General features: G+C 36.3%; 785 protein-coding genes, 20 tRNA genes, 2 rRNA genes, 2 other RNA genes, 15 pseudogenes, 6 riboswitches and 3 other annotated features (2 of these 833 running past the window's edge). Of the genes and pseudogenes, 414 read left to right on the forward strand and 410 right to left on the reverse strand.

What is annotated here, in order from left to right; genetic code table 11:
- The 17 genes from IGJ18_RS04855 to IGJ18_RS04935 form a co-directional block, all read left to right on the forward strand.
- Positions 1–286, forward strand: a 23S ribosomal RNA gene (locus IGJ18_RS04855) (it extends 2,628 nt beyond the left edge of the window).
- A gap of 92 nt (positions 287–378) precedes the next feature.
- A 5S ribosomal RNA gene (gene rrf / locus IGJ18_RS04860) occupies positions 379–494 on the forward strand.
- Between the two features lie 65 nt (positions 495–559).
- Positions 560–633 (forward strand) — tRNA-Asn (locus tag IGJ18_RS04865).
- A 40-nt stretch (positions 634–673) separates the two neighbouring features.
- Positions 674–762, forward strand: a tRNA-Ser gene (locus IGJ18_RS04870).
- 12 nt (positions 763–774) lie between these two features.
- Positions 775–846, forward strand: a tRNA-Glu gene (locus IGJ18_RS04875).
- Between the two features lie 13 nt (positions 847–859).
- Positions 860–932 (forward strand) — tRNA-Val (locus tag IGJ18_RS04880).
- A gap of 9 nt (positions 933–941) precedes the next feature.
- A tRNA-Asp gene (locus tag IGJ18_RS04885) sits at positions 942–1,014 on the forward strand.
- Positions 1,015–1,047: 33 nt separating this feature from the next.
- Positions 1,048–1,123: transfer RNA gene (locus tag IGJ18_RS04890), tRNA-Phe, on the forward strand.
- Between the two features lies 1 nt (position 1,124).
- Positions 1,125–1,205 (forward strand) — tRNA-Tyr (locus tag IGJ18_RS04895).
- Positions 1,206–1,211: 6 nt separating this feature from the next.
- Positions 1,212–1,285, forward strand: a tRNA-Trp gene (locus IGJ18_RS04900).
- 2 nt (positions 1,286–1,287) lie between these two features.
- A tRNA-His gene (locus tag IGJ18_RS04905) sits at positions 1,288–1,360 on the forward strand.
- Between the two features lie 9 nt (positions 1,361–1,369).
- Positions 1,370–1,441 (forward strand) — tRNA-Gln (locus IGJ18_RS04910).
- Positions 1,442–1,478: 37 nt separating this feature from the next.
- Positions 1,479–1,549, forward strand: a tRNA-Cys gene (locus IGJ18_RS04915).
- A gap of 21 nt (positions 1,550–1,570) precedes the next feature.
- Positions 1,571–1,655 (forward strand) — tRNA-Leu (locus tag IGJ18_RS04920).
- Positions 1,656–1,716: 61 nt separating this feature from the next.
- Positions 1,717–1,789, forward strand: a tRNA-His gene (locus IGJ18_RS04925).
- A 9-nt stretch (positions 1,790–1,798) separates the two neighbouring features.
- Positions 1,799–1,870: transfer RNA gene (locus tag IGJ18_RS04930), tRNA-Gln, on the forward strand.
- Between the two features lie 9 nt (positions 1,871–1,879).
- Positions 1,880–1,964, forward strand: a tRNA-Leu gene (locus tag IGJ18_RS04935).
- 126 nt (positions 1,965–2,090) lie between these two features.
- Here IGJ18_RS04935 and IGJ18_RS04940 read toward each other — a convergent pair.
- Positions 2,091–2,384 (reverse strand): annotated as a pseudogene (locus IGJ18_RS04940) (transposase); the annotation flags it as partial.
- Positions 2,385–2,723: 339 nt separating this feature from the next.
- Here IGJ18_RS04940 and IGJ18_RS04945 point away from each other — a divergent pair.
- The 5 genes from IGJ18_RS04945 to IGJ18_RS04965 all read left to right on the forward strand — a co-directional run bounded on the left by IGJ18_RS04945 (position 2,724) and on the right by IGJ18_RS04965 (position 8,602).
- Positions 2,724–3,701, forward strand: coding sequence for a family 43 glycosylhydrolase (locus IGJ18_RS04945; protein WP_438842955.1), 978 nt, complete (start codon positions 2,724–2,726; stop codon positions 3,699–3,701).
- Between the two features lie 16 nt (positions 3,702–3,717).
- A complete protein-coding gene (locus IGJ18_RS04950) occupies positions 3,718–5,151 on the forward strand; it encodes a PTS transporter subunit EIIC (protein WP_438842956.1) in 1,434 nt (477 codons plus the stop codon).
- Positions 5,152–5,191: 40 nt separating this feature from the next.
- Positions 5,192–7,606 carry a glycoside hydrolase family 3 N-terminal domain-containing protein gene (locus IGJ18_RS04955; RefSeq protein WP_438842957.1) on the forward strand — a complete coding sequence of 805 codons (2,415 nt, stop codon included), beginning with the start codon at positions 5,192–5,194 and terminating at the stop codon, positions 7,604–7,606.
- A 110-nt stretch (positions 7,607–7,716) separates the two neighbouring features.
- A complete protein-coding gene (locus IGJ18_RS04960) occupies positions 7,717–8,205 on the forward strand; it encodes a PTS sugar transporter subunit IIA (RefSeq protein WP_178306079.1) in 489 nt (162 codons plus the stop codon).
- A 145-nt stretch (positions 8,206–8,350) separates the two neighbouring features.
- The gene (locus tag IGJ18_RS04965; RefSeq protein WP_438842958.1) at positions 8,351–8,602 is read left to right on the forward strand and encodes a hypothetical protein; all 252 of its coding nucleotides are present in this window, start codon (positions 8,351–8,353) and stop codon (positions 8,600–8,602) included.
- A 120-nt stretch (positions 8,603–8,722) separates the two neighbouring features.
- On the opposite strand, the gene IGJ18_RS04970 is transcribed toward IGJ18_RS04965, so the two are convergent.
- A complete protein-coding gene (locus tag IGJ18_RS04970) occupies positions 8,723–9,685 on the reverse strand; it encodes an AraC family transcriptional regulator (protein WP_178306077.1) in 963 nt (320 codons plus the stop codon).
- Between the two features lie 150 nt (positions 9,686–9,835).
- On the opposite strand from IGJ18_RS04970, the gene IGJ18_RS04975 reads away from it, so the two are divergent.
- The 5 genes from IGJ18_RS04975 to yqeK all read left to right on the forward strand — a co-directional run bounded on the left by IGJ18_RS04975 (position 9,836) and on the right by yqeK (position 17,163).
- Positions 9,836–12,475 carry a glycosyl hydrolase gene (locus IGJ18_RS04975; protein WP_438842959.1) on the forward strand — a complete coding sequence of 880 codons (2,640 nt, stop codon included), beginning with the start codon at positions 9,836–9,838 and terminating at the stop codon, positions 12,473–12,475.
- 130 nt (positions 12,476–12,605) lie between these two features.
- Complete coding sequence (locus IGJ18_RS04980; RefSeq protein ID WP_438842960.1) at positions 12,606–13,757, forward strand: PTS transporter subunit EIIC; 1,152 nt, start codon at positions 12,606–12,608, stop codon at positions 13,755–13,757.
- A 216-nt stretch (positions 13,758–13,973) separates the two neighbouring features.
- On the forward strand, positions 13,974–14,117 hold the full coding sequence (locus IGJ18_RS04985; protein ID WP_438842961.1) for a hypothetical protein: 144 nt from the start codon (positions 13,974–13,976) through the stop codon (positions 14,115–14,117).
- Positions 14,118–14,542: 425 nt separating this feature from the next.
- Complete coding sequence (locus tag IGJ18_RS04990) at positions 14,543–15,556, forward strand: acyltransferase family protein (protein ID WP_438842962.1); 1,014 nt, start codon at positions 14,543–14,545, stop codon at positions 15,554–15,556.
- 1,013 nt (positions 15,557–16,569) lie between these two features.
- The gene (gene yqeK / locus IGJ18_RS04995; protein ID WP_053766477.1) at positions 16,570–17,163 is read left to right on the forward strand and encodes a bis(5'-nucleosyl)-tetraphosphatase (symmetrical) YqeK; all 594 of its coding nucleotides are present in this window, start codon (positions 16,570–16,572) and stop codon (positions 17,161–17,163) included.
- A gap of 419 nt (positions 17,164–17,582) precedes the next feature.
- On the opposite strand, the gene tenA is transcribed toward yqeK, so the two are convergent.
- The 5 genes from tenA to IGJ18_RS05020 all read right to left on the reverse strand — a co-directional run bounded on the left by tenA (position 17,583) and on the right by IGJ18_RS05020 (position 21,757).
- Entirely contained in the window at positions 17,583–18,266 is a 684-nt protein-coding gene (gene tenA, locus IGJ18_RS05000) for a thiaminase II (RefSeq protein WP_438842963.1), read from the reverse strand.
- Positions 18,267–18,270: 4 nt separating this feature from the next.
- Positions 18,271–18,909 (reverse strand): thiamine phosphate synthase, encoded by a 639-nt coding sequence (gene thiE / locus IGJ18_RS05005; RefSeq protein ID WP_438842964.1) that lies wholly within the window; start codon positions 18,907–18,909, stop codon positions 18,271–18,273.
- A complete protein-coding gene (gene thiM, locus IGJ18_RS05010; RefSeq protein ID WP_063626855.1) occupies positions 18,893–19,714 on the reverse strand; it encodes a hydroxyethylthiazole kinase in 822 nt (273 codons plus the stop codon). Before thiM ends, thiE begins: the two co-directional genes overlap by 17 nt.
- Positions 19,715–19,718: 4 nt before the next feature.
- Positions 19,719–20,522, reverse strand: coding sequence for a bifunctional hydroxymethylpyrimidine kinase/phosphomethylpyrimidine kinase (gene thiD, locus IGJ18_RS05015; RefSeq protein WP_228197348.1), 804 nt, complete (start codon positions 20,520–20,522; stop codon positions 19,719–19,721).
- A gap of 75 nt (positions 20,523–20,597) precedes the next feature.
- Positions 20,598–20,696, reverse strand: a riboswitch (TPP riboswitch).
- 113 nt (positions 20,697–20,809) lie between these two features.
- Positions 20,810–21,757, reverse strand: a complete 948-nt coding sequence (locus IGJ18_RS05020) for a sugar-binding transcriptional regulator (RefSeq protein ID WP_081128757.1) — start codon at positions 21,755–21,757, stop codon at positions 20,810–20,812.
- A 211-nt stretch (positions 21,758–21,968) separates the two neighbouring features.
- Here IGJ18_RS05020 and srlA point away from each other — a divergent pair, with 211 nt between their 5' ends.
- The 6 genes from srlA to IGJ18_RS05050 are packed head-to-tail and all read left to right on the forward strand — an operon-like array spanning position 21,969 to position 27,312.
- Positions 21,969–22,502 carry a PTS glucitol/sorbitol transporter subunit IIC gene (gene srlA, locus IGJ18_RS05025; protein WP_438842965.1) on the forward strand — a complete coding sequence of 178 codons (534 nt, stop codon included), beginning with the start codon at positions 21,969–21,971 and terminating at the stop codon, positions 22,500–22,502.
- A gap of 24 nt (positions 22,503–22,526) precedes the next feature.
- Complete coding sequence (gene srlE / locus IGJ18_RS05030; protein ID WP_010737302.1) at positions 22,527–23,564, forward strand: PTS glucitol/sorbitol transporter subunit IIB; 1,038 nt, start codon at positions 22,527–22,529, stop codon at positions 23,562–23,564.
- A 15-nt stretch (positions 23,565–23,579) separates the two neighbouring features.
- On the forward strand, positions 23,580–24,653 hold the full coding sequence (locus IGJ18_RS05035) for a zinc-binding dehydrogenase (protein WP_178286475.1): 1,074 nt from the start codon (positions 23,580–23,582) through the stop codon (positions 24,651–24,653).
- Positions 24,650–25,645 carry a 2-hydroxyacid dehydrogenase gene (locus IGJ18_RS05040; RefSeq protein ID WP_240273910.1) on the forward strand — a complete coding sequence of 332 codons (996 nt, stop codon included), beginning with the start codon at positions 24,650–24,652 and terminating at the stop codon, positions 25,643–25,645. The genes IGJ18_RS05035 and IGJ18_RS05040 overlap by 4 nt, the downstream gene beginning before the upstream one ends.
- 41 nt (positions 25,646–25,686) lie before the next feature.
- Complete coding sequence (locus tag IGJ18_RS05045) at positions 25,687–26,934, forward strand: NAD(P)H-dependent oxidoreductase (RefSeq protein ID WP_034867482.1); 1,248 nt, start codon at positions 25,687–25,689, stop codon at positions 26,932–26,934.
- Between the two features lie 15 nt (positions 26,935–26,949).
- Positions 26,950–27,312: a PTS glucitol/sorbitol transporter subunit IIA gene (locus IGJ18_RS05050; RefSeq protein ID WP_161652080.1), complete on the forward strand. Its 363-nt coding sequence runs from the start codon at positions 26,950–26,952 to the stop codon at positions 27,310–27,312.
- 155 nt (positions 27,313–27,467) lie between these two features.
- Here IGJ18_RS05050 and IGJ18_RS05055 read toward each other — a convergent pair whose 3' ends face one another.
- The 7 genes from IGJ18_RS05055 to celB all read right to left on the reverse strand — a co-directional run bounded on the left by IGJ18_RS05055 (position 27,468) and on the right by celB (position 34,936).
- Positions 27,468–28,463 (reverse strand): DUF916 and DUF3324 domain-containing protein, encoded by a 996-nt coding sequence (locus IGJ18_RS05055; RefSeq protein WP_438842966.1) that lies wholly within the window; start codon positions 28,461–28,463, stop codon positions 27,468–27,470.
- A 16-nt stretch (positions 28,464–28,479) separates the two neighbouring features.
- Complete coding sequence (locus tag IGJ18_RS05060) at positions 28,480–29,088, reverse strand: WxL domain-containing protein (RefSeq protein ID WP_010737308.1); 609 nt, start codon at positions 29,086–29,088, stop codon at positions 28,480–28,482.
- 21 nt (positions 29,089–29,109) lie between these two features.
- A complete protein-coding gene (locus IGJ18_RS05065; RefSeq protein ID WP_081115063.1) occupies positions 29,110–30,468 on the reverse strand; it encodes an adhesive domain-containing protein in 1,359 nt (452 codons plus the stop codon).
- A 458-nt stretch (positions 30,469–30,926) separates the two neighbouring features.
- On the reverse strand, positions 30,927–31,535 hold the full coding sequence (locus IGJ18_RS05070; RefSeq protein WP_088745320.1) for an alpha/beta hydrolase: 609 nt from the start codon (positions 31,533–31,535) through the stop codon (positions 30,927–30,929).
- A gap of 63 nt (positions 31,536–31,598) precedes the next feature.
- On the reverse strand, positions 31,599–32,573 hold the full coding sequence (locus tag IGJ18_RS05075; protein WP_034867486.1) for a VOC family protein: 975 nt from the start codon (positions 32,571–32,573) through the stop codon (positions 31,599–31,601).
- A gap of 157 nt (positions 32,574–32,730) precedes the next feature.
- Positions 32,731–33,450 carry a GntR family transcriptional regulator gene (locus tag IGJ18_RS05080; protein ID WP_010719615.1) on the reverse strand — a complete coding sequence of 240 codons (720 nt, stop codon included), beginning with the start codon at positions 33,448–33,450 and terminating at the stop codon, positions 32,731–32,733.
- A 214-nt stretch (positions 33,451–33,664) separates the two neighbouring features.
- Positions 33,665–34,936, reverse strand: a complete 1,272-nt coding sequence (gene celB / locus IGJ18_RS05085) for a PTS cellobiose transporter subunit IIC (protein WP_010719614.1) — start codon at positions 34,934–34,936, stop codon at positions 33,665–33,667.
- A gap of 153 nt (positions 34,937–35,089) precedes the next feature.
- Between celB and IGJ18_RS05090 the strand changes: the two genes are divergently transcribed.
- The 7 genes from IGJ18_RS05090 (at position 35,090) to thiD (IGJ18_RS05120) (ending at position 56,335) form a co-directional block, all read left to right on the forward strand.
- Entirely contained in the window at positions 35,090–36,487 is a 1,398-nt protein-coding gene (locus IGJ18_RS05090; protein ID WP_094940910.1) for a glycoside hydrolase family 1 protein, read from the forward strand.
- A gap of 315 nt (positions 36,488–36,802) precedes the next feature.
- Positions 36,803–43,612: a hypothetical protein gene (locus IGJ18_RS05095; protein ID WP_438842967.1), complete on the forward strand. Its 6,810-nt coding sequence runs from the start codon at positions 36,803–36,805 to the stop codon at positions 43,610–43,612.
- Positions 43,613–43,757: 145 nt separating this feature from the next.
- On the forward strand, positions 43,758–48,539 hold the full coding sequence (locus tag IGJ18_RS05100; RefSeq protein WP_438842968.1) for a hypothetical protein: 4,782 nt from the start codon (positions 43,758–43,760) through the stop codon (positions 48,537–48,539).
- A gap of 108 nt (positions 48,540–48,647) precedes the next feature.
- Positions 48,648–49,241, forward strand: a complete 594-nt coding sequence (locus IGJ18_RS05105; protein ID WP_438842969.1) for a hypothetical protein — start codon at positions 48,648–48,650, stop codon at positions 49,239–49,241.
- A gap of 294 nt (positions 49,242–49,535) precedes the next feature.
- A complete protein-coding gene (locus IGJ18_RS05110) occupies positions 49,536–54,632 on the forward strand; it encodes a hypothetical protein (RefSeq protein WP_438842970.1) in 5,097 nt (1,698 codons plus the stop codon).
- 75 nt (positions 54,633–54,707) lie between these two features.
- A complete protein-coding gene (locus tag IGJ18_RS05115) occupies positions 54,708–55,148 on the forward strand; it encodes a universal stress protein (protein WP_010719609.1) in 441 nt (146 codons plus the stop codon).
- Positions 55,149–55,486: 338 nt separating this feature from the next.
- Positions 55,487–56,335 (forward strand): bifunctional hydroxymethylpyrimidine kinase/phosphomethylpyrimidine kinase, encoded by an 849-nt coding sequence (gene thiD / locus IGJ18_RS05120; RefSeq protein ID WP_438842971.1) that lies wholly within the window; start codon positions 55,487–55,489, stop codon positions 56,333–56,335.
- A 189-nt stretch (positions 56,336–56,524) separates the two neighbouring features.
- On the opposite strand, the gene cls is transcribed toward thiD (IGJ18_RS05120), so the two are convergent.
- Positions 56,525–57,976, reverse strand: coding sequence for a cardiolipin synthase (cls, locus tag IGJ18_RS05125; protein WP_010737327.1), 1,452 nt, complete (start codon positions 57,974–57,976; stop codon positions 56,525–56,527).
- 350 nt (positions 57,977–58,326) lie between these two features.
- Between cls and IGJ18_RS05130 the strand changes: the two genes are divergently transcribed.
- The 3 genes from IGJ18_RS05130 to IGJ18_RS05140 all read left to right on the forward strand — a co-directional run bounded on the left by IGJ18_RS05130 (position 58,327) and on the right by IGJ18_RS05140 (position 64,971).
- Positions 58,327–60,993: a cation-translocating P-type ATPase gene (locus IGJ18_RS05130; RefSeq protein ID WP_010719606.1), complete on the forward strand. Its 2,667-nt coding sequence runs from the start codon at positions 58,327–58,329 to the stop codon at positions 60,991–60,993.
- 384 nt (positions 60,994–61,377) lie between these two features.
- Positions 61,378–62,106: a class I SAM-dependent methyltransferase gene (locus tag IGJ18_RS05135; RefSeq protein WP_438842972.1), complete on the forward strand. Its 729-nt coding sequence runs from the start codon at positions 61,378–61,380 to the stop codon at positions 62,104–62,106.
- Positions 62,107–62,745: 639 nt separating this feature from the next.
- A complete protein-coding gene (locus tag IGJ18_RS05140) occupies positions 62,746–64,971 on the forward strand; it encodes a putative mucin/carbohydrate-binding domain-containing protein (RefSeq protein ID WP_438842973.1) in 2,226 nt (741 codons plus the stop codon).
- 207 nt (positions 64,972–65,178) lie between these two features.
- On the opposite strand, the gene IGJ18_RS05145 is transcribed toward IGJ18_RS05140, so the two are convergent.
- Positions 65,179–66,330, reverse strand: coding sequence for a hydroxymethylglutaryl-CoA synthase (locus tag IGJ18_RS05145; protein WP_411245308.1), 1,152 nt, complete (start codon positions 66,328–66,330; stop codon positions 65,179–65,181).
- A gap of 185 nt (positions 66,331–66,515) precedes the next feature.
- Between IGJ18_RS05145 and IGJ18_RS05150 the strand changes: the two genes are divergently transcribed.
- From IGJ18_RS05150 to IGJ18_RS05160, 3 genes are all read left to right on the forward strand, one after another.
- Positions 66,516–68,957, forward strand: coding sequence for a hydroxymethylglutaryl-CoA reductase, degradative (locus IGJ18_RS05150; RefSeq protein ID WP_438842974.1), 2,442 nt, complete (start codon positions 66,516–66,518; stop codon positions 68,955–68,957).
- 231 nt (positions 68,958–69,188) lie between these two features.
- A riboswitch (M-box (ykoK) riboswitch) is annotated at positions 69,189–69,356 on the forward strand.
- Positions 69,357–69,637: 281 nt separating this feature from the next.
- Positions 69,638–70,777: an FtsW/RodA/SpoVE family cell cycle protein gene (locus tag IGJ18_RS05155; protein ID WP_010719601.1), complete on the forward strand. Its 1,140-nt coding sequence runs from the start codon at positions 69,638–69,640 to the stop codon at positions 70,775–70,777.
- Between the two features lie 45 nt (positions 70,778–70,822).
- Positions 70,823–71,599, forward strand: a complete 777-nt coding sequence (locus IGJ18_RS05160; protein ID WP_438842975.1) for a phosphatase PAP2 family protein — start codon at positions 70,823–70,825, stop codon at positions 71,597–71,599.
- Positions 71,600–71,847: 248 nt separating this feature from the next.
- Here the strand turns inward: IGJ18_RS05160 and IGJ18_RS05165 are convergent, their stop codons facing one another.
- The 3 genes from IGJ18_RS05165 to IGJ18_RS05175 all read right to left on the reverse strand — a co-directional run bounded on the left by IGJ18_RS05165 (position 71,848) and on the right by IGJ18_RS05175 (position 73,922).
- Positions 71,848–72,564, reverse strand: coding sequence for a hypothetical protein (locus tag IGJ18_RS05165; RefSeq protein ID WP_438842976.1), 717 nt, complete (start codon positions 72,562–72,564; stop codon positions 71,848–71,850).
- A gap of 231 nt (positions 72,565–72,795) precedes the next feature.
- Positions 72,796–73,050 (reverse strand): hypothetical protein, encoded by a 255-nt coding sequence (locus IGJ18_RS05170; protein ID WP_096710473.1) that lies wholly within the window; start codon positions 73,048–73,050, stop codon positions 72,796–72,798.
- A 20-nt stretch (positions 73,051–73,070) separates the two neighbouring features.
- Positions 73,071–73,922, reverse strand: a complete 852-nt coding sequence (locus IGJ18_RS05175; RefSeq protein WP_034700247.1) for an aldo/keto reductase — start codon at positions 73,920–73,922, stop codon at positions 73,071–73,073.
- Between the two features lie 171 nt (positions 73,923–74,093).
- On the opposite strand from IGJ18_RS05175, the gene IGJ18_RS05180 reads away from it, so the two are divergent.
- From IGJ18_RS05180 to tuf, 4 genes are all read left to right on the forward strand, one after another.
- Positions 74,094–75,098: a nucleoid-associated protein gene (locus IGJ18_RS05180; RefSeq protein WP_010719596.1), complete on the forward strand. Its 1,005-nt coding sequence runs from the start codon at positions 74,094–74,096 to the stop codon at positions 75,096–75,098.
- 341 nt (positions 75,099–75,439) lie between these two features.
- Entirely contained in the window at positions 75,440–75,820 is a 381-nt protein-coding gene (locus tag IGJ18_RS05185) for a VOC family protein (protein ID WP_010737337.1), read from the forward strand.
- Between the two features lie 44 nt (positions 75,821–75,864).
- On the forward strand, positions 75,865–76,269 hold the full coding sequence (locus tag IGJ18_RS05190; RefSeq protein ID WP_438842977.1) for a GNAT family N-acetyltransferase: 405 nt from the start codon (positions 75,865–75,867) through the stop codon (positions 76,267–76,269).
- A 263-nt stretch (positions 76,270–76,532) separates the two neighbouring features.
- A complete protein-coding gene (tuf, locus tag IGJ18_RS05195) occupies positions 76,533–77,720 on the forward strand; it encodes an elongation factor Tu (RefSeq protein ID WP_010719593.1) in 1,188 nt (395 codons plus the stop codon).
- A gap of 105 nt (positions 77,721–77,825) precedes the next feature.
- On the opposite strand, the gene mprF is transcribed toward tuf, so the two are convergent.
- Both mprF and IGJ18_RS05205 read right to left on the reverse strand, forming a co-directional pair.
- Complete coding sequence (gene mprF, locus IGJ18_RS05200) at positions 77,826–80,411, reverse strand: bifunctional lysylphosphatidylglycerol flippase/synthetase MprF (RefSeq protein WP_010737339.1); 2,586 nt, start codon at positions 80,409–80,411, stop codon at positions 77,826–77,828.
- Positions 80,412–80,432: 21 nt separating this feature from the next.
- On the reverse strand, positions 80,433–81,149 hold the full coding sequence (locus IGJ18_RS05205) for an alpha/beta fold hydrolase (protein ID WP_010719591.1): 717 nt from the start codon (positions 81,147–81,149) through the stop codon (positions 80,433–80,435).
- 211 nt (positions 81,150–81,360) lie between these two features.
- On the opposite strand from IGJ18_RS05205, the gene IGJ18_RS05210 reads away from it, so the two are divergent.
- The 17 genes and pseudogenes from IGJ18_RS05210 (at position 81,361) to IGJ18_RS05290 (ending at position 101,886) form a co-directional block, all read left to right on the forward strand.
- Positions 81,361–81,993, forward strand: coding sequence for a lysozyme family protein (locus IGJ18_RS05210; RefSeq protein ID WP_053766455.1), 633 nt, complete (start codon positions 81,361–81,363; stop codon positions 81,991–81,993).
- Positions 81,994–82,137: 144 nt separating this feature from the next.
- A pseudogene (locus IGJ18_RS05215) lies at positions 82,138–82,931 on the forward strand (DUF368 domain-containing protein).
- Positions 82,932–83,098: 167 nt separating this feature from the next.
- Positions 83,099–85,420 (forward strand): cation-translocating P-type ATPase, encoded by a 2,322-nt coding sequence (locus IGJ18_RS05220; RefSeq protein ID WP_438843451.1) that lies wholly within the window; start codon positions 83,099–83,101, stop codon positions 85,418–85,420.
- 186 nt (positions 85,421–85,606) lie between these two features.
- Positions 85,607–87,448: a DNA primase gene (gene dnaG / locus IGJ18_RS05225; RefSeq protein WP_010719587.1), complete on the forward strand. Its 1,842-nt coding sequence runs from the start codon at positions 85,607–85,609 to the stop codon at positions 87,446–87,448.
- A gap of 23 nt (positions 87,449–87,471) precedes the next feature.
- A complete protein-coding gene (gene rpoD / locus IGJ18_RS05230; protein WP_010719586.1) occupies positions 87,472–88,581 on the forward strand; it encodes an RNA polymerase sigma factor RpoD in 1,110 nt (369 codons plus the stop codon).
- Between the two features lie 374 nt (positions 88,582–88,955).
- The gene (locus IGJ18_RS05235) at positions 88,956–91,271 is read left to right on the forward strand and encodes a cell division site-positioning protein MapZ family protein (protein ID WP_438842978.1); all 2,316 of its coding nucleotides are present in this window, start codon (positions 88,956–88,958) and stop codon (positions 91,269–91,271) included.
- A gap of 201 nt (positions 91,272–91,472) precedes the next feature.
- A complete protein-coding gene (locus IGJ18_RS05240; RefSeq protein ID WP_010719584.1) occupies positions 91,473–92,336 on the forward strand; it encodes a CvfB family protein in 864 nt (287 codons plus the stop codon).
- A 103-nt stretch (positions 92,337–92,439) separates the two neighbouring features.
- The gene (fur, locus tag IGJ18_RS05245; protein ID WP_010719583.1) at positions 92,440–92,913 is read left to right on the forward strand and encodes a ferric iron uptake transcriptional regulator; all 474 of its coding nucleotides are present in this window, start codon (positions 92,440–92,442) and stop codon (positions 92,911–92,913) included.
- 92 nt (positions 92,914–93,005) lie between these two features.
- Positions 93,006–93,893 (forward strand): site-specific tyrosine recombinase XerD, encoded by an 888-nt coding sequence (xerD, locus tag IGJ18_RS05250; protein ID WP_207427508.1) that lies wholly within the window; start codon positions 93,006–93,008, stop codon positions 93,891–93,893.
- An 18-nt stretch (positions 93,894–93,911) separates the two neighbouring features.
- On the forward strand, positions 93,912–94,283 hold the full coding sequence (locus IGJ18_RS05255; RefSeq protein WP_010719581.1) for a hypothetical protein: 372 nt from the start codon (positions 93,912–93,914) through the stop codon (positions 94,281–94,283).
- Positions 94,280–95,047 carry a segregation/condensation protein A gene (locus IGJ18_RS05260; protein WP_277749450.1) on the forward strand — a complete coding sequence of 256 codons (768 nt, stop codon included), beginning with the start codon at positions 94,280–94,282 and terminating at the stop codon, positions 95,045–95,047. The genes IGJ18_RS05255 and IGJ18_RS05260 overlap by 4 nt, the downstream gene beginning before the upstream one ends.
- Positions 95,031–95,606 (forward strand): SMC-Scp complex subunit ScpB, encoded by a 576-nt coding sequence (scpB, locus tag IGJ18_RS05265; protein WP_010719579.1) that lies wholly within the window; start codon positions 95,031–95,033, stop codon positions 95,604–95,606. Before IGJ18_RS05260 ends, scpB begins: the two co-directional genes overlap by 17 nt.
- Positions 95,606–96,322, forward strand: a complete 717-nt coding sequence (locus IGJ18_RS05270) for a pseudouridine synthase (RefSeq protein ID WP_010719578.1) — start codon at positions 95,606–95,608, stop codon at positions 96,320–96,322. Before scpB ends, IGJ18_RS05270 begins: the two co-directional genes overlap by 1 nt.
- Before the next feature lie 80 nt (positions 96,323–96,402).
- Positions 96,403–96,526: riboswitch (FMN riboswitch) on the forward strand.
- A 121-nt stretch (positions 96,527–96,647) separates the two neighbouring features.
- Positions 96,648–97,262, forward strand: coding sequence for an ECF transporter S component (locus IGJ18_RS05275; protein WP_010737347.1), 615 nt, complete (start codon positions 96,648–96,650; stop codon positions 97,260–97,262).
- A 597-nt stretch (positions 97,263–97,859) separates the two neighbouring features.
- Positions 97,860–99,383, forward strand: a complete 1,524-nt coding sequence (locus IGJ18_RS05280) for a YfcC family protein (protein WP_010719576.1) — start codon at positions 97,860–97,862, stop codon at positions 99,381–99,383.
- Between the two features lie 150 nt (positions 99,384–99,533).
- Entirely contained in the window at positions 99,534–100,874 is a 1,341-nt protein-coding gene (locus IGJ18_RS05285; protein WP_063626904.1) for a M20 family metallopeptidase, read from the forward strand.
- Positions 100,875–101,160: 286 nt separating this feature from the next.
- Positions 101,161–101,886 (forward strand): alpha/beta hydrolase, encoded by a 726-nt coding sequence (locus IGJ18_RS05290; RefSeq protein ID WP_025480478.1) that lies wholly within the window; start codon positions 101,161–101,163, stop codon positions 101,884–101,886.
- A gap of 370 nt (positions 101,887–102,256) precedes the next feature.
- On the opposite strand, the gene IGJ18_RS05295 is transcribed toward IGJ18_RS05290, so the two are convergent.
- Positions 102,257–102,475 carry a ferredoxin gene (locus tag IGJ18_RS05295; protein WP_010719573.1) on the reverse strand — a complete coding sequence of 73 codons (219 nt, stop codon included), beginning with the start codon at positions 102,473–102,475 and terminating at the stop codon, positions 102,257–102,259.
- A 30-nt stretch (positions 102,476–102,505) separates the two neighbouring features.
- Here IGJ18_RS05295 and IGJ18_RS05300 point away from each other — a divergent pair, with 30 nt between their 5' ends.
- The 5 genes from IGJ18_RS05300 (at position 102,506) to rpsA (ending at position 107,701) form a co-directional block, all read left to right on the forward strand.
- Complete coding sequence (locus tag IGJ18_RS05300; RefSeq protein ID WP_010737350.1) at positions 102,506–103,534, forward strand: helix-turn-helix domain-containing protein; 1,029 nt, start codon at positions 102,506–102,508, stop codon at positions 103,532–103,534.
- On the forward strand, positions 103,518–104,909 hold the full coding sequence (locus IGJ18_RS05305) for a RecQ family ATP-dependent DNA helicase (RefSeq protein WP_034700267.1): 1,392 nt from the start codon (positions 103,518–103,520) through the stop codon (positions 104,907–104,909). Before IGJ18_RS05300 ends, IGJ18_RS05305 begins: the two co-directional genes overlap by 17 nt.
- An 84-nt stretch (positions 104,910–104,993) precedes the next feature.
- On the forward strand, positions 104,994–105,620 hold the full coding sequence (locus IGJ18_RS05310; protein WP_181914906.1) for an SAG1386/EF1546 family surface-associated protein: 627 nt from the start codon (positions 104,994–104,996) through the stop codon (positions 105,618–105,620).
- Positions 105,621–105,666: 46 nt separating this feature from the next.
- On the forward strand, positions 105,667–106,344 hold the full coding sequence (gene cmk, locus IGJ18_RS05315; protein ID WP_438842979.1) for a (d)CMP kinase: 678 nt from the start codon (positions 105,667–105,669) through the stop codon (positions 106,342–106,344).
- Between the two features lie 124 nt (positions 106,345–106,468).
- Positions 106,469–107,701, forward strand: a complete 1,233-nt coding sequence (gene rpsA / locus IGJ18_RS05320; protein ID WP_010719568.1) for a 30S ribosomal protein S1 — start codon at positions 106,469–106,471, stop codon at positions 107,699–107,701.
- Between the two features lie 311 nt (positions 107,702–108,012).
- Here the strand turns inward: rpsA and IGJ18_RS05325 are convergent, their stop codons facing one another.
- Positions 108,013–108,885, reverse strand: coding sequence for an ROK family protein (locus IGJ18_RS05325; protein WP_373191442.1), 873 nt, complete (start codon positions 108,883–108,885; stop codon positions 108,013–108,015).
- 224 nt (positions 108,886–109,109) lie between these two features.
- Positions 109,110–111,053, reverse strand: a complete 1,944-nt coding sequence (locus tag IGJ18_RS05330; protein ID WP_438842980.1) for a sucrose-specific PTS transporter subunit IIBC — start codon at positions 111,051–111,053, stop codon at positions 109,110–109,112.
- 184 nt (positions 111,054–111,237) lie between these two features.
- On the opposite strand from IGJ18_RS05330, the gene IGJ18_RS05335 reads away from it, so the two are divergent.
- The 4 genes from IGJ18_RS05335 to IGJ18_RS05350 all read left to right on the forward strand — a co-directional run bounded on the left by IGJ18_RS05335 (position 111,238) and on the right by IGJ18_RS05350 (position 116,288).
- Complete coding sequence (locus tag IGJ18_RS05335) at positions 111,238–112,677, forward strand: sucrose-6-phosphate hydrolase (protein WP_438842981.1); 1,440 nt, start codon at positions 111,238–111,240, stop codon at positions 112,675–112,677.
- Position 112,678: 1 nt separating this feature from the next.
- Positions 112,679–113,641, forward strand: a complete 963-nt coding sequence (locus IGJ18_RS05340; RefSeq protein ID WP_438842982.1) for a LacI family DNA-binding transcriptional regulator — start codon at positions 112,679–112,681, stop codon at positions 113,639–113,641.
- Positions 113,642–114,457: 816 nt separating this feature from the next.
- Positions 114,458–115,768 carry a ribosome biogenesis GTPase Der gene (der, locus tag IGJ18_RS05345; protein ID WP_010719563.1) on the forward strand — a complete coding sequence of 437 codons (1,311 nt, stop codon included), beginning with the start codon at positions 114,458–114,460 and terminating at the stop codon, positions 115,766–115,768.
- 244 nt (positions 115,769–116,012) lie between these two features.
- A complete protein-coding gene (locus IGJ18_RS05350) occupies positions 116,013–116,288 on the forward strand; it encodes an HU family DNA-binding protein (protein ID WP_002290178.1) in 276 nt (91 codons plus the stop codon).
- A 511-nt stretch (positions 116,289–116,799) separates the two neighbouring features.
- Here IGJ18_RS05350 and IGJ18_RS05355 read toward each other — a convergent pair.
- On the reverse strand, positions 116,800–118,479 hold the full coding sequence (locus IGJ18_RS05355) for a hypothetical protein (RefSeq protein ID WP_438842983.1): 1,680 nt from the start codon (positions 118,477–118,479) through the stop codon (positions 116,800–116,802).
- 329 nt (positions 118,480–118,808) lie between these two features.
- On the opposite strand from IGJ18_RS05355, the gene IGJ18_RS05360 reads away from it, so the two are divergent.
- From IGJ18_RS05360 to IGJ18_RS05370, 3 genes are read left to right on the forward strand one after another with little or no spacing between them, the layout of a single operon-like run.
- On the forward strand, positions 118,809–119,855 hold the full coding sequence (locus tag IGJ18_RS05360) for a hypothetical protein (protein WP_034700278.1): 1,047 nt from the start codon (positions 118,809–118,811) through the stop codon (positions 119,853–119,855).
- Positions 119,856–121,115 carry a tetratricopeptide repeat protein gene (locus IGJ18_RS05365; protein ID WP_088775133.1) on the forward strand — a complete coding sequence of 420 codons (1,260 nt, stop codon included), beginning with the start codon at positions 119,856–119,858 and terminating at the stop codon, positions 121,113–121,115.
- 5 nt (positions 121,116–121,120) lie between these two features.
- Positions 121,121–121,702 carry a ReoY family proteolytic degradation factor gene (locus IGJ18_RS05370; protein ID WP_010719559.1) on the forward strand — a complete coding sequence of 194 codons (582 nt, stop codon included), beginning with the start codon at positions 121,121–121,123 and terminating at the stop codon, positions 121,700–121,702.
- A gap of 176 nt (positions 121,703–121,878) precedes the next feature.
- Here the strand turns inward: IGJ18_RS05370 and IGJ18_RS05375 are convergent, their stop codons facing one another.
- Complete coding sequence (locus IGJ18_RS05375; RefSeq protein WP_034700281.1) at positions 121,879–122,754, reverse strand: YitT family protein; 876 nt, start codon at positions 122,752–122,754, stop codon at positions 121,879–121,881.
- A gap of 159 nt (positions 122,755–122,913) precedes the next feature.
- Here IGJ18_RS05375 and IGJ18_RS05380 point away from each other — a divergent pair, with 159 nt between their 5' ends.
- From IGJ18_RS05380 to IGJ18_RS05405, 6 genes and pseudogenes are all read left to right on the forward strand, one after another.
- Entirely contained in the window at positions 122,914–123,267 is a 354-nt protein-coding gene (locus tag IGJ18_RS05380) for a nucleotide pyrophosphohydrolase (protein ID WP_010719556.1), read from the forward strand.
- A 26-nt stretch (positions 123,268–123,293) separates the two neighbouring features.
- On the forward strand, positions 123,294–124,502 hold the full coding sequence (locus IGJ18_RS05385; protein WP_438842984.1) for a CCA tRNA nucleotidyltransferase: 1,209 nt from the start codon (positions 123,294–123,296) through the stop codon (positions 124,500–124,502).
- Positions 124,503–124,766: 264 nt separating this feature from the next.
- Positions 124,767–125,222: a hypothetical protein gene (locus IGJ18_RS05390; RefSeq protein WP_010751262.1), complete on the forward strand. Its 456-nt coding sequence runs from the start codon at positions 124,767–124,769 to the stop codon at positions 125,220–125,222.
- Positions 125,223–125,453: 231 nt separating this feature from the next.
- Positions 125,454–125,729: a hypothetical protein gene (locus IGJ18_RS05395; RefSeq protein ID WP_010719553.1), complete on the forward strand. Its 276-nt coding sequence runs from the start codon at positions 125,454–125,456 to the stop codon at positions 125,727–125,729.
- Between the two features lie 12 nt (positions 125,730–125,741).
- The gene (locus IGJ18_RS05400; protein WP_010719552.1) at positions 125,742–127,826 is read left to right on the forward strand and encodes a cation:proton antiporter; all 2,085 of its coding nucleotides are present in this window, start codon (positions 125,742–125,744) and stop codon (positions 127,824–127,826) included.
- A gap of 84 nt (positions 127,827–127,910) precedes the next feature.
- Positions 127,911–128,131: pseudogene (locus IGJ18_RS05405) on the forward strand (type IA DNA topoisomerase); the annotation flags it as partial.
- 128 nt (positions 128,132–128,259) lie between these two features.
- On the opposite strand, the gene IGJ18_RS05410 reads toward IGJ18_RS05405, so the two are convergent.
- The 3 genes from IGJ18_RS05410 to IGJ18_RS05420 are packed head-to-tail and all read right to left on the reverse strand — an operon-like array spanning position 128,260 to position 130,624.
- Positions 128,260–128,574, reverse strand: coding sequence for a DMT family transporter (locus IGJ18_RS05410; protein WP_126344293.1), 315 nt, complete (start codon positions 128,572–128,574; stop codon positions 128,260–128,262).
- Positions 128,575–128,577: 3 nt separating this feature from the next.
- Complete coding sequence (locus IGJ18_RS05415) at positions 128,578–128,907, reverse strand: DMT family transporter (RefSeq protein WP_010737365.1); 330 nt, start codon at positions 128,905–128,907, stop codon at positions 128,578–128,580.
- 28 nt (positions 128,908–128,935) lie between these two features.
- Positions 128,936–130,624 (reverse strand): IS1182 family transposase, encoded by a 1,689-nt coding sequence (locus tag IGJ18_RS05420; protein ID WP_438842985.1) that lies wholly within the window; start codon positions 130,622–130,624, stop codon positions 128,936–128,938.
- 484 nt (positions 130,625–131,108) lie between these two features.
- Here IGJ18_RS05420 and IGJ18_RS05425 point away from each other — a divergent pair, with 484 nt between their 5' ends.
- The 11 genes from IGJ18_RS05425 to IGJ18_RS05475 all read left to right on the forward strand — a co-directional run bounded on the left by IGJ18_RS05425 (position 131,109) and on the right by IGJ18_RS05475 (position 141,053).
- Positions 131,109–131,876 (forward strand): cyclase family protein, encoded by a 768-nt coding sequence (locus tag IGJ18_RS05425; protein WP_438842986.1) that lies wholly within the window; start codon positions 131,109–131,111, stop codon positions 131,874–131,876.
- A gap of 318 nt (positions 131,877–132,194) precedes the next feature.
- Entirely contained in the window at positions 132,195–134,090 is a 1,896-nt protein-coding gene (locus IGJ18_RS05430; RefSeq protein ID WP_096709237.1) for an ABC-F family ATP-binding cassette domain-containing protein, read from the forward strand.
- A gap of 10 nt (positions 134,091–134,100) precedes the next feature.
- Positions 134,101–135,048, forward strand: a complete 948-nt coding sequence (locus tag IGJ18_RS05435; RefSeq protein WP_034700291.1) for a thymidylate synthase — start codon at positions 134,101–134,103, stop codon at positions 135,046–135,048.
- 19 nt (positions 135,049–135,067) lie between these two features.
- On the forward strand, positions 135,068–135,562 hold the full coding sequence (locus tag IGJ18_RS05440; RefSeq protein ID WP_010719546.1) for a dihydrofolate reductase: 495 nt from the start codon (positions 135,068–135,070) through the stop codon (positions 135,560–135,562).
- A gap of 231 nt (positions 135,563–135,793) precedes the next feature.
- Positions 135,794–136,636: a DegV family protein gene (locus tag IGJ18_RS05445; protein ID WP_010719545.1), complete on the forward strand. Its 843-nt coding sequence runs from the start codon at positions 135,794–135,796 to the stop codon at positions 136,634–136,636.
- Positions 136,637–136,781: 145 nt separating this feature from the next.
- The gene (locus IGJ18_RS05450) at positions 136,782–137,675 is read left to right on the forward strand and encodes an SGNH/GDSL hydrolase family protein (RefSeq protein WP_010719544.1); all 894 of its coding nucleotides are present in this window, start codon (positions 136,782–136,784) and stop codon (positions 137,673–137,675) included.
- Entirely contained in the window at positions 137,675–138,376 is a 702-nt protein-coding gene (locus tag IGJ18_RS05455; RefSeq protein ID WP_010719543.1) for a YpmS family protein, read from the forward strand. The genes IGJ18_RS05450 and IGJ18_RS05455 overlap by 1 nt, the downstream gene beginning before the upstream one ends.
- A 29-nt stretch (positions 138,377–138,405) precedes the next feature.
- Positions 138,406–138,924, forward strand: a complete 519-nt coding sequence (msrA, locus tag IGJ18_RS05460; RefSeq protein WP_010737371.1) for a peptide-methionine (S)-S-oxide reductase MsrA — start codon at positions 138,406–138,408, stop codon at positions 138,922–138,924.
- Positions 138,921–139,142 carry a YozE family protein gene (locus IGJ18_RS05465; RefSeq protein WP_010719473.1) on the forward strand — a complete coding sequence of 74 codons (222 nt, stop codon included), beginning with the start codon at positions 138,921–138,923 and terminating at the stop codon, positions 139,140–139,142. The genes msrA and IGJ18_RS05465 overlap by 4 nt, the downstream gene beginning before the upstream one ends.
- A 121-nt stretch (positions 139,143–139,263) precedes the next feature.
- Positions 139,264–139,815 (forward strand): signal peptidase I, encoded by a 552-nt coding sequence (gene lepB / locus IGJ18_RS05470; protein ID WP_034700293.1) that lies wholly within the window; start codon positions 139,264–139,266, stop codon positions 139,813–139,815.
- Positions 139,816–140,039: 224 nt separating this feature from the next.
- Positions 140,040–141,053, forward strand: coding sequence for a lipoate--protein ligase (locus IGJ18_RS05475; RefSeq protein ID WP_178306044.1), 1,014 nt, complete (start codon positions 140,040–140,042; stop codon positions 141,051–141,053).
- Between the two features lie 91 nt (positions 141,054–141,144).
- Here IGJ18_RS05475 and IGJ18_RS05480 read toward each other — a convergent pair whose 3' ends face one another.
- Positions 141,145–141,543: a VOC family protein gene (locus tag IGJ18_RS05480; protein WP_438842987.1), complete on the reverse strand. Its 399-nt coding sequence runs from the start codon at positions 141,541–141,543 to the stop codon at positions 141,145–141,147.
- 343 nt (positions 141,544–141,886) lie between these two features.
- On the opposite strand from IGJ18_RS05480, the gene IGJ18_RS05485 reads away from it, so the two are divergent.
- From IGJ18_RS05485 to IGJ18_RS05540, 12 genes are all read left to right on the forward strand, one after another.
- Positions 141,887–142,333, forward strand: coding sequence for a LytTR family DNA-binding domain-containing protein (locus tag IGJ18_RS05485; protein ID WP_034700296.1), 447 nt, complete (start codon positions 141,887–141,889; stop codon positions 142,331–142,333).
- The gene (locus tag IGJ18_RS05490; protein ID WP_010737376.1) at positions 142,330–142,761 is read left to right on the forward strand and encodes a hypothetical protein; all 432 of its coding nucleotides are present in this window, start codon (positions 142,330–142,332) and stop codon (positions 142,759–142,761) included. Before IGJ18_RS05485 ends, IGJ18_RS05490 begins: the two co-directional genes overlap by 4 nt.
- Positions 142,762–143,428: 667 nt before the next feature.
- Complete coding sequence (ylqF, locus tag IGJ18_RS05495; protein WP_010719467.1) at positions 143,429–144,289, forward strand: ribosome biogenesis GTPase YlqF; 861 nt, start codon at positions 143,429–143,431, stop codon at positions 144,287–144,289.
- Positions 144,282–145,049: a ribonuclease HII gene (locus IGJ18_RS05500; protein WP_438842988.1), complete on the forward strand. Its 768-nt coding sequence runs from the start codon at positions 144,282–144,284 to the stop codon at positions 145,047–145,049. The genes ylqF and IGJ18_RS05500 overlap by 8 nt, the downstream gene beginning before the upstream one ends.
- A gap of 61 nt (positions 145,050–145,110) precedes the next feature.
- A complete protein-coding gene (dprA, locus tag IGJ18_RS05505; RefSeq protein WP_096709229.1) occupies positions 145,111–145,968 on the forward strand; it encodes a DNA-processing protein DprA in 858 nt (285 codons plus the stop codon).
- Positions 145,969–146,088: 120 nt separating this feature from the next.
- The gene (gene topA, locus IGJ18_RS05510; RefSeq protein ID WP_438842989.1) at positions 146,089–148,167 is read left to right on the forward strand and encodes a type I DNA topoisomerase; all 2,079 of its coding nucleotides are present in this window, start codon (positions 146,089–146,091) and stop codon (positions 148,165–148,167) included.
- Positions 148,136–149,509, forward strand: a complete 1,374-nt coding sequence (trmFO, locus tag IGJ18_RS05515) for an FADH(2)-oxidizing methylenetetrahydrofolate--tRNA-(uracil(54)-C(5))-methyltransferase TrmFO (RefSeq protein WP_051092533.1) — start codon at positions 148,136–148,138, stop codon at positions 149,507–149,509. The genes topA and trmFO overlap by 32 nt, the downstream gene beginning before the upstream one ends.
- Positions 149,510–149,792: 283 nt before the next feature.
- Positions 149,793–150,692, forward strand: coding sequence for a tyrosine recombinase XerC (gene xerC / locus IGJ18_RS05520; protein ID WP_010719462.1), 900 nt, complete (start codon positions 149,793–149,795; stop codon positions 150,690–150,692).
- 39 nt (positions 150,693–150,731) lie between these two features.
- Positions 150,732–151,280 carry an ATP-dependent protease subunit HslV gene (gene hslV, locus IGJ18_RS05525; protein WP_010719461.1) on the forward strand — a complete coding sequence of 183 codons (549 nt, stop codon included), beginning with the start codon at positions 150,732–150,734 and terminating at the stop codon, positions 151,278–151,280.
- Between the two features lie 12 nt (positions 151,281–151,292).
- Positions 151,293–152,693, forward strand: a complete 1,401-nt coding sequence (gene hslU / locus IGJ18_RS05530; RefSeq protein WP_010719460.1) for an ATP-dependent protease ATPase subunit HslU — start codon at positions 151,293–151,295, stop codon at positions 152,691–152,693.
- A 15-nt stretch (positions 152,694–152,708) separates the two neighbouring features.
- A complete protein-coding gene (gene codY, locus IGJ18_RS05535; protein ID WP_010719459.1) occupies positions 152,709–153,500 on the forward strand; it encodes a GTP-sensing pleiotropic transcriptional regulator CodY in 792 nt (263 codons plus the stop codon).
- Between the two features lie 202 nt (positions 153,501–153,702).
- Entirely contained in the window at positions 153,703–154,578 is an 876-nt protein-coding gene (locus tag IGJ18_RS05540; RefSeq protein WP_161652108.1) for an aldose 1-epimerase family protein, read from the forward strand.
- 163 nt (positions 154,579–154,741) lie between these two features.
- Here IGJ18_RS05540 and plsY read toward each other — a convergent pair whose 3' ends face one another.
- Positions 154,742–155,380: a glycerol-3-phosphate 1-O-acyltransferase PlsY gene (plsY, locus tag IGJ18_RS05545; RefSeq protein WP_010719457.1), complete on the reverse strand. Its 639-nt coding sequence runs from the start codon at positions 155,378–155,380 to the stop codon at positions 154,742–154,744.
- Between the two features lie 103 nt (positions 155,381–155,483).
- Here plsY and IGJ18_RS05550 point away from each other — a divergent pair, with 103 nt between their 5' ends.
- From IGJ18_RS05550 to pflA, 5 genes are all read left to right on the forward strand, one after another.
- Positions 155,484–155,918, forward strand: a complete 435-nt coding sequence (locus IGJ18_RS05550) for a CoA-binding protein (protein ID WP_438842990.1) — start codon at positions 155,484–155,486, stop codon at positions 155,916–155,918.
- A 199-nt stretch (positions 155,919–156,117) separates the two neighbouring features.
- The gene (parE, locus tag IGJ18_RS05555; RefSeq protein ID WP_438842991.1) at positions 156,118–158,142 is read left to right on the forward strand and encodes a DNA topoisomerase IV subunit B; all 2,025 of its coding nucleotides are present in this window, start codon (positions 156,118–156,120) and stop codon (positions 158,140–158,142) included.
- A gap of 11 nt (positions 158,143–158,153) precedes the next feature.
- Complete coding sequence (gene parC, locus IGJ18_RS05560) at positions 158,154–160,604, forward strand: DNA topoisomerase IV subunit A (protein ID WP_438842992.1); 2,451 nt, start codon at positions 158,154–158,156, stop codon at positions 160,602–160,604.
- A gap of 274 nt (positions 160,605–160,878) precedes the next feature.
- Positions 160,879–163,110 (forward strand): formate C-acetyltransferase, encoded by a 2,232-nt coding sequence (gene pflB / locus IGJ18_RS05565; protein ID WP_010719453.1) that lies wholly within the window; start codon positions 160,879–160,881, stop codon positions 163,108–163,110.
- Positions 163,111–163,261: 151 nt separating this feature from the next.
- Positions 163,262–164,029 carry a pyruvate formate-lyase-activating protein gene (pflA, locus tag IGJ18_RS05570; RefSeq protein WP_010737384.1) on the forward strand — a complete coding sequence of 256 codons (768 nt, stop codon included), beginning with the start codon at positions 163,262–163,264 and terminating at the stop codon, positions 164,027–164,029.
- Positions 164,030–164,096: 67 nt separating this feature from the next.
- Here the strand turns inward: pflA and IGJ18_RS05575 are convergent.
- A pseudogene (locus tag IGJ18_RS05575) lies at positions 164,097–164,293 on the reverse strand (ISL3 family transposase); the annotation flags it as partial.
- A 232-nt stretch (positions 164,294–164,525) separates the two neighbouring features.
- Here IGJ18_RS05575 and IGJ18_RS05580 point away from each other — a divergent pair.
- Together IGJ18_RS05580 and IGJ18_RS05585 are read left to right on the forward strand one after the other, a co-directional pair.
- The gene (locus tag IGJ18_RS05580) at positions 164,526–164,984 is read left to right on the forward strand and encodes an LMxysn_1693 family intestinal colonization protein (protein WP_081128686.1); all 459 of its coding nucleotides are present in this window, start codon (positions 164,526–164,528) and stop codon (positions 164,982–164,984) included.
- 235 nt (positions 164,985–165,219) lie between these two features.
- Positions 165,220–165,558, forward strand: coding sequence for a CPBP family intramembrane glutamic endopeptidase (locus IGJ18_RS05585; RefSeq protein ID WP_230471064.1), 339 nt, complete (start codon positions 165,220–165,222; stop codon positions 165,556–165,558).
- Positions 165,559–165,786: 228 nt separating this feature from the next.
- On the opposite strand, the gene IGJ18_RS05590 is transcribed toward IGJ18_RS05585, so the two are convergent.
- On the reverse strand, positions 165,787–166,014 hold the full coding sequence (locus IGJ18_RS05590; RefSeq protein ID WP_438842993.1) for a hypothetical protein: 228 nt from the start codon (positions 166,012–166,014) through the stop codon (positions 165,787–165,789).
- Positions 166,015–166,023: 9 nt separating this feature from the next.
- Positions 166,024–166,791 (reverse strand): DeoR/GlpR family DNA-binding transcription regulator, encoded by a 768-nt coding sequence (locus IGJ18_RS05595; protein WP_010737385.1) that lies wholly within the window; start codon positions 166,789–166,791, stop codon positions 166,024–166,026.
- 462 nt (positions 166,792–167,253) lie between these two features.
- Here IGJ18_RS05595 and IGJ18_RS05600 point away from each other — a divergent pair, with 462 nt between their 5' ends.
- Complete coding sequence (locus tag IGJ18_RS05600) at positions 167,254–169,488, forward strand: helix-turn-helix domain-containing protein (protein WP_438842994.1); 2,235 nt, start codon at positions 167,254–167,256, stop codon at positions 169,486–169,488.
- A 287-nt stretch (positions 169,489–169,775) separates the two neighbouring features.
- Here IGJ18_RS05600 and IGJ18_RS05605 read toward each other — a convergent pair whose 3' ends face one another.
- The 4 genes from IGJ18_RS05605 to IGJ18_RS05620 all read right to left on the reverse strand — a co-directional run bounded on the left by IGJ18_RS05605 (position 169,776) and on the right by IGJ18_RS05620 (position 174,526).
- Entirely contained in the window at positions 169,776–171,080 is a 1,305-nt protein-coding gene (locus IGJ18_RS05605; RefSeq protein WP_438842995.1) for an alpha-L-fucosidase, read from the reverse strand.
- Positions 171,081–171,090: 10 nt separating this feature from the next.
- Positions 171,091–171,576: a hypothetical protein gene (locus IGJ18_RS05610; protein ID WP_438842996.1), complete on the reverse strand. Its 486-nt coding sequence runs from the start codon at positions 171,574–171,576 to the stop codon at positions 171,091–171,093.
- A gap of 15 nt (positions 171,577–171,591) precedes the next feature.
- Positions 171,592–173,460: a beta-N-acetylhexosaminidase gene (locus IGJ18_RS05615; RefSeq protein WP_438842997.1), complete on the reverse strand. Its 1,869-nt coding sequence runs from the start codon at positions 173,458–173,460 to the stop codon at positions 171,592–171,594.
- 421 nt (positions 173,461–173,881) lie between these two features.
- On the reverse strand, positions 173,882–174,526 hold the full coding sequence (locus IGJ18_RS05620) for a DUF624 domain-containing protein (RefSeq protein ID WP_411245334.1): 645 nt from the start codon (positions 174,524–174,526) through the stop codon (positions 173,882–173,884).
- A gap of 256 nt (positions 174,527–174,782) precedes the next feature.
- On the opposite strand from IGJ18_RS05620, the gene IGJ18_RS05625 reads away from it, so the two are divergent.
- From IGJ18_RS05625 to IGJ18_RS05640, 4 genes are read left to right on the forward strand one after another with little or no spacing between them, the layout of a single operon-like run.
- Positions 174,783–176,129 carry an alpha-L-fucosidase gene (locus IGJ18_RS05625; RefSeq protein WP_438842998.1) on the forward strand — a complete coding sequence of 449 codons (1,347 nt, stop codon included), beginning with the start codon at positions 174,783–174,785 and terminating at the stop codon, positions 176,127–176,129.
- 33 nt (positions 176,130–176,162) lie between these two features.
- A complete protein-coding gene (locus tag IGJ18_RS05630; RefSeq protein WP_034867549.1) occupies positions 176,163–177,116 on the forward strand; it encodes an ABC transporter permease in 954 nt (317 codons plus the stop codon).
- A 10-nt stretch (positions 177,117–177,126) separates the two neighbouring features.
- Positions 177,127–178,038 (forward strand): carbohydrate ABC transporter permease, encoded by a 912-nt coding sequence (locus IGJ18_RS05635; protein ID WP_370566457.1) that lies wholly within the window; start codon positions 177,127–177,129, stop codon positions 178,036–178,038.
- A gap of 31 nt (positions 178,039–178,069) precedes the next feature.
- Positions 178,070–179,692, forward strand: a complete 1,623-nt coding sequence (locus IGJ18_RS05640) for an extracellular solute-binding protein (protein ID WP_081128673.1) — start codon at positions 178,070–178,072, stop codon at positions 179,690–179,692.
- A 65-nt stretch (positions 179,693–179,757) separates the two neighbouring features.
- Here IGJ18_RS05640 and IGJ18_RS05645 read toward each other — a convergent pair whose 3' ends face one another.
- On the reverse strand, positions 179,758–179,943 hold the full coding sequence (locus IGJ18_RS05645) for a hypothetical protein (RefSeq protein WP_438842999.1): 186 nt from the start codon (positions 179,941–179,943) through the stop codon (positions 179,758–179,760).
- Between the two features lie 51 nt (positions 179,944–179,994).
- Here IGJ18_RS05645 and IGJ18_RS05650 point away from each other — a divergent pair, with 51 nt between their 5' ends.
- From IGJ18_RS05650 to IGJ18_RS05660, 3 genes are all read left to right on the forward strand, one after another.
- Complete coding sequence (locus IGJ18_RS05650; protein ID WP_438843000.1) at positions 179,995–181,404, forward strand: glycoside hydrolase family 1 protein; 1,410 nt, start codon at positions 179,995–179,997, stop codon at positions 181,402–181,404.
- Positions 181,405–181,678: 274 nt separating this feature from the next.
- The gene (locus IGJ18_RS05655; protein ID WP_010719439.1) at positions 181,679–182,605 is read left to right on the forward strand and encodes a manganese-dependent inorganic pyrophosphatase; all 927 of its coding nucleotides are present in this window, start codon (positions 181,679–181,681) and stop codon (positions 182,603–182,605) included.
- Between the two features lie 226 nt (positions 182,606–182,831).
- Positions 182,832–183,713 carry a DUF1803 domain-containing protein gene (locus IGJ18_RS05660; protein ID WP_240273941.1) on the forward strand — a complete coding sequence of 294 codons (882 nt, stop codon included), beginning with the start codon at positions 182,832–182,834 and terminating at the stop codon, positions 183,711–183,713.
- 165 nt (positions 183,714–183,878) lie between these two features.
- On the opposite strand, the gene IGJ18_RS05665 is transcribed toward IGJ18_RS05660, so the two are convergent.
- Positions 183,879–184,265, reverse strand: a complete 387-nt coding sequence (locus IGJ18_RS05665; protein ID WP_240143728.1) for a hypothetical protein — start codon at positions 184,263–184,265, stop codon at positions 183,879–183,881.
- Positions 184,266–185,026: 761 nt separating this feature from the next.
- Between IGJ18_RS05665 and IGJ18_RS05670 the strand changes: the two genes are divergently transcribed.
- The 5 genes from IGJ18_RS05670 (at position 185,027) to IGJ18_RS05690 (ending at position 189,607) form a co-directional block, all read left to right on the forward strand.
- Complete coding sequence (locus tag IGJ18_RS05670) at positions 185,027–185,416, forward strand: hypothetical protein (RefSeq protein WP_034700331.1); 390 nt, start codon at positions 185,027–185,029, stop codon at positions 185,414–185,416.
- Between the two features lie 4 nt (positions 185,417–185,420).
- Positions 185,421–186,185 carry an alpha/beta fold hydrolase gene (locus IGJ18_RS05675; RefSeq protein ID WP_081128665.1) on the forward strand — a complete coding sequence of 255 codons (765 nt, stop codon included), beginning with the start codon at positions 185,421–185,423 and terminating at the stop codon, positions 186,183–186,185.
- A 516-nt stretch (positions 186,186–186,701) separates the two neighbouring features.
- A complete protein-coding gene (locus IGJ18_RS05680; RefSeq protein ID WP_034700335.1) occupies positions 186,702–187,649 on the forward strand; it encodes a LacI family DNA-binding transcriptional regulator in 948 nt (315 codons plus the stop codon).
- Positions 187,650–187,747: 98 nt separating this feature from the next.
- A complete protein-coding gene (locus IGJ18_RS05685) occupies positions 187,748–188,482 on the forward strand; it encodes a hypothetical protein (RefSeq protein ID WP_010737399.1) in 735 nt (244 codons plus the stop codon).
- Positions 188,483–188,554: 72 nt separating this feature from the next.
- Positions 188,555–189,607 (forward strand): zinc-binding alcohol dehydrogenase family protein, encoded by a 1,053-nt coding sequence (locus tag IGJ18_RS05690; RefSeq protein ID WP_438843001.1) that lies wholly within the window; start codon positions 188,555–188,557, stop codon positions 189,605–189,607.
- Positions 189,608–189,646: 39 nt separating this feature from the next.
- Here IGJ18_RS05690 and IGJ18_RS05695 read toward each other — a convergent pair whose 3' ends face one another.
- A complete protein-coding gene (locus tag IGJ18_RS05695; RefSeq protein ID WP_438843002.1) occupies positions 189,647–190,312 on the reverse strand; it encodes a YitT family protein in 666 nt (221 codons plus the stop codon).
- Positions 190,313–190,439: 127 nt separating this feature from the next.
- Here IGJ18_RS05695 and IGJ18_RS05700 point away from each other — a divergent pair, with 127 nt between their 5' ends.
- The 10 genes from IGJ18_RS05700 (at position 190,440) to IGJ18_RS05745 (ending at position 201,999) form a co-directional block, all read left to right on the forward strand.
- Positions 190,440–190,727 carry a hypothetical protein gene (locus tag IGJ18_RS05700; RefSeq protein WP_010719429.1) on the forward strand — a complete coding sequence of 96 codons (288 nt, stop codon included), beginning with the start codon at positions 190,440–190,442 and terminating at the stop codon, positions 190,725–190,727.
- A gap of 450 nt (positions 190,728–191,177) precedes the next feature.
- Complete coding sequence (locus tag IGJ18_RS05705) at positions 191,178–192,716, forward strand: ABC transporter permease/substrate-binding protein (protein WP_438843003.1); 1,539 nt, start codon at positions 191,178–191,180, stop codon at positions 192,714–192,716.
- On the forward strand, positions 192,713–193,678 hold the full coding sequence (locus IGJ18_RS05710; RefSeq protein ID WP_088775651.1) for an ABC transporter ATP-binding protein: 966 nt from the start codon (positions 192,713–192,715) through the stop codon (positions 193,676–193,678). Before IGJ18_RS05705 ends, IGJ18_RS05710 begins: the two co-directional genes overlap by 4 nt.
- Complete coding sequence (locus IGJ18_RS05715) at positions 193,665–194,987, forward strand: dihydrolipoyl dehydrogenase family protein (RefSeq protein WP_034700340.1); 1,323 nt, start codon at positions 193,665–193,667, stop codon at positions 194,985–194,987. The genes IGJ18_RS05710 and IGJ18_RS05715 overlap by 14 nt, the downstream gene beginning before the upstream one ends.
- 390 nt (positions 194,988–195,377) lie before the next feature.
- On the forward strand, positions 195,378–196,862 hold the full coding sequence (locus IGJ18_RS05720; protein WP_438843004.1) for a helix-turn-helix domain-containing protein: 1,485 nt from the start codon (positions 195,378–195,380) through the stop codon (positions 196,860–196,862).
- Between the two features lie 381 nt (positions 196,863–197,243).
- Positions 197,244–198,716, forward strand: coding sequence for a helix-turn-helix domain-containing protein (locus tag IGJ18_RS05725; protein WP_438843005.1), 1,473 nt, complete (start codon positions 197,244–197,246; stop codon positions 198,714–198,716).
- A 247-nt stretch (positions 198,717–198,963) separates the two neighbouring features.
- Entirely contained in the window at positions 198,964–199,302 is a 339-nt protein-coding gene (locus IGJ18_RS05730; RefSeq protein ID WP_223603537.1) for an LPXTG cell wall anchor domain-containing protein, read from the forward strand.
- A gap of 55 nt (positions 199,303–199,357) precedes the next feature.
- A complete protein-coding gene (locus IGJ18_RS05735) occupies positions 199,358–199,987 on the forward strand; it encodes a hypothetical protein (protein WP_010737408.1) in 630 nt (209 codons plus the stop codon).
- 304 nt (positions 199,988–200,291) lie between these two features.
- On the forward strand, positions 200,292–200,798 hold the full coding sequence (locus IGJ18_RS05740; protein WP_010737409.1) for a hypothetical protein: 507 nt from the start codon (positions 200,292–200,294) through the stop codon (positions 200,796–200,798).
- A 382-nt stretch (positions 200,799–201,180) separates the two neighbouring features.
- On the forward strand, positions 201,181–201,999 hold the full coding sequence (locus IGJ18_RS05745) for a plasmid recombination protein (RefSeq protein WP_374220323.1): 819 nt from the start codon (positions 201,181–201,183) through the stop codon (positions 201,997–201,999).
- 106 nt (positions 202,000–202,105) lie between these two features.
- Here IGJ18_RS05745 and IGJ18_RS05750 read toward each other — a convergent pair whose 3' ends face one another.
- The 3 genes from IGJ18_RS05750 to IGJ18_RS05760 all read right to left on the reverse strand — a co-directional run bounded on the left by IGJ18_RS05750 (position 202,106) and on the right by IGJ18_RS05760 (position 203,994).
- Positions 202,106–202,723, reverse strand: a complete 618-nt coding sequence (locus IGJ18_RS05750) for a LysM peptidoglycan-binding domain-containing protein (protein WP_010737411.1) — start codon at positions 202,721–202,723, stop codon at positions 202,106–202,108.
- A gap of 355 nt (positions 202,724–203,078) precedes the next feature.
- Positions 203,079–203,288 carry a DUF378 domain-containing protein gene (locus tag IGJ18_RS05755; protein ID WP_010719419.1) on the reverse strand — a complete coding sequence of 70 codons (210 nt, stop codon included), beginning with the start codon at positions 203,286–203,288 and terminating at the stop codon, positions 203,079–203,081.
- 623 nt (positions 203,289–203,911) lie between these two features.
- Positions 203,912–203,994, reverse strand: a tRNA-Leu gene (locus tag IGJ18_RS05760).
- A 68-nt stretch (positions 203,995–204,062) separates the two neighbouring features.
- On the opposite strand from IGJ18_RS05760, the gene IGJ18_RS05765 reads away from it, so the two are divergent.
- The 4 genes from IGJ18_RS05765 (at position 204,063) to nagA (ending at position 207,851) form a co-directional block, all read left to right on the forward strand.
- Complete coding sequence (locus IGJ18_RS05765) at positions 204,063–204,224, forward strand: hypothetical protein (protein ID WP_010719418.1); 162 nt, start codon at positions 204,063–204,065, stop codon at positions 204,222–204,224.
- 143 nt (positions 204,225–204,367) lie between these two features.
- Positions 204,368–205,585: a pyridoxal phosphate-dependent aminotransferase gene (locus IGJ18_RS05770; protein WP_010719417.1), complete on the forward strand. Its 1,218-nt coding sequence runs from the start codon at positions 204,368–204,370 to the stop codon at positions 205,583–205,585.
- Positions 205,586–205,791: 206 nt separating this feature from the next.
- Positions 205,792–206,628, forward strand: coding sequence for a helix-turn-helix domain-containing protein (locus IGJ18_RS05775; protein WP_010719416.1), 837 nt, complete (start codon positions 205,792–205,794; stop codon positions 206,626–206,628).
- Between the two features lie 74 nt (positions 206,629–206,702).
- A complete protein-coding gene (gene nagA, locus IGJ18_RS05780) occupies positions 206,703–207,851 on the forward strand; it encodes an N-acetylglucosamine-6-phosphate deacetylase (RefSeq protein ID WP_010719415.1) in 1,149 nt (382 codons plus the stop codon).
- A gap of 165 nt (positions 207,852–208,016) precedes the next feature.
- Here nagA and IGJ18_RS05785 read toward each other — a convergent pair whose 3' ends face one another.
- Positions 208,017–208,781 (reverse strand): DeoR/GlpR family DNA-binding transcription regulator, encoded by a 765-nt coding sequence (locus IGJ18_RS05785; RefSeq protein WP_088775693.1) that lies wholly within the window; start codon positions 208,779–208,781, stop codon positions 208,017–208,019.
- 217 nt (positions 208,782–208,998) lie between these two features.
- Here IGJ18_RS05785 and ulaG point away from each other — a divergent pair, with 217 nt between their 5' ends.
- From ulaG to IGJ18_RS05820, 7 genes are read left to right on the forward strand one after another with little or no spacing between them, the layout of a single operon-like run.
- Positions 208,999–210,066: an L-ascorbate 6-phosphate lactonase gene (gene ulaG / locus IGJ18_RS05790; RefSeq protein WP_010737415.1), complete on the forward strand. Its 1,068-nt coding sequence runs from the start codon at positions 208,999–209,001 to the stop codon at positions 210,064–210,066.
- A 16-nt stretch (positions 210,067–210,082) separates the two neighbouring features.
- Positions 210,083–210,535 carry a PTS sugar transporter subunit IIA gene (locus tag IGJ18_RS05795; RefSeq protein ID WP_081129158.1) on the forward strand — a complete coding sequence of 151 codons (453 nt, stop codon included), beginning with the start codon at positions 210,083–210,085 and terminating at the stop codon, positions 210,533–210,535.
- A 12-nt stretch (positions 210,536–210,547) separates the two neighbouring features.
- On the forward strand, positions 210,548–212,038 hold the full coding sequence (locus tag IGJ18_RS05800; protein ID WP_438843006.1) for a PTS ascorbate transporter subunit IIC: 1,491 nt from the start codon (positions 210,548–210,550) through the stop codon (positions 212,036–212,038).
- A gap of 43 nt (positions 212,039–212,081) precedes the next feature.
- Positions 212,082–212,381, forward strand: a complete 300-nt coding sequence (locus IGJ18_RS05805; RefSeq protein ID WP_053766400.1) for a PTS sugar transporter subunit IIB — start codon at positions 212,082–212,084, stop codon at positions 212,379–212,381.
- A gap of 14 nt (positions 212,382–212,395) precedes the next feature.
- Positions 212,396–213,037 (forward strand): 3-keto-L-gulonate-6-phosphate decarboxylase UlaD, encoded by a 642-nt coding sequence (locus IGJ18_RS05810; RefSeq protein WP_010719407.1) that lies wholly within the window; start codon positions 212,396–212,398, stop codon positions 213,035–213,037.
- 2 nt (positions 213,038–213,039) lie between these two features.
- Positions 213,040–213,900, forward strand: a complete 861-nt coding sequence (locus IGJ18_RS05815) for an L-ribulose-5-phosphate 3-epimerase (protein WP_438843007.1) — start codon at positions 213,040–213,042, stop codon at positions 213,898–213,900.
- On the forward strand, positions 213,887–214,603 hold the full coding sequence (locus tag IGJ18_RS05820; RefSeq protein WP_034700355.1) for an L-ribulose-5-phosphate 4-epimerase: 717 nt from the start codon (positions 213,887–213,889) through the stop codon (positions 214,601–214,603). Before IGJ18_RS05815 ends, IGJ18_RS05820 begins: the two co-directional genes overlap by 14 nt.
- A gap of 165 nt (positions 214,604–214,768) precedes the next feature.
- Here IGJ18_RS05820 and IGJ18_RS05825 read toward each other — a convergent pair whose 3' ends face one another.
- The gene (locus IGJ18_RS05825; RefSeq protein ID WP_010719404.1) at positions 214,769–215,551 is read right to left on the reverse strand and encodes a MerR family transcriptional regulator; all 783 of its coding nucleotides are present in this window, start codon (positions 215,549–215,551) and stop codon (positions 214,769–214,771) included.
- 178 nt (positions 215,552–215,729) lie between these two features.
- Between IGJ18_RS05825 and IGJ18_RS05830 the strand changes: the two genes are divergently transcribed.
- From IGJ18_RS05830 to IGJ18_RS05840, 3 genes are all read left to right on the forward strand, one after another.
- Positions 215,730–218,333, forward strand: a complete 2,604-nt coding sequence (locus tag IGJ18_RS05830) for an HAD-IC family P-type ATPase (RefSeq protein WP_438843008.1) — start codon at positions 215,730–215,732, stop codon at positions 218,331–218,333.
- A 183-nt stretch (positions 218,334–218,516) separates the two neighbouring features.
- The gene (locus IGJ18_RS05835; protein WP_010719402.1) at positions 218,517–219,041 is read left to right on the forward strand and encodes an NfeD family protein; all 525 of its coding nucleotides are present in this window, start codon (positions 218,517–218,519) and stop codon (positions 219,039–219,041) included.
- 15 nt (positions 219,042–219,056) lie between these two features.
- On the forward strand, positions 219,057–220,544 hold the full coding sequence (locus tag IGJ18_RS05840) for a flotillin family protein (protein ID WP_010719401.1): 1,488 nt from the start codon (positions 219,057–219,059) through the stop codon (positions 220,542–220,544).
- 76 nt (positions 220,545–220,620) lie between these two features.
- Here the strand turns inward: IGJ18_RS05840 and IGJ18_RS05845 are convergent, their stop codons facing one another.
- Positions 220,621–221,214, reverse strand: a complete 594-nt coding sequence (locus IGJ18_RS05845; protein WP_010719400.1) for an FUSC family protein — start codon at positions 221,212–221,214, stop codon at positions 220,621–220,623.
- Positions 221,215–221,323: 109 nt separating this feature from the next.
- On the opposite strand from IGJ18_RS05845, the gene IGJ18_RS05850 reads away from it, so the two are divergent.
- Positions 221,324–222,277 carry an aromatic acid exporter family protein gene (locus IGJ18_RS05850; protein WP_010719399.1) on the forward strand — a complete coding sequence of 318 codons (954 nt, stop codon included), beginning with the start codon at positions 221,324–221,326 and terminating at the stop codon, positions 222,275–222,277.
- Positions 222,278–222,388: 111 nt separating this feature from the next.
- On the opposite strand, the gene IGJ18_RS05855 is transcribed toward IGJ18_RS05850, so the two are convergent.
- The gene (locus tag IGJ18_RS05855) at positions 222,389–223,342 is read right to left on the reverse strand and encodes a Gfo/Idh/MocA family protein (protein ID WP_010737424.1); all 954 of its coding nucleotides are present in this window, start codon (positions 223,340–223,342) and stop codon (positions 222,389–222,391) included.
- A 183-nt stretch (positions 223,343–223,525) separates the two neighbouring features.
- On the opposite strand from IGJ18_RS05855, the gene IGJ18_RS05860 reads away from it, so the two are divergent.
- The 6 genes from IGJ18_RS05860 (at position 223,526) to IGJ18_RS05885 (ending at position 228,679) form a co-directional block, all read left to right on the forward strand.
- Complete coding sequence (locus IGJ18_RS05860; protein WP_014834723.1) at positions 223,526–224,062, forward strand: hypothetical protein; 537 nt, start codon at positions 223,526–223,528, stop codon at positions 224,060–224,062.
- Positions 224,063–224,076: 14 nt separating this feature from the next.
- Positions 224,077–224,880, forward strand: a complete 804-nt coding sequence (locus tag IGJ18_RS05865; RefSeq protein ID WP_034700361.1) for a M15 family metallopeptidase — start codon at positions 224,077–224,079, stop codon at positions 224,878–224,880.
- A gap of 9 nt (positions 224,881–224,889) precedes the next feature.
- Positions 224,890–225,507 (forward strand): glycoside hydrolase family 73 protein, encoded by a 618-nt coding sequence (locus IGJ18_RS05870; protein ID WP_010737427.1) that lies wholly within the window; start codon positions 224,890–224,892, stop codon positions 225,505–225,507.
- A 22-nt stretch (positions 225,508–225,529) separates the two neighbouring features.
- Positions 225,530–226,213, forward strand: a complete 684-nt coding sequence (locus IGJ18_RS05875) for a hypothetical protein (RefSeq protein WP_010737428.1) — start codon at positions 225,530–225,532, stop codon at positions 226,211–226,213.
- 322 nt (positions 226,214–226,535) lie between these two features.
- A riboswitch (purine riboswitch) is annotated at positions 226,536–226,633 on the forward strand.
- Between the two features lie 151 nt (positions 226,634–226,784).
- On the forward strand, positions 226,785–227,366 hold the full coding sequence (locus IGJ18_RS05880) for a xanthine phosphoribosyltransferase (protein ID WP_010719393.1): 582 nt from the start codon (positions 226,785–226,787) through the stop codon (positions 227,364–227,366).
- Positions 227,367–227,368: 2 nt separating this feature from the next.
- The gene (locus IGJ18_RS05885; RefSeq protein WP_010719392.1) at positions 227,369–228,679 is read left to right on the forward strand and encodes a nucleobase:cation symporter-2 family protein; all 1,311 of its coding nucleotides are present in this window, start codon (positions 227,369–227,371) and stop codon (positions 228,677–228,679) included.
- Between the two features lie 203 nt (positions 228,680–228,882).
- Here the strand turns inward: IGJ18_RS05885 and IGJ18_RS05890 are convergent, their stop codons facing one another.
- The gene (locus tag IGJ18_RS05890) at positions 228,883–230,160 is read right to left on the reverse strand and encodes a hypothetical protein (protein WP_034700362.1); all 1,278 of its coding nucleotides are present in this window, start codon (positions 230,158–230,160) and stop codon (positions 228,883–228,885) included.
- Positions 230,161–230,549: 389 nt separating this feature from the next.
- Between IGJ18_RS05890 and IGJ18_RS05895 the strand changes: the two are divergent.
- The 4 genes and pseudogenes from IGJ18_RS05895 to purB all read left to right on the forward strand — a co-directional run.
- A pseudogene (locus IGJ18_RS05895) lies at positions 230,550–231,425 on the forward strand (transposase); the annotation flags it as partial.
- A gap of 106 nt (positions 231,426–231,531) precedes the next feature.
- Positions 231,532–232,020 (forward strand): 5-(carboxyamino)imidazole ribonucleotide mutase, encoded by a 489-nt coding sequence (gene purE, locus IGJ18_RS05900; protein WP_010719389.1) that lies wholly within the window; start codon positions 231,532–231,534, stop codon positions 232,018–232,020.
- Positions 232,013–233,137, forward strand: a complete 1,125-nt coding sequence (gene purK / locus IGJ18_RS05905) for a 5-(carboxyamino)imidazole ribonucleotide synthase (RefSeq protein WP_172595681.1) — start codon at positions 232,013–232,015, stop codon at positions 233,135–233,137. The genes purE and purK overlap by 8 nt, the downstream gene beginning before the upstream one ends.
- 13 nt (positions 233,138–233,150) lie before the next feature.
- A complete protein-coding gene (purB, locus tag IGJ18_RS05910) occupies positions 233,151–234,458 on the forward strand; it encodes an adenylosuccinate lyase (RefSeq protein WP_010737434.1) in 1,308 nt (435 codons plus the stop codon).
- Positions 234,459–234,614: 156 nt separating this feature from the next.
- Here the strand turns inward: purB and IGJ18_RS05915 are convergent, their stop codons facing one another.
- Complete coding sequence (locus IGJ18_RS05915) at positions 234,615–234,992, reverse strand: hypothetical protein (RefSeq protein ID WP_010737435.1); 378 nt, start codon at positions 234,990–234,992, stop codon at positions 234,615–234,617.
- Between the two features lie 261 nt (positions 234,993–235,253).
- Here IGJ18_RS05915 and purC point away from each other — a divergent pair, with 261 nt between their 5' ends.
- From purC to holA, 43 genes are all read left to right on the forward strand, one after another.
- On the forward strand, positions 235,254–235,970 hold the full coding sequence (purC, locus tag IGJ18_RS05920) for a phosphoribosylaminoimidazolesuccinocarboxamide synthase (RefSeq protein WP_438843009.1): 717 nt from the start codon (positions 235,254–235,256) through the stop codon (positions 235,968–235,970).
- 14 nt (positions 235,971–235,984) lie between these two features.
- A complete protein-coding gene (gene purS / locus IGJ18_RS05925; RefSeq protein WP_010719384.1) occupies positions 235,985–236,239 on the forward strand; it encodes a phosphoribosylformylglycinamidine synthase subunit PurS in 255 nt (84 codons plus the stop codon).
- 1 nt (position 236,240) lies between these two features.
- Positions 236,241–236,912, forward strand: a complete 672-nt coding sequence (gene purQ, locus IGJ18_RS05930; protein ID WP_438843010.1) for a phosphoribosylformylglycinamidine synthase subunit PurQ — start codon at positions 236,241–236,243, stop codon at positions 236,910–236,912.
- Between the two features lies 1 nt (position 236,913).
- Positions 236,914–239,136, forward strand: coding sequence for a phosphoribosylformylglycinamidine synthase subunit PurL (gene purL, locus IGJ18_RS05935; protein WP_438843011.1), 2,223 nt, complete (start codon positions 236,914–236,916; stop codon positions 239,134–239,136).
- The gene (gene purF, locus IGJ18_RS05940) at positions 239,121–240,563 is read left to right on the forward strand and encodes an amidophosphoribosyltransferase (RefSeq protein ID WP_438843013.1); all 1,443 of its coding nucleotides are present in this window, start codon (positions 239,121–239,123) and stop codon (positions 240,561–240,563) included. The genes purL and purF overlap by 16 nt, the downstream gene beginning before the upstream one ends.
- Before the next feature lie 13 nt (positions 240,564–240,576).
- Positions 240,577–241,620 carry a phosphoribosylformylglycinamidine cyclo-ligase gene (purM, locus tag IGJ18_RS05945; protein WP_010719380.1) on the forward strand — a complete coding sequence of 348 codons (1,044 nt, stop codon included), beginning with the start codon at positions 240,577–240,579 and terminating at the stop codon, positions 241,618–241,620.
- Positions 241,617–242,210, forward strand: a complete 594-nt coding sequence (purN, locus tag IGJ18_RS05950; RefSeq protein ID WP_010719379.1) for a phosphoribosylglycinamide formyltransferase — start codon at positions 241,617–241,619, stop codon at positions 242,208–242,210. The genes purM and purN overlap by 4 nt, the downstream gene beginning before the upstream one ends.
- Positions 242,203–243,738, forward strand: a complete 1,536-nt coding sequence (gene purH / locus IGJ18_RS05955; RefSeq protein WP_053766390.1) for a bifunctional phosphoribosylaminoimidazolecarboxamide formyltransferase/IMP cyclohydrolase — start codon at positions 242,203–242,205, stop codon at positions 243,736–243,738. Before purN ends, purH begins: the two co-directional genes overlap by 8 nt.
- 17 nt (positions 243,739–243,755) lie before the next feature.
- Entirely contained in the window at positions 243,756–245,030 is a 1,275-nt protein-coding gene (purD, locus tag IGJ18_RS05960) for a phosphoribosylamine--glycine ligase (RefSeq protein WP_409534856.1), read from the forward strand.
- Positions 245,031–245,149: 119 nt separating this feature from the next.
- Entirely contained in the window at positions 245,150–246,064 is a 915-nt protein-coding gene (locus tag IGJ18_RS05965) for an aldo/keto reductase (protein ID WP_053766388.1), read from the forward strand.
- Positions 246,065–246,172: 108 nt separating this feature from the next.
- Positions 246,173–246,688: a hypothetical protein gene (locus IGJ18_RS05970; RefSeq protein ID WP_178306012.1), complete on the forward strand. Its 516-nt coding sequence runs from the start codon at positions 246,173–246,175 to the stop codon at positions 246,686–246,688.
- Between the two features lie 217 nt (positions 246,689–246,905).
- Positions 246,906–247,883 (forward strand): GMP reductase, encoded by a 978-nt coding sequence (gene guaC, locus IGJ18_RS05975; protein ID WP_010719374.1) that lies wholly within the window; start codon positions 246,906–246,908, stop codon positions 247,881–247,883.
- A 116-nt stretch (positions 247,884–247,999) separates the two neighbouring features.
- Positions 248,000–249,427: a PLP-dependent aminotransferase family protein gene (locus IGJ18_RS05980; protein ID WP_010719373.1), complete on the forward strand. Its 1,428-nt coding sequence runs from the start codon at positions 248,000–248,002 to the stop codon at positions 249,425–249,427.
- A gap of 458 nt (positions 249,428–249,885) precedes the next feature.
- Positions 249,886–250,995, forward strand: a complete 1,110-nt coding sequence (pdhA, locus tag IGJ18_RS05985; RefSeq protein ID WP_010719372.1) for a pyruvate dehydrogenase (acetyl-transferring) E1 component subunit alpha — start codon at positions 249,886–249,888, stop codon at positions 250,993–250,995.
- Between the two features lie 2 nt (positions 250,996–250,997).
- On the forward strand, positions 250,998–251,975 hold the full coding sequence (locus tag IGJ18_RS05990; RefSeq protein WP_010737448.1) for an alpha-ketoacid dehydrogenase subunit beta: 978 nt from the start codon (positions 250,998–251,000) through the stop codon (positions 251,973–251,975).
- Positions 251,976–252,001: 26 nt separating this feature from the next.
- Positions 252,002–253,639, forward strand: a complete 1,638-nt coding sequence (locus IGJ18_RS05995) for a dihydrolipoyllysine-residue acetyltransferase (RefSeq protein WP_438843014.1) — start codon at positions 252,002–252,004, stop codon at positions 253,637–253,639.
- Positions 253,640–253,646: 7 nt separating this feature from the next.
- Positions 253,647–255,053 (forward strand): dihydrolipoyl dehydrogenase, encoded by a 1,407-nt coding sequence (lpdA, locus tag IGJ18_RS06000; protein ID WP_010719369.1) that lies wholly within the window; start codon positions 253,647–253,649, stop codon positions 255,051–255,053.
- A 337-nt stretch (positions 255,054–255,390) separates the two neighbouring features.
- A complete protein-coding gene (locus IGJ18_RS06005; RefSeq protein WP_438843015.1) occupies positions 255,391–259,029 on the forward strand; it encodes a hypothetical protein in 3,639 nt (1,212 codons plus the stop codon).
- A gap of 192 nt (positions 259,030–259,221) precedes the next feature.
- Positions 259,222–260,838 carry a hypothetical protein gene (locus IGJ18_RS06010; protein ID WP_438843016.1) on the forward strand — a complete coding sequence of 539 codons (1,617 nt, stop codon included), beginning with the start codon at positions 259,222–259,224 and terminating at the stop codon, positions 260,836–260,838.
- 9 nt (positions 260,839–260,847) lie between these two features.
- Positions 260,848–261,075, forward strand: coding sequence for a helix-turn-helix domain-containing protein (locus IGJ18_RS06015; RefSeq protein WP_438843017.1), 228 nt, complete (start codon positions 260,848–260,850; stop codon positions 261,073–261,075).
- Positions 261,076–261,554: 479 nt separating this feature from the next.
- Entirely contained in the window at positions 261,555–262,085 is a 531-nt protein-coding gene (locus IGJ18_RS06020; protein WP_128427800.1) for a hypothetical protein, read from the forward strand.
- 386 nt (positions 262,086–262,471) lie between these two features.
- Entirely contained in the window at positions 262,472–263,770 is a 1,299-nt protein-coding gene (locus tag IGJ18_RS06025; RefSeq protein ID WP_438843018.1) for a hypothetical protein, read from the forward strand.
- Between the two features lie 479 nt (positions 263,771–264,249).
- The gene (locus tag IGJ18_RS06030) at positions 264,250–264,774 is read left to right on the forward strand and encodes a hypothetical protein (protein WP_438843019.1); all 525 of its coding nucleotides are present in this window, start codon (positions 264,250–264,252) and stop codon (positions 264,772–264,774) included.
- 657 nt (positions 264,775–265,431) lie between these two features.
- The gene (locus IGJ18_RS06035) at positions 265,432–266,013 is read left to right on the forward strand and encodes a hypothetical protein (protein WP_081129095.1); all 582 of its coding nucleotides are present in this window, start codon (positions 265,432–265,434) and stop codon (positions 266,011–266,013) included.
- Positions 266,014–266,047: 34 nt separating this feature from the next.
- On the forward strand, positions 266,048–266,947 hold the full coding sequence (locus IGJ18_RS06040) for a hypothetical protein (RefSeq protein WP_010719360.1): 900 nt from the start codon (positions 266,048–266,050) through the stop codon (positions 266,945–266,947).
- Positions 266,948–267,235: 288 nt separating this feature from the next.
- Complete coding sequence (locus IGJ18_RS06045) at positions 267,236–267,511, forward strand: UPF0223 family protein (RefSeq protein WP_010719359.1); 276 nt, start codon at positions 267,236–267,238, stop codon at positions 267,509–267,511.
- A 4-nt stretch (positions 267,512–267,515) separates the two neighbouring features.
- Positions 267,516–268,304, forward strand: coding sequence for an inositol monophosphatase family protein (locus tag IGJ18_RS06050; protein ID WP_237558484.1), 789 nt, complete (start codon positions 267,516–267,518; stop codon positions 268,302–268,304).
- Between the two features lie 152 nt (positions 268,305–268,456).
- Positions 268,457–270,286: a translational GTPase TypA gene (gene typA, locus IGJ18_RS06055; RefSeq protein ID WP_010737451.1), complete on the forward strand. Its 1,830-nt coding sequence runs from the start codon at positions 268,457–268,459 to the stop codon at positions 270,284–270,286.
- Between the two features lie 1,037 nt (positions 270,287–271,323).
- Positions 271,324–273,105, forward strand: a complete 1,782-nt coding sequence (recQ, locus tag IGJ18_RS06060; RefSeq protein WP_438843020.1) for a DNA helicase RecQ — start codon at positions 271,324–271,326, stop codon at positions 273,103–273,105.
- Positions 273,106–273,267: 162 nt separating this feature from the next.
- Positions 273,268–273,570 (forward strand): DUF1507 family protein, encoded by a 303-nt coding sequence (locus tag IGJ18_RS06065; protein WP_010719354.1) that lies wholly within the window; start codon positions 273,268–273,270, stop codon positions 273,568–273,570.
- 2 nt (positions 273,571–273,572) lie between these two features.
- Positions 273,573–274,739, forward strand: coding sequence for an FtsW/RodA/SpoVE family cell cycle protein (locus IGJ18_RS06070; RefSeq protein WP_010719353.1), 1,167 nt, complete (start codon positions 273,573–273,575; stop codon positions 274,737–274,739).
- 20 nt (positions 274,740–274,759) lie between these two features.
- Positions 274,760–278,188 (forward strand): pyruvate carboxylase, encoded by a 3,429-nt coding sequence (locus IGJ18_RS06075; protein ID WP_010737454.1) that lies wholly within the window; start codon positions 274,760–274,762, stop codon positions 278,186–278,188.
- 13 nt (positions 278,189–278,201) lie between these two features.
- Complete coding sequence (locus IGJ18_RS06080; RefSeq protein WP_438843021.1) at positions 278,202–279,329, forward strand: CAP-associated domain-containing protein; 1,128 nt, start codon at positions 278,202–278,204, stop codon at positions 279,327–279,329.
- Complete coding sequence (locus IGJ18_RS06085) at positions 279,316–279,744, forward strand: YlbF family regulator (protein WP_411245864.1); 429 nt, start codon at positions 279,316–279,318, stop codon at positions 279,742–279,744. The genes IGJ18_RS06080 and IGJ18_RS06085 overlap by 14 nt, the downstream gene beginning before the upstream one ends.
- Positions 279,737–280,078 (forward strand): YlbG family protein, encoded by a 342-nt coding sequence (locus IGJ18_RS06090; RefSeq protein WP_010719349.1) that lies wholly within the window; start codon positions 279,737–279,739, stop codon positions 280,076–280,078. Before IGJ18_RS06085 ends, IGJ18_RS06090 begins: the two co-directional genes overlap by 8 nt.
- Positions 280,079–280,200: 122 nt before the next feature.
- Positions 280,201–280,782, forward strand: a complete 582-nt coding sequence (gene rsmD, locus IGJ18_RS06095; RefSeq protein ID WP_223603477.1) for a 16S rRNA (guanine(966)-N(2))-methyltransferase RsmD — start codon at positions 280,201–280,203, stop codon at positions 280,780–280,782.
- Positions 280,779–281,270, forward strand: a complete 492-nt coding sequence (coaD, locus tag IGJ18_RS06100; protein WP_010719347.1) for a pantetheine-phosphate adenylyltransferase — start codon at positions 280,779–280,781, stop codon at positions 281,268–281,270. Before rsmD ends, coaD begins: the two co-directional genes overlap by 4 nt.
- Complete coding sequence (locus IGJ18_RS06105) at positions 281,260–282,303, forward strand: SepM family pheromone-processing serine protease (RefSeq protein ID WP_025480486.1); 1,044 nt, start codon at positions 281,260–281,262, stop codon at positions 282,301–282,303. The genes coaD and IGJ18_RS06105 overlap by 11 nt, the downstream gene beginning before the upstream one ends.
- A gap of 595 nt (positions 282,304–282,898) precedes the next feature.
- Positions 282,899–283,186, forward strand: coding sequence for a hypothetical protein (locus IGJ18_RS06110; protein ID WP_034700677.1), 288 nt, complete (start codon positions 282,899–282,901; stop codon positions 283,184–283,186).
- Between the two features lie 566 nt (positions 283,187–283,752).
- Entirely contained in the window at positions 283,753–284,448 is a 696-nt protein-coding gene (locus tag IGJ18_RS06115; protein WP_178306007.1) for a helix-hairpin-helix domain-containing protein, read from the forward strand.
- An 18-nt stretch (positions 284,449–284,466) separates the two neighbouring features.
- Entirely contained in the window at positions 284,467–284,949 is a 483-nt protein-coding gene (locus tag IGJ18_RS06120) for a ComE operon protein 2 (RefSeq protein WP_010719343.1), read from the forward strand.
- On the forward strand, positions 284,942–287,212 hold the full coding sequence (locus IGJ18_RS06125; protein ID WP_438843022.1) for a DNA internalization-related competence protein ComEC/Rec2: 2,271 nt from the start codon (positions 284,942–284,944) through the stop codon (positions 287,210–287,212). The genes IGJ18_RS06120 and IGJ18_RS06125 overlap by 8 nt, the downstream gene beginning before the upstream one ends.
- Positions 287,213–287,248: 36 nt before the next feature.
- Positions 287,249–288,292 carry a DNA polymerase III subunit delta gene (gene holA, locus IGJ18_RS06130; protein ID WP_438843023.1) on the forward strand — a complete coding sequence of 348 codons (1,044 nt, stop codon included), beginning with the start codon at positions 287,249–287,251 and terminating at the stop codon, positions 288,290–288,292.
- A 212-nt stretch (positions 288,293–288,504) separates the two neighbouring features.
- Here the strand turns inward: holA and rpsT are convergent, their stop codons facing one another.
- The 8 genes from rpsT to IGJ18_RS06170 all read right to left on the reverse strand — a co-directional run bounded on the left by rpsT (position 288,505) and on the right by IGJ18_RS06170 (position 294,953).
- Entirely contained in the window at positions 288,505–288,759 is a 255-nt protein-coding gene (gene rpsT, locus IGJ18_RS06135; protein ID WP_010719340.1) for a 30S ribosomal protein S20, read from the reverse strand.
- Between the two features lie 401 nt (positions 288,760–289,160).
- Positions 289,161–289,430 (reverse strand): hypothetical protein, encoded by a 270-nt coding sequence (locus IGJ18_RS06140; protein WP_005878685.1) that lies wholly within the window; start codon positions 289,428–289,430, stop codon positions 289,161–289,163.
- Between the two features lie 318 nt (positions 289,431–289,748).
- Entirely contained in the window at positions 289,749–289,880 is a 132-nt protein-coding gene (locus IGJ18_RS06145; protein WP_010719339.1) for a hypothetical protein, read from the reverse strand.
- A 77-nt stretch (positions 289,881–289,957) separates the two neighbouring features.
- The gene (locus IGJ18_RS06150) at positions 289,958–290,413 is read right to left on the reverse strand and encodes a DUF441 domain-containing protein (protein ID WP_081129081.1); all 456 of its coding nucleotides are present in this window, start codon (positions 290,411–290,413) and stop codon (positions 289,958–289,960) included.
- Positions 290,414–290,495: 82 nt separating this feature from the next.
- Positions 290,496–292,415, reverse strand: coding sequence for a heavy metal translocating P-type ATPase (locus IGJ18_RS06155; protein WP_438843024.1), 1,920 nt, complete (start codon positions 292,413–292,415; stop codon positions 290,496–290,498).
- A 180-nt stretch (positions 292,416–292,595) separates the two neighbouring features.
- Positions 292,596–293,429 (reverse strand): undecaprenyl-diphosphate phosphatase, encoded by an 834-nt coding sequence (locus IGJ18_RS06160; RefSeq protein WP_010737464.1) that lies wholly within the window; start codon positions 293,427–293,429, stop codon positions 292,596–292,598.
- 165 nt (positions 293,430–293,594) lie between these two features.
- Positions 293,595–294,299, reverse strand: a complete 705-nt coding sequence (locus tag IGJ18_RS06165) for a histidine phosphatase family protein (protein ID WP_053766367.1) — start codon at positions 294,297–294,299, stop codon at positions 293,595–293,597.
- A gap of 27 nt (positions 294,300–294,326) precedes the next feature.
- Complete coding sequence (locus tag IGJ18_RS06170) at positions 294,327–294,953, reverse strand: MBL fold metallo-hydrolase (protein ID WP_181914943.1); 627 nt, start codon at positions 294,951–294,953, stop codon at positions 294,327–294,329.
- A gap of 638 nt (positions 294,954–295,591) precedes the next feature.
- On the opposite strand from IGJ18_RS06170, the gene IGJ18_RS06175 reads away from it, so the two are divergent.
- Positions 295,592–297,955 carry an ATP-dependent DNA helicase gene (locus tag IGJ18_RS06175; RefSeq protein ID WP_438843025.1) on the forward strand — a complete coding sequence of 788 codons (2,364 nt, stop codon included), beginning with the start codon at positions 295,592–295,594 and terminating at the stop codon, positions 297,953–297,955.
- 134 nt (positions 297,956–298,089) lie between these two features.
- On the opposite strand, the gene IGJ18_RS06180 is transcribed toward IGJ18_RS06175, so the two are convergent.
- Positions 298,090–298,581, reverse strand: a complete 492-nt coding sequence (locus tag IGJ18_RS06180; protein ID WP_010719331.1) for a YajQ family cyclic di-GMP-binding protein — start codon at positions 298,579–298,581, stop codon at positions 298,090–298,092.
- 158 nt (positions 298,582–298,739) lie between these two features.
- Between IGJ18_RS06180 and IGJ18_RS06185 the strand changes: the two genes are divergently transcribed.
- From IGJ18_RS06185 to IGJ18_RS06210, 6 genes are all read left to right on the forward strand, one after another.
- A complete protein-coding gene (locus IGJ18_RS06185; protein WP_010737469.1) occupies positions 298,740–299,681 on the forward strand; it encodes a YitT family protein in 942 nt (313 codons plus the stop codon).
- Between the two features lie 131 nt (positions 299,682–299,812).
- Positions 299,813–300,157 carry a metal-sulfur cluster assembly factor gene (locus tag IGJ18_RS06190; RefSeq protein ID WP_010719329.1) on the forward strand — a complete coding sequence of 115 codons (345 nt, stop codon included), beginning with the start codon at positions 299,813–299,815 and terminating at the stop codon, positions 300,155–300,157.
- A 281-nt stretch (positions 300,158–300,438) separates the two neighbouring features.
- The gene (locus IGJ18_RS06195; protein WP_063627040.1) at positions 300,439–300,717 is read left to right on the forward strand and encodes a DUF2089 family protein; all 279 of its coding nucleotides are present in this window, start codon (positions 300,439–300,441) and stop codon (positions 300,715–300,717) included.
- On the forward strand, positions 300,710–301,000 hold the full coding sequence (locus IGJ18_RS06200; protein WP_034700666.1) for a hypothetical protein: 291 nt from the start codon (positions 300,710–300,712) through the stop codon (positions 300,998–301,000). The genes IGJ18_RS06195 and IGJ18_RS06200 overlap by 8 nt, the downstream gene beginning before the upstream one ends.
- 409 nt (positions 301,001–301,409) lie before the next feature.
- The gene (locus IGJ18_RS06205) at positions 301,410–302,171 is read left to right on the forward strand and encodes a class I SAM-dependent methyltransferase (protein WP_438843026.1); all 762 of its coding nucleotides are present in this window, start codon (positions 301,410–301,412) and stop codon (positions 302,169–302,171) included.
- A gap of 83 nt (positions 302,172–302,254) precedes the next feature.
- Entirely contained in the window at positions 302,255–302,791 is a 537-nt protein-coding gene (locus IGJ18_RS06210) for a ClbS/DfsB family four-helix bundle protein (RefSeq protein WP_438843027.1), read from the forward strand.
- Between the two features lie 66 nt (positions 302,792–302,857).
- Here IGJ18_RS06210 and IGJ18_RS06215 read toward each other — a convergent pair whose 3' ends face one another.
- Entirely contained in the window at positions 302,858–303,475 is a 618-nt protein-coding gene (locus tag IGJ18_RS06215; protein WP_010737411.1) for a LysM peptidoglycan-binding domain-containing protein, read from the reverse strand.
- 343 nt (positions 303,476–303,818) lie between these two features.
- Between IGJ18_RS06215 and IGJ18_RS06220 the strand changes: the two genes are divergently transcribed.
- The 3 genes from IGJ18_RS06220 (at position 303,819) to IGJ18_RS06230 (ending at position 304,867) form a co-directional block, all read left to right on the forward strand.
- Positions 303,819–304,253 (forward strand): universal stress protein, encoded by a 435-nt coding sequence (locus IGJ18_RS06220; RefSeq protein WP_010719320.1) that lies wholly within the window; start codon positions 303,819–303,821, stop codon positions 304,251–304,253.
- A gap of 12 nt (positions 304,254–304,265) precedes the next feature.
- On the forward strand, positions 304,266–304,568 hold the full coding sequence (locus IGJ18_RS06225; RefSeq protein WP_081128997.1) for a hypothetical protein: 303 nt from the start codon (positions 304,266–304,268) through the stop codon (positions 304,566–304,568).
- A 107-nt stretch (positions 304,569–304,675) separates the two neighbouring features.
- Positions 304,676–304,867, forward strand: a complete 192-nt coding sequence (locus IGJ18_RS06230; protein WP_010719318.1) for a hypothetical protein — start codon at positions 304,676–304,678, stop codon at positions 304,865–304,867.
- Between the two features lie 80 nt (positions 304,868–304,947).
- Here the strand turns inward: IGJ18_RS06230 and IGJ18_RS06235 are convergent, their stop codons facing one another.
- Positions 304,948–305,205, reverse strand: coding sequence for a hypothetical protein (locus IGJ18_RS06235; protein WP_010719317.1), 258 nt, complete (start codon positions 305,203–305,205; stop codon positions 304,948–304,950).
- A gap of 163 nt (positions 305,206–305,368) precedes the next feature.
- Between IGJ18_RS06235 and IGJ18_RS06240 the strand changes: the two genes are divergently transcribed.
- From IGJ18_RS06240 to IGJ18_RS06250, 3 genes are all read left to right on the forward strand, one after another.
- Entirely contained in the window at positions 305,369–305,632 is a 264-nt protein-coding gene (locus tag IGJ18_RS06240; protein ID WP_010737474.1) for a hypothetical protein, read from the forward strand.
- 18 nt (positions 305,633–305,650) lie between these two features.
- Complete coding sequence (locus IGJ18_RS06245; RefSeq protein WP_010719315.1) at positions 305,651–305,839, forward strand: hypothetical protein; 189 nt, start codon at positions 305,651–305,653, stop codon at positions 305,837–305,839.
- A 226-nt stretch (positions 305,840–306,065) separates the two neighbouring features.
- Positions 306,066–306,437: a YxeA family protein gene (locus IGJ18_RS06250; protein ID WP_010737476.1), complete on the forward strand. Its 372-nt coding sequence runs from the start codon at positions 306,066–306,068 to the stop codon at positions 306,435–306,437.
- A gap of 77 nt (positions 306,438–306,514) precedes the next feature.
- On the opposite strand, the gene IGJ18_RS06255 is transcribed toward IGJ18_RS06250, so the two are convergent.
- The 3 genes from IGJ18_RS06255 to IGJ18_RS06265 form a co-directional block, all read right to left on the reverse strand.
- A tRNA-Gln gene (locus IGJ18_RS06255) sits at positions 306,515–306,587 on the reverse strand.
- A 45-nt stretch (positions 306,588–306,632) separates the two neighbouring features.
- A complete protein-coding gene (locus IGJ18_RS06260) occupies positions 306,633–307,052 on the reverse strand; it encodes a hypothetical protein (protein WP_010737477.1) in 420 nt (139 codons plus the stop codon).
- Positions 307,053–307,110: 58 nt separating this feature from the next.
- Positions 307,111–307,842: a C39 family peptidase gene (locus IGJ18_RS06265; RefSeq protein ID WP_438843028.1), complete on the reverse strand. Its 732-nt coding sequence runs from the start codon at positions 307,840–307,842 to the stop codon at positions 307,111–307,113.
- A 346-nt stretch (positions 307,843–308,188) separates the two neighbouring features.
- Between IGJ18_RS06265 and IGJ18_RS06270 the strand changes: the two genes are divergently transcribed.
- The 3 genes from IGJ18_RS06270 (at position 308,189) to IGJ18_RS06280 (ending at position 311,836) form a co-directional block, all read left to right on the forward strand.
- A complete protein-coding gene (locus tag IGJ18_RS06270; RefSeq protein ID WP_010719311.1) occupies positions 308,189–308,386 on the forward strand; it encodes a hypothetical protein in 198 nt (65 codons plus the stop codon).
- 109 nt (positions 308,387–308,495) lie between these two features.
- Positions 308,496–308,984 carry a hypothetical protein gene (locus tag IGJ18_RS06275; RefSeq protein ID WP_010719310.1) on the forward strand — a complete coding sequence of 163 codons (489 nt, stop codon included), beginning with the start codon at positions 308,496–308,498 and terminating at the stop codon, positions 308,982–308,984.
- Positions 308,985–309,499: 515 nt separating this feature from the next.
- Positions 309,500–311,836 (forward strand): phosphatidylglycerol lysyltransferase domain-containing protein, encoded by a 2,337-nt coding sequence (locus IGJ18_RS06280; protein WP_438843029.1) that lies wholly within the window; start codon positions 309,500–309,502, stop codon positions 311,834–311,836.
- Between the two features lie 555 nt (positions 311,837–312,391).
- Here IGJ18_RS06280 and IGJ18_RS06285 read toward each other — a convergent pair.
- Positions 312,392–312,988 carry a nitroreductase family protein gene (locus tag IGJ18_RS06285; RefSeq protein WP_438843030.1) on the reverse strand — a complete coding sequence of 199 codons (597 nt, stop codon included), beginning with the start codon at positions 312,986–312,988 and terminating at the stop codon, positions 312,392–312,394.
- Between the two features lie 364 nt (positions 312,989–313,352).
- Here IGJ18_RS06285 and IGJ18_RS06290 point away from each other — a divergent pair, with 364 nt between their 5' ends.
- The 6 genes from IGJ18_RS06290 (at position 313,353) to pheT (ending at position 326,515) form a co-directional block, all read left to right on the forward strand.
- A complete protein-coding gene (locus tag IGJ18_RS06290; protein ID WP_010719307.1) occupies positions 313,353–314,819 on the forward strand; it encodes a peptide MFS transporter in 1,467 nt (488 codons plus the stop codon).
- 276 nt (positions 314,820–315,095) lie between these two features.
- Positions 315,096–318,626 (forward strand): PD-(D/E)XK nuclease family protein, encoded by a 3,531-nt coding sequence (locus IGJ18_RS06295; RefSeq protein ID WP_411245988.1) that lies wholly within the window; start codon positions 315,096–315,098, stop codon positions 318,624–318,626.
- The gene (gene addA, locus IGJ18_RS06300; protein WP_438843031.1) at positions 318,623–322,339 is read left to right on the forward strand and encodes a helicase-exonuclease AddAB subunit AddA; all 3,717 of its coding nucleotides are present in this window, start codon (positions 318,623–318,625) and stop codon (positions 322,337–322,339) included. Before IGJ18_RS06295 ends, addA begins: the two co-directional genes overlap by 4 nt.
- Before the next feature lie 70 nt (positions 322,340–322,409).
- Positions 322,410–322,751 carry a winged helix-turn-helix transcriptional regulator gene (locus IGJ18_RS06305; protein ID WP_010719304.1) on the forward strand — a complete coding sequence of 114 codons (342 nt, stop codon included), beginning with the start codon at positions 322,410–322,412 and terminating at the stop codon, positions 322,749–322,751.
- 42 nt (positions 322,752–322,793) lie between these two features.
- Positions 322,794–322,997: a binding site (T-box leader), on the forward strand.
- 48 nt (positions 322,998–323,045) lie between these two features.
- Entirely contained in the window at positions 323,046–324,089 is a 1,044-nt protein-coding gene (gene pheS / locus IGJ18_RS06310; RefSeq protein ID WP_010719303.1) for a phenylalanine--tRNA ligase subunit alpha, read from the forward strand.
- Between the two features lie 5 nt (positions 324,090–324,094).
- Complete coding sequence (pheT, locus tag IGJ18_RS06315) at positions 324,095–326,515, forward strand: phenylalanine--tRNA ligase subunit beta (protein ID WP_438843032.1); 2,421 nt, start codon at positions 324,095–324,097, stop codon at positions 326,513–326,515.
- Between the two features lie 62 nt (positions 326,516–326,577).
- Here the strand turns inward: pheT and trpS are convergent, their stop codons facing one another.
- Positions 326,578–327,588, reverse strand: coding sequence for a tryptophan--tRNA ligase (trpS, locus tag IGJ18_RS06320; protein ID WP_010719301.1), 1,011 nt, complete (start codon positions 327,586–327,588; stop codon positions 326,578–326,580).
- Between the two features lie 250 nt (positions 327,589–327,838).
- Between trpS and IGJ18_RS06325 the strand changes: the two genes are divergently transcribed.
- The 7 genes from IGJ18_RS06325 (at position 327,839) to IGJ18_RS06355 (ending at position 333,692) form a co-directional block, all read left to right on the forward strand.
- Positions 327,839–328,576, forward strand: a complete 738-nt coding sequence (locus IGJ18_RS06325) for an amino acid ABC transporter ATP-binding protein (RefSeq protein ID WP_010719300.1) — start codon at positions 327,839–327,841, stop codon at positions 328,574–328,576.
- A 13-nt stretch (positions 328,577–328,589) separates the two neighbouring features.
- Positions 328,590–329,405: a transporter substrate-binding domain-containing protein gene (locus IGJ18_RS06330; protein WP_010719299.1), complete on the forward strand. Its 816-nt coding sequence runs from the start codon at positions 328,590–328,592 to the stop codon at positions 329,403–329,405.
- A gap of 12 nt (positions 329,406–329,417) precedes the next feature.
- Entirely contained in the window at positions 329,418–330,065 is a 648-nt protein-coding gene (locus IGJ18_RS06335; protein WP_010719298.1) for an amino acid ABC transporter permease, read from the forward strand.
- Between the two features lie 15 nt (positions 330,066–330,080).
- Positions 330,081–330,737, forward strand: a complete 657-nt coding sequence (locus IGJ18_RS06340) for an amino acid ABC transporter permease (RefSeq protein WP_010719297.1) — start codon at positions 330,081–330,083, stop codon at positions 330,735–330,737.
- 299 nt (positions 330,738–331,036) lie between these two features.
- A complete protein-coding gene (locus IGJ18_RS06345) occupies positions 331,037–331,246 on the forward strand; it encodes a hypothetical protein (protein WP_010737487.1) in 210 nt (69 codons plus the stop codon).
- A 513-nt stretch (positions 331,247–331,759) separates the two neighbouring features.
- Positions 331,760–332,659, forward strand: coding sequence for a hypothetical protein (locus IGJ18_RS06350; RefSeq protein ID WP_053766352.1), 900 nt, complete (start codon positions 331,760–331,762; stop codon positions 332,657–332,659).
- Positions 332,660–333,014: 355 nt separating this feature from the next.
- Complete coding sequence (locus IGJ18_RS06355; protein ID WP_438843033.1) at positions 333,015–333,692, forward strand: hypothetical protein; 678 nt, start codon at positions 333,015–333,017, stop codon at positions 333,690–333,692.
- 145 nt (positions 333,693–333,837) lie between these two features.
- Here the strand turns inward: IGJ18_RS06355 and IGJ18_RS06360 are convergent.
- Positions 333,838–334,344: pseudogene (locus IGJ18_RS06360) on the reverse strand (transposase); the annotation flags it as partial.
- Positions 334,345–334,962: 618 nt separating this feature from the next.
- On the opposite strand from IGJ18_RS06360, the gene IGJ18_RS06365 reads away from it, so the two are divergent.
- On the forward strand, positions 334,963–335,772 hold the full coding sequence (locus IGJ18_RS06365) for a hypothetical protein (RefSeq protein ID WP_438843034.1): 810 nt from the start codon (positions 334,963–334,965) through the stop codon (positions 335,770–335,772).
- Between the two features lie 192 nt (positions 335,773–335,964).
- Here IGJ18_RS06365 and IGJ18_RS06370 read toward each other — a convergent pair whose 3' ends face one another.
- Positions 335,965–336,516 (reverse strand): DUF6580 family putative transport protein, encoded by a 552-nt coding sequence (locus IGJ18_RS06370; protein WP_096710395.1) that lies wholly within the window; start codon positions 336,514–336,516, stop codon positions 335,965–335,967.
- Positions 336,517–336,659: 143 nt separating this feature from the next.
- Between IGJ18_RS06370 and IGJ18_RS06375 the strand changes: the two genes are divergently transcribed.
- From IGJ18_RS06375 to cbpB, 10 genes are all read left to right on the forward strand, one after another.
- The gene (locus IGJ18_RS06375) at positions 336,660–339,158 is read left to right on the forward strand and encodes a vitamin B12-dependent ribonucleotide reductase (protein ID WP_240273978.1); all 2,499 of its coding nucleotides are present in this window, start codon (positions 336,660–336,662) and stop codon (positions 339,156–339,158) included.
- A 22-nt stretch (positions 339,159–339,180) separates the two neighbouring features.
- The gene (locus IGJ18_RS06380) at positions 339,181–339,744 is read left to right on the forward strand and encodes a cob(I)yrinic acid a,c-diamide adenosyltransferase (protein WP_438843035.1); all 564 of its coding nucleotides are present in this window, start codon (positions 339,181–339,183) and stop codon (positions 339,742–339,744) included.
- Between the two features lie 111 nt (positions 339,745–339,855).
- Entirely contained in the window at positions 339,856–340,254 is a 399-nt protein-coding gene (locus IGJ18_RS06385) for a DUF4430 domain-containing protein (RefSeq protein ID WP_223603268.1), read from the forward strand.
- A 477-nt stretch (positions 340,255–340,731) separates the two neighbouring features.
- Positions 340,732–341,211: a hypothetical protein gene (locus IGJ18_RS06390; protein WP_438843036.1), complete on the forward strand. Its 480-nt coding sequence runs from the start codon at positions 340,732–340,734 to the stop codon at positions 341,209–341,211.
- Between the two features lie 32 nt (positions 341,212–341,243).
- Complete coding sequence (locus tag IGJ18_RS06395) at positions 341,244–344,078, forward strand: hypothetical protein (RefSeq protein WP_438843037.1); 2,835 nt, start codon at positions 341,244–341,246, stop codon at positions 344,076–344,078.
- Between the two features lie 561 nt (positions 344,079–344,639).
- On the forward strand, positions 344,640–350,312 hold the full coding sequence (locus IGJ18_RS06400) for a hypothetical protein (RefSeq protein ID WP_438843038.1): 5,673 nt from the start codon (positions 344,640–344,642) through the stop codon (positions 350,310–350,312).
- A gap of 269 nt (positions 350,313–350,581) precedes the next feature.
- Positions 350,582–351,403: a glutamate racemase gene (gene racE, locus IGJ18_RS06405; protein WP_010737494.1), complete on the forward strand. Its 822-nt coding sequence runs from the start codon at positions 350,582–350,584 to the stop codon at positions 351,401–351,403.
- Positions 351,404–351,406: 3 nt separating this feature from the next.
- Complete coding sequence (rph, locus tag IGJ18_RS06410; RefSeq protein WP_438843039.1) at positions 351,407–352,756, forward strand: ribonuclease PH; 1,350 nt, start codon at positions 351,407–351,409, stop codon at positions 352,754–352,756.
- Complete coding sequence (locus tag IGJ18_RS06415) at positions 352,753–353,265, forward strand: metallophosphoesterase (protein WP_010719280.1); 513 nt, start codon at positions 352,753–352,755, stop codon at positions 353,263–353,265. The genes rph and IGJ18_RS06415 overlap by 4 nt, the downstream gene beginning before the upstream one ends.
- Before the next feature lie 107 nt (positions 353,266–353,372).
- Positions 353,373–353,873: a cyclic-di-AMP-binding protein CbpB gene (gene cbpB / locus IGJ18_RS06420; RefSeq protein WP_010719279.1), complete on the forward strand. Its 501-nt coding sequence runs from the start codon at positions 353,373–353,375 to the stop codon at positions 353,871–353,873.
- Positions 353,874–353,963: 90 nt separating this feature from the next.
- Here the strand turns inward: cbpB and IGJ18_RS06425 are convergent, their stop codons facing one another.
- Positions 353,964–354,878, reverse strand: a complete 915-nt coding sequence (locus IGJ18_RS06425) for a mechanosensitive ion channel family protein (protein ID WP_438843040.1) — start codon at positions 354,876–354,878, stop codon at positions 353,964–353,966.
- Between the two features lie 168 nt (positions 354,879–355,046).
- Between IGJ18_RS06425 and IGJ18_RS06430 the strand changes: the two genes are divergently transcribed.
- Complete coding sequence (locus IGJ18_RS06430) at positions 355,047–356,060, forward strand: branched-chain amino acid aminotransferase (protein WP_438843041.1); 1,014 nt, start codon at positions 355,047–355,049, stop codon at positions 356,058–356,060.
- 451 nt (positions 356,061–356,511) lie between these two features.
- Here the strand turns inward: IGJ18_RS06430 and fabI are convergent, their stop codons facing one another.
- Complete coding sequence (gene fabI, locus IGJ18_RS06435; RefSeq protein WP_010719275.1) at positions 356,512–357,267, reverse strand: enoyl-ACP reductase FabI; 756 nt, start codon at positions 357,265–357,267, stop codon at positions 356,512–356,514.
- A 216-nt stretch (positions 357,268–357,483) separates the two neighbouring features.
- Between fabI and fabZ the strand changes: the two genes are divergently transcribed.
- On the forward strand, positions 357,484–357,924 hold the full coding sequence (fabZ, locus tag IGJ18_RS06440; protein WP_010719274.1) for a 3-hydroxyacyl-ACP dehydratase FabZ: 441 nt from the start codon (positions 357,484–357,486) through the stop codon (positions 357,922–357,924).
- A 127-nt stretch (positions 357,925–358,051) separates the two neighbouring features.
- Here fabZ and IGJ18_RS06445 read toward each other — a convergent pair whose 3' ends face one another.
- Entirely contained in the window at positions 358,052–358,810 is a 759-nt protein-coding gene (locus IGJ18_RS06445) for a peptidylprolyl isomerase (protein WP_010719273.1), read from the reverse strand.
- A gap of 184 nt (positions 358,811–358,994) precedes the next feature.
- On the opposite strand from IGJ18_RS06445, the gene IGJ18_RS06450 reads away from it, so the two are divergent.
- The 3 genes from IGJ18_RS06450 to IGJ18_RS06460 all read left to right on the forward strand — a co-directional run bounded on the left by IGJ18_RS06450 (position 358,995) and on the right by IGJ18_RS06460 (position 363,720).
- Positions 358,995–360,089 carry a DUF871 domain-containing protein gene (locus IGJ18_RS06450; RefSeq protein ID WP_010719272.1) on the forward strand — a complete coding sequence of 365 codons (1,095 nt, stop codon included), beginning with the start codon at positions 358,995–358,997 and terminating at the stop codon, positions 360,087–360,089.
- 339 nt (positions 360,090–360,428) lie between these two features.
- Positions 360,429–361,364: an alpha/beta hydrolase gene (locus IGJ18_RS06455; protein ID WP_053766076.1), complete on the forward strand. Its 936-nt coding sequence runs from the start codon at positions 360,429–360,431 to the stop codon at positions 361,362–361,364.
- A gap of 355 nt (positions 361,365–361,719) precedes the next feature.
- Positions 361,720–363,720, forward strand: a complete 2,001-nt coding sequence (locus IGJ18_RS06460; protein WP_438843042.1) for a hypothetical protein — start codon at positions 361,720–361,722, stop codon at positions 363,718–363,720.
- A gap of 131 nt (positions 363,721–363,851) precedes the next feature.
- Here the strand turns inward: IGJ18_RS06460 and gap are convergent, their stop codons facing one another.
- Complete coding sequence (gene gap, locus IGJ18_RS06465) at positions 363,852–364,862, reverse strand: type I glyceraldehyde-3-phosphate dehydrogenase (protein WP_010719268.1); 1,011 nt, start codon at positions 364,860–364,862, stop codon at positions 363,852–363,854.
- A gap of 329 nt (positions 364,863–365,191) precedes the next feature.
- On the opposite strand from gap, the gene obgE reads away from it, so the two are divergent.
- From obgE to IGJ18_RS06500, 7 genes are all read left to right on the forward strand, one after another.
- Positions 365,192–366,505 (forward strand): GTPase ObgE, encoded by a 1,314-nt coding sequence (obgE, locus tag IGJ18_RS06470; protein ID WP_438843043.1) that lies wholly within the window; start codon positions 365,192–365,194, stop codon positions 366,503–366,505.
- 267 nt (positions 366,506–366,772) lie between these two features.
- Entirely contained in the window at positions 366,773–367,324 is a 552-nt protein-coding gene (locus IGJ18_RS06475) for a hypothetical protein (RefSeq protein WP_010737501.1), read from the forward strand.
- Between the two features lie 164 nt (positions 367,325–367,488).
- A complete protein-coding gene (gene rnz, locus IGJ18_RS06480; protein WP_438843044.1) occupies positions 367,489–368,442 on the forward strand; it encodes a ribonuclease Z in 954 nt (317 codons plus the stop codon).
- Positions 368,426–369,214 (forward strand): SDR family NAD(P)-dependent oxidoreductase, encoded by a 789-nt coding sequence (locus IGJ18_RS06485; RefSeq protein WP_010737503.1) that lies wholly within the window; start codon positions 368,426–368,428, stop codon positions 369,212–369,214. Before rnz ends, IGJ18_RS06485 begins: the two co-directional genes overlap by 17 nt.
- A gap of 10 nt (positions 369,215–369,224) precedes the next feature.
- Positions 369,225–369,662, forward strand: a complete 438-nt coding sequence (locus tag IGJ18_RS06490) for a LapA family protein (protein WP_010719263.1) — start codon at positions 369,225–369,227, stop codon at positions 369,660–369,662.
- Positions 369,663–369,869: 207 nt separating this feature from the next.
- Positions 369,870–372,167 carry a single-stranded-DNA-specific exonuclease RecJ gene (gene recJ, locus IGJ18_RS06495; RefSeq protein ID WP_094940435.1) on the forward strand — a complete coding sequence of 766 codons (2,298 nt, stop codon included), beginning with the start codon at positions 369,870–369,872 and terminating at the stop codon, positions 372,165–372,167.
- A 13-nt stretch (positions 372,168–372,180) separates the two neighbouring features.
- Positions 372,181–372,693 carry an adenine phosphoribosyltransferase gene (locus IGJ18_RS06500; protein WP_010719261.1) on the forward strand — a complete coding sequence of 171 codons (513 nt, stop codon included), beginning with the start codon at positions 372,181–372,183 and terminating at the stop codon, positions 372,691–372,693.
- Between the two features lie 277 nt (positions 372,694–372,970).
- On the opposite strand, the gene IGJ18_RS06505 is transcribed toward IGJ18_RS06500, so the two are convergent.
- Complete coding sequence (locus IGJ18_RS06505) at positions 372,971–373,189, reverse strand: hypothetical protein (RefSeq protein ID WP_010719260.1); 219 nt, start codon at positions 373,187–373,189, stop codon at positions 372,971–372,973.
- Between the two features lie 507 nt (positions 373,190–373,696).
- Positions 373,697–374,320 (reverse strand): transcriptional repressor LexA, encoded by a 624-nt coding sequence (gene lexA, locus IGJ18_RS06510; RefSeq protein ID WP_010719259.1) that lies wholly within the window; start codon positions 374,318–374,320, stop codon positions 373,697–373,699.
- A 148-nt stretch (positions 374,321–374,468) separates the two neighbouring features.
- Between lexA and IGJ18_RS06515 the strand changes: the two genes are divergently transcribed.
- From IGJ18_RS06515 to nth, 10 genes are all read left to right on the forward strand, one after another.
- On the forward strand, positions 374,469–374,723 hold the full coding sequence (locus tag IGJ18_RS06515; RefSeq protein ID WP_010719258.1) for a DUF896 family protein: 255 nt from the start codon (positions 374,469–374,471) through the stop codon (positions 374,721–374,723).
- A gap of 98 nt (positions 374,724–374,821) precedes the next feature.
- On the forward strand, positions 374,822–376,816 hold the full coding sequence (gene tkt, locus IGJ18_RS06520) for a transketolase (RefSeq protein WP_010737506.1): 1,995 nt from the start codon (positions 374,822–374,824) through the stop codon (positions 376,814–376,816).
- 273 nt (positions 376,817–377,089) lie between these two features.
- Positions 377,090–377,950: a glucosaminidase domain-containing protein gene (locus tag IGJ18_RS06525; protein WP_034697803.1), complete on the forward strand. Its 861-nt coding sequence runs from the start codon at positions 377,090–377,092 to the stop codon at positions 377,948–377,950.
- Between the two features lie 136 nt (positions 377,951–378,086).
- Positions 378,087–379,013 carry a cysteine synthase A gene (gene cysK, locus IGJ18_RS06530; RefSeq protein WP_010719255.1) on the forward strand — a complete coding sequence of 309 codons (927 nt, stop codon included), beginning with the start codon at positions 378,087–378,089 and terminating at the stop codon, positions 379,011–379,013.
- Between the two features lie 164 nt (positions 379,014–379,177).
- On the forward strand, positions 379,178–379,618 hold the full coding sequence (locus IGJ18_RS06535) for a Fur family transcriptional regulator (RefSeq protein WP_010719254.1): 441 nt from the start codon (positions 379,178–379,180) through the stop codon (positions 379,616–379,618).
- Positions 379,619–379,904: 286 nt separating this feature from the next.
- A complete protein-coding gene (locus IGJ18_RS06540) occupies positions 379,905–381,257 on the forward strand; it encodes an NADH oxidase (RefSeq protein WP_010737508.1) in 1,353 nt (450 codons plus the stop codon).
- Between the two features lie 211 nt (positions 381,258–381,468).
- On the forward strand, positions 381,469–382,725 hold the full coding sequence (locus IGJ18_RS06545) for a hypothetical protein (protein ID WP_053766071.1): 1,257 nt from the start codon (positions 381,469–381,471) through the stop codon (positions 382,723–382,725).
- 314 nt (positions 382,726–383,039) lie between these two features.
- A complete protein-coding gene (locus IGJ18_RS06550) occupies positions 383,040–383,327 on the forward strand; it encodes a DUF5960 family protein (RefSeq protein ID WP_014834686.1) in 288 nt (95 codons plus the stop codon).
- 227 nt (positions 383,328–383,554) lie between these two features.
- Positions 383,555–384,256 carry a DnaD domain protein gene (locus IGJ18_RS06555; protein ID WP_010737511.1) on the forward strand — a complete coding sequence of 234 codons (702 nt, stop codon included), beginning with the start codon at positions 383,555–383,557 and terminating at the stop codon, positions 384,254–384,256.
- A 1-nt stretch (position 384,257) separates the two neighbouring features.
- Complete coding sequence (nth, locus tag IGJ18_RS06560; protein ID WP_010737512.1) at positions 384,258–384,920, forward strand: endonuclease III; 663 nt, start codon at positions 384,258–384,260, stop codon at positions 384,918–384,920.
- Between the two features lie 45 nt (positions 384,921–384,965).
- Here the strand turns inward: nth and IGJ18_RS06565 are convergent, their stop codons facing one another.
- Both IGJ18_RS06565 and recU read right to left on the reverse strand, forming a co-directional pair.
- Positions 384,966–387,347, reverse strand: coding sequence for a PBP1A family penicillin-binding protein (locus IGJ18_RS06565; RefSeq protein WP_010719246.1), 2,382 nt, complete (start codon positions 387,345–387,347; stop codon positions 384,966–384,968).
- Positions 387,337–387,984, reverse strand: coding sequence for a Holliday junction resolvase RecU (gene recU / locus IGJ18_RS06570; protein WP_010719245.1), 648 nt, complete (start codon positions 387,982–387,984; stop codon positions 387,337–387,339). The genes IGJ18_RS06565 and recU overlap by 11 nt, the downstream gene beginning before the upstream one ends.
- Before the next feature lie 62 nt (positions 387,985–388,046).
- On the opposite strand from recU, the gene IGJ18_RS06575 reads away from it, so the two are divergent.
- The 9 genes from IGJ18_RS06575 (at position 388,047) to IGJ18_RS06615 (ending at position 397,711) form a co-directional block, all read left to right on the forward strand.
- Positions 388,047–388,586 (forward strand): DUF1273 domain-containing protein, encoded by a 540-nt coding sequence (locus IGJ18_RS06575; protein WP_063627065.1) that lies wholly within the window; start codon positions 388,047–388,049, stop codon positions 388,584–388,586.
- 90 nt (positions 388,587–388,676) lie between these two features.
- A complete protein-coding gene (gene gpsB / locus IGJ18_RS06580) occupies positions 388,677–389,090 on the forward strand; it encodes a cell division regulator GpsB (protein ID WP_010719243.1) in 414 nt (137 codons plus the stop codon).
- A gap of 18 nt (positions 389,091–389,108) precedes the next feature.
- Positions 389,109–389,479, forward strand: an RNA gene (gene rnpB / locus IGJ18_RS06585) — RNase P RNA component class B.
- A 238-nt stretch (positions 389,480–389,717) separates the two neighbouring features.
- Positions 389,718–390,881: a THUMP domain-containing class I SAM-dependent RNA methyltransferase gene (locus tag IGJ18_RS06590; RefSeq protein ID WP_010737516.1), complete on the forward strand. Its 1,164-nt coding sequence runs from the start codon at positions 389,718–389,720 to the stop codon at positions 390,879–390,881.
- A 30-nt stretch (positions 390,882–390,911) separates the two neighbouring features.
- Positions 390,912–392,435 (forward strand): carboxypeptidase M32, encoded by a 1,524-nt coding sequence (locus IGJ18_RS06595; RefSeq protein ID WP_438843045.1) that lies wholly within the window; start codon positions 390,912–390,914, stop codon positions 392,433–392,435.
- Positions 392,436–393,119 carry an HD domain-containing protein gene (locus IGJ18_RS06600; RefSeq protein WP_081129026.1) on the forward strand — a complete coding sequence of 228 codons (684 nt, stop codon included), beginning with the start codon at positions 392,436–392,438 and terminating at the stop codon, positions 393,117–393,119.
- 851 nt (positions 393,120–393,970) lie between these two features.
- Positions 393,971–395,161 carry a glycine C-acetyltransferase gene (locus IGJ18_RS06605; protein WP_438843046.1) on the forward strand — a complete coding sequence of 397 codons (1,191 nt, stop codon included), beginning with the start codon at positions 393,971–393,973 and terminating at the stop codon, positions 395,159–395,161.
- A 177-nt stretch (positions 395,162–395,338) separates the two neighbouring features.
- The gene (locus IGJ18_RS06610) at positions 395,339–396,292 is read left to right on the forward strand and encodes an L-threonine 3-dehydrogenase (RefSeq protein WP_034697831.1); all 954 of its coding nucleotides are present in this window, start codon (positions 395,339–395,341) and stop codon (positions 396,290–396,292) included.
- A 66-nt stretch (positions 396,293–396,358) separates the two neighbouring features.
- Positions 396,359–397,711 carry an APC family permease gene (locus tag IGJ18_RS06615; protein WP_010719237.1) on the forward strand — a complete coding sequence of 451 codons (1,353 nt, stop codon included), beginning with the start codon at positions 396,359–396,361 and terminating at the stop codon, positions 397,709–397,711.
- 92 nt (positions 397,712–397,803) lie between these two features.
- On the opposite strand, the gene IGJ18_RS06620 is transcribed toward IGJ18_RS06615, so the two are convergent.
- Positions 397,804–398,130, reverse strand: coding sequence for a hypothetical protein (locus tag IGJ18_RS06620; RefSeq protein ID WP_010719236.1), 327 nt, complete (start codon positions 398,128–398,130; stop codon positions 397,804–397,806).
- A 131-nt stretch (positions 398,131–398,261) separates the two neighbouring features.
- On the opposite strand from IGJ18_RS06620, the gene IGJ18_RS06625 reads away from it, so the two are divergent.
- Together IGJ18_RS06625 and IGJ18_RS06630 are read left to right on the forward strand one after the other, a co-directional pair.
- Positions 398,262–399,407 carry a VanZ family protein gene (locus tag IGJ18_RS06625; protein ID WP_438843047.1) on the forward strand — a complete coding sequence of 382 codons (1,146 nt, stop codon included), beginning with the start codon at positions 398,262–398,264 and terminating at the stop codon, positions 399,405–399,407.
- A 100-nt stretch (positions 399,408–399,507) separates the two neighbouring features.
- Positions 399,508–400,857 (forward strand): DEAD/DEAH box helicase, encoded by a 1,350-nt coding sequence (locus IGJ18_RS06630; RefSeq protein WP_034697842.1) that lies wholly within the window; start codon positions 399,508–399,510, stop codon positions 400,855–400,857.
- A 130-nt stretch (positions 400,858–400,987) separates the two neighbouring features.
- On the opposite strand, the gene IGJ18_RS06635 is transcribed toward IGJ18_RS06630, so the two are convergent.
- Positions 400,988–401,416, reverse strand: a complete 429-nt coding sequence (locus IGJ18_RS06635; RefSeq protein WP_014834680.1) for a GNAT family N-acetyltransferase — start codon at positions 401,414–401,416, stop codon at positions 400,988–400,990.
- 366 nt (positions 401,417–401,782) lie between these two features.
- Here IGJ18_RS06635 and alaS point away from each other — a divergent pair, with 366 nt between their 5' ends.
- From alaS to IGJ18_RS06650, 3 genes are all read left to right on the forward strand, one after another.
- Entirely contained in the window at positions 401,783–404,425 is a 2,643-nt protein-coding gene (gene alaS, locus IGJ18_RS06640) for an alanine--tRNA ligase (protein ID WP_438843048.1), read from the forward strand.
- 488 nt (positions 404,426–404,913) lie between these two features.
- Entirely contained in the window at positions 404,914–405,510 is a 597-nt protein-coding gene (locus IGJ18_RS06645) for an ECF transporter S component (RefSeq protein ID WP_010737525.1), read from the forward strand.
- Positions 405,511–405,530: 20 nt separating this feature from the next.
- Positions 405,531–406,670: a cation diffusion facilitator family transporter gene (locus IGJ18_RS06650; protein ID WP_034697851.1), complete on the forward strand. Its 1,140-nt coding sequence runs from the start codon at positions 405,531–405,533 to the stop codon at positions 406,668–406,670.
- 50 nt (positions 406,671–406,720) lie between these two features.
- Here IGJ18_RS06650 and IGJ18_RS06655 read toward each other — a convergent pair whose 3' ends face one another.
- The gene (locus IGJ18_RS06655; protein ID WP_438843049.1) at positions 406,721–407,122 is read right to left on the reverse strand and encodes a ribonuclease HI family protein; all 402 of its coding nucleotides are present in this window, start codon (positions 407,120–407,122) and stop codon (positions 406,721–406,723) included.
- 77 nt (positions 407,123–407,199) lie between these two features.
- Between IGJ18_RS06655 and IGJ18_RS06660 the strand changes: the two genes are divergently transcribed.
- Both IGJ18_RS06660 and IGJ18_RS06665 read left to right on the forward strand, forming a co-directional pair.
- A complete protein-coding gene (locus IGJ18_RS06660) occupies positions 407,200–407,622 on the forward strand; it encodes an EbsA family protein (RefSeq protein ID WP_034697854.1) in 423 nt (140 codons plus the stop codon).
- A gap of 385 nt (positions 407,623–408,007) precedes the next feature.
- A complete protein-coding gene (locus IGJ18_RS06665) occupies positions 408,008–408,397 on the forward strand; it encodes a hypothetical protein (RefSeq protein ID WP_232622368.1) in 390 nt (129 codons plus the stop codon).
- Positions 408,398–409,249: 852 nt separating this feature from the next.
- On the opposite strand, the gene IGJ18_RS06670 is transcribed toward IGJ18_RS06665, so the two are convergent.
- The gene (locus IGJ18_RS06670; RefSeq protein ID WP_010719225.1) at positions 409,250–409,456 is read right to left on the reverse strand and encodes a cold-shock protein; all 207 of its coding nucleotides are present in this window, start codon (positions 409,454–409,456) and stop codon (positions 409,250–409,252) included.
- A 182-nt stretch (positions 409,457–409,638) separates the two neighbouring features.
- Here IGJ18_RS06670 and IGJ18_RS06675 point away from each other — a divergent pair, with 182 nt between their 5' ends.
- From IGJ18_RS06675 to IGJ18_RS06800, 26 genes and pseudogenes are all read left to right on the forward strand, one after another.
- Positions 409,639–411,309, forward strand: coding sequence for a formate--tetrahydrofolate ligase (locus IGJ18_RS06675; RefSeq protein WP_438843050.1), 1,671 nt, complete (start codon positions 409,639–409,641; stop codon positions 411,307–411,309).
- Between the two features lie 329 nt (positions 411,310–411,638).
- Complete coding sequence (locus IGJ18_RS06680; protein WP_438843051.1) at positions 411,639–412,091, forward strand: LMxysn_1693 family intestinal colonization protein; 453 nt, start codon at positions 411,639–411,641, stop codon at positions 412,089–412,091.
- A 362-nt stretch (positions 412,092–412,453) separates the two neighbouring features.
- Complete coding sequence (locus IGJ18_RS06685; RefSeq protein WP_438843452.1) at positions 412,454–412,687, forward strand: CPBP family glutamic-type intramembrane protease; 234 nt, start codon at positions 412,454–412,456, stop codon at positions 412,685–412,687.
- 357 nt (positions 412,688–413,044) lie between these two features.
- Entirely contained in the window at positions 413,045–413,431 is a 387-nt protein-coding gene (locus IGJ18_RS06690) for a hypothetical protein (protein WP_438843052.1), read from the forward strand.
- Positions 413,418–414,116 carry a CBS domain-containing protein gene (locus tag IGJ18_RS06695; protein WP_010719220.1) on the forward strand — a complete coding sequence of 233 codons (699 nt, stop codon included), beginning with the start codon at positions 413,418–413,420 and terminating at the stop codon, positions 414,114–414,116. Before IGJ18_RS06690 ends, IGJ18_RS06695 begins: the two co-directional genes overlap by 14 nt.
- A 4-nt stretch (positions 414,117–414,120) precedes the next feature.
- On the forward strand, positions 414,121–414,585 hold the full coding sequence (gene lspA, locus IGJ18_RS06700) for a signal peptidase II (protein WP_010719219.1): 465 nt from the start codon (positions 414,121–414,123) through the stop codon (positions 414,583–414,585).
- The gene (locus tag IGJ18_RS06705) at positions 414,582–415,493 is read left to right on the forward strand and encodes an RluA family pseudouridine synthase (protein ID WP_438843053.1); all 912 of its coding nucleotides are present in this window, start codon (positions 414,582–414,584) and stop codon (positions 415,491–415,493) included. The genes lspA and IGJ18_RS06705 overlap by 4 nt, the downstream gene beginning before the upstream one ends.
- A 238-nt stretch (positions 415,494–415,731) precedes the next feature.
- Positions 415,732–416,271 carry a bifunctional pyr operon transcriptional regulator/uracil phosphoribosyltransferase PyrR gene (pyrR, locus tag IGJ18_RS06710; RefSeq protein ID WP_010719217.1) on the forward strand — a complete coding sequence of 180 codons (540 nt, stop codon included), beginning with the start codon at positions 415,732–415,734 and terminating at the stop codon, positions 416,269–416,271.
- Between the two features lie 13 nt (positions 416,272–416,284).
- The gene (locus IGJ18_RS06715; protein WP_010719216.1) at positions 416,285–417,568 is read left to right on the forward strand and encodes a solute carrier family 23 protein; all 1,284 of its coding nucleotides are present in this window, start codon (positions 416,285–416,287) and stop codon (positions 417,566–417,568) included.
- A gap of 12 nt (positions 417,569–417,580) precedes the next feature.
- The gene (locus IGJ18_RS06720; protein WP_010719215.1) at positions 417,581–418,507 is read left to right on the forward strand and encodes an aspartate carbamoyltransferase catalytic subunit; all 927 of its coding nucleotides are present in this window, start codon (positions 417,581–417,583) and stop codon (positions 418,505–418,507) included.
- Positions 418,508–418,525: 18 nt separating this feature from the next.
- Complete coding sequence (locus tag IGJ18_RS06725) at positions 418,526–419,806, forward strand: dihydroorotase (protein ID WP_438843054.1); 1,281 nt, start codon at positions 418,526–418,528, stop codon at positions 419,804–419,806.
- 5 nt (positions 419,807–419,811) lie between these two features.
- Positions 419,812–420,888: a carbamoyl phosphate synthase small subunit gene (locus IGJ18_RS06730; RefSeq protein WP_438843055.1), complete on the forward strand. Its 1,077-nt coding sequence runs from the start codon at positions 419,812–419,814 to the stop codon at positions 420,886–420,888.
- 2 nt (positions 420,889–420,890) lie between these two features.
- Complete coding sequence (carB, locus tag IGJ18_RS06735; protein ID WP_438843056.1) at positions 420,891–424,076, forward strand: carbamoyl-phosphate synthase large subunit; 3,186 nt, start codon at positions 420,891–420,893, stop codon at positions 424,074–424,076.
- A gap of 178 nt (positions 424,077–424,254) precedes the next feature.
- Complete coding sequence (locus IGJ18_RS06740; RefSeq protein ID WP_438843057.1) at positions 424,255–425,031, forward strand: dihydroorotate dehydrogenase electron transfer subunit; 777 nt, start codon at positions 424,255–424,257, stop codon at positions 425,029–425,031.
- Positions 425,028–425,957 (forward strand): dihydroorotate dehydrogenase, encoded by a 930-nt coding sequence (locus IGJ18_RS06745; RefSeq protein ID WP_034697879.1) that lies wholly within the window; start codon positions 425,028–425,030, stop codon positions 425,955–425,957. The genes IGJ18_RS06740 and IGJ18_RS06745 overlap by 4 nt, the downstream gene beginning before the upstream one ends.
- The gene (pyrF, locus tag IGJ18_RS06750; protein WP_160231745.1) at positions 425,954–426,670 is read left to right on the forward strand and encodes an orotidine-5'-phosphate decarboxylase; all 717 of its coding nucleotides are present in this window, start codon (positions 425,954–425,956) and stop codon (positions 426,668–426,670) included. Before IGJ18_RS06745 ends, pyrF begins: the two co-directional genes overlap by 4 nt.
- Positions 426,652–427,302 (forward strand): orotate phosphoribosyltransferase, encoded by a 651-nt coding sequence (gene pyrE, locus IGJ18_RS06755; protein WP_164445105.1) that lies wholly within the window; start codon positions 426,652–426,654, stop codon positions 427,300–427,302. The genes pyrF and pyrE overlap by 19 nt, the downstream gene beginning before the upstream one ends.
- A 721-nt stretch (positions 427,303–428,023) precedes the next feature.
- Positions 428,024–428,665 (forward strand): YfbR-like 5'-deoxynucleotidase, encoded by a 642-nt coding sequence (locus IGJ18_RS06760; protein WP_010719207.1) that lies wholly within the window; start codon positions 428,024–428,026, stop codon positions 428,663–428,665.
- Positions 428,666–428,696: 31 nt separating this feature from the next.
- Positions 428,697–429,401, forward strand: coding sequence for a carbonic anhydrase family protein (locus IGJ18_RS06765; RefSeq protein WP_010719206.1), 705 nt, complete (start codon positions 428,697–428,699; stop codon positions 429,399–429,401).
- The gene (locus IGJ18_RS06770) at positions 429,398–430,306 is read left to right on the forward strand and encodes a LysR family transcriptional regulator (protein ID WP_010737543.1); all 909 of its coding nucleotides are present in this window, start codon (positions 429,398–429,400) and stop codon (positions 430,304–430,306) included. The genes IGJ18_RS06765 and IGJ18_RS06770 overlap by 4 nt, the downstream gene beginning before the upstream one ends.
- 722 nt (positions 430,307–431,028) lie before the next feature.
- A complete protein-coding gene (locus IGJ18_RS06775) occupies positions 431,029–431,202 on the forward strand; it encodes a hypothetical protein (protein WP_179133717.1) in 174 nt (57 codons plus the stop codon).
- A 243-nt stretch (positions 431,203–431,445) separates the two neighbouring features.
- On the forward strand, positions 431,446–432,651 hold the full coding sequence (locus IGJ18_RS06780; RefSeq protein WP_438843058.1) for a hypothetical protein: 1,206 nt from the start codon (positions 431,446–431,448) through the stop codon (positions 432,649–432,651).
- A gap of 146 nt (positions 432,652–432,797) precedes the next feature.
- Positions 432,798–433,357 (forward strand): annotated as a pseudogene (locus tag IGJ18_RS06785) (transposase); the annotation flags it as partial.
- Positions 433,358–433,762: 405 nt separating this feature from the next.
- Positions 433,763–434,485: an ATP-binding cassette domain-containing protein gene (locus IGJ18_RS06790; protein WP_126343980.1), complete on the forward strand. Its 723-nt coding sequence runs from the start codon at positions 433,763–433,765 to the stop codon at positions 434,483–434,485.
- Positions 434,482–435,153: a methionine ABC transporter permease gene (locus IGJ18_RS06795; protein WP_438843059.1), complete on the forward strand. Its 672-nt coding sequence runs from the start codon at positions 434,482–434,484 to the stop codon at positions 435,151–435,153. The genes IGJ18_RS06790 and IGJ18_RS06795 overlap by 4 nt, the downstream gene beginning before the upstream one ends.
- An 11-nt stretch (positions 435,154–435,164) precedes the next feature.
- On the forward strand, positions 435,165–435,977 hold the full coding sequence (locus IGJ18_RS06800) for a MetQ/NlpA family ABC transporter substrate-binding protein (protein ID WP_081129053.1): 813 nt from the start codon (positions 435,165–435,167) through the stop codon (positions 435,975–435,977).
- A 285-nt stretch (positions 435,978–436,262) separates the two neighbouring features.
- On the opposite strand, the gene efbA is transcribed toward IGJ18_RS06800, so the two are convergent.
- Positions 436,263–437,972, reverse strand: a complete 1,710-nt coding sequence (gene efbA / locus IGJ18_RS06805) for a fibronectin-binding protein EfbA (RefSeq protein ID WP_010737550.1) — start codon at positions 437,970–437,972, stop codon at positions 436,263–436,265.
- Positions 437,973–438,174: 202 nt separating this feature from the next.
- Between efbA and IGJ18_RS06810 the strand changes: the two genes are divergently transcribed.
- From IGJ18_RS06810 to IGJ18_RS06865, 12 genes are all read left to right on the forward strand, one after another.
- Positions 438,175–438,819: a hypothetical protein gene (locus IGJ18_RS06810; RefSeq protein WP_438843060.1), complete on the forward strand. Its 645-nt coding sequence runs from the start codon at positions 438,175–438,177 to the stop codon at positions 438,817–438,819.
- A 356-nt stretch (positions 438,820–439,175) separates the two neighbouring features.
- Complete coding sequence (trpX, locus tag IGJ18_RS06815) at positions 439,176–440,216, forward strand: tryptophan ABC transporter substrate-binding protein (protein ID WP_095454255.1); 1,041 nt, start codon at positions 439,176–439,178, stop codon at positions 440,214–440,216.
- On the forward strand, positions 440,213–441,094 hold the full coding sequence (locus tag IGJ18_RS06820) for an ABC transporter permease (RefSeq protein ID WP_010737553.1): 882 nt from the start codon (positions 440,213–440,215) through the stop codon (positions 441,092–441,094). Before trpX ends, IGJ18_RS06820 begins: the two co-directional genes overlap by 4 nt.
- 2 nt (positions 441,095–441,096) lie before the next feature.
- Positions 441,097–441,867, forward strand: coding sequence for an ABC transporter ATP-binding protein (locus IGJ18_RS06825; protein WP_034697918.1), 771 nt, complete (start codon positions 441,097–441,099; stop codon positions 441,865–441,867).
- Positions 441,868–442,132: 265 nt separating this feature from the next.
- Entirely contained in the window at positions 442,133–442,996 is an 864-nt protein-coding gene (locus IGJ18_RS06830) for a shikimate dehydrogenase (RefSeq protein ID WP_438843061.1), read from the forward strand.
- 127 nt (positions 442,997–443,123) lie between these two features.
- Complete coding sequence (locus tag IGJ18_RS06835; protein WP_438843062.1) at positions 443,124–444,311, forward strand: LCP family glycopolymer transferase; 1,188 nt, start codon at positions 443,124–443,126, stop codon at positions 444,309–444,311.
- 264 nt (positions 444,312–444,575) lie between these two features.
- On the forward strand, positions 444,576–446,765 hold the full coding sequence (gene topB / locus IGJ18_RS06840; protein ID WP_438843063.1) for a DNA topoisomerase III: 2,190 nt from the start codon (positions 444,576–444,578) through the stop codon (positions 446,763–446,765).
- A gap of 101 nt (positions 446,766–446,866) precedes the next feature.
- Complete coding sequence (locus tag IGJ18_RS06845) at positions 446,867–447,151, forward strand: hypothetical protein (RefSeq protein ID WP_174270245.1); 285 nt, start codon at positions 446,867–446,869, stop codon at positions 447,149–447,151.
- A gap of 555 nt (positions 447,152–447,706) precedes the next feature.
- Positions 447,707–449,398 carry a hypothetical protein gene (locus IGJ18_RS06850; protein WP_438843064.1) on the forward strand — a complete coding sequence of 564 codons (1,692 nt, stop codon included), beginning with the start codon at positions 447,707–447,709 and terminating at the stop codon, positions 449,396–449,398.
- 88 nt (positions 449,399–449,486) lie between these two features.
- On the forward strand, positions 449,487–451,094 hold the full coding sequence (locus tag IGJ18_RS06855; protein ID WP_438843065.1) for a hypothetical protein: 1,608 nt from the start codon (positions 449,487–449,489) through the stop codon (positions 451,092–451,094).
- Between the two features lie 34 nt (positions 451,095–451,128).
- Positions 451,129–451,500 (forward strand): hypothetical protein, encoded by a 372-nt coding sequence (locus IGJ18_RS06860; RefSeq protein WP_438843066.1) that lies wholly within the window; start codon positions 451,129–451,131, stop codon positions 451,498–451,500.
- 510 nt (positions 451,501–452,010) lie between these two features.
- A complete protein-coding gene (locus IGJ18_RS06865) occupies positions 452,011–453,009 on the forward strand; it encodes a hypothetical protein (protein WP_438843067.1) in 999 nt (332 codons plus the stop codon).
- 626 nt (positions 453,010–453,635) lie between these two features.
- Here the strand turns inward: IGJ18_RS06865 and IGJ18_RS06870 are convergent.
- From IGJ18_RS06870 to IGJ18_RS06900, 7 genes are all read right to left on the reverse strand, one after another.
- Positions 453,636–453,833 (reverse strand): hypothetical protein, encoded by a 198-nt coding sequence (locus IGJ18_RS06870; protein WP_207414056.1) that lies wholly within the window; start codon positions 453,831–453,833, stop codon positions 453,636–453,638.
- 195 nt (positions 453,834–454,028) lie between these two features.
- On the reverse strand, positions 454,029–454,736 hold the full coding sequence (locus IGJ18_RS06875; protein ID WP_197725832.1) for a hypothetical protein: 708 nt from the start codon (positions 454,734–454,736) through the stop codon (positions 454,029–454,031).
- 547 nt (positions 454,737–455,283) lie between these two features.
- Positions 455,284–455,766: a hypothetical protein gene (locus tag IGJ18_RS06880; protein ID WP_438843068.1), complete on the reverse strand. Its 483-nt coding sequence runs from the start codon at positions 455,764–455,766 to the stop codon at positions 455,284–455,286.
- 254 nt (positions 455,767–456,020) lie between these two features.
- The gene (locus tag IGJ18_RS06885) at positions 456,021–456,965 is read right to left on the reverse strand and encodes an L-lactate dehydrogenase (RefSeq protein WP_063627106.1); all 945 of its coding nucleotides are present in this window, start codon (positions 456,963–456,965) and stop codon (positions 456,021–456,023) included.
- A gap of 170 nt (positions 456,966–457,135) precedes the next feature.
- Positions 457,136–457,366: a hypothetical protein gene (locus IGJ18_RS06890; RefSeq protein ID WP_010719176.1), complete on the reverse strand. Its 231-nt coding sequence runs from the start codon at positions 457,364–457,366 to the stop codon at positions 457,136–457,138.
- A gap of 171 nt (positions 457,367–457,537) precedes the next feature.
- On the reverse strand, positions 457,538–457,831 hold the full coding sequence (locus tag IGJ18_RS06895; protein WP_034697939.1) for a hypothetical protein: 294 nt from the start codon (positions 457,829–457,831) through the stop codon (positions 457,538–457,540).
- A gap of 158 nt (positions 457,832–457,989) precedes the next feature.
- Entirely contained in the window at positions 457,990–459,027 is a 1,038-nt protein-coding gene (locus IGJ18_RS06900; protein ID WP_010737564.1) for a Gfo/Idh/MocA family oxidoreductase, read from the reverse strand.
- A gap of 201 nt (positions 459,028–459,228) precedes the next feature.
- On the opposite strand from IGJ18_RS06900, the gene IGJ18_RS06905 reads away from it, so the two are divergent.
- On the forward strand, positions 459,229–460,101 hold the full coding sequence (locus tag IGJ18_RS06905; RefSeq protein ID WP_438843069.1) for a MurR/RpiR family transcriptional regulator: 873 nt from the start codon (positions 459,229–459,231) through the stop codon (positions 460,099–460,101).
- Positions 460,102–460,228: 127 nt separating this feature from the next.
- On the opposite strand, the gene IGJ18_RS06910 is transcribed toward IGJ18_RS06905, so the two are convergent.
- The 4 genes from IGJ18_RS06910 to IGJ18_RS06925 all read right to left on the reverse strand — a co-directional run bounded on the left by IGJ18_RS06910 (position 460,229) and on the right by IGJ18_RS06925 (position 463,389).
- Positions 460,229–460,807, reverse strand: a complete 579-nt coding sequence (locus IGJ18_RS06910) for an SGNH/GDSL hydrolase family protein (protein ID WP_438843070.1) — start codon at positions 460,805–460,807, stop codon at positions 460,229–460,231.
- A gap of 208 nt (positions 460,808–461,015) precedes the next feature.
- On the reverse strand, positions 461,016–461,630 hold the full coding sequence (locus IGJ18_RS06915) for a TetR/AcrR family transcriptional regulator (protein ID WP_053766029.1): 615 nt from the start codon (positions 461,628–461,630) through the stop codon (positions 461,016–461,018).
- The gene (locus IGJ18_RS06920; protein WP_010719170.1) at positions 461,623–462,312 is read right to left on the reverse strand and encodes an ABC transporter ATP-binding protein; all 690 of its coding nucleotides are present in this window, start codon (positions 462,310–462,312) and stop codon (positions 461,623–461,625) included. The genes IGJ18_RS06915 and IGJ18_RS06920 overlap by 8 nt, the downstream gene beginning before the upstream one ends.
- Before the next feature lie 3 nt (positions 462,313–462,315).
- Entirely contained in the window at positions 462,316–463,389 is a 1,074-nt protein-coding gene (locus tag IGJ18_RS06925; protein WP_178305964.1) for an ABC transporter permease, read from the reverse strand.
- Between the two features lie 306 nt (positions 463,390–463,695).
- Between IGJ18_RS06925 and IGJ18_RS06930 the strand changes: the two genes are divergently transcribed.
- The 5 genes from IGJ18_RS06930 (at position 463,696) to IGJ18_RS06950 (ending at position 468,595) form a co-directional block, all read left to right on the forward strand.
- Positions 463,696–464,715 carry a tyrosine-type recombinase/integrase gene (locus IGJ18_RS06930; protein WP_411245505.1) on the forward strand — a complete coding sequence of 340 codons (1,020 nt, stop codon included), beginning with the start codon at positions 463,696–463,698 and terminating at the stop codon, positions 464,713–464,715.
- 158 nt (positions 464,716–464,873) lie between these two features.
- Positions 464,874–466,394, forward strand: a complete 1,521-nt coding sequence (locus IGJ18_RS06935) for an AMP-binding protein (RefSeq protein WP_438843071.1) — start codon at positions 464,874–464,876, stop codon at positions 466,392–466,394.
- A 337-nt stretch (positions 466,395–466,731) separates the two neighbouring features.
- Positions 466,732–467,532 carry a hydroxymethylpyrimidine/phosphomethylpyrimidine kinase gene (locus IGJ18_RS06940; RefSeq protein ID WP_438843072.1) on the forward strand — a complete coding sequence of 267 codons (801 nt, stop codon included), beginning with the start codon at positions 466,732–466,734 and terminating at the stop codon, positions 467,530–467,532.
- A gap of 3 nt (positions 467,533–467,535) precedes the next feature.
- A complete protein-coding gene (locus tag IGJ18_RS06945) occupies positions 467,536–468,024 on the forward strand; it encodes an ECF transporter S component (RefSeq protein WP_178286263.1) in 489 nt (162 codons plus the stop codon).
- A 16-nt stretch (positions 468,025–468,040) separates the two neighbouring features.
- On the forward strand, positions 468,041–468,595 hold the full coding sequence (locus IGJ18_RS06950; RefSeq protein ID WP_034697955.1) for a TIGR01440 family protein: 555 nt from the start codon (positions 468,041–468,043) through the stop codon (positions 468,593–468,595).
- 168 nt (positions 468,596–468,763) lie between these two features.
- On the opposite strand, the gene IGJ18_RS06955 is transcribed toward IGJ18_RS06950, so the two are convergent.
- From IGJ18_RS06955 to IGJ18_RS07005, 11 genes are all read right to left on the reverse strand, one after another.
- A complete protein-coding gene (locus tag IGJ18_RS06955) occupies positions 468,764–470,413 on the reverse strand; it encodes a glycoside hydrolase family 13 protein (RefSeq protein ID WP_438843073.1) in 1,650 nt (549 codons plus the stop codon).
- Between the two features lie 380 nt (positions 470,414–470,793).
- Complete coding sequence (locus IGJ18_RS06960; RefSeq protein ID WP_438843074.1) at positions 470,794–473,028, reverse strand: AAA family ATPase; 2,235 nt, start codon at positions 473,026–473,028, stop codon at positions 470,794–470,796.
- A 21-nt stretch (positions 473,029–473,049) separates the two neighbouring features.
- Positions 473,050–473,529, reverse strand: coding sequence for a DUF6530 family protein (locus IGJ18_RS06965; RefSeq protein WP_438843075.1), 480 nt, complete (start codon positions 473,527–473,529; stop codon positions 473,050–473,052).
- A 158-nt stretch (positions 473,530–473,687) separates the two neighbouring features.
- Positions 473,688–474,536, reverse strand: a complete 849-nt coding sequence (locus IGJ18_RS06970; protein ID WP_010719160.1) for a DegV family protein — start codon at positions 474,534–474,536, stop codon at positions 473,688–473,690.
- Between the two features lie 157 nt (positions 474,537–474,693).
- Positions 474,694–476,307: a polysaccharide biosynthesis protein gene (locus IGJ18_RS06975; RefSeq protein ID WP_010737578.1), complete on the reverse strand. Its 1,614-nt coding sequence runs from the start codon at positions 476,305–476,307 to the stop codon at positions 474,694–474,696.
- Between the two features lie 151 nt (positions 476,308–476,458).
- Entirely contained in the window at positions 476,459–476,776 is a 318-nt protein-coding gene (locus IGJ18_RS06980) for an AzlD domain-containing protein (RefSeq protein WP_010737579.1), read from the reverse strand.
- The gene (locus tag IGJ18_RS06985) at positions 476,769–477,557 is read right to left on the reverse strand and encodes an AzlC family ABC transporter permease (protein ID WP_010719157.1); all 789 of its coding nucleotides are present in this window, start codon (positions 477,555–477,557) and stop codon (positions 476,769–476,771) included. The genes IGJ18_RS06980 and IGJ18_RS06985 overlap by 8 nt, the downstream gene beginning before the upstream one ends.
- Positions 477,558–477,749: 192 nt before the next feature.
- Positions 477,750–478,682, reverse strand: coding sequence for a cation diffusion facilitator family transporter (locus IGJ18_RS06990; protein WP_010737580.1), 933 nt, complete (start codon positions 478,680–478,682; stop codon positions 477,750–477,752).
- A 138-nt stretch (positions 478,683–478,820) separates the two neighbouring features.
- Positions 478,821–479,888, reverse strand: coding sequence for a hypothetical protein (locus IGJ18_RS06995; protein WP_034697961.1), 1,068 nt, complete (start codon positions 479,886–479,888; stop codon positions 478,821–478,823).
- Positions 479,888–480,784: a hypothetical protein gene (locus IGJ18_RS07000; RefSeq protein ID WP_010719154.1), complete on the reverse strand. Its 897-nt coding sequence runs from the start codon at positions 480,782–480,784 to the stop codon at positions 479,888–479,890. The genes IGJ18_RS06995 and IGJ18_RS07000 overlap by 1 nt, the downstream gene beginning before the upstream one ends.
- A gap of 329 nt (positions 480,785–481,113) precedes the next feature.
- On the reverse strand, positions 481,114–481,305 hold the full coding sequence (locus IGJ18_RS07005; RefSeq protein WP_010719153.1) for a hypothetical protein: 192 nt from the start codon (positions 481,303–481,305) through the stop codon (positions 481,114–481,116).
- A 156-nt stretch (positions 481,306–481,461) separates the two neighbouring features.
- Between IGJ18_RS07005 and IGJ18_RS07010 the strand changes: the two genes are divergently transcribed.
- The 3 genes from IGJ18_RS07010 to IGJ18_RS07020 all read left to right on the forward strand — a co-directional run bounded on the left by IGJ18_RS07010 (position 481,462) and on the right by IGJ18_RS07020 (position 485,136).
- Complete coding sequence (locus tag IGJ18_RS07010; RefSeq protein ID WP_438843076.1) at positions 481,462–482,964, forward strand: DUF1846 domain-containing protein; 1,503 nt, start codon at positions 481,462–481,464, stop codon at positions 482,962–482,964.
- A 230-nt stretch (positions 482,965–483,194) separates the two neighbouring features.
- Positions 483,195–484,376, forward strand: a complete 1,182-nt coding sequence (locus IGJ18_RS07015; RefSeq protein WP_438843077.1) for a NupC/NupG family nucleoside CNT transporter — start codon at positions 483,195–483,197, stop codon at positions 484,374–484,376.
- A 202-nt stretch (positions 484,377–484,578) separates the two neighbouring features.
- Positions 484,579–485,136 (forward strand): guanylate kinase, encoded by a 558-nt coding sequence (locus tag IGJ18_RS07020; RefSeq protein WP_438843078.1) that lies wholly within the window; start codon positions 484,579–484,581, stop codon positions 485,134–485,136.
- Between the two features lie 74 nt (positions 485,137–485,210).
- Here the strand turns inward: IGJ18_RS07020 and IGJ18_RS07025 are convergent, their stop codons facing one another.
- The 37 genes from IGJ18_RS07025 to menB all read right to left on the reverse strand — a co-directional run bounded on the left by IGJ18_RS07025 (position 485,211) and on the right by menB (position 525,172).
- Positions 485,211–486,200 carry a sce7725 family protein gene (locus IGJ18_RS07025; RefSeq protein WP_113820761.1) on the reverse strand — a complete coding sequence of 330 codons (990 nt, stop codon included), beginning with the start codon at positions 486,198–486,200 and terminating at the stop codon, positions 485,211–485,213.
- A 6-nt stretch (positions 486,201–486,206) separates the two neighbouring features.
- Entirely contained in the window at positions 486,207–486,896 is a 690-nt protein-coding gene (locus tag IGJ18_RS07030) for a hypothetical protein (RefSeq protein WP_438843079.1), read from the reverse strand.
- 235 nt (positions 486,897–487,131) lie between these two features.
- Complete coding sequence (locus tag IGJ18_RS07035; protein ID WP_207427972.1) at positions 487,132–488,580, reverse strand: amidase; 1,449 nt, start codon at positions 488,578–488,580, stop codon at positions 487,132–487,134.
- A 325-nt stretch (positions 488,581–488,905) separates the two neighbouring features.
- Positions 488,906–489,838 (reverse strand): dihydroorotate oxidase, encoded by a 933-nt coding sequence (locus IGJ18_RS07040; RefSeq protein ID WP_010719146.1) that lies wholly within the window; start codon positions 489,836–489,838, stop codon positions 488,906–488,908.
- A 75-nt stretch (positions 489,839–489,913) separates the two neighbouring features.
- Positions 489,914–490,546, reverse strand: coding sequence for a PepSY domain-containing protein (locus IGJ18_RS07045; RefSeq protein WP_081127594.1), 633 nt, complete (start codon positions 490,544–490,546; stop codon positions 489,914–489,916).
- A 240-nt stretch (positions 490,547–490,786) separates the two neighbouring features.
- Complete coding sequence (locus IGJ18_RS07050) at positions 490,787–491,635, reverse strand: MetQ/NlpA family ABC transporter substrate-binding protein (RefSeq protein ID WP_161652410.1); 849 nt, start codon at positions 491,633–491,635, stop codon at positions 490,787–490,789.
- Positions 491,636–491,647: 12 nt separating this feature from the next.
- Complete coding sequence (locus IGJ18_RS07055) at positions 491,648–492,301, reverse strand: methionine ABC transporter permease (RefSeq protein ID WP_161652411.1); 654 nt, start codon at positions 492,299–492,301, stop codon at positions 491,648–491,650.
- Positions 492,294–493,172, reverse strand: coding sequence for a methionine ABC transporter ATP-binding protein (locus IGJ18_RS07060; RefSeq protein WP_438843080.1), 879 nt, complete (start codon positions 493,170–493,172; stop codon positions 492,294–492,296). Before IGJ18_RS07060 ends, IGJ18_RS07055 begins: the two co-directional genes overlap by 8 nt.
- A 424-nt stretch (positions 493,173–493,596) precedes the next feature.
- Positions 493,597–493,693 (reverse strand) — tRNA-Sec (locus IGJ18_RS07065).
- Between the two features lie 110 nt (positions 493,694–493,803).
- Positions 493,804–494,346, reverse strand: a complete 543-nt coding sequence (locus IGJ18_RS07070; protein ID WP_010737592.1) for a CD3073 family putative ECF transporter S component — start codon at positions 494,344–494,346, stop codon at positions 493,804–493,806.
- Positions 494,339–494,839 carry a CD3072 family TudS-related putative desulfidase gene (locus IGJ18_RS07075; protein ID WP_034697986.1) on the reverse strand — a complete coding sequence of 167 codons (501 nt, stop codon included), beginning with the start codon at positions 494,837–494,839 and terminating at the stop codon, positions 494,339–494,341. Before IGJ18_RS07075 ends, IGJ18_RS07070 begins: the two co-directional genes overlap by 8 nt.
- Positions 494,836–496,236, reverse strand: coding sequence for an L-seryl-tRNA(Sec) selenium transferase (selA, locus tag IGJ18_RS07080; protein ID WP_438843081.1), 1,401 nt, complete (start codon positions 496,234–496,236; stop codon positions 494,836–494,838). The genes IGJ18_RS07075 and selA overlap by 4 nt, the downstream gene beginning before the upstream one ends.
- A gap of 14 nt (positions 496,237–496,250) precedes the next feature.
- The gene (locus IGJ18_RS07085) at positions 496,251–497,375 is read right to left on the reverse strand and encodes an aminotransferase class V-fold PLP-dependent enzyme (protein WP_438843082.1); all 1,125 of its coding nucleotides are present in this window, start codon (positions 497,373–497,375) and stop codon (positions 496,251–496,253) included.
- A gap of 1 nt (position 497,376) precedes the next feature.
- A complete protein-coding gene (selB, locus tag IGJ18_RS07090) occupies positions 497,377–499,272 on the reverse strand; it encodes a selenocysteine-specific translation elongation factor (protein WP_438843083.1) in 1,896 nt (631 codons plus the stop codon).
- Between the two features lie 12 nt (positions 499,273–499,284).
- Positions 499,285–499,542: a DUF3343 domain-containing protein gene (locus IGJ18_RS07095; RefSeq protein WP_010737598.1), complete on the reverse strand. Its 258-nt coding sequence runs from the start codon at positions 499,540–499,542 to the stop codon at positions 499,285–499,287.
- Between the two features lie 10 nt (positions 499,543–499,552).
- Positions 499,553–500,152, reverse strand: a complete 600-nt coding sequence (gene yedF, locus IGJ18_RS07100) for a sulfurtransferase-like selenium metabolism protein YedF (RefSeq protein ID WP_053766006.1) — start codon at positions 500,150–500,152, stop codon at positions 499,553–499,555.
- Positions 500,153–500,221: 69 nt separating this feature from the next.
- Positions 500,222–501,253 carry a selenide, water dikinase SelD gene (gene selD / locus IGJ18_RS07105; protein ID WP_081001065.1) on the reverse strand — a complete coding sequence of 344 codons (1,032 nt, stop codon included), beginning with the start codon at positions 501,251–501,253 and terminating at the stop codon, positions 500,222–500,224.
- Positions 501,254–501,452: 199 nt separating this feature from the next.
- Positions 501,453–502,325 (reverse strand): sulfite exporter TauE/SafE family protein, encoded by an 873-nt coding sequence (locus IGJ18_RS07110; RefSeq protein ID WP_010737601.1) that lies wholly within the window; start codon positions 502,323–502,325, stop codon positions 501,453–501,455.
- Between the two features lie 116 nt (positions 502,326–502,441).
- Positions 502,442–503,458, reverse strand: coding sequence for a proline racemase family protein (locus IGJ18_RS07115; protein ID WP_034698004.1), 1,017 nt, complete (start codon positions 503,456–503,458; stop codon positions 502,442–502,444).
- A gap of 13 nt (positions 503,459–503,471) precedes the next feature.
- Positions 503,472–503,951 carry a glycine/sarcosine/betaine reductase component B subunit gene (locus tag IGJ18_RS07120; protein ID WP_034698007.1) on the reverse strand — a complete coding sequence of 160 codons (480 nt, stop codon included), beginning with the start codon at positions 503,949–503,951 and terminating at the stop codon, positions 503,472–503,474.
- A 21-nt stretch (positions 503,952–503,972) separates the two neighbouring features.
- A complete protein-coding gene (gene prdD, locus IGJ18_RS07125) occupies positions 503,973–504,710 on the reverse strand; it encodes a proline reductase cluster protein PrdD (protein WP_207427989.1) in 738 nt (245 codons plus the stop codon).
- A 12-nt stretch (positions 504,711–504,722) separates the two neighbouring features.
- A complete protein-coding gene (prdB, locus tag IGJ18_RS07130; RefSeq protein WP_080292465.1) occupies positions 504,723–505,448 on the reverse strand; it encodes a D-proline reductase (dithiol) protein PrdB in 726 nt (241 codons plus the stop codon).
- Complete coding sequence (locus IGJ18_RS07135; RefSeq protein WP_207427996.1) at positions 505,449–505,757, reverse strand: CBO2463/CBO2479 domain-containing protein; 309 nt, start codon at positions 505,755–505,757, stop codon at positions 505,449–505,451. It abuts the gene before it with no gap.
- A gap of 13 nt (positions 505,758–505,770) precedes the next feature.
- Positions 505,771–507,666 carry a D-proline reductase (dithiol) proprotein PrdA gene (gene prdA, locus IGJ18_RS07140; protein ID WP_438843084.1) on the reverse strand — a complete coding sequence of 632 codons (1,896 nt, stop codon included), beginning with the start codon at positions 507,664–507,666 and terminating at the stop codon, positions 505,771–505,773.
- A 26-nt stretch (positions 507,667–507,692) separates the two neighbouring features.
- Complete coding sequence (gene prdC / locus IGJ18_RS07145) at positions 507,693–508,985, reverse strand: proline reductase-associated electron transfer protein PrdC (protein WP_179299865.1); 1,293 nt, start codon at positions 508,983–508,985, stop codon at positions 507,693–507,695.
- Positions 508,986–509,722: 737 nt separating this feature from the next.
- Complete coding sequence (locus IGJ18_RS07150) at positions 509,723–510,889, reverse strand: class I SAM-dependent methyltransferase (RefSeq protein WP_010719132.1); 1,167 nt, start codon at positions 510,887–510,889, stop codon at positions 509,723–509,725.
- A gap of 149 nt (positions 510,890–511,038) precedes the next feature.
- The gene (locus IGJ18_RS07155; RefSeq protein ID WP_053765999.1) at positions 511,039–511,854 is read right to left on the reverse strand and encodes a maltodextrose utilization protein MalA; all 816 of its coding nucleotides are present in this window, start codon (positions 511,852–511,854) and stop codon (positions 511,039–511,041) included.
- A gap of 12 nt (positions 511,855–511,866) precedes the next feature.
- Positions 511,867–512,718 carry a sugar ABC transporter permease gene (locus IGJ18_RS07160; RefSeq protein WP_010719130.1) on the reverse strand — a complete coding sequence of 284 codons (852 nt, stop codon included), beginning with the start codon at positions 512,716–512,718 and terminating at the stop codon, positions 511,867–511,869.
- Between the two features lie 3 nt (positions 512,719–512,721).
- Positions 512,722–514,020: a carbohydrate ABC transporter permease gene (locus IGJ18_RS07165; RefSeq protein WP_342081730.1), complete on the reverse strand. Its 1,299-nt coding sequence runs from the start codon at positions 514,018–514,020 to the stop codon at positions 512,722–512,724.
- 393 nt (positions 514,021–514,413) lie between these two features.
- On the reverse strand, positions 514,414–515,673 hold the full coding sequence (locus IGJ18_RS07170; RefSeq protein WP_438843085.1) for an extracellular solute-binding protein: 1,260 nt from the start codon (positions 515,671–515,673) through the stop codon (positions 514,414–514,416).
- 98 nt (positions 515,674–515,771) lie between these two features.
- Positions 515,772–517,541, reverse strand: a complete 1,770-nt coding sequence (locus IGJ18_RS07175; protein WP_010719127.1) for a glycoside hydrolase family 13 protein — start codon at positions 517,539–517,541, stop codon at positions 515,772–515,774.
- A gap of 329 nt (positions 517,542–517,870) precedes the next feature.
- Entirely contained in the window at positions 517,871–518,980 is a 1,110-nt protein-coding gene (menC, locus tag IGJ18_RS07180) for an o-succinylbenzoate synthase (RefSeq protein ID WP_438843453.1), read from the reverse strand.
- Positions 518,970–519,806: a 2-succinyl-6-hydroxy-2,4-cyclohexadiene-1-carboxylate synthase gene (menH, locus tag IGJ18_RS07185; protein ID WP_438843086.1), complete on the reverse strand. Its 837-nt coding sequence runs from the start codon at positions 519,804–519,806 to the stop codon at positions 518,970–518,972. Before menH ends, menC begins: the two co-directional genes overlap by 11 nt.
- Complete coding sequence (gene menD / locus IGJ18_RS07190; protein WP_438843087.1) at positions 519,799–521,547, reverse strand: 2-succinyl-5-enolpyruvyl-6-hydroxy-3-cyclohexene-1-carboxylic-acid synthase; 1,749 nt, start codon at positions 521,545–521,547, stop codon at positions 519,799–519,801. Before menD ends, menH begins: the two co-directional genes overlap by 8 nt.
- A complete protein-coding gene (locus IGJ18_RS07195; protein ID WP_438843088.1) occupies positions 521,544–522,905 on the reverse strand; it encodes an isochorismate synthase in 1,362 nt (453 codons plus the stop codon). Before IGJ18_RS07195 ends, menD begins: the two co-directional genes overlap by 4 nt.
- Positions 522,886–524,412, reverse strand: coding sequence for an o-succinylbenzoate--CoA ligase (gene menE, locus IGJ18_RS07200; RefSeq protein WP_438843089.1), 1,527 nt, complete (start codon positions 524,410–524,412; stop codon positions 522,886–522,888). The genes IGJ18_RS07195 and menE overlap by 20 nt, the downstream gene beginning before the upstream one ends.
- Positions 524,357–525,172, reverse strand: a complete 816-nt coding sequence (menB, locus tag IGJ18_RS07205; protein WP_010719121.1) for a 1,4-dihydroxy-2-naphthoyl-CoA synthase — start codon at positions 525,170–525,172, stop codon at positions 524,357–524,359. Before menB ends, menE begins: the two co-directional genes overlap by 56 nt.
- A 128-nt stretch (positions 525,173–525,300) precedes the next feature.
- On the opposite strand from menB, the gene IGJ18_RS07210 reads away from it, so the two are divergent.
- From IGJ18_RS07210 to bsh, 6 genes are all read left to right on the forward strand, one after another.
- Positions 525,301–525,690: a PaaI family thioesterase gene (locus IGJ18_RS07210; RefSeq protein ID WP_010719120.1), complete on the forward strand. Its 390-nt coding sequence runs from the start codon at positions 525,301–525,303 to the stop codon at positions 525,688–525,690.
- 289 nt (positions 525,691–525,979) lie between these two features.
- On the forward strand, positions 525,980–526,828 hold the full coding sequence (locus IGJ18_RS07215; RefSeq protein ID WP_010719119.1) for a YitT family protein: 849 nt from the start codon (positions 525,980–525,982) through the stop codon (positions 526,826–526,828).
- A 208-nt stretch (positions 526,829–527,036) separates the two neighbouring features.
- Positions 527,037–527,447, forward strand: coding sequence for an organic hydroperoxide resistance protein (locus tag IGJ18_RS07220; protein ID WP_010719118.1), 411 nt, complete (start codon positions 527,037–527,039; stop codon positions 527,445–527,447).
- 58 nt (positions 527,448–527,505) lie between these two features.
- Positions 527,506–527,937 carry a MarR family winged helix-turn-helix transcriptional regulator gene (locus tag IGJ18_RS07225; protein WP_342081735.1) on the forward strand — a complete coding sequence of 144 codons (432 nt, stop codon included), beginning with the start codon at positions 527,506–527,508 and terminating at the stop codon, positions 527,935–527,937.
- Positions 527,938–528,068: 131 nt separating this feature from the next.
- On the forward strand, positions 528,069–529,094 hold the full coding sequence (locus tag IGJ18_RS07230) for an AI-2E family transporter (protein ID WP_010737621.1): 1,026 nt from the start codon (positions 528,069–528,071) through the stop codon (positions 529,092–529,094).
- Positions 529,095–529,398: 304 nt separating this feature from the next.
- Entirely contained in the window at positions 529,399–530,376 is a 978-nt protein-coding gene (gene bsh, locus IGJ18_RS07235) for a choloylglycine hydrolase (protein WP_034866541.1), read from the forward strand.
- Positions 530,377–530,500: 124 nt separating this feature from the next.
- Here the strand turns inward: bsh and IGJ18_RS07240 are convergent, their stop codons facing one another.
- The gene (locus tag IGJ18_RS07240) at positions 530,501–531,658 is read right to left on the reverse strand and encodes an LPXTG cell wall anchor domain-containing protein (RefSeq protein WP_438843090.1); all 1,158 of its coding nucleotides are present in this window, start codon (positions 531,656–531,658) and stop codon (positions 530,501–530,503) included.
- 143 nt (positions 531,659–531,801) lie between these two features.
- Here IGJ18_RS07240 and IGJ18_RS07245 point away from each other — a divergent pair, with 143 nt between their 5' ends.
- The 8 genes from IGJ18_RS07245 (at position 531,802) to IGJ18_RS07280 (ending at position 540,059) form a co-directional block, all read left to right on the forward strand.
- Positions 531,802–533,349, forward strand: a complete 1,548-nt coding sequence (locus IGJ18_RS07245; protein ID WP_034698053.1) for a helix-turn-helix domain-containing protein — start codon at positions 531,802–531,804, stop codon at positions 533,347–533,349.
- A 212-nt stretch (positions 533,350–533,561) separates the two neighbouring features.
- Positions 533,562–534,125 carry an alkyl hydroperoxide reductase subunit C gene (ahpC, locus tag IGJ18_RS07250; RefSeq protein ID WP_010737626.1) on the forward strand — a complete coding sequence of 188 codons (564 nt, stop codon included), beginning with the start codon at positions 533,562–533,564 and terminating at the stop codon, positions 534,123–534,125.
- An 11-nt stretch (positions 534,126–534,136) separates the two neighbouring features.
- Positions 534,137–535,675, forward strand: a complete 1,539-nt coding sequence (gene ahpF / locus IGJ18_RS07255; protein ID WP_373168865.1) for an alkyl hydroperoxide reductase subunit F — start codon at positions 534,137–534,139, stop codon at positions 535,673–535,675.
- A gap of 148 nt (positions 535,676–535,823) precedes the next feature.
- On the forward strand, positions 535,824–536,171 hold the full coding sequence (locus tag IGJ18_RS07260; protein ID WP_438843091.1) for a DUF2200 domain-containing protein: 348 nt from the start codon (positions 535,824–535,826) through the stop codon (positions 536,169–536,171).
- A gap of 69 nt (positions 536,172–536,240) precedes the next feature.
- The gene (locus IGJ18_RS07265) at positions 536,241–536,765 is read left to right on the forward strand and encodes a DUF308 domain-containing protein (RefSeq protein WP_096709089.1); all 525 of its coding nucleotides are present in this window, start codon (positions 536,241–536,243) and stop codon (positions 536,763–536,765) included.
- 242 nt (positions 536,766–537,007) lie between these two features.
- Positions 537,008–538,159: a cation:proton antiporter gene (locus tag IGJ18_RS07270; RefSeq protein ID WP_010719107.1), complete on the forward strand. Its 1,152-nt coding sequence runs from the start codon at positions 537,008–537,010 to the stop codon at positions 538,157–538,159.
- Positions 538,160–538,230: 71 nt separating this feature from the next.
- A complete protein-coding gene (locus IGJ18_RS07275; RefSeq protein ID WP_088775291.1) occupies positions 538,231–538,683 on the forward strand; it encodes a MarR family transcriptional regulator in 453 nt (150 codons plus the stop codon).
- A 173-nt stretch (positions 538,684–538,856) separates the two neighbouring features.
- Entirely contained in the window at positions 538,857–540,059 is a 1,203-nt protein-coding gene (locus IGJ18_RS07280; protein ID WP_438843092.1) for an MFS transporter, read from the forward strand.
- Between the two features lie 113 nt (positions 540,060–540,172).
- Here IGJ18_RS07280 and pbp4 read toward each other — a convergent pair whose 3' ends face one another.
- The 4 genes from pbp4 to IGJ18_RS07300 all read right to left on the reverse strand — a co-directional run bounded on the left by pbp4 (position 540,173) and on the right by IGJ18_RS07300 (position 545,837).
- Entirely contained in the window at positions 540,173–542,209 is a 2,037-nt protein-coding gene (gene pbp4 / locus IGJ18_RS07285) for a penicillin-binding protein PBP4(5) (RefSeq protein ID WP_438843093.1), read from the reverse strand.
- Between the two features lie 121 nt (positions 542,210–542,330).
- Positions 542,331–543,212 carry an LCP family protein gene (locus IGJ18_RS07290; RefSeq protein ID WP_010737634.1) on the reverse strand — a complete coding sequence of 294 codons (882 nt, stop codon included), beginning with the start codon at positions 543,210–543,212 and terminating at the stop codon, positions 542,331–542,333.
- 79 nt (positions 543,213–543,291) lie between these two features.
- Positions 543,292–544,485 (reverse strand): FtsW/RodA/SpoVE family cell cycle protein, encoded by a 1,194-nt coding sequence (locus IGJ18_RS07295; RefSeq protein ID WP_034698076.1) that lies wholly within the window; start codon positions 544,483–544,485, stop codon positions 543,292–543,294.
- A 113-nt stretch (positions 544,486–544,598) separates the two neighbouring features.
- Positions 544,599–544,764, reverse strand: a riboswitch (M-box (ykoK) riboswitch).
- Positions 544,765–545,222: 458 nt separating this feature from the next.
- Positions 545,223–545,837 (reverse strand): flavin reductase family protein, encoded by a 615-nt coding sequence (locus IGJ18_RS07300; protein ID WP_053766842.1) that lies wholly within the window; start codon positions 545,835–545,837, stop codon positions 545,223–545,225.
- Positions 545,838–546,064: 227 nt separating this feature from the next.
- Between IGJ18_RS07300 and IGJ18_RS07305 the strand changes: the two genes are divergently transcribed.
- The gene (locus IGJ18_RS07305; protein ID WP_438843094.1) at positions 546,065–546,835 is read left to right on the forward strand and encodes an ankyrin repeat domain-containing protein; all 771 of its coding nucleotides are present in this window, start codon (positions 546,065–546,067) and stop codon (positions 546,833–546,835) included.
- A 282-nt stretch (positions 546,836–547,117) separates the two neighbouring features.
- Here IGJ18_RS07305 and IGJ18_RS07310 read toward each other — a convergent pair whose 3' ends face one another.
- From IGJ18_RS07310 to IGJ18_RS07355, 10 genes are all read right to left on the reverse strand, one after another.
- Positions 547,118–547,591 carry a YbaK/EbsC family protein gene (locus IGJ18_RS07310; RefSeq protein WP_178286213.1) on the reverse strand — a complete coding sequence of 158 codons (474 nt, stop codon included), beginning with the start codon at positions 547,589–547,591 and terminating at the stop codon, positions 547,118–547,120.
- A 201-nt stretch (positions 547,592–547,792) separates the two neighbouring features.
- The gene (locus IGJ18_RS07315) at positions 547,793–549,553 is read right to left on the reverse strand and encodes a 1-deoxy-D-xylulose-5-phosphate synthase (RefSeq protein WP_438843095.1); all 1,761 of its coding nucleotides are present in this window, start codon (positions 549,551–549,553) and stop codon (positions 547,793–547,795) included.
- A 282-nt stretch (positions 549,554–549,835) separates the two neighbouring features.
- Positions 549,836–550,078 carry a GlsB/YeaQ/YmgE family stress response membrane protein gene (locus IGJ18_RS07320; RefSeq protein ID WP_010719097.1) on the reverse strand — a complete coding sequence of 81 codons (243 nt, stop codon included), beginning with the start codon at positions 550,076–550,078 and terminating at the stop codon, positions 549,836–549,838.
- Positions 550,079–550,114: 36 nt separating this feature from the next.
- Complete coding sequence (locus tag IGJ18_RS07325; protein ID WP_010719096.1) at positions 550,115–550,660, reverse strand: Asp23/Gls24 family envelope stress response protein; 546 nt, start codon at positions 550,658–550,660, stop codon at positions 550,115–550,117.
- Positions 550,661–550,672: 12 nt separating this feature from the next.
- Entirely contained in the window at positions 550,673–550,861 is a 189-nt protein-coding gene (locus IGJ18_RS07330; protein WP_010719095.1) for a DUF2273 domain-containing protein, read from the reverse strand.
- Between the two features lie 12 nt (positions 550,862–550,873).
- On the reverse strand, positions 550,874–551,437 hold the full coding sequence (amaP, locus tag IGJ18_RS07335) for an alkaline shock response membrane anchor protein AmaP (protein WP_010737641.1): 564 nt from the start codon (positions 551,435–551,437) through the stop codon (positions 550,874–550,876).
- A gap of 690 nt (positions 551,438–552,127) precedes the next feature.
- The gene (locus IGJ18_RS07340; RefSeq protein ID WP_010737642.1) at positions 552,128–552,286 is read right to left on the reverse strand and encodes a cyclic lactone autoinducer peptide; all 159 of its coding nucleotides are present in this window, start codon (positions 552,284–552,286) and stop codon (positions 552,128–552,130) included.
- Entirely contained in the window at positions 552,270–552,866 is a 597-nt protein-coding gene (locus IGJ18_RS07345; RefSeq protein ID WP_411245468.1) for an accessory gene regulator B family protein, read from the reverse strand. Before IGJ18_RS07345 ends, IGJ18_RS07340 begins: the two co-directional genes overlap by 17 nt.
- 108 nt (positions 552,867–552,974) lie before the next feature.
- The gene (locus tag IGJ18_RS07350; RefSeq protein WP_081127546.1) at positions 552,975–553,721 is read right to left on the reverse strand and encodes a LytR/AlgR family response regulator transcription factor; all 747 of its coding nucleotides are present in this window, start codon (positions 553,719–553,721) and stop codon (positions 552,975–552,977) included.
- Positions 553,722–553,723: 2 nt separating this feature from the next.
- Positions 553,724–555,010 carry a sensor histidine kinase gene (locus IGJ18_RS07355; protein WP_438843096.1) on the reverse strand — a complete coding sequence of 429 codons (1,287 nt, stop codon included), beginning with the start codon at positions 555,008–555,010 and terminating at the stop codon, positions 553,724–553,726.
- 640 nt (positions 555,011–555,650) lie between these two features.
- On the opposite strand from IGJ18_RS07355, the gene IGJ18_RS07360 reads away from it, so the two are divergent.
- Together IGJ18_RS07360 and IGJ18_RS07365 are read left to right on the forward strand one after the other, a co-directional pair.
- The gene (locus IGJ18_RS07360) at positions 555,651–556,124 is read left to right on the forward strand and encodes a DUF2975 domain-containing protein (RefSeq protein ID WP_010719090.1); all 474 of its coding nucleotides are present in this window, start codon (positions 555,651–555,653) and stop codon (positions 556,122–556,124) included.
- An 8-nt stretch (positions 556,125–556,132) separates the two neighbouring features.
- Complete coding sequence (locus tag IGJ18_RS07365; RefSeq protein ID WP_034867089.1) at positions 556,133–556,354, forward strand: helix-turn-helix domain-containing protein; 222 nt, start codon at positions 556,133–556,135, stop codon at positions 556,352–556,354.
- A gap of 123 nt (positions 556,355–556,477) precedes the next feature.
- Here the strand turns inward: IGJ18_RS07365 and IGJ18_RS07370 are convergent.
- From IGJ18_RS07370 to IGJ18_RS07420, 11 genes and pseudogenes are all read right to left on the reverse strand, one after another.
- A pseudogene (locus tag IGJ18_RS07370) lies at positions 556,478–561,638 on the reverse strand (LPXTG cell wall anchor domain-containing protein).
- Between the two features lie 620 nt (positions 561,639–562,258).
- Positions 562,259–565,891, reverse strand: coding sequence for an LPXTG cell wall anchor domain-containing protein (locus IGJ18_RS07375; protein WP_438843097.1), 3,633 nt, complete (start codon positions 565,889–565,891; stop codon positions 562,259–562,261).
- Positions 565,872–567,440, reverse strand: coding sequence for a hypothetical protein (locus IGJ18_RS07380; protein ID WP_438843098.1), 1,569 nt, complete (start codon positions 567,438–567,440; stop codon positions 565,872–565,874). Before IGJ18_RS07380 ends, IGJ18_RS07375 begins: the two co-directional genes overlap by 20 nt.
- A 488-nt stretch (positions 567,441–567,928) precedes the next feature.
- Complete coding sequence (locus IGJ18_RS07385; RefSeq protein ID WP_178286198.1) at positions 567,929–568,729, reverse strand: Asp23/Gls24 family envelope stress response protein; 801 nt, start codon at positions 568,727–568,729, stop codon at positions 567,929–567,931.
- Between the two features lie 14 nt (positions 568,730–568,743).
- The gene (locus IGJ18_RS07390; protein WP_010719084.1) at positions 568,744–568,926 is read right to left on the reverse strand and encodes a DUF2273 domain-containing protein; all 183 of its coding nucleotides are present in this window, start codon (positions 568,924–568,926) and stop codon (positions 568,744–568,746) included.
- A gap of 12 nt (positions 568,927–568,938) precedes the next feature.
- The gene (amaP, locus tag IGJ18_RS07395) at positions 568,939–569,508 is read right to left on the reverse strand and encodes an alkaline shock response membrane anchor protein AmaP (RefSeq protein ID WP_034698115.1); all 570 of its coding nucleotides are present in this window, start codon (positions 569,506–569,508) and stop codon (positions 568,939–568,941) included.
- Positions 569,509–569,526: 18 nt separating this feature from the next.
- A complete protein-coding gene (locus IGJ18_RS07400; protein WP_010719082.1) occupies positions 569,527–570,420 on the reverse strand; it encodes an SDR family oxidoreductase in 894 nt (297 codons plus the stop codon).
- Between the two features lie 29 nt (positions 570,421–570,449).
- The gene (locus IGJ18_RS07405) at positions 570,450–571,388 is read right to left on the reverse strand and encodes a magnesium transporter CorA family protein (protein ID WP_010719081.1); all 939 of its coding nucleotides are present in this window, start codon (positions 571,386–571,388) and stop codon (positions 570,450–570,452) included.
- A 27-nt stretch (positions 571,389–571,415) separates the two neighbouring features.
- A complete protein-coding gene (locus IGJ18_RS07410; protein WP_010719080.1) occupies positions 571,416–571,766 on the reverse strand; it encodes an iron-sulfur cluster biosynthesis family protein in 351 nt (116 codons plus the stop codon).
- A gap of 45 nt (positions 571,767–571,811) precedes the next feature.
- Entirely contained in the window at positions 571,812–572,714 is a 903-nt protein-coding gene (locus IGJ18_RS07415; protein ID WP_010719079.1) for a glycosyltransferase family 8 protein, read from the reverse strand.
- Complete coding sequence (locus IGJ18_RS07420; RefSeq protein ID WP_207414152.1) at positions 572,707–573,564, reverse strand: glycosyltransferase family 8 protein; 858 nt, start codon at positions 573,562–573,564, stop codon at positions 572,707–572,709. The genes IGJ18_RS07415 and IGJ18_RS07420 overlap by 8 nt, the downstream gene beginning before the upstream one ends.
- A gap of 320 nt (positions 573,565–573,884) precedes the next feature.
- Here IGJ18_RS07420 and IGJ18_RS07425 point away from each other — a divergent pair, with 320 nt between their 5' ends.
- Both IGJ18_RS07425 and IGJ18_RS07430 read left to right on the forward strand, forming a co-directional pair.
- The gene (locus IGJ18_RS07425) at positions 573,885–574,694 is read left to right on the forward strand and encodes a Cof-type HAD-IIB family hydrolase (protein WP_438843099.1); all 810 of its coding nucleotides are present in this window, start codon (positions 573,885–573,887) and stop codon (positions 574,692–574,694) included.
- A gap of 21 nt (positions 574,695–574,715) precedes the next feature.
- Entirely contained in the window at positions 574,716–575,207 is a 492-nt protein-coding gene (locus IGJ18_RS07430; RefSeq protein ID WP_438843100.1) for an isochorismatase family protein, read from the forward strand.
- 317 nt (positions 575,208–575,524) lie between these two features.
- Here the strand turns inward: IGJ18_RS07430 and IGJ18_RS07435 are convergent.
- Positions 575,525–575,598, reverse strand: a tRNA-Ile gene (locus IGJ18_RS07435).
- Between the two features lie 406 nt (positions 575,599–576,004).
- Here IGJ18_RS07435 and IGJ18_RS07440 point away from each other — a divergent pair.
- Genes IGJ18_RS07440 through IGJ18_RS07450 form a run of 3 tightly spaced genes read left to right on the forward strand, consistent with a single transcriptional unit; the run spans position 576,005 to position 576,961 of the window.
- Complete coding sequence (locus tag IGJ18_RS07440) at positions 576,005–576,259, forward strand: hypothetical protein (protein WP_010719075.1); 255 nt, start codon at positions 576,005–576,007, stop codon at positions 576,257–576,259.
- A gap of 37 nt (positions 576,260–576,296) precedes the next feature.
- Complete coding sequence (locus IGJ18_RS07445; RefSeq protein ID WP_438843101.1) at positions 576,297–576,542, forward strand: helix-turn-helix domain-containing protein; 246 nt, start codon at positions 576,297–576,299, stop codon at positions 576,540–576,542.
- Between the two features lie 32 nt (positions 576,543–576,574).
- Positions 576,575–576,961, forward strand: coding sequence for a TIGR02328 family protein (locus IGJ18_RS07450; RefSeq protein WP_053766832.1), 387 nt, complete (start codon positions 576,575–576,577; stop codon positions 576,959–576,961).
- A 276-nt stretch (positions 576,962–577,237) separates the two neighbouring features.
- Here IGJ18_RS07450 and IGJ18_RS07455 read toward each other — a convergent pair whose 3' ends face one another.
- Positions 577,238–577,438, reverse strand: coding sequence for a cold-shock protein (locus IGJ18_RS07455; RefSeq protein ID WP_010719072.1), 201 nt, complete (start codon positions 577,436–577,438; stop codon positions 577,238–577,240).
- A gap of 346 nt (positions 577,439–577,784) precedes the next feature.
- On the opposite strand from IGJ18_RS07455, the gene IGJ18_RS07460 reads away from it, so the two are divergent.
- Positions 577,785–577,934 (forward strand): hypothetical protein, encoded by a 150-nt coding sequence (locus IGJ18_RS07460; protein ID WP_010719071.1) that lies wholly within the window; start codon positions 577,785–577,787, stop codon positions 577,932–577,934.
- 804 nt (positions 577,935–578,738) lie between these two features.
- Positions 578,739–578,907, reverse strand: a riboswitch (M-box (ykoK) riboswitch).
- Positions 578,908–579,274: 367 nt separating this feature from the next.
- On the opposite strand, the gene IGJ18_RS07465 is transcribed toward IGJ18_RS07460, so the two are convergent.
- Entirely contained in the window at positions 579,275–579,661 is a 387-nt protein-coding gene (locus IGJ18_RS07465; protein WP_034698128.1) for a DUF1093 domain-containing protein, read from the reverse strand.
- A gap of 442 nt (positions 579,662–580,103) precedes the next feature.
- On the opposite strand from IGJ18_RS07465, the gene IGJ18_RS07470 reads away from it, so the two are divergent.
- Entirely contained in the window at positions 580,104–580,706 is a 603-nt protein-coding gene (locus IGJ18_RS07470; protein WP_438843102.1) for a DUF4352 domain-containing protein, read from the forward strand.
- Between the two features lie 478 nt (positions 580,707–581,184).
- Here IGJ18_RS07470 and IGJ18_RS07475 read toward each other — a convergent pair whose 3' ends face one another.
- The 4 genes from IGJ18_RS07475 to IGJ18_RS07490 form a co-directional block, all read right to left on the reverse strand.
- On the reverse strand, positions 581,185–583,593 hold the full coding sequence (locus IGJ18_RS07475; protein ID WP_438843103.1) for a MucBP domain-containing protein: 2,409 nt from the start codon (positions 583,591–583,593) through the stop codon (positions 581,185–581,187).
- Positions 583,594–583,609: 16 nt separating this feature from the next.
- Positions 583,610–584,590, reverse strand: coding sequence for a DUF916 and DUF3324 domain-containing protein (locus IGJ18_RS07480; RefSeq protein WP_438843104.1), 981 nt, complete (start codon positions 584,588–584,590; stop codon positions 583,610–583,612).
- Positions 584,591–584,630: 40 nt separating this feature from the next.
- Complete coding sequence (locus IGJ18_RS07485; protein WP_438843105.1) at positions 584,631–585,317, reverse strand: WxL domain-containing protein; 687 nt, start codon at positions 585,315–585,317, stop codon at positions 584,631–584,633.
- Positions 585,318–585,782: 465 nt separating this feature from the next.
- Positions 585,783–587,252 carry a helix-turn-helix domain-containing protein gene (locus tag IGJ18_RS07490; protein ID WP_438843106.1) on the reverse strand — a complete coding sequence of 490 codons (1,470 nt, stop codon included), beginning with the start codon at positions 587,250–587,252 and terminating at the stop codon, positions 585,783–585,785.
- 746 nt (positions 587,253–587,998) lie between these two features.
- Between IGJ18_RS07490 and IGJ18_RS07495 the strand changes: the two genes are divergently transcribed.
- Positions 587,999–588,301: an XRE family transcriptional regulator gene (locus tag IGJ18_RS07495; protein ID WP_438843107.1), complete on the forward strand. Its 303-nt coding sequence runs from the start codon at positions 587,999–588,001 to the stop codon at positions 588,299–588,301.
- 184 nt (positions 588,302–588,485) lie between these two features.
- Here IGJ18_RS07495 and IGJ18_RS07500 read toward each other — a convergent pair whose 3' ends face one another.
- Complete coding sequence (locus IGJ18_RS07500; protein ID WP_161298802.1) at positions 588,486–588,632, reverse strand: hypothetical protein; 147 nt, start codon at positions 588,630–588,632, stop codon at positions 588,486–588,488.
- A 436-nt stretch (positions 588,633–589,068) separates the two neighbouring features.
- On the opposite strand from IGJ18_RS07500, the gene IGJ18_RS07505 reads away from it, so the two are divergent.
- Both IGJ18_RS07505 and IGJ18_RS07510 read left to right on the forward strand, forming a co-directional pair.
- Positions 589,069–590,838 carry a CocE/NonD family hydrolase gene (locus IGJ18_RS07505; protein ID WP_053766825.1) on the forward strand — a complete coding sequence of 590 codons (1,770 nt, stop codon included), beginning with the start codon at positions 589,069–589,071 and terminating at the stop codon, positions 590,836–590,838.
- 72 nt (positions 590,839–590,910) lie between these two features.
- Positions 590,911–591,810 (forward strand): LysR family transcriptional regulator, encoded by a 900-nt coding sequence (locus IGJ18_RS07510; RefSeq protein ID WP_161651727.1) that lies wholly within the window; start codon positions 590,911–590,913, stop codon positions 591,808–591,810.
- Between the two features lie 1,946 nt (positions 591,811–593,756).
- Here IGJ18_RS07510 and IGJ18_RS07515 read toward each other — a convergent pair.
- Both IGJ18_RS07515 and IGJ18_RS07520 read right to left on the reverse strand, forming a co-directional pair.
- A complete protein-coding gene (locus IGJ18_RS07515) occupies positions 593,757–593,954 on the reverse strand; it encodes a cold-shock protein (RefSeq protein ID WP_010718754.1) in 198 nt (65 codons plus the stop codon).
- Positions 593,955–594,247: 293 nt separating this feature from the next.
- Positions 594,248–594,442 (reverse strand): annotated as a pseudogene (locus IGJ18_RS07520) (hypothetical protein).
- A gap of 373 nt (positions 594,443–594,815) precedes the next feature.
- Here IGJ18_RS07520 and IGJ18_RS07525 point away from each other — a divergent pair.
- A pseudogene (locus IGJ18_RS07525) lies at positions 594,816–595,100 on the forward strand (transposase); the annotation flags it as partial.
- Between the two features lie 140 nt (positions 595,101–595,240).
- Here the strand turns inward: IGJ18_RS07525 and lepA are convergent.
- Positions 595,241–597,076 carry a translation elongation factor 4 gene (gene lepA, locus IGJ18_RS07530; RefSeq protein WP_010719053.1) on the reverse strand — a complete coding sequence of 612 codons (1,836 nt, stop codon included), beginning with the start codon at positions 597,074–597,076 and terminating at the stop codon, positions 595,241–595,243.
- Between the two features lie 146 nt (positions 597,077–597,222).
- Here lepA and IGJ18_RS07535 point away from each other — a divergent pair, with 146 nt between their 5' ends.
- From IGJ18_RS07535 to IGJ18_RS07545, 3 genes are read left to right on the forward strand one after another with little or no spacing between them, the layout of a single operon-like run.
- Entirely contained in the window at positions 597,223–598,443 is a 1,221-nt protein-coding gene (locus IGJ18_RS07535) for a GNAT family N-acetyltransferase (protein ID WP_010719052.1), read from the forward strand.
- A 16-nt stretch (positions 598,444–598,459) separates the two neighbouring features.
- Positions 598,460–598,954, forward strand: a complete 495-nt coding sequence (locus IGJ18_RS07540; RefSeq protein WP_010719051.1) for a nucleoside 2-deoxyribosyltransferase — start codon at positions 598,460–598,462, stop codon at positions 598,952–598,954.
- A complete protein-coding gene (locus IGJ18_RS07545) occupies positions 598,947–599,612 on the forward strand; it encodes a hypothetical protein (protein ID WP_438843108.1) in 666 nt (221 codons plus the stop codon). The genes IGJ18_RS07540 and IGJ18_RS07545 overlap by 8 nt, the downstream gene beginning before the upstream one ends.
- Before the next feature lie 473 nt (positions 599,613–600,085).
- On the opposite strand, the gene clpB is transcribed toward IGJ18_RS07545, so the two are convergent.
- The 39 genes from clpB to IGJ18_RS07740 all read right to left on the reverse strand — a co-directional run bounded on the left by clpB (position 600,086) and on the right by IGJ18_RS07740 (position 642,209).
- Positions 600,086–602,698 carry an ATP-dependent chaperone ClpB gene (gene clpB / locus IGJ18_RS07550; RefSeq protein ID WP_438843109.1) on the reverse strand — a complete coding sequence of 871 codons (2,613 nt, stop codon included), beginning with the start codon at positions 602,696–602,698 and terminating at the stop codon, positions 600,086–600,088.
- 213 nt (positions 602,699–602,911) lie between these two features.
- Complete coding sequence (locus IGJ18_RS07555; protein ID WP_438843110.1) at positions 602,912–603,955, reverse strand: lysylphosphatidylglycerol synthase transmembrane domain-containing protein; 1,044 nt, start codon at positions 603,953–603,955, stop codon at positions 602,912–602,914.
- 10 nt (positions 603,956–603,965) lie between these two features.
- A complete protein-coding gene (locus IGJ18_RS07560) occupies positions 603,966–604,238 on the reverse strand; it encodes a DUF1294 domain-containing protein (RefSeq protein ID WP_438843111.1) in 273 nt (90 codons plus the stop codon).
- Positions 604,239–604,264: 26 nt separating this feature from the next.
- On the reverse strand, positions 604,265–605,170 hold the full coding sequence (locus tag IGJ18_RS07565) for a diacylglycerol/lipid kinase family protein (protein ID WP_025480176.1): 906 nt from the start codon (positions 605,168–605,170) through the stop codon (positions 604,265–604,267).
- Between the two features lie 133 nt (positions 605,171–605,303).
- A complete protein-coding gene (pepT, locus tag IGJ18_RS07570; protein WP_010719045.1) occupies positions 605,304–606,536 on the reverse strand; it encodes a peptidase T in 1,233 nt (410 codons plus the stop codon).
- Between the two features lie 14 nt (positions 606,537–606,550).
- The gene (locus IGJ18_RS07575; protein WP_438843112.1) at positions 606,551–607,672 is read right to left on the reverse strand and encodes a Nif3-like dinuclear metal center hexameric protein; all 1,122 of its coding nucleotides are present in this window, start codon (positions 607,670–607,672) and stop codon (positions 606,551–606,553) included.
- The gene (locus tag IGJ18_RS07580) at positions 607,672–608,370 is read right to left on the reverse strand and encodes a tRNA (adenine(22)-N(1))-methyltransferase (protein ID WP_063627171.1); all 699 of its coding nucleotides are present in this window, start codon (positions 608,368–608,370) and stop codon (positions 607,672–607,674) included. The genes IGJ18_RS07575 and IGJ18_RS07580 overlap by 1 nt, the downstream gene beginning before the upstream one ends.
- Positions 608,371–608,486: 116 nt before the next feature.
- Positions 608,487–608,921 (reverse strand): LptM family lipoprotein, encoded by a 435-nt coding sequence (locus IGJ18_RS07585; RefSeq protein WP_438843113.1) that lies wholly within the window; start codon positions 608,919–608,921, stop codon positions 608,487–608,489.
- 504 nt (positions 608,922–609,425) lie between these two features.
- Positions 609,426–610,352: a primosomal protein DnaI gene (gene dnaI / locus IGJ18_RS07590; protein WP_438843114.1), complete on the reverse strand. Its 927-nt coding sequence runs from the start codon at positions 610,350–610,352 to the stop codon at positions 609,426–609,428.
- Entirely contained in the window at positions 610,352–611,740 is a 1,389-nt protein-coding gene (locus IGJ18_RS07595; RefSeq protein WP_438843115.1) for a replication initiation and membrane attachment family protein, read from the reverse strand. The genes dnaI and IGJ18_RS07595 overlap by 1 nt, the downstream gene beginning before the upstream one ends.
- A gap of 40 nt (positions 611,741–611,780) precedes the next feature.
- Positions 611,781–612,275 (reverse strand): transcriptional regulator NrdR, encoded by a 495-nt coding sequence (nrdR, locus tag IGJ18_RS07600; RefSeq protein WP_010719039.1) that lies wholly within the window; start codon positions 612,273–612,275, stop codon positions 611,781–611,783.
- Positions 612,276–612,719: 444 nt separating this feature from the next.
- Positions 612,720–613,052 carry a hypothetical protein gene (locus tag IGJ18_RS07605; RefSeq protein WP_010719038.1) on the reverse strand — a complete coding sequence of 111 codons (333 nt, stop codon included), beginning with the start codon at positions 613,050–613,052 and terminating at the stop codon, positions 612,720–612,722.
- Between the two features lie 52 nt (positions 613,053–613,104).
- Entirely contained in the window at positions 613,105–613,740 is a 636-nt protein-coding gene (gene coaE / locus IGJ18_RS07610) for a dephospho-CoA kinase (RefSeq protein WP_010719037.1), read from the reverse strand.
- The gene (gene mutM / locus IGJ18_RS07615) at positions 613,704–614,540 is read right to left on the reverse strand and encodes a DNA-formamidopyrimidine glycosylase (RefSeq protein ID WP_088775527.1); all 837 of its coding nucleotides are present in this window, start codon (positions 614,538–614,540) and stop codon (positions 613,704–613,706) included. Before mutM ends, coaE begins: the two co-directional genes overlap by 37 nt.
- 69 nt (positions 614,541–614,609) lie before the next feature.
- Complete coding sequence (gene polA / locus IGJ18_RS07620) at positions 614,610–617,255, reverse strand: DNA polymerase I (RefSeq protein WP_438843116.1); 2,646 nt, start codon at positions 617,253–617,255, stop codon at positions 614,610–614,612.
- Positions 617,256–617,421: 166 nt separating this feature from the next.
- Positions 617,422–618,105, reverse strand: coding sequence for a Bax inhibitor-1/YccA family protein (locus tag IGJ18_RS07625; RefSeq protein WP_010737680.1), 684 nt, complete (start codon positions 618,103–618,105; stop codon positions 617,422–617,424).
- Positions 618,098–618,583 carry a MaoC/PaaZ C-terminal domain-containing protein gene (locus IGJ18_RS07630; protein ID WP_053766813.1) on the reverse strand — a complete coding sequence of 162 codons (486 nt, stop codon included), beginning with the start codon at positions 618,581–618,583 and terminating at the stop codon, positions 618,098–618,100. Before IGJ18_RS07630 ends, IGJ18_RS07625 begins: the two co-directional genes overlap by 8 nt.
- Before the next feature lie 225 nt (positions 618,584–618,808).
- The gene (gene murC, locus IGJ18_RS07635; RefSeq protein ID WP_010719032.1) at positions 618,809–620,143 is read right to left on the reverse strand and encodes a UDP-N-acetylmuramate--L-alanine ligase; all 1,335 of its coding nucleotides are present in this window, start codon (positions 620,141–620,143) and stop codon (positions 618,809–618,811) included.
- Positions 620,144–620,324: 181 nt separating this feature from the next.
- Positions 620,325–621,080, reverse strand: a complete 756-nt coding sequence (locus IGJ18_RS07640) for a YdcF family protein (RefSeq protein WP_438843117.1) — start codon at positions 621,078–621,080, stop codon at positions 620,325–620,327.
- A 27-nt stretch (positions 621,081–621,107) separates the two neighbouring features.
- Complete coding sequence (locus IGJ18_RS07645) at positions 621,108–621,593, reverse strand: SprT family protein (protein WP_063627188.1); 486 nt, start codon at positions 621,591–621,593, stop codon at positions 621,108–621,110.
- Position 621,594: 1 nt separating this feature from the next.
- On the reverse strand, positions 621,595–623,778 hold the full coding sequence (locus IGJ18_RS07650) for a Tex family protein (RefSeq protein WP_207427006.1): 2,184 nt from the start codon (positions 623,776–623,778) through the stop codon (positions 621,595–621,597).
- Between the two features lie 225 nt (positions 623,779–624,003).
- Entirely contained in the window at positions 624,004–624,735 is a 732-nt protein-coding gene (locus IGJ18_RS07655) for a metallophosphoesterase family protein (RefSeq protein WP_010719028.1), read from the reverse strand.
- 230 nt (positions 624,736–624,965) lie between these two features.
- Positions 624,966–625,907, reverse strand: coding sequence for an oxygen-dependent tRNA uridine(34) hydroxylase TrhO (gene trhO, locus IGJ18_RS07660; protein WP_010719027.1), 942 nt, complete (start codon positions 625,905–625,907; stop codon positions 624,966–624,968).
- Positions 625,908–626,209: 302 nt separating this feature from the next.
- The gene (locus IGJ18_RS07665) at positions 626,210–626,581 is read right to left on the reverse strand and encodes a VOC family protein (RefSeq protein ID WP_438843118.1); all 372 of its coding nucleotides are present in this window, start codon (positions 626,579–626,581) and stop codon (positions 626,210–626,212) included.
- A 238-nt stretch (positions 626,582–626,819) separates the two neighbouring features.
- Positions 626,820–628,211, reverse strand: a complete 1,392-nt coding sequence (locus IGJ18_RS07670; RefSeq protein WP_010719025.1) for an L-cystine transporter — start codon at positions 628,209–628,211, stop codon at positions 626,820–626,822.
- 215 nt (positions 628,212–628,426) lie between these two features.
- The gene (locus tag IGJ18_RS07675; protein ID WP_010719024.1) at positions 628,427–628,822 is read right to left on the reverse strand and encodes a DUF1149 family protein; all 396 of its coding nucleotides are present in this window, start codon (positions 628,820–628,822) and stop codon (positions 628,427–628,429) included.
- Positions 628,823–628,872: 50 nt separating this feature from the next.
- Entirely contained in the window at positions 628,873–629,496 is a 624-nt protein-coding gene (locus IGJ18_RS07680) for an HAD-IA family hydrolase (protein WP_248255198.1), read from the reverse strand.
- 54 nt (positions 629,497–629,550) lie between these two features.
- Positions 629,551–630,219, reverse strand: a complete 669-nt coding sequence (locus IGJ18_RS07685; RefSeq protein ID WP_010719022.1) for a 2,3-bisphosphoglycerate-dependent phosphoglycerate mutase — start codon at positions 630,217–630,219, stop codon at positions 629,551–629,553.
- 9 nt (positions 630,220–630,228) lie between these two features.
- The gene (locus tag IGJ18_RS07690) at positions 630,229–630,666 is read right to left on the reverse strand and encodes a hypothetical protein (RefSeq protein WP_034698189.1); all 438 of its coding nucleotides are present in this window, start codon (positions 630,664–630,666) and stop codon (positions 630,229–630,231) included.
- Between the two features lie 54 nt (positions 630,667–630,720).
- Positions 630,721–631,392 (reverse strand): hypothetical protein, encoded by a 672-nt coding sequence (locus IGJ18_RS07695; RefSeq protein ID WP_010737691.1) that lies wholly within the window; start codon positions 631,390–631,392, stop codon positions 630,721–630,723.
- A gap of 134 nt (positions 631,393–631,526) precedes the next feature.
- Entirely contained in the window at positions 631,527–631,904 is a 378-nt protein-coding gene (locus IGJ18_RS07700) for a P-II family nitrogen regulator (protein WP_438843119.1), read from the reverse strand.
- Positions 631,901–632,674, reverse strand: a complete 774-nt coding sequence (locus tag IGJ18_RS07705; protein ID WP_063627193.1) for a DUF1538 domain-containing protein — start codon at positions 632,672–632,674, stop codon at positions 631,901–631,903. Before IGJ18_RS07705 ends, IGJ18_RS07700 begins: the two co-directional genes overlap by 4 nt.
- The gene (locus tag IGJ18_RS07710; protein WP_010737694.1) at positions 632,671–633,354 is read right to left on the reverse strand and encodes a DUF1538 domain-containing protein; all 684 of its coding nucleotides are present in this window, start codon (positions 633,352–633,354) and stop codon (positions 632,671–632,673) included. The genes IGJ18_RS07705 and IGJ18_RS07710 overlap by 4 nt, the downstream gene beginning before the upstream one ends.
- A 349-nt stretch (positions 633,355–633,703) precedes the next feature.
- Positions 633,704–635,404: a DUF4091 domain-containing protein gene (locus IGJ18_RS07715; RefSeq protein WP_438843120.1), complete on the reverse strand. Its 1,701-nt coding sequence runs from the start codon at positions 635,402–635,404 to the stop codon at positions 633,704–633,706.
- Complete coding sequence (locus IGJ18_RS07720; protein ID WP_438843121.1) at positions 635,405–636,379, reverse strand: alpha/beta hydrolase; 975 nt, start codon at positions 636,377–636,379, stop codon at positions 635,405–635,407.
- 4 nt (positions 636,380–636,383) lie between these two features.
- Positions 636,384–637,748 (reverse strand): glycoside hydrolase family 1 protein, encoded by a 1,365-nt coding sequence (locus IGJ18_RS07725; protein ID WP_034867044.1) that lies wholly within the window; start codon positions 637,746–637,748, stop codon positions 636,384–636,386.
- On the reverse strand, positions 637,738–638,625 hold the full coding sequence (locus IGJ18_RS07730) for an ROK family protein (protein ID WP_161651748.1): 888 nt from the start codon (positions 638,623–638,625) through the stop codon (positions 637,738–637,740). Before IGJ18_RS07730 ends, IGJ18_RS07725 begins: the two co-directional genes overlap by 11 nt.
- 13 nt (positions 638,626–638,638) lie before the next feature.
- Positions 638,639–639,991 (reverse strand): PTS sugar transporter subunit IIC, encoded by a 1,353-nt coding sequence (locus IGJ18_RS07735; protein ID WP_010719011.1) that lies wholly within the window; start codon positions 639,989–639,991, stop codon positions 638,639–638,641.
- Between the two features lie 10 nt (positions 639,992–640,001).
- Positions 640,002–642,209 (reverse strand): glycoside hydrolase family 3 N-terminal domain-containing protein, encoded by a 2,208-nt coding sequence (locus IGJ18_RS07740; RefSeq protein WP_438843122.1) that lies wholly within the window; start codon positions 642,207–642,209, stop codon positions 640,002–640,004.
- Between the two features lie 158 nt (positions 642,210–642,367).
- Between IGJ18_RS07740 and IGJ18_RS07745 the strand changes: the two genes are divergently transcribed.
- The gene (locus tag IGJ18_RS07745) at positions 642,368–643,543 is read left to right on the forward strand and encodes a helix-turn-helix transcriptional regulator (protein WP_161651752.1); all 1,176 of its coding nucleotides are present in this window, start codon (positions 642,368–642,370) and stop codon (positions 643,541–643,543) included.
- 259 nt (positions 643,544–643,802) lie between these two features.
- Here IGJ18_RS07745 and IGJ18_RS07750 read toward each other — a convergent pair.
- The 5 genes and pseudogenes from IGJ18_RS07750 to IGJ18_RS07770 all read right to left on the reverse strand — a co-directional run.
- Positions 643,803–645,020: pseudogene (locus IGJ18_RS07750) on the reverse strand (alpha/beta hydrolase); the annotation flags it as partial.
- 657 nt (positions 645,021–645,677) lie between these two features.
- The gene (locus tag IGJ18_RS07755) at positions 645,678–647,894 is read right to left on the reverse strand and encodes a putative mucin/carbohydrate-binding domain-containing protein (protein WP_438843123.1); all 2,217 of its coding nucleotides are present in this window, start codon (positions 647,892–647,894) and stop codon (positions 645,678–645,680) included.
- 295 nt (positions 647,895–648,189) lie between these two features.
- Positions 648,190–649,071 (reverse strand): carbohydrate ABC transporter permease, encoded by an 882-nt coding sequence (locus tag IGJ18_RS07760; RefSeq protein ID WP_438843124.1) that lies wholly within the window; start codon positions 649,069–649,071, stop codon positions 648,190–648,192.
- Positions 649,068–649,937 (reverse strand): carbohydrate ABC transporter permease, encoded by an 870-nt coding sequence (locus tag IGJ18_RS07765; protein WP_010719005.1) that lies wholly within the window; start codon positions 649,935–649,937, stop codon positions 649,068–649,070. Before IGJ18_RS07765 ends, IGJ18_RS07760 begins: the two co-directional genes overlap by 4 nt.
- A 233-nt stretch (positions 649,938–650,170) precedes the next feature.
- Positions 650,171–651,460 carry an ABC transporter substrate-binding protein gene (locus IGJ18_RS07770; RefSeq protein WP_126343768.1) on the reverse strand — a complete coding sequence of 430 codons (1,290 nt, stop codon included), beginning with the start codon at positions 651,458–651,460 and terminating at the stop codon, positions 650,171–650,173.
- A gap of 218 nt (positions 651,461–651,678) precedes the next feature.
- Between IGJ18_RS07770 and IGJ18_RS07775 the strand changes: the two genes are divergently transcribed.
- Together IGJ18_RS07775 and IGJ18_RS07780 are read left to right on the forward strand one after the other, a co-directional pair.
- Complete coding sequence (locus tag IGJ18_RS07775) at positions 651,679–653,172, forward strand: response regulator transcription factor (RefSeq protein WP_438843125.1); 1,494 nt, start codon at positions 651,679–651,681, stop codon at positions 653,170–653,172.
- The gene (locus tag IGJ18_RS07780; protein ID WP_438843126.1) at positions 653,147–654,859 is read left to right on the forward strand and encodes a cache domain-containing sensor histidine kinase; all 1,713 of its coding nucleotides are present in this window, start codon (positions 653,147–653,149) and stop codon (positions 654,857–654,859) included. Before IGJ18_RS07775 ends, IGJ18_RS07780 begins: the two co-directional genes overlap by 26 nt.
- A gap of 299 nt (positions 654,860–655,158) precedes the next feature.
- On the opposite strand, the gene IGJ18_RS07785 is transcribed toward IGJ18_RS07780, so the two are convergent.
- From IGJ18_RS07785 to IGJ18_RS07795, 3 genes are read right to left on the reverse strand one after another with little or no spacing between them, the layout of a single operon-like run.
- Complete coding sequence (locus IGJ18_RS07785) at positions 655,159–656,112, reverse strand: beta-galactosidase small subunit (protein WP_010719000.1); 954 nt, start codon at positions 656,110–656,112, stop codon at positions 655,159–655,161.
- A complete protein-coding gene (locus IGJ18_RS07790) occupies positions 656,093–657,970 on the reverse strand; it encodes a glycoside hydrolase family 2 protein (RefSeq protein ID WP_409534563.1) in 1,878 nt (625 codons plus the stop codon). The genes IGJ18_RS07785 and IGJ18_RS07790 overlap by 20 nt, the downstream gene beginning before the upstream one ends.
- A 4-nt stretch (positions 657,971–657,974) precedes the next feature.
- Positions 657,975–660,212 carry an alpha-galactosidase gene (locus IGJ18_RS07795; protein WP_176581826.1) on the reverse strand — a complete coding sequence of 746 codons (2,238 nt, stop codon included), beginning with the start codon at positions 660,210–660,212 and terminating at the stop codon, positions 657,975–657,977.
- Between the two features lie 115 nt (positions 660,213–660,327).
- Between IGJ18_RS07795 and IGJ18_RS07800 the strand changes: the two genes are divergently transcribed.
- Positions 660,328–661,359, forward strand: coding sequence for a LacI family DNA-binding transcriptional regulator (locus IGJ18_RS07800; RefSeq protein WP_010718997.1), 1,032 nt, complete (start codon positions 660,328–660,330; stop codon positions 661,357–661,359).
- 52 nt (positions 661,360–661,411) lie between these two features.
- Here IGJ18_RS07800 and IGJ18_RS07805 read toward each other — a convergent pair whose 3' ends face one another.
- On the reverse strand, positions 661,412–662,203 hold the full coding sequence (locus tag IGJ18_RS07805; protein ID WP_010718996.1) for a MerR family transcriptional regulator: 792 nt from the start codon (positions 662,201–662,203) through the stop codon (positions 661,412–661,414).
- Positions 662,204–662,302: 99 nt separating this feature from the next.
- On the opposite strand from IGJ18_RS07805, the gene IGJ18_RS07810 reads away from it, so the two are divergent.
- Positions 662,303–664,042, forward strand: a complete 1,740-nt coding sequence (locus IGJ18_RS07810; protein WP_438843127.1) for an ABC transporter ATP-binding protein — start codon at positions 662,303–662,305, stop codon at positions 664,040–664,042.
- Positions 664,039–665,826, forward strand: a complete 1,788-nt coding sequence (locus IGJ18_RS07815) for an ABC transporter ATP-binding protein (protein ID WP_034698232.1) — start codon at positions 664,039–664,041, stop codon at positions 665,824–665,826. Before IGJ18_RS07810 ends, IGJ18_RS07815 begins: the two co-directional genes overlap by 4 nt.
- A gap of 235 nt (positions 665,827–666,061) precedes the next feature.
- Here the strand turns inward: IGJ18_RS07815 and IGJ18_RS07820 are convergent, their stop codons facing one another.
- Together IGJ18_RS07820 and IGJ18_RS07825 are read right to left on the reverse strand one after the other, a co-directional pair.
- Positions 666,062–667,597 (reverse strand): WD40/YVTN/BNR-like repeat-containing protein, encoded by a 1,536-nt coding sequence (locus IGJ18_RS07820; protein WP_438843128.1) that lies wholly within the window; start codon positions 667,595–667,597, stop codon positions 666,062–666,064.
- Positions 667,598–667,661: 64 nt separating this feature from the next.
- The gene (locus tag IGJ18_RS07825) at positions 667,662–670,298 is read right to left on the reverse strand and encodes a BspA family leucine-rich repeat surface protein (protein WP_438843129.1); all 2,637 of its coding nucleotides are present in this window, start codon (positions 670,296–670,298) and stop codon (positions 667,662–667,664) included.
- A gap of 204 nt (positions 670,299–670,502) precedes the next feature.
- Here IGJ18_RS07825 and IGJ18_RS07830 point away from each other — a divergent pair, with 204 nt between their 5' ends.
- On the forward strand, positions 670,503–671,972 hold the full coding sequence (locus IGJ18_RS07830; protein WP_063627210.1) for a helix-turn-helix domain-containing protein: 1,470 nt from the start codon (positions 670,503–670,505) through the stop codon (positions 671,970–671,972).
- 67 nt (positions 671,973–672,039) lie between these two features.
- Here the strand turns inward: IGJ18_RS07830 and IGJ18_RS07835 are convergent, their stop codons facing one another.
- The 8 genes from IGJ18_RS07835 to pcrA form a co-directional block, all read right to left on the reverse strand.
- The gene (locus IGJ18_RS07835) at positions 672,040–672,168 is read right to left on the reverse strand and encodes a hypothetical protein (protein ID WP_010718988.1); all 129 of its coding nucleotides are present in this window, start codon (positions 672,166–672,168) and stop codon (positions 672,040–672,042) included.
- 83 nt (positions 672,169–672,251) lie between these two features.
- Positions 672,252–673,625, reverse strand: coding sequence for a 23S rRNA (uracil(1939)-C(5))-methyltransferase RlmD (gene rlmD, locus IGJ18_RS07840; protein WP_207426986.1), 1,374 nt, complete (start codon positions 673,623–673,625; stop codon positions 672,252–672,254).
- 331 nt (positions 673,626–673,956) lie between these two features.
- A complete protein-coding gene (locus IGJ18_RS07845; RefSeq protein ID WP_010718986.1) occupies positions 673,957–674,997 on the reverse strand; it encodes a diacylglycerol kinase in 1,041 nt (346 codons plus the stop codon).
- A 9-nt stretch (positions 674,998–675,006) separates the two neighbouring features.
- Positions 675,007–676,437: an Asp-tRNA(Asn)/Glu-tRNA(Gln) amidotransferase subunit GatB gene (gene gatB, locus IGJ18_RS07850; protein WP_438843130.1), complete on the reverse strand. Its 1,431-nt coding sequence runs from the start codon at positions 676,435–676,437 to the stop codon at positions 675,007–675,009.
- Complete coding sequence (gene gatA, locus IGJ18_RS07855; protein WP_010718984.1) at positions 676,434–677,906, reverse strand: Asp-tRNA(Asn)/Glu-tRNA(Gln) amidotransferase subunit GatA; 1,473 nt, start codon at positions 677,904–677,906, stop codon at positions 676,434–676,436. The genes gatB and gatA overlap by 4 nt, the downstream gene beginning before the upstream one ends.
- Positions 677,906–678,211 carry an Asp-tRNA(Asn)/Glu-tRNA(Gln) amidotransferase subunit GatC gene (gatC, locus tag IGJ18_RS07860; RefSeq protein ID WP_010718983.1) on the reverse strand — a complete coding sequence of 102 codons (306 nt, stop codon included), beginning with the start codon at positions 678,209–678,211 and terminating at the stop codon, positions 677,906–677,908. The genes gatA and gatC overlap by 1 nt, the downstream gene beginning before the upstream one ends.
- A 108-nt stretch (positions 678,212–678,319) precedes the next feature.
- The gene (gene ligA / locus IGJ18_RS07865; protein ID WP_438843131.1) at positions 678,320–680,350 is read right to left on the reverse strand and encodes an NAD-dependent DNA ligase LigA; all 2,031 of its coding nucleotides are present in this window, start codon (positions 680,348–680,350) and stop codon (positions 678,320–678,322) included.
- Between the two features lie 16 nt (positions 680,351–680,366).
- Positions 680,367–682,604, reverse strand: a complete 2,238-nt coding sequence (gene pcrA / locus IGJ18_RS07870; RefSeq protein ID WP_063627213.1) for a DNA helicase PcrA — start codon at positions 682,602–682,604, stop codon at positions 680,367–680,369.
- 231 nt (positions 682,605–682,835) lie between these two features.
- Between pcrA and IGJ18_RS07875 the strand changes: the two genes are divergently transcribed.
- Complete coding sequence (locus IGJ18_RS07875; protein ID WP_010737720.1) at positions 682,836–684,395, forward strand: ClC family H(+)/Cl(-) exchange transporter; 1,560 nt, start codon at positions 682,836–682,838, stop codon at positions 684,393–684,395.
- Between the two features lie 109 nt (positions 684,396–684,504).
- Here the strand turns inward: IGJ18_RS07875 and IGJ18_RS07880 are convergent, their stop codons facing one another.
- The 8 genes from IGJ18_RS07880 to IGJ18_RS07915 form a co-directional block, all read right to left on the reverse strand.
- Complete coding sequence (locus IGJ18_RS07880) at positions 684,505–684,744, reverse strand: hypothetical protein (protein ID WP_010718979.1); 240 nt, start codon at positions 684,742–684,744, stop codon at positions 684,505–684,507.
- Positions 684,745–684,772: 28 nt separating this feature from the next.
- On the reverse strand, positions 684,773–685,381 hold the full coding sequence (locus IGJ18_RS07885; protein WP_010737721.1) for a hypothetical protein: 609 nt from the start codon (positions 685,379–685,381) through the stop codon (positions 684,773–684,775).
- 22 nt (positions 685,382–685,403) lie between these two features.
- Positions 685,404–685,928, reverse strand: a complete 525-nt coding sequence (locus IGJ18_RS07890; RefSeq protein ID WP_010718977.1) for a hypothetical protein — start codon at positions 685,926–685,928, stop codon at positions 685,404–685,406.
- Positions 685,929–685,940: 12 nt separating this feature from the next.
- The gene (locus tag IGJ18_RS07895) at positions 685,941–688,136 is read right to left on the reverse strand and encodes a hypothetical protein (RefSeq protein WP_438843132.1); all 2,196 of its coding nucleotides are present in this window, start codon (positions 688,134–688,136) and stop codon (positions 685,941–685,943) included.
- Between the two features lie 264 nt (positions 688,137–688,400).
- Positions 688,401–690,332, reverse strand: a complete 1,932-nt coding sequence (locus IGJ18_RS07900; protein WP_438843133.1) for a PTS fructose transporter subunit IIABC — start codon at positions 690,330–690,332, stop codon at positions 688,401–688,403.
- Positions 690,329–691,264 (reverse strand): 1-phosphofructokinase, encoded by a 936-nt coding sequence (pfkB, locus tag IGJ18_RS07905; RefSeq protein ID WP_010718974.1) that lies wholly within the window; start codon positions 691,262–691,264, stop codon positions 690,329–690,331. Before pfkB ends, IGJ18_RS07900 begins: the two co-directional genes overlap by 4 nt.
- A complete protein-coding gene (locus tag IGJ18_RS07910) occupies positions 691,261–692,016 on the reverse strand; it encodes a DeoR/GlpR family DNA-binding transcription regulator (RefSeq protein WP_010718973.1) in 756 nt (251 codons plus the stop codon). Before IGJ18_RS07910 ends, pfkB begins: the two co-directional genes overlap by 4 nt.
- 359 nt (positions 692,017–692,375) lie before the next feature.
- Positions 692,376–693,680, reverse strand: coding sequence for a hypothetical protein (locus IGJ18_RS07915; RefSeq protein WP_283397835.1), 1,305 nt, complete (start codon positions 693,678–693,680; stop codon positions 692,376–692,378).
- Positions 693,681–693,839: 159 nt separating this feature from the next.
- Between IGJ18_RS07915 and IGJ18_RS07920 the strand changes: the two genes are divergently transcribed.
- Positions 693,840–693,989, forward strand: a complete 150-nt coding sequence (locus tag IGJ18_RS07920; RefSeq protein WP_010737727.1) for an SPJ_0845 family protein — start codon at positions 693,840–693,842, stop codon at positions 693,987–693,989.
- Between the two features lie 60 nt (positions 693,990–694,049).
- Here IGJ18_RS07920 and yihA read toward each other — a convergent pair whose 3' ends face one another.
- From yihA to IGJ18_RS07955, 7 genes are all read right to left on the reverse strand, one after another.
- On the reverse strand, positions 694,050–694,637 hold the full coding sequence (yihA, locus tag IGJ18_RS07925; RefSeq protein WP_010718969.1) for a ribosome biogenesis GTP-binding protein YihA/YsxC: 588 nt from the start codon (positions 694,635–694,637) through the stop codon (positions 694,050–694,052).
- A gap of 436 nt (positions 694,638–695,073) precedes the next feature.
- Complete coding sequence (clpX, locus tag IGJ18_RS07930; RefSeq protein WP_010718968.1) at positions 695,074–696,324, reverse strand: ATP-dependent Clp protease ATP-binding subunit ClpX; 1,251 nt, start codon at positions 696,322–696,324, stop codon at positions 695,074–695,076.
- Between the two features lie 179 nt (positions 696,325–696,503).
- Entirely contained in the window at positions 696,504–697,790 is a 1,287-nt protein-coding gene (gene tig, locus IGJ18_RS07935; RefSeq protein ID WP_010718967.1) for a trigger factor, read from the reverse strand.
- A 146-nt stretch (positions 697,791–697,936) separates the two neighbouring features.
- Entirely contained in the window at positions 697,937–698,878 is a 942-nt protein-coding gene (locus tag IGJ18_RS07940) for a hypothetical protein (RefSeq protein WP_010718966.1), read from the reverse strand.
- Between the two features lie 114 nt (positions 698,879–698,992).
- Positions 698,993–699,646, reverse strand: a complete 654-nt coding sequence (locus IGJ18_RS07945) for an RDD family protein (protein ID WP_053766778.1) — start codon at positions 699,644–699,646, stop codon at positions 698,993–698,995.
- A gap of 2 nt (positions 699,647–699,648) precedes the next feature.
- Positions 699,649–700,677 (reverse strand): signal peptide peptidase SppA, encoded by a 1,029-nt coding sequence (sppA, locus tag IGJ18_RS07950; protein ID WP_010718964.1) that lies wholly within the window; start codon positions 700,675–700,677, stop codon positions 699,649–699,651.
- Positions 700,678–700,689: 12 nt separating this feature from the next.
- On the reverse strand, positions 700,690–700,980 hold the full coding sequence (locus IGJ18_RS07955; RefSeq protein ID WP_010737730.1) for a hypothetical protein: 291 nt from the start codon (positions 700,978–700,980) through the stop codon (positions 700,690–700,692).
- A 399-nt stretch (positions 700,981–701,379) separates the two neighbouring features.
- Between IGJ18_RS07955 and glmS the strand changes: the two genes are divergently transcribed.
- Positions 701,380–703,188: a glutamine--fructose-6-phosphate transaminase (isomerizing) gene (gene glmS / locus IGJ18_RS07960; protein WP_409534552.1), complete on the forward strand. Its 1,809-nt coding sequence runs from the start codon at positions 701,380–701,382 to the stop codon at positions 703,186–703,188.
- Between the two features lie 170 nt (positions 703,189–703,358).
- Here the strand turns inward: glmS and IGJ18_RS07965 are convergent, their stop codons facing one another.
- The 5 genes from IGJ18_RS07965 to nifJ form a co-directional block, all read right to left on the reverse strand.
- Positions 703,359–705,596, reverse strand: coding sequence for a fibronectin type III domain-containing protein (locus IGJ18_RS07965; RefSeq protein ID WP_438843134.1), 2,238 nt, complete (start codon positions 705,594–705,596; stop codon positions 703,359–703,361).
- Between the two features lie 293 nt (positions 705,597–705,889).
- Positions 705,890–707,248, reverse strand: a complete 1,359-nt coding sequence (gene glmM, locus IGJ18_RS07970) for a phosphoglucosamine mutase (RefSeq protein ID WP_010718960.1) — start codon at positions 707,246–707,248, stop codon at positions 705,890–705,892.
- A gap of 23 nt (positions 707,249–707,271) precedes the next feature.
- On the reverse strand, positions 707,272–708,429 hold the full coding sequence (locus IGJ18_RS07975) for a CdaR family protein (RefSeq protein ID WP_438843135.1): 1,158 nt from the start codon (positions 708,427–708,429) through the stop codon (positions 707,272–707,274).
- Complete coding sequence (gene cdaA, locus IGJ18_RS07980; RefSeq protein ID WP_010737735.1) at positions 708,426–709,313, reverse strand: diadenylate cyclase CdaA; 888 nt, start codon at positions 709,311–709,313, stop codon at positions 708,426–708,428. The genes IGJ18_RS07975 and cdaA overlap by 4 nt, the downstream gene beginning before the upstream one ends.
- A 179-nt stretch (positions 709,314–709,492) precedes the next feature.
- The gene (nifJ, locus tag IGJ18_RS07985; protein ID WP_438843136.1) at positions 709,493–713,161 is read right to left on the reverse strand and encodes a pyruvate:ferredoxin (flavodoxin) oxidoreductase; all 3,669 of its coding nucleotides are present in this window, start codon (positions 713,159–713,161) and stop codon (positions 709,493–709,495) included.
- Between the two features lie 175 nt (positions 713,162–713,336).
- Between nifJ and IGJ18_RS07990 the strand changes: the two genes are divergently transcribed.
- The gene (locus IGJ18_RS07990; RefSeq protein WP_034698266.1) at positions 713,337–713,855 is read left to right on the forward strand and encodes a thioredoxin domain-containing protein; all 519 of its coding nucleotides are present in this window, start codon (positions 713,337–713,339) and stop codon (positions 713,853–713,855) included.
- Positions 713,856–714,052: 197 nt separating this feature from the next.
- Here IGJ18_RS07990 and IGJ18_RS07995 read toward each other — a convergent pair whose 3' ends face one another.
- From IGJ18_RS07995 to uvrB, 11 genes are all read right to left on the reverse strand, one after another.
- Complete coding sequence (locus IGJ18_RS07995) at positions 714,053–715,972, reverse strand: hypothetical protein (RefSeq protein WP_438843137.1); 1,920 nt, start codon at positions 715,970–715,972, stop codon at positions 714,053–714,055.
- Between the two features lie 301 nt (positions 715,973–716,273).
- Positions 716,274–717,191, reverse strand: a complete 918-nt coding sequence (locus tag IGJ18_RS08000) for a hypothetical protein (RefSeq protein WP_438843138.1) — start codon at positions 717,189–717,191, stop codon at positions 716,274–716,276.
- 2 nt (positions 717,192–717,193) lie between these two features.
- Positions 717,194–719,038, reverse strand: a complete 1,845-nt coding sequence (locus IGJ18_RS08005) for a hypothetical protein (RefSeq protein ID WP_438843139.1) — start codon at positions 719,036–719,038, stop codon at positions 717,194–717,196.
- A gap of 23 nt (positions 719,039–719,061) precedes the next feature.
- Entirely contained in the window at positions 719,062–719,802 is a 741-nt protein-coding gene (locus IGJ18_RS08010) for a hypothetical protein (RefSeq protein ID WP_438843140.1), read from the reverse strand.
- A 179-nt stretch (positions 719,803–719,981) separates the two neighbouring features.
- Positions 719,982–720,917: a DNA-binding protein WhiA gene (gene whiA, locus IGJ18_RS08015; RefSeq protein WP_010718951.1), complete on the reverse strand. Its 936-nt coding sequence runs from the start codon at positions 720,915–720,917 to the stop codon at positions 719,982–719,984.
- A gap of 34 nt (positions 720,918–720,951) precedes the next feature.
- Complete coding sequence (locus tag IGJ18_RS08020) at positions 720,952–721,950, reverse strand: gluconeogenesis factor YvcK family protein (protein ID WP_010718950.1); 999 nt, start codon at positions 721,948–721,950, stop codon at positions 720,952–720,954.
- Positions 721,947–722,831 (reverse strand): RNase adapter RapZ, encoded by an 885-nt coding sequence (gene rapZ, locus IGJ18_RS08025; protein ID WP_010718949.1) that lies wholly within the window; start codon positions 722,829–722,831, stop codon positions 721,947–721,949. The genes IGJ18_RS08020 and rapZ overlap by 4 nt, the downstream gene beginning before the upstream one ends.
- A gap of 153 nt (positions 722,832–722,984) precedes the next feature.
- The gene (locus IGJ18_RS08030) at positions 722,985–723,704 is read right to left on the reverse strand and encodes an amino acid racemase (RefSeq protein ID WP_010718948.1); all 720 of its coding nucleotides are present in this window, start codon (positions 723,702–723,704) and stop codon (positions 722,985–722,987) included.
- A 3-nt stretch (positions 723,705–723,707) separates the two neighbouring features.
- The gene (locus tag IGJ18_RS08035; RefSeq protein ID WP_010718947.1) at positions 723,708–724,973 is read right to left on the reverse strand and encodes a D-aspartate ligase; all 1,266 of its coding nucleotides are present in this window, start codon (positions 724,971–724,973) and stop codon (positions 723,708–723,710) included.
- A 237-nt stretch (positions 724,974–725,210) separates the two neighbouring features.
- Entirely contained in the window at positions 725,211–728,048 is a 2,838-nt protein-coding gene (gene uvrA, locus IGJ18_RS08040) for an excinuclease ABC subunit UvrA (RefSeq protein WP_081127457.1), read from the reverse strand.
- Positions 728,049–728,057: 9 nt separating this feature from the next.
- Positions 728,058–730,052 carry an excinuclease ABC subunit UvrB gene (gene uvrB, locus IGJ18_RS08045; RefSeq protein ID WP_034698271.1) on the reverse strand — a complete coding sequence of 665 codons (1,995 nt, stop codon included), beginning with the start codon at positions 730,050–730,052 and terminating at the stop codon, positions 728,058–728,060.
- A gap of 387 nt (positions 730,053–730,439) precedes the next feature.
- Here uvrB and IGJ18_RS08050 point away from each other — a divergent pair, with 387 nt between their 5' ends.
- On the forward strand, positions 730,440–731,936 hold the full coding sequence (locus IGJ18_RS08050) for an amino acid ABC transporter substrate-binding protein/permease (protein ID WP_010737741.1): 1,497 nt from the start codon (positions 730,440–730,442) through the stop codon (positions 731,934–731,936).
- A 1-nt stretch (position 731,937) separates the two neighbouring features.
- Positions 731,938–732,675 carry an amino acid ABC transporter ATP-binding protein gene (locus IGJ18_RS08055; protein ID WP_010718943.1) on the forward strand — a complete coding sequence of 246 codons (738 nt, stop codon included), beginning with the start codon at positions 731,938–731,940 and terminating at the stop codon, positions 732,673–732,675.
- 267 nt (positions 732,676–732,942) lie between these two features.
- On the opposite strand, the gene dnaJ is transcribed toward IGJ18_RS08055, so the two are convergent.
- From dnaJ to IGJ18_RS08130, 15 genes are all read right to left on the reverse strand, one after another.
- Positions 732,943–734,109: a molecular chaperone DnaJ gene (gene dnaJ, locus IGJ18_RS08060; RefSeq protein ID WP_010718942.1), complete on the reverse strand. Its 1,167-nt coding sequence runs from the start codon at positions 734,107–734,109 to the stop codon at positions 732,943–732,945.
- Positions 734,110–734,771: 662 nt separating this feature from the next.
- Positions 734,772–736,604, reverse strand: a complete 1,833-nt coding sequence (gene dnaK, locus IGJ18_RS08065) for a molecular chaperone DnaK (RefSeq protein WP_010718941.1) — start codon at positions 736,602–736,604, stop codon at positions 734,772–734,774.
- Positions 736,605–736,645: 41 nt separating this feature from the next.
- Complete coding sequence (gene grpE, locus IGJ18_RS08070) at positions 736,646–737,209, reverse strand: nucleotide exchange factor GrpE (protein WP_010718940.1); 564 nt, start codon at positions 737,207–737,209, stop codon at positions 736,646–736,648.
- Positions 737,210–737,254: 45 nt separating this feature from the next.
- Entirely contained in the window at positions 737,255–738,298 is a 1,044-nt protein-coding gene (gene hrcA, locus IGJ18_RS08075) for a heat-inducible transcriptional repressor HrcA (protein WP_010718939.1), read from the reverse strand.
- A 246-nt stretch (positions 738,299–738,544) separates the two neighbouring features.
- A complete protein-coding gene (hemW, locus tag IGJ18_RS08080) occupies positions 738,545–739,711 on the reverse strand; it encodes a radical SAM family heme chaperone HemW (RefSeq protein WP_088744909.1) in 1,167 nt (388 codons plus the stop codon).
- Positions 739,712–739,800: 89 nt separating this feature from the next.
- The gene (locus IGJ18_RS08085; protein ID WP_438843141.1) at positions 739,801–741,207 is read right to left on the reverse strand and encodes a tyrosine-type recombinase/integrase; all 1,407 of its coding nucleotides are present in this window, start codon (positions 741,205–741,207) and stop codon (positions 739,801–739,803) included.
- Between the two features lie 94 nt (positions 741,208–741,301).
- The gene (locus IGJ18_RS08090) at positions 741,302–742,192 is read right to left on the reverse strand and encodes a TIR domain-containing protein (RefSeq protein WP_438843142.1); all 891 of its coding nucleotides are present in this window, start codon (positions 742,190–742,192) and stop codon (positions 741,302–741,304) included.
- 115 nt (positions 742,193–742,307) lie between these two features.
- On the reverse strand, positions 742,308–742,865 hold the full coding sequence (locus IGJ18_RS08095; protein ID WP_438843143.1) for an EF0163 family protein: 558 nt from the start codon (positions 742,863–742,865) through the stop codon (positions 742,308–742,310).
- Positions 742,862–743,092 (reverse strand): hypothetical protein, encoded by a 231-nt coding sequence (locus IGJ18_RS08100; protein ID WP_438843144.1) that lies wholly within the window; start codon positions 743,090–743,092, stop codon positions 742,862–742,864. The genes IGJ18_RS08095 and IGJ18_RS08100 overlap by 4 nt, the downstream gene beginning before the upstream one ends.
- A 13-nt stretch (positions 743,093–743,105) precedes the next feature.
- Complete coding sequence (locus IGJ18_RS08105) at positions 743,106–744,140, reverse strand: phage tail tip lysozyme (protein WP_438843145.1); 1,035 nt, start codon at positions 744,138–744,140, stop codon at positions 743,106–743,108.
- Between the two features lie 36 nt (positions 744,141–744,176).
- The gene (locus IGJ18_RS08110) at positions 744,177–746,153 is read right to left on the reverse strand and encodes a hypothetical protein (protein WP_438843146.1); all 1,977 of its coding nucleotides are present in this window, start codon (positions 746,151–746,153) and stop codon (positions 744,177–744,179) included.
- 14 nt (positions 746,154–746,167) lie between these two features.
- Complete coding sequence (locus tag IGJ18_RS08115) at positions 746,168–748,672, reverse strand: ATP-binding protein (RefSeq protein WP_438843147.1); 2,505 nt, start codon at positions 748,670–748,672, stop codon at positions 746,168–746,170.
- Positions 748,673–748,692: 20 nt separating this feature from the next.
- A complete protein-coding gene (locus IGJ18_RS08120) occupies positions 748,693–749,082 on the reverse strand; it encodes a conjugal transfer protein (protein WP_368024334.1) in 390 nt (129 codons plus the stop codon).
- Positions 749,083–749,091: 9 nt separating this feature from the next.
- Positions 749,092–749,316, reverse strand: coding sequence for a hypothetical protein (locus IGJ18_RS08125; protein WP_368024335.1), 225 nt, complete (start codon positions 749,314–749,316; stop codon positions 749,092–749,094).
- A 3-nt stretch (positions 749,317–749,319) separates the two neighbouring features.
- On the reverse strand, positions 749,320–750,303 hold the full coding sequence (locus IGJ18_RS08130) for a conjugal transfer protein (protein WP_438843148.1): 984 nt from the start codon (positions 750,301–750,303) through the stop codon (positions 749,320–749,322).
- Between the two features lie 189 nt (positions 750,304–750,492).
- Between IGJ18_RS08130 and IGJ18_RS08135 the strand changes: the two genes are divergently transcribed.
- The gene (locus IGJ18_RS08135; RefSeq protein WP_438843149.1) at positions 750,493–750,624 is read left to right on the forward strand and encodes a hypothetical protein; all 132 of its coding nucleotides are present in this window, start codon (positions 750,493–750,495) and stop codon (positions 750,622–750,624) included.
- Between the two features lie 139 nt (positions 750,625–750,763).
- On the opposite strand, the gene IGJ18_RS08140 is transcribed toward IGJ18_RS08135, so the two are convergent.
- From IGJ18_RS08140 to IGJ18_RS08230, 19 genes are all read right to left on the reverse strand, one after another.
- Positions 750,764–753,862, reverse strand: coding sequence for a SpaA isopeptide-forming pilin-related protein (locus tag IGJ18_RS08140; protein WP_438843150.1), 3,099 nt, complete (start codon positions 753,860–753,862; stop codon positions 750,764–750,766).
- 108 nt (positions 753,863–753,970) lie between these two features.
- Positions 753,971–755,152 carry a hypothetical protein gene (locus IGJ18_RS08145; protein ID WP_438843151.1) on the reverse strand — a complete coding sequence of 394 codons (1,182 nt, stop codon included), beginning with the start codon at positions 755,150–755,152 and terminating at the stop codon, positions 753,971–753,973.
- Between the two features lie 134 nt (positions 755,153–755,286).
- A complete protein-coding gene (locus IGJ18_RS08150; protein WP_368024449.1) occupies positions 755,287–755,568 on the reverse strand; it encodes a hypothetical protein in 282 nt (93 codons plus the stop codon).
- 115 nt (positions 755,569–755,683) lie between these two features.
- Positions 755,684–756,238: a hypothetical protein gene (locus IGJ18_RS08155; RefSeq protein ID WP_438843152.1), complete on the reverse strand. Its 555-nt coding sequence runs from the start codon at positions 756,236–756,238 to the stop codon at positions 755,684–755,686.
- Entirely contained in the window at positions 756,235–756,492 is a 258-nt protein-coding gene (locus tag IGJ18_RS08160) for a hypothetical protein (protein WP_409534997.1), read from the reverse strand. Before IGJ18_RS08160 ends, IGJ18_RS08155 begins: the two co-directional genes overlap by 4 nt.
- A gap of 98 nt (positions 756,493–756,590) precedes the next feature.
- Positions 756,591–756,944 carry a hypothetical protein gene (locus IGJ18_RS08165; RefSeq protein WP_438843153.1) on the reverse strand — a complete coding sequence of 118 codons (354 nt, stop codon included), beginning with the start codon at positions 756,942–756,944 and terminating at the stop codon, positions 756,591–756,593.
- 43 nt (positions 756,945–756,987) lie between these two features.
- Positions 756,988–757,578, reverse strand: a complete 591-nt coding sequence (locus IGJ18_RS08170) for a Phi-29-like late activator (protein WP_438843154.1) — start codon at positions 757,576–757,578, stop codon at positions 756,988–756,990.
- Positions 757,579–757,658: 80 nt separating this feature from the next.
- Positions 757,659–758,837 (reverse strand): replication initiation factor domain-containing protein, encoded by a 1,179-nt coding sequence (locus tag IGJ18_RS08175; RefSeq protein WP_409535000.1) that lies wholly within the window; start codon positions 758,835–758,837, stop codon positions 757,659–757,661.
- A 431-nt stretch (positions 758,838–759,268) separates the two neighbouring features.
- A complete protein-coding gene (locus tag IGJ18_RS08180) occupies positions 759,269–760,504 on the reverse strand; it encodes an FtsK/SpoIIIE domain-containing protein (protein WP_409535002.1) in 1,236 nt (411 codons plus the stop codon).
- A gap of 192 nt (positions 760,505–760,696) precedes the next feature.
- Entirely contained in the window at positions 760,697–760,858 is a 162-nt protein-coding gene (locus IGJ18_RS08185; RefSeq protein WP_409535003.1) for a DUF6906 family protein, read from the reverse strand.
- Positions 760,782–761,114, reverse strand: coding sequence for a DUF3850 domain-containing protein (locus IGJ18_RS08190; protein WP_368024445.1), 333 nt, complete (start codon positions 761,112–761,114; stop codon positions 760,782–760,784). Before IGJ18_RS08190 ends, IGJ18_RS08185 begins: the two co-directional genes overlap by 77 nt.
- Positions 761,111–761,494, reverse strand: coding sequence for a DUF961 family protein (locus IGJ18_RS08195; RefSeq protein WP_438843155.1), 384 nt, complete (start codon positions 761,492–761,494; stop codon positions 761,111–761,113). The genes IGJ18_RS08190 and IGJ18_RS08195 overlap by 4 nt, the downstream gene beginning before the upstream one ends.
- Positions 761,495–761,506: 12 nt before the next feature.
- The gene (locus tag IGJ18_RS08200) at positions 761,507–761,824 is read right to left on the reverse strand and encodes a DUF961 family protein (protein WP_368024443.1); all 318 of its coding nucleotides are present in this window, start codon (positions 761,822–761,824) and stop codon (positions 761,507–761,509) included.
- Between the two features lie 73 nt (positions 761,825–761,897).
- Positions 761,898–762,149: a HepT-like ribonuclease domain-containing protein gene (locus tag IGJ18_RS08205; RefSeq protein WP_438843156.1), complete on the reverse strand. Its 252-nt coding sequence runs from the start codon at positions 762,147–762,149 to the stop codon at positions 761,898–761,900.
- Positions 762,150–762,258: 109 nt separating this feature from the next.
- Complete coding sequence (locus IGJ18_RS08210; RefSeq protein WP_438843157.1) at positions 762,259–762,585, reverse strand: nucleotidyltransferase family protein; 327 nt, start codon at positions 762,583–762,585, stop codon at positions 762,259–762,261.
- 240 nt (positions 762,586–762,825) lie between these two features.
- Complete coding sequence (locus IGJ18_RS08215; protein WP_438843158.1) at positions 762,826–763,761, reverse strand: hypothetical protein; 936 nt, start codon at positions 763,759–763,761, stop codon at positions 762,826–762,828.
- A gap of 133 nt (positions 763,762–763,894) precedes the next feature.
- Positions 763,895–764,206 carry a hypothetical protein gene (locus IGJ18_RS08220; RefSeq protein WP_368024439.1) on the reverse strand — a complete coding sequence of 104 codons (312 nt, stop codon included), beginning with the start codon at positions 764,204–764,206 and terminating at the stop codon, positions 763,895–763,897.
- A 52-nt stretch (positions 764,207–764,258) separates the two neighbouring features.
- Positions 764,259–764,612, reverse strand: coding sequence for a hypothetical protein (locus IGJ18_RS08225; RefSeq protein WP_368024438.1), 354 nt, complete (start codon positions 764,610–764,612; stop codon positions 764,259–764,261).
- Positions 764,613–764,737: 125 nt separating this feature from the next.
- A complete protein-coding gene (locus IGJ18_RS08230) occupies positions 764,738–765,046 on the reverse strand; it encodes a hypothetical protein (RefSeq protein WP_368024437.1) in 309 nt (102 codons plus the stop codon).
- Between the two features lie 336 nt (positions 765,047–765,382).
- Between IGJ18_RS08230 and IGJ18_RS08235 the strand changes: the two genes are divergently transcribed.
- The 3 genes from IGJ18_RS08235 (at position 765,383) to IGJ18_RS08245 (ending at position 768,003) form a co-directional block, all read left to right on the forward strand.
- A complete protein-coding gene (locus IGJ18_RS08235) occupies positions 765,383–765,934 on the forward strand; it encodes a hypothetical protein (RefSeq protein ID WP_438843159.1) in 552 nt (183 codons plus the stop codon).
- A gap of 1,037 nt (positions 765,935–766,971) precedes the next feature.
- Positions 766,972–767,349, forward strand: a complete 378-nt coding sequence (locus tag IGJ18_RS08240) for a helix-turn-helix domain-containing protein (protein WP_368024436.1) — start codon at positions 766,972–766,974, stop codon at positions 767,347–767,349.
- Between the two features lie 18 nt (positions 767,350–767,367).
- Positions 767,368–768,003: an ImmA/IrrE family metallo-endopeptidase gene (locus IGJ18_RS08245; RefSeq protein WP_438843160.1), complete on the forward strand. Its 636-nt coding sequence runs from the start codon at positions 767,368–767,370 to the stop codon at positions 768,001–768,003.
- A gap of 562 nt (positions 768,004–768,565) precedes the next feature.
- Here the strand turns inward: IGJ18_RS08245 and IGJ18_RS08250 are convergent.
- The 4 genes from IGJ18_RS08250 to IGJ18_RS08265 all read right to left on the reverse strand — a co-directional run bounded on the left by IGJ18_RS08250 (position 768,566) and on the right by IGJ18_RS08265 (position 774,139).
- Positions 768,566–771,169: a KAP family P-loop NTPase fold protein gene (locus tag IGJ18_RS08250; RefSeq protein ID WP_438843161.1), complete on the reverse strand. Its 2,604-nt coding sequence runs from the start codon at positions 771,167–771,169 to the stop codon at positions 768,566–768,568.
- Between the two features lie 41 nt (positions 771,170–771,210).
- Positions 771,211–772,182 (reverse strand): reverse transcriptase family protein, encoded by a 972-nt coding sequence (locus IGJ18_RS08255; protein WP_438843162.1) that lies wholly within the window; start codon positions 772,180–772,182, stop codon positions 771,211–771,213.
- Positions 772,169–772,444 carry a hypothetical protein gene (locus IGJ18_RS08260; protein WP_438843163.1) on the reverse strand — a complete coding sequence of 92 codons (276 nt, stop codon included), beginning with the start codon at positions 772,442–772,444 and terminating at the stop codon, positions 772,169–772,171. The genes IGJ18_RS08255 and IGJ18_RS08260 overlap by 14 nt, the downstream gene beginning before the upstream one ends.
- A 921-nt stretch (positions 772,445–773,365) precedes the next feature.
- Complete coding sequence (locus IGJ18_RS08265; protein ID WP_438843164.1) at positions 773,366–774,139, reverse strand: DUF3427 domain-containing protein; 774 nt, start codon at positions 774,137–774,139, stop codon at positions 773,366–773,368.
- Positions 774,140–774,419: 280 nt separating this feature from the next.
- Here IGJ18_RS08265 and IGJ18_RS08270 point away from each other — a divergent pair, with 280 nt between their 5' ends.
- The gene (locus tag IGJ18_RS08270) at positions 774,420–776,051 is read left to right on the forward strand and encodes a DNA/RNA helicase domain-containing protein (RefSeq protein WP_438843165.1); all 1,632 of its coding nucleotides are present in this window, start codon (positions 774,420–774,422) and stop codon (positions 776,049–776,051) included.
- A gap of 494 nt (positions 776,052–776,545) precedes the next feature.
- Here the strand turns inward: IGJ18_RS08270 and IGJ18_RS08275 are convergent, their stop codons facing one another.
- The 9 genes from IGJ18_RS08275 to IGJ18_RS08315 all read right to left on the reverse strand — a co-directional run bounded on the left by IGJ18_RS08275 (position 776,546) and on the right by IGJ18_RS08315 (position 783,008).
- Positions 776,546–777,925 carry a tyrosine-type recombinase/integrase gene (locus tag IGJ18_RS08275; RefSeq protein ID WP_438843454.1) on the reverse strand — a complete coding sequence of 460 codons (1,380 nt, stop codon included), beginning with the start codon at positions 777,923–777,925 and terminating at the stop codon, positions 776,546–776,548.
- Between the two features lie 150 nt (positions 777,926–778,075).
- Positions 778,076–778,312 (reverse strand): hypothetical protein, encoded by a 237-nt coding sequence (locus IGJ18_RS08280; RefSeq protein WP_438843166.1) that lies wholly within the window; start codon positions 778,310–778,312, stop codon positions 778,076–778,078.
- Positions 778,313–778,356: 44 nt separating this feature from the next.
- A complete protein-coding gene (locus tag IGJ18_RS08285; protein WP_438843167.1) occupies positions 778,357–778,770 on the reverse strand; it encodes a hypothetical protein in 414 nt (137 codons plus the stop codon).
- A 98-nt stretch (positions 778,771–778,868) separates the two neighbouring features.
- On the reverse strand, positions 778,869–780,071 hold the full coding sequence (locus IGJ18_RS08290; RefSeq protein WP_438843168.1) for a hypothetical protein: 1,203 nt from the start codon (positions 780,069–780,071) through the stop codon (positions 778,869–778,871).
- Between the two features lie 149 nt (positions 780,072–780,220).
- Positions 780,221–780,838, reverse strand: coding sequence for an EF0163 family protein (locus tag IGJ18_RS08295; protein ID WP_438843169.1), 618 nt, complete (start codon positions 780,836–780,838; stop codon positions 780,221–780,223).
- Positions 780,839–780,851: 13 nt separating this feature from the next.
- Positions 780,852–781,886 carry a phage tail tip lysozyme gene (locus IGJ18_RS08300; protein WP_438843170.1) on the reverse strand — a complete coding sequence of 345 codons (1,035 nt, stop codon included), beginning with the start codon at positions 781,884–781,886 and terminating at the stop codon, positions 780,852–780,854.
- Positions 781,887–781,970: 84 nt separating this feature from the next.
- Complete coding sequence (locus tag IGJ18_RS08305; RefSeq protein ID WP_438843455.1) at positions 781,971–782,372, reverse strand: type II toxin-antitoxin system death-on-curing family toxin; 402 nt, start codon at positions 782,370–782,372, stop codon at positions 781,971–781,973.
- The gene (locus tag IGJ18_RS08310) at positions 782,372–782,614 is read right to left on the reverse strand and encodes a hypothetical protein (protein ID WP_010718931.1); all 243 of its coding nucleotides are present in this window, start codon (positions 782,612–782,614) and stop codon (positions 782,372–782,374) included. Before IGJ18_RS08310 ends, IGJ18_RS08305 begins: the two co-directional genes overlap by 1 nt.
- 58 nt (positions 782,615–782,672) lie before the next feature.
- Positions 782,673–783,008 carry a hypothetical protein gene (locus IGJ18_RS08315; RefSeq protein WP_240274091.1) on the reverse strand — a complete coding sequence of 112 codons (336 nt, stop codon included), beginning with the start codon at positions 783,006–783,008 and terminating at the stop codon, positions 782,673–782,675.
- A 1,360-nt stretch (positions 783,009–784,368) separates the two neighbouring features.
- Here IGJ18_RS08315 and IGJ18_RS08320 point away from each other — a divergent pair.
- Positions 784,369–784,587, forward strand: a complete 219-nt coding sequence (locus tag IGJ18_RS08320) for a toxin (protein ID WP_438843171.1) — start codon at positions 784,369–784,371, stop codon at positions 784,585–784,587.
- Between the two features lie 138 nt (positions 784,588–784,725).
- On the opposite strand, the gene IGJ18_RS08325 is transcribed toward IGJ18_RS08320, so the two are convergent.
- The 3 genes and pseudogenes from IGJ18_RS08325 to IGJ18_RS08335 form a co-directional block, all read right to left on the reverse strand.
- The gene (locus IGJ18_RS08325; RefSeq protein WP_438843172.1) at positions 784,726–784,860 is read right to left on the reverse strand and encodes a hypothetical protein; all 135 of its coding nucleotides are present in this window, start codon (positions 784,858–784,860) and stop codon (positions 784,726–784,728) included.
- A pseudogene (locus tag IGJ18_RS08330) lies at positions 784,853–785,049 on the reverse strand (zeta toxin family protein); the annotation flags it as partial. The pseudogene IGJ18_RS08330 and the gene IGJ18_RS08325, both read right to left, overlap by 8 nt.
- Before the next feature lie 588 nt (positions 785,050–785,637).
- A complete protein-coding gene (locus IGJ18_RS08335; protein ID WP_438843173.1) occupies positions 785,638–786,114 on the reverse strand; it encodes a hypothetical protein in 477 nt (158 codons plus the stop codon).
- A gap of 559 nt (positions 786,115–786,673) precedes the next feature.
- Between IGJ18_RS08335 and IGJ18_RS08340 the strand changes: the two are divergent.
- Positions 786,674–787,279 (forward strand): annotated as a pseudogene (locus tag IGJ18_RS08340) (transposase); the annotation flags it as partial.
- Between the two features lie 102 nt (positions 787,280–787,381).
- Here the strand turns inward: IGJ18_RS08340 and IGJ18_RS08345 are convergent.
- Positions 787,382–787,525: a hypothetical protein gene (locus IGJ18_RS08345; RefSeq protein ID WP_438843174.1), complete on the reverse strand. Its 144-nt coding sequence runs from the start codon at positions 787,523–787,525 to the stop codon at positions 787,382–787,384.
- Between the two features lie 254 nt (positions 787,526–787,779).
- Positions 787,780–789,273, reverse strand: a complete 1,494-nt coding sequence (locus IGJ18_RS08350) for a hypothetical protein (RefSeq protein ID WP_438843175.1) — start codon at positions 789,271–789,273, stop codon at positions 787,780–787,782.
- A 2,129-nt stretch (positions 789,274–791,402) separates the two neighbouring features.
- Here IGJ18_RS08350 and IGJ18_RS08355 point away from each other — a divergent pair.
- Positions 791,403–791,549, forward strand: coding sequence for a putative holin-like toxin (locus tag IGJ18_RS08355; RefSeq protein ID WP_081186522.1), 147 nt, complete (start codon positions 791,403–791,405; stop codon positions 791,547–791,549).
- A gap of 236 nt (positions 791,550–791,785) precedes the next feature.
- Here IGJ18_RS08355 and IGJ18_RS08360 read toward each other — a convergent pair whose 3' ends face one another.
- The 5 genes from IGJ18_RS08360 to IGJ18_RS08380 all read right to left on the reverse strand — a co-directional run bounded on the left by IGJ18_RS08360 (position 791,786) and on the right by IGJ18_RS08380 (position 796,957).
- Positions 791,786–791,977 (reverse strand): hypothetical protein, encoded by a 192-nt coding sequence (locus tag IGJ18_RS08360; protein WP_010718919.1) that lies wholly within the window; start codon positions 791,975–791,977, stop codon positions 791,786–791,788.
- A 595-nt stretch (positions 791,978–792,572) separates the two neighbouring features.
- The gene (locus IGJ18_RS08365) at positions 792,573–793,268 is read right to left on the reverse strand and encodes a hypothetical protein (protein WP_237558412.1); all 696 of its coding nucleotides are present in this window, start codon (positions 793,266–793,268) and stop codon (positions 792,573–792,575) included.
- A 227-nt stretch (positions 793,269–793,495) separates the two neighbouring features.
- Positions 793,496–794,248: a restriction endonuclease gene (locus IGJ18_RS08370; RefSeq protein ID WP_053766763.1), complete on the reverse strand. Its 753-nt coding sequence runs from the start codon at positions 794,246–794,248 to the stop codon at positions 793,496–793,498.
- A 641-nt stretch (positions 794,249–794,889) separates the two neighbouring features.
- Positions 794,890–796,260: an MFS transporter gene (locus IGJ18_RS08375; protein WP_438843176.1), complete on the reverse strand. Its 1,371-nt coding sequence runs from the start codon at positions 796,258–796,260 to the stop codon at positions 794,890–794,892.
- 166 nt (positions 796,261–796,426) lie between these two features.
- Positions 796,427–796,957, reverse strand: a complete 531-nt coding sequence (locus tag IGJ18_RS08380) for a PadR family transcriptional regulator (RefSeq protein WP_010737750.1) — start codon at positions 796,955–796,957, stop codon at positions 796,427–796,429.
- A gap of 276 nt (positions 796,958–797,233) precedes the next feature.
- Between IGJ18_RS08380 and IGJ18_RS08385 the strand changes: the two genes are divergently transcribed.
- Positions 797,234–797,611 (forward strand): YccF domain-containing protein, encoded by a 378-nt coding sequence (locus IGJ18_RS08385; RefSeq protein WP_010718913.1) that lies wholly within the window; start codon positions 797,234–797,236, stop codon positions 797,609–797,611.
- 175 nt (positions 797,612–797,786) lie between these two features.
- On the opposite strand, the gene IGJ18_RS08390 is transcribed toward IGJ18_RS08385, so the two are convergent.
- The 10 genes from IGJ18_RS08390 to IGJ18_RS08435 all read right to left on the reverse strand — a co-directional run bounded on the left by IGJ18_RS08390 (position 797,787) and on the right by IGJ18_RS08435 (position 813,055).
- Positions 797,787–798,845, reverse strand: coding sequence for a family 20 glycosylhydrolase (locus tag IGJ18_RS08390; RefSeq protein ID WP_438843177.1), 1,059 nt, complete (start codon positions 798,843–798,845; stop codon positions 797,787–797,789).
- Positions 798,846–798,862: 17 nt separating this feature from the next.
- Complete coding sequence (locus IGJ18_RS08395; protein WP_438843178.1) at positions 798,863–800,215, reverse strand: alpha-L-fucosidase; 1,353 nt, start codon at positions 800,213–800,215, stop codon at positions 798,863–798,865.
- Positions 800,184–802,421 (reverse strand): glycoside hydrolase family 3 N-terminal domain-containing protein, encoded by a 2,238-nt coding sequence (locus IGJ18_RS08400; protein ID WP_438843179.1) that lies wholly within the window; start codon positions 802,419–802,421, stop codon positions 800,184–800,186. The genes IGJ18_RS08395 and IGJ18_RS08400 overlap by 32 nt, the downstream gene beginning before the upstream one ends.
- On the reverse strand, positions 802,414–805,488 hold the full coding sequence (locus IGJ18_RS08405) for an alpha-mannosidase (RefSeq protein ID WP_438843180.1): 3,075 nt from the start codon (positions 805,486–805,488) through the stop codon (positions 802,414–802,416). Before IGJ18_RS08405 ends, IGJ18_RS08400 begins: the two co-directional genes overlap by 8 nt.
- Before the next feature lie 72 nt (positions 805,489–805,560).
- Complete coding sequence (locus IGJ18_RS08410) at positions 805,561–807,000, reverse strand: ABC transporter substrate-binding protein (RefSeq protein WP_034866998.1); 1,440 nt, start codon at positions 806,998–807,000, stop codon at positions 805,561–805,563.
- Positions 807,001–807,016: 16 nt separating this feature from the next.
- Complete coding sequence (locus tag IGJ18_RS08415; RefSeq protein ID WP_080704589.1) at positions 807,017–807,934, reverse strand: carbohydrate ABC transporter permease; 918 nt, start codon at positions 807,932–807,934, stop codon at positions 807,017–807,019.
- A 14-nt stretch (positions 807,935–807,948) separates the two neighbouring features.
- A complete protein-coding gene (locus IGJ18_RS08420; protein WP_438843181.1) occupies positions 807,949–808,917 on the reverse strand; it encodes an ABC transporter permease in 969 nt (322 codons plus the stop codon).
- 226 nt (positions 808,918–809,143) lie between these two features.
- A complete protein-coding gene (locus IGJ18_RS08425; protein ID WP_438843182.1) occupies positions 809,144–810,661 on the reverse strand; it encodes a response regulator transcription factor in 1,518 nt (505 codons plus the stop codon).
- Positions 810,658–812,319, reverse strand: a complete 1,662-nt coding sequence (locus IGJ18_RS08430) for a sensor histidine kinase (protein WP_242690513.1) — start codon at positions 812,317–812,319, stop codon at positions 810,658–810,660. The genes IGJ18_RS08425 and IGJ18_RS08430 overlap by 4 nt, the downstream gene beginning before the upstream one ends.
- A 52-nt stretch (positions 812,320–812,371) precedes the next feature.
- Positions 812,372–813,055 (reverse strand): hypothetical protein, encoded by a 684-nt coding sequence (locus tag IGJ18_RS08435; RefSeq protein ID WP_438843183.1) that lies wholly within the window; start codon positions 813,053–813,055, stop codon positions 812,372–812,374.
- A gap of 409 nt (positions 813,056–813,464) precedes the next feature.
- Between IGJ18_RS08435 and IGJ18_RS08440 the strand changes: the two genes are divergently transcribed.
- On the forward strand, positions 813,465–814,229 hold the full coding sequence (locus tag IGJ18_RS08440; protein ID WP_202606086.1) for a LytTR family transcriptional regulator DNA-binding domain-containing protein: 765 nt from the start codon (positions 813,465–813,467) through the stop codon (positions 814,227–814,229).
- 59 nt (positions 814,230–814,288) lie between these two features.
- Here IGJ18_RS08440 and IGJ18_RS08445 read toward each other — a convergent pair whose 3' ends face one another.
- From IGJ18_RS08445 to IGJ18_RS08470, 6 genes are all read right to left on the reverse strand, one after another.
- Entirely contained in the window at positions 814,289–815,551 is a 1,263-nt protein-coding gene (locus tag IGJ18_RS08445; RefSeq protein ID WP_063627240.1) for a sensor histidine kinase, read from the reverse strand.
- 505 nt (positions 815,552–816,056) lie between these two features.
- Positions 816,057–817,814 carry a hypothetical protein gene (locus IGJ18_RS08450; protein ID WP_228196807.1) on the reverse strand — a complete coding sequence of 586 codons (1,758 nt, stop codon included), beginning with the start codon at positions 817,812–817,814 and terminating at the stop codon, positions 816,057–816,059.
- Positions 817,815–817,822: 8 nt separating this feature from the next.
- Positions 817,823–818,863 carry a DUF916 and DUF3324 domain-containing protein gene (locus tag IGJ18_RS08455; protein ID WP_240274115.1) on the reverse strand — a complete coding sequence of 347 codons (1,041 nt, stop codon included), beginning with the start codon at positions 818,861–818,863 and terminating at the stop codon, positions 817,823–817,825.
- Positions 818,860–819,570, reverse strand: coding sequence for a WxL domain-containing protein (locus tag IGJ18_RS08460; protein ID WP_010737764.1), 711 nt, complete (start codon positions 819,568–819,570; stop codon positions 818,860–818,862). Before IGJ18_RS08460 ends, IGJ18_RS08455 begins: the two co-directional genes overlap by 4 nt.
- Positions 819,571–819,587: 17 nt before the next feature.
- Entirely contained in the window at positions 819,588–820,256 is a 669-nt protein-coding gene (locus IGJ18_RS08465) for a WxL domain-containing protein (protein ID WP_010718897.1), read from the reverse strand.
- Positions 820,222–820,563, reverse strand: a complete 342-nt coding sequence (locus IGJ18_RS08470) for an LPXTG cell wall anchor domain-containing protein (RefSeq protein ID WP_438843184.1) — start codon at positions 820,561–820,563, stop codon at positions 820,222–820,224. The genes IGJ18_RS08465 and IGJ18_RS08470 overlap by 35 nt, the downstream gene beginning before the upstream one ends.
- 508 nt (positions 820,564–821,071) lie before the next feature.
- Positions 821,072–821,310: a binding site (T-box leader), on the forward strand.
- Positions 821,311–821,444: 134 nt separating this feature from the next.
- Here IGJ18_RS08470 and brnQ point away from each other — a divergent pair.
- Entirely contained in the window at positions 821,445–822,803 is a 1,359-nt protein-coding gene (gene brnQ / locus IGJ18_RS08475) for a branched-chain amino acid transport system II carrier protein (RefSeq protein WP_034698322.1), read from the forward strand.
- 135 nt (positions 822,804–822,938) lie between these two features.
- Here the strand turns inward: brnQ and IGJ18_RS08480 are convergent, their stop codons facing one another.
- Together IGJ18_RS08480 and IGJ18_RS08485 are read right to left on the reverse strand one after the other, a co-directional pair.
- Positions 822,939–823,214 (reverse strand): hypothetical protein, encoded by a 276-nt coding sequence (locus IGJ18_RS08480; RefSeq protein WP_010737768.1) that lies wholly within the window; start codon positions 823,212–823,214, stop codon positions 822,939–822,941.
- A gap of 14 nt (positions 823,215–823,228) precedes the next feature.
- Positions 823,229–824,446, reverse strand: a complete 1,218-nt coding sequence (locus tag IGJ18_RS08485; protein ID WP_438843185.1) for a radical SAM protein — start codon at positions 824,444–824,446, stop codon at positions 823,229–823,231.
- Between the two features lie 788 nt (positions 824,447–825,234).
- On the opposite strand from IGJ18_RS08485, the gene IGJ18_RS08490 reads away from it, so the two are divergent.
- Positions 825,235–825,690 (forward strand): helix-turn-helix domain-containing protein, encoded by a 456-nt coding sequence (locus IGJ18_RS08490; protein WP_010718891.1) that lies wholly within the window; start codon positions 825,235–825,237, stop codon positions 825,688–825,690.
- Positions 825,691–826,051: 361 nt separating this feature from the next.
- On the opposite strand, the gene IGJ18_RS08495 is transcribed toward IGJ18_RS08490, so the two are convergent.
- From IGJ18_RS08495 to IGJ18_RS08545, 11 genes are all read right to left on the reverse strand, one after another.
- Positions 826,052–826,837 carry a glucose-1-dehydrogenase gene (locus IGJ18_RS08495; RefSeq protein ID WP_034698325.1) on the reverse strand — a complete coding sequence of 262 codons (786 nt, stop codon included), beginning with the start codon at positions 826,835–826,837 and terminating at the stop codon, positions 826,052–826,054.
- 199 nt (positions 826,838–827,036) lie between these two features.
- Positions 827,037–827,972 (reverse strand): riboflavin biosynthesis protein RibF, encoded by a 936-nt coding sequence (gene ribF, locus IGJ18_RS08500; RefSeq protein ID WP_010718889.1) that lies wholly within the window; start codon positions 827,970–827,972, stop codon positions 827,037–827,039.
- Positions 827,973–827,974: 2 nt separating this feature from the next.
- Positions 827,975–828,898, reverse strand: coding sequence for a tRNA pseudouridine(55) synthase TruB (gene truB / locus IGJ18_RS08505; RefSeq protein WP_010718888.1), 924 nt, complete (start codon positions 828,896–828,898; stop codon positions 827,975–827,977).
- Between the two features lie 661 nt (positions 828,899–829,559).
- The gene (gene rbfA, locus IGJ18_RS08510; protein ID WP_010718887.1) at positions 829,560–829,907 is read right to left on the reverse strand and encodes a 30S ribosome-binding factor RbfA; all 348 of its coding nucleotides are present in this window, start codon (positions 829,905–829,907) and stop codon (positions 829,560–829,562) included.
- 19 nt (positions 829,908–829,926) lie between these two features.
- The gene (gene infB, locus IGJ18_RS08515; RefSeq protein ID WP_438843186.1) at positions 829,927–832,281 is read right to left on the reverse strand and encodes a translation initiation factor IF-2; all 2,355 of its coding nucleotides are present in this window, start codon (positions 832,279–832,281) and stop codon (positions 829,927–829,929) included.
- Between the two features lie 12 nt (positions 832,282–832,293).
- Positions 832,294–832,605, reverse strand: a complete 312-nt coding sequence (locus IGJ18_RS08520) for a YlxQ-related RNA-binding protein (RefSeq protein WP_010718885.1) — start codon at positions 832,603–832,605, stop codon at positions 832,294–832,296.
- On the reverse strand, positions 832,602–832,895 hold the full coding sequence (gene rnpM / locus IGJ18_RS08525) for an RNase P modulator RnpM (RefSeq protein ID WP_010718884.1): 294 nt from the start codon (positions 832,893–832,895) through the stop codon (positions 832,602–832,604). The genes IGJ18_RS08520 and rnpM overlap by 4 nt, the downstream gene beginning before the upstream one ends.
- A 23-nt stretch (positions 832,896–832,918) precedes the next feature.
- Positions 832,919–834,106: a transcription termination factor NusA gene (gene nusA / locus IGJ18_RS08530; protein WP_010718883.1), complete on the reverse strand. Its 1,188-nt coding sequence runs from the start codon at positions 834,104–834,106 to the stop codon at positions 832,919–832,921.
- Positions 834,107–834,127: 21 nt separating this feature from the next.
- Positions 834,128–834,601, reverse strand: a complete 474-nt coding sequence (gene rimP / locus IGJ18_RS08535) for a ribosome maturation factor RimP (protein ID WP_010718882.1) — start codon at positions 834,599–834,601, stop codon at positions 834,128–834,130.
- Positions 834,602–834,744: 143 nt separating this feature from the next.
- On the reverse strand, positions 834,745–839,097 hold the full coding sequence (locus IGJ18_RS08540) for a PolC-type DNA polymerase III (protein ID WP_063627709.1): 4,353 nt from the start codon (positions 839,095–839,097) through the stop codon (positions 834,745–834,747).
- Positions 839,098–839,247: 150 nt separating this feature from the next.
- Positions 839,248–839,613, reverse strand: a complete 366-nt coding sequence (locus IGJ18_RS08545; RefSeq protein ID WP_010737776.1) for a winged helix-turn-helix transcriptional regulator — start codon at positions 839,611–839,613, stop codon at positions 839,248–839,250.
- A 131-nt stretch (positions 839,614–839,744) separates the two neighbouring features.
- Here IGJ18_RS08545 and IGJ18_RS08550 point away from each other — a divergent pair, with 131 nt between their 5' ends.
- Together IGJ18_RS08550 and IGJ18_RS08555 are read left to right on the forward strand one after the other, a co-directional pair.
- On the forward strand, positions 839,745–840,587 hold the full coding sequence (locus tag IGJ18_RS08550) for an aldo/keto reductase (RefSeq protein WP_438843187.1): 843 nt from the start codon (positions 839,745–839,747) through the stop codon (positions 840,585–840,587).
- Positions 840,588–840,603: 16 nt separating this feature from the next.
- A complete protein-coding gene (locus tag IGJ18_RS08555) occupies positions 840,604–841,398 on the forward strand; it encodes an SDR family NAD(P)-dependent oxidoreductase (RefSeq protein ID WP_053766742.1) in 795 nt (264 codons plus the stop codon).
- A gap of 196 nt (positions 841,399–841,594) precedes the next feature.
- Here the strand turns inward: IGJ18_RS08555 and IGJ18_RS08560 are convergent, their stop codons facing one another.
- The 8 genes from IGJ18_RS08560 to rpsB form a co-directional block, all read right to left on the reverse strand.
- The gene (locus IGJ18_RS08560) at positions 841,595–843,298 is read right to left on the reverse strand and encodes a proline--tRNA ligase (protein ID WP_010718877.1); all 1,704 of its coding nucleotides are present in this window, start codon (positions 843,296–843,298) and stop codon (positions 841,595–841,597) included.
- A 69-nt stretch (positions 843,299–843,367) separates the two neighbouring features.
- Positions 843,368–844,636, reverse strand: coding sequence for an RIP metalloprotease RseP (gene rseP / locus IGJ18_RS08565; protein WP_438843188.1), 1,269 nt, complete (start codon positions 844,634–844,636; stop codon positions 843,368–843,370).
- A gap of 382 nt (positions 844,637–845,018) precedes the next feature.
- Positions 845,019–845,819, reverse strand: a complete 801-nt coding sequence (locus IGJ18_RS08570) for a phosphatidate cytidylyltransferase (RefSeq protein ID WP_010718875.1) — start codon at positions 845,817–845,819, stop codon at positions 845,019–845,021.
- Positions 845,816–846,625 (reverse strand): isoprenyl transferase, encoded by an 810-nt coding sequence (locus tag IGJ18_RS08575; RefSeq protein ID WP_010718874.1) that lies wholly within the window; start codon positions 846,623–846,625, stop codon positions 845,816–845,818. Before IGJ18_RS08575 ends, IGJ18_RS08570 begins: the two co-directional genes overlap by 4 nt.
- Before the next feature lie 229 nt (positions 846,626–846,854).
- Positions 846,855–847,412, reverse strand: a complete 558-nt coding sequence (frr, locus tag IGJ18_RS08580) for a ribosome recycling factor (protein WP_438843189.1) — start codon at positions 847,410–847,412, stop codon at positions 846,855–846,857.
- Between the two features lie 3 nt (positions 847,413–847,415).
- Positions 847,416–848,138 (reverse strand): UMP kinase, encoded by a 723-nt coding sequence (pyrH, locus tag IGJ18_RS08585; protein ID WP_010718872.1) that lies wholly within the window; start codon positions 848,136–848,138, stop codon positions 847,416–847,418.
- A gap of 221 nt (positions 848,139–848,359) precedes the next feature.
- Positions 848,360–849,241 carry a translation elongation factor Ts gene (gene tsf, locus IGJ18_RS08590; protein ID WP_010718871.1) on the reverse strand — a complete coding sequence of 294 codons (882 nt, stop codon included), beginning with the start codon at positions 849,239–849,241 and terminating at the stop codon, positions 848,360–848,362.
- A 96-nt stretch (positions 849,242–849,337) separates the two neighbouring features.
- Positions 849,338–850,120 (reverse strand): 30S ribosomal protein S2, encoded by a 783-nt coding sequence (gene rpsB / locus IGJ18_RS08595; RefSeq protein WP_438843190.1) that lies wholly within the window; start codon positions 850,118–850,120, stop codon positions 849,338–849,340.
- Between the two features lie 387 nt (positions 850,121–850,507).
- Here rpsB and IGJ18_RS08600 point away from each other — a divergent pair, with 387 nt between their 5' ends.
- Entirely contained in the window at positions 850,508–850,996 is a 489-nt protein-coding gene (locus IGJ18_RS08600; RefSeq protein WP_228196801.1) for an arginine repressor, read from the forward strand.
- Positions 850,997–851,137: 141 nt separating this feature from the next.
- On the opposite strand, the gene argS is transcribed toward IGJ18_RS08600, so the two are convergent.
- The 4 genes from argS to arcA form a co-directional block, all read right to left on the reverse strand.
- Positions 851,138–852,829, reverse strand: coding sequence for an arginine--tRNA ligase (gene argS, locus IGJ18_RS08605; RefSeq protein ID WP_034698338.1), 1,692 nt, complete (start codon positions 852,827–852,829; stop codon positions 851,138–851,140).
- A 73-nt stretch (positions 852,830–852,902) separates the two neighbouring features.
- Positions 852,903–853,102: a binding site (T-box leader), on the reverse strand.
- A 143-nt stretch (positions 853,103–853,245) separates the two neighbouring features.
- Positions 853,246–854,196 carry a carbamate kinase gene (gene arcC / locus IGJ18_RS08610; protein WP_010718867.1) on the reverse strand — a complete coding sequence of 317 codons (951 nt, stop codon included), beginning with the start codon at positions 854,194–854,196 and terminating at the stop codon, positions 853,246–853,248.
- 116 nt (positions 854,197–854,312) lie between these two features.
- Positions 854,313–855,332 carry an ornithine carbamoyltransferase gene (gene argF, locus IGJ18_RS08615; RefSeq protein ID WP_010718866.1) on the reverse strand — a complete coding sequence of 340 codons (1,020 nt, stop codon included), beginning with the start codon at positions 855,330–855,332 and terminating at the stop codon, positions 854,313–854,315.
- Between the two features lie 88 nt (positions 855,333–855,420).
- The gene (arcA, locus tag IGJ18_RS08620; protein ID WP_010718865.1) at positions 855,421–856,650 is read right to left on the reverse strand and encodes an arginine deiminase; all 1,230 of its coding nucleotides are present in this window, start codon (positions 856,648–856,650) and stop codon (positions 855,421–855,423) included.
- A 474-nt stretch (positions 856,651–857,124) separates the two neighbouring features.
- Here arcA and IGJ18_RS08625 point away from each other — a divergent pair, with 474 nt between their 5' ends.
- Entirely contained in the window at positions 857,125–857,826 is a 702-nt protein-coding gene (locus IGJ18_RS08625) for a Crp/Fnr family transcriptional regulator (RefSeq protein WP_010718864.1), read from the forward strand.
- Between the two features lie 93 nt (positions 857,827–857,919).
- Here IGJ18_RS08625 and IGJ18_RS08630 read toward each other — a convergent pair whose 3' ends face one another.
- The 15 genes from IGJ18_RS08630 to galE all read right to left on the reverse strand — a co-directional run bounded on the left by IGJ18_RS08630 (position 857,920) and on the right by galE (position 872,706).
- On the reverse strand, positions 857,920–858,708 hold the full coding sequence (locus IGJ18_RS08630; protein ID WP_438843191.1) for a glycosyltransferase family 2 protein: 789 nt from the start codon (positions 858,706–858,708) through the stop codon (positions 857,920–857,922).
- A complete protein-coding gene (locus IGJ18_RS08635) occupies positions 858,701–859,981 on the reverse strand; it encodes an O-antigen ligase family protein (RefSeq protein ID WP_438843192.1) in 1,281 nt (426 codons plus the stop codon). The genes IGJ18_RS08630 and IGJ18_RS08635 overlap by 8 nt, the downstream gene beginning before the upstream one ends.
- Before the next feature lie 79 nt (positions 859,982–860,060).
- Positions 860,061–861,890, reverse strand: coding sequence for a polysaccharide biosynthesis protein (locus tag IGJ18_RS08640; protein WP_438843193.1), 1,830 nt, complete (start codon positions 861,888–861,890; stop codon positions 860,061–860,063).
- Between the two features lie 81 nt (positions 861,891–861,971).
- Entirely contained in the window at positions 861,972–862,640 is a 669-nt protein-coding gene (locus tag IGJ18_RS08645) for a CpsD/CapB family tyrosine-protein kinase (RefSeq protein WP_025480509.1), read from the reverse strand.
- A gap of 28 nt (positions 862,641–862,668) precedes the next feature.
- Complete coding sequence (locus tag IGJ18_RS08650; protein WP_063627252.1) at positions 862,669–863,466, reverse strand: YveK family protein; 798 nt, start codon at positions 863,464–863,466, stop codon at positions 862,669–862,671.
- A 19-nt stretch (positions 863,467–863,485) separates the two neighbouring features.
- A complete protein-coding gene (locus IGJ18_RS08655; RefSeq protein ID WP_051641758.1) occupies positions 863,486–864,340 on the reverse strand; it encodes a hypothetical protein in 855 nt (284 codons plus the stop codon).
- Positions 864,341–864,552: 212 nt separating this feature from the next.
- The gene (locus tag IGJ18_RS08660; RefSeq protein WP_010718857.1) at positions 864,553–865,221 is read right to left on the reverse strand and encodes a class D sortase; all 669 of its coding nucleotides are present in this window, start codon (positions 865,219–865,221) and stop codon (positions 864,553–864,555) included.
- 31 nt (positions 865,222–865,252) lie between these two features.
- On the reverse strand, positions 865,253–865,834 hold the full coding sequence (locus IGJ18_RS08665; RefSeq protein WP_438843194.1) for a hypothetical protein: 582 nt from the start codon (positions 865,832–865,834) through the stop codon (positions 865,253–865,255).
- 492 nt (positions 865,835–866,326) lie between these two features.
- A complete protein-coding gene (gene tsaD, locus IGJ18_RS08670) occupies positions 866,327–867,355 on the reverse strand; it encodes a tRNA (adenosine(37)-N6)-threonylcarbamoyltransferase complex transferase subunit TsaD (protein ID WP_094940616.1) in 1,029 nt (342 codons plus the stop codon).
- Positions 867,352–867,819 carry a ribosomal protein S18-alanine N-acetyltransferase gene (gene rimI, locus IGJ18_RS08675; protein WP_010737792.1) on the reverse strand — a complete coding sequence of 156 codons (468 nt, stop codon included), beginning with the start codon at positions 867,817–867,819 and terminating at the stop codon, positions 867,352–867,354. The genes tsaD and rimI (IGJ18_RS08675) overlap by 4 nt, the downstream gene beginning before the upstream one ends.
- A gap of 9 nt (positions 867,820–867,828) precedes the next feature.
- Positions 867,829–868,368, reverse strand: coding sequence for a ribosomal protein S18-alanine N-acetyltransferase (rimI, locus tag IGJ18_RS08680; RefSeq protein WP_438843195.1), 540 nt, complete (start codon positions 868,366–868,368; stop codon positions 867,829–867,831).
- Positions 868,352–869,074, reverse strand: a complete 723-nt coding sequence (gene tsaB, locus IGJ18_RS08685; protein WP_438843196.1) for a tRNA (adenosine(37)-N6)-threonylcarbamoyltransferase complex dimerization subunit type 1 TsaB — start codon at positions 869,072–869,074, stop codon at positions 868,352–868,354. Before tsaB ends, rimI (IGJ18_RS08680) begins: the two co-directional genes overlap by 17 nt.
- A 131-nt stretch (positions 869,075–869,205) precedes the next feature.
- Positions 869,206–870,186, reverse strand: coding sequence for a LacI family DNA-binding transcriptional regulator (locus IGJ18_RS08690; RefSeq protein WP_438843197.1), 981 nt, complete (start codon positions 870,184–870,186; stop codon positions 869,206–869,208).
- 38 nt (positions 870,187–870,224) lie between these two features.
- Positions 870,225–871,709, reverse strand: a complete 1,485-nt coding sequence (gene galT, locus IGJ18_RS08695) for a UDP-glucose--hexose-1-phosphate uridylyltransferase (RefSeq protein WP_063627256.1) — start codon at positions 871,707–871,709, stop codon at positions 870,225–870,227.
- A 7-nt stretch (positions 871,710–871,716) separates the two neighbouring features.
- Positions 871,717–872,706 carry a UDP-glucose 4-epimerase GalE gene (gene galE, locus IGJ18_RS08700; protein WP_034698360.1) on the reverse strand — a complete coding sequence of 330 codons (990 nt, stop codon included), beginning with the start codon at positions 872,704–872,706 and terminating at the stop codon, positions 871,717–871,719.
- A 233-nt stretch (positions 872,707–872,939) separates the two neighbouring features.
- On the opposite strand from galE, the gene IGJ18_RS08705 reads away from it, so the two are divergent.
- A complete protein-coding gene (locus tag IGJ18_RS08705; protein ID WP_010718848.1) occupies positions 872,940–873,107 on the forward strand; it encodes a DUF3042 family protein in 168 nt (55 codons plus the stop codon).
- A gap of 126 nt (positions 873,108–873,233) precedes the next feature.
- Here IGJ18_RS08705 and IGJ18_RS08710 read toward each other — a convergent pair whose 3' ends face one another.
- The 11 genes from IGJ18_RS08710 to IGJ18_RS08760 form a co-directional block, all read right to left on the reverse strand.
- On the reverse strand, positions 873,234–875,051 hold the full coding sequence (locus tag IGJ18_RS08710; RefSeq protein ID WP_438843198.1) for an FAD/NAD(P)-binding protein: 1,818 nt from the start codon (positions 875,049–875,051) through the stop codon (positions 873,234–873,236).
- Positions 875,048–875,413, reverse strand: a complete 366-nt coding sequence (locus IGJ18_RS08715; RefSeq protein WP_010737798.1) for a DUF488 domain-containing protein — start codon at positions 875,411–875,413, stop codon at positions 875,048–875,050. The genes IGJ18_RS08710 and IGJ18_RS08715 overlap by 4 nt, the downstream gene beginning before the upstream one ends.
- Before the next feature lie 150 nt (positions 875,414–875,563).
- On the reverse strand, positions 875,564–876,274 hold the full coding sequence (locus IGJ18_RS08720) for a hypothetical protein (RefSeq protein WP_438843199.1): 711 nt from the start codon (positions 876,272–876,274) through the stop codon (positions 875,564–875,566).
- A gap of 435 nt (positions 876,275–876,709) precedes the next feature.
- A complete protein-coding gene (locus IGJ18_RS08725; protein ID WP_438843200.1) occupies positions 876,710–877,105 on the reverse strand; it encodes a rhodanese-like domain-containing protein in 396 nt (131 codons plus the stop codon).
- 14 nt (positions 877,106–877,119) lie between these two features.
- Positions 877,120–878,085 carry an ROK family glucokinase gene (locus tag IGJ18_RS08730; RefSeq protein ID WP_010718843.1) on the reverse strand — a complete coding sequence of 322 codons (966 nt, stop codon included), beginning with the start codon at positions 878,083–878,085 and terminating at the stop codon, positions 877,120–877,122.
- Entirely contained in the window at positions 878,085–878,297 is a 213-nt protein-coding gene (locus tag IGJ18_RS08735) for a YqgQ family protein (protein ID WP_010718842.1), read from the reverse strand. Before IGJ18_RS08735 ends, IGJ18_RS08730 begins: the two co-directional genes overlap by 1 nt.
- Before the next feature lie 20 nt (positions 878,298–878,317).
- Complete coding sequence (locus tag IGJ18_RS08740; protein WP_063627259.1) at positions 878,318–879,016, reverse strand: rhomboid family intramembrane serine protease; 699 nt, start codon at positions 879,014–879,016, stop codon at positions 878,318–878,320.
- A gap of 13 nt (positions 879,017–879,029) precedes the next feature.
- Positions 879,030–879,575: a 5-formyltetrahydrofolate cyclo-ligase gene (locus IGJ18_RS08745; RefSeq protein WP_010737802.1), complete on the reverse strand. Its 546-nt coding sequence runs from the start codon at positions 879,573–879,575 to the stop codon at positions 879,030–879,032.
- Positions 879,576–879,936: 361 nt separating this feature from the next.
- Positions 879,937–880,932, reverse strand: a complete 996-nt coding sequence (locus IGJ18_RS08750; RefSeq protein WP_438843201.1) for a FecCD family ABC transporter permease — start codon at positions 880,930–880,932, stop codon at positions 879,937–879,939.
- Positions 880,929–881,918: a FecCD family ABC transporter permease gene (locus IGJ18_RS08755; protein WP_438843202.1), complete on the reverse strand. Its 990-nt coding sequence runs from the start codon at positions 881,916–881,918 to the stop codon at positions 880,929–880,931. The genes IGJ18_RS08750 and IGJ18_RS08755 overlap by 4 nt, the downstream gene beginning before the upstream one ends.
- Positions 881,915–882,748: an ABC transporter ATP-binding protein gene (locus IGJ18_RS08760; RefSeq protein WP_438843456.1), complete on the reverse strand. Its 834-nt coding sequence runs from the start codon at positions 882,746–882,748 to the stop codon at positions 881,915–881,917. The genes IGJ18_RS08755 and IGJ18_RS08760 overlap by 4 nt, the downstream gene beginning before the upstream one ends.
- A gap of 142 nt (positions 882,749–882,890) precedes the next feature.
- Here IGJ18_RS08760 and IGJ18_RS08765 point away from each other — a divergent pair, with 142 nt between their 5' ends.
- On the forward strand, positions 882,891–883,847 hold the full coding sequence (locus IGJ18_RS08765) for an ABC transporter substrate-binding protein (RefSeq protein WP_438843203.1): 957 nt from the start codon (positions 882,891–882,893) through the stop codon (positions 883,845–883,847).
- Between the two features lie 78 nt (positions 883,848–883,925).
- Here the strand turns inward: IGJ18_RS08765 and IGJ18_RS08770 are convergent, their stop codons facing one another.
- Together IGJ18_RS08770 and rpmG are read right to left on the reverse strand one after the other, a co-directional pair.
- On the reverse strand, positions 883,926–884,429 hold the full coding sequence (locus tag IGJ18_RS08770) for a dihydrofolate reductase (protein WP_438843204.1): 504 nt from the start codon (positions 884,427–884,429) through the stop codon (positions 883,926–883,928).
- Positions 884,430–884,597: 168 nt separating this feature from the next.
- Positions 884,598–884,762, reverse strand: coding sequence for a 50S ribosomal protein L33 (gene rpmG, locus IGJ18_RS08775; RefSeq protein WP_002320810.1), 165 nt, complete (start codon positions 884,760–884,762; stop codon positions 884,598–884,600).
- 206 nt (positions 884,763–884,968) lie between these two features.
- On the opposite strand from rpmG, the gene IGJ18_RS08780 reads away from it, so the two are divergent.
- Positions 884,969–885,415: a DUF2188 domain-containing protein gene (locus IGJ18_RS08780; RefSeq protein ID WP_053766725.1), complete on the forward strand. Its 447-nt coding sequence runs from the start codon at positions 884,969–884,971 to the stop codon at positions 885,413–885,415.
- Between the two features lie 107 nt (positions 885,416–885,522).
- Here the strand turns inward: IGJ18_RS08780 and asnB are convergent, their stop codons facing one another.
- Complete coding sequence (gene asnB / locus IGJ18_RS08785) at positions 885,523–887,418, reverse strand: asparagine synthase (glutamine-hydrolyzing) (protein WP_094940620.1); 1,896 nt, start codon at positions 887,416–887,418, stop codon at positions 885,523–885,525.
- 589 nt (positions 887,419–888,007) lie between these two features.
- Between asnB and IGJ18_RS08790 the strand changes: the two genes are divergently transcribed.
- On the forward strand, positions 888,008–888,955 hold the full coding sequence (locus IGJ18_RS08790) for a glycosyltransferase family 2 protein (RefSeq protein WP_010718832.1): 948 nt from the start codon (positions 888,008–888,010) through the stop codon (positions 888,953–888,955).
- A 78-nt stretch (positions 888,956–889,033) separates the two neighbouring features.
- Here the strand turns inward: IGJ18_RS08790 and IGJ18_RS08795 are convergent, their stop codons facing one another.
- Together IGJ18_RS08795 and IGJ18_RS08800 are read right to left on the reverse strand one after the other, a co-directional pair.
- Positions 889,034–890,398, reverse strand: a complete 1,365-nt coding sequence (locus IGJ18_RS08795; RefSeq protein ID WP_178286036.1) for a DUF6056 family protein — start codon at positions 890,396–890,398, stop codon at positions 889,034–889,036.
- A gap of 284 nt (positions 890,399–890,682) precedes the next feature.
- Positions 890,683–890,883 carry a hypothetical protein gene (locus IGJ18_RS08800; RefSeq protein ID WP_063627263.1) on the reverse strand — a complete coding sequence of 67 codons (201 nt, stop codon included), beginning with the start codon at positions 890,881–890,883 and terminating at the stop codon, positions 890,683–890,685.
- Positions 890,884–891,185: 302 nt separating this feature from the next.
- Here IGJ18_RS08800 and IGJ18_RS08805 point away from each other — a divergent pair, with 302 nt between their 5' ends.
- The 6 genes from IGJ18_RS08805 to IGJ18_RS08830 all read left to right on the forward strand — a co-directional run bounded on the left by IGJ18_RS08805 (position 891,186) and on the right by IGJ18_RS08830 (position 895,286).
- Positions 891,186–891,692 carry a helix-turn-helix domain-containing protein gene (locus IGJ18_RS08805; RefSeq protein ID WP_438843205.1) on the forward strand — a complete coding sequence of 169 codons (507 nt, stop codon included), beginning with the start codon at positions 891,186–891,188 and terminating at the stop codon, positions 891,690–891,692.
- Positions 891,693–891,805: 113 nt separating this feature from the next.
- Positions 891,806–892,282 carry a helix-turn-helix domain-containing protein gene (locus IGJ18_RS08810; protein ID WP_438843206.1) on the forward strand — a complete coding sequence of 159 codons (477 nt, stop codon included), beginning with the start codon at positions 891,806–891,808 and terminating at the stop codon, positions 892,280–892,282.
- A 17-nt stretch (positions 892,283–892,299) separates the two neighbouring features.
- A complete protein-coding gene (locus IGJ18_RS08815; protein ID WP_438843207.1) occupies positions 892,300–892,782 on the forward strand; it encodes an ImmA/IrrE family metallo-endopeptidase in 483 nt (160 codons plus the stop codon).
- Between the two features lie 103 nt (positions 892,783–892,885).
- A complete protein-coding gene (locus tag IGJ18_RS08820; RefSeq protein WP_438843208.1) occupies positions 892,886–893,086 on the forward strand; it encodes a hypothetical protein in 201 nt (66 codons plus the stop codon).
- A gap of 16 nt (positions 893,087–893,102) precedes the next feature.
- A complete protein-coding gene (locus IGJ18_RS08825; RefSeq protein WP_438843209.1) occupies positions 893,103–893,963 on the forward strand; it encodes a LysM peptidoglycan-binding domain-containing protein in 861 nt (286 codons plus the stop codon).
- 162 nt (positions 893,964–894,125) lie between these two features.
- On the forward strand, positions 894,126–895,286 hold the full coding sequence (locus IGJ18_RS08830; RefSeq protein ID WP_438843210.1) for a tyrosine-type recombinase/integrase: 1,161 nt from the start codon (positions 894,126–894,128) through the stop codon (positions 895,284–895,286).
- A 96-nt stretch (positions 895,287–895,382) separates the two neighbouring features.
- Here the strand turns inward: IGJ18_RS08830 and IGJ18_RS08835 are convergent.
- A tRNA-Ser gene (locus IGJ18_RS08835) sits at positions 895,383–895,470 on the reverse strand.
- Positions 895,471–895,666: 196 nt separating this feature from the next.
- Positions 895,667–896,233: a TetR/AcrR family transcriptional regulator gene (locus tag IGJ18_RS08840; protein ID WP_010737811.1), complete on the reverse strand. Its 567-nt coding sequence runs from the start codon at positions 896,231–896,233 to the stop codon at positions 895,667–895,669.
- 254 nt (positions 896,234–896,487) lie between these two features.
- Between IGJ18_RS08840 and IGJ18_RS08845 the strand changes: the two genes are divergently transcribed.
- The 4 genes from IGJ18_RS08845 (at position 896,488) to IGJ18_RS08860 (ending at position 901,025) form a co-directional block, all read left to right on the forward strand.
- The gene (locus IGJ18_RS08845; protein WP_438843211.1) at positions 896,488–897,816 is read left to right on the forward strand and encodes a DUF1576 domain-containing protein; all 1,329 of its coding nucleotides are present in this window, start codon (positions 896,488–896,490) and stop codon (positions 897,814–897,816) included.
- Complete coding sequence (locus IGJ18_RS08850) at positions 897,785–898,120, forward strand: hypothetical protein (protein WP_025480148.1); 336 nt, start codon at positions 897,785–897,787, stop codon at positions 898,118–898,120. Before IGJ18_RS08845 ends, IGJ18_RS08850 begins: the two co-directional genes overlap by 32 nt.
- A gap of 413 nt (positions 898,121–898,533) precedes the next feature.
- Complete coding sequence (locus IGJ18_RS08855) at positions 898,534–899,130, forward strand: TVP38/TMEM64 family protein (RefSeq protein ID WP_088744940.1); 597 nt, start codon at positions 898,534–898,536, stop codon at positions 899,128–899,130.
- A gap of 92 nt (positions 899,131–899,222) precedes the next feature.
- Positions 899,223–901,025, forward strand: coding sequence for a glycerophosphoryl diester phosphodiesterase membrane domain-containing protein (locus IGJ18_RS08860; protein ID WP_034698405.1), 1,803 nt, complete (start codon positions 899,223–899,225; stop codon positions 901,023–901,025).
- A gap of 224 nt (positions 901,026–901,249) precedes the next feature.
- On the opposite strand, the gene IGJ18_RS08865 is transcribed toward IGJ18_RS08860, so the two are convergent.
- A complete protein-coding gene (locus tag IGJ18_RS08865; protein WP_010737815.1) occupies positions 901,250–901,468 on the reverse strand; it encodes a hypothetical protein in 219 nt (72 codons plus the stop codon).
- 456 nt (positions 901,469–901,924) lie between these two features.
- On the opposite strand from IGJ18_RS08865, the gene IGJ18_RS08870 reads away from it, so the two are divergent.
- Positions 901,925–902,074 carry a hypothetical protein gene (locus IGJ18_RS08870; RefSeq protein WP_010718765.1) on the forward strand — a complete coding sequence of 50 codons (150 nt, stop codon included), beginning with the start codon at positions 901,925–901,927 and terminating at the stop codon, positions 902,072–902,074.
- 91 nt (positions 902,075–902,165) lie between these two features.
- Here IGJ18_RS08870 and IGJ18_RS08875 read toward each other — a convergent pair whose 3' ends face one another.
- A complete protein-coding gene (locus IGJ18_RS08875) occupies positions 902,166–903,950 on the reverse strand; it encodes a glucosyltransferase (RefSeq protein ID WP_438843212.1) in 1,785 nt (594 codons plus the stop codon).
- A 465-nt stretch (positions 903,951–904,415) separates the two neighbouring features.
- Here IGJ18_RS08875 and IGJ18_RS08880 point away from each other — a divergent pair, with 465 nt between their 5' ends.
- A complete protein-coding gene (locus IGJ18_RS08880) occupies positions 904,416–905,267 on the forward strand; it encodes a hypothetical protein (protein ID WP_438843213.1) in 852 nt (283 codons plus the stop codon).
- Between the two features lie 409 nt (positions 905,268–905,676).
- Positions 905,677–905,949: a hypothetical protein gene (locus IGJ18_RS08885; RefSeq protein ID WP_438843214.1), complete on the forward strand. Its 273-nt coding sequence runs from the start codon at positions 905,677–905,679 to the stop codon at positions 905,947–905,949.
- A gap of 213 nt (positions 905,950–906,162) precedes the next feature.
- Here IGJ18_RS08885 and IGJ18_RS08890 read toward each other — a convergent pair whose 3' ends face one another.
- The 3 genes from IGJ18_RS08890 to gdhA all read right to left on the reverse strand — a co-directional run bounded on the left by IGJ18_RS08890 (position 906,163) and on the right by gdhA (position 910,058).
- The gene (locus tag IGJ18_RS08890; protein WP_010718761.1) at positions 906,163–906,576 is read right to left on the reverse strand and encodes a DUF4231 domain-containing protein; all 414 of its coding nucleotides are present in this window, start codon (positions 906,574–906,576) and stop codon (positions 906,163–906,165) included.
- Between the two features lie 672 nt (positions 906,577–907,248).
- Positions 907,249–908,595 (reverse strand): glucose-6-phosphate isomerase, encoded by a 1,347-nt coding sequence (locus IGJ18_RS08895; protein ID WP_010718407.1) that lies wholly within the window; start codon positions 908,593–908,595, stop codon positions 907,249–907,251.
- Between the two features lie 113 nt (positions 908,596–908,708).
- Entirely contained in the window at positions 908,709–910,058 is a 1,350-nt protein-coding gene (gene gdhA, locus IGJ18_RS08900) for an NADP-specific glutamate dehydrogenase (RefSeq protein WP_010718408.1), read from the reverse strand.
- Between the two features lie 113 nt (positions 910,059–910,171).
- Between gdhA and IGJ18_RS08905 the strand changes: the two genes are divergently transcribed.
- Positions 910,172–911,425: an NAD(P)/FAD-dependent oxidoreductase gene (locus IGJ18_RS08905; RefSeq protein WP_438843215.1), complete on the forward strand. Its 1,254-nt coding sequence runs from the start codon at positions 910,172–910,174 to the stop codon at positions 911,423–911,425.
- A gap of 98 nt (positions 911,426–911,523) precedes the next feature.
- Here IGJ18_RS08905 and ybaK read toward each other — a convergent pair whose 3' ends face one another.
- From ybaK to IGJ18_RS08920, 3 genes are read right to left on the reverse strand one after another with little or no spacing between them, the layout of a single operon-like run.
- The gene (ybaK, locus tag IGJ18_RS08910; protein ID WP_025480513.1) at positions 911,524–912,009 is read right to left on the reverse strand and encodes a Cys-tRNA(Pro) deacylase; all 486 of its coding nucleotides are present in this window, start codon (positions 912,007–912,009) and stop codon (positions 911,524–911,526) included.
- 26 nt (positions 912,010–912,035) lie between these two features.
- Entirely contained in the window at positions 912,036–912,785 is a 750-nt protein-coding gene (gene aroD / locus IGJ18_RS08915; protein ID WP_438843216.1) for a type I 3-dehydroquinate dehydratase, read from the reverse strand.
- Between the two features lie 13 nt (positions 912,786–912,798).
- Positions 912,799–913,971: a class I SAM-dependent rRNA methyltransferase gene (locus IGJ18_RS08920; RefSeq protein WP_010718412.1), complete on the reverse strand. Its 1,173-nt coding sequence runs from the start codon at positions 913,969–913,971 to the stop codon at positions 912,799–912,801.
- A gap of 229 nt (positions 913,972–914,200) precedes the next feature.
- On the opposite strand from IGJ18_RS08920, the gene IGJ18_RS08925 reads away from it, so the two are divergent.
- The 3 genes from IGJ18_RS08925 to IGJ18_RS08935 all read left to right on the forward strand — a co-directional run bounded on the left by IGJ18_RS08925 (position 914,201) and on the right by IGJ18_RS08935 (position 917,892).
- Complete coding sequence (locus IGJ18_RS08925) at positions 914,201–916,342, forward strand: LTA synthase family protein (RefSeq protein WP_010718413.1); 2,142 nt, start codon at positions 914,201–914,203, stop codon at positions 916,340–916,342.
- 328 nt (positions 916,343–916,670) lie between these two features.
- Positions 916,671–917,399, forward strand: a complete 729-nt coding sequence (locus IGJ18_RS08930; protein ID WP_438843217.1) for a hypothetical protein — start codon at positions 916,671–916,673, stop codon at positions 917,397–917,399.
- Positions 917,386–917,892 (forward strand): hypothetical protein, encoded by a 507-nt coding sequence (locus IGJ18_RS08935; RefSeq protein WP_010718415.1) that lies wholly within the window; start codon positions 917,386–917,388, stop codon positions 917,890–917,892. Before IGJ18_RS08930 ends, IGJ18_RS08935 begins: the two co-directional genes overlap by 14 nt.
- A 274-nt stretch (positions 917,893–918,166) precedes the next feature.
- Here the strand turns inward: IGJ18_RS08935 and IGJ18_RS08940 are convergent, their stop codons facing one another.
- The 3 genes and pseudogenes from IGJ18_RS08940 to IGJ18_RS08950 form a co-directional block, all read right to left on the reverse strand.
- Positions 918,167–919,609, reverse strand: coding sequence for an ATP-binding protein (locus tag IGJ18_RS08940; protein ID WP_438843218.1), 1,443 nt, complete (start codon positions 919,607–919,609; stop codon positions 918,167–918,169).
- On the reverse strand, positions 919,609–920,325 hold the full coding sequence (locus tag IGJ18_RS08945; protein ID WP_438843219.1) for a winged helix-turn-helix domain-containing protein: 717 nt from the start codon (positions 920,323–920,325) through the stop codon (positions 919,609–919,611). The genes IGJ18_RS08940 and IGJ18_RS08945 overlap by 1 nt, the downstream gene beginning before the upstream one ends.
- A pseudogene (locus IGJ18_RS08950) lies at positions 920,300–920,657 on the reverse strand (SdpI family protein). The gene IGJ18_RS08945 and the pseudogene IGJ18_RS08950 overlap by 26 nt, the downstream one beginning before the upstream one ends.
- Before the next feature lie 142 nt (positions 920,658–920,799).
- Between IGJ18_RS08950 and IGJ18_RS08955 the strand changes: the two are divergent.
- Complete coding sequence (locus IGJ18_RS08955; protein WP_010737850.1) at positions 920,800–921,573, forward strand: Cof-type HAD-IIB family hydrolase; 774 nt, start codon at positions 920,800–920,802, stop codon at positions 921,571–921,573.
- 281 nt (positions 921,574–921,854) lie between these two features.
- Positions 921,855–922,222: a transfer-messenger RNA gene (ssrA, locus tag IGJ18_RS08960) on the forward strand.
- A 122-nt stretch (positions 922,223–922,344) separates the two neighbouring features.
- Here ssrA and IGJ18_RS08965 read toward each other — a convergent pair.
- Together IGJ18_RS08965 and IGJ18_RS08970 are read right to left on the reverse strand one after the other, a co-directional pair.
- A pseudogene (locus tag IGJ18_RS08965) lies at positions 922,345–922,640 on the reverse strand (hypothetical protein); the annotation flags it as partial.
- 54 nt (positions 922,641–922,694) lie between these two features.
- Positions 922,695–922,746, reverse strand: partial view of a GNAT family N-acetyltransferase gene (locus IGJ18_RS08970; RefSeq protein ID WP_438843220.1) — the 3' end only. 428 nt of this gene lie beyond the right edge of the window; only the last 52 of its 480 coding nucleotides appear in the window; its start codon lies beyond the right edge, outside the window; the stop codon is at positions 922,695–922,697.

Consider the following 922,746-nt stretch of genomic DNA (forward strand, 5'->3'; position numbering starts at 1 on the left):
TCCGTCGCGGGCGTTGGAAATTTGAGAGGAGCTGTCCTTAGTACGAGAGGACCGGGATGGACTTACCGCTGGTGTACCAGTTGTTCTGCCAAGGGCATTGCTGGGTAGCTATGTAGGGAAGGGATAAACGCTGAAAGCATCTAAGTGTGAAGCCCACCTCAAGATGAGATTTCCCATTTCTTTAAGAAAGTAAGATCCCTGAGAGATGATCAGGTAGATAGGTCAGGAGTGGAAGTACAGTGATGTATGGAGCGGACTGATACTAATCGATCGAGGACTTAACCACATTGGTAAAGAAAAAACTCGGTAGAGTTTACGAAATACTTCAAATCCAGTTTTGAGTGAGCAAAAGCAAACTCAATAATGATAACACCACAGTGTGGTGGCGATAGCGAGAAGGATACACCTGTAACCATGCCGAACACAGAAGTTAAGCTTCTTAGCGCCGATTGTAGTGAGGGGTTGCCCCTTGTGAGAGTAGGACGTCGCCACGCGGTTTATATAAACCCCATAAGTTTATCTTATGTGTGTGTTCGTTGTAAAAAACGAACAAGGTGATTCCGGCATAGCTCAGTTGGTAGTAGCGCATGACTGTTAATCATGATGTCGTAGGTTCGAGTCCTACTGCCGGAGTTCTCATTTATGAGAAAGAGTAATGAGCTTCTTTCACTCTGGAGAGTTGTCCGAGAGGCCGAAGGAGCATGATTGGAAATCATGTAGATGGTTCACGCTGTCTCAAGGGTTCGAATCCCTTACTCTCCGTAGCATTTTCCTGGCCCGTTGGTCAAGCGGTTAAGACACCGCCCTTTCACGGCGGTAACACGGGTTCGAGTCCCGTACGGGTCATTAATTGAAAAATGGAGGTTTAGCTCAGCTGGGAGAGCATCTGCCTTACAAGCAGAGGGTCAGCGGTTCGATCCCGTTAACCTCCATAATGAACTGGTTCCGTGGTGTAGGGGTTAACATGCCTGCCTGTCACGCAGGAGATCGCGGGTTCGATTCCCGTCGGAACCGTCATTCTTTTTCAATTAATACATTTTAAAATTTGGCGCGGTAGCTCAGTTGGTAGAGCAACGGATTGAAGCTCCGTGTGTCGGCAGTTCGATTCTGTCCCGCGCCACCATGGAGGAGTAGCGAAGTGGCTAAACGCGACGGACTGTAAATCCGTTCCTTAGGGTTCAGTGGTTCGAATCCACTCTCCTCCATTACATAGGGGCATAGTTTAAAGGTAGAACAGCGGTCTCCAAAACCGTTAGTGTGGGTTCAATTCCTGCTGCCCCTGCCATGGCGAATGTGGCGAAGTGGTTAACGCACCGGATTGTGGCTCCGGCATTCGTGGGTTCGATTCCCATCATTCGCCCTTCTTTATTGGGGTATAGCCAAGCGGTAAGGCAAGGGACTTTGACTCCCTCATGCGTTGGTTCGAATCCAGCTACCCCAGTTCTATAATTTCATTTATAGATTGAAAATAGTATAATGGCGGTATAGCCAAGTGGTAAGGCAGAGGTCTGCAAAACCTTCATCACCGGTTCAAATCCGGTTACCGCCTTAGTACTAATAAAATCAACTTGCCGGCGTGGCGGAATTGGCAGACGCGCTGGACTCAAAATCCAGTGCCCGTTGAGGGCGTGCCGGTTCGACCCCGGCCGCCGGTATTGACTAAGATGTACTCATCTTAGTTTTTTATTGAGAAATAAAATAACATTGTTTATAATGGCGAATGTGGCGAAGTGGTTAACGCACCGGATTGTGGCTCCGGCATTCGTGGGTTCGATTCCCATCATTCGCCCTTTCTTATTGGGGTATAGCCAAGCGGTAAGGCAAGGGACTTTGACTCCCTCATGCGTTGGTTCGAATCCAGCTACCCCAGTTTTTTTACGCCGGCGTGGCGGAATTGGCAGACGCGCTGGACTCAAAATCCAGTGCCCGTTAAGGGCGTGCCGGTTCGACCCCGGCCGCCGGTATCATAATGAACTCCTAATGTGTCTTACATTAGGGGTTTTCTTTTTGGTCTCTTTGTTAAATGATGTTGATAAAGAGAAATCTTAGAATCGTTTGGACAGAAAGAAGAAAATTTCTTTCTGTTCTTTTTATTTAATTAAAATAGTTTTACCTTGATAGATAATGATCCGTCGTTTAAAAGGATAAAAATTTCGAAAACTCTAAGCATTGCGCTTTAATACTTTGATAGGATTGTTTAAACATTCTAGTAGTTCATTTGAATAACTGTAGCAGAGAAGATTTTTAGTCTGAGTCAGAAACCTTTTAAACGTTTGTAAAGTTGTTGCACAGGTTTCTGGTAGATGGCTGATTTCTCTGCTTAAACAATATTCTTCGAAATAGATAGTTAGGTCTAGAATAATTAGGGTATCTTTAACAAGCTGTGTATAAGACATTGTGAACCCTCTTATGAATTGGTTCATTAAATTAATTCTAAAGGATTTCAAGGTGTCTTTTTTGTACTTTTAAATCATAAAAAGATTTTGGCAAATTTTACCAATATTAAAAAGTATAGAGCCGATTACTTTCAAAAGAATTAGATTTAAAATTATAGAAGGAAGTATATCAGTATATTCTTTTTCTATAGAATGAAATAGAAAAATTAACGAAAATAATCGTAGAATATGATAAGAAAGTAAAGTTAATATGACATTGTGAACAATTTCTGAAAGCGTTATATTAGTGTTGTTTAAGACATACTAAATAAATAAGGGGGATAAAGTATGTGTCAAGAGATAAAGTCAGGTCAACCATGGTTTGACACAGATGGTAATCGGATTCAAGCGCATGGTGGTAGTGTAATTTACGTGAATGGACTTTATTATTTCTATGGTGAGAATAAAGAGAACACCAAAGTTGGCTCTGGTATTTGGCACAATGGAGTCAATTGTTATTCATCAGAGGATTTGGTTAATTGGAAATTTGAGGGGACTATTTTAAAGTCATCTAATGATTTAGGAAATCCGTTACATCCATCAAGAATCATGGATCGCCCACATATCATTTATAATAAAAAAAATGATGAATTTGTTATGTGGGTGAAACTTGTAGGAACTGACGAAAATCCAAGAGATTGGAACTACCAATATATGGGAGTAGCTACTTCCAAATCAATAACAGGAGAGTTCAAAATTGTTAATAAACTGATTCCATTGGACATGAGCAGTGGCGATTTTGACTTATTCGTAGATGACGATGAAAAAGCATACTTAGTCTTTGGTAAGGTTCATACAGAAATAGTAATAGCTGATTTAACTGACAATTATCTAGATTTAACAGGTAAATACACAACTCATTTACATTTTTATGGACCGCCGATTGCAAGAGAAGCACCTGCTGTATTTAAGAAGGATAATGAATATTTTATGATTACCTCTGGAACGACAGGTTACTATCCAAATTCATCGTTAGCAGCGAAAGCATCTAATATACATGGTCCATGGTATATAACAGGTGATCCGTGTATAAATGATAATGAGAAAAATTCTTTTAATTCACAAATAAGTAGTGTATTTAAAGTACCAAATAAGAAGTTGTACATCGCAATAGGCGATCGTTGGGTTGTTGACCTGACGAAAAAAATTGAGAAAAGTTCATGGAACATAGATACAAGCATTTCAGAATATGTCTGGCTACCTATTGACTTAAGTAGTGGAATACCACAAATAATTTGGCATCCACACTGGAATCCGAATAAATAGAGAAGGGGAGCCCAAAATGAGTTTGAAAGAAATGGCAAAACAAATTGTAGATGAAGTTGGTGGGAAAGACAATATTGTAAGTGTCACCCATTGTGTAACAAGATTAAGATTTGTATTAGCAGATGAATCTAAAGCAAACGATGATAAAGTAAAAAAAATAGATAAAGTTCTTGGAGTAATGAGAGCAGGTGGGCAATATCAAGTAGTTGTTGGAAATATTGTGAATGATGCCTATAAAGAAGTAGAGAACATTTTGAGTAATGAAGCAAGCAGTAAGGTAGTAACAGCTGATGGAGTTGAAATGTCTGAGGATGCTACTGGAATGAAGGATAAACTTGATTCAATTCGGGACAAAAATAAAGAAAAACTGATTAACAGAGTTTCAAGGATGCTAATGAATACAATTTATCCACTTGTACCAACAATGGCAGCAGTTGGGGTATTTAAAGGATTGCTGGCTCTGTTTGTTTTAGCTGGATTATTAAAAGAGACTGATGGAACTTATATTATTTGGGCAGCAGCCAACGATGGTTTTTTATATTTAATGCCACTAATGATTGCGTTTTCTACAGCAAAATACATGAAGTCAAATCCATATATTGCGGCAGCAATTGCTTCAAGTATGGTATTTCCTGCAATTGTTACAGCTTTGGGTGTAGAAGCAGAGGCTATTAATTTTCTTGGTATTACTGTTCCACAAGTAGGGTATGGTAATTCTCTATTTCCAATGCTAATTAGTACAATGATTGCAGCAAAATTTGAACACTTTTTAGATAAGTATATTCCGCAATTTTTAGAATTTATCAAGATTATGATTGTTATTGTTGTTATGATTCCTTTAATGTTTCTTGCAATTGGACCGGTATTTACAGAAGTTGGGAAACTATTAGGTGGCGTTGTAACTGGAATGTATGGTTTAAGCCCAATTCTTGCAGGGTTATTCTTCGGAGCATTTTGGCAGGTATGTGTAATGTTTGGTATCCACTATGCTTTGATTCCTGTTTTGACGGATATTGTTTTACGAGAAGGTTCTAGTGCATTTAACCCAATTTTAGGTATGGGAGTTTGGGCATTAGCAGGTGCATCACTTGGTTTTGCTTTGAAAACAAAAGACAAAACGAAAAAAGCTCTTGGTTTTTCAACAATGACTTCTGCCTTATTTGGGATTACAGAGCCTGCAATCTTTGGAGTTGCTTTGACTTACAGAAAACCATTTCTTGCGGCTATGATTTCTGGTGGTATCGCTGGCATGCTGTCTTCATTTCTTGGAGTTAACCAATATTCTCCAGCAACAGTTGGAGGCGTTTTAACATTTGGTGCTCACATGAATCCAAATGGTAATCCCAATTCTTTGATTGGCTGGATAATTTGTTTCTTCGTTGCATTTGGTATTAGTGCAGTCTTAACAATCTTTATGACAAAGCCAGATGAAAAACTGGATATAGCTTAGTATAGGTGTAGTAATCAAATTAAGAAAGGTTTGAGAAAAATTGAATTATCAAAATGCAAACTTATCAAATGTAGAAAGAGCTCATGATCTTCTAAAACGATTAACAACAGAAGAAAAAGTAGCTCAATTACAATGCTACAATCCGAAAGACAAAAATGGTCCTAACTTGGAAAATGATTTTTCTCATGGTGTAGGGGCAGTGGCTTTCCTTGCAGCTGCATGGGATGATTCAAAAGAAATGGTTGCAGAGAAGTTAAATAATTACCAGAAACAAGTGATGAAAAATAGTCGGTTTTCTATTCCAGCATTGTTTCATATAGAAGGATTAACTGGTGTATTGATGCCTGAAGCAACGAGTTTTCCTACTGGAATAGGCAGAGGTTCTGCTTGGAATCCATCTTTAGAAAAAGAAATGGGACAAGTAGTAGGAAAAGAGATGGACGCAGTGGGGATCAAACATGCTCTAGCCCCAGTTCTTGATGTTACAAGAGATGCTAGATTAGGAAGATATGGAGAAAGTTACAGTGAAGATCCTACATTAGTCTCAGCACTGGGTACCTCATATGTTTCAGGAATTCAGAACTCAGGTGAAAATTCAAATTACAAAATTATGGCAACTAGCAAACACTTTATTGGATATCATGCCGGGCAAGGAGGGATCCATGCAGCAGCAAGCAATATCCCTCCTAGAGAATTACAAGAAATATTTGGCAAACCATTCCAAGCAGCAATAGCTAAAGGTAATTTGAGATCTGTAATGAACCAGTATGGTACCGTTGACAGTGAACCTGTTACGGCTTCAAAAAAAATCTTAAAGGATTTGCTGAGAAAAGAAATGGGATTTAATGGATTACTAGTATCTGACTATGCTTCAATTGAAGAATTGTATACTCGTATGCATGTTTGTGAGAATGCCGATGATACGGCTGCTAAAGTATTAGATGTAGGATTTGATATGGAATTTCCAACACCTAAAGCCTATAGTGATAATTTAGTTAAATTGATTGATCAAGGAGAAATTAATCCCAAATTACTTGATGAGGCTGTTCTACGAATTCTAATCGAAAAATTTAAATTAGGACTTTTTGAAAGTCCATTTGCAAAATCTGAAGAAGAAATTTCGGAAATATTCAACCTTAAAAGTTCTAAAGAGGTTAGTCTGCAATATGCAAGAGAATCACTAGTTCTCTTAAAAAATGAGAATATTTTACCATTAAATACTGATAATAAAAAAATTGCAATTATTGGTCATTTAGGTAAATCAGTAAGAAGTTTGTTTGGCGGTTATTCATATATGAGTGTTGTTGAGTTAGCTATGGGTGCAAGAAATACAATGGCAGGTATAGAAGTTCAAGATTCTGACGTATTATGGAGAAATCAAAAGAAAGCAACTTATCCTGGTAGTATGATAGAGCTTGAAATTCCTAAATTGGAACAAGTTGCCAGGAAAGCCTACGAGCATTGCAACAATATTTTTGAAGAATTTAAAACAGCATGCCCTACAGCAGAAGTGAGTTATGAATATGGCTATCCATATGTTGGTGATGATATGAGCCAACATGAACCAGCATTAAAACTTGCTGAAGAATCTGACATAACGATTGTCACGGTAGGTGGAAAATATGGTTGGGGGACATCTTGTTCAACGGGTGAAGGTGTTGATTCAAGCAGTATCAATCTTCCTGTCTGTCAAGAAGCATTTCTGGAAAAACTAGGAGAAAAGGGAATTCCTTTTATCGTTGTTCATTTAGATGGTAGACCTATTTCAAGTAATGCTGCTGATAAATACGCTCAAGCAATTATTGAAGCTTGGAATCCGGGGGAATACGGTAGCCAAGCAATTGTTGAGACAATTACTGGCAAAAATAATCCTAGTGGCAGATTACCAGTTTCTATTGCCTATAGCTCAGCGCAAGCACCACTTTACTATAATCATAGTCAAGGATCAAGCTACCATGTAGGAACAGATTCACCTTTTTCGACTTATATTGATTTACCTCATACGCCAAGATACTACTTTGGTTATGGATTGTCATACAGCACTTTTGAATACAGTGGTTTGAATGTTGAGAATAAAGAGATTAAGCCATTTGAACAAGTATGTATTCAAATTACGGTGCAAAATATCAGTGATAGAACAGGTATAGAAACTGTGCAGGTCTATGTTCGAGATAAAGTTGCTTCAATGGTTAGACCAGAGCGCGAATTAGTAGGATTTTGTAAAGTGGTATTAGAACCAAATGAAAGTAAGCAAATTGAATTTTCTATTTCACCAAGTCAATTTGCATTTCTAGATGAAGATATGAAGTGGAAGATTGAAGCGGGCGAATTTGATTTGTTAGTAGGGAGTTCAGCAAACGATATTCATTTGGAAGAAAAATTCTCCATTAGTGAAAGCAAGTATATGGCAAGCAAAGATAGAAACTTCTATGCTTCTCACAAAATTTTAGACTAAATAATAATGATTAAGGCCGTGAACTTGTTCCCTTGTTTCTTTTAAGGTAATAAAACAAGTCATGGCTTTTCTTGACGATAAAGTATGTTAAAAATTTAGGAGGAAATACTATGTTCAAAATATTTAAAAAGAATAAAAGTAAAGATATTACTATTTTTAGTCCAGTAAAAGGAAAAGTTATCCCTATTGAATATATCAACGATGGGGTGTTTTCTGAAAAAATGTTAGGTGATGGATTTGCAGTTATTCCTAATAGTAATGAAATATATTCTCCAGTCATCGGTAAAGTAGTAAATATTTTCCCAACAAAGCATGCGATAGGTATTCAAACAGATGCGGGATTGGAAATACTTATTCATATAGGTTTAGACACAGTTGAGCTGAATGGAGAACCTTTTGAGTTGCTGATAGATATAGGGGAAACGGTTGATGAAAATACCTTATTAATGAAGGTTGATTGGCCTTTAATAGAAGCCAAAGGGAAAGGAAACCCAGTGATAGTTGTGTTCACGGATACTGAAATAATAGACTTGATAGAAATGAAGACTGACTCTGATACGGTTGAAAAACAACCAATTGGATTAGTCCAGCTAAAGTGAAAGTTTAATACTATGAGAACTCGATACTTGCTATGGTTCAGGATATAGGGATGTGGAAAAAATTGAGTGTGCTGTCTTTAAAAAACGGTAAAGACATTAATATATCAGTCTTCAATTATAAAAAAATGAGTACATGGCTTCTTTTATGCCGAATCAACTAAGCAACTGGCCTTACAAAATATCTTATAAGAATATAGAATTGTCTGTCGAATTTGAATGTATAAAAACAAATAAAATATTTCATGGACTTGTAGAAACTAAAGGTTCAGTTTTTTCTTATACTGCAGGTAGAGGTCATAGATATTTAATCCATGACAAGAAGTATTGTGAGCAGCAAAGTAACTGGGTAAGTGAAAGTTTCTCTTCTCAAAAAAAGAGAGAAGAGAAATTCTTTTAACGCAAGAAGACAGTTGATTTATTATGACGACATTTCTTAAAAAGTAGCTAAACAATTTTAGTTACTTTTTAAGAAATTTAAAGTAATAGAAGTCTGTTACATTGCGTCTGCTATCCTTTATTATCTTTCCGAAGGTAGCTTATTGAATTTTTCTTTGTATTTATTATAGAAGAAAGTTGGGTTTGTAAAACCGGCTGCAATGGCTACATCATTAATTGTTAAGTCAGAATGTTGTAATAGCGCATGTGCACGATCTAGTTTTTTCTCTAAAATAATTTCTGAATAACTTTTCCCAATTTTCTTTTTCAATAAGGTGCTTAGATAATTTGGTGTGTAATTAAATTTTTTGGCCAATAAAGATAAATCCAAACTTTCATAATTTGTTTCCAAATATTTTAGAATTTCCAATATTTCCTGTTCTTTGCGGCTTGTTTGACCGTTTGTTTCATAATCAAAGTCTCGAAGTAGCTTAATAAAAAAGATACTAAGATAATGACTAATGACTTGTTTATCTCCTATATTTGGAGAGTACGATTCAAGCAACATATCACAAATTGTAGAGTGAATTTTTTCAAAGTCCCTGTTTTTAAAAATAATGTATTGACGGTGATTGGCAGTTTCAGATATGACATTCATTATGAAATCTGTAATGATACCTTTATTTAAAGAATTTGAGAGCAGCTGGTTTTTAAAGTAGTTTTTATGAATCAATATATTGATTATAATATCTTGTTCTCCTGTTTCTTTAATTGAGTGAGGGACATCTGTATCAATTAGACAAATTTGTCCTTTGGTAAGGAGAACTTCTCTGCCATCAATGATTTGTGTGCATTGACCATTAAAAATATAATTGATCTCTATGAAATTGTGTATGTGTGTAGGAACTGGAGCAAATCGATTATGTTTTTGAATGGTAAAGTCGTCATTTTTAGGAATATAGCCATCAAATATATAGACTTTTTGTTGGTTAATCATCTTGAATTTCATGAATTCATAAGATTTTGAAAGAGTGTGGGTTTCTAAATAACGCAGTTCACTTTTATTTTTCTTATACAAGTTTTTTTCTAGTAATTGCAGCTCCATGAGAGTAGAAGCACTCCTTTCGTAGAAAATGATATAAAAATACATGTGTTTTGACATTGATGGATGAATGTAATCATAATACCATATTATAAGAAAATAAAAAATTTTCTTACATATGTATGAAAAATAGAAAGTGAGGAAATTAGATAATTGAAGAAAATTGTTAAGGCAATTAACCGAGAATATGATAATCATTTTTTACCTTTTTTATGGATGCATGGAGAAGATCATCAGATAATTGGTGAGTATTTAGAAAAAATCTCTGATGCAGGTATCCAATCAATTTGCATTGAATCAAGGCCGTATGAGAACTTTTTAGAGGAGCAATGGTGGTCTGATTTGTCATTTATTATTAAAGAATGTAAAAAGCTAAACATGACTGTCTGGGTACTAGACGATAAGCATTTTCCAACAGGCTATGCAGCGGGAGTAATCGAAGCACAGTATCCTCATTTACAAAAACAGTTCTTAGCAATGAAGTCATTGGATTTTGTTGGACCACGAGAAAATGCAGAAATTCTGCTAGATTGGTTGGTTTCAGAACGGCCAAATATAATGAATGTTGGGACAGAGGTAGAAAAGCTTTCGGCTCATTCAAATAACATAAAAAATGAGATTTTGGGTATTTTTGCAGCTAAGAAAACAGCCTACAGTGAAATTGATGAAGAAATAATTATTGATCTTAGTGAGTATATGAATGAACGTACGCTATTTTGGAATGTACCTGAAGGTGAGTGGACCATTTTTGCTTTGTACACTACATTCGAAGGTGGGGAAGAAGCCACAAAAGGGTACTTAAACCCATTAGTTAAAGAATCCACACAAGTATTAATAGATACCGTTTATGAGCCTCATTATAAGCATTTTGGTAAAGAATTTGGAAAAACAATTGCTGGATTTTTTTCTGATGAACCACGTTTTGGTAATGTTAAAGGACCAAATGCATCAATTGGAAGACAAGAAATGCAACTATCATGGAGAAAAGGGTTAGAGGTTGAATTAGCAGAAAAAATGAGGATTCCTCAAGATAAAATATACCCCTATTTATTGCTATTGTTTACTGGTGAAAATAAAGAAGCGCACGAAGTTCGATACCAGTATATGAATTTAGTAAGTCAGTTGTATTCAGAGAATTTTTCCGAGGTCATTGGAGAATGGTGTAATAATCGAAATGTTGAATATATTGGTCATGTGATTGAAGATAATAACGCTCATGCTCGTTTAGGTTATGGTGCTGGACATTTCTTTAGGTCAATGGCAGGACAGCAGATGTCAGGAATTGATGTTGTATTACATCAATTGATTCCTCGCCAAAACAATGGTTTATTTAAGTCGTATACAAGTACCGGTTGGGATGGAGAATTTTTCACATATGGATTAGCAAAATTAGGTTCCTCACTAGGTCAATTAGACCCACAAAAAAAAGGAAGAACGATGTGTGAAGTTTATGGAGCATATGGCTGGTCTGAAGGACTTCGTTTAATGAAATGGATAACAGATCACATGCTAGTAAATGGAGTAAATTATTTTGTTCCTCATGCATTTACAATGAAAAAATTTCCAGATCCTGATTGTCCACCACATTTTTATGCACATGGTCATAATATGCAATTTCCATATATGAATAAGTTGATTGAATATGTAAATCGAATCAGTTATTTGCTTTCAGAAGGGAAATTTACTAGTTCAGTTGGAGTGTTATATCATGCCGAAGCAGAGTGGTCTGGAGACTATATGTTATTTCAAAAGCCTGCTAGAACTTTAACTGAAAATCAAATTGGTTTTAATATCGTTTCTGCAGACATGCTAACCAACCAAGCACTTATTGTTGACTCAAAATTTGTGTTAAATGAAATGACATTCAATACATTGATCATACCGTATTCAGAAAGACTACCAATCAAATTGCTTAATCAGATAACCCGTCTAGCAGATAAAGGCGTATCAGTTATTTTTGTAGACGGCTATCCATTAGGGACTAGTGAAAACATAACGGATACAGAGTTATTTGAGAAGATCAAAGAAAAATGTAAAGTAAGTAATTTAAGCGATTTAAATAATAATCTTAGAAATCAAGTGGATCAATTAGAAGTAGATAAAGTTTCTCCATATTTGAGGTATTATCACTATACTCAAAAAGATGGAGAGATATTCATGCTATTTAACGAAGATCTGTATGAACCACTAGAATTTGCTGCTTCATTTCCAACAAAAGAAGATTTATTAATCTATAATCCAATTGAAAATAGGATTGTTCGACCAACTAAAATACAAGGTAAGTACCAGGTCTATTTAGATCGCGGAGAAACACTTATTTTTTATACTGAAAATGAACTTAAACAACGTATTGAGGTGGATGAAGTTGGAATAAATGAATTATCTTTAAATCATTATCCTTGGTCTGTGGAAATTGTTAGAGGATATGGATTACCTGAAAGAAGAAATTGGAATTTTGATAAGCTGCCGAATCTAACAAAGTTACCTGAATTTAGTGATTTTTCTGGTGAATTAATTTATAAAACTTACTTCGAATCTAAAAGCGAAAAGTTATCTCTGAATATTTCAGATCTATCTGAAATAGCAACAGTTCGATTAAATGGCGAGGAGATTGGAACTAAAATTTCATATCCGTATAATTTTGATTTATCCGAAAAACTTAGGGTAGGTAAAAATGAATTGGAGATAGCTGTTATAAATAATTTAGGTCGTCATGTGAAGGACTACTTATCTCAATACTTATATTTAGACCCAGTAGGAATTTCAGGAAGTGTTACATTGATTGAATATTAAATGTCCGGTCTGCTAGTTAAAATAAAGATTAAGAAATTTATAGAGAATTGATTTCTTGATTTTTATACTATCACTGCTTGAGAAACTCGTTTAATCGCTTTGTTGGTAATTTTATGTAGGAGGGAAATGAGTGGGTAACGTGAATTTTTCAAAAGAAGTTGCTGTGACAAATAAAAGGAATGTATTTGATGCATTTTCAGCAACTGTTTCAGGTATTTTTTCTCCCGTTCTAGGGATATTAGCTGCTTCAGGTACAATTAAAGGTATATTGTCTATTCTGCAAGTAAGTCATATTCTTAAAGATGATTCAGGGACATATATTATTATATTTGCTATTTCAAATACATTTTTCTATTTTATGCCAGTTGTACTCGGTGCCTCAGCGGCAAAATATTTCAAAACAGATAGCTATTTGGGAATGATTATTGGTGCGTCAATGATTTATCCTTCACTTATTCCTTATATTTCAGAAGGAAATTTAACTTTTTTAGGTCTCTCGGTAAATATGACAGATTATACTTTTTCTGTCTTTCCAGTAATTATAGCAGTATGGTTTGCTTCAAAAATTGAAAGACAAATTCAGAAAATCCCATTAAGAGAGGTACGTTTTTTAATTCAACCAATGCTTATTTTGATAGTTATTATTCCTAGTTCTTTATTAGCTATCGGACCTTTTGTATCTCGGTTTAGTAAAATTATCGCTGTAATGATGGACTTAGTGTATAGCTTTAGCCCAATTATAGCTGGAATAGTATTAGGTGGAACATGGATTTTATTAATTATACTAGGACTACATTGGCTATTTATCCCTATTTTCATTAGCAATATAGCAGTGCAAGGGTATAATCCAATTTTAGGACTATTACTAGCAAGTCAATTTGCGATTGCAGGAGCATCTTTTGCTGCAGGACTGAAATCAGAAAAGGAAGATTTAACAGCGTTGTGTTATTCAGTAGGAGTCACTACTTTAATAGGTGTTGCTGAACCAGCTCTTTATGGAGTATTACTTCCGTTGAAAAGACCTCTTATTGCAGCTGTAATTGGTGGCAGTGTAGGGGCAATGATTGCTGGTATGACAAATACAGTACAATATGCTTTGGGCGGATTTGGACTATTAGGAATCCCGTTAATTATCAATAGTAAAGGAATTGATGTCGGTTTTTATGGAGGAATAGCTTCTCAAATTATTGGTTTCACTGTTGCTTTCCTAATAACATTGGTTTGGGGATTAAAAAAAGAAGTAAATAAAAAGGAAATAAAAGCAGATCTATCGATGTATTAGTTAAATAATCACCCAGATGATGTTGGTAAAGAGAAATCTTAGAATCATTTGGACAGAAAGAAGAAAATTTCGGCGCTTTGTCAATAAGAACTGATGCATGGTGTAAAAAAAATCTGAGACAGAATGAGGTTCATTCTGACCCAGATTTTTTTGTTATAGAACCATTTTCTTTTTGAAGCGTTGTCCTACTCTCTATACAGAAAATCATTCCACATCATGAAAAGAACCGTACCTACTGCCGTACTAGAAGCTAAAATGAATAGAGGTAATGAAGATGAAGAAAACGTTTTTCTATCTGATGATTTTTATGAGTTGCTATCGCTACTACAAAGAGCAGAAAATGGTCCTTATCATGGGTGAGGGTTCTACAGGGATTCAAACGTTAGATAGCCTATGATTTTTCTGGCTTCTAGGTATAGTGAAAGTCGTTTTTATCCACTCATCTGTGTTTGAAATAATTCATCTAATCAAACTGAGCCAAGAAAATACAATAATGGTAATCATCTAATTTTAAAAAAATAGGGATCTATCTATTGTTTTTTTGAATACCTCAATAGTTTAAAATTGCTCCCACTCTATACAATTATGAATTAAATGAATTGGACTTTAGTCTAATGTTTTTTACATTAATCAATACTATAATTAATATAGTATTGTGGATTTAAGAAAGTAAAAAGGAAAGAGAAAATATAGATGTTAGAGTTAATTATCTCCAAATTTTTTTTGGTACATATTCTATTTTTATTTCTAGCCTATTAAAGTCAAATTTGCTTGTTGGAGGGATTATGGATAATAAGAATCAAAAACTATTTATTGCTCAGTTTATTGCGACGATTTGTGTTGTTGTTATTCATTGTGGGACCATTACTAGTCACCTGATAGTGCATTTTTTTCTAAAAAGTATGGTTTGTCGTATTGCTGTTCCATTCTTTTTTGTAAATAATGCATATTTCTTTCGGATAAATAGTAAGAGGGAAGGCTATTCGAAGATGTGGCTAAGAAGAATAGTACGTCTATATACTATAGTGTTTTTGCTGTACATTCCGTTTGGTGTTCAACTGTTACAAGATACAGTTGATATTCAGTGGAATTTATGGTCAATATTATTGGCATTGGTAGTTAGTTTCCTATATACTGGAAGCTTCTATCACTTATGGTATTTTCCTGCTTTGATAAGTTCATTAGCTATAGTTAAATATATGGTTCAAAGATTTAGATATAAATGGATTTTTCTGGTTTGCTTTTTATTTTTTTCAGTTGGTTCCCTTGAAACGTATTCCTTATTTATATCAAATCCAATGGTCATATCAGTTATGGAAAAATACTTTAATATTTTTTTTACTACAAGAAATGGGTTATTCTTTAGTCCACTCTTTATTTCCATAGGATTTGTTTTGGCTGATAATGTACATAATTTAGAAAAGCATCGAAAGTTATTCATATATGGACTAGTCGCTGCGTGTTTTTTAGGAGGAGTCGAAGGGATAATCACATTTTATAATCAAGGAATCGATAAGAATTTTATGTATTTCACAATCCCTTTTATTTTTAGTTTGTATGGACTGTTGGTTATTTCTAAAAGTAAAATCAAAAGTTTTGAAAATTTAAATTCCTATAGTAAGAATATATTCTTGTTTCATATGATACCTATTCAAATCTTTAATATGAGGCATGGCGAAATAACACCTATAAATGGATTATTCCGCTTGATGTTAGGGGTGTTTGTTCCAATAAGTATTGTTTTATTTTACAATAAAATTGTGAAACAAATATCAATTTTTTACAAAATTAAAATGTGAGATGAATTGATGCAGCATATTTGTTTGATTATGCTGAATTAGGATTTAAGTCAGCAGTCTTGTTTTGAAATAAATCATCTAGTTAAACTGAACTAAGAAAATACGAGATGGGTAATCATCTAATTAAAATAATCAGGGTTCTAGCTAAACCCCAGCCTTCGGGTATCATAGAACCACTAATGAATCTTACATTTTTGGTCTCTTTGTCAAATGATGTTGGTAAAGAAAATTTTTAGAATCATTTGGACAGAAAGAAGAAAATTTCTTTCTGTTCTTTTTATTTGGTTAAAATAGTATTACCATGACAGATAGTATTCTAGTATCTCTAAAAACGAATAAACGGTGTTCAAACATCAGCTCCTTGAAATAAGCCTGAATTTTTCAAAACATGAGGAGCTGTTTCAAAAAATTCTTTCTTATTGTCATCAGAGCTACCCGATGTTTTCACGACCTCTGATTCACGGTGTTCAAAGAGCTGACCTTCGGCGATAAGTCAAAAAATCTCAAAACATGGGAAGCTGTTTCGAGATTTTCATCCTTAATGCTCCTGCGATTACTCGTCGCAGTTTTTACTTGGTGAGCGCTCAGGTCAAGACACTCTTTTCACAACCTCATGAAATAATGAGGGAGAAGTAAGAAGTAGTTAGTCTCTAAGGATAAACGATCGCCTGCGATAGCTGGGTTATTAATAGGTAGTATGATAAAGTATGAGTAACATATAAAGGATGGTGAATCATATGAAAGTTTTTAAGTTTCTCGTTAAAATGTTCTTAGCTGTAGTAATTCCTGCTTATGCCACTTATGGTTTGTTATCTGATAGGAATAAGTCAGACAGTAAGAAATCAAAACGCACTTAGATTGATTTGATGATTTTATTCGTTGTACCCTGATCCATGGGAATCGAAAAGCTAAAAAGGAGCAAAACTATCAGAGGATGGAATGATTGTCGAACTTTATTTTTGACCTTATTAATACATAATAATGTAAAGGCATTCATTGGAAGGTGAGTTAAAATGAAGAATATTATTGAGTATAAGATACCCTTTAGTTCTAAAAATATTGAAATACAAGTCAAAGAATTTTTGAATTATTATGGGAAAGATAAAACCGTCTTTCACTCGTATGAAGTAGCCAACAAGGCGAAAGAACTTGCAGAAAAGTTTAACGTACCAAAAGATAAAGCCTATCTTGCTGGTTTGTTACATGATATTAGCGTAGTCATTCCTGATGATGAAAGGATAGAACTACAAAAGAGTTTAGGGGAGGAAGTTCTAAAAGAAGAAGAGAAACTACCTATGATTCTCCACCAAAAACAATCAGTATGTATAGCAAAAGAACTATTCAATATCAAGGATAGAGAAATATTATCAGCTATTGAATGTCATACAACGCTTAAAAAAAATGCTTCTAGTTTAGATAAAGTTGTTTTCATTGCAGATAAGATTAAATGGGATAGAGACCATAGTGCTCCTTATTTAAAACAATTGAACAAAGCTTTAGACATCTCTTTAGATCAAGGGTGTAAAACCTATATTGAGTGGGCTTTAACGGATATTTTCGTTTTACATCCTTGGTTAAAAGACGCAATGTGTGACTTAGGAATGTGAGTTTATGGGAAATTTCTATTTGGTTCAATAAAGAATTTGTGCTTTTTTATGATTATATTTTCGTCAGTTAATTTTATAGAGAGATTACTATTTTTTATGTCGAATGAGTGCAATCACCGATGAGGACTAGACAAACGGTTATTCTCAAAGCAGTAAAAGACATACACAATTTTACTTAGTAGTTTGGCGTGATCAAATAAGTTCTTTCAGATTGATGGGTTGAATAACTTCATCTTAGCGGTAGTGTGGTAGTTTTTTATAAAAAAATCAGGACGGATAGAATACTCTATCCGTCCTATAATGATTGAGTTTTCGTCTGGTATAGAGACTAAAAGGTGAGTGTCCTAGACTTAACATGTTTTACTAGATCTGCTTTAAACGAAAGCAGAAGAAGTTGTCTACTGAGATCACTATACAATTTATTCTGATAATGGAATCAGATTCATTTCTTCATGATAAGACATTTCCCAAAAAAGATACTCAAATTCCAAACTTGATATAAAAATTTGTTTTATTTTTTGTTGGTCTTTCGCACTTTTCATTTCGACTAATTCATCCAACAGGTCAAACATCCACTCAAATGATTTTTCAAAACTAGGATCTGCATATAAATCAATCCAGGAGCGATAGGGGTTCTTTTCTAAACTCGATTGATATCGTTTTTTTAAACGACTCGCATAATCGTAATAGGTCCAAGCGCAGGGAAGGATAGCTGCGATGATTTCAACTACACCTCCACTATGGCCGATCGCTAGCATATTTTCTGTATAAGAGCGATTGTAAAAAGAAGGTTGTACGGTGTTAAATTCTTCTTTTTCAATAGCATAATCCAACATATATTGGCGATGTAGGTCAAGTTCTGTTGCTAGAATACTGTATTGTGCTTCCACAAAATGAAATAATTGATGTTCATTGTCTGATTTGGTGGCAGCTAATGCGAATACTTTAGCATATTCAAATAAATACAAGTAATCTTGTAGTAAATAAAATTGAAATGTCTTTTTAGCAAGAATACCTTTTCCTAATTCTTGAATAAATGGATGATTAAATCCTTTTTCCCAGCTGTCATAAGCTTCGATTTTTAAATTTTTTGAAAATGACATTGATTTACCTCCCAATCGTCTGATCAATCAATCCTAAAAGTTCCTGACTGGCTTTTTTGATATCTTTTTTTGACAAAATAGCAGATACGACAGCAAAACCTTGAATAGGAAGTGAGTGAAAAGCTGGGATTGTTTGCTGATTGATTCCACCGATCACAATGATTGGAAGCGAGACTTGCGCACAGATTTTTTCTAATTCTTCAGTTGTGACATGTATTGCATCTGGTTTGGTGTCTGTAGGAAACATTGCACCGACTCCTAGATAATCCGCACCATTTTTTTCTGCTTCGATGGCTTCTTCAACCGTTTGTACTGAAACACCGATTAGTTTATCTGGTCCAAGATGCTTACGAGCTATAGTTAAGGGTAAGTCATTTTGACCTATATGGAGACCGTCTGCATCACATGCCAGAGCAATATCAAGGCGGTCATTGATGATCAAGGGAACGTTATATCTTTTGGTTAATCGTTTTATCTGTATGGCTTCTTCGTAAAACTTTCTAGAATCTAACTGTTTTTCTCGGAGTTGAACAGCAGTAACGCCTCCTTCAAGTGCTTGTGAGACAGCTTCTAGCAGTGTATTGGTAGTGAACAAGAGTGGATCTGTTACTAGGTAGAGCCGGTAATCAATCATCGAATGCAATATAGTCACCTCGTTCTGATAAGGTTTGATCCGTTAGTTTACTTATTTCATCTATTAAATGGGTGCGTAAACTACCTGTTCCTTTGGTTTTTGCCTTTTCAAAAGCTAATTCACCAGCAACTCCCATTGCAATCACGCTACTTACGGCTGCTTCAAAAAAATCATCGGAATAACCACCACAAAAAGTAGCAATTAGAGAATCTAACATACAACCAGTACCAGTAACATGGCGCATTGCAGCACAACCATTTTTTACCTGCATCGTTCGAACACCATCTGAAACGATATCGATTGCGCCGGTTATGACGATGATACAGTGAAAAGAAGAAGCTAGTGTTCGTGCAATATTGATGACTTCAGTTTCTTTTTTTTGATTCACAAGCGAAGTGTCTACTCCTTTAGCTGAAGTTTGAATACCTGCTAGACAAAGGATTTCTGAATAATTTCCACGAATGACTGTAAAATGGATACTGTTTAATAACTTTTTAGTCACATCCATACGAAATTGAGAAATACCCACACCGACTGGATCGAATATGACCGGAATTCCATGCTTGTTCGCTTCTTTGCCAGCAAGAATCATCGAATCGACGGTTTGTTCATTCAAGGTTCCTATATTGAGAACGAGTGCATCCGTTTTAGCTGTTATTTCTGCTACTTCTTGAATCGCATCAGCCATTATCGGAGAACCACCAATAGCTAAAGTAATATTGGCACAATCATTGACTGTTACATAGTTCGTTAGGTGGTGAACCAACGGATTGCATGCACGAATCTGTTGGATAATCGTTTCGAATGATGACATAAAATTACTCCTCTTCAACGGTATTTTGGTAAAGCGAGTAGAAATGATTCGTAGGACCATGTCCTTGACCGATCGCCAACGAATGTTGGATTGCAAGTGTAACGTATTTCTTTGCTTCACAGACAGCTTGATCTAAGGATTTCCCTAGAGCTAATTCAGAAGCAATAGCAGAAGATAACGTACACCCTGTCCCATGAGTATTTTTGGTTTCGATTCGTTCTGCAGTAAAATGATAGACTTTCTTTCCATCAAAGAGCACATCGGTAGCTTCACCAGATTTATGCCCACCTTTGATTAAAACAGCTGTTCCACTATTTTCGTAGATGGTTCGTCCGACTTGTTCCATATCTGCTATTGATGAGATCGTACATTGAGCAATTTTTTCTGCTTCTGGGATATTAGGTGTAATCAAGTTAGCTAAGGGAAGAACCGTCTGAATCAGTGTATCAATCGCAGTTGGCTCCATCAACGCATTGCCGTTTTTAGCGTACATCACTGGGTCTAAAACAATATTTTGTGGTTGCCATTTTTTTAAACTTTCAGTCACTGCAAGCATTGTTTCTTGGCTAGAAAGCATCCCAATTTTTACGGCGTCGGGAAAAATGTCTTCAAAAACCGCATCCATTTGATCTTTGATGATTTGAGGGGAAATATCTTGATACGTCAATACACGAACCGTATTTTCAGCTACGACTGAGGTGATAACCGACATTCCATACACTCGATGAGCAGAAAAAGTCTTTAAATCGGCTTGTATACCCGCACCACCACTACAATCTGATCCTGCAATACTAAGCACTTTTTTCATCTGTAATCCTCCTTAAAATAGAAAAAGACATTCCCCTAGAAAGAAGAATGTCTTGTTTGTTTTGATTTCGCATCAACAAAAAGGACATTTGCTCCCTACGCTGGTATCAACCAAACAGGTTCAAAGGGTCAGGTTTTACCTTCTCAACGCAACAGCGTCCCCCTGCAAACAAAATCATATTTTATTACTTTTTAATCATAGCGGAAATAGTTAGGAGATTCAAGAGCAGATAAAGGAAACAGGTGAGAATCGGAACTGCTCTTACGTAACTTCCGTTTTTGTTATTGCTAAATATCCATATGAATCAAGTGATCCGCAATGGTGTCGGTAGTAATGATGGAGTCAATCAGTTGATTTTTACAAGCATAATAGATTCCTTGCCATTTCGCATCATCATAAGCAATAGCGATGGTTTCAGGAATCGCTTTAAGCTCTTCAAGACTTAAACCAACCACATGCTTATTGATTGGATGATTTACTTCTTGACCATCTTTATCATAAAAACGGGAGTTGATGTCCCCAACTGCACCAATCCCTCTTAATTGTGCCATTTCTTTTTTATTAGTATACCCGATTTCTTCCATCGTGTTGAAATGATCAGGGGAGGAGATACCGACAAGTGCTAATTCGACTTTTTTGGCTTCAGAGAGAATTTTATCAATGTAGATATTACCTTCAAATTCTTGACGAATTATCTCATTAGAAACCAGTGCTGGAGTGTAAAGATATTTTGAAGAACCACGCGTCTTTCGAGCAAATTCATGGCAAAGTTGATTGGAGTGGATATCAAAATGATCATATCCCATGCCGCCGATTAATGGAATGAATGTTGTATCAGGATAATTCTCAAATGGAAATTGAGTAACTAAGCTTTTGATTGACTTTCCCCATGAAATCCCGATTGTTTTCGCAGCTGCAATCTTATCTTTTAAAGAGATTGATGCAATTTGTCCAACCATTTTCTCGATTTCTGGATAAGATAGATTAGTTGTGTCCACCACTTTAACAAAAGATAAGGCAAATTTTTTCTCTAGTTCGGTTTCTAATTCAATGGCATAGATATTTTCACTATTAATAAAAAATTCAATGAAACCTGCTTTTCGAGCATCAATTAACCATTTAGAAATGAGTGAACGAGAGACTCCCATTTTCTTAGCAATCTGTGCTTGTGTCAGACCTTCTTTATAATATAAAGTTGCTACTTTCACCATGTTTCTTTCTTCAGACTTACTCATTTTTTCCTCCAATTGATCGTTTCACTCCAGTTATTCATAACTGTCATACATTTAATAAAAAACATTTCCATTTTTAGTGTACTTTATTTTTTCAAAAAAATCAATTGACATTAATTTTGTCAAATGATATATTCTTGGTGTGGTATCATATGACAAATGAATTGTCTTTTGATAAAAGCGCGCAATTTGATCTTAAAAGGAGGAATGGGATTTGAATTTTCTGGTGAAGTTGTCAGATGGCTTTATGGGAATGTTTCAAGCTGGAGCAGATACTTTTGTTGGATTTTTAACGACTATCGTTCCGCTGTTGATTTCTTTGATTCTTTTTGTAAACGCTCTAATAAAAATTATCGGAGAAAAAAGAGTATTTGGATTCATGCAACGATGTACGAAATTCACGTTATTACGCTATACATTGATTCCGTTTTTAGCGTGTTTCTTTTTAACAAATCCAATGTGTTATACATTTGGACGATTTTTAAAAGAAGAACACAAGGCAGCTTACTATGATGCAACGGTTTCAATGCTTCATCCCATCGTGGGATTATTTCCTCATGCAAATTCAGCTGAACTATTTGTTTATCTTGGTGTGGCAGCTGGCTTTGGTAAAGTGGGAAATCAAAGTGAATTAGGTCTAAGATATTTATTAGCTGCTTTTATGATTATCTTAGTACGAGGAATCATTACAGAAAAAATTGCTCATTTCTTAACACAAAGAGAAGCAAAAAAAACAACAGAGGCATAGACGAAACTGAGAATGGAGGTAGAGATGGAAGCGAAAAAACTAATTATCCATAAAGGAAATGGAGGCTGGGGAGGACCATTAACCATTCCGTTAAATGATGAACGTAAGAAGTACGTTATCAGTGTAACCGGTGGGGGCATTCATCCCGTCGCTGAAAAGATTGCGGAATTAGCTGGGGTAACAGCGGTTGATGCATTTAAAAATCCAGTGGAAAAAGAAGAAACCTTGTGTGCAGTCATTGATTGTGGCGGAACAGCACGCTGTGGAACGTATCCAAGAATGAAGATCCCAACAATCAACGTAAAATTGCAAGCGCCTTCTGGGCCGTTGGCGAAATTTATGACAGAAGATATTTTTGTTTCAGGAACAACGATTACAAACATAGAAATTATTAGTGAGAGCGAAGCTGCACAAGTACATAATAAAGAAGATAAGAATGAAAAAACATCAAATATCAACACAAATAAACCGGAAACAACTACAGAAATAACAAAAGAAACCACTGAAAAGAAAAATCATAGCAATAAAAAAGGTGGGATTTTTGGCTTGATCGATACCATCGGACGTGGTGCGGGGAGCTTTATCAATATCATGTATCAAGCAGGGCGTGAAACGATCGATACCGTGCTAACAAATATTATTCCATTTATGGCTTTTGTTGCAACTTTGATTGGTATTATCAACTATACAGGAATTGGGGATATTATTGCGAAGTTTTTGTCACCTTTAGGCGGTAGCTTACTTGGCTTAGTTCTATTAGGTGCTATTACTAGTTTGCCGTTTTTATCTCCTTTATTAGCACCAGGGGCGGTGATTGCTTCGGTGATTGGTTTATTGATCGGAACAGAGATCGCTAATGGTACAATCCCGCCACATTACGCTCTACCAGCACTGTTTGCTATCAATTCACAAGTTGGCTGTGATTTTGCACCCGTAGGAATGACTTTGGGAGAAGCAAAACCAGAAACGATTTCTAATGGTGTGCCAGCTGTGTTGTTTTCGCGAATTTTAACTGGGCCGATCGCAGTTATCATTGCGTATGCCTTTTCAATTGGATTATAGAATAGGAGTGAAAAAATGCAACCTAAAAACATAACGTTTGGCTATTTAGCTGAGAAGAAGAATGCAAAGATCAAGGAAATACCGATGCCTGAATTGGCAGAAGATGAATTGTTAGTAAAACAAGAAGCTTGTAACATTTGTACAACTGACTATCAACAATGGTTAGGACTTAGAGAACATCAAGGCTATCCTATGGCTGGCGGACATGAATGTTCAGGAATTGTCGTAGCAAAAGGCAAAGCTGTCGGTGATACCTACCAGATCGGCGATCGAGTCAGTGTACTTTATGATTATTGTGGTTACTGTGATGAGTGTAAATTTGGTGAAATTACGAATTGTGAAAACAAACGGCAATTTGGAAAGAATTATTCAAAAGAGTTTTATGGGATTTTTGGATTTGCGAATTATTTTGTTCGTAAAGCCAAGAGCTTCGTCAAGATGAGACCAACTTTATCTGCCTCAGAAGCTGCTTTTGTCGAACCCTTATCCTCCGTCGTTCAAAATATGAAAAAATTACGAATAGTGCCTGGGAAAGAAACGATCGTGATCATCGGTGGAGGAACAATGGGACTTCTCAATGGACTAACAGCACGAGCAATGGGCGCAAGGGTCATTATTTCTGAGGTCATGCCTAAAAAGTTAGCTCTAATCAAGGAATTAGGGTTTGAAGCGATTGATGCAAGTCAAACCGATCCAGTCCAAAAAGTCAAAGAACTCACAAATGGGAGAGGGGCTGACAGCGTTATTGTCGCAGTTGGATCAACTTTGGCGATGAATCAATCCCTTGAGATGGTGAAAGAAAAAGATGGGAAAATCTCGATTTATGCTGCGGGTTATCCTGCGCCTGAAATGGCTATCCAGCCAAATACGATTCATTATATGCGTCTCGAAGTGATCGGTACGTATGCTTCCACACTAGAAGATTTTTATGACGCAGCTACACTCCTAAATGAAGGGCGTGTCGATGTATCAAAATTGATCGAAACCAAAATTCCATTAATGGATATTCAAAAAGCATTCGAGATCGCTAGTACCCCAGGAAGCTATCGGGTATCAGTTGTATTAAATGAGGAGGGGAATAAAGAATGATCAAATGTTTAGCAATCGCAGATTTATTTATTGATCGAGAAATGATGGAAGAAGGCTTGAAAGATTTAGCCACAAAAGGAATTTCTGTAGACATCAAAGAATGGCGACATTCTGATTTAGATAGTCTGCAAAAAGATAATATCAAGGTTGAAAAACAAGGGTGTGATGCAGTCGAATTACCAGAGTATCTCTTAGAAAATATTGAAGAGTATCAGTGGATCATTACTCAATTTGCACCGATTGGTAAAAAAGTGATCGACCGAGCAGAAAATCTGGAATTAGTTGGCGTACTGCGAGCAGGTACAGAAAATGTCGCTGTTAGCTATGCCGAAGAAAAAGGAATTGCTGTTTATAATACTCCTGGCAGAAGTAAGACTAGTGTGTCGGAATTTACTGTTGGTTTGATTTTGACAGAAATTCGAAATATCGCACGAGGAAATCAAAAATTAAGAGAGCATCAGTGGCAAAAGTACTATCCTAATGGGCTATTAGCACCTGAATTAAAAGAGTCAACGATTGGTTTAATTGGTTATGGCGAAATTGGCCAACGAGTTGCTCATTTGTTGCGACCTTTTGGATGTAACATTCTTTTCTTTGATGATTATTTTGATGGTACGTCCCCTGATACTCAAGTTAGCTTAGAGGAACTGGTGGAAAAAGCAGATATCTTTTCGATGCATTATCGATTGACTCCTCAAACAAAACATATGATCAATGAGTCGCATTTCAAGAAAATGAAACCTTCTGCTGTTTTCATCAATAGTGCCCGTGCTGGATTAGTCAATGAACAAGATTTGATTCAAGCATTAAGAAACAAAGAGATTACGGGAGCGGCAGTGGATGTTTTTGAACAGGAACCATTACCCGCAGACCATCCTTATCTAACATTAGATAATCTCACGATCACCCCTCATATTGCGGGCTCGACAATTGGTAATTTTGCCAATTCGCCTAAAATATTAGTGAACCGAATCTTTAGAGAATATTTATAAAAAACACATAAAAAATTGAATGAGTGGAGGAAATACATAAGATGACTTTATATGGTGAATTACAATTAAGAGAAAAAACAGGTAATCCAATCAAAGTGGGAGTAATTGGTGCAGGACAAATGGGCAGGGGAATGATTGCACAAATAGCGTCAATTCCAGGGATGATCGTAACAGGGATCAGTGACTTGTCCCTTGATTATGCACAAAAAGCGAAAGAAGCGTATCTAGCTTCGGCAAAAGTTAAAAATGATGTCCTTATTTCAACAGATGCTAAAGAAATTATTCACTCTGATTGGAATGAAGTAATCGTAGATGCTACTGGTGTACCTGAAGCAGGAGCAAAAATTGCGCTTGAAGCGTTATTAGCAAAAAAACATCTTGTCTTATTAAATGTTGAAATCGATATCACTATTGGACCTTTGATGCATAAACTCTATGATTCAGCGGGGTTGATCTATACAGGATCAGATGGCGATGAACCTGCAGCAACCACCGAATTATTTGAATTTGCTTCGTCTATGGGGATGGAAGTCTTAGTTGCGGGAAAAGGGAAGAATAATCAATTGAATATTTCCGCAAATCCGGCAACTGCTGAAAAAGAAGCTCAGAAAAAACAAATGGCTCCTCATATGCTAGCTGCTTTCCAAGATGGAACAAAAACAATGGCTGAAATGAATCTTTTATCAAATGCGATTGGCTATATCCCTGACAAGGTAGGTATGCATGGTTTGAAAGGGGATCTAGATTCTGTCATTACTTCGTTAGATTTAAAAGAAAATGGTGGGGTCTTATCTCAATTTGGTGTAGTGGAATATGTGGATGGTTTAGCGCCAGGCGTCTTTGTTATCGTTAAGGGGCAAAATAGCGAAGTAGCTGAAGAAATGAATTACTTGATGAAGAAAGGGGAACGGGATCATCATATCTTATATCGCCCGTATCATTTAGCAAGTTTAGAAACACCAATTACGATTGCAAAAGCTGTCTTACAACAAGATCATGCCATTGTTCCATTAGGCGCCCCAATTTCAGAAACAGTTGCGGTAGCGAAAAAAGATATTCAACCTGGGGATCATTTAGATGGAATCGGTGGTTTTTGTGTCCGAGGAGTACTTGAGACCCACGAAGAAATGAAGCGAGAGGGACATATCCCGATCGGACTGATCTCTGGAGAAGTAGTAGCAAAACGTTTTATACGGGCGGGTTCTTTCTTAACTGAAGATGACGTTGAACTAGATGCCAGTACCACTGTTTGGCAGTTACGTCATTTACAAGATACGACGTTATCATAGAAGGAGGAGAAAACCATGCACACAACAAAGATTGTTGAGGTTGGTTCTTTAGTGGAAGAATTTGCGGCAGAGTACTTAATGATTCTTTTCGGACAACAGGTACCACCTGAATTAAAAGACATCTGTGTGGTCCATGACAATCATGAAACGGCTAAAAATGTCATCAAAACAGGGGATATACTGACCATCGGCAACCAAGAATATCAAATCAAAGAAGTTGGCAGTGAAGCCAATCATAACTTTGAAACCCTCGGTCATATCTCCATTTATTTCCGCACAGGAGAAAACGAAGTCTTGCCAGGAGCAATCGTTGTAGAGCCTCAAATCTTTCCAGAGTTTGCGATTGGAGATACCATTCGATTTGGAGAATCACAATAAGTAGTCGCTAGTTGTTGAAGAACGGTTGGGATTGTTCCTGATCGTAGTAAAGAACTAATGTGTTTGATAGTATATCAATAACTGCTAGATCAGAAGAAAAAAACTAACTCTGCCTCGTGAAAATTTAGGTAGAGTTAGTTTTTGTTTGATAACAGTTATCGTTTTTTCTTTTTTACAATATACAGTAAAAAGACAATAATGAGGATGAGAGCGAAAATAATACCTCCAGCTAGCCAAAGGAGCCAATTGTTTTGCGGCTCATCCTTTGTAGTAGATATATTTTGTTCATTATAAGTTGCAGCTGTTTTTTGCGAAATAGTAAAATTTATCTTTTGCTGCCAATTGATTTCCTTGTTTTTGACATTCGTCATTAGCTGATAGGTTCCTGGTTCGAATTCTTTTCCTTCTAAAAAAATCAAATAGTCCGTGCCGCTGTTAGGGGCGAACGAAATGGGTTGAGTCCCAGTTAGTACTGGGGTTTGTTGTTGTTCTTTTTTGATCTCATAGTGTATACGAGCACTAGATAGATAAGCAGCATTAGTATTTTCCAAAGTTGCTTTGATGGCATTTCTCTGGTTGATTTGGGTAGGTGCTGCTTTTTTTAGTTCTAAGTTCGGTTGGATTTTGTTTAGTTGTGTTTTAAGTAAGACAGCAATCTCTCGAGAAAAAACATGTTGGATATTTCCTTGTATATCTTTTTTTGGTTCTTCTTGGAGATAGAGCCCACCCGCAATTACTCCATCAAAATCTTTTTCTGGCATTTTGATGGTTAAAGGAATCTTTTTTTGTTCATGTCCCGCAAGAGTAAACTTTTGCTTATCAACAGAAACAATTTTCTCGATATCAATGGGCAAATTATTAGGACGATCTTGATTTCTACCAGAATATTCAACAACGCCTAGTTGATTGGTCTTTGCACGATTAAAGGACGGAATGATCGTGATCTCAGTTTCTTTTAGATTCGTGACTAAGACATTCAAAGTCGATTCCTGTCCAGGTTTTAGTTGTAGATCAAAATAATTGTCGTTTGTTGATGGTGTTGATTCATTGACTTGTATTTGTGCATCAAAACTTTGTAAGGATTCGCCGTAGATGTTAAGATTTCCCATCAGTAGAAAGAAGAAGGGTAGTATCCAAAACCACTTTTTCACGATCATTCCTCCTTTCTTAGTTGGTTGGACTGAATGAGAAAGTCCAATTTAATATAGTAGTATATTGTTCGGCTACTTTATTTGTATTCGCTGGAACAGATAAGCTGAATTGATTGATCGCTAGTGCAGTATCACCCGAGTTTTGACCTGCGGTTGCATCTAAAATCGTAGCATCTTGATTGAATACTTGGATCGCTAATTCATCGTTTTCATAGGCACTGGTAGGGGCTAATCCTAAGTTATTTGTAAGTGCGCCAAAAGATAAATTGAGCTGTGCACCTGATAGCTCAACATCATCCGCTGTTTTGAACTGGTCAGTTTGAGATAACTTGACTGTCCATGTAGCTGCAGGATTTCCTCGGTTGTCTCGAACAGCTACGGTTCCAGTAGTAGGTGTAGAGCCGGTTTGTTCACCTGTAGCAGTAGCAATCCAGTTTTCAGCAGCTGCAGTTTGCAAGGGATGATCCCCAAAGTCTAAATTAGTTGGTATACCGCCAGCATAGTCAAATTCAAGTGCGCCTTCCACATAGGCCACTTCTCCTTGGGTTTGTGAATCAGCAAAAACGAGAGAACTTGAAAACAAGCTGATCCCCAAGACAAAAAAAGATAACGTTTTCTTTTTCATTTCTTCTTCCTCCTAAATAAATTACGGTGTATCCGATAAGAGCCATTCCACCATTGTTTGGTAGGTTCCCTTTGTTTTCAGACTTTCTTTGGGAACCGCTAATGAGAACTGATTGATTGCTAATTGGACTTGACCAGGATCAGTTACACCATTTAATTTGAGTAATGTTTGTTGCGTGCCTATAGATAGAGGGACCATTTGATTAGCAGTACTTGTGATCCCAGTGATAGGAAAGGTAGTTGTTAAATCTGCTGTTGAGATTTGTAATTGGGACGTTAATTGATTGGTTCCGTTTTGCCAAGGACTAAGTTGTTGGACTTTTATTTGCCAATTTTTTACAACTGTCCGTGTATCAGTAATCGAAATCGATCCGGTAGTTACTTGATTGTTATTGGTGGCTACTAAGTGCTCATCCTGTTGGGTCTGGATCAAGTGCTGACCAAAGTTCAAGTGAGTCGGCAAGCTTGTGGTCTGCCAGGTGAGTGCTCCGGCTGAAAAATAAACAGGTGTTGTACCAGTAGTAGGTCCTAACTGAATCGTCGACTGATCTGTTTGAATAAAACCGCCCTTAAAATTAGCTGTTAGATCTTGGGTCAATTTGGGCGAAGATAAAAGAAATGGTAGCGAAACACTCGTATTACCTAAAATCGAAGCAGCAACCAAATTTTTACTATTATCAGAAGTTGGTGAATTTAAACTCGTAATAAATTGAGACAAAGCTGTGACAAAGGGGGACAATAATGTTCCTAAAACAGTCCCAATCAGCGGTAAAGCTTGGACGATCGTTAATAAATTTTGAATCCGATTTTTTAATGTCGTTGTCAGGATGGGTAATAGCCCTTGACTAATCGCTACGCCATATTGAGTGCTTGAGCGTGGGACGATAGCTAGAGTAAGATTCTGGGCACCAAAAGTTTCCGAACGTAATTCTGACAATGCCTGATTAACCGCTGTTTTATTTTGTGTGGAAACTAAAGGTGAGTTGACGATCAACGAAATCACAGAGGTTATGGTCGGCAAAATCAATTGTAAAGGGGACTGACTAAGTGGCACAGTAACAGTAGTTTGAACAGTCGCATTCCCATTAGGTTGGATATACCCGACCATTTCAGTCGGTGCTTCTAAAATGGCATATTTATCGCCAGTTGTGATAACCCCAGCGCTGATGCCATTTTTTCCTTCAATGAGAAAAGTGACAGGGACATTTACTCGATTTAAAAAAGGCGCATTTGGACTGGTTTGACTGTTATTAGTTGCGGTAGTCGTACCAAATAAATTTAACGAAACTGCTTGAACAACATTTGTTTGTGCAAGCACTGACAGAAGTGTCAATAACAGAAAGATTACTTGTTGAATCTGTTTTCTTTTTTTGTGAAGCATCGTGCCCCCTCCCTAATGAGTGAACCATATTAACTCGACAAAAAAATGGCGAACGCTAAAATGATTGCAACTCTGATTAATTAAACTATAGCAATTTTTCGGAAATCTAGCTAATCAAAAACTCATTTTTTCCTAATTTTTATAATGGAAATCCATATTCTACAGTTTTTTCAAATGAGGAATGTTTCTATTTATCTTTAATATGATGCGTTTATAATGAGGGGGAGCCAAGAAGGATTTTCCAAAATGAAAGTTAAAAGAGATGATTTGAGAAAAATGGATAGTTGGATCTAGCACTTACATTCATTTTTCTGTTTCGTGAGTAGAGGTCGAAACAAAAAAATACGCCCCAAAAATTGTCGTTTTCACGTACAACTTTTGGAGCGTACCTCATTATAGAGTCTTTGAAAAAGAGACTTTGAAAAAATAATCCGATGCATCACAACCTTCGTCCAATATTAGTTAACCGAAAGCGAAGAAAGCCAACTTTTTGCGGCAATTAATTCAGCCTTTGTTAATTGATGACCAGTAAACGTTTCTTGGAATGTGAGGTGAGCTTTTTGCATTTCAAAATCTTTGATCAGATTCGTAATCGCTATAGAGGAGACGATTGGATCGGTCTTGCTGTAAGAAAGCCAGATCTGAGTATCAGTCATTACTTTTGCTGGATAATTGACGTTTAAAGACATTGGATGAAAAAGGATTCCTTTTCGCAGCTCAGTATTTCTTGATAATAGCAAGTGAGCAGCGATATTCGCTCCATTGGAATAGCCTACGATCACCCAGTCATGTAACGAGATGTTTTCTTTTTGGCTAACTGCTGAGATTTCATGGTATAGAAGCGCTGTTTCTTCTGCTAAACTCTGGTAATCGAATTGATTCAACCCATTCCGTCGAAAGAAGCGATTCATTCCGTCTTCTTTGATTGAACCACGAAAAGAAAGAATCGTAGCATCCGGTTCAAGGAACTGGGCGGTTTCAAGTAATGAATATTCATCGCCACCTGTACCATGAAGAAGGAGTAAATTTCTACTTGTTTGTTTTCCCGCTTGAAAAAAATATTCCATGATTTGACCTCTTTTTCTTGAAAATTATGTTTCTTGAAAACGACTGTCTGGATAGAAAGAAGATCATTCTCGTTGTTGGTTGGCATCCTGAGTATCGAAGGGACGAATGTACGCTTCGATTTCTTCTCTTTTACTTTCGAGTTGTGGTGGGAGTGATAGTTTTTCGCCAGCTGTATCTGCTGATTCATCTCCAAAAAAACCAGGTCCATCTGTTGCTAATTCAAAGAGAACGTGGGTGGCAGCTAAGAAGTATTCTGATTGGAAGTAGAAGCGATCCACAAACCCTGAACTTGGTACGTTTATCTGATTGATCACATGGATCCAGTGACGTAAGGCTTCTTCATCAGCGACACGCAAGGCAAGGTGATGGATATTGCCGAATCCTTCGATTGCTTTTGGTAAATCTGCTCGCTGTTCAACAATGATGCTTGCTCCATTACCGCCTTGACCGACTTCAAAGAGCGAAAAAGCTCCTGTTTGATCAGTAAGTTTAAACTCTAAAGTCTGTTCTAATAGTAACTGTAATGGTTCCATTTGACTCACTCGGACAAAAACTGGTCCCAAGCCTGTAATTGCATATTCTGATGGAATATTGCTGTTCTTCCAAGGAGTACCACCAGCAACACCTGTATTGTTTTCATCAGAAATCAATTGATAGAATTGATGGTCAAAGTCTTCAAACTCCAGATATTTTTTTGAAAAACGTTCCTTGATCGCAGAGTGAAGAACATTCTTTTCTTCAAAGCGTTTGAACCAATAAGTCAATGCTTCATCAGTTGGTACTCGAAAAGACACTCTAGAAATCGTATCCGTTCCTTTACTTCCTTGAGGTTGATTAGGAAAAGCGAAAAAAGTCATGTCAGTTCCAGGGGAGCCGTATTCATCTGTAAAATAAAGGTGATACGTTTCGATATCATCTTGGTTGATCGTTTTTTTTACTAAGCGCATTCCTAAAATATCCGTAAAAAAACGATAAATTTTAGTGGGACTTGAAGTCATAGCGGTAACATGGTGGATGCCTTTGATTTGAGTATCCATGGGAGTTCCTCCTTTGAACTTACAAAAAGTAAGTATTGTGTTAGTTACAGTATAGTGAGTGGGAACGTTTCTGGCAATTATTCTGTTTGACTCTGCTCTTTTGTAAACACCAAAAAATCCGTTTCACAATAGTTTCCTATTTTTGAAACGGATTTTTTTAGTTTGAACGGACATCAAGTAAGGAATAGTTGCGGACATCAAACCGATTTCTACTAGATGAATATTCGATGGGCTGACCATCTTTTAGATAAACGACTTGTTGCACATCCAAAACAGGATCTATTTCCGAACAATTCAAGTATTCCTGATCAAAGTGCGTACTTTTATCTGCTGAAATTGCTCGATAGGCGCCTGCAAAATGAAGATTTAGATCTTGGTGCAAGTAATCATAGATAGAAGAAAGCAGATGTTCTTTTTTTAGCCCTGGAACTAAATGTACAGGCATAAATGTATGTTCCAAAATATAAGGTTCGTTGTCTAAAATTCGTAAACGGTGAATATTATAAACAGGTTGTTCGGCACCAATCATTAATTTTTCTTGAATAAATGGGTTCGGAAACTCGACATCAAATTGAATGATTTGACTCGTCAGTGAACGATGACGACGCTTCATTTGATGACTGAGTCCCTCATACTCATTGGCAGGGGAGGTATCTTTCTCGATAAAAGGATGATCTAAAATTTTGGTTCCAGCCCCTCTTTGCGAATAAACTAATCCTTCCATAGCTAGAATATTGATGGCTTTTTTGATGGTCATTCGACTTGCGCCAAATTCTTCGACTAAAGTGATCTGATTAGGCAAAAAGCTGTTTGGTGGATATTCTTTTGAACGGATTCTTTCCCTTAAAACATTTGCGATTTCTTCATATTTTGGCACGTTATTCACCTCGTATTGAGTATAACGAAAGTTATTTCGTTCGACAAGAAAGAAATAACGAAGTTTAGTTGTTGAATCACTCATTTCAATGAAACAAGCATGAACAAATCAATTCACATCATTCCATGTTTTGACTGTTCATGCTAGATTATAAAATTTGCTTAATCTCTATTAGAAAGAAGATGATTTGCTTCACAGGTGAGTAGATAAGGCTTTACACAACGTCTAAATCAGGTTGTTTATCTAATACTTTTAAGAATGGGTACCAAATAAAAGCGACGATCACAAAATCGACTACTTGTAAGAGACCGCCTAGCCATGAATTGGTAGCTAAAACACCACTAGCAATGATCGGCACAGTCCACGGAACTGAAACACCTGTAGGCGGAGGAACGATGCCAGCTGCCATCATCAAGTAGTTGAACGTTGTCACGACCAAAGGAGCAACGACCCAAGGAATCAAAATGGTTGCGTTCAATACGATTGGTAGACCAAAAATTGCAGGTTCATTGACATTGAAGATTCCAGGTGCTAGCGCTAAACGACCAACATCACGGTATTGTTTTTTCTTCAAGACAAAAGCCATCAATAATACTACTGCTAACGTCATTCCAGAGCCACCGATACCAACGGTAAAGGTTTCCATAAATGGTTTTGTGATGATATGTGGTAGTTCTTTCCCATGCTGATAAGCTTCTAAATTATCAAGCATCAATGTATTCCAGATAGGGTCCATAACAGAATTAACAATAATTTGACCGTGAAGACCAAAGAACCACAAAAATTGAACAAAGAATAAGGCAATCAACGTGGCAGGTAAACTACTACCTAAACCAGTTAGAGGTTTTTGGATAACTTCATAGACTAAGTCATGAAGGTTCGCATTAAATACGCCAGTCATGACAGCGTTGATGATCAAGAAAACAGTCAATGTGACTACAGCTGGAATCAAAGCGGCAAAAGATTTCGTTACTGCAGGTGGTACGCCATCAGGCATTTTAATTTGCCAACCACGTTTGGTGATTCGACAGTAGATTTCCGCAGCTAAAAAGGCAGCAATCATTCCAATGAACATTCCTTTAGCACCTAGACGATCAAGTGATAGGACACCCGAAACTTCTTCACCACCAGCTGTTGTCATCACAAAAGGTGTGAGAATCAAAAAGCTTGCGAATGAAACAGCGCCACCAAAAATACCTTCTACATCATATGATTTTGATAAATAATAGCCGATACCAAATGTAACAAAAACGGACATGATACTCATCGTCGCATTTTGACCATTACCAAAAAGGGTGCTTAACGTGCCTTTGGTACCATCACTGAAGAACGGTAGATTATTCACAACGACCACAATTGATCCAAACATTGTTAGCGGAAATGACAACATAAATGCATCCCGTAACACAGTTAAGTAACGGTTTTGCCCTAAAAGATTGGCTAAGGGCATAATTTTTTGAGAAAGTTTATCCATAAAACCATTCATTTTTTTCACCTCAAATTTATTTTGCAATCGATTACAAACGTAGTATAACGTCTGTCTGTTTAAATGTCTAGTCATTTTTATCAAAAGTATTGATTTATTTTCAGTGATTGTTTATGATTACGGTAATTACTAAAAGAATTGAGGGATTATGAAATGAAACACTACGATTTTCCAAAGAATTTTTGGTGGGGAACCGCCGCAAGTGGACCACAAACAGAAGGCAGAATCAAAGGAGATGGGAAAGGAGAAAACATTTGGGACTATTGGTATGATCTAGAGCCAGAAAAATTTTTCAATCAAGTTGGTCCTGAGAAAACCTCTCAAGTTTACACGAAATATCGAGAAGACGTTCAATTGATGAAAGAGACAGGTCATAATACTTTCCGAACATCCATTCAATGGAGTCGTCTATTCCCTAAAGGAAAAGGAGAAGTGAATCAACAGGCTGTATCATTTTACCGTTCATATTTTACAGAATTACTGGAGCAGGGAATTGAACCATTTGTCAATTTATATCATTTTGATATGCCTTTAGAATTACAACAAACAGGTGGCTGGTTGTCTCGTGATACGGTTGACGCCTATGTGGCCTATGCAAAAACCTGTTTTGAGTTATTTGGGGATTTAGTAAAGAAATGGTTTACCCATAATGAACCGATTGTTCCAGTAGAAGGCGGTTATCTCTATCAGTTTCATTATCCTAACCATATCAATCTAAAAGAGGCTATTCAAGTTGGTTTCCACGAAAATTTGGCAAGTGCCAAAGCAATTGAAGCCTATCATAAGATGGGACAAAAAGGAGAAATTGGAATCATTTTGAATTTAACTCCTAGCTACCCGCGAGACGAAACAAACCCTGAGGATGTCAAGGCTGCTAGAATCGCTGATGCTTTTTTCAATCGTTCTTTTCTTGATCCTGCAGTAAAAGGAGAGTTTCCATCAGAGTTGGTTGCTATTGTGAAAGAATTAGCGATAATGCCAGAGATGGGGCCCGATGACTTAACGATTATCAAAGAAAATACGATTGATCTATTAGGAATCAATTATTATCAACCTCGGAGAATCAAGGCAAAAGAAACACCGATTGATCATCAGAATGGACCAATGCCAGAAGATTATTTTGATTATTATGATATGCCTAATAAAAAAATGAATATCTATCGTGGTTGGGAAATTTATGAAAAAGGGATCTATGATATCTTGACGAATACGAGAGAGAACTATGGCAATATCAAATGTTATATCTCTGAAAATGGTATGGGTGTAGAAGGGGAAGAACGTTTCGTTAACTCGGAAGGCGTGATTGAAGATGATTATCGGATCACTTTTGTCACAGACCATCTGAAATATGTGCATCAGGCAATCCAAGAAGGAACGAATTGTGTGGGTTACCACATGTGGACTTGCATGGATAACTGGTCTTGGACGAACGCTTATAAAAACCGTTATGGACTGATTGCTGTCGATCTAAACAAAGACGGTAAACGGACGATTAAAAAGTCGGGCCATTGGTTTAAAACCGTAGCCATGAAAAATGGGTTTGAAGCCTAAAAATTTTTGTAAATAGTTTTTAGAATAAAAACGAATGAAACTGGGACAAAAAGTTGTGAAGTACAAAGGTCATAATCACAATAAACGATTTTATTATTTTTACCAATCTTCAGAAATTTCAGCTTATCGGCTTATTTCTTGAGAATAAAAACTTTTTGTCTCAATTTCATTGGTTTATTACATAAAAAATGGTAGGAAACAATACTAAAAAGCAGTGTGAACCGACACAGTTATCCATACTAGTAAGAACAAGGATACGAGTGATTAAAATTTGTTGCAATTTACAAAAACGGACGATAAAGAAAAGGAGATCGAATGGAAAAAAACGAAGGTTTATTTAATGTATATTTTAAAGCAGATCGAGTGGACTATGGAAAAAATGGCTATGAATCGATCAATTTAAAGAATAACCCGAATTTGATGTCAGATAGTATTTATTTATATAATCTTTTATTCATGAATAAGCCGGCATTTGTTCCAAGGGATTGGGAACAACACCAAGTTAACTTTGAAAGATATGTTATGCCGCGTTTAACTGTGAACGAACAATCAATAGTTAGAGAATGGATAAATACTCTTCATAAAAATGAATTGTTACAGTACAGATCTTTAGAGGAAATGGCGAAAACTTACGTTACTTTTCATAAGCTGTTAAAAAAAATAACTAATGAAGCGGAACAAGCTTTTGAAGATCAGTTTAAAGATGTTCAGTCATTAGATCAGCAATCACGAAAGAAAACAATCGATATCTATAGTTTTTATCATAAGATTTCTAATGAAAAAACAGCAGAATCAACTAAAAGACTAGAAGCGCAGGTCAGTGATTTGTTGATCAAACCAGTGGTAAATAAAGGTGAAAATAGTCCTAATTGGTTTAATGATTTAGTGAGAGCAGTTATGGTTCTGGAGCGAGGGATAGAGTCAGAGAAACTAAAAACAAAAATATTTACTGAAATAAAAAAATCCGGTAATCAACCTGTTCTTGAAGAAAAATGGGATTCATTCATCAAAAACCATGCGATTCCACGCATGCAAAAAAATAATGGTTTGGATAAAGTCTATTATGAATTATCTCAAACAATCAATGTTTTGAACAAGAAAATTAAGGTATCTGTAGAAGAAGCACAGTCTGTTTCTTCTGTTTTTTATAATAAAATATTTCCCAATTTACTCCGTTTGCCTGACATGTCTCATCTGGAAAAAATAGCAATTTATGAAATTTATATCGATGAAAGTAACTTATTACAGAAAACCAAAAATAAAATAAAAAAAACTTTGGAGAAAAATTTATTAAAAAAAGAAAAAAAGAAACTTGAAGAAGTCAAGCTTTTAAAAAAACAAAATATTCAGATGATAGAAGAGGTAGGACCGCATGATTTATTAGCCCTTGAAGAAATACAGCGAGGAAAGCAAAAAGCAACAGTAGATTTTTTTACAGCTATTTATAAAAAGTATGGTGCATTAAATAGAACAACAATGACTAGAGAAAAATATTTAAGTGAAGAAGTACAGCGAGGAAAGCAAAAAGCAACGGGGGATCTTTTTACAGTTATTTATGAAAAGAATGGTGCATTGAATAGAACAGCAATTTCTAGAGAAGCGAAGAAATATTTAAGCAAAGTAGGCTATTTAGAATTTGAATTTATAGTACATAATAGTGAACAAAAAAATCATATAATAAAACAAGAATCCACTTCTTTAAGTGTACTTAAATCTATGCTTAAACGGAAAGATTTATCTCCTTATGCAGTGAAAGCTTATTGTTTAGCCTATTTAGAAGAGCGACAACTGGAAAGCAATATCAAAAAACTTTGGAGAAAACCTTTTTTGAAAGATTTAACACCAGAAGAGATTAAAGTAGTGGAGAATCTAGTTTCTGAAAAAAGATTATGTCTACAATTGGGGAAGGAAGTAGGACCAGAACTTGCAGTCAGATATGAAAGAAGCAATCAAGATAATCAAGTAGAACGACTGAAATTGTTCAATGAAATGGCTCAAAAGGTTTTTTCAGTGACTTGTCGCCAATTCATCAAAGAGCAAGCTAAAAAATGTTTGAGTGCAACGAATTATACTCGATTTGAAGTAGCTCAAATGATACGAAATATAGAGAGAAAAAAAGGGTTACAGGAGAGAGAAAAAAACAATTTTTTTGATCCGATTATTAATAGTCAAGATTTATCTTCTAACGAAATTAGAGCCTATTGTCTAGCCTATTTAGAAGAGCAACAAATGGAGAGCAACATCAAAAAAAATTTGAGAAAACCTTTTTTGAAAGAGTTGAAACCAGAAGAAATATTGAAAGTGAAGAATCTAGTTTCAGAAAAAAGATTATATTTACAATTAGGAAAAGAAGTAGGTCCAGAACTTGCAACTAAGCTTGACAATAGCAAGGAAAGCGACCAAGTAGTCCTATCTCAATTGTTCAAAGAGATGGATCAAAAAGCTTTTTCGGTAACTTGTCGCCAATTCATCAAAGAGCAAGCTAAAAAACATTTAAGTGAAGAAAACTATGTGAGATTTGAAATAGGTCACGTGATACGAGAGGGAGAGAGTAAAAAAAATTTACAGGAATGGGAAGAAACAGATTTTCTTAATCCATTTCTTAGTCGCGAAAATTTATCTCCTAACGAAATTAGAGCTTATGAGATAGCTTATCTAGAAATGAAATACGAACCATTTAGCCAAATGAATAGTTGGAAAAAGAGTTTACAACAATATTTTGAGAAAAACTTAACAAGTGAAGAAAGAAATGAAGTGCAAGCCTTAGTTCCTCAAAAAAGAGTTCTTATCCAATTGTCAAAAGAGCTAGATTTAAAAAACGTATTCCAGCTTGAAGAAATACAGCAAGGAAAACAAGAAGGAAGGCTTGGTTTTTTCACAGATATTTATGAAAAATCCTTTTCAACGACTAACCAAGAATACATCAAAACACAAGCAAAAATATATTTAAGTCCTGCTAACCATGCTGAATTTGCAGTGAAAAGTCAGATGCAAGATGCATTGAGAGAAAAAGGATTAAAGCTAGCGAATATTAAGTTTAGCGAAGATAAAATTCGGGTGTTTCTTGACCAGAAAATGCAATCACCACTTGAAATTAGAGCGTATTACTTAACCTGTATAGAAGAACAAGTTATACCAATGGATATCAAAAAAAGTTTGATACACGCTTTGAAAAAAGATTTAACTGTAGACGAAAATCTGAAATTGTCAGAACTCATTTCAGAACAACAAAGACTTATCCACTTGTCTGAAGAAATAGGCCCAGAACGTACATTGGAATTCTTAAAAATAAAAAAAGAAAACAAAGCAGCAACAATTGATTTCTTTACAGATTTATATAACAACGTATCTTCCTATACCCAACAATGGATAAAAGAACAGGCATCGTTACATTTAAATCAAAAAGAACATTTAGAGTTTACTAAAAAAATCAAACTAAAAGAAATAATCAAAGAAGGTGGGCCTGATTTAAAAGCATCTGCAGTCTATAACCAATCTAAACGAGTATTCGAAAAAGCAATGAGTCTTCCAGTCATTGAAGAGCTGCAAGTGAAAAACGGGCTGCAACAAGTCAATGCTAATCTTTTAGATCCTCTTGAACTTAGGCGATTAAACAAGGAACAACTAATCGATTCTTTGGTCAAAGTCCAAGTGAGATTTCCACATTGGGAACAACGTTTAAAAGATCAAGCAATCGACCGCTCCATCTCGCATTTAAACGATTTAGAAAAAAAAGAGATCAAGACTTCTTTAAAAGTTAAAGAATTGAAAGGATTTTTAAATACAGTTAAGTTTCATGATTCCGATGGATTTAGCTCAATTTGGGGTTATGCGAAATTTCACGTTGACAATGATCGTAGAATTATTAAACTCCAAAAAATTAAAGAACAACTAGATGAGATCGCACCAGCCAATTTACTTCAGCCAGTTGTTGTAAAAATATTAACGAATAATAGGTGTGATTATCGAGATCTAAAACTAAGAGAAGCTATTGTGTCCCATGATGAAACAGCGATTGAAATCAATCGTCAATTAAAAAGTGAATTTAAAGCAATGGGTGTAACATTTAAAGAGGTAAGTAGAAATCAAATACTAAGAAGAATATTCAAAAATCTTGATAAGGGACTAAAGTCAGAAAAAGAACAAATTGCGGAGGTTCTGTCAGATTCCAACTTACACTATAATAATTTACTAAATACATTGCTCGTTCAGTTTGAAAAGAAGGTACATGAGTATATTCCATATTTAGATACGTTGATTCAAAAGGATTATGAGGATAAAGGTGACGTGTCATTAACGAATAAAAGGATTTTAGAACTTGTAGAAAACGAACCGGGCCTTAAAGATTTACTCGTTTGTTGCCAAAATATGCTGCCTTCTTATCCTTTAAAAAATTATGCTCAGACGATTCCAATGGTGTCTACCTATTTTGCTAATTTAGCGCATCAAATTGAGGAAACATATCAAAGTCCAGGAAAAAAATTAGCAAAGCAAATTTTCATGCTAGGGAAACTGGATCCATTATATTGTGCAAAAATGATTCAGTACTTGAGCGCACAATACACTAATAAGCAACCTAACCCTTTACCAATACATCCAAATATTTTAATACAAAATAAAATGGAGAAGATAGTAGAAAGCTATCATGACCTATACCCACTTCCGTCCATGCGTAGCGAATTGACTGGCAAAAAAGTAGTTAATAAAGTGGCTAATGAAGTAGTTGGAAATGTTGAAAGGCCAATCTCAACACCAATCATAGAGCAATCAAGTCAGCCGTTTGATTGGAGTCCTTCTGTCATTTTAAATCAGGAAGTAAGACCGACTGAAACAGCTAAGGCAATTGTTGCGTTTCACAATAAATACCATGATCTAGAGATGACTAAGCAGTTTACAGCTTTTGCAACGAAACCAAGGCTTGAGAGAGAAAAAGACAAAACCAATACAACTAAAGAAGAGAGTCTCAAAGAAGTTGCCTACCAAGAATTTCTTAAGAAAAAAAAGAGCTATAAAAAATCAAAAACTTCCGCTGGAAGAGAGATTGCTCATGAAGAAATGGAACTAGCATTAAAAAAATATCAGCATGTCGTGCAAAAAAAACAAGATCAAAAAGAATGTGCGAACAATATGGAGAATCAAGAATTAGTTCGAGCAGGTGTGTATTTGACTCAACAATTACAGTCAGATGAGCTGACGAATTATCTGGTGGAACGAATGATTGCTCCTGAAAATAGGAGACCCGCTAATGTTCAATTGCAATATTTTATTAAAGAATTAGTACATGATTTAAATACAGCAACAGAAAGAGAAGCGGCAATTCAAACGATCATGCAACCCTATTTAAGTGTGGAAGAAAGACAAAAGTTTTATGCTTTTATGAAGCAGGATACGTATCTTCAACAGTTTCTTAAGCAAGAAAACCTATCGAAAATTGAATTAAAAGCATGTGTTAGTGCTTGCCTACATAAAAGTGATTTGCCATTTAAAGAACAAGTGGATCAGAAACTAGATGTTTTTTTAACAGACAAGGAACAACGTCAGTTGAAAGAAATGGTTAGTCAAAAAGAGATAGTACGTGTCTTAGCAGAACAACGGGATTATGAAACAGCAGTGAAATTTGAAAAGGTATTAAAGAAAGAAGAAGTAGGTGAGATAAATTGGCTAGTATCCATTTATGATGATACGCCATTCCTATTAATAAAAGAATCAATTACATCACTGATTGATTCTTCTTTTAATGAAGCAGATCGTATGCAATTTTATAATAAAATTAACTCTAACCATAAGCTGAAAGACCTTAGCAAACAAGTATCTCTTACTACAGCAGAAGGAGAAAATTCTCGGTCAAACAAGGAAGACATGTTTTCGTTAGTTTCTGCAATCAGTCCAGAAGTTGCAGAGAGGATAGAAGCAACTAACTTAAAACGATTGCCATTAATTGCTGAAATAAAAGAAAATCTAGAAGAGAAAGGGATCAAGTATTATCTTCCTGAAATAATCAAAGAAATTGGAAAGATAGATTGGAACAACCATCAGGGAAATTCTGAAAATGAATTAATAAAAGAAAAATTGAGACAAGTAAGCATAACTTGTTCAGATGAGCAAATAGAAAATTGGAGAGATATATTTTTTGATAACTTTATAGAAGGCATAAGGATAGGGGATTTAAATGAACAAAAAGAAATATATCCTTTAAGTGGAATGGGAGTAACATTTAACACAACTATTGAAAAAATAAACGAACTTTTAAAGAAAAAAAATGAGGAACAAATGAATCAAGTGGAAAGCCCATCAATGAAGAAATCTTTAGATGAGGCAAAAGAAAACTTAATCGAAGAAATTGAACAATCTGTGCGTATGATTAACCCAAACGATAAAAAAAGGACTATAGAAGATCAATTTGTTGAAAATTTTACTCGTTGCAGCATTCAAAAGTATGGAGGAAAAGGTTTCCCAGTCAAAAATATTTTAGAGGAATCACCTACATTGAAAAAGGTATTGTTAAAAAAATTACCCGCTATTAATCTTTCTTACCCTATTGAATTACGTAAGCTAATCAATGAATGGTATGAAAATACCCCATTCTCTCCATTTTTAAAAGAATATAATGAAACAGAACAAGAAAGAATCCAAGTTGAGAAATCCATTTACAAATTATTTTATAATGATGACAATTATTGTGCAGAAAATATGCGTGTGATGCTTGTCGATTATGCGGGTATATCGGTAAGTTTAGACCCAAGAGATAGAGAAATGTATGGTTATCCCCTAAGAAAGAAGGCAGAATCAGTACTAGTGGGCTATAAAGAAGTAATGAAAAAACAAGGTATATCAAAGATACTTCCGAAAGAATTACAAGAATTGCAGAAAAACATTCCTGGGCAAACAAAAAGTACTATGATCTCATTTGATTTTATCACGCAAAATGATCAATCAGTGAAGGGCAATCAAAGAACGCAAGTTAGCATGCAACAAATAATGGAAAAAGCAGGAAATTGCTCTACTAATTCACCATTGGTACCAGAAAGAACACACGGCACGTCAATAAACAGAGGTGAAAGCACAAATGAGAGGAGCATGCCTAACGATAGACAATTATCAGAAAAACTTAGTTATAATCGATGAATTTGGAAATCATCTTTCTTGAGTTCAGTATTCTTCCTGATTGCCATCTGACTTGAAGAAAAAGTCAGTCAATCTATTGATTGATAGAAAATTAGATAGATAAAAACATAATGAGGGCAAATTCTGAATAAAAGGAGCAAAACAAATGGGAAGAGACTCTTATAAGAAAGACTATATGCAGATTAAAGGAAGTAAAGTAACTTGTAAAGAAAATGAAGAGTGGATCACAATTAACCTAGACAGTAATCCCAACTTATTGGCGGATAGTATTTATTTATTGAATAAATTATTAGATGAACAAGATGTACTACCTCGAAAGGATACGGAGGAGAAAAAAGAAATTTTAAAAACAAGTATATCAGAACGATTGGTAGGAGATCAGAAAAAAATTTTTTTAGATTGGCAAGAAGTCACCCAGGCAATCTCTGAAGGCAATCTTACAACACGACAAAAACTTATGGAGGTGTTCCATAAGAAAAGATTATTTTCTTTAGAAGAAAAGGCGAAAGTTTGTGTGCTTTTTCAAGAGTTGATAAACGATATCAAAGATAAAAAGGAAAAAAAGTTTAAAGAGCAATTTTATGCTAATTATTCATTAAATGATAACGAACTAAGTGAATCCATAGAAGTTTATCATTATCTACATCCATTCGAGAATGAGAAAATAGCCAAATCAATGAATAATATCGAACAACTATTTATTGATTTGGTGTCTCCTTCCAGTAGTACAGACAAAAGACGTAAAATGTATGATGTAGTCAGAGCCAGTTTGATTTTAAAACGGAAATTATCCTCGATACAATTGAAAAATGATTTACTCAAAAAAATGGTGGAACCTCAGGTTTTTTCCCATGAACAACCCGAGTTTGATACGTTTATGGAGACAATCGTTAACCCCTATCTTAAGAAAAATCCTGCCACAGATCCTGACTATAGTCGTTTTCCAATTGAAAACGAACAGGAACAAGTTGAATTATCCCTGACAAACGAGGTAGAACCATACTACTTATTAGCATTGAAAGAAGTCCGAAAAGGATTTAGAAAAGCATCAACAGAGCTATTCACACATATCTACTTACAGACAACGATTGAAGAGAAAAGAGATATCATTGATGGGTATGCAAAACAGTATTTAACTAAATTTGATTATTTGGATTTTATGTTCAGGATAAGACAACAACATATTCAGAAAAAATGGAATAAAAAAAATTCTTTACAAGAAAATTTCCATCTACTCCTAGATGGGAAAAGCAGAACGGCTTACGAGGAACGAGCGTATTATTTAGCTTATCTTGAAGAGACGACATTACCAAAGTCTCTAAAAGATACTTTGAAATACCTTTTATTGAACGAGCTAATTTCTGGTGAATACAGACAAGTGATAGAGCTTGCTCCTGAGAAAAGACAATTGTTGCTGTTGGCAAAAGAAATAGATATAGAGACTGTATATGAATTTGAAGCAATCCAACAAGGCAAAAAAAAGGTGACGTACGCTTATTTCTTAGAGTTATATGAAAAAACCAATTCGAAAAAGGTTCAAGAAATTATCACAGAACAAGCCAAAAAACACTTAACTGAAAGTAAGTATGTTAAATTTGAAATTTATACCTATTTTCAAGAAGAATTTAAAAGAAAATCAGTTACACAACCGAATGTAGATTTTAAAGAAAAAGTATTCAGACGATTTATTGAGAGGGAAGACTTATCTGCTAATGACATTCGAGCTTTTTACTTGGCGTATATAGATGCACAAAAATTTCCGAATGATATCCAAGTAATTATTGAAGAACGCTTAACAAAAAATTTAACGGATAAAGAAAAAAAAGAAGTGATAACTCAATCTTTAGAAAAAAAACAATTGTTACTGATGGGGAAATACTTAGAAAGCGACATTATATTAGAACTTGAAGCAATCCAAAAAGGTAAAAAAAAGGGAACAGATGATTATTTTCTAGCGATATATAAAAAGAGTGACTCGATATTGGCTCGAGAAGTGATTAAAGAGCAAGCTAAAAAATATTTGACTGAAAGTAATTATCTGGAATTTGATATAAACATCCAACTCCAAGAGGAAAGTAGAAAAATGGACGTCACTTTACCGACAGTGGACTTTAAAGATGAAGCACTACGGTATTTTGTTGACCATGAAGTATTATCCAAAAATGAACTGATTATTTATTGTCTAGCCTATCTTGAATTTAAAGAAATACCCAGTGATTTAGAAACAATAAGAAATTTAAAAAAAGCTGTCGTAACTCCAAGTCAAATCGATGTCGAGGATTTGGTTTTAGAAAAAAAACAACTTTTATCAATAGCTAACAAAATAGATCCAAGTGTATATGAAAGATTAAGAACTAACGCAGGAATATCAATCGGTGTCTTTACGGAGATGTATGAAAATGTGAAGTCTAATAAGCATCATCAATTTATTAATAAACAAGCACAATTATTTTTAGATGCTGAAAAACATTTAGAATTTAAAAAACGCATTGCACTTTATGAATTAAGCAAGTCTGACGAACTAACCTCTGAAGTTGCTTTTTTTATTGGACTGCAACGTCATTATCAACAAAAAAATGGGGAGAACCATCGAACGAAAGTCAGTCTCCAAGACATAGAAGAATTGAGGAAGCAAAACCTGTCTTTTCTAGCTAAGACGATGGTTTTAAATCAGAAATCTACCGAAGGAATAGAAAGCAAAAAAAACGATGAACAAAAAACTGTCAAGGAAGAATTAAAAGATTTCATTACTTTAATTTCTCGTTTTGATAGTAATGATTCATATACATTTATAGATAGTAATTTGAAAGATATATTCAGGTACGTCAGACATTATGCTCATCGGAGGAACCAAGTTTATTCTATACCACAATCAGTTAGAACGTTTAATAAATTGAAACATCTGAGGGTACCATTTATTGAAGAAAATAGAAGTAACTGGCTGTTCGTGTTAGATCTGAATGACAAGAAACAATCGAAGTATATCAAAATAATTAAACAATTCATTTTATTGCCTGAATGGCAATTTGTAGCTGAAATTGATCCTTTATTTATCGCTGTAAAGAAGAGAATAGAGAAAAAATTAGAACGATTTAGCCAAGAGGTGGAAGCAAGTCAACTGAAAACGGATGAAGAAATTTTAGCGCTCGCAGAAAAAGACCCTAAAGTCAAAGAACTACTTACATACTATCAAAAAATTGCTCCGGCAGTTCCGTTGAAAGATTTTGCAAAGGCGACGCCAACCGTCGTTGCTCATTTTAAAAATTCAGCACATCAACTTGCAAGAGAATACTTTGGAAAAGATGCGGAATTATCTCAACAAATTTATGAATTGGGAAAGCGAGACCTACCGTTTTGTGTAGATGTAATTAGGTATCTGCTATTAACTGACAAAAATGAGAAAGCGAAAGGTATTCCGAAATCTTTTGATAAGGAAAGTCAAGAAAGAGCCGAGTATATAATAGAAAATTATCATCAAAAGTTCATAAAGCCACGGCAAACTAAGCAATCAAAAAAAGTTCTACAAAAGGAAAGGAAAGAAAAGCAGATTGCAAATGATACCCAACTGAAAGAATTAGTAAGACATGGCGTTTATAATTATCAAATGGGTGAGGGGAAAGAAATACATATAGGACAGGATAATATTGGTTCTGTTTCGGGCAACACTCGATTACAGCAATTTATAAAAGAACTAGCTGAAAAGTTAGATACAGATATGCAAAGAGAAGCAGCGATTCAAACAGTAATGAAACCAAATTTAAGTTTGGAGGAAAGGAAAGAGTTTTACGCTTACCTAAAAAACGACCCGTTTCTTCCATTATTCTTACAGAAGGATAACTTATCAAAACTTGAATTAAAAGCTTATGTAGATGTTTGTCTTAAAAAAACAGACTTATCTTTTAAAGGGAAAGTTTCTGGCTGTTTGAGGGATTATTTAACAGTAGCTGAAAAAGAAAAGCTAAACAAATTGATTATTGAAAAAGAAGTTATCCGTGCAGTTGCAGAAGAAATCGATCATCAGACAGCATTGGAATTGGAGCAAGTAGTAAACCAAAAAAAACAAGAGATTGATCCACTCGTAGCAGTTTATCGTCAAACATCCTTTACACCAATTAGAGAGTTTATCCTACAACATGTTGATTCATCATTGACTGGTGAAAATCGCTCTGAATTTTATCAGAAAATTGATTCTGCAGCTTCTATAAAGCATCTAGATCAGACTAATTTTGGGGCACACTTAACAAACAAAGAGGAATTAGGACAAGAAACTAAAATAGGCTTTCTTTCACTAATTAATGAAATGAAAGAAACATTAGAACAACAAAAAATTGCCTATTACTTTCCTGAAATAGTCGGAGAATTTAATTCTCATCAAGTAACGAGAGAAAGTTTGGAAAAATTAGGTATCCATTTTACAGACGAGCAAATGAAAAATTGGGAAGCTACATATAAAAAAGGCCCGATAGTAACCGATAATATTCAAATATCCATACTTCAAACAATCGCAAAAGTAATTGAAAAACATATGGAACGAAAAGGAACTTTAATAGAAAATATCCCCACCGAAAAAGAAGAAAAAAATAGCATAAAAGAAAGACTGAAAAAAGAAATCGAACAATCAGTAGCTAAGATTAATAAGAATGACCCTAGGATCAGTATAGAAGAGCAGTTTATAAGTCATCTTTCGACTCAGCCAATCTTCAACCATTTAGTAAGGAAAGAACCTAAAATAGGGGAGAAATTATTGAAAAAATGTCAGAACAGACTTCCTTTTATTTCGCTACCTTCTTCAAAAGAATTTCTTCAGATGATGAATAGAGAGTTCCTCAAAAAACATACCGGGATTAGACGTTTTGCATTAGAATATGCGAGAGAAAAAAGAGCACGATTGTTTGAAGAAAGAAAAATTTATAAGTTGTATCAATAAAATCCATTCTGGTGTTGTGAAAATTTACGAGTGATCCTCGTCAATTATGCTGGGTTCAAGAAGAAAAATTTAAACCCAATATATAGACCTGAATTATACTCTTTTCAAGTGGATAGGAGTTTTAGTCAGCAGAGATTACTAAATAAAGCCAAAAAAATAACCGATTTTTATATAGATATCTCTTTAGATTTAAAAAAAGTATTACCTAAGGAACTTCAAAAAAAAGAATCAACGAATAAGGAAAGCCAAACTGAAGTATCATTTGAGTCAATAGTAAGCGACCAAGAGAAGTTAAATAATGATATGGCTTTAACAGAGGCGAGAGAAAAGAAGAGGTTATTTCCTGCCACAAATCATTTTGAACCGAAAAGTAATTTAGGACAAATGGAGCCGTTAGACAAAAAACTGCGTTTGACTCAGATAAAAGAATCAGCGAATAAGGAAAGTCAAACTGAAATATCATTAGAATCAATAGTGAGCAAGCATGAGAAGTTAAATAATGATATGGATGTAACAGAGACGAACGAAAAGAAGAGACTATATCCTTTTCTTGGTCAATCCGAATCAGAAAGTAATGTAGGACAAATGAAGTCGCTAGAAAAAAAGCTGCGTATGACTCAGATAGAAAAAGCAAGCCAAGAAGGTTACAGCTCTAATGAGAGAAAAACGCATGAACAAGTTCAAAGACAAGCGAATCGCTAAGTTTGGTCAGTGCTAGTAAATTAGTTGTTCCCTAAAAAACTAAGTATATTAATGAAGAACGGAGAAATGCAAATGGAAAGAGACTTTTATGAGAAAGAATATATGGAGATTAGAGGAAATGAAGTATCTTGTAAAGAAAATGAAGAGTGGATCACAATTAACCTATACAACAATCCCAACTTATTGGCGGATAGTATTTATTTATTGAATAAATTATTAGATGAACAAGATGTACTATATGGACATGTTTTTCAGAATAAAAAGGAAATTTTAGAAAAAAGTATATTGAAACGATTGCCAGAAAATCAAAAAAAAATATTTTTAGACTGGCAAGAGGTTACACAGTTAATCGCTAAGGCTGACTATGGAACAAGACAAAATTTTAGGGAGTTGTTCCTTAAAAAAAAATTATTTTCTTTAGAAGAAAAGGCAAATTTTTGTGTGGCTTTTCAAGAGTTGATAAACGATATCAAAGATAAAAAGGAAAAAAAGTTTAAAGAGCAATTTTATGCTAGTTATTCATTAGATGATAGCGAACTAAGTGAATCCATGGAAATTTATCATTATTTACATCCATTCGAGAATGAAAAAATAGTTAAATCAATGAATAATATCGAACAAATATTTATTGATTTGGTGTCTCCTTCTAGTAGTACAAAAAGAAAATGGGGGAATCAAATGGATGATGTAGTCCGAGCCAGTTTGATTTTAAAACGGAAATTATCCTCGACACAATTGAAAAATGATTTATTTAAAAGAATGGTGGAGCCCTATGTTTTTTCTGATAACCACCCCAACTTTAATACGTTTATGGAGACAACCGTTAACTCCTATCTTAAGGAACATCCCACCACAGATCCTGACTATAGTTATTTGCCAATTAAAAAAGAACAGGAACAAGTTGAATTATCTCTGACAAACGAGGTAGAACCATACTACTTATTTGCATTGAAAGAAATCCGAAAAGGATTTAGAAAAGCATCAACAGATCTATTCACACATATCTACTTACATACAACGATTGAAGAAAAACGATATATCATTGATGACTATGCAAAACAGTATTTAACTACATTTGATTATTTGGATTTTATGCTCAGGACAAGACAACAACGATCTCAGGGAAAATGGAATGAAAATGATCGTTTACAAGAAAGTCTCCATCTACTCGTGGATGGAAAAAGCAGAAGGGCTTACGAGGAACGAGCGTATTATTTGGCTTATCTTGAAGAGACGACATTACCAAATTCTCTAAAAGATACTTTGAAATACCTCTTATTGAACGAGCTAACTTCTGCTGAAAAAGCACAAGCGTTAGAGCTTGTTCCTGAGAAAAGACAATTGTTACTACTGACAAAAGAATTAGATAGAAAGACTGTATATGAACTTGAAGCAATCCAACAAGGCAAAAAACAGGTAACAGATGATTATTTTTTAGTGGCCTTAGCGGCGTATAAAAAGACCGATTCGAAAAAGCATCAAGAAAGAATCAAAGAACAAGCCAAAAAATACCTAACGGAAAGTAAGTATGTTGAATTTGAAATTCATACACAATTTCAAGATGAATTTAGAAAAAAATCAGTCACACAACCAAATGTAGATTTTCAAGAAAATGGACTAAGTCGTTTTCTTAAGAGGGAATACTTATCTGCTAATGAAGTTCGGGCTTTTTACTTGGCGTATCTTGATGCACAAAAATTACCGAATAATATCCAAATAATTTTTGAAAAAGTTTTGATTAAAGATTTAACGGATAAAGAAAAAAAAGAAGTGATAACGCTATACTCAGAGAAAAGACAATTATTATTGCTGGCAAAATACTTAGAAAGCGATATTGTGTTCGAACTTGAAAAAATCCAACAAGGGAAAAAAAGGGGAACAGATGATTATTTCAGAGCGATATATAATAACAGTGATTCGATACTAGCTCGAGAAATGATTAAAGAACAAGCTCAAAAATATTTGACTGAAAGTAATTACCTAGCATTTGATATAAACAACCAACTCCAAGAGGAAAGTAGAAAAACGGACTTTACTTTACCGACAGTTGACTTTAAAGATGAAGTACTACGGTATTTTATTGACCATGAAGTATCATCAAAAAGTGAAATGATCATTTATTATCTAGCCTACCTTGAAGCTAAAGAAATACCAAGTGATTTAGAAACAATAAAAAACTTGAAAAAAAATGTCGCAACCCCAAACCAAATCGATATTGATGAATTGATTTTAGAAAAAAAACAACTTCTAACAATAGTTAACGAAATAGGCCCAAGCGCATATGAAAGATTAAGATATGACATAGGAGTATCAATCGGCTTCTTTACGGAGATGTATGAAAAAGTGAATTCAGTTGATACTCAGCAGTTCATCAAAAATCAAGCACAATTGTCTTTAGATGCTGAAAAACATTTAGAATTTAAAAAACGTATTGCACTTTATGAACTAAGCAAATCTAGTAAATTAACCTTTGAAGTGGACTCTTTTATTCAAAGACAACGTCATTCTCAACAAAAAAATGGGGAGAACTATCGAACAAAAATCAGCCTTGAAGACATAGGAAGATTGAGAGAGCATAATCTGTCTTCTCTAGCTGAGAGGATGGTTTATGTCCAGAAGTCTACCGAAGAAATAGAAAGCAAAAAAAACGATGAACCAAAAAGTGTCAAGGAAGAATTACAAGTTTTTCTTGCTCTAATTTCTCGTTTTGATGATGATGATAAATATAGATATATGGACAGTCATTTTGAAAATATATATAGTTCAGTCAAAAAAAAATCTCATAATGGGAAACACATTTTATCTCTACCAAAAAAAAATAAGGCTTTAAATAAATTAAAGGATAAGTGGGTACTGTATGATAAAGAAAAGGGAAGAAACTGGCAGTCAGTATTAGAACTTAATAAACAGAAACAATCGAATATTACCGGTTTTATTAGCCGAATCATTTTATTACCTACATGGCAATCTGTAGCCGAAATTGAGCCTTTATTTATCGCTGTAAAGAAGAGAATAGAGAAAAGATTAGAACGATTTAGCCAAGAAGTGAAAGCAAGTCAATCGAAAACGGATGAAGAAATTTTAGCGCTCGCAGAAAAAGACTATAGAGTCAAAAAACTATTTACATACTATCAAAAAATTGCTCCGGCAGTTCCGTTGAAAGATTTTGCAAAGATAACGCCAACCGTCGTTGCTCATTTTAAAAATTCAGCACATCAACTTGCAAGAGAAGATTTAGGGGAAGATACAGAGTTATCTGAACAAATTTATGAGCTAGGTAAGCAAGACCTCCCGTTTTGCGCAGATTTAATCCAATATTTGGCATCAACTGGTATCAATGAAAAAGCGAAAGATATTCTAATATCTCCTAATGAGGAAAGTCAAAGAAGAGCCAAACAAATAATAGAAATTTATAATCAAAAGCTCGACATGGCGCAGCAAAAAAATATTTTGGAAACTGAAAAGAAGCAGCAGATTGAGAATGATAACCAACTGAAAGAATTAGTAAGGAATGGCGTTTATAACTATCAAAAGGATGGGAGTAAAGGAATACAGATAGGTCAGGCTAATGCTGATTCTTTTCCGAGCAAAAATCAATTACAGCAATTTATCAAAGAACTAGCTGAAAAATTAGACACCAATATGCAAAGAGAAGCAGCGATTCAAACAGTAATGAAACCAAATTTAAGTTTGGAGGAAAGGGAAAAGTTTTACGCTTACCTAAAAAACGACCCGTATCTTCCATTATTCTTACAGAAGGATAACTTATCAAAACTTGAATTAAAAGCTTATGTAGATGTTTGTCTTAAAAAAACAGACTTATCTTTTAAAGGGAAAATTTCTAGCTGTTTGAGGGATTATTTAACAGTAACTGAAAAAGAAAAGCTAAACAAATTGATTACTGAAAAAGAAGTCATCCGTGCAGTTGCAGAAGAAATCAATCATCAAACAGCATTGGAATTGGAGCGAGTAGTAAACCAAAAAAAACAAGAGATTGATCCACTCGTAGCAGTTTATCGTCAAACATCCTTTACACCAATTAGAGAGTTTGTCCTACAACATGTTGATTCATCATTGACTGATGAAAATCGCTCTGAATTTTATCAGAAAATTGATTCTGTAGCTCCTATAAATCAACTAGATCAGACTAAATGGAAGGCCCCCTCAACAAATAAAAATGTAAAACAAGAAAAGGATAGATTCTTATTTTCATTGATGGATGAAATGAAAGAAACATTAGAGCAGCAAAAACTTGTCTATTACTTTCCAGAAATAGTTAAACAAATTTTGCCTCCTAAAATTAGGAATTTGGAGGAAATAGATAAAGAATATCAAATAACAAGAGAAAGATTAGAGGAAACGGGTATCCATTTTACATACGGGCAAATGCAAAAGTGGATAGACACTTTTGATGAAGGTCCTATAGTAAACGATAATAATCATATATCAATACTTAAAACAATTGCAAAAGTCATTGAAGAAAATATGGAACGAAAAGGAACTCTAAGAGAGAATATTCCAACCGACAAAGCGGAAAATAATATAGTAAAAGAAGAATTAATAGCAGCAATCGAACAATCAGTAGTCAAGATTAATAAGGATGACTCCGATAAAAGCGTAGAAAAAAAGTTTAGGGATCATCTTTCGAATTATCCAATTATTCTAAATTTACTAAAGGAACAACCTGAAATAGGGAAAAAATTACTGAAAAAATGTCAGGACAGACTTCCTTTTGTTTCGCTAACTTCTTCAAAAGAATTTCGTGAAATTGTCGATAATGAGTTCGCTATAAGAAATACTAACATTAGGAAGTTTGCACGAAAACATGCCCCGCAAGTAAGAAGCCAAATGACAGTAGAAAAACAAATCTATGATTTGTATCAAGAAAATCCAGCTTGGTGCTGTGAAAATTTACGAGCGATCCTCGTCGATTATGTTGGGTTCAAGAATATAAATTTAAACCCAATTTATAGACCTAAATTATACTCTTTTCAAGCGTGTGGTAATTTTGATCAATGGAGATTACGGGGTAAAGCACAAAAAATAATCAATTTTTATACAGGTATCGCTTCAAATTTAGAAAGAGTATTACCTAAAGAACTTCAAGAAAAAGAACCAGTGAATAAGGAAAGACAGACTGAAATATCATTAGAGTCAATAGTGACCAAGCATGAGAAGTTAAATAATGATATGGTTTTAACAGAGACGAACGAAAAGAAGAAGTTATTTCCTGCCACGGATTATTTTGAATCGAAAAGTAATTTAAGGCAAAGGGAGCCACTAATAAAAAAATTGCATATGACTCAGATAAAAGAAAAAGCAAGCCAAGAAGGTTACAGCTCTAATGAGAGAAAAACGCATGAACAAGTTCAAAGACAAGCGAATCGCTGAGTTTTGTCATTGCTAGTAAATTAGTTGTTCCCTTAAAATAATCGTGCTACACTGATTGTAAAGGAGGCGGTTTCAATGGCAGACACCTATAAAAATATATTAGTAGCAATTGATGGATCAGAAAAAGCAGAAAAAGCCTTTTCTGAAGCAGTTACAATTGCAAAAAGAAATCAGGCAAAGCTACACATTTTGTACGTAAACGAAGTAACGGGTAACTATTTCGGTGATTTTGCATTTGTTACAACGAACTTACAAGAGGAATTAGATGAAGTTGCAGAAAACCAAATGAAAGAGCATCGCAACTTAGCAATTGAAAAGGGACTAACAGATATCGAGACGTATATTTTGTATGGATATCCGAAAACATTGATTGCAAATTTCAATGAATCAAAGGAAAAAATTGATTTGATTGTTATGGGGGCTACAGGATTGAATGCCGTGGAACGTGTCTTAGTTGGGTCAACTACTTCTTATGTAGTCACACATGCACCGTGCAATGTGTTGGTAGTAAAATAACGTCACTCGCTAGTTAGTGAGAGGATGCTAGAACTGAGCAGTACACTGAAGAAGCAAATAAAAAAGTAAGCCGAAGAAGCTGAGCATCATCTCTTTTATGTCAGTATTCTTCGGTTTTTTTTATGCTGTATTTTGCTTATTTCATCTTTTTAACTAATTAGTAAGTGATTAGTTAAAAAGATCACTATTCTTAAGGAGATATCTTGAATTTTACTAATTTGACAAAAGCTGCAATCAACAATTGTCCATCCACTACGATTTGATTCCTTAAAGTAAGAAGTGGTATAGTTGTGTAGAATAGGGAATGAGTTGGAAAAATAAAAAAGGGAATGAAGCGTATGAACGACCAATATGTACAAGTCATGACGATCGCGGGATCAGACAGTGATGGAAGTGCAGGAATGCAAGCAGATATGCATACTTTCTTTACCCGTGGCGTCTATGGTGTATCAGTTATGACGGCTTGTGTGGCAGGAAATTCTTATGGGATCGGAGCAAGTGTGACCTTACCAAGTGCGTTCATTGATAAAGAATTTTCTTTGATCGCTGAAGACTACCAAATAAGAGCGGCTAAAACAGGTATGCTAGCTGATGCAGAATTGATTGAAACAGTAGTTAAAAATTATCAACAGTATAACTTTGGTCCTTTAGTGGTCGACCCAGTAATCGTGACGAAGCATGGAAATCTATTATTAGAAGAGGCTGCTTTAAGTAGTCTGAAAGAAAAACTAGTACCGTTAGCGACTGTCTTGACGCCGAATTTCTATGAAGCAGAGAAATTAACTGGACGAACCTTAACGACAGATGAAGATTATGTTCAGGCCGCTGTTGATTTACAAGCAATGGGTGCCAAAAATGTGATGATTAAAGGATTTCATACGAAAGAAAGTAATCAAGAAGAAGTAAGAGATTATGTGTTGCTGGAATCTGGACGATCATTTTGGTTAAGTGCAGTCTTTTATCCGACAGATCGAATCAACGGTACAGGAGACACATTGTCGGCTTGCATCGCTGCAGAATTAGCGAAGGGAAAATCAGTAGAAGAAGCAATCCGAACGGCAAAAGACTATGTCAATATTGCAATTGGTGAAGAAATCATTGTCGGTCACAAGTATGGTCCCATCAATCACTGGGCAGCAGAAAAGCAACTCTCAGCAAAAAACTGTTCTTCAAAAAAGAATCAATAGCTATCTAAAAGAATCGTTTTTTTTTGCTTTTATAATTTTTCAAAAAAGTATAAGTGAATCATAATGTTTTTAATAGTAAAAATGAAAATGGGACTGAAAAAATCAATTCTGATTCTTCAGTCCCATAAATTATAGAGCCTTTTTTGTGGATCAAGCAAAAAACTCATTTTAAATTTGAATGTTTATGATTTATAAGATAGGTGAAAACAAACGAGAAATTTGTTGTTTGAATAACAACCAGCCAGACATTTCTTTGACTGTTTCCGTGGTCATCGGTGTACATTGTTTTTCATCTTGTAAAAATTGATCTGCTAACTGGGTTAAAAAGGCTGGATCATAAATGACAGCACTGGTTTCGAAGTTCAACCGATAACTTCGAACATCTTGATTGGCAGAGCCGACCATACAAATTTCATCATCCATGATCAATGTTTTCGCATGTAAAAAACCATTCTCATAAACCAAGATTTGAACGTTTTCTTTGATCAATTGACGTGCATAATATTGGGTTGCTCGGTAAATAAACGGATGATCAGGTTTATTAGGAATCATGATCTTGACTTCTACGCCAGAAGAAGCGGCAATTTTTAAGGCAGCGATCACACTTTCATCTGGAACCAGGTAAGGTGTTTGAATCCATACCCGTTTTTTAGCAGCTGTGATCAATTTAATAAAGGATAATTTAATTTGTTCACGTTCGTTGTTAGGACCGCTTGATACTAGTTGAATCGAAGTATTTTCATGCTTGTCGTCTTTCCCAAGTTCTTTTTGAAAAAAGTAATCAAGATGATAGGCAACCTTCTTTTGTTCGGGTACTGAAACATTCCAATCCGTTAGAAAACGTAGCTGTAATAATGAAGCAGCAGCGCCATAGATTCGAATATGAGTATCACGCCAATAACCAAACTTTTTGGTTGGATTGACATATTGATTGGCGATGTTAAAGCCACCGGTATAGCCGATTTTACCATCGATCACGACGATTTTACGATGGTCGTGATAATTTAAGCGGAATCGAAGTAATGCTCTTTGTGACGTGACGAATGTATGGACGTGACCACCATTTTGGATCAAACGGTTAAAGTCTTTCGGTTTAGTGCCGTGTGAGCCAAACGCATCATATAATAAGCGGACTTCAACCCCTTCAGCAGCTTTTTCTTCAAGTAATGTCAAGATTTGTTGTCCGATGTTGTCCGTGACGAATGCATAATATTCGATATGAATTGAATGCTTTGCCTGCCGAATATCACTTAATAGAGAAGTTAATTTTTGTTGACCATCTGTTAATAAAGTGACGGAATTACGTCGGGTTAATGGCATACGATTTAAAGAAGAGAAGAAGTCAACGAATTGTTGATGCTCTTCATTATCCATGACGGGATCATAGTGATCGATCGTATCTCCTTTGAAATCTTGAAAATTTTCTAGTTCTTTCAAGTCGCTTTGTCTCAAATAAAATTTTTTCTTATCAGTCAATCCGCGACCGAAGAAGAGATATAGGATAAATCCAAGACCTGGAAGAGCAAATAGTACGAGCAACCACGCCCAGATTGCAGCTACGTCACGAGGTTTGATTAAAATAGTTACTAAAGCAATTAGTGCATTGATGAAATAAAGGATCGTGAGAATAGTGATAACCAAAATAGCTTCCTCCTTATTTAGAATAACAAACAGTATTATATCATGAGAATCCTTAGAATCCTAAATTTGAAGTTGCAGAGATTATAAAGTGGTTTGAAAAAATAAAGAACCACAAGGCAAAGTGGTTGCAATTTTCTATTCATTCATGTAGGATAAGAATATAGTTGAATATCTCCTTAGGGGAGTAACCGACAACGTTTGTTGTGATAATATCAACAGTAAGTTAACCATTTGGTTTTCTGGTATTGTATGAAATGGTGAGACCTAAGACAAATCCGCATTTGTCTTAGGTCTCTTTTTTTTCAGTCAGAAAACTTTTTGGTAACGAAAAACAAAATGGGGGATGGAATTTGGAAAACAAAGAACAGGCTCAGCAAGTTGTCTATAAAGAACCAATTGACTCGCTGATGCAAAAAACACAGAGCTCAATCGATGGTTTGAGTACATCACAAGCAAAAGAAAAGTTAGAAAGAGACGGATTGAATCAGTTAAAAGAAGCACCTAAGAAGCCAACGTGGAAATTGTTTTTAGAAACTTTTAAAGATGCAATGGTTATTGTCTTGTTGATTGTCGCTTTGATTCAAATGGTCATGGGAGATTATATCGAATTTTTCGTTATTTTTGCCGTATTGATGTTGAACTCCGTGATTAGTGTGATCCAAACGAAGAAAGCAGAAGGTTCTTTAGAGGCATTGAAAAATCTTTCTGCACCTGATGCACGTGTGATTCGTGATGGAAAAGAAAAAACGATCCCTGCGAATGAACTGGTTGTAGGAGATATCGTTTTATTGGAAGCAGGAGATTATGTCCCTGCCGATGGTCGGTTGTTAGAAGCTGGATCATTGAAAGTGGATGAAGGGATGCTAACTGGTGAATCGACAGCATCGGAAAAAGAAGTAACTGATATTAGTCAGACAGTGCCGATTGGTGATCGTATCAACATGGTATTTAGTGGAACAATCATTACTTATGGTCGTGGGAAATTCTTAGTTACCGCTACTGGAAATAACACAGAAATCGGTGAGGTGGCAGGGTTACTTGAATCAACAACTGAACAAGTAACACCACTACAGCGTGGATTAGATAAATTTAGTAAGAAGTTAAGTTTAGCGATTTTAGCTTTATCGTTAGTTATTTTAGGTATCCAATTGTTCCGAATCTATCTTGGCGGCGGCACAGGTGATTTAACTGCTGATATCGTTAGTGCAGTAATGTTTGCAGTCGCTGTTGCGGTTGCTGCCATCCCAGAAGCATTACAATCAATCGTAACGATCGTTTTATCCTTGGGAACCAATAAAATGGCGAAACGACATGCCATTATCCGAAAATTACCAGCAGTGGAAACACTGGGTTCGACTAGTATTATTTGTACAGATAAAACTGGGACATTGACCCAAAATAAGATGACGGTAGTTGATTATTATCTAGCGAATGGTTCGACTGGAGATTTTACCGATGATCCAAAAAAATGGACAGACGATGAAAGACGGTTGATTGAAATCAGTGTATTAGCCAATGATGCTTCCATCAGTGAAGATGGTACGAAACTTGGAGATCCGACAGAGGTAGCGTTTATTGATTTTAGTGAAAAATTGAATCAACCGTATCAAGAAATCCGTAACAACTATCCAAGAAAAGCTGAATTACCATTTGATTCTGACCGAAAATTAATGTCGACTGCTCATAACATTGATCAGGGACACTATCTTTTTGTTAAAGGTGGACCAGATATCGTGTTTGCTCGCAGTAAAAAGGTCTTGCTAAATGGTGAAGTTGTACCAATGACAGAGGAATTAATGAAACAATTCAAAGAACAAAATGAAGCTTTCTCAAACAAGGCATTGCGTGTTTTAGCCTTTGCTTATCGCCCAATTGAAAGTCCAGAGTTGTCATTTGAAGATGAAAATGACTTGATTCTAGTTGGATTACTTGCCATGATCGATCCTCCAAGAGCAGAAGTCACACAAGCAGTTAAAGAAGCTCGAAGCGCTGGAATTAAAACGATTATGATCACTGGAGACCATAAAACGACTGCTGTTGCGATTGCGAAAGAAATTGGGATCTTTGCAGAAGGAGATCAAGCACTTACAGGGACAGAGTTAGATGAATTGACCGAAGATCAATTAAACGAAGTCTTGGAAAAAGTGACTGTATACGCACGTGTATCTCCTGAAAACAAGATCCGAATCGTACGTGCATGGCAAACAAAAGGACACATTTCTGCGATGACAGGCGATGGTGTTAATGATGCTCCGGCCTTGAAACAAGCGGATATCGGTATTGCCATGGGTACGGGTACGGATGTATCGAAAGATGCGGCAGCGATGGTCTTGACCGATGATAACTTTGCTTCAATCGTTAGTGCCGTAGAAGTAGGACGTAATGTTTTTGATAATATCAAAAAGGCGATTGCCTATTTATTCTCTGGAAACTTAGGTGCGATCATTGCGATTGTCTTCGCTTTAGTTGCTGATTGGTCCAATCCATTTACAGCATTACAATTATTGTTTATCAACTTAGTCAACGACTCATTACCAGCGATTGCTTTAGGAACAGAAAAAGCCGAACCAGCTACAATGAAACGTCCACCAAGAGATCCAAATTCAGGAATCTTTACCGATAAAACATTGATCTCGGTTACTTATCGTGGCGTACTAATCGGTATCGCAGTCATTTTTGCGCAATGGTTAGGGATGCAACATTCACCAGAATTTGGCGTAGCAATGTCATTTTCTACATTGATCTGGTGTCGAACATTACAAACGTTCCCTGCGCGTTCTAACACACAAACAGCGATCCAAGCAGGTTTCTTCGCAAATCGAAGCGTATTGTTAGCTGTTGTAGTATGTAGTGCATTGTATTGCTTGACGATGATCCCAGGCTTGAAAGAAGTCTTTTCAATTCCAGCAGCATTTGGTTTGACAGAAGTCTTTACGTCAATCGGGATTGCCTTAGTAACGATCATTTTAATGGAAATCACAAAACTGATCCTTGTACACGTACAAAAAGAGAAATAAAAAGGAATACCTGGGATAATTTTTTGATGTGCTATTCAAAAGTTAATAGCAGAGTATTTCACCAACAGGCTGGTATGGCTTCGGGATTCAACCGAATGTATACCAGCCAGTTTTTTGTTCGATGACAGCTTTATTCTTTACTTGATGATAGCTGTCTAATATACATAGTGAAGAACTATATCGGCAATTTAAAAATTTGGCTCTGATGAGATAGAAAGAAAGGAAAACACATGTGAATCATGTATAATGAAAGGACAGAAATTTTAAAAATAATTATTTCTATAAGCCTAAGAGCAGGTAGGTTTTGGTTATGAATTAGTCAGTATATTATTTATTCCGAAAAGTGAAAAAGCGATATAAAAATAGAGAAATAGAGGAATGAAAATGAACGAAGAAGAATGGGACGCCTTTGCAAGCGATTACTACATGAATCAAAAAGAATCAGACAAAACAATTGTCCGAGATGTCATTGAGTATCTAAAAAAAGAAGCTGCATTACCAACTGAGAAAATAGTGGATGTAGCAGGTGGCGCTGGACGCTATCTAGCGATGTCAAAAGAAGCAACTACATATGAATTGATAGATTTTTCGGATGAAATGTTGAAGTTTGCTACTGAAGAAGCAGCTAGATTGGGGAGGGAAAACATTCATCTAACGAAACAGACTTTTTCTGAATTTCTGGAAAATGGAAAAACGTATGATTTTATTTTCTCTGCTTCTAATCCGGCTTTAGACGATTCCGTAAAGTTAAGTAGAATGTTAACAAAGATGAAAAAATATTGTGTCATCCTAAGAGTTGTCTCTTCTAAAGAAGATCTGTTTACATCGTTGGAAAAAAAATTAGGAATTTTCGAAGAAGATGCTGTGACTTCACCAGTAATAATGGATCAATTGGAAACTTATTTAAAAGACGAAGAATGGTCCTATAAAAGAAAAGAATTTACGTATACGTTTAAAGAAGAAATTACGGAAGATTTTATGAGAGCTTATTATCAAGAATGTCTAGAAGAAACAATTTTTAAAGAGTATATTCAAAAATATTTTGACCCAAAAGAAAAAATTTTTAGTACAACGATGTTGACCTATCGGCTACTACTAATCAAGAAGGAGTGACCCAAAATGGGCATGACTAGTTTTGTTTACTCTAAGAATATAGAGAAAAACGATTTATCTCTTAGGACGGATTGACGAGGAATGACTTTTTGACCACCGTTTATCCGTCTTTAGAGATATGATGAGAAGAGACTGAGGCAAGTTGTGATATGCTCCCCCTATACAGGACTTTTATTATTTCAGTGTCCTATATAGGGGGAGCATATCAGATTGGCTCAGTCTTTTTTTGTTGTGGCTAATGGAGTAATCGAAAATTAACGTAAAAGACAAAACACTTATATTTGATTGTGTCTTAACAATTCACTCTAAGAAATCGGCCTAAAACTATTTTTTGACTGTTGGTTATCTTTCTAAAATAATAAACGGAGAAAAATGAGTTGTCAGATATATTGGTATTATGTTTTCTTAACTGTTTTAAATCATTTTTATTATTTTATAAAATAACAAATCATTGAAATGTTTGTTTTGGAAAATTATAGCTTGCATCTTAATTATTTCTTTAAAAAAATAGTTTAATTGAAGTGAAAGTATAATTTTTATTGTGGTTGTTGACTATTTTATTTATACTTAAATGTATACGATTGCTTTGTTTGATTAGATGGCAATTTGTATAAAATTACATAACAGGAAGTTTTTTGTTTGAAAAAGATTTTTTTGATAGGGTTATCAGTGTTATTTTTTGGTTGTTTGTTTTCTACGAATGTTCAGGCGCAAGAGGTAATTAAAAAAGAGATTTTTAGTATTCCTGAACCAACTTGGATCTTCAATGCAGGGATGAGTAAAGGGAAATACCACGATCGCCAGGATTTAGGTTTTATCTTAGGTGAAGATACTGAGTTGAGAGTGAGACAAGTAAATACCGACTTTAAAGGTGAGTTAACGCTTCGCTTACTGGGAAATGATAGTAAATACGAAAAAAGTGTAAAACTTGGTTCTGACTGGGTAAGTATTAGTGCAACACAAGCATTGGTTCCATTCATTGATACACCGTACGGAGACCAAGGAGCCCAAATCGAATATGAAGTGGCTTCTGATGGAAAAATCAACCGATTTCCAACGTATTCTTATAACCAAGATGAATCAATGTTTTTTGCTATGTGGGACAAGTTCGATGCTGAATTTGCACTAGTCAAAGGACCAGATTTTCAACTATTTATGCCTAAAAGGGATAAAGAATTATTGCGAAACTTAAAAGATTTTTCTTCTATTAATGAATTGATTGAATATTATAATGAGGTATTTGGTTTATTCAACAAAATAGCTGGTATTGATGGTTCAGCACCAGAAAATCAAAACGGAGCCAATCGTTACTTTTTAAAAGCAGATAAAAGTGGAGCAGGTGCTGCTTATTATGGAAGTAATTGGACAGCAAATAAAGAAGATACAACAGATATGTGGTTAGAAAAAGGACGTTGGGCAAGTCTTCACGAGATTGCACATGGCTATCAAGCTGGCTTCGATAACATAGGGATGTATACAGGAGAAGTCTCGAATAACTTATTTGGTGTGCAGTATCAATATCTTATCTATGGAAAAGAAGCAGATGAAAAAGGTTGGCTATTTAATTATGGTAAAAAAGAAGCGGTAGAAAACGCACTATACGAAAAGCTAATCAATCAGAATGGAACTTATGCTGATGCTGATCTGCGCGAAAAATTAATTTTATTAACAATGTTAAAACAAAAAGCAAATGATGATTCGTTTACAAAGATGTATCAGGAATACCGTAAAATAGCTAATCAATCAGATTTTAATCGCAACGATTATCCATTACCTGATTTAATGAATCGTATCTATAGTGAAAATAGTCAACTAGATTTTTCAGGTGTTTTAGAGAAATGGGGATTGACGCTTGATCAAGTACAAGTCCAAAAAAATCGTGCGCATGGTTATCCGGCAGTCGCTTCTTTAGCTGATGTCGTACCAGAAAGTGAGTTGGCACGTGCGCGTGAATTAGTTGACCCATCTTATTTGATCAATTCAAATTTTGAGATGGTGCAAAACGAGGAGATTGCTGCGCTAAATCTAAAAGGCGATCTTACGATTGAATTAAGTTTGAAAGATTTAAACCTATTAAAAGGTGCCAAAATAACTTTAAAAGATGGAGCGAAAGAAATAGCTACTCAAGAAATCACTGGAGGAGTAGTCACTTTTAAAAACATTCCTAATGGCATCTATTGTGCAGAATTCTCTGGAAATCAAATGATGTATTTCATCCCACAGAATAGTTATGTTTACGTGAAAGAAGCAACAAATCATGCGGTTATTACGTTGGACGAAGTAAAAGATAGCCAAGTCATTGATTTTCATGGAGTGAATGACAGGAAGTTTGGCTCATTTACATTTAGAACAAACAAGAACAGTGATACTCAAGAAGCAATTGTTTCAGTTACGCATTCGAGACCTCATTATCGTTATGAGAATGAAACTTATGTAAAAGTAATGGTCAAAAGTAGTACAGGAGAACTGAAATACGAAAAAACGATCGAAGGCATAGAGTCTGTTACTGGTGAAGAAAATGTATCATTGAAAATAGGTGATATCGTTGAAATTTATCATGCAGAACCTAAAAACCGCTTCATTTCTTCTGAAGGGATCGTTGATACTACGCAATCGACCAATCGTTGGGTAGTAACCCAATTTGGATTAGAAAACCTAGCTTTGAAAAATGATGCCAAAGAGGATCTCAAAAAAAGAATTACGTCATTAGCCACTCAACTTTGGGATAAAGAGTTAGTCAATCCGGTTCCAAGTGACCGATCACCAGAAAAGAAATTGTTATGGGTGATGATGGATCAAACAACATTAAAAGAAAAATCAGAATATCGAACTTTATATTATATACTATTCAAAAAATGGTTCTAAATATTAAGAAGCATCATATAGTTTATGAAATAGGATAGAAAATCAAATAGCGACTTACAGTTATTTATTGTCACAACAATGTTGACAAAAGTAATTGCAAGCCGCTATTTTTTGTTTTACTGCTTTTTGTAGCTATATGTTAAAAGTTGCTTTTTTGCAAACATTTTTGATTACCTATTAAATCAATCAGGCAGTTGTCTCATATGGTTACTTGTAGTAACGAATGTCATTTTCAACTTTATAGATTGAAAATGGTACATCGGAAGAATATTCGGCTGTTTCCCCATGTTCAGGTAATTTTTCCTTGAAGATTGTTTCATATTGATCGACTGTGACAGCTTCTCTACCTTCTAACATTTCTTGATGTAGTTCAGTCAATAGGAAGTCTTGATAGCCGTCTTGTAAGTAACCTGTGAAAAATTCACTGACAGCACCCGAACCATAGCTGAATAAGCCAATTCGATTACCTGATTTTAACACTTGTGAGTTTTCTAAAAGAGAAATCAATCCTAGATAAAGAGAACCAGTATAAAGGTTACCAATTCGCCGACTATAACGAATACTTTCTTCATAGCGAGTTAATAAGCGATTTTGTGTTTCTTCATCTGTCTGATCCAAGACACTTTGTAAGGCTTTTTTCCCCATTTTTGTGTAAGGAATGTGAAAACTTAGCGCATCATAGTCTTCTAAAGTAAATCCTGTTACCTCTTTATGTCGATTCCAAACTTTTTGAAAAGATTCGATATAAGTGGAGTTGGATAAAGGACCATCAACCACTGGGTATTGCGCATAATCAGGACGCCAAAAATCATAAATATCTTCGGTTAAGAAAGTACTATCGTCTTCGATAGTGATGATTCGTGGATCTTTGGTAACCATCATAGCGACAGCACCCACACCTTGTGTCACTTCTCCACCACTAGCTAGACCATAACGGGCGATGTCACTAGCGATCACTAAAACTTTTCGATCTGGATGATTTTTTACATATTCTTTTGCCATGTGGAGAGCAGCAGTTCCACCATAACAAGCTTCTTTTACTTCAAACGAACGAGCAAAAGGTTGGACTTTCAATAAATGATGGATAATTACAGCACTCGCCTTTGAATGATCGATGCCAGATTCCGTTCCTACGATAACCATATCGATCAGCTCGCGATCTTCATTTGTGACGATCCTAGTAGCTGCATTTGCTCCTAAAGTCACGATATCTTCTGACACTCGGTTGATGGCCATTTGATCTTGGCCAATACCGATATGGTATTTAGCAGGATCATCTCCCCGACGTTCAGCTAACTCTGTCATATCTAAATATAAATTTGGAATAAAAAAGGAAAGACGATCAATCCCTACTTTCATTTCAACACCTCTTTACTCATGATAAAAAAACTTACTTTACTAAAGTATCATAAAAAGATTAAAAGAAATATAAAAAAGCGAATATTTAAGGATTTGTAAAATTTATTCCTAGATTTTTTTGAAGCTGTAGTGAGGTATTTGTTTTTAGCATAAACAATGGTATATTTTTCTAGGAGGTGACTGACTTGAAGGAAGTCGTTATTATAGATGCTGCGAGAACGCCAATTGGAAAGTATCGTGGCAGTTTAAGCAGTTTTTCTGCTGTAGAATTAGGAACAATCATTACAAAAGAACTGTTAGAAAAAACAGGTATCCATAAAGAAAACATCGATCAAGTAATATTTGGAAATGTATTACAGGCGGGGAATGGTCAGAATGTTGCCAGACAAATTTCTGTCAATAGTGGGATCCCTGTTCAGGTTCCTGCCATGACAGTCAACGAAGTATGTGGCTCAGGAATGAAGGCGGTTATTTTGGCTCGCCAATTGATTCAGTTAGGTGAAGCTGATCTAGTAGTCGCAGGAGGCACTGAAAGCATGTCACGTGCGCCACTGCTTCAGCAATATGAAGCAGAAAATGCAACTTATGAAGAGCCGATCTCAAGTATGGTCAATGATGGGCTGACAGATGCGTTCTCAAATGCACATATGGGCTTAACTGCTGAAAAAGTAGCGAACGAATTTTCCGTTACGAGAACAGAACAAGATCAATATGCGCTCAACTCACAAAAAAAAGCAGCTCAAGCTAGTGAAAACGGGGTATTTGAAGCAGAAATTATTCCCGTTACTTTACCTGATCAAAGAATCATGGATAAAGACGAAGCCATCCGAGGGAATAGTACACTGGAAAAATTAGGGACTTTGAAAACTGTTTTTTCCGAAAATGGGACTGTGACAGCAGGAAATGCTTCTCCGTTAAATGATGGAGCATCGGTATTGATTTTAGCTTCAAAAGAATATGCGATCAAACATGGGCTTCCTTATCTTGCAACAATCAAGGTTGTTTCTGAAATTGGGATTGATCCGAGCATCATGGGAATTGCACCTATCTCAGCAATCCAAACATTATTGAAAAAAGCAGAAATTTCTATTGATCAAATCGATCGTTTTGAGATCAACGAAGCATTTGCGGCTTCATCGATCGTGGTCAATCGCAACTTAAAACTAGCTGAAGAAAAAGTCAATGTAGATGGTGGTGCCATCGCACTCGGTCATCCGATTGGTGCAAGTGGTGCTCGTATTTTGACAACATTAAGTTATGGCTTGAAACGAATGAACCAACAATATGGTGTGGCTTCTTTATGTATTGGTGGAGGCTTAGGACTAGCCATGTTACTTGAAGCAAATCTAGAAACGGAACAATCAAGTGACCAAAAAAAAAAGTTTTATCAACTGACGCCTGAACAACGTCGGAGTCAGTTGGTTAGTGAAGGAATCATCAGTCAATCACAAGCTGATGAATTAAAAGTAGGAACACTCTCTGAAGAAGTAGCCAATCATTTGATTGAAAATCAAATCAGTCAAGTTGAGATTCCTCTAGGGATTGCACCTAATTTTCAAATCAATGGAATCAAAAGGCAAGTACCGATGGCGACAGAAGAACCGTCTGTAATTGCTGCAGCCAGTAACGGTGCAAAAATATGTGGAGACATTACAGCAATTACACCACAACGCCTGATGCGTGGTCAGATTGTACTATCAGGGGAACTGGATAATCGAGGCATAACTGATGCTGTCATCGCCAGACAAGATGAACTACTAGCATGTGCGAATGCAAGTTATCCCTCGATCGTGAGACGTGGTGGTGGAGTGCAGGAAATCGCAACAAGAAACTTTAAGGGCAATAATTTGGATTACTTATCGATCGATTTCTTGGTTGATGTAAAAGATGCGATGGGAGCTAATATCATCAACGCTATCTTAGAAGGTGTTGCCCAGAAAATACGTTCCTGGTTTCCTAAAGAAGAGATTTTGTTTAGTATTTTAAGCAATTTCGCAACAGAATCATTAGTAACAGCTAGTTGTGAGATTCCCTTCGAGCGATTGGGAAAAACGATTGAAGCAGGAAAGAGAGTTGCTGAAAAAATCCAACAAGCTTCCGAGTATGCTAAATTAGATGTTTATCGGGCAGCAACACATAATAAAGGGATCATGAATGGCATCGAAGCTGTCATTCTTGCTACTGGAAACGATACGAGAGCTTGTGCAGCTGCCGTTCATGCGTATGCTGCGAAAGATGGTGCTTACCAAGGCCTGTCAGACTGGCAAATGATTGGAGATAAGTTAGTTGGACAATTAACGGTACCTTTGGCAGTGGCAACAGTTGGAGGGGCTTCTAGGATTCTTCCAAAAGCAAAGATTGCACTAGACATGTTGAAGATTGAATCAGCAAAAGAATTAGCTCAAATCATTGCTGCCGTCGGTTTAGCACAAAATTTAGCTGCTTTGCGGGCATTAGTGACAGACGGTATCCAAAAGGGGCACATGTCGCTTCAAGCTAGAGCCTTAGCGATCACAGTCGGGGCACAAGGAACTGAAATTGAACAAGTCGCTGAATTTCTAAGAAAAGCCGAAGGAATGAATCAGGACGTAGCTAGAAAATTTTTGATGCAATTACGTAAAAAATAAGTATTTATAAAAAAGAGAGACTGATTGGGATAACAGCAGAATGGATAAAAAGCTACTATATATTTATTATATTTATTCATATATTTATTCATATTATTCCTAGTCAAAAGCTCTCTTTTTTTGCTAATTGCCGGTAAAATTAAGGAAAAGGTTAAATATGACTAAATTTTTGCGAACTTTCTACGGGATGCTATTGTGAAATTGTTCGTTAAAGGATATACTTTTTTCAAATTTAATACTTGTTAGGCGAGGCTCCTAAACAAACATAGGCTATTGCGCAGAAACGTCGAAAGACGCCAATGTGTAAAACAGGAATTGTCGAATTAAGGCTCTTCATAAGATAGCTAAGAGAAATCTTTACGTTGTTTAGTGTCAAAACTCACACGATGAGATAGTTGTTGATGTACGCAACTTTAACAAATAAGCCGAAACTTCTAAAAATCTTTGCTGATTTTTGTGAATTTTCGGCTTATTTTTTGGAGTTGGATATTTACACCACTTACTTGAAAATAAATCACAGCACATTTTGATCACGCTACTTTTATTTTTCCTCATGTGAAAGTGACTCCTTTTGCCTAATAGAAAGGATGGCAAAATGGATACTAGTTGATAACGGATGTTTTGATAAGAAGATTAGAGAAATTCTGGTTACGAAAACTTTCGTTTAAGAGGTGTTGTGTGTGAAATCAAAATCATTTGAGTTTAATTATGCGTTATTTTTGCCGATTTTTCTCTTTTATTTATTAAGTATCGGTGTGCAATATGGAGCAGCAGTCTACGACCAAGTGCCTTATAAAACTATTGTTTTAAAACAAGTGATATTTTGCATTGCTTCATTAGGACTTTTGTTACTGACACAAAAAATCAAGACAGCGTTATTGTTACGATTGTCTCCTTATTTTTATGCCATTTCATTAGCAATTATGAGTTTGCTCTACAAATTTTATGATCCGGTGATGTACCAATTAACCGATACGAAACGTTGGCTGAGGATTGGTAGTTTTACTTTTCAACCTTCTGAATTGGTTAAATTGACTTTTGCATTAGTTCTCGTTTATTTCACCTTGCTTTATGAAAAGAAAGTCAGTGAACGTACCGTGAAAACGGATCTGATCTATGTCTTTCAAGTTCTGTTGATCAGTTTACCAACTTTCTTGTTGATGTATATGCAAAAAGATTTTGGGACAAGTTTGGTATTTATTATTTGTTTGGGGGCTCTGTTCATGATTGCAGGGGTCCATTGGAAGATCTTGGCCGTATGTGCTAGTTTTTTATTTATTATTGGGGTCATATTGATTTGTCTAGTTTTTACGAAATACGGTAATGAGATCCTTTATAGTCTGAACTTTAAGACGTATCAATTAGACCGGGTGAGAGCTTGGATCGATCCTTTTGCTTATAGTCAATCGATCGGATACCAACAATCACAAAGCTTATTATCTGTTAGTGCAGGTGGATTTAGTGGACGACCAGCTGAAATACCACCAATCTATGTACCAGTACGTGAATCAGATATGGTATTTACTGTAATTGCCGAAACGTTTGGTTTTTTAGGTAGCGTGACCGTCGTTTTTCTATATTTCTATCTTTTCTACCAAGTTATTTACACTGCGATACAGACAAACAATAAAGGAAATCTATATCTAGCGGTAGTACTCGTATTTGGACTATTATTTCAAATCGTAGAAAATATCGGCGCTTCGATTGGTTTACTGCCTTTAACAGGAATTCCTTTGCCTTTTCTAAGTCAAGGAGGAACCTCCTTGTTGATCATGGGAGGCGGATTAGGTATGATTTTAGGTTTTAAAAAAGTAGAATAAGTCATTTGTTTAGTCAGATGAAGTTAGAAAGTAAGTGAAAGTTTTATGAGTGATTATCAACAAAAAGCACTGAAATTATCAATCGTTCCATTATGTCTTTTGATTGGTTTGATTTTATGCGTAAAAATCAATCCTCCATGGTTCGAAACACTAGATTTAGCGGTTTATACAAAGATCGATTTACCTAATTTTCCACAACTAACAGCGATTGTTCGTTTGTTTGCTAAGTTAGCAACGATTGGTCCGACCTTATGTTTCGCCTTTCTTTTTGCTTTTTATATTTGGAAAAAGAATTACCATTTGTTAGCGATTTGGAATATCTGTAATATCTTTGCGGTTAGTTTTTTTGGGTATATTCTAAAAAAGCTCATTGCACGAATCAGACCTGCCGTTTCACAATTGGAAATACGTACGAGTTACTCGTTTCCTAGTGGACATTCTTTATTATCCTTTGCGCTTTTCCTAACAATTATCTTATCGTTAAGTATTATTTGGAGTCGTCAGGATACCAGAAGAGTTGCTTGGTATCTTATCAGCTATCCATTGCTGATTGCAGCAACTCGATTATATCTAAGAGTCCATTATCCAAGTGATATTTTAGCTGGATTCTCGTTAAGTGCAGTAGTAGTTTTATTGTCTTATGTTATTTGTTTCTCATTTATCTCCACAGATTCAATATTGAAAACAAGGCAACTAGAGAAGAAAAAAACGCTTTTTTCTAAAAAGCAAAAAGTAGTTTTAGGTCTTTTAGTCCTTTTACTAGCAGTAATTATTACTGGTGTCGCTTATGAACTGAATGTCTTTTATCATGCGCATGGGTAAGCTGGAAAAACATAACCAATAAACTAAGGGAAAGAGACCGCTTGGTTTTTTGGTTCTATCTTTTTTAAGATTGGTGAAGATTATTGACAACTTTTGGTGATTCAAAGTAATAGAAAAAATATTTACTATAAAAAAATGAGCAGAGGGCAATTGCCTTTCTGCTCATTTAACATTTTATGATTTCTCATTACCGGCATCATTTGACAAAAAGCCGTTTTTGGATGCAGTGGATAGATTTGTGAAACTGGTTATCTTTCTGAAATAGCTGTTGCAGCAAACTGTTCGATCAATGGGATCAATGTCAGTTTCACTTTGTATTTGCGTTCTAACGCTTTTTCAATTGTAAATTGGTTTTCTGCTGTCATTGAAATTTCAGCTAATTTACGTGGTTCATCTGAGGTTTTCTCATAGATGACTGCTGCATCAGCTTCTTTTTCTACATAAAATTTTGGATATTCCGCTACTGCGCTTGAAAAATCAGCGAAATTCAAAGCGGCAGTTTCAGTTGAGCGTTGTTTTTCAGTTGTTTCCGCTTTTGATACTTCAGCTGTTTTAGGTGATTCCACAGGTTTTGAGTCAGTAACTTTTGTTTCAGCAACAGGTGTAGAAACCTCTTGAGCAGTTGGTTCATCATTTTTAAGACGTTGATCATTCCAATAAGAAACGATTTCAATCAATAAGTTGTCACGGAAGCGTTCAAAAATGTCTTTTTCTCCTGAACGGATTCGTTTTAAGACAGTTGTGAAATTATCATCAATCGGTACATTGATGCGAGTATCTTCATTTGTTTTTCCTGCAAGTCCAATCGTTAAGATGTGGCGGTCTTTCGGATCAAGCATGACTTGTAAAGGTAAGCCGTAACGACGTAGACTTTCATCCTCTAAAGAATGAAATAATTGACTTCTGATTCCATCTAAAGAAGGACGGAATTGATTGAGTAATTTTTGTTTTTGTTTTTTCTTCATATGTTCTCTCCTTCGCTCATACCCTTTCGATTATAAGAAAAAAAAGATGAAATGAAAAGGATTATACGAAAAAAACTTAGATATGTATGTATTTATACGCATTTTTTTAGGAAAATATTTGTTTTTATCAGAAATGTTTCCTCTTTTTAGGTGTATATCAAAAGATAAGCCGATACGACACCGGCAAGAAAAACTCAGTGTGTATCGGCTTATCACGATCATTGAAGTCAGCTACGTTGTTTTGGAACAAGGAATCAAAGCAAAGACAGACAGTTCAGGTGAATAGATCACTTCATGTCCTTGCCAAGTCGTAACCATTAGCGAATGATCGAAACGATGGGTTAGCTCTTGGATTTTTTGATCATGGGACCAGTTACGTGCTGGAAAGTGTTGGATCTTATCTGGTCCGATTAAAAAGATAAAATCAGAATGAAAGGTACGAGTGATTTCTTCTGAGAGCCTTTCTAAACGTTCAATCGGAGTCATTGTTATCAAACATCCTTAAATTAAAATTGGGTAGTATCTGGATCTTTTGCTTTACCAACTACGCCATCTAATTGATCGATTTGTTGCATTTCTTCTTCTGACAGTTCAAAGTCAAAAAGTTCAGCATTTTCTTTGATCCGACTAGGAGTTACGGATTTTGGCAGAGGCAAGAAACCATGTTGTAAGGACCAGCGTAAAGCAACCTGAGCAATACTCTTTTGATGGGCTTTGGCAATTTCCTGCATCTCTGGTACATCGAAAATTTTCCCTGTGCCAAGTGGGCTGTAAGCTTCCAGGATCATTTCGTGTTTTTTGGCATAGTCAACGACTGCTGGTTGCAATTCACCAGGAGCTAAGAAAATTTGGTTGACCATTGGCATGATCTTGGCTGTTTTTTGTAACGCATCTAGATGATGGGGCAAGAAGTTGCTGACGCCAATGGCTTTGATTTTTCCAGCTTCATACAGCTCTTCAAAAGCTCGCCAAGTTTGGGCGTTTGCTTCTTCCCAATTGTCACGGAAAGCCACAGGATTAGGCCAGTGGATCAAGAAAAGATCAATATAATCTGTTTGTAATTTTTGTAGTGATTCTTCAAACGAAGACATCACTAAGTCATAACTGTGATTGGCATTCCAAAGTTTTGTTGTTAGAAAAATCTCTTCTCTGGGAATCCCACTTTCTTTGATCGCTTGACCGACGCTTTCCTCATTTTTGTAACCTTGTGCTGTATCAATGTGGCGATAACCAGCAGCTAGCGCTTCTTTGACTGAAGAAACTGCGACATCGCCATCCGGTGTTTGCCAAGTACCAAAACCAACAATCGGAATTTCATAACCATTTGATAAACGATACGTATTTGTTAATGAATCCATATTCTCAACTCCTTAATTTTTAGTTCACTTTTAAGTGTAGCGCATTTTCTCAAAAAAGGAATCCATTTTGTTTAGGAGACAATTATTTTTTTCAAAAAAAGGAAAATAATGATTTTCGTTCTGGTATTTTGTATTGATTTTCCGTAAACTAAACCAGAAGGGAATGAGAACATGGATATTTATTTAAAAAAAGCAATTATGCATATTATTGATCGTGAAACGGGATCACCCGTATTTTCTCAACAAGAATTGGATCTGACTAAAGAGTTTATTCGAGATTTTTTACAAAAGAAAATCCAAAAAATTTCTTCTGCACAAACGAAAACAGGACAGCTGTCACCTGAAAGTATGATGGCGAAACAAGTCCAGGACTGTCAAGAAAACTTTGTAGCAGCAAGTGAAGGGATCGTTCAACGCTGGTTCGAGATCTATCAAGAAAGCGAAGAAGCACCAAGCGCTGATGTCTTTGTTGTTTTGTATGAAGTAGATACGGTGATGTATGTGGCTTTGTTAAAAGTCAATTACCGAGAATCCTATACACATTTTGTAGAGGCAGACGAAACAGGAATCGCCAATCAATTGATTTTGAATCGAGCGATATTGGGGGCAAAATCCCAAAAGGCAGATGAAGCGTTTGCGGTGGCGTTAACTGATTTAACCTATGAACTGATTGAAAAAAAATATGAGTTTTCTGGAAAAAAAGAACTCTATTTTTCGGGGAGAGTCATCGAAAGTGTTCCTGCGCCTTCATTAGAAGAGAATGTTAAAGTGATCCAAAAAGTAGCTAAAAGTTTAGGGAAAAAATTTGAAACTGAAGAATTTGATCTAGTGGCTGATTTAAAAGAGGCTGTTTATGATACGATCGAGGAAAAGGGCAGACTAGACCATGAAATGATTGCGGAAAAAGTCTTCAAAGAAAATATCACAGCGAAATTAGCTTTTCAAGAAGAAGTCCAAGAACAGGGATTTGTTGCTGAAGCTTTGCCAGTCAGAGAAGTCCAAGAAATTTCTGAGAAAAAATTTGGTAAACAAAAATTCAAGTTATCCAATGGAATCGAATTGATCGTCCCTGTAGACGTCTACCGAAATCCAGATTTGATCGAATTTGTTAATAACCCAGATGGAACAATCTCAGTGATGATCAAAAATGTAGACGAAGTATTAAATCGTTTATAATTATTAAAAGAATGCTTATTCAGAGAATACAATAAAATGTAGCAGACAAGAAAAGAGCCAAGAGAAACTATAGTGAACGTTAAAAGTTGGATTAAAAAGTTAACTTTTTTCGGTCAGTATAAAGTTTTCCTTGGTTTTTTTGCAGGTGTAAACTATATAAGTAGTGCATATCTTTAGATGTTTCAGAATGACAGCTTTCTTTTTACCAGATAACACCATTTCTTTTGTGAACTGATCACTAAGAGCAAAAGCCAAAATAATCACATCATTCTTTATCAAATAAAGAGAAAATGGTATAAAGGATAGGAAGAGATAACGAAAATATAAAGGAGTGTTACAAAATGAAAGTTGAACATATTGCTATTTGGGTTAATGATTTGGAAAAAATGAGAGCGTTTTATGAGAACTATTTTGCTGCAGAAAGTTCAGAGAAATACACGAATCCTAAAACCCGGTTTCAATCTTACTTCCTGAATTTCACCTCAGGAAGTCGGATTGAATTGATTACAAAGCCTTTTTTATCAGATCGTGCAGTCGATACTTTTGGTTATGCTCATTTAGCAATTTCAGTGGGAACAAAAACAGAGGTGGATTCATTTGCTGAAACATTTGTAAAAGATGGCTATCCATTGATTAGTGGTCCAAGAACTACGGGCGACGGTTATTATGAAGCGGTTATCCAAGATCCTGAAGGAAATCTGATTGAGTTAACGACAGATTGAGACAGATTACATCATACAAAAATATAGCAAAGGATAGAAAGCACATGGAATTCAGCGAAGAGAAAAAAATTGACCTTGATGCATTGTTCGCGCTCTATACAGCTGTAGGATGGTCAGCCTATACGAAGGACATCCAACAATTAGCTCTGGGAATCCAACAATCTCTCAAAGTGATAACGGTATGGGACAAACAACAATTGATCGGATTGATCCGTAGTGTCGGGGATGGCGAAACGATTCTTTACATTCAAGATTTGCTTGTTCATCCAGCTTATCAAAACATGGGGATTGGGACACAATTAATCGAAAAAATGGTACAAGCTTATCCAAAAGTCAGACAAAAAGTTTTATTGACAGAAAATGAACAACGAACCCGTCGATTTTATGAAAAATGCCAATTTAAATCGGTAGCGACACAAGAAATGATTTGTTTTTATCGCGAATATTGATAGTTACGAAAGAGCCCATTGCAGTGAAAACAAGGAGATAGTCACAACAATTACGCATGGTTGGCTGATGAAAAATTAGTCATTAATCAGCATAAGTGTTCTTGGTTGACTTTGACCAAGTTTGACGTATAATACAAATTGTTCGATACTTACAAAAAGTAAGGCGGACAGATTCTTTTTGGATTTTTCCAAAGAAGTCTATAATGGACAACAGATAAGAGCAAAACTTTAAAGCTCTAAATTAATTAGGAGGTTTGTTAATTATGGCAAAAGAACATTATGATAGAAGTAAACCACACGTAAATATTGGAACCATTGGACACGTCGACCATGGGAAAACTACTTTAACTGCTGCGATCACTACAGTACTAGGTAAAAAAGGCTTAGCAAATCCTCAAGACTATGCTAGTATCGACGCAGCACCAGAAGAACGTGAACGTGGAATCACGATCAATACTGCTCATGTGGAATACGAAACAGACAAACGCCACTATGCACATATCGATGCACCAGGGCATGCGGATTACGTGAAAAACATGATCACTGGGGCAGCTCAAATGGACGGAGCAATCTTGGTTGTTTCTGCTACGGATGGCCCAATGCCTCAAACTCGTGAACACATTTTACTTTCTCGCCAAGTAGGCGTGAAATATTTGATTGTTTTCTTGAACAAAACAGATTTAGTCGATGATGAAGAATTAATTGACCTAGTAGAAATGGAAGTTCGTGAACTATTAAGCGAATATGGATTTCCAGGTGATGATACACCTGTTATCAAAGGATCAGCATTAAAAGCATTACAAGGTGATCCTGATGCAGAAGCAGCTATCATGGAATTGATGGACACAGTCGATGAATACATCCCAACACCAGAACGTGATACGGACAAACCATTATTGTTACCCGTCGAAGATGTATTTTCAATTACTGGACGTGGAACAGTAGCATCTGGTCGGATTGACCGTGGGGCTGTTCGAGTCGGTGACGAAATTGAAATCGTAGGGATCAAACCAGAAACGCAAAAAGCCGTAGTAACAGGAGTTGAAATGTTCCGCAAAACGCTTGATTACGGTGAAGCAGGGGATAACGTAGGTGTGTTATTACGTGGGATTCAAAGAGAAGACATCGAACGTGGCCAAGTGATTGCCAAACCTGGTTCAATTACACCTCATACTAAATTCAAAGCAGAAGTGTATGTTTTGACCAAAGAAGAAGGCGGACGTCATACACCATTCTTCAATAATTATCGACCACAATTTTATTTCCGCACAACTGACGTAACAGGAACAATTGTTTTGCCAGAAGGAACGGAAATGGTCATGCCTGGCGACAACGTAACGATCGATGTAGAATTGATTCATCCTGTTGCTATTGAAAACGGGACGACTTTCTCCATTCGTGAAGGTGGTCGTACAGTAGGTTCAGGTATCGTAACAGAAATCGAAGCCTAAGAACAAAGGATAGATAAATAAAAAAGACGCACGATTCAACAAGTCAGATGACTTTTAGAATCATGCGTCTTTTTTTCTTCCATCATTAGATATAAGTTATCATATTCAGCGTTTTTGTAACCATTTCTTTAAACCTACTAATCGCTTTTTATGGTCAACTGGTGCATTATCAATGATCAATAATGCGATCATGACATAGGCAATCCAACTGTCACGTGAATAGGAAGTATAGCGGGAGGTCCAATGAGTCGCATATTTATCTTTATACTCACGCAAGCCATGGAAAGAGTAAAAATGCGAACCAAATTCATAAACTAAGTAAGCAATTCGTTCTTGAATAAAACTTTTTCTTGAGGTTCCAACGTTGGATAATGGCGCCATCCCCAAGTTGAAAAACTCAATCTGTTCCTCTTTCATATACTCAAATAAATGAAGGAAAAGATAATCCATACTTCCGGCTGGTGCTTTCTCAGGATCATAACGCATCAAATCAATCGTGCCGATTTTGTTATCTGTGTAGGTTGGCATGATCGAAGCAAATGCTACTAAGTCTTGTTGTGGGTCTTTTAAAACAGCGATCGGTGCCCGCTGTAGATAATCTTCTGAGAAGAACCCCAGTGAAAAACCTTTTTCTTTTCGGCTTCCTAACCATTGATCAGAAATTTGTTTGAGTTCAGTCATCTGTGTCGCAGAAAAAGGTGGCTGAATAATCTCAAAAGTAAAACCTTCTCGGTCAATCCGATTCAAGATCGCACGTGACCCTTTCATTTTCTTTCCAGAAGTAGTGAAATTGGCTAATTCAACATGTGCTTCTTCGCCCATTTTGATGAAATCATAGCCAAATTCATGTAAAATCATCACGATTTCTTCACTCGTTTCATAAAAGACGGGGAGGTAACACAAACGATCAGTTTCTTCAATAAACGCTTCGATAGCAGCAGGAAAATCTTCTTTTTTACCCGAAGGATCGCCCATCACGATACATTTATTATTGTAACAAGCAAACTGTAATAAAACCGTTCCAACTTGGTCTTTTTCGTAAATAAACATGCGCTTGTCTTTTAAGAAAATCAATTGACTGTCAGAATTTCCGCCAAAGGTATGGAGGATATTTAACGCTTTTTCTTCATCCAACGGTTCGCCGACTTGCTGTTTCTTTCCTTGTAGGAAGTGGACGAAAAGAATGATGATAAAGCTTACTGCAATAATAGCAAATAATCCAGATAACCAAATCTTTTCTGACGGGAACAAAAAGAACGAAATAAAATGATGCTTACGATGAGGAAATGTTGGCAGATTATAAACGCCAATAATGATGTAAAGCAACGCTAAGGCACCAATAATCACACCATCAATCGTCAACCATTCCCATGAATAAATGATTTGTTCTCTAAATAATTCATTTTTCGAAGCAATTACGATCAACAACAGTAACAATAGGAAAATAGCTGCAGTAAAGCTAAAGTCAATAATCGTCACATAAGATGCTGCTAAAAAGATCAGTGCAATAGTTGGCCAATAGGCTCTTTTGACTCTTGCAGCAATCCCACGCCCCATGATGACAAAGAGAAATCCTAACAACATACTTGGGAATTGAATAATAAAATGCAACCTTAACGGATTGATACTATGCAGCCAACGAAACTCGGTAAAAGCTTGTGGGATCGTTGCTGAAAGAACCATCATGATACCAGAAAAATATAAAAGGACGACGACGGCTTTATGAGCAATCTCTGTTGCCAGTTGCTTAGGAATACCAGAATAACGTTGATCAAAGGTTGAGCCAATATTCTTAAAGAAAAAGACGATCCCGATCAAAAAAGGAATAATGTAATAAAAAATTCGGTACAGTAAGATCCAAACGACTACAGTTGCCTTTGGCACACCTATGGCAGAAAGACCGATAATCATCATGATATCAAAACTACCGATTTCACCAGGAATCATCGAGACGATTCCGATAACTGAAGCTGCGATAAAGAGCGGTATCGTTTGCCACAAATCGACTTTGATATCCATAAGTGCCCCAACTGCTAGAAAGGTGAACAAGACACCAGACCACTCTAAGATCGAGACAAGCAGCAATTGTCCTTGTGTTTTTAATGAAAGTCCTCCGAGGTAGCCCTCTTTTTTTAAGGTAGTGACTACAAAAACAAGTGGGAAGTATAACCCACCACCGATCAACCAAATCCAATACTGCTTAATAAAAGGCGCAACCGGTGCAAAAAAGACCATAAAAAAAGAAATCAAACTATAAATAGACAGTCCAGCCATTAGAAATAAAAAGATCTTCGACAAAGCTTGCATCAACTGCTTACTGTCTTTTTTATGACCGTATAATTCGGAGCGTAATCCGATGCTGACAAAGCCGCCAAAACCGGCAACATTGTTGATGGTATTGATCAACCAACTTGTTTCAAATAAATAACTCTTTTTTAATTTTTGTCCCAACAAGCGGTTAAGGATGATGTCATACCCAATCATCGGTGCAACAGATAGTAATCCAACAATGAGCATCAACCCCGTCTTCCAAAGTGGGATCGTTGCAAATGTTTCGGCTAATTGAGCGATCGATAGTGTTTTGCCAATATTGATCAATTCACTAACGATAATGACAACCACAGAAATTAAAAAGATTGTTTTAAAGAGACCTAAATGGTTTTTGAACCATTGTAAGGCTTGTTTTAACAAAAAAATCACCTACTATTCTTATTATTCAGACAAAAAATCTAATACTTCTTGATTGAAACGTTGAGGATCTTTTCTAGCTAACTGATGTCCTTGTTCGTTCACTAAAACAAAAGAAGCATTTGGGATCGTTTTTGCTAGGTAAAGGGAGTGTTGCAGTTTGATCACATCTTTTTTTCCAACAATAATCAATGTTTTACATTTAATTTTCTCTAAATCTGCTGTTGAAAGACCGATATCTTTTAACAACAATTTGATCACCAACAAATTTTTTCTAAGCGATGGGCAAACTAAAGAAAGCAACCACATACCAATATAATGACAGTAGCTAAGCAGTCTCGCTGAGAATAAAACCCCTTTAACTAAAGTATTTCCTGAATTTAATATTAATCGATGTACTTTCTCTGGATAATAACTTGAAAAGACCAATCCAAGATTAGCTCCATCACTAAAACCTAGTATATTTGCTTTTGTAATTCCTTCAAGTAGCATGATGGTATAAAGATCTTCTGCCATCAAACGAAAAGACAAGGTATTTGCTTGATTCGTTGAACGTCCGTGACCTCGACTATCGATGAGATAAACGGTATAAAACTGACTAAAGACAGGAACTTGTTCTGAGAAGAAACGACCACTGCCATCATTACCATGGAGTAAAAACAGAGGCATGCCATTTCCGCTTTTCTCATAATAGATCTCTGTTCCATCAGTCATTTTTGCATATTTCTTTTCTTTTTTCACATAATCACCTACTGGTTAAAGTATAACGACAATTCTCCTATAAGAGCAATTGTTTTCCTAAAAAAACAACGATCATTTTCGTAAGATAGTAAAAAATTCCGAAAATTTCAGTTTTTATTAAGGAAAGGAACAAATGATTAGTAAGAAATAGCCAAGAACGATAATAAATAGTAAGATAAAAAAAGATGTCAAAATAACTAGGTGAATGTTTATGAAAAAAAAGAAAAAATCAATCTTTCGAAGAATCGTCTCTTTTTTAGTGATTGTCTTGGTCATAGGAGTATTGATCATCTTAGGAAAAACCTATCAATCGATTAAAAGAGTAGAAAAGTACGAACCAGAAATAACAACAGCAATCAAAAAGTACCATATGGAAGAGTACGAGTCTTTGGTCAAGGGGATCATTTTAACAGAATCAAAAGGCAAGGGGATTGATTTGATGCAAAGTTCGGAAAGCGCCTATGGTAAAGCCAATGTGATCGATAATCAAAAAGAAAGTATCGATCAAGGAGTCAGCTACTTAGCAGAAATGATCAATGAGGCAAAAAAACAAGGATGTGATCTTGATACAGCTATACAAGCCTATAACTTCGGTAAGGATTATATTGTCTACGTAAAAAACCGAGGTGGGGAAAATACTATGGAGATAGCAGAAGAATATTCCAAAAATGTCTTGAGTCCACTTTTAGGTAATGAGAAAAAAACCAAGTATCGCTATTGGCGAGTCCCCTCATTGCTTTACAATGGCGGTTATCTTTATCATAATGGAGGGAACATGTTTTACACAAAAGTTGTCAAGATGAATGAAGACCTCATTGAGTTATATGACAAAGTTTTTAACTAATTGAGTGTAATGCTGAGATTTTTTGCTAGATCTTTATCTTATCAGAAAGAAGGAGTGCTCAAAAAAGTGGAAAAAGAACAAATCATAACAGAAAAGGTAGCGAAAGATTCAGGGAAAGACTGGCTATTGCGCTTTGTAAAGGGAATGTTTATCGGTTCGGGTTTTATTTTACCGGGGGTAAGCGGAGGCGCTTTAGCAGCTGTTTTTGGGATGTACGAACGATTGATCTCTTTTTTAGCTCATCTAACCAGAAATTTTAAAGAAAACGTGCTTTTCTTTTTGCCTGTCGGATTAGGAGGCATCAGCGGAGTCTTTTTGCTTTCCTTTTTGGTGAGTTTCTTATTAGGGACATATGAAACGACGATTTTATGGTTTTTTGTTGGGTGTATTGTAGGTACTGTTCCAGCGTTGTGGAAAGAAGCTGGAAAGAAGCTGGAAAGAAAGGGCGGCAATCAGGTGATATCATCCTGATGATCGTCACATTGATCGTGGCTTATTTCTTTTTACTTTACGGATCACAACTATTTGATGGTCAAGTTGAACAAAACACAGTAACTTGGATCATCGCTGGCGGTCTAATCGGCTTAGGGATGATTGTTCCTGGACTGAGTCCCTCGAATTTTTTAGTCTATATGGGGTTATACAAGGCGATGGCTGATGGTTTCAAAGAAGCTCGCTTAGACGTGATCTTACCGATCGGTTTAGGTGCGGTAGTCTGCGTGTTGACGTTATCAAAGTTATTTGATTTTATCTTTTCTAAGGCATATAGTAAATTGTTCCATTTTATTTTAGGAGTTGTTTTTGCTTCGACGGTAATGATTGTTCCTACAGATTACACAAATTTAAGTTTACTAGGAATCATCTTTTGTCCCATTTTATTTTTTGCTGGGATCGCATTAGGTTGGTGGATGAGTCGTTTAGAAGAACAATATAAATAAAGGTTGAATGGCACATGATTTTTGCTGGGATTTCTCAGCGGCATAGAATCATGTGTTCTTATTTTGTATAAATTTGTAAAAAATAAGTTGTTTTTAATAATAGAACAAGCTAGACTTAAATATATTGATTATTTTTTGAAAGTTGGCGAAAAATGGAAACGAAAGAAATGAAGGGTCTTACTCAGGAAGAAGTGAGACAAAAAATTTCCTCTGGGCAGCAAAATGATTACCAAGAGGATGCATCAAAAAGTACTAAGCAGATTCTTAGTGACAATATACTAACGCTGTTCAATTTTTTAAATTTTGGTATTGGGATTTGCTTACTATTGGTCGGTGCCTATTCCAATATGGCTTACCTGGCAATCATTGTGGTGAATATCATTATTGGTATCTATCAAGAAATCCATGCTAGAAATCTAGTAAGAAAGTTATCGATTGTTTCGCAATCAGAGGTACGAGTTGTCCGCGAAGGAAAAGAGCAGTCGATTTCAACGAAAGAATTAGTTTTAGGAGATGTCGTAAAGATTGGTGCAGGGGAACAGATCCCTTCTGATTTAAGAGTGATCTCAGGACGCGCAGAAGCCAATGAGGCACTATTGACAGGGGAGTCAGACTTGATTGTCAAAACCGCAGGAGATGAATTACTTTCGGGTAGTTTCTTAACCAGTGGTTCTGTTTTAGCTCAAACGATTCGTGTTGGCGCAGACAACTATGCGGTTCGCCTAACGAGTGAAGCAAAAACCCATAAAGCGATTCATTCTGAACTTGTCGATTCTATTCGAAAAGTATCGAAATTTACTAGCTTCATTATCATTCCATTAGGTATTATTTTATTTTTAGAAGCGTTATTTATCCGTGATGCTTCTATTAAGATTTCTGTTATTGCTTCGGCAGCAGCATTACTAGGGATGTTGCCTAAAGGATTAGTCCTTTTGATTAGTATTGCACTGACTACTGGTGTAACGAAATTAGCAAAGAAAAGAATCTTAGTCCAAGATATGTATTCGATTGAAACACTTGCTCATGTAGATACGCTTTGCTTGGATAAAACAGGGACGATCACTGAAGGAAAAATGAGTATCCAACGGGTCGAAGCCCTAAATCCTAAGTACGAAAAAGCGATTCCTGAAATCATGGGAACCTATCTAGCTGAAAGCAGTGACAATAATCTTACCATGCGGGCACTTAGAGATTACTTCCAAGTAGCTAATCGCTATACTGTGACTGAAAAGTTAGCTTTCTCTTCTGACCGTAAATGGGGAGCAATGGAGTTTCCTGAATTAGGTGTGATCTATGTAGGAGCTCCTGAACGTTTGGTTGAAAAATCACAACTGCCAGAAAGTTTGGTGGATGCTCAAGCAAATGGCTACCGTGTATTGATGCTGGGTGTCGCTCCTGAACAACATTTGACTGAAGGAGAGCCAAAAGGCGTTGAACCAATCGCGCTGTTTGAGATTGACGATCCAATACGTAAAAATGCAGAAGAAACATTAGCTTATTTACATGCTGAAGGTGTGAATCTAAAGGTTATTTCAGGTGATAATCCGTTCACAGTTTCAAATATTGCCCGCCGTGCAGGCTTACCAAATTATGATTCGTATGTTGATCTTTCTACGATGACAGAAGAAAAAGCTGTCCGGGAAGCCGCTCATGAGTACACGGTCTTTGGTCGTGTGAGTCCACAACAAAAGAAAACATTAGTGAATGAATTAAAACAAAGTGGTGGAACTGTGGCTATGACTGGGGATGGAGTCAATGACGTATTGGCACTGCGTGAAGCAGACTGCAGTATCGCCATGGCTGAAGGAGACGGTGCAACAAGACAAATTGCTAATCTCGTTTTACTTGATTCTGATTTTACGACTTTACCAGAAGTCTTATTCGAAGGGCGTCGTGTCGTAAACAATGTGACCAAAGTTTCAGGTATTTTCTTTATCAAGACGATCTATTCGTTTATTCTTTCTATTTTATGCGCAATTACTGCAATCGGGTTTCCATTCATCCCAATCCAGATCACATTGATTGACTTAGCTATTGAAGGTTATCCTTCTTTCTTCTTATCGTTTGAACAAGATAAACGAAAGATTACCTATCGTTATTTACCAACAGCATTGATCAATGCATTGCCAAATGCATTGCTAGTCGTATTGAATATTATTGTGGTTTATATTTTAGGAAAAGTTTTGCCATTTACCCAGTTGCAAACGACCACTTTAATGTATTATCTATTGATCGGAATCAGCTGTATGGCAGTAGTCAAAGCGTGTTATCCATTTAATCCGTTGCGAATTTTCTTAGCGGTAACAACTGTTGTAGGGATTTATGTAGCAGCGATGCTTTTCCATCATCTGTTAGAAGTTGATCTAGGGTTAGGAACGGCTTGGCCATATTTCATTGGTTTTATGATCGTTAATATCATTTTGAGACTGATTTATGGAAAGACCAATATCCGTGACTACTTATTGAATAAATTAGCAACAACGAAATAAACCGTTGCTTGTTCTTAGAATGACAAGTATTATACTTGAAAAAGTTTAGAATTGTGATAGAATGAAACATGTATAATTGTGTCCTTTAAAATCGCACTGATTTTCGTTAGTGCGATTTTTTACCGGTTATTCTCCTGAGGTATCTCTTTGACAGATGCCAATTAGCTATTTACAGGGGGTGAAAGCATGGCTCAACGGATTCCTCAAGAAGTCATTGAAACGATTCGTGGACAAACGAATATTGTTGAGGTGATTGGTCAATACGTCCAATTAAAAAAATCTGGAAAGAATTATTTAGGTTTGTGTCCTTTTCATGAAGAACGAACACCATCTTTCTCGGTGGCTGAAGATAAACAGATTTTTCATTGCTTTGGTTGCGGAAAAGGAGGAAACGTCTTTACTTTTCTTCAAGAACTAGAAGGACTTAGTTTCCCAGAAGCAGTCGTCAAAGTTGCTGATTTTGAACAAATTCAGTTAGAAGATCAATGGCGCAAACAAACACTTCCCTTCGAAAATAGCGATTCAATTACAGGAAAATTGATTTTAGCGCATGAAAAAGCCGCAGAAGTATATCATCATATGTTGCTGCACACGAAAGTAGGCGAGCAAGCTTTAGATTACTTACTACAACGTGGTTTGACACTAGAATTGATTGAAGAATTTGCGATCGGATTTGCACCGAATGAACGTTCATTTTTGAAACAAGTATTTAAAACTGAAGCATACGATCAAGAAGTGTTGGAACGTTCTGGTTTGTTTATCTCTCATGAGGATGGAGGAATATCTGATCGGTTTTACCAACGTATCATGTTTCCTATCAGAAACCCTCAAGGGCGCACGATTGGTTTTTCTGGACGCTGGCTTGCACCAGAAAAAGGACAAGAAAAAGATCAACCCAAATATTTGAATAGTCCAGAAACAGAATTATTCAATAAAAGACAAGTGTTGTTCAACTTGGATAAAGCACGTAGTGATATCCGAAAAAGCGGTGAAGTTCTTTTATTTGAAGGTTTCATGGATGTCATTGCTTCTTGGCAAGCAGGTGTAAAAAATGGGATAGCTTCCATGGGAACGAGTTTAACGAATCAACAGATCCAGCAGATCGAACGAGTAACCAAAGAACTAGTTTTTTGTTACGATGGAGATAAGGCAGGATTTGAGGCAACGAATCGAGGGATCGAATTGTTACGACAAAATAGTCGATTGCAATTATCAATCGTTGTGATTCCGGAAAAACTTGATCCCGATGAATATTTACGTAAATATGGAAATGACTCCTTTAATGAACTGATCTTTCATGGTCGTGAAACGGTCTTTACTTTCAAGTCACGTTATTTGAAGCAAGACAAGAACCTGGAGAATGAAAAAGATAAAATCCAGTACTTAGAAGAGGTATCGAGAGAACTTAGTCAAGTTGTCTCGCCAATCGAACAAGATATGTATTTGTCGCAACTAGCGACCGAATTTCAACTTAGTCGTGAAACCCTGCAAAAGCAAATACGGGATTTTCGCAGGGAAAATCAAACGAATCGAACCAACCAACCAACGACATTGCCAGAACCAGCTATTTCACGGACGGCAATAACGAAAAAGAGACCGCTGACTCAAGTAGAAAAAGCGGAACAAATGCTCTTGTACAGAGTGTTCAAAGAGATATCTGTCCGTAATCTTTTGAAAGAACAGCAATTTCAGTTTATTCATGACATTTATGCAGAAGTATATTTTTTATTCGATGCATTTGTGTCACAACATGATGAATTCAACCTTGCGGAGTTTTTGGACTTTTTGCAAGATGAAAATTTAAGGCGTTTAGTGGTGGAAATCGAGTATTTGCGTGTAGCCGAAGAAAGCACACCAAGAGAAATCCAAGACTTATTGCGTGTAATCAGAAAGTCTAGTTTAGCTGATGAAATAACTTTAAAAAAACAAATGCAGCAAGAGGCTAGAAGAACTGGAAACAAGCAATTAGAATTGGAATTAACGATTGAGATCATTAATTTAACAAAACAGTTAAAACAAGCCGAATAGCTACTCAAGGGGGGCCTTCTTTTATGGCAAATGTAACAGAGAATAAAAAGTATGAAGCAGCAGTAGCAGCTTTTATCAAAGAAAACAAACCAAAAAGACAAGTCGTGTATGATGATCTTTCAAATAAACTTGCAACGCCATTCACATTGAATGCGGATGAGATGGATAAATTGATCCAAAAAGTCGAGGATGCTGGAATCAGCGTTGTTGATGAAAACGGAGATCCATCGATCCATAGCTTGAAGAGTGCAGAGAAAAAAGCGGAACAAGCAAAAACAGAAGATCTGTCAGCACCTACTGGTGTAAAAATCAACGATCCAGTTCGTATGTATTTAAAAGAGATTGGTCGTGTTTCCCTATTAACTGCGGAAGAAGAAGTAGCTCTTGCTTTAAAAATCGAAGAAGGTGATCAAGAAGCAAAACAGCGTTTAGCTGAAGCAAACCTTCGTTTGGTCGTAAGTATTGCTAAGAGATATGTTGGACGTGGCATGCAATTTCTTGATTTGATCCAAGAAGGAAATATGGGCTTGATGAAAGCTGTTGAAAAATTTGACTATCGTAAAGGATTCAAATTTTCAACTTATGCTACATGGTGGATCAGACAAGCAATCACTCGTGCCATCGCTGACCAAGCACGTACGATCCGTATCCCAGTGCATATGGTAGAAACCATCAATAAATTGATCCGTATCCAACGTCAATTACTTCAAGATTTAGGAAGAGAACCGACGCCAGAAGAAATTGGTGCAGAAATGGACCTTCCTACAGAAAAAGTACGTGAAATATTGAAAATCGCGCAAGAGCCAGTTTCTTTAGAAACACCAATTGGTGAAGAAGATGATTCTCATTTAGGAGACTTCATTGAAGACCAAGAAGCTACTAGTCCTGCAGAACATGCGGCTTATGAATTGTTAAAAGAACAATTAGAAGATGTTTTAGATACATTGACTGACCGCGAAGAAAATGTTCTCCGCCTACGTTTTGGTTTAGACGATGGTCGTACCAGAACACTCGAAGAAGTTGGGAAAGTATTCGGAGTAACACGTGAACGTATTCGACAAATCGAAGCGAAAGCGTTACGTAAATTACGCCATCCATCACGCTCAAAACAATTGAAAGATTTCTTAGAGTAAAAATAGGATTCAAATTTTGAATCTTATAGACAATGACTGTCTTTTAAAATAGCGAGTAGCCTTTAGTGAAAACAAAGTAGCACGGGATCAGAATAGATGATGCCGTGCTATTTTTTTAGTCAATAGCTGAGTCAAAAGCTTGAATCTGATCATAATAAACAAATAATTGATGCGCTATTAACATTATGATGATGAAAACATAAATAAATGCGTATCTATGCATAATTATAAGAAACTTTTTATAAATTATTTGTTTTATTTTTACGAGTTATACTATTTGACATCCGTTTGATCAAAATAGGCTCTTGGCGAAACTTTCAGAATATGGTAGATTAAATGGTAGCGTAAACCTAACAAAAGGAGCCGATCGCTCAGTGATAAAAAAATGCCCAACGTGTGGATCAAAGAAAATCAAAGGAAAGTTGATTTGTCCTGATTGTGGTTACCAAATAAAAGAGCAAGACCAACACACGAATGAAGAAAAGAACAACAGTCAATTACCAATAGATTCTTCAGAAGAACATTTTCCTGACACGGAATTAAATGATCCAATCGAATGGTCAGAATTAACAGAGTTACCATTAGAATCGGTCATGGCCTTGTTTAAAGAAGAATCATCTGAAGAAACGAATCTAGCAGAAACTAATGATGCTGAAGAAGAAGTCACTAAAAAGCTAAATACAAAGCCGTCAACAAGTGAAGAAGGAACTAATTCGAAAAAACAGGTTAACGGCGATGAAATGACGGATGAACTCGAAGCAGAACAACAAAAAAGAGTAGCTGAATTAAAAGAATTTGTTGATCATGAAAAAGAAAATTCGATTTTATCTGCTTATATCAAAGCTCATAGAGAAGATACAACAGAAGAACATGCAGAAGAATTGATGCGAATGATCCAAGAGGAACTCGCAGCTAAAAATGCCAAAGAGACTGATTCAAAACAAGAAAGTACAGTGCCAGGAACTAACGAACGTGAAACGAAAGAAAAGGAAACAGTTGTTACGAAGGATAGCGTTGTTCAGCCAACTGACCATCAAGCGATTGATCAAGAAGAAACGTTCGAAACGGCAACAGAAAAAAATCATGAACGCTTAACGGCACCCCAAACTTCAGAAGAAAATCAACTGCTTTCTTCTAAGAAACAAACTGAAGAACCAGTGCCCGCTTCAAAAACGACTCACGTCCAATCGTCTTCAGAAAATCTTTTGATAGGAAAAAAAGAAGTCGAAGAAAAAACGAGTGCGGAAGATGTCGATAAAAACTCAACCCATGAGGTCGAAGCGTTAAACGAAAATTTGAAACCTGAAGTTTCAGAAAAAGATATTCCGAAAGCAGCTCCATCACAAGAGAATCAATCAAACGGAGAAGTTCTAAAAGAAGAAATATCGAAAAAAGAAACAGCAAAAGAAGAAGTACCGAAAGAAGAATCGGTAAAAGAAGAACCAAAAGAAGAAATTCGTAAGAAAGATTCTTCAAAACCAGAAGCTATAGAAAAAACAGAATTATCAAATGAAATCGATCAAAGGACAGAAACGGAACAAAAAGAACCAGCTACATCAGCAAAGACTGATGAGGGGAAACGAAAAAGATCGAAAAAAGGACCGTATCTGGCTTTAGCAGCAATCGTCTTGCTCGGAGTCGGTGGTTGGGCTTATTATGACCATCAGCAAGATGTTCAGGCACAAATCGCTGCACAAGAAGAAAGACAAAAACAAAAGGTGGCAGATCTACAAACAGCCTTGAATGCTTTTTATACAGATCCGTCTCACCAGTTTATCCGTACTTCAATGATCAATCAAGACTTAGCTAAACTAAAGACTGATCTGAATGACGTAAAAAAAGAGAAAGAATACCCTGAATTAGAAAAAACATTCCAGGATATCCAAACCAAAATCAAAGATATTCAACGTGTCAACCAGTTATTTACTTCGGTAGTGATTGACGATGATCGTTTAGCAGCTGATCCCAAACTAAAAGAGGATCAAGCCATTCAACCAATGACTACAAATGAAACTGCTTTTGGACGTCTGATCAAGCAAGCGCAAACCGAAGCAGAGGACCAATACAAACAATTGCAGACGGCTAAAGATAAAGTGAACGTTGTCTATCATGATAATCAAGTCGTAGACAGTGCGAACAGAGAGCAGTATGACGAAGCAAAAAATGCTGTAGAGCAAATCAAAAATGAAGAGCTAGCTGTCGCTTTAAAAGATCAACTAAAAAAAGTAGATGAAACCTTGACTGCGAAAGAGCAGAAAGAAGCACAAGCAAAAGAAGAAGCGAAAAAAGCTGAAGAAGCAAAAAAAGCAGCTGAAGCAGCCAAACAAGCTGCAGCTCTGGCTGCACAACAAGCAAAATCTAGTTCAACTACCAATAAGACTAATTCAGCCAATCAACCCATCATGTCAACTCGACAAAGTGATGTGGCTGATGCATCTAATCCAGCATGGAATTGGGCACCAGGAGTCCAACAAAGTGTTATTGCTACTTGTATTCAACGAGGCTACATTGTGGCAGGGGGGTATAAACTAGAAAAAGCGAGAATCGAAAATGGTGAAGGTTACTATAATCTTTATGCTACTTCAACCCAATCTAATTTGATGCGTGGAATCGGTGAAAGTGCATTACCATTTTATATTGTGACGATCAATTGTAAAACAGGCTGGTTTGGCGGAAATGGCAGCCATTAATCTGCTAGATAGACAATGATCAAATACTACTCAGATATCGTAGATCGTATGGAACTAAGTGGATGACCATATAGGATCAGATACACGATGTCTGAGTTTTTTTGCGACGACTAAGACCAAACCAACTACTAATCATGGGAACATTATGTTATGATAGCTAAGAAAAGATGGCTGAATCTTTTATAAATAAGGAGAAATAAGATGAATGAATTATTGGCAACAATATTTACCGGAATGGTAATTGATGAAAATGAAAAAAATTACTTTGTCCAGAAAAATGGACAAACTTTTGGATTAAGTAAAACCGAAGGGACCTATCGTATCGGTGAAGCAGTCGAAGGGTTTGGTTATCAAAATCAAAAACATGAAAATCGTTTTACTACGTTGATTCCTAAAAGTCGAATTGGTCATTATGCTTTTGGTACAGTGACTGCTTCACGAAAAGATTTAGGAGTATTCGTCGATATTGGATTACCCGACAAAGATTTTGTAGTCTCATTAGATGAACTACCAACGATGACAGAACTTTGGCCTAAAAAAGGCGATCGTTTAATGGTTGCTTTAAGAGTCGATAGCAAAGACCGAATTTGGGGTAGTTTAGCCGATGAAAAGATTTTTAAATCATTGAGTAAACGTGGAACAGAAGAAATCAAAAATAAAGACATTACAGGCGTTGCTTACCGCTTGAAACTGACCGGAACGTACGTCTTAACAGATGATTATTATATCGGATTTATCCACCCATCTGAACGCTATAATGAGCCGCGCTTAGGTGAACAAGTCAAAGGACGAGTAATTGGCGTGAGACCTGATGGAGTATTGAATCTTTCATTAAAACCAAGAGCATATGAAGCAATCTCTGATGATGCACAAATGATTTTAACGATCATCGAACGATCAGCAGATGAGCAAATCCATTTTACTGACAAATCTGATCCGGAAGATATCATGAAAACTTTTGGTATAAGCAAGGGAGCTTTTAAACGAGCAATCGGCAATCTATTAAAACAAGGACTAGTCAAACAAGAAGCAGGCGTAACGAAACGAATTAGAAAATCTAATTGAGAATACCTTGCATGTTTTTCTTAACTAGCTTATAATTATTTTAATTTAGAAAGAGATTCCTTTTGTTTGATTATAATTATTATAAATTGTCGGGGTTGAATACATGGTTATGAATGCGATGTCAGTAATGAAAAAAACGAAACAACAATTGCACGAGTCGGGGTTCAAATTAACCCCACAAAGAGAAGCAACTTTACAAGTACTTTTAGAAAATGAGAAAGAACATTTATCGGCAGAAGAAGTCTTTTTTCTAGTGAAAAAAAAGAGTCCAGAAATTGGGTTAGCTACTGTCTATCGGACGTTAGAGATTTTGACCGATTTGAAAGTCATTGATAAAGTCAGCTTCAATGATGGTGTTGCTCGCTATGACTTGAGAAAAGAAGGAGCAAAACATTTCCATCATCATTTATTGTGTTTACGATGTGGCACGATTGAAGAGGTTGAAGAAGATTTATTGTGTGAAGTGGAAGAAATTGTGGAGCAACGGTATCACTTTTTGGTAAAAGATCATCGCTTAACATTTCATGGTATTTGTCAAAAATGTTACACTAAAGAAAAAGAAAGCAAAACCGTCTGATTGCTAGACGGCTTTTTCTTTGCCTAGCTGTAAAATAGACTATCGAAAATGAAGGGTATCTGATATGATAGAAGAGCACGAGGTGGATTATTATGAATGAAGAAATTAATGATTATCTCCACTATTTGACGATTGAACGTGGCTTGTCATTAAATACGAGAAAAAGTTATGAACGAGATTTGTTACAGTATCTTCACTATTTAGAAGATGAGCAAATCACTTCCTGGCAAGATGTCGATCGCTACGTCGTGATCAATTATCTGGAAAAGATGCATGATGAAAAGAAAGCTCCAGCAACCGTGACCAGAATGATTACTAGCTTGAGAAGATTTCATCAATTCTTACGTCAAGAACGATTGACTGATCATGACCCGATGCAACACATTGATACGCCTAAAAAGGTTCAAAAGTTACCTAGTACCTTATCCTTGACTGAGGTTGAACGATTGATCGAAACACCTGATACAACCAAAAATCTAGGGATCAGAGATCGAGCAATTCTAGAAGTCATGTATGCAACAGGTATGCGTGTCAGTGAACTCGTTGGTTTAAAGCTAAGTGATCTTCACTTGTCGCTCGGCTTGGTCCAAACACTTGGTAAAGGGGACAAAGAACGGATCATACCTCTAGGTGATTATGCGATCCAATGGATGGAGCGGTATCTAGACGAAGCACGCCCCCTCCTTGTAGCGAATCCTTCTGAAACGCATGTATTTGTCAATCATCATGGTACAGGGTTATCACGGCAAGGTATCTGGAAAAACCTTAAACAATTAGTGCGTGAAGCAGGAATCAATAAAGAGGTCACCCCTCATACTTTAAGGCATAGTTTTGCGACACATTTGCTGGAAAATGGTGCAGATCTTCGAACGGTACAGGAATTATTAGGACATGCTGATATCTCAACAACACAAATTTATACACATATCACAAAGAAAAGAATGACGGATGTTTATAAGCAGCATTTTCCAAGGGCTTAGTCATAGGAAGGTGAAAAAATGTTAACACATTACCGAAAAGAAAATCGTAAAATTGCTATGGGACTGTTAAGTTTTCATAAGAAACTAACGGATAAATCGAATTTACTCAAAGAAATCAATACCTATGAAACAGAAGAAGGATATGAACTTTTTTTCTTCACACCAGAAGGTTCAACGAATATTCAAGGGATTATTGGTGTTTATTGGGGTGAAAATCAGGAATTGATTATTCACGATGTTTCATTGAATCCATCTTATCGGGGAGATCAGATGGGCTTTCAAATGCTTGATGAACTTCAAGAAAAATACCCAGACTTTTCCATACGACCAACAGAGATTACCCGTCCATATCTCGCAAAATGGGTCGATCGAAACAAGAAGAAAGAGTGAATATGGTGACAGAAATCAATATCAAATTAGATATATTTGAAGGACCCTTAGATTTACTCCTTCATTTGATCCAGCAAATGGAGATCGATATTTATGATATCCCGATTGCAACGATCACTGAGCAATACATGAGTTATATCCATACGATGAAAACTCTTGAACTTGCTGTTGCTGGAGAATATCTAGTGATGGCTGCCACGTTGATGGCGATCAAAAGCAAAACTTTGTTACCTGTTCAAGAAGCAATCATTGAAGATGAGTATTGGGAAGAGGACCCGCGTGACGAATTAGTCAATCAATTATTGGAATATCGAAAGTATAAGTATGCTGCAGAGCAGTTAACCGAAAAAGCCCAAGAGAGAAGCTTATATTATACGAAAGAACCAGTTGCAGTAGACGATCTCATTGGACAAGAGAAACCATTGAAACGGGGACAAGTCAAAAAGATTGATTTGTTTCATGCGATGGAAAAAATCTTAGAGCGAAAGAAATTCTCAGAGAAAGTTGAAAAAACGATTACTCCTGATGATACAACAATTGAAGAACGTATCATCTTTATTGAAGAGCGTCTTAAGCAACATCATAAGGGATGCTCTTTTGAGTCTTTTTTTGAAACGCCTTCGAAAACAGAAGTAGTCACTACATTTATGGCTTTATTAGAAATGATGAAAAATGGTCAGATCGTTGCGCAACAAGAAGGAAATTATGAAACAATTATGCTTTATCTAGCAGTAGGAGATACCAAAGATGACAAAATTAAGTGAACTTGAAGCCATTTTATTTATTGTTGGCGAGGAAGGAATCGGGTTAGAAGAAATCAGCTATCTGTTAACTATTACGAAAGAAGAGACAGTGGCTTTATTAACGGAATTAAAAACAAGATATGAAAATGATCCAGCTAGTGCTTTGCATATTTTGGAAACAGAGGCACATGTCGTTTTAACAACCAAAAAAGAGTTAGCGCCATTGTTGAAACGCTATGCCCAAGGGACGTCTAATACTCTCTCACAAGCAGCTGTCGAAACGTTGGCGATCATTGCATATAAACAACCGATTACCAGAGTAGAAATCGAACAAATTCGTGGGGTTCAAGTCTCAGGTGCCATTCAACGGCTAGCTGCTCATCAGTTGATTGAAGAAAAAGGACGCGTGGAAGGACCTGGACGACCTATTTTGTATGGGACGACTCCTTATTTTTTAGATTATTTTGGTCTCAACTCATTAAAAGACTTACCAGATATACAAGCAATGGAGCATTCATTAAACGAAGAGTCTTCACTCGACTTATTCTTTGATGAAATGGATGAAGGAGAACAGATATAATGGAAAGACTACAAAAAGTAATTGCGCATGCAGGGATCACTTCCAGACGTAAAGCGGAAGAATATATTTTGGCTGGACGAGTAAAAGTCAACGGCAAAGTAGTAAAAGAACTCGGAGTAAAAGTTAGCAAACGTGATTTGATCGAAGTAGACGAAGTGCCGATTTATCAAGAAGAATACGGGTACTATTTACTATATAAACCAAAAGGCGTGATTTCCGCTGTTGCTGATGACAAGGGGCGAAAAGTCGTAACTGATTTGCTTCCAATGGTGAAAGAACGAATTTATCCAGTAGGACGATTAGATTATGATACTTCGGGTATACTGCTCTTGACTAATGACGGTGATTTTGCGCAACGTTTGACACACCCGAAACATGAAGTAGACAAAGTATATGTGGCGAAAGTCAAAGGGATTGCTACTAAAACAATGTTATCTCCCCTGACGAAAGGGATAAAAATCGAAGGAAAACGAACTTCACCAGCACGTTACCAAATATTATCTGTGGATCCTAAGACAAATCATAGTATCGTTGAATTGACTATCCATGAAGGTAGAAATCATCAGGTAAAAAATATGCTTCAAGCAGTTGGCTTACCTGTTCAAAAATTAAAACGAGAAAAATACGGCGATTTGACGCTTCAAGGCTTACGCCCTGGCGACTATCGTGAGTTGAACAAAAAAGAAGTCAGCAGTTTATTGAATCAATCAAAATGATTACTTACTTATTATAAGAATAAATGATTGCATTTTTTCTCAAGCGATGTATAATGTAAAGGTAAACAAAATTATAAATGGTTCGTCTTCAGGGGCAGGGTGAAATTCCCGACCGGTGGTTATAGTCCACGACCTACTTTACCTAAGTAGCTGAATCGGTGAAATTCCGATACCGACAGTATAGTCTGGATAAAGAAGATAGAGCTTATTTGACGTAGTTTTTTGCCAAATAACTCTAACTCTCCCTGTTATTGGAGAGTTTTTTTATTTGCAAAAAGTTCGTCGAAAAGTTCGCTGAAGAGGAGTCCTAACAGGAGGATTTCAAATGAAGAACACCCGCGTACAAAAAATGGTCGCTGTGGCATTATTTGCTGCGATCGGATTGGTTTTGCAATATATCGCATTTCCGATCATGCCAGCCTTTAGTTTTTTAAAGATCGATTTTAGTGATATCCCAGTACTGATCAGTATGTTTTTATTTGGTCCAGTTGCTGGATTGGTTACAGCTTTCTTACGATCGATCTTACACTTGATCACTACTGGCTTTTCACCAGATAATTTGGTAGGAGATACAGCCAGCTTTTTAGCAACAGCTATCTTTACCTTACCTATTTTCTACTTCTTCCGTAAGAAGACTCAAGTAGGGAAAAATAAGTTTTTAGGTGTGATTTCTGGTACGATCGCAATGACGATCTTCATGAGTGTCGCAAACTATTTTGTGATTACCCCATTATACCTTATGTTTTTAGGTTTAAATGCTAATCAAATGTTAGGGATGCCGTTAGCTAATTATGTCCTGATCGGAATCGTCCCATTTAATATCATTAAAGGATTTATCGTCAGTGCTGCCTTTTTGGTTTTACACGCAAAATTATTGCCATGGTTAAGTCGGAAACAACACCAGTTGGCACAAAGACATACAGTGACGAACAACAAATAAATAGTACAGCAGCTCATGCTCGTTTATCCATTTTTAGAGGGAAGCATGAATTGATGCCACTTTCTTAATTATTTTATCATTAAAAAAAATCAGTCAAGGCTCCTTAACTTTTACAATATAAAAAGTTAAGGAGCCGTTTTTGTCAGTACTAGTATTTCTGAAAAAGTAGTCCAACGATTAGAAAAAAAGGGGATGAGAAAATAAACATTGTTTTTTCTAAAAAGAATTCAAGGAAATAAAAAAATATCGGAAATTTTAATGAAAAAAAATTCATTAACCTACGTTGTGTAAGCGTTTTATAAACGGTGTTTGAGTATTTCTTTTGTTTATGCATAAAAATGTATTTTATGATACAAAATGTGAAATTAATCACTTTTTGAATGATGAATAGTTTTGTTATAATGGAAGAGGAAAACGCTACAATTGTATTGAAAAAGCTTTACCTTAAATTCTATAGAGAAAGGAGTGAAAGCAGGATTTTTGAATAAAATTTGCCAAATCAATAGGTTATTGTTTTGGTTATCGTATTCTTTTTGATAAAATAACTGATGGAATCACTCTTATAAGATTCTAATGTTACAAGAAAGGGAGAAGAACATGGAACAAACAAAGAAGAAACAATTTCAAATGCCTTCAGCGTATACGGTCTTATTTATTATTATTGCGATTATCGCTGTACTAACTTGGTTCATACCAGCTGGACATTATAGTGTCAATGATGCAGGCAACATCATTGCTGGATCATATGAACGAGTAGAGCAAAATCCTCAGGGGCTATGGGATATTTTTATGGCACCGATTAATGGGATGCTAGGTGTACCTGCTGGGGAATTAACGAAAGAAACACCGGCTGCTATTCCAATTTCATTCTTTATTTTAGTTGTGGGTGGTTTCTTAGGTATTATCAATAAAACTGGTGCTTTGGATGCAGGGATTGCTTCCGTTGTAAAACGCTTTAAAGGAAAAGAAAAAATGTTGATCCCTGTGTTGATGATCTTATTTGCATTAGGTGGTTCAACTTATGGTATGGCGGAAGAAACTATTCCGTTCTATGCTTTATTGATTCCTGTTATGATGGCTGTTGGGTTTGATACAGTTGTTGCAGTAGCTATCGTTTTAGTAGGGTCACAAGTTGGTTGTTTAGCTTCAACCGTTAATCCATTTGCTACTGGGGTCGCTTCTCAAGCAGTTGGTATCTCAATGGGTGAAGGAATCGGGTTACGTTTCTTGATGTTCGTGGTACTATTGGCTATCTCAATTGCTTATGTCTACCGTTACGCATCTAAAGTGGAAAAAGACCCAACGAAATCACTTGTATATAAACAACGTGAAGAAGACATCAAACATTTTGATATCGATTCAATTGGTCGTCAAGAATCAATTACTAAAAGACAAAAACATGTAAATATCCTATTTTTCATTACCTTTGGTATTATGATCATTAGTTTGATTCCTTGGACAACATTGAATAAAAACTTTACGATTTTTGAATCATTAACTAACTGGTTAACAGGGTTACCTGTAGTCGGAACTGTTTTAGGTAAAAACATGCTTCCTTTAGGAGAATGGTATTTCCCAGAAATTACCATGTTGTTCTTAGTGATGGCTATTGTAGTGGCAATCACTTACGGAATGAAAGAATCAGTCTTTATTTCTGAATTCTTAGCAGGAGCTTCAGATTTGATCGGCGTTGCGATCGTGGTAGCTGTTGCACGTGGTATCCAAGTTGTGATGAATAATGGTTTAATTACTGATACGATCTTACATTGGGGTGAACAAGGATTAAGTTCATTGTCATCTAGTGTCTTCTTGATCTTAACGTTTATCTTCTATATCCCTATGTCATTCTTGATCCCATCAACTTCTGGATTAGCAGCAGCTACTATGGGAATCATGGGACCAATGGGTGAATTTGCAGGCGTTGGTAAAGATTTAGTTATCACTGCTTATCAATCAGCATCTGGTTTGGTCAACTTGATCACACCAACATCAGCAATCGTTATGGGGGCTGTTGCGATCGCTCGTTTTGATATTTCCGTTTGGTGGAAATTCACAGGAAAATTGATTGCTATCCTATTTGTAGCCATTTGTGTTATCTTAGGTGTAGCGGCAATGTTATAACAAAGTAGACAAAACCGTGACTTAGAGTGTACATGGTTTTCTACTTGATGTGAATGGACAAGATCCAAGCTCAACTATTTATTGTTTGAAAAAAGAGGTTGTGTCTGTTGTTTTGACATAACCTTTTTATTATATTAGGAGGCTAGTAACATGAAACAATTTGTAACAAAACAACATCATGAACAAGCATTGGAATCTTTAAATGAATTGATTCGAATCCCTTCAGTTCTGGACGAATCAGATACTGGTGAAGGGCATCCTTTTGGGACAAAAGTGATCGAAGCATTGGATAAAGTGTTAGAAATCAGTGAAAATCTAGGATTCAAGACATTTAAAGATCCAGAAGGATATTATGGTTATGCGGAAGTCGGATCTGGCGATGAGCTATTTGGTATCTTGTGTCATATGGATGTCGTTCCAGCTGGCGATGAAAACAATTGGGATTCTAAACCATTTGAACCAACTGTCAAAGATGGTTGGTTGATTGGACGAGGATCACAAGATGACAAGGGACCTTCCATCGCTGCAATGTATGCTGTCAAAGCTTTGATGGATGCAGGCGTTGAATTTAATACACGTATCCGATTTATTTTTGGAACCGATGAAGAAAACTTGTGGCGTTGTTTAGATAAATACAACGAAAAAGAAGAAGGTATTACGCAAGGATTCGCACCAGATGCAGAGTTTCCATTGATTTATGCTGAAAAAGGATTACTACAAGCTTACCTAACTGGACCGGGAACATCTGAATTTTCAGTTAAAGCTGGTGGCGCACTGAATGTCGTTCCAGATGCAGCTCCTTATGCTGGTGAAAAATTAGCTGAAGTCAAAGAAGCATTGAAAAAACATGGATTTGACTTTGAAGATCAAGGAGAATCAATTGTCGTTCTTGGAAAAAGTATCCATGCCAAAGATGCAGCAGAAGGTGTCAATGCAATCTCTCGTTTAGCGATTGCTCTTTCTGAAGTATTTGATTTTGCTCCAATCAACTTCTTAGGTCAATTAGTTCAAGAAAATGCTACTGGTGAAAACGTGGTAGGAAAAACGGTGGATGAACAATCTGGCGAATTGACAATGAACTTTGCTAGTCTGGAAATCACTCCTGAACAAACTAAAATCGGGGTCGACATGCGTATCCCAGTAACTTTCAAAAAAGATGAACTCGTAGAAAAACTAACAGAAACTGCTAAAAAGTATGAGTTGACTTATGAAGAATTTGACTTCTTAGATTCCCTTTATGTTCCATTAGACAGTGAATTGATCAAAAATCTTTTAGGAACTTACCGTGATATTACTGGTGATATGACTGAACCATTTGTATCTGGCGGTGCAACTTTTGCACGGACGATGAACCAATGTGTAGCATTTGGTGCAATGTTCCCAGATACCCCTGATTTTATGCATCAGGCAAATGAACGTTGGGAACTAAGCAGCATGTACAAAGCAATGGAAATCTATGCAGAAGCTGTTTACCGTTTGTGTGGAAAATAATCATTTGAAATGCTCAACTAAATACACTTTAGTTCAATAGAGAACGAAACTGCTCTCTTACTGTTAAAGGCTGATGAAGGTCAATGTACATTCATCAGCCTTTTGTTTTGTTATAGTGGGTCTTGTAGAGGGGAAGAGTCAGGTCTAAGAAAGATCGCATTTAGTGCCACTGGCTAAACAAATTTATTCTTTTTCAAGAAAAAAGAGTTGCAATTTATTCGTATTTTATTTAGTGTGAATTTATAATCGATCAATAGGTACGATAAAAGGAGAATAGGTGAGAGATGTGAAGATATTTAAGCGAGTATTAATTGGTATAATTATTTTTTTGGGGCTAGCAGGAGGCGCTGGGTACTACTATTTACAACAAAATACCTATGAACCATCTAGTCAAGCAAGTCAAATAGCCCAAAATGGAAAAGATAAAAAAGATTATTTATTTTTTGAGACGAAAGAAAAAAGTCAAAAACCACTGGTTATTTTTTATCCAGGTGCTTTGGTTGAACCAGCTAGTTATAGTGTCTGGGCTGAACAATTAGCAAAAAGTGGGTACTCCGTAGCAATCGCTAAGATGCCTCTTGACTTAGCCATACTTAGTGGGAATAAGGCAGATAAGATCAAAGAAGACTTTTCAAATCGAAATTATGTGATTGGTGGACACTCATTGGGGGGCGTCATGGCGAGTCGCTATGCTAATCAGCATTCTTCTGACAAACACTTAAAAGGAATCTTTTTCTTAGCAAGCTATCCTGATGAAAAAGGTACATTGGCGAAAACGACATTACCTGTATTAAGCCTGACTGCTTCTAATGATAAAGTCTTGAATCAAAAAGCCTATGAATCAGCTAAAGAATATTTACCTGAGCAAACAGAATATGTTTCGATTAATGGAGGAAATCATGGCGGATTTGGCAGCTATGGGGAACAAAAGGGAGACGGTAAAGCTAAGATTACAAACGAAGACCAACAAACAGCGATTACCAATACGTTAATCAATTGGTTAGGAGAATAGAGTTCGAGACCTAAATCTTACAGCTCACTTTAAAAATGAGTAAAAAGTGTGCATCAGCTCTTTGAAAAAAGCTTGGATTTTTTATAACATGAGAAACTGTTAAAAAAATTCAAGCTTATTGTTATCGTAGCTTCCCGCTTCTTTCATGACTCTATCTAACGCAGTTCAGAAGTCCATTCAGAAACTTTGCCGAAGAGCTACATAAGTCACAATCTTTATATAAATAGACTAGAGATAAATCAACTCAAACTTTCACTTGAACATAGAAAGAAATTTGTTCAGACACCATTTCTAGGTCAACTGCCTACTTTTCAAATCATCATTGTTAGAAACACTTACATTGATCTATATTCATTTGGTTAACTAGTTTTCATGATTTCTCTAATAAAATAGCTCTTACTGGACATTTTTGATAAGCTTTTCTGACGGCTTCCTCGTCAGTTTGAGAAACAAATTGCTGATGAGCTTCTGGTTCTTGCGCAAATAAAACGATTCCTTCTTCATCATAATCAAAGATATCTGGGGCTTCGATTTGACAAAGACCACAAGCGATACAGCGCTCAGGTACTAATTTACATAGTAATGACATTTTGACCATCCTATTCTTAAGGGGAGTAATATGACTTCATTTATTTTAGCTTTATTTTCAACAAGAAACAAGTTAAGGATCAGCTCCTTATACCAAGTTATCACAGGAAAACGAACGAGTTCGGTATTGATTTATAGTTTTTTAAACCATTTATTATTTATACATGGTAGTTTTCCTAAAATGAATCAAGAAGAATTTACACGTATCATTGACCAATTAGTTGACCAAAAGTTCCTTATTCAGCTAGAAGATGGCGTGATGATCACTCATTTAGGTGAAAAAGCTTTAGCAGAAGAAATAATTGATCTAGAAGGGCTCCATTATGATCGTTATGGCAGAACCGCTGAGAATTGTTGGCGGTTGATCAAGTTTGCTGTTCAAGTTGTCTCTCATCTGGTAAATAATAAAAAGGAATACTTACCGATTGAAACTAGTCCCTATTATACTATCCAAGTAAAAAAATGGTTAGCTGACACACAACTAGATCGACAAACCTTAGCAAAAAAATTAAGCCAAGAACTGAGTGAAATCTTTTCAACGATGACATCTGAATCGGCTAACTTTCTGGCCAATCAATTTTCAGGTATCCAGTCACCTGGTTTATTAACTTATCAATTAACAGAAATAACCAATGAAGTGCAACGTGAATTGTATGAAGCAAAGCAAGTACACCTGCTGCTAAAAACAATCGAAGAAAAAAAAGATTCGTTGCTTTTTCAATTGGTTTCACCACTACTTATGCAAAACTTCAATCAAAGTATGTTAACGACGAGAAAACTGATTTTATCTGGATGCTCAATTGATGAAGTAATGAAGATACGTCATTTAAAAAGAGGAACAGTAACCGATCATTTGATCGAATGGCAACTTTATTTAACTGATTTTCCTTATCAAAAAATGATCACCAAGCAGACATTTAAGCGACTAAGTCAACTATCGAACATCAAAGAATGGAATTATCGAGAATTAAATGAAGTCGCACCACTAGACTATGGAGAGTTTCGTTTTTATCAAATTGGTGTATTGAAAGGGGAACTGAAGAATGTCGCTGAAGGATGAACTACAAAAACGTTTTGGATTTACTTCGTTTCGTTCAGGACAAGAAGAAATCATCCAGTCTTTATTGAATGACCAAGATGTCCTCGCAGTGTTACCTACAGGAAATGGAAAAAGTCTATGCTACCAACTGACCGGTTATCTGCGTGAAGGAATGGTTATCATTGTTTCACCTTTGCTTTCATTGATGGAGGATCAGGTGATGCAACTACAGAAACAAGGAGAAAAGCGAGTTGTTGCTTTCAATAGTTTACTATCTAGAACAGAACGATATTATGTGTTAAATCATTTGTCCAATTATAAATTTTTATTTTTAAGTCCAGAAATGTTGACGCAAAAAGATGTGATAGAACAATTACAAAAACAAAAAATTGGGTTATATGTGATCGATGAGGCGCATTGCGTTTCTCAGTGGGGGGTAGATTTTCGTCCGGAATACCAACAACTAGGAGAAATTGCTCAGAAATTAGGCTCTCCAGTAACGCTTGCCTTGACAGCAACCGCTACTACAGCCGTGCAACATGATATTGAAACTGTCTTGTTTCAAGAAGTGCCAGTTCGAATTATCCATTCGGTTAATCGACAAAATATTGCTTTATATGTCAAAAAGACTTCCCAAAAAGAAGCTGATCTAGAGGACCTGATGAAACAAGCAAAAGGCTCGATGATTATTTATTGTGCGACAAAGAAAGAGGTAGAGCGTTTGTATCAGCTATTTCGCTCACGTTTTACTATCGGCTATTATCATGGTGGATTAGAGGCATCACAAAGGCGACAGTTGCAACAACAATTTAGTCAAAATAAACTTCAATTTTTGATTGCGACGAATGCTTTTGGTATGGGCATCGATAAGCCAGATATCCGTTATGTTGTCCATTACGATTTACCAGATAGTTTAGAAAATTATGTTCAAGAAATCGGGCGTGCGGGAAGAGACCAACAGGCGAGTGAAGCGATTCTTTTATACAAAGAAAATGACGAACGCATTCATTATTTTTTTAATCAACTTTCTAGAGAACAACGACAAAGTTTTGAAATTTATCTGCAATATCATAGCAATGAACAAGAACAATTCGATGAGATTCAACAAAAATGGTTAGAAATAATTGCACAAACGAGCAATCCGCAAGAGTGGTTAAATCGGCTAAAACGTCAAGAAAAAGAAAAGGAATATCGACTACAACAAATGCTTCATTATGTCAATGCAAAGACTTGTCGAAGAGCGCTGATTCTTGAATACTTTGGGGAGAAACTGATAAAAAAACCAGAAAAATGTTGTGATATTGATGGAGCAGTCCTTACGAGTCAGGAAAATAGAGAAGTCAGCCCATCTGTAGAGCTAAAACAGTGGCAAGATATTTTACTAAATTTATTTTAAAAAAACATTGGATAGAAAATTTATAAGACAATCGCGTTCTGGCTATGGTATAATATTCACGATAGAAATTAGGAGGTTAATAAGGTGAGCAGAAAAGATAGACATCATTCATCAGAAAATAATGAAACACAAGAGCCATGGGAACAACCGATTTATGACACTGAAGACGAAGTTTCTTCAAGAAGTTCTCAACGACAACAAAAGAAAGGCAACACGCTGTTTTTGTCTCTCTTCTTAGTATTATTAGTATTGTGTATTGCAATTCCAGCGGGAGCTTACTTCTGGATTAGAAATGGTTCTTCCAATGCTTCAAGTGCGTCATCAACTACAACAACATCTTCTGTAGTAGAAAGTACGACGTCATCAGAAGTATCATCAACAAAAGAATCAAGTACGGAACCAGAAAGTACTACTCAGACGGAATCAGTAGTAGCAAGTACACCACAAAGTACTACTGTACCAGAGGAAACAACGCCTTCGACAACGTCTACTTACCAACAAGAAACACAACCAACGAGCACGGTAGAAGAAGCGACAACACCATCCTCTTCGGCTGCTGCAGATGGGTCAATGGTGACTGTTCAACCGGGTGACGGACCTAAACAAGTGGCTGAACGTGCCGGGATCACTATTGATCAATTATTTGCACTAAATGGAATAGATCCAAACGATTATATGATTTATCCTGGCCAACAATTAAAAGTTAAATAATCTTAGCCGCGATCTGCGGCTTTTTTTTTGAAAAGGGAGTTATAGCATGACACAAATCAGTATTGCAATAGATGGACCTGCTTCGTCAGGTAAAAGTACTGTTGCAAAAATTTTGGCAAAAGAATACAACTATATTTATACCGATACAGGTGCCATGTATCGTGCCATTACGTATCTAGCGATAAAACATCAAGTACCTTTTGGAGATGAAGAGCAACTCGTAAAGCTGATCCAAGCCTATCCAATCTCTTTTATCCAAGAGACAGACGGTCAACACGTTCTGGTGGCAGACCAAGATGTGACTGCGGAAATTCGTCAGTCAGATGTGACCAAGGCAGTTTCTGAAGTTTCTGCTCATCAAAAAGTACGTGAAGCACTGGTTTCGATCCAACGTAAAATTGGTGAACATGGTGGGGTTGTAATGGACGGTCGAGATATTGGTACTTCTGTTTTACCTCAAGCAGAAGTGAAAATATTTTTAGTAGCAAGTGTAACAGAACGGGCACAAAGACGCTATAAAGAAAATATTGAAAAAGGGATACCAACAGAGTTGGAAACTCTTACGAAGGAAATCCAAGAGAGAGATCATTATGATTCTACAAGAAAAGTATCCCCTTTAAGACAAGCGGATGATGCCATTCGAATCGACACTACTGGAAAATCGATTACGGAAGTTGTCCAATCCATCAAAAAAGTGGTCACAGAAAAAGGATATCTTTTGTAAAAAGGGAAAAACTCAGGATTTTTAGGGTAAACCAAACGAAATCGCTTTATTTTTTTTTAATAATCAATTAAACTAAAATTAGTACCGTTGTTACGGCAGAATGTTGGTTAGGAGGACAAATGTTATGACAGAATTTGAACAAAATCAAACAGAAAACAGTCAATCAATGGAAGATGCAATGAATAGCGTCCAAGAAGTAAACGTTGGAGACGTTGTATCCGGCGAAGTTTTAGTAATCGAAGATAAACAAGTTGTGGTAGGGATCGAAGGTGCCGGAGTTGAAGGCGTCGTTCCTGCTAAAGAATTGTCTACTTCACCTGTTGAAGATATCAACGAGGTAGTAAAAGTAGGAGATACTCTAGAACTTGTAGTTATCAGTACTATCGGAAAAGATAAAGAAAACGGTAGCTATTTGCTTTCAAAACGCCGTTTGGATGCCAAAAAAGTTTGGGAAGATATCGAAAAAGATTTCCAAGCAGGTAATATCATCGAAGCACCTGTGACGAATGTCGTAAAAGGCGGCTTAGTCGTTGATGTAGGTGTTCGTGGTTTTGTACCAGCTTCAATGGTGGAAGATCATTTTGTTGCTGATTTTTCAGAATACAAAGGTCAAACATTGGCGTTCAAGATCGTTGAGATCGAACCTTCAGAAAACCGTTTAATTCTTTCACACAAAGCAGTTGTGGAAACGGAAAAAGAAGAAAAGAAAAAAGAAATTCTAGCCAATATTCACGAGGGAGACGTTATCGACGGACGAGTAGCTCGTATTACTGATTTTGGTGCTTTCGTTGATTTAGGTGGAATTGATGGATTGGTCCATGTTTCTGAGATCTCACATAGCCATGTGGCGAAGCCTAGTGATGCTTTAGCAGTTGGGGATGAAGTAAAAGTAAAAGTTCTTTCGATTAATCCTGAACAAGAACGTGTTTCTCTTTCAATTAAAGACACGTTGCCTGGGCCTTGGACTGATATTGAAGAAAAAGCCACTGTTGGTTCAGTTTTAGATGGAAAAGTGAAACGTTTGACAAGCTTTGGTGCATTTGTAGAAGTATTCCCAGGGGTAGAAGGTCTGGTTCATATTTCTCAAATCTCTCACAAGCACATCGCTACACCTCATGAAGTACTTCATGAAGGGGATGAAGTGCAAGTAAAAGTTTTAGAAGTACATCCTGAAGAACATCGTATTGCCCTTAGCATCAAGGCTTTAGAAGAAAAACCAGCATCGGAAGAAGAACCAAAAGATGTTGAAACCTATGAATTACCAGAAGAAAATACTGGTTTCACAATGGGTGATCTTTTAGGTGATGCTTTGAAAGAAGAAGTCGAAGAAACGACTACTGATGATTCAGAAAAATAAAATTTTTGAGTGTTCATTTTAAAAAGACTGAAATGAGACAAAAAGATCAATCAATGTTTACAACATTGATTGATCTTTTTCTGTTATTATCATTAGAACTAGTTAAACTCACAAATCGAGTGAAAGATAAAACCAACTGCTGTGAGAAGGGCTAAGGAATACCTAATAAAGTACATCGTTTAGACCATACCCAATGGCTGTGCAAGTGCCATATTGTATTCACAATTGGAGATATTAGATAGATGATTTGCTTAAACTATTTATCAGAGCTGGAGATTTCTGTCAAACTACTATCAAAACTCTATCATTGTTTAATTAGAAGCTATTTTTTGGGCTAGCCCTAAACAACCGATAATTCCAGCTTGATCTCCTAATTTTGGAAAAACAATATATTCTTCTATTTTCGGATGAGCAACATAATTCTGATTAAGTTTTGAAAATTCACGATGAATTTTCTCTTGTAAGTGTACTTGTTTCATTACACCGCCACCTAGAATGATAATATCCGGTGAAAACATCATTGTAGTATTATGAATGCATTGGGCAATGTAAAAAGCTTCCATGTCCCAAAAAGAATGATCTTCCTTTAAATCTTGACCTTTAATTCCTATTCTCTTTTCGATAGCAGGTCCTGCTGCCATACCTTCTAAACAATTTTGATGATAAGGGCAGTTACCCTTAAAGTGATCGTCAGGGTGATTACGTACAATCATATGTCCCATTTCCGGATGACTGAATCCCTCGATAAATCTTCCATTTTGCAGTGCACCACCACCTATACCTGTGCCAACTGTATAATAAACAACTAATGAATGGCCTTGACCATGTCCAGCTATATATTCTCCATAAGCTGCAGCATTGACATCAGTTGTCCAATAAAAAGGAATTTTCTCAAAATTTCTTTTTAGATAACCAATAAAATCAAAATTTCTCCACGGTATTTTAGGTGTTGAGGTTATATATCCATATGTTTTCGATTCAGGATGGATATCAATAGGTCCGAAAGAACCAACAGCAATGCTGGACAATTCTGTTTCATATTTTTTGAAAAAAGAAACAACTTGTGGCATTGTTTCTCCTGGATTCAAAGTTTCAAAACTCACTCTCTCAATAACCTCTAATTGTGCATTACCAACTGCACAGACAAATTTTGTTCCTCCTGCTTCAATTGCACCGTATAGCATAAAACATTTCTCCTTATAGTTAAAGATGATTTCATGGGCAGTTATGCATTTAACCAATTTATTGTTCAGATTTTTAAAGAATTTAACTCGTTTATTTGTTATTTTCTTTTGAAAAATCGCTATTATTCCAGTTAATACATACATCAGATCGCGCATTGCCCTTTAAATTATCCGTTTATTGATGTTTTGGTTAGAAAGAATAATCAGTACTATTGACTATTCCATTATTCAACTTCAAGTAAATCAGTAGTAGCGGTAACTGTTCCTTTAATAAGTGGTTTCACTTTTGAATAATCTGCGGTATTTGTCACAATAACCATTGTTGTATCATCAAGTCCTGCTTCTTTAATTAGCGTACGATCAAACGTTCCAAGGATATCTCCTTTTTTTACTTTTTGATTAGCAGTAACTTTTTGTATAAATCCTTTACCGCCCATCGATACGGTGTCAATACCAATATGAATCAGTATTTCAGCGCCATCATTCGATTTAAGACCGTAAGCATGTCCAGTCTCAAATGTAACTTGAATAGTACCATCTACTGGAGAATAAACAGTGTCCCCAGTTGGTTTAATCGCAATACCTTTTCCCATAGTCTCTGAAGAAAATACTGGATCATTTACTGAATCAAGTCCAATCACTTCACCTGCAAGGGGACTAACGATTGTTTCTGAAGAATGATTTGTTTTAGTAGGTTCGCCAGAAGTAACTGTGGATTGTTGGGTGTTTTCTGAATGATTCGTCACTGTTTGATCCGTAAGAGCTTCTGCTGCAAAGATGCCTGAAGCTTTTGTTTTTCCATAAAAGTAAGTAATTGCAAAAGCAATCGCAAAGCTAATTAATTCACATAGTAAATAAAATGGGATAGAGGTTGCATTAATTGAAAGAAATCCAAGAAAACCTGCTGAACCAAGTGATACAGCAACTACTTTCAGTAGCCCTGCTACTGCAGCGGCAACTCCCGAACCAATTAAAGCACAGAAAAATGGGAAACGATATTTTAAATTGACACCAAACAGAGCTGGTTCAGTAATTCCAAGAAGAGCTGATACCCCTGCAGAGGAAGCAAGACTTTTTGTTTTAGCATTTTTAGTCAAGAACCAGATAGCAAATGTTGCAGCACCTTGGGCAACGTTCGCCATAGAAGCAACTACAAATATAAAGTCTCCATGTCCAATACCATTAGTCCATGCTGAAAGTAACTGCGTTTCAATTGCAGGAAATGATTGATGAAGACCTGTCATAACGATTAACGAGTAAGTTCCACCAAAAATACCCATTCCAATAAATCCGGTTGCATTATATAGCCAAACGATCGCATCTGTAATCCCGTTAGAAAGCAATAACATGACAGGGCCGATGACTGTGAAGGTTAGAAAGCCGGTAATGATTACAGATAATAAGGGGGTAAATGTAAAGTCAACGGATGATGGAAGTTTTTTGTGAAAAAACTTTTCCAGTACTGATAATAGCCAAACAGCTGCTAACACAGGAATGACTTGATAAGCATAGTTAGTTTGTGAGACATGATAACCAAATATATTCCAATATTCCATAGAACCACCAAGTTGTGGTGTTGTCATAATCATTCCAATTGCAGCACCAAGGAACTGGTTGGCTCCAAAACGTTTAGCAGCGGAAATACCAACTAGAATAGGCAAAAACATAAATGGTGCAGCGGACATCAGTTGGATCATTGAGGAAATACCTTCAATCGCAGGATACATTTCTTCAATTGATTTTGGTCCAAAAAGTCCAGCAGCTGTTAAAAAGTTTTGTAATGCCATTAATAAACCACCTGCAACAAGGGCAGGTATAATTGGAACAAAAATATCTGATAATAATTTAATTAATGCCATAATGGGGTTGAATTTTTTATCTTTACTAGCAATTTGTTTTAAATCATCTGTTGAAATTTCTGAAAGTCCAGTTTTTTTGATAAGTTCGTCATAAACGAAATTAACATCACCTGCACCGATAATCACTTGATATTGTCCATCAATTTTAAATGTGCCTTTCACATCTGGATTTTCGTCTAAAGCTTTTTGATTCACTTTCGTGTCATCTTTTAGTACGAGACGAAGACGTGTAGCGCAGTGTGCAGCTGCAATAAGGTTATCTTTTCCGACCGCTTGTATTACGTCGGAAGCTACTTTACTGTAATTCATTCGAATCACTCCTTTTTTATTTTTACGTGAAAACGGTTCACTGAAATGCAAATTTATTTTAGCATATCTTAAAAATATGTCAAACGTTTGTCATATAATTTATTTTTTTAAATGAAATGATTGATTTTTCAACGGAAAACGTTTACCATACTAGTTGTAAAAAGATAAATTGAAGGAGTAAAATATGAACTTACCTCGAGAAATACGATATCGTGCTTATTCTGATTGGACTAAAGATGAGATGGATAAAATTAAGGATAATATAAAACGATCACCTTGGCGTGCTAGCTATCATATCGAACCTAAAACAGGATTGTTAAACGATCCTAATGGTTTTTCTTTTTTTAACGGAAAATATACGCTTTTTTATCAAAATTGGCCATTTGGAGCTGCTCATGGGTTGAAAGAATGGGTACACACTGAATCAGATGATTTAGTTCATTTTCATGTAACAGGAGCAGAACTTCTTCCAGACACAAAACGAGATAGCCACGGCGCTTATTCCGGTTCTGCATATGAAATAGAGGGGAATCTATTCTTACTCTATACAGGAAACGTTCGAAATGAAAATTGGGAACGTGATACACTTCAAATCGGAGCATGGATGGATAAAGACTACAACATTACGAAAGGTGAGAATGTTCTTATTCATCCACCTGCTGATGTAACTGATCATTTTCGTGATCCACAAATGTTTAATTATGAAGGACAATTGTATGCGATTGTTGGAGCACAAAATTTAGAAAAATCAGGCTTTATCAAACTTTACAAAGCGGATGACAATAACGTGGAAACATGGGAGGAAGTTGGCAACCTTGATTTTGGCGGCACTGGTTCAGAATACATGATTGAGTGTCCAAATCTAGTATTTGTAGACAAAAAACCTGTTCTCATTTATTGTCCTCAAGGGTTGGATAAATCTGAGCTAAATTATGGGAATATCTATCCGAATACTTTTAAGATCTGTCAATCGCTTGACATAGAAAAAGTAAAACTTGTGGGCGCTTCAGAAATTCAAAATCTTGATTATGGATTTGAAGCGTATGCGACTCAAGGATTCAATACTCCTGATGGTCGTGCTCTGATTGTCAGTTGGATTGGACTACCTGATATCGATTATCCAACTGATAAGTATGATTATCAGGGAGCAATGAGTCTTGTAAAAGAACTTTCAATAAAAGATGGTAAACTTTACCAATATCCAGTAGAAGCTATTACATCATTACGTGCTAGTTCTGAACAATTTACAGCAAAAGCAGAAACAAATAATACTTATGAGCTTGAACTAACTTTTCCTCCAAATCAGAAATCGGAGTTACTTCTTTTCTCTGATAGTAAAGGAAATGGACTTAGCTTGATTGTAGATACCAAAGAAGGAAAAATTATTTTAGATCGCAGCAAAGCAGGCATTCAATATGCCACTGACTTTGGTACGATTCGTGAATGCTCAATTGATACTAAAGAAACAATTGCTAACATTTTTGTAGATAATTCAATCATTGAGATTTTTATTAATAAAGGAGAAAAAGTATTTACTAGTCGCGTATTCCCTGAGAAACACCAAAATGGTATTCAACTTAAATCAGGTGAACCGACTGGAAAATACTTTGAATTAAAATATTAATATGGTAGCAAAATTATCTGATGTCGCTGAACTAGCTGGAGTTAGCCCAACTACCGTTTCACGCGTCATTAACAATAAGGGATATTTATCGGAAAAAACAAAACAAAAAGTTCATGAAGCTATGAAAACTCTTGGTTATAAACCTAATAATCTAGCACGTGGACTTCAAGGAAAGTCACCCCAACTTATTGGGCTTATTTTTCCTAATATCAGTAATATCTTTTACTCTGAACTGATTGAGTATCTGGAAATCGAATTATTCAAACATGGCTATAAAACAATTATTTGCAATAGTCAGAACGATCCTGCTAAAGAGCGGGAATACATTGAAATGCTTGAAGCGAATCAAGTTGATGGGATTATCTCATCTAGTCATAATCTTGGAATTGCTGATTATGAGCGTGTGGGAGCACCTATTGTCGCTTTTGATAGAAACTTAGCTCCCAATGTTTCCATTGTTTCTTCAGACAACTTTGAAGGTGGAAAACTGGCTGCTAAAACGTTACAAAAAAATGGTTGTCAAAATAGTATTATGATTACAGGAAATGACAATACGGATTCTCCAACAGGGTTACGTGCGCTTGGTTTTTCTTTTCAAAATCCAAATGGTAAAGTTTTCAAAATTCCTAATAATCTCTCTACGATTCGTCGAGAAATGGAAATCAAGTCGACGATCCTAAGTCACAAACCAGATGGTATTTTTGTTTCTGATGATCTAACAGCCATTCTTACTATGAAAATTGCTCATCAGCTTAAACTTAATATCCCAGAAGATCTAAAAATTATTGGCTATGATGGAACATCTTTTGTTGAGAAATTTTTCCCACAATTGACCACAATCAGACAACCAATTGATGAAATCGCAAGTTTGATTGTTGATATTCTTTTGAAAAAAATGAAGAATGAAAAGACAAGCAAGGATTACATTTTGCCAATCTCATTACTTCCTGGAGGGAGCATTTAACGTCAAATTCTTTTCTTGATGTTTATCACATTCGTTCAAAAAAATTTGGAGCTGATCGCTTCTTTCATGACCATATCCACATGGTTCAAGAAGTTGCTTTGACAAAAAATTGCCGAAGAATACCAAAAATAGGAGGAACTATTTTTGGATTCTTCGGCTTATTTCTCATAGCTAGATATGGCACAACCTTTCCGACTGTAGATTAATGAAATATGCATGCCCAGTTTTACAAGCTATTTAAAAGAAAAAGGACGTTAATAATTTCTAATAAGCATGGAAATGTTAATTTGAGTTTGAAAATCAACATTTTTGGGCATAAGGCTATAATGTAGGTACAGTGGGACTGAATGAAGTGACTATAAGAAAATACAGGCTAGAATAAGGAATTAGGATATTGCGCTAGATAAACTGAGAGTTCGAGAATATGAAGATCGTTGAAAGAATGAGAGAGATGAAAAGAGCTTTCACATATCAAGAAACAATAAAAAGAGTAGAAAATGAAAACGAGAGAAACAAATTATGCTATAATCAAATGTCACTGATCGATTTTAAGTTCAGTAGTGTGTGAATATTTAGGCTAACGCTCATCTAGCGGTTCTGAATATGGTTTTTAGGGTTATTTGAACAATGTAGTTCTTTAACCAAAGAAACAAGAATAAAAGATGGTTTCCTAGAGTTCAATATTCACTTTGATGTTTTATGAAAAAAAGTTGTCCAATGAATAAATACTTGCGTAATTTTAGCGAACAATGCTTGAAAGTTCGCAAAGCTTTCGTTACACTAAGTAAGATTGGAAACTTGTGAGGAGGAAAAAATATGGCAAATCCAACAATTGCAATCGTTGGCCGCCCGAACGTCGGTAAGTCTACGATTTTTAACCGCATCGCTGGCGAGCGTATCTCGATTGTCGAAGATACTCCAGGAGTAACTCGCGATCGTATTTATGCTAAAGGCGAATGGTTAGGTCGAGAATTCAGTGTGATCGATACAGGTGGGATTGATTTAGGTGACGAACCATTCATGGATCAAATCAAGCATCAAGCAGAAATCGCGATTGAAGAAGCAGATGTCATCATCTGTGTTGTCAGCGGACGTGAAGGAGTCACCGATGCAGATGAAGTAGTAGCAAAAATTTTATACCGTAGTAATAAACCTGTGATTTTAGCAGTTAACAAAGTGGATAATCCCGAAATGCGAAATGATATTTACGAATTTTATTCATTAGGATTGGGTGATCCATATCCAGTGTCAGGAAGTCACGGTTTAGGGATCGGTGACGTATTAGATGAAGCAATTAAACACTTTTCAAATGATGGGGAAGAAGAAGAGGATGATACGATCAAATTTAGTTTGATCGGCCGCCCAAATGTTGGGAAATCTTCATTGATTAATGCGATTCTAGGAGAAGAACGAGTAATCGTTTCGGATATAGAAGGAACGACTAGAGATGCTATCGATACTCACTTTGTATCTGATAACGGACAGAAATTTTTAATGATCGATACTGCAGGAATGCGTAAGCGTGGAAAAGTATATGAAAATACCGAAAAATACAGTGTGATGCGTGCGATGCGTGCTATTGACCGTTCCGACATCGTTTTGATGGTTTTGAATGCTGAAGAAGGAATCCGTGAGCAAGACAAACGGGTAGCTGGATACGCACATGAAGCAGGACGTGGTGTGATCATAGTGGTAAACAAATGGGATCTTGTCAAAAAAGAAACCAATACGATGCGTGATTTTGAGCAAGAAATTCGTGAAGAATTTCGTTATTTAGATTATGCGCCAATCGTCTTCGTATCAGCAGTCACAAAACAACGTTTAGAACGTTTACCTGAAATGATCGAAGAAGTAAGTATGAATCAAAACTTGCGTGTGCCGTCTGCTGTCTTGAATGATATCATCATGGATGCAGTAGCGATCAACCCGACTCCAACAGATAAAGGGAAGCGGTTGAAGATTTTCTATGCTACGCAAGTGGCTGTAAAACCACCAACCTTCGTCGTTTTTGTTAACGAAGAAGAGTTGATGCATTTTTCTTATGAACGTTTCTTAGAAAATCAAATTCGTAAAGCATTTACTTTCGAAGGAACTTCGATCCGAATCATTCCAAGAAGACGAAAATAGGCATTTTACCACATCGGCAGATTTTTTTCAAAAAAAATAGGTGGTTTTGTTTATTACGTTTTTATGACTAAAAAAAGCACGTGAAAAATGGTAAAAACCTTGCTATTAAGCGGTTTATATGATATCGTGATAACAGAATATTGAACTAGATCAATATTTCTTTTAAACTTCTGGACCACTCAGAATGTTTTTAACTAAACTGATGTTTTACATCATATCTCTTGTGGAGGAGGTGAATCTATCCATGGCAAACAAAGCAGAATTAATCGAAAAAGTTGCTTCAGCTACTGACTTAACTAAAAAAGATGCAACTGCAGCAGTCGATGCTGTATTTTCAACTATTCAAGATGCTTTAGCTAACGGCGAAAAAGTTCAATTAATCGGTTTTGGTAACTTTGAAGTTCGCGAACGTGCTGCACGTAAAGGACGTAATCCACAAACTGGTGAAGAAATCGAAATCCCAGCTAGCAAAGTACCTGCATTCAAACCAGGTAAAGCATTAAAAGACGCTGTTAAATAATACGGCTCATAAAAAAGCGCTTGTGGCTTTAAGCTGCAAGTGCTTTTTTATATTTCCTATTGTTTTGAGTTTTAGAGTGAAGAAATTAGGAGACGAAGGGTAGTACTTTGCGTCTCCGTTATTTATGTATCTGAGATATAAATCTTATTTTTCAGTTTAAAAATGAGTAAATGGTCTGCAAGAAGCAACTCCTCAGCAATAAGCGATAATTTTCTAAAATAGGAGAAGCTATTTCAAAAAATCTTTTCTTATTGTCATTGAAGCTCCGATGCTTTCACAACCTTACTTTAAACAATAATAAAAAATCTGAGGCAGAATACGGTTCATTCTGTCCCAGATTTTTTAATACAAAACTTATCAGTCATTATTGACGAAAAGCTATTTTTTCAAACTATCTTAATGAATAAGATAGTCGTTATTTTTACAACCTCTTATTTATTCAAAGTTGCTTGCTTCACTCATTGCCTCATTTTTCTATCTGGCTGTTTAGAAAAAATCTTTTGCTCATCGGTTATTGCGTGCGTTTGTTTTTACTGAAAAATTTGCATCGTTTGCTCATATAGTAAGCAATGATGATAACCACTGTTAATATTCGGATATAAATAGCTGATCTGAATAGTTTACCTGGTTTATATCCTACAATAATTTCATTTGTACCAATCTTTGGAGAAATTCTTAGAGCGCCTATTGAAGTCAGTGAATATTGTGCTTCACTTCTAGATTTTCCATTGATTATGAGAGAACTATTGTGGTAAATGATTACTGGTAAAGTTATTTTATTTGTATCTTTAGCAGTGAAAGTTAGATGTATATTCCCTTGTTTGTCAATTGATCTTTTAAGAGGGATAGAATTGTGTAAAACGTCCTCTTTATAAGCTTTGTAAGGATCTTCCAATTGTCCACCACTAGCAGGTAAATAGTCAGCCATCGGTTTTCTGTGTATTTGTAAAGCAGCAGATAGATCAGCATTGCCTCCAAATAGGTGACGAATATTACTTGCATTACTTTCTAAGGTTTCAGCAGCACTGGTGTCTTTAGAAAGTGGGGAATCACTATTCCAGATAGCTGCTGTATCCGAAATTAAAGCATAGCCACCTGTTAAATTTAACAATGAAAAAGTCAGTAATAGTGGCACACTGATTTTTAAAACTGATTGTTTCTCTAAAGTTACAAAGGCTTTTTGAATGGTAAAACCGAACCCTAGTATTAATAAGATACATGCGATGCAACCCAGTCTTTGTGGAAATTGCATTTTTCGAACAAATGTAAAATAATTGCCGATATCATTCCAAGGAATGTATTTAGAAGAGACAAGTAAAAAGAATGCTCCGACTAAGTTGATTGTTTTTTCCAACACACTGAGTTTATTAAAGTGGACGATAGTAAACACAAGTTGAAAAACAAATATCATAGAAAGGATTAGTCCAAAGTTTGTCCAGCCAATTGAACCAAACGAAAGTGAAGTACTATTCGATAATAGATCAGTTACTGCGTATGGTGGAATCAAGGTATCATTGGACAAATCCAGAAAAGCAGTAAACGTATTGAAAGAAAGACCGATAGCGATCACCACTGCTAGTAGAGCCTGTTTGATTATTACTAGTTTTTTGTTCGAGTGAAGAAAACCTACAAGGAAAAAGGGAATCAAAGCGGCTACGGCTAGTAATGTTGAAAACATATGGACAGATAGCAATAATGAAATGGTTCCTCCTAGCACCACAGGTTGGATTGGGCTTTCCCGATTTCTTATCATTCTAACAGCTGGAATAAAAATAAGAGGTAAAAAGGCAGCACCCCAACCAGAAAAATTTTGGGCAAGAGTGTAGTAAAAAATGGTAGGTGTACCCATGTATAAAATAGCCATCCCCGTAGCAATTTTTTGCTCTAAATGGCAGTACCGTCCAAGGAAATACATCGATGTACCGGCAGTGAAGTAACACAGAAAAGTAGATACAAGTTGGAATCTGAACCAAGTTTTAAAAATTAAAAGTAACAGTCCATGTAAATAGGCAAAGTCGGTTCCATAAAGGGCATTGATGACTCTTCCCGATTGGCTAAAACCGTAGATGGATTGGAAATAATTAAACGTGCCATTTTTTAATTGCATAGCCGTGTCATAGAAACGGTTCATATGAAATACCCAGTCATTTGAAACAATGAGTGCATGTTTATAAATTTGAGGTGAAACCATAAAAAAAGCACATAGGGAGATAATTAAAATTGCTGTAACTGATTTTTTATTTATTTTTGACAAAACTTATCCCTCATTTTTGATGAAATTTAGTTGAATAAAATTGCTTAATCCATTTCTCCGTTTTATAAAATGAAAAGCAAAGTCCTATATAATCTTTTACTTCGTATTACAGTATACCATGCCCGATTTATTACACAAGAATTCTTTAAATAGGTACTCCTAAATGTAGGTGAATTACGAAGTTTTTCTATATTCTTTCAAGAATTTACCCTATTCTTTTCCGATTTTACTTACTAATGGTAAAATAAAGAAAAGGAGGGGTGCTTATGGAAATCGACTATCAAGGACAAGAAGAACAAACAAAAATCTATTATGGGGAAACGTTGGTCAGCCAGCTGAAAACAATAACGATTGATCAGCCTGTTTTATTTTTGACGAACCAACGGTATTACGATTTGTTTGTTGAGAAAATCAACCAACAGTTTCCTAACCCAAGTGAGATTGATTGGTATATCTGTGCCAATACTCAATGTAATCACTTAACAGAACTAAGTAATCTTGTGACATTTGCAAAACGATATCCTGAAAACCAATCCTTACTTATAATTGGGTTTGGGAATGAGGGAATCATGGATTTAGCAGGTTTTTTCCAGAAGCATACCTCACTTGCATCAACATTATGGCTAATACCGGTATCGATTCGTTCAATGGCCCGGGCATTAACTCCTCAACGAAATATTTTACAATTGCCAAATCAAGTCGTCTTGCGAACGACCAACCTTCCAGAACGAATTGTTTACGATCAAACAATCAGTGAAAAACAAGGAGAAGGGAAACAAATAGATTTTTTGACTTTGATAACATGTGGTTTAGTTTGTGATTATCATTTTTTACAAAATCTCTATAAAAACTATCCGCAACCAAGGCAGTTATCTCAGCGGGCTTTTACGGGGATGCTGGAAGAAATGATTACTTTTTACCAAGTAGATGCGGAAAATCTCTCAAATTATGGTAAACTATTTGAACAAGCTTTTTACCTAACAGAAAATGGTCATTTGTTATCAGCTAGTATGAAAAAACTATTAGGAATGCTTTTTCATCTTACTTGGAATGTAGGACTAGCGGATATGTCCTTTCAATTGAAAAATTTTTTTATCTGGTTGAAACATCTGGGTTATCCTATCGATTGGCCAGAACAATTATCAAAAATTGATTATTTAGAAAATGTCTTGCTTCTAGCGGAAAAAAGCAAAAAAATTCTTGTTTTGAAAAAAATTGGTATAATAGAGAAATATCAATCGCCAAAGGAACAAGAATTAATACAAACAATGAAATCTTATGACGAGATTATTAGTGAGATTAGAGGGATTTAAATGAATACAAATAGTGAAAAAATGTTACAAGCATTGTCAGAGGAAGATTTGGCGCAAGCTCAGTTATATCTGACACAAGCTTTGAAAGAAGATCCGGCCGATGTTTTGGCTGAATTAGGGGAAGAACTCTTAGCGATTGGTTTTTTAGAAGAAGCAAAGCAAATTTTTGAACAGTTAGTGAAACAGTACCCCGAAAATGATGAGTTGTTCATTCCATTGGCGGAAATTGCGATTGAAGATAATGAAATCGATCAAGCATTTGAATATCTGGAAAACATTTCAAAAGAAAGTGACTACTATCCTCAAGCTTTATTAGCAATTGCTGATTTATATCAAGTAATCGGTATTCCTGAAGTCAGTGAAGCGAAATTAAAGGAAGCAGCTGCGTTGTTGCCTGATGAACCATTGATCCAATTTGCTTTAGCCGAACTTTACTTTTCAGTCGATCGTTTTGCTGAAGCTGCAACGATCTATCAACTATTATTATCAAGTAATATTGATGAGATTTCTGGTATCTCTATGCAGGAACGTTTAGGACAATCTCTAAGCATGCAAGGAGAGTTCGAAGCAGCAATCGAACCATTGGAACAAGCATTGCAGGAAGAACGGACAGATGATCGCTTATTCCAGTTAGCTTTCACCAATCTGCAGCTAAAAGAAAATGAAAAAGCGATCAATTATTTACAAGAATTGAGAGAAGTAAATCCCCAATATCAATCTCTTTATCTTTATTTAGGTCAAGCATTGCAAGAAGAAGAATTGATTGAAGAAGCGCAGAAAGTTCTTGAAGATGGGATCAAAGAAAATCCTTATCAAGTAGAACTCTATCACTTAGCTTCTGAAAATGCGTATCGCCTACATGACAAAGAAAAAGCAGAAAAACTATTATTAAATGCGTTGGAATTAGGTGAAAAACAAGACGAAACATTATTAACATTAAGTAATTTGTATTTAGATGAAGAACGTTACGAAGATGTAATCAAGAGTATCGATCAAATGGAAGAAACTGCAAATCCATATGCGGAATGGAATTTAGCCCATGCCTATAATGAATTAGAGGACTTCACGCTAGCAGCTGTTCATTATGAACAAGCGTATCACGAATTGGAGCATGAACCTGATTTTCTAAAAGAATACGCCTTATTCTTACGAGAAGAAGGACAATTGACAAAAACAAAAGATCTACTTACTCATTATTTAGAATTGGAACCTGGAGATTTGGAGGCATTGTCAGTATTAGACGACCTAGCAGAGAGGTGAGTAAAATGCTAATAGATGTAAAGGAAAAAAAGAATTTCTTAACTTGGATGGTCAATCATGTTTCATTTAGTCGCAGAGAGGTTTTTTGGATTTTGAATTACTTGGCTAATCATGAAGCAATCTTAAGTAATGTTCATTTTGTTGAAGGAGCGAATCAAGCAAATCGGGGATTACAAATCAGTGACCTTTCTTTCGATGGAGAACCAATGAAATTATTTCTCGAGGGGAAAGAGTTTACCGATACTGATCAAATTTTTCATGAAATTCGATTAAATTGGAAAAGACCGCTATATGTAGAATGCCTTTTTGAAAATGCTTGGCAGACGAAAGAGTATTTAATGGTTTTAGAAGAGAACCCCTTTGCATCTTGGAACGACTCTATTAGTGAAGAAGATCTTGAACTAGTCGAGCAATATCTCAAAGAGAAAGAACAAGCAGCCCATCTCAAAATGCTTTACTTACAGATTGATCAAGCGCTTGAAAAAGGGGATAAAGATGCTTTCTTGGAATTGTCCGATGAAGTTAATCGTGAAATATTAAGCAAGAACCAAGTAAAAGGCGAACATGCAGGAAAGAATCCTAACTAAGGATACTTTTATTTAACCGTTTATTCGTTTTTAAAGATACTAAAAGAGACTGAGGAAAGTTGATATGCTCCCCCTATATAGGACACTGAAATATAAAAGTCCTGTATAGGGGGATTTTGTATGCCAAAAAGAAAGATGAAACTCACTCCAGAAAAACGAGTAGAACTAGGAGAGAGCTATATTCGCTTAAATAACTTAGTCTGTGGTTTAAGATAAGTGAATCCTTCTCCTTCGACCTCATGGACATTGATAATCGATAGAAAGGCTTTTTCATCGATTTCATGGACGATTCGTTTCACTTCATTCAATTCACTCGAACTAACTACCATATAGATAATTTTTTTAGAATGACCAGAAAACCCACCTTCACCACTTAAAAAAGTAACGCCACGTTCTAATCCAGTCATCAACAGTGGGGCAATTTCTTCATTTTTGTTTGAGACGACTAAAATCCCTTTAGCTGAGTAACCGCCATCTAAGATTGAATCAATGACACGGCTGAAAACATAAGAAACAATTAACGTATACATCATGCGTTTCAAGTCAATGTAAGTCAATGAAGCCAACAAAACGATAACATCTAATACCAGTAAAGATCGACCCATTGAGATTCCATAATTCTTTTCTAATATACGAGCAATGATATCACTTCCACCGGTAGTTCCACCCATCCGATAGACCAGACCACTTCCAGTTCCGGCAATTAAGCCAGCCAATAATGAGACGATCAGTAAGTCATGTTGAAGATTGATTTGTAAAGGAACACGTTGCCAAATCCATAAAAATGCAGACAACGAAACTGTTCCTAAGACGGTATAAGCGAGTGAACGTTTTCCTAAAATTTTTCCACCAATCAAAATCAAAGGTATATTGATCAATAGCGTAGAGTAGGCAGGATCAATCCCAAAAAGTGCGCGTAAGATCAAAGTGATCCCTGAAACGCCACCTTCTGCTAAATGATTCGCAATATTTAAATAAACGAGTCCAAACGCATAAATACTTGTACCAACCATAATCATTACGACTTCTTTAACTGTTTTCATTGAGATCATCAAACCACTCCTTCGATAAACCGACTAATATTTTCGCAATATTTCATTCTTTTTACATCACATTACTCAATGTAGCACGTAATCTTTATTTTCTCAATCGCTCTTGCCTAGGATTTGGACGTAGTTTTTGGTAAGATAAATAGGAAAGGTGGAGAAGAAATGACAAAAGAACGTTCTTTAAGAAGTATGCAACAGGAAGTAGATGACTATATCCAACAGTTTAAAGTAGGCTATTTTTCTCCATTAGCTCAAATGGCACGCTTAACAGAAGAAGTCGGGGAGCTGGCTCGAGAAGTCAATCATACATACGGTGAAAAAGCGAAGAAAGAAACGGAGCCCAACAATTCTGTAGCAGAAGAATTAGGTGATGTTTTATTTGTCACTATGATCATGGCAAATTCCCTGGAAATCGATTTAACGGATGTATTTGAAAAAAATATGGAAAAATTTAATCGCAGAGATCACAATCGCTTTGAAAGAAAAGAAGCAAATAAGGATGATAAAAAAGCGTAAGCCATCAAGTTGGAAGAGGGAAAACAATGAAACTAAAACAATTACCAAGAGAATACCAAAAAGCGATTCCTGTCTTGAATAAATTGGAGCAAGCAGGTTTTGAAGCTTATTTTGTCGGGGGAAGCGTCAGAGATATCTTGTTGGCTCAACCCATCCATGATGTAGATATCGCAACAAGTGCATTCCCAGAAGAAATCAAACAACTTTTTCCGAAAACCATTGATATCGGCATTGAACATGGCACCGTTTTGGTCTTGGCTGAAGAGGAACAATATGAAATCACGACCTTTCGGACAGAATCGACCTATCAAGATTATCGTCGTCCAGATCATGTCGAATTTGTCCGTTCACTTGAAGAGGATCTAAAAAGACGTGATTTTACGATCAATGCATTTGCATTAAAAGAAGATGGTCAAATCATTGATTTATTTGACGGGTTAGCTGATTTAGAAAACCAGATCCTTCGAGCAGTAGGCGATCCACAGGAACGGTTTCATGAAGATGCTTTGCGTATGATGCGTGGGATTCGATTTGTTAGTCAAATTGGGTTTACACTCGAGCAAGAAACGGCTGCGGCCATTCAGGCCAACCATTCATTATTAGGAAAAATTTCTGTCGAACGGATTAATGTGGAATTCATCAAAATGTTATTAGGGAAAGAGCGTTCTACAGGATTGAGAACATTCGTTGAGACGCAATGTTATATTTATTGTCCAGGTTTAAGAGACTATGGTGAAGCCTTGTTACGTTTTGCCGATTTACCAGATGAACCATTGCAAACTGAAAGTCAGGCGTGGGCATTGCTGATCGATCAGTTAGGACTTCAAGAAAGTGAGATCCGTCCTTTCTTAAAGGAATGGAAATGTTCCAACCAAATGATTCGAGAAGTTCAAATGATCGTTCATGGATTGATTCAACGTAAAAGACAGATGTTGGAACCAATGGTACTCTATTGTTTGGGAAAAGAGAACGCTTTGAAGACAGAAGAACTCATGATTTATTTTGGTGAAACACCTCAACTAGAACAAGTAGCAAAACGCTATGATCAATTACCGATTACATCCATGCGAGAGTTAGCAATTGATGGGAAGAAACTTCTTAGTGTGAGTGACAAGAAACCAGGGAAATGGGTCAGTGATGCACTTCAAGCTGCAGAAAGAGCAGTGGTAGAGGGAAATTTAGCAAATGAAGCAAGTGCCCTTTTTGATTATCTCCAGCAAAATAACCATTTATAGATTTCGATGAATGTCGAAGTCGCGCTTTAATAGAGATTCTGAAAGAAGCAATCAGCTCTGAGTAATAAGTGAGGAATTTAAAAACTTCTCCTATTTAGAAAATCCTCGCTTATTGCTGGGGAGTTGCTTCCGGATTTTTTTGTCAATAGTGGAACGCTTCTAAAGTTTCACATCTTTGAAAAAACTTTAGATGTGACCTTCGCGTGGGATGTGTGCTAAACTAAAAGGGAACCAGAATAAATGACGTCAAAAGGGGATTTTTTTATGAGTAAAGAAATGACAGCGCTAAAATTTTATTTCCGAAACGGCGAAACGTGGACGATCAATCGTCGCCATATTGGTGATTTGTGGATCAAACAAATAACAACGAGTTTTGGACGAATCAATGGTAGTGAATTTATGGAAATCCATCCTTGTGCTGGATTTAAGATCGAAATTTTTCACGAAGGTGATTCCGTAGCAACTCACGACATCAACTTAGGTGGATTAGAAATGGGCATGTTCAACCGTGCATTAAAATATGAAGATATTGAGCGGATGGAGATCCTTTATCGCAATGGTACACCTGACCTAGTTTATTTCCCTTATCTTGATAAAGGAACAGAAGGATTGGATAATCAATACCAATCAACTAAAATCAGTGAAAAAACAGGTAATTTATACATCGTGATCAATCCGGATCAACGTGTTGAAGATATCTATGGCGAGTTTTTTGAATAAAACCAAAGTTTAATGGATAGCTGAGAAAGGAGCGGAAATGGTTTCCCAGCTCCTTTTTTGGTGTGTTTTCCGCACTTGATATTTTCTTCCATTTGGAATAGAATGAGTTTCTGAAATTCAAGCAAACTTATTCTTCGAATCCAGCTGAACTTGTCTAATCAAGGGGAATCCTTTTCCTTTTAACGTTCAGTGTTTCATGAAGATCAAGTTTGCATTTAGGAGATCTTAAAAATGAGGAAGAGCTTTGAAGAACAAAAGAAACTGTTGCATGATCGTTATGGTGCGTTTTCAATGGAAGATCGTCGGCAAATCCTTTGTAAGCTACGAAAGAAAAATATTATCATGTATCGTCAGCTTGAGCGATTGAAACATGATTTGCTACGTTTAGAATCAAAGCGAGTACAGTGTGAATTAGAAGGAAACAATGTACAAGCAGAAGTGGTAGAAAACAAAATATTGAAGAAAAAAGAACAATTTCTAAAGGTACTCGCTCAAAATAAAAAATAAAGGGGACGGACCATGGAATTTGCTGAGTTAGTGATCGTATTTGCTGTAACGATCACCTTATCTAATATAGCTAGCCGCATTTTACCTATGATCCCAGCTCCACTGATCCAAATATTTCTTGGTATCATCTTAGGCTTAACAGAATGGGGCCAATCGATCAACTTTGAACCAGAACTCTTTCTAGTGATGATCATTGCGCCGTTGCTTTTTCGTGAAGGAGAAAAAGCCGATGTATCCTCGATCCTAAAAAACTTTGATACGATTTTATTTCTGGCTTTTGGAGGGGTAATCCTTACATTAGTCGGGGTTGGTTTCACGCTGTCGTTTTTATTACCCAGCGTGCCATTAGCTGCTTGTTTTGCTTTTGGAGCGGCTCTTGGACCAACCGATGCTGTCGCTGTCAGCTCGCTCTCTGGACGGGTGAATATCCCAAATAAAGCGATGCATATTTTAGAAGGCGAAGGATTATTGAATGATGCTTCAGGTGTTACCGCCTTTCAATTTGCATTAGCTGCATTGATCACGGGCTCTTTTTCTGCAGTCAACGCAGGATTTACACTTGTGTTTTCTAGTATAGGAGGAGCCGTCGTTGGCTTTTTACTTGTCTGGGTCAAACGAAAAGTGATTAATCTGATTGAGAAGGCTTCTGCCAGAGATGTGACAGGTTACTTGTTAATTGAATTGCTATTACCGTTTTTAGCGTATGTTTTAGCAGAAGTATTTGATGTTTCAGGGATTATTGCCGCAGTAGTAGCTGGGGTATTGCAAGCTTCGGGATTTAGAAAAATCTCGGTGTTTGATGCGGAGTTATCAAGTTTGTCCGATAGTACATGGACAACAATCACATTTACGCTGAATGCGTTAGTTTTTATTTTTTTAGGAATCGAATTAACCCAAGTATTTTCTCCAGTTTGGGGAGATGGGCTTTATTCAAATTGGTTGCTGTTAATCACGATTTTGTTGATTTCAATGATCTTATTTATGATTCGCTTTGTTTCGATCAGTCTTTTTTATTTATTTAAATATAAAGGAAAAGAATTCAAGGAACAATTGAATGAGATTTTGATTTTAACTTTTGGTGGTGTGAAAGGAACGGTTAGTTTAGCAACGATTTTCATCTTACCTTTTACGATTAACCAAATGATTTTTTATCAGCGCTCTTTATTATTATTTTTGACGGCAGGAGTTATTTTGGTAACACTGATCGTAGGAATCGTGGTTTTACCCCTGTTGACAGAAACGGAAGAGGTAGTGAAAACAGATTTGAATGCTTTAATGATCCTAGAAGAAGTCATTGAAGTATTGAAATCTGAAATCAAAACGTTAGATAAAGATTCAAAAGAATATTTAGCAACTGAAGCAGTGATCGAAAACTATCAAGAGCGTATCCGTGATCTTTATTTAAAAGATCTTTCTGATGATGAAAAGCAAGAAGTACAAGAAATTCAAGCATTGATTTTATCCATCGAACGTGATGGGTTAGATAAAAGTTATCGTTCTGGTAAGCTTTCCTCAAATGGCTATCGTTTTTATTCACGATTTCTTGCTAATTTTGAACACTCTATTACTAGTCAGGTACTGTCGTTTGTCGGCTTCTGGTTTATTTTTGTTCGACGGTTGATTCGGATCATCTTACATCCTAAAATGTTCTGGCAACGACAAAAATCAGATCGAAAGACACTGATTTCCGAAAAAGATATTCAAGAAATTCGGGAAACCTATCAAAAAAACACACAATTGATCATTGAGAGTTTAGAAAACCTAACCGATGTTTATGATGAAACAATGGTCAACTTTTTCATCCAACAACGAAAAATGGAAGGCATCAAAATGGCTTCAGGAAATTTGATCTCCTCTTGGATGATCCAACAAGACAGTCTTTATTCCAAAAAAATGTTGCGTGGCTATTACTTAGAGCGCAAAATCGTTGATGAGTATGAAGAAGCTGAGAAGATCACGACTTTTTCTGCTAATAGTTATCGGAAAAATATTAATTTACTGGAATCCTATACTATGAATAAGCCAGTTGATGATTTTTCATTTAAATTCGCATTGCGGGCAAGAAAACGTTCGCTTCCGGCTAAAAAAGTTGAGTAAGTGCTCAGCGTGATCAAATCTGGGTCAGAATGAACCTCATTCTGTCTCAGATTTTTTGTTATTTCACGTTGATTCATTGATGGTATGAATGATAACCCATGGTATAGTTTACTCTTGCAGCAAAAAGGTATACCAGTAAGTTTGTCCTTAGGTAGAGTCCAAACCCCAACAACATCTATGATTTACCAATTGCAAGAAAAGATCAGGAACATCAAGAAAAACCTTACTTTGAAGGAAAAGCCCAGATAATCGCTTAAAACGGAGAGTTTTGTGCCAAGCTTGATCCGAATGAAACTCAAATCACATAAGAAGCATTTGAAGCGTATTTAAAAGAAAATGGCTTTCAATTAGCAAAACAGCTTTAGTGATAGTAGAAGAGACTGAGACAAGTTTTGTCCCAGTCTCACAAATGACAATAGATTCTTCAATTTAATTAGCTAACTAGTTTTAGGCCAATCACAGAAAATAAAATAATAATCATGGAAGTAAATTGCAGCCAGTTCATTTTTTCTTTAAATAAAAATACTCCAAGGATCATTGAACCAATGGAACCAAAAGCTACCCAAATACTATAGCTAACCCCAGCTTCTAATGTATTCATTGAATGCGATAAAAGTAGTAAACTAGAGGCTGCAGAAATAATAGTTATAATACTCCAATTTATTTTTTGAAATCCGTGTGAATTTTTAAGAGAAAAGACCATTATGATCTCTGCTATTCCTGCTAGTATAAGATAAAGTATATCCACAGATTATTCCTCCTTTGTTGTGATTTTTAGACCCAAAATTCCTATAACTAATAATGCAGAAAACAATATTTTTTGCACAGATACACTTTCATTCAGAAATAAAATACCAAAAATGATTGTTCCAACTGCACCTATTCCAGTAAACACTGTATATGCTGCTCCAGTAGGTAAGCTTTCCATACCTTTAGCAAATAAATAAAAGCTAATAACAACGAGCAAAATCGTCAAAATGGAATAGAAAAAATGATGGAAATTCTCTGATTTTTTTAAACAAAGTACCCAAAAAATTTCTAAAAAACCTCCGAAGATAACGTAAAACCAGTTCTTCTCCATTTCGTACCTCCTTAAGAAAAATTAGATATCAGAAGACAAAAAAGAGAGTGGGACAATAGTTCTTTCTCAAAAAGAAAATAAGTTCGATTTTGATGTTTATTGTCAAAATAGAACTTATTTTTTCTGTTTTGCGCACTTTCCTCTCCATATATTTTCCTAATTTTCTTAAATTTAATGCCATCAGTGCCAAACCAATATCAATCGTTGCTCCTTGTTTCCCACGCAAATGGAAACGATGGAACGCCAAATGAGCCTTTAGATGTCCGAACACGGGTTCGACATCAATTTTTCGTTTCCGATAAATCGAACCAGTTTTCTCCTCTAAAAGCTTTTTTCTGCATTCTGCTTTGAAATAGCGCCAATTATTATTTACTTGAATTTTTCGCTTTTGTTCACTTTTCGCACGCGTACATTGACGACGAACTGAACAGTTCCGACAATCCTCACATTCATAGATTTTGAAATCTCGAATAAAGCCACCTTTATCTTTTCTGCGACTATAATTTTTGAACGGTACCGGACGATTCGCTGGGCAAATATAGGTGTCTTGTTCTTCAAGATAACGCCAATTCTCCACGTTAAACGGATTATCCTTGTACTTCTTTTTATTTTCTTTGTGATAACTGCCATATGTAATTAAGGGAGTTTTATGTAGAACATCGTTGATATACATGTAATTTTCTTCGCTACCATACCCTGCATCTGCCACAATGTACTCCGGTAACTCCTTATGTCGGTCTAAAAAACTGTCTAAAAATGGATTCAATGTTTTGGTGTCTGTGGGATTTGGAAATAATTCATAGCTCAAAACATACTGATTTTCGGTGGCGATTTGTAAATTATAACCTGGCTTGAGCTGTCCATTTCGCATATAATCGTCTTTCATCCGCATAAAGGTGGCATCAGTATCTGTTTTTGAAAAGCTATTTCGTTCTTGAAATAGTTGAGCATACCGTTCATACTTTTGTTTTCTTGGCAGATAATCCGTTTGTACCTGTCGGAGATATTTTTTATACATTCTTCTTTTTTTCTTTAGTTGACTTTGCTTTTCTTTGCATTTTTCATGTGTTAATTGTACTTGTGTTTCATGGAGTTCAGCTTCTAAATGATGAGCGACTTCTTCTAACTGGTCGCTCGTCAATCCATCGGATTGACTTTCTTCTTTTAAGCAAGGAAGAATTTCCTCTTGATAAAGCGTTTGATAAAAAGCTTCTGATTTTTCATCTAACAACCGTTCACACCGAGTGGTGGCTTTACGCCAAACAAAGCTGAACTTATTGGCGTCTGCTTCAATTTTCGTACCGTCAACGAAGATGGCTTCATTATCTATCACTTGATTGGTTATCAGTTGACGGCGAAACAACACAAAAGCCTCTGCTAGAAGCTGAGCTGTCGTTTCCTGACTTCTGAATCGATTGATCGTGCGGTAACTCACTTGTTTATGATTGGCTAGCCAACGCATACGGTAACTATCGTCTAATAAAAATTCGATCTTTCTGCCAGAAAAAACACGTTGCGTGTAGGCATAAAGAAGAATTTTCAACATCATTTTGGGGTGATAGGCTGGACGTCCCAGCTGTTGTTCAATTTGGTTGAAGAGCGCTTGCGGGATTGCTTCTACTAACGAGTGAACCGCAAAGGCAACATCCGTTTCTGGAATATAATGTTCTACATCTAGTGGTAAAGTTGTTTGGTTGATGGTATAATTTTTAAACATAAGGCACACTCCTTTGATTTTTGTTTAGGCACTTTAATCATACAAGGTTGTGTGCTTTTTGTGTACCTTAAAATCAAAAAAAAAATGGGGCAATAATCAGATTTTTTTCTGACTATTGTCCCACTCTCTTAGGATCCTCCGATATTCGAAAAAATTGTAATATATTTTTCTATTAATGTAAAGAAGATATTTCTTCTAGTCTCGAAAAATCAAGTAAAGTATACTATGTTGGACTTCCACATTATAAAATCAATAGGATAAATGACAGTTATTTTTCAAGATTTTCTTCACCTTTCTAATCGTTGTAAACTGATAGAAGCATCGTTCTTAACGTTTATCCTTTATTTAATGACATAATTCATTGATTGTCCATCAGACTATCACTATAAAAAATAAATTCAAAAATCATCAAAAAAAAGTAAAATAGAAAAATTTTTTTAGTTAATATTAAAACTTAGATAATCATTCAAGGAGTTGTTAGACATTGAAATTAGTTGACTTAAGTATCACTATAGAAAATGATTTGCCCAGTGATCCAGAGGAAATGATACCTAAAATTTCATACATTGATCATGAACAAAGCGTCAACGATATGCTTCGTTTCTTTGGAACAGCAAGAAAAGAACACTTGCCTGCTGGTTTAGCATGGGCGATCGAAAAAATTCACTTGACTACGCATTCAGGTACTCATTTAGATGCTCCTTATCACTACCATCCAACAATGGATAAAGGTAAGCCAGCTTGGACAATTGAGCAAATTCCTCTTGATTGGTGTTACGGTAATGGTGTTGTATTTGATTTTTCAAACAAACCAGACGGATATCGATTAGAAATCGAGGATTTTAAAGAAGCTTTAGATGCGATGGACTATCGATTAAAAGAAAAGGACATTGTTTTAATTCGGACTGGAGCGGATCAATATTGGGGAACATCAAATTACTTAATCAGTGGGTGCGGTGTAGGAAGAGAAGCAACTTTATGGCTACTCGAACAAGGAATAAAAGTGGTAGGTACCGATGCTTGGTCATGGGACAGACCTTTACCATTCATTGCAAAAGAATTTGATAAGACCGGAGACCCTTCACTTATTTGGGAAGGGCATTTTGCAGGAATCGAGAAATCTTATTGTCAGCTTGAAAAATTAACCAGTCTTGATCAATTACCTTCCACGGGGTTTAAAATCAGTTGTTATCCGATAAAAATTAAAAATGCTAGTGCTGGTTGGGTTAGAGCAGTAGCTATAATCGAATAATTAACATCTTTCTAATTATTTTTTATAATAGGAACGTTATAGATAGTCAAAACATAAAATTTTTTTTATTTTATAGATACAAAAAAAGCACACTCCTTTGATTTTTGTTTAGGCACTTTAATCATACAAGGTTGTGTGCTTTTTGTGTACCTTAAAAAAATGAGGCAATAATCAGATTTTTTCTAACTATTATCCCACTCTAATGAAAAAATCAACACTATCTTATTTTCTCCCTTTATTTTGTCTAAGATGACAATAGAAAAATATCCGTAATTAAATTATTTTATGATACAATAACCAAGATGAGGAGGGAATGGATTGAAAGAATTAAAAGTAACTGACCTCAATAAAACGTATGGTGAAAAAGAACTATTTAACCAGATTTCTTTTTTGATCCACGAAAAAGACCGAATCGGTTTGATTGGAACTAATGGAACTGGAAAAACAAGTTTATTAAATATTTTAGCAGGTATCGACAGTGGGGATGGAGATCGACCAACAGTTTTTTATCCGAATGATTATCGAATTGGATATTTGTCACAGACAACCGAATTTTCTGATGAATTGACTGTACTTCAAGCGGTTTTTCAAGGAAATAGTCCATTAATCCGTACCGTGAGAGAATATGAGGAAGCTTTGCTTGTATTAGCTGAGAATGGCGAGGACGAGAGCGTTCAGAGACGTTATGCCAAGGCAGAAGAACAAATGAACAAAGAAGATGCTTGGACCACAGATACAAATGCTAAGATTATCTTACAAAAATTAGGCATCAGTGAATTAGATAAAAAGATTGGCGCACTATCAGGTGGACAAAAAAAACGTGTAAGTTTAGCACAAGTCCTAATCGATGAGCCTGATTTATTATTATTAGATGAACCCACGAACCACTTGGATTATGAAGCAATTGAATGGTTAGAAAATTACTTAAAACAGTATCGTGGATCGTTATTAATGGTCACCCATGATCGTTATTTCTTGGATCGAGTGACGAATCGCATTTTTGAACTATCATTTGGACAACTACACGAGTATCGAGGGAATTATGAAGCTTATATTTTAGAAAAAGCTGAAAGAGATCGTGTGGAAGTGGAACAAGAAGAAAAACGAAAGCGCCTGTACAAACAAGAATTAGCCTGGATGAGAGCTGGAGTTCAAGCACGCGGAACGAAGCAACAAGCACGCATCAATCGTTTTGAGGATCTTAAAGAAAACTTGTATCAAGTCAATCATGAAGCAGACCTCGAATTGAATATCGCAACGAAACGTTTAGGAAAAAAAGTATTAGAGATCAAAGATGGAACATATGCTATTGAAGGGAAATTGCTGATCAACCATTTAGATTTGTTGATTCAATCACGAGAACGTTTAGGGATCACTGGGAAAAATGGTGCCGGTAAATCAACCTTACTGAATATTTTAGCGGGACGTATTCCTTTAGATAATGGTACGTTTACGGTTGGTGAGACTGTTCGTATCGCCTACTATACACAAGAAAATGAAGAGATGAATCCCGAAAAACGCATGATTGCTTATTTGCAAGAAGCAGCTGAAGAAGCTCAAACGGCAGAAGGTATGCAAATTGGTGTGGCTGAATTATTGGAAAGATTTTTATTTCCTCGATTTATGCATGGCACATTGATCAAAAAATTATCTGGTGGCGAAAAACGTCGACTATATCTATTGAAATTGCTGATCCAACAACCTAATGTTTTACTCTTGGATGAACCAACGAATGATTTAGATATCGCCACACTGACCATTTTAGAAGATTATTTCAAGAGTTTCCCAGGTGCCGTAATTACTGTATCACATGACCGTTATTTCTTAGACAAAGTAGCAGAAAAATTATTAGTTTTTCAAGGAAATGCTAAGCAAGAATTATATTATGGGAATATGTCGAGTTATTTATTGACACAAAAAGATGTAGCGCCTTTAGGTAAAGAAAAAATGAATGAACCAACGAAGCCGGCTACTGACGTTAAAAAGGAAACAAAAAAGAAACTTTCTTATTTAGAGCAAAAAGAATGGGAAACGATCGAAGATGAAATTGCTGAATTAGAAGAACAGATTTCAGAGCTGCAAGAAGAAATGAATCATCAAGGAGATAACTTTACTCGTTTACAAGAATTACAAGCAAACGTTTCACAAGCAGAAAGCAAATTAGATGAGAAAATGGCTCGTTGGGAATACTTAAGCGAATGGGTAGAAGACTAGGAGGAAAAAAATGGAGCAAGCATATCTTGATTTAGGCAGGAAACTACTAGAAGAAGGACATGAAAAAGGCGACCGAACAGGCACCGGTACACGCAGCATTTTTGGCTATCAAATGCGGTTCGACCTACAAAAAGGATTTCCATTATTAACAACGAAACGGGTTCCTTTTGGGTTGATTAAGAGTGAATTGTTATGGTTTTTAAAAGGGGATACGAATATCCGTTATCTTTTACAAAATAACAATCATATCTGGGATGAATGGGCATTTGAACGATATATCAAAAGTGATGAATACCATGGGCCAGATATGACTGATTTTGGCCATCGAAGCATCTCTGATCCTGAGTTTAATAAACAATATCAAGAACAAAGTCAGCTATTTTGTGAAAGAATTTTAACTGATGACGCATTTGCTGAAAAATATGGCGATTTAGGTCACATCTATGGGTACCAGTGGCGCCATTGGGAAACGAAAGATGGTGGGTTTATCGATCAAATCAAGGAAGTGGTCGAAGCAATCAAAAAAACACCTGATTCAAGACGTTTGATCGTATCTGCTTGGAATCCAGAAGATGTTCCTAGTATGGCGTTGCCGCCTTGCCACACGATGTTTCAATTTTATGTTCATGATGGTCGTTTAAGTTGTCAATTGTATCAACGGAGTGGTGATGTATTTCTAGGTGTGCCTTTCAATATTGCCAGTTATGCTTTGTTAACCCATCTGATTGCGCATGAAACTGGATTAGAAGTTGGTGAATTTATCCATACTTTAGGTGATGCTCATCTCTATTCAAATCATGTGGAACAAATGAAAGAACAACTTTCAAGAGAAATGCGTGCGTTTCCTAAATTAGTTTTAAATACAGAAAAAAAATCTGTGTTTGACTTTGAAATGGATGATATCAAGGTTGAAGGCTATGAACCTCATCCAGCAATCAAAGCGCCAATCGCAGTATGAACACAGAAAGGATGATGAAATGTTAGCTGCTATCTGGGCACAAGATGAAAATGGGTTGATCGGTAAAGAAGACCAACTGCCTTGGCGATTACCCAATGATCTGAAGTTTTTTAAACAAATGACTGAAGCGAATACTTTAGTTATGGGAAGAAAAACATTTGAAGGTATGGGAAGTCGTCCGTTGCCTAACCGTCAAACAATCGTGATGACAAGAGATCGTGATTACCAAGCTGACAATGTCATGGTTATGCACGAGATTGAAGAAGTATTGGACTACGCAAAGGAAAACGATGGCATTTTGTTCGTTGCGGGAGGATCAGCTATTTATAAAGAATTTCTTCCTTTTTGTTCGGTGCTGTATCGCACAGTCATCCATCATTCTTTTACAGGGGATACTTATTTTCCAGAAGTTGATTGGGATCAATGGTCATTAATCAATATCAGCCAAGGGGAGATGGACGAAAAAAATCCTTATGCCCATCAATTTGAAACATATCAACGAAAAAGAAAATAAATAACCAATGAAAAAAGGTATTTCCTGAAAGCTTGTTTAGCACATTTTGGGAAATATCTTTTTTAATAAAGTTGAAATGATCAATACCACATCTTTGGATGAAAACGGAATCGTTCGTAGAGGTATTTAATGAAAAAACGTCTGTTGTCTGTTATACTTAAAAAAGAAATTGCCTTTATTAGTACTTGTTGTAAACCAAAAGGCATCTTGTTAAAGGAAGAGTGAGATAGTATGACAAATGTAAAAATCGTAACAGATTCTTCTTGTACAATGGAAAAAAGTGTGCGAGATAACTTAAATATCCAGGTGATGCCGCTAGCTATCATGATCGATGGCGTGGTCTATCCTGATGACGATCAATTAGGTGGAGAAAAATTCATGGATATGATGGCTCAAGCTAAATCATTACCAAAAACGAGTCAACCGCCAATCGGTGAATTTATTTCAACCTATGATCAACTTGGCGAAGATGGCAGTGAAGTTATCTCAATCCATATGACTAAAGGATTGAGTGGAACGGTTGAAGCGGCTCGTCAGGCAAGCAATCTGACTAAAACGAAAGTGACTGTCATCGATAGTGATACAACCGATCAGGGGCTGTCCTTCCAAGTGATCCGCGCTGCTGAACTTGCACAAGCAGGAAAAAGTGCTGATGAGATTCTTGAAGAAATCAAAAAAGTACAAGAAAATACAAAATTATATATTGGGATCTCTACATTAGATAACTTAGTCAAAGGTGGGCGCATTAGCCGAGCGACTGGTTTATTGTCAAGTGTATTGAACATACGTGCTGTGATGAATTTCACTCATGGAGAGTTGATCCCAGTTGCTAAGGGTCGAGGAAAGAAAACCTTTGACAAATGGTTCAATAATTTGAAGAAAGAATTAAAAGAACTACCAAATGTTCGTCAAATTGGGATCTCTCATGCAGATGCTCAAGAGCTTGCTCAAGAATTTAAAGAAGGACTACAAGAATTATTTCCTGATATGACGATTCCTGTTCTACACACGAATCCAGTTATTGCAACACATACGGGGAAAAACGCCTTTGCAATCATGTATTACGTTGACTAAATCAAGAGGATAAATCATTGGTCAGTTAGCCATTGATTTTATCCTTTTTTTCTTTATAATAATTCTTATTTTTTTCAGAAACACTACCTTTTTATTTTAATTTTTGATAACATAAGAAACAATCGAATAATATGAGGTGAATGATATGAAATTAACAAAACGACAACTATTGCTCGTTTTGTTCCCATTACTTATCGCTATATTTGTATATTTAGGACTATCTTTATCGATTCCAAAAGCTAAACCGCTATTAAAACCAGCAGCGACAGTTAGTCAAAAGACGGATCAAAAAGAAAAAATCCATTATGTAGCTATCGGCGATTCGTTAACTGAAGGAATAGGAGATCAAACGAAACAAGGTGGTTTTGTTCCATTAGTAGCCAACGATTTAAAAGATCGCTATGATCTGACTGCTGTTGAAATTGAAAACTATGGGGTAAACGGTGAACGGAGCGATCAAATTTTAAAACGGCTCAAGAAAAATTCAGAGATTCAAACAAACATTAAATCAGCTGACTTTATCACTTTGACAGTGGGCGGAAATGACTTAATGAAAGTGATTCAAAACGATCTATTTGGGATCAGTATCCAATCATTTAAGCGACCATTACAAAAGTATCAGAAAAATGTTGAACAACTGATTGAAGAAATTAGGAAGTTAAATGGTCACGCACCGGTTTACATCTTAGGTATTTATAATCCATTCTATTTGAATTTCCCTGAGATTAAAGACATGCAGACGATTGTGAACAACTGGAATGCTGGGACTGAGTCTGTTGTCAAAAATGCGGACAACTGCTATTTTATCCCAATCAATGATTTGCTATATCAAGGGTTAAACCAAAAAGTTGGCGTAACTGAAGAAGGAACGAATCAGTCAAGTACTAGCGAAAGTACGTCAAATAGCAAAAATAATGTATTGTATGAAGAAGATCATTTTCATCCTAATAACTTAGGCTATCAATTGATGGCCAATGCTGTACGAGATGAATTAATTGAAACGCAAGACCAGTGGTTGCCAAGGGAGGATCAGAAATAATGGAAAAACGCTCAAAAAAGGTTTCGACAGAAACGAATACTGAAATTCAAAAGAAAAATTATTGGAAATGGGCTTTTTTGATCCTTTTAGGAGTTGTTCTTGGATCAAGCATCTTTTTAGGTACTCGGATTTTTGCGAATCGAGAACCGGATTTTGCTAAGGTGCCAGCGATCACCCAAAGACAAGGAGATCCAGTCTTGACCATCAACACCAATAAAGAAAAGGTCAATCAAATGATCAGTTTTTTCTTGACAGATTATCAAAAAGACCAAGGTATTCAATATAAATTTTATCTTGAAAATGAAGCGATGTTGAATGGTACGTTTGAAGTATTAGGATTTCCAATCAACTTTTATCTGTACTTTGATCCATATGTGATGGAAAATGGAAATGTCCAATTAAAAGCGAAAAGTCTTTCGATCGGCACATTGAGTTTACCGATCAAAGATATCATGAATATGATCAAGCGAAATTATAAGTTGCCTGATTGGATTGAAATCAATACGGATGATTTGACGATCATGCTACGTTTAGATCGCTTCCGTATGCAAAATGGTATGTACATCAAAGCAGATAAAATTGATTTAGTGAATGATGACATTCGGTTTAGTCTATATCTACCTAAAGAAACTGGTGAAAAGACAACGAGCAATAAAACGACAAAGAATACTGATACCACCGACACGAGTGTAACGAAGTAAACAGTGGGTCATTGATGGGAGAGAGAAGGATGGAAAGAGCAATTTTTGCTGGAGGATGCTTTTGGTGTATGATTCAGCCCTTTGATACGCTACCAGGGATTCATACGATCATGTCTGGCTATACAGGTGGACATGTGCCATCTCCAACCTATGAACAAGTCAAATCTAAAACGACTGGTCATACAGAAGCGGTAGAGATCATCTACGATCCAGAGAAAATATCATATCAAGAATTAGTGGAAATTTATTGGCAGCAAACCGATCCAACGGATGCATTTGGACAATTTGAAGATCGTGGCGAGAATTATCGGCCGGTTATTTACTTTACGACAAATGAACAGAAGAGAATCGCGGAAGAAAGTAAAAATCGATTAGCGGCTAGTGGTCGGTTTACAAAACCGATCGTGACCACGATTGAAAAAGCACAACCATTTTATTTGGCTGAGCCAGAGCATCAAGATTATTATAAAAAAAATCCTGAAAATTTTGAGCGAAACCATGCAAGAAGAGCGGCTTTCGTCAAAGAAAACTGGGAGGAAAGAATGTGAATCAAAGCTTCTATCATTATTTAATGACTCTTCGTGGCGGTAAACAAGCAGATCAACAGTCTGTTTTCGCCACAGAAGCAGGAAAAGATATCCAGTTTCCTAAACATAGTACGAGTTATGAAGAAATTTCCGATTATCTAGAATTGAATGTGGATTATTTGTCATCTATGGATATATTTGATGAGGTGTGGGAAAAATATTTAGAAAACAGCCATTGATTCTGCGTTTGTTTTCTTCATTTTTTAGAAAAGATCAAAAAGGAAACATCTAGTCGCATTTTTTGTTTTTTTTTTCTATAATAGAGAAAGAACGATAACCTTGAGAGTGGAATGATGGATATTGACAAAAAAACAACGCTATATCGACCGTTTTTGGCTTATAATCAAATATGTACTTTGCTCCATCTTGATCGCTTTTATTTTAAGAGGATTTCTTCTTATTCCAGTGCCAGTGGAAGGTAATTCGATGGAAAACGTCTTGAAACAAGGTGACATGGTTGTAATGGAAAAATTTTCTGAAATCAGACGGTTTGACGTAGTTGTTTTTCAATTGGCTGATGGAACGATTTATATCAAACGAGTGATCGGGTTGCCAGGAGAGACAATTAGCTATGAGAATGATCAGCTGAAAGTGAATGGAAAAGTGGTCGAAGAACCTTTTCTAACGAAAAATAGAAAGTCAGATCATGAAAGTAGTCCTTATACAACGGACTTTACTCTGGAAGAATTAACGAATAAGACAAAGCTGCCAGCCGACAGTTACTTTGTTTTAGGGGACAATCGACGTGTTTCGAAAGACAGTCGCTCCTTTGGTATGATTACAGGAAGCGAAATATTGGGTAAGGCTCGCTTTGTTTACTATCCCTTGAACGAGATAAAATGGATTGGGTAAAGAAAAGAGATCATTCAGGATGATTTCAAGGCGCTAATGCCAGCGCTTATTTGTTTTAGAGTGAAGAGGAAAGCAACCTCCAAAAGTTAGATTTTTTGGTCTAACTTTTGGAGGTCGCTTTTTTACTTGATTAAAATAGTACAATTAAGATATAAAATGATCTAATTTCTTGCCATTTTATGTTCTAAAAGAGATGATAGGAGAAAAAGTAAGAAGGGATAAAAGTGCGCTATCATATCATGGAAAGTTTAGATATTCGGAGAAATCTAGCAACAGAGGAATATCTTATGAACAGTTTTGACAGTGATGAACCTTTATTTTTACTATATATTCAAAAACCTTGTGTGATTATTGGACGAAACCAAAATAGTTATGAAGAAATCGATCTCAAGTATTTAAGGGAAAAAAACGTGACACTCACTCGGCGAACCTCAGGTGGAGGTGCTGTATATGATGACTTAGGAAATCTAAGCTTTAGCTTTGTGACCAGCAAAAATGCAATGAAATTTGGTGAATATGAATCCATTACCTCGCCTATTATCACAGCATTAAGAAAAATGGGCGCAACCAAAGCAGAAGTTGGTGGACGTAATGATATGTATATCGAAGGAATGAAATTTTCAGGGAATGCCATGTATACGAAAAAAAATCGGTTATACTCACATGGTACACTGATGTACGACGTTGATTTGTCCGTTCTTGATAAAATTTTGACGGTTTCCAAAGAGAAAATTGAGTCTAAAGCAACGAAATCAGTAAAAAAAAGTGTGACGAATCTGAAACCATTTTTAAAAGAAAAATATCAATTTGAAAAAACCGCTGACTTTAGAGATGCACTGATTTGTGAAGTCTATCAGGTCGATGATCTGCAAGAAATTGAAGATAAAAGGGTAGATTTGACGAAGAAAGATGAACAAAACATTGAACAAATCGTCCAGAATCGTTATGCCAATGATGATTGGGTCTATGGTGAAACACCAAGGTTTTCGGTGAAACGCAGAATCAGGCTCCCCAAAGTTGGAATTGTGGATGTCCGTTTGTCGACACTGCATGGGAGAATCAATGAGATTCGTTTTTATGGTGATTTTTTTGGACAAAAAGATGTAAGTATTCTTGAACAACAATTACTTGGTCAAAAATTTATTTATGAAGAAATAAAAAACGCATTAAATGATATGACTGTTTCAGATTATATCTTTCATTTTAATAACGAAGATCTACTAGCACTACTATTTTAGTCAAACAAGCCAAAATAAGTGCATAGGAGACCAAGATAATTTATCTAAAAAAGCCTTCCATCTGTTTTTCTAATGGAGGGCTTTAAAAAATTTACATTTTCATCCAGACAGGCTCTAATGTATTTCCATCTAAATCTTGGACTTCAAGTGAAAACATTTCTTCTTCAGACATGCCCATATCGACTTCATGATAGCTTCCGCCATTTTCTTTCGCCGTATTCGCAAACTTTTTAACTTCATCCGCATTTGCTACGCTAAAAGAAATCAAGGCGCCACTTGTTTTTTTATTATCTGCGATTTCTTTGTCTTTTAAGAATTTTTTGTAAAAACCGTGAGAGAGTAACATGATCCAAAATGTGTCGTCCCAAACCACAGCGCTTGCTTCCTCAGTTGAAAATTCTTCATTTTTCTTAAAGCCCAATTTTTCATAAAAAGCAACAGACTTGTCTACATCTTCAACGGGGAAATTAACAAAAACCATACTGTTCATTTGTACCTCTCCTTTCTTTTATCCTATCATCTATTAAAATGTAAACGTTGTCAAAAGATGCGTGCTGAAAGAATTCTTCTTTACAGTTTTATAAACGTTCATTGAATATATTTATCGGCAGAATACTAGAAAAAACGATTAAACCCAATCGAATGTCGTTCATCATTAAAGACAGGAATATTCTTCATTTGAAGAAGCAGGGTACACCTGAATAGGGAGGAAGTATTGAAATGTTTCCTATCTCTTGCAATCTTCTTGCGAAAAAGTGCAACCTCATGGAAAGGAATTGAATATGGTATGCGTACGGCTTAAACTGAGAGTATCAAAGCAAGGAGGAGAAAATTTGAGAATAAAATTTGGAATTGATAATCACATTGCACAGGATACAGTGAAGGTAACTACCCATTCTTCTTGCGAAAAAACGTGGGGGAGAATAAAAGAAGCTATTCTGACTACGGAGCAAACAATCGTAGTAATTGATGCAAAAACAAATAAGAAAGTTTCCAGGCTATTAAGTGATGTCTCCTCAATCGAGTCAAAAGAACAGATGTGTCATGTCGTTTTTACATCAAATGAGAGGTATCTATTAGCTGTACGGTTAAAAATAGTTGAGAAGCAATTTACAAGTTACGGATTTGTGCGGATCAACATTAGTACGCTGGTTAATCGATCTTTTATTAAAGCTTTTCGTTCTACGGATAATGCACGGGTTGAAATTGAAATGAAAAATGGTTCTAAATTTATTGTGAATCGTCACTATGTAAAAAAATTTAAGGAGATGTGGGTATGAGTAAACAGATAAAACATAATTTTTTTCAAACGTTCTCGTTAAGCAGCATCTGGTTGATATTTATAATAACAAGCTTCTTTGCGAAAGGACAGATGATCCATGTTTATTTTCTTTGGCACGTAATGGGTGTTAGTCTAGTTTGTGCATTAGTCTTTGGTGTGATGTATGATGTGCTTTGGAATCATCTTACGCTGAAACCAGTCAGTAATATTTTGATTGCGACTGTTGGAAATACAGTTGCGGGTTTAGCGATTTTCAATTTGCTTTCATTCAAACTGCCTTTGGCAATTTCACCAATTAATCTTTTGGCAATTTATCTTATTTTAAATTTGATCTTACACACCATTGCTTTTTATCTATACGCAAAAAATGAGAGCAAAAAGCAAGCAAGAGCGTTAAATAAAAAAATAAATAACTCAATCGATTAAACGTTAGAAAGCAGGATGGGGGGTTCCGCTCATTTTTAACTGAAAAAGGATAATCGACAGTTGATGATTCCAAAACTCAGAGTCGATAATTAAGTGAAAAAATATCTCAAATTATATTGAGTAATGGATAACGAAGAGGTCTTAGAGGAAGTGTTATCTCACCAATTTGTTGCATGGAGGAATCAAGAATCCAGAGAACGGAAAATGCCAAAATGAGAGTGCGATTAGTAGGGAAATATGATAAAATACGGAACAGGCGCCTTTTTGTTATTTATAATGATGTATTTTCTTTTTATTAATAGTAATAAAAGTACAAAACATGTTTGATAAAGAAAAATACCCTAAGGCGTTGAGATTTAGTATCATGATAGAAGGATTATTCTGCCGAACCACTGATGAATAAAAAGCGGTATCCACTTTAAAAAATTGTAAAGTCAGGATAAATGCATAAAAATAATGGCTGATCTTAGGTTCATGGTAGTATGGATAGTTGCAGAGCTGCTTTTGAAAGAGTCTACCCAATAATTGCTTTGAATAATATAAGGAAAATGAGCCTAATCAACTTACTTGATGGTAGTAGACTTGTATGCATAGATTTACTAAGGTTAAATATGATAATGTAAGAATAAGGTTTGAAATCCTTATATGAAAGGAATGAATTTATTCTATGACGATCCAATGGTTCCCAGGGCACATGGCAAAAGCCCGTCGTGAAGTTTCTGAGAAAATGAAATATGTCGATATCGTCTTTGAATTAGTCGATGCACGATTACCTTTGTCTTCACGTAATCCAATGCTTGATCAGATCATCCAACAAAAGCCAAGGTTGGTATTATTAAATAAAGCTGATCTAGCAGACCCCCAACAAACGAAGTTATGGCAAACGTATTTTCAACAACAAGGTCATCAAGCATTAGCGATTACCGCTCAAGAAAGTAAAGGGATCAAAGCGTTGATTCCAGCAGCCAAAGAAGCACTGAAAGAAAAAAGAGCACGTGATGCCGCTCGAGGGATCAAACCACGAGCAATCAGAGCCATGGTTTTAGGTATTCCAAATGTTGGGAAGTCAACATTGATGAACCGCTTAGTTGGAAAAAAAATTGCTCAAACAGGTAATAAACCTGGTGTGACAAAAGGACAACAATGGTTGCGCCTAGGTAGCGAATTAGAGTTATTAGATACGCCAGGAATCTTATGGCCTAAATTTGAAGATGAAGAGATCGGTAAAAAACTAGCACTAACCGGAGCCATTAAAGACCAGTTAGTTCATTTAGATGATCTCGCTATCTATGGCTTAGATTTTTTCGCTCGTTACTATCCAGGAAGAATTGCGGAGCGCTATCAGTTGCCAGAAGAAGCAGAACAACAATTAGCACCTGAATTATTGATGACGATTACTGCAAAGCGTGGCTATAAAGATGATTATGATCGTGGTAGTGAAGTGGTAGTCTTCGATATCCGTCAAGGAAAACTTGGGCGCTACACGTTAGATCGATGTGAAGAAATGGGGAAAACAAGCGATGAGTGAATCGATCCAAAGTATCAAGGAACGATTAAAAACAGTGACGTCGTTAACTGATCCCTTCATTGCCGAACTAAAGCAAGATCAGCGAAAAGGGGTACAACAAGCGCTTCTATCCTTTGAGAAACAAGTAAAAAAAACGGCATTGATCCAAGAAAAATATTTGGAAATGTCATTATTTGAGAAGCAGGCATATGAACAAGGATATGAATGGATTGCGGGGATTGATGAAGTAGGGCGTGGGCCTTTAGCAGGGCCAGTAGTAGCGGCCGCTGTCATCCTATCTAAAGACGAACCGATCCTTGGATTAAATGACTCGAAACAATTATCAGAAAAAAAACGAGAACTGCTTTATGACCAAATCCAACAAAAAGCACTTGCTATCGGTATCGGCATCATTGATGAAAAAAAGATTGATGAGGTCAATATTTATGAGGCAAGCAAACTAGCAATGATCCAAGCTGTAGAAAAGCTGGCGATACGTCCAAATTATCTCTTAATTGATGCCATGACACTGGATTTGCCAATCCAGCAAGAAAAATTGATCAAAGGAGATGCTCGTTCAGTTTCTATTGCGGCAGCAAGTATCATTGCAAAAGTTTATCGTGATGATTTAATGAAAAAATATGATGAACTATATCCAGGTTATGGGTTTGGCCATAATGCTGGTTATGGAACGAAAGAACATCTACAAGGCTTAGCAACACAAGGAATTACCCCTATTCATCGACGCTCTTTTGCACCGATAAAAAATTATTTATCTTAAGATGTTTGACCGTCTCTTGCGTATTTTATTTAAAAGTAACTTCGAGAGGCGGTTTTCGTTCATGGATCAGATTGAAGGATTTTTACTTAAATTAGCTTATGCGAAAGGAATTAGCAGTCAAGGAAAATGGGCGGTTGTCCAGGCTTTATTGGAAACTCAAACATGCGAGTTGTCTTCTTATGAAATCATTGAAATCGCAAAAATTGTTCGTCATCGAGAAAAATTTCAAGAAAGTTGGCGGCAAATCAATCAAAATTTTGCGAAGTTTAAAACAGCTCAGTCATTCATTACTTGTCTTGACCCGTGCTATCCCCCGCAACTTTTTCATCTTGCGACACCACCGATTCTTTTATTTTATTCTGGTGATCTTTCTCTACTAAAACAAAAGATGCTCAGTGTGGTTGGGGGCAGGAAAACCTCGGTCTTGGCAAAAAAAGTTGTACATGAACTTTTAACTCCGGTCATAGATGCTAACTATGTCATCGTTAGTGGCTGTGCCAAAGGAATCGATACATACGCACATTTGGCTGCGATTAAAAATACTGGAAAGACGATTGCGGTAATCGGTACAGGAATTAAAAAAGCCTACCCAAAGGAAAACCAATTTCTTCAAGCAGAAATTGGAAAGAATCATCTTTTACTTAGTGAATATCCACCATATGAAGGACCAAAACAATACCGCTTTCCCATGAGAAATCGAATCATTGCTGCTTTGTCACAAGGCACTTGTGTCATTGAAGCAAAGCAAAAAAGTGGTTCTTTGATAACAGCACAACAAGCGTTAGAAATCGGTCGAACTGTTTTTTCTGTACCTGGAAATATTTTGACACAATACTCAACTGGCTCCCATCAACTAATTCAAGATGGTGCTGTTTGTGTGATTTCTGGTGAAGATTTATTGTTCGAGTTGAAAGAATAACAGGAACTTCTCATTTGATTTTCTTGACAAACGTTTTCTGAATGGATATGATAAGCTACGATTTGTATGAGTCCGCTTAATATAGTAGGAACATGTCAATGGAAAGGAGTCCATTCAGTAATGGCATATAAATATTTAGTGATTGTGGAATCACCTGCAAAGGCCAAAACCATTGAAAAATATCTTGGTCGTAATTATAAAGTAATGGCCAGTGTCGGTCATATACGTGATTTACCTAAAAGTAAAATGGGAATTAATGTCGAAAACAACTATGAACCCCATTATATTTCAATTCGCGGAAAAGGCGATGTGATCAAAAGTTTAAAATCAGCAGCAAAAAAAGCGCAAAAAGTTTATCTTGCAAGTGACCCGGATAGAGAAGGGGAAGCAATTGCTTGGCATTTAGCCTATTTACTAGGTTTAGATTTATCAGAAAAAAATCGTGTGGTTTTTAACGAAATTACTAAGGAAGCGGTAAAAGCAGCCTTCAAGGAACCAAGAACAATCGACGTGGATTTAGTGGATGCCCAACAAGCAAGACGGGCGTTAGACCGCTTGGTGGGCTACTCCATCAGTCCAATCCTATGGCGCAAAGTCAAAAAAGGACTAAGTGCTGGAAGAGTACAGTCTATTGCATTAAAAATTATCATTGATCGTGAAAAAGAAATCCGTGATTTCATTCCAGAAGAATACTGGAGCATTGACGGTAATTTCAAAAAAACACGTAAAAAATTTAAAGCAAACTTTTGGGGAATTGATGGCAAGAAAAAGAAATTGCCTGATGCCCAATCCGTAAAAGAAGTTACTGATCGTATTGATGGACCAGATTTCACCGTTCAAAAAGTTGAAAAGAAAGAACGGAAACGAAATCCAGCAAACCCATTTACTACGAGTAGCCTACAACAAGAAGCTGCTAGAAAATTGAATTTTAGAACACGGAAAACGATGATGGTTGCACAACAATTATATGAAGGAATCTCCTTAGGTAAGCAAGGGACTGTAGGTTTGATCACATATATGCGTACCGATTCAACACGGATCGCTGAGACTGCGAAAGCAGAAGCGGCTACCTTCATCGAAGAAACTTACGGGAAAGAATTTTCTAGTCATGCACAACGTAAAATCAAAAATGCGCAAGGTGCGCAAGACGCCCATGAAGCAGTTCGCCCGACAAGTGTCCTACGTACTCCTGAGGAAATCAAACAATATTTAGACAAGGACCAATTAAAACTCTACACCCTTATTTGGTCACGATTTGTTGCTAGTCAAATGACACCAGCGATATTAGATACCATGAAAGTTACCTTAGAACAAAATGGCGTACTTTTTATTGCGAATGGCTCTAAAGTTAAATTTAAAGGGTTCATGCAAGTCTATGTTGAAGGCAGAGATGATGGGAAAGAAGATAAAGAAAATATCTTACCAGAACTAGCACAAGGGGACATTGTTCAATCAGTGGACATTGAACCGAAGCAACATTTCACGCAACCGCCAGCAAGATTCAGTGAAGCAACTTTAATCCGTGCTTTGGAAGAGAATGGTGTGGGACGTCCTTCCACTTATGCGCCAACGCTGGATACGATCCAACGACGTTACTATGTCAAATTGACACAAAAACGCTTCGAACCAACTGAATTGGGTGAAATCGTCAATTCTTTGATTTGTGATTTCTTCCCCCAAATCGTCGATATCCATTTTACCGCTGAAATGGAAGGTGATTTGGATAAAATTGAAGAAGGAAAAGAAGCATGGATCGAAGTGGTGGATCGTTTCTACAAACCATTTGAAAAAGAATTGACCAATGCAGAAGAAAAAATCGAAAAAATTCAAATCAAAGATGAACCGGCTGGATTTGACTGTGATATTTGTGGGCATCCGATGGTTATAAAATTAGGAAAGTATGGTAAATTTTATGCATGTAGTAATTTTCCTGATTGTCGAAATACGAAACCAATTGTTAAAGAGATCGGTGTGACTTGTCCAGTTTGTCATGAGGGTCAGGTGATTGAACGCAAGTCTAAGAAAAACCGAATCTTTTACGGGTGTTCACGTTTTCCAGACTGTGACTTTACTTCTTGGGACAAACCAGTAGGTCGAAATTGTCCGAAATGTGACCAGTATTTAGTTGAAAAGAAAGTCAAAGGCGGAAAACAAGTCGTATGTATCAATGGCGACTATGAAGAAGACATTCAAAAATAAAATGAGAAGAGGTCTTTATTTGAAAACTGTTAATGTAATAGGTGCAGGATTAGCTGGAAGTGAAGCAGCTTGGCAAGTCGCTCAAGCAGGTGTTCCTGTTCGTTTATACGAGATGCGCCCAGTGAAATCAACAGAAGCACACCATACAAGTAATTTTGCAGAGTTAGTCTGTTCCAACTCCTTGAGAGGGAATAGTTTAGCAAATGCAGTAGGTTTATTAAAAGAAGAAATGCGACGGTTAAATTCAGTCGTGATCACTTCAGCTGATGAAACAGCTGTTCCAGCTGGCGGTGCCTTAGCAGTGGATCGGGATTCTTTTTCTGAGACGATCACACGTAAAGTCAAAGAACACCCGCTAGTAACAGTCATCAATGAAGAAATCACTGAAATTCCAGAAGGGATCACGATTATTGCTACTGGTCCCTTAACCTCTCACCCGTTAGCTGAAAGTATTAAAGCATTCAATGGTTCTGACGGATTCTATTTTTATGATGCAGCAGCACCGATCGTAGACAAAGCAACGATCGATATGGATAAAGTCTATTTAAAATCACGCTATGATAAAGGAGAAGCAGCTTATCTAAACTGTCCAATGACTGAAGAAGAGTTTAAAGCATTCCACGAAGCTTTAACAACAGCTGAAGTAGCCGAACTTAAATCATTTGAAAAAGAAAAATACTTTGAAGGCTGTATGCCGATCGAAGTGATGGCTCAGCGTGGCTTTAAAACAATGCTGTTTGGTCCAATGAAACCAGTTGGATTAGAAGATCCAAAAACCGGTAAACGCCCTTATGCGGTGATCCAGTTACGTCAGGACAATGCCGCTGCCTCATTGTATAACATCGTTGGTTTCCAAACGCACTTAAAATGGGGAGAACAAAAACGGGTTTTCCGTATGATCCCAGGTTTAGAAAACGCAGAATTTGTCCGTTATGGTGTAATGCACCGCAACAGTTTTATGAATTCACCAGAATTATTGAAACCAACTTATCAATCAACGAAGCGTGAAGACTTGTTCTTTGCAGGACAAATGACTGGTGTGGAAGGTTATGTTGAAAGTGCAGCTAGTGGTTTGCTTGCAGGGATCAATGCTGCTCGTTTAGCTAAAGAAAGTGAGCCGATTGAGTTTCCACGAGAAACAGCGATTGGGAGTATGGCGTATTATATTACACATGCTGAAGGAAAACATTTCCAACCAATGAATGCGAATTATGGTTTGTTCCCTGAATTACCAGAGCGCATTCGTGACAAAAAAACACGTTATGAAGCGATTGCTCAAAGAGCACTTCAGGCAAATGAACAAATAAAAAAAGAATTAATTGATGAAGTAACAGCTCAGTAACATGAAGTGAGCCCGGGACAAAGGTGTTCCGGGCTCTTTACTAGGCATAAAATAAATATACAACACATCTTTTATTTGCAGTGTTCCAAAAGGAATTTTTTTCTTTTGGTAAAAAATGAGTAAATATCAGATTAAAAAAAAGGTCGTAATCTAAGAAATTTGTCAAATTAATTGTTTCAATTGTGAACAAACTTAGAAATATTGATTAAATTCTGACAATTTATTTGTTTTTTTAATTTTGCTATGCTAAATTTATCTCTGGGATTAAAAGGAAGGTGATAAAATGCTAGAACAAACGTGGAAAGATAAGTTTTTGCGTTATTTAATCGTGGAACGTGGTTACTCTGAAAAAACACGAGAAGCATACGAGGAAGACCTCACTAATTTTGAAAGATTTCTTACAGAATCAGGAGAGGATGATTTATTAAAAATCAATCACTTAGATGTTCGAGTGTATTTAAGTTACCTAACTGATGAAAGATATAGCAGAAATTCGATCAGTCGTAAGATTGCAAGTCTGCGCTCTTTTTATCAATACCTTTTAAAAGAAGAAGTGATCAAAGAAAATCCTTTTTCTTATGTCCACCTAAAAAAGAAAAATTTGAAACTACCTCGCTTTTTTTATGAGAATGAAATGCAAGCATTATTTGACAGTGTCAAAGGAGAAAAACCTTTAGATTTGAGGAACCAAGCGCTATTAGAAGTTCTTTACGGTTCGGGCATTCGATTAAGCGAGTGCAGTAATTTGAAACTAGCAGAAATCGATTTCGACTCCGAAGTCATGTTGATTCATGGTAAAGGGAATAAAGAACGGTATGCACCACTTGGTTCATTCGCACAAGATGCCTTACAAGAGTATTTTGAAAAAGGGCGAAAGGTGCTGATGGATAAATACCACAAGAGTCATGACTATGTTTTTGTGAACCATCATGGTGAACCAATTACGCCAACAGGGATCGAGTATGTATTGAATCAAGTGATTAAAAAGAGTAGTTTAGATAGTTCGATCCATCCACATATGCTGCGGCATACCTTTGCTACACACTTGCTGAATAATGGTGCAGATATGCGGACAGTTCAAGAGCTGTTGGGTCATGCTAATCTATCTACTACACAGATCTATGCTCACGTGACAAAAGAAAGTTTACAAAAAAATTATCGCTCGTTTCATCCAAGAGCGTAATAGAAAAGGATTAGTAATCTTAATTGGGAGGAAATAACTATGGTAGAATCACAATTTCATTCAACGACGATTTGTGCCGTTGAAAAAGATGGAAAATTTGCAATGGCAGGTGACGGTCAAGTTACAATGGGCGAATCCGTGGTGATGAAAGGAAGCGCAAGAAAAGTCCGTCGAATCTATAATGATGAAGTCATCGTAGGATTTGCTGGAAGTGTCGCAGACGCATTTACATTGGAAGAAAAATTTGAAGGCAAATTAAATGAATACAATGGTAATTTACAGCGAGCTGCAGTGGAATTAGCGCAAGAATGGCGGACACAACAGTCCATGCAAAAACTAGAAGCAATGTTGATCGTAATGAATGAAAAAGAAATGTTATTAGTTTCAGGTACTGGGGAAGTGATTGCACCAGATGATGGAATTTTGGCAATTGGTTCAGGAGGGAATTTTGCATTAGCTGCTGCTCGAGCAATGAAGAACTACGCACAAAACGACATGAGTGCCAAAGAAATCGCAGAGAATGCATTGAATATTGCAGCAGACATTTGTATCTTTACAAATCATAATATTATTGTGGAAGAATTATAGAGGTGAAGAAGAATGTATGAATTAAAACAAACACCAAGACAAATCGTTAATGAATTAGATCAATATATCATTGGACAACAAGCAGCTAAAAAATCAGTTGCGGTCGCTTTGCGCAATCGCTATCGCCGTTTACAATTAGATGAAAAAATGCAACAAGACATCACACCTAAAAATATGCTGATGATCGGACCAACAGGGGTAGGGAAAACAGAGATCGCTCGTCGATTGGCGAAAATCGTCAACGCTCCTTTCGTGAAAGTAGAAGCAACGAAATTTACAGAAGTAGGTTATGTTGGTCGAGATGTGGAGTCGATGGTTCGTGATCTAGTAGAAAATGCGATCCAGATCGTTGAAAAAGAACAATATAGCCGTGTATATACTGAAGCTAAGAAAAGAGCAGAAAAACGATTAGTAAAAGTGCTGGTTCCTGGAATTAAAAAAGAACAAAAACAAACAGGAAATCAATTTGAACAAATGATGAACATGTTCAATGTTGCGCAACAAAATACAGCAGAACCGCAAGAAGAAGTGACTGAAGAAATCCGTGTCAATCGGAAAACGGTTCTAGAACAATTACAAAAAGGTTTACTTGATAACCGTCAAGTAACAATCGAAATAGAAGAACAAAAGAAACCAGCTCCAATGATGAACAATGGTTTGGAACAGATGGGCATTGATTTAAATGAAACATTAGGGGCGCTAACACCGAAGAAAAAGGTTGAGCGCACGTTAGCAGTAAAAGATGCACTTGAACTGTTGATCAAAGAAGAATCAAGTAAACTAGTCAAAGATGCTGACATCCATAGTGAAGCCATTCAATTAGCACAATCAAGCGGGATCATTTTTATTGATGAAATCGATAAAATCACTTCAAAATCACAACAATCTGGTGAAGTATCACGTGAAGGCGTCCAAAGAGATATCCTGCCAATCGTTGAAGGTTCACAAGTGAACACGAAGTATGGAGTTATCCAAACGGATCACGTCTTATTTATTGCTTCTGGTGCCTTCCATTTATCAAAACCAAGTGATTTGATTCCAGAATTGCAAGGACGGTTTCCAATACGTGTAGAATTAGATGATTTAACTGCAGATGACTTTATTAAGATCTTGACTGAACCAAACAATGCACTGATCAAACAATACGTAGCATTAATTGGCACAGAAAATGTTTCAGTTATCTTTACGAAAGAAGCAATTGAGAAAATCGCTCAAATCGCTTATGATGTGAACCGCGATACAGACAATATCGGAGCTAGACGTTTGCACACGATCTTAGAAAAATTGTTAGAAGACTTATTGTTTGAAGCACCTGACATGCAAATGGGAGAAATCACGATTACGGAAGCATATGTAGAAGAAAAATTAGGTTCGATTGTAGCAAATGAAGATTTAAGTCGTTTTATTTTATAAAATCGGAGGAAGAAAATGACGGATTTATTAACAAAAACCCGCAATATCAACAAATTATTACAACAAAAAAATACTTTCGATCTGCGAGCTGATTTACCTTATGATAAAATGGCTGTGACATTAGGTGCTATTTTAGATAGTAACGTCTATATCATCAGCAGTGAAGGTGTCTTATTAGGCTATGATGAACGTCATGATGTCAACAATGAACGGATAAAAATGATGTTTGTTGAAAAGCAATTTCCCGATTCTTATACTGACACAGTTGATCAATTGAACAAAACGGAAGCCAATATTCCGATCAGTAGTGAAATGACTGCTTTTCCTTTTGAAGCAAGAGAAAAATACCCATTTGGTTTGACGACAGTAGTTCCTATTTTTGGTGCTGGCGAGCGGTTAGGAACCATTATTTTATCAAGGATGGAACAAGCCTTTACCGATGAAGACCTAGTGTTAGCTGAATATGGTGCGACGGTAGTCGGTATGCAGATTCTTTATCAAAAATCACGTAGTATTGAAGCGGATGTCAGAAGTGCAACAGCTGTCCAAATGGCGATCAATACTTTGTCTTACAGCGAATTGAAGGCAGTTCAAGCGATTTTTGATGCCTTAGAAGGCGATGAAGGACGTTTAACAGCATCCAATATTGCGGATAAAATTGGGATCACTCGCTCAGTGATCGTCAATGCATTACGTAAATTAGAGTCAGCTGGGATCATTGAATCACGCTCCCTTGGGATGAAAGGGACGTATTTAAAAGTTCTAAATTCCAGATTCAAAGAGGAATTAACAAAACACAGTTACTAAAAATCTATGACCGATTGATTAGATGAATCTATTCAGTAGGAACGAAGTAGACAAAAAGAGTCTCCTTTAGGTTTTCTTTTCGCTGAAACACACGAGTAATGCCAAGGATGATTCGGATACTTCTTGTTGGAAAAAATAAGAATAGCTTAGGACCTGAGACTAGCTATCTCAGGTCCTAAGATTTAACGGTGGAGGAATTATAATGACTGTAATCATTCAAAATGATCAATTGATTGCTGAAATTGCTGAACATGGAGCAGAATTGGTCAGTTTAAAATCAAAGGATAATAATCTTGAGTATATTTGGCAAGCTGATCCAGCGTATTGGGGAAGACATGCGCCCGTTTTATTTCCATTTGTTGGAAGATTAAAGGATGACCAATACACGTACCAAGGAAAGACTTATTCAATGGGGCAACATGGCTTTGCGAGAGATATGGATTTTGAAGTAATCGAACATGGTCAAGAATTAGCCAGCTTTTTGTTAAGAAGCACACCCGAGACCAAAAAAAATTATCCTTTTGATTTTGAATTAGTGATTTCTTATGAATTAGGTGGAGATGGGATCACCGTTCATTATCAAGTGGCTAATACTGGAGAAGAAGAAATGTTCTTTTCGATTGGGGGTCACCCAGCCTTTAATGTTCCTCTGGAAGAAGGATTGACTTTTGAGGATTTTTACCTTGCGTTTTCACCTAAAAAATCACGTTTGCGTTTACCTTTAAGTGGGCCATATATCGATATGGAACAAAAAACACTTGGACAAACAAATACCAACCTTGCATTAGTACACGATCTTTTTGAAAATGATGCACTAGTATTTGAAACGAAAGGATTGAACGCTTATGCCATCCGTAGTGAAAAATCTAGCCACAGTGTGACATTGAGTTATAAAGATATGCCATATGTTGGGATTTGGTCACCTTATCCAAAAGAAGCGCCTTTTGTTTGTATCGAACCTTGGTGTGGTATCGCAGATACAGTAAACAGCTCGGGAGAATTGATGGAAAAAGCTGGAATCAATCAACTAGGCGCACATGAAATTTTTCAAACAAAATATTCGATTACGGTAAAATAGTGGTTATCCTAAAGTTGTTTGATTTCAATTAATCAGAGGAAATCAGGTATAATGATTCATGTTCCCTTTATTTTGCTAATCGTTTCTTTTCGCTTCTTAACGAATCAATCATTTAAAAGCTAAAAAAACAGTTGGCTGATTAGTCAACTGTTTTTCTCTCAGGTCAATTTTTTTTCTTACTACTATTCAATCCGAAGGGGATACGACTTTCTGTATGGTTTTTGATTCGTAGGATATTCTCTTTATGGCGATAGAAAATAAAGGCAGAAACTAAAAATGCAATGATCGTCAATAGCCAGTTTTGCTTAGGCAAGATACCAGGTGCGATGTAAGGAAGGATAATCGTTGATAAAGTGATCAAAGTTGCACTGATCATACTTGTTAAACTTACCATACTAGTACAAAAGAGCGTAACAACGAAGATGATACTGGAATAGATAAAAAATAGAGGATTGAATCCAAGTAACATTCCAGCACTTGTTGCAACTGCTTTGCCTCCTTTGAAGCCAGCGAAAATAGGGAACGTATGACCTAAGATCGCACAAACACCAAACCATAGGGGATTAATGGTTGTAACGTGGAAAATAACTGGTAAGCAAGTTGCCAAGGTTCCTTTCAAGATATCCATGAACAACACAATTGTACCTGCTGTTTTTCCTAAAACTCTAAAAGTATTGGTGGTGCCAGTATTTCCGCTACCATGTTGGCGGATATCTTTTTTGAAAAATAATTTACCTATCCAAACCCCCGAAGGAATCGAGCCTAGAAGATAGGCAAGTACCAATAATAAAATTAATTTCATTGTTCTACCTCTTTCAATTTGAAACTAATGTTTATTTTAGCATGAATAAAGTACGTGAACAATTGGAAATACTTGAAAGAGTGAACGAAAGGGAGTATTATTTATGTCATTTGAAAATCCAACACAAGAAAAAATCTTCGATTATTTAAAAACAGCAAAAACGATTGCAATTGTTGGTTTGAGTAATAAGGAAGAACGAACAAGTTATCAAATTGCTCGATTTCTGCAAGAACGGAGATATCGTATCATTCCGGTGAACCCATTATTAGCAGGAGAGATCATTTTAGGCGAAAAGGTCTATGCGTCGCTACAGGAAATCCAAGAACCGATCGATATCGTGGATATTTTTCGGCGTAGTGAATTTTTGCCAGAGGTAGCTGCTGACTTTTTACAGACTCAAGCAAAAGTATTTTGGGCGCAATTAGGTATCGCAAATGAAGAAGCAGCAAACAAGCTTCAATCAGCAAATCGCAAAGACATCGTCATGGATCGTTGTATAAAAATCGAGTGGAACAATATGAACGAAAAAGATAACTAAATGTTTGCATTTTAAATAACGTGAAATATTTAATCGGCAAGACAAAAGCGAACAATAGGATAAAAAAGATAGTATTCTCAAAGGTTAGTTAGTAATTAAGTTTTAATTCTTTCCTAACCTCTTTTTTTTCATGCGTATTTCTAGTATGATTATCGTGATGCGGTTTTAACCGTAAAGTATTATTGAAGGAGCGTTTGCCTTGGCAAAAAAAGTAAAGAACGAATATAATGATGCATCGATCCAGGTTCTTGAAGGATTAGAGGCAGTTAGAAAACGACCAGGAATGTATATCGGGTCAACGGATAGCCGGGGCTTACATCATTTAGTCTATGAGATCGTTGACAATGCGGTTGATGAAGCTTTATCTGGATATGGAAATGAAATTGATGTAACCATTCATGAAGACAATAGTATCACTGTGACAGATAGCGGTCGTGGTATGCCAGTTGGGATGCATGCTTCTGGTATCCCCACAGTTGAAGTGATTTTTACTGTACTACATGCCGGCGGAAAGTTCGGTCAAGGAGGATACAAGACCTCAGGGGGACTACACGGTGTCGGAGCAAGTGTGGTCAATGCTTTATCAAAATGGTTGGTTGTTACAATCGTCCGTGATGGGATTGAATACCAACAAAAATTCAGCAATGGTGGTAAGCCTGATGGTACACTGAAAAAAATCGGGAAGACCAAAAAAGCCAATGGAACGACAGTTCATTTCTTACCAGATGACACGATCTTTTCCACTACTAAATTTTCTTATGATATTTTATCTGAACGTTTGCGAGAATCAGCTTTTCTTTTAAGAGGAGTAAAAATCACGCTTTCTGATCTACGTGGCGAAGAGCCAGTCAAGGAAGTTTTTCACTATGAAGAAGGAATCAAAGAATTTGTTGACTACCTAAACGAAGAAAAAGATACGTTGACACCAGTTGTTTATTTTTCTGGTGAAAAAGACGGTATCGAAGTCGAAGTTGCTTACCAATATAATGATGGATATTCAGAAAACGTGTTGTCATTTGTGAATAATGTCCGAACGAAAGATGGAGGCACCCATGAAGTCGGTATGAAGTCAGCGATGACGAAAGCCTACAATGAATATGCCCGAAAAGTGGGCTTGCTGAAGGAACGAGATAAGAATCTCGAAGGTAGTGATTTTAGAGAAGGTTTAGCAGCTGTTCTCTCCATTCGAGTACCTGAGAATCTCTTACAATTTGAAGGACAAACAAAAGAAAAATTGGGTACACCAATTGCCCGTACGGCAGTAGATAATGTCATTGGAGAACAAATGGGCTTTTATTTACAAGAAAACAGTGAAATGAGCCAAATGTTAGTGCGAAAAGCAATCAAAGCCCGAGAAGCTCGTGAAGCTGCCCGAAAAGCTCGAGAAGAAAGCCGTAATGGGAAAAAACGTAAAAAAGGTGAATCATTACTCTCAGGAAAACTGACACCTGCTCAATCACGAAATCCGAAAAAGAATGAATTATACCTCGTGGAGGGAGACTCTGCTGGTGGTTCAGCAAAACAAGGAAGAGACCGTAAATTCCAAGCCATCTTGCCTCTTCGTGGGAAAGTGATCAACACTGAAAAAGCAAAAATGCAAGACATCTTGAAAAACGAAGAAATCAATACGATGATCTATACGATCGGTTCAGGTGTTGGACCTGAGTTTTCAATTGAAGATTGCAATTATGACAAAATTATTATCATGACCGATGCGGATACCGATGGTGCACATATTCAAGTGCTATTACTGACGTTCTTTTATCGTTACATGAAACCATTGATTGAAGCAGGAAAAGTGTATATCGCATTACCACCGCTTTATAAGGTTTCTAAAGGTCAAGGAAAAAAACAAGTGGTCGAATATGCTTGGACAGATGATGAATTAGCAGCGACCATCAAAAAAATTGGTAAAGGCTATATGTTGCAACGCTATAAAGGTCTTGGAGAAATGAATGCAGAACAATTGTGGGAAACTACCATGGACCCAGCCTCTCGAACGTTGATTCGCGTGAGGATAGATGATGCTGCTCAAGCGGAACGTCGTGTGACGACATTAATGGGGGACAAAGTTGAACCTCGCCGAAAATGGATCGAAAATCATGTGCAATTCACGTTAGAAGAAGATGGTAGTATCTTAGATAAAAAAGAAGATATTGAAAATACAGCTACGTCCAATGAATTGTTCGATGAAGAGAAACAATCTGAATTAGTAGAAGAATAGGAGGTCACCTAATGGAAGAACGTCAAGAAGTCCAAGAACTAACCCTAGAAGAAGTGATGGGTGACCGCTTTGGACGTTACTCAAAATATATTATTCAAGAAAGAGCATTGCCAGACATCCGAGATGGATTGAAACCCGTTCAAAGACGAATTTTATTTGCGATGAATAAAGATGGCAATACTTTTGATAAAGGATTCCGTAAATCTGCCAAATCTGTCGGAAATATCATGGGGAATTATCATCCTCATGGGGACAGTAGTATTTATGAAGCCATGGTTCGGATGAGTCAGGATTGGAAGCTAAGAGAAGTACTTATAGAGATGCACGGAAATAACGGTAGTATGGATGGTGACCCACCAGCTGCTATGCGTTATACAGAAGCACGGCTCTCCCAATTAAGTGGTGAAATGTTGGCAGATATTGAAAAAAATACGGTTGATCTTGTATGGAACTTTGATGATACTGAAAAAGAACCAACTGTGTTGCCAGCGAGATATCCAAACCTATTAGTCAATGGTTCAACGGGAATTTCCGCTGGTTATGCTACGGAGATCCCTACCCATAACTTAGCAGAAGTCATTGATGGTACGATTTACCTCATTGATCATCCCCAAGCGAGTTTAGAGAAACTAATGGATTATATCCCTGGTCCTGATTTTCCTACTGGGGGAATCTTACAAGGAAAAGCAGAGATCAAAAAAGCTTATGAAACTGGACGTGGAAAAGTCATTCTGCGATCAAAGACTAAAATTGAAGCGATTAAAGGGAACAAGCAACAAATCGTGATTTCCGAGATCCCTTATGAAGTAAATAAAGCCACATTAGTGAAGAAAATGGATGAAATCCGTTTAAATAAAAAAATCGATGGCATTGCTGAAGTTAGAGATGAAAGTGACCGCACTGGATTACAGATCGTGGTTGAATTGAAAAAAGATGCTAACGCACAAGGTATCCTCAATTACCTGTTTAAAAATACTGAACTACAAATCAATTACAACTTCAATATGGTAGCTATTGATCATATGACACCGCATCAAGTGGGATTAAAAGATATTTTAAGTAGTTATATTGATCATCGAAAACAAGTAATCACGAAACGAAGTCAATTTGATTTAGAAAAAGCACAAAAGCGCCAGCATATCGTAGAAGGTTTAATGAAAGCTTTGTCGATCTTGGATGAAGTCATTGCCACGATTCGAGAAAGTAAAGATAAGAAAAACGCGAAGCAAAATTTAGTCGAAGTTTTTCAGTTTACGGAAGAACAAGCTGAAGCAATCGTGACGTTGCAACTATATCGTCTAACAAATACGGATATTACAGAATTACGTAAAGAATCAGAAAGCTTAATAGCACAAATCACTGAATTGAACAAAATTCTATCTAATGATAAAGAATTATTCTCGGTCATGAAGAAAGAACTTCGTGAGGTCAAGAAAAAGTATGCTAATGCACGTTTAACGACAATTGAAGACGAAATCGAAGAAATCAAAATTGATACAAAAGTGTTAGTAGCACAAGAAGATGTGATTGTCAGCGTAACGAAGGAAGGTTATGTGAAACGGACTAGTCTACGTTCATATAGTGCTTCTAAACCAGAGGAAATCGGCATGAGAGAAGGGGACTATCTCTTGTATTCTGGTGAACTAAATACCTTGGATCATGTGTTGTTGATCACCAATAAGGCAAATGTCATTTATCGTCCTGTCCATGAATTGCCAGATTTAAAATGGAAAGATGCTGGAGAACATATTTCACAAACGATTGTCAATCTTTCGGTTGATGAATCGATTCTAGCTGTTTTTCCATACAAAAAAATCGAAGCAGAAAAAACACTGGTCTTCATCAGTAAAAATGGCTGGGTTAAACAAACTCGAATGACCGAATTTGAACCATGGCGTACTTATAAGAGTCGTCCGTTAAGTGGCATGAAACTCAAAAGTGACGATGATGAATTAGTGGCGTCTTACTTGGTAGAAGGTCAAACGGATTTAGATATCTTTTTAGTCACTTACCAAGGGATGGGGTTACGATATCCATTAGAAGAAGTACCTGTGGTAGGAGCAAAAGCTGCTGGCGTTCGTTCAATCAACCTCAAAGACGAAGATACTGTCGTTAACGGGTTACTCGTTTTGACAGAAGGAGATACGCCAATCATCATCGTCACTCAACGTGGTGCGGTGAAACGGATGCTTGCGCAAGAAATTAGTCAAACCTCTCGAGCAAAACGTGGTGTTACGGTTCTACGTGAACTAAAGAAAAACCCACATCGAGTTATTCATATGTCTGAAGGAAACGCCAAAGAAATAATGATCATCAATCAAAAAGGTCAAGAGCTAATGATTGACCCAACGGATTATCCGATTGGCGATCGAACGTCTAATGGCTCATTTGCAGTTGACGAGAAAAAAGGCGGCGAAGTGATTAAAGTCATTGAGCCACCTGAAGTAGCCATTACCGATTAACTGTTATAGTTTTTTTGAAAGAAGGTAGATCTGTTTTAATACAGATCTACCTTCTTTTTTCTGATTATTAAAAAATTATAAATATTAAGATAAAAAAATATGAAAGTGTTCACAATTGCTAAAGCTTGGTATATTAGCGTTTGTTGATATAAGTGAATAAAAACGCCATCTTTTGTTAAATAAAAAACAAGAAAACCCTTGCAAAGATGCTCGTCTGTGTTATACTAATCACGTAAAAACTGTTACATAAAACAGATAACGGGAGGTCCATACAATGGAGCAATGGAATGGATTTAAAGGAACGAAATGGAAAGAAGGCGTAGATACAAGAGACTTCATCCAAAATAACTACACTGAATACCGTGGAGACGACAGCTTTTTAGAAAAACCAACTGAAGCAACAGAAAAGCTTTGGGCAGAATTACAAAAACTAAATGATATTCAATTTGAACGCAATGGCGTTTATGACATGGACACAGAAATCGTTTCAACGATTACCTCACATGATGCAGGTTATTTAGACAAAGATCTTGAAAAAATCGTTGGTTTACAAACAGATAAACCGTTGAAACAAGCATTTATGCCATTTGGTGGTATCAATATGGCTAACAATGCATTAACAAGTAATGGTTACACACCTAATGATGAGTTGACACATATCTTTAGCGATTGGCGTAAAACACATAACCAAGGTGTATTTGATGCCTACACAGCTGAAATGCGTGCAGCACGTAAAAACAAAATCATTACAGGCCTTCCAGATGCTTATGGACGTGGACGAATCATTGGTGACTACCGTCGTATCGCATTGTATGGTATTGACTATTTGATGGAACAAAAGAAAAAAGACCATGATATGACAGGTTTCCATACAATGGATGAAGAAGTCATTCGTCTTCGTGAAGAAATCACAGAACAATATCGTGCTTTAGCACAAATGAAAGAAATGGCTGCAAAATATGGCTATGATATCTCTAAACCAGCTGCTAATGCAAAAGAAGCAGTACAATGGTTATACTTCGGTTATTTAGCAGCAATCAAATCACAAAATGGTGCAGCAATGTCAATCGGACGTATCTCTGCTTTCCTAGATATCTATATCCAACGTGACTTAGATAATGGCGTGATCACCGAACAAGAAGCACAAGAATTGATCGATCACTTAGTCATGAAATTACGTATGGTGAAATTTGCCCGTACACCAGAATACAATCAATTATTCTCAGGATTCCCAATCTGGGCGACTCTTTCAATCGCTGGAATGGGCTTAGATGGACGCTCATTAGTAACTAAGAATGATTTCCGTCTATTGCACACATTGACTAACATGGGTCCTTCTCCTGAACCAAACTTAACAGTTTTATATTCAGAACATTTACCAGAAGGCTTCAGAACTTATGCAAGTAAAATTGCAATCGAAAGCTCATCTATCCAATTTGAAAATGACAATCTTCTTCGTGAACAATGGGGTTCAGATGATTGCGCTATTGCATGTTGTGTATCTGGAACAGTTGTTGGAAAAGACATGCAGTTCTTCGGTGCTCGTGCGAACTTAGCAAAAGCATTATTATACGCAATCAACGGTGGGGTTGATGAAGTAACTGGTGCCCAAGTTGCTCCTGAGTATCGTCCAATCACAGCTGATGTATTAGACTTTGAAGAAGTAAAACACAAATTTATGAATGTGATGGACTGGTTAGCTGAGTTATATGTGAATACATTAAACATCATCCATTATATGCATGATAAATATTCTTATGAAGCAGCTCAACTGGCATTGATGGATTCAGATTTGAAACGTACATTTGCAACAGGGATTGCTGGAATCTCTCATGCAGCGGATAGCTTGTCAGCAATTAAATATGCAGATGTGAAACCAATCCGTAACGAAAAAGGAATTGCCGTTGATTTCGAAGTAACTGGCGACTTCCCTAAATACGGAAATGACGATGATGCAGCAGATGAGTTAGCAGAATGGATCTTAGAATACTTTATGACACAAATCAAACGTCATAAAACTTACCGTAACTCCACACCAACAACGTCATTATTAACAATCACATCAAACGTGGTTTATGGTAAAAACACTGGTAACACACCTGATGGACGTGAAGCAGGTAAACCTCTTGCTCCTGGGGCAAACCCAAGTTACAATGCAGAACAAAATGGATTGTTGGCAAGTCTTAACTCAACTGCTAAAATCAATTATGGTTATGCACGTGACGGGATCTCTAATACGCAAACGATCAATCCTTCCGGTCTTGGAAAAGATGAAGAAACACGTATCGGCAACTTGCGTAATGTATTAGATGGTTACTTCTCTAAAGGAGCGTATCATTTGAACGTCAATGTATTTAGTAATGATCTATTACGTGACGCTATGGAAAATCCAATGAAATACCCTAACTTGACGATCCGTGTCTCAGGTTATGCTGTTAAATTCCGTGATCTAACGAGAGAACAACAATTAGACGTATTGATGAGAACATCACACGATAGAATGTAAAGCGGAATAAATAATACGATCTATCATTAAAAAGAACGATTGAAAAAGGTTGAGGGCAAGGCGGTGGTCTTTGCCCTCGTCTTTTCCTAGCAATCGGTTGATTCAAGTGTCTTTTGAAATAAAATGAAATCAAAGAAAAGAAGTGATCCTTATGGAAGAAAAAACAATTGGCTATGTTCATTCGATCGAAACGTTTGGTTCTGTAGATGGACCAGGCGTTAGATTCGTCGTTTTTATGCAAGGTTGTCGCATGCGTTGTGAATTTTGTCATAATCCTGATACATGGAATATAGGCGGAGGAAAAGAATATACGGCGGATGAACTATTAGACCAAGCAGAGCGCTATCGTTCCTATTGGGGTTCAGAAGGCGGTATCACTGTTAGTGGAGGCGAACCTTTATTACAGATCGATTTTTTGATCGAACTGTTCAAGAAAGCGAAAGAGCGTGGTATGCATACTACGCTAGATACTTGTGGGAAGCCTTTCACGCGTGACGAACCATTCTTTTCTCGTTTTCAAGAATTGATGAAGTATACTGAATTGTTACTGTTTGATATCAAACACATCGACAACGAAGAGCATAAAAAGTTAACACGTTGGGATAATGAAAATATTCTGGAGATGGCGCAATATCTTTCTGAGATCAATAAGCCAGTGTGGATCAGACACGTATTAGTTCCTGAACGCAGTGACTATGATGAATACTTGATTCGGCTGGATGACTTTATCAAGACATTGAACAATGTAGCTAAAGTAGAGATTCTACCTTACCATACGATGGGGAAATATAAGTGGGAAACACTTGGCTTAGATTATCCACTAGAAGGTATTGAACCGCCAACAAAAGAAAGAGTCGAGAATGCCAAACGACTACTTCACACAGAAGACTATCGAGGATATCTCAGCAATAAGAACTGAGTAGCTGTGTAAAATCAAATCTGGGTCAGAATGAATCTCATTCTGTCTCAGATTTTTTTCATTTACTTTAATTAATTGATTTAAATCTGTAAGTTACTCGTTTGGTTGTCTTTTCATGAGGATTCTTCGCTTCTATTTTCCCATTAGAGTACGGAGAAATCAGCGCATTGGTGTTCCCATCTTCATAGTACAGAAGGTTTGAAGCTTCACTCGAAAGCTTTCATCTTGCGTTTCTGGAATTTCTTTTAACAATGAACAAAAAAGAAAAAAGAGACATCACGTATGAACAAGCTTTTACAGGATTCTTTGAGGTAAATTAGTTAAAATTACAAATAGTTAACTAATATATGGGTGGTTTATCCTATTTTTATTGGTTAAATCGTAAAATTAAATAACAAAATTTATTTAGAATGAATATTGACAACCTTAAATTTTTCTATTATTCTAAAAACACAGAAAACGTTTTCTTAATCTATTGTTACTTGGAGAGAACACCATGAAAAAGCATTTATTTAAAACAATGTTATTATCAACGTCCATTTTGACTTTAGGTTCTGCCATTATGCCTAGCGTTGGAGTATTAGCTAGTGAGCATAATATTTCTAATATAGCTGCTTATTCTGATGATGACTATTATTACGTATTAGATGAATCTACTATTCAAACGAGAACTTGGTCAAAACCTCAAAACTGGTCAATCAAGAAAGGAACTCGAACTTATTTAGGTGTAGAAACTCATACGCGTGGTACAAAATTATCCGTTAGTGCTAATATTTTTGGAATGAAAATCGAATTAAATAGAACTACTTCTGCAAGTGGAAAATTTAAAAAATATCGTCAAAATGCAACAATAACCGTAACCTATAAAGTTTATAGGAAAGTTGATAATCGTTATGTTCGTACAGAAACTGCAACAGCAAACACACAGTATATTGATTATATTCCTATTGGATAGTGATTGAATGGTTAAATGGTTATTTTGTAGTACGTACTTACTCCTAACTTTTATTATTCCTTCGCTTGGTGTACCCTCGAATATTTATTTTGTATTTGAGCATAGTAGTATCTTCTTTTTCATTTTGTCAGTCGTTTTATTTTATCCTACTTTAATCCAAGAATTGAAAAAAATCAGTATAACAAAACTCTTAAGAGTTGTTATTTCTTCATTTCTCATACTATTTATTATTAATTTGATTAATACACCAATTTCAAAAAGTTTAAGCCCGAGTGATTTAAAAAATTCACTCTCTTTCTTCTTTTTTAGCGCAATTACTTATGGCGTAATTTTAGAAGAAATAGTTTTTCGCTTCTGTATGATTAACCTTCAAACTAATAAAAAAAGTCAGTATATAATAATGCTAATTTCTGCTTTTTTATTTGCACTTGTTCATGGATTCGGTTTAGTGATTTTCTTAAGTGGAATTCTTTTAGGATTTGTCTATATAAAAACACAAAACATTTGGTATTCCATAATAACGCATAGTTTATATAATTGTTTTGCTATATTGGTTTATTTATTTTTAACTTAATTATTACAAAAAGTGTTTAGCAAATGCGACTCTTTATCAATAAGAACTGAGTAGCTGTGTAAAATCAAATCTGGGTCAGAATGAATCATATTCTGTCTCAGATTTTTTGTTTCGCACAAAGCGCACGAAAATGTGACTGAAGAATCCTCCAGTCACATAAATAATAGAGCCAATTAAGCAATGGCCTAAATGCTATATGTTCATTTTTTAGCGATACCAAAACACTTTTTATAGCGGATTGTCTTGTTCGATGATCTGTGAATGTAGGGTAATCCATAATAGTTTGGTGTAGGTGTGCTGTTTCTTTTGATGAAGCAAATAAGTGCTGTTTGATTCACCTGCTTTTTGAGAAGAAAAAGGGTGAGTAACAAGGGCGTTTGTTTGGCTGGTTGCAAAAGTTCTATCAACAAGTTGGACAATGAGAAATATTGGATGCTCCAATCGTTTTTTGTCCATTTATATTTCTCATTCAGTGGGATACACCAAGTGAATGTCATTTTTTTCAATGATTCTATGATAAATCTTAGGCGGTTTTTTATTGGTAACAATCGCATCATAATCATAATAATCACCTATCTTGAAAAAATGAGTAGAGTCAAATTTCGTTTCGTCAGCCAATAAAACAATCTCTTGTGCTTTATTCATCATTTCTTTTTTGATTTGTGCTTGATTGAAGTTTGCTTCATAAATCCCTTCATGGTCGAGTCCCCGACAAGATAAAAAGGCAGCATTGAAACGAAAGGAACTGGTAATGGGATCAAGTGTATTTGAAATAACTGTACTAGCATTAAGTTTGACTTCACCGCCAGTCAAATAAATTTTTAAAGATTCGTTCTGACATTCACTTAACTTTAAAGCTGTACGCAAACCATTGGTAATGATAATTAAGTTAGGTATCTTAACAAGTAGTGGAATAAGGTGTAGAACAGTACTGCTGGAATCTAAAAAAATACACATACCTGGTGCAATAAAATCTCGTGCTAATTCACTGATGATCTTTTTTTCCGGGATATTACTGGCTTCTCTTTGAAGATAAGTATATTCCATGTTTGTCGTTTCGTTCAAGATCGCCCCGCCCCAAGTTCTGCGGATTAATTTTCGTTTTTCTAGCTCAAGTAATTCTCTGCGAAGTGTACTTATACTACAGTGAAGGTGAGTACAAAGTTCTTTGGAAGTTGCTTGTTTCTTTTTTACCAAATAGCTTAAAAGATCGCTTGTACGTCTAGTCTCCATTTTTTTCTCCAAGTTTTTCTTTTATTATAGCGCTTTCTTTTTGCGAATAAAATGCTTTTGAATAAAAATGAATGAGTTGAACAAAAATCTTGCTAATTTTTGAACAATGATCAAAATTTTAAGCAAGGATTTCCTTTGTTTAGAAAGCGCTTTATAATCGAGGCATACATACGTTGGAATAAAAGGAAACGATGGAAGAATAACAGATAAAAATTAGATTTGTGATATATGTAAATAAAATTTGGCGGCAAAAAGCTGGGGTGTCAGGATAAAGAAAATGGTTCTATGAAGTGGATGGATCAGCTTTTTTAGGTATCTTCATCGGGATCAGCAGCCTGTAGATTATTCATTGACCAGTGCGGATGAAATTGTGAGGAGTAATTATAGAAATGAAAAGTTGCTATTTATAACTAAAGCCCTAGATACCACGACAGGATTAGCTAAAGAATCAAGGAGGGACATATGGTACGAGAAGTTGCTACTAACGGGAAAAATAAACAGCACAGACAGCTTTCTAAGTCGATTTTATCTTATCTTTTTGTCTTTCTAGTGCCATTTTTTATGGTATCGTTAATTTGGTTTCATACGGCTAAAGAAAGCATTAATCAGCAAGTTGTTTTGACAGCCAAGAACCAGTTACTCCAATTGAAGTACTCATCTGAAAATAAGTTTTTGCAATTGGATAATATCACTCAACACATTCCTTATAACACCAATCTTTCACCTGGAAGGCTTTCCCATAGTTATTATGCTCGTGAAGGACAACTTAGCTTGCAACAATATAAGCTAAGTAATGATTTTGTTGAGGAAATTTATCTTTACTACAAAGAAAAACCAAATACATTGTTTTCATCTACCGGTAGCTTGACAGTGGACAATTTTTTGCAACGAAAAATCAATAATTATTCGCTTGATAAAAAAGAGCTGCTTTCACATCTTGATAACGATATTCCAACTGGACTAACCCTGAAAAAAGAACCTAATTCCACACAACTTTTTTACATTGTTCCAATTAAAGATGCAGAAATGCATTTTTATGGCGTAGCAATCTATTCAATCAATCTTTCGATTTTGAATAAGCTGTTGAATCTTTCCAATAGTGATGGTATCAGTACCAACTATCTGATTGATGACTCGTATCGTATTCTAGCAGCAGATACCAGTAATAACAAACTAACGGCGCATTTGCATCAGCCGAAGCAAATTCAAATGATCTTGCAACAGGATAATTTTTACTACAACCATCGAAACTATCTTGTCCAGTCTTTGAATAGCAGGGATTTGAATATGTCATTTGTTTCTGTAATGGATCCATCACAAGCTTTGACAAAGATCAATACCATCCACCAAAAGTTTTTAAAACTTTTTTTTGTGATATTTGTGTTTGGTCTAGTGCTTGTAGTGATTATAGGTACTCGTTTTTCACAGCCGATCCGCAACATTGAAAAATTGATTGATCAATATTATCGAAATAAAATCGGTGTAGCTGTTTCCAACGGGAATGTCTATGAAACGTTGGCGCAATTTTTGAACGAACATGAAGAGCTACATAAAGAAATTAAACGACAGACTCCCCATGCGAGAGAACAGGTCCTTAGAAAAATTTTAGGAGGGAAATTTAAGTCTCCAGAAGATTCATTAGTTCTACTGAACTCTGTCCAAGTGCATTTTACCGGTACTTGCTATTTTGTCGTCGTAGTTGATTATCCTATCCAGAGCATTGACGACACAGCTAATGAGTTACCGCTGAAAGTAAGTGGAAAGAACTTTTCGGGATATGGTACAGAGATCCTATCTGCAGGAGTGACCGCCTATATCTTTAGTACCTATGAAAAAACTAGTCACAAGAAAGTTGTAATAGAGATGATTCAGCAACTAAAAAAAGCGTGTTACGGTACTTTTAGGATAGGAGTAGGAAATAGTACTGAAAACCTTACGAAGATCAATGCTTCTTATATTGAAGGTTTGGCCGCATTAGACTATTCAACAGTAGAAAATAACTTTGTTTTCTATAATGAAATTCCAGGTGAAGAGTCTTCAACCAGCATTAATTACCCAGATGGAGAAAAACTGAAATTGATTCAAAGTCTGCGTCAAGGAGACTTAACGATCGCTGCGGAAACGATAGAATCGTTGATTGAGCGGGGGATTAAAGAACACTTTTCTTATAGTGGACAAAAAATGTATGGTTTTTATCTATTAAATGCAGTTGCTAAAGTAAGTAGTAATTTGCAAAATAAAACAATTTTGAAAAAAGCAGAAAAAAGTGCCAAGTTTAGTAATTTACTCGAATTGAAGCAACAACTATTAATGCTCGCAAAAATGATCTGTGAGGTTATGCAAGTTAAGCCACAAAATCAAGAGTCTGTGCTGAAAAAAGAATTGTTCGAATATCTTCACAAAAACTATGCTTCTTCCCAATTATCTATGGAAAAGTTGGCAGATGAATTTCAACTTTCAGTTTCATACCTTAGCCGTTTTATCAAAAAAGAAACAGGTACTACTTTCTCAAAATATCTGCAAGAATTGCGGCTAGAAAAAATCAAGCAAGACTTAATAGAAACTGATTTACCAATAAAAACGATTATTCAAAAGAATGGTTATTATGATGTTTCAAACTATACGAGAAAATTCAGGACGAACGTTGGTGTGACTCCAGGTCAATACCGAACAATGAATAGAGAAGGAACTTTATAAGCAATAAATAGGAGTAAACTAAGGGGGGATATCGAACTGGAGCAGGACGGAGAAGTCATTTTATTTCCAGTTTTGAGCTTCTTACAAAAAAACAAAAGCAAATAATTGTAAAAGACTGAAATAACTACCCAAATTGTTGCTTTTTCAGCATACAACTTGGGTAGTTATTCAAATGTTTTACGATATTTCTCACTAAAAGTATGTTTTTACAAGCTTTCGATGCCGATATTTTTTGTGAATCACCGAAGGAAGTATCATCTGCTTTTTATTTGGTCTTTATTTGCTCTTTATTCGTCTTTCAAGGTAATTTCAATTACTGGGATCAGCACATCAGGCTTGATGATTGGCAAGGTGATGACAAGATCTTCTGGAGCAATGACTGCTTCTGTAGAAGTAATCACTTCGTCCGGATCAAATCCTCGATAAAAAATTTCCGAGCCATCATTGAGCAGACGAATAAACTCAACTTTACCTGCTAATCCTTTAAGATGAAGGTTGCGGTAAGGATAAGAAAAGAGATGCAGATAAAGCTTGTTTTCATTTTGTGTATATCGGCAATCGTCAGGAGCTTCAAAGGCGCTATATGAACAGCCAATGACAGATGCTTTGTGAAGGGTCATCCAATCTCCGATAGCATGAAGCCGTTCCAACGTTTTCGTATCAATCATTCCTCGTGGATTAGGACCAATATTCATCAAGAAATTCCCATTTTTTGAAACGGTATCAATCAGCATTTTCAAAAGCATCTCACTACTTTTCCATTCCATATTGTCACGGTCATACCCCCAAGTGCCATACATTGTCTGACAAGCTTCCCAGATAACAGGCATGCCGTTTTTCTCTAATGGTTTATCAGGTTGAAACTGTTCTGGAGTAGTGATGCCATGGCCTAAATCAAGTCGATCATTCAATAGGAGATGAGGTTGCAGTTCTAAGCAGAGCTTTTCTAGTGCTTCGCTATCCCAATCAATGTGCCCTTTTCCTGTTGACCATCCCCAATCGCGGTGGCTGTAAGAAAAATCGAACCATAAATAATCGATTTTTCCATATTCTGTCAGTAATTCTTTGACTTGTTCACGTAGATAGCGTTGATAAATCTTGATATCTCTTTCGGAATTTTTTTCTCGCAGTTTCTGGTTCTCTCTTTCAGGATGCAGTCCGTCCAGTGGGAAATGTTCATGGCGCCAATCGATCAGTGAATGGTATAACCCGATTTTGATCCCGACTTTGCGAAAAGCCGGGAGTAGCTCTGCCAGAAGATCTCGTCCAAAAGCAGTATTGGTGATTTTGTAATCAGTTTGTTTCGTATCCCATAAGGCAAAGCCTTCATGATGTTTTGTCGTGAATACCATGTATTTCACCCCACAGCGAGCGGCTTCTTTTGCCCAAGCATCTGCATCAAACAAATCAGGGTTAAAATGCTGAAAATATTTTTTTGAATATTCCTCTAAAGAGACTTGTTCTGTGGTCATAAACCATTCGTGTCTAGCTCCCACACTGAACAAACCAAAATGGATAAACAAACCAAAACGATCATGGATAAACCAGTTAGGATCAGGATAGTCGGTGGGCCAATTATTGAATTTTTTCATATGAACACTCCTAATTTAAAAATTGTGTATTTGTCATTGTTGTTTCTTTGATTTTCCATTCATTCTCTTCCAAAATAAAGGTGTGATATGCCGTTGTGATATGATCTCGATACGCCTTCTTCCCATGATTCACTGTTTTTTGTTCTGCCACTACTAACATCGATTGAGGTGCTTGTTTGATTACTTCGAAAGAAAGCAGTTCATGACTGACATCATAGTCTTTAAAAAATTGCTGCATTTCTTTTGTGGTCGCTTTATGTGCATCTTTGACTAGTGTTGCTAAATAGTCGTTCAGATTTTTATCCGTTGCAGCCTTTAAATTTTGTTGCAAAAGCTGATGGCAGATGTTCGCAGTTCTTTGATTATTGATTTTCCCAGTGATTTTAGTAGATGTCTGTTTTGCTTCGACACGAGGCACGTTTCTGACAAGCTGAGAAGCAGCGGTGACCAACAAAAAAATACTCAGAATGACCAAAAAAAGAGTTCTCTTTTTCATTTTTTATCCCTGCCTTTAGATATCTGATAGTTTACTAGCACTATAAATTCCATGGAACAAGTTTCGCCCGACACCGCTTGCTGTTTTGAAAGGAGCATCGAAGGGTAAAGGCGTTTGCTCAAGCTCAGGCAATTGCTTGATTTCTCCTGTTAAAAATTTATTCAGTCGCCAAACGGCTGTTTCTATCCGACTTTTTAAGGCACCGTAACGAAGATCGATAATTTCATAGCCAAAGGGTTTATTCCATTCAAACCATAGCTGGCGATGGAGGTGTTGCAACTCATTGATCTTTTTGGTGAGAACTTCCAGTTCGTGAAGGATTAGTTGTAACTGGTCATTCCTTTTTGATTGATAGGCTCGATAAGAGCGGCCGATCAAATTTGTTTTTATAAAAAGGACTTGTGCTAATTTCTGATAAAAAGTAAACATCGTTTGTGTGTCCTCATTAGCTGTTACGCTAGATAGTTTCTCACTTAAGTCCTTATAATGCGCAGGAAGTTCTAAATTTTGCAGATCAACATCGTAAAGACCGTATAATAGATCTTGATAAAGTGCCAACTTACTACTATTTGATCCATCAGGGTTATTTTTTGCTACACCTTTCGTCTGATCAAAAGCATCTAGCAGTAAAAAATCATCAGCTTCAAGATGGTGGAAGAGACGGAAACGCTCCTTAATCAGTTCCATGCTTACTTCAGGAGCAAATTGTTCCTCGCTGAATTGTTGTAATCCTAACAAACTTGCGATGATCGGTGTTTCAGCACTATCATCGCCCCATAAAGTAGCATAAACTTCATTGATTTTTTCCTCTTTTGCGACAGAAAGACTAGCACTGGTCGTTTCAAACGATTTTCCATAATTTGGTGCAAGACCATTCCACGTCCAGATACCGCCCGCAAAAACGATTGGTCGGTGCAATTTTTTATGATTTGAAAAATGCAATTGGTATTCTTCTTTTGAATGATGGTAATAATCCCAATAAACCATACTAATTTCAGGAATCTTTGCAATCAAATCTTCTGGAAAATGTACGTCTTTATCGTAATAGTCTCCTGACTTTGAACCGATTCTAAAAAACATATCGCTCCACATCATGGGCTGTAACTGATAGTTCCTGCAGATTTCCATTACTTTTTTCAGATGCTTTTCCATAATATCAAAGCGATCGATCAAACCATGCTGGGTTAAATAATGACCACGTCCCAGATCATGAGCTTCGTCCATCCCGATATGAATTTTTGACGTTTTAAAAGCGGCTGCGATCACAGAAATTGCACGATCTAAAAATTGATATGTTTTTTCCTCTTCCACAAGGAGAATATCACTTGTATCTCTCATGCCATTGGCAAATCCCCATTTTAGCGGATTAGTTAAATGAGCCAGCGTTTGAATACAAGGAATCAGCTCGATTCCTACCGTCTCTGCAAAAGCATCCAACGCCTTTAATTCCTCAAGAGAATAGGCACCACGACAATAACCAAAATAAGGATAATCAGGGATTTGATACGTATCTTCCATATAAAGCATGCAGCTATTTAATCCCATCTTGCTACAAAGAACAAAAAAGTGTTTCAGCTGATCAACAGTCATCACAGCATTTCTAGAAAGATCTACCATGGGCCCAATTTTTTCAAATTGCGGAAACTCTTCATAAACAAATTCTTCTTCACAGCGATCTAACCAGAGTGACAGCGCTCGAAAAAGATGGGCTTTTTCCTGAAAATAGATAAACGTTTCGTTTTCTTTATTTTCAATTTTTAATGAACCGTTGCGCTGAATCAGTTGGAGTGGTTTTCCATTATCTGAAATAGTTAACGCTAATTCGTTTGTCGCAATTTCAAAAAAATCACGCATGACATCTGTAAGTTCGATTGAAACTTGCATAATAACCTCCTTGAAGTAATCGTTTTCATTTTCAGTATATAGCACTTGTAAAAAAAGAAAATAACTAGCTTGAAAGTACATAATCTGTTTATTTGACATAGTGAAAGTTGATGAATATACATAGCCAATCAGCTTCTGGAAAATAATAAATGAAAGAAAAAACGAAAGGGATAAGTAACAGGTAGTAGCCTTAGCAAAAATTGAAAAAAGGCTTGAGTCAACGATTGGCAGAAGGTTCCCTTTGATGGCGACAATTATGAATAGGGAGTGAAACAGACATTTGGCTTTTACCTAAAGGGCTGACGAATCGCATTGTAGATTGTAAGTTAAAAAAAAGCTATTATTGAGATTTCCTTGTAAAATCTCCTCGCAGTTCTGTTACAGCTTTTAGCTGTTTGTTTGATTTAAGGTTTGTTTTTTGTTATTGCGTTAAGGTACGATTTTTTTCTTCAATTTTAATCATTGATTGCAAAGAGAACCAACTTAATGGCAAACAGAATAAAGGCACAAAAGCCACGATTGTCAAAATTGGGAAAAAGGTAGAGATAGCCGTCACGACAAAGATCCCCAGAATAATCGCTACGGTTTCAATCAAGCTACACAAAGATAGAAATAATGCTTGTTTGAAATATTGTGTGAATGACAAATCATAACGTAAAAATACTGGGAATAAATAAAGAATGACCATGACAGTTGCGATAAATAATAATAAGATCCCCATATGAATGAAAGGGTTTTGTAAATACACAGCTGCAATTCTCAGATCCATCCATAGAAATCCTAGTAACATGCCAGCAGCATAGCCTAGTTGATTTGTTGAAATAAACAGATTATTGAAGCTTGTTTGAAAATCTGAATATAAGACTTGAGGAATTTGTTTTTCTTCAAATAAATGATAGAAAAATTTGAGAACGGTAACACTTGCGGGAAAAGTTCCTAGTAGAATACAACCTTTTAATACCGATAAAAACCAAAATACTTGGAGCTTGATGAGAAAAAGCAAGAATTTTCCTAAAGAATAGGTGAAATCAAAAATAGAATGTGGTGATCGTTTATGTTGATTCATAGCTAAAACCTCCTTGTATTAGTCATACAGCTCTTTTTATTATAGTAAGGTTTATTTATGTTTTCTATCAGTATGCGATTATTACATAGCTTTTTCTACTTTTACATAGTTACTTTCCGACTAAGAGATAAGATATAGATATCCTCTAAATAAGTTACGCTTTATGCTGTTTTTACATAGCTTATGCTTTTTACATATTGCTGTTGTCTTGCTTTTTTTGTAAATTTAAAGCACAAACATGAAAGGGGTTTCATAAATGGCGATACGCGGAGATATCGAAGTACCTAAAGAGGTTGAATTAGATCATAGGACTTATCCAGAAACAGAAATGCTAAAAGAACGATTAGAATGGTTTCAAGATTTAAAACTTGGCGTGATTTTTCACTACGGACTTTATGCTCAAGCAGGAATCGTAGAATCTTGGCAACTTTCTGAAAAAGACCTTTGGGCAAGAGAAGGGCGTGAGTTTCGGAAAGATTTTAAACAACTGCAACTAGACTACTGGAATTTGATTAAAGAGTTTAACCCAGAAAAATTACAGGCAAAGAAATGGGCAAGTATATGTAAAGAAGCAGGCTTTAAGTATTGTATTTTTACAACGAAACATCACGATGGGTTTAATATGTACAATACTCTTGAAACAGAATATAAGGTTGGCGGTAAACAAAGCCCGTTTAAAAGAGATATTTTAAAAGAAGTTTTTGAGGCTTTTCGTAAGGAAGAAATAGCAACAGGAGCCTACTATTCAAAAGCCGATTGGTATTCGCCGTTTTATTGGTTGGATGACGATACGATCAAGGGGCGGAATGCGAGCTATGATACGGAACGTTACCCAGAAATTTGGCAACGTTACGTAAGTTTTGTTCATAATCAGATTAAAGAAATCACGCATAACTATGGTCATGTGGATCTTTTATGGTTAGATGCTGGTTGGTGTGGACAGAAAAAAGAAGACCTGGAAATGGATCGATTAGCAGAAATCGCTCGTGAGAAGCAACCGGAATTAATTATTGTGGATCGTATGATGGGGGGCAGACATGAGAACTATGTGACCCCTGAACGAAAGGTGCCAGAACTAGCTGAAATTCCCAAGAAAGTTTGGGAAAGTAATATCCCGATTGGTGATGATTGGGGCTATGTACCAAATGATCGCTTTAAGAGTTCCCAAGAACTATTGGAAACTTTTGTCGATGTGGTCAGCAAAGGTGGGAATTTGATCTTAGGAGTTGGGCCAAAACCAGATGGTACCTTTACTGATGAAGAAACCAAAATCTTACAGGAAATTGGGAATTGGCTAAATATCTATGGAGAAGGAATCTATGAAACTCGCTCACAACCTAAAGAATGGCAAAATCAGTGGAAATTAACATACAACAAAGATCAAACCATACACTATGCCTTTCAAAGTATTCGCTTTACACAAGAAAAAATATTTTTAGCTGACATTGAGGCCGATAAACATCATGTGATTAAAGATTTATCTACAAAAAAAGAATTAGAAGTATATACGGAAGAAGATCAAATATATATCCTCAGCAGTGAATTAGAGAAACCAGCAATTGGGCTGATTGGTCTTGAAATTTTAAAAAAGCCACAAGGATAGAGATGAGTGAACTTCATAAAAGGAGGTTAAAAAATGGCTGATGCATTACTTGATGTCAATAAAGAGAAAGAGAAAACAAAATGGTCAGAGATCAAAAAAAAATTATATAAAAGCCGACAGCTGTATGTTTTTGTCATTCCAGCATTGGTGGTGGTTGCTGTTTTTTCTTACGGTCCCATGTACGGCGTGATTATAGCATTCAAGGATTATATCCCATCATTAGGAATTTTTGGAAGTCCTTGGGTAGGATTTAAGCATTTCCAACGTTTTTTTGATTCCTACTATTTCTGGGATCTAATTAAAAACACGTTAGGTATCAGTATATATTCTTTGGTCGTAGGATTTCCGCTACCGATTATATTAGCACTAGCACTAAATGAGTTGAAAGATGGAAAATTTAAAAAATTTACGCAGACAGTGACTTATGCACCTAATTTTATTTCAGTCGTTGTCGTTTGCGGTATGTTAATTGCTTTTTTGACGCCTTCCACCGGTATTATTAACCATCTACTGGTTTTTCTAGGTTTTGAGCGAATTAGTTTCATGACGGATCCTCGTTGGTTTAAAACGATCTACGTATTATCTGGGGTTTGGCAAGGAACAGGATGGGGTTCAGTGATTTATTTAGCTGCATTATCTGGTGTTGATACACAGCTTCATGAAGCTGCAACTGTTGATGGTGCAACGAGATGGCAAAGAATCTGGTATATCAACCTACCGACTATCATTCCTACTATGGTTATTTTACTGATCATGAATGTGGGGAGTTTGATGTCATTAGGTTATGAAAAAATCCTGTTGATGCAAAATGCGTTGAATATGGATTCTTCAAATGTGATTGCCACGTTTGTTTACAAACAAGGGTTGCTTGACGCACAGTACAGCTATGCATCAGCTGTCGGACTGTTCAATGCAGCAATCAACGCATTTTTATTGATCACAGTAAATAAAATTTCGCGTAAAGTCAGCGAAACAAGTTTATGGTAATGGAGGGAAAATAATGTATTCAAAAGCGATCCGATCATCGAAAGGTGACAAATTTTTCATGTTTCTCATCTACTTGTTTATTGCCATTGCCCTTTTGTTGGTTATTTATCCGTTGATTTATGTTATAAGCGCATCTATATCTAGTCCGACCTCCGTCAATTCTGGAGAAATGTGGTTATTGCCAAAAAAGATCACTTGGGATGGTTACAAAACGATTTTTACGTATAAAAGTATCTGGCAAGGTTACCGGAACACGATTTATTACACATTACTAGGAACATTTATCAATTTATTATGTACACTTCCTTGTGCATATGCTCTAGGAAGAGCAGAATTTTATGGGAAAAATCTATTTATGAAGTTTTTGATGGTTCCTATGTTTATCAGTGGCGGTTTGGTACCTACTTATTTATTGATTAAAAATCTAGGGATGAATGATTCGATTTGGGCGTTAGTTATTCCAGGGGCCGTTTCAGTTTATAATATTGCAATTACACGTACTTTCTTTCAATCTACCATTCCTAGAGAAATGGAGGAAGCGGCATTGATTGATGGATGTTCTGACTTTCAGATATTTATGAAGATTGTTTTACCATTATCAATGCCAATTATTGCAGTAATGGGACTATTTTGCGGAGTGGCCCATTGGAATAGTTATTTTAGCGCGTTAATCTATTTAACAAACAAATCAATGTATCCGCTTCAATTAATCCTGCGAGAGATTTTAGTGAATCAAGATTTAACAAAAGGAACAACAGAGATGACAGCAGCGGCAGCAGAAGTGGCTTATAGTAAACAACAGCTTGCACAAGTCATTAAATATGGAGTAATGATCGTTTCGACATTACCAATCATTATGATCTATCCGTTTTTACAAAAGTACTTTGTTAAAGGTGTCATGGTTGGTTCTTTGAAAGGCTAACTAAAAATAAATAAGAGAGTGAGTGAAATGAATGAAAAAATGTTATTTAGTAATTGCATCATTAGTGTTGACAACAACTCTTTTGGGTGCTTGTGGGAACAAGGGAAATACTGCTGGAAAAGAAGAAACTATTGCCGTTGAAAAAACCGGAATGCCAATCGTCAAAGAAAAAATCAACATGACGATGATGGCGCCTGGTGGAGAAGCAGAATGGGATGAGTTAGCTTCGGCTAAAGCGTTAGCGGAATTAACTGGAATCAATTTTGATTATATTACTCCGCCAAGTACAGATTTTGAAGCGAAATTGAATTTGGCTTTTGCTTCTGGTGAGTTACCAGATGTTATTTTTGGTGCAGGAAGTGGTCTTTCAAATGCCAAACAATCAGATTATGGATCACAAGGAATTTTAATTGCCTTGGAGGATTTGATTGATGACTATGCGCCAAATTTAAAGAAAATCCTTGATGAGAACCCAGAGTTCAAAAAATCAATTACTGCACCAGATGGTCACATTTATTCTTTACCACGATTATATCCAGAAGATACCTCTAGCCCTCTTTATATCTCACCTTTATGGTATAACGGCGAATGGCTAGAAAAATTAGGGGTAACCGAATTGCCAAAAAACACGGATGAGTTATATAAATTGTTGAAGCGATTCAAAGAAGAAGACCCCAACGGTAATGGCAAACAAGATGAGATTCCGTTATCAGACGGCAACAAGTTGGCAATTATTCGTACGTGGTTGCTACCTGCTTTTGGTATGAAATCTCTAGGAATCGAAGAAGTTAACGGAAAAGTGCGTTATGCTGCTGCATCGGCTAACTATAAGGAATATTTAACGTATATGAATAAACTTTATTCAGAAGGATTGCTGGACCCAGAAGTCTTCTCGCAGTCAGAAGAAAAGTATCAAGGAAACACACAAACAGATAAAGTCGGTTTATTTGGCGCGTATGCTTCATACATGGCTACTGGTAAAATGCCTGAGGAGTCTTTATCAGATCCAATGTTTTCACCAGTTACTTCAAGTATTCAAAATACACCTTTAGCACCGGGTCATCCTCGTGTAACAACTGGAACTTTTGCGATTACCAATAAATGTAAAAGTCCAGAGGCAGCAATGCGATGGGCGGACTATCTTTACACAGAAGAAGGCCAAGATTTAATGACAAAAGGTCCAGAAGGGGCATTTTGGAAATATGAAACAAACGATTCTGGAGAAAAAGTTCGGGTATATACAGGTGAAAATAAACAAAAGATGGAAGAAGACCGTGGGAAAATTGCAATGGATTATGGCTTAGTCGTACCGGGATTAGAAGACGATTATGCCCAAAGTGTTTTAGCTAATGTCAACGATCCTGATCCTAGTGTATGGACGGAATTTCGCATGAAAGAAATCAACGAGAAAATCATGCCCAATACCGAGGTACCTTTCCCAATTGTTTATATGACGAAAGATGAAGCAGATCAAATTGCGATCAACGCGACGGACATTCGGACTTATGTAGAGCAAATGGAAGCTAAATTTATTACAGGTGTGGAAAGTTTGGCTAAATGGGATGAATATGTCAGTACATTAAAATCAATGGGATTAAATGATTTTGTCAGCACTTATCAAAAAGCATATGATCGTTGGGCTAAAACCGAATAATCATCTTTAACATCAAAGTGGACGTTTGGGATGTTCCTAGCGTCCAGCTTTGTTTGAACAAAATATCAAGAGTTTGGAGAAACCAAAATGAGATCATTAGCAACTAGCATAGCGATGATGGTCAAACAAATGGTTTCATGATAAAGATCAAAGAGAACGAGTATCACACTGACTAAATAATTTTGCCAAATCATGGCAAATATAAATGAGAAAAAGAATGAACCAACATAAACGATGATCATTGGGTTCACTGACTGAAGGGAATCAGTGGATAAAACGATAGAAAAGGAAGGAAATTTTAAATGGATACATTTCCACAAAACTTTCTGTGGGGAGCAGCGGCTTCTGCCCCTCAGACAGAAGGAGCTGCTTTGGTTGATGGCAAGAGCCCATCAACTTGGGATAAGTGGTTTGAAATAGAACCAGAATTGTTTTATAACGGAACAGGACCAGAAAATACCTCTAATACGTATTATCAATACAAAGAAGATGTTGCCTGTATGAAGGCAATGAATTTAAATTCCTATCGGACATCGATTGCTTGGACGCGTCTTTTACCGGATGGCAAGACATTAAATCCGCAAGCTGTTGATTTTTACCGAGCCTATTTTCAGGAAATGTTGGACAATGGCATTGAGCCGATCATCAATTTGTTCCATTTTGATATGCCTTGGTGGCTAATGGAAAAAGGTGGCTGGGAAGTTCGTGAGTCAGCGGATCATTTTGCATTTTACGCAAAGACTGCGTTTGAAGCTTTTGGCGATTTAGTAAAAAAATGGGCGACGTTCAATGAGCCTCTTGTACACATCGAATGTGGGTATATGGGAGATGCACATTGGCCCAAGGTGCATGATTTTAAACGAGCTATACAAGTTGCTTATCACACACTACTAGCGCATGCGAAAGCTGTAAAGGAGTACCGGGGCTCTTCTTTTAATGACGGACAAATTTCTATCATTCTCAATTTAGCACCCGTTTACTCTAAAAGCGAAGAAGCTGAAGACGTGGCTGCTGCAAAGTGGGCAGACCTGTTTTATATTCGCAGCTTTCTGGACTGTGCGGTACGAGGTACTTTCCCAGAAGAGCTGGTAGAGGTATTACGAGAAAGTGATTTGCTTCCTAAAACAGAAACAGGTGATAAAGAAATTTTTGCGGAGAATACAGTAGACTTTATTGGTTGTAATTATTACCAGCCATTACGTGTTCAAGCACCTCAAGAAAAGAAACGACCAATCACAGGACTAAGAGATTTATTCCGAGGTTATGATTGGCCGGAGAAACGAATTAACCCACATCGTGGCTGGGAGATTTATCCGCGGGGAATCTATGATATTGCGATGCGGTTAAAAAACAGTTATAGCAATATCCCTTGGTATATTTCAGAAAACGGGATGGGTGTGTCGCAAGAAGAACGGTTCAACAATAAAGAGAATATGATTGACGACAACTACCGAATTGATTTTTTATTTGAACATTTGACGCAACTGCAGCAGGCAATTTCAGAAGGTTCTCCTTGCTTTGGGTATCATATGTGGACATTTGCTGACTGTTGGAGTTGGTTGAATGCCTATAAAAATAGATATGGTTTTTATCGTGTCGATCTGGACAATGGCTATAAACGGTTACCGAAACAATCAAGTTTATGGATGGCACAGGTAATTGCTGAAAAACGCTTAGTTGAACCGTTTGCTCAAAACTCAAGTAGTCATTAAAGGCTAGTAAAGAAAAAAACGATAAATGATTTACTTTTCCCAACTTTTTCTTTCAGTACAAAGAGTTCTGCAATGAAATGAGTAATGGCATGGCCAACTTTTTAAATGACTGTTTCATGGTACTTCGCGCTATCAAAAATTTTGTTTACGATTGTTTGATATAAAAGGAAGATGGATCGGAATTTCTTCCATCCTAGAAATTATAGCGTCAGTATTGCTTCTTTCGGTTTTTTTGCTATTATTAAGTAGGAGAAACCATAAAGGAGCGAGACAAATGTCAAAAATTTTAGTTTTTGGTCACCAAAATCCAGATACAGATGCAATTGGAGCGGCAATCGCCTTTTCACACTTGCAAAATCAACTAGGAAAAGAAACTGAAGCTGTAGCTTTAGGTACACCTAACGAAGAAACACAATATGCATTAGATTACTTTAAGTTATCTGCCCCACGTGTCGTTCAATCAGCAAAAGAAGAAGCAACACAAGTGATGCTAGTGGACCATAATGAATTTCAACAAAGTATTTCTGATATTGCAGAAGTAGAAATTTTAGCGGTCGTTGATCATCATCGGATTGCAAATTTTGAAACAGCCAATCCACTTTATTACCGAGCTGAACCAGTAGGTTGTACAAGTACAATCATTTTGAAGTTATATAAAGAAAACCAAGTAGAACTTCCTAAAGAGATTGCTGGCATTATGCTTTCTGCAATTTTATCTGATACATTGCTATTCAAATCACCAACATGCACATCAGAAGATGAGGCAGCTGCAAAAGAACTTGCAACAATTGCAGGCGTTGATTTGACAAGCTATGGGTTAGATATGTTAAAGGCCGGTACAAATCTTAGCGATAAATCAGCTGCAACCTTACTTGATCTTGATGCCAAAAGCTTCCCAATGGGAGAAGCTAATGTTCGTATTGCACAAGTGAATACAGTCGATTTAAGCGAAGTAATGGCTCGTCAAACGGAACTGGAAGAAGCGATGACTGAAGAAATGGCTAAAAATGGATATGACCTCTTTGTCCTAGTGGTAACGAATATCCTAGATAGCGATTCGGAATTATTAGTTGCAGGTCAAGGATTAGATAAAGTCGAAGAAGCTTTCCAAGTTAAATTAACGAACAATCGTGCCTTATTAAAAGGTGTTGTTTCTCGTAAGAAACAAGTCGTTCCTCAGCTAACAGCAGTTTTTAACTAAGCTAGCTAATGGGGTGCTAACACCTTTTATTCGATTTATTAAAGAGCCTGACAGCTATTTGTTCCAGGCTCACAATGCCAGCCTAGCTTGTTCGATCAAAATGAGGTTGGAACAGAAGTGATCCAGCTTTAAAAAATAAGCCGAAGAATCCGAAAATAGTTGCTCGTATTTTTGGGATTCTTCGGCCTATTTCCGATTGAGCTAGGGAAAACGAGAAGGGGAAAAAATGAACTATTTTTATTCACAAAATCACCAGCAGTTGCTTAGCAAACTAGTAAACAATGCTGTTTTTCCAACTTTGATTGAGTATTTGCATCATCATCAAGAAGAAGACATTATTTTGAGAGAGTTGAAAAAAAATTTTGATCAACCGAAATTTGAAGCTTTTCTTGATCAGTTGATTGATGAAAATCTAATCAAGCGGGAAAATCGTCGTTATAAGTTGAATTTTCCAATATTTGAGGAAGAAACTTATCAAAAAGAAATTGAAGAAGCTGCAGCCAAGATTTTACAAGCTATTAGTCCTTTGTCGCAAACGGAAAAACAGTTGGTTATGGGAAATGAATGTTGGCAAGAATGTTTCGTGTCTAATTCAACCTATTTTTATGCAACCTTAGAAGATCTTATTCCTGTGACGAGACAGGTTGCTGGCAATGAGAATTATCGATTTGTTTCTTTAAATTATCATAACAAGTTATCTTATTCTCTTGCCAATTATTTTTATTTACAAAAGAAACAATTACCTGTGCCATCAGAATTTTTAAAACTTGTAGAACTGATCGGTGACGTCAACGAAACTTATTATTTTGATCAAGTTGAAGTAATCATTGAGCGTATCCAAGCTCAAAAATATAAGAATCGTCGTTCCAGTATCTTCTTTGATTCACTGATCTTGTCGAATACTGTTAAAGTTGTGAAAATTGATGATCAGCTCAACTATCAATTAGCATTGCCGTTGGTTAAAACGGCAAACAGCAGAAGACAACTACCCAAAATCGCTGCTGGAAGAACCGTGGAAGAGCATGCTTATATTGCTAGAAAAGTCTATGATCGTCTTATCAAGGAACTAAATTTAGCAGATTTTTCTTATATAGAAAAAATCAACTGAAAAATTTTTAGACTCAACTGTTAATAATCCTCAGACATCAAAGTTATCAGAAATGACTAGCTTTGATGTTTTTTATGTAAAGTTCAATCATTTATGTCTATTGTAAAGGATTCTTTATTAGCAATATCATCCGAAAAATAAAAAAACAGTTCAAGGCACTTAGACTTACTTGTCCTGAACTGTTTTTCTTATTTGCCACATCATCATTCCTAAACACGAAATGAAGAGTAATTCAAGAAAATTACTAGTGATTTGAATATTTGCTGGATCAAAAGTTGGCGCTAACGCTAATACAAGAAAAGAAAAGACACTATAGACAAAGCAGAATAGTGGGATTAGTTGCATTAAAAGTGGCAAGCGTAACTTTTTGAATATTAGTGAAAAAATAAAGTAAGTAAAGATGGATAAAATGATAACCAGTCCATTCAGTATAAAAAAGAACAATGAATTTTGGTTAAAGGAATAGAATAAAACGGTCAGCAATGCGAGCAACCTGGATGCAACAAAAATTGTAGCAGCTTCATCCATCTTTTTTGGGATTTGTTTTTTCACATATGTTCGAAAAGCCAATGAAAAAATAAAACCACACAAAGATGAAAGAATTAACAAGAAGAGGCTCTCATCTACCTGACTTAAACCGGGGTGATCTAACAATAACCAGCCAAAGGCATTACATGGTATATCGGAAGATCTGAAATAGGAATAGCATAAGAACAAAAAAAGTGTCAATAGGGCGAAAAGCGTCCCTATGTGCAAAAATGTACTTGTCTGTCGTTTCGTTTTCATATATTCTCCTGATAAAAATAGTGTTAATCAGATATATGATAACAAAATGATGAGTATATGTCGATGCTTTTTAATGGAAATAAAAAATAAAGGCTTTTTTTATATGGTAAATTTCATTTTAACTTCAATTACAAGTTTTCAAACTAATTTAATTAAAGGTTTTACTAATGATGTGCCTCACTTAAATGTTTTTATTCACAAAGAAATTTAGTGACAACATTGATTATTACTTATGAGTTAATAATAGATCAGTTTGATGTAGATTTTCCCAAAAGTATATTTATTCTCTATTTTAAAAAGGAGAAGTTTGAACATGAAATGCCTGAAAAAAGAATTAAATTTTTTCAGAACTAGACAGACAAAATGAGGAGCATGACAAAAAATCAAGAGGTACTTATAGGTTGTTAGGTCATTTTGATTGTGAACGATTATTTGGAAAAAAAGAAAAAATTAAAATTTAAGCCTTTTTTGTTCTAAATGATGATAAAACGATTATAATAGAATTATAAAGAGAGTTGGTGATACGAATGAAAATAATAAACCGAGCCATAGGAGTCACTCATGTTCTCAGTGTTGCCTCTTGTGGGTATTTAGATTTATATTCACTTCAGCAGCCCATCGTAGCCAATAATAATATCTTTCAGATATCATTGACCGATAGCTTGCTTTTAAGTATTTTTTTATTTTCCGTGATCTTTATCGGAAATATTTTTGGCAGCTTTGCTAGTTTTTTTAATTTCACAATTTATCCACTGCTTACCTTAGGATTAGGACTAGCTGGTCTTTTAGCATTATTGCTCTTTTCAAAAACGATGAGCTTATTTTTGATTTTGTTTGGTACGATTTGTTTATTTCAAATTGTGGTTAGTGGATGGGAAATATTTCGTTCGACTATTTTGATGAAGATCGGAGACTAAAGAAGTGAATCCAATTATATTAAAACGTAAAGTAAATAATATTCCATTATTAGAAGTTGTCCTAACCGAATTAAGAGCTGAAAAAATTCCGATAATTATTTATTATCATGGTTGGCAAACGAGTAAAGAATTAGTTTTGACACAAGGAAGAAAGTTTGCTAAACAAGGATTTCGTGTCTTACTACCAGATGCAATGAACCATGGTGAAAGAAAGCAAGTAGTTTCTGCTATTCCTTCCTTTACCTTTTGGAATAGTATTTATGGAAACTTATTTGAATTTGAGACTTTATTGAAGCACTTAGAAAAACGAGATGTTCTTCATGAAAAAGTAGCTGTAGGTGGCGTTTCAATGGGGGGGATGACGACTTGTGCGTTGTTAACAAAACATCCGCATTTGGTTGGTGGTATTTGTCTGATGGGTTCCCCTGCGCCTGAACAGTATGCTAAAGAAATTTACAAAAGAGCTCATCAGTACCAATACATACTGCCGAACGATTATTTTGATTTAATTTCTTGGGTCGAAAAATATGATTTATCTTTGCAGCCAGAAAAACTAGCTGGGCGACCTTTATATTTTTGGCACGGTGAAAAAGACGAGAAAATTCCCTTTCAACAAACCAATGATTTTGTGAAAAATAATCAAAAAGAGCGTTATGGTCAAGGAATTGTTTTTGATTATTCGCAAACCGAAAAGCATATGGTAAAAGTCCCATTGATGGATACAGCAACCAAATTTTTGGTGCAAATGATGAATGGACCCAAAGAATAGAAAAGACAGGTGTATTCTAATTTTTTATAATAAAATAAATAGAGAAGTAAACAATACTATGAAATAATCGAAGTTGAGGTTGAGAAATAAGCGTTTAGCATCAAGAAATACGAAAGAATATCCAAAAATTGACAAGAAACACAAACACTGGTTTTTTCTGTTGATGGATACTTACTAGGTGTTTCTCAAATTTTTAGTCAATTTCGGCAAATTTTTTGATGTTGTTGCTCCTTAAACACCGTTTATTCGTTTTAGAGATACTAGAAGAGGAGGCTATTTTTGGCTTAGTCTCATTCTTTGCTATTTTCTAGTTCATATCTGAAACTAGAAAATAGATGGAGATAACGTACATTTTTCTAATAAAATGGAGTAACTGGCTTTCGATTCTAGTGAACTTTTATTAAAAAGATGCTGGCGTGCAGATGATTTTTACGATATTTCTACATTTTATCGCTTTCAAGTTTGCTATAATGATAGAAAACAGAAAAAAGTTTTCTATTGTGAAAGGAGCAACCTATGCCAACATTAGCTGATGTTGCTAAAAAAGCAAATGTATCCAAAATGACGGTGTCTCGTGTCATCAATCACCCGGAACAAGTAACGGATGAGTTAAAAGAATTAGTTTTTTCTGCGATGGCAGAATTAGATTATCGCCCCAATATTGCAGCAAAAGCACTCGTTTCTAATCGGTCACAAATCATCAAACTTTTCATCCTTGAAGAGATTGATACAACAGAACCGTATTATATGAATTTATTGATGGGAATTGCAAAATGTATTGGAAAAGCGCACTATTCTTTGCAGTTGGTAACCAATGATGCATTTGACGTAGGGTCTTGCGACGGCTACATCATTACAGGGGTGAGAGAAAAAGATTTTGACTGGATCGACCGATTGGAAAAACCAGTCGTCCTTTTTGGTGAAAATCGTTTTGGCTATGATTATGTAGATAGCGATAATCATTATGGCACAGCAAAGGCTTCACAATATGCTATGGAATGCGGTTACGAGACAATTATTTATATTGGGATTGACGAGGATGAGCCATTTGAGTTATCAAGAGAAGCAGGCTACCTTTCAGTTATGGAAACAGCCAACATGAAGCCGCAAATATTACGTTTCCCAAATCATTCGACAATGGCAGAGAAATATCTTGCCGATCATTGGTCAACTATTAAACCAAAGACTTGTTTTATTTGCAGCTCTGACCGACTAGCTTTAGGGATTGTAAGAGGTATTGCTAAAGAAAAGGGAAAAATTCCTGAAGATTTTGGAGTCATTGGCTTTGATGGTGTATTTTTAGACCAAATCAGTTCACCCAAATTAACTACGGTAAAACAAGATATCGTACGAATGGGTGAAGTTTGTGGTGAAATGTTGTTAAAAAAAATTACCGAAAAAGGAGAAAGTCAAGGATACCGTCGATTTTTCCCTGAATTGGTCATTCGAGAAACGACCAGATGACCGTCGAAAGAGGTTAAATTTAGTTATGGTTACTATGGAAAATGAAAAAATTATGCTATGATTGAGAAAAGTTCCATTTATGAGAAGGATGGTTTAAAATGAATGAAATTAGACGGAAACATTTTCGTTTTCCTGCCTATGATGACGAAATTGGCGTCAAACTAGCAAAAAACCAAAGGCGTGTTTTATTTGATGGACAGGATGATCTATTAACCGAAAACAATAATCAACCAATGTTTGAGCAAATGCAAGAATTTCACTTTGCTCAAGGCGATGCTAGAGAACAACGCAAACGTCGAAATTTGAGCAATTCAAAAAAATCAACAATTCCAAAAGAAAATTTAGTCAGACACAAAGAACAGCTTCCTGATTATCATACGCATCAAGCAAGTAATCGCCCATTGACTAATCAGCGGACGAGAAAAGCGGCTGATTCAATGAATAGTCAGAAGAGTCAAGAGCAGCACACAAGTACCAAAGCCTATACATCGAACCAACAAAAAAATGGTCGTGGGCGTTCTTACTTTGTACCTAAGTATGTGCCAGCATCAATTATTCCTGATCCAAAAGTATCTAGTATTTCTGACGCAGAACTAGTTGATTCAATGAAAAAAATGAAAGATTCATATTTGTTATTTGATAATGAACCGGTACCTTACCAAACAAAAAAAGCCGGCTCTCCTTCTGTACAACCTTTTAACAAAGCTGAGAAAGAACCACTCAGTGCGACATCAAAAAGAAAAGATAAAAATCATGGTGTTTTAGAAAGATCATTAAAAGGATTGATAGAAGAACAAGGGAATTCTTTGGGAGAAAATAGCTATTTTAAATAATGGAAAGCCTGGATAACTCCTTTCGTGGATTGATCCAGGTCTTTTTGTATAAAGAAAGAAGGAAAGGTTTCTATGAAAAAACAAATGAAGCAAATAGGGTTTTATGAGGGATTACCATTGACTGACAAAAATAGTTTTTTAGAAAAGTTGGCAGAAACTCCGGTTCCTAAAAAAAGGGAGTTATTGGTGGAGATTTCAGCGGTTTCAGTGAATCCAGTGGATGTAAAATTTAGAATGCAGACGCCAAAACAAGAGTCTTTTACTGTTTTGGGATTTGATGCGGTAGGGAGAATAGTTGCAAAAGGTCCCCAATCTGAAAATTTTGAGATAGGAGACCGTATTTATTATGCTGGTTCAGCAAAACAACCAGGTAGTAACCAAGAATATCAGTTGGTAGATGAACGAATTGTGGCAAAAGCACCAGAAAATCTCACAGACGAAGCTAGTGCAGCAATACCGTTAACTGCGATCACCGCCTATGAACTCTTATTTGAGAAATTTCAATTGATTCCTAAAGAATCAGCGAATAAAGGTAAAAAAATATTGGTCATCAACGGTGCTGGAGGTGTCGGTTCGATTCTCACACAATTAGCAAAATGGAGTGGGTTAGAGGTGGTTGCGACAGCCAGCCCCAAAAACTTTCAATGGTTAAAAGAAAATGGGGTCGATCATCCAATTGATTACCATCAAGAGTTAAAGCCTCAACTAGAAAAGGTTGGGATAAGCACCGTCGATGTCGTAGCAGTTTTACATGATATCCGTCCCTATCTAACTGAGCTGGCAGAAATGATTCAACCTATGGGGGAAATTGGGATGATCGTAGGACTTGATGGACCAATCGATATTGCAAGTTTTAAAAATTTATCTGTTTCATTTGAATGGGAGTATATGTTTACTAAAACGGATTATGGTCAACTAATCGAGACACAAGGGGAAATATTAAAACATTTGACAGCATTAGTAGAAGAAGAAAAAATCCATACTACTTTAGGAAAAGTATACAGAGAAGGCATCAGCAAAGAGACTTTAAAGCAGGCAACGAAAGAAGTAGAGACTGGAAAAGTACATGGTAAAGTAGTGATTACTGGAGGTTTTGCTAGTAACGAAATAGCGACTGAAAAGTAGAAATATACTTTTCAGTCGCTAACCAATCATTTAAGAATGTTATTCAAATTGTTCTGCAGAATCAAGAGTATCAAAAGGTTCTTTTGAAGGATTTGCAGAAAAAGGATTGAGAGAACCTTTTACTTCGAGATATTTCACTTTGTTTAACGTATAAGATAAGATGGAGCAACTGAGTAAGGTATAAACAAAATGTGTTACATCCAGATATAATAAAGAAACAACCAAGATACCAAATGTAATCAAGAATAGACTTTTACCGATCTTGATATGGAAATATTTTTCAAAGGCTTGGTAAATAATGTCTGTTCCGCCAGTGCTTCCACCAAAGCGAAAGACCAGACCACAACCGATACCAGATAATACACCAGTCATCAGGCTATTGAGTAAAAGATTGTGGACAGCAAAATGGACGTTTAGTCCTTCCCACAAATGTAAAAAGAAGACTAAGGCAAAGGTTCCGACAATCGTTCGCAAAAAAGCCTGCTTACCAAAAATGAATAATGAAACCAATAGCAATGGTAAATTGATAATAAGTGATGTAATGGAAGGAGCAAAACCGAATAAATTATTAAGTAAAAGGGCAATTCCTGTTACACCACCATCTGCTAATTTAGCAGGAATATTGATCCCGGTCACAGCTAAACCATAAAGTGCAGCGCCAAAACTGATACCAACCAGATCAATTAATAGATTTATTTTTTTCATTCTCAAACCTCTTTTCTTTTGAAAATTTTCAGCAACTTCTTTATTATACTTATTAGTTAAGAATCTTCAATAGATAATTTGAAAAATTTTTTCAACATTTAAAGGATGTCCAAGGAAAGGAGTAACTATGCGAGCAGCTGATCTATTAACACTCATCACAACTTCTCCAACGAAAAGAGAATATAAAGGCATCTATTGTGATCTTCATGATAATCTGCAGGCTTTGACGAGCATTCGAAGAAAAGGTGAGACTCAATGTGTGTTTTTATTTGAACCAAATAAACCCAATCTGCCGATGAAAGAGTTGCTTGTTTTCTTGATGAAAAATCGTGAAAAAGAAATCTTGTATCAAAAAGGTCAAGAATTTTACCCATTATACGGAGTGAAAGAAAGAGCAAACCAGCTAGTCATTTGAGAAAAAATAGGAATTTCGAGAAAAATTGAACGTTTATGACTCTAAAACGATCATTTATTACTTTTTTTTATCTTTGGACAAAACTTACAGTATAATAATTTATGAACAAGCCAGTAAAAATTATCTCCCCCACGAGGTTTCTGCTTTACTGGCTGTTTTTTTATATTCAAATAAATTAGACACATTTCTCGTTCAAATTCGTGAGATGTGTCTTTTTTTATATAAAAGAAATACATAGAGTTTGAAGAAATAAATTTCTTCTTTCTTTCCATTTTCTTTCCATTTATTGATTAAGGACTTTATTGCTAGTTTGAAGCATATTCAGAGAATTGCCGGGATGTTGGGTTTACAAATGATGAAGTACGCATCTTTTTTGTTCTTTTCAGACAACTTAGTTGGGGATTTTTTCGTCTATGTTTATACTTAAATTAGAATGGAAAGGAAGATCCTATGAATAATTTTTTTCAAACGCTTGTTGAGCGAAAAGGAGAATTGATCTCCGCAACATTTCAGCACTTATCAATTTCATTAATTGCCTTATTGATTGCGATTGTTATTGCAATCCCATTAGCTATTTGGGCAGTGAACCATAAAAAAATGGCAGAAGTATTGTTGCAGATAACCAGTGTTTTACAGACGATCCCATCTTTAGCTTTATTAGGATTGTTGATCCCCTTCGTTGGAATCGGAACAGTGCCAGCGTTGATTGCATTAGTGATCTATGCGTTATTACCAATTTTTCAAAATACGTATATCGGACTTAGTGAAATTGATCCATCCATTGAAGAAGCAGCAGTTGCTTTTGGTATGTCACGCATGAGACGGTTGATCAAAGTGGAATTGCCAATCGCATTACCAGTGATTATTTCAGGTATTCGAACAGCGCTCGTCTTGATCATTGGAACAGCGACGTTAGCAGCATTGATCGGTGCCGGTGGATTAGGAACGTTTATTTTATTAGGAATCGATCGCAATACGCCAGTTTTGACACTGATCGGTGCAATCAGTTCGGCTTTGTTAGCAATTATTTTCAGTAGTTTAATCAGACTTCTTCAACATTTGAAACCTCGATATACAGTTATCACTTTATTGCTTATCTTTTTGGGAATCGGTGGAATATCCTTGTATCAAAGTGGACTGTTTAAAGAAGATAAGGTAACGATTGCTGGGAAATTAGGCTCAGAACCAGATATTTTGATTCAAATGTATAAAGAATTAATTGAAGATAATTCAGATGTTGAAGTTGAATTAAAACCGAACTTCGGCAAAACCAGTTTTCTTTTTAGTGCATTGGAGAATCAACAGATCGATATTTATCCGGAATTTACAGGAACTGTTTTAGAAAGCTTAGTTAAAGTACCTGATGACTTAAAAAATAAAGAATTGAATGAAAAAGAAACCTATAATCAAGCGAATCGCTTATTAGGTGAACAATTTGAAATGACACTTCTTCAACCAATGGCGTATCAAAATACCTATGCTTTAGCGGTGAAGCGATCATTTGCCAAAGAAAATGGGCTAAAAACCATTTCTGATTTGGGAAAGATTGAAGATCAGATAAAAGCCGGTTTCACATTAGAATTTATTGATCGTTCGGATGGCTATAAAGGAATCCAAGAACTTTACAAGCTTAATTTTCCAAGTGTACAAAGTATGGAACCAAGTTTACGCTATCATGCCATCGATAACGGAGATGTCAATGTAGTAGATGCTTATTCGACGGATAGTGATCTAAAACAATATGACCTTGTCACCTTAGAAGATGATCAGGGATTATTTCCAGATTATCAAGGATCTCCTTTGATGACCAAAGCCTTTGCGAAGGAACATCCAGAAATCGTTGCAGCTCTAAACAAGCTCGCTGGCAAAGTAACAGAATCTCAAATGATTGAAATGAATTATCAAGTGAATGTAGAAAAACAACAACCTGCGGAAGTAGCGCATGCATTCTTGGAAAAAGAAGGACTACTGAAGGAGGGGAATAAATGAATAATCTGATAGAATTCAAGCAAGTCCAAAAGAAATTTGGCGAAAAATATGCAATTAAAGAACTAAACTTATCGATTGAACAAGGGGAAATCTTTGTTTTGGTGGGTCCCTCTGGTAGCGGGAAGACGACCTCGCTTAAAATGATCAATGGTCTATCTCAGCCGAGCGCAGGGGAGATATTCTTCAAGGGTAAATCGTTAAAAGACTATGATTTACAAAAAATGCGGTGGAAAATGGGCTATGTTTTACAACAAATTGCGTTGTTTCCAACTATGACTGTCCAACAAAATATCGAAGTTATTCCAGAAATGCTAGGATGGGAAAGAAGAAAGAGGGAAAAAATAGCTGACCAATTACTTGAGAAAGTCGGACTTGATCCTACAATCTATCGAAATAGAATGCCACAGGAATTATCCGGTGGAGAGCAACAACGGATCGGTATCGTCCGTGCTTTGGCAGCTAGCCCAGAAGTTATTTTGATGGACGAACCATTTAGTGCTTTAGATCCTTTGTCTCGAGCTTCTTTACAAGACCTTGTACTTTCCTTACATCAAGAATTAGGCACAACGATCGTCTTTGTAACTCATAATATGGATGAAGCCATAAAATTAGGAGATCGGATCGCTGTCATGAAAGAGGGCGAATTAATTCAATGTGACCAACCCGACCAGTTGTTGACTCAGCCTAAAAATGAATTTGTACGGAGCTTTTTTGATGAAACGATTCAACAAAAACAACAAACAGTAAAAGAGCTGATCGTAGCTGACGATTACAGCAAAGGACTTCATCAAGCGGATTTTCCAGATGTTTACTTAAGTACACCGCTGACTGAAGTATTCGAATTATTGATCCAACATGAAGCAGTAAATATTCGAGAAAATGAGGAAAATCTAGGGGAGATTACAAGAAAAGATATCTTCACTTATTTATCTAGAAAGGAAAGGGAAAATGAAAGAATATGATGAAGTTGTGATTGGTTCTGGCGTAGCTGGTATGAGCGTGGCTTATGGGTTAAAAAAAGCAGGGAAGAACGTCTTGATCATCGAAGAAAATCTTTGGGGTGGTACTTGTCCTAATCGAGGATGTGACCCTAAAAAAATTCTACTAAATAGTGTGGAAGCAAGAAAACGGATTGAACAGTTGTTGGGTAAAGGATTCAGCGAAGTACCAACTGTTGATTGGCAAGAACTACAAGCATTTAAGCGCAGTTTTACAGATCCAGTTTCAAAGAATCGTCAAAAAGAATTAGCAGCAGCTGACATTGATTATCTAGCTGGAACAGCACGCTTTATCAATGAAAATACGATCATGGTAGGAGAAGAAAAAATTTCAGCTGAACATTTCATTCTTGCTACTGGTCAACGACCATCGATTTTACCTATTGATGGGAATGAATTTTTACAAACAAGTACTGACTTTTTATCCTTAAGTGAATTGCCTCAGGACATTATTTTTATTGGTGCAGGCTATATTGCATTTGAATTAGCGATGATCGCTCATGCTTCAGGAAGCAATGTCACGATCGTTCACCATAATCAACGACCATTAAAAGCATTTGACGAACAATTGGTCAAACAATTAGTTAAACAAATGGAAGCAGCTGGGATTCGATTTGTTTTTGATTTTGAGTCACAGCGAATCATTCAAGAAGGAACGCACTATTCCTTGCAGTCAAACGATCAAGAACTACAAGCAGATGCGATTTTTTGTGCCACTGGAAGACAGCCAAATGTTGAGCGACTAGACCTGGAAAAGGCGAAGGTAGAAACAACGAAACATGGTGTTGTTGTTAATGACTATCTTCAAACGAGTAATCCAATGATTTTTGCTTGCGGGGATATCATCTCACGGACAGAGCCAAAATTAACGCCAGTTGCTACCTTTGAAGGAAATTATGTTGCAAACTATGTATTAGGAAATACTAAAGAAAAAATTAGTTACCCTTCCATCCCTACGATCGTTTTTACTAGTCCGAAATTGGCTCAGGTCGGGGTAACAAAAAAACAACTCACTGGACAAGAAGAAGTAGTAGAAATTGATATGACCAATTGGTTTACCTATCATCGTGTGAATGAACCACTTGCTAAATCCCAAATGATCTATGACAAAGCTGGGTATTTGATTGGTGCCAGTGTCCTTAGTGAACAGGCAGATGATTTAATCAATGATTTGAATTTATTGATCAGTCAACATACAAAAAAAGAAGAATTAGAGCAGTGGATCATGGGTTATCCAACGGTAGCGAGTGATTTATCCTATTTATTGAAATAAAAAATACAGTGTATTGATTATGTAAAAAAACGATTAAATATAAAAAATAAACGCTTAAATCTGTGGCTGAAAATGTCCTCGAATTTAGGCGTTTTTTCTATTGTAGTGAAAATGATAAAAAGATTATTTTAGTGAAAGGCTCTTTATGGAGTTCTCTAAAAGATCCGGTAGTAAATATTTTAATAATAGATATCTTGAGTGTTATTTTTATTAAAATATTACCTCGCAGAAAAGCACGAATCTTATAGGTTGATCACTACTTTTTTAATATTATTATACTTATATTTTAATGAAATGGTAGACATACTTATTTTCGTACATTAAAATTAATAATAGAGGAAAATAGAGAAAACAAAGCGTTTGTAAATTTTGAGGGATTAGGAGGGGAAAATGAAGCAATTACTAACGAAACAAAGTTTAAGACAGCTAGCACTCTTAGAGTTACTCTGGAGCAACGAATGGCTGACGATTGCAGAGATCGTCAAAAAAATAGGTGGGGTTGAAAAAACGATCCGAACAGACATCAAACAACTGAATGAAATAATTGAACCTTTAAAAATAGAGACTTCGGTAAAATATGGCGTTTTTTTAAGTAAAGACTTAGGTGTTTCAAAATCATATGTTTATTCGCTTTTTTTACAAAAAAGTGTCGAATGTCAAATGTTGGAAATGATATTCATCAATCCCATGATGAAAAGAGGGGAACTATGCGATCAACTCTTTATTTCAGAAACACAACTCAATCGATTACATAATAAAATGAATATTTTAATGAAAAAATACGAAATAAAAATCACAAATGATTTGAAATTGATCGGTCACGAAAAAAATATCCGTAAGCTTTTCTCTAGTTTGTTCTATGAAAAATACCTTTCACCCGATTTACTTTTTAAAACAGAAGAATTTCAACTGATTGATACAGTACTTGATATTTTTTATAAACAAAATAAAGAGAAGATGGTTATGGATGATCAACATCATTTTTTATTGAATAAAATGCGAATGAGATTATGGGTGGCTGCCTATCGTTGTAAATCTAGCTCATTCTTTAAACAAGAGGAAGATTATTTTAATTATTCTATGATTACTGGAGATCGAGAATTAAACAAAAGGTGGCAAGCTGTGTTTGATATCGAACTATCAGAAGAAGTTTTGTTTAACCTGTTTGAGTATTTTCATGCTCCATTCAAATTAAATGAAAGATGCTTACAACTAGGGACTAGTCAATCGATCTTACAAACAAGACTGGAAAATCTGATTTTGGAAGTTAGCTATGAATTTAAGATTAAATGCCAGAACAAAACAGCTCTACTTCAGGCCGTTATGTGGCGGATATTTCGTACGATCGGTCCAACGCATATTTTAAATAACGTTGAAGAAGATTTTGTCTGCGAATTAATGAATGATCGACAAGATATCGTTTTAAATTTGAAAGCTAAATTCAGTGAAATTTATGACGATCTAACCGTTCATTCTCTAGATAAAAAAAATATGATTTATCAATCCATTTATACTTTAGTTTCACAATGGTCTGAATTTCGTTCGGAAATACGTAAGCCAACGATTAAAATCCACGCTGCATTGCTATTAGATGCACCAGCCGGGCATTTAAAAATGCTAAAAGAAGAAATTGAATATCATTTTAGAAATACATATGAAGTTGATATTTTATTGCCAATAGCACAAAATTCTGTGAATCAGCTAAAACACTATGATTGTGTCCTAACCAATGGCTTTAATACTGGCGATCTAGGAGATGTGAAAATTATTGGCGTCCCTAATTATTTTGGAGAAGAATTTGTCAAAAAACTACATCATTTTTTGATCAACAAAAAGGAAGAATTACACGTTTTTAGAAAGAATATACTCATCTAAAAGCAAAACAAGTTGAATATACATATTGAGAAAGAGGCTGAACGATACAGTAACAATCATAGTAGTATTTCCGAATGAACATCCAAAGAGCAGTTATCGTTACATTAACTATAAAAAAAGTGAGCGTGCTATTTAGTGAAAACGATTCTGTTTGTTGCATAGATCTACCTAGTAAAGGGACCCGAGATGAATGATTGTCTTTGGTCTCCTATTTTTTTACTTTGCATCACGAACAACTCAATGGATCGGTGGAAAAAATAAAAGATTATGAAAGATATTTTACCAAGGGCTCGGTATATTAAGGTTATTTTTAAAGATTGGGATATGCTAAAAATAAAACAAGGAGTATTTATCTGTTAGGAGAGGAGAGATGTAATAGAAATGAGAGAAATATTAGACGGGCGTTTGAGACGCCAATTGAATATTTTAGAAATCCTTTGGAATACGGAATGGATTACGACTGCGGAATTAGCTGAAAAAATTGATAGTTCAGAAAAAACCATTCGAAATGATCTATCTCAAGTCAACGAAATGATTGAGCCTCTATCAATTGAAACTTCTTTTAGAGCAGGAATCATTTTAAAGAAAGATATCACAACGCCTAAGTCATTTATCTATTCAAAAATTCTTGAAAAGAGTCTAGAATACACATTACTGGAAACGATTTTCCTAGGAAAAGTTACTTCTAAAGAAGAGCTTAGTGATTTGCTTTATATTTCAGAAACTCAGGTATCAAGGGTAATTAATCGAATCAATCAAGAAATCCGGTTTTTCGATTTTCAAATTACCAATCAAATCAAAATTATCGGAAACGAAGGGAATATCAGAGACTTCTTTTCAGTATATTTTTCTGAGAAATATCATTTGCCCGAAAAATTGATACAAAAAGAAGAAAGAAATTTGATTTCAGAGATCATTGATATATTCATCAAAGAAAATACGATATGGGCAATTGTGAACAATGACCATCATTTATTTTTGGGAAATTTAAAATTTCAATTGTATGTCTGTTTTACACGATTGAAGCAAGGCTATCAATTAGAAGTTAACGAGATACCTTTTCATTTTACACATCTAATGAACGAAAAAAAACTAGTAGAAAAAATACATAATGTCTTTGGCATCAAAAGTGTAAAAGAAAATCTTCAGCAATTATTTTATGAATTCCATCAGCCAATTAATCCAATCGCTCGCTTTCATTCAGAAGGAGTTGAAATCGATTCGGTCTCAATAAAGAAACAGATCGGCTATGTGATTACTTTGCTGGAAGAACGTTTTGGATTACTTTGCGAGAATCGAGATAAGTTGATTCATGATATTTATTGGACGACCATGAGTTCGGTGCGACCTACTTATATTTTATACAATAAAAAAACGGATTTTTTTGAAAATACGTTGAAGGTAAGTCCTGAGTTAGTTACCTCATTAAGAGATGAATTTTTTGATATTTACTTTTCTCTTGGTAATCCATTTTTATCTTACTTAGATGAAATGATCCAGCAATCCATCTTCAAATTATTAACTTCTTGGTCTGAACTATGGGTACGCGTGAGAGAAAGTAAAGCAAGTATCAATGTAGCACTTTTATTGGATAGCTCTTACGATCATATGCGGATGCTCAAAGAGGAAATTCAATTTTATTTTAGACATAATATCAAAATTGAGATACTCGATCCTACTACTCAAATACAAAAGGGCTATTTACAAAAGTTCGATTGCCTTTTAACAGATGTATATTCGCCTGACCATTTCGGTATTCCAACGATTGGGATGTCTAGTTATTTTGATGAAGATATCATTAATAAATTAGTTGATTATTACCATATAAAAGTTAATTCCAGTATGGATAGTTAGTTTGCACTATGACTATAAATTTCGGAAAAGTTACCGCTTATCAACTGATATGGCTAAAAATTAAGTATTATTTTTTAGATGTTCTAAGCTAATCATCTTTTTGTTACATAACAATTACTAATGGAAAAGGTATTTACCAATCTATCGGTAAAACTTGGTTTTCATTCTATTTTATTTTTACGGATAATATTATTGTGGAGGTTGCGTCGTTAAAGTATTGGAGGTGAAGAGCGAAATAAAAAGAGTGATGTATTATTTGATAGGTGTTTTAATGGTTAGTCTTTTCATTACAACAAACTGTCATGCACAAACCACAAATGAACAAACGATTCAAGTTGAAGCAATAATAGGAGTATGGGATGCGGACGCAGATGCCAGTACAATTGATAACGTAAGTGACGCAGGAACCAAAGAAAAAGCAACTATAACGATCACACCATCTGATTCAGGTTCTTCAAAAAAAGTGAGACTTCCACAAACTGGTGAACAATTGAGCGTTTATATGATGTTACTTGGAACAATTGTATCCCTTTTCTCAACGGTTATGTTGATTGAGCTCAATCGAGAAAAAAACTATATCATGTAATTTTATTTTTATGGAAATGTTGTGAGACGTTTTCAGCGAGGAGAGAGACAGAATAATGAAGAAGTTGACAAATGTGTTACTAGTATCATCTATTTTATTAGGTGGATTTGGAATTGGAACAATGAATGCAAGTGCAGAAACAGTTAAAGATAATGAATTAGGCTGGATTCCTGGATTAAGTGACCCTGAGGATGACAGCGCAACTATTCAAGGAAAAGATAATGCACAAATTGGAGTGGATGGCTGGATTGGTCCATGGGATCCGGTCGGACCGGAAGATGTATCTTATGTTGACATCACTGTACCTACAAAAGTACGTTATGCAAATGCGGTAACAGATGATGGCCAGCCACTTCCTAATATCTTATCACCTATTTATACCGTAACAAATAATTCTAGTGCACGTAGAGTCAAGATTGAAATATCAAAATTTGAAGAAAAAAGTCAATCGGGTGTAAGACAAGATTTATACTTTACGCCAACAAATGAAGCGGGCGTACGTTTACAAAGTGTTGCGGGTCAATTTCTTAATAGCCCTACTTATTTAACAGAATTAGATAAATCTTCATCTAAAACGTTAAAATTCGAAGGAAAAATCGCTGAAGGATTTAAAGAAAATCAAGTGGTTAGACCAAGTTACGAAATAACGTTTAATTTCACTGCTTTAAAAGATACTGAATCATAAAAAAGCATGATTTGTTTCATTTATATCATATATTATTGGAATTCCCAGCAGAATAAACAGGGAATTTCGCACATAGTAACAATGACATGATTGTCTTAGAATACCATTTAGCAGGATTCCAAATAGTTGGAGTTCTGCTAATCATTGAAAGTATAAACTGTTGGAACGAAAGAAACTAGTTGATCAACAAAAAAACTTGTGGATTGTTTGAAAAAAAATAAAAGTAAATGCTTAACGAATGATTTTTTTATCCATCTGGTTGAGACGATTTGTTTTTGATTTTATCAGAAAGGGAGATTTTTAAATGGCACATAAAGCAAAACAAAGAAAAAAAAGCACATATATCCTGATAACCTTCTCTGTAGTACTTTTGATATTGGGGATCAGTGGATACTTCTATTTTAATCAATCTCCCCCTCAAGTCGTTACAGGATTGCCAGATTTTGATGAGAACATCACTCAGTTGAATAATGGCGAATTATTAAAAAAGATGCAGGAAGAAGTCGATAAAGACAATGTTCGGATTGTATTGAAGCATGAAATCGAATTAAATAAAGAGGGAAAAGCCCACGTGGATGTACGTAATGTGGGTGTCAACTCCTATAATATACAAGTAGAATACTATTTAGCATCTAATCAAAAAAAATTATATGTTTCAGGATTGATTCCACCCAACAATGGGATTGAATCGGTTGCTTTCAAGAATATGCCTTCCTCGGGTACGCATGGCATAAAGATATATTATAAAGTATATGATGAAAAAGAACTAATCAATACAACAACCATTGATGGAACACTCCGTATTGATTAACGAATCATAGCTAGCATAATAAAAAATAGTTATTTAGAGGCGGGCCAAAGCTTGCTTTATTATCTTAGTTCACTCGAAAATTCACGAAGTAGGTTTTGTTTTAACTGGTTTACTTGGGATCCTTTAAAGAGGGTCCTTTTTTATTTCACTAAAAGTACATAATTACCAAGAAATAGGAATTTTTCGGTTTGTTTTTTCGGATAGAATTAACTAAACTTTAGATGAAAACGTTGTTTATTTACTTGTTTGAAAGATTCACATAGTAAGAAGAAAGTAAGGAGGCAGAACTATTAAATCAATCAAATTAGAAAAAACGGATTATCGATTTTATGAATTAGAACAAGTCCAAAGACATAATCAAAGAGAAATAGTTGAATCAAGTATTGTACAACCAGATAAAACATCTTTAAATTATGATGTTTTAAATAAGAAATTTATTGACTATAAAAAGATCATTAGAAAATATTTGACCCATTTATCTTCAACAAAATCGATTCATTCTAATTGGACAATATTAATTGAATGGCGAATCATCTTTAAAGAATCGGCATTAAAAAAATTATCAGTAAGAGAAACAAAACTATTTTTTTTACAAATTGTTCAAACCTTTCAAAAACTATACGGTCTATCGAATATCATTTATGCACATGTTCATTTTGATGAAGAGAAACCACACTTACATATTGGCCTAATACCCATGAAAGAAGGACGTCTCAATTCTGCTTATATTATGTCCAAATATAAAAACTGTGAAATAGAAACAGAATTACTCAAAAAGTTAGAAGCAGTTCTTCAACAAAATAAGACATCCATCTATCGAAAAAAATCGACAAATGATCATATGAAAGAACAATTGAATGCTGAGTATCAGGAATACAAAGAACTGTATACTAAATTGCTTCACCACTCGTTGTTGCCTTCTGAGGTGGGGATGAAGAAACCAGGAAGAGAAACAGACAACTATTCAAATCATATGACAGACGAAAAGAGTAAAACAATAGACGAATTACATAAAGAAAACAATTATTTGAATTCATTAGTGAAACGATTGAAAGCAGAGAACAACTATTTATTGAACGTCATGAAAGAAACAAAAAATAATTTTGAGCAGTTAGACAAACACAACTGTTCAAAAAACACGATGAACGAACCACCATTTGCCAAACTGGAATTAGAAAATCGAAATTACCAAAAAAATTGACAGAAAGGATACTATTTCTGCCAATTTTTTTCATTTACGCTTTGCTTAGTAAAAAAAACGAAGATCCTAAAGAGGGACCTTCGCTTTTTAAACAAGCTATTTTATATTAGTACCAACCGTTTGCTTCCCAGAAAGATTTAGCCGCTTCCCATGAGCCGTAACGAGAAGATACGTATTGTTCAGCAACTCGTTCTTGGTTTGCTGCTGAATAGTCACCATTTAAGTAAGAAGAATCTAATTGGTAACGTCCGATGTAACGACCGTTTGTTGCTGTATAAGAACCGCTAGATTCTTTTTGAGCGATCCATTCTTTCGCTGAGCTGGTATTCGTTGTCGCTGGTGTTGCTTGTGCCGCTGTTTGCGTTGCCTGAGCAACTGGTTGAGCAGGTGCTGCTTGTTGAACTGGTTCTTGCTTCACTGGTTGTTCAGCCACTGTTTTTGTTTGAGCAGGCGCTTGGTAAGCTGTTTGTGTTGTTGCTGCTTGTTCGCCTGTTGGGATTGTTAATTGTTGACCTGAATAAATCAAGTTGATGTTTGAGATTGAATTTTTTTCTGCAATAGTTTGGATCAAGGAGTTATCACCAACGTATTTTTGAGAAATCGTTGATAGCGTATCACCTGATTGAACGGTATAAGCTTCGTCCGCATGTGCAGATGTTCCCATAAAGAATAGTGCGCCGGCAGTCAAAGTTGTTCCTAATAGTAATGTTTTAAGTGATTTCATGTAAAAGCTCCTTCGTAAATTTAAAAATAGTTTTGTTGTGACCAACGAGGAATACTTTACCATGGGGATATATTTCATAGGTAATAGCTTTATGACAAATCTACCTTTTTTGTAATATTTGAAGTAACATATGTAATCGAAAGCGATTTCTTTGTCGTAAAATCAAGCATAATGTCTCTGAAAAGAGTAGATGTCTAGTTATTAAGAAAAGGTTAATCTCACGTTTTTTTGTAGAAAAAATCTCTCTTTTGTCTCGAATAATGCTTACATGAATATAAATAAAAACAGTCATGAGCATACAAACTAACACTCATGACTGTTTTATTTATATTAGGAACAGAGGATAATTAAAAAATTATCGTTCTACTCTATTTGTAATAAGTGGAAAGAATTTCAAACAATAAATAGCACAAATTCCTACAATAATATAGATCGCTTTAGCTAGAATTGTCGTAGATCCACCTGCAATAGTAGCAACTAAATCAAATTCTAATAAACCAACCAATAACCAATTTAATCCACCAACGATCAACAATGTTAAAGCAATAATGTCTAAAGTTTTCATTTGTTATTTCTCCTCTCCATATTTGACATACTCTAATTATAAACTAATTTTTATATTAGTACTAAAATACTGCTTAAGCTTATAAAATAAGGTTATAAGCTGGTAATGTCATCTTTATTTATAAGAATACGAGTTTGATGATGAGAAAAAAATGAAATATATAGGTCAAGAAAGAGAAATGTCCAATGGAAAGCAAAAGGATTCAAGAACTGTAAACAAGCGTTACACTATTTAAAAGAATCGATTGAATAAGAGTTCAATTATGGTTCCTAATATTCATCGTTCTCATAATTCTTTTACAGTATAGGTCATAGGTTGTAAGTATAAAAAATGATCAAGATGGGCAAAATAGAAGGCATGCAGATAAAACAATACTGATTTCATTGCTTAATCGTAATAAGGAGAAATAATCAAAAAAGCTATCTTATGAAACATAAGAAGGAACTGTCCATGGTAATCATTAGCAGTAAATTAACAGGAAGAGTAAAATAGAAAGAAGAATTTATGCGTAAAATTATCAGAAGTCAGGTCGTTTAGTATAACGAACAGTAAGTTTATTAATAAGACGTGAATAAGAAAACAAAAAAACGTAGAGCACGGAATGCTCTACGACTAGTCATTGATGCAGACGATGGGATTTGAACCCACACGAGCGTACGCTCACAAGACCCTCAATCTTGCATGTCTGCCGTTCCATCACGTCTGCGTATAATAACAATAAATTAATGATAGCGAGTATTTCCGCAGATGTCAAGATGAAAAGGGAGAGAAAAAGTGGAAAAATATGATGGGGAGTTTTCTATCTTAGGAATGAGTGTTGGGCTAATTCTTGGTATTGTATTGAAAGATTTGTCTGCCGGAATTTTTTTGGGTGTTATTTGCGGAATTGCTATGGACTGGGGTGCGAATTTATTCAATGAATATCGACGGAAATGAGTTTGAAAACTAACTAAAATTTCTTATGGTTTTACTTAAAATTGTGGTAAATTTTAGAGGGATAGAGTATGATATTGAAAATAAGTAAAAAATAAAAAATCAGAAATTTCTGTTTATTTTGAAATGAGGGATTGGATAGCGTTATGAGAGAATTTGAAAAATCCAATAAACTAGAAGGCGTAAGCTACGACGTACGTGGACCTGTATTAGAAGAAGCCGAACGTATGCAAGAAGAAGGGATCAGTATTTTAAAGTTAAATACTGGAAATCCTGCCCCCTTTGGATTTGAAGCGCCAAATGAAGTGATACGTGATTTGATTATGAATGCACGAGATTCAGAAGGCTATTCTGATTCTAAAGGCATTTTTTCAGCAAGAAAAGCGATTGAACAATATTGTCAAATCAAAAAGTTCCCCAATGTGACGATCAACGACATTTATACAGGGAATGGAGTCAGCGAACTGATTACAATGTGTATGCAAGGTCTACTTGATAATGGGGATGAGGTTTTAGTTCCGATGCCTGATTATCCATTATGGACGGCTTCAGTATCACTGGCTGGTGGAAAACCTGTTCATTATATATGTGACGAACAAGCAGAATGGTATCCTGATATTGATGACATTAAATCAAAAATAACGAGTAGAACAAAAGCAATCGTGATCATCAACCCAAATAATCCAACTGGAGCATTGTATCCAAAAGAGATTTTAGAGCAAATCGTGGAGATTGCTCGTCAAAATCAATTGATTATTTATTCTGATGAAATTTATGATCGTTTAGTCATGGATGGCTTAGAACATATTCCAATCGCTACCTTGGCACCAGATTTATTTGTCGTGACGTTGAATGGATTATCTAAATCCCATCGTGTTGCAGGATTTCGTGTTGGCTGGATGGTGTTGAGTGGAGATAAATCACATGTTAAAGGCTATATTGAAGGATTGAACATGCTTTCTTCGATGCGTCTTTGTTCCAATGTATTGTCTCAGCAAATCATTCAGACGGCATTAGGTGGTTATCAAAGTGTGGATGAATTATTATTACCTGGTGGGCGTATTTATGAGCAACGAGAATTTATTTACAATGCCATTAATGACATTCCCGGCCTTTCTGCAGTAAAACCTAAAGCAGCGTTTTACATTTTTCCTAAGATTGATACGAAGCGTTTCAATATTTTAGATGACGAAAAGTTTGTTTTAGATTTCCTACATGAACATCATATCTTGCTGGTTCATGGTGGGGGATTTAATTGGCATCAACCGGATCATTTTAGAATCGTTTATTTACCAAAGATGGATGATCTGAAAACGACTGCTGTCAAAATGCGTGAATTTTTATCGACTTACCGACAAAAATAGCCTGTCATGGATGTTTTTACTCAAAAGAGCCGAACTCAAGTTTTGGCTCTTTTTGGTGTGAGAGATGAAATAATCACTAGCTAAATCAAAAATAAGGAAGGAAAAAAGTCGGACAAGTTTTTGATAGGACTTTTCTTGATGTTTCTTCTTCCGTAAAGTAAAATATTGGTATAATGCGAATACGCATATTTTGAAGGAGGATGCTTATGGAAACGTTGGTCGCTTCCTTTGGTACAATCATAAAAGAAATTCGAAAAGAACAGAAGATGACACAAAAAATGCTTTCGCAAGATATTTGTTCACAGAGTGTTTTAAGCAGAATTGAAAATAATGAAGAGCTACCAAATGTTGTTGTAATGGCACAAATTTGCCAACGTTTAGGCGTAACGATCGATCATGTCATGCGTTTATCTCATGGGAAAATTCGAGCGGTCTTAAAGAATTTTGAGTTAACAGACTTGTATTTTCAGCAACGAGATTATCGCAAGCTGGAACAAGTGTTAAAATCGCCAGAGGTTACAGAAAATTTGTACGAAGCTGCGGATTTTCAAAAATATTATTATTATTTAGGCGTCTGTGAATTTACATTACGAAAAAATATTACTCAAGCACTTAGTTATTTAAAAGAAGCGCTCTCCTATTCGACGTTAAAAGATCGAACACAAGTGACGGATGTTGAGATCCAGCTAGTCAGTTGCATTGGCAAAATCTATGGCGTAGCTGGCAAAACTGCGGAAGCTAGGTACTATTTAAGTCGTAGTATCCAACTCTTCCAAGAGACAATCCAAGATCGAACCAAAAGTGAGTTTACTCAAATTTTTTATAACTATGGAAGCTTTTTGTTGCACCAAGGAGAAATTGAACTATCTTTAGAACAAGTAAATCAAGGAATACGGTGGGCGCAAGATAAAAATAGTTATTATTACCTTAACGATTTATTTATTTTAAAGAGTTTGATTTATAAAAAGAAAGGTGAAATCAATAAAGCTCTCTTTTATGAAGAATTGGCACAATCAGTTAAAAAAATAGCAAAAAGTCTCTAAATGGTGTAGACCATTCTTGACTTATCTCCAAAATAAGAGTACCTTTAGGATAGAAAATCAAAGGAGAGAGAAGAATGAGAACTTTTATCTACGCAGACAAATTCTTTTTGTCATCCGGTGTCAAAAATGCAGGTTATCTTGAAATCACTGATGGTCTTTTTGGGGAGTATACCCAAAACACACCTGAAGGAGAAGTCAATATCATTGATCAAAGCGGAAAATGGATCGCTCCTGGTCTAGTTGATACGCATATTCATGGCTATATGAACCATGATGTGATGGATAATGATGCAGAAGGTGTGAAAGCAATGTCAGAAGGATTGCTTTCTTGTGGAGTAACATCGTTTTTACCAACTACTTTAACATCAAGTAAAGAACGTTTAAAAGATGTAGCTGAAACAATTGGAAAAATGTACCAAGAAGCTCCTGGAGCAAAAATTAAAGGAATCTATTTTGAAGGACCATTCTTTACGGAAGAACATAAAGGGGCGCAAAATCCAAGTTATTTTGGAGACCCTGATCTTGATACTTTCCATGAATGGCAAGAAGCTTCTGGCGGACTGATCAAAAAAATTGCCCTAGCCCCAGAACGAAAAGGCGTTGAAGAGTTTGTCAAACAAGTGACAGATGAAGGCGTGGTTGTTTCATTGGGTCATAGTAATGCGACGATCGATGAAGCACAAAAGGCAGTAGAAGCAGGTGCCAGTGTCTTTGTCCATGCGTATAATGGCATGCGTGGATTAAATCATCGTGAACCTGGAATGGTTGGTGCGCTACTATCGCTAGAACATGTTTTTTCAGAATTGATTTGTGATGGGCATCATGTTCATCCAAATGCTGCTCAAATTTTAATGGAAAAAGCAGGTCATGACCATGTGGCATTGATCACTGATTGCATGATGGCTGGTGGAATGCCTGATGGCAATTATAATTTAGGAGAATTTCCAGTGGTCGTGAAAGATGGAACTGCTCGCTTAGAATCAGGTAATTTAGCAGGAAGTATCTTGAAATTAAAAGAAGCAATCAAAAATGTAGTAGACTGGGGATTAGCTACACCTGAACAAGCTGTGATGATGGGAAGCTTAGTACCAGCAATCAGCTGCAAGATCGATGATACTTGTGGCAAGATCGCAAAAGGACGGGACGCTGATTTTATCGTATTGAATCCAGATATGACTTTAGAAGCAACATACCTAGATGGTGTAGAACGTTATCACGCTTAATAAAAAGACTGTTATTAAGTAAGCAAGAGCGAACCATCGCTGAAAGGCTGGTTTGAAGAGCTTTGACTTAATGGATCAGGTCATTTTGTTTGAACATCATTTGTAAATAAGCAAAAGCCGATGTGGCTGGGACAGAATCTTGTTCCATTCACACCGGCTTTTTTTTTAACTGATTTGGATGACTTTCACCCCAACATTGTTGATTTCAGCGATTACTTTTTCAGAACAAAACTGGTCAGTAATCAAATAATCAAAAACAGAAATATCTGCAATTTTAAATTTTGATGTTAAACCAATTTTGCGATGATCAGCAACTAGAATTTTACATTTAAACGTTTGACGAATCATCATTTCATTGATCGTTGATTCATTGAGAATTTTAGTTGTTACGCCATTATCGATCGACACACCACTGCAACCAATGATACAGACATCAGCATTCATTGAAGAAATGGTATTTAATGCGATATCACCCACTAATGCTTCTTTTGGAAAGCGCATCTCACCTCCAGTCAAGATATAATTGCAGTTTTCTTTATGAGGGGAGTAAGTGATTTTTACGTTATTTGTGACAATTGTCAGGTGATTGGCACGTACATATTCAACCACTTTAAGTGCAGTAGAACTAGAATTGATGAATACGGTATCATAATCATTGATGTATTTACAAGCTTCACGAGCGATTGATTGTTTTAGTCGTTCTGGTCCAGATTGATCAAAGTCTGTACGATTATCATAATTATAAGAACAGAACCCGTAATGACGAATGATCTCATTTTTTTCTTCTAATAAATTTAGGTCTCTGCGTATTGTACTAATAGAGACTTTTAAAGATTCAGCTAACTCATATGTTGTCATTTGCTCTTTTTGTTGTAATCGCTCCAAAATATCCTTTTGACGCTTCTCAATATTGACAATGGAATTTTTCATTATTTACCCTCCTATTTGTTGCCTATGTATATGATTTTTATCGCTTCAAAGATTCATATAAAGTTTATTAACTATATATATCATACTAAAAAAATCAATTAACTTACAAAAACGATCATATAAATAACAAACAGTCATATAAAAGGGTTTTCATGTTTGTCGTTGCATATTATGATTTAGATGTCAACAAAAGAAAGTTCTTGAGAGGAGAATTACAATGAGCAAACATGTCAATGATGTCACAAAAGAAAATTGGGTTTTAGAAACATTTCCTGAATGGGGTACCTACTTGAATGAAGAGATCGAAACAGAAGAAGTAAAAGAAGGAACGGTTGCGATGTGGTGGTTAGGTTGTACCGGGATTTGGTTAAAGACGCATAAAGGGACAAATATTTTGTGTGATTTATGGTGTGGGACAGGTAAACGTAGTCATGGAAATGGGATGATGAAAAAAGGGCATCAGATGATGCGAATGAGTGGGGTTCAAAAAATGCAACCGAACTTGCGGACGCAACCTTTTGTGATTGACCCTTTTGAAATGAAAAGTGTAAACGCTTTAGTTGTCACGCATATCCATTCGGATCATTTGGATATCAATACAGCAGCTGCTGTTCATCAAAATTGTCCGAATGCAAAATTCATTGGTCCTCAAGAAGTAGTAAATACTTGGTTGAACTGGGGAATTCCAAAAGAGAAAACGATAATCGTCAAACCAGGAGATGAAGTCAAAATTGAGGATGTAACTATCGTTGCTTTAGAAGCATTTGACCGTACAGCATTAGTCACTTGTGAAGATCCAGAGGAAACTTTAAAAGGGAAAATACCTCAAGAAATGGATGAGATCGCTGTGAATTATCTATTTGAAACATCGGGTGGAAATATTTATCATGCTGGAGACTCTCATTATTCTAATATGTTTGCGAAACATGGGAACGAACATACTATTGATGTTTGCCTAGGTGCATATGGTGAAAATCCACGAGGTATCACGGATAAAGTGACTTCTGTCGATATGTTGCGAATGGCTGAGTCATTAAAGGCTAAAGTAGTCATCCCTGTTCATTATGATATCTGGGCAAATTTTATGGCTGATCCAAAAGAAATTACCGAAATATGGAAGTTTAAAAAGGATCGCTTGAAGTACGATTTTAAACCATATATCTGGCAGGTAGGAGGCAAGTTTACCTATCCAACGAACAAAGACGACCTGGAATTTAATTTCTACCGTGGTTTTGAGGATGTATTTTCTGTAGAAAACGATACACCATTCCCGTCATTCTTATAGAAAAGAGGCTAACAACATGTTGAAATATTTTTTGGATCAAGGCTTGGTGAAATATTCCGATAAAGAAATTACTGATTGGAAGGAAGCTGTTGCTGAAAGCTGTCAACTATTATTAGATAAAAAGTTGATTGATCAAAGTTACGTACATGAAATCATCCAATGTGTAGAAGAACATGGTCCTTATATCGTGATTGTTCCCAAAGTGGCAATGCCACATTCTTCAGCAGATAGTGAAGGAGTTTATGGAACAGCTATATCATTCACTAAAATGAAAAGACCCATTCAATTCGACCAAGAAGAAAAATCAGCAAGTTTATTCTTTACTTTAGCAGCCAAAAATGTAGATCAGCATATGGAAAATATTCAAAAATTGTCTGAGTTGTTGATGATAGATGGGCTAATTGATCGTTTGGCAGATACCGATTCGATTGAAGACTATCGAGTGGTGATGCAAGAGTATAACTTATAGGAGGAAAAAAGAATGGCTGATTTTTTATTGAGCATTTGGACTTATTTCGCTACAAACATCTTAACTCAACCAGCTTATCTGATTGGTTTTATTGTACTGCTAGGGTACATTCTCTTGAAACGTCCATTTTATGAGTGTATTGCTGGTTTCTTGAAAGCAACAGTCGGTTACTTCATTTTGACGGTTGGTTCAGGAGGATTAGTAAACAACTTCCGCCCCATTTTAGTAGGTTTAAAAGAACGGTTTAATCTGGATGCGATGGTCACCGATCCATATTTTGGACAAAATGCCGTTGACTCTGGATTAGAGGAAACATTTGGTCGTGCATTTGGGGATGTCATGATTTTACTTTTGATTGCTTTTGTTATGAATATCTTACTCGTTCGTTTTCAAAAATATACAAAATTACGTTCGGTTTTTACAACTGGAAATGTTCAGATTCAACAATCTGCAACTGCTTTTTGGATATTATTATTTTGTTTTCCCTCTTTAGGAAGAATTCAAGTTCTGATTTTTATGGGACTGATTTTAGGCTGTTATTGGGCAGTAGCTTCTAATTTAACAGTTGGTATCACCCAGGAGTTAACCGAGGGCGCGGGTTTTTCTGTGGCACATCAGCAAATGTTTGGTATCTATATATTTGCGAAGTTAGCCGAGTTTTTAAAGAAACGTGATCAAAAAAAAGAACACTCTAAAAAAGTGGATAAAAAATTGGAAGATATTGAATTACCAGGTTTTTTATCTATATTTAATGAAAATATGGTAGCAACTTCTTTATTAATGCTTTTATTTTTTGGAATTATTTTGTTAGTGCTAGGAAAAGATTATTTGATTCAAGCACAGTTTATGCAAGAAGGACAAAGTTTCTTGTTCTATATTATGACAACATCATTGAATTTTGCTGTCTACCTAGCCATTTTACAATTAGGAGTCCGTACTTTCGTGGATGAGCTAACACAATCTTTTCAAGGGATCTCAAATACAATCCTACCAGGTGCGGTTCCTGGGATTGACGTAGCTGCTACTTTTGGTTTTGGTTCACCTAACGCCGTAACCATTGGCTTCTTGTTTGGTGCCTTAGGTCAATTTTTGATGATTGCCTTACTCATTTTGTTCAAATCACCAACCATCGTGATTGCTGGTTTTATTCCACTGTTCTTTGACAATGCAGTTATCGCAGTTTTTGCCAACAATCGAGGGGGGTTCAAAGCCGCCTGTCTGTTCCCATTTCTTTCTGGAATCATTCAAGTTGGTGGATCGGCCGTTTTTGCAACTTGGATCGGCATGTCAAAATATGGTGGCTATCTCGGTATGTTTGACTGGGCCACTGCTTGGCCATTATTTACTGTAATGATGAAGTTTTTGGGGTATGTTGGTATCGCATTAGTCGTGGTTGGGCTATTGATTATTCCACAATTACAATACCGTAAAAATCCAGACGGGTACTTTTTGATCGTCGATGATTATGAGCAATATGCAGAAATATATCACAACGAGAATTAAATACAACAATAAAATTAAAATGAACACATAGGAGGAAAACATAATGAGAATTTTAGTATCTTGCGCAAACGGGTCGGGAACAAGTTTGATGATGATGAGAAGCGTCGAAAAGGCAATGAAAGAACTAGGTGTGTCAATTACCAAAATCCATCATTGTGCAATTTCTGAAGGAAAAAGTTCTGCGTCTCAGTATGATGTCGTTTTTACACCAGTCAATTTTTTGAATATGTTTATCCAAGCAGAGAAAAAAGGAATTACAGTGATTGGCATTAAAAATGTCATGTCAGCCAAAGAAATTGGTGAAAAATTTGCTGAATCAGCGTTGTATCAAAAATCTAAATAAAAGAGGAAGACAAAATGAGCAGACCAAAATTACAGATTGCTTTGGATCATAATGATTTAGAACAAGCATTAGCAGATGTATTTCAAGTAGGGGATATTGTCGATATTATTGAAATTGGAACCATTTTATGTCTGCAAGAGGGGCGCAAAGCCATCAGCTGTATTCGTAGCATGTTTCCAAGGAAAACAATTGTTGCTGATACAAAATGTGCGGATGCCGGGGGAACGGTAGCCAAAAATGTAACTGATGCCGGTGCGGATTTTATGACTGTTATCTGCTGTGCTACTCTGCCAACCATGGAAGCAGCTCAAAAAGAAGTGAAGGCATTGCAAGTAGAACTGTATGGGGATTGGACCTATGAACAAGCAGCTGAATGGCGGAGGATCGGTATCCAACAGGTGATCTATCATCAAAGTCGAGATGCATTACTTTCTGGTGAAACTTGGGGAGAACGGGATCTGACAAAAGTAAAGAAATTGATAGAAATGGGCTTTGCAGTTTCTGTGACAGGTGGATTAAACGTGGAAACATTGAAATTATTCGCAGGGATTGAAGTGGAAACTTTTATAGCTGGAAGAGGGATTTCTAGTGCGGACGATCCTGCAAAAGCAGCCAATGATTTTAAACAAGAAATGATTCGCATTTGGGGGGAATAGACTTGGCTCAAATCGGAATTTATGAGAAGGCACTACCAAAAGATATCTCTTGGAAAGAGCGCTTTTTATTAGCAAAGGAACTTGGTTTTTCCTTTATTGAGATGTCGATTGACGAGACAGATAAACGCCTAGCTCGACTCAATTGGTCTGACGAGATGATCAATCAAATACGCAAAGACATGAAAGAGACGGGCATACGGATCAATTCCATTTGTCTGAGTGGTCATCGCAGGTTTCCTTTTGGCTCTTCAAATGAAGCGTATCGGATAAAAGCCAAAGAATTGATGGTCAAAGCGATCCGACTTGCTCAGCGCTTAAGTATCAAAATTATCCAAGTAGCCGGATACGATGTCTATTATGAAAAAAAAACAAGGCTATCACGAAAATTATTTATTGAAGGACTTGAAGAAAGCGTCAAAATAGCTTCTGAATATGGAATAATCTTGTCAATTGAAATTATGGATGATCCATTTATGAATTCAATCACTAAATTTTTAGAAATCAAACGCCAGATTGATTCACCATATCTTCAAGTTTATCCAGATCTTGGTAACCTTTCGGCTTGGCAAGAAAACGATCCAGAACGTGAACTAGAAAAAGGGATCAATTGGATTTCTTCCATCCACTTAAAGGATACCTATCCAGTAACAACTGAATCATCAGGTCAATTTCGTGATGTTCCTTTTGGCGCAGGCTGTGTTGACTTTGAGGGTTTGTTAAAGAAACTCAAACAGATGAATTATAATGGGTCATTTTTAATTGAAATGTGGAGTGAAAAAAATCCGGATTTTAAAAAAGAAATCGCAGCAGCAAAAAGCTATCTTTATCCGAAGCTAAAGGAGGCAGGCTATGAGTTTGCGTAATCCGATCATTAAAGAAATGAAACAACGTGTTTATGAAGCAAATTTGGCACTACCTCAATATGGACTAGTTAAGTTGACTTGGGGAAATGTCAGTGAGATTGATCGAGCGCTTGGGGTGATCGTGATCAAGCCAAGTGGTGTAAAGTATGAACAGATGGCACCCGAACAAATGGTAGTGACTGATCTAGCTGGAAATCCGCTAGAAGAAGATGGGATGAAGCCCTCTTCTGATTTATCGACTCATGTGATTTTGTATCAAGCTTTTGAAAAAATCAATGCTATCGTCCACACGCACTCCACACATTCAGTCATGTGGGCGCAGGCTGGTCGAGACTTGCCTGCCTATGGAACAACTCATGCGGATGCTTTTTATGGAACGATTCCTTGCACACGGCAATTAACCGAAGAAGAAGTTAAAAGTGCTTATGAAAGAAACACTGGTCATGTGATTGTTGAAACGTTTCAAGAGAGACAATTAGCTCCCACTGAAGTTCCTGGTGTATTCGTTTATGGACATGGCCCATTTACTTGGGGTGAAACCCCTGCAAAGGCGGTAGAGAATAGCTTGATCTTAGACGAAATATGCTTAATGGCTAAAGAAAATGAAAAAATTAATCCTGCTATGCAATCTATTCCACAATATCTTTTAGATAAGCACTACTATCGAAAACATGGGATGCATGCATATTACGGTCAAAAATGACGAAGCTTGCGGGGGCTTACTTGAAGTCTTCACATTTATTGATTCGTAGCACTTAGTAGCAAATTTTTATTCTTGATTTATAAAAGAGTTACTATGTCTGAGTTTGATGTCTGATGTCAAACTCAGACGTAGTTTTTTCTTGTATAAATACTTAGTTATCCCAAGCTACGATTCAACTAAAATTTCTAAACGCGTCACATATTCTTCTGGCTTATTCGTTTCGTGAAAATCAATCAGATAAGATTCATAAAATGGACTGGCTCTATGAAGCGAATGGGTAGTCAGGTAGTTCATGATGGTAGCAATTCCTTTCTTCCTTTGTTCATAGTCACCTTTAAAACTATAACTAAGATAATTTCCAGCAGGGAGTATCTCAGCATCCTCATTTTTAATCGTAAGGTCAGGACAAAAATAAAATACTTGATAGGTAAAAGGATCTTCTTCTAAATGGATGATACTACCAAAAAGATTTTGATTATTAGTGCTTAATAAAGGTTCGTATTTTTTATGAAGTTCTTTTAACGAAAAGTCGATTTGTTCATCCGTGGCAACCGTAGAAGCTTTAAGAATCAGTCTTTTCGGTTGCTGCACTAATAGCACTTCTTGATAGTCTATGCTTTCTGCTTCTTCAATTAACTGGACACGTTCGATTAATAGTTCGATTTTTTTTTGTGAGTCACTGATGAGTTGATGAAGTGCCTCGATTTCAAAAGCTAATAATTCTTTTGTCTTGCTGATTTCTTTTTGCTTCAAATAATCGGCGATCTCAGTGATGGAGACGTCAAAATAACGTAGGTCACGGATGGTATTCAGTTGTTCAATGTGTTCGTAAGAATAATTTCGATAGCCATTTTCATCATAATCCGGTGTAATCAAACCTAATTTTTCATAATAGCGTAAAGTATGGGCTGTAATATCATAGAGCTTTGCTAATTCATTGATTTTCAAATCATCACTTCCATTGATCAGTCATTTTAAGTAAGGTTATTTTACTACGAAACGTGGGGGAAATGTGAATGGAATTGATTTTTTTATTCTACATAGATAGATTTGCTTAAATTTTTCTTGACCTTAGAGTCACTCTAACCTTTATGATTTGATCAGTAAGAATTATTGGAGGAAAAAAATGAAAGAATGGTACACCTTATCAATCATAGAAATCAAAGAAAAATTAATGGTAAAAAAAGCAATGAACGAACAAGAAAGGAACGAACGACAACTTAAGTATGGAAGAAACGTCTTAGAAAATGGTATTAAAGTTCCAGAATGGAAAAAATTTCTTTCTTACTTTCATGATGCACTGATGTACATTTTACTAGGAGCTGCGATCGTTAAGCTTTTTACAGGCGCATATATTGAAGGCAGTATGATTTTTTTAGTTGTTTTCTTAAATGCGCTGATCGGTTATTTACAAGAACGAAAGGCAGCTTCATCTTTAGACAGCATTGCGGAATTACTTAGTGAAAAAGCAGTCATCATCGAAAAGGGACAGCAAAAAGAGATTGCACCAGCTGATTTAGTGGTGGGGGATCAACTCGTATTGGCTGCTGGAGATATCGTTTCTGCAGATGTTCGTTTGAGTGAAACGTTCAACTTACAAATTGATGAAGCAATTCTTACTGGAGAAACCCATGCGATCCAAAAGACGACCGACCCGTTGCCGCTAGAGACTCCTTTAGCGGAACAAACGAATATGGCTTTTTCTGGGACTAAAGTGGAATCAGGCAGAGGAATAGGGATTGTAGTCGCTGTCGGAACTGCTACAGAAATTGGAAAAATCAGCACTTCATTAGGGTCGATCACAGAACAAGAAACACCGTTATTGAAGAAAATCAAAGAAATGAATACTAGTATATTTAAAGGAATCGCTGCGTTGATTTTATTGCTAGCTACCGTATCCTACTTTTATTATGGCATGACTTGGGGCTATATAGCGACAGCTGTCATTGCCTTGATCGTGTCTTCTATCCCAGAAGGACTTCCTTCGATCTTAACGATTATTTTATCTTCGGGTGTCAATCGAATGGCAAAGAAACAAGCAATCGTCAAAAATCTACCCACAGTTGAAACGTTAGGGGCAATGACAGTAATTTGTTCAGATAAAACAGGAACACTGACTAAAAATGAAATGACATTGGTTAGCTTAGCGACTAGAGAAGCGAACCATGGGGTGGAAATGCTTGAAGAAAAAAACTGGACCAAAAATGAGACTTGGCTTGTTGAAGCGATGCATAATTGTCAAGAAACCCAACTAACTCAAGGAGTATGTCCAACTTCAGGTAATGCCACGGAATTAGCTTTATTAAAATGGACCAATCAACAACCGATCGAACTTTATCCAGTCGTTGATAAAATCCCTTTCGACTCAGCTTACAAATATATGGCGACCGTCCATGAGATTGCAGGAAAAAGGATCTTATTTGTGAAAGGTGCGCCAGATGTTTTACTGAATAAAGTGCAATATGAACTGGGATCAGATGGAAGACAACAACAGATAGATCATGCTATGTGGTTACAAAAAAACGAACAATTAGCGCAAACAGGCCAACGTGTCTTAGCGTTTGCAATGAAAGAGTTAAAGGATCGTGAATTGTCACATGAAGAATTAACGAATGAGCTGGTGATGATTGGACTTAGTGGCATCATTGATCCACCAAAGGAATCAGCTATTGCTTCAGTCAAGGAAATGCAACAAGCAGGGATCAGAGTAAAAATGATCACTGGCGATCATCAAGCAACAGCAAAAGCGATCGCTGAGAAATTAGGTTTAAAAAATGCTAAATCGGCGATTACGGGAACGGAACTAGATCAATTAACAGAAGAAGAATGGAAGATCGCTGTCCGTGAGAATGATGTTTTTGCCAGGACGACACCTGAACATAAATTGGCTATTGTGACCTATCTCCAAGAACAAGATGAAATTGTTGGAATGACTGGGGACGGCGTTAATGATGCGCCAGCTTTGAAAAAAGCCGATGTCGGGATCGCTATGGGAATCAAAGGGAGCGATGTTAGCAAACAGGCAGCAGACATGGTGTTGGTAGATGATAATTTTGAGACCATTGCAAAAGCCGTGAAAGAAGGACGACGTATTTTTGATAATTTGAAAAAGACGATTCTCTTTTATTTGCCAACTTGTTTAGCCCAAGGATTACTATTGCTCTTTTCATTGGTAGGAAATTTCCCATTACCTTTAACTACTGTACAAATCTTGTGGTTAAATCTAGTCGCTTCGATCACCCTTTCATACGCATTGGGTTTTGAAAAAGCAGATCAAGATGTTATGAATCGTCCACCGAGACCAATTAACGAAAAAATCCTATCAAAATATGCACTTTTGCGTATTTTATATGTTGGGATCATCATGACTATTTTAGGGTTCGTTGCAATGGATTTTGTTCCTGCTGAAGCGAAACAAACCGTTCTGATCAATGCGATGGTTTTTGGACAAGCCTTCTACATGGTTAATTGTCGAAGAGTGACTGAATTTAGTCTGACAAAAGATCTTTTTGAAAATCGGGCATTACTCTATTCGATTGGAGCGATGATCCTCTTACAAGGATTGATGTTAGTGTTCCCACCATTAAAAATTGCGATTGGGACAGTTTCGTTGACTGTCCAAGAAGTAAGCATCAGTTTACTACCTGGATTGGTTTTATTCCTTCTTGTTGAATTAGAGAAAGCTTTTGTAGGGATGACGGTAAAATCAACTCACAAACTAGATGCATAAGCCATTTTCTTTTTAAAGAAAAGAAGCGAACAAAAATAATAAACGTTCTTTTGTTACCGGTGGGGTGTCCGCCCCACTGGCTAAATCGTCATTGGGAAATTGGTAAAACAAAATTATCGATCAAACTATACAGAAAGTTATTCTATTGGTATGATAGAACAAAACAGAGGAGGAGGCGATTACATGATTGGAGGGGTGGCATTAGAGACGATTTATTGGTATACACTTTTAACTTGTGCGGGGATTGCAGTTTTTCTGCTAGTCTTTGGAGATATTTTTGATTTCGATGGTCCAATTGACCCGATACTCATAGTCCCTTGGCTAACTTTTACCAGCCTGTTTGGGTATTTAGGAGAGCGCTTAACAGAATTAGATTCGCTGTTTCTATTGATTTCAAGTGGGGCGATTGCAACTGTTTTAGTGTTTTTGCTCAATTTTTATGTCCGAATGCCGATGAAAAATGCTGAAAGTACGTTGTCGGCATCAGAAAAAACTCTTGAAGGACAGATGGCGATCGTAGTTACACCCATACCATTAAAAGGGATGGGAGAGATCCAATTAAAAAGTGTGACTGGTTCGATTACGCGACCTGCATGCTTTTATGCCCCACAAAGTTCACCAGCTAAGCAAGGGGAACAGGTCTTGATCATTGAAGTAAAAGAAAGAGTTTGTTATGTAACGCCTTATGAAGGCATGCTAAAAATATGAAGGAGTGTATAAGAAATGGAAATATCAGGGGTTTATATCGCAATTGCTATTGCAGTCTTGATCATTTTAATGTTACTGATCGTCTTTGTAGCAAAATATCAAACTGCCAAACCAGATGAAGCATTAATTATTAGCGGGAGTTATTTAGGCAGTAAAAATGTCCACGCAGATGAAAGTAATAATAAAATCAAAATCGTTCGTGGTGGCGGGGCATTTGTTTTACCAGTTTTCCAACGCTCGAATCGGATCAGTCTCTTGTCAAGCAAGTTAGATGTTTCGACGCCAGAAGTCTATACTGAACAAGGGGTACCAGTGATGTGTGATGGCACCTCGATCATCAAGATTGGTTCTTCAGTGGAAGAGATTGCGACTGCTGCAGAGCAGTTTCTAGGTAAAACACGTGAGGAACTTGAAAATGAAGCAAGAGAAGTTTTGGAAGGGCATCTTCGTTCCATTTTGGGTTCGATGACTGTAGAAGAAATTTATCAAAACCGCGACAAATTTAGTCAAAGCGTTCAAGAAGTGGCATCTGTTGATTTAGCGAAAATGGGATTGATCATTGTTTCGTTTACGATCAAAGAAGTTCGTGATAAAAACGGTTACTTAGATTCTTTAGGGAAACCACGGATCGCCCAAGTGAAACGTGACGCAGATATTGCGGAAGCAGAAGCGTTAAAAGAAACACGTATTAAAAAAGCAGAAGCTGAAAAAGATTCTCAAGCAGCGGAACTACAAAGACAAACGGAAATTGCAGAATCAATCAAAGAAAAAGAATTAAAACTAGCTTCTTACAAGCAAGAACAAGATATTGCAAAAGCCAAAGCAGACCAAGCCTATAACTTGGAAAGCGCTCGGGCGCAACAACATGTTGTTGAACAAGAAATGGAAGTAAAAGTCATTGAACGACAAAAACAAATTGAATTAGAAGAAAAAGAAATCATTCGTCGTGAGAAACAATACGATTCAGAAGTGAAGAAAAAAGCCGATGCGGATCGTTATGCCAAAGAACAAGAAGCACAAGCTCAAAAGGTAAAAGAAGTAACTGAAGCCGAAGCTGAACAATTTCGCGTTGAAGCACTGGCACAAGCCGAAGCCAATAAAACCCGATTAGCTGGTCAAGCGGAAGCGGAAGCGACTTTAGCCAAAGGAGCGGCCGAAGCTGAAGCCAAAGCCAAAATCGCAGATGCGTTCAAAGAATATGGTGAAGCAGCGGTCTTGAGTATGGTAATCGAGATGTTACCACAATTAATGAAAGAAGCAGCACAACCATTAGGAAACATTGAGAAAATTTCAGTGGTTGATACCAGTAACGGGTCAAGCGAAAATGGCGGAGCAAATCGGGTGACTAACTATGCTACCAATCTCTTAGCTTCCACTCAAGAAACGTTGAAAGAAACAACAGGATTAGATATCAAAGACATTATCGAAAATCTTTCTAATCGTGGAACGATGAAACAAGTTAATCTCTATGAAAACGGGGAACAACCCGATCAAGCAGAATAATTATCGCTAAATTAGTTAGAAAAATAAACAAACCAGTTTCTTTCATGTTGAAGAGACTGGTTTGTTTATTTATGTATTAGCTATTTTTGTGTTTTTTGATCTGTTCTTCGACTTCTGCCAAATTTTCTCTAAGCAACGCTTCTTTTTTTTGCAGCTCAACTAAGTCTTCTACAAGCTCTTCTTTCTTTTCTGTCTCAGGTGGACGGAGAAAGAAATTGATTCCGATGGCGATAAAGGTTCCAATGAATGTGTCTAAGACTCGTTGGATCGCATATAAAGAGGATTCGCCTTGAGGAACGCTCAGGGCAATCAACAACAAAGTGGCGATTGCTGAGATGATCCCAGAATTATTATTGATTCCGTCAGATACCACGATGACGATGACCACTAGAACCGGCAGCAGAAATAATTCCACTAAAAAATCATTGTGAAAATAGTTCTTTACTAAAAAATAGATGATTCCGAGAAAGCCGCCGATTGAATTGCCAATGATTCTTGAACGACCAAAGGAAACAGTAGTGGTTAAATCTTGGCGCAAGGAAAAAACAGCTGACAATGCAGCGATCATCGGTAGTCCTCGATCAGTGACGTGGAAAAATAAAATACATAAAAAAACTGCTAATGCGCTTTTTATTGTTCGCATTCCTAAACGAAAACGGCCAAATTCCATCGCTTATTCTCCTTTTAGTCCTTTTTAATAGGATAACGAACTTTTAAAGAGATTGCTAGTTTTTAGCTAAGTCTTTTAGTATAATTCTAAGAAAAGAGAGGGGTTGCTTATGCGTATCGGAATGAGGACCGTGAAAACAGTGGTTAGTAGTATGTTGTCCATGGTTACCGCCCAAATGTTTTCATTATTGTTTTGGCCTTCAGCAGGAATCATTGCTTTGTTAAGTGTGGGCAACACGAAACGTTCAACTTTAAGAACTGGGATGTTAAGGATTGCGGCATTTATTTTAGCGACTGTGATTGCTTTTATTAGTTTTTTTATTTTTGATTATACGATCTTGGGGTTTGGCTTGTTCCTACTACTGTTTATTCCTCTGACTGTTGGGTTAAAATTGACGGATGGAATTGTCGTAAATTCTGTGCTAGTCACACACTATTTAAGTGAAAAAAATATGAGTTGGTCGTTGATCGGTAATGCAGCAAGTTTAATGGCTATCGGTGTTTTTTTTGCACTAGTAGCGAATATCTATATGCCGGATATCAAAAAACAGCTACAAAAAAATCAACAATTGATCGAAGAAGAGTTTCGTATCATTTTAAACAACATGGCTGATTTCCTACTGACTGGAAGAAATACTAGCAATCAACTGCTTTGTGATAAATTGTTGGCTTTCGTAAGAGAAAGTCAGAGCGATGCTAGGAAGTACCAAGAGAATTACTGGGTGAAACAAACGCAATACTATGAAACGTATTTTTCAATGCGTCGAACCCAAATCAATGTGATCAAAGATATGCAGGGAAATCTGGATCGAATCCAAGATCCGGTTCCTTATGGCAAGCATATTTACGGCTTGTTGGTTTATACTGCAGAAACTTTTTCTGAAAAGAATGATGGGAAAGAATTATTGAAGCGGATTGAAGAAGTCTACGAACTATATCGGGACATGGCTATGCCCAAAGAACGTTTAGAATTTGAAGATCGAGCAGAATTGTTTCAATTTTTGCAATCCTTTAAGAGCTTTATTGAAATCAAAGCGGAATTTTCGCAACAATCGATTGGTTAAATTATTCAGTTCAATGAATGAAATAAAGAGAAGCTGTTTAAGCATTGGGGATGTCTCCGTTGCTTAAACAGCTTTTCATGTTTTGAAAAATTCCAGCTTATTTCAAGGAGCTTATTTTTGCCAAAGTTTTTGCATCCCATCAAGGATCTCGATGACATCGTGGGTCAGAAACAACGAACGGTTAGGGAGTTCGCCTTTAATAGTTTTGACCATATTTTCGATTTCATAATTCATGGCTTGCGCGGTGCTGCCGCTTTCGATCCATTCTTTTGTCCCGTCATTGAAGATGATCTCCGCACGATCCGCACGAGGGTAATCGGTGATGGTGATATAGCCTTCTTCAAAGGCAACGATTCCCACTTTAGGCATTTTGGCTTGGAAAGTCAGACTGATCGTTGCTAACTCATTTTCTTTATTCCTTAAAATAGTCACTGACTGTTCATCCACACCTGTTTCAAATGGTACCATTGTTGATGCAATAACTTCTGGTTGAGAGCTCAAAAAGAAACGAGCAAACGAGACGGCATATGTCCCAATATCTAATAAAGCACCACCAGCTAATTCAGGATTGAAAAAGCGATTGGTTGGGTCGGGATCTTTATAGCTGCCAAATGGTGCTTGAATCATTTTTAATGCCCCAAGCTTGTTTGTATCGATCAAAGAACGTAACTGTTGATACAATGGCATATTGAAAATCGTCATCGCTTCTGCTAACACTAGATTCTTTTCTTCTGCTAATTTCATTGCTTCGGTCAGTTCTTTTTTATTCATGGTGATCGCTTTTTCACATAAAACATGCTTATTCGCTGCTAATGCTTCCATGATATGTTGACTATGTTGACGATTGGGAACGGCAATATAAATAATATCGATTTCTTGGTCATTAAGCATTTCTTGATAACTACCATATGCTTTAGGAATATGATAGCGTTGTGCAAATGCTTCTGCTTTATCTATTGTTCGTGAAGCAACTGCTGCCAACTCGCTTGTTTCTTGGTCAAAATGTTCCGCAAACTCATGTGCAATATTTCCTAAGCCAATGATTCCCCATTGATACTTTTTCATACTTCAAAACTCCTTCTCGTGTTATATTTAATATAGTGAATGAAATGAAAAAATGCCATTGTCCTTGTTTAATTATACCAAATGAATCGTTAAAATTTGTGTTAGAGTACTTTAATAAGAAAAAGTAAAGCCGTAGTGAATTTTTTTGAAATTTAAGTAAAATGAGTAGAGGGGGAAACTTTTATGCATCAAGTTTATGTTGATTTGATTCTTAGTGTATTACTGGAACAGTACGCAACAGAAAAGAATTTTTTAGAGGACTATTTAGTAATTGACGAAGCGCAGTGGGAAGGCTGGAAACGAGGAGAGAAGAACCTTCCATCTGAAACCATGCAGAAAATCAAAAACCTGTTTACTGATTATGAATGGATGCTTACGCAAAAGATTTTACGACAAACGATCATTTTCCCTGAAAAAAGGACGACTGCAGTGGCAGAGTATAAACAAATCAAAACGAGAATCGCTCAAAAATGGTTAACGGATGGTCCTGCCAAAGTCGAATTGATTCCATTAAAAAACGATCAATATCTTACAGGGTTCCTTGACTTGAAGGTAAGTATTAATTATGATGAATGGGGTTATGACGACATCTTGAACTTTCGATTACCCGCAGACGTTCAAAGACAGATCGAAGGCGAGAAATTGGAACTGTTGGATTGGGTAAACGAGAATTTGGAAGAAACCTATGTTCATGAAAAAAATGAGCATAAAAAGGAATGAGAGGATTTTTAAGAGTGAATAAAGTTTTAGGGTTTGGAGCAGTTGTGATCATGGTTGCCGCAATGGGGTACATCTTTGTAAGCGAGCAACACATGAAATCTGACGTCCAAGCAGAAAATCAAACAACTGAACAAGTAACCAAACAGACAACAAAGAGTTCCAAAGAAACTAAAGTGAAGGATTCTACCAAAAAAAGTGAAGATCTACCAAAAGTTCAACCGACCGATTGGGATCTTGTCTTGGTAGGACCTGATCATAAAATCGAAAAAGAAATCAATGAAGACACGCAGCTGGCATCACTGCCCAATGGTTATTTGATCGATAAACGTATCGAATCCCATTATGAAGATTTTGCGAAAGCAGCACAATCTGCAGGTTTTCCTTTAGTGATGGTCTCCGCATATCGTTCGGTTGCAGCACAGCAACAGGTGTTTACACAAAATGTCCAAGAAGTGATGAGTAGTCAACATGTTTCAGAGGAAGAGGCGACAGCGATCACGAAACAAACGATCACCGTCCCTGGACATAGCGAACATCATACAGGCTTAGCGGTCGATGTAGTGGATGAAAATTGGTATAATAATTATCCTTCACAGCTTTTAGAGGCAAGTTATGGAGATCAACCAGGGGCAAAATGGATTGCTGAAAATGCGCCTAAATATGGATTTATCATACGTTATCCTAAAGATCGTCAAGATATTACAAAAATCACGTATGAACCATGGCACCTACGTTATGTTGGAGAAGAAAGTGCGGCCTATATTTCGAAACATGATATCACATTAGAAGAATACTTAGAACAATTACAAAAGAAATAGGAGTAGTGAATGGCCAAAAAAAAATGGAAGAAACAAAAACGTAATTCATTACGCTTGATTGCTGTGATTTTTGGTGGAATATTGTTGATGATAGCTTTTGTTCTCTCTTTACGAGGCTTGTCAGCGCCTCTTGTTGGGCAAGAACAGAATAACAATGAGGCACAAACACATCAACAATTTATTGATCGATTAGCTCCTCATGCGAAAGAATTACAAACCGGCTATGGCGTTCTCCCAAGTATCATTTTAGGTCAGGCAATTCTTGAATCAAACTGGGGCGAGAGTACGTTAGCCAGTCAATACAATAATCTTTTTGGAATTAAAGCATATGGTGATCAAAAAAAGGTCAATTTAGAAACAAAGGAATTTGTGAATGAAGAATGGGTCACGATCCAAGGAGATTTTCGTGTGTATGATTCATGGGAACAATCGATGGACTCTCACACACAACTTTTTGTGAATGGGGTAGATTGGAATCCAGCATTATATGAAAAAGTGATCACGGCTACGAACTATCGTGAAGCTGCCCAAGCACTGCAAGACGCAGGCTACGCAACTGACCCTTCCTACGCACAAAAAATTATCCAAGTCATTGAAACCTATCACTTGGATCAATATGATCAATAACTATGAAAAAGGGAGTGGCAAGATGGCAGAGCAATTTACCCCTGAAATTATGACCGAGCTACGAAAAGATATCGTTAGAGTACCTGAGGTCATTATGGAGGCAAGTGGTATTAAGATTTTTGGAAAACTGATCCGATCGATTATTTTTACTACTGATATAGCAATTGTCCGTAATACAAATGCAAATGCCGTGATTGCTGTGTACCCATTTACTCCGCATCCTGCAATCACTAAAAGTATTATCGAAGCAGCAGACATTCCAGTCTTTTCAGGCGTTGGGGGTGGTCTAACGCAAGGCACGCGCTCTTCTTACATGAGCTTATTCGCTGAAGCGCAAGGATCGTTAGGAGTCGTTTTAAATGCACCCACACCACTTGAAACAGTTCAAGAAGTTTGTCGTGCAGTGGATATCCCAGTGATTAGTACAGTGACATCGAAATATACAGAAATCGATGAAAAATTGGCAGCAGGTATTACGATCATCAATATCAGTGCAGGGAAAGAAACAACTGAAACGGTAAAATTTTTCCGAGAAAAGTATCCGGAACTACCGATTATTGCTACTGGTGGTCCAACAGATCAAAGCATCTTGGATACGATCAAAGCTGGAGCGAACGCTATTACCTATACTCCTCCAAGTAACGGGGAATTATTTAGTCGTAAAATGGAAAAGTATCGACAACTTGAAAAGCAAGAGGAATCATAAAAATCAAAAACAAGTCAAAAAAGAGAAAAAATCGTGGCACTCACGTAAATTCTCTTTTTTCTCTTTATTTCTGTCAGAAATACCGAACAACCTTGCTGAATGAGATCAAAAATATTAGATTTTAGAAAAAAATAGTGAAAGTTGGTTGTCACTTTCTGAAACAGATGTTAAACTGTTTTCATCGTTTGGAACAATAGCTAACATTGAAAGTGCCAACCAACGATTATAAATGCTTGAATCAATCAAACATATTTTATTAAAGCTACTTCTAGACTACTTGAGCAAAATAGATCATTATTTTGTTTCTTAAGAGGATCGAAGGAACGTAGTGATATAGCCCACTTATATATCGTCATGATAAGGATGACAGTTTCTAGCCAGCACCGTAAATGCTGGACTATAAGTGAAAGAGTGTCTTGCACCCTTTTTACTTATTTAGTAAAAGGGTTTTTTTGTTTAAAAAGCAGGCATTTTTGCGTATTTCGCACGAGCTTGAAACCTTGAAAGGGTGATCCATGAGGTCGAATAGTGGTTAGCTTTGATATCAATAAATGAAAAAGGGGAAAATAAAGTGAAAGAATTAGTGGAACGTATTCAAAAAGATGGCCGTGTGCTAGGTGAAGGCGTCTTAAAAGTAGATAGCTTTGTGACGCATCAAGTGGATCCGGTATTAATGGAACAAATAGGCCAACGATTTGCGGAAGTTTTCAAAGATCAAGGAATCACTAAAGTGGTAACGATTGAAGCTTCTGGAATTGCACCAGCTTTATTTGTGGCACAGACATTAAATGTACCAATGATTTTTGCCAGAAAAGCCAAAAGCTTGACGATGGATGAAGAATTGTTGACTACTTCTGTTTATTCCTTTACAAAACAAGTGACTAGTACGATTTCTATCTCTCGTAAATTTTTATCTGCAGAGGACAAGGTTTTAATCATTGATGATTTCTTAGCGAACGGTCAAGCGGCGAAAGGGTTGGTTGAATTGTGCCGCCAAGCAGGTGCAGGAGTCGAAGGGATCGGCATCCTGATTGAAAAATCGTTCCAAGATGGCCGTCAGCTATTAGAAGAAATGGGCTTGAAAGTTGTTTCATTGGCACGAATTGCGGCATTATCCAACGGACAAGTTGAATTTCTTGAGGAGGATGCATAAAGGTGGAGAAAGAAACAAAAAATGGCCAAGCCGCAGTACTAGGTTTACAACATCTCTTAGCAATGTATGCTGGGGCAGTTGCTGTTCCATTGCTGATCGGTACGGGACTAGGGTTTAATCAAGAGCAAATGACGTACTTGATCTCGATTGATATTTTTATGTGTGGCTTAGCAACATTATTACAATTGACGGTTAATCGTTTTTTTGGTATTGGGTTGCCAGTTGTTTTAGGTTGTGCCATTCAAGCAGTTGCACCACTGATCCTTATTGGGAGCGACCAAGGTGTTGGGGCAATTTATGGTTCGATTATCGCTTCTGGTATTTTTGTTGTTTTAGTGTCTGGATTTTTCTCAAAGATCAAACGTTTATTTCCACCGATCGTGACTGGGACAGTCATTACCGTGATTGGATTGACGTTGATTCCAGTTGCAATCGAAAAAATGGGCGGTGGCGATTCATCTGCGACTAATTTTGGAAATCAAACCAATTTATTGCTAGCTTTCGTTACAATTGCACTGATCGTCGGAGTACAAATGTTAGCTAAAGGGTTTGTTCGCTCGATTGCTGTACTGATCGGTTTAGTTGGCGGGAGTATTTTAGCTGCTGTACTGGGAATGGTGGATTTAAGTGCGATTGGTCAAGCACCTGTTTTTCACGTGCCTCAACCTTTTTATTTTGGAAAACCAACTTTTGATGTCTGGTCGATCTTGTTGATGATCATTATTTCTATTGTGAGTATGGTAGAGTCAACAGGTGTTTACTTTGCGCTAGGGGATATCACTGGACAAAAAGTGGGCGAAGAAGAATTGAAAAAAGGCTATCGTGCCGAAGGTCTGGCGGTTATTTTAGGTGGGATTTTCAATACATTCCCTTACACTGGTTTTTCTCAAAATGTTGGGCTAGTCCAACTTTCTGGTATCAAGACAAGAAAGCCAATTTATTTCTCTGCAATTTTTTTGATTATTCTTGGATTATTTCCTAAAATAGGTGCTTTGGCACAAATCATTCCAGAGCCAGTTCTAGGTGGCGGCATGTTGGTCATGTTTGGGATGGTTGCTGTTCAAGGTATTCGGATGTTGATGGAAGTTGATTTTACGAATGACAAAAATCTCTTGATTACTGCTGTTTCGATTGGTTTTGGCTTAGGATTCAATATTATGCCGACTTTATTTAGCCAATTACCCCCAACAGTTCAAATGTTTACGGGGAATGGGATCGTCATGAGTAGCGTGACAGCGATCGTTTTGAATCTTATTTTTAACGGGTTGAAAAAAGATGAAGAGATTATTGAAGAAGCATTAGCAAAAAAATAACTTGAATCGTCCTAAAAATGAGACTGAGACAAAAGTAACATCTTCGAAAAATAAGCAGGGATTGACCAAAAAGTTGAAAAGCAAATTTTGGAAATTCCTGCTTATTTCTTGACGCTAAATACCTTTGTCTCAACCTCGTTCTAGTTTATTTCTTTATGTATACGCTAAAATCAATATTCTATACCTATTATATGCTATTTATGCTATGCAAAAGAGGAACCCCGCTCTGATTTATCTGGTTGTTTACTTTTTTCAGTTTGTTTCCCTTGACTTACAATTTCACTTTGTTTTTCCTTCGCATTTTCTTTTAGATCAATAAATGTACTTTGACCCCTCATTGTTGCAAATTCCTTTTTTTGGTCAGCTAAATTTTGAACTATGTTTATTGAATTATTAATTTTTTCCGAAAGTATTTTATTCGAATTTTCTAAGTTTGTCAAATCATCCTTGAATTTGGGATCAATTTGTTGGGTTACTTGTGTATTTTTAGATAAATGATTCACCTCATTCATCAAAGTTTTGAGATTCGTTTTTAAAGCATTAAGCTCAGCCTGTTTTTCTTGACTTATGGGTAACATTTTATCTATTGCTGCTTCACTCTCCATTATATATGCTGCTTTATCTACAGATATCGTACTCAATTCTTTATTATAAGTTACTATATTTTGATCTTTTGTGTCTAATTTTTTCGTTAAATCTCTCTTCTCTCCTGTAAAATACACTATAATTTTATTGAAAAATGACGAATTATCTATTTCATTTATTTGATTTTTTATGTTCTTTCGGCTCTCTGTTTCATTACTTAATTTATCTTGGATTCTAGACTCTTTTTTATCTAGCAGGGACATTTTATGTTTATTATCTTTAACATACTGCACAGTGTTTGTGATTTCCTCAAATTGGTTTTCTTTGAGTTTTCCATTTTTATCAGGACTGTTAGTCGTTAAGTTATTGTATTTTGCTTCTAACTGGTTGTTTGACTTTTTAAAATTGTCCATATACACCTTAATTTTTTTATCATCAGGTTCTCCTCTTTGTTCTCTCTTTGCTTGTAACGCGTCCAAATTAGCCGCTGCATTTTTTTCCTCTTTCGCTTTTTGCTGTCGTTGTACTTTGGGTTTATTTATGTTTTCCATATGATTGTATCTGTTTTTGGCATATTTAAGTTTTTCTGATATTTTTAATGCTTCATTGCCAAAAGGATCGGATATCCGAGCATGCTGCATTTCCAATTTATTCACTTGTACTTTTGCTTCATCTAATTCTTTTGCGCTAAATGCTGGTTGATCCTTTTCTTCTTGATGATGACTTATCATATATTCCAAGCATTTATTTTCTTTTTCGTAGTTTTCTTTCGCCACTTTGCTCGCTGATGAATATTCATGTTTCACATTAAGGGCTTGTTTTGCTTTTTCAGTTATTTTTCTTTGACTGTTAATCTCATCTTTTGTAAAGTAAAACCCTTCATACCATTCTTTCATCTCTTCACTCCTCTATTTTTATTCATAGTTCAATCTTAACACGTTAAGATTATTGTTATATTCTAATAATTTCTTTTGTTAGGAAAAGATGAAAAACTACTCTTTTCTTCTACTTGTATAATGGATAATTACATAAATCTATACAAAGGATATGATAGTTCCCACGAAATTTATTGTTTCCATTTACAAAAACATACTAAGATTAGAGAGTGGGACAATAGTCAAAAAAAATCTGATTATTGTCCCATTTTTTTTGATTTTAAGGCACACAAAAAGCACACAACCTTGTATGATTCAAGTGCTTAAACAAAAATCAAAGGAGTGTGCTTTATGTTTAAAAAAAATACCATCAACCAAACAACTTTACCACTAGATGTAGAATATTTACTGATGCTACCTTTATGCGGATGAAAGACGATTATATGCGAAATGGACAGCGCAAACCAGGTTATCATTTACAAATCGCCACCGAAAATCAGTATGTTTTTAGCTATGAATTATTTCCGAATCCCACAGACACCAAAACATTGAAGCCATTTTTAGATAGTTTTTTAGACCAACATAAGGAGTTGCCGGAGTACATTGTGGCAGATGCAGGGTATGGTAGCGAAGAAATTTACATGTATATCAACGATGTTTTACATAAAACCCCCTTGATTACCTATGGAAGTTACCACAAAGAAAATAAAAAGAAGGACAAGGAGAATCCGTTTAACGTGGAGAATTGGCGTTATTTTGAAGAATAAGACACCTATATTTGCCCAGCGAATCGTCCGGTACCGTTCAAAAATTATAGTCGCAGAATAGATAAAGGTGGCTTTATTCGAGATTTCAAAATCTATGAATGTAAGGATTGTCGGAACTGTCCAGTCCGTCGTCAATGTACGCGTGCGAAAAGTGAACAAAAGCGAAAAATTCAAGTAAATAATAATTGGCGCTATTTCAAAGCAGAATGCAGAAAAAAGCTTCTAGAGGAGAAAACTGGTTCGATTTATCGGAAACGAAAAATGGATGTCGAACCCGCGTTCGGATATCTAAAGGCTAGCTTGGTGTTCCATCGTTTTCATTTACGTGGAAAACAAGGAGCAACGATTGGTATTGGTTTGGCACTGATGGCATTAAATTTAAGAAAATTAGGAAAATATATGGAGAGGAAAGTGCGCATAACAAAAATAAGTTCGATTTTGACAATAAACATCAAAATCGAACTTATTTTCTTTTTGAGAAAGAACGATTGTCTCACTCTCGTTTTTTCGCTGATATAAATACCGAATATTAAAGCTTAAAATCTTTATAATATTCGAAAATTCTTTGACATCAAAAAAACCGATTGCTAAAATATGAATGTGAAAGTAGAGAAAGGAGAAATGTATGACAATCAAGGTTGCGGTAATTATGGGGAGTACATCTGATTGGGAAACGATGAAAAATACTTGCGAGATTCTAGAAGAGTTTGAGGTGGCTTATGAAAAGAAAGTCGTCTCTGCGCATCGTACACCTGATTTGATGTTTCAGTATGCCAAAGAAGCACGAGCAAGGGGAATCAAAGTGATCATTGCTGGAGCAGGTGGAGCCGCTCATCTGCCAGGAATGGTGGCTTCTCAAACAACCTTACCAGTAATTGGCGTTCCGGTACAAACACGAACATTGAACGGATTAGATTCGCTATTATCTATTGTCCAGATGCCTGGTGGTGTTCCTGTGGCAACGACGGCGATTGGAAAAGCGGGGGCAATTAACGCTGGACTACTTGCGGTTGAGATGCTTTCAATGTATGATTTAAAGTTGGAGGCTAAGTTAGCGAAAAGACGGTTAATGTTAGCTGAAACTGTGATAGAAAGTAGTGATCAACTTGGTTAAACCTTTGTTGCCTGGATCAACAATCGGAATTGTCGGTGGCGGACAATTAGGACGGATGATGGCGATCAGTGCAAAAGAAATGGGCTTTAAAGTCGGGGTTCTTGATCCTGTAACGAATTGTCCAGCAGCTCAAGTAGCTGATTGGTATATTCAAGGAACATACGATGATACTTTTGCATTGGAAGAACTTGCTAGACGAACAGATGTTATCACGTATGAATTTGAAAACGTCAGTGTGGAAGCATTAAATGCCATTTCCTCTATGTCGTTTATTCCTCAAGGAACTGATTTATTAGCGATCACCCAAGATCGTCTTTTAGAAAAATCTTTTTTAGAAACGAATAATATCGTTATTGCCCCTTATGCGACAATTGTAAGTCCAACCGATATTCAAGATGCCATTGATGGTATTGGTTATCCTTGTGTGTTGAAAACGACACGAGGTGGATATGACGGCAAGGGACAATACGTCTTGAAAAGTCGGGCAGACCTTGCGCCAGCAATGGATTTACTAAGGGAAGGGACCTGTGTATTGGAAGCATGGATTCCCTTTGAAAAAGAAATCTCGATCTTAGTTGCTGGAAACGGACAAGGGGATTATAGTACATTTCCAGTGGTTGAAAATATCCACCGTAACAACATTTTACATGAAACGATTGCGCCAGCAGCAATCGCTGATGAGGTTGTTGAAGAAGCAGAGCGGATTGCTCGAGTCATCGCTGAAGGAATGAGCTTATCTGGCGTACTTTGCATTGAAATGTTTTTAACAAAAACTGGTGGTTTATATGTGAATGAATTAGCACCACGACCTCACAACTCGGGACATTACTCCATTGAAGCATGCTCGATGAGTCAATTTGATGCCCATATTCGGGGAATATGTGGTTGGCCATTAAGTAAAAAAGTCCGTTTATTGAGTGAGGCAGTGATGGTCAATGTATTGGGCGAGCAGTTATTAGAAAGCTATCATTTGATCGATAAAAAACCAGATTGGCAATTTCATTTTTATGGGAAAGCACAAGCGAAAAAGGGTCGTAAAATGGGGCATATTACTATCGTAACTGAAGACATTCAACAAACTTTGGATGAAATAAAGAAAACCAATATTTGGGATTAAAGGAGAAAAATTGATGTTAGAACGTTATACACGACCTGAAATGGGCAATATCTGGACAGAACAAAACAAATACCAAGCTTGGCTGGAGGTAGAAATTTTAGCTGACGAAGCATGGGCAGAATTAGGAGAAATTCCTAAAGAAGATGTCAAAAAAATTCGTGAACATGCATCTTTTGATATTGAACGTATTTTGGAAATTGAAAAGGAAACACGTCACGACGTTGTTGCCTTTACTCGAGCAGTTTCTGAAACATTAGGCGAAGAACGTAAGTGGGTCCACTACGGCTTAACGAGTACTGATGTCGTGGATACAGCTTATGGCTATCAAATCAAACAAGCAAATGATCTTTTACGAGATGATTTGAAACGTTTTACGGCAATTATTGGTGAAAAAGCTAAAGAACATAAGTACACAGTGATGATGGGAAGAACGCATGGCGTTCATGCTGAACCAACGACATTTGGCTTGAAATTAGCTACTTGGTATTCAGAAATGAAACGAAATATTGAACGTTTTGAGCATGCAGCCAAAGGTGTTGAAGCAGGTAAGATATCAGGAGCGGTAGGAACATTTGCGAACATTCCGCCATTTATTGAAGAATATGTGTGTGAAAAATTAGGGATTCGTCCGCAAGAGATCTCTACGCAAGTGCTCCCACGTGATCTCCACGCAGAGTACTTTGCGACTATGGCATTGATTGCTACCAGCATCGAACGTTTTGCAACAGAAATCCGTGGTTTGCAAAAATCAGAAACGAGAGAAGTAGAAGAGTTCTTCGCTAAAGGACAAAAAGGGTCTTCAGCAATGCCTCATAAACGAAACCCAATCGGTTCAGAAAACATGGCTGGACTTGCTCGAGTGATTCGTGGTCATATGGTCACAGCCTATGAAAATGTTTCGTTGTGGCATGAAAGAGATATCTCTCATTCGTCAGCAGAACGAATCATTTTACCTGATACAACAATTTTATTGGACTATATGTTGAATCGTTTTGGAAATATCGTAAAAAATCTGACGGTCTTTCCTGAGAATATGAAACGTAACATGGAAGCTACTTTTGGCTTGATCTATAGTCAACGTGTGATGTTGAAACTGATTGACAAAGGTATGACCAGAGAAGAAGCTTACGACTTGGTTCAACCTAAAACAGCTTATGCATGGGATCATCAAGTTCAATTTAGACCTTTACTTGAAGAGGATCCAACGGTTACTTCTGTTTTAACAAAAGAAGAGATCGATGACGCATTTGACTACCATCATCACTTGAAAAATGTGGATGTGATCTTTGACCGTGTTGGTTTAGGAGAAAAAGACAAATAATCAAAATGAGTGGCTTGCTTCGGATTGCTAGAAGCAGCCACTCTTTTACTGATATGTAATAAAAAAGAACCTTGACACTGATAACTCAACTGGTCGGGGTTCTTTTTAGCTGTTTTGATTCATTTCAGGATGTTGCTTGATAATAGCATGAGAAAACTATCCGTAAAGGGCTTGAGCGGAATAGTTAAAATGTTTAGTATGAAGCAAACTCAATAATTCTTCGATAAAAGTATAATCAAATTCTTGCTGATCATAAGTGACTTGGATACGATAATGATTTTTGAATAATTTTTGTTCGTGTATCTGACTGATCACGAGTTGATGTTCAGAAAATGTTTGATATTCAAATGTGCGCTTTCGGCACTCAGTATGGCGCTTTGCCGCACGACGGATTTTTCTGAAGGTATAAAAACTCGTATCTTTATTACATAAGTAGACATCTTTGATAGACAACAGGTCATTATATAAACGTGACGTTTCCTCGGGCGATAAATCCATTAAAAAACATTGGGCACAAACTGCGGCCTCTTCCATTTCGCTACCTCCTTGAATTCCTTGAATAAATATCCAGAATCATTCTAATCCTACTATAGCATCAATTATTATAGGTGTAAACGCTTATTATTTTTCCAGGGAAGAATTTTTGGATTAAACACGAACATTAGACAATTTTAATGCTATAAATGTACATGTTTTTATTGAACAGGATAAAAACACTTGTTAAAATTTAAAGTGAAAAGACGAACAAAAAAATAATGTTTGTTGTGATCGTCAAGAATTTAAGGAGATGTCGAAATGGAACAGAAAGATTTGCTGTATGAAGGAAAAGCCAAAAAAATGTACCATACTTCAGATGAACAGGTGATTTGGGTGGAATATTTGGATCAAGCTACGGCTTTGAATGGCTTGATGAAAGACCAAGTAAATGGAAAAGGGGAACTGAACAATCAAATCACAAGTAAAGTCTTCCATTATTTATCCGAACAAGGGATTGCCAATCACTTTATCCAACAAATCGGAAAAGACGAACAATTAGTGGAAAAATTAAATATTCTTCCCTTAGAAGTGGTAGTCAGAAATAGTGCAGCTGGTAGTTTTTCAAAACGGTTGGCAATTCCTGAAGGACAAAAATTACCCACACCAATTGTCGAATTTTATTACAAAGACGATCAATTAGATGATCCATTTATCAATGATGAACATGTGCTGTTTTTACAAATTGCAGATGAAGATGAAATTACTGAATTAAAGAAACAGGCTAGAAAAATCAATCATTTGTTAATCCAACTATTTGAGAAAATCGATTTACAGTTAATTGATTTCAAACTGGAATTTGGGAAGACAGCTACGGGCGAAATCGTATTAGGGGATGAAATTTCGCCTGACACTTGTCGATTATGGGATCTGAAAACAAACGAACACATGGACAAAGATGTTTATCGACGGAAAATTGGGGAAATTGTCCCAGTATATCAAGAAGTTTTGACACGTTTAACACAAGCTGGTTTATGAGAGGGGAAAATGAAATGTATTTTGTAAAAGTTTATGTCACCTATAAAGATTCTGTATTAGATCCTCAAGGAGAAGCAGTGAAAAATGCGGTCCATCGTTTGGGATATGAAACTGTTGAAGATATCCGAATCGGTAAATATTTTGAGATCCAAGTTTCAGCAGAAGCTAGCGCAGTAGAGGAAACGATTGAAGGGATTTGTGACAAACTATTAGCTAACGTCAACATGGAAACGTATCGTTATGAAATTGAACAATTGGAGGAAATCTAGCATGAAATTTGCAGTGATTGTCTTTCCTGGTTCGAACTGTGATGCAGATATGTTGTGGGCAATTCGTGACATTATGGAAGTAGAAGCTGAGTATGTTCGTTACGATGAAACCTCTCTACAAGGCTATGACGGCGTATTGCTTCCTGGCGGTTTTTCTTATGGCGATTACTTACGCTGTGGAGCCATTGCGCGTTTTTCAGCTATCATGAAAGAAGTTGTTCGTTTTGCGGAGGAAGGAAAACCAGTCTTTGGTACATGTAATGGGTTTCAGATCCTTACAGAAGCAGGTCTCCTTCCAGGTGTGCTAAGAAAAAATGAGTCTTTGCGCTTCATTTGCAAAACTGTTCCTTTGAAAGTTAACAACCAGACAGCCTTTACTTCGGAGTATGAAACCGATGAGATCATTCAGTTGCCTGTCGCTCATGGCGAAGGAAATTATTTTTGCGATGATCAAACGTTGCAAGAGTTAAAAGCCAATAATCAAATCGTTTTTACTTACGCTGAGAATATCAATGGTAGTGTCGCAAATATTGCAGGGATCACCAATAAAGCAGGAAATGTGTTGGGAATGATGCCTCATCCGGAACGGGCAATGGAGGCGTTACTAGGATCAGAAGACGGAAAACGATTTTTTGCATCGATGTTAAAAAATTTTGGAAAGGTGACTGTCTAAGATGAAAACACGGAATGAACCAAGTCCCTTAGAGATCAAAGAAAAGAAAATTTATGCTGAATGGGGATTGACAGACGAAGAATATCGAATGATCGAAGAAGATATTTTGGGGAGAATGCCCAATTACACCGAAACAGGTTTGTTTTCAGTCATGTGGAGCGAGCATTGTTCTTACAAAAATTCTAAACCGATTTTACGAAAGTTCCCAACAAGTGGACCGCATGTTCTTCAAGGTCCAGGAGAAGGCGCTGGTATCGTGGATATCGGTGATGGTCAAGCAGTTGTGTTTAAAGCGGAAAGTCATAATCACCCTTCAGCAGTAGAACCTTATGAAGGAGCGGCAACCGGTGTTGGTGGGATCATCCGTGATATTTTCAGTATGGGTGCACGTCCGATTGCTTTACTTGACTCCTTACGTTTTGGCGAGTTAGATCAACCACGAACCAAGTACTTATTGGAAGAAGTAGTCGCAGGGATTTCTGGGTATGGTAATTGTATCGGAATACCGACGGTTGGAGGAGAAGTAGCGTTTGATCCTTGTTATGAAGGGAATCCGTTAGTTAATGCCATGTGCGTAGGGTTGATCGATCACAAAGACATTCAAAAAGGGCAAGCTTCTGGTGTGGGTAATTCGATCATGTATGTCGGTGCGAAAACAGGACGCGACGGCATTCACGGTGCGACTTTTGCTTCAGAAGAGTTCAGTCAAGAAGAAGAACAGCAACGTTCCGCAGTCCAAGTAGGCGATCCTTTTATGGAAAAACTATTACTTGAAGCTTGCTTAGAACTGATCCTGGAACATGCGGACATTTTAGTAGGAATCCAAGACATGGGTGCTGCTGGATTGGTTTCTTCAAGTTCAGAAATGGCATCAAAAGCTGGATCTGGTTTGATTTTGACATTAGACGATGTGCCACAACGAGAAACAAATATGACTCCTTACGAAATGATGCTTTCAGAATCACAGGAACGAATGTTGATTTGTGTAAAAGCTGGGGCAGAGGAAAGAGTCAAAGAATTGTTTAAAAAATATGATTTGGATGCTGTTACGATTGGAGAAGTCACCGATGATGGCTTGTATCGCTTGTACCATCATGGGGAAGAAGTGGCTAACTTACCAGTTGATGCCTTAGCCGAAGATGCACCTGTTTATGAAAAGGCAGTGCAAGAACCCGCTCGAATCGAAAAATTTAAACAGTTAGGGCAATATCAACCAATCATTGAAGATGCGAATCAATTATTGCTAGATTTATTGAAACAACCGACAATAGCTTCAAAACATGCGATTTATGAAACCTATGATTCTCAAGTACAAACCAATACAGTAGTTTCCCCTGGAAGTGATGCTGCCGTATTGCGTATTCGTGGAACTGAAAAAGCAATTGCTATGACGACTGACTGTAATGCCCGCTACCTTTACTTGAATCCTGAGATAGGTGGGCAAATCGCTGTTGCAGAGGCTGCCAGAAACATTGTTGCTAGCGGCGGACGCCCATTAGCAATCACAGACTGTTTGAATTATGGTTCTCCTGATAAACCAGAAGTATTTTGGGAATTGGTCAAATCAGCAGACGGGATTGCCAAAGCATGTGAAGTCTTTGCGACACCTGTGATCTCCGGAAATGTTTCTTTATACAATGAAACGGATGGCAAAGCGATTTATCCTACCCCGATGATCGGCATGGTCGGATTGATCGAAGACCACCAACACATCACCACTCAATCTTTCAAAATGGCGGATGATTTGATTTATCTTGTTGGTGAAACTTATGACGATTTCAATGGTAGTGAATTGCAAAAAATGCAATTAGGAAAAATTGAAGGGGACATCGAGCATTTTGATCTATTGACGGAACAACAAAACCAAGAAAGTCTACTGGCGGCTATTCAAGCAGGAGTGGTAACCAGTGCGCATGATTGTTCGGAAGGCGGTTTGGGTGTGGCGTTGGCTGAAGCAACTTTTGGTACCCAACTGGGATTAGATGTCACAGTAAATCTGACGACAGCACAACTTTTTTCAGAGACACAATCAAGATTTGTGGTCACCATCCTTCCAGAAGATCGTGAGGAATTTGAACGTTTGATGGGCGAAAAAGTAAGTTGTATCGGTAAAGTGACTGAGTCAAGTAATATCGTGATCCAAGCAAGTGATGGGGAAATCCATCTAGCTGTTACAACAGCTAAAAAATGCTGGGAGGACGCAATCGAATGTCTTATGAAGTAAAGAGTTTAAATGAAGAATGTGGGGTGTTTGGTGTCTGGGGACATCAAGAAGCATCGAGTGTAACGTATTTTGGTCTTCATAGTCTTCAGCACCGTGGTCAAGAAGGTGCTGGGATCGTTTCAAATGATCAAGGGAAACTATTAGGACACCGGGATCTAGGTTTACTCTCAGAAGTTTTCAAAGATCAAAGAAAGCTAGCTGCACTCTCTGGACAAGCAGCGATTGGACATGTGCGTTATGCTACAGCAGGTAATGGTAGTGTGGACAATATCCAACCCTTTTTATTTAAATTTTATGATCAGTCAATCGGTCTAGCTCACAATGGTAATCTTACGAATGCCCGTTCATTGAGAACGTCGTTAGAAAAAGACGGTGCGATTTTCCATTCCAATTCAGATACAGAGATTTTGATGCATTTGATTCGTCGAAGTAAAAAAACAACATTACTCGATCGTTTAAAAGAAGCATTAAATGAAGTGAAAGGCGGTTTTGCCTATTTGCTTTTAACAGAAGATGCCATGATCGCCGCTCTTGATCCGAATGGTTTTCGACCTTTGGCAATCGGTCAAATGAAAAATGGTGCATATGTGATTGCTTCTGAAACTTGTGCACTGGAAGTCATCGGTGCGCGGTTTATTCGAGATGTTCGTCCAGGGGAAGTAGTGATCATTGATGACTCGGGCTATACGATCGATACTTATACGACCGAAACCCAGTTAGCGATTTGTTCCATGGAATATATCTACTTTGCACGACCAGATTCAAATATCGCTGGTGTCAATGTACACACTGCTCGTAAAAATATGGGGAGAAATTTAGCACAGGAAGCGCCAATTGATGCTGACATGGTTGTAGGTGTTCCAAATTCTTCGCTATCAGCAGCCAGTGGCTATGCCGAAGCTAGTGGCATCCCTTATGAGATTGGACTAGTAAAAAATCAATACATTGCCAGAACCTTTATTCAACCTACACCAGCATTAAGGGAACAGGGTGTCAGGATGAAACTTTCGGCTGTCAGAGGAGTTGTTGAAGGCAAACGAATCGTGATGGTGGATGATTCGATCGTTAGAGGAACAACGAGCCGGCGAATCGTACGTCTATTAAAAGAAGCAGGAGCAAAAGAGGTTCATGTACGAATTGCTTCACCACCGTTAAAATATCCTTGTTTTTACGGCATCGATATTCAAACGAGAAAAGAACTAATTGCAGCGAATCATAGTATCGAAGAAATCAGACAATGTATTGAAGCAGATTCATTGGAATTTTTAAGTGAGGATGGGTTGATCCAAGCAATCGGATTAAAAGAAGCAGCTCCTTATTCTGGGTTATGTATGGCTTATTTTAATGGTGATTATCCGACGCCTTTATACGACTATGAAGAAGAATACCGTGAATCATTGAAAGAAAAAGTATCTTTTTTTCAATAAAGGAGGAAGTAACATGAGCAATGCCTATGCGAATGCTGGTGTGGATGTAGAAGCTGGCTATGAAGTAGTAGAACGAATCAAGAAACACGTGAAAAAAACAGAGCGACTAGGGGTAATGGGTGCTTTAGGCGGTTTTGGTGGCTGTTTTGATTTAAGTTCTTACCAATTAAAAGAACCAGTTTTGGTATCAGGGACAGATGGGGTAGGAACAAAATTGTTAGTAGCCATCGAAGCGGATCAACATGAAACAATCGGAATCGATTGTGTGGCGATGTGTGTCAATGATATTTTAGCTCAAGGTGCGGAACCTTTATATTTCTTAGACTATTTAGCTACTGGAAAAAATGATCCACAAAAATTAGAAAAAGTCGTCGCTGGCGTGGCGGATGGTTGTGTAGCAGGTAATCTTGCGTTGATCGGTGGCGAAACCGCAGAGATGCCAGGAATGTACGCGGAAAATGAGTATGATCTTGCTGGTTTTGCAGTTGGGGTTGCAGAAAAGTCGCAATTGATCACAGGAAGTGAAATCGAAGTTGGTGATGTTCTGTTAGGCTTACCTTCTAGCGGGATTCATTCAAACGGCTATTCATTGGTTCGGAAAGTGTTTTTTGAACAAAATAGTTACACATTAACCGATCAGATAGAGGGTCTGTCTGAAACACTGGACCGAGAATTGTTAAAGCCGACAAAAATCTATGTATCAGCTTTGCTGCCAATCATAAAAGAACAAAAGATCAAAGGTGCGGCACATATCACTGGTGGTGGATTCGTAGAAAATATTCCTCGGATGTTGCCGGAAGGAACGGCCGCGCAAATTCAATTAGGTTCATGGCCTAGCTTGCCGATTTTTGATTGTCTCCAACGTTTAGGTGAAATCCCTGAACAAGAGATGTTTGAGATTTTTAATATGGGTATTGGAATGGTTGTAGCAGTAGCAGCTTCTCAAGTCGATGAAGTCATTGAAAAAATCAATGAGCAAGGAGAAGCGGTTTATCGAATCGGTGAAGTAGTTCCCTTAAAAAATAAAACAGTGTTGTTTGATGAGGAAGAAAAATGAAGATTGCCGTATTTGCTTCAGGAAATGGCAGCAACTTTCAAGCTTTAGTTGACTATTTTCGGGAAAATAAGTTGCCAGATACCTTTGAATGGCTTTTTTGTGACCAGCCGAATGCTTTTGTCTTAGAACGGGCAGAAAAGTTACATGTACCATTTCATTTTTTTTCACCAAAAGAATTTTCATCTAAAAGAGAATATGAAGAAAAAATTTTAGAGATCCTAGTGGAAAAAGAAATTGAACTCATTGTATTAGCAGGATACATGCGGATTATTGGTCCGACTTTATTGAATGCTTATGAGTCAAGGATCATTAATATCCACCCCTCTCTTTTACCTGATTTTCCTGGCTTACATGGGATTCGTGATGCGTTTGCTGCGAAAGTCAAAGAAACAGGTATAACGATTCATTACATTGATAAAGGGATAGATACAGGACCCATCATTCACCAAGAAACCATAGAGATCACGAAAGAAGACACATTGGATAGCTTAGAAGCAAAGATTCATCAAATCGAACATCAGACCTATCCTAAAATAATCGAAGCAGTCATCAAAGAAATGCAAAAAGTGGAGGAAGAAAAAAATGACTAGAGCATTGTTAAGTGTATCGGATAAAAAAGGAATTGTTGAATTTGCCAAGGGATTACAAGCTTTGGAAATTGAGATTATTTCAACTGGGGGCACCAAAAAAGCACTTGATGAAGCGGGAATCTTAACCATCGCAATCGAAGATGTCACTGGCTTTCCTGAGATGATGGACGGACGTGTCAAAACTTTGCATCCTAAGATTCATGGGGGATTATTAGCACGTCGTGATCTTGCTAGTCACAGAGATGCAATGGCAGCTTCTGAGATTTTGCCGATTGATTTTGTTTGCGTCAATTTGTATCCTTTCAAAGAAACAATCATGAAACCGGATGTTAGTGAAAAAGAAGCCATTGAAAATATTGATATTGGTGGACCAAGTATGTTGCGTAGTGCTGCCAAAAACCATGAATTTGTCACGGCGATCGTTGATCCGAACGATTATCCAATTGTTTTAGATGAACTGAGAAATCAAGGGACTACTTCTCTAGCGACACGTCAGAAACTGGCAGCGAAAGTATTTCGTCACACAGCAGCCTATGATGCATTGATTGCTCAATATTTAACGGAGCAAGTGAAGGAAGAAAAGACGGAAAAATTGACTCTTACTTTTGAACGCAAGCAAGACCTCCGCTATGGCGAGAATAGTCATCAGCAAGCTGTCTTTTATCAATCTGCTCTACCAGAACGTTATTCGATTGCTCAAGCAAAACAGCTTCATGGAAAAGAACTATCTTTTAATAATATTCGTGATGCAGATGCTGCTTTGCGGATCATGAGTGAATACCAAGAACCAACAGTCGTAGCACTCAAACACATGAATCCTTGTGGTATTGGCTCAGCTCACACGATTTTCGATGCTTGGCTAGCAGCTTATGAAGCAGATCCTGTTTCGATTTTTGGTGGGATTGTGGTATTGAATCGGGAAGTCGATTTAGCAACAGCTCAAGAAATGCATAAACTCTTTTTAGAAATTATCATTGCACCGTCTTATACACCAGAAAGTCTAGAAGTTTTAAAAGCCAAGAAGAATTTACGATTATTAACGGTTGACTTTAACTCGCAATTAACAAAAGCATCTAATGAAATTGTTTCAGTTCTTGGAGGTTTACTCGTCCAAGAAAAAGATACAGCAATGGAAGAACCAACTACATGGCAAGTAGTAACCGATCGTCAGCCAACATCTGATGAAATGGCTGCATTAGCATTTGCTTGGAAAGCTGTTAAGCACGTCAAATCAAATGCGATCGTTGTAAGTAATCGGTATCAGACGCTAGGGATTGGTGCAGGACAAATGAATCGTGTCGGTTCTGTCAAACTTGCGATTGAACAAGCTGGAGAAAAAGCACAAGCAGCTGTTTTGGCAAGCGATGCTTATTTCCCAATGGATGATTCGGTGGAATATGCAGCTAAACACGGAATCAAGGCGATCATTCAGCCTGGTGGAAGTATCAAGGACCAAGCGTCGATTGATATGGCTAATAAACATGGGATTGCCATGGTCTTTACGAACGTCCGTCATTTTAGACATTAAGATAGAAGGAGTAAGAAATGAATATATTGATCATAGGATCTGGTGGGCGTGAACATGCGATTGCGAGTAAAATCTTACAAAGTCCGCTAGTCGAAAACGTTTATTGTGCACCGGGTAATCCTGGCATGACACGTGATGGGGTCAAAATCGTTGATATTAAAGTAACTGATCATGAAGGATTGATCGAGTTTGCTAAGAAAGCGTCGATTACTTGGAGTTTTGTTGGCCCAGAAATTCCATTACTAAATGGGATCGTAGATGATTTTAAAAAAGCAGAGTTAAAAATATTTGGTCCGACGAAAGCTGCCGCATTGATTGAAGGATCTAAGAGTTTCGCCAAAGAATTGATGGAGCGTTGTCAGATTCCAACTGCTGAATCTAAAACTTTTACCAACTATCTTGAAGCCAAATGGTACATCGAAGAGAAGGGTGCCCCAATTGTGATCAAAGCGGACGGTTTAGCTGCTGGCAAAGGCGTGGTCGTAGCGATGACAAAAGCCGAAGCGTTACAGGCAGCCAGCGATATGCTGGAAAAACATCGTTTTGGACAAAGTGGACATCAAATCGTTGTGGAAGAATTTTTAGAAGGAGAAGAGTTCTCTTTGTTAGCGTTTGTGGATGGCGAAGCAGTTTATCCAATGGAAATCTCACAAGATCATAAACGAGCGTATGATGGAGATCAAGGACCGAATACTGGAGGGATGGGCGCCTATTCTCCAGTACCTCACATTTCTGAAGCAATCATTGAAGCGGGGATCGAAAAAGTAATAAAACCTGCAGCTAAGGGGATGAGCGAAATTGGTCGTCCGTTTATCGGTGTATTGTATGCAGGATTGATCGCCACTTCAGATGGACCGAAAGTGATTGAATTTAATGCGAGATTTGGCGATCCTGAGACACAAGTCATTTTACCTCGATTGAAGAGTGACTTGGCGCAAGTGATCACTGATTTGTTAGACCATAAGCCGGTTCATTTAATTTGGGAGGAAACTGGATATCGTTTAGGGGTTGTAGTTGCAGCAGAAGGTTATCCTAATCAGTATTTAACCGCTATGGATTTGCCCGATTTTCCTGAAGAGGAGGTAACTGTCTATTATGCGGGTGTTCAAGAGGAAAAAGGAAATTTAAAAGGTTCAGGTGGTCGAATCTACTTAGTGGAGTCCTATGGGGAAACAATTGAAGAAGCGAGGGGAAAAATATACAACGTGTTAGAATCAAAAGATACAAAGGGGACATTTTATCGGAAAGATATTGGAATGAAAGCAATCAACGTTTTTTCTAAGAATCACTAGCGCAACAAAAAGGGGGATAACATTTTTTTCTTTTTTGAGAAAAAAGTGGCATGCCTCTTTTTGCCCCCTTTTTGAAGTAAATGTGTTAAAATCTAATGGGAAAGAAAGGAATGATTTTAATGAAACAGATTCAATTGGGAACTTCAAATCAAAAGGTGTCATCGGTCATTCTCGGATGTATGAGGATTAATGGCGCTGAACATCCAGAACGTATTATTGAAACTGCTTTTGATAACGGTATCAATTTTTTTGACCATGCGGATATCTATGGTGGTGGAGAATGTGAAACCATCTTTGCTAGTGCGTTAGCAAAAACTTCAATAAAGAGAGAAGAGCTATTTATTCAAACAAAATGTGGGATTGTTCCCGGTGTGATGTTTGACTTTTCCAAAAAGCACATCATTGAATCAGTAGAAGGTAGCCTCAAACGGTTAAAAATGGATTATGTTGATGCGTTGCTATTACATCGTCCCGATACCTTAGTTGAACCTGAGGAAGTGGCAGAGGCATTCGATGAATTAGAAAAGTCAGGTAAAGTACGTTATTTCGGTGTAAGTAATCAGAAACCAATGCAAGTCGAATTGCTAAAGAAATACGTCAAACAACCTTTGTTGATCAACCAATTGCAATTTGGATTGAAACATTCTGGAATGATTGATCAAGGGATCCATGTGAATATGACAGATGAAGCTAGCGTTGACCACGATGGTAGTGTCTTGGATTATTCACGTTTGAATGAAATGACGATCCAAGCATGGTCGCCTTATCAATATGGTTTTTTTGAAGGGGTATTTATCGGTAACGAAAAGTTTCCTAAATTGAATCAAAAATTAGCAGAACTTGCTGAAAAATATCATACAACGCCAACAGGTTTAGCTTCAGCTTGGATTTTACGCCATCCTGCGAATATCCAAGTGATTGCAGGAACGATGAATGTAGGGCGAATCAAGGAAATTGCACAAGCATCAGACGTTGAACTGAGTCGTGAAGACTGGTATGCGCTGTATCGCGAAGCTGGCAATATCCTACCATAGACATGAAAAAACATTGAATGAAACAGTCATTAGTTGCTTGTTCGCTAATGACTTCTACATATATTGATGCGAGGAACGTCACTAAGAATCTACGAAAAGGGGAGTAAAATGGGATATCTAAATAAATGGGACAATAATTCGTCAATGCCAGAAAGTGAGCTAAACGCTCATAGAGCAGCGTATGAAAATGTCAGTGATGGTAAAGAAGCGAAAGGCAATCTAAAACTAGACCCCCAACGCTATAGTCTTGGAGTAATGACACACGCAATAAATAAAACGAAATCTGCAAAATCAAATAAACCTAATAGAGCTCTACTTGGAATGATCCAAGAAATAGCGCAAAGCTATTTTAGCCCTAAAGTACTTGCTGGTATGGAGAAATTCAAAAAGGATAGAGAAAAAGAGCTAGAAAAAAGTTCGAACATTTCGCAAACAAAGTTATCTAAAGATAAAGAAAACCCTGATAATCAAAATCAAGTTTATAAAAGGTTGAATGCCATTATCACTGGCGCTAAACAGACACTCGTTCAAACCGGAACTCTGAATAAAAACGATCAAGAGAAAACAAACCAATCAAAAGAAGCTGGAAATCAACAAAAGAATGAACCACCTGGTAGAGATTGAGTAGCTATAAGCGACAAACAGCTGATTGTTTATTTGTCGAAAAGTTTGATGGCTAGACAGTGTTATTTCAGATTAAGGAGTTTTTATTTTTTTGTTTATATTCCCCTTGATTTTTTAGTTTAAATACGGTAAATTACATAAGGTGCTAAAAATAAACACCCAAAAAGCAAATAATGTTCGTGTTTTACTGAATTCGAACATCAGGAGGATCATGTCCATGAAAGTGTTTGATTACGAAGATATCCAACTCATTCCTAATAAATGTATTGTAAGTAGCCGTTCAGAATGTAACACGACAGTGACACTAGGAAAGCATACTTTTAAAATGCCTGTTGTCCCTGCGAATATGCAAACGATCATCGATGAGTCAATTGCACAATTTTTAGCAGAAAATGGTTACTTCTATATTATGCATCGATTTGATGAAGCAGCAAGAATCCCCTTTGTGCAAAAAATGAAGGAGCAACAATTGATTACTTCAATCAGTGTTGGCGTAAAACAAGAAGAATATTCATTTGTTGAAGAATTAGCACAGTTAAATTTAGTTCCTGATTATATCACGATTGATATTGCGCACGGTCATTCAAATGCGGTGATTGAAATGATCCAACATATCAAAAAACATTTACCAGAAACGTTCGTTATTGCAGGAAACGTTGGGACACCAGAAGCTGTTCGGGAATTAGAAAATGCCGGAGCTGATGCAACAAAGGTTGGAATTGGACCTGGTAAAGTTTGTATCACAAAAATCAAAACCGGTTTTGGTACCGGTGGTTGGCAACTTGCTGCCTTAAGATGGTGTGCGAAAGCTGCCAGAAAACCGATTATTGCTGATGGGGGTATTCGTACCCATGGTGATATTGCAAAATCCGTTCGTTTTGGCGCAACAATGGTTATGATCGGTTCGCTATTTGCCGGACATGAAGAATCGCCTGGTGAGACAATGGTGGAAAATGGCGTAGTGTACAAAGAATACTTCGGCTCTGCCTCTGAGTTTCAAAAAGGTGAAAAGAAAAATGTAGAAGGTAAGAAAATTTGGATCCAACATAAAGGGTCTTTGAAAGACACGTTGGTTGAAATGCAACAAGATTTACAATCTTCTATTTCTTACGCGGGTGGGAAAGATATTGAAGCTATTCGCAAAGTAGATTATGTTATTGTTAAAAACTCCATTTTTAACGGAGATACGATTTAATAGCTATTAAAAAGCAAAGTAGATGCTCTCGTGTCATACTTTGCTTTTTCTTTGCTTTTCGATCCCTTTTTTATAAGATAAAATAGGCAGTAGAAGAAAGAGGAATGGAGAAGAACATGTGGGAAGTCATAGATAAGAAACAAAGACCAATTTATCGACAAATTATGGATCAGGTGATGAAAAATATTGAAAATGGGAATTTAGATCCCAACGTACCCTTGCCCTCTGAAAGGAAATTGGCAGTTATTTTTCAAACAAATCGCACCACTGTGGTTCGAGCGTTGGATGAATTACGAGATCTTGGCGTTCTTATCAGTCGCCGAGGCAGTGGACGCTTTGTGAATCAAACCGAATGGGGGCGGTATTCTGTCCCGAGAGTGAATTGGCGCGAATTATTTTCTCAACGCTATGAACAAATCGATGATAGTTATGAAAAAATGATCGAAGTAGGAAAACTGAACCCTCATTTTCTCGATTTATTTTCGAGCGAGATGCCTACAGACTTATTACCAAACGTTCAATTTCCAGCATACTCGATGAATGAGATTATTGAAAAAGAGCAACAAATCACCTGTCTAGGTTATCTTCCATTAGTAGCAAAAATAAAAAAATACTTGATCGAAAAATTTTATTTTGATTTTACTAAAACGCAATTATTAGTTACGAGTGGGGGTCAACAGGCTATTTTTCTAATTTTACAGACGATTTTATCTAGTGGTGATGCTATTGCGGTAGAAGCGCCTTCGTTTTTTTATCGTTTGTCCTTATTTAAAGCGACAGGGATTCGTCTATTTGGTGTACCCATGGATAGCGAAGGTATTGAGCTGGATAAGCTAGAAGTGTTGATCAAGAAAAATAAATTGAAAGCTGTCTTAGTCAATCCAAACTTTCAAAATCCAACAGGGAAAGTGATGTCCCAAAAACGTCGCGAAGCATTAGTGACCCTTTGTCGCAACTATCAATTACCGATCATTGAAGACGACGTTTTTAGTGACTTATCCTTTCATGATAGTGAAAAGCATAAACCAACTGCGATCCATTCAATTGATCCGGAAAATGTCTTATATGTCGGTTCATTATCTAGGGTATTAGGACAAACGACCAAGATAGGTTGGATCGTTGGGCTGCGTTCCTTTATCGACCGCTTAGCGAAAGCTCAGGAAATGATGGAATTTTCGATGAGCATCTTTCCCCAAAATGTGGCGATGACTGTATTTGAAGAAAGTTATAGCACAAAGATCGCCATTGTGAGGGAAGAATTATACAAAAGAAGTTTGACACTGGTTGAATGGGAAAAAACGCAAAACTTTTTTGAAGTCTGGCCCATTTATGGTGGGTACTATGCGTGGATTACGTGGAAAGGGCAGCAATTGACAAGAGATATTGCGGAAGAATTGATCCGCTCAGGGTTAGGCATTGCACCAAGTTTTTTGTTTGGAGAAGAGACCAACGGGTTGCGTATCAATTTTAGTCGTTTAACTGAAGAAAGGCTGCCATTTTTTCAAGCGGAAATGGCAAAATTAGCAAAACGTTTATCCGTTTAATTCATGATCAAAAGAACAGGTTCATGTGCAACAGTTAAGGAGATTCCTTGCTGTTGCTTTTTAATTGAAAAAAATACACATATAGTAGAAAATTAAAAGAGGGATGATTGTAAAGAAAATCACTAATTAATAAAAAATTTTTTCTGTTTGTTGGAATAAGGTATAACAATGTGCGGATTCAATGATAACAGTAGAGAGGAGTAGATAGAAAACAAGGACTAATTTTGTACAAAAGATGTAAACCGCTTTCTTGATTGTGATGTTGTTCACTATTTGCGTGGTTAAGCGGATTATTACAAATTTTTAAAAACGTGAATTTTTTTGCTTTTAGCTTGTATTTCTTAATGATCCATGATAATTTATAAAAGAAGACGGTTGGATATTGATACAGTTTATATATCTGTTTCAATCGCAGAAAGATGAGATTTTCTTATATGATGAGAGAGGAATGTGTACAAATGGCAAAAAAGAAATTACCACTAGACTTTAATGCGTTATTAGATGAAGTCAATTCAGATTTTCCAGTATACCAAGCGCTTGACCAAAATGGTAAAGTAGTAAACCCTGATCTTGTTCCTGATTTATCAGATGAACAATTAGTAGAATTAATGACTAGCATGGTTTGGTCTCGTGTATTAGACCAACGCTCAACAGCTTTAAACCGTCAAGGACGTCTAGGATTCTTTGCACCAACAGCTGGTCAAGAAGCTAGCCAACTTGCAAGTGCATTTGCTTTTGAAAAAGAAGACGTCTTACTTCCTGGTTACCGTGATGTTCCCCAATTAGTAAAACATGGATTGCCTTTAGCACAAGCTTTCTTATGGTCACGAGGACATGCGGCAGGGAATTTTTATCCAGAAGAATTGAAAGCTCTACCACCACAAATCATTATTGGTGCGCAGTACATCCAAGCAGCTGGTGTGGCTTTAGGTTTGAAAAAACGAAACAAAAAAAATGTGGTCTTCACTTATACAGGTGACGGCGGCTCTTCTCAAGGTGATTTTTATGAAGCAATCAACTTTGCTGGAGCTTATCATGCAAATGCTGTATTTTATATCCAAAACAATGGCTTTGCGATCTCAACACCTCGTGAAAAACAAACAGCTGCTAAAACATTAGCTCAAAAAGCTGTGGCAGCCGGGATTCCAGGGATCCAAGTAGATGGTATGGATCCATTAGCAGTTTATACAGTATCTAAAATGGCACGTGATTGGGCAATCAACGGGAATGGTCCAGTCTTGATTGAGACATTGACTTACCGTTATGGTCCGCATACTTTATCAGGAGATGACCCAACTCGTTACCGTTCAAAAGAAACAGATGACGAATGGCAGAAAAAAGATCCATTGATCCGTTTCCGTAACTACCTAACAGAAAAAGGTCTATGGTCAGAAGAAAAAGAAGAACAAGTAATTGAACAAACAAAAGAGGAAATCAAAGCAGCGATTGCTGAAGCAGATAAGATTCCAAAACAAAAAGTTTCTGATTTCTTAAAAAATATGTTTGAAGTGGCACCACAATCAATTAAAGAACAAATTGCAATCTATGAAGCGAAGGAGTCGAAATAATCATGGCACAAAAAACAATGATTCAAGCAATCACAGATGCCCTAGCACTTGAACTTGAAAATGATGAGAACGTAATCGTTTTTGGTGAAGATGTTGGGAAAAACGGTGGAGTTTTCCGTGCAACGGAAGGATTGCAAGAAAAATTTGGCGAAGAACGCGTTTTCGATACCCCATTAGCTGAATCAGGGATTGCTGGTATGAGTTTTGGGTTAGCTTTAGAAGGTTTTCGTCCAGTACCTGAAATTCAGTTCTTTGGATTTATTTTTGAAGCCATGGATGAAGTAGTTGCACAAATGGCACGTACAAGATATCGAATGGGTGGGACTAGAAATCTACCGATCACGATTCGTTCACCATTTGGTGGTGGGGTTCACACACCAGAACTTCATTCAGATAACTTAGAAGGATTGATTGCTCAATCTCCAGGAATTCGCGTAGTCATTCCATCAAATCCTTATGATGCAAAAGGATTATTGATCTCTTCTATCCGCAGCAATGACCCAGTTGTATTTTTGGAACATATGAAACTTTATCGTTCATTCCGTGAAGAAGTTCCAGATGAAGCTTATGAAGTACCATTGGACAAAGCGGCAATTACTCGTGAAGGAACAGACGTTTCAATCATTACCTATGGCGCAATGGTTCGTGAAGCGATCAAAGCAGCTGACAATCTTGCGAAAGAGGATATTTCAGTAGAAGTCGTTGACCTAAGAACAGTCGCACCGCTAGATATTGACACAATCATTCAATCAGTTGAGAAAACTGGTCGTGTGGTAGTCGTTCAAGAAGCGCAACGACAAGCAGGTGTAAGTGCCCAAGTGATTGCTGAAATCTCAGAACGTGCGATCCTTTCATTAGAAGCACCAATTGGACGTGTAGCAGCACCAGATACTGTTTTTCCATTTGGACAAGCTGAAAACATCTGGTTACCAAATGCGGCTGATATTGAAGCAAAAGTCAAAGAAATTGCAGAATTCTAAGAAATAAGAAGGGACGTAAGTAAATCATGGCATACCAATTTAAATTACCTGACATTGGTGAAGGAATCGCAGAAGGCGAAATCGTCAAATGGTTTGTCAAGCCAGGCGATACCATCAATGAGGATGATACGTTATTAGAAGTTCAAAATGATAAATCAGTAGAAGAAATTCCATCCCCAGTTACTGGGACAGTGAAAAACGTCATCGTACCTGAAGGAACAGTCGCGAATGTTGGCGATGTACTGGTAGAAATCGATGCACCAGGACATGAAGACAATGAAACAAGTGGCGATGCTGGAGTAGCAGCGAAAGAGCAAACACCTGAACATCCAGCTGCTGAACCAACTGAAGCTAGTGCCGATGGTGGGGTCTTTGAATTTAAATTACCCGATATTGGTGAAGGAATCGCAGAAGGTGAAATCGTTAAATGGTTTGTGAAACCAGGCGATACCATCAATGAAGATAACACATTGTTAGAAGTACAAAACGATAAATCGGTAGAAGAAATCCCGTCACCAGTGACTGGTACGGTTAAAAACATCTTGGTATCAGAAGGAACAGTTGCAACTGTTGGTGATGTATTAGTAGAAATCGATGCACCAGGACATAATAGTGCGCCTTCTACTACATCAGAAAAAACAGCTGAATCAACTGATGCTAAAGTAGAAACTTCTGGTTCAGCATCAGTAGCTGATGCAGCTGATCCTAACAAACGTGTTTTGGCTATGCCATCAGTTCGACAATTTGCTCGTGAAAAAGACGTGGATATCACACAAGTCACTGCAACTGGTAAAGGTGGACGTGTGACAAAAGAAGATATTGAAAGCTATCTATCAGGTGGGCATGCGAGTCAAACAGCATCAGCTGAACCAGCTGCACCTACGACAGAAAAAGCGGTTGAAGCGAAAGCTAAAAGCAAGCCAGCAGCACCAGCAAAAGCGTTCAAATCTAATTTAGGTGAATTGGAAGAACGTGTAGCAATGACACCGACACGTAAAGCGATTGCTAAAGCAATGGTTAATAGCAAGCAAACAGCGCCACATGTTACTTTACATGACGAAGTAGAGGTTTCTAAACTTTGGGATAATCGTAAGAGATTTAAAGAAGTGGCAGCTGCGAATGGGACAAAATTGACTTTCTTGCCATACGTGGTAAAAGCATTAACTGCTACTGTGAAGAAATTCCCTATTTTGAATGCGTCAATTGATGATGCGAACCAAGAAATCGTTTATAAAAATTACTATAACATCGGAATCGCAACTGATACAGATCATGGCTTGTATGTACCAAATGTAAAAGATGCAGACCGTAAAGGGATGTTTGCGATTGCGGATGAAATCAATGAAAAAGCAAAACTAGCTCATGAAGGTAAATTAGCAGCTGAAGATATGCGAAATGGCACTATTACGATCAGTAATATTGGTTCTGTAGGTGGTGGCTGGTTTACACCAGTAATCAACTACCCTGAAGTAGCAATTTTAGGTGTGGGAACAATTGCACAACAACCGATCGTTAATGGTGAAGGTGAAATCGTTGTTGGACGAGTGATGAAACTTTCCTTAAGCTTTGATCACCGTATCGTAGACGGAGCAACAGCGCAACAAGCAATGAACAATATCAAACGACTTTTAGCTGATCCTGAGTTATTGATGATGGAAGGATGATAAACAAATGGTAGTTGGAGATTTTGCTGTAGAATTAGACACAGTTGTAATCGGTGCGGGACCTGGTGGCTATGTTGCTGCCATCCGTGCTGCTGAAATGGGACAAAAAGTGGCAATTATTGAAAGAGAATACATCGGTGGTGTTTGTTTAAACGTTGGTTGTATTCCTTCAAAAGCGCTGATTGCTGCAGGACATCATTATCAAGAATCTCTTGATTCAACTTTATTCGGTGTCACAAGTGAAAATGTCACACTTGATTTTGCAAAAACACAAGACTGGAAAGAAAATAAAGTAGTGAAAACACTGACTTCTGGTGTTGGCTTCTTATTGAAAAAACACAAGGTAGAAACAATCGAAGGCGAAGCATTCTTCGTTGATGATCATACATTGCGTGTGATCCATCCCGATTCTGCTCAAACGTATTCTTTCAATAACGCAATCATTGCTACTGGTTCCCGTCCGATCGAAATCCCAGGCTTCAAGTTTGGCGGACGTGTACTTGACTCAACAGGCGGCTTAGCTTTAAAAGAAGTACCAAAAAAATTCGTCATCATTGGTGGCGGAGTTATTGGAGCAGAATTAGGTGGAGCCTATGCTAACTTAGGTGCTGAGGTAACGATTCTTGAAGGTTCTCCTCAAATTTTACCTACCTATGAAAAAGATATGGTGAAATTAGTGGAAGACGACTTCAAGAAAAAAGGTGTGACAATCGTAACCAATGCAATGGCGAAAGAAGCTGTTGATAATGGGGACAGTGTGACAGTCAAATATACTGTTGACGGTAAAGAAGAAACAGTGACAGCAGATTATGTTATGGTAACAGTTGGCCGTCGTCCAAATACTGACGATATGGGATTAGAACAAGCGGGTGTCGAAGTCGGTGAACGTGGATTGATTCCAGTGGATCAACAAGGGCGTACGAACGTGCCAAACATTTTTGCAATTGGGGATATCGTACCAGGTGCTGCTTTAGCGCATAAAGCAAGTTATGAAGCAAAAATTGCTGCAGAAGCTATCTCAGGTAAGAAAGTAGCAGTTGACTATAAAGCAATGCCTGCGGTTGCCTTTACAGATCCAGAATTAGCTTCTGTTGGGATGACGATCAAAGAAGCAAAAGAAGCTGGTATTGAAGCTACTGCATATAAATTTCCGTTTTCAGGAAATGGACGGGCGTTATCGCTTGCAAAAACAGAAGGTTTTATCCGTTTAGTGACGACCAATGAAGACAATGTCATCATTGGAGCGCAAATCGGTGGTGTAGGTGCTAGTGATATGGTTTCTGAGCTTGCTTTAGCCATTGAATCAGGAATGAATGCCGAAGATATTGCGTTAACGATCCATCCACATCCATCGCTAGGTGAAATTACGATGGATGCTGCTGAACTCGCTTTAGGTTTACCAATCCATATTTAATTTAGCAATTGGGATATTTTATCCGAACTGTTTCAAAAAAAGTATGGATGCTGGCGATAGTTGCCAGGTTAAAAACATCTTTTTGACAAATTGAATTGATACATGATCGATGAAACATCAAAGTTAGCAAAAACTGCTAGCTTTGATGTTTTTTTGTGGTCTTTTCAAAACCTCTTTTTCTGAAAAAAGAAAAAAGAAAGTCAAGCTTTTTGAAAGAGGGTGTTAGAATAAATGTGGTAAAAGCAATCAGGTCAGCATATTTCTATATCAATGATTTAACTAGCGGAACTAGTTGTTTACTAATTAATTTTTAATCACTTTAAAGGAGATTGACTTTGTGAGAAAAGAAACGATTAAAACACTTCAAGGAGACTGTCATGAGAATGAAAAGAATAATGAAATTGGCGGTCCTAACAATTCAATTAAAAAGAGAAATGAAAGGATTATAGAAGCATACAAAACAGAAAATACATTGATAGCAGGACTTGCTGAGCGATTTGGAGTATCAAAGAGAACCATTGGAAATGTAACACATAGTCTAAAAGAGCAAAATCTGCAACAGCAAAGCTTAACGAATGAGACAACTAAAGAAAAGGAAGAGAGCAATAATCAAAATATCGAAGCATATTTAGCAGGAGAGTTGTGGGTAAGTAAACTTGTTAATAGATTTAACGGATCAGCGAGAACCATTTTGATGAAAATAAAGAAAGTAAGAGAACAGAAGGAAGAGATGCAATATAAAACATCGTCAGAAAATGAAATTTTACAGTTAGATAGAAATAGTTTTGAGCAAAGGGAAGAGTTAGTGAAGCAACAAGAGCTGATTTCAGAAGTTCCTCTAAAAGATGAGCTGGAACAGGTACATCCTGCTCAGCCAAGGCCTTTAGAGGACAAAGTCATTTTATTAAGAAAACAAAAAAGTGTTGATCATGACAGCCAGTCAAAAAAATACAATCACAATGATAGTTCAAGTAGAAAAAGAAAGATGCAAGAAAATAAGGACCCAGAAAAGTTTTCACTATCGGCGTTCCCAATTGATAAAAATAGTTTGAAAACATCGAGTGTGAAACCTAAGAAGCCAAAGAAATCTCATGTACTTCATGAAGTAGAAGAATATTCACCCAAACTATCACAAATAAGCAAACAAATACATACAACAGAGAATGAGCATTTAATTGATGAGAACCAACAGGATAAACTTCAAGGGATCGGTCCTCAACAAAATAAAAACTTTTCTTCATCACTTCCTTTACCAAATAAATTGGAGGAAGCAACAAGTAGTGAGAATCATATCTTCAATAGCAAACAAGTGCAAGTAACTGGAAGTCATCTAAGAGAAAATCAAGAGGAACATCCAATTTTATCAGAGACAGAAGGTGAATTTGGAAATAGCTTGTTCGATAGTTTATCTGATTTTGACTATTCAAATGAGTCCAATGAAGAACGTTCGTTTTTTCAAAAGCCAGCAAATTTATCCGATGAATTGTCAAATCATAATCTCACGACAGAAGAAATAGTGGAAGCATTAATGGAATTTGACGAGACGTTAGACTCAGGAAAAAATCTAGTGGACTATGTGAACGGATCGAATGAACTTCCAAAACAATCTAATAATGATTTATTCGAAGATTCATCAAATGATAGTCTCACGACAGAAGAAATAGTGGAAGCGTTAATGGAAATTGATGAGACGTTAGACTCAGCAAAAAATCTAGTGGACTATGTGAACGGATCGAATGAACTTCCAAAACAATCTAATAATGATTTATTCGAAGATTTATCAAATGATAGTCTCACGACAGAAGAAATAGTGGAAGCGTTAATGGAAATTGACGAGACGTTAGACTCAGCAAAAAATCTAGTGGACTATGTGAACGGATCGAATGAACTTCCAAAACAATCTAATAATGATTTATTCGAAGATTTATCAAATGATAGTCTCACGACAGAAGAAATAGTGGAAGCGTTAATGGAAATTGACGAGACGTTAGACTCAGGAAAAAATCTAGTGGACTATGTGAACGGATCGAATGAACTCCCAAAACAATCTAATAACGATTTATTCGATGATTCATCAAATGATAGTCTCACGACAGAAGAAATAGTGGAAGCGTTAATGGAAATTGATGAGACGTTAGACTCAGGAAAAAATCTAGTGGACTATGTGAACGGATCGAATGAACTCCCAAAACAATCTAATAATGATTTATTCGAAGATTCATCAAATGATAATCTCATGACAGAAGAAATAGTGGAAGCGTTAGTGGAAGTTGATGAGACGTTAGACTCAGCAAAAAATCTAGTGGACTATGTGAACGGATCGAATGAACTTGCAAAACAATCTAATAATGATTTATTCGAAGATTTATCAAATGATAGTCTCACGACAGACGAAATAGTGGAAGCGTTAATGGAAATTGATGAGACGTTAGACCCAGCAAAAAATCTAGTGGATTATGTGAACGGATCGAATGAACTTCCAAAACAATCTAATAATGATTTATTCGATGATTCATCAAATGATAATCTCATGACAGAAGAAATAACGGAAATATTAATGAGATTTGATGAGACATTAAACTCAGGAAAAAAACCAATGAAGTATGTAACGGAATTAAGTGAACGTCAAGAATCGAACAAATTATTCGATGAATCGTCAAATAGTCAACAGGTAGAATATCCTATAATGGAACAAACAATGGCAGGAAAAGCAGTTAATCAGCCTGGTTCGGAAAATAATCAAGTAAACTTTATAGAGGATAAGAATCAGGAATATCTGATTGATGAAGAAAAACATCCCCAGAATCCGCATAACATACATAATGATAGGGGCACAGGTGAGTTTATACAAAAGAAACAGGATAAGAGTATAAAAAATTCAGAAAACACCCCAGTGAATCAGAATCAGGAAACGGCGCTTGATGAAGAAAGACATCCAAAAAGAGCTGCTGCTCATTTATCTGAGAATCTACATAGTATACAAAACTTAGAAAGTAACCTAGGGCATCAAACAACCAAACAAACCGATAAGCAGACTATTCCTCAAACGGGGTATATTCTTGATCCTGTTCTTCCACAAAATGTCACTAAGAATAATTATTTAGAATATATTCAACTATATCAATCTATTCAGTCGACCATCAAAATAGAGACATTTTGTGACATAATGGAATTGTCACAAGATACATTTCAAGAGTTGCTTAAAGAAGCTGTTCCAGCTGAGTCAACTAATAGTGAATTAGGATATATAGAGAATAAAAGGGAAATTATACCGAGAGAATATAAATTAGAAAAGATCAATTTATATCTCAATTCTCAACATTCTTACGAATCTAAACGGCAGTTTTGTGATAAGAACAATTTAGACTATAGTTCCTTTAGTTCTTGGATAAAGGAACATAAAAAGGGGAATTTAACTCGTAAATCAATCTCTACTATCGAAGAATTGATCAGTAGGGAACGAAATGGGAGAAATCTGGATTGTACCGCTAAGGTTAAGGAAGCCTGTGTACTTTTATGGAGAGGTTGCTCAATGACTAAGACTGAATTAAGTAACAAATTGAACATCAATGATATGGTTGTAAGAACTTGGGAAGATAGGTACAACCGGGCACATGGAAATGAGCAGAAGAAAATAATAACAACTCTCTCAGAATTAGAAAATAGGGATTTAAAGTTCAGGTATTTGAGTTGTACGGAGAAAGTCAAAAAAGAATGTATTCTTTTATTAAATGATACAAAAAATACCAAGGGACGAATATGTCAAAAGTATCATTTGAACGTTAAAACATTTTATAATTGGTACAATAAATATAAACCACTACTTAATGGTGCAGAAAAAGATTCAAAAGAACGCCAAACTTTTTCAACCAATGTCGGGAATGCTAAAATTACAGCAGCAGACAATAATGCGAGGTTAGCCAATGAGCAAAATAAGAGTCCAAATTTATTCTTGGGTAATCAAAAGATCCAATAAAATTCTAATAAGTTAATTATAGGTAAAGTGGAATGAACGTTAAATATAATTGAAATAAATTAAACAATTACTTTGAAAAAAAACAATAGTTGGATCTTGATCGAACATTTTTTTCTAAAAAGGAGAAAGAATAAACTATTTGCTAGAAAATTTGATATTAAAATAGATAAATAATTAGAAAAGGAAATTACTATGGAAAATGAATGGACGGAACAACGATACATAACAAAGAATGTAATAGGTTCCAATGGAAATGGGCAACAGTCATATGGTGAGCTAGGACAAGATAATCATCTGGTTAATGAGTCCAGTCCGGAGGAGGAGCTAGTAAGTCACATAATCAACCAAGGTCCTCCAACTATTCAAGAATTAGAAGCGGCGTATACTCTTTTTTCTAATCTTGAACCAAAGGAGCAAAGGATAGGGCAAATAGAGGAACAAGGAATAAAAGATGTCAATATGTTTGATTCAGGAAATAAGCGAGTGCACCCTAGATCAGACGAAAACGTGGGATATCCAAAAAGGCTAAAAGGCGCAAATAACCATTTATTTAATGAGCGAGACACCATAAATGATTCACAATTCCCACCTCAAACGACAAGAGAATCGGTCAATAAGCCCAGTCCAGAAGAAGACCTAGTACGCTACGTGTTCGAACTGGGTCCTCTGACTCGTCAAGAATTAGAATTAGCCGATACTCTTTTTTCTAATCATGAAACAAAAGAGCAAAGGATAGCCGAGGAGAGGAAAGGACAAACAGAGGGACAAGAAATAGAAACTGGAAATATGTTTGATCTGGAAAATAATCGAATGAACTCTGTAGTGGGCCAAAATTCGGAATCTTCGATTGATGAAGAAAAACATCTCCAGAATCCGCATAGCGTACATAATGATAGGGACACAAGTGACTTTACACAAAAGAACATACAAGACAAGAGTACGAAAAATTCAGAAAGCACCCCAGTGAATCAGAATCAGGAAACGGTGCTTGACAAAGAAAGACATCCAAAAAGAGCTACTGCTCATTTATCTGAGGGTCTACATAGTATACAGCACTTAGAAAGTCAAACAACCAAACAAACCGATAAGCAGCTTAATCCTCAAACGAGGCACTCTCTTGACCTAGTTCTTCCACAAAAAGCCAATCAATCAGACACTAAGAATGATTATTTAGAATATATCCAACTGTATCAATCCATTCAGTCGACCATCAAAATAGAGACATTTTGTGACATAATGGAATTGTCAGAAGATATATTTCAAGGGTTGCTTAAAGAAGCTGTTCCAGATGAGTCAACCAATAGTGAAATAAGATATCCAAGGGATAAAAGAATAGTTTTCCCGAAAGAATACAAATTGGAAAATGTTAAATTATATCTTAATTCTAAACATTCTTACCATTCTATCACTTATTTTTGTTATAAGAAAAATTTACCCTATATGCCCTTTCTAAATTGGCTCAAAGAGTATACAGAGGGGAAATTAACTCGTGAATCAATATCGACTATCGAAGAATTAATAAGTAGCAAACAAACTGATGGGTATCTGGATTGTACTGATAAAGTGAAGGAGACCTGTGTACTTTTAAGGAGAGGTTGCTCAAAGACTAAGACTGAATTATGTGACAAATTGAACATCACTGATGGGGTTTTAAGAGCTTGGATGGATAAATACAATCAAGCACATAGAAATCAGCAGAAGAATATAATAACGACTCTTACAGAATTAAAAGAAAGGAAGCTAAATTCAGGAAAGCTGTGTTGTACGAATGAAGTTAAAATAAAATTAGTTCTTTTATATAAGAATTGAGAAATGTCCGTGAAGCAATTATGTAAGATTTATCATTTGAATCCGAAAACGGTTTATAACTGGATCAAGAACTATGACCGATTACTCCAAAATTCAGAAAGAACATCCCAAGAACGCCAAACTTTTTCAACCAATGTCGGGAATGCTAAAATTACAGCAGCAGAAAATAATGCGAGGTTAATCCATGAGCAAAATAAGAGTCCAAATTTAGTCTTGGGTAATCAAAGGATTCAATAAAATTCTAGCCAGTTAATCACAAGTAAAATTGGAATGAACATTAGATACAATGAAAATAAACCGACAAATTATGTTGACCAAGTCCAATGGATTAATCTTGGTCGAACATTTTTTTCTCAAAAGAAGAAAAAGTAAACTATTTGTTAGAACATTCGATGTTAAAATAGATAAATAATAAATGAATAAAAAAGGAAATGATTATGGAAAAGAAGTCAAATTCCTTAGATTGCATTATATGAACGTTTATAAGTCCCTGATAGTATTTTTAGCGGCTGGACAAAAGCTATAGTTAAGTTGTTATTAAACAGAAACTCACAAAAACGGTAAACTTGTTTTATAAATATTGAATACAACAAAGATTTAGCAGCAAAAATAATAATTGAAGCTCTATTAGCAACGTGACTGACTTAAATTTATTTGCTGAAAAAAATATATAAAATGAATCAAGTCAGATACGTTAGAAAGAAAGGTCGGGAATGATGAGTAAAAGAGAAGAAGGGGTTTATGTTGACCCTCATACAAAAGATGTCAGGTGCCATTCTCAATGGGACGATATTAGAAAAATCATCAACAAGAATCAAATGAACTATTTCAATCATCTATCAAAACTCTTTGAAAAAAAGCCGTTAATTTATTTTGAAATTGAAAAAAAAATGATGGATAAACAGAATATTAAAGGTATCTCTTTATTGGTTTTGTTAAAAAGGGAAGGAAAAGGTCTGGCATCCAGCGAATTATTTTATCCACCATTAAAAAATATTCGAGAGATTATGATAAAAGGATTAATGAAGGAATGTAGACAACAGGCATTCATTCAATTGAATGAAAAATACCAACAAAATGGGCATAGAATTGTTGAAATTACAGACCCATACTTTATATCATCTGACAATAAAGAAGAAAAACGTGATCTAGTGGGGATAAGAGAACATCTGAAGAAGGAGTTCGCAAAATATCCTAAAGAAGAACAAAGTGTAAAAATAGAGGAGAATCGAGATAATCGCTTTTAGCTCTTTGTCCAGCCGGATAAGGTTAGTTAATACATATCAAAATTAGGCTTTTTACAACTAATGTTGGTAAAGAGAAATCTTAGAATAATTAGGACAGAAAGAAGAAAAATTCCTTTTTGTTCTTTTTATTAGCTATAGATTGTTAGGTCTAGAGTATTTAAGGTATCTTTGATAAGTTGAGTATAAGACAGCTTGAATCCTTTTTTGACTTGGTCAGTCAAATTCATTCTAAATGGTTTCGAGGTGTCTTTTCTTATTTTTACCTTTTTTTCTGAAAAATAAAAAAGCAATTGGATCGACACATTTCGATATCAATTATTTGATTGTTTAGCGGAAGTAGTTATTTACTAATTTAATGTTAAATTACTTTAAAGGAGAGTGACCCTATGAAAAATGAAACGATTGTAATCCCTCAAGAGAGCTATCATGTAGGTGATGAGAATGAGGAAATAAAAGGTTCGAATGATTTAAACGAGGCAAATGAAGATCATCGTTTGCTTCACCAAGACTCGGGCAATTTATTCAACCCTATATTAAAGGATAAACTTCCGATAGCTCAAACAGTGGAAGTGTCAGACAATACAGTTCACACAAAAAGAAAACAAATGTTTGATGAGCAGGAATCAGTTAATCTTCAAGGATGGGACGAATTATATAATCCGCTGTTAAATGGCAATTATACGATAGAGCAAGCAGTGAAAGTGTTAGGTGATATATATGAACCAAAAAGAATACGAATATCTGATGAGGCGAAATCAAATGAACATCAAGAACAATCTGATCCTCATAATCGAAATATAAGTGACTTTACAGAAAAGGAAATACAAGATAAGCGTACGAAAAGTTCCAAAAACATCCCAGTGGCTCAGGCAATCAAACAAATTGATAAGCAGCCTATTTCTCAAACGGCGCACTCTCTTGAGCTTGCTCTACCAAAAAAAGTCAATAAAGCATATCCTAAAGTGGATTACGTTCAACTATATCAATCCATTCAATCAGTTATCACAAGAGAGACATTTTGTGACATATTGGAATTATCAATTGATACATTTCAAAAGTTGCTTGAATATGAAGAGGTTGTCCCCGATCAGTCAGCCAATAGTGAATCAGAACATATAGATAAAAAAGAGAAGTTAACTCATAAAATAATATCGACTATCGAAGAGTTGAGGAGTAGGGAAAAAACTGAGGAGAATCTGAATTGTACTAATAAGGTTAAGGAAGCTTGTGTACTTTTATGGAGAAGTGAACGATTAATGCAGAAAGAATTGTGTGACAAATTGAACATTTCTGATGGGAATTTAAGAAGATGGAATTATAGATACGATCAGGCGCTTGGAAATAAAAACACAATAACAACTCTCGAAGATTTAAAAAATAGGGAGCTAGGGCCAGGGAATTTGTCTTGTCCAGCTGAAGTTAAAGCAGCGTGCGTTCGTTTACTTAAGAATAAAGAAATGACTAAAAAGCAAATATGTGAATATTATCGTTTGGTTCCGAAAACGTTGCATAATTGGACTAAAAATTATGAACTATTACTAAAAGAAATAGAAATGAAATCACAAGGACTTCAAACTTTTTCAACGAGTGTTGGAAATGCTAAAATTACGGCTACAGAAAGTAATATAAGGATAGAACATAAACAAGATACGAGTCCAAATTTAATTTTTGGCGGAAGGACGTAATAAAATTCTAACAGGATAATCATTAGTAAAATCGAATAAACCTTAGAAAAAAATAAAACAAACAAAAAATTATTCAGAAAAAGACCAAGAATTTGATTTTGATCGAACATTTTTTTCTAAAAAGAAGAAAAAGTGAATTATTTGTTAGAACATTCGATGTTAAAATAGAGAAACAATAAATGTATTAAAAAGGAATTGATTATGGAAAATAAGTGAAATGCCTGAGAGTGGATGTATAGACGTTTGTACATAAGTGGTAGTGTTTCTGATAATTGAATAAAATGATCTGAGCAAGTGCTGTTGAACAGAATCTTACAAAAACAGTAAACTTATTTATTAACGGAACATACTAAAGATACAGCAGCCAAAATAATGAATGGAGATTTATTGCCAATAATAATGACTTGAATTTATTCGTTAGAAAAAGATTCAATAAAAATGAATCAAGTCAAATATAATAAAAAGAAAGGTCGGAAATGATGAGTCAAAGAGAAGAAGGCACTCAGGTACCTCCTAATATAGACGATATCAATCGTCTTCCACAACGGAACGATATTATGAAAATTATCAAAAAGAATCAAATGAACTATTTCAACCATCTATCAGATCTCTTTGAAAAAAATCCGTTAGCGTATTTTGAAATTGAAAAGACCATTATGGATAAATACGAAATTAAAGGTATTTCTTTATTGCTTTTGTTAAAGCGAGAAGGAAAAGGGCTTGCTTTCAGCGAATTATTTTATCCGCCATTGAAAAATATTCGAGATTTTATGATCGCAAGATTAATGAAGGAATGTAGACAACAGGCGTTCATTCAATTGAATGAGAAATACCATCAAAATGGGCATAAAAATGCTGAAATTACTGGTCAATATATTAGTCAAACACTTTGTGATAAAGAAGAAAAACATGATTTAACGGCAATAAGAGAACGTTTGCAGAAGGGTTTCGTAGCATCTCATACAGAAGAACAACGTGTAAAAACAGAAGAGAAATCGAGATAATTATAGCTCTTAGTTCTTTATCAAATCTAATAAGATTTCTAATAAACATCAAAATTAGTAACTTCAACTAGTTTTGATGTTTTTTGCTTCACATTAAAGTATGTTCTTTCAGCATTTCTTGTAGTAACTAGGAAAAAGTAGCGTTTTCTCAATCATAGTTAATTGGTATCTCTTTGTGGTAACAATAAGCTGAAATTCATGGGGAAAGTAAATGATCCACGACTTCATTTGCTGTTGAATAGTGCTATAAAAAATTCCGCATAATAACCTACAACACTCCATTATACTAAAAATTTTTCATATACAGTGTTGTAATATGAACATAATTTTCAAAAAAAAAAATAAAAGGGTCCTCCTTGTAACCGATATCATGATAAGCTTTTTTTATAAAAAAGTTAATGAACTTATCTAGCTTAATTGGCAATAATTTTAGACTACGGTGATAGAATATGAAAATTGGAGAAAAAAGAGAAAACATCAAAACAATTTGCACACGCACTTATCTAGTTTGAATATAAGATCGCGGTTACAACACAGAAAATTCAAATCAATCAGATGAGCGATGCTCTACAAACCACAAATAAAAAATGATATAAAAGTAAAAAGTATTGAGAGGGACGTTAGAGAGTTATATAAAAAAAGAAATGGGGTAAAAAGATGAAGTTTACTCAAATACAAAAAATTCATGTAAATCCAAATGTTGGCAATGTGAATCGACATAATGACTATCGAACAATCCAACGTATATTTGAGAAAAGTGCATACAATTATTATGTTCATTTAACAGATTTATTTGAGAGAGAACCATTGAGGTATGCTGAAATTGAAAATATTATATATGAAAAATATAAAATCGAAGGTCCTTCTTTATTAGATGCGCTAAAAAGAGAAGGAAAAGGGTTCCAACGCAGTGAATTATTATGTGCAAATGAAGGTTTTAGAAAAAGTGTCATCAGTGCGTTGTTTATAGAATGCCAAAAAGAATCTAGAATGGAAATTATTGCCAATTATTATAAAAATGGGAATGATATTGTAGAAACGACATTCCCTGATTTTAGTCGTCTAATAGGCGAAAATAATCGCAGAGAAAAAGAAGCATTCGAACAAAGAGAAAAAAAAAGAATAGAAGTAAAGCGATTGAACGCGATACATAAAGGTTTATCTCATAATAAGAAAATAAATGTAATTGATACTCGGAGCATCTCTCAGTCTATACTTAATGTAGAACTAAATAGATAGCAATTATTAATATTTTGTAGGAGGTAGTCAACAGATGAATAAAGAAGATAATAAACTAACAAAATCTTTTTTACTTAGGCCAGACAAAGATCTTCAAACTTTTGCACATTCAAATAAGATTAGTACCAAAAGTATGAAACAAATATTAGAAGAAAAGCTAAAATTTCCATGGGAAAAATTAAACGATTATTTACCAGAGCTATTAGAAAAATCAAGCTATCATTGTATTGTTGAAAAAATTTTGAGTGAACATTCAGAGTTTGGTAAAGTTGTTCCTCTCAGTGAAGAGGCCAATAGGGAAATAAGCATTATTATGAATAAAATAGGAATTTCTGAACAATCTCAGTTCAGTGAAATTTTACCCAAAGCAATTTTAGAAAATCCAATAAGTTTGGAGAGTTTTTCTGAAAATTTAGAAAAATATGTTTCTTCGTCTGAATTTACGATGTATATTAATGCAGCAGAGATTCCAAGTACTATATCATCAGAAGAGATACTTAGCGATAATATAATAAATTTTGAACTAAACAAAACGATTCAAAAATACAATGAACTAGCTGTTAATGGAGGAAATATCATTACTAAACGAGATGTTAAAAGCACCTTACTTCATTATTTAAGTAGAAAGGATAATGAATCATATAGGCCTAAGGTCGATACAGAAGTACTTATTGAAGTTGTTGTCAAAGCATTGCCACATTGTCATTATATTAAAAATTCGTCTTTATCCTCTCAAAATTGGTTCTATAAGATTTTTTTAGAAAATGAAGGGAATTCTAAATTTGCTGAGCTACAGAAGGGGATGTTTAAATTAATTTCAAAAGATGAAACATACACTGCCACTAAAATAAATGAACAATATCGGATAAATCATAGTTTTGCTAATGAAGCGTCTATGAGCTCGTTAAACATACCTGAACATGAAGGACGTTAGTTTCATATGAAATCCCTTAGGAAAAGTAAAAATGTTAGATCTTTTTCTCTTATCTTAATAAATAAACCTACGTCACCGACAGAATTTATTTTCTCTATTTTGTTAGTGACGGTTCTTTGTATGAACGTGTGAATTTTTATAGACTATTACTTATTTTTCTTAGCTAGCGATATAAAATAGTTATTCAACTATAAATTAATTATGTAAACTAGAAAATCGAAACTATTTGGTTATGTACTTATTCTTATGATACACTGATTTTGACTATAGGAAATAGGAGAATGAAGTATGCAAGATTATCAATACCCGCTTGATTTAGACTGGACCACCGAGGAAATGGTCATTGTGATGAAGATGTGGGAGGATTTAGAGTTAGCGAATGAAAAGGGCATCGATAATGCTCGGTTTCTAAAATCATACCAACAATTCAAAACGGTTATTCCATCTATTGGAGAAGAAAAAAAATTAGGAAAAGAATTTGAAAAAGTATCAGGTTATTCATTGTATCGAACAGTTCAAGCAGCAAAAAAGAATCAGAAAAAAATCCTAAAAATGAATGGGTGAGAACATGAATAAACAAGAACTGATCCCTCAGATCAAAATCTGGCTTGAAGAAGCAGCTGAGAAAATTCGTGCGGTACAAATCAAGACACTTAAAGTTGATCAAAAAACCAATCGAAAAGATCTGGTTACCAATATGGATCGTGAAGTCCAAGCTTTTTTGATTGAAAAGATTCAGGCGTATAATCCAGAAGCAAAGATTCTCGCAGAAGAAGAAGGTTACAGTGAGTTAGAAAGCTTTGAAGGGCAAGTATTTGTTATTGATCCAATTGATGGAACCATGAACTTCGTACTTGAACAAGAGAATTTTTGTATTATGTTAGGCGTTTATCAAGATGGTGTTGGACAACTTGGTTTTATTTATGACGTGATGAAAGAAGCGCTGTATTGGGGTGGAAAAGATTTAGGTGTTTATATGAATGACCATCCGTTAACTAAGCCAGAAGACCTTCGTTTAAAAGATGGACTTATTGGTTTGAACGGTTATCTTTTTAGTCATAATCGGTGGAATGTCCGAACAATTGGTGAACAAAGTATGGGTGTTCGTATTTATGGATGTGCAGGACTAGAAATGATTGCACTTTTAAAAGGGAAACATATTGGTTATATTGCAAATTTGAGCCCGTGGGACTATGGCGCAGGGAATGTTTTACTCGCTGAATTTGGAATGAAATATAGCGGTATCTCAGGAGAAAAGCTAAAATTTCGAGGAAGAGAATATTATATTGCGGCTACACCTCAAGCCTATGATGAAATTCGGGCACTTATTGTTGCGGCTGATTCGCTAAATAAGTAAAAAAAACCGCATAATTAAGAAAAATATGGCTAAAATATTAATTTTCTCGAAAAAATGAAAACATTTTACTATATTTCATGAAAAAAGTTTGCTATAATAAACAGTCGAGTAAAATTGCACTGTCATAAAGAACCGAGAAGGAGTTAGTTACATTGAACTATAGAAATGATATCCGTAACGTAGCGATCATCGCCCACGTTGACCACGGAAAAACCACATTGGTTGATGAATTATTGAAACAATCAGATACATTAGACGCACACACACAATTACAAGAACGTGCGATGGATTCAAATGCTTTAGAAAAAGAACGTGGAATCACGATTTTAGCAAAAAATACCGCAGTTGATTATAAAGGGATTCGTGTCAATATCATGGATACACCTGGGCATGCGGACTTTGGTGGCGAAGTTGAACGAATCATGAAAATGGTTGACGGCGTTGTCTTAGTAGTTGATGCTTATGAAGGAACGATGCCACAAACTCGTTTTGTTTTGAAAAAAGCGCTAGAACAACATATTACACCGATCGTAGTTGTGAATAAAATTGATAAACCTTCTGCACGACCTGAGTTTGTTGTTGATGAAGTATTAGAATTATTTATTGAACTAGGTGCAGATGATGATCAATTAGATTTCCCAGTTATCTATGCTTCAGCATTAAACGGAACATCTAGCTTGTCTGATGATCCAGCCGATCAAGAACCAACAATGGCACCGATCTTTGATACAATTGTTGAAAAAATCCCTGCGCCAGTAGACAATAGCGATGAACCATTACAATTCCAAGTATCATTGCTTGATTATAACGACTATGTTGGACGTATCGGGATTGGTCGTGTCTTCCGTGGAACGATCAAAGTAGGGGACCAAGTTGCCTTACTAAAATTAGACGGTTCAGTTAAAAAATTCCGTGTAACTAAATTATTTGGTTTCTTCGGCTTGAAACGTTTAGAAATTGACGAAGCAAAAGCTGGAGATCTAATTGCCGTATCAGGAATGGAAGATATTTTCGTTGGGGAAACAGTGACACCTGTGGACCACCAAGATGCTCTGCCAATTCTACACATTGACGAACCAACACTGCAAATGACTTTCTTAGTGAATAATTCACCATTTGCTGGCCGTGAAGGAAAATATGTCACTGCTCGTAAAATTGAAGAACGCTTGATGGCTGAGTTGCAAACGGATGTTTCATTGCGTGTTGAACCAACAAATTCTCCAGATGCTTGGACAGTTTCTGGTCGTGGAGAACTTCATTTGTCAATCTTGATCGAAAACATGCGTCGTGAAGGTTATGAACTACAAGTATCTCGTCCTGAAGTTATCGAAAAAGAAATTGATGGCGTGAAATGTGAACCTTTTGAACGTGTTCAAATCGACACACCTGAAGAATATATGGGTAGCGTTATCGAATCATTAAGCTTACGTAAAGGTGAAATGCAAGACATGATCCATACTGGTAATGGTCAAATCCGTTTGACATTTTTAACACCAGCTCGTGGCTTGATCGGTTATTCAACTGAATTTCTTTCAATGACTCGCGGCTACGGCATCATGAACCACACATTTGATCAATACCTACCAATGTTACCAGGTCAAATCGGTGGACGACACCAAGGTGCGTTAGTATCGATTGATACTGGAAAAGCAACAACTTATTCAATCATGAGTATCGAAGAACGTGGAACTGTTTTTGTTGAACCAGGTACAGAAGTTTATGAAGGTATGATCATTGGTGAAAATAGTCGTGACAATGACTTGACTGTTAACATCACGAAGGCAAAACAAATGACTAACGTTCGTTCTGCTACCAAGGACCAAACATCTGTTATCAAAAAACCAAAACAATTGACGTTAGAAGAATCGTTAGAATTCTTGAATGACGATGAATATTGTGAAGTAACACCGGAAAGTATCCGTTTAAGAAAACAAATCTTAAACAAAAATGCACGTGAAAAAGCTTCTAAAAAGAAAAAATAATCATTTGTTCACCTTGTTGATACAGTGATGTTTAGCTTTGAGAAATAAACCGAAGAAGTCCAAAAATAGGAGTAACTATTTTCGGGCATCTTCGGTTTATTTTTGTTCAGATGACTGGTAAATCAGCATTAAAGTAGATGAAAAGAAAAATACTGTCGGCAAATTTTGCTTCTCAATTTTTTAGAACGTATTCAATTGTTTGAAATTAAAAGGAGAGAATTGTTTTTCCTTTTTCTAAAATTTTTATCTGTGGAGAAGTTAATAAAAACTATAAGAAAAATTCAATAAGTACGCTAAAAGTTTATTAAAAGTCTTTTTAAAATCTTTGATTACCTCGTTTTTTGTTTCACGAAAAGCGAAAGTTTCACAAAAAGCATGTTGTACTTGATTGCTTGGAGAAGTAAAATATAATTGACGTATTATAGTTATAGAGGGGCGATAGAAGGGTCAATAATAAAAGGTTGCTCTAGGCTTTTTATAAATAAAAAAAAACTAAACCGTGGACGAGCGACAGTTTTTTGACATAAAGCTGAATTTCGTAAAACATGGGGAGCTGTTTCGAGATTTTCATCCTTAATGCTCCTTCGATTACTCGGCGCAGTTTTTACTTGGTGAGCGCTCAGGTCAAAGCGCCCTTTTCACAACCTCTAATTCACGGTGTTCAAGCATCAGCTCCTTGAAATAAGCCTGAATTTTTCAAAACATGAGAAGCTGTTTTAAAAAATTCTTTCTTATTGTCATCGGAGCTTCCCGATGCTTTCACAACCTCTTATTCACGGTGTTCAAAGAGCTGACCCTCGGCGATAAGTCAAAAAATCTCAAAACATGGGGTACTGTTTCAAGATTTTCATCCTTAACGCTCAGGTCAAAGCGCCCTTTTCACAACCTCTTATTCACGGTGTTCAAGAAGCAACTCCTCAGCAATAAGCGATGATTTTCTAAAATATGAGAAGCTATTTTAAAAAATCCTCTCTTATTCGCTCGGAGCTGATCGCTTCTTTCACAACCTCTTAAATCAACTAAAAAGTAGGGATAAAATGAATGATATATTAAAACAATACTTTGGTTATGAAGTATTTCGCCCTGGACAAAAAGAAATTATCCAAAAGGTACTTGGTCATGAAGACGTCCTAGGGATCATGCCTACAGGAAGTGGGAAGTCCATTTGTTATCAATTGCCAGCGTTGATGCTGGATGGCTTGACTGTGGTCATTTCTCCTTTGATCTCTCTAATGAAAGATCAAGTAGATGCCGCCAATCAGTTAGGCATTTCAGCGACATTTATCAATAGTTCATTGGATAGTTATGAGACTGCTTCTCGGTTTCGATTACTCGAACAGCAACAAATCCAATTATTATATGTTGCGCCAGAACGGTTTATCATGCCAGATTTTATCCAATCAATGAAACGTTGGCACGTGCAACTGATAGCGATTGATGAAGCGCATTGTATCTCACAATGGGGACATGATTTTCGTCCAAGCTATCTTCATATGGCAGAAACATTAAACACGTTTGATCAACGACCGGTCATTGTGGCATTGACTGCTACTGCAACAAAGCAAGTAGCAGAAGATATTAAAAGACTTTTAAAGATACCAATGGATAATCATATTCAAACGGGTTTTGCACGAGAAAATCTACGTTTACAAGTAGTAAAAGATCAAAAAAAAGAGCAGTACTTAATTGAGTATCTGCGTATCAATAAAAAGCAATCAGGGATCATTTATGCCGCTACCCGCAAAGAAGTTGATCGAATCTATCATTTGTTAAAGAAATTTGATTTCAGTGTTGGCAGATATCATGGTGGGATGAGTGAAAGCCAACGAACAGAAATCCAAGAGGACTTTTTATATGACCGTACAGAATTATTAGTTGCAACGAATGCTTTTGGCATGGGGATCAATAAGAGTAACATCCGCTTCGTCATTCACTATCAGATTCCTGGTTCTTTAGAAGCTTACTATCAGATTCCTGGTTCTTTAGAAGCTTACTATCAGGAGGCGGGACGAGCAGGTCGTGATGGGCTCTTAAGTGAGGCTGTCTTGTTGTTTGCTCCCCAAGATATACAGGTCCAAAAATTTTTTATCCAACAATCCCAACGAGAAGAGTCACAAAAACAAAAAGAATACGAAAAATTAAAAGCAATGACGGAATACGTCTACATCGAATCCTGTCTGCAACAATATATTCTTACTTATTTTGGCGAAAAAAGTATCCCATGTGGAAGATGTGGTAACTGTTTAGATGAACGTGAACTAGTCGATGTAACGACTGAAACACAGATGGTGTTGTCTTGCTTGAAACGCATGGGTGAAAATTATGGGAAACAATTGTTGATGAAGGTATTAGCTGGTTCGAAAGAACAAAAAGTCAAGATGCTAGGTTTTCAAGCGTTATCAACTTACGGCTTATTAAAAAAATGGGCACAAAAAGATATTCTTCAGTTGATCGAGTATCTTATTTCTGGTGGTTATCTGTATTCAATGAACGGTGAATACCCCACGTTGAAAGTAACGGAACTAGGAATCGAAGTGTTAAAAGGGAAACAAAAAGTATTTAAAAAAGAAGCTGAAAAAGTCCAACAACTTTCTGATGAAGAAGCTGACACCTTATTTGAAACGCTAAGAGAGTTACGAACTGACTTAGCTTCTGAAGCAGGCGTGCCGCCTTATGTGGTTTTTTCAGATGCGACTTTAAAAGAAATGAGTCGACAACGTCCAAAAGATCGACTTTCTTTATTGCAGATAAAAGGGGTAGGACAAAGCAAGTTAGACAAATACGGGGACGCTTTTTTAGCACTGATACTTTCTAGTTAAGTAGTGTATCGTTTGTAAAATTAGTACATCTATTGTTTTTGCTCATGATAGGCTAGCAAATAGTAAAAAAAGAAGAAAATCCCTGAGCGAAAACTGGGATTTTTCCCCGTTAGAATTTTAAGTATGTTATAATAAATAAACTTAGAATGGGGGTAGGCTTAGATGGATTCTCTATCAAATGAATTTGCAGTTCAAGTGCTTAAAGATGAATCAGAACGAATCAAACGCTTGATCAAAAATCAAAAAAATAGCCTGTGTATCTCACAATGTAAGGCATTTGAAGAAGTAGTAGATACGCAAATGTATGGCTTCTCACAACAAGTCGGATTTGCCGTTCGTGTAGGCATCATCGATAAAACGGAAGGTCAATTGTTGCTGAGTGAGCTAGAGCGTGAACTGAACCGATTATATAGTGAGGTTTACCAAGAAAATTACGATAAAAAAGAAATTGGCAAGGAGGAGTAAACTTGCCTAAGAAAGTAAAAAAAAGGCATTTATTAAACTATAGTATTTTGATTCCTTACTTGATTCTATGTATTTTAGGTTTAATCATGGTCTATAGTTCATCATCTTATTTATTGCTAGAAAATGGAAGCAGTCCTTCCGCCTCTTTTTTTAACCAAAGTTTGTTTTGGGGCGTTAGCTTAGTAGCTATTGGACTTTTATATAAAATGAAAACATCCGTATTAAAAAATCAACGACTGATTATGGCAGCTATTGCTGTACTGACGATCTTGCTATTGATCGTTTTATTCTTCGGGAAAGAAATCAATGGAGCGAAAGGATGGCTTCAAATCGCTGGATTCTCTCTCCAGCCAGCTGAATACTTAAAGATCATTGTGATTTGGTACTTAGCATTAACGTTATCTAAAAGACAAAGAAGCGTTCAAAAAGATTTTGTTTCTACTGTTAAAAGACCGTTACTGTTAGTGTTGGCACTAACAGCGCTAGTTGCTATTTTACCCGATTTTGGTAATGCAACTGTCATTTTTTTAATTATCTTAGTCTTACTTTTGGCTAGTGGTATCAACTACGTTTATACGTTGATCGTTGGGGTCGGTGGGGTTGGCTTGAGTGCTTTAGCAATCTGGTTGATCAATATCACCCACGGGAAAATATTTCCCGGACGTTTACAATATATCTATAACCGATTTGCCATTTATCAAAATCCTTTTTCTGACGAGTTGAACAAAGGTCATCAATTAGCTAATGGTTATTATGCGATGTTCAATGGAGGGCTTTTTGGTCGAGGTCTTGGAAATAGTATCCAGAAAAAAGGTTTTTTAAATGAAGCGCAGACGGACTTTATTTATGCCATTGTGGTAGAAGAGTTAGGCGTGATCATGGGGATCTTGATTCTTGCTTTACTGTTTTTCATGATTGTTCGGATCTTTTTGGTGGGGATTCGCTCAAAAGATCCATTTAATTCTCTATTATGTATTGGGATTGGTGCCATGTTCATGATCCAAATATTTATCAATTTGGGAGGGATAACAGGCGTTATTCCGTTAACTGGGATCACTTTCCCATTTTTGAGTCAGGGAGGATCTAGTTTATTGATGTTATCCATTTGTGTTGGCTTCGTCTTGAATATCAGTGCAGATGAAAAACGAAAAAGTTTAGGTTTATACTAAAAAGATGTAGGAGTGGTTTGATGGAAAAAGTTTTAGTTGCTAACAGAGGAGAAATTGCTGTACGAGTGTTTCGAGCATGTACAGAATTAGGAATTAAAACTGTAGGTATCTACGCAAAAGAAGATGAGTATTCCGTGCACCGGTTTAAAGCAGATGAAGCATATCTAGTTGGCGAAGGGAAAAAACCGATTGACGCTTACTTAGATATTGAAGGGATTATTGCCATTGCGAAAGCCTGTGGAGCGGATGCGATCCATCCAGGCTATGGGTTGTTATCTGAAAATCTAAGTTTTGCAAAACGATGCAAGGAAGAAGGCATCACTTTTGTAGGACCAGACTTACATCATTTGGATATCTTTGGTGACAAGATCAAAGCAAAAGCAGCAGCTATCGCAGCTGGAATTGCTTCGATTCCTGGGACTGATGGACCGATTGAAAAGGTCGAAGATGCTTTGTCTTTTGCTGAAACGTACGGTTATCCGATCATGATTAAAGCCGCTCTAGGTGGTGGGGGACGAGGAATGCGTGTCGCCCATGATGAAAAAAGCGCTCGAGAAGGCTATGATCGTGCGAAAAGTGAAGCAAAAGCGGCTTTTGGCAGCGATGAAGTGTATGTTGAAAAATATATTGCAAATCCTAAACACATCGAAGTCCAAATTTTGGGCGATAAACATGGAAATGTGATCCATTTATTTGAAAGAGACTGCTCTGTACAAAGACGTCACCAAAAGGTAGTAGAGGTAGCCCCTTGTGTCTCCATGTCGACTGAACAACGCGAACGCATCTGTCAAGCAGCCGTTCAATTAATGAAACACGTTGGTTATGTCAATGCTGGGACGGTTGAATTTTTAGTTGAAGGAAATGACTTTTATTTTATCGAAGTCAACCCTCGAGTCCAAGTGGAACATACGATTACAGAGATGATTACCGATGTGGACATCGTGACTACTCAATTATTGATTGCCCAAGGGAAAGATTTACACAGTGAAATTGGTCTGCCGCAACAAGCAGATATCAAACTAAATGGTTCTGCGATTCAATGTCGGATCACTACAGAAGACCCGTTGAATCATTTTCTTCCTGATACAGGGAAAATCGATACTTACCGTTCACCTGGTGGTTTCGGAGTGCGTTTAGATGTCGGTAATGCTTATGCAGGATATGTGGTTACCCCATACTTTGATTCACTTTTAGTCAAAGTTTGTACGCATGCGGCAGATTTTGATACGGCAATCCAAAAAATGGAACGTTGCTTAAAAGAATTTCGGATTCGTGGAGTCAAAACCAATATCCCATTTATGTTGAATGTGATTTCCCATCCTGAATTTCAATCAGGAAATGCTAAAACGACATTTATCGATAATACAAAAGAATTGTTTGAGTTCCCTCGTTTACGCGACCGTGGGAATAAAACAATGAAATACATCGGTGAAATTACCGTGAATGGCTTCCCAGGAATCAAAAATGGTGAAAAACCATTTTATGAATCTCCTCGGGTACCGAAAGATTTGATTAAACGCCCAGATTATCTGACAGCAAAAAATGTTTTAGATTCTGATGGTTCGGATGCGTTAGTCCAATGGATCAAATCGCAAGAAAACTTGTTATTGACTGATACGACATTTAGAGATGCTCATCAAAGTTTATTAGCAACTCGTGTTCGTACGAAAGACTTTAAAGAGATTGCTCAATTGACCGGTGAAGGATTACCTGAACTATTCTCAAGTGAGATGTGGGGAGGAGCAACCTTTGACGTCGCTTATCGCTTCTTGAATGAAGATCCTTGGCAAAGATTAAGAAAGATCCGAGCATTGATGCCAAATACGCTGTTACAAATGTTGTTCAGAGGTTCAAATGCAGTCGGTTATTCCAATTATCCAGATAACGTCTTAGTAGAATTTGTGAAAGAAGCAGCGGCTCAAGGAATTGATGTGTTTCGAATCTTTGACAGTTTGAACTGGGTACCGCAAATGGAAAAAAGTATCCAAGCGGTTCGAGACACAGGTAAGATTGCAGAAGCTGCGATCTGCTATACCGGAGATATCAATGATCCTAGTCGTGCAAAATATAATGTCCAATATTACAAGGACATGGCGAAAGAACTAGAACAACTTGGGGCGCATATCATTGCGATCAAAGATATGGCTGGCTTACTGAAACCACAAGCTGCTTATCGCTTGATTAGTGAATTAAAAGAGACTACTGATTTGCCAATCCACCTTCATACACATGATACGAGTGGAAATGGAATTATTACCTATTCTGCAGCTTCAAAGGCTGGGGTAGATATCGTCGATGTGGCGATGAGTGCGATGAGTGGGAATACAAGTCAACCAAGTATGAGCAGTTTGTATTATGCTTTGGTCAACGGTCCACGATTGCCAGAAATCAATATTCAAAATGCACAACAATTGAATCATTACTGGGAAGATGTCCGTATGTATTACAAACCATTTGAGAACGGTTTGAATGCACCAGAAACAGAAGTATATATGCATGAAATGCCTGGTGGACAATACTCTAATCTCCAACAACAAGCCAAAGCAGTTGGTTTAGGAAATAAATGGGATGACATCAAACAGATGTACCATACAGTGAACCTGATGTTTGGTGATATCGTGAAAGTTACCCCTTCATCAAAAGTTGTAGGAGACATGGCCTTGTTCATGGTTCAAAATGATTTAACGGAGGAAGATATCTATGAAAAAGGTGAAACACTGAGTTTCCCTGAATCTGTCATTACTTTCTTCCAAGGAGAGCTAGGACAACCGGTTGGAGGATTCCCGGAAAAATTACAAAAAATCATCCTTAAAGGACGAGAAGCGATTACTGAACGTCCTGGAGCTTTAGCTAAACCAGTTGATTTCCAACAAGTCAAAGCAGAATTAGCTGAAAAAATCGGCTATGAACCTAAACAAGAAGAAGTGCTGAGCTATTTGATGTATCCGCAAGTCTTTCTAGATTATCAAGCAGCCTATAATCAATTTGGTGATGTGACATTACTTGATACACCAACATTCTTCCAAGGGATTCGCTTAGGAGAAACGGTGAATGTTCAAATTGAAAAAGGCAAGATTTTGATTATTCGCTTGGATGAAATCGGCGAACCAGATATTGAAGGAAATCGTGTCTTATTCTTTAACTTGAATGGCCAACGTCGTGAAATCACAGTGAACGACCATTCGATCATCAGTACTGTACAAACACGTGTGAAAGCTGAACCAACAAATCGTGAACATATCGGTGCAACGATGTCTGGTTCTGTATTAGATGTATTAGTCAAAAAAGGCGATCATGTCAAAAAAGGCGATACATTGATGATTACGGAAGCAATGAAAATGGAAACGGCAATTGAAGCTCGTTTTGATGGTGAAATTGCGCATGTCTATGTAACAGATGGCGATGCGATCGCTTCTGGTGACTTATTGATTGAAGTAACTGAAAAATAAAGGTGGGAAAAAGATGAAACGGCTAGGGTTATTTGGTGCGATATTGTTATCAGTGATCATTGCATTTTACATGCAGCCGGTGTTGTTTCCTCCTAAACTTGAAGTAAAAAAAAGCTCAGAGCAAATCACTCAAAATCAAATGACTACGTGGAAATACCAGAAGTTGGGAACATCTGGCTTTTCCACGTATGTTGGTCAATCAGTTGATGAATTAGAGCAACGTTTTGGTGATCCCTATGAACGCTTGACGAGTGGGTTTGGTTTTGAAACAAGATATTACCATGATCAAATCAATCACTTATCCTTTGAAGCGAATATCACAAAAGATAAAGTTTCCACGATTAAAGTATTAAATACGGACAACTCAACGATTGCTCCTTTTTACTTAGGGATGACAATGCAAGATCTAACAGAGATCACCACGATCTATACGAATTTTAATTTTGAATACAATGGAACAGATGTCGGGATCGAATTGATGGAAGAAGATATGAATTATCGACCGTTGATTGCGTTTGATAATGATACGTTTGCTATTTTATTCTTCGACCAAAGTAGTAATGGACTGTTTTCGATCGTTTATTTGGATAAAGCTAGTTTGTTGAAACTTCATCCCTATCAAGTATTTGGTTCAGACTTACCGCAATATAAAATAGATGATCAAGTAGATTGGGCTGAAATCAATCAAGCAAAAGAAGGTCATAGTGTTCGATTGTTGAATCAGTTAAGGCAATTGGATCGCTTACCACTTTATAAGCAGACGATCGGTTTTTCTACTCAAACGAAATTGCTTTTAAGTGATTATCTTAATAGACCAGAAGATATTTTGACGAAAGAACGATTAGCAGAATGGCAACAAATAGCGGGTAGTACAAACGCAACTGCTAAGTTTTCATTGACTACTGATAAAATTGATTCGTTAGTCGCAAAAAGAAAGCTTCCCCAATCGACCGGTGTCTTTACCCATCCAGTGATTGATCCAACGTTTACATTTTTATTTTTGTATAGTGATCCGTACTATCACGACCGCTTTTTAGTTAACACTTCCGATCTATTAGGAATTGCTTTTTCAAAAGAAAATATGTTAGTCTTAATGCAAGAAGAAGTTAAGGAGAGTACCGATAGCAGTGATAATCAATGAGGAATTATTTGCCTTAGAAGATCAATGTCAGAGCTTATCCAATTGTATCAAAAAAAGCGAGACGATGAAAAAATATTTAAAAGCTAAAAAAGTGATGGAACAATCAGCGGATGTCAATTTATTGATTAATGATTTCTCAATAAAAAAAGAACAGTTTGAAAAAGTTGTTCCTTATCAAAAATATGCACCAGAATTTCGAGAGAAGCAAAGAGCTGTTCGGTTAGCCAAACGCCAACTTGATTTGCATGAAAAAGTAGCGGATTTTCGTTTTATGGAAACACAATTGCAAGATCTATTGGATAAAATTAGCCAACAGTTAGCAGAAACGGTATCGTTGACGATTAAAATTGATGCGGGAAATCCTTTTTTTGAACAAAAGAGGCGTAGTGGATGTGGAGGTAACTGTCATGAATGATGAAAAAAATGAATTTCAACTAACGAAACGACGTGGGTTGATTGTCTGGGTATACAGTTTGAAACAATTAAAAAATTTGAAGAAATTTGGATTGCTTCATTACGTTTCACGTAAAATGAAATATGTCGTATTGTATTTGAATGAAGACACATTTGAGCAAACTGCAGAACGAATCAACAAACTTCATTTTGTTCGCAAAGTTGAACGCTCTTATCGTCCAGACGTCGAAATGAACTTTGCTGATAAGATTGGTACGAAGCAACCAGTCAAAGAAGAAGGTTTTGAGATTGAGGAGATCAACACTAAGATTCGTTTAGCAGACCATGTCTTTTAAACCTGTTTTGTGTAAATCATTCATCTCTTAAATAAAAAAGATAAAAATAACTTGAGAAAGCATGAAATTAATGGCGATCCAAGTTTTTTTATCTTTTTTTTTGGTATACTATTAACAGCACGATTTTTAAAAGGAGTGAGTCAATGCGAGTCATATCAGGAACATATGGTGGACGACGCTTAAAGAGTTTAGCAGGGGCTAATACACGTCCCACCACAGATAAAGTGAAAGAATCGATCTTCAATATGATCGGTCCTTACTTCGACGGAGAAACAGTCTTAGACCTATTTTCTGGTAGTGGCGGGTTAGCTATCGAAGCAGTTTCTCGTGGCTGTGGGCATGCCTTTTGTGTAGACAAAAATTACCAAGCGCTAAAAATAATTCAAGAAAACATTAAAGTAACGAAAGAGCCAGAAAAATTCACCACGTTAAAACTTGATGCGGACAAAGCCATCGAAAAGCTGGCAAATGATCAGCAAAAATTTGATTATTTATTTCTTGACCCACCATATGCCAAACAAAAAATTCTTGACCAAATAATCAAAATGACGGAGCTGGACCTTTTTAATGATTCGGCAGTTATTGTATGTGAAACTGATAAAACAGTGGAATTACCAGAAAAGATTGCTGATTTTACGCAAATCAGAAAACAAACGTATGGTATTTCAACTGTGACTATCTACAGAAAAGAGGAAGACCTATGAAGAAAGCCTTGTTTCCAGGCAGCTTTGATCCGTTCACGAATGGGCATTTAGATATGGTCGAACGAGCAGCAAAAATGTTTGATGAGGTCATCATTGGGGTATTTGTGAATACGTCAAAAAAACATCTATTTACCGTTGATGAAAAAGTTACATTGATTACTCAAGCTGTTCGTCATCTTCCGAATGTTAAAGTGTACCACCAGGAAAATCAATTAACAGTCGAGATTGCGAATGAATTAGCTGTTCAAACCATCATTCGTGGTATCCGTAGTGTAAAGGATTTTGAATATGAACGGGATATTGCTCAAATGAACCATCATTTAAATCAAGAAATCGAGACGGTCTTTTTATTGGCTAAACAAGAATATAGTCACGTTAGTTCTAGTTTATTAAAAGAAGTCTTACACTTTGGGGGAGATGTCAGTGACTATCTTCCACCAGTAATCAACGAAGCGTTAGCTGGAAAGCGTGAAAATGATGGACTTTAAAAGATGGTTAAAGACAATTCTTGTCATTTTTTTAGGGATATTTATTATTGGGTTCGTGGTAATTCCACTTCCTTTTTATGTGGAAGCACCAGGAGCAACCATCAATTTGAAAGAGCTGATTACCGTCAATGGGAAAAAGGACAAAGATTCAGGTTCCTTTTCATTAACTTCAGTGGGCATCCGTCGAGCAACTGGTTTTACAGCAGTCAAAGCCAAGCTAGCACCGTTTGAAGATTTGATTAGCGCTGAGGAGTTGACTGGCGGGGCAACTAGCGAAGAATACAATCAAATCCAACAATATTATATGGAGTCTTCCCAAAATGCAGCGATTGAGCAAGCGCTAAAATTGGCAGGGCGCTCTTACCAGATGGAATTTAAAGGTGTCTATGTCATGAGTGTCGAGAAGAATTCCAATTTCTATGGAAAATTAGCAGTTGGTGATACAGTCACAAAAGTTGATGGACAAACCTTTAAAAGTGCAGAAGCATTTATGAAGTATGTCAAAAGTAAAAAAGTCGGCGATACGGTCACGATCACCTATCTCCGAGATGGCAAAGAAAACGAAACTTCAGGTAAATTGATCGAACTGCCAACGGATAATAAAGCAGGGATTGGGATTACTTTAACCGATCATACGAGTATCAAGTCGGATACAGATGTAATGATTAATTCAGGATCAATCGGAGGGCCGTCTGCTGGTTTGATGTTTACCCTGGAAATCTATGAACAATTGACCGGTAAAAATCTTCGTCAAGGGAAAGAAATTGCTGGTACTGGAACGATCAATAGCGACGGTGAAGTTGGGCGAATTGGTGGTATTGATAAAAAAGTGGCTAGTGCAGACAAAGCTGGCGTTGAAATATTCTTTGCACCGGATGATCCAATCTCAGATGAAATCAAGAAGAAACATCCAGAAATCAAAACCAATTACGAAGAAGCCAAAGCTGCTGCGAAAGAATTGAACTCTTCAATGAAAATTGTACCAGTGAAAACCGTCCAAGATGCCCTTGATTATTTAGAAAAGATGAACTAAAGATTCATTATAAATCGTTTTGTTTCAACAACATTTTTTTATCATTGTTCATGAAACGTCTTTGAACGAATAAATAGACAGACAAAATTTCCTTTAAGATTGATGTTTTCAATGACTCAGCCTTAACGGAAAGCTTGTCTGTCTCTTTTTTATAGAGAAACTAAAATGAATAGAAACTAGCCATGAGGGGATCTATGTGTATGAGGTAAGCTTTTTATATTCGTTGGATCAGTAAAGGTAAAGTTATTTTTAACTGCGTCAGTTGATAAAGAGTTTAAACTTATAATGGAAAAATTTTCGGTGAAATGAAAAAATAGGAAATAAAGTGAAGATGTATGATATAATCGAAGGACAGAAAAATGAATACAGTTAGATGATCAGATCGTTCTAAGTCAGTGTTTTTTTACTGATTCCCTAGTAAAAACTACGTTGGCACACAGCTTTTGATTTTTACATTTATCCGATTCATTGGGTATTCTGAAAATAGAGGAAAGAGCTGGAGAATTTTATTCTTGAAATCTATTTAAAACCAACTACCACTTTTATTTTGTGATCAAGTCCTGTTTGTTTTTCTAAATTTACTTGGAGAGGATTAATGATGAGAAAAAAAGCGATTGTAATTATAATGATTCAATTAGTGATTTATGTTAGCTCAATCATAGGTGCGTTTATGAATAGAGGAGTTATTACAAATTGGCCTTTTTTACTTTTGTTATTCGGAATATGTATCGGTAATTTTGTGCCAATCGAGTATCGGACTAGTTTCAATTCTACTGATCCTGGGATTATTCTAAAAAATCATACAAGACGCTTAGAAAACATTATTTACATGATCGTTACATGTCTCGTAATCGTACTAGTTACCTATCTGGATATGGTATAACGACTAGTTTAGACAATGGAATATTTTGTCCGTAAAAAAATATCTTATAAAATCTATGTAAACTAGCTCACGATTGTTCATGAGGAGAAGCGAGTCTTTGACTTATTTAGGAGATTTGAACACTGGGAAAGTTGATATAATCGAGGCGTTGCGTTTTAGTATAGTGAGAATAATTGTACATAGCCTCTAGAGAGACAGTGGCAAAGATATCGTATTTAGGATTGCTTAGGTAAGTCGGGTACATGCTCAAAAAAATCAAGGAAGAGCTTCGCTAAGAGTGTGAACTTGAAACTATTTTTCAAAAACGGATAGAAAAATAGATAAACATCAAAGTTAGTAAAAGTGATTTTGATGGTTTTTGCTAGGTAATGAAAAGAGGAATATAGACCCTATGTCAACGCCTATTCCTGAAATGTTTAAAGGTATGAAAGATTCATTCTTCATAAAATAATTGTCCCAAAAGTAGGTTTATTTTCATGTAGAAAAATGGTTTGACGTATTTAATCATGAAGAGAAAAAACTTCTTCATAATTTAATGAAAGGAAGCCAATCGGAAAATAGTCACAATGAGCGAAGAATGGAAGAACAAACGAAAGCGTTTCTATACTACCAACTTTTCTTCACCAAAATTTGTGATTGGAGGGATCTTTGGTGTCATAGGAGTCATCATCCTTGGTGGAATGATGGTTCATTTTTTCAGTCAATCAAGTAAAAAGGATCAACTATTTTTGACAAACCAATCGATTGAGGCTCCGGAAAAGAACAGTTCTGAAACGAAGCCAATTGATGAAACGGTGAGTACATCGACTAGGTCAGTGATTTATGTCGATGTGAAAGGAGCGGTAAAACAACCTGGAATGTACGCTTTTGTGGCAGAAGATCGGGTCTTTGATGTCATTCAAAAAGCAGGTGGGCTGACGGAATCAGCTGACGAGAAACAGATCAACTTTGCAGCAAAAATAACGGATCAACAAATGCTGTACGTTCCTGAAGTAGGCGAAGAAATTCCAGAAAGCTCAAATGCTAGTCTAGCGACGGTAGATTCAGCGGACACAAACCCAGATCGAGTGCATCTTAATACCGCTGATCTTTCGCAATTGCAACAAATACCGGGGATCGGTGAAAAAAAAGCCCGAGAAATTATTCAGTATAGACAAGATAATGGATCGTTCAAAAGTATTGACGAGCTTCAAGAAATAGACGGAATTGGTCAGAAGACAGTTGAAAAAATCAAAAACTTCGTTACAATTACTATAGAATAAACGATAGAGGTGGCTAATATGAGCAATGAACGGATTCCTTGGGACCAATATTTTATGGCTCAAGCAGTATTATTATCATTGAGAAGTACTTGTACACGATTAGAAGTCGGCGCAACTTTAGTAAGAGAAAAACGGATCATTGCTGGAGGCTACAATGGCGCTGTTAGTGGGGATGTTCATTGCATTGATGAAGGCTGTTATATCGTCGATGGTCATTGCTTGCGAACGATCCATGCGGAAATGAATGCTTTATTACAATGTGCAAAACTAGGCATACCTACGGAGGGCGCAGAGATTTACGTGACTCATTTCCCTTGTTTAGCTTGTACAAAAGCCTTATTACAAGCAGGAATCAAAAAAATCAACTATTTACATGATTATCGAAATGATCCGTATGCACAATCATTGATCGAACAATTAGGTGCAACTGTTCATCAAGTATCATTGGATTCTACTCACTTTTCTAAACTCCAAAAAGAATTATCAGGAGAACATGTTTAGTAGATTTTGTGATCAAACACAGAATCGATTCATTTTTCCAGCGATTTCTTCGATTTTTATTTGTTTGTTTTATTATACAGACAGATGGCATTATCGTTTGATTTTCGCTGGATTTTTTTTGTTTTTTTTACGGAAAGAAAATAAACAAATTATTGGTTTAAGTCTCATTTGTAGTACGCTGGTTTTATTTTCTTGCTGGCTTAAAGAAACAAAACCAATCGATGATCAAAGGACGTTTGAACGTATCATGGTCGCCTCAGACACAGTGAAAATGAATGGAGATTTAGTGACTTTTATTGGGCACACAACGGACAAGCAAAAGATTTCTTGCAGCTATTATGCCAAATCTGAACAAGAAAGAAATTCTTTTCTTGTTCTTAGACATGAAGCGATTGAATTAATTGTAGTCGGGGATTACCAAGAAACTTCCAAACAAAGGAATCCTTATGGGTTTGATCAAAAAAAGTATGACCAAATACATCGGATCAAAGGACGATTTCAGATACGCCAGATCAAAGAACATTTGAATCGTAATGCTTGGCAGAATATGCTGAGCAGAACACGAGGAAGGTCTATTACGTTTATTCAAGAACACTTTAGTCACAAGGTGAGTGTCTATATGAATGCTTTGATCTTTGGCTATAAAGATAGTCAGTTTTTAGCATCAGAAGACACATATAAAGAAACTGGCTTACTTCATTTATTCAGTTTGTCAGGCATGCACATCCAAACTTACTTAGGTTGGCTCTATTATCTGTTTCGCAGAGGAGGGATGACATTAACTGCTAGTTATCTCCCACTAGTTGGGGGGACTTTGGGGTATTTTAGCTTATCTGGGGGCTCTGTGTCAGTGAAAAGAGCGGGGCTGTCATTCTTATTGAAATTAGGGCTAAAACTCCTCAATGTCAAATTTTCTTCTTTCGATCATTATTCGATTATTTTATGGATACTTTTGCTGATCGAGCCGCTTTGTCTTTTCCAAGTAGAGGGCCAGCTAAGTTTAGGAATGAGCTTCTTCTTTCTTTTGTTGTCTCACCCAACCACTAAGTTTCACAAGTTCACTACTATCGTGTTATTTAGTATCGGCATCATGCCACTGACAGCTTGGCATTTTTATGAGTGGCCACTATTAGGGAGTATGTTGACTCTTCTTTTTGCTCCTGTTTTTAAGAAAGTATTTCTTCCTTGTTTGACGTTTTTATTTGTTTTTGGCAGGGTATTACCTCCAAATGTTAGCGAGTTGCTTGATTCTTTTTTAGTCCATTTCGAGAGATTACTAGATTCGTTGAGATTTGCCAATCTAGTGATTGGGCGACCGAATGGCTGGTTGTTAATATTTAGTTTAGGCTTTCTTTTATGGCTTATAGAGAAAAAGCAACATGAACCATTTCAATGCGTGACCGCTGCACTCCTTGTACCCATTATTCTCATTTTTGGTCGTTTTCTTCAATTCGGAAGTAGTATCACTTTCACCGACGTAGGGCAAGGAGACAGTATTCTTTTTAAAGCGCCGTTTTTAAAAGAAATCGTTATGATTGATACTGGTGGAAAATTGAGTTTTCAAAAAGAAGCTTGGCAAGAGCGAAGGGTTAGACCACCTGCAGAGTTCAATCTTGTCCCATTTTTAAAAGGAAATGGCATCCGACACATCAATAAACTGATATTAACGCATGACGATATCGATCATGTGGGAGAAATCACGACATTAGCAAAACATTTCAAGATCGATACGATTTATATTGGTTGGGGAGCTGGCAAAAGCACCTGGCTCCATACGCAGTTGCAGAAATTGGAAAAAGCAGGAACTACTATTTGTGAAGTCAGGCAGGGTGATTGGATCAAAGGTTATTTTGATTTTTTTGTGTTGTCTCCGATTACCCAGGGGAAGGGGGAGAATGAAGATTCAATTGGCTTGTCAGTGACTCATCAATCCTGTCGGTTTCTCTTTTTAGGTGATTTAGATCAGCATGCAGAAGAAAAGATCGGAAACGCTTATCCAGATTTAAAAGCGGATGTGATCAAATTAGGACATCATGGCAGCCGCACATCTAGTCATCCACAGTTCATTTCGCAATTAGAAGCAACCTATGGTGTTTTATCCTGTGGCGTGAATAATTTATTTGGTCATCCTCATGAAGACGTACTAGCGACGTTAAAGCAGAATAAAGTCACTCCTTTGCGTACCGACCGTCAAGGCGCAATTACTTTTAAATGGCATCCCTTTTGGTATCCAAACGGAAAGATCCACACAATGATAGACTAGCAATTCCCAGCTACTCATGGTAGGATAAATTTGAAAGTGGTGAACGAAATGAGTATTCAAGCAGATTTACAAAGAATCCGTAAAGAAAAGCTTGCGCCTTGTTATTTGATTCTAGGTACTGAAAAATATTTACAGGATCAGGTAAGAGCAGAAATCCAGAAAAAAATTCAAATCGATAGTCAAGATGACTTGAATTTCTTAAGTTTTGATATGGGGAATGCTAGTATTGATGAGGTGGTTGCTGAGGCAGAGACTTTGCCATTTTTTGGTGATCAACGCCTAGTATTTGTAGAAAATCCCTACTTTTTAACAGCTGAAAAAGTGAATAATGGGATTGAACAAAATACGGATCTACTGATTGATTATTTAAAAGAACCTTTAGAATCAACAGTTTTAGTGTTTTTTGCTCCCTATGAGAAATTAGATGAGCGGAAAAAAATAACGAAACAATTAAAAAAAGCTGCTGTGACCATCAATGTTCAGCAATTGAATGAAAAAGAAGTACGTCAGTATTTATTGAATACACTGGAAAATGCACCGTTTCAAATGGACCGTAAAGCGATTGATCTGTTTTTACGGTTAACGGATCTCGATCTATCAAAAATGATGAGGGAACTGAATAAATTACTATTGTATGGGCAACAACAAGAACTGATCACTGTTAAAGAAGTGGAACAGTTAGTCCCTAAAACCTTGGAACATAATCTTTTTGATATGACACAATATATTCTTTCCGGGAAAACAGAACAAGCGCTGCGGTTGTTTGAAGACTTAATTACCCAAGGAGAAGAAACCATTAAGATCAATGCCATCTTGCTTTCACAAATACGTTTGTTTTTACAGACCAAGTTTTTGATGAAAATCGGTTATCAGCAGGCTAATATTGCTGAGACTTTAAAGATACATCCTTACCGTGTAAAATTGGCGATGCAAGAGGTACGTAAATTTGATGAAAAGATCCTAAGGCGTTTATTTGACGATCTGGTTGAAATGGATTACCAAATCAAAAGTGGTAAAATCGAAAAAGAATTAAGCTTTCAATTATTTGTCTTACGAACAGGTCAGCTTTTGAAGAGTTAAAAAGAAGAGAAAAACAATCGAAATAAATCCAAAAAGAACGCTTGAAACGATGATGTTTTGAGCGTTTTTTAGACATCAATTGTTTTAGAGTAGGAAGTGCTGAGTCAGCCGCAGCTGGTTTACTAATAAAAAGAATGGAAAGAAACCCAACAGAAGGGTGATCGAATAGACTGTTTGAGACAAAATAAAAAAACCGGCCGTAGCCGATTTCCTTATTTAGCGATTTTTTTGCTTAAACGAGATTTGTCGCGGTTAGCTTTGTTTTTATGAATTAGACCTTTTGTTTCAGCCATATCAATAGCTTTAACAGCTTCTTTATATAACGCATCTACGTTTTCAGCACCTGAAGCTACAGCATCTTCAAATTTTTTGATTGCAGTACGCATAGCGCTTGTTTGAGATGAATTTTTAACGTTCGCATTTTCGCTTGTACGAACACGTTTGATTGCAGATTCAATGTTTGGCATTAGTTTCACCTCCGATAAATTAAGTTCTTACGCGTGTTACCGCATAATTCAACATTCATTATTATACCTAAATGAAGTAATCTTTGCAATATGAACATGACAAGTTTTTTTCCTTAACACTAAAAGAAACTTAATTCTAGGCTCTACTAGCATTGAAAGAGAAGGGAAAAGGGCAAATAAAAAACGCTATTGTGGGAGACAATAGCGTTCAACCAAAGCAGATAAATTTATCTTTTTAAACAAAATTTGAATGGGACTGTTTGGTACTCGAACATTATATAACAAAGCGAACCGTTTGCAAAGCTTTTTTTGAAAAGGGATACGTTCCTTGTAGACTAAGCAATCATAACGATACCATTCTTTAGTTATTTTATAACCGTTAACCGTTGGTGTGACTAAACTTATTCCGGAGTCCCAATAATTTTAATGTATTCATCAATATTTTTGATCATCATTTTTTTGATGACTAATTGATTGCGGCGGTTCCATTTTCCACTGACTTCTAATACATATTTATTTAAAGGGAGCCGAAGAATATATTTTGCCAAGTAACGATCTTTCAACAGACCGTTAATGACACGATCTTCCAGTTGAAGATTTAAGCCAGTCAACATCATAGGTTGTTCTTGTAAGACATACGTATCAATTAAAAGACCTTCAAAGGTTTCCATGAGCGTTTTCCTTTCTATATATAAAGCATAATAGCGAATGATTAAAAATATAAGTGATGCTATCTTGTGTTCTAGTATAACAAAAAATGAAAGGAGGAGCCAAAAAGAAATGAGGATTATTTAATAATATTTTAGGAAACATAAAAGGGGGTAAGTGGTGTAGGGGTAAGAGGAAGAGGTAGGAACATTAAAAACATACTTGATGAAACTCACGCAACTTTTATCAAGTAGATTCCATAAGTAAAGATAAATGGAAAAACAATAAACCCGATAGATAAAGTTTTTTCACTTCATCTATCGGGTTTACTTTTTTCACGATCAATTAAAGTAGGTATTGAATACATTTTGGATCAGATCTGGAAATAAAAGATAAGCTAGTCCTAAAATCAATACGATCGCTAATAAAAACCAACCAACCGTGCCGATAAAGTATTTTAATTTTTCTAACATGTGATCACCTCGGAATAAGTATATCACGAACGATTCGATTCAGAGGACTCAAAACACTTTAACTGTGTTCGATTTTTTCATTTACTTAAAGAAAATAATTGCAAGAGACAATAGGTAATACCAGAAGCAATGACTGGACCAGCAGCGATCCCTTTTAAGAAAACGACTCCGAGAATTGTTCCAAAAACCAATGCAACAGTAATCTGCGGGTCTGAAGCAATCAAACCGACTCCTTTGGAAGAAAGGACGGCTACTAGACCACCACAAAACACAGCAATCCAACCGATGGGTGATTTAAAGGCATCTAGTAAATCTTTTAAGCCAATCTCGCCAGTAGCGATTGGAACTAAAATAGCAGCTGTGATGATGGTGACTCCTAGATTAATTCCTTTGCCTTGAAGCCAAGTAAGAAACACTTTCGATGTCGGTATCAATTTGACTAGTAATATAAAACCTGTAGCGATGATCAAGCTTTGATTTTTAGCAAGCAGGGCAACAACCATGATCAATCCAAGAAAAATCCAACTTTCCATAAAAAAAGAACCTCACTTTCCTGCCATCAATCATATCATTTTTTCAACGGTTACAAAAGTGAGGTTCATCAGAGTGGAAAAACTAGATAGAGTGGTGATTCGGCTGTAAGGGACAGCCAGTGCAACGTGATTTTTTGGAAGTATCTTCAGGTAAGGGTTTCAATAAACGTAACCCATTTAAGATAACCAAGATCGTGCTTCCTTCATGACCAATCACGCCAAGAGGTAAATTTAAAAATTGCAGAAAGTTAGAAAGGATCAGTAAACAAATCACTGTAAGAGAAAAAATAATATTTTGCTTAATGATTTTCTTCATTCTTAGTGAAAGACGGTGGGCATAACTTAATTTTTGCAAGTCATTTTTTACTAAGACGATATCAGCGATTTCCATAGCGACATCCGTTCCTTGTCCCATGGCTACTCCTAGTGAAGCAGTTGCAAGAGCTGGGGCATCATTGACACCATCACCAACCATTGCTGTGACAGCGTACTTTTCTTTTTGCTGTTGTGCATAGTGTGTTTTATCCGATGGTGTGCAGTTAGCCAGTAAGTGTTGAACACCAATTTTCTCTGCAATAGCTGCAGCAGTCCCTTGGTTATCTCCAGTGATCATGCTAGTATCAATTTGCTGGTTATTGAAATAGTCAATGACTTGTTGGGCATTTTCTTTCGGCACATCTAATAAGCCGATGAGTGCTATCAATTGATTGTCTTTGGTTAAAACAATCACTGTCTTTCCCTGTTGTTCGAGTAAATGAATTTTATCAAGAAGTTCTTTTTCAGCTATCGACGTTTTTTCTGGTTCCCATTTACCTACAATCCACTGAGCTTCTTGGTAAACTGTTCGTAAACCAAACCCCGTGATTTCTTCGATTGGTAATTTTTGGATGTCTTTTGGTATAGCAATGTCAAAATGTGTTACGATTGCTTGAGCTAAGGGGTGCGTTGTTTTTTGTTCCATTGAAACTAAGATTTGTTGCGCCAGATTCTGATCTTTTACAAAATAGCTATCAGTTACTATCGGTTTACCTTTCGTTAAAGTTCCGGTTTTATCAAAGGCAATTGCTTTTAAATCAGCTAATTGTTCTAAATGGAGTCCACCTTTGATCAGCACACCGTTGCGGGCAGCGTTAGAAAGGGCTGCTAGTGTTGCAGGTGTCGCAGAGGCAACCAACGCACAAGGAGAGGCGACAACCAGTAAAACCATTCCCCGATAAAAACTTTCTTGAAAACTCCAGCCAAAAATGAAATATGAAACAAGAATCATTAATGGAACAACGACTAACACACCTTTAACGTAGGTATTTTCAATACGAGAGATAAAAGAAGCGGTCTTTGTAGGGGTGCTTTGTGCTTTTTCAACCAGCTGGATGATTTTAGCAAAAACGGTCTCATCACTTTTTTTAGTCACCTGTAAGATTAAAGGATTTCCTCGATTGATCGTTCCTGCAAATAACTCATCATGAGGGACTTTTTCAACTGGTACAGATTCACCACTCAATGTTGCTTCATCAACCGTTGCTTGTTGACTTTCTAAATAGCCGTCAATTGGGATCGTTCCACCTTTTGGAACAAATACCCGATCATTGATCTTAAGATCAGTTATAGCTATTTCTTCTAATTCTTCGTTTGCAGTTAAACGTTGTGCTTTTCGTGGCTGTAGATTCATTAAAGCGGTAATTTCTTGCTGACTTTTACTGGTCGTATATTCTTCGAGAGCGCCACTTAAACAGAAAATAAACGTAAGCATCGCACCTTCTAAAAAATTACCGATCAAACAAGCGCCAATTGCTGCCAAGGCCATCAATAAGTCAACATTCAATGTGTTTTCCTGCCAAAGTTCGGTCAACCCTTCACGAGTCTGCTTGAAACCGCCGAATGAGATGGCGCCTAAATAAAAGATGATACTTAGAAAAGGCACAAAAGATTGAGTAGCCAAACCTAAAATTATAAGTAATAAACAACCGATTGTCGGGATAAATGTCTGTATTAAACGAGTCATATTTGTTTCCTCCTTTACAAAATCAATATACCACACCAAAATTCTAATTGATAATAAAAATCGCTAAATGAGAACGATAATAGTTATCATTTAGAATAACGCTTTTTTGGAAAGGGGATAATTAGAATAAATATAAAAAAGCACCGTAATCATACGGTGCTTTGACTTCGTTTTATTCAGTTACATTGCGATAAACCAGTAACCAATCAAAATGATCCCTAAAATGATCCGATACCAACCAAAAATTGTAAAGTCGTTTTTCTTCAAATAACTTAACAAGAATTTGATGGCTAAAACGGAGACAATAAATGATACGAGGGTTCCAACGAGTAAAATAATCGTTTCTTCCATTTTAAAGGAGTTTCCTTCAGCTAGATACTTCACGATTTTTAAACCACTGGCACCAAACATCACTGGGATACCAAGGAAAAATGAAAATTCTGTTGCTACAAATCGAGAAGCACCAATCAAAATGGCTCCGAGGATCGTAGCTCCTGAACGAGAAGTTCCAGGAACTAACGCTAATACTTGGAATAATCCAACCAGTAACGCCGCTTGATAAGTAAAATCGTTTAAGGTTGTCCAACGTGGTGTTTTCGTCTTGTTTCTTTTTTCCACAACAATGAATGCAATCCCATAAACGATTAAGACGATCGCAACTGGTAGAAATTTATGAAAATGTTCTTCTAACCAATCATCTAAAGGTAATCCAATAATAATTGCTGGAATACAAGCGACTACGACTTTGAACCATAATGTCCAAGTATCTTTTTTCTCAATAGTGGTTTTGCTTGGAGAAAAGGGATTTAATTTATGAAAATATAAAACGACGACTGCTAAAATAGCACCTAATTGAATAACGACGTTGAACATCGACATAAACTGTGTGCTAGCATCTAGCTTGATGAACTGATCTGCTAGGATCAAGTGACCAGTACTACTGATCGGCAACCACTCGGTAATCCCTTCGATAATTCCTAAGATAGCTGCTTTGATGATATTTGCAAAAAACATACGGACCTTCCTTCCCAAATAAAATACAGTATTAAGTATACCGTTCTTTCTAATGAAAACCAAATGCTTTCTTGATGTTAAGAAAAACTTGAGAAATAGAAAGAGGGCATAAGAAAGCGAGTACTCAAGTGAGTACTCGCAAACCAGTGTTTGATAACAGAACGATTATAAGAAAGAATCCCGCGAGTGTTTTTTTCCCTGCTCAATGTAACTAGTATCGTTGATTCCTTCAATTGAAAAATTGCCTTTTTCATACGTCACTTTTGTCACGCTGCCATTTAATAAGCCTGCTCGAACAGGTTGATGTACGTCAATTAGACTGAGTAAAAAGCCAATCGTCAACCCATGAGAAACAACTAGGACGTTGCCACCACCATTTTTTTCGCAATGGTGCGCAATGTCTTCAAATCCTGACCATACACGATTTTTTAAAGTATCGTAGGTCTCAGCCCAGCCAGCGGTATCCAGGTTATAAATAGCATTAGCAATTTGTTCAAAAGTTACGTCCGTCGTGAACATCTCATCATAAGTTTTGAAGTTTAATACTCGGGGGATAACTCCCCACATTTCCATGTCATAGCCACCTTCTAAGGAGCCAAAACACCATTCACGAATCCTTTGATCGATAAAGTAAGGGATATCTTTTCCTTTGGCATGTTCACTGAGGATGATACGTGCCGTTTCAATAGCACGACCACTATCGCTAGAATAAGCAAAAGAAAAATCAACGTCTTTCAATCCTTTTCCAAGATAGTGGATTCCTTCTTGGCCTTGTTTGGTGAGTGGTGTGTCACACCAACCTTGGACACGTTCAATCGTATTGAACATCGTTTTTCCGTGTCTGACGATGTAAAGAGTGGTTTTAGTCATATTTACAGCCTCCAATCGATTTGTTAGTTAAGCATTAAAGAAAGGGTTGGTTCTTTTTTCATGTTCAATGGTCGTAGCATCTCCATGCCCAGGATAAACGGCAAATTCATCTGGCAACACAAACAACTGGGTTTGAATACTGTGTAGCAGCTGCTCCAGATTCCCAGTATATAGATCGGTTCGACCGATACTGCCTTTAAATAGTGCATCACCTGATACGACGAAATCATCAAAGATAAAGCTGACACTTCCAATCGAATGACCAGGTGTAGGGACGACCCGAAATGTCATATTCCCTAGACGATAGGGTTTCATTTCAAATTCATATTCAGCAGGTGAAACAATGATATTCGCAATGTCATCATGTCTTCCCAAACCAGAAAGATTTAATATCGGATCGCCTAACCAACTTTGTTCTAATGGACTAACATATACAGGGATCTGATAAAACTGACGAAGTTCTTCGACGGCTCCGATATGGTCATAGTGGGTATGTGTTAGTAAAATCGCTACGGGTTGTTGTTGCGTTTTTTCGATTTGCGTTTTGATTTTTGCTGCATCTTCACCAGGATCAATAATCAGTAGCGCTTCATCGTTATAAACCAAATAACAATTTTCTTCGATTATCCCAGTTTTGATTTGTTCAATATGCATAAAGAGTTCCTCCTGATCGCTTACTTAATTCTAGTATAACTCAATTGATAAGATGAAACAAAAGACCCTACTTGAGGAATGGTCCACGGTGAATCTAAATCGAATTGTATGAATAATAAATGAATTAATTGAATTAATTTATTATAGTAGAGCTGAGTCATGTTTTTTTGTAGCCGAGTTTTCTTGCTTCCTAAATGAACCACTTATTTCAATGACAAGATGTAAAATAAAAGTATTGAGAGATTTTAAACAAGAGGACAGAAAATTCTCACTTCTTTTTAATAAGTTGGTGTTAGAGTGAGCTCATCCAAAAATCCTAATTCTATATCCTATTCGAGCTTGCGACAGTGATGTCCAACTCTGAAAAACAAAGGGAAGCATCCGAAAATGCAAAAAGCTATTTTCGGATGTTTTACTTTACTTTCAAGTGAACGATGATGAATGTAAAGGGAGAGAGATATCTGAATAATGTAAACAAATCTATAGCTTTGTAAACATACTTATGAAAGGAAAAAGTGAGTAAATAGCTGTAATACTTTCATCTGTTGAGGCGTATAAATCGGCAAATTGATAAGCTTGATTTTAGTATTTTGCGATTCTTTTCTTTTTCAGGTAAGCTTATAGTCAAAGGAGTGGGAGTGGTGAAGCAATCAAAAATATCGGTACGTAACCTTGTTGAATTTATCTTAAGGCGTGGCAGTATCGACAATCGTAAAAAAAGTAACCATACCGCACTGGAAGGTGCCAAGATCCATCGGAAGCTTCAAAAAGATGCTGGAGAAGACTATGAAAAAGAAGTCTTTTTAAAGACGACTGTCCACTTCGAGGAATACCAGCTAATCATAGAAGGGCGAGCAGATGGCGTGTTCCAAAAAGAAGGCATCTATTATATTGATGAAATAAAAACTTCGGAACCGAGGTATGAAGACTTAGAAAAAGAACAAATTGAATTATTTTTCCATCAAGCAAGAACCTATGCTTATATTTATTGTCATGAACATGATTTAAAAGAAATTAATTTGCAACTAACTTATTATCAAACTACTGAAGGAATCATTACCCGAAAAGTTGAGCATCAAACCATCGAACAATTAAATGAGTTTTTTAAAAAACTTACAGATGACTATAAAGAATGGCTGATTTTTCAAGAGAATTGGCGTACCGTTCGAAATGCTTCTTTGATGGCTTTGAAATTCCCCTATGACAACTACCGTAAAGGTCAAAGAGAGTTAGCAGTCGCTGCCTATAAAACGATTCGTACAAAACAAAAATTATTCGTCGAAGCACCGACAGGAACTGGAAAAACAGTTTCTACACTGTTCCCCGCTTTGAAAGCAATAGGGGAAGAAGAGGGAGAACGCATTTTTTATTTAACGGCTAAAACAATCACGAGACAAGTCGCTGAAGATGCTTTGGAGGCGTTAAAAGATGTGGGTGCTGAGACCAAAAGTGTGACTTTGACAGCCAAAGATAAGATTTGTTTTTTAGACGAAACAACATGTAATCCAGATCAATGTCCATATGCCAACGGTTATTACAACCGGATCAATGAAGGATTATGGGATTTATTGAATCATGAAAATCAAATCACCAGAGAAGTTATTGAAACTTATGCGAAGAAACATACGTTATGTCCTTTTGAGTTGTCGCTAGATGTGAGTTTATGGTGTGATGTGATTATTGGGGATTATAATTATTTGTTTGATCCGACTGTTTATTTACGACGTTTTTTTGAAGGCGAAAAAAATGAGGATCATCTTTTTCTGATTGATGAAGCCCATAATTTGGTCAGTCGTTCCCGAGAGATGTACTCCGCAAAACTTTCATATCGAAGCGCTAGAAACGTCTATGCACTCATTCCAAAAGAATTTAAAAAGTTAAGACGACGTTTTAATAAGTTACTTAAAGCGTTCGATCAGATCCAGGAAATTTCAAATGAAGATGGGTGGACCTACCACCATCAAAAAGCACCCGCGGACACATTGGTTAATGCTGGTTATCAATTGAGTGAGCACATCCAAGAGTGGTTGGCAGAGTATCCTGAACATGCCATTCAAGAGACGTTACTCCCCTTTTATTTTGACCTACTTCACTTTTTGAAAATCAGTGAATTTTACGATGATCATTATGAAACAACTGTAGAGAAAACTTATCAAGATTTCATCATCAAAGCATTTTGCATCGATCCTAGTGATTTTTTAGAACAATCGTTAGCTAAGGGGAGAAGTAGTATCTTATTTTCCGCTAGTTTTTCGCCATTGTCTTATTACCAAGAAACGCTAGGAGGAAAAGAGAGCTTAGCTTATCGCTTGCCAAGTCCTTTTCCAGAAGAAAATCAAAAAGTGCTGATCACAAATTATTTAGAAACAACCTATCGTAAACGAGAAGAGAACATGCCTCGATTAATTGAAACGATCCAACATTTTACAAAAGAAAAAATCGGGAATTACTTGATATTTTTCCCCTCTTACCAATATTTGGATCAGGCAGTAACAGCCTTTCAGGAAAAATATCCAGATGTTAAGGTGCTGATTCAAGATACCATGATGAGTGAAACTGAGAGAGAAACATTTTTGAAGCAGTTTCAAATTGATCCAGACGAAACCTTACTAGCTTTTTGTGTGTTAGGCGGAATCTTTTCAGAAGGGATCGATTTAAAAGGAACCCGATTAATTGGCAGTATGATCGTTGGCGTTGGGTTACCACAAATGAACCATGAGCAGGAGTTGATCAAAGAATATTATGACGAAAAAGATCAGCTGGGATTTGCTTATGCGTACCAATTACCTGGTATGAATAAAGTCTTACAAGCAGCGGGGCGTGTCATTAGAGATGCCAGTGATCAGGGAATCGTTTTGTTAGCAGATCAGCGTTTTACTCGGTTGGATTATCGCCAATTGTTTCCAAAACATTGGCAGTCAGCGACCACTGTCAGAAACCTTTCTGAACTCACAAAAGAAATCACCGATTTTTGGCACAAAAGTAAATCATTAGAGATGTGAAATTACTCTAGCGCTAGTAGTTTAAAATTAAAAACACCTGAATCAACCATAAACGACTGGTAGATTCAGGTGTCTTATCTGTTCAAGCGCGTATTTGATCAATTGTTTCATTGTCTGACAAGTAAAGCTATCTGTTAACGATAGTTAGTAAACTGAAGTTCGATTGGCAGATCTAATTTTCGCAATAAAGCAATCACCGCTTGAAGGTCATCACGGTTTTTTCCAGTTACACGAATTTGATCTTCTTGAATCTGGGTTTTTACTTTAATCTTTGAATTTTTGATCTCAGTTGTGATTTTCTTGGCATTTTCCCGATCAATGCCATTGATAAGTTCAGCGGATTGGCGTGCTTTTCCTCCAAGGGCATGCTCTGATTCAGAAAAATGGATATTTTTGATTGGAACATTTCGTTTGTTTAATTTACTGAACAAGACATCTTTGATTTGTTCGATCTTGAAATCATCGTCACTGAGAATGGTTAATTTATTGTTATCAAATTTGATATCAATAGTCGAATCTTTAAAATCAAAACGGTTGGTTAATTCTTTTATTGTTTGCTGGATCGCATTTCTGACTTCCTCGATTGTGACCTCTGAAACAATGTCAAAACTTGCATCTTTTGCCATAGTGATCCTCCTGATTTGTTTTTATTTTATTGTATCATAGTCAAATGATTGTGTTGAAGCTTTACTAAAATTATTCTCATTTATGATTCAAGTATTTTAATTTAATTCATAACCTGTTATTCTTACAATTGGAATAACTTTGAAAGGAAGAGGTGCTTGTGAGTAAGATTATGACAGTGTATCAAAGAAATGAAATATTAAAAAAGATTGTGGTTATCTTAGTCACCGGATTGACCGCAGCGGTTGCCTTAAATTATTTTTTGATTCCAGCAAACGTCTTTTCCGCAGGGATGAATGGGATTGCCCAAATCATTGCCTCGTTATTATCTGACTGGCTCCACGTAAAAGTGGACACAGGTGCCTTTATCTTTATTTTGAATATCCCTGTCTTTATTCTAGGGTTCTTGAAAGTAGGCAGACGAGCAACGATTTTAAGTTTTGTCAATGTAGTAGCCGTATCGGTAGCAACCACCTTACTTCCCACTGGGCAGGTGACGGACAATATTTTAATGAATGCCTTAGTCGGCGGTGTTTTGTTAGGTGTTGGTGTAGGGATCTCACTTAAAATGGGGTTTACAACTGGAGGAATGGATATTATTTCTTTAGTCCTTTCACAAACTACGGGGAAAACCGTTGGAAATTATATGCTGATGTTAAATGGTTTGATCGTGGTGATTGCGGGATTTCTTTTTAACTGGGAGAGTGCGCTCTATACGATTATCTCTATCTATGCTATGACTCAAGTGATTGATGCGATTCATACGAGTCATCAAAAAGTGACCGCCATGATTGTGACGGTTAAACCAGATGAAGTGACCGCAGCGATCGCTCAAAATATGGTTCGAGGAATGACCCTCTTACCATCAATCGGTGGCTATTCTAAAAAAGAAGGTAAAACGATCATGATGGTGATCACTCGTTATGAAATGTATGATTTAGATCAAATCGTCCATGAAATCGACGAAGATGCTTTTATCAATATTTTACCAACGCATTCGGTATTTGGCCGTTTTGCTAATGAAAGCGAACAAAATCTTTACCGTTCTACGGGTGTCTTTCCCGAAATAAAGAAAACTCCTTCAAAAACTAAAAAACAATAATTGATTTAAATAAGACAGAAGAATTTTCTGTTTTCAACCTGCTAAATGAGAATAGAACCTCTCGATTCTCATTTACAAATGAGCAAAAAAAGAGTATGATAAATGAAAATTGCATGAAGGAGTGCTGCAAGATGAGCGAAGCAAACCAAAAATGGTCTGCAGAAGAAGTTAATGAAATCAAGGAACGAATCTTAGCTGCCTTAGAAATGGTCATCGACCCTGAACTAGGGATCGATATCGTCAACCTAGGCTTGATCTATGAAATCGAGTTTGATCCAGAAAACGGAGAAACAGTCATTAAAATGACCTTAACAACCATGGGTTGCCCATTAGCTGATATCCTAACTGAATCCATCCACGACGCCTTAAAAGAAGTACCAGAAGTAACTAAGGCAGAAGTCAAACTAGTTTGGTATCCAGCCTGGACGACGGATAAGATGAGTCGTTATGCACGAATTGCACTTGGTATCAGATAATTTTGACACGGATTTCATATTCAACGAGTAAACAATTTTTAAACTCCTTTATCAACTTTTAGAAAAAGTTGATAAAGGAGTTTTTGTTTTGTAAAAATTGATGCTTGATGAAGTAAAATTGTCAAAATATGAATAAATGATAACGACTTTTATCTCTTTTTCTATTCAAATCGCATCTCGAAATTCTTTATAAATCATACTTAATAAATTAAGTTGTGTTTTGTTTTTAACAATGTTAAACTTTGTTTAATTATATTTATATTTTGTTGGGAGGTTAATGAATGGAATGGTTTTTTAATTTAGAACCTGAGGAACAAGTATTTATTAAGAAATTTTTGTTGGCATCAGGTTCCTTAAAGCAGTTAGCAAAAGAGTATGAAGTTAGTTACCCAACAGTAAGATTAAGGTTAGATAGATTAATTGAAAAAATAAAACTTTTTGATATAAAGCAAGAAGATTCTTTTGAAGTATCAATGATGCAACTCGTGATTAACGAAAAAATAAGTTTAGATGTAGCAAAAGAAATTATAAAAAAACATAGGGAGAGTATAGATGAATAATATAATACAATTTTTATTTATTGCAGGTATTATTGGGTTTCAAACCCTAAGTGGTTATATAGGGAATAAATATATGGGAGCGATCTTACCAGTGATTTTCAGTGGTTTAGTTGTTTTTATCGTTTTGACAGGTCATTTAAATCTAACATTTAGAAATATATTAATGCCTATTGTTGGTTTGATTACATTGATCTGTATTTATGAAGGCGGAAAAGAATCAAAGAAAAAAAAGACAATAAAAGAAATGGAAAAAATGAAAGCAAAGGATATCTTGAATCAATAACGAGTTATTGGCTGATACACTAACTTAAACTCTTTTAACAGCTTTTAGTAAATGCTGATAGAAGAGTTTTTTTTCTATGTAAAATATTCGGATAGCTGATGTACTGAAAGATTGTACAGTATAGGAAAATAATTGCGAAAGAGGTTGTTGAAACTCAAAAAATTTATAGCTTCCAAATTATCTAACAATCTAAGCAAACGCACAAAACAGTTTTTTTAGTAAGCGTTTTCCGTTTCTGGTTTTCATGATATACTGTTTTTAAGTCAATCAAAAGGAGAATGAACATGAGAAAACAACGAGGTAGCTACTCGATATAGTGGAATGGATAGACCTATATCGAGTATGCTTTATCCAATCGACTATATCGCCGTCAACGATTATAAAATCATAATGACTGGAGCGATAAAAGATGATGGACCAATTAAAAAAAGAGTGGCTTAAAAGTGAGGAACAACAGAAACATTTTACTGGCTGGGATTTTTCCTATTTAGATGGGAAATGGTCGTGTGAAGAGCCTCCGTGGGATTACCGAGAGCTTGTTTTAAATTATTTAAATCCAACTATGTCTCTATTAGATATGGGCACAGGTGGAGGTGAATTGTTACAAACATTTAACCATCCTTATGGACAGACAGCAGTAACGGAAGGGTATCCGCCTAATTACCAGCTATTATTACAAACACTTGACCCTCAAGGTGTAACAGTAAAATTTGTGGGGGAAGAGGACGTATTGGATTTTCCAGATGATTCATTTGATCTAGTGATCAATTCTCATGAATCTTTTGCAGTAGCTGAAGTGAAGCGTGTCTTGAAACCAGATGGGTTATTTATTTCTCAACAAGTAGGAGATTTCAACGGGTTGAATTTGGCCTCTCGTTTGATGCCAGAAGTAAGGAAAGAATGTTTTGATTTTCATCTTTCCTTAGTGAAAGCAGAACTAGAACAGCACCATTTTGATCTTTTGTTTTGTGACGAAGCCTATTTGGATCAACAATTCTTTGATATGGATAGTTTGATCTTTTATGTACGGACGATTGAATGGGAGTACCCAGGATTTACAGTTGAGAAAAATTTCAAAGAGTTATTGGGACTTTATGAAGAGTTGAAACGACATGGTACGATTTATAATTTGCAACATCGTTTTGCTTTTGTTGCTCGTAATACAAAATAATGAACACATAAAAGTTACTACAAATCATTTTGAAATTCCTTATGGTGAGCAAGTGATTTAGCAAAAAAGAGGGGGTGCGTTATATGCGACCAAAATCAAAAGATGAATTGCTTGAAAAAGCAAACAGCCAATTCGATGATTTATGGAAATTAATTAACGGTATGAGTGAGGAAGATCGCAAGCAATCCTTTCAATTTAGTGAAGAGTTTTTGGCGAAAAAAAAGGAAGCACATTGGCGACGAGACAAAGACTTAAAAGATGTATTGATCCATTTGTACGAATGGCATCAACTATTGTTACGATGGCTTGAAAGCAACTTTAACGGAGAAGAAAGAAATTTCTTGCCTGAACCGTATAATTGGCGAACCTACGGGAAGATGAATGAAGAGTTTGTAGAAAAGCATCAAACAACTTCTTTAGTGGAAGCTGAAAACTATTTGAAAAAAAGCCATGAGCAAGTAATGAAAAAATTAGACGCCTTGAGTGATGAAGAGTTATTCCAGAAAAAGCAATTTGTATGGGTGGGGAATACCACATTAGGTAGTTATTTCATTTCTGCAACTTCCAGTCACTACGAATGGGCGATCAAGAAGTTAAAACAATCTCAAAAAAATAAATGAATAGAATCAATAAAAAAGCGAAGATCCTAAAGAGGGACCTTCGCTTTTTAAACAAGCTATTTTATATTAGTACCAACCGTTTGCTTCCCAGAAAGATTTAGCTGCTTCCCATGAGCCATAACGAGAAGATACGTATTGTTCAGCAACTCGTTCTTGGTTTGCTGCTGAATAGTCACCATTTAAGTAAGAAGAATCTAATTGGTAACGTCCGATGTAACGACCGTTTGTTGCTGTATAAGAACCGCTAGATTCTTTTTGAGCGATCCATTCTTTCGCTGAGCTTGTGTTTGTTGTCGCTGGTGTTGCTTGTGCCGCTGTTTGCGTTGCTTGAGCAACTGGTTGAGCAGGTGCTGCTTGTTGAACTGGTTCTTGCTTCACTGGTTGTTCAGCCACTGTTTTTGTTTGAGCAGGCGCTTGGTAAGCTGTTTGTGTTGTTGCTGCTTGTTCGCCTGTTGGGATTGTTAATTGTTGACCTGAATAAATCAAGTTGATGTTTGAGATTGAATTTTTTTCTGCAATAGTTTGGATCAAGGAGTTATCACCAACGTATTTTTGAGAAATCGTTGATAGCGTATCACCTGATTGAACGGTATAAGCTTCGTCCGCATGTGCAGATGTTCCCATAAAGAATAGTGCGCCGGCAGTCAAAGTTGTTCCTAATAGTAATGTTTTAAGTGATTTCATGTAAGATCTCCTTCATAAATTTAAAAATAGTTTTGTTGTGTCCAACGAGGAATACTTTACCATGGGAAAATATTTCATAGGTAAAAGCTCTATGACACTTTGTAACAAAGATACGTTTTTTGTAACAAACAGATTATCATAAAATGTGAAAAACAATGAGAAAACTGTCATAAACGTTTAAAATAAACCACTAACAAGGACAATTGATGAGAAAAATAAACACTAGAAACAAGTAAAAAAAAGCTACATTTTTTGAAAATAAATACGAAATAATTGAAAACAGCGTAATTTTTTTTAAATTTAGCATGAGATGTTACAATAATAGAAACAAGGAGGCGATAACATGAGTAAGAGATATCAAAAAATAATGGTAGCTGTCGATGGGTCTAAGCAATCAGAACAAGCTTTTTTGGAAGCGCTAGATTTAGCGAAAGATAATGAAGCCGAATTATTTATCGTTTCGATCATCAATAAAGTAGAGTTGACACATAGCGCCTACGCATTTTCAAAAATCTACGCAGAAGAAAAACAGAAGATAGAAGTCGAAATGTTAAAAAAGATCCATGATGCGAAAGAATATGGGATCAATGACATCCATGCTATTGTTGAAACGGGTGATCCACGTAACTTGATTGGGACGGTGTTTCCACAACAAGAAGCGATCGATTTGATTGTCATGGGAGCTACTGGTAAAGGAGCAATCCAACAAGCTTTAGTCGGCTCTACAGCTTCTTACGTTGTTACTCATGCGCCCTGCAGTGTGTTAGTGGTCAAATAAGGAGGGGAAAGAATGGTACGTCCACAAGAGGTTACAGCTCCTAGAGAAAAAATTGAAATCCTCAAAATTTTAGAAGATGGTACGCAGACGAAAAAAGGTTATTCTGTTGCTTTAGTGAAATGGTCAGGCAAAACAGCGATTGCCTTACGCTGGGATGGTGATAGTCTGCAAGAGAAAGGATTTCCTGTCACTGTAAATGGGTACCATCCAGCTTGGTTCGTTTTGCCAGATCGATTAACAGATCTTTATAGTAGAGACTATCGGGAGTACCAAGAGTCGATCCGATTTATCACGTCAAGTGATCAAAAAGAATAGCTTTTGTGCTGCGGAAGAAAGTTCATTGTGTGAAAGAATCGTAAACATTCAACATTGAGACAACCTTTTATATCAATAGGTTCCTAATAACTGAAGTAGGTGAAAAGATGAGTGCTGGTGATGTATTGAATGAAGTCAAACAACTATGTAAAGAAAAGAAGTACGAAGAAGCAAAAATTTTGATTGAATCAAATAAAGAATTGCTAGAGGACAAATTTTCTGTTGCCCAACAGTTTATTGATTTAAAACAAGCATCAATCCTTGAACGGTTCAAATCTTTCTTTGGTGTAAATGAATGATCAAAAATGAGTGTGAAAAAGTGGTGGCTCACTTTTTTCACACTCATTTTTTGTTCGTTTGTTCACAATCTATACACACACTAATCTTGTTTATTTAATAAATAAAATATCCAAAGTATCAGTATAATGACTGAAATAACTAAACTAATGACATGTCTAATTAAGACAGAAGGGATTTCCCAATGGCGGAAAGAAAAGATTTGATAAGTAAAATAGATGCTTGGAAGAGAAACAAGTAAAACAGATAGTTTCTTTTTTGTCCAATTTATGTAATAGAAAAGAATACTTAGCATGATGAAAAATGGAATATAAAAAACAAGCTGACCAATCGCAATCACGAGAGTGCCTCCCAGAATAATAATGATATCTGATACAAAATAACATTTTGTATCAAATGATGCAAGTATTTCTTTAATTGATAACCAAGAAGGACATACAAAGGTTTTTGATTAACAAGAAGTTTCTTGCTATAATTGATCCGAAAGAAAGGATGAAATTTTCATGGATCAAGTAATGTTAGAAGTCGATTTACATTTAGTAAACAATATACGTGTGATTTACTATGTGGTCAGTAATAGTGTAGAAAAAAGAGTACTGATGAATAAAATCAATGGTATTCTGACGAAAAAAGGTGTACACCAATTCAGCAGTAGCGAAGACAATTATTATAGTATACCTGTTGAAAAAGTTTTATATACAACGGTAAATGTCAGAACAGACCTAGATACAAAAGTAGATCATGAACCAATTTTTACTACGTATTGATTGTGACGGAGGAGAACAATGAATCCATACGAAGCACTTATCCAAGAATTGATTGACGGAAAAATTGAAAAAATTGAGGTCAAAAGAGAAGAGGTCATGCTTTTTCGTGAAGCGTGGCTAAAATTAGAGAATCGTAAATATGTCGTAGGTAAGGCATTATTGAACGGGAATGTAGTTTATCATTATGATCCAACTAGGCTGTATTAATTACAAGAAATTAATCATATGGCAAAATTGTTGCTCATGATTTTATTATTAAAAAAAACGCTTGAAATGGTTTTAGCCGTTTTGAGCGTTTTTTAATATTGAGCATTATTTAGAACAAGGGTGAGCAAAAGCTTTTGTGCCAAAGTAGGAGAAAAATCTCCAACTAGAGGCGGATGAAGCCGTTTATTTTTATGGATATAATGAAATAAAAATAGGAGGTAGAAAAATGAAAGTAGTAAAAGTAGTTATTGGAACGGTATTATTTGCAGGAGTCGCATTAGTGGGCTTGAAGTTTTATACGCAAAATTCCCACGATGAGATGGCAGGTGTGGTAGACCAATTAAATCCGTTGGTAACAAAAGGAGAGGTATACGTCAAGACGAAAAAACCAGATGAAGTCAATTCATATGGAACAGCGACTTATATCCAAAAAGCTGCCGATCAAAAGGGACATGAACGAACGATTGAATTTACAGGTTTATCTATTTTAAAAGAAGGACATTATTTAAAGATCATTAATAAGGGCGCTCACGTCGAGTCATATGAAGAAGTTGATAAAAAAGAAGTACCTAAAAAAGCATTAGCTATCATTGGATAAATATAATTTTATTATGTAAACTTAAAGAGAATATAAAAAAACCAATCAGAAAACTGAGTTTCTGATTGGTTTTTTTATTGGGATGGTAGGGTTCGAACCTGCAATTGCTTGATTCAGAGTCAAGTGCCTTACCAGTTTGGCTACATCCCAATCAAACAATTTGATCATAGCACGACACAAAGAAAATGCAAGAGATTACTCTTTATCCAGCATTTTTTTGACAGTGATCATTCGTCTTTCTAACTTCTTGATTAAACCAGATGGAAGTGGGATCAAATTGGCAATTGATAATGTATTAGAAAGTAACTGAAATTCTTTTAGTGGAGCATCGATGATTCGATAGATCGTTGCCAAACGTTCGATGTATTCAAAATGTGTATAGTTTGTTTGTGAGATTAAAAATTTCAATAAATCAATCGCTTTTGCATAATCTTTCTCAGAATAATAGGCTAATGCTTGACGATAAAGTTTGATCTGTAACTCATTGAGTGAAACTGGGCTATAGCGATCCGTCCATTCCTTGACGGAAACTTTGGTTGGTGTATGACCATTTACATCACGAACGAAAATAATCGGAATTTCATTAGGATCTATTTTTTTATGAATTTTTTCCATTTCCCTCAATCCTTTCCATCATATTTAGCTAGAGTATAATGTATTTTTTATAAAAATACTAGCTTTTCTCTAAAGTCAACATTTGACCACCCATTGAGGTGAAAATTGCCTCAAAATCTTTGATTGCTACGGGTCTGTTTTTTTCTCCATAAGGATCATTTAAATAAATATTGTCATTGTCATAACCAGTAACTACACAGGCATGGTTTAATGGTGTCACTTTTACTTGCCCATTGTTTGTTTGCCAAGTAACGAAATCAGTATCAGTAGGCACTTGGAAATCTAAAGTAACGGAGGCCCACACAGGCTTTCCTTGTTGTAAAGCTTTCTTAATGTCATTGATTGTTGCATCGGTTTTTGGAAGAGTATGATAATCTGTTTTTACGATTGTCTGTGCCAACGAAGCGATAGGCGGGACATAGACGCCCATTGCCCAATCTCCACCGCTGATGTCCCCAACAAACCCTTCATTAGGATCGCCATGTGTACCATCAGCATTAAAAACAGGAACGTAATTCAATTGTTGAGCTAACTGATTTTTAGAAGTCTCGTAACCATAATAAGAAAGCAGCATGGACAGTGAAGTAACTTCACAGCCATTTCCTAACGCTGGCTCGGTGAATTGGCTTTCCAAGGGGACATCAAGTAAAACTTGTTTTTTAGCATAACTACTTACTTTTTCAGTATCCTTTCCAACATTGTGTGAATGGTGAAAATAAGTGGTGGCAGAAAAAATAACGAATAATAGGACTGCCACGAATAATATTTTTTTACCAATGAATCTTTTCATAATAATTCCCCTTTTTTCTGATATTTACATATTATAATGCTTTTTTTTAAAAATAAAATAAAAAATTTGACATGTTGTTTTCCAAATTTAAAATAAAAAGACAAAAGTCCTGAAAAATCACAGGATCAATAGCCGAATAATTTTTTTTAAATTGAAAAAAATGTTTCGATTTATTGATAGTTTTTAATTGTGAAAACGAAAACAGTACGCTATAATGCCAGTAAGGTCGAAATAAATCGCAGGTCAAATAACAAATGTTTTTAGATGATGTTTATTTGAAAGAGCAATTACTGTTTGAAAAAAACAGTTACCTTATAAAAGAGCTTGGTAGTTTAGGAGGATTTTGATGACGGAAGAAATGATTAATTTAGGAGAGCAATATTCATGTAAACCGATTGGGTTTACAAAAGCAGTTATCGGAGAAGTTGTTTCAAAAATGACGAATTGTGCCGTAGTCAAAGTTGCTCAATGCGCAATGGAAGATCAAGAGTTATTAGAAGAAAAAGCAAGTATGGTTGTTGCAAAATACGAAACATTTGAATAAGAAGAAATGATTTTGGACGTACAGTAACGAAATCGGTACTGTATGTCCTTTTGCTTGTAATTTTTATTTCTTTTTCGAGTATTTGGAAAGAGAAAAGAGGTGTAGTTAGATGATTAGTATATTTACTTTACTATTATTTTTATTTGTCTTTGTTATGTGTTTGTTTTTATGGTTGGTACGTCGAGAAATCGTCTATCGAACGGTTAGAAATCGCTGGGTTTACTTAGTCGTGCCTTTTCTGGCTATCTTAGTTCTTTGGTTTACGCTGATTAGTCAACCAACTGCAGATGAATTGGCAAAAGGGGTCTTGTCAGCGCTAATTTTCATCAGCTTTTTACTAGATAGTCGTGGTATAACAGAAGATGGGCTTGTTCTAAATAGCTTTGATAAAAAAGGTGTTCCTTTTTCTGAGATCAATAAAATCGTTTTGTATCAACCGGAAGGATCTTCCATCATAAAAATGAATTTCTTTCGTAACGGTTGGCGTGGACCCATGCTGAAATTTTCTGTATCAATGGAAGAGTTGGTCACTTTTTTAGCACAGCATTTAAATGATGATGCCGAAATTGATATTATGATTGATTCTGATCAAGAGTAAGTTACTTTAGAATAAGAACAAAGAACGATAGTGAGCGATATATGGGATGAACCTATTTCGGAGTCGCATATATAATAAGAGACTGAGGCAAGTATTAGCTCGGTCTCTTTTTTCTTTGCCTTGCAGACGCTAGATTACACAGCATTTCAAAATGATTCTTCGTATGAGAAAGAGTTTGTTTATTTATTTTTGAATCGTTGCGATCACTTTTATAATAACATTAAAAAAATTGTTTCACTAATTTGATATATATTAGCTCTATTATAATGAAAGGACTTTTAATTTTAATGAAGAGGATGAAACTCAATTTTTTCAAAATTATATTCTCACTATTCATTTTTTCGATCTCTGTTTTAAAAATAAATAGTGAACTTTCTACCATTAGGTTAAGTAAAGTGTTACAAACAATTAGTAATGAATCTATCTTAAAAATTTTCAGTTTGTTTTTAGTAGGTGCTTTAGGCATTTTCATTCTTTGTCTCTACGACTTTGCATTGATCCGAAAACTGAAGACGATGAAAATTTCTAAAATAAAACTATTAAAAATCAGCTGGATTGCCAATTCATTCAATGCAGTTTTGGGATTTGGTGGAATTTTTGGTGCCAGCGTACGTTATAATTTCTATAAAAACTATATTGACCAAAGCAGAGTAAACCAACTAAAAAAAGCGATTTCGCTATTATTGATCTCATCTATTTCTGGTGTAGGCGTATTATCTGCAATGGTGCTGCTAAATGTTTTTCCAGAAAGTCATTTATTAGAGGGAAATGATACGATCAAGATTGGTTTAATTGTCAGTGCTTGTTTGTTGCCTCTATATATCGGCTACATTAGTATCAAACCGCCACTTCCGGCTGCGAGATGGTTAGGTTTACAATTCACGATCGTATCAACGATTGATTATCTCACTTCTGGTATTGTGATGTACGTCGCGTTTCGTTTTCTTAACTTGCAGGTTCAATTCGTTGATATGGAAAGTATTTTTATTTTAGCAACGATTGCTGGAATTATTAGTATGGTACCAGGTGGTTTTGGTGCGTTTGATGTCATTTTCCTTTTAGGCGCTACACAGGAGCTGCAGATAGATAAAGAAGCAGTATTGATGGCGCTGATTCTGTATCGTTTAGCGTATTACTTCATTCCACTATTGTTTGGTTTATTGTTCAGTGTGAGTGAAGTTCAAATGCTGATTAGTCAAAAAATCAGCAATAATCAAATTACGATTCTTACGAAGGAATTTACGACAGTAGTATTTTCGATTACGCAAGCACAGATGAAGCAAATTGGAAGAACGCTCAGCACAGCCATTTTTCTATTTTGTTCATTAACATTTTTATTTGATTCATGCATTTTATTTTTTGAATATGCATATATGGGAATGAAGTCGGCTTTTTTTATTGCGCCAATTTACGTATGTCTGAGCATTTTATTACTGACAGATGTTGTAGGGATTTATAAAGGGGCGATCGATACTTGGGAAATGTTGCGTTTCAAACTGATGTTATTAGCACTTTGTCAGTTTTATCTTTTTTGGGAAGACCAAAGTTTGACAGCTCTCTTATTAACAACGGTATTATTTGTAGATACTCTTTTTTATAGGAGATGGTTAGAGGTCGAAGTCATCAAACAAAGTGTTTTAGAAAAATTGATTTGGACTTTAGCGTGTCTCTATGTATTTGATAGTCTAACTGAAATTTTTCCGATATTGCCTAGACAATCATTCTTTATTCTGAGTGGAACGACACTATTATTGCTTTTACTTTCTGGGCTTTGGTCAGTTATACACCGAAGAAGAAAAAGGAAATCATTAAAGCTTGATTTAAAGCTATTAGATGATGCTGAATATCGAAATTTCTTAGAACAAAATGGTGGAAATCACTTAGCTCATTTAGGTTTTTTAAAGGAAAACCGAGTTGCGTGGTGGGAAGATGTTGCAGTGATTTATCAAGAAAATAACCATTATCTCTTTATTTTAGGTGATCCAGTTGGTAAACAAGAAGCCATTTTTCCTTTTTTGAAAACTTTGGTGTCTAAAGCGAATCAATTAGGCAAACGAATTGTTTTTTATCAAGCTTCCACACAGTACCTTAGTTTTTATAATGATCTAAATTGCGAATTTTTCAAGTTAGGAGAAGAAGCAGTCATTGATTTATCTGAGTTTTCACTATCAGGGAAGAAGAAGAGAGGGTTTAGAGCAACATTAAACCAAATGGAAAAACTAGGGTATACGTTTGAAATCATCGAACCGACAATTGTTTCAGAGTCATCAGAAAGCGTGGGCTCAATTTCTTCGGAATTTTCACCAACATCACAGTTATCCCATGATCGTGAACTGTTGTCAGAATTGAAAGAAGTATCTGATCAATGGTTAAGGTCAAAAAATGAGATGACTTTTTCTGTCGGACGATTTGAGAAGGAATATTTAAATTGTGCAGCAGTTGGTATTATAAGAAATCAAGAACAAAAAATTGTTGGCTTTGTTTCCATGATGCCAACTTATACTAATGAGACCATTTCAGTCGACTTGATCCGTTGGTCTATCAGTGAAGAAGTGGCAATGATGGATGCTCTTTATTTATATTCCATCCTATGGGCTAAGGAACAAGGTTATCAAAAATTCAATTTAGGAATGGCTCCGTTCTCTTCTACTTATAAAAACACAATTAATTTAGAGAATACGTTTATTTACAGCGTCTATAATAATACTCAGTATTTGTATTCATTCAAAGGGTTAAGGAAATACAAAGAAAAATACAAGCCTCAGTGGGCTGCAAAATATCTCGTTTACGAAAATAAAACCTGGGTGTTGAAAAACTTATATGCTTGTTATAAATTAATTCATTCAAAATAATAGAAAAAGATGAGAGTCGTAACAAAGCCATCAGGAAGAGGTTGAGACAAAAGTGTTTAGTATCAAGAAATAAGAAGGAATTTCCGAAATTTGACAAGAAACACAAAAACTCATTTTATTCGTTTTAGAGATACTAGAAGAGACTGAGACAACTTTTGTCCCAGTCTCCATATTATCTAATTTTTTAAGATCATTAAAGGTATCTCTAAATTTTTTAGTGAAATTTGATAGAATTTATTAATAGGCAAGTCTAATAGAACGCATGAATAGACTATTTTAAGATTTTTATGTAATTAATGTAACAAGTCCTTCTGGTTAAAGGTAGGATAAAAGAAAATTGATAAAGAGCTCAGGGCGACCTTCGCCCCGAGCTCTTTATCTTTAGTAGTTTAATATAGACAGAAATGGTATCACAGAGTGAACATTAAACCATAAGCAGACACTTTTAAGGAGTTGAAAAGCTATTTTAAAAATGTGCACTTATTGTTCAAGTTAAAGCACGCTATTCACAACCATTAAAGTATTGGGCTAAAAGTTGGTTATTACATAGAGGTTTTAGTTAAATACACGGAAACGATCTTCGTCGTTCATATATTCTTTTTCTCCAGCTGGTGTTTCTGGTGAGCCAAACACTAATTGAGAACGTAGTTTCCAATTAGATGGGATGTTCCATTCTTTAGCGATAGCTTCGTCAATTACTGGATTGTAATGTTGCAAGTTAGCTCCTAAACCTTGTTCTGTTAAAGCTACCCATGTATTTGCTGTAGCAATCCCATTTGATTGTTCTGACCAATCTGGGAAGTTGTCAGCATATAATGTAAATTGTTCTTGGAGATTTTTGATGATATCTGTATCTTTAAAGAACAAGACTGTTCCATAGCCTTTTTTGAAGCCAGCTAATTTATTTTGCGTATTTGGAAAAGCTTCAGCAGGTGTCAATGGGCGAAGAGCTTCTTCGGTCATTTCCCATAATTTTTCGTGAGCATCTCCAAAAAGAATGACTGCTCGTGTTGATTGTGCATTAAATGCAGTTGGACTTTCTTTGATTGCTTCTTTGATCAAAGCTGTTAATTCTTCATTTGATAGTGTTACGTTACGTCCTAAATCATAGATAGAACGACGGTTTTGCAAAGTTGTTGTAAATGTTGTCATGGTGAAATCTCCTTTAGTTGCGATCTGCATATTTTATGAGTACAAACGAAGTATATCACCTTACAAAAAGTAAGTGAAATAATATGCTCACAAAAAATAAGTAAATTTTTTAATGAATATTAAAATAATAGAGGTTATTTTAGTTAACGTTTCCATTGTTGTTAAACTAAGTAAAACTCGATCATTTTAAAATAGCAATATATAATTATTAAATATCTGTTTATTTTTTATTATCATTTTCCCATTAAATTTTATTCGTTTTTATAGAAAATAAGTATATATTTCTTAAATAAGTTTTTTAGTTAAATTTTTCAGTGAATATTTATAGTATTTTCTGAAAATTTAAAGAATTGGGGTATGGATTATGGAAAATCAACAAGACAAGGGCTTCTTCGGTCAGCCGAAGGGGTTGTCAACATTGTTCTTCACAGAGATGTGGGAACGATTTAGTTATTATGGTATGCGTGCGCTGTTGCTTTACTACATGTACGATACTGTAGCAAACGGTGGACTTGGATTACCTACCGCAACAGCATTAGCAATTATGTCAATTTATGGTTCACTGATTTATATGTCTAGTATCATCGGTGGTTGGGTTTCAGACCGGGTACTAGGTGCAAAAAGAACTGTTTTCTTCGGTGGAATATTTATTATGCTTGGGCATATCGTCTTAGCATTGCCATTTGGTGTTTCCACTTTATTCGTCTCAATGGCTTTGATTATCTTTGGGACAGCCTTTTTGAAACCAAATGTTTCCGGAATGGTTGGACATCTTTATTCAAAAACTGATTTAAGACGAGATGCCGGCTTCTCTATTTTTTATATGGGAATCAACTTAGGTGCGATGTTAGCACCGATCATCGTAGGAACGATCGGACAAGAATACAACTACCATCTTGGCTTCTCATTAGCTGCAATCGGAATGTTCTTTGGACTGTTACAATACGTGATCCAAGGACGTAAAACGTTGGATGGTATAGGAACAGTTGCTCCTAACCCATTAACAGCAGCAGAGCGTAAAAAATTCATTCGTAACTTAGTCATTGCTTTAGTTGTGATTGTAGCAATCTTTGGTGGCGCACAAGTCACTGGACATTTAACCATTGATTTCTTTGTCAATTCAATTAGTGTTTTAGGTATTCTTTTACCGTTATACTATTTTGTTAAAATGTTAACAGCTAAAAATGTTACAGCAGAGGAAAAACCAAAAGTATGGGCGTATATCCCATTATTTTTAGCAGCGATCATTTTCTGGTCGTTACAAGAACAAGGATCTTCCATCTTGGCTCTGTTTGCACAAGAACGGACACAATCAACATTGTTCGGTATGAATATTCCAGCTAGTTGGTACCAATCATTGAATCCGATTTTCATCTTCGTCTTGACACCAGTATTTGTTACATTGTGGACGAGATTAGGAAAACGACAACCATCAACCGTAGTGAAATTCTCACTAGGATTATTATTTGCTGGGTTATCTTTCTTATTAATGATGTTACCAGGCATGCTTTATGGCACAGATAGTAAAGTAAGTCCAATGTGGTTGATCGGCAGCTTCTTCATTGTCGTAATCGCTGAATTATGCTTATCACCAGTTGGCTTGTCTGCGACAACAAAATTAGCACCTAAAGCTTTTGAATCACAAACCATTGCTATCTGGTTCTTGGCAGATGCTTCTTCACAAGCGATCAATGCACAAATCGCGCGTTTCTATACACCAGGTACTGAATCTGCTTATTTCGGGATTGTCGGTGTCGTAGCAATCGTTGGAGCAGTTGTATTATTTATGATCAAAGAACCAATCAAAAAATTGATGGGTTCCATTCATTAAACCAAATGAAGTTATAAAAGAAAGTATCAAAGTTAGTGGAAATAACTAGCTTTGGTGCTTTTTTTATATGGATAAGTATAAGAAATAAGTAAAGGATAGCGATTGATGGATGTGAATCGCAAGAAGTAGTCTTAAACTTTTTTTGAGAGGATTTGGTAAAATAATCTCTATAAGCGCAAACAATTAATTTCTAAAAAAAATAGGAGAAAGAACAAATGTTCAGTTGTTTTTGGTATAATGAATGAGGAATGAATCTAAGGAATAAGGAGAGGGAAAATGTCTTTACAATTTATTCTCGGGACAGCCCGAAAAGACCACCGTACAGCGTTGATTGATGAATCAGTCGAATGGTTAGCAAAAGATAGCATGCACCAGGTATTTTTCCTTGTACCTAACTATAATAAATTTGAACAAGAACAAGAAATCTTGACAGAGCTGCGTCAAAGAAGTGGCAAAACGTCATTTAGTACAACGAATGTCCAAGTCTTTAGTTTTTATCGTTTAGCGTGGTATTTGTTGCAGCAAACAACGTTATTGTCTGGTAATGAACTTTCAGAATCTGGTTCGGCAATGATCTTGCGACAGATCCTAGAAAAAAATGAAGAAAATTTAACGATTTTTCGGGGAGAAATCAATAAAAAAGGGTTTATTCGCCAGCTGCAAGAACTGCACAATGAATTACGTATTGGAAATATTTCACCTGAAGATCTTGTCTTTTCAGAACTAGCGGATACGGTAAAAGCTGAAAATCAACAGTTGAAAATGAAAGATCTTCAATTGATTTTTACAGCTTTTGAAGAAGAATTGGTCCAACGTGCGCTGCAATCTGAAGATGCTTTGACCATTTTGGTAAATTATTTACAAACGCAAGACATGTCTAAGGTGAAATTTATCGTTAGTGGTTTCACTCGAGTCAATGCGCAAGAATATCAATTGTTACAGGTCATGATGGAAAAGGGACAGCTAGTGATTGATTTGCTTCTTGATCGTCCTTATATCACGGATATGCCTGAAGTGTTGACATTGTTTCATGAAACAGGAAAGCTCTATTTCCAACTGATCAACAGTGCCAAAGAACGAAGAGTGCCGGTTTTAGTGGAAAAATTTGCCCCAGAACATGAAAGACCGCTTGCACTCATGCACTTGCAAAAAATGTGGGAAGAAACTTCTAGCAACAAAAAAAGCCAGCCGCTGAAGGTTGGGCAACAAGAGGCGTTGAGAATTTGGGAAGCAGAGAACGCCACCGAAGAAGTCAGACAACTAGCTGTGGAGATCCGTCGTTTGGTCAGCGAGGAAAATTATCGCTATCGTGACATTCAAGTGTTAACGAAAGATATGGCGTTTTATGGTAACTTGCTACAACCTGTTTTCAAAGAAATGGCGATTCCTTTTTATATTGATGAAGAGCAGTTGATGGAGAATCATCCATTGATCGAATGGATCAATAGTTTATTCGCTTTAGATCGATATGCCTATCGTTTGAATGATATCATGCGTTTTTTCAAAACTGAATTATTCATTTGTGAAGCGGATGATACATTAGACTTAGCCAGTTGGCGTGAGCAAAGAAATCAGTTCCGAGCAAAATTAGATGTCACAGAAAATGTAGCACTTGCTTATAACTATCAAGGTTCATACTGGACGAGAGAAAAAGATTGGCAGTTCGTGTCTTACGATTTTGAAGCAGAACAACTGGAAGATGTTCAAGAATTAGAAAAACGCTCGAATGATATTCGGCACTTCTTCAAAGAGAAAGTCCCAACATTTTTTGACAAGATAAAAAAATGTAAAAATGGACAAGAAGGCGCGACGGTCTTTTATCGTTTTTTGGTGAACAGTGGCGTACAACAACAATTAGTTTTTTGGCGAAATCAAGAAATTGAACGAGGCAATTTAGCAGCAGCCCGAAACCATGAGCAAACATGGGGGGCGTTGATTGATTTACTGGACGAGTATTCGCTCATTTATGGGGAATCTGAATTTGACTGGCATTTGTTTCAGGAAATCATTACCAGCGGGTTAGAAAATTTAAGTTATGGGAAGATTCCTACAGCAATCGACCAAGTACGCATCAACCGCTTGGAACTGGTACGATCAAACCAGGCGAAAGTCACGTTTGCCATTGGCTTGAATGATCAAGTATTTCCTGATCGGCACGAAACGAAAGGCTTGCTTTCTAGTGAGGAAAGGGAAACGCTGAATGCTCGTTTAGCGGAAGAGAAATTTTTATTTGATCCCGCAAAAGAGAACTTGTCTTTTGAACCATTGCAAGCCTACTTGGTGTTTGCTTCAGCCACTCAGCGTCTATACCTCAGTTACGCTCAAAGTTATGATACAAACACGTTGAAAATCTCTCCTTATTTAAAACGAATCATGGAATACTTGATGATCCCAGCTGAAAGAAAAGAGCATTTGGTTTTAGACAGCGATCCGAGTTGTTATATCGGTACGTATCGTAGTGGGATCAATACAATCAATCATATCTATCGTTTAGCAAAGGAAGAGAAGAAAAAAGTTCCGGTGTATTGGCGCCAACTAAGAGAGCAGATCTTGCAATCACAATGGCGAAATTTTGCATTGCGCATTTTTGAAAGTCAAGAACATCTGAATGTCCCGGTGTCATTACCTAAAAAGATGGCAGAGGAACTCTATGGTAAAGATATTTATACCTCTATTTCCAGATTAGAAAATTTCTATAATTGTGAATATAAATATTTTGTCCAATTTGGTTTGAAACTGAAAGAACGAATGGTCTATGGTTTAACGCCGGCTGCTACAGGTGATTTTTATCATGAATCATTAGATCGTTTCTTTAAATTACTATTTTCAAATCAGATATCGCTAGTAGAAATGACCGATACACAACGTAAAGAGTTTACTGAAAAAGTCTTGCAAGAAGTCTTTGGCGAGTTACGCTTTGAAATTTTAGATAGTTCAGCTCGAATGAACTATATTCGTTATCAGTTAGGACAAACGATCCAAAAAGTAGCTTGGGCATTACAAAAGCAAAGTAAAAATACAGGGATGAAGCCCCTTCAAACAGAAATATTGTTTGGCCAAATTGCTGGCGCTCAAGGTATCCCAGGGTTGGAATTACCACTGAATAATGGTGGGAAATTACATGTTCGTGGGAAGATTGATCGTGTGGATGTTGCTGTTGAACAAGCGGATACCTGGCTTAGTGTTGTCGATTATAAATCAAGTGGACGTTCCTTTGATGTCACTGAAGCTTACTACGGGATGGCTATGCAACTGTTGACCTATCTAGACGTGGCGTTGATGGATGCTGTCAAATTGACTGGAAAAGCATTGGTTCGACCAGCTGGTTCCTATTATCTACATGTCCATAATCCGATTTTGTCTGAAGCAAATGAAATTGAAAAAGAGACATTGAAAAAATTCAGTTATGACGGTATCTTTGTCGATGAACCTGAGTTATTGGAAGTATTAGATCATTCACTGGAAGCAAAAGAGAACTCTTTGATTTATCCAATCAAGAAAAATGCGAAAGATGTCTATCAAAAGGGAAGTTTTAGTAAAGAAAAATTCTATACAGAACAGGAACTCCAACTTTTTATGGCGCATAATCGTGCGAATATGCGTTTAGCAGGGGATAAAATCACGTCAGGGGAGATCAAACTTAATCCAGCTTACAAAGACAAGGAGCGGCTTGCTTGCCAAATGTGTCCTTTTAGAAGTGTTTGTACGTTTGATGTGATGTTGCAAGAAAACAATTATCACCGTTTAGAAAAATTAAACAAGGAAGAAGCCCTGCGAAGAATAGAAAAAAGGAGTGAGGAAGAATGACCAAAATTCCTTTGAGACCAGAAAACGAACGATTCACTGACGAACAATGGCAAGCCATTTTTGATCAGGGAGATAACTTGCTGGTATCAGCTTCCGCTGGTTCTGGAAAAACCACAGTGCTTGTCCGTCGAGTAATCGAAAAACTAAAAATGGGGTTCAATATTGATGAACTTTTGATCGTGACGTTTACAGAAGCGGCAGCGAAAGAAATGAAAGAACGGATCCAAGAAGCTTTACAAGAAGCAGTCAATAGTGAAAGCGATCCGGCACGCCAACAACATTTCACGAAACAGCTGATTTTATTGCCGAGTGCTAATATTTCTACTTTACATGCTTTTTGTTTAACGGTTATCCGCCGATTCTACTACTTGATCGATATTGATCCAGTTTTTCGGATGTTAACGGATGAGACAGAAACGATCTTAATGAAAGAAGATGTTTGGGATGAATTACGCGAGGCTTGTTATAGCGAAGATCGGGAAGAGTTTTTCCAATTAACAATGAATTTTTCAAATGATCGTTCAGATGATGGATTGACCAATCTGGTTTTCTCTCTTTATGAATTTGCGCGAGCGAATCCTGATCCCAAACGTTGGTTAGATCAATTAGTGGATAACTATCGTTTAGATGATGGATTAGCTCATTCACCATTGTACCAAGAACAATTGCGACCACTTCTACTTACAGATATGGCACAAAGTGTGCAACTTTATGAAGAAATGGTTGGATTAGCGCAAGAAGAAGGTCTGGAAAAAATGTTGGAACAAGTTGCAGGAGAAAAAGAACAAGTCCAACGCATTTATGATCACTTATTACAAGATCAATTGCCAGAAGCCTATACGGGTTTAGAAACATTGACTTTTACTACTTTTAAAAGCAGCCGCAAAGCAGAGCTGAAAGAACGTTCAGCCGAAGTTAAAAATTTAAGAGATCAGGCGAAAAAGATCATTCAGAAAATTGGAAAAACTTATTTTCCGATTTCTCCTGAACAATTAACCGAACGGACGAAAAAAGCTGCTGTCCTAGTGGAAGAGCTCACGAGTGTTACCAAACGTTTCATGGATGGTTTCAGCCAACGAAAAAGAGAAAAGGGAGTAGTAGATTTCAATGATTTAGAACATCTTGCTTTGCGAATCTTGACGACCCAAACAGAAGAGTCATGGCTTCCAAGTGAAGCATCAAAGCTTTATCGTAAGCAATTCAAAGAAGTAATGGTCGATGAATACCAAGATATCAACCAGTTGCAAGAAGCTATCCTTTATTGGCTTAGACAGCCTGATCCGACAAATGGCAATTTATTCATGGTTGGGGATGTCAAACAGTCGATTTATTCTTTTCGACTAGCTGATCCTAGTTTGTTTATTGAAAAATATGAAGCATTTTCAACAGCTGAGGGTGGAAGACGGATCATTTTGGCAGAAAACTTTCGTTCCCGAAAGGAAGTCCTGTCATTTACCAATCTGGTGTTCCAACAATTGATGGACCCTGTTGTGGGACAAATCGCTTATGATGATGCTGCACAATTACGATTAGGATTTCCCGATTTCCCCGAAGTCGATCGCTTTGAACCAGAACTATTGATTTACGAAAAAGAAGAAGAGCCAAACAGCGACCTTCCAATTGATGAGAATCTAGAGGACAAAACAGAAGGCGAACTCTTTATGACGGGCTTAAAAATCCGTGAACTGATTGATGAAAAATTTTTGATCTATGATAAAAAAATGAAACAGAATCGTCCGGTCGAATATAAAGATATCGTACTTTTGACACCTACAAAGAAGAATAATCTGACGATATTAGAGATCTTTAAAACATTAGATATTCCTTTAGAAATGAACGATGCCCAAAATTATTTTCAATCTACGGAGTTGCGTACGATGATTTCTTTACTCCAATTGATTGATAATCCGTATCAAGATATTCCCTTGGCAGCCGTTTTACGTTCACCGATCGTGGGACTGATTGAACCAGAACTGGCACAGATCCGTTTAGCTGATCGTACCCATACCTATTATGATGCGGTGCTGGCTTACCAAACAGCAAATCAGAATGAATTAGCTGATAAATTGCGCCATTTCAATGACCAACTCGAATTGTGGCGGGAACTGGCTCGGCGGTCTTCAATCACTGACTTGCTGTGGGAGATCTATTTACAAACCGGTTATTTAGAATATGTAGCAGGTTTACCAGCCGGTGCCCAAAGACAAGCAAATCTTTATGCCTTGGCTGATCGTGCAAAAGCGTATGAACAAAGTTCGTTTAGAGGGTTGTATCAATTCGTTCGCTTCATCGAAAAGATGCAGGAAAAAGACAAAGATTTAGCGGAGCCGGTGATTTCATCCGCCGATAATGCCGTCCGAGTCATGACGATTCATGCAAGTAAAGGCTTAGAATTTCCTATTGTCTTTTTATTAGATATGACCAAACAATTCAATTTGCAAGATTTAAAAAAGCGATATGCTTTTGAAGAAAAACTAGGTGCGGGGATTCGTTATATGGACCCTGATACTCGGGTGTTGTATGATACCTTGCCTTACCAAGCAATCAAATTAGCCAAACAAAATAAGTTATTGTCAGAGGAGATGCGTAAACTCTACGTTGGTTTGACCCGTGCGGAACAAAAATTATTTATTATCGGCTCGTATAAAAATAAAGAAGATACCTTGAAGAATTGGTCAGAAGCTTCTGAACAAACCAAATTAGTCTTAGAACCAACGACTCGATTAAAAGGGAAGAACAGCTTGATGAGCTGGATCGGTCTTAGTTTGATGCGTCATCCATTGATGCAAAACTATTTTGCCGAAGCAACCATTCTTTCAGAATTAAAAAACTCTGATAGCCAATTTGCGATTACTTGGATGAATCAACAATCTCTGCTTGAAAAAAGGCAACGTTTAATAGCGCAAGAAAACGATGCTGCTGAAAATAATGACGTGGATCAAACACCATTATCGCCTGCTTTGAAAGCACGACTCGATTATCGTTATCCTTTCAAAGAGTCGACACAAACCACAAGTTATCAATCAGTTTCTGAAATTAAACGTTTATTTGAAGATCCAGATGATACGCTTGATGCTAAACTTGTCTGGGAAAGTAATGAAACAAGAGGGTTAAACCGCCAATTCCGTTATACGCAAGATACATTGGCTGAACCACGTTTCTTACAAAAAACGCAACAGGTTTCAGCTGCGGCAATCGGAACTGCAACACACTATTTATTGCAATTGCTGCCATTAGAAATGCCGACTACTGAGTCGATCCAAGCATTACTAGATGAATTAGTTAAAAAGCGTTTAGTGGATCAAAAGGTAGCTAAAAAAATTGATTTTTCTGCTATTCTTTGGTTTTTTGAAACCGAGCTAGGGAAAGAATTGATCAAGCAAAAAGAGCATGTCAAACGGGAACAACCGTTTTCAATGCTATTACCTGCAGAACGGGTCTTTGAACAATACCCAAATGAAGAAGATGAATTACTGATCCATGGGATTGTTGATGGTTATATCGATTTACCCACGACGATTCAATTATATGACTTTAAGACGGATTTCATTTTAGATCGTGACAATGAATCAGCGATTGATGCAGTCATTCAAAAATACCGTGGGCAATTGAATCTTTATCAACAGGCGTTGACAGAATCATTAGAAAAGCCTGTCACAGATGTCTTTCTTGTCTTATTAAGTGCAAAGAAAATAATAAATATTAATAAATAATAATAATTGAGCAACTAGGACTTACACTTTGTAAGTAATATGCTATACTCTTAGCAAAGAGGTGAGTAAAATGGAGCTAACACAGACAGAGTTCACTTTATGTCCTAAATTTGAAAAGACCTTTTCGATTTTAGGTAAAAAATGGAATGGGCTGATTATTGATGTATTGCTTGAAAATGGTCCGCAACGCTTTGTTGATCTCGCAGCTAAAATACCTATGGTGAGTGATCGGGTTTTAGTTGAACGATTAAAAGAACTTGAAAAAGAAAAAATCATCGCCAGAAACTTCTCATGTAAAGAGTCCAGCCGTTCAGAATATATGTTAACTGAAAAAGGAGCGGATCTTCAAAAGGCCATCGTTCAGTTACAGGTTTGGAGTGAAAAATGGGTGACAGAAGAAGAATGCAGTTGATTTTGGAAGTGAAATCTTGTAAACTGGCATTAGATGAATAGCTAAAGAACGTTGACGAAAAAGAGTAGTTTGGCTAAACCAGTCCAGGGAGATCTGTCATAGACTGTAAGCAGATCCTGAGTTTGAAAAATGAAGTTCACTTTCTGAGTTCGTCTGATTTATTCAGACCGGCAAATGTCGTTAAAAAAGTAAGTGTACGGTTTTGACCGTAAATTAGGATGGTAACGCGAAGACCTCGTTCCTTTGTAGGAATGAGGTCTTTTTTGTATTTGAATTTGAAGGAGGAAATAGGGAATGTCTCTACAAGCCCAATTAGAAAGCTTGAAAGAAGCCACAATCGTTAAAATAGCGACAGCACGCGATTTAAAAGAATTAAATCAAATTCGTGTAGAAACTTTAGGAAAAAAAGGACCAATCACCGAAGTTTTACGGGGAATGAAGGATCTAAGTCCTGAAGAACGTCCGAAAGTTGGTAGTTTTGCCAATGAGATTCGTGATCTGTTGACAGCAGAAATTGAACGTAAAAAGCAAGCGTTAGAAGAAGCGGCACTTGCAACAGCTTTAAGCAAAGAAACAATTGATGTGACCTTGCCAGGACGTCAAGTCAAACAAGGAAACCGCCACATCTTGACACAAATCATGGAAGAAATCGAAGACATCTTTGTTGGAATGGGCTACCAAATTGTTGAAGGGTATGAGGTGGAGTCTGATCATTATAATTTTGAGCGAATGAACTTACCAAAAGACCACCCAGCTCGTGATATGCAAGATACTTTTTATATTTCAGAAGAGATCTTGATTCGTACGCATACCTCACCAGTACAAGCACGTACGATGGAAAAACATGACTTTTCAAAAGGTGCACTTCGAATGATCTCACCTGGGAAAGTATTCCGTCGTGATACAGATGATGCTACTCATAGTCACCAATTCCATCAAATCGAAGGATTAGTGATCGATGAAAATATTACGATGGGTGACTTAAAAGGCACGTTAGAAGTCGTAATGAAAAAGATGTTTGGTGAAGAACGTGAGATTCGACTACGTCCTAGTTATTTCCCATTTACTGAACCTTCTGTTGAAGTGGATGTCAGCTGTTTCAAATGTGGTGGCGCTGGCTGTAATGTCTGCAAGCACACCGGTTGGATTGAAATCTTAGGAGCTGGGATGGTTCATCCAAATGTATTGAAAATGTCAGGTATCGATCCGGAAAAATACTCTGGTTTTGCTTTTGGCCTTGGCCCAGATCGAGTAGCAATGCTACGTTACGGTGTCAATGATATTCGTAATTTCTATCAAAATGACTTGCGTTTCTTAAGTCAGTTCAAAGGGGAGTAAAAAGCATGTTAGTTTCTTATAAATGGTTAAATAAATATCTTGATTTGTCAGCAGTTGCGCCAAAAGAACTAGCTGATAAAATGTCAGTGACTGGGATCGAAGTGGAAGGAATCACGGTTCCTGAAGAAGGCTTAAAAAAAATCGTAGTCGGCGAAGTCAAGGAATGCGTACCACATCCTGATTCCGATCATTTATCGATTTGCCAAGTGGATATCGGTGAAGAAGAACTTTCACAGATCGTCTGTGGCGCACCTAACGTGAAGGCAGGGATCAAAGTCATCGTTGCTTTACCTAATTCACGGATCGCAGGGAATGTAAAAATCAAAAAAGGGAAAATGCGTGGTCAAGTTTCTAATGGGATGATTTGTGCCTTACAAGAAATTGGCTATCCAGATAGTGTCGTTCCCAAAGAATATGCTGAAGGAATCTACTATCTTCCACAAGAGGCAATCAATGGAGACCCCGTCTTTTCTTATTTAGACATGGACGATTCAATTATCGAGTTATCGATTACACCGAATCGCGCAGATGCTTTATCTATGCGAGGAGTAGCATATGAAGTAGGTGCGATTTATCGTCAAATACCTCATTTTGCAGAGGAAGAATTAGTAGAAGCAGCACGTCCGGCAAAAGACAAAATCAAGGTGACAGTCGAAGATCCAAAAGCTGTGCCTGCTTATCAAATTCGAATCATTGAGGGCGTAAAAATCCAATCTAGTCCACAATGGTTACAAAATATCTTGATGAATGAAGGGATTCGACCAATCAACAACGTAGTAGATATCACAAACTACATCTTACTGTTGTTTGGGCAACCATTACATGCGTTTGATTATGATCGGCTAGGATCACAAGAAATCGTCGTCCGTCAGGCAAAAGCAACAGAAAAAATCGTTACGTTAGATGGCGAAACACGTGAGTTAACACCCGAAAATCTCGTGATCACTAATGGAGAACAACCAGTCGCTTTAGCAGGTGTGATGGGCGGCTTGGATTCTGAAATCACTGAGACAACGACTACGGTTGCTCTAGAAGCAGCTTTGTTTGATCCAATTTCGATCCGTCGAACAGCGAAACAATTCAATTTAAGAAGTGAATCTTCTGCTCGTTTTGAAAAAGGAATCAATCAAGCAACAGTTGCTGAGGCTTGTGACGTTGCTGCTGCAATGATCGTTTCGTTAGCAGGCGGTGAGGTTCTTCAAGGTGCGGTTGCTGGTTCGACTTATCAAGTAGAAGACGTAACAGTAACGATCACTCTCTCACGAATCAATCATTATCTAGGAACTGACTTAACAGTGAAGGAAGTAAATGAGATTTTTGAAGCACTTGGCTTTGGCTATCAAAGTGAAGGGGAAACGTTCACCGTTACTGTTCCTCCTCGTCGCTGGGATATCAAGATTGAAGCGGATATTATTGAAGAAGTCGCTCGTATCTATGGTTATGATCGCTTGCCTTCCACATTACCAAGTGGAGAGACTGTTGCAGGAAGTTTGACCCAAGAGCAAGCAACAACACGCAAGATCCGTACATTACTTGAAGACAGTGGTTTACATGAAGCCATCAGCTATGCTTTGACAACGGAAGAAAAATCTCGTCAATTTACAATCAAAGATTCCTTAGTTACACGTCTTGATTGGCCAATGAGCGAAGACCGTTCTGTCTTACGAATGAACTTGATCAGTGGGTTATTGGATGATGTGAACTATAACGTAGCTAGAAAAAATAGTGATGTCGCTTTTTATGAAGTCGGAAGAGTCTTCTATCAAGAAAACGATCCATTGACTCATTTGCCGCAGGAAGTGAAACATGTTGCTCTTGCATTGACAGGTACTTGGCAGGATAAAAGTTGGCAAACTCAAGCAGAAGTAGTTGACTTCTATACGATCAAAGGTCTTTTAGAAAACTTGTTTGAACAATTAGGAATAGCAACAGAAATTTCTTATCAAGCGACTGATAGTTTGAAAGACATGCATCCAGGAAGAACAGCGGAAATCTATTTAGGTGAAACAGTGATGGGATTTGTTGGACAGGTTCATCCGAATACAGCTAAAGAATACGATGTTCCAGAAACCTATGTTGCAGAATTTGACTTGAGCTCAGTGATCGAAGCTGCTCAAAAAGGGATGACTTTCCATGCGGTGACAAAATTCCCTTCCGTTTCTCGTGACATTGCGATGTTAGTTGCAGAAACAGTAACCAATCAAGAAATCGTAACGGTTATCCAGTCTGCTGCAGGTAAGTTCTTAACAGACATCCAACTGTTTGATGTGTATCAAGGAAAAAATATCGAGGAAGGACATAAGTCAATGGCTTACAGTCTGACATTCGAGAATCCTGAAGCAACGATGACAGATGAAGAAATTAACCGATCAATGACTAAGATCGAAAAAGCACTAAGTGAAACAGTTGGTGCAAATATTCGTTAAACTGTAAAAAAAGACGCCCTCATAAAGAATGAGGACGTCTTTTTTATTCATTAACAAGCCAATCAGTTAAAATAATTGATTCCCATTGCAGTTTTGACTTCTGCTAGAGTTTGAGCAGCGACTTTCGCGGCTGCTTCACTACCGTCTCTTAGGATCGCCATCACAGCGGCTGGATCTTTCGCTAATTCTTCTCTTCTAGCACGAATTGGAGCAAACTCTTCTTCCAAAACATCAATCAAATAGCGTTTGATTTTTACATCACCTAGACCACCACGACGATAATGAGCTTTCATTTCTTCAATTGCGTTTTTGTCTTTTCCAAACACATCAAGATAAGTGAATACCATATTGCCTTCGACTTGACCTGGATCTTCCACGTGGATGTGATTTGGGTCTGTGTACATACTCATTACTTTTTTCTTGACCACATCAGCAGGATCAGAAATATAGATGCCATTACCCAATGACTTGCTCATTTTTCCATTCCCATCGATGCCAGGCAAACGGCCCATTCCTTTTGGTGGGAAAACGCCTTTTGGTTCCACTAAGACGTCGCCATACGTGTGGTTGAAACTTTGAACTATTTCTTGCGTTTGTTCAAGCATTGGTTTTTGATCTTCACCAACAGGAACTAAATTCGCTTTGAAAGCTGTGATATCAGCAGCTTGCGATACAGGATAAATAAAGAATCCAGTTGGGACACCTTCACCAAATTTTTTCTGTTCGATTTCTGTTTTAACTGTAGGATTACGACGGACACGCCCGACGCTGACTAGGTTTAAATAGTACATAGTCAATTCAGCTAATTCTGGTATTTGCGATTGGATAAAAAGCGTTGATTTCGTAGGATCTAATCCAACAGCTAAATAGTCTAAAGCAACTTCAAGTACATTTGAAGAAACCTTCTCAGGGTTTTTAGCGTTATCGGTTAGGGCTTGCATATCTGCAATCATTACAAAAAGTTGATTGTTTTCATCTTTTTGCATTTCTACCCGTGTTTTGAGTGATCCTACATAATGCCCTAAATGTAACTTGCCAGTCGGGCGATCACCTGTTAGAATAATATTTTTCAAAAAAAACACCTCTTTACGATTTGTAAGACTAAGCACTTAATATCTTACCGTTTTTTGGAGGAAGAAACAACCGTTCTAAATCAAAAGACGAACAAAATGCAGAAAAATAGCAGATGTAAGAAGCAAAGGAGAAAAATAACGAAAGAAAGTTTCAAAGAAACTTTACAAAATACGTAAGTTTCAGATATAATATGTTCTATTATATATCTTTAAATGTTTTCTTACTAAATAATAATGGGAGTGTAATGATATGGCAATGATTAAATTTGATAACGTGGAAAAATACTACGGCAAATTCCATGCTTTGAAAAACATAAACCTCGAGTTTGAGAAAGGGGAAGTCGTCGTTGTCATTGGTCCTTCAGGTTCAGGTAAAAGTACAATGTTACGATGTATCAATGGATTAGAAACGATCTCTTCTGGAAGATTGTTAATCAATGATATCGACCTTCAGGACAAAAAAACAAAATTGACTGAAGTCAGAAAAAATGTTGGAATGGTTTTTCAGCATTTTAATCTATATCCTAATAAAACCGTTTTAGAAAACATTACACTTGCGCCGATTAAAGTATTAAAGCAAGATCAAGCAAGTGCAGTGAAAAACGCGGAAAAATTCTTAGAAAAAGTCAACATGCTCGACAAAAAAGATTCTTATCCATCTATGTTATCTGGAGGACAACAACAGCGTGTGGCAATTGCCAGAGGTTTGGCGATGAATCCGGAAATGCTGTTATTTGACGAGCCTACATCTGCTTTAGATCCGGAAATGATCGGGGATGTACTTGATGTAATGAAAAAATTAGCTCGTGATGGGATGTCAATGATCGTCGTGACCCATGAAATGGGATTTGCAAAAGAAGTAGCAGATCGGGTTATTTTCATGGCGGATGGTCAAGTATTAGAAGATAGCCGCAATGTAAAAGACTTCTTTGAGAACCCTAAAGAACCTCGGGCACAACAATTTATTAGTAAAGTAATCAATCATTGATAGGAGGAATAAGATGCGTAAGAAAACAATGATTCGTTTGCTTTTCCTTTTGGGTCTGGTCTTTTTGATATTAGCAGGCTGCAAAGGAAAAAGTGTCGCTGAAGAAAATATTCTGGAACGAAGTAAGCAAAACAACACCATAACGTGGGGTGTAAAATACGATACTCGCTTATTTGGGATGATGGATATCAAAAGTAGTACGGTTCAAGGATTTGATATCGATATCGCTAAAGCGATTACGCAAGAGATTCTTGGAAAAGATGGGAAAGCAGAATTTGTGGAAGTTACCTCTAAAACACGGATTCCTCTATTAAAAAATGGAAATATTGATGCGATTATTGCGACAATGACCATTACAGATGAACGAAAAAAGCAAGTTGATTTTTCTGATGTTTATTTTGATGCCGGACAATCTTTATTAGTCAAAAAAGGAAGCCCGATTAAAAGCGTAGATGACTTAAATGCTGAAACAACTGTGCTCGCAGTCAAAGGATCAACTTCTGCAGTAAATATCCGAGAACATGCTCCAGACGCAAAAATTCTTGAACTAGAAAACTATGCCGAAGCGTTTACTGCTTTACAATCAGGACAAGGAGATGCTATGACGACCGATAATGCCATTTTGTTGGGAATGGCTGACGAGAACCCTGACTATACTTTAGCAGGTGGGACGTTTACCAATGAACCTTATGGAATTGCGATCAATAAAGGACAAACAGAATTTTTGGATGCCGTAAATCAAGCGTTAAAAGAACTCATTGCTAACGGCACATATGATCAGATTTACCAAAAATGGTTCCCAGATACCACCCAAGGAAAAGTGAATTAAGGAGGGGAAAAAATGGCTGAGTTGCTGCAAACATATGGATCAACCTTCTTAGAAGGATTTAAAATCACTATCTATTCAAGTGTGTTAGCTTTATTATTTAGTTTGATTATTGGAACACTGATGGCAATTTTTCAATTGTCAACGAACAAAGTGATCAGTGGACTAGCTAAAGCGTACGTGGAATTTTTTCGAAATATCCCGTTGTTGATTATTGTGATGTTCTTTTATGTCGTCCTTCCGATCTATTGGATTAGTTTTGACGGCTTTCAAGCAGGGACGATCGGTTTGACGATCTATACTTCGGCATTTATTGCAGAAACCGTTCGTTCAGGAATTCAAACAGTGCCAAAAGGGCAAACAGAAGCGGGTTTATCAGCTGGTTTGACCTATGCGCAAACGATGCGGTTTATTATTTTGCCGCAGGCTTTCAAGATCGTCGTACCACCATTAGGAAACCAATTCATTAATCTAGTCAAAAATTCATCGATTTTAGCTATCGTTGCTGGGTTAGATTTAATGTATCAAGGGGACTTAATTGCCAGTGAAACTTTCAACACTTTTGATACCTATATCATCGTGGGTCTTTTTTACTTAGTAATTACATTACCTTTGTCTTACTTGATGACATATTTAGAGAAAAAATGGGCAGTTCGTTCATAGGAAGGGGAGAACAAAATGGATTTTAGTGGTGCTTTTTCATGGATGAATATCCGCTTCTTATTAGAAGGATTAAAAGTGACTGTGGAGGTTTCATTATTTTCAATCATCTTTAGTTTTTTGATTGGCGGGATTTGTGGTGTGGTTCGTTTTGCTAATATACCTTATTTTTCAAAAATACTAGGAATACTAATTGATATTATCAGAAATCTTCCATTGCTATTGATCATTTTCTTTACGTATTTTGCCTTACCACAAATCGGTATCCAAATGAATATTTTTTGGTCAGCCGTAGCAGCATTGACGATTTTTGAATCGGCTATGTTATCAGAAATTTTTCGAGCAGGGTTGAATGCCGTTCCTAAAGGACAAATGGAGGCTGGTCTTTCCACAGGATTGTCTTATGTAGAAACGATGAGAATCGTCGTTTTACCCCAAGCATTTAAATCAATGATCCCAGCAATCGTGAGTCAGCTGATTTCATTGATCAAGGATACATCATTAGCAGTGATCATTTCCTTACCTGAATTGACTCACCAAGCACGAATTGTTTACGGCCAAAATACCAATTATGTATTGCCAATGTTTGTGGCAATGACATTGATGTATTTTGCTGTCTGCTATGCTTTATCCTTACTTTCTTCCTATTTAGAAAAAAGAAAGTACAGCTATTAGTCAAAAACTTAGCATGCTCGTTGTTCAATGAAAATTGTTCAGCGAGTATTTTTATTTGATTCGTCAATGTAAAACTTAGATCGTTTTTCTCTTCAACGATATTGTGAGAGAAAGTAGTCGTAGACAAAGATCAGCTTAAAAACATAGCTTACAGTTTTGTTCGTTCAGGTCATTTAAAAATATGGACTGTCTTGACAGCAGGAAGTATACTAAGTGTCGTTAGGTAAACGTATTGAAATGAGAGGATGCCTAACAGAGTTTGTGGTAACTATAATGGATAGAGAAAGAGATGTTGTTAGATGGAAGAGATTATAAATGCTTTTCAAGCAAACCCGATATTTTCTACGGGATGTATTATTTTTATCATAGGTGTATTAATTTTTTGTTTTGGAAGAAAATTATTTTTCGTTCGTTGGCTATTGGGAGATACCAGTATGTTCGGACAACTATTTTGGGGACTGATTTTATCAGGTATCGGACTAGCAATCATTGTCTATTATCGAATGTAATTGACTAATTGTATACGAATGATCCATTGCTTGCGACAAACAGGAAATGGTAAAAAGAAAGAAGTTTCTGTAAGATTTTCTAGAAATATAGTACATTTTTTGTGTAAGGGTTCGTTAATTTAGGAAAATGTCAAAAATGAATGAACAAATTGGTCGGTTAGAAAACCAGCTGTTCCCAACGACTGCTCAGGCAAAAAAGGGGAGCTTGCGTGAAGTAGAAGTACGACGTTCTAGTGGTCGATAGATCATTCAATCAACGATTTGTGACAAACAGAAGTGGCTAAATTAAGAATCTTCAATTTTAATCTAGTATAGGCAGTCATCATCCATTCTCTATAAGTGGGTGATGACTGCTTTTTGACAGAATGGTTATCGGATAGTAACTCGAAAAACAACATGTTTAGTGATATCAGATGCCAAAAAATTCTTTCTGCAGAAATAAAAGTTACTTAGATACTCCTTTTTTCTGATAGTTTAACAAGGTAGTATATAACTTTTAAAGGAGAGAATAACATGCCAAATGATAAACAAAAAATAGCAGTAATACGGACAGGAAGTCAATATGCTATTGCTCTTCAACTAATCAAGGATCATAAGCTTGTGAGGGGAGAAGCTAATAGTTCGGAAAAGTTAGCAACATTAGGTAAAATTCTTTCTAACTATAAGAGAGAGTCTGCAGAAGGGATTATCTTTTATCTTCCGCTTCTTCCAGAAGAGAAAAAACTGTTACGACAAAGGAACATCCAAATGAATAGTGATGATAGAATAGTAGTGGATGATAAAAATAAAACCTTTTATATTAACTACCTTAATCAAAAGTATGATTTAAGCAAAAAAGCAGTTTTGTCGAAAGAAACAAAACATGCACTAATTCAAGACCTTGATAAATTCTATTTCGATTCTTTGGACCTTAACAGGTTTACTTCCTTTATTTATGATTTAGATGTGATCGCTAGAAGAGATGTTCAGACACTCTTAAAGAAGCAAACGCCCAAGATAGAAAAATCAATAAAAAAGGCTAGAGAAGATTTAGCGGTTGATCAAGTGAAAGAAAGATTTAAGATGAACAGACACTATACTGAAATTCCTCCAACACTAATGGTGCAATTTCAAGACGAGTTGAAAAAATCTGAATACATAAGCAAAAAGAGGCAAAAAATAGAAATTGAGAAATTAAAAAATGAATATAAGTCTCCAAGTAAACCAAATGAAAGACAGGAATATTTCAAGATGAGTGTAAAAGAATTTCTTGAAAAAGGAAGCTCCGAACAAAGAAGCCTTAATAAAAGAAAACGTGAGCAAGGAAAATCCGAGCAAGGAAGACTTACGAAAAAAAGAATTGAGCAATTAAAAACATCTGTACTACCAAAGTCACAGGCATATCTAAACAAAAAGGATCAATTTCAAAGATAGTGATCAATAAACTCTAAAAATAATTACATAATAAATGAGTGTGGGATATTGATCTGATTAATATCCCACTTTTTATGGCTAAATTAAAACTGGGATTAAAAAATCAATGAAATATTATGAAAGGAATTGTTATGTATAGGAATACTCAAATATAATTTCATGATGCATAATTCTTTGAAAATACTATACTTGACCTTGTACTCTCAGAAACTAAAAGTAGTAACCTAGAATTTTAATCAATTAAATGGTATTAAATTGCAAAATTTTCTTTTCTTGGAAATAAAAGTTTTCTTATGTATTCTTTTTTCTGATAAATTGATGAAGCAGTACATAAAATTTTAAAGGAGAGAATAACATGCCAAACAAGGAACAGGAAAAGACAGAAAACGTTCAAAAAAAATCAACTGAATCAAATCCGAGTACAACTAAAGAAAAAGAGGATAAAGCGGTTGAGCAAGCGATAGCAACAGTTATGCGTGATGGAGATATTACTCATGATCCTTCCCGAATATTTCTGGATCTCAAATATGAGTTTGAGGATAGTCCATTTATAAGCGAAAAGAGAGCAGAAGCAGAATTGAACAAGTTTATGAGAGAATATAGAGAAAAAGAGGATAAAGAAAATAAAGCGGTTGAGCAAGTAGAAAAAGAGGATAAAGAAAATAAAGCGGTTGAGCAAGTGATAGCAACAGTTATGCATGATGGAGATATTCCTCATGATCCTTCCCGAATATTTCTGGATCTCAAATATGAGTTTGAGGATAGTCCATTTATAAGCGAAAAGAGAGCAGAAGCAGAATTGAAAAAGTTCCAGAGTGAATGTAGAACAGAAGCAGAATTGAGAAAGCTCAAAAGTAAATATAAAATAAATAGAGATGATACAAATAGTTTACACGTTCCAACGAACAAAGATAGAAGAGAAAATCTTAAAGAAAAACTAAATAGAGTATCTAAAGAAGAAAACTCATCCCCAAAAAGAGCAGCTGTATCTCAAGACCTACAGCATAAGCAGGATAACCCGTTACATAGATAATAATCAATAAACTCTAAAAATGATTACATAATAAATGAGTGTGGGATATTGATCATAAAAAATTGGCTCTTTGTCAAATGATATTAGTAAAAAGAAATCTTAGAATAATTTGGGCAGAAAGAAGAAAAACTTCTTTCTGTTCTTTTTATTTGGTTAAAATAGTTTTATCGTGTCGAATTGTGATCCGTCGTTTGAAATGATAAAAATTTCGAAAACAATAAGTATTGTGTTTTAATACTTTAATATGGTTGTTTAAACATTCTAGTGGTCCGTTTGAATAACTGTAGCGGAGGACATTTTGGATCTGTGGCAGAAACTTTCTAAATGTTCGCAAAGTTATCGCATAAGTTTCAGGTAACTGGCTGACTTCTCTGGATAAACAGTCCTCAAATAGTGAATGATCTCTTTTCTTTACTCATAAAGAACATCTTGGTATAACTGAAATCTCACTTTCAGTTAAGTAATCTTTGAAACTGGAACACCAAACCCGTTTTTCATAGTTCAACTTTGCTTCTTCTTTTTGTAGGAGTTTCCAATAACGTTTCATTTTTCTACCAAGCCCACGTTGGTATCGAGAAGTACTTTTAAGTCGTGCATTGGTTTCCTTCACTCGGTGGTTTAAAAAAGTTCTTCCTATATGTTGAATAATGTGGACACTCTTCGGGCGTGTATTGAAGAGTACCTTTGTAAATCAAGCAAAATTTCTCTTTATATCTTTCTTTGGTTTAACAATTTACCTCAAAATAGATAGTTAGGTCTAGAATATTTAGGGGATCTTTGATAAGCTGAGTACAAGACATCTTGAATTATCCTATGAATTGGTTCGTCAAATTAATTCTAAAGGATTTCAGGGTGTCTTTTCTATGTTTTTACATCATGAAAAAGATGTTGGTAAATTTCACCAACATCAAAAAATATAGAGCCCAAATTACATAGTATATGAGCTCGGGTCGTTAATCAGAAAAAATTGGATGAACGACCCGATTTTTATAGCTAAATCAAAAATAGGATTAAAGAATCAATGAAATATTATGAAAGGAACTGTTATGTATAGGACTACTCAAATACAATTTTTTGATGCATAATTCTTTGAAAATACTATACTTGACCTTGTACTCTCAGAAACTAAAAGTAGTAACCTAGAATTTTAATCAATTAAATGGTATTAAATTACAAAAATTTCTTTTCTCGGAAATAAAAGTTTTTTATGTATTCTTTTTTTCTGATAAATTGATGAAGCAGTATATAAAATTTTAAAGGAGAAGATAATATGCCAAACAAGGAACAGGAAAAGACAAAAACTATTCAACAGGAACCAACTGAATTAAATCCGAGTACAACTAAAGAAAAAGAGAATAGTTCATTCATAAGTAAAAAGAGAGCAAAAGAATTGAAGAAGTTTGAGAGTAAAGTTAGGAAAAAAGAGGATAAAGCGGTTAAACAAGTGATAAAAAAAGTTATGAAGGATGCAGACAGGATTCAAGATCATTCCCAAATATTTAAGTATCTCACATATGAATTTAAGAATAGTCCATTCATAAGTAAAGAGAGAGCAGAAGAAGAATTGAAGAAGTTATATAGAAAAAAAGAGGATAAAGCGGTTAAACAAGAGATAAAAACAGTTATGAAGGATGCAGACAGGACTCAAGATTATTCCCAAATATTTAAGTATCTCACATATGGATTTGAGCATAATCCATTCATAAGTAAAGAGAGAGCAGAAGAAGAATTGAAGAAATTTAAGGGTAAAAATAGAAAAAAAGAGGATAAAGCGGTTGAGCGAGCGATAAAAACAGTTGTGAATAATAGAGACATTACTGGAAGTAGTGTATTGAGGTATCTTAAAAATGAGTTGACAAAAAGTCCATCCATAAGCCGACAGAGAGTAGAAGAAGAAATGGGGAAGTATGAGGGAGGGAATAATGTTAGAAATAGTTCTGAAGTTCCAGAGAACAAAGATAGAGGAGAAGATCTTAAAGAAAAATTAAATAGAGTATCTAAAGAAGAAAACTCATCCCCAGAAAGAGCAGCTGTATCTCAAGACCTACAGCATAAGCAGGATAACCCGTTACATAGATAATAATCAATAAACTCTAAAAATGATTACATAATAAATGAGTGTGGGATATTAATCAGAAAAAATTTGATTAATATCCCACTTTTTATGGCTAAATGAAAACTGGGACAGAAGAATCACTTCTGATTCTATCCCCCCAAAAAAAGTTAGACAAAAATAATCAGAGGGCTGATAAAATAAGGATTCTCACGTCATTTATTTTTTATATCTGTCATCAAGCGTCTTACTGTATAGCGGAAATAGTATTCGTTGGAATACGGGAAAGAGAATCAAATAAAAAAAGAAATTACCTATACCATGGGCGAGATCAAAAGGAAGTCCTTGAAAATAGTAAGCCCAAAAAGAGGGAAGTTGATAGATGAAAGTTTCAATTCGTGAAACAATCAAACCGTAAATTAACCCACAAATAAAGCTCAAAATTGCTTGAATAGTCACATGCTTAGCGACTATAGGTAACTGATTCATCCAATGAAAAAACAAAACAATCCCGCTGAAGGCGAGCATTTGACTGATTGTCCAAGTCCCTAATCCTAAATATAGATTAGTGATGAATAAGCTCAATATGGAGACGATTAAAGCATCTGTTAAAGAACCAAATGCCGCAAGTAGTAAAAAAATTGCTGTCATAGGTTGAATATTTGGTAACCAAGCAAAAAAAATTCTGCCTACGACACAGGCAGCAATTAATAATGACAAATAAGCAAATTTGTGAATCGTAAAGTAAGGTTTTTGTTTAAATGTGTTCATCTTTTGAGGCTGCTCCTTCACTGATAATAGTTCTCATTATATCATAAATTTTTTTTATTACAAGATTGAAAAACACATGATGTAGTGTGATAATAATTAACAGACACTATATATAGTGTTTTTTATGATAAGGTGGCGATGGAATGGGAATTTATTCAAAAAAATATATAGAAAAACTTAATCAGGATATACGGAATTATCCAGAGGTCAAACCTATTGATCCACAAATGAAACTGACATTTGAAGGGATTTCACGCTTGGTCATGTTGGATCGATATACTTACAAAGATCCACATAATCAGACGTTAACCATAGGTGATCTAGTCGTCTTGACGGTACATGCGGATCCACAATACCCGGCTCGTGGAATTGGAACGGTCATTCAGCACTCTGGAGACGATTTAACGATCGAAGTGGAAGAGGAATTTCGCTCCTCTTTGACTGATCCTGAAGAAATAGCTCGTGGATTCGTTAAAAGAAACAAAAGTGAAGTTGAAAAACCTTTAGAGCTGTATTATGAACAAATTGCTGCTCGAGTTGCTTTCGGAATTAGTCAAGTCGAGGGCGATAGAAAAGCTGAATTTTTTGAAGATTTTTACAAACAATTGACTGAACAAAATTTGATTCCTGCAGGAAGGGTGTTATATGGTGCTGGTACGCAATCAGAAGTCACATACTTTAATTGTTTTGTCATGCCATTTATTCAAGATTCTCGTTCTGGTTTAGCAAAACACCGAGAAGAAGTCATGGAAATCATGAGTCGTGGTGGTGGAGTAGGAACGAATGGCTCAACCTTGAGACCAAAATCAGCTGTCGTACATGGCGTAAATGGAAAATCTTCTGGTGCTGTTTCTTGGCTCAATGATTTAGCTAATCTCACCCATTTAGTCGAGCAAGGAGGAAGTCGCAGAGGGGCGCAAATGATCATGCTCAATGATTGGCACCCAGATATTTTTGAATTTATTATTTCAAAAATCCAGAATCCGTTGATCTTGCAACAGTTGATAACTACAAGTAAAAACCCGCTAATCAAACAGTTGGCAAGTGAGAAACTAGCTTTTTCTCCTTTAACTCAAGAAGAAAGGGAGCTATTTGAAGTCTTGCTTAAGGAAGAGGGGCTTTTGCAATTTGCAGAACAAACTTTCATCAAAGAGGCTAAGCAAAAATTAAAAATGGGTGGAAGTTATAGTGTCAAAGATCCTGACTTCTTAACAGGGGCGAATATTTCAATCTGTCTGACAAAGGAATTCATGGCAGCTGTCGCACAAGATAAGACCTATGATTTGCGTTTTCCTGCTATTGACGAGTATACAGAAGTAGAAATGGCTGATTATGATCAACATTGGGCTGAAATCGGTGATGTTCGTGAGTGGGAAGCGACAGGACGTAAAGTGAAAGTTCATCAAACAATTCGAGCCAGAGAGCTTTGGGAATTGATCACTTACTGTGCTACTTATTCTGCAGAACCAGGGATCTTTTTTATTGATAACGCCAATGAGATGACTAATGCTGCTGCCTATGGTCAAAAAGTCGTTGCAACAAATCCTTGTGGAGAACAGCCATTGACACCGTATGCGGTATGTAATCTTGCGGCTATCAATTTAGCGAATATGGTAGATGAGCACCAAGAAATCGATTTTCAAAAAGTTGCAGAAGTGGTTAGAACCAGTGTACGTTTCCAAGATAATGTTATTGATGCGACCCCTTATTTTTTTGACAAGAATGAGCAACAAGCAAAAGGGGAACGTCGTATTGGTTTAGGGGTGATGGGCTTAGCCGACTTATTGATCTATTGCGGCAAAACGTATGGCTCTAAAGAAGGAAATGCGTTAGTCGATCAATTGTTTGAAACGATTGCCGTTACAGCTTATCAAACGTCGATCGAATTGGCAAAAGAAAAAGGAAGTTTTCCTTATTTAGTTGGTAAGAACGAAGAAGAAACACGACAATTACGTGAGCGTTTTATCCATTCTGGGTATATGAAAAAGATGCCAGAACATATTAGGCAAGGTGTCTTAACTTATGGAATCCGTAATTCACACTTATTAACCGTTGCACCAACTGGCTCGACAGGTACGATGACTGGTGTTTCCACGGGATTGGAACCTTATTTCTCTTTTTCCTACTTTAGAAGCGGTCGCTTAGGAAAATTCATTGAAGTACACGCTGAAATCGTTGACGAATATCTAGCGAAACATCCAGAGGCAGATGCCTCAGAGTTACCGGAATACTTTGTCTCAGCAATGGAGCTTTCACCAGAAGCTCACGTGGATGTCCAATGTACGATCCAACGATGGGTTGATAGTTCCATTTCCAAAACAGTCAACGCACCTAAGGGATATCGTGTTAAAGAAGTAGCTGATATTTACGAACGACTTTATCAAGGTGGGGCAAAAGGCGGTACGGTATATGTTGACGGTAGCCGAGATTCACAAGTCCTGACTTTATCAGCGGAAGAAAATAGTTTTACCGATGAGCTAGTAACATCAGAGGTACACCCAGATGTTTTGCTAACAGAAGCTTCAAACGACTCAGCAACGAGTGAAGAGCGCTGTCCGATTTGTCATGAAGGTACAATTGAAGAAATCGGAGGTTGCAGTACTTGCACCCATTGTAAAGTACAACTAAAGTGTGGATTATAAGGTTAAAAAGGAGCATGGTATCATGAAAATCTATACTAAAAGTGGTGATGCTGAGATGACTAGTATTATCGGAGGGCAACGGCTAGCTAAGTCAGCTTCTCGTGTTAGAGCTTATGGAAGTGTGGATGAAATCAATTCTTGGGTAGGAACGATCGTTGCAGAATTAGATCCTGATAAATTTGCACTTTTGATCGAACAATTAATCCAACTTCAACGATTACTATTTGATATCGGAACAGATTTTGCCACACCAGCGGAAGTCAAAGAACGGATCGTGACTAAAAAAGATTTGGAGAAAATGGAAGAAATGATTGATTTTTATCAAGAAAAACTACCGGTTATCGACAAATTTATCTTGCCTGGTGGACATCCAGTAGCAGGGCATTTCCATCTTGCCCGAACAGTGACCCGAAGAGCGGAACGTGAAATCACTGAATTGATTTTGGAAGAAACAGAAACGAATCAAATGAGTTATAAACTGATTAATCGGTTATCGGATCTCTTTTTTGTCTTGGCACGTTATGTCAATGTGGTTTATCATATTAAAGAACCATTCTATGAGCGAGCTGGGAAAGTATTCCATTAATTATTTATCAGACCTTACTGTTTGAATTAAAATCTAACTGTCTAAGAATTATATCTATAATGTTTAAAGTGATAACTTAAGTTAATTCTTTTTACAAATTAATAAATAGGAGTGTTTTTTTTGAAGAAATTCATAGTATTATTAGCTGCTTTATCAAGTATGATCGTTATGACTGGTTGTCAATCACCTACCACGACAGAACAATCAAGCGCTCAATCACAAGCCACTACAAAAAAAGTGACCATCACTTTGCAAGAAGAGGGAAAAGAACTATCGGCAAAAAACGTTACTTACCAACCAAATCAGACCTTGTTGGAATTACTAAAAAAACAGTTTTCAGTGAAAGAAGACAATGGTTTTGTGACGGCAATTGATGGGCATGCACAAGACAAAGATAAAGGATTATATTGGACGTTCACAATCAACGGCAAAATGGCGGAAAAAGGAGCAAATGATATTAAATTATCACCTAACGATCAGATAGTGTTCAATTTAGCAACATTCAAGTAAGAGTGTAACAGTTCAAAAATTAACTTGAGTGTGCGGTCAAATCTTTCGGATGAACAAGCCTAAAAAGACGAAAATCAGGAGAACTGATTTTCGTCTTTTTATCTAGCTTTAATAAATATTGTGGTAGAAAATAGGCTCCATGTCATTAAGAGTCGATGAATAGTACAAAAACCAGTCAGGGTCATAAATTTCCTCTTTTTAACCAACACATGTAGTTAAGCAAATATTCAGAAAAATAGTTTAAAGGAATAGTTATGTACAGAGGTACTTAAATAAAATTCTTCTGTAGCATAATCCTTTAATAACACTAATCTTAGCCAAATATTCTCAGAGATTAAAAACAATAATCTAGATTCTGAATAAATACAATGGTATAAAATGCCAATAATTTCTTTCTGTGGAAATAAAAGTTCGTTATGTACTTTTTTTTCTGATAAATTTATAAAGCGTATATAAAATCTCAAAGGAGAAAACAGCATGCCAAACAAGGAACAGAATATAAATAAAGACAACGAAGAGAAAGTTAGAATACAGTCTCAAGATCAGCATGGTATTTTTAATAGAATAATTAATAAGCTTGAACTTAAAAAAAAGCAACTGAATATAGAAATAAAGAAAAAAAACGGAGAGACAGTAACAGAAACACCTAAAGATCTAGCAAATAGACTAACCAAAAAGTATAAAATTAAGAAACAGAAACATACTAATCTAGAAACTTTAGCAACATTGGGTGAAGATCTTTCTGAATATGATTCAGCTTCAATCGAAGGAATCCTCTCCTATCTTAAACTTTCTCCAGCAGAGAAAAAGCTGTTACAACAAAGAACTATTGAAATGAATAGCAAAGATAGAATAATAATAAATAGTCAAAATAGACCCCTGTTTATTAGCTTTCTTAATGAAAAACATAGACTTAAATCAAACACGCCTTTATCAGAAAAAAAAAAGCTGCACTAATTGAAGACCTTGATAAATTCTATCATACTCCTTTGAAACTTAGTACGTATCATAACTTTATTCTCGATCTGGATATAGTAGCTAGAAGGGATGTAGGTAGGCTTATAAATGATCAACTTCCAAAGGTGAATGAATTAATAACACAGGTAATAGATGATGTTGCTATAGATATTACAAATAAATACCAACTTTTAGAGAACTACACAGTCTCCGAAGAAAAACTAGAGGCAACAGCAAATGAGATCATGGATTTAAATCTTGATGAGGAAGTGAAAAGGGAGGTTATTGGTAAACTTGAACTATCAAAAGAAGATCGAGCCACTCTCCGGAAAATATATAGAAAAAAACAAGACTCGTTGCAAAAACAGGAAAGTAAGACAAACGCTAATTTAAAAGAGCTTACAAAAGATGACGATGAAATATCATTTTATCAGCAAGTAGACGATGCAGCTATAGCTATCATAAATAAATATCAGCTATCTATCCCCGAAAATAAACTAAAGGCAATAGCAGATGAGATAATGGATTTAAATCTTAGTGGGGAACAAAAAGAGGAGGTTATTTTCCAACTGGGACTACAAACAGAAGATAGTGCCACTCTTTGGAAAATATACAAAATAAATTTGATGAAAGCAGAACAGTTATTTTATCAGCAAGCAAACAATGCTGCTATTCATGCTACTATAGCTATTATCAATAAATATCAGCTTTCAGAGAACCAATCTGTCCCTGAAGAGAAACTAAAGGCAATAGTAAATGAAATTATGGATTTAAATCTTAGTGAAGAATACAAAAGAGAGGTTGTTTTCGAGCTTAAAATATCAGAAGAAGATCGAGCCACTCTTCAAACAATATATAGAGAAAGACAAGAATTTTTTAAAGCGCAAGAAAGTAGGACAGATGCTAAAATAGATGAGAACACAAAAGGTGAAGATAAAGTATCATTTAATCAGCAAGTAGACGATGCAGCTATAGCTATCATAAATAAATATCAGCTATCTATCCCCGAAAATAAACTAAAGGCAATAGCAGATGAGATAATGGATTTAAATCTTAGTGGGGAACAAAAAGAGGAGGTTATTTTCCAACTGGGACTACAAACAGAAGATAGTGCCACTCTTTGGAAAATATACAAAATAAATTTGATGAAAGCAGAACAGTTATTTTATCAGCAAGCAAACAATGCTGCTATTCATGCTACTATAGCTATTATCAATAAATATCAGCTTTCAGAGAACCAATCTGTCCCTGAAGAGAAACTAAAGGCAATAGTAAATGAAATTATGGATTTAAATCTTAGTGAAGAATACAAAAGAGAGGTTGTTTTCGAGCTTAAAATATCAGAAGAAGATCGAGCCACTCTTCAAACAATATATAGAGAAAGACAAGAATTTTTTAAAGCGCAAGAAAGTAGGACAGATGCTAAAATAGATGAGAACACAAAAGGTGAAGATAAAGTATCATTTAATCAGCAAGTAGATGATGCAGTTATAGGCATTATAAATAAATATGAACTATCTATCCACGAAAGGAAACTAAAGGCAATAGCAAAGGAGATTTTTAATTTAAAACTTAGTGAGGAACAGAAAGAAGAGGTTATTATCCGTCTTGGAATACAAAAGGGATATAAAGATACTCTTCTCGAAACATTTAAAGAACTGCAGAGATGGCCAACACCACCCCAAAGTAAGTTAGAAGTTATAATAAGAGGGGCTAAAGCATTACAGTTATTTAATCAGCTAGTACATGATTCAGTTACTTATATTACAAATAAATATCAACTTTCAGAAGATCAAGCTACTCATCCTAGGAAACTAAAGGCAATAGCAAAAGAGACTATAGATTTAAACCTTAGTGATGAACAAAAAAGAGAGGTTATTAATGGTCTTGAAATACCAGAAGCTGATAGAGAAGCTTTTTGGAGAATATACAGAAAACTTGAGATATTGCCAAAAATAAAAGAAAGTAAGACAGACTCTAGAGTGAATGGGCGGACACAAGATGGGTATAGTGACGATAGGGCACAATTGATTCATAAAAATAAGAAGCAAATTGTCAGAAGAAATTTTGCCGAAGCAGCACCATTTTTTTTTAAGGGAATAAATGATGCTACTATAGCTATTACAAATAAATATCAACTTTCGAATGACCGACCTACCTTCCGAGATAAACTAGAGAAAATGGTAAATGAGATTATAGATTTAAATCTTAGTGAGCAACAAAAAAGGGTGGTTATTAGAGTACTTGAAATATCAAAAGAGGATAGAGTCGCTCTTAAGACAATGTACAGAGAAAGACAAGACTTGTTAAAAATACAAAAAAATAAGACAGACGATGAAGTGTTCTTTTATCATGGAGTAGATGATGCAACTCTAACTATTATAACCAACTATCAACTTTCAGAGGACCAACCTAATCCCCCAAAAAAACTAGATGCAATAGCAAATGAGATTTTGAATTTAAATCTTAATAAGCAACAGAAAAGAGAGGTCATTTTCGAACTTGAAATACCAGAAATAGATAGAGATAAACTTAATGAATTAATAAATAAAAAAACAACGTTGCTAAACCAGGTAGAAACTTTACAAGAATCAGCTAAAACGAACCTAGGCTCAATATTAAGTCAGGGACTAAATAATCTTGAATCAAAACCCACTACGCCACTACAGACGTCATTAAAATCAAAATTAAGATCTCTACTAAAGAAAAGTGAGGATAATCTAGGATCGGAACCACCGATATCGCTAAAACCAAATGCATCAAAAGGTAATCCTTTAAAAAGAGTAAACAGTCTAAGCTCGAAACCACAGACTCCACTAAACCCAACGATTCACTTATCTAAAGGTTTAGATGAATTTAGTCGATGAACCATAATTGCTCAAGCTGAATCATTTTCTGAGAAGGGATTGTTCGGCTCTTGCTGTTTTAGGGATGGTTAATATTTTTCATCTCTTCGTCAATAAGTACTGAAGAGTGATGCAAAATCAAATTTGGGCAAGAAAGCACCCCATTCTTTCTCAGATTTTTTTGTTTTCTCACATTTGTTCGTTAATTAATCAAAAAATTTCTATTTTTCATGATGTCATTGAATTAAATCCGTAAATTACGTATTTCTATATTTTTATACAGGAATACTATTTTTTTCAAATCACTACACGTGGTTACGCAAATATATTCAGAAAAAAATTATGAAAGAAATAGTTATGTATAAGTGGACTCAAATAAAACTTTATTCATGCATAATTTTTTTGAAAACACTATTCTTGACTAATTATTTTCAGAAATTAAAAATAATATTCTAAAATTTGAACAAATACCATGGTATTAAATTCCAAGAATTTCTTTATTTGGGAATAAAAGTTTTTGATGTCCTTTTTTTTCTGATAAATTTATAAAGCAGTATATAAAAGTGCAAAGGAGAAAACAACATGGAAAAACTAAATAAAAAAAATGGAGAGAAAGTAAGCGTACAGTCCAAAAATCAGCGTGGTATTTTTTATAGACTAAAGGATAGGTTGAAACTAAATAAAAAAAACGGAAAAAAAGTAATTGTACAAGCCGAAGATCAGCCTTCACTTGCTTATGAACTAACTAATAAGTATAAACTTGAGAAAAATAAATCTGATGATATGAAAGCACTAGTAGCTTTAGAAAAAGATCTTTCTAAATATGACCCAGCTACAATCGAAGGAATCCTCTTCTATCTTCCATTGACTCCAGAAAAGAAAAACCTGTTTCAACCAAGAAATAGAATAGTACGGCCTGAAGATCAGCAAAGTCATGCTTATAGACTAACCAATAAGTACGAACTAAAAATGGAACGTACTAATCCGGAGAAATTCGCAAAATTAGGTAGAGAACTTTCTAGATATGATCCAGCTACAATCGAAGGAATCCTGTTACATCTTCCACTGATTCCAGAAGAGAAAGACCTGTTACAACCAAGAAATAGAATAGTACAGCCCGAAGATCAGTTTGAACTTGCTGATAGATTAATCGATAAGTATAAACTAAAAAATAAACATACTAATCTGAAAACAATGGCAGCATTAGGAAAAGATCTTTCTAGATATGATCCAGATTCAACCGAAGGAATCCTGTTACATCTTCCATTGATTCCAGAAGAGAAAAAGCAGTTACAACCAAGAAATAGAATAGTACAGCCCGAAGATCAGCTTGAACTTGCTTATAGAATAACCAAAAAGTATAAACTAAAACATCAACATACTAATCTAAAAACATTCGTAGCATTAGGAAAAGATCTTTCTAGATATGATCCAGATTCAACCGAAGGAATCCTCTTACATCTTCCGCTGATCCCAGAAGAGAAAAACCTGTTACAACCAAGAAATAGAATAGTAAAACCCGAAGATCGACTTGAACTTGCTGATAGGTTAACCGTTAAGTATAACCTAAAAATGGAACGTACTGATCCGGTGACATTCGCAAAATTAGATAGAGAACTTTCTAAATATGATTCAGATTCAACCGCAGGAATCCTCTTACATCTTCCGCTGATTCCAGAAGAGAAAGACCTGTTACAACCAAGAAATAGAATAGTAAAACCCGAAAATCAGCCTAATCTTGCTTATAGATTAACCAAAAAGTATAAACTAAAAAATCAACATACTAATGTGAAAACATTAGTAGCATTAGGTAAAGAACTTTCTAAATATGATCCAAATTCAACCGCAGGAATCCTTTTACTTCTTCCATTGAATCCAGAAGAGAAAAAACTGTTACAACCAAGAAATAGAATAGCACAGCCCAAAGATCAGCCTGCTCTTGCTTATGAACTAACTGAAGAGAAAAAGCAATCTACTAATATGGAAACACTAGTAGCATTAGATAAAGATCTTTCTAAAGATGATCCAACTTCAAGCGAAGGAAACATCTCCAATCTTCCATTGAATCCAGAAGAGAAAAAACTGTTACAACCAAGCAATAGAATAGCACAGCCCGAAGATCAGCCTGCTCTTGCTTATGAACTAACTGAAGAGAAAAAGCAATCTACTAATATGGAAACACTAGTAACATTAGATAAAGATCTTTCTAAAGATGATCCAACTTCAAGCGGAGGAAACATCTCCAATCGTCCATTGAATCCAGAAGAGAAAAAACTGTTACAACCAAGCAATAGAATAGCACAGCCCGAAGATCAGCCTGCTCTTGCTTATGAACTAACTGAAGAGAAAAAGCAATCTACTAATATGGAAACACTAGTAACATTAGATAAAGATCTTTCTAAAGATGATCCAACTTCAAGCGGAGGAAACATCTCCAATCGTCCATTGAATCCAGAAGAGAAAAAACTGTTACAACCAAGCAATAGAATAGCACAGCCCGATGATCAGCCTGCTCTTGCTTATGAACTAACTGAAGAGAAAAAGCAATCTACTAATATGGAAACACTAGCAGCATTAGATAAAGATCTTTCTAAAGATGATCCAACTTCAAGCGAAGGAAACATCTCCAATCTTCCATTGAATCCAGAAGAGAAAAAACTGTTACAACCAAGCAATAAAATAGCACAGCCCGATGATCAGCCTGCTCTTGCTTATGAACTAACTGAAGAGAAAAAGCAATCTACTAATATGGAAACACTAGCAGCATTAGATAAAGATCTTTCTAAAGATGATCCAACTTCAACCGAAGGAAACATCTCCAATCGTCCATTGAATCCAGAAGAGAAAAACCTGTTACAACAAAGAACTATTGAAATGGAAAGCATAGATAGAACCTTTTTTATTGACTATCTTAATGAACAACATAACCTTAATTCAAACACGCCTTTATCGGAAAAAACAAAAGCTGCACTAATTGAAGACCTTGATAAATTCTATTATCTTCCTTTGAAACCTAGTACGTGTTATAACTTTATTTCCGATCTACATATTATAAATAGAGATGATGTATATGAGCTTCTAAATGATCAAATTCCCAAGGTAAATGAATTAATAACGCAGGTAATAAATAATGCTACTCTAGGTATTACAAATAAATATCAACTTTTAGAGAACCAATCTGTCCCCAAAGAGAAACTAGAGGCAATAGCAACTGAGATCCTGGATTTAAATCTTGGTGAAGAACAGGAAAGGGAGGTTATTGCTAAACTTGAAATCTCAAAAGAAGATCGAGCTACTCTTGAGGAAATATACAGAGAAAAACGAGACTTATTGCAAACACAAGAAAGTCAGAAAGACGCTGAAATAAAAGCTGCTACTATAGCTATTACAAATACATATGAACTTTCAGTTGAAAAAACTACTCCTCAAGAGAAATTAAAGGCAATAGCAAATGAGCTTATAAATCGAAATCTTAGTACATTACAGGAACATGAGATTATTTACCTACTTGAAATAGAAACAAAAGACAGAGACACCCTTCGGACAATATACAAAGAATTAAAAAAAATACAAGAAAATCAGAAAGATGCTAACGTAAAAGCTGTTACTATAGCTTTTAAAAATATATATAAACTTTCAGAGGATCAACCTAACTCCCAGAATAATTTAAAGGCAATAGCAAAAACGATTGTGGATTTAGATCTTAGTGATGAACAGAAAAGAGAGGTTATTCTCGAACTTGAAATACCAAAAAAAGATAAAGACACTCTTGGGACAATATACAAAGAATTAAAAATAATACAAGAAAGTCAGAAAGACGCTAACATAAAAGCTATTACTATAGCTATTACAAATATATATAAACTTTCAGAGGATCAATCTAACTCCCAGAATAATTTAAAGGCAATAGCAAAAACGATTTGGGCTTTAGATCTTAGTGACGAACAGAAAAGAGAGGTTATTCTCGAACTTGAAATACCAAAAAAAGATAAAGACACTCTTCAAAAGATGTATTCGAACAAATTAGAGAAGAAATTGCAGAAATTGCATTGGGAAAGAGTTAGTATAGCTACAGCTATTTCAAGTAAATATCTACTTTCAATTGAAAAAACGACCCCTCAAGAGAAACTAAAGGGAATAGCAAATGAGCTTATAGATTTAAATCTTAGTAAAGCACAGGAAAAGGAAAAGGAAATTATTCATCTACTTGAAATAGAAACAGAAGATAGAGACACTCTTGGGACAATATACAAAGAACTAAAAAAAATACAAGTAATTAAGAAAGTTGCTACTCTAGCTATTACAACTAAATATGAACTTTCAGAGGATCAATCTAACTCCCCAGAAAAACTAAATAAAACAGCAAAAAAGATTGCGAATTTAGATCTTACTGATGAACAGAAAAGAGAGGTCATTCTCGAACTTAAAATACCAGAAAAAGATCAAGACACTCTTCTATCTATATACGAAGAACAAAAGAAAGCTGCTAATATAGCTATTATAAAAAAATACCAACCTAACGCCCAATATGATCTAAAGGAAATAGCAAAACATATTGCGAATGAAAGACGTAATAATGTCAAAAAAAAATCAACAGAATCAGAACAATTATTTCAGCAGAATGTACATGCTGTTGCTACTACTATTACAAATAAGCATCAGCTTTCAGAGAAACGACCTGCAAACCCGAATAAACTACATAGAATAGCAAATGAGGTTGTGAATTTAAACCTAAATATAGACCAGAAACTGGAGCTCATGCGTACGCTTGCCTTGACACAAGCAGACAAAGACAAGCTTCGGAATATATGCTCAAATAGTGTAATAAATGATAAGATCGTATCCCTATTGGCTGAAGAAATAAAAGTAGCTTACCAACTTTCAGAGAATAAAACTATCTCTCCAAAGGATTTACATAATATAGCAATTACCATTGAGAATAGTTCTCTTGATAAAAAGTATATGGATACGGTTTCAAACGCTCTTGTCATGACAAGAGAAGATAAAGAGACACTTCGGGATATGATCAGAGAAAGAGCGAAACAACAAACAGAAAAAAAACAAGAAAATGAAGCAGACATTAAAATAAATGGGAAGACCATAGCTGAAGTACTAGATGACAACGCACTATTGCTATCTCGAGCAATGGACACAGCATTAGAACTTAAAGAGAACGAAAAGGTAAAACCAGAAATACTATCTATGATGGCGGAATTTATTGGTAGCAGAAAACTTAATGAAATAAATAGACGCAACATACCTTATATGCTTACTCTGACTAAAGAAGATAAAGAAGAGCTTAGTGAAATAATAAATGAAAAAACAACGTTGCTTAATAAGGAACTCGAAATTTCACAAGAACCAGCTAAAATGAACCTAAGCTCAACATTAAGTCAAGGACTTAACAATTTAGATTCAAACCCAAAGGATCCACTACAGACATCACCAAAACCAAATTTAAGAACTCTACTAAATCAAAGTGAGAATACTCCTGGCTTGGAACCAAATACGTCGCCAAAACCAGGAACTTTACCAAAAGCACCAGCCCGGATTAATCTATTAAATGTTGTGGTACAGAATAAGATAGTCTCCCTATTGGCTGAAACAATAAAAGTAAATTATCAACTTTCAGAGAATAAAACTACCTCTCCAAAGGATTTACATGAAATAGCAATTACCATTGAGAATAGTTATCTTGATGAAAAGTATATGGATACACTTTCTGATAATCTTGTCATGAGAATAGAAGAAAAAGAAGCACTTCGGGATATAATCAGAGAAAGAGCGAAACAACAAACAGATAAAAAACAAGAAAATGAAGCAGACATTAAAATAAATGGGAAGACTATAGCTGAAGTAGTGGATGACAACGCGCTTTTGTTATCTCGAGCAATGAACACTGCATTAGCACTTAAAGAGAACCAAAAGGTAGAACCCAAAATGCTATCTACGATGGCGGAATTTATTGGTAGCAGAAAACTTAATGAAATAAATAGACGCAATATACCTTATATGCTTACTCTCACTAACGAAGATAAAAAAGAGCTTAACGAAATAATCAATGGAAAAACAACTTTGCTAAGTAAGCTTCCCGAACTAGATAGAACAAACCCAAATCCAATAGATCAAGTTCCATTACCATTGAATCAAAGACTAAGTAATCGAGGATCGGAACAAAATACTCTACCAAAACCAAACAAAAATATAAAACAAATGAATTCTTTATCTCAAGGATCAGCTGAAGTTAGTCGATAAACCATAATTGCTCAGAGACTGGGACAAAACTTGTCTCAGTCTCTTCTAGTATCTCTAAAACGAATCGCAATCATTCATGATAAGTGTAGATAAAGAGCAATCTTCATCTGCTAAAAACAACTAACTTAAGCTCATTAAGTCAAACTAGTGATTCTTTAGATCGACTGTGTGAGCTATTCAAGCTTTATGGATAGAAGTACAAAGGTAGTACTTGAAAAATCACCTTAAAAAGTCCACAATAAGGAAGATAGAATTTATTGAGAAAAAGGATGATACTATTGACTGATAATCGCCCGATTGGTTTTATTGATTCAGGTGTTGGTGGATTGACGGTGGTCAAAGAAGCATTGAAACAATTACCAAATGAAAATATCTTATATGTTGGAGATACTGCCCGTTGCCCCTATGGTCCTAGACCGGCAGAACAAGTGATCGAATTTACTTGGGAAATGACGAATCATTTGGTGGAACAAAACATCAAAATGTTAGTGATTGCCTGTAATACTGCTACTGCGGTTGCTTTAGAAGAAATCAAGGCGGCACTTCCTATTCCAGTCATTGGTGTGATCTTACCTGGGACAAGAGCAGCTGTTAAACAAACAAGAAATAAACAAGTAGGGATTATCGGAACCCTCGGAACGATCAAAAGTCGTGCTTATGAAACAGCGCTGAAAACGAAGGTACCTGAACTTGCCGTGACTAGTTTGGCTTGTCCAAAATTCGTTTCGGTAGTGGAAAGTAATGAATATCATTCGTCAGTGGCAAAAAAAATCGTTGCCCAGACACTAGCGCCATTGGTTACTAAGAAAATCGATACATTAGTATTGGGTTGTACCCATTACCCTTTGTTACGTCCGATTATCCAAAACGTTATGGGAGAAAGTGTAACATTAATCGATTCAGGTGCAGAGACTGTCGGGGAAGTTTCGATGTTGCTGGACTATTTTGAAATCAGCAATTCAGTCAATGAGGGGCGGACGTTATGCCAATTCTATACGACTGGTTCAGCTAAGCTTTTTAAAGAGATTGCACAAGATTGGTTGATGCTCGATCAGTTGAATGTTGAGCATATTGAATTAGGAGGAAAATAACAGATGCGTCACGATGGAAGACAACCTCAGCAGTTAAGAAAAATAAAGATTGAAACAAATGTTTTTAAACATCCAGAAGGTTCTGTTATGATTCACTTTGGTGATACGATCGTCAATTGTTCTGCTACGATTGAAGAAAACGTTCCGCCATTTTTAAGAGAAACAGGAACTGGTTGGGTAACAGCAGAATATAGCATGTTGCCACGTGCGACTCATACTAGAAATCGAAGAGAAAGCAGCAAAGGAAAACTTTCAGGACGCACAATGGAAATCCAACGGTTGATTGGTCGTTCGTTAAGAGCGGTCGTTGATCTGAAAAAGTTAGGCGAACGTAGTATTATCATTGATTGCGATGTTTTGCAAGCAGATGGTGGGACAAGAACGGCTAGCATCACAGGAGCTTTTATTGCGTTAAAATTAGCAGTCGAAAAGTTACTTCAAACAAAAGTTTTACGTGAAGATCCAGTTATTGAACATTTAGCTGCTATCAGTGTTGGGATTTTACCCGATCAGACATGTGTGGCAGATTTAGATTATGAAGAAGATGCTGCAGCGTTAGTCGATATGAATCTAGTCATGACTGAATCTGGCAAATTTGTCGAGATTCAAGGAACTGGGGAAGAAGCAACCTTTGATGGAGAACAATTAAACGATCTGCTCTTTTATGGAAAAACGGCGATTGAGCAATTGATTCTTGAACAAAAAAATGTCTTGTTCGAGCAACGAGCAGAAAGAGAGGACGATTTGAAGACGATCGTTATTGCTACCAAAAATGCTGGGAAAGCAGAAGAATTTAAAGCGATGTTTGGCAAAGCTGGTTATGAAGTCAAAACATTGTTTGACTATCCTGAATTACCTGATGTAGAAGAAACTGGTTCAACGTTTGAGGAAAATGCTCGTCTGAAGGCGGAAACGATTGCTTATTTGTTGAATCAACCTGTATTAGCTGATGACTCTGGTTTGAAAGTAGATGCTTTAGGTGGCATGCCAGGAATCTACTCTGCACGATTTGCCGGTGAACACAAAAGTGATGCAGGAAACAATGCGAAATTACTTTATGAGATGACGGAGATTCCTGATGAGAAAAGAACGGCGCAATTTCATTGCACCTTGGTTTTTGCTGCACCGGATAAAGAAAGTCTAGTGGTGGAAGCGCAATGGCCAGGAAAAGTAGGAAGAATCCCAAGAGGAGACAACGGCTTTGGGTATGATCCACTATTTATTCCTGACGGTTCAACTGAAACTGCAGCCGAAATGTCAAGTGAAGAAAAAAACCAAGTCAGCCACCGGGCACAAGCAATGAAAAAATTGAGCCAAGTATGGCAAAACTGGTTGGAAGGTGAAAACAAATGAACTATTTAGTTGTCAGTGATAACCATGGTGATCGGGAAATCTTAGCTGATCTAGTTGCACGTTATCAAACGAAAGTGGATTTCTTCTTTCACTGTGGCGATTCAGAATTATCGCCAGAAGATCAATTGTGGACGCACTTCCATGTAGTCAAGGGAAATTGTGATTTCGGACCGGGATTTGTTGAAAAAGAGTGGGTTGATACTGGGAAAGATAAAATATTTATCACTCATGGACATTTGGCAAATGTTCGTTTTGGTCTTACTCAATTAGCGCTTGAAGCGCAAGCCAACCAAGCAACGATGGTCTTTTTTGGTCATACGCATCAAATTGGTTGTGAGGTAGTAGAAGGGGTCTTGTATTTGAATCCTGGAAGCATTTCGCAACCACGAGGACCGATCCAAATCCCTTCTTATGCCTTGATTGAACACAGTGGAGAACAAGTCAATGTTCAATATTATAATCGAGCGCATCAACCTGTCGAGGAACTGGCTTTCACTTTTTCCTTGTAAGCAAAAAATCTCTAATTTTTACTAAAATCTCGATTTTTTATATGAATTTTGCATCCGTTTTCGGTAAAATAATTATGTTGAAATGAAATTGAAATGGAGGCCCTCCAATGATTGGACCGATTGTAAGAGAGTTATTGCTACAAAATCGAGAGACTTTTTTGATCTCGGCTGAAAATGTAGCGAACGTCATGTATCAACATCCATTATCACATGGTTTGCTTGTTTTATCGAAAGTAGGTTATACGAAGATCCCTGTACTAGGAAAAGATGACCGTTTTGTGGGATTAGTTAGCTTATCTGATGTCGTCAATAAAATGATCGATCTACAAACGATCAGTATGGACCCATTAGAAGGACTAACCGTTGCAGATGTAATGGAAACGAATGTTGCAACGATCGATGAAAATTGGGAACTAGAAGAAGTTCTCCATTTATTAGTTGATTCACCTTTTCTACCGGTTGTTACAGAAGACAAAGTTTTTAAAGGGATCATTACTCGAAAAGAACTACTAAAGGCAGTCAACTATATGGTGCATGAATTGGAACGACGAAACATTGTTTCGCCTAAAGTCGAAGAATTAAAAGAAAAGTTAGACATCGTTAGTTAACGATTAAAGCAAAAAAGATTGAGACTGATTACACTTATTTCTCCATTAAGGTCATTTAATGGAAAGCGTAAGGAATCGTCTCAATCTTTTTTATTTCAAGCCGATCGGGCTGTTAGGAATGGTAAATCCTGCTGTTGTCAATTCTTTTACATAAGAACTCAAAAATTCTTCTTTCAAAACAAATTGTTTCCCATTCAAGGCATAACAAATGGTTCGAATCGCAAAATTACTGTTCCCTAAATCGACTAATCCAAAAATTGTTGGTTCAGTTTGTAAGTCGTCTTGGTATTTTTCAGCTAATCGTTGATTTACACGATCGATGATTTCGTAGATAGAATCATAGCCTTCTTCCGGCACGATGCGAATATCAAGTAGAACTTGCATATTCGCTCTGGATAGGTTGCTGATAGTCGTGATGTTTCGATTGGGAATAAAGTGGACCGTACCGTCTACGGCTTTTAACTGTAACGTCCGAATACCGACAGAAGCCACTGTTCCTTCAATTGACAGATTCGCTAATTTTACATAATCTCCGACATCCATTTGTTGTTCCATAATAATGAAAAAGCCAGTAATCACATCACTCATAAAGCCTTGTGCGCCCAATCCAATTGCTACCCCAGCGATTCCCGCTCCTGCCAACAATGAACCAATCGGAACACCAATGACGGATAAAATCGCATAAATAAAGAAAAAACCCATCGTGTATTGGAAAATCGTATTTAACAGACTGTGTAACGTTTTTAAACGACTTTCATTCAAAACCGATTTCTTAGAATATTGTTTAAAAGATTTATCAATTAAATATTTTCCGACACGGTTGAGTATGGCAAATAAAAGAATTAAAAAAACTAAATAAAGTCCTTTTTGGATAAAGGTTGCAAAAATTGCATCCCAATCGATCGTATTCCAGAAACGTTGGAAAGCATTCACTTGGTGGACTGCTTGGTCAGTTAATGTTTCACCTGTGGAAGTGGTTGCTGTTGTCGCTAGTTGTAAAAACATAAGATCCCCTTTTCTAAAATATATACTCACTACTGTATTGTAACAAGAACGAGGGAAAAAGAAAATCAGCAAAACTGTTTCAAATTTCAGAAATTTTCCAAAAAATAAAATGACAAACCTCAAGGATAGTGCTAAAATATTCACAAAACAAAGATAGGTGGAATGAATATGCAATTGGATTGGAATAATTTAGGTTTCTCATATATCAAAACTCCTTGGCGTTACGTTGCAAAGTGGAAAGATGGTCAATGGGAAAAAGGAGAATTGACGGAAGACAACTATTTAACAATCCATGAAGGTTCTCCAGCGCTTCATTATGGACAACAATGCTTTGAAGGATTAAAAGCTTACCGAAGAAAAGATGGCAAGATCAATCTTTTTCGGCCAGATCAAAACAGTCGTCGTTTGAATCAAAGTGCTAGACGGTTATTGATGCCGATGGTACCAGAAAAAATGTTCATTGAAGCTGTGAAAGACGTAGTCAAAGCGAACGAAGCATTTGTACCACCTTATGGAACAGGCGCAACATTATACTTACGTCCTTTTCTGATTGGTGTCGGTGAAAACATTGGTGTGCACCCAGCGCCAGAGTACTTATTTGTCGTTTTCTGTACACCAGTTGGTGCTTACTTTAAAGGTGGTTTGAAACCAACGAACTTTATCGTATCAGAGTACGACCGGGCAGCACCTAATGGAACAGGGGCAGCAAAAGTAGGAGGGAACTATGCAGCTAGTCTGTTGCCAGGTACACAAGCGAAGGAATTAGATTATTCAGACTGCGTGTATTTAGATCCTGCTACTCACACGAAAATTGAAGAAGTCGGTGCAGCGAATTTCTTTGGTATTACTAAAGATGGGCAATTTATCACACCGCAATCGCCATCGATTTTACCAAGTATCACGAAATATTCACTCTTACAATTGGCTGAAGAGCGTTTAGGCTTAACTGCTGTCGAAGGGGATATCTTTATTGATCAATTAGACCAATTTGCCGAAGCAGGAGCGTGTGGCACAGCAGCGGTCATCTCACCGATCGGAGGGATCTATTATCAAAATAACTTACATGTTTTCCATAGCGAAACAGAAGTTGGTCCTGTAACTAAACGATTGTATGATGAATTGACAGGGATCCAGTTTGGCGATGTAGAAGCGCCTGAGGGTTGGATCGAACTAGTCGAATAAACAACAGTATAATCTAATAAAAAAGAGATGCTACGATTTCTAGGACAGATAAAGACGATCTGTCCTAGTTTTTTTATAAAATTAGTTCTACAAGCTTTCTTGCCACATACTACTTTAGAAGAGTTTATCCATCACCAAATAGAAAATACAATTTCACTCATATTAAAATATAAACTATTTATATTTTAACAATCAAATGGCTTGTAATCTGTCACAATAATCTAGATAGGCATATTTCATGCGTATCATTGTCTGGGTCTCATATTTTTTTAGGGATCAATCAAAATACGACGACCTACTATTGATAAGCCTATCAATAGTAGGTCGTCGTTTAAAGTTTATTTGAAACCGGTGAGTTCGTTAGTGTTAAACGAATTTTTCCGTTATCTTACTTAAATAAAAAGCGATTCGTGTTGTTTTAAATGGGATGACTAAAGTAAATAGGGTTCTCTTAAGATAAGTGGACGCCTTTATCTACATAAACGATGTCGCCAATCATTCCGCTTGATAATGGGCTAATTAAAAAGGCACAGGCATTCCCGACTTCTTCGATCGTCACACCTTGTTGATCTGGTGTACGTGATTCAGATAATTGGATCAATTTTTGGTAATCTTTCACGCCAGTAACCGCTAATGTTTTGATCGCCCCAGCTGAAATACCGTTGACACGAATGCCTTTAGGAGATAGTTCTGCAGCTAAGTAACGGATGGCTGCTTCTAAAGATGCTTTTGCGATTCCCATCATGTTGTAGTTAGGAATAGCGCGTTCTGATCCTAAATAAGACATGCTTACAATTCCGCTGTTATGTGCTAGATACTTTTGTGCATATTTTGTTACAGCGATTAATGAATAGCTACTGATATCTTGCGCTAATTGATAGCCGTCACGTGAGATATCGGATACGTTTCCTGATAATTCTTCTTTGTTTGCGTATGCGATCGCGTGTACTAGGCCGTGGATTTCTCCAGCATATTCGCCGATTGCATCCATTGCTTTTTCAATACTTTCATCACTTGATACATCACATTCCACCGTAAAGGCATCTTCGCCGACTAATTTAAGCAATGATTTTTTCATGCGTTCATTTTGATAAGTGTAGATGATCTCAGCACCTTGTTTCATCATTGCTTCGGCACAACCCCAAGCAATACTTCGCTTATTTGCGACGCCCATAATGACGATTTTCTTTCCTTCTAAAAAAGACATATTGACACTCCTTTGATCTTAAAAAGATTTAATAGGTTGTATAATAAACAATAATTGCAAAATAATAACCTCTTGATTTTCTATTATTAGTCAAAATGCTTTGATTGTCAAACTATTTTTTTTAATAATAAAAAAAGATTGCTAAAAATTTAAGAATATGATACTTTGATAATCAAAGTAATAATCAAGGCAATTAGCCAAAAGAAGGAGTATATTATGTCTTACGTATTATCAGCTACTGAAGTAATGGACTTGATTCCCAATCGTTATCCAATATGCTATATCGATTATGTCGATACCTTAGAACCAGGAAAGAAAATCGTCGCAACGAAAAATGTAACGATCAATGAAGATTTCTTCCAAGGACACTTTCCTGATAATCCAGTAATGCCTGGTGCATTGATTCTAGAAACCTTAGCGCAAGCTGGATCGATTCTGATTTTAAAATCAGAAGAATTTTTAGGCAAAAGAGCGTATATCGGTGGGATTAACAAAGCGAAATTTCGCCAGAAAGTGGTTCCTGGTGACGTGATGAAATGTCATTTTGAAATCACAAAAATGAAGGGTGCAGTAGGGACCGCTTTATCTGCGGCTTATGTCGAGGATAAAAAAGTTTGTGAGTGTGAGTTTACTTTTATTGTGAACAAAGATGCTTAATTGGGTAAAGCGGCTTTTTTTATAAAAGCAGAATTTACAAGGACCCAGTTATCAGTAAAAGCCGAAGAACAGCGAAGGGCAATGGAGTACCTTTCGTTATTCTTCGGCTTTTACTTAATGATTCGTCTTATGATTCTTTCGCTTCTTGTAAGATATTGATTTTTTCAATTTTAACCGCTTCTTTTGGTTTATCTGAGGCATCTGTTTCAACCTCTGCGATTTTATCTACAACGTCCATTCCCTCGATGACTTGTCCAAAGACCGTATATTCACCATCTAAACTAGGATAGCCACCATTTTTATACGCATTGATGATTGCTTGAGGGTAATCATCTTTTAATAGTCCGTCATGCATATCATCTGAGTTTTGGACGATAAAGAATTGGCTCCCATTACTGTTAGGATCTTGGGCACGTGCCATGGATAAAGCTCCGCGGATGTTGTAAAGCTGGTTAGATATTTCAGTTTCAAATCCTTTGCCCCAAATACTTTCACCGCCAGTACCATCCCCTTTAGGATCGCCTCCTTGGATCATGAAATCTTTGATCACTCGGTGGAAAGTCAAGCCATCGTAATAGCCATCTTTAGCATGTGTCATAAAATTCTCAACTGCTTTAGGGGCCAATTCAGGGAATAATTTCATTTTGATTGTCCCTTTTGATGTGACCATCTCAACCAGATCTTCATTGGCAGCGACCTCATTGCTCAATTGAGGAAGAGGGAGTGCGTTTAAATCGACACTTTCTTTTGTACTGCTTTCCGTTGTTTTTTCTGTTGAACTTGTTGTTTCAGAAGTGTTTGTTTTTGGTTCACTTTGATTACACCCTGCTGCAAATAGTAGGGTTGCAACCAATCCCATACTTAAAAGAAGTTTTTTTGTTTTCATTTTTGGTTCCTTTCAAAGATAATCAGTTTGTTATCTATAATGATAACAAATAATGTTCAATTTACCTATTCTTTTTCTCATAATTTCTTCGTTTATGATCACTTTTCTCAAAGGTGTAGACCATTTAAAGCGCTTTTGTTATAATGTAAGTGGATACAAAAAAGATTTTGGGAGGATTCAACTGATGGGAAAATTAGGTATTTCGATTTATCCGGAACGTTCAACGTTCAAAAAGGACAAAGCATATTTGGATTTAGCACATAAATATGGATTCAAACGTGTATTTACTAGCTTATTACAAATAGAAGATGACAAAGAGAAGGTTTTAGCTGATTTTTCTAAAGTTGTGGAATATGCGAACCAATTAGGAATGGAAGTTATGGTAGATATCAATCCAGCATTATTTGAACAATTAGGGATATCCTACGATGATCTTTCCTTTTTCCATAAGATGGGAGCGTACGGCATCCGTTTAGATATCGGGTTTACGGGAGCTGAAGAAGCAAAAATGACACGTAATCCATACGGTATTAAGATTGAGATCAATATGAGTTCTGGAACTAGTTATGTTGACAACATCATGAGTTATTCTCCGAATACTAATAATTTGTTAGGGTCTCATAATTTTTACCCTCATCGCTATTCTGGTTTGAGTTATGATCATTTTGTGTATTGCTCAGAAAAATTTAGAAATTATAATTTGAATACAATGGCATTCGTCAATTCTCAAACCGCTGATTTCGGACCATGGCCAACGCAAGACGGGTTGTGTTCGCTTGAAGATCATCGAAACTTAGAGATTTCTACACAAGTCAAGCACTTGATGCTTACGGGTTTGATCGATGATATTTCTATCGGTAATGCTTATGCAAGCGAGGAAGAACTAAAAGCGATGGCAGAAGCATTTAATGCAGATTATCCAACATTGAAAGTAGATGTTGAAGAAGATATCACCGAAGATGAACGGATTTGTTTGTTTGATAATCTCCACAGCTATCGTGGTGATCGTTCAGAATATATCCTTCGATCAACAATGACACGGATCTACTATAAAGATAAACCATTCCCACCACATAATACCCGGGACATGTCTCGCGGGGATGTCTTGATTGATAATGTGGGGTATGACCAATACAAAGGTGAAACTCAAATTGCGCTAAAAGAGATGAAAAATGACGGTCGTGTGAATGTAGTCGGACGTATTTCAGAAGATGAATTGTTCTTATTAGACTTCTTAAAACCGTGGTCAAGTTTTAAAATGATCGAAAATAAAAAATAATGGTTCCTAACTTTTAAATTTTTTGTTTAAAAGCTAAGAACATCGGGTAAACTTCAAAGCCGGTGAATTCTACTGGTTTTGAAGTTTTTTTGTAAAAATGATTGAAAAATTGATTAGTCTAAATAATTTGTCAAGATGTTATGTCTCTGAGATAACAAGACTGATCTTGATAGATTAGTTGTGTGAAGATGTTTTTTTTACAACCATTTATAATGAAATTTGAAGAGAAATGGGTGATGTGGAGCTTTATATTTACTCTTGGAAGGATTGCATCGAATAACTTCTTTGTTTATACTTAATCAAGAATTAGTATTAATAATGGAATAAGGAAGGAAAGCGATGAAACTTTTGACAAAAATAGTAATCGGAATTGCTATTGTCGTGATAGTGGTTCTATTATTTGCAGGCAACTATTTTTATAATTATGCAGTTGTCCCATCAGAAAAGGATTTTTTAGAAAACGATACGCCGGGAACTTCTCAAACAACAAAAGAAAACGAGGCGACAAAGTGGTTCAATCAGAAAGAGAATCGCACTTACTGGCATCTAACATCAACAGATCATTTGAAATTGTCTGCGATCTATCTGCCAGCAGAAAAGAAAAGTGATAAAACAGTTATTGTTGCCCATGGTTATATGGGGAATGCAGAAACAATGGCAAATTATGCAAAAATGTTTCATGATTTAGGCTACAATGTGTTAGTTCCAGATGCTCGAGGCCACGGGCGTAGTGAAGGGGATTATATCGGATTCGGTTGGCCAGAGCGAAAAGATTACGTCCAATGGATCGATAAAATCTTAGCTGAAACAGGGCAGTCGCAACAAATCGTGCTTTATGGAGTAAGTATGGGTGCTGCAACTGTGATGATGACGAGCGGTGAGAAGCTACCAAATAACGTGAAAGCGATCATCGAAGACTGTGGGTATTCGTCAGTTGATGAAGAACTTGCATATCAACTAAAAGATATGTTCAACTTACCTTCTTTTCCATTGATCCAAGTGACTAGCTTGATTACAAAAATTCGAGCAGGGTATTTTTTTGGGGAAGCAAGTGCCGTTGATCAATTAACTAAAAATACGAAACCAATGTTATTTATCCATGGTGATGCGGATACATTCGTTCCCTATAATATGTTAGCAAAAGTATATGCTGCAACTAAGGGACCAAAAGAAAAATACGTGGTCAAGGGAGCCGAACACGCAAAAGCGTATCAGGCAGACCCAGAAAAGTATCAGCAAACCGTCAAAGAGTTTTTAGCAAAATATGTCCAATGAGTTGTTTGCTAATAGCTAATACAAAAATAATTTTAGGATTCTAATAGAGAGAACTCATTCTTTTTATTTACCGGCAGTCATCCGTTCACAATAGAAATATGGGTGACTGCTTACATATATAGTTGAGAATTTTACATAAATCAGACAAAAAAACGAACGAAAATCAAGAATAGGCAAAGAGGAACCTTTCTGTCATTATCGAAAAATACATTGTGAAGAATGAAAATAGAGAAAATGAATTTAGGAGCCTTTTTGACATAAAAACGAATATAAAATCGTTTCATGAAAAAAAGCGAATCAACCGCACAAAACGATTTTTATTATAAAAAATGATCTCAAGAAAGGGAGCGAAAAAATGCCACTGGCAAATAAACTAGAACTAGAACAAGCTTTGCGCGCACGATTATTAGTCAATTCAATATCCTCTAAAGATACTAAACATTCAATTGTGAACCGCACAAAAAGTTTGTTCAAAAAAAAACCTTCGATTGAAGTAAATAAGCAAGACAAATTTGGGAATTTCAAAATGTATGAACAATTTTTTGATCTTCCAGTTGGAGATATTCGGCATATTCCTGATTTGAATGAGACGAAAGAGATGTTTAAAGAGAATTTGAAAATTTGGGGTCATATGATCAACGTGAGTGCCGATCCTAACATAACAAGTTTAGTTGAAGAAAAAGGTCAGTTTACAATGTACGATTCATTCGAACGGAGTAGCGATGCTATCCAAGATACACAAAAAATAGAACAGGAACTTTTACACTTAAGTGGAGATGAAGCTCGTTTTCTCGTATTACCACTCCTAAGTGGGAGACCGTTACATAAAGAGGAAAAAGAGTTGATTAAAGACACCACTGAAAATGAGCCTATATATACTAGTTTAACAGGAGCAATTATCCAAAATCAAAAAAATAAATATCTCGTTACATTGGTGGCTTCGAATGAACAAGAGCTCACGATTCGCAAATACGCAGTCGATCAAGACAAAACCAAAGAGTTAGCCAATCTATTGGGCACGCCTTTACACTCTAGCCATGTGAATGAGACTACACTAGTGGATAAATTTGAGAATCTTAGGAATAAACAAGAAATAAAAGAAACGGCAAAGAATATATCACATTCAAAAAAATTTCATTTCTTACTTCCGCAACTATATTACACTGTTGACTACATTTTTTATGGGAATGCTATTGATCAAATTCATGAGGATGTTCAAAAGAACGGTCAAATACAAGATCAGAAGGGGAAGGCAATTGATGAACAAACGAAGCCCCCAATGGATTACTTCAATCTTACACTAGCAACTCAACAAAATAATCATAAACGTTTGATGAATGAATTTCATTACGCAGCACTTAAGAGGATGAACCAATTACAATATTCGGAAAATCTTCTTCATTCGATGATTATTGTACATAATAAAACTGAACAAGTGGAAAATATGGATAAGAATTGGAAAACAAAAATTGAAGATACAATACTCACAACTTCTCAACAAAGAAAATCGCCGTATAGACAAGATTCAGTAGAAGTAAAAGACAGAGGGATTTACCTAGCTGAGCTGCGGGAACCAAAAGAAATATTTGAGAAAGCAGAAGAACAATTAAAACAGTCAAGAGGGATTGTTCTGCCAAATGAAGTGGCAGCAATTAGCCGTTCACTTCAATATAGTAAGTATTATCAGTTAGAAAAAAATTCGATTGTACAAGAACTCTCTCGATTAATGCCAGGCGATCCAACTTCTTTTCTAGTTACTTCTCATGATATTCAGATCAAGTTGAAGGACAAGGGTCCTCATGAAAAACAGAATCTTGGTTGTGTGATACGGAAAAATACTTTCGGGAACTTTATCGTTTCAGTGGTTGATCCCACAGGTTACTATCAAAAAAGAACGCAAGTAAATGGTCTGTTACCTTGTGTACATGAATTTGAAATTTCTAAATCTAACCTATCAGAACTAGCACAAGCACTCAATAAGAGCAACGATAAGAACAAAAGTGACTTTATCCTTCAAAGGGATTTATCTTTAATTAGCAATGGAGGAAAAGTTACAGATTATATCATTGATCAAAGTGCTTATTTAAAATCAAAACAGGGATTTCATCATTTTTCTGCCGCAGTAGATTTTGCTATTTTTTCAAGTACAATGCAGTTAGGGCGTTATGTTTATATTAATGATCTTGAGAAATTGAGTGGAAAAAATACAGAGTTAGCGAATAATTTAGGAGAAGAAAGAGCATTGAAAATAGCTTATCCAGAACACTTTGCTCAAAAGAAAGTGAAAAAAACACGAGCTAGTAATTCGCAATTAAGGGACGTTTATAAAAATTCTATCTTTGATCAAGAGAGATGACAAGGTTTACCATCACTCGTTCTTTTTGAACCAGTTTAGAAGAACTAGACAAAGAGACCGTTTGAATCACTCAACGAGTCGTTCAAACGGTCTCTATTTTCTATCTTTGAAAACATGTGATTTTTTGGTGATTAAAGATTAGCAAATTTTTCCAACAAACGAATCATTTGGCAAGTGAAACCATATTCATTGTCATACCAAGCAACGGTTTTTACGAGTTGGTAATCGCCAGCCGTTGTGACTTCTGTTTGAGTTGGATCGAAAATCGAACCTTGTGTGGTACCGATTACGTCACCAGAGACGATTTGACGATCATCGTAACCAAATGATGGATTGTCTTCGGTATGTTTCTTGATCGCTTCGTTCACTTGTTCAGCGGTCACTTTTGTTTTTAAAATGGAAACTAGTTCTGTTAATGAACCATCCACTACAGGTACTCGTTGTGCGTGACCTTGCAATTTCCCTTGAAGCTCTGGAATAACTAAGCCAATTGCTTTTGCCGCACCTGTTGAGTGAGGGATCGTGTTGTCAGCTGCTGACCGAGCTGCCCGTAAATTTCCACCTTTTACTGGTCCGTCTAATAACATTTGTGTAGAAGTATAAGCATGAACGGTAGTCATAGTCCCCACTTCGATACCAAATTCATTATTTAAGAAATAAGCCATCGGTGCTAAACAGTTTGTCGTACAAGAGCCTGCCGAAATGATTTTATCATTAGCATCTAACGTATCATCATTTACATTGTATACGATAGTTTTCATTGCACCAGCAGGAGCAGAGATCACTACACGTTTTACCCCAGCGTTCAAATGGGCTTGTGCTTTTTCTTCCGAAGTATAAAAACCAGTACATTCCAGTACGATATCGACCCCGTTTTCTTTAACCCAAGGGATTTTACTTGCATCTGGTTCAGCATAGACACGCGTTTCTTCACCATCTACTACGATTGAGTCTTCTGTTGCAGTAACTGTACCGGGATAGGTTCCATGAGTTGAATCAAATTGTAGCAACTGTGCCAACATTGTTGGGCTAGTTAAGTCATTGATTGCTACGACTTCAATATCATCAGATACTTCTTTGATTCGGCGGAAAGCTAAACGTCCAATACGTCCAAATCCGTTAATACCTACTTTTACTGTCATAATCAAAAGTTCCTCCTTTAGTGATATTGAGGGTGCAAACTTCGCATCCTTGATTAATACACTGTCATTTTCCTCCTGTTCACAAAATTTGTCAAAAAAAGATACTTACAAAAGTAAAGTGATAAAATGGTCTGAGAGATGTCAAGCACTAGGAGATCTTTGAAACAATTTACTTAAGTAAAATAGAAAAAATGAACAAAACCTGGAAAGTTTAATTGAAACGATAGACAAAATAGCTTTTGACCGATAAAATAAATAAGACTTTTGTTTATTGTGGAAATTCAGGCAGTCAAATGAATAATAGATAATTAAAATAGGAGGACTTAAAGATGTCCATGTTTTTAGATCAAGTAACCATCGATGTGAAGGCCGGTAAAGGCGGCGACGGAATGGTCGCTTTTCGCAGAGAAAAATATGTACCTGATGGAGGACCTGCTGGTGGTGACGGCGGTCGTGGCGGTGACGTCATTTTGATCGTTGATGAAGGTTTACGTACATTAATGGATTTTCGTTTCAATCGCCATTTTAAAGCACAGCCAGGAGAAAACGGAATGAGTAAAGGGATGCACGGTCGGGGTTCAGATGATACTTATGTAAAAGTCCCTCAAGGAACGACTGTCCGTGATGCTGAAACAGGCGCTTTGTTAGGCGATTTGATTGAAAATGGTCAAACCTTAGTTGTTGCTAAAGGCGGTCGAGGCGGACGAGGAAACATCCGCTTTGCTTCTCCACGAAACCCAGCACCAGAAATTGCAGAAAACGGCGAACCAGGTCAAGAACGCAGAATCGAATTAGAACTAAAAGTCTTGGCTGATGTTGGGCTGGTTGGCTTTCCATCTGTAGGTAAATCAACGCTGCTTTCAGTTATTTCTTCTGCTCGGCCTAAAATCGGTGCGTACCATTTCACGACATTAGTACCAAATCTTGGTATGGTAACAACTAGCGATGGACGCAGTTTTGCAGCAGCGGACCTTCCTGGATTGATTGAAGGAGCTTCTCAAGGTGTTGGCTTAGGAACGCAGTTTTTACGTCATATCGAACGTACTCGTGTTATTTTACATGTGATTGATATGAGTGGGATGGAAGGCAGAGATCCTTACGAAGACTATTTGGCGATCAACCATGAATTGTCTACTTATAATCTTCGTTTATTGGAACGACCTCAAATAATTGTAGCCAATAAAATGGACATGCCAAACGCAGAAGAAAATTTGAAAAAATTCAAAGAGCAGCTTAATAAAGAAAAAACAGATGAATTTGCAGACGATATGCCGATTTTTCCAGTTTCAGGGGTAACAAGAAAAGGCATTGATCCATTGCTGAATGCGACAGCGGATCTTCTAGAAGTAACACCAGAGTTTCCGTTATATGATGAAGAAATCGAAGAAGAAACAGTTCAATATGGATTCAATCCAGAAGGGCCAGAATTTAAAATCGATCGCGATCCTGATGCTACTTGGATCTTATCAGGAGAAAAAATTGAGAAACTATTCCAAATGACGAATTTCGATCACGATGAAACTGTTATGCGTTTTGCTCGTCAGTTGAGAGGAATGGGCGTTGACGAAGCTTTACGTGCCCGTGGAGCAAAAGATGGCGATCTAGTGAGAATTGGTGAATTTGAATTTGAGTTTGTCGAATAAGATTACCTATGCTCATGAAAAGAGCCCATGTTAACACTCAATATCAACAAAGCGTCAAACCAGAAAAATGGTTTGGCGCTTTGTTGGTTTAAGCAATGGTAGGATTTGTCTTTTGGTAAAAATTTTTAAGCTATCACCAATAGTATTCAGAAAGATTTTTTAATAGGAAAAATTTATATTTCTTAGGTGTTATTTATTAAAGGGTTTTTCCTTTTGTTTTTTTAAAATAAAAGTTAGAATAAAGAAAATGAATAGAGGAGTGTTTTTATGAGCAAACGAGTGATTATTTTGAATTTCCCTGTAGAGAGTCAAGCTTACCAAGCATTTTCTGAAATCAAACGATTACACGCTTCTCGTGCCATCAAGGGTGAACAAATGGCAGTGATTAGTCATGATCCTAATGGAACGCATCAATTCAAAATAGAGGATTTTTTGGATTTTACTGGAAACAATAAATCTTCAAAAGGTGGTTTAATCGGAATGTTAGTCGGTGTCTTGGGAGGCCCACTAGGGATTCTTTTAGGCTGGTTTGCTGGCGGGATGATCGGTGCTACGCAGGATGCCAAGGAAATCCAAGATGCTCAGACAGTTTTTGATTTTGTGGGCAATAAAATTGGCGAAGGAGCAACCGGTTTGATTTTGATTGCTGAAGAAGAAGATAATCGTCCTTTGAACCAATTAGTCATGATGGATTTAGGTGGCGAAATTACTCGCTTAGATTATGAAGAGGTCGAAGAAGACGTCCACGCTGCCAAAGAAGTCGAAAAACAAACACAAGAAACGGCACGGAAATCGTGGAAAGACAAACATCCTCAATAAAGAGACGAACAAAATAAAGAAAGAGAAACGCGTGAAAAAGGCGTTTTTCTTTTTTTAGTACCAATAAAAATGCAATTATTTAGGAAGCAATACGGACTTTCGGTTGATTATCCGACACATTTCCCATAAAATTAATAGTGAGTTTAAAGAAAGTCAGGTAGATTATGGAATTACAATTTTTAGGAACTGGTGCAGGGGTACCTGCCAAACATCGAAACGTTACCAGTATTGCATTAAAACTTTTGGATGAAAGAAATGAAGTCTGGTTATTTGACTGTGGTGAAGGAACGCAAATGCAAATCTTACGTACCAACATTCGTCCAAGAAAGATTGAAAAGATATTTATTACTCACTTACATGGTGACCATATCTTTGGGTTGCCAGGCTTGTTAAGCAGTCGTTCATTCCAAGGGGGAGATACGCCCCTGGAAATCTACGGACCAAAAGGAGTCGAGACATTTGTCAAAACTTCGTTAGCTGTTTCGCAAACACGTTTAGGCTATCCGTTGAAATTCATCGAGTTAGTTGAAGATCAGCCGATTTTTCAAGATCAGCGTTTTTCTGTCTATACTAAAAAATTAGATCATGGAATTGCCAGCTATGGCTTTCGGGTTGTGGAACATGACCATAAAGGAGAGCTTCAAGTTGAAAAATTACAAGAATTGAATATTCTGGCTGGACCAATATATGGAAAGTTGAAAAAAGGAGAATCTGTTCAATTACCTGATGGAAGGGTTGTGGACGGGAAGCAGTTTGTGGGACCAGACAAAAAAGGGCGGATCGTTACGATTTTAGGTGATACGAGGAAGACAGCAAATTCAGTCGTGTTGGCCCAAGACTGTGATGTTTTGGTTCATGAAAGTACGTTTAACAAAAATGAAGCCAAGCTGGCAAAGAACTACTTCCATTCGACGACTTATCAAGCGGCTGAAGTAGCTAAAGAAGCAGCAGCGAAAAGTTTGTTATTAACCCATATTAGTGCGCGCTATTTAGGAAAAGCTGCGCAAGAACTAGAAGAAGAGGCACGTGAGGTCTTTGCAAATACAAGGATCATGAAAGATTTTGATACTGTCGATATTCCATTTCGTGAGGAGGAAAAGAATGAATTTAGAAAATAAAGTTGTCTTAGTTACCGGTAGTTCTGGTGGATTGGGCGCTCAAATCTGTTATGAAGCTGCAAAAAAAGGTGCTATCGTCATTGCTTGTGCTCGACGCAGCCAATTGATTGATGAGGTTAAAGCAGAATGTCAGAGATTAAGCGGAAAGGAAGCCTATGCTTTTCCAGTAGATGTGAGTGATCCTGACAGCGTCGATCGGCTCTATGAACAAGTGATGCAAACAGTCGGACGTGTAGATGTGTTAGTCAATAATGCCGGCTTTGGCATTTTTGAAGATTTTTTAACTTTCGATTTAGGAAAAGCTTACGATATGTTTGAAGTAAATGTACTAGGAATGATGGTCCTAACTCAAAAATTTGCGATTGATATGGCTGAAAGAAGGCAAGGACATATCATCAATATTGCTTCAATGGCTGGGAAAATGGCGACGGCAAAATCAACGATCTATTCAGCAACAAAATTTGCTGTCTTAGGCTTTTCTAATGCCTTACGATTAGAATTAAGACCACTTGGAGTGGCAGTCACTACGGTGAATCCAGGACCGGTTGCTACTGAATTTTTTGATAAAGCTGATCCTACCGGCAGTTATTTAGAAAAAGTTAGTCAACTTGTTTTAGAACCGGAGAAACTAGCAAAAACAATTGTACGAACAATGGAACATCCAAAGCGTGAAGTGAATCGTCCTGTCCTTCTTGAAATAGCGGCTAAATTTTACACTCTCTTTCCGACTATTGGCGACTACCTCGCAAGTGGGATTTTTAATAAAAAGTAGGTGAAAGAGTATGAAAAAACAAAGTAGTGTGATTATTGGATTTTTGCTTGTCTTGATTATTGTCGTATTTGCTGTATTAAACAACAGAAATGTTCCTGTTAACTTTGGGATTGCTTCATTTTCTGCACCATTGATTTTAGTTATCATTGGTTCGGCGATTATTGGTGCATTGATTGTTTTTGTTACTGCATCAACCACTCTATGGCAACAGAAAAAACAAATCAAACAATTAAAGCAGGAACTATCAGATTATCAAGAAAATCTTGATAAAAAAATTGCTGAAGCAAAGGAAGAACAACAACGAACATTCCGAAATGAACGAGCAGAATTAGAAGCTGCTTATCAGGCAGAATTACAAGCAACGAAAAAACAACTACAACAAGCACAGTCGTCAACATCTGATACGCAGAAAATTTCAGCAAAGCAAAGCTATAATTATTTTGACTAAAGTTTTATGAACGAGATCAAAATAAAAGATGGCAGGAACCATTGTTACATTTGGCTGAGAAGTTAAAGGCTGAGTTTCGGGTTTGTCAAATGGTCTTCAAAAAGTGAGCAACGACTTTTTGAAGACCATTTTAATGTGTTTGTGGCTATCTTTCTTCTTTTTTTTAAACTTTTCGTTTGCTATAATAACTAGGTTAGGGGTGAGCAAGTGAGACAAGCAAATTATGATTGGCAATTAAGTGAATCAGAACCGACTGAAATGTTTCTTCAAAGTATAAAGCAAGAGAATCTATCGCCTTTTATTGGCAAATTACTTTGGCAACGAGGCTATCGTGATGTAGAGAAAGTAAAAGAATTTTTGAATCCCAAACATCAAGAATTGCATGATCCTTACTTAATGCATGACATGGATAAAGCCATCAGTCGAATCCAAGAAGCGGTGATCAATGGTGAAAAAATAGTCGTTTATGGTGACTACGATGCAGATGGGATCACAAGTACGACAGTGATGAAAGAAACATTGGAGCTACTCGGCGCCAATGTCGAAACATTTTTACCCAATCGTTTTATCCATGGCTATGGACCAAACAAAGCCGTTTATCAAGAAAAAATCGATGCAGGTGCGCAATTGATCATTACAGTGGACAATGGTGTGGCTGGTCACGATGCCGTAGCTTATGCGCAACAAGCAGGTGTTGATGTAATCATCACAGATCACCATGAAATGCCCAGTGAATTACCTGAAGCCTACGCTATCGTACATCCGCGACATCCACAAGGGAATTATCCGTTTCCTGATCTAGCAGGTGTCGGAGTAGCTTTTAAAGTGGCAACAGCATTATTAGAAGAACCTCCTGCTGAATTTTTAGATTTAGTGGCGATTGGAACGATTGCAGACTTGGTATCAATGACAGGCGAAAATCGCACACTTGTTGCTTTAGGATTAGATACGATCAAAGAAACCGAACGGATCGGTTTACAAGCTTTATTTAATGAAAGTGGCGTCTCCATGAAAGAAGCAGATGAAACGACCATCGGATTTTCAATTGCCCCTCGGCTCAACGCGATTGGCCGAATGGGTGATCCTAATCCAGCTGTCGAGATGCTAGCTACCTTTGATGAGGAAGCGGCACTCACGTATGCCAAAAAACTCAACACGATCAATGAAGAAAGAAAAGCAGTCGTTGAAAAAATTACCCAAGAAGCATTGGAAATGATTGATGAAACGAATCAGATCCACCTTCTTGCCCATCCTGGGTGGCATGAGGGAGTGTTGGGGATCGTAGCTGGTAAGCTGATGAATGCCACTGGTAAACCGACGATCGTCTTAACGATCAAAGAAGATGGTACAGCGAAAGGATCTGGCCGAAGTGTCGAAGCCCTGAATCTATATGAAATGTTAGATGCGATGCGTGACTTATTTACTTTCTTTGGAGGACACCATGCTGCTGTAGGGTTAACGATGCCTAGTGATAATCTTCAAGAATTACAAAAACGAATGAATCAGTATGTTTCCGAACAAAAAATAGATTTGACAAAAGGCGCAGCTCTACCGATCGACGAAGTCCTTACACCCAAAGATGTAACTATCGAATTGCTTAATGAATTAAAGTTACTTGCACCATATGGTACAGACAATGCGGTACCTCATTTTCTGTTTCGCCAAATCTTGGCTGAAAATGTGAAAAGAATTGGTACGAGTCAGCAACATTTGAAGTTAACATTGATGGAAGAAGCTAGCCCGTTAGATGCGGTAGCATTTGGTTTTGGCGACCAAGAAGCTGAGCTGTTAAATAATCCAGTGGATATCGTTGGGAAATTAGCTATCAATGAATGGAACGGTCGGAAAAAACCGCAATTGCTGGTATCAGACTTTGTTGTTGATGGATTTCAAATTTTTGATTGGCGTTCAAAGAGATACCGTCAGTTAACGAAGGTTGATCCACAAACATTGTATCTTGCGTTTGATCGCTCTTCTTTAAAAGAAATCTCTGGACTGGCTACAGACAATGTCCACGTGTTCGAAAGTGTGGAACATATCAAGCAGTTGATCCACGATAATTCATATCATTCCTTGCTGGTAGTTGATTGTCCAAATGATTTAGAAATATTAAAAGAAATCCTTGCCTTTGGTTCTTTCGATCGAATGTACTTATTAGGGATTTCTTATGAAGAAGCTTATTTGAATGGAGTTGGGTCAAGAGAACAATATGCCAAATTGTTCAAACTGATCCATACACAAGAAAAAATAGATATTCGCTATAAATTAGGGTCAATTGCTCAATATCTAAAAATACCACAAAAATTATTAATTTTTATGATTCAGGTGTTTTTTGAATTGAAATTTGTTACAATAGAAGATGGCGTTTTGCAAAAGATCGCTAATCCCAAAAGTCATCCGTTGACTGATAGCGTGCGTTATCAGCAACGAATAAAAAAAATAAAAGTAGAGGAATTCTTATTGTTAAGTGATATTCCCTCTATTAAAAAAAGGTTAACAACCTAGGAGGAGACAAATAGTGGATTTAAAAAAATATATTGCAAGTATTCCTGATTATCCAGCAAAAGGAATTATTTTTCGTGACATCTCGCCCCTTATGGCTGATGGAGATGCCTACAGAGAAGCAACGAAACAGATCGTAGATTATGCGAAAGAAAAAAGAATCGATATGGTTGTAGGACCAGAAGCGCGAGGATTCATCGTTGGCTGTCCTGTAGCTTACGAATTAGGAGTTGGATTTGCACCTGTACGTAAAAAAGGGAAGTTGCCTCGTGAAACGATCGAAGTAACTTACGGACTGGAATACGGTACAGATACATTGACACTCCATAAAGACGCGATCCAACCTGGACAAAGAGTCTTGATTTGTGATGACTTATTGGCTACAGGGGGAACGATCAAAGCAACGATCGAATTAGTAGAAAAATTGGGCGGTGTCGTTGTTGGCTGTGCTTTCTTGATCGAACTAATGGACTTAGATGGTCGTGAAAAAATCGAAGGATATGATATGATCACCTTGATGGAATATTAAACGATTTTTTGCTTAATAAACATTAAAAATAAATGTAAAAAGAAAGTGGGGCATTAATCAGATTTTTTCTGACTAATTGTCCCACTCTCTTTTTTGTGAAGCAATCCCAAGTACGCTTGCTCACTATTTTTTGTTTGTGCAGGTGTATTTGTAAAAGTAGTCAATTGTTTTTTGATGGGGGGGAACAATCGACTACTTTTTTGTGCATGAGCCGTTTTCTGACTCTTACATATGTGTTTTTTTTATTTCGTTATTCAGGATTCTTTATGGGTCAAGATCAAGAGTGTCTCGATCGATAATAGGAGTCTGGATAAAACGTGTCATCATGAATCCGACGCCGTTCAGACTGACGGTATTTCTTTTCATCCCACAACATAAACCATAAAGCAAACAACGGAACAAAGATCAACAATGCTGTACGCATACCAAAATTACCAATAATAATGCCTAAAAATAATACCATTAATACTAAGCCAAGACGTCTCATTGATTTCATGATTTCTCACCTCATTATTTTATGCGAACAAAAGTTCGTATAATTAGTATACGAACTTTTGTTCGTTTTGTAAAGAGGGAAGAACAAAAAAGATCGAAATCTATGTGTGTAATACTCAGAATTTTTTTAAACCAGCACAGGTCATTTGCTTATTCACCGTATTCAAAGCAGTTAGCGGTATTTGATCTAAATCATGCCACAGATCATGATAGGTAAATGACGATTGTAGTGGTACCAAATGAAAAAAATCGAAATGGAAATACGACAAAGATCGATAAAAAAGTAGGAGATCGGTGCATTTTATTTAAGGAGTGAGGAAAGCACAAGAGAAAAAACTCAGGCCGTTTATGGACACTTAATCATCGTTTATCCATCTTAATGCCCATTAAAGAACCCGAGACACGTTGCCCCGGGTTTTTCAGTCTTTATTGATAGATATAGCAGTTACTGCAAATAAATGAGTATGCGAGTAAGACCTTCACTTAAGTCTAGTCAAAAGAATCGTCTTTAATAGATATGACTGCGGTAGAGCCCAACGACTCGACCTAAAATAGAGACTTGATCTAAAATGATCGGTTCAAGAAGATCGTTTTCCGGTTGTAAACGAAAATGATTTTTTTCTTTATAGAATCGTTTACAAGTCGCTTCATCTTCGGCAGTCATTGCAATCACGATATCCCCGTTTTGGGCAGTTTCTTGTTTACGGACAATTACATTATCTCCGTCTAAAATTCCTGCATTGATCATACTTTCTCCGCGGATCGTCAACATGAACAAGCTTCCATCTTCAGAAGAAAGGTTAGGAGGGATCGGAAAGAAATCGGACGCATCTTCAACTGCTAAAATCGGTTCACCTGCAGTGACCACACCAAGCACTGGAATCGTGGAAGGTTTTACCCCTATTTTGGCTAATCCTTGTTTTGTTAATTCGATTGCACGTGGTTTCGTAGGGTCACGTTGAATAAATCCTTTTTTTTCCAATCGTGCAAGATGACCGTGAACTGTGGAGGTAGAAGAAAGCTGAACCGCTTCTCCGATCTCACGAACAGTTGGTGGGTAGCCTTTTTGGGAAACTTGCTCGTGGATATATCGTAAGACTTCGATTTGTCTGGTTTCGGTTTGTCGGGCCACAGAGTACACCTTCTTTCAATTAATAATTAAATAGTACCACATAAAACTACTTCTTTCAAACAAATGTTCGTATTTAAAATATTTTATACTAGTTGTTTTTTTCGTGATTTTTATATAATATGAAGTAGAGTAAAAAGGAGGACTTGCTATGTTATCACCGGAAAAAATTACCCGCATCAACGAACTGGCCCAAAAAAAGAAAACAGAAGGCTTAACAGCTGACGAAGAAAAAGAACAATTGGCGTTAAGAGAAGAGTATCTGTCTGCTTTTCGTTCTGGGATGCGACACCATATCGAAGGGATGAAAATCGTTGATCCAGAAGGTAACGATGTCACTCCAGAAAAATTGAAAGAAATCCAACGTGAAAAAGGCTTACATCGTCGAGGAAATAAGTTTCAGTAATAATTACTAAAAAACATTGCTTTTTCTAGACGTATCTAATAAAATTAGTAAGTAAGAAATAAAGGTAAAAAAAACCTAAATTAATAGGAGGGGTTATTTTGTTCGACAAAATCGACCAACTTGGCGTTAACACGATCCGTACATTAAGCATTGAAGCAGTTCAAAAGGCAAATTCTGGTCACCCAGGGTTACCAATGGGGGCAGCCCCAATGGCATATGCACTCTGGACGAAACATTTGAAAGTGAACCCAACGACTTCAAAAAATTGGGTTGACCGTGACCGTTTTGTCTTATCCGCAGGACATGGTTCGGCAATGTTATACAGCTTACTACATTTATCAGGTTATCAAGTCACAATCGATGACTTAAAACAATTCCGTCAATGGGATTCAAAAACACCTGGACATCCAGAGGTCAATCATACTGACGGAGTAGAAGCAACAACTGGACCGTTAGGACAAGGAATCGCTATGGCTGTAGGTATGGCAATGGCAGAAGCTCACTTGGCAGCAACCTATAACAGAGAAAACTTCAAAGTGGTAGATCACTATACTTATTCTCTTTGTGGCGACGGCGACTTGATGGAAGGCGTTTCGCAAGAAGCAAGTTCAATGGCTGCTCACATGAAATTAGGTAAATTGATCGTATTGTATGATTCAAATGATATTTCATTAGATGGTCCTACTTCAAAAGCTTTCACTGAAAATGTAGGAGCTCGTTATGAAGCTTATGGCTGGCAACATATTTTGGTTAAAGATGGGAATGATTTAGAAGCCATCAATCAAGCGATCGAAGAAGCAAAAGCTGAAACTGAAAAACCAACATTGATCGAAGTCAAAACAGTGATCGGCTACGGAGCTCCTAAAGAAGGAACTTCTGCTGTCCATGGGGCACCAATTGGCGATGATGGAATTAAAATGGCTAAAGGAGTGTATGGTTGGGAGTATCCTGATTTCACAGTTCCAGAAGAAGTAGCTGAAAGATTCCACCAAACAATGGTTGAAGAAGGGCAAAAAGCTGAAAATGAATGGAAAGAAATGTTTGAAAACTATAAACATGCTTATCCAGAATTAGCTCAACAATTTGAAGATGCGTTTGCTGGAAAACTTCCAGCTGACTGGGATGCTGAATTACCTTCTTATGAAGTAGGCGAAAGTCAAGCTAGCCGGGTTTCAAGCAAAGAAGTGATTCAAGAGTTATCAAAAGCAATCCCAAGTTTCTGGGGCGGATCAGCGGACTTATCAGGTTCGAATAATACGATGGTCACTGCGGACAAAGACTTTACTCCAGAACATTATGAAGGTCGTAATATTTGGTTTGGCGTTCGTGAGTTTGCGATGGCAGCTGCGATGAACGGTATCCAGCTTCATGGCGGAACTCGTATCTATGGCGGCACATTCTTTGTTTTCGTTGATTACTTACGTCCAGCAGTCCGTTTAGCAGCTATTCAAAATACACCGGTCATCTACGTGTTGACACATGATTCAGTGGCGGTTGGTGAAGATGGACCAACACATGAGCCAATCGAACAATTAGCGTCTGTAAGATGTATGCCAGGTGTTCACGTGATTCGTCCAGCCGATGGGAATGAAACACGCGCTGCTTGGAAAGTAGCAATGGAATCGACTGATACACCAACGATCTTGGTTTTAAGTCGTCAAAATCTTCCAGTTCTGCCATCAACGAAAGAAGTGGCAGACGAAATGGTGAAAAAAGGAGCTTATGTACTATCACCAGCTCAAGGAGAAACACCAGAAGGTATCTTGATCGCGACTGGTTCTGAAGTGGATCTAGCAGTCAAAGCACAAAAAGAATTGGCAGCAGCTGGAAAAGATGTTTCAGTCGTTTCAATGCCAAGTTTCGATTTATTTGAAAAACAATCTGCAGAATACAAAGAAAGCGTCTTACCAAAAGCCGTAACAAAACGAGTAGCTATTGAAGCAGCAGCTTCATTTGGTTGGGAACGCTATGTTGGGACAGAAGGAACAACTATCACGATCGATCATTTTGGTGCTTCTGCTCCAGGAAATAAAATTCTTGAAGAATTTGGTTTCACTGTGGAAAATGTTGTAGCAACTTTCAACCAATTATAAAATGAGTTAAAGAAGTTTTACGACAAACGTTTAAGAACATCTGAAAAAGGAGACTATTTTCAGATGTTCTTTTTTTGTAGTAGAAAATTAGAATAATGATTCGTGTTTAATATTACTTAATGTTTCTTTAACATTACGTTCGTGTTACAAAAAGAAAAATAGTAAAGATTGATTTGAGTTTCCCATAAATTAAAAGTATAATTTAATTAATTAAGATTGTTTAAAGATGGAAACTTTATCAAGAGTTTTTTATTTTTTTGAGGAGGAATTCGAATGCAAGAGCTGAAAACCCGCAGTGCCCGACACCAAAAGAATAAAAGAACCATGGTGATCAATAAAAAAGCGATTGCTCCTTTGATGGGGACAACTCTTTTAGTGGGGCCAATGATGGTTACAGCAGCACCGCAAAATGTACGAGCAGATGAGCAGGTCACACAAACGACTGCAGATCCACAAGCTTTCATCAATCAAATCGGTTGGGCAGCTTCTGAAGTGGCTGCAAACAATGATTTATATGCATCGGTCATGATTGCCCAAGCTTTATTAGAAAGTGCTTATGGCACATCTAGCCTGGCAAGTGCGCCAAACTATAATTTATTCGGAGTTAAAGGAAGTTATAGTGGTCAAGTCGTTTATATGGCTACAAAGGAATATCTTAATGGACAATGGGTCACGATGAATGAACCTTTCCGTAAATATTCTTCTTATTGGGAATCTCTGCAAGATCATGCCAACGTTTTGCGTTCAACTAGTTTTTCAACTGGAGACTATCATTATGCTGGTGTCTGGAAAAGTAATACCACGAGTTTTTACGATGCAACAGCATATCTAACTGGTCGTTATGCAACAGATCCGGGTTACGGAGCAAAATTGAACTCATTGATTAATACGTATAATTTAACCCGATTTGATACGCCTTCTTCTGGTACCACAACGACGACAAGTACTACCACAACGACTACTACGTCAACTACCTCTTCAACAAGTGGTAGCCAGACCTATAAAGTGGTTTCAGGTGATACTTTGTGGGATATCGCACAGAAATTTGGTTTGTCAGTTGATGACTTAATGGCTAAAAATGGGATGACGATGTCTAACTATTCCTTATTAGTCGGACAAGAAATAAACGTTTAGTTAAATTAAGAGATAAAAACGGGAAAGGCTCTTCGCAGCTTTCCTGTTTTTTTACGTTGAAAAGGCGAATTATTCGCCAGAAGTTTCTTAGTTGTATTATCATTGAATAGAAGAAAATATTAAGGAGGAACTTAAAATGACACAAATTTATCATTCGATTACAGAATTGATTGGTCAGACACCGATCGTTAAGCTTAATCATTTGGTTCCAGAAGATTCAGCGGAAGTTTATGTGAAATTGGAATTTTTTAATCCTGGTGGCAGCGTAAAAGACCGGATTGCATTAAGTATGATTGAAAAAGCAGAACGGGATGGCCTTCTTAAGCCAGGAGACACAATCATCGAACCGACTTCAGGAAATACAGGGATCGGATTAGCCATGGTTGGGGTAGCTAAAGGGTATAAAGTGATCATCGTGATGCCAGAAACGATGAGTATCGAACGACGCTTATTGATGAAAGGTTATGGTGCTGAATTACTGCTCACGCCAGGTAAGGATGGAATCAGTGGCTCAATCAAAGAAGCGAAACGTTTAGCAGCGGAAAATGACTACTTCTTGCCGCTTCAGTTTGAAAATCCAGCCAATCCTTCTATCCATGAGAAAACAACTGGACATGAGATTCAAGAGGCGTTTGGTGTGAATGGGTTAGATGCTTTTGTAGCAGGGATTGGCACTGGAGGAACGATTTCTGGTGCTGGTAAAGAGTTGAAGCGAGTCTATCCAGCAATTGAAATCATTGGAGTTGAACCAGCCGAATCAGCGATTTTAGAAGGGAAAGAAGCAGGACCACATAAAATTCAAGGAATTGGGACAGGGTTTGTGCCAGATACTTTGGATACGAGCGTCTATGATCGGGTAGTTTCTGTAACAGGGGATCAAGCGTTAGCCACTGCTAGAGAAGTTGGAAAAAAAGAAGGAATCTTAGTAGGCATTTCATCAGGCGCAGCGATTGCTGCTGCTTTGGCAGAAGCGAAAGTGTTAGGTAAAGGGAAAAAAGTCTTAGCGGTTGTCCCAGATAACGGAGAACGTTATTTGTCAACAGCTCTTTATCAAGAAATGTAAAGAATTCTTACCACAACATTTAGACGTAATTAAGGAGATTTTTTCCTTAATTGCGTCTTTTTTCGCAATATTATGATTAATTTGAAATTTCTTTTCATGAAAAGTAGATTTTAAAAAGTAAAAATAGTATGATAGGACGAGAATAACAACGCGGGGTGTTAAAAATGGAGAATAAACTATTAGTTGAAGAAACAATCGAAAAATTGAAAAAGGAAAATATACGGATCACACCTCAGAGGTATGCAGTTTTAGAGTATCTGATTGAACATCATTCACATCCGACTGCTGACGAAATTTATCGTGCTCTGGAAGATCGTTTTCCGAATATGAGTGTGGCAACAGTTTATAACAATTTAAGATTGTTTACTTCAATTGGCTTTGTACAAGAGATGAAATTTGGGGATTCATCTAGTCGATTCGATTTTAGTTCAAAACGTCACTATCATGTGATATGCGAAAATTGTGGAAAGATCGTCGATTTTCATTATCCTGATTTAGCGGATATCGAAATGGCAGCTGGTCGATTGACGAACTTTGAGATCAATGAGCATCGTTTGGAATTATATGGTCGCTGTCCTGAGTGTCAAAAAGAACAAGCGATTTAGTTTGCTGAAAGTATTGATAAAAATATGAAAAAATAAAAAATTAGTCAGTTTGATAAACAAATCACTGACTTTTTTTTATTTTTTTCTCTTTCTTTCACAAAGGTTATAGTATATGTTTTTGTTTTCACAAGTAAATCGTGGAGTAATCAGCAATTGCGCAGGAGAATGAACAGAAAACAACAAGGTTGAATTTGTGAATTCACAAGCATTAAACTGTTGTATCCGTTTTATTTTTGCTATATTTAAACTTGTCGAAGGACAAATCGTTAATCGGAGGGATTCACATATGAAAGTTGTAGTAATTGGCTGCACGCATGCGGGTACAGCAGCTGTTAAAAGTATCTTAAAAAATCACCCAGAAGCGGATGTTACTGTGTACGAGCGAAATGATAATATTTCCTTTTTATCATGTGGGATCGCATTATACGTGGGTGGTGTAGTAAAAGACCCAGCCGGTTTATTCTATTCTAATCCTGAAGAACTACATTCTTTAGGTGCAACTGTAAAAATGGAACATGATGTAACTGACGTGGATACTGAAAAGAAAACTGTGACAGCCAAAGATCTAAAAACTGGTGAAGTTGAAACAGTTTCTTATGATAAATTGGTAATGACTACTGGCTCTTGGCCAATCATTCCGCCAATCAAAGGAATTGAATCAAAAAATATTTTGTTATGTAAAAACTATAACCAAGCAAATGAAATTATTGCACAAGCAGAAGATGCCAAACGGGTGGTCATCGTAGGTGGCGGTTATATCGGTATCGAATTAGTCGAAGCTTTTGTTGAATCTGGTAAACAAGTTACATTGATTGATGGTTTAGATCGTATTTTAAATAAATATCTTGATAAACCATTCACAGATGTATTAGAAAAAGAACTTGTCGACCGTGGAGTTACTCTAGCATTAGGTGAAAATGTTTCTGAGTTTATTGCGGATGAAGAGGGTAAAGTGAAACAAGTAGCAACTGCTAAAGAAACTTTTGACGCGGACATGGTCATCTTATGTGTTGGTTTTAGACCAAATACGACATTAGTTGATGGAAAAGTTGATACGTTACCTAATGGAGCCATCAAAGTTAATGAATACATGCAAACAAGTGATCCAGATATCTTTGCTGCAGGGGATTCTGCTGTAGTAAGTTATAACCCAAGTGGTACCCAAAATTATATTCCTTTGGCAACTAACGCAGTTCGTCAAGGATTGTTGGTAGGAAATAACTTGACTGAACATAAAATGGCGTATCGTGGAACGCAAGGGACGTCTGGACTTTACCTATTTGGTTGGACGATTGGTTCAACAGGGGTGACAAAAGAGAGCGCACCTATGAATAATTTAGAAGTCCAAGCAACGGTCTTTGAAGACAATTATCGTCCAGAATTCATGCCGACAAATGAAAAAGTGATGATGGAATTGGTTTATGAAAAAGGGACAAACCGCATTGTCGGTGCCCAATTCATGTCGAAATATGATATCACTCAATCAGCAAATACGATGTCACTGGCTGTTCAAAATAAAATGACCGTTGAAGATCTAGCGCTATCTGATTTCTTCTTCCAACCTCATTTTGACCGTCCATGGAACTACTTGAACCTATTGGCACAAGCTGCATTGGGCGAGATCGAAACTGCTCAATAAGCAATCAGCGAATGGTTGAACATTGTTTATTCGCTTTATAGCTATCAACGAGTCTAAGACGACTTTTCGTCTTGGACTCTTTTTTTAACGTAAAGGTATCAACTGGTATTATCGAAACAAAAGAATCTTTTTTTCTAAAGATAAGAAAAAAAGATTCTTTTGTTTCTTTTTTATATGATAAAATTCAACTATTCTAATCAGGAGTGATGTTATGAACTTGTTTGAACGATCTTATATGTTGTTGGCACTAGCTTATGGGTTGGCTGATGCAGGAGATTTTAAAGCAGTCGGTGAAGAAGGAAAAAAAAATTATCAATTGTTATTCTCAACTTTTATTAAAATGCTTGAAAATGATGAACAGGAAGCATTGATTGACCGAGAGAAAAAACCAGCAATCATTGATTCCTTGAAAAGAACGATTAAATTTTATGAAATGAAAAATCCCAAAGAGTTACAGCAAATGATGGAAAACATGAAAAAAGATGATCCAACAGATTTTATAATTTTTCCAGCATATATCACTAAAAAAATTCAGGATCATGTATTTGGATTAATCCTTTATAGAAAAGAAGGACATTATTTAGTAGCGATGATTGATAAATTGGAAGATACGAACAGTGATCGTCCATCAGGTGTATTCACAACGATTCTTCCAGAAAAATTAAGTACTTTAAGTAAAATCATTTTCCAGACAAAATTTGAACATCACAAAGATAGTCGTTGCAATACAGCAAAAGTTATTCAGCAATTAGGCGAAGAAAAAATAGACCCTACATACCTCAACCTTAGTATGAGGGGATATAATGGAATGGCAAATTGTACGGTTAAAGAACTTTTTGGGACTTTTAGAGTCGTTCTCTACAACAGTCAGAAATCTATTTTTCAAGAGACAATAGCTACTGGGTTAAAAAAACTACCAGTAGAATTAAAAAGTAGAACAATTAAGCCAAAGGTAGGAAATACCAGAGATAATCGTAAGATGTTACTTGAAGCTTTTATAAAAGAAGCGAGATTTAATAAAAAACAAGTCAGTGCGTTGACTCATCTATATAACGTTTATTTAGAGCTTAAAGAACAACGAGAAAAAAGAATTGCTGAAAACCCCTATTATTTTTTGGAATACTCTCAGGGAGAATTTACAGCAAGTTTTACCAATAGTATAATCAACGACTCAAGTTCGCCGCTTACTTTCAAAAAAAGTCAATCGTTTGATAATTTTAAGGTGTTCACCTCGTCAAAAAGGCAATTACCAAACTTGGGGGAGATTTTAAAAGGAATACTTGATGAAGAAAATATCCGTAAGAATCTTCATCATTTAACAAGAAATGCTAGTATAAATGCTAGTGTGAAAAATGAATTACATACAAGAAAACAACTGACATCAGATGATAAAAATCTAAGCGTCAGCAATAACAAAAAAAACGATTGTATTGATTATTACAGTAAAATGGATGTCAAATCCAAGTGAAAGTATATAGATAGTCAAGTCTATCAATTGAATGAAATAATTTGAAAAATTACTGTTTTCTATATTTAAAAAATAGCGTCTTTTTAATATGCCTAGGTTTGTAAGGGGATAAGTGAGGAAGTAGTTTGAAAAAATTTAGGTCTAAATAAGCACATAGATAACAAAGTAGACAAAATTTAATATTATTTTGAGATAAAGTATTCTTTTAATTCTTAGACATAAAAGCTATAAGTTGTCTTTCAATTCGTTTTCTGACAAAATAAATATAGGATGATGAAAATCATGTCAAACGATAACGAAGGAGCAATCAAATAATGGAAAAAGAATATTTTGTACAACAAGCAGCATTTCTGGATGATTATAAAAAAGAAGCAAAAGATGAAACGATCAATGTCGATCAATTAGCAGATCAAGTAATCAACCAATTGAATGAAACACAAGAGGATTACTATCTAATGAGTGGGGAAGTAGCAAAAGATGGCAATTCTCATCGTTTCCCATTCAGTCGTCGCGTTTATTCAGATGAAAACGACGGAACAATCAATACGGAGTATACTTATGAAGGAGAACCTTACGTCTTGCAAACGGAAGAAGATAAATAAGCAGTTCTCTAATCATTTAAAAAAAGTTCAGGTTTTTCAATCGACTGATGATTGGGAGACCTGGCTTTTTTTGCGACGGCAGATGCTCTTTGATAGAGCGAATATTATATTTATTCCGAAAAGTGAAAAAGTGAAACAAAAAATAAAAAACATATAGAAGTAAAGGAAAGCTACCTTGCCTCGAACAAGCTTTTTCCGTATACTGGATTTGAAGTGAGGGAAAAATCATGTTGAACTTAGAAAATTACTTAAAAGCAGGACAAACAACGATATCGAACTTGTTGTTAAAAAATTATCATCGTATCGGATTACAAGCAGAAGAGTTTTTATTTATTTTGCAATTGCAAAGGGCGCAACTCGAAGGAGACTTTTTCCCAGATTTACACTCGATTGCGTTGGATATGGGTGTCAAACAAGAGCGTATCTATCAAATTTTAAATCACTTGATCAGTAATGGGTTTATTAAAATTGAAACAGCAACAATTGATGGTAAGCAAGCTGATCGTTACAATCTATATCCTATATATGAAATTTTAGGGAATTTTTTGGAAAGTCAAAATCAAAAACAAGCTGATTTAAGTCAAGAAAAAATGGTGCAGTCTGTTTATCAGTTATTTGAACAGGAATTTGGTCGCCCATTGTCAGCCATCGAATTTCAACGGATCGGTCAATGGTTAGAAGAAGATCATTATCAACCGGAAATTCTGAAACTTGCTTTACGTGAGGCTGTTTTGAATCAAGCGTATAGTTTTAACTATGTGGATCGAATCTTGTTGTCTTGGGAACGTAAAAATTTAAAGACGAAGCAACAAGTAGAAGAAGATCAAAAAAGACGAAAACAACAAATGTTACAAAAAGAAGTGGAAACCACTAACGCACAACCAGAAGCCTTGCCAAAAGTTACGTTGAAAAATTGGCTGGAGGAATAATATGTTAAGTAAACAAAAAACAATGGAAGCCTTGACAAAAATGTACGACATGTTCCCAGAAGCACATGGTGAATTAAAACATCGAAACCCTTATGAACTGTTGATTGCTGTCATACTCAGTGCTCAAGCAACCGATGTCTCAGTTAATAAAGCGACCCCAGCTCTTTTTGAAGCTTTTCCAACTCCTGAAAAGTTGGCTGCGGCTCCGATTGATGACATTATCCCTAAGATCAAAACGATTGGTCTTTACCGCAATAAAGCAAAAAATATCAAAGCATGTGCCCAACAATTGATGGATCGCTTTTCAGGTCAAGTTCCTCAAACTAGAGAAGAATTGATTTCTCTTCCAGGAGTTGGACGAAAGACAGCGAATGTCGTTTTAGGTGATGCTTTTGGTATACCAGCAATTGCTGTGGATACTCATGTCGAGAGAGTAACAAAACGTTTAAGGATTTGTAAGTTGAATGCCTCGGTGTTGGAAGTAGAAGAAACGCTGATGCGCAAAGTACCAAAAGAATTATGGGTCAAGACTCACCACACTTTAATATTTTTTGGTCGTTATCATTGCACGGCAAGAAGTCCACGGTGTGAAGTTTGCCCCTTGTTAGACATGTGTCAAGATGGAAAAAACAGAATGAAAGAAAAAACATTGAACGTAAAATAAAAGATAAAAAAAGGAAGTTGAGGTTTTTCTCAACTTCCTTTTTTGTTATGTGCCAGAAGACGTTGAACGACTAGAGGACTGTCCGGACTGTGCATTGTTCTCCGGAGGTGTTTGCGCTGGTGGTGTCGTGGATGACTCAGGAGTTGCCGAAGATGAAGAGCTTTGACTACTGCTGCTATTTTCTGGCGTTTCAGCTGAACTACTTGAATCATTTTTTTCACTTGAACTATCTACCGATGTCGAAGATTCGGCAGATGACTCAGTTGTTGAAGTTTCTGTCGATTCCGACGAAGAAGATACCGGTGTCGAACTTTCAGGTACCAGTGTCACTGATGAAGATGGCACCGTTGTTGAAGGGATCGTCGTACTTGGTGTTTTCTTGAGTTGATCGGTAAAGTATAATTCACCGCCAGATCTTACCAGTCCGCTAGGCATTTGCCAATCGCTATTTGTGACGCTGGATGATACATATTTCATTAATTCTCGATAAACATCAGAAGCAACATGAGACGAAGCGGAGGTGACAGGTGTCATTTTGTTGTTATAACCGGTCCATACTGAGATGGCGTAGTTTGGTGTATAACCAGCAAATAAAATATCAGGATACACACCGCTAGAAGTTCCTAATTTTGCGTACTCATCATCCGTATAGTTGGAAGTCCCGGTTTTCCCAGCTTGGTATAATCCAGGAATCAACGCATTCGTCCCAGTTCCTTTTGTTAATGTATCTTTTAAAATATCTGTGACCATATAGGCTGTTTCTGGAGACATAGCTGTATTACCATCGGGATCGAACGTTTCTTCTGTGCCGTCTTGGAAGACGATCTTATTGACATATTGTGGTTTATAATACGTTCCTCCGTTAGCGAAAGCAGCATAGGCAGCCGCCATTTTTAAGGAAGAAGCGCCATATTTTGTGCCGTCTTGTTTTTCTGTGTTACTTGAAATCGCATTTGATTGATGGATCGTACTATATTCGATTCCAAGATCTTTTAAAAAGGTGCTGACTTTATCTGCGCCGACTTCATTAAACAATTTGACAGCTGGAACGTTCCTGGAAAGATACAAGGCTTGTCTTAAGGTGATCGTCCCCATAAAGCGGTTATCCCAGTTGCCTACTGGTGTTGAGGTTCCTTCATAGTTATAAGGAGCATCACTGATCGTTTTTCCTGTAGAGTATTTTAGATATTCAAAAGCTGGGCCATAATCTGTGACTGGTTTCATCGTCGAACCGAAGTCACGAGAAGTATTAACAGCTAAGTTCATACCTAGTGTGACATCTTCTGCAATATGGCGACCGCCAATTTGCGCTTTTACTTGACCAGTATTGACATCGATCAACGTAGAAGCAACTTGCATTTCATCATCAGGATAGTTGACATAGTCATCAGTGTTGACAATATCATAAAGATGTTTTTGTGCGTCTAGATCTAAGTTAGTATAGATATCCAATCCATCAGTAAATACATTTTTATCCGTTTTTTCTTGAACTTCATTGATGACTTCTTTGACATAATTATCAACGATTTTTGAATTATCATCTTCTTTTTTCATCTCTTGAAGACCATCATCGATTGGTGTATTCACTGCAGCATCATATTCTGATTGAGAGATTTTCTTGTTTTGTAACATGGTATATAAAACAGTATCTCGCCGTTTTTTGGCTTGTTCTGGATATTGGTATGGGTCATAGGCAGAAGGCGCTTGTGGCATTCCAGCTAACAAAGCAGTCTGTGGTAATGAAAGTTCTGGTAATCTTTTACCAAAATAATTTTCTGCTGCCGTTTCCATTCCGTATAATCCGTTGGACATATAGACTTTGTTCACATAGTAAGTCAATATTTCTTGTTTTGATTTTTGTTGTTCTAATTTTACAGCTAACCAAGCTTCTTGTGCTTTTCGTTTCAAGGTTTGATCTGAAGCGTTGGTAGAGAAGTAGGAGAGCTTAATCAATTGTTGGGTCAATGTACTACCACCTTGAAGTCCGCCAGAAGTAAAGTTAGAAAGTGCAGAGCCGACGATCCGAACTGGGTCGATCCCGATATGTTTATAGAAACGACGATCTTCAACAGAAACGATGGCGTTTTCTAACGTTTTCGGCAATTCGTTTGCGGTAATCTTTTCTCTTTTTTCTGCTCCTAAATCTTCAAATAATTCGCCATTTTGTGTGTAAAGTTTAGAAGAAACAGTCGCATCTAATGCAGTGTCCGTTAATTTTGGAGCATCTTTTGCATAAAACCAAAATAATCCGACACCGGCTAGGAAAGCGATACAAATCAAAGAAAATAAAATCAAGATGATACGGATGAAAAGCCCACGCTTCTTATGCCCGGAACCTTTGCCAGAAGTTTTATTTCTTGTTTGACTCGTCTTTTTAGAAGAAGAGGGACTGTTTCGTCTGGAAGTTCTTGTTTGCTCATTTGCCATTCTTGCGATCTCCTTCGATAGTTAATGTTGATAAGTATTGATCTACCGCTTTTAGATAAGGGATACGTGGCGAAAAACCTGTTTGGATCTCGATCCCTATTTTTTCGATCAATGAAAGCGGAAGCGACTTTTTCCCCTGATCATTTTGCGCATGCCAATAATCGATCAGATAAGTACTATCTAAATAAAAGCAACGCTTCAACGTAGAAAACCATAATAGGACAAAGCAAATTCCTTGTTGCTTTAGACAAGCTTCCATATGGTCAATTTGATGCGCATGGAAATTTTTGAAGGGAAAAGATGTCTTATTCTTTGTTTCTTTCGCTTCAAAATCCAAATAGAAACCTCGATATACACCGTTATAATCTGTTGTGGAGGCCTGTGAGAAATAAGCTTCCTTAATAACAGCGGCGCTACGTCGAGGATAATCTACTTTAACAATTTGAATGGGGGTTGGTTTTTTATGGATAACAGCTACTTGGTGCGCTAAGTAATACTGGTTACTTTCGTTAATTGCTTCTTCAAAACGCATCCCTCGATTGCCAAATTCAATGGCTGATTCTCTTTTTTCTTGAACTTTTTCCTTTAAAGAGGCATTCTTATGATAGGGTTGGCCGTTTGGATAGCGTAAAACCATTTTAATCACACTCCTAGCCAACATTATAGCAAAAAAGAATCAAGAAAGAAAAGGAAACTCAAATGGACCGATTAAAAGTGATGTATATTTCCGGTTATCGAAGTTTTGAACTTGGGGTTTTTAAGGAAAATGACCCTAAAATAACGGTTATTAAAAAAGTCTTAAAAAAAGAGATACAGCAATTAGTCGAAGAAGGACTTGAATGGGTTCTTACTAGTGGAAACTTGGGTATAGAAACATGGGTCACGGAAGTAGTTGCTGAATTAAAGCAGGAATACCCTGAGTTAAAGTTGGGGATCATCTATCCATTCAAAGAGTTTGGAAATAATTGGAATGAGAATAATCAAGAAAAGTTAAGAATGGCAGAACAGTTAGCAGACTACGTTGAAGCAGTTAGCCATCAAGCCTATCAGTCGCCTAGCCAATTAAGAAACCACACGCGTTTTTTACTTGACCATACCGATGGCTGTCTACTGATTTATGATCCTGAGTTTCCAGGGAAAACCCAGTATTTTCTGAAAGAGGCGCAAACCTATCAACAGGATCATTCTTATGAAATTCGGCTAGTCAGTATGGATGATTTACAAAATTTCAGTGAATAATTCAGATAGTGTTTGATTTATCAAGTTATTTCCGATACAATGATATAGGTAGAAACTGTTATTATGTAAATGAAAACTAGAGGTGTAAATATGGCGGAATTGGTTTATAGTCCTAAAGACATTTTACAACAAGAATTCAAAACAAAGATGCGTGGCTATGATCCCATCGAAGTGGATGAATTCTTAGACAATATCATCAAAGATTATGAAACTTACAGCAAAAAACTCCTTGCTTTACAAGAAGAAAATGATAAATTAAGTGCCAAAGTAGCACAATTATCAAAAACACAAGGAGCAGCACAAACGCGTGTTCAACAAGTTGAAACACCGAAAAGTGCAGCAGTCACAAATTTCGATATCTTGAAACGTTTGTCAAATCTTGAACGTGAAGTATTTGGAAAAAAATTGGATCAACAATCATCAACAGTGAATGTTTCCCAACCTAACCCAAACAACTACACAAATGCAAGTGACGATGATAACGAAAAGACACGTCAATTCTAAGATTGATGATACATTGCGGTTTTTGGGTAATCGCGGTCTGACATGATCAGGCTGAGGAAAGTCCATGCTCGCACAGGCTGTGATGCCTGTAGTGTTCGTGCTTAGCGAAACAATAAGCTAAGGTACTCTATTAGAGTAACGGCAGGAAAACAAGCTAAGGTTTTTAACTATGCTTAAGTATCCTTGAAAGTGCCACAGTGACGAAGCGAATAGGGAAACTTATTCGGTGGAACGCGGTAAACCCCTCGAGCGAGCAACCCAAACAATGGTAGGGGCGCTTTTTGTTGGGAATTAAGAACGAGACAAAAAGGCAGGTTAACTGCAGATAGATGGTTACCACATTGCTTTTTCTCCCTGGAAAAGTAGTGTACAGAACATGGCTTACAGAAAACCGCAATATAACAGGGAATACCTTCCAACCATGTTGTGAAGGTTTTTTTTAACATTAGAGTGTCACCACTGATTTATACCATTCAATAAATGGCTTGTTTGTTCAGGAACACAAAAATGAACGAGTGAAGAATGGCAATTTAGAGACAAGTATGAAAAAAATACTGATTCATTTTTCGGTTTGATTTTACAAAAAGCTGGACGACCACGTTCAGCTTTTCTTATAAGGAGATAAGTATGGATACGACTAGAGAATTTAATCTTGTGGCAACGGCTGCAAGTGGGTTAGAAGCCCTTGTTGGAAAAGAACTACGTGACTTAGGCATTGATTGTCAAGTTGAAAATGGACGGGCACGTTTCAAAGGAACGATGGAAACGATCGCTACAGCAAATTTATGGTTACGAACAGCTGACCGGGTAAAGATCGTTGTTGGGGAATTTGATGCGTTTACCTTTGATGAACTATTCGAGAAAGTCAAAGCATTACCTTGGGAAGACTTTCTGCCTTTAGATGCTGAATTTCCGGTTGCAGGAAAATCAATCAAGTCTAAGCTTTATAGTACACCTGATTGTCAGGCGATCACTAAAAAAGCGATCGTTGAACGATTGCGTAAGTATTATCACCGTCCGGCATCTGTTCCATTAACGGAGACAGGCGCACATTTTCAATTAGAAGTCGCTTTACTAAAAGATCATGTCATGATCACACTAGACACAACTGGTCCTAGTTTGTTCAAACGGGGATATCGTTTGGAAAAAGGTGGCGCACCGTTGAAAGAAAACATGGCAGCCGCTTTAGTGATGTTGACAAATTGGCGAAAAGATCGTCCGTTTTATGATCCAGTGTGTGGTTCTGGTACGATCTGCATCGAAGCTGCCTTGATTGGACACAACATTGCACCAGGATTTAATCGTGAATTTGCTTGTGAATCATGGGATTGGTTTAGTAAAGATGTTATGGAAAATGTTCGAGCATTGGCAGAAGAGCAAGCAGACTATGATATTGAACTCGATATCACAGGTTCTGATATCAATGGGCGGATGATCGAAATTGCTAAAGCGAATGCGGAAGAAATTGGCTTAGGCTCTTCAATCACGTTTAAACAACAAGCAGTCAAAGATTTCAAAACGGATAAAGAATACGGCGTAATCGTCGCGAATCCGCCTTATGGAGAGCGTTTAGGTGAAGAAGAAACGGTTCGTCGCTTGTATGAAGAAATGGGCGATGTTTTCCGTCCATTAAAGACATGGAGTAAATACATTTTGACAAGTGACCTTACTTTTGAAGAGTATTATGGGCAAAAAGCTACTAAAAAACGTAAACTGTATAACGGAGCTTTACGGACTGATCTCTTCCAATACTGGGGAACGCGGCCACCAAGAAAAGACAAAACGATTTAAAATTATATGGGATGGATGGAGGAATAAATGATGAATGAAAAAGAATTGATGAAAGAACTAAAAGAAATCAATTTCTTGCAACAAACCTTGGGCATTTTAGATTGGGATATCCAAACGGGTATGCCAGAAAAAGCGAGTGAGGATCGTAGTGAAGTCAATAGTTATCTTTATAGTCTTTATTTCTCAAAGAAAATTGGACCTAAGATCAAAGAAGCCATCCAATATTTTTCTGAACATCCCAATGAATTATCTGAAACGGGAAAAATCGTGTTCGAGAAGGTCAAAGAAGACTATGAACTTGAATATAAAGTTCCTGAAGAATTGATGACTGCATTGACAGCAGCAACTTCTACCGCACAGGTGCAATGGCAGCAATCTCGTGAAACGAAAAATTTTGCGGATTTTCAAGAAGCATTGACTAAAAATATTGAGTTAACAAAACAGTTGATCCCCTATTGGAAAAAAGACGAAGCAACTGATTATGATGTGTTACTAAACCAATATGAACCAGGGATGTCTGTTGAAATCTTAGATCGTGTTTTCCAACAAGTAAAAGAAGGGATCATGGAAATTAGAAAAAACTTAGCAGAAAAAGGGCATGAACCAGATACCTCTTTTCTTTCTCGAAAAATGACTAAAGCCCAACAAAAAAGGTTTGTCACAGGCGTGATTGAACAGTTAGGTTATGATTTCTCAAGAGGACGTTTAGATGACACAATCCACCCTTTTATGATCGGGATCAATCATAATGATGCACGTATTACGACTCGTTGGAATGAACATGACTTTAAAATGGCAGTCTTTGGCGTGATCCATGAAGCTGGTCATGGAATGTATGAGCAAGATATTGACGAAAAATTTGCTTATACTCCGATTTACCAAGGTACTTCGATGGGAATCCACGAATCTCAATCACTGTTCAATGAGATCATCATTGGTAGCAATCGAAGTTTCTGGGAAAAACAATATCCATTTTTCCAACAATGTGCAGAAGGAACATTCGATGATATTTCATTTACTGACTTTTATCGCTCGCTGAAACAAACCCAAGCAAGCTTGATCCGAATTGAAGCAGATAGTTTAACGTATCCATTGCATATCATTATTCGTTATGAAATTGAGAAAATGATTTTCAATGAGGGCGTGGACGTGGCTCAATTACCAACTATTTGGAATCAAAAGTATGAGGAATATCTAGGAATACGACCTGCGAATGATTTAGAAGGAATCTTGCAAGATGTCCACTGGTCAGGAGCTAGTTTTGGTTACTTCCCATCTTATGCTTTAGGATATATGTATGCTGCGCAACTGCTTCACGCATTAGAAAAAGAGCTTTCGATCGATGAAGTGTTAGCATCCGATGATTATCGACCAATCAAAGAATGGATGAAAGAAAAGATCCATCAATATGGTGCATCTAGAAAACCAACGCAATTGATTCAGGATGCAACCGGTGAGGCGCTAAATCCGCAGTATTTGATCGATTACATGAAAAAAATCTATTTTTCGGTCTATCAAGTAGCTGAATTCAGTAGCGAGAAAGAAGGAAAATAAATGGAGAAACTTCAGGAAATTGCTGATTACAGTTTCAAGCAATTAGCAATGGATCAAACTGGACACGGGATTGATCATACGGTACGAGTCGTTAAATTAGCAGAGAAAATTTTAGCAACTGAACCGCAAGCTGATCCATTGATTACTCTTGCTTCTGCTTATTTACATGATACGATCGATGATAAAGTAGTAGCCGATGAAACGAAAGCAAAAGCAGAGTTACATCAATTTTTGCAACGTTTAGAGCTATCAGATGCAACCATTGAATCAATCTTTTTGATTATTGATAACCTGTCTTTTTCAAAAGGATTGTCAGGTGAAGGAATGGCATTATCTATTGAAGGAAAAATTGTTCAAGATGCAGATCGTCTTGAAGCCTTAGGAGCAATTGGTATTTTGCGTACGGCTTATTTTGGTGGTGGACATGGCCATCCCATTTTTGATGAAAGTCGGCACCCAATCAGTTATCAAAATAAAAAAGATTATCGCAAAGGGTCTACTGTGATCAATCATTTTTACGAAAAATTGTTCTTATTACCAGATAGGATGAACACCCCATATGGTATAAAGGAAGCAAAACGACGAGAAGCCTTTATGCGGGAATTTATTGATGAATTCTTCAATGAATGGTCAGTAGGAGACCCTGATTTTACTCCCGAAAGCTGGTTGGCAACAGGAGGTTGAGACAAAAGTGTTTAGCATCAAGAAATAAGAAGGAATTTCCGAAAATTGACAAGAAACACAAAAACTCGTTTTTGATGTTGATTGTTACCTACTTGGTGCTTCTCAAATTTTTGGTAAATTTCGGCAAATTTTCCGAAGATGCTACTTTTGTCTCACCGTGAATCAGAGGTCGTGAAAAGAGTGCCTTGACCTGAGCGCTCACCAAGTAAAAACTGCGACGAGTAATCGCAGGAGCATTAAGGATGAAAATCTCGAAACAGCTCCCCATGTTTTGAGATTTTTTGACTTATCGCCGAAGGTCAGCTCTTTGAACGCCGTTTATCCGTTTTTAGAGAGACCAGAAGAGACTGAGGCAAGGTTTGTCTCAGTCTCTTCTTGTGGTCATGAGTAGTAACTGATGACCATAGGGAACGTTTTTTGTGTTGGGAGAAAGACTCCTTAAAATAGCTACAGGTAAGCGCCTTGGACCAAGTAATATATAGCTAGAGAAGCAAACATTAAAAGAATTTAATATACAAATAGAATATTCGTTTTTTTATTTCATAACAAAAAACAAGGCTAACTAATGGCGGAAAATTCAGAATATATGGAATATTTATTGGAAAGTTGATTAAGTTAAGGGTTGATATTAGCTAGATGTGATCCTCTTAAAAATAACGATAGTTACTAAAATAAGTAAAAAAATATTTCGTTAGTGGAGTACCGATTGTTTTGTTATGTAAGAAAATACTCAGTTAAATAACTCTCATAATTTGTGTAAGCGCTATCAGAAAAGGTATACTTATAAACAGGAACGAAAGGCTGCATATTCGTTCCTCAACCTTGAAGGTTAGAAAAATGGGGGTGGAGACATGTCTTCTGAAGTATTGTCAACTTATTTAGAACAGGAACTGGCTTTATTGAAGGAAAAGGGACTATACAACACGATTGATATCCTTGAAGGTGCAAATGGTGCGATCATTGAGGTAGCAGGGAAAAATTTGATCAATCTAGCATCGAATAATTATTTGGGGTTTGCTGATCGAGTGGAGCTGAAACAAGCGTGTATCGACGCAACGAATCGCTATGGTGTCGGCGCAGGTGCTGTCCGAACAATTAATGGCACATTACGTATCCATCAAGAATTAGAGAATAAAATTGCAGAATTTAAAGGTACAGAAGCAGCGATTGCTTTTCAATCAGGCTTCAATTGTAATATGGGAGCTATTTCAGCCATTATGACTAAGGAGGATGCGATCTTATCAGATGAATTGAATCATGCTTCGATCATCGATGGATGTCGCCTCTCTGGTGCCAAAATCGTTCGTGTTAAGCATCAAGATATGAACGATCTAGAAGAAAAAGCAAAAGAAGCGGTAAATAGTGGGAAATATAACAAAATCATGTATATCACAGACGGTGTTTTTTCAATGGATGGCGATGTAGCTAATTTACCCGATATGATCCCAATTGCCGAAAAATACGGGTTGATTACTTATGTGGATGATGCCCATGGTTCTGGAGTGATGGGAAAAGGAGCCGGCACAGTGAAGCATTTTGGTCTCCAACATAAAATTGACATGCAAATGGGTACATTGTCTAAAGCAATCGGTGTCGTTGGTGGCTATGTCGCAGGATCTAAATCGTTGATCGACTGGTTAAAATCACGAGGACGTCCTTTCTTGTTTTCAACATCACTTACACCAGGTGCTGCTGGCGCTGCTCTAGCATCGATTCAACTGATGCAAGATCATCCAGAATTAGTCGAAAAAGTTTGGGAAAATGCCATTTATTTCAAAGAAGAACTGAAAAAAATCGGGTATGACATCGGCGTGTCGGAAACACCAATCACTCCAGTGATACTTGGCGATGAGAGTCTAACACAACAATTTTCTAAAAAGTTGATTGAAAATGGACTATATGTGAAACCAATCGTTTATCCAACCGTACCATTGGGAACAGGTCGTGTTCGTAATATGCCAACTGCAGCTCATACCAAAGAAATGCTCGATCATGCTGTAGCGATTTACCAAAAAGTCGGAAATGAAATGGGCATCATTTGATTTAGTAGAAACGATCTCGCCTGAAATCTAAGAGAAAGACGATCACAGGATAGAGCGTTTCGGTTGTATTTCTGTGAAAATCGAAGAATCACCTTTTTTATATTTTGCTCGTCAATGAAATGTAGGTAGCATTTATTTTTAATAGATAGTGAAAATGAACTAAAAAGGAGTGTTTGTATGAAAAAAGTATTAGTTACTGGCTGCCTTGGACAAATCGGATCGGAATTAGTTTTACGTTTAAGGGAAGATTTGGGTAATGAAAATGTTGTCGCAACGGATATTCGTATGCCTGAAAAGCTAGAAGATGGTGAACTATTTGAAATTTTAGACGTCATGGATTACGAAAAAATGCGAGCGTTAGTCGAAAAATATCAAGTAGATACTTTGATTCATTTAGCAGCGCTTTTATCAGCTGTCGCTGAAGCAAAACCAAAGTTCGCTTGGGACCTCAATATGGTTGGGTTAGTCAATGCGCTGGAAGTCGCAAGAGAATTTAAGTTAAAATTCTTCACGCCAAGTTCAATCGGCGCTTTTGGACCTAATACACCAAAAGATGAGACTCCTCAAGATACACTCCAACGACCAACAACAATGTATGGCGTGACAAAAGTCGCAGGCGAGCTTTTGTGTGACTACTATTATACAAAGTATGGTGTAGATACACGAGGTGTACGCTTCCCAGGATTGATTTCTTATAAAACTTTACCTGGTGGTGGGACAACGGACTATGCAGTGGATATTTATTATTCAGCTATCAAAGAAGGAAAATACACGTGCTTTATTGATCGTGGTACAGCTATGGACATGATGTACATGCCAGATGCCATTGAGGCGATTGTTCAGTTGATGAATGCTGATCCTAAAAATTTAGTTCATCGCAATGCATTCAATATCTCTGCGATGTCTTTTGAACCAGAAGAAATCAAAGCGTCAATCAAAAAAGTGTTTCCTGATTTTGAAATGGACTATGCAGTTGATCCAGTGCGACAATCGATCGCAGACTCTTGGCCAAATTCATTAGATATTAGTTGTGCGCAAAAAGAGTGGGGCTTTCAACCACGTTACGACCTAGATAAAATGACTCAAGATATGTTGACCAAGTTGCAAGAGAAATTGACAGCAACAGTCTAATTACTATAGTTTATCGTAAACTTCCGATCGAGTGGTGGGGAGTTTACGATAAAGGGAGGATAAGCGATGGAACGTAACCAAGTATCGGTTGAAAAAAACAAAGTCGAACTAAAGCGAACGATGGGCTTTTTTACTGCTTTATCGACTGTGATGGGAACAGTGATTGGAGCGGGAGTATTCTTTAAAGCAGCGAGTGTCGCGGAAGTTACAGGATCAGTTAGTTTACATATGCTTTCTTGGTTTTTGGGAGGGATCATCTCCGTCTGTGCAGGTTTAACTGGTGCAGAACTTGCCGCAGCGATCCCCGAAACAGGTGGTATGGTCAAATATATCGAACGAACCTATGGTCAAACGGCTGCTTTTTTGTTAGGTTGGGCACAAGTTGTGATTTACTTTCCTGCAAATGTAGCGGCACTATCAATCATCTTTGGGACACAATTTGTGAACTTATTTGCCTTAGAACAGCAATGGATTGTCCCCATCGCTATTATAGCCGCTGTGACGATCATGCTGATCAATTTTTTAGGATCAAAAGTTGGTGGAACTTTTCAATCCATTACCTTAATCTGTAAATTGATCCCACTGGCAGTCATCGTCTTGTTTGGCTTATTTCGCAGCGGTGGAGTAGAGTTTCAGCTGTTTCCCATAGAATCAGGAAAAGATCTGCCATTGTTTTCAGCATTAGGTGCGGGCTTGTTAGCGACAATGTTTGCTTATGATGGTTGGATTCACGTTGGAAACATTGCAGGAGAATTAAAAAAACCGGCAAAAGATTTACCAAAAGCCATTTCTATAGGAATCATCGGGATTATGGTTGTTTATTTATTCGTTAATACTGTCTTTTTAAAAACAGCTTCGATTGGAGGAATCAGTGGCAACAGTAATGCTGCTAGCGAAGTGGCTACCATGATTTTTGGTGGCGTAGGTGGGAAACTTGTAACTGTCGGGATTTTGATTTCAGTCTATGGAACAATCAATGGCTATACACTTACTGGGATGCGCCTGCCCTATGTGATGGCCCAAGAAAAACGGTTACCTTTCAGTCACCACTTAGGAAAATTGAACGATCGAACGAAGATTCCAGTGGTTGCTGGTGTTTTGGAACTAGTGATTGCAATCGGTATGATGATGGTTGGTGGATTTGATATGCTGACGGATATGCTTGTTTTTGTGATTTGGATTTTTTATACGATGGTATTTGTAGGTGTAATTATATTGAGAAAAACAGCTCCAAAACTTGAAAGGCCTTATAAAGTTCCGCTATACCCAATCATTCCGCTAATCGCCATTCTTGGTGGTGCTTTTATCGTGGTTAGTACGTTACTGACACAAACACTTTTAGCATTTAGCGGAATCGCTTTGACATTAGTCGGAATCCCTGTTTATTTATATTTGAAAAATAAATATCCTGTAGTTTAACATATTAATGATAGTTAAACGTGCATTCTGTTGTAGCGTGTCAAGTTAAGCAATGCTAACTTTACCAACCAGCTACAAGAGAATGCACGTTTTTATCCTGTTTTTTTTCTTAACTGTTTTAGTCGGCGCCAAGCACGAAAAAGGTTTAATAAGACGAGAAAACCAGCAACAGTAATGGGAATCCAAATCAAGTAGATCGGATAACCTAATTGATCTGATAAAGATCGAGAGGAAGCTTGCTCCATTTCAAGTAGTGCTTGTTGCCATGTCTGTAAGTTAAACACGAGCATGAAACTAGCAATAATTAACAAGATAAATCCAAGATAGCGGATGGTCGTTTTTTTACGTATATACGCAAAAATGAGATAGAGAATCAATAAAAAAGCGGGTACGCCAAACACAAAATAAATATTAAGCACGCTAATCGCCTCCTTTTGTTAATGATACTTCAATTAATATAAATTTAAAAATAATTACCCCATAACTTGCATAGTTTACAAGAGTACTGATAAGATGAAACCGTTAGTTAAGATGAAAAAGGGGGATGTTTATGGCTAGTTATATTGAACCGATTCGCTTTGCACTTATTGTTTTTCCATTTTTGGCATTAGCGATTTCTTCGGTTTTTTTCATTTATGAATATCGAAAGTATGGAACGTTTATTTTTTCGAGAGCGGTTATCTTATATTCGTTTGTTTTTTATTTGTTATGTGCTTATTTTTTGATCATTTTACCGTTGCCTTCAAAGGAAGCCGTTGCTCAAATGACCGGACCTAAAATGGAATTACATTTATTTGCATCATGGGTCCATTTCCGAGAGAATACCATCTTGGTTTTATCTGATCCAAGTACGTATTTACCAGCGATGCGACAAAGCGTTTTTTTAGAACCGGTATTTAATGTTTTGCTTTTATTACCTTTCGGGATCTATTTAAGATATTATTTTCGATTATCTTTTGTGAAAACCATCATTGCAAGTTTTTGTCTTTCCTTATTTTTTGAATTGACACAGTTAAGTGGGTTGTATTTTATTTATCCTCGACCTTATCGGCTATTTGATGTCAATGACTTATTGACGAATACGATCGGAGGAACGTTAGGGTACATTATGACACCAATCTTTACCTTCATGTTGCCTACGAGAGCAAGAATGGATGAAGTGTCATACGAAAAAGGGAAAACAGTTTCTCTAACGAGACGATTAGTTGCCTATCTCATTGATTGGGCTTTCTTATCGGTTTTATCCGTACTGATTGCTGTGACTCTTCAATTGTCTTTGAAAATAGGTGATATCACTTCAAGTAGTTGGTGGGTATTTTTAGAAGTCTTGCTTTATTTCATGGTCATACCGTATGTAACAAACGGTCTCACTTTAGGTAAAAAAATCGTACGCATTCGTGTGGTTTCGGATAACGGAAAACGACTTTCTTTTAAAGCCCTGTTTATCCGTTATGGGTATCTTTACTTTTTATTTTATGGGTTAGCTTGGCTTAGTCAGACGATCCAACATATCACTGACCATACGACAGGTGTATTACAGGTAAGCGGGATTTTTATTGTGTTGGGTGTTGCATTTGCACAGTTTATCTTCATGCTGAATCTTTTCTTGTCATTCCTTCGTAAGAAAAGAGTGCTGTTCTATGAAAAAGCCAGTCAAACACATACGATTAGTACCATTCAATCAAAAGGGAACTAGCGGATCGTGAGCGACTTTGAAAAGGATCAAGCAAATTGCTTGAGGATGTGGTATAATGCGAAAGTCGTGTAAAAAAGAAAGAGAAGAGGTGCTTACTTAAATGAGTAATTTTGAACAATTTCATTTTAAACCATATATAAATGAGGCGTTAGCAGAAAAAGGTTTTGCTCAACCAACTGAGGTACAAGAGCGTTTGATTCCTTTGATCGCTAAAGGGAAAAATATCATTGGTCAATCACAAACTGGTTCGGGCAAAACGCATACATTTTTATTGCCTTTATTTCAAAAAATCAATGCGGAAAAAGCCGAAGTACAAGTAGTAATCACTGCACCAAGTCGTGAACTAGCTACTCAAATTTATGATGCTGCTAGTCAGATCGCTAAATTTTCCGATCCAGAGATCCGAGTGACGAATTTTGTAGGTGGAACGGATAAGCAACGCCAATTGAGCCGCTTGAAACATCAACAACCACAGATCGTAGTGGGAACGCCAGGTAGAATCTTGGATATGATGAATGAACAAGCATTAAAAATCCATACAGCATTTGCATTTGTTGTAGATGAAGCAGATATGACACTGGACATGGGCTTCTTGAATGAAGTGGATCAAATTGCTAGTCGCTTGCCTGAAAAACTGCAATTTTTAGTTTTCTCAGCAACGATTCCTGAAAAATTACGACCATTTTTACGTAAATACATGGAAAATCCAATCATTGAAGAAATCAAACCGAAAGCAGTTATTTCAGAAGATATCGAGAATTGGCTGATCTCTACTAAAGGGAAAGATAAAAATCGAATGATCTACCAATTGTTAACAATTGGTCATCCTTACCTTGCAATTGTCTTTGCAAATACGAAACAACACGTGGATGAAATTGCTGATTATTTGAAAAATCAAGGCTTAAAAGTAGCCAAAATCCATGGAGATATCACTCCAAGAGAACGAAAACGGGTGATGCGCCAAGTTCAAAACTTAGAATATCAATACGTGGTTGCGACAGATCTAGCGGCACGTGGCATCGATATTGAAGGGGTTTCTCATGTGATCAATGCAGAAATTCCTGAAGACCTTGACTTCTTTATCCATCGAGTAGGTCGGACTGGACGTAATGGTTTAAAAGGAACTGCGATCACTTTGTACTCACCAAGTGATGAACAAACGATTGACAGTATTGAAAAAATTGGTGTCACATTTGAACCGATGGAAATCAAAAATGATGAAATCATCAAGACTTATGACCGCAATCGTCGGACGAAACGGGAAAAATCCAAAGATACACTGGATCCTACATTGATCGGCTTAGTGAAAAAGAAAAAGAAAAAAATCAAACCTGGATATAAAAAGAAAATCGATTGGGCAATTGCTGAAAAGAACAAAAAAGACCGTAAAATCGAACGCAGACAACAAACTAGAACTGCAAGAAAAAATAAGAAAAACTCCAATAAGTAAGTCAATGACCAGACCCTTTAAAAGAGCCGTCATGACTTCACGCTCAAAGACCAAAGGATTGCATGTCTTCTGCATTCCTTTGGTCTGTTTTTAAGTGTTCATTTAGCAGATAATCTAGTGATAATAGATCTTAAATCAATTCTTTTTGCATCCCTACGCAGGTAATCCCATCCTCGATAAAAGGATCTGTACAAGTCTCGTAACCTTGTTGCTGATAGAAACTAAGGGCAGTCATTTCTGCTACTAGGTAACTTGATAGCAAGCCTTCTTTTTTCGCTTTCTGTTCAGCTAAGGACAACAGCTGACGACCGAAACCTTGTTGGCGATAATTTTTGGCGACGCAAAAACGATCGGGGTTAAGACAAGTGGACGATTTTTTTTGATAACGTAATGTTGCAATTGGAACATTGTTTTCCATTAACAGAAAGTAGTTATCAGAAGTGTCCGTTTCGTCAAATTCTAATTCTGGCAAAATGCCTTGTTCCAGAACAAATACCTGATAACGAAGATAAAAACTCGCCCCTCTGATCCAGGACTTGTTTCCAAAATAAACTTGCATCATCGATTCTCCTTTTGATTAATAGGCGTAATTCAAGCTTAACAAAAAATATTCTAGAAAGAAATAAGAGTTGAAGGAAAAGAGCGGTTGACAGAATAAAATAGAATACGTATACTTGTAAAGTACGAAAAGGACATGGTTTGTTTAAGTCTGACTTACAGAAAATTCTTTCCAGGCTGAAAAAAGAATAGTCAAAAAAACAAATTGCTCCCTTTTTTATTGATAGAAATATCAACGCTACTCAGCGTTATCGAGTTCAAGAGGTAATGATCGAACATCATTGCAACCAAGGTGGTACCGCGAGTTTTCGTCCTTGGCTGTGAGGGTGTTTTTTTGTCGTTTAAAATAAAGAAAGAAGGTAATAAAATGAAACAATTAAGCAGTGCACAAGTTCGACAAATGTTTTTAGATTTCTTCCAATCAAAAGGACACACGATTGAACCTAGCGCATCATTAATTCCAGTCAACGATCCAACACTTTTATGGATCAACTCAGGGGTTGCTACGTTAAAAAAATATTTTGACGGCTCTGTCGTACCAGAAAATCCACGCATCACAAACGCTCAAAAATCAATTCGTACGAATGACATTGAAAATGTAGGGAAGACAGCACGTCACCACACAATGTTTGAAATGCTTGGGAATTTTTCTATTGGTGATTATTTCAAAAATGAAGCAATCCATTGGGCATGGGAATTTTTAACAAGTCCTGAATGGATGGCATTTGATCCGGAAAAATTATATGTTACCGTTTATCCAAAAGACACAGAAGCAAAACGAATCTGGCATGAAGAAGTCGGCTTACCACTTGATCACATTGTAGATGTTGAAGATAATTTCTGGGATATTGGTGCGGGTCCTTGTGGTCCTGATACAGAAATCTTCTATGATCGAGGCGAAGCATACAATGATGTCGCAGAAGATGATCCAGAAAACTACCCTGGTGGAGAAAACGAACGCTATTTAGAAATTTGGAATCTAGTATTTTCTGAGTTCAACCATAAACCAGATCATACATTTGAACCTTTACCACATAAAAACATTGATACGGGCATGGGGCTGGAACGGATGGTTTCGATCGTTCAAGACGCACCAACAAACTTTGAAACAGACTTGTTCTTACCGATCATTCATGCGGTAGAAAAACTAAGTAACCAAGTAAAATATGGTGAAAACCCGACAACCGACATTTCTTATAAAGTAATTGCGGATCATATCCGAGCATTATCTTTTGCGATTGGAGATGGGGCGCTTCCTTCAAATGAAGGTCGTGGCTATGTTCTTCGTCGTTTATTACGCCGAGCAGTGATGCACGGGAAAAAATTAGGGATCGAAAAAGCTTTCTTATATGATCTTGTTCCAGTAGTTGGCGAAATCATGGTTAGCTATTATCCGGAAGTCCTTCAACAAAAAGAATTTATTGAAAAAGTCGTTCGTACCGAAGAAGAACGTTTCAATGAAACAATCAACGAAGGTCTTGAAATCTTGAATCAAGTGATCGCTGAAGTCAAAAAAGCAAATGGAACAACACTTGCTGGAAAAGATATCTTCAAATTATATGATACTTACGGTTTCCCAGTGGAGTTGACCGAAGAAGTGGCAGAAGATGAAGGCTTGAAAGTCGATCATGAAGGCTTTGAAAAAGAAATGGAAGCACAAAGACAACGTGCGCGTGCTGCTCGTAGTACAGAAAAATCAATGGGAGTCCAATCTGCCCTATTAACAGATATCAAAGTGGATAGTAAATTTATTGGCTATGATCAAGTTGAATCAGACAGCAAACTATTGGTGATTATCAAAGATGAAGAACTAGTGAGTGAACTGTCTGCTGGACAAGGTCAATTGATTTTTGATCAAACACCGTTTTATGCAGAAATGGGTGGACAAGTGGCTGATCAAGGTTGGATCATCAATGCCTCTGGAGAAACGGTTGCGACAGTTGTTGATGTTCAAAAAGCACCGAATGGACAATTTATGCATACCGTAGAAGTGCTTTCAACATTGACTGAAGGCGAAGTTTACCACTTATTGATCGATGTACCGATGAGAAATCGCATCATTAAGAACCATACAGCGACTCACTTATTGCATAAAGCTTTAAAAGAAGTTTTAGGGGAACATGCAAACCAAGCTGGTTCTTTAGTTGCTCCTGGACATTTACGCTTTGACTTTACTCATTTTGGACAAATCACAGCAGATGAATTAGTAAAAATGGAACGAATCGTTAATGAGAAGATATGGGAAGCAATCCCAGTAGAAACCATCGAAACAGATATCGATACCGCTAAGAATATGGGTGCTATGGCTTTATTTGATGAAAAATATGGTCAAGAAGTCCGTGTAGTGAACATTGGTGGATGGTCTATCGAACTTTGTGGTGGAACCCATGTAACAAATACTGAAAATATTGGGATCTTTAAAATCGTTTCTGAATCAGGAATCGGTGCCGGTGTTCGTCGGATCGAAGCTGTAACAAGTAAAGAAGCATATGAGTTATTGGAAGCAGAAGAAAAACAATTAAAAGAAGTTGCCACAATTGTCAAATCACCTCAATTAAAAGAGGTTGTATCAAAAACAGAACAATTACAACAACAACTAAAAGAACTACAAAAAGAAAATGAACAATTAGCAAGTAAACTAGCGAACCAACAAGCAGGCGATGTCTTTAAAAATGTGGAAACAGTTAGTGGTCATTCAATGATTACTGCACAAGTAAAAGTAAAAGATATGAACCAATTACGTCAATTAGCAGACCAATGGAAACAAAAAAACATTTCCGATATTCTTGTTTTGGCAAATGAACAAGACGGAAAAGTTAGTTTGTTAGTCGCTATGACGAAAGAAGCAAATGATGCTGGGCTAAAAGCTGGTGACTTGATCAAAGCAATCGCACCAAAAGTTGGTGGTGGCGGTGGTGGTCGCCCTGATATGGCGCAAGCAGGTGGGAAAAACCCTGCTGGTATCCCAGATGCTTTATCAGAAGCTAAAACATGGTTGTCTAATCAATAATCAACTTTAAATACTTTTCCAAATAAAATGGGAAAGCGTCGAATAGCTCAGATGATAATAACCTCCTTTTGAAACGGTATTTTATGTTTGGGAGAGAAAAAACTTATTTCAAGGAGCGAATACTTGACCTGGTTTTAGCAAATAATGGGGAATAGAATGCTTTCATTGAAGCGAGTAAGCGGTCATTTTTTAAACAGCTTTTCATAGTTTAAACACTGATCGCTTATTGCTTAAGGAAGCACCGATAATACTATTTATTTTCATACATGCTAAAGGGCTCAAGAACGACTTTTTTTGTTCAAGGAGTATTGAATCCTCCTATTTGTTAAAGAAAAGTTCTACCGAATTTGTTTGAAACGGAAATCCCGTTGACAAATTCGGTTTATTTTATGAGAACTGAATGCAACCAATCAGCATTTTCTTTGAGAGTAATTAATTGACAAAAAAGCAAAACCTTTTACGATTAGAATAAAAAGGAGGGGGTAAAATTGAATAGTAAAAATAAAACTTTTCGTTTAGTTTTACGAGCGATTTTATTAGCAATCATTATCGTTCAAGCAATGGTTCCATGGTTAGGGTTTATTCCTTTAGGATTTATTAGTTTGACGATTATTCACATAACAGTTATCGTTGCTGCGGTTGTATTAGGACCGAAAGACGGCATGGTCATTGGTTTGTTTTGGGGGATCGCCACGATCATTCGTGCTTACGCCATGCCTACGACCCCATTTGATACCCTCGTCTTTACCAATCCGATCATTTCAGTTGTTCCTAGAGTTTTAGTTGGCTTAGTTGCAGGAATCATTTTTCACTGGATTTATCAACGTTATCATTCTGTAGTCGTCGGTTCGGTTTTAGCAGGAGTATTTGGCTCACTCGTGAATACACTTTTAGTTCTAGGGTTTATGGGACTGTTTTATACTGGGGCAACTGCTGATGCGTATGGCGTAGATGCGGATCTATTATTTAAAACTTTGGCAGGAGTTGCCGCAATCAATGGGATTCCGGAAGCGATAGGTGCCGGAATCATTACGCCACTGATTGCTAAAGCGCTGTTTGCTGCAACGCCACTCAAACCAGAATAAAGAATAAAGGAAGCGAAAAAGTGTCAAAAGAACAAAAAACGATTAGTGGGCAAGAACGTACCAAAAAAGGCATTATAGCTGGAATCTTAGGTCTTATCTCAAATATGTTATTGTTTGTTGCGAAGTTTATGATCGGCCTTTTTTCTGGCAGTGTTTCGATCATGGCGGATGCTATCAATAGTTTATCCGATACAGCTTCATCCATTTTGACGCTTGTTGGGTTTAAGATTGCTGCAAAACCCGCAGACCAAGAACATCCATTTGGACATGAACGATTTGAATATATCAGTGGCTTATTTGTTTCAATCATCATTACGTATGTAGGGTTTCAATTTTTGGACGCTTCTATACGGAAAATTTTTCGGCCGGAACATTTAGTCCTGACACCGATCGTGTTTCTTGTCCTGATATTTTCGATTCTGTTAAAACTTTTACAAGGACGTATGTACACTAGATTTTCAAAAACAATTCAGTCAGAAGCACTAAAAGCGACAGCCAAAGATAGTTACAATGATGTATTCACGACGTTAGCTGTTTTAGTATCTGCAGGTATCGAAAGATTCACTGGATGGCGTATTGATGGCTATGTTGGTTTTGTCTTAGCCGGGTACATTATTTTTAGTGGGATCATGATGTTACGTGATTTTGTCTATGAATTACTAGGTAGCCGTCCAACAGCTGAAGAAATCAAAACAATGGAAAAACAATTAAGTTCTTATAAATCGATTTTAGGTTTTCATGATCTGTTGGTTCATAATTATGGACCAAATAAAAAGTTTGCTTCTGTTCATATTGAAGTTGACGACAGTTTAAACTTGAATGAAGCACATAAAATCATTGATATTATCGAAAAAGACTTTAAAAAGACTTTGGATGTGGATTTAGTTTGTCATCTAGATCCGGTAGCAATCCATAATGAACAATACCGTAAGATATTGAAACAATTGAGACAAATTATCAAAGAGTTGGGGGAAGAGTTGAGGTTGCACGATTTACGGATCATACGTAAAGGGAAAGAGTTGCAATTCGATATTGTAGTTCCTCAGAATTTCAAGTTACCAGATGATGTTTTAGAAGAAAAGATTCGTCAAGCTATTGAGAAAAAGGTTGGTTCTTTTGAACTCGATATTACTTTTGATCACAATTATCTTCTCTATTAAATCAGAAACTTTAAAAAGACTTTTTAGTAAGTAGCTAAAAAGTCTTTTTTTTATGGATTTAATTGTTTTTGAAGCGCTTGGCGTGCCAGATTATCCGCCCCTTTATTCTTACTCTCGGGAATCCATTGTAAGATGAGTAAATGGAACTGAGCGAGTAATTGTTGGATCTCATATAGAAGGGAAGAGAAACTTTCATTGTTCGTGTAGTTTTTGTCGATTGTAGAAACAAGTACTTTGCTATCGGAATAACAGAGAATTGTTTCATTGACCCAGCCTTTTTCCTTTAAAATTTCTAAAGTTTTTAAAAAGACTTCGAATTCAGCTTGATGATTGGAGCCATCCGAAAGTAGGACGGTAAGCTGTTCTTGTTTATTTTCATGGATAATTAAAATGCCTCCACCACTAGGTCCTGGATTGCCTTTTGTGGAAGCATCAATGTATACTTTGATCATAATAAGGAAGCTCTCCTTTTTATAAAAATAGTGTTATGCTATAATTATACCATTACAAATAGATGCGAGGTTAAAGAATGAAAAAAATAATTCGCTGGCAGCCGGAATGGGCGCAGACGATCATCTATTGGTCTTTATCTTTGATCATTTTATTTTTTAGTTTGATTTTATCACTTGAAAACACTAGACCCTATTGGAAAAGTAACTTAGTGATGGGGCTATTTTTAATTTTTCTTTTTCTTGGGTATCGTCGGTCATTTATTTTGAAAAACCATGCAATCAAAATTAAATATGCTGCTTTTTGGAAGGACCAAAATATCCCGCTACAAGATATTGACTCTGTAACACCGGTTAAAAGAGGCGTAAAGATTAAATATGTAGGGAAGGCTGAGCCAACCTTCTATCTGATGCGCAAAAAAAGTCAGACAGCTTTTTTGTCCTACTATTCTGAAGGTAAAGAGCAACAAAGCACTAACAACCAAGTAAATACAACTAGCTGATTGATTTTACTTGTTTAAACCAATTGATTCAGCAGATATAAAATAGCTGCGAGAAAAACATAACTATATATAACCTCTGAGAAAACAAGCCGAAGAATCCGAAGATCATTTTATGATCAGGGTGAGATTCTTCGGCTTGATTGTGTCTTGCTGACGTTTGTATGAACTTGACCCTAGAAAAATGGATGATATGATGTTTGACCAGTAACTTTCGATAAAGTAATGGACACCTGACCATTCAACCAAGGGATATATAACTTAATAACATAAAGGATATTATAAAAAATTTGCACTAAATATTTTTTAAAGGAAAAAAAGAAGTAAGATAACATTTTTTCTAATTTATAATAAAACTTACAGAAAAAGTATAAGGAGAAAAACGGACGTGGAAATAAAAAAAATGTTTGAAGATCTCTACCGAATTTGGAAGAAAACAGGCATTCTCAAGAGAAGAGGTGCGAAGCTAAGAAATATGTGGAAAAGAAATCGTGCAAAAATAGGGAGGCTTTGGAAGAAGAATCGTGCAAAGATAAAGAGAATGCGGTCAAAAAATCTAAAAGAAAGGAAAGACAACGACAAGGAAAAAAGGATAAAAATGGCTCAGAGTAGATGGTCGAAACAAGATAGGACGGGCAATAAACAAGAAATACGTTCGCTATCTGTCCGTGCAACAAATCAAGCGAGTTGGAAAAATGCGCAAATTTCAAGAAATTTAGCGAATCAGCAAAAGGGCTACTCCAGGAGTCAACAGACATCTATCACCTCAACGAGATGAATCTTTCTATGGGTTCACATAGTTTTGATGTCAATCGTTGGATTCAGTGTTTTGAGCAATTAGGAGTGATAAATGGTAGGTAATTTTTAAAAGAAAACAGCAAAACACAGGGTTATAACCTTCAGGACTTAAAAAATATCATGGCTGGGTTTGATTCGCAGGAAATAACTTCAGGAACCAGTTCAAGAAGATACATAAATGAACGAATCATAAATAGTGAAAGTGACCGTTGAAACTAGTTATTAGAAAAGCTCGGTAAAAAAATGGTATAAAAGCAATCAAAAAAGATTATCAACCAAGGCTATATAACAATCAATCCCTTGCTCGGATTGTCGATTCTTTAAATCCGTTGTCTCGATTTAGAAAGATTCTTTTAAAATGGCAATTAATGTTGAAAAGAAAATAATCTGATGCGAAAGACATCATTCACTTGGAAATAAGTGAGAAGGATGCATAGATACAACGATAAGAAATAATAGCGAAGAAAAAAGAAAAGAAATTTGTAAAAAATATTAAAGCAAACGCTAGAAATCAAGTTTTCAATACAGTCGAGCAGTCTTTTTCAAATCATCTGATAAATTCGAGATAACCTTCTTTCGATAGGATTAGAAAACAAACAGAAATATGTATCTTTTTATTGAAAAGTGAGATTTTGTAATATTAGTGAACGTTGTACTGTATGGAAGAGACGCAGCATAAGTTGATTTTCTATCGTTCAAGCAATTATAAAATTATAAAAAAGCCGATACTTTGCAAAGAACATTTTGCGGAGTATCGGTCTTTCTTTAAATTGAATATTTTTGATGCAATCTCTTCTGTTTTGAAGAGAAGTTACTCATTGTTGAAACTTTCTTATAAGATCATTTTTTTGACATGAGCGGCTTGTGCCCCACGGTTTCCTTCGATTATTTCAAATTCTACAGATTGATTTTCTTCAAGGGTTTTGAAACCTTCTTCTTCAATTGCAGTAAAATGGACGAATATTTCTTCTGTTTCATCATAACTAATAAATCCATATCCTTTTTTGTTGTCAAACCATTTCACAGTTCCTGTGGTCAAAGCTCTCACGACCTTTCTAAAGTCTGATCATAACTAACATTATAAAGAGTATTTATATATACGTCAATTAAATTAAAAAAGCAATCTTGCCTATTTTGTTTTAAAATAAAAAAAGGTATAATAGATATAACTGAACAAATTCTTTTGTTTTGGGTATAAAGTTCGTGTAAAGGGGTAATTTGATGAAGAGCGATCTACAAATATCACAAGAAACAGAGTTAAAACCGATTATTGAAATTGCGGAAAAATTGGATATCCAACAAGATGACCTGGAGCTTTACGGAAAATATAAAGCGAAAATCAATTTTTCCACCATCAAGAAATTAAAGAAAAAACCAGATGGTCACTTGATTTTAGTTACATCCATCAATCCTACACCAGCTGGAGAAGGTAAATCGACCATCACGGTAGGTCTTGGGGACGCATTGAATCAAATTGGTAAAAAAGCAGTGATTGCGTTAAGAGAACCTTCCCTTGGTCCAGTCATGGGAATCAAGGGTGGTGCTGCCGGCGGAGGCTATGCACAAGTATTACCAATGGAAGATATCAATTTACACTTTACTGGCGATATGCATGCGATTACGTCTGCTAATAATGCATTGTCTGCACTTTTGGACAATCATATCCATCAAGGGAATGAACTGAGAATCGATTCACGTCGTGTGATCTGGAAACGTGTCGTCGATTTGAATGATCGCGAACTGCGAAAAGTGATTGTTGGCTTGGGCGGTCCTATTCAAGGTGTGCCGAGAGAAGATGGCTTTGACATCACCGTAGCAAGTGAAATCATGGCGATTTTATGCTTAGCAACAGACATCGATGATTTAAAAGCGCGTTTAGCTCGAATTGTTGTCGGTTATACCTTTGATCAAAAGCCAGTGACAGCTGGTGATCTCAAAGCAGAAGGTGCATTGGCACTGCTATTAAAAGAAGCGATCAAACCAAACTTAGTACAAACGATTTATGGCACGCCAGCATTTGTCCATGGCGGTCCTTTTGCCAATATTGCTCACGGGTGTAATAGTGTTTTAGCTACCCAAACAGCTCTTAAATTAGGGGAGTATGTGGTGACTGAAGCTGGATTTGGTGCAGATCTAGGTGGAGAAAAATTCCTAGATATCAAAGTTCCGAATTTAAAAAAAGCGCCTGATGCAATCGTGATCGTAGCAACAGTTCGTGCATTGAAAATGCATGGCGGTGCAACTAAAGAAGAGTTGAAAACGGAAAATTTAGCAGCATTGGAAAAAGGATTCAGTAATTTAAAACGTCATATCCACAATATGGAGAAATACCATATCCCAGTAATTGTTGCGATCAACGAGTTCGTGACAGATACGGAAGCTGAATTTACTTTGTTAGAACGTCTTTGCGAAAATCAAGGGGTGATCGTAAAACGAGCAAGTGTTTGGGAGCATGGCGCAGACGGTGGAATTGAACTTGCCAAAGCGGTCGTTCGTGCGATTGATAGTCAGCAAGCAGATTATCAGCCCCTGTATCAACCGACAGCGACTATTGAAGAAAAAGTGGCAACGATCGTCCAAGAGATTTATGGTGGAAAAGGTGTCAATTTTAGTAAAAAAGCAAAAAAACAAATCGATGAGTTTGTCCTTAATGGTTGGGATAAACTGCCAATTTGTATGGCGAAAACCCAATATTCATTTTCTGACGATCCGACACTTTTAGGCGCTCCTGAAGGATTTACGATTACCATCAGAGAGTTCGTTCCCAAATTAGGGGCTGGGTTTATCGTTGCGCTAACAGGAGATGTCATGACTATGCCGGGACTTCCCAAAAAACCAGCTGCATTGAATATGGATGTTACCAGTGATGGGGAAGTACTGGGATTATTCTAAAAAAGAAAGAGGATAGGGTGCTTCATAAAAAAGCCATCTATCAAAAATGTTTAGTGAGAATACACAAAAAACGAGTAAATACCTAAAATTAGGTAAAGGCTCCCTTTCGATCAAAAAAAAGTATAAAGTCAGCTCTTGTATATGTTCATACAAGGGCTGACTTGTTTTTATACATATTGTGTTAGTCAACAAGTAAATAATGGCGGTTTCACGGTCGATTTTGAGTTCAAAACAGCTTTTTATGATAGCAATCATATATATAAAATAAAATGATTTATAATCATTGCGAAGAAAACGTTTTTTTAATACTAAAATAGGAGTGCAAATTTTTGAAAAAGTATTTATTTAGAACAATTTTGGTGTCTACGTCACTTTTGACTTTAGGAACTGCTGTAACTCCGTGTGTTCCAGTATTAGCCGATGAAACGAATAGTTCTGGCATAGCAATTTGTAGTGATGATGAGTACTATGTATTAGACGAACCATCGATTCAGACAAAAACTTGGTCACAACCTCAAAGTAGGCGTATTTCTAAAGGAAATCGTACATATTTGGGTACAGAAACCCACAATAGAAAAACCACATTATCAATTGGTGCAACGATCTTCGGAATGAATATTAAAATAGGGAACGAATACTCAGTAAGCGGAAAATTCAAGAAGTATCGTCAAAATGCAAGAATAACGGTCACTTACCGAGTTTATCGTAAAGTAGACAATAAATATATTCGTACTCAAACTGCTACAGCAAATACACAATATATTGATTATGTAGCAATATGATACATAGGAATACTAAGAAACATTGGAAATTCATTCTTTGCTTGAGTTACTTTATTATTTATTTTATGATCCCAAATATAGGAATCCCAATCAAATATGATTTCATATTTGATTGGATTTCTTGTTTTCCATTGATCCTAAGTTTTATGTTTTTGGTGTTGTTCCACCAGCTACTCTATCAATCATTAGTAGAAATACAATGGCTGAAACTCATATTTATTGCAGTCTTTTGTATCGTTAGTATTATTGTCATTAATACTGCTTTGCCTGATACAAATAGCTTACCCCTAAATTCTTTAGCTAATAGTGAATTGAAAAAATATATAATAAGTGCTACAACGTACGGTGTATTTTTAGAAGATATGATTTTTAGATTTAGTCTAATCAGCTTACATTCTGACAGGAAAACAAAGGCTTCTCTCCTCATAATCTCTTCATTCTTGTTTTCAATCGTACACGGAGGAAATTTCAACCTTTTTTTCTGCGGCGTTCTATTTGGATTTGTTTATATAAAAACTTCTAATGTGTGGTACGCCATATTGATCCATGTTTTTTATAATGGTGTGGGTATATTTCTTTTTTTATTCTTTACTTAGTTGTTGCAAAGCAATGAACGATAAAGTAGTTAAAGCAAGTGGAGATTTACAAAAAGTGAGGTTGAAAAAAATACTTCTAAACAGTAAAAAAGGATGACACAATTATTCATTACGGATAGTTGTGTCATCCTTTTATTTTCGATCGAACATCTTTAATGGATATATAAGGAGTGAAAAAGATGTTACAAAAGATTTCTAATAGTTTTGCTGGTTGGCTACTTTTGCTGTACTCGCTGCATTTGAGCAAAAAATGTCTATAAATTAGTTAAATATAGGGAACTCAAACACTTTGAGACATCTACTTTCTTGTTCGGGTGTTTTACGGTATACTAAGAAAGCATCAGGAGGAGGGGCGTTATGGACGTACGAGTGACAAGACGAACAGGTTTTTATGGCATGGGTAGTCCGATCCAACTGCGGATCAATGGAAAGAAAAAAGGACAATTGAATCATAATCAATCGGTTTTACTTAAGTTAGAAGCACCTTTTACAATGCAAGTTTCGTTTTATTGGTTAAAAAGTCCAATGTATACAATAACGCATCCGACCAAAGGATACGTCATCACAATGAATCTCTTATTGTTACAGATTTATCCCTTTTTATTTTTAGGAAGTGGATTAAGCGCATTGTGGTTACACAATCTAATTTATAGTATGTTCGTGGTACTTGTAATGATTGGCTTCTTTTTTTTCATCAAAAACCAAGCCTATGTAATCAAGGAGGAGAAAGATGGCAAACTCTGATATTTTTTTAAGTAGTTTTAATCGGATCGAAAAATGGATGAGAGATGAAATGGGTAACGCCCGCAATATGGGATTTACTGAGTTAGTTCGGCGACTTGCCCAACGCAAAAAAGCAGTGATTCGTCAATATGAAGAAGATTTGCTTCAGCTGGCGCAGTTACGAAATGCCATTGTTCACGATCGGATTGCTGTGGACTTTGTGATTGCTGAACCCAATGATTGGGCAGTCAATAAGATCCAGCAGATTGAAGAAGACTTGATTCGTCCAGCAAAGGTTTTACCTCGCTTTGCGAAACATGTCACAGGTTTTGAACGAGATCTTCCTTTACTTGATTTGTTAGGAACGGTTGCCAAAAAACGATACTCACAGTTTCCTTTGTATAATAAAGGGAAATTCGTAGCGCTTGTGACATTGCGGGTCATTGGTTTTTGGCTAGCAAAGGAAAGTCAAAAAGGGACCATTGATTTAACAGATAAAAAAGCGGCTGATTTGATTTTTAGTGATGGCAAATATACGAATTATCGTTTTGTAGCTGAACATACTTATGTTTATGAAGTGGAAACAATGTTTCGGGAACAAGGAACTCTAGAAGCAGTCCTGATTACCAAAGATGGTCATCCTGACGGCAACTTACTGGGGATCATTAGACCTAGAGATATTTATCAACAAATAGAAAAGGAATGATTTTTTGTTAGCAATTTATTTTATGATCAGTGGATTATTAGTGGCTCTTGATCAGTGGGTCAAATGGTGGATCGTCAATGATTTATCTTTAGGCGAAACGAAGACATTGATTCCAGGCGTCTTATCGTTGAATCATATACGCAATACTGGGGCAGCTTGGAGTATGCTTGAAGGGAAGATGTGGTTTTTCGTCATAATTACAGTGGTTGCTGTCATTGTTGTCGTGACATTGATGGTCAAGAATCGCAAACAGGGCAATCGATGGTTGCTGACAGGACTAAGTTTTATTTTGGCAGGAGCTATTGGGAATTTTATTGATCGTGTAAGACTGGGATATGTCGTCGATATGTTCCAAACAGATTTTATGAATTTTCCGATCTTCAATGTAGCTGATATGACACTTGTTTGTGGTGTGATTCTTATTTTGATATACATTATTTTAGATGAAAAGGAACAAGGGAAAAAATGACAGAATTAAACGCAACGATTCAAACAGAAACAGGACGGATCGATAAAGTACTCACAGGTTTATTCAACGATTATAGTCGTTCACAAATCCAGCTTTGGCTCAAAGATGGTGCCGTTTCGGTCAACGGACAAGTGGTGAAAGCAAATTATAAAGTGAAGAAAAATGATGAAATCGTGATCGCTGTGCCAGAACCAGAGACCCTTTCAATTGAAGCAGAAGACATTCCATTAGAAATCGTTTATGAAGACGAAGCGGTTGCTGTTGTCAACAAACCACAAGGCATGGTCGTCCATCCTTCAGCAGGTCATCCGAATGGTACGATGGTCAATGCTTTAATGTATCATGTAAAAGACCTTTCGTCGATCAATGGTGTGATCCGTCCAGGGATCGTCCATCGAATCGATAAAGATACTTCAGGTTTGTTGATGGTAGCGAAAAATGATTTAGCACATGAATCTTTGGCCAAGCAATTAAAAGATAAAACTTCTTTACGTAAATACGTAGCGTTAGTCCATGGAGTGATTCCTCATGAAAAAGGAACGATCAACGCACCGATCGGTCGATCAAAAGTGAACCGTAAAATGCAGGCAGTCAGAGAAGATGGCAAACCAGCCGTGACCCATTTTAATGTCTTGGAACGATTCAATGATTTTACGTTGGTGGAGTTGACGTTAGAAACAGGTAGGACCCATCAGATCCGTGTGCATATGAAATATATAGGCTATCCTTTAGCTGGAGACCCAGTTTACGGACCAAGTAAGACATTGAAAGGAAATGGACAATTTCTTCATGCGAATCTCTTAGGCTTTACCCATCCAATCACAGGTCAGGAAATGGTCTTTGAAGCACCGCTTCCTACAATCTTTGAAAAAACTTTAGAAAAACTAAGGAAAAGTGTTGCATTTTGATTTAGATAACGGTATAGTATTTAACAACGAAAGCATAAAAACTTCATATCAGTTCCTTTAAGTTTAGTCCCGTGAGGCTAAGAAGGGTGTGGGTAAGAGAGCTATGGTGCGCCATAACATCGATTACTCAATGACGTAGTATAACTATCAGTGTATCTAAATGTACACTCAGTCTAGACATTCCTCCTGTCCTCTTAGGGCAGGAGTTTTTTTGTGTATAAAAAAGGAGGAAACAAACATGCAAGCAAAAGAAGTTGTGGATCAAGTAACCATGAAGCGGGCATTGACACGTATCACGTATGAAATCATTGAAAGAAATCAGACGATTCAAGATGTTGTCTTAATTGGGATAAAAACAAGAGGGATTTACATCGCATCAAGAGTTGCCGATCGTTTGAAGCAACTTGAAGGCATCGAAGTTCCGGTCGGAGAGCTGGATATCACATTGTATCGTGATGATAAAAAAGAAACACCAGCTGAAGCAGAACTTCATTCTTCAGATATTCCCGTTTCACTAGAAGGAAAAGAAGTGATTTTGATCGATGACGTCCTTTACACTGGACGAACGATTCGAGCAGCGATGGACGCAGTAATGGACTATGGTCGTCCTAGAAAAATTTCTCTGGCTGTCTTAGTAGACAGGGGACATCGAGAGTTACCGATTCGAGCAGACTATGTTGGGAAAAACATTCCCACAGCAAAAACAGAAGAAATCTTAGTCGAAATGCAAGAACTTGACGGCAAAGATCGAATCATGATTTTGAAAGAGGAAGAATAGAGGAGCAATTGATATGTCAGAACAGAAAAAATTCCATAATCACGATGCGGTTTTAGATATCCACGATCGCCCAAAAACAGGACATTGGATCGGCTTAAGTTTACAACATCTCTTTACGATGTTTGGTGCTACTGTACTTGTGCCGATTTTAGTGGGGATCGATCCAGGGATTGCCTTAGTCAGCTCAGGATTAGGAACATTAGTTTATCTTTTTACTACTAAAGGAAAGATTCCAGCATACTTGGGTAGTAGCTTTGCCTTTATCGCAGCTATGCAAATGCTGATGAAGACTGACGGTTACCCAGCGATCGCCCAAGGAGCCGTAACGACTGGTCTGGTTTACTTGATCGTCGCATGGATCATCAAAAAGATCGGTTCAGCATGGTTGGACAAAATTTTACCACCGATTGTCGTTGGTCCCGTGATCATGGTAATCGGCTTAGGGTTAGCAGCAAATGCTGCAACGAACGCAATGTATAACCAAGGCAACTATGATTTTAAATATATAGCCGTGGCACTGATCACTTTAGCATTGACGATTTTCTTCAACATGTGGCTAAAAGGATTTTTAGGACTTATTCCAATTTTGTTAGGGATCATTTGCGGCTACCTCGTTGCTTTACTCTTCGGAATCGTCGATACAAAGCCGATCGCTGATGCTGCATGGTTCGCTTTACCAAACTTCGAGATTCCATTTGTTCAATATGAACCCAAGCTTTACTTAGGAGCAATCACGACGATGGCACCTATCGCTTTCGTTACGATGACGGAACACATTGGACACTTGATGGTCTTGAATAAATTAACCAAACGTAATTTCTTTGAAGAGCCAGGTTTACACAAAACATTGATGGGAGATGGCTTAGCGCAGATCGTCGCAGCTTTCGTCGGTGGTCCTCCAGTTACAAGTTATGGGGAAAATATCGGTGTGTTAGCAATCACTCGTGTACACAGCGTATTCGTCATCGGGGGTGCAGCAGTTTTCGCTGTGATTTTAGGATTTGTGGGCAAATTAAGCGCTTTGATCTTAAGTATCCCCGGACCCGTAATTTCCGGAATCAGCTTTATCTTGTTCGGAGTGATCGCAGCGAGTGGAATGAAGATTTTGATCGAAAATAAAATCGATTTTGATAAAAAGAAAAATCTGTTGATTGCTTCAGTGATCTTAGTGGTCGGAATCGGCGGCTTGGTTTTTGAAGTAGGCACCTTCACGTTATCAGCAATGGCTTTAGCAACTGTACTTGGTATCATTCTGAATCTTATCTTACCCGAAACTTCACGTAGCGAAGAAAAATAAGGAGGAACTATCATGATCATCAAATCAGAACGCATTAGTTTAAAACATTTATTGACAGTGGAAGCTTTAACGGATCAAGAAGTCATGGGCTTGATCCGACGAGGTCAAGAGTTTAAACAAGGAGCAAACTGGACACCACAAAAACCGCAATACTTTGCGACGAATCTGTTTTTTGAAAATAGTACTCGTACGCATAAGAGCTTCGATGTAGCCGAAAAGAAACTAGGCTTAGAAGTGATTGAATTTGAAGCGAGTACGAGTTCTGTACAAAAAGGGGAAACCCTTTATGATACGGTCTTGACGATGTCTGCGCTCGGTGTGGATGTTGCAGTAATCCGCCATGGAGATGAAAATTACTATGATGAATTAATCCAAAGTAAAACGATCCAATGCTCGATTATCAATGGTGGTGACGGAAGTGGCCAACATCCAACACAATGCTTACTTGATTTGATGACGATCTACGAAGAATTTGGTTACTTTGAGGGATTGAAAGTAGCAATCGTTGGGGATATCACACACTCACGAGTAGCAAAATCAAACATGCAAATGCTGAAACGATTAGGAGCACAAGTTTTCTTTTCAGGTCCACGTGAATGGTACGATGAAGAATTTGAAGTCTATGGGCACTACCTGCCATTAGATGAATTATTAGAACAAGTGGATGTCATGATGATGCTTCGCGTACAACATGAACGTCATGATGGGAAAGAAAGTTTTTCAAAAGAAGCCTATCACCAAGAGTATGGATTAACAGTCGAACGTGCGAAGAAATTACAAAAGCATGCGATCATCATGCACCCAGCTCCAGTCAATCGTGATGTCGAATTAGCTGACTCCCTTGTGGAAGGACTACAATCACGAATCGTACAGCAAATGAGCAATGGCGTCTTTGTTAGAATGGCGATCTTAGAAGCAGTACTAAACGGAAAAGCGTAAAGCTAGGAGGAAGAAAAGATGAAAACACTCATTAAAAACGGTCAAATCAATACACGAAAGAATGAAACAACACCTGCAGAAATTTGGATCGAAAACGGAAAAATCAAAGCAATCGGCGAAGGATTTTCCGAGGCTGAATTTGATGAAGTGTTTGATGCCAAAGGACAACTGATCACACCTGGTTTAGTGGACGTCCATGTCCATTTAAGAGAGCCAGGATTTACATACAAGGAGACGATTGCAGCTGGTACTAAAGCAGCAGCAAGAGGCGGCTTTACAACTGTTTGTGCCATGCCTAATCTGAACCCTGTACCTGATACCCCGGAAAAATTAAAACAGGTCTATGACTTGATCAAACGAGATGCAGTGGTCAAAGTCTTGCAATATGCACCGATCACTGAAAATCTTCGAAGTGAAGTCTTAGTAGATCAAGAAGCGATGATTAAAGCAGGCGCATTTGCATTTACGAATGATGGCGTGGGTGTTCAGACCGCAGGAACAATGTATCAAGCCATGAAAGAAGCAGCAAAAAATAACAAAGCACTGGTAGCACATACGGAAGATGAATCGTTACTATTCGGTGGTGTGATGCATGCTGGTGATAAAGCAAAAGAACTAGGTTTGCCAGGAATTTTAAGTGTAACTGAATCCTCACAAATCGCACGGGATCTCCTTTTAGCTGAAACAACAGGTGTGCACTATCACGTCTGTCACGTTTCTACCAAGGAAAGCGTGCGGGTCATTCGTGATGCCAAAAAAGCGGGTATCCACGTTACAGCAGAGGTTTCTCCCCATCATTTGATCTTGATTGATGAAGATATCCCCGAAGACTTCGGCTTTTGGAAAATGAATCCCCCATTAAGAGGAAAGGAAGATCGAGAAGCGTTGATCGAAGGACTTCTTGATGGAACGATTGATTGTATTGCGACTGACCACGCGCCACACGGATTAGAAGAAAAAAGCAAAAGTTTCTTAGAATCACCATTTGGGATCGTAGGAAGTGAGACAGCTTTCCAACTGATTTATACGCACTTTGTTGAAACCAATCGTTTCACACTCGAACAAGTGATCAACTGGATGGCTACCAAGCCAGCGGAAATCTTTCAGTTAGAGGCTGGGACATTGACAGTTGGGGCACCAGCTGACGTAGCTGTTTTTGATATTGAACACTCAAGTACAATCGATAAGAAAGATTTCTTATCAAAAGGCGAAAACACACCTTTTGTTGGATGGAACGTCAAGGGCGAAACATTAGGAACATTCGTTGATGGAAAATTGGCGTGGCACAAAGGGGAGTGAAGCAAATGGAACGATTATTGATTTTAGAAGATGGGACAGTTTTTAAAGGAAAAGCATTTGGAGCGAATAATAATGTGTTTGGCGAGATCGTGTTTACTACCAGCATGACAGGCTATCAAGAAACGATCACAGACCAAAGTTTCAATGGGCAAATCATTACCTTTACGTATCCGATGGTGGGAAATTACGGTGTCAACCGTGATGATTATGAATCCATCGCACCAACTTGCAAGGGCGTAGTCGTCAAAGAACATGCGAGAGTGGCTTCTAATTGGCGGAGTCAAATGACATTGGACGAGTTTTTGAAACGAAAAGATATCCCTGGAATTTCAGGGATCGATACTCGGGCATTGACACGAAAAATTCGTCAAGTTGGAACGATGAAAGCGAGTATCGTGGATGCTGGTGATTCCTTTGAACATGCTTTTGATCAATTGAAAGCGACCGTTTTAGCTACAAACCAAGTGCAACAAGTCTCAACGAGTAAACCATATCCAAGTCCTGGAACTGGAAAAAATGTGGCTGTCATTGATTTTGGTTTGAAACATAGTATTTTGCGTGAACTAAGTAAAAGAAACTGCAATTTAACCGTATTACCCTATAATACGGATGCAAAAACAATTCTCTCCTTAGCACCGGATGGCGTCATGCTGACGAATGGACCAGGAGATCCAAAAGACGTACCAGAAGCTATTGAAATGATTCGAGAAATCCAAGGGAAAATACCAATTTTCGGGATCTGTTTAGGGCATCAATTGTTTGCCTTAGCTAATGGTGCGGATACCTATAAAATGAAATTTGGTCATCGTGGCTTGAATCATCCTGTCCGAGAAATCGCGACTGGAAGGATCGATTTTACTTCTCAAAATCACGGCTATGCTGTGGATGAAAAAACAGTTGATCCAGATCAGTTGCTGATCACCCATGTAGAAGTAAATGATGGGACTGTGGAAGGAATTAGACATCGTCATTATCCAGCGTTTAGCGTCCAATTCCATCCTGATGCAGCTCCCGGTCCACATGATGCGCTTCATTTATTTGATGAATTTATGGAAATGATGGATGCAGGAGAGGAGAAATAAACATGCCAAAACGTACAGATATCAAAAAAATTATGGTGATTGGATCAGGTCCGATCATCATTGGTCAAGCGGCGGAATTTGACTATGCCGGAACCCAAGCTTGTCTTGCTTTGAAAGAAGAAGGATATGAGGTCGTTTTAGTAAATTCCAATCCCGCAACGATCATGACTGATCAAGAAATTGCCGATCAAGTGTATATCGAACCGATCACACTAGAATTTGTTTCAAGGATCTTGCGAAAAGAACGTCCTGATGCTTTGTTACCGACATTAGGCGGACAAACAGGCTTGAACATGGCAATGGAACTAGCAGAATCTGGTATTTTAGATGAACTAGGCATTGAGCTGTTAGGGACAAAATTATCTGCTATCGATCAAGCAGAGGATCGTGATTTATTTAAAAAGTTGATGGAAGAACTGAATCAACCAATCCCCGAATCTGAAATCGTCACAACTGTTGAAGAAGCAGTCGAATTTGCTAATAAAATTGGCTATCCAATCATCGTTCGTCCCGCTTTCACATTAGGTGGAACGGGTGGTGGAATGTGTAAAAATGAAGAAGAACTTCGAGTGATCGCAGAAAATGGTCTGAGCCTTTCTCCAGTGACCCAATGTTTGATCGAACGCAGTATTGCAGGATTCAAAGAAATTGAATACGAAGTTATGCGTGACTCGGCTGATAATGCCATTGTTGTTTGTAACATGGAAAATTTTGACCCAGTGGGTATCCACACAGGCGATTCGATCGTCTTCGCCCCAAGTCAGACCCTTTCAGATCATGAATACCAGCTGTTGCGTGATGCATCATTAGCGATTATTCGTGCATTGAAAATCGAAGGCGGCTGCAATGTCCAACTTGCACTTGATCCACATAGCTTCAATTATTATGTGATCGAAGTTAACCCACGTGTTTCACGCTCTTCTGCTTTAGCAAGTAAAGCAACTGGTTACCCGATTGCAAAATTGGCAGCTAAGATCGCATTAGGTTTGACGCTTGATGAAATGAAGAATCCAGTAACGGGAACGACTTATGCAGAATTTGAACCAGCTTTGGACTACGTCGTTGCTAAGATCCCTCGTTGGCCATTCGATAAATTTGAGAATGGGGAACGAGTTTTAGGAACTCAAATGAAAGCAACTGGCGAAGTAATGGCGATTGGTCGTAATATTGAAGAATCCCTATTAAAAGCCGTTCGCTCTTTAGAAATCGGGACACACCATTTGGAACTACCGGAATTAAACATGATCGATGATAGTGAATTGATCGAAAAAGTCGTCCGTGCCCAAGACGATCGCTTATTCTATGTCGCAGAGGCGATCCGCCGTGGCTATCCAATTGAAGAACTGGCGGAGTTGACAAAGATCGATTTGTTCTTTTTAGACAAGTTGCTCCATATCGTTGAACTAGAAACTGAACTGTTGGAACACCCGCAAGATGAAAACGTCTTACGTACTGTGAAACAAAACGGGTTTACAGATCAAAAGATTGCTGAACTGTGGAAAACTGAAGCAAAGCAAATCAGAGAGCTGCGTGAAAAATCCGACATCAAACCCGTATACAAAATGGTCGATACGTGTGCGGCTGAATTTGCTTCACAGACTCCTTATTTCTATAGCTCGTACGAAGTTGAAAATGAAAGTGAACGATCTGGAAAAGATTCTGTCCTTGTCTTAGGCTCTGGACCTATTCGAATCGGTCAAGGGGTCGAGTTTGACTATGCGACAGTCCATTCAGTAAAAGCGATCCAACAAGCAGGTTATGAAGCCATTATCATGAATAGCAATCCCGAGACAGTTTCAACCGATTTCTCGATCTCTGATAAACTGTACTTTGAACCACTGACTTTTGAAGATGTGATGAATGTCATTGAACTTGAACAACCGATTGGGGTAATCGTCCAGTTTGGTGGTCAGACAGCTATCAATTTAGCGGAGCCATTAGTTCAAGCGGGCGTCAAAATTTTAGGTACTACAATTGAAGATCTAGATCGAGCTGAAAACCGTGATTTATTTGAACAAGCCTTAAGAAGCCTGGAAGTACCTCAACCACTAGGTGATACTGCAACTAGTAAAGAAGAAGCAGTAGGGATCGCTTCAAAAATCGGTTATCCGGTTCTTGTCAGACCAAGTTATGTCTTGGGCGGTCGAGCAATGGAAATCGTTGAAAATCAACAAGATTTGGAAGATTATATGGAACATGCAGTGAAAGCTTCCCCAGAACATCCTGTTTTGATTGACCGTTATTTGCTTGGAAGTGAATGTGAAGTAGATGCCATTTGTGATGGGGAAACAGTTCTAATCCCTGGGATTATGGAACACATTGAACGTGCAGGGGTCCATTCGGGGGATTCCATGGCTGTTTATCCGCCACAAGCACTCTCAGCAGAGATCAAACAAACCATTGAAGACTATACGATTCGCTTAGCTCGTGGTTTAAACTGTATCGGTATGATGAATATCCAATTCGTGATCCACGACAATCAAGTTTACGTGATCGAAGTCAATCCTCGTGCAAGTCGAACGGTTCCGTTTTTAAGTAAAGTTACAGGAATACCGATGGCTCAAATCGCCACAAAAGCGATCTTAGGTGAAAAGTTAAGTGACTTAGGCTTTATGAATGGCTTATATCCAGAATCAAACGCTGTCCATGTGAAAGCTCCTGTGTTCTCGTTTACTAAATTGCAACAAGTGGATACCTACTTAGGTCCTGAAATGAAATCTACTGGAGAAGTCATGGGCTCTGATCAAAACTTAGATAAAGCATTATACAAAGCGTTTGAAGCATCAGGCCTACGCCTGCCAGATTATGGTGCCGTCTTGTTCACGATCGCTGATGAAACTAAAGAAGAAGCGTTAGCGCTAGCTAAACGTTTTTCAGAAATTGGTTACAGCCTTTTAGCTACCAAGCATACGGCAGCTTATTTTGAAAAAAATGGGCTGATCGTCACGCCTGTTGCTAAAATCTCTGAAAAAGCAACGGAGAAAAATGTTGTTGAGTTGATTCGAGAAGGAAAAGCACAGGTTGTTGTTAATACCATCGATAAAGATCGAGGAAATGCCTCGAAAGACGGATTTATCATTCGCCGAGAAGCAGTTGAACATGGTATTCCTTTATTTACTTCATTAGATACAGCGGATGCGATCATTCGGGTAATGGAGTCTCGAGCTTTTTCGACACAAGCGATTTGATCAGCATGTTCTAAAGTGACAGTTCCTATAACGATTAAGTAATAGTTAAAATAGCTTGTAGGCACCTAAACAGAGATAAAAGTGATCATTTTCGTTCGCCTTGTTACTGACATTGGCTGAAAGGATCACTTTTGTCGAGATGTTTGGCAATGAAAAAATCCCAAAGAGGAGAGCAGATATGAAGCAAGAAGTCATGACAATCATTCAACAAACACAACTAGCACCACGTATTTATGAATTGACTTTAAAAGGAGAATTGGTCAAAGAAATGTTAATACCTGGGCAGTTTTTGCATATTCGAGTACCTAGAGCAGATTTGCTTTTACGCCGCCCCATCAGTATCCATTCGATTGATCAACAAAACCACACTTGCCAGATCATCTATCGAATCGAAGGTGAAGGAACGAAAGAATTTTCTACGTTGAAAGCTGGCGATTCTTTAGACGTTTTAGGTCCATTAGGCAATGGCTTTGATCTATCTGGGTTGTCCGCAGGAGAGGAAGTGTTCATCGTAGGGGGAGGAATTGGTATCCCACCTTTATATGAATTAGCCAAACAACTGAATATGCGGGGCGTAAAAGTCACCAATTTTTTAGGATTTGCATCAAAAGAAGTCATGTACCATGAAGCAAAGTTTCATGAATTAGGTGAAACTAGAGTAGCGACGGATGATGGTACCTATGGGATCCATGGAAACGTCGGGAATCTGCTAATGAGTACTCATAAGCAACCAAAAGCTGTCTTTGCTTGTGGTGCAAATGGTCTCTTAAAAACAGTCGAACAACTTTTTGCGGATCACCCAAATGTCCAATTGTCCTTAGAATCACGAATGGCTTGCGGTGTCGGTGCTTGTTATGCGTGCGTTTGTCATCGACCGGATGATGAAACTGGAACAAAAAGTGTCAAGGTGTGTGACGAAGGGCCAATTTTTAAAGTAGGAGAGGTTGTCTTATGAGTAATCCCTTAGCAGTTAAGCTCCCAGGTTTGGAATTGAAAAATCCGATCATGCCAGCCAGTGGATGCTTTGGATTTGGAAAAGAATATGGGAAATATTACGATTTGAATCAATTAGGGTCGATTATGGTCAAGGCGACAACGCCGCATGCAAGGTTTGGTAATCCCACCCCACGTGTGGCGGAAACACCCTCCGGTATGTTGAATGCGATCGGATTGCAAAATCCCGGTCTGGAAGTTGTCATGAATGAACTGTTACCAGAATTAGCTGTCTATCCAGATTTACCTATCATTGCGAATGTCGCTGGTGCCTGTGAAGAAGACTATGTCGAGGTTTGTCGTAAAATTGGAGAAGCGCCGAATGTCAAAGCGATCGAGTTGAATATTTCTTGCCCGAATGTCAAACATGGCGGCATTGCCTTTGGGACAGACCCAGACGTTGCCTTTCAATTGACACAAGCTGTCAAAAAGGTTGCAAGTGTACCAGTTTATGTGAAACTTTCCCCTAATGTGACGGATATCGTACCTATCGCACAAGCAATCGAAAGCGGTGGGGCAGATGGCTTTACGATGATCAATACACTACTTGGTATGCGGATTGATCTGAAAACACGTCAACCTATTTTAGCCAACCAGACAGGCGGTCTTTCTGGTCCTGCGATCAAACCAGTGGCGATTCGTTTGATCCATCAAGTCGCCGCTGTTTCCGAGTTACCGATCATTGGTATGGGCGGTGTCCAAACTGTTGACGATGTCTTAGAGATGTTCATGGCAGGAGCCAGTGCCGTGGCAGTAGGAACAGCTAATTTTACGGATCCGTACATTTGTCCGAAACTGATTGAAGAACTACCCGTACGAATGGCAGAATTAGGGATCGAATCCCTCCAACAACTAATCAAAGAAGTAAGAGAGGAACGAATGAAATGAACCAACGACCAATTATTGCTTTAGACTTTTCGACGTGGCAAGAAGTGGAACAATTTATGCAACTATTCCCTGAAGAGGAAAAATTATTTGTAAAAATCGGAATGGAATTATTTTATCAGGAAGGACCGATTATTGTTCGTTGGTTGAAAGATGCCGGACATGAAGTATTTTTAGACTTGAAACTTCATGATATCCCTAATACGGTGGAAAAAGCCATGCGTGGGTTAGCAAAACTAGGCGTGGATATCACTTGTGTCCATGCAGCTGGCGGAATCAAAATGATGCAAGCGGCACTACGTGGGCTAGAAGAAGGAACGCCTGTTGGCAAAAAACGCCCATTGTTGTTAGCGATCACTCAGCTTACTTCAACGAGTGAAGCGGATATGCATCATGATCAATTGATCCAAGTTCCCTTAGAAGAAAGTGTGATCCATTATGCGAAATGTGCCGAAGCTGCTGGACTGGATGGCGTTGTTTCTTCTGCCTTAGAAGTGAGTGGCATCAAAGCAGCCACCCGTCAAGATTTCATTTGTCTTTCTCCGGGTATCAGACCAGAAGGAAGCGTCGCAGGTGATCAAACGAGGATCGTCACGCCTGCCCAAGCTCGAGGAATTGGTTCAACGTTTATCGTGGTTGGACGACCAATCACTCAAGCGAAAGATCCCTACCAAGCCTACCAAACAATCAAAGAAGAATGGAGTCGATCAATTTGAATACGATTGAAAAGAACATTGCCAAAGATTTGTTAGCTATTGAAGCGGTTTTCTTAAGCCCAAATGAACCATTCACGTGGGCAAGTGGACTAAAAAGCCCGATTTATTGTGACAACCGCATCACGATGAGTTATCCAAAAGTCAGAAAAGCAATTGCTCAAGGGTTAGCAGAAAAAATCAAGCAAGCATTCCCTGACGTGGAAGTCATTGCTGGTACAGCAACAGCAGGAATCCCTCACGCTGCATGGGTGGCAGAAATCTTGGACTTGCCTATGGTTTATATCCGTAGTAAAGCGAAAGATCACGGTAAAGGCAATCAAATCGAAGGACGGATTTTTGAAGGTCAAAAAATGGTTGTGATCGAAGATTTGATCTCGACAGGCCAAAGCGTTTTAGAAGCAACGGAAGCAGCCAAAAGAGAAGGCGCTAATGTATTAGGCGTAGCAGCGATCTTTACGTATGAACTACCAGCAGGTGAAGAAAATTTTGCCAAAGCAGAGTTACCACTATTTACTCTCACGAATTATTCTGTCTTGATCGAAACAGCGTTAGCCGAAAAATATATTGATGAAGCGGAATTAGCCTTGTTAAAAGAATGGAAAAAGAATCCAGCGGACTGGTTAAAACAGTAACGAAGGATACGAAGATGGAATAAAAACAAAAGACTCAAAAAAGGGCTTTCGTTGAACAAAATCCATGGTATACTAGGATCAAACAAAACAACTGAATGAAACAAAGGAAGCATCCAAGACGAAAGTTTTGCTATGGACGAGTAGCGCGATTACGGAATTTCGTAAGAAAAAAATTTCTGCGAGGTTTTAGAGCTATGTTGTTTTGAATGCTTCCAAAACTTCTTCAAAACTATCTTTGATAGGCTTTGAGTTTTAGAACTATGTTGTTTTGAATGCTTCCAAAACTAGCTTTTAAAAGTGCAGGTTATATGCGTTGTTTTAGAGCTATGTTGTTTTGAATGCTTCCAAAACTGATTTATTGAAAGGTAAGATTCCAAGCTTGTTTTAGAGCAATGTTGTTTTGAATGCTTCCAAAACGTGGCAGTCCTAGTGCAAGACTTGATGAGAGTTTTAGAGCAATGTTGTTTTGAATGTTTCTGAACTAATAGTTGCTGTGCTTCGCTTGTCGTTTTTAAGGCGAGGAGCTTACACAGAGCTGGTTTTGATTTTATGATTATTTTGATGGAAACTAGAGTTGTTTTTCTGGTTTCTATTTTTTTATAGTAAAATTGCGTGATTCTCAGTAAAAAGATTAATTTTTCGTTGATTTACAAACGGGATGTTTGCGAAAGATAGTTATTTAATGATAAAATCATCGGAAAAGTAAAGGGGAGGCTATTTTATGGGGTTGAATGAATTTATTTTAGGTTTGAATAATTTGGAAAAAATTACACGAGCGCCAGGGTTCTTTAAATTTACTGAACATACGGTAGCCGCTCATTCTTATCGAGTGGCTTCGATTGCTCAAGTCTTAGGTGACATTGAAGAGGTTCATGGTCAAGCGATCGATTGGAAATTACTTTATGAAAAAGCGTTAAATCACGATTACACAGAACGTTTTATCGGGGATATCAAAACACCGGTCAAGTATGCAAATAAAGAGTTACGGGGAATGTTACAAACAGTTGAAGAAAAGATGACGGATGAGTTCATCAACCAAGAGATTCCGGAAGAGTTTCAAGAAGTATACCGCCGGCGATTGTTTGAAGGAAAAGATGACACAGTGGAAGGTGAGTTATTAGCAATCTCTGATAAAGTCGATCTATTGTATGAATCATTTGAAGAGATCATCAAGAACAATCCAGAAAAAGTATATAAAGAGATGTTTATTGAAGCGGTAACTACGATCAAAGGGTTTGAGCATCGTCCTTCTGTCAAGTATTTCTTCAACGAGATTTTCCCTGAATTACTGAATCAAGAATTTTATGGGAAAGAAGACTTTTTAGCGACTGTTTCCACGATCGTTAAAAATAGTCAACAATAGAAAATTTTGCAAAGATGCAGGAGGAATAAAAGTGAAAAAGAATATGGATGTTGAATGGGGATATACGGGAGAAAGAGGACCAGAACATTGGGCTGAATTATGCGACTGGTTTGCTAAAGGTGCGGCGTTTGAATTGCAGTCGCCCATTCCATTGACCACTTGTGAACCAGCGAAGGATCAATCAGATACCATTGCTTTTCATTATCAGAAGCAACGGTTTACAGATAAAGAATTTAAAAATACGATCCACTTGGTTCCTTATGATCAGCTTAGTTATGTCGAATTTAAAGGTCAGAAATATTATCTCACAGATATCCATTTTCATATGCCTTCTGAACATCTGATCAATGGGAATCAAGAAGATATCGAGTTCCACTTTGTTCATATGAATGCCAAAAAAGAAAATTTAGTTGTTGGTGTGATGTTTCAGCTAACGACGGATGAAGGTTGGTTGTATGATCGAAACAATGGCGATAGTTGGGATGTAGAAAAACATGAACATTGGACCAATCCATTGGTGCTTTTTCCTGAACAAAAAAGCCATTACCATTATGTCGGCTCTTTAACTACGCCACCAACGAGTGGACCAATCCAATGGTTTGTCATGGACCAAGTCCAAAAACTAAATAAAGATTTCTTGATTCCTTTCAAAGGTCAGTATGCACAACCAAACAACCGTCCGCTCCAACCGTTGAAAAATCGTCCAATCAGTTATTTTGTGAGGGATCATCAGTGAACTTCCAACAATTAAAATATGTAATTGCTGTAGCGAACAATGGGAGTTTCAGAGAAGCAGCAAAAAAACTCTATGTCGCACAACCAAGTCTTTCCGCAGGAATCAAAGAATTAGAAACCGAGTTAGGGATCACGCTGTTCACTCGAACGAATCGAGGGGCGTATCTGACCGAGGAAGGACAAGAGTTTTTAAAAAGAGCGGAACGGATTCTCTTACAGTTAGAGTCTTTAGAAAATTATTATTTGACGAATGAGAAGCGTGAAAGCTTTTCAATTGCTTCGCAACATTATGATTTCTTAGGTCCTTTAACAGCAAAGTTGATCTCTTCTTTCAAAAGTGAGATCAAACAGTTTCGAATCGTTGAAACAACGACTGCTAATGTGATTGAAGAAGTGAAGGATCAGCATAGTGAGATTGGGATTCTTTATATGAATGAACACAATCAAGCAGGGATCAAGCGCTACTTAGAGCAAGGGGAGCTAGTTGCCCATTCATTAGGAGAATTTCAAACGCATATTTTTTTACGTCAGGGGCATCCGCTTAGTGAAAAGAAAGAAATCTTTAAAGAAGAATTACTTCCTTATCCGCAAGTGAGATTTACACAAGATGGCAATAATTTTCCTTATTTTTATGAAGACTTGATTGAAAGTCCTGATCAAGAAACGGTTATCTATACGAGTGATCGGGGAACATTGATGAATATCGTATTAGAAACAGATGCTTATGCTTCAGGTTCTGGGCTGGTCATTGGTGAGATCAAAGAGTATTTACGTTTGATTCCGTTGGCAAATAGTCCCCAAAATGAATTGTACGTGATTTATTCAGCTAAGCGCCAATTAAGCGAAATTGCACAAAAATTCATGGAAAGTCTAACCGTTTTACTGAGTCAGATCAAAACAAATTGAAAATGCTCTTTGTCAATAAGGGCTGATGAGTGGTGTAAAATCAAATCTGGGTCAGAATGAACCTCATTCTGTCTCAGATTTTTTTTGTGTTTTGAAAGACAATGAGACAAAATAAATACCAAATAATATTTTTTTCTTCACATTATTTAAGTTTCCTTAAAAGGTGTTAGATAGCACTTTCAACAAAAAAACGTTTTCTTATTCTGATATATTATATACTTTAAGTTATGTAAAAAAATTTCATAAAATATGTGTTTTACGTCATAATCGCTAATATTTACTCCTCCGTAATTGTTTAACTAAACCAATTTTTCATGGTATCTTTTTAGATATCTATCACTAAATTATCTCTCGCTACTCCTTATAGTAATTTATCTAGTTGATTGATTTGTAAAATACGATCAACCTGTACAAATGAACAATGAATAAATTTATAAATTACCTTTATAAAATTTAATAACAATTGTAAATTATTTGTATGCAAAAAATTTCGAGTTTTTATATCAACACCTTAATCTATATCCTAAAATGAATTGAATTTCGTTGTTCTTATTGACTGTGGATGTGGAAATAATTTTTTATAAATAAAGGACAATACAGAAAAAATGAACGATTATGACATGAAAACTATTTTTTATGACTTTTATATATATAATTTGATTTCTCTGTTATGATTTATTCAGAAAGCGCTTTCTGTTTTTTGGATTTCGAGGTAATAGAAAATGAAAAATAAGTTTATCTTATCTTTAGATATTTTAACTATTGGAATTTGCGTATCTGAAAGCAAAATCTCTGGATATGCTTCTACAATAAATGAACCATCTACTGTGGCAGATAGTAGCCAAGAATTAACTCTTTTAGATAAAAATGTAGTAGCTAAGGTAAATATCTATTAAAAGTGAAGCGTCTCTATGTGCACTCTATCGTTGGGTACAAAAATAGGAACGTGAAGGACTAGTTGGTTTGATTAGAAAGACTCGAACAGACTTTGGGCAAATTAAAGTTTCAGACGTTAGATTTTTGGTCTAACTTTTGATGATCGGTGCATTATGGCTTTTGAAACAGAATTTTTTCTGTATAAGTTTTTATTTTCCTTAGGATAAGTGAAAATCATTAAATGAAAAGGAGATTGATGGCATATGAGATTAGACAAAATGATAGTTACTTTTATTAATGCTTTAAGCATAGCAAGTGGAATAGGCGGAGCAAGGGCACTGCCTAGTTTAGACAACCAAAATCAAGGGAGGGGATTAGGAAAAGTACTAGATTTAGAAAACAGGAATGAAACCACCCGTTTATCTGATAAAACTTATCCACACAAAAAACTACACTCAAAACACAGAAATAAGGGGGACTTAAAACATTTAGATAAAATACAAGATGATGTTTCAAGACAGCCATATTCTGCTAAAAAATTTTTACATAAAAAAATAAAGAATCTTATTAAGCAAGAAGAGACAGATTTTAAAAAATTAAAAGAGGGAATTTCTACTGAAAGTTCTATAGAAGTTAATCAATTACAAACGAATCTCCGGCGGGTTCAAAATTTTTGCTCGAAATTCCGTAAACTAAGAAATGATATAGTAATTGAATATGGTAAAATGACACAGCAAAAGGTAAATTTAAGAAAGCATAAAATAAAGAACAAAAAAATGCTTAAAGAATGCTATAAAGAAATAAAAGTTTTAAGTACAAATAAAAAGCATATCGACTATCTTATATCCAATTGTAAAGACATGGTAAATCAATTACAAGAGTCTATAGAATCAAAGAAAACCCATTCTGTGAGCACAAGTAAATCAACTATGACAACATCACACACAGAGCAACCTACGACAACATCACGCACAGAGCAACCTACTATTTCTCTACAAGAAACAGAACGTATTCTAATAAGAAGTAAAAAACTTATATCCCAGTTCAACGAGAAAACTCAAGAAATCAATGCTTTCCGTAGGCAAGAAAAAGAGTTACTTTTACTATTACAGGATCAGTATAGGACTCAATTTGAAAATCCTCGTAATATTAGTGACGTAAAAGCAGACCTTAATGAGATAAATCGTAACATAATTCCAAAATTAGAGTCGGAAAAATTTCATATTCAAGCTGAAATAATTAAGGAGGTAAATCATATAAATTCGCTTGAAGGCCAAGGGAAAATAAGTCCTTTTGAAGCAAAAAAGTTTCTTAATGAGTATAATAAACTCAATATTAACTTTGCTAAAGAAAGAAACAAAAGAGACATATCATTGAAACAGAACCTTTCAAAAAAACTAGAAAGTATAGTTTTAAATAATTCAGAGAAACCTATTGCACAAAATACAACTATATCTATGACAAGATAGTCTACAAAAAGTGTGTAAACCTTGGCTCTTTGTCAATAAGGACTGATGAGTGGTGTAAAATCAAATCTGGGTCAGAATGAACCTCATTCTGTCTCAGATTTTTTTGTTATTTCATGTTGATTAATTGATTAATCAAAAAAATCCTAAGTTATCACAAAGAAAACAAAAAGAAATACAAGGAGAATCCATTTAACGTGGAAAACTGGCACTACCTTGAAGAACAAGATGAATACATTTGCCCAGCGAATCGTCCGATACCGTTCAAAAATGATAGTCGAAAGATAAAGGTGGCTTTATTCAAGATTTCAAAATCTATGAATGTGAGGATTGTCGGAACTGTCCAGTCCGTCGTTAATGTACGCGTGCGAAAAGTGAATAAAAGCGAAAAATTCAAGTAAATAATAATGGGCGCTATTTCAAAGCAGAATGCAGAAAAAAGCTTTTAGAGGAGAAAATCGAGGTCGAACCCGCGTTCGGATATCTAAAGGCTAGCTTGGTGTTCCATCGTTTCCATTTACGTGGGAAACAAGGAGCAACGATTGATATTGGTTTGGCACTGATGGCATTAAATTTAAGAAAATTAGGAAAATATATGGAGAGGAAAGTGTACATAATAGAAAAAATAAGTTCGATTTTGACACTAGCCATCAAAGTCGAACTTATTTTCTTTTTGAGAAAGAACTATTGTCCCGCTCTCAAATTATAGAGCCATTGAAAAAGTGGTTGAATGATCGGCAACAGCGATCGTTTGACCGCTTTTTCTTTTCCTCCTATTTTTCGTTTTTATGAAAAAGAAACTGAATTTGTTGAAAAAAGAAATAACAACGTTGTTAGCTTATGGTGATTAATGGCAATAGATAGAATACATGCTTGTTACAGTGAGGGTTCTTAAAAGATACAGATAAATCGGTTTATAAAACACCATTATTAATACAGTTAAAAAACAGTTAGAAGATGAGTAAAAAAGTTGCTTTTTTACGAATACTCCGCCATTATAGAAACAGTTAGTATTTAGGAAGCGTTTTTTATTCAAATAGAAAACCAATAAGCTGATTTATCTATTTTTATCAAACAGTTTGATAAGGTGTACTATTTTTCATTGGAGGAACAGATGATTGAATTGATCAATGTAACTAAAAGCTATGAAGGCACGCAAGCGGTAAAGAATATTCATTTGACAATCGAACCAGGTGAGATCATCGGAATCGTTGGAAAAAGCGGGTCTGGTAAATCCACGTTACTTCGTTTGTTGAACTTAATGGAAGAACCTAGTAGTGGGGAAATCCTAATCGATGGTGTTGCCGTTCAAAAGTTGAACAAAAAAGAAAAAAGGCAGCAAAAACAAAAAATGGGGATGATTTTCCAAAACCATAATCTATTAGATAACTTAAAGGTGTATGAAAACGTGGCATTACCATTGAAGCTGCAAAAGAAAAAGAATCGTGAAAAAATTGATTATTTATTAAATTTTGTTGGGATGGCTCATAAAGCTGCTGTATATCCAGTAAAACTATCTGGCGGTGAAAAGCAACGAGTGTCGATTGCTCGGGCGTTGACACGTGATCCAGAAATTTTATTGTGTGACGAAGCCACCAGCTCACTAGATGAAGAAAATACGGAAAGTGTGATTCGTTTATTGCATAAAGTCCATGAAGAATTCCAGCCGACAATTTTCTTTGTTAGTCACGAATTAGAAACCGTGAAAAGCTTATGCCAACGAATTTTGGTCATGGAAAATGGCGAGTTGATTGGCGAGTTAAGAAATCACCCACAACGTTATACGGAAGAAAACTTGACGTATTTTGAAAAAATAAAAAGGAGCTTAGCGCAATGATTCATTCACAAAGCATGATGGAGTATTGGCCAGCGCTACTGACCAGTCTCGAAGAAACGGGCATCATGATGGCTATTTCGATGGGCGTGTGGGTGGTTGGCGGATTGCCACTAGGTTTAGGGTTGTTTTTGACGAATCCTAAAGTTCGAGGTCATTATCCTTGGATTTATTGGACTTTGAATTTTTTAGTCACAGTGATCCGCTCTTTTCCATATCTATTATTTGTGATTGCGTTGATCCCAGTAACTCGCGCGGTATTAGGCAAAGCCTTTGGTCCTATACCAGCTTCTGTACCACTTAGTATCATTGCGATCACTATCTTTGCCCGGCTAGTTGAACAGGTTTTGCTGGATGTTTCTGACGAAACTTATGCATTGGCCAATTCATTAGGGACGACTCGCTTTCAATATATCTGGCATTTTTTACTAGTAGAAGCGAGAAGTGGTTTAGTCTTGGCGTATACGACGACGACTGTCAGTATGGTTTCCTATTCGACTGTCATGGGAGTCATTGGCGGTGGCGGAATCGGTGATTTTGCTGTTCGTGTCGGTTATCAACGCTATGAATATGGGGTCATGTATGTCGCCATTGTGATCATGATCGTTTTAGTCTTTATTTTACAAATGCTGGGAAACTTTGTTGCTCAGACACTGGATAAACGAAAATAGGAGGAAGAAGAATGAAGAAGTTTTATTTGATTGGTTTCGCAATGATTGCGATCTTAACTTTAGCAGCTTGTGGAGGTCATTCAGCGGATAAAGACAAAAAGGAAATCAAAGTGGCTGTTCAGTTAGAGTCATCAAAAGATATTTTGGAGATTGCCAAAAAAGAAGCGGAGAAACAGGGTTACACCATTGATATTATGGAAGTAAGTGACAATGTGGCTTATAATGATGCCGTTCAACATGATGAAGCAGATGCCAATTTTGCACAGCATGAACCGTTTATGGCAATGTTCAATCAAGAAAAAAAAGCAGATTTAGTCGCCGTTCAACCCATTTATTATTTTGCGGGAGGCTTTTATTCCAAAAATTATAAGAATGCTGATCAATTGCCCAAAAATGCTAAAGTCGGTATTCCAAGCGATCCAACAAATGAAGGTCGAGCATTAGCGATCTTAAATAAAAATGGTGTTATCAAATTAAAGGATAACATGGGGTTCAACGGTACAGTGGCGGATATCGTTGACAATCCTAAAAATCTTCAATTTGAACGAATCGATTTATTGAATCTAGTAAAAGCCTATGATGAAAAGGACATTGCGATGGTCTTTTGTTACCCTGCTTACTTAGAACCAGCGGGCTTATCGACCAAAGATGCGATTTTACTGGAAGATGAAGCTGCCAGCAAACATTACGCTTTGCAATTGGTAACGAGAGAAGGGGAAAAAGACAGCGAGAAAATCAATGTATTGAAAAAAGCAATGACGACGAAAGAAGTCGCTGAGTATATTAAGAAAAATTCGAAAGGCGCAAATATTCCAGCTTTTTAAAAGAACAAAGAAAGTGAGAAGAAATCAACAAAACGCCTGTTTTTAACAAACGAGTAAGAGTGGCATTCGGCATCTTACTCGTTTTTTTGCTGTCATGAAAGACAAGAGTGAAGTTTCTTGGATGAACTCGTTCAAAGATCGCAATAGAAACAAGTGCCTGTTCCAGAAAAATCATCCGATATTTTCTGGAACAGGCACTTGTCATGTTAGCGAATAAAAAGGGGAGTGCTTACTCATCGATGATGGCCAGATGCGATACTGTTGACTAGATTAAATTGCATTACATCAGTTAGTCATCTGTTTCATCTTGTTGATCTTTTCTTCTTCCGGAGTAACAATGATCGTTTTTTGATTTTCATAGATCACATAGCCTGGTTTTGCGCCATTCGGTTTGCGCAAATGCTTGACTTGAACCAAGTCCACGGGTACTTGGGCGGAATGACGGTATTTTGAGAAATAAGCAGCTAATTCAGCGGCTTCAGTTATCGTTTCATCAGATGGCTGGTCACTTTTGATAATGACATGAGAGCCAGGAATATTTTTGGCGTGGAGCCAATAGTCTGTTTTCTTCGCCGTTTTTAAGGAAAGTTGATCATTTTGAAGATTGTTTTTCCCTACCAAGATCAACGTACCATCAGTAGAAAGATATTGATCTGGCTGTGAAGGTTTCTTGCGTTTTTGTTTTTTCGAAGATTTCTTTTTTAAATAACCTTCTGCTGTCAATTCTTCTTTGATCACTTCGATATCCATAGGACCAGCAATCTCTAACTGAGACAAGACAGATTCTAAATAATCGATCTCATTTTTGGCTTCTTCGATCTGTTTACCAATCAATTTGACGGCATTTTTTAGTTTTTGGTAGCGATGGAAATATTTTTGGGCATTTTGATTGGGCGTTAATGCTGGATCAAGCTTGATTGTGATCGGCCGATCTTCTTCATAATAATTAGGCAATGTTACTTCATTTGCGCCCCGAGGTACTTGAGCCATAAAAGTAGTCAATAGTTCGCCATCTCGACGATAATCTTCGGCATTTTCCGAATCTTTTAAGGTCTGCTCCCGTTTTTTCAGTTTATTTCTGTTTCGCTTAAGCTCGTTTTCAATCTTGCGGATGAGCTCGCCACCTTGTTGTTTGGCACGGTCTTTTTCCGCTTTTTCTTGATAAAACGCATCTAATAACGCACTGAGAGTCGGGTACATCTTTTTTTGTTGCGTATTTGAGTCAAAGAAACGATAGTTGATCGGCGTAAAATATTCTTTCTCCGCTACTTCATAAAGGCTAGGGGAGAGTTGGGTGTCGATTGCTGTGAAGAATTCTTGCCATACCAACATTTTTTCATTGGGGCGTTCTGTTAAGCGAGCCACCAATTCTTGCGCAGTATCAAAACCGATTCCTTGAAATTGTTGTTGGATTCCTTTTGGTGTCAAGTCCATTTGAGAAAGCCGATGGAAGACTTTTTCTTTTTCCTGACTAAAGGGATTCAGCTGGTTTTGTTCAGGTGGAGCAATATAGTCTACACCAGGCAGAAGGGAACGATAAGTATTTTGTGAACTACCAATATGCTTGATCGCATCTAAGATTTTTCCTGATTCTTTGTTCACTAAGATGATCGTGCTATGACGTCCCATGAGTTCCACAATCAAAATGATATTTTGGAGATCTCCTAGTTCGTCTCGTTTCGTGAAATGAAAGTGGATCACTCGGTCGTTTTCGATTTGTTCGATCGACTCCAAAATTGCCCCATCAAGATGCTTGCGTAACATCATCACAAAGTTCGGTGGTGTGTCTGGATTTTGATAGTCGATTTGAGTGATCTGGATTCGAGCATAACTAGGATGTGCAGATAAGAGCAAACGCTGATTTTTACCACGTGAGCGAATCACTAATACGACTTCATTTTCGTAAGGTTGGTGGATTTTAGAAATCCGACCAGATAATAGAGTCTCACGCAATTCATTGATCATTGCATGAGTAAAGACACCATCAAAGGACATGGTTCATTCCTCATTTCTTTTCATAAGTAGTTTCATTATAACGAAAAAAACGTAGAAAGACCAATTTACTAGGTAGTTATCAACTGATTTGATCATAAAAAGATACTGGATTGAAAAATAATCGATATTCTTTAAATGTATTTTTTTCTATCTACCTCAAACTTAGGTATAATAAAAGAAAACGAAAAAGAAGGTGATCGCTATGTGGAAAGAGATAAGTGAGACCATCAAAGTCAAATACCATCATTTTTTGGCTGATTTCGATACGCATCCACAACGCTATTTTATGCGTTTATTGTTCGTATTCCTTGTTTCACTGGTCATTACGATCACGATGTTTGTCTTTCCTAAAAATATTAGAGAAGCACAGGTGGAGAGCTTAGTCTATGCAGAAATCAATTCTCCTAAGCTTAAACCTTTGAATATCAATGAAGCCTCGCAAACAATTGAAGAAAGTAAAGCTATTTCAGTTTTGTTCAGTGTGCCAAGTGGAGAAATGTATCAAGCATTAATGGACATTTTTCATGATCCAAAAAAAATGGCGGAATTGAATCGCCCTATTTATTTTTACCCATTGGTTTATCAGGTCAATGAATTAGAACAACGCTACGATTTAAAGCAAGAGCATTTGACGGTAATCTTTTTCCAAAATGGCAAAGAAACCAATCGCTTAGTCTATAACGCAAATCAGTTAAGTGATTTGCCTACGCAGCTGATTCCCGAATTAAATCGTTTGCCATTAGCGAATATCAAGAAATTAGAAGAAGAACTTGGGAAAGAAACGCAAACGACTTCGACTAATGCTCAACTGGGAACAGATCTTAATGCTGGAAATAAGACGGAATAAAAAAACAGTTGACGAACATGCTAAATTCGATTAGACTTAGATTAATTATTAAGGAAAGGATGATCCACAATGAACTTATCAAACCAATTTTTAGCAGGAACAACTCAAGCTTGGCGTAACTGGCGTAGATAAGTTGTATTGATGGCGAACTTTGACCGTAGATACAACTTTTTAGAGTACAAATCTAAAATTTGTATCTATGCTGGACAAGAAATTTGACTACCGCATAGATTCGATCTATGCGGTTTTTTGTATGTAAGAAGACAATTACCGTTGGGGTGATTGTCTTTTTTTGTCAGTTCGTGTCAGAAACCAGACTTGAATAATGATGATTAAAGGAATGAGGGGGAAGAAAAATGAAAAATAAACGTTTGATCACAGTTGTTGCACTTATTATGCTTTACTTAGTAGGAACCTTTATTTATGAAAAAATAACACCTGCTTCTACTGAATCGAAACCAAAAGAAACGGATCAAACTGTTTCCGTTGGGGTTTTGCAATATGTGAGCCATCCGGCATTAGATGAAATTTACCGTGGGATCAAAGACGGTCTCCAACAATCAGGGCTTGAGGAAGGAAAAAATTTAACGATCTCCTTTCAAAACGGGCAAGCAGATCAAAGTAAATTAGCCACCATGAGTCAACAATTAGTACAAGCTGACCCAGATGTCCTGGTAGGAATCGCTACTCCGGCTGCTCAGTCTTTAGCTAATGTAACGAATACGATCCCACTAGTCTTAGGTGCGGTCACAGATCCAGTTGGTGCCGGCTTAGTGAAGTCTTTAAAAGAACCAGGTGGAAACATCACAGGCGTATCTGATCAGCCTCCTGTTGAAGCGCAAATCAAGTTAGGCGCTGAATTGTTGCCGAATGCGAAGAAAGTCGGGATTTTATACGCTTCTTCAGAAGATAATTCAAAATACCAAGTAAGCCAAGCAGAAAAAGCGATTCAAAAAGCAGGTTTAACTTCAGTAAAATATGCTGTACCTTCTACGAATGAAATCGCCCAAACTGTCCAAGTGATGAGTCAACAAGTGGATTTCATCTATGTTCCTTTAGACAATACAATTGCTAATGCTATGCAGACAGTGGTAAAAGAAGCTGATAAAGCGAAGATCCCAGTGATCCCTTCAGTTGATTCAATGGTCGAACAAGGTGGCTTGGCAACGATCGGAATCAACCAATATGATTTAGGTGTCCAAAGTGGGAAAATGGCTGCGATGCTTGCACTAGGAAAAGAAAAACCAGCAACGACACCTGTTTACGTCTTTGATAAAGGCGATGTTATTATCAATGAAAAACAGGCGGAAAAATTAGGGATCACGATTCCTGATTCAATAAAGCAAGAAGCTAAAAATGTTTCAGAAGAACCGAAAGACGAGGGGGATGAACAATGATCGTATCAGCAATTTCGCAAGGGATGTTATGGGCAATCTTAGGATTAGGAATCTTTATGACTTATCGGATTTTGGATTTTCCTGATATGACGACTGAAGGATCATTTCCATTAGGTGGAGCAGTTTGTGTGACAGCTATCACTCATGGGATCTCACCGGTTTTAGCAACACTGCTTGGCGTTGGTGCAGGCATGCTTGCCGGACTAGTTACGGGGCTGTTGTATACCAAAGGAAAGATCCCCGTGATCCTTGCCGGAATCTTAGTCATGTCTGGATTAAACTCGGTGATTTTATTCGTGATGCGCACACCAAATCTTTCTTTATTGAATCATTCGATTTTACAAGATACGTTCAATGGTCTTCATTTACCTGACTATTTTGATACCGTGTTACTTGGCTTGCTTGCATTAAGTCTCTTGATTGGTGTCTTACTGTTCTTTTTCAATACCGATTTAGGTCAAGGGTATATCGCGACAGGAGACAACGAAACGATGGCTCGTTCCTTAGGGATCAAAACAGATCGAATGAAAATCTTAGGATTGACTCTTTCAAATGGTGTTATTGCTTTATCAGGTGCATTGATTGCACAAAATGATGGGTATGCCGATGTCAATAAAGGAATTGGTGTCATCGTGATCGGGCTAGCTTCTATCATTATTGGAGAAGTGATTTTCCACGAATTAACTTTAGCAGAACGCTTGATTGCCATTGTCGTGGGAAGCATCATCTATCAATTATTGATCCTGATCGTCATTAAACTTGGGTTTGACACAACATATCTCAAACTCTTCTCCGCTATTATTTTAGCCATTTGTTTGATGATTCCTCAGTTAAAACAAGCATTGAAACTTAAAACCGGTTTTGAAAAGGAGGTTTGACCATGACAGCGATCATCACAATTAAAAATGGAAAAAAAGTCGTTAGCAATGGCATGAATGAAGAAAAAGTATTATTAGATGGAATTGATTTGACAATCAATAAAGGCGATTTTATTACGGTCCTTGGTGGAAATGGTGCGGGAAAAAGTACGCTGTTCAACACGATCGCAGGAACATTGCAATTAAGTCAAGGGTCGATCGCTTTTAAAGAGCGGAATATCACGAAAGAAACAGAAGAAAAACGGGCTTCTTTTCTTTCTCGGGTGTTCCAAGATCCTAAGATGGGCACAGCTCCAAGGATGACAGTAGCAGAGAACTTGCTTTTGGCTCAAAAAAGAGGAAAGAAAAGACCCCTTCGTCTCCGTAACCTAAAGAACCAAAGAGAAACATTTTATCAATTGTGTCAAGAAGTTGGAAATGGGTTGGAGCAGCATCTAGATACGCCAGCTGGGGAATTATCAGGAGGGCAACGCCAAGCATTGAGTTTGTTGATGGCGACCATTGAAGCGCCTGAGTTGCTGCTATTAGATGAACATACAGCAGCGCTCGATCCTAAAACTGCCAAATCATTGATGCAATTAACCAATCGCAGGATTACTGAACAACACTTGACTTGCTTGATGATCACCCACCGGATGGAAGATGCCTTGAATTATGGGAATCGTCTGATCGTTTTACAAAAAGGACGGATCGTGAAAGATTTGTCTAAAGAAGAAAAAGAGCAATTGTCACTAGCGGATCTATTACAATTTTTTGAAGAAGTGTTAGATTAGTTTTTGATTACTGACTGCTTTTCCTTCTACTTATGCCTAGTATGCCTATAGTAGATTGATTTGTTTTAAATGAATGAAAAAGAGGCCCCGCTTGTTTGACAATCATGTTGACAAGTTTCTCATCCCTCCTTTAAACTTAGAAAGACTCGTCAATCATAGACATAAGAAAAAGCACAAGAAACAGAACTAAACAATCGACCATCTGATGTCTCGTGTCATGTTTACGAGGATTGGATGGTTGTTTTATTTTATAAGGAGGAAAAAGATGATCTCTGGTAAAACAAAACTCACAGGCTTTTTTGCAAAGCCTGCTTCTCATAGTCTTTCACCGTTGATGCACAATCTGGCATTTTCACATTGGGGTATTGATGCCGTTTATCTAGCTTTTGAGGTAGATCAAACGAACCTAGGACAAGCCGTTGAGAGTATCCGCACATTAGATATGTTGGGCGTAAATGTTTCAATGCCGAATAAAACGGCTGTCTTGGCATACCTTGATCAGTTAAGCCCTGAAGCGGAATTGATCGGAGCGGTCAACACGATCGTTCACCAGGAGCAATGTTTGATTGGTTACAATACAGATGGTATGGGATTTGTACGTTCCGTCAACGAAACGGGGCATCCAATCAAAAATCAAAAAATCGTTGTTCTGGGAGCAGGTGGTGCAGCAAAAGCAATTGTCGTACAAATGGCACTAGAAGGCGCACAAGAAATCACTATCTACAAACGTTTGAATGCCACTTTTTTACCACTAAAAGAGTATTTTGCGAAAGTCTCTGAGAAAACAGGTTGTCCCATCCGATTACATGATTATGCGGACGAAAGTCAACTGGCATTAGATTTGAGTCAGGCGAATCTATTGATCAACGCAACTGATATCGGAATGGGAAGCAAGAAAGACCAATTACCGATTGCTGATGTAAAGTTGTTGCATTCGCAATTAGCCGTCTTTGACTTGATCTACTCCCCTAGTGAGACACGATTAATCCAAGAAGCCAAAAGAATGGGAATCAAAGCCTATAATGGTTTAGGTATGTTGATTCATCAAGGAGCAATTGCTTTTGAACTGTGGACACATCGAGAAATGCCAGTCCAGAACATACGAGAACGATTAGAACAAGAAGTGTGACGAGCTTTACGTGTAATGGCTTGTCTCATTTCGTTATTTTTTATTAAATTGTGGTTCAAATAGCTGTTTTTATCAAGAAGATAGCGTATCCTTTATTTACTTGTACAGATAGCAGGGAGGAAACAAAATGAGTCGGATGGATCGTTATAAGAACATCCATAAAAAAGCAAAACCACTAAAAAAAGAATCAACCGGTTTTTTTAGACGTGAACGTCAAAAGGACAAAGCGTTGAATGATTCAAGAGATGAAGCTACTCGGATCTATCAACCTGATCAGGATTCTTCTTATTCTTCCAGAGAAGGACAAGCTAATGACTATCAAACCCCTTATTCCTATGCAAAAGCAGGAAACAAAAAAGGATTTAATCAAACGAAGAAAAGCTTTTTTAAGAGGAAGAAAGAGCCAAAAGAAGTTCGTCCAAAAAAGAAACGTTCGTGGGGGAAAATCATTCTAGGCATTATCCTATTTTTATTCTTATTTTCAGTCATTTCCTTTTTTGTCGGGAAATCCATGGCAGAACATGATACCAGTTTGCCGAGTGTTACAACGGAATCATTTGATGGTGTACAGTCTTCGAGTGGCGCACATAATATTCTGATATTAGGTAGTGACACGAGAGGTGAGGATGCTGGTCGTGCAGATACGATCATGGTGTTACAGTTAGATGGACCTGCTCATAAACCAAAATTGATCTCATTTATGCGTGATAGTTTTGTAACAATTCCAGGAGTTGGTCAAAATAAGATCAATGCAGCTTATGCTTATGGCGGTGCTGATCTGGTCCGTCAAACCATCAAAGAAAATTTTGGACTTGATTGCCAGTATTACGCAAAAGTCGATTTTAAATCGTTTGAAAAAGTGGTCGATGCATTGTTTATGAATGGTATCAAGATCGATGCAGAGAAAGATTTGAATCTGGATGGTGTTGATATCAAAAAAGGTGTCCAAAAAATGGATGGTCATACACTTTTACAGTATGCACGTTTTAGAAAAGACGAAGAAGGTGATTTTGGTCGAGTAAGACGGCAACAACAAGTCATGAATACGATTTTTAGTCAGCTAAAAAATCCCCTAAACTTGATTCGTGCCCCTTACGCTGCCGGAAAAGCCATTGGTTATACCTCAACGGATGTTTCATCATTGTTTATTATCAAAAATCTCTTGTTGATTGCTCGAGGTGTCGGTGGTGTGGATCGCTTAAGTGTGCCTGTTGAAGGTTCATGGAACTTCGGAAACAGTAGTTATGCCGGAAGTATTTTGGTGATCGACAATGACGCCAATCGTGCAGCAATCAGTGATTTTTTAAGTAAATAAATGGAAGAAAAGAAATAGGAAGTTACTCTCTGTAATCATCTATTTCACTTCGTTTAGGTAAAAGTCCTCCATTTTTTATAGGTGGACGATTCAACACTTTGGATTTTCACCAATTGTAAAAGCTAAGTTCATAAAACGACTGTTAGACAAGGGTCTTCAGTCGTTTTTTTCTTTTGAAAAAATAGTTTTTGGGTTGTCATATGCGAATGTTTGTTCCATAATAAAGAAGTCTGTTCTAAGACTGAGAATCATGGAGGGGATAAAATGAAAACTGTTATACTGGCTGAAAAACCTTCCCAAGCAAAAGCTTATGCTGAAACATTTAAGAAACGAATACGTCACGAAGGGTATTATGAGATCGTTGATCCGTTGTTTAGTGGGGAAGTAACGATTACTTATGGATTCGGTCACTTAGTGGACATGGTCCCTCCTGGTGCATATGAAGAACGCTGGAGTAAATGGTCCTTAGCTAACTTACCAATTTTCCCAGAAACCTTCCGCTATGAAGTGCCGAAAGAAAAACAAGCACAATTTTCAATCGTCAAAAAGGAATTACAATCAGCGGATACGATCATTATTGCGACAGATGGAGACCGTGAAGGAGAAGCCATTGCTTGGTCGATTATCATTCAAGCACAAGCCTTCACCAAAAGCAAAAAGTATCAACGTTTGTGGATCAATTCGCTGGAAAAAGAGGCGATTTATGAAGGCTTTAAAAACCTTCGTCCAGGCGAGAGCTATTTTCCTAAATATAAAGAAGCGAAAGCTAGACAGAATGCGGATTGGTTGATCGGGATGAACGGGAGCCCCTTATACAGTCTCTTACTGCAACAAAAAGGGATCGATGGCAGCTTTTCTTTAGGACGTGTCCAAACGCCAACCCTATATATGATCTATCAGTTACAAGAAACGATTAAAAACTTCAAAAAAGAGCCATACTATGAAGTAGAAGCGACGATCAGTTGCGATGATGGACGGTTTACAGGGAAAATCGATCCCAAGCAGCATTTTAAAACCCTCGAAGCGCTACATCAAGTAATTGAAAAATCAGGCGCGCATTTAGGGAAGCAATCAGGACAGATCTTATCGGTCATTAAAAAAGAAAAACAACTAAGTAGTCCACGTTTATTTTCTTTATCTAGTCTCCAGACAAAAATGAACCAATTGATGAAGGCGAGTGCCAAAGCGACATTAGATGCTGCCCAAGGGCTCTACGAAAAGAAATTTTTAAGCTATCCTCGGACAGATTCTACTTACATTACTGAAAATGAACATCACTACTTGGTGAAAAACTTAGTACGTTATAAAGATTTTTTAGGGATCAGCAGCGTAGAGACTCCTGAAACATGGTCGAAAAAAAGATATGTTGATGCGACAAAAGTCCAAGAACACCATGCAATTATTCCAACAAAAACGATACCTTCCAAGGAACGTTTTGCGCAATTATCACGTCTGCAACAAGCCATCTATTTACAAGTAGCGAAAACGACTATGGCAATGTTTGCCGAAAATTATGTATATGAAGAAACAACGATTTATACTGGTGTCCAAGAACTTCGCTTAAAAAGTACAGGGAAAATCCCAATCAAAAAAGGGTGGCAAATGATCTTAGCAACCAAAAGCAAGCAGAAAGAAGTCCAAGTATTACCAGATGTGGTAAAAGGTCAGGTGGTCGGCGTTGATCTGAAAAGTATTCAAAAAGAAACCCAACCACCAAAACCATACAACGAGGGAACACTAATCACTGCGATGAAAACGGCAGGGAAAACATTGGATGATGAAGAAGCACAGGAAATCTTAAAAGAAGTTGAGGGAATCGGAACAGAAGCGACTCGAGCCAATATTATTGAAAATCTAAAGCAACGTCACTATATCGAGGTCACTAAAAATGAAATCACTGTTACGGCCAAAGGAATCACTCTTTGTAAAGCGGTCGCTCAAGAACCTTTGTTGACTAGTGCGGAAATGACTGCTCAGTGGGAAGGATACCTCAAAAAGATCGGTAACAATGAGGGCACACCCGAAGTCTTTTTAGCAAACATCAAAAAATTCATCCTTCATTTACTCGAATCCGTGCCAAAACAGCTTACTTCAGTCGATTTATCTGAAGAAATCACTGGAACGCGCCAAATCAAAGCGCTGGAGAAGAAAAATGATCAACTAGGCAGATGTCCAAAGTGTAAACAAGGGATCGTCATGTTATATCCAAAAGTAGCAAATTGTACCAATGCTTCCTGTGATTTTAAACTTTGGCCAACGATAGCAAAGAAGAAGCTGACGAAAACGATGATGAGGGAATTATTGTCTAAAGGTAAGACTAGTAAAGTAGTTAAAGGGTTGACTGGCAAAAAAGGGAAGTTTGATGCGGTACTAGAACTAAAAGCAGATTATTCGATTGGTTTTTCTTTTCCGTGGATGGAAAAATCAGGAGAAAAAAATAAAGAAGAAAAATAATTATTCCGAAAAGTGTTGATTTATTTATCCAAAAATAACATCGATTTATAAATAAGGAGTTTAAGCGTTTGAAAAAAGTTCATTCATTGTTAAATTATTTGATGGGAACGATCACGATCGTTGCTGTTTATCAAGCATTATTAAAATATCCAGAATATGGTACGAAATTATTGTCTATCACGAAAGACCCTACGGCTTACTCACCTACACTGCTACTATCAACACTAACAGCTGGAGCGAAAAGTGCCACATACTTTTTACACAAAACAAGTAGTCTATTGAAACGAAAGAAACAACGTAAGCAATTACTGATGGTCATCGCAGCACTAGTAATCATTTACTTTCTACCTGTATTGACACAATTATGGCATCAGTATTTTGGTTGATTACCGGAAATAAACCACATTCACAGCTATAATAGAGCATAATGATTCACTTTGAAATTTCTTTATCATAAAAGTATCATGATAAATTAGTAAAATATATAACTAAAGATCTTAGAACATATTTGTGTTTTAAGATCTTTTTCTATTGGAAATGCTAGGTTAAGTCCTTTTATTATCAAGGAATTAAGCTCACTTACTTATAACATCAATGAATATGTCGGTTATTGATTTGTTAGTGATTATAAGATTTGAACATTAGATGTTTAAGAATGAAAATTGTCGTTTTAGACAAGTTAACAGCTAAAGCTCGCAGAAGTGGGTACGACAATTCATAAAAAATTAGAGAATAACAAGTTATTTCTTGTGGTGCTTTTTATTTCTATTTATGGAAATTAATGGATTATTTCTCACTAATAATAATTATAAAATAAAAGCGCATTAAAAAATCTTTTGTTTCGACAAAATCTTATATGCCAGATATTTAATAAGGTTAAGAACTAAACAAATGATTATTTTTTATGCAAAAAATAACATAAATAGGAAGGTGCAATCATTATGCCGGAAACAAATAATCAAATCGAGGGTTCAACGTTAACGAATGATCAGGAGCTGTATGAACATCTGAATTTTTCTGAAGAAGAAATCGAAACAGATCAACAACAAAAAATAGGTGAACGTATTGATGTGAATGATCATATATTGTTGGATGGTATGATTTCAAACCATCAAAATGAGTTCTCTAAATTGCCCGATGATATAAAAATACCAAGCGAAAAAATACGTAATATTCATGATGATAATCCAATGAATAAACTACTATGCTTACACAAAGGCAAACTCTATTATATTGAAAATTTGGACCCACAAAAAGGAGAAAAAAAAGCTTATGTAATTGCTGAGGAAGTATGGTATGGAGAAAAACGATTGTTCCAAGCGAGCATTCAGCATAACATCAACCAAACCTTAATTAATTTTACTAAGATGACAAAAAATAAGAAAAATGGTACTCGCACGTTACTTGCTAGTCCAAGTTTAGTGTACAATATTATCAAGAATAATGAAATTTTCGAAAATGCAAAAGAAACTCAGGGGATAGCTCGTACAGTAGCACAACCAGATCCAACATATATTGGTGAGCGTCTTAAGATAGGGACCCCTGAATATGGCACTAGGGATCCGGAAATGAAAGTTCAATTAATGTTGCATGAAGATAAGCTCTATCAAATTGACCGCCAAAATAAACAGTCAAAACTACTCGCAGATAACGTAAAATTTCAAGATGGAACAATCTATAAGAGAAATGAGCAAGGGCTAAGAATGGTGCTATTCAGTCCTAATATTCTTAAAGAGTCTCACAATATAGGTTTGATAAGATCATTTTTTACTAAAGAAAAAAGAGAAAAAACTCAAACGAAGTATGTAAGCGCCGATACCCTAGAGAACATCAATCAGCGATTACAATATTTTAAAAATATGGAAAAGAAGGATCAGATAGAAAGTAAACCTTGGCCTGAGGTGGATGTTGATAGCATTTCATCGTTAAAGAAGTTCAAAATAGTAAAAGATCCAAACCTTCACAACGATAAAGACCTAATCTTTTACGATAACGACAAAAGTGCTCTTTATAAGTTAGAGATTAACGATCGTGGGAAAGTCCAAAAAGCTTATTTGCTTACTAATAAACACCTTGATAATCAACTTCATAAAAGCCATCTTGCATTAAAAGATTTCAATAAAAGTATAAAATTGAATTTATTTCCTGTAACAAAGGGATTTTCCGAATTGGTGTGGGTACAAAAAGGGGAAATAGAAAAGAAAGTGGCGCATTTTATTGAATTCCAAAAAATGATTACTCGTAAAAATAGAAACAAAGATGTATATACACTTTTGTTGAAAGATACTAATTTGTATTTAGTTAATCATAGATCAAAAGTGGCTATGAAGGTTGCCGCTAATGTCAATTTTGAAGATGGTAAGATCAAATCAGATAATAAAATACTCTTATCCAACTTATCGCCTAATGAAAATATGAAATGGCCAATATCTTCATACAAAGCTTCTAAAATTTTTGAAATAGCAAAAATAAACCAATCGAGGAACATTCCTCAACTAAGTAATAATGTAGTAGAGTTGCAAAAACGCTCAAAAGGAAAAAGCCAAACTCAAAGAGAACTCCTGAATCAGAATCAGAAGATGGACACTCGTTCATGCGTTTCAATCGGAGAAAGACCTGGAACATCTAGGTAATTATTGAAATTTATTGAAGGATTATTTCTTGCAGATATTAAACAAATGATCCTTTTAGAAAAACAATAAATAGAAAGGTGTGATCTCTATGATAGAAAATAGCATGAGCAAAGAGGAACTATATAATCATCTGAATTTTTCTAAGGACCAAATCGCAGAAGACCAAAACAAAGAGCCATATGAAAATATTGTGGTGAACGAGCATGTATTTTTGGTTGATATAATTTCAACCTATAGAAATAAATTTTCCCAATTGCCCAATAAGGTAAAATTACCAAGCAAAACAATAGATAATATTCACCAAGGTGATCCAATGGATAAACTATTATGTTTATACCAAGGGAAACTTTATTTCATAGAAAATTTGGACCCACAAAAAGGAGAAAAAAAAGCTTATGTAATTGCTGAAGATGTAGAGTATATAAATGGTGAATTGACGCAAGGAAGTAAAGAAAAGAATAGCTACCAAAATTTAATTGGACCTGTAGAAATGGAGAATAATCCCTCAAAGGACGCTCAATCGTTATTTGTTCATTCACGCGTAGTATACGATATTATCAAAAAGGATAACGAATACAAAAAAGCAAAAATAGCCGAGAGAGCAGCACGTACAATAACAGAACCAGATGCAACTTACATTGGTGAAAATCTCAAGATAGGAATCCCGCAGCGTACGTCATCCGATCTTAGTGTAAATGTTCAATTAATGGTACATAAAGGCAAACTTTATCAATTGGACACTGAGAGCAGCAAGTCGAAACTCCTCGCAGATAACATAGAAGAGAAAGAAGGGGTATATTACAAAAGAAATAGTCAAGGTTTGAGAGTTGATCTGTTCTCGCCTTCCAATGTGACAACGGTTGATACAAATAATTTCATTCAAAGACGTTGGACTCGGGAGGGTAAAAATAGAGATAGAACGGCAACGATGTACGTCGATTCACTTACTTTAAAAGAGATTAATCAGCGACTAAATGGGTTTAAAATGATGGAAGATAGACAACAGATAAAGAGTAAACCATGGATTAAGGTGGATGTTAGAGCATTTTCATCATTATCAATACCAAAAAATCAAAGTCACAATAAACAGAAAGATCTATTTTATTATAAAGTAGGGACCATGTGGGATAAACTATATAAATTAGAGACTGAATCTCAAGATGGTAAGAATGTGAAAATCATAAACGCTTATTTGCTTGCTGATAAGGATCTCTATAATTCACCAAATGCAAAACATATTGCAGTCCAAGACTGGGATACAAATGTAAAAATAAATTTATTCCTTAAATCAAAGATGTCAAACGGATTTATATGGATAGATAAAGGAGAAGTTGAAAAGAACATCAATTATTTGAATGAGGCCAAGAAACATTTTCCTAGAAATCGTTCTCCTAGAGATTTACATAAACCCCGAGAGCATGAAAACAGAAATGTAAATTCGTGTACACTTTTGTTGAATAAGAACAATTTATATTTAGTTAGTCATAAAGGAAAAAAGGCTATCCTGATTACTGATAATGCACATTTTCAAGACGGCAAGCTCAAATTAGGGGATAAAGTAATTGCAGACAAATTACCAAAGACGTCTAATAAAGATGCCATGATATGGAGTCTCTCTGCTGAGAATGCCACGAAATTCTTAGACATAGCGAATATAAACAACACCCGCAAAAGCATCACACGAACTTGGCACTAGTCACATCATTCAAGGTAGTAAGTCGTTAGAAGATTTGACAGGGTACACACAACCATTACCCGAACCAAGTACTAGTAACATCGCTCAAGGTAGAAATTCGTTAAGTAATTTGATTGATTTGACAACACACGCAAAAGCATCACCCGAACCTGGCACTAGTCACATCATTCAAGATAGTAAGTCGTTAGAAGATTTGACAAAGTACAAACAACTATTACCCGAACCAAGTACTAGTAACATTGCTCAAGATAGAAATTCATTAAGCAATTTGATTGATTTGACAACATCGGCAAAAGCATCACCCAAACTTAATAGAAATACTCAAAGCAACACTCTTGGACACACTCAAAAGCGTCCTGCACCGCAACCTCTTCAAAAAGGTAGTAATGAAGACCCATCTAGATAAAATGATCATAGCATTCGGATTTATTGAATAAGAAGAACGAGCGATTTTTATTTGCTTTACTAGTTATGTGGTAGCCTTAAAGTGGGGAACATTAGTACAAAAAATTTTATTTCCATTATTATTTAATTTTTGCTATTTTTATGCTGAGCTATTTACTAGAAAATAGAATATTCTAACCGTGTTTAAGGACATCAAAGGCAGTAGTAGCTACTATCTTTGATGTTTTTTTATTAGTTTTTTTATAGAATGATTCAACGAATGATCGTTCAAAAATATGTGATTACGTCTTGTATGTAGGTGAATAGACTATCTTCAGATAACAAAATTAGAATCACCGACCTTTTTGTTTTGTCATTTTGAAATAAAAGTTTTATTTAAGCTGAAGTGTAGATATAGAATGGAAAGCGGATAAAAGCTGTTTGTTTCAGTAATTACTTGAAAAACGCAAAGAAAACTAGTACGACTGTAAATAAATGAACTTTTATACAAGGCCATAAAAGGAGAGGGAATATGACGATGAAGAAAAGCGACAAACTATCACCAGAGGAACGATATTTATCTCTGGCATTTTCTGCTGATCAAATCCAAGAACATAAACATTTAACACAGGAGAACGGGTTAAGATTTCATCAACAATTTGAGCAGAGAGACGAGAACGACTTTCATGAACAACTACACATGAAACTGCCCAAAAAATCGAAAAATACTGAGAAAAATCAGTTATTATATTATGATCATAATGAGGAGAAGCTTTATAAGATCATTTCAAGCCAGGAAATTGTTAATAAAAAAAAGTCCTACTTAAATTGTCATGGAAAATTGATTACGAGTAACGTTAAATTTAGTGACGGTTCAAGAAAACTAGTCATAGACAATAAACAACAGAATCAAGAAACAACCTTAATTAAATTTGGACTGGACGAACTGTTTAATAGAAAAAAATCACGGTTTATATGGGTGACAACAGAAAAAGAAAACGAACTAATAAATATAGTTGGTTCTTTAAACAATAAAGACCAGGAACATCACCAAAATGATGGAGAGGTACAATATACTGATCACTCAAAACGTAAACTTCAGGAATGGCTGAGTAAAAATGAACCGGTAGTATATTATCCATTAGATGCTAAAAACAAGAGCGGTTATGACAAAGACGAGCCATTACTATATTTTGGGAACAATAACCTATATAAGGTTGATCATGAAAAGGGGCGGGCGACCCTAATTGCTGAAGGAGTGCAGGAAATTAATCGAAGTTTTGTATGGAACAATGTGGCACTTCTAAAAAATTTACCGAAAGAATGTGGGGAAAATCAAGCCGTAAGAGTCGATGAAAAATGTTTAGAATCGATTCGAAAAGTAGTTGATATAGTTAAAAGAAAACAAGTTTTGGAAAATAAACCAGAAAACAATCTTACACAAGGCTCTTTAGCTGCTAAAGCTACTAAGGCAAGAAATGCACAAACATCTCCTAGTTTGACTTTGACATCAGAAAATTATACTAAGTGAAATATTATCATAAATCAAAGGCATATTTAACAGTCTATAACCCCATATAATCGTTCTTACATTTTTAAGGTATATTAATCAACTGATAAAACACTACTTTCTAGGATACATCTATCAATCATTGCTCTAACAAAATATGGATAGATAAATTCACATCAAAATCTATGTTTGGTGTGAATGATTTCTAGATAGCTTTAATTCTAAATGGTTTATGCAAAGGAAGGAAATAAAAAATTTTATATTTTAGTTTACATAATATATATTATACAAAGTAGATTCAAAGTGAATTAAACCCCCATCAAACCGAAATCAAACTAAAAAGATAAAAAAATGACTCTTTCGAACCATTGCAAAATTTTAAAATTATTTTGTATTATAAAATATCAATTAAATCGTGTTTGACAAGATTTAAACACGATTTAATTTTTTATCTGTCTATATAGTATGATTTGCAAAAGTCCATATCCATAATTTACAAAATTAGAAACAAAAACTCCACAATATTCACATGTGACATTCTCTACAATAAAACAATCATAATCTGGACGACACTCTTTTGATCTTTCCACAAAGAGATACATTTTCCATACTACAATCATAATCTTTACAATTCAATTTCATGCAAGTCATTCCTTACTAACGATCAGATCAACAGCGCTCTTATAATTCTCGATCATTTGTTTGTGTTGTTTTGTCATGCGTTTACGTCCGTTAGCAATCAAACCAGCGACATAACAACCTGAATCATTCCAACACTCTGCTAAGACCGCTAATGACACCGATACTTGTTTTTCTACCCAGTTTTTAGTTCTATAAAGCGTCATTTATCCGAAAATCAATTAGCAATAAAATCGTTGGACAAGCTAGCATACACAGAGTTGATACAATTTAGAGAATAAATCTAGTTTGACAGTATAACCGAAGAAACAATAAAAAGAGTAAAATAAAAAATAAAGAAAGAGCGACTAATCTATATGTCTAGTTGCTCTTTCTTTATTTTTATTGTTTATGTATGAATTCTATCTTTCTACGAAAGAACCTTCTGATTTTTCTTTGGAAGGGTTTTCGTTGATTACTTTATCCTGTTTGTTTTCGGAAAGTTTTTTGACTTTCCTCATAGCTCTGATTTCATCAAACTTTTTTGATTGATTTCGCATTTTTTTAATGTTGTCGTCATAATCAGGTTGTATTGGACCAGGTCCATTTATCCAAACACGTTGCGTTTCATTGAATAGAGAAAAAAGTTTTACCCACGCTTTATTTTCTTTAGACAATTCTTTTTTTGAGTTTGAGTTATCTTGGTAAGACAGTCCTGCTAGTGCTATTTTAAGAGCGTCTTTATATTGAATTTTTTTTTGAGAAGATAATATTTCTGAAATATCTGATCCTGCTTCTTTAATAAAGTTTTCGTAATTTTCTTTTCGATCTCTAAGGAACAGGCCTTTAAAGTTATCTTTATTTAAATTTTTGTGCATTTCGTTCATTTCCTGAAGCAACATTTTTAAACGTTTACTATGTTGGTCGTCTCCAAGCGTTTCTATCTTGTTTAAGACATCTAAGTTTGTTTTTTTATTTCTAGAAAAAATATTGCTTGATACTATTGGACGATTCCCACCATTTTGTTGCAAAAATTGATTTATACGATCTTCGATATCTTGTTCGTTAACAGGATTTGCAGTTTGAGATTCTTGTTCGCTAACAGGATTTGTAGGTTGTAATTCTTTCATTTTTTTCTTCCTTTATTTTTATTTGTAATTTTAAATAAGAAAAACCAATAATGGGGTTTCTTGTTTTCCCCTGAATTAGAAAAATTAACATAAAATTAAATCTCTGCCGATCTAAATGAAACAAAAAATGTATCGTATTTCTGATATAGCATTTCTCTATTATACACTGTAGGGATCAGTGCACCACTATTATACAAGTAGCGAGTCACTAAAAATTGATTACATTGTATACATTATGCCAAGTAGATCCTTAACATAATAAAAATTCACTCTGTTGTTCGTCCACATTCTGCCTTTTTTTAGAATCATTTTCATCTATAATTTTTTCATATTCGTTTTTTCCAGAAACATATCCACCGTCTGCTCTATATAATATCCCCTCATATAAAATCAAAGATACATGATCAACGTGATACAGAATCCGACCCACGCCCTTCAAGTGCGTTTGGTTGATTCATACGGCGCTGATGACGTTTAAATTTAAATCATCTTCTTAAATTTTTACATTATTTTTTCAATTGTTTATCTCATCAACCGACCATGCAGGTTATCTATTGATATTAGATCCAGTAGTTTTATCAATATTGTGTCTTGTCTCGGGCGTGACATTTGTAATAATGCCTGCTCGTCCATTCAAATGATACAGAGATTTATTTATCATAACGGACTGAGAATTCCCGCTGCTCAAGATATTGTCAGTCTCTAAACCATTTGCTGAATTTTGTACACTCTTTCTTTCCGCTGACTTGCGGATAAGTTCATTTAAAAAAGATTTGTAATGGCTGTTAGTTTGGGGATTAGGTTGTGTTTTTTCAGAGTATCTTTCTGTGGTGCCCCATCCAGTATTTTCATCCATGTCTAACTTATTCTTTTTAAGGGACTCCCCTATATTATTTACCGGTTTCTGTTTAACTTTTCCTTCAGGCAAGCCTGCTAGCTCTGCATCTATCATCTTCGATTGATCTTTGGCTAAAGTATTTTTCTGCCCATCAGATATGCTTCTTAACTCCTGAGTATTCTGCTTTTCCATATACTATCTCCTTTCATTCATTTATTTATTTAGTAATTTTACCAGTCATCTTTTATTCTTTTAAAGCTGATTCTGCTCTAAATCAATCACCTCCTTCATTTTTTTCTTGTTGTTTCAAAGCATTTCCCAAAAAGTTTACCTAATATGCTACCATTTTATTACAATTCACTTTCTACTAGAGAATTATTTTTTCTAAAACAAAAATAAAAAGGACAACGAGCAAAACGCTCATTCTCCTTTTTATTTTCATTCAATTATCTCACGGTGTTTAATACGTTTCTTAATTCATTGACAGATTGTTTAAACATTTGTTCTTCTTCTGGTGTTATTGATAATTCAATAACTTCTCTTACACCCTTTTCATCAACGATGGATGGAACACCTGTAAAGATATCTTTCACTCCATATTGACCAGATAAATAAGCAGACACAGGTAATACAGCTTGTTCATTGTTTAATACAGCCTTGACAATTCGTGCTGTACTCATACCAATTCCATAATAAGTCGCTTTTTTTCGATCGATGATTTCATAGGCAGCATTTTTAACTTTATCAGCAATGATATCTAAGTCTTTTTCTTCGATTCGATGATCTTTTTCGACAAATTCCATGATTGGTTTTCCGCCAACTGTTGTATGGGACCAAGCTGCTACTTCAGAGTCGCCGTGTTCACCTAAAATATAGCCGTGAACGCTACGAGGATCGACAGAAAGTTTCAAGGCAATTTCTTTTCTAAAACGAGTTGTATCTAATGTTGTTCCTGTTCCGATTACTCGAGAAGAAGGTAACCCTGATTCTTTCCACGCAATGCAAGTCAAAATATCTACTGGATTAGAAGCAACAACTAATATTCCGTTGAATCCTGCTCCCATGATTTGTCGAACAATATCCTTCATAATTCCAGCATTTGTTTTCACTAAATCTAAACGAGTTTGTCCTGGTTTTTGGTTGATACCTGCTGTGATTACTACTAGATCGGCATCGCTGCATTCGCTATAATCACCTGACCAAACAGCAACATTCTCTTCACCCCATGCCATACCATCTAAAAGGTCTAAAGCTTCCCCTTCCGCTTTTTCTTGGTTGACATCGATCAAGACTAATTCATTCGCAATTCCTTGATTGATCATGGCATAAGCAATACTTGTTCCCACAAAGCCTGTTCCAACGATCACTACTTTTCTACTGGTTTTTCTCATGTTGATACACGCTCCTTTTCATCTCATATGTTATTTTCATGAAAATTATAGTTCTGATAAAAACATTTTTCAATATAATGATATTTATAGTTACTATAATATTTTTTTATAGTTATAACAAAAAAACAGATTATTAGTAAACTAACAATCTGTTCAAAGTAAAATAAGATCTATTTCATTCGTTTATATTGGCTTTGCTTAGAAGCACCTTTTGAAGATCCGCTTTTATTTGCAGGCTTATCGGACATTTTTTTACTTAATAACAACATCAAAATAACAAATAGAACGGCTCCACCTAAGAACAAATACATATAATCTGATAAATAAGTCGTGAATAGACTTATGAAATCGGTTTGTCCAAGCACACTCGAATTGATTAACTGTAACCCAAAATTTTCCATATATTACCTCCTAATGTTTAGCTGAGAAAAAATTATTCTCATAAATAAAGCATAATACAAAGAAGGTAAGCGCAGACACCATTTTTTTCTAAAATCGGAAAAATAGTTTTTGGATAAAAAAAGACAGCGTAAAAGCTGTCTTTTTCATAGGATCACTAGCAACTGACAAATCTATTTTTTAGTATCTTTTTTAGATGTCAATTCTTCAAATTTTTCTTTTACTTCTTCCGCTAATTTTTCCACTTCTTTTTCAAAAGCATTCGGTTTCTTTGGTTCTTCCTCTTCAACCGAATTAGAACCAGATAAAGCGACATCTTTGGCTTCGCCAGAGTTTGTGCCAGATAACGATTCTTGTTTGTTTTCTGTTTCACCAGAATTTGTCCCTGCTAATGCTACTTCATCATCGGTTTTAGGCGCCATCGAACCTCTTAAACGTTTGCCTTTTTCGCCGTTATAATTTGTCATGAGAATTCCTCCTTACAGTTATTTATTTTATAGTACATAAGAACAAAATAACTGTCAAAACATGAGGTGTCCTCCCCATCATATTTTAATGGTTTTGTTTTTTTGTTTCTCATCAATCTTTGCTTAATCCTTCAGAATGATCATAAACAGTGAATGGTTTATTTGTTTGCTTGCGCTTCTTTTTCCTGGATCTCTTTGATCCCTGTTTCTAAAATGTTCATTTGTAGAAGTGTTTCTTCGTCTTTCACTACTTTTTCGGCTCCGTTTATGAGCGTTTCATAGACGCCCTCATAGACCCGACTATAGTCCCCTACTTCAGAAATCACTTTTTCCTCATGGTAGTTTCCATTTTGGTCCATATAGGTAAGTGTGCCGTAGTGTTCTGGTAAATCAATACCAAAATCTTGATGGTCTGGGAAATAAAATAGTTTAAGATGCTCTTCTTGTCGATCTTTTGTCTGTTTTACAAACATCCCTTTCTTCCCATAAACCACAAAACTTGGGCGTTCCTTAATACGAAAATAGCTTGATTTGACAGAGATTTTCATTGTTCCATAATAAAAATCTAAATCGAAATAATCATTCATTCGTCCCGTTCCTAATAATTGGCGCACATCATAGTGGATGTCATCTGGTTCGCCAAAGTAAGAAATTACTTGATCTACTGTGTGACAAGCATGACCATAGAGATAACTATTGACTGTTGAAAATTCCGTTGCCGATTCAGGAACTTCAGGTCTGAAATAATCATAATGCATCTCAATTTCTAAAATATCGCCTAATTTTCCACTTTCCAACACTTTTTGTACGGTCAAGAAATCAGAATCAAAACGACGATTTTGATAACACTGGATAAATAAATCTTTTTGTTTCGCTAGCTCAAATAACTCTTTCGCTTCTGCAGAAGTTTCAGCAAACGGTTTTTCAACCAGGACATTTTTTCCATGCTCTAAGGCTAATTTAGCATATTCATAATGAAATTGGCTCGGAGTCGTAATGACAACTAGTTGGATTTCTGGATCGTTCCATAGATCTTCCAATTGATTGGTGTAATGGATATCCTCAAATGTTTCCCAAGTGGGTTCTGAACGTGAAAAGATCGTTTTGATTTTGATCTTATCTTTTAGTTTTCGTGAAAAAGGTAAATGATAGCGGTTGGTACTTTTTCCATTTCCTAGATAGGCAATTGTTAACATACGTTTTCCTCCAATTTTTGTTTTTAACTACTATCAGTATAAATGACCGGTCCCTTTAAAAGTTAATTTGAGCGCAGTTAGAAAAAAATGTTCAAGAAAGTGATCCTTTTAAGTGAATAATTGACAGGTATGTTTAACCTACACAAAAAATAGTAGTCAAAAAGAGGGATATTCAGTAAGATGGATGAGGAAGGTGAGCATATGTTAATCGAAGACCAATTGATACGACAAGAAGCATTTACAACAACAGAAAAAAGAATTGCTGATTATCTCAAAGCAAACAGAGAAACAGCTGTTTATATGACGATCGAGGAATTGGCAAAAGCGACGTATACTTCGCATTCAGCCATTATTCGCTTATGTAAAAAATTGGGTTTTTCTGGTTTTAGAGAATTTCGTTTTGAATTTGGTCGTGAAGTCCATCAGATGATAGCCCAGTTCAATCAAATCATTGATCCAAACTTTCCTTTTACTGATAAAGATGATAGTCAATCGATCGCTAAAAAAATGGCCGATTTGTCGATCCAATCTATCAAAAAAGCACAGCTTCAATTGGAGAAACAGTCAGTTGATGCGATTGCCACAGCATTGAATCAAGCGAATCGCATGTTTATTTTTGCCAAAGGGGATTCTCAAATCACAGCACGCAAATTTCAAAATAAACTAATCAAGATCAATAAATTTTTGATATTAGCTGAAGAGTATAGTGATTCTTCTTGGAATGCAGCTAATTTAACGGAAAAGGATTGTGCCATCTTTCTAACTTATAGTGGAAGGATTCACCATTATGAAAAAATTATGATGCATTTAAACCATGTGGGTGCTAAAACTGTATTGATCACTGGAAATGAACATTCAGAAATGGCAAAACAAGCAACGATGAAACTCATCGTTACGCAAGATGAATTAGATTTTACTAAAGTGGCAACATTTTCCTCACAAATTGCCTTCGACTATGTTTTAAACACTCTTTATTCCGTGATGTATGCACAAAACTATCAAGAAAACATCCAGAATCTCAAACAAAAACAAGACTTGATCCAAAAAGGTTTGTTGAAGGAATATCGCCATTAGAAAACAGTTGTTTATTACCGTATGTCAAAGCCAATAGAGCGCGCTTCATTCTTTTTGTCATGATAAAACTTGAAACTAAAAATCTACAGACCGAGTACTGCAAAGATTGAGGTACTCGGTCTGTAGATTAATTTTGTTCTTTTTGCTGGATACATTGTGCAATCAAAGCACCTAGCAAGTGATAGCCTAACTTCGAAGGATGCAACCCATCGTCTTGCAAGTAAAGTGTTGGGTCCTCAAAAGATTTTTCATAATGATAAAAATCAATAAAACTTACTTTGTTCTTATCTGCTACTTCTTTTGCGATCTGAGTATACTCTACTAAGATCTCAGGAATTGTTTGGGTTTTGATCTTTTCATCAACGTAACTAGGCCCTATCAAAATCACTTGGCTATGTTTAAAAAAGTTGATCAATTGTTCTAAGTTTTTTCGATAGGTTTCTTGGTTATCTCTTTGATTAATTGCATCATTAATGCCAACATTAAGAACGACGTAGTCAGCTGTACGTTCATCTTGGGGAAGTTGAGACAATCGTTCAAGGCTGCTTGTCGTTGAATCGCCTCTTTTTCCTAAGTTAATGATCTTAAAATCAGCTTGTCCTAAAGCATTTAAGGTCGTTGATAACGCATGGTCCAATGCATGGACGACCTCCCCCTGGTACAATCCAGCAGCAATGCTATCACCAAATAGTATAATTTTCTTCATCTGTGTCATCCCTTTTCTTTTCTTACAATGAAAATTCTATCACGGAGAATCAAAAAGGAAAAATCGTTGCTCTCAACTATAAGAACTTTCTATCGAAGGTTTTTATTTGGTTATCGATGATGACACAAAGAAGTATCGAAGTGTTTTTCTGAATACGGACACTACTTACCAGTTAAAAAGAAACGGCTAACAAATGAATCGAGTGGATTCAAGATTCACTTCGTTCGGTGTTCAAACCTCTTTGCAGCCATTTTACCTTGTAACGATAATCTTGCAACAACTCATCAGTAGTCCAGTCATTCGCAATGTAATCCGTCAATGAATTGATCACAAGATCCATGACAAAATATAAAAAGCTAATTGCTTCTTCTTCCGAAGTAATGTGAAAACCATTTGCCTTCAGTAATTTAAACCATTCCTTTAATCTTCCTGATTCAGCAGAAGGCTTGGTTCTTTGGTGATTGGTAAAATCATCACTTCTCGTTAAAAAGCGGATGGCCTGCCAATAACTACTTTTTTGTTCCAGTTCACTACACCACGCAAGGTAATTTTCAATTCCTTGAAAAAAGTCTTGCTTGTTTTGACTGATATATTTCAGAATATCTCGATGGATTTGAATCGAATAATACTGGATCGTGTAGGTATAGGCATCTTCCAAGTCTTCGAAGTACTTATAAAAGGCCCCTCTTGACATAGCCATATCTTCGACAATATCTGCAACTTTTACTTGGCTAATATGTCGAGCTGAAAAATTTTCAAGTAAAATTTCAATAAGCCGTTGTTTCTTCTCATTCGGCAGATTAAGAAATGTCGATTTAGGCATCCCATCCCTCCGTTTCTTCGATCAAATCACCATCTTTCATTCGGTAGACACGATCGCTCCATTTGATCATCCGAGCATCATGTGTAACCATGACTGTTGCTTTTTGTTTTTCATGTGCTTCTTTGACAAGTAACTTGACTACTTCAAAGGCATGATCTGTATCTAAGCTAGCGGTAGGCTCATCTGCTAAGATCAAACTAGGGTCATTGAACAACGCACGAGCAATCGCTACACGTTGTCTTTCCCCACCAGATAAATCTCGAGGATAGCTTTCTTTTAGATCATAAATATCTAATGATTTCAATAAGTCATCAATCACTGTTTCGTTTTGTTTCTGATGGCTGACTCGATCAACTAAATAAAATTGTTCTTTGACCTTTAAAAATGGAATCAAATTAGAACTTTGTAAAATAAACCCAATTTCTTTAAAACGTAAATCGGCTCTTTTTTTCTCAGATAAATCGGAAAAAGACTGACCATTAATGGTGATTTCTCCAGAAGTAGGTGTTTGCAGCCCACCGGAAATGGTTAAGAAAGTACTCTTTCCTGAACCAGAGGGACCGATGATGCTGACAAATTCTCCTTGTTTGACATTAAAATTAATTCCTTTTAGTGCAGTCACTTCGGTATGTCCACTACCAAAAGTCTTGACGATATTTTTCATCGTTAAAATATTCTTCATTTTTTACCCTCCTATGGCGGTGATTGGGTCCACTTTTGTGATCGTGCGTATTGAGAAGACGCCGCCTACAACTGCTACAACGAGTAAGACCCCACTATATAGCAACCATTGTGTCCAGAAAATAGCGAATGGCATCGCACTTGGTAAAAACAAGCTAGTTAGATAAGCAGCTAGAACTGCTAAGGCGACACCAATGACTCCAATAACAAATGACTGTGCAATCAATGATTTAGCAATAAATGAATTGCGAATCCCTTGAGCTTTCATTACGCCAAAGATCGCTGTTTTTTGTAAAGTGATGACATACATAAAAATGCCAACTACTGCTGCTACGACAAGAAACAAGAAGTAAACCATTGCATTTAGTGTCATATTTTGTGCAGAATAACCTGGAAGACTTTCAATAAAATCAGGAATTGTCAGTTTTTGTAAATCTTTTGATGCGCCATCTTTATCAATTACAGCTGATTGTTTGGTCACGATCGCATTGATCGGCTTTTTGTCATCTGAAGCAAACGGTTGGGCTCCATATTTTAATTGTGTCCAAGTTTCTAGATCTGTATAGATGACTGGTGAGACCGTATAATAAGTGGCAGGAAAAATTCCAACGATCGTAAATGCTTGGTCATCGCTACCGATTTTGATTTGATCTCCCAACTTATATTGATCTTGTGCCAGATTTTGGGAGATAATTATCTCATTTTTCTTATCAAACATCCGACCATCTGTGATTTTAGGTAATAAAAAGGCATCGTTAGTCGTACCAAAGACTGTCACATTTTCTTTGTTTTTGCCCTTGATTGCTCCACTGAATAAGCCAATCGGTGCTTTTTCTTTCGCATTTACTTGATCAAGGTCACCTCTTGTCAATTGAGATGCTGCAAACACTTGATTAGCATCTTCGGACAAAACGATTTCTTGAGCACCCCAATCATCAATCGCTTTTTTAAATTCTTCTGCTAATCCACTTGCTAGACCTGATAGCATGAAAACGACATAAGCAATCAAGAACATGATACCGATAATGAGTCCGTATCGTAGTTTTGCGTATTTCATTTCTTTCATTGCTAAAAACATTACTTTCCCTCCTACATTTTCCTTTTTCGATAGTGACATTTTGTCACTATCGAAAAGTATAGCGCAACAGTGACAAAATGTCACTCAACAAAACTCATGAAACAATTCGTTCATACTACAAGATCATTGTCTTTCTGTTTATTGGTTACAGTTTTTCTTATAGTTGGCGATGTTACTATATATATGAATCATGAGCAAATAAACGTTGGTATAAATAGATATCAGTAAAAGGAAATAGAAGAAAAACGAAAAATAAGCTACAATAATAAAATAGAACACCAGTTTGAACAAAAAGGAGGTTCTTTTATGGATCAAAAAACACGAAAACACATTCAAGAAAAGTTAAAACAACGCATCGCACAGCTTCCTCCTATTTTCCAAGAATTTTTAAAAGAAAATCAAAAAAAGCTTTCATTAAGCAGTCGTTATGAATATGCAAAAGATTTTCATTTATTCACGGATTATCTTCACGAAGCTTTAGATCAAGAGATCACGGATGAAGTTATTCTTCGTCTTGAAAAACAAGACTATTTAAATTTTTTAGATAAAGTCTATCAGCATACTCGTTCGTTTCAGACCACAGCTGATCAACAAACAAACCAGTTATTTAAAAATAGCTATTATGGTCTTTCACGAAAACAATATTCGTTAAATCATTTTCTACGGTTTTTGTATCAAAAAGGGTTATTGACTGAAGAAATATCTCTATTAGGAAAAACGCTTCCTGAAACTACTGCTGCAGCGCCTCGATTCATAGACGCCTCTTTGTTTCAAGACTTTGAGCATCTGTTTATTCCTATGAATGGCTTTAACTCTTCACGAGAAGCACGCTTTGAAAAAAGGAACCGACCAAGAAATTTAGCGATCGTAGCTATTCTTTTATATTGCGGGTTAAAGATCCATGAAGTCGTTGAATTAAAAAGAAAAGATATTGACTTAAATAAACAAATCATTCATCTTAGCCGTAAAAAAAATCGTCTTAATCAGTCGCCAATTCCCAATGAAGCACTGCCATTCATTAAAAACTATTTAGCAATAACTGATACTGGGACAGGACCTGATTCTTTTGCTTTTCGTTCATCTCATGACCAGCAAATCTCTCCACGGACGATTCGCCAAATACTAAGTAAAATCACTGTATATAAAAATATTTCGCCAGAATTATGTCGTAAAACTTACGGGTACTACGTTTCCCTTTATTTTGATGATCTGGATATCGTCAATTTCCTTTATGGTAATCGTTATATCAATGAACATTCATTTGAAGAAGTCCATCAAAAGATGTTAGAGTTCTCTTACAAGGAAATAACAAGTAACAAAAAATGAAATAACGAAATATAATTCATTTTTTCACAAAGAAAGCTGTTTTTTATTTAGGGTTTGTGCTAAGATTATAGCTGAATTTGCAAAGTAAATGATTTAATTCACAAGTTTTCTTACTTTGCTTACCAACTTGTCTATTAAATGAAATCGGAGTGTGACTTATGGAAACAATCGCTTATTCCCCACTAAATCTTTTTTCTAATTTTCAAGAAGCAGCGAATGCTACACCAGATGTACCAATCATCTTTGACCAACCCTTAGCAGCTTTTCCGGAACTTGGTTTTAAAAGCACTTACAAAGATACCTGTCAACTCGTTTTGACTCGTGCCTATCAATTAGCTCATTTGGGTGTCGGACTTGGTGATAAGGTCATGATCTACAAAAGTTCAGCTTTTGATACTTATTTATTAGCTGTAGCAACAGCTTATCTTGGGGCGGTACCAGCAATGATCTCTTATCACTTCCCTACCCCCACTTTAGAAGTCTTTGTCGACCGTTTAGAAGATCCATTTATCCTTTTTGATGATGAAACGGCTGAACGAGTGGCTGGCATTTCAAATGGATCAAAAGAAAAACAAATTGCTGTTTCTAAACTATTGACTCAACCAGCAGAACCAGTGGCACAAAATCAATTGGGGAACGATGAAATTTCTTATATGACCCATACTTCAGGAACCACAGGTATTCCTAAATTGATTTGTCATTCTGCTCATTCAATGGGCTGGCGCACCAAATGGCAAAAAACTGTCTTTACTAAGATCGCAGAGAAAAAACTTGTGGCTTTCCATATCTCTCCTGTTCATTCTCGCTTCAATATTGGTATTTCTTCATTGATGGCGATGGGCTTTCCAATGATGCCGTTAGCGGATGCTCAAGGGGAAAACGTTGTGGCCATGTTAAAAGAAAATCCACCGATTGCACTTGAAACACATCCAAACAACTTTGTTCAGTGGAGCTTTACAGCGAAAGAATATCCAGAAGCTTTTGCTGGTATTCGTTATTACCATTCCACTTTTGATGCGATCAACAACTCTACTATGGAAACATTCTTACGGACTTCTCCTAATCAAGAAGCTGTTTTCTTACAAGTTTATGGCCAAAGCGAATGCGGACCGATGATTTTAAAAGCTCATACATCAGAGAGTTTAAAAACGAGTAATGCGAGAGACATGGGTGTGGGACTTGGCGACTTAACCAAAGCGCGGATCGCAGATGAAAATGGGAACGTCTTACCTGCTAATACAGATGGACACATCCATTTATTATCAAAAGGTCGTGCATTAACTTATTATAAAGAAGATGCTCGTTTCCAAGAAAATGTTTATGATGCTTGGTGGGACAGCGGTGATTACGGCAGCATGGATGAACAGGGGCATTTGTTCTTAAAGGATCGTCAAGTGGATTTGATCGATACAATCAATAGCAATTTAGCGATCGAAGATTTCTTGTTAGACTCATTAGAATTTCTATCGGAAGTGGTCATCGTTCGTGATAAAAACAATGCACCACAACCATTGATCTCTCTTGCTCCTAATCACGAAATGGATTGGGATCGTTGGTGGAAACAAGTGCATGAGTTACCTCGATTGAATACGCCGATTATCAGAGATTATGAAGATATCCCACGGACTGCGACAATGAAAGTCCGTCGACTACAAATTGAAAAAGAACTAAAAGCATAATAAACAGAACACTGACGTTATCCTCTTACCTAGCAGGTATAACGTCAGTGTTCTCTTTTGTTTAACCATTTTTCAGTTGTTAAAATTGTAGGAATGACAAAAAAAGATTCAATTTATTGATAATAATATCTAATAAAGTTGTTCATTTGAGTATGCATAGCTTATGTTTCCTTCTAGCTGTTAAGTTGCCAACAATACAGTGTACTTGTTTCATTCAGATGATAGATAAATTTTGGTGATCTAAAGACTACGCAAAATTGGATGACATAAAAATATGCCAATTGGCTGTTTTCTTTTCTAACAACTTTCGTTATACTCTTTTCGTGGAGGGAAAACAATGAGAAAAATACTTACAATTGGTGGTTCTGACCCTTTTGCCGGTGGAGGAATTCAATCTGATTTGAAAACTTTTGAGAATTTTCAACTTTTTGGAATGAGCGCGCTCACCTGTGTAGGCATGTTAGACGAAAACAACGCATTCCTCTTAGAAAATCTACCTGCTAAGTGGTTGGAACAGCAACTTGCTTCGATCCAGAAGATGACAGACTTAGCGGGGATCAAAATTGGCTTATTGCATTCTCTTGAAGCAATCATGATCGTCCGAGATTTTTTAAAAAAGCACCCTCAAATCCCAATCGTTCTTGATCCGGTTTTAGCTTTTAAAGAAACTACTTCATTAGCGAATCAACAGTATATTGAGTGCTTAGTGAAAGAACTCTTCCCCCTTGTTGATCTTGTCACGCCCAATCTTAAAGAAGCGGCTCTCCTTTCTGGAAAGAAAAAAATTTCAAGCATCAATGAAGTGATAGAGACAACCAAATTTATTCATACTTTAGGAAGCAAAGCGGTCGTTGTTAAAGGTGGCTCTGGGATCCATGGCGATGAAGCAATCGATGTTTTGTATAGTCATGACGGACTAACCACTTTTACAAGGGAAAAATTAACACGATCAACGGTGAATGGCGCAGGATGTACCTTTTCTTCTGCTATTACAGCGAATCTCGTCCATGGCTATACGCTCCCACAAGCCATTCAACGAAGTAAAACTTACGTTTATCAATGTATTTTAAACGGTGTTGAAATGAACGATCAAACGGGCAGTGTCTGGTCTGGCGGTAACATCAAAGGAGGGATTTAATCGTTGAATACGAAACGAATAACAATATATGCCATGCTGATCGCTTTAACAGTAGCATTATCTTTAACAATTTTGGTTCCAATACCAGCAACTAACGGCTTTGTCACGCTCTGCGAAGCTGGCATCTACACCACTGCTTTATTATTTGGTCCATTTGGTGGGTTCGTTGTCGGTGCCTCAAGTGGTTTATTCATCGATTTACTGTCAGGTTATCCGCAATGGGCCCTTTTTTCCTTATTGATCCATGGTTTGCAAGGATTGGTCAGTGGCTATTTTGCCGAAAAAACAAGCAAAGGTCGATTTGTCGGTCTTTTTATCGGTAGTTGTCTGATGATTAGTGGCTATTTTTTAGCAGGTTGGTTTTTATATGATTGGCCTGCGGGGGTAGCTTCTATTCCTGGAAATATTTTTCAAAATATTGTAGGGGTTGGATTGGCTTTACCACTCACTCAAGCTCTAAAACGAACGAGAGTACAAAAAGAAAGTAAGTAATGAAAGGAAGAATAAAATGAGCATCACAGAAGAATCTTTAAAACAAGAATTAACCAAAATGGTCAACGAGGTATTAGCAGAAGCAAATTTAAAATCTGGCGATTTATTTGTATTAGGATGTAGTACCAGTGAAGTGGTCGGTGGACAAATTGGTAAAAACTCAAGTGCTCCAGTTGGACAGTGGATTATCCAAACGATTAGAGAAATATTGCAACCTTTAGGAGTCGCTTTAGCTGTTCAAGGATGTGAACACATTAATCGAGCCCTTGTCGTCGAACGCTCCGTAGCAGAGCAAAAACAATTTGAAATTGTTTCTGTTGTACCAGCCTTACACGCTGGTGGCGCTTGTTCAGTAGCAGCGTTTGACCAATTCGATGATCCAGTAGAAGTGGAACATGTGGTAGCGCAAGCTGGGATCGATATCGGTGATACTTCCATCGGTATGCATGTCAAACACGTTCAAGTACCTGTTCGACCAAGCAGTCAAACATTAGGAGCCGCGCATGTTACAGCTCTGCGTTCACGTCCAAAATATATTGGTGGTCCGCGAGCTGAGTATGAAGTGATTTAAAAGAATCAATTAACTGATAACCTACCTAATATTTATGTAAATGTTATTCTTTATTATAAAATATTCACTTATTATCTAATTTCTATAAAGGTACAGTCACCCAACTTCATACAGTATGTCAAAAAAGTTTGCCTTGGACTTCATTAGAAAGCTCAAGACAAACTTTTTTTAGTTTCTTTTTTTACTGTTTACAAATAATTTCGCTTCATAAGGATCAAGCTTACCCACTCGTTCAAATACATGTTCTTCTTGATTCGTGAGAAGTAATTCCCAAGGAACATCAACTTCATTCGGTAATGAATATTCCGCTACTTCACTCGTTAGATTGACTATAATCAGATAGTTTTTATCGGTAAATGATCGTTCATAGACATAGAGTTGGTCGTGTTCAGCGAGATATTCTTTGAATGAACCATAGATCAATCCTTGATTTTCACGCCGGATGCGGATCATTTGTTTGTAGAAAGATAAGATCGACGAAGGATCGTTTTCTTGTTCTTCTACGTTAAGTGTATGATAGTTGGGATTTACCATCAGCCAAGGTTCGTTTGTTGAGAATCCGGCATATTTTTCTGATCCCCACTGCATAGGTGTTCGGCTATTGTCTCTTGTTGTATCAGCAACGATATCTATAGCTTCCTCAGGAGATTTTCCTTCTTCTAGCAATTGGTTATAAAGACGTCTTGAATCGACGGCATCGATTTGTTCGATGGCAGTAAACGGCATATTCGTCATACCGATTTCTTGTCCTTGATAAATAAATGGCGTGCCTTGCAGGAAAAAGTACATCATTGCGACTGCTTTTGCTGATTTTTGCCAATAATGTTCAGGATCACCAAAAACAGAAACTGAACGAGGTGTATCATGATTTTCCATATAAAGTGCATTCCAACCCTTACCGTCTAAAGCGGTTTGCCAGGCACTTAACGCTCTTTTTAAATTGATAACATCAAGTTTCCCTTCTTTTTCGTGCTTCCAAATCGAGATATGGTCAAATTCAAAGATCATGTCAAAATACCCATCAGCGCCGACCCATTCAGGACCTTCTTCAGCTGACACCCCACTAGCTTCGCCAACAGTCATAATATCATAGTCATCAAAAACATCTTTTAATTCATTTAAGTGTTCATCGATCCCGGAAACATTTTGAAAAGGAGAAAAGGGGTTTTCAGTTGCTTTAACAGAATATTCATCTTTTTTCACATGGGAAATCGCATCTAAACGAAACCCATCGATCCCTTTATCTAACCACCAGCGAATCATAGAAAAAAGTTCATTTTTTAATTTCTCGCTTTCCCAATTCAAATCAGGCTGCTCTTTAGCAAAGACGTGCAGATAATATTGTTTCGTCTGTTCATCATATGCCCAAGCTGAGCCACCAAAAATCGATTGCCAGTCATTCGGAGCATTTTCAGGTGTTCCATCTACCCAAATATAGTAATCTCGGTAAGGATTATCCAGTGATTTCTTTGATTCAATAAACCATTCGTGTTGATCAGAGGTATGATTGATGACTAGATCCATAATGATTTTGATTCCTTGTAGATGTGCTTCTGCCAGTAATTGATCAAATTCGGCCATTGTTCCAAATTTTTCTAAAATATTTTGGTAGTCACTAATATCGTAACCGTTATCAATAAAAGGCGAAGAATAAACTGGATTGATCCAAATAAAATCAATCCCTAATTGTTTTAAATAAGGAAGCTTTTCACGAATCCCATTGAGATCCCCAATGCCGTCTCCATTACTATCCATAAAACTGGCAGGATAAATCTGGTATCCGACCGCTTCTTTCCACCAAGCTTTTGTTTGAGTCATTGTCTTCTTCCCTTCTCTTTTTCTCTATTATAAAACAATGCCACTATTTTTTGTTGATGTTACCGATAACATCGTTTTCTCTTTAACAGTTTCCTTTTTTGTTTCGTTATCTGGTTTGCAGAATGTGAGGATTTAACAGTCGATTAACGATCAAAAAGAGTCTGATAGATAAACTAAATGGTGTTTAACCATACGCTACAATGCGTTCATAACCTCTTCCCGTTGTTCCAGCAGTCGCTCTAACAAAAAAACAAGCCGAAAATCCAAAAATAGGAACTATTTTCGAATTCTTCGGCTTGTTCTCAGAGCTAGGAACTTCTGTCACAATCTCTCTTAGTCGATGAATGGACTTATACGTGACTCCAGCTATTTTCAGCTATTTACAAATAGCGAGCAATCAATTGGATCAATTGCTGTGGTAACTCGTTGATGTCTGTCATATCAATGAAACGATTTTCCCCATATATCTCTTTGATTTCTTTTTGATCCTGTCCAATCGCAGCAGCCACAAAGATGACGCCTTGACGGTCATATTCAGACAGAACGCTTTGGATGTCTTCCCTTGCCTTCTTCCCAGTATAGTCTGGTAAAGCTTTAGGCTGGCCATCGCTAATCGAGATCAGCAATTTAGTCGTGGCAGCTTCTTGGCTTAGTTTGTTAGCAATTAGTCTCAAACTGGCACCATCACGATTGTTTTGTCGTGGTTTCATCGTCACTAACTTCTCATCTAACCATTGGAAATCATCACTAAATTCTTTATAAGAAAAAATCGAGGTCTTTTCTCTCGTTGAGACATCTGCTGTATCTCCATAAATCATTAAAGGAATATTTACACGTTTAGCAAATTCTGCGATGGCGATCGCTGCTTTTTTTGCTGCTTCGATTCGTTCATCTCGAATCATTGAACCAGATTCATCAATCCTTAAAGCCACTGCCAATGAAGGTTGTTCGTGGGGTGGATTTTTCTTATCGAAATAACCTAGGTCATTATAGGCCACACGACTCGCATTGAACCGTTGACCTTCATATTTTCCTTTTTGATAAGTCGTTGATTCATCATTTTCCAACAAATCTAAAATTTGACGGCTTAATGTTTCAACGATCGGTAAAACTTGTTGTCTGATTTGTTCTGCTTCTTGTGCTTTGAGTTCAAATTTTGGTCGATGAACGATCAGTCCTTCTTTTTCGTGCATCGTCCCCTTCATTATTTGTCGTGCTTCTTTCGTTAACTCACGTTTGATTTCTTTGTCGTAAGCCTCCATATCAGAGGCAGACATTTTTTCTGAATTATCTTCTGCTTGTTGCTCCTGTTGCCCCTGACCTGAAACTTCTTGACTTCGTTCTTGTTCAAATGAAAAAGACTCTGCCTTTTTTTCCTCTTCAATCTCAGCATTCTCCACTGATGGAGTTTCTTCTTCGATCTCAGGCGACTCATTTTCCATTAAAGACAACGTTTCTTCTGCTAGTTGATCGATATTACGTTCATCAGCTTCTTCATCGTTAAGGATTCTGCCTCGATTTCTTGAAGCTTCTTCTGAAAGACGTCCCCACTTTATTTGCCGTAATAATTCACGAAGTTCTTCAAGAAGCCCACTTTGTTCTAATGCTTGGGTTAATATCTCCAATTCTTCTGGAACAGTGGTCAATTTATAGAGAACTTTAGGATAAATCGACTGGAAAAGATCTTGCCCTTGTTTCCAAGTATTTGCCCAATAAAAGTAAGAACGCATACCAGCCACTCCCTTGATGGCATTCGCTTTGGCAGTATCATCTAATAAACGAATGATCTCCGCTAATTTCAAGAGCAGTTCAGGTTGTTGAATCTTTGTCTTACCTAAGGCTCGCTCAGCCATCACTTCAAGTGAAGGTAAATCCATCTTCTCAGCATGTTGCATCCGATCTCTCAAAGATTCATTCAACGGACGATTACCTTGGTAGTTCCGATTGGTTGTGATGATGATGACGCAATCTGGATGACGGACGACGACACCTGTGGGTAAATTCAATAATCCATTTGGCTCAAGAGCGGAATTTAAAGCAACTAATACGGAAGCATCACGGATCACCGTTGGCTCCTGGATTTCTAACAAATACCCCTTTTCGATCGCACGAACAATTTCAGAGGGATAATATTTATAGCGAACGCTACTATTTTCATTTTGTTCCATCCGCTTGATGAAATCAGCCAGTTTGGATTTAGCCATTTCTGTACTAAGATTATAGTGATTTTTTATTAACCGTAAGACAGCCTCTAATGTCTCTGTTTGGTTGATTGCATCAATCAATTCTTGATCTTCATCTACGTCAGACTCAACAATAGGCAATAGCGCACCAAAGACATCTGATTTATCCATATCCGCAAAACAAGTTATTTTCGTATAAGGAAGTTGTAAATCAGCCGAAAGAGCTTTAGCCAGTTGCGTTTTTCCTGACCCAGCATCCCCTTCAAGCAAGATGTTACTGATCTTCATTTCAGGATCATTCCAGTTTTCAAAGATTTCAGCTGCGATTCTTTGTTCTTCTTGACTGGTTCGATGACTCGTTGGCTTTTGCCAAATCATTTGTTTTTCAACACTTGAAAATTGACGGTCTTTTGTCAGTGAGAAATCTTCCAATGTACCTCACTCCTTTTTTCCTTAATACCCTAAATCATCTAATAGACGTTTCAAAATTCGGAAACGTTCTCCGATCAATTCGCCATCTTTTTGTAACGTGTCATAATAGAGCATAATATTTTCATCGATCTTAGGATTTTTGGTATCCACTTCAACCGTCATTCGATTCCCTTGAAGTCCAATAATATCGACAACTGGATTTTCAGGATCATAAAATTTTTCATAGCGATACGCATCTTGAAAATACAAACTCCCTTGCGCAGCTAAAATTGCTAGATCTAAGATCCGAGTGATTGGTAGTTCTTCCGATTGACGTGACCATTTTTCACCCGTATGGCGCCATACCTTGCCTGAAATATCAACTTTTCCACGATCATTCCATTGTGCTAACCCTAAAGATAGTCCTTTAGCATCCGTATGCAAAGCATTTCTACCATCAACTTGATCATAGTCTTCAACGACAATAACAGGTTTGTGTTTTAAATTTGTTGGGATTTCCATCTAAATCCATCCTTTCTCTTTTAGTAAATTACTAACCTAGTGATTTACTCATTTACTAAACTTTTAAGGATTATACGCCTTATATAGAAAAAATGCAAAAAAAGCATCGTATCCCAATGAATGAGAGACGATGCTTGCATTGAATTGAATAATCTAAATTATTGCGCAGAGATGGCAAGCCCGATTGCTTTTTCACCTAAGTGACTACCAATCACTGGACCAAAATGACCAATCTCAATGTCAGCATGCGGGTATTGCTTTTGTAATTTTTCTTTTTCTTGTATGGCAACTTCCAAATTATTTGCATGAATCACATAAAGTTTAACAGGTGGTGCAATTTCCTCATTTCGCATGCCGATGACTTTTTCGGCACGAGCGAAAGCTTTTTTACTTGAACGGATTTTTTCAAATAAAACGATTTTTCCTTCTGAAAAAGTCAAAATCGGTTTGATTTTAAGTAATCCACCTATCAATGCAGCCCCATTGGTCAAGCGTCCACCGCGTACTAAGTTGTTCAAGTCATCCACGATGAGATAAGCATACGTATTATCTCGGATACGATCGATATGTGCGATAATTTCTTCAAGAGATTGACCTTTTTGATTTAAATCTAGAGCAGCTTCTACCATGTGACCCATTGGCATACTCGTGATCTTAGAATCATAAGGAACGATTTTTACACCGTCAATGTCGTTTTTCATAGCATGTAATGTGTTGACAAAGCCGGAGATCCCAGAGGATAAATGGATACTTAAGATGGTATCGTATCCTTTTCTTTTCAGTTCTTCGTAAAGCGCCAGTACTTCTCCAACTGCAGGTTGTGAAGTGGTCGGGAAGTCTTTGCTTTTATTTAGAAGCCCATAGTATTCGTCAGCTTCTATGTCTATTCCTTCATTGTAGATTTTCCCATCCAAAATGACAGGGATCGGAATAACGAACAAATCAGGATGATTTTGGATTCGTTCAGGCAAATAAGCCGTACTGTCAGTAACTACTGCAAGTTTCATTTATTTAATTTCCTCATTTCAAAGAATTTTACCAGTCTATTTAACTATATCATAAGAAAGATGACATTTGAACCTCTCACTCAAAAAGTGAGAGAAACAATCACGTCCCTCTCACTTTCTGTAGCTTTAAAAAATTATCATGAACTGGATGTTGTTCCTAATTTTTGGTTGAGTGATGCCGATGCTGGAAGTTTTTAAGTAATTGGAGCCCATTTCTGCCAAATTGAGCAAAGAGAAATGTCAGCCCACCTATTCCACCAAGGCCAACACAATAAACAACAGCATGGGCTTTCGACGTCATCGTCAATTGGAGGTTCAATAGGATAAATACAATCGAACAAAGAACCAGCATCAACAAGGTTGAGCGGAATGTTTTAAGAAAGAAAAATCTGATTTTAGCTAGAGGTGCGATTCGATACTCTTTACACATATAGAAATAACCTCTGATAAACACGATCGCAAAAGCCATTGTGTTTGAAAAACTCATACCATAACCGCCAAATAGTGCTAATCCAATCACTTGAAAGACAATTTTCAAAATAATCGCTTCAACGGTCAGCCGAATCGCAATCATATGATGGCTAAGTGATTGTAACATCGTTGAAAGAATCGTGAACAATGAAAAGAATAATGAAGCGAGTAAGGCAAATTGGAAATAGCCGACACTATCAGGATCATATCCAAAAAATAAGGTATACAATGGACCCGCCAATAATGACATCCCCGCAAGAGAAGGAAGTAAAATCAAGACAGCAATTGAAAAACTATCTCCTACTGTCTTTTCAATTTGCAAACGATCTTTTTTTCTCAAAGTACTTAAAATCGGCAAACTGCTGATTGCGACTGTACCAACCATAGAAATCAAGATCAATGTCAACTTATTGGGATTAACTGAAGCTCGACTAAATAAAAATTCCAATTGTTGATTCGTGATTTCAGGTCTGAAAAAATGCAACAACGGCTTCATCGTCACTTGGTCAATCATTTGCACGATGGTAATAACAGATCCCACAAAGATGAAAGGTAAAGTTTCACGAATGATCGATACCGACTCTGCCCGATTTTCATGCTTGAAATAGCGACTAGAGATCAAGAAATCTTTTAATTTGAAATAATCATTTTTTATTCCAACGAAATACATATGGATAATTGCTGCTAACCCACCAAAGAAGGATGCCACTGTACTGATCAGAACAGCTTCTAAAATCGTTCCATCGGTCAAGACGCGTAAGTAAAACGTTCCTGCTAAAATGACCAGGACACGAACCGCTTGTTCAATGATTAGTGAGGTCCCATAAGGTCTCAGATTGTTTTTCCCTTGAAAATAACCTCTCATTGCACTAAGAACTGGAATGGCGATCAATGACGGACACAAACTACGAATTGCTAAGATCCCATTATTTACATTTGCAATTGGGCTGATTCCTGCAAGCATCGGGGCAAAAAGATACATCAGCACAGCAGAAATGATCCCAATGACAAACATGATATTGATGGTACTGCGAAAAATCGTTCGACAGCCCTGTTCATCATTTTCTTTCGTTGCTACAGCGACTTTTTTAGCAATCGCATTAGGAAACCCAACTGTTCCCAGCATCAGGAACAAGCCATAAGGTAAATAACCTACATTGTATAAAGTGGTCGCTAACATTCCTTCTTGATTGTTCCCCATCATACTTAGCCATGGGATCAAGTAAACAACACCTAATACCTTACAAAGCAAATTAGCAAAGGTTAACCAAAATGTTCCTTGCATCAATTTTTTATTCATTAAATTTTCCTCAACTATCTATATTTAAATCAATACCTTTCCCATTATAGCAAAAATTCAAAGAAGGACAAATCATCCTTAAAATTTTAATAAAAAAGGCAAAAAAAAAGCCATTCTCTAAAACTAAGAGAAGGCAAGATTTTGGAACTGTTTAAAACATCGACAGCAAAAATACCGAAGCAAGTCCAGTTACTACTGATAATGCCATAGAATGAGTTTTATACGCCACGCCAACTACGAGAACCATAGCTAAGATTTTGATATTCCAAGCAATGGCTAAATGTTCATGGGTAATAAAGACATCCTTGAATGCTAAAGCTGCGAATAGCGCAACAGGCACATATTTCATCCATTCACTAAACCATGAAGGGACTTTCCGATGGGTAAAATAGAGCATCGGGAATAGTCGTGGCACATAAGCCACCACGAATAAACTAAGTACTAAAAGAATAAGATACGTCTTAGTCATGATGTTGACTCTCCTGTTCTGGGAAGTTGAATAGTGGTTCATTGACATGTTTGCCACGGTTTTTTAATCGTTTTAATTTTTTTGCCTTCTCTTTTTTGAAAGCTTTCTCTAAAGCAAACCCTGCAAAAGAGGCGATCACCGTCGCAGCAATTAAACCTAATGTATTTTGGAACATGACCATGAAAGTAACGCCTAATACACCAGAAAACAATCCTGTAAAAATGAGCAGCTTATTTTTCATTTGCATGACAAACATGAAGATAAACATCGCAGTCAGTGCAAAGTGAACGAGATCAGCATCTACATGGATAACAGAACCAAACATGTTTCCAATCATGTTACTACCTGTCCAAGAAGCCATCGAAAACCAATTTACATATAAAGCTTTACGCTTATTCCATGTAGGATCAGTTGAATATTTAAGATAATTAACCGCATAATTTTCATCATTTAACGATTGTGAAAATACCGCCAAGAATAGTCTCTTTTCTTTCTTCATAAAACCTGAAAGACTCGACCCTAACAATGTGTAACGTAATTCCAAGAAAAATACCATCAAAAGTGTCGTTGCAAAAGATGCTTGAGTTGTTAGCATCGAAGCAACTAAAAATTGCGCTCCACCCGAAAATACTAATATGGACAACAGACCGGTTAAGATTGGATCAAAACCCACTTTTTGCAATAAGACACCACAAGCTAACCCAACTGGTATATAACTTAAGCAAAGTGGCATTACTGCGTGCAAAGCCTGAAGCCATGGCGCACTTTTCTTTTTATTCATCAAAATGTCTCCTTCAATTACAACAAATAAACAGCGGACTCATTGTAACATAAAAAAACGAAATTGTAGCCGTTTTATCTAAAAACAATATTATATTTTTCTCATTTTAAGCTTGAATATTGAAATTTTAAATCATAAACAAGTTATTTTTATGCAACATAAAAGCATTGTTTTGCTGAAGAATCAGCATGGTCATCTTCGATAATTAGGGTCATATTTATCAGTTTCAATATAAATATAAACTTTTTTATCATTTAAAGACTGCCGAATCGTTTCTTCAATGTTATTGATGATTGCATACGATTCATTCTCTGGGTGATCAAAGATATCAATTTTAGCAGCTACCAATACCTCAGTTGGGCTCAGATGAACGGTCTTTACATCGATCAAACGAGAGACTTCCGGACGCTCAAAGGCTTGCTTGATTTTAATCAAGTCACTCGTTGTCACACTTTCACCAACAATCAAACTATAAAATTCTTTTGCTAAGAAAATGGCAGCTCCCATCAACAATAATCCGATCAATAGGCCGCTAATCGCATCAAACGCCGCAATTCCTGTTACCATCGTCAAGACTGTTCCTAATAAAGCAAGAATGAGTCCGATCACGGCACAAAAATCTTCAGTAAAGATGATCAAAATTTCACTGTGACGACTTTCTCTCAAAAATTTCATCAATGATAATTTTTCGGTATTCAACTCATGGATTTCTTTCATAGCGATACGTAATGACGTTCCTTCAATGGCTAATCCAAAAATTAAAATAATGATAACGATCAATGAGTTATCAACTTCATGCGCAGGATGGGTCAATTTTTCAAAAGCTTCCATGACTCCCAAAGCTCCCCCACCAAAAAAGAGCATGGTTGCCACAATTGTGCTAAAAAAATATTTTGCTCTTCCTTCGCCAAATTGGTGTAACTCGCTTTGCCCTCTATTCGCTCGTTTATCCCCAAAAAGCAAAAGGATTTGATTGCTGCAATCGACGATACTATGAATACTTTCATTCAGCATTGCCGCACTTCCACTAATGGCATAACCGACAAATTTACTGATTGCAACTAAAATATTCGCACCTAATGCAGCAATCACAGAGAACATCCCGCTCTTTTTAAAATTTTCCATCTTATTTCCTTCTTTCTTTTCTTCTCAACAGTTTCTCAGTTAACTATCTCTCGGAAGAACCGTGTGATCTATTGCCTGCAGACGGAACAAAAAACATGCGACAATCTCTCTAAGGATTGCCACACGTTTATATCCTGTCTAAGCCTTTCGAACCATCAAAGGAACCAAAAATTCGTAATTGATAAAGAAATCAATCACTGATCGATGGTACTCCCCAGAAGAAACTTCAAGCATTGTTTGGTTTTTCTGATTTTTGGAAATGATCATGGATTGTCCTTTATCTAATAGAACTTGGTATTTTTCTTCTCCAATTTTTTCAAAATCATATTGAGGATTTTTCATCGCTACGATAAAGATGTCATCTAGTACCTGGTCAGTCAATTCAAATTGACTTTGAAGATTCAGATGTAACGGTTGGGTGTTATCTAGTAAGGTTTGCTTGACTAAGAAACCTAAGTGACGTGCATGAGCTAATATTTGGTTGAACTTATGATTGAAAATAGTCAGTTGACCAGCAGAGAATACCCGTTCAACAGACCAATAACGAATCAAAGATAACACACGGTCATCCTGAACCGTGATTTCCATCGTTTCTGGTGAAACTTCCAATAAGTTGAGTGATTCCACTTGGTATCGTTGATCAATCGTCGGAAGAACAAAAGAAAATACTAATTGATTGGAATCATTCAAACGATAGTTGATCGAAAAATGTCGTGTTTCCCAAGTATCATAAGTGGTATTAGAGAATTTCAACCCAATATCATTTAAAGGTTTTAGCAACTCATAAGTAAAGTATTCGATCAAACTTGTCTTACCAATCGGGGAAATAGGTTCTGCTTTTAAGATATAGCGTTCAAAAGCATCTAATAATTGTGAAAAGTCCGATTCAAGTAGATATTTTCGTAAGCGTAAATCCGCTAATTCTGCCTCTGCTGTTTCAATCAAAAGAACAATGTCTTGATGGTCTTTTTCTTTTGTTTCTAAATAGACTTGATTTTCCCTCGCTTCATGTGGATGACTGGATTCAATTGCCTCTAATTGTTCAGAAGTGACCTGTTCATTTTCATCAAGCAAATCATCTTCAGAAGCAGAGTGATTGCTGGAGTTTTCAGGATCTGTTTCTATTGCTTCTTCCGCCACAGTCGTTTCTGCTAACGATTGTGCTTCCAGCTCTTCATTTTTTTCTAACTCTTCATGCTCATTCATTACTCTACCCCTCCCTCTTGCATCGATACTTCTGGGTTTTCATGTGGATCAACATTACCTAAGTAATTCATTAGGAAATGATGGATGGTTTGACTGAACCCTTCTATCCCACCGAAGTAGCGATTGATTTGTCGTTGTTCTTTTTCAACGATCGCTGCACGTAATTGATTCGCTTTTGCTTCGTTAAGTAAAGCAGCTTTTTGATTTTGGATTTTTTCAGGTGCTTCAAGATAAGGCATCCAGCCTAATTTTTCATTCGATAATGCTTGTTTTTGTTTTTTTAGTTCTTGGATTTCTTCATCAATTTTTTTCCGATTTAAGAATCCTTTAGTGTCATCCAGATCAGAGATTTGGCGATCCACTTCTTTTAATTCTTCATCCAGACGATCGATCTCGGCTTTTGCAGTGATGACTTTAGCATCAAGTTCGTTAATTTGTTGACTGTAGTCATCCGGTTCCTGGTTTGCATAGGTGCCCCACTCTTCGTCAATTTGGGGCAAAACGAAAATTTCCGGTAGACTAGCATCGATGCCAATTGTTGGCCTTTCGTGATAATACGTACCGATCTTGTAATAACTCATCGTAGGAGAAATCTTTTCGACTAGCTCCATAAATGGAAATTCTTGAATAAAGCGATCATGGATTTTCCGCATTAATAGCTGATCGATTTCATGGTTTTCATTCGAACTTTTTTTCAATTCCTCATTTAAATGACCATTATACAGTTGATAGATTTCTGGAATGTTTTCTTCACGAACAGCTCTTTCAAATGCTTGTAAATCCTCTAACAGTTGAGATAGATTCGTGCTAGCTTTTTCTTTGATATCAAAAAAAGTAGTGTCATCTTCTTGCTGAATGATGATTTCTTCGTTATTTTCTTGTGGTGTTTCTTTCATTTTGATTACCTCCTCACAGTTATCCACTTTCTTGGACAGAAGCACAATAGGTTGAGTTTACTTACTATTGAATTGATAATTTAATAGTACCATTTTATAGAAAAAAATGTTACAAAGGGCTTCCTCCTCTATGTATCTTTTAATCAATATTCATTGATTATCCACCGTTTTGATAAGGTCTGATTATTGTGCTTTCACTATTGAATAATCTTACGTATCGAGAGTAAAACAAAAGAGTGGAAAGAGGATTGAAGCGACCTCCAAAAGTTAGATTCTAACTTTTGGGGGTTACTACAGATCCCCCCACTCTTTTTCACTCAGTAATTTTTTTATTTTTGAGGCAGATCTCTGGTTGTGAAGTGAATGCGCTGATTTTCATCACGAGATAATAGTGTTTCTTCATTCAAATAAGTAAACTTCATCTCTTCTAAATCAGTATTTTCGAGCATTTTTTCATAACCGGTAAAAATCGAACGGATATATTGTTTATATGCGTTTTTCTTTTTCTGTCTTTTTTTCATGTGACACCTTCCTTATCAAAACTATCATACCAATGAATTTAAGATGAAACAAGCCAGATTTGAGATTTTATCTGTTGTTTTAATCCGGTGTTAGTTACTAGTTGACGAAAATCAAAAAAAATGAAAAAATGCTTTAGTACTTAAGGAGGGAATCTCGTGAAAAAAATCGGTTTTGATTCAGAGAAATATATCGAAGAACAATCAGCATATATCCTTGAACGAGTGAATCACTATGACAAATTATATTTAGAATTTGGAGGCAAATTGGTCGATGATAAGCATGCCAAACGTGTTTTGCCTGGCTTTGAAGAAGATGCAAAAATCAAATTGTTACAAAAATTAAAAGACCAAGCAGAAATCTTGATTTGCGTCTACGCTGGAGACATTGAACGTAATAAAATTCGTGGGGATTATGGTATCACTTATGACATGGATATTTTACGCTTGATCGACGAAATGCGTGGCTACGGATTATCTATCAATAGTGTCGTCATTACTCGTTACAATGGTCAGCCAGCTACGAATGTCTTCGTCAATAAATTAGAAAGACGTGATATCAAAGTCTACAAACATTCAGAAATTGAAGATTATCCAATTAATGTTGAAAAAATCGTTTCTGAAAACGGCTTTGGCAAAAATGAATATATTGAGACCAGTAAGCCAATCGTTGTTGTTACTGCTCCTGGACCTGGTAGTGGCAAACTAGCAACATGTTTGAATCAGCTTTATCATGAAAGCCAAAAAGGACAATCAGCAGGTTATTCAAAATTTGAGACCTTCCCTGTTTGGAATGTCCCATTGAAACATCCACTAAACATTGCCTATGAAGCTGCCACTGTGGATTTAAAAGATGTCAATATGATCGATTCCTTCCATTATGATGCCTATGGCAAGGTTGCTGTAAACTATAATCGAGATGTTGAAACCTTTCCAGTAATCAAACGGATCATTGAAAAAATCACTGGTAAAGAATCAATCTATCAATCCCCTACCGATATGGGTGTGAATCGTGTGGGATTCGGAATCGTTGATGATGAAGTTGTGCAAGAAGCTTCTCGACAAGAAATCATCCGCCGCTTTTTCCAAACAGAGTGTGATTTCAAAAAAGGATTGATCGATGAGGAAGCAGTAAATCGAATTAAATTGATCATGGAAGAAGTAGGTCTTCAATCTGAAGACCGTCAAGTGGTATTGCCTGCTCACGAGTATGCAAAAACTGTTCAAAATGACAGCAACGATCCTTCTGCGGTGATCGCGATCCAATTACCCGATGAAGTGATCATTACAGGACGCACCAGTTCTTTAATGAATGCTTCTGCTGCCGTCATTTTAAATGCGATCAAACATTTGGCACATATCTCAGATAATATTCCATTGTTGTCGCCGCTTGTTCTAGAACGGATTCAAGGGATGAAGTCTTCCGCACTGCATTCTTCCGTTGATACATTGAGCCTAAATGAAGTACTGATTGCTCTTTCAATCAGTGCGGTAACCAACCCTATCGCTCAAGTAGCTTATGACAAACTTGCTGAATTAGATGGTGCTCAAGCTCACTCGACAGTCATCGTCAATAAAAATGATGAACAAACGTTGAAACAATTAGGTATTGATATCACAAGTGCTCCCTTCTATCCATCGGAAAATTTATTTTATCAATAAGCATTGTTTCTTTATGAACAAATAGCTGAATAAACTCTTAAAAGATTTTATTTAAATTGCACCTGAAAAAGTGCAACTGATAATCTTTTAAGAGTTTTATTTTGTTGTATCCGTTTCAATTGAAATGTATGCGTTTCAGTCTAAAAAAGCGATGATAATCTTAGCAAAAAATTAGTATTTTAACGATAAAACGTGTAAAATTAAACGGAATTTTGATTAGGAGTGATAGTTTGAGTCAGATTTTAGGAATTATTGGATTACTTTTTATTTTTAGCCTTGCTTTTTTGTTTAGTACCAACAAGAAAGCCATCAAAGTAAAACCTTTACTATTGATGATCGTGTTGCAATTTATTTTTGGTTTTATTTTGTTACGAACGACTTTTGGTACAGCAGTCGTTTCCATGTTAGCGAAAGTATTCGATCATTTACTGGCGTTTGCAGGTGAAGGAGTCAATTTCGTTTTTGCTGGGGTAGCCAATAAAGGCAGTGCGCCGTTTTTCTTAAATGTTTTGATGCCGATTGTTTTTATTTCTGCAATCATCGGGATTTTGCGTTATATCAAGATCTTGCCATTATTCATGAAGGCAGTTGGATTGGGTTTAAGTAAAATCAATGGTATGGGGAAATTAGAATCTTACAACGGTGTTGCTTCAGCAATACTAGGTCAATCTGAAGTTTTTATTTCAATAAAAAAAGAATTGCCTTTCTTATCTGAAAAACGTTTATTTACCATGAGCGTTTCTGCCATGTCGACTGTTTCGATGTCGATCGTGGGTTCTTATATGGCATTGATCGATTCTAAGTATGTAATTACTGCGCTGGTATTGAACTTATTCGGTGGGTATATCTTGGCCTCCATCGTTAATCCCTATGAATTAGAAGAAAAAGAAGATGAGTTGATCATTGAAGAAAACAAAGAACAAACTTTCTTCCAAATGCTTGGAGAATATATTCTTGACGGCTTTCATGTAGCGATTACAGTCGCTGCTATGTTGATTGGATTCGTTGCTCTTATTGCTATGATCAATGCCATTTTTAGTGGAATCTTTGGGATCTCTTTCCAAGAAATTCTTGGTTACATCTTTGCTCCACTAGCATTTATCAGCGGGATTCCTTGGAAAGAAGCTGTGGATGCGGGTAGTATCATGGCGACGAAACTTGTGACAAATGAATTTGTTGCGATGACAGAACTAGCCACTGGGAACCTGCATTTTACTGAACGTACAACAGCTATTTTATCTGTCTTTTTAGTATCTTTTGCTAACTTCTCTTCCATTGGAATCATTTCGGGTGCTATGAAAGGTCTAAATGAAGAAAAAGGAAACTTAGTTGCGAAACATGGATTAAAAATCTTGTTGACTGCCACATTAGTCAGCTTTTTAAGTGCAATCGTCACTGGTTTATTAGTCTAAATGATTAAATTTAATTGAACTGTATATTTAAAACACTCTCTTTGCTCTTTAGACGATTTTCTAAAGACTCAAGAGAGTGTTTTTTATAAGACAAAATTTATTGTCGTCCACCTGGAATATCTATGCGAAAAGAACAATTGCTAAAAGAAACTTTCTCGTGTATCGTTTAATAAAAGAAATAAAGGGTTAAAGGAGATTCATGATGAACAAATGTTATGTATTTATTGGTCCTTCTGGTTCAGGAAAAACCTCCATTGCTAATGCTCTTTTTGATCCAAAAGAAAAAATTGTCACTTCGACGACTCGTCCTCCTCGAAAAGGTGAAACCGATCAAAAAGATTACTATTTTCTCTCTGAAGACAAATTTGAACAGTTGATCACTGAACAGGCATTTGTGGAATGGGATGAATATGCGGGACATAAATATGGTTCAACTAAGAGGGAGATTGCTCAAAAGTTGAAAAATGGTGATTGTTATACGATTTTAACAGCTGCTGGTTTTTGGGCACTCTTCCATGCATTTGGGGAACAGATCCAACCAGTATTTGTGACTATCGCTAAAAACAAATTGAAGCAGCGTTTAGAACAACGTGGAGATGCTCCGGATCAAATCAAAAAAAGGCTCGCTCTTTTTGAGCAAGACACGAAGAAATTAGATGAGTTAAAAAAACGACCAAACCTCATTGTTTTAGCAAATAATGAAGGGTTAGAAGCCACCAAAAACCAATTTAAGCGACAAATAAAAATGCTCAAAGAATGATCTTATTTTGATAAACAGGATTGATTAGCAAAAAAATCTCTCACTAGCTTCAAAACATAAACTAGTCAGGGGAATCAAACCAATTTTTGTCGTTCTGTATGTCCAATACCACAAATCAGCGAATGTAATTCTTCTACTTTAGAATACATGCGTAACCAATTAGTCGGCTGGTCTAATAATAAACTGAGCAGTTCTAAATGATGGACCAATGTCCATTTTTTCAATACACCTAAACCAGGAAATTTTTTTTGTTGTTTCAAAGAAAGCAGGGCTAATATACCCGTTGTAATCAACAGTTGATCTTGGTTCCTCAATACCCACTGTTGCATTTTTTCAACAGCTTCAAAAAACTTTAGTGCTTGATCCTTAGCTGAATCGTTCGTATCAGAAATAAAATGTTTTACTCTGAGATTACCATATGCATCAACATAGGTCAGATGAAGTGCCAATGCCCGACTAGGAAAGCCTTTATCAAAATAGCGACTTCCTTCAATCGTAAAATCTGAAAAGCCATGATTCCCCTCTTCTTTAAAAAACAAATAGTCGTCGCTAAAAAAATCATCTATTTTTTCGCTATAATCTTCTACGTGTTTTCTTGGTTTAAAGGCTTCTTTTATGATGATTTTGTTTTCTGGTAACCAGATATGGAACCGACTATGGTCTGGTAACAAAAAATGAGTATCCATTTTTGAAAGTTCTTTCCATATTTTTGGATCACGCGGCTGATGTTGTCCATCAAAAATGATCAATTTAGGTGGTTGCTCCATGATCTGTTGGTAATTATCGGACGTGATGATCATTGCATGTTGAATGGAACTATTTTCTTTTTCTTCCCATAAATGTAAATGTTCATCAAAAAGTTTGAACTGACCCACTTGGGGATTATCGATGATGATCAGCGGGTGATTTACTTTTTGGAATAACTCGACAACGTTTTTAAAGGTAGCTGAATCACGAACTGGTTCGATGATGGGAACCACCTTTTTAGATAATAGATTCTGTTGAATCATTTCTTTTAATGCTAAAAGATCAAACTGTTTCCCTCTCAAATAAGGATAGTACATACTTATTCACTCCAATGGCTCTGTTGGCAAGCGTCTAACTTGCTGCTTTTGTCGCAGATTCTCATAATCTTGCTGTAAAGCGTTGATTTCTGCTTGTAAATCTTGGATCGCTTGATTTTCTGTTTCCTCAATAAATCGTTCATAATAACGCTCTTTGGCAAATGGATCTTGAGAATCTGAACGTTTTTTTAATTCTTTATACAACTGATCAGTTGGAAAATATTTGACGCCTCGTTCCATTTGTTTGGCTTTTCTTACTTCTCTAAATAATGAAGCCATAAAACGGTTGAGTAGCGCCTCTTCCGCCACTGCTAACGGTTGCTTCATTGCTTTTTTAGCAATAATGAATGTACCATAAGCTGGCATCTCTTCTGCTATCCCGTAAGGTCGATAAACTAAAACACCGATACCAGTGGGGATTTCAGCTTTGACTTCATCAAAAAGTGTTTGAGGTAATACAAAATAATTGTAATTCCCGACAAACGATAATTTTGCAGTGGAACGAAAGTCCGCTTTTGATACTTTCAACTCATAGCAACGCCACTCTCTTGTACCATCAAACTTTGTGAGACAACTTAACGTATCCACGATACCATGTTCGTCAGGCATGGTCACCTCTTCTACGACAATGCCCCCTTGTTCGATACAGTATTGATAAAGAGAAGTTTCCATCTCGATCGTTAAAGGAGTTTTCAATTCCTCCACCTCCGAACATATTTTCGCCTACCCATTCTACCTTAGATCCAACAAAAAATCTATCGTTAATTATTATTTGAATCGTTTACTTAAAAATATTTAGAATTAGTTTTTGTTCAATTTGATCCTGCGAAATGAATGGGACAAAACATCGTCACGAGGTAGCTGACAGCCAGATAAAAAACAGTTGAGTCTAAAGTTTTCTTAGTCCCAACTGCTTTTCTTCAACTGACTATTATTGATAACTTGGCGGTAAATAGAATTTTTGATGATTTTCAAAGATTTCGCCAATTTGAAAGAGCAAGTCTTCTCGTCCTCTGGCAGCCATGAATTGGATACCCAAAGGCAGACCTTCCTCACTGATATGTGTGGGTAAACTGATTGCTGGTTGTCCCGTCAAATTTGCCAGTTGGGTGTAAGGCGTGATCTTTAAACTTTCCTCAAACATTTCAGAAATAACTGCTAAACTTTCTTGTTCGTTGCATTCGTTGATTCCAGCCATTTTTGCCCGAATTTCATCGCTTTGAAGATCAGTGGAAATTTCTGGAGCAGTAAATGCTGTTGTCGGCGAAAGAAAAAGATCAACAGTTTGAAATAGTTCTTCCATTGTGATTGCTGCATGATCCCAAACATGAAGTGACTGGATATAGTTCGCTGCAGAAACCTTCTTGCCGTATTCTAGTAGTACCCAAGAAATCGGTTCAAGTTCATTTTGAGCAACCGACCGTCCTAACCCAGATTCAATCGAGTGAATCATACTAGCTGTTTCTGCTCCATTCATTTGATAATAAGACTGAATCAAGGCTCTTCCATCAAGAGGGTAATTGATTTCAATGATTTCATGGCCTTCTTGTGCTAAAAATGTCACCGCATTGGTCACTGCTTGTCGTGCTTCATCGCTGATTTTTGTGTGGATCGGTGATTCTGTGCAAACAGCAATTTTCAACCGTTTTTTTGGTGGATGCTCTTGCCATTCCGCTGGCGAAACTTGATAAGGCGCTCCTGAATGGATACTTCGCAGTCCTGCAAATAAAGCTTTGGTGTCTCTCATAGAAATGGTCAAACCAAAATCAATCGCTGCTCCTTGCCAACCTCGCCAAGCATGAGGACCAACTGGCATCGTTCCTCGTGAAGGTTTTAAGCCAATCAGACCACAAAAGGAAGCAGGTATGCGAATTGATCCTCCACCGTCACTAGCACCAGCGATCGGTAAAATACCAGAAGCAACAACGGCTGCTGCCCCACCACTTGAACCACCTGGCGAATGCGCAAGATTCCAAGGATTTTTAGCTGAACCATAAAGTTGTGGGTCGGTGATATTCTTAAAACCAAACTCTGGTGCATTCGTCTGCCCCAGTGGGATAAGACCAATTTTTTCAACTTGCGAAACAAAATTTGAATTTCTAGATGAGCGATGAGTTTGAAAAAGCTTTGAGCCTGATGTAGCTAACCAACCTTGCTTTTCCTGTCCTAACATTTTCAACGGGAAAGGTAAGCCGCTTAAAGGCTGTTCATCCTTTAGAATTGGTGCCTCATCTTTAATCGGTTGATCTGTTTCAAAAGTAACGAACGCATTTAATTCTGGATTTAATTTTGCTACTTTTTGGCTAACCTCTTTGACTAATTCCTTGTAACTGAACTGCTTCTTTTTTAGACCCTTCACGATCTCCATGCCATCTTTCAAGTAAATCCCTCCTTTTATTTGTCATACCTTTGTGCCATTTTCTCATATTTCTATTCAACAAACAAAAAGAATGATTACGCTTCATGTTAGAAACGGTGGTGCTATTATCAGTAATTATATACACCTATTGAATCCTAATAGCTAAGGTACTATTCATGGCAAACCAACGAATAGACTAAAAGCTAATCACCAGTTATTATTCTAAAACCACCGGATCGCATAAAAATAAGCCAAAGATTTCCAAAATAAGAGAAACTATGTTTGGATTCTTTGGCTTATTTTTTATTGTTGTCTTTTATTTCATCACTTAGAGAATCGTTAACGATTAGATCGTTTTTAGTTTCCCTCTAAATTCATCGATGGTTCGATACCCTTTTTCTGTCATGATCTGTTCGAGTTCTTTCGTGATCCGATCAAAAATTTTTGGTCCTTCTTTGTGAAGTTCGGTACCGATTTGTAGCATAGTTGCTCCACATAATAAATGTTCAAAAGCATCCTGTCCATTTCGAATGCCTCCAGTACCAATAATTTTGATCTCTGGTTTCAAGCGAGTATAAAAAGCACGGACATTCGCTAAAGCGGTTGGTTTCACATATTCTCCACCAAGTCCACCAAAACCCTCTTTAGGTTTGATCACGACCGCTTCTTTTTGAGGATCGATATACAAACCATTGCCGATACTATTAATAGAATTTACATAAGTTAAAGGAAATTGATTCAAAATTTCAGCCATTTGATCAAAATGCGCCAAATCAAAATATGGGGGCAATTTGATTCCTAATGGTTTGGTGAAACGGGCAAAAACTTGTTGCAACAAATCTTCCGTCGCCTCAAAATCATAGGCTAACTGTGGTTTGCCAGGAACATTCGGACAAGAAAGATTCAATTCGGTGATTCCTTGAAAGTCACTCTTTTCAATCATTGTCAACATTTCCAAATTTTCTGCTGCACTCATGCCTGCAATAGAGAAAAAAAGCGGTTGTGTCTGCTGTTTTTCATAGTTCAATGCATAATCTAAGTAATAATCAAATCCACGATTAGGTAATCCCATGGAATTAATACTTCCAAGAGGTACATCGAAATAACGGGGTTCTGGATTTCCAGCACGTTCATTCAATGTACAACTCTTTGTGATAAAAGCGCCAGCATTGGATTGTTCCAATTCAACTAGTTCTGTCGTTGTCATGCAATGAACACCGGAGGCATTCATAAAAGGGTTAGCAAAAGTATGATTAAAAAAAGTCGTTTCTAAGGTCAAGTCATTCTCTCCTTTGATGAATCATTTTTTCTAGTTTATCATCAAGTCGATCAAAAGCAAATAGGCTCAAGCCAATTAATCATCATTTTCAGTTGCTAAAACTTCTCCTGTTTGACTATTGAGTTTTACTTGAGTACTCTTATTCCCGTTTTTCACTTTCACTTCCCAGTAAGTGGTACCAAGTTCCTTACTAAGATCCCAGTCAGTGGCTGTTCCCCCACCCGCTTGTTTTTCAGCGATCTTTGCTGCTTCTTCAATACTTAGAAGTTTACTTGTGTCCAAAGCGTCTTCTTGTTTCTTCTGTCCATTTTGTTCATCTTGATCTAAACGCTCAGGATTTTGTTTTTGGATTTCTTCGTTTGCTGCATTGATCTTCATTTCGTATTCATTTTGATCATCAACACCATCAATTTTATAGAAGAAACTTCCCCAACTACTATCTAATTCTAAACTGGTAATCGCTGCATTTGGATATTCTTTTTGAAACAACTCAATCGCTTTTTGTGCAGATACTTTGATCTCTTTTGTTGCATTCGTCCCAGAATTCATTGTTTGATTTGATGCTTCGGTTGAAGAAGTTGTTTGTTGACCAGTACTTGTTGACGTAGTCGCTGGAGCTGGCGTTGATTCTGGCGTGGACTGATTCGATTGACAACCTGCTAATAATAGTAATGAGAATAGACCACAAAAAATAACATTAGTTTTCATAAAATTTATTTCCTTTCTTGAATAAAAATCACTTTAATTTAAGTATACACAAGTAAAGTTGTTCTGTCATTTTTGAACAAATCAATCATTAAATAGCAAAAAAAGACAAGACTAAAAAAGTAATCAGTCTTGTCTAAAAAATCAAAATAAGAAAAAAATTGTCTCCGCTTCTACGAACAAGCAAAACGTGTTTTAAGTAAAAACGCAGTGCTTCCTTTCAATTGCTAATATGTAATACCTTTATTGGCTGCTATTCTCAGTTTCAGAAATGTCAGGTATGATCCAGTAATTATCTTTATTATGACTATTGATATATGTACGAAATTTTTCTGATTGGTAGGCTTTCTTAATTGCTTTTGCCCAATCCGTTTTTTCATTTTCTTTTGTCACAGCAGCTACGATTTGTAATTCAGGCACCATTTTTTCTAGCTCGATCAAATGAAGTTGTTCTCGAATTCCTGCATCTTCAACTGTGCTTCCAGGTATGACTTCAAAATCAAGGTCATCCAACACGTGTGGTAAAGTGTTCGTGTCCATCTCTTTGATATTTAACTGATAGGGGTTATTTGTGATTGCTTTTGCAGTCAAGTCGGTACTTTTCACTTGTTTATCCACTTGAATAAAACCAGCTTTAGCAAGAACTGCATAGGCTCGTGCTGCATTACTCGGATCTTGGGGAATCCCAATCATCATTCCTTTTTTCACCTCTTCTTTACTTGTATATTTGGAAGAGTACAAATTACACGGAACAGAGGGTGTAGCAACTAAAGGAACTAAATCAGTCCCATTCTCCTTATTGAAAACATTCATATAAGCGGAGTGCTGAGCAACATTTACATCAATCTTTCCTTCACCTAAGGCAGTATTTGATTGGATAAATTGAGAAAATTCAATTCGTTTAATCGTATATCCTTCCGATTCTAATATAGGTGCAATCGCATCATCAAATAAATCGTTATACGGTCCTCCAGTTACCCCCATGACAATTTCATGTTTTTTCTGAGCGTGTGATGATTGATCTTTTGAATGACAACCACCCCCAATGAGAACCAATACGAACAGACAGACTATAGTCACTATTTTTTTCATGAAGTTTACTCCTTAATATTTAATTTTATGATAAAGATAATTTCCCAGAAATTGGATACTGTTTATTAAAACAATTAAGATAACTACCGTTACAACAATCATCCCACTATTAAATCGTTGATAGCCTTGGGAAATAGCTAAATCCCCGATTCCTCCTCCACCAACAGTTCCCGCCATAGAAGAGGCATTAATTAGTCCAATCATTGAATTAGTAATGGCTAATATAATCGCCGGTCGAGCTTCAGGTAGAATAAAGTAAAGAATGATTTCCAATCGGTTTGCCCCTAAAGTTTTGGCACATTCGATAATTGTAGGAGGGATTTCTAGAATGGCTTGCTCGATTAAACGGCCCATAAAGGGAACAATATATAACGTTAGCGGGACAATAGCAGCAGTTGTTCCAATGGAAGTTCCAACAACTAAGCGAGTAAAAGGCAAAATAGCAACCAATAAAATGATAAATGGCACTGAACGCAAGATGTTGATAAGCGTCTGTAACACCGTGTACATAGGAGAATTAGCTAAAACACCTTGTTTTCTGGTCTCTGCTAATAGTATGCCTAAAGGAACTCCTAAGCCGATAGCGAACACCAAAGAAATACTGACCATATAAATCGATTCATAAGTTGCTTTGAGAATGATTTCTGATGAAAGTATTTCAAACATCAACGGTCACCTTCTCATAACTAATTAGTTGGTCAATAAATTCATTATCAGGAATTTTATTCGTTAGAAAATACATCGCAAAAAAACGTTCTCCGCTAATATGTATGGTTTTGATATCATAGACCGTCCCCTCTATTTTACTTTCTTGAAAACGAGCATAATTTGTGGCATTCATCAGGAAGTATAGGACATAATTAAAAGAAATCGATTCTTTTTTTGGATACTTAGGATAAATCATATCGGCTAAAAATTCACGAACTAAATTGCTTTGAGGACTTAAAAACATTTTTTTGGTTGTTGCCTGTTCAATAACTTTTCCTGAATCAATGACAGCCACTTCATCACAAATTTCTTTTATCGCCTCCATTTCATGGGTGACTAAAATGATGGTGGTTCCTAGTTCCTCATTCACTTTTTTTAACAAATTTAGAATACTTTTTTTAGCGGTTGGATCAAGAGCGCTAGTAATTTCGTCGCATAATAAAAGCGAAGGCTCCGTTACTAACGCTCTAGCAATCCCCACTCGTTGTTTCTGCCCACCAGATAAATGGGAGGGATATGTACTTTTTTTCTCTATCATCGATACATAACGTAAAACGTTTTCAATTCTTTTGTCGTATTCCTGCTTATTGACTTTGCTAAATCTCAGAGCAAGTCGAATGTTATCAGCGACAGTTTTTGAATGCAATAAGGCATAATGTTGAAATATTGTGCTGCTTTTCACATCTTTTGATAGAGATATCTTACCTTTTGTTGGTTGATCTAATCCGTTTATTAAACGAATCATTGTACTTTTTCCTGCACCACTTCGTCCAATGATACCAAAGATTTTACCTTTTGGTATAAATAAATTGAGATCATTTAGGATCATGGTACCTCCAAAAGACTTTGAAACGTGTTCAAATGAAATCAAGCTCTCATTCCTTTCCGGCGCATTCATATAAAAACTTTAACTATGTGGGAATTAATAGAAAGACGATAAAAATCCTTAATAATTAAGTCTTTTTATGTAGTAGATGCGCACATCTATATTTTAATTTCTTCTTTTCGAATTAAATATAGCATGGAAAAATAGCCATGTCGAGACTAATATGTGATTTTAATCACATGAGCGTTGATAAAAAGCGAGAAGCAGAATGTTCCTTTCTTATACTTGATGAAAACAGTGATCAAGCAATGAACTACCCCGAAAAATAATCAAATGCAGTGGAAATGCAGTGGCGACAAAAAAATAAAGCTAAAAACATCAACAGAACGGCTCTGTATCAATGTTTTTAGCTTTGTATGTATTCAATTGGCGGGAATGTGTAGGAATCGAACCTACCCAAGAAGCTCTTAACTCCTCATACTGGTTTTGAAGACCAGAGGGAACACCAGAACCCATCCACTCCCCTAATAAAAACATTCTAACATTTTTCGTTTGTTCAATCAATATCAAATGCTAGAATGTTTGTAGTTATAAAAGACTTGACTAGCTTTAATATCTGTTAGTTGTTCTCTTTTTATTTTACTAGGATACGTTGCGGTAAACGTTTCATAAACCAAGCAACGAGTAAACAAGAAAGCATCTTATCCACAATATTTCCTGCAACAGTTGCCCAATAAGTTGCAGTGATCATTTCTTTACCGGAAGCCTTGAAAGCAAAAATGAGGATGTCCGTTCCTGAACCGGTAAAACCACCAAATAAAGCTAAACGGATCGGCGCACCGATCATTGGACAAACAACGGCTAATAGTCCCCCTGCTATTAGCGCTTTTTTGTAAGAAAATCCATTCTTCGCTAGTAAAGAACAGATAATTGCTACAACAATATTTACGAATACAAAAGGAACAGCCAACGGTCCACTGATGATCCCCATTAATAAATTAGTGGCAATCCCAGTCATTACCCCATAACTCATACCAAAATTGGTTGAAATATAAATCGTTCCCATCGTATCTAAAAATAATAAGGGGATTTTCATTAGTGAAACAGCCTCACCTAAAACAACATTTAAAACAACGGCCATTGCACATAAAGTCAATATTTTCATTTTATTATTCATCGTTTACTTTTCCTTCTAAAAATAGTTTTAATTTCTGATATAAATCGCCTTGTGATTCTTCTGTATACCAAGTTGGAACTTCAAAATAAGGATTAACAATCCCATGATTCTTACATAATTCAAAATACTCTTCCATAAGTACGCCTCGCTGTGCTGAGATGGAACAATTAGGACTTTCATTGATCCCGATGATTCCCAAATAGCGATAATCATTCGCTTGATACTCTTTGATTTGTTGAATGACTGGTTGCAACATACTTTGACATTTTTGACGATAGCCTGGTATAGCAACATATTCTTGATAAGTCATTGGTGGTCTCTCTTTTCCTAAGGTCAAAAATTCAGGACAAGGCAATTGTAGCAACGCAACGCCTTGATTTAATAAAGAAATGGCCAAAGGAAAAGCACCACGAGCCCGTTCCCATCCAGGTATCACCGCATGTTGATTCAAGATGCAGTGTGAAACAACCACAAATTCTCTTTTTAATTTCATGTTATTTCCTCACAAAAAATCTTTTCTAAACTGACGAACACCTGATGAAGTTCTTCTTCAAAAATTGTGCGCATATCTAAATAGTTTCGCTCATTTTTTACCCGACTAATCACTGGAACAATTCCTTTTCTTAGTCTTCGTTGCAGCTCTTCCGCATGCCATCGCTTACTTTTTACTGTTACTGCATAGGTAGGTAATAAGCTTTCTGGATACGTTCCACCACCAACCGTACTATAATCTTTTTCGATAGCGACTTCGAGTTGCTCGATTTTTTTTAACTTTTCAGCTAATATTTGGGCTCGATTCAAACAATTTTCGATCTTATCCGATAGCATTTGCAAAGTAGGCAAGGATTGAATGGCTTCTTCTTCATCAAGATAAAGTTCTAAAGTTGCTTCTAATGCACTTAGAGTCATTTTATCGACTCTTAATGCACGCAGTAGTTGATTTTCTTTCATCCTCTGAATATACGTTTTTTTACCTACAATAATTCCGGCTTGTGGTCCGCCTAATAATTTATCTCCACTAAAGGAGACCACATCACACCCTTGCTCGATTACTTCTCGAACAGTCGGTTCATACGGTAAGCCAAAGCGGCGCATGTCAATGAGTAGACCGCTACCCAGATCATTGATTAACGGGACTTGATGTTTTTGTGCTAAGAGAGCTAACTCTGATAAGTGAGGAGTTTCTGTAAATCCAATGATTCGATAATTACTGGTATGGACTTTTAAAATCGCTCCAGTTTCAGAAGTCAAAGCCTGTTGGTAATCTCTAATATGCGTTTTATTGGTTGTCCCTACTTCTCTAATTTTCCCACCTGTTGCGGTAATTACCTCTGGGATACGAAAGGACCCTCCCATTTCAACAAGTTCCCCTCGAGAAACCAATACTTCTTTATCAGTAGCCAAAGTATCAAGAATTAACATAACAGCTGCTGCGTTATTATTCACCACTAAGACGTCTTCTGCTCCAGTAAGTTTTTTTAGAATATGCGTTAAATGATTGTATCTAGTACCTCTCTTGCCACTAGTTAAATCCATTTCTAAATTTGAATAGGAAAAACTTATTGTCTTTAATTGTTCCTCAATTTTTTTACTAAGTAAGGAACGTCCTAAATTTGTATGCAGAATCGTACCTGTCCCATTAATTACTTTTTGTAACGAATATGTTCGTTGTTTCACTTTTTCAATCACTTGAATACAGAGTTCTTCAATCGTTGGGGGTAACACTTCTTCTTTTAAAACAGTTTTTCTAGTTTGCTCTAAAACACTTTGTACCTGTTGTTTGACTAATCCGTAAGAATACTTTCTTTCTAACATTTGCAATTCAGGAGTTTTTAATAAACGATCCACTGAAGGCAAATCTGCTAATCGTCGTTGTATTTCTCTAGCCATCGTTTACCTGCTTTCTATCGTTTTGCAATTATTCTCAACGCCTTTATGGTTTTTTCTATTTCTTCTTCTGTTGTAAAACGGGATAAGGATACTCGAACAGTTCCAGTATTTTTAGTTCCTAAATCTTGATGTATTAGCGGTGAACAATGGTAACCTGAACGTGTGGCAATGCCAAACTCTTCCCACAGAATGTCACTGATTAAAGCTGATTCTGCAGATCTGATATTCAACGAAAAAACGTCTATATGCTCTTTCGTGAAATCTCCATAAAACGTTAATTCTGAAATCTTCGTCGCTTCTTGGTAGAAGTAGTTTCCCAATGATGGTGTCTCTTGGGACATTAGCCAACCTACACTGGCTGCTAATCCAGCAATTCCTGGCACATTTGCTGTCCCAGCTTCCAACATTGCTGGCAATTCATCCGGCTGCTCCTTAGAGAAGGACTTCATACCATCACCACCAGTTATTATCGGTGTAAGTTTCAGTTTTTTGTGAATACAGATGCCCCCAGTTCCTTGTGGTCCATGTAACGCTTTGTGTCCAGTGAAACAAGCCGCTGCGACCTTCCCATCACTTAAGTCAATTGGTAGATGACCAGCTGTTTGAGAAATATCTAAGATTAAATACAGCTGATGTTTGTGGCAAAAACGTTTTATCCATTCAATATCTAAAAGATTCCCTGTCACATTACTTGCATGATTGCAGACCACTACTTTGGTTTTTGCGTTTAATTTTTCAGTAAATTCTTCATAATTCAACTGTCCAGTGATCGGATGACTACTGATAATTCCGTAGGAAACGCCTAGTTTTTCTAATTGATAGAGTGGTCGCAGCACGGAATTGTGTTCCCAACTTGTGGTCAATACATGATCACCAGCTTGAATGAACCCTTTTAATACTGCATTAAGAGCAATAGTCACACTTCCAGAAAAAATAATTTCATATAAATCCCCGGTATGAAAAAAACTTTTTAGTGTATCTCTTGCCATTTCTATTAATTGATAAGCACGAATGGAATAGCTATGAGCGCCACGAGCTGGGTTGCCATACCTCTCACTTTCAAGCACATCCAGCATTGTTTGTTTCATACAAACCGGCTTTTGGACTGTCGTAGCTGCATTATCTAAATAAATAGTCATACTAGTCTCCTTCTTGTTTCCCTAAAATCCGATAATTTTCTACTCGTTTCGTGATGCCGAGTTTATCGATTGATTCTAGAATAAGCATGGAAGCTTTTCGGCTCGAGTTTGTCATATCACGAAAATCAGCCAGTGTCATTTTCTTGTTTTTCTTGATATAAGTCTGGATTTGTTGAATAGCTTGCTGGTAAATCTTTCCTGACAGAACATATTCGTGGGTTAAAAAAACAGCGCTGTTGTCATCTAAAGCTTCCAATACTTCTTCAGCATTTTTGTCTAAAAGGGATAACTCTTCTTTTTTTATCGGCATATAACCACTGTTTTTTAGGTAACGTTCAATTTTTTGTTTGGCGACTTGTTGATAGCTATTAAATTGTACTTGAAAATCATAAACAGATAATCGTTTCTGTTGTTCTTTGATTACGTTGAATTTTTTTAATAATTGAATCAAGACGAAAACTTCTTTTTCGGTCAAGCCATTTCGTATTTTAGAACGAAATTCTTCTAAAGGCATACCATCCCGTAGACGATATTTTTTGTGATACTCTTCTAAGATCTTTTGTGCTTTTCCTGCTAGTTGTTGGTATCTTTCATAAAGTAAAAATCCACAAGAGGTAAAGAAGATTTGACTTTTATCCTGTAGTTCTTCTAATGAATGGCTTAGTTGATCAAGGGTGACACCCAGATAGGTCAACAATTCTTTTTCTACTGTAAATGGCTGTTTCTTATTTAACATAAAATCAATTATTATACTGTTTAGATTGCCATTTTCTTTTGCTTTTAAGCTTTCTAAAATCGCCTGCTTGAATCGGCGATGTTTTTTGGGAACGGCGTTTAAGACTTCGCCTCCAGCAATCGTATGCATGGGTGAATAAGAGCGTAGAATAAAACGATCTTTTTCTTTTACAGAAACTTTTTCTTCTAATCGTAACTGCAAAAAGCCTTCTTCGTTTGGTCCAATCCAATCTAATCCTAATGGAACAGTACGAGCCATTACTTCTTTTGTTCCGATCAGCACTCTTACCCGATCCCATAGACTAATTCCCCCATCCGTCCCTGCCAGGCAAGATACCTTAACATCCAACATCCAGCTTTCCTCTAAAGAATCTGCGGTTGATAGAACATCCCCTCGCATGACTTCTTCACGGGTAATGTTTGCTAAATTGATAGCAGTTCGTTGTCCAGCATATGCTTTTTGAACGTTATTTTCATGTACCTGCAGATTTCTTATCCGAACTTTTCGCTTATTTGGGTAGAGATAGCAGTTTTCTCCAACGGTTAGTTCACCTTCCAGCAAAGTGCCTGTAACTACTGTACCGAAGCCTTTTACACTGAAAACCCGATCGATATTTAACCTTGGTGTTCCACTACTTACTTGTTCTGATGTTTGCTCCGTGTAGGCTTCGATTTTTTTTAGTAATTGTTTGATCCCTTTTCCGCTAATGGCATCGGTTTCAATTATTTCCGTTTTTTCTAAAGGCGTGTGAAGTAATTGATCACGTATATCTTCGATGACTAGTTCTTTCAATTCAGCATCAATCGTATCAATTTTTGTTAATACAATTAAAAAATGGTGGATTCCTAATAAATTCAAAATATCAATATGCTCTTTTGTTTGAGGCATGATTCCTTCACTAGCATCAATGACTAATAAAATAAGATTAAGACCAGGTAGTCCAGCAACCATATTTTTAATAAATTTTTCATGGCCAGGAACATCTACGAAACCCACACGTTGTTGATTTGGTAAATTTAAGTAAGCAAATCCTAGATTAATCGACATGCCCCTTTTTTTTTCTTCTTTTGTTGTGTCAGTATCTATTCCAGTCAGCGCTTTGATCAATGTTGTTTTTCCATGATCAATATGCCCAGCTGTTCCAATTACAATATTTGCCATTTCTTTTACCCCTTATAATAAGTAATACGTTACATCCAATCCAACTTGAAGCGCTTTATAAAAACCTTCTGATGACACATTATTTTTAGCTAAAATATGACGTATCTGATTTTCAGCTTCTAGCGGAAATTTTAAAGAAAAACCACAGCTAAGATATATTTTTTCGGGTGTAGGAATGATTCTTACAGATAGTTTAGCTGATTGGCACATCAGCTCAGCTCTCATTGCTTCACGTGTCGAATGAAATAATACCACTCCATATGACTTCATTGTTTACTCCTTAAGGTTTGATGATTTTTTTAGATTGTCGCATCATTTCAACAATATGATACATATTGGTCACTTCACCGACTTTACATTTTTCACTGAGATTATAATAGTTAAGACAGGCTCCACAAGCATAAATTTCTACCCCATTTTCCGCAAGAATCTGTAAATCCTCCAAGGAATCCGAGTTGTCGCTTACTAAATGGACCCCACCATTGTAGAAAATGATTTTTTCGGGCAAATCAGGTTGTTCGGTTAAAGAATAAATAAACATTTTTAATAATTGTTTCCCTAATTCTTTCGACCCTTGCCCCATCGTATTCGTGTCGACAACAACTATATAATTGTCTTCAATATCATTCTCTCTTGTAAGTTCTTGTTCATAAATAGAAGCTACCTCTCCTTTTTTCTTGGAGATACGTACAGTAAACGATTGTGCATCATTTTGCTCTACTTGATAATCATAACCTAGTTGTCCCGCCATTTTTTTTAGGTTTTGTGCAGCAATCTCATTATCGACAGTTGTTTCTACTGTATCGTTTTCTTCCAAAGCTTTCTTTGTTTCAATCACTGGAAGGGGACATACTTTTCCCAATGCGTTAATTTTAACCATTTTGATTCTCCTTTCCATGTGTAGTTAATCATGGGATCAGTTTGTTAGACTAATCGAACAATTTTTTTCTTAATAAACCATGATTTCTGCTGTCTTTTTTTTCGTAACAACGCCAAAATCTTTGGCTAAGATATTGGCTGATTTCAGCTCTTCTTCTAATTTTTTTGCTTCTTTAGCCGGGATACTTACCAATAATCCTCCAGATGTCTGTGGATCATATAGCAACTCTTCGATCCCTAAGTCATCGACATAAAAGGCCATCTTTTTTTCCATAAAATTTCGGTTTCGTTGTCCTCCAGCAGTAAAAAGAAAGGCTTTTGCTCCTTCATAAGCTTCTTCAAAATATGGCAGTTTTTCTGAATAGATTTCAGCTGAAAAATTGTCATGTAACATTTCATGAAGATGTCCTGCTAACCCAAATCCTGTTACGTCGGTACAACTAGTGATTGGATATTTTCTGATGATAGCCATCGCATATTTATTTAAGGTTTCCATACTTTTTGTTGCTTTGGCAAACCCTTCTTTGGTTATTGCCCCGGCGCTATAACCAATGGTAATAATGCTTACACCTAGAGGTTTTGTTAAGATTAAGTGATCTCCTTCTTGACAAGTATTATTTTTGTAAATATTGTTTGGATGAATTGTGCCAGTTACAGAAAGTCCATATTTGACTGAACGATCATGGATTGAGTGCCCACCTGCTAAGATTCCACCTGCTTCTTGAACTTTTTCAGCCCCACCTCTTAAAATCTCTTTTAAAACCTGTAGTTCTTTTTCTTCAGGAAAAGCAACAATATTTAAGGCAGATAATACATCCCCTCCCATCGCATAAACATCACTCATCGCATTGGCAGCAGCAATTTTGCCAAATAAATAAGGATCTGTCACCATAGTAGGAAAAAAGTCTAACGTCTGAATAATTGCTAATTCATCGGTCAATTTGATAACGGCTGCGTCATCTGTTGCATCAAAGCCCACTAACAATTTTTCATCTTGGGATTTAGGGAGGTCTGCTAAAATATTTCCTAAATTTCCAGGACCAATCTTAGCGTTACATCCACCACAAATAATTAATTGTTCGATTTCTTTTTTCATTGGCATCCACTTCCTTTTCATATAGTGTAATAATTGATGACTTTTCCTCTACTGCTTACTGCTTCATCTTCTATAGTTATACCAACAATCAGAAAATAGCGGGCAAATCATTAAAATAACTATGCTAGTTTGGTGTACTAAAAATGAAGAAGTGGCTGTACAGTTCTTTCCACTCCTTCACATTTTGCTACTAGATTAAGCTTTTCTATTTTTTAGAAAACATTCCTTTTCGCATATATGTAATTCCTGAGTAAATAATTACAGCAATGATTACCCAAGTCAGCATATTCAAATCTAAACTTGTGACGAATTTAACAGCAATAATTACCCCAATCACTCCACCAATCGTAATTGCCAAACTAACTTTACGCGCATAATCACCAGATTTAATAAAGTTACCTGAAGCAACGGGCATCAATCCTGCACAAGAAGCCATCATAATAGGAAAAGCAACAAGCGGACTTAACCCCAACATGTATACTAATGCCATACATGGTGCATATAAACCTACGCCAATCGTCATTAATGCACCTAAAAGGAAATTACCGATGACGCCGATGATTAGCTTAAGACCTGTTAAAGCAGTCGCTTCATTTCCAGAGCCTAAGAGATCCAGCATTCCAGCTTGTTTTAGCCCCATTAAAATTGCTGTCACAATCAAAGCAAGCCCCATAAAAAACTGCACCTTTTTTTCAGGTAGCTTACTGACTGTTTTCGAACCCACAAACGAACCCACAATTGCTGCTGCAACTAATGAAAACAGAGTAATGGGTGATACTTTAACAACAGTAATGAAAATAAAAGCTTCAATGATTACCGGAATAGAGTGTGCCACATTGAGCGTTCCTGGTAATTGTCGATCGTTATCTAATTGCTTGGTAAATTCTAGTAACATGGTTGTTGGCGCAAAACTACCAATCCCTAATGTATCTAAAAAATCGGTAATTAACCCAATTGTTCCAGAAATAAGATAATTTCCTCCACCCCAATTTCCTTTATTTGCAAGTAAGTCGAGAACAAAAAAGAATAAGAAATAGAGTAATAAAACGCTTAATAAACCCAACAGTAGTTGTACCATGATACCTCCTTAATAGTAAGCAGAGTTTTACTAACCCATCATTTTTTGTGTAACCATCTGTAAATGGCTAGGACTAGAGAATTTAATTCACATTTTGGATGGTTATACCGTGTATTTTAATCAAGTAAAAATCCATTTTTTAATGAGTCTTTAGGATCGACAAGGAATTGATTAAATCCTGTAATATAAGCAGATCCCGTCACTTTGGGAATAATCGCTTGATAGTTTCCTACACGTGTTTCCTTTGTAATTTCTCCCTTAAACATCGTTCCTAAAATACTTTCATAGACAAAACTTTCACCAATTTTTAACTCATTTTTTGCATACAAAGTTGCTAATTTAGCACTCGTTCCCGTTCCGCAAGGTGAACGATCAACTTGTCCATCCCCGAATACCACGACGTTTTGATAAGTAGCTTCAGGACTTTTAGCAGGACCATAAAATTCGACTAAGTCAACGGTTTTAATATGTTTTAATCGGGGATGTTGGATCTCGATATTTTGATTAATCGCTTCGCGGATTTTTAGACCTGCTTCAGTAAATCTTGACGCATTCTTCGCCTCAATTGTTAAACCAACTTCTTCGGCTTTTAATATGGCAAAAAAACTTCCGCCAAAAGAAATATCCACATGAACTGTCCCAATATCGGGCACACTCACTGCCACATTTTCTTTATATAGAAAGGATTCCACGTTTTCAAAAGAGACTGATTCCGCAGAGTAATCTTCATCCAGACGAACCTCTCCGCAAACAATCCCCGCAGGTGTATCTTGCGTTACTTTAACCACACGGGTGCCTTCTCCTACATCTACCCAGCCCAATTCTACAGCTGCTGTCATTGCCGCAATGGTGTTGTGACCGCACATATTTAAATAGCCACCAGAATCCATGAAAATAATCCCGTAGTCTGCCTCATCATGAACCGGTTCACAAATAAAAGCCCCGAACATATTTTTATGCCCTCGTGGTTCATGCATTAGCATTTTACGTAAATCATCTGCTTGTGTTTCCAAGTATATTTTTTTATCCGCCATCGTTTTTCCATGAAATTTAGGAATGCCTCCTACAATTAACCGAGCGGCTTCACCAGCTGTATGGGTATCTACTACTGATATCATTTTTGATACTTTCATACTAACCTCCACGTTACTTCAATTTTTGATTATCTTTACGCATCTTTAGTTTTATAAAAGCGAGCGCTTTAACTGCATCATAGAAAGTGATCGTATTTTCTCCAACCACTTCCGTTTCAATCCCTGCTTGTGATTTATTAAAATCCAGCACATATTTTGTATAATCATTTTCTACGACAAACTTGGCTTGTTTCCCAATAAATTTGAGCCCAATAACACTGATGCCACGACGACCTATTTCTTCTAGGGTATTGGCAAAATCGATGTCTGAATTTCCCCAACCATCTGTTGATAAAACAACGCCATCTGTAGCCATCGCTTCTAGCCAAGTAGCTGTTCGTTGTCCGACTAGATGCTTCATTTCATTGCTTTGAGGCGTGCCAATAATAATAACACCTTGGAAATCAATGTCAGGATCTTTGCTTAAAACATCCAGTAAAGGATCTTTAAAAAGGTGCATCGAAGTCTCTTTAGTTGATGGTCCTATTCCCATAAAAATCCCCTTTTCTAACAATTAGACCATTGAACGAATGGCACCATCACGATACTCATTGGCAGATAAAAAGATGGGCATATTATTCATATCGATAATCGAATGACCGCCCTTAAACCCACTAGGTTCATCTGGAAATAATAACATATCGTACATCGCACCTTGGCCAGCTACCTGCTTGACCAACGTCACTTTTGGCTTTCCCGGATTTCTTATTTCTTCATAGACATGTGTTTCCGTTGCTTCCTTACCATCTAGCAACTTTAATTGTTCTCGGATTTCCTGCAGATAATTGTCAACTATCCGAAACAATTTTAAACATAACTCACGATCGAAAGGTGTTCCTTTCTTGACAAGTAAGTCAATCAAAATAATGTAATCCTCTGCGTTAGGTGTGCCCGGTCGATTTAAAAATAAATGATCACGCAATACACCATCTGAAGAACCAAACTCATGGAGCTGTTCACCCTCATCGATTGTGCCGGTCATTATGACCGACACTCCCGTTAATGTATGGGTGATACCCGTCCCCAAAACGCCTAATACTTTAGCAGAAATTGGTAAAATATCCATGATAGTATTTGTGTTGAGGTCTAACTGATGGGGTTCTAACAATCGGATCGTCAAGGATTTGACATCCTCACACAGACAATCAAATTCAGTTTTTATCTGTAGTTGATTGTGATCAAGCTTAAATTGATTTCCTATGGAAACTTTTTCCATATGGAAAACTTTCATTTTTAATGTTTCTCCTTGCATGCTGATCCCTCTTTACACATGAGCGATATATTCATAAGGTAATGGCACAATTTTCCCTGGTGTTTCAATTGAAACTAGGCTTTCTAAAGTATCTTTTAAAATACCCGTTTGCATGTCAATATTATGTGGTTCTCCGGCATTAGCGCCCATCGGTACACGTGGTGCTACAGCTCTAGGTGAACCATTTTGCCGTACTACTGGTGGTAATGCGGCGATTAAAATAGTAGGAATCCCTGCTTCCTCAATTGCTCTCTGCACGATCACGGCAGTTCTATGACAGGTCCCTCAACCAGCAGTCAAAACAACTGCGTCAACTTCTTCTTCCACGAGTTTTTGTGCGATTTCTGGTCCCGTCTGTTCATTAAAGGCATCTTGGTCACCGCCGCCTCCCATAAAGCCATAATGTACAGGGGCAGCTTCTTTAATAAAGCCGTCTTTTACTAATTCATGTAATCGGTCAATCGGAAACATTGCATTGACATCCCGATTAACGTCTGCGTTGTCATATCCACCATGTGAGACCATTAAATCTTCACTTGGTACTCCATCTGGAATCTCACGATACGTTGTGTCTCCTGCCAAATTAAAGCGTGTATCACTTTTTAAGTGGACACCAGCTGCCGTTGCCAAAGCAATCCGCATTTCTTTCAGCTCTTTTTTAACGGGCGTAAAGACGGATTTGGGTGTGATTGGTACAAAAATTTCTGACTGTAATCCTTCGAATACTGTTAAACTCATCTACTCATTTTCCTCTCTCATTTTTATTTTCTTCTGTTGATTTTTTAAACGTCGACGTTCATGTTCTGTGATTGCTTCCACGTAATGAGTATTGGCTGCTTCTTCCAAAACCTCTGGATAACTCATCAAAAATCCAACTTCTTGTCCTATTTTTAAATCGTACTCTGAAATAATCATGCGCCGCGGAATTTTTAATTGACCTAGTCGTCCTTTGATATCAATAGTTACGCTCGCATCTCGAACTTCAACAAGTATCCCTTCAAACATTTGTTCAGTAGAGATATACTTTAATTTTTCGAATCTATCCATTTTGCACCTTATTTTATTCTTTTTCATAAATTTCTTGACGTTTTTTACTTTTCGGCAAAGATTGCTCATTTTCTTCCAGGTCTATTTTTCTTCCTGTTGTTTTTTCGATAATCTCAATGTTGTTTTGTTTGACATTCGGATTCCATTTACGTTCAGCTGGTTTAATTGTTCCTCCACCCATTAACGTTTTTAACATAGCTAAATCACGAATGGCGTCTTCTCTACACAAGGTATTATTTGATAAAATTTCATTTTCAATCCCTTGTTTTGATTTATTATTATCAACCATTGCGCCCATTTCAGAATTACCAACAACTAAGGCTCCTTGAACAGCACTATAAGAGTCGCCAACCACTTTGATTCCACGTTTTCCAATTTCTTCCATGTGAGAAGCGAAATCAATATGATTATTTCCGAAACCTTCAGTGGTTACAATGGCACCATCAATGTCCATGGCTTCGACAGTCATTCCTAAACGTTTTGAAACATAATATTTTTCAGTATTCGCTTGTGGAGAGCCGACGAACATAACACCGACTAAATCAATTTCTTCATCTGCCATTGCTTCTTTAACAAGCGGTTCCCGCCAATAATGGCGTGAAGTTTCTTTCGAAGCCGGTCCAATACAAGTTAACGCATGGATTCCTCCATCTAATACTTCTGTTGGTGCCAATAGGATTGGCAAATTGCCAAGGTCAACATTTGGTTTTGCGCCAAATGTTCCAACTGGCTCGATGGGCATAATCAAATTATCATGCATCGCACCTTGCCCCATTATTTCTTTGATGATCAAAACTTTCTTATTGCCAATTCGACGTTTCTGTATAATTTCTTCTGAATGTATCACCAATGATTCATCCGCTTTTTTGAGGGCTTCACGAATTTCTTGAGTGATGTAATCAGAAGCTTTGTGAGCGGCTAGCGGACCCGGACGTTCCATATTCGCGTGTTCTTTGATTGTCACTTGGGTTTTAATAAAGATTTCTCCTTTATCTGGTGCTCCAGGACGTCCCCACATAATGTTACGATCTAATTCTCCTTCAGAAGAACCAAATTCACCGATTTGAACTCCATTAGCATCCGTCCCTGTAACAACCATGACGACACCATCCAGTACTCGAGTAATTCCATGCCCAAGATCGCCTTCAATTTTTGCGGCAATTGGCTGAACGTCCATAATCGTTTCACTATATTCAGTGTATTTATCTGGTGTAATGATTTCTAAAGTCATATCTTCAACGAGCTGTTCCAGTTCAACTGCTTCAGCACAAATTTCTGTCATTTTTCGTAAAATTAAAGTTGTTCCTTCGATTTTTGTTTCTTCCCCAAAAATCACCTGATCAATTTTTAGATGATCATGTCGTACAGAACGAATCACTTTTTCTTTCACCTGATTTGAGTTTTCCAAAACCGGCGCTGGTATTACTGGCGTTACTTGCTCAGGAATTATTGATTCCGGTGCAGGATTTACCGTTTCGGTTAACTGAGCAGCCATCATTAAAGGAAGCTCTAAATCAATTCCTTTTCCTTCAGCAATATGAATTTTAATAGTCTGACCACTCGTTACAGAAGATGAAGCAGTTTGAATTGGCGTCGCAATTGTTTCAGAAGTCTCAACTTCTTTTTTTTCATTTAAATGAACTTCTTTCATTCCTTCAGATACACCTTCCAGTAATTCTTTTGTCAATGGAATCAACGCATCCGTTGTTTCTTTTAATGTTGTACCAAGTACTTGTTCAATTGTTAACACATCTTCAGAAAATTCAAGTAACCCTGATTCTTCCAGATCAAGAAAAATTGCGGGGTCCTCTAGATTTTCTGGCGTAATCACTGTGCCTGCTTCCGCACGACAACAGAGTACAGCTAGATCTTTTGCATGTTCTTGGGCAGTTTCAGCCGTAATAGACATTCGTTAAATCCTCCTAAAATTTAAATTTATTTCGTTGTAGGTAATTTACGATATAGTCTGTGCCCATCTGCCCGAAGTACATGATCTGTATGATGATAAACCGGAACTCCTAACCTAGGAGCTACACCAATAACGGTGTTCGTTCAATCAGAACAAGTTCCAGTCATCACAACTTCAGCACCTGCTTTTTTCAAAGCAAAGACTGTTTGTGCTTGTCCTGGACATATACCTGGCAAGGTACATCTATATCTTCCATTCACTTTTACCATTCGCTTACAGCGTTGTGTAGCAACAACTTCAGCACCCATGTTTTCAGCTATTTCAGTCATTCTTTCTTCTGAACCGCCGCATTCACAAAGTAATAGTCCTATTTTTCGATGTTCTTGAGGAAATGGCATAGCAACCAATACCCCTCCGCTGGTTTTCGTAATGGGGGTTTCTTCCGTGCCGCTATGACCAGTCATTGGTCCACCGATCACAATTTCTCCATGGGGCTCAATAAAACCTCCAACTTGATCAATTAATTGCTTGACAGGTGTTCCAATTGGGACATCTTTAAAGACTGTTTTCTTTTGTTTTACACGACCAGATACCGTAAGATCTTTATCAATAAATGGTTTTCGCTGTTCAATCGCTTCGACAATGCGTTTAATTGTTTCAACATTATCCACTACTGCTCCGATTTCGATTGGCAGTTGACCAGGGTCTAAAGTGATGTTCAACACTTCACGAATCACTACACGTTCATCGCCTGCAGGATAGATGTCAGGTAATTGGTAAACATCTATTGTCGGTTCATTGTTGGTAAACTTTAACAATTGTATGACTAACTCTCGATGTTTTCCTTTAACGGCAATGATTCCTTTGGGTGCTTTCGTAATGCTCATGCAATACTTTATTCCACGAATCAATTGTTTGATTTGACTTTTCATTTGCTTTACATTGTGAAGTAATAAAGCTTCACATTCTGCACCATTTGCGATAAAGATGCCTTCTGGTATTTCACAAGATAATTTTATATCTGTCGGAAACCCAGCTCCACCAGCTCCGACAATTCCGGCTTCTTTGATTGCTTGAATATAAGAGGATGTTTCTGGAATAGGAAGATAACTTGAAAAATTTTGCTTTTCATCAATCTTTAGCACAATCTGATCGTTGGTTACTTCTGATACAACGCCTGAAAAGCTAGAATGAATGTTTGCTCCTAATCCATCTGGTTTAGCAATTTTTTGTCCACGTTGCACATATTCGCCTATTTTTACCATACTCTTTGATGAAGCGCCTACATGTTGTTTTAATGGTATAAGAATTTTTTCCACTCTTTTCACCTCCCTTGTTTTACTTGAACTTGAGTAAACTAGCCACCCACAGCTCATGTTTATAATATCACAATATGGAGGTTTGATGAACGATTTATTTATAAACAATTGTTATTTATAGTTCTATAAATGCTTTTATAACAACGAAAATATATGTATTGTTTTTTATTTAAATATAGATAAAAAATAACAACATGTACTTAATGATTATATACATAGAGTGAGAACTGATGGAAAATCTTTTTTCACTTTATTGAACGACACATATAGTCTATGCAATTTTGATTATCATAATTTTTTCATTTTCATTCATCAAAAAATACAGTTTAGCACGGTTGCTCTTTCAATATCTGTTCTATTCTATTGGCAAAATCAGCTCGATAATCATCTCATTTTTTAGCTAATAAAAAATCAAAAAAATATGTTAGAGAGCAATAGACATTTTCACAATAAAAAAGGGACTGGGACAAAAGTTGTCTCAGTCTCTTCTAGTATCTCTAAAAACGAATAAACGGTGTTCAAACATCAGCTCCTTGAAATAAGCCTGAATTTTTCAAAACATGAGAAGCTGTTTCAAAAAATTCTTTCTTATTGTCATCAGAGCTACCCGATGTTTTTACGACCTCTGATTCACGGCTTTGAAAGAAGCAACTCCTCAATAATAAGGGAGGAGTTGCTTCTTTCAAAGCCTCTATTCATGCGAATCTTAATTAATATTTTTTATTAGGTTTCTCCCCTTATGCACGATGCATTGGAAGATCATTATTACTTGGTTGAACAAGTAAGTATTGGATAACATCAATGTTACTTGATTCAAAAGATGCTGCACAAGCTTGAAGGTAAAGATCCCACATTCGATAGAAGGAATCGCCCATAGTTTCTGTTACCTTGTCTTGTACTTTATGGAAATTATTTGTCCAATGTTCTAAAGTAAGCTGATAGTCCCGGCGCAAACTTTCTAAATCAATTAACTGTAAATCATTATCCGTAATATCTGTTACGATTTCTGCTAATCCTGGAATGTATCCACCCGGGAAAATATATTTGTTGATCCAAGCATTAACTGCCCCACCTTGCTGACGAGTAATACCGTGAATCAACGCTGTTCCTTTAGGAGCTAGTAATTTTTGGATGACACCAAAATACTCTTTTAAGTTGTCTGCTCCCACATGTTCAAACATCCCGACACTTGTAATATGATCAAACGTTTCATCTTTTAGATCACGATAATCCATTAATAAGACCCGACATTTATCTTCCAGATGTTCTTCTTTGATCCGATTAGTAATATGGTTATATTGTTCTTCACTCAAGGTAATACCAGTTGCTTTTACATTGTATTCTTTGATAGCTGTAAACATCAAGGTTCCCCAACCACAACCGATATCTAATAACGTATCATTATCCTTGATAAAAAGTTTATCTAAGATGTGGTGAACTTTATTGATTTGGGCTTGTTCCAATGTATCTTCAGGTGTCTCAAAATAAGCACAAGAATAGGTTAATGTTGGATCTAGCCACATTTCATAAAAATCATTTCCTAGATCATAATGTGCATGAATATCTGCTTGATTTTGTTTTTTTGTGTGTTTTTGCTTTTTAGGAAGCCATTTTAAATAGTCGCTCCCTCTTAAAAAGCTGTTTGCTTGTTGGTAAGCATCGTTGATCAACGCTTGAATACTTCCCTCAATCTCAATACGATGATCCATGTAAGCTTCACCTAGAGCTAGAGAGGCGTTATTTGTGATTTCTTTCATTGGTATTTCTTCATGGATCTTAATTTTGATTTGGGGAGGATTGTCAGTATCTCCATAGCGTTTTGTCGTACCATCCCAGTAAGTAACTTCGACTGGAAGGGAGAAAGAACGTGAAAATAATTGATTATATACTGTTTTTTCTAACATGATTTTCCTCCTTAGAATTGCTACTATTTAACGTTAATACTAAAAATTAAAAGAATCAACTCAGAAGGGTATTTTTCAGAAAAAAATCTTTGTTACCTATCAAATTTTCATTATTTTCACATTTAATTTCTCATAATTAGTTGATGATTTTAGGCCTTGACTTCATCTTTAAAGCCAGTTTTAGCAAAAATCCATAGCAATAAAAGAACTGAAACAGTTGATTGAATACCTAACATCAAAACAAAATCAAAATAAAAGAATCCAACAATCGTGGCAATAATGGAGCCAACTCCAATCACATTCAACATTAAATTGGCACTTTCTTTGAATGTTTGGATGGAAGAAAAACGACTCTTTCTAGTTAGCCATAAAAAGAAAGAAGCACCAAATAAAATGAAGCTAGTCATTATTAATAAGATGATTCCTAAACTCATACTATAAGATAAAATAATCATTGGACGATTACTGGCGTAAAATTCCTGTTCTAAAAATGCTTGAAACTCTTGTGGCGTTCGGACTGATTCGGGATTGAAAGACGCTTGGTAATTCATTTGATAGGTTCTTATACGCCCCTGTTCTTTTTGCTGGATTGTCCAATGATTTTTTGCGAAATCAATAAAGGCGTTTTTTTCGTTTTTTTGTTCTTTCGTCAATCCTGACCCAATCAGTATTTCGTTATTCTGATAAATCGTTATTGGTGAGTGATTTATTTGCCCATTCTCCATGGGTAATTCTGAAAATTTATTTACTCCATCTTGATCAATTAGTTGGTGAACTGTCAAAAATTGCTCCATAGGGATTGCTTTTACCTGATTGGTATAATACATGGTAATCGGCATAACCATCAACGCGACCAAGAAAAGAAAGATCAGACTCAATTTAGGCCATGACAACTGTCTTCTACCAGCAAATAGACGTCTAGGACTATTTAAATGAGAAAAGTAATTCAAAGGAAATGTTTGCATCAAAACCTGCTCCTAACCTTTTGTGCCACCAGAAGTCAAACCAGTGACAAAGTTTTTTTGTAAAAAGAAGAACAATAAACAAATCGGTAATGCAATGAGGATCGCTCCTGCGGCAAATAATGAAACCCGTTGATTTGTCACATCAGAAATGAATGTTTGCAAACCAACTGCCACTGTTTGATTTTCTGGTGTGCGTAGTAAAAATTTAGCGAGCATGAAGTCTCCAAACGGTCCCATAAAGGCCCATAATGCTTGAACGGCAATCATTGGTTTAACTAACGGTAAAACGATTTGTAGAAAAATTCGGAAATGACCAGCTCCATCTAATTTAGCAGATTCATCTAAATCAAGTGGAACAGTATCAAAATAACCTTTCATTAGCCAAGTATTCATCGGAATTCCCCCACCAATATAGATCATTGTTAAGAACCAGTATCGATCTAAGGCGTTAAGTAGAAAAGCCATGACGTAAAAAGCGGTCAATGCAGCCATCGTTGGAACCATTTGAATCACCAGGAAAAACATCAAGCTTGATTTGCGCCCAATGAAACGGTAACGACTATAAGTGTAACCAGCCAAAGTTACAACAGTCACTTGGATAACCATTGTTAAAATGGAAATAATCAAGGTATTTTTATACCAAGTACCATATAACGTTTCTGAGAATAGCCGTCTAAAATTTTCTAGTGTCCAGTCACTGGATAAATCCAGACTAAAAGCAGCGATATTACCTGATTTAAATGCTGTACTGGCTGTAATCAACAATGGATAGATAATGATGATCGACAAAAGAATCAAAAAAACATAGGTCAAGAATTGTGACAATCTTCGTTGGAATTTAGCACTTGAATTAAATTGTTTCATCGCTTAGTCCTCCATATTAAATGCATTAGTCTTTTTAAACACAAGTAAAGAAACACAAATGACAATTGCAGAAATAATTAGTGTAATGGCTGAAGCCATGGAGTATTGTGGCGAGGTTCCCGTCGTTAGTTTATAGATCCAAGAAATCAAGATGTCTGTTGAACCTGCGCCCCCTCCTACACTTCCAGGACCACCGTTGTTAAATAAATAAATCATCGAGAAATTGTTGAAATTACCAGTATACTGAGTAATAAACGTTGGCGCTGCTACTAGAAAAATAGCCGGTAACGTGATATTAGAGAAACGTTTCCAAGCATTTGCACCATCGATTTTTGCTGCTTCATATAAATCTTCAGAAATGGATTGTAAAATACCTGTTACCATGACATAGATATAAGGGAATCCTAACCACCCTTGAACCATAATGATCGCAACTTTCGTCCAAAATGGATCTGTTTTCCATGAAATCGCGCTAATGTCTACGAATGGCAGATGATTGATAAAAGGAATCACTTGGGTGTTGATCGCCCCCACACTATCATTGAAGATATTAGAGAAACTCATAATTGTTATAAATGCTGGTACCGCCCATGGTAAAAGGAAAATAATACCAAAAAAACGTCTAAATTTAATAAATTTTTGGTGAGCAATAACGGCTGTAAAAATACCTAATGTGATTTGAAGTGTCGTTGCACATAGTGTCCAAATAACAGTCCAAGAAAACACAGAGAAAAAGGTATTACGGTAAGAACTTAAGAAGAAGATACTAAAAAAGTTTTTTACTCCGATCCAATCAATCAAACTAGCAGGTGGGATATGTTTGAAATCATAGTTGGTAAATGCTGTAAATAATGTGACTAGAACTGGAAAAATAATCGTAAAAATCATCAAAAGATAGGCTGGAAGTGTAAGCAAATAAGGAAAACCCTCATCACCAATATTATGTATAACTTCCTTCATCGTTCGGTTGATTTTCTTACCTTCTTTGCGTAAAACTGCGACACGTTTGGCATCTAACAGATTCAGTCCATAGAAAATAAAAAAAATAACCGTAATGATTAGTTGCAGCGTTCCTTGAATCAAAATAAATAAGGAGTGATCCTCCATCGGAACCGTTCCCAGTGTGACTAAGCCAATCAAAGAGTTGAAGCCACCAACTATCAGTTGTAGAATAAATGCTACGAAAATACCTAGAAATACGATTCCTTTGAACGCTTGACCATTAGCAAATTGCCCTAAGCCAGGTATGAGAGACATAAGTGTAATTTTTCTTACATTGATATTATTTTGTTCGTCTTGCATAACGATACCCCCAGTACTACTATTTTATTCTTTGCGCAAGGAAATGAATCAGTCGGCTATCCATAATAGCCATCTATAAGTAACTATTCATAGCAGTTATACATAGTAACTATAAATAGTAGCTATCCATGACAGTCATCAATAATTGCTATCAAAAACCATTTTCCATTCATTTGTAGTCCTCACTCAGTTGGTATAAAAAACTCTGCTCGTGGATGTTATTCACACGAATCAATGTGAAACAGTTAAAGAAAATACACCGTTCAACTGTTTCACCTATTGATCCATGACTTGTTTTATGATTTGGTTGACCAAATGAGATTTAGTGGTCTACTATCACCACATCTAGTAAAAATATCCATTTGATCGTGAATAGAGATCGCTTTGTTACTTTTAATATTTTTGCTCAATCGCTTCTTTTATGGTTTTCACTGCTTGGCTAGCAGATTCTTTTGGCGATTTAGAACCTGAAGCTGCATCAAACATTAAGTTTTCAGCACCAGTCCAAACTTCAGCCATTTCTGGAATATTTGGCATTGCTTGCGCAGTTTCATACTGATCAATCACCGCAGTTGTCAATTCATCATTTTTTGATTTAGCTGTTTCACGTGCTGCTTGATTGGCTGGGATCTCATTGACCATTTCAAAGAATTTTTCTTGATTTTTTGTGTTTGTCACATAGTCTAACCATTTTTGTGATAATTCTTTGTTTTTAGAATAGTTACTTGCTACCCAACCTTTTCCTCCACCAAACGGTTGATAAGATTCGCCGTTGTTCAATGTTGGAATTTTTGCTACCCCATAATTGATTTTGTTGTCTTTATAAGTTTGTGCTTGCCAAGGACCATCAATGATTGCTGCTGCTTTGTTAGACATGAATTGTTGGCTAACGAAATCGCCTGCACTCTTGATATCTTGCATCCCTTTTGGCCAAACATTTTGGAACCAGTTTGTAGCATAAGTGATTCCTTCGATTGATCCTGCATTATTTAGACCAATATCTGATGGATTAGTTCCGTTGTCACCAAAAACGTACCCGCCATAGCCTGCTAGTAAACCATAAGAATAATAGAAATCAGTCCATTTTGCTAAGAATCCAGTATTTTTTCCTGCTTCTGATTCAAAGGCAAAGCGTTTGTCTTTGGCTAGATTTTCTAATTCTTTGAAAGTGGTTGGTGCTGCATCTACTAGATCCTTGTTGTAGTACAAGACTAATGTTTCGATCACCGCTGGCTCGCCGTAAATTTTTCCGTCATAGGTCACTTGTGCTTTATCTGTTTCGTCATAGTCGGCTTCATTTCCTAATTTGACTTCCGCTAAATGGCCTTGTTGTCCTAACGCACCAATTCGATCATAGGCTGCCATCATCACATCCGGTCCTTTACCGGCAGGCCCATCCAAAGAAAGCGCTTCTAATTGATCGAACATATCTTTTTCAACTAGCTTGATTTTGACATCATTCTCTTTTTCAAAATCACCCTTGATCTCATTGATGTAATCTTTATAACCAGAATCTACCGATACAGTTAATGTTTTTTCATCATTTCCACCGCTAGCTGTATCAGCTTTTCCATTACCACAAGCTGCTAATCCACCTAAAATACCAAGTGACAATAAACCCAACCCTAATTTTTTAACATAGTTTTTCTTCACTTTTTGTTCCTCCACTTCCATAAATGTTGTTTGTATAAAGAGTATACTGTTATAAAACGACAACTTGCAAACGCTTTCTGCATGTTACCGGTAACAAGTTATTCACACATCAAAATGAATCCGAATTGTTGAATTTCAGCTTTCCCATCATTTAATAATTCACTATTTTGGCTTAAGATAATTTCATTTTTCTGATCAACCAAATAACTTGTAGAAGATTGATTAAAAATAGCATGGATCTTTTGGCCGTTCAATTCACGAGAAAAATGAATCACGTCTTGACTATCATCAATTAGCTCCCAGCAAATCGTACCTGTGATTAAAATTTCAGATAATCGTTTCCGAAGATAAATCAATTCTTTAATAAAACCGTATAATTCCGTATCTTGTTGCTCTTTCTCCCAGATCATACATTTACGACAATCAGGATCATCTTCTCCAGTCAATCCGATTTCCGTTCCGTAATAAATACAAGGTGCGCCTTTCTGTAAAAACATGAAAGTAAGTACAGCTTTCATCAACTCTTTATTTCCATTACACAAGGTTAGGATTCTCGCAGTATCGTGGGAATCTAATAAATTAAATGTTCCTTCGTTTACTTGATCTTGGTACAGCATCTGCTGATGGTTCATGCCACTTGCCATTTGTGAAGCAGTGATTTTTCGTTTGACAAAATAGTCTTTGATTGAGTCTGTAAACGCATAGTTCATTACAGCATGGAACTCATCTCCTTGTAACCAAGCTTGGGATGAATGCCAGATTTCGCCTAAAATATAAATATCTGGTTTGATTGCAGTGACTTTTTCATGGAACAATTTCCAGAAATGATGATCGACTTCATTAGCGACATCTAAACGCCACCCATCAATATCAAATTCTTTCACCCAATAAGCAGCAATATCTAGTAAGTACGATTGAACCTCAGGATTTGCTGTGTTGAGTTTAGGCATGAAAGGTGTAAAAGCAAACGTATCATAAGATAAATTTGCTGCTGTTTCGGGTAAATTCGTCATTTGATAGGCATCCACAGGAAAAGAATGAATATGGAACCAATCTTTATAAATTGATTTTTCGCCATTTTTGATCACATCTTGCCATTGGGGCGAGTCACTACCAATATGATTGAAAACAGCATCTAACATAATGCGGATACCCTTTTTATGCGCTTTTTCGATTAATTCTTTTAACAGACGTTCGTCACCAAAGGCTGGATCGACCTTCAAATAGTCGATCGTATCGTATTTATGATTAGACATAGCTTGGAAAATCGGGCAAAAATAAATACCATTGATTCCCAAATCGACTAAGTAATCGAGGTGATCAATCACACCCTGTAAATCACCACCAAAGAAATCATCTCGGTCAGGTGCTTTACTTCCCCATGGTAGCGTATGAGCTGGATCGTTAGTTGAGTCGCCATTCGCAAATCGTTCAGGAAATATTTGGTACCAAATCGTTTCTTTTGCCCATTGCGGCACTTTGAAACGATCAATTTCATGAAAATAGGGTATCCGGAAATAGTAATTTGCTTCTGCTAAGTTTGCTGGTTCATATGCAAAAATCCCTTGATCCCCGTAAAAACATTCTGTGCCATCAATCCCTACGATATGAAACCCATATTGTAACCTTCTAGTCGAGCTTGTTTGTTCCACTTCCCAGTAATCATGAACTAAAGTACTCAGACTTTTTTTCATTGGTATTTCTTCCAGATACCATTTTTGTGAATCAATCGTATAAGGATCGCCACTAATAAGATAAACTTTTTTTACATCGTCTTTACAGGTACGTAAACGAATTCTGAAAGTATCAGCTGTATATAAAAAAGCATATTCACTTTCCGGTCGATGATAAATTGCTGCGGTGTTCATGTATTTCCTCCTTCATATTTAAGATTACGTGTTCACTATAAAAGAGTGAACAACAAAAGACAACGCTTTCATTTATGTTATCGGTAACAGAATTCTGTTTCCCATGATTATCTCATCAAAAGGAGAAGTTAGGTCAATGGCGACATTAGCTGAATTATCGGTATTGTAGAAAGTATAATTTTATACTCGCTACTTGCTGATTCATATAAAAAAAGTTCAACAAAAAGAAAGAATCCAAAAGAGAAAGAGCTGCTTTTGGATTCTTTATGATTACTTGGTGTATCTCTACAACGACCACAGTGATCATATTATTTGTCAAACGTTTATTATTAAGAAAAAAGGAGTTCCTTTTTGTAGCAATAACGTTCGATCTTTTCATGATCAAGGACTGCCCCATTGCCTTTTCCTAAGGGAACTGCAAGTTTCCCATCAGTGAGGCAAGCTTTATTTTTGATGATATCATCGTAGTAATAGCGATCTGATGCCGATATATCGCCAGGGAAAGTAAAGTCATTTTGGCTGGCAAATTGTATATTTAAGCAACGTCCTACTCCTGATTCAAACATTCCACCTAGCCACACCGTCAAGTTATGTTCACGACAAAATGTTACGATGGATAATGCCTCAGCGATTCCACCCACTCTGGGGATTTTTAGATTAATCCCACGACAACTTCCCAAGGTATGAGCGGTTTTAACATCATTTAGTGTACGAATATTCTCATCTAAACAAATTGGTGTTTTTAATTGTTTCTGTAAATACGCATGCTCGATAAAATCCCGTTGATTAAAAGGCTGTTCAATCATCGCTAGGTTTAATCGATCCAATTCTAACAATATCGGTAGATCCTTTAATGTATAAGCAGAATTGGCATCTGCCATCAAAAGCAAGTGAGGAAATTCCTTTCGTAATAAGGTTAATGGTTCGATATCGTAACCTGGTTTGATCTTTAACTTCAACCGCGTATAGCCTTGAGAAACATACATTCGAGCTTGTTTTAACAATTTTGCAGAATCTGTGTGGATACCTAAACTAATCCCAACTGCTAATTCTGTTTTCGTACTTTTGAAAATTTCTCGGAGACTGACATTCTTTCTTCTGGCATATAAATCCCAAATAGCAGTTTCCATGGCTGCTTTTGCCATAAAATTCCCTTGCACTTTCGTCAATCGTCGCTGAACTTCGAAAGGCTCTTTGATTGGAGACATAGTAAGTAAAGGAATCAATTCATTTTTGATGATCAAGCGACTCATGTCGATCGTTTCTTCAATATAGTCCGCTTGTTGGAAAGAAACCAACTCTCCTACTCCTTGATTGCCTAATTCATCCTCGATTATCAATAAATCAAACGCTTTTTCAGTTAGAATTCCATAACTCGTTTCAAAAGGGGTAGTCAAAGGTAATTTAAGTTGTAATTGCTCGATTTTTCTAATTTGTATCACTTTTTTCTTTCTCCATTATCCATTGATTTACTAGGGAAACAAATTTCGTTGGCTGTTCTAGATGAATACAGTGTCCACTTTTGGGAACCAAGGCCATGGAAAACAGACTATTTTCTTCAACCAATTTTTTTCCGATTTTTTGAAACTTATCATCATATTCTCCTGCTAAATAAAGGATCGGTCTTTGGATATTTCTAAGCGATGGCCAGTAATTCGTCTGTTGCCCAGTTCCCATGTACATCAAACTAAGCGCCAAACCAATTGGTTGTTGCATAAGTCTTCCTTGGCGAATCTTTCTTCTTGTCGAATCAGGTAGTTCTTTTTGACTTTCAAATAATGGAATCGATTCCCAATAATCCACAAAACCAGACAATGGTTCAGTCATGATCTTTTGCGCTAATAGAAGATCTTTTTTTTGACGTATGAGTCTTTCGCTTACAGAACTGATGCCTGGTGTACCACTTTCCATAATGATGCCTAAAATTCCTTTTGGTTGTTCAATCAGCCAAGTTAACGCGGTACGGGCCCCCATGGAATACCCCAACAAATAAAAGGCATCGATCTTTAATTGCAAAACCAATTGTGCTAAATCTTGAACAAGTAATGGAAGCTTATAGCGATAAGGATGAACATAAACATCCGTCTTACCATGCCCGATCAAATCGATTGCTAAAACATTTAAATCTTGAAAAGGCAAAGAAAAGCTCATGGAAGTTCCGGTAAATCCGTGTAAACAAATGATAGTAGGTCTCATTGGAGATGTTCGCTGTAACCAACGATAAGCATAATTAACACCATTGATTTTTATTTTTCCCTCACTCATTTCGATTACCGTATCCCTCAATCATGTGTTGCCAAAGCTCTGCTGGTGCTTTTTGTTCGCCAACGACTTCAATCAACGTCCAAGTTGAATTTTTTTTCTCTTCTCTGTTGTCTTTACTGTCTATTCTTTCTCGACTTTCACAAACTATTTGTTCAAATTCAGTCAGCGATTTGGGCTTTTTATAAGCGCCGCAGTACAGATCTGCCACTTTCTCCAAGTCTAGATGTAAGGGTGTTGAAAACAAAGGATCAAAAAAGGAGTTATCTAATTCCCTTTGAGGAAGGAAAGAAAAGATACCTCCCCCGTTATTATTCAAAACGATCACAGTCACCGGCAGCTCAAGTTCTTTGATTATTTGTAACCCATTCATATCATGAAACAAAGCTAAGTCACCAATCAACAAAAACATCTGCTGTTTCTTAGCCGCACAAATACCTGCAGCTGTTGAAATAATCCCGTCAATACCATTTACTCCCCGATTCCCATAGACTGAAAATCGTTGTTTTGAAAAACCAGCGTAGCGATCAATAAAACGAATAGCATTACTATTGGACAAGAAGAGTGTTTCGTCAAATTTTAACAATTGAAAAAGACGCTTACTGGCATTGCTTTCGTTATAGGCATCTAAGGGTAAGGTTGTTTCTATCGTTTGTCGGGCAAGCTTTGCTCTTTCTTGCCAATAGGATAACCAGTTTCTATCTGCATGAGTATGAAATTCTTCATCGCTCATGTTCTTAACCATGCTACAAAACGTCAGTGGATCAATTGGTAAAACATAATTACTTTGATGTAACCAGTCTTTCCAAGATTCGCTTTCATCAATGATGACATAAGTCAGGTCTTTTGACTGCTTTAAATAAAGCATGAGGTTTTTGGCCAATGGCAAGTTACCAAACTGCCAAACGATTTCGGGTGTTTCTAAGCGTTGATCGGCAAAGATCAAATCAACATGAGAAATATAATTGTCGCTTTCTTTCCCGCAATTTCCTAAATTTGTAAGTGGATCACCAAGAATAGGCCATCCTACGATTTCAGCTAGTTCAATCATTTTCGTTGCCTGTTGTGTGGTCAATTCTCTTCCAACAATAATCAACCCTTTTTTGGTCAACCAAGAATCAAGTTCTGGTAACGAAAAGGAAGTTACTTTATTGATCGTTTCCCCTTTTCTTGAATAATGACGTGTAAATGATTGTGATAAATCCGGCAGTAAAGGTTCTCGAAAAGGTAGATTCACATGTACAGGTCCTTTAGGAATTTTTATTGCAGCAGCCGCACTCTCCCAACCCTGAAAAAACGCATATCTTTCAAAAGATTCTCCTTCTTCTGGCAAAGCCATTCCGATATACTTTTTGACATGGCTTCCATACAAATGTTGCTGATCCATCGTTTGTGGTGCTCCTACGCCTTGTGCCTCTGGTGGACGGTCAGCGGTCAACACAACAAGTGGAACATTTGACGCCTCAGCTTCACAAATGGCTGGATAATAATTTGCTGCAGCAGTTCCTGATGTGCAAATCAGACCCACAGGTTCCTTTTGTGCTTTTGCTAAACCAAGCGCAAAAAAAGCAGCCGAACGCTCGTCCACGTTGATATAGCAATTGATTTCCGGGTCACGATAAGCCAATAAGGCCAGTGGTGTCGAGCGTGATCCTGGGCTAATGACCATTTCTTTTAATCCACTTTCTTTCAATCCATGGATAAATGCTAATAAATAAGCAGTCAGCTCTTTTGTGTTCGTCATTCTTTTACACCTCGAATCATCGGTTGAAATTTTAGAGCAGTTTCTAAGTATTCCGCTTCAGGCGTTGAATTTGGCACAATTCCACAGCCAGCATACAACTGGACCTCAGTATCACTCACTACTCCAGAACGAATACCAACTGCAAATTCACCAACATCCTCAGTTAAACTACACCAGCCAATTGGACCACCGTATAACCCTCGCCCAATAGGTTCTTTTTCCGCTATCCAATCAATGGCTGCCTGTTTAGGCACACCGCCTAAAGCTGGTGAAGGATGTAGTTGTCGTATGACTTCTAAAAATGAGAAACCGTCCTGACGGCTCCCTTTCAACGTCAAACAAAGATGTTGAATGTCTCGGTTTTTTAAAAGACTTTTTTCTGATACTGTTAGTTTCCCCTTAATAAATGAGTGCATCTGTTCTGTTAAACGTTCGACGACTAATTGGTGTTCTCCAATATTTTTAGAGTCTTTTAAAAGTTTTCCTCCCAATGTAACGTCTTCTCTTTCGTTTGAACTTCTAGCGATAGAGCCAGCAATGCTAGCGGTCAAGAAATGGGTATCAGTCGCCTGAAGCAAACGTTCAGGTGTTGCGCCAATAAACGCTTGACCTTTTGATTCTAAAACAAAGAGATAGGTGTTTGGTTGTTGACTAATCAGATGAAGTAAGATTTTTTCAACAGAAAATTCTTTGCCAACTAATTGCATCTGTCTTGCTAAAACCACTTTTTTAAGTGCTGATTTTTTATTTGCTGTGACTTCGATCGTCTCTTCAACAGCTTTTAAGAAATGAGGAACAGCTACTTCATTTTCTTTTAATATTTGACTTGGCGAAAAATCTGGGACACATCGCTCTTTCATTTCATTAATGAGTCTCATTTTTTCTTTAATAAACTCATCGAGTTTTTTTAAAGTTTTAAAATGATTCCTTGCGGTTATTACAACGGTTAGTTGCTGATGATTTTGCTTGATTAATAGTTCGGGTAGAATAAAACAGCCCTCTGCCAATTCTCCCCAAATAGGCGCTTGTTTTTTGTTTTCAGCATCAAAAGGTAATCCTCCAAAAAGAATCGGAGTCTCTTTTTCAGGAACCAGAAACGAAAGTTTTTTAAAAAACTCTTGTTTAGCATTTATCAGGTCTTCGGTGGACCAGTTTCCGCGCTTCTTTAAAAGATTACGCCCAAACCCCAAGAAACCGACATTTTTGTCTGGCGTTTGCCAAAAGAAACGTGTGCCTTTAAATTCACTCGCTTTTGCAAAGAGATTTGCTAACGGTTCATAAGGAATCTTAAAGCTATAACATACATAGTCAGCTTCAGGTACTTCCTGTAGATTTAGATTAAATAAGTTGGTAGTCAATATAGTTCACTCTTTCTTCTGTTAAAAAAAGTCGTTTTAATGGTTTTCCTGAGGCTGTTTTTGGTAGATCATGGATGACAAAAATTTCGTCAGGATGTTTATAGGAAGCAAGTGGCTCCATGAGATTGCAAATTTCATTAACGCTGACCTTATCTATTAATTTCAAATAAGCTACTGGGCGTTGCCCCCAGTTAGGGTCGGCTCTACCAATAACAATAGCCTCTGTAATTTTCTGACTTTTTAAAAAAATTGCTTCAATCTCAGCAGGGTAAATATTTTCTCCGCCAGAGATGATTCGCTCACTCATTCGACTAAGAATTTTTAGTTCACCAGTATCTGTTAAATAGCCCCAATCACCAGTACAAAACCAGCCCTCTTTCGTCCACGAATGTCGATCTCGTCCGTTGAGATATCCTTTAACGATCGACGGACCTTTCAAAAGAATTTCTCCAGATTCGTTCGCTTGATCTGTCCCATCGATTTTAATTTGCACACCCATTAGCGGACGACCAACCGTGTCTTTAAACTTTGAATGCAAATTGATTTTACCTGCGACAACTTGGGAACATGTTTCTGTCATGCCATAAGACAACATAACGGGTAGCTTCAACTGGCAACAGTCTTCAAGTAAGGTAGATTCAATCGGACCCCCACCTAATAAAACTTGCTTCAAAGAAGAAGGATAACCGTCTTCTGGTACAAACGGCAACAGATCTTTTAACATTTTCGTGACTAACGACAAATAAGCGGTTTTTTCGCTTAAAATCAGTTGTTTGACTTCTGATGGGTGAAATTTTTCACATAAATGAACGCTAATTCCTAAAACAAGGGAACGTAAAAGAATCGATAAACCACTGATATGGTACAACGGGACGCAACAAAGCCAATTCTCGCCAGACTCGATAGCCATACTTTTTTGTGTAGCTAGGCTACTTGCTTGATGGTTTGAAAAAGTTTGAGGTACTCCTTTTGGCTTTCCAGTAGTCCCAGATGTATACATGATCGAGGCTATTTGCTCCAATTGATAGCCGAAATCAATTGGTGGTTCACTAATTCTCCCGATTAGTTCCTTTTTTTTCGGGAAAGAAATGATGGTTACATTTTCAAAGGAAAAATGTTCAGGGTGTTCAGTGATCAATAGTCGTGTATTGGCATCTTTTAACTGATAAGCTAGTTCTTCACTGGTTAACCTTGTATTTAGAAATTGGATCTCCATTCCTAATTCCCATAGAGCTAAGATCGACTGATACATCATTGTCTGATTGTCGCTCAAAATGGCTACTCTTTTAATAGTTTTTTGTTGATTGCTTATAAAACGTTTGAAATAATAAGCAAGTTGCTGTACATAGTGATTCAATTCACTAAACGTTAGACAAACATCTTTCGTATAAAAGGCTGGCTGATCTGGCTGTTCTAATGCTTGTCGTTGCAACCAACTATTTGGTTTTTGTTTAGGGAAATTTAGGAAATTGGTCAAAGTCAGGCTCTCTCTTTTCTTTGAATGCATCTCGTCCTTCTTGAGCTTCAGCCATCGTGTAGTAAAGTAAAGTGGCATCCCCTGCTAATTGTTGGATCCCCGCTAGTCCGTCTGTATCTGCGTTCATTGCAGCCTTGATCATTCTTAATGCTAAAGGACTTTTCTTCAACATTTCTTCTGCCCACTCTATCGTTACGTCTTCAATTTCGGCTAAAGGTACCACTGTGTTGATCCAATTCATTGCTAAAGCTTCTGTTGCGGAATACTGTTTCGTCATAAACCAGACTTCTTTTGCTTTTTTATGACCGATCACTCGAGCTAGATAGCCTGATCCATAACCGCCGTCAAAACTTCCTACATTCGGACCTGTTTGTCCAAATTTCGCATTTTCAGCGGCAATTGTGATGTCACAAACAAGTTGTAAGACATTGCCTCCACCGATCGACCAACCTTTGACCATAGCAATCACAGGCTTTGGAATGACCCGAATCAGGCGCTGGAGATCTAGCACATTCAAGCGAGGGATTTGATCATCACCTACATACCCGCCATTTCCTCGAACTTTTTGATCTCCACCAGAACAAAATGCTTGATCTCCTGCTCCGGTTAAAATAATCACACCAATATCTTGCCGCTCTCGACAAATAGTAAAAGCTTCAATCATTTCAAACACTGTCTTTGGAGTGAATGCATTGTGTACTTGAGGTCGATTAATTGTTATTTTTGCTATTTTACCATGTTTTTCAAAAAGTATTTCTTCATAGTCTTTAATTGTTTGCCATTCTCTCATTTTATTCCTCCTCTAAGTTGAACATTCTTATTATACACAAAAGCCAAAGAAAACGTTTGTAATTTTATATTTTTTAAGAATTTCTGTTATACTATTCAAAAAACAAAAAAAAGGAATGAAACCTAAAAATGAATTTAATCGAATATTTACAGATTGAGACAATGTCTATCTCAAAAGAACAGGTTGAATTGTTACTACCGATTTCTGACATCCATCTCCAACCTTTTGGCTTCCTTCATGGCGGAATCAACGGTATCTTGATTGAAACCGCTTGTAGTATTGGTGCTAACCAACATTTAAGCTCGCCACAATATGCGGTAGGTGTAGATTTACACGTCAACCACCTTAACAGCGCTCAAAATGGACAATTACGAGTGATCGCACGTCCGACTAAAATTGGACGCTCTATCCAATTTTGGGCAGCTGAAATTTATTTAGAAAAAGAAAACAAACTAACCCCTGCTCATCTTATTGCCAATGGTTCTTGCACACTAACTGTTCGTAACGAATCGACATGACGTTGCATTTATGTCCAACCTTTCATTCATTAAATTTCCATCTTTATTTGCTCTTTATCGAAATAAGGAAAAGTAAAAGACATCTTTAATTTTTATTTCAATCGATAAAAAATATTAATATTCACTATCTATAGCAACATAGTGAACTCATAGCTCCTCTATTTCTCGACCCGAAATGTTAGACTAACCTAACATTTTTTTAAAATATTAGTTAACTTTAGGTGAATATTACGTTATAATGAAAAAAGCACCAAAAAATTAAAATACAATAATGAATGGATGTGAATGGATGAAGCAAATGAAAACGATGATTTGGACATACATAAAAATAATGTTTGCCTTAACCATTTTAGGCGTAGGTATCAATATGTTTTTAGGGCCTCACCATATCGCAGCAGGCGGTGTGAGTGGTTTAGGTATTCTCTTAGAATCGGCTTTAGGTTTTGATCGTGCAATGGTCATTTTAGTATTAAATATCATCATGTTGGTATTAGCTCTTGTATTTCTTGGAAAAAAACCTTTTTTCAAAGTGCTTTTTGGAAGTCTTGTCTTTCCGCTGATTATTGCGGTCGTCCCTGAAATGATGGTTACGTCGGATCGTTTACTTTCAGTGATCTTTGGTAGTGCGATCTTTGCTCTGGGTGTCGCTATTTTATACAAAAATAATTCTTCAAGTGGCGGAACAACTATTCCACCACTGATCTTCAAAAAGTACTTTCATTTGAATACTTCGATTGGTTTATTGGTAACAGATGCGTTTGTTGTATCACTTAATTTATTTATTTTTGGGTTTGAAGAATTTTTATACGCCATTCTTTCGATCGTCATTACCTCGATTGTAATGTCATATATTGAAACAGGAATGAATCGTAAAAAATCGATAATGGTGATGAGCGAAACTTCTATCGAAGAAATCCGCCAACGTTTAAGTGCGGAAATTGGTCGTGGCTTAACTTTATTAGAAGCAAAAGGTGGCTACAACCGCAAATCTAAAGAAGTTTTATTGATCGTCGTAACAGACCAGGAGTTTTCAAGAGTCAAACCATTGATCGAAGAAATCGACCCTACTGCTTTTGTGATTGTCAGCAGTGTAGCTGAAGTAACTGGTAGTGGCTTCACTTACCATCCAATTGAGTAATAAGAAGCTTATTCATAAATACTTCCTCTTCTATTTTTGTATTTCTTCTAAAAATTGATTCTGCTTAAATAATTTATCTAAAACGAGTGATGCCATAACGTGTAGTCGCTCGTTTTTTTATGCCTATGCTGAAACGAATTAGTTGCCTTTCTCAATTAAGTTGTATACAATTTAATTGTACAAAACCAAATTTAAAGGAGTGTTTTTTATGAAAAAAATGTATTCTACAAAAATGATCAATACTGGTGGTCGTTCAGGTGAAGTTCATAGTCCAGATCATTCATTTGAACTTGCAATTGCGGCTCCTGGACGTCGTGTAGCCGATGCAACGAATCCTGAGCAATTATTTGCAGCAGGTTTCAGTGCTTGTTTCAATAGTGCGTTAGAATTGATCAAAAATCAAAAAAATATCTCTGGTGCTTCTACCATCAGTGCTCAAGTATCTTTGTATGCTGAAAATGAAATGAGTTTTGTTTTAGGCGTTGAAATTGAAGGTCATGTTGAAGGTCTTTCTTTAGAAGAAACACAAGAATTATTAGAAGCAGCTCATAAGGTTTGCCCATATTCTAAAGCAACTGCAGGTAATATTGAAGTGACATTGACTGCTGTTAACAGCTAGACATTTATTATAAAATCAGCTATGCTAACAAGGAACTACGAGAATCGAGGTGGAGAAAATGGAAGATTTATATTTAGAAAACCAGTTGTGCTTTCCTTTATATGCCACCTCTAAAGAAATCATTCGCTCGTACAACCCTTTGCTGAAGCCTTTAGATTTAACTTACACGCAATACCTGGTAATGCTTGTTTTATGGGAAAACCAACAAGTCACAATGAAAGAACTTGGTAGCTTACTTTGTTTAGATTCTGGAACCTTGACGCCCGTCATAAAAAAAATGGCTGACAAAGGCCTACTTCAAAGAAGAAGAGCAGATAAAGACGAGCGTATTACGATTCTATCACTGACTTCTAATGGAAAAGCTTTAGAAGAAAAAGCAAAAGATATTCCTGCTAAAATATTAGCGAGTCTTCCACTTGAACCGGATGAGCTTGTTCTTTTGCAAAAGCTCAGCAAGAAAATGCTAACTAATTTTCGGGAAAAAAACTAGGAACTAAACAGTCAAACTGCAGACATTGCTCATCAATGTCTGCAGTTTTTATTTTTTTCTTCCTAATTCCCTATTTCCGCTTTATAATCAAATATGTACGCTATGACTTAAATTACTTGGAGGTTGTTGATTTGTCTGTTTACCAACGCTTTTTGGCGAATGAAAAAATTCGTCGTATGACTGTTCTATTAATCATTATTGTAGTCCTTTTTCTTGTAAGAAGCATGATTACAACAATTTTACTAACTTTTATTTTTACGTATTTAATGATTCACTTAGTGCAAATTATCCAACGATTCATTAAGGTTCCAACCGGGGTATTAACCATTATTGTTTATGCTCTTGTGGTTTACCTAATCTATTTAGCATTTACAATTTATATCCCCGTCTTGGTACACCAAACATTTGACATGGTCAAATCAGTCATCAATTTCTATGAACATCAACCCAAAGACGCTGATCCGGTTTTACTTTATATCCATAATTACATTGAAAGAAATGATTTCTTTGAACAATTACAAAATGGTGCATCAATTGCTTTAGGCTATTTGCAAGACTTTGGTAAGATGGCTGTCGCCTTTACTATGTCTTTTATCTTAAGTTTCTTTTTTATGATCGAAAAGAAAAAAACAATCCTATTTTCCCGCTTATTCTTAAAAGGCGAATTTTCTTGGTTCTTCCAAGACATTTATTACTTTGCTGATAAATTTGTCAATACCTTTGGATTAGTATTAGAGGCACAGTTCATTATTGCTTTATTAAACACGATCCTCACAACGATTGCTTTAGCTGCTTTTGGTTTCCATCAGTTGCTTAGTTTAGCAATTATGATCTTTATTTTAAGTTTGATCCCAGTTGCTGGTGTCATTATCTCTTGTGTGCCCTTATCCTTTATTGCGTATTCTCAAGGTGGCATAAAAGATGTGGTTTACATCTTATTAACGATTTTAATCGTCCATTTACTTGAATCTTATGTATTGAATCCAAAATTGATGTCTAGTAAAACAGAATTACCGATTTTCTATACCTTTATTGTATTATTGATCAGCGAACGCTTTTTAGGAGTATGGGGTTTGATTGTTGGTATTCCAATTTTTACATTCTTATTAGATATATTAAAAGTGAAAGAAATTCCCAACCATCCCCTCAAAGAGTGACTTTCTTTGAATCAGAACCTGTAAGATTTACTTCAGTTTAATTGTCATAAAAATTTTGTGACGTCTCTAGCTCTGAGAAATAAGTCGAAGAATCCCTTCTAGTTAGGGCATTCTTCGGCTTATTTTCCGCTAAAATTTTCTAGAACACCGCACACTTGTCTTGTTAATCCTTACAAAGTAAATCCATCTTAGAAAAGATCTTTTTTTATAATAGGAGTTTTTTTAATCAAAAATCAGTTTTTCTGGTAAAAAATTAAAATTGGTATTATCATTAATTTATATTAATAAAAGGAGGAGATGTATCATGTGTACATCCATTGTTTATGCAACTAAAGATCATTATTTTGGACGAAACTTAGATTTAGAGCTTTCTTATGGACAAGTAGTGACAATTACGCCTAGAAACTATCCTTTTAAATTTCGTCGAACGGATCCTCTACCCTCTCACTATGCGTTAATTGGTATGGCTGCAGTTGTTGATAATTATCCGTTATATTTTGAAGCAACAAATGAAAAAGGACTTAGCATGGCAGGTTTGAATTTCCCTGAAAATGCTCATTACTTTGAAGAAGACTCTGGTAAAACCAATATCTCACCATTCGAATTTATCCCTTGGTTATTAGGAAAATGCGCAACAATCGATGAGGCAAAAAAATTACTTGCTGAGATCAACTTAGTAAATATCAATTTTAGTGAAGAACTTCCACTTTCTCCTCTTCACTGGATGCTTGCTGACCAAAATGAAGCTCTCGTGATCGAATCAACCATTGATGGTTTGAAAATTTACAATAATCCAGTCGGTGTATTAACAAATAATCCACCTTTTGATTATCAATTGTTTAATTTAAATAACTACCGTCATGTTTCTCCTACTGTATCTTCCAATCATTTTGCGAAAAATCTAGAGTTGGATGTGTATAGTCGTGGAATGGGTGGATTAGGCTTACCAGGCGATTTATCATCTGCTTCTCGTTTCGTAAAAGCTGCCTTTACAAAATGGCAATCAGTCTCAGGAGATTCAGAGATGGAGAGCGTGAACCAATTTTTCCATATATTAACATCCGTGGAACAACAAAAAGGATTGTGTGATGTAGGAAATGGGAAGTTTGAATATACGATCTATTCGTCTTGTTGTAACATGGACAAAGGGATCTATTACTATACTACTTACAACAATCACCAAATCACCGCAGTTGAAATGCATAAAGAAAATCTCGAAGGCACTGAATTGATTACTTATCCAGTGGTTGATCAAGAACAAATACATTATTTAAACAAATAAAAAATAAGTGATTCAATACTTATGGTTCATCACTTATTTTTCTAGTAATTTTCTAATTTATAAAGAAGAGAATGAGGATGTGCTCCTCATTCTCTTCTTTTAATAATAATATTATTTGTTTGCTTTAACTTTGTTTTTCACTATTTCGTAACTTTCTCACTCCGAAAATAGAGAAAATGATAAGTGTAAACCCAAGATACATAAAACTTGGTGTTGCTTTATCTGCTGTTTTTGGTAATTGATCACTTATACCATTACCAAGAGATTTTTCATTATCTAAGAAATTATCATTGTTTATTTCATAATTGTTTTCATTTTTAGGCGTTAAACTACCTGATAAAGACATCTGATGCGATTTTTCTTTGATCATATCTGGCAAAATTACTTGATTTTTCGTATTAACGTCAATTAAAGATTCCCCCACAGTTGGAAATTCTTCTTTCTTAGGTATCTCGATTTCCACTTGAGTTTTTTTCATTTCATCTGGCGTTGGATCAGTCGGTTCAACTGGATCTGGTTTTTCCTCCGGTGTTGGATCAGTCGGTTCGACTGGATCTGGTTTTTCCTCCGGTGTTGGATCAGTCGGTTCGACTGGATCTGGCTTTTCTTCTGGCGTTGGATCAGTCGGTTCGACTGGATCTGGTTTTTCTTCTGGCGTTGGATCAGTCGGTTCGACTGGATCTGGCTTTTCTTCTGGCGTTGGATCAGTCGGTTCAACTGGATCTGGTTTTTCCTCCGGTGTTGGATCAGTTGGTTCAATTTCTGGTAATTCGGTAAAATTATCCTCATCAACATTAAGCATTTCTTCAACTGTCTGACGTTGACTATAAGGCGTAAGATGCTGATTATCTGTCGGACTGCCATCAGCTACTTTGATCGTAAATAATGCTGGCTTTGTTAAATGTTGATTTAATGTTACAGTAAAGGTAAAACTAGCCTTATGTCCATTAATCTGAAGCGTAGTTGGATCGTACCCAATCGTCAATGCTGGATCAACATTCTCAAATACTACATTGGATTGTGAGATTGGTTGTCTATCGCCTGAATAGCTGACACTGGCTTTGACTGGTACCGTTTTTCCCACCGGAAATTTCATGATTCCTGAATTTGTTGTGGAAAATTCATCCTGTAGTGTGATACAATTCACGTTTGCCCACCCAGGCTCTTTCGTTTTAGTAACGATTGGGTGGTGCTCTTCAATCTTTACTTGTTGCGTTGCTTCGGCAGTTACCGATAGGCCTGTCAAAGCAACAGTAGCCATTATAAGTTTTAAGTGATTCATTTTTACATCTCCCCCGTTTCAAACACTTTTGGCTTGCAATACATAAGATAATACAAACGGCTAAAATATTATTACTGTTTTTTTGTTCAAAATAGCTAATTTTTTAGTAAAATGCTGGATGGAAAATCAAATGGAGGAATAACATGCAAACACAAGAAGCAATCAAAAAGTATCTTTTAAATAAAAAAAGTGTTACCAAGCTCAATATTTTTCTTTTTCTTGCAGAACACCCATTCTTCATTACCACTCACTACCTCGCTGATTATTTTGAGATGTCTGATTCTAATTTTTTGCTTTATCTTCAAGAATTAGAACAGGATTTTATGACACTTGATTTAGAAGATGTTTCTTTGATCAGGCAAAAGAAATTTGTCCAGTTAGATTTAAAGAATACAGATAGTGCAAAATGTTATTATGAATTATTTGGTAAATACTGTTTAGAATCGACAAATTTTAAAATTTTAACAGCCCTGTTAGAACCAACTGGTCATTCCATTGTTAGCATTAGTCAAACAACAAATTACAGCTCCTCTTATCTTTATTCCAAAATGAAAGCTGTCAATCAGTTCCTTAAATTGTATGGGATTGCATTTAAATTTACAGCTAAAGGAAAAAAAATCGTAGCAGGAACGGAAGTACAGATCCAGTATTGTTTTTTAGATGTTTATTGGAATATTTTTTCAAATACTTCTGTCCCCTATGGCATGGAAACCCCACAATCTATTACGTATGAACTAACAACTTATTTTAAACAAGAATTACTTGATGCCCTAAGTGGAGGGATGAAAGAGAAATTATTTTTACTATTAAAAATCTGTGTAGAGAACTTTCCAGTTACATCGTTGAAGAATGTCCAAAGAGAGTTTAAAGAATATGACTATATTGAATACTTGGTTACTCCAGAATTTGATTTGCTTAACGATCATTTATCTATTTGTCATGAACAGCGGGTTTTAATCAACCTGTTAGCAAGATTAGCGATCTCAAAACTAGAAAGTGACGAGCTTAGCTTTCAACATTACCAAATGTTACTAGAAGCTAATGTTCCTTACATCGTTTACTCTAAAAAGCTAGTGGAGTCTTTTAGCCGACACTTTCATTTAAAAGTACCAGTCAACCAACAAAAACTTTATGCCTTGAACTTTGCTCGAAATAAACTTTTCAGTACTTTTTTGAATCCTGATCAACCCAATACTCCTTTACCTACCTATACTTTATATGAAGGAAAAGAAAATTTTGAAAACTTACAAAATGAGATCAAACAATTCTACGTCACTTTTAGACAAAAAATCAGTAAAGAGCTGCCAGATCTATTGATCAAAGAAAATATGCAATGGATCGTTGAAGACTTACTTCATTTGTATGATCGCTTTAAACCTCAACACTCGATCGTCATAGGTATCAATTACACCAAGGATTTTTATGTGAGTAAAGATTTGATGGTCAAAATCGAGCAGATCTTTTCTTCCGAGTCGATCATCATCCAAAAAAATTATATGGAAGAATGTGATATCATCGTCAGTGACTGTCCCTTAGAGCATCTGCCGTCACATATCAAAAAAATCTATTTATTGGACAATTATGTGACACCGCAAGAATGGAAAAAAGTAATTACTCAAATTGCTGGATATATCTTTGAATTAAAACAAGAAAATGATTATACATCTTGCACACCATTTTCTAATAAATAATCCAATGCAGCCGTTCATGAAAAAATAGTCGACGAATCCTACTAAACAAAGGAAGCAGCCACTATTCCCATGTACGGCTTTTTCTATTGCACCTATAAATAACCTCCTATTTTTACGAGACATTCTTAAAATAACCAAAAAACCTTTGACTTTGCAACCGTTATTAAATTATATTAATTATAAATAAAGTAAAATAAATTGGAGGTTTTCATATGTCATTGATTGGAAAAAAAGTTGGAGAATTTACCGCACAAGCTTATAAAAACGGAGAATTTATCGATATCAGCGATGCTAATCTTACTGGTAATTGGAGTATTATTTGCTTTTATCCAGCAGATTTCACTTTCGTATGTCCGACAGAATTAGAGGATTTACAGGAACAATACGATGAATTAAAATCACTAGGCGTCCAAGTCTTTTCTTGTTCAACGGATACCCACTTTACACATAAAGCATGGCATGACTCATCTGAAGCTATCGGAAAAATAGAATATGCCATGATTGGCGACCCTTCTCACCACATTTCTCGTCTATTTGATGTATTGAATGAAGAAAGTGGACTTGCACAAAGAGGAACTTTTATCATAGATCCAGATGGTATCGTACAAGCAATGGAAATCAATGCTGATGGTATTGGACGTGACGCAAGTGCCTTGATTGACAAAATCAAAGCCGCACAATACGTACGTACGCATCCTGGTGAAGTTTGTCCAGCGAAATGGAAAGAAAGTGGTGAAACACTAAAACCTAGTTTCGATCTTGTTGGAAAGATTTAGAGGATGAGCCGATGTTAGATAAGGAAACGAAACAAAATTTAGCTCAATATCTTGATTTAATGGAAGCACCAGTTGTTTTTTCGGTTAGTACAGATGACACAGCCAATTCCCAACAACTATTCGAGTTTGTGAACGAAGTGGCAGATATGACTGATAAAATTACGGTTGAACAAAAGACGTTGCCACGTACCCCTAGCTTTGAAATCAATTCTTTACAAAAGACTAGCGGGATCACTTTCGCAGGTATTCCTTTAGGCCACGAGTTTGCATCTTTCCTCCTTGCTTTATTACAAGTAAGTGGACGACCACCTAAAATAGCTGATACTTTGATTCAATCCATTTTAGAAATTAATCAACCTCTACATTTTGAGAGCTATGTCAGTTTAACTTGTCACAACTGCCCTGATGTTGTTCAAGCGTTAAACATTTTAGCGGTTTTAAATCCGTTGATCACCCATACGATGATCGAAGGTGGGATGTATCAGCATGAAATCACTGAAAAACAAATCATGGCCGTGCCAACCGTCTTTTTAAACGAAAAAGAATTTGCTAGTGGACGAATGACGATTGAACAAATTTTAGGAAAAATAGCTGGCCCGAATCTAATGGAACAAAAGGAAATCAATACAAAAGAATTATTTGACGTTCTAGTTATCGGTGGTGGTCCAGCAGCAAGCAGCGCAGCGATTTACGCAGCTAGAAAAGGACTCCGCACTGGACTCGTAACTGATACACTTGGCGGACAAGTCGTAGAAACGTTAGGCATCGAAAATCTAATCGGTACACCTTACACAGAAGGTCCACGATTGATGAAACAAGTCGAAGAACATTTACGGTCTTATCCTGTTGATGTTATGACAAATCAACAAGTTGTGTCACTAAACAAAGGAGCAGATCTCTTTGAAATCAATTTAAAAAGCGGCAATCAGCTGAAATCAAAAACAACGATTGTTGCAACAGGAGCTCATTGGCGTTCAATCAATGTTCCTGGTGAAAAAGAATTTAAAAACAAAGGAATTGCCTATTGTCCTCATTGCGATGGTCCCCTCTTTGGCGGAAAAGAAATCGCAGTGATTGGTGGCGGAAATTCAGGGATTGAAGCTGCCATTGATTTAGCTGGGTTGGCGAAACATGTATATATTTTAGAGTTTCTTCCGACACTTAAAGCAGACCAAGTATTACAAGATAAACTAGCTACTTTAACAAATGTCACTGTCATTCTAAATGCCCAGACGAAAGAAATCAGTGGTCAGACAAAGGTTGATTCGTTGAGTTATATCGACCGTTCCACCCAGGAAGAACACACAATAGCTGTTTCAGGTGTGTTTATTCTGATTGGTTTGGTTCCTAATACGGATTGGTTAGTTGGAACACTTGAGTTAAATGATCGAGGAGAAATCATCACTGATGCCCATGGTGCTACCAGTGAAGCAGGACTTTACGCTGCTGGTGATTGCACAGATAGTGCTTATAAACAGATCATTATTGCTATGGGTTCGGGTGCTACAGCAGCCCTTGGTGCATTCGACTATTTGATGAGAAAAGAATAACTTTGCTACAAATCTCAAAAGGTTAAGACAAGTTTATTCATCAACTTGCCTTAGCCTTTTGTTTATTCTTTTTTTACAATTGCGATAAGTACACATTTATTGAACAAACGAATATAATAAAAGAAAACTTATCGTAGGAGGTGCTATCATGAATCAACGAATTTTCACCATGAGTTTCTCAAGTGTCTACCCTCTCTATGTAAAAAAAGCTGAGAAAAAAGGATACTCTCGGTCAGAAATGGATGAAATCATCCGCTGGTTGACTGGTTATACCGAAGAAGAATTACAAAAACAACTGAAAAATGAAGTAACGTTCCAAGTCTTCTTTGAACAAGCACCCAAACTGAATCCAAACAGACAGTTGATAACTGGGGTGATTTGTGGTGTGCGAGTGGAAACGATCAAAGACCCACTGATGCAGGAAATACGTTATTTAGATAAGCTAATTGATGAACTTGCAAAAGGCAAGAAAATGGATAAAATATTAAGAAGCTAAATCAAAAACAGGTTTTTGTTTGGTAGAATAACCGTTTACCGTTACAATAGAATAAAAGGAGGTTATGTTATGTTTGAAATGATACGTACTAATTTTCAGCGTTACGCATTGCTAAGGTCAGCCATTTACATCATTGCCGGACTTGCAATTGTGATCAATCCGACAGCTGTATTCCATTTTATTGGCTACCTCATTACAGCGTATTTTGTTTTATTGGGGATTTTGAATCTTTTAGAAGCAAATAAAAACCGAAAACAAACGGGTGCATGGGGATTTGGTTTAATTAGCGGGATTGGCTTTTTTATTCTCGCACTAATCGTGTGGGTCTTTGCAGCAGCAATCGTCTCGCTCTTACCAGTTATCTTAGGTTTAGTTATTATCCTAAAAAGTCTCTTTCAATTATTCGTCGGACTTAACACCCGTTCGAAAGGTTGGAGTGCTTATAGTATTCTCTTATTGATTGGTGGTTTGATTTTATTATTCAATCCATTCAAAAGCGTCATGATACTCTTCCAATTATTTGGTGGGCTATTAATTTTCATGGGTATCTCAGAAATCATTACCTATTTCAAAGTGAACAAGAGATATTCGTAAGTAAATAAGAGGTTGCATGACTATTAGTTTACCTAGAAGATGGAAGAAGTTGCTTTTTCCAAATGACTTTCGTTTCTAGGGGTAAACTTTCTGATTGCTCCCTCTTTTTATTTGCTTTAAAATTTTTCATTCTCCGAGTCTCTGATTGCTGATTTCTTATGCAATCTCTTTTTACCACAAATAAAATAATTAATGTTATTATATATTTGAGACTATTGAATAAAGAAAGGTTTGACTATCTTATGGAGTTTATTGGTATCTTGTGTCTAATCCTTGTTGCAACTACAATTGGTTCGCATATTTCAAGAAGATTTGGGATTCCGGCTGTTATTGGGCAATTGTTAGTTGGTGTATTACTAGGACAAGCAGGACTTGGCTGGGTTCATCCAAATATTTTAGTTCATGATTTTTCTGAAATTGGTGTCATTTTGCTGATGTTCTTAGCAGGTTTGGAAAGTGATTTATCCTTATTGAAAAAATATTTTAAACCAGGCATGTTTGTAGCACTTTTAGGAATCCTCTTCCCTGTCTTTTTCGGTTGGCTTACTGGCGAGGCGTTTCAAGTAGCAAATAATGAAGCAATCTTTTTTGGGATTATTTTAGCTGCGACTTCTGTTAGTATCTCTGTCGAAGTACTAAAAGAACTGAATGTTGTGAATACGAAGGAAGGATCAACGATTCTAGGTGCCTCTGTCGTTGATGATATTCTGGTTGTTCTAGTGCTAAGCTTCAGTTTATCTTTTTTAACAGGTAAGTCTACGAGCAACCTACCCCTTCCTTTACTCTTGTTGGAACAACTATTCTATTTCTTATTTATCTTTTTATTAGTGAAATGGATCGCTCCATTTTTAATGTCTCTAGCAGAAAAAATCTATGCGAATTCAGCCATTATCATTATGTCATTAGTCATTTGCCTAGGAATGTCTTATTTAGCAGACCTGATTGGGTTAAGTTCAGTAATTGGGGCATTTTTTGCTGGGATTGCAGTGAGTCAAACAAAAGTAAAACATGAAGTTTACAATAATGTTGAAGCTTTAGGATATGCAGTATTCATCCCCGTCTTTTTTGTGAGTGTTGGTTTAGAAGTAGATTTTTCTAACTTTAGTGAACAGATACTATTTATTTTGATTTTGACACTCGTAGCGATTCTGACTAAACTTATTGGCGGATATATTGGAGCAAAATTCTCTGGTTTTTCTTCCAACAGTGCACTCATGGTAGGAGCTGGTATGATTTCTCGTGGTGAAATGGCACTGATCATTTTACAGATCGGACAACAAAGCAACTTGATTGAAAATCACTACTACTCTCCTTTAGTGATCGTTGTTTTGTTAAGTACTCTGATCTCACCTCTGATTCTTAAATATTTCACTAAAAAAGTATACGCCAATTAACTTACTATCTATCAATGAATGTTGTGATGATAATGTCCATTCGTTATACTAGAGAAAAAGGACGGTGAAAAATGGACTCAAGACTTAAATTGATTAGTGAGATGGTCGATCTGACTAACGAGATCACTTGGCGTAATAAACCAAAATTAGAACAAGTACTCGAAGGCTATTCTTTAAATGAGATCGACTTAATCGAAAAAGTAGCATCAATTTCAAATCCAAATGTAACCAAATTAGCAAATGCTAGTTACATGACTCGTGGAGCAATTAGTAAGCTAACTAAAAAAATGATCACTAACGGCTTACTTGAAAGCTATCAGAAACCTGAAAATAAAAAAGAGCGTTACTTTCGCCTGACAGCTGAAGGTCAGCGTATTAACAAAATGCATCAAAAGCTCCATGAAGAATTTCTTAAAGAAAATGAGGTCGTTTTTCAACAAATGACTAAGGAAGAGTTTGATACTGTTTTTCGTTTTATCGGTCGCTTTAGAGAAAATTTAAAAAGAACAAAATTAGAAAAATAAAGTGCATGTGTAATCAACCGTGATCTTAAGATCACGGTTTTTTTTGCTCTCTGCTTCGTTAGATTTCATTCTTCTATCGTAGTATCTCTCCGTTTATTGTTGACAAGGAAACAATAAACATATACTATATAAAATGTTTCCTAGGAAACATTTTATAGCTAAGGAGTTTTGATATGAATACAACAATCAACAAACATGCACTCGTTTTTGGTTTCACTTCGGTCTTTTTGATTGGATTAGGGTTAACAATCGTTAATCCGGTCATCCCATTTATGGTAGAGCAATACACAAAAAACACACAGCAACAAGCAACCACGGTGACACTACTCAGTGCGATCTATGCTTTTTCCATGTTTTTAGCCGCCCCTATGTTAGGCGCACTCAGTGATCGGTTTGGTCGGAAAATTATTTTGATCAGCAGTTTGTTTGGCTCTGCGATTGGGTACTATTTATTTGGCTTTGGTGGAGCTTTATGGATACTTTTTCTTTGTAGAATAATTGAGGGGCTGACCGGCGGCGAAATCTCAGCTATTCTTGCCTATTTTGCTGATTTGACGCCAATTGAAAGTCGAACAAAATATTTTGGATGGATTAGCGCGACGGTTGGGATTGGAACTGCAGCAGGTCCTTTGATTGGTGGGTTCTTGGCACAGTACGGACCAGCAACTCCCTTATACGTTGCCTCCTTTTTGTCTTTGAGTAATGCGGTTTACGGTTATTTTTTTATGCCTGAAAGTTTGACTAAACGTGAACGTACAAGAAATCTTTCTCTTCAGCAAATCAATCCCTTCAAGCAACTCCAATTGGTTTTCACTTTTCGATCAGTCAAATGGTTATTGATCACAGGTTTTTTGATTTGGCTACCCAACGGTTCATTCCAAGCGATTTTTGCTCAATTTTCAATTGATACTTTCCATCTATCGCCAATTATCATCGGTTTTACTTTCTCGTTAATTGGCATTATGGACATTTTTGCTCAACTGTTGATTATGCCGATTTTATTAAAATTTTGGCGAGAAAACCAGATCATTACTATGGGTATTACCAGTGAAATGATTGGTTATTCTGTCATCATCCTTTCTGCTTTTTATAGCTCGATCCCCTGCTTTATCATCGGCATGGTCTTTTTCGGGCTAGGAGATGCGATTTTTAGTCCTTCCTATAATGGTTTGATTTCAACGTATGCTAGCAAAGAGGACCAAGGAAAAATCCAAGGGGCTTCACAAAGCATCCAAGCATTAGCTAGAGTGATCGGTCCGATGATTGGTGGTCAACTATATGCTACTTTCCATCATACGATGCCATTCATTATTGGATTCATTTTATTAGGTTTAGCTACTTTTATCGTTAAACCAAAAGTAAAAAGATCATTCTAAAGCATCCCTATATAAAAAAACTAATCGAGTGACTGTTGTATTCTAAATAATTTAGGTTTCCTAGCCCAAATGTAAGTAGTGACTACAGTCATTGATTAGTTTTATTCATTCGTCTATTGATAGTTTTGATTCAAGTATTGGAGCAACTCAGGTGCACGTTTCGTTGCAGAATCACCTTCTGCTTTATCTTCTAACATGCTGATCATGAGATAACCATTTGTATCAGGATTCACAGCAAATAGGAAGCTATTTTCTTGTCCTTTTTCATCTTGTTTTTCTTTGATTTCCGCTGTACCAGTTTTTGCTGCTATTGGTATGCCTAAAGCAGCTAAAGAATGAGCGGTACCATTCGTATCTTGAACAACATCTTTCAAATCTGGCAGAATCGTCTGTACAGCTGTTGTAGCAATGACATTTTGTTTAACTTTCGTTTCTTTATCCATCTCTAATTTTGGATAAACGAGATTTCCATTATTAGCAAAAACAGAATACATCGTTGCTTGTTGGATCGGATTGATCAATAGTTCTCCCTGTCCATAACCAGTATCTGCTAATAAGATTTCTGACTTAAAACTATCCTTATTTGAGATTTGTGCGGGATTCATGCTGATCGGCAAATCTAAGTCTTCCCCAAAAATGAATTTATTTAATCCTTCGCGGAATTTCTTCTCACCCATTTTCAAGGTTTCTTGAGCCATATAGATATTATCTGAATAAATCATTGCGTTTCTCAGATTGACTTGAGGCACATCGCTGACACGAGTAACTTGATACGATCCCCATGATTGGTCTTTTTGCCATTTCAATCCATTGATCGTCAATACTTCGTCTGGATTCAGCGTTTGATTATCTAATCCGATTGCGGCAGTAATCATTTTAAATGTAGATCCGGGAGCGTAACCGGTAGCAAAACGACTAATAAATGGTTGATCTTTATTTTCAGTATAGGCTTGATAATCTTCTTGAGAGATTCCATTTGTCATTTTGTTTGGATCATAACTTGGAGAGCTCGCTAATACTAACAACTCACCCGTTTTTGGCGAAGTCGCTACTGTTGAACCCGCTTTTCCACCTAAACTATCAAATGCGATTTTTTGAGCATCGGCATCAAGAGTTAATTTGATATCCTGACCATTTTTCACTTCTTGATCGATCAATACTTCTTTTTCTGTCCCATCAGCATCCGTAATACTCAATTTCCCCCCATTGGTGCCACGTAGTTCTTTGTCATAAGTCATTTCCAGACCAGAACGACCAATTTTACCATTACTACTTAATTCAGCATTCTTTTTGATATCTTCTGCTGAGATATCACCAACATAACCAATCAATTGCGCTGCTGCTTCGCCTAACGGATAGGTGCGACCATCAACTTCTTGGATCGCTGCTCCGCTTGGTAATTCGGGGGTTTGTCCATCAATGATTTTTAGAGGAACAAAATAGTCCGGTTGTACCCAACTTTGAGAGATAGCTTGATTGATTTCATCTTCTGAAAGATCAAAAGCTGCAGCAATTGCTTTAATGTTTGCTGTTTTCTCTTCTTTTTCTCCCAGCTTTCTAGGAACAATCCCTAACTGTTTCAATTTGCCCGTCGTTGCTAATTTCTTTCCATTTCGATCAAGGATATCGCCTCTTTTAGCTTCCTCACTAGTCAGACTTACTTTGTCCGTATCTTCCATTTGAGGAAAAATCAAGTTCGGCTGCCAGTTGATTTTGATCTGATCATTTCTATTTGTCAAAGTTCCTTTATATGATAGGTCTTTTAATTCGCCTAAGCTTGTATTCATTTTAGCTTTATAAGAAAAAGAATAGGTTTCACTATCTTTTTTCGTCACTTTTAAATTAGAGATTTCCAAGCCTTTTATGGCCACAGCTCCGTAAATGTTTTGGTATTTTTCAAGAGCTTCTTTTTCAGAAATTGTCTTCTTAGTCTGTGAATCAATTTGTGTGTATGACATCGCCTTTTTATAATCGCCAGTACTTAAACGTTCCGCAAACTGTTGGATCGTTTTTTCTCCTGCTGAAACCACTTGCTCTTCTTGCGTTTTTTGATAGTAAAAATACCCGCCACCAGCCGCAAGAACCAAAACAAGGGCACTTGTTAGATAAACACCAGTCTTGTTCCTACGATGATTGTCACTTCGTTTCATTTTGTCCCTCCGCTCACATTTTCTTATCTTAACTTCTATCCATTTTACCATAAGAAAAGAAGCTAGAACACAACGACAATCGCTTGTTTCTAACTTCTTACACTTTAAATAAAATGTAAATCTATTGGTCTAAAAACTGATTGATTGCTAATTGATTTTTTTCTAAATCAAGTTCTAGTACACTACCAGAAGGTGTGTAATCATTAAAATTCCAACTACCTTCAACTGGTACAGATAACGTATCAATTGGTTTGTCATCTTTTAAGAAATCAATACCACAATCAATTAATACACTTTCAGGTAAATTCGTTTTAATACTTCCCAAGAGTTGACCGATTGCTTTTGGTAATTTAAGGATGGAAGTCACATCTTTTAATTGCTTAGAAATTGCTTTGATCACTTGTTGTTGTCTTCTGATCCGTCCAAAATCTCCTTCAGCATCTTCTCTAAAACGCGCATATTGCAATAAGGTATTCCCATCCATCGTTTGTTCACCTTTTTTGATGTATACACCATCCAAGTCTAAATCTTTCTCAGCATTGATATCTACACCGTTAGGGAATAGCTCATTGACACAATCAATGAAATCTTGGAAGGTGATACTTGCATAATAAGGTGTTTCAAATTTGAAATTTTCTTTCAATGTTTGGTTCAAAAGATCAATCCCGCCATATGAATAAGCTGCGTTGATTTTATCTTGACCATGCCCAGGTATATCTACATAAGAATCACGCATAATCGAAACCAATTTTGCTTTTTTAGTTTTTTGATTATACTGAGCAATCATCAAAGAATCTGAACGTCCATTTTCTTCTTTCGACCGGGCATCAGAGCCAATCAATGCCACATTGATAATCTTAGGAACACTTTTGGCTTCTACTTTTGGTACATCGTCTGCTCGACTCGTTGAAGAATAACCATGAACAAACTCAAAAGAAAAATAGCCGATGACAATGACGACTGCCGTCAATAGACCTAAAATCACTTTTTGAAATGTTTTCATTTTCGATTCCTCTTTCTAACCGAACCTCTTACTTGAAATATAGCCATTTTTTTATTATGATAGTCCAATTGAGAGATTCTTAATTGTTCTTGTTTAACAGTTCAGGTTTCTTGAGTTGTAACCTCTCAACCTGCTTATTTTTCTCTTTCACTTGTCGAGACGAGATATTCAAAGCTAATCCAATAGCAAAAGACAAGATTAAATAGCTTGTTCCTCCGTAGCTGACAAATGGCAATGGTACACCTGTCATTGGAATTAAACCAAGGATGCTTCCAATATTGATACTTGTCTGAACGAGTATCCATGTCCCTACACCAATTAAGATCAAAGTTGCCTGTTGGTTCTTTTGTTTCGTACTCTTTTGGAAGATTCGCATACATAATAAGAAAAGCAAAAACAAAACAAGTAATGCGCCTATCAACCCAAACTCCTCAGCAATGACTGAGAAAATAAAATCTGTTTCGGATTCAGGGAGATAACCTTTTTTAGTAATACTATTCCCCATTCCTCGACCAAATAGGCCACCGTTGTATAGTGCATAGTAAGAGTTACTCATCTGGTATCCTGCACCATGTTCATCTAAAAAAGGATTATGAACCATTGCGATTCGGTCATAAGCGTGTTCAAAAAATGAAGGTAACAAATGATGCTTTTCAAGTAGTAAAACTAAGCCAGCTACTAAGATCAAGCTAGCAATCGCTGCTCCGATAATTATCAGCCCTTTTTTAATGGGAATAGCTGCAGCCCAAAAGATAGCTCCAGCAATAGCTAAAATCATCAGTGCTCCCGCAATTTTAGGTTGAAACAAAACAAGCACGGCGATTCCGCCCACGATCAACACTGGTATATGAAGTTTCTCAGGAACACTGCGGTCATTTCTAAAAAAACGACTTAAATATAAAATCAAAAAAATGGTTGCGATTTCTGACGGTTGAAACTGGATTCCAGCGATTGAAACCCACCGCTGGGCACCATTAACTGTTACAGCAAAAATCCCGAGTTTCATCATCGCTAATAATAAGCCCGATACAATCAATCCAGCTTTTATTATTCTTGGTTTCAGTAGAACTTGTAATCTGATGGAATAGGTCAATACAATTACGCCCCAACTAAGAATAATAAACAAAAATTGCCGAATAAATAAGCTTTTAGGATCACTTCCTGCTACCAATAAACGATAGGAACTAGCACTATATATCTCTAAAAGACCGACAATTGACAAAGCCAAATAAGGGCCTAAAATCAACCAGTCGATCTTTCTGTTTTTCCACATCGCATATCCCCCTCCTCTTACACAAGTTAGGCGAACACGAGCAGTTAAATATAGAATCAGTTATAGAATATAAGAAAAGGTCAGAAACCTTTTCGAACAAGAATTCTGACCTAGCATCATCTCATCGTCCGAGTTTTAGCACTATACAACGTAAAGAAACACTCTTAGCTATTTGAAAAAGCCTTAATCCGACAATTCCTGTTTGACTCATTGGCGTCTTTCGACGTTTCTGAGCAATAGCATATGTTTGTATAGGAGCCTCACCTAACAAGGTTATTACTATTTTTATTTTTTACAGAGTTAATAGTAAGCTTCTTTAACTATTTTAGCAATCATTTATTTGATAAAAAAACAAAATTAATCAATCTTTAATATATTTCCCCTTTTTAGGAAGTCGTTTAGTATGAAAATCCTTTGCTGACTTGATTGATTTTTTTGTTTTAATGTTCTTGTTTTCACTTTTCGGAATAAATTATCAAGTTATCTTAACATTTACATACCAGTTTATCCATGCACTAGAAATCCTCATATCTGCCTTTTTACTTGTATATTTCAAATAAAACTTTAAATCATTCGGTTTACCTAAAAAAACTTTATTGTTTTTTATAACTAAAAAATGTTTTAGCTAAATTTCATTTCTTACTCCATTCATGAAAGAAATGAAATTACGCCAATATTATAATAATATTTTTAGGATTATACACCCTCTAAAAATAACATATTTATCGTCATGTGGTTCACTTTGGCCTAGGGATGGTAAAGATTTTCCCTAAGGTTGCATAATCATTCCCTGCTAATCGACTAACTGGTTGGAGTTTCTTGGGATCGATCTTCCCAGATACTGGATCATATACCTCTTCATTTAATTGATACGTATGGATTTTTAATAAAAAAAGATCGGCAGTAACTTCTTGCTCATTCTTAATTTCGAGATGGTCATATAAATCCGTTTCAAAAACAATTTTTGACTCATTGATTGGTGGAATTGAACCATTCCTATTTATTTTCGTAGTCAAGTTAGTCAAGGTTAGTTCACTTTCTTCTTGCGGAAGAGTTGCTGCTGTTTTATTGACCTCCACCACATTTTGCTCATCTAAAACTTGGATAATTGCTTCTTTCCTTATTAAGATATTTTTAGCAGTATCTTTCATCTGCTCATTTTTTCTTTGGACAGCTAACGAAACGATGGGTGGATTTGAACTAACGATATTAAAATAGCTGAATGGCGCAATGTTTAAGTTCCCTTTCTCAGTTAATGTTGAAACAACAGCTACTGGTCTGGGAATAATTGAACCAATCAGTAATTTATAATTTTCTCTTTCTGTTAATTGAGATGACAAACGTGTAAACATCTACTCCCCTACTTTCATTTGACAGAATCAAAAGCTGTTCTCCTGTCTAGATTTAGTCAGACACTATTTTTTACTATCTATCATTGTTCTTTTTTTGTCAAGAATCCGTCTTGGAAGCGTTGCTAATTACGTTTTTGCCTCTATTAAAGAGCTGTGCATTGTTTAGCAAGTATTTATTTTGCTGTTTATGGCTATTTCAACTAAAATAATATGGAGGAGGCGTTTTCATGAAACCTTATTCAATCCTATGGTTATTCCCTACGTTATTGGTATTTGCAGGATGCGCCAATCAGTCCCCTCAGTCAAATGGTGCTACTACTAGCACGAATTCGATTGTTTTGGATTCTACAACTTCTGCGCCTTTACCAACTAATCCCAACCATCCATCAAAGGAGGAAACACCAATGTCAATTGCTCCAGGTCGCTTGTTACAAGCTGTTAGTGCCGAGGATTTAAATCTAGTTCAAACGTTGTTAGACCAGTCAACTGCGATGATTGATGAACAAAATGAAAAAGGAGAATCCCCATTATTGATTGCTGTCCACCATAATATGATCGATATTGCAAAAATCCTTGTTGATCACGGTGCGAACATCAACTTACAAGATCATATTCAAGATAGCCCTTACTTATATGCTGGCGCACAAGGAAAAACTGAGATTCTTACTTATATGCTTGAAAATAGTGAACCTGATCAGTCGATCGTTAACCGTTTTGGTGGTAATGCATTGATACCAGCTGCCGAAAAAGGACATTTAGCCAACGTCAAACTTTTGCTAACTGATGGTCGTGTTGATATTGACCATCAAAATCATTATGGCTATACTGCGTTAATTGAAGCTGTGGCTTTGCGAGATAGCTCAAAGATCTACCAAGACATCGTCCGAGAATTATTGGCTCATGGTGCAAATAAAGAATTGCGTGATAATCAAGGGAAAACTGCCGAAGATTATGCCAGAGAATTAGGATATGATCAACTATTATCTCAATTAACTTAATTACAGGAACAAAATAATTTCCAAATAAAAAAGCTGATGATCGATGTTTTATAACAAAATGACACTTTTGTTTATAGCTTAGACATTTGCTTTTTTGTTTTACTTTCACGATCGTCTCATCGTTTTTGTCTGAACCATGTTCGATTTACTTTCTGATCAGCTAAGCTTTTTGATATGGAACGTCACATCTGCGCCTTTACTCATACGCAGTTTTTCTATCACGAAACCTTCGTTAAACAAAAGATTTTACTTAAGATGAACCTGTTTCATTATGGTTACAGGTCACTCCCCTGCTGGTAATACATACGTTTTTATTTCTAATACTTGAATGATCTTATCTAAATCAGCCACTTTGACTACCATGGTTTGATCAGGTCTACCAGGTGCAAATACTAATTTTTCCTGAGCGAATATTTCTTCATCAATAATGACAGGAACAGATGATTCATAACCAAATGGTGAAACAGCACCTGGCTTTTGTCCCGTTTCCGCTTCCATTTCTTCAGCCGAAACAACTGACACTCTTTTACCAATCAGTTTGCTTAATTTTTTAAAGTCGCTTCTTTTAGTCGTGAAGGTTAAAAAAATATAGCGATTGTTTTGTTTATCTTTTAGATACAAGCTCTTCGTCTCAGTACCACTAAACCCTTGTTCCTCTTTTACAACTAACGCATCCTCATTAGTAAAAATTGGGCGATGGCGATAAAGTTCAAACGCAATCTGGTTTTGTGTAAATATTTCTTGCAAATCAATCAAATAAAAAACCTCCTTAACAATAGATTATTTCTTTACTTTTCTATTTTATGGGATTTTTATCGATAAAAGCAATGTTTATTTCATTACTCGTTCGGTTTATCCCTAACTTTGTTTACATAATATAAATATAGTATATTTAATCCGGATTTCTTAAAAAACAGAGTAAATTCGTTAGATATCACGAACTTACTCTGTTTTTTTCTATTGATTTAAACTGCTAAGACTATCTGCTACGATTTGTTTTGGTGTCAAATGATAACGTTCATACAATGTTTGAACAGGTACACTATCAGTAAACTCTTTTTGAGAACCAAAGTTTAGAACTTGGATTGCTGAATCTCCATAATAACGACTGATTTTTTCACCAAATCCGCCCGAAAGACTACCATCTTCTAAAGTGATAATCAATTGGTGATTTTCTTTTAATTCTTCTAAAGTTTCATGATCAAGTTCGGTGATCGTTCCAGGGTTAATCAAAGTGCCTGAAATCCCCTGATTCGCAAATTCTTCTAAAGCTTGTTTACCTAATTCAAGGAAGCCACCTAGTGCTAAGATTGCAACTTTATCTCCAGCAACCAAGCGTTGGTAACTTGGAATAGCGTAGTCTTTTGCGATTGCTTCACCAGATGTCACACCATGAGCAGGGATTCTAATAGCAACCGGTGAATCGGTTTGCGATAAACTCCAATCCAACATCGAAAGTAAGTCTTCCTTCGTAGCTGGCGCTAAATATTTAATATTAGGAATACTTGAAAGATAAGGAATATCAAAAGTCCCTTGGTGGGTACGATCACTTCCTGAAATGCTTGCTCCTCCAATTAGAATGACTACTGGATTTTCGTTGATCGCTAAATCATGAGATAATTGATCATATGCTCGTTGTAAAAACACACTTGAATGGAATACCACAGGTCGAATCCCTTGAGATGCTAAAGCAGAAGCAAATGTGATCGAATGTTGTTCTGCAATCCCCACATCAAAGTAGTGTTCTGGATGTTTTTTTTGAAATTCCTTTAAGCCAAACATTCCTGGAATCGCAGCATTCACAGCCACGATAGGCGTTGCACTTGTTTTCGTTTTTTCATCAAGATAGTTCATAATTATTTGATTAAAACTTTCACTAGTAGGAGCATTTTTCGCTTCGCCTGTTTCTAAATCAAACGGTACATGCCAATGATATTTCATTTTGTTTTCGACGGCTGGCTCATAGCCATGACCTTTTTCGGTGTGAACATGTAAAACGATTGGATGGTCAATGTCTTTAATTTCTCTGAAAACCTCAATTACTGTTTCTAAATCATTACCATCCGCAATGTAGCGATAATCATACCCCATCGCTTTAAATAAATTATCATTACTTGTCCCATTGCTTTCACGAAGCTCTGCTAAATGACGATATAAACTTCCCTGATTCTCATCAATGGACATTTCATTGTCATTCACTAAAACGATCAAATTAGAATTGATTGTTCCACCATTATTCAAACCTTCAAAAGCTAAGCCTCCACTTAAGGAACCATCCTCGATAAAAGCAATGATATTTCCTTTCTCCTGTTTCAAATCACGGGCTTTTGCAAGACCGACCGCTAAACTGATTGAAGTTGAAGTATGCCCCACAGTAAAATAATCATGTTCACTTTCATGTTGATTGGAATAGCCACTAATTTCGTGGTAGCTTCCCTCCTCAAATCCATTTTTACGACCAGTTAATAACTTATGTCCATAAGATTGATGGGAAACGTCCCAAACAATTTTATCCTTGGGCGAGTCAAACACATTGTGGAAAGCAATTGTTAATTCCACGACACCCAAATTTGGGCCGACATGTCCTCCGATCGCACTATTTTTTTGTAAAATCTTTTCTCTCATTTCTGTAGCTAATTCAGACATTTCGTCTATCGTTAGTTTTTTTACCTCTGTTGGACCATTGATTTGGTCTAAGATGTTTGTCTTTATACTCACTATTCTCTCTCCTTTTGCAATAACATGTCCGTAAAGAATAACTCATTTCGGTCTTACTAATTGTTACCACAAAAGATATTGTACTACTTGGAGTCAACTCCAAGTCAAGAGGATTTTGAGTAAAACTTCACAATAACAATGATATTTTTATTCTAAACAGCTTACACGAATAAACTTTACTAACTAGACCGAATTTTTTTAATGTAGATAAAAAAAGCTGAGACAATAATTGTCTCAGCTTCTGATTTTATTTATGATCGAACAAATGATCCGATCAATTTCTTACAGTTTACGAGCAAAGAATGATACGACCAATACAAGAATGATTGCACCAATCAATGATGGAACGATTGCCATGCCCCCGATACTTGGTCCCCAAGTGCCAAGTAAAGCTTGTCCGATCGCTGATCCAACTAGACCTGCGACTACGTTAGCAATGATTCCCATTGAAGAACCTTTATTTGTAATAGCCCCTGCAATTGCTCCGATAATACCACCGACGATTAATGACCAAATAAATCCCATTTTAATTTCCTCCTAATTTCTTTTACTAACAATCAATTACTGAACACGTGGTTCAGTGTTTTCTTTCACTTTTTGTGTTCCTTTATTCATAGCTGCTTTTGCTTTATCTGTTTGTTTTGAAGCAAATTGACCAGTTGATTTAGCAGCATCTGTCACTTTGTCTTGGACAGTTTCTTGATCTTTTGCATATTCTTCTTGTGTTTTGATATCAACTACATTCACATTCACTTCGATTACATCTAAATGTGTCATATCATTCACTTCACGGCTGATCAAGTCTTTAATTTGATCATAGATATTTTCAATATCTTTTCCGTATTCTACAACGACATCTAAGTCAACAGCTACTTGTTTTTTACCAACTTCTGCATTGATTCCTGCTGTGACATTATCCGTGTTCACTAATTTTTCAGCAATGTTTGAGAAGAAACCGCCATCTAATGTTAATAAACCGTCAACATCTTTCAAAGCATAACCGATGATTTTTTGGATTACTTTATCTTCGTAAGTTAATTCTCCACGTGAAATATGGTTATTCTCAGATGTCATTGTATTTGTATTTTTGATTTCTTTGTTTTCCATGTCCAGTTCCTCCTAAGATTTAAAAAATTGATCAAATATTTTTGTTTCTTTCAAATAAAAACCAATGCCTGCACCTATAGCAGTCATGATTAATATTAGAAGTGTTTTAAAAAATCCAACTGTTATCCATAAAACAGCTAACAGTAAGCCAAGTCCCCCGAAGATAATAGGGAGCTTGTACGCTGAAAATATCTCTTTCATGATGGGCCCCTCCTATTCTACTCGAGCGTGCTTGTGTGCATTACTGTCGTAATCTTCAAATCCACTATAAGTAACAGCTACAGCGATGTTTTGTTCAGTACCAAGTACTCGTGCCACTTGTTGTTCAATGTCACGCATCAATTCTCCTGTTTTACCAATTAAAGAGGATGTTCGTTTTAAATCCCCTTTTACATGGACATTGATTTTATTTTTTGTTGAGCGTACTCGAACTTTTGGTGAACCAACAAATTCTTCTTCATGTAATTGTGATCGCACAAGCCCTTCGATTGCTTTCTTGTCTAAAGTCAGTTTTCCATCTTTTTGTTTTAAAACAAACGTTCCTTTGGATTTTGGATAGAAAAGAACAACTAATAACAAAATAAGCACAAGTATAGCAAAAACGACAGCTGTCCAAAATAGATATTGTTGCACGTAGTAGTTCGTTATGACAAAAAATCGAAAACGTTCCAACTGTTCTGGCATCATATACGGTGCGTTGATCAACGCAATCCCTAAAAGCACCGTCAGCAAGAATAAACTTGCAAGAATACCGACGATCTTCCACCCTTTATTCATTCTCCACCTCCTACTTCTAATTGACCGTGATCACACATGTTATTTACAAGATTTAATAGAAAGCGCTACCATGCCATGCTAATACTAATAGCCTTTTTTCACTTTCTATGACAATCATTCATAAATAACGTTTCCCTCCAATAGACTGTGTTGCCTTTTTTCTATTGGGTATATTTAAAGGATAGTAGTCTACATTAAAAAATGCAAAGATAATGCTCAGTTATTATTACAAAAAACTATCAGTTGCTATGAAAATTTTCTAATATTTATCGTTTCCTACTCTCTTTCTTCTTTCTTATCTGTAAAAAACAGATAAAATTTCTTTCCAAATATCTTTTAAATGAATTATACTTAAGTAAAGATCATTTGAAGAAATGGAACGCTTTAGCCATGTTTTTGAAAAAAGGGGTGTTGTGAGATTATGGTAAAGAAAATAATTTATGCTCTAATAACTACCTTAATTTATTTAATCGTTTCTAATGCAGGGAATTTATTTTTTGGAATTTCAAAAGAATTTAGTTGGACAACGACATTATGGGAATCTTTTTTCTTTTTTATATTTGTTTTGCTCTTACAAAATTATCGAAAAAAATAAGTCTTAGGGTCAAAATAGCAACTACTATTTTTGATCCTAAGACTTATTTCGTATAATGAATTCTTTTTATTCCACTAGTATTTCGATTTCCAAGTTTATTTTTCGATTTGTTTCAATGCATCAGGTACTTTTGGTTCATAAATAATTCCTGTACACATTGTTCCTTTACCTATAGCTTCTGTAGCAACAGCAATAGCAACAGTTGCTAAAATTCGCATATATTTTAATTTTCTTGAGCTAATTTTTTTTAACATTTTCTTCATCCTTTCTTTTTTGAACAAACATTAAAAGGGTTGAGATCATCATGCCTAACAACAGTAAGGTACGAATACGGTTACTTGATTGAATCCCACCAAAAATAGTTAGGAACAAACTGACCACTATCATCTGGCTCTTTCCATTTAGCAAAGAACTTTTCGCCGATTTTTGTGCGATCACTATCCCTTTGAACCACAAGATCAAGCAAATCATGAGACTGCAGATCACAAAGTTGGCTCTTGTGACATCTACAGCAAAAGTAGTAACTAGATATGGTAATAAGACAAAGAAAAATAGACTTAAGACCGTACATACATTACTATCTCTTGCATGGAAACTTTTTGTTGTTCTTCTCATTAGTGTAAATGCCAAATGGGTAGTCAAAACCGGCAGAATAATATGAAGACACCCAGCTAAACAGTAGATAAAAAATATCTTTGAACTAATTACCAGAAGAACAGCTAATCCATATTCCATTTTTGCCAAGTCAATTTCTGACAATTGTAATTGTCTTCCTATCCGCTTACTAATTGTTTTTGAAACTTTTTCTTCTAAAGATATAGATTCTTCTGACATTTGATCCGCTCCTTTTCATCTATATTATATTTGTTTTTTTATAAGATAGTTGGTTTTATCAAAAGTGAACGTTATTTGATCAAAAGTGCGAAATACCTGGAGATGTAATCAACAACTGGTTAATTTCTTGAACTGATTGACTACTTTTTTTAAATGACGAGTAGAAACTAAACATTTTGCTCCATTGGCCATAGTGATCACTCGTTCTTTTTTATTGATTTCTTTCACATTCATCAGATTAACTACATAAGATTGATGGCAACGACAAAATACCTCATACATACTTTCTACTTCTTTGATCTTCCCTATATACTCAATTCTGCGGTTATCTAAATAGACGATCAATTTATGGGGTGTTGGACTAGATTCAAAATAAAATATTTCATCGACATATAACTTTACATCAACTGGACCATTCTTAATCCAAATTTGGGGTCTAGTTTCCAGATTTGTATTCAAATAGCGTTCAATTGCGACGTCAATACATTCCGTCACTCTCTTTTGAAAGGTATCCATATTATCTTTGACAATGTAATCTAATGCTTCTACTTTGTATAAAAAAGTTAAATAGACTAAATCTGTATAAGTTGTCACAAAAATGATTTTTGCTGTTGGGTCGTAATCTCTGATTTTTTTTGCTAACTCGATCCCATTTAAATCCGTTTTTAGATCAATATCCAAAAAATAGATTCCTTCTGTTTTATGTTTTGAAATAAACGACAAGATCATCATTGGATCATCCGTAGCAAATTGGAATTGAACATCATAGTCTTTCATCAATAAATAATTTGTAATCATCCGAGTAAGCTTATTACGATGAGCAATTTCATCATCACAAACAAATATTTTTAACATTACTAGCCCCTCATTCCACTAATCGTTATGATTTGTATAAAGCGATTGTTTTCAATTTTTGTTTCTAAAAAAACATTCTCATTCAAATGAACAAGCTCGTCCAGATTCGTTAGTCCTAGTCCTTGATTTCCTTTTTTAGTAGTAAAATTTACTTTTTTCAATTCATGTAATTTAGGAATACTCGAACGACATTGATTCATTAAGACAAAAAAACAATTTTTGTCTTCCTCCATAATAGTCAATTCAATTTTTCCCTTTTCTAAAAAGGCTGATTCTTCAATTGCGTTATCCAGTATAATCCCTAGCATACGAACAAGTGTGACTGTTGAGATAGCGATATCCGTAATGGGTGTTGGAATCATTACGTTTACTTCGACACCCTTTTGGCTAGCCACGTATAATTTACTCAAAATAATGCTTTTTATCTCTCTAATTTTAAGATTTGAAATCGAAGCAATTGGGAGATTGTTTTCTTCAAAAATCGTTTCTGTTGCTTTGATACTTTGATAAAAATACTTTTGCATCCCTTCAATATCCTTTGTTTGAATATAATCCTCTATTGAAAACAAAATATTCTTATAATCGTGTTTAAATTTTCGTAATGCAAGATAGTTATTTTCGATCTGTTCACTGTATTCAATCAGGTGACGCATTTCTTTTTGCTGCTCTCGTGTTTCAAATTCTTTTTTCTTGATAAAAAGTAGTACACAATAAATTATGGTAGACATTACACCATAAAGAACCGTAAATAATTCATTACTGATAACTAGGAATCTTGCTAAAACAGAAAAACGATCACTACAAATGTTAATAAAATAAACAATAATCGTAAAAAAAACAACGATGGCCGCTATTTTTAGAGTCGTTTTATCCCTAATAATCTTTGGTATGACCATTTTTTTTAGAAAAACAGTAACGATCCACAAACAACCTGTTCCTAAAACAGCTGTAAAAAAATCGCTGATATCCCAACCTAAAATTTTATATAGATATTTGGCTGTTCCATCAATGAATATGTAGAAAAATAAAATAATCGAAGGATAAAATATCGCTATATCAATGTTTCGATCAATGATATAGATACTTAGACATAACCCAGCCCATAAGATAACTGTCGCTATGATATTGATCCATTGATATAAAGCAATATAAGCGATTACACTAACAAACGAAAACAACTGAAACTTTTTATTTGATAAAAGATTCCTTAGATAACCAAGAGCCATAAAAACAGTGTAAAGCTGACCAATCAAAATTAGGATAAATAAACTTTCTTCATTTAATTTCATTTAAACTTCCCCTAACAACCTAATAATTTTATCTGAATTTTTTATCCATACTTATATAACAATTTATACTAGCATATTTTGTTTCTCAACTCCCCACAACCAAACAAAATAAAACAATTAGTTATTTGTACACCTAATTTTAATAACGAAAAATAGGAATAAATTTTCCCAACCAATCATGATCTTCGTTGTTATTTGTGATTTTAGCATATTTACTTTAGATTTGGGAGGGTATAAACATGATAATGATACGTTTTTCTCCTTAAAAGTTCTGTTATTTAAAACTATCGTAAATGTAATCTAAATTAAATATCTTTTTTGCAAATGATATGTTATAATTAATCTATTGCGATAAATATTTTATGCGAGATTTTGATTTGTTTTGATGAAATTTAATCCCACTGGCGTAACTTCAGGGTTACAAGGATGTATTAGTGGTTAGGGAATACATTGTTTAAATGAGAAATAGTCCATTTTTAGTAATAGTTTTACAGCTTTAAAATATAATATGATTCGTTAGAACGCCTTTTCTTTATTGAAAAAGGCGTTTGTCCATCCTTTTATTTATCGTTTATCGATAAATAATTATTGATAATGAACAAACCTCATGCTATACTAATAAAAATTTAGGAGGCATTTTATGAAATCCAAACTGTTCTTTATCCAATTAATCGTTTCTGTTTTTTGTTTTGTTCCTCTTCTCTTGGGAACGCTATTAACTATTCAATTGAGTACAAATCCTACAAATCCATTTAGCAACTGGCAAACTACACTATTTATTCTAGTTCTTTACCTAATCCTTCTAGTGACTTTGTTGCTCAATTTCTTCCTGCTCCGGTTAGTCAAAACCTTCCCTTCAAAGGAAACTTTTACTAAAAAGAGTCTAAAGCTTAGCAGTAAAATCCGATCTTGCCTTTTATGTATCACGATCCTTGCATTTGGTATTTTGCCAAAATTTTACCAAATAGCTGATATGAGCGATAGTCCAGGAATCCTACTCATCGCTTTCGTCTTACTCTTTATCCCTTTTTTTATCTACATCCTTTCAAGCATTTTGATTGATTTACTCAAACAAGCCATTTATTTAAAAAATGACTATGATTTAACAGTGTGAGGTGTCGAATGTCTATTATTATCAATTTAGATGTCATGTTAGCCAAGCGAAAAATGAGCGTGACCGAACTGAGTGAAAAAGTAGGTCTTACGATGGCTAATATCTCTATTTTAAAAAATGGTAAAGCAAAAGCGATTCGGTTTTCTACGCTCGATAAGATTTGCGAAGTTTTAAACTGCCAACCAGGTGATATCCTCGAATATCAAGATAGAAGCCAAATGAGAGAGTAGCTCATTTCTTTAGTTGAGTGACACCAATGAAAGCTAACTACTTTCTAATCAATCTGAAGACCGACAAAAAAGCCCACGTCAGCTGTAGTCTAGCTAACGTGGGCTTTTTAATAACTGATTATCTTATTTTTTAGAATTTTTATTTGCTTTTCTTTTTCTCCAAAACAGGATGATTCCCGCTAAACTAACAATCAAGACACCTGATACAGTAAAAACCGTATTTTTTGTTTCATTGGTTTTTGGTAAATTACCATTTTTTGCGCCACTTGTATTGTCTCCATTTGAGTTCTTTTTTTCTGAATCTGTTCCTGTGATCTCTTTATCTTCAGTCATGCTATCTTCTGTACCATCTTCTAAAGCACCATCCGTCCCTTTTTCCACCACTTCATAAGCCGCTTCAGTTTCAGTAGAAAAACCACCATAGGAACGGTCAGCTTTCACGACTAGTTTAGCAACACGATACCCCAAAGAAGAAGTATCGATTTCTGTTTCAGGATCTAATGCAACCGTATAAGCAGTTTTCGGCAGCTCTTTGCCATTGACTTTAACTTCTTTCAAAAGATTTTTAAGGTCCACACGTTTCGTATCGATAACTATTTTCGCTTCTGCTGGTGTCACGGTAAAATCTCCTGTTGGTTCAAACCCATATTCAGTCACATTGTAATACGCATAATTGGAACCATAAGTGTAATTTCGCTCTTCTTCTTCTGCCATCAAGACATTCCCACTTGGATCGGCATGATACACTTTAATTTGATCTCCCACCGAAACTTTTAATGGTTCCCCACTATTGAATCGATTAATCGATTGTTCAATTGTTTGCGTACCGCGAACTTCGTATTTATATTTACTGCTGTTATTTGTAAAAACTTCAATCCCATAGTAAATTTCCATGTCATCATATTCTGTGATACGGTTCGATAAGTCACTTCCGTCTTCTCCCTGTAATGATTGGAGTTTGATTTGTTTGTTTTCTTTTATCAAACTGTAGGCACCTACAGTATCGCCATCTTGATTTTTTAGTTGGATTGTACTTCCCCACTTCACTTCGTAAGGCACTTCCACTTCTGTAGAAGTCACCTCATCTGCGGTAGACAATTTCACTTTTAACATTTTCTGTCCAGTGGTATTTGTATCAAAGTCAGAAACTTGTTCGACATCATATAATGTCGTCTCTAATTTTTGACCATTGAAAGTGACATTTTTAATCAAATCCATTCCATCAATGTCACTGGTATCTTCGCCCAAGGTAAATTCATGCGAAACTGTTTCAGCCTCCATCTCAGTGATGGGAACAAATTCTTGACTGGCCACTTGATAATAGGCGTAGTTGGAACCCGCTGTATAATTTTTCGACAAGTCATCTCGCATCAATAAATTATTCTTCGCCTCTGCATGATAAACTTTAACGATGTCCCCTTCCTCAATCGGTAATGGTTGGCCATTATTAAACCCATTGATCGCCTGCCACACTGTCATATTGCCCGTCACATCATACTGGTATTTTATTTGTTCCGATAATCGAGTAGTCGGATCTAAGCCCATAATATTTTCGACAGTGACACCTGTTTTTTCTTCGGACTGATTTTCTGGATTTCCTACTATTTCGATTCGATAGTAAGTATCGCGACCAAAGGCACTATTCACATGATCCGATAAAACGGTGGAATCATCCCCTTTGCCAGCTTGTATCGTCCACTCTCCGCCTTGTTCCACAATACTATAAGCGCCCACATTCTGGTCATCTAACCCTTTAAGTAAGAAAGTACTTCCCCAAGCCACTTCATAAGGAACATCCAGTTCAATATCTGCTGAGCCATCTTCTGGCTTAAGATTTAATTTGACTTCTCTTTTACCAACAGTAGAGGTGTCCATTTTAGAAAGTTGCGTAATCTTATAATTTTTGCTTTCCACCCGTTCACCATTGATCGTTATATTCGCTAATAGCTGACTCAAGTCTATATTTTGAGTGTTTTCCATTAAAGAAAAAACTTTATTTGGTCCTACAGTTTCAATTACCGGCATGGGCTCAAAACCATAAGAAGTTATGCGGTAATTAGCATATGGAGAACCATAGGTATAGTCCTTTTCTGTTTCATTTACCAATAAGACAGAGCTACCGTCTGAACGTTGGGGGTGATATAGTTTTATGATATCACCTGCTTGGACATTCAATTTTTGTTTCGAGCCAAAATTAGCCATTACCTCTTCTAACGTCGCATAACCCGGTATTTCTTGAGAGTAAATAGATCGCCCTTCACGCACTATTTCAATGGAATAGTAAAGTGAAGAATCGGTACTAATTGGTGCATTAAGATCGGTTTTTAATCCTTGGTTAAAGACTAATACCCGATTCGTACTGGAAGTTCCCGCATATAATGAAAAGGCCCCGGCTGATTGTCCATTCTGAGCTTTTATCAAAATAGTTTTTCCCCATTTGACTTCATAGGGAACGTCAATCTCTTTTGACACCAGCCCATCTTTCGTATCAATACGTACTTTGATCGTTTGTGATCCTGCCACCGAAGTATCAAAATCACTCATTTGTTTGACTGTATATAGATTACTAGCCACTATCGTTCCATTGACCGTAATACTATTGATCAACTTCGATCCATCAACGTTACTGCTGTCTTCACCCAAGGTAAATTCTTGAGGCATCGAATCAGCCGCTACCGCTAAAATTGGTTCCAAGCCATATTCAGTGACTTCATAATACGCATAATCGGAACCTATCGTGTAATCCTTGACTAATTCGTCTTTCATTAATAGATTTTTCCCAACAGAATCGGCATGGTACACTTTGATCACGTCACCTTCATTGACATCCAGCGGTTTTCCCTCGTTGAAACCGTAGATGGATTCACGAATCGACTGATTGCCTATCACTTCATAACGGAACTTGTTAGTTGTCCCCTGTAAAATTTCAATGGAGTAAAAGGTATCTCTACCAAAGTAGTTATTGACTGGCTCGTCTAATTCTGTACCTTCTACGCCCTGGCTAGCTTTAATCTGCCATTGATCATTACTTTTTAGTAAACTGAATGCACCAACAGTCGATTCTTTCAACCCCTTTAGAACGAAAGTATCACCCCATTTCACTTGATAAGTGACTTCAACTTCTTCAGAGACTAAACCATCTTTTGTGGTAATATTGACTCTCATCGTTTGCTTACCAACTGTTCGAGTATCCCCCCCATCGATAAGGTTGATTTTATACTGTTCATTCGAAGTTAATTGATCATTAAGACGTATATTTTTGATGAACTCTTGTGGATTCAATTGGTTGATATCTTCGCCTAAAAAAAATACTCTTGCGCTTTCAGCTGTTATTACGGGTGCTGGGTCTAAACCATACGCTGTTACACGATAACGAGCATTCTCTGTTCCGTATGTAAAATCTTTTTCTTCTTCATCAATCATCACGACCGAGCTATTAGCTGTTTTCCCTGGGGGTGATTTGGATGATATCATCTATTTTAACGTCTATTTTATTCTCTTTATCTCCGAAAGCATTCATAATTTCTTGTAAAGTTGCCCGATTTGTTACTTCTTGCGTATAGATCGTTCTCTCATTACGTAAAATATCCAACCGATAATACAGTTTAAATGGATCTTGTAATTTTCCTACCGCCACGTTTAACGGTGATTCTAATCCTTGGCGAATCGAAAGAGCAGCGGAGTCATTATTTGAGTTACTGACATCAAGAGTGAAAGCACCTGCAGAATGGCCATCAATTGAACGCATTAAGATGGTATTGCCCCATAATACGTTGACTGTAGTGGTTCCTGTTCCTTTAATCCAGACACTCGCCTCAGAAGTTTTTTTCTTAACTGTAATGTTTACTTCTTTTTGACCAATAGTCTGAAAATTTGTATCGGTTGTTTCGTCCACGACCAATTCTAACTCATTAACGTCTACTTTCTCACCTAACAGTGTCACTTCTTCTATATAATTTTTAAAATTTGAACTTAAAGAAGGGTAGGATACTCCTAATATTCGTTCTTCTAATGGTTTTAATTTAACTTCTAAACCTGGATTGGAGATAACTTCAATTTGTACTGCACTATCTGCAGTACGCCCATCTGAGGAGGTCGCTTTCGCCAGACAAGTTTGAATACCCTCTTGATTCATATCAGGGGCTTTGACCCATTCAACTTTGTATGTAGACTCTTCATAATGATTCACCACATTAAAATAATCGGCTGCTTTTGGAACAGCACCATATTGTATGACTTTATGTTCTCCTGCTTTTGGTAACATCTCTAGCGGCAAAGGCATAATCGTAATCGGCACAGTGACTTCAAGCGTTCGTCCAGAGTCATCACTGACTACTATTCTCGCTTCTTGCACTCCTGGCTGACTCGTATCAGGAGATGTTTTCCATTCATATTTTACATTTCCTCGAGTATTCTCTACTGACTCAATATATTCTACAGCTTTAGGTACCTCATCACCTTGTTTAAGCGTATGTACGCCATCTTTTATTGAAGCTTTCAATTTCCCAATACTTGATTCTGCATCAGGAAAATCTACTAAAAAATCAATTGCATCATATTCTTTAACTATCCCCAAATAGTAAGTAGGGTAATAAAAGATTTCCATAGGGAAAATCTCGGGTTGGTTTGGCGCAATTTTCAGACGAGTGAATGTAACATGATAACCCCAATCATCTGCTTTAACCAATTTCATTCGCCAATTTCCGCTTTTTGAATCTACACTAAAATGTTTACCTTCTGAAACAGTTCCATTATGTGGTGCCCCTTGAGGTAATAAATATATTGTGTCCCTCTTTATCAGAACGCCATCACGAGGGAGATCAGGGTCATAAGCTGGTTCTGTAAGACCTATCTGTTTGCTATAATCAAAGTCTGGAACAAGTTTATATTTTAAAATTACTTGTTCATCTACTTTATAATTTAAGTTTCTCTCGTTTATTGCAACTCTTATTATACTATTCAAATATACCCCTACATACGCAGAAGCTGTCTTCCTAAGTTCTCCACGTTGATAACTGGTTAGCACAGAGTCTCTAGAAGAAATTGTTGTATTTTTTTGATCATCTTCTGGATCTACTAGGTTATTATTATCTGCTTTTTCACTTGTTTTTTTTTCTTTTCCCTGATTTGTTTTTTCAGTTCTTTTTGATTTTTGACTTATAGCTCTGCTTTCATTTGTAGGCAACATCGAACCTGCTCCCACGATAGTCCCACTATTCGTTTGACCGAGTATCAATGCAAAAATCAACGCACTTTTCAATAATCGTTTTTTATCTTTCAACATAATCCTCCCTTGATTACTCTATTAAGAAAAAAATTTTTCTTTCATCAAGAAGCATATAAGGAATTATTTTATCGTACAATGTCATATTTTACCAACAAACCAGGAAAAATAGACTTACTTCAAATCGTTATTTTTTAAATTGTACTATAAATGTAAAAGGAAATGAAAAAAACTGATATTTATGGGATTGATGAATCATCATTGATTTTTCCGTTTCATTTCAGATAGTAAAAATGCTGAGAAAAACTGATATTACAATAAAATTCACTTTAGATAGAATTCACCCTCCCTCTAGATGTGGTTAATGAATAAATTTCAACAGGATGATTATCGTAGTAACTTGAAACCGATATGTACGTTTAGTTAAGCAGATATCATTTTTTATTTTGTTATAATAACAATAATTTTAGTTATACATATAATAAAATAGTTGAAAAGCTATTTTCCAAAGCTTAAAAAAGAATTTTTTCGGATATTGATAGACGATAGATGTTATCCTCAGACTTGTAAAGAGCTTTATTCGTACAAATAGTAAGCCCAGTGACGAAGTGCCAAAAAAAGCACTCATTAGTTTTCGTAAAACTTCTAATGAGTGCTTTTTTTATTTCAATGGGATTATACTACTTTTTTGGTTCTTCTTTTGTTTTTTTCTTTTTCCAAAACAGAAACATTCCTACCAAACTAATTAGTAAGGTACCTAATAGAGGGAACATCGCATTTTTGGTTGCATTGGTTTTTGGTAAATTACCACCATTTGCTTCTTCTGTTCCTTCACCTTCCCCGTTGGTTTCTGCTTCTGTATTTCCTTCGCCTGAACTTTCTCCTAACGCTCCTGGTGTTCCTTCTTTCACTACTTCATAAGTCGCTTCAGTTTCAGTAGAAAATCCACCGTAAGAGCGGTCAACTTTGACCACTAATTTAGCGACACGATTTCCTAAACTTGAAGTATCGATTTCGGTTTCAGGATCTAATTTCACTGTATAGGCGTTTTTCGGTACTTCTTTCCCGTTGACTTTCACTTCTTTCAAGAGATCTTTAAGATCCACTTGTTTGGTATTGATGATTATTTTTGCTTCTGCCGGTGTCACGGTAAAGTCTCCAGTTGGTTCAAAGCCGTATTCGGTCACATTATAATACGCATAATTGGAACCATAGGTATAATTTTGCTCCGTTTCTTCTGCCATCAAGACATTCCCGCTTGGATCCGTATGATACACTTTGATTTGATCCCCTGCAGAAACTTTTAATGGCTCCCCACTATTGAATCGCTCGATTGCTTGAGCAATCGTTTGTGTGCCTCGCACTTCGTATTTATATTTACTAGTGTTATTTGTAAAGACTTCGATCCCATAATACACATCTGCATCGTTGGCTTCAGTGACTCGACTAGCTAAGTTCGTTCCTTCTTTTCCTTGTAACGCCTGGAGTTTCAATTGTTTTTTGTCTTTTGTTAACCCGAAAGTACCAACGGTTTCACCTTTTTTATTTTTGAGCTGGATCGTACTTCCCCATTTGACTTCGTAAGGTACTTCCACATCCGTAGAAGTGACACCATCTGCGGTAGATAATTTCACCGTTAACATCTTCGCTCCAGCAGTATTCGTATCAAATTCAGAAACTTGTTCGACATCATATAATGTCGTATCTAATTTTTGACCATTAAAAGTGACATTTTTGATCAAATCCATTCCATCAATATCACTGGCATCTTCGCCTAATGTCAATTCTTGCGAAACTGTTTCAGCTTTCATCTCAGTGATCGGTTCAAATTCTTGATTGGCTACTTGATAATAGGCATAATTTGAACCCGCTGTATAATTTTTCGTCAAGTCATCTCGCATCAATAAATTATTCTTCGCCTCTGCATGATAAACTTTTACGATGTCCCCTTCTTCAATTGACAACGGCTGCCCATTATTAAACCCATTGATAGCCTGACCCACAGTCATGTTTCCAGTCACATCATACTGGTATTTTATTTGTTCCGATAATCGAGTCGTCGGATCTAAGCCCATAATATTTTCAACGGTTACACCAGATCCTTCCTTCGGTTGATTTTCTGAACTTGCTACTACCTCGATCCGATAGTAAGTATCGCGACCAAAAATGTTATTCACATGATTGGTTAAGACGGTGGAATCCTCTCCTTTGCCAGCTTGGATCGTCCACTCTCCGTCTTGTTCCACAATACTATAAGCGCCCACATTCTGGTCATCTAACCCTTTAAGCAAGAAGGTACTTCCCCAAACCACTTCGTAAGGAACATCCAGTTCGATATCTGCGGTCTCATCGGCTGTCGTCAGTTTTAATCTGACTTCCTTTTTGCCCACAGTTGCGGTATCTAATTCAGAAAGTTTCTCCACTGTATATTCTTCACTCGTAACAATTTCGCCATTGATCGATACTTGTGCTAACAATTGACTCAAGTCCGTCGTTTTCGTATTCTCCTTTAATGAGAATGCTTTGTTGGAGCCAACAGCTTCAATCACTGACATCGGTTCAAAACCATAGGATGTTACTCGATAGTAGGCATATTGCGACCCGTAGGTATAATCTTCTTCCATTTCATCTACCATTAACACTGAACTACCTTCTGAACGTTGAGGATGATACATTTTAACGACATCACCAGCTTGGACATTTAACGTTTGTTTCGTCCCGAAATTGTCCATTACCTGTTGGAGAGAAGCACGTCCCGGTACCTCTTGTAGATAGACAGAACGCCCGTCTCGCAATACTTCAATGGAATAATAAAGCGAAGAATCGGTACTAATAGGTGCATTGAGATCGGTTTTTAATCCTTGGTTAAAGACTAATACACGATTCGTACTGGAAGTCCCAGAATGTAATGAAAAGGCTCCGGCTGATTGACCATTTTGAGCTTTCATCAAAATCGTATCGTTCCATTTAACTTCATAAGGAACCTCGATTTCTTTTGAAACGAGTCCATCTTTCGTATCAATACGCACGTTGATCGTTTGTGATCCTGCCACCGAAGTATCAAAATCACTCATTTGTTTGACTGTATATTGATTACTTCCCACTGCCGTTCCATTGATCGTAATGCTATTGATCAACTTCGCACCATCAACGTTACTACTATCTTCACCTAAGATAAATTCTTGAGGCATCGAATCAGCCGCAACCGCTAAAATCGGTTCCAAGCCATGGTCGGTGACTTCATAATAGGCATAATTGGAACCAATCGTATAATCCTTGACTAATTCATCTTTCATTAAAAGATTTTTCCCAAGAGGATCGGCATGATACACTTTGATCACGTCGCCATTACTGACCGTCAACGGTTGCCCATTCTTGAATCCCTGGATGGATTCAAGAATCGACTGATTACCTGCCACTTCATAGCGGAACTTGCTGGTAGCGCCTTGTAAAACTTCGATAGAATAGTAGGTATCACGCCCAAAATAATTATCCACCGGATCATTTAAGTTTGTGCCGTCCACTCCTTGAGAAGCTTGGATTTGCCATTGATTTTGATTCTTCAATAAACTAAACGCACCAACTGTCGCCTCTTTCAATCCTTTAATAACAAAAGTGTCTCCCCACTTCACTTGGTAAGAAATCTCAATGATTTCAGAAGCCAGTTTATCTTTTGTTGTGACTTTGACCCGCATATTTCGTTTACCGATCGTGCTGGTATCAAACTCATCAAGAGGTTCTACTGTATAAAATTCATTGTCCGCTACCCCACCGTTGATCCGCACATTTTTTACTAGTTCATTCAAATTCGTTTGCTTCACGTCTTCGCCTAAAACGAACGCTTTTTCCGCACTTTCTGCCGTCATGACAGGTGCTGGATCAAACCCATAAGGAGTCACACGGTAACGAGCGATCTCCGTACCATACGTAAAATCATTTTCTTTTTCCTTAATCATCACAACCGAAGCATTAGGTGTCTTGCTTGGATATGTGATTTGGATAATATCATTCATTTGTACCGTAGTGTTGTTATTAGCATCTCCATAATCATTCATGATTTCTTGTAACGTGGCACGTTTCGGCACCTCTTGTTTGTAAATTTCATTGCCATTACGCAAGATTTCCAAACGATAATAAAGACCAAATGGATCGGTCATATCGCCAACTCCTTCATTTAAAGGAGACGCAATGCCCTGACGAATCGATAGCGTAGCTGGGGCACTATTAGAATTACTACCATCTAACGCAAAAGCTCCGGCGGAATAGCCATCAACCGAACGTATTAAGATGGTATTACCCCATAGTACGTTCACGGTAGTAGTTCCTCATAACATTAGAATTAGGATGCTTTGCTTGCACAGTGATGCGTACTTCATGGGTACCAACCGATTGAAATTCAGTCTTGGACGATTCGTTCGCAACAAACTCAAGATCATCAATCGCTACAGGTTCCCCTAACAGTGTTGCCTCTTCAATATAGTTTTTAAACGTATTGGCTAACGTATCAGACGACTCCACCAAGGTTACGGTACGATCCTCAATCGGTTTTAATTTTAGTTGTAACTCAGGATGTGGCAGCACTCTCATGGTTATTGATTTCGTTATTTCTCGGTTATCAGAGGTTCTTACTGTAGCTTCCCACTTATGTATTCCTGCTGTCATTGTATTTGGGTTATTAGACCATTGAAGCGTATAGGATCCTTCCGTGGTTACCTCAAAATAATCATTGACATCTGGCAAAAGAGAATATTGATAGATTTCACCTGCTTCCTTTTTTACTGTGAGCAGAGATTTAACTGTCATCGTAAATGTTAGTTCTTTTGACCGACCTGTTTCATCTTCCACTAATACTTTAACGTTTTGATTTCCTAGTTTATTTGTATCTGGTTTTGTTATCCATGTATAAGTCACTTTTCCAAGGCTATCTTTCACCTCTACATAATCTTCTGGTTTAGGAGAGCTCTTTTCTTCGACCACATGAGGACCATCTTTTACCTCTGCCTTAAGCGTTCCTTTACTTTTAGGAAAATCAACGTTAAACGTCATCGGAACATAACGAGTAGTATAAGCTACCCCATAATCATGATTGATATTACTATAAGGGAACTTACTTACTTTGAATACTTCTTTTTGAGGAATAGCTACTTTTAGTCGCGTAAAGGTAACATATAAATTATTATCTGAAGGTGCTACATAATAAAGTCCATTAGCTTGATCAGACGTTGTAATTTTCATTTGCCAATTTCCACTTTCTGATTCACTAGTAACATAAAACAAGGCATATGTACCTCTTAAAATATTTAGAAGAGTGACTCTATAATTACTAGAGTTTTCCCAGTTCTCCCAGAAATCACTGAACTCACTAGAAATGATTTCAGCTCCATTCGTATTCCCACCTAGAAAGACGCCAGGAATTTTATAATTAATTGTATCGCCTACTTTAAAATCATCTGTCGAATTATCTATCATAAGATTCAACTTTTTAGAAAGAAATTCATTTACAGCTTTTCCAATTTCTTTTTCTGAGTCAGTAGATGCCGCTATAATGTCAGCTCCAACAGGTATTGGTAATTCAAATGTCGGATTAGCAAAACTTTCAATTGAACTTTTTATTTTATTACTTTCTGTTGAATCAGCAACTTTTTTGTCTTTCTCGGTGTTTTTTTCCTTCGTGCGTTTCTCGTCTTTTTTTACTTCTTTCTTGGTCGTAGTTTTCTTTTCATTCATTTTTGAAATTTTCTTGACATCAATACTTTCAACTGAGCTTAACATCGAAACAGCTTCAACAACTGTCCCGCTGGTTTGTCCAAGCGCTAGCGCTAATATTAATGTACTATGTAATAACTTTTTTCTGGTTTTCAATGTACTCCTCCTTTTAAGGCTATATCTTTAAATGGCAATAGAAAAGTAATGTCTGTTTTCTCATAAGAAAGACTCCTTTTTATGCCATACTTATGTTTGATTTCTTCCTTTGTTTCTGCCAATGTAGTAAAGTTAAAACGTTATGTTTCTTAAGTTTTTTTTCTTTTCTCCCAATTCGCCCCTTTTACGTTTATTTTTATGGAAAAACTTCAATAAAACCCTACTTCTTAAGTTTAATGTGAATCACAAGAATATGTAATGTCACTTTTTCACAATGGACAAACACTAAAAGACAGAAGCTGTTTTTGTTATGTAAAACATTTTACTTACCATCAAAAAAGGAGCCTTAGCCAAAAATAGAAGAGATCGAGACAAAAACTTGTCTCGATCTCTTCTATTGACTCTATAAATAAACTAAATTTTTAGTTACTTCGCTTTCAACTACTTAGCGACTGAACGAACAGCTAATTCGTTCTTGAATTAGTTGATTATTGGTTATTTTCTTTTTGTTGCTCAATTGCGGATTTGGCTTTTTCCGTTTGTTCAGATGCAAATTCTCCTGTGGCTTTTGCCGCATTTGTCAATTTATCTTGAACTGTTTCACTGTTTGCTTCATATTCTTCTTTTGTCTTAATGTCGACAACATCGACATTGACTTCAATGACATCTAGATGTGTCATTTCATGAACTTCTTTGGCAATGATTTTTTTGATTTGTTGGTAAATTTCTTCGATGTCTTTGCCGTATTCAACAACGATCTTAAGATCAACAGCGACTTGTTTTTTCCCAACTTCCGTGTCAATACCGGCTGTTACATTATCAGTGTTGACTAATTTTTCTGCCACGTTAGAGAAGAAGCCACCATCAGCTGTTAATAATCCATCCACTTTTTCTAAGGAGATGCCTATGATTTTTTGAATGACCTTATCTTCATATGTCACATCACCATTCATAGATTCACCGTTTTCCGTTGTGTTTTTTGGATCTTTTGCTGGGGCTTCTGGCTTAGGTGGTGTATGCCCTGGCATTGGAGGTTTTGGCTGATCTCCATGATGTTCTTTTGGATTACTAAAATTTTCATGTTTTCCTTGTTGTTCTGATTGTCCTTCGTTTTCTTTTTTATCATGAGCCACTTTGTTTTCAACGTTGGGTACAACCGGATCTGGATGTGCTGAAACGGGTGCTGTTTTATCTTTGGCATCATGAACACCATTTGCATTGTTCGGTGTCGTTGGATCTGGATGTGCAGATACTGGTTTGTTTTGGTTGTTTGTTTTGTTGTTATCCATAATAGAATTTCCTCCTAAGATTTATGATCAAAAATTTTCGTTTGTTTTAAATACATTCCGACCGCCACGCCAATGATCGCCATAAGGATCAGCAACAAGGTTTTAAAGAATCCCACTGTGATCAATAGTACGGCGAGAATCAACCCAATTGCCCCGCAAATGATCGGAAGCTTATAAGCAGCAAAAAGTTCATTCATTTGTGCCCCTCCTTATTCCACACGAGCGTGTTCGTTTGTTTGATATTTATTGGTAGGTGCTTGGTAACCTGTATACTTCACCGACACTTTTACTTGCTCATCTGTGCCGAGTAACTGTTTCACTTCTTTTTCGATTTCATCCATCAATATTCTTGTTTTCCCGATCAATGAAGAAGTCCGTTTTAATTCACCTTTAACTGTAACTGCGATCTTATTTTTTGTGGCTTTGATATTGACCTTAGGTGAGTGAATGAATTCATCTTCATGTAAATGTGAACGAACCATACCTTCAATCGCTTTTTTGTCTAACGTTAATTCGCCGTCCCCTTTTTTCAATAAGAAGGTTCCGATCGTTTTTGGATAAAAAATGACGATCAATAATGCAATAATTAGTAGAATCGCTAAGCCGACTGCTACCCAAAAAATATATTGCTGCATATAGTAATTCGTTATTGTAAAGAAACGGAATCGTTCAAGCATCAATGGTAAAGGATAGACCGCACTGATCAAGACGACAAATAGTAGAATAGACAAAAGTAGCAGAGAAAAAATGACACCAATTGTTTTAGTCCCTTTATTCATCCTGGCACCTCCCATTTTTTATAAGTTGATAGCTTCCCCACCAGTTACACCATAAATTTGTGCAGTAACGTAGCTCGCTTTATTTGAAGCTAAGAAAACGTAAACTGGAGCTAATTCTACTGGTTGGCCGGCACGTTCAAGCAAGCTTTGTTGGCCAAATTCAGGAATAGAATCTTCCGGTTGTCCTTCGTCTAACTGTAGTGGTGTCCAAATAGGACCAGGAGCTACTCCATTAACACGAATGCCTTTTGGTGCTAATTGTTTTGCTAAGCCAATTGTAAAGTTTGCAATAGCTGCTTTCGTGGAAGCGTAATCTAAAAGATGTTCACTTGGATTGAACGCTTGAACAGAAGTAGTGTTGATAATTGCCCCTCCTGCTGGAATATGCGGAACCGCCTCTTTAACAATCGCAAACATCGCTAAGATATTCACCATGAAGGTATCTTTCACTTGTTCTAATGGAATTTCTTCAATAGCCGGGCAAGAGATTTGTTGTCCCGCATTTAATACTAATGTATCTAAGCCACCTAATTCACTGACAACTTTTTCAACGATTTCTTTAGGCGCTGTTTCGTCTCTAAGATCATATGGTAGTAAAACAACTTTTCGTCCTGCTTTTTCAATATAGGAAGCTACTTGTTTGGCATCTTCTTCTTCTCCTGGGAAAAAGTGCAAGCCGATATCTGCCCCTTCTCTTGCAAAAGCAATAGCTGCCGCGCGCCCGATCCCTGAGTCTCCGCCAGTAATCAGAACACGGCGATTTTCTAGTTGATTTGATCCTTCATAAGATTCTTCTCCACAGTCAGGAACTGGTTGCATTTCTTTTTGTAATGCTGGTGTATCCTGGTCTTGTTTAGGAAATTCCTCAGTATGGTAAAGTTTACGTGGATCAATTAATTTTGGTTCTGTCATGTGTATCCTCCTCATCGTTTGGTACTTTTTTATTTTGTATAATCTTTTCGGTAAAGATGGTAGCCTACAGCTCCTGCAACAACGATCGAGCCAAAGATAACTAATAAAAAGGCTAAGCCAGAGCTTTTACCAGGTAATCCGCCAGTATTCATCCCCCAAATCCCTGCAATCAATGCTGGAACAGAGATCACTAGTGCCGCCGAATCAAGATATTTCATTAGATGATTCAAATGATTGTCCATCATTCCATTAAAAAGATCCCCAATACTTTCTAACAAGTCACGATAGATCAAAATCATTTTTTCTGTTTGTCTTTGTCTCAATTGGATGTCATAAAGTAGACGAGCATCAGCTAATTTCTCAACAAAATCTTCTGATTGCCATAAGGTATCTAAAGTCTCTTTTTGATCTCTCAACGTATGATCAATATAAACAATATCCCGTTCTAAATCCGCTTGCTTATATAGTTCTTCGTTTTCCGTCGTTTTACGCGCTTCTTGATCGAGGGAATCAATCCTCTTTTTCATTTCTGTTAGTTCTTTCACGTAATGGGTATAGATGTTCAAGACAGAATATGCAATAAGTGTTTCAAAAGAATTGATCTTATTCCCATGTTTTGCTAATACTCGATCAAAAAAGTCCGTTTTTTTATCGATACAACTAATCAATAACTCATCCGAATAAATAAACGAAATAGGCATTAATCGATTCTCGATTTTCTGCTCCTGGTTGGACAAATTCAGTAGCACTAAGGAAATCGGATGGTTCAAATTTGTCCCCACAAGCTCTTCGATTCTTGAAACTTCTTCTGGCAGAGAAGTTCCGACAAAGATATCTTTTGGTAAACGATACTTTTCAATCACTTGTTCGATTTCCTTAGTGTCACTACTGTCGATCACGAGCCAATTATAGTTGTTTTTGTCTGTCGTTATTACTTTCTCTTTTCCAATAAAGTAATAGTCCAGCATGATCAATCTCCCTTTCTACAAAGGATGTTAGCTAAAGAAACAGTTGCTTAATTTAATGTTACGATCCAAGACAACAATCTCATTTTCTAAAGAGAAACTGTTTAATTGGTGGTCATAGGCAAGATTCAAATGTCTACCTAAATAAGATTGCTCTAATTTAGATGTGTAGATTTCCAGAGTGGGATGTTCGATTTTATTGACGTATTTCCCAAATTCTACAAAGAAAGGAATAATCTGGAAAAAACTGCCTTTTGCACAAGCCCCTTTATCTCTTAAAAACGGATCTGAAGAATCAATCAATGCCAAAGCAATTTTTGAATCTTTTCCTACTTTTTTTGTCAATGCCTCCATCGCATGTTTTGTCATCGTGATTTCCATCATCATCATCTCCTTCAGATTATATATAAGTTACGACATTTTTCCTCAGCGGCTCACTTCTGTGTTACGATTGATTCTGGCATAAAGTGGATATTTAGGAAATTTTGCGACACAACGGAAAGCTGTCATGTTTGCATATTTATCGTAGTATTTTTTAGTTGGCCCTTCAAAATCTTTACTCCATGGTTTAACATGACCAGAGAAGTGGATGATCGATGGATCTTTACGTGTTTCTTCGTATTCCTTTTCTCCTTGTGGCGTTGGATGTTGCTTCGCTTTTGCCATGATATACCCTTGAGCATTCCATTTTGGATGTAATGGAATCCAACGATCATGTAAAATTGCATTTAACGCATCTTGATCGTGGAAACGTAATTTTTCAGGATTTTCTTCAATGAATGTTAGAACTTTTTTAGTAATGTCTTGTTCTAACCATTTTTCAACATTGATGAGCATCAATCCAGAATTAAAGTAGCGTGTTGATTTTGCTGGGATCTCCATTTTTTCTAATCGTTGGTGGAAACCAGCATCTTCTACGGCGGCCAAGATCGCACCGTTAAATTCAAGATCCCATAATGGTGTAACATCTTTTACGGTAATCATGTCACAGTCCATATATAAAAGACGTTCGACATTTTTTCCTCTAAATAACTCAGGAATAGCAATACGATAGTAAGCAGTTTCCGGAATACGATCACTTGTTACTACATTTTCAAAGAATTTTTTGTTGATCTTTAAGAATTCAACCTCTGTATTCATACGAGAATTCTTAACAGAGAAACGTAATAATTGTTTGCTTTCATTATCAATGTTGTCATCAATGACATAAAATCGTACAAAAACTTTTGGATCACTATTTTCTAATACTGAAACGAACAGCGCCGCTAGATGAGGCACAAATTTGGTATTACAACTTGATACGATTGCGATTTCTTTTCTTCTATTCATTTACCTCTCCCACTTTCTTTAAAACGCTATGCGCTAATTTTTTTAAATAGACATTTGTATATGGATGATCTTTTAACGTATTCCATGGTTTGTCATGCCCTGTGAAATGAACGATCGACGGCGATTCATTTCCTGCTTTATATAATTTTTCATACGTAGCATCTGGAGCAGGATGACGTTCAAAGATCAAAGAAGTCTGCATATTCCATTTTGGTTCTAATTGCTCCCAGTCTTCATACAGAACTGCATTTAACGCATCTTGATCATGGTAAATAATTCGATCACCATTTTCTTTTAAATAATTGATTGTTTTTTCAGTGATCATTTTTTCATTCCAACGATCAATGTCGATAACCATCACGCCTGAATTAAAATAATAAGCATCTGATTCAATTCCTAACCGTTTCAAAGCTTTCGTTTGACCTGGATCGATGACAGCTCCAATCGTTTTACCATTTAATGGTTGATCATATAAATGAACGATGTCATCCAGTACTAAAATATCTGAATCTAAATAAAGCACTTTTTTATAGTCGTATTTAGCTAAGATCTTAGGTAAAGATATTCTTAAGTATGCTGTAGTAGTAATATGGTCACTTACTAGGAAATCTTCGTAGACATCTTTATCAACTGTTAAAAATTGAATTGTTGCATTGTCTGAATGTTTTTTAACCGTTTGTCTAAGTCCTTCTTTGCTATATTCAGAAATACCGTCGTCAATGACATAAAAATAAATGTGTCTTGTTTTAGTGGAGTTTTCCAGTACAGTGGCAATCATCACGCTTAAGTAAGGAGCGTAATTTTCATCTGAAGCAGTTACTACCGGAACGATACCTTGTTTCATCTCCATTAAAATCACTCCTTTTTCTAATCTTTTTCTAACCTTTTCTATATCCAGAATATGCCTCAATAAACTTTAAAGCAAAAGATATGCTTCATTTTCATTGAATAATTCATAAAAATAAACCTTTTTTATCGAATTGAAAACGTTAACTTAATCGTTTTTCTGCCTATTTATTCAATTATAGGATTTGAAATACTACCTATATATGTCTAATGAAAACTAAGAATATTTTTTGAAAAAATTCAAAAACACAAAGCATTTTATTTTTATTTTAGGAAATTCTCATTTAACCTTAGAGTAAGCAATAGATAAAGGGAGCGAATAATATGAAATTAGCAGCAATTGATTTAGATGGTACTTTACTCGATCGGAATGGAAAGATACCAAAAGAAAACATCGAGGCACTTCAAAACTTTGATCGACATGGTGGGATCGTCACGATTGCGACTGGTAGAAATAGCATCTCTGCTAAAGATGTATTTGAAGAACTTGGGATCGGCGGCTATTTGATTTCATCTAATGGTTCTTTCGTGGCAAAGATGATGAAAGGCGAGATCCTTCACGTATTGAAACGTTCTAAAATTGAGCTTGCTACCCTTAAACGGGCCTTCTTCTTAGCACAAGAGGTAAAAATATCAATTATTGCTAGTCGAGAAACTCAAGATGATCAATTAACCTTTGATGAGTCAAATTTGGTGAAAGATGATCCCTACTACCAACATTTCAATTTACAAAATCAGACATTTGCTGAAATCACCAAGTTATTAGAAGATCCATCTGTCAGCTATTTAAAATTGGCATTAACAGATAAAGATGAATCAAAATTGCAAAAACTGCAACAAGATTTAAAAAGTGAAGGGATTGATTCCGTCTTTTCAGACCCCCATTTTTTGGAAATCACACCTAAAAATGTAACAAAGGCTCACTCATTAATCTTTTTAGCTGAGACCTTGGAAATCGATCCTCATGAGATCGTTGCCTTTGGTGATCAGGAAAATGATATTGCGATGCTAAAAGTCAGTGGAACAAGTATTGCGATGGGAAATGCACAGAAACAGGTAAAAAATATTGCGGATGAAGTAACCAAAACAAATGAAGAAGCTGGTGTAGCGTATATTATCAACAATTATTATTAAGGTTTAAGGAGGGAGACAAAATTGTTAGTAATCGTCGATATGCAAAATCATATTCTAGATCCTGAGAGTAAATATTATGTTCAGCACGCAGATAAGTTAATCAAACAAATCCACTCACGTTTAGAAGCTGCACGTAAAAAAAACGAATATATTCTTTTTACCAGAGATATACCAGTCGAGCGAAAAGAGCAGGATGAAGAAGGCGAAGATTTGCAAATCATTCCTACACTTTCTCCTAAAGAAAATGAAAAAGTGGTCAAGAAATACTACTTCACGATGCCACCGGAAAGTTTACTTGAGATTAAACAAGAAGCTTTTGACCAAGATGAAAAAGAAAAACACATTGAAGTCGTTGGTACAGAAACGAATCTCTGTGTCTTATCGAATACCATTGCTTTACAAAGCGTATTTCCAGAAGCTGATTTTTTAGTGGATACAGCTTTTGTTTCTGAAAACAAGCATGGCGATCAAGCGCTAAAACTACTCAAAGATTTTAATGTTGAGTTGAAGTAACCGAAAATAAAACGCCCACAACATTTAACTTTGTGGGCGTTTTATTTCGTTATTTACTAAAGGCTTTTCTTTGTTCGTACTATCTATTTCCTAAAATTTGTATTGATCGTTCCCTCACTTTGTGGAAAGTAACGGTTAGGATTTTTTTACTACTAAACTTCCTATAGCATTTATAAAAAATATCAAATGAGGTTCCCCATCTCCAATAAACAATAGTTGAAACGTCAGTTATTAGTCATTTCTAAAAGCATGCAACTTTTCAAAATAAAAAAACAACGATTATCTAATCATTGTTTAAAGAAACGAGCGCTTTAATATGTACCCTGTAGGACTCGAACCTACGACCGGACGGTTATGAGCCGTCAGCTCTAACCAACTGAGCTAAGGGTACAGTAAAAATTTTAAGATATAAAAATAACTTATATCTACTATAGCATGAATAAAAATCCGAAACAAGCTTATTTAATAAAAATCCAAAAGCATCCCATTAAATAACAAATATTTTATTTGGATCAGACGATTTCCAGCTCTTCCCTCCCTCTTCACCACAAATGCTCTATCACTTGGTATATGAATTGCTTGAATCATTTGTTTTTTCAAACACGTAGCATATTATTTGTTCTGTTACTCGGAACGTGCTATCTTGTATTTGGGTTGTTTTTTTATTCTTATGATTATTTAAGTCGTAATCACTTTTCGAAGTGTTTTCCACCTCTTAGTATAAGTGGTTGTTCGTTGTTAACCTACGACTGAAAATCAATGATTATTTAAATACGAAATCTATAGGAGTTAGTACTATGATAACATTGAGTCGACTTATTTTTTTTATTCCTACCTTAATTCTTATCCCTATTATTTGTTACTTAATCAACTGGAACAAGGAACGCTTAATTTTAGCGTTTTTTACGTTACCAGCAATCTTTTTTTCATATAAAATCTTAAATTATCAGTATTTTGAACCAGATCAATTATTCGTAGCAGAACTGATTGGTTTGATTCTAGCCTTGTTATTACCAATTGCTTATTTGGTTTATTTAAATAGAAAGCATTGATCGATGAATTTATTTGAATGACAAAAGGAGCGAATTTATGAGTATTGAAGAAGCGATTTTATTAGATACACTACGCTGTCGGCTGGATTATCTCCGAAAAAAAAAGAATTTAACCGTTAAGGAAGTGGCTGAACAAACCTCACTCCCGTTGGAAACCTATCTACAATTAGAGCAGGGAAAACGTTGTCCGAGCGCTATCGATCTAATTTTTATTGCGGATTTTTATCATGTATCTGTTGACTATTTGGTCGGACGATCAGAAAAACCAGACCGCGTAAATTAAACCATCTAATCTAAATGAAAGAGAGTGAGTAAATGCGCTTATGGCATGAAGAATTAATCCCTTTGCTTCCTAGAAAACAATTATTAGGTCAACATAGAGAATGTTGTGCATTAAGAGGTAATGGTTGGGGAAGAAAGCATGCAACAGTTGATTATGTCTTCCAACATTCCCCTTACAAGCTTTATCAGTATCACCAACTTATTCTTACTGAAATGAAAAAGCGTCATTATCTTCCTTCTCCAGAATGGTCTGTCCCGGAGTACCGTGGGAAAGCCTGTGATCCTTATACTTATCTTTCTCCTCAAAAACAAACTTCACCTATTTATCCTGAGCATGACGAGGACTACCTGATGATCTGTTTAACAAACCTTAAACAAAAAGGAATTGATTTAATCCATATAAAAGCTACGGATTCTTAAAAGTTCATCAGATTTTCCTCATTTATTGATTCAAATAAACGCAATGAATATGAGAGTATGAACCTTTTCTCACTCTCATATTCATTATATTAGGATTCATTTAAACTATCTGACTGACACATTCATTCGTCGATCACGATTCTTCGCTATTGAATAGGGAGAGGCCCATATCCCTTCCTCAATAGTATTCACTTGAGCGGCAGAGCAGCATTTTTCTTTACTAAGAAAAAACAAAAAAACTACTCTAATGAAAGAGTAGTTTTTATTATGACAGTATTAACCTTTTACGATGTTTACTGCTTGAGGGCCACGTTGACCGTCTTCAATATCAAAAGTCACTGCTTGACCTTCGTCTAATGTTTTGAAACCATCACCTTGGATAGCTGAGAAATGTGCAAAAACATCGTTTCCATCTTCAGCAGTGATAAATCCAAAACCTTTGTCTGCGTTAAACCATTTTACTGTACCGTTATTCATATATATTTCCTCCTAATACGTATCAACGTACGATTTTATTGCAATAAATTATTGATAGGCAAAAGGAGTCATAAACTAAAATAGTTAGCTCAAATTACGTTTCAAAATAGATTACTTATTTAATATAGCATAGATAAATGAGAAACACAAGAATAAACCTCTACTTTTTTTATAGTTTTTTAATTAAAGCGAATGGGCTATTTCTATCCTGTTTATCTTATCTTCTATATTAAAATTAAACAATCCTTAATTAGCAAAGTTTTCTTCTTTATGCTATAATAATAAATGGAATTTCGTTATCAACGTTTCGTTGCCTTTCGCAAGAATTTAAGAAAGGAGAATGATTATGACATTCTATAACAAAGACTTACAATATCGTGTAACTCTAAATACTGATTTGAATCTATTTGTGGTATTTGATAAAACAAATGAAAATCGAGTAGCCACTGGAGTGACGATTGAACAAGCAGTGCAAGAATTGAAAAAATCCGCATAGGAGTGAAAACCCCAAATGAACGATTACAGTTCTAGTTCACTTTAAAAGCACCTATTCATTCAATGGTAGGTGCTTTTTTGTCGTCTATTTACCTCACTTTATTCAGTTCTCTCCTTAACTTATTCCGCCATTAATGAGTATACAATTAAAAATTGGACAAGGTAATACAAAACTCTTTGTCGGTTATATACTACGTGCTATCATCTAAATTATGCAAAGGCTGTATAAGGATGGATCATATGATTACGATGAGTAAATTACTGTTTTGGATCCCTTTTATTGGTATTATTCTTTTTTTGTCTCTTTATACAAAATGGAACAAATATGACATACTAATGCTTCTCTCCTCTTTTCCGTCTATCTATTTTATGATCCAAATTTTAGAATATTCCTATAGTCAACCTGTTCAATTATTCGATTTCTATCTTAAAGGACTCGCTTTTTCCACTATCTTCTATTCCATTCTTGTTTTCATTATTATCAAAAAGAAGAAATAGCTCACTTGTTTTAATGACAAGAATATTATTTTTCACTTTTTAAAAATCTGTAACTACTGGCATTCTAACAGAGAAAACTATGCAAGGTGTCCAGCGATATTCAATCGATGTAATAAAAATAATCTTACAGCCTAAAAAACTAACCTAAACAAAATTAGTAAAAAAATTTTTGGAACGTCTGCAAAATAACAAATAAACGGTGCTCCAGCATCTATTCTGAAGACAGGATAAATGTTGAACGTCTACCAGCGTTTCATTTTTTTATCCTGTCTTCAGAACTGATTGATGCTTTTGCTACCGTTTTCGTTTGACTTACGTCACGTTTGAGCTTTGGCACTATGCAACGTAAAGTTTGCACTTAGCTACCTTAAGAAAAGCCTTGCTATCGACAATCCCTGTTCTACCCATTGGCGTCTCTCGACATTTTTGGGCAGTAGCTTATGTTTACATAGAAGCCTCACCTAACTATTTGAAGATATTTAAATGAAAATCATCAACGACACTAAAAGTCCAAAAAAGCCGACTACCGGAATCATTCCCCAAGTTACAAAGGTTTTATCCTTAGCAAGCTTAGAGTACCTCTGGTCATTATCCATTTCATTCACCTCATCTTTCTATTCTTAATAAACCATATTAATGATTTTTTGTCAAAATTTCATTCGTGAATCATAGAATGCGTATTTGGACAATCCCCTGCTAATCTATTTCTCCATCTAATTGAGTCAATGCTCCATCACATGGAATAACCGATCAACAAAAAAATCTAACCAGTACATGCTCCGGCTAGATTTAATAGTTGATTTTGAATCAGACTTTTTATCGTCTCTTTCATTTTTTTGAAAACTAATTTAATTCGTCTACTTTATTTTTGATTTCTTTAGGAATCTTTTCTTCTGCAATTACTCTAGGAGAACTTGTTCTTTTGTCACTGATGTCAGCTTGCACGTAACTACCTGGTTTCAATGGTTGTGGTGCTTCTCCACTCACACTAAATGTTCGTTTGGTTGCTTTGCCATCAGCTTTTACAAAAGTCACGTCATAATGGTAACTATATTCACCCGCAATGATTTTCCCATCGCTGTTCTTTGATTTCGTTTTTTCTGGCACTTCTGCTGGAATCTTAGTGTATGCAGTAGTTGTTTTATACGTTTCGCTATAATATTTGTAACCGAAAAATCCCCCAACTCCTAATAAAATTAATACAATAACCCCGAATATTCCCTTTTTCATAAACTCACCTCATCAATAAATTTAACTTATTTTATCTTTTTTGATCTTTTTTTTCCATTTATTTATCTTTCAAATTTGTCACATAAATGACATTAACCACTTATCAATAGATGCTTATCATCTCCTACATTTTTTTGATAATCCTACTTCTCTATTACTTTCTCGATACCTAACATGATCTTTCGAATAATAAAAAATAACAAATTTTATAATTACATATTTCCAAATCAAACACATCATGTTACTATATGTAAGTAAAAAATGAATATTCTTATTTGATGCGAACTGTTAGGTGTTTTTTTGAAGCTTTTCATTTGTGAAAAACTGAATATTTGGTAGTAAAGATGTCTTAATAAATGAAACACAAGATATCTATATTTTGGCGACTATCACTACCTGCCATTAAGTGGGAGTAAATTAGATAATTATTATGGAGGAAACAATGGTTAAAAAAAGTGTTGTAGGGGAAGATGGCAAACGTTACGTAGTAAAGGAGAAAAAGCCATTTTATAAAAAAGTTTGGTTTTGGGTACTAGCAATCATTCTTGTAGCAATAATTGGATCTGCACTGGGTGGCTCAGATGACAATAAAGCAAGCGATAACGGCGGAGAAAAAGTGACAAAAACAAGTTATACTAAAGAAGCTACATCAAGCTCTTCTTCAAAAGAAGCGCAAGAAAGTTTTTACCAAGTTGGGGATACTGTAAAAGTTGGCGATGCTGAGTACACATTAAACAGTGTGGAACTTACTGACGAAAGAAATCAATTTGCAGATGAACAACCTGCTCAAGTAGTCAAGATTACTTACACAATTAAAAACAATGGTCAAAATGACCTTCCTGTAGGAATGGATGTAGAAGTTTATGGCTCTGACGATAAAAAAGCTTCTTCTTATCCAAATGACAATACAATGGGATCAGTTGCTCCTGATAAAGTAATGGATTGTACTGCTCATTTTGGTCTGAATCAGACTGGAGACATCGAAATTCAGTTTAGCCCATTAGTTTCTATCGAAAAAGCGGCGAAATTTAAAGCAACAGTCTAGTTTATAGATTCATATCGGGACATTTTAGAAAAAAAGTTAAACGACGGTTAGCTATTGATATGGTTAACCGTCGTTTTTTGGTGAAAAACAAGTTCTGAAATAGCGAGTATCTACTGTCCTTCTTTTAAATAGTCACTATCTGTTATTACTTTGAACAGTTTGTGTATTATGCGTTCATTTAGTTTTGTTTAGTTTTTTTCATCTCATCCTTCCTAATACTAAATTCTATATATTACATAAAATTTATACTACATAAGTGAACTAATTTTTCGATCGTATTTCATAGTTCCCGCATATCATTTTATAAACCTCGGTTGTATTCTTCTAGTTGGAGTAATCGAACGACAAAGTCTTTGTTAAGTCTCTTGATAACCAAAGCTTAGGACACGAATCAACTATTTTCTGACTCGTGTCCTTTGCGTTTATCCTTTTTCTTATGAGGGACTATAAAAAAAAGAATCGTTTGGTCAAAACCATCTTATCCTGGCGCATCTTCTAGTGTCCAAATTAGGCTTCCTTGATATGCCCCAGTTTTGTAAAAAGGATATAAATTTAACTGGATCTTATGATGATCAGTAAAGCTCGCGCTACCCTCTCCTTGCCAAACCAATTGGTCTTCTGCATTAATCGTTTGATCCACTCCACTCCTATGCAGATGAAGAGCATTATGCAACTGGTCATTCTCTTGGTTAGTTAAAGGTCGTTCTTCTTTTAACTTAACGTGCCAATGACTCTTCTCCAACACACTTTCATCGTTAAGCTGAATTTCTTTTTGATTCGTTGCTTGTACCGATTGATCTTGATCCGGAATCTGTTGTTCCCCAAACGTCAACTGTTCCGGTAATCTAAGCTTAACCCCGTGATCAATTAAAACCTGACGGCTCTCTTCCTTTGATTCTTGTCCTTTTTCGTTTTCCATATAAAAAGCAACTTCCTTGTTCAACCAATTTTCAGGAAGCTGAACATTCACTTTATCTTGGATCTCGTTTTCGGAACTTGGATAGTCCTTTAACCTTAAGACTTCATCTCCACATTTCGCCATAAATGATAAATTCTGTTTCTCTTCACAAGAAATATGAATCGTCACCTCTCTGGTTTTTGAGAAACGAGAAAACAGTAAAGGATTTTCTTTAGGCATCAAAGTAAATTCAATTGGCGAACCTTTCTTATAATGATGAACGAATTGCTGTTCTTCTGGAGTAAAGATTCCTTGATCCCTTTCCACTATTTCCTTGACTGGATAATATCCGTTCAATTCTGGATATTCTTGTAATAGATCAAAAGAATCTGTTATGATTCCTGAAATGATTTTAGGATCAGAAAGTTGTTGGTTATTTTCATCCAAGTAATTCAGTATGACCTTCCCCACGTAGTATACAGAAGAATAGGCAGAACTCGTTCCTTTCTGTTTGTGATTAATCTGTGTAGTAACAGTGAAAGGAATGTTTAAATAGCCTTCTTTCAAATTCGTTTTATCTACCGGATTTTGCTTACTCCCAATCCACTCAAGATTAAGTTGATAATTCAAAACTGTATCATAAAGATTTTCATTGTTAGGGTCTTTTAACGTTAGTTGATAGGAGTGATCCTCTTTTTGATTCCCCACAAAAAGATCACTAATGTCCGTCCCATCAAACTTCACTACATTAAAATCTTTAATCTTATATTGTGAGTGAGCTGTCACATCATCCAATGAAAAAGCCACAGATAAATCTTTCATTTTATTCCCATGTCCCACATTCGGTATGGTTTGCATCGCATTTAAAGTAACCTTTTGTTGTTCCTTATCAAAACGCTTATCCACTGCTTCAGCAGCAGGAAACTCTGGACTAGCCAAAAAATCTGTTTCATACATGAGAGAGGATGGCGTATTATCTAAGTTTTTAACAACCGTTTCTATTTTAGTTACTGGTTTAGTGATAATCTGGAACTCTTGTGTAGGATGCCCCCATGGTTTCGAAAAATTATTTTCAAAATACGTCCAGAAAGAATGATCATCACTCCACGTATGGTAACTGATATCTGTTGGATTATTCGCAACAAGATATTTTGCCACCTTACCGATATGATTATAGCCGATATACTTGTTTCGATTGATCCCAAAATAATTAAAAGAAGTTTCAATTGGAAAGGCATTCCCCGTTTGATCGAAAAATTCATAAGTAAGAAAGACTTCGCCAGAGATATCGATATCTAAAAAACTTTTTGGATTGCCAATACCGATCTCTCCTCCTGCTTGTCCATCCTTTTTTTTCATTATTATTTTAACATCTACTGGTTTCCCATTGAAAAAGCCAACATTTTTGATCAACGCACTACTTTCTGGATTCTCCTGATTGACAACCAGCCAATTCCCAGAATACTGACCTTTAACTTGTTCCACAGTTGTAAAACTACCATAATGCATCATAAATGTGTTATTGGCGGGAGTTTCTATCGTATTTGCATATCTGAAATACGGAAGATTTGTAATACTTCCAGCTGCTCGAACTTCTTTTGGAAATATGCCAATCAACCCTAACAAAAAAGGAAGTAACCAAATTTTATTAAACTTACGAACAAATTTCTTTCTCTTTTTACACCAATACAGGATGATTAAAGTCAATAGAGCTACACCAATAAAGAGATATAAATGATGGTTAGATTGGTTTGTTTTGGGATACATTTTTATTTTTCCAACTTCTTCAGACTTCGCTTGTCCATCAGTAACTGGTCTATTTCTCTCATTTGGATTAAGAACTTTTTCCATCGGGACAATTTGGTGCGCACTCGTTGGTTGGTAAAAACGAATCCCTACCTGACTATTGACCTGGCTATCAGCTAAACCAATTCGTGGGAAAACAACTAAGAAAGCCAGTAAGAGTATATTGAGCCAGCGTTTTTTCATCAATGTGCCACTTCCTTTAATTTCCTTTATTCCTTCGCAATTTTGTAATATGCCACAGTAACAAGCCAATAATGAGTAAGCAAACAATTAGCCCCCCATATAAGTATTGGTAGTTATTGTTCTTCGATTTTTTAAGCTTTACCGTTTTGTTGTTAAGACTTTCATCTTTTCCTTTTACCGTAAAGTCTTTTTTCAACGTCCAAACTTTCCCCGACTTTTCTTTCAAAACGGTAGTTAACGTATACTCTCCTTTTTTTAAAGGTTCATTTTCCCAACTAATCGGTAATTTGAAGGTACTTCGTGGTGCTAAAGAAACCAGCTTACTAACATCGTGCAGTACTTCTTTCTGTTTCTTTTTTGTGATGAAAGCATGAAGATCCAATTGACTCATAATCATTGGTTGTGGATTTGCCAATTTTGCATAGACTGTTAAATAACCATTATCTAATCCTGGCTTTGCCTCCAAGAGTTTTAGTTCAGGAGCAATTTTTTTGTCTGAACATTGGAGTTGGATACCAATTGTATACGCAAATTTATTTGCTAAGCTAAATCCAGTTGGTTGGTCCTCTGCCTTATTCTTTTCTTCATAGCAATAAAAACCACCCAGAATCGTCCCCTCAAATCCAGTTGACGGAATCTTTAATTGAAACACGACATCTTTTTCTTCATTCGGATTCAGTTCAACTGTTTGAGGACCTGAAATCAGTTCTTCTAAAGAAGGACCACCTAATAATTTTTGATCATGTTGTGAATAATCTAGCACCCCATTTTTATTGGTAGTCGCATTATTGGCTGCTACTTTGACTTTTATCTTTTCAGAGCTGGTATTTTTAAGCTTTATCGTCAACTCTTGGGACTGGTTAGGCTCAACTTTAAGATCATAATAGCTTACTTCTGAACGTTGATTCTCTGGCAAGACAGCCTTAGCTTCAAAGTTCACTTCTGTTTTTTCAGCAAAAACTGAGGCAGAGTGGCAAGCAAACAGTAAACTTGTCATAAAAAGGATGGAGACTATCCAGCCCCATCCCGGCCTAAATTTATACTGGAGCATCGCTTAACGTCCAAGTAATCTCAGCTGTATAATTTTTTGCTTCCACACCTGCCCGGGGAACATGTAATTTCACATTTTCGTTCTTGCCATCTGTTCCTTCGAATACTGCAGCAAAAGCCCCTGCACCTTCGCCTGGTTGAGCCAACATAACGGTTTGATTGACTTCGTTTAGTACAAATGTATGATCTTTTGACTCTACCAAATGAGGTGCTTTGGATGAGTTGTTTTTCGTTACTACTTGACCATTGCTTAAAGATAGCTGTGCGCCTGTCAACTCCGAGTAATCTTTATCTGTTGAAGTAAATGGTGAGATAGATACACCTAATGTCCAGCCTTTCGCTCCCCCACGAGTATCATTCACTTGGACAAATGGCTTTTTATTCAATGCAAAATAATCCGCATCTCCTTGTTGGATTTCTTGTTCACCAAAAGTAATGTTTGATGCGAAAGGAATAGACAATGAGCCTTTCGCTCCTGTGCTTGGATCGTCATCATGGGTATCATCTGGTACCACTGGCTGGACATCACTACCCGAACCTTCCTTCAAAGTTACATTTGTTTTATTTGTGACTTGACTTGTTAGTCCTTCATTTTCAGCTGCACAAACCACGGAACTAGATGTCCCTAATGCCAATAAGGCAAGTCCAGCTATACTAACAACTTGTTTCTTCATAATTCTCTTCCTCCTAATAAAAATTAGTCTGCAATTGCGACTACAACTATTCTTCCATTTCTTGATGAGGAAAAAAACAGTAAAAAAATTCCGGAATCTGGAAAAAAATTAGAAGTACTTTTTTGAAAAACGTTTCGTCTCTCATTTGATTTCCTATTGATACTGCAATAATTGATTGAAAACAGGTGCCAATTCGACTTATTCTCAGCTAAGCCATTTTCGATCAAATCCAAAAGTGCTGATTGACTCAATCTATTTTTCAATTAAAAAGAGGTCGTGATATGTCCAGATTTGAGAAAAAGCCGGAGAATCCAAAGACAGTTTTCCTATTTTTGGAATTCTTCGGCTTATTTCAAGGAGCTGATGCTTAAACATCGTTTAGAGTAAAGTGTGAGTTTTATGTCTCAGACTCTGACAAATAAACCCTTGAAAATTTTGATTGTTGATAAGTTTAAAAAAAAATAGTTATTTGTTTGTAGCTCTTTCTCTATGCAACTCATATAAGATCTTTTCAAGATTTCGCCAGTTACGTTCTGTCGGAATGTTTTTCATTAACAGTAACGGTGTATTTTTCGTATCCAAGAAATAATTTGAGATTACTAAATCAACCTCTTCAAATTTGGTTTCAGAATCAAAAAAAGAAAGAGCATAAACATTACTAAACAATGTTTTGATTTTATTCATTAACCATAATCGATGAGGACGATGTAGATCATCCGTGAGCAAAATTTTTATTGGTTGAATACTTTTGAGTAACAATCCATAATAATCCAGCAAATAGTAATAATTTAAAAACAGCTGGTGCGTGTTCTTTAAATGGGGTAATAACTCTTTGGGAGCTATCTGTATCATCGAGTCATGAAACTTCTGAACCATTCGGCAAATTTGAGGATCCAGCTTTTCTACTTCAGATATATATGATTTATTGAAAAAAACATCGGGATTCCCCCAGAAAAAACAGCTTCTTTCATAAAACGCAATCAAGCTAAACAAATGGTTCTGGTTCCTTCGATCAAAGTCGTAATCAAAGACTTCTTTTAGCGAACAACTGAGCAATTCAACTAAACGATAGGCTAAACTTTGACTTTTTGTATGAGCACGCACCGCTTGTTGCTCATAGCACTCCTTTCCCTCAACAATACCGAAAGCATAGATTACCCGATATAGAAAATATCGTTCATTGTCTGGCAATAGCAACTGGCTTTCTTTCAACCACATCGAGACCAATTCAAAGTTTGGATCACTCTCGATTGTTGATTTCACCTCTTTATCTAGTGAAATAATCTGCTTCTTAGTTCTTTCAAGTATAATCGCTAACCAAAAACTCAGCGTTTTCGTTTGTAAAGCATCTAATTTAAATCCATAGGTTTTTTCAAAACATTGAACAGACTTCATGATCCTGTCACAATCAATCAAAAAGGGCCAGTGACCATCTCGTGTTGATTCCCAATAAAAATAGTAATAAAAACTTCTGATATTGATCTCTTCGGCTTCTATTTCCAGTTTAAACGAGTGAAAACCGATCTTGTATCTTTTAAAGTAAGGAACTAATAATTTAGCATATCTAAAAACGGTAGATGTACTCGTATATTGTTTTTCTGCAAAGTCTTCGATTCTTTTTTCGGGATATTTGAACATAAAATCGATTAATTGGTAATTATATGATTCTTTATAATAGGGAAGATAAATACTATATATGGGAAAGTCTTCTTCCTTTTGGATACAAAAGCGCTGATTGTTCTCATTTTGTAAAACAATTTTCCCATTAAACTGTTTAAACAGCTCTGATAATTCCTTTATATAAAGAGAAATTGATTTAACAGATCCTCCTATATATTGCTGTATCTCATCCATCGTATACCCATTGTCCGCTTCAAGTAAAAAGTGAATTAGTTTCACTTTTTTTTGGGAGGCTTTCGTCAAAAAAGTTTGCATTCAATCACCACCAATTTAAATATTTTTAACTTTCTTAACATTCAAAAGACATTGTTCGTTAACGTTTTGGATTATAGCATACACTGGTTTACGATCAATTCATATGAAATTAACGAGTCATTTTTCAAGTCACAAAGCTAAATCCATTCTCCCATGACAATCAGAAAAATCTACCATTCGGGTAACATTATTTATAATATTTTGTCCAAAATAAAAAGCCCTAGATAAGAGACATTTTTGTGTTTTTTTCTATAAAACTACGATCAATTACTAAAATATAAAACCTTGAATCGCCAATAAACGTTCACGCATGCTTTTAGATCTACTTCTGTTTACAGGAATACTGGTTATGATTCTATAAACCCTTTCCTTATTTTTTACACTTTCAAGTAGCTAGTTGTATAAATAACTTGTTTTTCGGGCTTGTTTATCTTTTTATTAAAGGAAAATATTGAATTCCGATACTATTGATAGTGTGATATAAATAGAGTTAAGGAGGTGAAAAAAAGCTGGAAAAATGAATTGCTTCTCTAGTCAATATCGTAACTACTCCTCAGCTCTGACACAGCAAGACGAAAACAAAATACGAAAGTCAACTAAAGAAGTATCAAGGGGGTCCCCTCTTCGGTTTCAATCTAGCATAATTTTATGAACCATATAGTGAATTTGCTCTTATTTATTTCAATAATAGCGGTAGTTATCAGTGGATTAAGATATCTAGTTTATAAATTTAAGTAGGTGATAATATGAATTGGTTTGATCAATACAAAAAAGACTTTGGTTTCAAAAGCAACTATCAAGTCAGTAAAAAAACAGGTATCACAGCGAGTAGTCTAACCCGTTTAAACAATTCCGATGATTGGAAAAATGTCAAAATCGGTACGATGCTTTTATTGGCAGAAGCGGTGGAAAAGAATCTTGATGGTCTAGTTGGATATCTTAATGAACAAAAAAAAGCACTCAACCAACTAAAGGATGAGTGCTTTTTTATAATTTTTTTGCTAGTCTACGTCACTATATCTGCAAGAGGACTGATCACACCCTCCTAAACATCTCTGTAAGGCTTTGACTGTATCCTGCCCGAGCAAACCATCTTGTTTGACTTCAAAAAATCCTTGTAATGCTTTGATCACATTTGATTTGGTCAATGTATTATTGAATTGTGTTGCATATGCCTTCTGATAGTATACTTGCTTATACCGATGGCTGATTACACCGTCTTTGCCAGCTATATCAAAGTATCCCAGTAATCGTCTTGTTTATAGCATTACCGAATCGTCCATCGATCGTTAGTTTGATCATTTCCGGTTTGCTAACAGGTAATAATTCCATGTCACTGGGACGAATCAATAAATCTTTTTTAACTAGTGACGGTTGCAAAGATGATTTTTATCAACTCCGTCAATTAATGATTGACTCTATCAATCAATCTATTTATGATACTCTTGCTTTATCTTCTAACATAACCTAGCAGTCTTCTTAGTATAGATCTGCAAGAAAAGGGGACTTATCCATCTGATTTTTTTGCATTTACAAAATAACGATATCAACTACCCCAGCTTGAGAAAAATGATCATTGCTCTATTTATTCTTTCACTAGTGGGATCAATCATAGTGAAAAGAATAACTTTTCATATATTGACTTTTTTACAGAATCTAACTAGCTAGTTACATTTTTAGGGAATCTATTCATTTTTTGAATAACACAAAAAATTGGTGGATGACTATCCAAAAATACAATTTTACTTCTGAAATACTACCTCCTATAATTAAAACAGTTTAATTGATTCATACTATTTAATTGGAGGTAATAAAAATGACTGCAAAAATTACTGAAGAAATGTGCTTTAGCCCATCATTCGAATACATTGATAATGGGATTGAACACGGTGTCCTTAGTCCTTTTGAGACAAAAGAAATAACTTTAGAGAAAGGACAACTGATCGCAGAAGGATTCAAGCCATTATCTTGTGATATCAAAATGTTGAAGGATGTCCCTGTCAAACTACGTGATGGGGTGACAATATATACCGATATTTATTTACCGATTACTGATGAAAAAGTACCTGTTCTGATTGCTTGGAGCCCTTATGGAAAAAGTGCCGGAACCGCACCTCGTTATAAAAACCTATTCAACATGTTAGGTATGGGCAATCATTGGAATTCTGGCTTAACGAAGTTTGAAGCACCTGATCCAGCCTATTGGTGTACGCACGGATACGCTGTTTGTAATCCTGATATGCGTGGTATCGCTCATAGTGAAGGCGATACTACGATGATTGGCTCTCAAGAAGCAGAAGATGGCTATGATTTGATTGAATGGCTGGCTTCTCAATCTTGGAGTAATGGAAAAACAGCCCTGACAGGAACGTCCTATCTAGCTTTTTCGCAATGGTATATTGCTGCCGAACAGCCTCCACACTTAACTTGTATCAATCCTACTGAAGGGCTTGCTGACGGATATCGTGATTTGGCTTTTATTGGCGGAATTCCTGATAAAAATTTTATTGAACGATTACAAGTCAATCATGTTAGCGCAACAGGTGCGAAACGCGAAGATTTAACAAAAGAAATGACTGCTTATCCATTAGCAAATGCTGCACTTTGGCAAGACAAAGTAGCTGATCCAAGTAAAATCATCGTGCCAGCTTTTGTTATTGCAAGTTATTCAAATACTTTGCATACAATAGGAACCTTCCGCTCATGGCGTTCTTTAGGATCGAAAGAAAAGTGGCTTCGTATCCATGATCGTCAAGAATGGCCATACTATTATGATGAAAGCAATACTGAAGAGTTGCGCCGATTCTTTGATTATTATTTACTGGGAAAAGAAAATGGCTGGCCAGACACTCCAACTGTGCGCTATTCTCTTCTAGATCTTCAAGGTGGAAACCAAACAGATATTCCAGCAGAATCTTTCCCACCGGCAACTAGCGAAAATAAACGCTATTACATGAATGGACAATTTCGTTCTTTACAAGAAACACCTGAACCTACAGACCTTCCTGTCAAATATCTAGCAGATAATCTACCTGGTCGTACTTCTTTCCAGATGACCTTTGATAAAGAAACCCACTTTGTTGGCTATCCGAAAGTGAAACTCTTCATTGAGGTCGATGGTTATGATGATATGGATGTTTTTGTATGGGTTCAAAAATTGGATACATTCGGAAATGTTTTAAGTGAATTTGTAGTTCCTAATCATGGTGCTGCCCTTCAAGATTTTACGCAAGAAGGTGCTTCTGCGTTGAGATATAAAGGTGCTTGGGGTCGACTACGTGCATCCATGCGCCATCTTGATAGTCAAGCGACTGATGAAATCCCTGCTTACAGCTTTGACCGAGTTGAAAAACTGTCTCCAAAAGAAATTGTTGATTTGGATATCAGTTTAAGTCCAATTGGCCTTTCTTACCAAGCTGGCGAGACTTTACGAATCGTTATAAGCACCAAAGATGAGCTCGGATCAGTAATGCCTGGAACACCTGGCTGTATACCGGATAATAAAGGAGCACATATTCTCCATACCGGCGGTGAGTATGCTTCTTATCTACAATTACCTGTTATGCAAACTTCAAACAATTCTTAGAAAAACTTGTGAAACTGACGTGTTAACTTTATACTAAGACTACCATAGTATCTTTACCAGAATGGAGTCATTATGAAGTTATCAACCTTAAGATTCTTTGTTGAAGTTGCTGCTGAAGGTAGTTTTACAAGAGCTGCACAAAAATTGTATGTGTCTCAACCTACTTTAAGCAGGCGAATACAAGAGTTAGAAGCTGAATTAGGTATTGCATTGTTCATTCGGCACACACATACCCTTACATTATCAAGTGCCGGTGAACAGTTCTTACGTGAAGCAACCGATGTTTTAAGACGAGTAGATTATCTGACACACATGTTTGATCAGCAAATAGAAACACGTAAATCTGCTCAATTATTAAAAATCGGTTATCCCTCAAGCTTTAATATGGGTAAAATGTATGAACTGTTTGAACAGTTCAAAATAAGTCATCCAACCATTAAATTTTTGATAAAGCAAGATACACCGATGAATTTGACAGAGGGGCTCTTAAATGATCAATATGATTTAGTGTTTAATTTATCACCTTATTTTAAACACACAAATAATATCGATACATTCGTATTTATTCAGAATCATTTACAGCTTGCTTTGCCTATTCGTCATCCACTAAGCGCTAAAAACAAATTATACTTTGAAGAATTGAGTCAAGAAACCTTTGTTTTACTGGAAAGAAAACACTCCCCTATGATTGTTGATTATGTCGTTAATCAGTTTGTTAAACATGGATTCAATGTAAAAGCAAATGCCTACGTGAAATCTCTTGACGAAGGACTATCAAAGGTATCAACGGGAGAAGGATTGGCTTTCTTATATTCCGGAATGAATGACGGAACTTTAGAAGATAAGTACCATATCAAAATCATGGATTTAGAAAATGATAATGACGAACAAAATATTGTAGTTGCTAGAAATGAAAAAATCCAAAATGATCTACTCAAAGAATTATTTTTATTTGTGAAAAATAATAGCTAGAAGCTGTTGAAGCCTGTATAGTAGGCTTCAACAGCTTCTGGTTTTATAATCCATTCTTTGAGAATTCGACACTAGTTTCATTAAATCCTCACAAACATAAGAATGAGAGCAAGAATAAAAGTACATCCTAATAAATCTCTTATAATATCAAACGAACTTTTGATTTTTTTCAGGTCTTTAACACCCCGATTATTTCCATAGGAATAATCGTTCTTACTCTGTAAACATTAACTAAATGAACATCTTCTACATGAGTAGATATGATTTTTACCATTGCAGAATAGGCATCTATTTTTTTTACTTCACCAACAAATGAGAAAATCCAAGGGAAATCTTTTCTTGGAATACAGCGACTCTTATCACCAACTTTTACTTTCTGTGTTGTTTAGAATTTTTAGTTGGAAGATCTGCTACCAATCCCCCAATTCTGTATGCACTTTTATAAAATCCGTCTTTCAATTTTGATTCTTATTCCCCTATTTTATCGATTATTTAATTACATTACTCACTGAGCATTGACTATAAATTTAATAAGAGATACACTTTTTTTAAAGTGATAGGGAGGAAAAAACATGACACTTCTCAGCAAACTTAACACTAATATATTGGTATACACCGGAATGATTCTTGTTATACTTAATGCTATTTTTTTTGATTTCAACCTTTTCATAAATATTTTGGGATTTGCTCTTATCTTATTTTCTAGCAGTGTCCTCAAATTAATTGGTAACTTTCTAAAAGATAATCACTAGTTGATTATCTTTTTTCTAAATAAATGCCTGTTGTGTCTCCTCCCCTTACTGCTGTTTTCAATTTTCAAAAGCTTTTCTTACTTCATATCACATCATTAATAATTTTCGTTAATGTATCAGAAGGATAGATACGCTTATTCAGTTTTTTTTATCCTGTTCATAAAGTCATTCGAGCTTCCCTATCATCTCATCACCTAGAGAATAACTTGGACGTTTCTTCTTAAGTGGGACATCCGTTTTATTCAGCTACCTCACCTACTTTTCTCTTCTTTGGTTAGGTACATACAATCATACCTTGCACAGAATTGTTGCCTGCCTTACTATGTCTAATTAATGCTTTAGTGGTTCATCTAAGGTAAAAATCAAAGGTTAAACATTTTTCTTTTTTAAAATGAAACGGTTGAGCTTAGAAAGAACGCTTGAGGTTTGTCACCAAAAAAACACCAGTGGCAAATCCATGTAAACATGGTCTAATTTTTACACTATTTTCAAACAAACACTACTATTTCTTCGGTTCATCCTCCTCTCGAAAAGATCGCTCTCCTTATTCTTTCCTCCTATATATCCTATTCTATTTTTGTGATTTTATTGAAAAAATATTGATTCCTTTGATATTTTTGAAAAAATGCTACAGGATAATGCCTTTGATCCTTCCCTTTCACATGTGGGAAAACCGTGGGAAAAACAGATAAAAAAGAGGTTGAGACAAAAGTGTTTAGCATCAAGAAATAAGAAGGAATTTCCGAAAATTGCTTCTCAAATTTTTGGTAAATTTCGGCTTATTTCCGAAGATGCTGCTTTTGTCTCACCGTTTATTCGTTTTAGAGATACTAAAAGAGCCTGAGACAAGTTTTGTCCCAGGCTGCTTTGCTATTTTTTCGGTTTATCCTCATCCATTTTCAGAACAGCCATGAAGGCTTCCTATAAGATTGTGTTATTCACAAAGTTTTTCTAATATCTATACATCATTATAAATCCTATTATACCAACTTTCATATTAAGCAAGAGCCTATTATTTAATACTTGCTGATACTCATATAATAATAATGGATATTTTATAAAGGGGCGAAAAAATGGCGAAATTATTTCTTTAATAGAATATTTTTTACCTTGTAAGACTCGATTATACGACCGGATGCTTATGAGCCATAATATAAAAAAAACCATCTCGATTGAGATGGTTAAAGTTCAACATTATTTTACAATATTTACTGCTTGAGGACCACGTTGTCCTTCTTCAATATCATATGAAACAGCTTGACCTTCGTCTAATGTTTTGAATCCATCGCCTTGGATAGCTGAGAAGTGTGCAAATACGTCATTTCCATCTTCACCAGTGATAAATCCAAAACCTTTATCTGAGTTAAACCATTTTACTGTACCGTTATTCATATATATTTCCTCCTAATACGTATATAATACGTGTTTTGTTGCAATTAATATTACTTGGTAAAAGGAGTTTTTATAGTGTGAATATATCGCTCAGATTACGTTTCAAATTAGATTACTTAATTACTATAACACGGATGCAATGGTAACACAAGGATAACTGCTTGATACACTTTTTAATACAAAATTTGGAGTAAATATTTAGAATGATTAATTAAAGGATGAAAAATTTGAAAATAAACGACTAACGCCACTAATTACAATATTACATCATTTACTTAAAACTTTAATAAATTTTACTTTTCTACTATATTGACTATTGCTTTTCCACAAATTAATTCTTGTTCTAAAACTGATTTTATTTGCAATGCACATTCTTTTGAAAATGGTTCAGCCTCTTTCCATGATCCTAATAGTGGATAATTATTGATTACACTTTTGACATATTGTTAGTTTTTTACTCCTCGTGTTTGTACTTCTACATAATACATAGTGATACCTTCTTTATTAGTTTTTTATGTAAAGACTACTCTTATGAGTAGTCTCATAGATAATAAATCGCAGTAAAATACAGGAGATCTTTGTGAGGTTGATCGTAGTTACTACGAAATTTATTTTGTGCTACATAGTTTAACCTGAATAATGCGAATACAACATGTAATATCTTGTAGCACATTATAATTATAATCTATTAAACTAAGTTTTTTTATTTGTTTTTGTTATATATAATATAAAAAATATTACCTAATAATAAAAAACATTATATTTAACCAAAAATGGCAGAATAGAAATGCAATCTATTTTTTATAAAATAGATTAATCAAAAGCAACTAAAAAAGCTACTCTTTCAAGTAGCTCTGAATAGATGTCATCAATCTTAAAAAGAAAAGAGATCATTCACTATTTGAGGACTGTTTATCCAGAGAAGTCAGCCAGCTACCTCAAACTTATGCGACAACTTTGCGAACATTTAAAAAGTTTCTGCCACAAATCCAAAATTCCCTCCGCTACAGTTATTCAAACGGACCACTAGAATGTTTAAACAACCATATTAAAGTATTAAAACGCAATGCTTATGGGTTTCGAAATTTTTATCATTTCAAACGACGGATGATGATTCGACACGGTAAAACTATTTTAACCAAATAAAAAGAACAGAAAGAAGTTTTTCTTCTTTCTGCCCCAAATTATTCTAAGATTTCTCTTTACCAACAACATTTGACAAAGAGCCTGGGAAAACTGTGGGAAAAACAGATAAAAAAGGTCTAGCTCAATGGCTAGACCCTTTGTTATTTCTTCGGTTCGTCCTCATCCATTTTCAGAACAGCCATGAAGGCTTCTTGTGGGACTTCGACGCTACCGATTTGTTTCATTCGTTTCTTTCCTTCTTTTTGTTTTTCAAGAAGTTTACGTTTACGTGAGACATCTCCACCATAACATTTTGCTAAGACGTTTTTACGTAATGCTTTGATATCTGAACGAGCAACGATTTTTTGTCCGATAGCTGCTTGGATCGGCACTTCAAATTGTTGACGTGGAATTAGTTTTTTCAGTTTTTCAACGATTGCTTTTCCTCGTTCGTAAGCAAAGTCTCGGTGAACGATGAAACTTAACGCATCGACTTTTTCTCCATTTAATAAAATATCCATTTTTACTAACTTGCTCTTTTGATAACCGGACATTTCATAATCCAAGGAAGCATAACCTTTCGTACTGGATTTTAGTTTATCGAAAAAGTCAAAAACGATTTCAGAAAGCGGAATATTATAAACGACATTCACTCGATAATCATCTAAATAATCCATTGTGATGAATTCTCCACGTTTTCTTTGGGATAATTCCATCACTGCACCAACGAAATCATTTGGAACCATGATTTGTGCCTTCACAAAAGGTTCTTCAACATCTTGGATCGTTACTGGTTCTGGAAAATCTGCTGGATTATCGACGACTGTCATAGACCCATCTGTTTTATTCACATGATAGATTACAGAAGGTGCCGTTGTGATCAACTCTAAGTTGAACTCACGTTCCAAACGTTCTTGGACTACATCCATGTGTAATAAACCTAAGAATCCACAACGGAAGCCAAAGCCAAGGGCTTGTGAGGTTTCAGGTTCAAACTGTAGTGCTGCGTCGTTTAGTTGTAATTTTTCAAGTGCTTCACGCAGATCATTGTAGCGGGAAGTATCAATTGGATATAATCCACAGTAAACCATTGGATTCATTTTACGGTATCCAGGTAGCGCTTCTTCTGCTGGATTATCTGCCAACGTAACTGTGTCCCCTACTCGTGTGTCTTGGACCGTTTTGATGCTTGCCGTGATATACCCTACATCACCGACCATCAAGAAGTCTCTAGCAACAGCTTTTGGTGAAAAGACTCCTACTTCTGTCACATCAAATGTTTTGCCGTTACTCATCAGTTTGATTTTATCGCCTGGTTTGACCATACCGTCTGTGATTCGAACATTCAGAACGACTCCTCGATAACTATCGTACACGGAATCAAAGATCAATGCTTTCAAAGGGGCATCCAGGTCGCCAGATGGGGCTGGTACATATTCAACGATTTGTTCAAGTATTTCTTCAATCCCAATTCCTGCTTTGGCACTAGCAAGTACCGCTTCACTAGCATCGATCCCGATAACATCTTCGATTTCTTGACGTACACGTTCTGGATCAGCAGCTGGAAGATCGATTTTATTGATGACTGGCAAAATTTCCAGATCATTATCCAAAGCTAAGTAAACATTTGCTAATGTTTGAGCCTCGATTCCCTGTGCCGCATCAACTACTAATACCGCACCTTCACAGGCTGCTAAACTCCTTGATACTTCATAAGTGAAATCGACGTGCCCAGGGGTGTCGATTAGATGGAAGATATAGGTTTCGCCATTTTTGGCTGTATAATTCAATTCGACAGCATTTAATTTAATCGTGATTCCACGTTCACGCTCTAGATCCATTGAGTCTAATAGCTGATCCTGCATTTCACGAGACGTCACAGTGTTCGTCTTTTCCAGAATACGATCGGCCAGCGTTGATTTTCCATGGTCGATATGAGCAATGATCGAAAAATTTCGAATTTGCTCTTGTCGTTGTTTCATTTTTTTTATATCCATAGCGTCTCCTCTTTTCGTTTAATCAGCACCTCTCATTATATCAATGAAAAGCATGAATTTAAAGACTTTTTACCTAGTCAGCTTTAGAAGTTTTTTTTATGAAAATTTGCTATACTAATAACAAGTAAATAATTGGAGATGAAAGAATGGATGAAAAAGATTTCAGAGAAAATCTTGAATTAAAACCTGTTACTGAAAAAGATGTTGATCAATTCAATGAGTTATTGTCTTATGTCTTTCAAGTAACAGAAGCAGACATCGAAGAAAGTGGTTTTGAAAGCAAAGGGGCATTTATTCGCTCCAAGCGCCCAATTTTGGAACTATCGGAAGTATTTGGCTGGTTCCACCATAACAAATTGATTTCTCAAATTGCGATCTATCCATGTGAAGTCAACATCCACGGTAAACCCTACAAAATGGGGGGCGTTACCGGTGTCGGAACGTATCCTGAATATGCAAATCATGGATTGATGCAAGATTTGATCTTGGTTGCGTTAGATAATATGCGTAAAAACAAACAATGGATCTCTTATCTTTATCCCTATAGCGTGCCTTATTATCGACGCAAGGGTTGGGAAATCATGTCTGATAAGTTGACATTTAAAATTCGTGATACCCAATTACCGAAGAATGTTCCTGTGGATGGAATGGTTGAACGATTACCAGTAGATCATCCAGATGTTTACCGAGTGTATCAGAAATTTGCGGCTCAAAATCACGGTGCTTTGTTTCGTAGCCAATTTCATTGGGAAGAATATTGGCGCTTTGAAAATAAAGAGGAACGGACAGCTGCGATCTACTATACGAAAGAGCATGAACCAATTGGTGTTTTATTTTATTGGGTCGCTGAAGAAATTTTCCATGTTAAAGAGATGTTTTACTTGAATCAAGAAGCTCGGAATGGTCTATGGAATTTTATTTCAGCACACTTTTCAATGGTTTACTGGGTTCACGGTGACATCTACAAAAATGAGCCACTGGCTTTCTTGATTGAAGATAGTCAAATAAAAGAACAGATCGAGCCTTATTACATGGCGAGAATCGTAGATGTCAAAGAGTTTCTGAAGCAATTCCCCTTCGTTTCTACTGCGAAACCTTTCCACTTTGTTGTCGAGGACCCTATCGCCTCATGGAACAATGGTGTTTTTGGGTTGGTCTGGAACGAAGACGGACAATTGGATGTCGTGGACGAACCTGTCGGACAATCGGTTCAGTTGTCCATTCAAACATTAAGTTGTTTGATGATGAATTATCGTCGCCCTTCTTATCTTGCAAGGATCGAACGAATCAAAACAGATGATGAAACACTTAAAACACTTGAATTGATTCTTCCAAATATGGAAGCTTATTTCAGTGACTATTTCTAAGAAAAGGACGATGAAAATGAATATTTATTTTGCTGCCCCGCTTTTTGCGAAAAGTGACTTATTATATAATGCGAAACTTGTAGAAGAAATCAGGAGTCTTTCCAATGAATTAACCATTTATCTTCCGCAAGAAAACGAAGCGATCAATGATAAAACAGCCTATGCTGATAGTCAGATGATTGCTTTAGCCGATACAGAAAAGGTGTTGGAAAGTGATTTGATGATTGCACTATTAGATGGTTTGACCATTGATCCTGGTGTTGCATCCGAAATTGGTGTTGCCTATGCTAAAGGGATTCCTGTCATTGGATTGTATACAGATAGTCGGCAACAAGGCGGTACCCACCCGCAAAAAATTGCTGCTTTACAAGAAGTAGCTGAAAACCAATTCCATTATTTAAATCTTTATACAATTGGGTTAATCAAGCTAAATGGTGCTCTCGTAACTAGTGAAGAAGCGTTACTCAGTCAAGTAAAGACTTACTTAGATGGAGGTTTGAGCCATGAATAAGACAATGAAAAAAATCCAACTTGCACTTGTTGCTTTTGGTGTGTTTGTGGTTTGTTATAACCTTTATGAATTTATTACTAAAAAATATTCAACTACTCAGGGAGTTACTTTCATCATCGAATCTTTAACTGGGATTCTATTGATTTTTCTCCCTCAGATCGTTAGAAAGATCGCAAAATTATACGTTCCAGATGCCATTGTTTTATTTTATTGGTTTTTCTTGTTTATCTCCGTGTTCTTAGGTACCGGTATGCATTTGATCAGTATCATTTCATTCTGGGATAAAATTTTACACGCCGTTAGTCCTATGGTGTTGACTGCCCTAGGTTACGGATTGATCGGCTTATTATTGAAAGATGCACCAATTGCGAAGACTAGTCCATGGTTGTTTTTACTGTTTGGTTTTGCCTTTGCTGGCCTCTGTGGCGTGTTCTGGGAATTTTGGGAATTTCTCTGTGATCAATTCTTAGGAATGAATCTCCAACGGTTTGCCGCTTCAGATGGCACCTTATTTGTCGGACGAGCTGCTTTGATGGACACGATGGGTGATTTATTCACAAATACGATTGGTGCATTGGTCATGGGAATCTTTGCTTGGACCCAAGGAAGAAACAATCGTGATTATTTTGAAAATTATCGGTTGAAAATTTTGAAATAGAGCAAAAAAAATATCACATTAAAGAATTGTGACAAAAGTGAGATGCTTCCTAAAAATGGTGCGTGAAAACGTCAATGGTTAGGTAGCATCTCATTTTGTCTCACCCACTTATTTCTTATCATCAACCCTTACGGTTATTTTGTTACCATTCCCAATGAAAATTGTACTTAGTGACAAGGGTTGAAATGATGGGAACAAAGAAGATATTTACCTGACTACTCCTATTTATATGGGGAATAAAAACATTACCTTATGAGTAGATGAACTTGGAAATAACGATTGAGATCAACTTATTTTATGAATGATTTTTTCAGACTCATGACCAAATTACAAAAAAACAATAAAGCTAGGTTGTTGACCTAACTTTATTGTTTTATTTTTTTGAGAGCTGAGATGGTGTGTGACTCAACTTGAAATTTGATCGATTCTAGTGCTCGTCAACACACGTTTCCTTGTGAAAGTTCACCGTTTCTTTACTCTTCCGTGTCTTCAAGTTCTTCCGTTTGGAAATGAAGTTTCTCTGCTAGCAAGGTAATCGTTACTTTAGATTTTGGTAAGACGTGTCCTGCTACGATTTCTTTGGCTAATGGTGTTTCTACTTCTTTCGTAATAAAGCGTTTCAATGGTCGAGCCCCGTATGCTGGTTCGTAGGCATTTTCAGCGATCCATGTTTTGGCTTCGTCGCTGATTGTTAGATGAATTTCTTGATAATCCAATCGTTTTGCCAATTGTGCCACCATTTTATCAACGATTCCTTTCACATTTTCAAGACTTAATGGTGTGAATAAAATCGTATCATCGATTCGATTTAAGAATTCTGGTTTGAAATGACCTCGAAGGATCGTTCTTACTTGTTCTTCCACTTCTTCAGGGATAGTGCCATCTGCTGACACTCCTTCTAATAACAGTTGAGAACCAATGTTGCTGGTCATGATAAGAACGGTATTTTTGAAGTCAACCACACGTCCTTTAGAATCAGTTAACCGTCCATCATCTAATACTTGTAACAAGATATTAAAGACATCTGGATGGGCTTTTTCGATTTCATCGAGTAAAACGATCGTATAAGGATTTCTGCGAACGGCTTCCGTCAATTGTCCGCCTTCTTCATAGCCAACATAGCCTGGAGGAGCCCCAACCAAACGAGATACGGCATGTTTCTCCATATACTCACTCATATCGATCCGCACCATGTGCTCTTCAGAATCAAATAAGTTTTCTGCTAAAGCTTTCGCTAATTCTGTTTTCCCAACTCCGGTTGGTCCTAAGAATAAGAAAGAACCTAGTGGGCGGTTTGGATCTTGCAATCCTGCTCGAGAGCGAATGACCGCATCACTGACTGCATCTACTGCTTCATCTTGTCCAATCACACGTTTATGCAATGTTTCGTTGAGCTTGATTAGTTTTTCTCGTTCCCCTTCCACTAATTTTGTGACTGGGATACCAGTTAAACGTCCAACCACTTGCGCAATTTCGTTTTCAGTGACTGATTCTTGAACCATTTTGATTTCACTGTCTTTAGCTTTTGCTTCCAATTCCTTTAATTCTTTTTCTAATTGAGGAATCGTTCCATGTCTTAGGACGGCAGCCCGTTCTAAATCATAGTTGTTTTCTGCATCTTCTAATTCATGTTTGGCTTTATCGATTTCCGCACGTTTAGAAGAAACGCTATTGACTTCTTGTTTTTCTGTTTCCCATTGCATTTTCATCGAGTTTGCTTCTTCACGAAGATCAGCTAACTCTTCTTGTAGATTTTTCAAACGTTTTTTACTTGCATCGTCGGATTCTTTTTTCAATGCTGCTTCTTCGATCTCTAATTGCATCAAGCGACGAGTCACTTGGTCTAGCTCAGTCGGCATAGAGTTCATTTCTACTCGGATCGTTGCACTTGCTTCATCGATCAAATCAATTGCTTTATCTGGTAAAAAGCGGTCTGTGATATAACGGTCAGATAAAGTTGCAGCAGCGACTAATGCATTATCATGAATGTTGACTCCATGATGAATCTCAAAACGTTCTTTCAATCCTCGTAAGATACTGATTGTATCTTCTACTGTCGGTTCTTTGACTAAGACTTTTTGGAAACGTCGTTCTAATGCTTTATCTTTTTCCATATATTGACGATATTCATCTAATGTAGTAGCACCGATTAAATGCAATTCACCTCGAGCAAGCATTGGTTTCAATAAATTTCCAGCATCCATGCTGCCTTCAGTTTTCCCTGCACCAACGATATTATGGATTTCATCAATAAATAAGATGATTCGTCCATCACTTTTCTTGACTTCTTTCAGCACAGCTTTTAATCGTTCCTCAAATTCACCACGGAATTTAGCACCAGCAATCAATGCCCCCATGTCTAATGAAAAGATCGTTTTATCTTTTAAGTTTTCTGGCACATCTTTTCGTACGATACGTTGTGCTAACCCTTCTACAATTGCTGTTTTACCGACACCAGGTTCACCAATCAATACTGGATTATTCTTGGTTTTACGAGATAAGATACGGATAACATCCCGAATTTCTTCATCACGTCCAATGATTGGATCCATTTTCCCGCTTCTGACTTGTTGAACAAGATCAACGCCGTATTTTTCTAATGCTTTGTATTGTTCTTCTTGATTTTTAGATGTCACCTTTTCTCCTCCTCTCATGTCTTCGATATTTTTACGTAACTCTTTTTCTGATAAACCATTTTTGGTCAAATAAACCGTCAATGGATAATTTTTCAATTTCATTAAGGCTAAAATTACGATCTCTGTTGAAAGAAATTCATCGCCAAAACTTTCTCTTAACTGGTCAGCTTCATTCAATAAACGGAATAGATTTTGACTTAGATTCTGACCATATTGGACGTTTCCTCCTGAAACTGTGGGATATTCATCTAATACACGATCTACTTCCTTTTCAAACGTATCAACATCCATTCCCGCATCAGTGTATAGATTGCGCCCAAAATGGTTTGGTTGTAAAAAAATCTTCCACAAATGCGCAATATCAATTTCTTGATGTTTTCTTGTGACAGCAATTTGTTGCGCTTCAGCGATCGCTTCTTGAAGCGTGGTTGTCATTTTTTCAATGTTCATTTTACTTACCTCCTGAATATAAAATTTCAATATTCAATATGATACATCTCGTTCCAATAATCATTATACCTCTTTGGTCAGTCTTGGTCAAAAGATAACCTTACTTATTTTATCGAAAACAAATGACAAAAAAAACACAACAGAGGCCTCTTGGATGGACTTACTGTTGTGTTTTAGATTTAATAAAATGACTCTATACAATCGCTGTAATAATCAATTTGATTCTTTTTTGTTGTTTTTTACATCTTGGATCTCTTGTTTTATTACCCTTCGACGATCAGCAATCACGTAGAATAACCCATAAATAAAAGGTAAGATAAATGAGCTAAACCGATACAGTAATAAAGAAGAAAAAGCATCTACGGTTCCCACAAGTGGTCTGAATAACAATAGATAGACAAATTCAAATGAACCGATTCCAGCTGGGGTAGGGATGACACCAGATAAAACTACCGCAAAACTGATAAATGAAAAGGTCAAGAGAAAGTCGATCGTGGGATGGTTTTCAACCAAAAAGAGATAGGGCATGATATACCAAAAAATAAGTTTGACCATATTCCAAAAATAGATGCGTAATAGAGCTGTTCGATCTTTGACAATTGTCTGGACAGTTTCTCTCAACGAATAGATTTGTGTATTACATGTATCTACCCAACTTCTGATGCGTTCACTTCGAAACAGTTTGTTTGAGATACTCACAAAGAAAATTTGTAGATTCAGACTCATTGAGACCATCAATAAAAAGGCAATGATCAGCCCAGTTAAAATAATGCCAGCAATAATGAACCAAATCATGTTTGGTCCTTTGGAATAAAATAAAGAGAACTGGATGATCAAACCAATGATCGCATAGGTAATCACGGCTAATTTATACATAATCATATGCAACGCAGTGACACCTGCACCTTGTGAGTATTTCATTCCTTTTTTATTATAAAAATAAATTTCTGAAATCAAAGTTCCCGTTCCAAATGAAACGATTCGATAAAATGCAATATAGCAAGACGTCCAAAAACCATCCCAAGTGGAAAATGTTGGTTCGAACGGCTGGGCAATCTCTTTGATCGAACGACCTTCTGCCACCTGATAGATCGTTCCTAACAAGAATGACGCTACCAGAACGATAAAGCTTGTAGACAGCAATTCAGCGAAAATATCTGCAAAAGATTGGTTGATCAAATAATAAATAATGGCAAAAATTCCAATCAATAAGAATAGATTTAACGCTATTTTCGTTTTTGCACCTTTTGTCGCCATCAATTACTCCTTAATGAAAAAAATAAATAAACAGTAAATCCACCAATACACCCAGTACAAATCCTACTGTAAATTTCTTTTTTCTCGTTTTATGATGGAATACTTTACGAGAAATTAATCCCCCAATTCCACCGCCTAATAAACTAACAAAAATCAAATTATTTTCTGGAACGCGCCAACCGCCTTTTTTTGCTTGATACTTATCGTAACCCATCAAACAAAATAAATATAAATTGACAATCACTAAATAAAACCACAAAGGATTGTGTAGTAAAGCTTCCATACGTGTTTTCCTCCACCTCTAGCACATCATTTTTGCTCTTCTTTAGGAGCAAAGACCGACAACCCTTTTTTGACTACGACTAATTCGATAGGCAGATTATCTGTCGTATCACCATCTGTACGAGTGCCAACTGATTTTTCCCGTGCTTGGATATTGATTTGACTAGCAGTCAAATAATTGATACCTGGGACAGAGTAAATTTTTCCTTTGATTAAACGAGGCAAATAAAAAACAAATCGAAAAATATCTAAAGATGGGATGATTGTGACATGAAACATACCATCATCGGGTGAAGCTGAATCATCAAAATTCGTATAACCACCTACTGAGTTAGACATTGTGACTGTCAATAATTGTGTTTTTCCTCGCCAATGTTCTTTTTCTGTTTTGATATCTAAATGATACTTTCTCTTTTTTAATAATAACTTGATGAACCGTTTGATAAAAATCCAAGAACCATATTTTTGCTTTTCTTTTTGACTGATCCAAACAGCTGTATCTGCCAGTATACCGATCGTTAAAGTTGAGATAATGACTTCATCATTGACTTTTCCATAATCGATTTGACGGATTTGTCCCTCTAAGATAATGTCTGCAGCTTTTTCCTTTTCTAATGGAATACCGAGAACACGGGCTAAATTATTGACTGTTCCTCCTGGTAGTAATCCTACTTGATAATGCTCAAGTTTATCTTGAAAAGCCTGTACAATATGATGGATCGTACCATCGCCTCCGATTACGATTAAGGTATCTGCGTGCGTTTCTTCAGCTTTTTTGACTAATGTCTCATGCTTGATCGAAGGACCTGTTTCCGTTAGATTGATGATTAGTTCTGGTCGTTTCTTTAAGGCATATTCTTTAAACCAGCTTGCTAATTTTTCACCTTCATCTTGTCCTGAGCTTTGATTATAAAAAACTAGCAATTTTTCCATTTCTTTCTTCCTCCCATTTTTACACAAAAACCAAGGGGTCAGACGTTCCATTGTTGGAATACGCCCACCCCCCAGCTAAAAGGATAGATCCACTTCGTTCACTTACTTGATCCATCCACGTTCCTATTTGATTTTATACGTTTGTATTCAATTCTGCAATTTTTACAATCACATCTGTTGCTTTTTCCATCACTTGCAGAGAAACAAACTCAAATCGGCCGTGCATATTTTCGCCACCTGCGAACAAATTAGGCGTTGGAATGCCTAGATAAGAAATTTTCGATCCATCTGTTCCACCTCGTACTGGTTCAATCACAGGCTCGATTTCTAAATCGATCATCGCTTGTTTTGCTAATTCAACAATACTCATATCTTTTTCAATAATTTCTCGCATATTATAGTACTGATCATACATATCAACTTTCACACGTGTCTGATCGAAGCGACTATTTAGTTTTTCTTGGATTTCAGTAATTTTTGCTTTCCGTGCTTCAAATTTTTCTCGATCGTGGTCACGGATAATATAACTCATAGTTGCTTCTTCGACATTTCCATTTAATCCCATCAAATGGAAGAACCCTTCATAACCTGTCGTTTTTTCTGGGACTTCATCTGCTGGTAGTTGATTATGGAAGTCTATCGCTAATTGTAATGCATTGATCATCGTATCTTTGGCTGTACCAGGATGGACATTTTTTCCTTGAATTGAAATATTAGCCTGAGCTGCGCTGAATGTTTCATATTGTAATTCGCCTAAAGGTCCACCATCAACGGTATAGGCAAAATCAACATCAAACTGCTGGACATCAAATTTATCTGCTCCTACCCCAATCTCTTCATCTGGTCCAAAAGCTACTTTAATCTCACCATGAGGGATAGTTGGGTTTTTCAGCAGAATTTCCATTGCGGTCATAATTTCAGCGATCCCAGCTTTATCGTCCGCACCTAACAACGTACTGCCATCAGTTGTGATCAATGTGTGTCCTTCGTAGTTTTTCAAATTAGGGAAGTCTTTGGTATTTAATGTATAATGTTCTTCACTATCTAGAACAATCGTTGATTCCCCATCGTAGTTCTCAATGATTTGTGGATTAACATTTACTGCATTGAAATCTGCGGTATCCATGTGAGCAATAAAACCGATCGAGCGAACTTTCTTTTCAATGTTACTTGGCAATGTTCCTATAACAAATCCATTTTCTTCATTGTAAAATACATTGGTTAGTCCTAAATCTTCTAATTCCTTTTTTAAGACTTGCGCAAAAGCGACTTGTGTTTGTGTCGAAGGAGTCGTTTGACTACTTTCATCAGATCTGGTTTCAGTCTTAACATAGCGTAAAAAACGTGGTAAAAGATTTTCGTACATACAACAGCTCTCCTTTAGTTAAATTGAAATGGGTTCGTATCCGTTTCTGAAACAAAGAAATCAACGGTCCAATTTTCTTCTTGTTTCCATTTCTCAAATTTTTCGACAAACTTTTCTTTACATAAAGATTCAATATAATGACCTGGATCAATCGCAATCAAGCCTGCACTTTGCATATCTTGAGCTGTGTGGTAATAGATATCTCCAGTAATATAAACATCCGCTTTTTGAGCTACTGCATAAGGATAGAACTTTTCGCCACTACCACCACAAATGGCGATTCTTTTAACAGTGCTCTTTGTATGAGTTGGACGAACAACTCGTAGCCCTTCTAATTGGAAGACTTCTTTTACTTTAGATACAAAGGTATCTAAATCAAGCGCTTCTGGTAATTCTCCGATTCGACCGATCCCCCAGGTTTGAGTCGGTTCGTCAATTGAAAACAAATCAAATGCTACTTCTTCATAAGGATGGACACGATACATAGCTGATAACACTTTTTCCTCACGGTCTTCAGGAAAAATCACTTCCACTTTAGCTTCTTCTACCTTTTCTAGTTGGCCATTTTTACCAATTGCGGGATGTGCCTGTTCATTCGGTCGAAAACGACCTTCGCCAATACTGGTAAAACTTGTATGATCGTAATGACCTTGTTCACCCGCACCAGCCTCAGCTAAAGCCTTACGTAATTTGTCAGCGTCTTCAATCGGTACATAAACAGCTAGTTTTTTGTAATGCCTTGTATGTGTCTTTAACAAATAATTTTCGACATTGATTCCTAACGCTTCACAAAACCAATCATTCAATCCATCCTCGATAATATCCATATTGGTATGTGCTGCATAGACAGCAATATCATGTTTTAATAAATCAGCATACATTTTTTCTTGTGGATGATCCGTTGTTAATCGTTTAATTGGTCGAAAAATGGGAGGATGTTTAGCGATTAACAAATCAATCTTTTTTTCGATGGCTTCTTGCACAACTTCTGGACGAACATCTAACGTCATCATTATGCGTTGAATCGGTTTATTTAATGTTCCGAAGTGTAGCCCCACAGGATCTCCTTCTTCAGCCAACCATTGAGGACAATATTCTTCAAATTTGCGAATAAATTCATTACCGTTGATCGCCATTAAGCTAAAACCTCCTCGATCATCTGAATTTCTTTTTTTATCGCTTCAACACGTTCTTCTTGGTTCTGTGCTTGTGCCAATTGTTTTAAAATCGCTTGTCTTTGTTTTAATTCTCTTTGCCATTTCTTTTGGAATACCACTGTTTTTCCTTGCAATAAAAATGGACCAAACAGAATCTCTTCCTCATTATAGATATGCTTAGTCGATGTTTTTTCAGCTACAATGATTTCATAGATTTTTTTGTTTTCCTCTAAAATCTCTTCTGCAATGATTTGATAGTGATTGTCTTGCAACCATTTTCTCACTGCTTGCTCGCCAATATTTGGTTGGAGAATCAAACGCTCCTTCCCTGTTAAACGATGTTGTTTGGCGCCTGCTTCTAAAATATCTCGAATCAAAGCCCCACCCATACCAGCAATCGTGATCGCATTGATCTGATCTGTTGGCTCAATCGCATCTAATCCGTTAGCTAAACGAACAACGATCCGCTTTTCTAAACCATTTTTCTGTACTTGTTTTTTTGCTGACTCATAAGGGCCTTTCACCACTTCGCCAGCTACAGCAAATTCAATTTTATCCTTTAACATTAATGCAACTGGCAAGTAAGCGTGGTCAGAGCCAATATCTGCTAAAAACGCTCCTGTTGGGACATGTTCTCCCACTAATGCTAAGCGTTTCGATAAATCTAAGTGGTTCATACCTTCACTCCTTCCCCCTCATTATAACATTTTCCCTATAAATGAAGGAGATTTGAAAAAGAAAAATTTCAAATCTCCTGATGAGCTATTTGCTTTTACGAAACGTTTAACACTGACTATTCAATAACTCTTACCTCAACGATCGAATTACCAGGAATTTGCGGAGGGATTGACATTGTCATAATTGGTTTTTCTTTTAAAGTAAACTTGATCTCGTCACCTTTTTGAAAAGATTCCTTCCCTCCGACTAATTGATCATTCGAAACATTTAGTGTTACACCATCATTATCAAAAGAGGTTCCAATATTCTCGGGGTCTTCGATTTCATCAACATTGACCACTTTGATTTGAATGGTATTATCGACTGAGTCATCAATACTTTCAATTTCACCCTTAAAAATACTTTGTCCTTCGTTAGAAGAATCCTTCGCTTTAGTCGTTGTTTCCGCACTAATCGAATCGATCGATGCCTCATTTTTATCTCCATTACCACAACCTGTTAGCGAAAAAAGTAACCCAGTCGCCAACAAACAAGAAAAAATCACTTTCATATCTTTATCCTCCGGCTAATTATTTACATTACTTCAATTGATGATCGTTCTTTGACTTTTTATTTAGTTGACGATAATCAATACATTCTGTTTTTAGTCGTTCAATTTTGTTTTTGATACTTGTTCATCAGAAATTTATGGTTGTCTTTTTTCGTTACCATGATGACTATTGATCAGGCATAAGCTTCTGTAATCATCACTCTATCCAGTATGACACCACTTTTGTAGCTTGTTACGATCAAAAAAGTGGCGTTAAGTATGAATTCAGATACACTTTCATCTCAAATTATGAGTTTCTTGAATAACTAAGTGAACATCGAGAGTCATTGAAAAGAGAATTATTTGCAGACTTCTCTCAATTAATTGTTTGCATTGCTTATTTTCCTACCCATCAAAGCAATAGGCAGGAAATAGGGCAATAACTAATTCAGCAAAAGGCTTTCTCGATCACATCTTCTAAGCCTACTAAGGCTACAATTATGACTTCTATGCTTTCTCTTTTCGCTAGCCATTTCTTCGATTGCGTCCAGTCATTTCAATTTCTTTCGTCAAGTAACGGATTCGTTCCATGATTCGTTTGGCTTTCAATGGTTCTTCATCTCCACGCTGCGTCACAGCAAGATGTTGTTCCAATTCATTCATTGTAAAATTAGATGAGAAAAAGGTTGGCAGTTGCTCTTGCATTCGATATTGCAAGATCACACCAAAGACTTCATCTCTGATCCAACTACTCATGGCATCAGCGCCAATGTCATCCATCATTAAAATGGGTGAACGTTTGACCGCATCTAGTTTTTCTGCGACTTGATCTTTTCCAATCGCTTGTTTCATTTCAACAGCAAAAGTTGGAAAATGGACAAGTGTAGTTGTAAAGCCTTTAATGGCTAGTTCTCTGGCAGTCGCTCCTAAAAGATAGGTTTTTCCTATTCCAAAGCTGCCAACTAAATAGAGTCCTTTGTGATAGTCTTTGGGACTTGCACTATAATTTTCCACAAAGTCTAATGCTTCAAAGCTCGCATAGCTCCGTCCATCGGTACGCTCAAAATTATTGAAAGAAGCATCTTGGATATCTTTTGGCATATCGACAGCTTTGATCCGGTTCCTGATTTCTTCTTGTCTTTTCTTCGCCAATAAGGCTTCTGTTGGAACATAAGTCACATCGACATAATGAAAATTCAAGGTTAGCTTGGGCTCATAGCCAGGAGCGATCATCGTAGGATCATTTTTTTTGTATTTTCGTTTTTCTTGGACAAATTCATATAGTTTTGCATAACTTTTTTCGATATCTGCTTGTGTTAATTCATCTTTGTGATCCGCCAAAAAGGCTTGCACATCTGGATCGTTGAGGACTTCTTCGATCATTTCAGCATATTTTTGTTGATAATTTCGCTGGCTGATGATCCGCTTTAATTCTTTTCCTACATCTTCCATTAGCTATCTCCCTCCTTCTTGGCAAAATATTCTTTGAATCGTCGTTCGATCTCCGCTTTTTTCTCACTACTGATTTTTTTCTCTTCTTTTGGTTGGTTGACCCAATCTGGTAGTTTCTCACGACGAACGTTTCGACGATTAGTTGAATAATTCTGGTTGGTATTTTTAGTATTTTGTTTGCCTTTGCTATTGGTTTTCCGAATATGTTCAATGGCTTCTTCTGGGGTCATGATCTTTTTTTGTGCCCATTCGTTAGCGATCGTGTTGACAAAGCTTGCGGTTAAGCTAGGACGATCTTTGATTACTAAGACATAATTGATCAGGATATTGATCAAACTATTCGACAATCCCGATTGTGAAACTAAATCCTGTAAAAGCCAAGTTTCTTGTTTTGAGACATAGCCGCCTTTTGCTTGTTTCAGTGCCTCTAAGTATTTCACTGGCGGAATGCTTTTGGCTTCGTTCACTAACTGTAGTGTCGCATTTGTCAGAGCAGTTGCTTCCTTAGGTGTCTCATACTGATTGGCAGAGGTTGCTTCTTCTTTTTGATTAGTCAATGTATTTGTTCGCTTCGTCTGTTGGTTCACCAATACGATGCGTTGAAGCTCTTTGACAGATACTGTCTGCTCAGAAAAATCATACGCTTGTACGACCCATTCACCTAATGTCAACTCATCCACGCCATAAAGTAAATGATACATTGTTAACTGTTCCTTCAATGATTCATCTAGATTCATGATATGTTTTTTTGCCAACCAATCTGTCAAAAAGCGCCAATCAAGAGTGGATTGTTCCATGGACTTCCCCAGATCAGCTGATTTGGTTGTAAATGACTGTTGGTTTTCCTCGAGTTTCTCTTGATCTGCAGCATAAGTTTTTTCATTAAAGCGATATACTTCTAAAAATTTCTTCGTGATCTTTTGATAATCATTCGTCGAAAAATGTTCCGGCTGAAATAGTTGGATCAACTGATCGAAACGCCGTTGACCGACTTTTTCTAATAGCAGAAAAGACAATAATGTATCTTTAAAAAATGCTAACGGTTCAATTGGCTCAAGTAACTCATAAATAAAACATCCCCCTAAGCTAGGGTCTTCTTTGAAAAAAACTTCTAAAAGTCCGATCCCTTCTAGTTTTTTTCGTGCTTCATAAAGCTGAGGAATACCACAATTCAAGCTACTTAACAGATCAGCATGTAATCCTTCCGGTCCAACGCCTTTTTGTAAAGGAATTTCTGATAGTAAGGTAAAATACAAACTCAAAGCTTCACTGCCGATTAATGGCTGGTAGAGATAAAGTAATGAGGATTTCCCTTCTTCTCTTAGCGGATAGCTTTTTCTTCCTTGGTAGATATTTTTAGGTTGAAGCTCTTTCCATGCGTTATCCAAGGAATTTGGCCTCCTTTTATGACTTGATTTTATTTCTGATTTATTCGTTGTTTTCTTTATGATTCTCTTTATTATTTTCTTTTGCTTTATCAACGATGTCTTGTAATTCTTTTAAAAACACCGACATATCTTTAAATTGACGATAAACACTGGCAAAACGGATATAAGCAATCTCATCTAAATTGACCAGATCTTCCATCACGTATTCTCCGATCAACGTCGTCGATACTTCATTTTCACCAAGACTTCGCACCCGATTTTCAACATGATTTACGATTTGCTCCATTTGTTCCATCGCAACTGGTCTTTTTTCTGCTGAACGGATTAATCCTCTTAAAATCTTGTCACGATTAAATTCTTCCCGTTCCCCATTTTTTTTGATCACTAATAAAGGTGCTGCTTCAATTCTTTCAAATGTTGTAAAACGAAAAGAACAGTTTTCGCACTCTCGTCTTCGACGAATTGCTCGACCATCATCCGCTTGTCGACTATCAATCACTCGGGAATTGTTATGTTGACATCTAGGACATCTCATTATTTTCACCTCTTAATCTGAAATTTTTCTGATATACATTCATTTAATATATTGAATCAATTTATATAGTATTGATTCAACGAACATTCAAAGGATAAATTTTCACTCGATAATAGTTACGTAAATAATTACGTATGAAACAATATTTTTATGATTCACTCCTGCTTTTCATAAAAAAAGTTTCACACATGTAACTAGTTGTATTATAACATGAAACAATTCTTACAGGCGACTCTCCTGTATAAAAAACCTCGTTAGAAGAACCTTTTTTTCAATCGATTGATCGAAATTGTTCCAAAGCAAAACAATTAGGCTTGACTTTCGAGAAAACTGCATGTAAAACAGTGCTTCTTAAAAACTTCTTTCAGGTGCATACTTCAAAAAAAACAGAGAGTGAGACAAAACTTGTCTCACTCTCTGTTTCAACAGTCTAAGTTATATCCATTAAAGTTTTTCTTCAATCCCTGTATAATGTTTCATTCGTTGTTCATCGATTTTTTGTTGTTCAGGAATATGATCGGCTTCTGGTAAAGGTGTTTTTTTGTGTGTTGGATCATCTTTTTTTCGTTCTTGTGTCAGATCTTGCTCCTTGGCTTCTTTTTCTGCTTGTTGGTCTTCTAATTCATCGACTCTGGCTTTGTAGCGTTCATCATTTTCTTTTGCAGCTTCTGATTGTGCCCGTCCTTCATCTACCAGTTCATCTTTATTCAAGATCTCTCCTAGTTTTTCTTTTGCAGAACCGACTACTTTATCTTTTTGATTTTTAAAAGTCCCCATACCAATCCCCCTCTTTTCTTTATATTCAGCATAGCAAACTATCTAAATATACTCAAAGAAATCGATTGTTGAAGTCCGAGAGCCAACGTTCGATTTGACAAGTCAGTTCATCCTTACTACCGGAATTGTCAAAAACGATATCTGCTAATTTTTTCTTCTCTTCAATCGGCATCTGGCTTTGTATTCTTTTCTTTGCTTCGTCCAGTGTCAATTGATTTCTTTTCATCAAACGTTGCAATTGAATTTCTTCTGGAAGGTAAACGACTGCTACAGCATCCATTTCCTGTTCATAATGACCTTCAAATAATAAAGGGATATCAACAACAACTAAAGGATAATTTGCTTTTTGTTGCTTAATCTGTTCCGTAATCGCTTGACGGATAAATGGGTCTAATAAGCGATCAAGTTTTTGTCTTTGTTCTGTCGAATCGAAAATAATCTTAGCTAAAGCTACTCGATCAAGCGAGCCATCTTCTTGAAGGATTTCTTCTCCAAATTCTTGAACGATTGCCGCCAATCCAGGAGTCTGAGGTTGGACGACTTCACGGGCGATGATATCTCCATCGATCATCGGGATTTGGTGACGGCTAAAAACAGCTGCTGCAGTGCTTTTCCCAGTAGCAATCCCACCAGTTAAGCCTAAGACATAGCCTACTTGCTGATTTTTAGTCTTTGGCAATTTGGACAATAGTGCGTCCCCCTTTGCGCTACTTTTGTTTTGACGATCGGTGTATGACAACGAACACATGGTTGACCAGTCTGACCATAGACATGTAAAGCTACTTGAAAGTTACCTGACTCGCCTAACGCATTGAGATAACTCCTGATCGTCGTTCCGCCAGCCTCGATTGCCCGAGACAACACGTCAATAATTGCTTTTCGTAACAACTCTGCTTCTTTGGGCTTCAATGTATCCGCTGGCTGTTCTGGATGGATCTTCGCTTCCCAAAGCGCTTCATCCACATAGATATTCCCTAAACCTGTTACTAATTTTTGATCTAATAATAATGGTTTAATCGCTTTATGAGATTTTTGTAAGCCTAAACGAAAGCCGTCTAATAAAAATGTATCTGGCAACGGTTCTGGACCTAATTTCATGATGCCTTTGTAAGCATCACTCGCTCCTTTTTCAACTAATGTCATTCGTCCAAATTTACGTACATCATGGTATCGGAGTTGGCTACCATCTTCAAAGAAAAAAATGACATGCGTGTGTTTATCGATCGGTTCATTTTTTTCAACAAATTGGTATTTTCCTTCCATACGTAAATGCGAGATCAATTCATAATGACTCAAACGAAAAATTAAAAACTTGCCTCTTCGATCAATAGCCAGAATCTCTTCGCCAACTAACGAAGCTTCAAAGATTGCTGTTTCTGGTTGTTCAATGATTCTTGGCCATAAGACTTGGATTTTTTGGATTTTCTTTCCAACGACTAAACGAGACAAGCCTTTTCGTACAGTTTCTACTTCTGGTAATTCTGGCATGTTTTCACCTTCGACTTATTTGCTTTTTTATCTATTTATTGAACAGATCGGTTCAATAGTGGCAATCAGCTATTTCGCTTCATACCACGTTTTCCCCCAACTACTATCTGTAATCAATGGTACGTGTAAGGACACGGCATGTTCCATGACTTCACTTACTAATTTGTCTAATCGTTCTAATTCTGTTTCTGGCACTTCAAAAACCAATTCATCGTGTACTTGTAACAACATGGTTGCTGATAGTTTTTCTTCTTTTAAGCGTTTATCCAACTCGATCATCGCGATTTTAAGAATATCAGCGGCACTTCCTTGGATTGGGGTATTGATTGCGGTTCTTTCAGCAAAAGAACGTATATTATAATTTCGTGAATTGATATCTGGTAAATAACGTCTGCGATGGTAAAGGGTTTCGACAAAGCCATGTTCCTTTGCTTCACGAACGATACGTTCCATATATTCTTTGACTCCAGGATATTTCTCAAAATACGTATCAATGTACTGTTGTGCTGCTTTTCTTGTAATCCCAAGATTTTGTGATAAACCATAGTCAGAAATACCATAAACGATCCCAAAATTGACTGCTTTTGCTTGACGACGCATATTTGGTGTGACATCTTCTGCTTTTTCAATCCCAAAAACACGCATAGCAGTACTTGCATGGATGTCTTGTCCTTCAAGAAAGGCTGCTTTTAAATGTTCATCATTCGAGATATGAGCCAAGACTCGCAATTCGATTTGTGAATAGTCAGATGAATAGATCAACCAGTCTTTTTCTCTAGGCACAAATGCTTGGCGAATCTTTCGCCCTTCATCTAAGCGAATAGGAATATTCTGTAAATTAGGGTCTACTGAACTTAAACGCCCCGTTTGTGTCAAGGTTTGAACATATCTGGTATGGACTTTCCCATCAGATTGAATGACTTTTAACAAACCTTCCACATAAGTTGATTGGATCTTGGCGATTTGGCGATACGTCAAGATGTCATCCACGATTGGGGCTTGTTCTCTTAATTGTTCTAAAACATCGACCGCAGTGGAATAGCCCGTCTTCGTTTTCTTGATCACCGGTAACCCCATTTTTTCAAATAAAATGACACCTAATTGTTTTGGTGAGTTTAAATTGAAGGATTCACCAGCCTCTTGATAGATTGTTTCCTCAATCTCTTTCAATCGATTGGAGAATTCGATTTTCATTTCTTGTAAACGAGAAGCATCAACTTTGATACCAGTGATTTCCATTTCAGCTAAGATGATTGAAAGGGGTAGTTCCATCTCACGGAACAAGGCCATTTGGTTTTTTTCTGTTAATTCTTGACTTAACTTAGGTGTTAAAACATTAATGGCAGATACTTTTCTGGCAAGGTGGGCAAAAAATACTTCTTCCTCTTCCGGTAATCCTTTTTTTGCCCCTTTTCCATAAATTACTTCATCTGACTGCACTTCATGATAGCCATAATGGGCAGCGATTCCTTCAATATCCGTACTTTTCTCATTTGTATCAAGCAAGTAGGCACCAAGCAATACATCAAAATCGATCCCTTTTGTTTTCGTGGCATACCGATTTAAAGCCACATAGGTCCGTTTGGCATCATAGACTTTTTTCAACCGTGTTGGATCAGCTAACCAAGCACAAAAAGCTTCGTTCTCAAATAACGCTAGATCATTCGTAACATAAATTTTTTGTTTCGTCCCCCAAGCTACACCCACGATATCTTCTGTATGGTAATTGTCTCCCATCATCTCCACATATAAAGCCATGTCAGTCGTGAACATGTCCTCATGGTATTCATGGACTACTTCAAATAGGATATCTTCAAGTTCTACTTCTTCCTCAACAAGGTCCAGCTTTGCCAGAAATTGTTTAAATTCCATTTCTTTATAAAATGGCACCAATTTCTCTAAGTTTTTCCCTTCATATTTTAATGAATCAATTGAGACTTCAACTGGCGCATCTGTATTGATCGTCGCTAATTGTTTGGATAAGAAAGCTTGTTCTTTATCATTGATCAAATTTTCTTTCATTTTGCTTTGTTTCATTTCATCAATATGCTCATAGATCCCTTCAACGGATCCATATTGTTTTAACAATTTGATTGCTGTTTTTTCGCCGATTTTCGTCACACCAGGAATATTGTCTGAAGCGTCTCCTGCCAAACCTTTCATATCAATGATTTGATTTGGCGTCAACCCATCATATTTTTCAGCCACATGTTCAGGTGTGTAACTTTCGATATCACTCACACCTTTCACCGTAATGTCTACTTTGATTTCATTACTAGCTAATTGAGTCAGATCTCGATCACCAGATAAAACAACGACATCAAATTCTTCTTTATTGACTTTTTCGGCTAATGTCCCAATGATGTCATCCGCTTCATAATTAGGTAATTCATAGTATTGGACACCTAGTCCTGTGAGTAATTCACGAATGTAAGGCATCTGTTCTTTAAATTCTCCAGGAGTTTTTGAACGGCCACCTTTGTATTCTGCATACATCTCGGTTCTAAATGTCGTCTTTCCTGCATCGAATGCAACTAATACATGAGTAGGTTGCTCTTTTTGCATCACATTTTCAAACATCGTGTTAAAAGCATAGATCGCATTTGTATGCAACCCATTTCTATTTTTAAACCGTTCTAATGAATTGTGTAAAGCAAAAAATGCGCGAAAAGCAACACTATTTCCATCTACAAGTAATAATTTATTTTTTGTCATCTGCCTAACTCCTTACTGTAAAGTTCTTATTTATTCTAACAAAGAATACTGAGGAAAGCGAAAAGAAAAACGCAAATTATCCACTTTACTGGACAAAAAAGAGTGAAAAGACTCAATGCTTTTCACTCTCATAATTATTGTTCAATTGAACTGTCCATTCAATCGCTTAATTGTTGCGTCCGAAAATTCTTAAGAATGCTAAGAACAAGTTGATAAAATCAAGATATAGTTGTAATGCCAAGAATACGGCAATCCCACTATGTGCTGTACCATTTGATTCTATATAGATTGACCGGATCTTTTGGTTGTCATATGCGGTAATTCCTGCGAAGATCACGACTAAAAGAAGAGAAATAAACAACTCTACTGCGCTGCTTCGTAAGATAAAGACATTTAAGACCATGGCAATAATGACACCGATCAATGCGGCCATTCCGGCACGGCCGACACCTGTCAAATCTTTTTTAGTAACCAAGCCTACAACGGACATCCCTAAAAACATTCCAGTTGCTGTAATAAACGCTCTGGTAATGCTACCGATATCATACATCGCTAATGTGACAGCTAACGTCAGTCCATTCAAGAGCGAATACGCAATAAAACCACCAATAGCTAAACTTGGGTTTTTAGCTGCTTTAACGCCCAATACAACTACTAAAATCAACTCTACGATCCAGAGACCCATAAAGCCTAATGGGAAATTATTGATGAACGAGAAAACTTGTTGAGGATATACTTGTAATGCGAGATAAGAGATAATCGCACTTAATGCTAGACCTCCTCCTAGATAACCATAGACCTTAGCATAGAAGCGATTCAGTCCTGTTGAAATAGTACCTTGATTATTCATATGTTTCACCTTCACTTTCAAGAGTAATCTCTAATTCTGGTTCGACCGGTGGCTGAACCATCACTACTGCATCCAATACCCGATTTTCTTCGCTATTGTTTGCTTCGACAGAGATTGTCACGACATTTTTCATTTTGTCTACTTTGATAATATCAAACTGAAAAGTCAATGTTTGATAATGGAAAACTGGCTCAATAAAATTGACAGAAAAATTGACTACATGAGACCCAGGACCTGGCAAATGTTTTGAAATTGCACTGGTGATGATGCCCATCAACATGACAGAAGGCACAATCGGTTGTTGGTATTCCGTGTGTTTTGCAAAATCATGTTGGATGTAGAGTGGATTCGCATCATTTGTTAGTCCTAAATACAATAACAGCTGATTGTCTTCAATCGATTCAGTTAAAGACAACGAGTCCCCTTCCTCCAGTTCATTGATGGTTTTTCCTAATTTACGTGGTTTACTTATGTTCAAGTTAGTAACCCTCCAGTTTATATATTGATCACTTCTTATTGTATCAAAACAGTCCAAAAAGGCAAGTTACACTGATTAAAACAAGAAAATATTAACGAAACTGAAAGAAGACAGCGATGTTGATTCCTCTTTTGAAAACCAGAAAAATCAAAAAATCTCTACCTGTTAAGTTTCATTCTTTAACAGATAGAGACTGCTTTACAATCGACTACTTAAAAAAATAGATTACAATACATTCTTTGTCGTACTACTTAATAATTTTTCATACGCTTGTTCAAATTTTTGAACGTCCCCTGCACCCATAAAGATAATGACAGCATCGTGGAAATCAAGTAAAGGAGAAACATTGTCTTCTTTGATCACTTGACCACCTTTTTTGATTTTATTGCCAAGATCTTCAATTTTGACATCGCCCTGTTCTTCTCGAGCAGAGCCAAATATATCACATAGGTAAACTTTATCTGCAAGATCTAGTGCTTCTGCAAACTCATCCATCAAAGCAATTGTGCGGGTAAATGTATGAGGTTGGAAAACTGCAATGATTTCTTTATCAGGGTACTTTTGTCGAGCCCCATCGATTGTTGCTTTGATTTCAGCTGGATGATGAGCATAATCATCTACAACTGTCATATCAGCTACGATTTTTTCGCTGAAGCGACGTTTTACACCTGGGAATGTTAACAATTCTTTCGCTACTTCTTCTTGGTCTAGTTTTTCAAAATAAGCAACTGCGATCACGCCTAATGCGTTTAATATATTATGTTTGCCAAAAGCAGGAACAGTGAAATGTCCCACAAATTCATCTTTGTGGTAAACATCGAAAGCTGACCCCGTCGTTGTGCGTTCGATATTCCGAGCTTGGATATCATCGTCTTCAGAAACACCATAATAATAGATCGGAACATCTGCTTCTAATTTTCTTAAGTAAGCATCGTCTCCATAGGCAAAGATCGCTTTTTTCACTTGATTTGCCATTGATTGAAATGCGGTAAACACATCATCAATACTTGTATAATAATCTGGATGATCAAAATCAATATTTGTCATGATAACATAATCAGGCGAATATGCTAAGAAATGGCGACGATATTCACAAGCTTCAAATGCAAAAAATTCTGCTTCGGGATCGCCATGTCCTGTGCCATCACCAATTAAATAACTTGTTGGACGAATGCCAGTCAACATATGTGAAAGTAATCCTGTCGTACTCGTTTTACCATGTGAACCAGTCACTGCAATACTCGTGTAGTTTTGGATAAAGTCGCCGATAAAGTCATGATAACGAACAACTTCTAATCCCAACTCTTTCGCTCTTTGAATCTCCTCATGCGTATCTGGGAAAGCATTACCAGCAATGATCGTCATTCCAGGTTGAACATTCTCTGCATCAAAAGGCAAAATTTTGATATTTGCTTTTTCTAAATCCCTTTGTGTAAAGAAATATTTTTCGATATCTGATCCTTGTACTGGTAACCCTTGCTCGTGTAGGACAAGTGCCAATGAGCTCATTCCTGATCCTTTAATACCAACAAAATGGTATAATTTATTTTGATTTTCCATTTGAATCCTCTTCTCTTAAATATCATCCATTATTTTGTTTTCTATTACAACACGTTCCTCATTATCATATAAACCTAAAAAAATTTCAACCAAATATATTTGAAGAGGTTACTTACTTGAAAAATCGTTCAAATTTAAAAACTGGCTAACGCTCTCGTTTGGTCTACTAGGGATAATTTTCTCATGAACGCAAGAAAGTTCCTGAAACAGAAGAACGGATCCGTTGATAGGCTGACCAAACTTTTTGTGGGATGTCCACATGATTCATATAATTTTTCCCATTGGGTCCATAGCCCTGTTCATCATCCTTCAAACGAACCATTTCTCCTAAAACTAACGCATAAAAATAATCTTTCGACCATTGATCGTTCAACTCTGGCAGAGAAAAATGTAACTCTTCCGCTAGTTCAATTAATTGGGGAACAAATGGGACATAGTTACACCATTCTACTCCTGTGCCTTTCCAGACCTTCTCAAAAGTTGCTCTGGTACGTCGCTGTAATGTTGGATCATTCATAAGAAAAATCCGTTCAGGTAAAGCGCCCTTTTTTTGAAGGATCGTCAAGGCATGTTGTGCATTTTCCCCAGAGTTCGTCGAGGTTGTTTCTAAAATGAATCTTTCAGTTGGAATGCGGTATTTTTCTGTTAAGTAACGAAAACACATCTCACTTTCACTGAGTCCATCCTCAAATAAACCCCCTTGCTTTGCAAAATTTTGGCGAAGCACCTTAGTAGCATGTCCGATTCCTCCGACTAGAAAAATTTGCTGCACTTGTCCTTGCAAATACAGTTCAGCTGCCTTATCAGCAAGAATCGGTAAGCCATTGCCTGCTAGAATCACTATTGGTGCCGAATCATTTGTTCTTTGATCACTTGCATCAGCCAAAAAGGATAGCAAACAATTCCAATCTTTCAATTGTTCCCCTTGATTCGTCATGAGCTTTTTTCTCCTTTTTAAGATTTTTTACTTACTAGAAATCTGTTCATTTGGCACTTTATCCAGTGTTTCCTTCCAAATCAAATGCCCTCGACATTTCCCGCAAACATAGCGTTTTGTATCGATTTTTCGCTTGCGGTAAATATCGGTTGTACAACTAGCACACTGATACCATTCAATTTTAGTCGTTTTCTTAGCAGAAAGAGCAGGAGCGTATCTTAAACCACCCGTTTTTTTTAGTAAAGCCTTAAAATCAGCATCTCGATGACGATAACCTTTATTAGCTAAATGCAAATGATAATGACATAATTCATGTTTAATGATTGCAACTTTTGTCGCTTCATCCACTTCTTGAAACATCTTCCAATTAAAATCTAAATGATGGTCGTTTAAGTGATAACGTCCCCCTGTAGATCGCAAACGAGAATTGAATTTTGCTTGATGCTTAAAGGGCAATGAAAAACTATCTAGCGAGATTTTTTCAACGAGTTGCTGCAATTCGATTTCTGTCACTTTATTTCGCCTCATAAGGGGAAAGCATCGTTAAACTGATTCTTCCTTTATTGACATCAACGGCTTCAATCCAAACTGTTACAACATCGCCTACAGAAACGACATCAGTAGGATGTTTAACAAATTTTTTACTTAATTTAGAAAGATGAACTAATCCGTCTTGCTTTACACCGATATCAACAAACGCGCCAAAGTCGATTACATTCCGTACAGTCCCTTTCAACTCCATCCCTGGTTTCAAATCTTCCATACTTAAAACATCTGAACGCAAGAGTGGGGCTGGCATTTCATCCCGCATATCTCTACCAGGTCGGGTTAACCCTTCAAGAATATCAGCTAACGTTTCTTCTCCTACAGATAATGTTTTGGATAAATGAGTGGAAGAAAGTTGAGATAGAGTTTCGATTGCTTCTTTTTTACCTAATGCTTTCTCTGATAACCCGTTGCTTTTTAGAATTTCTTTTGCAATTGGATAGCTTTCCGGGTGAATGCCTGTATTATCAAGAATGTTTTTCCCACCTGGTACACGGATAAACCCGATCGCTTGCTCATAAGCCTTTGGTCCTAAGCGAGGAACTTTTTTCAATTGCGCTCGCGTCTCAAACGCACCATTTTCTTCTCGATAAGTCACAATATTTTGAGCAGTTGTTTTATTCAAACCAGAGATGTGTTGCAATAATTGAGGGCTTGCAGTATTAACATCCACACCCACTTGATTGACCACAGTTTCTACTACAAAATCTAATTGTTCCGCTAAACGTTTTTGAGAAACATCATGTTGGTATTGTCCAACTCCTACAGCTTTAGGGTCAATCTTCACTAATTCAGCTAATGGATCTTGCAAACGTCGAGCGATCGACACTGCACTTCGCTCTTCCACTTGGAGATCAGGAAATTCTTTGCGGGCAATATCACTTGCAGAATAAACAGAAGCTCCCGCCTCATTCACGATCGCATAGTACGCTTTATGATCAGCTGATTTTAATTGTTCAGCAACAAATTGTTCTGATTCACGGCTAGCAGTACCATTTCCTATTGCGACCATATCTACTTGGTATTGGTTGATCAATTGAACAAAAGCAGGTCCTGCAGCTTCACGTTTCGCTTGAGAAGCAGGTTTATGCGGATAGATGACTTCAATTGCCAAAACTTTACCTGTCGCATCTACTACAGCTAACTTACATCCTGTACGATAGGCTGGATCGAATCCTAAAACGACTTTTCCTTTTAAAGGAGGTTGTAACAATAGATTACGGAGGTTTTCTCCAAAGATCGCAATTGCTTGCTCATCAGCTTTTTCAGTTAATTCATTGCGCACTTCCCGCTCAATCGCAGGTTGGATAAATCGTTTGTAACTATCTTGATATGCATTCCTAACAAACATAGTTGCGGGAGAAGCTGGGTTGTTGATCAATTGCCGCTCCAGATAAGACAAAATAGGTTCCTCTTCCACTTGGAGTCCGACTTTCAAAATGCCTTCTTTTTCACCACGATTCGTCGCTAAAATACGATGAGAGACGATTTTATGAATGGGTTCGGCATACTCATAATACATTTCATATACCGCTTTTTCATCTAGCTCCTTCTTTTTAACGACACTGACATAAGAACCTTTATTGTAGGTATAGGAGCGTACCCACGTTCTGTAAGTTGCATTATCACTGACTTCTTCAGCAATGATTTCGTGAGCGCCTTGCAATACTTCTTCAACCGTATGAACTTCTTTTTCATCATTGAGGTATTTTTTTGCTTCTGCATAGACATCTTCATTGGGCAATTGACGAAGCCACTGGGCAAAAGGCTCTAATCCTTTTTCTTTTGCGATCGTCGCTTTCGTTCTGCGTTTTTGTTTATAAGGACGATACAAGTCTTCTACTTGTTGCATTTTAACTGCTAAAGTAATGTCTTTTTTCAATTCTGGCGTTAGCTTACCTTGTTCATCGATTAAACGAATCACTTCTTGTTTTCGTTTCTCTAAGTTTTCTAAATAAGCATAACGCTCTTCAATTTCTCGAATTTGTACCTCATCTAAGCTACCGGTCATTTCTTTTCGGTAACGTGCAATAAATGGGACAGTATTTCCTTCGTTCAATAAATTCAATACGGTGGTAAGTTGTTTTGAATGATACATCGTTAGTTCTTTTTGAACTAACTGGACAATTGTTTGATTTAAATTCTCTGCCATCAATATACTCCCTTTTTAAGTTAAAGCCATTTTCATTATTCCCTGTTTCTAAATAAAAATGGTGGATTTTCTCACATACTTATTTATTTTATCATATTTGATAACAGTACTTATAGCAGCTCTTAGCAAAACAAATCAATCACACTAAAAATCCCCTATAATAGTTGAGGAATTTGAGTTTCCTCAATACTTTTATAAGGAATCATGTACTGTTATCCTGATCCATTAATTTCCTTGCCACGGTCCTTCAGTGTTTTGATACTCAATGTCTTGAACGATACCAGTTTCATCAAAAACCACACCATGCATCGATCCACCAAAGACTGCTCCACCGTCAATTCCGATTTTCTTATCGTGAATCCATAAATCTGTCGTTTCCATATCTCCGTGTAGCATAGGGGTAATGGTATGACCAAAAACGATTGTTTTTCCTGTATTATTTTTACCTTCATGGAAAGGTTCGCGGATCCAGATGAAATCATGAGGGTTTGTATCATGCCAATCTTTTTTAGTTAAGTCAACCCCTGCATGGACAAAGAGATAATTATGCCATTCATAATAAAGTGGCCGCTCACATAAAAAATCAATCAGTTCGCCATATCGTGAGCGAATCATCAACGCAATCTCTGTAGGCGAATACTCTTCAGTTGACCCAGGGTGTAAAAGACTGTCAAATGTTTCTTTGCCACCATTCCGTAAATAGGGCTCATACCAGTCTTCAGGACTTTGGAGGAACTGCAAAAAGTACTCTTCGTGGTTTCCTCGAAGATAAATCGCGTTATTTTCTTTGACTAGTTGCATACCTAGTAAAAAACATTCTTTCGTGTTAGGGCCTCTATCATTCAAATCCCCCATCAATACTAATTGATGATTTAATGGATCAAATTCGTTGACCAATTTTTTAAAGAGATCGTATTTTCCATGAACATCGCCAATCGCATACACCCACTTTTTCATGATGAAACTCTCCCTTTCCATTGTAGTATAACGTATCTTTCGCATAGATTTACACTTATCAAAAAGGTTTTTCCCTTTCCTATACTGATTTTCTCAATAAAAAGAAAAAAAGACAAGCCAAAAATAAAGATAGCAAAGGAATTCCCTTATTCACTCAGCGCTCAGCTAGAGCTAGTTGATTGGAGAACAGCTTCTCCTGCTATGTTTATTTTTCAGCTTGTCACTAAATGCTAGTTAAAAAAAGCAGCTAATTTTTCTTCTACTTCTTTTTCAGACAGTTGATGCTCTTTGATGTAGCGGTTTTGTGGATGTTTTGCGCATTCGATCGAACAAGAACCTAAATGTTTTTCTTCATTTTCAACAGAAGTCAACATCTGACGATTGCATTCAGGATTGCCACAATTGATGTAGCGTTCGCAAGGCGTACCGTCGAACCAATCTTTGCCTACGATTCGTTTATCCACTTGATTGATATCAACTGCAATACGTTCATCGAACACATACATCTTACCATCCCACAATTCTCCTTGAACTTCAGGGTCTTTTCCATAAGTCGCGATCCCGCCGTGTAGTTGACCAACATCTTTGAAGCCTTCACGGACTAACCAACCAGAAAATTTTTCGCAACGAATCCCACCAGTACAATAAGTAACCACTCGTTTTTCCATAAATTCTTCTTTATGATCACGGATCCATTTAGGGAGTTCCCTAAAGCTTCTAATATCAGGACGAACAGCCCCACGAAAATGTCCTAGATCATACTCGTAATCATTTCTGGCATCAATGACAACAGTATCTTCATCTAAAATTGCCTCTTTGAATTCTTTTGGTGAGAGATAATCTCCTGTCAATTCGTGAGGATCGATATCGTCTTCTAATTTCAAAGAAACAAGTTCTGGTCGTGCACGAACAAACATTTTCTTAAATGCGTGGCCTTCACTTGGATCAATTTTAAAAAATGTATCAGCAAAACGCTCGTCTTGATGCATCATCGCCATATATTTTTCAGTTTCTTCGATCGTTCCAGACAATGTGCCGTTGATTCCCTCTTTGGCAACTAAGATTCTTCCTTTTAAATTCAACGATTTACAAAAGGCTAAATGTTCCTTCGCAAATTGCTCTGGGTCTTCAATGGTTGTGTAGTTGTAATAAAGTAATACTTGGTAATCCATGTTTTCTTTCCTTCCTTCTCTTCTCTCCAGAATAGTATAAAAAAAGTAAGGTTCGTTTGACGATATTTATGCTTGTGTATTAATGTTCAAACTCTTCAGTTAACATAATATAATTATCGTTTTTTTAATTTAGGCAAACTTTACTACATAAAAGATGGAATAAGATGACCTCGACGATGGAATGACCATTTACATAAACTAGGTTCTACCAAGTGAAAAACACCCACTCTACTAGTCGCTAAACATGACCTGTTTAACTACTAGTAGAATGAGTGTCTGAAGACTACCTTCAAATCATTTTTTTATTTCCCTGTTACTGCAAAATAATTACCATCAGGATCGGCAAAATTAAATACATATTCTTCACCTAACTGGACTAATTCGCCTAATACCGTACCTTGTGCTTGCATTTTCTTATATAAATCAAAAATATCATCGCTATAAAACATCAAGGATGGGGAACTTCCAGCAACTTCTGGGGAATGTTGTTCAATGAATTCCCGATCGTATAAGACAAGTGAAGTAGTCGCCTTCTCTGATTGGGCGATTTCTATAACCAGTGTGCCATCCATTTCTTGACGATCTAATTCTTTGAATCCAACCGCAGTCCAAAAATCAACGTTTTTTTTCACATCATCCACATATAACATGATTTTCATTTCATTGGTAAACATGTAAATCCTCCTACATTTCTTCGTTTTAGAAGTCATAAGCTTAACTATTTTAGCATACGGAGATCGGAAAAGCTATCTTCACTCCATCTTTATACTCTTATACTTGCCCTTATTGTCATAGTTTTTGGAGTGGATGGAATCTCTTTTTCACTTTTCGGAATAAAATAGATTCCCTGTATCAATCGCTTATAAAAAAACAGATCCCGTCTCAAAGACGAAATCTGTTTTTGGCTTATAACTAAGCATTGACATCAATGACTTTTGAATCATCTTTGATTGCTTCACGATCCAAGTCCTTAATTCTAGCACTCGTGACAATCCCGGCAACCATACTGCCACTGACGTTCGTTGCTGTTCGAGCCATATCAATCAATGGTTCTACTGAGATAACTAAGCCAACGATGGCAACTGGCAAATTCATCGCCCCTAAGACGATCAATGAAGCAAACGTTGCGCCACCACCAACACCGGCTACACCAAATGAGCTGATCGTGACGATTGCAACTAACATCAAGATAAAGCCAATACTAAAAACATCAATTCCAGCAGCTGGAGCAACGATCGTGGCTAGCATCGCTGGATACACACCTGCACAGCCGTTTTGCCCAATCGATAAACCAAAGCTGGCTGAAAAATTCGCTGTTGCTTCATCCACACCTAACGCTTTGGTCTGTGTTTCGATATTCAATGGCAATGCCCCTGCACTTGAACGTGAAGTAAAAGCAAAGCTCAATACTGGAAAAGCTTTTTTAAAGTAGTCAAACGGATTGACTTTCACTGAAAGCAAGATCAATGAATGAACAATCAAGACTGCTAGTAAAGCAACATACGAAGCAAGTACGAATTTTCCTAAATTGATAATGGCAACAAAATCACTAGTAGCCATCACATTCGTCATCAACGCAAAGACGCCATATGGAGTCAAACGTAAAACTAAGGTAACGATACGCATAACGATTTTATATAAACTATCAATCAAATTGGCAAAAAATTCTGCTTCTTTCGGTGCTTTTCTTTTGACTCCTAGATAAGCAATCCCGACAAATGCAGCAAAAATCACAACACCGATCGTACTTGTTGCACGTGTACCAGCTAGATCAGCAAAAACATTTTTAGGGATGAATGATAATATTTGTTGCGGAATCGTTAATCCTTGGATACTCTCTTGGCGAGTGGCTAATTCCGAGATTCGAGCTGTTTCTGCTGCGCCCTCGGTAAACTTCGCTCCTTGAAGACCAAATAATATGGTTGTACCGATTCCAATCAATGCAGCAATTGCTGTTGTTGCAAGCAGTGAGGTTAATACTGTTGCACTGATTTTACCTAATTTTTCAGAAACTTTCATTTTTGTAAATGCGCCAACGATCGAGACGAATACTAATGGCATAATCAGCATTTGTAAGAAGCCGACATAGCCTTCACCTACGATATTGATCCATTCCATTGATTGACTGATGACTTGGTTATCTACTCCAAAAATCAATTGTAATAAGCCACCAAATACGATTCCGATAGCTAGAGCTGTATAAACCCTTGTTGAAAATTTTGCATGGCGCTTTTGCATGCGATAGAAAACATATAATAATACCGCAAAAACTAGAACCACTAAAACTGTGATGAGTGTTGTCATTTTACTCCTCCTCTAATTTTTAATGACAAGTCCATCTAAGGAAGTAAAGGTTCCCGAAAATGATTCTTCAATCATTTTCCTGAAAATATTTTTTTCAGCGACTCGTTCATTCTAGACTATTTATGTAAAAAATACATTCGTTTTGCTTACAATTAGTAATAGAAAAAAACCAGTAGTGATAGCCTTTGACTATCACTACTGGTTTTAAGCACGTTTTATGCTTCGTTTTCTTCTTTTTCAGATTGAAAATTTAGTTTCACGCCTGGTTGATCCAATGCAATCTCAGTTATTTCATAGGCCATTCGTTTGACGATGTCAAATAATGGCGCAACTAGCTCATCCACTTCTTCTTGTGTGACATCATTTTGTCCTTCAATCTTTCGATTAAGGATATGGTTAATTTGACTCACGCTTCCTGATAAAACATATGTATCAAAGACTAAGCGAAATTCTAAACGTGCCCCTACGATACTGTGTTCTTTCGGATAGTTCTCAATCGTCTCTTTCAGAGGAGAAAATCCTACTTTTAAATCTGTTTCAACTTCTTGATCAGGCCTTTTAAAATCATAGTGAAATGCCTCTACTACTTCTTTTTGTCTTTTGATTTCCATTTGATCACTCCTTATTCAAATTATAACATACCTCACTTTGAAAGAGGATACTATTTTATTGCTTTCTCCTTGATATCAAGGATTTTCAAGAGATCATCTACAACATAATCGGCAGGAATATCTTGTAAAAAATGATCAATATCATACAAACAAGTCAAGACTCCTGCATTCTTACCAGCTTCTATATCTAAACGACGATCACCAATCATGATCGTTTCCGACTTTTTCAATTGATGTCTTTGGATCAAATCATTTAATGAGTCGGGCGCTGGCTTACGAGGAAAATTCCGATCAATCCCGATGACTTCTTCAATCAAATCAGCTAGATCAAACTGCTCAAGTAATCCCCAAGTTGAGGATGAGAGTCGATGGGTCAAAATAAAATGCTTTGCACCTTGACTTTTCAATGATCGTAACACTTCTTGGGTGCCTGCAAAAGGCTTGGAAATTTTCTGACTCGCTGCTTCATAACGATGAAACAAGGGTGTAAATTGTTCTTCTGGTAATTGGTATTCTTTGATTAGTTGACGGGTAGAAAATTTCTTCATGATCGGATAAATCGTTTCTTGATCCGCTAAGATACCTAACGCAGCCATTGCTTGAAGCGCTCCATCGACCATGGCTGGATAAGTATCAAATAATGTTCCATCAAAATCCCAAACATAATTTTTTATCATCGTAACTTCTTTCCTTTAGATCTATTCATATTCCCACAAAACATGTCCCTCTTATAACAATTCTTTTCCGAGGATTTCTAACTCTTTATTTAAAGTGTATTGGATCGGTTGCGCATTCGGGATATCAATCGTATCCAACTGATTTTCTGGTACATCTTCTAAGTATTTCGTTAACGCACGTAAGCTATTCCCATGTCCAACCACTAAGACATTTTTACCAGCTAATAAGTGTGGTGCAAGTTCATCTTGCCATAAAGGAACCACGCGCTCAACTGTCATCTCTAAGCTTTCACCATGGGAGAGCAAACGTGGATCTAAAGAATCATAGCGTCGATCAAAATGGTTTTCTGATACGAGTGGCGGAACTTCTCGATAGCCACGACGCCATTTTTTGACTTGTTCTTCGCCATATTCTTTTTTCATCTCCGTTTTATTTTTACCAACTAATGCCCCATAATGTCGTTCATTTAACCGCCAAGTTTTTTGGACGGGAAGATACAATTGATTCATTTCTTCTAAAGCTAACTGTGACGTTTTGATTGCTCTTTTTAGTACAGATGTATAAACGATATCAAAAACCAATCCTTGCTCATTCATTTTTCGTCCAGCTTCCGTTGCTTGTTGCATCCCCTTTTCAGTTAGCGCAACATCTAACCAGCCAGTCCAATAATTTTGAAAATTGGCTTCACTTTCACCATGTCGTAATAAGACTAACTTCATCCTCTTCACCTAGACTTTCGTTTCAAATTGGGTACCGCATTTTTGACAAGTCACTCGAATTCGTCCTTTACCTCGTGGCGCTCTTTGCTTTTGGTGACAAGTAGGACAAGAAAAAAACGTGTACTCCATCACTTTCTTTGAATTTTTTGGCTTTCTCAACTGAGAAAACCATAATTTTATTTGATTCGATTTTTCGATGAATTTCCGATTTTCATTTATTCTTACATAGATTTTTTTTGATAACAATCGAAATACGATCAGACCGAGTAATCCCCAAAATAAGAAATAACCAATTGAAAAAGGAAGTAAAAATTGAAACAGACGAAAGAATAGTGCCAGAATCAACAATACTCGGTTCAACGAATCAAATGTTGCATAACGTCCTTGCATCACTTGGTTGTATTTTCTTTTGTATTCAATCAAGCGTCTTAACCAAATTTGTGCCATCGTAACTCCTCCTGCTGCTCTTATTATGGCAAAAAAAAGCAAAAAGAAAAAGCTTTAATTCGCTTTTTCCATTGTTAATTGATGAAGTGCATTCCGATTCTTCATAAAGTCAATCACGATGACTTTCTTTTCCTGCGCTCTTTGGACGACACGAAATGTATCCGCTAACGGTAACGTGAGCTTTCTAGAAGGCACTTCCTTCAAGCGAACAAATCGGCGAATCAGCGTTAAGAATTGTGTTAATTGAATCGATGTATGAACTAAATCAGGATATTTTTTTAATAATTGAGTTGTCTTTAATAAATGGCGTTTTTTACCAATTTCACTTAAAAAACTTTTTAAGATTTTTTGTTGCCGTTGAAAAATTGAAAATGAATCTTTCTCATCAATTTTATAACGCATTTGTCTTTGAAGTTCACTGACCGTTAACTGTATCAACTGGCCGTTCTCCTTGATTATCAAGCCATTTGGAAATAGCTCTGTTACTGCCTGATCCCAACTTGTCAATGAAAGCTCAAGATAATCTTTCACAGGTAAATCAAGTTCTCTATTAAAAAAGAGCAAAAGTGCAGTTAACCCTTCTGATTGATAGATTTCTCCTAGTGTTTGACCTTCTAAATGAAACTCTGGCGAAAAATGCAACAAAGTTTTCCCCTTGTTTAACTGAACATAAAGAAAGGTCGAACGGTTGATGACTTGATCCTTTAGCACCACTAAAAAATTCATTTTTCTCCCCCTTTATCATTTTTAACATAGCATATTTTTAAAAAGTTGTCTGGTAAAAGAGGAGGGTTTCATAAAAATTTAGTAATTCATCAAATTCTCCTTAAAACAATGAAACCACCTGAGCGATTTCAGGTTCACTCCTCTTTTTCCATCAATTCTTTCATCTCGATCACTTCCCGATATTGGTGGATTTTAGTGATCCCAATGACTTTATCGACATCAATACTAAAACAGATACCATTGCCTGGAACATCAATGTTGATTCCCTGACCAATCGTCTCCATGACTTGATTGGTTAAACTATCAGGTACGAGGGTTAACACAATATCTTTTTCAGGTGAGATTTCCAGACCTAAAAAATTACTAGAATCATGAATCTCTGATCCACGCCCATGGAGTATCGTACCTCCAGCTGCTCCGGCGGTTTTTGAAAACTTAATCACTTCGTACCCCATTCCCCCATCAACAATCGTGACGATCATATTCAGATTCAACGCTACAGGATCTTTCATTTTTTTCCCTCCAACTGTTGTAATTTGTGTTTGGCTTGTTTATCTTTTTCATCTTTCCTTTTGTAGATATAGCCTAGAACCAATGTCGATAATATGGGCGTCAATGCAATCATAGCCACTACTCCAAATCCATCAATAATCGGATCTCTTCCTTCAATTTGCGTGGCGATTGCCACACACATCGATAAAATGAACGTGGAACACATGGGGCCAGTCGCTACCCCTCCGTTATCAAATGCCATAGCAAGAAAAATTTTATCAACCTTGCGTCCTAAAATAAAAGCTAAGCCATATCCTGGAATCAAAAAATAGTAGAGAGAAAAACCAACTAATAAACGCCACATAGATAACCCAACTGCTAAGCCAATCCCAATAGAGATGACTGCTAACATGATTTTTGCTTTGATTCTTCCCTCACTCAATTCTTCCACTTGTTTAACCATGACATGGATCGCTGGTTCTGCGAAACCAACTAAAAACCCCATCAAGAACCCTAAAGGTATCAAAAGCTGATTATGTTCTAAACTAGCAAGTACACTACCTAGATGTTGTCCAACAGGAACGTAAGCCAGATCGACACCATGCAGGAATAAGATCAATCCGACAGTAGTGATCAAAAAGCCCTTGATAATAGCCCAGAAACGTTCTTTACTCATCTGAAAGCTCAGGAAGTTCATGACTAAGAATAATAGTATGATCGGCGATATGGCGATTAACACCTCATAGGCAATGATTTCTATCCCCGAGAATAATTCTTGGACTATCTTCATTGAAAAATCACCCCTAAAATCATTACTGCCAGAATTGGACCTAAAGATGCAATCCCAACCATCCCAAAGCTATCATTGGCACTCGTTTCTTGACGAATCATACTAGTCAGTCCGCCAGCTAATGCTAGAATAAAAGGAACAGTAATCGGTCCAGTCGTAACGCCTCCAGAATCAAAAGCAATCGGCATAAATTCATTACTTGTAAAAAATGAAGCGACTAATACACCAACATAACCAATCGCCATCAATTGATAATAAGATAATTTGAAGACAACCCGTAAAAGAGCAAACGCTAAAAAGACACCTGTGCCAACGCTTACAATTCCAATTAACAACACTCGGCCAATCTTTCCTTCAGAAATCTGATTGACTTGTTGTCCCAACACTTGAACGGAAGGTTCTGCGATCGTGATTACAATTCCAATCATAAATCCTAAAGCAATGAGGATTGTGAGACTTTTCTTTTTGATCATATATTTTCCCACTAATCGCCCGACTTCCATCATCGAATAATCGGCGCCAAATAAAAATAGTGTCATGCCAATCATCATAATCCCTGCCCCAAACAAAAAAGAAATCATTTCATCTGAGTCAAGCGGTGCGAAAATAAAAGTTAAAATAACAATTAAAAGTGTCATTGGTAAAATGGCGATAACAACTTCTTTTAAATTTTTTAGCATATATCCTCCTCCTTTACTCTATTTTACCTGATTCCTTCACAAGTTACGAGCAGAACAGGTAAACGCTGTTATTTTTTTCAATAAAAAAATACTCAAATATGACATTACCGTAAAAAGAAGCCAAATGGAGCGAAAATCAAACTTGGTTTCGGCTCCTTTGGCTTCTCTTTATGTTATAAGCAACAATGCCTCAAATCAAGAATGAAAAATCAGAACGAACTTTTCAAATTTTGGGGCTTGATTTTAAAAGAAAGGCATGTTGTTTAGCAAGGTGATCAAAAAGCGTCTGGAACTAAGAGTCTCTTCTTGTTTCACCTGTGGGAAGTAACCACAAAACAAGTACTCAGCTCTAAGACAAGGAAGCAATCAATTGTTTTCGAAATGCTTCGTATTCGTCTGCCTGTTGATTAAACAAACGTTGGTTGCTTGTGTGGCTATCTTTCATCCATTCTTTTGGTTCGCTGCTGCCTAAAAATGCATCTAACAATTGTTGTGTGACAATCGGATTCTTTTTCACTGCTTCTTTGACCAGGTAAAAATCTTCAATTCCTCTTTGCAATTGTTTGTATCGTAAAGACAACAATAACTGTCCAGAATAGCTAGGATAAATGAGACAAGTATCACCGATCGGTAACGAACTAGTATTATAGCGGATATCTTCTCGCACATTTTCTGGCCAGCAATTATATGCCCAACGCAGCATACCATCTGTTTTGAAGCAATGCGCTAAAATTCCTTGGATACGAGTCTCTAGTAATGAGCTGTGTAAAAAGGTATTCGGACGATCAGGATAATTACAAATATAATATTGTGTCTTTCCTGGATGGCTTTGTGTTAACTGCTGATAATGGTTGCACGTACAATAAAAAGAAGTGACCGGAAAATCGACATCTGGCAGCAATTGTTCCAAGACGTTTTCTTTATCAAAAGCGACTTTTATCTGAACACTAGTATCCACTGACTTTAATTCTGCTAATGAAGCTTTAAAGGTGTCTATTTCGTGAATCTTCGGCTCATCAGAGATAATCCTGACTTTATCCCATACCCCAATCTCTTTGAAATGCTCAAATAATTGGTTGAAATAGGACTTCAATTCATTTTTGTTTTCGATGAATCCGATCTTTTGCAAGGCTTCATCAAAATAGCGAACCACAATTTTTTCAGGGTAATCTAACTGTTGGATCAATGGGAAGAATGGTACTTGCCACACACCTAACAAACCAAAGACGTTGATTTCTTGATCGATACCTGCTTCTGCCATCGTTTGAAGATAGCGATCTAAAATGGTGAAATCACACGTCAATTCTCCTTTGAGATCCTTCTTGACTTTGATCATTGAATACTCATAGAGATTCGCTGGATAGTCTTTGACGATATAATTGAACCAACCTTTCCAAGGGATCTCGCCTGCGATCACCGTTACCGCTTTTTGCCCAATAGCTGCTAAACTGGTAGCCATTTCGTGAATCAATCGGAAATGAGTCTCACTCCACAACGGGACTTCAAAACTTCTCGCTAAATTAGACGGTTGTTGCCAGATGTCCAAATTAAATTTCTGAGTCACGTTATCTGGAAAACAATAATCTGAAACGTCAATCATTAATTTTTTCGTCACTACTTCTTCGTCACCGGCTGTCAAATATGAACGGTAAACTGTTATTTCTAGTGAATAGCTGCCAGACTTGATTTCAGTATCCAGAGGAAATTCCAGATAAATTGGCGCATAACGATCGCCTGAATAAGTTTTCACTGTTTGTTCTAACAACTTATCAGCATACAATATATCTTCGTTGCCTAAATAATAGTCAATAAATTGAGCTTTTACTGGTAACGAGGATTCGATAGCGATACGATAAATCGGTATCTCAATAGCATCTGGTATCGAAAATTCATCCGATAGTACGAAATGGTTTTTTCGCCCGTCATGAAGTAGTAACTGACAAGCATTTTTACTGTTCTTATAAAAAGTTAATTCCGTAAGTTCCTGAGGCTGTTCAGCCGTCAGACGATTGGTCGCTTTATAACTTTCATGGACAAGGTAAGCTTGCATTCAATGCTCCTCCTTTGGTCGATTCAATCCATCGATCAATTGTTCAAATCGTTCATTCGTCATTTGATCTGGAATCATTCGCCGTAATTGCTTTAAATTAAGTCTTTTTACTAATTTGAAACGACTAGGATCTTGCCAGCCAGGGAAAAATCGTTGGAGAACTTGCTGATTTTCTGCCTCTTTTACGAGTTGAAAAATCGGTATGTCGATGATCTCTCTGGTCGATAATTCGTTGCCTTTTTTTTGTTCTTCCCACTGTGATTCCATCCATTCCATCGCAAATGGAAACCAGCGAGCAAAACGTTCGTCTGTCACTTCATCAGATGTTCGGTACCACTTAGTTGCCAAAGAAAGTCCATGAGGTCCTTTTTGAAAAATATGTGATTCAAAAGGAACATCATTTTCTTCTAACGCACGTAAATATAGTAAGGAATTTTCGATAGGAACGATCGAATCTTCAAATGTGGAGAATAAAAACGTCGGCGGCGTATCACTCGTCACGCATTCTTCCAAAGAAGGAGCCGAAATACCCATGACCTCTGAAAAAGAAGAGAGGATAGCTGGATAACCTAATAAACATAGAGCGGGTTTAGTCGCTAACATTGTCGACATGGCTGCTGCTAAATGCCCACCTGCTGAAAAGCCAATGACCGCAATCTTATGACGATCAATCTGCCATTCTTCCGCACATTCTTGAAGTAATTCCATTGCTTTTTGTCCATCAGACAATGCTTTTTGAAAATGACGATGTTCTCCTACATGATAATGTAAAACACCTGCATGATAGCCCTTTGACAGAAAGCTTAATGCGATCGGTTCCCCTTCTCTTTCACTACAAAAAGAATACCCACCCCCAGGAATTACTAAAATAAACGGACGTTTTTCGATTGGCTGCGATTCAAACAATTCTTCTTGTAAGTAAAGCTTGAGACCGGTATTTGCCTTGCGATCAAAAATAATTTCTTTTGTTCTCATTGCTTCATTCTCCTAAGCCATTTTCCTCAATCACTTGTTGATACCAATAAAAGCTATCCTTTTTATACCGTGCTAAATCGAGTAACTCTTCATCAGTCCGATTGACATAGATAAATCCGTACCTTTTATTGATTCCTTCATGGGTACTGATCAAATCAATCGCACTCCATGGGCAATAACCGATCACCTCAACGCCATCTTCAATCGCTAAAGCCATTTGCTGGATGTGTTGATGTAAATAATCAATTCGATAATCATCATGGATTTTCCCGTCAATGAGTTGTTCTGATGCACCGATCCCATTTTCTGTCACCAAGAGTGGTAAGCGATAGCGAGAATAAATTTCATTTAAAGTAAAACGAAACCCTTCTGGATCAATAGGCCAGCCAAATTCCGTCATTGGTAAATGTGGATTTTCGACTGTTTGAAAGAATCCTGGAATCCCAAAACCGGATTGCTGATCTATTTTTTGTTCTTTGGCAAAATAACTGGAGACGGTCATTGTATTATAGTAGTTAAAAGCAATGTAATCTCCTGTTCCTTCTGCTAAAATCGTTTGATCTTCTGCAGTGATCACTGGTGCCGCACCAATCTTCTCTAATAAATGCCAAGCATTATGATTGTACTTCCCAAAAACAGCAACATCTAAAAAGAGCCAATTTCTAAGCGCACTCATATATAAAGCGGCCATCTGATCCTCTGGTTTATCTGAAGCAGGATACACACTGGCGATGTTAGGCGCTGGTCCAATTTTGCCGTTATAATTCCCTTTGTGGTAATTACTGGTCACGAGGGCTTGTGCGACTAACATATGATGGTTTTCTTGGAATTTTTCTTTCATACTTTTATTACTTGTCCCAATTACAGAACCAGCCAATGCCATGACATTTTGTTCATTGATTGTTTGCCAAAGTGGAACATCTTGCCCAAAATGGTCAAATAATACCTGACAATAATCCGCAAAAGCTTGAATCGTTTCTCTATTTTCCCAACCACCTTTTTCGGCAATGGACGCAGGCAAATCAAAATGGAAAACAGTTACGATTGGTTGGATATCATTTTCTTTCAATAACTCAATCAAACGTTTGTAAAAAGCAATACCAGCTGGATTCACTTTTCCATTAGGCATTACACGACTCCATGAAATCGAAAAACGATAAGCTTTTAGTCCTAACTCTTTAAATAAACGGACATCTTCTTCCAATCGATGGTAATGGTCAGAGGCAACTTTAAAATCAGTCGTTCCTTCTGGGATAGACTTGATATCCTGAACAGATGGTTCTTTCCCCTCTTCATTCCAAGCGCCTTCTACTTGATAAGCACTGGTAGAAGCTCCCCATAAAAAATCTGTTGGAAATTTATTTTTCATCTTCATTCTCCTTTATGGCCGCACCAATTAAATTGGCGTCTGCTTGAAATTTTGCTGCTTCAATCGTCATTGGTTGTAATGTTTTTTTGATGATCGGCGCTACTGTAAACAGCTCTCGATAAGCTTGTTGAATCGTCTGGACCAAATATTCTTGTTGACTGATTCCTCCACCAATGACGATCTTTTCAACATCTAGCAGCGTTTGAACATTGAAACAAAGAAAAGCAACCTGTTTACAATAATCATGAAATAAAGCTTTGGCTGACTCATTCTCACTGTCTTTTAAGGCAGCAAAGACCTGTTCGCCCTCGTTGTCTACATTTAATAATTCAGCTAATTGTTTGATCAACAAAACAGCCGACAGTCCCATACCTACAAACGAGTCTTGACCAGTAATCTGACGATCACGGATCATAAAGCTAATTTCACCGGCTTGCATGTGCGTTCCTTTATAAAGCTGTCCATTGATACAAATGCCCATGCCAACTCCAGTTCCTAAAATAATTGCTGCGGCTTGTTGGATCCCTTTTAAATTGCCATATTTCATTTCACAGGAAGTAGCAGCTTTGGCATCATTTTCAACGAACACTTCGAAATTCTCCAACTCTAAAAACGATTGCAATTGGAGTTGATCCAGATAAGGAACAGCACCGCCGAAGCGAACTGTTCCAGACTGATCAACCGATCCAGGTACTGAAAAAGCAATTTTATGGAATGATTGGATTTCTTGATAGTCACGAATCATTTGTGATAATAATCGTTGAAATTGCTCTTTGTCTGAAGGTGTTGGAAAACGCTTTTTAAAAGAAACTTCATTCTGAGAAATCAGAGCGGTCTTGATCATCGTCCCTCCAATATCAATCCCTAAAACGACCATTTGCTCTCCTCCATTATGCTTGAACTTCTTCTGCAATCACACCAGCCATCTTTTCTTTTGCTTCCTTAGCTTCGGCTTCTGCTTTTAATTCTAATTCATACTCTTTTTTGTCAGCAATCTTGATAAATGGATACCACATCAAGATCCCGATACCCATGCAAATAACCATCAAGATTGTATAATTTATCCCACCAGAAAGTGGCATCTTAACAAAAGTTGGTGTCGTCCAAGGCAATAAACTTATCATTGGGTTCAATGAAATCGGTAAAATGGTTGTGGTTAATCCCCACGTCACAAAGCCTGCGATCAACTGTGTAAAGACTTGTGGAATGAAAAACAATGGGTTTAAAATAATCGGCATACCAAACATCAAGGGTTCCGTAATGTTGAAAATGGCAGGAATCACGGATAATTTCCCAAGTTGTTTCATTTTGGCAGATTTACTACGAATCATAAAGAACGTCACAAATCCCATGAAGCCTGCAGCGTACATTCCCATGTAGATCACAGAAGGAATCAAGTAAGGCAAAGCTTCATTTTTTTGGAAAGCTGCGATATTTGAGACAACCATCGTCATACTGATTGCTCCTAATGGTCCTTGTAAAACTGCGTTGTGAATCCCAAAGAACCAAAGGACAGCTAATACTTCCATGATAATAATAATTGATAATGGACTAGCAACCAACGCGTTAAGCGGTGCATTGATCACATCGATAAAGAATTGAAAAATCGAGCCAGATTTTGTCAAACCAAATAAGATACGCAGAATAAATACAAGGACAAAGATGATTGTTACAACAAAGACCGGTGCCAATGATTGCGTAACCATCGGAGGTACGCTATCTGGTAATTTAAGCACAATATTTTTTTTCGATAGATAAGCATAAAGTTGAGTAACCACTAACGCAACGATCATTCCAATAAACAAGCCTTGTCCGCCTAAGAAATCTAAGCGTAATGCTGCAATCGTAGAGTCTACAGCCTCTCCATTTTGCATAGCCATTGTTGCGACAGTTTGAGGCATCAACATCACAAAACTAGCTAAAGAAATAATTGCTGCGTTTCGCTCATTCGTCCCCAGTTGTTTTGCATAAGAAAAAGCCAGACTATAAACGACATACAATGAAAATACCCCAGTTGCACCATTTGTAATAGCTTCTACATGTGGGTAAATACCTAATGAAGTCAAATAATCGATCCAACCAGGAATTGGGAAGTTCCCTACGATCGTAATCAGCGCAATCCCCAAAGTGATTGGACTCGTACGAATAAACCCTTCCATCAAAGCAGCTAACACTTTATTTTGTTGTAATTTTTGCGATAATGGTAATAACTTACTTCCTAAAAACGCTTCTAATTTTTCCATCGTAATCCCCCTATTGTTTATATTCCCATGTGGTAACACTTTCTAACCCGTCGACATTTAAATAAAAATGGTAGACACCTTCTTCTATCCAACTATTTCCATTATTATCAAAGATAGCTAAGTCAGAAATTGGAATATTGATTCTTGCTTGCTTTTCTTGATTTGCTTCTAAATAGATTCGCTGACTGCTGACCAATCGTTTTTCCGGTTGGACAATCGAAGCATATTCTTGATGAAGATAAAGATGTGTCACAGTTTCTGCTGAAACATCCGATCGATTTTTCACTAAATAATTGATCTCAATAAATTGGTCTTTTTGCTCACCTCTCAGTAATTGACTTTCGAATGAGGCGTAACTCATTCCCGTTCCAAATTTGAATAGCGGATCATTGGATTCATCGATATATTTTGAGACAAAACGCTCAGAATGATTGCTTGTTGATATTGGTCTACCTGTGGAGGTCTGAGCATAATAAATCGGTAGTTGTCCTTCACTTCTAGGAAACGTCATCGATAGACGAGCAGAAGGACTGACTTTACCAGCAAGTAAATTAGCGATTCCGATCCCACCCATCGTTCCAGGAAACCAGACAAGTAATAAACTATCGAAATATTTTTCTACATCCGTTAAGACTAGCGGCCGACCGGTGTATAGTACGCCTACAATTGGTTTATTTAATTCATGTAATTTTTTGATCAGACGTTGTTGTTTTTGTGAAATCTGTAAGTGAGCTTTAGAAGCTCCTTCACCACTCTCGAGAAATTGTTCGCCAAATGTTAATACAATCACATCAGCTTTTTGAGAAATCTGGTAAGCTTCTTCCATTAATGATTCCTCTTCTGCAATTGGCCCATTCAATAATTCCATTCCTTTTTTCAGAGGTCCAAACCCATCATAAGAATCGAATAAATTGTATCCTTTAGCAAACATTAAGTGATCTGTCGCAAAATGGCGACTCAATCCTTCCTTCAAAGTAACCGTATCTTGTGGCTTTCCGCTGACTGAAGCCCAAAAACCTAAAGTGAGAGGACTTTCGCCGTATGGACCGATCACAGCAATTTTTTGATTTGGTACTAATGGAAGTGTGTCATTATTTTTTAAAAGAACACAACTTTTTTCAACCAACTCGACTGCTGCTTCTTTAGCTTTTTCGGTTAAGATTTCTCCAGTATTCACTTCTTCCAAGCCACGATAAGGATTTTCAAATAAGCCCAATTTATTTTTTAGCATTAAAATACGCCACACCGCTTCATCGAGAAGTTGCATAAATCGTGGCTCTTGTACTAATTCAGACAGGTGATTGGCATAAATCGAAGTCATCATGTCTAAATCAACACCTGCAATGAGTGCCTTTTTGGCTGCATCTATTTCGTCTTTGGCATACCCGTGAGGAATCAGTTCTTTGATTGCTGCATAGTCTGAAACTAATACGCCATCAAAACCAAAGCGAGAACGTAAAATCTCTCGATTCAACCATTCATTTCCAGTTGCAGGAACTCCATTCAACAAATTAAAAGCAGTCATTACTAATTCACATTTTGCTTCAATTGCTGCTTGATAAGGCTGTAGATATTCATTGAAAAGCCGTTGATGGGACATATCTACCGCTTGATATTCTCGTCCTGCTTCCGGTGATCCATAAGCTGCAAAGTGCTTCAGACATGCAGCTACATGTTTTTCTGGAATTTTTGTCTCACTATCTCCCTGATAACCATTGACGATACTTTTTGCAAACTCTTTCGCCGTATAAACATCTTCGCCTGGAGATTCCATAACCCTCCCCCAACGTGGATCACGCGCTAAATCTAACATTGGTGAAAACAAGACATGTAAGCCATTTAAATAACTTTCTTCTGCTGTTAACTTAGCTGCTTGTTGAATTAACTCAAAATCGTAAGAACCAGCTTGAGCTAGAGGTATGGGGAAAATTGTCCGAAACCCATAGATGACATCTGACATAAACAACATGGGTATCTTGTGTTTACTTTTTGCTAAAACTTTTGTTTGTAGTTCTTTTAATTTTTGATGATCGTTGATATTATAAATAGAGCCAATCTCAAATACGTCTAACTCTTGAGGTAATCCTAATTCTTCCATTGGCCCAGTATTCATCACATCATTTTCTGATAGAATACTTCCATTCAGTTGGATCGTTTGTGCGATTTTTTCCTGAACAGATAATCGATCAAACAAAGCTTGTAACTGATCTGTTTCCATCGGCGCCTCCTTTGTAACCGCTTTATAGAACAGATTATAAAGAATAAAAAACGAATTTTATATAAAAAAATTAGCATTTATACCAAAATGTTCGCGCTATACAAAATTTATTCGTGTAAAATAAAAAGAAAGAATTCGTCACAAGGAGTATTTACATTATGACTACTGATACGATTAAAATAACTATGGATTTATTGTACCGAAAATATCTGATTCCGATGCTATTATTTGATGAAAACGGATATCTCATCCATCCAAAAAATTTAGAAGACTTACCAATCACGATCAGTACCTATTTTCCATTTAAAAAAACAGAGCAGATCCAGCTTTACCATACAACATCCTATTTATATGGCTATTTTTGTTTTAAATCTGATCAAAAGGAATATCAGATGATCATTGGCCCTTGCGGTATTATCGGTTCAAAAGAAACCTCTTGTTTTTTTATGGGGCATGAGTACCATTATAATATTCATTATTCCAAAGAAGACAAGTATTCATTTGAAGAATATATCCAACTATTACACACGATTCTGACTCAGCGACCAACCAAAAAGGAAGAATTTATTTGGTACTTTCAACAAGAAAAAAATAAAAAAAATCGATCCACTGATTACAGCCTGGAAAATAATCTTTATGATCGACGGATCCACAAAGAAACCTTCGATTCGTATCATTTTGAATTACGCTATCTAGATTACATCAAACGAAACGAACCTGAAAAAGTCATTTGGGTCTTCAATAAAATGAAAGAAACCTATAAAGTCTCTTTATCCCCCTTTGAATTGGAAGGGTTGAAACTTAAATTTGCCTCGTTCGTAGCCATCGTTACCAGAATGAGTATTGAAGAAGGCGTACCGATCAATCAAGCCTTCGGTCTGTCCGACTCTTTGATTCAGGGACTGATTTATATCCACTCAGTCAAAGAATGTCTGCAATATATGAAAGAAGCAACTTTCCGTTTTATGGAACTTCTTCATAATTTTCCTTTAGCTCAAAAATCCATGTTAGTAAAAACGATTGTCAACCACATTGATAATCATTTATACGAACGCATCACCGTCGACGAGTTAGCTGCCATCACTGAAAAACATAAAGCACATATTTGCAGCCACTTCAAAAAAGAAATGGGGATTACCATTCACGGATACATTCAAGAAAAAAAGATAACCGAAGCAAAACATTTGTTATTGTTTACAGATCATTCTTACGATGAAATCAGTCACTTGCTTGCTTATTCTAGTCAAAGTCATTTTATTCAAGTGTTCAAAAAGGTCGCCGGCTGTACCCCAAAAGAATACAAAAGTATCCACTATGCCCATTCATTAGTCTGAAAATGCCTTAACTACTAAGTCGTTCTCCATTTATCTTGATCGAAATCAGATAGGTTCAATACTTTCATGTATGTATTTTTAACTGCTTTTGGTTTGAGTAAATGTAGTAAAAACAAGCCGAAGAACACTAAAATCAAGGAAATGATTTTAGTGTTCTTCGGCTTATTTCATCAACCTAATTATGCGTGGCGCTACTCTCTCGATCGTGTCAAACTTCGTCCCATTCCTCAGAAAGATCAATCATTTTTTCTTAATGTCTTTGACTTCCAAAAAGATAATTTAGAAAATTAGTGACATATGTTTGATACGCTACGGGATCAACTGATTGGGCTTCCCCATGTCCAGCTCCTGCTACAATCAACTTGACTTTATAGCCCCCGGAAAGATCATAGAGCTCATCCGCATTTTCATGAGGAACTACTTGATCAGCATCTCCGTGAATGATCAATTTGGGGATCGTTGTGGCCATACCAATTTCAGGTAGATTTTCATTCACATTCATTTTTAATTCTTGGTCAAAGTAATACTCTTTCAACAATCCCATATATAGATCTTCATGTTCTTCGTCTGCTACAATGCCAAATTCTTCCCCAAATATTGAACCTAATAAAGGCGCTACGGTATTTTTGTAGGTGTATCTAAGTTGTTCATCAATTGATTTAAATCCGCAATTCTCGATGATTCCTTTTACGTTTGCTGGGATATCCTTAGCTAATGTTGACATCATAGTTGCAGCACCCATTGAGCCACCATAAAGTAAAATCTTTTGAGTCGGCTTAGTTCCTACTTCTCGATTGATCCAATAGAGCACATCATCTGACTCATATTGTCCATAAGTGACATAATCGCCCCCACTGTTTCCAGTGGCACGAGGGTCTACAAATAATAAATTATAGCCCGCATTGTAAAAGATATTATACTCATCCGTTACTGTCCCTAAATTCCAATTTCCTCGAAAACCACCATGAATCATCACCGTTACATCTGATTTTTGATCCACATAATAAGATTTCAACGTCATTAATTTTCCATCTTGCTTATTTACGGTCGTTCCTTCTAATTGAGTGGTATTAGGATAAAAACCTGTAGGCTCAGCAGGTGCCGTTCCATCATTCGCTGCACCAAGCAAGCTCATAAAACAACTGTCTTTTGCAAAAGCAATGTCATACATCGCACTGATTGTAATCAAACGTTTGATTACTTCTGGACTAACATCAAAGCGTTCTTTTACATTCACTTCTGAAATTTGGTCTGATATCAACGAAGAGAATTCACTTAGAAGTTTAAAAATATCTCCATTATACTCTTTGAAAACTTCAGTTATTTTATCTCGGATATAATTTAAATAAAGTTTTCCCTTGAAATTCTTGCCTTTACCGATTGCTTGAATGATCGCTTGCTCATCGTCAGATAGTCCAAGTGTTGTTGTGTTTACTTGCCCCTCGTTTCCTTTGTTGAGGGATTGAGAAACAGATGTAAGGCTTGTTCTTGCCAATAGTCCCTCTTGTTCCTTTCCGTAAACGATACTTGGTGTAGCACATCCTAACAATAAAATAGAAGCCAAAGTAATCATGCAACATTTATTTTTCATTCTACTCACTCCTTTATTTGATATTTCCATTCTAATGAAAGCGTAACCATTTTTATATCAAAAAAGAAGTGTTTGTTATATAAAAGAAGCTATTTTAAAAAATTATTGAGTAAATCTTAGGATCATTCAAGTCATTTATACTAGCATAGCCATTTAGCTAATATTTTATACTGGTCTTATTTGTATTACATCACTAAAACCAAACGCTTGTGATAAAACAAAAGAAGATACTGAGACAACTTTTTTGTCCCAGTATCTTCTAGTATATCTAAAAATGAATAAACGGTGTTTAAAGAGCTCTTGTTCACGACGAGATAAAAGCAGCATTTTCGAAAGATAAGCCGAAATTAATCAAAAATTTGAGAAGCACCAAGTAGATAACAATCGACAGAAAAAACTAGCGTTTGTGTTTCTTGGCAATTTTCGGTATTTTTTTGGTACTTGATAGTTAACACTTTCGTCTCAACCTCTAAGGTGCTAAGTTTTTTGCTAAAGACGTCAATTCGATAATTTTGACTGCTCATCTTGCCTGCTCATCATATGCTATTTAAACAAAACATAATATTGGGACATATAATGTTCTGTATCTTTTGGAGATAGAGATTGTATGGCTGTCCATAATTGTTTTTTAGCCATTGATCTTTTCCACGCCATCGGTTTAATACCCTCAGCTTTTACTAATGAATTCCCTAATTTTTCAATTTTTTCCATAAGATCTTTTTCTGGATTATTGTTTAATCCAAGGTGTTTTAACCCATGTTCCGTAACTAGCCAGTGGTTAGTATTTTGGCCACGATCAATAAGATTTTCTGGACCTTTCAAACGATTTCTTGCTTCTGCATGGTAGATTTCTATGCTATCTCCTATCTCAAGCAACAAATGGTCATCGGTGAATCGTTCAGGTATGTCTCCATTAATCGATTTTTCATACCTAATTTTGCCATCCTGAGATTTGATAGTCACTTTTACATAAAGTTCATCTTTAAATAAATAATGAGGTTTTGGCATATTTAAGGTAAGTGTTGCTTCTCTTGAATTCAAATTCGTTCTTAATGAACCTGACCATTGATCATTAAAGCCATAAAAGATAAGATCTTCATCGGCTAACTTACTGATATCAGCTTTGATTAATGAAAGAGAAGCATGGTTTTGGGTTTCCTTTACATAAACATAATTTTCGCTTGGTAAATAATACTTCATTTGTTCACCAGAAAATTCTAAATGATAGACCCCATTAGGAATATTTTTAAATGTCATTTTTTGTTGTAATGGTTGACTCGCTATAATAGTTGCTCCATTTTTTAATTCAACTGTGAGCCCTTCAAAGTTACTCAAATCGCTAGGAAGAATTTCAATGGTCAAATCACCAACCAACCCTAGAGAGGCGATTTCCTCGTTAGTAACCAATTCAAAATTAGAATTGATCAAATAGTTTGGGTCAATCAATTGACGTGCACGCACCAACTCATTTTCAGAGACAATATCTGCCAATGAAGCCACAGCTGGATAACCTGCCACACGATTTTTTTCTGCTTGAAATTCATCAAGATACAACCCACGTTTTTTTAAGGCAGCAGAAAAATCCTGCTTACTATTTTCACTGTAGATACGATTCATTAAATTGGGTAATGTATATTCCCAATCTTTGAAATCACTCTGATTAGCCATTTTACGGTATTCCTGATATATCTTAGTGAAGGAGTCATTTCCAGCTTTTTGTTTGAACATCGTTAATAAAATCAGTTGTTCACGCACATCGACATCATGGTAAGTGTCTCCATCACGGATCAACTTATCATATAGCTTGTTTTCGACTTCTTCTTTTTTACCTAAATTAAACAACCAACCGATGTCATCTGCTTTTTTTCCATATTTTTCATACTGATATTGGACCCCAAATAAATTATTTGACACTTCGCCAGTATACATATCTTGCCCATCAAAACCAGCTTGATAACCGTGAGCAATTTCATGTAATGTTGCCCAACTTAGTTCTTTCAACCACATATCTGTCGTAGGTTCACTATTAGCTGTCCAATCACCCCCATAATAAGCAGCACCTGCACCAGAATCATCTGCCTTTAAAAAGTAACGATTCGCGCCGTTCTGATTTTCTGGTGCGGAACCATCAAAACCAGCGATACCGTTAAATAAAGCAAAAATACCGTGATGATACTCAATCAACGCATCAATTGATGGAAAATCTTTTAAGTTTCTCACTAGTTCTTTGTCCAATTTGGGTACGAGTAATTGGAAATCTACTCCTTGAATTAGCGCATACTCTGCATCCTCCGTATCCCACATTGAAAAAAACATGGTCTCATTCCCATGATATTCATAAACAGGTAACGCTTTCATTTCTTTGGAAGTCACCACTTCGTATTCGATCTGTGCTGATCCTTCTCCGTACGGTGTATCAATAAATGGAACCAAGGGCTCATCTGCACGGATATTTACCCAATTTGATCCAACTTCGATACTTTTTTCATTCTTTTTATCGTTTCCTAGTAGTCGCAATTTTAACTTATTCTTGAAATGAGCATTTGTCTGTCTCATTCTCAATTCGGTATTTTCGCTTAAGATAAAACCTAGATCCTGACGATCATGGTTTTTCCCTTTACTCATCCCTGAGTTGAAGATCCACGTCGGCTCCGGAATACTAAAAATCTCTTTTGACGTGACTTCTTGCGCCCCAACATTGGCTGAAAGTACAAAGATACCAAACACAAACAACAACAGACTAACCGCATATTTTTTCATTTACCTCACTCCTTAAAATTATTTTATGAACAAAAAATAATTATCCATTCATTAATAAAACGTTATTTTTTGTACAATTTAATTATAAATAACAACTGAATAAATAGCAACAATATAATATTTATAAATTTTTATCCTTACAACCTATAATAATTACAGTTATTTAAATAATTAACCATAAATATATTTTTTATATAAAATGTTATTTTTTAAAAAAAAAAGCTTTCCCTTAGTGGGACAGCTTTTCCTATACATTTAAAGTTTATACCAAACTAATTTTATCATCGAGTCGCGTTTACTTGACAGAACCGATCATTCCTTGAACAAATTGTTTTTGTAAAACAAAGAACACGATAGCTGTTGGCAATGTTGCAATCACAAGCCCGGCCATAATCATTCCGTAATCTGGTGTATAAGAGGCTCCCATGGCAGATAAAACTAATGGGACCGTACGCTTATCTGGTGATTGTAATGCAACTAAAGGCCAAAGATAGTTATTCCAGCTACTCATAAAAGTAATGATTGCAGCAGCTGCATACGTATTTTTAGCAGTGGGTAGGTAGACACGGAAAAATATACTTAATTCTTTTAATCCATCTAAACGTGCAGCTTCTACTAAATCTTTAGGAAACGCTTTAACGTTTTGTCGAAAGAAGAAGATCAAAAAAGCTGTACTTACTGAAGGCAAAATGACGACTAAGAAGCCGTTAATCCCTAAGATCGTTCCGTTTAAGTTAGAAAACATGCGGTACAAAGGAATCATCAACGCAGCAAAAGGAACCATCATCGATAAAAGCAAAATCGTAAATAATCGTTCTTTTTTTCGACTTTTATAGATCTCAAACCCATAACCAGCCATAGATGAAATCAACAAAGCTAAGACCGTTGTTACAATAGCGATCAAAGCTGAATTCCACAATGAGCGTGCAAAGTTTAAGTCATTTGAAAAAAGATTCTGGAAGTTGACAACTAAATGGCTACCGATCTTTAATTTTCCGGCAGTAATATCGATAGGTGTATTCGTCATTCCTAAGATCATCCAAACAAAAGGAAAAATCGAAATAAATGAAATCACGCTCAAAGAGGCATATTTAAAAACAGCTAACCAATCGAATGTTTTAGTCGCTTTTTTTTCATTCTCTTTAAGAAGTACTTTGTTTTCTGCTTGATCTATCACGCTTTTTCACCTCCGACTTTCGTTTGAATGATTGATAACAGTACAATAAAGACTACGATCACAAATGAAACCGCCGCAGCATAACCAAAATTCGGTGTAAATTTATAACTTAAATTGTAAATATACTGAGATAGCGTAGTTGTTGCATTTGCTGGTCCACCACCCGTAATATTTTGTACTTCATCAAAGAGTTGCAACGTACCGATCGTTGATGTGATTGACGTAAACAAAATAATTGGTTTTAAGTTAGGAATCGTGACTTTGATCAATTGTTGCCACTTAGATGCGCCATCGATTTCTGCTGCTTCATAAATTGCCGGATCAATATTTTGCATTCCTGATAAAAAGAAAATCATGTTATAACCTGTCCAACGCCATGTAATCGAAATGATGATTAATACTTTCGCCCAAACTGGATGAGTCAGCCAGCCAATTGGCATATCGATCAAGCCGATCGTCATCAAAAAATTATTCACTAATCCCGATTGAGAAAACAAGCTTTTCATAATAAGCGAATAGCTAACCATGGATGTGATACAAGGTAAAAAAATCGCTGTCCGGAAGAATCCTTTCATTTTAAGCTTTTTATCATTTAATAAATTAGAGACAAATAAAGCTAAAAACAACATAATCGGTACTTGTACCAATAAATATAAAAAGGTGTTAAAAAAAGCCTTTTTGAAGGTCGCATCATTCAACATGCGTTGATAATTCCCCAAACCATTAAAACTCATATTAACTGGGGGACCACTTTGAAATGAAGTGATCAGCGCTAAAATCATTGGGATAAATACCATGATCGAGATCATCAGAACTGGTAAAACAAGAAACGCATTTCCGTTCTTGAAAAAATCTTTTTGTTTCATCTGCTTTGCTCACTTTCGTTACGTTCATCTTCGTTTTATCTGTCATTTAAGGATCGTCTCACAAATCCTCCCTCTTAACTAATTGTCTGAGTAAATGACAGCGTCCTCACGAAAATTCTACGGTATTGATTGAAACTATTTTTAATAGATAGCAAATTTGTGTGACTGATGACCGTTCAAAAATCACCAGCCAACACAAATTTGATCCTCTAAATCAATTCATTTCACTCTGCTTAATTGGCTAACTGTGCTTCTACTTGTTTTTGCGTATCTGCCAAGACTTTATCAGTATCTTCTCCATTGATGATTCGGTGTAATGACTCTGCTACAACTGCTTCGATTGCATAGGTTTCTTGTCCATAATTAACTTGTGGAATTTCCGCTGTCCATTTAGAAAAGTCTTCAAACACCTTTTGACCACTATAGAATTCAGAAGACTCTTGATAAGCTGGTTGATCTTTTGCACTTAACATGGTAGAAACTAACCCGATTTCTTTCGCTAAGGTTCCCATCAAGTCTTCGTTAGTCGCAAAGGTCTTCTTCAAGAAGTCTTTCGCATTTTCTTCGCCTGAAACACCTTTGATCACATACCACCCAGCTCCGCCTAAATTAGAAGCTTGTGCTTTTTGCATATTGGCAGGTAATGAAGGTGTCGGTGCAATTGCCCATTTCCCTGATTGATCTTCAGCACCTTGGATCGTCGAGGAATACCAAGCACCAATTGGACTGGATGCAACAGCCCCTGATTGAATGGCCGTGACACCTGCATTCCAATCTGAAGTTTGTTCCACTAGATCTTCTTTAAGTAGTGTAGCAAATAGATTTAATCCATATTTCAATGATTGGTTATCTTTGATCGTAACCGTCTTTCCATCTTCCGAAGTGTACCATTCACCAGCTTCTTGCATGATCATACGGACACGTCCAAGATCTGAGGGATTCACTTCAGTAATTTTTTTACCCGTTTTTGCTTTAACATCTCGAGCAACTTGTAAATAGTCATCCCAACTTAAATTCTGCATATCTGCTTGACTGTAACCGGCTTCTTCTAACAAATCTGTTCGATAAAAATTAGCCGTAACGCCTGAATCAAATGGAACGCCATAAATTTGATCATCGATCTTATTAACCGCAAATTTATACGAAGCAAAATTGGCTTCATCTACGATATCGGTTAACTCAGAAAATGCGTCCGGATAAGAATTCAAATAACCTTGAATACGATAATCCTCAATCAACACGATATTCGGTAATCCATCCGTATTTCCACTGGCTAATGCTGTGTTTAACTTTTGTACGATATCATCTTGTGACATCGTAACGACATCTACTTCGACATCCTTATTGTCATAGACTTTTTTTGCTTCATTGACTGCTTTGATATTAAACGTTTCATCCCATGCCCAAACACTGATTTTATTTTCATCTTTCGTTGCTGAATTTGAGGAACTCCCACATCCCGCAAACAAAACTGCTGCTGAAGCTAAAAGCGTCGCACTTGCTACTAATTTTTTGAATTTCATATCCAACCCGCCTTTTTCATTTTTATTCTTTACATGTGAATCATACCAAAAAATGTAATCGTTTTCTTAATTTCTAAAAGAGTTCCAAAAAATATCCCAAAATAAGAAAAAATCACAAATTTAGATTTCAAATTTTTTTATTTTGAGTAATTCATCTTGCTTTTCTGCCAATTAAACCGTATTTTAAAAAGAGAAACTGTTTAAAAGGGGGAACAAGCTTGATTAATTTATTATTGATCGACGATGAAAAAACAATCTTACATGGCATAGCCAATTTGGTTGATTGGTCAAACCACGGATTCCAAATTAAAGGCGCTTTTTCAAACTCATTGGAAGCGCTTGATTTTTTCTCTATTCATTCTACTGATATTGATATTGTCATTACTGATCTTATCATGCCTGAACTGGATGGGATTGAACTTGCTCGCCTCCTAAAAAAAAGCAAGCCTGATATTCAAATATTAGTGTTATCAAGCCATGATGAGTTTCAACTAGTGAAAGACTCTTTTAAAGAAGGCGTATCCGATTATTTACTTAAACCAAAATTGAATCCAGAAAACCTGCTTTCTGCTTTGAACCATTTGGTTAAAAAAGGCCAAAAAAATCTAGACTCTAAATTCTCTCTAGATAGTGCTTTAACACAATATTTCTCTGGACAAAAAACAACGATATCTAACGATCCTTTTCGTTTCCCGTTATTTTACATCGTCTATAGCGAAATGGATGATTTAGCTCCACTAGCTTCTCTAAAAAGTAACGAAGAACGAGCTGAACCCTGGATTGATTGTCAGCCTTTTACCACTCTCGACTATGAATATGGTTGCTTACTAAATGTTTCTTCCATGGATTGTTTCGAACAAATTCAGACTTCTTTGCGTGAATATGCGCAAAAATCTGATGCATTATTGATTATTTCCCCTTGTTTAGAGCTAAGTGAGCTGTTCGATTGTTTTCAAAGATTAAAAAAATTAGGCAAAGGACAACGTTTTTATCAGAAAAGTGCTGGTGTTGTATCGGAAGGACAATTAGTCCCTTTGATTCCACACTTTGATCAGAGCACGAAAAGCTACTTAACAAAGATTGTCAACAAAGATTATGTATCCGCTATCAGAGAAATGAAATCAGCGATTGAGACTCTGATCGCTTTAAAAATTGACCCTTTATTTTTAAAACACGAAACAATCAATCGTCTCTACGCACTCATCAATGCTTTAGAAGATGGTCAAGGGACGAAAGAATTGACGACATTAAAAATTACGTTACCAACACTTATAACGAACGTCGCCACCATCGAAGATTTTTCCATTACGTTTACTAAAATCATCACTCAATTGATGCGTTGGAGCACGCCGGAAAAGAATGAAAACTCAGAAATTCTGACAGCGATCTATGATTATGTTCAAGAAAATTATCATCAAGATATTTCCTTGCAAATCATCTCCGAAAAATTTCATTTTTCCTATAGTTATTTATCTACCATGTTTACCGAGAAATATGGGATTAGCTTCACTAAATATCTAAAAAAAGTCCGGATACAACATGCGAAACGGCTTTTGCTTGAGACAACCGAGCCACTTTCACAAATCTCTTACCAAGTAGGATTTGCTGAACTTGGTTACTTCTCAAGAGTATTCAAGGAAGAAACTGGGCTAAATCCTTCTCAATATCGAAAAGGAAGTTTGAAACATGAAGAAAAAATTCAAAGAGTATGAACTAGTTACAAAACTACTGGTTGTCCTAGTCATTGCGCTTCTTACTCAAGCGATTATTCTGTCCTTCTTCATTTATGATCGATCCAAAAACGCTTATATCCATCTATTTGATAAATCGAATGAACTAACGCTTGGCAAAATACAACGTGATTTTGAACGATTGAATGATAATATCGAAAATACCTTAACGATGGTCGCTAACAACCCTGCAGTTGAAAATTATTTCTCTAACGATCCGCACTCTTCGTTAGATAACTACACTAATGTAAAAACGATCCAACAAATGAACCGAAGCTTTACTTCGATCTCTCCTTCCATCAATTACGATCTGATGATCTATGGTGAAAGTGGACATACCTTTGTTGGAAACGAGATGCTAGCCAGTATGGATGCTGCGGCATTCATGAGATCTGATGTCGTACAAAAAGCAAAGGCACATAAAGCATCGACCCAAATGTTCTTTGTCGACTTTGGTTTGACTACTCGTGACCAAACAAAAAGCAGCATCCTATTCATTAAGAAATTGACTTCCTCGTTGAATCATATTTATGGGTATGCTGTCATTGCGATAACTGCAGATGAGCTAGCGAATTTATTCAATGAAACGATCCATTCGGAGGTCTCCAAAATCTATCTCATCAATGAAGCAAATCAAATCATTACCTCCAATGAAACTGGCATGATTGGTGCCAAAACCAACTTGTTAAATGATTTAAATACCAATGAAACAAAAACAGTTGATTATAATCGTTTAACACGTGTTCCATTATATCGACAAAACTTAGCTTTGATTAGTAAAGTAAATATTCGTTCACTAGTCAATCAAATGGGACTGATTGTTCCGATCGTCCTTTTTAATTTGATGACTTTAATGGTAGTTGGTGCTATTGTCTTTCGCTATATGAACCGTCAGACAAAGTCGATTTATGCCTTGATTCAGTCTTTAAAACATATCAAAAAAATTCCTAATAATACCCAAGTAGACGTTCAAGGGACCTACGAAACAAAGACTTTAGGCACTACAATCAATCAACTATTAACAACGATCGATGAGAACTATTTTACTTCAATTGAAAACGAAAAGAAAAAACGCCAATTAGAGATTCAAACGATGCAAGCCCAAATCCAGCCTCACTTTATCTACAATACGTTAACTAGTCTAAAATTTTTGATCTGGCAAAAAGAAAATCAAAAAGCAATTCATGGAATCGATCATTTTATTGATTTGTTGAGAAGTACCATTGGGAAAAAAGCAGAAACAATCACTGTCGAAGAAGAATTAAAAAGTGTGCAAAGCTATATCCATATTCTTTCATTGAGATATGGTGATGATATCGCCACTCGGATCATGATCCCCGATGAACTATACCCTTTTAAAGTGCCCAATATGATGATCCAGCCAATTATTGAAAATGCTTTTTTACATGCTTTTCAAACAAAAAAAAGTGGGTTTATTACTTTATTCGGAAAAATTCATGAAACACAATTGATCTTTGAAATCGTAGATAACGGTGATGGATTTGATACAAATCAAAAGAAAAAAAACAAGGACTATTTTTCTGGAATCGGCGTCAAGAATGTGAACGAACGAATCAAATTGCTTTACGGCACAGAGTATGGATTGCAGATCCAATCGATTATGGGTGTTGGAACAACGGTAAAAATCACATTGCCATTAATCAGTTAATTCAAAAATAAACAATTCAGTTAGTTGATACTTATAAGCAATAGACGCTGCCCTTCTAAGATAGATGATCCTAGAAATGCAACGTCTATTTGTCTATGGTTTTATATTTTTTGTGTCTGCTAATAATATGAAAAGCTATTGTTCTTTACCGATACTTAGCTATCAATCCTTCCTTTCTCTAGATAGACAGCATTCAAGCATCAGCTCCTTGAAATAAGCCTAAATTTTTTTTAACATGAAAAGGTGTTTTAAAAAATTGCCTCTTATTTGCTCGGAGCTGACCGCTTCTTTCACGACCTTTACTTCACGATAAAACTAAATTCATGGTCTTCTTCCGCTGAAATATGATACGCTTCTTCAACATCTGCTCCCCAGCTGTTGATTCCTCCTACACCACGTACCTTCCCTTGAATCACTAAGACGGTTCTTCTAGCTGGTGGTAACTCTTCAAGATGCGTAGCATTTTCTAATTCTTCGGCTTTATAGGGGAGAGCTGAAAATGCAAAATCGCCGTTCACTTGTTCAAAGCGTAATGAAAATTCCTCCTTTCCTTGATCCGCATTATTCATCGTAGAATCTCTAGTGATTTCTAGCCATTTCGTCTTCATATGGACACCACAATCTTGTGGCACGAGATAGGGAGTCACTGGTAAACCAGTTACTTTATAAGTACCCTCGATTCCTCCTGCCATTCGATCTGGATACGTTTCTCCTGATAGTCCTTCATATTCAAAATATTTCGCTTTGGTTGGCATAATAAAGCGAAAACCTAATAAAGGTAATTCAGGCAGTCCTTGCTGTCCATGATAAAAGACAGAAATTTTCATTTCCCCATCAGATTGTACTTCATAGTTGACTATGACTTCTGTTTTGGGCACCGTATTGATTTCTAACGTGAATTTGATCGCTGCTGATTGCGCATATTCATGATTGGAATAGCGATTATTGATCGGAGCAATTGGCTGTTCGATTGGTTTTTGATCAATGGAAACTTGAACATTTTTTACTTTCGGGTACATCCCAGCCCCTAGCCACATGGACGAACGATAGCCAAACCCATTCCCTCGATCATTATCCGTCAAAGCCCGCCAAAACGTCGGCAGCGTTTCTCGATACAACCATTCTTTCCCATTTTTATTTAAGGATTCCAACCCACCTCTTGTATAGGAAAAGATATAATGAAATCCTTCACCTTTTAAAGCAAATGTACAATCTCCATAAATAATCTTCATTTTAATCGCTGTATTTTCCATAATAATACCTTACCTCCTGTAATGCCGGTTTTTCTTGACCATCAGAAAAGACGATCCCGTTACCTGAAAATTCATAATCACTTGGACGATCATCAAAGTCCCCACCGTATCTCATTACTTTTTGTTTCGTCAATGGATCGATCACTTGAATCGCTTGATCTTTAAAGTCCCAAATATAGCCACCTTGATACATTGGGTATCGATCTAATAATTCCATGTAAGAATTCAATCCTCCCAACGAATTCCCCATGTCATGCATGTATTCACATAAAATGAAAGGCTTTTTCCCATCATTTTCAAGGTAATCACAGATATCTGTTGGCGTAGCATACATGCAACTCTTGACATCAGAAATCGAATCTTCGAATGCAGGATTAGGGAAATTTCCTTCATAGTGAACAAGGCGATCGGGATCTTTTTCTTTAAAGTAATCATTCATCAAACGAATATTCTCTTCTGCGTAAGATTCATTTCCTAAAGACCAGAATAAAATACTCGTATGGTTCTTGAATGTCTCAAAATTTGTCTGTGCTCTGTCAAGAACGATCTCCCGCCATTGAGGAACGTTCCCCGGTACATTGTAAGACGGCTCAAACGCGCCCATCTTTTGCCAAGAACCATGAGATTCCAGATTGGTCTCTGCCATCAAGTGAATCCCCGCCTGATCACAAAGATAATACCAAGGGATTTGATTTGGATAATGTGAGGTTCTAACCCCATTGATATTCGCATGTTTAATGATTTCTAGATCTTTCTTCATATCCATCAAATCGATAGCTCTTCCTTTTTCAGGATGCCATTCATGTCGATTGACACCGTTGATGATCAAACGTCGGTCATTCAAATAAATGATCCGCTCTTTGATCTCGATCTTTCTAAAACCAAATGGATAGTAACTATACTCCGTCACCCCAGTATCATCAAACGTTTCAAATTCGGCGGTGTATAAATTGGGTTGAAAATGATCCCATAAAGTAATTTTATCTACTGGAATATGCAACGAGATTTGTTCTTCGATTCTCACTTCTTCTTGATGGATCTCTTCTCCTTTGCAATTGAGGAGTCGGACACGTAGCTTTCCGTTTGAAGTAAGATTTTCAATAGTCAAGTCGATATCTACCCAACCGCTTTGAAAAGAGGGATCAACTTGAGGTTTGATCCACATATCCTCTATATGATTTTTCCCTCTGGCGATCAATGAAACATCTCTAAAAATCCCAAAGAAACGGAAAAAATCTTGGTCTTCGAGAAAAGCGGCACTACTTCTTTTATGGACTTCTACCGCTAAACGATTCTCTTCTTCCAGATAAGGAGTTAAATCAAATTCAGAAGGCGTGAAAGAATCTTCTGCATAGCCGACAAAGTGCCCATTTAACCAGACATACATTGCCTGTTCGACACCTTCAAATCGAATGGTGATCGCCTTTTCTTTCATTTCTTCATTTAAAGTAAAGTTCGTCACATATGAGCCAACTGGGTTATACTCGGCTTGAGAAAACATCCCCTCGGCTTCTTCCTTACCAGCGGTTGTATAAGCCGGACGTCTAAACTCATGCCCTTCCCATGGATACATCGTATTGATGTAGTGGATCTTGTCGTATCCTGCTAGTTCGATATGCCCAGGAACATCAATCTGATCGAAGCTGCTGTTATCAAATTCCTTTTCAAAAAAATTCACTGGACGTTCTAAAGCATTACGGGAATAGCAAAATTGCCACTTCCCATTCAGCGATTGGATTCTGGTGTTTCCTGTTTCCACTTCTTCTTTAGCACCATAAATAACATGATCACTATGGGCTTTCCTTTGATTTACTCGATACACTTGCGGATCATCTAACCATTCAATCAATGCGTTCATTTTTCTATTCTCCTTCGTCTATACTCATAAAATGAATCAATTCTGTTTGAAAATCGCCATAAAAATCCGGGAAATAAAGACCTATTGTCATTAATTCCGATCCTGAATATACTTTGCCATCTATCTGGTTCTGGTATAGTTTTTCTTCGCTTAGTCCAACAAGGCGTACCTCATGAAATTCGGGCTGTGCATTTGCCAACCGACGATTTATAAATAAGAGGACTTCCTGTTGGTTTTTTGAAACAAATTCCCAGGAAGCAATATTTTGCTCAAAGGGATTTTGTAAACGATAGAAATCACCATATTGGACTGTCTGTCTGATTTTTTTATAAAATTCTACCTGTGCGGCTACTTCCTGCTTTTCCTCACTAGATAATTTTGTTAGATCGAGTTCATATCCAAACACCCCGCCCATGGCCACATCTCCACGTGTTTTTAAACTGGTGACTCGACCCGTTTGATGATTAGGAACAGCTGATACATGGGCAGTCATAGCTGAAATAGGATAAGCTAAGCTCGTCCCATATTGGATATTGATGCGTTCAACCGCATCTGTATTGTCACTAGTCCAAGACTGTGGCATATAATAAAGCAGCCCTGCATCGAACCGTCCACCACCACCAGAACATCCTTCCCAAAGGATATGAGGATAGTCGTTTGTTAAGTTTTCCATCATCTCATATAATCCTAATAGATAACGATGCAAAACTTCCCCTTGGTTTTGTTTGCCCAATGACACCGAATAGACATCAGATAGCGATCGATTCATATCCCATTTGATATAGTCGATCTCCACACTGTCTAACAAATGCCGTAACTGTGTTTCAATCGTCTGCCGGACTTCTTTTCGGGTAAAATCAAGGACGTGTTGAGATCTAGAAGCTGATGGTTGACGACCTGGTTCTTTCATCATAAATTCGGGATGATCCCGATTTAATTGAGAGTCGCTGGAAACCATTTCAGGCTCAACCCACAAGCCAAACTTTAGTCCTTTTTGGTGAACATAGTCAGCGATCCCTTTTAAGCCATTTTTCAATTTCCCTTGATATTCAAACCAGTCTCCTAGAGAAGATTGGTCCGAATCTCTTTTCCCAAACCAGCCGTCATCTAAAACAAACATCTCTATCGCTAATTCGTTTGCTTCATCAACGATTGCTTCGATCTTTTTGCTCGTAAAGTCAAAATAAGTCGCTTCCCAATTGTTGACTAGGATCGGACGTTCTTGGTATTGGAATCGCCCTCTTGCTACTCGTTCCCGTAATAAATGATGGGTCACTTGACTCATCCCATTCAACCCTTGATCAGAATAAGTTAAGAGTATTTCCGGTGTTTGAAAGCTTTCATATGGTTGTAACTCCCAAGAAAAATTATAGGGATTGATCCCACCGATCACTCTAAATTGTTGAATGGCATCTTTTTCAATCTCAAAGGAATGATTTCCCGAATAAACAAGATGGATCCCAATCGCTTCCCCTGTAAATTCAGTTGTTGCATGATTTGTCAAGGCAATGAATGAATTCATCTGATGACTGCTTGAACCACGACGGCTTTCAAATGATTTGATGCCATCTGTTATGCTTTGTCTAGACATCTGCCGTTCTTTGACATGCGCTCCTGGTAAGGCAATCACTTCATCAAACCGGCCTGAATTCGTAAAATCAAGTTGAAAAGAGGCTGCTTTTTCAATCATCACTGGATCATTGGTTTCATTTCTTACCTTCAGCGAACGTGTAATCACTGCTCTTTCTCGATAAATCGTATAGGAAAGATCCACGTAAATCTTTTCTTCACGATCTTTCAACGTCACGATCAATGTTTCTGCCTCTGTATCATTCTTGATATACGCTTGCGGTAATCCAGATAAATTTGGCTTTCCTTCTTGGATCTGAAAGCTTTCATAACGTAGATCAAGCAGATTTGATCCATTTTCTCGACGAATCATCAAGGCAGGTAATCGATAATCCATCCCTCCGTGCCCTGAATACTCTTGTGGTAATGTATCTTTTGAATACGTTCGATCTTCATTTAAGGGGACGTTCCCGGAAAAGCCACGATCTCTGCGAGGATATTTTTTATGATTATGATAATGGGTCGTTCTTTTACCAAAATAAACATGAGCCAGAACTTCACTTTCTTCAATTTGAAGAATATAGGAAATTTCTGAATTGGATAGATGAAATACTTTTTCCTGTTCGTCAAATGTGATTAAAGCTGCTCTTTGATTCTTCATCACTTGTTCCATTGTTTCACCTCTCAAATAAATAGTAACCGTTTACTTTTGTTACATTTCCTGTATACTGTTTACTAAACAAATATGTCAATAAAAATTTTTATTTTTTTGTAAGGGGTGCCATTTTATGGTTGGAATTAGAGATGTCGCAAGAAAAGCCAATGTTTCACCTGCTACGGTCTCAAGAGTTTTGAATGAAGACAAAACGATCAGTGTCTCTGCTGCTACTCGTCAACGGATTTTCACTGCAGCTGCCACATTAAATTATGATATCAACAAGCGAAAATATATTAAAAAACGCCGTCCTTCCATCGGTGTCATTTCAGCAATCAGTAAAGCCAGCGAAGAAAAAGATATTTATTATCGAGAATTACGAGCAGGTCTAGAAGAAGAAGCCAGCCGACTCCATATCGGCATGAATCGAATTTATAATATGTCGGATAACCCGACCGAGTGGAAAGATTTGGATCAATTAGGTGCTATAATCGTAGTCGGTACGATCGATAAAGGTGCAATCGCCGATTTATTGAAACAGAACCGACAATTAGTTGTAGTAGATAATCCAGATATCCAACAAGAAGTGGATATGGTCTATGGGGATCTCGAACGAATGACTAAATCTGTTTTAGAACTTTTTTTAGACAATGGGCACACCAACATCGCTTATATTGGTGGTTATCAAATCGATATTAACGAAGCTGGTCGGAAATCAACAACTGAGAATGAAAAAAGGCTCAGAGCCTACCGCCATTTCATGCAAGATCATCATTTGACCAAACAGATCAATTATTATTTAGGAGAATGGACAGAGGAATCCGGAGAGCAGTTAGCGACCAAACTTCTCGAAAAACAAAAACATGATTTACCGACGGCCATTTTGATCGGTAGCGATCCTTTAGCATTAGGTGTTTATCGAGCATTACAAAAAGACAATCGAAAAATTGGAGAAGAGATCGTTCTAGTTAGCTTCGATAACATCGAGGCGATTGCTGATTTATCTCCTAGTTTAACAAGTGTAGCGATCAATGCAAAAGCCATTGGTCAGTCTGCTGTTCGATTAGCGGTGGAGCGAATCGATGGTTTGAGAGAGGAACCGATCATTGTCACTTATCCTACACGACTAATCATTAGAGAAAGTTTTAACCCTGATAAATCCTAACCAAAGAGACGAAGAAGAGCGAGATAACTATCCTTTCCCGCTCCTTCTTCGTCTACTTTTGCTTATCCTCATTTGTTAAATCAGCTTCTACTTTTTGGCTTTCGATCCATCCTAAATAATATTCATGATAGACTCCTTCTTCCGTTTGCTTCGTTAGCAGATACTGTCCAATCACATTTCCTGTTTGATACCCTCGTTGAGCTAATGTTAATCTTACTTCTTCGATATTGTTCTTTTCGGTATGATTGACTTCCACTTGTAATAAAAATCGATGATAAGTTTTACCAGGCTGATTGTACCAAACAATTTTAGACAGTGGAATTGTGGCTGATGTTTGGTCTGTACAGAAGCCATAAATCATTTCATCGCTCAGCGAAAAATCAAAATACCCCCCGAAGCTGGCATAGTTTTCAAGATAGGCTTTCGAATCTAAAATGTCATCGGAATCCACTATGACGATTGCCGCAAAAGGAATTGTTTCTTTGGTAATGCCTCGATTGTCAATCATAAGTTTTAATTGTTCTTTTCGAGCCAAGATTTCTTCATGTTTTTTTTGCAGACTTATTTTTTCTTGCTTAATCCGCTGCTCTGTTTCTGCAATCGTTGCATAATGTTCTTCGATCGTTTTTCCATATAAATTTTTCATCTGTTTGATTGGAACATCTAATTTTCGATAGAAATTGATGTCATAGATCTGAAAAATATCATCAATATTAAACATCCGATACCCGTTTTCTTCATGGCGTAGAGAATGGATTAACCCTTGCTCATCCCAAAAACGAATCGTTGACTTTGGTACATTTAGTAGTTCCGAGACTTCTCCGATTGTGTAAAGTTTTGGCATTTCCGCTCACCTCTTGTTAATTTTACCGCTTCTTCTATTGACCTTCAAGTAACTTTAAGGTGTAAAATTCATTATTGTCTAGTAAAAGGAGGAAACAAAATGACATTACTTAAACAATTCCTATGGAAGAATAAAAAAATCGTAGGCATGACTTTTTTATTCGTCTGTTTACAAATCATTGGTACACTTGGTGTTCCTAAATTAGTGGCAACATTAATTGATGAAGGGATAGTTACTGGTCAAAACAGTAAAATTTATACCATTGGTCTACAAATGGCATTCGTAGCCTTGCTAGGTACTTTTTCAGCGATTGCTTCTAGCTATTTTTCTGCACTAGTGTCTTCAAAATTTGGCTACCAAACAAGGGAAACCTATTTTGATAAGTTCCAACAATTATCGATGAAAGATGCAGATGAATTTGGAAGTGCCTCACTCCTGACTCGAATGACTAATGATGTAGATAATATCCAACAAATGATTGTACTCTTTTGTCAAATGATCTTACCTGCGCCAATCATTGCGGTGTTTACAATTGTCATGATGCTTCAATATTCCATGACATTGACGTTGATTACATTGATTTCTGTGTTTATTTATGCTGTCGTTATTTACATCTTAATGAAAAAAGGAACCCCTCTATCTCTCAGTATCCAACCAAAAATGGATCGTATCACAGTGACTTTAAGGGAATTTTTTACAGGTGTGAATATGATTCGAGCCTTTAACAATCAAGACTATGAGGAGAAGCGCACCAATCAAACATTTGAGAAGTATGCCGCACAGATGATCCGAGTCAATCGCGTATTTGCTTGGGTCACTCCGATTGCTTTTTTATTAATGGGGATCGTATACAGCGCCATTCTTTGGTTTGGTGGTTCGTTGGTCAGTGAAGGTACACTACAGATCGGGACTGTTACTGCCATCGTCGAATATTCGATGCTCACGTTGGCTTATCTAATGACTGCAGCTATGGTGTTAGTCGTCGTTCCAAAATCGATGTCCTCTCTTCGGCGGATCGAAGAAGTGTTGAATCAACCTATTGAGATCATTGATCCGGAAAATCCATCAACAGCTTCGCTGAATATGGATGATGAGCATGTGTTATCTTTTGAACACGTTTCTTTCAGTTATACCAAAGATTCGGAACCTGTATTGGAAGATATCCATTTTAAGGTACCTAAAGGCAAAACAACTGCCATCGTTGGCGGAACTGGTTCTGGTAAAAGTACAATTGCCAAATTGCTTCTTCGTTTGAATGATGTGACCAGTGGACAGATTACATTAGGAGGGCAACCACTTCAACAATTAACACAAGAAATGATTCGCTCAAAAATCAGCTATGTTCCGCAAAAAGCGTTTCTGTTTAGTGGAACAATTTTATCAAACCTGCAAATGGGCAATGAGCATGCAACAGAAGAAGAATTGACCTCAGCTATACGTATTTCACAATTAGAGGAAGTTTTGGATAAATTGCCCAAAAAATTAGCTAGTTTTGTTGCACAAGGCGGAGATAATTATTCTGGCGGACAAAAACAACGGATGTGTATTGCACGAGCGCTCATCAAACCAGCAGATATCTATGTTTTCGACGATAGCTTTTCTGCTTTGGACTACAAGACGGATGCAAAACTAAGAACAGCCCTCCATGAAGAAATGGCTGATAAGACATTGATCATTGTGGCTCAAAGATTGAGTACAATCATGAACGCTGATCACATCATCGTTTTAGACAATGGCCGAATCGTGGGACAAGGAACTCACGAAACACTCCTTGCTACTTGTCTTTCTTATCAGGAATTTGCTAAATCACAAGGAATTTTGAAAGAAGGGAATATATGAAAACAACTGATGTAAAAATGAATAAACATAGTTTGATCCGCTTTTGGAAAATGATCCAATCTGATCACAAAACATTTTATGGCTTACTATTATGTAGTTTAATCGGTAACCTGATGGTCGTTGCAATGCCGATGATCATGGGCGTTGGTATCGATCAGCTTTTAAGTCGAATCCGTACGATCGGGATTGCTGAAATGACATTTCATGATGTCAAGGATGCCCTTTTGTTCCCTGTTGTTTTATTACTCGTTTTTTCTTTTTTAAGTAGTATTACTTCTTTCATTCAAGAATACGCAATGGCTTCATTGAGTGAAAAAATCACACTTAATGTTAGAAAAGAAATGACCAAGAAATTCAAAACATTACCAATGGCCTTCTTTGATCAGCATCAGGTAGGAGATATCATCAGCCGAACAACGACTGGTTTGAATCAACTAGCACAAGTCTTGCTAACAGGGATCAATCAATTTTTCACTTCCATCGTAACGATTTTATTTTCAATTTTGATGCTGTTTTATATTGACAGCAAATTGACGTTACTGATTCTTTTATTGATCGTTGGTAGTTCATGGGTCACTCAACTCTTTGCGAATAAAAACAAAAAGATTTCTGATGACAATCAAACAGAACTAGGTTCATTAAATAATAAAGTAGAAGAATATCTTGCAGGTAACTTGGTCATCAAAACATTCAATCAACAAGATCAAGCGATCGAGTCGATCCGTCAAGTAAATCATTCACAGTACCAAGCATTTAAAAAAGCGCAATTCATGAACTTTGCCATCTATCCAGCGATTCGCTTGATCAATCAATCAGCGTTCATTTTAAGTGCTGTCTTAGGTGGGATCTTAGTAATATCTGGTGGACTCACACTAGGATTGTTACAAGCTTATCTGCAGTACATCAATCAAATCTCTGAACCGATCTCGACCGCTTCTTATGTCATCAATTCGTTACAATCTGCTATGGCGGCGATTGATCGTATCTTTGAGATTATGGATGAACCAAATGAGCGTTCTGATCACGAAAATACAGCATCACTTGACCAGCCTGCTGGTTCAATCAGGTTCAAAGATGTTCGATTTGGTTATAGTCCAGATAAGATCTTGATGGAAAATGTCAACTTTTCGGCTAAACCAAAACAAACAATTGCAATCGTGGGACCAACTGGGGCAGGAAAAACGACATTAGTCAATTTACTCATGCGATTTTACGAGCTAAACCATGGAAGAATCGAATTCGACGGAATCGATATCACGAAATTCTCTCGTAGTGAGTTACGTAAACACTTTGGGATGGTTTTGCAAAATACGTGGCTCTTTGAAGGCACAGTGGCAGATAATATTGCTTATGGGAAACAGCAAGCTTCCAGAGACGAAATCATTGCGGCTGCCAAAATTGCCCAATGTGATCATTTCATCCGTACGTTACCTGAAGGATATGATACGATTATTTCAAGTGAAAATGGTTCGTTGTCACAAGGACAACAACAGCTATTGACCATTGCTCGGGTATTGCTGGCGAATCCTTCCGTAGTTATTTTAGATGAAGCAACCTCCAGCGTGGATACCCGCACCGAAGCAATGATCCAAAAAGCAATGAATGCTGTCACAGAAAACCGAACCAGCTTTATCATCGCCCATCGGTTATCTACGATTGAAAATGCCGACTTGATTTTAGTGATGGAAAATGGAAATATTATTGAACAAGGAACTCATCAGTCACTATTAAGCAAACCAACACTTTATGCTAGTTTATATAATAGCCAATTTCAAATCACATAAAAGAGGTTGTGAAAAGTGCGCTTTGACCTAAGTAATTTTGAACACTTTTTACCTATTTTAAACCCCATAAAAAAGAGCCTGGACTTTTTTCCAAGGCTCTTTTTTATGGGTCTATTCTTTCAATCTCTCTTATTCACAAATTCAATCGTTACATAGAGAACTTTCACTTACATAAATTGTCAATGTCTCTCCTTACGCCATTTTCTTTTTGGTGTTGAAATTCATCTAAACTTTTTTAACGATTCTCTACTTGCGATAATTGTTGTTCGAATTGCCATGTTTCTCCACCATCAGTCGAATAAAAAAGACAAGCAAACATTTTCCCTGCATCGATCGATCCATTTTTTAGGAGGTAAAACTTGGTTTCCAATTTATTGGCACTTACTTGTACCACTTCATTTGGTGATTGGAACAAATCGATCCCTCCCAATTGATACTCACCCGGGATAGCTACCAAGGATTCTTTGAATGTTAGTCCCCCATCATTCGTATAATAGATGTTTTCTCTTGTAGAAAGGAAACCCAATGTCTTCGTCACAAAACTAACATTTTGAATCGGTTGATTTACGATGGTACTGCCGCTTTTTTGCCAGCTTTGCCCTTTATCGTTGGTCGTATAAATTTTTAGACTTTCCGCAGACATTCCTGTAGAGGATGAAAATACCATGACGCCTTGATCGTTTGTGAAAAAGTTTGCTTTACGATAACGAACCTGTCCGCCTTGATCTGTAATCTGACTTTTTTGCCACGTCTTCCCATTATCAGCTGATGATAATAGGTAAACGTTTTTTTGATCAGGTGAATAGATAAACCAAGAAAAAGTAGGAGAAACATCAAATGTTTTGTCCATCCATTCCCCTTTTGCAACAGTACCCGAAGTCAAAGTATAGTCACCAAAGCGCAACCAGTCCACAGCAATTGGAACGAAATGCCAGTCTTTTCCTTGATTCGTCGTCAAATACAAGGCTTGTGTTTCTGGGTCTATTTTTACGTCATTCGTTTGCTCAGTGGTCAAATTGACGGATGTTTGAACAGGTTTCAATAATCCGTCCTGATTAGTCGAAGTTGGCATTTTTCTTACTTTTTCTTCGCTTTGCATCATAGAGTGTACATTCGTTGCTACTGGTCCTGCATTAATGAATTGATAAACACTCCCGCCAATCAACAAGAGTGTTCCAACTCCAATTGCTAAATGAGAGTAAAAAGGCTCAATTCTTTTTTTGTTTTTTCGGTCTATCGGTTCATTTACTTGCATAAAAACATAGTATCGATTACTGCCATACCAAGTAAGTTGTTCTCCTAGAAAAAGTGAGACACCCTCCATCGTTTGCAGCAGAAAATAACGCCTCTTTTTCGCAAGTGTAAACTCCTTTTTGTTATGATCACTCAAGTAGAGATAATTTTCGTCCTGAGAGCCAACTGAAATATGTAACATATTCGCCACTTGTTTTTCCAGCCATTGATCATAATGCCGAGAGATGTTCCTCTTTTTGAACCATAGCATAGCAACGAGTAAAAACAAGAATAGTCCTATCGCAAAGTCAACATAACTTGAAAAATGGTACAAACTAGTGATTCGCTCCATTTTAAATGAATGTGGATGATTCTGCTTTAAATGATGGTAGATGTTTCCCCATCCGCCAAAGAACAACAAGTTAGCGGTTAAATACATCCCAATTTTCCATGTCATTTTTTTCGTTCGTTGATTGATGATAGACAACATCTTTGCTTTTGCTGACATCAATTCAATAATCAATAATTCTTTATCCATCTTGCCAATCTCCTTTTTTTACATTATGACGTAAAACGAGGAGATTGACTAGTTGATTTACGCTTTATTTAACGTTTATCTTTTTTTTGTAAACAAAGTATAATCCAAGTAAGAAGCAAGCCATGCCAATCATAGAAAGACTTGATTTTTGATAACCTGTAGTAGGTAGTTTTTTGTCTTCTTGTTCGTCTTTTTCATCTTTATCATCTTTTTCATCTTTTTTATTTTTTTCATCTTCTTCGTCTTTTTTATCTCTCTGATCGTTGTTATTCGTTGTCTCATTTGGCGTTGCTGGTACTGGCTTTTTATCCCCCGATTGGTTCGTATCCGCATCTGGTTTTTCTTTAGTTGGTTCAGCTAGCACATGGATTTCAACAGTTTTCTTTTGATGACCGTTTTGATAGGTCACTGGATAAACGCCAACTTTTGTCGTATCCACCTTACCAGAAACCATTTTCTGGTCAAATGTTAGGGGATTTCCTTCTTTATCATTGGCTGAAATAAAATTGTCTTGTGGATTCCAATTGTCTCCTACATAGAGTGTGGAACCTTTAACTACGAGTGTTTCTTTGTTCTCTTTGACCGTTACTTTGATCGTCTTACTTGCTATTCCGTTGGTATACGTCACAAAATAATCGCCCGTTTTTTGGCTATCCACCGAACCTTCCACCATTTTTGGAGTGAACGCTAGAGGCATCCCATCTTCATCAGTAGCTGAAACAAAATTAGCTTGTGGATCCCATTGATCACCCACATAAATAACTGAGTCTTTGGCCTGAATGCTCTCCTGGTTTTCTTTCACTGTTACATGAATGACTTGAGCAGCGCTACCATTAGTATAAGTAATCGGTGTCACTCCTGCTACTGAGGTATCCACTGTTCCACTGACCATACTCATATCAAATGGAAGGGGATTTCCTTCCTTATCTGTTGCTGAAATAAAATTATCCTGTGGATCCCAGGTTTCACCAAGGTAAAGCGTCGAATCTTTGGCTAAAATTGATTCATAGTTTGGCTCTTTTTGCCAAACATACGTATCTGCCATCGCTCCTGTATAGTTCGTCATCAATTCTTCTGAAGTTAGCACGTATTCCCCAGCAGGGTTCGTAACCGTTCCAGAACCAACGTTTTGCCAATAACCAGTGTTTCCATCTTCTACTGGAATAGCAGGAAGATTGGCTGAATCTACAAAACGATAGCCTTTACCAAGAGTCAATTCATTGAGGCTCGTTGTTCCAGCCAGCATTTCTGCCATTTCTACGGGATCCTCAAACTGAAAATAAGAAAGATCTAATTTTTTTACTTTCGAACAATTTAAGAACATATATGTCAGATAATTCACAGACTCTGTATTGAAATTAGACACATCGATCGTCTCTAGTAACTCACAATTAGCAAACATGTATCTCATTGCTTGGACTAGACTGGTGTCAAAATTAGAAACGTCCAAAGAGGTTAAACTATTACAGCCATTGAACATATAATTCATGGATGTTACTTGACTTGTATCAAAACCTTCCACTGCGATCGTTTTCAATTTGCGACATTGATCAAACATGTAATGCAAATGAACAACCTTTGATGTATCAAAATTAGAAACGTCCACACTCTCTAATTCATAATTCAAACGAAACATCACTGAAAGATCAATCGCACTTGATGTATCGAAATTTGAGACATCCACATAGCGCAACTTCTTACATTCAGCGAATAAACGTGACATATAAACCACATTTGATGTATCAAAGTGAGCGATATCTAAGGTAATTAATTCATTACAAGCAAAAAACATTCTGTTCATGTTGACAACATTACTCGTATCAAAACTAGAAAGATCGATTGATTGTACTTTGGTACATCGACTGAACATGCCACTCATATCAACTACATTACTTGTATCGAAACTTGAAAGATCAAGATGAATGAGATTCTCTGTTTGGTCAAATGCTTCAAAAAACATATTAGACATATTCGTGACATTTGACGTATCCCATCCTGACAAATCAACGCCATTTAGTACACGACAGTCAGAAAAAAAGGAAGTCATATCCGTTACTTGACTTACGTCTAAATAAGCTAAATTCTCAATGGACAAAAGATTAGTATATCCATAAAATAAGCGATGAGTTTCTTTAGGAGCAATCGTTGGTCCAGTGAATACCATTTTTTTTATTTTAAATCGATAGCTGTTGAACCAAGGAGGAAAAAACGTAACCGGTGTTTCTCCCAATGTGCCTCCTCCAATATATAATGTACCTTCTGCATCGATTCGCCAAGAACAAGTTCCGAAAACACCACTGGCAATATCGCTGGATTCTTCTGTAGGTGTGGCAGTGTTGAGAAGTGTCTCCTCTTGTTCTGTGTTTTCCGTCAATTGATCCTGATCTAAGTCAACAGCTGATTGACTTTCAGTTGGTTGATCAAGGCTCTCTGATTTCTCTACCAGTTCTTCTTGCGGAACTTCTGTCATTGACTCTTCTAACTCTGGCTGATTTTCATCAGGTTCCTGGATCATTGTTTCTAATGGATTTTCGACCAGATCGTTTTTACCTCCTGGTTCGTTTAAACTAGTTGCTGTTTGTACTTGCTCTTCGTCTGGTTTACTCCATTCTTCGGCATAAGAATAAGAAAACGGATGAAGCAGAGATTGTGTCGCCAACCAAATCGCTAACGAACATTTGACTAACTTTTTCTTGTTCATTGATTTTCCCCCTAAATTCACCATGTTTTTAAAATAAAAGCTATTTATATAATCAACGATTACTTGAAGGAAAAGTTTTCTATTTTTTTCTTTCAAAAAAAATATTAGTAAAAAAATTGAGCTCATCGTTTATTCAAGTTAAAATAAAAAAGATTTCACTAAATAAATTACGCGGCTTTTAATTAAAGTCGGGAAGGAATAAGAATGAATAACCTATTTTTCAGATTATTAAATAACAAGCAATTACAGCGGCAGATAAGAATTCTTTACTATTTACATAAATGTGATTCGATTTCTTCAACTGAAAAACTAGTGAAAGAACTTGAAACAACAGCACCGACACTTCGCGCGGATATTGATTCTTTACAACAATTACTTCCCAAGGGAATGACCATCAAATATTATAAAAAGATCGGTTACCGATTGATGGTGTCTACATTTAAAACGATTGATTCCATTGTCATGGAGATCGCTAAAGATACAATTGTTTATAAATTGATTGACGAAATCTACCGAGGTCGTATTCATTCATTCCAAACTGCCACCGAACAGTTTCATCTCTCGCATTCAGTTTTGAGAAAGACCATTCGCCATATTAACAAAGAATTAAAATTTTATCGCCTTACTTTATCGACTAAACAATTAGATTTATTAGGAAATGAAGCAGATATCCGTTACTTTTTATTTGAGTTTTACCATGGTTTTAGACAAACATTTACGACCAATCATTCTTATCAAACAATCAACAATACATACGAAGAACTCCAAGAAGCGACAACGCAAATCGCAACAAATTATTTTCGCATCAACTTATGGATGAATATTTTAAAACAGCGCTTATTAAATAAACAAATGATTCATCTCGAACCGTCCTTATGTAAAGAAATTAAGGCAAGAACAAGTTTCATTCAGTTTAAATCGGTTTTTAAAAAGTATTTTAAAAGTAGATTTGGTATTACCCAAGTAGCCGAGGAGGAAATTGTTTGGTCTTACCTCATACGCTTACATTGTGTTTCTTACTACCCAGCTAACAAAACTTTGAATCTGTGCTATCCAGAAGATATTCCAACCTTAGAACAGTATGAACCATTTTTACGACCATTACAGAATTCTACAACTATCACAAATGTCGACCTGCTAAAGTTAAAAGGATATCTCAGCAACCTGCGTCTGCTGACAAAAATCTCTTCTCATTTTGAGCGAATCACTTTAGAACTTCATACCAGCGTACCTATGAAAGTCAAAAAACTTTTTAAAGAATGGCAGAACTATTTAAAAAAGTATACACATGTATTACCTTTTTCTGTTACCCACTATCAAGATATCGCCTTAACGTTAAGTATTATTCATTATGCCAATTTAACCTCTTCCTCTACCCAAAAAAAACAGACGATTTTATTTTCATTCCAAGGAGAACCCGGATTAGAAGACTATTTGACTCGATTCGTATGCCAATTGCTTCCACAAAATGTGGTTCCTCTTTTTGTCTCTAATAAATTTATTTCACATAAGATGGTTTTAGAAACTGAGGTTGCATTGGTTGTTTGCAATTATGATTTTCTAGATACAACCTGCCCTTGCCCAGTACTCTTACTTTCTTATTTTCCTACAAAAAAAGAATGGCTCGATCTACAACAATACATTTTTAAATTAGCTTATCCAATCAATGATTGATCATTAGCTGAACAAGTAACAAAAAAAGAATCAACACGATTTTTAGTTTCGTGTTGATTCTTTTTAATTATTTATTATAGATTTTTGGTCCTTTTCGCATATTCCGTCGATCATTTTTAGGCTCAGCCATTTTTTTTGAACGTCCGCCGCCTTGTTTCTTTTTGATCAATTCAAGCATTTTTTCCTTTGTATCCATCTTGTACCCCTTTCTTCATGATTGTCAGCTACGTTATCATTTTTTAGTTTTCTGATTCTTTCACATGATTCACTAAGTTTGAATTATCCCTTAGGTGCTAATAGCGCCACTAATTCCACATGATGTGTTTGTGGGAATAAATCGACTGGTTGTACTTTTTTCACTTCGTAGCCTGACTCAGCAAATAACTTTGCATCTCTGGCAAAAGTTGCTGGATTGCAAGAGATATACACTAATTTCGCAGGTTCCATGTCAATGGCTGACGTAATAAAACGTGCATCTAATCCTTTTCTTGGCGGGTCGACAACGATCACAGATGGTTTGATCCCTTTGTCTTGCCATTTCTTCATGACTGTTTCTGCCTTACCCACTTCGTAATGAGCATTTTCAATTTTGTTTGTTAATGCATTGAATTGTGCATCTTCAATCGCTTCCGGAACAAGTTCCATGCCATAGACCTCTTTAACTTTATCAGCTAAAGATAAACCGATCGTTCCAATACCAGAGTAAGCATCAATGACGGTATCTTCTTGTTGTAACGCTGCAAATTCAATGGCTGTTTGATACAATTTTTCCGTTTGTTCAGTATTCACTTGATAGAATGATTTTGAGGAAATACGGTAAGTTTTTCCCAATAGTTGATCTTCAATATAACTTCTACCATAAAGAACCTTCTCTTTATCGCCTAATATCACGTTTGTTTTCTCTTCGTTGATATTTTGAACGACTGAAACGACTTCTGGCAATTCTTCATGAATAATAGAAGCAATTTCCTTTCCTTTAAAGAATTTTTCTTTTCGTGTAACTAAAACGACCATCATTTCATGTGAGTAATGACCTCTTCTGATGATAATATGACGGATTTGTCCTTCATTTTTCGCCTCGTTATAACCACGTACTTGGAAACGTTGCAAAATATCTCTCACACGTTTGATGGCTTCATCGATTGCTGGATCTTGAATATAATAATCCTCGATTTCAACTAGTTCATGGCTATTCTTTTTATAAAAACCAGTTGCTAGACGACCATCTATTCTTCTCACTGGAATCTGCGCTTTGTTACGATAGCCAACAGGATTCTCCATTGGGATGGTAGGTAAAATGTCAACCTCTGGCATCTTTGCGATCTTGCTCATGACATTTTCCACTTGCTTTTGTTTAAAAAGTAATTGCTGCTCATAGTTCAAATGTGCTAAAGGAGCAATTCCTGTCCGTAGAAGGCGATTATCCTTTAATGGTTGACGGTCTGGTGATTCGGTTAGCCATTTTTCTACTTTTCCATAACCAAATTTATTCCCAGCTTTTACTACTAGCACTTCCACTCGTTCACCTGGTAATGCATTTTCAATAAACAAAGGATAGCCATCGATTTTAGCTACGCCCATACCTTCATAACTTAAATCGATAATATCTAATGTGTAACGTTCATTTTTTTTAACTGATAGTTTCTCTTTCATAATAACTCCTCATTTAGGTTTGTAACTGAAGCAGTTTTGCTTTTAGTACTACGGTCATATCCAAAAAACGATCATTTGTGTTTTATTGGATAGGGACTTGGTACCGGGTTGCTTCAGGACATTTTTTTAGGCACATAGAGCCTTTTTTTGGCAAGTCCATTTATTCACTTGATGCCTTCACTTCATTTACGATCCAATTGTCAATCTTTCGTTCGCCTGCTTTAGACTCAACAAAGAAAAATAACATACTGTTACATAATGACCTTCAATAAATAAGAATTAATTTTTATCATACGAAAGGGTGGAACGATCATTTGTCCCACCCTTTACGTCATTTTTCTTTATCTGCAATCTTGCCGTCACCGTCTATATCTTCATCAGTCAAACGCTCAACTTCTTTGACAAATTCTTTGCTGACCTCTTCTAACTCCTCTTCGGAACCAGTAATTGCTTCATCTGGAATTTGGTCGATGTTTGCATAAAATTCAATATGTTGATGAAGGTTTTGGAAGTGCATAGGTGCATTTCCACCATATTCGCCGTCTAAGTTAATCATGACCGGTCGGTTGATATCGTCTTCTGTTTCGACATACAAACTGCTGGTTTTCGTATAAATCACTCGAGAATCATCTACATGGCGCCCACCATTCAACATCAAGGCTGCGATATGCAAAATTTCAAAAATATTCGCTGTTTTGACAATAATTAATGAAAATTTACCATCGTCTAGCTTGGCATCAGGAGCAATCTTTTCGAACCCGCCGACTGAATTAGTGAGTCCTAAAAAGAACATAGAGGCATTCCCGATGTATTCTCCTTCATCATATTTCAAGCGCATTTTGATTGGTTTCACTCGAGGCAGCATCTCTGCTCCTTTAGCTAAATATGCCAAATAGCCGAAAATACTCTTTAGTTCTGAAGGAACTTCATAAGTTAACTCCGTTAAATAACCACCCGCAGCGATGTTGATAAAGTAGCTATCTTCCGTTTGACCGATATCCATCTTAACCGTCTGATTCTTCTTGATAACTTCAGCTGCGGCTTTGATATCATCCCGTGGAATCTTTAACGCACGTGCGTAATCGTTAGTAGTACCTGCTGGGATAATCGCCATTTTAGGACGATGCTCAAGCGGTGCAATACCGTTAACAACCTCATTGATCGTCCCATCGCCTCCCGCAGCTACCACCAGATCAAATCCATTTTCTGCTGCTCTTCTTGCTTCATTTTTGGCAGAATTTTTTTCTGGTGTTGTCGCATACGCACTTGCTTCATAGCCAGAATCCTCCAAAGCTTGGAGGATATCCGCTAGATTTTTTTTCAACAATTCTTTGCCAGAAGTTGGATTATAAATAACACGAGCTTTTTTCATGATCTACTCCTAGCGTTTTGCTAATTCTTCTTGCAACAGTTTATTAACGACACCTGGATTGGCTTGACCTTTAGTTGATTTCATGATTTGTCCTACTAAGAAACCAACCGCACGATCTTTTCCGTTTTTGAAGTCATCTACTGATTGTTGGTTATTATCTAAGATTTCGTTGATAATTGGTAATAGTTTGCTTGGATCAGACAACTGAACCCAACCATTTTTTTCAACAACATCTTGTGCGTCGCCACCATTTGTGATCAATTCTCGGAATACTTTTTTCGCAATCTTAGAACTAATCGTACCATCTGCAATCAGACGAATCATGCCTGCTAGATTTTCAGGAGTCAAGTTCGTTTGAGCTAATTCTAGTTTCTCACTGTTCAAGTAAGCAGATACTTCACCCATTAACCAGTTAGATGCCTGTTTTGCATCCGCACCATTCTCTAAAGTCGCTTCAAAGAAGTCAGACATTTCTTTTGATAGAGTTAGAACCATTGCATCATACTCTGGTAACCCTAATTCTTGGATATAACGTTGACGACGAGAGGCAGGCATTTCCGGCAAGCTTGCTTTCACTTTTTGGATCCATTCATCGTCAATCACAAATTTAGGAATATCAGGTTCAGGGAAATAACGATAATCACTAGAACCTTCTTTGACACGCATCAAAATCGTTTTATTAGTTGTTTCGTCAAAACGTCGTGTCTCTTGTTGGATTTCTCCACCAGAAAGTAAGACTTTTGCTTGACGTTTTTCTTCAAAGGCTAGACCTTTTTTAACAAATGAAAGGGAGTTTAAGTTTTTCAACTCTGCTTTTGTTCCAAATTCTTCCTGTCCATAAGGTCGTAAAGAAATATTGGCATCACAGCGCATAGAACCTTCTTCCATTTTCACATCACTAACTTCAGTAAATTGGATGATTGAACGCAATGCTTCTAGATAAGCATAGGCTTCTTCTGGTGAACGCATATCAGCTTCAGAAACGATCTCGATCAATGGTGTCCCTTGACGGTTTAAGTCAACGTAAGAATAGCCACCAATACCATGCATGTTCTTACCAGCATCTTCTTCTAAGTGAACTCGTTCGATCCGTATTTTCTTTTTCTTACCTTCAACTTCGATCTCGATCCAACCGTCATGCCCAATGGGTTGATCAAATTGTGAGATTTGGTAAGCTTTTGGATTATCTGGGTAAAAATAATTTTTACGATCAAAATGTGTGTCTTTAGAAATTTCACAGTTCAAAGCGAGTGCTGCTCGCATACCGAATTCTAATGCTGCTTTATTCATTACTGGTAAAACACCAGGATATCCCCAGTCGATCACATTTGTATTGCTGTTTGGTTCAGCTCCAAAATGTGCAGGAGCTGGAGAGAAAATTTTTGAGTTGGTCTTTAACTCAACGTGGACTTCAAGCCCAATGATTGTTTCAAAGTTCATTCGCCTTTCCCTCCTAAAATTGCTGGTTTTTGATTATGGAATTGTGTTGCTTGTTCAAAAGCATAGGCTGCTTGGTACATTGTTTTTTCATCAAAATAATTACCAATGATTTGTAAACCAACCGGCATATTCTCAGATAATCCCGCAGGAACTGACATTCCAGGTAAACCAGCTAAGTTAACAGGAATTGTTAAGATGTCACTCATGTACATCGTGATTGGATCGTTAATGTTTTCACCGATACCAAATGCCACTGTTGGAGAAGATGGGCCGATGATCAGATCGTAGTCTGCAAAGACTTTTTCAAAATCACGTTTGATCAATGTTCGAACTTGACCCGCTTTTTTAAAGTAAGCATCATAATATCCAGCACTTAATGAGAATGTTCCCAACATGATCCGACGTTTGACTTCTTCGCCAAAACCTTCAGTACGTGAATTCACATATACATCTTCTAAGTTCTTCACATTTTCTGAACGGTAACCGAAACGAATACCATCAAAACGTTGTAAGTTGGAACTTGCTTCTGATGAGGCAATGATATAGTAGACTGCTACCCCATATTTTGAATGTGGCAAGCTTACTTCTTCTACGGTTGCACCTAATGAACGGAAAGTTTCTGCCGCTTTCAAAATGTTTTCTTTTACGCCAGGAGCGACTCCTTCGCCAAGATATTCTTTTGGTAAAGCAATCTTCATCCCCTTGATGTCGCCAGTTAATCCTTCGGCAAAATTAGGAACAGAAACACCAGAAGATGTGCCATCTTTTTCATCATAGCCACTGATTGCTGTTAAAGCTAATGCATTATCTTTGACGTTGCGAGTCATTGGCCCGATTTGATCTAGTGATGAGGCAAAGGCGATCAAACCAAAACGTGACACACGTCCGTAGGTAGGTTTCATTCCCACGATTCCATTAAATGAAGCTGGTTGGCGAATACTTCCGCCTGTATCACTACCTAAGGAAACTGGGATTTGTCCAGCAGCGACTGCAGCAGCCGAACCACCAGAAGAACCACCAGGAACTTTCGAATGGTCCCAAGCATTTTTTGTTTTCTTAAAGTAAGAAGTTTCTGTACTTCCTCCCATCGCAAACTCATCCATGTTCAATTTACCAACTGGAATCATATCTGCTTGATACACTTTGTCCATGACAGTAGCATCATAGATAGGATCAAAATTATAAAGAATTTTGGAAGCTGCAGTCGTCAACAGATCTTTGGTAACGATATTGTCTTTGATCCCAATTGGAATCCCAGCTAAGACATTATTTTCGTCAATTCCTTTTTCATCTAACGCTTTGGCTTGTGCCAGAGCTTTTTCTTCATTCAATGTAATAAAAGCTTCAATCTCTGGCTCAGTTTCTTTGATTCGCTCAAAGGTTGCTCTTGTTAAATCTTGTGCAGTGATTTCTTTAGAAACCAGTAATGCGTGCAATTCTTCTAAAGAAAGATCATATAGTTTTGTCATTATGCGCCAGCCTCCCCATTGTCAATAATTGCTGGCACTTTGATAAAGCCATCTTCTTTTTCTGGTACATTTCTCAATAATTCATCGCGATCCCAACCAGCACTTGCTCGGTCTTGTCGCATAACGTTCACTGTTTCAACCACATTTGATGTAAATGGAACACCTTCTGTATCAACTTCCTCAAGCATTTCCACCATATCAATGATTTTCCCTAATTGATCAGTAAAACTTGCAAGTTCTTCATCTGCGAACGCAAGTTTTGCTAATTTGGCAACGTGTTTTACTTGTTCTTCACTGATCGCCATACTACCCCTTCTTTCTAAACGAGTTAAAAACTTTGCTCTCTATTTTAACATAAGTGATTCCCATCTGAAATTGTTTCTTGAAATTTGTCTGAAAAAAATCAGATTTTCTTAATTAAAATGACTGTCAGCTAATGCTTCTGCCATTTTTTCTTCTGACCATACGTCGATTCCTAGTTCTTGTGCTTTGGTCAGCTTACTACCAGCGTCTTCGCCTGCAACCACGATATCGGTTTTCTTAGACACACTGCCAGTAACCTTACCTCCAAGATTTTCAATGGTTTCTTTTGCTTCTTCACGCGTAAAACGAGTCAATTTCCCTGTTAAAACCACTGTTTTTTCTTTAAAAGGTGAGTCGATCGTTTCGATCTGTGAAGAACGAATCCCTTTATACTCAAAGTTGACACCTGCTTGTTTTAGTTCGGACATCAAGTCATGGACCTCTTCATTACTGAAATAAGTCACTACGCTATCAGCAATCGTATCGCCGATCGTGTCTAGCGCAATGATCGATTCAAAGTCACTTTTACTTAATGTTTCCAGATCGCCAAAATGCTCTGCTAATATCTTCGCTGCCTTGGAGCCGACGTGGCGAATCCCTAAGCCAAATATCAATCTTTCGACCGAATTATCCTTACTATCGTGGATCGCTGTCAATATATTATTGGCTGATTTTTCTTTGATTTTATCTAACGTCAGCAATTCCTCTTCCGTCAGCTTGTAAAGATCAGCCACATCTGTAACTAGTTGTTTATCATACATCTGTGCCAATACTCTTGGTCCTAGGCCATCGATATTCATGGCGTTACGTGAAACAAAATGATTCAATCCTTCTTTGATTTGGGCTGGACACTTCGGATTGATACAACGAAGAGCAACCTCTTCATCAAGATGAACTAATTCACTATGACAGATCGGGCAATGTGTTGGTAAAACATAAGGTTCGCTATCAGCAGGTCGTTGATCCAACACGACTTGTGCTACTTCAGGGATAATATCTCCTGCTTTGTAGATACGAACAATATCGTGCAACCTTATATCTTTTAACTTGATGTAATCCCCGTTATGCAGACTTGCTCGACTAACTGTCGTCCCAGCCACTCGTACCGGAGTCATAATCGCTGTAGGTGTCACAACACCAGTCCGCCCAACCGTCCATTCGATTTCTTCGATCTTCGTTTCTACTTCTTCCGGTGGGAATTTATACGCTGTTGCCCAACGAGGTGCTTTGACAGTAAAACCTAATTGGTCCTGTAAAGAAAATTCATTCACTTTGATGACGATCCCATCAATTTCATAGGTTAAGTCCATTCGTTTTTCATGGTATTCTTCAATAAATGACCAAACTTCATCAATCGAATGACACAAACGCTTTTCGTGATTCGTATGGAAACCGATCTGTTCTAATTCTTCTAAAGCATCATATTGGGTTGTCGCTTTCATCGGTCCAAAATCCGCTACCGTATATAAAAAAGTATCCAAATTACGTTTTGCAGTAATTTTAGAGTCCAGTTGTCTCAGTGATCCTGCAGCTGCATTTCGAGGATTTGCAAAAATATCTTTTCCTTCTGCTTCTCTTGCTTGATTTAATTGCACAAATGATTTTTTGGGCATAAAACATTCGCCCCGGACTTCGATACTGATAGCATCTTTCAACTTCAATGGGACAGAACGAACTGTTTTTAGATTTTCTGTGATATTTTCGCCAACCGTCCCATCTCCTCTTGTTGCACCACGAACAAATTCGCCATTTTCATAGCGCAAGGAAACCGATAAACCATCAATTTTTAACTCACAGCAGTAATCAACAGGGCGACCAATCGCTTTTTGGACACGTTGATCAAAGGCAAAGAGTTCGTCTTTGCTAAATACGTCATTCAAACTATAAAGCGGAATATCATGAGTCACTTTTTCAAACCCACTGAGAACTTTCCCCCCTACTCGCTGAGTTGGTGAATCCGAAGTGATTAAATCAGGATATTGCTCTTCAATTGCTACTAATTCAGCATATTCTTGATCATAAACATAATCTTCGACAGTTGGTTTATCTTCAACATAATATTCTCTGGACCAACGATTTAACCGAGATCGTAGTTCTTCTGCTCGTTTTGCAGCATCATCAATTGTCATTTCATGTTCCATCGTTTATCCCCCCTGTTTAAACTTTTTCAATTGGCGCAAATGCTGCTAACAACCGTTTCACACCTTGACTAGGAAATGCCACGTCCAATTCTAAATCTTTGGCAGTACCATTTACCCTTACCACTGTTCCGATCCCCCATTTTTTATGATTGACTTTATCGCCTGCTTTCCAGCTATTGCTTTCTCCACCAGTTGCTGTTTTTGAAGAAACAACAGTTGTTACTGGTTGTTTGTAGGCTGGTTTAGCTGTTCTGCTCGTAAAAGGACTCGTTTGTTTTGGCGTTGGCCGCATGCCTTGGACTTCTAATAATTCTTGATCGATCTCTTCTACAAAGCGAGAAGGTCGATTATATTGCGTCCTGCCATATAAGGTACGGGAAAAAGCATTGGTCAGGTAGAGTGCTTCTTCTGCTCTCGTGATCCCGACATAAGCAAGTCTTCGTTCTTCTTCCAATTCGCTTTCTTCCATCAAGGCTCGTGACAATGGGAAAACTCCTTCTTCCAAACCAATCAGAAAGACGACTGGAAATTCAAGACCTTTTGCGGCATGCAAAGTCATCAATGTCACTTGGGTAGTTTCTTCTTCTAAATTATCGATGTCAGAAACTAAGGCCAAGTCATTTAAAAATACAGTTAATTTTTCTTCTGGTGCATCCGCATTTTCTTCATTTTGTTTTTCAAATTGTTTATCAAATTCTTGAGTAACGGTTAAAAATTCTTCCAAGTTTTCGATTCTTGCTTGTGATTCTAAAGTATTTTGAATTTTTAAGTCCTCTAGATACCCACTACGTTCTAAGATTTCTTTTGTCAGTTCGGTCACTGTTAGATAGGGAACCATTTGTGTGACGTCATTGATCATATCGCCAAAAACTGCTAATTGTTGACCGGCTTTTCCACCAATGTTAGTTAAATCAACATTTTGCGCCGCTTCAAGGAGTGGCCATTGGTGGATCGTCGCAAAACTTCTTAATTTCTCGATTGAGCCAGGTCCGATCCCGCGTTTAGGCGAATTAACGATCCGTTCAAAACTGATTGAGTCTTGAGGATTCGCAATCACATTCAAATACGCTAAAATATCCTTAATTTCTTTACGGTCGTAGAACTTATGTCCGCCCACCATTTTATAAGGAATATTCGCTTTTAGTAAGGTTTCTTCCATCACACGAGACTGAGCATTGGTTCGATACAAAATCGCAAAGTCGCCATAATTCCGTTGATTTTCACGAATTTGCTCTTGCATACGATCCACGATGAAACGTGTTTCATCTCGCTCGTTATCTGCACGGTAGTAAGTGATTTTATTTCCTTCCCGGTTTTCTGTCCAAAGATTTTTTGGCTTTCGATTGCTATTATTTTCGATCACTTGGTTGGCAGCACTTAAAATTGTTTTAGTCGAACGGTAGTTTTGCTCTAATAAAATGACTGTGGCATTCGGATAATCTTTTTCAAAATCCAAAATATTTTGCATATCAGCGCCACGCCAACCGTAAATACTTTGATCAGCATCCCCCACAACACATAAATTTTGGAATCTTTGGGCGAGTAGATTAACTAAAGTATATTGTGCATGGTTCGTGTCTTGGTATTCATCCACATGGATGTAATGGAATTTATTTTGATAATAAGTCAAAGAATCAGGATGCTCTTCAAATAACCGAATGGTATTCATAATCAAGTCATCAAAATCCATACATTGGTTATATTGTAATTCTTTTTGATAAGCTACGTAACACTTAGCTGCAATTTCTTCATAGTAACTTCCCTGCAACTTGGCAAACTCCTGAGGGTTTTGCAAGTTGTTTTTTGCTTGCGAAATCGTTCCAAGTATACTTCTTGGATCGTATTTTTTCGGATCAATATTCAATTCTTTTAAGATACGTTTCATTAAAGACAACTGTTCAGAAGAATCGATAATGGTAAAATTTCGGTTGTAACCGATGAAATCGACATCTCTTCTTAAGATACGCACACACATGGAATGGAAAGTCGATACCCAAACATCTTCGCCACCATATTCTAAAATGGCATTTACCCGCTCCTTCATCTCTTTAGCGGCTTTATTGGTAAAAGTAATCGCTAGGATGTTCCACGGATTTACTTCCTTTTCTTCAATCAAATAAGCAATTCGGTGGGTCAAGACCCTCGTTTTCCCACTACCTGCACCGGCCATCAATAATAGTGGTCCCTCGGTATGAAGAACCGCTTCTTTTTGTCGAGGATTCATCCCATTCAATAATTCACTTTTGGATGACATTTACAACATCCTTTCTTTTATCAATCCGTTTAATTATAGCATTTCCCCAGCTTTCATTAAAGCATATATTATCTATGAATAGGGTAGTAATAACCGCAATCTGATCACTGCAATCGAAATGAAAATTTGTTTGCAAAGCGATGAATTTGCAATGAAAAAATTTTTTCTTTTCTTTTCCTCTTGTAAAAAAGAAAAAATCACGCTAAATTAAATTGAAACGAGGGATTAGCAATGAAAGCAAAAACATTATTTAAACATGTCGACAAAACGCAACTATATTATATTTTAAAAGGGGTCTTAGTTGGGTTGCTCACTGGCGGTATCGTTAGCATTTTTCGCTTGGCGATTGAGAAATTTGGTGAATTGACCGAACAAGTTTACCTTCATAGTCAACAAGAACCTTTATATTTAGCATTTATCTTAGCAGCTTCAATTATTATTGCTATTTTTGTGGGATTTCTTATCAAAAGCGATCCCGATATTAAAGGAAGCGGCATTCCCCAAGTTGAAGGACAATTACAAGGAGAATTAACAGTCTCATGGTTTTCTGTTCTATGGAAAAAATTTATTGGAGGCGTGTTATCGGTTGGCTCCGGTTTATTCTTAGGTCGAGAAGGTCCATCAATCCAGTTAGGCGCAGTGGTTGGTGAAGGAACAAGCCAATTATTAAACAGCTCTTCAGCTGAAAAGAAAATTCTTATCTCTAGCGGAGCGAGTGCGGGATTAGCAGCAGCATTTAATGCACCGATTGCTGGGTTATTATTTGTTTTAGAAGAAATCCATCATTCTTTCTCTCCATTAGTTTGGCTGACATCCTTTACATCAGCGATCACTGCTAATTTTGTGTCACTTTATTTTTTCGGTTTGAAACCTGTATTGTCTCTAGGAAAAATTCCGTCTTTACCGTTAAAATATTATGGTTTTTTAATTATTCTAGGTATTATTCTCGGTGTGCTAGGGTATATTTATCAAATCGTTTTGCTAAGCTTACCAAAATTTTATCGAAAGCTGCCGATTCCTGCACACTTTCACGGAATCGTTCCTTTTCTTTTAGTTTTGCCGATTGGCTATTTTTGGCCAACAATCCTAGGGGGCGGAAACCAGATCATCATCACTTCAGGACATGCCTTTTACCCATTAACATTGATTGCAGGTCTGTTTATCTTACGGTTTTTCTTTTCTATGGTTTCATATGGCGCCAGTTTACCGGGCGGGATTTTTTTACCAATCCTAACTTTAGGTGCGCTGATTGGAGCATTTTATGGAGGGGCTTTAGTGAACTTAGTTGGTATGAATCCGATTTATGTCAAAGACTTTCTCGTGATTGCGATGGCAGGTTACTTTACAGCAATCGGAAAAGCCCCGTTGACTGCAATTATCTTAGTAACGGAGATGGTCGGTTCTTTGAATCATTTGATGCCTTTAGGTGTCGTTTCACTCTTCGCTTACGTTAGCAATGATTTATTAGGAGGCAATCCGATTTACGAATCTTTACTCGAGCGATTGATTCAACAAGAAAAACAACCAATATTAGTCGGCAAAACAACCTTTGATTTTCCAATCACTGCGGAAAGTACATTGGATGGACGAATGGTCAGAGATTTCAATTGGCCAAAACATATGTTACTCGTTTCCATTATTAGAGGAAATAAAGAGATTTTGACTCATGGGGATACAATCATGAATGTTGGCGACATTTTAGTCATCTTAACCGATGAACGTCATCTTTCAAGCGTACGGAAAACGATTGTTGCTCGCTCTTCGATTTTAACGACGAAACAAGCCTTTTAGGCAATAAAAATTTGCTCTTACGATTAGCCAGTATGCTAGTGGTAAGAGCAAATTTTTATTTTATAGGGAAATACAACCAGTATCTTTATCTTTAAATAAACTTTTCATCTTATTCTCTTTCTTTATTTCCCCAAAAATACTTCACTGTAATTGTTACTCCTACAAGGAATATTCCCAAGAAACTAATCATTAAACTGTCTGTGTCCGTTGTTTTGGGGAAGGTACTCATCGTTTTTACTTCTGTTTTAATCACATAACCTGGTTTTTGAGCCCCTGCACTTTCTTGCTGGTCATTTGGCAGTTCGGCATCAATTCCAAGTGATCCTTTTACGTCAAGTGTTGCCTTCATATTATCCCTTCTAACTTTTTTAATCAGTTTAAGGCGCTGCTGTCCAAGATACAGCATCTAATTGCAACGTCAAATTGAACGTTGGTGTACTCTTGGTTGCTGTGGTAGAAGATACTGTTCCAGCATAATTGAAGGTGGTCGAAAAAGCATTATTTGCGGTACCATTTGCAGTTAGTTTTCCTTCATTGTTTGCTAATGTAAAGAGTTTGACTGGTGTCGTCGCAAAATCTGTGAGTGTTCCTGCGGCGATCAAGGAAGTGTTCGTTGCTGCTGGAGAAACAAGATTTAGACTAGAAATTTCTGTGATACTTTCGGCATTTGTTTGCGCGAAATCTGCAATGGATACATCAACTGGACGTCCCGATTTATTTTCAATAGTATAGGTTGGAGATTCAATATCATTTCGCCCGCTTACGTTATAGAATATGGTCGCTGTATCTAATGTCACATTGATCCAATTGTCATGACTTTCCTCAATCGCTTCTTCTGGATCTGTGTTATCTAATCCAATCGTACCATTGATTTGAATATCGGCTTGGTCAACACCAATCACGTCTTCCGCTTGAACCATTGCGGGCGCAACAAATCCAACAAAACTCCCACTAAACAACATACTTACAAGTACTTTTTTCATCATATCAATAAACCCCTTTTATTTTTTATTCAACTGTTAATGTAACTCCTGCAGCCACTTGACCTTTTTTTTCGTTGGTGTCTGGGTCATACAAACTAAATAAAGCAACTGATGGATACTCCCCCTTTTCTAATGCCTGTTCCAACGTGACATTTTTTATTTCATACCCGGGCTGAATCGCACCGGAAGTATAAACAAGTTGATTGTTCTTTTTTTCTCTAATTTCTACATTGATCGGATAGCCATTTTCACTGGGATTTTTTATCATCAATTCGCCGCTCCCTGTTTGTCGATCGATTTTCGCTTCAGGTGAGATAACTAAATTGAATTTGCTTTTATCTACTGCAACCTGCGCAATTTTTTTCTTTTCAGAGTCAGAGATTTTTTGGGCATCTTTCCCAGCGGGTAAAAATTCGCCACTAACAATAGTAACGGGCTCTGGTTTTGCTTGAAGATAATAGCGGTACACTAGCCAGCCACTTAGCAACAACAATAATCCTAGTAGAATGAGTAGTACCTGTTTTTGTTTTTTCCGTTTTGTTTCTTCCATTGCTTTTCTCCTTTATTCTTTAGCTGATAGTTGATAAGTAAAGGCATAACTAGGATAATATTTTTGTAAAATGTTTCCTGAAAATTCTCCAGCTAAATAAAGTTCAATTGGTTCTGTTAAAAAAGGGGCAATTTCCAATCTGTCCACATTATTTTGCCCGACAACCAACGGTCCCATCGTTGTCCCATCAGTGGCAACAAGATTAAGAATCAACTCGTTATGATTTCCGCCAGAAAATTGATTGACTAGCACAACTGATGAATCAGCTGTAAGATCTTGAACCGTGCCAATCGTAAAATCAATAGGATAGTTACTCGAACTAATGATTGGTTTGGTCGAAGATGCCGTGTCGAATGCACCTTCTGTTTTCGATTCAAATATCATTTCTAAAGGTACTTCCACACTTAATGGACTTTTGACTACTTCCACCTGTTGTTCTACCCAAAGGCTTTCAGTTAAATAGGCTTGAAGTTCGGGATCATCGTTGACGGCACCAGCTATTTTTGTATAGACAAAATAAGTTCCAGCTGGTAGTTTTTCTTTTGTCCATGTCATTCCCGCGGTTTCTTCGACTGCGATCATCCCATCTGTATTTTCATCAGCAAGCTCAACTTGTTGTTGTGCTTCCTCAGTCGTTAAATCGGTTTCACTCCAAAGTTGTTTCGTACTTAATTTAAACGTCGTTGCCTTTCCTATCCGACTGGCTGGCTCATAAGCATTGATCGTAGTGTCTAATTGACTTTGTCCGACCGCTACACTCGGCTGTGCTTTCCAATCGGTAATATTGATTTTTTTTTGATAGATTGCTTGTTTTAGAGCTGTATTTGTAAAGTAACTGTCATTTAATGTAGCTGTACCAGCTCCTACTACTTCCTTTTTTTGTAAACTTTGATCAGTTGCTAAATAGCTAAATTGATAGCCTCCTATTTCTCCTGCTACTCCATCGATCCGGTTAAATGTCATATTTCTAGCAAACAAGCCGTTGGTATTAGAAGTATTTTGAAAACGAACAAAATCGGGCTCATCCGCATTCATTACAACATTTCCATTTGAATTGAATCTGCCTTGGCTGATCATTGAAGTTTGTGAATTAGCGCCAAAATTGATTTCTGCTGCTTGACCATTCGTAAAATTCATTGGCTTGTTACCTGTTTGTTCATACAAAAATTTAGCATTTTGACCAATCGTAAAAATTAATCCTGTCCCATCATAAGAAAAATAATCTTTGCTTGATGTCAATTGCACATTCGCATTTTCTTCAAGAGTGACTCGTATTTTCCGATCACCCGATCCGCCAGAAGCTGAACCATAAAACAAAGCGAGATTCGTACTCGTTTGGTGATTGATAATCGTCGTCGAATCTTTCGCAAATGTAATGTTGTTTCCTTCCATGAACTCTTCGCTGTTTGCTCCTGCTTCACTGACAAATTCATTTTTCCCCTCAAAGGTGAAGGTGGATTCTGTATGCCAAGCTAGAAGTGGTTGCGCCCCGGTCTTGCCATAATAATTGACGTTTTCAAAAACCGCGTCAAATGAGAGGACAGATAAACTTCCAGCCCCTAAGATCCCGTAGTAAGATTGGTTGCCATAGATAACGCCATTTTCATCAGTTAGTGTCGCGCTTCCAAAATTCATGTTTTTCAATTTGATTCTTAATCCACTAATCTTCACTCGATAGCCAGTATTCGAAGCAGTTGAGTTGGAAGCGTTGGTATATAGCATATGATGATTTTGACCATCGATCTCGACATTTTTATAAAACTCAAAAACATCCGCATCTGTATACACGATGTCTGCTGTCAAAGCAACATAATAGGTTCCCGAACCTGAATCATTATTGATCTCACTCATTACCCTAATTAATTCATCTGCTGTTGCTGCAGTATAAGGACTTTCTAATGATCCTTCTCCAACTAAAGGACTAATTGCACCAATTTCGTCGGACAGTTCAGCGTTTTCTGCCAACACTTGTTTTGTTTCTTCGCTGCTTGTTGATGCTTCGGTGATTTGATTATTGACATCTTCATGGGATTCTTCCGTAGTTGTCTCAAAGGAAACGGAGTACTCATCACTTGTGCTCGTTTGCACATTGTCATGGAGATTTAAACTATTCTCAGAATTTTCTTGTGCATCAAAGTCATTGACTGGGACAATACTAGCACAAAGAATAAAGAGCGATAAAACAACCCATTTTGTACTTTTTTTCATATTCCCCTCCTCTATAACCATTCTTTTTTATATAAAAGCGCTTTTGATTAACATTAGATTACAAAAAAATGATACTATACACATTTATATCCGTCAATAAATAACTAATTTCTAATCACAAATCCTATATTTATGCATCTATTGGTCAATTTCGCTTTCCATTTTTTAATTTTCAAAAAATTTGCATTTAATCTCACAAAAAAACCTTCTTACGAAAATTATTGTTAAATTCCGTAAGAAGGTCTCATATTTATAAATTGAAAATTATGCTGTTGTTACTGTTGGTGATTTTCTTAGTAAACCATAAATCACACCAGAAACGATTGCACCAATAGCGATGAATGCTAAGTACAAGACTGGATGACTTAACAAGAATACAACGAAAATCCCACCATGAGGAGCAAGTAATTTGATACCGAAAGCACCAACTAAACCACCTGTTAGAGCAGAGCCAATAATGAAACTTGGAATGGCGCGGATCGGATCAGCTGCTGCAAATGGGATCGATCCTTCTGTTACAAAGGACAAGCCCATCACAATATTCGTTAGACCAGCATCTTGATCTGTTTTACTAAATTTATTTTTGAATAAACGAGTAGCAACAAAAATTGCTAATGGTGGAACCATCCCACCAGCCATAACAGAAGCCATCACGACACTACCGCCAGTCGCAACAGTTGTTGCTAGCGTAGCTGTACCGAAAACATAAGCCGCTTTATTAATTGGTCCACCTAAGTCAGCAGCCATCATTCCTGCAAGTAAAGCTCCAAGTAACGCAGCGTTTGAACCGCTCATGCTTGTTAAAAATCCGTTCAATGCATCATTGATTGCTTTCATCGGTACATTAACCAACAACATCAAGAACCCGGTAATCAACAACCCAAACACGGGATAAAAGAGAATCGTTTTGATTCCGTCTAATGATTTAGGTAATTTCTTGAAGAGTTTACGCAAGAACACAATGACATATCCAGCTAAGAAACCACCGATCAAAGCCCCTAAGAAGCCTGCACCGCCAGTATTAGCTAATGCACCAGCAGCAAAACCAACAATCAAACCAGGGCGATCCCCGATACTTGAAGCAATAAATCCAGCAAGAACTGGTAACATGAAACCAAAAGCAGCTTGACCGATTTGGTTGAACCAGCTGGCAATTTGATTATAATTCCCAAGGTTTGCAAGCTGTTCTTGTGGTACACCCATAAATTGGTCTACCATGAAAGAAAGAGCAATCGCAATCCCACCGCCAATAACAAACGGCAGCATATGAGAAACACCATTCATCAAATCTTTATAGATTCGTTGACCGACGGTTCCTTCTGCATTTCCTTCATCAGAACCAGTATCTTTCCCTTGTCCATGATAAACTGGTGCAGTACCGCTTAAAGCAAGATTGATCAGTTCTTCTGGCTTACGAATCCCGTCGCTAACCGGACGATTGACAAGTTCTTTCCCGTCAAAACGATCCATGGCAACTTTTTTATCTGCAGCTACGATTACACCATCCGCACGAGCGATGTCTTCAGCTGTTAATAAGTTTTTAACGCCTTCTGATCCGTTTGTTTCAACTTTGATCTCTACGCCCATTTCTTTCGCTTTTTTCTTCAAAGCATCTTCCGCCATATAAGTGTGGGCGATTCCTGTTGGACAAGCGGTTACTGCAATAACAAACTTGCTCTTAGGATCAACGGTTGCAGCTTCAGCTTGTTTTGCCTGTTCTGCTTTTTCTTCTGCAGCTTTTTGATCTTCCGCTGTTTGGAATAATTCTTGTACAGCTTCTGGTGAATCTGCTTCTTTTAATTTTGCAACAAAATCTGGATCCACTAAAAGGCGGGATAAAGCAGCTAAAGCTTGTAAGTGTGTATCATTTGCGCCTTCTGGAGCTGCGATCATAAAGAATAGGTAAGTCGGCTGACCATCTAATGCCTCATAATCGACCCCTTTGTTACTTTTAGCAAATAGTACGGTTGCTTCTTTTACTGCTGCATTTTTTGCATGAGGCATCGCAATGCCGTCACCTAGTCCGGTAGAAGTTTGCGCTTCTCGTGCTAAAATCCCCTCTTTATAGGTTTCAATATCTGAGATTCTTCCGGCAGCAAACATTTTTTGGACCATTTCATCAATTGCGCCTTTTTTATCAGTTGCTTGTAGGTCCATGATCATTGCATCTTTGATCATTAAATCTTTGATATTCATGATAATCCTCCTGAAAACGAATCTATTTTTGTTATCTCAACTTCTGGTAACAGTTCATCAATCAATGCTCTAGAAGCTAAATCATCAGAAAATGCTGTCGCACTTCCACAAGCGACTCCCCATTTAAATGCTTCCACTGGATCTTGATTTTTGCTATAAGCACCAATAAATCCAGCAATCATTGAATCTCCTGCACCAACCGAGTTTTTTAACGGGCGAACTAATACGTTTGATCGGTAAGCACCTTCATTAGTAAATAACAAGGCACCATCTCCCGCCATTGATATCAAGACATTTTGTGCCCCTTCAGCTAATAGTTTCTTACCATATGGCAAAATCTCTTCCACACGATCAAAGTGTGTCTGATATAATTCGGCTAATTCATGGTTATTAGGTTTGATCAACAATGGTCTTTTAGCAAGAGAATTTTTTAGATCATCCCCAGTTGTATCAATCACAAAGTCTGCTTCTTTTTCACGAATGATCTCAATCAATTCTTGATAGAACCCTTTTCTTAAGCTGGCAGGAGTACTACCAGATAAGACAACGATGTCCCCTTTGTTCACAACACTTAGCGCTTGCTTGAATGATTGGATTTCTTCATCTGAGATCGTTGGGCCTAAACCATTGATCTCCGTTTCAGAATCAGATTTTAATTTGATATTGATCCGAGTATCTGATTGAACTGTTGTAAAAGAAGTTTGGATTGTTTCTTTTTCCAACCACTCTGCGATAAAGTTTCCTGTAAAGCCTCCTAAAAAACCAAGGGCTGTCGAATCAGAGTCAATTCTTTTCAAAATTCGAGAAACATTGATCCCTTTTCCGCCAGGAACTTTAAAGTCTTCTTTCATTCGGTTCAATTCCCCGATTTTTAATCCATCGACACGTACGATAAAGTCAATCGACGGATTTAATGTTACTGTATAAATCATTGTATAGCTGCCTCCTTGATAGTTGTCCGTTCCCGATAATCGGTAACAAATTCCAATGGACAACGTTCGGTTACGATCGTGGCTGCTTCTAAAGGTGCCACAGAAGTGAAACTAAGCTTGTTGAACTTAGAATGATCAATCAGGACGAAACTTTCTTCCGCATTTGCCATTGCTAGACGTTTCACGGCTGCTTCTTCCGGATCTGGCGTTGTAAATCCACGGTTCAAGTCAACACCGTTCATTCCCATAAACACTTTATTAAAATAGAAATTTTTTAACTGGCTGATTGTACTATTTCCTAGTACAGCATTTGTTGATAATTTAACTTGTCCACCTAATATGATGGTGGGAAGTTGCAAATCAACCAAACTAGCTGCATGTTTCACTGAATTAGTTACTACCGTTACCTTTTTCTCTTGCAAATATGGGATCATTTCTAACGTCGTGGACCCAGCATCTAAATAAATAACGTCATCGTCATTGATTAATTGAGCTGCTAATCGAGCGATTGTTTGTTTTTCTTGAACGTTTTTGAGCGTTTTTTCACTCATATTCTGTTCAAACCCTAAAAGTTGCCCTTTTTTCGCGCCACCATGGATTCTTTCTAACAGACCATCATTCTCCAACTCTTGCAAATCACGTCTAATCGTTGATTCAGAAGCGTTTAGAAGTGTTACTAAATCTTGAGATTTCACTATTTTATTTTGTTCTAACAAGTGTAGTATTTTTTGTCTGCGCTCTTCTGTAAGCATTTCCACGATCACCTCACGACATATAGTAGCATAATTCTTTTTATTAATCAATAAAAATCATTCAAAAACATTCATAGACAATCTAAAACATTCAAAAAAGAGTCTGAACTTTCAACTGGTCCAGACTCTTGAGTGGTTGTAAAGAAGTACAAACGGTATTCGCTGTATGATTCTTCCACAACCTTTTATATGCTTTATTTTCTATGCACTAAATAATAGTACCTTCCTAATCCAATGAACATAATGATAAAGCCCAAAATTGATCGTACAGGGATGTTGGGAAGAAAGAACATCAAAAAAGCTACAAATGCTGTAGGTAACATGACCCGATAATATAAGTGTTTATCCATGTGATCACCTCAAATTTTTTGTAATGTCGCAAATTTGTTTAACTTTGGATAATCATAGATTTCTACTCTAAGATGATTTACACCTTTTTTCACGTCAAAGCTTAAACGTCCTCGTCTTTTTCTTATTCGCTTAAACTGAATATCTGATAGTTTTTCGCGAATTTCATTCAATGGGAGCTGTGTCAAATTTTCAGTAGGTACGTATAATCGTAAAGTAACTAAATATTCTTGATATTTTTCATCGTCAACTGCGATCTCTAAGTATTCTCTTATATAGTAGCAATAAGCTTCGATCCCATCATCTAAAGAAATACGGGGATCAATCACTTTGTAAAACATCATCTGCGCCCGCTGCTCATCTACCCAAGGAAAATAAGCTTGTGTATTCAACCGCCCTCTTACTCGCTTTTCGTGGTATTCATCATTGACAAAATTATAACTTCGAGTAACGAAGAACGTCGCATCCTTTTTCTGAGTCGGTTGCATTCTTTCATTTTGGTATTGAACAGATTGAATACTTTGATCGGTATAAGCATACTCAATGTACGGGGCTTTCAAAAGCCCAACACCATTGTCCCAAGAAAGATGATCAAATCCCAATTGGTCGCGATAATAGGTCTGAAAATGTCGATTTGTTTCCTCGGCCCATTTGAAAGGGTCACGATATAATTGAATACAGATCACACCATTTTGTTTCTCTTTTACAAATTCCACTTGTTGGACATCTAAAAATACTTGTTTCGGAATGATGCGATAGTAGTAAGAGCTGTAATACATTTCCCAACAAGAAGTAAAACATAATCCCTCATGAGATAGATCGTAACCAGGCAATTGATTACAATCAATCACAACCGCTCCCGATCGTTCTCTCATCTTTGGCAACTTATCAATAGCTTCTTGTGTTTCAAACTTCAACCGTTCTTCAATTTCTTTAATATTATGATACTTAAATTCATTGTATGAACGTAAGTAAGCAAATACGCCATTTTTATCCATTTTAAGCTGGATATAATCTCTGATCACCGATTCATGTTGTAAGAAAATATTCTTCTCCAAAATATTCTTAATGATCAATTGTTGACCATCAAAATGAAAACGACACTCATTCCTTTCATTTTTTACAGTCAGCCAACCAAATGCGAACTGAGATTCCTGCATTGCTTCCTTTTTAAAGGTTGTCCATTCAAATATTCGTGCTGTCTGACGAGAAGTCTGAAAAAATGAGGGACTAAACATCATCCGAATAAAAAAGAACCAATCTTCCAATTCATTTTCTCTTTGACTTTGATTCAAATCGGTTAATTGAATCGTCATTAATAATTGTTGTTCTTCCACTCTGCTCTCACTCCTTTCAAAGTATTTTATAATTAAATTATAACCAAGCATAAGAAAAAACTAAAATTTAACGACTTCCAATTATTTTAGTAACTATCCATGGTAGAATAGAAACAAATAATCAAAGAGGTGAATAATTTGGGGCTTAAATTTGAACGTACAGATAATCTTGATAAATTATTTGAATCCTTTGCTGTTGATCCAGAAAAAACAGTTGCTTCAAAAGAAGAAATCGATCGCTTTTTGAAACCAAAAAATGACGAAAAAAAAGAACAGACAAAAAAATAGAAAAAAACTAGTAGCAAGCGAATGTTCTCCTCTTTGAGTCCTTCGTCTGCTACTAGTTTTTTATTCTGAAATTGCTTCTTCAATTGCCTGCCAAGCTTCTTCTTTTCCTTGCTTTGTGACAGAAGAAAATAAAATAAACTGATCATTATTATCAAAATCCAACGCTTTTTTGATTTCACTTTCATGCTTGTTCCATTTTCCTCGTGGTATCTTATCCGCTTTAGTCGCTACGACAATCACTGGAATATCGTAATATTTCAAAAATTCATACATCTGGATATCTTCTTGGGAAGGTTTGTGACGTAAATCGACTAAAGAAACGACTGCTCGCAACTGCTCTCTGGTCGTAATATATGTTTCGATCATTTTACCCCATTTTGCACGTTCAGTCTTTGATACTTTGGCATAACCATAACCAGGGACATCGACAAAGTGTAACGCATTTTCAATCAAATAAAAATTCAATGTTTGGGTCTTACCTGGTTTTCCCGAAGTGCGAGCTAAATTCTTTCGGTCAATCAACGTATTGATAAAAGAAGACTTCCCGACATTTGAACGCCCTGCCAAAGCAATTTCAGGTAAATCAGATTCTGGGTATTGTTTTGGTGCAACTGCACTAATCACTATTTCTGCTTGATGTACTTTCATAAAATCTCTCCTAAAAAAGGTCGTTGAAGAAGAAAGGAACTCTATCAAGATGAGAGAAGATTGTTTAATATCACTTTATTAAACAATCTCTGATAAACGAAGAGTCGCTTCTTAAACGCCGTGTAACAGGTTGCGAGAAGCATGAATTGATTCGTTCCTTAAAGAAAAAAATCTCGAAACAGCTTCTCATGTTTTGAGTTTTTTTGATTTCATTCTAAGATTCAACGATCGAAAAACTGCAGTTGATTGCGGAAAGTACGTTTTTACATAAACGAAAGTCATCTTCCCTATTTGTCGATTTTGAGTAATCACAACGTTGAATCGCCTGCTGTCAATAGAATTTCTTAATCATTAATCAATAGTTTCGATAAAAAGACAAAGCTGCCGCAAAAGCAATAACTAACTTTCACGACAGCACTCCAGCTTCTATCTGCTTTTATCCCGCTTTTTTCTCAGAATCTTTATAAACGACAGTCGGTTCTCCTGTTAATTCAGCAGCTTCTTTCGTAATGATCACTTTTTCGATATTCTCATTAGATGGGATGTCAAACATAATATCCATCATGATTTCTTCGATGATCGAACGTAGTCCACGTGCCCCAGTATTTCGGGCAATTGCTTTTTCAGCGATTGCTGTTAATGCCTCTGGTTCAAATTCTAATTCCGTATTATCCAAAGCAAGTAATTTTTGGTATTGTTTGACCAAAGCATTCTTTGGCTCTGTCAAAATACGCACAAGATCTTCTGTCGTTAATTTTTCAAGTGCTGCCATTACTGGTAAACGACCAATAAATTCAGGAATCAAACCAAATTTCAATAGATCTTCTGGAATGATTTCTTGCATGACACTTTCGCCATCTGCTAATTTTTGATTTTTAGTCCCGAAACCGATTGTCTTTTCTCCTAGACGATTTTTAACAATTGTTTCAATCCCATCAAACGCACCACCTACGATAAACAAAACATTTGTCGTATCGATTTGGATAAATTCTTGATGAGGATGCTTCCGACCGCCTTGAGGAGGAACGCTGGCAACTGTTCCTTCTAAAATCTTCAATAAGGCTTGTTGGACACCTTCGCCTGAAACATCTCGAGTAATTGAAACATTTTCGCTTTTACGAGCAATTTTATCGATTTCGTCAATGTAGATGATCCCTTTTTCAGCTCGTTCCACATTGTAATCAGCTGATTGCAATAATTTCAATAGGATGTTTTCGACGTCTTCCCCAACATAACCAGCTTCAGTTAAACTGGTTGCATCAGCGATCGCAAAAGGTACATTTAACGTTTTAGCTAATGTTTGTGCCAAGAAAGTTTTCCCTGATCCAGTAGGACCGATCAGGCAGATATTACTTTTTTGCAGTTCAACATCATCTGCATCTTCTTGGGATTGTTGATTAACACGCTTATAGTGATTGTATACTGCTACAGCTAATGAACGTTTCGCACGATCTTGACCAATCACATAATTATTTAAGACTTCCAAAATTTCTAATGGTTTTGGTACTTCTGTGAATTCACGTACCGCTTCTTCATAAAATTCTTCATCAATGATTTCTTTGCATAGGTCAATACATTCATTACAGATGTAGACCCCTGGACCAGCCACGATTTTTTTTACTTCTTCTTGTGTTTTCCCGCAAAAAGAACAACGTACGGTCTCATTGCCACTTGGATTATCATACATGGTCTTCACCCCTTAACTTGCATCATAAATGCAAGAAACTATCACAGACTTTACAGTCTTTTACTATCATACCATAATTCAAAAAAAAGCAAAAGCACTAAACAAGAACCAAAAATCGAAAATATGCAAAAAGAGGAAACCTCTCAGTTTCCTCTTTGATAAAATGCAATAAAAGATGATTATTTTGCTTCAGTAGCAGTTCCAGTAATCAAATCGATTGCTTTTTTCATTGTCACATCATGTTCCAACATATCTTCTGTTAACACTCGTTTGATTTGTTCGATTGGCATGTTGTATGTCTCAGATAATTCTTGGATTTCAGCGTTGATTTCTTCTTCTGTTGCTGCTAGTCCTTCTGCTTTAGCGATAGCTTCGATTACAAGATTTGTTTTTGTGCGTACTTCTGCTTCGCCTTCAAATTGTTTGTGCAAGTCTTCTTCTGTAGAACCAGTTAATTGGTAATACATGTCAGGAGAGATTCCTTGACGTTGCATGTTGTTCAAAAATTCATCCATTGAACGGTGTACTTCATCGTGAACCATCACGTGTGGCAGATCAACGATTTCTGCATTTTCAACAGCTAAGCGGATTGCAGCTTCATCTTTTGCGTCTTCTGCTTCTTTTTCTTTTGCTTCTGTCAATTCTTTTAGATATTTTTCTTTCAATTCAGCTAATGTAGAAACTTCATCATCTACATCTTTTGCAAATTCGTCATCTAATTCAGGTACTTCTTTAGCTTTTACTTCATGAACCGTTACTTTGAACACTGCTTCTTTACCAGCAAGGTCTTCTGCTTGATAGTCTTCTGGGAAAGTAACTGTTACATCTAAGCTTTCACCTGATTTTTTACCGATCAATTGATCTTCAAAGCCAGGAATGAATGAACCAGAGCCTAGTTCTAGTGAATAGTTTTCACCTTTTCCGCCATCGAATGCTTCGCCATCAACAAAGCCTTCAAAGTCAATCACTACAGTATCGCCATTTTCTGCTGGAGCATCTTCTTTGATTACTAATTCTGCTTGAGCTTCTTGTTCACGTTTGATACGTTCTTCCACATCCGCTTCAGTAACTTCACGGTCTTGTTTTTCAACAACTAAATCTTTATATTGACCTAATTTCACTTCAGGTTTAACTGTTACTTCAGCAGTGATCACCCAATCTTGCCCTTTTTCCATGCTTTCAACATCGATTTGAGGTTGTGATACAGGTTCGATACCTGCTTCTTTAACTGCTGCTTCATAGCTTTCAGGTAAGACAGCATTCAATGCGTCTTCATAAAGAGCTTCTTCTCCGTACATACGGTTGAATACTTGGCGTGAAACTTTCCCTTTACGGAACCCTGGTACGTTCAAGTTTCCTTTAACTTTATTAAACGCAGCTGTCAATCCTTTTTGAATTTCATCTTGCGCAATCGTAAATTTTAAAACACCATCGTTTGTGCCTTTTTTTTCAAATGTTGCAGTCATTTAGTTCCCTCCGAGTTTAGAAAATTCATTTTATACATCAAAAACGTTTCATGCATACCCTTAAATAGTACACTAACCCTTTCAAATTGTAAACATATTGAATGGTTAGAATCCACGTTTTTCATGACTTTTTTATCTGATAAGTGTCAACGGTCACTTTGAAAGAGTAGCATTTCCCTTAAAATATTTCCCCTTTTTTCTAGGAAATCTGCTTCCTCTGCTTCTGTTTGTCTATTATTATAGTTTGGATCATACATGCTAAGTGTATCAGCAAACCATTTTTTGGGATCACCGACATATGTATCATAAACAGGATAAAGAAGAGCGGATTGCATCATAAATTCTTCTTTTAGCACTGTACTAAGATAGGCATCTTGATCTTCATAAGCTTCTGCTAATCGCATTAACTGTTCATAAGCCTTCTGCTTTTCTGGTTTTGGTAATGTTGCAGGTATGACTTCTATAAACGTCTGATCCATCGTTAAATAAACAACTGGCTGGTGTTTCTTCACTTGCACGAGTGACTCTAACATTTTTGCTCGCACTAATAAGTGGATCTCTGGTAAGATAATCATTTTTTTGATTGTTTGTACCAATTCATGATAAGGCAACTCTTCAATCTCAGAAACAACCAAAAGTTGTTCTGCAGGTGGCATTGTCGGCATTTTTTCAACACTAAGATGAATCTTACGTATTTTTTGACGGTCATTTTGACTCGTGAAATTTTCTGCTTGTTGGATCTTCTCTACCATGAGTTGCTCAAATAAATCAGAAAAATCATAGCTGGCAATTAACTTGCGAGCATAAAGATAATCTTTTGTTTGGATCAGCAGATCAAAATAAAAAGCTGCCACTTTTTCATCTGTCAGGTAGTCATTTTCATAAGGAAACGCCTGATTCAGCGCTTCTTTTTTTTCATCTAGCTCAACTAAGCAAAGGACAAGTAGACGATTCGCCTCAAATGTTCCTTTAAGCTCCAATGCTCGTTGTAAAAATGTCTTTGCTTGTAAATATTGATGATCAGCTAATGCTTGTTGCGCTAGACGCATAAGATTTTCGTATTTATCAGGAAAATCAATCGGCTCCAATGTTCGTTCTCCCTTCGACTCTTTGCCAGTAAAATCATGAATAAAACTATAGTATCAAACATAAAAAAACATGACAATCTTTTTTAGATTGCCATGTTGAAAAAATAAAATGAATCAAGCATTAATTTCTTGATTAAAGGCTTTGACTAGATTTAGCGTGACTACACTCGTATTTGAAAAATAATCACCAATATGCTGTTTTCTTTGATTAAAGATTGTCGGTAAATAGCCAACAAAAAGTAATGGGAATTTCAAAATGAACCGACAAGCGCCTTCTCTCACCAGCACTGTTGTCCAACTCAAATCTGATTCATTAAAGCAAATCACACGAATCCCAAAAATCATTTTTCCAATCGTTTGACCATGATTTAATTTCGTGAATAAAATAAAATAACCAAGGTAAATCAGCAAAGCAGCAAAACCATAAATACTTAAATAAGAATCGGATACTTTTAACCAGTCTAAATTAGCCGCTAATCCAATGGTCAACCGTGTGATTGAGCCAATACAAATCAGATCCACAATAAAAGCGAAAAATCTTATCCAAAATCCTGCATAAAAATATTTAGGAAAGTCATTTACATTGATTTTCTCCTCTTTATCTTCGGTATACTGTTGCCATTGTTGTTGCTTTACTTTGATTTCACTTTCAGATAATGGTTTTTCTTTAAAAGATTGCAGTACTTTTTGAGAAAAGCTCGGATCTGGCCCTACAGCAGGACGATCTGCCTTGTTATGTGAAGTTAAATCTTCTGGTTGCTTCGTCATGCTTACTCACCTCCGTAATAATACATTGCCTTTGGTGATTGAACGGTTCCTTGATTTTCTAAGAAAGACAAGATTTGACTTGTTTCAGAAGCTTTTAGGCCTTGAAGCTGAGCAAGTTTCGAACCGAACCATGTGTTTGCAAAACCAGTAGTATTCGTTTCATATTCTACTAACTGAGCGTTTTCTAAATGTTGCTCACTTCTCATCGCTTTTAACGCGTCTTGTGGATACCCAATTTCATCCACTAATCCGACTGCTTTCGCCTGTTCTCCATCATAAATACGACCATCCGCAATTTTTCGGACTTCTTCTTCTGATTGATTTCGTCCAGTACTGACTACTTTGACAAATCGATTGTAGGCATTATCGATATAAGTTTGTAAGACTTTTTGATCTTCTGGCGTTTGTGGTCTAGTACTTGAACCCATATCTTTCAATGCACCACTTTTTACCGTCGTATCCTCGATCCCTAATTTTTCTAAAAGACCAGAATAATTAAGACCTGACATGATGACACCAATGGACCCAGTGACTGTTTCCTCTGTTGCATAGATTTTATCTGCTTGGGCTGAGATATAATATCCGCCACTAGCAGCTGTATTTTTCATACTGACATACATTGGAATATTTCGTTCATTTCGGATATCACTGATTGTCTTAGCTATTTCTGCACTTTCATAAACACCACCACCAGGAGAATTGACTTCTAACATCATCCCTTTGATCGTTTTATCTTCTTTTATAGCATTTAATTGCTCCATAAACTTAGCGTGATTGTATCCTTCTGTTGCAAACAAACCTGATGTTCCATCACTAGTGATCGTCCCATCAACAGTCAATTTTACGATTTTTTCTGAACTATCTCCTTCTTCCAGAACCGTGGGCGATAATTCATTAGTGCCATATAATAAGCTATTCAAACCACTCATTTGCTTTTCTTCTTTTGAATTTGACGTCAGGCTAGATGATACCAACGAAACAACCAATAAGCCTGCCGCAATCAACACTGCTATCCAACGCTTTTTATTCATACTCTCCCTCGCTTAATATAAATTTTTGATAACGATCACTGTTTCTTTTTCTCCAGTTGCATTCATTTTTTCTGCTTTTTCGACTAATGTAAATCCATTGAACTTCTCTTTTGTCCACTCATCTTCTACTACGAATTGTTGCGCTTCTCCAATAGTCAACGCATCAGGCGCAATTTCTTGGATACTATCCCAACCAGTATCTAAAAAGATTTTGGTTTCATCATCCACTGTATTTACTTTTTCAAGTTCGGCCAACTGTTTTTTTAGCATGCCTAATGTCAAGACTGCGATATTTGATGCCATTTTTCATCCTCCTTCTTTTACTTACTCTCATATTGTACCGAAGTCTGCAAAAAGATGATAGTCAAAACTTCATTTCGACCCTCCCGCCACAACCATATAGACCAATTTTATTTTTTCTCTTTTTTATTGACAAACATCACACAACAACGTTATCATTTAAGAAGTTTCCAGAAAAATACGAAAAAGGAGTTTAGATATACCATTCTCATTTTAAGGAATAGCGCCTGGTCTGTAGTTACAGATGACGAGGAAAGGGTTTATCGAAATATTCGGCGGATGACCCTAGGGACTGCACTCTATAGGATCGATCAAAACCTATCTGTGAAGATAGAACAAAAATCGATTCCAGCAGCTGGAAACTTTCATAATGATTATATTATAGAAAGTAGGATGTTTTTTATGTGTGGAATTGTCGGAATGATTGGATTAGAAAACGTAACACCAGGATTGATCAATGGTTTAGAAAAATTAGAATATCGGGGATACGATTCGGCTGGAATCTTTGTTGCGAATCATGAAAATGATTTTTTGGTCAAAGCACAAGGTAGAATTCAGAACCTAAAGGATAAGCTAACAAACGAAACAGCGGGAACAATCGGAATCGGTCACACTCGTTGGGCAACTCATGGCGAACCTTCTCAAAAAAATGCGCACCCTCACACTTCTCAAAGCGGACGTTTTGTTCTTGTCCATAACGGTGTAATTGAAAACTTTGCTGAACTAAAAAACGATTATTTAGAAACGGATCAATTTTCAGGGGAAACGGATACTGAGATCATTGCTCATCTTATTGAATTTTTTGCAAATGAAGGACTGGATACAAAATCTGCCTTTGTCAAAACACTTCAATTAATCAAAGGTTCTTATGCTTTCGCATTAATTGATCGTACTCTGCCAGATCAAATTTTTGTCGCTAAAAACAAAAGCCCTCTCTTAATTGGTCTGGGAGACGGATTCAATGTTATCGCCAGCGACGCAATGGCTATGCTGGCTTATACGAAAGAATTTGTTGAAATTGAAGATGGCGAATTAGTGATCGTCACTAAAAATGAGATTTCAATCGAAACGATCTCAGGTCAACCAGTTGAACGAACTTCTTTTGAAGCACAAATTGATGCAGCTGATATTGAAAAGGGCACTTATCCTTACTACATGTTGAAAGAAATCGATGAACAACCGATCGTTATGCGAAAGATTGCCCAAACTTACGTGAGCCATGAGAATGAAGTACTGATGGACAAACAACTTTTAGAAACAGCTAAAAACAGTGACCGTATCTACATTGTTGCTTGTGGAACGAGTTACCATGCTGGCTTAGTTGGAAAACCTATTTTAGAACAATTAACCCGTATTCCTGTGGAAGTCCACCTTGCAAGTGAATTTGGTTATAATTTGCCTTTACTTTCAGAGAAACCATTTTTTATTTTCTTAAGCCAAAGTGGAGAAACAGCAGACAGTCGACAAGTACTCGTGAAAATGAATGAATTGAATTACCCATCATTGACGATCACTAATGTACCCGGCTCTACTTTATCAAGGGAAGCTTCTTACACTCTTTTACTACATGCTGGACCTGAAATCGCCGTGGCTTCAACAAAAGCTTATACTGCTCAAATCGCTGTTTTAGCTGCACTTGCTAAAGGAATTGGTCATGAAAAAAATCTTTCTTCAGCTAGAGAATTCGATCTAACGCACGAGCTTAGTATCGTAGCGAATGGCATGGAAGAACTAATTTCTCAAAAGGACTACTTACAGGAGTTAGCAGCTGACTATCTAATGGATGCAAGAAACGCTTTTTATATTGGACGTGGAACAGATTATGCTGTCTCTTTAGAGGCTGCATTGAAGTTAAAAGAAATCAGTTATATCCAAGCAGAAGGTTTCGCAGCTGGGGAATTAAAACATGGTACGATCGCGCTGATTGAAACGAACACACCGGTTATCGGGATGATCAGCGAAGAGATAACAGGTGCACACACGAGAGGAAATCTAAAAGAAGTGGAAAGTCGTGGAGCAAAAACATTGGTCATGGCTACAAAAGGCTTAGATCGATCAGATGACCAATTAGTATTGCCTGTTGTTCATCCTTTACTCACTTCATTAATCACAGTGATCCCTACACAATTGATTGCCTACTATGCGACCTTGCTAAGAGGTCTTGATGTTGATAAACCGAGAAATTTGGCAAAATCTGTGACTGTTGAATAGAACAATTGCCTCAAAAATAAATCTAATATGAATTACCATGAAAAAAGCCAAAAAACAATGAAATTTAATTTTCATTGCCTTTTTGGCTTTTTTGTGTAGTCATCAATCAGTTCGAAAATGACTTTTTATTGTTTTAACCTATTTTGCATCGAGTCCCCCATCTAAAGGAGCTAAGCATTAGTTCCGGGCTGTTTTGCTTGATGGCTCTTTTTTTGTCTCCTGTAAGATAACAGGATTGTTACACTCACTATGGTTAGCCCCAGTAGTTGTAGCAATGGACTAACTTTATTACCCGTAGCTGGTAACTGTTTACTCACCTTTTTAGCAGTATTCTTATTCACTTTTGCTTCCTCTTTTCCTTTATTAATTGCTCCATTATTTATTGTTTCGGTTTCTTTTGCCACAGGTGGTTTTTCCGTTGATTCTTTTACTATCTCTTCCTCTAAAGGAGGAATAGTCTCATGTTTTTTGCTTGTCTGCACAATGATTTTATTACTTTCTTCCGAGAGATCCCCTTCTTTGTTTTTCGATTTAACTACATAAGAATATTTCGTATTTTCCTGTAAATCTTTATCAGTATATAGTGAGGTTTCCCCCGCTACTTCTCCTACCAATACATTGTTTCGATAAACTTGATAGCTCATGATTTCCTTCGATTCATTAGGTGCGTCCCACATTAAAGCCACTTCATGTTCTGTGACACGGGCTGATCTCAGTTTAGTAGGGGGCAACGGGCGACTCACCTCAATTGTCATTTTCGTTCTTGCTTTCACTGCATTACTCGCTTCTGATAGATTACCAGCTTGATCAACCGCTCTGATTTTATAGGTATAAGTGGTAGCCTCCATCAATCCTGTGTCTATGTAAGTTAAGTCCGTACCAGAAAGTGTTTGGACTAACTGATCGTCTCGATAGACGTGATAACCAGTGACACCCACATCATCGATTGCTGCTTCCCACGACAAGCTGACACTGTTAGTTGTTACATCATCGATTCGTAAATTCAAAGGGGGCGTAGGAGGAGTCAGATCTTCTGCTGGTTTTGTCCTAGCCGTTACCGCATTACTTGCTTCTGATAGATTCCCTGATTGATCAAGAGCTTTGACTATATAGGTATAGGTGGTATCTTCCATCAACCCTGTATCTATGTAGGTTAAGTCCGTACCAGTTAGCGTTTGAACCAACTGATCATCTCGATAAACGTTATAACTAGCTACATCAACATTATCGATTGCTTCTTGCCATGACAAGCTGACACTGTTAGTTGTTACATCATCGATTCGCAAGTTCAAAGGAGCTGCAGGAGGAAGAATTTCTTCTGTTGGTTTTGTCTTAGCTGTTACTGTATTACTCATTTCTGATATGTTTCCTGCCTGATCAACTGCTCTCACTTGATATGTATACATCGTATCTTCCATTAATCCTATATCCGTGTATGCTACTTCCTCCGCACCAATCACTCCTTGAATTAACTGATTGTCTCGATAAATGATATAACCGATTACGTCAATGCTATCTGTCGCTGATTCCCACGATAAGCTGACACTATCAGTTGTTACACTAGTGACTTTTAAATTCAAAGGCACTGCAGGTGGGCTGCTACTCGCCAGTTTTGTTCTAGCCGTCACTGCATTACTCGCTGCTGATACATTCCCCGCTTGATCAACTGCTCTCACTTCATACGTATAGGTAGTATCTTCCGTTAATCCATTGTCGGTATAGGCGAGGTCTGCATCAGTGACTGTTTGAATCAGTTGGTTGTCTCGATAAACCAAATAACCCATTACGCCTACGTTGTCTGTTGCAGCTTCCCAAGACAAGCTAACACTATCACTTGAAACGTCGTTGACTTTCAGATTTTTAGGATTGGTAGGAGCTTCCAAATCTAATGCAGTGGCTTGAACGTTATCAAAATATGCTGTCCCGTTTCCACTAGACGCAAAACGGATAATATATGTATTTTCACCTTCCGGAGTCGTAAAGCTAAATTCATGTTGTTTCCAAGCATCATTATAATGTCTCTCATCCTTCAACGAAATAAACCCTTCCCCATGATTAAGCGTGCCAAATTCCACAATTGCTGGAAACGAAGGGTCTCCGATCACATAATAAGTGAATTGATAGGTCGTTTTCGGTTTTAACTGAACATATTGCAGGATATTCTCTCCATTTGATGCCATTACATAATGATTGCCACTTTCATCTGTCACAAGTGCAGGATTGTTACTTCCAGGATTGGAAACGATCCAGTGATTCAACCCATCATTAAATTCACCATTTTTTATAATCACCTCTTCTGCTAGTTGATAAGAGTGTGCATAAGATGGATCAACCGCTACTACAATGACCGGTTTTACAAATAGAAAAACAATCATCATCAATCGAATCAGTTTTTTGAAAATTTTCATATTTACCTCCTCTAAATTAGTTGTTTCGCAAGTTAGTTTAATCTATTCAGAGATAAAAAAAGCCCTTTTTTTTCGTATAATTAGAAATTAAAGTTCTATCATAACAACTTTTAACGGAGAATATTCTAAACCCAACGCTAATTTTATACAAAAAAGTAGTTATCTTGGAACAAGCATTTGACAGCAACCCAAATTTGTTTTCCTACGGACAAAAAAACTGTTATTCACAAAAACAAGAAAACATTTTTGTAAATAACAGTCGATTACTATTAAAATGAGAAAAATTTTAGTTCTTATTCTTCAAGTCCGATCTCTTCTCGAACAACTGCAGCAATCTTATCCACGTAATATGCTACTTTTTCATCCGTTGGCGCTTCAGCCATGACACGTAATAATGGTTCAGTTCCAGAAGGACGAACTAAAATTCTTCCTTCACCAGCCATCTCAGCCTCAGTTTCTTCAATCACTTTTTTGATCGCTGGAACTTCCATTGCACCATTTTTGTTGCTTACTCGGATATTTACTAATTTTTGTGGGTAGATCGTCACTTCGCTCGCTAACTCGGATAATTTCTTCCCAGTTTGCTTCATGATATTCAGTAATTGGATTCCTGATAGCATTCCATCACCTGTAGTATTAAAGTCAAGGAAGACCATATGACCAGATTGTTCTCCACCAAAATTATAATCATTTTTTCGCATTTCTTCTACAACATAGCGGTCACCAACCTGAGTAACTACGTCCTTCAAGCCAATTTCTTCCACCGCTTTATGGAATCCTAAATTACTCATGACCGTTGTAACGATCGTATCTTTTTTCAAACGATTTTTCTTTGAAAGGTATTTCGCACAAATGAACATGATTTTATCACCATCAACGATGTTCCCAAGTTCATCCACTGCAATAATTCGATCCCCATCACCATCAAATGCTAAACCGGCATCGGCGCCTTTTTCAACAACCATTTCAGCTAACTTTTCAGGGTGTGTTGAACCAACACCATCGTTAATATTTAAGCCATTAGGGCTGGTACCCATCGTATAAAAATCTGTTTCTAAGTCTGCGAATAAACGGTTGACAGAAGTTGCTGTCGCACCATTTGCCGCATCGACACAAACGGTTAGGCCTGATAGATCCCCATTGATCGTTTGCACTAAGAATTGAGAATATTTTAATAAGCCTTCTGGAAATTCTTCTACTGTTCCTAATCCCTCTGCTGAAGGACGTGGCAATTCGTCCACTTCGGCATCAAGCAATGCTTCAATTTCTAATTCTTGTTCATCCACTAATTTAAACCCATCAGCACCAAAAAATTTGATTCCATTATCTTGTGCAGGATTATGTGAAGCAGAAATCATCACGCCGGCATTGGCTTTTTGCAATCTTGTTAAATAAGCAACTCCTGGTGTGGAAATGACGCCAAGTTGAAATACTTCAATACCAACTGATAACAAACCAGAAATTAAGGCTTCTTCTAGCATTTGCCCAGAGATTCTGGTATCACGCCCAACTAAAACCCGTGGACGTTTCCCTTCTGTTTCATGTTGGCTTAATACATATCCGCCACATCTACCTAACTTAAACGCTAATTCTGGTGTCAATTCTTTATTGGCTTCGCCACGGACACCATCCGTTCCAAAATATTTACCCATAATTGTAAATTTGCTCCTTTAACTTAATTTTCCGAAGAATACGTTTGACTCTCTTGTGTACTTTGCATAGTGGATTCACTCGAATCTGTACTTTCAGAAGTTTGCTTGCTTTCTGTCTGGACACTAGAAAGTGACGTGCTCGATGTAGTCGACTTTGTCGTTGACGTTGTTGAGTCATTCCTTTTAGTCGAACTTTGATTTTTATCGGCTGAAGAATCACTAGTTGTCGATTCCAGCACTGGTGTTATCTCAACTTTAACCGATTTAGGCGAGACGCTCATTCCTTGTTCAATAGGAATCTGAATCGTCCTAGTCGTTCGATGAGTAATTCCTGATATGTCGATAGGCACAGCGATACTATCCCCTAATTGAGCAAGTTGTTCCGTCGTCCCTGTGACTTCAGCCTCTAATTCGGAAAACTTGAAATTATAGTTCTTAATTCCTTCGCCTTTTGTCCCTTGTTGAATACCATATAGGCTAACCGTTTTTTTCGGTTTGATTGCATCTGACGTGACGTTGACTTGCACTGGATCAGAAACAATACTCAACGGCTCACCAGCTGAATTTAATGCTTGTACAGATACATTGCTATTCACACCATCGTCCGTTATCATTGACGGGTTGACTTTTGCAACCACTTGATGAATTTCCGCTAAAGTCTTATCTCCAGTGGTAATCGTGACCTTCGTTGGATCGACGGTTGTTTCAGTTAAATTATAACCAGAAGGCGTCGTCTCTGTTGGCAGAATAGCTTTAACTTCAAAGTCTTTGGTCACTTTCTTTTCAATTGTAACCGTGATCGTTTCCGGTTGCAACTTAGCGGTGACAGCGCTGCTTAGATTTTTGATTTTCAATGGCACTTCGTGGGTTCCTTCACCTAGATGTGCTAAGTCTGCGGTGACCCTAAAGGTACGGGTGTCTTCATTTGCCTCAGCCATCAACTGGATACGATTCGCACTAGCCAATTTGACAGTAGTAGTGTTTTCGTAACCATGGATATAATACTTATCGGTATCATATAAAAGTTGGATCGAAACATCAGAAGCTGTCTGCGAATAGGACTCGTTTCCAGATAATGTGTTTTGCATCGTTTGACCATTCGCATTGAAATAAAGAATGATACTAAACAATAACGCAACAAACCCATACAGAATACTCGTACGCTTTTCTTTTGAGATCATTTCCGATCCCCTCCCTTAGTCATTGCGTCCAAGAAAGATTGAAGCCCATTCTTTTTGTTTTTATTTTTTTCTTCTACAATTAGTTGTTTTCGTAAGATCGATAAATACTCTTCTTGCGATAACCCTGGTATCAATTGATTGTCTAAAGTGATACTTACATCTCCTGTTTCTTCCGAGACCACGATAGTTATTGCATCGCTGACCTCACTAATACCGACAGCAGCTCGGTGACGTGTTCCAAATTCTTTTGGAATCAACATACTTTCTGATAAAGGTAAATAGGCACTGGCAACTGCAATTTTTCCATTTTTGACAATAACTGCCCCGTCATGCAACGGCGTATTGGGGATAAAGATATTAATGAGTAACTCACCAGTAATATCTGCATCCAATGCGATGCCTGTCTCAATATACTCATCTAAACCAGTATGACGCTCGATCGTAATCAGAGCACCAATCTTACGTTTCGACATATATTGAATAGCTTTATCAAAGGATAGGATCATCTTCTCGTCTTCTTGTTGCTCGCTTTTCGTTTGTTTGAATAACGAACTTCTTCCCAGATGTTCTAACCCACGACGAATCTCTGGTTGGAAGATGACGATTGCTGCAATCACACCGTAAGTTATGACTTGATTCATCAGCCATGACAGCGTGTGTAGCCCAATCAACTCAGCCGCAATTCGAATCACGATAAAGATGGCAACGCCTTTGAGCAATTGGATCGCTTTCGTCCCTCTTAGTAGCTGGATCAGTTTGTAAACCAAATACCATACGACTAAAATATCCAGTATGTTTACCAAAAAATTCAGAGAAAATAAGTCACCGGAAAACATTTGTTGCCAATACTCTAAATTAAAAAGTTCCCCGATTTGAAATGACATAAAAAGCCTCTCTTCTCTTTTGAGATTTCCCTTTAAGTATATCATATGTTTGGAAATATGAGACGATTCTGGCTACTTTTTTCAAGAAAATTACATAAATTATTCGATCGATTTTTCCGCCCTTTAAATTGTTTGCTTATCATTTACCGAATGAGATAGTTGGATCAATGAACAAAACATCATTTTCGACGTGCTGCGCGTTCTGCTCTTTTAGCAGCTCTTCTGGCTGCTGCTTCATCATCGATCTTACGTTCTTTTTTTCTCTTTTTCGTTTCGACTTCCTCTTCTTTTACAATCGGATCAGACGGTTCTAGTTTTTCTTTAATTTTATCAAGCTGTCCAGTGAGTGAAGCATAATTGTAAAAACGAGTTTTTGCATCTAGAACCGTTTTTTCAAACAATTTTTCAGCTAATTGAGGGTTGGCACTTTCTAGTGAAGAAAACCGAACTTGCTTACGCATAAAATCGCCCATTGTTGAAAAGTCTGGTTTTTTGTAATCCAAAATCATCGGAACCTTCCCTTTTTCAATTAAACTTGGATTATAACGATAGAGGGACCAATAGCCTGATGAAACAGCTTCTTTGGCTTCTTTAATCGATTCTTTCATGCCCCCCAACAGACCATGGGTGATACAAGGCGTATACGCAATGATTAGTGATGGCCCTGGGTATTTCTCTGCTTCTTCAAACGCCTTGATTGTTTGCATTTGATTGGCACCAGAAGCAATTTGAGCGACATAGACGTTCCCATAAGTCATTGCCATCATTCCTAAATCTTTCTTCGACGCATATTTCCCACTTGCGGAGAATTTTGCAATAGCTGACGTTGGCGTTGCTTTAGAGGTTTGCCCCCCAGTATTAGAATAAACTTCATTATCCAATACTAGGATATTCACATCTGCCCCACTAGCCAATACATGATCGATACCACCAAAGCCAATATCATAAGCCCAACCATCTCCGCCAATAATCCATTGACTGTTTTTGACAAAAATATCTTTGTGCTCAAGAATGGATTCCAATTCTGGGACTTGCTGTGCTTCCGCTACCATCGCAGCCTGAAGTTTAGCTGCTCGTTGTTGTGTTCCTTCGCTATCGAATAAATGGTTGAGCCAATCCTCCATCAACAGTCGAAGCGCACTCGATACTTTTGGCATGATTGCACGAACAGATTGCGCTAAAGCTTCACGACGGGTTTGAGCAGCTAGTAACATACCATAGCCAAATTCAGCATTATCTTCTAATAAGGAATTAGACCAAGCTGGACCTTGCCCACAAGCATTCGTTGTGAACGGTGATGCTGGCGAAGCTCCTCCCCATATTGAAGAACAGCCGGTTGCATTAGCGATCATCATTCGGTCTCCGAACATTTGGGTCAAAAGTTTCACATATGGCGTTTCACCGCAACCCGAGCAGGCACCTGAAAATTCAAGCAACGGTTGGTTAAATTGGGTAGCCATTACCGTATTTTTTCCTTTCATAGGGTTTTCTTTCTGTCTCAATGTCATTGCAAACGCCCAATTGACCGCTTGTTCTTTTTGTTCCTCGTAAGGTTTCATCACTAACGCTTTTCCTTTGGCTGGACAAGCCTCCACACATAATCCACATCCTGTACAGTCCTCCACGGAAACTTGGATACGATATTTTAACCCGTCAGGTCCTCTCATATCACGAACGATAAATCCTTCAGGCGCTTCAGTCAGCTCTACTTCATCAGCTAAGAATGGGCGGATGGCTGCGTGCGGACATACAAATGCGCACTCATTGCACATCGTACAACGGTCACTGATCCATTCAGGGACTTCTAGGGCTACACCTCGTTTTTCCAGCGCTGCTGTTCCTAATGGCATCTCGCCAGTTGTCATCTGGTTGGCTACTAAAGTACCGACTGACAGTTGATTTCCTTCTTGAGCATTGATCGGCGTAAAAATCTCTTTTACGTAACGTGATGTTGTCTCTTCTTTTTTGCTAGGTAGTTCTAATGATCGCCAATGTTTGGGGATTTCAACTCTATGGAGAAGTTCAAGGGTATGATCAATCGCTTGGTTATTTTTTTCTACGATTTTCATTGATTTATGACCATAGCTTTTAAGCACTTCTTCTTTCAAGAGCGGAATCACTTCTTCAATAGGAATAATGTTTGCTAATTTGAAAAAAGCCGTTTGCATGGCAGTGTTAATACGACGACCTAATCCAACTTCTTGAGCAATTTTCATCGCATTGATCGTATAAAATTGAATCTCATTTTCTGCCAAATATTTTTTTAGACGAATAGGCAGATGCGTTTCTAACTGCTCATCTGTCCATAAAGTATTCAATAAAAATGTGCCACCTTTTTTCAACCCTTTAACTAAATCATAGCTGTGCAAGTAAGCAGGCGTATGACAAGCGACAAAATCAGCATGTTCAACTAGATAAGTAGAACGAATTGGCGTGTTTCCAAAACGGAGATGGGAAATCGTCAATCCACCTGATTTTTTTGAATCATAGTAAAAATAGCCTTGGGCGTATTTGTCTGTATGATCACCAATGATTTTAATAGCAGATTTATTTGCACCGACAGTCCCGTCAGAACCAAAACCCCAAAACTTAGCTTGGTAAGTTTCAGCATCCGTTAAATCCAATGTTGGTCTTGGTGCCAAAGAATGATAGGTAACATCATCCACTATCCCGATTGTAAATCGTTTTTTCATTTGTTCATCTTTTTGCAACTCGTCAAAAACGCTGATGATTTGATCTGGTGTCACATCTTTTGATCCTAATCCATACCGCCCACCAATTATTTTAGGACAGATTGTTGCATCATAAAGTGCACTTTGAACATCTAGCAGTAATGGTTCCCCACCAGCTCCTGGTTCTTTGCTTCGATCTAATACGGCAATTGACTGTGTAGTTTTAGGAAGTTTTTGCAACAATGTTTCAATTGGGAATGGGCGATAAAGATGAATATTCAAGAAACCGACTTTCCGGCCATTTTTATTCAAATAATCGACTGTCTGCTCAATCGTTTGCGCTACTGACCCCATCGAAATGATGACTTCTGTCGCGTCGGCAGCACCATGATAAGTGACTAAATCATAGGAAGTTCCACGTAATTCATTGATTGCTTGCATGTATTTTTGTACGATGCGAGGTAATTGTTCGTAATACGAATTGATCGTTTCTCTTTGTTGAAAATGAATATCTGGATTTTGATTCGTTCCACTAACAGTTGGGTGGTTAGGGTTCATCGCTCTGTTTCTAAACGCAGCAAGTTTCTCTTGATTGATTAACGATGCTAACTCGTCATATTCTAGTACTTCAATTTTTTGGATTTCATGGCTCGTACGAAAACCATCAAAAAAATTCAAGAATGGCAGCTCTGCTTCAATCGAAGCCAAATGTGCTACGGGTGCTAAGTCCATAACTTCTTGCACACTGCTTTCTGCAAGCATCGCAAATCCAGTCGATCGAGCAGCCATGACATCCCCATGATCCCCAAAAATATTTAACGCATTCGTCGTGACTGCACGACTTGCGACATGAAATACGCTTGGTAGTAATTCACCAGCGATTTTATACATATTGGGTATCATCAACAACAATCCTTGAGAAGCTGTATAAGTCGTTGTCAGCGCGCCTGTTTTGAGCGAACCATGCACAACACCAGCCGCTCCTGCTTCAGATTGCATTTCAACCACTTTAACTGGTTGTCCAAAAAGATTTTTCTTCCCACTAGCAGACCATTGATCCACTAATTCTGCCATCGTTGAGCTGGGCGTAATGGGATAGATTGCAGCTAATTCTGTAAAAGCATAAGAAATATAAGCGGCAGCTGTATTTCCGTCCATTGTTTTCATTTTTCGCATTTGTCATCATCCTTGTTCAAATTCTCTCAAATATCCCACCTATTATAACGCAAAAGCTCCTGAAAACCTACCTATTCTGTAAAAGTACTCACATGTGAAGATACATACTTTATTAAACAAAAAACTAGTCTTTTTTCTGAAAAATGCTTAAAATGAATCTAAGAGGTGATTATACATGGATATATCTATCATTAAAGCAGATAAAACAAATACCGAAACTGGCATTCATTATGGAAACTTAGATGCTCCTAAGAAAATGGCAGAGTTTATCAATCTGGCCTGCCCTTATTGCCGTCAATGGTTCAACGAATCTTATGAATTACTCGAAGAAGCTGTAAGTAAAGGGCGTTTGCAACGGGTGATCAAACTTTTTGATAAAGAAAAAGAAAGTTTGCAACGTGGGAATGTGATGCATCATCATATTGATACGTCAGACGGTCAAGTAGCTTTACGAGAAATCAAAAAAGTATTTGATTCGCAGGATGATTGGAAAAATCTTAGTCTAGCAGAAGTAGCAGATTATGCTCAAAATAAGTTAGGTCTAACTTACCAAGAAGAATCTCCTGCCTCTCAAGCAATTATAGCTGAGGCGAATGCTGCCAATATCCGTTTTGTTCCAACTGTTATTTTGGAAGAGCATATTTTTGATGAATCGATCAAAAAAGAAGAGCTAATTGACTACATTAACGAGTAATAATCCTGACTATCACATGTACTTGTAATCATTATTGATCAGGATTGACACTATCGTTCCGATCCTAACAAGACCCAAAGAACCTCAAAATAGCCTAGCCTATTTTTAAGGTCCTTGGGTCATTTTTGATTGAGCGACTATCCAGATCTTAATTTAGAAAAAGATAAAAAAACGGATTGATACACCATCTATCTATCCTAAGACCTTTCGTTGACAAAGCTTCGTAAACTAGCTTGGACACGTGGGTTATTTAGATGCTGTTGCCATTTCTGTTCGATGACATTTTGTACTTTTTCAACGGCACGAGTTGTAGTCGATGAAAAACTTTTTGGCTGTGACAATATGGGTGAGTCTACCCGTGCTTTTTTCAGACTTAGGTCCAGGGCGCCAGGATCCGATTCTGAATTTCTTCTCTTCCTCTCTCCTTCTGATTTCATTTCTTGACTCTTTTCATATTTTCCTTTCACTTGGTCTGAGCTATTTGATCTAAGCTCGATTTGATCAAAACGGCTGGTTAATTCATCCATAGATATTGGTTGTAGTGGTTGGTGACTCGTGCTTTGGTACAACGGATTGTTTTTAACTAGAGATAACACTTCATCTTTATGGATAAACCGCAGTTTTCCATCGGAATTAGGAACGGAATAAAAAGAAAATTCTTCCGCAATCTCGTTAACTGTCCTCTCTTTCTTTTCTTCATTTTGGATGTAATCATATATTATTTCTTTGATCTCTTCTGGTGATAAATTATATTGATATGAAATTACTCCTATATTTTGATTCTCCTTATACTCACTAACAATGATTTCACGCAATGGATCTAATCTATTCGTTTTAGTGTAGATTTGATGAAACTGGTTTGTTGATTCAGCCATAGATATTGGTTTTGGTGGTTGGATCGTACCTTCTTGTATCAGATTTTTCTTAACTTCAGAGATTGCTTTCTCAATGATAGGTGGTTCTGGGGTGTTTAATTCTGGTTGAGATTCGTTCTGAATTTTATTCACTATCTCTTGAACAGCTTCTTCGCTTATCTTTAGCGTACATGCAATTTCATTAATGGATACATTTTTTTCAATTGCTCCCTCTACATATATCTTATAAATTTGAGCCAACGTGCAGCCATTTCTTTCCGCAATTCCTTGAATTTTTTGGTTCTTTAATATATTGTTTTTAATATACTGATATGGAAATGTTTTTATTTCAGTTTGAGTTAAACAAAGCTGGTTACTTATTTCTTGTCTAGATATTCCCCTAATTGAATGATCTATAATAAATTTAGCCATTCGATGTTTCACCATTCCCGGAGTCCTGTCCAATTCGGTTGCAATCTTCCCAATTTTCATACCTGTTTTTCTTTTCTTGACAAGATCATCGAAACTTAATCTTTCCCTCTTTTTTGTTTTTTTTCTTAACAACACGGTATTTGTTTTTTTAATGCTTTTTTTTGCATCTCCCACTAATTTGTTATTTTTTTCAACTTTTTGGAAAACCTCAAGTATCCTTGGATATCCATCTAAACTCACAGGTAATATTCTATTTAATTCTTCCCTTGTATACCCTTGATCATGAATTTTTCTTATTGCATAATCCTCTATTATCGTTTTAGTTTTTTCTACAGAAATATCCAAGCTTTCAGAGATCTTCATTATATTTTCCTTTTTTTTAAGCTTGTGAACGACTAATTTTTCTATCACGTAATCTTCTGAACAACCAATCATCTCAGGAATGAGTCGGATATTACCATTCCTTCGAAAATTATTTATGATGAATGCATGTTTTCTTCCCATTATACTATTTGAACTTTTATGTAGTCTTTCAGCTATCTGAGGTACCGAAAAACCTTGGTATATGCTACGTGCGATTTCTAAATTAAGTATCCTATAAGCAGTTGGTCTACTAATCTTTAATCGCTTAGTAAGTTCTTTTACACTTACTTTATTTTCAAGTCCATGAATGAACTCTCTATGGATTTTATTCATTTGCTCCTTATTGCGGCGTTTCCGAAACGGTAGTTTTTTCGGGCTAACCTTAGGAAGGCGTTTCATATGAATCTCTTGTTTCTCTGTATCTTTTTTTTGTTTTTTCTTTCTTTTATTATTAACCTTATTTTCCATAGTAATTATTCTCCTTTGTTTTTAGTAGCAATAACCGTTATCAATGGGACTTGCTACTTACTTTTTAACATATTAAAGGACACTGATTAGAACTTTTTTTGGAAATATAATAAAAAAAGATTCTGAGACGAATACTTGTCCCAAAATCTTCCGATCTCTATACTTTTGATGTTAGCGAAACTTACCGATAACTGTATGAGTTACTTCTGATCAAATCATTATTGAACTGTTAAGAGTGACTCAAAAACATCACTCGCCCGTGCGCCATTTTTCTTTAAGTTTTTTCATTAATAAAACTTCATCAACGAGCTTTAACATGGGAATTAACAAGATGCTGTTGTCTTCTCTCATTATTGATATCTTGCGCTTGTTTAGTGACATGAGAAATAGTCGATGAAAAATTTTTCAATTGTGGCCACTGTTTATTTAATGGACTTGGCTGTGAAACCATGGACGAGTCCAACCGTACTTTTTTCAGACTTAGGTCCAGGGCGCCAGGATTCGATTCTGAATTCCTTCTCTTCCTCTCTCCTTCCGATTTCATTTCTTGACTCTTTTCATATTTTCCTTTCACTTGGTCTGAGCTATTTGATCTAAGCTCGATTTGATCAAAACGTCTGGTTAATTCATCCATAGATATTGGTTGTAGTGGTTGGTGACTCGTGCTTTGGTACAACGGATTGTTTTTAACTAGAGATAACACTTCATCTTTATGGATAAACCGCAGTTTTCCATCGGAATTAGGAACGGAATAAAAAGAAAATTCTGTCGCAATCTCGTTAACTGTCCTCCCTTTCTTTTCTTCATTTCGGATGTAATCACATATTATTTCTTGGACCTCTTCTGGTGATAAATTATATTGATATGAAATTACTCCTATATTTTGATTCTCCTTATACTCACTAACAATGATTTCACGCAATGGATCTATTCTATTCGATTTAGTGTAGATTTGATGAAACTGGTTTGTTGATTCAGCCATAGATATTGGTTTTGGTGGTTGGATCGTGCCTTCTTGTATCAGATTTTTCTTAACTTCAGAGACCTTTCCAGATTGATGGATAAATAACACTTGTCCATCGCCTGTATGAATGGTAGAAAAATATAACTCTGCCGCAACCTCATTAATCCGTCTCCCCTTCTTTCCTTTATTTACTATGTATTCGCTTATTATATTTTGTACCACTTCTAGCGGTACATTATATTTAGCTGAAATCATTTTTATATTTTTTTCTTTTTATACTCATTAATAATAGATTTACTCAATAGATCTAAGCTATTTGGTTCAGGGTCGGTTTGATGAAACTGGTTTGTTGATTCAGCTATAGATATTGGTTTTGGTGGTTGGATCGTGCCTTCTTGTATCAGATTTTTCTTAACTTCAGAGACCTTTCCAGATTGATGGATAAATAACACTTGTCCATCGCCTGTATGAATGGTAGAAAAATATAACTCTGCCGCAACCTCATTAATCCGTCTCCCCTTCTTTCCTTTATTTACTATGTATTCGCTTATTATATTTTGTACCACTTCTAGCGGTACATTATATTTAGCTGAAATCATTTTTATATTTTTTTTCTTTTTATACTCATTAATAATAGATTTACTCAATAGATCTAAGCTATTTGGTTCAGGGTCGGTTTGATGAAACTGGTTTGTTGATTCAGCTATAGATATTGGTTTTGGTGGTTGGATCGTGCCTTCTTGTATCAGATTTTTCTTAACTTCAGAGATTGCTTTCTCAATGATAGGTGGTTCTGGGCTGTTTAATTCTGGTTGAGATTCGTTCTGAATTTTATTCACTATCTTTTGAACGGCTTCTTCGTTTATCTTTAGCGTACATGCAATTTCATTAATGGATACTCCTTTTGCAACTCCCCCCTCTACATATATCTTATAAATTTGAGCCAACGTGCTGCCATTTCTTTCCGCAATTCTTTGAATTTGATGGTACATTGCTATATAATCTCTAATATATTGATATGGAAGTACTTTTATGTCAGTTTGAGTTAAACAAAGCTGGTTACCTATTTCTTCTTTAGACATTCCCTTAATTGAATGTTGTATAATAAATTCAGCCATTCGATGTCTCACCATTTCCGAAGTCCAGTCCAATTCGGTTGCAATATCACCAATTTTTATCCCTTTTCTTAGTTTCTTGACAAGCTCTTCGAAGCTTAGTTGTTCAAGTACCCTTTCTGGTTGTGTTTTTAATAATAAGGTATTTGTGTTTTTACTTTCTCCCTCTAACTTATTATTTTTTTCAACTTTTTTGAAAGTCTCAAGTATCCTCGGATATCCATCTAAACTCACAGGTAATATACTATTTAATTCTTCCCGTGTATATCCTTGATGAATCTTTTTTATTGCATAATCCTCTATTATCGTTTTAGTTTTTTCTACCGAAATATTCAAGCTTTCAGAGATATTCTTTATGTTTTCCTTTATTTTTAGCTTGTGAACGACTAATTTTTCCATCACATAATCTTCTGAACAACCAATATTCTCAGCAATGAGAGGGATATCACTATGCCTTTTAAAACTATTTTGGATAAATGCATGTTTTTTTCCCATTATACTACTTGAACTTTTATGTAGTCTTTCAGCTATCTGAGGTACCGAAAAACCTTGGTATATGCTACGTGCGATTTCTAAATTAAGTATCCTATAAGCAGTTGGTCTACTAATCTTTAGTTGCTCGATAAGTTCTTCATGACTTATTTTATTTTCAAGTCCTTGAATGAACTCTACTCGTATTTTCTTCATTTCTTCCTTATTGTGGCGTTTTAGAAACGCTAATTTTTTTGAACTATCTTTATTGGGGCGCATCTTATGAATGGATTTTTTCATTTCAAGTGCGCCTTCGATATACATTAATTGAATCTGATCGAACGTAGAACTGTTTAACCAAGCAATATGTTGCATTGTATTAGCCTTTAACTCTACTGTAAGATAGTTGTATACATTTTTTTTCATTTGAGCTGTTGTTAACCAAAGATAGGTAGAAATGTGTTGTTTAGGGGTTCCCTTACTCGATTCACTGATAATAAATTGCGCTATTATCATTCGAATTGTTTTATGACTTCTATTCAACTCTTGTGCAATTTCCTCAATATTTTTACCTTTCTTTGGATAGCAATATAATTAATTAGATATTTATTTAATTCATTTGATGTTATTTCTTCTAACTTGTCTTTTCTATTTTCTTTGTAAAAATTAATTATTTCATTTTGTCTCCTACTTTCTACTCCTTTTTCTCCTGATTCGTTTTCCTTTTTAACTTCAAGGTAGATATTATGGACTCGTGGATTCTCAGCCAAATTAAGATACAACATTTTATTCAATTCTTCCAGTGTGTATCCTTCCTCACAGATTTTTCGTATTGCATAATTTTCTATTATCTTTTTAGTTTCTCCTAATGAAATAGAAACACTCTTAGTAATATCCTCGATATTTTCCATTTTTTTCAGCTTTTGAATAATTATTTTTTCAAGAACATACGCCTTCGTACCACCTATCTGCTGAGAAATGGAGTCAATCCTAGAGGAAGGTGGAATCTCAGAAATGGAATTATTACTAGAGGAATCCGAAAAACGTCTTAGAATATAGTTGTGTTTGTTTCTGTGAATTTCCTCAACGGGCTTGTGAAATCGTTCAGCTATTTCAAGTTCCGTAAATCCTTGACTTAGTTTACATGCGATTTCAAGCAATTTGATTTCAACCACTGTTTTACGGGATATCTTCAAGCTATCTGCAATTTCTTCATCTGTTTTTCCTTGTTCATAACCTTGAACAACCTTGGCTCTCAGTATTTTATTTAGATATTTCATGACACTATTCTCCTTTGTTTTTAGTAGCAATAACCGTTATCAATGGGACTTGCTACTTACTTTTTAACATATTAAAGGACACTGATTAGAACTTTTTTTGGAAATATAATAAAAAAAGATTCTGAGACAAATACTTGTCCCAAAATCTTCATTAATTAAAAAATTAAAAATTTTTTCACTTAACTTGCTTCTTCGCGCAACTTTTCTGCAAATTCATTAATCTTTCTGATTCGATGATTGATTCCGGATTTAGAGATCGCTCCTGATGGAATCATTTCTCCTAGCTCTTTTAAACTGACTTCTGGGTGCTTTAATCTCAATTCTGCAATTTCTTGCAATTTTTCTGGTAGTGCAGTTAATCCAACTCTACTTTCAATCAATTCAATATTTTCGATTTGTTTTGCTGCAGCATCAATCGTTTTATTCAGATTGGCTGTCTCACAATTGACAAGTCGGTTGACTGAGTTTCGCATATCACGTACGATACGGACATCTTCAAAGCGCAACATCGAATTCGTCGCACCAATTAAGGTTAAAAAGTCAGCAATTTTCTCTGCGCCTTTTAAATATGAAATATAGCCGTTTCGACGTTCCAATGTTCGAGCATGAAGACCATAATAATTTAACATATCACAAATGTCTTGATTATGTTGTTCATAAATGGAGAAAATTTCTAAATGGTAACGACTAGTTTCAGGATTATTGACTGAACCAGACGCCATGAATGCTCCTCTTAGATAGGATCGCATTTTTTGTGCATTTCCTAAAATTTCATCAGATACATGCCCATTGAACATCATTCCGTCCATGATATCTAGATCCATCAGTACATTTTTCGTTCCTTGTTTCAAACGAACGATATAGACATTATTCTTTTTCAATTTCATTTTTTTTCGAACGAGTAACTCGCTTCGGACATTATAATGATCTTTTAAAAGAGAATAGATCCGTCTAGCGATAGCTGCATTTTCTGTTTGAACGTTTAGGATAAATTGTTGATTCACAATCCCTAAAGATCCATTCATTCGCAAAAGTGCAGCTAATTCCGCCTTTGCATGTTCGCGGTGAACTTCAAGTCCAGTAAGTTCTTTTTTGACATCTGCCGCAAATGACACCCTATTCTCCTCCTTTCTCTTAGTAACCTACCGTTTAATATTTGGAACCAAAAACCAAACGAAATAGCTCTTCCACAACTTTTTCACCATCATGGAAGACACCACCATTTTTTAATTCTAAAAAGTCAGTCGAAATCACTCGACATCCTTCATTCCGTAATCCATGAAAATCATGGGTTACTTGTACGAGGTATTCATCGTAAATTTCAGGATCCATATAACCTGCTGGTACTTTTTCTGTGTTAACTAAAACAGTATCAATAAATGGTCGTTTCAAATGTTCATGCAACACCCGAATATGATCAGCATCTGTAAAATGTTCTGTTTCACCTTTTTGTGTCATGATATTACAAATATACACCACTTCGGCTTCTGTTTTAGCTACTGCTTCTCCAATTTCTTGGATGACCAAATTAGGTAAAATGCTAGTAAACAAACTACCCGGTCCTAAAACGACCATATCTGCCTCCATAATGGCAGAAACAACTTTTCGTGCTGGTTTGGCTTCGCTATCATCCGTGGTATTTCGCACATAGACATGATCAATCGTTTTTCGATCGACCGCAATTTTTGATTCCCCCACCGCAGTAGTACCATCTTTAAAAACTGCATGGAGTGTTAATGGTGTTTCAGAAGAAGGATAGATATGACCGTCCACATGCATCATCTTAGATAGGAGTTGTACTGCTTCGTATGTACTTCCTCTCATTTCTGCGACAGCGGCAATGATCAAATTACCGATCGTATGATTGGCTAAAAATTGATCTTCTTTTTTAAAACGATACTGAAAGATATCTTCATAAAATTGTGGCATATCCGACAATGAAACCAACACATTCCTCAAATCGCCAGGGGGCGCCATCGCAATTGATTCTCTGATTGCACCGCTACTGCCCCCGTCATCTGCGACAGTTACGATCGCTGTAATATCAGCCCCTTGGTTACGCAAGCTTTTTAAAATAACCGGTAAGCCTGTGCCACCCCCAACGACAACGATTTTGGGCTTTCTTATACGGTAAGTTTTCATCTTCACGAGCGATTCACCGTCTCTTTCCGTTTATCTTTGTCACGGTGAGTCACATTGACTTTATAATTTTCTTTCAAAGCACCTGATAAACGTTCTGTTAACGCAACTGAACGGTGTTGCCCTCCGGTACAGCCAATAGCAATCGTCAAGCTGCTTTTACCTTCTTTGATATATCCTGGTAAAACCGTCTGTAATAAATCTAAAAACTTATTATAAAACAGCTCAGTTTCATCAAATGACATCACATAGTCATAAACTGGTTGATCTTTTCCTGTCAAAGGTCTTAATTCAGGGATATAGTGGGGATTTGGTAAAAAGCGTACATCCATCACGATATCTGAATCAATTGGCAAGCCATATTTGAATCCAAAGGAAACAAATTCGATTCGAAAGCCTTGATCGCCTTTGGTCTTAAACGTTTGATTGATTTTTTCCCTTAACTGACGTGGCGTTAAAGTCGTCGTGTCTATAATGACCGAGGCCTGCATCTTTAGATCATTCAATATCGCACGTTCTTTACGAATTCCTTCCGTGACTAAACCGTTCATTGCCATTGGATGGGTACGTCTTGTTTCCTTGTATCGTGCGACTAATTCTTCATCGGATGCATCTAAAAATAAAATCGACGTATCGATAAAATCTGTATTCTCAATTTCGACTAACATATTTTGGATTTCTTCAAAAAACGAGCGTGAACGCAAGTCTACCACTAATGCCATTTTCGTCACTTTACCCGATTCTTTGATCAATTCCCAAAACTTTGGAATTAGATTTGGTGGCATATTATCAATACAGAAATACCCCATATCTTCAAAACTTTGAATAGCGACCGTCTTCCCAGCGCCACTCATCCCTGTGATGATTACTAGTTGTAAATTATCAGCCATATCAAACGGCCCCCTCTCATATCTCTTCCTAAAATTATATCACTTCCGGGCGTATCATTACCAGTTAAACATTCTTAAAAATGAAGTTGTCGATAAAAACAGGGACAAATACCACTGTAGGTATCCGCCCCTAATCTTTGCTCATAAAAGTTTTCAACTTGATATGGTAGCTTGTCGGTGTTGTAAGGCACGGGCGATCGTTTGATCAGCTAAGATTGACTGTGCGTCAATGACGGGATATTCATTTTCCCCTACATACTCTTGCATCAACGATAATTCTGTACAGCCTAAAATAATTTTTTCGCAATCAAATCGCGCCACCGCTTCTGCCAAAATTTCGTAGTATAGTTCTTTGTTTAAATAATCTGATTCTTTGATATCATGATAAATCAAATGGTTGATTTTCGCCTGAAGTTGAGCATCAGGAATGACCGCCTCAAAGCCTAGCTGTCTCACTTCTTTTTCATAAATTCCAGCTTTCATGCTACCTTCCGTACCCAGGATGGCTACTTTACCAGTTGTATTTTGTCTGACAAGCTCATTTGCCGCTTCTCGTGGCATATGAAGAATCGGAATCTCAGTGGCTGCTTGAAGTTCATCAAAGAAATAATGAGCTGTATTACACGTTAAAACGATAAAATTTGGTTTGAGTAAATTTTGTTTTTCAACATCATCTAGTAGGTAAGGCATTGGGCTTTCTTGTTCCCTATCTAAAATATAAGCCGTTCGATCAGGAACTGTCGCATGATTAAATAATACATAATTTAAATATTCCTGATCTTTTGAGGCTTTGGTTCGATGATTGATTAGACGGACAAAACTCTCTGTGGCCATCGTTCCCATTCCGCCCAAAATACTAAAAAAGTTTTCCATGAATCAACCTTCTTTCACATGAAAGTATTTTTTAAATCGAGGAATGTAATTTCTAAACATATACTTCATCAATAACCAGCGTTTGAGCGAACGATCTTTCTCATAAAAAACAGTCGTTCCATAACGATTTTCTTTAATCATTTTTTCTGCAACTTTTTTGTCTTCATTTGCTTTTGCATAAGTTAAAAAGACCTTGTTAGGTACACCCATCCATAATTTTGCTTGATCCGATTGGCTCGTCCCATAGGTAGTCCCTGTGAATGGAACTTCAAATACACGGTCTTCTGTCACAAATTTTGCTAAATTCAAGCCATTAAGAGTGACAAAGAAACTGCTTCTTCCCTGACGAAGGTTGATTTCAAAAAGTTTGTATTCACCATCTCTTGGATCGTATTTCATATCAAAATTCGCAAAACCAGTATAGGAAATATCTTCTAAAAATCGTTTAATCGTTTGATAGATCTTTTCATTATAATCTGGCATGATCACCACATAATTACCAATCGAAGCTGGTGTTGGATCTTCTAGTAATGGGTGACCTAAACACATCATTCTTACTTGATGGTTTTCATCGACATAAGCATTTAACACACGCATATTACTATCATCCCCAGGAATGAAATCTTGGACGATCATTTCACTTGTATAACCTGCTTCGTAAATACGACCTAAGATCAAGTCAAATTCTTCACGATTATCGATAATAAACGCTTTTTTTCGACCTTCAAATTGGACAGATAAGTATTCCACGCTGTTTGCCGGCTTTAATGCCACTGGAAAGTCAAATGGTAACTCTTGATTCAAATGCCCATCAACTAACATTTCTTTTCTAACAATCAACGTTTTAGGATAAGGTAACTGGTATTCCTCGCAAACTTCATAAAAACTAACCTTATTAATCAGACGTTTAAATAACGAATAATCGATGTAAGGACAAATAAAATACTTTGAGAGTTCTTCTTTATGCTGTGAAATCAGTTCTGCATAGCCATCTCCACATGCGATCAAGAGATACTTCTTCGTTTGATCTGAATATTTCTCTCTTGCTAAACGTAACATGGACTCAATAAAGACCGGATCTTTATCAAAGCCAGGAATTACGTCAACTTTGACGATTTTGCTATAGCGAGTTGGTGCCAACTGATTTGATGCATACGCCTGGCAAACTTTGCCATACGCTTCATGAAATGAACGTGCCATTCCATAGACATTCATGTCGCTACCCAATAAAATAGGAATAAATTCTTCGTTTACATTACTGTTCATCATTATCTCTCACTTACTCATAATCTCTAGTTTTCTTTTTCAACTACACAAGGAATATCATACCATAAAGAAAAAAGCAATCAAAGGAATCTCCTCCGATTGCTCAATTCTTTTTTGAACGGATTGAACTTATAGGAAGTTTTTATCTATACCAATTAGTGTAGAAAGAACTACCATGTTTCGTATTTTAGTCTATACTGGTCAATAAAACAAGAATAGATACTTGATTTTAATTTTTTTTTAACTATCCAGTTGGTTTTCACCATTCATGATTTTTTTTAAGTATCGACCAGTATAACTCTCTTTCACCTCAATGATTTCTTCAGGTGTACCAGTGGCTAAAATCGTACCGCCACCTTCCCCGCCTTCTGGTCCAAGATCAATAATATGATCAGCGGTTTTAATAACATCAAGGTTATGCTCGATCACTAATACCGTATTCCCTGCATCTACTAAACGTTGCAAGACATCAAGTAGCCGGGCAATATCATCTGTATGCAAACCAGTCGTTGGTTCATCCAAAATATAAAAGTTCTTACCATTCGCTATTTTGTGTAATTCACTAGCGAGTTTCATCCGCTGTGCTTCCCCACCAGATAATGTTGTAGCTGGTTGCCCCATCGTAACGTAGCCTAGACCAACATCGACAATGGTTTGAAGTTTTCGATGAATCTTAGGGATTGGTTGGAAAAATTCAACGGCATCTTCAACCGTCATTTCTAAAATATCTGCAATACTTTTTCCTTTATAATGAACTTCTAGCGTTTCAGAATTATATCGCTTCCCATGACAAACTTCACAAGGAACGTAAACGTCAGGTAGAAAGTGCATTTCAATCTTAATAATCCCATCGCCTCGGCAGGCTTCACAACGTCCACCTTTAACGTTGAAACTAAAACGGCCTTTTTTATACCCACGCATTTTAGCTTCATTTGTTTGTGCAAATAAATCTCTAATATCATCAAATACACTAGTATATGTCGCAGGATTGCTTCGTGGTGTGCGCCCAATCGGACTTTGATCGATATCAATGATTTTTTCAATACTTTCATAACCGGAAATTGATTTGAATTTACCAGGTTTTGCTGAATTACGATTGATTTTTTGTGCAAGAGCTCGTTTTAGGATACTATTGACCAATGTACTCTTACCTGAACCGGACACACCAGTCACCGCAACAAATTCACCTAAAGGAAATTCCACTGAAATATTTTTCAAATTATTTTCCGTTGCCCCAGTGATTTTGATGGCTTTTCCATTCCCTTTTCGGCGTTCAGTTGGAACTGGAATACTCTTTTTACCGGATAGATATTGTCCAGTCAAAGAGTCTTCATCAGCAGCAACTTCCGCTGGCGTGCCAGCTGAAACGATTTCTCCTCCTTGATGCCCCGCACCAGGGCCTACATCAATCAAATAATCTGCCGCACGCATCGTATCTTCATCATGCTCGACCACAACCAGGGTGTTCCCTAGATCACGCATTTTCTTCAATGAACCGATCAAACGGTCGTTATCTCTTTGATGGAGTCCGATAGAAGGCTCATCTAAAATATAAAGAACCCCTGAGAGATTCGAGCCAATTTGAGTGGCCAAACGGATCCGCTGTGCTTCTCCTCCTGAAAGAGTTCCTGATGCACGACTCAGCGTTAAATAATCGAGACCAACATTTTCTAAAAATGAAAGTCGATCATTCACTTCTTTTAAAATCGGTTTAGCTATTACTTTTTCTTGGTCTGAAAGGGTCAAATTTGAAAAGAAGTTGACCGCTTTTTGGATAGACAACTCGTTCGTTTGTCCAATATTCGTCCCATTGATTTGAACGGATAAAGCTTGAGGATTCAAACGATACCCATGACAAGTTTGGCAAGTCAATTCAGTCATATATTGTCTCATTTGCTCTCTTGTGAAATCACTGTTTGTATCATGGTACCGACGCTTAATGTTTTTCAATACCCCTTCAAAAGTTGTTTCAACATCACGAACACCACCGAAATCATTCTCATAGTGGAAATGGAACAGCTCGTCTGTCCCATTGAGCACGATTTCTTGATGTTCAAGTGGCAACTCTTCAAAAGGCGTCTCCATATCAATCCCATAACTTTCACAGGCTTGAGCCAGCATCTGTGGATAGTATTGTGAACTGATTGGATTCCAAGGGACGATCGCTCCTTGACTCAACGTCTTCGTACGATCAGGTATCACTAAATCTTGGTCCACTTCTAATTTGACACCAAGACCATCACAATCAGGACAAGCACCAAATGGCGCATTGAAAGAAAACAGTCTTGGTTCCAATTCACCAACAGTAAAGCCACAATAAGGACAAGCGTAATGCTCGCTAAACAGCATTTCCTCTTCTCCGATGACATCAATCAAAACATAGCCTTCTGCTAAACGCAAGGCAGCTTCGATTGAATCAAACAAACGTGAACGGATTCCTTCTTTTATGATGACACGGTCTATGACAATTGCGATATCATGCTTTTTATTTTTTTCTAATTCTGGTACTTCACTTAAGTCATAGATTTCTCCATCCACTCGAACACGTACGTATCCTTCTTTTTGAATACGTTCAAAAACTTTTTTATGTTGGCCTTTTTTCTTGACAATGATCGGCGCAAGAACTTGAATTTTAGTTCGTTCAGGTAATTCTAAAACTTTATCAGCCATTTGATCAATAGATTGGCTGGTGATCTCAATGTGATCATTCGGACAGATAGGATGCCCTACACGTGCAAACAGCAATCGGAGATAATCATTGATTTCTGTGACAGTTCCTACTGTTGAACGAGGGTTTTTACTAGTTGTTTTTTGATCAATTGAAATTGCTGGACTTAGCCCATCAATACTATCAACATCCGGCTTATCCATTTGCCCTAAAAATTGGCGTGCATAAGCAGAAAGACTTTCGACATATCTTCTTTGTCCTTCTGCATATAATGTATCGAATGCTAACGAACTTTTCCCAGAACCAGATAATCCAGTGACCACCACAAATTTATCTCGCGGAATTGTCACATTGATGTTTTTTAAATTGTGGGCTCTTGCACCATGGATAATTATTTTATCATTTGCCATATAATCCCCCTACTCTGACGCCTTTAGTTCAAGAATCATATCCCGTACATTTGCGGCTGTCTCGAAATCTAATGCTTTAGCAGCATCTTTCATTTCTTTTTCTAATTTCATTAATAATGTAGCTTTTTCTTCTCTTGTCATTTCTTCATAGGATACTTGAACCGTTTCTTTTGCATCATCTTCGGATTCTTTCGTGATGGAAATCAAATCACGGATCTCTTTGATGATCGTTTTCGGCACGATACCATGCTCTTGATTATATTGTTCTTGGATACTACGTCGTCTAGCAGTTTCATCGATAGCCTTGCGCATCGAATCAGTCACTTTGTCCGCATACATAATCACTTTTCCTTCTGCATTCCGTGCTGCACGTCCAATCGTCTGTACTAAAGAACGTTCGCTCCGTAAAAAGCCTTCTTTATCTGCATCCAAAATCGCTACTAGCGAAACTTCCGGTACATCAAGTCCTTCACGTAACAAGTTGATTCCTACAAGTACATCGAATTCACCTAAACGAAGATCACGAATGATTTCGGTACGCTCTAATGTTTTGATATCACTATGCAGATATTTGACTTTGATTCCTAATTCTTTAAAATAATCAGTCAAATCTTCAGACATTTTCTTTGTCAATGTAGTTACAAACACGCGCTGATCTTTTTCAACTCGTTCATTGATTTCTCCTACCAGATCATCAATTTGACCCATGATCGGCCGCACTTCGATGATTGGATCTAGTAGACCAGTTGGTCGGATGATCTGTTGAATCACTGTATCCGTTTGTTCATACTCATATGGACCAGGCGTAGCAGATACATAAACGATTTGATTCACGTGCTTTTCAAACTCTTCTAATCGTAACGGACGATTGTCTAATGCCGATGGTAAACGAAAACCATAATCGACTAACATCTGTTTTCTTGCGCGGTCACCATTGTACATTCCCCGAATTTGCGGCATTGTCACATGCGATTCATCAATAATCATTAATGAATCTTCGGGAAAGAAATCAAGTAACGTGTATGGTGGCTCGCCTTCTTTTCGTCCATCCATGTGTCGCGAATAATTTTCGATCCCAGATGTATAACCCATTTCTAACATCATTTCAATATCATAGTTCGTTCGTTGTTCTAGCCGTTGAGCCTCTAACAATTTATTCTCATTTCGCAAAACAGTCAAACGTTGTTCCAGTTCCGCTTTGATATTTGCAACCGCATGTTCCATGTGTTCATCATTTGTAACAAAGTGAGTCGCTGGAAATATCGCCACATGCTCAGTTTCTCCCAAGACCTCACCAGTCAACGCATTGACTTCACGAATCCTTTCGACCTCATCACCAAAAAATTCAACACGCAACGCACGTTCATCCCGACTGGCTGGGAAAATCTCCACAACGTCCCCACGTACTCGAAAACGACCACGTTGAAAATCAATATCGTTGCGCTCAAATTGGATACTAACTAAATCACGAATCAATTGATTACGATCAAGCTCAGCTCCTTGTCTAATTGAAACGACTTGTTTTTGATACTCAAAAGGTGAACCCAAACCAAAGATGCAAGAAACAGAAGCAATCACGATCACGTCATTTCGTTCTAATAACGAACTGGTTGCTGAATGGCGTAATTTATCAATTTCATCATTGACACTAGAATCCTTTTCAATGTAAGTATCACTTGAAGGGACATAAGCTTCAGGTTGATAATAATCGTAATAAGATACAAAATATTCAACTGCATTATTGGGGAAAAATTCTTTGAACTCCCCATATAATTGTCCAGCTAATGTTTTATTGTGGGCAATAATCAATGTTGGCTTATTCACTTTTTCAATCAAATTCGAAACGGTGTACGTCTTCCCTGTACCAGTTGCTCCTAAAAGTATCTGAGCTTTTTTTCCACCAACTACCCCATCAACTAACTGTGTAATGGCTTCGGGTTGATCTCCTGCTGGTTGATATTTTGACACCAACTCAAAGTGTCGGGAGGTATCTCTTTCTATCATATTTCATCCTCCTTTTCATTCTTTCCTCTTCATTTTACGACCACAAAAAAGAAAAGGAAAGCAAAGGCATTCCTTGTTGATTTATTATACCACACCGAACATACTTTCGCTACTTTTGAGTTTTTTCTTTTCTACTATATTATATAAATTCATACATGTATTAAGTAGTAAATTAGGCAGCAAAATTATATATCAATAATGTCCCTTAAGTAATTATTTATCTTACGTCAGATTCCTTTCTACATTTATTATGTTACGTTTTATAACATAGATTGTTACAAAATGACATTTTTTTTATTTTTTTCAGCAACTCAGCTTGTATCTATTATTAGTTTTCGCATATAATAGGAAAATATGAAAAGTTATTGAAATTTTAGGAGGTTAATTATGAAAAAAAAGCATTTGCTTCATACGATTATTTTCATAATGACAGGACTTGTCACATTTGCGCTTAGCAATCCTGTACAAGCTGACGATAAAACTACTGCTGACTCAAGTACGAGCGAGACGATGCAAAAAATAGAACCTAAGAAAGAGACGTATGTCATTGCCAGCGATTCAGCTTTTGCACCTTTCGAGTTTCAAAACGCTGAAGGCAAATACGAGGGAATTGATGTTGGATTAATGGAGGCAATCTCCAAACTGCAAGGATTTAACCTACGTATGGATTATCGTGGTTTCTCTGCTGCGCTACAAGCGTTAGAATCTGGTCAAGCAGATGGAATGATCGCAGGAATGACTGTGACCGATGAACGAAAAAAAAGCTATGATTTCTCAGATCCTTATTTTGAAAGCGGGATTCAAATCGCTGTCAAAAAAGGAGACAATTCAATCAAGTCCTATGAAGACCTAAAAGGAAAAACAGTAGGTGCCAAAGTTGGAACTGAAAGTGCTGATTTCTTAAATGCCCACGAAGACCAGTACGGCTATACCATCAAGTACTTCGATTCTGCAGATCAGTTATATGACGGATTGAGAGTTGGCGCAATTGACGCCATGATGGACGACTACCCTGTTATCGGCTATGCAATTAAAAACAATCAACAATTAGAAACACCGATTGCTAAAGAATCTGGTGGTAAATACGCTTTTGCTGTGAAAAAAGGTCAAAATCCTGAACTATTACAAATGTTCAACGAAGGTCTAAAAGAATTAAAACGAACTGGCGAATACGATAAAATCATCAACAAATATATCTCAACTGATAATACGCCTACTAAAGCCAGCAAAGATGAATCTACACTAACTGGTCTATTACAAAACAACTACAAAGTTTTACTAAAAGGTTTATGGCAAACGATCTTATTAACTTTAATTTCATTCGCCTTGGCATTAGTTGTTGGTGTTATCTTTGGTTTATTCAGCGTAGCGCCAATCAGAGCCCTACGAACAATTGCAAGTATTTATGTCGATGTCATCCGCGGTATTCCAATGATGGTTCTTGCATTCTTCATCTTCTTTGGATTACCAGGTATCGTCGGATTTACTATTCCCGACTTCATTGCCGGGATTATCACACTAACTTTGAACGCCAGCGCTTATATCGCAGAAATCGTTCGTGGCGGGATCAAAGCTGTGCCAGTTGGTCAGATGGAAGCTTCTCGCAGTTTAGGACTTTCATATAATCGAACCATGCAAAAAATCATCTTACCACAAGCAATCAAGATCATGTTGCCATCTTTCGTGAACCAATTCGTTATTTCATTGAAAGATACAACAATCATCTCAGCGATCGGTGTGGTAGAGTTACTGCAAACTGGTAAAATTATCGTTGCACGTACGACACAAAGTACGTACGTCTATCTAATTATTGCTATCATGTATTTGATCCTCATTACTATTCTGACAAAATTAGCAAAAGTTTTAGAAAAGAAGGTGAAATAAGATGGCTGAAAAAATTCTAGTTGAACATCTTGTAAAAAAATACGGTGAAAATACCGTTTTAAATGATATCAATGTTTCAATCAACGAAGGTGACGTTGTTTGTATCATCGGTCCTTCCGGTTCAGGAAAAAGTACCTTCCTACGTTGTTTAAACCGTTTAGAAGAGCCTTCAGACGGCGAAATCATCATTGACGGGGCCCACTTAATGGACAAAAACACCGATATCAATTTGGTAAGACAACACATCGGAATGGTATTCCAACATTTTAATTTATTCCCACATCTTTCAGTGCTAGAAAACATTACATTAGCACCAATGGATTTGAAAAAAGAATCAAAAGAAGCCGCTGAAAAGAAAGCAATCAAATTGCTACAAACCGTCGGCCTTGAAGATAAAAAAGACATGTATCCAGAAATGCTTTCTGGTGGACAAAAGCAACGGGTCGCTATCGCTCGTGCTCTAGCGATGAATCCTGATATCATGCTCTTCGACGAACCAACTTCTGCACTAGACCCGGAAATGGTCGGAGATGTCTTGAACGTCATGAAAAAATTAGCTAAGCAAGGGATGACGATGGTTATCGTTACACACGAAATGGGCTTTGCTAAAGAAGTTGCCAATCGTGTCATGTTTATTGATGGAGGGAATTTCCTAGAAGATGGCACACCACAACAAATCTTTGAAAATCCACAAAATGAACGAACAAAAGATTTCCTAGATAAAGTACTAGATATTTAACCTTCAGATGATGAAATTGTTAAAGACCGTTGCAAAAGGATGCCTATCCCTTGCAACGGTCTTTATTTTAAAGGCATTTATAAAATTGACAAAAAAAACTTGATTCCTTTTTGTCCTCTTCTTTCGTCCCTGCTTTAATTATTTGTTTGCCACTTTCTCCTGTCTAAATAAAAAAAGCAAATCAATAAGAGGCTGGCGATTCTCCAGCAATTAGATGTTGGTCTAACTGCCAGAGATGCTAGCTGAATTTATTGATTTGCTTTTCTTTTATTTTCTTTTCTTACCGCCAAAGGCATCTTTCACTTTATCAAAGAAGCCATCTTCTTGTTGTTCTTCTACTTTGATGCCGCCAGCTTCAGCAAAAGCACGCAATGCTTCACGTTGCTGTTCATTTAAGTTCTTCGGCGTGATCAACTTCACTTTCACATGTTGATCCCCAGTAGCTCCTCCACGAAGTTTAGGCGCTCCTTTGCCACGTAAACGGAAATTCGTTCCTGTTTGCGTACCTGCCGGAATTTTAAGTTTGACATCTCCATGAACGGTTGGCACTTTTACTTCATCACCTAAAGCAGCTTGTACAAAACTCAATGGCAATTCGTAATAGATCTCTGAACCATCACGATCGAAAATATCACTTTCTTCCACACGGAATACAACATATAGATCACCAAATGGTCCGCCGTTTTCTCCAGCTTCACCTTGACCTGCCAGACGCATTTGTTGTCCTTCTTCTACACCTGCTGGTACATTCACCTTAACAGAATGTGCTTTCTTTTCGTGACCAGAACCATGACAAGTTGGACAAGGATCTTTGATTTCTTTACCAGTACCATGACAAACGTCACAAGTTTGACGACTCATCACACGACCAAGTGGCGTTTGACGTTCCACATTGATTGTCCCTGATCCATGACACTTATGACAAGTTGTTGGTTGTGTTCCAGGTTTCGCACCATTTCCATGGCAAGTATGACAAATTTCTTCTCGGTTATACTTGATTTCTTTTTCTACGCCAAAAATCGCTTCTTCAAAAGAAAGATCGATCGTGTACTGTAAATCCGCACCCTGTCTTGGCGCATTAGGGTCTACCGTACGACCGCCACCGCCAAAGAATGAATCAAAGATATCTTCGAAGCCACCAAAACCGCCACCTGAAAAGCCGCCAAAACCACCAAAGCCGCCACCGGCTCCACCAGCGCCATAGTTTGGATCGGTACCTGCGTGTCCATATTGATCATAAGCTGCCCGTTTTTGCGGGTCACTTAAAATTTCATAAGCTTCTGATACTTCTTTGAATTTTTCTTCTGCATCAGCTTCTTTATTGATATCTGGATGATATTTTTTTGATAGCTTTCGATAAGCTTTTTTAATTTCATCTTCAGAAGCTCCTTTTGAGAGCCCTAAGACTTCGTAATAATCACGTTTTGTTGCCATAGGCTTTCCTCCTATTGGTTCTCATCATTTCCACGTCGCTTGTTATCATATCATACTTTTACGAAAACAAAAACTGCTACTTTCAAGTATTTAAAAAAGGAAGCTAGTTTAAGGATCATACCTAAGTCAAGTTTTCCAAATTGAAGGAAGAATATTCCTCAAATCTTATCTTATGACCAGATCGAACTACCTCAAAGCAACAGCTATTGTCCAAGAAATTCTCCCATTGTTCTTATGACTTCTGTTATTCAACAGGCATAATCATGCACATCAAATCTCCAAACAATAAGGTCTCTATTTTGCGCATCATTCTTGAAAAAGAACGCCCAATAACCTTTTAGGCCACGCTAAATGTAGCACTATCGGAAAATAATCCGAAGAATCTCGAAAATATGAGAATCTATTTTCGCATTCTTCGGATTATTTCTTAGAGCTGATCTCTTTTGCTAAACCTTCTTTCAAGCATTGGCACTAAAAACGAATGGTAAAGTAAATTATTGTATAAACTTCGATTCACTCGTCTTTTAGATCCTGCTTAATATTGTTTAACAACGTATTCAAAAGGTTGTATTGTATGATAACAGTCCCAGCTAGAGAAGGGGAAAACCTTCTCTACTGAAACTTGTCATTTCTACTAAACAGCTAACGATTATTTAATGAGATTATTTTTTGTCGTCTCCGTCGACTTCTTCAAAGTCAGCGTCTACTACATCATCTGCACCTGTTTGCGCTGCTTCTGGATTTTCTTGTGCTTGTTGTTGCGCAGCTTGTTCATACAATTTAACTGTCAAATTTTGCACGATTTCATTCAATGCATCACGTTTTGTTTTCATTTCTTCGATATTGTTTGCTTCAACAGCAGCTTTCAATTCATCGCGAGCTTCTTCCGCTTTTTTCACTTCTTCTGCGTCAACTTTACCTTCTAATTCTTTTAGTGTTTTGTCAACTGAGAATAGTAAAGCATCAATATCGTTACGTAAATCCACTTCTTCTTTACGTGCTTTATCTGCTTCTGCATTCGCTTCTGCATCTTTTACCATGCGTTCGATTTCATCATCAGTTAGACCTGAAGAAGATTTAATCGTGATTTTTTGTTCTTTTTGTGTACCTAGGTCTTTAGCAGAAACATTCACGATACCATTTTTATCAATGTCAAAAGTAACTTCGATTTGTGGCACACCACGTGGTGCTGCAGGAATATCTGTTAATTGGAATCTTCCTAACGTTTTGTTATCAGCAGCCATCGGACGTTCACCTTGCAAGACATGGATATCTACAGCAGGTTGATTATCTGCAGCCGTTGAGAACACTTGTGATTTACTTGTAGGGATCGTTGTGTTTCGATCAATCAATTTAGTAAAGACGCCACCCATTGTTTCAATACCTAGTGATAACGGAGTAACATCAAGTAACACAACGTCTTTGACATCACCTGTGATAACCCCACCTTGGATAGCAGCACCCATCGCTACTACTTCATCTGGGTTTACAGATTTGTTTGGTTCTTTTCCAGTTTCTTTTCTTACTGCTTCAACAACTGCAGGAATACGTGTTGAACCACCAACTAAGATAACTTCATCAATTTCAGATTGTGATAAACCAGCATCTTTCAAGGCTTGTCGTACTGGAATTTTTGTACGCTCTACTAAATCAGCGGTTAATTCATCAAATTTCGCACGAGTCAATGTCATTTCTAAGTGAAGAGGACCTGCTTCGCCAGCTGTGATGAACGGTAAGCTGATTTGTGTGCTTGATACTCCAGATAAATCTTTTTTCGCTTTTTCTGCAGCATCTTTCAAACGTTGCAATGCCATTTTATCTTGTGATAAATCAATGCCGTTTTCTTTTTTGAACTCAGCTACCATGTGATCAATGATTTTGTTATCGAAGTCATCCCCACCTAGATGGTTATCTCCAGCTGTTGATAGTACATCAAATACGCCATCACCTAATTCAAGGATAGATACGTCGAACGTACCACCACCAAGGTCAAATACTAGGATTTTTTCATCACGATCTGTTTTATCCAAGCCATAAGCAAGCGCTGCAGCAGTTGGTTCATTTACAATACGTTCAACTTCTAAGCCAGCAATTTTACCAGCATCTTTTGTTGCTTGACGTTGTGCATCATTGAAGTAAGCAGGTACAGTAATAACTGCTTTTTCAACTTTTTCACCTAGATAGTCTTCAGCGAATCCTTTGATATATTGAAGGATCATTGCAGAGATTTCTTGTGGTGTATATGATTTTCCTTCTACTTCTACTTTATAGCCTGGTTCACCGATATGGCGTTTGATCGATGAAATCGTATTTGGGTTCGTTACTGCTTGACGTTTAGCAACTTCACCCACTTGAATTTCCCCATTTTTAAATGAGACAACAGAAGGAGTTGTACGGTTACCTTCTGGATTTGCAATAATTTTTGCTTCGTTTCCTTCTAAAACAGCTACTGCTGAATTGGTTGTACCTAAGTCAATACCGATAATTTTACTCATAATTAACGTCTCCTTATCTTAGTTAATTTTATATCATGACATTATTGCGCAACAATAACCATTGTTGGTCTTAATACGCGGTCATGTAATTTGTAACCTTCTTGTAGTACTTCGACGATTGTGTCAGCTGGAAGTTCCTCAGTCGCTGGCACGGTTTGTACAGCTTGATGGAGGTTCGGATCAAAAGCCTCTCCTTTTGCTGGGATTTTTTCGATTCCTTCTTCTTTAAGTGCTTGTTTCAAGCTTTCTAGTACCATTTCGACACCTTTTTTCAAACTTGCACCCTGATCATCAGCCACATCTGTAGCCAAAGCACGCTCTAAGTTATCAATTGAAGGTAATAATTTTTTAGCAAGATCTTGTGAACGATATTTTTGTAATTGTTCACGCTCATTTTTACTTCGATTTGCAATATTTGCAATCTCAGCTCGAGCACGTAAATATTTATCTTCCAACTCTTCCATTTCAGCCTTTAAATTTAAACGCTCAAATTCTTCAGCTTCTACGTCAGAGACACCTGAGTCTTCCGTCGCTTCCGTATCGATTTCCGTATCTTCTTGAATATCCGCTACGTCTTTTTCTAACTCTTCTTTTTTTTCTTTCACAAGACACACTCCTTTTCGTTAATCAGTCAGTGATTCGTTTTCATGCTAAGATCCAGTCAAATCAATTGATCGATAATAATCAGCAAGCTTGTTCGCTAATTCTTGACGATAGACATCTACCAGACCCAACATTTTTGAATAAGGCATACTGGTTGGTCCCAACAAGGCTATTGTACCTCGACCGTGTCCAGCAATCTCGTAACTTGCTTGGATCATGCTCATATTTTGTAAAAGCTCATTTCCTAATTCAGATCCAATTTTGATGTGGATGTTACTATCCGTTGGGACGATCATTTGGGTTAATTCATAAGTATCTGTCATAAACGAAAACATCGATTTGAACTGCTCCAGATCTTGGTGGAGTTCATAATCTAGTAGATTCATTTGCCCACTTACATAAATTTTGTCTTCAAACGCATGTCCGAGTATCGTATCAAAAAGATTTGATATTCCTTCAGTTGTCTGAAAATATCTATGCAAAATCATTGGAATCTCTGTCCGCAATTTATGATAGACAGTCATCAATGGATCTCCCACCAATCGTTCATTGACAATGCGAACAATTTTTTCTAAATCTTGGCTTCCTAGATTTTCAGGAAGTGTAAAAACTTGGCTTTCTACATTTCCTTTATCGGTTACTACAATCGCAATCACTTGACGACTATTTAAAGGAACGATACGAAAACCAGTCAAACGGCGGTCTTTAATTTCTGGGCCTAACGAGAAGGTTGTGTAACTAGTCAGCTCGGATAAAATCTCAGCAGATTGTTGAATAATCTCGTTAATTTCATGAAATTCTTTGCTTAAAGACAGCCGAATCTGCTGCAGATCATCATTGGTTACACGAGCAGGTTTTAGCAAATGATCCACATAATGCCGATAACCTAATGCTGAAGGAATCCTTCCTGATGAAGAATGAGTTTTAAGTAACAACCCAGCATCTTCTAAGGCTTTCATGTCATTACGGATCGTTGCTGAGCTTGCCTTGACTCCATCTTCCATTAAGGTTTTGGAGCCAACGGGTATACCGCTACTCGTATAGTTTTGGATGATCAGACGTAAAATCTCACTTTGTCTTTGTGTTAACATCTTCTTCACCTCTCATTAGCACTCATATCTTCTAAGTGCTAACCCACTTACTAATATAGCAAGAAGCGCATAGTGTGTCAAGAAAAAGAACACCACTTTTAGCACTCTCATTTAACGAGTGCTAAAAGTGGTGTTCTCTGATAAATCCATTGATAGATCAACACGAAAGATAAATAGGTTTCTTAATACCTTCCATTATTTAATCGATCTATAAAGAAATTTAAAGGTTTTATTGACCTCTCACAACTATTTTTCAAGCAAGAAACGTTCAAATACTTCATTTCCTAGAAAAGTTCCTTTTGGCGTTAAATAAATTCGATCGGATTCATTGACCAATAATCCTTCTTTTTCTAAATCTGTCAAAACCTTTGAATAAAGCGATTCGATTGTTTGCTGATAACGTTCGTAAAAATGTTGTTTGGAAATTCCTATCTTTTTCCTTAACCCAAGAAACATTTCTTCCTCGATTTGATTTTCTCTTAAAAGTACTTCAGTTTCCAAAACAGGGAGTTCTCCTGCTCTTAATGGACGTAAATAATGTTGAATCGGTCCCTTATTACGGTATCGTTTATTCCCAAGATATCCACTTGCACCTGCGCCAAAGCCGAAATAATGATCATTGTTCCAATACATCAAATTGTGTTTTGATTCATGCCCCTCCAACCCAAAATTACTGATCTCATATTGATGACGTCCCTTTTTTTCCATTGCTTGTATGGTTTCTTCAAACATCCGCGTTTCGGTTTCTTGATCAGGCAGTTCTAAACGCCCTTGCCGCACCCAATTCATAAACATCGTTTTATTTTCTAAAATCAATGAATACAATGAATAATGGGGCAAATCAAGTGCAAGTGCTTGATTCAATGTCTCTCGATAGCCCTCTAACGTTTGTCCAGGTAACGCATAAATCAGATCAATACTCACATTCGTAAAGTTTTCTTCTTCTAAAAAACGCATTGTTTGGTAAACATCCTCTGCGGTATGTTTCCGCCCAATTTTTTTCAGCAACCGATTATCAAAAGTTTGCACCCCCATTGATAAACGATTCACTCCATAATTTTTCATGACCTGAAGCTTTTCTTTCGTTAGATCTCCAGGATTCGCTTCAACCGTAAATTCTTTTCCTTCTTTAAAAGGCAATATTTCCCTAGCGCCTGCTAACAAACGATCCAATTGCACTGCAGTCAAAGACGTAGGTGTCCCACCACCAACATACAGTGTTTCTAATTCTTTTACAGGATGTTGTTCAAGTGTGATTTCCATTTCTTTTAGAAGCATCTCGACATATTCATCTACGGGTTGACCTTCTAAAAATACTTTATTAAAGTCACAGTAATAACAGATATGCTCACAAAACGGGATATGGATATACGCAGAAACCTTTTGTTCTGCGGGATTGGTTGTTTCATTCATTAAACTAAATTCTCCTTACGTCGAAAAGTCGTACCTGTTTTCGACCACTCTTATAAAAGCATACTAACTGTATTTTCAAAACAAATCCACTAAAAAATCCAAGAATCGACTTCTTGGACTAGTTTTTCTTTGGTTGTACCAGAGACTTGGTTATAAATCTCTAGTGTGGTTTTCATATTAAAATGCCCGACACGTTCCATGATTGCCTTAATTGGCATCCCTGCCTCAGCTAGTAATGAGATATGGGTATAACGAAAAGTGTGGCTACTGAGCTGTTTTTGGAACTGTGGGTATTTTTCTTTCAAGATATCTTTGATACAGCGACTTGTTTTTTTGCTTTTTCTTCCACCGTTTAGAAATTCATTCAAGGAATGGGAAACAACTGGTGTCCCGTTTTGGGTTTGAAAAATGGTATGAGAGGAAATGTATTTCTTAGACGCAGGTACTTTGCTTTGGTAAATAGTGGTTTCTGTCCGTTGAGCGATTTGGTAACATTCTCCTATTTCTCGTTGCTTCATTTCTTTTTGGCGTAATTGATTATAGTAGATTCGATTTTGAATGATTGCTATAGAACGAGTATCGAGTCCGATTTCTCGAATAGAGCCTATCGTTTTCGGTGGATTGCGTATGTATTCTTTCACTGTTCGCCCCGCAGACACTAAACCTTCATCGATCATCAGTAATTTCCTAGAAAAATCAACCTTTTCCGTCGTTAAAGCACTGACTTCTCCAATACGTAACCCATTACGGATCATAAATTCCACGACATCTAAATACAGCTTACCCATTTTATTAATTTCTTGATTTGTTTCGTATTTTTCATTGATTGCCTGGAGTAACCAGCTGATTTCTGGTTTTTCTAAGAATTTGTTCTTCCTACGCTGAATCGCTCGAATTTTTCGATCATTGGGGATTTTTAAGACAAACTTATTTAAATCAAAAAGGATCAAATCATGACGATAACCATATGCCAGAATTTGTTTTAGAAGAGAGCCGATCTTTTCTAATGTCGCTTTTTCTAACAAGGTATTAGTCTGTTTGGAGCGAATGGATAAGATATCTGCCCATGCCTCCTCTACAACTAAAGGAGAAAGCTTCTGAAGTCGCAGATTCTCTGGGAAATGCGGTTGAAGATAGCGAGCAAGTATCTCTTTTTGGTAATGAACTGTCGTTTGTCGAACCGTTGGTGCCCAAGATTTCAACCAAAGAGCAGTCAATTCACCAAACGTTTCACAGGTATCTGTCTCAGAATAGTGAGCATTCTTTTTGACTTCTTGTTCAATTTGTTCTTTCAGATAGCGTAAAGCTTGTTTTTCAGTTTTGAAGCCTTTACGCTTCCAGTTGACACTTTTCTTTTTTGTTTTTCCTTGGATCGGATCATAGTAAATTTGGAACGTACGTAGATAGTTCTTTTTGTCAATGATCGTATAGGAGCCTCTTAGGTATGGTTTACAATCTGACGATTTCAGTGGCTTCCCTCCTTTCGCAAAAAGCACATAAGAAAAAGGAAACAAATCCTTCTCTCATGTGCTTTTTACCTTAAATTTTTTCAAATATTTATAAATCGACCCAAATCAAAACTTTCATAGATTAATCAAGTAATGGTGAAATACCGGGCTCTGCCAAATCTCCATCATTTTGTCCATCATTATTTGGAAATAATTCCTTAACTTTTTTTACAATAGCTTCTTGAGTATAAATTGAAGTTGGTAAAGCATTAAAATCAGTTAACGCTAAACTTCTATTTGCAATTTCATCAGCTGTAATATTATGCCAAATTGGTAATATAATATTTTGTCCCTCTGAACGTGAGTGACGTTGTAACAAAGATTTCAATTCATAGTTAGCCCAATATTTTTCTAAATAGGTTGGAGTCAGGAGAATTATCCCATATTTAACTGCTCTCAAATGGTTATCAATAAAATCAATTATACTTTGTCCCCAAGCCAAATCATTTTTATCAAAAACTACATCAATCCCATTTTCCTTCATCATTTTTACAAGTGAATCAGCATATTCACTGTCTTCATGTGCATAAGAAAAAAATATATCGTGATCATATTTATGATTATTCATTGAATTAGCTCCCGTAAATGAATTATCTACAGTTTTTATAATTTCACTAATACGACTTTGATTTTCACGTTGAAGTTGTTCTAACGCTTTCATACTTTCCTTGTTTCTTTCTTTTCCCAGATCTATTCTAGCTTTATTCAATTTTGCAGTAGTATCTGCAATCTTTTTATGGATGTCTGCCTGTTTCTTCTTCGCATCAAATATTTTTTTATTTTCACTTTCTATCTGTCTACTATACATTTTTATTTGCGAAGAAGATTTAGAATTTGATAGTCTAGGATTAAGCTGACTAATTTTTTTTAATGCATCACTTTCCTTTTTAACAGCTGAGGTCAAGTCCTTATTTAATCGTTCTAAATCCCTAGTATATTGTCTTTCTCTTGATTCCAAAGAAGATACACTCATATTTATTCTCCTATCCATCCTATACTTTTTATAGCTAATAAAATTATATCGTAAATTTTTATAAAATATGAAACTTTTTTACACTAGAGAGTATGAAAAGTATATTATTCCAGTTTTAATACTCCCTCTTCAAGGTATTATAAGTCATCTCTTCTATCTTTCCATCTTTAACTTTTGCTAGTAATAAAATACGAATGGGTGAACCGTTCTGAATACAATCTAATAATACTGCATACTCCTCTTGGTCATTTTGGTAGATCGCCGTGACTTTACCTTCACTGCCTAAAGCATTTCCTGTTTTGATATCAATGCCGTTCATTTTGATACATTCTTCCGTCATTAGATCTTTTAATTGCTCGTTCCGATGGTTAAGATTTTTAAAATTGGCATAAGCTTCACCGTACTTTTCAAGTAACTGCGTATGGTCTTCTTTTTCCTTTGATACTGTTGTTTGTTTGTTGTCTGCTTGTTTGTCATTTTGGTTAGTTGATTTAATTGCCTTCTTTTTTTCATGGCTCGGTTTTGTCCCATTGTTATCGACCGCTTCCATATCCATCATCTGGATATCCTCTGCAGTCGTTGTCGCTTCCTGGTTCTTTTCTAATTGAACACAGCCACTTAATGCTCCTGAAATCATGATTAAACACACCATCCATAAATATTTCTGTTTCATGACCTTACCCGCTTTCTTTGATTCACAGCCACACGTACCATTTCTTTAGCAAAAACGATCTGAGAAAAACGACCTGGTGAAAATTTTATTTTATATTCTTTGTTTTTCACAGAAACCAAATAACCATCCTCAAATCTACGTACCGCAAATTCATGTTTTCGGCACTGAAATCTCTCACAAATTTTTTTGATTTGTCTTCTTGTCAATCCTGCATGTGTTAAAAACATCTTGATTCTCCTTTTATTTTTTTCTAACGACACTGGCAATTCGAGTAAATTCTTTGCCCCACGTTCTTGAATAACGAGCACAAATTTGCCCTTGCTCAGCATTTTGTTCATAGGTGGTAAACGCTCTTTCACTTTCCACACTTGCAATTATGCCCGTATGTCCATAAACTCCTGGCGAAAGCGCTTGCCCTGCATACCAGTTTATCACATCTCCTGCTTTAATCTCGCTTGGCTTAGGATCGAATACGACTTCCCAACCATATTTTTCCCAGTTGTAATCACGACCTATTGATTCCGCATACATAAATCCTGACCCCATCATGACTGGTCCACCTAATTTTTGGACATAATAGGCGGTTAACCCGTAACATTGTCCACCATTGATTGTTTGCCCCATGACCGCTTCTAAAAGATCAATTTTACCGCCCCCAATATTTGTAGATCCACTGCCGAGAGAACCTTCAAAAAGTCGTTTGTACCATTGATTGGCACTAATTTTCCGTTTGGTTTGTTCTAAAAGATCATCTTTGGTTCCAGCACGTTCCCAATAGTTTAAAATATCGACAGCTAAACCATCGATACTTGTTCCGTTTGCCATATTTTTTAATAACTCACTATCGGAGCTATCATGATTCCAGGCATAATTTAACTGCAGTTCAATACTTTGCCATTCCTTGTTTTCTTTTTTCGCCAGATTTAATAAGTTCACTCTTCTACCTGAATCCCACTGTGCCAATCCTATACCATAACCTCCAATTTTCGGATTATATGCCCAAAGATCATTGAAAGGTAAATCACTTTGGATACGAGAAGGGATCAATCCACTTTCATGTTCCATATTACCGATCCAAGCTACCGCAAATTCTTTCGTTCCACCTTGTTCCAGGACAAATTGGGCAACAGCCAATGCCACTTGTTCTTGCGGTGTCGTTGGTTCAAACTCAGAAGTATCACCGTTTTGATTAGTGGAAAAGATAACGAGAAACAGTAGAAAAGGAACTAGAAATAGAAAAAGCATAGCCATAAGTAAATACGCAATTTTTTTCATTTCTTTCCTCTTTTCTAAAAAAGAAGACTGATCAATTTACCAGTCTTCCATTTTTTCACCTATCGATTTTTCCTTAATCTCATCAAAAAAGCTTGCTTCTGCTTCTAAACCTTTAAGATTATTGTCTTCTTGGTTGATTCCATTGATTAATGGTTCATAATTTGCTAGAAATTCTTGATCTTGTTCTTGATCAAAATAGGCTTTTTCAGCTTGCGCAAATGCAAGTTCATCCAAGTTATCCACGGTCACATTTAGATTATCCATCATTTCAGGATTCTGTGGTTCATCAAACTCCTCTTTCGCCTCTTTCTCACCTTGCTCAATCGTAGCTAATGTTTCGGTGTCGATTGCTAATTCTGGTTCTGGCGGTAGCTCTTGTTCCAGTGGTTCAAGAGTTAGCTCATCTGATTCTGCCAATGAACGATCTTCTGGATCTTCTATAGGAATTTCCGTTAATATATCTGCCATTGCTTTATCATCGGAAGGCTCCTCAATGATTGATTCTTCCTTTTCTGATTGCTCATTGGCATCTTTCTCTTCATTGGCTTCTTGATAGATAGAAGACTCTATTCCTTCATTTTCACCTTGCTTAAATAAAGATTGAATGCCTGGCTTTACCCCAGTAAATTGTCCATTTTCATCAACAAAATGTTCTTTACCTAAGTTTAAGGCTTTATCTGGCAAAATAGCACTCGCCCCATTTAAAGCCATTCCTAAGTTGCCAGTATATGCTCCTGTCGCCATCTGTGCGGTTCCTACACCAATTTCACCGATCCGTTCTGCTCCTGCTCTCATTTTTTCATTCACTTGTTTTTCAAAGATTGGCTGTTGGATTTGACCGTCTGAGAAGAAACGTAAAATTCGATAACGATTTTTCCATAGTGTCTTGATTACCACGATTTTTACCACGATCATCATTAATCTTGTTCCTAATAAAACAATACCACCTGATAGAACGTTGATTAAACTTTCATTGACTGTTTCCGCCACATTTAAAAATACTTGATCCACTAATTGATTCATCCAAAAGAGTACCGAAAGAAAGACACCGTAAACGACTGGCATAAAGGAAACGCCAACAAGTGCCTTAAAGAATTTAAAAAGCAACATTTGACAACGTGGAAAAAAGGAAGCTAGTGCGATAACTGGAAATGCAAGAATTAATAGATTAATCATCATTTGTATCACCGTCAGCATTATACTCACGTATAAACTAGGTAAGGCTAATACAATAAGATTGAATACACCAATCCAAATGGCAAAACTCTTTTCCATCGTTTTTACTCCATCTTGGGCAAAGTAGGAATTTTCCTTTTCTAAGGAAGCAATATATTTTTCACGTTCTTTCTTGAATTTTTCTTTTCCATTTTCTGATAAACCAGGCTCTTGTAATAATTTTGTCTCATCTAGTTTTTCTCCATTTTCCATGGTGCCATCTAAAGAACCACTATTCACGTAGTTAAAAGTTTGTTGAATGGTTGCATCAAATATCGTACTTTGATTTGAACCTATTTCATAACTTGTGCCAGATAGAAAATTACTGCGAATTGACGTAGCCATGCTATTTAGCGATTTCACGACAAAGATTGGTACGTCATGTTGTTGTGCGTGATTGTTAGCGATACTTATTTGACTAAACCAACCAAAAAACAATAAAAAAACCACTAGGTAATGCAATAAAGCTTTAGAGAAATTATGGCGATTGGAAAAGAAATTGACTAATAAATAATAGGCACTCACAATCATTGCTAAGCCCATCAACGTTCCAGAACCAAAACGAGTACCGCCAAAATTCTTTAAAATTTCTACTGACATCTCATAAGCTTCTGTTTGTTTCGCAATAAAAAAATCTGATTGATTCAATACACTTTCACAAAATAGAAAGAAAGAGACACATAGCTTCAATATAAAAAAAGGAACGCCCACAAAAAACCAGTTCACAGCTTGCCAACCTTTATCCAACAAACCGCCACCAGCCATATAAGCATCGTAGCTATCAATTAAATACTTCATTCTTTACCTCCTTCCTATAAAGCAAATCGATTTTCCATCACTGAAGCATCTGAATCATCGACTGTTTTAAATAATTCTAGCCATTCTTCAAATAATACATGAACCACCACACGGTTCACTTGATTGAACATGTCTTTTAACAAACACTGCCCTTGAACCATATTGGAAACCCACTTCATGTTCTGCTCATTATTAGGTAAATTTAAGTAATCTAAAATTCCTTCACGATTTTGAACTTCATCAAAACAAATCACCGTTCCAAATCCTGTGCCATCTTCTTTATCATCTAAATCATTAACAGATTGTGTGATCAATACTAAGAAATTATTGAAGGATCGCCCAATCCGTTTCATAGACTTCAAAATGGCTTTCCCTTCTGGAGACGATTGGAAGATCCAACTCTCATCAAAAAAGGTGACCGTTTCCTGTTTGGGATTACGTGACCCAAATTTTGAACAAAACGTTCCTAACGCAAACATCAAAGTAACGGATAATCGCTTGTTTTCATCCATGTGTTCATTCTTATCAGTCGGCAAATCTAAGTCTTCAATTTCTAAAATCGTGACTTTCTTATCAAAGGAAAGACCTGGTACTTCTCCATGAGAGAAAGCTAATTCTAAAATTGATCCCCGTATCGTTGATATCAAAAAGCGCCCCATATCCTTAACATCAGGTATTTCACTTTGAGCTAAACGTTCAATCACATGCCAAAACCCTACTTTTTTTCCTATTTTTCGTTCATTGACTACCTCTGCAATGGTTTCGTTAATTTCAGTTTTTTGTTTTAAGTTCCAGGTTCCCTCATAAATATTGGTCAACATCGCTTTTGCCGTAGCAATCGCTTCCGTCTCATCAAATAAGACAATTGGATCTAACACACCGCTATTTTTTTGATCACGAACATCCAAGGTCACAAAATTAAAAGAACGAACAAATTCAGCATCTAAAGGATAATTTTTTTGATACAGCGGATCGTTGATTGTCCGCATAAATTGTCGACGCATTTCTTTTTTCGGATCGATATATAAAACATGATCTTTTAAGGTGGCACATTCCATAAACAACTTTTTAGCAGTCACTGATTTTCCGTTCCCCGTATCCCCAGTTAGTGCCCAATGAGGATTGTTAGTTTTTTTACCGATCACATCTTGTTTGTTCGCTAAGAACATATTCATATAGATCAGATTTTTCGAGTTTAAAAGCACGCTTTGTCGATCTTCTTTTTCTTCTAAGGTGGTATCTACTCGACCAAAGTAATATCCTAAATTGGTACCTGCTTTTAAAGAAGTAAAGAAATTCAATTCTGCAAAAGTTTCTAAGGTTGTTGTATGTTGCCAACGCTTATCTTTAAACCGCATAAAGTTACCAAACAAGGTAGTCTGAAATAGATAAGGATCATCGAAAGTTGCCTTAATCAATGGAATCCCTAAACTATCAAAACGATTAATTAGATATTTTTTACGTGCCTGCATTTGCTTTTTAGTACTGCCACACACGACCAAAACCGCTGTCCAGTCAATAATGTCAATGCCATCATCAATTTTTTGGTCTAAATCATCTAAAGCGAGTTGTCCTTCAACAATTTTTCTTTTTTGTTTCGATCCTGCCAAGTGAGCTTCTTGCATGATATTTTTTGTTCGAGTTCGTGCACGTGACGAACGCCCCGAAAGAGCTAATTGACCTTTGCTTTCAGCAAAACTTGCTTGCAATTTCACTTCCACAGGAAAAGGCATTTTTTGGACAATTTCTAATAAATGATTGCCATCAAGAAATACGCCAATATCACCAACAGGTAGGTATGAAACATAACTTTCACCAAACTCACAATTAAAATGTAATCCTCCTTGAAAAATTGATTTAATTTTTGTTGCCATTAAATTGTCTAAATTTTGGCTAGCTAAGATATCTTGTTTTTCATGAGGAATGTTTTTTAAAAATTGATAGGCTTGGTAGTAATACAGTTCATCTTCTGACAAGCGTTCAACTAATAGTTCCGATAAATTTTGGTAGACTTCCATTTCCTGTTCCTGGAACTCTTGGTACCAAGTCTCATTTAATTCAATCGCAAATCCTAAACCCGTAATGATTCTCTCAGTCGCATGGTTCACTGCTTTTGAAATATTTTCTCTCAGGTCAATCGCAATTTCTTTTTTTACTAAAGGCACGCCAATAATCCAAGCATATTCATAAACCATTCCCATTTCCTTTTCTAAAGTCACAGCGGTTTTCATTAGTTTGTCAATAGCAACCGCATAGTTTTTAGGGTCAACCAGGGAGCGCATGGCTCCCATCTTCCCTCGAATATCCGCATTCACTGGTAAAAGATTGATTTCAAATCCTTCTCCATTTTTCAGGCGTTTCAATGCACGTGCTACTTTTTTCTTGGTTTTTTGTTTCTTTTCAAAATCCGTCAGCATGACTGTTTCCGAACGGATTCGATAGTAAGCAATCGCTTGTTTTTCTTGTGTTAGAATGACATTCTTATGGGTATATTCCAACAAAGGGTATTCTAAATGCATGTCATCTTCCTTTCTATTTTTTATCGTCTAAATGAAAATTCTGTTGTTTCATGGATTCGCTCGAATCCTATCATTGGTCGTTGATCCATCACATCGTTTTTGAAGTAAAGAAGCATATCTTTTAAATAAACATTGGCTGTTTTACCATCTAATTCCGTTTCTGCATACCAACGTGCTATTTTATTGGGAAAATATAGCATGAGTAAAAAATTAAAATTAATATTAAAAAATGTTGGTAAGGGCATTTTTTGCCAAAAACAGCCAAAGATCACTAATCCTAAAATCAGCGTGAGTAGATAGGAAAGACTCAAAGGTTGTGCAAAGACCCACAGTGTTTTCCCTTTTGGGGATCGAATAACTTGAATGGAATAGGGCGCTTTTAATCCACGTGCATAATCATAATGATTCATTTCTCACCCTCACATCTTGATTCCAAATAACCCAAGAAACCACTTCATGACTGTAAAAATATTATTTCCTTGATTCGTCGCAAAATCGTTTAAAATCAATGCGATCAAAATCACTGAACCAATTTTCAACCACTCTGCCCCACGCCAATGTTTAAAAATTAGCACAATCACCGCAAAACTTAACAACGTAATAAAACCTGACTTCATAAAACTATCTAAATTCGAGACATTCATAATTTAATTTCCTTCCTTTTCTGTAAAATAATGTTTTAATGTATTCACAAAATATGAATTTTCCGTTTGACTTAACCAGAGAGTAAAGTCTTCAGTGTGCACAAGACCAGTTGTTTTGTCAGCAAACGATACTGACACTTGAACGCCTTGTACACCTTTTTGTTTTGTTTCAAAATAACGTATATCATTTTGTTTTAACTCCAAGAACGTAGTGTCTCCTGTCGTTATGACTGGCTCTTTCATTAACAACATGAGTTCCTGTTTGTTTGCCGTTGCATATTTTTCAAAAAATAGCTTCAAGAATTTTTCAACATTAACTTTTTCATCTGTTGTTACTTCTACTTCTTTTCCATCTTGTTGCATTGGCTCAGTTTTTCCTTGTGGCAAAGTCGTTCCTAGAAAATAAGGACGACCAACGATTGAAAAGAGGTTCTTTTGGGTTTTGATCGGTAAAACCATTTCTTGATTTAATTGTTCTATTTTGTCTTTTTGTTTACTCTCATACGAAACATTTAAATAAACTAAGAGACAGTCCTTTTCTGTTAACACTCTACTTAAGGAATCCTCTTTCAACTGACGTACAATTTCTAATTGTTGATTACTACTTTCATCAATGGATTCGACATCAATTGATAAATAATTTGACAAACGTTTTAAACGCTCGCTTTTTTCTTCTTCACTTGCTGTAGTATCCATATTCAAGTACTCTTTAGCAAAACTGGTGACATAAAAAGAAAGCGCTGAATAATCATACGCTTCTTCATGACTTACTCCTTGTTTTTTAAGAATAGCTAATTGATCCACTTGTTTGGATAGTTGATCAAAATTTGTTGCCACAACATTTGCTCGAATTACTCCAATAGTCGAAGCGATCACCAGCAAACAAACCCCAGTAAAAACCACTTTATTCGCTTTTTGTTGTGACATTTTTTTCACTTTAGGACGTTTCTCTTTTTTCTCCTTTTTCTTGATCTTTTTTAAATTCATAGTTCCTCCTGGTTTCTTATTTTTAGGCAAAAAAAATAGACCTAGTTATACTTGAATTTCCAAGGAAATAACTAGGTCTATATGCTATAATAGTTGAGACAGTAAAGTTTAATGACGGTGGCTATCCAATCTGAAAGTGAGGTGGTGCGTATGAACGTACTTCCAAAATCTAATGAAAGGAGATGCCTTTTGCCTCTTGCAGAAATCATTGCATTGATTGTAGCAGTTGCGCCCTGTGGGAAAGCTCTATTTGAGTTTTTAACCGCTGTTGTGAAACTCTTTCAAGCAATGAACGACGCAAAAAACAGCAAAAAGAAATAGCCGTCACTTTAGCGAGGAGGACTATTTCTTTTACTGAAATATACTAACTTTGCCACCGTCTTTAGCGGTGCTGTCAAAAGGGAACTGTTCGCGCAGTTCCTTTTTTCATGTTCATTATAGCATAGCTTTATTCGTTTTTTCAATTTTTTAAGTGATATAACCTGAATCCAACGAAAGCAATGGATAGGAAACCTACAAGCATCACTAAAATACTTTGTGAACTCCCTGTTTTTGGTAATTCTTGTGGTTTCTCTACTTTTTTCTCAGGTTGCTTTTCTTTTGGTTTTTCGGGTGTTTTGAAGGTAACAGTCTGTTCTTTATTCGTAAGATCTTCCTCACTCCCTACTTCATTTTCTTGCTCTTCTTCATAATATAAGACGTGGGTCGCTGTTAATTGATCACCATCTTTGAGGATATTTGCCTTCAACTCAAAAAATACTTCAAATGTATCTTCTTTGTTCTTTGGAGTGTAAGTTGATGTCGCTTCACTGACCACTTCTCCTGTTTTCGTATTCTTATATTGCGTAAAAACAGTATAAGTGTGTCCGATTTCGATTGCCTCGCCTTTGACCCACACCACATCTTTCAACTGATTGTCTACTGTTGGATCAAGTATTTTTTCGCCAGCGCTATCGGTAAATAAAGAGGTCAACTCTAATGGTTCCCGTTCATTGTAGGCTTCAAGAACAAGTAGCTCGCCATCCTTTTCAACCGTGACAGAAAAATCCATTGGTTCTTCTAATGGTAAATAGCCTGCCAAAGGTTCCACCTCAACAAATTTATAGTTACCATAAGGTAGTGCCTCTACATTGATTTTCCCTTCTTTATCAGTCAAATATTTTTCAATTAAGGTTTCAATAAATTCTCCATTTTCATCCGCTGCTATGTTGTATAAATGAAATGGGACATTTTCTAATGGTTGTTCATTCAACCGATCTCGTTTGATCAATTGGATATTTTGACGAGCTAATCGGTTCGGAATTTCTAAACGAATCAAGGCATTAGCATTCTCTTTTGTGACACTAAAAATGAGTGGTTCTTCTAGTGGTACATATCCTTCTGGTGCTTTGATCTCATGGAGTTCATAGCGATCCACACCCCAAGGCAAACTTTCTGTGGTAATGATTTCGCCTTTGTCATTGGTTTCAAAAATCTCGGTCTGTTCCGTGTCATTGGGTCGTATCATCGAAACAAATTCGCCTTCTCCTTCATTTGCCCAAGTATCAAAAATTTTGAACTGAGCGCCTGCGTAAGGTATGTTCTCGCCTGTTTCTTCATCCACTTTGACGATATGCAATCGAGATTCAATCACTTCATCTTCCAATAAAAAGAAATGGGTATAGCCGTCTTCCGTGATCGTCACTTCAAATGGTTCGATCAATAAATAGCCATCCACACCTTTGGTTTCTTCAATGGTATACGTGTCATAAGGTAGATTCTCAAACTTGAAATACCCGTTCTTACCAGTGACTTGGATATATTCTTGTCCAGTGGTGTGAGAAGTAGCTGTCAGTTCAACACCTTCTAAAGGTGGCTTTAGCTCCTGTTGCTCTTTCGCCAGTCTGGCAATTACTTCAAAAACGGTTTGAGGAATCAAGGGGCGTGAACCAAACTTATAGCCTTCTACATTTCCTTTGATGACTCGATCGGTCACCGTTTTACTGTGAAGCGCTACAGTTTCATTTTGTCCAGCATACGTGAGGTTAACGGTATGTTTTGTAGTATCTAAAGTGTAGCCTTCTGGTGGTTCGATTTCTTGGAGATAATAGGTTCCTAACTTTAATCCTTTCACCTCTGCTTGTGCTATGCCATTGACATCTTGCATCGTTAGTTTGCTAACAGAAGTCCCATTCTTATCAGTTAACTCATAAACAGCTCCTACCAATTGAGAAGCCCCTTGTGGTTTACTGCCTGTTTCTTCATCTTCTTTGATCACTTTGAGATTCGCTAGTTGCTCTTTATTATCTAAACTGATCGTGGTGGTCTCATTGGCTTTGATGGTCACTGTCTGAGGTGTGGCATTGAGGACATAGCCATTCGGTGCTTTGATTTCCTGGATCGTTACTTTTGTGTCGACTAACAAATCATTCCAGGTAGCATAGCCATCAGAACCTGTAGTGATTTCTTTGGTTTTTCCATCAGACGTAGTAAAACGAAAAACGGCACCTGCCAGTGGTTGCTTAGTCGTTTCATCTATTTTGCGCACACGGGCATTGCCGTTTTTTAGGACGTTGATATTTAAGTTAAACCATGTGGGATCATTAACATAACCTAATAAAACATTTTGTGTATAGGGGTGTTTATAAATAATTGGTACACCTTTATAACTAGGTAAAATATCATACATATATCTAAGTTTACCAGTTTTATTTGAACTATTTTTAGCTGTTATAGTAATACTAGAATCTTTTTTTCTTACATCAACATTAGCAGTATTAAATAATGGTATATTTTCATAGTTACTAAAAACTCCATTAGTATCAACTAATGTCACACTTTCTCCCACTTTTAAAGTTATTGTTTTCCCGTCAAATGAAGGCTTTTTATAAAATTTATTTACATTTGCCATGACATTTGACTTGAAAGCTTGATAGTCTACCATTGAAAACTCGCCTGCAATGCTGATAGGTGTGATTCCTTGTTGTTCCCAAGTTAAAATTTGAGTCATAATTTCTCGGTGAAGCGTATATCCTGGTAAAATTATCCCATAATATTTAATTAGTGAAATACGCTTCATCAATTCTGTGTCTTGGAGTACCGCAGTATATCCCCCATTTGATCCTACGTTAACTGCTACACCTTGTTCAATACACATAGCGATTTCGTTATTTACCCGTTTTCCATACCAGCCGTACTCTCGTCCACCGTTTGATAAATGAATATCAATATTTGAAATATGTGCATTAGGATCAACATATACGATACTATTACCACTTTTTAAAAGATTGTTAAATCCTAACATGTCATTAATTGGAACAGACGTATAATTGTCAGCTGTTGTCGTGTAAAGTTTTCCGTCTTCTCCTTGAACTAATTTGTTTTCATTAAAAAAAGTAGTTTGCTTATTTTGTTCATCTAATTGCTTACTTTCATTTGTTTCTTGATTGTTACTCATTTTTACTGCTTGATCTGTTTGATCAAGTGTTGTTGTTACTGCAAGCACTGTTTGACTTAAGAATGAACCTAATAACATTCCAACGATAAACCAAACTCTTAACTTTATTTGATATTTTTTCATGCTTTCCTCCATTTTTATATTTTTACAATAAAAAAAGCCCTTCATTTAGAAGGACTACTGCAAAAGTTATTCTCTCTTTTTCATTTTATATAAAAGACATATACCTTATTAATAAAATTCCAAATAATACTTTTCAGTACCATTCGACCAAATTTCAGTGTAAATAGTATAACCACTAAAGTTAGAATTAGGATTTGATGCTTCTGCTCTAGATGCTTCAACTGCAGCACCATAACTTCCATAAAAACTCCCACTACCTGTGTAAGGGTTCAAAGCATAGGGTTTTTCTGGAACAGGTGGTGTTGGAGTTGTACTGCTTCCCCCAGTCGAACCACTTGAATTACCGCCTGCGTTGCTTCCTGTGGAATTATTGTTTGAGTTGTTTGTTCCTCCTAAATCAGGACTGACAGGTGGTTCGGTTGGATATATTGGTGTACTTGGTTGAGTCGTCGGTGCTTCAACTACATTTTGTGTCGTATCATTTGCTGGAGCTTCCTCGTTATTAGTATTTACGATCTCCTCACTTTGTTCAGTTAGCTGTTGGTCTTCTTGACGGTTTACTTCTTCTGCTTCTTTTGATTGCTCTTTTTCATTTAATCCTTCTTCCATCCCCTTTAATAATTCTCTGAAAGAATTTTTTGATTTCTCGTTCTTGATTTCTTCCACTTCTTTTTTTAGCGAATCAAATGTATCTCGATCTGCTTGATCAGTCACTTTTCCTTCTGGATAGAGTTCATTAATCATTTTTTGTACTTTAGTAATTTGATCAACTTGCTTCTGTGAAATTTCAATTCCCTTATTGATTGCCGATTGAAATTTCTTTGTTTCATCTGCTTTATCTTGGTAATGATTCTCTTTAACTTTTTGCAATTCTTCTGCAGTTAAATCATCAATAATGATAACCTCTTCATTTTCACTAGCCCCACTTAGATACGGAGATTGAAATAAGTGATTCACCTCATTTTGTGCTTTGAATTTATGCTGAATGGCTTTCACTTCATTTTGTAGCGCTGACAGATTATTAACATTAAATTGGTACTTTTTTCGGTCATTTTTTCGTAAATTTTCGATATTCACACTAAAAGCTTGACTTGATTCTAAATACTTATTTACATTTATTTCCAATAGATCGATTTGTTCTTGTGAAATTTCCGTCTGTAAAAACTCCTTGGCATCATCTAAATATAAAGAATTAATTTGTTTTTTTATTTCTTCTACAACCTGGTCTCTGTTCGACTGTTTTTTAGCTACAGCCTCTACTTGTTTATTATAATTTGATTCAGTTAACAACACCTAAGATGAGTAATGCCGTTCCAACTACAATTCCCCAACGCACTTTTTTATTCATTCTTCTCCTCCTTTATGTCAGCGTTTTCTAAAAAATAACATGCTTCTTTCTTGTTTCAGTTTACAGTTCTTTTAAATCACTGTTGTTTCTTTAAAAAGTGAAACTTTTTTAATTTTCGTAAAAGCTCTTTTCTTTCTAAATGATCCCCATAAATTTTTATCCTTTGTGGTTCCTCACTATCAAAATAAGATGCTTTATAAAAGCTATAAGAATAATTCAGAAATACTCCTTTAATATTCTTAATACAAAGTCCTTCAATAATGAGATAAGTATGTTTTGACAGCTTTCTTTCAAAACAAATATCCACAAATGGTTTAAAGGGTAACTCTGGACGGTTTAATCGCTGTTTGATTTTCATGTATACTTCAATATCCTCTTGAGTTGGACTGGCAGTAAAAACATTGAACCCGTAATCACGTCTTAAAGTTTTCGTTAATGGTTCTGAAAATGGTATAGAAATAAAGAATCCTCCTTCATTTTTTTCTTAAAGATTGGATCAAAGAATCTGCTACAAACGCTTGTTTTAGTTTTTCATAAGCTAATTGTTGAATAATTTTATTAGTAGAAATACGTTCCTGTTCGTAACCTTGCAAATACGCATCATTATCTTCATAATATTTTTTTGCTCGATTACATTCATATTTCTGCACAAAAAAAAGATCCTGCTCATTAAATACAAGACCTGACAATAATTTTTCACTTTTCAGTATTTCAATATATCGAAAGATAAAATTGTCAACCGAAAGAAAATCTTTTTCTGGTTGAAATAATTCTAAACGCTCGACACCAAACTCTGTTATCTGTTGTTGCAAGAAAGCATAATCTGGCTCACGATGATTTTGATCATAAAATATATAAAAGGTTGTTTCGGCTTTGCGCATTTCGGCTTGAAGTAATTTTTTTATTTTATTTGATTGGCAATCGACAAAAGATAATTCGCTGAGTACATGGTGGATCATTTCTTCATATCTACTTAAGTATTCAGTGATTTTTATAGGTTCGCCTAATCTTTCAAAGTTTGTGTTCATTTTTCTACTGGTTCTACTTTTAAATCTTCTCTAAAAATTAAATCAATGCCTACTGTTGAAGGAAACTTCTTTCCGTTATTTGTATTCACACCGAGCATCGGAGCAATTTTGTATAGCCAGCCTTTTCTTAAAAGTAGTGGCAAATCATCGACAGATTGTAAGTAAACCTTTTCTTTTCCATCCGATATATTAAACTTATTATGGATGTGTGCGTTACCCTCTATCATTACTGCAAAATCAATTATCTCCTTCATCTAAATCTTCCTTTCTAGGTGCGTTTATGTTAATCATTCCAAAAACTAAATAGAACGAACTATTTCTTACTAAGTTATACCTAAAATTTCAAGCTGAGTTAACTTTCTTTTTTCCGAGTACCATAACTTTCAAGAACCTCACGGAGAAGTTCTTCATAACGTAGTTTGCGAATCTGATGAAACCTTTTCGCTATATAAGAGCGAAATTCATTTAAGCTGGTCATTCCATGTGCTACACCTGGATCTTCTTGGAAAGTTGATTTTTTTGCTTCCCAAAAATCACGCAATTGATTATAAAACAAGCAATAATGTTCTTCATATACAACAACTGTATCAAATCCCTCAAGTCCTTTGTGATTCAAATCTTGATAAAATTTGTTTTCAAAATTTTCCATTTCTACGTCAAAAATTTCATCTGCTATCAAACCAATTTTTTTGCTAATATCTCGCATATTCATTTTCCTTTCTTTTACCTCTCTAATATTAATTTCTAACTTAAATGTCCTCGGTAATTTCTCCTTTCTTATCTATCTTAAATTCAAACCATTCAGCAAAATCTTGTTTGAAACCATTTCTTCGATATCTTGCTTGTAATTCGGCATCTTTTTCATTTGCTGGATCAAGGTATGTTGGCTTATCTTTAGGGCGAGCATAGACACCAATCCATGTGGCATAATCTCCTCCAAAAGAACTATCAACGATGTATCCTTTTTTATCCAAGTATTTGATTACTTTCTGGTTTAAAGCTTCACTGTTTTTAGGAACAAAATTTCTATACTGTTTTAGAAAATTTTGGAAGTCATCTAGAACTACCTGGAACTTATCCTTTATTTGTAAATACTCAAACCAAACAATTGTATCTCGCCAATCATCAACTTGTTCGCCAAGGAAAGATAATGAACTAATACGTTTTATATCTTCATTGCACCTATCGATTTCAGCCCCTCCTTTTTCAACTACTTTTTTCAAGTATGGTATATTTAATTCTTGAGACTCATCCAAGGCTTTAATTTCATTTTTTACTTTTAACATACGTTTGGTAACCTTTTCCAAATTCTCTTTTGTCACACAACATTCTTTTGTCATTCTCTCAATAAACTTATGTTTTTCTATTGCTCCTTCTCTACTTTCTTATAAATAGGTATTTCCGCACATCAAATTTCTAATTACGCAACTAGCATTTCTTGAATTGAGGCAGTTTGTGCTTCAATCATGTGTAAATGCTTATCACTCAATTCCGCCTCATCGATAATTTCCCACGTTTCTTCCGTGTCATTGTAATCATCGACTTCCATAAGCATTTTGACGGTAGGTGCTACTGTTCGCTTAAACCAATTTTTAGAACGCTCATAAAGTTTTTCATTAGGCTCTGTAATTAGTTTTACATTTTCTACATCCCCAATGAAATGGCGCCATTTTTTATTAACAGGCCAATACTTACGAGAGACATTCGGACGTTTGTCAGTAAAACAAAGGTAATCATCTAAAATACCAAGTAACAAATCAGATAACATGCCACTTTCAACATAACGAGTAATAGCATCCATCGCCCGTTCATCTTTAAAGCGCAGTTCATAACGATTTTTAATCGGCACATCTTCAACAGGTATTCCTAATTTTTTTGCTTGTTCATAGTTCTTTTGATAAAAAGCAATATAAAATAAACTTTTCTTTGAACCTAAATAAATCGACACACCACCTCTTTTTTTCTTGGATATGGAACCCGATCCATTAAATTCATACACTTCAAAACGTGAGATCAATTCTTGGCGATCAATTTTATTCAGTAAAACTGGAATACTTAGATACTCTTTATAGTCATTAATCGCTAAATCAACACGAGTAAATTTTCCTTTATGATCAAAACAAGCATAAAAAAAGTCAAACCATGTTCGCCCTTGCGCTTCAAGAAACGCTTCAAATTGGCGACAGCCTTGACCAGATAATTGAATCAAAATTCCTCGATCATCATGATCCTTGGAATAAAGAACGTGTATATAATCTAATTGATAACCACCGACGTAACCATATAGATGACTAGAGGTTTCCGCAAAAAATTCTTTTTTGATTTTTAGAACCTCATTAAAAATCTTATTGACATCGTGAAAGGGAAAACTAATTCGTAAGTAATCAATAATACTTTCCAATGGCTCATGTTGTTCTTCTGTTGCAAGAAAATTATAAATCTCTGTCATTTTTTCTTCTGAAGGAAAACTTTCTCCTCTTTCGATCTTACCGATCGTCTTCCGAGATAAACCCACTACTTTGCCAAACTCTGTTTGGGTCATCTTTAATCTCTTACGAGACGTGCAAATACTCAGTCCAATTTCACTTAATACACCCATATCGTTCACTACAAAATCCACTTCCCAAAATCAAACTTTTTTTAAGGCACCATGGGAACTAATAAAATCCTTTTATATCAATGGATTCACTACTACTTTTTTATCATTTTATATCCTCATTACCCCCCTGTTAGAATACGGGGGTTCCAGAGGTGCTCGGCGGAGCAAGCTCCACCCAACACCTCAAAAAGCCTAACGGCGCCCCACCTGCTAGCGCAGTGGCGCCTGCTACGGTTGCACAGCAACCTAAGCCACGCCTTTTTTTATTTTATTCAACTATTTTTGTACCGTTACATTGCATATAACGTATTACAATATTATATATTTTACTACTGCTTTATATGTTGCAAATTGTGCTGATAAGATTTCTTAGCTTATCTTACATAGTCTTCACTAATTTTTTTGTCAAAATAAAAATGCTTCTGCAGTCTTCATTCCTTATCATTGAAATCAAAAACAATCATCTTCTCGTAGGTTCTAAAGTATTCTAAAAAGTTAAAGGTTGGTGGCACGAATGGCGTGTAAAATTCTCTTACTGCGCCTTCTCCCTCATCCTCTTTTGCACCGCCTCCTGTATCAATATAGCCACGACCTTTAATTTTTTTATTGAAGAATGCTTTATTTTTATTTTCATCACCATAAACCATGTAATAAGCTACTTGCGCAAGAATCCCCACAGTCACTTTACACATCAAGTTATCCCTAACTCCTGCTGGAAAATCTGCTGCATCTGGTCTTTGAGTCGCTAAAACAAGAAAAATCCCTGCTTGTCTAGCTTTCAATACCAACTGTTGTACAGCGATATCTACACGTTCCTTCACTCGATAATCCAAAGAAGTATAGAAAGCTTTCCATTCATCAAAGATAATAAAATGTGGCGGAATATCATAAAAGGCATAATTCTTCCCAGACTGATAATTAGGTAAGGACTTCATATATTTAAACCGCTTATCCATTAACTTTACGCCATTTTCTAAACAGCGAATCATTGTTTCTCCAGATCCATAATGAACATGTCCTCTAAACACGGGTAAATCACTCAAATCGGCTAAATCGGCATTCTTCGGATCACAAATATCAATAGTTCCTACATCGAGCATCGCTTTAATAAGCGAATAGAGAAAATACGTCTTTCCTCCCCCTGTACCACCAGCAATTAACATGTGAGGTGCTGAATCGTAATTCCAGTAAACACCTTCCATTAATTTAATCGAGCCATCTTTCGCAATCACATCTTTAATTTCTATTCTTTTACCAATCACATCCGTCATAAAACCATACGTGACAAAACCAAAATCCCGTTCTTCTGAAACTAAATCTGCCATAAACATCTCTTCTAATTTTTTACCTATTTGCAAAAAACGATCATGATTTTGCCCACCATCTAACGGTAATGTTATTTGAGTAATATGCTTCTTTTTCTTCACATAGACTTTAGGAAATTTTTCTGTTGGTTTCTTTCCTGGTTGTTTGGCTTCTTTTTTGATCATAAATCCTGCTGACTTTAGCATATCAGCTATCGCATTATAGTATTTAACCGATAAAAAATAGCCTCCTCTTAATTGAGATATACGCATCATGGTAAAGATAAAGAGATTCGCTAGAACCAGCCAGGGGAAAACAACTAACGCAGGTAAAATCAATTGTTGCGGATCAGTTAATTTCATCACTATCGGATAAATCCAATAATAACCCAAGAAAGCTAATGGAATTAAAAAAGGACAAAGGAACACCAAATGGTGGATCAATAAAAAATGTAAATGAAACTTTCTGATCCTTCTTCCTCTATACTTAAAAATCTCCTTTAACATAATAGGACAAGTCTTTCTATCAGTAAGTTCATTGCATCCCTCCTATAGTTATTTCACTGTTAATTCACGTCTAGTACCTGTGTAACGGTGAATGAGCACGACTTTATTGCCAGCTTTCCGTTCAACAAACCAATTATATGGGCTCAAATGTTTGCTCATTAGAGCCTCTTTTATTTTTCGTGTCGGACGTTTTAGTTGCTTCACATTCATTCTCCCATTTAATTATTTTCTTAAAGCTAAATACAACAAAATGTTCTTTTTGTTCGTAATCAGTAAGGTAGCTAATAATCGCTTGTATTTCTTGTCCTGTATAACTACCTAAACGATCGATTTCTTGTAAAATAATTTTGTCACCCACCTTGTACTGACGGTCATTGTAACGTATTTCAAATGTCTTTAACCCTTTAGCAACGGCAGAAAAATACTGCGATTTTATCTTTATTCGATGCGTATTTTCCTGCATCATGATTTACTTTCAGTGGTTACTTTTTTCTTGTTATCTTCTACTTTGCTAGGATTCATTTTGACAATATCATCTGCCACAATTTTTAAATAATTGTCAGTACGTCTCCCTTGACGGAAGGAGTAATATTCAATTCTTGGATTAACCAATTGGACAATATCGCCAAAATGAAACATTTTCTTTTCCACTGAAATGTCGATGCTAATTACTTCTTCTGATAGTTGTCGCTCTGATTGAACCACATAACGACTTTGTGTTGATACTAATTCTCCTTCCTCATCTTCTTTCCGTTTGTCTTCCTTCATTCTTAAAAACTTTAAACTACCAAATGATTTTTCAACATCCAAAGCAATTCCTTGATTTAATTCATTCATTTTTGCCATCGTATACTCTCCTTAGTTTACTTTTTCAATTTCTCTCACTTTAATCATCCAACCAGAAACAGCTCCAGTATCGCCTGCAGCCTGTGAAAATGGTTCACACCGTACCTCTTTTAAAACGACTTCATCCCCATAATTCAATTTTAAAACGGAGGAGTTTCCTCGATTGGGTAAAATCACTTCAATTGTTTCCTGTTGTTTCACCGATAATAATGCATGATAATGACCTACTACTTTTCTAGATCCATTCACATATTCTGCAAATTCATCTTTTCGACCAACATATTCTAATTTGCCAAATGTTTCTTGAGGTTGTGCAATTGCAAATTCCATATAAATTCCTCTTTTCCTCTAATTTTTTGGGTAAAAAAAATAGTCACTATAAATAAAGTTGAGTGACTAGCCTTTAATTCTTTTGTTCATTTAGTTTGTTTATTTCTTGACGACAAAAGTCAGCATACACAGGTATAAAAACTGTTGCAAACTGCCAAACATGCCGTTTACTGACATTACTATAAGCATGAGCGAATAAATTACGAATTGCTTTAAGTTTATACCAGTTCACTTGATTATTCGTCTGCTCCTTAAATTCATTTGATAGTTTATTCGCTATTTCTCCTACTTGCATCAAAGACATACTGACAGCATGAAAAAACACTCAATCGTGTGCAAAAACTTCGTAGTTCTTACCAAAACGATGGAGTGTTAATTCAATATCTTCACAATAAATCAGTGATCCTTTTAAAATACGTAAATCGTCTTCTTTCTTATTTTTCAAATATTTTTATTCGCTCCTTCATCATTTTTTCTAAAAATTGCTTTTGATAATCAGTTACATTTTGTTCAGACAATGCTTCCATCTCAACTAAATCAATTTCATGGGATACTGCTTCTTTCAATTCTTCAAAAAATTCACCATAAAGTACCCAATAATGAGTTTCAGGCATTCCTTTGGTTTCCACTAAAAAGTCAATATCGCTTTCCGTAGTTGCCTTATTTCTGGCATACGAACCAAAAAGATAAATCACAGGAATCTCATACTTTTCAGCCACTGGTTTGACCCGCTTTTGGATTTCTTTTAGAGTAAAGAGCACGTCAAAACTCCTTTCTTCAAACGTTTTACCCTAACTATAGTTAATTACTTTTATACAAGCAATTCTATTAAAGGCTATTTAATGTTTTAAATACAACTAACTATTCTAGCACTTAAACAAATTTCTTCAGGTTATTTAAAAAAATTTATCTATTTCAAAATCTAAGTTTTCTCATTATTAACATCTTTTGACAAAGAGTCATACAAAAACAACCAGAAATTTTCTGGTTGCACTTTTTTATCATATTAATTTTGTTTGTATTGCTATTACAAAATTAGTTAAAGATGTAAATTCATCGCCATTTCTTGTTTGAAAAGACATAAATTCTGGCTCAAATATCCAAAGTTTTATATCTTCTAAATTAATTCTTTGAGATTGGCACATCGTTGTTAAAAAAATTTCTTTACCCGACTTGGCAATATAATCACTAATAATTTTTAAGTATCCCATCAATTCATCAGGAACAAGTCGACTTCTTGAATTGTTAAAGAAAGCCTCTGGTAAAATAAATTTAACCTTTACATTCTCCAAACTAGTCTTTATTTCTACATATTTGCTACTCTCATTAAAAATAAAATCTTCAATAACAGAAGAAGTTTTTAAGTTTTTATTCGAATCATTTATAGATATTTGAAATGGCAATCTTTCATAAAAACGAGTTTCCATAATTTTTGTATTACCATTCTTATCACTCTTTTGAATAATTTCTGCATCGGGATCATATATAACTCTTGTAGTAATTTTAACATCAGATTTTTCATTTGTTTCTTTTTTCTTTATAGGTTTGTTTTTAGGTTTACTTTCTTCTCTAGCAGGTTCTGATGGATTGAGATACTTTTTCAAGGTATCCATAGCACTTCGCTTTCTTCTACTTATTCCGTCATCAGTCATACGCCCATTTTCCGAAATATATTCTATAGTACTTTTCTCAACTACTTCCTCTGATTCTAAATAATCACAACTTTCATTATGTTGATACGACTTATGTTTTCTCAAATAGTTAGTTCCATTACTTAACCTTGTAAGACTCAGTCTTGCATCACATCCCGAACCAGGGCAGTACAGATTCTCCTTAATTTCTAAAAAATCTTGATGGTGTAAAATTTGATCTACATACATCCGCTCTTCTGTTTGATCATTTTTGTACAAAGCATAATTAAATTTTATAGTAGTCACCTTCTATATTTTTATTACAGAAGAACGTTACATAGAATTATTTAATTGACAGAATAATTGACATTTTTTATAGGTGTCCCCCTGTTGATTATATTATATGATAGCGCTTAAAAATAATAAATATTATTTTATGTTATTCAATCATATATTTTTGAATCGCTTCTTGAATCGTTGGTGCTGGAAACGAATTTATTCCTTCTTCTGTGGCTTTTCCTGAATAATACGGAACTAGATTCCCTTTATCAGAAACTAAAATATCAAAAGCTTGTTTGCTTTCTGGATGATAAAAACAATAAATTGTATCAAGTGGATGTTCATCTAATGTCCAACCCTCAATATTAATTTGTTCAGCATTCATCTTTTTTAGCACTTTTATCATTACCTTTTTTACATCTAAAGTTAAAGTAATTTTTCCCTGTTCAAATTTTGACAGTAACACTACCATCTGAATTTATCCCTCTTTTCCATAATTTTATTCCTTAAAAATAAACATATTATTATTTTCCACTTTCTGCAGAATCTAATTCATATTTTTTTAGTTTTTCTATTAGTGTTTCCTTTAATGGATCAATAACTAGCATAAATTCATGCTTAACTTTTTGATGAATCGCTCTTAAACTTTCAACTCGTTCAGTAGAACATTGTTTAGATAATTTTTTAAAACTTTTATCAATTTGTTTCATTAATTCATTATGTGTGTCATCCAATAATGCAGAGTTACTTACCACTGTGTCTTTTCTAATATTTTCTTTTATTAAACTCTCAATAAACGCCAAATCTCCTAAAGTTTTATCTTTAAATTCTCTAAAAGTTTCATAAAAAAACTCAGTTTTCTTTTTTGTAGTATTCATGAAACACCTCTTTTCTGATTGCTCCTTGTTTAAATACGTCTTTCAACACCAGCGTTTAAATAAATCACCTCATTTTTCATTATGAATTTATCCCTTTTTTTCTAGTAAAAGCTATCCATTCATAGCTATCTATTTCTTAACCATCTTGCAATAAATTCATTAACTGGTCTTTTAAATGATTCTTCTGATTGGTCAAATGCTTTTTGTATTGTTTCATCACTTATTCCTTCATCAAAGAATTTATCAATAAGTTTCCTTACTCTATTTTCCATTAAGCGCCCCACCCATAATTTGACTTGGTGGATCTCATCCGCACATTCCTTTTTATCTATTCCTGCTTTATAAATCACTTGATCAATCCAATTAAGAAATTCCTGTTCCAATCGACCCCAGTGTTCCTCGAACTCTTTAAATGTTTCGATTCTCTTTGACATAATTTTACCTCTTCATTAAACATCATAAAAAAGCACAACCAGAATATTTCTAGTTCTGCTACTAATTATTATATCTCTACTGGAAATCTACTTAGCACTGTAAATCCACATTACTTATATTTCATTTGAATTAAATAACATAAATTATTCTAATTTTTACTTTTTTTTGTTAGAATAATTTTTAAAAAGTATTTAGTAATTAAATAATTGTACTCGTATAACAACTTACTGTAAAAACCAATAAATAACACATATTAAATATTCTTACTCATTTTTAAAGAATGTTGCTATACTATTTATATTTAGTTCAAAATTATTATAAAGGAGTTATATAACTTGAATATTAACAACTTTAATTCAATTGTTGGTCTTATTAACTTAATCTGGACGATAGTCAATGCTAAAAAAATGTATTCATTTCCCTTTGCACAAAAATATGCTTCTAAGCTAATAGAAAAAATCTTTATCCCATTCTATAAAAATATAGAATGCTACTTATTTGTAAACATCACAGAAAGTAATAAAAAAGAGATTATAAAAAATTTATCAGCATTATATCAAACTCTAGATAATGAAAATTTACTGTTCTATATTTCTGATTCCTTATTGATCCCCTTAGAAATGATTACTGAAAAACGAAGAAAAAATTTAAAAATTAGAGAAATCAACAAAATTTATCAGCGTTTTTCCAAAAATTATTACAATGAATTAAACCGAATAAGAAAAACTGTAGGACTCAAACCAAGAACTCCAAACTTCAGAATTCATCATAAATTATATCGTTTTAAAATACAAAACTATTTTTTCACGCATACAGAACTTATTCTTTTCCTAGTATTTCTATTCTTCCAATTCTTTAAAAGAGTTTATCTATTCCTTAATAGATAGAATAATTTACTTAATTCAAGTAGAAAATATAGAAAAACGACTAATCTAATCCCTATCTCTTCATCTCTAATTTCATAAATGATTGTATACAAAAGTATACCTAACATTATAAATGAAAGATAAATATCCCCCAATGATCACCTACCTCCAATCACTTTTTATAATAAAAAAGCACAACCAGAATATTTCTAGCTGTGCACATTTATCCAAATGAAAATCTACTGCATCTTATGTAAGTAATAGCAGTAGATTTTCTCTTCTTATGATTATATTGATTCTTTTATTCATCGTAGTAGAATGCGCATTTACATGCTGATAATAGGTTAAAAGTTCGCTTGCGCTATGAAATAGCCCACATCCATTCATTTCATAGAATCATCTTCAACGGCTAACGATCAACTCGTATGACGGCACGTTAGATAGACCTACGATATACGGTGTACAACACTCCTCCTTTTACTAAACTTCCACATATCTTTTCATTTGATACGTTTCAGTAATCACTTCCAACCTATCTCACGACATTGTTATAGGAAATGATCAGATCATTCAAAAATAGTCACCCTTCAATTATCAAGCGGAAATCACTCCAATGTTTTCAATGCCCTACCACAAAGATTGTAGTCAAAACGGAAAACCTAGTCCTTGATAAAAGCCAGAAACCTTCTACTCTCGAAAAACCATTAGTATGGCTCTATTTAAAGATTCCATTGCCACCTTATGTGCCATTCATCGGCTGGTACACCCCACCTCAACAAGACTTATAACCTCGAATAAAAATTTCATCCTTGTATTATTCTTGCAAATCACTTAAAATAAAATTGTCTAGGTTTTATTTTGAGTGTTTGCGGAATGGAATTCATTTTCTTTCTCGTGAACGCTTTTTTGTTTATTTTTTATTTTTAAAAAGAACTTTAAGTTCTATATCAGAACTATACCATCTTATATAAGAACCGTCAATAGCAAAACGGAACTTTTTTCAATTATACCTAAATTCATGTGATAAACTATATTAAAATAGAGCTAGGAGTTCTGAAATGGAAGTATATGAAAAAATTAAGCAATTAAGAGAAGATAGAAATTTCACTCAAAAAGAAGTGGCTGATTCTATCGATTTAAACATAAGTGTATATAAAAAAATCGAATTAGGTTCTAGACCTATTCGTGAAAATGAATTAGCTTTAATAGCTGACTTCTTTGATGTTTCTACAGATTTTTTATTAAATAGAACCTCTGATCCGACCCCGCCCAAACGCAGTGAAGAGGATCAACTTGGTGATAGTATTCTTTCTCATTTCAGATTGAATACAGCAGATATGGAAGTAGAAGACATTGAAGAACTTGAAGAAGAATTAAATGAATACATGGACTTTTTAGTTCAACGAGCAAAGGCAAGAAAAGAAAGAAAAAAATAAACCAGGAGAACTATTGCATTGAATCCAATTTCCGAAGAACTTTATTTTGAAGCTGCAGATATTGCAAACGAGCTCTCACAAGAAGTTGCTTATTACTGTTCAAAAAAAATTGAACAAGTGAAATGTTTCGATATTGAGAGCTATATGACTGAAGTTGAAGATATTGAATTCATGGACTACAAGTTCAAAAATAACTTAAGTAAGAAAATGCTTGGATCAATTACGAAAGTATATGGTGAGATCATTATCACCACCAATCAAAATATAATGCTTGAACGCCAAAATTTTACAAAAATGCATGAGATCATCCATTACTATAGGGATATACCCTATCTTGGAGAATCTCATGCATTTTCTGATATGATTTTAGAAGATACCTATTTACCAGAAGACTATGAAAAAGAACTTAGAGCTAATGTAGGCGCCAGTATTCTTATGGCAAACGATCAAGCACTTCCCTATGCACTAAGAAAGTTTAGAAATTTTGACGAAGTAGCTAACTACTTTTTTATGAGTAAGGCAGCACTACGAAAAAGAATCCTCCAGCACTTGGAATTTACTGGAGGATATACTTCAGAAGAAGCTTTCAAGTTATTTAAAAATTATTACTATAAAAATAGACAAGAGATACTAAAAAACTTTTACAGCATATAATATTTGATATTTAACCATAGTATTAGTATCTAATTATTAAACGAGTAATTATTTTTAGAATTAATAACTAAAGAATTTGATAAAGGTATGTTTGATTTGTTCCCATCAAAGGTTAAAATGAATACCAGAAGATAGAAATTTAACACTTCTCTATACAAATGATCGTACAACTAGAACAGACCTCTCTAGTCGAAAATTGATTTCTAAAATACTCTATTTTAAAGTTTATGATTTTTCAAATTGGTATTCAAAGATTTTTCTATTTTAAAAGTAACAATTCAAAAAATGCACGAGGTTATTCACTTCTGTAGGTATTCCCTATATCAGCAAGTCTCGGGCATTTTTTATTCTATGTTTAAAGGTATATATAAATACAGCTAATTAAAGTTCCTTTATTCTTCATCGAAGTTATCAAGGTTTTGTTTTCCACCTCTAGTATTCAACCACTGTGATTTCGAAGTGGCACTTTTTAACGATACGTTCCATTGCACTAGTATTGAGCCCTTGCAGATTTGAAGTGGCACTTTTATTATCTAATTTATCAAAATTAAATATTCTGTGATTATCCATCTACTACTCCAAGGCCTACAGGACTAACCAAACGTATTCCTATTTCATCAAGTTCTTCTTTTTCTTTTTCCAAATGATTTTCAAATACTTTTTTTAACAGGATCTGTTGTTCATTTACAGGTTGTACCACATTACCATAGGATCTCAATTTTTCTATATCTATCATTTTTTCAAATCCAGAAATCATTGAGTATACAACGCCTAAATAATCGGAATTTACCGTAACTAAATCATTTAATATTCTGAAATAATTTTCTTCATTAATACAATTATTTAAATAATTTTTAAATTTATCTGAAGAGCCAGTTTCTTCTAAATAGCCGTAAATTTTTATTGAATGCTTTCTTATATACACATCTTTCTCAAATAAATCAAATTCACTATCTAATAATTTTTCAACAAAGTTGTAAATTTCTTGTTCTAGATATTTCAAATTATTTCGAGCAATTTTTACAGAATTTTTCAGAAAATAACGAATATTTAATATCATAATAATTTTTTCATAATTAATGATTTCTGGTCCTACGATACTTTGAAAGTCATCCTCATCCAAATTTTCTATTAATTCAGAGATTATTTGCGCTGCACGAAGTTTAGTTCCCATAATTAAAAATTCTTTATAATCCCCAAAACTAAAATAATTTTTTAAAAATAAAATAGCTAACTGTTTAGTTACATTTGGCTGTAATTCTGATAGTTGCAAGGAAAAAACTGAAAGAAATTCTGTTTGGCTTTTATCGTCTTTACTTAAAATAAAATTCATAAGTTTATTCAATATACCTTCATTTTGAAAATTTCTATTAATTTTTTTAATAAAGTCTTTAACAGAATCATTTAATTCAGAGTCGTAATTTGTGTATTCTGTAAAATAAAGATCAAAGAATTTTGCACTGCTGATACGCTTATTAAATTGAACTTTTTGATATGATGGATTTTTGGGGGAATTATTTACATATTTTTTGTAGTCAACTTGTGACTCTAAAAATTTTTTTACATAAGGGAATGATAATCCTAGCAAATTTCCGTATATATCCTTTTTTATGCCTACTTTTTCAAAGAATGTATTCATCTCATCATCAAATTCTTCATTATCTATATAACCAAGAATTTCGTTTATTCCTTTATCACTAGATATAAAATAATGTGAATTAGAATAGATAGTTTTGTATAAATCATTATTAAACATACGTATATATTCCATCCCTAAATAATCGATAATTGATATTTTTCTTGAATTAAAGATAAAAGGTAGCACACTGGAATTTAAGAACCTTTTGAATTCACGAAAACTCACTTGATTATCAGTTAATATATTTACAAAACTTTGAATATCAGCAGCATCATACTCGAGATTCTTTCCATCAAATAGACTTATGAATGTTTTATAATAAATAGTTCTAGCTTGACTTTTACTTAACACGGGTAATACAATTTTCTTTTGAACTATTTTATTTAAATAATGTGGACTGACATTTATTCTCTCTAAACTTTTACTCAATTCTTCTTCATCATAAGAAAGAATTATTATTAAATTATCAAAATTAAGGACGTTATTGACTATATTCAAAACTAGGAATATATTATCTGGCTTCAATCGGTCTAAATTATCGACTATAAAAATAATTTTTTTCCCGTTTTTATTAATCATATAATTTATATCGGAAATAATATTCGACTCTCTTTTTTGATCGATGTTTTCTATTATTTTAATAATTGGCTTCGTATATTTTTTTCCTAAAACAAGTTCACTAATCGTTTTTATAAATACATCAATTTCCTTTGAAGGAATATCTAGATTCGATTTCATTAAAATTGTATTCAATAAATTATTCAGTAATGCCTCTTTATTTTCGGATAACCATGGCTCGAAATCATCAACTACTACAAAATCTTTGTTTTGGCTGATATTTTTTTTCATATTATTAAGAAAAGTGCTTTTCCCAGAGCCCCATGCACCTTCTAAACCAATTACAAATTTTTCTGCAGAGTTGTATTCTTTCATAATTTCTATCAAATCATTTATTTGATTTTTTCTATCCAATAAATCATATCCAACAGCATTTTCACGTATTAAAAACTGCTTATCATAAGATATTTCTCCATTAATTACTTCTTTTAAATCGATAATGGTCGATTCTTTTTCTTCAAAGATTTTTCCTACATTTAAAATTCTAACTATTAACAATATGAAAAGAATGATCAACAAACATTTGATAAATAATATTTTATATGGGAGATTACTCTTAATTAATAGTGATACAGAGGTAAATAATAATGACGTAACTATAGTTAACAGAAGAAGATAGTCAAATCGATTTGTAAGAGGATATTTGATGCTTTTTAATAATTTGTATTTTATAAAGAATAAAATTAACAATATAACTCCAAGCAAGAAAAAAGCCGGAATTATATTAATTGGTACTTTACTTAGTAAGATGGAAATACTATTTTTATTATCTATAAATACTGCTAGACAAGTTAATACTGTTCCTAAAATAGCAGTATTAACAATACTATATTTTTTATTATAAATGATAAAATAATTCATTACATCGTGAACGAAAAACTTCTTTATATCACACCATAAATTTTTCATTTTTTATAATCCACCTTTTCAGCCACAGACTTTTTTAATTATTATCTATTAATGCGTTTCTTACATACAGGTACATCGTATTTTCTTCGAATATATCGAATCATATTTTGGTAATGTTCTAAATTTCTGTCTCGTTCAATAGACTGTATAGCTGCAAGGCAACCTTGCATTTTATTACATGTATTTATAAGGTCATCTTTACTATAAAAGTTATTATGGACATCTACATCTAGTAACGTCAGATAACATTCATACATTTTTCTAAATAATCCTTTGGCAGCTTTTATCTTCTCATCGTGTATTATTACACCTGTAACTTTGGTATGATTTATTTTCACTATTTTACTTTTTTTCTCATTAACATTGAGACCATATTTATTAATGATCTTTGTTGTTTCTTTTAAATAGTACTTTGGGATAAATTTGCTAGAAGAAAAGGTAAAATCATCGTAATATGCAGAAAAAACCAAGTTATTCTTTAGAGAAAAATCATTTAATTGTTCATACATTCTAAAATATGACAAAAAACTTAATATAGGACTAGTAGAATAGCCTTGAGGTAAGAATCTCACATTGTTACTTTCATTTTTGGCGGTAGTTAAATTCACCATTATTTTTGCAATATCTGTGGATTGATTTAACGTATTCTTGAAAAAATCATATACATAAGAATCACTGGTACTAGGAAAAAAGTTTGTAATGTCTAATAAAAGAAGATTTTTTTGATTTAAATGCCTTGATGCATTAGAAACATAACTGGCACTGGGTATACCGCCACATAAGTAATCCGGAAAGCCAATATATCCTAACATTTTAACAATTCTTTTTAAAGCTATTTTATGGGGAAGAGTCGGATTATATAGTATTCTTTCCTTGTCATTTATATTTTTTACAAATGGTGCCACAGTATAAAATTGATCAACCTTTTTTAAAGTATGTAGCTCCAGATGAATCAACTCAGATAAATATTTTTTATTTGATACACCATATAGTTTCGTATTAGAAAAGTCCATAAAAAAACTCCTTCTTATTTTTATAAGAAAGAGTTGAAGCTAAGTTCTCTAAAAATTCAAAGAATGCTTTCAGAACTGATGCTAATTCAATAAATCTTGAAAGAATGAACACAAAAATAATAGAGATAATTTTAACGATCCATACAATCGTTTGCAACTTATCGAATAGATCGAAAGCTTTAGCTAAACTAAATTTATCATCTTCGCAAACTTGTTCTTTTAGCAACTGTTTAACTTGAACAATTCTATGCTTAAGTTTCATAGCACTATACCTCCTGTAATTTGTAGGTCTTTAATTATGACCCCCCTGCTCTAATAATTACAGTATAAGTTGTTAAACAGCCTTAGTAACGCTCCACTCTTACTTAGCTGACGATAGTCAACCGCAAATCCCTGCTCACGTTACTCAGTAAATAACTATTATGCTTGTAAAACATATTCGCATACGCTCATTTCGTCAAAAACATAAGTCAGGGCTTTTCCATGCCGTCATAACCCAAATGACAAATTTTTAGCAGGCAATCCTTAGGCAATTGTTCATATGTTAATTATCTCACATGTTATTAAAATCGTCAATATTCTTTTTTTTTACAATAACTATGTTAATATATCAGCTACGCGATCAATATCTGAGCCTTTATTAATTGATTATTGAGTAATTTGAAAATTCATCTGTCGACAAATTATATGTTTCTTTATTTTTAATAGATGGAACATATTTGACTAATATTTATTCTTAAAAATCAAAAAGTTTCAATTTATAATCACTAACATATGCTAATTAACAGAAATCACAACTTTGTACTATAAAAAAACAAGGAGACTAGTTTAAAACTACTAATATCCTCATACATTTATTACTAGTTTTTTAGTTTACATAATGTGCATTATCCTAAGCTCAGATTTTCTATAAACTTTAGCACGAGTAAAAACTCTACAAATTAGAAATACATAAGGATAATCACTTAAACAGGAGACGTCCCTATAAAAGTGATCAACCTCATGCACTAATTATAAAAAATGTTATTCCATTTAAATTATTAAAAATATGGCTAATTTGAAAATTGACTTACTAGAAAACTGTGAAAAAGAACTCCAAACCAGCATGGATCTCATTTTTAGAGTAAGATTTTCCGATTGTTGAATGACCTCATAAAGAACATTCATTCCCTTAATTATATTATTAAATTAATCGTTCTCTAAGCTCATCAATCGTATAAGCAGGTCTCTTTCTATGAATCATTGCATGACAGTTTGGACAAACAGGCTTCATGTCCTCAATAGGATCAATTTCATAGGATTCATCGATCATGCTTAATTCTTTTTCATGATGAACATGAATAAATTCTTTACCCATTTCCCCATATGTTTCTTCAAAATTGAATTTACAGACTACACATCTATATCCATAATGAGCTAAACATGCTTTCCTTGCTTTTGGATCTCTTTCGTAAATATTTACGTATCTGCTAATTTTTCTTCCTTCTAAAAATTTTTTTCTTTTTAAAGTTTGTTCTTTGATAATTACTGAGTCGGTTGGCACAACCATCTTCCATGATATGGCAGCTGTTTTTCTGTCTTCGTAATCCACCATAATTCCTAATCCTTTATATTCAAATTTAGGATCATTACTATTTTCTCTAATAAAAATATGAATCGGGTAATCACCACTTACCATCTTTTGAATGGTTGGAGTATTAAAAGTAGTATTTTCTTTTGCGTACCAGTATAAAATATTCCCTTTTATCCTATTGCCATAATTATGTCCAGTTCTCCCCGCAGACAATATATTAGTAAAAATAAAAAATTCATCTTCATGACGAACATACCCCGTGCTCCAAATTCCACCAATTTTTTCAGGTTCAGAATATCCTAGGAGCTTACGTATTTCTTTTCTAGAATATTTTTGCTCAATATTAAAGGAATGCATTGTGTCTCCAATCTGATTATAGTGCATTTAATTACTTATTGAACTTACTTGTTGTCTAAGTCAACTGTTATTATACATCAGTTTGATTAATATATACTATTTTATCAGAAAGTTTAAGTTTAACATCATTAATGCATATTAATTAATAAAAAAACTTAGGAAAGTGTACTAAAAAGTAACACAATCTTCTATAGTAATTTTTAAAATTAAATTATAAGAAAAGTTCTATTTTAAATAACCATACGGTATACTTAGTATAAGAAAGGAAGTTGAATTGACTTTGCTTAGAAAGTATAACGTTATTACCATGGATATAGAATTAGATGGAAAGTTAAACACAAAAGAGTTATCCGGGACAGAAATACATTTGTTGTCTAATAGAGACGTTGTATATGTTTATGTTGGAGAAAAGAAATATTATATAGGACAAACTAAAAATTTGTTAAGACGTCACCAACAGCATAATAGTAGTTCTAATAAAAACTTTGTCATGAAAAATTATGATAGACTAATTGTTATTTATGGAAAATTGATTGATAAAAATCTTGATTATCTTGAAAAACGTTTGATTACTTTATTTGTAACTGATAACGAAAAAAGAAAAAAACAAGTTGTCATTGATAATCGTACAATGGGTAATAATTCTAATTACTATCAAGATGTTAAAGAACTAGAATCATTAGTAGTTTGTCCTCTATGGGAAGAAGAATTAACAAGATTAGGAGTAACGAACAATACAAAAATAAGTACTTTAAAACAAAAAATACTAGCAAAATACTCTCCTTTTATGGATCTCACAGATCAACAACAAGCAATAATTGAACAAATCACAAGCAATCGTAACAATTATATAATTGAAGGCGGTTCTGGAACTGGCAAAACAGTGTTAATGACTAACTTAGTTGCGCAAATTTTTGATAAATTTAACGGTACCAAAAAAATTGGAGTTGTTATAAAAGCAAATTGGAGAGAAAATGCTAAAAAAATTTTCAAGGACTATGGTATTAATAAGAATGTACAAGTAGGTACTTGGGGATCTCTATTAACAAGTGAACAATACTTCGACTATATTATTGTCGACGAGGCACATCGTTTGCCTAGATTCTATGGAAAGCTCCACCCATCTGAACTTAAATACTTTAACAATAAAAAAGACAAAAATAGTTTAGAACTTTTAAGGGAATGTACATCCTCCCTAGTCTTATTTTATGATCGATATCAGACAATTAGACCCTCTGATATTCCGGTATATACCTACGATAACTATATTCTTAATAACAAGTTTAAGAAAATTGTACTAAAAACACAGTTTAGAATTAATATTCACGATGAAGGAAAGACATATACGTCTGATGATTATTTAAAAGGAATAAAATATGCTCTTCAAATTTCTAATGATAATTCTTTTGATCACTCACTTTTTAGAAATAATGATAAAGACAGTTATTTTGGTTTTGTAAATTCAATATCAGAATTATTTGATTATATTGAGCGAATGGATAATTTACTTCAAGATAGTCAAAACCGTGTGATTGCTGGATATGCAAGAGAGTGGCTAAGCAAAAAAGACAAAGATGCTTATGATTGGTTTGAAGGCGATAAAAAGTGGCACTGGAATAGCACACATGAAAACTGGATAAACAAAAAGAACAGTTGTGAGGAAATTGGTTCTATACATGCTGTTCAAGGAATTGATATCAATTGTGTAGGTTTAATAATTGGAAAGGATCTAACTATTTCTAATGATAAAATTATTGGTTTAAAAGATAACTACTATGATAGAAATGGAAAACCTATACAAGAAGAATATACAGAAGAACAGTTTACAGAGTTTATAAAAAATATTTATTACACTTTGATGACTAGAGGTATAGATGGTATCCGTATTTTTATTGAAGATGAAAAACTTCGCAATTATTTTATTAGTGTGCTCTCTTAACTTTTAAAAATTTTAATATAATTATTATGACTTAAATTTAAATTTTTACTACCAGATAGATTTAATTTATTTAAATCAAAAGAATGGATATAGTACATCAATGCACACTTTCGATGTACTATGTTTTTTTATATAGATATGAAAATGAAATCAAGTCAACTTTAACAATTAATAAAATTGTATTATTTAAAACTTTTAGTCACAGTAATAACAGATATGCTCACAAAACGGGATATGGATATACGCAGAAACCTTTTGTTTTGCGGGATTGGTTGTTTCATTCATTAAACTAAATTCTCCTTACGTCGAAAAGTCGTACCTGTTTTCGACCTTCTTTAAACGGTGTTCAAGCGATTGCTTCTACGGAATTAAGTTCAAAAAATTCAAAAATATGGAAAGCTATTTTCGATTTTTAGCTCTTAATTCTTGAAGCATACCATCGCTTTCACAACCTCTCATATACGCATACTAACCGTATTTTCCAAACAAATCCACTAAAAAATCCAAGAATCGACTTCTTGGACTAGTTTTTCTTTGGTTGTATTGGTTACTTGGTTATAAATTTCTAAAGTTGTTTTCATGTTGGAATGACCCACTCTCTCCATGATCGCTTTAATCGGAACGCCTGCTTCTGCCAAGAGAGAAATATGTGTGTAGCGAAAAGTATGCGTAGTCACATGTTTATTAAATTCAGGATATTTTTCTTTCAAAATATCTTTGACACATCGAACTGGTTTTTTATTGTTTCCACGTCCATTCATAAACTCATTAAACGAATGATACACAACTGGCGTACCATTTTGAGTTTGAAAAATTGTATTAGAAGAAATAAATTTCTTTGACACAGGAACTTTTCTCCGATAGGTCGTATGGTCTATCCGCTTATGTATCTGATAAAATTCTCCTTTAGCTCGCTGTTCCATTTCCCTTTGCCGTCGCTGATTGTACTTGATCCGATTTTGAATGATCTCAATCGAACGATTGTCTAGGGCAAGCTTTCGCATCGAGCTAATGGTTTTCGTTGGGTTGCGTACATACGCTTTTACGGAGCGCCCAGCTGATACTACGCCTTCATTGATCACCATGATTTTTTTCGTCACATCCACCTTCTCAGTCGTTAAGGCACTGACTTCCCCAATACGCAAGCCGTTACGAATCATAAATTCTACCACATCTAAATACAATCCCCCCATTTTATTGATCTCTTGGTTGGTTTCGTATTTCTCTTTGATTGCCTGTAGTAACCAACTGATCTCTATTTTCTCTAAAAACTTTTTCTTCCTACGCTGAATCCCACGAATTTTTCGATCATTGGGAATTTTTAAGACAATCTTATTTAAATCGAATAATACCAGGTCATGCCGATAGCCATAGGCTAAAATTTGTTTTAGTAATGACCGAATCTTTTCTAATGTTGCTTTTTCTAAAAGTGTATTGGTCTGTTTCGAGCGAATGGATAAGATATCTGCCCACCTGCCTTCAACCAACAAAGGTGAAAGTTGCTGAAGTCGCAGATTATCTGGAAAATACGGCTGGAGATAGCGAGTAAGAATTTCTTTTTGATAATGGACAGTCGTTTGGCGTACGGTTGGTGACCAAGCCTTCAACCAAAGTGCCGACAACTCGCCGAAAGTTTCACAAAAATCTCCCTCAGAATAATCCGAACCATTCTTAAACTCTTTTTCAATCTTTTCTTTCAAATAGCGTAACGCTTGTTTTTCGTTTTTGAAACCTTTTGCTTTCCAATTGACACTTTTCTTTCTTGTCTTTTCCTGGATTGGATCGTAATAGGTTTGGAATGTGCGTAAATAATTCTTTTTGTCAATAATCGTATACGAACCTCTAAGGTATGGTTTACAATCTGGCACTTTCAGTAACTTTCACCTCCTTAAGTATAAAAAAAGCACAGAAGTAAAAGAATAACTTTCGCTTCTATGCTTTTTATTTTCGGATTAACAAAACAAATATCTTTCACTTTAATTTAAAAAGCCCTCATACAATGTAAAACAAATCTAATATAAATACTAATTGTTTTCTCGAATTGTTAATTCTTCATTTATTTTTATAACGTAAACAACTAGAATAATTAATATTCTCAAATAATCCTCGTTGCTTTCCTCAACAACAGATCCATGAGAATATTTATTTCTTAATCCAAGCGAATTATCGAATGTAGAGTTATTGAGGATATAGTTTAAATACTCTACTTCTGGTCTAGCAAATAGCGTATTTTCGCTTACTAACAAACCTTCTTCAATCATTTTGTCGATCTCTTTTTGATGAAGATTTAGTACATTTTTAAAAGTTAACTTTTTGTTCCAATGGTAATAATGTATAACGCCGTACTTATAAATATTAAAAAAATAGGTATTCTCATCATCTGATTTCTAGGTATATAAAGATTACCCAGTTCATTTATGCAAATAATTTTATTATCGATTAAAAAATCAATATGCGACTGTTGATAATTATGGAAATCTTCTTTTTTTATTTTATTATTAGTAACTAATTGGACAAAATTTTTAGCCTGCAGATTTTCATTAATATATACTAAATCTGATTGGTCACAAAACAGCAAATGCATAATTAAGTTAACATTATTATTTTCTTTCTTGGCATATATATATTTTTTATTTAATAAACTTTTAAGTTCAGCTACCCGAGGTGTTGATTCTAGAACAAACAAATCTTTGTCTATCTCATTTTCTTCACAATACAACTTCCATTGCTTTCTTATTTGTTCTTCTAAAGTAACTAAATTTTTAATTTGTATATTTATTTTTTGTGTTTCATCCGCAAAATCTAATGGTAACCAGTCTATTTCAAAATTTTCTTTGCTATAATTTGAAAAAAAAAAGCGAGTAATTCTTCTATTCTCGAATTAGAAATTTCCTTTATTTTTTCTTGATATAATTTAAAAGTTAATAAAATCAAATAATTCTTATTTGTAAAATACGGACTAGTTTCATAATGTTTTTTAGTATGAATTCCTGATAAAGTTCTACTAAATGTTGAACACTCTAAATTAGGAAAACTACATAAGTTTAGAATCCAATTATCCGTAAAAAAATAATCAAAATACATCATTTCTTCTAGTAAATTTTCTGGATAATTCTCTTTTTCTAGATATTTTAAATCAATGAAAGACTTAAAGTTAGCATTGGAGTTATCATAACTTTCTTTTTCTGTATACACAGCAAAACTATATTTAGTTCCTTTACTTATTAAGCCTTTTTCTTGGTTAAAAATCTCTTCTTCTAACTCTACACTTCTTTTTTTTGCTTTAAGTTTTAGTTTTGCATCAATAGTTAACTCTTTTATCCCTTGAATTCCCTGCCATATCAAATATACATAATTTAAATTTGCATCTCTAGATTCTAAATATATTTCACAAAATTGATACATTTCGTCTTTAGTAATGTTAGTAGGAATAAAATAATTTGAACCATTTTCACTATAATTGTTTAAAAGTAATTCAAAATTACTAGGATTTCCCAAAAAAATCTTCTTCATTAATAGAGGAAATTTATTTATATAGTACTGGCTATCTAAAAAATAAAAAATTGGAATTGAATAAGCCTCTATACATTCATATAAGTCATTCTCACTAATTTTTTCATCTAAATTATATTTTTCAAAACACTCTAAAAAATCTTGTCTAAACAAAGTATGGCTATGCTTATCTAAATCCTTTATTTCTGACTTTTTTAATATATTTTCTTCCAACTCACCCGAAAAGAAGAAGTATTGAAAGCTTTGTAATATATATTCTTTAGATAACTTATTAAAAAATATGGATATTATCTTGTTAAATCTATTTTTAGCCTTTTTTACATTAGTTTCTGAAAAAAAACTAGGATAAACTTTATTATTTATAAATTTTAAAACATTGTAAAACTCTAAAACATCTAATAAGCTATCTGTTTCTAATGGTTCAGAAATTTCTATAATTCTTTTCAATCTATCAATATGATAAGAAATAGACAAATCTGATAAACTATAGAACTTTACTCGTTCCATCATATTTCCCCTTTAAAAGTGCATCATTCTGATTTCAATAAAGAGTTTATCACAAAGATAAATACTTCGCATATTAAGTTTTTTTAATTAATTACATTATTTACTGCTATTTAAATCAAGAATTATCTTAAACTATGGTTTTTACTTTTTTAATACTCCTGCTTCAACGTATTATAGGTCATTTCCGCTATTTTCCCCTCTTTGACTTTTGCTAGTAATAAAATACGAATGGGTGAACCGTTCTGAATACAATCTAATAATACTGCATACTCTTCTTGATCATTTTGGTAGATCGCCGTGACTTTACCTTCACTGCCTAGAGCATTTCCTGTTTTGATATCAATGCCGTTCATTTTAATACATTCTTCCGTCATTAGATCTTTTAATTGCTCGTTCCGATGGTTAAGATTTTTAAAATTGGCATAAGCTTCACCGTACTTTTCAAGTAACTGCGTATGGTCTTCTTTTTCCTTTGATACTGTTGTTTGTTTGTTGTCTGCTTGTTTGTCATTTTGGTTAGTTGATTTAATTTCCTTCTTTTTTTCATGGCTCGGTTTTGTCCCATTGTTATCGACCGCTTCCATATCCATCATCTGGATATCCTTTGCAGTCGTTGTCGCTTCCTGGTTCTTTTCTAATTGAACACAGCCACTCAATGTGAAAGGGAGCAGCGCTAAATATATGAATCTTAGATATTTCGTTTTTGTTCGTTTGTTCGTTTTTGATTTTACTTCTTTTAGTGTCAATCCTGCATGTGTTAAAAACATCTTGATTCTCCTTTTATTTTTTTCTAACGACACTGGCAATTCGAGTAAATTCTTTGCCCCATGTTCTTGAATAACGAGCACAAATTTGTCCTTGCTCAGCATTTTGTTCATAGGTGGTAAACGATTTTTCACTTTCCACACTTGCAATTATGCCCGTATGTCCATAAACTCCTGGTGAAAGTGCTTGTCCTGCGTACCAGTTTATCACGTCTCCTGCTTTAATCTCGCTTGGCTTAGGATCGAATACGACTTCCCAACCATATTTTTCCCAGTTGTAATCACGACCTATTGATTCCGCATACATAAATCCTGACCCCATCATTACTGGTCCACCTAATTTTTGGACATAATAGGCGGTTAACCCGTAACATTGTCCACCATTGATTGTTTGCCCCATGACCGCTTCTAAAAGATCAATTTTACCGCCCCCAACATTTGTAGATCCACTGCCGAGAGAACCTTCAAAAAGTCGTTTATACCATTGATTGGCACTAATTTTCCGTTTGGTTTGTTCTAAAAGATCATCTTTGGTTCCAGCACGTTCCCAATATTTTAAAATATCAACAGCTAAACCATCTATACTTGTTCCGTTTGCCATATTTTTTAATAACTCACTATCGGAGCTATCATGATTCCAGGCATAATTTAACTGCAGTTCAATACTTTGCCATTCCTTGTTTTCTTTTTTCGCCAAATTTAATAAGTTCACTCTTCTACCTGAATCCCACTGTGCCAATCCTATACCATAACCTCCAATTTTCGGATTATATGCCCAAAGATCATTGAAAGGTAAATCACTTTGGATACGAGAAGGGATCAATCCACTTTCATGTTCCATATTACCGATCCAAGCTACCGCAAATTCTTTCGTTCCACCTTGTTCCAGGACAAATTGGGCAACAGCTAATGCCACCTGTTCTTGCGGTGTCGTTGGTTCAAACTCAGAAGTATCACCGTTTTGATTAGCAGAAAAAACGACTAAGAATAATAGAAATGGAAATAACATGAGAAAAGAAGTAGTTATAATTAGATACGCAATTTTTTGCATTTTTCACCTCTGTTACGCAAAAAAAGAAGACTGATTTCCTCATCAATCTTCTTTCTTTTTTATAAAACACTTAATTATAAATTTTTAGTTCATCATATGATCATTAATTGTGTCGACAACACTTCTTTTTAATTGATCAAAATCTTCTGAATCATGCGTAGCTATCTTGACAACAAAATCAATGGCTTCGTTTTGTTTAAAGGATACTTTGACCTGATTTAACCGTAAAAAGACATCCATCGCCATAAAAGCGGTACGTTTATTTGCATTTTGAAAGGGGTGTTTCTTAATAAGATTGATTCCTAAGATGGCTGCTTTTTCTTCAATCGTTTCGTACAACTCTTGACCAAATATTTCCTGACGCGGCTGGTTTACAGCCATAGCTAATGCACTTGCATCTCTTACACCGGTCATTTCACTTGGTGTTTGCCAGCTGATTAAGTGGACATTCATTTTAATGATATCTTTTTCTGTCAGGTAGTTGATCAATGGTTTGCCAACTCCTTGTACATCTGTTCATAGTCATGAAATGAATCATTAATCAATTGGTCTATTTTTAAGTCGTGTGAAGATTTTGGCTCTTTTTTACTGATGGCTTCAATTAACTTTTCTTCATCTACATAAACAAAATCATTTTCTTTTACACCAATTTTTTCCAATACTTCTTTTGACAAAGTCAAAACGATTGAATTTCCACTTTTTCTAATTTTTCTTTCCTTGATTTCCATCTTAAACGCCTCCTTAAGTTATACCGTATATACAGTATAGCTTAAACCAGGGCGTATATCAATTGAAGGAATTTTTTGTGTTCTCTTTCTCATTTTCTTGTTCTGCGATTGAACTAAATAAAAGTTTTTCTGATTCTTCCAAACTTCTAAAATCTGGTTCTAATTGTTCCATTCGATTCATAGGTAGCACATACTTCGTTAGTAATTCTTGATCTTGTTCTTGATCAAAATAAGCTTTTCCTGCTTGGGTTAATGCAAGTTCTTCCAAGTTATCCACGGTCACATTTAGATTATCCAGCTCTTCAGGATTCTGTGGTTCATCAAACTCCTCTTTCGCCTCTTTCTCATCTAGTGGTAGCTCTTGTTCGAGAGTTAGCTCATCTGATTCTGCCAATGAACGATCTTCTGGATTTTCTATAGGAATTTCCGTTTACATATCTATAAAGATAATTTGATAAAACCTTCTTCTTAGATTTCTTCTTTATTTTTGTACTTAGCTAATTGACCCACCTGTTTGGATAGTTGATCAAAATTAGTTGTCACAACATTTGCTCGAATTACTTCAACAGTTGAAGCCAATCACTAGCAAACAAACGCCAGTAAAAACCACTTTATTCGCTTTTTGTTGTGACAATTTTTTCACTTTCGGACGTTTCTCTTTTTTCTCCTTTTACTTGATCTTTTTTAAATTCATAGTTCCTCCTGATTTCTTATTTTTAGGCAAAAAAATAGACCTAGTTATACTTGAATTTCCAAGGAAATAACTAGGTCTATATGCTATATATAGTTGAGACAGCACAGTTTATGCGGTGGCTAATCCCAATAGAAATGGGGTGATGCCTATGTTGATTTGTGGCTTGATCCCTAGAAAGGAATAAGCTTGTCTGTTTTTGAAGCGCTAATGTTTGCAATAGCTTTTGCAACGTTAGTTCTGACAATCAGCAATCACAAAAACGACAAAAAATAACCGCAATTTAAACTTAGGCAGTTTGAACGGTTATTTTTTGTAACTATTATTAAACTGAGCCACCGTCTTAAACGGTGCTGTCAAAAGGGAACTGTTAGCGCAGTTCCTTTTTTCATGTTCATTATAGCATATCCTTTCTCTTTTGTTCAATTGTTTCATCATTCTACATTTAACCTTCCACAAAGAGCAGACATTTTTTGACAAGATCTTCTCGATTTGAGTAAATTCTCAAAATCAACAATTGTTTTTCTACCTCAATCTTATAAAGAATTATATTGTAATCTATCTGTCACTCTAATTTGAAAAACTATCAACTATAATCCAACCTCTTCCACCATCTCTTTATTGCTCACACTACCACTTTGCTCCGCTTTCATTAATTCTTGAGAAACTTGTTTCGCTATTTTATAATTTTCGTATTCTTCCTACTCTTTAATATCAATTACCGCAAATTTCCCATTCCCATTGTTTATTAAAAAAAGTAGTAACAGCAAAGAATAAGATATCTACAAATACATATAGCGACGTTTGGACATTTCCTGTTTTAAGTAATGTTTTTAATTCTCTACTTTATTTATAATGAACGCTCAGATGAAGTGACTTATTACTATTCAAAATAACTTAAGTAAGAAAATGCTTGGATCAATTACGAAAGTATATGGTGAGCTTATTACCACCATTAATCAAAATATAATGCTTGAACGCCAAAACTTTATAAAAAATGCATGAGATCATCCATTACTATAGGGATATACCCTATCTTGGAGAATCTCATGCATTTTTTGATATGAATTTAGAAGACACCTGTTTACCAGAAGACTATGAAAAAGAACTTAGAGCCAATATAGGCGTCAGTATTCTTATGGCGAACGATCAAGCGCTTTCCTATGCACTAAGAAAATTTAGAAACTTTGACGAAGTAGCCAACTACTTTTTTATGAGTAAATCAGCGCTTAGAAAAAGAATCCTCCAGTATTTGAAGTTTGCTAGAGGATATTCTTCATAAGAACTGAAATATTTAATAAAGGGATGATTGATTTTTCCATCAAAGGTTAAAATGAATATTAATGAGTAAAAAGCCATATACACGTTTCAGATATGACTTCACTGTTCAAAATTATTTATCCAACCCAACTAATTTTCGTTACTTGCGATTGGCTTCATCTGCTACATATTTCATCACTGTTTTAAATTCTTTAGCTGTAGCATTTTCTGATAAATCAGCAATACTTTTATTATACTTTTTCACGATTTGTTGCACTTGTTCTTTCTCAGTCATGTAATCTCTCCTCCAACTCTTTTGAAGTATACTGTATCGGTAGGACTAAGCGGATATTATCTGCTGCATAATGCACTTCAGAAATATTATTTGGTAATCTTTGATCATTATATGAAGGACTACTTCAGGATGCCTTTCCTTCACTAATACACTTATATCCATTATACGACATTTATAAAAAAGCGTAATGATAATTCTAATAACTGTAGTTTAGTTAATAGTAACAACAGATATACTCACAAAACGGGGCATTGATATACGCAGAAACCTTTTGTTCTGCGGAATTGGTTGTTTCATCCATTGATTGTTTTTATCTTTTTAAACTAAATAATAATTTGGAATGAAATTAATACTAATATATACAATGACTTTTGGTATATTGTGTCCAATTTTTATACAAGAAAATCACTTCTACGTGTAATTCTGTTTTATATTCGGTTACCATAACCTTTCTTAAGTTTGAGTAGTCTTTCGAATCTGTTAATTTAGATATTTTAGTTACATTATTCGTCAATTTCTCCGATTCCTCTAACCCCTACACTTCAACGTTTTTTTCTTCAGATTTTGTGTTCTTTGTTTGATTTGTATAAACAGATACATTCACTTTTAATTCGTCACAGTTTGACAAATTCTTTCTCTTATTAAGTTCTACTTTAAAAATTTTTAGAGTGAATCTCTTTCTTCTAACGTGTATCTGTTTTTTTCTTTGGACCTAAAGACAGAAACCTACCATTGAATCAAGCAATAATACTTCATGATCCAATGGTAGGTTTATAATTAATATTTATCTATTTCATTTCTGTGTGCAAAGGCAGAAATATAATCCATGAAATAGATATCTTTTTTTTCAACATTCTCATGTGTAATACCAGAAAGTATACGAACATCAGACTCCAAAAGTGAACTATTTGTTTCAATTATCCCAACTGATTCATCAAAAAAGACATATAACTTGTCATCTTCTAGCAACGAATCTGTTCCATCTGTAATAAAAGATGGATGTTGATAATATTTCCTACTCTTTTCATTATTTATCACATAAAAGAGCTTTATTGATACTTCTTTTGATTGATCGAAATAGATTGAATTCACGACATTTGTTACTAACAATTCGATACGTTTTTCTGGTAAAAACTCAATCGATTTTTCTTCAACATCAACTATTTCTTTCAGAACATTCATTGCTTTCTTACGTTCATCAACATATATAAATGAATCTTGATACCTTCTCAATAACTCATGAAAATCTAACAATTTTTTCTCCTTTCATCAATTAATAGCGACTGTTTCATTATTAATTATACCTGAACGCCATCCATGTAAAAGATAATAGGCTTGCAAGTTTGACACAGAAACTTTAGCTTTAGTTTATTTGTGGGTATAGTCACAGTAATGAACAGATATGCTCACAAAACGGGATATGGATATACGCAGAAACCTTTTGTTCTTCGTGATTGATTGATTCATTCATTGATTTTTGTTCCCCTTAATCTTACAGCTATCTTAATTTTTATTTTGTTTCTTTCTTATATTATAAAGCAACTTCACTTTTTCTTATTTGACTAAATAACTTTAACTTCCATCAATTCTAATATACTTACGTTTTCACGGATAAAAAGTTTTTGTTTTTCTTCTTTTTCTTGATCTTTTTTCAGTTCACACTTCCTCTTGGTTTCTTATTTTTAAGCAAAAAAATAGACCTAATTATACTTGAAATTTCGGCTCTATACTTTTTGATGTTGGTGAAATTCACCAACATCTTTTTTATAATGTAAAAACATAGAAAAGACACCCTGAAATCCTTTAGAATTAAGTTTTATTGGTTAAAAAGCTTTTCCCAAATGCTCAGTTGATTATTGATCGTTTCCATATTGTCCAACATATAGGCAGAACTTTTTTAAACCATCGAGCGAAGGAAACCAATGCACGACTCAAAAGCACTTCTCAATATCAACGTGGGCTTGGTAGAAAAATGAAACGTTATTGGAAACTCCTACAAAAAGAAGAAGCAAAGTTGAACTATGAAAAACGGGTTTGGCGTGCCAGTTTCAAAGATTACTTAACTGAAAGTGAGATTGTCGACCGATTGTTAGCTACTTGTCCCAATCTACGACAAGGCTATCAGTTATATCAAGATGTTCTTTATGCAGTAAAGAAAAGAGATCATTCACTATTTGAGGACTGTTTATCCAGAGAAGTCAGCCAGCTACCTGAAACTTATGCGACAACTTTGCGAACATTTATAAAGTTTCTGCCACAGATTCGAAATGCCCTCCGCTACAGTTATTCAAACGGACCACTAGAATGTTTAAACAACCATATTAAAGTATTAAAACGCAAGGCTTATGGGTTTCGAAATTTTTATCATTTCAAACGACGGATCATGATTCGACACGGTAAAACTATTTTAACCAAATAAAAAGAACAGAAAGAAGTTTTTCTTCTTTCTGCCCAAATTATTCTAAGATTTCTCTTTACCAACATCATTTGACAAAGAGCCCTATATTTCCAAACAAATCCACTAAAAAATCCAAGAATTGACTTCTTGGACTAGTTTTTCTTTGGTTGTATTGGTTACTTGGTTATAAATTTCTAAAGTTGTTTTCATGTTGGAGTGACCCACTCGCTCCATGATCGCTTTAATCGGAACGCCTGCTTCTGCCAATAAAGAGATATGAGTGTAATGGTAAAGACAATAATGTTTATACAGTGACTAATCAAAAAAGACCAGGCACATGGTAATTCAACAAGCATCTCCTCAATTGCTGAACTTATTAGCTATTTCATTCTGTCTTTTATGTTGTATGTACGTTTTAAATCTAATTCTTTTAAACATTCGTTTCTTTAGGTTTATCCATTTAAAAAATTTCTCTGCATCACTTGATACAACCTCTGGGGGTTTACACACTTTTTTATAGACTACCTTTCAAAAGTTGACTCTCGTTTAGTTCTTGAAAATTCTTTGTTATTTTTTATAGCAGTATTTGTTAGTTTTTCTGAAAGAGTAGGTTTCATTGACTGGCCTCTTTTATTTCTTCTGTTATTAGATTGTTCAAAGTTATTAATGAGTTTATTGTATTCATCAGTATACTTTGTTGCTAACGAGGGGCTTAATTTTCCTTTTTTTACAAGCAACTCTATACAATTTTTCTCATTAATTATTGCATATTGAATATTCGTTTTTTCACACTTTAATGTTGGAAGGATGATATTCTCAAAAATATTAAGATTTTTTTCTGTCTGCTGAATATCACTAGGAGACATTTTCTTATTCGAGCGTAACTGTAAATGGAACTCATTAATTTGTTCACGTAAATATTTTATATTTTTAGTTGCCATGTTGAAATTGCTTGAAAGATCTTCAAATCTTATTGCTATAGATTCTTCTTGTGGAGAAAGAGTAGGTAGCGCTGTTGTAGGTTTATTCGTTATTTCAGGCATACTTATCGTTGTTTTATAAGTGCTACCCAAATGGGTTCCTTTTGATTTTGTAGACTCTTGTGAAAAAATAGTAGGACTTTCTGTTTCAAGAGAATGCACTGCAGGGGTTCTCAGGTAGTTTATCTCATTTTTTAGGAATCTTGTTAGCTTTCTACAATTGGCTAAAAAACTATTGGCCTCCCTTTTTTTGTTTTTTAGATTGTCTAAGTCCATTATGTAACGAAACTCATATTCTTCTACTTCTGTTCTATTCTCTATTCCATCATTTTTTAAATATTTTTCAAGCGATTCCAACTTCTGTTCTGTCTTATTCACAAAAGTTTTTAAATCATTCCTCACAAGACGTAATTCTTTGCATAATTCTTCAGACTGCTCACGGTATGATTTTAATAGATTAATTTCTGCAGGTTTTTCAGTAATATATCCGTTTAAGAGTTTGATAAATTCTGACTCTTTTTCCACTAGTTGATAAATTGCTCCGTCATGAGCTTTTTGATCCTCGAGATGCTTTGAAAATTCTACATCAATTTCTTTTGATTGTTTAGATTTTTGAGCTGAATAGGGGTTTGGATCATCGACTTGCATTTCGTCTAATAGTCTTGAGGTTTGGTCAGTGTTCATCACATTATTGTGTTTCGAGTGTCGAACTTTGTGTGGATGAATTTCATCATTTTTTTTAGGTTTTTTAGATTTTTTTTTAGATATTTGAGCTGAATAGGGGTGTCTTGGATCATCTCTTTGCATTTCGTCTAGTAGTCTTGAGGTTTGGTCAGCGTTCATCCCATTGTTGTGTTTCGAGTGTTGAACTTCGTGTGGATGAATGTCATCAGGTAAAAAATTAATTCTATCCAAGTTTTCTACATACGGATTTCGCTCTAATTCCCTTCCTTGATTTTGGTGTCCTAAACTACGTGCTTCATTTGCTATGCTCGCCACACCAAGAGCAGCAGTAATCAGTTTACCTATTTTCATATAGTATCCATCTCCTTTTCATTTAATGCTTTTTACTTATCCTATGGAAAGTAAAAAGCTAGACAAAAAACACAACAACTATAAAATCTATGCCAAACAAAGAAAATGCTTTCTAGTCGTCGCAAATGTAGAGTACCACAACGACAATTTAATGCCATAAAAAGTTTCATTTGGATGTGAGACATTATCTTTAACACATTTTAATAGTCACAGTCATATCTACGTTTAAGATATGACCTTGTTCAAACCATTTTTATCCACATTAACTAATTTTTATTATTTACTGCTTATCCCATTAACTATGTACTTCATCATTTCTTTTGTTTTTTGGCCAACAATTGTTTAACCAATCAGCGATAATTCTGTTGTCTTTTTTTCATGATTTTATGTAACAATTTCTTTATTGCTTATGATTATAACGATGTTTTTTTTAATGGCTTACGATTATTTCATATCCCCAAGCAATGAGAACAAGTATTACAATTCTCACATATATAGGAAAACAATAAATAATAAATATGTTAATCAATTCAAAAATCACTAGTAATATTAAATAATGAAAAAATAGCCATATTTTAGATAAATATTTCATATAAAACACCAGCCAATCAAGATTTCTTTACTTTATTGGCTGCGTACACTTATGATTACTCAACAATCAATATTCGAACCCCATTTTCATCCTGGTTGTTTATTTACACGAATAATCATTCCTTTACTTGTATGAATAGTAGTTCCGATAGAACCATTAATAGCTTGAGCTATCCTAAACCTACATAATGTACAATCGCTACAAGCCCAACAGTTTTTGCAGTAGTCGCAATATAAGAGTTCAAATAAATATCTTTTGTTTCGTTATTGAAATTAAATACTTTATTTACCCTAGCCCTAAGTAGCTCTTTTCTTCTTTGTAATGCTATTTCGCTAGCAGTAAAAATTGTATATGGATCAATTCCTTATTGTTTCAAAATAGTGATTAAATCGTCAATATTTAAATTAAATAATTGCCTGAATCCTTCAGTAAGCTTTTATTCAGTAATAGTTCTGTCTATTGATTGATTCAACGAAATTTCTGTATTTTCATTAGCAAATACATTTGATCCTATCGAGATTGATGGAGTAATAGAGACAACCTAATCAGATGTAAGTAATACTAATTTTCATTTAAAAATATGTATCCTCCCAATTATTTTATTTGTCTTATATGACGATACAACTGTAAACTAATAACGATGTTATTAGTTTACCTCATCATAAAAAGCGTTTTTAAAGTCATAACTGTTTGAATTTTTTAAATAAAAGAACTAATTTTAGTCAGCCAGTTACAGTAATGAACAGATATGCTCACAAAACGGGATATGGATATACGCAGAAACCTTTTGTTCTGCGGGATTGGTTGTTTCATTGATTTTTGTTCCCCTTAATCTTATTTTATTTTGTTTCTTTCTTATGTTATAAAGCAACATTAATTTTTTTTATTTGACTAAATAACTTTAACTTCCATCGACTCTAATATACTTACGTTTTCACGGATAAAAATTTTTTGTTTTTCTCCTTTTTCTTGATCTTTTTTCAGTTCACAATCCCTCTTGGTTTCTTATTTTTAAACAAAAAAATAGACCTAATTATACTTGAAATTTCAAGAAAATAACTAGGTCTATATGCTATATATAGTTGAGACAGCACAGTTTATGTGGTGGCTAATCCCAATAGAAATGGGGTGAGGCCTATGTTGATTTGTAACTTGCTCCATAGAAAGGATAAGCTTGTCTGTTTTTGAAGCGCTAATGTTTGCAATAGCTTTTGTAACGTTAGTTCTGACAGTCAGCAATCACAAAAACGACAAAAAATAACCGCAATTTACACTTAGGCAGTTTAACGGTTATTTTTTGTAACTATAATTAAACTGAGCCACCGTCTTAAACGGTGCTGTCAAAAGGGAACTGTTCGCGCAGTTCCTTTTTTCATCTTCATTATAGCATACGCTTATTCTTCTATTCAATTTCCAAAACAAAAGAACAGTTGTTTTTATTTTTAAGGTAATAATAACAAATCCTATATGCTATAATCAGTTATGACAGTAAAGTTTAATGACGGTGGCTATCCAATCTGGAAGTGAGGTGGTGCTTATGCACATAATCTCAAACTTTAGAGAAAGGAGACGCCTTTTGTCTGTGGAAGCAGCGTTAGGGCTAATGATCAGTTTTGGATCTTTGATCGCAACACTGATTTTTGGCATTCTAACCTTAGCCCACAAAAACGACAAAAAGAAGTAACCGTCACTTTAGCGAGAGATTGGTTACTCCTTTTTGAGATAACTATATAACTTGCCACCGTCTTTAGCGGTGCTGTCAAAAGGGAACTGTTGACGCAGTTCCTTTTTTCATGTTTATTATAGCATACCCTTTCTCTTTTGTTCAATTGTTTCATTATTCATCATTTAATCTTTCATAAACTCATCATTTTTCACACTACAAAAACGCTTCTTACCCCGACACTTTATTTCAGTAAATTATTTCTTATTTTTCTTTACAACAACTATCTGCCCGATAATCAAAATCAACGTTACCCCAAAGCCGCTTCTTAGAAAGTCTCGATTCAGTAAATATTCGATAAAAATACCTATTAAACTGGCTACTAACGCCACAATGATAATACTAGCGTATGGATGGTTTTTCGTATACTTTTTCCAGTTTTTATACAAGAAAACTCACTCCTCTATATTATTCCGGCTATAGCTATTCCAGCATCATTATAGCTAGTTCTCGTAGGAAACCAGCCTAACCTTTTTTAATTCTATCTTATTTTCTTGAAAATGCTGTATTAAGCGCTGATTCTAAAGTTGCTCAACGTAAATCAGAGATAATCTTATAGTATTTTTTCATGATGTTCTACCATAGTTTTTTATAGTTAATGTTTTAAAAAACGTCTTATGATTATTTCATATCCCCACCCAATGAGCATAAGTATGCCTATTCGTAAATAAATAGGAAACTGATAAATAAGATATGTGTTAACTAATTCAAAAATGATTAATAAGACTAAAATAGAAATAAATGACCAACTTTTAGTGATATACTTCATCTAATATCCCTCTCTTTATGAATTTATTCCGCGCACTCTAGCCTTAGTCGTATTCCAGATATTTACTAATAAGTTGACCCCATATCATTGTGAGGATGAGTTTGAGCTTTAGATTGAATATAACCTATCTCTAAAATGACGGTTTTACTATTTTGGAACAGATTAGGTGCTGTTTATTTTTCTATTGATTGAGTGAGACACATAAATACCGATTTTCAACGTTTGGTCTTATTTATTTTGATTGTCTTCATATATTCTAATTCTTTTTTTACATGAACAAGCATATAATAATCTTCAACATAAAGGCTTTTTACTAATATAAATAAATTATTCGATTTAAAAATCCCAAAAATGAATGTCAGTGGAAAAAGACTGATTAGAAAAGTACTAAAATTTATACTGCCTTTCTCAAAAAAATTTTGGATAAGATAGATCGTGATAGGAAAACACAAAGCTACGATAAAGTTTTGGTAAATACTTAACATACTGGTTCCGTGGTTTTCTTTCTTTTTGATCAAGTATTCCACATCAAAAATCAATTGATTGATACTTCGTTCGTCGAGCATTCTTTCAGCTTTTCGTTTATATAAATAATTATGGTATTTTTTAGGACGACCATGCTTTGTTCGATATCTTTTATAGTAACAGAATAACAGAAACGCAGTCGCCACGATGAATTGGTAAAAGATTGTTTCAATATTATTATAAACATGAGGCTTCCCAGTTAAATATAAAAAACTACTACCCAAAATAACTAGAATAAATAACGTATTAATCCATAGGCTAAGAACATATAAAAACAGATAAAAGGGTTTGATTACCCACATGTTTCTGAATGAACTTGCTTCTCGATAGATATCCGTATAAAATTTCATTGCTTCAATTTGCTTTACTTTGAGTATTTTTGTCATTTATCCATTCTAGAGTCCTTTCTTAATCACTTGTTTGAACTGTTTATTCTTTCTATTGAAAAATTGACGGGGAATTATTCCCAAGTATGGCTGCATCACATATTTTTTGTGGATTTTTTAAACTATAACGCTGTCTTAGCGTCCATAGTATTGGCTAGCATTCAATCGAAGTATCACTGTATTAGTATATGTAGAGATTTTGGAAAAAGAATCGCTGACTAATGCAATCATTCCGTTGTGTTGAACTTTTCTGTATGACCACAATGTAAGGAACATGCTTTAAATAGATGGCCGGTTTTTCCATTCCGACAATTAATTATGATTCCTTCGCTACATTTGGGGCATATTTTTATACCCATTGGCAAAGAATTTAAAAGCTGAAATTTTAGCATCGTATCTGGTATGATTTGATTTAATAATTGTAATAACCCGTAGCGATCATACCACTCGATTTCTTTTGCTTTTTCATTTTGTTCAATTTCTTCATAGACCTGTTGATAAAAAAATGAAGTGGTGATAAACATTTTTTTATCCCAATTTTTATTTGAAATTCCTGAAAAATTAGTGATATCTTTACGTCCAATCAGTGTCGGTGTGGGTTTTGCGTTTAAGCGATTGGATTTTGCTTGTACCGCGATCCGCTTTTTTTCTTTCGTCAAAATTAAATCGACACCCCCATCTCCCACATACTTACGATGATCTTTGACATAACTTTTCTTCGTTATCTCAACCCCGTATCCTGCTAATCGGAAAGCTGCTGCTAAAAATTGCTCAAAATGTTCTCCTTGCCTCACTCGATCATCTTGGCTACTACCGAAATCTTTATCCATGTCACTTAAAAAGTCGATTACGATCTTCTCATCTTTCTTTTGCACAAAAGACGTTTTTCTTATTTCTAAGTATTGTTTGGAAACCACTTCTTGGGCGTTGCTTTCCAGTTGATTGGCTTCTTTGAATTTTTGTAAGAATTTAAAAACCATTATTTTCTCCTCTCGCTTATCGTTCTGACAATTACATTGTAAATCAATAACAAGAGTATTAATTTGTTATATAATAAAAATTTTTAAATAATTTTTATTAAAAGAATCAATCCGTTGATACTTCGCTTACTAGAACTATTGTGAAGATTACAGATTTTTTAGGCATTCTCGTTGATTATCATTGATTTGAACTATCGTTTACTGGGTATCATTCCTCTCCTATACTCAAAGAAACTTTATCAAATAGGCTCGATTATATTTTAAGGAAAGCTAACTTGTGTCCGAGTCACACAAAGGATTTTTCCTATTTGGAAAGATTGGATTGTTCCTTGTTCTTGTGTTGATCAAAAAATCAGAATAGTCATTCAGAGTTTTTAGCCAATTACTTAAAACAATTGCTTGTACTGACTCGCTAATCTATGATCCTTGATTTGCTTATTGGTAATAGGGTTGGCGTTTGTTTGAATCGAAGTGTCGTTATTCAACTTACTACCAATGTGGCTTTTCGATAAAACACTACATAAACTAGCCCCTCGCTCAATCAAGTCAGCGAAGGACTAGTTTTTTAGTAAATTTTTGATTGTAAAGTACCCTTAGTACAAATCTTTCTTCAATAAATCTACCTGTCTACTATTTTAGGTTTATTTCTTCATTGTCGCTATGCCCATTGTTTGTGGAATTTTTAGGATTTCAATGATTGGCAGAAGCATTAGCGCCCCTAAAACAGCAAAACCTAGGCTATAAGCCAGTGGAATCGACAGCTGGATTTCCAATAAATGAATCACCAACGTAATAAATGATACCCCTAATCCTTGAGCTAAAGATTGGACAACTGTATTCAATGTATTGGCACTATTGCGTTCTTGTGGTGGAATTTCTGATAAACTTAATCCCATAAACGCTGTGAGTGCGAGCGAGCGTCCGATTCCTGAGGCAAAAGCTAGTAACATAATAATCGCTGGAAACGTGGTTGATTCAATGAAAACTAAACAGAAAGAACTACTCAAAATCATTAGGAATGACGCAATCAATGCCCCTTTGTAGTTAAGTGAGCGAATAATCGATGTCGTGAAGGGTTTGATCCCAATATTTCCAATAAAAATGAAAATAACATAACTTCCTGCAACGACTGCTGACCAATGAAAAATATTTTGTAAATAGATCGTCAACAAGTATGGCATCGCTCCGACAGATAACCAAAGGATTGCCCCACTGGTTTGGCCGATTCTAAAAGAAGTTTTTGATAGGGCTTTTAATGAAAATAAGGGTTGTTCGACTTTATTTAAATGTTGATATGTGAACAAAAGAAATATTATTCCACTCACGATACACACAATTCCTGCTATCTCAAATGAAAGACCGTCTCGTGAAGATAATTCTGCACCGACTACCAGTAAGGTGGATGCCGTTGCCATTTCCAAAAAACCGAGCCAATCAAATTTATTTTTGATCAGGTCATGGTCTGACGGAATCAATGAATATCCTAGGATCAAGATCGACATACCGATTGGCAAATTGATCAAAAAAATCCAATGCCAACTTAAATAGGTAATGATTGCTCCACCCATTATAGGAGCGATCGCAGGTGCGATTAATGCTGGCCAAACAAGATAACTCGTCATTTTTAATAGTTGATCGACTGGCGTTTTTTCAAAAACGATCAATCGTGCAGTAGGTGTCATCAACGCTCCAGAGAAACCTTGTAACATTCGCATTCCTAAAAGAACCCCAAAACTAGGCGCAAGGGCGCTCCCTAATGAACTAATGGTGAATAGGAAAACAGCCAGAAGCCAGATTTTTTTCTTACCAAAATAATTGGCTAACCAGCCACTCATTGGGATAAAAATCGCCACTGTGACTAAATACGCACTGATTAAAAGTGAGATTTGTGACATACTTGTTGAAAAAGTGGTCGCCATTTTGGGTAAAGCTGTTGTAACAATCGTACCATCTAATATTTCCATAAATAAACTCATTGCCATTACTAAGGCAATTTTGATTTGTTGCGACATGTTCTTCCTCCAAATATCACCCTTAATATATCTTTTAGATATATATTTTTTTGTATAAAAGAGACTGTAACTAATAAAAAGTTACAGTATCGTTGCTTTTTTATGACGTTTTAAAATCGACCTGATGTTAAGAACTGTCACGTTTTGTTCTACACCATGATCATGCTTATTCTTCCACATAAGGCAGTTCTGATAGAAAATCTTCTGCCCACTGGATTGCTAACTGGGCTTTTCCAAGTAATAATTCTAATTTTTTAGTCGCATACCAATGATCAATTTTTTTTACTTCGTCTAATTTTTTTAAATAGCCCTTGATTTCGTCAACCGTGATTTGTTTTTCACGTATGTAGACCATTAACAATTCTTTTTGTTCGTCTAATGAGAGATGTTGCATCGAATCGAGTTTGATTAAATAAATTTCTTCTGTATGAGCGCCACTGGGAACGTCTTGTTTCATTAATTCAAAAAATCGTTGACGTCCTTTATCAGTAATACTGGCAGTCTTTTGTGTACGGCCTTCTTCATTAACAGTAATAGTGATTAAGCCATTTTTTGCCAATTTATCTAGCAATGGGTATAAAACGCCAAAACTGACTTTGCGATTTTTGCCTAAAGAAGCCTGCATTGCATTTCTTAAGTGATAACCATTTTGTGGTGATTCCATCAATTCTCCTAGAACAAACAGTTCATTCATCATGTTTCTTCCTCCTTATCTATCTTTTAGATACAAGAATGATATATCTAAAAGATGCATAAGTCAATCACTTTTCTTTATTAAGGTAATTAAGCAAACCCACTTTGCCATTCACATTCTTTCTGTTCTTAGTTCACCATTAAATAACTATTTTTATATATAATTAATATTAAAAAACATTTATTCAAAACAAAAGAAACACATAATTAAATAACTTTAATAAAGGAACTCTAAGAACCATTACATGGTATAATGGGAAAAAATTTAGTAGGTGTTAAAATGAGAATGTTAGGAAACTTGATTTGGTTTATTTTTGGAGGCTGTATCGGTGGGATTGGTTGGTTTTTAGCAGGAGTCATTTGGTGTATAACGATCATTGGTATTCCAATCGGGTTACAATGTTTTAAGCTGGCAACTCTTAGCTTTTTCCCATTTGGTAAAGAAGTGATTTATAGCGATAGTGGGACTTCTTTAATTATCAATATCATCTGGTTGATTATCAGTGGACTCCCATTAGCGATTGCCCACGTGATTAGTGGTCTTATACTCTATATTACGATCATTGGTATTCCATTTGGTAAACAGTCGTTTAAATTAGCTAAATTAGCGTTGATGCCTTTTGGTACGAGAATCGTTCTAACCAGATCTTATTATTGATTAGATAGTTAAGAACCTGGTAACAATTTCTAGATCTAAAAAAGCCGAAGAATGTCAAAAAAGAAACAATTTTTGAGATCTTCGGCTTTTTTGTTTGGACAACTTTTAAGAAACACCAGGATAAATTATTGAAGACAACATCAACTATAGATTCACCTCTTTGATCACTGATTGTTCATATTGTTTCGTGCCAGATGATTTGCTGTTGTGCAGCTAATGGTTCTTTAATCATTGTTAAGACTTCCTCTTCAGTCAAAGCATCAGGGTAGTCACTCCAGATAGCAAAATAGGCACCTTGTACTTTTTTCATTTGTTCGTTTGTTAATCGTTGATTTTCAGGAAATTGATCAATCGTCCAGTTGTCTTGAATCTTTTGAGCTGTAGGATACTTATAACTAGCTCCTTCTCCTAAAACAAAATAGAAAAATTGATCGTTGACATTGATCAATTGATGGTCACGAGTGAGAAATTCCCCCGCAGTCGCCATTGTTGCTTGATGTTTTGTCCAATACGTAATTTGAATAGAAGGTTTTAATTTACTTTTCATGAGCAGTCCTTTTTTATAGACACCATCATTCCAAATCCTAGCTTTTTTACCTAATGTTTCGACATAGTCTGCTAACTCATTGATGTAGTCGATGAAAACATCATACTGACGAGTTGGGTCGTGGTATTCCACGATTGCTTGTGCTTTTAATGCAGGATATTTATCCAACTCTGAAAATTCAATGTATTCATCTGCCCCTAAATGGAAATAATCGGAACGATGAAATAACTCTGCATATTCTTTTATCATCTTTTTGATCATGGCGACCGCATCTTTTTTGGTGATATCAAGGGCTCGATTAGTGGGAAAAATCAAAGAATCCTCGCCTTTTCGCTCCATTTGCCATTGTGGATAGATTGCCAACAACCGTTGCAAATGGCCAGGACTATCAAACTCTGGAATCACAGAGATCCCCTTTTGCTCCGCATAATCAATCAATTTTGTCATTTCCTGTTTCGTCAAAAATTTTTCTGATGTGATTTCTGGAATTGTTTCGCATTCCAACCGAAATCCTTCATTATCAGAAAAGTGAAGTTGCAAAGCATTCATTTTCAATGAAGCCATGTAGTCTACAAGTTTTTTCAGAAAATCCATTGAATAAAATTTACGTCCAATATCTAAAATCACGCCACGCTCTTTTAAAGAAGGTGCTTTTGTAACAGATATTGGCTTGTTTGATTCATTCATCAATTAGCATCCACTCCTTATTCTGCCATTAGTTGCCAACAACCAATGCCCTCCATCGTTTTTCCTGGTACTAAAGTTTCTGATCTCTTTGTCTGATTTTTTTCAGACAGTTCTTGAATGGTAAAGTTTCTATAATCCAATCCTACCTCAGACAGCAATAAAGATGAAGCGTTTTCTTTATAAAAAAAGTAATAATCGCCATTTTTCTGGGTCACATACCAGCCTTCAGGGTAATCAAACGGTACTGCTCTTGTCTCATAGATTCCTTCGCCATATTTTTCCAACCAATCGCCTAGTCTTTCTAAAATCGCTACCGCTTCTGTAGGTAACTCTCCATTTGGTTTAGGTCCGATTCCTAGTAGTAGATTTCCTCCTTTTGCAACGATCTGGACGAATGATAGAATAACTTCTGCTACTTCTTTATATTCATCATTTGGCCAATAACCCCAATTTTTGGTTAATGGGATATTGCTTTCCCATACTTTGACTGGTGGTTGTTCAGGTATTTTTCTTTCTGGTGTCACATAGTTCTCATAGGCCCCACCAATTGTTCGATCGACAATCAAAAGATCTGGCTGAGAATGCCTGACTTCACTCGCTATTCTTTCCATATCGAGTTGTTCATTGCCCTGATTCACCCAGCCTCCATCTAACCATAAGATATCAAGTTGGCCATAATTTTGACTAATTTCAATGAGTTGATTCGTAACAAACCGATCATATTTCTGCCAGATTTCAGGCAACTCTTTTGGGTTATAATTTGCATATCGCCCAGTCGCTTCTCTTTCTGGCAACCAATAATAAGAGCTATGCCAATCTGGTTTTGAATAATAAGCACCTGTCGCTAGTCCTTCCTTTCTAAAAGCGGTGACAACTGCCTTAAAAATGTCTGCTTGAGGCGCTTTATGGTAAGGACATGTCGCTGCAGTTACTTTATAATCCGAATACTTTGTATCATACATTGTAAAGCCGTCATGATGTTTTGTTGTAAAAATCATGTAGCGAAAACCAGCTTGTCGGCACAGCTTTGCCCACTTAGTTGGTTCAAACTTATAAGGATTGAAACTATGGATCAACCCCCAATAATCTTCTCGTAATTCGACCATGTTCGTGCGCCAAGGTATTTTTCTTGCCCAGCTGTCTTCTTGTGACAATTGCCAAGACTCTACAATACCGGGAATACTATACAGCCCCCAATGAAAGATCACTCCCAGTTTTTGATCTTGAAACCAATCGAGTTTTTTTTGGATATTAGCGGGTAACTCCTGGTAATGATCTGTTTCGCTTTGATGGTTTTCGACAATGTCTTTACGCAGCTTACGGTCTTCGTTTTCCTGTTCAACTGCGGATACACCATGTGCTTTTTTCATGATCATCAACCTTTCTAAATAATTGAATACTTTGTTTAAAGGTAACTGTTTCAACTGTCAAATGAACTTCTCTTGGCAATACTTCTTTAAACGTTTCATCTAAATAGTATAACTGTTCTTTTGTTAGGATCATTTCAATCATTCGTTCTTCCAATGGGGTTAGATGTACTTTTTTAAATGCGAGCAATTCTTTTTCTCGTGGGGGAATAAAACCTTGTTGTTTTTTCCCGTAAATTTGAATCGTCTCTGCTCCACTATGATTACCTGTGTTTTTCAATCGACAAGAAACCTTAATCGAATGATCTTGATGATCGGTAAAGAGTACATCGGTCAATTCAAACGATGTATAGCTTAAGCCATAGCCAAAACGATAGATTGGCTTTTCAGGATAATCGGTATACGTTTCTTTAAATTGAGTATTTCGATAGTTATAATAAACGGGTAATTGACCTGAATGCTCGGGAATCGTAAACGCTAATCTACCATTCGGATTTTTCCCAAAAAGAACATTCGCGATCGCTTTTCCTCCGTATTGTCCTGGATAGCCAGCGAAAAGAATCGCTGAAACATATGGTTCAATCGCTGAGATACTATGAGGTCGGCCTTCAATCAAAACGGCAATGACTGGTTTTCCATGTTTTGCTAATTCCTTGACTAGTTTAATTTGGCATTCCGGTAGTTCGATCGAGGCTAGGTCAATATTTTCCCCACTAGTCATTTCTTGTGATCCCTGTAATGCAGCGCCATTTTTAGCAAAAGCCGTTGAAAAATCTCTGGCACTGGACCCACCTAAAGTCACGACAATGACATCTGCATTTTCAGCTACTTGATTTGCTTCGTCTAGTCCTTGAGGTAGATCAGTTGTGATCTGACAGCCTTGAGCAAAAGCCAATCGGGTAGTTGAATTTGCCGTGTGCTCTTCGATCCCCTGCAATAGATTGCAACATGATGCTATTTTTTTAAAAGGCGTGTAATCACCTAATAGATGATAGATATTATTCGCATGAGGTCCTACAACTCCAATTTGATTTAATTTCTCTTTTTTCAAAGGTAATATATTGTCATTTTTCAACAATACTAGACTGTCTTCTGCCAAAGCTGTACACAACGTTTCTTTTTGTGCCGAAGTAAAAGAAACTTTCGATGAACTTTGGCTAGAGAAAAGACCTAATTCGCTTTTCAACTCAAGAATTCTTAAAACAGAACGATCAATCACTTCTTCACTTACTAGCCCAATAGCCACTGCTTGTTCTAGATAAGGAAACACCTCGTCCCATAAGCTAAGATCAACTCCACTAGAGATGGCTTTGGCTGCAGCCATTGATGGATCGCCACAAGTTTCTGCCACTCGATCTAATGCACAACCATCGGCCATGACGATTCCAGAAAACCCGTATTCTTCTCGTAAAATTTCTTGTAACAAATGGGGATTCGTGTGACAAAATACACCATCAATATCGTTATACGCTGCCATACAGCCTTTTGCGCCAGCTTTAATTCCTGCTCGAATGGCGGGTAAATGGATTTCCCTTAACTCACGCTCTCCGATTGCCACTGGACCAGAATTATGTCCTCCCATGACGTTTCCTTGACCAGCCAAATGTTTTAACACAGCTTTAATTTTTTGTTCTTTTTGTAAACCAGTTACAGCTGCTTGGGTAAAGGCCGCTGTTAGATACGGATCTTCACTAAAACATTCTTCTGTTCTGCCCCAGCGTGGATCTCTTAATAGATCTAAAGTCGAAATCAGTCCAAGATGAGCCCCTTTTTCCTGTAACTCAGCAGCCACGATTTCCTGCAATTGTTGATAAAGTTCGGGATTCCAACTACATCCTACTGAAAAATTCGTTGGCAAAGTGGTGGCTTCTAAGGCTTGATGCCCATGGGGACATTCTTCGGATAATAAGACCGGGATTTTTAAACGGGTTTCTTTTTTCATGTATTGTTGGATCATTTGACTGACTTCTTGTGCCTCACTGGTTGTTAAACCAGTCAGCTCATTTCTTTCAGACCAAGGATCGGCACGAAATACCCCATAAATGACACCGACTGTGCCATATTTTTTCACTTCATTTTTGAAATAGTCCGTCAAAAAAAGCTTTCCATCTTTTTTTTCGTAGACTTGCCAGCCATACAATCGTTGATTCAATTGTCCAACTTTTTCTTTTAGTGTCATTTTTTGCAACAATTTTTGCAAATCACCCATCGTTCTGCTCCTTTAATTGGATTTTGAAGGTATGGATCTCGTAAGGTTTGAACACCACAGTAACTTCATGATCATTATCTAAAGCGACCGTTTCAATTGGATTTTCTAATAGATCGCAAATCTGTACATGTTGAATTGGCTGAGAAAATTTTAAGACCGTTGTTGTTTGGCGATTTTCAAATTCATAAGCCCGCATAATGATGGATCCATCCGTTTCAGCTTTCTTTAAGGTTTCCAGACAAATGTTTCGTTCTTGACAGTTCACCCACGAACCTTCTGGTAAAGTTTTCTGTTCTTGACGAACAGCCAAACAAGGGATATTTAATTGACGAGCTTCCTCTTGAGTCTTCGCTTCCTTCCACGTTTGAGCATGGCAATAAAGCGAGTAGGTGAACTGATGATTTCCTTGATCTGCTGTTTCATAAGGGTCTGTGGCGGATTTGATCAATGAGACTCCTAAATGTTGGTATTGAGCATCAAAGCCATACTTTGAATCTGTCAATAATGAAATCCCATAGCCATCATCGGATAGATCCACCCATTTATGACCACATACTTCAAACTTTGCTTTGTCCCAAGAAGTATTTTTATGCGCCGGTCGTTGTAGATTGCCAAACTGGATATCATAAGTCGCTTGATAGGCATTGACAGGCACTGGAAACTCTGCTCGAAGGAGACTATGATTTTGCTGCCAATCAACCTTCGTTTCAAAATCGATTCGTGCTTTTCCGTGAATCAAATGGATGTATTGCGTAATAGTCGAATCATAAAACTTTCTAACGATTTTCAACGTATCCCGAATCGGACCTTGATCAACAATCAATGCTTCTTGAATATCGTTAATGATTGTTGGTTTATTTTTATAGTAAAAATCAATGTCCCATGCATCATAATTTAAAGGTAGATCTTCGTAAACCAGTAGTTCGTTCACTGCTTTCTTACCAGCGATTTCTCGTTGGTTCTTTTTATCGAATGCACTGATCATACGATAGTGTTCGTCGAATAAAAGACTAAAGTCTTGTGTCTCGTATTGCTTAGTTAAAGGAGTGGTTTCCGTTTTAGTCGTGACTTCACGATCTGATTTTACAATAGTGTAATAACTCCCACCGAGAGCAGGTAAATGATCGAATCGTCCTAAGAATTGTCCATCATACGTTTTTTGGCTGACAATCGACTGACCTTGATGTTCCAGACATTCTCCTGATTCCAGTGGTAATGGAACGATGACTTGTTCACTTACTCCGCTAGGGTTGAACAGATAAAGAAACTGTCCTGCATCGTGACTTGGCAACACTGTGTCAATTAATTGGTTCATTTCAGTGAAAAGTTCGTGATAATCAATATCTGTCTGATCATAAACTTCTTTGATTCCGCTTCCTGGAAGAATATCATGGAATTGATTTAACAATAATTGTTTCCATGATTTTTCCAACATTTCAGCTGGATATTTTTCTCGGGCAAAGATACTATATAATTTTTCAACTGTCTGTAATAACGTTTCACCAAATCGATTGTTGCGCTTGTTTTTCCCGATTGAGGTGTATGTTCCTCGATGGTATTCAAAATACAGTTCTCCGAGCCACTCTTTTTCCTGATGTTTGGTCATTTTTTCTGAGAGTTCTTCAAAAAAATCAATCGCTGTGCTTTCAATGACTTGGGGCATACTCGGCAAACCTTTTTTCATACGCTTCAACGTTTCCAACATGTCTCGTGTTGGTCCTCCACCACCGTCTCCATAACCGTAAGCGATCAAAATACTGTCATTGACATCCTTATCTAAGTAGCGTTCCCAACTTCCTTTCACCGTATAAGGATCGAGTAGTCCATTGTAAGTCGTATAGTAAGGTGTCGGGCTATAACCGTCACTGATTGTCGTAATAAAATGAGTTAGCGCTCGGCTACCATCGATTCCTTGCCAAAAAAAGCTGTCATAAGGAATCTGATTGAATTGATTCCAAGAAAGTTTTGTTGTCATGAAATAGGGCGTGTTTGTTTTTTTCAAAATTTGCGGTAAAGCTGCAGAATAACCAAAAACATCTGGTAACCACAAAATTTGACTTTCTTGACCAAACTCTTCGCGTATAAATTGTTTCCCATAAAGAAATTGACGGACCAATGATTCACCTGAAGCAAGATTACAATCTGCTTCTACCCACATAGCCCCTTCTGGAATCCACTTGCCTGCAACAATTTTTTCTTTGATTTTCTCATATAGTTGCGGATAGGTATCTTTGATCAATTGATACATTTGTGGTTGACTCTGAATGAAAGTCAGTTCATCATATTCCTCCATTAATTTCAATACAGTCGAAAAACTACGTTCTCCCTTTTCAACCGCCTGCATCACTGTCCATAACCAAGCCAAATCGATATGTGTATGACCAACAACCAAGGCACGAGGAGCATTTTTTACTAAGCCTGTTTGATAAAATGCACGTTCTAAGTGTTCTTTTGCTTTCATTAATCCTTGATAATATTCTGAGCTATAAGGTTTATAAAAATTCAATTGATCAACTACTTGTCCTAATTCTCTTTCATAATAGATATAATTCGAGTCATGCTCGTTTAGCGATCGCCAACTATCCAATATCACGAACAAATCGTAATAGAGTTCATAAGACAAAGGATCGATCAGCCTTAGCTCAACCGTCAAAGGATATTTTTTTTCCTCCCGACCTGAAAAAACCTCGATTTGCAATGGAATCCGATCTCTTGAAGCATATTCTTTCGGTAACCGCAAAGTCGTATGGTTAACATCTAATCCTTGGATCAGCTGATCATCAAAATACACTTTTATTTGTGGGTTTGTCGTTGAATCCCATTCAGTTAGTGAAGAAAAGATTGCTAAATCGACTGTTTGATTTTGAAATTCATTTGGTAAACAGAGTTCTCCTGTAATTGTATAGTACTGATTTTTTTCGCCAAAATAAGCACCTCTTTCAAATTCTTTTGTCCCCGTTTCAGAATGAAAAACTAAATTCTCAACAGGTATCGCAGTTTTGATCATGTTCTTTTTTAACTCTATGATGATTCGTTGCACACGTTCAAATTCTAGTAATTTTTTCACACTATTCCTCTTTTCTAGTGAAAAGCCAGGAAACAACTAAAAAAATTGAGCTCCTGGCTTGTACTATCTGTATTATTTTTGTTCTTTTTTCCAACTATCATATTGTGTTTGCATTTCCGTGATAATTTCATCTAGTCCAGCCGCATTCATTTTTTTCTTCATATTATTCAAATTCTCTTGTGTTTCAACTGAGCCAGTGTTGATCAATGCTTTAAATTCTTCTTGTACGTTATTCAAAGCAGCAAGTTGCGTTGTCACAGCTTTCGTGTCAAAGTTGAATCCAAGTGCTGGGGATGCTTCTGCTTGCTCATTATAAGATTTCAACACTTCCCATTCGTCTGTTGGTGCACCTTCTTGGTGATAAAGATTGAAGTAATTCCCAAACATATAAAATGGCATTGTATAATTGCTATGAGCATCTAACCATTTGATTGTCTTCTCCCCAGTTTTTTCATAATGTGTTCCTTCAATACCATAGGATAAGAGATTCATCAATTTTTCGTCGGTATTTACAGCTTCTAATAGCTTCATCGCTTCTTTTGGATGTTTCGAGTTCGCACTGATCACCGTACCGCCACCCATTGCTGAAGCATTCGTCACAATTGAATCTACCATAGGCGTTACCACTACATCTTTTTTCACTTGGTCTTTGACTGTTGCTGTATCAAGTGGTCCCATCACGGTTGAAGTAACAAACCATTCTTTCCCAACAATATCGGTTTGTTTTGCCAGTGCTGCATCTTTATTGACATAGCCTTTTTTCATAAAATCTCTCACTTTTTCAACCCGTTCAACGTATGGTTTCTCAAAATAATAATTGACGATCTTCCCTTCATCTCCTTCAAGGTTGATCCCAACGGATGTTGATAATTCATCGAATTTATAAGGGTTTCGGTAACCTTCAGACATGTACCAAGGATTGATTCCTTCTTTTTCCTTGATCGTTTTGAGCCATGGTTCAAGTTCATCATAGGTTTTGATTGATTCGTACGGAACATCATATTTATCAACTAGTTCTTTATTAAAGACAAAATATTCCGTAGCAGCGATTTCTTTTTGCGCTGGTACCCCATATATCTTTCCATCAATGGTGGAACCTTTCCAAAAATTCTCGTAGATTTCAGCTTTTAATCCTTGGTTTTCATTATCAAGTAATTCTGTGATATCGTACAATGCGCCCTTTCGAGCATTGGTTAAATAATTAAATCCTCCTAGCCAAGAAGCAGTAAATGCGAGATCAAAGCTTTCTCCGGCATTGACCAGTGCGCTCATCTTTTGGTCATATTCACCCCAGTCAATTTGATTAAGAGACACTGTGACATTATATTTGTCCTTTGTATACTTATTGACCGCCTCATTCACTTTTGCCACATCTTTTTGTGGAATACCCGTTATGTACCAAGTAAGATCCACCGTACCAGACTCACTCGCATTACTGGTTTTGTTACTTGAACATCCTGTTAAAAGACCTCCTGCTAATAATGCAGCTCCTAGCAATACAAATTTTTTCATTATTTTTCCTCCTATACTATTCTTTCACTGCGCCAACAGTTAAACCACCAATAAAATATTTTTGAAAAAAAGGATATGCAATCAAGATCGGTAAAGTAGCTACTACTACCACCGCCATTTTGATCGTTTCAGTGGGTAAAGCACCGGTTTGGGTCATCCCCATTTTTCCAGCATTGTTTGCAATAAATTCAATATTATTCTCCATCTTCATCAACAAATACTGTAACGGTACCAATTGATTATTATCGGTATAAAGTAATGCTGAAAACCAATCATTCCAATAGCCTAAGGTTAAAAATAAGGCAATGGTTGCGATACCTGGTAACGATAACGGAAGTACGATTTTAAAATAAATCAACCACTCACTGGCACCATCGATATATGCTGATTCAATCAATGCTTCTGGGACAGACATTTGATAAAACGTTTTCAAAACCATGATTGAAAACGTGGACATACACAAAGGTAAAATCAATGCCCAGATAGAGTTCCTCAACCCTAAAACATTCACAATCACAATGTAATTACCAATCATCCCACCGCTAAACAACATGGGTATCAAAGAATACCTTGATAAAAACCCTCGATAAGCGTAAGTCTTTCGAGAAAGGGTATACGCAAATGTCGACATTAAAAACACACCGATGACGGTCCCAATGATCGTAATGAAAATCGTTGTACCGAAAGCGGAAAAAATCGCTCCTTCTTCAAAAATTGCTTGAAACGCTGCTAGGCTCCATTTTTCAGGTAGCAGTCGGTACCCGTTTCGTTGGATCGATTCTGAATCAGTAAAGGCGATAATACAAACTAAAATAAAAGGAACAGCAGTTAAAAAGGTCAATATCCCTAAACCCAGACTAATCAAAAGGTTATTTTTTTTACTGATTCGTCCAAATCGGTTCAAAGATTCACCTAGTGTTTTTTTTGCTTCCACTCTTTTTTCCTCCCTTAAAAGATTCCTTGTGTTTTATCGATTTTTTTGACGATCATGTTGGTTCCTAACACTAAAAAGAAGCCAACTACTGACTGCAACAGTCCACCAGCAGCTGATAAACCGATATCTCCCATAGACGACAATCCACGATAGATATAAGTGTCAATGGTTTGTGTCACATTGATAAGCGACCCTGAATCTTTTGGCACTTGATAAAACAATCCGAAGTCTGTCCGAAAGATCCCCCCTACTGCTAAAATCGTCAACATAATGATCACAGGTTTCAACATAGGAATCGTGACATACCAGATTTGTTGGAATTTTGTTGCTCCATCAAGATTAGCTGCTTCGTAATAAGATTTATCAAACCCGCATATTGCGGCTAAAAAAATAATCATATTGTAGCCCATCGTTTTCCACATTTGTACAACGACTAAAATATAAGGCCAATACTTTGCTTGCATATAAAATTGGATCGGCTCTTTCCCAATACTTATCAAAAACTGATTGATAAACCCATTTGTCGGGTCCAAAAATGCAAATACGATATAACTGACAACGACCATCGAAAGAAAGTAAGGAATAAACATGACACTTTGATACAATTTTGATAGTCGCTTACTGAAAATTTCATTTAACAATAATGCAAGGATCAATGGCACGATGATTCCCATAACAATGAACAGCACATTATAACCAACCGTGTTGCGAATAATAAGGCTAGCATTCCCACTTTTAAAAATAAATTCAAAGTTTTTAAAAGCGACCCAATCACTCTTCATAAAACTTTCAAAAAAATTACCACTTAATCGAAAATCTTTAAACGCCACTAAAATCGCAAAAAGTGGAAAATAGGAAAATATCGCAAACCAAATGATTCCTGGTAAAGAAAGGAAAAATAAAGGTCGGTTTTTTTTAAATGTTTTTAACACACGATTTTCCTGCTTCTTTTTGACAAATGTTGCTGCTAATTTTTCTTCCATCCTGTTCAACTCCTTATCTACGTTTATCATAAAGCAAATAAAGCGCTTTCTCAATTTGCGATTTTATAGATTTATTGGCAAAATTATAGACAATATTTTTTGTATGTAATAAAGACACAAAAAAGAAGAGTCTGGAATATCACTCTTCTCGAAAAATGATTCATGATTTCATTATTGGTTTTGCTACGCCTTTCTTAGTCATAAAAAATGATAAAAGAATGATTTTTCATTTTAGATTCAACGGCTCTCTTTCATTTTCGAACTTGCGTGCTTTATTGGGGGTTATTCCGTATTCTTTTTTATAATGACGATAAAATAAACTGATATCATCATATCCTAAGGCTTTTGCGATCACAGTAATTCTTTCCGTACTCTCTTTGATTCGCTGATTGGCTTCTCTCATACGAATTTTTTTATCATATTCACTAAAACTCATATTCAATTCTTTTAAAAAAAGCTGTCCAAGATAGGCTGGATTCATATGAAATCGCTCAGCTAATGATTTTAAAGAGTAGCGTTTCGTGAAATCCTGATTGACTAGATATAAGATTTGGTCAATCACTGGAGAATGACTTTTTGTGGTACAACTTATTTCAGTCAGTTTTGAACAGATCGTACCTATCTTTTTCTTAAAAACTGATTTGTCTGCTGACTTTAATGCGTAGATCAATGGTTGTAACTCTTGATAAGCTTGTTCTTGTTTTTCCAGAGTAGCAATCCCTTTGTGAAGTGCGATCAGCAAGTAATGACATACTAACGACTGAATCGGATGTTCTTTCCATTGATCAATATTGGCAATAGCTAATTGTTGGAATGCTTCAATCGATTGGTTTTCAAGATAAGCTAAACTTTTAAAATAAATTTTCTGCGTAAGTTGGTATTCGTTGATCAATGTAGTTTTAGGAAATAGATCAATGACTAATGGGTTTTCCAAGATATTTTTACTTTCCATAAATGGTTCAATACTTCGATAAGAATGTGTGATCTCAACTAATGAATGGCAGCCACTACCGATGACCGCAAATAAATCAAATGTCTCACATAAATATTGAATACTTAACCGATAATGTTGTTCTTCTTTAGGAGAAAAAAACAAAAGAAGTTTATTCGGTTCCAATAAAAGGCTATAAGGTTGGACGAATAATACCGATAACTGCTCAGAAACACGTTCAAAAAGTTTATCATTATAAAAAGCACCTTCTAGGTAAGTGATGGTATAATTTTGCCAATCCGTGATTGGTTCAAGGATGTCCTGCCATTTTGCTAATTCCGTTGACGAAATTTCTTGATGCAGCAATTTCCGCAACAAATTGACACGAAACACATCAATCTGTTGATTGTTCTTCAAATGCTGAAAGAGTTTTTCTTCTTTTATTTCTCTTGTCAACTTACCAAAAGTAGTGGCTAACTCAATAGGATCGACTGGTTTTAAAAGATAATCACTGCTTCCAATGAGAATGGCTTGTTTCAGATAACTAAAATCATCATAACTACTGATAAAGATGATTTTTATTTGTTTTTGTACACAACGTGCCTTTTTAGCAAGTGCCAATCCATCAATATCAGGCATTCTGATATCTGTTAATAAAATATCAATAGCTACCTCATTTAGGATTTTCAATGCTTCAATACCGGAAGTTGTTTTAAATGTCGTGAAATTTTTTGTGTTACCGGTTGTTTTTTTTAGCAGTTTCTCAATTCCTTCTGTGATTAACGGTTCATCATCAACTAGTAAAACATTCACACGATCTCCCCTCCTCTTTTTTTAGGCATGGTGATTTGAAATTTCACATAATCTTCTTGCGTAGTAAATGTTACGCCATACTGATGACCAAAGCGTTGTTTGATTCGATAATCTACCCCAAATAAGCCAGTAGGGGCAGTCATCTCCAGATCATGGCTGTTTTGAGCAAGTTGTTTTTGGATTCTTTGTTTTTCTACTTTTGGAATTGGCTTTCCGTTATTTACTACTTCAATGTACAACCGATCATCCTTTTCAAAACAATGGATCTCGATGAAGTTATCTTGGCGTTGCGAATCAATCCCGTGATGAATAAAATTTTCGATGATTGGTTGGATCGTAAATTTCTCAATCAGCAAAGATTCAAGACTTGGATCACAAACGATATCATAAAATAGTGCATCTTCAAAACGTATTTCAAAAAGACTAAGATAAGCATCACAATATTCCAATTCTTCCGCTAAACAAATGACATCTTTCCCCTTGATCAATTTACGGTATAATGTTGCAGCATTTAAGAGCATTCCTGCCACTGCGTGATCTTCATTTAGTTCTGCTTTCATTCGAATTGCTTCTAACGTATTGTAAAGAAAGTGTGGATTGATCTGAGACCGAATACTTTGGATCTGATAATCCTTTTGTTTAATCTTACTTTTATAAACTTGATGAATCTGGTCATTTAACTGATACGCTAATTCATCAATACTAGAAGAGATCAAAGAAATCGCATCATCACTTTTATAGTCGTCTGATTGAGCGAACTTTTCAGGGTCAAAATTCCCTGTTTTTACTTTGGTAATTTTTTGAGTTAGTTGAGAGAGTCTTCCCTCTATTTTTTGCAAATACTGAAATAGAAATGGGAAAAAACCTAAAAACACAAGGATGGCAAAAAAAGAGTAGACAGTATAGATCAAAGAATATTCTGTAAAAACATTGGCATACTTTGTCGTGGCTGTAACCACGTAATGTTCTGCTTGACGTTGGTCTAGAACATATTTTGGTTTTATCTCCGGTGGAATAGGGTTGTTTTTGTAGAAAACTTGAATATTGCCGTTGTTTCTTAACACTTGATAATGAATTTTTTCAAATAATGGAGAAATATCATAATAAAAATAGACATCTGCTGCGTAACTTAAATCTGTTTCTTTATGTAATTCTTTGTGAAATCCAATCAGATTTCTATTCTTATTTATCTTAAAAATTTGCTTTTTTGTTTTTTCGATATCGTTTGGGTCTGCCAAATGAAATTCATCCACTTTTTTCATCGTGGTTGTCTGATCTTTTTGAAAGACTACGCTACGTTTCGTCTGCGCATGATAAATAACTACAGTTGACAAATAATCATTCATTTTAAAGGACTGATTAACAAAATTTTGGGTTCCATTATACTTTGAACCGGCATGTTTCATGTAAGTAGTCGTTTTGTATTCGTAGTATTCTGCGAGTGATAAATTAGTAATTTGTCTCAAATCTTCCAAGTCAGGTTGTTCCGCATACAAAAGCGCCAGCATATTATCTGTTGCATTTTTCATCATCATAATTTCTGTATAAAAATTTAAGTTGATTTCCTTTAGATTTTCATCTCTTTTTTGATGGAAAGAAACTGTGATGAGATAAATAATAAAGAATAACACTAATAAACTAACGCTCATCCACAACATGTAACGATAAAAAGCGTGTTTCAAAAGGTTATGTTTAATCCTCGTTATGCTTTTAGTCATTTCTCTGATCCAATCCCTTAATACTCGCTATCCGAGTTTGTAAAAATGGTGCATAAAAAGTTAAAAACAAGTAGCAGTAGCCACTAAAACCGACAAAAAAGAAGATAGCTGGCGAGCGTGGAAACAATAAAAGAACAAATAACAGATAGGCAATCGTAAAAAGCTGTAATTGCCATTTTTGAAAAGATAAAATCATCGCATTCAACAACGTTTTTAAAAAGGTGTTTTGGAAAAGGGTCGTTTCCATGATAGCAAAAGGAAGGATCAACATCCCGTAGACCGCTAAAATAGCATAAATAATGACAAATATAGAAAAAATTGGAGAAAGTTCAACCATAAAAAAGAGAAATCCTATTGAAGCAATCAGACTGATGAGCAAATAGACAGGTAAACTATCCCAAGAACATGCCTTAGCGATGCTCCGCCAAAAAAATCGGAGATTGCTTTCCTGTTTCTTAATAATAAACTGATACAGCGATTCAAATAGTGCGATCAATGAAATAGCAAACAGAATCATAAAGAGACCCATTAAGATTAGATATAAAGTAACTCCTTGATAAATCATCAAATAAAGGTAACTAAACAGCGGTAAATTTACAACAATAAAAAAAAGATTGTTTATGACTACATAAATGATCTGTGATGCTACATCATATATTTTTTCTTCCCTTGTCATTTGAATACCCTCCCTAACCAATGTACTATTTTACGTATCTACCTTAACATAAAAGCGTTTTCTTGTAACGGCTATTTCAATTAATTTTTCTCTTTGCTCATTCTTGCTTTTCTTCATATGACCAACTAATATAGGATGTTCTTTCTTTTTACGAACAAAACCGTACGCATTGGTTCAACTTTTAAAAAAGGTATCCCAGCTTTTGTCTGTAGACTATTTCCAGATGATTTTTAGACTTCTAAAATAACCGTTTTCTCTCTGACTCTTTCGCTCAAATTTTACTTCAACATCCATATTTCCTTTCAATTATTTAAATATTAAATAAAAAAAGTCTAATAATTTATTCTTTTATTCTCTTTATCCACACATTGATTCTTGCTATACTAAGAACGATTGAAAGTTGGAGGTGATGTGTGTGAAAGTGTACTATATTGAAGATAATGTATTCCATCAAGAAGAATTTCGTAAACAATATAATCGTAGTGCTAATTTAGCAGCAATTTCGTTAACCATCCCCTTGCCTTCTCAATTAGAAAAATTCTATGCTGACCTTGATTTTATGCCTATCCAAGACTCAGATATTTTTATTGTTGATATTGAATTGAACCGTTTTCATTCTGGGATTGATTTTAGCAAAAAAATTCGTCAAAGAAATCATTCTTGTTACATCCTGTTCTTGACGAATGACACAACTAAAGGAATGGAGATTATCAATCAAAATATTCGAGCAGATAAATATTATAGTAAAAAAGACATCACGGAAGCTGTAAATGGCTTGGAAGAATTATTGTTCAACCATTCGAATTTGCCACAAGGACAAAGTAAACTCATTAAAATCGAATCACTTTCTAAAATCTATTTAATCGACCCTAAAGAAGTCAATTACTTAAGTAAGATCACAGGTTCTCGTTCGACCATTGAATTTTTCTGTCAAACAGAATTTTTTTTGATTCATGGAAAAATTGAAGAACTAAAACAAACGTTTCAAAACTTTCATTTTTTCAATGATTTGAAGAGTTACTCCATCAATCCAGCTAATATCAAATTAGTAGATAAAAAGAACAATGAAATTGTGTTTAAAAACGATGATGCCTTGATCCTTAGCCGAAGAAGTATAAAAAAATTAGTTGATTTTATGGAACATCTGAAAAATGAAAATCATTTGGTTCAGTAGTCCTATACGTACAACAAAAAGCCACTTGCCTATTCAGTAAATAGGCAAGTGGCTTTTTGTTAATGGACTGTTTCCTTTTTCAAAGTTAAGATACAGTAAAAACGTTGCTCTTGTTTATCATACTTTAAATTCAATGCAAGATTCTCATTCTCTTCTACGATTTTTTTGACACTGTATAACCCAATTCCCTTACTACTTTTCTGACTGGTTGTTCCTTTTTGAAACAATTCAGTTAGATTTTTTCCAGTGTTTTTGCTGGGATTACTAAATTCAAAATAAAAACAATCCCACAAATGCTCAACGATGATCGTGATTTCTTTTTTTTCTTTCGCCATCGTTTGATCATAATGAACAAAAGCATTTTCGATAATATTTGTAAATAAGCGAATCATGTCATAGGAATTCATTGAAAGCTTGGGTATGATATGATTGACTTGGATTTTATAAGGTATCCCAAGCTCTTCTGCCCGCTTAACAAATTTGACAAAAACTCCTTGCAAGAGTGGATCATAAATTTTTTGTAACTTCATGTGTAAAGCATCGTTGAGTTGCGTTTCAAAAAACTCTTTTTCTTCCCCTACGATGGCTTCTATTTCGTTATGAATTTGTTTATTCTGTACAAGGTCTTCCATCACACTAACATAATTTTTATAATCATGACGAAATTCTTCTAGCTTTTGATAATATTCTTCATTTTTTTTCATGCTTTCCAAATAGATCTGATAGTATTCTTCCTTTTTTTCATTCAATAAAATCAAAAGCATAAGTAGTCCATAAAAGGAATTACTAGCAACTAAAATAAAAGAGGTTAAAAGGAAATCCAATGAATCCATCGAAAAAAGCAAATGATACCACAAAAGTGACATGAACATACATATAATCAAAAATGTCGAAAACAGACGATTTTTTTTATATGCGTATAGATAATTACTAATTCGAAACTTTTTATCTAATTCTTTCATTACAATTAGGATTGCCACTAAAAGCAAAATTTCTAGGATCGCATTCGCTAACAAGTCATAATTTTCTAAAAATCGTGGCACTTCAATTGTCAAAAAAACAGAAATGCCGATAAAATTTACACAAAAAGTATTTAATAAAAAAACAATAAATAGATTTCTTGTTTCCTGAAAAATATATTTTCCATTATAAAAATAAAGTAAAACCAAAAATACTGGCGTCCATTCAATCAGCCATATATTAAGTAGCGTTAATCCCAAACGAATGAAGCAATCCATAAAAATCCTTTTTTTTGCAAATAAAATGAGACCTATCAGTGCAAAATTAAGATGAACCACTATAATATAAATAATCACTTCCATTAACCCATCCCCCTAAGCAAACCAGTTTATCATTTTCAAACATACCACTTTTTCATTAATTGGTGCCTCCCCTTTTGACAACCAATAACATTACTGTTATAAGATAACATGAATAATAAAAAATACTAGAAAAATCGCAAGCATATTTAGAATATTTGAAAAATTTAATTTTTATTTAACCACCTTAGAGCTTAACTGTAAAACTGAATCTCACGTTACCTTAACCTTCTCGATTAGATGGAAATCCAAGTTTCATTTATTCATCTTTTTTTAGTAGCATAGAACTATCCAAACTATTTCAATCAATGAACAGTCTTCTTTGATCAGCATTTGCACCATCCTTAATAAAACAATACAAAAAAATAAGCCAAAGATAGCTTAAATACAAAAAGTAATTTTGGCTATCTTTGGCTTATTTCGCTAATTTCAATATTAAAAATCTGGATTTCAATCATTTGAATATCCCTGTTAACCAGCTCCACTATATTTTTATCAATAAAAGGAACTAAGGGGCATTGACAATTGTCCATTCCACCTGTGATGAATATTCCCCAGCATATCCACCGGGTTGCACATTTAGATAAAAATAGTTTTCTGAATTTTGTAGAATGCTGTAATTCCGGACATTATTATTAGTTGTTACTTCAGTCATAGGAAGTGTGATCGGATGTTCTTTTTCGATGACTTGTGCCGTATCACCATTTTGATAAAAAAGAGTGGCTGGTAATACTTGTTTACCATCTTTAAACTCTTCAGTTTGTGACACATTAAGTTTCCAATTCATCGGTTTTCCAGTTGTATCTTCTACTAAAAGATTGGCTGCCTGTGTCAAATTTGTTTGAATCGTATGACTAGCAACGGGGATTGACATGAAAGTCAGAAGATCTGGTACGTTTACAAATCTCACAACCCCCGCTTCTTTGATCACCTTAAATGTTTCAATATTTGATTGTTGTTGTTTTTCATTTTTAACATAAACTTCAAATTGATTTTCTCCTGCTGCTAAGTCTGCAAGTGTGAAATTCTTTGAAAAATCAACCATATTTCCAGGTTGTGTATTCGCAATCGAATCTGAATCATTCAGCTTTTTTTCAACACCATTTAACTTATAATAAATATTGATCCACGAACCACTATCGGCTTTCCACTTGCCACTCAAGGTAAACCCTTGATCCCCCGGGTAAAGAACGAGCGTTTGATTAGCAAGATTATTTGCCAGTTCAATCGTAGGAGGTGAAGCAGGTTTGGTCATTCTTAAGACCGTTGAATCTTGTGCTGACTCACCATTACTTTTTTGAATCATCAAAGTCACATTATTCACTTCTGAAACTGATGGTAGCTGACTCAGGTCAACAGGTACACGAAATGTGCCATCACTCTTGAAGCAAGACAATAGTTCATCAGTGTTCATTATCATCCCATTGATTGTTAAGTAAGCTGTGAGATCGTCCAAAGGACCACTCCATTTACCTGTTAGCGTGATCTGCTCGGAATCTAATTCTAGATTTTTGCTCGTATCATCAAAAGATAAGGCTAACTTTTCTGATTGAAAGCTTGGCATTTCAGCAGATAAAAAATGAGTAAATCCAATATCTTTTTTCATACTATCCCAAACAGAAGCACGCAAGACAAATTTATCCTTAGTGACTGCTTTTTCTGTGACTTTGGCACGATAGGTGATCGTCATTGAATCACCCGTTTTTTCCAATAATCGATAAACCGAGTAATTGTCACTATAAGGACCATCAGAGATACCGTCTGAAGCGAGCGGCAATATTTCTGTAATCCGCCCATCATAGGACTTGGAATCTCCAAATTCTGTATGTCCATAAAAGTTATAAGCCGTTATGATGTCATAGGCAACTTCCTTAGATGGAGCCATCAAATTTCCGTTACCTGTTACACCACCATGTTTATAAACAAGTTCGGGTTCTCCTAATAATTCCAACCCTTGCTCTTTATCAGGAAAAACCGTCACTAACGTTGATTGCTTATACTCTTCTTCAAGGTTTGTATCATCTTTTTTTTCTAAAACTGTTGTAACTGTTATCGTATCCCCAATCGCTGTATAATTTGGATTCCCATCTTTTACATAGGTGATTTTAGCATGGATATGTCCACCATAGATGTCAGCTTCTGATTGTCCATCAGGCCATGAATCCGCAACAACTGACTTAGTAGAGAAGGCTAGCTGAAAGAGACTGAACAAAGCAAAATAGGCGACTAGAAATACTAATTTTTTATTCACTTTTTGCTTTTTCATTTCCTTCCTCACCTACCTTTTTGTTGGAACAGTTTGTAACTTAAGAACACAATGATCCCTAATAGTAAGCCGCCTATCCCAATGATCATCGGCAGATAAGATACTTCTGCTTTTTCTTCTGTAATTGCTTCATCATTGATTTTTTTGGCATTTTCTGGTTTGATCGTAAATGTTTTTGCTAAATGCCATTTCTTTTGATTATTTTCTGTTTTCGCATCCACTGTTAACATATAAGTTCCCGGATCGATTTTCTTCTTGTTGACACTGATCGGAAAATCAAAGTTCGTATTGGGTGCGATCGACATATGATCTTTGTTTGCTGTATACAACACTTTTGATGAGCCTTTTTTAGTGATCGTCGCTTCCGTATGAACTTGACTGATGATCGTTGATGTAGGATTTTGTAAATGTGCAAAAATCGTTGCATACGAATTTTGTAACCCAGTTCTTACAGAAATTAATTTCAAATCTGGTGAGACAGGTTTACTGTTGTTCCTAAGCTCAACCCCAATAACATAAGCATACTTATTTCGAATCGCTGTTCCAGAAACTTTTTCACTTTGGTTCTCTTTTTTCGTTACATGGATACCTCCTAAAAGAATCCCATCAAATGATTCTTTTGGCATTTTCAATTGAAAGTGCACGTCTTTTGCTTCTCCAGCTGGAATTGTTACTTCCTTTGCATCAGTGGTTAAGCAATCACTGACTTGGTATTTGGCAGAGGCATCCTTTTTAACTGTTCGTTGATTATAATCGATCACACCGTTTGTGTTGGTCGCTGCATTGTTGATCTCTATTTCAAAGACACTTTCTTTTTCTCCGACATTGGATAAATGAATGGATAGGTCGCGCGTTTCATTTGGTGCTTCAGTTAAATCAAAATAAGATACATCTTTATTTGTTTGTTCTTCAGGTATATTTGCACTTACACTATATGCAGATTCAGCTGAATCTGCATATAAGGTAAGCGAATTGACACCAAGGATTCCCCAAAATCCGATGATGCCTGTGACTAAACAAATAAAACGATGATGACGTTTATGCATCATTGTGCATCAGTTGGACCTGCAGTAAGGGTCCAAGTAATCGTTGCGGTATACTCTTTTGCTTGAGCAGAACCAGCAGGAACAGTCAATTGAACATTTGTATTGTTTCCTTCTTCTCCTTCAAATACATCTAACCAAGTTCCCTGACCATTCAGACTTTTTGCCGTCATAACTGGTTGAGCTTCATGATTGTTAAAAGTGAAATCAAAAGCATCAGGTTTGCCGCTGATGTTATCAGAAGTCGTTCGAGTATCTCCATTCGCAAATGATAGGATTGCTCCTTTTAATTCAGTGCTGTCAGCTGCTGAAAATTTTGAAGCAGTCGCAGTTAGTGACCAGCCACCAGCTACTCCTCGTTTATCTGTAATTTGAACAAATGGTTTTGCATTTGCTGCGACATAGACTTTTTTATTTTGTGAAATTTCTTGTGTACCAAAACTGATATTGGACACATAGTCAATTGAAAGTGGGCCTTGATCGCCAGTTCCATGATTGTTAGGATCATCTGGATCTACTTCGTCTGGTTTGTCGATTGGATCATCTGGATTATCTGGATTCACTGGTTTGTTGGAATGGGTATCATTCCCTTCGAATGTGATCTTTGCTGTTGAAGTAGCTGAATCACTCATTTCTTCTGCATAGATGGTCATACTCATGGTATTAATGGCTAACACACTTAATAATGTAGTTGCTAGAATATTTTTTTTCATGTTTCTTCTCCTTTAGATTAAGCTGGTGCGTCTGTTAATGTCCAAACAAGTGTGGCAGAATAAGTTCCTGCCAAGTTACCAGAAGGTACTTTTAATGAAACAGCTTCTGCTGACATCTGATCTTCCCAAGTCCCTAGACCGGTTGTTGCGGCAGCAAACATAATATTTTGCGCATCTTTATTTACTGTTACCGTTGCCGTTTCAGCTGCCGGAGATTGATTCTCTGTCACCGTTTTTGCTGTCCCTGCTGGCAAGCTTAGTTCAGCCCCAGCTAACGCAACACCATTTTCAGTATAAAATCCTGCTTTTTCACTATCATAGCTAACTTGTAAGTTCCAACCTGCACCATTTCCTCGTAGATCAGATATTTGTGTTTCAACAAATTCATCTGAATTCCCAGCTGTATAGTTTTTTGTTTCACTAGCGATTTTTTGTGTACCGAAGTCAATATTTGAGATATAGTCAATACGTAAAGCACCGGTGTTTCCTGTGGGAATATACGTACCTGGTACATCTGGTGGATCAATTGGATCCGTTGGTTCATCCGTTTCATCTTGTTTCTCTAACCCAACTTTAGCGATACTTGTGCCATGAGTATCATCGGCTATTTCTGCATAAACGGTTGTTGCCTTCGCACTAATAACGAATGTGCTAAATAGTGCGATTGTTAAAACTACTTTTTTCATTTTTTTCCTTCTTTCCTTTTCTCAGTAAGAGGAAACCTCCTGCTACTGTTACAATGAGTCCACCACAGATCATCAAAGAACTACTCTGCTGATCAATTGTTTTTGGGAGCTTTCTTTGCATCATTCTTTTTGTCTGCCCGTCTTTCTCTTTTGCCAGATCTTCTGATGATGCATTTGAAGGATTTGGTACAAAGCGGATCCCCGCTGTGCTTTGTACAGATTCAGCGTAGACAATCATTGTTCGCGTATATGCCTCAATGGTCAAAAAAATAAGGAACAAAAAGAAAACAATCGTCATCTTTCTCATCCACTTACCCTCACCTTTCTCTTTACAGCAAATGTAACAAAACCTCCTTTTTTTAATCTTCGCTCAATTGGGTAAATCCTATTTTACTTATATTCATTCTAAAAAAAGGCGTTTGAAACCGTTTAACCTTGCAATTTTTGCTTTTTTTGTCTTAAAAGATGAATCGAACGACTGACTGATAACAAATCGGTGTGATAGATCAAATTTCAAAATTGTTGTAGAGACAGTCAAATAAATACTTTGCTAACAATAGTTGGCTGTTTCTAACAATCTCAAAGAATATTCCACCACATTTTTCAAGCCATTAAGTATTCGTTTCACTATTTATTATGTAGACACTTAACTACGCTTCTGTCCTTAACGAAGACTCTTACAGCAATAAAAATTGACCGTAATTAAGAAGAAAGAAAAAAATCAATGGTGAACGTTTCACCCAAATCTATTGACAGAAAATTCAATTTTTTACTTTTTTTGTCTTGACACTGTCCATCATTGCTTCTATAATGAACAAAAATCATTGATAGAGAGAGTAACGAATAATAAGCATTTTAGAGAGCGATTGGTTGGTGGAAAATCGTAGGTCTATTATTTGTGAAAGTAACTCTGGAGATGCACAAGTGACGTTAGAAGTTTGTGCCGGCGATCCCCGTTATCGGATAATGCGCTTCACTATTAGTGAGTCGCTAAGAGATTGTTTATTCATAAACAAAAAAAAACGGTGGTACCGCAATGTCAATTGCCCGTTGGAATAATTATTCCAACGGGCTTTTTGTGTTTTTTCACCAAAGAAAGGAAAAGATTTATGCAAATTTTTAGACAAAGACGAGTCAGACGTTTAGCTTCATTTCATTTATGTTAACTAAACGATTAAGGAGTTATTTATGATGGAAAAATTATCAACAAAGAAATTATTTTTATTAGCTTCACTCATTTTCGGAATGCTTTTTGGAGCAGGTAACCTTATTTTCCCTGCTCATTTAGGTCAACTTGCAGGTAGTCATTGGTTATCTGCTGGGATTGGTTTTTTGATCTCCTCTACTTTATTACCTTTAGCTGCACTGATTGCCTTAAGTAAAACACGCTCAAGCGGGTTGTACGATTTTGCTAAACCAGTGGCTGCGTGGTATGGTACCTTATTTCTTATTATGAACCATATGGCCTTAGGACCTTTATTCGCCACTCCCAGAACTGCTGCATTAGGATATCAATTTAGTTTAGGAATGATTTTACCAGAAAAGTATACAACGATTGGCTTATTTATCTTTTCGGTTATTTTCTTTGGCTTAGCCTATTATTTATCAACTCGTGAATCAAATTTATTAAAAATCATTGGAAAATATTTAAACCCATTATTTTTAATTTTACTATTCGCTGTGTTTATCGTCGCTTTGATTCTTCCCTTAGGGCCATTGGATGCCAAGCCTGTACTGGATTACCAACAAGCAGCAACTACCAACGGCTTTATCGAAGGATATAATACAATGGACGCATTAGCCTCATTAGCTTTTGGAATTACGATCATTCGTGCGCTTCAAGGAATGGGGATTCATGATGAAGATCAGATTGCTAAAAATACTGTAAAATCTGGTCTATTAACGATGGTTTTATGTGGTGGTATCTATTTGGGGATTATTGCATTAGGTACGATGTCTTTAAATCGCTTTGGTATCTCCGAAAACGGAGGGATTGCATTAACTCAAATCGTCCAATCCTATTTTGGTAAAGTGGGATTGATTTTTATGGCCTTGATGACGCTGTTAGCAGTTTTCACTTCTGCGATGGGATTGATTGCCTCATTTGCCCAAGATTTCTCTGTCCGCTTCCCTAAGATCGGCTATAAAGGATGGCTACGAATCACTACATTACTTTCTTTTATTACCGCAAACTTTGGACTTGACACCATTATTGCTTGGACCATGCCATTTTTAATGATTCTTTATCCTCTTTCCATGGCAATGATCATCCCAGCACTTTGCTCTGCCTTTTTCCAAAATCGCAGAATCGTTTATCAATTGACGACAATCTTTACAGCCATACCTGCTTTATTTGATGGTATCAAAGCATTACCTATTCAAAATCATTTGACAACAAATTTAACCAATTGGTATGTTCATACGATTCCATTTGCTTCCAGTGGTGTTGGTTTTATCCTGCCAGCAATCAGTGGCTTTATCATAGGCGTACTGTATTGTTTAATTTTTAAACAAAGAACTGAGTTAGACCCTTCTCTATCTAATTGAGTCTTGTAACGGACAAAGAGAAGTTTTACCGAAATATGACGCTTCATTTGATAATTTGAGTGAAGCCAGAAGAAAGAAGCAAAAAAGAACAATGTTGATTATCTTTTGATAAACGCATTGTTCTTTTGCTAGTTTTCATTGATTGACCTGATCTTGTAAGAGAATTTGATTGTTGATCAGATCTGAGATAAACTCTGTGATATATTTTTCTTTTTCTTCATTAGAATAGTCACCAGAATCAGCAAATCGTATTAATACTTTTTCTTTTACATGACTAAGTGCTACATTTGTTTTTAATAATTCAAATATATAGATCGATACTTCATTATCTAAAAGATAGATTTCATCATTCAAGGAAAGATAGAGGTCGTTCCCTAATTTCTCATAGGCCAATTCGCCGTTCAGTCTCACCTAATCACGCTCCTTCAGGTCATTTCTGTCTGTTTCCAGATACGATACATTTGATTTTTTATTAACTCTTGCAATAATTGACATTCAGAGCGATCCACTCCATGAATATCATTGGTATGATAATAATGTTGCGCACGACAACCACCACCGCATAAATAGCGAAAAGAACAAGTTTGACAACCAGATAAATGATGGATATTTTGAGATTCAAGCAATTCTATCTCTTTATGGTTATAAATATCAGCTAATTTGTTTTTTCTGATATTACCTAATTTATAGTCATCTGTCTCCAATAATTTACATGCAAAAATATCCCCAACTGGATTGATAACGAACTCTCCCAAACCCAAACCACAAGATTCTTTAATTGTAAATGGCTTTAAAAATGCAGATCGTTGAGCACTTTTTTCTTTGCACTCGATTTCTTTTCTTTCTTCAAAAGATAATGAAATATCTGCCATACTACCTCTTCCTAATTCGCTAAATCCACCTAATTTATAGGCGATTCCATTCTCTTTAAAAAACTCAATCGTTTGATCAACTGATTTTAAGTTACAGTTGGTAACGGTTGCATTAACGTAAATATTATGGAAACCGATATCTAAAAGATTACGGATACCTCTCATTGCTATTTCATAACAACCTCTACCACGGTTCTTGTCATTTTCTTCTTTATCAATCGAATCCAAGCTGATGGTCATTGATTCGCATCGATCTGCCAAGAATTGTGCATTCCTTTTTTTTCCAATCAAGGTTCCATTAGTGATCAAACCAACCGATAAACCTAGTTGATAAGCATAATCGATATATTTTAAAGAATCATGATTCAGTCCTATTTCTCCACCAGTAAAAATGACTTTTTTTACACCACAGTCTTTTAATTGATCTAATAGTTGGAACCATTCAATAAAAGACAATTGATCCGGATAGTTCTTGGTCATATCTGCTTCTGCGTAACAATACAAACATTTTAAATTACATTGATGTGTCAACGCCAAATAAGCGGTTTCAGGAATGGTGACTTCATTTTTTTTTACTTTTAATGGCTCATCTAATAGAAGCTGAAAGATTTTTAGTTTTTTTTGCGTAGACTCGGATAACGCTGAATACTTTCGTAGCTTCACCAACTCTAACTCTTCTTTAGAAATCACTAGCCAGCTGCTTCTTAGAACATTATGGAGAATCACTTCATCAAGAAAAGGATAAGCGTATAAATTTTCCTTGATTTTCATAGATCACTCACCTCTTTTATTAGCATCACAAACGAATAATAACATTTTGACTATATTAAATAGGAAAATAAAGTCGCCTTTTTAACAGGGGAGTTTTGTAGGGCAACTTTATTTTCCAATTAAAAATGGACATCGGAAGACTAGATTAAGAACCGTTACCAATCAATAACCCACAAGAACATGGGGACAAAACATTGCCAGAGATTTTTTTTAGTACAGGTTTCGTAAACATAACAAGTCTCCTTTCTGAACTTTTAGGAAAAAGCACGATAATATTCATTTTTTTCCTAAATATAGTATAAACTTTGAATGAAAATATTGTCAATGACGGTTCGAGAGAAAAATTATTAAAACCTTAGTTATAAAATAAAAAAAATTAAACAATTTATGAGTTTCTTTTATATAACGCTAAAATTTCTAAGACACGTTGATTTGTTCTTCTGACTTATTTGATTGGATTCATTACTATCTATAAGTAAATTTGTTTTTATTTTATTTCATCACCTCAAATTTCCATAGTGATCATAAATTTCCGTTAAGTTATTTTAAATAACGATTTTTTAAGTTTAAATTTGAAAAACACTGCTTTATCTGTTTATTTTATTCTAAACATAACGATTATTTAACGAACAAATCTATTTTTTTCATAAGAATTTTAGTATAATTACAATCTATAAAGTATATTTAATTCCTCATCAATCTGAAACTAACTTTTGGGTCATAAGGACTTTATTTTAATTCTATACCACGGTGTTTAAATAAGTGGTTTAATTTTTAGGAGGGATATATTGAAAGGTTATTATTCAGTACAAGAATTAGCCGACCAACTTGGTGTGACGACTCGTTCAATTCGAAACTATCTGCACGAAGGGAAATTAAAGGGAACAAAAGTTGGAGGAAAATGGAAGTTTTCTGAACAAAATTTGTTTGATTTCCTTTACGGTGACAAGGAAAATCTAATGATCCAAAAAGATTATCAAGTGACGCTTGATGTCCCTGTCACATTAAAATTATCTCTTGTAACAGATGATTTTCACGAAATGGATGCCTTTAAAGAGCAACTTTTTAACTATCATTCAGAGGTTTATGCTAATAAAAATGATCGATTGATCCAATACACGCATTTCAAAGAAAATGAATATGATATCTTAATTGGTGGTAACTTTAATTATGTCACTAATTTCGGGTCATGGATCTATGAACAACTACAAAAACAAACATCCATTTCACTAAAAAAGAATTAGTTTTTTATTTTGAAAGAGAGACTGTGAAAGAAACGATCTGCTCTGATGACAATAAGCCTGAATTTTTTGAAACAGCTTCCCATGTTTCAAAAAATTCAGGCTTATTTCAAGAACTCGATGCATAAACACCGTGTATAAGAGATTGCGAAAAGAGCGTTTGACCTGATTCCTCGCCAAGTAAAAACTACGACGAGTAATCGTTGGAGCAATCAAGATAAAAATCTCGAAACAGCTCCCCATGTTTTGTGGATTTTTGTCTTATTGGCAAAGGTCAGCTCTTTGAATGTCGTTTACTGTTTTTTTTTAGATTCTAAATTTATTTTTTTCCTATTTCTTGTTTCTATAATAATGGTAAGTAGCTTTAACCCTTACCCCCTTGAAAGGATGGATATAGTTTCATGCCACCATCTACAAATAAAGTAATTCCTGTCACATAACTGGATTCATTAGAAGCGAGCCAAGCAGCAGCAGCGGCGACTTCCTCGGGTTTACCCACTCGTTCCATTGGTATCATGCTTTCTAGAATTTCTTTTTCTTTTGGATCTTCAAATTTTTCTGCATTAATCGGAGTTTTGATCGCCCCTGGTCCAATACTGTTGATTCGAATATTTTCTGGTGCGTACTCCATGGCTACTGTTTCTGTAAACAGCTTGACACCGCCTTTTGATGCTGCGTAATGAGCAAATGTCGGCCAAGGGATTTGTTCGTGAACGGAGGACATGTTGATAATATTACCTTTGATCTGATGAGTTTTAAAATAATTCAACGCTGTTTTTGTCCCTAAAAATACGCCTGTTAGGTTCACCTTTAACACTTTCTCCCAATCTTCTAATTCCAGCTCATGGGTTGGTTTTTGCGTTTCCATACCAGCATTATTGACCCAGATATCTAAACTTCCGAATGTTTCGATTGCTGCTTTGAGCAGACGATCCATCCCTTCTTCTGTACTGACATCCGCTTCGACAGCTACTGCTTTGCCACCATTTTTTTCGATCTCGGCTACTGCTTCTTGTGCCCCTTCTTCATCCGAATGATAGTTGACAACCACACACATTTTTTCTTTACCAAAGCGTTCACAGATTGCTTTACCGATCCCTTTTGATCCTCCAGTTACTACTGCCACCTTATTTGTTAGATCTTTATACATATACTTTCCACCCTTCTTTTTCACCTACTGCATACTTCCTATATCAAGTGTACAATAGCACCCTGTCTTTTAGGCAAACGATACGCTTATTCGATCGATTTACTTTTTTCTATAATAAAAGAGTCAGCAAGCTACTTGCTGACTCGAATGATTTCACCAAAAAAGGCTTTTTTATTGTCTTCAGTTAAATTCAATACTTTTATTTAAAATAATCCGCTGTCGCTTTTTCATCTGCTTTCAGTTGTTCAATCAATGATTCAACGTTTGGAAATTTCACTTGGTTTCTCAAAAAATGATGCCAACGGACTTTTACATGCTCTCCATAGATATCTTGAGCAAAATTTAAAATATATAATTCAACGGTAAGTTCACGATCATCACCAAAGGTATCATTATGACCGATTGATCCCATTGCTTGATACCACGTTTCACCAACTTTGATCTCTGAAACATAGACACCTTCTTTTGGAAGATGAACAGTACTTTTAACTTTGATGTTAGCTGTTGGGAATCCTAGCAGGCGGCCACGAGCATCGCCATGGACTACCACCCCTTCGACCTCGTAAGCAGCCCCCAATAAACGTGTTACTTCATTTATTTCTCCTGCGTTTAATAATTCACGTATCCGTGTCGAACTAATCTTCTCGCCACTGTCTTCTTCTTTTGGTACAGTGATGATTTCAAATCGATTTTTTGCATAACTTGGTAAGTGCGCTACATCTGCAATTTCTTTAGGTCCGTAAGTATAGTCAAAACCAGAAACAGCATATTTTGCATGAAGTCCTACGATATATTGATCAACAAATTCTTGTGGAGCTAAATGAGCAAACGATGACGTAAAATCGATTTCGTATAAATAATCAACACCTAATAAGGCCATTTTTTCTTCTTTTTGTTCCAGAGTAGTCAAATATTTTACTTGACTTGGATTTATTTTTTTGAAGACGATTGAAGGATGTTGGTTGAAAGTCATCAAAGCTAATTTCAATCCTTCTTTTTTAGCAATTTCTTTTCCCCGATTGATAACACGTTGATGGCCTAGATGTACCCCGTCAAAAAAGCCTAAAACAAGTACAACGTCTTCTGGTGGGATCTGATCTGCTTGATAAGGATGTCTAATTTTGATAATTTTCATTTTTATACCTCATTCCTCAACACTTTGCTTGGTTTTAATTTATTTTTTTCTTTTGGATTTGGCTGGTAAATACTTACTACTTTGTCTTGGTAAAAAAGTGCGATCTCTTCTGTCGGCATTTCTGCTAAGTTAAATACCTGATAATCTAAGCGCATACCATTTTTAACTTTTTCCCAAACACGATCACTAATGTCTACTCTCTTAAAACGAGCAACACCAGCTTCTAGTGGCAATAAATGTTCTTCAAAGGTTCCTGCAAGCATATAATCTGCTACTTGCTGTAAAGTGATTGCCTGCTCCTTCTTCATTCCTCCACTAGCTGTTCGAGTTAGATCGGACATGTGAGCAGGATAGCCTAATTTTTTCCCAGTATCAACAGCAAGCGTTCGTACATAAGTCCCTTTCCCGCATACTACCTCAAAACGCCAAGATAGCAACCCCTTCTCTTGGTCCCAATGCACGTCACTTGTTCTTTCAAAACGTTCAATCTGCGCTTTACGCACGGGACGTGTAACTGTTTCATTGTTTCTGGCATACTCATAAAGACGTTTGCCGTTCACTTTGACAGCTGAATACATCGGTGGTATCTGAGTGATTTCCCCGATAAAACTTTTCATCGTTTCATCAATTTCTTCATCACTGATTAATCGATCAACTGTTTTACTTTCGACGACCTCACCAGATTTGTCTTCTGTCGTTGTACTAAATCCTAATGTAATCTCTCCTTGGTATACTTTTCCTGCATCGCTTAAATATTCGATAACTTTAGTCGCTTTTCCAAGGCAAATCGGTAACACACCATCAACATCAGGGTCTAACGTACCACCATGACCAATTTTTTTCATATGTAAGATTTTTCTTAATTTAAATACACAATCATGACTTGTCATGCCACGTTCTTTCCACAAAGGTAATAATCCGTCCATGTTTTTTCTCCCTATCCAATAAAATATCAACTTTGTCATTATAACACATCCCACAATAATGTGACGATTTTACCTTTTTTCGCTACGTTTTTATTATTTGGCAACAAACTTGTAATAAAACTTCACAAACCTGTAAATACAATTCATGTTATTCTCTTAGACAAAGGCAAGCTTGAATCCTTCATTTGCAGCCTTTGATTAAAACGAGTCGCAGCTTTTAAGGAATAAATGATCCTAGTCTTCCCCAAAACAAAAAACTGAGGATCATATACGAATCTCGAAAAGAGTCTGAAGTATAAATCTAACTCTTAATAAACGGTGTCCAAGAAGCCACTTCTTAAAAATAAGAGAGAATTTTTCAAAATAAGAAAAGCTATTTTAAAAGATTCTCTCTTATTCGTTTGGAGTTGACCGCTTCTTTCACAACCTGTTCGAGACACGTACAAATTGCTCATTTTTTTCTCATGTATTCTGTACAGTAAAATTATGGTACTGTGCGTTTGTCATTTTAAACTACTTGCATTGTGTAGTTTGAACTTTTTTTCTAAAAAATTGGATGATGGTGTAACTGCGGTATCTCTGCTTTATAAAAAGCTAAAACTAAAAAACTACTAAAAAAGAGCTATAACCCCACTTCTTAAGGTTTATAGCTCTTTTTGTTTTAATCTTTATTTAAATTACGAAGCAACTCATCAATGTGGTTACCATACCCCACTGACTCATCTAATTCAAAAGTTAATTCAGGCGTTTTATAGATGCTTAAGTTGTGTCCTAATTCACGGCGAATCAGTCCACTTGCTTTTGCTAGGCCTTCCTGTGCTTTTTTCTTATCTGAAGCTAAGTCAGATAAAATACTATAATAGATGGTTGCTTGTTGTAGATCTCCCGTAACGTGGACATCAGTGATTGTCACGTTTTCTACACGAGGATCACGAACTTTTTTGCGTAAAATATCATTTACTTCTTTTAAAATTTCTTGACCGACTCGGCGGTCTCGATAGTTTGCCATATTGAGCGGCCTCCTAAAATTAATTTGTTTTGATTTCTTCCATAATGAAGCCTTCGATGACGTCATCGACTTTGATGTCATTGAATTTTTCGATCATTGCACCACATTCATAACCCATTTTAACTTCTTTTACATCGTCTTTGAAACGTTTCAAGCTAGCTAGTTGTCCTTCGTAAATGACGATACCATCACGGATCACGCGAACGCCACTATCACGTCGAATGTATCCTTCTGTGACATAAGCCCCAGCGATCGTTCCAACTTTTGATACTTTGAATGTTTCTCGAACGATCATTTGACCAGTGATTTTTTCTTCAAACTCTGGATCTAGCATCCCTTTCATCGCTGTTTCGATTTCTTCGATTGCTTTATAAATGATTCGGTGTAAACGAATGTCCACTTCTTCATTATCCGCTTGAATTTTAGCTTGTGGTGTAGGACGAACATTGAACCCAATGATGATCGCATTACTTGCTGCTGCAAGGGTTACATCACTTTCATTGATGGCACCAACTGCAGAATGGACGATTTTCACACGTACGCCTTCTACATCGATCTTTTGCAATGAAGCAGCCAATGCTTCTGCAGAACCTTGTACATCAGCTTTAATGATAACATTTACTTCTTTTAATTCGCCTTCTTTTAAGCTTTCAAACAAGTTGTCCAATGTTACCCGACTAGTGATCGCACGATGTTCTAACAACGCACGTTTGGCACGTTCTTCACCGGCTGCACGAGCAGTTTTTTCATCTTCAAAGACAACAAAGCGGTCACCTGCTTGTGGCACATCGTTTAACCCAGTGATCTCAACTGGTGTTGCTGGTCCAGCAGATTTTTCACGACGACCTAAGTCGTTGACCATCACACGCACACGTCCATAGGTATTTCCTACTACAATTGGGTCACCTACGTTTAAAGTCCCTTGTTGAACAAGTAATGTTGTAACAGGTCCTTTTCCTTTGTCTAGACGTGCTTCAATTACTGTACCAATTGCTCGTTGTTTAGGATCTGCTTTTAGATCCTCTACTTCCGCAACCAGCAAGATCATTTCTAGCAATTCGTCAATATTTTGACCAAATTTAGCAGAGATTTCAACGAAAATCGTTTCTCCACCCCAAGCTTCTGGAATCAATTCATATTCACTTAATTCTTGCATCACGTGTTGAGGATTTGCCCCTGGTTTATCAATCTTATTAACAGCAACGATAATTGGTACGCCAGCTGCTTTCGCATGGTTGATTGCTTCGACTGTTTGTGGCATAACACCGTCATCTGCTGCTACAACTAAGATCGTGATATCAGTGATACTTGCTCCTCGCGCACGCATACTTGTAAATGCAGCATGTCCAGGTGTGTCTAAGAATGTGATTGGTTTGCCATCAATATCGATTTGGTAGGCACCGATATGTTGTGTAATCCCACCAGCTTCGCCACTTGTTACTCGTGAATGACGTAATGTATCAAGTAATGTTGTTTTCCCGTGGTCGACGTGTCCCATGATTGTTACAACTGGTGGACGAGAAACCAATGTATCAGGATTTAATTCTTCTGGTTCAAAGAATTTGTCGATATCTGCGATATCTACTTGGATTTTTTCTTGTGGTTCCATCCCATAATCTGTTGCTAAGAGTTCAATCGTATCTTTATCTAGTGCTTGGTTTTGGTTGACCATTACGCCAAGCATAAATAATTTTTTGATGATCTCTGCTGGTTCACGATGGATTTTCTTCGCAATATCCGCAACGTTCATGCCTTCAGTATACTCTAATACTTCTGGTAACTCACGGAATTTACGTGGTGGTACAGCAGGTTTATTGGAAGTTTGTTGTTTTCCTTTTTTCCCTTTTTTGTTAAAACGATTGCGGTTGTTATTGTTAAATTTACCACGATTATTATTGTTGTTACGGTTTTGGTTACCACCTTGGTTTGATCCTTGGCGATTTTGGTTTCCGCCTTGTGTTGATCCTTGGCGGTTTTGATTGCCACTTTGTGTTGCTCCTTGACGGTTTTGGTTATTTCCGCCTCCATTATTACTTCGGTTTTGGTTTGTTGATTGGTTTTTTCCTTGATTCACTTGACCGCTCCCTTGACCGCGATCTTGATAGTTGCGGTTATTTTTTTGTTGTTTCGTTTTTGTTTCTTGTTTCTTTTGTTCATTCGGCTGGTTTGTGGCTGGCTTTTGGCTGGCTTGCTGTGCTGTTTTTTTATTCGTCTGTGGTTTTTTGAACGCTTGTTGCAACTTCTTTTCATCACCAGTTGTGATTGCTCCCATGTGATTCTTCACATTAATCCCAAGTTGCTGCGCCTTTTCCACAACGTCTTTACTAGGCTGATTTAATTCTTTTGCTAGTTCATAAATTCGTTTGTTGCTCATGCAATCACCTTCCTAACCTTCAATTAGCTCCTTGGTTTTCTTCGCAAAACCGTTATCTACGATTCCAAATACTTTGCGAGGCTTCCCAATCATCTGCGTGATTTCAGCTTCGGAAAATAGTTCAAAGCAAGGAACTTCATAATATGAACTCTTATCTTTCACTTTTTTCTTCGTATTCTCACTCGCATCATTTGCTACAAACACGATCTTTGCTTTTTGTTTACGAATGTCTGCAATGGTCAACTCCTCGCCGGTAATCAACTTACCAGCGCGCATCGCTAACCCAATGAGATTCATGGCTTTTTGCCGATTTCCTTCATTCATTTACCGAATAGCTCTTTTCGTGCTTTTTGATGGGTTACATAATCGAGTAACTCTTGGTAGAATTCATCTGTCAAAGTCGTTTCTAACGCCCGATCAAGAATCTTCTTATCCCAAGCTTGTTGTACTTCAGCTGGCTCAAGTGAGACATACGCACCACGGCCTGGCATTTTCCCAGTGGGATCAATCGATACTTCCCCTTCTTTGGAACGGGTAATTCGAATCATCTCTTTTTTGGGTTTCATTTCACCTGAAACCACAGATTTGCGTAAAGGAATCTTCCTTTGTTTCATCTCTTCGCCTCCTAAGCTAATTGTTAAGCATCTTGATCCGTATTTTCAACTGTTTCATCGTTGAAAGCAATCGTTTCATATTCATCATCTGTATAATCAGATTGAACGATCGCTTCATCATGAGCGACTTCTTCAGAAGCTACTTCTTGATCTTGCGCTTGTTTTTCATAATATTCAGCCATATCTGATTCTGACTTGATATCGATTTTGTGATTTGTTAGTTTGGCAGCCAAACGTGCATTTTGTCCACGTTTACCAATCGCTAAGGATAATTGGTAATCTGGAACGACAACGGTACAAGCTTTAGGATTTTCTTCATCAAAAATCACATCGATCACTTGCGCTGGATTCAGAGCATTCGTGATAAATACCGCTGGATCTTCGTTCCACTCAACGATATCCATGTTTTCACCCTTTAATTCATTCACGATCGCTTGCACACGCTGGCCTTTTGGTCCAACACAAGTTCCAACTGCATCAATATTTTCATCATTTGAACGAACGGCTACTTTTGAGCGATCGCCTGCTTCTCTAGCAATGCTTACGATCTCAACGATCCCATCGTAAACTTCTGGCACTTCTTGTTCGAATAAACGGCGTAATAGATCTGGATGGCTACGGCTAACGAAGACTTGTGGACCTTTTGACGTATTTTCTACACGAGAAACGTACACTTTGATACGATCATGCGGTTGATAAAATTCATTAGGCATTTGATCTTGTTTCGATAAAACAGCTTCGATCTTTCCAAGATTTACATAGATATATCGTTTATCTTGACGTTCAACGATACCTTGCATAATGTCTTTTTCATACGCGCTGAACTCATTGTAAATGATGGTTCTTTCTGCTTCTCTGACACGTTGTAAAATAACTTGTTTTGCTGTTTGTGCAGCAATTCGTCCAAAGTCTTTTGGTGTCACTTCAAAACGGATGGTATCACCAATCTCATATGCCGGATTAATCAAAAGCGCATCTTTTAATGATACTTCTAATTGTGAATCCATTACTTCTTCAGTAACTTCTTTCACAGCATAGACGTGAATTTTCCCTTTCTTTTGATCAAATTCAACTTCAACATTTTGAGCTTGACCATAATGGCGTTTGTATGCAGAAACTAAAGCAGCTTCTAAAGCGTCGATCACGATTTCTTTTGAAATCCCTTTTTCAGCTTCTAATGCATCTAATGCGTTTAGCATTTCTTTACTCATTTTTCTGTTTCCTCTCCGTGATTAAAATTGGATCGCTAAGCGAGCTTTGGCAATATTTTTTCGGTCAAGAATTAATTCTTTTTCCCGTGTTTTTATGCGTATTTTCAATATCAGCTGTTCAGCATCAACTGATTGGAGAAATCCTTCATATTGTTTTTCTCCATCAACTGGTTGATAAAGAGAAACATGGATATATTCTCCAAGCGCTTTTTCGTAATCTTTCTCTTTTTTTAATGGGCGTTCTGCCCCTGGAGATGATACCTCTAGAAAATAAGCTTGTGGGATAGGATCTGGATCTGCTGCATCAAGTTTTTCGCTAAGTTTTTCGCTAACCCATGCACATTCTTCGATATCGATTCCGCCATCTTTGTCAATGAATACTCGTAAGAACCAACTTTTGCCTTCCTTCACAAATTCTACTTCGACAAGTTCAAAATTTTGTTCCTCTAAAATCGGAGTCACCATTGCTGTGACTGTTTCAACGACGCTACTCAAAAAGTTCGCCTCCTTAAAATTGCTTCCGTAATTCCATTAAAAAGAGTGAGCGAAAATTCCGCTCACTCACAGTTAGTATCATTACCTATAAATAACTATACCATATTTCATTTAAAATGACAAGCTTCCACGCTAACCCTTGATTAGAACATATCAAACAAGGAAAGTTGGTTTTCATCTGGAAGGTCTTTCAATACCCCGTTGTCGTTCATATACTCAATCAACGTTTTAGAAACTTTTCCTCGTGTAGCAAGATCTTCTTTTGATAAGAATGGTCCATCTTTTCGTGCTTCAACGATTTGTTTTGCAACGTTTGTTCCTAAACTTGGGACAGCTCTAAATGGTGCGATCAATGTGTCTCCTTCGATCACGAAGTTCACGGCATCTGATTTATATAGATCGATCATGCCAAAATGGAAGCCTCTTTCCAACATTTCATTCGCTAATTCAAGGACGGTCAACTGATTTTTCTCTTTGACTGAGGCATCCAAACCTTTATCTGTGATTTCTTTCATCGCTTGTTTTACCGCATCTTTCCCTTTACACATAGCCACAAGATTAAAATCATCCGCTCGAACTGAGAAATAGGCACAATAGTATAAAATAGGGAAATAGACTTTAAAATAAGCTACACGTAAGGCCATCAAAACATAAGCCGCTGCATGGGCTTTTGGGAACATATATTTGATTTTAGAACAAGAATCAATGTACCAATCAGGAACATTGTTTTCTTTCATGGCGGATAGATAGGTTTCTCGTAATTCATCAGGGATCTTGTTCCATAGCCCTTTACGAACGGTTTCCATAATCTTAAAAGCCATCCCACTATCTAATCCAGCATGGATCAAGTAAACCATGATATCATCCCGACAACCAATTACTTCAGCCAAAGTTGCATCCCCACGTTTGATCAATTCTTCTGCATTGCCTAACCACACATCGGTCCCATGTGATAATCCGGAAATCTGTAAGAGTTCAGCAAAAGTCGTTGGATGTGTTTCTTCCAACATTCCCCGAACAAAGCGTGTCCCAAACTCTGGGATACCTAGTGTCCCTGTTTTAGAATAAATCTGTTCACTGGTAACGTTCAAGACATCTGGACCGGCAAAAATTCTCATTACTTCTGGATCGTCAGTTGGGATCGTTTGTGGATCGATTCCCGATAAATCCTGCAACATACGGATTACTGTCGGATCATCATGTCCCAGAATATCAAGCTTCAGTACATTATCATGGATAGAATGGAAATCAAAATGCGTTGTTTTCCATTCTGAATTTTGATCATCTGCTGGATATTGGATCGGTGTAAAATCATATACGTCCATGTAATCGGGAATAACGATGATCCCCCCTGGATGTTGTCCAGTCGTTCGCTTCACGCCAGTCGCACCTTTGGCTAATCGATCAACTTCAGCACTGCGAAATTGTAAATTATGATCTCGCTCATAACCTTTAACAAAGCCATAAGCTGTTTTATCGGCAACTGTACCGATTGTTCCTGCTCGATAAACATATTCTTCCCCAAACAAAACTTTCGTATAGTTGTGCGCTTCTGCTTGGTAATCACCTGAAAAGTTCAAATCGATATCTGGTACTTTGTCTCCATGGAACCCTAAGAACGTTTCAAAAGGAATATCATGGCCATCTTTATTTAATCGTGCGCCACATTTCGGACATTTTTTTTCAGGCATATCAAACCCCGAACCGTAAGTACCATCTTCAAAGAATTCTGAATACTGGCAATCAGGACAATAATAGTGAGGGGCCAATGGATTTACTTCAGTGATCCCAGTCATTGTCGCAACAAAACTAGAACCAACTGATCCACGTGAACCAACTAAATAACCATCTTCGTTACTTTTATGCACCAGTTTTTGCGCAATCAAATAGATCACAGAAAACCCATTCCCGTTGATCGAATTCAATTCTTTTTCTAATCGTTTTTCAATGATTTCTGGTAATGGATCACCGTACAACTGTTTAGCTCTGGTATAACTCAAATCAGAAATCTCTTCTTCAGATCCAGGAATTTTTGGCGTATACAAATCATCTTTCACCGGAATGACCTCTTCACAAAGGTCAGCAATCTTATTCGTATTGTCAACGACGATTTCTTTCGCTAGATCTTTTCCTAAAAAGTTAAAAGCAGTCAACATCTCATCTGTTGTTCTAAAATGCACATCAGGCAAACTATGTCGGTTCAACGGATTAGCCCCACCCATTGAATTAATCAAAATCTTCCGATAGATTGCATCTTCTTCATTAAGGTAATGAACATTCCCAGTAGCAACGACGATTTTGTCCAATGACTTTCCGATTTCAACTAGATTTTTGATGATTTCTTCTAAATCATGTTCATTTTTGACTAGTTCTTGCTCAAGCAATGGTGCATAGACCGCTTTTGGCATCACTTCAATATAATCATAAAATTTTGCTCGATTTCTAGCTTCTTCAATCCCTTTTTGCATCATTGCTTCGAAAATCTCACCTTTATCACAAGCAGAGCCAATGAAAAGATTCTCACGTAATTTCTTCAGTTGTGAACGAGGAATACGTGGGACACGTTCAAAATATTCCACATTCGACATCGAGATTAATTTGAATAAATCTTTTAATCCAGCTTGATTTTTCGCTAAGATCGTCACATGAAATGGCCTTGCTCGTTTATACGAATCGCCTTCTCCCACATGAGCATTGAGTTGATCATGGTAGAGCATCTCATGGTTTTCCATTGCTTCTTTAACGAAAATCCATGCTAAATGACCTGTCGCTTCAGCATCGTAAATCGCTCGGTGATGCTGTTCAAGACTGACACCAAATTTTTTAGATAACACACCAAGACCAAATCGTTTAAATTGAGGATACAGATATCTGGCTAATTCCAGCGTATCGATGACTGGATTCGTCGCCTCTGGGATTCCATATTTTGCATAACTTGTATTCAAGAATCCCATATCAAACGCGGCATTATGGGCGACCAGAATCGAATCTTTTGAAAACTCGAGAAACAGACGTAGGACTTCTTCTTCTGATTTAGATCCTCGTACCATTTCATCTGTGATCCCAGTTAGATCAATCGTTGTGCGGGAAAGTGGGTGTCCAGGATCAATAAATTCATCAAAGCTTTCAATGACATTCCCTTTATACATCTTGACCGCAGCTAATTCGATGATCGTATCATAAACAGCAGATAGTCCAGTGGTTTCCACGTCAAATACGACATATGTTCCTTCATTCAAAGAAACATGTTCATCATTGTAAGCAATCGGCACACCATCATCTACAACATTGGCTTCAACCCCATAAAGAATTTTCACGCCTGCTTTTTTACCGGCACTATGCGCTTCAGGAAATGCTTGTGCCCCTCCATGATCCGTGATCGCAATCGCTTTGTGTCCCCATTTTCCAGCTTGAGCCACAAGGTCAGAGATACTATTGGTTGCATCCATCGTACTCATATTACTATGAACATGTAATTCCACTCGTTTCTCATCGTCAGGAGCATAGTCTTTACGAGGTGCATGCTTCACCTCAATGATATCTTGTGCATTCATCACCAGGTCTCGCACAAATGTATCTTCTTGGATACTTCCTCTAACTTTTAACCAGCTTCCTACGCTGATTGCATCAAAGATTTGTTCATCTTTTTCATTATTTGAAAATTTCTTAACAATAAAAGAAGAAGTATAATCGGTGATTTTTAACGTTAGAATCTTACGTTTTGAACGTAGCTCACGCACTTCTTTATCAAATACATAGCCTTCCAAGGTCACACGACGTTCTTCTTCAACGATATTGATCATTGGTGTTGTCGGTTCATCTGCTGGAATATTACGACCTAACTGGATCGGTCCATCTAGTACAGGAAGTTGCTCTTTTCTTTCTTTTTTCTTTTGTTCATGGACAATCAAACTTTCCGCAGCTTGCTTCATGAACGCTTCTGCTTGTTCTTGCTTCCGCTCTTCAAACAGTTTTAGCACACGTTCTGCTTGTTCTTCATCAATTTCAGGTTCGATACGAAATTTAGGGAACCCGTAGCTGACAAACAGCGTTTCAACTAAAGGTAGATATTGTTGCTTTAAATAATTAATCGCGCCATTGCTATCGACTGGCAAGACAATTTTCTTTTCCTTCAATATAGGGACTTGTGTTTTTAAAACTTGTTGAGCCAACGGCGTATCGCATTGTTGGCTTTCTAAAGCTTGTGCCCAATAATCTTGTAATAATTTTTCATCAAACTGCTGATCATCAGCTTTGATAGTTAATCTGATCTGTGCAATATCTTTAAATGCCAGTGTCAAATTTTGGAGCAATGATCGATAAAGCATGATCGGTAAAATTTGAGTAAAGTGTAGGGTAAACTCCCACAATCTTGATTTGCGGTGAACCACTACACGCTCCATTTCGCCAGCAGAGATTAGTGGATGATTTTTTTCCACTTCTTCTAGTTGGATTTGTTCCAACAATTTTTCAAATAACTCTCGTTTTTCTGACAAAACCATACGCCCTTTCTGACGAGGACAAATCAATGCTATTTCATTTGAACCTCTTCTTCTTTCAGTACTATTTAGTATACCCGTTTTTACATGGATTTACATTAAAAAAACGACAAAGAATTTTCTTTCTCGTTCTAAATCGTTGATTACTTAGCTAAATGAATCCTCACAACGTAAGCTGATTGGTACTCCTTGCTCTTGCAACGTAGTAACATGCAGTTCGCCCCAATCACATAACGCATCTAACACACTACTTAATGTTTGACCATATTCACTTAAGGAATAAACAACTTTTGGTGGAACCTGATGATATGAGGTTCGTACAACAATACCGTCTGCTTCTAATTCACGCAATTGTTGAGTCAACATCTTTTGGCTAAGATTAGGAATTTTTCGTTTTAAGTCGCTGGGACGAAGCGGACTGTGACGCAGGTTGCATAAAATAATCGGTTTCCATTTCCCACCGATAACATCCATCGTGGCTTCTACACCAATATTATACGTTTTTTCAATCATATTTCCCTCCTAAAATCCTTTTACTATCCAATAGTTACTTTTTAGATACTATAGCACAATAAAGTAGGTACTATCTATTAGAGCCTATCTAGTATACATTATATCTATTGAAAATTAAAGGAGGAGTATAGATGATCCATTCATTGAATGATCGAATCATGTTAAATAACCAAATAGAAATTCCAGGGATAGGACTTGGTGTCTTTCAAATCCCTGATACCCAAACTGCTGAAGTAGTCAAAGAAGGCATTGTAAAGGGCTATCGGTTGATTGATACTGCTCAAATATATGATAATGAAATTGGTACAGGAATCGGAATCAAAGAAGGGCTGAAAGCTGCTGGAATTTCTCGAGAAGAACTATTCGTAACCTCCAAAGTCTGGAACGATCATTTAACCTATGACGAAACGATCCAAGCTTTTGAAACCAGTTTAGCACGTCTAGGACTAGACTATCTAGATCTTTATTTAATCCATTGGCCTGGCGAAGATGCATTTTTAGAGTCATGGCGTGCTTTGGAAAAATTATATCAATCGGGGAAAATCAAAGCGATTGGTGTTAGCAATTTTCAAATCACTCATTTAGAAAAATTATTGACACATGCGAATGTCATTCCCGTTCTCAACCAAGTGGAACTACATCCAAAGTTATCTCAAATTGAACTACGCAATTTCTGCGCAAAACATGCAATAAAGATCCAAGCGTGGTCCCCTTTGATGCAAGGGAAACTATTGAATCACCCAACTATAGTAGAGATTGCTGAAGCGCATCATATTACTCCAGCCCAAGTAATCTTACGTTGGGATGTCCAGCAAGACATCTTATTAGTGGTCAAGTCAGTTAAGCCCGAACGAATGAAAAGTAATGCTGACATTTTTGATTTCGTTCTTTCTGAAGATGAAATGACGGTTTTGAATGCACTGAACGAGCATTTTCGGGTAGGACCAAATCCTGATACATTCGATTTTAAATAAAGGAGGAAGATGTAAGATGGAACTAGGTTTATCTCATAAGGTTGCGTTAGTCACTGGCTCAACAAAAGGCATCGGAAAGGCCATTGCGATCGAATTGGCAAAAGAAGGTGCAGATGTCATCATCAACGGTCGTCACGCACCGCTTGTTGATCAAGTGGTCACTGAATTAAAAGAAAAATTCCCCCAAACTAACCCTCAGCGTGCGCCATTTGATTTAGCAGATCCAGAAGCACGGCAAGAACTGTTTACGCAATTTCCTACAGTAGATATTTTGATCAATAATATGGGGATTTTTGAACCGATGGATTATTTAGCTATCACAGATGATATTTGGGAACATTTTTTCCAAGTCAATGTTCTTGCTGGAAATGCATTAGCCAAAAATTATTTACCTAAAATGTTGAAGCAAGATTTTGGTCGTATCCTTTTTATTGCGAGTGAAGAAGCAGTGATGCCTTCAGGTGAAATGGCTCAATACAGTATGACCAAAACGATGAATCTTTCTTTAGCAAAAAGTTTATCCAAATTGACTGTTGGCTCTCAAGTGACCGTCAACACGATCATGCCTGGCTCCACCTTGACAGAGGGCGTTCAAGAAATGTTAACAACAATGTACGCAGACAGCCAATTGCCTGAATCTGAATGGGAACAAGATTTTATGAAAAATCATCGTCCACTCTCACAGATCCAACGCTTGATTCGACCAGAAGAAATCGGGCGTTTTGTTGCATTTGTTTCTAGCCCCTATGCAACTTCTTTTTCTGGCGCTGCCTTGCGACTTGATGGAGGATTGGTGCCAACGATTTATTAAGAACGATTTTGTAACACAAATCAATTTCTTCTTACTAAAGAGCCAGTATGATTTTTCATTCGAACAAATGTGAGAAACAAAAAACGAAGGATACCGAGCCAAAACTTGCCTCAGTCTCATTAGAAAAAAGACAAGCCCAACTATTTGTTAGGCTTGTCTTTTATTTCAAGCAAGAATTTTCTTTCTTGACTGTATTTTATTGATTTAAAAGAATGGGTAACGTATTTGCTAGCTCTTCTTTGCGAACTTCAACCATTTCCCCAGTTTTCTTAATTTTGACTTCAACGATACCATCCACCGCTTTTTTACCTACTGTAATTCTAATTGGACAGCCAATTAAATCGGAATCTGCAAATTTCACACCTGCACGCTCATTACGATCGTCAACGAGTACTTGATAACCAGCAGCCAACATCGTTTGTTCAACTTCTTCGGTTAAGTTCGTTTGGTTTTCGTCTTTTAGATTCATTTGAACAACATGTAAATCAAAAGGCGCGATTCCTTTAGGCCAGTTAATGCCATTTTCATCTGAATTTTGTTCAACGATTGCTGAAAGCAGACGACTTACGCCAATTCCGTAACAACCCATAATGACAAATTTTTCACGTCCATTTTCATCTAATACGGTTGCGCCCATTGATTCACTATAGCGTGTGCCTAATTTAAAGATATGTCCGATTTCGATTCCACGTGTAAATGCCAATACACCATTATTATCAGGTGATGGATCTCCTTCTTGAACAAAGCGAAGGTCTTCATATGAGATCACTTCAAAATCTCGTTCTGGGTTGACATTCACATAATGGAACCCAGTTTCATTCGCTCCAGTAATAGCGTTCGCTAAGTCTTGGACATGACGATCAGCGTAGACTTTTACTTCTTCTGCTACACCGATTGGACCAACAGAGCCGAAATCTGCTCCTAGGTATTTTTGAGCATCTTCTTCTGTTGCTTCTTCTAAGAAATCAACCGCTAAAAAGTTTTTCAGTTTCACATCATTGACATCGTGGTCCCCACGTACTAATACCAATACTGGGTTTTCGTCTGCCATAAATAAAACAGATTTAATGATTTTTTGTGGTTCAGTTTCAAAGAAGTTCGCCACTTCTTCAATCGTTTTTACATCTGGTGTCGCAATTTTTTCTAATTCAAGTTGTGTTTCATGTGATTTTTTAGGGACATAATAACTTGTCGCCATTTCTAAGTTAGCGGCATAATCGCTTTCTGTTGAGTAACAGATCGTATCTTCACCGATTTCTGAGATCGCCATGAATTCTTTTGAATCTTTACCACCCATTGCACCACCATCACCAATGATTGCTCGGAAATCTAACCCACAACGTTTGAAAATCTCAGTATATGCTTTTTCATAATCTTTATACGCTTCATCTAAACTTTCTTCTGATGAATGGAAAGAGTAAGCATCTTTCATAATAAATTCTCTGCCACGTAATAACCCAAACCGTGGACGTTTTTCATCACGATATTTTGTCTGGATTTGGTAAAGGTTCAACGGCAATTTTTTATAGGAATTGACTTCATTGCGAATCAATTCAGTAAATGTTTCTTCATGAGTTGGACCTAAGATCATTTTGCGATCATTACGATCATTGAGACGATATAAATTTGGGCCGTAAGTTTCATAACGACCAGATTCTTCCCACAATTCCGCAGGTAAGAGAGCTGGCATCAACATTTCGACAGCGCCAATCTTTTCAAATTCTTCACGCATGATCGTTTTTAATTTTTCCAATACACGATTAGCAAGAGGCAAATAAGAATAAATACCAGCTGAAACTTGGCGAATATACCCTGCTCTTAATAAAATTTGATGACTTAGTACTTCTGCATCATTTGGAACTTCTCGTAATGTTGGAATCAACATTTTTGATTGTCTCATTCTATATACTCCTTCATTTCTCATATAATCATTTATCGTTTGTAATTATACCCTATTTATAAACTTTTTCTAGAAAAAGAATCGTTGGATATCATTCCATGTGACTAATACCATTAAAAGCATCAATAAACCGAAGCCTGCTAATGTGATAAAGCCTTCTTTTTCTTGGCTGATTGGTTTTCCACGAATCCCTTCCACGACGTTCAAGACAAGCTTTCCTCCGTCAAGCGCTGGAATTGGTAATAAGTTAACGATTCCCAAATTCATCGAAAGAATGGCCATCAAGCTAATGACCGTTAATATTCCTTGATCTGCAGCTTCTGAAGATAATTGGAACATCATTACAGGACCGCCCAATTTATTTAAACTAAAGTTTGTAAATAATGAGCCTAGTGCTTTAAAAATTTCTAATGAACTACTGAAAGCTTGTTGTGTTCCTCCAATGATTTTGTCAAAAAATCCCGTTTTCATTGGTGCTTTGATTCCTAATTGCCCATATTTTTTTCCATTCGATTCTACCACACCTGGTGTTACTGAAAGGGTTTGTTTCTGACCATTGCGCTCGACTTCAACATTGAGTTTTTTCCCAGGATTCTCGGTGATCGTAGCCGTTAGATCTCCCCAAGAATGAATGGCATTCCCATTGATCTCCAAGATTTTATCATTTTCTTTTAAACCAGCAGTTTGTGCTGCACCATTAGGTAAGACTTCGCCAATTTGATTCGTGTTAGTGACTTGAACTCCGCCATGCATAAAAGCAAGCAGAATAAATAACAAAATAGCTAACAAGAAATTATTCATTGGTCCTGCGAAATTCGTCAACATCCGTTGCCATAATTTGGCTGATTGGAACTGTACGTCTTTTGGAGCGATTCGAAGTTCTGTGCCATCGGCTTCAATGATCGAAGCATCATGCGCGACAGAATAAGTCACTTCTTGTTCTTCCACGCCATTGACATAGCCAGTAATCGTTAATTCTTCTTCAAGATCATAACGAATCAATTCCATCGGGATACTATTTGTAAGCTGTACTTTTTTACTTAAATTGATTTTCTCTACGATACCATCAGAATTTAATAAAAGAGATAACGGCATTCCCGGAGCCATCTCTGTTTCATCGTCCCCGTTTCCTGCCATCCTCACATAACCTCCGATTGGCAATAAACGTAGTGTATAGGTAGTTCCGTCCTTAGCTTGATGCCCATAAATTTTGGGTCCCATACCAATTGCAAACTCTCGAACGAGAATTCCTGATCGTTTCGCAAAGAAGAAGTGTCCAAATTCATGAACAATGACCAAAATGCCAAAAACAATAATAAATGTAATAATTGTTTTCATTTTACATTCTCCTTTACTTTTTTTAGGTTAAATAAAACATCTTAATTTTACCATATTAATAGCTATTCACCAATAGCCCTAGTTTTTTAAAGAAAAGAGGTGGCGCTGGAAATAATCAATTTTTAGAAATAAGCCGAATAATCCAAAACTATTTTTCTTCTGGATTATTCGGCTTATTTTCTGAACGAACAACTTCTAAGACACCACGTATTCTTTTTTGAGTAAGATGTGAACATAAAGCTCGCATATTGATTTGAAAAAAGATAATGCTTCATTCCCATGCCCATATTTAGTTAACAACTCATTGGCATCCTATTAAACTATTGTTATTTATAAATGAGTAGACGATTAGGCAAGTGCTCATTCAAGTCTTTGATGATCACTAAATCAATCCAAATAAATGCATGATTGGAAAGACAAAAAGCAAACTATCAAAACGATCTAGTATCCCGCCATGCCCTGGTAAGATATTCCCAGAATCTTTGACATCGTAGTGACGTTTGATCGAAGATTCAACGAGATCACCAAATTGTCCCACGATCGATAAGAGCATCGTTACAAGGAGCATGAAGAACAGCCCATGTCCAAATAATTCTTTGGCTGGATAGAACAAGAAGTACAACAAAGCAACGACTAATGCACTAGCAATACCACCTAATGCTCCTTCGATTGTTTTATTTGGTGAAACATCTGGACTTAACTTATGTTTTCCGTATTGTCTTCCAACCATATAAGCACCGATATCAGTTGCCCAAACGACAAATAATCCAAAGAGCAAAACTGCCAAACCTTCTGTTCTTGCATTGACGAAATTTTGAAATCCAATACCTACATATAAACTAGTAATTACCGGGAACCCCGCTTCATCAATCGTATAGGTATTCTTTGAAATAACTGATGTCCCTAACAAGATCATGACGATCAAGTAAAAGAGCATAAACGTGCTTGTCTTCTCCGGTAAAAAGAAAAACCAACGTTCTTTTGGTAGAACTAAAATAACTGCTCCAATCGCTGATAATATTCCTTCAAAACTTAACAACGTCAAGCCCTTCATACGGAATAACTCATAGACACCGACGACTGCTAACAAAGCTGCTACAAATTCGATTGTGATTCCACCGATCCATATAATTGGTATAAATAGGACCAGGGCAATAGCAGCTGTGATCACTCGTTGCTTCATGACTGATCTCCTTCTTTCTCTGTTTTCTTCACGCCACCGAAACGACGGTCTCTGTTTTGAAATGCTGCGATTGCTTCTTCTAGATGCGCCCCATCAAAATCAGGCCACAAAGCTTTTGTGAAATACAATTCGCTGTATGCAAGTTGCCAAAGCAAGAAGTTACTAATTCTTTCTTCCCCACTTGTTCGAATAACCAATTCAGGATCCCGCCATTCGGTTGGCAAAAAACCAGTCATGAGATGATCTGCAATCAGTTCTTCGTCAATAGCTTCAATCGCAGTTTCTTCATTTTTGACTTCTTCAGCAATTTTTTTGACTGCTGTCACAATCTCTGCTCTGCTTCCATAATTCAAAGCAAAGTTAAGGATCATTCCAGTATTATCTTTTGTTTGCTCAATTGCTCGACGAACAGCATCTTGTGTATGTTCAGGTAATACTTCTTCATAGCCCATGACACGAACCTGAACGTTTTCTTTGATCAATTCTGGAACAAATGTATCAAAAAAATCCACTGGAAGTTGCATCAAAAAACGGACTTCATCTTTTGGTCGTTTCCAATTTTCTGTTGAAAAAGCATAGAGGGTTAAAACTTTCACACCTAAACGAGAAGCTTGTTTGGTTACTTTTTTAACTGTCTCCATCCCTTCTTTATGTCCAGCAACTCGAGGTAAACGTCGATTTTGGGCCCAACGACCATTTCCGTCCATAATGATTGCGATATGCTGAGGAATGGGACCTTCAGCCGCAAAATGAAAATCACTTTTTTCTTGAATATACTTGTTTTTTTGCGGAAAAAAACGTAACATTCTTTTTCCTCCTATACTTAAAAGTTACCACTATCTTTAGTATTATATCAATTTATCACATGATTTCCTATGCTGGATTACTTTTTTTAGTTATTTCTACGACTTTTTTCTTATTTTTTAACTTTTGCTATAAAAAAAGCCTTGGACAAGAAATCGTCCAAGGCTTTTTAGTAGGTGTAAAAATACATAAACGGCATTGATAAAAGACTGATTCTACCAAGCTTTATGATTAAACTTCCAGTAATTCTTGTTCTTTGTCACTAGCGATTTTATCTACTTCTTTGATGCTTTCATCGGTTAGTTTTTGTACTTCTTTTTCTAATCCACGTAGATCATCTTCTGTGATATCGCCATTTTTTTGTTGTTTTTTGTATTCATCAATTGCATCACGACGAATGTTACGAACAGCGATTTTCGCATTTTCTGCTTCTTTTTTTACATCTTTTGCTAATTCTTTACGACGTTCTTCAGTTAATTGAGGAATAATTAAACGAATGACATTCCCATCATTGGTTGGACTGATTCCAATATCACTTGCCATAATTGCTTTTTCAACATCTTGTAAAATGCTCTTATCAAATGGAGTGATCATTAAAACACGTGCTTCCGGGATTTGGATTGAAGCCATTTGGTTCAAAGGTGTTGTTGCACCATAATAATTAACTGTGATTCGATCAAGTAAACTTGCATTGGCACGTCCTGCACGAATTTGTCCAAGCTCACGTTGTAAATTTTGTGCTGCTTTTTGCATCTTTTCTTTTGCTTCTGTCATAATTGCATCTGCCATTTTTTATTTCCCCCTTACAGTTGTTCCGATATTTTCGCCTAAGATTGCACGACGGATATTTCCATGTTCATTTAAATTAAAGACAAGCAATGGGATGTCATTGTCCATGCTTAGTGAGCTAGCGGTAGAGTCCATTACTTGCAACCCTTTTGCAATCACTTCTAAATGAGTCAATTCTTCAAATTTCACAGCATTTGAATCTAATTTTGGATCAGCTGAATAAACACCATCAACATTGTTTTTAGCCATTAAAATAACATCAGCGCCAATCTCAGCTGCGCGTAATGCTGCAGTGGTGTCTGTTGAAAAGTATGGATTCCCAGTTCCACCTGCAAAAATCACGATTCGGCCTTTTTCTAAATGACGTTCTGCTTTTCTGCGAATATATGGTTCAGCAATTTGTCGCATTTCGATTGATGTTTGGACACGTGTTGGCACACCAACATTTTCCAAAGTATCTTGCAACGCTAAAGCATTCATTACAGTTGCCAGCATCCCCATGTAATCAGCTTGAGCACGTTCCATTCCCATCTGAGCACCGATTTGTCCGCGCCAAATATTGCCGCCGCCTACCACGATAGCCATTTCAACGCCTAATTCGTGTACTTCTTTGATTTCTTGGATGATTTCTTTAATAACAGGCGGTTTGATTCCAAAGCCTTCATTCCCAGCTAAAGCTTCTCCACTTAATTTTAAGACAACACGCTGATATTTCGGTGTGACCATGTTCATTCCTCCAATATTTTCTATTGCTATTTTACCATATTCAGGTAATTTAGCCACTAAAAGTCTAACTATTTGTACCTATGCCTAAAAAAAAGAGCTGTGACATACGTCGCTGCTCCTTTTTAATTCCAAATAAGCATACTATCTAATGTTGATCCAACATTTAAAAAGTGACTCGCAAAATGAATCAACATTAGATAACATATACTCAATTTTCAGAATTATTTTTTCACTTGGTTCATAACTTCTTCAACAAAGTTGTCTTCGCGTTTTTCGATTCCTTCGCCAACTTCAAAGCGTACAAAAGTTTTCACTGTAGCACCTTTAGAAGCAACATATTTTTCAACAGTCATATCAGGATCTTTAACGAATGGTTGGTCAACCAAAGCGATTTCTGCTTTAAATTTCTTCAAGCGTCCTTCTACCATTTTTTCAACGATATTAGCAGGCTTACCTTCGTTTAAAGCTTGTTCTGTAAGAACAGTTTTTTCATGTTCTAATTCAGCTTCAGGAATTTGAGTTTCGTTTACATAGCGAGGATTGATTGCAGCTACGTGCATAGCAACGTCTCTTGCTACAGATTCATCAGTTGTTCCATCTAAAACAGTCAATACAGCGATACGTCCGCCCATGTGTAAGTAACCACCGAAAGCAGCGTTATCTTCTTTTTCAACTACTTCAAAACGACGGAAGCTGATTTTTTCTCCGATTACTTGTGTTGCTTCGATCAAGTCAGATTCGATCGTACCTTTTTCTGTTTTGATCTTCATTGCAGCTTCCATGTCTGCAGGTTTGTTTTCTGCAACAAGTTCAGCGATTTCTTTCACTAGATCTTGGAACATTTCGTTTTTAGAAACAAAGTCTGTTTCTGAGTTAACTTCAACGATTGCTGCAGTATTTCCTTTGATTGCTACTGAAGCTAATCCTTCAGCTGCAATACGATCATTTTTCTTAGCTGCTTTAGCCATTCCTTTTTCACGTAAAAGATCTACTGCTTTTTCCATATCGCCTTCTACTTCAACTAATGCTTTTTTCGCATCCATCATACCTACGCCTGTCATTTCGCGTAGTTCTTTTACCATTTTAGCTGTTACATCTGCCATTATTGTATCCTCCTATAGTTTCTTTTTAAAAAAAGCTGTTTCAAAGGAGAGTGAGGCTTGTCGCCTAGCCTTTGAAACAGCTCCATCATTTAAAAATTATTCTGCTGAAGTGTTGTCGCCTTCTACAACGTCAACGATTTCTTCGATTGAAGTAGCATTGTTTTCTACTACAAAGTCTTCTTCAACTACTTGGTCTTCCCCTTGGTTACCTTCGATAAATGCATCAGCCATTTTTGAAGTAATCAATTTAACGGCACGGATTGCATCGTCATTTGAAGGGATAACTACGTCGATTTCGTCTGGGTCGCAGTTTGTATCAACCATAGCTACGATTGGGATATTTAATTTATGCGCTTCTTGAACAGCAATGCGCTCTTTACGTGGGTCAACGATGTACATTACATCTGGAATTCTTGGCATATCAGCGATACCACCCAAGAATTTTTCAAGACGTTCACGTTGTTTGTTCAAACCAGCAACTTCTTTTTTAGGTAGAACTTCAAAAGTTCCATCTTCTTCCATTGCATTGATTTGTTTCAAACGGCTGATACGTTTTTGGATTGTATCCCAGTTAGTCAATGTTCCACCTAACCAACGATGGTTTACATAGTATTGTCCAGCACGTGTTGCTTCATCTTTGATTGCTTCTTGTGCTTGTTTTTTCGTACCTACGAATAAAGCCACGCCGCCTTCTTCTGCAACGCTCTTCATGTAGTCATAAGCTGCATCTACTAACTTAACAGTTTTTTGTAAGTCGATGATGTAGATTCCGTTTCTTTCTGTGAAGATATATTTCTTCATTTTTGGGTTCCAGCGACGAGTTTGGTGACCAAAATGTACGCCGGCTTCTAGTAATTGTTTCATTGAAATTACTGCCATTTTTGTTTCCTCCGATTTGGTTTTTATTTTTCCTCTCCCTGTCTTTCACCTCGCTGACAAACTTTTTCAAGCACCTATCAACGATCCAACAGGAATGTGGATTTGTTGATGCAAAAAGCATCTTTAAACATTATACAAGTAACCTACCTGTATAGCAATAGCTAAAGAGACATTCTTGCTCAACATTCAATATTTTACCTGACTTGCTAGTAAATATCAAGAGAAATCTCTAGTTGCCTCTGCATTTATTCTCATCTTTCATGCTTTACTCTCTCATTAACAAATGATCATAATTCCTAGAGTTATCTCATAAATCAGAATAATATTGGGCAACTCGATTTTTTTTTGATATGATACATGTGAAATCTTTCGTAAAGGAGAAAGAATATGCGTAAATCTGAGCGACATTTACTTATTAAACAAGTGATCGGTGAATTTACGATCCGTACACAAGAAGAACTCTTGGCCAAACTGGAGGATTATGGTGTGACAGCGACACAAGCTACGATTTCCAGAGATATTCGTGACTTAAAAATCGTAAAAGTACCAGATGAAAATGGCGTTTCCCATTTTGTTCTTTTTCAAGGAAAAAAAGGACTCGAAGCAAAAACAGATGATGAAAAACGGTTAGTCCAAATGATCGAAGACATCGTGTTAAAAGTGGAACGGGTCCATTTTCTGACGGTCGTCCATACCTTACCAGACAACGCACATCTTTTCGCTGCCGTTTTAGACGATATCAAACCACCTCATATCGTCAGTACGATTGCCGGGTTCGATACAACCATTATCATTTCCAAAGATGAAGAAGAAGCAAAATTGGTGGAAGCCTTCTTACATGCTCCCAAAGAAACAACACTTTTTTCAGCCAACTAAATTTAATCAACGCAGCATGAATCAATGAATGGATGATATCTGTCCCAATCACTTCTATATAAAATAAACCGTCCCTCACGAAAGCTACTATTATAAGTAAGCCTTTCGTAAGGGACGGTTTATTTGTGTACGTTACTTTTCTTACATTTTATCTGGTGCGTGTAAGCCAAGCAAACGTAAATCTTCTTTTAACAAGACTGTTACAGCATAAACTAATGCTAAACGCGCTTCTTTTTGGTCATCTTCAACTAAAATTTTAGTATGTGCATAATATTTATTAAATGCTTGAGCTAACTTGATTGCATGTTTTGCAATAATAGAAGGTTCGTATTTTTCACCTGCTTGTAAAACAGTTTCTGGGTATTTTTGAATCAATTTTACAACTTCCCAGCTGTTTTCATCATTCAAGGCGTATTCTTGATCTGTCGATGGCGTAAAGTCGGCTTTTGCTAACAAGCTGACAGCACGAGCATGTGTATATTGTACATAAGGTCCTGTTTCACCTTCGAAACGGACAACTTCTTCTAAATTAAAGTCAAATGTATTTAGGCGATCGTTTTTTAAATCATGGAAGATAACTGCGCCAACACCGACTTGTTTAGCTACCACATCTTTATTTTCTAAATCAGGATTTTTCTCACTGATCTGTTCTTTAGCAGAGTCAATGGCTTCATTTAGCACTTCTTCAAGTAAAACAATTTTCCCTTTACGTGTTGATAGTTTTTTACCACCTTGAGTAATCAATCCGAATGGGATGTGATGCATATCATCTGACCAATCAAAGCCTAATTCTTTAAGAACAGCTTTCAATTGTTTGAAATGATAACTTTGTTCATTTCCGACAACATACAATGATTGTTTAAAATCATAAGTACGTTTACGGTAAAGAGCTGCTGCTAAATCACGAGTGATATAAAGTGTTGCACCATCTGATTTCTTGATCAACGCTGGGTTCAAATCATAAGCAGATAAGTCAACGATTTCAGCACCTTTATCTGCTTGCAATAAATGTTTTTCTTCTAAAAGTTCTACGATTTCATCCATTTTATCGTTATAGAAAGCTTCACCATTTAAAGAATCAAAACGAACTTCTAATAGATCGTAGATTTTATTGAACTCTTTCATAGATTCGTCGCGGAACCATTGCCATAATTCAATGGCTTCTTTGTCGCCTTCTTCCAAACGTTTAAACCATGAACGTGCTTCATCATTCAATTCTGGTTCTGTTTCAGCCACTTCATGGAATTGAACATACAGACGCAACAATTCATTGATTGGTTCAGAACGTACTGCTTCTTCTGAACCCCATTTTTTATAAGCCACAATCAGTTTCCCAAACTGTGTGCCCCAATCTCCTAAATGATTGATACGAATCGGGTTGTAGCCTAATTTTTCCATGATAAATCCGATGGAGTTCCCGATAACTGTAGAACGCAAATGCCCCATTGAAATCGGCTTTGCAATATTAGGAGAAGACATATCGATTGGTACGTTTCCGTTATTTCCGATGGAGCTGTCGCCATAATGTTCTTTTTCTTTCACGACAGAAGCCAAAACTTCTTTACTGATCATCGCTTTATTCATAAAGAAGTTTAAGTAAGGACCAACCACTTCGATTTTTTCAAAGTTTGTTGAATCGATTTTTTCTGCTAGGTCAGCTGCAATTTGTTGAGGGGCTTTTCGATAGATTTTCGCTAATGAAAAGGCAGGAAAGGCTACATCCCCATGGTCTGCAGATTTTGGATTTTCTAATAGTTTTTCTACTTGTTCCATTGTAAGATCGTCTTTGACAACGTCATAGATCGCTTTTGATACAATATCTTTGTTATTCATTTACATTCCTCCTATAAATACTTTTGTTTGCTGAAAACAAAAAAATCTCTAGTGATCATAGATAACTATGATCACTAGAGACGAGATATCCCGCGGTACCACTCCAGTTGTCCTATTTGCTAGGACCAGCTTCATCTGATATCGGTTGATAGCCGTCTGTCTTAGACAGAGTTCTCCAAGTGCGCTTCATTGTATCCTCTCGTTTGGCTTTCACCACACCCAAACTCGCTTTGATCAAGTAAATACAATTACTCTCTTGTTCAACAAACTATGAAATTATTATATTAATTGAATTATAGCAGAAAAAAAAACTGCTGGCTAGGGATTTCTTATAAAAAATGTCCAGAAGGTCTAAAGGAGAAGAAATACCAACTGGACACTTTTTAACATAGTTCATTTCCTAAGAAAAAGAATTCTTAGTTATCCGCTACGATGATCGTTCCTTCTTCAGATGCGAGAAGGTTCTCGATATTTTCTAAAGAAGTAATAATCGCTTTAGCTTTTGGTTTTGCCTCAACAAAGGCAATTGCCGCTTCGACTTTTGGCAGCATACTTCCTGGTGCAAATTGATTTTCATCAATGTATTGCTTCATTTCTGAAACTGAAACAGTTTCTAGTTTCTTTTGATCTGGTTTTTGATAATTTACATAAACATTATCTACTCCAGTTAAAACGATCAATAGATCTGCATCGATAATTTCCGCTAATTTTTCAGAAGCAAAATCTTTATCGATAACCGCTTCTCTACCTTCTAAACCAGTTGCCGTTTCCACAACAGGAATTCCGCCACCACCAACAGAGACTGTAATCACGCCTTGTTCTACTAGCGTTTCAATCACTCGTGCTTCTTTAATTGAAATTGGTTTAGGAGAAGCCACTACTTTACGCCAGCCACGACCAGCATCTTCTTTAAAGGTTACTGTTGAATCAGCTTTCATTTGTTCATTGGCTTCTTCTTCGGTATAGAATGGTCCTACTGGTTTGCTTGGGTTTTTAAATGATGGATCGTTTTCATCAACGATGACTTGCGTAACAAGCGAAACCACATCTTTATCGATGCCTTTTTCTTTCAAGACTTCACCCATTGCATTTTGTAACCAGTACCCAATTGATCCTTCTGTCATTGCAACACAAGTATCTAAAGGCATCGCTGGTGTCTTTTCTGAGTCAGCTGCTTGTTGTTGGATCAGCAAATTCCCTACTTGTGGTCCATTCCCGTGAGAAATGATCAACTCATCCCCTTGTTCAATGAATTTTACTAAGTATTTTGCTGTTTCCATCAATGCCTCTTGTTGTGCTTTTGCACTTGCATCTGTTGATAAAATCGCATTACCACCTAATGCGACAACTACTTTACGATTTGCCATATTTGTCTTCCTTTCTCCAGAGAGTTCTGAATTTTCTCAATGACAAAACAAGCCAGCCCATGATGAGGTCCATTAAAGCTGACTCGTTTTGTTCTTGAGATGAATGTGATTAACCGTTACACACGAGGAATAAACAAGTTACCAAGTGTTGCTGCCATGATTGCTTTGATTGAGTGCATGCGGTTTTCTGCTTGGTCGAATTGACGTGCATATTTACTGCGGAAGACTTCATCAGTAACTTCCATCTCAGTAATGCCGAAGCGTTCTTTCATTTGTTCACCATAGATTGTGTTAGTATCATGGAATGCTGGTAAGCAATGTAAGAAAATCAAACGGTCAGTATTGTGCGTTTTTTCGATCATTTCCATGTTGATTTGGTAAGGTTTCAACAATTTGATTCGTTCTTCAAATTTATCTTCTTCACCCATTGATACCCAAACATCTGAATAAAGTACGTCAGCACCGTCAACACCTTTATCCACGTCATCAGTGATCATTAATTGTGCACCAGATTTAGCAGCAAATTCTTCTGCCATTTTAACGATTTCTTCTTCTGGTTGTAATTCTTTTGGTGCTACGATACGCATGTTTGCACCTAAAATAGCCCCAGTCACAAGTAAAGAGTTCGCCATGTTGTTACGTCCGTCACCACAATATGCCACTGTGATTCCTTCAACTGTTCCAAAGTTTTCTTGGATTGTTAAGAAATCTGCGATCATTTGTGTTGGATGCCATTCGTCTGTTAAACCATTCCATACTGGAACACCAGAAAATTCTGCTAGTTCTTCCACCATTTTTTGGCTAAAGCCGCGGAACTCAATTCCGTCAAACATTCGACCTAATACTTTAGCTGTATCTTCTGTTGATTCTTTTTTACCTAATTGGATATCATTGGCACCTAGATATTCAGGATGCGCACCTAAATCGATTGCTGCAGTTGTAAAAGCTGCACGTGTACGAGTAGACGTTTTTTCAAATAAAAGTGCAATGTTTTTACCTTCTAAGTAGTGATGTGGAATGCCACGTTTTTTCAAATCTTTTAAGTGCTCAGAAAAATCGATTAGATATTGTAATTCTTCTTTTGTAAAATCTTTTTCTGCTAATAAACTTCTTCCTTGAAATACTGACTCTTTCATAACTAAAATTCTCCTTTAGGTTGTTTGTTTTTGTTTTAAAGAGGAAATCTAGTGGCAGCTGACAGTTAGACTGCCACTAGCATTCATATTATTTTAAATCTTCACGTACTAATGGTTGGCTCATGCAGCGTGGACCACCACGACCGCGTGACAACTCACTTGAATTGATTTCCAATACTTTGATGCCATAGCTACGTAATAATTCATTGGATACATAGTTACGGTTGTACGTTACGACAACACCTGGTGCGATTGCCAGAGTATTAGAACCATCATTCCATTGTTCACGAGGAGCAACGATCGCATCGCCATTACCAGTTGGTATCAAGACTAAATCATCTAAACCTAACGCAGCTTTTAATGACGCTTGTAAGTCATCAGAATGAGCGATCTTGATGTCATCGCCTGCTTGTTCGATCGTAAAGACATCCATTTTTCCTTCTTTACTTTGGATTGCTGGATGGATCGTGAATTTATCATGATCAACCATGGTAAACACAGTATCTAAATGCATCATTGCTCGATTGTTAGGAATCTTGATTGCTAGGACTTTTTCAAAGCCTGCATGTTTAGCAAATAAATTACGTGCTAATTTTTCGATTGCTTTAGCGCTTGTTCGTTGTGAGATACCGACAGCGACGACTTTGTCACTTAGGATTAATTCATCTCCACCTTCGATGTGATCAGGGTTTTCACGATCTAACCATACTTCAACCCCTTTGTTCGCAAAACGTGGGTGATGTTTCAAGATGTATTCAGTAAACATTGATTCACGACGACGTGCTTCAAATGTCATCATGTTAACAGTCATCCCATTTCCCATTGATGCGGAAGGATCACGTGTAAAGTAAAGGTTTGGCATTGGGTCCATATAGAATGGATAGTCGTCATCTGAAGAAAGATCATACAGACTGTTTGAACGAACTGAAATATCTTTCGTGCGGACACCCGCCATAATTTTATCTACCATTTCTTGGGTTTCCATTGATAGAAGGAACTCATGAAGACCATCTCTTACAGCAGAAGATGCAATGTGGGATTCGTCTAACATTTTATTTAAAAATTGTTCTTTGACATTGCCGGCATCAATTGCTTCTGCAGCTAATTTTTCTAGATATAAAGTTTCGACGCCTTCATCTTGCAATGTCTTTGCAAAATAGTCATGCTCTTCTTGTGCGATTGGCAGATATGGAATATCATCAAACAACAGACGGTCCATAATATCTGGTGTTAAATTTTCCACTTCTTGTCCAGGTCGTTTCAATAAAACTGTCTTTAACTTCCCTATCTCAGAGAAAACGTGAATAGGTTTATCCATGTTGTGTTGCCTCCTTCGTTTTGATTACATACATAGAATACCGCCTTTTTGTAACCACTTTCATAATTTCTTCTCATCTAAAACGAGAGCAATTTCACATTATTAGAAGACAATTAAATAAATAAACGTTTTTACATTTTTTATTAACTTTTATCACTTTTTTTATACTGAAAACTCTCTCAAAAAAATATTTATTCATTAAAAAATTATTTTTGAATATTTTCTTTTTCGATATTTAACAAGGTTGATAGCGCTTGCTTTATGTAATAATTGTGTTTTTTATACAAAAATACCAATCATTAAAAAGAATTATGCAATCTATCCGTATAAATTATTCATAATAACAAAAAAGACTGATCACAAAGAATAAAATTGCTTTTTTAACCATGATTTTTCTTCTAGGTTAAAACTTTACATTTAAGCCAAAACCAGTCACAATATAGTATGTAGCTGAAAGTAAGGAGTGGGAGTTTTATGCGTATAAATAGAATTGATTATCATTTTTCAAAGTTACGCTATCAACCTGATTTTGAAAACTTTACTGACGAGGAATTTGAGCTCATTAAAGAGCATACGATCCTTCGTTCTTATAAAAAAGGACAAATTTTATTTGATGAAGGAGATGAACGACAACGTCTCTACATTTTAACATCAGGATTGGTTCGTCTAGAACGATATGATGAAAGTGCTACTTATTATTATTATGATTATGTCAATCCAAATAACCTTTTCCCAATGTCTGGTATTTTTGAAGAAGGAATTTATTCATACACTGCTCAAGCAATGACAGACATCGAAACTTTCTCTTTCCCAGTATCTTGTTATGAAAAAATTGCGAAAAACAATCCAAAACAATTACTCTATATGATCCATAAAATCTCAAAAGTAGTAGCGATGCACGAACTGCGGATACAGATCGGTTTAACTTCTAGCGCTTTTGATCGAGTGAAACAAAACTTATTCATTTTAAAAGAAGAGCTTGGCATACCAACCACAGATGGCCATGTCGAAATTCCATACCCTATCACACTAAAAGAATTAGCGGTTAATAGTGGGACAACGAGAGAGACTGCTGGACAAGTAATCAAACAGTTAAAAGATTCTGGTTTATTAGATTACCAAAAGAAACGGTTTACTTTTTGTAAAACTGCTGTGACGCCTGCTTTAAGAGAATAAAAAAACATACTAAGATGAGGCTGCCCTTATCTTAGTATGTTTTATTTTTTTGTCTAAGCCTGATTTATTTGTAAAGGAGACAAAGAAACCTTTTCATCCTTGTTTGCGGTGCTGATGCCAAAATAGGAGGTGTCTAGGAATCATTATCGCTATTAGTGGTTTCAAGACATACAGATAATGAACTTTAGCAACCTTTAATTCTTTGAAATTACGATATTTCAACCGACTTTCCCCAAGGCGATTTTTCCAGGAAATTTTTTTATAATACTCTTTATCTTGATAGTAATAAACTAAGTTTTCTTGTAAATTATAACCTTTGTGTCCCTTCGCATATAACCGCATATATAGGTCATAATCTTGTCCTCTAACAGTATCTTTTGAAACTCGATAACCCGCTACAGATTCTAAGATGTGTTTTCTAAACATAGCCGATGGATTGATGAACGGACTCGTTTTCAAGAGATCTTTTATTTCAGGTCGTTCTTTGACCACCCGTTCACCATAGACACCCTCTTGGTCCCATAAATAGGCATTACTGCCAACAAAACCAAATTCTGGATGAGCCTCTAAAAACGCTACCTGCTTTGCCATACGTTCCACGTGACAATAATCATCGTCATCTAGTTGCATAATGTAGTTCCCCCGTGCATGTTTGATTGCCTGGTTGCGAGTATAAGCACTTTTAGAATTTCTAGCGTTTTGATAGATTCTGATACGTTGATCTTGTTTTTTTAATTTCGTTAAAAGTTCCCAAGTATGATCTGTTGATCGATCATCGACAATAATGATTTCAAAATCTTGATAGCTTTGTCTTAGTACAGAATTGACTGTTCGCTCAATCGATTTTTCTGCATTGAAAGTGGGGATAATCACACTAATCATTTGACTGCTCCTTTTTTCCATTTACTAGAGATCCCTGTTCTTTCACAACGAGTAAACCTACTAAGATCCATAGTAATCGTGAATTTTGTAAAGAAATACTAAAAGAAAAAATAATATTCGTTAATATTAAAAGACACAGCAACCATTTTTTCAGCAATAATTTTCTGACAAACTGACCAAATACCAACAACATTCCCATCATTGCTGGGACTATTCCCCATTCAACAGCTATTTGTAAAAAAGTATTATGAGCAATCGTCGGGCTTCCACTAACTGATAAAGCAACTGAAGAGTAGTCAACGAAACCGATACCCATGAAATGAGTCCGCGTTAACAAAAGTTGTGCTGTTTTCCAAGCTTCTGTTCTACCGGAACCTCCAGCAACGATTGCGCCATAAAAATTAGTGAAAACTCCCTCAAATCGGACAAATTGCGGAATGGAAAGAAAACGTGCAATTAAATTACTTACATAATCAGCAAAAAGAAAATGCGTACCGATAATCAATACACTCGCTGTCATGATTGTCATTACAAGATGTTTGATGTTGATATTTTTCCTAAATAATTTTTGAATTAGAAATAACAAATTGATTACTAAAAATGCTACAACCCCTGTTTTGGATGCAGATAACAAAATACAGGATGTATAACCCATGAATGCAATCAGGTTCTTCCACTTACCTTTAAATGGTCTTAAGTACCAGATACAGTAGCCACATGTTTGAAGATAAGCAAAATAGTTAGGATCATTCATGAATCCTTTCAAACGTAGATCACCGAACAAAACAAATGATTTCAAACTTGCTGGAGCTACTAGAAAAATGAACATACTAAGACAGCCAAAAAAAAGTGTTCCGACTTTTGCCCCAGATAAAAAATCTTTTTTCAACTCTGGATTTATATGAAGGATCGAGATCGTTAGAATCAAATAAAGGAGATTGACGAAAAATTTTTGTCCCGTCATGATGACTGAAAAAAGCGAAACAGAAGTATCCACCCATGAACTTAACAGTATCGTGGACAATAACCGCCAACAAATAACCCCAATAAAAAATAGTACTAATTGTTTACTGAACACCACTTTTTTCATTAGTAGAAGGTAGCCAACTAATAGCACCATAAATACATCACTTATTGACATATTGATCCCGAAAAAAACACGCGAAATACAGAGTGTAAATCCCAATAGGTAAAATAACCTTCCTAAAATTTTTTGGTTGCTTTTCGTTAATTCATCAATTGATGAGTACCCATGTGCTTCAATTGTTTTCATTTTCTATCTCCCCGTGCGCCTTTAACAGCAAAAATTCACTGATTGATTTATTTTTCCAATCATCATTTCTATCTTTTCTTCATTCATCAGAAGCATTTGCAAACGCTATAACTTTCTTGGCTGCTTCGCTTTCATCTTCTGGTAACTGTTCAATTAGCTGGGTGACTTCTTTTAAAGAAAAGCCTTTAATGTCCCCAACAAAAATCTTCTCAAAAATTTGCGTTTCTTTCTTTTCTTTTTCTAATAGCAATTCTTCATATAATTTTTCCCCTGGACGTATCCCTGTTTCAACAATTTCGATATCTTCTTCTGTATAACCACTCAAATGGATCATATTCTTAGCTAGATCCACGATCTTGATCGGCTTATCCATATCCAAAACAAAAATTTCTCCTCCCTTAGCCAATGCACCTGATTGAATAACTAATCTGCTCGCTTCAGGGATCGTCATGAAGTAGCGGGTCATCCGAAAATCGGTGACAGTGATCGGTCCCCCTCTTAAAATCTGTTCTTTAAACAGTGGAATAACACTACCTCTAGACCCAAGGACATTCCCGAAACGGACAGCCGAAAACTTGGTCTCACCAGATTGGTTCAGACTTGTGATTAACATTTCTGCAATTCTTTTTGTTGCTCCCATCACATTTGGCGGGCGATTTGCTTTATCAGAAGAAATCATCACAAAGTTCTTAACATGATTTTTTTTAGCTGCTTCCGCCACATTTTTTGTTCCGTTAATATTATTCTTAATTGCTTCTGTAGGATTATATTCCATCAGCGGAACGTGCTTATGTGCGGCTGCATGATAAACAATCGTGGGATGGTATTTTTCCATCAAATAAAAGATGCGTTCTCTATCTTGAATATCAGCAATAATTGGTAGAATCTCTACTTTCCTCTGAGGATCTAATGTAGTTAGTTCTCGATGAATCGAATAAATCGAATTTTCTCCATGTCCAAGTAAAATCAACTTTGCTGGTTCAAATGCCAAAACTTGCCGACAAATCTCTGAACCAATCGAGCCCCCAGCCCCAGTTACTAAAATCGTTTGTCCTTCTAATTGATGGCTGATACTTTCTAGGTCAAGGGAAACTTCCTCTCTTCCTAATAGATCGATCACATCTACTTCTTTTAATTGCGAAACATTGATTTTTCCGGTAGCTACTTCTTCAAAAGAGGGAACCATATTTACCTTGATATTCTTATTTTCAATGGATTGAACAAGCTGTTGGATCTTCTTTTTTGGTAACGAAGGAATCGCTATCGTAACCATATTGATACGGAATGTCTGGATCAATTGATTTATTTCACGGGTATTTCCCAGTACTTTTTTACCTAAAAGATAAGTTCCCCATTTGTTACAATCATCATCGACAAAGCCCACAACTTCAATATTATTCACAATTTGAGAACCTAAAAAACTTTGATACAGTAATTGTCCACCCTCTCCAGCACCAATGATCAAGATTCGTACTTTTTTTTCATTCGAACGACCATTTTTATTTTTCAATTCAACCCAGACCCGCCAGCCTAACCGACTACTAGCAATCAATAAAAGTGCCATTATGTAAGAAAAAACAACTAATCGCAAACTAATCTGGTACATGAGCTCCTGGTTAAACAAGTAAAACAAAGGAAAAATTGAAAATAACATAAAAGTGAGTGCCGCAAAGATCCCTAACAACTCATTAAGATTCGTATAACGATTGATTCTTGTAAATACTTTAAAGATCCCACCATAGAACAGATAACAAACAACTGATGAAATGAGTGTTATTGCCAAATAATCTCTATTGATGATAACAAATGGAACCATAAATATAAAACTGATGTAATTAGCAAGTATGATCAGAAAACTATCGAGTAGCACCAAACTAATCGCTTTGATTTTTCTAGTTGGTTTAATCAATAAATCACCTTCTTTAGTACTTGATATGCACGATCTTGATCAACATTTTCTTTCAATCATTTTAACACACCATCTACTACCTCAATAATAGTAGTTGATATCTTTCGACTTCTTTACTCCATTATAGACAATCCCTAAGATATTTGCCTGAGCGATCGTCAACAGTTCCTTTGCTTTGAACAATTCTTGTTTTAGCGTTTTTCGTTCTCTCACGACAATGATTGTACCATCTGTTTTTGAAGCTAGTATCTGTGCATCCGTCACAGGCACAACAGGCGGTAAATCAAAAATGATCAAATCAAAATTTACGCTTAATTCATCAATGATTTCATTCATTCGGCTTGACTCGAGTAATTCAGAAGGATTGGGAGGTTTTGGTCCACTGGTCATTGTCCACAAATGTGCAATATTTGTTTCATGAATGAATACGAAAGCTGATTCATTTCTTTTTTTTAACAGGTTAGTTAGTCCGTCACTGTTCGAGGTTGAACGAAATGTACTTTCTACACTTGGCTTTCTTAAATCTGCATCAATTAGGAGTGTTTTCTTCCCGCTATTTGCAAAAACAATCGCTAGATTCGCTGAAACAGTTGACTTCCCTTCCTCTGGACCTGCTGAAGTAACGACGATTGTCTTTATATCCTGATCAAATGAGCTAAATTGGATATTTGATCGAACCGTTCGATACTGTTCAGAGATCATGGACGATTGTTTACTAGCACTAATCAGAGGAACACCCTTTTTTTTCATATTATTTTTCACGTATTAGTCTCCTCATCTATTTTCGTGTGAACCGATTTTCTCTGCTTAGATGTGTACGCGCTCGTTGTCTATGTGTATGCGTTCCTTGTCGAGAGTATGTTGTGAGTTGAATCGATTGCCCACTTTCAATTTCCTTATTACTCATTTCACTAATTATCCCTAAGACTGGATACCCCATCGTTGCGAGAAAATGCTCATCCTTTACTGTTTTATCCAATATTTCTAACAAGACAGCCATCCCGATCCCTAGAAGTAAACCTAAAAATGCACCAAGAAAAAGATTCAACCGTTTATTGGGTGAAACCGGTAGCTGATTTGCTTGCGCAATTGATGTGATTGTTACTTTATTTACGTCTAAAACTTCTTTTACTTTTTCTTCAAAAGTATAAGCAAGAACATTTGCTATATTCGCAGCTTTTTCAGCTTCATCTGACATCACCTTGATATGGAACATTTGTGAGTCTGAAGATTGAATAATCTGAATATTCTTTCTCAATTGATCTTTCGTTAAGTAATAAGCAAATTTATTTTCTAAGTATTCGGTTGCTTCATTAAGTACGATATCTCCTAAAATCATGTCTTTATATGTATTAATCAAGAGTACATTTGCATGTACTTCTGATTGTAAATTATGGTTGACGATTTCGTTTTTCGATTGAACGATCAATTCAGCCGATGAACTGTATGTTGGAGTAATAACAAAATAAGTTACTCCAGTCGCAACGGCGAAACCGCCGATCAATGAACAAATGATCAACAGTATCCGTTTTTTTAACCAGCTTAGTATCTCATTCAAATTAATAACCGCTTCCATCTTTTCGCCCCTTTCTATTCTATTTTTCACGTCGAACTATTTTCTTTCTGAAAAACTCACTTACGCCAAATAGGAACAAGCTCAACAGGATACTGAAAAGACCAAATTTCATAAACATAAAGAGAAAATTTTTCAAATAAGTCGTTAAAAATAAGTATAGAGCTTCAGAATGAATACCCAATCGTTCAATCAATCGAGTTACATACAAATAGGTCGGTAAAGCCCCTACCATTAATCCAGCTCCACCGATCACATAAGCAAGGTAACGGATAATTAAATGAAAGAAAGGTTTGTTAAGCGAAATGATTGCGGAAAATAAGATTCCAAAAAAAGCGACTGCAAAAATGAGCAACAGGTTAAGGGTGGATGTATAAGCCATTATTTTTTTGCCGTATAACGCAAAATAAGGGATTTCGATATCACGCCGAACTGTTTCAATACTCACTTTTTTTAGTTTATTTACTGTGGTTTCAAATTCTGCATTTCTTGGGTAATTCTTTTCTTTTCCATAACTTTCTAATTGGCTTTGGACTGTCTCTTCTATTTGCTTCTCCCCTTCTAATTGAAAGGTTGAGCCAGCATAGATACTATGAATATATTGTTTGATATTATCATTTACTAAGCTTTCTGAAACTGTCTGATTCAACCATTTTTGGGAGATATTGGCACCTCTTCCTACATCAGCAATTGTGTGATTGATCTCTTTAGTGATCGTTTCCCCATAATGTGAGGATTCCACTGCACGGATCATAAAATTTTGATTGAATAAAGTAATCTTAAGAATGCCCAAGACAAAAATTGCAAATAAACTAAGCGAACAGATAAAAGCAAGAATCATTTTTGGCACTTTTCGCCATTGTTTTCTTTTTTTCATAACTATTTTTACCAAATGTAAGAAAAGACCATAAAATTTCACAAACTCATTGCAACTTAAATTGCCCCACTTCGAAATTTTTTATCCACTAACTTCATTTTTAGTGAGCCAAACAAGCGATTATTCGATTGATCATTTGATTCTTTTTTGGTAAATCCACCTCTTTTCAAAGCGTTTTGCTTAACACATGAGTAGCGCAATTTTTCAATTCATTATTTATCTGGTTGGATCATTGGCCCCTTAATGAGATCGCCTAGAATAAATAATCTTTGATCCGTCATTCCAATACTATCGACTGGATAACAAGTATACAGAATCAGTTTTCCTTGCTGTTTTTGAACTAGAAGTTGACTAATCAATTTCGCATTTTTATCTAAAATCTTTGTTTCGTATACTTGGTAAACATACTCACCATAACTAGTGGAAATGTTAATCTTATCCGTAATTTTGACAGCACTTAATTTTCCAAATTCACTACTATTATGCCCACCAATCAATGTAGTCCCATGTTCACCTGGATACACAGACCCCATGTATTGTCCAGCACCCTCTCGTAAAATATCATCTGAGTCTCCATAATATAAGGGCACATTCAAATTTACAGAAGCAACATCAACCTGTCCATATTGATACCCGCTTCTTGGATAATCGATTTTACTGGAGGGAATGTTCTCTCCTTCCAACTCAATTGTTTTCCGTTTTTCTTCTAACTCACTAGTTGACATACCTTTAGCTGATGGTTGTGTCTTTTTTTCATATTTTGGAATATCCGAAAGCAGAAACAATCGCAAGGAAGAAGTCGTAAACTGAATGACAGGTCGCCCAATAATATACATTAGCGAATAACCCATGATTAAAAAAAAGATAGGGGTAAAAATCATTCCGCCTATTCTTTTTAATTTTTTCTTTTTTTTATGCAAGTTTGACTTTCTTTCCTACGATGAATGCACCTGTCGCAGTCATCATTAAACATCCAATTGCAAGAATGCTTAAGATAGGGAATGTTCCCGTTTGTTTAATCGGTTGTTTCGAGTTGAACACTGCTGAAATCGAGCCATCAGAGTTTTGTGTGCCTAGCTCAACATACCCTTTATTCCAACTTAAAACGACTAATCCTAAAGCATCCGCTGTTGATGAAATCAATTGCTGAATTTCCAAAATTGTTTCCCTAGGGATAATTTTTATTAAATCATTTATCGTATGAACCGATGACAAATCAATGTCTAAATTAGTCAGTTTTTGCTTCACATTTTGGATATTTTTTACTGCTGTATCCACTTGTGACTTGGATAAATCATTTTGTTTTAAATAATTTTCAGTTTGTGTAATATATGTTTGAGGCATTTGAAATTCTTTGCCTTGAATTAAAATAGGTTGAGTCAATTCTTGGATGATCATTTGCTCATCTTGCGAAATCGCCCCGGCAGCATCAACATAAGACGTAAAAAAGAAACTACATAAAATTAAAACCATACTCTGTAACACATATTTCATCTTCTAACTCTCCTTTTCCTATCAAAATAATTAAACAACCATTAAAAAATAACACATAAAAGCATTTCTACCATCCATATTAGCATATGTTATTTCTTAAGACAATTAAATAAATGCCTTCAAAACAAATAACCATCGTAATAAAATCACTACTCGCAAAATAACAATTACTATTTAAAAATAGTTATTATAATAAGCGATTTTGCTGAGAACATAGTATTTACGTCATTTGTATTCTTAATCTCTAATCCATATTATCGCGAGATCTCTTATTAATATAACGATTTGAACAATAGAACAAAAATTTCCAAATTTAGAAATTTTAAGTCAAAAAAGCTTGGAACAAATAAAAGATTGTCCCAAGCTCTTTGATAGATGTAAAAATAAAAATGATATTCTAACTTTCATATTTCATTAATTAATCGATTTCACTTACTACAAAGTAAGTTTTTCTCAACCGCTCTTGCCATGTATACGAAAATAAGGTGAATTTTACTCATTTCCTCCTTGATTCAATACCAAACTAGGTTTCGCATTTAAACGAAGATCAGCGAAATTAGCTTGTTTCAACTCTACATGCGCAGCTGCTCCAATCATTGCTGCATTATCACCACAAAGTTTTAATGGAGGGATCAGCAGTTCAATTTCTGGATGTTCTTTTTTCAATGCCTCTTCGAGAGTTTCACGCAATCCTTGATTAGCTGCAACTCCACCTGCTACAATCAATTGTTTGACTGGGTATTCGTTACAAGCACGAAGGGTTTTATTGACTAAAACATCCACAACGCTCGCTTGAAAACTAGCAGCTAAATTATTTGTATCAAGAGTTTCTCCACGTTGTTGGGCATTGTGTACTAAATTGATAAAGGCGCTTTTTAAACCACTAAAGCTAAAATCATAATTACTTTCATGAATCATGGCTCTTGGAAAATGGTAGGTATCTTCACCACGATGCGCTAACTGATCGATTTCTTTTCCGCTTGGATAACTCAAACCTAAGACACGACCAACTTTGTCATAAGCTTCTCCAGCGGCATCGTCTCTCGTTTCACCGATGATTTGATAGTTCCCGTCTTCCTTCATATAGACCAGCTCTGTATGTCCACCACTGACAAGCAATGCTAGTAGCGGAAATTCAAAAGGCTTTTGAAAGCGTGCAGCGTAAATATGACCTGCCATATGGTTCACAGGTATCAAAGGCAAATTGTTCGCCCAAGCAAAAGCTTTAGCGGCAGAAATCCCAATCAGTAACGAACCAACTAAACCAGGACCATAAGTAACCGCTACAGCACTCAGTTGTTCAACAGAAGTGCCTGCCTCCGCCAAAGCGTCTTCGATACATAAAGTGATTTGCTCTACATGATGGCGACTTGCTACCTCTGGAACAACACCGCCAAATCTTTTATGGCTGTTAATCTGTGAAGCAATGACATTGGCTAAAATCTCATCACCATTTTTCACAACTGCGACACTCGTTTCATCGCAACTTGATTCAATTGCCAGAATCAATTCTTCTTTCATTTCATCGTCTCCGTTTTTAACTTTGTACTCATAATGATCGCATCTTCTACTGGATCATGATAATAAGATTTTCGTTTCCCTAGTTCTCTAAATTTCTCTGATTGGTAAAGATGACGAGCTGCTAGGTTAGACGTTCGTACTTCTAAATAAACATTATATGTTCCTGCTTGTTTTTCTCGGTCTAATAAAAAGCGTAATAACTGACGTGCATACCCTTTTTTTTGCAGTTTTTTTGCCACAGCAATATTCGTGATCTCCGTCTCATCGATAACTTTCGAATAGCCAATGAATCCTTGGAGTAGCGAATTTTCCACCAATAAGTAATATTGCGTATGTGGTTGTTGGATATCCATTAAAAATTGGTCTTTGGTCCAAGGAGAACCATGTTCATATGCTTCCTCACAAAGCGCCCATAAACAAGACGCTAACTGTTCATCCTCAAAGTCACTCTTAGTATAAATCAATTGTACCTCTCATTTTTCTAAATATTTGATCATTTCTAATCCATCTTCATTTGTTTGGGTATAATACCCTTTTTTTACTTTGTTCGATTGAAATCCTAATTTCCGATAGAGTCTTTGGGCATCTTGATTACTCATTCTCACCTCTAAAGAGAGTGTGTCACAGCGATTCATTATAGCAAATTTTTCAATTTCGTCAATTAACAATGTACCAATGTTTCTTCGTTGGTACACAGGAATAACCGCAATATTTGTAATATGGCAATCCAAGCCAAAAATTCTCGCACCTATAAATCCAATTAACTGTTCACCGTCTAGTATTCCTAAATATAAATTTTGAAAAGGTGAATTTAATTCAGAAAGGAAGGCACTTTTTGTCCATGGTAATTCGCCATTGTATACCTGGCGTTCAATCGATAATAAATTTTTGATATCTCGAGGTATCAGCTCTTTTATTCGATAGCTTTTCCCTTGATTTTCAATTATCTTAGTAGCAAATTCTTTTTTTTCATAGAATAAACTTCTAGCATATGCTTTAAATTTTTTCAACATATCTTTCGTCTCCAGGAGTGTGGGTTTCCAACCACTTTTCCTCTGCTTCTACTTTTTTCAAATAACGTGGTACAAAATTGGTTAAATCTCTTACTGGTTCACGATTGGCCCCTAATGTTGCAATCGTACAGCCATTAGGAAGATCCCATTCAAGCACCTTATTTATTTCTGCTTCATGTAATACTTCCTTTATTTCATTCGTAAATTTTTGCGTATCTGTTCCGACAAATAAGATAGGTTCATCGAACTGAGACAGTTGCTTAAGCAGTTCTTCAATTGAAATATGTACATCTTCAAGAACTGTTTCTAATTTTCCATTTTGTCTTCGGTACACACCAGCATAAACATTTTTTCTTCTTGCATCAAATAAAGGCACGATCAACCCATTTACGTTCCGGCAATTAGCAGCAATTGCTTGTAAACTTGAAATCCCCACAAGTTCTTTACCCAATGTATATGCAAGTGTTTTTGCAGTAGTTACACCGATTCTTAGACCGGTGTATGAACCTGGTCCATCGGAAACAGCAATTCGATCGATAGCGGTTGGTGCTAATCCGAGTGCTGAGAATAACTGATCGATAGCCGGCATCAAACTAACGCTATGATTTTTCTGTTTATTGATTTGGATTTGTCCTAAGACAGTATCATCTTCAATCAAGCCGATCGCTAAAGTTTGATTAGCGGTGTCTATCCCTAATGTAATCATTTTGATGCATCCTTTCTACTAACTTCTATCGTTTTATATTGTAGCATACTTCTTGCTAAGAAAAAGACAATTCATTTCAGAAAAAAAGAAAAAAAGTTGCAATCATTCGCAACTTTCTCTTGATTTGTTCTTTAGTTTTTTGTAGACTCACGCAAGATAAGATCCGTTTCTACAATGGTTTTTCTCGAAACAGGTGCTTTTTCATTCATCATTTGTAAAACGGTCTCTACCGCCAGTTCCCCCATCCATTCCGTGTGAACTTTGACTGTCGAAAGAGCTGGGGAAACATATTTTGCTACACTAATGTCATTGAATCCGATCAATGAGATATCCTCAGGTACTTTCAGACCTTTTTCGTTAATTGCCTTCAATGCACCGATCGCTAGTGTGTCATTTGCTGCAAACAGCGCCTCAAACGAATACTGTCCACTATCTAAGTATTCTTTGACTTTCCGATAGCCAGATTCAACTGAAAAATCTGCTTCAATGATCGTTGTAGTCAATCCTTTACCAGCCATGATTTGTTGGTAGGCGGCAATCCTTGGGTCATCAATCCGTTGATGTCCTTTTTTGGTGTATTCCCTACCAGCAAGCATTGCAATCGCTTTTTTATCCTGGTTAAAAAAATAATCAATCACTTTTTGGATACTTGTTTGAAAATCAACGATTAATGAATTAATGTTATAGGGTGTTCCATCAAAATCAACTAATAACAGATTGCTTTGTGTCTGCTTCAATTCAATCAACTGCTGCTCATCGAATTTTCCTAGAGCAATCGTTCCATTTGTCGGTCTATCACTGATAGCGTCCCACGTTTCCTTTAGCAAAGTCACATTTGATTCCTCTGCCTTTTTCTCTATTCCCAAACGAATAGCAAGATAATAGAGATCCTCTAATTCTTCTTGATCATTGTACCATTGGATCAAACGCAACGACTTTTGATTCAACGATGTGTTTCTATGATGCTTCGTGTAATTCAACTCTTCAGCAGCCTCAAAAATTTTTCTTTTCGTTGCTAGGCTAACTGATAACTCCTGATCATCATTTAAGACTCTTGACACAGTAGCAGGAGAAACCCCTGCCAACTTTGCAATATCTTTAATCGTTGCCACTTGTTTCTCCTCCTATCTATTCCACTCGGGCATCCTTCTTAAAGCGTTGCAGTAAAGCGTTGGAAAGCTTCTTGACCTTTTATATCGCGTTTGAATACCCCTGAATCTTCCAACACACGAGCAAAAACTTTACCAATAGCTTGCTGAACGATCTCTGTTACTGTTTCAGTTGTCACATTTGGATGGTCGGCTTTCAAGCCCTTCGCCCATTCCATGTGATACTCAGCTATCTTATTTTCTTGTCCAAGCAAATACTTTTCTACTTCTGCCATTTCTGATTTTAAACGAGGTGGTAAAACAGCTAATCCCATGACTTCGATCAAACCGATATTTTCTTTTTTAATATGCTGGATATCTCGGTGAGGATGGAAAATCCCTTCTGGATGTTCGTCAGAGACATTGTTATCTCGTAACACTAAATCGAGTTCAAAATAATTTTCGCGTTTTCTAGCAATTGGTGTAATCGTATGATGGGGCGTACCATCTTTAGAAAATGCCGTCACTGCTACCGCGGGATCTGAATATTGATGCCATTTTTCTAAAATACTATTAGCAGCTTCCACTAGGATTTCTTTCCCCGTCGCTTGCAGACGAATGACAGACATCGGCCATTTGACAACACCTGCGATTACTTGAGGATAATCCGATAATTTGATTAATCGTTCGATTGGAGCTTTAGCCATTGGAAATTCATGGCGCCCTGCTTGGTAATGATCATGTGACAGAATCGATCCTCCAACAATTGGCAGATCTGCGTTTGAACCAACAAAGTAGTGTGGTAAAACCTCTGTGATTTTTAATAAACGTGAAAATGTTTCTTTCGTAATCTTCATAGGACGATGCTCTTCTGACAAGATGATCGAATGTTCATTGTAATAAGCATATGGAGAATACTGAAATCCCCAACTTTCCCCATCAAGATTCATTCTGATGATTCGATGATTGGTGCGAGCTGGATAATTTAAACGTCCTTTATAGCCTTCATTGTTCATACAAAGCATACACTCAGGATAATCAACTTTTTTGGCATGTTTTTCGGCAGCAATTTGCTTAGGATCTTTTTCAGGTTTGGATAAGTTGATCGTAATCTCTAATTCGCCATATTCTGAAGGATACGTATACCTGATATTTTTCGCAATCGCTCTGGTTTTGATATAATCATTTCTTTTACTCAATTGATAAAAGTAGTCTGTTGCTTCTTCTGGATTTGTTGCGTAATGTTGTGCAAAAAACGCATTGACTACTGATGGTGGTGGTGTTAAAAAATCCATTAATTGTGCTTCAAAGATTTCGATTTCAGCTGGTAAATCAGTAACCACTTCATTTTTTTTGGCTTGTTCGACTAACCGATCAAGTAACACCACCGATTCTTCTGAAACAGGGCGCACTTCAGTGTTTTCCAAAGCCTCTTCGCCGATCATTCCCAAAATTCGATTTTGTAAATAAATTCGATCCATTTCCATCCAGCCACCAGCTTCAATTGCTAGTGTCGTAAAATCACAAATCGTTTGACTGATTGTCATCTTCTCTCTACTCCTCATAACCATGGGGATGACTCACATGCCAATCCCAGGCTGTTTTAATGATTTCTTTTACATCTGTGTAAGCTGGTCGCCAACCTAAGATTTCTTCAGCTTTAGCACTGGAAGCGACCAACCGGCTTGGATCTCCGGCTCTACGTGGTGCCACCTTAGCTGGAATTTCTCGATTTGTTACTTCTCTAGCCGCTTCAAGCATTTCTTTGACGGAGTAGCCTTGATTGCTCCCTAGATTAAAGAAGTTACTTTCATTCCCCGCGCTTAAATATTCTAAAGCTAAGATATGGGCATCAGCCAAATCTTCCACTTGAACATAATCTCGGATGCATGTTCCATCGGGTGTATCGTAATCATCACCATAAATCGCCAAAGAATCACGTTGGCCTAGAGCTACTTGGAGGATAATAGGAACTAAATGCGTTTCTGGTGTGTGATCTTCCCCAATCGATGCATCTGCTTTTGCACCTGCTACATTGAAATAACGCAATGCTACATATCGCATGCCATAGGCTTGGTCACACCATTTCATCATTTTTTCCATCATCAATTTGCTTTCACCGTACGGATTTTTTGGATTCGTAGGAGTTGCTTCGGTAATTGGTGATTCTGTAGGTTCACCATAAGTGGCTGCTGTAGATGAAAAGACAATATTCTTCACATGATATTCATGCATCACTTCTAACAATATTTGCATACCATAGACATTGTTATTAAAATACTTCAATGGTTTCTCAACAGACTCTCCCACTAATGAACTAGCTGCAAAATGAAGGACTCCTTCGATCGTTTCTTTTTCAAAAACAGACTGTAAAAAAGATTTATCCCGAATGTCACCTTTGTAAAATTGTGCTTTAGGATGAATTGCTGCTTGATGCCCCGTTAATAAATTATCCACTACTACCACTTGATAGTTTTGATTGATCAACCGATCAACAGCATGTGAACCGATATAACCTGCGCCACCCAATACCAAGATTGCCATGAAAACACTCCTTTTTTTACAAAAGCAGCAAAAAGTAAGTTTTGAATCGTTTGAAACTATGACCCTTTTGTTTCTGTTGCCTTTGCTATTTATTTAGTAAATTTATAATAAAACATTTAGTAAATATTTTCAAGGAAAATTTGTAAAGGTTTCCAATAAATAGACGTCAGACTAGCCTTTTTTTTCAATTTGTTACATAATAGAAGCAACAACTAATAAACGAGGTGGATTTAATGAAAAAATTTGTATCTGGAATTTTAGTCGGTAGTCTTGCAACAGCGGCAGCTGTTGCTGGATTGGTAGCTTCAGTTAAAAAAACAGTAATCGATCCCATTGATGAAAAAGAAACAATGATCGAAGAAAATCGTAAAAAAGCGATGCGTAAACGTGTAGCTCGCTAATCTTTAAACGATTCAAGAAAATCATCCCTTTTATAACCCAAAGAATCATTATTAATTAGTAAAACACAACCGATCTTAAAAGTTAGATGAATGATCTAGCCTTTAGAGTCGGTTGTGTTTTTTGCTTCAATTGGTTGTCCTTCCAAGAATCAGCTGTGCCACTTTATCGATTTGCCTCAAATTCCAAGCATCGGTATATGGTCGTGAGACTGTAGCTGTCAACCAATCCACACCTTCGACCGGAATCCCTAAACAATATAAATTTTCTTCTAGCTCTCCCTGTTTGTTCCAGACTTGATTGGTGCTTAGTTTGATATCAATTGCACCAGTTTCATACACGCCAGTCGTGTCCTGATAAGTAAAAGGACGAATCAGCTGATGTTTTTTCAAGCTATTTAATGCTGGGTTCTTTGTTTGTGTCAAATCAGTCTGCGGGAGTCGGGCTTCAATCAAGTAGCGACTTTCAATCCGTTGTCCCTCGTTTTCTACGATAAAGAAACCGGCCTCTGTTTTGATTTCCAGCGGTGGGGAAACGATTGTGAAAATACCCGCATCAATCAGAGCGGCTAATTCTCTTGTCCGAACAACTGGCGGACCGATCGTAAGAAAAGCATTGAGCTTAGTAAACCAACCCCATAATACTTCTCTATATTCTTTGGCAGTGAAGATGCCCCATTCAATGACCAGATGGACAGGATCACGCCAATCTTTTAACGCATCAAAAGCTGAAGCAAGCGCCCCAGTACAATTTCCTTTCATTGATTCATTGATTTGATAATCAATAAACCTTCGACTTTCTTTTTGAAAGTCGTGCTTCTCATGATAGATAGGCGTTTCAAAAAAATCCCACTCCCATTGATAAGGCTGTAATTCAGGAAATTGTTTTTGCCAATCACTTTGATCACGTGTTAAAAAGATTTGTTCAAATAATACTGGTGAAATAGCTAGATGTTTTTCCTCAATTAATTTCTTATAATAAAAAAGTTCGACATCTTTTTTTAGCAAGTCGAAAAACAGTTTCCCAGTTAATTGTTGATTTTGATAAAGCTTTGCTAAATTTTCTTTGGTGATCAATTTAGGAACAGCCATTGCTCCTCCCCGTTTTTCATTTTTTCCTCGAGGAAAATAGGGCAACCCTTTTCTAGACCCGCAGTATACGATCGGCTCACGTCCAGACGGCAAATATACCAATTTCTCTCCTTGTTTTTCAAACTTACCTCCTCTATTCTCGGTAAGTAAACCTACATAATCAAAAAAACTTAGACCTAATCCTCTAAGAATCACTGTGGCTTTTGGCGGAATAGTTTCTACGGAAACATCAGCTGGATTTGCTGGCGGTTGGTAGAACAATTGCTCTTTTTCAGCATAGTCATAAAACCTTTTCTCGTCTTTGGATACTTTATTTTCCCAATGTCCCGTAGTCATCACTAACTGATCTACTACTAAATGCTGTTCGTTTGTTTTCAAGTAAAAACCTGTCTTTATCTTATCAATCTCTTTCACTAAGGATCGAACGATAGTGAATGAATGCGGTACTAATTTTTTTAATTGTTCATAAAACCACTGTTGGTACAAGCCATAAAAACATCTGGTAGCTGGTTCATTGGCACGTAAGCGCTCGGCTTCTGCCAAAAAAAATTCTTTATTCACAAACTGTTGCTTTTCGATATACTTTTTCGCCTCTGTTTGGCTCCATTGATATAAATTAGGCCCCGGTGAAATCTCTCCGCCACTTGTTAATGTTTCATCTGTAAAAAGCGTAACTTGCTGAGAGACTGAGTTCATCAATAACTCTGTTGGTTGATCGAGCCGCCAGACTCGACCACCAGGCCCCTCAGGATCGAATAAACAGATCTGGATATGTTGGTTTTCCCGATTGTTTCGGATTAATCGTTCTACCATGCTTAGTCCTCTGGGGCCTGCCCCAACAATGCCAATAATCATCGATTCAGCTTCCTTTCCATCAACGCTTTTAGCACCACGGCTTGATTTTGCTGTTCATTCTTTGCACCATAAACTAAGGTCACGATTGGATAGTTTTGACAGAGTTCAGCTAACTGCTTGACTGCCAATTGCTTTTCTTGATCTGTCATTAACTCTTCTAGGTATTTTTCTTCAAAAACAGGAAAACGCTCAGGAAGATGTCCAAAGAATTTTCTCAACTCAGTACTTGGTGCAATCTCCTTTAACCATAGATCAATCTGTGCTTTTTCCTTTGATATCCCTCTTGGCCATATTCGATCAACTAAAATTCTAAAGCCATCACCCTTTTCGCGCGCACTGTACACTCTTTTCAGTTTGATCATTTTCTCCACTTCTTTCATTGCTTATACATTGATCATAGCATAAATGATTAGATTCTCCTTTGATTATGTCATAGCAAAAAATCGTGGCTTGATTTCTGTTAGTACTCCCTAAATGCTAAGTTTCAATTTTGCACGATTTATGGATACTTGCTAGTGATTCCTATCTCCCTTTTCGAGAGGGACAGGGTATAGGCGTTGGTTATTCTTATGACAATCATCATTAGTTTCGCTCGATTGTCGTCTCAATATTTTTTTTAAAGGTACCCCACCCTTATCCATTTCAATTCCTTGACGATTTGTTATATTCTCTGGTTTATCTGTGTTACTCTTTCTGAAAATGTTTAACGATTGACCCCACTTCTTAATCCTTTTCCTAAACGTTAGCTTTTCTGTGGTCAACTTACTTGTTTTTTGTTCTTGAATGTTTTCTGGTTTTGAACTATCTTTTTGTTCGACCGATTGATCTTCTATTATTATTTGTGGAGAATCTATTGCGCTTTCTATATTTTCTATAACCACAGAATTGGTTATAGAGACTTTACTTTGGCTTGGACCATCATGGCTGATTAAGCGTTTTATGTTATAATCCTTTACGACCTGCTGATATAATTGGGCAGAAAGATCTAGTGAGTATAATACTCTCCCAAGTTCAGATTGCTCTACCTTCTTATTTATAATCTTAGACACAACCGATTCAACGATCTCCTCATATGTCTTTCCTTTTAATTTACCAGCTAGTGAAACCTCAATCGTTCCAACAAGTTTATCAAGTTCCTTTTTTCTTTTTTCTGTTATTTCTTCTTTTTTTACTACTCCTGCAGGTTGTTGCTCAGTGAAAGTTTCATTAGATATTTCTGGCATTTTCTTTTCTCCCCCATTGTTTGATTTATCATTGAATCATCATACATGACGTACGCAATGGAGATAGAACTTTTATTTCTGGAAAGAATAAAATTTAGTATTTTATCTTGTGCGATCTAATGAATTCTTTTTATTCCCGTTGCCTAATCGAATAATCAGTCATGCAATTTTCTAAAAAGTATCTGTTACTTTATATACAAAAACTTCTGATAAATTGGCTCTATCATTTGTGGAACTGATGAATGTATCAATCCCAAAAAGTAAGACCAAAATCTAACTTCTGGTGGTTACTACAGAATCAAAGTTGATCCTTCAGCCCCATTTTCCTTCCAAATGAAATAACAAAAAATCTGAGACAGAATGAGGTTCATTCTGACCCAGATTTGACTTTACACAACTCATCAGGATTGACCGATAATTTGACGTCATGACGTTCTATACTTTTTTACTTTTAATCTTGCCAGACCAGCCATCATATCCACCTTTTAAGATATAGATATCTTGGTAGCCAGCTTTTCTTAACTTATTCGCTGTACGAATACTTAAGCTTTTCTTTTGGTCGTAGATATACACCGGTTGATCTTTTCGGATAGATCCTAATGAATCTTTTAAAACAGTATAAGGGATATTTCTTGCCCCTAAAATATGTCCTGCATCAAACACGTCTTTTTCACGAACATCAATGACTTGTGCCTTACGCATCCCTTCACGAAATTCTTCTTCTTCCAGTGTTTTTGCAGAACGTTTTGCCATTACTCGTAGATAAACTTCCCAAAACACAATAGCAAGAATAATCAATAGCAAAATGATGTTAATTACCCATAAAACCATGTCATTCCTCCACGTTATTCCGCAAATTTCAAGGCTAATGAAGCAGCACCGATCACGCCAGCTTCATTTCCTAATTCTGCTAATTTGATTTTTGTTGATTGTTGTACTTGAGGGAACGTAAATTGGTTGAAATATTTTTCAACACGACTACGTAAAAATTCCCCGGCAGCAGATACTCCGCCGCCTAAAACAATACTTGATGGGTTCATAGTGTTCCCTAGATTACCGCAAGCTAATCCTAAGTAGAAACAAACACGATCAACGACCATCAGACCAAATGGATCGTCTGCTTGTGCCATTTCAAAAATATCTTTACTTGTTACTTCTTCTCCATTGTCAAGCATTGCTTTTAATTTTGAATCTCCGGCATACTCTTCTGCTAAGAAACGTGCTAAGCGAACTACACCTGTTGCACTTGAAACTGTTTCTAAGCACCCTCTTTTACCGCATGTACATTCAAAACCTTCTGGGTCCACTGTAATGTGTCCAATCTCGCCACCTGCACCAGCAACGCCGTGGATCAAGTTCCCAGCAGCAACGATTCCGCCACCGACACCCGTTCCTAAGGTAACAAAAATAACGTCAGGATCATTTTCCCCTGCACCTTTCCAGCGCTCACCTAAAGCAGCAACGTTCGCATCGTTATCAATAGCAAATTTGATTCCAGTTCCTTCTTCAATTTGTTTTTTTACGTATTGAAGTTCAGTCCAATTTAAATTGTAGGCTCCGATCACTGTACCTGCTTCACTATCGACACTTCCTGGTGTTCCCATACCGATTCCGATGAAATTTTCAGCATTCATGTTATATAATTTGATACGATGATTTACTGACTCGATAATTTCCGGAATAATATGTTTACCGTCATCCAATATATTGGTATCGATGCTCCATTTTTGTTGAATCTCTCCTTCTGGTGTTAGAATTGCAAATTTTGCTGTTGTTCCACCTAAATCAATCCCAATAATTTTTTTGTCCATTACAAGTTTCCTTTCTTTCGGCTTTCTTCCACTCGGTGCTCTCGTTTTAGTATGCGCCACGCTGTCATGTATGTATCATGATCGATCAAACGACTGTCATGAAGATTCTTCAATTCAATCGTCATTAATTCAATATCATAGATACGTGACCCAACATAGACAAAGATGCCAAATCGTTTGAGCAGTTGTTGCACGTCATATAAGCTCTCCATCTCAAAGCACTTCCTTCACATTATACAAGTAATCCGTAGTTTTTTAAACCCAATAAAACACATATTATCAAAAGAAATCCAAAAACAAGCGTAGATAGGATTTTTTGATGAATCGAGTAATTGGTCACTTTCTGTGGTAGGCCGATGATATTTCCTATAAGCAAGCCACCAACAATCCCACCGAGATGCCCCCAGATATCGACTGAGGTATCCGTCAAACCAAATACAAAACTGATAACAATAAACAACATGTAATGACGAATCAATTGGCGAACCTGAGAGTTATTTTTGAAATGAAATCCAAGAATGAATAACGCACCAAACAAACCAAACAAAGAAGTACTTGCTCCACCAGATAGAACGCCAAGATCGTTGAATGCAAAACTTGCTGCATTCCCAAGGATACCACTAAACAAATAGATCAAGAAAAAACGCCAATGACCGTAGAGTGTTTCAATTTGGTCTCCCATAAAATATAAAATCAAAGAATTCATGACAAAATGCACCAGTCCAAAGTGAATGAAAATCGGTGTAATAAACCGCCACCATTCATTTCCAACTACAATTGACGGCCCAAACATGCCTAAATATGCTGGAATATTTAAAAATGGAAAGAACTCCATCATTGCAAACACGATGGTTTGTATCGCTAAAAACAAATAAGTCAAAATTGGTCTTCTTAGCCAAGCGTTTAATTTTAATTTCTGTTGATAATTCATGTAACCCTCCTTATTATTTATCGATAAACAAGTGTTGCACTTTTTTATCAAAACTTTCTGGTACCCATTGATTGTTTATTTGTTCTTGAAAAACCAGACTACATGTCTGGTTCGGATAATTGGCTAGATAGCGATCATAGTAGCCTCCACCAAAACCAATCCGATAACCATTTTGATGATAAACAACCCCTGGAACGATCAGCAAATCGATAGCGTCCGGTGAAAAAGAATGATCAGATAATGGCTCCAGTACGCCAAAAGCGGTGCGTTCAAATCGGGTATCCGGATCAATTTTAAAAAAACACATTTGACGTTCAGGCAATGTCTTAGGAACAAGTATGGTTTTACCCTCTTCCCATGCCTTTTCAATAATTGGGGTCGTAGCCACTTCTATCTCATTTGCCATCGTCAAACCAACCACTTTTGCTTGCTGCCATTCATTACTTTGAAAGAGTTGTTGGTAAATTTTTTGCTCTTTTTGCTGCTTCTGTTCACTTCTAGCAATCTTTTGTAAATTTTCAATGCCAAGTTTTCTAAGTTTTTCTTTAATATGACTCAAACGTATCAACCCACCTCTCGTTAAAATGGTAGCGGAAAATAGTAAAAATAGCAATTTAACTTTTTAAATAAAAAGAGTTTTATAAACAGAATTTAAGACATCACTCTCACTCTTTATTCTAAAAACGAGTAAACGGTGTTCACGCATCAGCTCCTTGAAATAAGCCTGAATTTTTCAAAACATGAGAAGCTGTTAAAAAAAATTCTTTCTTATTGTCATTGGAGCTTTCCGATGCCTTCACGACCTCTGATTCACTCTTTTCATTTGAATAGACAGAATAATCGTAGTCTCAAAATAACGAGAAACTACTTTGGGCAACACTGCTTACTCAACACAATCGTTTCTTCCCCGTATTTATTTTCTAAGCAATCGTTTGTTTGGAAAATAATAAATATAAGAAATATGGAGCTCCTAGGACCGCAATTAAAATCCCAGTAGGAATCTCACCACTTGGTAGAATCACTCGTGTAAGAACATCTGCAATCGTTACAAAAAATGCCCCAAATAATCCACTCAAGATCAAGGACAGTTGATTTTCTCTTCTGACGACAAATTTAGCCAAATGAGGAGCTAACAAACCGACAAAAGATAAGCTGCCAGCTACCGCAACGCTTCCGCAGGCTAAAGCAACAGCGAGTATCAATAGGATTTTTTGACTTTTCTGCACGTCTAATCCTAGACTTTGCGCTCTTTCTTGACCAAAAGATAATAAACCAATTCGTCGACTGTAAATCAGCACGAAAGGAAGCAAAATGACTGCCCAAGGTAACAATGAGAAAACATATGGCCAACTAGCTCCCCAAAGTGAACCTGCTAACCAGGCATTAACAAAACCATAGTTTTCTTTCGACAATTTAATCGTAAATAAAAGCATCAATGCCGACACTCCAGCATTGACTGCAATTCCTGATAGTAAAAGCCGGTTCATCCCTAAAAAACTATTTCTCGTATAAGCAAACAAGTACACAAGTAAAGCTGCAAGCAAGCCGCCTAGAAAAGCCACGATCAATAGTAAAAACGGAAAAGTTTGGTTGGCATAAAAGCCCAAATAAATCATAACGAAAAAACCTGCTCCAGCGTTAATGCCCAATATGCCAGCATCAGCTAGTCTATTTCTGGTAACTCCCTGCAAGATAAAGCCTGAAATACCTAAACACATACCAGCAAGAAGACTGATTAATAGACGAGGGGCACGAAATTCATAAACAATCAACTCTTGGATTGCCGAACCCTTCCCTTGAAACACCTCAGCTAATTGATCAAATGGAATAAATGGTGTGCCAATCATTAAACTTGCAACTATACTAACAACTAATAAAACAAATAAAACAACTAGTGATTGGTAACTTCTTTTCATCCTTGTTCCCTCCTTACTTGGCGTAGTAAAAACGGTACACCGATCAAGGAAATTATTAAGCCGAATGGCGTTTCAAATGGCGGATTGATCATTCGTGCAACATAATCCGCCAACATCACTAATCCTCCACCTGCTAAAAAAGAGGCTGGTAAAACATACCGATAATCGGAACCAATGATTCCTCGGACGATTGGTGGAACCATCAATCCAATAAATGAAACTGGTCCAACTAACGACACCGCCATTGCAGCTAACCCCGCCACTAATACAAATGCAAAAAATCTGATCCGTCCAGGGTTGCCTCCTAATGCCAAGGCATGTGACTCACTTAAGTTGACCAACGAGATGGAGCGACCTAGCAAAAAAGAACCACTAACTGTCAACAGATAAATCGGAGCCAAAATTTCCAATTGATGCCAAGTGACATTCGCAGCGCCTCCCACGAACCAAAACGCCAAGTCTTGTTGCAAATTGAATAGTTGTGTCAGCGCTTGACTAATAGCTGTAAAAAAAGTACTGATCGCAACACCTGCTAAAATCAATTGAAGTGGATTCATCCCCATTTTTGAAAAACGTAAGAAACCAAAAACAAATAACGTAACTACCAACGAACCAAGTAATGACAGTAAAAAAACAGAAAAAGCAGAAGCATGTGGCCAAAATGCAAAACAAAGAGCCATTGCAAGCGATGCTCCTGCATTAATTCCTAATAACCCTGAATCAGCTAAAGGATTCCGTGTCACACCTTGCATCAATGCGCCACTAAGAGCAAAACAGCTTCCGACTAAGAAAGCCCCCAGCACTCGAGGCAACCGAATCGTTCGGATAATCAACTGCGATTGAACTGAGTCGTCAAATTTAAAAATCGCTTGCCACAAATTAGAAAAGTCGACAACCGCCGCTCCATTGGCTAACGCAAAGAAAAATATACTAACTACTCCTAGCAACAATAGGGAAAGAATCATTCGTTTCCTCTTTGTCTTCATTGTTCATCCTCCTTACGATCATTGATTAAATCGTAAGACAAAACAACGGGTTTATTCGTTTCAGGCAATTCGATGATCTGCGCTTCAATTTCATAGATTTCCCTCATCCATGACGTTGTGATTACTTCATCAGGTGGGCCTTGAACCACTATTTGTCCTGCTTTCATCCCAATTAAATAGTCAGAAAAGCGAGAAGCGTGATTGATGTCATGGATCGACATTAAAATGGTTGTCTGTTTGATATGATTGATCTCTTTCAGTAAATGTAAGATTTCCAATTGATGCGCAGGATCTAAAAAAGTGGTTGGCTCATCTAAAATCAAAATATCCGCTTCTTGGGCTAAAGCCATCGCAATCCAAACTCGTTGCGCTTGTCCACCTGATAGACTCGAAAGCTCTCTTTCTTTCAACTTAGTTAGTTGCGTCGCTTCCAACGCCCATTGGATAGCATGTAGATCTTCTTCATTTAATCCACTAAAAAATTTTTGATAAGGATAACGACCATAAGAGACCACCTCTTCGACAGTCATGCCTAAAGGGTGTTCACTACTTTGGGCTAACAGTGCAATTTTTTGCGCTAACATCTTAGGACTATATGTAGAAATTTCAGATCCATCTACGATAATCTTTCCTTCTTTGACAGGTAACAGTCGAGTAAAACTTTTTAATAAAGTTGATTTACCACTGCCATTAGGACCAATCAAACTTGTCACTTTTCCTTCTGGTATCTTGATAGACATTTTTTCAATCACTTGTTTATTTAAGTAACCCGTTGTAATATCAACAGCTTCAATCGTCGTCAAATTTTTCATCCTTTCCCTGAAAATCATTCTCAATTATGAAGCTCCTTCACAAATTCGTCAAGTTTTACTCTAAATGGCTCTTTCCCGAAAATAGTTGACATGACCACTATTGTCAGGAATAATATCAATTGAGAATGATTATCAATGAAAATCCCTACAGGAGGAAAAAATGAAACTAAAAAAGAATATCTTTACCATTGGGGCCACAGTGTTGCTGCTTAGTTTACTTAGCGCCTGCTCTTCTTCAAATAATTCATCCAATTCAACTGACACAACAGGTAATGAAACAACTGCAAAAACTCACCTAGTGACTGATGCCCTGGGTCATAAAGTCGAGATCCCTAACCAGCCAAAACGAATCATCGGAAGTTACCTCGAAGACTATCTTATCGCTTTAGGTGAAAAACCTGTTGCTCAATGGACAGTTGGTAGTGGATCGATTCAACATTATTTACAAAAAGAATTAAAAGATGTTCCTACGATCTCTTATGATCTTCCGTATGAAAAAGTCTTAAGTTATGAACCCGATCTTTTATTGATCTCTTCTTCAGCCACAGTCGAAGGAGGTAAATACGAACAATACAGCAAAATTGCGCCAACCTATGTCGTAAAAAATGGGAATGATGTCACTTGGGAAACCCAACTAAAAGATATCGGAAAAGCATTAAATAAAGAACAAGCAGCAGAAAAAATCATTACTGATTACCAAAAAAAGGTGAAAGCCACTAGACAAGAACTCGCAGATAAAATCAACGGCAAAACGGCTGCTGTTTTATGGGTAACGAATAACTCAGCATTTATGGTTAGTGAAACACGTTCAAGTGGAAGAATCATTTACGGTGATCTAAAATTTGGTGTGCCAAATCTAGTTACTGAAATCTCTAAAAGTGCAACTTCAGATTGGTCAGCTGTCTCTGCAGAAAAATTAGCAGAGTTAGATGCAGACTATCTCATCTTAGTCAACAGTGATGAAAAAGCTGCGATGTTTAATGAAGCAACTTGGCAAAATTTAAAAGCGGTCAAAGAAAATCATGTCTTAGAATTTGGTCCTGAATCTAGTTGGCTCTATAATGGTCCAATAGCTAGTCAAAATATGGTCAATGATATCCAAAATAATTTGAAATAAATCATCTGAACAAGAATAGACGTTCACCTTCCTTTCTTTACAAATTGGAGTGAACGTCTTTTTTTATTTAACTATGTGCTAAACCACTTTGCTCATTTTTTGCCATTTCTGAAATCGATGAGGGTATTGATTTTCTTGGTTGACAATTCCTTCATGTTCTTCCACTAATTCAAAACCTGTAAAATCGATTTCTCCAATAAATGTATCCCCCTCAAACTCTACATCAATTAATGTTCGCCAGATGATTTTTGTTTCTGGTAACAAAGCTTGAAAAATTCGACTTCCTCCTGACACATAGATATCTTCAGGTATATCTTTTGCATATGCCAAAAGTTCATCAATCGAATGAAGGACTTCCGCATTTTTTTCTACTTTAAAATCTTTTTGAGTAGTTAACACAATGATATGCCGATAAGGAAGAGACAATTTGCCCATGCCTTCATATGTCTTTCTCCCCATCACTAATATTTTATCCATCGTATGTTCCCGAAAAAAACGCATATCGTTTGGTAACCTCCAAGGAAGCAGGCCATCTTTTCCAATCAAACCATTCTTGTCTTGTGCCCACATTGAAATAAACATGTGTTTCATCCTCTCAAACTGAATTTGAACAAACGATTTCAATCATACAAGAAAAACGACCCTGTTACAAGAAAAAGAGTCGCTTGTCAGGTTTATGGTTTCATTCAACCTTCACTATTAAAAAAAGTCTAGCTTCCTAAAAAGGATTCTAGACTTACGCTAAACTAATTATTTAGTTTCACGGTGTAAAGTAACTTTACGTTCGCGTGGGCAATATTTTTGTTTTTCCAAACGATCAGGGTTGTTACGTTTGTTTTTGCTTGTTAGGTAGTTACGTTCTTTACAAGAAGTACACTCTAAAGTAATGTTTACGCGCATGTTTTTCCCTCCCATTTTTTACTAGAATCCTCTAAGATGACTCTCAGACTTGATTATCTTACCATGATTTCCACTAGATTGCTAGCCTTTTTACAAAATTTGTTAAGTAAAACTACTTGACGAAAGTTATCTAAATAACTACTTGCTAAACAAAATCTTTTCCTTTTCCAACTATTGCGCTTACACTTGAAATATAAATAATTTTTGAGGAGGAAGATTTTATGCCTTGGAATATGAAAGATTATCCGCCTGCAATGAAAAATTTAGAAGAGTTAACACGAAAGAAAGCAATCGATATCGGTAACGCCTTGCTTGCAGAAGGCTATCCTGATGATCGTGCTATTCCGATTGCTATCAAACAAGCCAAAGAATGGTCAGAAGATGCTACTTCTACTGAAAAAAAAGAGTTTTCTCAAGAAAAAAATCCAACAAAGCATGATTCTCACGACACAAATCCAAGAGCTTCTAAATTATTGACAGCCAAAGTGATCGTAAAATTTGAAGAAGATAAGTGGATTGTCCAATCAGAAGGAGCTAAAAAAGCAAGTAATCATTTTGATACGAAAGAAAAAGCGATTGAAAAAGGGAAAGAAATTGCTCAAAACAAAAACACATCATTAATTATCTACAAAAAAGACGGAACGAAAGAAAGAGAAATAAACTATTAATAAAAAACAACTCCTCCACAATAAAGGAGGAGTTGTTCACTGTTAAAAAGGAATAAAATCAATCCGCTCGAAGCGGGATGTTCTTTTACTTCGCTAACTGATCACGTTTAGACTGTTACATAATCGATTGCTTCAGCCTTAGGGATTTCTTCGTCAACGAAGAAAACTTTATACCAAGTTAAAAAGCTGAAAATCGTCCAAATTTTTCGTTGTTCTTCATGACGCCCTTCATGATGGTCATTTAACAACTTCATAATTTTTTCTTGATCAAAGAATTCTTTGGCAAAATCAGCCTCAAATAATTCTTTGACTTGTTGATAACCATGGTCTTCTTTCAACCAAGCTTTGATTGGTACTGGGAAACCAAGTTTTACACGATTAGACCATTCTTCTGGCAAATGTTTATTTGCTGCTTGTCGGAAAATATCTTTGGTATTATTTTGATTTAACAGATACTTACTTGGGATCTGTTCTGCCAATCTCATCACTTCGATGTCAAGTAACGGTACGCGTACTTCAAGTGAGCTGGCCATTGATAATTTATCCGCTTTTAATAAAATATCTTTTGGCATCCATTGATGAAGGTCAACGTATTGCATTTTGTTCACTTCATCTTCGATTTTTTCAGTTTTAGCATAATGGACTGCCATAATCTCCTGAACGGAAGGAGCCTTTTGGTATTCTTGTGTTAAAATATCTGACGCTTCGTTTTCTTCAAACACTCGGGCATGACCAATAAAATATTCTTTCGCAGGAGCTAAAGATTCATATAAATGGATTCTACCGTGGAAGTTTTTCATCTTGCCAATTTTTCGTCCCAAGTTATAACGTGTTCCTTTTGGTAGTTTCTTCAACCCTTGAGCAATGACACGAATAACTTTTGAATTCGTATGGAACCCATAAGTTTGGTATCCCGCAAATAGTTCATCTGCCCCTTCACCTGATTGGACAACTCGAACACTTTGCGAAGCCAAGTTTGCTAAGAAATAAAGTGGGACACATGAAGGATTCGAATCTGGCTCATCTAAATGGTATTGAATCAAAGGAAAAGCTTTAAATGACATATCTCCATCGATGACAGCTGCTGTATTATCTAAGTCCAAAAGTTCTGTTAACTTTCTAGCTTCAATAGCTTCATTATATGTTTTATCATCAAACCCAATTGAAAAAGAATGATCAGGTTTTAATACAGAAGTCACATAGCTTGAATCTACCCCACTAGATAAGAATGAGCCAACTTCTACATCGCTGATCGTATGTGCTTTAATCGATGCTTCAACTGTTTCATCAATCTTATCGATCCATTCTTTCCGTGAATAGTTTTGTTTTTCTTCAAAATTAGCATCCCAATATTGATGAATCGCTAACTTATTATCTTTGTAAATGAAATAATGACCTTCTGGCAAACGGTGAACCCCTTTAAAAAAGGTTTCTCCATTTAATGGTGAATATTGAAATGTCATATAAGGTTTCAAGGCTTCTTTATTCAATTCTTTATGAAAATCTGGATGTGGTAAAAAGCTTTTGATTTCTGATCCGAACATAAATGTGCCGTTCATTTCCGCATAATAATATGGTTTGATTCCAAAATGATCCCGAGCACCAAATAATTCATTGCGTTTATTGTCCCAGATTGCAAAGGCAAACATACCCCGAACCTTTTGTAATAGATCAGTTCCCCATTCTTCATAACCATGCAACAATACTTCTGTATCCGCATGTGTTTGAAAAATATGTCCAGCTGCAATCAGCTCTTCTCTAAGAGGTTGGTAATTATAGATTTCCCCATTAAAAATGATGACTTTTGTTCGATCTTCATTATATATAGGTTGTTTTCCACCCTCTAAGTCGATAATACTTAATCTTCTAAATCCTAAAGCAACATGCTGGTCAATATAATCACCCGAACTATTCGGTCCCCGATGAACGATTCGATCCATCATGTCGTTTACGATTGCTTTTTTATTGTCTTTGTCGTTAATAAATCCTACAATTCCACACATTTTATTTTTCACATCCTAGATAATAATTACTATTACTTTATTTCGTCCATAAGCATCTTATCATAGAGGCTATTAAATCTTGAAATAATAGCTCTCTTACAGTTTCGTCACATGAAATAACAGTGAATATTTTTGAGTTCTACTATAAAAAAAGTAGTCCTATTAATTAATTTAACATGTTTTGACTAAGGAAGCTATTTTGTTTAGCAAAGACTTGAAAAATATTCATTATTATTTAATCATCTCTATCATTTAACCAATCAAAAGATAGTCCTTACTAAATAATCCGCTCTAATTAAGTTACGAGCGATTTCCAATAAGACTTGTTTGATTTTACTCTTAAACCTTCTTATCGTGAAAGAAATTCCGTTGGAACAATCTCGTTTAAAAACAAGAATATATTTTCCACTTTCAAATAAACCTAACTAGATCTGACCTCATCTCGTCTAGTATCTGGTTTATATTTTCATTTCTATTTCTTCGAACATAGCTGAGAAGACTTTGTTCGTTTACTTATCTCTAAAACTATATTTTTTTTGATTCATTCATGTTATTATTATGAAGGATCTTTATTGGAAAGGGTAATGTTATGAAAGTATCAATTGTGGTTCCATGCTATAACGAAGAAAAAACAGTTCCTCTTTTTTTTAACGAGGTCGAAAAATTTAAGGGAATACATGAATTTGAATATTTGTTTATTGATGATGGTTCAAGAGATAATACATTACAAGCAATCAAAGCATTAGCTAATGACCATGAATATGTACGCTTTATTTCCTTTTCTCGAAATTTTGGGAAAGAAGCTGCTTTATATGCTGGTTTACAAGCTTCTACTGGCGACCTTGTCTCTGTAATGGATGTTGATCTACAAGATCCACCTGATCTATTACCAGAAATGATTGAAACAATTATGCAATCTGATATTGATTGCGTCGGTACTCGTCGTTCGACTCGTGACGGTGAACCACCGATCCGTAGTTTTTTTGCTAAGAAATTTTATCAGCTAATCAATAAAATCAGTGATACTGAAATGGTTGACGGAGCGAGAGATTTCCGTTTAATGACTCGCCAAATGGTTGATGCTATCTTGGAATTAACTGAATACAACCGCTTTTCGAAAGGCTTGTTCAGTTGGGTTGGTTTTAAAACCAAGTATATTTCCTTTGAAAACCGTGAACGAGTAGCTGGTGAAACCTCTTGGTCTTTTTGGAAATTATTTAATTACTCTATTGATGGAATCGTCAACTTTTCAGATGCACCATTAACAATTGCTTCATTCGTGGGGGCATTATCATGTATTGGTTCAGGTCTTGCTATTTTATTTATTATTTTACGTGCCCTGTTGTATGGTGATCCTACAGCTGGTTGGCCTTCCATGGTCTCTATTTTCTTGTTTATCGGAGGTATCCAATTATTGTGTCTTGGAATAATTGGCAAATACATTGGAAAAATCTTTTTAGAAACCAAACAACGTCCAGTGTATATTATCAGAGAGACTGAAAAAATTAATCCAAAAAACTATCAAAGCGAGAAATAAAAAAACTCAAGTTGTAACGATCTCAATAGTTAGTGATCTAACTGTTGGATTTCCTACAACTTGAGTCTTTTTTTATTTTCATCTATTTATGATGGTCAAAACAATGGTCCCAATCCCCAGCATAGTCAAACTAAATTGTACGAGTTCTGCTTTTTGCGGATTCCAGGTTTTCAACAATTCTTTTACCAGCATTAACACTAAAATTCCTACAACAATATATAAAATATAATAAGTTCTCATTCCTGAAGCCCAGATCGTAGGAGAAAATCCCATAATTATTCTTGAACAAGCGCCCATCATCATTAACAACATAAGAAAAGATGCTGTTTTTTTATTTTCAAAACTTAAGTAAATCCCTAGGAGCAAACAAGCCAATAAACCTAAAACAAGTAAAGTCGCTAGCCATGATCCAGGACGAGTAAGTGACAGATTCGTTCCAGTATCGGTAAATAGCTTTGTTAAGTGACTGCTATCCCATATTTGTGCACGACTATTGCCACGTATGTGTATAAAACTTTCACCCATCGTATTCCCTAGGTAGATAATCAGATTCAAGAAAAAAGGTATAGCAGATAATAAGCGGCCATAATAATTTTTGCACTTGTTATAAGAAAGTAAAAAAACAAATAAGAACAAAATTAAGAACAATACATTTGTATCTAGAAAAAAAGGCTTTCCAAAAGAAGAAATACCCAAATCCAATTTAGTGATAAAGCCAAATTGATCATATTGAGGAAACCACTTACTAATTTCTTGAGATGTCCTGATGGCATTCCCCGGTGTTGTCAACGAAAATAGTAACTCAATAAAACTTATGAGCAATGGGAGAATTAATAAGCGATGATATGCTCTTTTATATAATAAATAGCCAGTTATAATGGCCGTTAAAGTAAAAAAGCACGCATTCACTTGTTCTTGGTTAGCAGCAAATATCAGGAAAGGCAAACTAAACCAATAAATACTAGGAGTGATAGCTCTTCCTTTTAAGCGTTGGAAGAATGGGAAAAAAGCGAATAAGCAAAATGAAACGGACCATTGATAATTCAAAGTTGTCGACTCCCAGCCTGTTTCCCCCATCACGGTAAGTGGGACTAAGCAGTAGACAGATGTAACTAGCAACACGTTCTTACCATCCAATTTTTCAAAAACATACTTACAAATCATCAGGACCGTGCCCAACATGATGATTGAATTGACAAATTTCCACAGCAGAAAATGTTTAGAAAAAAACATCATAAACAGCTCTATGATAATTCTCGAACTCCAAGTTTTATAATGTTCGATCGAAGCTCCTAAATACCCTAGTTGGTCTAATCTATTTGAGTAAACTAAATCGTCTGCTCTAAATGATGGCATATATAGATTGAAAAATAAAAAACCAAGCCAAATAACTAAAAGCAAAAAAAATAATTCTTTATTAATTCTTTTTTTATTCCAGTACATTATTAAACTCCTTTTTATAATTTATCCCAGCAATTATAACACAGAGGCATCTGTTTCCTATATTTTTTTCATCCTTTTATTTTTAAATAATGAACAAACTGGTCACTTTATCAAAAATAAACATAACGATTAACAGGTTTCATTCATTGGTTTTCCAAAGCGTTTGATCAACCATATTCGGCTAAAAAAGTATTCATTACTTGTTAATAAAACTTTACAAGAAAAATAAGTACTCCAAACAAATAACACCGCATAATTTTTAAAACATTCATAAATTCCCCCTTCTAAATGATATCGTTCATGAAGAGACAAAAGTTACAATAACTATCGATAGGCATCTGACGGAAATTCGGTAGGAGCATCTTCTCTTTGTATTCATCGAGAAAACGAGATGCTCTTCGTTCGCTCTCTTCACTAGCTATACGTCTTATTTCCTCAATCAATGCGATTGACAAGTCTAATTCGTCTATGCCCAGCTTTGCCATTTTCCCCCTCCTTTAAATTAGACGTTTCCCCCTAACCAGTTCTTTATTTAAACCCCTTTGTGCATTTTTAGAACAGATACCGTAAAAAAATAATCAGGAAAAAACTCAGAAATTGGTTTATTTAGCTTTTCCGAAAATTTCGCAGCTTCATCCAGCCCGATGGACATAACCCACCTCTCTCTTTTTCCGCATTTTTTCAAAAAAAGTTTAATTTGGTCGAAATGACTCTTTTTTATTTAACATTGCATTTTTGGAACAATAGGCATAATATTAAATAAAAACTAATGAAGGAAGTATCCGAAATGAGTGTTTTTTCCGATGAATTATCGAAATTAATGCGAAATAGAGACATGTCAGATGAAGACCTTGCTTCGGTGGTTAATGTTAATAGGACCACAGTTTCAAGATGGCGGTCTGGTGAAAGAAGTCCGAAAATAGAGAAGCTCCCAGAAATCGCATCGGTATTCAATGTTGATCCGAAAATTTTCGTGGGAGAAAACAACGAATCAATCACTTCTGCCTCTTTTATAGAAACTATCTACAACAAATTAAGCGAGAATAGACAAGAAAAAGTGGCTGAGTTTGCAATAAATCAACTAGAAGAGCAAAAACAAGAAAATTCACCCACACCACTTCGTAAAGAAAGTAGTGAGAAAGAAATTTACACACTTGCAGCTCATGCATCCGATCCTAATCATCGATTCACAGATGAAGAAGTCGCTGAGTTAGAGTCGTATTTAGACGAGTTGGATAAAGAGTATGACAAGAAACAAGCTAAGCGAGATAAGTGTCAAAAGCAGTCAGATTGATATGAAACTTTTGCGAATGAACGCAGCGCAACGCCTCCTGTCGTCAAGACGTGTTGCATCCCTTCTCAGGAACGATATTATAATATCCTTTAGAATAATTGGAGGTAAAAACATTGCGAAGTAATGAAGAAATAGTTGAGATCGTAGATTCGTTACGAACGGAACAGGGATTGTCCGTTAGCGAACTTGCCCGAAGAGTAAACATGTCTAAGTCAGCTTTGTCTAGGTACTTTAACAAAATCAGAGAATTCCCTTTGAGCAGAGTAGAAGATTTTGCAAGGGCGCTAGGTGTATCTCCTGAGTATATACTAGGATTTGAAGAAGATATATTGATAGAAAAAACTGTAACTACAATGAAAAAAATCGATGATGAGAAAAAGCAAAAAGTCTATGACTTTGCACAGAAACAATTAGAAATTCAAACGAACGAGCGTATAACCTCTATTAGCAAAACTGATGACGAAGAAATCTATACTTTGGCAGCCCACTCTCCTGATCCGAATAGAGAATACTCCGAAGAAGATATTGAACATATCCAGTCTGTTTTAGCTAAATATAGAAAGAAATACGAAGATAAAAACAAAAAGTAATCGTGTGGTGTTGAGATGTGAACAGCTATGAAACGTTATTAAGTAAAGTTGTACAAGAGTTGCCTGTTTTAGAAGTTGAATTACTGCGAGATATCGGAGAAGAAGCAATTTACGAAAATAATTATATTTACTTAGATAAAAATTTAAGCACTATTCATAAGAGGATACATCTATCAGAAGAATTCTCTCATTATAGAACAAGCGTCGGCAACATCATCGACTACACCCACCCCAGAAACAGAAAACAAGAGATTCAAGCACGTCGAGATTCGATCGAACGGCTTGTCTCTCTTGATGATCTGCTGGAGTGTTATAAATGCGGTTGTCGCTCAAAATACGAATGCTCAGAATTTCTAGAAGTAACAGAATCATTCTTTGCTGATACGCTTAGGCACTACTTTGCTAAGTATGGTTCATTCTGCATACATAAGGACCATCTTTATGTATTTGATTTAGATTCACTTGTGATTATTCCTACAAACGATAATAATTATAAATAGGAATAATTATGAAATAATCATTTTTTTATTTTTTTATTTTGTTAATAACCATAACAATATAAGAAATTAAACGAAATTTTAGGAATAAAAAGGAAGTGAAACGATGAAATTTGGAATGAGGAAACCAAGTGTAAAGAAATCGATTAGCGCTCGAACTAAAGGGAAAGCTAAAAGGAAATTAAAAAAGGCGTTGATTCCTGGGTATGGTAAAAAAGGAACAGGTTGGATTAAGAATCCAAAGAAAGCAGCTTACAACAAGGTTTATAAAAAAACTACTTTTAGTTTTTGGGATTTATTCAAATAAAAAGGAGAAATGAGAAATGAAAAAATGTATGGGTGCTTTTTTTGCGATTATTTCATTAATAGTATTTGGTGCTTGTAGTAATAACGTAACTATTGATGATTTAAAGGCAAATGATTGGGTTATAGAAACTACTAAAGATGATGATGCTGATATGATTCTTTCGTTTTCTGATCACGTTGTGACGATAAAAGTAGATACTTCTAGCATGAAATCATCTGCTAGTGACGAATGGGAAGCTATGGGCGAAGAATTTGCAAAAAATATGTTTAATCAAATGGATTACAAATTTGAATATACATTGAACGGAAACGTAATGACGTGGAAAACAGATGAGAATAAAGATGCTAAATATACTGTAAGTAAGGATGCTAATAATATCAAATTAACACCTGATAAATCTAATGATTCAGACAATAAAGAAGAATTGATTTTAAAACCTCAAAAAACAAAATTAAAAGAATCGCATTCTTCTGTTTCCACCTCTGCTGAAGATACTTCAACAACCAGTGAGGAAATTTCTTCCTCAACAACAGAAAGCTCAACGGAATCATCAGTTGCAATCGCTAATAGCTCTACGCAATCGTACGAAAGCACAGAAAGTTATTCTGAAGCACCAAGTTCTAGCGTAGTTCAAGCTGTGGAAGCTACTAGCTCATCAGAGCAACCAGCTCCACAAGATTATATTCCATCTGAGCAACCTCAGCCAGAAAACCCACCTCAACCAGAAACTCCAGATGTTTTGACTTTGCTACCTGGTGAAGGTCCAAAACAATTAGCCGACCGCGCAGGAATCACTACCGACCAATTATTTGCGCTGAATGGCTTAGATCAAAACAATTATATGCTTTATCCGGGACAAAAGCTAAGAGTTAAATAGGCTAAGAAATATTCTTATTGATAAAAAACACGCCCCACCGACCAAAGCGAGAGCGTGTTCTAGTTTAAGAACTACGGTAAAGTAGGTCTATCTATTGTACCCTATTTTACCATCTCGAAATCCGCTGTACAACCGAACAAACGTACGAAAGGAAATATAAAGATGGCTAAACGAGAAATTGATCATCGAATTAAAAGCTATGTAACAAAAAAAGAGGAAACAAAATACATGTTCTACATTTACGCTGGTGTAGATCCTATGACTGGCAAGAAAAGAAAAGTAAAAAAAATGGGATTTAAAAGTGCGCTTGAAGCAGATCGAGCTTTAAGAAGAATTGAGACTCAAGTAAAAAATGAAGGTGCTGACTCAGTAAAAGTAAAACAAAGTAAAAAATTCTTAGAAATATATAATTTATGGTTCGAAAATTATAAAAAAACTGTAAAAGAAAGTACTTGGGCATCTACCGAAGAAATTTTCAGACTTCATATTCTACCCGTCTTTGGAGAAAACTTTATAAACAAAATAGACGTATTTTTTTGCCAGAAAGCTGTGAATGAATGGTCTGAACAATATCCAAAAACATTCAAAAAATATAAAAACTATACTTCCAATGTTTTTGACTATGCTGTTTCAATTCAGGAAACAGAAAGCAATCCTATGAAAATTGTCACAGTGCCAAAAGGTAAAATCCTAAGCATAGAAAAAAAGGATATTGAATTCTACACTAAAAATGAGTTACTAGAATTCTTGAGAGCTGCTAAGCAAGAAAAAGACACGATTTATATTTTTTTCTACTTGTTAGCTTATACTGGCTTACGTAAAGGAGAAGCATTCGCTTTGACATGGTCGGATATTAATTTTAATACAAATACACTAACCGTCAATAAAACTATCACAAGGGGCAAAAATGGGCGTTTAATTGTAAATGAACCAAAAACGAAAAATGGAGTTAGAACGATATATTTAGATCATGAGTTATCAAATACTCTAAAAAAATATAAAAAAAGCAGTACTAAACTTACCCATATTTTCGATAATACAAATTTAGTTTTTGCCAACAACGGAGAATTGTACAATCCAACAATTACACGGTTTTGGTTAAAACAAATTTATAAGAAAAACGAACATCTAAAACGAATATCCGCTCATGGATTTCGACATACACACGCAAGTTTACTTTTTGAATCTGGTGCTTCTCTAAAAGATGCTCAAGCAATATTAGGACATGCAGACATACAAACAACAGCGAATATCTACACGCACGTTACAGAAAATAAAAATAAGACCACTATTTCTAACTTTTCAAATTATATGAAAGGATGAATGGGATAAAGTCAAAAAGGGGTACTAAAGGGGGTACTCTTTTTTAAAAAGAGAGCTATCCAGCAAGCGCCAGATAGCTCAAAAACGTTGGTATAAAGGAAGGTACAGGATTTGAACCTGCGCGCCGGTATTAGCCGGTTCGCCGGATTTCGAGTCCGGTGCATTACCACTCTGCCAACCTTCCATACCTATTATTTTTAAACTTTTTTTAGTAAAAAGTCAAGCCTATTTCCCGATAGAAATCAAAAACCGGCATATTTATTTTATGAGAAGACAAAAAAACACAAGAATCATTTTCTGCTCCTTCTTAAATAGTGCCCAATGTGAAGTAAGAAAGAGTATTGGAATGAACCTTGTGTTATCACACTTCATAAGTAGATCTAACTAATTGTTTCAGGATTTTCTAAAGAAAGAATAGAATCAATCGTTCGCTTGATGAACGAAATAATTTGTTCTTCAGTTGGGTGCATGATGTTTGAAGACATTAAAGATGCGATTCCGGTAACTGCAACCCAGGTTCCAGTGTGTAATGCATCAACGTATTCATCTGACAACTGGTTGTATCGATGATCTTGTTTGACGATTTCACGGAAATAGTTATAAGAAAAATCATGCATTTTTTGTCCATCGCCATGTTCGTCGATATATAATGCCATGTAAAGACTATGATGTTTTTTTGCAAAGTAGATATAGTTTAAACCTAGGTCAATAATTTTATCTCCAGTACGTTCAACTGGAAAAACATTTTCTTTGAGTTGTTCAAAAATTGAGTCTAATAAAGTATTTTTTAAATCCTCCATGTTTTTGAACTCTAAATAAATAGGTTGTGTGGATATACCCATTTTTTTAGCAATATTTCTCGCAGTAAACCCTTTAAAACCTTCCTTTGCAACAACATCATAAGCAGCTTTTAGAATTTGATCTTTAGTATAGACTTTTCTTCTCATTAAAACTCCCCCACTTCTTACTGCAGTATATGTTGTTTTATTGTAACCGATATACACAGTTTTTGGCAAATAATTTACTCAAAACGTTATATTTTAAGTTTTTTTCTTATTTATTTTTAACAATGATACAATATTATTTAAGAATAAACAAAAATACTGTTTCCCCTTACAAAAATTGATTTTTCTGTAACTGTTAGTTGACCAAAAGATTTCTTTCACGTTATAGTTAAAGAAAACGACAAAGAAGGTATGTAATGGTTAATAAAAACGACGTTATTTATATTCACCCCATCAAAAAAAAGCCATCTCAAAAAAATAAGTATTTTTATTTAACATTTACTGGCTTGTTTTTTCTAATAATCGGGCTTGTTTCTGGACATCCGGTTGAAACTATTGAGGGGCTCAACAATATCCTTACTTCTCCTAGTAATCTGATGACCGATTATTTGGCAATAGGCGGTTTTGGAAGCGCATTTATCAATGTTGGTGTCCTGACTTTGTTGTCCGTACTTCTTTGCTATCATCATAAAGTCTATCTAAATGGACTAATCTTTGCTTCTGTATTAACCGTCACAGGCTTTTCTTTTTTTGGAAAAAATCTGTATAACTCTCTTTCCATTATTTTGGGTGTCTATCTCTATGCACATTTTGTACATAAACCATTTTCACAGTATATTATGGTTGGCTTATTTGCTAGTGCCTTGTCACCTGTAGTTAGTTATATCACTTTCGGTATGAACTTACCATTGGGCTTAGGTATTTTATTTGGTAATCTGACTGGTATACTCGTTGGTTTTTTACTCCCTCCTTTGGCATCGCATACCCTTATTTTTCATCGTGGATTCAATTTGTATAATATTGGTTTTACTTCTGGATTGATCGCCATGGTCGTGGCTGGTATCCTTCGGTTATTTGATTTTTCAATTGAAGTTCAATCGTTCGTTTCAACAGGCTACCATCAAGAACTTACATTAGTCATTTTTCTTTTTTTTAGTTTAACTACGCTATTTGGTCTTTTTATTAATTCATGGAAGCTCACTGGTTTACATGACATTTTTCAAACTTCAGGAAAAGTAACTACTGATTTTATGGCGATCTCAAGTATCGGTGCCACCTTACTAAACATGGGGTTAGTTGGGCTGATGCTTTCCATCTATGTTCTTCTTATTGGTGGTGAATTCAACGGCCCGATTATTGGTGCAATCCTATCTTCAGTTGGATTCAGTGCCTTTGGTTGTCATCTAAAGAACAGTTTCCCCATACTTATAGGGATTTATCTTGCTTCATATCTGGCTACTATCCATGATGCCTCTCAAACAACAATGATCGTAGCAGCGATATTTGGTACTGCACTTGCTCCTATTAGTGGTTTTTATGGTAGTATTTTTGGTATTTTGGCTGGATTTTTGCATATTGTCTTAGTCCATAACGTCAGTGCATTACATGGCGGATTAAGCCTATATAATAGTGGATTCTCAACTGGATTCGTTGCAGGTTTTCTTGTACCGATCTTAGACAGCCTGACTGTTGGCAGAAAGGAAAAGGATGGCATTGGAAAAAGAATTATCAAAAAGAATCATTAGTGAATTTTTAACCTATCTTTATTCTCACGAGATCACTGAAATAAGGATTGGGCTAGAATCAACACCCGAAGGATTATATATTGAAATTCAAGGAACTTGTTATTCTCCTCCTTCTGATTTGCATGAGTTAGCGGAAATGCTCAATGAACCAAGAAATCCTACTATGGATCTATATTACCAAGAGCTTGGAAATGTTTTTCTGGATCAATCAGATTTCCGATTACTTGGAAGTCTGATTGATGATGTGGAACTTATGTACGAACTTCCCATCTTAAATATAAAAGTATTTAGACGAATCCTTTGATTCAACAGGCTTAGTGAAAAGACAAAATGAGACACTGATTTTCACTCCCCTGAGATATTCCCTTTAGCTTTCATATAGTTATGGCGTTCAGAGTATTCTATCCACGTAAGTAAGCTAGAAACGCAGAAGAGGTAAAGCAAAAACTTCTTCTTTTAGTTTCCTCAGCTTATTTTAAAGATTTAATACTTGAACGCCGATTTTTCATTTAATAGAGGATATTTTTCCTAAAACTACAGGCACAAAAATAATACTTCAAATACATCTTTAGTTGGATGTTTTTGAATCGTTTTTAAATTATACTTATTACAACTTACAAAATTGTTTGATAACTGTCATTTAAAATAGTGGCACAAAGAGTCACTAATAAAGTACATTAGTAATATAAGAAAACGTATCAAAGGAGTTGATAGACGTTGAACATTGCGGCATCACGGAAATTGATCAATTTTATATCTATCATTGGATTAGTAGTTTCGATAGGCTTAACGATTTATTTTATCAATTTGGGTGTATTTAAAGATTTAAATTCTTTAAGAGGATTAGTTGGAGATTCAATTATCTTAGGTCCTATTATTTTCATCTTAATCCAAATCCTGCAAGTTGTTATTCCAATCATTCCTGGAGGGATAAGTACAGCAGCCGGTGTATTAATTTTTGGACCTTATGCTGGTTTTATTTATAATTATGTAGGGATTTGTATCGGTTCGATCATCATCTTTTTACTTGGTCGACGGTATGGTAAACCATTTATTTTATCTATGGTCAGTGACAAGACGTATAACAAGTATGTTGGTTGGCTCGATAACCAGAATCGCTTTGAAAAGTTATTTGCTTTAGCAATTTTTTTACCAGTGGCCCCTGATGATGCGCTTTGTTTAATGGCTGGTCTAACAAATATTTCTGTAAAAAAATATACTTGGATCATTTTATTGGCGAAACCCCTCTCGATTTTCTTATACAGCATGGCTTTGATTTATGGTGGACATTTCTTAAGTGGATTACTAGGATAGTTTATGATAAGTGGGCGTACTGCGTTAAGTATTTGCGCAATCTGTCCACTTATTTTTATTTTTACGTTATAATATTTATGGTAGGTGATTGAATGTTAATTTATTTAAAAAGAAGTTTAGGAAATGCTTGGGACTTTCTTAAAGGAACTCAAGCATATTTTCGTGATGTTTTGATTATGCATTTATTTATTTTATTTATTTGTTTACCCTTATTGAATAGTACGACCAGATTCATCTTGAATCGAGGAGCCATTGATTATATATCTAGTGATAATATCTCTACGATCCTTTCACAGCACCCAGGTGTCTTATTGTCTTTGACTGCTGTCTTATTAACTATCTTACTCCTAGTTTATTTTGAGTTTACTTTTTTATTGATGAGTGTTTACTTTATTAAGAAACAAACACCTATCTCGTTGAAACAGTTACTTCAAGCAACGTTTCGTCAATTAAAAAAAATACGCCCATTGACTTTTCTTTTTTTCTTAGCTTATTTCGTACTTATTTTACCGATTAGTGGGTTAAGTTTTAATTCTGATTTACTATCTAAAGTTAAAATCCCAGCTTTTATCATGGATTTTATTTTTACTAATCGTTGGATCGTGGTTAGCAGCTTCATTCTGTTTTATATCTTTTTAGCTTACATTGGTATCCGTCTCATTTTTGCCTTACCAGAAATGATTCTACGTGATCGACCATTTAAACAAGCGGTTAAAGAAAGTTGGTATTTAACCAAATCACGTTTTTTTGCAATCCTTGGACAGTTCATCATTATTGGTGGTAGTATTTTACTCATTTCATTTGCCGGCTATTTAATTGTGCTCCTCGCACAAATAATTGTAGAACAATTTTTCCCTAATTATTCATTGATTAGCGCTGTTTTTGCAATGACGATTCTTCAAGCTATCCTTTTATTCAACATCGTTATGTCAACAGTCGGAATTTTTTACATTATTATTGATTTCATGGATGATGAAGGTTTTCTTCCTGAGACTCCTAACTGGTTTCGTTTAGAATCTCCTAACAAACGTTTTTCTGTTCTTAAAAATACAAGCTTAGTTTTATTTGCTGTATTTTTTGGTGTAGGTGTTTGTCTCTACAATATGGATTATTTGACTTCTGCTTCTCAAACGAAACCTGTAACGATTTCTCATCGTGGTGTCAGTGGAGGTAACAGTGCCCAAAATACTTTAGCTGCTTTAGAAAAAACAAGTCGTACCTACCATCCTGATTATGTGGAGATGGATGTACAAGAAACCAAAGATGGTCAATTCGTTGTCATGCATGATTTTAACTTAAAAAAATTAACAGGGATAAATAAAGCACCACAAGATCTAACCTTGAAAGAATTAGAAAAGTTAAAAGTAACTGAAAACGGTGCGAAAGAACCTGTCGTTTCCTTTGATACTTATTTAAAGAGAGCCAATGAATTAAATCAAAAACTTTTAATCGAAATCAAAAATTCAAAAAATGATTCTAAAGATATCGTTGATCGCTTTGTCAAAAAATATGAAGAAAACATTTTAACTCATCAGCATATTCTACAAAGTCTTACGTATCAGACAGTATCTGATCTGAAAAATGCCAATCCTAATTTTTATGTAGGTTACATCCTACCATTCAATATTGTTGGACCACCAGTTACTCCGGCTGACTTTTTGACGATGGAGTATAGTACGATCAATCGGAATTTTATTGATTCAGCTCATCAAGATGGTAAAAAAGTGTATGTCTGGACGGTTAACGACTCAGATGGAATCAGTCGTATGATGTTTTATGGTGTTGATGGGATCATTACTGATCAAATGACTATCTTAAATGAAAATATCAAAGCAATGGATGAAGAGATCACCTATTCAGATAAATTATTGAATTTCGTTTTAGGTGTTGGTTAAAAAAAGAGCCCCATGGATTGAATCCATGGGGTTCTTTTTCAATTACTTTATCTTTCTCTCGCGCTTTTCACCGCACGAACCACTGCTAAGATTGCCGGAATAGCAGAAATAACTGCTAAGATAATGCCCATTTTACCTGAACTCTTTCTTTTTTGCATGTTTTTTCGCTCCCTTCTCTCTCCTCTAATTATAGAGAAGTTTACGATATTTCTCAAAAAAAGTGTTTATGAAACCAAAGCAGATTCTGCTACTGTATAAATTTCGTCCAGTTTAACTAGTAGACGAAACTTACTATCGTAAACAGCCAACCGATCTCTCTGATCATAGCTTTCTACAAAAATAACAGCCGTATTAGTATATGTACGTTCCACGCAACCAATCACTTCATAGTTCACTCCAATCGGTTTGCATATGTATGACTTGCCTATTTCTAATTTTAACATTTCTCAATTCCCTCCTTTATTTTGTTAATCTTTAATTTATAATAACAAAAAAAAGAAGATTTGAAAACGATTTATTGAATTTTTTTATATTTTTTCTTAGAATTACACGATTTCAATCTAGTTTCCCCTTTTTCTCACATAACTAATACCAAGATATAATTGTAATTTATAAGTGACAGATTTGTTTGAAACTGTTAGCCTTTTGTTCGTGTAAACCTCCGAAAAAGCATCTAAACTATTCTGTGAGGAGGGAATTTCATGATTGTTATTCAAGCTACTGTATTTATCCTGTTATTGATTGGATTGCTTATTGGACTCACAGAAAATTAAGAATCCCTTGTTGGCATAGCAATTAATTGCGAAAAAAAAATAAGGGTGCTACACTGATTACAGGAAGGAAAATTTAACAGAAAATTCCAACCACAATTTACATTAATAAAAAAAGAGGTGACTTACATGACATTTACTAAAACAAATATTGAATACCGAGTTGCATTTGATACTGTATCTAATCAATTTATGGCAATTGATGCTACAAATGAAAACAACGTAGCATTTGGTATCACGATTGAACAAGCTGTCCGTGCATTAAATGAATCCAAATAAGGAGTGAATCATTTCTAATGACCGAAAACAACTCGGGATCGAAAAAAGAATAAAGACGTTTGCAACTAATACAGTTAGCAAACGTCTTTTATTATTTATTCAATTCGAGTTTGTGCTTTATTTTCCCCCATGAAATTTTGCTGATTCCCAGAAAGATTAGAACTATCGCAATTTGCATGATTGGTACTCCTGCCCCCGTATACACACTTAGAAAATAATCTTTTTGCTCTGGCGAGTAGGAACAAAACCATGAAACCCCAAATAAAAATAAAAACTGGGTCAATATCAAACCACTAGTAATGACTAGTGCAGAACAATAAAAACCACGATCTTTTTTAGCATAGATTGAACCTAAGATCAAAAATAAAAATCCTAAAATCGCTAAACATAGAACAACACCACTTGTCTTTTGATAAATCGCAATCATAATATTAGAGATTTTCGCTGTTTTTGATAAAACTAAAATCGGCGGTTGTGGATCTTCACTATTAATCCAATTATTCAATAAAGGAACCCGCAAAAAGTTTTGCGCTGCGTCTACATCCGCATGGGTTCCAAAACTGTAATTCCCTCCTTGATGAAAATCTTTGTAAAATAAATTGTCACTATAAGCTGTCCTAAAAAAATCTAAGAGTACTGGAATATCCTCGGCAATCTTCCCATCTCCTGTACTCATTAAGTAGACTTCACGTTTCTTCTTCAAATCTCCCTTACGATAAGCAGCCCTTAACTCTTGATTGACTTGTTTCCAAAATTCATTGGTTTCTTTTGCGTTATTTTGATAGTAGCCAGACTCATTCAACACATCTCGCAGTGCCCAAAAAATAATGTCTCCCTTTAATTCCTTTACTTTTCCTGCCTGAGTCCAAGCATGTGTCGTATATAATTCTTTGATTCTAGCAGCTTCTTTAGCAAAAGCAGGTGACACAGCTAATGCTTTATTTAACGCTTCATGAGAAACCCAAATCCTACTGTTCTCTTTGTTTATGTTCGTTCCATCATCTATTCGAATCAAGTTCTTCATCAATTGAGCAAACTCTCCGCTCGTACGATCATTGACTACTGCAAGATGATAGACTTCTTCATTTTTATGCTTAATCATTTGGTTTGTCACGATAAAGCTGATCATAGGAAGAAAAAACAAACTGAGCTTGATCAGTTTTCTTCGATCAAAGGTAATTTGTGAAAGAAACTTTTCAACAGTTTTCGTTGGTCTAAAATCCACTCCTAATAAAATCTGAACAAAACTAATGATTAAGGCTGCCAGAACAAACGGCAACAACCAGAGTGAATCTTCGCGAATATACCAGTAAAATGGAAAGATTAGAGACAACAAGAAAAACCAAGGTAAAATAGTTTTTGTTGCACGATATTTACGATAATAAATAGCTAATAAACAAGCAACGATAATTACGACAGATGGAATTACAATGGCGTTTCGATAAATACGTGTCGAATATTCATGGGTAAAACCGATTGGTGAAAATAAAAAAAAGACATAGATAAAAAACAAGATACTATTCTTTTTAACGATCGGCTTTACACTCAGTGTAATCAGCACGCTAGCTAAAATATTAAACCCACCTAATAATAGCGAGTATGGTAGCTGAATTTTATTGGCAAAAGCTAAAAATAAGCTATAAGAAATACCTTTTGATAAAGTTTTAGCATTGTACTCTCCTAACCACTGCCCGTCCACTAAGTTACGGGCATAATGAATAAAAAGCTGGTCATCATAGCTAGCTGTCATATCGATGCTGTAAGTCGCTTTGTAATAGAGATAAAGACGTATTAGTGTAAGAATTAGAGCGATACCACAAATAAAATAAAGTTGTTTTTGCCTAACATACTGAAGCATTTCCTTTACTCTATCCATGTACCCTAACCTTTCCTCCGCCTTTCTTCTTGATACTAATCATATTTGATAATTTATTTTTAACCAATTCACTCAACTCCTTATTCAATAAGCCTCTAATAAGTATAGCAAAAATTCATTTCATTGATATTAACCTTAAAAGATTCTTATTAACTTGTTTGATTGCTTTTTTAGCAGGTTCTAAGCGTTAAAAACAAGAATTATACTGTACTAACTTAATGACTGATCTTTTCCACTTTGTAACTATCGTAATCTGCTGTTGTGCAAATCATTTCCTTTATATATCTATTTTTATCAATAGGTGATTAAAAATTCACATTTTTTATTTTGTAATTTAATTTTTAGATAAAAAACAACTTTGTATATCTTTAGACAAGTATTACAGAATGATATATTTTTTTATTAGGAGGTTTATTCCTTTCATTCCTACATGGAAGGAAAATATTTTTATTTTTGGAGGAAAAAATGGGAACTTTTTTAGTGTTAGTAGGTTTAATTGGTATTTGTTGGGGGTTAGTAGGACTAATTCGATCATTTTTCAAAAAAGGGAATAAAAAACGAAACTTTATTATTATAGGAACAGCATTTATTCTTATGATTTTCGGAGCGTCTATCTCTCCTACCAGTCATTCCGATAGTTCAAAAGCAAGCGCACGATCTGAAAAAAAGATCGAAACAAAAAGAACATCAAGTACTTCTAGTGAAGAGCAGCTGAAACAAAAAGCTGAACGTAAAGAAAAAGAAAAACAAAAACTTGAAGCTGAGCGTAAGAAACAAGAAGAAGAAAAACAAAAACTTGAGGCTGAGCGCAAAAAACAAGAAGAAGAAAGACAGAAACTTGAGGCTGAGCGCAAAAAACAAGAAGAAGAAAAACAGAAAATTGAAGCTGAGCGTAAAGCACAAGAAGAACGTCAAAAACAAGCTGAAAATGAAGCAACAACAGCACTATCACAAGCTGAAGCTCATCCAACTAGAGAAAACTATAACTCAGCAGCTACTTTAATCCAGGCTATTCCAAACGGCAATCAACACTTGTCTGCTCGACTAGCTACAGTAGATGCAACGATCAAAGCCAATGAAGCAGCTGAAGCAGAACGACAACGGCAAGCTGCGGCCGCACAAGAACAAGCCAATCAAGTTGCAGCAGCACAAACACCGCAACAAAACAACGAACAAACGGTTTATATTGCTCCAGATCATGGTACAAAATATCATTTAAATCCGAACTGTTCGGGACTTAACAATGCAAATTCTGTCGTAGCTATCTCGCTGCAAGAGGCCCAAGCACGTGGATATACGTTGTGTAAGCGAGGTTAAGCTAAAATAATAAAATGAACTGTGACAGCAATGTCTAGCTCTGATAACTAAGCCGGAGAATCCGAAAATAGTCTCTACTATTTTGGACTCTCCGGCTTATTTCAAGGAGTTGATGCTTGAACACCGTTTATCCATTTTCAAAGCACAATGTAAGATTTGTCTCCCTAATTTATTTTTTATTGTGAACATTTCCGGTGTCCGGTCTCTCCTAACTTTACTTAAGCATGGTCATACAAAAAAAAGAAAATTTTTACAGCCATTCCCCTGATATTAATAGTCGGATATTAGCTTAAATACCATAAATTTTTTTGCGTTTCTCCTTTACAAAAAGAACATTCGTTCGTATAATGCTATTAAAGAATATTTACGGATTGTCATCCTCGAAATCGCTCATAAGGGAGAGTCCACAATGATTAAGAAATATGGCACAGTAACAAAAATAAAAATACTACAAATTGGGGCTCGTCCCTTGATAAGATTGAGCTTGAATGATACGAACTGTTTAATCGCTGGTCATGGTTTAAACTTTCTTGCTGAAGTAGATGAAGGAATGAAATTAGTAATCAGTGGCTATTATAATCAAAGAAACCAATTGGTCGTCAAAGAATATCATGTGCTCGGTCCCACGAAAATACTGATTGATTTTAAAAAAATCAAGAAAGAATTTATTGGTAAAAAATAAAAATTGGTTTTGAAGTATATAACTCCCGTCTAAAAAAATCAGAACTTTTTTGTAAAAGAAAAAAGGTATCCATCTGTCTCAGCGAGTAGGTTTGGATACCTTTTTAAATCAGCAAAATTAGGTTTATTTTTTATTTATACATAAATGCTGTTCTAGGATTACTTGTTGTTCCTATCTCTTTGGTACCTTTCTATCTTTAAACGGATGATATGGTTAATTGCTTACTTGATTAAAGTCAGAAATGATATCATTCAACTCCGTTTGAAGTGTCGAAACAATCAAATGAAAATTTTCTTCATCCGTTTTATCATATGGGGATGTTTTTGTTACATAAAGTAGCTTCTCGTTTTCTATTTTCATTAGAACCTGTGTTGCGGTTTGTACTTTGTTTTGATAATTAAACGCAGACATTCCACTTTGAATAATCGTTATGATTGCGGAAGCAATCGAAACGACTAATAACAAAGACTTATGATCAGATGCCTCGTGAATTAAGATAGGGATAGCAGCAGATAATACGATTTTTATAATATTCCCTATGCCAATGATTCTATTATACGATTGAATATCTTTTTTTAATTTATTAATTGTAGAATCAATCGATTCAATAAACGCTTTTTGATCCATATCATTTCTCCATTCACTTTATTAAAATTTGGTCGTAAAACTATTATAATTGGATTTACCTATGTTTCAGCTAATTACAAATCAAAACAAACGGCTATTAAATAACAATTATTATTTTATCAAAATAATGATATATTTGTCAATGATAGTATTCGTGCACGGATAAAAGCTATTGAAAAGATCTGAACAAAGATTTAATCATTACAGACGACATAAAAATTACATTTGATGTTTGCTCACAATCTCTGACCAACCGAGCAAAGTAAGCTTGATTGATTTAAAAAATTTATACTGTGAATACTATTGCCCACAGAATTGTCAAACGTGCCCATCTCTCCCCTAACTGTCTATAATGGTAGATATGTGTAAGCAGTGCCTAACCGAAAAGTTGGCATGAAGCATGAAGATATAAGTCATAAAGATATCTCTATTATTCAACTATATGATCAAGTGTCATATGAAAGTATTGAACGAACTTCGATAAGTCCAATGACTATATCAATAATCAACAACGAAAATTTTCTGGACAAAATATTTCTCTGCCAACAAACCAAAAAAGGATGGCTATAATTAGCCATCCTTTTTTATAAATACCTCAATGAGTATCATTTTTCATTTTAAAGGCAAATTGTTTGGATAATTATTTTTAATAATTACCTAAAACTCCTTATCTTAAAGACGTTCGTTCAATTCTTTGGCAAGGTCTTCAAAGCCTGGTTTGCCTAGAAGTGCGAACATGTTTTTCTTATATGCTTCAACACCAGGTTGATCAAATGGGTTAATTCCATTTAAGTAGCCTGAAATACCTACAGCAATTTCAAAGAAGTACATTGTATAACCTAATGTGTAAGCATCCATTTCTGGAATTTTAACTAATAAGTTTGGTACGTCGCCATCTGTATGAGCCAATAAAGTTCCTTCAAAAGCTTTTGTATTGACGAAATCTACTTCTTTTCCTTCCAAGTAACCTAAACCATCTAGGTCTTCAGCTTGTTCTGGAATTGTAATTGATTTACGTGGTTTTTCAACTTTAACGATCGTTTCAAAGATGTTACGGCGTCCTTCTTGAATATATTGACCTAGTGAATGTAAGTCAGTTGAGAAGTTCGCACTTGAAGGGTAGATTCCTTTTTGGTCTTTACCTTCTGATTCACCGTATAATTGTTTCCACCATTCAGAGAAATATTGCATTCCTGGTTCATAGTTGATCAATAATTCAGTTACTTTCCCTTTACGGTAAAGGATGTTACGCATTGCTGCATATTGATAAGCTTCGTTTTCTTCTAGTTTATCACTTGAATAAGCTTTGCTTGCATCTGCAGCTCCTTGCATCAACGCATCGATATCTGCTCCACTAACAGCGATTGGTAGTAATCCTACTGCTGTTAAGACAGAGAAACGTCCACCGATGTCATCAGGAATCACGAATGTTTCCCAACCTTCTGCGTCGGCTTCTACTTTAACTGCACCTTTTGCTTTATCAGTTGTTGCATAAATACGTTTATTCGCTTCTTCTTGACCATATTTTTTAACAAGTAATTCTTTGAAGACACGGAATGCGATAGCTGGTTCAGTCGTTGTACCTGATTTTGAAATCACGTTTACTGAGAAGTCACGATCTCCGATTACTTCAATCAAATCAGCGATATAAGTTGAGCTGATTGAGTTTCCTGCAAAGAAAATTTGTGGTGCTTTACGTTGTTCACCATCTAATAAATTGAAGAAAGTGTGGTTTAAGAAATCGATTGCTGCACGAGCGCCTAGGTAAGAACCACCGATTCCGATAACTACTAAAACTTCAGAATCAGATTGGATTTTTTTCGCTGCTTCTTTGATACGAGCAAATTCTTCTTTGTCGTAATTAGTAGGTAGATCGATCCAACCACGGAAATCACTTCCTGCGCCTGTACCTTCACGTAATACTTTATCTGCCATTGATACTTGGCTTTGCATGTAACCTAACTCATGTTCATTAACAAATGGTGCTACTTTTGAATAATCAAAATGAATATGTGCCATTTTTTATTCCTCCTTTAAAAGATCAATATACAGCTTATACTTTACGTTTTTTTTTACAATTTTTCAAGCAAATAAATGAATTGAAGCTAATATTTACAAGAAAATTTCAAACACTAAACTAATCCTTGCGCATACATCACTTTCGCTACTTTTTCAAAACCTGCAACATTTGCTCCTAGCAATAGATTTTTTTCATTGCCATAAGCTGCTGCCGTTTGGCGACACGTTTGATAAATATTTTTCATGATTTCATCTAATTGGCGATCCACTTGTTCACTTTCCCAAGACAATCGTTGAGCATTTTGACTCATTTCTAATGCTGAGACAGCGACACCGCCGGCATTTGCTGCTTTCCCAGGACAATACCACACATTGGCTTTTTCAAAAACATTGACAGCTTCAAGAGTACATGGCATGTTTGCGCCTTCTGCGATGATTTTCACTCCACATTCAACCAAGTTGTTAGCCAGCGTTTCGTCTATCTCGTTTTGAGTAGCGCAAGGAAGCGCGATATCTGCAGTTTCTTTCAAAGTCCAGACAGATTGACCAGCATGATAGACAGCAGAATCACGTTTTTCTGCATAAGCGGTCAACCGTTCCCTTTTTTCTTCTTTGACTTCTTTTAATAGTGCCAGGTCGATTCCTTCTGGATCATAGATAAACCCACTGGAATCAGAACATGTGATGACTTTTCCACCTAATTCTTGAACTTTTTCAATGGCATAGATGGCAACGTTTCCGCTACCAGATACCAGAACTGTTTTTCCTTCAAAAGAGTCTTTTTCTGCTTGTAAAAGATGTTTGACATAATAAACCAATCCGTAACCAGTTGCTTCCGTACGAATCTTACTTCCCCAAAAATCTAATGGTTTTCCAGTAAGGACACCGGCATCATATTGTTTTAATCGTTTATATTCTCCAAACAAATAACCGATTTCTCTGGCACCGACTCCAATATCTCCAGCAGGTACATCGATGGATGGTCCGATATGCTTGGATAGCTCCAGCATGAAACTTTGACAAAAACGCATGATTTCATCGTCTGATTTTCCTTTTGGATCAAAGTCACTTCCGCCTTTTCCTCCACCGATTGGTAGACCAGTTAGACTATTTTTGAAAATTTGTTCAAAAGCTAGAAATTTAAGAATACTTAAATTCACACTCGGATGGAATCTCAACCCACCTTTATAAGGGCCGATTGCTGAATTGTACTGAATGCGGTATCCACGATTGACTTGCCAGTTTCCTTCGTCATCTTGCCACGGCACGCGAAATTGAATGATTCTTTCTGGTTCTGACAACAATCCTAAAATATTGCGTTTGATGTATTCAGGATGTTTTTCTAAAAATTGAGTAGCTGAAGGCATAAATTCATCAATGGCTTGTAAAAATTCGACTTGTCCTGTGTCTTTTTGATGAATATTATTTTGAATTCGTTGGACGTATTCTGTTGCGTTTGTCATTGTTTCACACTCCTTTTATAATCTTCTTTTATTTTAGCCTATTTTTATTAGATGCTCAAAACATTTCCTGCTTTCTTTTCATAAATATGCTACACTTTCTCTGAGGTGAGGAAATGGAAACAACCTATGATGTGATTGTAGTCGGTGCTGGAACTAGTGGTATGATGGCTGCAATTAGTGCGGCTGAATATGGCGCAAAAGTTCTCTTAATTGAAAAAAATAAAAAAGCTGGAAAAAAATTATTAATGACAGGTGGCGGAAGATGTAATGTCACGAATAACCGTCCAGTTGATGATTTGATTGCTCATATTCCTGGAAATGGCAAATTTTTATACAGTACATTTTCCCAATGGAATAATTTTGATATCATGGAATTTTTCGAATCTCAAGGTGTTCATCTAAAAGAAGAAGATCATGGTCGGATGTTCCCTGTGACGAATAAGTCAAAAACGATTATCGAAGCCTTGATCCATCGTTTAAATGAATTAAATGTTACGATGCTCTTTGGCACCCGAGTCGAAAAATTAGTGCATAGCGACGGAAAAATCTATGGTGTACGAACGGAATTTGAAGAATTTCAATCCTCTTGTGTCGTATTAACTACTGGGGGGCGAACCTATCCGTCGACTGGTTCTACAGGTGATGGCTATAAAATCGTTAAAAAAGTCGGTCACACTGTCACTCCCTTGTATGCAACAGAATCTCCACTGGTTTCTGAAGAAACTTTTATCAAGGATAAAACCTTGCAAGGATTATCTTTACAAGATATTTCTTTAAGCGTACTAAACAAGAAAGGTAAAGTCATCACCGAACATGTTATGGACTTGCTTTTCACTCATTTTGGGATTTCTGGACCTGCGGCATTGAGATGTTCAAGTTTCATTAATCAAGAGTTGCAAACGACTGGAGAACCTGTCACGGTCGTCTTAGACTGTTTTCCGAATCGTTCGCTTCAAGAATTGATCAACGAATTGACTGCTAAAAGCCACCAATCGAAGAAAACATTGAGTAATGCTTGGCATGGCTTTTTACCTGAACGCTTGCTTCTCTTTTTCCTTGAAAAAAGTGGATTCACGGAACAAACTGGTAGTCAAACGACAGAAAAAGAGATCCAACAATTTGCGGAGCTTTGCAAAAGTTTTTCTTTCAAAATAACCAAAACTTTTGCCATCGAAAAGTCTTTTGTGACTGGTGGTGGCGTTTCACTAAAAGAGATCAATCCAAAAACATTAGAAAGCAAATTGGTCAATGGATTATTTTTTGCTGGTGAATTGTTAGATGTTAATGGGTATACTGGTGGTTTCAATATTACTGCGGCTTTTGCAACTGGACATGTAGCAGGAATGAATGCCGCTTTTCTTAGCTGATTAAATGAAAACAGTAACGAAGGGAGTAGAAGATGTCTTACTCTTTTCGTTACTGTTTTTTCTTTTTTTGTTGATAAACTGATGAATTTCCGACTGCATCACAGTACAAGATCAGCAAAAGTCCCTTTAGTTAAATCACAAATGGCTTGAGGTGCTAGCTCCATTTGGTGTCCTCTTTTTCCTGCTGATACAATGATCGTTTCTTGTGATTGCGCTGTTTGTTCTAAATAAGTAGGAAATAATTTCTTCATTCCGATTGGCGAGCAACCACCACGAATATAACCAGTGGTAGCTTCTAAGTCTTTCAGATGTAACATTTCTACTTTTTTGTTTCCAGATACTCTTGCTAATTTTTTTAGATCTAACTCTCGATTACCAGGAATGACCGCTACGATCGTTCCTGTTTTGTTTCCAACCGCTACGAGTGTTTTATAAATGCGGTGTTCACTTTCAGAAAGTTGCTCAGCGACAGAAGATGCACTTAAATGTGCTTCATCCCAAGCATACTCATGTTCAGTATACTTGATTTTCTTTTGTTCTACTAAGCGGATCGCATTTGTTTTCACTTGTTTTTTCTTTGCCAACATTTTCACCTTCAAATTAGATTGTTTCAATTTAATAATTTGATTATTGATTTTAGTTCCTTTACAGTGATTTGTCCAGGTGCTGATGCTTTTTCAGAGGTTAACGCACCAAAGGTCATGACCGAACCAGTCAAATTTCCCGATAAGCGCGAAATCATTCCGAGCTGTCCCATTGACATTGTAATCAGAGGCATGGACACAAACGCTTCTGCCCGTCTCGTTAGCTCCATCAAACGTAAAACATCTCGTTCGTTATGGGGCATTACCGCTATTTTACCGATATCTGCACCAAGATGTTCCATCATATTCAATTGATACAATAAGACTGGATCAGCTGGGGTCTCTTTAAAATTATGACTGCTGATAATCATCGGGATGTTGCGCTGTTTGATTTCTGCTAACAACTCTTTTTCAAGGCTTTCAATTTTGTCTAATTCTAAATCAACCATATCGACTAAACCAGAGCGGATCATCTGTAGGTACAACTCGTGATATGCTCGGATCGTTATATCTCGTTTGCCACCTTCTGCTATTGTTCTAAAAGTGAAAAGCACCGGTAACCCGTCGAGCATCTCATGGATCAGTACCAACGTTTCTGTGACTTTTTCATATTGAAAGACATCTTCATAATAATCAATTCGCCACTCCACTAAATCAGCACCAGCTTCTTTGGCTAAAATTGCTTCTCGCAAAAGTTCTTCACGAGTGTCTCCGATCATTGGCGCACAAATTTTAGGATGTCCTTTTCCTAAGTTTAGTCCTTTCACTTGCACCATCTGTCCTCCCCCCTTATTTCCTAATTTGATAGATAAATACTTTTAAATAATTCCCTTCTGGAAAGGCTTCAATGGTTTGGAAATCTTGTGGTAATCGAAAACGAGTGGTTTCTTCATATTCAACATTGGCTAGCATTAGTTCATTTTCGATCATTTTTTTGAACTGATCGGTACTCACGTTAGCTGCGTTCGTTGAAGCGATAAGCGTTCCCTCGTCCGATAAAATAGCCAAGCTATCTTTAACCAATTCGCCATAATCTTTGGCTACTCGGAACACTTTCTTTTTGTTTCTCGCAAAACTTGGAGGGTCAAGCACAATGAGATCATAAGTCAGCTGCTTTCTTTTAGCATATTTAAAATAGGCAAAAACATCCATCACAATGATTTTTTGTGTCTGAAGATCCAAACCGTTGATTTCAAATTGTTCCTGTGTTTTTTTCAAACTTCGCTTTGCTAGGTCAACACTAGTGGTCTCCAAAGCACCACCCATTGCTGCCGCAACTGAAAAAGCCCCAGTATAGCTAAACATATTCAAAACAGACTTTCCTAGACCAAGTCCATCGATCAAAGCTCCTCTGACTTCTTTTTGATCTAAAAAGATGCCTGTCATCAGCCCTTCATTCAAATAAGTGGCGTAAGAGACGCCATTTTCTTTGATGATTAAAGGTTCAGGAGCTGTTTCTCCATAAACATACTGACTTTCAGGAAATTCATTTGTTTCAAAACGGATTTTTTCGTAAGCACCCTTTATCTCAGGATAAACTTGTTGAAACGCTGAGAAGAGCAAATGGCGGTAAGTATAAAGAGTTTCATTATACCAAGAAAATACTGCATAGTGTTCATAATAATCAATGATCAGACCACCGATGCCATCCCCTTCTCCGTTAAATAAACGAAATGCTGTTGTTTGTTCATCTATGAAAAAAGCTTGTCTTTTAGCTTTAGCTTCAGAAAACTTTTTCTCAAAAAATGCCTGGTCAAACGTTTCATTTTGTTGACTCAAAACCCAACCGATTCCTTTGTTTTGTTTACCTAAATAGCCCTTAGCTAAGAAATTATCTTGTTGATCAACCAATTCGATCCACTGCGTGGTTTCATTGTACGACTGGACCAAATCTTCCTTTTGAATCAATGGATAACCGTTCTTGATACGATTTCCTGCTTTTTTCTTAATTTGTACTTTCATTGACTCACCTACTTTACCTTTATCATTAATCAGTATACCAAATATTAAGCAGGCTGTCTTAGTGCTAGCGTTCACAAAAGAATAAGAAATCCTTAATCACCAGTGTAAGCGTTTGGTTTCGATTGACACTGGATTTGCGTACTAGTAAAATAGGATGGAATATGTAGTTTGAGCAATCATAACTTCATAACACTCTGTAAATGAGAAGAGTGGGGAAAGGGAGATTACATTGAGACGAATAAAAACACCCGCCTTTTTGAATAAAAGGCTCGGATTTTTTTCTTTATTAGCTGTTTTACTTTGGCTAAAAACAATTTTTGCCTATTTGTTTGATTTCAATTTAGGCATCGAAAGTGGCATACAATACTTTATACTGTTTATCAATCCGATCGCTACCACGTTGTTGTTAATGGGGATTGCGTTATATGTGAGACGGACGAAAGCGTCTTATATTACAATGATGGTCATTTATTTCCTATTGACTTTACTGGTGTTCTCCAACGTAACTTATTATCGTGAGTTTACGGATTTTATTACGATCAATACCATCTTGGGGGCAGGAAAAGTAGCTAGCGGGCTTGGAGAAAGTGCTATTCGCTTATTTAGACCGTATGACGTCCTTTATTGGATCGACTTTATCATTGTCGCTGCATTATTGATAACCAAAAAAATCAAAATGGATCCACAACCGATTCGCGCACGAATGGCTTTTGCGATCTCGACTTTGTCAGTCATGATTTTTTCTGGAAATTTATTTTTAGCAGAAGCCGATCGCCCAGAATTATTGACTCGTACTTTTTCTAGAGATTATTTAGTCAAATATTTAGGTATCAATGCGTTTACCGTCTATGATGGTATCCAGACTTACCAAACGAACCAAGTACGAGCAGAAGCAAGTCCTAATGATCTGAAAGAAGTAGAAAGTTATATCAAAGATCACTATGCTGAACCAAATGATGAAACATTTGGTATTGCTAAAGGAAAAAATGTGATTTATATCCATTTAGAAAGTTTCCAACAATTCTTGATCGACTATAAACTAAAAGATGCCAATGGTGTAGAACATGAAGTAACGCCATTTCTGAATAGTTTATATCATAGTAACAGTACATTTAGCTTTGACAATTTCTTCCATCAAGTTAAAGCAGGTAAAACCAGTGATGCTGAAACCTTATTTGAAAATTCACTATTTGGTTTAAATCAAGGATCGTTATTCACTCAATTAGGTGGAAAGAATACCTTCCAAGCTGCTCCTGATATTTTGAGTCAGACACAAGGTTATACGAGTGCCGCCTTCCATGGTAACGCTGGTACATTCTGGAATCGTAATGAGACCTATAAAAAATTAGGTTACAACTATTTCTTTGATGCTTCTTATTATGATGTCAATGACGACAATTCATTCCAATATGGATTGCATGATAAACCGTTCTTCCAACAATCAGTACAATATTTAGAACATTTACAACAACCTTTTTATTCTAAATTTATTGCGGTATCTAATCATTATCCTTATTCTAAGTTTACAAACGAAGAAGCAGGCTTCCCGCTAGCTACGACAAATGATGAAACGATCAACGGATACTTTGCAACAGCGAATTATCTCGATACAGCAGTTGAAGAATTTTTCAACTATTTGAAAGCTAGTGGTCTTTATGATAATTCTGTCATCGTCCTTTATGGTGATCACTACGGAATTTCTAACTCTAGAAATAAATCGTTAGCGGAACTAGTGGGTAAAACAAGTGATACATGGACCAACTTTGACAATGCACAAATGCAACGAGTTCCCTACATGATCCATCTGCCTGGACAAACAAACGGTGGAATCAATCATACCTATGGCGGACAAGTGGATGCATTACCTACTCTACTCCATCTGTTAGGAGTAGATACCAAAAATTACAATCAGCTAGGACAAGATCTCTTTTCTAAGCAACATGATCAACTTGTTACTTTCCGTGATGGTGATTTTATTACTCCTAAATACACTTATTATGGTGGAACGATTTACGATAACAAAACTGGACAAGCCATTACAGAACCGACTCAAGAAGTTCAAAATGAGATTGATGCATTGAAAGAAAAAGCGAATAAACAGCTAGCTGTTTCTGATCAAATCAACAATGGTGACTTACTCCGCTTTTCTACAGATACTGGGTTAGACCCAATTGAAGCAAGTCAATTTGATTACAAAAACGGCATGAAACAGTTGCTTGAAAAAGAAAAAGAACTAGGTGACAAATCAACAAGTGTCTTTAGTCAAAACAATAACCAATCAACAAAAGATCTATATGAAACCAAAACTTACCAACAAATAAATGGGACACAGACGAGTGATTCAGTTCCTTCTTCTGAATCTGATAAATAGCTAGCCTTTCTTTCAAAAGGATTACGTGCCCATAGAAGTAATGATTATAAAAGCTAAGATTGACGAAAACCAATTCTTGTTTCTCGTTAATTCTTAGCTTTTTTCATGCACTTTAATTTGAGTTACTCTGGCGTTTTTCTAGAAAATAGAGCTTAAATTCACGTATTAGAACCATCCATGAACATTGGATTTTATTCACAAAATATAGCGGAACAGTTGATTTATCGTCATTTTCGTTTATTAAAAAATAGGGATTTCCTGATTTTACTATATGAATTTCATACTTTATTCATATTCATTTTCTATAATTTAAAATGAGGTGAAAGTGATGAGAATACTCCGCTATTCAGTTGCAAGAATGCGTTATTATAAAAAACAGACACTCTTTAGTTGCTTATTTACAAGTGTTACTGCTTTTTTATTGATGCTTGTGTGTAACTTATATCATTTACAATCAACACTTTATGCACAAATTGAAGATCGTCTTAGTTTCTTGGACACGACGTCCTTAAAAGTACACTTTCCGTCTTTTCTATCAGTGAAACAATTTTATGTCGAGCTGATCTTGTTGTTACTGTTCTTGTTTGTTGGCGCATTTATCTTTTTCTTTCAGCGAACATTAAAACAAGACCAACGTGAATTGATCAACTGGCGTTTAGCTGGTTTATCGAAAACTAGAATTTTTCTTTTGATCATCTGGCAAATGATCTTACCATTACTGATCTGTTGCACACTCTTATTTATTGGAATTGTGCTTTTTCAAAACATTTATCAAGCACTGTTACAACATCTTAATTTTTGGAGTCTAAGATTATTTGAATTACCTGACACCCATTCACTTATATCGACTACTCGACCATTAGCCATACCGATGGATCAACAAACTTTTTTTAAAATTGATTTTGTAAACGATGCTTTTTTCTTTGATATGTTTAAGAGTTTCCTACAAACGGTTGGCTTTCTTATCTCCATCAGTCTATGCATTAGTCTCTTACAATTTACGATTTTCTATCAACGTTTAAAAAAAGGTAAGGTGATCTTTCATGAATACATGTAAGCCAATAATGTCTTTAGGAGAATTAGCTGTTATTCTTTGCCCAAAAGCAAAACAAGAAGAACTATTAACAGCGCTAAAAGAGCAAGCGATTGTATCGAGTCCCAAACAATTACTTATCGTCCAAAAAGATTGGCCTCTCTTCCCTTATTTAAAAACCAAAGATCAAGTACTACTGAATTTATCTGAAAATAAAAAAGAACGTTTATCTTTTCAAGAAATGCTCAAGATTGATCCAGCACTTCTTAACAGAGAACCTGATCAACTCTCTCTTTTTGATAAAATCAAACTTCAATTGTTGCATGCGTTACTTGCTAAAAAAGACAAACTCATCATTGAAGAAGTGCTGGATGAACTTAAAGTAATTGAAGCACAAGAAATTCTTGATCTATTTGATTATCTAGTCAAAAACAAAAAAATCGCCATTCTATTACTGACTCATGATGAAACCATTGCTCATAGTCAGTATGTCGACCAAATCTATGATGAACGATAAAAAGAGGTCGTGGAAAGAGCAACTCGACCTATGTAATAAGGATGAAACTCACAGCTTCCTATGTTTTGAGAGTTTCATCCTTATTGCCGAAGATCAGCTCTTTGAACACTATTTAGCTCCTCTCTTAATTGTTGAGGAGTTGTTTCTTGAACGCCGTTTAGCAAGAGGCTGTGAAAGAAGCGCTTATTGTTGAGGAATTGCTTCTTGAACGCCGTTTATTCGTTTTTAGAGATACTAAAAGAGACTGAACCAATTTTTGGATCAGTCTCTTTGTTTATTTTATTTCTACATCTGGTAAATTAACTGTAAATGTTGTTCCTGTCCCCAATTCGCTTTCTACTTCCAGCTTTCCTTTATGAAGCCGAACTAACTGTTGAACGATTGGAAGTCCTAGACCTGATTCCCCGTATTTTGTATTCTTTCTTGAGGGATCAACTTTATAATAACGGTCCCAAATACTCTTCATTTGTTGTTCAGTCATTCCGATACCTGTATCCTTAATTCGGATAATCGTTTCTAGATAACCTTTTTCTAAAGAGATCGTGATCGTTCCATTTTCTGTAAATTGAATCGCATTTTGGATGATATTCACCATGATTTGCACAAATCGGTCATAGTCTGCATACACTTCCACATCGTCTTCTGCTTGTAAAACTAAAACATTCCCTGCAGCTTCTGCTTTTGTTTCAAGCTGTGCCACAATATTTTTCAATGTTTCTGTACCATTGAATCTTTTAATAACCATACTGATTTGATTGGTTCTGATTTTTTCATAGTCTAGATTTTCGTTAACTAAGCGTATCAGTCGTTCTGTTTCATTTTTCATCAAGTTGATCGCATTTTCTCTTTGGTCTTCAGGAATTGCATTATATTTTAGACCTTCAAGTAACCCGTTGATTGTGGTTAGCGGCGTACGCATTTCATGAGAAGCATCTGCCATAAATTGTCTTCGGCGGTTTTCTTGCTCTTCGATTTCAGCCTGAGATTCTTTTAAAGAATTCGTCATTTTGTTGAAGTCATCCGCTAATTCATCAAATTCATCTTTATCATGAACTGGCAATTGGACATCAAAATTCCCATTAGTGACTTCTTTCGTTGCATTACGTAAACGATTGATCCTTTTAACCTGAAAAGCAGCAAACGCATAACTCGCTAGTATAGCAACAATACTTGAAAAAATAAAACCTTTAAACAGATTCAATGTGACCGATCGAACACTATTATCGATATTTTTAGCCGGTTGACTAACAACCAAGCCACCATAAAATTCATGATTTAAATTAAAAGGTACTAAGGCATAAGACGTCGCTTGATTTTGTCCTAGTATATTTTTGTTGGAGGTAAATTTTACTTGTCTTCCATGACGCAGATTATCCCATTGTTCCGCTTTAATCGTAAAGTTCAATACCACATTATCAGTAGGATAAATGACCCGTTCGTTCTTATCGATAAAAATAAAATTGACATTTTGTTCTGATAAGACTTGTTCCGTTAATAATAATGCATTTTGAAACGCTTGATCTTGGCTTAATTGAGGAAACGTGTCTGTGTATGTCTGTGTTGTCTTCTCGACAGATTCTGCATAGCCAAAAAGTTGTTGGTAATTATTTTCTTCAATGGTTTGCTTAGTCAGTTGCGTAAAAGAAACACCTACGATCAAAATGATCATCGCAATCATTCCGCAAAAGGCTAATAACTGCTGGTAAAGATAGCGCATTAGGCCACACCAGAATCATCAAATTTATAACCTACGCCCCAAACCGTTTGAATGACTTGTGGTCCAACCTTTTCGATTTTTTGTCGAAGCTTTTTGATATGCGCATCAACCGTTCGTTCATCACCAAAGTATTGATAATCCCACACTAATTCCAGTAATTGTTCCCGAGAAAATACTTGACGTGGTTTTTTAGCTAGTGTAAATAATAGATCAAACTCTTTCGGTGTCAAACCTTCGATTGGTGTTTTATTTAAATAAGCTTCACGTGTTTTTGTATTCATCTTAAAGTGATCTGTTTCGATATCGAAGTGATCGTCCGAGTTGTTTGTGTCTTCTTTTACCTCTACCAATTCACTACGACGGTGTAAAGCTTTCATTCGGGCAATCAAAGTTAGTGGGCTAAAAGGTTTGGTCACATAGTCATCTGCGCCCATCTCTAATCCAATAACCTGGTCACTTTCAGAATCACGAGCTGTTAACATAATGATCGGAACTGTACTAGAGACTTTCCGAATTTCTCTTCCAACAAGCATACCATCCATCGTTGGCAAGTTCAGGTCTAAAGTGATCATGTCCCAGTAATTCGGTCTTTCTAAAAAAGCATCTAGACCTTCTTTTCCGTCATATTTAAAAGTTGCTTCCCATCCTTCATTCAAAAAAAACATCTGCATCATTTCAGATACGGATTGATTATCTTCTATCATTAAAATATTCATTTTTTATTTCCTCCAATACTATCATCGAGTTCTTGTAATTTTTTTTCAGTTAAGATAAAAATCGGCATAATTGGAAAAACTAAAACCAACATCTCGATTATAAAATAGTTTGTCTGTCCAGTTAATTTTAGTAAATAGCCGATCAAGGCCATCAATAAACCGAAAATAAAAAAATATTTTCCACTTGTTTTTTGTGCTAACCGCCAGTGAACATCGGATTTTGTGGCTCGCGGTGAGTGGTAACCATAAAAAGGCAGATTCCCTTTAGAAGGGATAAAAAGAAACAAGCAACCTAGGATAGTCAAAAATACTCCGACAACTAAAAAAATCATATAATCCCTCCTAAATCTCTCTTTCTAGTATACTCTAAAAATTAACTTGAACCAATATATTCGGTAATTCTTCACGAAAGGTTTGTCTTTTGTTCATTCTTTGTTAAGATAGGGGTAATCGAATAAAAAAGGGGTTTTTTTTGTGTCAAATTATCGTGCAATTACTTTTTTTGATCTTGATGGAACACTGTTAGATGCTCAATCAAAAATCACACCAGAAGTGGCCGAAGCAATGCAAGCACTACAGGCAAATAACGTCCTGCCAGTCATAGCAACTGGACGAACTGAAGCTGAAATCAAACATATCATGTCAGATGCTGGTATTTCCTCTGCAGTTACGATGAATGGTTCTTACATCAGCGTGGATGGTCAAGAAGTTCATTCTGAAATAATCGCAACTGAAGACTGTCAAAAGATGCTCGAACATGTCCAAATACAAGGGCACCAGCTCTCATTTTATAACCATCAACATATTTGGTGTACCGCACACACACAAACGATGATTGATGCCTATAACTTTATCCATTCAAATGTACCAGAAATCAATCCGCAAGCTTATTTGGATCATCCAATCAATATGTTACTTATCCTCTCTCAATCTGGGGATGAATATTATCATGAACAATTTCCTGATCTGACTTTTTATCGAAATGGTCCTTACTCGATTGACACGGTCAAAAAAGGAATCTCGAAAGGTGCAGGAGTGAAACGTTTAAAACAAGAATTAAACCTTGTTGATGTGCCTACATTTGGATTTGGTGATGGACCAAATGACTTTGCACTGTTAGAAGCATGCGACAACAAGATCGCGATGGGCAATGCTTATAATGATCTCAAAGAACTATCCACTTTTATTACAAAGAAAAACACTGAGGGCGGAATCGTTCATGCGCTCAAACATTTTGACTTGATTTGATTTTTAATCGAAAAACGATGAAATTCTGCTGATAAGGATGATAGCTAGTAGAAAGGTGATTCATCTAGCCAATATCAGGTGAATGTTGAAAGCTTTTTAACTAGATACGATGTATATTTCCGAGTAACTGAGAGATGATTTTTTATAGTATTAGCTATTGAGAATCATCTCTTGATACTTCGGACGATTCGCTTTTTCCGTGATCGTTTCTCATTGAAAAAATTCAATTTTGTGCTATAATATAAATTGTATGAAAAATACACGTAACCCTTGTTTATAACGGGGACGTTACGGATTCGACAGGCACAGTTTGAGCTTGAATTGCGTTTCGTAGGTTACGTCTACGTTAAAACGTTACAGTTAAATATAACTGCTAAAAACGAAAACAACTCTTACGCTTTAGCTGCCTAAAAACAGTTAGCGTAGATCCTCTCGGCATCGCCCATGTGCTCGAGTAAGGGTCTCAAATTTAGTGGGATACGTGACAACTTTCCGTCTGTAAGTTGTTAAAGAGATCATCAGACTAGCGATACAGAATGCCTGTCACTCGGCAAGCTGTAAAGCGAAACCACAAATGAGTTGACTATGAACGTAGATTTTTAAGTGGCGATGTGTTTGGACGCGGGTTCGACTCCCGCCGTCTCCATATATGTATTGTTGAGACAAACAAACAGATAAGAAAAACGTTGTTAAATCAACGTTTTTTTATTTTAGTCAAGGAGAGAAATGTAGAGAAATGCAAAAGTTTTTGCATTAATTTTGCATTCTGATTATTTTAATATGTCTTATATCGTAAAAATCGACTTCTTGTTCACCAATCAATACAACATCAAATTCCACCATTCTACGAAATAAACTGAAAACATGTGGTTTCACTCGGTCATATTCTTCTAACGATTTGATTGGATTTCTAGCACTTTGTTTTGCTTAATAGAATGATCTAAAAAATATTCTATTTGCTTTTGGGATTGCTATGGCAAACGCTCAATGTTTTAATCGTTGTATTCGTCTGTATTTTTTATTACTTCTATTAACTCACTCAACGGAAAAGCTGTGGGCCATTTCAATTCAAGTAGATAAAAAAACTATCGCTTATAAGCGATAGTAGCGATAGTTTTTTCTTATAAACAAATAATTTTTACAGTTTCATTTGAGAATTTTTCATAAAATGCC

The organism is Enterococcus sp. AZ078 (assembly GCF_051714985.1).
Classification (GTDB): Bacteria; Bacillota; Bacilli; order Lactobacillales; family Enterococcaceae; genus Enterococcus_B; species Enterococcus_B hirae.

Excerpts from the sequence above, each read along its gene's own strand:
- IGJ18_RS04945 (WP_438842955.1), top strand. The coding sequence starts at position 2,724 with ATGTGTCAAGAGATAAAGTCAGGTCAACCATGGTTTGACACAGATGGT.
- IGJ18_RS04950 (WP_438842956.1), top strand. The coding sequence starts at position 3,718 with ATGAGTTTGAAAGAAATGGCAAAACAAATTGTAGATGAAGTTGGTGGG.
- IGJ18_RS04960 (WP_178306079.1), top strand. The coding sequence starts at position 7,717 with ATGTTCAAAATATTTAAAAAGAATAAAAGTAAAGATATTACTATTTTT.
- IGJ18_RS04965 (WP_438842958.1), top strand. The coding sequence starts at position 8,351 with ATGCCGAATCAACTAAGCAACTGGCCTTACAAAATATCTTATAAGAAT.
- IGJ18_RS04970 (WP_178306077.1), bottom strand. The coding sequence starts at position 9,685 with ATGGAGCTGCAATTACTAGAAAAAAACTTGTATAAGAAAAATAAAAGT.
- IGJ18_RS04985 (WP_438842961.1), top strand. The coding sequence starts at position 13,974 with ATGAAAAGAACCGTACCTACTGCCGTACTAGAAGCTAAAATGAATAGA.
- IGJ18_RS04990 (WP_438842962.1), top strand. The coding sequence starts at position 14,543 with ATGGATAATAAGAATCAAAAACTATTTATTGCTCAGTTTATTGCGACG.
- yqeK (WP_053766477.1), top strand. The coding sequence starts at position 16,570 with ATGAAGAATATTATTGAGTATAAGATACCCTTTAGTTCTAAAAATATT.
- tenA (WP_438842963.1), bottom strand. The coding sequence starts at position 18,266 with ATGTCATTTTCAAAAAATTTAAAAATCGAAGCTTATGACAGCTGGGAA.
- thiM (WP_063626855.1), bottom strand. The coding sequence starts at position 19,714 with ATGTCATCATTCGAAACGATTATCCAACAGATTCGTGCATGCAATCCG.
- thiD (WP_228197348.1), bottom strand. The coding sequence starts at position 20,522 with ATGAAAAAAGTGCTTAGTATTGCAGGATCAGATTGTAGTGGTGGTGCG.
- IGJ18_RS05020 (WP_081128757.1), bottom strand. The coding sequence starts at position 21,757 with ATGAGTAAGTCTGAAGAAAGAAACATGGTGAAAGTAGCAACTTTATAT.
- srlE (WP_010737302.1), top strand. The coding sequence starts at position 22,527 with ATGGAAGCGAAAAAACTAATTATCCATAAAGGAAATGGAGGCTGGGGA.
- IGJ18_RS05035 (WP_178286475.1), top strand. The coding sequence starts at position 23,580 with ATGCAACCTAAAAACATAACGTTTGGCTATTTAGCTGAGAAGAAGAAT.
- IGJ18_RS05040 (WP_240273910.1), top strand. The coding sequence starts at position 24,650 with ATGATCAAATGTTTAGCAATCGCAGATTTATTTATTGATCGAGAAATG.
- IGJ18_RS05045 (WP_034867482.1), top strand. The coding sequence starts at position 25,687 with ATGACTTTATATGGTGAATTACAATTAAGAGAAAAAACAGGTAATCCA.
- IGJ18_RS05050 (WP_161652080.1), top strand. The coding sequence starts at position 26,950 with ATGCACACAACAAAGATTGTTGAGGTTGGTTCTTTAGTGGAAGAATTT.
- IGJ18_RS05060 (WP_010737308.1), bottom strand. The coding sequence starts at position 29,088 with ATGAAAAAGAAAACGTTATCTTTTTTTGTCTTGGGGATCAGCTTGTTT.
- IGJ18_RS05065 (WP_081115063.1), bottom strand. The coding sequence starts at position 30,468 with ATGCTTCACAAAAAAAGAAAACAGATTCAACAAGTAATCTTTCTGTTA.
- IGJ18_RS05070 (WP_088745320.1), bottom strand. The coding sequence starts at position 31,535 with ATGGAATATTTTTTTCAAGCGGGAAAACAAACAAGTAGAAATTTACTC.
- IGJ18_RS05075 (WP_034867486.1), bottom strand. The coding sequence starts at position 32,573 with ATGGATACTCAAATCAAAGGCATCCACCATGTTACCGCTATGACTTCA.
- celB (WP_010719614.1), bottom strand. The coding sequence starts at position 34,936 with ATGAATGGTTTTATGGATAAACTTTCTCAAAAAATTATGCCCTTAGCC.
- IGJ18_RS05090 (WP_094940910.1), top strand. The coding sequence starts at position 35,090 with ATGAAACACTACGATTTTCCAAAGAATTTTTGGTGGGGAACCGCCGCA.
- IGJ18_RS05095 (WP_438842967.1), top strand. The coding sequence starts at position 36,803 with ATGGAAAAAAACGAAGGTTTATTTAATGTATATTTTAAAGCAGATCGA.
- IGJ18_RS05100 (WP_438842968.1), top strand. The coding sequence starts at position 43,758 with ATGGGAAGAGACTCTTATAAGAAAGACTATATGCAGATTAAAGGAAGT.
- IGJ18_RS05115 (WP_010719609.1), top strand. The coding sequence starts at position 54,708 with ATGGCAGACACCTATAAAAATATATTAGTAGCAATTGATGGATCAGAA.
- thiD (WP_438842971.1), top strand. The coding sequence starts at position 55,487 with ATGAACGACCAATATGTACAAGTCATGACGATCGCGGGATCAGACAGT.
- IGJ18_RS05135 (WP_438842972.1), top strand. The coding sequence starts at position 61,378 with ATGAACGAAGAAGAATGGGACGCCTTTGCAAGCGATTACTACATGAAT.
- IGJ18_RS05145 (WP_411245308.1), bottom strand. The coding sequence starts at position 66,330 with ATGAAAGTAGGGATTGATCGTCTTTCCTTTTTTATTCCAAATTTATAT.
- IGJ18_RS05160 (WP_438842975.1), top strand. The coding sequence starts at position 70,823 with ATGAGTGATTATCAACAAAAAGCACTGAAATTATCAATCGTTCCATTA.
- IGJ18_RS05165 (WP_438842976.1), bottom strand. The coding sequence starts at position 72,564 with ATGAAGAAAAAACAAAAACAAAAATTACTCAATCAATTCCGTCCTTCT.
- IGJ18_RS05170 (WP_096710473.1), bottom strand. The coding sequence starts at position 73,050 with ATGACTCCGATTGAACGTTTAGAAAGGCTCTCAGAAGAAATCACTCGT.
- IGJ18_RS05175 (WP_034700247.1), bottom strand. The coding sequence starts at position 73,922 with ATGGATTCATTAACAAATACGTATCGTTTATCAAATGGTTATGAAATT.
- IGJ18_RS05180 (WP_010719596.1), top strand. The coding sequence starts at position 74,094 with ATGGATATTTATTTAAAAAAAGCAATTATGCATATTATTGATCGTGAA.
- IGJ18_RS05185 (WP_010737337.1), top strand. The coding sequence starts at position 75,440 with ATGAAAGTTGAACATATTGCTATTTGGGTTAATGATTTGGAAAAAATG.
- IGJ18_RS05190 (WP_438842977.1), top strand. The coding sequence starts at position 75,865 with ATGGAATTCAGCGAAGAGAAAAAAATTGACCTTGATGCATTGTTCGCG.
- tuf (WP_010719593.1), top strand. The coding sequence starts at position 76,533 with ATGGCAAAAGAACATTATGATAGAAGTAAACCACACGTAAATATTGGA.
- IGJ18_RS05210 (WP_053766455.1), top strand. The coding sequence starts at position 81,361 with ATGAAAAAAAAGAAAAAATCAATCTTTCGAAGAATCGTCTCTTTTTTA.
- IGJ18_RS05220 (WP_438843451.1), top strand. The coding sequence starts at position 83,099 with ATGAAGGGTCTTACTCAGGAAGAAGTGAGACAAAAAATTTCCTCTGGG.
- dnaG (WP_010719587.1), top strand. The coding sequence starts at position 85,607 with ATGGCTCAACGGATTCCTCAAGAAGTCATTGAAACGATTCGTGGACAA.
- rpoD (WP_010719586.1), top strand. The coding sequence starts at position 87,472 with ATGGCAAATGTAACAGAGAATAAAAAGTATGAAGCAGCAGTAGCAGCT.
- IGJ18_RS05240 (WP_010719584.1), top strand. The coding sequence starts at position 91,473 with ATGAATGAATTATTGGCAACAATATTTACCGGAATGGTAATTGATGAA.
- fur (WP_010719583.1), top strand. The coding sequence starts at position 92,440 with ATGGTTATGAATGCGATGTCAGTAATGAAAAAAACGAAACAACAATTG.
- xerD (WP_207427508.1), top strand. The coding sequence starts at position 93,006 with ATGAATGAAGAAATTAATGATTATCTCCACTATTTGACGATTGAACGT.
- IGJ18_RS05255 (WP_010719581.1), top strand. The coding sequence starts at position 93,912 with ATGTTAACACATTACCGAAAAGAAAATCGTAAAATTGCTATGGGACTG.
- scpB (WP_010719579.1), top strand. The coding sequence starts at position 95,031 with ATGACAAAATTAAGTGAACTTGAAGCCATTTTATTTATTGTTGGCGAG.
- IGJ18_RS05270 (WP_010719578.1), top strand. The coding sequence starts at position 95,606 with ATGGAAAGACTACAAAAAGTAATTGCGCATGCAGGGATCACTTCCAGA.
- IGJ18_RS05275 (WP_010737347.1), top strand. The coding sequence starts at position 96,648 with ATGAAGAACACCCGCGTACAAAAAATGGTCGCTGTGGCATTATTTGCT.
- IGJ18_RS05280 (WP_010719576.1), top strand. The coding sequence starts at position 97,860 with ATGGAACAAACAAAGAAGAAACAATTTCAAATGCCTTCAGCGTATACG.
- IGJ18_RS05285 (WP_063626904.1), top strand. The coding sequence starts at position 99,534 with ATGAAACAATTTGTAACAAAACAACATCATGAACAAGCATTGGAATCT.
- IGJ18_RS05295 (WP_010719573.1), bottom strand. The coding sequence starts at position 102,475 with ATGTCATTACTATGTAAATTAGTACCTGAGCGCTGTATCGCTTGTGGT.
- IGJ18_RS05300 (WP_010737350.1), top strand. The coding sequence starts at position 102,506 with ATGACTTCATTTATTTTAGCTTTATTTTCAACAAGAAACAAGTTAAGG.
- IGJ18_RS05305 (WP_034700267.1), top strand. The coding sequence starts at position 103,518 with ATGTCGCTGAAGGATGAACTACAAAAACGTTTTGGATTTACTTCGTTT.
- cmk (WP_438842979.1), top strand. The coding sequence starts at position 105,667 with ATGACACAAATCAGTATTGCAATAGATGGACCTGCTTCGTCAGGTAAA.
- rpsA (WP_010719568.1), top strand. The coding sequence starts at position 106,469 with ATGACAGAATTTGAACAAAATCAAACAGAAAACAGTCAATCAATGGAA.
- IGJ18_RS05325 (WP_373191442.1), bottom strand. The coding sequence starts at position 108,885 with ATGCTATACGGTGCAATTGAAGCAGGAGGAACAAAATTTGTCTGTGCA.
- IGJ18_RS05330 (WP_438842980.1), bottom strand. The coding sequence starts at position 111,053 with ATGAATTACAGTAAAGTAGCTTCCGACGTAATACAAGCGGTCGGAAAA.
- IGJ18_RS05335 (WP_438842981.1), top strand. The coding sequence starts at position 111,238 with ATGAACTTACCTCGAGAAATACGATATCGTGCTTATTCTGATTGGACT.
- IGJ18_RS05340 (WP_438842982.1), top strand. The coding sequence starts at position 112,679 with ATGGTAGCAAAATTATCTGATGTCGCTGAACTAGCTGGAGTTAGCCCA.
- der (WP_010719563.1), top strand. The coding sequence starts at position 114,458 with ATGGCAAATCCAACAATTGCAATCGTTGGCCGCCCGAACGTCGGTAAG.
- IGJ18_RS05350 (WP_002290178.1), top strand. The coding sequence starts at position 116,013 with ATGGCAAACAAAGCAGAATTAATCGAAAAAGTTGCTTCAGCTACTGAC.
- IGJ18_RS05355 (WP_438842983.1), bottom strand. The coding sequence starts at position 118,479 with ATGGTTTCACCTCAAATTTATAAACATGCACTCATTGTTTCAAATGAC.
- IGJ18_RS05360 (WP_034700278.1), top strand. The coding sequence starts at position 118,809 with ATGGAAATCGACTATCAAGGACAAGAAGAACAAACAAAAATCTATTAT.
- IGJ18_RS05365 (WP_088775133.1), top strand. The coding sequence starts at position 119,856 with ATGAATACAAATAGTGAAAAAATGTTACAAGCATTGTCAGAGGAAGAT.
- IGJ18_RS05370 (WP_010719559.1), top strand. The coding sequence starts at position 121,121 with ATGCTAATAGATGTAAAGGAAAAAAAGAATTTCTTAACTTGGATGGTC.
- IGJ18_RS05375 (WP_034700281.1), bottom strand. The coding sequence starts at position 122,754 with ATGATCTCAATGAAAACAGTTAAAGAAGTCGTAATGATTATGGTTGGT.
- IGJ18_RS05380 (WP_010719556.1), top strand. The coding sequence starts at position 122,914 with ATGACAAAAGAACGTTCTTTAAGAAGTATGCAACAGGAAGTAGATGAC.
- IGJ18_RS05385 (WP_438842984.1), top strand. The coding sequence starts at position 123,294 with ATGAAACTAAAACAATTACCAAGAGAATACCAAAAAGCGATTCCTGTC.
- IGJ18_RS05390 (WP_010751262.1), top strand. The coding sequence starts at position 124,767 with ATGAGTAAAGAAATGACAGCGCTAAAATTTTATTTCCGAAACGGCGAA.
- IGJ18_RS05395 (WP_010719553.1), top strand. The coding sequence starts at position 125,454 with ATGAGGAAGAGCTTTGAAGAACAAAAGAAACTGTTGCATGATCGTTAT.
- IGJ18_RS05400 (WP_010719552.1), top strand. The coding sequence starts at position 125,742 with ATGGAATTTGCTGAGTTAGTGATCGTATTTGCTGTAACGATCACCTTA.
- IGJ18_RS05415 (WP_010737365.1), bottom strand. The coding sequence starts at position 128,907 with ATGGAGAAGAACTGGTTTTACGTTATCTTCGGAGGTTTTTTAGAAATT.
- IGJ18_RS05420 (WP_438842985.1), bottom strand. The coding sequence starts at position 130,624 with ATGTTTAAAAATTATACCATCAACCAAACAACTTTACCACTAGATGTA.
- IGJ18_RS05435 (WP_034700291.1), top strand. The coding sequence starts at position 134,101 with ATGGAGCAAGCATATCTTGATTTAGGCAGGAAACTACTAGAAGAAGGA.
- IGJ18_RS05440 (WP_010719546.1), top strand. The coding sequence starts at position 135,068 with ATGTTAGCTGCTATCTGGGCACAAGATGAAAATGGGTTGATCGGTAAA.
- IGJ18_RS05445 (WP_010719545.1), top strand. The coding sequence starts at position 135,794 with ATGACAAATGTAAAAATCGTAACAGATTCTTCTTGTACAATGGAAAAA.
- IGJ18_RS05450 (WP_010719544.1), top strand. The coding sequence starts at position 136,782 with ATGAAATTAACAAAACGACAACTATTGCTCGTTTTGTTCCCATTACTT.
- IGJ18_RS05455 (WP_010719543.1), top strand. The coding sequence starts at position 137,675 with ATGGAAAAACGCTCAAAAAAGGTTTCGACAGAAACGAATACTGAAATT.
- msrA (WP_010737371.1), top strand. The coding sequence starts at position 138,406 with ATGGAAAGAGCAATTTTTGCTGGAGGATGCTTTTGGTGTATGATTCAG.
- IGJ18_RS05480 (WP_438842987.1), bottom strand. The coding sequence starts at position 141,543 with ATGAACAGTATGGTTTTTGTTAATTTCCCCGTTGAAGATGTAGACAAG.
- IGJ18_RS05490 (WP_010737376.1), top strand. The coding sequence starts at position 142,330 with ATGAGTAAACAGATAAAACATAATTTTTTTCAAACGTTCTCGTTAAGC.
- ylqF (WP_010719467.1), top strand. The coding sequence starts at position 143,429 with ATGACGATCCAATGGTTCCCAGGGCACATGGCAAAAGCCCGTCGTGAA.
- IGJ18_RS05500 (WP_438842988.1), top strand. The coding sequence starts at position 144,282 with ATGAGTGAATCGATCCAAAGTATCAAGGAACGATTAAAAACAGTGACG.
- dprA (WP_096709229.1), top strand. The coding sequence starts at position 145,111 with ATGGATCAGATTGAAGGATTTTTACTTAAATTAGCTTATGCGAAAGGA.
- topA (WP_438842989.1), top strand. The coding sequence starts at position 146,089 with ATGGCATATAAATATTTAGTGATTGTGGAATCACCTGCAAAGGCCAAA.
- trmFO (WP_051092533.1), top strand. The coding sequence starts at position 148,136 with ATGGCGACTATGAAGAAGACATTCAAAAATAAAATGAGAAGAGGTCTT.
- xerC (WP_010719462.1), top strand. The coding sequence starts at position 149,793 with ATGCTAGAACAAACGTGGAAAGATAAGTTTTTGCGTTATTTAATCGTG.
- hslV (WP_010719461.1), top strand. The coding sequence starts at position 150,732 with ATGGTAGAATCACAATTTCATTCAACGACGATTTGTGCCGTTGAAAAA.
- hslU (WP_010719460.1), top strand. The coding sequence starts at position 151,293 with ATGTATGAATTAAAACAAACACCAAGACAAATCGTTAATGAATTAGAT.
- codY (WP_010719459.1), top strand. The coding sequence starts at position 152,709 with ATGACGGATTTATTAACAAAAACCCGCAATATCAACAAATTATTACAA.
- IGJ18_RS05540 (WP_161652108.1), top strand. The coding sequence starts at position 153,703 with ATGACTGTAATCATTCAAAATGATCAATTGATTGCTGAAATTGCTGAA.
- plsY (WP_010719457.1), bottom strand. The coding sequence starts at position 155,380 with ATGAAATTAATTTTATTATTGGTACTTGCCTATCTTCTAGGCTCGATT.
- IGJ18_RS05550 (WP_438842990.1), top strand. The coding sequence starts at position 155,484 with ATGTCATTTGAAAATCCAACACAAGAAAAAATCTTCGATTATTTAAAA.
- parC (WP_438842992.1), top strand. The coding sequence starts at position 158,154 with ATGGAAGAACGTCAAGAAGTCCAAGAACTAACCCTAGAAGAAGTGATG.
- pflB (WP_010719453.1), top strand. The coding sequence starts at position 160,879 with ATGGAGCAATGGAATGGATTTAAAGGAACGAAATGGAAAGAAGGCGTA.
- pflA (WP_010737384.1), top strand. The coding sequence starts at position 163,262 with ATGGAAGAAAAAACAATTGGCTATGTTCATTCGATCGAAACGTTTGGT.
- IGJ18_RS05580 (WP_081128686.1), top strand. The coding sequence starts at position 164,526 with ATGAAAAAGCATTTATTTAAAACAATGTTATTATCAACGTCCATTTTG.
- IGJ18_RS05590 (WP_438842993.1), bottom strand. The coding sequence starts at position 166,014 with ATGGACAAAAAACGATTGGAGCATCCAATATTTCTCATTGTCCAACTT.
- IGJ18_RS05595 (WP_010737385.1), bottom strand. The coding sequence starts at position 166,791 with ATGGAGACTAGACGTACAAGCGATCTTTTAAGCTATTTGGTAAAAAAG.
- IGJ18_RS05600 (WP_438842994.1), top strand. The coding sequence starts at position 167,254 with ATGGTACGAGAAGTTGCTACTAACGGGAAAAATAAACAGCACAGACAG.
- IGJ18_RS05605 (WP_438842995.1), bottom strand. The coding sequence starts at position 171,080 with ATGAAAAAATTCAATAATTGGCCCACCGACTATCCTGATCCTAACTGG.
- IGJ18_RS05610 (WP_438842996.1), bottom strand. The coding sequence starts at position 171,576 with ATGAAAAAGAGAACTCTTTTTTTGGTCATTCTGAGTATTTTTTTGTTG.
- IGJ18_RS05615 (WP_438842997.1), bottom strand. The coding sequence starts at position 173,460 with ATGCAAGTTTCAATCGAACTTACAGATGTCATGCGTGATTTTTTTGAA.
- IGJ18_RS05620 (WP_411245334.1), bottom strand. The coding sequence starts at position 174,526 with ATGAATCAACATAAACGATCACCACATTCTATTTTTGATTTCACCTAT.
- IGJ18_RS05625 (WP_438842998.1), top strand. The coding sequence starts at position 174,783 with ATGGCGATACGCGGAGATATCGAAGTACCTAAAGAGGTTGAATTAGAT.
- IGJ18_RS05630 (WP_034867549.1), top strand. The coding sequence starts at position 176,163 with ATGGCTGATGCATTACTTGATGTCAATAAAGAGAAAGAGAAAACAAAA.
- IGJ18_RS05640 (WP_081128673.1), top strand. The coding sequence starts at position 178,070 with ATGAAAAAATGTTATTTAGTAATTGCATCATTAGTGTTGACAACAACT.
- IGJ18_RS05650 (WP_438843000.1), top strand. The coding sequence starts at position 179,995 with ATGGATACATTTCCACAAAACTTTCTGTGGGGAGCAGCGGCTTCTGCC.
- IGJ18_RS05655 (WP_010719439.1), top strand. The coding sequence starts at position 181,679 with ATGTCAAAAATTTTAGTTTTTGGTCACCAAAATCCAGATACAGATGCA.
- IGJ18_RS05660 (WP_240273941.1), top strand. The coding sequence starts at position 182,832 with ATGAACTATTTTTATTCACAAAATCACCAGCAGTTGCTTAGCAAACTA.
- IGJ18_RS05670 (WP_034700331.1), top strand. The coding sequence starts at position 185,027 with ATGAAAATAATAAACCGAGCCATAGGAGTCACTCATGTTCTCAGTGTT.
- IGJ18_RS05680 (WP_034700335.1), top strand. The coding sequence starts at position 186,702 with ATGCCAACATTAGCTGATGTTGCTAAAAAAGCAAATGTATCCAAAATG.
- IGJ18_RS05685 (WP_010737399.1), top strand. The coding sequence starts at position 187,748 with ATGAATGAAATTAGACGGAAACATTTTCGTTTTCCTGCCTATGATGAC.
- IGJ18_RS05690 (WP_438843001.1), top strand. The coding sequence starts at position 188,555 with ATGAAAAAACAAATGAAGCAAATAGGGTTTTATGAGGGATTACCATTG.
- IGJ18_RS05695 (WP_438843002.1), bottom strand. The coding sequence starts at position 190,312 with ATGAAAAAAATAAATCTATTAATTGATCTGGTTGGTATCAGTTTTGGC.
- IGJ18_RS05700 (WP_010719429.1), top strand. The coding sequence starts at position 190,440 with ATGCGAGCAGCTGATCTATTAACACTCATCACAACTTCTCCAACGAAA.
- IGJ18_RS05705 (WP_438843003.1), top strand. The coding sequence starts at position 191,178 with ATGAATAATTTTTTTCAAACGCTTGTTGAGCGAAAAGGAGAATTGATC.
- IGJ18_RS05710 (WP_088775651.1), top strand. The coding sequence starts at position 192,713 with ATGAATAATCTGATAGAATTCAAGCAAGTCCAAAAGAAATTTGGCGAA.
- IGJ18_RS05715 (WP_034700340.1), top strand. The coding sequence starts at position 193,665 with ATGAAAGAATATGATGAAGTTGTGATTGGTTCTGGCGTAGCTGGTATG.
- IGJ18_RS05720 (WP_438843004.1), top strand. The coding sequence starts at position 195,378 with ATGAAGCAATTACTAACGAAACAAAGTTTAAGACAGCTAGCACTCTTA.
- IGJ18_RS05725 (WP_438843005.1), top strand. The coding sequence starts at position 197,244 with ATGAGAGAAATATTAGACGGGCGTTTGAGACGCCAATTGAATATTTTA.
- IGJ18_RS05730 (WP_223603537.1), top strand. The coding sequence starts at position 198,964 with ATGTATTATTTGATAGGTGTTTTAATGGTTAGTCTTTTCATTACAACA.
- IGJ18_RS05735 (WP_010737408.1), top strand. The coding sequence starts at position 199,358 with ATGAAGAAGTTGACAAATGTGTTACTAGTATCATCTATTTTATTAGGT.
- IGJ18_RS05740 (WP_010737409.1), top strand. The coding sequence starts at position 200,292 with ATGGCACATAAAGCAAAACAAAGAAAAAAAAGCACATATATCCTGATA.
- IGJ18_RS05750 (WP_010737411.1), bottom strand. The coding sequence starts at position 202,723 with ATGAAATCACTTAAAACATTACTATTAGGAACAACTTTGACTGCCGGC.
- IGJ18_RS05755 (WP_010719419.1), bottom strand. The coding sequence starts at position 203,288 with ATGAAAACTTTAGACATTATTGCTTTAACATTGTTGATCGTTGGTGGA.
- IGJ18_RS05770 (WP_010719417.1), top strand. The coding sequence starts at position 204,368 with ATGAGAGAATTTGAAAAATCCAATAAACTAGAAGGCGTAAGCTACGAC.
- IGJ18_RS05775 (WP_010719416.1), top strand. The coding sequence starts at position 205,792 with ATGGAAACGTTGGTCGCTTCCTTTGGTACAATCATAAAAGAAATTCGA.
- nagA (WP_010719415.1), top strand. The coding sequence starts at position 206,703 with ATGAGAACTTTTATCTACGCAGACAAATTCTTTTTGTCATCCGGTGTC.
- IGJ18_RS05785 (WP_088775693.1), bottom strand. The coding sequence starts at position 208,781 with ATGAAAAATTCCATTGTCAATATTGAGAAGCGTCAAAAGGATATTTTG.
- ulaG (WP_010737415.1), top strand. The coding sequence starts at position 208,999 with ATGAGCAAACATGTCAATGATGTCACAAAAGAAAATTGGGTTTTAGAA.
- IGJ18_RS05795 (WP_081129158.1), top strand. The coding sequence starts at position 210,083 with ATGTTGAAATATTTTTTGGATCAAGGCTTGGTGAAATATTCCGATAAA.
- IGJ18_RS05800 (WP_438843006.1), top strand. The coding sequence starts at position 210,548 with ATGGCTGATTTTTTATTGAGCATTTGGACTTATTTCGCTACAAACATC.
- IGJ18_RS05805 (WP_053766400.1), top strand. The coding sequence starts at position 212,082 with ATGAGAATTTTAGTATCTTGCGCAAACGGGTCGGGAACAAGTTTGATG.
- IGJ18_RS05810 (WP_010719407.1), top strand. The coding sequence starts at position 212,396 with ATGAGCAGACCAAAATTACAGATTGCTTTGGATCATAATGATTTAGAA.
- IGJ18_RS05820 (WP_034700355.1), top strand. The coding sequence starts at position 213,887 with ATGAGTTTGCGTAATCCGATCATTAAAGAAATGAAACAACGTGTTTAT.
- IGJ18_RS05830 (WP_438843008.1), top strand. The coding sequence starts at position 215,730 with ATGAAAGAATGGTACACCTTATCAATCATAGAAATCAAAGAAAAATTA.
- IGJ18_RS05835 (WP_010719402.1), top strand. The coding sequence starts at position 218,517 with ATGATTGGAGGGGTGGCATTAGAGACGATTTATTGGTATACACTTTTA.
- IGJ18_RS05840 (WP_010719401.1), top strand. The coding sequence starts at position 219,057 with ATGGAAATATCAGGGGTTTATATCGCAATTGCTATTGCAGTCTTGATC.
- IGJ18_RS05845 (WP_010719400.1), bottom strand. The coding sequence starts at position 221,214 with ATGGAATTTGGCCGTTTTCGTTTAGGAATGCGAACAATAAAAAGCGCA.
- IGJ18_RS05850 (WP_010719399.1), top strand. The coding sequence starts at position 221,324 with ATGCGTATCGGAATGAGGACCGTGAAAACAGTGGTTAGTAGTATGTTG.
- IGJ18_RS05855 (WP_010737424.1), bottom strand. The coding sequence starts at position 223,342 with ATGAAAAAGTATCAATGGGGAATCATTGGCTTAGGAAATATTGCACAT.
- IGJ18_RS05860 (WP_014834723.1), top strand. The coding sequence starts at position 223,526 with ATGCATCAAGTTTATGTTGATTTGATTCTTAGTGTATTACTGGAACAG.
- IGJ18_RS05870 (WP_010737427.1), top strand. The coding sequence starts at position 224,890 with ATGGCCAAAAAAAAATGGAAGAAACAAAAACGTAATTCATTACGCTTG.
- IGJ18_RS05875 (WP_010737428.1), top strand. The coding sequence starts at position 225,530 with ATGGCAGAGCAATTTACCCCTGAAATTATGACCGAGCTACGAAAAGAT.
- IGJ18_RS05890 (WP_034700362.1), bottom strand. The coding sequence starts at position 230,160 with ATGAAAGAATGGTATGAAGGGTTTTACTTTACAAAAGATGAGATTAAC.
- purE (WP_010719389.1), top strand. The coding sequence starts at position 231,532 with ATGACAATCAAGGTTGCGGTAATTATGGGGAGTACATCTGATTGGGAA.
- purB (WP_010737434.1), top strand. The coding sequence starts at position 233,151 with ATGTTAGAACGTTATACACGACCTGAAATGGGCAATATCTGGACAGAA.
- IGJ18_RS05915 (WP_010737435.1), bottom strand. The coding sequence starts at position 234,992 with ATGGAAGAGGCCGCAGTTTGTGCCCAATGTTTTTTAATGGATTTATCG.
- purC (WP_438843009.1), top strand. The coding sequence starts at position 235,254 with ATGGAACAGAAAGATTTGCTGTATGAAGGAAAAGCCAAAAAAATGTAC.
- purS (WP_010719384.1), top strand. The coding sequence starts at position 235,985 with ATGTATTTTGTAAAAGTTTATGTCACCTATAAAGATTCTGTATTAGAT.
- purQ (WP_438843010.1), top strand. The coding sequence starts at position 236,241 with ATGAAATTTGCAGTGATTGTCTTTCCTGGTTCGAACTGTGATGCAGAT.
- purL (WP_438843011.1), top strand. The coding sequence starts at position 236,914 with ATGAAAACACGGAATGAACCAAGTCCCTTAGAGATCAAAGAAAAGAAA.
- purF (WP_438843013.1), top strand. The coding sequence starts at position 239,121 with ATGTCTTATGAAGTAAAGAGTTTAAATGAAGAATGTGGGGTGTTTGGT.
- purM (WP_010719380.1), top strand. The coding sequence starts at position 240,577 with ATGAGCAATGCCTATGCGAATGCTGGTGTGGATGTAGAAGCTGGCTAT.
- purN (WP_010719379.1), top strand. The coding sequence starts at position 241,617 with ATGAAGATTGCCGTATTTGCTTCAGGAAATGGCAGCAACTTTCAAGCT.
- purH (WP_053766390.1), top strand. The coding sequence starts at position 242,203 with ATGACTAGAGCATTGTTAAGTGTATCGGATAAAAAAGGAATTGTTGAA.
- purD (WP_409534856.1), top strand. The coding sequence starts at position 243,756 with ATGAATATATTGATCATAGGATCTGGTGGGCGTGAACATGCGATTGCG.
- IGJ18_RS05965 (WP_053766388.1), top strand. The coding sequence starts at position 245,150 with ATGAAACAGATTCAATTGGGAACTTCAAATCAAAAGGTGTCATCGGTC.
- IGJ18_RS05970 (WP_178306012.1), top strand. The coding sequence starts at position 246,173 with ATGGGATATCTAAATAAATGGGACAATAATTCGTCAATGCCAGAAAGT.
- guaC (WP_010719374.1), top strand. The coding sequence starts at position 246,906 with ATGAAAGTGTTTGATTACGAAGATATCCAACTCATTCCTAATAAATGT.
- IGJ18_RS05980 (WP_010719373.1), top strand. The coding sequence starts at position 248,000 with ATGTGGGAAGTCATAGATAAGAAACAAAGACCAATTTATCGACAAATT.
- pdhA (WP_010719372.1), top strand. The coding sequence starts at position 249,886 with ATGGCAAAAAAGAAATTACCACTAGACTTTAATGCGTTATTAGATGAA.
- IGJ18_RS05990 (WP_010737448.1), top strand. The coding sequence starts at position 250,998 with ATGGCACAAAAAACAATGATTCAAGCAATCACAGATGCCCTAGCACTT.
- IGJ18_RS05995 (WP_438843014.1), top strand. The coding sequence starts at position 252,002 with ATGGCATACCAATTTAAATTACCTGACATTGGTGAAGGAATCGCAGAA.
- lpdA (WP_010719369.1), top strand. The coding sequence starts at position 253,647 with ATGGTAGTTGGAGATTTTGCTGTAGAATTAGACACAGTTGTAATCGGT.
- IGJ18_RS06010 (WP_438843016.1), top strand. The coding sequence starts at position 259,222 with ATGGAAAATGAATGGACGGAACAACGATACATAACAAAGAATGTAATA.
- IGJ18_RS06020 (WP_128427800.1), top strand. The coding sequence starts at position 261,555 with ATGAGTAAAAGAGAAGAAGGGGTTTATGTTGACCCTCATACAAAAGAT.
- IGJ18_RS06025 (WP_438843018.1), top strand. The coding sequence starts at position 262,472 with ATGAAAAATGAAACGATTGTAATCCCTCAAGAGAGCTATCATGTAGGT.
- IGJ18_RS06030 (WP_438843019.1), top strand. The coding sequence starts at position 264,250 with ATGAGTCAAAGAGAAGAAGGCACTCAGGTACCTCCTAATATAGACGAT.
- IGJ18_RS06035 (WP_081129095.1), top strand. The coding sequence starts at position 265,432 with ATGAAGTTTACTCAAATACAAAAAATTCATGTAAATCCAAATGTTGGC.
- IGJ18_RS06040 (WP_010719360.1), top strand. The coding sequence starts at position 266,048 with ATGAATAAAGAAGATAATAAACTAACAAAATCTTTTTTACTTAGGCCA.
- IGJ18_RS06045 (WP_010719359.1), top strand. The coding sequence starts at position 267,236 with ATGCAAGATTATCAATACCCGCTTGATTTAGACTGGACCACCGAGGAA.
- IGJ18_RS06050 (WP_237558484.1), top strand. The coding sequence starts at position 267,516 with ATGAATAAACAAGAACTGATCCCTCAGATCAAAATCTGGCTTGAAGAA.
- recQ (WP_438843020.1), top strand. The coding sequence starts at position 271,324 with ATGAATGATATATTAAAACAATACTTTGGTTATGAAGTATTTCGCCCT.
- IGJ18_RS06065 (WP_010719354.1), top strand. The coding sequence starts at position 273,268 with ATGGATTCTCTATCAAATGAATTTGCAGTTCAAGTGCTTAAAGATGAA.
- IGJ18_RS06075 (WP_010737454.1), top strand. The coding sequence starts at position 274,760 with ATGGAAAAAGTTTTAGTTGCTAACAGAGGAGAAATTGCTGTACGAGTG.
- IGJ18_RS06080 (WP_438843021.1), top strand. The coding sequence starts at position 278,202 with ATGAAACGGCTAGGGTTATTTGGTGCGATATTGTTATCAGTGATCATT.
- IGJ18_RS06090 (WP_010719349.1), top strand. The coding sequence starts at position 279,737 with ATGAATGATGAAAAAAATGAATTTCAACTAACGAAACGACGTGGGTTG.
- coaD (WP_010719347.1), top strand. The coding sequence starts at position 280,779 with ATGAAGAAAGCCTTGTTTCCAGGCAGCTTTGATCCGTTCACGAATGGG.
- IGJ18_RS06105 (WP_025480486.1), top strand. The coding sequence starts at position 281,260 with ATGGACTTTAAAAGATGGTTAAAGACAATTCTTGTCATTTTTTTAGGG.
- IGJ18_RS06110 (WP_034700677.1), top strand. The coding sequence starts at position 282,899 with ATGATGAGAAAAAAAGCGATTGTAATTATAATGATTCAATTAGTGATT.
- IGJ18_RS06115 (WP_178306007.1), top strand. The coding sequence starts at position 283,753 with ATGAGCGAAGAATGGAAGAACAAACGAAAGCGTTTCTATACTACCAAC.
- IGJ18_RS06120 (WP_010719343.1), top strand. The coding sequence starts at position 284,467 with ATGAGCAATGAACGGATTCCTTGGGACCAATATTTTATGGCTCAAGCA.
- IGJ18_RS06125 (WP_438843022.1), top strand. The coding sequence starts at position 284,942 with ATGTTTAGTAGATTTTGTGATCAAACACAGAATCGATTCATTTTTCCA.
- rpsT (WP_010719340.1), bottom strand. The coding sequence starts at position 288,759 with ATGCCAAACATTGAATCTGCAATCAAACGTGTTCGTACAAGCGAAAAT.
- IGJ18_RS06140 (WP_005878685.1), bottom strand. The coding sequence starts at position 289,430 with ATGGAAACCTTTGAAGGTCTTTTAATTGATACGTATGTCTTACAAGAA.
- IGJ18_RS06145 (WP_010719339.1), bottom strand. The coding sequence starts at position 289,880 with ATGTTAGAAAAATTAAAATACTTTATCGGCACGGTTGGTTGGTTTTTA.
- IGJ18_RS06150 (WP_081129081.1), bottom strand. The coding sequence starts at position 290,413 with ATGGAAAGTTGGATTTTTCTTGGATTGATCATGGTTGTTGCCCTGCTT.
- IGJ18_RS06155 (WP_438843024.1), bottom strand. The coding sequence starts at position 292,415 with ATGACTCGTTTAATACAGACATTTATCCCGACAATCGGTTGTTTATTA.
- IGJ18_RS06160 (WP_010737464.1), bottom strand. The coding sequence starts at position 293,429 with ATGTTTTTTGCAAATATCATCAAAGCAGCTATCTTAGGAATTATCGAA.
- IGJ18_RS06165 (WP_053766367.1), bottom strand. The coding sequence starts at position 294,299 with ATGACTAAAACCACTCTTTACATCGTCAGACACGGAAAAACGATGTTC.
- IGJ18_RS06170 (WP_181914943.1), bottom strand. The coding sequence starts at position 294,953 with ATGCATATTGAACAAATCAAAACTGGGATAATCGAAGAAAATTGTTAT.
- IGJ18_RS06180 (WP_010719331.1), bottom strand. The coding sequence starts at position 298,581 with ATGGCAAAAGATGCAAGTTTTGACATTGTTTCAGAGGTCACAATCGAG.
- IGJ18_RS06190 (WP_010719329.1), top strand. The coding sequence starts at position 299,813 with ATGAGCGAAGCAAACCAAAAATGGTCTGCAGAAGAAGTTAATGAAATC.
- IGJ18_RS06195 (WP_063627040.1), top strand. The coding sequence starts at position 300,439 with ATGGAATGGTTTTTTAATTTAGAACCTGAGGAACAAGTATTTATTAAG.
- IGJ18_RS06200 (WP_034700666.1), top strand. The coding sequence starts at position 300,710 with ATGAATAATATAATACAATTTTTATTTATTGCAGGTATTATTGGGTTT.
- IGJ18_RS06205 (WP_438843026.1), top strand. The coding sequence starts at position 301,410 with ATGATGGACCAATTAAAAAAAGAGTGGCTTAAAAGTGAGGAACAACAG.
- IGJ18_RS06210 (WP_438843027.1), top strand. The coding sequence starts at position 302,255 with ATGCGACCAAAATCAAAAGATGAATTGCTTGAAAAAGCAAACAGCCAA.
- IGJ18_RS06215 (WP_010737411.1), bottom strand. The coding sequence starts at position 303,475 with ATGAAATCACTTAAAACATTACTATTAGGAACAACTTTGACTGCCGGC.
- IGJ18_RS06220 (WP_010719320.1), top strand. The coding sequence starts at position 303,819 with ATGAGTAAGAGATATCAAAAAATAATGGTAGCTGTCGATGGGTCTAAG.
- IGJ18_RS06225 (WP_081128997.1), top strand. The coding sequence starts at position 304,266 with ATGGTACGTCCACAAGAGGTTACAGCTCCTAGAGAAAAAATTGAAATC.
- IGJ18_RS06230 (WP_010719318.1), top strand. The coding sequence starts at position 304,676 with ATGAGTGCTGGTGATGTATTGAATGAAGTCAAACAACTATGTAAAGAA.
- IGJ18_RS06240 (WP_010737474.1), top strand. The coding sequence starts at position 305,369 with ATGGATCAAGTAATGTTAGAAGTCGATTTACATTTAGTAAACAATATA.
- IGJ18_RS06245 (WP_010719315.1), top strand. The coding sequence starts at position 305,651 with ATGAATCCATACGAAGCACTTATCCAAGAATTGATTGACGGAAAAATT.
- IGJ18_RS06250 (WP_010737476.1), top strand. The coding sequence starts at position 306,066 with ATGAAAGTAGTAAAAGTAGTTATTGGAACGGTATTATTTGCAGGAGTC.
- IGJ18_RS06260 (WP_010737477.1), bottom strand. The coding sequence starts at position 307,052 with ATGGAAAAAATTCATAAAAAAATAGATCCTAATGAAATTCCGATTATT.
- IGJ18_RS06265 (WP_438843028.1), bottom strand. The coding sequence starts at position 307,842 with ATGAAAAGATTCATTGGTAAAAAAATATTATTCGTGGCAGTCCTATTA.
- IGJ18_RS06270 (WP_010719311.1), top strand. The coding sequence starts at position 308,189 with ATGACGGAAGAAATGATTAATTTAGGAGAGCAATATTCATGTAAACCG.
- IGJ18_RS06275 (WP_010719310.1), top strand. The coding sequence starts at position 308,496 with ATGATTAGTATATTTACTTTACTATTATTTTTATTTGTCTTTGTTATG.
- IGJ18_RS06280 (WP_438843029.1), top strand. The coding sequence starts at position 309,500 with ATGAAAATTTCTAAAATAAAACTATTAAAAATCAGCTGGATTGCCAAT.
- IGJ18_RS06285 (WP_438843030.1), bottom strand. The coding sequence starts at position 312,988 with ATGACAACATTTACAACAACTTTGCAAAACCGTCGTTCTATCTATGAT.
- IGJ18_RS06290 (WP_010719307.1), top strand. The coding sequence starts at position 313,353 with ATGGAAAATCAACAAGACAAGGGCTTCTTCGGTCAGCCGAAGGGGTTG.
- IGJ18_RS06295 (WP_411245988.1), top strand. The coding sequence starts at position 315,096 with ATGTCTTTACAATTTATTCTCGGGACAGCCCGAAAAGACCACCGTACA.
- addA (WP_438843031.1), top strand. The coding sequence starts at position 318,623 with ATGACCAAAATTCCTTTGAGACCAGAAAACGAACGATTCACTGACGAA.
- IGJ18_RS06305 (WP_010719304.1), top strand. The coding sequence starts at position 322,410 with ATGGAGCTAACACAGACAGAGTTCACTTTATGTCCTAAATTTGAAAAG.
- pheS (WP_010719303.1), top strand. The coding sequence starts at position 323,046 with ATGTCTCTACAAGCCCAATTAGAAAGCTTGAAAGAAGCCACAATCGTT.
- pheT (WP_438843032.1), top strand. The coding sequence starts at position 324,095 with ATGTTAGTTTCTTATAAATGGTTAAATAAATATCTTGATTTGTCAGCA.
- IGJ18_RS06325 (WP_010719300.1), top strand. The coding sequence starts at position 327,839 with ATGGCAATGATTAAATTTGATAACGTGGAAAAATACTACGGCAAATTC.
- IGJ18_RS06330 (WP_010719299.1), top strand. The coding sequence starts at position 328,590 with ATGCGTAAGAAAACAATGATTCGTTTGCTTTTCCTTTTGGGTCTGGTC.
- IGJ18_RS06335 (WP_010719298.1), top strand. The coding sequence starts at position 329,418 with ATGGCTGAGTTGCTGCAAACATATGGATCAACCTTCTTAGAAGGATTT.
- IGJ18_RS06340 (WP_010719297.1), top strand. The coding sequence starts at position 330,081 with ATGGATTTTAGTGGTGCTTTTTCATGGATGAATATCCGCTTCTTATTA.
- IGJ18_RS06345 (WP_010737487.1), top strand. The coding sequence starts at position 331,037 with ATGGAAGAGATTATAAATGCTTTTCAAGCAAACCCGATATTTTCTACG.
- IGJ18_RS06350 (WP_053766352.1), top strand. The coding sequence starts at position 331,760 with ATGCCAAATGATAAACAAAAAATAGCAGTAATACGGACAGGAAGTCAA.
- IGJ18_RS06355 (WP_438843033.1), top strand. The coding sequence starts at position 333,015 with ATGCCAAACAAGGAACAGGAAAAGACAGAAAACGTTCAAAAAAAATCA.
- IGJ18_RS06365 (WP_438843034.1), top strand. The coding sequence starts at position 334,963 with ATGCCAAACAAGGAACAGGAAAAGACAAAAACTATTCAACAGGAACCA.
- IGJ18_RS06370 (WP_096710395.1), bottom strand. The coding sequence starts at position 336,516 with ATGAACACATTTAAACAAAAACCTTACTTTACGATTCACAAATTTGCT.
- IGJ18_RS06375 (WP_240273978.1), top strand. The coding sequence starts at position 336,660 with ATGGGAATTTATTCAAAAAAATATATAGAAAAACTTAATCAGGATATA.
- IGJ18_RS06380 (WP_438843035.1), top strand. The coding sequence starts at position 339,181 with ATGAAAATCTATACTAAAAGTGGTGATGCTGAGATGACTAGTATTATC.
- IGJ18_RS06390 (WP_438843036.1), top strand. The coding sequence starts at position 340,732 with ATGCCAAACAAGGAACAGAATATAAATAAAGACAACGAAGAGAAAGTT.
- IGJ18_RS06400 (WP_438843038.1), top strand. The coding sequence starts at position 344,640 with ATGGAAAAACTAAATAAAAAAAATGGAGAGAAAGTAAGCGTACAGTCC.
- racE (WP_010737494.1), top strand. The coding sequence starts at position 350,582 with ATGATACTATTGACTGATAATCGCCCGATTGGTTTTATTGATTCAGGT.
- rph (WP_438843039.1), top strand. The coding sequence starts at position 351,407 with ATGCGTCACGATGGAAGACAACCTCAGCAGTTAAGAAAAATAAAGATT.
- IGJ18_RS06415 (WP_010719280.1), top strand. The coding sequence starts at position 352,753 with ATGAACTATTTAGTTGTCAGTGATAACCATGGTGATCGGGAAATCTTA.
- cbpB (WP_010719279.1), top strand. The coding sequence starts at position 353,373 with ATGATTGGACCGATTGTAAGAGAGTTATTGCTACAAAATCGAGAGACT.
- IGJ18_RS06425 (WP_438843040.1), bottom strand. The coding sequence starts at position 354,878 with ATGTTTTTACAACTAGCGACAACAGCAACCACTTCCACAGGTGAAACA.
- IGJ18_RS06430 (WP_438843041.1), top strand. The coding sequence starts at position 355,047 with ATGCAATTGGATTGGAATAATTTAGGTTTCTCATATATCAAAACTCCT.
- fabI (WP_010719275.1), bottom strand. The coding sequence starts at position 357,267 with ATGTCTTTTTTAGAAGGAAAGAAAATCGTCATTATGGGCGTCGCAAAT.
- fabZ (WP_010719274.1), top strand. The coding sequence starts at position 357,484 with ATGTCTTACGTATTATCAGCTACTGAAGTAATGGACTTGATTCCCAAT.
- IGJ18_RS06445 (WP_010719273.1), bottom strand. The coding sequence starts at position 358,810 with ATGAAAACAAAAAAACTTCTTTTAAGTATGGGATTGGTTGCAACCCTA.
- IGJ18_RS06450 (WP_010719272.1), top strand. The coding sequence starts at position 358,995 with ATGGGAAAATTAGGTATTTCGATTTATCCGGAACGTTCAACGTTCAAA.
- IGJ18_RS06455 (WP_053766076.1), top strand. The coding sequence starts at position 360,429 with ATGAAACTTTTGACAAAAATAGTAATCGGAATTGCTATTGTCGTGATA.
- IGJ18_RS06460 (WP_438843042.1), top strand. The coding sequence starts at position 361,720 with ATGCCACTGGCAAATAAACTAGAACTAGAACAAGCTTTGCGCGCACGA.
- gap (WP_010719268.1), bottom strand. The coding sequence starts at position 364,862 with ATGACAGTAAAAGTAGGTATTAACGGATTTGGACGTATTGGACGTTTA.
- obgE (WP_438843043.1), top strand. The coding sequence starts at position 365,192 with ATGTCCATGTTTTTAGATCAAGTAACCATCGATGTGAAGGCCGGTAAA.
- IGJ18_RS06475 (WP_010737501.1), top strand. The coding sequence starts at position 366,773 with ATGAGCAAACGAGTGATTATTTTGAATTTCCCTGTAGAGAGTCAAGCT.
- rnz (WP_438843044.1), top strand. The coding sequence starts at position 367,489 with ATGGAATTACAATTTTTAGGAACTGGTGCAGGGGTACCTGCCAAACAT.
- IGJ18_RS06485 (WP_010737503.1), top strand. The coding sequence starts at position 368,426 with ATGAATTTAGAAAATAAAGTTGTCTTAGTTACCGGTAGTTCTGGTGGA.
- IGJ18_RS06490 (WP_010719263.1), top strand. The coding sequence starts at position 369,225 with ATGAAAAAACAAAGTAGTGTGATTATTGGATTTTTGCTTGTCTTGATT.
- IGJ18_RS06505 (WP_010719260.1), bottom strand. The coding sequence starts at position 373,189 with ATGAAATCAATGAGACGTCTTGGCTTAGTATTAATGGTATTATTTTTA.
- IGJ18_RS06515 (WP_010719258.1), top strand. The coding sequence starts at position 374,469 with ATGTTATCACCGGAAAAAATTACCCGCATCAACGAACTGGCCCAAAAA.
- IGJ18_RS06525 (WP_034697803.1), top strand. The coding sequence starts at position 377,090 with ATGCAAGAGCTGAAAACCCGCAGTGCCCGACACCAAAAGAATAAAAGA.
- cysK (WP_010719255.1), top strand. The coding sequence starts at position 378,087 with ATGACACAAATTTATCATTCGATTACAGAATTGATTGGTCAGACACCG.
- IGJ18_RS06535 (WP_010719254.1), top strand. The coding sequence starts at position 379,178 with ATGGAGAATAAACTATTAGTTGAAGAAACAATCGAAAAATTGAAAAAG.
- IGJ18_RS06540 (WP_010737508.1), top strand. The coding sequence starts at position 379,905 with ATGAAAGTTGTAGTAATTGGCTGCACGCATGCGGGTACAGCAGCTGTT.
- IGJ18_RS06545 (WP_053766071.1), top strand. The coding sequence starts at position 381,469 with ATGAACTTGTTTGAACGATCTTATATGTTGTTGGCACTAGCTTATGGG.
- IGJ18_RS06550 (WP_014834686.1), top strand. The coding sequence starts at position 383,040 with ATGGAAAAAGAATATTTTGTACAACAAGCAGCATTTCTGGATGATTAT.
- IGJ18_RS06555 (WP_010737511.1), top strand. The coding sequence starts at position 383,555 with ATGTTGAACTTAGAAAATTACTTAAAAGCAGGACAAACAACGATATCG.
- nth (WP_010737512.1), top strand. The coding sequence starts at position 384,258 with ATGTTAAGTAAACAAAAAACAATGGAAGCCTTGACAAAAATGTACGAC.
- IGJ18_RS06565 (WP_010719246.1), bottom strand. The coding sequence starts at position 387,347 with ATGGCAAATGAGCAAACAAGAACTTCCAGACGAAACAGTCCCTCTTCT.
- recU (WP_010719245.1), bottom strand. The coding sequence starts at position 387,984 with ATGGTTTTACGCTATCCAAACGGCCAACCCTATCATAAGAATGCCTCT.
- IGJ18_RS06575 (WP_063627065.1), top strand. The coding sequence starts at position 388,047 with ATGGACCGATTAAAAGTGATGTATATTTCCGGTTATCGAAGTTTTGAA.
- gpsB (WP_010719243.1), top strand. The coding sequence starts at position 388,677 with ATGGCGGAATTGGTTTATAGTCCTAAAGACATTTTACAACAAGAATTC.
- IGJ18_RS06590 (WP_010737516.1), top strand. The coding sequence starts at position 389,718 with ATGGATACGACTAGAGAATTTAATCTTGTGGCAACGGCTGCAAGTGGG.
- IGJ18_RS06595 (WP_438843045.1), top strand. The coding sequence starts at position 390,912 with ATGAATGAAAAAGAATTGATGAAAGAACTAAAAGAAATCAATTTCTTG.
- IGJ18_RS06600 (WP_081129026.1), top strand. The coding sequence starts at position 392,436 with ATGGAGAAACTTCAGGAAATTGCTGATTACAGTTTCAAGCAATTAGCA.
- IGJ18_RS06605 (WP_438843046.1), top strand. The coding sequence starts at position 393,971 with ATGTCTTCTGAAGTATTGTCAACTTATTTAGAACAGGAACTGGCTTTA.
- IGJ18_RS06610 (WP_034697831.1), top strand. The coding sequence starts at position 395,339 with ATGAAAAAAGTATTAGTTACTGGCTGCCTTGGACAAATCGGATCGGAA.
- IGJ18_RS06615 (WP_010719237.1), top strand. The coding sequence starts at position 396,359 with ATGGAACGTAACCAAGTATCGGTTGAAAAAAACAAAGTCGAACTAAAG.
- IGJ18_RS06625 (WP_438843047.1), top strand. The coding sequence starts at position 398,262 with ATGGCTAGTTATATTGAACCGATTCGCTTTGCACTTATTGTTTTTCCA.
- IGJ18_RS06630 (WP_034697842.1), top strand. The coding sequence starts at position 399,508 with ATGAGTAATTTTGAACAATTTCATTTTAAACCATATATAAATGAGGCG.
- IGJ18_RS06635 (WP_014834680.1), bottom strand. The coding sequence starts at position 401,416 with ATGCAAGTTTATTTTGGAAACAAGTCCTGGATCAGAGGGGCGAGTTTT.
- alaS (WP_438843048.1), top strand. The coding sequence starts at position 401,783 with ATGAAACAATTAAGCAGTGCACAAGTTCGACAAATGTTTTTAGATTTC.
- IGJ18_RS06655 (WP_438843049.1), bottom strand. The coding sequence starts at position 407,122 with ATGATCAAAGTATACATTGATGCTTCCACAAAAGGCAATCCAGGACCT.
- IGJ18_RS06660 (WP_034697854.1), top strand. The coding sequence starts at position 407,200 with ATGAAAAAAATAATTCGCTGGCAGCCGGAATGGGCGCAGACGATCATC.
- IGJ18_RS06675 (WP_438843050.1), top strand. The coding sequence starts at position 409,639 with ATGAAGAGCGATCTACAAATATCACAAGAAACAGAGTTAAAACCGATT.
- IGJ18_RS06685 (WP_438843452.1), top strand. The coding sequence starts at position 412,454 with ATGATTTTTAGATTTAGTCTAATCAGCTTACATTCTGACAGGAAAACA.
- IGJ18_RS06690 (WP_438843052.1), top strand. The coding sequence starts at position 413,045 with ATGGACGTACGAGTGACAAGACGAACAGGTTTTTATGGCATGGGTAGT.
- IGJ18_RS06695 (WP_010719220.1), top strand. The coding sequence starts at position 413,418 with ATGGCAAACTCTGATATTTTTTTAAGTAGTTTTAATCGGATCGAAAAA.
- IGJ18_RS06705 (WP_438843053.1), top strand. The coding sequence starts at position 414,582 with ATGACAGAATTAAACGCAACGATTCAAACAGAAACAGGACGGATCGAT.
- pyrR (WP_010719217.1), top strand. The coding sequence starts at position 415,732 with ATGCAAGCAAAAGAAGTTGTGGATCAAGTAACCATGAAGCGGGCATTG.
- IGJ18_RS06715 (WP_010719216.1), top strand. The coding sequence starts at position 416,285 with ATGTCAGAACAGAAAAAATTCCATAATCACGATGCGGTTTTAGATATC.
- IGJ18_RS06720 (WP_010719215.1), top strand. The coding sequence starts at position 417,581 with ATGATCATCAAATCAGAACGCATTAGTTTAAAACATTTATTGACAGTG.
- IGJ18_RS06725 (WP_438843054.1), top strand. The coding sequence starts at position 418,526 with ATGAAAACACTCATTAAAAACGGTCAAATCAATACACGAAAGAATGAA.
- IGJ18_RS06730 (WP_438843055.1), top strand. The coding sequence starts at position 419,812 with ATGGAACGATTATTGATTTTAGAAGATGGGACAGTTTTTAAAGGAAAA.
- carB (WP_438843056.1), top strand. The coding sequence starts at position 420,891 with ATGCCAAAACGTACAGATATCAAAAAAATTATGGTGATTGGATCAGGT.
- IGJ18_RS06740 (WP_438843057.1), top strand. The coding sequence starts at position 424,255 with ATGAAGCAAGAAGTCATGACAATCATTCAACAAACACAACTAGCACCA.
- IGJ18_RS06745 (WP_034697879.1), top strand. The coding sequence starts at position 425,028 with ATGAGTAATCCCTTAGCAGTTAAGCTCCCAGGTTTGGAATTGAAAAAT.
- pyrF (WP_160231745.1), top strand. The coding sequence starts at position 425,954 with ATGAACCAACGACCAATTATTGCTTTAGACTTTTCGACGTGGCAAGAA.
- pyrE (WP_164445105.1), top strand. The coding sequence starts at position 426,652 with ATGGAGTCGATCAATTTGAATACGATTGAAAAGAACATTGCCAAAGAT.
- IGJ18_RS06760 (WP_010719207.1), top strand. The coding sequence starts at position 428,024 with ATGGGGTTGAATGAATTTATTTTAGGTTTGAATAATTTGGAAAAAATT.
- IGJ18_RS06775 (WP_179133717.1), top strand. The coding sequence starts at position 431,029 with ATGAAAAATAAGTTTATCTTATCTTTAGATATTTTAACTATTGGAATT.
- IGJ18_RS06780 (WP_438843058.1), top strand. The coding sequence starts at position 431,446 with ATGAGATTAGACAAAATGATAGTTACTTTTATTAATGCTTTAAGCATA.
- IGJ18_RS06790 (WP_126343980.1), top strand. The coding sequence starts at position 433,763 with ATGATTGAATTGATCAATGTAACTAAAAGCTATGAAGGCACGCAAGCG.
- IGJ18_RS06795 (WP_438843059.1), top strand. The coding sequence starts at position 434,482 with ATGATTCATTCACAAAGCATGATGGAGTATTGGCCAGCGCTACTGACC.
- IGJ18_RS06800 (WP_081129053.1), top strand. The coding sequence starts at position 435,165 with ATGAAGAAGTTTTATTTGATTGGTTTCGCAATGATTGCGATCTTAACT.
- efbA (WP_010737550.1), bottom strand. The coding sequence starts at position 437,972 with ATGTCCTTTGATGGTGTCTTTACTCATGCAATGATCAATGAATTGCGT.
- IGJ18_RS06810 (WP_438843060.1), top strand. The coding sequence starts at position 438,175 with ATGTGGAAAGAGATAAGTGAGACCATCAAAGTCAAATACCATCATTTT.
- trpX (WP_095454255.1), top strand. The coding sequence starts at position 439,176 with ATGAAAAATAAACGTTTGATCACAGTTGTTGCACTTATTATGCTTTAC.
- IGJ18_RS06820 (WP_010737553.1), top strand. The coding sequence starts at position 440,213 with ATGATCGTATCAGCAATTTCGCAAGGGATGTTATGGGCAATCTTAGGA.
- IGJ18_RS06825 (WP_034697918.1), top strand. The coding sequence starts at position 441,097 with ATGACAGCGATCATCACAATTAAAAATGGAAAAAAAGTCGTTAGCAAT.
- IGJ18_RS06830 (WP_438843061.1), top strand. The coding sequence starts at position 442,133 with ATGATCTCTGGTAAAACAAAACTCACAGGCTTTTTTGCAAAGCCTGCT.
- IGJ18_RS06835 (WP_438843062.1), top strand. The coding sequence starts at position 443,124 with ATGAGTCGGATGGATCGTTATAAGAACATCCATAAAAAAGCAAAACCA.
- topB (WP_438843063.1), top strand. The coding sequence starts at position 444,576 with ATGAAAACTGTTATACTGGCTGAAAAACCTTCCCAAGCAAAAGCTTAT.
- IGJ18_RS06845 (WP_174270245.1), top strand. The coding sequence starts at position 446,867 with ATGGGAACGATCACGATCGTTGCTGTTTATCAAGCATTATTAAAATAT.
- IGJ18_RS06850 (WP_438843064.1), top strand. The coding sequence starts at position 447,707 with ATGCCGGAAACAAATAATCAAATCGAGGGTTCAACGTTAACGAATGAT.
- IGJ18_RS06855 (WP_438843065.1), top strand. The coding sequence starts at position 449,487 with ATGATAGAAAATAGCATGAGCAAAGAGGAACTATATAATCATCTGAAT.
- IGJ18_RS06865 (WP_438843067.1), top strand. The coding sequence starts at position 452,011 with ATGACGATGAAGAAAAGCGACAAACTATCACCAGAGGAACGATATTTA.
- IGJ18_RS06870 (WP_207414056.1), bottom strand. The coding sequence starts at position 453,833 with ATGACGCTTTATAGAACTAAAAACTGGGTAGAAAAACAAGTATCGGTG.
- IGJ18_RS06875 (WP_197725832.1), bottom strand. The coding sequence starts at position 454,736 with ATGAAAGAATTACAACCTACAAATCCTGTTAGCGAACAAGAATCTCAA.
- IGJ18_RS06880 (WP_438843068.1), bottom strand. The coding sequence starts at position 455,766 with ATGGAAAAGCAGAATACTCAGGAGTTAAGAAGCATATCTGATGGGCAG.
- IGJ18_RS06885 (WP_063627106.1), bottom strand. The coding sequence starts at position 456,965 with ATGAGAAAAACCAGTAGAAAAGTAGTGATCGTTGGAACAGGCTTTGTG.
- IGJ18_RS06890 (WP_010719176.1), bottom strand. The coding sequence starts at position 457,366 with ATGGAAAATTTTGGGTTACAGTTAATCAATTCGAGTGTGCTTGGACAA.
- IGJ18_RS06895 (WP_034697939.1), bottom strand. The coding sequence starts at position 457,831 with ATGACAAATTATAACGGCGAAAAAGGCAAACGTTTAAGAGGTTCGATG.
- IGJ18_RS06900 (WP_010737564.1), bottom strand. The coding sequence starts at position 459,027 with ATGTTAACAATTGCCTATCTAGGAAATGGAAAAAGTACCAACCGCTAT.
- IGJ18_RS06905 (WP_438843069.1), top strand. The coding sequence starts at position 459,229 with ATGTTAATCGAAGACCAATTGATACGACAAGAAGCATTTACAACAACA.
- IGJ18_RS06910 (WP_438843070.1), bottom strand. The coding sequence starts at position 460,807 with ATGAAGAAAATTATACTATTTGGTGATAGCATTGCTGCTGGATTGTAC.
- IGJ18_RS06915 (WP_053766029.1), bottom strand. The coding sequence starts at position 461,630 with ATGCCTAAATCGACATTTCTTAATCTGCCGAATGAGAAGAAACAACGG.
- IGJ18_RS06920 (WP_010719170.1), bottom strand. The coding sequence starts at position 462,312 with ATGAAGAATATTTTAACGATGAAAAATATCGTCAAGACTTTTGGTAGT.
- IGJ18_RS06925 (WP_178305964.1), bottom strand. The coding sequence starts at position 463,389 with ATGTTTTTAGCAATGAAAGAAATGAAATACGCAAAACTACGATACGGA.
- IGJ18_RS06930 (WP_411245505.1), top strand. The coding sequence starts at position 463,696 with ATGGATCAAAAAACACGAAAACACATTCAAGAAAAGTTAAAACAACGC.
- IGJ18_RS06935 (WP_438843071.1), top strand. The coding sequence starts at position 464,874 with ATGGAAACAATCGCTTATTCCCCACTAAATCTTTTTTCTAATTTTCAA.
- IGJ18_RS06940 (WP_438843072.1), top strand. The coding sequence starts at position 466,732 with ATGAGAAAAATACTTACAATTGGTGGTTCTGACCCTTTTGCCGGTGGA.
- IGJ18_RS06950 (WP_034697955.1), top strand. The coding sequence starts at position 468,041 with ATGAGCATCACAGAAGAATCTTTAAAACAAGAATTAACCAAAATGGTC.
- IGJ18_RS06955 (WP_438843073.1), bottom strand. The coding sequence starts at position 470,413 with ATGACTCAAACAAAAGCTTGGTGGAAAGAAGCGGTCGGATACCAGATT.
- IGJ18_RS06965 (WP_438843075.1), bottom strand. The coding sequence starts at position 473,529 with ATGGAAATCCCAACAAATTTAAAACACAAACCTGTTATTGTCGTTGAA.
- IGJ18_RS06970 (WP_010719160.1), bottom strand. The coding sequence starts at position 474,536 with ATGAAACTTGCAGTAGTTACTGACAGTACGGCTTATTTGCCTGAACGA.
- IGJ18_RS06975 (WP_010737578.1), bottom strand. The coding sequence starts at position 476,307 with ATGAATAAAAAATTGATGCAAGGAACATTTTGGTTAACCTTTGCTAAT.
- IGJ18_RS06980 (WP_010737579.1), bottom strand. The coding sequence starts at position 476,776 with ATGACTAAGACGTATCTTATTCTTTTAGTACTTAGTTTATTCGTGGTG.
- IGJ18_RS06985 (WP_010719157.1), bottom strand. The coding sequence starts at position 477,557 with ATGAATAAAAAGAAAAGTGCGCCATGGCTTCAGGCTTTGCACGCAGTA.
- IGJ18_RS06990 (WP_010737580.1), bottom strand. The coding sequence starts at position 478,682 with ATGGAAAATTTTAAAAAGAGCGGGATGTTCTCTGTGATTGCTGCATTA.
- IGJ18_RS06995 (WP_034697961.1), bottom strand. The coding sequence starts at position 479,888 with ATGAATGAGCATGAAGAGTTAGAAAAAAATGAAGAGCTGGAAGCACAA.
- IGJ18_RS07000 (WP_010719154.1), bottom strand. The coding sequence starts at position 480,784 with ATGAAAGAAACACCACAAGAAAATAACGAAGAAATCATCATTCAGCAA.
- IGJ18_RS07005 (WP_010719153.1), bottom strand. The coding sequence starts at position 481,305 with ATGAAAAAAAGACAGAAAAAGAAAAACGCATATAAACAATATATCCGT.
- IGJ18_RS07020 (WP_438843078.1), top strand. The coding sequence starts at position 484,579 with ATGAACAAATGTTATGTATTTATTGGTCCTTCTGGTTCAGGAAAAACC.
- IGJ18_RS07025 (WP_113820761.1), bottom strand. The coding sequence starts at position 486,200 with ATGTACTATCCTTATTTGAGAGGGAAACAGTTTGATCTTTTAGCATTA.
- IGJ18_RS07045 (WP_081127594.1), bottom strand. The coding sequence starts at position 490,546 with ATGAAAACTAATGTTATTTTTTGTGGTCTATTCTCATTACTATTATTA.
- IGJ18_RS07050 (WP_161652410.1), bottom strand. The coding sequence starts at position 491,635 with ATGAAAAAAATAGTGACTATAGTCTGTCTGTTCGTATTGGTTCTCATT.
- IGJ18_RS07055 (WP_161652411.1), bottom strand. The coding sequence starts at position 492,301 with ATGTTTGAAATACTTTCATCAGAAATCATTCTCAAAGCAACTTATGAA.
- IGJ18_RS07060 (WP_438843080.1), bottom strand. The coding sequence starts at position 493,172 with ATGATCCTAAATGATCTCAATTTATTTATACCAAAAGGTAAAATCTTT.
- IGJ18_RS07070 (WP_010737592.1), bottom strand. The coding sequence starts at position 494,346 with ATGAATAATAAAATGAAAATATTGACTTTATGTGCAATGGCCGTTGTT.
- IGJ18_RS07075 (WP_034697986.1), bottom strand. The coding sequence starts at position 494,839 with ATGAAATTAAAAAGAGAATTTGTGGTTGTTTCACACTGCATCTTGAAT.
- selA (WP_438843081.1), bottom strand. The coding sequence starts at position 496,236 with ATGGCTAGAGAAATACAACGACGATTAGCAGATTTGCCTTCAGTGGAT.
- IGJ18_RS07085 (WP_438843082.1), bottom strand. The coding sequence starts at position 497,375 with ATGACTATTTATTTAGATAATGCAGCTACGACAGTCCAAAAGCCGGTT.
- selB (WP_438843083.1), bottom strand. The coding sequence starts at position 499,272 with ATGGCAAATATTGTAATTGGAACAGCTGGGCATATTGATCATGGAAAA.
- IGJ18_RS07095 (WP_010737598.1), bottom strand. The coding sequence starts at position 499,542 with ATGAAGTCATATGGAGTGGTATTATTTCATTCGACACGTGAAGCAATG.
- yedF (WP_053766006.1), bottom strand. The coding sequence starts at position 500,152 with ATGGTTAAAATTAACGCATTGGGAAAAGTATGTCCCCTTCCAGTGATT.
- selD (WP_081001065.1), bottom strand. The coding sequence starts at position 501,253 with ATGCCAATGAAAAAAGAAATCGAACAATTAATTATTTGTGGTGGATGT.
- IGJ18_RS07110 (WP_010737601.1), bottom strand. The coding sequence starts at position 502,325 with ATGGTACAACTACTGTTGGGTTTATTAAGCGTTTTATTACTCTATTTC.
- IGJ18_RS07115 (WP_034698004.1), bottom strand. The coding sequence starts at position 503,458 with ATGAAAGTATCAAAAATGATATCAGTAGTAGATACCCATACAGCTGGT.
- IGJ18_RS07120 (WP_034698007.1), bottom strand. The coding sequence starts at position 503,951 with ATGGGAATAGGACCATCAACTAAAGAGACTTCGATGCACCTTTTTAAA.
- prdD (WP_207427989.1), bottom strand. The coding sequence starts at position 504,710 with ATGCAAGGAGAAACATTAAAAATGAAAGTTTTCCATATGGAAAAAGTT.
- IGJ18_RS07135 (WP_207427996.1), bottom strand. The coding sequence starts at position 505,757 with ATGGATAGATTCGAAAAATTAAAGTATATCTCTACTGAACAAATGTTT.
- prdA (WP_438843084.1), bottom strand. The coding sequence starts at position 507,666 with ATGTCTATTACGGCTGAAACTGCCCAAGAACATGCAAAAGATCTAGCT.
- IGJ18_RS07150 (WP_010719132.1), bottom strand. The coding sequence starts at position 510,889 with ATGTTAGAAAAAACAGTATATAATCAATTATTTTCACGTTCTTTCTCC.
- IGJ18_RS07155 (WP_053765999.1), bottom strand. The coding sequence starts at position 511,854 with ATGCAAACATTTCCTTTGAATTACTTTTCTCATTTAAATAGTCCTAGA.
- IGJ18_RS07160 (WP_010719130.1), bottom strand. The coding sequence starts at position 512,718 with ATGAAACAATTTAATTCAAGTGCTAAATTCCAACGAAGATTGTCACAA.
- IGJ18_RS07165 (WP_342081730.1), bottom strand. The coding sequence starts at position 514,020 with ATGCAAGACGAACAAAATAATATCAATGTAAGAAAAATTACACTTATG.
- IGJ18_RS07175 (WP_010719127.1), bottom strand. The coding sequence starts at position 517,541 with ATGAACACCGCAGCAATTTATCATCGACCGGAAAGTGAATATGCTTTT.
- menH (WP_438843086.1), bottom strand. The coding sequence starts at position 519,806 with ATGAGTGAGGGAAAAATAAAAATCAATGGTGTTAATTATGCTTATCGT.
- menD (WP_438843087.1), bottom strand. The coding sequence starts at position 521,547 with ATGACGAACACAAAAGAGCTGACTGCTTATTTATTAGCATTTATCCAT.
- menE (WP_438843089.1), bottom strand. The coding sequence starts at position 524,412 with ATGCATTCAAAGAAAAGAGAGAGCCTGACTTTGACCAATTTCCTAAAT.
- menB (WP_010719121.1), bottom strand. The coding sequence starts at position 525,172 with ATGAGAGAATGGCAAACAATTAAAGACTATGAAGAAATACTTTTTGAA.
- IGJ18_RS07210 (WP_010719120.1), top strand. The coding sequence starts at position 525,301 with ATGAATTTAATCGAATATTTACAGATTGAGACAATGTCTATCTCAAAA.
- IGJ18_RS07215 (WP_010719119.1), top strand. The coding sequence starts at position 525,980 with ATGAAGCAAATGAAAACGATGATTTGGACATACATAAAAATAATGTTT.
- IGJ18_RS07220 (WP_010719118.1), top strand. The coding sequence starts at position 527,037 with ATGAAAAAAATGTATTCTACAAAAATGATCAATACTGGTGGTCGTTCA.
- IGJ18_RS07225 (WP_342081735.1), top strand. The coding sequence starts at position 527,506 with ATGGAAGATTTATATTTAGAAAACCAGTTGTGCTTTCCTTTATATGCC.
- bsh (WP_034866541.1), top strand. The coding sequence starts at position 529,399 with ATGTGTACATCCATTGTTTATGCAACTAAAGATCATTATTTTGGACGA.
- IGJ18_RS07240 (WP_438843090.1), bottom strand. The coding sequence starts at position 531,658 with ATGAATCACTTAAAACTTATAATGGCTACTGTTGCTTTGACAGGCCTA.
- IGJ18_RS07245 (WP_034698053.1), top strand. The coding sequence starts at position 531,802 with ATGCAAACACAAGAAGCAATCAAAAAGTATCTTTTAAATAAAAAAAGT.
- ahpC (WP_010737626.1), top strand. The coding sequence starts at position 533,562 with ATGTCATTGATTGGAAAAAAAGTTGGAGAATTTACCGCACAAGCTTAT.
- ahpF (WP_373168865.1), top strand. The coding sequence starts at position 534,137 with ATGTTAGATAAGGAAACGAAACAAAATTTAGCTCAATATCTTGATTTA.
- IGJ18_RS07260 (WP_438843091.1), top strand. The coding sequence starts at position 535,824 with ATGAATCAACGAATTTTCACCATGAGTTTCTCAAGTGTCTACCCTCTC.
- IGJ18_RS07265 (WP_096709089.1), top strand. The coding sequence starts at position 536,241 with ATGTTTGAAATGATACGTACTAATTTTCAGCGTTACGCATTGCTAAGG.
- IGJ18_RS07270 (WP_010719107.1), top strand. The coding sequence starts at position 537,008 with ATGGAGTTTATTGGTATCTTGTGTCTAATCCTTGTTGCAACTACAATT.
- IGJ18_RS07275 (WP_088775291.1), top strand. The coding sequence starts at position 538,231 with ATGGACTCAAGACTTAAATTGATTAGTGAGATGGTCGATCTGACTAAC.
- IGJ18_RS07280 (WP_438843092.1), top strand. The coding sequence starts at position 538,857 with ATGAATACAACAATCAACAAACATGCACTCGTTTTTGGTTTCACTTCG.
- pbp4 (WP_438843093.1), bottom strand. The coding sequence starts at position 542,209 with ATGAAACGAAGTGACAATCATCGTAGGAACAAGACTGGTGTTTATCTA.
- IGJ18_RS07290 (WP_010737634.1), bottom strand. The coding sequence starts at position 543,212 with ATGAAAACATTTCAAAAAGTGATTTTAGGTCTATTGACGGCAGTCGTC.
- IGJ18_RS07295 (WP_034698076.1), bottom strand. The coding sequence starts at position 544,485 with ATGTGGAAAAACAGAAAGATCGACTGGTTGATTTTAGGCCCTTATTTG.
- IGJ18_RS07300 (WP_053766842.1), bottom strand. The coding sequence starts at position 545,837 with ATGTTTACACGTTTGTCATCTCAATTAACAGAAAGAGAAAATTATAAA.
- IGJ18_RS07305 (WP_438843094.1), top strand. The coding sequence starts at position 546,065 with ATGAAACCTTATTCAATCCTATGGTTATTCCCTACGTTATTGGTATTT.
- IGJ18_RS07320 (WP_010719097.1), bottom strand. The coding sequence starts at position 550,078 with ATGGGATTTATTTGGTCATTAATCGTCGGTGGTATTATCGGAGCAATT.
- IGJ18_RS07325 (WP_010719096.1), bottom strand. The coding sequence starts at position 550,660 with ATGGAAAACAAAGAAATCAAAAATACAAATACAATGACATCTGAGAAT.
- IGJ18_RS07330 (WP_010719095.1), bottom strand. The coding sequence starts at position 550,861 with ATGAAAGAGATATTTTCAGCGTACAAGCTCCCTATTATCTTCGGGGGA.
- amaP (WP_010737641.1), bottom strand. The coding sequence starts at position 551,437 with ATGAATAAAGGGTGGAAGATCGTCGGTATTCTTGCAAGTTTATTCTTG.
- IGJ18_RS07340 (WP_010737642.1), bottom strand. The coding sequence starts at position 552,286 with ATGTTAAAAAAAATTAGCTCAAGAAAATTAAAATATATGCGAATTTTA.
- IGJ18_RS07345 (WP_411245468.1), bottom strand. The coding sequence starts at position 552,866 with ATGTCAGAAGAATCTATATCTTTAGAAGAAAAAGTTTCAAAAACAATT.
- IGJ18_RS07350 (WP_081127546.1), bottom strand. The coding sequence starts at position 553,721 with ATGTTAAAAATATTTGTTTGTGATGATGAAATTGCTCATCGTAATAAG.
- IGJ18_RS07355 (WP_438843096.1), bottom strand. The coding sequence starts at position 555,010 with ATGAAATTAAATGAAGAAAGTTTATTTATCCTAATTTTGATTGGTCAG.
- IGJ18_RS07360 (WP_010719090.1), top strand. The coding sequence starts at position 555,651 with ATGAAATCCAAACTGTTCTTTATCCAATTAATCGTTTCTGTTTTTTGT.
- IGJ18_RS07365 (WP_034867089.1), top strand. The coding sequence starts at position 556,133 with ATGTCTATTATTATCAATTTAGATGTCATGTTAGCCAAGCGAAAAATG.
- IGJ18_RS07385 (WP_178286198.1), bottom strand. The coding sequence starts at position 568,729 with ATGGATAACAACAAAACAAACAACCAAAACAAACCAGTATCTGCACAT.
- IGJ18_RS07390 (WP_010719084.1), bottom strand. The coding sequence starts at position 568,926 with ATGAATGAACTTTTTGCTGCTTATAAGCTTCCGATCATTTGCGGGGCA.
- amaP (WP_034698115.1), bottom strand. The coding sequence starts at position 569,508 with ATGAATAAAGGGACTAAAACAATTGGTGTCATTTTTTCTCTGCTACTT.
- IGJ18_RS07400 (WP_010719082.1), bottom strand. The coding sequence starts at position 570,420 with ATGACAGAACCAAAATTAATTGATCCACGTAAACTTTACCATACTGAG.
- IGJ18_RS07405 (WP_010719081.1), bottom strand. The coding sequence starts at position 571,388 with ATGCTGGACTATTACTTTATTGGAAAAGAGAAAGTAATAACGACAGAC.
- IGJ18_RS07410 (WP_010719080.1), bottom strand. The coding sequence starts at position 571,766 with ATGGAAATCACGATGACAAAACATGCGATGGAGGCATTGACAAAAAAA.
- IGJ18_RS07415 (WP_010719079.1), bottom strand. The coding sequence starts at position 572,714 with ATGAATAGAAGAAAAGAAATCGCAATCGTATCAAGTTGTAATACCAAA.
- IGJ18_RS07420 (WP_207414152.1), bottom strand. The coding sequence starts at position 573,564 with ATGGAGATGAAACAAGGTATCGTTCCGGTAGTAACTGCTTCAGATGAA.
- IGJ18_RS07425 (WP_438843099.1), top strand. The coding sequence starts at position 573,885 with ATGAAATTAGCAGCAATTGATTTAGATGGTACTTTACTCGATCGGAAT.
- IGJ18_RS07440 (WP_010719075.1), top strand. The coding sequence starts at position 576,005 with ATGATAACATTGAGTCGACTTATTTTTTTTATTCCTACCTTAATTCTT.
- IGJ18_RS07445 (WP_438843101.1), top strand. The coding sequence starts at position 576,297 with ATGAGTATTGAAGAAGCGATTTTATTAGATACACTACGCTGTCGGCTG.
- IGJ18_RS07450 (WP_053766832.1), top strand. The coding sequence starts at position 576,575 with ATGCGCTTATGGCATGAAGAATTAATCCCTTTGCTTCCTAGAAAACAA.
- IGJ18_RS07455 (WP_010719072.1), bottom strand. The coding sequence starts at position 577,438 with ATGAATAACGGTACAGTAAAATGGTTTAACGCAGACAAAGGTTTTGGA.
- IGJ18_RS07460 (WP_010719071.1), top strand. The coding sequence starts at position 577,785 with ATGACATTCTATAACAAAGACTTACAATATCGTGTAACTCTAAATACT.
- IGJ18_RS07465 (WP_034698128.1), bottom strand. The coding sequence starts at position 579,661 with ATGAAAAAGGGAATATTCGGGGTTATTGTATTAATTTTATTAGGAGTT.
- IGJ18_RS07470 (WP_438843102.1), top strand. The coding sequence starts at position 580,104 with ATGGTTAAAAAAAGTGTTGTAGGGGAAGATGGCAAACGTTACGTAGTA.
- IGJ18_RS07475 (WP_438843103.1), bottom strand. The coding sequence starts at position 583,593 with ATGAAAAAACGCTGGCTCAATATACTCTTACTGGCTTTCTTAGTTGTT.
- IGJ18_RS07480 (WP_438843104.1), bottom strand. The coding sequence starts at position 584,590 with ATGACAAGTTTACTGTTTGCTTGCCACTCTGCCTCAGTTTTTGCTGAA.
- IGJ18_RS07485 (WP_438843105.1), bottom strand. The coding sequence starts at position 585,317 with ATGAAGAAACAAGTTGTTAGTATAGCTGGACTTGCCTTATTGGCATTA.
- IGJ18_RS07490 (WP_438843106.1), bottom strand. The coding sequence starts at position 587,252 with ATGCAAACTTTTTTGACGAAAGCCTCCCAAAAAAAAGTGAAACTAATT.
- IGJ18_RS07495 (WP_438843107.1), top strand. The coding sequence starts at position 587,999 with ATGAATTGGTTTGATCAATACAAAAAAGACTTTGGTTTCAAAAGCAAC.
- IGJ18_RS07505 (WP_053766825.1), top strand. The coding sequence starts at position 589,069 with ATGACTGCAAAAATTACTGAAGAAATGTGCTTTAGCCCATCATTCGAA.
- IGJ18_RS07510 (WP_161651727.1), top strand. The coding sequence starts at position 590,911 with ATGAAGTTATCAACCTTAAGATTCTTTGTTGAAGTTGCTGCTGAAGGT.
- IGJ18_RS07515 (WP_010718754.1), bottom strand. The coding sequence starts at position 593,954 with ATGAATAACGGTACAGTAAAATGGTTTAACTCAGATAAAGGTTTTGGA.
- lepA (WP_010719053.1), bottom strand. The coding sequence starts at position 597,076 with ATGGATATAAAAAAAATGAAACAACGACAAGAGCAAATTCGAAATTTT.
- IGJ18_RS07535 (WP_010719052.1), top strand. The coding sequence starts at position 597,223 with ATGGATGAAAAAGATTTCAGAGAAAATCTTGAATTAAAACCTGTTACT.
- IGJ18_RS07540 (WP_010719051.1), top strand. The coding sequence starts at position 598,460 with ATGAATATTTATTTTGCTGCCCCGCTTTTTGCGAAAAGTGACTTATTA.
- IGJ18_RS07545 (WP_438843108.1), top strand. The coding sequence starts at position 598,947 with ATGAATAAGACAATGAAAAAAATCCAACTTGCACTTGTTGCTTTTGGT.
- clpB (WP_438843109.1), bottom strand. The coding sequence starts at position 602,698 with ATGAACATTGAAAAAATGACAACCACGCTTCAAGAAGCGATCGCTGAA.
- IGJ18_RS07555 (WP_438843110.1), bottom strand. The coding sequence starts at position 603,955 with ATGGCGACAAAAGGTGCAAAAACGAAAATAGCGTTAAATCTATTCTTA.
- IGJ18_RS07560 (WP_438843111.1), bottom strand. The coding sequence starts at position 604,238 with ATGGAAGCTTTACTACACAATCCTTTGTGGTTTTATTTAGTGATTGTC.
- IGJ18_RS07565 (WP_025480176.1), bottom strand. The coding sequence starts at position 605,170 with ATGGAAAAATTGCTAGTTTTTTATAATCAAAGCTCAGGACAAGATGAA.
- pepT (WP_010719045.1), bottom strand. The coding sequence starts at position 606,536 with ATGTACGAAAATCTTTTACCACGTTTTTTACGCTATGTTAAGACTGAA.
- IGJ18_RS07575 (WP_438843112.1), bottom strand. The coding sequence starts at position 607,672 with ATGGCGATCAACGGTAATGAATTTATTCGCAAATTTGAAGAATATTGT.
- IGJ18_RS07580 (WP_063627171.1), bottom strand. The coding sequence starts at position 608,370 with ATGAACCACTTAGATTTATCGAAACGCTTAGCATTAGTGGGAGAACAT.
- IGJ18_RS07585 (WP_438843113.1), bottom strand. The coding sequence starts at position 608,921 with ATGAAAGTGATTTTTTCTTGTTTGTTGGCGACTGGGTTACTTTTTTCG.
- dnaI (WP_438843114.1), bottom strand. The coding sequence starts at position 610,352 with ATGGAAGATGTAGGAAAAGAATTAAAGCGGATCATCAGCCAGCGAAAT.
- nrdR (WP_010719039.1), bottom strand. The coding sequence starts at position 612,275 with ATGAGATGTCCTAGATGTCAACATAACAATTCCCGAGTGATTGATAGT.
- IGJ18_RS07605 (WP_010719038.1), bottom strand. The coding sequence starts at position 613,052 with ATGGGGACTTTTAAAAATCAAAAAGATAAAGTAGTCGGTTCTGCAAAA.
- mutM (WP_088775527.1), bottom strand. The coding sequence starts at position 614,540 with ATGCCAGAATTACCAGAAGTAGAAACTGTACGAAAAGGCTTGTCTCGT.
- polA (WP_438843116.1), bottom strand. The coding sequence starts at position 617,255 with ATGACAAAAAATAAATTATTACTTGTAGATGGAAATAGTGTTGCTTTT.
- IGJ18_RS07625 (WP_010737680.1), bottom strand. The coding sequence starts at position 618,105 with ATGAATAATCAAGGTACTATTTCAACAGGACTGAATCGCTTCTATGCT.
- murC (WP_010719032.1), bottom strand. The coding sequence starts at position 620,143 with ATGGAAAATCAAAATAAATTATACCATTTTGTTGGTATTAAAGGATCA.
- IGJ18_RS07640 (WP_438843117.1), bottom strand. The coding sequence starts at position 621,080 with ATGACGAATCAAGGGGAACAATTGAAAGATTGGAATTGTTTGCTATCC.
- IGJ18_RS07650 (WP_207427006.1), bottom strand. The coding sequence starts at position 623,778 with ATGGCAGAGAATTTAAATCAAACAATTGTCCAGTTAGTTCAAAAAGAA.
- IGJ18_RS07655 (WP_010719028.1), bottom strand. The coding sequence starts at position 624,735 with ATGAAAAAGTGGGTGTATGCGATTGGCGATGTTCATGGAAAATACGAT.
- trhO (WP_010719027.1), bottom strand. The coding sequence starts at position 625,907 with ATGGATTACCAAGTATTACTTTATTACAACTACACAACCATTGAAGAC.
- IGJ18_RS07665 (WP_438843118.1), bottom strand. The coding sequence starts at position 626,581 with ATGTTTACCAATGAAATGAAAATCATGTTATATGTGGATGATGTGAAA.
- IGJ18_RS07670 (WP_010719025.1), bottom strand. The coding sequence starts at position 628,211 with ATGACAACACTCATCACAGTTTTAGTGGTTCTAGTTTTTGCGGTATTA.
- IGJ18_RS07675 (WP_010719024.1), bottom strand. The coding sequence starts at position 628,822 with ATGGAAATCAAAAGACAAAAAGAAGTAGTAGAGGCATTTCACTATGAT.
- IGJ18_RS07685 (WP_010719022.1), bottom strand. The coding sequence starts at position 630,219 with ATGAAGTTAGTCTTATTACGACATGGTGAAAGTGAAGCCAATTTTCAA.
- IGJ18_RS07690 (WP_034698189.1), bottom strand. The coding sequence starts at position 630,666 with ATGGCACAAATTTGGTTAAGACGCTTGATTGAATACAAAAGAAAATAC.
- IGJ18_RS07695 (WP_010737691.1), bottom strand. The coding sequence starts at position 631,392 with ATGAATTTTTTAGTGGTGCTAAAGGATCAAGTCATCAACCGTTCGACC.
- IGJ18_RS07700 (WP_438843119.1), bottom strand. The coding sequence starts at position 631,904 with ATGAAAGATCCTGTAGCGTTGAATCTGAATATGATCGTCACGATTGTT.
- IGJ18_RS07705 (WP_063627193.1), bottom strand. The coding sequence starts at position 632,674 with ATGAAGATAGTCCAAGAATTATTCTCGGGGATAGAAATCATTGCCTAT.
- IGJ18_RS07710 (WP_010737694.1), bottom strand. The coding sequence starts at position 633,354 with ATGCTAAAAAATTTAAAAGAAGTTGTTATCGCCATTTTACCAATGACA.
- IGJ18_RS07715 (WP_438843120.1), bottom strand. The coding sequence starts at position 635,404 with ATGCAAGCTTACCTTGTCCATGAAAGTTATAAAGCGACCAATCGTCTG.
- IGJ18_RS07720 (WP_438843121.1), bottom strand. The coding sequence starts at position 636,379 with ATGAGAACAAAAGAAATTATTTTTGATCGCAAGGCAAATACCGGTCTC.
- IGJ18_RS07725 (WP_034867044.1), bottom strand. The coding sequence starts at position 637,748 with ATGAAAAATAAATTTCCAACAGATTTTTTATGGGGAGCTTCTACCAGT.
- IGJ18_RS07730 (WP_161651748.1), bottom strand. The coding sequence starts at position 638,625 with ATGGTCGTTTTAGGGATTGATATTGGAGGGACGATGATCAAGACCGCT.
- IGJ18_RS07735 (WP_010719011.1), bottom strand. The coding sequence starts at position 639,991 with ATGGAAAAATTAGAAGCGTTTTTAGGAAGTAAGTTATTACCATTATCG.
- IGJ18_RS07740 (WP_438843122.1), bottom strand. The coding sequence starts at position 642,209 with ATGGAAACAGATCAGTTACAAGCTTTGTTTGATCGATTATCTGTTCAG.
- IGJ18_RS07745 (WP_161651752.1), top strand. The coding sequence starts at position 642,368 with ATGACTACTGATACGATTAAAATAACTATGGATTTATTGTACCGAAAA.
- IGJ18_RS07755 (WP_438843123.1), bottom strand. The coding sequence starts at position 647,894 with ATGAAAAAATATGCGGTTAGTCTGTTGTTGTTTGTGTTTGGTATCTTT.
- IGJ18_RS07765 (WP_010719005.1), bottom strand. The coding sequence starts at position 649,937 with ATGAAACAAAAAGATTTTTTCAAGAACGGAAATGCGTTTCTTGTTTTA.
- IGJ18_RS07770 (WP_126343768.1), bottom strand. The coding sequence starts at position 651,460 with ATGAAATTCAAAAAATTAGTAGCAAGTGCGACGCTTTTAGCTTCAGCA.
- IGJ18_RS07780 (WP_438843126.1), top strand. The coding sequence starts at position 653,147 with ATGAAGAAAAAATTCAAAGAGTATGAACTAGTTACAAAACTACTGGTT.
- IGJ18_RS07785 (WP_010719000.1), bottom strand. The coding sequence starts at position 656,112 with ATGGAAAATACAGCGATTAAAATGAAGATTATTTATGGAGATTGTACA.
- IGJ18_RS07790 (WP_409534563.1), bottom strand. The coding sequence starts at position 657,970 with ATGAACGCATTGATTGAATGGTTAGATGATCCGCAAGTGTATCGAGTA.
- IGJ18_RS07795 (WP_176581826.1), bottom strand. The coding sequence starts at position 660,212 with ATGGAACAAGTGATGAAGAATCAAAGAGCAGCTTTAATCACATTTGAC.
- IGJ18_RS07800 (WP_010718997.1), top strand. The coding sequence starts at position 660,328 with ATGGTTGGAATTAGAGATGTCGCAAGAAAAGCCAATGTTTCACCTGCT.
- IGJ18_RS07805 (WP_010718996.1), bottom strand. The coding sequence starts at position 662,203 with ATGCCAAAACTTTACACAATCGGAGAAGTCTCGGAACTACTAAATGTA.
- IGJ18_RS07810 (WP_438843127.1), top strand. The coding sequence starts at position 662,303 with ATGACATTACTTAAACAATTCCTATGGAAGAATAAAAAAATCGTAGGC.
- IGJ18_RS07815 (WP_034698232.1), top strand. The coding sequence starts at position 664,039 with ATGAAAACAACTGATGTAAAAATGAATAAACATAGTTTGATCCGCTTT.
- IGJ18_RS07820 (WP_438843128.1), bottom strand. The coding sequence starts at position 667,597 with ATGGATAAAGAATTATTGATTATTGAATTGATGTCAGCAAAAGCAAAG.
- IGJ18_RS07825 (WP_438843129.1), bottom strand. The coding sequence starts at position 670,298 with ATGAACAAGAAAAAGTTAGTCAAATGTTCGTTAGCGATTTGGTTGGCG.
- IGJ18_RS07830 (WP_063627210.1), top strand. The coding sequence starts at position 670,503 with ATGAATAACCTATTTTTCAGATTATTAAATAACAAGCAATTACAGCGG.
- IGJ18_RS07835 (WP_010718988.1), bottom strand. The coding sequence starts at position 672,168 with ATGGATACAAAGGAAAAAATGCTTGAATTGATCAAAAAGAAACAAGGC.
- rlmD (WP_207426986.1), bottom strand. The coding sequence starts at position 673,625 with ATGAAAGAGAAACTATCAGTTAAAAAAAATGAACGTTACACATTAGAT.
- IGJ18_RS07845 (WP_010718986.1), bottom strand. The coding sequence starts at position 674,997 with ATGAAAAAAGCTCGTGTTATTTATAATCCAACTTCTGGCAAAGAATTG.
- gatB (WP_438843130.1), bottom strand. The coding sequence starts at position 676,437 with ATGAACTTTGAAACAATCATTGGGCTTGAAGTCCACGTTGAGTTAAAG.
- gatA (WP_010718984.1), bottom strand. The coding sequence starts at position 677,906 with ATGACAAAACTATATGATCTTTCTTTAGAAGAATTGCACGCATTACTG.
- gatC (WP_010718983.1), bottom strand. The coding sequence starts at position 678,211 with ATGGCGATCAGTGAAGAACAAGTAAAACACGTTGCCAAATTAGCAAAA.
- ligA (WP_438843131.1), bottom strand. The coding sequence starts at position 680,350 with ATGGAACATGAAATGACAATTGATGATGCTGCAAAACGAGCAGAAGAA.
- pcrA (WP_063627213.1), bottom strand. The coding sequence starts at position 682,604 with ATGTCATCCAAAAGTGAATTATTGAATGGGATGAATCCTCGACAAAAA.
- IGJ18_RS07875 (WP_010737720.1), top strand. The coding sequence starts at position 682,836 with ATGAAAGCAAAAACATTATTTAAACATGTCGACAAAACGCAACTATAT.
- IGJ18_RS07880 (WP_010718979.1), bottom strand. The coding sequence starts at position 684,744 with ATGAAGGCAACACTTGACGTAAAAGGATCACTTGGAATTGATGCCGAA.
- IGJ18_RS07885 (WP_010737721.1), bottom strand. The coding sequence starts at position 685,381 with ATGATGAAAAAAGTACTTGTAAGTATGTTGTTTAGTGGGAGTTTTGTT.
- IGJ18_RS07890 (WP_010718977.1), bottom strand. The coding sequence starts at position 685,928 with ATGGAAGAAACAAAACGGAAAAAACAAAAACAGGTACTACTCATTCTA.
- IGJ18_RS07895 (WP_438843132.1), bottom strand. The coding sequence starts at position 688,136 with ATGAAAAAAAGTACAAAATGGGTTGTTTTATCGCTCTTTATTCTTTGT.
- IGJ18_RS07900 (WP_438843133.1), bottom strand. The coding sequence starts at position 690,332 with ATGAATATCAAAGATTTAATGATCAAAGATGCAATGATCATGGACCTA.
- pfkB (WP_010718974.1), bottom strand. The coding sequence starts at position 691,264 with ATGATTTATACAGTAACATTAAATCCGTCGATTGACTTTATCGTACGT.
- IGJ18_RS07910 (WP_010718973.1), bottom strand. The coding sequence starts at position 692,016 with ATGCTTACAGAAGAGCGCAGACAAAAAATACTACACTTGTTAGAACAA.
- IGJ18_RS07915 (WP_283397835.1), bottom strand. The coding sequence starts at position 693,680 with ATGACGATTCAATTAACCGATTTGAATCAAAGTCAAAGAGAAAATGAA.
- yihA (WP_010718969.1), bottom strand. The coding sequence starts at position 694,637 with ATGAAAGTACATCAAGCAGAAATAGTGATTAGTGCAGTTGCACCAAAA.
- clpX (WP_010718968.1), bottom strand. The coding sequence starts at position 696,324 with ATGTATGATAATCCAAGTGGCAATGAGACCGTACGTTGTTCTTTTTGC.
- tig (WP_010718967.1), bottom strand. The coding sequence starts at position 697,790 with ATGACTGCAACATTTGAAAAAAAAGGCACAAACGATGGTGTTTTAAAA.
- IGJ18_RS07945 (WP_053766778.1), bottom strand. The coding sequence starts at position 699,646 with ATGACGAAGCAACCAGAAGATTTAACTTCACATAACAAGGCAGATCGT.
- sppA (WP_010718964.1), bottom strand. The coding sequence starts at position 700,677 with ATGAATAAAAAGCGTTGGATAGCAGTGTTGATTGCGGCAGGCTTATTG.
- IGJ18_RS07955 (WP_010737730.1), bottom strand. The coding sequence starts at position 700,980 with ATGGCATCAAATATCGCAGTCTTGACATTAGGCATGCTAAAAAAACAG.
- glmS (WP_409534552.1), top strand. The coding sequence starts at position 701,380 with ATGTGTGGAATTGTCGGAATGATTGGATTAGAAAACGTAACACCAGGA.
- IGJ18_RS07965 (WP_438843134.1), bottom strand. The coding sequence starts at position 705,596 with ATGAAAATTTTCAAAAAACTGATTCGATTGATGATGATTGTTTTTCTA.
- glmM (WP_010718960.1), bottom strand. The coding sequence starts at position 707,248 with ATGGGTAAATATTTTGGAACGGATGGTGTCCGTGGCGAAGCCAATAAA.
- IGJ18_RS07975 (WP_438843135.1), bottom strand. The coding sequence starts at position 708,429 with ATGATCTCAAAAGAAAAGCGTACGAGTATTCTGTATGGGTTTGTTGCG.
- cdaA (WP_010737735.1), bottom strand. The coding sequence starts at position 709,313 with ATGTCATTTCAAATCGGGGAACTTTTTAATTTAGAGTATTGGCAACAA.
- nifJ (WP_438843136.1), bottom strand. The coding sequence starts at position 713,161 with ATGCGAAAAATGAAAACAATGGACGGAAATACAGCTGCCGCTTATATT.
- IGJ18_RS07990 (WP_034698266.1), top strand. The coding sequence starts at position 713,337 with ATGGATATATCTATCATTAAAGCAGATAAAACAAATACCGAAACTGGC.
- IGJ18_RS07995 (WP_438843137.1), bottom strand. The coding sequence starts at position 715,972 with ATGGAAAATAAGGTTAATAATAAAAGAAAGAAAAAACAAAAAAAAGAT.
- IGJ18_RS08000 (WP_438843138.1), bottom strand. The coding sequence starts at position 717,191 with ATGATTTCAGCTAAATATAATGTACCGCTAGAAGTGGTACAAAATATA.
- IGJ18_RS08005 (WP_438843139.1), bottom strand. The coding sequence starts at position 719,038 with ATGATAATAGCGCAATTTATTATCAGTGAATCGAGTAAGGGAACCCCT.
- IGJ18_RS08010 (WP_438843140.1), bottom strand. The coding sequence starts at position 719,802 with ATGAAATATCTAAATAAAATACTGAGAGCCAAGGTTGTTCAAGGTTAT.
- rapZ (WP_010718949.1), bottom strand. The coding sequence starts at position 722,831 with ATGGCTGATAATTTACAACTAGTAATCATCACAGGGATGAGTGGCGCT.
- IGJ18_RS08030 (WP_010718948.1), bottom strand. The coding sequence starts at position 723,704 with ATGGAAAACTTTTTTAGTATTTTGGGCGGAATGGGAACGATGGCCACA.
- IGJ18_RS08035 (WP_010718947.1), bottom strand. The coding sequence starts at position 724,973 with ATGATGAACAGTAATGTAAACGAAGAATTTATTCCTATTTTATTGGGT.
- uvrA (WP_081127457.1), bottom strand. The coding sequence starts at position 728,048 with ATGGCAAATGATAAAATAATTATCCATGGTGCAAGAGCCCACAATTTA.
- uvrB (WP_034698271.1), bottom strand. The coding sequence starts at position 730,052 with ATGATAGAAAGAGATACCTCCCGACACTTTGAGTTGGTGTCAAAATAT.
- IGJ18_RS08050 (WP_010737741.1), top strand. The coding sequence starts at position 730,440 with ATGAAAAAAAAGCATTTGCTTCATACGATTATTTTCATAATGACAGGA.
- IGJ18_RS08055 (WP_010718943.1), top strand. The coding sequence starts at position 731,938 with ATGGCTGAAAAAATTCTAGTTGAACATCTTGTAAAAAAATACGGTGAA.
- dnaJ (WP_010718942.1), bottom strand. The coding sequence starts at position 734,109 with ATGGCAACAAAACGTGATTATTACGAAGTCTTAGGGCTCTCAAAAGGA.
- dnaK (WP_010718941.1), bottom strand. The coding sequence starts at position 736,604 with ATGAGTAAAATTATCGGTATTGACTTAGGTACAACCAATTCAGCAGTA.
- hrcA (WP_010718939.1), bottom strand. The coding sequence starts at position 738,298 with ATGTTAACACAAAGACAAAGTGAGATTTTACGTCTGATCATCCAAAAC.
- hemW (WP_088744909.1), bottom strand. The coding sequence starts at position 739,711 with ATGAATGAAACAACCAATCCCGCAGAACAAAAGGTTTCTGCGTATATC.
- IGJ18_RS08090 (WP_438843142.1), bottom strand. The coding sequence starts at position 742,192 with ATGAGTGTATCTTCTTTGGAATCAAGAGAAAGACAATATACTAGGGAT.
- IGJ18_RS08095 (WP_438843143.1), bottom strand. The coding sequence starts at position 742,865 with ATGAAACAGAAATATTTATGGATGGTGTGTTTAATCATGATTTCAGGA.
- IGJ18_RS08100 (WP_438843144.1), bottom strand. The coding sequence starts at position 743,092 with ATGTTTTTAACACATGCAGGATTGACAAGAAGACAAATCAAAAAAATT.
- IGJ18_RS08105 (WP_438843145.1), bottom strand. The coding sequence starts at position 744,140 with ATGAAAAAAATTGCGTATTTACTTATGGCTATGCTTTTTCTATTTCTA.
- IGJ18_RS08110 (WP_438843146.1), bottom strand. The coding sequence starts at position 746,153 with ATGAAGTATTTAATTGATAGCTACGATGCTTATATGGCTGGTGGCGGT.
- IGJ18_RS08115 (WP_438843147.1), bottom strand. The coding sequence starts at position 748,672 with ATGCATTTAGAATACCCTTTGTTGGAATATACCCATAAGAATGTCATT.
- IGJ18_RS08120 (WP_368024334.1), bottom strand. The coding sequence starts at position 749,082 with ATGAATCATTATGATTATGCACGTGGATTAAAAGCGCCCTATTCCATT.
- IGJ18_RS08125 (WP_368024335.1), bottom strand. The coding sequence starts at position 749,316 with ATGAATGTCTCGAATTTAGATAGTTTTATGAAGTCAGGTTTTATTACG.
- IGJ18_RS08130 (WP_438843148.1), bottom strand. The coding sequence starts at position 750,303 with ATGAATTTAAAAAAGATCAAGAAAAAGGAGAAAAAAGAGAAACGTCCT.
- IGJ18_RS08140 (WP_438843150.1), bottom strand. The coding sequence starts at position 753,862 with ATGAAAAAATATCAAATAAAGTTAAGAGTTTGGTTTATCGTTGGAATG.
- IGJ18_RS08150 (WP_368024449.1), bottom strand. The coding sequence starts at position 755,568 with ATGAAAATCAAACAGCGATTAAACCGTCCAGAGTTACCCTTTAAACCA.
- IGJ18_RS08155 (WP_438843152.1), bottom strand. The coding sequence starts at position 756,238 with ATGAACACAAACTTTGAAAGATTAGGCGAACCTATAAAAATCACTGAA.
- IGJ18_RS08160 (WP_409534997.1), bottom strand. The coding sequence starts at position 756,492 with ATGAAGGAGATAATTGATTTTGCAGTAATGATAGAGGGTAACGCACAC.
- IGJ18_RS08165 (WP_438843153.1), bottom strand. The coding sequence starts at position 756,944 with ATGCGAGATATTAGCAAAAAAATTGGTTTGATAGCAGATGAAATTTTT.
- IGJ18_RS08170 (WP_438843154.1), bottom strand. The coding sequence starts at position 757,578 with ATGACAAAAGAATGTTGTGTGACAAAAGAGAATTTGGAAAAGGTTACC.
- IGJ18_RS08175 (WP_409535000.1), bottom strand. The coding sequence starts at position 758,837 with ATGGGTGTATTAAGTGAAATTGGACTGAGTATTTGCACGTCTCGTAAG.
- IGJ18_RS08180 (WP_409535002.1), bottom strand. The coding sequence starts at position 760,504 with ATGAAATTAACTGATCCGCAACAATTGATTTTACCTGCGTTAGTTGTT.
- IGJ18_RS08185 (WP_409535003.1), bottom strand. The coding sequence starts at position 760,858 with ATGAATGTGAAGCAACTAAAACGTCCGACACGAAAAATAAAAGAGGCT.
- IGJ18_RS08190 (WP_368024445.1), bottom strand. The coding sequence starts at position 761,114 with ATGATGCAGGAAAATACGCATCGAATAAAGATAAAATCGCAGTATTTT.
- IGJ18_RS08195 (WP_438843155.1), bottom strand. The coding sequence starts at position 761,494 with ATGGCAAAAATGAATGAATTAAATCAAGGAATTGCTTTGGATGTTGAA.
- IGJ18_RS08200 (WP_368024443.1), bottom strand. The coding sequence starts at position 761,824 with ATGGAATTTGCAATTGCACAACCTCAAGAAACATTTGGCAAATTAGAA.
- IGJ18_RS08220 (WP_368024439.1), bottom strand. The coding sequence starts at position 764,206 with ATGGTAGTGTTACTGTCAAAATTTGAACAGGGAAAAATTACTTTAACT.
- IGJ18_RS08225 (WP_368024438.1), bottom strand. The coding sequence starts at position 764,612 with ATGAATACTACAAAAAAGAAAACTGAGTTTTTTTATGAAACTTTTAGA.
- IGJ18_RS08230 (WP_368024437.1), bottom strand. The coding sequence starts at position 765,046 with ATGTCAAAGAGAATCGAAACATTTAAAGAGTTCGAGGAACACTGGGGT.
- IGJ18_RS08240 (WP_368024436.1), top strand. The coding sequence starts at position 766,972 with ATGGAAGTATATGAAAAAATTAAGCAATTAAGAGAAGATAGAAATTTC.
- IGJ18_RS08250 (WP_438843161.1), bottom strand. The coding sequence starts at position 771,169 with ATGAAAAATTTATGGTGTGATATAAAGAAGTTTTTCGTTCACGATGTA.
- IGJ18_RS08255 (WP_438843162.1), bottom strand. The coding sequence starts at position 772,182 with ATGGACTTTTCTAATACGAAACTATATGGTGTATCAAATAAAAAATAT.
- IGJ18_RS08260 (WP_438843163.1), bottom strand. The coding sequence starts at position 772,444 with ATGAAACTTAAGCATAGAATTGTTCAAGTTAAACAGTTGCTAAAAGAA.
- IGJ18_RS08265 (WP_438843164.1), bottom strand. The coding sequence starts at position 774,139 with ATGCACTATAATCAGATTGGAGACACAATGCATTCCTTTAATATTGAG.
- IGJ18_RS08270 (WP_438843165.1), top strand. The coding sequence starts at position 774,420 with ATGGATATAGAATTAGATGGAAAGTTAAACACAAAAGAGTTATCCGGG.
- IGJ18_RS08280 (WP_438843166.1), bottom strand. The coding sequence starts at position 778,312 with ATGATTGAAGAAGGTTTGTTAGTAAGCGAAAATACGCTATTTGCTAGA.
- IGJ18_RS08290 (WP_438843168.1), bottom strand. The coding sequence starts at position 780,071 with ATGGAACGAGTAAAGTTCTATAGTTTATCAGATTTGTCTATTTCTTAT.
- IGJ18_RS08295 (WP_438843169.1), bottom strand. The coding sequence starts at position 780,838 with ATGTTTTTAACACATGCAGGATTGACACTAAAAGAAGTAAAATCAAAA.
- IGJ18_RS08300 (WP_438843170.1), bottom strand. The coding sequence starts at position 781,886 with ATGCAAAAAATTGCGTATCTAATTATAACTACTTCTTTTCTCATGTTA.
- IGJ18_RS08310 (WP_010718931.1), bottom strand. The coding sequence starts at position 782,614 with ATGGAAATCAAGGAAAGAAAAATTAGAAAAAGTGGAAATTCAATCGTT.
- IGJ18_RS08320 (WP_438843171.1), top strand. The coding sequence starts at position 784,369 with ATGAATTTAGAAGACACCTGTTTACCAGAAGACTATGAAAAAGAACTT.
- IGJ18_RS08325 (WP_438843172.1), bottom strand. The coding sequence starts at position 784,860 with ATGACTGAGAAAGAACAAGTGCAACAAATCGTGAAAAAGTATAATAAA.
- IGJ18_RS08350 (WP_438843175.1), bottom strand. The coding sequence starts at position 789,273 with ATGAAAATAGGTAAACTGATTACTGCTGCTCTTGGTGTGGCGAGCATA.
- IGJ18_RS08355 (WP_081186522.1), top strand. The coding sequence starts at position 791,403 with ATGCACATAATCTCAAACTTTAGAGAAAGGAGACGCCTTTTGTCTGTG.
- IGJ18_RS08365 (WP_237558412.1), bottom strand. The coding sequence starts at position 793,268 with ATGACAAAAATACTCAAAGTAAAGCAAATTGAAGCAATGAAATTTTAT.
- IGJ18_RS08370 (WP_053766763.1), bottom strand. The coding sequence starts at position 794,248 with ATGGTTTTTAAATTCTTACAAAAATTCAAAGAAGCCAATCAACTGGAA.
- IGJ18_RS08375 (WP_438843176.1), bottom strand. The coding sequence starts at position 796,260 with ATGTCGCAACAAATCAAAATTGCCTTAGTAATGGCAATGAGTTTATTT.
- IGJ18_RS08380 (WP_010737750.1), bottom strand. The coding sequence starts at position 796,957 with ATGATGAATGAACTGTTTGTTCTAGGAGAATTGATGGAATCACCACAA.
- IGJ18_RS08385 (WP_010718913.1), top strand. The coding sequence starts at position 797,234 with ATGAGAATGTTAGGAAACTTGATTTGGTTTATTTTTGGAGGCTGTATC.
- IGJ18_RS08390 (WP_438843177.1), bottom strand. The coding sequence starts at position 798,845 with ATGAATGAATCAAACAAGCCAATATCTGTTACAAAAGCACCTTCTTTA.
- IGJ18_RS08395 (WP_438843178.1), bottom strand. The coding sequence starts at position 800,215 with ATGAAAAAAGCACATGGTGTATCCGCAGTTGAACAGGAAAACGAAGAC.
- IGJ18_RS08400 (WP_438843179.1), bottom strand. The coding sequence starts at position 802,421 with ATGGGTGATTTGCAAAAATTGTTGCAAAAAATGACACTAAAAGAAAAA.
- IGJ18_RS08410 (WP_034866998.1), bottom strand. The coding sequence starts at position 807,000 with ATGAAAAAATTTGTATTGCTAGGAGCTGCATTATTAGCAGGAGGTCTT.
- IGJ18_RS08420 (WP_438843181.1), bottom strand. The coding sequence starts at position 808,917 with ATGGAAGAAAAATTAGCAGCAACATTTGTCAAAAAGAAGCAGGAAAAT.
- IGJ18_RS08430 (WP_242690513.1), bottom strand. The coding sequence starts at position 812,319 with ATGTTGTGGATGAGCGTTAGTTTATTAGTGTTATTCTTTATTATTTAT.
- IGJ18_RS08435 (WP_438843183.1), bottom strand. The coding sequence starts at position 813,055 with ATGACAAGGGAAGAAAAAATATATGATGTAGCATCACAGATCATTTAT.
- IGJ18_RS08440 (WP_202606086.1), top strand. The coding sequence starts at position 813,465 with ATGTGTGTGAAAGTGTACTATATTGAAGATAATGTATTCCATCAAGAA.
- IGJ18_RS08445 (WP_063627240.1), bottom strand. The coding sequence starts at position 815,551 with ATGGAAGTGATTATTTATATTATAGTGGTTCATCTTAATTTTGCACTG.
- IGJ18_RS08450 (WP_228196807.1), bottom strand. The coding sequence starts at position 817,814 with ATGAAAAAGCAAAAAGTGAATAAAAAATTAGTATTTCTAGTCGCCTAT.
- IGJ18_RS08455 (WP_240274115.1), bottom strand. The coding sequence starts at position 818,863 with ATGATGCATAAACGTCATCATCGTTTTATTTGTTTAGTCACAGGCATC.
- IGJ18_RS08460 (WP_010737764.1), bottom strand. The coding sequence starts at position 819,570 with ATGAAAAAAAATATTCTAGCAACTACATTATTAAGTGTGTTAGCCATT.
- IGJ18_RS08465 (WP_010718897.1), bottom strand. The coding sequence starts at position 820,256 with ATGAAAAAAGTAGTTTTAACAATCGCACTATTTAGCACATTCGTTATT.
- IGJ18_RS08470 (WP_438843184.1), bottom strand. The coding sequence starts at position 820,563 with ATGAGAAAGATGACGATTGTTTTCTTTTTGTTCCTTATTTTTTTGACC.
- brnQ (WP_034698322.1), top strand. The coding sequence starts at position 821,445 with ATGATGGAAAAATTATCAACAAAGAAATTATTTTTATTAGCTTCACTC.
- IGJ18_RS08485 (WP_438843185.1), bottom strand. The coding sequence starts at position 824,446 with ATGAAAATCAAGGAAAATTTATACGCTTATCCTTTTCTTGATGAAGTG.
- IGJ18_RS08495 (WP_034698325.1), bottom strand. The coding sequence starts at position 826,837 with ATGTATAAAGATCTAACAAATAAGGTGGCAGTAGTAACTGGAGGATCA.
- ribF (WP_010718889.1), bottom strand. The coding sequence starts at position 827,972 with ATGAAAATTATCAAAATTAGACATCCTTATCAAGCAGATCAGATCCCA.
- truB (WP_010718888.1), bottom strand. The coding sequence starts at position 828,898 with ATGGACGGATTATTACCTTTGTGGAAAGAACGTGGCATGACAAGTCAT.
- rbfA (WP_010718887.1), bottom strand. The coding sequence starts at position 829,907 with ATGGCAAACTATCGAGACCGCCGAGTCGGTCAAGAAATTTTAAAAGAA.
- infB (WP_438843186.1), bottom strand. The coding sequence starts at position 832,281 with ATGAGCAACAAACGAATTTATGAACTAGCAAAAGAATTAAATCAGCCT.
- IGJ18_RS08520 (WP_010718885.1), bottom strand. The coding sequence starts at position 832,605 with ATGAATGAAGGAAATCGGCAAAAAGCCATGAATCTCATTGGGTTAGCG.
- rnpM (WP_010718884.1), bottom strand. The coding sequence starts at position 832,895 with ATGAAACAAAGGAAGATTCCTTTACGCAAATCTGTGGTTTCAGGTGAA.
- nusA (WP_010718883.1), bottom strand. The coding sequence starts at position 834,106 with ATGAGTAAAGAAATGCTAAACGCATTAGATGCATTAGAAGCTGAAAAA.
- IGJ18_RS08545 (WP_010737776.1), bottom strand. The coding sequence starts at position 839,613 with ATGATTGAAAAAACGTATAATATTGGTGTAGAAGCCACGATGGATGTT.
- IGJ18_RS08550 (WP_438843187.1), top strand. The coding sequence starts at position 839,745 with ATGATCCATTCATTGAATGATCGAATCATGTTAAATAACCAAATAGAA.
- IGJ18_RS08555 (WP_053766742.1), top strand. The coding sequence starts at position 840,604 with ATGGAACTAGGTTTATCTCATAAGGTTGCGTTAGTCACTGGCTCAACA.
- IGJ18_RS08560 (WP_010718877.1), bottom strand. The coding sequence starts at position 843,298 with ATGAGACAATCAAAAATGTTGATTCCAACATTACGAGAAGTTCCAAAT.
- rseP (WP_438843188.1), bottom strand. The coding sequence starts at position 844,636 with ATGAAAACAATTATTACATTTATTATTGTTTTTGGCATTTTGGTCATT.
- IGJ18_RS08570 (WP_010718875.1), bottom strand. The coding sequence starts at position 845,819 with ATGAAGCAACGAGTGATCACAGCTGCTATTGCCCTGGTCCTATTTATA.
- IGJ18_RS08575 (WP_010718874.1), bottom strand. The coding sequence starts at position 846,625 with ATGTTACGTTTTTTTCCGCAAAAAAACAAGTATATTCAAGAAAAAAGT.
- frr (WP_438843189.1), bottom strand. The coding sequence starts at position 847,412 with ATGGCAGATGCAATTATGACAGAAGCAAAAGAAAAGATGCAAAAAGCA.
- pyrH (WP_010718872.1), bottom strand. The coding sequence starts at position 848,138 with ATGGTCACACCGAAATATCAGCGTGTTGTCTTAAAATTAAGTGGAGAA.
- tsf (WP_010718871.1), bottom strand. The coding sequence starts at position 849,241 with ATGGCAGATGTAACAGCTAAAATGGTAAAAGAACTACGCGAAATGACA.
- rpsB (WP_438843190.1), bottom strand. The coding sequence starts at position 850,120 with ATGGCAGTAATTTCAATGAAACAATTACTAGAAGCCGGCGTACATTTT.
- IGJ18_RS08600 (WP_228196801.1), top strand. The coding sequence starts at position 850,508 with ATGCGTAAATCTGAGCGACATTTACTTATTAAACAAGTGATCGGTGAA.
- argS (WP_034698338.1), bottom strand. The coding sequence starts at position 852,829 with ATGAATAACAAAGATATTGTATCAAAAGCGATCTATGACGTTGTCAAA.
- arcC (WP_010718867.1), bottom strand. The coding sequence starts at position 854,196 with ATGGCAAATCGTAAAGTAGTTGTCGCATTAGGTGGTAATGCGATTTTA.
- argF (WP_010718866.1), bottom strand. The coding sequence starts at position 855,332 with ATGAAAGAGTCAGTATTTCAAGGAAGAAGTTTATTAGCAGAAAAAGAT.
- arcA (WP_010718865.1), bottom strand. The coding sequence starts at position 856,650 with ATGGATAAACCTATTCACGTTTTCTCTGAGATAGGGAAGTTAAAGACA.
- IGJ18_RS08625 (WP_010718864.1), top strand. The coding sequence starts at position 857,125 with ATGCGTATAAATAGAATTGATTATCATTTTTCAAAGTTACGCTATCAA.
- IGJ18_RS08630 (WP_438843191.1), bottom strand. The coding sequence starts at position 858,708 with ATGATTAGTGTGATTATCCCCACTTTCAATGCAGAAAAATCGATTGAG.
- IGJ18_RS08635 (WP_438843192.1), bottom strand. The coding sequence starts at position 859,981 with ATGAAAACAATTGAAGCACATGGGTACTCATCAATTGATGAATTAACG.
- IGJ18_RS08645 (WP_025480509.1), bottom strand. The coding sequence starts at position 862,640 with ATGAAAAAAAAGGGTGTTCCTCTGATTAGTGCTAGTAAACAATCGTCC.
- IGJ18_RS08650 (WP_063627252.1), bottom strand. The coding sequence starts at position 863,466 with ATGGAAGCGGTTATTAATTTGAATGAGATACTAAGCTGGTTAAAAAAA.
- IGJ18_RS08655 (WP_051641758.1), bottom strand. The coding sequence starts at position 864,340 with ATGAAAAAAAGAAAACAATGGCGAAAAGTGCCAAAAATGATTCTTGCT.
- IGJ18_RS08660 (WP_010718857.1), bottom strand. The coding sequence starts at position 865,221 with ATGATTTTTACCCCTATCTTTTTTTTAATCATGGGTTATTCGCTAATG.
- IGJ18_RS08665 (WP_438843194.1), bottom strand. The coding sequence starts at position 865,834 with ATGAAATATGTGTTACAGAGTATGGTTTTAATTTTATGTAGTTTCTTT.
- tsaD (WP_094940616.1), bottom strand. The coding sequence starts at position 867,355 with ATGAAAGAAGAATTGATTCTGGCAATTGAATCAAGTTGCGATGAAACG.
- rimI (WP_438843195.1), bottom strand. The coding sequence starts at position 868,368 with ATGTTGAAAAAATTTAAAGCATATGCTAGAAGTTTATTCTATGAAAAA.
- tsaB (WP_438843196.1), bottom strand. The coding sequence starts at position 869,074 with ATGATTACATTAGGGATAGACACCGCTAATCAAACTTTAGCGATCGGC.
- galT (WP_063627256.1), bottom strand. The coding sequence starts at position 871,709 with ATGACAATCAGTCAAACGATTTGTGATTTTACGACACTAGCAATTGAA.
- galE (WP_034698360.1), bottom strand. The coding sequence starts at position 872,706 with ATGGCAATCTTGGTATTGGGTGGCGCAGGTTATATCGGTTCACATGCT.
- IGJ18_RS08705 (WP_010718848.1), top strand. The coding sequence starts at position 872,940 with ATGAAAAAATTTGTATCTGGAATTTTAGTCGGTAGTCTTGCAACAGCG.
- IGJ18_RS08710 (WP_438843198.1), bottom strand. The coding sequence starts at position 875,051 with ATGATTATTGGCATTGTTGGGGCAGGCCCCAGAGGACTAAGCATGGTA.
- IGJ18_RS08715 (WP_010737798.1), bottom strand. The coding sequence starts at position 875,413 with ATGATCAAACTGAAAAGAGTGTACAGTGCGCGCGAAAAGGGTGATGGC.
- IGJ18_RS08720 (WP_438843199.1), bottom strand. The coding sequence starts at position 876,274 with ATGCCAGAAATATCTAATGAAACTTTCACTGAGCAACAACCTGCAGGA.
- IGJ18_RS08725 (WP_438843200.1), bottom strand. The coding sequence starts at position 877,105 with ATGGTTTTATGGGTAATTAACATCATTTTGCTATTGATTATTCTTGCT.
- IGJ18_RS08730 (WP_010718843.1), bottom strand. The coding sequence starts at position 878,085 with ATGGACAAAAAAATTATTGGGATTGATTTAGGTGGAACAACAGCAAAA.
- IGJ18_RS08735 (WP_010718842.1), bottom strand. The coding sequence starts at position 878,297 with ATGGAGAGCTTATATGACGTGCAACAACTGCTCAAACGATTTGGCATC.
- IGJ18_RS08740 (WP_063627259.1), bottom strand. The coding sequence starts at position 879,016 with ATGAATTATCAACAGAAATTAAAATTAAACGCTTGGCTAAGAAGACCA.
- IGJ18_RS08750 (WP_438843201.1), bottom strand. The coding sequence starts at position 880,932 with ATGAAAAGAAGTTACCAATCACTAGTTGTTTTATTTGTTTTATTAGTT.
- IGJ18_RS08755 (WP_438843202.1), bottom strand. The coding sequence starts at position 881,918 with ATGAAGACAAAGAGGAAACGAATGATTCTTTCCCTATTGTTGCTAGGA.
- IGJ18_RS08760 (WP_438843456.1), bottom strand. The coding sequence starts at position 882,748 with ATGATTTTCAGGGAAAGGATGAAAAATTTGACGACGATTGAAGCTGTT.
- IGJ18_RS08765 (WP_438843203.1), top strand. The coding sequence starts at position 882,891 with ATGAAACTAAAAAAGAATATCTTTACCATTGGGGCCACAGTGTTGCTG.
- IGJ18_RS08770 (WP_438843204.1), bottom strand. The coding sequence starts at position 884,429 with ATGTTTATTTCAATGTGGGCACAAGACAAGAATGGTTTGATTGGAAAA.
- rpmG (WP_002320810.1), bottom strand. The coding sequence starts at position 884,762 with ATGGGAGGGAAAAACATGCGCGTAAACATTACTTTAGAGTGTACTTCT.
- IGJ18_RS08780 (WP_053766725.1), top strand. The coding sequence starts at position 884,969 with ATGCCTTGGAATATGAAAGATTATCCGCCTGCAATGAAAAATTTAGAA.
- asnB (WP_094940620.1), bottom strand. The coding sequence starts at position 887,418 with ATGTGTGGAATTGTAGGATTTATTAACGACAAAGACAATAAAAAAGCA.
- IGJ18_RS08790 (WP_010718832.1), top strand. The coding sequence starts at position 888,008 with ATGAAAGTATCAATTGTGGTTCCATGCTATAACGAAGAAAAAACAGTT.
- IGJ18_RS08795 (WP_178286036.1), bottom strand. The coding sequence starts at position 890,398 with ATGTACTGGAATAAAAAAAGAATTAATAAAGAATTATTTTTTTTGCTT.
- IGJ18_RS08800 (WP_063627263.1), bottom strand. The coding sequence starts at position 890,883 with ATGGCAAAGCTGGGCATAGACGAATTAGACTTGTCAATCGCATTGATT.
- IGJ18_RS08805 (WP_438843205.1), top strand. The coding sequence starts at position 891,186 with ATGAGTGTTTTTTCCGATGAATTATCGAAATTAATGCGAAATAGAGAC.
- IGJ18_RS08820 (WP_438843208.1), top strand. The coding sequence starts at position 892,886 with ATGAAATTTGGAATGAGGAAACCAAGTGTAAAGAAATCGATTAGCGCT.
- IGJ18_RS08825 (WP_438843209.1), top strand. The coding sequence starts at position 893,103 with ATGAAAAAATGTATGGGTGCTTTTTTTGCGATTATTTCATTAATAGTA.
- IGJ18_RS08830 (WP_438843210.1), top strand. The coding sequence starts at position 894,126 with ATGGCTAAACGAGAAATTGATCATCGAATTAAAAGCTATGTAACAAAA.
- IGJ18_RS08840 (WP_010737811.1), bottom strand. The coding sequence starts at position 896,233 with ATGAGAAGAAAAGTCTATACTAAAGATCAAATTCTAAAAGCTGCTTAT.
- IGJ18_RS08845 (WP_438843211.1), top strand. The coding sequence starts at position 896,488 with ATGGTTAATAAAAACGACGTTATTTATATTCACCCCATCAAAAAAAAG.
- IGJ18_RS08860 (WP_034698405.1), top strand. The coding sequence starts at position 899,223 with ATGTTAATTTATTTAAAAAGAAGTTTAGGAAATGCTTGGGACTTTCTT.
- IGJ18_RS08865 (WP_010737815.1), bottom strand. The coding sequence starts at position 901,468 with ATGTTAAAATTAGAAATAGGCAAGTCATACATATGCAAACCGATTGGA.
- IGJ18_RS08870 (WP_010718765.1), top strand. The coding sequence starts at position 901,925 with ATGACATTTACTAAAACAAATATTGAATACCGAGTTGCATTTGATACT.
- IGJ18_RS08875 (WP_438843212.1), bottom strand. The coding sequence starts at position 903,950 with ATGGATAGAGTAAAGGAAATGCTTCAGTATGTTAGGCAAAAACAACTT.
- IGJ18_RS08880 (WP_438843213.1), top strand. The coding sequence starts at position 904,416 with ATGGGAACTTTTTTAGTGTTAGTAGGTTTAATTGGTATTTGTTGGGGG.
- IGJ18_RS08885 (WP_438843214.1), top strand. The coding sequence starts at position 905,677 with ATGATTAAGAAATATGGCACAGTAACAAAAATAAAAATACTACAAATT.
- IGJ18_RS08890 (WP_010718761.1), bottom strand. The coding sequence starts at position 906,576 with ATGGATCAAAAAGCGTTTATTGAATCGATTGATTCTACAATTAATAAA.
- IGJ18_RS08895 (WP_010718407.1), bottom strand. The coding sequence starts at position 908,595 with ATGGCACATATTCATTTTGATTATTCAAAAGTAGCACCATTTGTTAAT.
- gdhA (WP_010718408.1), bottom strand. The coding sequence starts at position 910,058 with ATGACAAACGCAACAGAATACGTCCAACGAATTCAAAATAATATTCAT.
- IGJ18_RS08905 (WP_438843215.1), top strand. The coding sequence starts at position 910,172 with ATGGAAACAACCTATGATGTGATTGTAGTCGGTGCTGGAACTAGTGGT.
- aroD (WP_438843216.1), bottom strand. The coding sequence starts at position 912,785 with ATGGTGCAAGTGAAAGGACTAAACTTAGGAAAAGGACATCCTAAAATT.
- IGJ18_RS08920 (WP_010718412.1), bottom strand. The coding sequence starts at position 913,971 with ATGAAAGTACAAATTAAGAAAAAAGCAGGAAATCGTATCAAGAACGGT.
- IGJ18_RS08930 (WP_438843217.1), top strand. The coding sequence starts at position 916,671 with ATGAGAATACTCCGCTATTCAGTTGCAAGAATGCGTTATTATAAAAAA.
- IGJ18_RS08935 (WP_010718415.1), top strand. The coding sequence starts at position 917,386 with ATGAATACATGTAAGCCAATAATGTCTTTAGGAGAATTAGCTGTTATT.
- IGJ18_RS08940 (WP_438843218.1), bottom strand. The coding sequence starts at position 919,609 with ATGCGCTATCTTTACCAGCAGTTATTAGCCTTTTGCGGAATGATTGCG.
- IGJ18_RS08945 (WP_438843219.1), bottom strand. The coding sequence starts at position 920,325 with ATGAATATTTTAATGATAGAAGATAATCAATCCGTATCTGAAATGATG.